Below are 913,558 nucleotides of genomic sequence, written 5' to 3'. Positions count from 1 at the left end.
GCGTGGTGTACAGCGTGGCCGGCACTCGCAGCCATCTGGCGCTGGACAGTTTGGCACCGGCGGCGAGCAGGCCGAGGGTGAGGCTCAACGCCAGCGCGAGGAGCGCCAGCTTGAGCGTCATCCAGGCACCCTGGGCCAGCATGGGGCCGTAGCCTTGCAGGTTGAGGAGGTCGTTCATGGGGAGAAATCTCTAAAGGCGCAGATATTCCCCTGCGGGCCCGGTTTATGTGGGAGGGGGAGGCAAGCCCCTCCCACATAAACCCTCTACCACAGGGGGGCTCGGCGTTGGCTTACTCGTTGTAGATGTCCTGGTCGCCGAAGTATTTCTGCTGAATCCTGGCGTAGGTGCCATCGGCCTGGACGGCGGCGATGCCCTTGTTGATCAGCGCACGCAACTCCTGATCGTTCTTGCGCAAGCCCAGGGCGATGTCCAGGGGCAGGGTCGGGTCCTTGAAGGCCGGGCCGGTCTTGAAGTCGGCGCCTTCAGGCTTGGACAGGAAGTTGAGTTGGGCTTCGAGTTTGTCGGTGAGGGTGGCGTCGAGGCGGCCGTTTTGCAGGTCGGCGTAGTTCTGTTCCTGGGATTGGTAGGCCTTGACCTGAGCCCCGAGCTTGGCCAGGTGCGCACGGGCATAGGCTTCCTGCAACGAGCCTTGCAACACGCCGACCTGCTTGCCTTTCAACGATTCGGGGGTGTCACCGAAGTCGGCGCTTTTGCGGGTGATCACCGAGGTGGGGCTGAGGAACAGCCGGTTGCTGAAGTCGATGACTTTCTCACGGGCCGGCGTCACGGCCATGGACGACATGATGGCGTCGAACTTGCGCGCGCGCAGGGCCGGGATCATGCCGTCGAATTCGTTGTGGACCCACGTGCATTTCACATCGAGCTTGGCGCAGATGGCATTGCCCAATTCGATATCGAAACCTTGCAGGCTGCCGTCGGCGGCCACGGATTCAAACGGGGGGTACTCGGGGAACACGCCGAAGCGGATTTCTTTCCATTCCTGAGCGTGGGCGGCGGTGGCGCACAGTGGCAACAGCAACGCAGCGAAGAGTGATCGCAATGGAGTCATGGTGTAGTCCCTATATTTTGTAATTGATGTCAGGGCAGTAGAAAAGAGGTGCAGCTGCATTCATTCAGTGACTCTTTGGTCGGGCTCAGAATGCTTCATGGTGGTGCGTTTTTTGTGTCGTTTACCCGGTGCGCAAGGCGCGAATTGCGCTGTTAAAAACAGCAATGCAGCGCAATCGGCTGTTGCACCCGCTGAATCGGCTTTCATCCCTGCAATTCTGGCCCGCCCTTGGCGCAAAGCGGCAGGCCAGAGCGGTCTCAGGCGCGCTTTTTATGCTGTGCGCGTGGCTGCTGGGCCAGGCGTGCAAACAAGTCCTTGGGGTCGGCCAAGTCGGGCACCAGTTCCAGTTCGCTACCCACATCCAGGGCTTTGGCCACGTCCAGCACATAGCGCAGGGCTGAGTAGTCTTCGATGGCAAAGCCCACCGAGTCGAACAGCGTGATCTGGCGTGCGTTCTCGCGACCAGGTTGCTGGCCGTTGATCACTTGCCACAGTTCGGTCACTGGCGAATCTTCCGGCATGTGCTGGATCTCACCTTCGATGCGGCTTTGCGGCTCGTACTCGACGATCACCCGCGCGCGCTCGACGATACGGCGGTCCAGTTCGGTCTTGCCTGGGCAGTCGCCGCCCACGGCATTGAGGTGCATGCCCGGCTCGATCATCTCGTCAGTGAGGATGGTCGCGTAGGCCTTGTCGGCGGTAACCGTGGTGACGATGTCTGCGCCTTTGACGGCTTCGGCCACGCTGCCGGCCAGGATCACCTTGATCGCCGGGAAGGCCTTGAGGTTGGCTGCCAGCTTGGCGGTGGCCTTTGCATCGATATCGAACAGGCGGATTTCGTTGATGCCGAGCATCGCGTGGAAGGCCAGGGCCTGGAATTCACTTTGCGAGCCGTTGCCGATCAGCGCCATGCTGCGGCTGTTGTCGCGGGCCAGGTAACGCGCTACCAGCGCCGAAGTAGCGGCGGTGCGAATGGCGGTGGTCAGGGTCATTTCTGCCAGCAATACCGGTTTGCCGGTGTCCACATCGCCCAGGGCGCCGAAGGCCATCACGGTGAGCATGCCGGCCTGGGTGTTCTTCGGGTGACCGTTGACGTATTTGAAGGCGTACAGCGAGGCGTCGGACACCGGCATCAGCTCGATCACGCCCTCCGGCGAGTGGTTGGCCAGGCGTGCGCATTTTTCGAAATCCTGCCAGCGCAGGTAGTCGGCGCGGATGTACTCGGCCATCTCGGTGATGCAGGTTTGCAGGCCTTTTTGCGAAACCAGATAGCTGAGGTCGTTGACGTCGATATAGCGGGTCATGGCAAGACTCCTTATTGAAATGAGGGGCGGGCAGGCAGGTGCACTTCCGCGAGCATGCAGCGGGCACTGCCGCCGCCGATGCGTTCGATGTTGTCGATGTTCACCACCACCGGTCGCGTGTGGCGCTCCACATGCTGGCGCTGGGCCGGTTGCAACGCGCCCCAGGCACTGGCGGACATCACCAGCAGCGGCTGGCCGTCGCGGTCATGCACTTCGAGCATGTTGCCGGCGAAGGCTTCCAACTGGTCGAAGTCGAGGGCGAGGATGTCTTTGCCGGTGTCGCGCAGGGAGCGTTCCAGGGCCTGGCGCTCGTTGTCGTCGGGTAGGGCTTGCAGGCACACCACCGAGAGGTCGCGGCCGACGCTCATCATCACGTTGCTGTGGTAGATCGGCGCGTGGTGGCGGTCGACCGCATGGAATACACAGAGTTGGTAATCGAGGCGTTCGGCGAATTCGCGCAGCGCATCGTAGTGGGTGCGACCGGAGTGGCAGGCATAGCTGATACGGTGCTGGCGGTCGAGCACCATGCTGCCGGTGCCTTCGAGGAAGATGTTCTGTTGTTCGAGGTGGCTGAGGTCGATGGTGCTGTTGATTGCAAAGCGTTGCTCCAACACTTGCAGCACACCCTTGTTGCGTTCCAGTCGGCGGTTCTGGCCTTCCATCGGGTACAGCACCAGGCTGCCGTCGGCATGGCTGCTCCACCAGTTGTTGGGGAAGATCGAATCGGGGGTATGGGGCGCCGGGGTGTCCTGCACCACCAGCACTTCCACGCCGTGCTGGCGCAGGGTGTCGACATAGCCGTCGAACTCTTCCAGCGCTTTGTGCTGTGCGCTGAGTGGGTCGAGGGGTTGGCGTTGGAAGCGGTTGTTGATGGCGGTGTCCGGGTTGAAGGCAAAGCGCGCCGGGCGAATCATCAAGACGGTGTTGGTGGTTTGCATGGGTGCACAGATCCATGAGTAAGGCGGTAAAGAAAGATGCAGTGGGGCTATTTTGTGGCTTGTGCGGTGTGAATCCCCGCTGAAACAACGGGGCGGCTCAGCCGGGAAAGCTGAAATGGGGGGTATCGCAGCCGAACCGGCTGTAGGGGTGAAATGCGCTTGAAGTGTTGGGGGGGCAAGTCGAATCGTCGCACCGCCCCTCCCACATTGGTATGGTGGTGTTTGTGCTAGTGCCGTCAGCCAGGAGGAACCATGTCCACCGCCGTTCGTCTCGCCCAACCCACCGATGCCGAGGGCATCAGCCAGGTCATCCTGGCGGCCTTGTACAGCAGCAATGCGCAGGATTACCCGGCGGATGTGATCGCCCGCGTGGCGGCTAACTTTACGCCCGAGGCCGTGCTGGCGTTGCTCACGCGTCGTGTTGTGCTGGTGGCCGTTCAGGGCGAGGTGATCGTTGCCACGGCGGCACTTGATGCGAATGTGGTGCGCTCGGTGTTCGTCAACCCGACCTTGCAAGGGCAGGGCATCGGAAGGCTGTTGATGGTGGAAATCGAACTGCGCGCCCGCGAAGCCGGAGTGACGCTATTGAGCGTGCCGTCTTCGCTGACTGCTGAACTGTTCTACACCAAGCTGGGGTTTCACACGGTACGCGATGTTTACCACGGCAACGAGCGCACGCTGGTGATGGAAAAGACGTTGTCATCGCGCTATCCCATCGGGCCGTATCGCGACCGTGCGCATCGTGCACAAGTGATCGAGCTATGGCAGGCGGCGTTTGGTTATGACACGGCGCATAACCTGCCGAGCCTGGCGATCGATAAAAAGCTGGCGGTCAATGACGGGTTGTTCTTTGTGGCGACCGATAAAAAAGCTGTGATCGGGACCATTCTCGCCGGTTACGACGGCCATCGCGGCTGGCTGTATTCGGTGGCGGTGCACGCGGACTATCGGCGTCATGGCCTGGGCGCGTCGCTGGTGCGGCATGCGGAGCAGGCGTTGACCGCGCTGGGCTGCATGAAGATCAACCTGCAGATCAGCAGTGGCAATGAGGCGGTGACGGGGTTTTATGAGGCGCTGGGGTATGGGGTGGAGCCGAGGATCAGCATGGGCAAGAAGATTCCCGAGAATATCCCGGCTCAATCCTGAGGACACGGCAGAGCAAAGGTGGGAGGGGGCTTGCGCCCTCCCACATTTGATGTGCGGTGCGGCGGGGTTAGACCTTCACGATCCAACCCGCTGGCGCTTCAACGTCGCCGGTCTGCACGCCGGTCAGCTCTTTGTAGAGCTTCTGGGTGATCGGGCCCACTTCGGTTTCGCTGTGGAACACATGCAGGTGGCCGTTGTATTGGATGCCGCCGATCGGCGAGATCACCGCAGCAGTACCGCAGGCGCCGGCTTCCTTGAAGTCGGCCAGTTTGTCGATGAACACTTCGCCTTCAACCACTTCCAGGCCCAGGCGGGTCTGGGCCAGTTCGATCAGCGACAGGCGGGTGATGCCTGGCAGCACCGAAGGCGACTTCGGCGTGATGAACTGGTTGTCATGGGTGATCCCGAAAAAGTTGGCCGAGCCGACTTCTTCGATTTTCGAGTGGGTCATCGGGTCCAGGTAGATCGCGTCGGCGAAGCCGGCTTTTTTCGCTTCCGAACCGGGCATCAGGCTGGCGGCGTAGTTGCCACCGACTTTCGCAGCACCGGTGCCCTGTGGCGCGGCGCGGTCGAAGGTGGAGATCTGGAAGTTGTGTGGCACCAGGCCGCCCTTGAAGTAGGCGCCGACCGGGATGCAGAACACCGAGAAGATGAACTCCGGCGCGGTACGTACGCCGATGTTGTCACCGGTGCCGATCACGAACGGGCGCAGGTACAGCGCGCCGCCGCTGCCGTACGGCGGGATGAACCGCTCGTTGGCCTTGACCACTTGTTTGCAGGCTTCGATGAACACGTCGGTCGGCACATGCGGCATCAGCAGGCGGGCGCAACTGCGCTGCATGCGTGCGGCGTTCTGGTCCGGGCGGAACAGGTTGATCGAGCCGTCCTTGCAGCGGTAGGCCTTGAGGCCTTCAAAGCACTGCTGGCCATAGTGCAGGGCGGTGGAGCCCTCGCTGATGTGCAGCACGTTGTCGTCGGTCAGGGTGCCTGCTTGCCACTCGCCGTCCTTGAAGGTCTGGAGGTAGCGTTTGTCGGTCTTGATGTAGTCAAAACCCAGCTTGTCCCAATTGATGCTTTCGTTACCCATGACACCCTCTATCTTTGGTCAAGTCGGTTTTTTTCTGGATGGGCGCAACAATACTTCATTCTTGGCGTGTGTGGGAGCCACAGGGTGGCTGTCTTCAGCCTCTGTATTGGCCGATCCACCGATATCGGGGGCAAGCCCCTCCCACATTTTGGAATGCATTCCCCTGTGGGATGGGCGGTGCGACGATTCGACTTGCCCCCGATGGCCTCGCCACGGTTTTACATATGCAGCGCGTGCCCCAAAGCCCGCAAGGCGGCTTCCTGCACAGCTTCGCCCAAGGTCGGATGCGCATGGATGGTGCCCGCCACATCCTCCAGGCGCGAACCCATTTCCAGGCTCAGGCCAAACGCGGTGGACAGTTCCGATACGCCCACGCCCACGGCTTGCCATCCGACAATCAGATGGTTGTCACGCCGCGCCACCACCCGCACGAAGCCGGTTTTCGACTCCAGCGTCATCGCCCGGCCATTGGCCGCGAATGGGAAGCTCGACACGATGCAGTCCAGGCCCGCGGCCTTGGCGTCGTCCGGCGTCTTGCCGACCACGACCAACTCTGGGTCGGTAAAGCACACCGCCGCAATCGCTGTCGGGTTGAATTCGCGGGATTGACCGCTGATCAGTTCGGCAACCATTTCGCCTTGGGCCATTGCGCGGTGGGCCAGCATTGGCTCGCCGCTCAGGTCGCCGATGGCGTACACATTGCGCATGCTGGTCTGGCAACGGCTGTCGATCTGGATCGCCGCGCCGTTCATCGCCAGGTTCAGCGCTTCAAGGTTCCAGCCTTGGGTGTTGGGTTTGCGACCCACGGCCACCAGGACCTGATCGGTCTCCAGCGTCAACGTGTCGCCGTTCGGGTCACGCACCTGCAGGCAGTTGTCGGCAAACCCGGTGACACTGTGCTTGAGGTACAGCTTCACCCCCAATTGCTTGAGGGACTCGTTCACCGGCTGCGTCAGCTCGGCGTCGTAAGCCGGCAGGATGCGATCCTGGGCCTCGACCACACTCACGTCGGCGCCCAGCTTGCGATAGGCAATCCCCAGCTCCAGGCCGATATAGCCGCCGCCGACCACGATCAGGCGCTTGGGCACGCGGGTCGGCGCCAGGGCTTCGGTAGACGAAATGATCGACCCGCCAATCGGTAGCATCGGCAGGTTGACGCTGGTCGAGCCGGTGGCCAGCAGCAGGTGTTCGCAGTGGATACGCTGGTCGCCGACGTCGACGGTCTTGCCATCCACCACCTTGGCCCAGCCGTGGATCACCTGCACCTTGTGCTTTTTCAGCAGTGCGGCGACGCCGGTCGTCAGGCGATCGACGATGCCGTCTTTCCATTCCACGCTTTTGCGGATGTTCAGGGTCGGTACGTCCACATCGATGCCCAGGGGCGAGCCCTGGCTGTGATGCACGGTTTGCTGGAATTGTTCGGCCACGTGGATCAAGGCCTTGGACGGAATGCAGCCGATATTCAGGCAGGTGCCGCCCAGCGCCTGTCCTTCCACCAGAATGGTCGGGATGCCCAGTTGGCCGGCGCGAATCGCCGCCACATACCCGCCAGGCCCGCCGCCGATGATCAGCAAAGTGGTGTTCAACGTCATGACTTACTCCAGGAACAGGCTGGCGGGTTGTTCGAGCAGGCCGCGAATGGCCTGGATGAATTGCGCCGCGTCCATGCCATCGACCACGCGGTGATCGAACGAGCTGGAGAGGTTCATCATCTTGCGCACCACGATCTGGCCCTTGATCACCATGGGCCGCTCGACGATGCGGTTGACGCCCACGATGGCCACTTCCGGCAGGTTCAGCACCGGGGTGCTGACGATACCGCCCAATGCGCCGAGGCTGGTCAAGGTAATCGTCGACCCCGACAGCTCATCACGGCTGGCCTTGCCATTGCGCGCGGCCGTGGCCAGGCGCGCGATTTCCTCGGCATTGCCCCACAGGCTGCGGGCTTCGGCGTGACGCACCACCGGCACCATCAAACCCACGTCGCTCTGGGTGGCGACGCCCACGTGCACCGCGCCGAGGCGGGTGATGACTTGGGCTTCATCGTCGTAGCGCGCATTGATCTGCGGGAAGTCGCGCAACGCCACGACCATGGCCCGCACGATAAACGGCAGCAGGGTCAGCTTGCCGCGTGTGGCGCCGTGCTTCTCATTGAGGTGCACGCGCAGTTCGTCCAGCGCGGTGACGTCGATCTCTTCTACGTAGCTGAAGTGCGCAGCGCGGCGGGTGGCGTCCTGCATGCGCTGGGCGATCTTGCGGCGCATGCCGATCACCGGGATCTGCTCTTCGTTGTTGCGTTCGGCGTAGGGGTTGGCGGTTGTCGAGGACGTTCTCGCACCTTGCTGGAGGTAAGCGTCGAGGTCTTCATGCAAGACCCGGCCAGCGGGGCCGGAACCTTGCACCAGGCGCAGTTGTATCCCGGCATCCAACGCATGTTTGCGCACGGCGGGCGAGGCCAGCGGGCGTTCGTCGGTTTCACGGGCCACGGGTGCTGCTGCGGGTTTGGCCACGGGTTTCGCTTGAACCACCGGCGCCGGCCTGGCTTCGACCACGGGCGCAGCCTTCACCGGCTCAGCCGCTACTGGCGCATCCTTGGCGTTACCGGCGCCTTCTACTTCAATGCTGATCAGAATACTGCCCACGGCCATGACTTCACCCGGCTCGCCGCCAAGGGAAATCACTTTGCCGTGCACCGGCGAGGGAATGTCCACCATCGCCTTGTCGGTCATCACATCCGCCAGCACCTGGTCTTCGACGACCATGTCGCCGACCTTCACGTGCCATACCGACAGTTCAACTTCCGCGATGCCTTCGCCAATGTCCGGCATCTTGATAACGTGCGTGCCCATTCAGACCTCCATGACCCGTTTCAACGCCGCGCCCACTCGGGACGGCCCTGGGAAATACGCCCACTCCTGCGCGTGCGGGTAGGGCGTGTCCCAGCCGGTGACGCGTTCGATCGGCGCTTCCAGGTGGTGGAAGCAATGCTCCTGCACCAGCGCTACCAGTTCGGCGCCAAAACCGCAGGTGCGCGTGGCTTCGTGCACCACCACACAACGGCCGGTCTTTTTCACTGACTTGACGATGGTGTCCAGGTCCAAGGGCCACAGGCTGCGCAGGTCGATGACTTCGGCGTCGATGCCGGTTTCTTCGGCGGCGACTTGCGACACATACACGGTGGTGCCATAGGTCAGCACGGTCACGGCCGAGCCCGGACGCACGATGGCGGCTACGTCCAGCGGCACGGTGTAGTAGCCGTCGGGCACTTGCGCTTGCGGGTGTTTCGACCACGGCGTGACAGGGCGGTCGTGATGGCCATCGAACGGGCCGTTGTACAGGCGCTTGGGCTCCAGGAAGATCACCGGGTCATCGTTTTCGATGGAGGCGATCAGCAGGCCTTTGGCGTCGTAAGGGTTGGACGGCATCACCGTGCGCAGCCCGCAGACCTGGGTGAACACTGCTTCGATGCTCTGGCTGTGGGTCTGGCCGCCGTAGATGCCACCCCCGCACGGCATGCGCATGGTCAGCGGCGCGGTGAACTGGCCCGCCGAGCGATAACGCAGGCGCGCCGCTTCGGAGATGATCTGGTCGGTGGCGGGGTACACATAGTCGGCGAACTGAATCTCGGCGACCGGGCGCAGGCCGTAGGCGCCCATGCCCACGGCTACGCCGATGATGCCGCTTTCCGAGATCGGCGCGTCGAACACCCGCGAGCTGCCGTACTTGGTCTGCAAGCCTTCGGTGCAACGGAACACGCCGCCGAAGTAGCCGACGTCCTGGCCGAACACCACCACGTTGTCGTCACGCTCAAGCATCACATCCATAGCCGAGCGCAGCGCCTGGATCATGGTCATGGTGGTGGTGGTCATGGCGGTTTCCACTTCAATGCTGTTGTTGTGATCGTTCATGTCAGATCCCCAACTCTTGACGCTGGCGCTTCAAGTGCTCCGGCATCTCTTTGTAGACGTCTTCGAACATGGTCGCGGCGCTTGGAATCTGGCCGCCGGCGAGGGTGCCGTACTGTTCGGCTTGTTTTTGCGCCGCGATGACTTCGGCTTCCAGCTCGGCACTGACCGCCGCGTGTTCCTCTTCGGACCACTGGCCAATCTTGATCAGGTGCTGCTTGAGGCGGGTGATCGGGTCACCCAGCGGGAAGTGACTCCAGTCGTCGGCAGGGCGGTATTTGGAGGGGTCATCGGAGGTGGAGTGCGGGCCGGCGCGGTAGGTGACCCATTCGATCAGGCTCGGGCCGAGGTTGCGGCGCGCCCGTTCGGCTGCCCAGGCGGAGGCGGCGTACACCGCAATGAAGTCGTTGCCGTCCACACGCAGGGAGGCGATGCCGCAGCCGACGCCGCGTCCGGCGAAGGTGGTGGCTTCACCGCCAGCGATGGCCTGGAACGTGGAGATGGCCCATTGGTTGTTGACCACGTTAAGGATGACCGGCGCGCGGTAGACGTGGGCGAAGGTGAGGGCGGTGTGGAAGTCGGATTCGGCGGTGGCGCCGTCGCCGATCCAGGCCGAGGCGATCTTGGTATCGCCCTTGATCGCCGAGGCCATGCCCCAGCCCACGCCCTGTACGAATTGGGTCGCGAGGTTGCCGGAAATGGTGAAGAAACCAGCGTCCTTGACCGAATACATGATCGGCAGCTGGCGGCCTTTGAGGGGGTCGCGCTCGTTGGACAGCAACTGGCAGATCAGGTCCACCAGCGGCACCTCGCGGGCCATCAGGATGCTTTGCTGGCGGTAGGTGGGGAAGCACATGTCGTCGATGTTCAAGGCCAGGGCCTGGGCGCTGCCGATGGCTTCTTCGCCAAGGCTCTGCATGTAGAACGACATTTTTTTCTGACGCTGGGCGACCACCATGCGGTTGTCGAAGATGCGCGTCTTGAGCATCGCGCGCATGCCGCGGCGCATGATTTCGGTGGAGACGCCTTCGGCCCACGGCCCCAGGGCCTGGCCCTGGTCGTCGAGCACGCGGATCAGGCCCTTGGCCAGGTCGGCGGTGTCGGCAGGTTCTACGTCGATGGCGGGTTTGCGCACCAGGCCGGCGTCGGTCAGGCGCAGGTAGGTGAAGTCGGTCTTGCAGCCTGGTCGGCCCGAGGGTTCAGGGACGTGCAGGCGCAGTGGTTCATACTGCTGGGTCATGGCTTCTACGCTCGATCTTGTGAATTTCTTGTAATGGGCGCGCTAGCTGACAGTCGGTCTTCGGGTAGAAGAATTCTTGTCCTACAACAATCATAGGCGGGGCGTAGAAGAATATTTATCTGTGTTTCGTTGCGCCCGCGATCATTTGCGGATAAAAAACCTGCATAAACATAATAAACAGGTGATTTTGTCTCATGCGCAAACTGGACCGTACCGACATCGGCATTCTCAACGCTCTGCAGGAGAATGCCCGCATCACCAACGCCGACCTGGCCCGCTCGGTCAACCTGTCGCCCACGCCGTGTTTCAACCGGGTCAAGGCGATGGAAGAGTTGGGGCTGATTCGTGAACAGGTCACGCTGCTCGACGCCGACCTGCTGGGGCTGCACGTCAACGTGTTTATCCATGTGAGCCTGGAAAAACAGAATGAACTGGCGTTGCAGCAGTTCGAAGGCGCGATCTCGGACCGGCCCGAGGTAATGGAGTGCTACCTGATGGCCGGCGACCCGGATTATCTGATCCGTGTGCTGGTGCCGACGATCCAGTCGCTGGAGCGCTTCATGATGGATTTTTTGACCAAGGTGCCGGGGGTGGCGAACATTCGCTCAAGCTTCGCTCTCAAGCAAGTGCGCTACAAGACCGCGTTGCCGCTGCCGGCCAATGGCATCAGCCTCGGTTGACAATGTGGGAGGGGGCAAGCGCCCTCCCACATTTTTCCCGCATTTCAGAGTTGGTTGAGCGGGATTTTCAGGTAAGTCACACCATTCTCCTCCGCAGGCGGCATATGACCGGCCCGCACATTCACCTGGATCGCCGGCAACAACAGCGTCGGCATGCCCAGCCCGGCATCACGTTGGGTGCGCATCGCCACAAACGCCGCCTCATCCACCCCGTCATGCACGTGGATATTCCCGGCGCGCTGCTCGGCCACCGTCGTCAGGCACTTGGCCTCGCGGCCGTCAGGCGGATAGTCGTGGCACACATACAGTCGGGTTTCGGGCGGGAAGGCCAGCAGCGTGCGCATCGATGCATACAGCTGCCGCGCATCGCCACCGGGGAAGTCGCAGCGGGCGGTACCGACATCGGGCATGAACAGCGTGTCGCCCACCAGGATCAATCGATCCTCGATCAGGTACGCCATGTCCGCCGGGGTGTGGCCGGGCACATGCAGCGCCTGGGCCTTGAGCGGGCCGATCTGAAAGACCTCACCCGGCGCGAACAGGTGATCGAACTGCGAACCGTCGACGCGAAATTCCGGCTCCAGGTTGAACAGGTGTTTGAACACGTCCTGCACGTTGCTGATCGACTGGCCAATCGCGATCTTGCCGCCCAGCGTGCGGCGCAGATAAGGCGCGGCCGACAGGTGGTCGGCATGGGCATGGGTTTCCAGCAGCCACTGCACCTGCAGGTTATGTTCCCTGACGAAGGCGATGACCTTGTCCGCCTGGCGCGTGTCGGTGCGTCCGGAGGCCGGGTCGTAGTTGAGCACCGAATCGACGATGGCACAGTGGCCGCCGTCCGCTGCATAGACGACGTAGGTGTAGGTCGACGACGCTTCGTCCAGAAAGGATTGAATCAACGCTGACATGACGGCTGCCCCTGATGCTGAAAAAAGTGATTACAATCACTTTACATTTACACATAATGTTTTGAGCTTAAGTGACGCAAAGGACCCGAGGCAAATGGAATCTACTCTGAGTGAAGGCGAGGTCGCCCAGTTGCGTGCGTCGGCGTCCAAGGCGTGTGCCCTGCTCAAGGCCCTGGCCAATGAGGATCGCCTGTTGATCCTGTGCCAGTTGACCCAGGGCGAGCGCAACGTTGGCGAGCTGGAAACCATGACCGGCGTACGCCAGCCCACCCTGTCACAACAGTTGGGCATCTTGCGCGACGAAGGGTTGGTCGCCACCCGTCGGGAAGGCAAGTACATCTTCTACGGGCTGGCCAGCCACGAAGTGATCCAAGTGATGAAAACCCTGTCCGGGCTGTACTGCGGCGCGGTCATAAAAAGCTGGGCGTGACGCCATACGGCAACGACCCTTGTGTGCATTGACTCTAAAAGGCAATAGACCATGACCGACCAACACTGGGGCGAAACCATCAGTGGCGATATCGTTGTCATCGGCGGCGGTTCGGCAGGTATTGGCCTGCTGGCCAGCCTGCTCAAGCGCGACCCCGAGCTGAACATCACCCTCATCGAACCCAGCGACTACCACAGCTACCAGCCGGCCTGGACCCTGGTCGGCGGCGGCGCCTATGACCTGGAAAAGACCCGCCGCCCGCTGGCCGACGTGCTGCCCAATGGTGTGACCTGGATACAGGCGGCGGTCAGCGAAGTCCTGCCGGACGAGCAAACCCTGGTACTCGACAGCGGCCAGCGCGTCACCTGGCACAACCTCATCGTGTGCCCCGGCCTGCGCCTGGCCTGGGAGGGCATCGAAGGCCTGCAAGACACCCTCGGCCAGCACGGCGTCACGTCCAACTACAGCTACGAACACGCCGCCTACACCTGGCAGTTGGTGCAGCAGTTGAAGGGCGGCAAGGCGATCTTCACCCAGCCGGCCATGCCGATCAAATGCGCCGGCGCGCCGCAGAAAGCCATGTACCTGTCCTGTGATCACTGGCTCAAACACGGCCATCTCAAGCACATCGACGTGGAATTCAACCTGGCCGGTGCTGCGCTATTCGGCGTGGCGACCTTTGTGCCGCCGTTGATGCACTACGTCGAGAAATACAACGCACGTCTGGCGTTCAATGCCAACCTGGTGAAAGTCGATGGCCCGGCGCGCAAGGCCTGGTTTGCAGTGAAAGACACCGAGGGCAATACGACGGTTGAAGAGAAGTCCTTCGACCTGTTGCACGTGGTCCCGCCGCAAGTCGCCCCCGATTTTATCCGCCAAAGCCCACTGGCCGATGCCGCCGGTTGGTGTGAAGTGCACCCCAACACCCTGCAACACCTGCATTACCCGTCTATCTTCGGCCTGGGCGATGTGTGCGGCACCCCGAATGCCAAGACCGCCGCCGCCGTGCGCAAGCAAATCGTGGTGGTCGCCGAGAACCTGCTGGCCCTGCGCAAGCAGGCGCCGCTGCCGCTCAAGTATGACGGCTACGGTTCCTGCCCGCTGACGGTGGAGAAGGGCAAGGTGGTGCTGGCCGAGTTCGGTTACGGCGGCAAGTTGCTGCCGACGTTCCCCCTCGACCCGACCCGCGCGCGCCGTTCGATGTGGTTCCTCAAGGCCACGCTGCTGCCGTGGTTCTACTGGAACGGCATGCTCAAGGGCCGCGAGTGGCTGACCCGACTGAGCAAGGTGGACTGAATGCTGCTGGCCACTGTGTTGGGGTTATTGATGGGCCTGGTCATGGGCCTGACCGGCGCGGGCGGCGGCATCCTCGGGGTGCCGGCGCTGGTGTTGGGGCTCGGTTTGAGCATGACCCAGGCCGCGCCGGTGTCGTTGCTCGCCGTGGGCGCGGCGGCGGCCGTCGGCGCGATTGACGGTTTACGCCACGGCCTGGTGCGTTACCGCGCTGCGTTGCTGATCGCCTTGCTGGGTGCGCTGTTTTCGCCGCTGGGTGTGTTTGTCGCTCACCAACTCTCTGAGCCGGTGCTGATGGCGCTGTTCAGTGGGTTGATGGTGCTGGTGGCCTGGCGCATGTTGCAGCGCGAAAAGGTCGAGGCCGGCCCCAGCGACCATGGCGCCGCTTCTTGGGGACAGAAGAACTGCATGCTCAATCAGCAGACCGGGCGCCTGGCCTGGACTGCCAAATGCAGCGCCACCCTCGCCGCGCTGGGTGCCGTGACCGGTGCGGTGTCCGGTTTGCTCGGCGTGGGCGGCGGCTTTCTGATCGTGCCGGCGTTCAAGCAACTCACCGACGTGCAGATGCGCGGCATCGTCGCCACGTCGCTGATGGTGATCAGCCTGATCTCGCTGATCGGCGTGGCCGGCGCGTTCCATGCCGGTGTGCATATCGAACCGCTTGGCTGGGTATTTATCGGCGCCAGCATCGTCGGCATGCTGGTCGGCCGGCGCCTGTGTGCCGTGATACCGGCGCGCACGTTGCAGGTGGGGTTTGCCAGCCTGTGTGTACTGGTAGCCCTCGGCATGTTGGTCAGGGCCGGTCTTACACCCTAAGTGGCGGGCCTGCGAGCGGGCCCGTCTTACGCCACAGTTGCCGGGCACCCAGCGCCCGCCCAAAGCACCCTGAAACCACGGCCAAGGCAGCGTAGGCCTTGGCTTGGCGCCTTTCGATAATCGCCTCCGACATCAAGTCCCCGTTGCGGAGCGCGCCATGCATAACAATAAGAATGTCCCCCTGCGTCTATTACCCGCCTTTGTCCTCGGCTTGGGCATCAGCCCGTTCGCCAACGCCGAAATCATGCTGTACGACAAGGACGAAACCACCTTTTCCACCGACGGCTACATCAACGCTTTCTACGTCAACAGCGACGTGGACCGCGCCGGTGACCAATACGACCGCCGCCAATCCCGCGTAAAGATGGGCTTTTTGCCCAACTACCTGGGCTTCAACATGAGCAAGCAGGTCGACGACCTCAAGCTCGGCGCCCGCGCTTCGTTCTGGGTGACCATCAACGACAGCGAAACCAACGGCACCGACACCGCCATCGACGTGCGCCAGTTCTACGGCACCGTGGCCAACCCCGAGTGGGGCGAAGTGCTGATCGGCAAGGATTTCGGCCTGTTTGCGCGCTCCAACATCCTGCTCGATGAACTGCTCGCCGGCTACGGTCAGGTCAGCGACAGCCTTGGCCTGGTGGACGGCGGTGGCGTGTCGTTCGGTAATATCGGCAGCGGCTACCCGTACCCGTTCCCCACCTCACAAATCACCTACCGCACCCCGGTGATGGACGGCCTGCGCGTCGCCGTCGGCATCATGGACCCGGTAGACACCAACGACAGCAGCGCCCTGGGCAAGGCTTACCAGAAAAACCCGCGGACCGAGAGCGAGGTCACCTACCAGTTCGACTTGGGCGGGGCGAAGATCTACAGCTGGCTCAACGGCAGCTACCAGACCTCGGACAACACCGACTCCACGGTGGCATCCGTCACCTCCAAAGGGCTGGGCTATGGCGTACAAGCGAAAATGGGCGGTTTGTCGCTGACCGGCTCGGGCTTCCAGGCCAAGGGCATCAACCCGTTTTTCACCAACAACGCCGGGGAAGCGACCCTGCGCAACGTCGACAGCAATGGCTACCTGCTGCAGGGTTCATACAAGCTGGGCAAGAACCGCCTGGCGCTGTCCTACGGTAAAACAAAGGATGACGGCAACGGCGTGGTGGGCAGCGGGGCGGATTATGAGACACGCGCGATTGCACTGTTTCATGACGTGAACGACAACCTTAAGCTGGTGGCGGAGTACAACCAGCTCCAGATCAAAGGGCATGACACGAGTGCCCAGAATGAAGACACCGATACCTTTGCCGTCGGTGCCGTCTTAACTTGGTAATGCGGTTTACTGTGGGAGGGGCGGTGCGACGATTCGACTTGCCCCCTCCCACATTTTGATCTCCATCAGTCTTGAAGGAGTCATCCCATCGCATCCCCCTACCCAGTACCCAAGTAGCATAGGTGTCTCCCCCCAGCCTTCGTACACTCATGCCTCAGAGGGGGAACCAACGATGCATAACAGTGAAGGCGTAGTCAGCGCCATGTCCCAGGCCACCGACGCGGGGCAGGCGGCTGAGGAGTTGGCCCGCCAACTGCTGCACCCCTACCTGGGGTTTGTGCTGTTTTTCTGTTCGGCTTCCTACGATTTGCAGGCATTGGGCCAGGCCTTGCAACATTGCTTCGCCAATGTGCGCGTGGTGGGCTGCACCAGCGCTGGCGAGATCACGCCCCAGGGCTACGGGCGCAATTGCGTCACGGCGATGGGCTTCAACCACGCGCATTTTTCCATTGCCACCGAGCTGATCGACCAGGTGGAGCACTTCAGCCTGATCGATGCCCAGCACATGGTCGAACGCTTGGTGGGTGGCTGTCGCAGCAATACGCTCGCGCCAATCAAGGGCAACACCTTTGCCCTGACCCTGCTCGATGGCCTGTCCAGTCGTGAAGAAATGGTGCTCGCGGCCCTGAGCGCCGCCCTCGGCGATATCCCGCATTTCGGCGGTTCGGCTGGCGACGACAACTTCCTCACCCACACCCATGTGTACTTCAACGGCGCGTTCCACAGCGGCGCGGCAGTGGTGGTGTTGGTCAACACCTGGCTGGATTTCGAGGTGTTCACCAACCACCACATCCTGCCGCGTGCGGAGAAACTGGTAGTGACCGGTGCCGACAGCCCCTCGCGCCGGGTCTATGAACTCAACGCCGAGCCCGCCGCCGAAGAGTACGCACGACACATCGGCGTGGCCGTGGCCGACCTCGACCACCGCACCTTCGCCGCCCATCCGCTGGCGGTGCGTATCCATGATCAATACTACGTGCGCGCTATCCAGCAAGTGCACGACGACCTGAGCCTGAGTTTCTACTGCGCCGTGGAAAACGGCATCGTGCTCACCGTGATGAAGCCCGGCCCGATCCTGCCCAATCTGGAAAACCTGTTTGACGGCCTGCACTCACGCCTCGGCGATCTGTTGTTGACCATCGGCTGCGACTGCTTCCTGCGGCGCCTGGAGCTGGAAGACGCCGCCAACCTGGAACAGATCGGCAACTTCCTGCAAGCCAAGCGGGTGCTGGGTTTCAACACCTACGGAGAACAGTTCAATGGCATGCACATCAACCAGACCTTCACCGGGGTCGCCATTGCCCGAGGCCGGCGCTGAACTGCTCGCCCAGGTTGCCCAACTGCAACAGGACAACCACAAGTTGGCACGGATCAACGCGGCGCTGATCGAGCGCATCGAGTCTGGCGTCACCCAGGGCAACAACCCCTACACCACCTTCCAGCATTCGGTGGTGTTGGCCGAGCAAGTGCGCGAACGCACCGACGCGCTGAACCAGGCGATGGCCGAACTCAAGGCCAGCAACCACTTGCTGATCAACGCCCGCCTGCGCGCCGAAACCTTGCGTGGTGAACAGGTGGCGGCGCAGAAAGCCCAGGAAAGCGAGCGCTGGATTCGCCTGATCACCGACCACGTGCCGGCCCTGATCGGCTACCTGAATGCTGATCTGGTCTACGAGTTCACCAACAAGGTCTACGAACAATGGTACTGCTGGCCGCGCGGCATGATGCTCGGCCAGAGCCTGCGCGAAGTGCACAGCGAACAGCACTGCCAGCGCCTGGACGCCTACGTCGCCCGCGCCCTGGCCGGCGAGAGCGTGACCTTTGAGTTCGCTGAAACCAACATCAATAACCAGGAGCGCTACATGCTGCGCTCCTACGTACCGAATGTGTTGGCCAGTGGTGAAGTGGTGGGCATCTTTGTGCTGATCCGCGACATCACCGAACGCCGCCGCACCGCCGAAGCCTTGCACCAGGCCTATCAGCACCTGGAGCAGCGCGTGGCGCAACGCACTTCTGAACTGACCTCGCTCAACGACCAGTTGCTCAAGGAAATCGACGAGCGCCGCCGCATGGAGACCCGCCTGCGCGAGGCCAAGCTGGAGGCCGAACAGGCCAACCTGTCGAAAACCAAATTCCTCGCCGCCGTCAGCCACGACCTGCTGCAACCGTTGAACGCGGCGCGTTTGTTCACCAGCGCACTGCTGGAACGCCCCAGCGAAAAACTGGTGCGCAACGTGAGCAACTCCCTGGAAGACGTGGAAAACCTGTTGGGCACCCTGGTGGATATTTCCAAGCTGGATGCCGGGGTGATCAAGGCCGATATCGCGCCGTTCGCCTTGAGCGAATTGCTCGACAACCTGGCCGAGGAGTACACCCAACTGGCCCGCAGCGAAGGGCTGGCGCTGCATTTTGTCGGCTGTTCGGCGCTGGTGCGCAGCGACATCCAACTGCTGGCGCGGATCCTGCGCAACCTGCTGAGCAATGCGATGCGCTACACCTATCAAGGCCGCATCGTGCTGGGCTGTCGGCGCCAGCACCAGCGCCTGTCGATCCAGGTGTGGGACAGCGGCATGGGCATTGCGCAGGAACGCCTGGAGGAGATTTTCCAGGAGTTCAAGCGTGGCGATGTGCAGCGCCCGGACCAGGATCGCGGGCTGGGTTTAGGGCTGGCGATCGTGGAAAAAATCGCCGGCATCCTCGGGCACCGCATCACGGTCAAATCCTGGCCGGGCAAGGGCTCGATGTTTGCGGTCGAGGTGCCGTTGAGCGCCACCGCGCCCAAGTCATTGCCCATGCCACCCATGAGCGAGCCGATGCTTGAACGCCTGCAAGGTGCAAAGGTCTGGGTGTTGGATAACGACGCGGCGATCTGCGCCGGTATGCGCACCTTGCTTGAAGGTTGGGGGTGCCGGGTGATTACGGCATTGTCGGAACAGGACCTGGCGCGGCAGGTGGACAACTACCACGCCGAGGCCGACCTATTGATTGCCGACTACCACCTGGACGACGACCAGAATGGCGTGGACGCTGTGGCGCGCATCAATGCACGGCGTGCCAGCGCGATCCCGGCGCTGATGATCACGGCCAACTACAGCAATGAGCTGAAGCTGCAGATCCGCGAGTTGGGGCATACGTTGATGCACAAGCCGGTGCGCCCAATGAAGCTCAAGACGGCGATGAGTCACTTAATAGGCAAGTGAACGACACAGCATCATCCAATGAAGATCCTCTGTGGGAGGGGGCAAGCCCCTCCCACAGAGGGAAATCAGCGGCGCAGGTACGAGCCGAAATCGATATCCCCGGCACTGAGGATCGCCTGCACCCGGTTGTGCACATTCAACTTGCGCAGGATCGCCGACACATGGGCCTTCACCGTGGTTTCGGCAATCTCCAGGGTGTACGCGATCTGCTTGTTCGACTCGCCCTTGGTCATGCGCTCCAGCACCAGCAGCTGTTTGCGCGTAAGCGCCTGCAGCAGCTCCGGGGCAAAGCCCGGGTTTTCGTTGAGGCGCCGATGGGTGCCGGTTTTCTGGGTGCGGATGATGTCGGGCGGCAGGTACACATTGCCGTTGAGGATCTGCTGGATCGCCTCGGTCATTTGCAGGCGTGGCGAGGACTTGGTGATAAAACCCACGGCGCCGTAGGTGATGGCTTGCAGGACGACCTGCTTGTCCTGCTCGGCCGAAACGATCACCACCGGGATGGTCGGCGACTCGTTGCGCAGGTTGATCAGGCCGTTAAGGCCGTGCATGCCGGGCATGTTCAGGTCCAGCAGGATCAGGTCGAGGTCGTCGTGTTCCTGGGTCAGGGCGAGGGCGCTGTCCAGGTCGGCGGTTTCCATCACCTCGCTGCCGGGGAAACCGTCGCTGATGACGTTGTGGATCGCCTCGCGAAACAGCGGGTGATCGTCGGCTATCAGGATTTTGTACATGGCCGTTCACCTTCTTGTTGTGGTTTTTTATTGAAAGGGCTCGGGTGTTGCAGCCGTCACTGGCAGTTTTGCCGCTTCCCAGGCGTCCAACCCATCGCGGTACCAATACACAGAGGTATAGCCCAGGTTGGCGGCACGTTTTACCGCGTTCCAACTCAGCCAGCAATCGGAGCGGCAGTAGAACACCAGCGGGCGTGCGAGCTGGCCGCCGGTGAATTTGTACAGGTGGCGCACGAAATAGCCCTGCCATTCCGGTGTGAGGTCGCCGTCGCCGGTATTGGCCAGCCAGTGGCTGCCGGGCAGGTTGGCGTGGGGCTGGTCCTCGATGAACTGGCCGTGCAGCCATTGGCGGCGGTACACGTCGATCAGCACCGGCGCTGGCGTCTGGTTCAGCAAGGCTTGCAGGGCAGGGGTGTCGACGATGGTCGCACCGGGGAGTTGTTCGGGCGTGGGGCTGCGATACAGGCTGGTGCGGTAGCCGTCGGCGGAAAACAACGGGGTGTCGGCCTGGGCGTGGCCTGTCAACAGGCACAGCAGTGCCAAGAGGGGCAGTCGGGCGGGCAGCATGGCGGGTCAATCCTTATCGTTATGCGCCCATTACACGTCAGTCGCGCTGCCTTGGGAATGCGACGATAGACAGCAAAACCAGTACCAAAGTAGTAGGTCGCGCACGGTCTTGGGGTTCTAGCATGGGCAAACTGCTGCCATTGGAGGCGCCATGAACATCCTGCTGGTCGATGATCACGCCGTGGTCCGCCTGGGTTATGCCGGTTTGCTGCGCAGCGGTTTGCCGGGCGTACAGGTGCGCGAGGCGGCCAGTGGCGAGGACGCGCTGGCACGGGTGCAGGAAGCGGTGCCGAGCCTGGTGATCATCGGCTTCGGCCTGCCGGGCATCAGCGGCCTGGAAACCACCCGGCGCCTGCGCCAACGCCTGCCGCAACTGCGTGTACTGTTTTTCAGCCAACATACTGAGCTGCCCCTGGTGCGACAAGCGCTGGAGGCCGGCGCGTCGGGCTACCTGACCAAGAGCGCACCGCCCGCGGTGATGCTGGAGGCGGTGCAGCGCATCCTCGACGGCCACACCTATATCGAGCATGACCTGGCCACTCAGTTGGCTTACCACCCCACCGACCGCCGCTTGCAGAGCATGACCCAGCGCGAGCTGGAGATTTTCCTGATGTTCGCCAAAGGCACGCCGGCGCGTTCGATTGCGGCCCAGCTGAGTATCAGCAGCAAGACCGTGTCCAATCACCTGACGTTGCTCAAGAGCAAGCTGCAGGTGAGTTCCCATGCCGAGTTGGTGCATCTGGGGATCGACATGGGGGTGGTGCGGGTCGCCGGCTGACAAGGGACCCTGCACAAATCCAATGTCGAAGGGGGCTTGCCCCCGATGGCGGTGGTTCAGCCAGCTTATGTCCAGGTATCTACACAACTCTTAGAGGCAGGCACAAAACCCTGTGGTGAGCGGGCTTGCCCCGCGCTGGGCCGCGAAGCGGCCCCAAAACCGGCCAATGGGTTATGACTGAAAAAACGCGGTGCCTGGATTGGGGCCGCTTCGCGGCCCAGCGCGGGCGGTGCGACGATTCGACAAGCCCGCTCACCACAAGAGCCTCGTTCGCTAAGGGTACGTTTTCACCAAAGATGTGTAGATACCTATGCTCATCGGGGGCAAGCCGCCTCCCACATTTGGTTTGTGTTTGCTTAACGATCCCAAGTGGTCGGGCAATCCTTGCAGCCTTCCATGTTGGCATCCTGGAAATTCGCATAGTGCTGGCGCGCACCGGTCAGTGTGGCCTTTTCCAGGTTGCTCTCGCCAAACTTGGCTTCCTGCAGGTTCGCATCACTCAAATCCGCGCCTTGCAGATCGGCCTTGCTCAACCAGGTCATTTCCAGGTCGGCCGCCCGTAGGTTGGCCTTGTGCAGCTTGGCCCCCGAGAGTCGCGCAAATTGCAGGTAGGCCGCGCTGAGGTTGGCATTCTCAAATTGCGCGCCTTGGGCGAACAGGCCCCAGCCTTGCACGGCCATTAGTGTGGCACCGGTGAAGTCGGCCAGGCGCAGGTTGCTTTGTTGCAGGCTGGCGCGGGTCAGGTTGGCGCCTTGCAGCTGGGCTTTTTCCAGGTTGGCCAGGTCGAGGTTGGCGTGGCGCAGGTCCGCCTCGCGCAGGTCGGCACCGGCCAGGTTCATTTTGCTCAGGTTCTGATTGCTGAGGTTGGCGCCCCTGAGATTGGCGCCGGGGCATTGGCTGTGTTCGGCGATGGTGCAGCCGTTGATGACCAGCGGGGCGTCGTCGCCGTCGACGGCGTGGGCCAGGGGCAGGCTCAACACAAGCAGCAAAGGCAAGAGTTTCATGACAAGGCCTCTAAACTTAGGTGACCCTCCCCCCCGTAGCCGCTGCCGGGCCTTGGCGAGGCAGCGTCTACGGGGGGGAGGGTGAAGGGTTCAATCTACTTCTGGGCGGTCTTGTTATCCCAGCTCGGGATCTTGAACACCCAGAACGACCCACCCTGTGCCACCGGCTTGGTCAGCTCCGCCATGTCGCCACCCCACAACGGTACCGCGCCGCCATAACCGACGGTCACGCCGACGTACTGCTCGCCATCCTGTTCCCAGGTGATCGGCGGCGAGACGATGCCGCTGCCGGTCTGGAATTTCCACAGTTCCTTGCCGGTTTTCGCGTCGAAGGCCTTGAAGAAGCCGTCGCCGGTGCCGGTGAACACCAGGTTGCCCTTGGTGGCCAGCACGCCGGCCCAGAGTGGCAAGTGTTCCTTGTGTTCCCACACCACTTTGCCGGTGGTCGGGTTCATTGCACGCAAGGTGCCGACGTGGTCGTCATACATGCGCTTGATGCGAAAACCCATGCCCAGGTAAGCCGAGCCCTTCTTGTAGTTGACCTCTTCGGTCCAGTATTCCTCTTTCCACTGGTTGCCCGGGATGTAGAACAGGCCGGTGTCCTGGCTGTACGCCATAGGGTTCCAGTTCTTGCCACCCAGGAACGGCGGCGAGACTTCCACCGGCTTGCCTTTGGTTTCACCCGGCAATGGCTTGGCAGGGCGCTGGCCTGGATTCTCCACCGGGCGACCGGTTTTGAGGTCGATGTGGCTGGCCCACGAGATGTTGTCGACGAACGGGAAGGCGTTCTGCAACTTGCCGTTGGTGCGGTCCACCACGTAGAAGAAACCGTTGCGGTCGGCGTGGCCGGTGGCCTTGACCACTTTGCCGTCCTTGCCCTTGTAGTCGAACAGCACCAGTTCGTTGTTGCCGGAGAAGTCCCAGGCATCGTTCGGCGTGTGTTGGTAGAACCACTTCACTTCGCCAGTGCTAGGGTCGACGCCGACCTGGCCCGAGGTGTAAAGGCTGTCGAAATCGTGGGGGTTGCCGTCCTTGGAGGTTCGCGCCCAGGTGTTCCATGGGCCAGGGTTGCCGGCGCCGACGATGATGGTATTGGTCTCGGCATCGAAGCTCGCGCTCTGCCAAGGTGCGCCGCCGCCGTGGCTCCAGGCCTCGACCTTGCCGGTTTCGGTGGTCGGATCATCCGGCCACGACGGCGCTTTGACGTCGCCAGTCGCAGTGCTGTCCTTGCCGTTCAGGCGGCCCATGTGGCCCTCTACAAACGGACGCATCCACACTTCTTCACCGGTGTCTGGGTCGCGTGCGTACAGCTGGCCGACCACGCCGAATTCATCGCCGGAGCTGCCGTGGATCAGCAGCACTTTGCCGCTGACCTTGTCTTTGATCAGCACCGGGGCGCCGGTCATGGTGTAGCCGGCGGCGTGGTCGCCGAATTTCTTGTTCCACACCACTTTGCCGGTGTTTTTGTCGAGGGCGATCAGGCGCGCGTCGAGGGTGCCGAAGTAGATTTTGTCGCCGAAGATGGCCGCGCCACGGTTGACCACATCACAGCACGGGCGAATGTTGTCGGGCAGGCGGTGGTTGTAGGTCCACAGGCGCTTGCCGGTCTTGGCGTCGAGGGCGAACACGCGCGAGTAGGAACCGGTGACGTAGACCACGCCGTCGCTGACGATGGCCTGGGATTCCTGGCCGCGCTGCTTTTCGTCGCCAAAGGAATACGACCAGGCGGGCGTGAGCTTGAACACGTTCTTGTCGTTGACCTGGGCCAATGGGCTCCAGCGCTGGGCGTTGGTGCCCATGCCGTATTGCAGCACGTCCTTGGTGGTCAGGTGGTCGTTGGCAATGTCTTCCCAGGTGACGTTGTGGGTCGGCTTGGCAGGTTCGGTGGCTGCGAAGGTTGCAGCACTGAGGGACAGGCTGCCCACCAGCACAAAGGCTTGCACGGCAAGGCTCAAAGGTGAACGGGCGGGTAGCGATCTTATTGTCATGGTTGCAGTTCCCAGTGGAGGTTTTGGCCTGCACAGGTTGCTGCCTGAAAGCGCTTGGGGCATACGGAAAAAGTCCCGGTGTTGCCGGGACAATTTCCCGAACCGCCTCTGATTTAGCAGTGCCCCACAAGGCCTGCTACCAAGGGAGTAGAGCGCGGCCACCAAAGCAGCATACGGCTGTTGTCGAGCGCTTCCTAAGATGGTTGCCATAGCCTCTTTCAAGAGGTTTGCGTGCAATCCTGAGGGAAAAATAATGACAACAAAACGCAACGCCTTGCTGACCGCCTGCCTGCTCACTGCTGCGCTCGGCGCAGGTTTCGTCCAGGCCCACGGCAACGTCACGCCGACCGCCGTGGAAACCAAGGGCCTCACCCCGATCAAGGACGCCGGTGTGGCGCTCGACGCCGATGGCTGGGCCGCCACCAACCCGTATCGCACTTCGCCTGAACACGACAAGGCCGTTGAAGTCGGCGCTTCGGCCTACAACCAGAACTGCGCGGCGTGCCACGGCCTGGAAGCCAAGTCCGGTGGCATCGCCCCTGACCTGCGCATGCTGGATGTGGGCGACGCCGGTGATGAGTGGTTCGTCGAGCGCGTGCGCCATGGCGCGGTGCGCGACGGCCGGGTGTACATGCCGAAGATGGCCGACTACTTGAGCCAGGAAGCCTTGTGGGCAGTGCGCACTTACCTCGACAGCGTGCACGTCGAGGAGTAACCCGTGCGGCTGATCGGGTTGTGGGCCTGCTGTCTGCCGCTGTTGGCCTTTGGCGCGCCGGTAGATCCGGTGCCGTCGGTGATGTGGGCCTACTACCACCAGCGGTTTCTCGACAATGCCGCGTTTGTGTTCGATGAGCGCGTGAAAGTGCTGGCGCCGCCGTTTGCCGAGGATGCGCGGCAGGTGCCGCTGGAGATCGACGCCCGTGCGTTCACGGGCGATGTGGTGAAAATCCTCGCCTTGGCCGAGCTGAACCCGCTGCCGAAAATCGTCGACTTCCAACCGGTGCAGGGCGTGCTGCCGTGGCTGTCACTGCGCATTCGCATCGAGCAGGCCACCCCGTTGCGTGCGGCGGTGCTGACCAAAGACGGCCTGTGGCATGTCGGTTCAGCCCTGATCGACGCCGCAGGCGGCGGCTGCACGGCGCCTAGCGTGTTGCGCAGCGAGCCCGGGTGGGAAGACCATCTTGGCGAAGTCCTCGGCGGACGCTATCCGCGTGCCGAATTCAGTCGAGTCAAACTGCAAGTCGCCCATCCGATGGACAACGGCATGGTCAGCGGCATTCCCGAGTTCTATATCAACCATGCTGAACTGCGTGGCAGCGACAACCAACGGTTGGCGACCCTGGAGCTGTTTCCCGCCGTCAGCGAAAACCCCAACCTGGCCTTTGACATCGAAGGGTCGGGGCCGACGCGCCTGATCCTGCGCGACACCAGCGGCAGCCAGTTCGAGGCGGACCTGCCATGAACCTGCGCTGGATTTTGCTGTGGCTGGTGCTGTTCAGCCTGCCGGTGCTGGCCGAGCTGGATTACGCGCTCAAGCCGCGCCTGATCGCCGACAACACCTGGCTGCTGGAAGGCAGCACCGACAACTTCGCCAGGGACAACGGCGGCAATATCGTCAACGTTGGTTTCATCGTTACCGAAGCCGGTGTGGTGGTGATCGACACCGGGCCGTCCAAACGCTATGGCGAAGCGCTGCGCCAAGCCATTGCCCAGGTCACGGACAAGCCGGTGATCCAGGTGCTGCTGACCCATCACCATCCCGACCATGCATTGGGCAACCAGGCGTTCAAGCAGGTGCCCATCGGCGCACTGGCCGGCACCACGCAATTGCTCCACGAGCAGGGCGATGGTATGGCCGAGAACCTGTACCGAATGGTCGGCGACTGGATGCGTGGCACAGAAGTGGTGATGCCCAATGAAACGCTGCAAGCGGGGGTGAAGTCCTTCGGCAGCCATGACTTGCAACTGGTGCACCTGCGCGGCCACAGCGGCGCCGACCTGGCGATCCTCGATCAGCAGACCGGCGTGCTGTTCGCCGGTGACCTGGTATTTTACCAGCGGGCCCTGACCACCCCGAACTCGCCGGGCCTGGCGATCTGGTTGGCGGACCTCGCCACCTTGCAGGCGCTGCCCTGGACGTTGGTCGTGCCCGGCCACGGCCCCATCGCCAGCGATGCCAAACCCTTTGAACAGATGCGCGATTACCTCGGCTGGCTCGACCAACTGTTGCGCGTCGCCGCCGCCGAGGGGCGCGATATGCCGGAGCTGATCCGCAGCCCGATCCCCGAACGCTTTGCCGCGATCAACCTCAGCCGCTACGAGCTGATCCGCAGCGTCAGCCACCTGTACCGCGACTACGAACGCACACAGATGCAGCCCATCAACACCCAACAATAAACAGAGGCCTCACCATGATCTACGCCCAACCCGGTACCCCCGGCGCCATCGTCAGCTTCAAGGCGCGCTACGGCAACTACATCGGCGGTGAGTTCGTCGCACCGCTGAGCGGCGAATACTTCACCAATACCTCGCCGGTCACCGGTGAAGTGATCGGCGAATTCCCGCGCTCCAACGCTGCGGACATCGACAAGGCACTCGACGCCGCCCACGCTGCCGCCGATGCCTGGGGCAAGACCTCGGCCCAGGACCGTTCGCGGGTGCTGCTGAAGATCGCCGACCGCATCGAGCAGCACCTTGAAGTGCTGGCCGTGGCCGAGACCTGGGACAACGGCAAGGCCGTGCGCGAAACCCTCAACGCCGATGTGCCACTGGCCGCTGACCACTTCCGCTACTTCGCCGGTTGCATCCGCGCCCAGGAAGGCGGCGCCGCCGAGATCAACGAACTGACCGCCGCCTACCACTTCCATGAGCCGCTGGGTGTGGTCGGGCAGATCATCCCGTGGAACTTCCCGTTGCTGATGGCCGCCTGGAAACTCGCCCCGGCCCTGGCCGCCGGCAACTGCATCGTGCTCAAGCCAGCCGAGCAGACACCGCTGTCGATCATGGTGTTTGCCGAGCTGATCAACGACCTGTTGCCGCCGGGCGTGCTCAACATCGTCCAGGGTTTTGGCCGCGAAGCAGGCGAGGCCCTGGCCACCAGCAAGCGTATCGCCAAGATCGCCTTCACCGGCTCCACCCCGGTGGGCGCGCACATCATGCATGCCGCTGCCGAGAACATCATTCCGTCCACCGTAGAGCTGGGCGGCAAGTCGCCGAACATCTTCTTCGAAGACATCATGAGTGCGGAGCCGCAATTCATCGAAAAAGCCGCCGAAGGCCTGGTGCTGGCGTTCTTCAACCAGGGCGAAGTGTGCACCTGCCCATCGCGGGCGTTGGTGCAGGAGTCGATCTACGACGCCTTCATGGCCGAAGTGATGAAGAAAATCGTCAAGATTAAGCGCGGCAACCCGCTGGACACCGAGACCATGGTCGGCGCCCAGGCGTCCGAGCAGCAATACGACAAGATCCTGTCCTACCTCAAAATCGCCCAGGAAGAGGGCGCTGTGCTGCTCACCGGCGGCGCGGCCGAGCGTTTGGAGGGCGACCTGTCCAGCGGTTACTACATCCAGCCGACCCTGCTCAAGGGCCACAACAAAATGCGCGTGTTCCAGGAAGAAATCTTCGGCCCGGTGGTGGGCATCACCACCTTCAAGGACGAAGCCGAAGCCCTGGCGATTGCCAACGACAGCGAGTTTGGCCTGGGCGCCGGCCTGTGGACCCGCGACATCAACCGCGCGTACCGCATGGGCCGGGCGATCAAGGCCGGGCGCGTGTGGACCAACTGCTACCACCTGTACCCGGCGCATGCGGCGTTTGGCGGGTACAAGAAGTCGGGCGTGGGGCGTGAGAACCACAAGATGATGCTGGACCATTACCAGCAGACCAAGAACCTGCTGGTGAGCTACGACATCAATCCGCTGGGCTTCTTCTAACCCTCTGATTGCAACGCGGTGCCCTGTGGGAGGGGGCTTGCCCCCTCCCACATTGTGTTCTATGTACATTCGCGACTAATGCAGTGCGGCATTTACTTCGAAAGTAGCATTCGCACCCCCGTCCCCCCATGCATTAATGTCTTTACCGGAACCCTCCGGCATAACAAGAGGACTACCCCCATGTGGACCAAACCCGCCTTCACCGACCTGCGTATCGGCTTTGAAGTGACCATGTACTTCGCCAGCCGCTGATCGCGTGCGCTGCACGGAAGATGCCTCTTTGGTCTGATTGCATTCGTAGCCGGATCGGTTAGTGTGGAGCGCATCTTCCAAAATAATAAAAACAGGCTTTCCAATGAGCCCAAACCTGAGCCTCCTGCGTAAATTCGTCTCGCCTGAAATCATCTTCGGTGCCGGCTGTCGGCACAACGTGGGCAATTACGCCAAGACCTTTGGCGCACGCAAGGTGCTGGTGGTCAGCGACCCTGGCGTGATCGCCGCCGGTTGGGTCGCCGATGTGGAAGCCAGCCTGCAAGCCATCGGCATCGACTATTGCCTGTACAGCGCCGTGTCACCCAACCCCCGTGTCGAAGAAGTGATGCTCGGCGCCGAGGTGTACCGGGAAAACCACTGCGACGTGATCGTGGCCATCGGCGGCGGCAGCCCGATGGATTGCGGCAAGGCCATCGGCATCGTCGTCGCCCACGGGCGCAGCATTCTTGAATTCGAGGGCGTGGACACCATTCGCGTGCCCAGCCCGCCACTGATCCTGATTCCCACTACCGCCGGCACCTCGGCGGACGTCTCGCAGTTCGTGATCATTTCCAACCAGCAGGAACGCATGAAGTTCTCCATCGTCAGTAAAGCGGTGGTGCCGGACGTGTCGCTGATCGACCCGGAAACCACGGCGAGCATGGACCCGTTCCTGTCGGCCTGTACCGGCATCGACGCGCTGGTGCATGCCATCGAGGCGTTCGTGTCCACCGGTCACGGCCCGTTGACCGACCCCCACGCCCTGGAAGCCATGCGCCTGATCAACGGCAACCTGGTGCAGATGATTGCCAACCCCACGGACATTGCCCTGCGCGAGAAGATCATGCTCGGCAGCATGCAGGCAGGCTTGGCGTTTTCCAACGCGATCCTTGGCGCCGTGCATGCCATGTCCCATAGCCTCGGCGGCTTTCTCGATCTGCCCCACGGCTTGTGCAACGCGGTGCTGGTGGAGCATGTGGTGGCGTTCAACTACAACTCGGCGCCGGAGCGCTTCCAGGTGATTGCCGAGACGTTTGGCATCGACTGCCGGGGGCTCAACCATCGGCAGATCTGCGGGCGGCTGGTGGACCACCTGATCGCGCTCAAGCATGCAATTGGCTTTCACGAAACCCTCGGCCTGCATGGGGTACGCGTGGCGGATATTCCGTTCCTGTCCGAGCATGCGATGGACGACCCGTGCATCCTCACCAACCCCCGCGAGTCGAGCCAGCGTGATGTCGAGGTCGTGTATGGCGAAGCGCTCTGACGAACAGCAACAGGCACTGGCCGGGCTGCTGGGGTTGGGCAACCACTCGGCGCGCAAGAGTCACTACCCGGAACTCACTGCACGCCTCGACGAGCTGGAGGCCGAGCGCAACCGCTATATCCGCCTCAATGATGAGCTGGAACAGCGGGTGGCCGCACGCACCGACGAACTGCTGGAAGCCAACCGCAACCTGCAACAGCAGATCGCCCAGCGCGAACAGGTCGAACAGGAGCTGCGCGATGCCCGCGACGCGGCCGAGGCTGCCAACCGCAGCAAGGACAAATACCTCGCGGCCGCGAGCCATGACCTGCTGCAACCGCTGAACGCAGCGCGGCTGCTGATCGCCACCCTGCGTGAACGACAACTGCCCAGTGTCGAGCAGGTGCTGGTGGAACGCACCCACCAGGCCCTGGAAGGCGCCGAAGATCTGCTCACTGACTTGCTGGACATCTCGCGGCTGGACCAGGCAGCGGTGAAGCCGGATGTGGCGCTGTATCGCCTGGATGACGTGTTTGCGCCGCTGGTCTCGGAGTTCCAGTCGGTGGCCTTGGCGGCCGGGCTGAACCTGCGGGCGCGTACGGGTCATTATGCGGTGCTCACCGACCTGCGCCTGCTCACACGGATTTTGCGTAACTTCCTCAGCAATGCCTGTCGCTACACCGACGAGGGCTGCATCTTGCTCGGCGCACGCCGTCGCGATGATTGCCTGCGCCTGGAAGTGTGGGACACCGGGCGCGGCATTGCGGCCGATCGGTTGGAGTCGATCTTCCTGGAGTTCAACCAACTGGATGTGGGCCGCGCAGCCGACCGCAAGGGCGTGGGCCTGGGCTTGGCGATTGTCGAGCGTATCGCCGAGGTGCTTGGCTACCCGATAGCGGTGCGCTCGTGGCCGGGACGTGGCTCGATGTTCAGCATCGAAGTGCCGCTGAGCGCTGATATGCCCGTGGCGATCAGCCAACTGCCGGTGCAACCGACCACCGGCAACCCGTTGCCGGGCCGGCGTTTGCTGGTGATCGACAATGAAACCAGCATCCTCGACAGCATGCGCGCGCTGCTCGGCCAGTGGGGCTGCGAGGTGGTCACCGCCACCGACCAGGCTGGCGCATTGCTGGCGTTGCAGGGCAGGGCGCCGGAGCTGATCCTGGCGGACTACCACCTGGATCATGGGGTGGTGGGCTGTCAGGTGGTGCGTCATTTGCGTGAGCATTTCGATCAGAAAATCCCCGCCGTGATCATCACCGCCGACCGCACCGACCACTGTCGTCGTGCGCTGCGGCGGCTGGACGCGCCGCTGTTGAACAAGCCGGTCAAGCCCGGGAAGTTACGGGCGGTGCTGAGCCAGCTGCTGGCATAGCACACCCCGTCGTTCTCGCGTATTTGAACCTCGATTCATCAAAAACGCTTTGGCTCGGCACAAAAAATACGCGCTGTTGTTCTCGATTAAAGCCGCCCAAGCTTCGTGCTCATTTCTGTTCGCGATGTGGAACGCTCTCGCAAGCGTTCGAAAAAATAGGAGCGGTATGTACAACCTTTATCATGCGCACGCCACGCGCCTTTCGCAGTGGGTACGTTCGGGGGCGGTGAGCGAAGAAACGGTGCTCGAGCATTTCCTTGGGTGTGTCGAGCGCCTGGATCCGACCATACAAGCCTTTGTATCCATTGACCCCGACGCCTTGCGTGCACGCGCGCGCCAACCCACCGGGGCACCTGCCAAGGGGCCTTTGGCGGGTATACCGGTGGGCGTCAAAGACAACTACGACACTGCGGATCACCCCACCCGTTTTTACTCCCCGATCCATGATGACAACCGCCCATCGCGTGATGCACATGTTGTCTCGCTTCTTCGCCAGGCCGGGGCGGTCATCATGGGCAAGACCCACACCACCGAATTCGCTTACATGCACACAGGCCCCACCTGCAATCCGCATGATCCCCGCAGAACGCCTGGAAGTTCGAGTGCCGGCTCTGCCGCAGGAATGGCCGCAGGGTTTTTTCCCATCGCCTTGGGAACACAGACGGCCGGCTCGTTGATCAAGCCAGCCTCATACTGTGGGGTGTACGCGTTCAAGCCATCCTATGGGTTGGTGTCCCTGGAAGGTGTGAAGCCTCTGGCGCCCAGCTTCGACACGGCAGGTTGGTATGGACGTTCCGTCAGCGACCTCAGCCTGGTCGCCGAAGTGCTGATTCCGGGCTTACCCGCGCGCCCCCCTGCCAGCCAACCGTGCTCCTTCGGTTTTTGTCGTACCGCCCGTTGGGATCAAGTTGACCACGACGTGGCTCACGCGTTGGAAGCCGCTGTAGAGGCGCTGCGTGCGGCGGGTCATCATGTGGCGGAGGTCGTCTTGCCCGAAGCGTTTGCCAGCGTCTTCGATGACCATCAGTTGATAAATGACTGTGAGGGTGCCAGGTCATTGGCCGCAGAGATGGCCATGTACCCAGACGCCATGAGCCGTGAAGTCCAGGCGATGTTCACGCGTGCACGCCAGATCCGTTGGGAGCAGGAGTCTGCAGCGAAGACGCGCTTGGTGGCTTTGGCACCTGTACTGCAAGCGTTGTTCAAACCCTTTGACGCAGTGCTGGGGGCCAGTTGTGGCATCGTTGCGCCGTTGGGCCTTGAGGCGACCGGACCGTCCGATTTCATAAAATGTTGGATGGCCTTCGGATTACCTCAAGTGAACATTCCGCTGGTGCGTAAAAACGCAGGGCTGCCGGTAGGGCTCCAATTGATTGGCGGATTTAGACACGACAGCATCCTGCTGCATGCAGCAGAGCAGGTCGATGCAGTGCTCAGGCACGCCAGCCAATAGGCACGAAGTATTGAGGCGTGTTGATACTCGTCAACACGCCTCGCGGCGTTTTGCCCCAGGGTGTCGGTCTGAATCCAAGGCTGATGGAGCGCCCCATGAACGCCCCCGCAACAACCGTTGAATCATTCAAGTTGCCCCTGGGCCTGGTGGTCGCCGTACTGGTGATGGCCGGGGTGCTGCTGTTGCCGCTGCCCGCCGACCTACCAGTGGCGGGGCACCGGATGCTGGCGATCCTGGCGTTTGCGGTGGTGGTGTGGATCACCGAAGCGGTGTCTTATGAAGCCAGCGCGATCATGATTACCTCGCTCATGGCGTTTTTGCTCGGCACCGCGCCGTCCCTGCAAGATCCCACGCACCTGATCGGCACCAGCCCGGCCATCAGCATGGCCCTCACCGGGTTTGCCAACCCGGCGCTGGCGTTGGTGGCGGGCGCGCTGTTTATCGCCGCCGCCATGACCCATACCGGCCTGGACCGGCGCATTGCGCTGGTCACCCTGAGCCGCGTCGGCACCAGCACCCGACGCATTTTGCTGGGGGCGATTGCAGTGACCCTTTTGCTCAGCCTGGTGGTGCCCAGCGCCACCGCGCGCAGCGCGTGTGTGGTGCCGATCATGATGGGCGTGATCGCCGCGTTCGGCGTCGACAAACGTTCCAACATCGCCGCCGGGATCATGATCGTGGTGGCCCAAGGCACCAGCATCTGGAACGTCGGCATCCAGACCGCTGCCGCGCAGAACCTGCTGACCGTGGGCTTTATGGACAAGATGCTCGGCCAGCGCGTGTCATGGATCGACTGGCTGATCGCCGGTGCACCGTGGGCGCTGATCATGTCGGCAGTGCTGCTGTTTCTGGTGCTCAAATTGTTGCCGCCGGAGACCGACAGCATCCCGGGGGGCAAGGAAGCGGTCGCGCAGTCGTTGGTGGATATTGGGCCGATGACCGGGCCGCAGAAACGCCTGCTGAGCGTGTCGGTGTTGTTGCTGCTCGCTTGGGCGACGGAAGGGCGCCTGCATAGCTTCGACACCACCTCGACCACCTACGCCGGGTTGGTGTTCTTGCTGTTGCCGGGGATCGGGGTGATGACCTGGAAAGACGTGCAGTCGCGTATTCCGTGGGGCACGGTGATTGTGTTCGGGGTTGGGATCAGTCTCGGTACGGCGCTGCTGACCACCCAGGCCGGGCAATGGTTGGGTTCGACTGTCGTGGCCCACACCGGGCTGGATCAGGTGGGCCCGTTGGGGGTGTTTGCGATTCTTGGCGTGTTTTTAATCGTGATTCACTTGGGGTTTGCCAGTGCCACGGCGTTGACCTCGGCATTGCTGCCGATATTGATCGCGGTGTTGCAGACCTTGCCGGGTGATTTCAGTCGGTTGGGCATGACCATGTTGCTGGGGTTTGTGATGAGCTATGGGTTTATCTTGCCGATCAATGCGCCGCAGAACATGGTGTGCCTGGGGACCGGGACCTTTACGGCGCGGCAGTTTGCCAAGGTAGGGATCCTGGTGACGCTGATCGGGTATGGGCTGATGCTGGTGTTCGCCGCCACTTACTGGAGTTGGCTCGGCTGGATCTAATGGGGGAGGGGGCTTGCCCCCGATGATGAGTACATATCCGTTCCTGCGGTAGCCAAGTGTGCGGGTTTGCTTGAGATCGAGGTGTATCGGTCGATGCGTTTGATGGCTGACTCACTGGGAGCCACCGCACGCCTTGGGATTTAAACCGGCAGGCGAAATTGCTTACGAAAGGCCTTGTCGAACACCCCGGCGGGCGCGAAGCGGCGCAGCAGGCTGATTTGTCGTGCCGCCTTGCCAGCGGTATAGCGACGCCGAGGCTGGCTGTCGATCGCGGCTTTCACCACGACTGCCGCGACGACTTCTGGCAGGTCGGCTTTGGGCACAACCTCGGCCAGCAGTGCCTTGAGCCCGGCTCGGGGTTGGTCGTAGGCCTTGAGCTGCGAGTCTGGCTCAATACCGTTTTGATCGAAGACGGTACGCACGAATGCGGGCTCGATGACCGAGACACGAATATTGAAGGCACGCACCTCGTGATCGAGGGATTCGGAATAACCTTCCAGCGCGTGTTTGACCGCCGAATAATGAGCGGAGTAGGGCGCGGGTATCACCCCTAGAATTGATCCGATATTGATGATGCGCCCCTGGCCGCGCGTGCGCATCGACGGCAGTACGGCGTTGGTCAGGCGGATGACGCCGAACAGATTGACGTCGAACAGTGCTTGTACCTGTGGGATCGAGAATTCTTCAGCGCCGCCCAGCATGCCGATACCGGCATTATTGACCAGCAGGTCGATCCGCCCGGTCTGCGCGAGTACGCTTGAGACAAGCGCACTGACCGAGACGTCGTCGGTCACGTCGCAGGTGAGCATGGACACCTGCGTTGGGCTGGCCGCTGCCTTTCGACTCGTGCCAAATACCCGATACCCTGCACGCACCAGTGCTTCAGCAGTCGCTCGCCCAATACCGGACGACGCACCGGTGACTATCGCGGTTTTTTCGGAAGGTGTTTTCATTTGATATTCCTGGGTGGCCTTGAGTTGGAGGTCGCTATAGCCCGGTGCTGGTTCGACGCTATTGTTCGAGCATCAACGTGCGCCAGACTACGTTTGGTGGCGTGGGTTTGGACGGCCCTTCAATTTTTCCTGGTGGTGAGGCCGGGCCGCTAGCGGACACTTCTGGCAAGTGACCTTCACGGCTAACTGAGACAGGCGTCTCGTCCCGCAGCAGGGTCGAGTTACCGATCAGTAAGTCATCGAGTGCGGGCTCAGTCATAGGATCTTGATGACCACTTTGCCCTTGGCTCTGCCCCGTTCGACGTAGCTCAATGCCTCAGCCGTCGACGCGAAGGGGAAGGTACGGTCGATCACCGGTGTGATGGCGCCGGACTCGACAAGCGCCGCGATTTTTGCCAGTTGAGCACCGCTCTCACGCATGAACACGAACGTATAGTGGATGCCCTGCTTGCGGGCCTTTCTGCGTATGCCGCTGCTCAACAGCCGCATGATCCACCCGAGTCCCCAGAACAGCTTTTGCTGGTGTGCGAACTCTGCGGTCGGTGGCCCTGAGATGGAAATGAGCTGGCCACCCGGCTTGAGAATGCGCAGGGATTTTTCCAGTTCGGCGGGGCCGAGGCTGTTCAAGACGACGTCGTAGTCGTGCAAGACGTCTTCGAAGTTTTGCTGCGTGTAGTCGATGACGACATCGGCCCCCAACGCCTTGACCCAGTCCACGTTACCGGTGCTGGTCGTGGTGGCAACGAAAGCGCCCAGGTGTTTTGCAAGCTGGATGGCGATGCTGCCGACGCCACCGGAGCCGGCTTGGATAAACACCTTTTGCCCCTTCTTCAAACGGGCGGTTTCAACCAGCACCTGCCAGGCGGTCAGAGCAACCAAGGGCAGGGCAGCGGCTTGTTCCAGAGTGGTATTTGCCGGTTTGAGTGCGAGGGCGCTTTGCTCGATCGCGATCAGCTCGGCAAAGCCACCGATGCGGCGGGCGTACACCTCGTCACCTGGCTTGAAGCGGCGCACCCCTGACCCCACGCGAACGACCACGCCGGCTATGTCGTTACCCATGATCAGCGGGAGTGTGTAAGGCAGGATCAGTTTGAATTCACCCTTACTGATCTTCGAGTCCAACAGGTTGACGCTGCTGGCATGCACCTTGACCAGGACGTCGTTGATACCCGGTTCTGGTTCCGGTACCTCGGCAATATGCCCAGGGTGCTTGCCGTAGCGATCGATCAGGAAGGCTTTCATGGTTCAGTTCTCAGGGTGCGCGTGACGATCACGCCTTGGCTTGATAACGCTCGGCGACTACCGATTGGCGGATGTCTGACAGCAAACCCTGGCGGGCAGCCTGCAAGGCATCCCAGCGGGCGCCGTCTTGTAACGGTGGAATGGTCACCGGCTCGCGACGATCAAAACCGACCAGCGCTGCGTCGACCAGATCCTCTACGCCCATCACTTCGCTCAAGGTGTTGATGTCGATGCCCGCACGTTCCCAGATTTCCGTGCGGGTGGCCGCCGGGAGAACGGCCTGTACGTAGACGCCTTTAGGCGTGAGCTCAAGGCTCAGCCCTTGGGACAGAAACAGCACAAACGCCTTGGTCGCGCCGTAGACGCTCATGCCGAACTCCGGCGCCAACCCCACCACCGAGCCGATGTTGATGATCGCGCCATTACCGGCCTGTGCCAGGCGTGGAGCGATGGCGCTGGCGAGTCGCACCAAGGCGGTGGTGTTGAGCGCGACCAGGTTGGCCACGCTGTCGGTGGACTGCTCGATGAAGCTGCCGGATTGCGCGGCGCCGGCATTGTTCACCAGGATGCCGATACGGGCGTCCTCACGCAGGCGAGCTTCGACGATTGCCAGATCGTTGGTTTGGGTCAGGTCTGCCTGGATCACGTCAATGGACACAGCGTGTTTTTCACGCAGTCGGGAGGACAGTGCGTCCAACCGGTTTTTATCGCGGGCCACCAGCACCAGGTTGTGCCCACGCTGGGCGAAACGCTCGGCGTAGATCGCGCCAATGCCTGTCGAGGCGCCGGTAATCAGTACGGTTTCTGGGGTGCTCATAAATAGATGCTCTTGAGGAGTGTGGGTGAGCTTTTGCGTTTGCGGGGTTGTTCAGCCCTGCGCGGAGCCGGACTCGGCAAGTGTCGGGTAGTCGATATAGCCCGCTGCACCGCCGCCATACAGCGTTGTGGGGTTGAATGCGGATAGGGCGGCATTGCGTTTGAGTCGCTCGACCAAATCGGGGTTGCCAATGAACGGACGTCCAAAGGCGATCAAATCAGCCTTGTCGTCGTCGAGTCGGGAAGCCGCCAGGTTCAGGTCATAGCCGTTGTTGGCAATGTAGGTATTTTTGAAGCGCTGGCGTAGGGCGCCAAAATCGAACGGGGCGACATCGCGTGGCCCGCCGGTGGCACCTTCAACCACATGCAGGTAAACCAGGCCCAAGGCATCCAACTGATCGACGACGTAATCGAACTGCTGCTGCGGATCACTGCTGGAAACGCCGTTGGCAGGTGACACGGGGGAAATGCGTATTCCCGTGCGCTCGGCCCCGATTGCGTCGACCACCGCAGCCGTGACTTCAAGCAGCAAGCGTGCACGGTTTTCAACCGAGCCACCGTAGGCATCAGTGCGCAGGTTGGCGCCGTCCTTGAGGAACTGATCGAGTAAATAGCCGTTTGCGCCGTGGATTTCTACGCCATCAAACCCCGCACTGATGGCGTTTTTCGCCGCTTGGCGAAAGTCCTCAACGATGCCGGGCAACTCATTTATATCCAGCGCGCGGGGCACTGAGACATCTTCGAAGCGGTTGTTGACGAATACCTTCGTCGCAGCTTGCAGGGCAGAAGGCGCCACTGGTGCAGCACCGTTTTCCTGAAGGTCGACGTGGGAAACGCGCCCGACATGCCACAGTTGCAGAAAAATACGTCCGCCTGTGGCGTGCACGGCATCGGTCACTGCACGCCAGCCCGCTATCTGCGCTGGTGTGTAGATCCCGGGCGTATCTTGGTAGCCCTGGCCTTGCTGAGAGATCTGGGTCGCCTCGGCAATCAGCAGGCCTGCCGTCGCTCTCTGGCTGTAATAGGTTGCGGCATGCTCACTCGGAACAAAGCCGGCCCCAGCGCGGTTCCGGGTCAGGGGCGCCATTACGACTTTATTGGAAAGTGTGAGTGAGCCCAGTGTGTAGGGTTCAAACAAGCTCTTATCGTTCATATCGATTCCATACACGTTGATCAGAGAAGGCGATCTGTGCCGCACAGCCGCAGAGAGATGCGTTAGTGGTTTATGATGTCGATCACAATCAAAACTGTCAACGGTTTTGATTGTGATCGACATCAGAGTATAGTCAGCCCATTGTTCAGCAGTCGCAGGGGCGCGAAATGAAGATCACCAAGACGCAATCACTCGCCAACCGAGCTCACATTGTGGAGACGGCGTCAGAGCTGTTTCGTGAGCGTGGCTATGACGGTGTAGGTGTGGCAGAACTCATGGCTACCGCGGGTTTTACCCAGGGAGGCTTCTATAAGCACTTTGGGTCCAAGGCCGATTTGATGAGCGAAGCGGCCGAAAATAGCCTGGCAAAATCCCTGTCGAGTACGTGCGATCTCGACGTACCGGGGTTTGTAAACCTGTACGTGTCCAGGGATCACAGAGACGGCAGGGGAGTGGGGTGCACTATGGCGGCGCTGTGTGGTGACGCCGCCCGCCAGCCAGATGATCTGAAGGCGACCTTTGCCAGTGGGGTTGAAAACACGCTTGCAGCGCTCGCGGACAAGTACACGGCGGATGTGGATGTAAGCCGGCAAGAGGCCCGCGCGAAAATGATCGACCTGCTGGCCCATGCCATCGGTGCGGTCATGCTGTCGCGGGCGTGCCCGGATGACTCGTCCCTTGCCGATGAAATACTGCAAACATGCCGCGCCGAGATAATCGCAACCCTGCCATCGAGTAAAGAAAGCCGTGCATGAGTGGCTGAATACGCGCTAACCGATACGCCCAACATGGCAAGATGAACCCTGCTCAGGTTTACTACTCTGAGTAATGGTTTTACCGACCTCACCCGTCGGCTCATCTAGGTCATCGAATGGACAAATACACCCCCCACACTTGGGAACCCCACGAGCGTCCGAGCCTGCCGGGTTCGCCGTCGACGCCGTGGCACCCCACGCACAAGCGTTGGCTGTATGCGCTGGTCGGTGTGCTGGTCGCCATCACCGGCGGCCTGGGTAACGCGCTGGTGATCGCCAACCTGCAATACCTGCAAGGCGCCCTGGGCGCGACCACCGCGGAAATGGCCTGGCTGCCCGCCGCCTATGTAATGACCAACGTGTGCATGAACCTGCTGCTGGTGAAGTTCCGCCAGCAGTTCGGCCTGCGTGCGTTTACCGAGGTGTTCCTGGTGCTGTACGCGCTGGTGACCTTCGGCCACCTGTTCGTCAATGACCTCAGCTCGGCCATAGCGGTGCGGGCGGCCCACGGGATGGTGGGTGCGGCGCTGAGTTCGTTGGGCCTGTACTACATGATCCAGGCGTTCCCGGCCAAGTGGCGGCTCAAAGCCCTGGTGCTGGGGTTGGGCACGGCGCAGTTGGCGTTGCCGCTGGCGCGTCTGTTCTCTGAAGACTTGCTGCAAATCGCCGAATGGCGCGGTTTGTACCTGTTTGAGCTGGGCATGGCGCTGATCTGCCTGGGCTGCGTGTTTTTGCTCAAACTGCCGCCCGGCGACCGTTTCAAAACCTTCGAAAAACTCGACTTCCTGACCTTTGGCATCCTCGCCAGCGGCGTGGCGTTGCTCTGCGCGGTGCTGTCCCTGGGGCGTATCGACTGGTGGCTGCAAGCACCGTGGATCGGTGTCGCGTCGGCCTGTTCCCTGGTGCTGATCATGGCCGGCCTGGCCATCGAGCATAACCGTGCCAACCCGATGTTGATGACCCGCTGGCTGGGCAGCGGCACCATGATTCGCCTGGCCTTGGCGGTGATCCTGATCCGCATGGTGCTGTCCGAGCAATCCACCGGGGCGGTGGGGTTCATGCAGATGCTCAACATGAGTTACCAGCAGATGCACACCCTGTACGTGGTGATGCTGGCCGGTGCGATCAGCGGGCTGGTGGTCAGTGCGTTGACCATCAACCCGGCGCACCTGCTGATGCCGCTGGTGATTTCCCTGGCGCTGATGGCCCTGGGCTCGGTGATGGACAGTTTCTCCAGCAACCTGACCCGGCCCCAGAACCTGTATATCAGCCAGTTCCTGCTAGGCTTTGGCGGCACGTTCTTTCTGGGACCGACGATGGTGCTGGGCACGAAAAACGTACTGACCAACCCGCGCAACCTGGTGAGTTTCTCGGTGATGTTCGGCATTTGCCAGAACCTTGGCGGCCTGATTGGCGCGGCGTTGTTGGGGACGTTCCAGATCGTGCGCGAGAAATACCACTCCAGCATGATCGTCGAGCACTTGACCTTGCTGGACCCGCGTGTAGCCGCACGGGTGCAGAGCGGCGGTTCGGCCTATGGCGGTATCGTCGCTGACCCGCAGTTGCGCAACCTCGTGGGTATCCGCAGCCTGGCGACGGCGGCGACGCGTGAGGCGAATGTCATGGCCTACAACGATGTCTTCATGCTGATCGCGATCATCGCGATCCTGACCATGATCTGGATCTTTATCCGCAGTCTGTGGCTGATGAGTACCACTAAGGCAGCCACTCCCGTTCAACCCAGCGGCGTTTCTTCATGACCGAACCTTCTACGACCACCACCACTGCCATCGCTTCCACCCCGGAGGGCAGCACGCCGCCCGGCGCCGTGCCCACCGAGTTACGGCCACTGCGGGTGCGCATCCTGTCGTCCCTGGGCTTTGCCGCGATTGCCATCGTCGGTGTGTTGATCGTGCTGTATGCCTGGCAATTGCCGCCGTTCAGCAGTGCGGTGGAAACCACCGAAAATGCCCTGGTGCGCGGCCAGGTCACGATCATTGGCCCGCAGCTCAGCGGCTATGTGTTTGAAGTGCCGGTGCAGGACTTCCAGTACGTCAAGGCCGGCGACTTGCTGGTGCGCCTGGACGACCGCATCTACAAGCAGCGCCTCGACCAGGCCCTGGCGCAACTGGCGGTGCAGAAGGCCGCGCTGGCCAATGTGGTGCAGCAACGCAACAGTGCCGAAGCCACCATCAAGCTGCGCCAGGCCGCACTGGTGGACAGCCAGGCCCAGGCGCGCAAAAGCACCGCCGACCTGCGCCGCAACGAAGAGCTGATCAGCGACGGTTCGGTGTCCCGGCGCGAACTGGACGTGACCCGCGCCGCCAATGCCCAGACCATCGCCGCCGTGGCCCAGGCCCAGGCCAGCCTGGAAATCGCGCGGCAGGATTTGCAGACGGTGATCGTCAATCGCGGCTCCCTGGAAGCGGCGGTGGCCAGTGCAGAGGCGGCGGTGGAGCTGGCGCGGATCGACCTGTCCAACACCCGCATTACCGCGCCGCGTGACGGCCAACTGGGGCAGATTGGCGTGCGCCTGGGGGCCTACGTCAACTCCGGCGCGCAGTTGATGGCGCTGGTGCCGAAGCAGCTGTGGGTGATCGCCAACATGAAGGAAACCCAGATGGACAATGTGCAGGTCGGCCAGCCGGTGACTTTCACCGTGGATGCGCTCAACCACCGCAGGTTTCACGGCACGGTGCAGCATATCTCCCCAGCCACGGGCTCGGAGTTCAGCCTGTTGCAGGCGGACAACGCGACGGGCAACTTTGTGAAGATTGCCCAACGCGTGCCGGTGCGGATCACCGTGGACCCGGATCAGGCCGAGAGCGAACGGTTGCGGCCGGGGTTGTCGGTTGTCGTGAGTATCGACACGGCTGGGCGGCTGAAAAACTCTCCACCCTGACATCACTGACACAACACAGATCAAAACTGTGGGAGGGGGCTGTCAGGCCGCCATCGGGGGCAAGCCCCCTCCCACATTTTGAATGTATTTCAGGTTGAAATTGAGTTGGACCGACTGATTGTGTTCCAGCAGTTTCAGGCCCGGACGCCCCGGCAGGTGATGAGCATTCACCGGATGACTCACCGGTTCAATGCAAAAGAACCCCAGCCCCGGCGGGCAGTACAGCAGGAAGTAATCGGCGCCGGTGGCTTGGCATTCCAGCGCGTAGCCCAGCTCCGGTTGTTCGATTCGACAATGCCCGTCCCACTGGCAAAAGCCGTTGTCCACGAGACCTTCGGGCAACTCGTTCAATACCTGGAAATCCCACTCGGGCGGCACTGCCGCCAAGCCTGTCGGCAACTTTGTGCCATCACTCAACCACACCTGCGCCGCCTTGGCCTGCAACCGCGTGTCTGGCCGACGCGGGAAGTAGGGGTGCAGCCCAATTCCATGCCACGCGGCTTTTTCGGCCAGATGGGTCACGCGCAATGCGATGCTCAGTTCGCCGTCGCTCAAGCGAATCCGCTGCTCGGCACGATAGGCGAACGGCGTTTCACACTGCAGCTCCAACACCACTTCCTGCGCCGATTGACTGACGACGTGCCACGGCTGTTGCCAAGCCGAGCCGTGAATCGGAAAGGGATCGTTGGGGCTGTTAGGCGTCAGGGCCAGCCAGCCGTCGGGGGTCTCGAAGCCCCCATCGGCAATACGGTTGGACCAGGGCACCAACGGATAGCACCCCAGCTTTCCAGGCAGCTCACTGTGCGGGTCGTTAGGCCGCAACAGCGGTTGCCCACTGGCGCGCACGGTCCAGTTGACGAGGCTGCCACCCACGGCCGGGTTTAGGCTGAGGTGGGTCAGGTGATCTTCAAGCTCAATCATCACAGCACCACGCTCGGCAGCCACAGCGACAACGCCGGGATGTAAGTGACGGCGATCAGCACCAGGAACAGCACCGCATAAAACGGCAGCAGCGCCTTCACGGTTTTTTCGATCGTGGTCTTGCCCACCGCCGCACCGACAAACAGCACCGCGCCCACTGGCGGAGTGATCAGGCCGATGCCGAGGTTCACCAGCATGATCATGCCGAAGTGCACCGGGTCGACGCCGATATTGAGCACCACCGGCAACAGAATCGGCGTGAGGATCAGGATCAGCGGCGCCATGTCCATCACCGTGCCGAGCAACAGCAGCATGGCGTTGATGCACATCAGGATCACGTAGCGGTTATCCGACAGGGTCAGGAACAACGTGGTGATCTTTGCCGGGATCTGCATCAGGGTCATGATGTAGCCGAAGCTGGCGGCGAAGGCGATCAGGATCATCACGATGGAAATGGTGCGCACCGTGCGGTGCATCAGCTTGGGCAGTTCGTTCCACTTGTAGTCGCGGTAGATGAACATGGTCACGAAGAACGCCCACAGCACCGCAATTGCGGCAGACTCGGTGGCGGTGAAGATGCCCGAGAGGATGCCGCCGAGGATGATCACCATAGCCATCAGGCCCCAGAGCGCATCGGCGGCGATCTTCAGCGCCTGCTTCAGGGGGATGACTTCGCCTTTGGGGTAATTGCGTTTCTTTGCGAAGATCAGGCACAGCACCATCAGGCACGCGCTCATCAGCAGGCCCGGCACCACGCCGGCCATGAACAGCGAGGCGATGGAGACGGTGCCGCCGGCCGCGAGGGAGTAGAGCACCGAGTTGTGGCTAGGCGGCGTAAGCAAGGCTTGCACCGAGCCGCTGACGGTCACGGCCGTGGCAAATTCCCGTGGATAGCCACGGCGTTCCATTTCCGGGATCAGCACCGAGCCGACCGAGGCGGTGTCCGCCACTGACGAGCCGGAAATCGCGCCAAAGAACGTCGAGGCCATGATGTTCACCAGCGACAGGCCGCCGCGCACAAAGCCCACCAGCACCCCGGCAAACGCCACCAGCCGCCGCGACATGCCGCCCTCGGCCATGATCGCCCCGGCCAGCACGAAGAACGGGATCGCCATCAGCGAAAACTTGTTCACCCCGCCGGCCACCTGAATCATCAGGGCCTGGAACGGGATGTCGATCCACCACGCGCCGATCAGCGCCGACAGCCCCAGGGCGTAGGCCACCGGCATGCCGATCAGGATCAAGGCGATAAAGCTGCCCAACAGAATCAATGCGTCCATATCAGGCAGCCCCTTCGCTTTCTTCCACCAGGTCGAAGCGCACCACGCGCCGGTTGCTCTGGTCACCGAGCAGGAGTTTTTCCAATACAAAAATCAGCGTCAGCACGCCGCCGACAGGGATTGGCATATAGGTGATGCCCACGCGCAGAGTGGGAATGGCGCTCATGAACTGGTTCCAAGTGGACAGGCACAGCTTGGTGCCCCAAACGGTCATGAACAGGCAGATCGTTGCCATCAGCAGTTGCGAGACAATGCCGACGATACGGCGTTGGGCCGGCGGCAGGCGGTCAGTGACCATCGCCACCGACATGTGCGCGCCGGCGCGATAACTGGCGGCCGCGCCGATAAAGGTGAACACCAGCATCAGCAGGATCGCGGTAGGCTCCGGCCAACTGGAGCCGGTGCCGAGGATATAGCGGGCGAAGATGCCCCACGGAATGATCAGCGCGACCCCGAGGACCGAGAGGCCGGCGACCCAGATGCAGGTCATGTAGATGCGGTCGTTGATGCGCAGCAATAGATTCTTCATGGCGTTCACCGTAACCGGGCGCGTCGATGTCGACCGCGCCAGGCCTTGTCAGGGAGGAGGGCGTTACTGAACGGCGTCGATACGCTTGATGATGTCGGCGTACGGCGCGCCATACTTGGCGCGAACCGCTGCGGTGGCGTCATAGAAGGGTTTTTTGTCGACGGTGATGAATTCAACGCCGGCCTTCTTGAGTTTTTCCTCGCTGCTGGCGGACTTGGCGTCCCACAGCACGCGCTCATCGGCCTGGGCGGCCTTGGCGGCTTTTTTCACCATGTCCTGCTGGGCGGGGGTGAGTTTGTTCCAGGTGATTTTCGACATCACGATGGGCTCAGGCAGGATCAGGTGCTCGGTGAGGGTGTAGTACTTGGCGTTCTGGAAGTGGTTGTGTTCCAGCAACGTCGGCGGGTTGTTTTCCGCGCCGTCGATCACGCCGGTCTGCAAGGCGCTGAAGATCTCGCCGGTGTCCATCGCAATGCCGTTGGCGCCCATCGCGTTGAAGGCTTCGATGAACAGCGGGTTGCCCTGTACACGGATCTTCATGCCCTTGAGGTCTTCGATCTTGCGCACGGGTTTCTTGGTGTAGAGGTTACGCGTGCCGCCGTCCATCCAGGCCAGGGCCACCAGGCCGAATTCGGAGTCAGTGATCTTGGCGAGGATCTCATCGCCGATCTCGCCGTCGATGACCTTGCGCATATGCGCCTGGTCGCGGAACACGAACGGCAGGTTGAACACGTTCACGTCCGGCACCACCGGCCCGACGATGCCCAGGCTGACGCGGGTCATCTGCACGGCGCCGACCTGGGCCTGCTCGACCACTTCTTTCTCGGAGCCCAGTACGCCGCCGGGGAAGTACTTGAACGTGAGTTCGCCGTTGCTTTCCTTGGTCAGGGCCTTGCCCATGTTTTCTTCGGCGACCACGGTGGGGTAGCCGGCGGGGTGGATGTCGGCGAATTTGATTTCCAGCGCGTGGGCCGCGCTACTGAGGGTGAATACTGCGGCGGCGAGCAAGGTGCGTTTGAAGTCCATGGGGGTCACTCCTGTCTTGTTATTGTTGTATTCAAGGCACAGCGATGCGGCTAGAGGGTGAAGGTAGGCTCCGGCAATCCGGTGATGCCGGGGTTGAGGGCGAACACGCCGCCGGCGACGGACTGGTCACTCTGGTCATCGCGGATCGAGGTGACGAACAGGGTGTCCAGGCGACTGCCGCCGAAGGCGCACATGGTGGGTTTTTTCACCGGCACGCTGAGGGAACGGTCCAAGCGGCCGTCGGGGGTGAAACGGTGAATCAGGCCGGCGTCGTTGGCGCAGATCCAGTAGCAGCCATCGGCGTCCACGGCGGCACCGTCGGGGCGGCCGAGGAAGTTGTGCATGTCGACGAATACGCGGCGGTTGGAGGGGGTGCCCGTCTCGATGTCGTAGTCGAAGGCCCAGATCTGCTGCACCAGCGGGTGCGAATCGGAGGCGTACATTGTGCGGCCATCGGGGCTGAAGGCCAGGCCATTAAGGGTGATGAAACCATCCAGTTGGGCATGGGGGGCTGAACCCGATGCGTAACGGTAGAGGATGCCCTCGGCCGCATTGGCGCCCATGTTCAACACCATGCTGCCGGCCCAGAAACGGCCCTGGCGATCACAGCGGCCATCGTTGAGGCGCATGTCCGGGCGCGGGTGCTCGACACTGGCCAGAGGCGTGGTGTCGAGGCTGCCGTCATTGTGTGTGGTGAGTTGGAAGAAGCCGGTTTCCATGCCCGCGACCCAATTGCCCGCATTGGTGCGGGCGATGCAGGCGAGCATCTGCGGGGCTTTCCAGGCGGCGACTTGGCCGGTGCTGGCGCTCCAGCGCTGCAGGCCGCCGTTGGGAATGTCCACCCAGTACAGCGCGTTTTCCTCTGGTACCCACACCGGGCATTCGCCCACGGCATTGCGGGCGTCGACGATCAGTTCAGCAGTCATGGCCACTCATTCCCTTGGGTTGGTGTGAACTCAGTCACCGAACGGCCCGGCTGCGCAGAACGCGCCACCCTGATAGACCTTGGCCGGGTCATCGGCAGCCACTGGCGGCTGGGCTTCGACCTGGGCACGGAACACTTCGGAGCTGTCCTTGGGGGCAAACCCCAAGTGCGCGGCGTAGCGGTCGTCCCACCAGGTACCCTGGTTATCCGACATGCCGTAGACCACGGTGTGGCCGACGTTCGGCGTGTACAGCGCGCGCTCGAGCAGTTGGGTGAGGTCATCGAAACTCAGCCAGGTGTGCATCATCCGGCGGTTCTGCGGCTGCGGGAACGAGGAGCCGATGCGGATGCTCACGGTCTCGATGCCGTAGCGGTCGAAGTAGAAACTGGCCATGTCTTCGCCATAGGACTTGGACAGGCCGTAGTAGCTATCCGGGCGACGCGGCGAGTGGGCGTCGATGGTTTCAGTCTGCTTGTAGAAGCCGATCACATGGTTGGAGCTGGCGAAGATCACGCGTTTGACGCCGTGGCGGCGGGCGGCTTCATAGATGTGGAAGGTGCCGCTGATGTTGGCGCCAAGGATTTCCTCAAACGGGCGCTCTACCGAGACACCGCCGAAATGCAGGATGGCGTCGACGCCTTCCACCAAATGATGCACGGCTTGTTTATCGGCGAGGTCACAGGGTTGGACTTCTTCCGAGGTATCGGCAGCCGGGGCCATGGCGGCGATGTCGGACAGACGCAGGACGTGAGCGTAGGGGCGCAGGCGCTCGCGCAGGACTTTGCCAAGGCCGCCGGCCGCACCGGTGAGGAGCAGGCGGTTGAAGGGAGCGGGTGTGGTCGTGGTCATGGGAATTCCAGATTCTTGTTGTAGGTTGTCGTATGACTATGCCGAAGTATTATTAGGGAGTGCCCAGGTTGTCAACGTTCTTGCGGACAGAGTGCGGAGCAAAATGTGGGAGAGGGCTTGCCCTCGATGAGGGCAGGCCAGTGAATGCATCTGTTAGTGACCCTCCGCCATCGGGAGTAAGTCGAATCTTCACACCGCCCCTCCACAGCGAATTTTCTGGGGATGGGAGGCTGAGTTCTACAACAGGGAGATTGGATAGCTGATAAAGATCCGGTTCTCGTCAAACTCATTGGTGCTGAAGTCCCGACGCATGGTCGAGTTGCGCCACTTCACGTTGAGGTTCTTCAGCGCGCCGCTCTGTACGGTGTAGGCCAGTTCCGACTCACGTCCCCATTCCTTGCCGTCGGTGATTGCGCCAGTGTGTACGTTGCTGCCGCTGATGTAGCGGTTCATCAGGGTCAGCCCAGGCACGCCGAGCGCCGCGAAGTTGAAGTCGTGCCGCACCTGCCAGGATTTTTCCTTGGCGTTGTCGTAGCTGGCGTTGTAGCTGTCGTTGGCCAGGGTGCCGCCGCTGGTGCCGTTGACGCGCATCCACACGCTGTCGCCGGTGAGTTTTTGCAGGCCCACATAGAAGGTGTTGCCGCCGTATTTGGCCGAGAGCAGGGCGAAGGTGGTCTTGTTGTCGAGGTCGCCGGCCAGGGCGCTGCCGTCTTCCTTGCCGCTGAAGAAGCCGAGGTTGGCGCCCAGGGTCCAGTCGCCTACCGGCTGGCTGTGCGTGAGGTTGACGTAGCGCTGCTGGTAGATATCGCTCAGTTCTGCGTACCACAGGCCAACCTGGGTGCGCTTGTCATTGAAGCTGTATTCGCCGCCACCGAAGTTGAAACGGTCGGAGGTGAACGCCGCTTTGCCGTTCATGAACATGTCTTCCATGCTCGCATCGTTGCGCGGGCTGTTGCCACGGAACTGGCCGCCGTAAAGGGTCAGGCCGGCGATCTCGTTGGACGTCACCTGGCCGCCACGAAAGGTCTGGGGCAGGGAGCGCCCGTCGTCGGAGCGCAGGATCGGCAGCACCGGCATCCATTCGCCCACCTTCAATTCGGTCTTCGACAGCCGGGTTTTCAACGCGACACCCAAGCGCCCGAAATTGTCGGCAGGGCGGCCGTCATCATGGATCGGCAACAACTGCGTACCGCCGGTGCCTTTGCCGCCGTCGAGTTTCTGCGAATACAGGCCCAGCACATCAAGACCGAAACCCACGGTGCCTTGGGTGAAGCCAGACTTGGCATCCAGAATGAAACTCTGGGTCCATTCTTCGGCCTTGCCCTGAGCATTCGCGGGGTTGGTGAAATTGCGGTTGAAGTAGGCGTTGCGCAGGTTGAGCGTGGCCTTGGCGTCGTCGACAAAACCTTCGGCCTGGGCGGTGAGGGGGAGGGTGAAGGCCAGGCTGCCGAGACCCATAAAACCGACACGTGCGCAGCAATTGCGGGCGAATTGACTCACAGTGATGCTCCCTTTTTGTTTGTTGTTTTTATTATTTGTTATACGTCGTCGTACAACATTGGCGTGGATGTTTGCGGGGATTTTGCGAGGTGTCAAGCGGAAGTTATACGATGACAGGGTAGATGCTGATCTAAAGTGGGCAGGGTCAACGTTGTTTTAGCCAGACAGCACCATCGGCGGCAAGGTGCCAAGCAGTGAAACGGCGGCCACTGCGCAAACCCCCAGCAGCCATTCCACCATCACGCTGGCCCTCAAGCTGCCCAGCCGTTGTTCGCCGCTATCCAGGCGTAACCGGTTCAGCAGCGCCAGCGCCAACATCCCCAATACCAGCATCACCTTGATCAATAGAATCAGGGCAAAACCACTGAACAACGGCGTGGGCCACAGCTGGCCGGTCAATACGCGCACATTGATCAAGCCGGTTACCAGCAAGCCCACCACCAGGCCATAACCCACACCACTGAAACGCCGCAGCACAGTCGCCAGTTCAAAACGCTGTGGCCGCCTGAGGATCAATACCAGCAGCATCAACCCACCCAACCACGCGCCCACGCACATCAGATGCACCACTTGGTTGAGGATCAGCAACTGCCCGCTCAGCCCATCGAGCATGGCGCCATGACCGACCGGCGCCAGGGTCATCAGCAACAACAGGATCAGCGGCAGGCGAGGGGGCCTCCACGCAGTCATCAGGGTGATGACCAGTAACCCGTTCAGGATCAGATGCCAGGTCCACACCTGGCCAAAAAAGGTCTTGCCCAGCACCCGTTGCACGGTCGATGGTTCCAGCGCCGCCGACCATGAGCCGGCCATGCTGACGGTAATCAACAATAACCAGATCGCTCCCGACGCGAGGGCCGTCCATGCCAGCCCACGGGTCATGCGCAACAATTGCCGATCCAGCACCGGCTGCGGCTCAGCGCCCAGGAGCCAGGGCCTGAACACACAGGCCCCGAACATCAGTAGCACGACGATGAAATGCACAAAGCGGCACAGCACCAGCAGCGTCGCCATGGATTATTGGCCGACCTTGAAGTTGTATTCACCGTTGCTCTTGTGGGTGTCGACCGACACGGCATTCCATACCACTTTGTAGTTGCCGGCCGCGAGTGGTGCGGCGGGGGTGACCACCAGGGTTTTCTTGTCGGCGCCTTCGGTGTCCAGGCCCTTGATGGCGATTTCGGTGCCGTCCTTGCTCAGCGACACCTTGGTGAAGGTGGCTTCGATGCCTTCGCTGAAGGTCAGGCGCAGATCGTTGGGGGCCGTGACAGTGCTGTCCGCCGCAGGCGTGGAGCTTTTGAGATGAGCATGGGCAAACGCCGCCGAGGCGCCCAACAGGGACGCGAGCAAGGCGACGGCAGTCAGGGCTTTCTTGATCAACATTGTTCAATACCAATCAATGGGTAGGAGCGGGCAGTGTACGAAGTTTGGGCTGCGCTTGTCGCCCCGATCTAGAGCGGGTGGTAGTCTTTGGCGTATGTCTTTGTCAGGGAGCCCTCATGGGCAATCACAAGATCGGAATTCGTCGGGCCAACGTCGAGAAAATCCTGCTGGCGGCGGAGAAAGTCTTCGCCGAAAAAGGCTATGGCAGCACCGCCATGGCCGACATCGCCGAACAGGCGCAATTGCCGCGCTCCAACTTGCATTACTACTTCACCACCAAGAGCGAGTTGTACAGCGCAGTGCTGTTCGACCTGCTGGACGTGTGGAAGCAGGACGCCCTGAGCTTCGAAACCTTCGATGACCCACGGGTGGTGCTCAGCAGTTACATCCGCGCCAAGATGCAGCGTTCACGTACGCGGCCCTATGGTTCCAAGGTCTGGGCCAACGAGATCATCCACGGCGCGCCGACACTCGGTGAGGCGCTGGACGAAAGCCTGTACGACTGGGCCAAGATGAAGGAAGCGAAAATTCGCCAATGGGTGGAAGACAAACGCATCCTCGCGGTGGAACCGTCGAGCCTGCTCTACATGATCTGGGCCTCGACCCAGCACTATGCCGACTTTGACCACCAGGTGAAGATTCTGAATGATCACCAGCCGTTGTCGGACATGCAGTTCGAGAAGGCGATTCAGACGGTGACCAGTGTGATTTTGCGGGGGATTGGGTTGGAGCCATGAGTTGTGTGCTGGGGCTTAGGGCCTCATCGGGGGCAAGCCCCCGATAGCGGCCTACAGGCCTACACAGCCTCCCTGTAGGGATTCCTCGGATCCTGCGTCCAATTCAAAAACGGCTTGCCCGTGTCCATCGGCACCATCTCAATGCAGTCCGCCACCGGGCAGGTGATCTGGCAGAGGTTGCAGCCCACGCACTCATCATCAATCACCTGGTATACATGCGTACCATCCGCCTGTTTCAAGCTGGCAATGGCCTGGTGCGACGTGTCCTCACACGCAATATGGCAGCGCCCGCAACCAATACACGCCGCCTGGTCGATTTTGGCGATCACCTGGTAGTTGATATCCAGGTACTTCCAGTCGGTGGTATTGCCCACCGCCCGCCCGGAAAAGTCTTGCAAGCTGGTGTAACCCTGGCTGTCCATCCACCGCGACAGCCCGTCCTTCATCTCTTCAACGATACGAAACCCATGCAGCATCGCCGCCGTGCACACTTGCACCGCGCCGCAGCCGAGGGCGACGAATTCAGCCGCATCGCGCCAGCTGCCGATGCCGCCGATGCCGCAGATCGGCAGGCCTTGTGTCTGCGGGTCGCGGGCGATCTCCGCGACCATGTTCAGGGCAATCGGCTTGACCGCCGAGCCGCAGTAGCCGCCGTGGGTACTTTGAGTGCCGACGATGGGCAGGGCGACCATGCGTTCCAGGTCGACGCTGGTGATGGAATTGATGGTGTTGATCAGCGACACCGCATCCGCGCCGCCGCGATACGCCGCCCGCGCCGCGACCCGAATGTCGGTGATGTTCGGCGTGAGCTTGACGATCACTGGCAGCGAGCAGTACGTCTTGCACCAACGCGTCACCTGTTCCACGTACTCCGGCACCTGGCCCACCGCCGCGCCCATGCCGCGCTCGGGCATGCCGTGGGGGCAGCCGAAATTCAATTCGATGCCGTCACAGCCGGTGGCTTCCACCAGCGGCAGGATGTTTTTCCAGGATTCTTCAACACAGGGCACCATCAGCGACACGATCAGCGCACGGTCAGGCCAGTCTTTTTTGACTTGGGTGATCTCGCGCAGGTTGATCTCCAGGGAGCGGTCGGTGATCAGCTCGATGTTGTTGATGCCCAGCACTTCACGGTTGGCGCCGTAGTGCGCCGAGTAGCGTGACGACACGTTGACCGCCGCCGGGTCTTCACCCAGGGTTTTCCACACTACGCCGCCCCAGCCGGCTTCGAAGGCACGGACCACATTGTAGGCCTTGTCGGTGGGCGGCGCGGAGGCCAGCCAGAACGGATTGGGGGCTTTGATACCGGCGAAGACAATCGAGAGATCGGCCATTACGCAGCCTCCACATTGAGCATGAGTTGGGCGTGCATGGCTTCGGCGGCCAGCTTGCCATGTTGCACCGCCTGCACGGTGAGATCCTGGCCGAGGCTGACGCAATCGCCTCCCGCATAGACGCCCGGAATGCTGGTGCGCAGCTGCTCGTCGACGAAAATGCGCTCGCCCACGCGATGCAGCTGCTGGGCCAATGGATCGTGCAGGGCTGCGCCGTCAAAGCCTTGCCCGATGGCTTTGAAAATCGCATCGGCGGCCAGTTCGAAGGTCTCGCCGGAGGCCGTCAAGCGGCCGTTTTCCAGGCGTGTACGGGCAAAGCGCATACCGCGTACGTGGCCTTTGTCGTCCAGCAGCACTTCTTCAGGTTGGGCCCAGGTCAGCAGGCGTACCTGATTGGCTTTGGCGATGTCCTGTTCATGGTGAGTGGCGCCCATGTCCGCCAGGCCGCGACGGTAGACGAGGTTGACATCGCGGGCGCCAAGGCGGGCCATTTGTACGGCCATGTCGATCGCGGTATTGCCGGCGCCGAGCACGATGCAGCGGTCGGCCAGGGGCAGTTGGGTCAGGTCATCGGCCTGGCGCAGCTCGCGGATGTAGTCGGTGGCGGCGAGCAGGCCGGGGGCGTCTTCGTGGGGCAGCCCCAGTTGTTTGCTGGCGGCGAGGCCCAGGCCAAGGAATACCGAGTCGAATTGCTGGTGCAGTTCGCTCAAGGTCAGGTTGTCGCCCAGGCGCTGGCCGTGACGAATTTCGATGCCGCCGATCTGCAGCAGGAAATCGAGCTCCTTCTGGGCAAAGTCATCCACCAGTTTGTATTTGGCGATCCCGTATTCGTTCAGGCCGCCGGCTTTTTCGCGGGCTTCGAAAATCACCACGTCATGGCCATGCAAGGCGGCGCGATGGGCACAGGCCAGGCCGGCCGGCCCGGCGCCCACCACGGCGATGCGCTTGCCGGTGGAGGCTGCACGTTGGAAGGGGTGCTCGCTGAAGTGCGCATTGTCGATGGCGTAGCGTTGCAGCAGGCCGATCAGCACCGGGGCGCATTCTTCGCTGTTGTTGCGCACGCAGGCTTGCTGGCAGAGGATTTCCGTCGGGCAGACCCGCGCGCAGCTGCCGCCGAGGATGTTGGCCGAGAGGATTTTTTGCGCGGCGCCTTGGACGTTTTCGGTGTGGATGTTGCGGATGAACGACGGAATGTCGATGTCGCTGGGGCACGCGTTCACGCAGGGTGCGTCGTAGCAGTACAGGCAGCGCGAGGCTTCCAGTTGGGCCTGGCGGGCGTTGAGGGGCGGTGCCAGGTCAGTGAAATGGCTGGCGAGGGTTGCGCCATCCTCATGGGGATGGGGGAGGTGGGTCAGGGTCTGGATCACGGTGGTGGCCTCACGGTTTTTTGGGGATTGCCTCTAAGTGGGCATTTTTTGTTGCCTGTAATGGCCTCGATAGCGTTCTTAGCGTTTCACAGCAACCGGCCTGGAATGCTCCGCCCGCTTGCTCAACTGCTCAAACACCGACGGATACGCCGGCCGTTCCACATACCGCCCGGCACCGCGCTCGGCACGCAGGTCGCCATCGGCCCAGACCAGCTTGCCCTGGCTGATGGTGTGGCTCGGCACACCGCGCACGGTCTTGCCTTCGAAGATGTTGAAGTCGACATTCTGGTGATGGGTCTTGGCCGAAATGGTCCGCGTCCCTTGCGGATCCCACAGCACCAGGTCGGCATCGGCACCCACCCGGACGGCGCCTTTGCGTGGGTAGAGGTTGAAGATCTTCGCGGTGTTGGTGGAGGTCAGCGCAACGAATTCCTGCATCGACAAGCGCCCGCTGTTGACGCCTTCGTGCCACAGCAGCGCCATGCGGTCTTCGATACCGGCGGTGCCGTTGGGGATCTTGCTGAAATCGTCACGCCCGGCGGCTTTTTGCTCGGCGCAGAAGCAGCAGTGGTCGGTGGCGGTGGTGTGCAGGTTGCCCGATTGCAGGCCATGCCACAGCGCTTGCTGATGCCCGCGCGGGCGGAACGGCGGGCTCATTACATAGCCGGCGGCGGTTTGCCAGTCGGGGTGTTGGTAGACGCTGTCATCGAGCAGCAAGTGGCCGGCGAGCACTTCGCCATACACTGCCTGGCCCTTGCCACGGGCGTAGGTGATTTCATCCAGCGCTTCCTGGGTGGAGACGTGCACCAGGTACAGCGGCGTACCGATCGTCTCGGCGATACGGATCGCGCGGCTGGCCGCTTCGCCTTCCACTTGGGACGGGCGCGACAGCGGATGCGCTTCCGGCCCGGTAATGCCCTGGGCCATCAACTTGCGTTGCAGGTGGTACACCAACTCGCCGTTTTCCGCATGCACGGTGGGCACTGCGCCCAGTTCCAGGCAGCGCTCGAAGCTGGCGACCAAGGTGTCGTCGGCTGCCATGATCGCGTTCTTGTAGGCCATGAAGTGCTTGAAGCTGTTGATGCCGTGATGGCTGACCAGCTCGGCCATTTCCTCACGCACCTGTTCGCTCCACCAGGTGATCGCCACGTGAAAACCGTAGTCGGCCGCCGATTTTTCCGCCCAGCCGCGCCACTGGTGAAACGCTTCCATCAAGGACTGCTGCGGGTTGGGAATCACAAAGTCGATGATGGACGTAGTGCCGCCGGCCAAACCCGCTGCCGTGCCACTGAAAAAGTCTTCACTGGCCACGGTGCCCATGAAGGGCAATTGCATGTGGGTATGGGGGTCGATGCCGCCGGGCATCAAGTATTGGCCGCTGCCATCGAGTATTTCAGTGCCGGCGGGAATATCCAGGTCCGCGCCAATGGCGCGAATCAGCCCGTCTGCGCAAAAAACATCGGCGCGGTAACTTTCATCATGGGTAATAACGGTGGCGCCACGGATCAACAGCGACATGTCGAGTTCCTCACAGGGCTGACCGGCTTGTGCCAGTTCTAAGTGTTGTAATGCGGCTGCCGATGGCCGGTTAATTCCTGTCATCGGTGACAGGAATAGAAACTAGCCCGAGTTTTTCGATTGAGCAAGGAGATTTTTTATAAGCTTATATATTTATTAAATATCTGATTTATGAGGATAAAAAATCAAAATCACCAAAATGTGGCGGCCTCTCACCATTTTGACGCACTTGACAGGTTCACAATATGAGCAACATTTCTTATTGCAAATCAGACGGTTGAGATATGCCTCTTGACGGGGTTGGTAAATAAAAATAATTGTGTCGCACCAGATTGAGTCCTGACAGTCCGGGCAACTTCCACGTTATTCAGCCTGAGTCGCGTGGCAAGTACCGTAGGTTAAATCGGAAAGCTGATTAACATCAGCGAGTTATATAAGCGGTACGGGTAGGTTGGCGGTGTTCGGCACGGTTATTGAGTGCAGAAGCGGCTGGCCGGGCCCGTGATGTCATGTTGTTTACGAGGTACTCCGGCCGCCTGCATTAACCACGCAGGTGAGCAAAAATAATTCGAAAAAACCGTGGAGCGGCCATGCAACAGAACAGATCGCAAGTCATTGAACGCAACGGCCTGTACGAACTCGACGCCGGCCCCGACGTCCTCGACAGCCCTCGCTACAACCACGACATGGCACCCACCAAGGTGCACGAACGTACCTGGAACAAATGGCACATCACCGCGCTGTGGGTTGGCATGTCGATCTGTGTGCCCACGTACACGTTGGGCGGGGTGCTGACCGCTTACTTTGGATTGTCGGTGGGCGAGGCGCTGGTGGCGATATTGCTGGCCAATATCGTGGTGCTGATCCCCCTGACCCTTAACGCCTTCCCCGGTACCAAGTACGGCATTCCGTTCCCGGTGTTGTTGCGTTCGTCCTTTGGCATCCTCGGCTCCAACGTGCCCTGTTTGATTCGAGCGCTGGTGGCGTGCGGCTGGTTTGGTATCCAGACGATGTTTGGCGGGCTGGCGATTCACCTGTTCCTGGGTTCGATTTTCGAGGGGTGGAAGTCTCTCGGTGGCACCGGTGAAGTGATTGGCTTCATGATTTTCTGGTGCCTGAATTTGTGGGTGGTGCTGCGTGGCGCCGAGTCGATCAAGCGCTTGGAGACCCTGTCGGCACCGCTGCTGGTGGCGGTGGGGATTGGCTTACTGGTATGGGCCATGCCGAACGTGTCATTGAGTGAACTGATGGCGATCCCGCCCAAGCGTCCGGAAGGGGCGAGCCTCACCGGTTACTTCATGGCAGGGCTCACTGCAATGGTGGGCTTCTGGGCCACCCTGTCACTGAACATTCCCGATTTCAGCCGCTACGCCAAAAGCCAGAAGGACCAGATCCTCGGGCAGATCTTCGGCCTGCCACTGACCATGTTCCTGTTCGCCGCCCTCGGCGTGATCATGACCGCCGCGTCGGTGAAACTGGTGGGCGTCAGCGTGTCCGACCCGGTGACGCTGATCGGGCATATCCAGAGCCCTGTGTGGGTGGCCGTGGCCATGGCGCTGATCATCGTCGCCACCTTGTCCACCAACACCGCCGCGAACATCGTCTCGCCCACCAACGACTTCCAGAACATCGCGCCCAAGCTGATCAACCGCACCACGGCGGTGATCCTCACTGGGTTCGTGGGCCTGCTGCTGATGGGCCATGAACTTCTGAAAAAGCTTGGGCTGATCGTCTCCGATGTGAGCTTGGAAACGGTCTATTCCAACTGGTTGCTGGGCTATTCGAGCCTGTTGGGCCCCATCGCCGGGATCATGGTGGTGGACTACTTCATCACCCGCAAACAGCAGCTTGACTTGGCGGGGCTGTACCGCGACGACGTGTACCCAGCGTGGAACTGGAGCGGCTTTATCGCCTTTGGCGTACCTGTGGTGTTGACGTTGCTGTCGTTGGGCAGCGATGCATTCAGCTGGTTCTACAGCTATGGCTGGTTTACCGGTTCGGCGTTGGGTGGGTTGCTGTATTACGGCCTCAATGCCAGGCGTGGCATCAGCCCGGTGCCGGCCAAATCCTCGCTGTAATGGAAATGGAATGCACTCCAAATGTGGGAGGGGGCTTGCTCCCGATTGCGGTGGGCCAGTTCCCTCCCACATACCTGCTCCAATCATAAGAAACTCAGCCTGAGGAGATCCCCATGAACGCTGCCCTCGACGTTCTGCAATCGACCCACCAGCACATCAACCGCGACCGTTTGTGGCAGTCCTTGATGGACCTGGCCAAACTCGGCGCCACCCCCAAGGGCGGCGTGTGTCGCTTGGCGCTCACCGACCTGGACCGCAAGGCCCGCGACCTGTTTGTGCAATGGTGCGAGGCGGCCGGTTGCACCGTGACCGTCGACGGCATCGGCAATATTTTCGCCCGCCGCCCTGGTCGCAACCCCAACCTGCCACCGGTGATGACCGGCAGCCATATCGACACTCAGCCCACGGGCGGCAAGTTTGATGGGTGCTTTGGTGTATTGGCCGGTGTGGAAGTGCTGCGAACCCTCAATGACTTGAACGTGGAAACCGAAGCACCGCTGGAAGTGGTGGTGTGGACCAACGAAGAAGGTTCGCGCTTTGCGCCCTGCATGATGGGCTCCGGCGTGTTTGCCGAGAAATTCACCCTGGCAGATACCTTGGCCAAAGTCGATGCGGATGGCGTCAGCGTGGGTGATGCGCTGAATGCGATTGGCTACGCGGGGACCCGTCCGGAAAGCGGGCACAAGGTCGGTGCGTATTTCGAGGCGCATATCGAACAAGGGCCGATTCTGGAGGATGAGAAAAAAACCATCGGCGTGGTCCTTGGCGCCCTCGGGCAGAAATGGTTTGACCTGAAACTGCGCGGCGTCGAGGCGCATGCCGGGCCGACGCCGATGCACCTGCGCAAGGACGCCCTGGTAGGCGCGGCAGCGGTGGTGGCGGCGGTGAATGCGGCGGCGCTGGGGCATCAGCCCCATGCGTGTGGCACCGTCGGGTGCCTGCAGGCGTACCCCGGCTCGCGCAATGTGATTCCCGGTGAAGTGCGTATGACACTGGACTTCCGTCACCTGGAACCGGCGCGCCTGGACTCGATGATTGCCGAAGTGCGCAAGGTGATTGATGACACCTGCGCCAAGCATGGCTTGAGTTTTGAATTGGAACCCACCGCAGATTTCCCACCGCTGTATTTCGACAAAGGCTGCGTGGATGCTGTGCGGGATGCGGCGAATGGTTTGGGCTTGTCAAACATGGGCATCGTCAGCGGGGCAGGGCACGACGCGATCTTCGTCGCCGAATTGGGCCCGGCGGGGATGATCTTTGTGCCGTGCGAAGGCGGCATCAGCCACAACGAAATCGAGAATGCGGCACCGGATGACTTGGCGGCGGGGTGTGCGGTGTTGTTGCGTGCGATGGTGGCCGCTTCTGCTGCAATCGCCAGCGGCAAGCTCGCGGCCTGAAATGCAGTAAAAAAGTGGGAGGGGCGGCGCGATGATTCGACTTGCCCCTCCCACATTTGACCGTGTTGTCATGTCGAACATCGATTAAGTGTGGGAGCGGGCTTGCTCGCGATAGCGGCGACTCTATCTCGAACCTATACCCAGATCGCATCCCACAACGGATAGTCCCCAATCCGCTCGACCAAACCTGCCCGTAATGGATTGGCTACCACATACCTGGCCATCTTCATCAAATCATCTTCCTTGCGCAGTGCTCGGTCGTGAAAGCTCCCTTGCCAAAGCCGACCCTTGCGTGCGCTTGCACCGTTGACGGCCCTGGTGCTTTTTGACTTCACTTGGCACATCAAGTCGGCCAGCGAGCCCTTTTTCAGTTCGAGCAGCCAATGACAGTGGTCCGGCATGATCACCCATGCCAGGGACCTCGCCAGCCCTTGGTACTGCGCGAGGCGGAACTGCCAGACCACCAGGCGACCGAGGTGGAAGTCGGTGAATATCGGGATGCGTTCGTGGGTGTTGGTGGTGATGAGGTAGATGCGGTTTGGTTCGCTGAATCGACCGATGCGCAGGCGGTTTGAAGCGGGTAGGTCAGGCATTCCTTGGCCTCTCTTTTGGGGTGTTTCAAGAGGCTAGGTTGGAGGGCAAGGGATTGATCGGCAGGCTTTTGGCAGGATGTGTCTGGAAGGCCGCCATCGGGGGCAAGCCCCCTCCCACATTGGGTTTGCGGTGTTCATACAATGTATGTCTGGCGCATGACAGTGTGGGAGGGGGCTTGCCCCCGATGGGACCGGAACCGCCACTGCGATTACTGCGCCCGAGCCCCACTGCATTGATCCACCAGCCTGTCGACCAGCAACTGCACACCTTCCACCATCCGACAAATCCCAAGCGCCACACTGCGCTGAGGTCCGTCGACTTCGAATGCTAGATGTGCCGCGATGGAATTAATGGATTCCAGATCCTGGGAGGCATTGACCAGCAAGGTTTCAGTGTCGAGGTTTGGGCGGAGGGTGAAGAGCAAGTTTGAATCTGAAGGCGGGTTGGGACTGTCTTTGATCATGATGTTTTCCCTAGGTTAATAGAGCTGTCAACCTGTCTTCTCACGGACCTGGGTGGCAGCCGTACGCGGGGTGAGAACCAAGCTCCTAGGTAGCCCAGCCACGCCTAAGCGTGCCCGCGCACAGCCGCCATTACATTAAGCCAAAAAAATGCGCTTGCACTGTATATGGTGGGCGCCTGCGCGCCTAGGTAAGTCATCGGATTCTCACGTCCGGTCGCTGAATTGGCAGCGACCCGCAAAGACTAATGATGACTGCTTCGAGCGGCAAGCCTAAAAGCTTGTCGGAAAATTCCCCTCTACCGTGGATTTGTTTCTACTTCTACGATTTTTTGAGAGCTGTTTAGGAGTAGAAGCTCAATTTTTGCGAGCTTCCAAAATCTCTTGAAACATTTGAGTAGGAAAAAGAAATTTTGAAAAATGGCTTTATCGATGCCGTGGCCTATAGTGGCTTATGGCCTTATAGCGGGAGGGCAGTGATGGACGATAAAAAAATAAAAATAACTCGAAACTTGAGGGTCGGTGCCTTAGATGCGGAGGCGGACACGGAGTTACTAAGTCGTTGCTTCGTTGATAATGGCTATTTGAGCCAGCTATTGGATGTTGACTCTCCAGAGTCGATAATACTCGGTAGAACGGGTTCGGGCAAAAGTGCGTTGCTTTATAAAGTCGCGGTAACTGCGCAAAAATCTGTCAAGCTTGATCCTAATGATATTTCTATCAGGTTTTTAGAGTATTCGGATATTATTCAGTTTTTCGATGCGTTAGGAATTAATCTAGATCTGTTTTATAGGTTGTTGTGGCGGCACGTGTTGACTGTGGAATTGTTGAAGCTTCGCTATGACATAAGATCTGAGTGTGATAGTCGAGGGTTTGTTGATAGTCTTCTTAACTCATTTAGTCGTGATCTTGCGAAGAAAAAAGCTATTGAGTATTTTAATGAGTGGGGTAATAAGTTTTGGTTGGATACTGAGGAGCATCTGAAAGAAATAACTAAAAAGCTTGAATCCGACACCAAGGCATCAATTGGGGCCGCTTATTCCGGACTAAGTTTGACCTATGCAGGGGTTGAGAGGCTTAGTGAGGGCGAAAAAGTAGAGATCAGGCAGAGAGCAAGTCAAGTAGTAAGTGGGCTTCAAATAAAGAAGCTAAATGAGGTCTTAGATTTGCTTTCGGAGTATTCATTCTCCGATCCGCAGAAGAAATTCTATTTGCTTATTGACCAATTGGATGAGGAGTGGGCGGCAACCGAAACTCGAGTTCGATTTATCAGGGCGCTAATAGAGGAGATAAAAACATTTCGTAAGATTAGGCAAATAAAAATAATAGCCGCGCTCCGTAAGGATTTGCTTGATCTGGTTTTTGATATGACGCGAGATTCAGGCTTTCAGGAAGAAAAGTACGAGTCTTATATTCTGAATCTGACTTGGTCGCCTGAAGAGTTAACTAGGTTGGTTGAGTTGAGAATAAATGAGGTGTTTAAAAGTCAGTACACTAAAGCGCCTGTGACCTTTGACGATATTTTTCCGAAACCTCGAAAGGGCGGTGGTCAGACGTCAATGGACTTTATTATTGAGCGTACGCTTCGCCGCCCTAGAGATGTTTTGCAATTTGTTAATGAAAGTTTTTTGATTGCGTCGGAGCGCGAACGGATCTCTTGGCGAGCATTGTTGGCAGCGGAAGCTCAATATTCTGGAAAGAGACTAAAGTCACTAAAAGAAGAGTGGGGTGAAATATATCCTAGTTTTGATGATACGGTTGAAATTATTCGAGGGGTTAAAGCTACCTTTACTAAGTCTATGATCAAGGATGCAAAATTAGAAGAGGTTATGATGTCCTTGAATGAGGGCAAGCTTGATGACGCTTGTGTGTCAATGGTCAAAAAATACTATGGTGCAAGTGGGGCTAAAGAGTCCGATGTTCTAATAGCCTTGCTGTCTTGCCTCTACCGAGTTGGAGCTGTCGGAATAAAAGCTAGCGCGGGAGAAACCTATATCTGGTCATATGTTGACCAAACCTCTGCATCTAGAGGGGAAATTAAAAGAGCAGAGCATCTTAAGGTTCATAAAATGCTTCATCGGGCACTAGATATCATTGCTGATCAGCATGAAATTTATGAGGCTGAAGCTCTAGACTGACCTATTATGTTTACGGGCTTCGCTGTTTCCAAGTAGGAAGCCCATAAACATTTAGTAGCCTTGAATCTTCAGATGTTCAACGATTTGATTGCCAACCGCCGCCGAGTGCGGCCATGAGGCCCACACTCGCCTGCAACTGCCGCGTCTGCACCGCCTGCAACGTCCTCTGCGCCTGCAACGCCGCCGTCTGCGCGGTCACCACATCCAGGTAACTCACCGCGCCGGCTTGATAGCTGTTCATCGCCAGCGCCTGGGTGTGCTGCGCCGCATCCGCTGCCGCTTGTTCATCCTGGGCCTCCTGCTGCAAGTCCCGCAGTTGCGCCAGGTTATCTTCGACCTCGCGGATGGCCTTCAGCACCTGGCTGCGGTATTGCGCGCAGGCTTCTTCAAACTCGGCTTTGGCCTGGCGTTCATTGGCACTTAAGCGGCCGCCGTCGAAGATCGGCACATTCACCAACGGCCCCAACGCCCAATAGCGATTGCCGGCGGACAGCAGATTGCCGACGCCCTGGGTCTGCCCGCCAATCAAGCCGGTCAAGCTGAAGTCCGGATACCACGCGGCCTTGGCTACGCCGATGTTGGCGTTGGCGGCAAATACCCGGCGCTCTGCCGCCGCTATATCCGGGCGCCGTTGCAATAACTGGCTCGGCAGTTGTGATGGAATCTGCGGTAGCGCGATCAATCGCTGGCTCGGCGGCAATGAAAAATCGCTCGCCGCCACGCCCACCAGTTCTGCGATCGCATGCTCGGTCAGGTTGCGTTGCCCCCGCACTTCATCCAGTTGTGCCTTGGCCTGCGCCAGTTGATTTTGCGCACGGGTCAGGTCCAGTTCCGAGGCGATCTGGCCTTCGTATCGACTGCGGGTCAGTTGCAGCGCCTGGCTGAAATCCTCCAGTGAGCTGTTGAGAATCCGCGCCTGTGCATCCAGCCCATTGAGCTGCACATACAGGGTCGCCAGTTGATGTTGCAGGCTCAGGCGCGCCACGGCCAGATCATCCCCGGACGCTTGCGCCTGGGCGTCCCCCGAGGCGACCTGATTGCGGATTTTGCCCCACAGGTCCAGGTCGTAGCTCAGGGAAAACCCAGCGCTGTTGCTGTTGTACACCGAAGGCTGCGTCGTGCCGCGCAGCGGTCGTGAGTCGGATTGGCGTTGGCGTAACGGTTGCGCGCTGGCGGTGATCTGCGGCAACAATCCGGCATGCAGTTGGCTGGCATAGGCCTGCGACGCATCGAAGTGCGCCAAGGCTGCCGCGAGGTCGGGGTTGGCCTTGAGCAGTCGCTGTTGCAGGTTATCCAGTTGCGCGTCGTGGTAGAGCGCCCACCATTGCCGCGTCAGTTGATCGGACGGTTGCGCGCTGTGCCACGGGCCATCGCTGGTCTGTTCGCGATAACCTGCAGGCAGGCCCACTGACGGCACCTGGTAGGCGGGCGCCATCGAGCAGCCTTGCAACGCCAGCAGCATCAGCGCCGCCAGAGGTTTAAGCCTTGGGCGCATGGGCACCTCCAGCGGCATCGGCCACTTGCACGGCATCGCCTTCGCGCAGGGCGTCGGGTGGGTTGTCGACTACGCGGTCGGCGGGTTTCAGGCCTTGGTCGATCACCAGGCGTTCGCCCAGGTCGAGGCCGATGTGGATGGTTTGCAGGTGCACATGATTGTGCGCATCCAGCACCGCCACTTGGGTGCCCTGGGCGCGGAAGATCAATGCGCTGGCCGGGATGCTCACGCCATGGGTGTCGGCCGGGATGGGCAGCGTTGCTTCGGCGTAGTCACCGGGCAGCAACTCACCATTGGGGTTGTCGACGACGAACTGCGCGAGCAAGGTGCCGGAGCGGCGGTCGATGGCGGTGGAGTCGCCGATCAGCCGCGCCTTGAAGTGCTCGCCAGGGTGCTCGGGCACGGTGAGCTGGGCTTCCAGGCCAGGATGAATCACCGCTGCGTAGTTCTGTGGCACCGGCACGTAGAGTCGCAACTGGTGCGTGTCGGCGATGTTGAACAACTCCGGATCGCTGTCGCTGTCGGCTTTGATCAACTGGCCGATATCGGTGTTACGTGCGGTGATGGTGCCGGCGAATGGCGCCCGAATCGTCTTGTAGCTTTCCAATGCGCACAGCCGTGCGTAATCGGCGGCAGCGGCCTGGGCATTGGCGTTGGCTGCAGCGGCGTTGGAGGTTTTTTCATCGGCTTCCTGGCGCGATACGGAGTGGCTGGCCAGCAGGTTTTGCCAGCGCGTCGCAGTGGTCGCCGCCAGGCGTGCGTTGGCCTGCTCCTGGATCAAGCGCGCATGGGTTTGTGCCAGTTGTTGGTCCAGGTCGGGGCTGTCAATTTCGCCGAGCACTTGTCCGGCTTGGACCGTTGTGCCGATATCGGCTTTCCAATCCTTGAGGTAACCGCTGACCCGCGCATGAATCGGCGCCTTGCTCCACGCCTCCAGGTGTGCAGGCAGGCGCAAGGTGTCACCGGCGACGTTGTGTTGCGGTTGGAACACCATCACTTGCGCGATGGCGGCAGTCTCGGTCCAAGCCATCACCGATTGTTCGTGCAACGTGCGGGCGTGCAGGCCGTTGGCGACCAACAGAGCAGCCAGGGTCAGGCCGCCGACACCCATGAGCATCAGGCGCTTGCGCGAGGGGTTGTGATCAGACGACATGTGGGGTTTCTCCAGCAGCAACACGGGTAGGGTGACGGCCGTGGACCAGGCTGAAAACCACGGGTACAAACAACAGGGTGGCGACGGTGGCGAAGATCAAGCCGCCGATCACCGCACGGCCCAGCGGCGCGTTTTGCTCCTCGGACAGGGCCAGCGGCAACATGCCGATGATCATCGCCAGGGCGGTCATGCACACTGGGCGAAAGCGCGTGTAGCCGGCTTCCAGCGCGGCCTTGAGCGCATCGCCATGCTCGGCCAGGCGCTCTCGGCAGAAGCTCACCACCAGGATCGAGTTGGCGGTGGCCACGCCCATGCACAGGATCGCGCCGGTCAGGGCGGGCACCGACAGCGAGGTGCCGCTGAGGAACAGTATCCACACGATCCCGGCCAGCGCCGCCGGCAACGCGGTGATGATCACGAAGGGGTCGGCCCAGGACTGGAAGTTGACCACGATCAGCAGGTAGATCAGCACCACCGCGCCGAGCAGGCCGAAACTCAAGCCGCTGAAGGCTTCATGCAGCGCATCGATCTGCCCGTGCAGGCTGATCGTCGCGCCCTTTGGACGCAGGGACGCGGTGTCGTCCAGCACTTTCTGCACATCGCGCGCGACGCCGCCGAGGTCACGGCCTTGCACGTTGGCGTACAGATCGAGGGTCGGCTCGATGTTGTAGTGGGTCACTACAGCGGGGCTTTGTACCCGCGAAATACTCGCCACGCCGCCGAGGATCTGTGATTGACCATCGGCGCCGGTCACCGGCAAGGCTTCCAGGGACGGCAGGCTGTCGAGGCGGTATTGCGGGGTGGCGGCGACGATGGAGTACGACACGCCGTTGGCCGGGTTGAGCCAGAAGGTCGGCGCGGTTTGCGAGCTGCCGGCCAGCGATGCCACCATGCTGTTGGTCACGTCACGCTCGGTAATGCCCAGGCCGTTGGCGCGCAGGCGGTCGACGTTGACTTGCAGCGACGGATAGCCGGTGGACTGTTGGATGCGCAGGTCGGCGATGCCGGGCACGTGTTGCAGGCGACGCTCAAGTTCCACGGCGTACGCACGGTTTTCGGCATCGTTGCGCCCGGAGATTTTCACGTCCAGCGGGGCGGGGGCGCCGAAGTTGAGGATCTGGCTGCTGATGTCCGCCGGCAGGAACGCGAAGTGGCTGCCGGGGAAGCTTTGCGGCAGCGCTTCACGCAATTTTTTCACGTAGTCGGCGGTGGGCGCGTGATGCTTTTTCAGGCTCACCTGGATGTCACCGTCCTGCGGGCCGATGGTGCCGCTGCTGCTGTAGGCCATGTCGATGCCGCTGAGCGGGATGCCGATATTGTCGACGATGGTGTCCAGCTCTTCGGCAGGAATGACCTCGCGAATCCGCGCTTCAATGCGGTCGAAGGCGGCGGCGCTTTCTTCAATGCGCGTGCCCAGTGGTAGGCGCACGTGGAGCGCGAGGGCGCCGGCATCAGTGGCCGGGAAAAAGTCCTGGCCCAGGCTGGGCAGCAGCAGGAACGACGCCAGCACGCAGGCCAGAAAGCCGATGATGAAGTGCTTGCGATGACCCAATGCGAGGGTCAGCAGGCCGTGGTAGGTGTCGCGAATAGTCGAGAAGCGGCGCTCGAAGCCCTGCTGGACATTCAGCACTGATTGCAGCACCGGGTTGCGCGGTTTCTCGTGCTGCTCGCCCTCATGGTGGTTGATGAACTCATCTTCCGGATGATGCCCGGCACCTGGCTGCGGCGTGTGTGGCTTGAGCAGGAACATCGCCAGGGTTGGCACCAGGGTGCGCGAAAGAATGAATGAGCTGGCCATGGCAAAGATCACCGCCAGGGCCATCGGCCGGAACAGATAGCCGGCGATGCCTTGCAGCATGAACATCGGCACAAACACGATGCAGATACACAGCAGCGAGACGAACGCCGGACCGACGATCTGCGCGGCGCCGTCGAGGATTGCGGTCTTTACCGCCTTGCCTTGCTCCAGGTGCCAGTTGATGTTTTCGATGGTCACCGTGGCGTCATCCACCAATATCCCCACTGCCAGCGCCAGCCCGCCAAGGGTCATGACGTTGAGGGTTTGCCCGCTGACGGCCAGCAACGCAATGGCCGAGAGCACTGCCAGGGGAATCGAGGCGGCGATGATCAGGGTGGAGCGCCAACTGCCGAGAAACAGCAGGATCATTGCACTGGTCAGCAGTGCGGCGATGATGCCTTCCTGGGCCACGCTGCCCACCGATTGTTTGACGAATACCGAAGCGTCGCCCAGCAAGGAGGTCTTGAGCGACGGCGGCAGGGTCTCGTTGATGCGCGGCAGCATTCCACGGATGCCGTCGATGATCGACAGGGTGGAGATGCTGCCGTTCTTCAGCGCCGGCATCAGCACGGCGCGGTGGCCGTCGACGCGCACGATGTTGGTCTGCGGTGGCGAGCCGTCACGCACGTGGGCGACCTGGCCGATGGTGATCAGCGCACCGTCGACGGTCTTGATCGGCAGGTCATTGAGCTCATCAATCGCCTTGGGGCTGTTGTTGAGCAGGACCGTGTATTCGTTGGGGCCGAGTTTGGCGGTGCCCACCGGGATGATCTGGTTCTGCAGCGCCAGCGCATTGCCTACGTCCTGGGCCGACAAGCCTTTGGCTGCCAGCGCCTGCGGGTCGAGGTCGAGGGTGATCTGCCGTTGCTTGCCGCCCATCGGCGTGGGCATCGCCAGGCCGGGCAGGGCGCTCAGCGGCAGGCGGATATTGTTCTGCACCAGGTCGCGGATTTTGGCTTCCGAGAGGCTGGGGCTGGAAAACGCCAGTTGCAGGATCGGCACTGTGGACGCGCTGTAGTTGAGGATCAACGGCGGTGTGATGCCGGGTGGCATCTGCTTGAGCACGGTTTGTGACACGGCGGTCACTTGGGCGTTGGCCGTGCGGATATCCACGCCGGGCTGGAAGAAGATCTTGACGATGCCCATGCCGGGCAGGGATTGCGATTCGATATGTTCGATGTCGTTGACGGTGGTGCTCAGGGAGCGTTCGTAGGTGTAGATCACCCGACCGGCCATAGCGTCCGGCGACAGGCCGTTGTACTGCCACACGACGGCGACGACAGGGATGCCGATATCGGGGAACACATCGGTGGGCGTACGCAGGGCCGCCATCGGCCCGATGATGCAGATGAAGATGGCCAACACGATAAACGTGTAGGGCTTGTGCAGTGCGGTCTTTACCAGCCCGAGCATGCGTGAACCTCCGAGGGAGCAGGATTGCAAACCCCGGCAGTCTTGCCCGACCCACCTAACACGCACCTTTCAGCCAGGTGAAGGAACATTTAGGTAAGGGCTGAAGATCGTTTCATCTGTATTCATTTGTTCTACACGGGGTGCCTCGCCAAGCTTGTGACCTATCGGACATATCGTCTTTCAGGAGCCCTGCCATGTCACTTAAACCGCTGTTGTTGATCCCTGCACTCGGTGCCGTATTGCTGCTGTCGGCGTGCGCCGGCCCCATCCCCAAGGCGGACCCGAGCGAAGCCTGGATAGGCTTGAAAGAAGAGGCGCCGAATGACCTGATGGCCGAGCGCGTGGATGGCAAGCGTGTGGATGACGGGCGCTTTTTCGAGGTGACACCGGGGGATCATCGTCTGGACGTGACGGTGTATGAGCAAGAGCCGGGCGACGACAACCAGCAGGACTGCCAGGGGCGGGTCGAATACAGAGACTTCAAGGCGGGTGAGCACTACACGTTGGTCGAGTCCAGCCTGGGCACCACAGTGCGCGCCACCTTGAAGGATGGTCACGGTAACGAGGTCGCGGCGACTCAGGACTTCAATTGCATGCCTGGCTAGGCGTGATGCACCGCCACCTTATGAGGCTTGGTTGTTTTGACGTGGGGGTGATGGTGCCGACGGGTGATGCGCAACACCCCCCACAACATGGCGCCGGCTACCGCCAGCCAACCGCAGATCAACATCGCAATCGTTGTAGCAAGGCTCATTTTGGCCTCCTTTCGCCCCGCACGGGGCACACACAGTCTTTTCTATGGACAGTCTAGCTACCTGGCGGTTGCCTGCTATTGACCAATGGTCGTGTTCGTCCAACTTGTTTGCACTATCCCAGGCGCTAAACCCTGGCTTTGGGCTATACCCGCGTGCCTGAGCGCCCTATGATCAGGGCCCTTACCGGCAGTTGATCAAGTGAGTAAAAAATTGCGGTTACGGTCCAACGTTAAATCATCCCTGTTGCTGGCCTGCGCCATAGGCCTTGCGGCCTGTTCCGGGCATCCGTCGAAACTGCCGGGCTTGCCGGAGCGCGTCGAACTCAATGGCGTGCCGACCTTTCGCAGCGAGGCTTATCAAAGCGGTCCTACGGCATTAGCCAGCATGCTGTCGCAACAAGGCATTGTCATGACACCCGGCTTGCTGGATAAGCCGCTGCGTTTACCAGGCGGCGAACCGGACCTGGAGCGCAACATGCAGGTGCTGGCCCGTGAGTACGGGCTGATGGTGTACCCATTGGATGCCAAGTTGACGGCTGTGCTGGCGCAGGTAGCGGCGGGGTACCCAGTGATGGCGCGGGTGGGCGGCGGGCTGTGGTCGGATGCGCACTATGTGGTCGTGGTGGGCTTCAATCAGCAGAAAAGCACGGTGCTGCTGCGTTCGGGCATGGACCGGCGCTTGTTGATGAGCTTCAGTGACTTTGAATCGAAGTGGGCAAGTGCCGGGCACTGGGCGATCCTCACCCAGCGTCCGAGCCAGTTGCCGGCGAATGTCGATGCGCAGCGCTGGCGCGAGGCGGCGAATGCGACGGCCCAGGCCGGGCAGGAGCGGGCGGCGGCGCAGGCGCTTAAAGTGTTGTCAGAAAGAAAGTAAAAAAAACGGCGCTCGATGCGCCGTTTTTATAGGTGGGTTATCGACGCACCTCTGCGGCATTCGGGCGGTTCTTCAGGTTCTTGTCGGCCTTGTAGCGCAATGCCACGTCCGGCACCGAGCCGCCCTTGCCGGTCTCGACCCAGCTACGAATACGGCTGGCATCGGCAAAGTGTGTGAACTTGCCGAACGCATCCAGGATCACCAGCGACACCGGGCGATTGCCCATGCTGGTCACCAGTACCAGGCAATGGCCGGCCTGGTTGGTGAAACCGGTCTTGGTCAGCTTGATATCCCAATTGGCGCGATTGATCAGGTGGTCAGTGTTGGAGAAACCCAAGGTGTAGTTGGGCTTGCGGAACGAGACGGTCTTTTCCTTGGTGGTGCTGAGCTGGCTGAGCAGCGGGTAATGGCGTGCAGCGGCCAGCAACTTGCTCAGGTCGCGTGCGGTGGACACGTTGTGGATCGACAGCCCGGTGGGCTCCACATAATGGGTGCTGGTCATGCCCAGCGCCTTGGCCTTGGCATTCATTGCTGCGATAAACGCCGGGTAGCCGCCTGGGTAGTGATGGGCCAGGCTGGCGGCGGCGCGGTTCTCCGATGACATCAGGGCGATCAGCAACATTTCCTTGCGCGGCATTTCGCTGCCGATCTTCACGCGGGAGAACACGCCTTTCATTTCTGGCGTGTCCTTGATGTTGATGTCGATGTACTCGTCCATGTTCTGCTTGGCCTCCAGCACGATCAGGCCGGTCATCAACTTGCTCACCGACGCAATCGGCACCACCACGTCGGGATTGCTGGCGTAGATGACCTTGTTGGTCTGCAGGTCAACCAGCATGGCGCTACCTGAAGCGATCTGCAGTTTGGACGGGTCACGCGGCGCCTGGGTGGATTCGGCGGCGTGCGCAAAGGTGCCTGTGAAAGCAAAAAATAGGCTGGCAATAGAAAGACGAATTTTCACGCGGATGAACTCGCTAAAAAGTAGGAAATACCGTTGGGTAACGGTTTTTTGATAAATGCCGTTACATTTTAGGAGTATGGACGATGGACTGTCGAATGTTCTTCTAAAACCAGACGAAAGTGCTTAAAAACTAAGAAAAAACAGGTTTTTTTCCGGTAATAAAAAGCCCTGCGATAAGGCAGGGCTTTTTCAGTACGGCTGGTTATTAACCGTGCAGGGTTTCTGCGGCGTACAGGGTGTTTTCCAGCAGGCAGGCACGGGTCATCGGGCCAACGCCGCCGGGTACCGGGGTAATCCAGCCGGCGCGGGGCAGGGCAGTGTCGTACACCACGTCGCCTACCAGCTTACCGTCGTCCTGACGGTTGATGCCCACGTCGATAACGATGGCGCCTTCCTTGATCCATTCCCCTTTGACAAGGCCCGGCTTGCCAGCGGCAACCACAACCAGGTCGGCGCGACCGACGTGGCCGGCCAGGTCTTTGGTAAAACGGTGGGTCACGGTCACGGTGCAGCCGGCCAGCAGCAACTCCATGGCCATTGGACGACCGACGATATTGGACGCTCCGACGACCACGGCATCGAGGCCGTACAGGTCGACACCGGTGCTCTCCAGCAGGGTCATGATGCCCTTCGGCGTGCACGGGCGCAGCAGCGGGATACGCTGGGCGAGGCGGCCGACGTTATAAGGGTGGAAACCGTCGACGTCTTTGTCCGGGCGGATACGCTCGAGCAACTTGGATGCATCCAGGTGCTCAGGCAATGGCAGTTGCAGAAGGATGCCGTCGATCGCCGGGTCATTGTTGAGGCCGTCGATCAGGTCGGTGAGCGCCTCTTGGGTGGTGGCGGCAGGCAGGTCGTAGGCCTTGGAAATAAAGCCGACCTCTTCACAGTCTTTACGCTTGTGCGAGACATAAACCTGAGAGGCAGGATCGCTGCCGACCAGGATCACCGCGAGGCCCGGCGTGCGCAGGCCTTGCTGGCTGCGCTCGGTGACTCGTTTGGCGATCTGCTGGCGCAGGCTGGCGGCGATTGATTTGCCGTCGATAAGTTGTGCAGTCATTACGCGTGATTAACCATCGAGAGGGGGAAGAAAAGTGCGCGCATTCTCGCACGCCAAGACGTGAGGGCAAAGGCGCTTGGTCTGCAAATTGGCCTAACCCCTTAAATAAAATGAATTTTTTTCAAAAAAGATTTGACGGGTTTCAAGGCGCTCTATACTATTCGTCGCACTTGTCGGGCACAGCCTAGCACTGGTTAAGAAGGTCGAGCAGAATTGTTGTACTGCGAGGCTGGAAGCACTTAGTTTGTAATCCTCCAAGAGTACAGATTAATAAGGCGCCCGTAGCTCAGCTGGATAGAGCATCCGCCTTCTAAGCGGATGGTCGCAGGTTCGAGTCCTGCCGGGTGCGCCATTAGGCAGCTTTGGCACAAGTAGCGTTATATGGTGGGCGTAGCTCAGTTGGTAGAGCACGGGATTGTGACTCCCGTTGTCGAGGGTTCGATCCCCTTCGTCCACCCCATATTTTGAAAAAGGCGCCAGATTAATCGTCTGGCGCCTTTGCTTTAAGAGCTTCAAGCGCGGATGTGGTGGAATTGGTAGACACACTGGATTTAGGTTCCAGCGCCGCGAGGCGTAAGAGTTCGAGTCTCTTCATCCGCACCAATTAAAGCGTTGCCAGGCCGTCAGGTGAGGCAAGGTTCAACAAAGAAGATGTACGGGTTCTTTGTTAATGCAATATGGTGGGCGTAGCTCAGTTGGTAGAGCACGGGATTGTGACTCCCGTTGTCGAGGGTTCGATCCCCTTCGTCCACCCCATATTCGAAAAAGCGCCAGATTAATCATCTGGCGCTTTTTTTTGCGTCTGAAAATGCCAAGTCTCGTTTCTGCGCGCGTTTGCGCGCGTTTGCGCGCGTTTGCGCGCGTTTGCGCGCGTCGAGTCGCGTGAGGTGCACGCGGATTATGAACGTCAAGAAAAAACAAGCATTCTCAATGCCTTGGCGTTAGAATCGTTGCCGGTTTTGAACGTGTAGAACTGATGCTCGGCTATATAGAGGTCAGTACCGCTATTAAATAGCGATAACGGCGCAGTACCTGAAAAAAGGGCTGTGCCGTTTTTGTTTAAGCGTTTCGAGTTTCCAGGGCAGGGCGCTTCGTCGTATTTGTGTTTCTCGATGCTGCGGCCCTGCCGTCGGTCTTGTTCGCAAGGTCGACAGCCGGGGTCTGCTCCCAGGCTCTTCTATATATAGAAGGGTTGGCGCAGAGCCCTGGCGTGATGAGCTGTATTTGCTAACGGGCTGAGGTGCACGCGTGCACTTGAACCTACAAATGGCCTGCTGTTTTTTTACCCGTTTCCAGTAGGGTGACTTCTTGAGTTTGACCCTCTAGAATGCATGCCCTTGATTCTGGGGTCGGAAACGGCCGGCTAACGTCTGTGCAACGAGGAATATTCATGCAAGTTTCTGTTGAAAATACTACTGCTCTTGAGCGCCGCCTGAGCATCACCGTGCCGGCAGAGCGTATCGAGACTGCGGTCAACAAGCGTCTGCAGCAGACTGCCCAAAAGGCCAAGATTGCAGGTTTCCGTCCAGGCAAAGTGCCGATGAGCGAAATCAAGCGCCGTTTTGGTGCTGATGCGCGTCAGGAAGCTGTAGGTGACGTGATCCAGGCTTCCTTCTACGAGGCCGTTGTTGAGCAAAAGCTGAACCCTGCTGGCTCGCCTTCGATCGAACCTAAGTCCCTGGAAGCTGGCAAGGACCTGGAATACGTTGCCGTATTCGAAGTGTTCCCAGAGTTCGAAGTAGCCGGTTTTGAAGGTATCGAAATCGAGCGTCTGAGCGCCGACGTCGCTGATTCCGACCTGGACAACATGCTGGAAATCCTGCGCAAGCAGAACACTCGTTTCGAAGTGGCCGACCGTGCCGCTCAGAACGAAGACCAGTTGAACATCGATTTCGTTGGCAAGGTTGACGGCGAAGTGTTCGCTGGCGGCTCTGCCAAGGGTACTCAGTTGGTGCTGGGTTCCAATCGCATGATCCCAGGTTTTGAAGACGGTCTGGTCGGCGCCAAAGCCGGCGAAGAACGCGTTCTGAACCTGACGTTCCCTGCTGACTACCAGAACCTGGACCTGGCCGGCAAAGCCGCTGAGTTCACCGTGACCGTCAACAGTGTGTCCGAGCCTAAGCTGCCAGAGCTGAACGAAGAGTTCTTTGCTCAGTTCGGTATCAAGGAAGCCACTCTCGAAGGTTTCCGCACCGAAGTTCGCAAGAACATGGAGCGTGAACTGCGTCAGGCCATCAAGTCCAAGGTCAAGAACCAGGTTATGGACGGTCTGCTGGCTGCCAACCCGATTGAGGTGCCTAAGGCTCTGCTGTCCAATGAAGTGGACCGTCTGCGCGTTCAGGCTGTTCAGCAGTTTGGTGGCAACATCAAGCCTGACCAATTGCCGGCTGAGCTGTTCGAAGAGCAAGCCAAGCGTCGCGTCGTGCTGGGTCTGGTCGTGGCCGAAGTGGTCAAGCAGTTCGACCTCAAGCCTGACGAAGACCGCGTTCGCGAAATGATCCAGGAAATGGCTTCGGCCTACCAGGAGCCTGAGCAGGTTGTGGCTTGGTACTACAAGAACGACCAGCAACTGAACGAAGTACGTTCGGTTGTGCTGGAAGAACAAGTTGTGGATACTGTTCTGCAGAAGGCTAAGGTGACCGATAAAGCGGTCTCTTACGAAGAAGCAGTCAAGCCGGCGGAAGCAGCACAAGCCGACTGATTGTCCAACTCGTTGGAAATTCAACCATAAGCCAGCCTCGCGCTGGCTTATGCGTTTTCAAGACATGACTATTTGGGAGTAACTGCAGAGCATGTTCCGTAATTCCTATATTCAGCAGAACTCTGATATCCAGGCCGCTGGCGGCTTGGTCCCGATGGTTGTCGAGCAGTCCGCTCGTGGGGAACGCGCCTACGACATCTACTCGCGCCTGCTCAAGGAGCGAGTGATCTTTCTGGTGGGCCCAGTAGAGGACTACATGGCCAACCTGATCTGTGCGCAACTGCTGTTCCTTGAAGCGGAAAACCCGGACAAGGACATCCATCTCTACATCAACTCGCCGGGCGGTTCGGTGACAGCAGGCATGTCGATCTACGACACTATGCAGTTCATCAAGCCGAACGTATCCACTACCTGCATTGGCCAGGCCTGCAGCATGGGTGCATTCCTGCTGACCGCCGGTGCTGAGGGCAAGCGTTACTGCCTGCCGAACTCGCGTGTGATGATTCACCAGCCACTGGGCGGTTTCCAGGGCCAGGCATCGGACATCGAGATCCACGCCAAGGAAATCCTCTTCATCCGCGAGCGTCTCAACACGCTGATGGCCAAGCACAGCGGGCACACCCTGGAAGAAATCGAGCGCGACACCAACCGCGACAACTTCATGAGCGCCGAAGCCGCACGTGAATACGGGTTGATCGACGCAGTGATCGAAAAGCGCCCCGCTTAATATAAGCCGCTCAAAATAGGGCTGGTCGGGTTTCCGATCACCTGCGGGCTTGAAAAAGCCCGCATAAGCCTTCATCTTGTGTTGCAAGCCTATCGGATTTGGATCGAACGAATGACTGACACCCGCAACGGCGAGGACAACGGCAAGCTGCTCTATTGCTCCTTCTGTGGCAAAAGCCAGCATGAAGTGCGCAAATTGATTGCCGGCCCCTCGGTCTTTATCTGCGACGAGTGCGTCGACCTGTGCAATGACATCATCCGTGAGGAGGTGCAGGAAGCCCAGGCCGAGAGCAGCGCGCATAAATTGCCTTCGCCTAAAGAAATCAGCGGCATCCTTGATCAGTATGTGATTGGTCAAGAGCGTGCAAAGAAGGTTCTGGCCGTAGCGGTGTACAACCACTACAAGCGTCTGAACCAGCGTGACAAAAAAGGCGACGAAGTCGAACTCGGCAAGAGCAACATCTTGCTGATCGGTCCTACAGGCTCGGGTAAAACCTTGCTTGCAGAAACCCTTGCTCGTCTGCTGAATGTTCCGTTCACCATCGCCGACGCTACCACCCTCACCGAGGCTGGCTATGTTGGTGAGGACGTTGAGAACATCATTCAGAAGCTGCTGCAGAAATGTGACTACGACGTAGAAAAAGCCCAGATGGGCATTGTCTATATCGACGAAATCGACAAGATCTCGCGCAAGTCCGACAACCCGTCGATCACCCGGGACGTTTCCGGTGAAGGCGTGCAGCAGGCCCTGTTGAAACTGATTGAAGGCACGGTTGCTTCCGTACCGCCACAAGGTGGCCGTAAGCACCCGCAGCAGGAATTCCTTCAGGTTGATACACGGAACATCCTGTTTATCTGTGGCGGTGCGTTCTCCGGGCTGGAGAAGGTTATCCAGCAGCGCTCCACCCGGGGCGGCATCGGTTTCAGTGCAGAAGTGCGCAGCAAGGAAGAAGGCAAGAAGGTGGGCGAGTCCCTGCGTGAAGTCGAGCCTGACGATCTGGTCAAGTTCGGTCTGATCCCGGAATTCGTCGGCCGTCTGCCGGTCTTGGCAACGCTGGACGAGTTGGATGAGGCGGCTTTGATCCAGATCCTCACCGAGCCGAAAAACGCCCTGACCAAGCAATACGCCAAGTTGTTCGAGATGGAAGGTGTAGACCTCGAGTTCCGTAGCGATGCGCTCAAATCGGTGGCCAAGCGGGCACTGGAGCGCAAGACCGGTGCGCGTGGCCTGCGTTCTATCCTCGAAGGCGTGTTGCTCGACACCATGTACGAAATCCCCTCGCAGTCCGAGGTGAGTAAAGTGGTGATCGACGAAAGCGTTATAGAAGGTAAGTCCAAGCCACTGTATATCTACGAAAACAGTGAGCCGGCTGCCAAGGCTGCGCCAGACGCGTAAGCGTTTCGCAGTTTCGGTACAAACAAGGGGCCTTTAGGGGCCCCTTTGTTTTTTGGATGAATTTTTACTGCGTTTAACGGCTGGCAATAAGCTTGTTTTTTTTGCATGCAGCCCCCATCTTGGTTTCAAGCTTATTTTTCAACTGTCATAGAGGCGAAATCATGAAGACAACCATTGAATTGCCTCTCCTGCCGTTGCGCGATGTCGTCGTCTATCCGCACATGGTTATCCCGCTGTTCGTGGGGCGCGAGAAGTCTATCGAAGCCCTTGAGGCCGCGATGACGGGCGACAAGCAGATCTTGCTGTTGGCCCAGAGAAATCCTGCTGATGATGATCCAGGCGAAGATGCCCTGTATCGCGTCGGTACCATTGCCACTGTGCTGCAACTGCTCAAACTGCCTGACGGCACTGTCAAAGTGCTGGTGGAAGGCGAGCAGCGCGGTGCGGTTGAGCGTTTCATGGAGGTGGAAGGTCACCTGCGCGCCGAAGTGGCGCTGATCGACGAAGTCGAAGCCCCTGAGCGCGAGTCCGAAGTTTTTGTGCGCAGCTTGCTCTCGCAGTTCGAGCAGTACGTGCAACTGGGCAAGAAAGTCCCGGCTGAAGTCCTGTCTTCCCTCAATAGCATTGATGAGCCAAGCCGCCTGGTCGACACCATGGCCGCGCACATGGCGCTGAAGATCGAACAGAAGCAAGACATCCTCGAAATCATCGACCTGTCAGCCCGTGTTGAACACGTTCTGGCGTTGCTGGATGCCGAAATCGACCTGTTGCAGGTTGAGAAACGCATCCGTGGTCGCGTGAAGAAGCAAATGGAGCGCAGCCAGCGCGAGTACTACCTGAATGAGCAGATGAAGGCCATTCAGAAGGAGCTCGGCGACAGCGAGGAAGGCCACAACGAAATCGAAGAGCTGAAAAAGCGCATCGATGCTGCTGGCCTGCCGAAAGACGCCCTGACCAAAGCCACTGCCGAGCTGAACAAGCTCAAGCAAATGTCGCCGATGTCGGCTGAAGCCACCGTGGTGCGCTCGTACATCGACTGGTTGGTGCAGGTGCCGTGGAAGGCCCAGACCAAGGTGCGCCTCGACCTGGCTCGCGCCGAAGAAATTCTCGATGCCGACCACTATGGTCTCGAAGAAGTCAAAGAGCGCATCCTCGAATACCTCGCCGTGCAAAAGCGCGTGAAGAAAATTCGCGGCCCTGTGTTGTGCCTGGTCGGTCCTCCAGGGGTGGGTAAAACCTCCCTCGCCGAGTCGATTGCCAGTGCAACCAACCGTAAGTTCGTGCGCATGGCCCTTGGCGGTGTGCGTGATGAAGCGGAAATCCGTGGTCATCGCCGTACTTACATCGGTTCGATGCCAGGAAGATTGATTCAAAAGATGACAAAAGTGGGTGTGCGCAACCCGCTGTTCCTGCTCGATGAAATCGACAAAATGGGCAGCGACATGCGTGGCGATCCGGCCTCGGCGTTGCTGGAAGTGCTCGACCCAGAGCAGAACCACAATTTCAACGACCATTACCTGGAAGTCGACTACGACTTGTCTGACGTAATGTTCCTGTGCACCTCCAACTCCATGAACATTCCGCCAGCCTTGCTGGACCGGATGGAGGTGATTCGTCTGCCGGGTTACACCGAAGACGAGAAGATCAACATCGCGGTCAAATACCTTGCGCCCAAGCAGATTTCGGCCAATGGCCTGAAGAAGGGCGAGATCGAATTCGAGGTTGAAGCGATCCGCGACATCGTGCGTTACTACACCCGCGAGGCCGGTGTACGGGGCCTTGAGCGCCAGATCGCGAAGATTTGCCGCAAGGCGGTCAAGGAGCACGCGCTGGAAAAACGCTTCTCGGTGAAGGTGGTCGCAGACTCCCTGGAACACTTCCTGGGCGTGAAGAAATTCCGCTACGGCCTGGCCGAACAGCAGGATCAGGTAGGCCAGGTGACTGGCCTGGCGTGGACCCAGGTGGGCGGCGAGTTGCTGACCATCGAGGCCGCTGTGATCCCGGGCAAAGGTCAACTGATCAAGACCGGTTCCCTGGGTGATGTGATGGTCGAATCCATCACCGCCGCGCAAACCGTGGTGCGCAGCCGCGCCAGGAGCCTGGGGATTCCCCTGGACTTCCATGAGAAGCATGACACCCACATCCATATGCCAGAAGGGGCGACCCCGAAGGACGGCCCTAGCGCTGGTGTAGGCATGTGCACGGCCCTGGTCTCGGCATTGACCGGCATTCCGGTGCGCGCCGACGTGGCCATGACTGGGGAAATCACCCTGCGTGGTCAGGTATTGGCCATCGGCGGCTTGAAAGAGAAATTGCTGGCCGCACACCGCGGTGGTATCAAGACCGTGATCATTCCTGAAGAGAATGTTCGCGACTTGAAGGAAATTCCTGAAAATATCAAGCAAGATCTTCAGATTAAACCGGTTAAATGGATTGACGAGGTCCTGCAAATTGCGCTGCAATACGCGCCGGAGCCCTTGCCGGATGTGGCTCCGGAGATAGTCGCGAAGGATGAAAAACGCGAGTCTGATTCCAAGGAAAGAATTAGCACGCATTAATGTGAATAAGCCTGGGGGCTTCCTTGACAGCTTTTTAGAGCCCTTGTTATAAAGCGGCTCTTAAGTGTCTGTAGGCCATTCAGCACTGGTTTTTGCTGTTTACCAAAAAACTTAGAATCATACTCAATAGATATATAAGGGGACTTAGAGTGAACAAGTCGGAACTGATTGATGCTATCGCTGCATCCGCTGATATCCCGAAAGCTGCTGCTGGCCGTGCGCTGGATGCAGTAATCGAATCCGTCACTGGCGCTCTGAAGGCCGGCGACTCCGTGGTACTGGTAGGCTTCGGTACTTTCTCTGTGACCGATCGCCCAGCTCGCACTGGCCGTAACCCACAGACTGGCAAAGCACTGCAAATCGCTGCTGCCAAGAAACCAGGTTTCAAAGCCGGTAAAGCCCTGAAAGAAGCCGTTAACTAAGCTTCGATCAAGCCTTTGCTTACCCGGGTCAGACGCAGGTCTGGCTTGGCAGCGGAGCGGTAGCTGACCCAAGTATCCATCGGGTCGCCACGCCGGGGATGTAAGTTCAAACCCCCGTCCGCTCCGCCAGTTACGAGAAGGCGCATCCTCGGATGCGCCTTTCTTCTTTCCGGACTCTACCCACGCTCCACGGTTGCCAATTTTTGAAGTTCAACCGTTTCTGGGGGACGCATGCTGCAAAATATCAGGGACAATTCACAAGGCTGGATTGCCAAGACCATTATCGGGATCATCGTCGCATTGATGGCGTTCACCGGTATCGAAGCCATTTTCCAGGCTTCGGGTACTAACAAGCAGGACGTGGCCAAGGTCAACGGTGAGGAAATCACCCAGACCGAACTGAGCCAGGCCGTCGACATGCAACGTCGCCAGCTGATGCAACAGTTGGGCAAGGATTTCGATGCTTCGCTGCTGGACGAAAAACTGCTGCGCGAAGCCGCCCTCAAGGGCCTGATCGACCGTAAGCTGCTGCTGCAAGGCGCCGCCGATTCCAAGTTCGGTTTCTCCGAAGCTGCGCTGGACCAGGTGATCCTGCAAACACCGGAATTCCAGGTGGACGGCAAGTTCAGCGCCGAACGCTTTGACCAGGTGATTCGCCAGTTGGGCTACAGCCGCCTGCAGTTCCGTCAGATGATGACCCAGGAAATGCTGATCGGCCAGGTTCGTGCAGGTATTGCAGGCAGCGGTTTTGTCACTGATGCCGAAGTGCTCGCATTCGCCCGCCTGGAAAAACAGACCCGCGATTTCGCCACCGTCAACATCAAGGCCAACCCTGCGGCGGTGAAACTCACCGACGACGAGGTCAAGGCCTACTACGACCAGCACGCCAAAGAGTTCATGACCCCGGACCAGGTGGTCATCGACTATCTGGAATTGAAGAAGTCTTCCTTCTTTGACCAGGTCAACGTCAAGGACGAAGAGCTGCAGGCTGCCTATCAGAAAGAAACCGCCAACCTCGCTGAACAGCGTCGCGCTGCGCACATTCTGATTGAAGTCAACGACAAGGTCACCGAGGCGCAAGCCAAGGCGAAGATTGAAGAAATCCAGGCACGCCTGGCCAAAGGCGAAAAATTCGAAGCCCTGGCCAAGGAGTTCTCCCAGGATCCAGGCTCTGCCAACAACGGCGGCGACTTGGGCTTTGCCGGCCCGGGCGTTTACGACCCGGACTTCGAAACCGCCCTGTACGCCTTGAACCAGGACCAGGTATCGGCACCGGTGCGCAGCACCTTCGGTTGGCACCTGATCAAGTTGTTGGGCGTTGAGGCACCGCAAGTGCCGACGTTCGCCAGCCTGAAAGACAAGCTGACCCGTGAGCTCAAGACCCAGCAGGTAGAGCAGCGTTTTGTCGAAGCGACCAAGCAATTGGAAGATGCGGCATTCGAAGCGTCCGACCTGGCTCAACCAGCGTCCGACTTGAAGCTGACCGTGCACACCTCCGCGCCGTTTGGCCGTGAAGGTGGTGAGGGTGTTGCGGCCAACCGTGCCGTGGTCACCGCTGCGTTCAGCCCGGAAGTGCTGGATGAAGGTGCCAACAGCACCGCCATTGAACTGGATCCGGAAACCATCATCGTGCTGCGTGCCAAAGAGCACCGCAAACCGGCGCAACTGCCTCTGGAAAGCGTTGCAGCAGCAATCCGCACCCAGATGGCCAAGGAGCGCGCTAGCGCGGCTGCCAAGACTCATGCCGATGAACTCATCGCCAGCCTGCGTGATGGCAAGACTCCGCTGAACCAGCCGGTTGATGGCCAGGCGTGGAAAGTCACTGAAGCGGCTACCCGTAGCCAGGAAGCGATCGACCCTGCCGTGCTGCAAGCCCTGTTCCGCATGCCTAAGCCTGTCGCCAAGGACAAGCCAACCTTCACCACTGTGACCCTGGCTGACGGTAGCCTGGCGATCGTGCGCTTGAATGGTGTGAATGAAGCTGGCGCGCCATCGGACGAAGAAAAGGCGCAATACCGCCGCTTCCTTGCTTCCCGTGTCGGCCAGCAGGACTTCGCGGCGTACCGCAAGCAGTTGGAAACCCAGGCCGACATCAAGAAGTTCTGATGACGGTTTGAATAAACAGCCCCCGGCCTGAACAGCCCGGGGGCTTTTTTATGTGCGCGTGCTTTATCGGTGTTTGGCCATTGCCAGTAGCATCAAGCCGGCCACCGCCCAAGGGAACGCGCTGACGCCCCAGTGTTGCAGCAGCAGACCGCCCACCAGGCCGCCTCCGGCAATTCCCAGGTTCCACACTGTGACCAGCATCGACTGAGCGGTATCCGCCAATGCCCCCGCCGATTTGGCCAGCGCCGTTTGCAGCAACGCCGGCAGGCCGCCGAACGCCAGGCCCCACAGTGCGACAGCGAGGTAGACAACCGCTGGCACATCGATCCAGAACGCCAGCGCCAAGGCGATCAGGCCAAACAACGCGCAGCTGATCAGCAGCAGTCTGCGCAGCCACCGGTCAATCAGCATCCCGGTCAGCCAGATGCTCAACAGCGCGGCGAGGCCAAACACCAGCAGCACCCGGTCGATATCGGCGTCAATCCCGGCAGGCACCAGCAGCGGGGCGATGTAGGTGTAGAGAATGTTGTGGGCAAGCACGTAGGTAAAGGTCACCCACAGCACCGGACGGATACCGGGTAAGGCCAGGACCTGGCGCATTCCCAGGCGCTTGCCCGTCGGTTGGCCAGCAAAGTCCGGCAGTTGCCAGCGCACCCATACCAGTAGTAATAGCGTCAGCCCGGTCATGATCGCAAAGCTCAGGCGCCAGCCAACCACTGTGCCGAGCCAGGTTCCTGCCGGTACGCCCAGGGACAAGGCCAAGGGGGCACCGAGCATCGCCACGGCGATTGCCCTGCCTTGTAGGTGTGGCGCCACCATCCGGCTGGCGTAACCTGCCAGCAGCGCCCAGAGCAATCCGGCAAACACCCCAGCAAAAAAGCGCGCCACCAGCGTCAGTCCATAGTGGCTGGAAAACGCCGTCACACTATTGACCAAGGCAAAGCCGCCGATTGCCATCAGCAGTAGCGGCCGTCGGCGCCAGCCGCGGGTCAGCAGCGTCAGCGGGATGGCTGCAAGCAACGATCCAATGGCGTACAGGGTAACTAATTGGCCGACCAGCGCAGGCGACACGTCGAGACCTTCGCCCATTTGCGGCAAGAGCCCGGCGGGCATGGCCTCTGTGAGGATGGTAATGAAACCGGCTGATGCCAGCGCCAACAGGCCAGCCATAGGCAGCGTCCGCTGCGGTGCGGTCGCGGCGTCAGCCAGCGAAGGGTGAGTGCTCATGCGCGCAATCCATACAAAAGGGTAAGGCGCCAGAGTAGGGGGCTGTGGCAGGCGGAAAAACAGGCTAAGGTTCCGAACTTAACGGACTTATACGTCCGCAATCAGCAAGGTAGGATCATGGACAGCTTGGGCAGTCTGTCGGTATTTGTGCAGGTGGCGGAAACTCGCAGTTTTACCGCTGCCGCGCGCGTGTTGGGCGTTTCGTCCTCGGCCGTAGGCAAAAGTATTGCGCGTATGGAAGAGCGCCTCGGCGTGCGTTTGTTTCATCGCAGCACGCGCAGCATCACCCTGACGGGCGAGGGCGCGCTGTTCCTGGAGCGTTCACGGCGGATTTTGGCCGAAGTCGAAGCGGCAGAGCGTGAATTGACCGAGGCCAGCGCCACCCCTCGGGGCAAGTTGCGCGTCAGCGTGCCTCAAGTACGGGGCTTGATGATGCCGGTGCTCAGTGACTTCATGCGCGCCTACCCGGACATCGAGCTGGATGTGGATTTTTCCGACCGCATGGTGGACGTGATCGAGGAAGGCTTCGATGCGGTAATTCGTACCGGCAAGCCGGAAGATTCGCGTTTGATGGCCCGTCATCTGGGGCATTACCAACTGGTGCTGGTGGGCACGCCGGCGTATTTCCAGCAGCACGGCACCCCGCAACAGCCTTGGCACTTGAATACCCATGCCTGCCTGCGCCATAAGTTCTGTGCCACCGGCAAGCTGGAACCCTGGCCCTTGCGTCAGGAGCCCGGTGCAGCGGAGCTGACGTTGCGCACCCCGCTGGTCAGTAGCACCATCGAATCGCTCAACCATGTGGTCAACGAGGGTCTGGGTATTGCTTGCCTGCCCGACTACATGGTCAATCAAGCGGTACAGGACGGACGCCTGCAACGCGTGCTGGATGATTACCTGGAACACCGGGGCAGTTTCTGGATGTTATGGCCATCAAGTCGCCACGCTTCGGCCAAATTGCGAGTGTTTATCGACCATATGTGCGCAGGGCTTTTTCCTGTAGGCACCGTGCGGTAGGCCTGTGACGTTTTACCGACAGGAATGTGCGCGCCAAGGCCTCGTTCTGTTGCACAATACCGCCCGGACTGTTTTCTTCAGGATTATCGATGTCGACATCATTTCACTTGCGTAGCCTCGGGCTGGCGCTGGTGTTGGCGGGCGCCGCGGGCTGCTCGTCACCCAAGACCGCTATTTATGAACATGAGAGTTTCGACGACTCCGGTACGTTTTCCCGGGACTACCCCGTCAGTGATGCGGCGGCGTGTGAAGCCGCCCGGCGTGCCTTGCTGAGCCAGGGCTACATCATCACCAGCAGCGATCCGAAAGTGGTCGTGGGCAACAAGAGCTTCCAGCAGACCGGCGAGACCCATCTGCAGATCAGCTTCAACGTGGTCTGCGCCGATGATGGCAAAGGCACCAACCACTCGACGATGTTTGCCAACGCCCTGCAGGACCGTTACGCCCTGAAGAAGGTCAACAACTCTGCGAGCCTCGGCGTGGGTGTGTTGGGGTCGGTATCGATGCCCATTGGTTCCACCGATGACTCGATGGTGAAAGTGGCCAGTGAGACCGTGTCCGCGCCGAAGTTCTATGAGCGTTACTTTGCCCTGGTGGACGTGTTCCTGCCCCAAGAGGTGAAAAAGGCCGAGCATATTCCCGAGCAGCCGAAGGCTGATCTGGGTGTGCCGGAGCCCAAGGCGGCACCTCTGGTCGAGAAGGTCGAGGCGCCGAAGGAGGAGCCCGCCGTGTCGGAGCCTGTTGCACCGCCGGCCGAGCCTGCGTCGATTGTGCCTGAGCAAGCGCCGGCACCAGCCCCGGCACCGACCAACCCGGACCTGCCGGCACCGACAGAAGCTATTCCACCCCTGCCGACGCCTGCGCAGTAGATCAGACCGCTACGGGGTCGGCCTTGTCGACGTTGATCCCGTAGCGTTTGATTGCCTCACTGACTCTATCTCGACCGATAACGCCGTCATCGGCCAGCGCCTTCAAAGCCGCCAGTGCGATGAAGTGCCGGTCTACCTCAAAGAATTCGCGCAAGGTTTCCCGGGTATCCGATTGCCCGAAGCCATCGGTGCCCAGTGCTACAAAGCGCCGGCCCGGCACGAAGGGGCGAATCTGGTCGGCGAACAGTTTCATATAGTCCGTCGCCACCACCACCGGTCCCGTTTGCCCAACCAGGCTCTGTTCCACATAACTCACGCGCGGTTCACTGTCCGGGTGCAACAGGTTCCAGCGCTCGACCGCCTGGCCGTCACGGCGTAGCTCGGTGAGGCTGGTCACGCTCCACACCGAGCTGGGTATGGAGAAATCCTTGGCGAGCAACGCTGCGGCGGCGATCACTTCGCGCAGGATCGAGCCACTGCCCATCAATTGCACTTGGGCCTGCTCGTTACCGTTAAGCCGGTACATGCCCTGCACGATTGCGTCTTCAACGCCTTCGGGCATGGCCGGTTGCGGGTAGTTTTCGTTGAGCAGCGTGATGTAGTAGTAAATGTCCTGCTGCTCGACATACATGCGCCGCATGCCTTCGCGAATAATCACCGCCAACTCGTAGGCAAAGGTAGGGTCATAGGACACACAGCAAGGAATCACCGACGCCAGGATATGACTGTGGCCATCGTCATGCTGCAAACCTTCGCCCATCAGCGTCGTGCGCCCGGCCGTCGCCCCCAGCAGAAACCCGCGTGCCCGCGCATCGCCCGCTGCCCAGGCCAGGTCGCCGACGCGCTGGAAGCCGAACATTGAGTAGAAGATATAGAACGGCACGGTCATCAGCCCGTGGTTGCTGTAGGACGTGCTCGCCGCGATCCACGAGGAAATGGCCCCGGACTCGTTCAGACCTTCCTGCATGATCTGTCCGTCTTTGCTCTCCTTGTAGTAGCTCAGTTGCCCTGCGTCCTGTGGCGTGTAGAGTTGGCCGACGGCAGAGTGGATGCCGATCTGACGGAACAGGCTTTCCATGCCAAAGGTGCGCGATTCGTCAGGAACGATGGGCACGATCAACTTGCCCAGGTGTGGATCCTTGAGCAGGGTGCCGAGGATGCGCACAAAGGCCATGGTGGTGGAGATCGCTCGCTCGCCGGTGTCCTTGAGTTGAGTGGCGAAGGCCGCCAGGTCGGGGATCTGCAAGGACTCGACGGCGCTGTGACGTGCCGGTACATAGCCGCCGAGGGCCTGGCGGCGGGCGGCAAAGTAGCGCGCTTCTTCGCTGTCGGCGGCGGGCTTGAGGTAGGGAATATCAGCGAGCTGCTCATCGGCCACGTTCAGGCCGAAGCGGTCGCGGAACGCTTTGACGGCGTCGGCGCCCATTTTCTTCAGTTGGTGGTTGATGTTCTGGCCTTCGCCCGCGTCGCCCATGCCAAAGCCCTTGACGGTTTTGGCCAGGATCACCGTGGGTTGGCCGCTGTGGCGCATGGCGGCGGCGTAGGCATTGTAGACCTTGTCCGGGTCATGTCCGCCCCGTGAGAGTTTCCAGATATCGTCGTCGGACATATCCGAAACCAGAGCCAGCAGTTGCGGATATTTGCCAAAGAAGTGTTCGCGCACATAGGCGCCGTTCTGCGATTTGTAGTTCTGATAGTCGCCGTCCACACACTCCATCATGCGCTGGCGCAGAAGGCCGCTCTGGTCTTTCTCCAGCAGCGCATCCCAACCGCCGCCCCAGATCACCTTGATCACATTCCAGCCGGCGGCGCGATACAGGCTTTCGAACTCCTGGATGACCTTGGCATTGCCGCGTACCGGGCCATCCAGACGTTGCAGGTTGCAGTTGACCACGAAGATCAGATTGTCGAGCTTTTCGCGCCCGGCCAAGGAGATAGCGGCCAGGGATTCCGGTTGGTCCATTTCGCCATCACCGAGAAACGCCCACACCTTACGGCCCTGGTGTTGTTTGAGGTCGCGCAACTCCAGGTAGCGCATAAAGCGCGCTTGGTACGCGGCGGTGATTGGCCCGAGGCCCATCGACACGGTAGGAAATTGCCAGAAGTGCGGCATCAGTCGCGGGTGTGGGTAGGACGAAATACCCTCGCCACCGGCTTCGCGACGGAAGTTGTCCAGTTGCGCTTCGCTGATACGGCCTTCGAGATAGGCGCGGCCGTAGATCCCAGGAGCGGAATGGCCTTGGATATACACCAGGTCGCCGTCGAAGGTGTCCGTTCTGCCACGGAAGAAATGGTCAAAACCTACGTCATACAGGACGGCGGCTGACGCATAGGTCGCGATATGCCCACCGACACCTGAGTGTTTGCCCGCACGCAGCACCATCGCCATGGCGTTCCAGCGGATAAACGCATTGGTGCGGCGCTCGATGTCCAGGTTGCCGGGGTAGGGCAGTTGGCGGTCCACTGGGATGGTGTTGACGTAGGGAGTGGTTACCCGCCCGTAGAAGTCGCCATGGCGCGCTACGTCGAAATCCAGCAATTGATCGATCAGGTAGTGGGCGCGCGGACGACCTTCGGCGCACAGCACCGATTCGATGGACTCCAACCACTCGCGGGTTTGCTGTGGGTCGTCGTCAAGGCACACGGCGTTATTCGGGGTCATAGGGGGCTCCAGGTCGGCGAAATTCGAGTAGGGATACTCCTTGTGGGAGTGTCCGCAATATGATTGCAATTGCAACTACATGGCCGAATCTAGCGCGGGATGAGCTACTATTGCAACCCTCTTGAAATTCCCCGGATGGTGTTGCATGTCGTCGAATGAGCCTGATGTCTGGTTCCGTTTTGTCAGGGCCCACAGAACCGTCATCCGTGAAATCGAGCGCCGCCTAGCGGCCGCTGACTTGCCGCCTTACGCCTGGTATGACGCGTTGTGGGGCCTGGAAAGCGGCCCCGACGGCACGCGCCGCATGCACGAATTGGCGGATGTACTGGCCATTGAGCGTTACAACCTCACTCGCCTTGTCGACCGCCTGGAAAAGGACGGCCTGGTGGTGCGTTCACGCTCCGACGGCGATGGGCGCGCGGCGTTTGCCTCGATTACCGACGCCGGGCGGGTGCTGCGCAAACAGATGTGGAAGATCTACGAAAGTACGGTGGATGAGCTGTTTCTGTCACAGATCGCGCCCCAGCAGCGCCAGGGCTTTGCCGATGCACTGGAGCGCACGGCCGGGTTGGCGATGGAGGCCGGTGTGCAGGCTCGCAGTGGGCGCAAATCCTGAGCGCGATAGGGCTCGCGCATGTTTGATCGTGGCCCCATTCATCTGAGTGGGTACCGTTTCATCGCTGTTTCCACCTGCCGTGCATCTATACGGCCTTCTTCTGCCAACGCCCTGAGTGCCAATACCGTAATCCAGTAGCGATTAGGCGCTGATGCCTGTACCGAGCCTGCACCCAACGCTACGAACCGCGCATCCACATGCGCCGCCAACTGATCGACAATGGGCTGCGGATAGCCGGTGACGGCAATTACCGGCGTTGCATCCCCCGCCAGGCATTCACGCAGATGGCAACTGCGCTTGGGAGCGGTAGGGTGCAGGCGATTCCAGCGTTCAGCGGCGCACGCCTCGCGAGCCAGTCGCGTGTAACTGGGGCAACTCCAGAGTTGTGCCGTGATATTCCAATCCTGTTGCAGTAACCGTGCGGCCTGCACGACCTCGGCAAAGGCCTGGCCCGCACCCAGCAAACGCACGTGTGCCGGCCTTTCAGCGTCGACCGGGTACATGCCCTTGAGTGCGTCCTCGAGCTGGCGGGCACTCAGCAACCGCCCGCCGTCGTGGTCGTGCAGGGCCAGGTAGTAAAATCCAGGCTTGCCGTCCACGTACAGCGTGCGAAGCGCTGCCAGCACAATCGCCTGGGCCTCATGACCCGAGGCCGGGTCGTAGGGCGTGCAATACGGATTATTCGCGAGCCACAGCGCCAGAGCAGGCTGTGTGCCCTTGGGCCAGGGCGAGGCTTGGTTTTCAATGTCATTGCACAGGATGCCGCGTTGCGCAGTCTCGTTTGCCAGCGCGCACAGCTGCGCCGAGGATACGGCGCTGTGCAGGTACAGCATCGGTTTCTCGTCTTTATTGCGCGCAAACCAGCTAGGCCAACTGCCCGCGCGCCTTGAGCGTGACTGGCCACGGATGACCCAGGCGTGGCGGCTGCGCTCCAGGGTGTTGGCCATGGTTATTACGGTGTACAGCGGGGAGGCGCTGCAAGGTGCGAGGCGGCTAAGTGCGTCGATGCAGCGTTGGGCGGAGTGCGCGGTCATGGAAGGGGGCGCCTGGCAAGGGAGGGAATACCCTAATGGATTTTTGATTGCAATTGCAATGATTGCAATCGCGCTTCAAATCCCAGGTGCTAAATCCGTATAACGCTGCTACGTTTATTCTTGGAGTGCAGGAACGTCATCGCGCAGACATTTTTTCGTCATGACGGCACTTTAGGCTGGTGATGCAGGTCATTTATCTGCAACCGCTTTAAACATCAAGAAGGAGTCCACGATGGACGATTATCAGGAAGAACTGCTGGAGTACCAGGCCTTTGAACTGGATCCGCTGGATCCGGCCGACGACGCCACCGAGCTGTAAGACCGACTTCAGGCGGAATGCCGCTGACTGCGGCGAAATTCCCCTGGGGTCTGGTTGTTCCATCGCCTGAACGCCCGTTGAAACGCCTGGGCCGATGCGAAACCGAGCAAGTAGGCGATCTCGCCGAACGCCAGTTCCGTATCGCGAATATAGGTCATGGCCAAGTCGCGGCGGGTATCGTTGAGAATCGCGCGAAACTGAGTGCCTTCTTCGGCCAGTTTGCGCCGCAGTGTCCAGGTCGGCAGCTTCAAGCGTGCCGCCACTTCTTCCAGGTCGGGTTCCCGGCCGCCATTGAGCATCGGCCCGAGCAAGCGGGTAATGCGCTCGCGCAAGCTGCGGGTGCGGGTCAACTGCTCCAATTCCCGTTCACACAATTGCAGCAACAGTTGCCAGGTACTTGGGCAATGCTGTGGGTTGCGCAGGGCCAGGGTGGGCTGGCTCAGGCGCAACTGGTTGGCCTCGGCGCCGAAATGGACCGGGCTGGCGCCCAATAGACTGTACTGCTCGTTGTAGTCCGGGGCGTCGAACTCGATGTCGATGCGTTGCGCCTGCAGCGGTTGTTGAGCCAGGCTGGCGAGTTGATGCAGCCAGCCGGAAATGATCGAGTCCACCACAAACCGGTTGTAGGCGTTATAGGGGCTGATCGAGTAGAAGCGCAGCCAAGCGCCTTCGGCATCCTCATGAAAACTCGACTGCCCGCGATAGTTGGCGCCATACAGCGGCTCAAAGCGCGTCAGCGTGCGTGCGGCTTCGCGCACGTTGGGCGCCTGGGCGGCGGTGACGCCGGCCAGCCCCGCCTGGCTCAAGCGGCTGAGCTGGCCCATGCGCAAGCCCAGGCCAGGGTCGCCGGTGAGCTGGATGGCTGCATGGCCCAGGCGCATATACCGGGGGATCGACAAGCGCGCGCCGGCTTCGGCGAGGCGGGCGGCGTCAAGGCCGTATTGCAGCAGCAGCGGTTGTGGGTCGAGGCCGTGGCTGGAGATCGCGTCGGCCAGGGTGTGCACGAAGCCCACCGACAGATCCCCCAGGCGCACCGGCTTCACAGCGTTACAGCCAGATATTCAGCAGGCGTGCACCACGGGCGTCACTGTCGGCGTTGATCTGCCCGTTGTGGCTCAGGAAGCTTTGCCCTGCCGTGCCCAAATCCCAGAACTGCCCGCGCAGAAAGACGCTCATGCCAGCGCTGGCCTGGCTGACAGGCTGTTGGCTGATCAGCGTAAGACGCCGCCACGCTTCGCCCTCGCTGAGCTCCTCGGGCTTGAGGCTGATTTCCTGCGGCGTGGAGACACTTTTGAAGCCGCGCCATGGGCGCTCCCATGTGTCGCGGCCGAGTACAAAGGCCGGCACTGCGACCAGTTGCGCACCTTGTTCGTTGAGCTTGCGGTAGTTGTCCGGGTACCAGCTGTCACTGCCCACCAGCACACCCAAGCGCCCGGCTGGGGTGTCGACCACGCTGACGACATTTTCGTCCCCGGGCTCGATAAAACCGCGCTCGTCGTAGATCGGGTAGAGCTGGCGTTGCAGGTTGCCGACGGGCAAGCCGTCTGCCGCAAACACCACGCTGGCGTTGTACAGCGCGCCATGGCCGACCTGGACTTGCCCCTGGCTCACACTCGGGTTGGGCAGGGCGATGGAGCCGGCCACCACCGTGACCCCGAACTCCTTGGCCAGACCGCCGAACAGCACCTGATAGTCACGCGCCATCGCCGGGGCCTTCATGCGCAGGTAGGCGTCGTTGGTGCGGTCATCGCCGGTGGCGCTGATCCAGGCACGGGCGAACTGCAATGGGTTGCTCAGCGACAGCCAATGCATCGCATCCTTCACATGCAACGCCTGGTACACCTCGTTTTTCTCGCCCGTGAGCATCAGCCAAGTGCCGATGTGTTCCGGCAGTACCACGATGGTCTTGTCGTTGATCAGGCCTTGGTCGCGTGCGTTTTTAAGGTAGGCCGCAAGCTTCAGGTGCAGGCGTTCCAGGCTCTGATAGTCGGCGGGGAACAGCTCCGGCTGGATGCCCAAAAGATTGCCGCGGTCGGCCGGCTCGCCTTCGTTGACGGCGAGCGTGATGCGCAGGTCCGACAGGTAATGCGCCACGGGGCGCTCCTGGGTCCAGACCAGATACGCGGCGACGGCGGCAACCAGGGCCAGGGTAACGATAAAAGCTAGAAGTTTACGCATGGGGAAACAGACAACAGACCGTGTGCAGGGTTCGCCGACTAGGGTAGGGCCCATGCGGCCACTTGCCAAGGGGCGCTGTACATTTGGATCAATAAGTTGTGAGTTTCGGTCATTGAGCCTTCATCCATCGCCTCTTAGTCTGTGGGACATAAACCGATGGCAGGCCATTCGAGCCTGCCACGTCCCGTGATGATCCGTTGTGGAGCTGTACCATGACCGCTGCTGCCTACCCGCACCTGCTGGCCCCGTTGGACCTGGGTTTTACCACCCTGCGCAACCGTACCCTGATGGGTTCGATGCACACCGGCCTGGAAGAAAAACCCGGTGGTTTCGAGCGCATGGCCGCCTATTTTGCCGAGCGCGCCCGTGGCGGTGTGGGCCTGATGGTCACCGGCGGGATTGGCCCGAATGACGAAGGCGGGGTGTACGCCGGTGCGGCCAAGCTGACCACCGACGAAGAGGCGCAGAAACACAAGATCGTTACCCAGGCTGTGCACGAGGCGGGCGGCAAGATCTGCATGCAGATCCTCCACGCCGGCCGTTATGCCTACAGCCCCAAGCAGGTCGCGCCCAGCGCGATCCAGGCGCCGATCAACCCGTTCAAACCCAAGGAACTGGACGAAGAGGGCATCGAAAAGCAGATCCAGGATTTCGTCACCTGCTCGCTGCTGGCCCAGGCCGCCGAGTACGACGGCGTGGAAATCATGGGTTCCGAAGGTTATTTCATTAACCAGTTCCTCGCTGCCCACACCAACCACCGCACCGACCGTTGGGGTGGCAGCTATGAAAACCGCATGCGCTTAGCCGTTGAGATTGTGCGACGCGTGCGTGAAGCCGTTGGCCCGAACTTCATTATCATTTTCCGCCTGTCGATGCTCGACCTCGTGGAAGGCGGCAGCACCTGGGAAGAAATCGTACAGTTGGCCAAGGCCATCGAGCAGGCAGGTGCGACCCTTATCAACACCGGCATCGGCTGGCACGAAGCGCGCATCCCGACCATCGCCACCAAGGTGCCGCGTGGCGCGTTCAGTAAAGTCACCGCCAAATTGCGCGGCGCGGTGCAGATCCCGTTGATCACCACCAACCGCATCAACACCCCGGAAATTGCCGAGCAGATCCTCGCCGAAGGCGATGCCGATATGGTCTCGATGGCGCGGCCGTTCCTTGCCGACCCGGAGTTCGTCAACAAGGCTGCCGCCGGCCGCGCCGATGAAATCAACACCTGCATCGGTTGCAACCAGGCCTGCCTGGACCACACCTTCGGCGGCAAGCTGACCACTTGCCTGGTCAACCCACGTGCCTGCTACGAGACCGAGCTCAATTACCTGCCGGTCAAGCAGATCAAGAAAATCGCCGTGGTCGGCGCCGGGCCTGCAGGCCTGGCGGCTGCCACAGTGGCCGCCGAGCGTGGCCACCAAGTGACCCTGTTTGATTCGGCCAGCGAAATCGGCGGCCAGTTCAACATCGCCAAGCGCGTGCCGGGCAAGGAAGAGTTCTTCGAAACCCTGCGCTACTTCAAGCGCAAGCTGCAGACCACCCATGTCGAGCTGTGCCTCAACACCCGCGTGGATGTCGCGCAACTGGCAGCCGGCGGTTATGACGAGATCATCCTGGCCACGGGCATCGCGCCACGTACTCCGGCAATTCCGGGCGTGGACAATGCCAAGGTGCTGAGCTACCTGGACGTGATCCTTGAACGCAAGCCGGTGGGCAAGCGCGTCGCGGTGATTGGCGCCGGCGGCATCGGTTTTGACGTGTCGGAATTCCTCGTGCACCAGGGCGTGTCCACCAGCCTGGACCGCGAAGCGTTCTGGAAGGAGTGGGGCATCGACACCCAACTGCAAGCCCGTGGCGGCGTGGCCGGGATCACGCCCGAGCGGCACGCACCGGCCCGTGACGTGTTCCTGCTGCAACGCAAGGCGTCCAAGGTCGGCGACGGCCTGGGCAAGACCACCGGTTGGATTCACCGTACCGGCCTGAAGAACAAGCAGGTACAGATGCTCAACAGCGTCGAGTACCTGAAGATCGACGATGACGGCCTGCATATCCGCATCGGCGCCGAGGGCGAGCCGCAACTGTTGGCGGTGGACAACATCGTCATCTGCGCCGGCCAGGACCCGTTGCGCGAATTGCACGACGGCCTCGTCGCAGCGGGCCAGAACGTGCACCTGATCGGTGGTGCTGACGTGGCGGCCGAGTTGGACGCCAAGCGCGCCATCAACCAGGGTTCGCGCCTGGCGGCCGAGCTGTAAAACCCCCAGCGGGGCGGTGTTAGACTACCGCCCCGTTTTTCATACAGTTCCCGTCCGATGGGCCCCTTCGATTGGCTTCCCTATGCACCCCTTGAACCGTTGGCGCTGGATTGGCTGAACGGCGTCGAGTTGGCGGTGCTGCGCCTGGACCGCATCGACCCGCTGATCAGCGGCAACAAGTGGTTCAAGCTCACCGAACATCTGGCCCAGGCGCAACAGGTCGGTGCCAGCGGCGTTATCAGCCTCGGCGGTGCCTACTCCAACCATCTGCACGCACTGGCGGCGGCGGGCACGCGTTTTGGCTTTGCTACCGTCGGCTTGCTGCGCGGCCATCCGCAAGACACGCCTACCGTCCAGGATTTGCAAGCGTTCGGCATGCAACTGCATTGGCTCGGTTACGGTGGTTATCGTGCGCGCAACGAACCGGGTTTTTGGGAGCCTTGGCGCGAGCGTTATCCGCACCTGTACCCCATCCCGGAAGGCGGCGGCGGTGTGGCCGGCGCAATCGGGTGTGGCGTGCTGGTGGAACACGCGCGGGCGCAACTGAGCAAGCTGGGGTGGGCCGACTACGATGCGTGGTGGCTGGCAGCCGGCACCGGCACCACGCTAGCGGGTCTGGTGCGGGCCGAGGCGGGCGCCCATCCGGTGTACGGCGCAATGGCCGTGCCGCAGGATCACGGTGTGGCGCAGAACGTGAGTGCCTTGGTCGACGGTGGTTATGAATTGCTGGACGCCAGCCGGGGCGGTTTCGCCAAGGTCGATCCGGTGTTGCTCGATTTTATCGAGGTCACACAACAGGCCTGCGGTGTGCCGCTGGAGCCGCTTTACACCGGCAAGGCTTTGTTGGCGTTGAAGGGCTCCATCGAGGCCGGCCACCTGGCGCCCGGCACTCGCCTGATCTTCGTGCACACCGGCGGCCTGCAAGGTCGCCGAGGGTTTACAGCCTAGCGCGCTTACCCGGCATCATCCGCAGCGCCGTGTTATCGCGCATCACATAATGATGAAAGATCCCCGCCAACGCATGCAGCCCGATCAGCCAGTAACCGACCTTGCCGAACCACACATGCCAGCCTTCAATCTCTTTGGCCAGTGCCTTGTTTTCAGCGATCAGCGGCGGCAACTCGATCCCGTAAAACATCACAGAGTGTCCCTCGGCACTGACAATCAGCCAGCCGGCAATCGGCATGCCGATCATCAAGGCGTACAGCGCAACGTGCATCAGCGTGGCAAGCAAGCTTTGCCACTGCGGCGGTGCCGGTACGATCTTGGGTGCAACCCCCAGGCTGCGCGCAAACAGACGCAGCCATACCAGCACAAACACCGTGAGACCGAACATAAAGTGCATCTCGACGATCAGCGTGCGGGCGCCGCTGCCTTTGGGGAACTGGCCGCGTAACTCAATGCAGGCGTAAACCACTGCCAGCAACACCACCATCAACCAGTGCAGCGCAATCGACATGGTGCTGTAGCGCGTATCGGAATTTTTCCACGGCATCGCTGGGTTCCTCATTCATCAGGGCAAGCCTCCATTCTTTGGCGACGGAGTCCTTTTACTCTATGCCTGTTTTGAACGATTTGCCCGGCGCGAATGCCGTTGTGTTGACCTCTATCAGTGGGTTTGCGGCATTTCACCGCGTGCCAGCCGCTGGTTGATATCGGCGATCACTGCCGGCAGGTCGGTGATGGTGTCGATCAGGTAATGCGGGCGCGAGCCTTCGAACATCGCTTCGATGCGCGTGCGTTCGCTGGCCAGGCTAGCGGCATCCAGGGCTTGGAACTGTTCATAGGTCAGGCCCAGGGCGTTGCCGGAGCAGGTCAGGGCCACGGTCCACATGCCGGCGCGACGCCCTTCAAGGATACCGGGCACGGTGTCGTCGACCTTCACGCACGCCGCTACATCGTCAATCCCCAGTGCAATCACGTTGGCCAAAGCCTGGGCTGGCCATGGGCGGCCATTGGGCACTTCGTCGGTGGCGACGACATGGTCGGCGACGTAGCCGTTGGTGGCAGCCAGGGCGACGACCTTGTCCATGACCTGCTTGGGATAGCCGGAGCAGGAGCCGATCTTGATGCCTTGCTTGCGCAGTTGCGCAATGGTGTCGAGGGCGCCAGGGATCAGCGCCGAGTGTTCGGCAATTTTTTCGATCTGCAACGGCATGAAACGCTCATAGATGGCGGTCACGTCGTCGTCGGTGGGCGTGCGGCCGAACGCCTTGCGGTAACGCTCGGCAACTTGCGGCTGGTTACAGAGCGTGCGGATGTGGTCCCACTTGCCCATGCCCATCGGGCCGCGGGCTTCTTCGATGGAGACGCGCACGTCGAACTCGGCAAAGGCCTCGACAAAAATCTGTGTCGGTGCGAAGGAGCCGAAGTCGACCACAGTGCCGGCCCAATCGAGGATCACGGCCTGGAGGGTGTTGGGGTTTTGATAGTTCATGCGGGCGCTCCAATGGATGAAAGGGTGATGCCCATAGCCTGCAAAGCCTGAGCGATTGCACTGACAGCGGCGCCCATGTCGGCGCCGTCTACGTGACCGATGCAGCCGACGCGGAAGGTCTCCACCTGGGTCAATTTGCCGGGGTACAAGATGAAGCCCTTGGCCTTGACCCGTTCGTAGAAGTCCTTGAACTGGTAGCGCGGGTCTTGCGGGGCGTGGAAGGTGACGATGATCGGCGCCTGGATGGCTGCCGGCAGGAAACTGCGCAGACCGAGCTCGGCCATGCCGTCCAGCAGCGCCTGGCAGTTGTTGGCGTAGCGTTGATAGCGTGCCGGCAACCCGCCTTCTTCCTGGTATTGCAGCAGCGCTTCGTGCAGTGCGGCGACCACGTGGGTCGGTGGGGTGAAGCGCCATTGGCCGGTCTTGACCATGTAGGTGTGCTGGTCGAACAGGTCCATCGCCAGGGAATGGCAGTTGCCTTGTGCGGCGGCCAGCGCCTGTTTCTCGGCGAAGACAAAGCCCATGCCGGGCACGCCTTCCAGGCATTTGCCCGAGGCGGCGATCAGGGCTTCGAACGGCACCTCGCGAGCATCAATGGGCAATGCGCCGAAGGAGCTCATGGCGTCGATGATCAGGCGTTTGCCGTGCTGTTGAACCACCTGGGCGATTTCGGACAGCGGATTGAGAATCCCGGTGCTGGTTTCGCAATGGATCAAGGCGACGTGGGTGATGTGTTGGTCGGCCCGCAACAGGCGGTCGACGTCAGCGGCAGTCGTGGGCTCGTCTTCAGCGGTTTCAAAGGTGCTGAAGTCGCGGCCCAGCACTTCACAGATCTTCGCCAGGCGCTTGCCGTAGGCGCCATTGATCAGCACCAGTACCTTGCCGTTGCGTGGAACCAGGGTGCCGATGGCCGCTTCGACGGCAAAGGTGCCGCTGCCTTGCAACGGCACACAAGCATGGCTGTCCGCGCCGTTGAGGATCGCCAGCAGCTGGGTGCAGGCGCTGGCGGTGAGTTGGTTGAAACGGTCATCCCATGAACCCCAGTCCACCATCATTGCCTGACGGGTGCGGCTGGATGTGGTCAGGGGGCCAGGGGTCAGCAGGATCGGCGCGGCAGTGGTCATCTCAAGTCCTCGCAAGGCATCGGGGTGTGAAGCTACGGGGCCTAAATTGCAGTTTGGCTTGTTATCAATCAAATTGTTTGTTGTTATGCGAGCTATCAGTGAGGCCGATAACTATGAACCTGTTTCAATTACGCGCATTCGACGCCGTCGCTCGCGAGGGCAGTTTTACCCGGGCAGCGGCGCGGTTGTTTATCAGCCAGCCGGCGGTGACGGGGCATATCAAGGCCCTGGAGGAGCACTACCAGATTCCCCTCTTGCGCCGTACGGCACGACGGGTGGAGTTGACCGAAGAAGGGGCGCGCCTGGCCGCCATCACCCGGGCGATCTTCGGCCTGGTGGATGAGGCGCAGACCCTGCTCGAAGCCAATCGCCAATTGCTCACCGGGCGTCTGGAAGTAGCGGCGGACGGCCCGCACCTGGTGATGCCGATGATCGCCAGCCTGCGCGCGCGCTACCCCGGCATCACGGTCAACCTGCGCCTGGGCAATGCCCAGGAAACCCTGGCGGCGCTGCTGTCCGAGCATGCGGATGTGGCAGTGCTCACTGAAGTCGAACCGCGCAATGGCCTGCACCTGCAACCGTTGAGCGAGTCACGGATCTGCGCGCTGGTGCCGGCCGGGCATCCGTGGGCGACGCAGGCCGAGGGCATTGTGCTCAAGCAATTGCACGAAGTGATCATGGTGCTGCGCGAGCCCAGTTCCACCACCCGGCGCACCTTTGACGATGCCTGCCTGAGCGCCGATGTGCAGCCTAAGGTGTTGCTGGAGCTGGACAGCCGTGAAGCGGTGACCGAAGCCGTCGCCGCCGAGTTGGGCGTGGGTGTGGTGTCGTCGATCGAGGTCAGCCAGGACCCACGGGTGCGGGCGGTGCCGATCCAGGGCGAAGGGCTGCTGAACCGGCACATGCTCGGCTGCATGGAGCGGCGTCGATCGTTGCGCTTGATTCAGGCGTTCTTCGAGTTGGCGCCGGGCTGAAGGCTGTCGCGCACAATGTCCAGGAACGTCGCGACGATCCGGCGTGAACTCTGTTCCTTCAGGCACACCAGGGTTTCCTTCATGCGCTGGGTGCAATCCCGGATCGGCATGGCATACACCCGTGAGTCGGCGCCGAATTCCGCCGCCGAGACCACGCCTACGCCAATCCCTACCACCACCGCTTCACGGGCAGCTTCGCGGCCCTCCACTTGGATCGCCGGGCGAATGCGCAGCCCGGCTTGGCTCATTTCCCGTTCAAGGGTCTGACGGGTGACCGAGCCGATCTCCCGCAATACCAGCGGCGTGTCATCCAGATCGGCCAGGCAGATCGACTCGCGCCCGGCCCACGGGTGGCTGCGCGACACAAACGCCAGTAGTTGGCCGTCGGGCAGCGGTAGCGACACCAACCGTTCATCGTCGACATCCCGTCCGAGCAGCGCCAGGTCGGCCTGGTAGTTGTACAGGCGAAGCAGCGACTCATCGGTGTTGCCAGTCTCGATCTTCACGGTGATGCCGGGGTACAGCTGACAGAAACGCGCAATCTGCGGCAGCAGGTGCACGGGGGCGTCCACCGCCAGGGTAAGGGTCCCGGTTTGCAAGGCGCGTGAGTCTTGCAGCAGCTCCTCGGCTTCGGCTTCGATCACGAACAGGCGCTGGGTGATGCCCAGCAAGCGCTCGCCCAAGTCAGTCAGGCGCACCGAGCGTTTGTTGCGATGAAACAACAGCACACCAAAGCGTTCTTCGAGCTTGCGCACTTGGTCGGAAATGGCCGGCTGCGTCAGGAACAGCCGTTCGGCGGCCTGGGTAAAGCTGCCGTGTACGGCCACGGCATGGAAGGCTTTGAGCTGGGCATGGGAAACCGACATGGCAGGTCCTCTTACAAGCTGAGCTTATATTTGAAATACGATAAATCGATTTTACCTATTAGTCAGCCATTGCTTTGATACGCCTCAGCCGCCGTAGGTTGAGTCCTACAACTTCGGCGGTCATGGACGCTGGCCAACAGCACCCATCTGACCAATACCGCGCCGTTTCAGGCCGCTATTGCAGTGCTCAACAATAAAAAAACAGGCGTTTTCCTTCGATTCTGCCAGCACACTCACCCCTGAGGTCAGAACCACCATGAATATCCCTATGGGTAGCATCAAGCGTTGGCGCGTGCAGATTTTCGCCATCACCTGGCTGGCGTACGCCGCGTTCTATTTCACTCGCAAAGCGTTTTCCGTGGCAAAGCTGGGGATCGTCGACGACCCGAGTTTCCCTCTCGACAAAATGATGATGGCCAACCTGGATGGCATTTACCTGGCGGCCTATGCCGTCGGGCAGTTCACCTGGGGCATGCTGGCTGACCGCTTCGGGCCACGGGTGGTGGTGCTGGGCGGCTTGCTGATTTCCGCCGCAGCGGCGCTGGTGATGGGCTCTTTCGCCACGTTGCCGATTTTTGTGACCTGCATGTTGATCCAGGGGCTGGCGCAGTCCACCGGTTGGTCGGGGCTGTGCAAGAACCTGGGCAGTTTCTTTGCGGCGCAGCAGCGCGGACGGGTGCTGGGGTTGTGGAGTTCGTGTTACGCGTTCGGTGGTTTGGTGGCGTCGCCCTTTGCCGGATGGTGGGCCTACACCCTGATCGGCAGTTGGCATGCGGCGTTTATTTCCAGCGCGGCGGTGGTCGCGGTGGTCGCGGTGCTGTTCTTTCTATTCCAGCGCAACACGCCGCAGGATGTGGGCTTGCCGCCGGTTGAACCCGAGCCGGTACTGAGCGCCGAAGAGGCCGCCGCCGAAAAGCGCATCAGTGTGCTGGAGCCACTGCGGGCGATTTTGCGTAATCGCACGGTGCTGACCCTGGGGCTGGCGTACTTCCTGCTGAAACCGGCGCGCTACGCAATCCTGCTGTGGGGCCCGGTGATCGTGTATGAGCAGATGCCGTCGGTGGGCAAAGTGGGGGCGGCCATCGTTCCCACCGCGTTCGAGTTGGCCGGTTTGCTGGGGCCGGTGCTGATCGGCCTGGCGTCCGACAAACTGTTCGGCGCCCGACGCATGCCGGCTTGCGTGCTCAGCCTGCTGGCGCTGACCGTGGCCCTGGCGTTGTTCATGGGGGCGCTGCACACCGGCAGTGTGGCGTTGGTGATGGCGCTGCTGTTTGTCATGGGCCTGACGTTGTACGGGCCGGACTCGATGATCAGCAGCACGGCGGCCATCGACTTCGGCACTGCCAAGGCTGGCGCCACTGCAGCAGGCTTCGTCAACGGCTGCGGTTCGGTGGGCGCGATCCTCGGCGGATTGCTGCCGGGCTACTTCGATACCGTGACGGTGTTTATCGTATTTGCCGGCGCCGCACTGTTTTCCGCACTGGTACTGATGCCCTACTGGAACGCCAGGCCTGCGGTGCTGGCCCAGGTCGGGGATTTTGTACCGGACCGCAACGTGGCGATCAAACCCTTGCGAACATGAAGGGCATGGCCGGTTTTTTGGTGGAACGATGCGTTCTCGCGCTATAAACTCTGCCCCCAAAGCGCCGGCCAGTAGACGTCTCGGCGCTATGGATATCAGAGAGTGAGTCATGGGCGCACAGTGGAAAGTCAAACATAAAGAAGCGGCATCCAATGCCAAGGGCAAGATCTTCGGCAAGCTGGTGAAAGAAATCACCATCGCCGCCCGCAACGGCGCCGACACCGCGACTAACGCGCACCTGCGCCTGGTGGTGGAACAGGCCAAAAAAGCCTCGATGCCCAAGGAAACCCTGGAGCGCGCGATCAAGAAGGGCGCCGGTCTGCTCGGTGAAACCGTGCAATACCACCGCGTGACCTACGAAGGCTTTGCCCCGCACCAAGTGCCGCTGATCGTCGAGTGCGTGACCGACAACATCAACCGCACCGTGGCGGAAATCCGCGTGGCGTTCCGCAAGGGCCAACTGGGCGCTTCGGGTTCGGTCGCTTGGGACTTTAACCATGTCGGCCTGATCGAGGCGTCGCCGGATACCCCGGACGCCGATCCGGAAATGGCCGCGATTGAAGCCGGTGCGCAGGACTTTGAAGATGGCGAAGAAGAGGGCGCCACCCTGTTCATCACCGAAACCACCGACCTGGACGCGGTACAGAAAGCGTTGCCGGAGCAGGGTTTCACGGTGCTGTCGGCCAAGCTGGGCTATATCTCGAAAAACCCGGTCAGCGGTTTGACCGATGAGCAGATGGCTGAAGTCGAGGCGTTCCTGGAAGGCCTGGACAACCATGATGACGTGCAGGATATGTTCGTGGGCCTGGCGGGCTGATTGGATTTATCGCTGGACCATTGTAGGAGGGGGCTTGCTCTCGATAGCCATCGGGAGCAAGCCCCCTCCCACAATGTTTAGTGGTGCTGGTTGGATGTCAGCAACGCTTCGATTTCTTCGAAGCTCGGTCGCGCCATTACATCCGGTTGGCAACACGTTTTCTGCAGTTCTAGCAGTTCATCGCGTACCTCACCCTCAACCCGCGCCAACAACTCCCCTAGCAACACCCCGAACGCCCGCACTTCAATACGCTGTAGCGCCCGTGTCTCCAAGGTATCGGCCTTGGCATGGAACGACGCCGCGCCAAAATCCCCGAGCAGGCAATCCCCGGCTTCATTGCACAGGATATTGTGGCCGTACAGGTCGCCGTGGGTGATGCCATGCCGGTGTAAATGCGCGGCCACCGAGGCGATGCTCCGGGCCATGCGCAAGGCCACATCGGGGCTGAAGCGGACAGTGGGCGCGTAGACGTCGCGGGTGCACGAGGCCAGGCTCGGCAGGGCGGCGAGGTTGCGGTAGCTGGGGTCGATCAGGTCCATCACCAGTGCGGCCTGGTCATTGGGGTGGCCGACCACGCGGCCCTCAACCTTGATCAGGTTGGGGTGCAGGCCGGCGGCGATGCAGGCCTGCATTTCGTGCAGCGGTGAGCCGTCGCTGGTGATGGTGCCTTTATAGAGTTTGACCGCAACGGGCTTGGCCTGCGGTTTCCACAGGGCTTTGCGGATCACCCCCGAGGCGCCTTCGCCCAGCACTTGGGCCACGTCCAGTTCCGCCCACGGGATATCCGGCGTTGCGTCGTCTGCCGCCACGTCCACGGCCATTTCCACCGGGTTGCCGGCATAGGCCAGCCAGGTGAGGCTCGGCAGGGCCAGCAGCCATTGTGGCAGGTGCGTGAAACGGTTGGACGCGATGCGAAGCAATTCGAGGTTATGACAGTTGGCCAGGCTTTCCGGCAGGGCCGCCAGTTGGTTCCCGGCCAGCATCAGCTTTTGCAACAACGGGCGCTCGCCCAACGCATCCGGCAACTGGCTGATACGGTTGTCGGTGAGGATCAGCCAGCGCAACAGTGGCGGCAGGGCGGCGGCGGGGACGTGGCTGATCTGGTTGGCCTTGAAGCCGATCATGCTCAACTGTGCGCACTGGCCCACGCAAGCCGGCAGTTCGGTAAAGGCGTTGTCCGAGCAGAACAGCACGCGCAGGTGCACCAGGCGGTGCAGGTCCTCGGGCAATTGGCTCAGTGCGTTAGTGCTGAGGTTGAGGATTTCCAGCGAGTCGGCCAGTTCGAAGATTTCCCGGGGAAACTCGGTAAGCCCGCAGGACAGGTCCAGGCGTGTGGTACCGGCCAATTGGCCGGCCTTGAGTTGGGCGAGGGTATTCATGAACGGCGCGGTCACTCGGCAAAGGCGGCGTAAAGGGGGCTCATGATACCGGGTCGGGCACGGGTTGCGGGCTGGCCTGTTGCAATTGGTTCAGGCGGCTGGCGGTGCGCGCCAGGTCGATGGCCTGGCCGCTCATGGCCTGCGCCAGCGGTTGGTCACCGATCAGGATCAGGTGCTTGTCCTTGTCATAAAGCACGTCCACCAGGTTGATAAAGCGCTGCTGCACAGCGATCGGGCACTCCGCCAGGTGGGGCAGGCCGTCGATGATCCAGTGGTCGAAATCCTCGCACAGCAGCAGGTAGTCCATCACGGCTGTCAGCTGTTCGCAGAGGTCGCTGAAGGCGAACGCGATGCTGCGAGCGTGGTGCTGGCGGCAGATCAATTGCCGGTTGCCCACCTTCAGGTGCTGCGCCGGGCTATCGGTGACCGGCAGGCCGAGCGCTGCCCGCTGGGCCGGTGTGCCCGGCCACACGTACTGCCCGGAGGTAAAGCGCTGCGCGGCATGGGCCTGGGGCAGGCGGCGAAAATCCTCGGGCGAGCTGACTTCCAGCACCTGCATGCGCGTGGCGATCAAGTCGATCACCGGTTTGAACCGCTCGTGGTACAGCGGGTTGGGCAGCAGCCCTTCGGGCGCATAATTGGACGTGACCAGTACCAGTACGCCGCGCTGGAACAAGGCCTTGAACAACCGGGTAATCAGCATGGCATCGCCGATATCGTGCACATGGAACTCGTCGAAACACAGCACGCGGCAGCCGGCGAGCAGCTCATCCAGGGTCACGGCCAAGGCATCGTCTGCCGCCTGGTGCGTGAACATGCCTCGGTGCAACCGGGCGAAAAATTCATGGAAGTGCACGCGCTGCTTCGCGGCAATGGGCAGCGCCTGGAAAAAACCGTCCAGCAGCCAGCTTTTGCCGCGACCCACTGGACCATGCAGGTACAGGCTGCGGGTGGGCTGGCCGGCAAGCAGGTGCTGGGTCGCGCGCGCCAAGGCGGCGATTGCCTGGGTCTGACCGGGGCTGAGGGTGTAGCCCTGTTGGCGGGCCTTGTGCTCAAAGAACGTCAGGATGGGCGAGTCGTCGTGGCCGTCGGTGTGTTTACCGAGCAAGCGACGGATCAAAGGAAGCACGGCCAATGGGAGTCACTCTGTCTGTCGAGGTCGCTTACTGTAGGGCGCTCGCCGCAATTTGACCAATACAGAAGGGCGCGGCCAGCGATCTCGAAAAGGCATTGAGCACAGGTAATCCTGTCCAGACTGGCAGATTCTCCCTCAGTGACTAACCTTCTACACAGCATTCACTCCTGTACAAGGATTTGGGGCAGTGAAGGGACGAGCAGTATTGACAGTCATGGGCGCGATGCTCTGCAGCACGGTTTACGCGGCGCAACTGCAAGTTGTGGTATGTATCGATGTGCAGCGGGGCTGCCAGTTGGTGGGCACCACCCGCAGCGCTGGCATCGAACAACTTGGCGTCTTGGATTTTGGCAGCGGCCCGCGTCTGGATGACCCGGCCGGGCCCTTGAGTGCGGCCTTGATCAGCCAGCGCCAGCCGCGCCTGGAATGCAACCCCGATACCCCGTACCAGATGCGCGTCGATGGCGGGCTGAACGGCGGTACTGGCGAGGTGCGTTACCTCAGCACTGGTACGCCCTCCAACAAACCCATTCCTTACCGTATTTATGCCGATGCTGCGCGGCGCATTCCGTTGCCGGTGAATGTGCCGCTCAGTGGCCGGGTGCCCGACTCAGGCTCCGTCGACCTGCCGCTGTATGGTCGTATCGAACCGCTCAAGGACATCCCCGCCGTCGGCCGTTACACCGACTTGCTCAAGGTCACGGTCACATGGTGAGCCGTGGCTGGACCCTGGTGGCTATGGGTGGCCTGTTGCTATTGGCCGAAGACGCCCGTGCCGCGGTGGCCAGCGGGTTCATCCAGGCCCGCATGGTGATCACTGCCAGTTGCGAAGTGAGCAAGGGCAACGACACCGCACCGGTCAGTCCGACGGGCGGCACAGCCATGCTGGACTTTGGCAGCCAGGGGCCTACGTGGAGCAATCCTTTGGGCGCAGGCATTTCGAGCGGCGATAACGCACCGCTCACGGTGTCATGCAACCCGACGGTCGCCAGTTTCACGGTGACCATCGACGGCGGCACCAACGCCGTCGGCACCACCCGGCGCCTGAGCAATGGCCGCCAGACGATCCCTTATCAATTGATGGCCGACCCGTTGGGGCGCGTCCCCTACACCATCGGCCAGCAACGCAGTTTTGTAGCCACTAATGGCACGCAAATGACCATCCCGGTGTGGGGCGCCGTGGTGGCCAATACCACAGCCCTCCCGGCAGGTACCTACACCGATACATTGACGGTGACACTGGATTGGTAAATCAAAAGGATGACGATCATGCATGCACTTGTATCTCGACTCGGCGTTTGTGCACTGGGCCTGGCGATGGCCTCCAGCCTGAACGCGGCCACCACGGTGACCGGCCAGATCACCTCCAGCCTGACACTGATTGCCAGTTGCCAGGTCAACGGCTCTGGAGCGGCCACCGGCCTGAACTTCGGTAGCCTGAACTTCGGCACCACCAACAGCCTGTTTACCAATGCCGACGCCCAATTGCAGGCCGGCACCGGCACCGGCGGCGCGCTGTCGATCCTATGTTCCAGCGGCACCACGCCAGCGGTGAAGGTGCGTGCCGGGGCACATGACGGTGCGTCTCCCGGTGGCACCCGGGCGCTGGCCGACGGTGCGGGTAACTTCGTGCCGTACGATTTCTACACCGACAGCGGCCACTCGGCGCTGCTGGCGATTGACGGGGTGATCACCCTCGCCACCAGCACCGGCGTGGCGCAAACCGTGAACCTCTATGGTCGGGCGGTGGGCAAGGCCGGGCTGCCGGCGGGCACGTACTCCGACACGGTGGCGGTTGAACTGACGTTCTAATGAACTGGCTCCGCGCGTTGCTGGCCTGTGGGCTGGCGGTGCCGCTGCCGTTGGCGGCAGTGACCAGCCAGAGCTTCCAGGTAAGCGCGACGATTACGCCGGGCTGCCTGATCGTTGGTGGCAGTGCCAACTACGGTGCACTGAACTACGGCAGTTATTCGGCGCTGGCCACCAGCACGGTGACGGCGGCATTGACCGGCGGTGTGACCCTGCAATGCACGCCGGGGGTGGCGCTGAGCATGAGTGTCGACGGCGGGCTGCATAACAGCAGCGGGCGCAATCTGCAGCTCAACAGCGGCAGTGCGCGAGTGGCTTACCAGCTGTTTCGCGATGCGGCGTTTAGCCAGAGCCTGGGGGTCAGCCAGAGCGTAAGCGTGACGTACAGCGATGCAAACAACATCCGCCTGCCGATCTATGGGCGGGTGGTATTACCGGGCAATCAGCCTGGGGGGACGTACAGCGACACGCTGCAGGTGCAGCTGACGTGGTAGGGCTTATCGGTATAAGGAGTGGTTTTATGCGTTCACCATCCCAGCGGCTGTGGGCCGCGGGTATTGCCTTGGGGGCGTTGTGCACGGCGGGGTGGGTGCACGCCGCCAGTTCGGTGCTGATCTGGCCGATCGACCCGGTGCTGGAGGCGGATCAACAGGCCAGCGCCCTGTGGCTGGAAAACCGCGGGACGGAAACCGCGAGCCTGCAGATTCGCGTATTTGCCTGGAGCCAGGGTGGCTTCGACGAGCAGTACCAGAACCAGCGCGATGTGATCGGCAGCCCACCGGTGGCCAGGATCGAGCCGGGGCAAAAGCAACTGGTGCGCCTGACCCGTACCCGTGAAGTGCCGCCGGGCCAGGAGTTGGCGTATCGCATCATCATTGATGAAATCCCCTCGCCGTTGCAGGTGCCCACGCCGCCGGAAGGCAAGAACACCGCAGCGGCCATTCGCTTCCAGATGCGCTACTCGGTGCCGCTGTTTGCCTACGGCGCCGGGCTGTGGAGCAAGGAGGACGCGACGCGTCAGCGTGACCCGCAAGGCGCGGGCAAGCCGGACCTGAGTTGGCACAAGGTCACGGTGGCCGGGCGCAACTACATCGAGGTGCGCAACCAAGGCGCGGTGCATGCGCGGCTGACCGACGCCTCGTTCAAGCAGGGCGGGCAGACCCGGCCGCTGGTGGAGGGTTTGCTGGGTTACGTGCTGCCCGGTGCGACCATGCGTTGGCCGGTGCCGGATGCTGTGTCGGCCGATCAGCCGTTGCAGGTGCGCGTCAACGGCGCTGCGCAGGTGGAGAGCCTGGCGCCGAAGCGTTGAAGGTAGTGTAGCGGGGCGGGGAAGCTCCGGGTTTTAAGCGGATGGAGATGTCCATTGAAGGACACAACGCCATGGTGAGTCGTGGTTGGGCTCGTCATCTATGGCTGTCGGTGGCGGTAAGCGGTTTGTGGGGTGCGGCGTTGGCCGGTGACCTGCCACCGCCGCCGAGCAGTATGGAGGCTGTCGCCGATGCACAGCTGTTTCTGGAGCTGGTGGTCAACCAGATGGGCACCGGCCGCGTCATCGCGGTCGATCAGCGTGCCGGGCAATTGTATGTGCCGGTTGGCGCGCTGCAGGACGTGGGCATGAAGCTGCCCGGCGAACTCAGCGGCAGCGTTGCGCTGGACAGAATCCCCGGCCTGCACAGCGATTACGACAGCAGCGGCCAGCGCCTGCTGATCGACGTGCCGCCGGCGTGGTTGCAGGAACAGTTCATCGGCAACCGCAACACCTATCCGCGCACCCAGGCCATGAGCAGCTTTGGCGCCTTGCTCAACTACGACCTGTATTTCAACGACACCGACGAGGGCGGCAGCTACCTCGCGGCCTGGAACGAAGTGCGGCTGTTCGACAACTGGGGCACCTTGTCCAACACCGGGCAGGTCCGCCAGACCCTGGCAGGCGGTATCAACGACAGTACCCTCAACAATGGTTACCGTCGCTACGACACCACTTGGCGCTTCTCTGATGATGAACGGATGCTCACCTACGAAGCAGGTGACGTGATCAGCGGTTCGCTGCCCTGGAGCAGTTCGGTGCGCTTGGGCGGGGTGCAGTTCTCACGCGACTTTGCGGTGCGCCCCGACCTGGTCACTTACCCCTTGCCGCAATTTGCCGGCGAGGCGGCGGTGCCGTCATCGGTGGATTTGTTCATCAACGGCTACAAATCCGAAAGCGCGTTGCTGCAGCCGGGCCCCTATACCCTGACCAATATCCCGTTTATCAATGGTGCGGGTGAAGCCGTGGTGGTGACCACCGATGCCCTTGGCCGCCAGGTGTCCACCACGGTGCCGTTCTACGTCACCAGCACGTTGCTGCAACAAGGCCTGACGGATTTTTCGGTGGCGGTCGGGACGTTGCGCCGCGACTACACCGTGCGCGATTTTTCCTACGGTCCAGGGGTGACCAGCGCGACGTTGCGTTACGGTTATTCCGACAACCTCACCTTAGAGAGCCACGCCGAAGCGTCCAGTGACCTGACCCTCGGCGGCCTGGGCGGCAACCTGCGACTGGGCAATTTTGGTGTGCTCAACACCGCACTCAGCCAGAGCCAGTTCGAAGGCCGCAACGGCCAGCAACTGAGCCTGGGTTATCAGTACAACAGCACGCATTACAGCCTGTCCTACCAACGGGTCGAGCGGCGTGACGACTACGCTGACCTGACGTTGGTCGACACGCCTTACGCCAGCCTCAGCAAGCGCAGTGAGCAAGTGACCCTGAGCCTTAACCTGGAGCGCTTCGGCAGTGTGGGCCTGGGCTATTTCGACGTGCAGGCGGCGGACGACTCGCGCACGCGTCTGCTCAACTTGAGCTGGAGCAAGCCGCTGTGGCGCAACACCAGTTTCTACCTGTCGGCCAACCGCGAGATCGGCGATAGCAACTGGGCCATGCAGGCGCAACTGGTGATCCCCTTCGACCTCAACGGCAGCCTCGCGCTGAGCACCGAGCGCGGCAAGGACGGCACTTCGCGTCAACGGGTCAATTACAGCAGCGCGGTGCCCAGCCAAGGTGGGTTCGGCTACAACCTGGGGTATGCCCAGGGCGATGCCCCCAGCTATCGGCAGGCTGACCTGACTTGGCGTCTGCAGTCGGTGCAACTGCAGGCCGGCGTGTACGGCAGCAGCGATGCCGAGACACGCTGGGCGGATGCCAGCGGCTCTCTGGTGTGGATGGGCGGCGACACCTTTGCCGCCAACCGCATCAATGATGCGTTTGTGGTGGTCAGCACCCAGGGCTTTGCCGGGATCCCGGTGCGTTACGAGAACCAACTGGTGGGTGAGACCGACCGCAACGGGCATTTGCTGGTGCCGTGGAGCAGCGCGTACTACCGGGGCAAGTATGAAATCGACCCACTGAACCTACCGCTCAATGTGCAGAGCCCCAACGTGGAACAACGGGTCTCGGTACGCCGGGGTGCGGGTTATTTGCTGGAGTTCCCGCTGCGCCGGGTGCTCGCGGCCAGCGTCACCTTGGTGGACAACGGGCATCAGGAACTGCCCCTGGGCAGCCTGGTGGTGCATGAGCAAAGCGGCCAGCAGGCCGTCGTGGGGTGGGATGGTTTGGTGTACCTGGAGAACCTCTCGGCCCATAACACCTTGCAGGTGACGGTAGGAGAAGGGCGTACCTGCCAGGCGACATTCGATATCGATGAGCAACAACAAGGCGTGCCGCTGATCGGGCCGTTGGTGTGCCAATGACGCGCCGGGGATGGCTGTTGTTGGCGCTGCTGTTTTCGGGGCAGGCTATGGCGGCGTGTTCGGTGGTCACGACCGCTCCGGCCAGCTTCGGCTCGATCAGTTCGATGACGGTGCGTACCGCCGCGCAGACCAGCTCCACCGCCAACGCCGGGTTGAGCTGCACGTCGGCGCTGATTTCACTGCTGGTGTCTTCTGATCACTTCTACGCCACGATCACCTCGGCCCAGAGCGGTATGGTCGGGCCAACCGGTGATGTCATCGGTTATACGATCTATGGCAACAACAGCAGCAGTTTCCCGATTACCCGAGGCACGCAATTCGATTTTGGTGGGGCCGGTGGCATCGCCCAGGCGATAGGACTGATCGGGGGGCCAGGCTCGAAAACCGTGCCGCTGTACCTGAGCAGTATCACCGGCAGCAATGTGGCCGCAGGCCTGTATACCGAGACGTTGAACATCGCCTGGAACTGGAACTATTGCTCGGGGATCGGCATTGGCGGCATCTGCCTGGGGCGTGACGTCGGCAATGCTGTCGCGACCTTGACGGTCAGCATGACCGTCACCAACGACTGCCAGATCACTGCGCCCAACATCAGCTTTGGCAGTGCCCCGGTGATCAGCGGGTTTGCCGCCGTGACCGGGCAAACCATCAACATTGCCTGCACCAAGGGCAGTGCCTACACCGTGGGCCTGAGCGATGGCCAGAATCCGGTGGGTGTGGGCGGGCGGCGGCGCATGCTCTCGGGTGGCAATTACCTGGCCTACGACATTTTCAAAAGCGCCGGTACCACGCGCTGGGGCAGTGTCGGTGCAGCACGGCGCGCCAGTTCCACGGCCGAGGTCAACCCCGGCAATGGCCTGGGCATCGGCAGTCAAGTGTTCAACTACAACGCAAAGATCTACACCGACCAGACCACGCCACCAGCGGGCACCTATCTGGACAACGTGGTACTGGATGTCGGTTTCTAGAAACTCAGCAGCGGCGGGGGCGCCTGATCCGTCGGGCTGACCACCGCATAGTTGTAGCCATCGCCGGACCAGTATTGCGCCTGCAGCCCATCCGCCGTGCGGTTGCCTCGGGGCAGGAAGCCATTGTCCGGGCCGGGTGGGCGGATGTAGAAGCTGATGCGCCGACCTTGCGGGTCTTCATACAGCACCATCGCGGCGGCGCCTTGCTCGGTGGTGAGCAGGCGCCCGCTCACCGGTTTGAAGCCCGATGGGCTCAAGTCCGGCAGGCGGTGGGCCTGGTTGAAGTAGCGGTCGAGCCACGCCTGCATCGTGCCGCGGTCCTGGGCGCTGTAGTCGGCGGGCATGATGCCCTCCTGGGCAAACAGGCGGAACGCTTGCATCGCGTCGGCCATCGGCAGCATGGGGGCCTGGGTGGCTTCACGGGCATGCCAGCCGCCGAGCCCTCCAAGGCTCACGGCGATCAGTAGCACCGCGGCCGTGGCGAGGTGGCGGCGTGATTGGTGCTTGATGCGCTGGCGTATCAGCGCTGGGTCCAGGGCTGGGTTGGCCGGCTGTTGCAGGGCGCCGCTCAATGACGCACGCAGTAACTGAGCGTCTTGTTGCCAGGCCTGCACCTGGGCCGCGACGTCGGGGTGGGCGGCGAGCCACGTGTCGAGGACACGGCGATCATTCTCCAGGAGTTGGTGATCGACGTAGGCATGCAGGTCGCGTTCGCTGGGGGGCAGGCTGATCATTTGAGTATCCGCAGGGAAGGGCTGGTTATTTCGCCATCGCTCAGTTGGCGCAAGGCTTGGCGCGCCCGGGACAAGCGTGACATCACGGTGCCTAGCGGCACATCGAGTATTTCTGCGACCTCCTTGTAGCTCAGGCCCTCGACCGACACCCATAACAGCAACGCACGCTGCTCGGTGTTGAGTTGATCGAAGGCTTGCAGGGTCGATTGGGCGATCACCGTGCGCTCCACCGACGGCTGCGCGTCATCGCGGCCGGTAAAAAACTCCAGCATGCGTGCATAGCGCCGGGTGCGGCGGTGGGCGTCGAGGAACTGGCGGTAGAGGATCGAGAACAGCCACGCACGCAGATCGCCCTCGACACGTTTGTCGGCCCAGCGGGAGATCGCCCGTTCCAGGGTCGCCTGTACCAGATCGTCAGCGCTGCTGGCGTTACGGGTCAGGGACACGGCAAAACGCCGCAACCTGGGGATGAGTTCACGTAACGGTTCGTCGAGTTCATGCATGGGTATCTGGCTGGTCACTACGCTGGGACTAGAGAGACGCCCGACGTTGGCGGTTATTCCAAGCCGCGAAAAATAAATCCGCGGCCAGGGAATAGGCTGGGTCGGCATTCGTCTCAATGCTCCGACCTTATGTTTACCCCCTAAGGCCTTTGGCCCAGGAGTTTGTTCATGGTAGATCACTCATCACCGCCACGTCCCCCATTGAGCACTGCGAGCCTGATCGCGCGTCTTGCCGGTATTGGGGCCGTGGTTGCGGTTGTTGCGGGGGCGTTTGCCTACGTCAATGGCACTCTCGACCCACAACGTCTGCGCCCGAAAACCCTGGTCAATGCCCTGGAAACCAACAACGGCGTGCATCCCGGCTTTCGGCGCAACCATGCCAAGGGCGTGTGCGTGGCCGGGTATTTCGAGAGCAGCCCAGACGCCCGTGCCTATTCCAGCGCCCAGGTGTTCAGCGAGGCCAAGACCCCAGTGATGGGTCGACTTGCCTTGCCCAGCGGCAACCCCTATGCGCCGGACAGCAGTGTGCCGATCCGCAGTTTTGCCGTGCAGTTCAACCAGGCCAACGGCCAGCAATGGCGCACGGGCATGAACAGCATGCCGGTGTTCCCAGTGGGCACGCCCGAGGCGTTCTACCAGATGCTCAAGGCCGGTGCGCCCGACCCGGCCACCGGCAAGCCGAACCCGGCGAATATGCCAGCTTTTTTTGCCGCCCATCCCGAGACAGCGCCGTTTCTGGCGTGGGTCAAGACCGCCAAGCCATCGGCCAGCTATGCCACCGAAACCTATAACGGCATCAACGCGTTTTACCTGGTGAGCGCCGATGGCAAGCGCCAGGCGGTGCGCTGGGGCGTGGTGCCGCAGAGCCAGGACGCGGCGGGCGATGCCGCAGCGCCTGGGGCGGATTTTCTGGAGAAAGACCTGGTGCAGCGCCTGGCAGCAGGACCCTTGCGTTGGCAGTTGAACATGACCCTGGCCAACCCCGGTGACCCGCTCGACGACGCCAGCAAGACCTGGACCGGCGAACACAAGGTGTTGAACGCCGGCACCTTGGTGCTGCAAAGCAGCCAGCCCCAGGCCGACGGAGATTGCCGCGATATCAACTTCGATCCGCTGATTCTGCCCAGCGGCATCGAAGCTTCCAATGACCCGTTGCTGGCCGCACGTTCGGCGGCGTATGCCAGCTCTTACTTGCGTCGCGCCGGTGAAGTCAGCCCGCTGCACAGTGCCCCTCAGGAGTTGAAGCCATGAACGTCCAACCTCGGTTTTTCGCGCCGTTTGCGCGCCTCCTGCATTGGCTGATGGCGCTGATGATCATCGCCATGCTGTTTATCGGTGCGGGGCTGGCGGCGTCGGTGTCAGAGCGGCATGAGTGGTTGATCCACCTGCACAAGCCGTTGGGGATCGCCATCCTGGCGCTGGTGATCGTGCGCTTGGCGGTACGGTTCTCCACGCGGCAACCGCCGTTGCCAGCTGACTTGCCGCAGTGGCAAGTGCTGGCGGCCAAGGCATCCCACGTGTTGCTGTACGCCTTGATGCTGGTGTTGCCACTGTTGGGCTGGGCGATGATTTCGGCGGCGGGCGATCCGGTGATGCTCAGCAGTTCGGTGCAGTTGCCGGCGTTGGTCGGGGCGAATGCGCCGTTGTTTGCGCTGTTACGCAAGGCCCACGGGTATTTGGCGTACCTGCTGTTCTTGACGGTGCTGTTGCACCTGGCGGCGGCGTTGTTCCATGGGTGGGTTCGCCGCGATGGTGTGTTGCAAAGCATGACCGGCACCAAGCACTGATCGAGCTTTTGTGAAGAGCGCGCTTGTTGTGGCCTGCAAGCTCGCTCACCACACTGTATCGATCTGCCTCAACCGGCAGTCAGCGCAGGACGCTGACGATATCGGCCACGGTGCTCAATACGTCCTTGCCCAGTTGCTTGGAGCGTTCACCCGACCAGCCGGTTCTCGGGTTGGGCGCGTCGTCGTTGTCCTTGAATGGCATTTCCAGGGTCAGGGACAAGCAGTCGTACTTCTCGCCGACGGCATTGCAGGCCAGGGTCATATTGGCTTCACCCGGCAGGTCGCGGGTGTAGCCATGGGCGGTCTGGAAGTCTCGGGTCAATGCGCTCAAATGTCGGCGGAAGTGATTTTCCAGCGCCTCAATGCGCGGCGTATAGCCGGGGTTGCCTTCGCACGCGGCGGTAAATACGTAGGGGATTTCTTCGTCGCCGTGGATGTCGAGGAACAGGTCGACACCGTACTGTTCCATCTGCTGCTGTACGAACAACACTTCCGGGCTGAACTCCTGGCTGGCGCTCTGCCAGGCGCGATTGAGGTCCTGGCCCATGGCGTTGGTACGCAGATGACCGTGGAAGGCGCCGTCGGGGTTCATGTTCGGCACCAGGTACAGGTCGGCAACAGCCAGGAGACTTCTCATTTCGGCATCGCCGTCCTTTTGCAGGCGCTCGATGATGCCTTCCATAAACCACTCGGCCATGTGCTCGCCGGGGTGCTGTTGGGCGATGATCCACACATTGCGTCGACCTTCTGCGCCTTTGCCACGGCGCAGCAACTGGATGTCGCGACCTTCGACACTTTTACCGGTAGCCAGCAGCTTTGTGGCGGCGTACCGCTGTGCCTGGTCAATCAACCAGTCATGACGTTCGCGGGGGTAGGGTTCGAAGTAGGCAAACCAGGCATGTTTTTCGCGGGTTTCGAGGCTGATGTGCAGGATTTCACCGTCGAACCGCGTGGGTACTCTGAACCAGTTGACGTGGTCATAAGACGCCACGGCGTTGTAGCCGCTCCAGGCATGCTTGTACGAAGAGCCTCCAGCGTTGCTCAAGCGAAAGCTGTGGGTATGACCCACATGCATGCCTTCGGCCTTGAAATGGAACCATTGGAAATGGTGGCTGCGGGTGTCGGGTTTGATTGCCAGCAATAACTGATAGGCATCGCTGGCGTCGAGCACCTGGATATTGCCGCTGTCGAAGTCGGTGCTGATCTTGATGGAGGTCAAGGCCACGGTCATAGTCTGGTTGCCTGAATATGAGTGTTGTGGCGGTTATATTACACAGGAGTCTGGTAAAGACTGGATGCAAAATTGTTGCGGGGAGGAGGGGGCGTCGTCCATGACGCCGCGGCAGCTTAGAATCTATGAGATTGATTCTCAAGCGCTATTTCGCAGAGATCGGCGCTAGAGCGTTCGACCGGCTTTCTTTTGACGATGGTCTTTTGCTACCATGCGCGCCATCAAGCAACACACAGTCTTCATTAGCCTGAAGCCATGCCAGGAAAACTGGCAAAAAAAAGACCCGGCCAAAGAGCCGGGTCAAAAACCGTGATTAGCCTGATGAGGAGATATTCCAAGAGTCCGACCTAAGGTCTCTTGGCCTATCGACTGATCTCGCGATCAGCTGGGTCCAATAATAATCATTATCATTTGCAAGTCAAATGTTTTTATCCGTTGGATAGAAATATTTTTCTTTCGCGCCCCTCAGGTGCTCGCCTGAGCCCCCGCCGTGTGTAACGAACGCTCGACCATCGCCTTCGCCATATCAATCAAGAACACCACAGAAAACGCCAGGTCCCGCTGATTGCCTTGTTGGCTATTCGCCGATTCATAGGCCGTGGCCGCTGCGCTGCGCAACAGGTCTGAGGCGTGCACCAGCGCTTCCTCCTGGCTGATGCCAGGTTTAATGGCGAAGAACGTTTCGTCGGGCGTGCGCGCCGACATATCCTCTTTCAAGTGCAGGTCCCACGCACGTCGTGCTGCGCAGCGGTTGGGCCGGCCGTGCAACTCATCGTTTTCAGGTGTTTCAGGCAGGTGATGCGGGCTCGTAGTCATAAGGGGCGGTACTCTGATTGGGTGTCGAAAACCTTATGCCTGATGATAGTACGCCGTGTATTTGTGTCGTTTTATGGATTACTACAAAGTGTTTATTGCCTGGAAAAATACCTGACGTATTGTCCTGCACCATGGATAACTGGATCGCGTTGGTCAAAGCCAACATGAAAGACCGTAAGGTCACACAAGGTGAGTTGGCCGAACGCTTGGGCATGTCCCAGGGCGGCGTCGGCCATTGGCTCAACAAGCGCCGCCTGCCGAGCCAGGCGGACATGAACCGGGTGCTGGTGGCGCTGGGGTTGGGCTACCTGGAAGTGGTCCAGCAGGTGCGCGAGAAGACCGACGAAGCACCGACCCTGGCGACCCAATACAACCCGTATTTCCGCTACCCGATAATCGATTGGCAAAGCCTGTGTGAAACCCGCGAAGAGCGCCCCGCCTACGGTGCGCTGCGTTATGAACTGACGGATTACCATGCGCGGGGCGACGCCTTCTGGCTACCGGTGACCGGTGACGCCATGACCGCGCCCAGTGGGCTGAGCATCGCGGCGGGCATGATGATTCTGGTCGACCCGGCCATCGCTGCCGAGCCCGGCAGGCTGGTGGTCGCTCAATGGGCTGACCGGCCCCACGCGACTTTCCGCCAACTACTGGAAGAGAGCGGCCAGCGTTACCTGGTGCCGCTCAACCCCACCTATCCGAAGCAGTTGTTCAGTGTCGATTGCCGCATCCTCGGTGTGGTCGTGCAGGCCACGGTGAAGTTCTAGTCCGCCGTTTCAAGCTCCACCAGCGCGCAACCTTCGGCAACCATTTCCCCTTCCTGGCAGAACAGCGCCTTGACCACTCCGGCCTGGGGCGCGCGGATGCTGTGCTCCATCTTCATTGCCTCCAAAACCACCAGTTGTGTGCCAGCTTCCACGGCCTGGCCCACATCCACCAGCACCCGCACGATGCTGCCGTTCATCGGCGCCGTGAGGCCGCCCTGGTGAGACTGGTTGGCCTCCACCGCTGCGATCGGGTCAAATAGGCTCACGCCATGCATCTCACCGTCCCAGCGCAAGAACACTGACCCTTCACGACGTACCGCCAGATGTGAACGACGCACACCCTGGCGGTCGATCAGCAACTGTTCGCCGTGCAACTGCGCGGTGTCGCCAGCCAGTCTCACCAGTCGATCCTGGCCATTGCAGCTCAGATGCAGCGAGACCTCAGTGGGCAAGCCTGCGCGAAACCCACCTGTGCTCGCCCACGGCCCTTCACCCAGCGGCAAACTCTGTACGAAGGCCGACCCCGCCGCTTGCCAGAACTCATCGCTCAACTCACCGGGCGTGGGCAGCAGTTCATCCTGGTAACGCGCAATAAATCCGGTATCCAGTTGTGCCGCCGCAAACGAAGGGTGCCCGATGATGTGCCGCAGGAAACCCAGGTTGGTCTTCAAACCACCAATGGCAAATTCATCGAGCATGCTCAGCAGTCGCAACCGCGCCTGTTCACGGTCCTCGCCCCAGGCAATCAGCTTGCCGAGCATTGGATCATAGAAGGGCGAGACGCTGTCCCCTTGCTCGATGCCGCTGTCCACCCGACGTCCCGGGCCAGCAGCGGATTCGCGGTACAGCGTCAGGTGGCCGGTGACAGGTAGGAAATCGTTGACCGGGTCTTCGGCATACAAGCGCACTTCGATTGCATGGCCGATTAGTGGCACCTGCTCTTGGGTCATCGGCAGTGCCTCGCCCTGGGCGACCCGGATTTGCCAAGCCACCAGGTCCAGGCCGGTAATGGCTTCGGTCACGGGGTGTTCCACTTGCAGGCGCGTGTTCATCTCCATAAAGAAAAACTCGCCACGGGCGTCCAACAGAAACTCCACCGTGCCTGCGCCCACGTAGCCAATGGCCTGGGCTGCACGTACAGCGGCTTCGCCCATGGCCTTGCGCTGCTCACCACTGAACCCGGGTGCCGGCGCTTCCTCAACGACCTTTTGGTGGCGACGTTGAATCGAGCAATCGCGTTCGTTGAGGTACAGGCAATGCCCATGCTGATCGGCAAATACCTGAATCTCTACGTGGCGTGGCTTGAGCAGGTATTTCTCCACCAGCATCTGCCCATTGCCAAAGGACGACAGCGCCTCACGCTGGGCCGACGCCAGCGCTTCGGCGAGTTGGTCAACATGCTCGACCACCTTCATGCCCTTGCCGCCGCCCCCGGCCGTAGCCTTGAGCAGCACCGGGTAGCCGATGCGCTCACAGGCCGCCCGGAACGTATCCAAGTCTTGTGCGTCGCCGTGATAACCCGGCACCAGTGGCACACCGGCGGTTTCCATCAGTGCCTTGGCCGCCGATTTACTGCCCATGGCGTCGATGGCCGAGGCGGGTGGGCCGAGGAAGATCAGGCCCGCGGCTTCAATCGCCCGGGCAAAGCCGGCGTTTTCCGACAGGAAGCCGTAGCCCGGATGAATGGCTTGGGCGCCACTGGCCAGGGCAGCAGCAATGATTTTGTCGATCTGCAGATAGCTTTCCGTGGCTTTGCTGCCGCCCAGGTCGACACAGATATCCGCCTCGCGACTGTGCCGCGCATCGCGGTCGATGGCGCTGTGCACGGCGACCGTAGTCAAACCCAGGGCCTTGGCGGTGCGCATCACCCGGCAGGCAATCTCACCGCGATTGGCCACCAACACAGTGGTCAGTGTGCTCATGAACGTGGCTCCTGTGGCTGCCAACTGGGTGCGCGTTTTTGCAGGAAGGCTCTTAACCCTTCCTGGCCCTCGGCGCTGACGCGAATCCGTGCGATGGCGTTTTCGCAATAGCGACGCAGGGCAGGCGTGAGCGCGCCGTTGCCCACTTCGCGCAGCAGGTCTTTACTGGCGCGCATCGCTGCCGGGCTGTTTTGCAATAGGTTGGCGCTCCAGCGTTCCACTTGCGTATCCAGTTCGACCGCCGGGTAGCTTTCCGCCAGCAGGCCGATGTCCCGCGCACGTTGGCCGCCAAAGCGTTCGGCGGTGAGGGCGTAGCGCCGCGCCGCGCGTTCGCCGATGGCCTGCACCACGAAGGGGCTGATCACTGCCGGTGCCAGGCCAATGCGCACTTCCGACAGGCAGAACTGCGCATCATCGGCGCCTATCGCCATGTCGCAGCAACTGATCAAGCCCAGCGCGCCGCCGTAGGCCGCACCTTGGACCACTGCCAGGGTCGGGATTTTGAGTTTGGCCAGGTTGTACATCAGCTCTGCCAGTTCGCGAGCGTCATCCAGGTTGGTGTGGTAATCCAGCTCTGCCGACTGCTGCATCCAGGCCAGGTCGGCACCGGCGCTGAAATGCTTGCCGCGCCCGCGCAGCACCAGAAAACGCAGGGATGGGTCGCCTTGTACGTGATCCAGGGCAATGATCAGTTCGCGGATCATTTGGGCATTGAACGCGTTGTTCTTGGCTTCGCGACTGAGCCACAGGGTGGCAAAGCCACGGCTGTCGGTGATCAGTTCGAGGGTGTTGAAATCGCTCATGGGGGACAGCTCCAATTACATGCGGAACACACCGAAGCGGCTCGGCTCGATGGGGGCGTTCAAGGAGGCGGACAGCGCCAGGGCCAGCACCTCGCGGGTCTGCTGCGGGTCGATGACACCGTCATCCCACAGGCGGGCGCTGGAATAGTAGGGATGGCCCTGGGTTTCATACTGGTCGAGGATCGGTTGCTTGATCGCGGCCTCTTCATCGGCACTGAACACGTTGCCGGCCCGTTCGGCCTGCTCGCGCTTGACCTGCACCAGTACGCCCGCTGCTTGTTCAGCGCCCATTACACCAATGCGTGCGTTCGGCCACATCCATAAAAAGCGTGGGTCGTAAGCACGGCCACACATACCGTAGTTACCCGCACCGAAACTGCCGCCGATGATCACCGTGAATTTGGGCACCTTGGCGCAGGCCACGGCCGTGACCAGCTTGGCGCCGTGCTTGGCGATGCCGCCTGCTTCGTACTTTTGCCCGACCATAAAGCCGGTGATGTTCTGTAAAAACAGCAGTGGAATCCCGCGCTGGCAGGCCAGTTCGATAAAGTGCGCGCCTTTCTGCGCCGCTTCGGCGAACAGAATCCCGTTGTTGCCCAGGATCGCAATCGGGTAGCCGTGCAAATGCGCGAAGCCGCACACCAGCGTGGTGCCGAAAAGCGCCTTGAACTCATCGAACACCGAACCGTCCACCAGCCGCGCAATCACTTCACGTACATCGAACGGCTGCTTGGCGTCGGCCGAGATCACGCCGTACAGCTCCTCAGCCGCATACAACGGCGCCACCGCTGCGCGTTGCACCAACTGGCCCTGCTTGCGCCAATTGAGGTTGGCCACGCTGCGCCGGGCCAGGGCCAAGGCGTGTTCGTCGCTGTCGGCATAATGGTCGGCCACCCCGGAGATCTTGCAGTGCACATCGGCACCGCCCAGGTCTTCGGCGCTGACCACTTCACCGGTGGCCGCCTTCACCAGCGGCGGGCCAGCGAGGAAGATGGTGGCCTGCTGGCGCACCATGATCGCCTCGTCGGCCATGGCCGGCACATAGGCGCCGCCGGCGGTGCACGAGCCCATCACCACGGCGATCTGCGGGATGCCCTGGGCGCTCATGTTGGCCTGGTTGAAGAAGATCCGCCCGAAGTGCTCGCGGTCGGGAAACACTTCGTCCTGGCGCGGCAGGTTGGCGCCGCCGGAGTCCACCAGGTAGATGCAGGGCAGGCGGTTCTGCTCGGCGATGGTCTGGGCGCGCAGGTGCTTTTTGACGGTCAGTGGGTAATAGGAACCGCCTTTCACCGTGGCGTCGTTGGCGACGATCATGCACTCGATGCCTTCCACCCTGCCAATTCCGGCAATCACGCCGGCGGCGGGCACGTCCTCGCCATACACCTGGTAGGCGGCCAGTTGGCTGAGTTCAAGGAACGGCGAGCCCGGGTCGAGCAGGCGATTGATGCGCTCGCGTGGCAGCAGTTTACCCCGCGAGGTATGCCGCTCCTGCGCCTTGGCGCCACCGCCTTGCTGCACGTGGGCGAGCAGGGTGTGCAGGGCGTCGACCTGTTGGCGCATCGCTGCGCTATTGGCGCAAAACTGCGCCGAACGTGGGTTGAGTTGGGTGTGCAAGGTGGCCATGACGTGCTCCTTCAGCGGGTTTCGTTGAAGAGTTCGCGACCGATCAGCATCCGGCGAATCTCACTGGTGCCGGCGCCAATTTCGTACAGCTTGGCGTCGCGCAGCAGGCGCCCGGCGGGGAATTCATTGATGTAGCCGTTGCCGCCCAGGATCTGGATCGCATCCAGGGCCATCTGCGTGGCGCGCTCGGCGCTGTAGAGGATCACCCCGGCGGCGTCCTTGCGGGTGGTCTCGCCGCGTTCGCAGGCCTGGGCCACTGCGTAGAGGTAGGCGCGGCTGGCGTTGAGTTGGGTGTACATGTCGGCGACCTTGCCCTGGATCAGCTGGAATTCGCCGATGCTCTGGCCGAACTGCTTGCGGTCGTGGATATACGGCACGATCAGGTCCATGCAGGCCTGCATGATCCCGGTGGGGCCGCCGGACAGCACCACGCGCTCGTAGTCGAGGCCGCTCATCAGCACTTTCACGCCACCGTTGAGCGCGCCGAGGATGTTTTCTTCAGGCACTTCAACGTCATCGAAAAACAACTCGCAGGTGTTGGAGCCGCGCATGCCCAGCTTGTCGAACTTGCTGCTGCGGCTGAAGCCTTTCCAGTCGCGCTCGACGATGAACGCAGTGATGCCGTGAGGGCCTTTTTCCAGGTCGGTCTTGGCGTAGATCACGTAGGTGTTGGCGTCGGGGCCGTTGGTGATCCAGGTCTTGCTGCCGTTGAGCACATAGTGGTCGCCGCGTTTGTCGGCGCGCAGTTTCATCGAGACCACATCGGAGCCGGCGTTGGGCTCGCTCATGGCGAGCGCGCCGACGTGTTCACCGCTGATCAGTTGGGGCAGGTACTTGAGTTTCTGTTCGTGGTTGCCGTTGCGGTTGATCTGGTTCACGCACAAGTTGGAATGGGCGCCATAGGACAGTGCCACCGAGGCCGACCCCCGGCTGATCTCTTCCATGGTCACCACGTGGGCCAGGTAGCCCAGGCCCGCGCCGCCGTATTCTTCGGCGACGGTGATGCCCAGCAGGCCCATGTCACCGAACTTGCGCCACAGGTCGGCGGGGAACAGGTTGTCACTGTCGATCTGGGCCGCGCGGGGCGCGACCTCCTTGGCCACGAAGGACTGCACCTGGTCGCGCAGCATGTCGATGGTTTCACCGAGGGCGAAGTTCAGGGACGGGTAACTCATGGACAGGCACCTTAATGTCAGCGTTGTTGTTGTGTGGATGGCGCGCCAGAGGAGGGCGCTCACCTTTACGTTAACGTAAGCTTGCGTTAAGGCGCTGTCAATCGTAGTTTACGTATACGTCAACCTACAAAAAAGACAACAGGGGGTCGTTATGGATCAACCACACCCGAGCTACAGCCGTGGCTCGCAGGATAAGCCCTTACTGGCCATGACCATTGGCCAGGCCTTCGATCCGAGGGTGAAGCCCTGGTGGTGTGCCATCAGCAACGCCGCTACACCTGGCGGCAACTGGCCGAGACGGTTGAGTTGCACACCCGTGCATTCCTGGCCTTGGGCATGCAGGCCGGCGACCGCCTGGGTATCTGGGCGCCCAATTGTGCCGAGTGGTGCATCAGCCAGATCGCCAGCGCCAAGCTCGGGGTGATCCTGGTCAATATCAACCCGGCGTATCGCAGCAGCGAGCAGGAATATGTGCTCAAGCAATCCGGCTGCCAGTGGCTGGTGCGCGCCGCGTGACCACCGTCGGCCGCACACCGGCGATCTGGCCAGCATGGATGAACACGGATACGTGTGCATTGCCGGGCGCAACAAGGACATGATCATTCGGGGCGGCGAGAACGTTTACCCCCGCGAGTTGGAGGAGTTTTTCTTCACTCACCCGGCGGTGGCTGACGTGCAGATCATTGGTATTGCGGATGAGCGCTACGGCGAGGAGATCGTCGCCTGGGTCAAGTTCCATCCCGGCCATGTGGCCAACGCGCTGGAACTGCAAACCGGGTGCAAGGGCCGCATCGCGCATTTCAAGACGCCCAGGTATTTAAAATTCGTGGAGGCGTTTGCGATGACGGTGACGGGCAAGATCCAGAAATTGCGCATGCGGGAGATCTCCATCCAAGAGCTGGGAACGCCGTCCAAGTAACGTCACATGACTTGTGGAAGGGGGCTTGCCCCCGATAGCGGTGGATCAGTTGCCGAGTGAGTTGACTGGCACTCCACAGATCAGTGAATCCCGGAAAGCACAAAGGGAACCCGAAGGTTCCCTTTAATTTGTCGTTGCGTGCTCTTTTTTTATTATTGAGGGGCGGTCTATTGTTGTTTTTGGCAACCGTTACCCTTTACCGCTGTTTTTGGCGACCCCCATCCGAGGTCAAGAGCAAACGTATTTTTTTGAGCGCTGATCTGCTTCTTCGCACGCGATCCAACCAGTGGGTAGCTACCTGAGGTAGTTTTATTTTTCTCTATCCGGTTGCGGGTTTCGGCACGCCGTACCCTGCGAAGCACATCTTCTCCAAAAAAATCTGTTAGCTGCGTCTCTGCCGTGTTGTTTTTGTTATGTCAGAGTCGTTTCGTCTTATTTTTATTAGGTTTGGCGCTTTTTATTCTTGTTATGCCATAGAGATAGCAGAAGCCGTGCCAACTTTTGAAAGTCCTTTAAAATCAATGAGTTGATTTTTATGTGGGAAATGTCGGGCAGCAAATGCGACAAAATATGTTCCCGTGTTACTCGATCTGTAGGTGTGCGGTAACACATTGTCACGGCTACGCTACTCAACCGGCTGTCCGCGCCTTGGCCACGCGTGAACCGGTGGGGCGACCCACCACATGGCTGATTTGCAGCCCTGCGCGAATCAAGGCCTCCAGATCGATCCCGGTGTCGATCCCCAATCCGTCGAGCAGGTACACCACATCCTCGGTGGCGACGTTACCGCTGGCGCCCTTGGCGTAGGGGCACCCACCGAGGCCCGCGATAGAGCTGTCGAACACGTTGATCCCCTCCAGCAGGCTGGCGTAGATATTCGCGAGTGCCTGGCCGTAGGTGTCGTGGAAGTGGCCCGCCAACTTGTCCCGAGGCACCTGGGCGCCGACCACCTCGAACAACCGCCGCGTGGCACCCGCCGTGCCGGTGCCGATGGTGTCGCCCAAGGACACCTCATAGCAGCCCATGGCGTACAACTCTTGCGCCACTGCGGCCACCTGTTCCGGGGCAACCGAGCCTTCATACGGGCAGCCCAGCACGCAGGACACATAGCCACGCACACTCACCCCATGCTGCTTGGCCGCCGTCATGATCGGTGCAAACCGCGCCAGGCTGTCGCTGATCGAACAGTTGATATTGCGCTGGGAAAACGCCTCGGACGCCGCCGCAAACACCGCGACTTCCTTCACCCCCGCCGCCAGCGCATCCTCAAAGCCGCGCAGGTTCGGCGCCAGCGCGCCATAGGTCACGCCGGGCTTGCGCTGGATTTGCGCAAACACCTCGGCAGAACCGGCCATCTGCGGCACCCACTTGGGCGAAACAAAGCTGCCGACTTCGATGTAGCTCAAGCCGGCAGCGCTGAGGGCATCCACCAGTTGCACCTTGTCGGCCACGCTGATGGGCTGGGCTTCGTTCTGCAAACCGTCGCGCGGGCCGACTTCCACCAGGCGCACGTGTGAGGGGAGGGGCATGGCAGTCACCTTCTGATCAATGGCCGGCCTGGCTCATGGTGTGCGCAAGGGCCTGGGTGCAGCGCTCTTCGGCGGTGTCCAGTTCCAGTTTCATCTGTTCGATATCCAGCAACTGTTGCTCGAGCTGCTCACGGCGCTCGGCGATTTTCGCCAGCATGCTGTTGAGCTGGATATGGTTGCCGCTGGTGGGGTCGTAGAGTTCGATCAACTCGCGGCATTCGGCCAGGGAAAAGCCGATGCGTTTGCCGCGCAGAATCAGCTTGAGGCTGACTTTGTCGCGCGCCGAGTAGATGCGTTCCTGGCCCCGGCGTTCCGGGGCCAGCAGGCCTTGTTCTTCATAGAAACGAATAGCGCGGGTGGTGATGTCGAGCTCGCGGGCGAGGTCGGAGATGCTGTAGGTGGTGCTCATGGCGGCGCTCAATAAAGTCTTGGCGCTAAGCTACTGGCAGGTTGACGTATACGTCAAGCAAATCACTGTGGCGAGGGCGCTTGCTCCCTCGCCACCAACCCTCAGGCTTGTTTGCCATCCAGCTTCTTCTCATGGGCCGTCACTTGCTGGCACAACTCGATCATCTGCTCACGCATCCAGCGGTTGGCCGGGTCCTGGTCGGTGCTTTCGTGCCAGTACAGGTGGGTTTCCACCGGTGGCACATCGTTGACCGGCAGGTTGATCCAATGCAGTTCATGGCGCCGTGCGAAGCGCTCGGGCACGGTCATCACCATGTCAGTCTGTTGCAGCACTTGCGAGGCCATCAGGTAATGCTGGGACCGCAGGGCGATCTTGCGTTGCAGGCCCATCTTGCCCAAGGCCAGGTCGACATGGCCCAAGCCATTGCGACGACTGGAAATATGCACATGGGTCAACCCCAGGTAATCATCCAGGGTCAGCTTGTCTTTGCCCGCCAGCGGGTGGCCCTTGCGCATGGCGCACACGTAGCGGTCTTCCATCAGCTTGACATGGCGCACTTGCGGGTCGGTGTTGAGCGGTGCGTCCACGGCAAAATCCAGGCGGCCGGCGGCCAGTTCCTTGGTGGTTTCGCGGCGTTTGGACAGGAAACTCTCGATGACCACCGTCGGCGCCAGGCGGCGCAGGCGCTGGAACAACAGCGGCAGAATCACCGCCTCGGTGAGGTCGGTCATGCTGATGCGGTAGGTCTTGGCCGCCTGCTGCGGGTTGAAAATCCGGCTTTCCTGCACTGACACCCGCAGCAACGACAACGCGTTGCGCACCGGGCCGATGATGTTCTGCGCCATCGGCGTGGGCACCATGCCTTGGGCGGTGCGTACGAACAGCGGGTCGTTGAAGGTCTCGCGCAGGCGTGCCAGGGCGTTGGATACCGCCGGCTGGGTGATGCCGACAATCTGCCCGGCGCGGGTCAGGTTGGCTTCGGTGTAGATCGCGTCGAAGACGATAAAGAGGTTGAGGTCGACCTTGCTCAGATTCATTTCGTTGCGCTCTTATTGTTAGGTGTTCATACGCCGATCATATATCGGTGATGAATGTTAATACACGCCGAGAATAGGCTAGGTAAATTATCAACGCTGTTCTAGCATCGATTGCATGACCTAAACAACCTCTCAAAGAAGGGAGCTGCTCATGGATTTCGCCTATTCGCCCAAGGTTCAGGAACTGCGTGAACGCGTCACCGCGTTTATGGATGCTTACGTTTACCCGGCCGAGCCGGTGTTCGAACGCCAAGTCAGCGAAGGTGACCGCTGGCAGCCCACCGCCATCATGGAAGGGTTGAAAGCCAAGGCTAAAGCCGAGGGCCTGTGGAACCTGTTCCTGCCCGAATCCGAACTGGGCGCCGGCCTGACCAACCTCGAATATGCGCCGTTGGCCGAAATCATGGGCCGCTCGCTGCTGGGCCCGGAGCCGTTCAACTGCTCGGCGCCGGACACCGGCAACATGGAAGTGCTGGTGCGCTACGCCAATGAAGAGCAGAAACAACGCTGGCTTGAGCCGCTGTTGCGCGGCGAGATCCGCTCGGCCTTCGCCATGACCGAACCGGACGTCGCCTCCTCGGACGCCACCAACATGGCCGCCCGCGCCGAGCGCCAGGGCGACGAGTGGGTGATCAATGGCAAAAAGTGGTGGACCTCCGGCGCCTGCGACCCGCGCTGCAAGATCCTGATCTTCATGGGCCTGAGCAACCCCGACGCGCCGCGCCACCAGCAGCACTCGATGATCCTCGTACCGGTGGACACGCCCGGCGTGAAAATCCTGCGCCCGCTGCCGGTATTCGGCTACGACGACGCACCCCACGGCCATGCCGAAGTGCTATTTGACAACGTGCGTGTGCCCTATGAAAACGTGCTACTCGGTGAAGGCCGCGGCTTTGAAATTGCCCAGGGCCGCCTTGGCCCAGGCCGAATCCACCACTGCATGCGCTCCATTGGCATGGCCGAGCGCGCGCTGGAACTGATGTGCAAACGCGCCGTCAGCCGCACCGCGTTCGGCAAACCGTTGGCCCGCTTGGGCGGCAATATCGACAAGATCGCCGACTCCCGCATGGAAATCGACATGGCGCGCCTGCTGACCTTGAAGGCGGCGTACATGATGGACACCGTGGGTAACAAAGTGGCGAAAAGCGAAATCGCCCAGATCAAGGTGGTGGCGCCGAACGTGGCCCTGAAGGTGATCGACCGTGCGATCCAGATTCACGGCGGCGCTGGGGTGTCCAATGACTTCCCGCTGGCCTACATGTACGCCATGCAACGCACCCTGCGCCTGGCCGATGGCCCGGACGAAGTGCACCGTGCGGCGATCGGCAAGTTTGAAATCGGCAAGTACGTGCCTCGCGAAATGATGCGTAGCGGGCAGTAATACTGCGTCGCCTGCAATCGGGGGGCAAACCCCCTCCCACATAGAAATGGGTTCCAAATGTGGGAGGGGGCTTGCCCCCGATGAGGCCGGATCAGGCACTGACGATCCAGCAGCCCTCAGTACACCCAAACCTCCACCCGCCGATTCTTGATCCGCCCCTCATCCGCCGTGTTCGCCGCCACCGGCATCTGCGCGCCAAACCCGCGAATATCGCGCAGCACCACGCCGTTCTTGACCAACTCCCGCCGCACCGCCATCGCCCGGAGCTTGGACAACAACGCCGCCCGCTGCGGGTCGTTCTTGGCGTCGCCAAACCCCACCAGCGTCACCTGTTTGTCGAGCTTGTCGTGGTCCTTGAGATACGCCACTACCCGCTGCACATCCTGGCGCGCCTTGTTATCCAGGCTGGCGCTGCCCTCTTCAAAACGAAAATTCACCGTCAAGCGCTGGGCGTCGTGGGCGATGGCTTGATAATCCTCAGGCATCGTCGGGCGCGGTTCCACGGCTATGGCCTGCACCTGCTGCGCGATAAACCCGCTGTGCGCCACAATGGCCTGGCCTTTGCTGCTCTGCGCAAAGTCCACCAGAGCCTTGGCCCAGGGGTTATGACCCGAGGGCGGCAGGTAAAAGAACAAGCGGCGCGACAACGGGTAATCCTCCGTGGCGATCAGGCTGTTGAGTGGCAACATCGGTTGTGAGTCACCGTCCACAATCGCCACTGCCTTGGCCTGGCGCACATAGGGCAGGCCGATAAAGCCGATGCCTTGGGGATCCTGGCTGACCGCATCGGACAACTGCTCGCTGGACTCGAAACGCTTGGCCGATGCAACGAGGGGCTTGCCGCGCAGGCGTAGGACCAACTCCTTGAAGGTGTCGTAGGTGCCGGATTGGTCATCGCGGGCGTAGAGATGAATCGTCCCGCCGATGCCGCCCAATGCCTCCCATGTGCTGATCTCGCCGTTGAAAATCTGCGCCAGTTGCTCGGTGTTCAACGTATTCAGCGGGTTTTGCGGGTTGAGGATGATGGCCAGGCCGTCGATGGCGACCACCTGCTCGGCGCCGGGGCTTTTCAGGTCGCCCAGGGGTTCAAGGTCGACCAGTTCGCTGTCCTTGATCGGACGGGACGAGGCGGCGAGGTCGGCGCTGGTTTTTTTCAGGGCGGCAAAGCCGGTGCTGGAACCGTGGGCTGCGACGTCGATCGTCACGGTTTTACCCTGGCGCGTCTTGCCGATCACACGTTGTTCATTGGCGCCCTCGGCGGGTTCGCTGTGCACGCCCTGCAACCCTTGATGTTCCATCAAGCCTTTGGCCAATGCCGGGGCCAGTGCTGCACCAATGGTGTTGGAACCCTGGATGCGCAACGCAGGCCCTTGGTCGGGAACGGGCAGGGGAGTTGCCACGGCGGGAAGGGAAAACACGCAACACAACAGGAACAGAACGCGCAGCGTCATGCCGGCACCTTCTCAAGCCAAAGGGAGTGCCGGGACATTAAGTCAGTTGGATTTCAATAATGTGAATGACACTCAAATGATCAAAAGTGTGGGAGGGGGATCAGCTCAGTTCCAGCCAGATCGGCGCATGGTCCGACGGTTTTTCCAAGCCACGCAAGTCGTAATCCACGCCCGCATCCTTGACCCGTGGCAGCAAGCCCTTGGAGGCCATGATCACGTCAATGCGCAGGCCACGCTTGGGCTCGTCTTCAAAGCCACGGCTGCGGTAGTCGAACCAGCTGAAACGGTCGGCTACGTCCGGGTTGAGGTGGCGGAAGCTGTCTACCAGGCCCCAGTTTTTCAGGCGGGCCATCCACTCGCGCTCTTCGGGCAGGAAGCTGCACTTGCCGGTTTTCAGCCAGCGCTTGGCGTTGTCGGCACCGATGCCGATGTCGCAGTCTTCCGGGGAAATATTCACATCGCCCATCACTACCAGTGCCTGGTCATTGCTGAACTCGCTTTCCAGCAGCTGTTGCAGGTCTTCGTAGAAGCGCTGCTTGGCGGGGAATTTGGTCGGGTGGTCGCGGCTTTCGCCCTGGGGGAAATAGCCATTCATGATGGTCACTGGGTTGCCGTTTTCATCGGCGAAGGTGCCCCAGATGAAACGGCGCTGGGCGTCTTCTTCGTCACTGGCAAAACCTTTGTGAAGGCTCAATGCCGGCTGACGTGAGAGCAGTGCCACGCCGTAGTGACCTTTCTGGCCGTGGTAGTAAACGTGGTAGCCAAGAGCCTGCACGTCGGCCAGGGGGAACTGGTCGTCGTGGACCTTGGTTTCCTGCAGGCCGATCACGTCGGGTTGGTGCTTTTCAATCAGCGCCGCCAGCTGATGGGGGCGGGCGCGCAGCCCGTTGATATTGAAGGAGACGATTTTCATGGTCGGCAGTCCAGTCTTGGCAAAAGGGCGATGCTAGCCGACAAGTCGGACGGGGGCCAGCGTGGCGGTAGGGCAGATGCGCTGCTAATGTCTGGGAACGACTGGTGCTGCGTAGGTTCGTACCCATAAGAACGCCATCTATTGAGTGGCGCCCAGGGAGATTGACTGTATGACTGACACTGCCATTGGCGAAGTTCGCCTGCTCAACAGCGGCTATTCGCGCGAAGCCCGCTCCCTGCTTTACCAGGCCTATCGGCATGAGCCGACCTTTGCCTACATCTTCGAAGCCGAACGCCCAGGCTATGAGCAGCGGGTACGCGCCACCGTGCGTGAGTTGGTCAAGCAGCATTTCTTCCAGAAACTGCCGGCCATTGGTCTGTTCGTGAACGATCGTCTTATCGGCATTGCCCTGATTGCGCCACCGCAACGGCGCCTGGGGATTACCGAGAGTTGGGCCTGGCAACTGCGCATGTGGCTGAGCACCGGTGTGCGCGGTACGCGGCGTTACCTTGATTACCATCACGCGGTGCTGGCGTGCTTGCCCAGCGAGTCGGTGCATGTGTTGCCGCTGTTGGGTATTCACCCGCAATTCCAGGGCAAACACTACGGTGAGCAGTTATTGGAAGCGGTGCACAACTGGTGCGCCGACGACCCGCACTCGACCGGCGTGGTGCTGGATACGGGCAACTCGCGCTACCTGGATTTCTATAAACGCCAGGGTTATGAGGAAATCGGCGAAGTCGCTGTAGGACCGGTCCTGGAACACGTGTTTTTCCACCCCAATCCCCAGGCGTTACATGCTGCAACGGCTTAGGGCAGAATTTTTCAGATTCATCCGGGTTCTAAGATGCTCCCCAGCTCGTGTAGCATCCGCGCCTATGAAGTTTCCAGGAAGATTTACCAGCGGCTTGATCCTGCTGTTCACAAGCTGCGGCGCTTTGGCGCAAAGCGAGTTGGACGTGCGGGTCAAACCCTCAAACGACGCGTTGAAAGCCAACATCGAAGGCTACATCGGCGGGGTTGGCGATCGTGATGAAGAAGCCTTGCTGCGGTTCAGCCGTGGCGCTGAGGAGCAGGCGCGTAAAGCCGCCCAGGCCCTGGGTTTTTATCAGCCCCAGATCGACAGTGAGGTGAAGGGTGGCAAGAACCCGCGCCTGATCCTCAGCATCGACCCCGGCGAACCGGTGCATTTGCGCAACGTGACCCTTCGGGTCGACGGCGAGGCTGCGAACCTCAAGTCCTTTCGCGTGCCTGCCAGCGACGACCTTAAATCCGGCGCGGTGCTCAACCACGGCCACTACGAAGACGCCAAGCGTCTGATCCAGAACCAGGCCTCGCGCTATGGCTTTTTCAGCGGGCGTTTTACCCGCCAGAAACTCGCGGTTGACCCGCAAGCCGGCGTTGCCGATATCGAACTCATCTATGACAGCGGCCCGCGCTACACCTTGGGCAAGGTCCATTTCGCCGGCGACACGCCGTTTGACGACGAACTGCTGCAACGTATGGTGCCCTTCAAGGCCGGTGACCCTTACGATTCCGAGTTGATCGCGGAGCTCAATCAGAACCTGCAAGCCAGCGGCTTTTTCGAAGGCGTGCGCGTGGACGCCGCGCCAGCTGCCTCGACCAATGATGTGATCCCGGTGGCCGTCAATCTGGAAACCCGCAAGCCACGCACCATGGGCCTGGGCCTTGGCTACTCGACTGACGTCGGGCCACGGGGCAAAGCCAACTGGACGCGCCACTGGGTCAACCCGCAAGGCCACAGTTACGGCTGGGAGGCCGAACTGTCGGCACCGCGCCAGAACGTCGGCCTGTGGTACGACATCCCACTGGACCCGCCGCTCACCGACAAACTGCGTTTTGCCGGTGGTTACCAGAATGAAGAACTGGCCAACACCGACACCCTGAGTAAATTGCTGACCCTGGGCCCCGAATGGCACAGCAAATTGCCCAGCGGTTGGACGCGGGTGGTTTCCCTCAAATACCAGCGTGAAGAATACCGCCTGGGCAATGACTCGGGCCTCAGCAACCTGGTCATGCCCGGCATCAGTTATTCCTACCTGCGCAGCGATAACCGCATCGACCCTCACCACGGCTACCGCCTGCAATTCGATACCAAGATGGCCAAAGAAGGCTTGGGCTCGGACACCAACTTGTTGTACGGCACGGCCATGGTCAAAGGCCTGACTACCCTGTGGGACAACCACCGCTTCCTGGCGCGGGCGCAGTTCGGCGGCAGTGCCACCAATGGCTATAAGTCAGTGCCGCCATCGCTGCGCTTCTTTGCCGGTGGCGACCAGAGCGTGCGCGGCTATGAGTACCAGACCCTGTCGCCGGAGAATGACCGTGGTGATCGTATCGGTGGCCGCTACATGGTGGCCTTGAGCGCCGAGTATCAATATTCCATTGCCGAGAAATGGCGGATCGCGACTTTCATCGACCAGGGCAACTCGTTCAACACCCTGGAATTGCCCAGCCTCAAAACCGGCGTGGGCGTCGGTATCCGCTGGGTGTCGCCAGTCGGTCCGATCCGTCTCGACCTGGCCCATGCCCTGGAAGACCCGGGCGGCGTTCGTTTGCACTTTTCCATGGGGCCTGAGCTGTGATACGTGGTTTGAAAATAGCGGGGCTGGCCGTGGTGGCGGTCCTTGCAGGGCTGTTGTTGGCGCTGTGGGCGGTACTCGGCACCCAGGCGGGCAGTCGCTGGGCCCTTGGCCAGGTGCCGGGGCTGAGCGTGGAGCATTTCCAGGGTCGTTTGGGCGGCCAGTGGAGCGCCGATCATCTGCTGTGGCAGCAAGACAGCAGCCGCGTGGAACTCAAGGCGCCGAAATTCGATTGGTCACCAGCCTGCCTGTTGCGCATGACGTTGTGCATTGACCAGTTGGATGTTGAGCAGGTCAGCCTGCAATTTCCTCCCAGTACCGAAGAAAGCAGCAGCCCTATTGCACTGCCTGATCTGAAATTGCCGGTTGCCCTCCAGTTAGGCGACGTTCGCGTCGGCAGTCTGCTGTTCAACGGCAGTGAAGAGCTGAAAGGCCTGCAACTGGCGGCGCATTGGACCGCTGCCGGCATGCAGATCGATTCGGTGCACCTGCAACGCGACGACCTGGTGCTGGACCTCGCTGGCCTGTTGCAACCCATTGGCAATTGGCCGCTGACTGCCAGCGGTAACCTGAGCCTGCCTTACGCGCCCGGTAGCGCCGCGTGGAAGGTTGCCCTCAAGGTCGAAGGCGACCTGCTCAAGACCCTCAAGCTCGACGCCGACAGCAGCGGCTACCTGACGGCCAAGCTCAAGGGCGAGTTGCAGCCCCTGGCCGACAACCTCCCGGCGCAGTTGCAGATCAGCGCTGACGGCTTCAAGCCCAGTGCCGATTTGCCGGACACATTGCAACTCAATCAACTGGACCTCACCGCCAAAGGTGACTTGAACAACGGCTATCAACTGCTGGGCAAGGCGGTGCTGCCGGCGGAAAAAGGCCCGGTGGGCCTGCTGCTGCAAGGCAAGGTCGACGCCAAGGGCGCGCAGATCGCAGGCCTGGACCTGAATGCCGGTGACCAACAAAGCCTCAAGCTCAGCGCCAACCTGGACTGGCAACAAGGCTTCAGCGCCGATGCCAAGATCGACTGGCTCGACTTTCCCTGGCATCGCCTCTATCCGGTGATCGACGAGCCCCAGGTAACGGTACGTACCTTCAACGGCGAGATTTCATACAAAGACGGCAACTACCTGGGCAACCTCAAGGCCGACCTCGATGGCCCGGCGGGCAAGTTCAATGTGGTCACGCCGTTCAGTGGCGACCTCAAGCAAGTCTTCCTGCCTGAGCTGAAATTGACCGCCGGCCAAGGCAAGGCCGAAGGCCACCTGAACCTGCAGTTTGCCGATGGCATCGCCTGGGATACCGCGCTGGACCTGTCGGCGTTGAACCCCGCGTACTGGGTCGCTGAGCTGCCGGGCACGCTGGCCGGCCCGCTGCGCAGCAAGGGCGAGTTCAAGAACGCGCAACTCAAGCTCAATGCCGACCTCGACCTCAAGGGCCGCCTGCGCGGCCAAACCGCCGTGCTGGCGGCCAAGGCCGAAGGCGTGGGCGAACAATGGACCCTGGCCAACCTGGATATCCGCCTCGGTGACAACCGCATCAACGGCAGCGGCAGCCTGCAACAACGCCTGGCCGGGCAGATCGACATCAAGCTGGCGCGCCTGGCCCAGCTCTGGCCGCAGTTGCGCGGGCAGGTCAATGGCCGTCTCGAGGTGGCCGGCAGCTTGCACGCGCCCCAAGGCAAACTTGATCTCAACGGCCAGCAACTGGCGTTTGCCGACAACCGCCTGCAACGCCTCAGCCTCGACGCCACCCTCGACAGCGCCCAGCGCGCCAAGATCGACCTCAAGGGCAGCGGCATTCAAAGCGGCGACACCCAGGTCGGCACCCTGACGGCCAGCGCCCAGGGCGATATCAAGAACCAGAAAGTCCAGCTGGACCTGGCCGGCCCGCTGCTCAAGCTGGCCCTGGCGCTGGACGGCAACCTGGACAACGGCAACTGGCGCGCACGCCTGGCCAGCGGTGACGTCCAGGCCGGTGGCCAGGACTGGAAACTGCAAGCCCCGGCGAAGATCGACTACCTGGCCGACGGCAAGCTGACCTTCGCTGCGCATTGTTGGGTCTCCGGCGCCGCCAGCCTGTGCGGTGAAGACCAGCGGCTGATGCCCGAACCCAAGCTGCGTTACCACCTCAAGCAATTCCCCCTCGACAGCCTTGCGGCCTTTTTGCCCAAGGATTTCGCTTGGCAGGGCAAGCTCAATGCCGACGTACAGCTCGACCTGCCCGACAGCGGCCCCAAAGGCGTGGTGTCGGTGGATGCCAGCGGCGGCACCCTGCGGGTCAAGGATAAAGACCAGTGGCTGGATTTCCCCTACGACACCCTCAAGCTGGAAACCACCCTCAACCCCAAGCGTATCGACACGCAGTTGAACTTCCGGGGCGGCAAGCTCGGTGAATTGCTGTTGCAGGCGCAGATCAACCCGCTGCCGAAAAACAAACCGATTACCGGTAATTTCAGCCTCACCGGGCTGGACGTCGCGGTGGCGCGGCCGTTTGTGCCGATGGTGGAAACCCTCAATGGCAAGCTTAACGGCAACGGCCGGATTTCCGGCGGCCTGCTGGCGCCGCAGATCAACGGCAATGTGAACCTGATCGGCGGCGAAGTCTCCGGTCCGGAGTTGCCCGTCAGTCTCGAAGGCCTGAATGTGCAGGCGCTGATTGCCGGTGAGAGCGTGCAGCTCAACGGTGGTTGGCGCAGCGGCAAGGCCGGGCAGGGCAGCCTCAAGGGCCAGATCGACTGGGGGCAGGCCATGACCGTGGACCTCAGCCTGCAAGGCTCGCAATTGCCGGTGACGGTGGAGCCCTACGCCACACTAGAAGTGGCACCGGACCTGAGGATCACCCTGAAGAATGACAAGCTCGCCATCGCCGGCAACGTGCAGATCCCGCGTGGCGACATCACCGTGCGCGAACTGCCGCCGTCGACCGTCAAGGTCTCGGACGACACCATCATCATCGGCAGCCAGACCGAGGAGGGTAAGCCGGCGATGGCCATGGCGATGGATATCGACGTGGCGGTGGGCGAAGACCAGCTCAACTTCTCGGGCTTCGGCCTCACCGCCAAGGTGCAGGGCCATGTGCATATCGGCGACAACCTGGACACCCGTGGCGAGCTTTGGCTCAACGATGGCCGCTACCGCGCCTACGGCCAGAGGCTCGATGTACGCCGGGCGCGGTTGCTGTTCGCCGGGCCGCTAGACCAGCCGTACCTGGATATCGAAGCGATCCGCAAGACCGACGATGTGGTGGCTGGTATCCGTCTGAGCGGCAGCGCCGAGCAACCCACCACGCAGATCTTCTCGGAACCGGCCATGAGCCAGGAACAGGCGCTGTCCTACTTGGTGTTGGGGCGCCCGCTGAGCACCACCGGCGAAGACAACAACATGCTGGCCCAGGCGGCGTTGGGCCTGGGCTTGATGGGCAGCGCCGGGGTGACGTCGGACATTGCCACCAAGCTCGGCATCCAGGACTTCGACCTCGACACCCAGGGCAGCGGCAACAATACCGCCGTGGTGGCCAGCGGCAAGATCACCGAGAAACTCAGCCTGCGCTACGGCGTAGGGGTGTTCGAACCCGCCAGCACCATTGCCTTGCGCTACCTGTTGAGCAAGAAGGTCTACCTGGAGGTGGCCAGTGGTGTGGCCAGCTCGTTGGATATTTTCTACAAGCGCGACTTCTAAGTGCGGCACACCAGCGACACCCGCTCATAGTTCAGCGCCTTATTGCGTTCCGGCAATGCGTAAGGCGCTTCGCAGTGCTGGTCTTGCCAGGTGATGATCAAGGTGCCGGTGTCGGCTTCGACCAACGCCAGTGCCTTGCCGCTGGGGTCGGCAATTGCGATCTGCTGGCCGGCACCGTCTTCGAGTGCTGCGCCAAACGGGATGGGTTTATGGTGCGCGTCAAACAACGCGAACTGCACCCGTCGCCCACGCTTGCTGGCATAGCGCGCCAGCACTACCGCACCGCGCCGTGGCACCACCTGCTGGGTCGCGTTATCGATCTCGATTTCGCCGCCCAGGTCACGGGTGTCCAGGCTGATCCAGTTGATGCGATAGGGTTGTGCGTTGGGCACCACGGCAAAACCATTGCGGCCGGTTTTTGCGCCGGAAAAACTACCGATTTTCACCCCGCTCGCGCCCTCGACCTGTGCCAGAGCAAACGTCTCACCGACGGTTTGCCCCAGGTTTATCCCGCCGGCATGGCCCACCACTGACCCTGCCAGGTTGAGGTTCTGTGAGTTGTACCCGCGCCCCTGACTGTAGCCAGCACTGATATCGAGCTGCGAAGTGCGGGTGCTGAGGTTGGCCGATCCCGTACTGCCGCCGATGCTGCTGTTACCGGTTTGCACCGAATAATAGGTGTCGCTGTTTTCCGTCACGTAGCCGTTGATGCCGACTTGAGCCGTGTCGCTGGCCTTTTGCGTGCTGGCGGAGACAAAGGCTCTCGGTGCACGCGGTTTTGCGCCCAGCGGGAAGGACAGTGACAAGTTGACCAGCGTGTCGTTGTTGGCTGGTCCGTAGTTGCCGACATCCTTGGAGTAGGTGGCCCCAAGGTTGTAACTCACCTCACCCCAATAGTTGCTGTAGCCCGCCGACAGGCTTTGCGAACCGCCACGCCGCCAGTAGCGCTGGTCGCTGGCGTTCATATAGAGGCTGCCATATTGCTGGTTGCGGCCGATGCTCTGGTTGACGGTCAGGTCTGTGCGGGTTTTAGAGCTGCCCACGCGCTTCTGGCCCTGGTTGCTCGATTCCTCGACGTGCTCGCTGAGGGTGCGATAGCCCTCGGTCGAATAGCGGTAGGCCGCCAGGGTGAAGTTGGTGTCGGTGCCGGTAAACGTCTTGGCATACAGCGCACGCACACTGGTGCCCTTTACTGCCTGGCCGTAGGTACGGCTGGACGAATGGGTCATGTCCAGCGAGACCGCGCCGATGGGCGTGTTTCGCCCTGCGCCCACGGACAGCGCCTGGAAGTTGTCCGTGGCCTGCACGCCAACGATCCCGGACAGGTTGCTGCTGACCCCATAGGCCAATGTGCTGCTGACAAACTGCGGAGACTGTTGGCCATTGCTGTTGCTGTTGTACTGGCCAGCCGAGACGCTGTACTTCAATTGGCCTTGGCGCACCATGATCGGCAGGCTGGAAAACGCCTGCACCGTGACCCGCCGTCGGCCGTCGGCTTCGATGATTGTCACTTCAAGGTCACCGTTGGAGCCGCTGGGGTAAATGTCGCTGATCTCGAACGGGCCTGGCGGCACGTTGGCGGTGTAGAGGATGTAGTCGTTCTGGCGGATTTCCACCGTGGCGCTGGACTGTGCGATCCCGCGGATGATTGGCGCATAACCACGCTCACTGTCAGCGCGCATGCCGTCGTCCGAGGCCAGTTTGAGGCCGCGATAACGCACGCTGTCGAACAGGTCGGCGTCCGAGAAAATATCCCCGGCACTGAACTGGCCCTTCCACGCGGTCACGTCATGTTGCAAGTAGCTGCGGTTGCTCTTGAAGGTACTGGGGAGCCCGGTGCTGCTGTTGAAGTTCGACTCGTTGCGCAGCCGCCAGGCGCCGAGGTTGATGCCGTTGCGCAGGCCGAGGTTGTTGGACAGGGTGTTCTCACCTTGGCTGCTGTTTCGGCTGCTGCTCAACTGGTAGTTGATGAACGCCGCGGGTACACCTTCGTCCCACAAGGCGGGGTCGACATACCCCCGTCGACCCCGTTCCATGGCACTTTGCGGCACGCTGACCAACAGGCGCAGGCGAGGCACGTCGTAGCGCACGCTGGCATGGTCGATCAGCGCGGGCAGGTCGATACAGGCATTCGGGGCGGCGGCGTCGAGCGGTAATTTGGCGACGTCGACGCCTAGTTGCTCGACGGTTTCCCGGGTCAGGCAGGCCTCGACCTTGCCGGTGTCGGGGTGACGGCGAAAGTCGATATCCCGGCGCCCCACCAGGGTGTCGTTGCCGTAGAGGTCAACACGGTAGCTGCCAGGCAGCACGCTGTTGGCGGCAAGCAGTGATTGCAGGTCAATGGACGAGGGGGCGCTTTTTAGAAACGAGGTATTGAATTGCTCATCACCTTCGGCCAAGCACGCCGAGCTGAAGACCAGGGCAACCGATACTGGCGCCCATCCGTTGCGCTTGAATAAAAACATGCAGGAACCCTATATCACCTCCGGTACGAACTAACGGAGCGAAGATAAATACAGTAAAAGTGTGGCCGCTGAAGAACAGCTTGCCAACTAAGGGGACTCTTTGACCAAACTCGCCTGAATGTTGGCTGAGTTGGAAAGTTGCGCGGTATAACGATCGCGTGCGCCATAGTCATTAATACTGCTGAATAACAAACGCGGCGCAGGGCTCTGCGTCAGTTTTTTCAGCGTGAACTCTTTTTGTTCGCCGGGCGCGATCATGGTGGAGTCAAACGGATGTTCACTGAGTTCGCCGGATTGCAACGTGATTTCGGCAATCGACACGTGGTACAGGCTGGGGTTATTCACCACTAACACGTTCCTTGCGCCGCGCTCGACCAGCCGCCACGACAACTCGGCGGGGGCCAGATAGGCGTTGTCTTTCATGCCCGCAGGGCGAAAGAGCACCTTGATGCGCTGGCGTACGGCCAGCTGCAAGGTATTCGGGGTTTTCGATGCCTGGGGAATTTCCTGCACATTGAGCCACACCACCGACTCGCGATCGGTTGGCATGCCCGTGCCTTCGTAGATCACCCGCAACAGTTGCTGTTCGTTGCCATTGACCCGCACCAGTGGTGGGGTGACGGCAAAGGGCACAGAAGTGGCGTCGTCGGCATTGGTGTCGATCCAGGACTGGATCAGCACGTCGTTACCGCTATTACGCACGGTGATTCCGGCTTCCTTGTGCGCGCCGTCGAAGACCAGGCGCGTGCCGCTCAGTGAAATGCCGGCCGTCGCCGGGTTGATCAGCAACAGTTCCAGCAGGCCTGCGCAAACGGACAAAGCGTGACGATAAAACATGAGGGTTACCGCGCAAATGAATGGGAGTGCGGGGCCGGTTGGCTCCGCACAGCGCCTGAGTGTGGGCTCGGCTTATTCGTATTGCAGGACGAACGGCAGTGTGGCGTCACCGCGCCCGGCAACCACCGTGGAGACGTCGGTGGCGGTGGTGACATACACCGCCGAGAATTTCAGCGAGGTGTTGCCGCCTTGCAGCGGGCTTTCGATGATTGCCGTGGTCGGTGAACTCAGGTCGATCAGCGCGCCATTCCCGTCGAGCAACGCAATGCCGACGTTTTTGGCCGCGCCCATGCCTTCGACGAGCTTGAGGACCTTGCCGCCAGTAGCGATGCCCGAACCTGCGCCTTTGGTCGGCTCAAAGGTCATCGACACTTTGGCGCCGGTGTTGCAGTTGATCTTCATGTCGAAGTTCTGTGCACTCAGGGTGCCGTTGCTTTTAGGCGCGGCCACGGTGCCCATGTCCTTGACCGATACGTTGCCCATGTCCACGGAGATGTTTTTATTAACCCCGCCTGCGCTGGCGGAGCAGGCATCGACGTTGATGGTGCCGGTGAAGTTGAGGGTACCGCCGCCCGCCAGGGTAGGCGCGGCCACGGCATGACCGGCAGCGACAACAATAGACAAGGCGAGCAGTGCCCGAGAAAAGGTTTTCATGTGAGTAATACCGTTGTTGGTTGTGAATCAACACGATATAGCGGGGTACCTGAGTGATAAATCAGACGATCCCTAGAAACTACGGTTAGTTGAACAAGTTGCGTTCGATGCAATAAGCCAATAAATCCTGGTCGCTACTCACCTCTAGTTTGCGCATGGCTGCTACTTTCTGCGTACTGATGGTCTTGGCACTTCTATTTAACCCGCGCGCAATTTCGTTGACACCTTGCCCCGAGACAAACAAACGCAAGATTTCATGTTCTTTGGGCGATAGCCGCGTAAACCGTTCATCCAGGTCCATGCCGGACTCCCTCACCGATGCCGGCACCGGGGCGCTGTTGCGAATCGGGTTGCCACGGGCGATGGCCTTGAGTGCGGCCTGGATCTCGGCATGCAACTGGTTCTTCTGAATGACTGCCAGCACACCCAGCTCCTGCAGGCGCGTAAGGATCAAGGGGTTGGAGATCATGGTGAGCACCAGCACACGCACGCTGGGGAAGTGCCGTGTCAGGTATTCCACCAGCTTGAGGCCGTCACCGTAGGGGGAGTCGCCGGGCATATTGAAGTCAGTGATCACCAGGTCCACGGGCCGGGACTCCAGCAGGCTGACCAGTTCGCTGGGGGACACGGCCTCGCCGACCACGCGAAAGCGTGCGTCCCGCTCAATCAGCTCTCGCACCCCCACCAGTACGATGGGGTGATCATCGGCAATGACAACGTTGAGGGTTTCCATGAGTGTGATTTTCCAGTCTGAAATTATTCAAGGGCATTGAGTAAGGCATTCAACCGCTCCAGGTGCTGCTGCACGTCAGCCGCCAATGCCGGCGTGACGGCCATGCCGGTCAAGCGACATTCCAGCTCGACAAAGGCCGTCGCCATCTCGCCGGCCTGCACTGCGCCTAAGGCACCGGCCATGCTGTGTAAGTGTTGCGCCACCCGATTGGCATCGGCGCACTCCAATGCCGCCAGGGTGGCAATCACATCCTGGCGCAGGGTCGTGACAAACAGCTTGCGCATTTTGGGCGACAGTTGCAGTGGGGCGGCGACTGCGGGGGGCAGCGCGATCTCGCAATGCTGCTCAAGCTGGGCACGCAATGTGGCCAGGCTCAGCGGCTTGACCAGCCACGCATTCATGCCGACAGCAGCGCAGCGTTCGCCTTCTTCGCGCAGTGCGTTGGCGGTGACGCCAATGATCGGCAAGGTTGTATCCTGCCGGCGCAGAGCCTCGGCCAACTGGTAGCCGTTCATGATCGGCATGTTCACGTCGGTCAGCACCAGGTCAAAGCGCCCCAGTGCCCACTGCATCAACGCCTGTTCGCCGTTGGCGGCGGTGATGACTGAACAGCCCAGGGCTTCCAGTTGCTCCTTGATGATCGCGGCGTTGATCACGTTGTCTTCTGCCACCAGCACCTTCAGGTTCAGGTCGCGGTTTTTTTCGCCGACTGAAGGACGATGGCCGGCGTGCTCGCCGTGGTGCGCCAGGTAAACCGCCCAGGCGATGGCGCGCACGTCATCGGCGTCGACGGCCCAGTTGGCACCGTCCCACAACGGCGGGTTGGGCCCGCCCGGTGTGGCGACGACGCGGGGCACGGATTGATGTGCGTCAGTGGTCCGCCAGCATAAATCCACCCGCAACGCCTGCGCGGGCGTCTCGGCCGTGAACGGGCGGCCGTCGAGGCCCAGCCGGTTGAGCCAATCGATCAGGTGCTGCGCTTGCTCGGCGACTGGCGCGCGGACGTAGACGGCTGGCGCCTGGGGTGCAAATGAAGGGCAGTTGGCCAAGCTGCCGGGCATCGATTCCAGGGGCAGCTCCAGGGTGAAACTGCTGCCCAGCCCAGGCTCGCTGACCACCTTGAGTTGGCCGTGCATCAATTCGCACAGCCATTTGCAGATCGCCAGGCCCAGGCCCGCACCGCCTTGGCTGGTCGCATCGTTGGCCTGGTAGAACGGGTCGAACAACTGCTGTTGCTGGGCCTGGGAAATGCCCACGCCCGAGTCGCTGACTTGCCACTGCACGCGTGCGTCTTCCAGCACGCGCACCCGCACTACCACGCGGCCATTGTCGGTGAACTTGATCGCGTTGCTCAGCAGGTTGTTGAGAACCTGGCGGATGCGCAGCGGATCGCCGCGTACCCGGTCGGGTAGCGAGGCCTCGATGCAGGCATACAGTTGCAAACCCTTGGCGCGTGCAAAGGCGCTGTAGGTGCGCACGCAGTCTTCGGTCAGTTCCAGCGGGCAAAACGCTTGCGGCTCGAGGGTCATTTGGCCCGCCTCGATTTTCGACACGTCCAGCACATCGCTGATCAATTGGAACAGAGTGGCGGAGGAACGTTGGATGGTGTGCAGGTAATCCTGCTGGCGCGGGGCGAGGGCGGTCAGGCCGAGCAGTTCCAAGGTGCCTAGCACCCCATACAGCGGTGTGCGGATTTCATGGCTCATGGTGGCGAGGAAACGGCTCTTGGCCTGGTTCGCCGAGTCGGCGGCCCGGCGCGCGTCGTCCAGGGCGGCGGCGTCTTCGATGTGCCGGGTCACGTCATGCAGCGCGCAGAGCCAGGCATCCTGGCCCTGGTAGCGGGTGGGCACGAAGGCGACGTGCAGGTGGCGCCCGTCGAGTTCGAGGTCGGCGTGCCCTGCTTCGGCATGGGCCTTGAGCAGGTCCTTCAATTGGCGCGTGTCGTGCCAGGCCTGAGCACGTTGGTTTTGCAGGAGCACGTGGTGGTCGCTGCGGCGAATCACGCACAGGCCGGTCGGCGCCGTATCAATCACTGCGCGGCCGAATGCTTCGCTTTCGGCAATGCCGGCGTGGGCCCGTTGGGCGGGCAGGATGACCCGTGCGGCGTACCAGCGATTGAGCGCACGACTGCACCCCAGCAGCGCCAGCACTAGGGTGATCAGGCACAGCAAGGGCCACAGTGCGTAGTTCAAAAAGCTGCGCAGACTGATGACGTAGATCGCCGTCCAGCGCTCTTCACCGGGGCTGGTCAGTTTGAACACCAGGCCGTCGCGGGTGAAATTCACCCCCTCATCCAACACCTCACCGGGCTTCAGGGCACCGGTCAATACCGCGCCGGCGGGCGTTACCAAGGTGAAGTCGTCGTAGATCGACCACTGCATCAGCCGCTCGATGTTATTGACCTGGGACAGGTTCAGCAGCGAGCCCACCACCACCCAGGTGTTCGCGCCCTCGATACTCAGTGCTGTCCCGGTCAGGTTGATATCGATGTAGGCCAGCAAGGTAGGGGCGGCCTGATCCGCCTGATACGGCGCCCAATGCACCTGATGGTTCGGTTGCGAGGTGTTCTGCATGCGCAGGTGCTCGTCCACCTGCGTCATCACTTCGACAAATGCCCCCACCGGTATTTGCCCCGCACCGCGCAAACGCCCGGTGGCGGGCACGGTCACGTCGAAAGTGTCCGGGCCATTGAGCAGGATCACTTGGGGCGACTGATAGTGCGACGCCGCCCAGAAGGCGCTGTAGTAGGCGGCGAGGTAGGTACCCAGCGCAAAGACTTTGGGGTGTTGGGGGGCGGCGATCTTGTGCGGGTTGATCCTCACGCTGTACGGCAGGGAAAACGGCAGGCCACGGCCCTCATAGATATTCGGGCCTTCTTCAGGCAGCGCTTTTTGCACCACCGGTGGTAACAGGGTCGCAGGGTCGAGCGTGTCCTTGAGGCTTTCACGCGAGATGTCACGCAAGAACACCTCCTGCTCGTGGATATTCTCCATCAGTCGGGCGAAGTGAAACTGCAGGGTGTCGCGCTGCTCGTCGAGCATGCGCTGTACGCCCCAGTAGCTGACGCCCAGCAGCAACAGCGCCAGGGCGCCAAGTACCAGCAAGCCTTTGTTCAGGCGCAGTGAGCTGCTGGCCAGTTTCTCCAGGAAGGCGTTGGGATGTTGCATTACAGTGCCTGGACGATGATGGAGCAGCCTTTGGACACATTGACCTCTGGAGCGAATGACGTTCGGCCACACCCTGCTGCGGGTCAATAGACGTTCGCCGGCCCGTCATGGGACAGCAATTGCTGGAACTGATCCGAAGACACAGCGTGGGAGATCAGGAAACCCTGGACCTGAGTGCAGTCGATCTTACGCAACAGCGCAAGTTCTTGCGCGGTTTCCACGCCTTCGGCCACCACCACCAAGCCCAGCTGGCGGCCCAGGCTGACAATGCTGGCCAGCGCCTGGGCCAACTCTTCGCTGGCGTTGCAGCCTTGCACCAGCGCGCGGTCGATCTTCACTTCGGTGAAGGGCGCCGACACCAGGTTCATGTACGAGCTGTAGCCCTTGCCAAAATCATCCTGGGACAGACTAAACCCCTTGATCCGCAGTCGGCAGGCGCCGGCGTAGAAATTGCTGATGTCATCGGGCACCGAGCACTCCATCAACTCAAAGCAGATCCGCGCAGGCAAACCTTGATGCGCCAGCACGAAGTCGAGGATACGGTCGGGCAGGTCGTGGCTGTTGAGCAGATGAGTGGGCAGGTTGATCGACACCGGGATGTCATACCCCCGTTGACGCCAGGCAGCTTGGGCTAGGATTGATTGTTGCAGCATGCGCCACAGCAGGCATTCTTCGAGGTCGTAGGCGATCAGTGCCGGCAGGAATACGCCGGGCAACAGCGTGCCGTGCTCGGGATGAATCCAGCGCACCAAGGCTTCGGCGGCGACGATGCGACCATTCTCCAAGGCTTTCTTGGGCTGAAACCAGGCATGCAGTTGGCCGTTGTCGAGGGCATGCAACAGGCTGTCGCGGTTGATGCCCGGCTGGGTTGGCGGCGGTTCGGTCTGGCGCAGGGCGTGCAACTGATCGATCAGGCAGCGCAGGGCGGCGGCGTTCACTGGCTTGGAAATCAGCCCGATCACCGTCACTTGCAGGTTGCTCGCCACCAGGCTGGCGCCCATCAACATGCGCCGTGACGCCGCGCTCATGATCGCCAGCGCGGGGCGTGAGGGTTGTGCAGCGAGGCTCTGGATAAATTGCACGCCGTCCATGCCGGGCATCAGCAGGTCGGTGAGCACTAGGTCGAAGTTGCGCCGTTTCAGGCAGGCCAATGCGGTTTCGCCGTCCCTGGCGTACTCCAGGTCGAAGTCGCCCAATGCATTGAACAGGTTCTGCAAGTACAGGTGCTGGAAGGGGTGGTCTTCGACAATCAAAATACTACAGCGCTTCATGGATGACTCTTTGGTAGGGAGCCAGGGCAGTGAACAAGGCTCGCAGCGTAAAAGGTTTGACCAGGCAGTGATTCATGCCAGCGGCGAGGCACAGGGCGTCTTCACCGCGCAGGGCATTGGCGGTGGCACCGATGATGGGGGTGGTGCAGCCCAGGCGACGCAGTGCTTCGGCCAGTTCGTAGCCATTGAGCGTTGGCATGTTGACGTCGGTCAGGACAACATCGAATGTGCCGTCGTGCCACTGCGCCAAGGCGTCTTCACCGTCGCTGGCCAGCGTTACCGTGCAGCCCAGCTCTTCGAGCTGGTCACGCAGAATCAGTTGGTTGATCACGTTGTCTTCGGCCACCAGGATATGCAGGTGCAAGGGGCGTAGATCGCGGTGCTCAGCGGGTGTCTGGGGCTCGGCCGGTTGGCCGCCCTGGGCTTGGCGAACCGCCTGTTGGATGGCCCGCAGGTCATTGAGGTTGACCTTCCAGCCGTGCTCGGTGAGTTGCGGTTCGTGTGGGCCATCGCCGCTGGCGAGTACCCGTGGCCCGTGCCACGGCGCGGTCGACCGGGGTTCGACGCCGCCCTGATGCAGTTCGAGTAACACGCCCGGCTCCCGTCCAGCCGGCGCACCGATCTGCGGGCGGGCGCCCCAGCGGTGCAGCCAGCCACTGAGGCTGTGCGCCAGCTCGTGGATGGGTGAGACCACATACACGGTGTCTGCCGCCAAGGTCGGCGGGCCGTCTGACGACGCGTTGCCACACGGCTGTTCCAACGGCACGCTCAGGGAAAAGCTGCTGCCCAGACCCGGCTCGCTGACCAGGCGCAGGGTGCCGTTCATCAAATGGGTCAGGCGCAGGCAAATCGGCAGGCCCAGGCCGGTGCCAGCCACCACATGTGTGTTGCCTTCGGTCTGGTAGAAGGGGTCGAAGATCAGGGCCTGGTCGTCGTGGGCAATGCCTTTGCCGGTGTCCGAGACTTGCCATTGCAGGCACACTCGTTCGCCTTCACGCCCCAGCAGCTTGACCCGCAGCACCACACGCCCGGAATCGGTGAATTTGACCGCGTTGCTCAGCAAGTTATTGAGGATCTGCCGCACGCGGCTGACATCGCCTTTCAAGCGCTCTGGCAATTGCGGATCAAGGCAGGCATACAGCTGCAACCCTTTGCTCTGCGCCGCCGCCGCGTAACCCTGCACCACCTCCTGCACCAGGCCCGGCACGGAAAATTCGCTCAGCTCCAGGGCCAACTGGCCGGCTTCGATTTTTGACACATCCAGCACATCGCAAATCAATTGCAGCAAGGTGGCGGATGAGCCTTCGATGGCGCGCAGGTAACTCTTCTGCTGGGTATCCAGGCGCGTGCGGGCGAGTAACTCCAAGGTGCCCAATACGCCGTACAGTGGGGTGCGGATTTCGTGGCTCATGGTGGCGAGGAACAACGTCTTGGCTTCGTTGGCCGCGTCGGCCGATTGGCGTGCCTGCTCCAATGCGGCTTCGATTTGCGTGCGCGCACTGATGTCGCTGAATGCACACAGCAACACGTCTTCACCTTTGTAGCGGGTTGGGGCGCAACTGAGGTACAGGTGGCGGCCGTCGGCGGTCTGGAAGTAATCGGTGAAGCGCGGTGGGCTGGCGTCGAAGGCATCGCGAATCCAACCGGCGCCCAATTGTTCGCCGCAGTGGCCCAGCCATTGGCGGGCGAGGGTGTTTTCCAGCACCACCTGGCCGTCCGTGCGCCGCAGTACACACAGCGCCACCGGGGCAGTCTGGATCACATCGCGGCTGAACAACTCGCTTTCCACCAGTGCCTGGATACGGTGGATCGCCGGGGTGATGAAGCGTTGTTCCAGGCGGCGGGTCAGCAGGCACACCAGGCTGATGCTCAACAGGCAGAACACCAGCGCGCCGAACATTTGTGGCCACAGCGCCCAGAGGACCGCGCGCAAGTCGATGGAGTAGGTGAGCTGCCAATCCGAGGACTTGAGCTGCTTGCGCAACACCAATTGCTCGGGCAACCAGCCGGCACCGACAAAACCGAAGAAGTCCTGTTGCCGCAACAACGGCAGGTGCTGCCCCGGCGGCGGCTTGCGGCTATTGCTGAACAGCGCCACACCCTGGGCGTTGAACATGGTGAATTCACCGGCACTGTGGTCGCTCAAGGCGCTGGAGACTTCACGGTCGTCCATTTCCAGGCCGAGCCAGCCGGAGTTCACGTCACGCTCGTCCAGGCGGATGAAGATATACAGCTGTGAGTGCCCGTCCAGGGCGTGGGTCAACCAGAGTTCCTGCAGCGTTTTTGTGAGCTTGAGCGCTTCCAGTTGATCGAGCATCGCCTGGGGAAACAGCGTGGTCGCTGCTGTGGCGTTGTACAGCCGCAACACGCCGCCTTCGGTGCCCACATACAACAGGTTGAGCTGCTTGGCCTTGAGGTAGTCGCGCATGCGCTGGGTCAGCCAGATGCTCCATTGCTTTCCGGGCGTTTGCCCCAGCAACAGGCGGATTTCTTCATCGGACAGCGGCTCGCTTAATTCGGTTTTACGCGTGGCGGACAGGCTCAGGCTTTCGAGCAACGCTTCACGGGTGGTGAAAAACGTATGTGCCTCGGCAATGGCACTGCTCATATAGCTGCGACGTTGGGAGACTTCATTGTTGAAGGTAAACAGCAGAAAGCTGTACACCCCGCCCACGATGCCCACCAGCAGCACCAGCGCAAAAATGCGCAACAGGCGCCGTGCGGTGTGCGGCGTGGAGAGTACCGGGCTGATCTGGTGGAGGTAGTTTTTTAATCGCATGCCGGCACTCTAGGGGTGGCCGGGTGTAGGAAAAATCAGACGATCCTTAGATTGTTAAAGGTAGTTCATGATGAAGGTGACTTCGGTGTTGGCGCTGCCGGCCTTGAGCTCGCCGGTGGGCAGGCGATAGTAGGCTGCCGACAAGGGAATCTTGAAATTCGTCCCGGTGGTGGTGAAACCGCCAAAGGTGTAGGGCGCGCCGAACACGATGGGTTGACCGGCCTCATCCATCACTTGCAGGCCGATGCCGGTGGCGGTGGAGCTGCCGTTCAGGGCGACGATGCCTTTGGCCGCGTCGATGACGGGGGTGGTGGGCTTGAGCGCATAGGTCACTTTCTTGATGCCGGCCTGGCATTGGTTCAGGCCGATGTCGAAGCGGACCGTGCGCGGGGTTGCGCCAGCGTCGCCAAATTCATGCAGTTGATAGTCGTCGCCCATGGCGACCTGGACGGAAGGCGTCTGGCAGGAGGACGCGTTCAAGATCAGCGGGTTGCTCAGGAGGAAGGCTTTCAGGGTCAGGTTATTGTGTATCAGGGTCGCAAGGCTGCCGGCTTCGATTTTGACCTGCGAGGCCAATTCGCCTGATTTGACGATTTCGAGTCGGTAACTGCCAGCGGGGATGCCATAGTTGCCTGGCTCCATTGGGCGCACGGAGGATTCGTAGCGGCTCAAAGCGTCTATCCAAATGCGAAACGAGAGCCCTGTGTTACCCAACGGAAAAGTCGAGACTTTGGCGGAAACAGACCCAAGCGAAGGATTCATGAGTACCCCGTAGGGCGCAGTCTCGTTACAGCTCCAACCGGTAGCGATCATCGACTGGGACTCCTCGTAGACCACCGTTCCGTTGGGCGTGTCTCGCGCGATCGTCAGGCTGCCGTTCGCCAGGCTTGCTCCGAAATTAACGTTTATGCTGTTGGAGCCGTTGAACGTGCAGTCCGTTGCCGCCACGGCGGCTGACGAGTAAGCCAGCGACATCACTGCAGCGAAAATCAATGGTTGTTTCAAGCGCTTCATAAGGGAGTTTTGTGTGTGGGCCAAAGAGCACACCACATTAGCCACGCAGCCCGCCGATACCCATCAGGCAATCCTTAGAAACCACTCCTCATCCGCGAATTACCAAGCAAGCTAATTATTCCATTTGACATTCGCTGCCTAAGCAGTAACATCTCGTCATACATTAACTGCCTAGGCAGTAATAAGGTGACTTTCGATGCCCCACTTCACCCCTGAAAACTTCCACAACTGCCATCTCGGCCTGTTGCTGGGCCGCGCAGCGATTCTCAAGGACCGCATCATCGACACCCACATGGAACCTCACGGCATCACTGCCGCGCAGTTCAAGGTGTTGATCATCATGGCCCAGTTCGGCGTCGACACCCCGGCGGAGCTGTGCCGCCACCTGTCCCTGGACAGCGGTTCGATGACCCGCATGCTCGACCGGCTGGAGCAAAAGAACTTGCTCAGTCGCCAGCGCTCCGAGCTGGACCGCCGCCAAGTGCAGTTGGTGCTCACGCAGGACGGCCAGCGCCTGGCGGACATGCTGCCGCACATCGGCGCCCAGGCGCTGAACCAACTGGCGGGCGCACTGGAGCCTGGCGAGTTGGAAACCCTGGAAAAGATCCTCAAGAAAATTCTGATAGCGGCGGGTGATCCCATCACTATCCTGCGGGTAGGTAAGAAATGAATACACGTGCCTTATGCCTGGTGCTCGTGGCCATGAGCATGGCCGGTTGCGCCAACTTCAGTGGCCTCGACACCCAAGGCCGGCGTCTCGATGCCAACACCTTGCAAACCGCTCAGTCCCTGAGCGGCGTGACCCTGTCGAACGCGGCCTGGCCCAGCGCCGATTGGTGGAAAAGCCTCGGTGACCCACAGCTTGATGGCCTGATCCATGAAGCCCTGCAAAACAGCCCCGACATGCAAGTGGCCAGCGCCCGTGCCCACCAGGCCGAAGCGGCCGCTTACGCCGCCGATGCGTCGCGCATGCCGACCCTGGATGCCAGCGCCGGTGTGACACGCTCGCGGCTGGCCAAGGACCAGGACCCTCTGGGGCAGGGCGATGCCTACTCCACCGTGCGAAAAATCGGCGCCAGCTTCAATTACACCTTTGACCTCTGGGGTGGCCAGCGCGCCGCCTGGGAAGCCGCGCTGGGCCAAGCACGCGCCGCGCAAGTCGACCAGCAGGCCGCACGCCTGACCTTGGCCGCCGATGTGGCCAAGGCCTACAGCGACCTGGGCCAGGCCCATATCGTGCGTGACCTGGCCACCGACGACCTCAAGCGCACCCGGCAGATGCTTGACTTGAGCAAACGCCGCCTGAGCGCGGGTATCGACAGCCAGTATCAGTACCAGCAGACCGAAAGCCTGGAAGCCAGCTCCCAGTCGCAGTTGATCGATGCGCAAAAACAACTGCAGAGCGCCAAGATCGCCCTCGCCGTGTTGCTTGGCAAAGGCCCGGATCGTGGTAATGAACTGGCGCGCCCCAGCGTGCTGACACCGGCTGCCGTCGCCGTACCGTCGGTGCTGCCTGCCGAACTGCTGGGCCGGCGCCCGGACCTGATCGCTGCGCGCTGGCGAGTCGAGGCCGCTAGCAAGGACATTGCGGCGAGCAAGACGCGCTTCTACCCCAACCTCAACCTGAGCGCGAGCGCCGGGGCTGAGTCGTTGCTGGGGGACGCGATGTTCGGCTCGCCGAGCCGCTTCTTCAATATCGCTCCCACGATCTCCCTGCCGATCTTCGATGGCGGCCGCCTGCGCGCCGACCTTGATGCCCGCGATGCCGACTACGACTTGGCCGTGGCGCAGTACAACAAAACCCTGGTGCAAGCCTTGGGTGATATCGGCAACACCCTGTCGCAACTGCGCGAAACCGGCCGGCAGATCCTGGCCCAGCAACATGCCACGGACATTGCCCAGCAGTCCTATGACACCGTGGTTCAGCGTTACGGCTCGGGGATCGGTAACTACCTGGACGTGCTCAGCATCGAGCAGCAATTGCTCCAGGCCCAGCGTCAGTTGGCGACCTTGAATGCCGGGCAAATCGCTTTGTCGATTCAATTGATGCAGGCCCTGGGCGGCGGCTACAGCGCCGACAACGTGGCGTCGACCACCCCAGCCACTCGCACGGAATAATTTGAGGTATTTGTCATGGCCACTGCCGACAGCAACACCGCAACAGACACAAACGACAGCAACCCGCGCAAACGCAAAGTCATGTTGGTTGGCCTTGCGCTGATCGTCATCCTCAGCGTTGTTGGCGTATGGGCCTGGCACGAGTTCTACGGGCGCTTCAACGAGAGCACCGACGACGCCTACGTGAACGGCAACGTGGTGGAAATCACCCCGCTGGTCACCGGCACGGTGGTCAGTATCGGCGCCGACGATGGCGACTTGGTCCACGAAGGCCAGGTGCTGATCAACTTTGACCCGAATGATGCCGCGGTCGGCCTGCAAAGTGCCCAGGCCAATCTGGCGCGCACTGTGCGCCAAGTACGCGGTTTGTACAGCAACGTCGACGGCATGAAGGCCCAGGTCAACGCGCAGAAGGCCGACGTGCAGACCGCCCAGGACAACTTCAATCGGCGTAAAACCCTGGCCCAGGGTGGAGCGATTTCCCAGGAAGAACTGTCCCACGCCCGTGACAGCCTGACCGCCGCGAAGAACGCCCTGACCAACCTTGAGCAGCAACTCAAGACCAGCAACGCGTTGGTGGACGACACGGTGATCTCGTCCCACCCGGACGTGCAAGCTGGCGCCGCGCAATTGCGCCAGGCCTACCTGACCAATGCGCGCAGCACGCTGATCGCTCCGGTCACCGGTTACGTGGCCAAGCGCACCGTGCAACTGGGCCAGCGTGTGCAGCCGGGCACTGCGTTGATGGCGGTGATCCCGCTGAACCAGCTGTGGATCGACGCCAACTTCAAGGAAACCCAACTGCGCGACATGCGCATCGGACAGCCGGTGGACATCGAGTCGGATATCTATGGCAGCGACGTCAAGTTCAGCGGCACCGTCGACAGCCTTGGCGCCGGCACCGGCAGCGCGTTTGCCCTGTTGCCGGCACAGAACGCCACGGGTAACTGGATCAAGATCGTGCAACGGGTGCCGGTGCGTATCCATATCAATGCCGAAGAGCTGGCCAAGCACCCACTGCGCGTGGGCTTGAGCACTGTGGTGAGCGTAGACCTGCACGACCAGAGCGGCCCGGTGCTGGCGCAACAAGCGCCACAAAAAGCCTCGTTCACCACCAACGTGTATGACCGCCAACTGGCTGAAGCCGATGCCATGATCACCCAGTTGATCCATGACAATAGCGTCACCGCTCCCAAGGCTGTGCAGCGCTGATGAGCAATAACGCCTCCTTCACGCCACCCAGCCTGTTGATGGCCACCATTGGCCTGTCGCTGGCGACCTTTATGCAGGTGCTCGACACCACCATCGCCAACGTGGCGTTGCCGACCATTTCCGGCAACTTGGGCGTGAGTTCGGAGCAGGGCACCTGGGTGATCACCTCGTTTGCGGTGAGCAATGCCATCGCCTTGCCGCTCACCGGTTGGTTGAGCCGCCGGTTTGGCGAAGTGAAGCTGTTTCTGTGGGCCACGATCCTGTTTGTACTGGCCTCGTTCCTGTGCGGGATTTCCACGTCCATGCCTGAGTTGATCGGCTTCCGGGTGCTGCAAGGCCTGGTCGCCGGGCCGTTGTACCCGATGACGCAGACCCTGTTGATCGCGGTCTACCCACCGGCGAGGCGCGGCATGGCCCTGGCGTTGTTGGCGATGGTCACGGTGGTCGCGCCGATTGCGGGGCCCATCCTCGGTGGCTGGATCACCGACAGCTACAGCTGGCCTTGGATCTTCTTTATCAATGTACCCATCGGCATCTTTGCGGTGATGGTGGTGCGTTCGCAACTGAAGAAGCGCCCGGTGGTCACCAGTTACCAGCCGATGGATTACGTCGGGTTGTTGAGCTTGATCGTGGGGGTCGGCGCCTTGCAGATCATCCTCGACAAGGGCAACGACCTGGATTGGTTCGAATCCAACTTCATCATCGTCGGCGCGGCGATTTCGGTGATTGCCCTGGCGGTGTTCATCATCTGGGAAATGACCGACAAGCATCCGGTGGTCAACCTGCGCCTGTTTGCCCACCGTAACTTTCGCATCGGCACCATCGTGTTGATCCTGGGCTACGCGGGCTTCTTCGGCATCAACCTGATCCTGCCGCAATGGCTGCAAACCCAGATGGGCTACACCGCCACCTGGGCTGGCCTGGCGGTGGCGCCGATCGGGATCCTGCCGGTGCTGATGTCACCGTTCGTGGGCAAGTACGCGCACAAATTCGACCTGCGCCTGCTGGCGGGGCTGGCGTTCCTGGCGATTGGCCTGAGCTGCTTTATGCGCGCCGGCTTCACCAATGAAGTGGACTTCACCCACATCGCCCTGGTGCAGTTGTTCATGGGCATTGGCGTGGCGCTGTTCTTTATGCCGACCCTGAGCATCCTGATGTCCGACCTGCCCCCGCACCAGATTGCCGACGGCGCGGGCCTGGCGACTTTCCTGCGCACGTTGGGCGGCAGCTTCGCGGCGTCGCTGACCACCTGGATCTGGATTCGCCGGGCCGACCAGCACCATGCGTACATGAGCGAGAACATGACTACCTACGACTCGGCCACCCGTGATGCCTTGCAGGCGCTCGGCGGGGCAGGGCACAAGGCCTATGCGCAACTGGACCAGATCCTCACCAGCCAGGCGTACATGATGTCCACCGTGGATTACTTCACGTTGCTGGGGTGGATGTTCATGGCGTTGATGTTGCTGGTGTGGCTGGCGAAGCCGCCGTTTACCGCAAAAGCGGGGCCGGCTGCTTCGGGGCACTGATCGGCAAGGGCTGGAATGCAATCAAATGTGGGAGTGGGCAAGCCCCCTCCCACATTTTGCTCTCTGTTCACATTGGATCAGGCGCCAGGCAGCGCCAACTGCGGGTTCACAAAATCAAACGCCGCCAACGCAAACCCTTGCTCATCCACCTGCAACGCCCAGCCTTGCTTGTCCCAATCCCCCAGCACAATGCGCTTGGCCGACTGCTCGCCAATCTGCAACTTATGAATGGCGGGGCGATGGGTGTGGCCGTGGACCAGGGTGCGCACGCCAAAGCGCTGCATCACCCGTGGGACTTCCTCGGGCGTCACATCGACGATGTCGTTGGCTTTCATGCGTGTTTGCGCACGGCTTTCACTGCGCAGCTTGCGCGCCAGCTTGTGGCGGGTACGCAAGGGCAGGTGGCGCAGGATAAACAGCACAATCGGGTTACGCAGGATGCGCCGCAGCTTCATATAGCCAAGGTCGCGGGTGCAGAGGCTGTCGCCGTGCATCAGCAGCACAGGTTCGCCATACAACTGCACGACACTCGGGTCCTTGAGCAAGGTGGCGCCTGCTGCTTTGCAGAATGCCTTGCCGATCAGGAAGTCGCGGTTGCCGTGCATGATGAAAATCGGGGTGCCGCTGTCGCTCAGCTCACGCAGAGCCTCGCAAATGGAGCGTTGGAAGGGGGTCATGCCGTCGTCGCCAATCCAGGCTTCAAAGAAGTCCCCCAGAATGTACAACGCCTGGGCGCCACGGGCGCGGCCGTGGAGCAGATCCAGAAACGCCCGGGTAATGTCCGGGCGCGTATCGATCAGATGCAAATCTGAAATCAGCAATATCACCCAACGATCTCGGCTTTCTCGATGATCACGTCTTCGGCTGGAACGTCTTGGTGACCGGCTTTGGACGTGGTGGACACGCCTTTGATCTTGTCGACAACGTCCTTGCCTTCGGTGACTTTACCGAACACGGCGTAGCCCCAACCCTGCACGTTCTTGCCGCTGTGGTTCAGGAAGGCGTTGTCGGCCACGTTGATGAAGAACTGCGCGGAGGCCGAATGCGGCTCCATGGTGCGGGCCATCGCGACGGTGTACTTGTCGTTGGAAAGGCCGTTGTCCGCTTCGTTCTGGATGCTTGGGCGCTTGTCTTTCTTCTCTTTCATGCCTGGCTCGAAACCGCCGCCCTGGACCATGAAGTTGCCGATGACACGGTGGAAAACAGTGTTTTCGTAGTGGCCGGCGTTCACGTATTCGATGAAGTTGGCGACGGTGATCGGCGCTTTTTCGGCGTTCAGTTCGATGACGATGTCACCGTGGTTGGTGGTCAGTTTGACTTGAGTCATGTTCACTACTCTTTCAGGAAATTCGTGGGTTTTGGCGCCGCAGCGCCTGACCTGTTTGGCTAAACGGTGGCCAAGGCGCGCAGTTTAGCGTGCTCGGCGGGAATTTCGAGGTGGTTTTTTACCGCCGGTGCATTAAATGCAGCAGTTTTTGGCCACGCTCTGTCAGCGGCTTGACAGCTTCGGCTATGATAAGCGCTTTGTTTTATCTGGCCTTTAACGGCCACGAACCTGTCTGTTCAAGGATCCTATGAGCAAGCCCACTGTCGACCCTACCTCGAATTCCAAGGCCGGACCTGCCGTTCCGGTCAATTTCCTGCGCCCGATCATCCAGGCGGACCTGGATTCGGGCAAGCACACGCAGATCGTCACCCGCTTCCCGCCAGAGCCCAACGGCTACCTGCACATCGGTCATGCCAAGTCGATCTGTGTGAACTTCGGCCTGGCCCAGGAGTTCGGTGGCGTCACGCACCTGCGTTTCGACGACACCAACCCGGCCAAGGAAGACCAGGAATACATCGACGCCATCGAAAGCGACATCAAGTGGCTGGGTTTCGAATGGTCCGGTGAAGTGCGCTACGCCTCCAAATATTTCGACCAGTTGTTCGACTGGGCCGTCGAGCTGATCAAGGCCGGCAAGGCCTACGTCGACGACCTGACCCCCGAGCAGGCCAAGGAATACCGTGGCACCCTGACCGAGCCGGGCAAGAACAGCCCGTTCCGCGACCGTTCGGTGGAAGAGAACCTGGACTGGTTCGCCCGCATGCGCGCCGGTGAGTTTGCCGACGGCGCCCGCGTACTGCGTGCCAAGATCGACATGGCTTCGCCGAACATGAACCTGCGCGACCCGATCATGTACCGCATCCGCCATGCCCATCACCACCAGACCGGTGACAAGTGGTGCATCTACCCCAACTACGACTTCACCCACGGTCAGTCGGACGCCATCGAAGGCATCACCCACTCTATCTGCACCCTGGAATTCGAAAGCCATCGTCCGCTGTACGAGTGGTTCCTCGACAGCCTGCCGGTTCCGGCACATCCGCGTCAGTACGAATTCAGCCGCCTGAACCTGAACTACACCATCACCAGCAAGCGCAAGCTCAAGCAACTGGTCGATGAGAAGCACGTGTTTGGTTGGGATGACCCGCGCATGTCGACCCTGTCGGGCTTCCGCCGTCGTGGCTACACCCCGGCGTCGATCCGCAACTTCTGTGACATGGTCGGCACCAACCGTTCCGACGGCGTGGTTGACTTCGGCATGCTCGAATTCAGCATCCGCCAGGATCTGGACGCCAACGCCCCGCGCGCCATGTGCGTGCTGCGCCCGTTGAAAGTCGTGATCACCAACTACCCGCAAGACCAGGTCGAGAACCTCGAACTGCCGCGTCATCCGCAAAAAGAAGAACTGGGCGTGCGCAAGCTGCCGTTCGCCCGTGAAATCTACATCGACCGTGATGACTTCATGGAAGAGCCGCCAAAAGGCTACAAGCGCCTGGAGCCGAATGGCGAAGTGCGCCTGCGCGGCAGCTACGTGATCCGTGCCGACGAAGCCATCAAGGACGCCGATGGCAACATCGTCGAACTGCGCTGCTCGTACGACCCAGACACCCTGGGCAAGAACCCTGAAGGCCGCAAGGTCAAGGGCGTGGTTCACTGGGTGCCGGCTGCGGCCAGTATCGAGTGCGAAGTGCGTCTGTACGATCGCCTGTTCCGTTCGCCGAACCCCGAGAAGGCTGAAGACAGCGCCAGTTTCCTCGACAACATCAACCCTGACTCCCTGCAAGTCCTCACTGGTTGTCGTGCCGAGCCATCGCTTGGCGACGCACAGCCGGAAGACCGTTTCCAGTTCGAGCGCGAAGGTTACTTCTGCGCGGATATCAAGGACTCGAAACCTGGTGCTCCGGTATTCAACCGTACCGTGACCTTGCGTGATTCGTGGGGCCAGTGATTTAGTCTTAAGGGATTCATCGTGCTAACGATCTACAACACGCTCAGCAAGACCAAAGAAGTCTTCAAGCCGCTGGATGGCAACAAGGTGCGCATGTACGTGTGCGGCATGACCGTGTACGACTACTGCCACATCGGCCACGGCCGCAGCATGGTTGCCTTCGACCTGGTGACCCGCTGGCTGCGTTTCAGCGGCTATGACTTGACCTATGTGCGCAACATCACCGACATCGACGACAAGATCATCAACCGCGCCAACGAAAACGGCGAGTCGTTCGACGCGTTGACCGAGCGCATGATCGCCGCCATGCACGAGGACGAGGCGCGCCTCAACATCCTCAAGCCGGACATGGAGCCGCGTGCCACGGACCATATCCCTGGCATGCACGCGATGATCCAGACCCTGATCGACAAGGGTTACGCCTATGCCCCAGGCAATGGCGACGTGTACTACCGCGTCGCCAAGTTCATGGGCTACGGCAAGCTGTCGCGCAAAAAGATCGAAGACCTGCGCATCGGTGCGCGCATCGAAGTCGACGAAGCCAAGCAAGACCCCCTCGACTTCGTGCTGTGGAAAGCCACCAAGCCCGGCGAGCCGAGCTGGGAATCGCCGTGGGGCGCCGGGCGTCCGGGTTGGCACATCGAATGCTCGGTGATGTCCACCTGCTGCCTGGGCGAGACCTTCGACATTCATGGCGGCGGCAGCGACCTTGAGTTCCCGCACCACGAAAACGAAATCGCCCAGAGCGAAGCCGCCACCGGCAAGACCTACGCCAACGCCTGGATGCACTGCGGCATGATCCGCATCAATGGCGAGAAGATGTCCAAGTCCCTGAACAACTTCTTCACCATTCGCGACGTGCTGGAAAAGTACCACCCGGAAGTGGTGCGTTACCTGCTGGTGTCCAGCCACTACCGCAGCGCCATCAACTACTCGGAAGACAACCTCAAGGACGCCAAGGGCGCCCTGGAGCGGTTCTACCACGCGTTGAAAGGTTTGCCCGTGGTTGCGCCCGCTGGCGGCGAAGCCTTCGTGGCACGCTTCACTGAAGTCATGAACGACGACTTCGGCACCCCCGAAGCCTGCGCCGTGTTGTTCGAGATGGTGCGCGAGATCAATCGCCTGCGCGAGAGTGATCTCGACGCGGCGGCGGGCCTGGCGGCGCGTCTGAAGGAACTGGCCAGCGTGCTGGGCGTGTTGCAGATGCAAGCCGATGACTTCCTGCAAGCCGGCGCCGAAGGGCGTGTGGATGCGGCGCAGGTGGATGCGCTGATCCAGGCGCGTCTGGCGGCTCGGGCTGGTAAAGACTGGGCGGAATCCGACCGTATCCGTGACCAACTCACCGCGATGGGTGTGGTGTTGGAAGACGGCAAGGGCGGGACGACATGGCGGTTGGCTGATCAGGCCTGATCGTTGATTGCTGAATGAAAAACGCCCCGACTGGTTCGGGGCGTTTTTTTGCACGTCGTTTTAGTGAGCGGCTCACCCGATAACAGTGTGTCAGCCGAACCCTCTGCCGACAGTGCCGCCGTCTTCGAAGCCTCGCTAAAGCTCGACATCTCCCACAGGGGATTGGCGTCTACAGTCTGGCTGTGTTCTACCTGCCCACATTTTTTACCGTGTTCGCCTAAGCGCTCAGCGGCGGCTGCTGACCTCGGCCGGCACATCATCCCCGGCCATACGCTTGCGAAACAGCGCTGTACGCGCGAGCAGCAAAGTAGTCACTGGCACGGTGATCGCCAACAAAATCGGAATCAACCAGCCGTGCAACACCGGCCCGGACTTGAGCACTGAAAAGTAGATGATCGACGCCAGTGCCACACACCAGGCGCCCAACGTCGAGGCCAGTGCCGGCGGGTGCATGCGCTGGAAGAAGTCTTTCATACGCAGCAACCCGATCGCGCCAATCAGCGCAAATACGCTGCTGAGCACCAGCAGTATCGCGACGATCACTTCAACCCACAGTGGCAACACGTCCATATTGATCATTCAATCACCTCGCCACGCAGCAGGAATTTGGCCAGGGCAAACGAGCCGACGAAGCCGAACAGCGCGATCAGCAGCGCCGCTTCAAAGTAGGTGTCACTGGCATAACGAATGCCCAGCACCAACATCATCAGCATCGCCAGTATGTACAGGTAGTCCAGCGCCAGTACCCGGTCCTGAGCCGACGGGCCTTTGAACAAGCGCACCAGGGTCAGCACCATGGCCAGGGAGAACAGGAACAGGCTGAACAAGATTGCGTTGGAGAGTAGGGCGCTCATTCGAAGATCTCCATCAATGGCCGCTCGTAGGCGCTTTTGAAATGTTCGATGAAGGCCGCTTCGTCATCCAGGTCGAAGACGTGCAGCAGCAGGATGCTGCGGTCCAGCGCCAGTTCCGACCAGATGGTGCCGGGCACCACGGTGGTGATCATCGACAGGGCGGCAAGGCCGTTGGCGTCACGCAAGTCCAGGGGGATCTTGATGAAGCGCGAACGCGGTGGGCGCGAGCCGCATGTCAGCACGCCCCACGCCACTTGCAGGTTGGAGGCAATCACGTCGCGCCCCACCAGGAAGAACAGGCGGATGATGACCCCAGGTTGGCGGATGCGGATCGGCAGCGGGCGCAACGGCGCCATCAGCAGCGGGGCGAGAATGCCCAGCGCAGCACCCAACAGCAGATGGCCAGGGCTGACGGACAGGTTCAGCACTAGCCACAGCACCCACAATGCCAGGGATAGCCACGGTGCAGGCAGCAGGCGTTTCATGGTTGCACCTCCAGGGCGGCCGTCTTGGCTTCAGGGCTGAGCACGGGACGCGTGGCCATGACGGCCATCACGTAGCTTTCCGGGTTGTTCAGGCTTTCGGCCGTGGCCTGGGTGTAGCGCATGAGCGGCTCGGCCTTGAAGGTCAAAAGGATGCTCAAGCCGAGCAGGAAGAAGATCGGCACGCACTCGTAACGGCGCAGCAACGGCGATGGACGCTCCTCCGGTGTCCAGAAGCGCTGGATGCCCAGGCGGGCGAAGGCGATCAACGAGGCCAGACCGGACAGGATCAGCAATGCCATCAGGCCCCACGCCGCCGGGCGGATTGGCCCTTCGAGGCCGCTGCCAAGGCCCAGTGGATTGACCAGCGCACTCAACAGGCTGAGCTTGCCGATAAACCCGGACAGCGGCGGCATGCCGATAATCAATAGCGCGCAGGCGACAAAGCTTAAGCCGAGGAACGCCATGGTCCACGGAATTACCTGGCCGACCACCGCCTTCTGCTCGTCATCCAGGTTCACGCCAGGGCGCGGATGCAGGGATTCCATGGCCCTGGGCAGTGCATCGATTTCCTCATCCAGCGGCAGGTCGTTGGCCGAACGTGAACGCTCGATCAGTTCTGCCAGCAGGAACAACGCACTTAATGCCAGCGTTGAGCTGACCAGATAGAACAGCGCCCCAGCGGTCAGGCTCGGCTGGGCAAAACCCACCGACGACAGCAGGATCCCCGCTGACACCAGGATGCTCAGGCTCGCCATGCGCTCCAGCCGCTGCGCCGCCACCATCGCCAACCCCGCGCAGACGATGGTCGCCATGCCGCCATACACCAGCCAGTCACCCCCAAACAGCGCCGAAGCGCCGGCCTGGCCGGAGAACAGCAGCGTCCACAGGCGCAGCACGGTGTACACGCCGACCTTGGTCATGATCGCAAACATCGCCGCCACCGGCGCGCTGGCCGAGGAGTAGGCGGGGGCCAGCCAGAAGTTCAGCGGCCACATGCCGGCTTTCGCCAAAAATGCCGTCGCCAGGATTGCTGCACCGGCGTGCAGCAGGCCGCGGTCGGCCTCCGGTACCAGCGGGATTTTCAGCGCCAGGTCAGCAAAATTCAGCGTGCCGGTGACGCCGTAGATCATCGCCGCACCAATCAAGAACAGCGACGACGCCAGCAGGTTGATCGCGATGTAATGCAGCCCCGCCGACACCCGCGCGCGGCCTGAGCCGTGCAGCATCAAGCCATAGGACGCTGCCAGCAGCACCTCGAAGAACACGAACAGGTTGAACAGGTCGGCAGTCAGGAACGCGCCGTACAACCCCATCATTTGCACCTGGAACAGCGCATGGAAACTGGTGCCCGCGCGGTCCCAGCGGGCCATCGCGAACAGCAGCGCGCTCACGCCGATGATCCCGGTGAGTACCAGCATCAGTGCCGACAGCTGATCCACCACCAGCACAATGCCGAACGGCACTTGCCAGTTGCCCGGCAGGTACACGCCGATCGAGCCAGGGCCGCCTTTTTGTGTCCAGTACAGCAGTAACACTGCGATACCCAGGCCGATCACGCTGGAGAACAGGTTGATCTTGGCTTTGAGCGGGCGGCGCTTTTCGCCAAGCATCAGCATCAGCCCGGCGGTGAGCAGCGGCAGCAGGATGGGCGCGACGATCAGTTGATTGACCCAATTCATTCCTTGGGCTCCCGGCCGTCCACATGGTCCGTGCCGGTCAGGCCACGGGAGGCCAGCAGCACCACCAGGAACAAGGCGGTCATGGCGAAGCTGATCACGATGGCCGTCAGCACCAGCGCCTGGGGCAGCGGGTCGGTGTAGTTGAGCAGGTCTTGCGGCACGCCGTCCTTGATGATCGGCTCCTTGCCGATAAACAGGCTGCCCATGCTGAAAATGAACAGGTTGACCCCGTACGACAATAGGCACAGGCCCATTACCACCTGGAACGTCCGTGGGCGCAGGATCAGCCAGACGCCGGAGGCCGCCAGGACCCCAATGGCAATTGCAATGACTTCTTCCATCAGGCGGCTCCTTCAGTTGCGGCGACTACTTTGGCCTGGTTGCTCGGTTTGTGCGCGCGCACCGACTGGTGGCCGAGGGCGGTGAGCATCAACAGGGTTGAACCGACGACCATCGCGTACACCCCGACGTCGAAGAACAGCGCGCTGGCGACATGGATATCGCCCAGCAGCGGCAGGCTGAAATGCCAAGTGTGGGTGGTGAGGAACGGGTAGCCGACAAACAACGCACCCAGCCCGGTGAGGGTCGCCGAGAGCAACCCGAAGCCCATCCAGCGCATCGGCCGCAGGCTCATCTGCGCCTCGACCCACTGTGTACCGGCCACCATATATTGCAAGATAAACGCCACCGACATCACCAGCCCCGCGACAAACCCGCCGCCCGGTTGGTTGTGGCCGCGCATGAACAGGTAGAACGACACCACCAGCGCAATTGGCAGCAGCAGGCGCACCAACACCGCCGGCACCATCATAAAGCCCAGGGCGGTGTCGCTGGCCTGGCGCGGGTTGACCAGGTCGGTGGCCACGTCCGGCGCCAGTTGGCGCTGTTGCGCAGGCAGTTGCATGCTCTCCTTGGATGGGCGGAAACGCCGCAGCAGGGCGTACACCGTCAGCGCCACGGCGCCGAGCACGGTGATTTCGCCGAGGGTGTCGAAGCCCCGGAAGTCCACCAGCATCACGTTCACCACATTGCTGCCGCCGCCTTCGGGCAGGGCGCGGCTGAGGTAGAACGAGGAAATATCGTTGGGCGTCTGGCGGGTCAACATCGCGTAGGACAGCAGCGCCATGCCGCCGCCCACCACGGTGGACAGCAGGAAGTCACGCAGGCGGCGAATGCGTGCTTTGCGCAGCGAGCTTGGCAGGGGCGAAACCTCTTCGATCCGCCGAGGCAGCCAGCGCAGGCCGAGCAGGATCAGCACGGTGGTGACCACTTCGACCACCAGTTGGGTCAACGCCAGGTCGGGGGCGGAGAACCACACGAAGGTGATGCAGGTCATCAGGCCGCACACGCTGACCATGGTCAGGGCCGCCAGCCGGTGGTACTTGGCTTGCCACGCGGCGCCCAGGGCGCAAGCGATTGCCAGCAGCCACAGGGTGACGAAGACGATAGACCCCGCAATCTTCGGGCGGTCGCCCCAACTGAGGCCACTGTTGAGCATCGGGATCAGGGCGCCGATCACCGCGACGATCACCAGCAGGAACAACTGGGTTTGCAGGCGCTTGGTGCTGATGCGTTTCTCGATCTTGCGCACGCCGCGCATCATCACCACCAGGCAACGCTCGAAGCCGCGCTTGCCGTTGAAGTAGCCCACCAGCGGCGGGTACTTGAAGCGCCCGCGCTTGAGCTGCTTGCGCAACATCAGGTAGAGCACCACGCCGCCGCTCATGGCCACCAGGCTCATGATCATCGGCGCGTTCCAGCCGTGCCAGATCGCCAGGCTGTACTGCGGCAGCACACCGCCCACCACCGGCAGTGCGGCGGCAGCGAGGATCGAGCCGACCACCTGGGCCGGGAAAATGCCTACCAGCAGGCAGGTGAACACCAGCAACTCGACCGGGGCGCGCATCCAGCGTGGCGGCTCGTGGGGCGTGTGGGGCAGGTCGGTCGCGGGCGGACCGAAGAACACATCAACGGTAAAACGCAGCGCATAGGCCACGCTGAAGGTGCCGGCGATAGTCGCGATCACCGGCAGGGCGATTTCCACCCACTGGGTTGCAGAGATAAACACCGTTTCGGCGAAGAACATCTCTTTGGACAGGAAGCCGTTGAGCAACGGCACGCCGGCCATGGATGCACTGGCCACCATCGCCAGGGTCGCGGTAAACGGTATCAGACGCACCAGACCGCTGAGCTTGCGGATATCCCGCGTGCCGCTTTCGTGGTCGATGATGCCCGCCGCCATGAACAGCGAGGCTTTGAAGGTGGCGTGGTTGAGAATATGGAACACTGCGGCGACGGCCGCGAGCGGGCTGTTAAGGCCCAGCAATAAGGTGATCAGCCCGAGGTGGCTGATGGTGGAGTAGGCCAACAAGCCCTTGAGGTCATTCTGGAACATGGCGCAGTAAGCGCCGAGGAGGAGGGTGAGGGCGCCGGCGCCGCCGACGATCCAGAACCATTCTTCGCTGCCCGACAGCGACGGCCACAGGCGGGCCAGCAGGAACACGCCGGCCTTCACCATCGTCGCCGAATGCAGGTAGGCAGACACTGGCGTCGGTGCGGCCATGGCGTGGGGCAGCCAGAAGTGGAACGGGAACTGCGCGCTTTTGCTCAAGGCACCGATCAGTACCAGGGCCAGCATCACCGGGTACAGCGCGTGCGCGCGGATCTGATCGCCCGCCGCCAGCACCACGTCCAGGTCATAGCTGCCGACGATATGCCCCAGCAACATCACACCCGCCAACAGGCACAGGCCGCCTGCGCCGGTGACCATCAGGGCCATGTAGGCGCCGCGTCGTGCATCGGCACGGTGATGCCAATAGCCGATCAACAGGAACGAGAACAGGCTGGTCAGTTCCCAGAAGAACACGATCTGGACCAGGTTGCCGGAGATCACCAGCCCGAGCATGGCGCCCATGAACGCCAGGAAAAACGCGAAGAACCGCGGCACCGGGTCGTCCGGCGACATGTAGTAGCGCGCATACAGCGCCACCAGCGTGCCGATGCCGAGCACCAGCATCGAGAACAGCCAGGCAAACCCGTCCATGCGCAACACGAAGTTCAGCCCAAGGCTGGGCAACCACATGAATTCTTCGCGGATCACGCCACCGTGGGCGATCTGGGGGTAGAGCAGGGCGACTTGAACGGTTCCGACCAGGGCCACGAGGCCAGCCAGCAGGGATTCGGTGTTACGTGCATTGTGCGGCAGCAAGGCCGCCAGACAGCTGCCAATGAACGGCAGAAGCAGTAGAACTATCAGGGACATAGGCTTCTAATCTGCGGGAGTTTGGGATGCATCATACGTGCCGCTTTGGCGATCACCAAATGGCAAGATGTGGCAGGATCCTACAAGGTAGGCTGAAACTTCCCGTTTGGCATTGTTTCAGACCTAAGCGCTCCCCGGGGTGAGGGAGCTTGCTCCCGCTGGGCTGCGCAGCAGCCCCAGTCCAATACAGTCACCTCAATTCTGACGCTCGTGCTCCAACGCGTCCTCCAGCGCCTGAGACTTTTGCCCACGCGTCTTCATCTCACTCACAATCACCGCCACCACAATCAACACCGCCCCCAGCATCGCAATCGGCGGGAAGCGCTCGCCGGCAATCCGCCCGACCACGCCTGCCCACACCGGCTCACCGGCATAGATCAACGTGGCCCGCGTCGGCGAAACGCTTTGCTGTGCCCAGTTCATCGCGACCTGGATCACCGCGCTGGTCAGGCCCAGGCCTACCGCGCTGAACAGCAGCAACCACGAAAACCCCGGCAATGCCTCGCCCATCGGCACCACCATCAGGAACGACAATAGCGACGCCGTGGCCAGTTGCACCACCGTCACCCGGCGTACGTCCACCTGCCCGGCAAATGCACTGATCAAAATGATCTCGGCCGCAATCGCTATCGCGCCGATCAAGGTCGCGATTTCCCCAGGGCTGAAATTCAACGAAGCCCCCGCAGGCCCGGTCAACAACATCAACCCGGCAAATGCCAGCATGATGCCAATGCTCGGCATCAACCCCGGGCGACGGCCCAGCACCAGCCATTGCAGCAGCGGCACGAATGGCACATACAGCGCGGTGATAAATGCCGACTGGCTGCTCAGGATCGTCTGCAGGCCGATGGTCTGCAAGCCGTAGCCGAACATGATCGCGACCCCGATAAACACACCCGCCTTGAGTTCGAACAACGTCAGGTCACGCAGGGTTCGCAAGGAAAAGAACCCGACCACAATCGCCGCCGCCGCAAAACGCAGGCCCACGAAAAACATCGGCCCGCTGACGGTCATGGCGTGTTGCACCAGCAAAAACGTGCCGCCCCAGATCATGGTGATAAACACCAGGATGCATTCGGCTTTGCTGAAACGGTTGAAACGCGAAGGGGTTTTGGCGGTGGTCATGGCGGCTCTGGTCTTGCAAGGGAAAGGCACGGACCGCACAATGCGCCGCACGCTGGGCAGTATACTGCGCACACCCACCCAATGAGCAATATAGTGCACAAAGAAAATCCACAACGCGCCTCGGTCTTGCAACACGTCAGCCAGAACGTTCGTCGCCTGCGCCATGCTGCCGACCTCAGCCAGACCGCACTCTCGGAAAAATCCGGGGTCAGCCGGCGCATGCTGGTGGCCATCGAAGCCGGCGAAAAGAACGTCAGCCTGTCCACCCTCGACCGCGTGGCCGAAGCGTTGGACGTGGCCTTCAGCGACCTGATCCAGGCCCCGGATGTGCGCGATCACAGCCGCATCAACGAACTGGCCTGGGCGGGGGAAATCGACGGCAGCAAAGCGGTGTTGCTGGCCAAGGCCACGGCGCGGCGCGAGGTCGAGTTATGGGAGTGGCGTCTTGAACCGGGCGATCGTTATTGCCCGGACCCCGACCTTGAGGGGTGGAGCGAGCAACTGTTCGTCTTCGAGGGCAGCCTGACGTTGGTGGTCGGTGAGCAGGAAAATACCATCGGCGCCGGCGAATTCTTCATGTTCGCCAGCCACCAGCCCCATGCCTATCGCAATGACGGCCAGGTCGCCGTGCGCTTTGTGCGCAATGTGGTGATCTAACTGTTCGCCAGGCAACAGTGGATGCACACTTTGCTGGTTTGAAACGCTGCGTATAACCAGATTTTCACAGCAAACCACTGATTTTATTGCCGATTAAATTCAGGCACGACTCCTGCAGTTACTCCGATATTCCCTCGGAGCCTGGAGTCGGCCCATGTCAGCCCATCCTCAACACCCTGCCCATATCATCCGCTCGGACGCGGAGGCCATCGAGGTCGCCACGCGCCTGGCCGAGCGTTTTGCCGTCGACGCCAGCGTGCGCGACCGCGACCGTCGCTTGCCGGTGGACGAACTCGACGAATTTTCCGCCAGCGGCTTGTGGGGCATCACCGTTCCCAAGGCTTACGGCGGTGCCGGGGTGTCCTATGTGACGGTGGCCGAGGTGATCAAGTTGATCTCCGCCGCCGACCCGTCTTTGGGGCAAATCCCGCAGAACCACCTCGGTGTGGTGGACATCCTGCTGCAAACCGCCACCGAGGAACAAAAGAACCACTATTTCGGCAAGGTGCTCGCGGGCTACCGGTTCGGCAATGCCTTCTCCGAGGCCAAGAGCAAAAACGCCGGCACCTTCGACACTCAGATCCGCTTTCACGGCGATACCGCGCAAATCAACGGCGAAAAGTTCTACTGCACCGGCGCGCTGTTCGCCCATATCGTGCCCACGGTGGGCAATAACGAGAACGGCCAGGCGTTCATCGGCCTCGTCGAGCGCGATGCGCCAGGCCTGACCGTGATCGACAACTGGGACGGCTTCGGCCAGCGCACCACTGCCAGTGGCGGTGTGACCCTCGACGGTGTGACCGTACCTTTGAGCGCGGTGATCCCCGCCCACCTGGCGTTTGACCAACCCACGGCCGACGGCCCGATTTCGCAAATCATCCAGGCGGCAGTCGACACCGGCATCGCCCTCGGCGCCCTTGAGCAAGCCAAGATTTATGCCCGTCAGGCGCGGCCGTGGATCGACAGCCAACAGGATCACGGCTGGCAAGACCCGTTCACCATCGCCGCCATCGGCGACCTGCAATGGCGCGTGCACGGCACCGAAGCGATCCTGGCCAAGGCCGGTATCGCCGTGGACCAAGCCCTCGCCGAACCGAATGAAGACACCGTCGCCCACGCCTCGTTGGTGGTGGCCCAGGCCAAAGTGCTGTCGGCCGAAACCGCCTTGCTCGCCAGCAGCAAACTGTTCGAACTGGCCGGTACCCGCTCGGTCACCGCCAAGCACAACCTCGACCGCTTCTGGCGCAATGCGCGTACCCACACCCTGCACGACCCGGCCCGCTGGAAATACCACCTGATCGGCAACTTCGTGCTCAACGGCGTGAAACCTGCGCGCCACGCCTGGAACTGAGGACCTGACCCATGACCGCACTGACGCTCGCACGCCAACTGCTGGACAGCACCCGCCGCCATGTCGAAAAAAGCGACGACCCCTATGTGATCAGCCGCTTCGGCGACTTGCAGATCCGCGTCGACGTGGCCGCTGCCTTGCTTGAACGTGCCGACACCCACCCCAGCCCGGTGGCTGCCACCGAAGCACAGATCGCCGCCGCCGAGGCCCTGATCGCGGCCAGCAACGCCGAATTCGAACTGACCGGCCAACGCACCGCATTGCCCTCGACCGTCGATGATCCGTTGCGCTGGAAATACCAGGTTGTCGGCAACTACCACCTCAACGGAGTGCTTTGATGACCCGTGAAATCCGCTTGAATGCCTTCGACATGAACTGCGTCGGCCACCAATCTCCCGGCCTGTGGGCGCACCCGCGTGACCGGTCGTGGCAGTACAAGGACCTGGAATACTGGACCGACCTGGCGAAAATCCTCGAGCGCGGCAAGTTCGACGGCCTGTTTATCGCCGATGTGCTGGGCATCTACGACGTGTACAACGGCAACGGCGACGCGGCGATTCGCCAAGCCACCCAAGTGCCGGTCAATGACCCGCTGTCGCTGATCGCACCGATGGCGCTGGTCACCGAACACCTGGGGTTTGGGCTCACCGCTTCGTTGTCCTTTGAACATCCGTATCCGTTCGCCCGCCGACTGTCGACCCTCGACCACCTGACCAAGGGCCGCATCGGTTGGAACATCGTGACCTCTTACCTGGAAAGTGGCGCCAAGAACCTCGGCCAGAAAGCCCAGACCGAACACGACGCACGCTACGACTACGCCGAGGAATACCTGCAGGTTTGCTACAAGCTCTGGGAAGGCAGTTGGGAAGAAGGCGCGGTCCTGCGTGACCGCGAACGGCGGATTTTCAGCGACCCGAGCAAAATCCACGAAATCCGCCACGTCGGCAAACACTTCCAGGTGCCCGGCATTCACCTGTGCGAGCCGTCACCGCAACGCACGCCGGTGCTGTACCAGGCCGGCGCGTCCAGCCGCGGCAAACAGTTCGCCGCCGAGCAGGCCGAGTGCGTGTTCGTCGCCGCGCCGTCCAAGGTGCTGCTGAAAAAGACCGTGGCCGACATCCGCCGCCGTGCGGCCGAAGCCGGGCGTGATCCGAAGAAAATCCTGATCTTCAACTTGCAGACGGTGATCGTCGACGAGACTGACGCCAAGGCTAAAGCCAAGTTTGACGAGTACAAATCCTACGTCAGCTACGAAGGTGCGATGGCGTTGATTTCCGGCTGGACCGGCATCGACTTCAGCCAGTTCAAACCCGATGAGCCGCTCAAGCATGTGCACACCAATGCCATTCAATCGGCGGTAGAAGCGTTCTCTACGGCGGACCCGAACAAGGTTTGGACGCCGAATGAACTGGCCGATTGGGTCGGCATCGGTGGTTTTGGCCCACTGTTCGTCGGCGGCCCGGAAACCGTGGCGGATCTGCTCCAGGAATGGGTGGAAGAGACCGACGTGGACGGCTTCAACCTGGCCTATGCGCTGACCCATGAAACCTTTGTCGACGCTGTGGAATGGCTGGTGCCGGAGTTGCAGAAACGTGGCGTGTACAAGACCGAATACGCCCAGGGCACGTTGCGCGAGAAGTTGTTTGGCGACGGCGCAAGGTTGGGAGCCAATCACCCAGGCGCCGGCTATCGCGATCTATCTGGTGCACAAAATTCCAATGTGGGAGGGGGCTTGCCCCCGATAGCGGTGGCTCAATCAAAGGTGTTCTAACTGACACACTGCCATCGGGGGCAAGCCCCCTCCCAAAGTTGCCCTGTGGTGATCCAAACCATCCAGCCAGCGGACCACCGCACGCCAACCCCCCAATAGGAGCAAACCCCTATGAGCGTGCTCGAACCAAAGGCCTCTCTGGAGCACCTGCGCCACTGGTCGCAACTCACGCCGTTGCACATCGCCTTGCGCCACAAGCGCCAGGGCCGGTGGTACGCCTGGCGTTGGATCGACGCCTTGCGCGACGTCGAACGCCTGGCCGATGGTTTGCGCCAGCAAGGTTTCGGCGAACAGTCACGCTTGGTGCTCAGCGGCGCCTTTGAGCCGAACCTGCTGTTGCTGGCGTTGGCGGCCCAGTCTGTCGGCGCACAGGTGCTGACGTTGGCCGATAACCTTGAGCCGCAGGCGCTGGAGCAACACCTGTGGCGTATCCATCCCAGCCACGCCTACGTTCAAGGTCGCCAGCGCGATTGGACGTTCACCCAGCGTTTGGATTTCGCCCAACTACTCGGCCCGGTCGAGCCCGCGCAGCATGTGCAGCGCTGGTGGCAACCCACCGGCGAAACCGCACTGTGGAGTGAAGAGGGCACCCACTGGCAAGGCGGCCTGGCGGTGCTGCTGGAGCAATGGCTGAGCAGCGGCCACGGCCTGGCGTTCCCGGAAAGCCTGGCCTCGGCGCAGCGTGATCGCAGTGAAGTGGCGCCCACTGGCCTGCTGCTGTCGCCCGAGCGGTTACAGCACTTGGCCGAGGAGATCGAAAGCCGCCTGGCACCCCAGGGTACCTGGCGTCGACGCCTGTGCGACTGGGCCATCGCCCATCCGCAAAGCGGCCTGCGGCAGTTGCTGAAGAACCGCGTGCGCAAACTGTTGGGTTTCCAGCGCCTGGCGTACATCTGGCAGCCCCTCAAATCCACTGCCGAGCCGGTGTGGCTGGCTGAATTCAAACGGGATATCGCATGAGCGACGCTATTCTCCAGGTGCGCGATATCTCGCTGTCGTTCAAAGGGGTCAAGGCCATCAACGCCTTGTCTTTTGATGTGCAGCGCGGCGAGATCTGCGCGTTGATCGGCCCCAACGGCGCCGGTAAAAGTTCGTTGCTCAACGTGCTCAATGGCGTGTATCGCTTTGACGCCGGCGAGATCGTCTTCGAACAGCAACATTTCCACCGTATCGATCCCTTGAGTGCAGCGCGTCGCGGCATTGGCCGTACCTTCCAGAACAACGCGCTGTTCAAGAAGATGAGCGTGCTCGACAACCTCCTCACGGGGCTGTCGCGACACATGCGCAGCAGCTTTATCGAGCAGGCCCTGGGCTTGCCCCGCGCGCGCCGAGAGGCAGAGGCGTTTCGCCTGCGCGGCCAAGCCATTCTTGAGTTTCTTGAGTTGCAGGCCCACCGCGATGTGCTGGTGGGCAACCTGTCCTACGGCCTGCAAAAGCGTGTGGAGCTCGGCCGCGCGCTGATCGCGGGTCCGACCTTGTTGCTGCTCGACGAACCCATGGCCGGTATGAACGCCGAAGAGAAACAGGACATGGCGCGTTTCGTGGCCGACGTGAACCGCGACCTCGGCACCACCGTGGTGTTGATCGAACATGACATGGGCGTGGTGATGGGCCTGTCCGACCATGTGGTGGTGCTCGATTACGGGCGCAAGGTTGGTGACGGCACGCCGGCACAGGTGCAGGCCAACCCCGAGGTGATCGCCGCTTACCTGGGAGCCGTCCACTGATGACTTTCTTCTTCGAAACCCTGCTCGGCGGTCTGCTCGCCGGCACCATGTACTCCCTGGTCGCGATCGGTTTTGTGCTGATCTACAAGGCCAGCGGCGTGTTCAATTTCGCCCAGGGCGCGATGCTGCTGTTTGCCGCGCTGACCTTCGTCAGCCTGCATGACCAGGGCGTGCCGTTTGCCCTGGCGTTGCTGCTGACGGTGATCGTGATGATCGTCGGCGCGTTGCTTATCGAGCGCTTGGTCTTGCGCCCGCTGGTGAACCGCTCGCAGATCACCCTGTTCATGGCCACCTTGGGGCTGTCGTTCATTATCGAAGGCCTGGCCCAGGGCGTGATGGGCTCGCAGGTGCGTGCGCTGGACTTGGGCATTGATGATGTGCCGCTGTTTATCGGCCCGCTGATGCTCAGCCAGTTCGACCTGATTGCCGCCGTCGCCGCCGTGGTGCTGGTGACGGTGCTCGCGCTGCTGTTCAACAAGACCCGCATCGGCGTGTCCCTGCGCGCAGTGGCGGATGACACCACGGCGGCGCTGTCCATTGGCATCAACCTCAACCGCATCTGGCAGATCGTGTGGGCGGTGGCTGGCATTGTCGGGCTGGTGGCGGGGTTGCTGTGGGGCGCACGCCAAGGGGTGCAGTTCTCGCTGTCGCTGGTGGTGCTCAAGGCGTTGCCGGTGTTGATCATCGGCGGCTTTACCTCGATTGGCGGCGCGATTGTCGGCGGGCTGATCGTCGGCGCGGCGGAGAACCTCGCCGAGGTGTACATCGGCCCGCTGATCGGCGGCGGCATCACGCCGTGGTTTGCCTACGTCCTGGCCCTGGCCTTCCTGTATATCCGTCCCGCCGGCCTGTTCGGCGAGCGTGCCATCGAGCGAGTCTGAAACCATGTCGATTCCTGTTGCTCAACACATCGCGCCACTGTTGCTGGTACCGCGACGCGTGCCGTGGGGCCTGCTCGGTCTGCTGGCGTTGGCGTTTGTCGTGGTGCCACTGTGGGGCAATGACTATTGGCTCAATGCGATCCTGATCCCGTTCCTGGTGCTGTCGCTGGCCGGGCTGGGCTTGAACCTGCTGACCGGTTACACCGGGCAAACGTCGGTGGGCGCGGCGGGTTTCATGGCGGTCGGCGCCTTCGCGACCTACGGCTTCCTGCTGCGCTTGCCGGAGCTGGGCTTGCCGGTGGCGCTGCTCGGCGGCGGGGTTATCAGTGCGTTGGTGGGCTTGCTGTTTGGGCTGCCCAGCTCGCGCATCAAGGGCTTCTACCTGATGGTCACCACATTGGCCGCGCAGTTTTTCCTGGAGTGGCTGTTCGTCAAATTCCCCTGGTTCTACAACTACGGCTCGTCCGGCACCATCTCGGCGCCCAAGCTGGCGCTGTTCGGCCACGACCTCAACACGCCGCTGGGCCGCTACTGGCTGACGCTGGTCACGGTGCTGTTGTTGACCTGGACCGCCGTGAACCTGGTGCGCAGCCAGGTAGGACGCAACTGGATGGCGATTCGCGACATGGACACCGCCGCCGCCGTGGTCGGCATCCCGGTGGTGCGCTACAAGCGCCTGGCGTTTGCGGTCAGCTCGTTTTACCTCGGTATTGCCGGTGCATTGTGGGCCTTTGCCTACCTGGGCACGGCCAGCGCCAGCAGCTTCGATATCAACCGCTCATTCCAGATCCTGTTCATCATCATTATCGGCGGCATGGGCAGCATCGCCGGCAACTTCGTCGGCGCAGCGTTTATCAGCTTGCTGCCGATTTTCCTCAGTCACGCCGGGCAAGCCGTGTTTGGCGGTTCGGTGGACGCAGGGCAGTTGCAGAACCTGCAGAAAATCATCTTTGGCGTATTAATCATCGTGTTCCTGATCAAGGAACCCGAGGGCTTGATTCGCCTGTTGCATAACCTTCGCGATCGGCTGCGGCAGTGGCCGCTGCGTTTCTGACCTATACAAGAGAATTTCCATGCGTGCATCTTTGAAACGTTCCCTGGTCAGTGCGGCCTTTGCGTTGGCGGCGTTGTCCGCTGCCGCCCCCCAGGCGATGGCCTCGGCCGACCAGCAATTCTTCCCCCTGGCGACTTACCGCGTCGGCGCCTACGCCTCCAGCGGCGTGCAGGTATGGGCCGGGATGATCGATTACCTGCGCTATATCAACGAGGTCGAAGGCGGCATCAATGGCGTAAAACTGGTGTGGCAGGAATGCGAGACCGAGTGGACGGCGGAGAAGGGCATCGAGTGCTATGAGCGCTTCAAGAACGGCCTGGATGGCGCGCCGGTCGCGGTGTACCAGCCCAACGGCGCACCGGCCGCCTATGCGCTGAGCGAAAGGGCCGAGGTGGACAAGATCCCGCTGATCACCCTCGGTTACGGTCGCACCGAAGCCACTGACGGCACGGTGTTCCCGTACAACTTCCCGGTGATGCTGACCTTCTACAGCGAGGCGTCGACCCTGGTGAACTACATCGCCCAGCGCGAGGGCGGCTTCGACAAACTCAAGGGCAAGAAGATCGCCACGGTCTACCACGACTCGGCCTATGGGCGCGAAACCCTCGGCCCGCTGAAATTGCTGGCCGAGCAATACGGTTTTGAAAATATCCAGATTCCGGTGGCCGATCCGGGCAACGAACAATCGGCGCAATGGCGTCAGGTGCGCCAGGCCAACCCGGACTGGGTGTTCCTGCGCACCTGGGGCGTGTCGACGCCGGTGGCGGTGAAAACCGCCGCACGCTTCGGCTTTGCGGCGGACCACATCATCGGCGATATATGGGCCAGTTCCAGCGAAGACGTACTGCCCGCTGGCGCCGCCGCCAAGGGCTACCTGGCGCTGACGCCTTACCCGGCGGGTGCCGATTTCGAGATCCACAAGCGCCTCAAGCAATACATCCTCGACAAGGGCCACAGCGACCTCAAGGACCTGAAAAACTTCGGCAGCGTCTACTACAACTCCGGCCTGGTGAATGCCGCCGTGGCGGTGGAAGCCATCCGCACGGCCCAGGCCAAGTTCGGCAAGCGTCCACTCAATGGCGAAGAAGGCCGCTGGGGCCTGGAACACCTGAATATCGACGACGCACGCCTCAAGGCCATGGGCTACCTGGGCCTGATGCAAAACCTCAAGCTGTCGTGCCGCGACCACGAAGGTGGCGGTTCGGCGCGGGTGCAGCAATGGGACGGCGCCAACTGGACGCTGGTCAGCGACTGGATCGCAGCCGACCGTGCGTTGCTGCGCCCGTTGATCGATGAAAAATCCGCCGCGTTCGCCAAGGAAAAAGGCCTGACGCCACGCACCTGCACCGGGGATGAGTAAACCATGAGCCAGCCTGCCAGCCAGTCCGCGAGCCCGTTGCTGTTGACGGTCGACGATATTGAAGTGATTTACGACGGCGCGATCCTGGCCGTCGCCGGGGTGTCGCTGAGCGTGCCCAAGGGCGCCGTCGTCGCCTTGCTCGGGGCCAACGGTGCCGGCAAGAGCACCACCCTCAAGGCGATCTCCGGGCTGGTGCGGGCCGAGCGTGCCGAGGTCAGTCGAGGGGTGATCGAGTACGCAGGCAAGGACCTGGCGGGTATCGATCCCAGCCAGCGCGTGCGCCAGGGCATGGTGCATGTGTTGGAGGGCCGCCACGTGTTCGGCCAGCTCACCGTGGAAGACAACCTGCGCAGCGGCGGCTTTGTGCGGCGCCTGAGCCGCAAGGACATGGAGCACGACCTGGAACGCATCTACGCCTGGTTCCCCCGGCTCAAGACCAAGCGCCACACCCGCGCCGGGCTGACCTCGGGCGGCGAGCAGCAGATGGTCGCCATCGGCCGGGCGTTGATGACCCGTCCTACTTTGGTACTGCTCGACGAGCCGTCCATGGGTTTGGCGCCTATGATCGTGCAGGAGATCTTCGAGATCATCGCGCAACTCAACCGCGAGCAGCAGGTGAGCTTCCTGATCGCCGAGCAGAACATCAACGTGGCGCTGCGCTATGCGTCCCACGGCTACGTGCTCGATACTGGGCGCGTGGCCTTGAGTGGCAGCGCCGCCGAACTGCTGGCGCGGGGCGACTTGCATGATATTTACCTGGGTAAACAGTAAGGGCGAACTTGCATGAGTGAAACCATCCGCAACGCTGATGTACTGATCATCGGCGGCGGCCTGAGCGGCACGATGCTGGCTGTGCAACTGCTGCGCTTGCCTGGCCAGCGCCGGATCCTGGTGATCGAACCACGCGCCGAGCTTGGCCGGGGCGAGGCCTACAGTGCAGTCGAGCTGGGCCACACCTTGAACGGCAACGCCGCGCGCATGAGCGTCGATCCGGACAACGCCGATGACTTGACCCAATGGCTCACCGACTACATCGGCGCCGGCGGTTGGCCGGAGTCGGACCAGCAGCACGTGCCCATCAGCGAGCTGTTCCCGCCACGGGGCATTTTTGGCCTGTATGCGCAGCAGCGGTTGGCCGAGGCCAAGGCGCTGTCGGCGTCCACGGTCGAGCATGTGCGCGCCGAAGTGCTGGACCTGCAAGTTGAGGCTGACGCCACGCTGTTGAGCCTGGATAACGGCCAGCACCTGCGCGGTGCCTTTGCGGTATTGGCCACTGGCATGTTCCCGGCGGCGCGTACCCCGCAAACCGAATCCAGCGGCTTGAATGCCGCCGCCGTGGACCCTTGGGACGTGCAGGCCATGACCCAGCTCGACCCGCACTCGTCGGTGTTGATCATCGGCTCCGGGTTGACCATGGTCGATGCGGTGGTGTCTCTGGAACAGGCCGGGCATCGCGGGCCTATCGAGGTATTTTCGCGCCATGGCCTGCTGCCCCATGTGCGCCGGCAACCGCCGGGTTGGGTCGACTTTCTCGGCGAAGATCACCCACTGCGCAGCCCCCGGCAGTTACTGCGTGAAGTGCGTCGCCAATGCCGGAACGCGATGGCGCAGGGCATTGATTGGCAAGCGCCGCTGGACACCGTGCGTGCCCATATCGGCCGGTTATGGAGCCAGGCCAGCGAGCGGGAGAAACGCCAGTTCGTGCGGCATGTGCGGCCGTGGTGGGAGAGCCATCACCATCGCTCGCCGCCTTTGAGTGCGCAACTGGTGGCGCGGCTGCACGAAGAAGGGCGGCTGCGGGTTCGTGCGGCGTCGTTCAAAGGCTTGGTGCCTGCGGCAGAGGGCGTGACGATTGGCTTGCGCTATCGTGGCGAACAGGCGCTGACCCAGGTTTCGGGCGCGGCGCTGATCAACTCCAGCGGTATCGAATACGATTGGCGCCGCGTGGCCCGGCCGTTGCCGCAGCAGTTGCTCAAGCGCGGATTGATCCAGCCAGGGCCGTTGGCGTTGGGGATTGCGGCGGACAAGTCCGGGGCAGTGCTCAATGCCCAGGGGCAGGTCAGCCAGCGCTTGTTTGCGATGGGCCCGCCGTTGCGCGGGATGTGGTGGGAGAGCACGGCGGTGACGGATGTGGCGCTTCAGGCTAAAGCCCTGGCATCGACGTTGGCGCAACTCTAAATGTGGGAGGGGCGGTGCGACGATTCGACAGAGACTGTCAGAAATTTTGTGTTCGGGCATAACATGTAGCTAGAGGTGCATCTATGCCGACCAAAAAGAAGCCCGCCCATGCAGCAGCGAGGGAGTTACCCTCGATTCCCCAAGAGCTGATCGAGCAGTTTGTTAAAGGCCCGATGAGCGCCGAAGCCATTCAAGACGCGTCCATGGCGTTCAAGAAGGCTCTGATCGAGCGCGCGCTAGGTGCCGAGCTGGGTCACCACCTTGGTTATCCTCAGGGCGCGGAGCGCCCTGAGGAGTCGACCAATCAGCGCAATGGCAAGAGTGGCAAAACGGTTCTTACCGACGATGGGCCGCTTCGCCTGGATATCCCCAGAGACCGCGATGGTAGCTTCGCCCCGATCCTGATTCCCAAGCACGAACGCCGTTTTACAGGCTTCGACGACAAGATAATTGCCATGTACGCCCGGGGTATGACGGTGCGTGAGATCCGCGCTTTTCTGTCTGAGCAGTATGGAACTGACGTGTCCCATGACTTCATCAGCTCAGTCACCGATGCCGTAATGGAAGAAGTCGGCTCTTGGCAGCAGCGCCCCCTGGAGCCTATGTACCCGGTCATCTTCTTTGATGCGCTACGGGTCAAAATCCGGGACGAGGGGTTAGTGCGCAACAAGGCCATTTATCTGGCGCTGGGCGTATTACCCGATGGCACACGTGACATTCTGGGGATCTGGATTGAGAGCACCGAGGGCGCCAAGTTTTGGATGAAGGTCTTCAACGACCTCAAAACGCGTGGGGTAGAAGATGTTCTAATCGCCGTCACGGATGGCCTTAAAGGGATACCGGAGGCTTTGGGAGCGGTTTTTCCTGCCACGACGCTGCAAACCTGCATCGTGCATCTGATCCGCAACAGCTTGGACTATGCCGCTTGGGATAAACGTCGGGCATTGGCCAAAGCCCTCAAGCCGATCTACCAGGCGATCAATGCGGACGTGGCCGAGCAAGAGCTCAACGCCTTTGAAGCGGGGCCTTGGGGTAAGCAGTATCCGACAGTAGTTGCTGCATGGCGTCGCGCCTGGGATCGGGTTATACCGTTTTTTGTATTCCCGGCGGGTATCCGAAAAGTGGTCTACACGACCAATGCCATCGAAAGCATCAACGCTCAGCTACGAAAGATTATTAAAACCCGTGGGCACTTCCCGACCGACGATGCGGCAACGAAGCTGATCTGGCTGGGACTACGAAATATCACGGCTAACTGGGGGCACCCGGCGCATGATTGGAAAGTGGCAATGAATCAGTTTGCGATTCTTTACGGAGACCGATTTACCAGACCGAGCTGGTAAAACAACGGCCTGCCTGACGGCAGGCCCTAACCAGCCCGAACACAAAAAAACTGATACTCCCATTCGACAAGCCCGCTCACTACAGCAGCCCAGTTGCCATAGATTCCGTCCACCTCCCACAGGGGATCTTCATTTATTTTGAGATTTGCACAAAGCCGGGCTTTAGGCCGAACACCTCAACCCCTTGCGCCGTCGATTGCCCAGTGGTGACCTTCACCCGCTCCACCGGTTTATCCATCGCCGCTCGATACTCCACCGTCATGTCCGCCTGGATCGCCTGGCTCGGAATCACAATTGCCTGTGCATTGTTGTAGGTGACGATGGTCAGCCGCGCGCTCATCCCCAACCGCACTCGCTGCAACTGCTGTGGCGCAAGCTTGGGAATCGACAAGGTCACCGGAAACTGCGCACTGCCCTGGCTGTCGCTGGCTATCGCCAACCCACTGACCACACTGACTGAACCGGTCAGCCGCTCACCGTCAAAACCATCCCCGAGCACCTCCACCGCCTGGCCCTGATGCAACTGGTTGATGTCCAACTCCGAAACCTTGGCGACGATCTTCAGCCGCTCGATGTTCGCCAGGCCAAACAGCACCTGGCCCTGGCTGACCTTGCTGCCGGCCTGGATGGGCGCGTTGGTGTTGCCGCCGCCTTGGGCGGTGTTGCCGCCCGGTGCAGGCACTACGATGCCGGAGAAGGGCGCCTTGACTTCCCGACCGTCGAGCAATGTGTGCAGGGCTTGGTATTTGACTGTGGCGTTGGTCAGCTCCATGTCGGCGATCTGGCGGTATTCGCCCGTGCCTTGGTCGAGGGCCTGTTGCAGTTCGCTGCGGGCGGAGGCGAGGTCCAGCTGTTGCTGCTGGGCCTGTTGCTTGAGGTCGTCCAGCTCGTTGCGCGCGATGATGCCGCGCTTGAACAGGTTGTCGCTTTCGGTGAGTTTGCGCTGGGTGTTGCCGGCGCTCATCTCGGCGGTGCGCAGGCTTCGGCGTGCGCGGCTGACGGCAGGGCTGCTGTCCCAGTCCTGCATCTCTTGCACGGTACGCCGGGCCTTGAGTTGGGCGGAAAGCGCATCGCGTAATTGCACTTCGAGGGTGGCCGGGTCCATGCGCAGCAGCACCTGGCCGGCCTCGACCCGTTGGCCAGGCTCCACCAGGTTGGCCTGCACATTGCCGTCGAATGGCGCGGTGAGGGTGAGCGTGGTGTCGGGCTCGATCTTGCCCACCAGGCCGATCTGGTGCACCAGCGGGTCGGGTTTTACCGCCAGCCATTGCTCGGCGGTGCTGGCAGGGGCGGATGCAGGACTGCGCAGGGCCAGCCCGGCAGCGGCCAGCAACAGGATCAGCACAGCGCCCAGCAGGCGTTTTCGATTAGTAGTCATTGAGGGCGATTTCCCAACTTTCCAGCGTCATGCCCAGGGTCAGGTCGAACTGGGTCTGGGCGTTCAAATAAGCGATCAGCGCATTGAGCTGCGCGTTTTCGGCATTGCGCAGGTCGGTCTCGAAACTCAGCACTTGGAAGTTGGTGGAGCGCCCGGCGCTGAGCTTTTCCCGTTCGATCTCGATCTTGCGCCGCGACAACTCCACCGCCCGCTGGGAAATTTCATATTGGCGCCAGCGTGTGCTGAGGTCGCGCACCACGTCGTTGACGCTGCGCTCCAGTTCCTGGCGGGCATCGGTGATACGGATTTGCTGATCCTCCACGTTCACCCGCGCACGCACTTCGGCCTGGCGCGTGCTGATGTCACCGATGGGGATTTGCACCTGCACCCCAGCGTAGCTGTCCCAGGTGCGGTTGTTGCTGCTGCCGGCGTCGTTGTTGTAGTTGTCGCGAATCTGGTTCGCGCCGGCCACCAAGTCCACCTGCCAGCGCCCGGAGTCCTTGGCGATCACCAGGTTGAGGTCGGCCTGCTGGCTGCCGAGCAGGGCGGCGAGGTATTCCGGTTGCTGGGTTTGCGCCAGGGTGAAGGCCTGGCGCTTGTCGATCTGCATGGGCTTGGCCTCCAGGGCTTCGGTGGCGCGAATCGGCGTGGACAGGTCCAGCGCCAGCAGGCGCAGCAGGGCCATGCGATTGGTGTCCAGTTGGTTTCGCGCTTCTTCCACGCCCAACTGCTGGGTGGCGATGTCGGCTTCGGTCTGCACAATTTCGAACTCGGCCATGCGCCCGGCACTGATCAACGCCTTGTTCACCTCCAGTAAGGTGTCGGAGCGTTTGAGGGCCTCCTGCACGATCAACAGTTGTTCCTGCGCGCGCAGCAGTTCGCGGTAGGTGGCGATGATCTGGCTGATGGTCTGGGCCACGGTGGCTTTTAGGTTGAGGCGGTTGGCCTGTTCTGACAGGCGCGACAGGCGCAGCGGTGCGGTGGTGGCGTCCCAGCCGGCGCCGCGCAGCAGCGGTTGGATGATCGCCAGGTCGAGGCCGTCGCTGCGGTAGCGGCCGGCGCGGTCGGCGTTGTTCAACTGTTGGGTCCAGGCCATGCTCAGGCGTGTGCCGTACTCACCGAGCAGGCTGGTGGCCGGCGCCACATTGGCGTTGCGCGCACTGTCCTGTGAGCCGCGTGTGCTGCGGTAGTAGCTGTTGAGGGTGAGCTTGGGGTTGAACACATCTTCGGCCACACGCAGGTCGAACTTCTGCGCGACGCGTTGCAGGTAGGCGCTGCGGATGGCCGGGTTGTTGCGCAGGCCCAGGTACACCGCGTCGCCCAGGGTCAGGGCGGTGACCTGGGCGTTCAACGATACGCTGCGCGCGCTGCTGGGCGCCGAGGGCCGGATGACCACGTCGGCCGCCACGCCGGGCAGGCTGATCAGCGCGAGCAGCCAGAGCCATCTACTCATCGCGCAAGGCCTCCACCGGCTGTAACCGCGCGGCCGAGACCGCCGGGTAGATGCCAAAGAACAAACCCACCAACAGCGTACTGCCCACGCCGAGGGGCAGGGCGGCCGCTGCCAGCGCGAATTCCCAGCCCGACAGCCAGGCGTAAAGCCAGGCGGCGGTCATGCCCAGCACCGCACCGCACAAGGCGCCGACGGCGGTCAGGGTCACGGCTTCAAGCAGGAACAGGTTGCGGATATCCCGCTGGCGAGCGCCCAGGGCCATGCGAATGCCAATCTCGCGGCGGCGCTCCGAGACATTCATCAGCATCACGTTCATCACCCCGACACCGCCACCCACCAGGGAAATCGCGCCGAGGGCCAGTAGCAGGTAGGCAAAGGTGCGGCTTTGCCGGGTCATGCCGTCGATCATTTGCTGGGGCACCTGGATGTCGACCGTGTGTTCGCTGAGCTGGGTTTGCAAGGCGTCGGCGGCTGCCTTGGCTATGCGTTCCATGTCCTGGCCGGGCGCGGCGCGGATGATCACATTGCCGATCTGCGGCATGGCGTAGATGCGGCGCATGCCTTCGGCGGGGATGAACAATGACTCGTTGGCCTGCACCGGCATCAGCATCGCCCGGGGTTGGTTGTGCAGAATGCCGACGATCAGGAACAGGTAGTCGTTGATGCGCACGCGGTCGCCCAGTTGCACGGGATCGCCCGGCGCTCCGAGGGCCTGGGCGAGCTGGTCGCCGATCACGCCGTAGGTTTCGTTGGCGTCGAAGCTCGACAGGAAACGCCCCTGCTGCAGTGCCAGGCGCATCGCCTGCGGGATCTGCGGTGTGCTGCCGACGAAGTTGGCGTTGGCGCTGCGGCCATGGAACACGATGGGCCCGCTGAACAGGCTCAGTGCGCCGATATGCGCGATACCCGGCACTGCCTCGCGCACTGCTTGCAGGTCAAGTTGGGTGCGCATCGGCACATTGCTGCTGCCTTTGGGCGGGAACTGCACCACCAGGGTATCGGTGCCCATGTCCTTGAAAATCATCGCGGCATCCACTGCCGCGTTATGGCCGATGTTGATCAATGCCACCACCGACGAACTGCCAATCACGATGCCCAGCAGGGCCAGGATCGAGCGCTTGCCCAAGGTGCGCAGGCTGATGAAGGCCTCATGCAGCAGTTGGCTGGCGCTCTGTTCGACCCGCAGGCTCATAGGCGCCCAGCCTCTTGCACCACGCCATTGCGCACCAGGATCTTGCGCTCCAGGCGTGCAGCGATCTGCGCGTCGTGGGTGACGATGATCAGCGTCACCTGTTGCTCGCGGTTCAGGGCCAGCAGCAGGTCCATGATGTCTTGGGCGGTGGTGCTGTCGAGGTTGCCGGTGGGCTCGTCCGCCAGGATTACCGAGGGATTGCCCACCAGCGCACGGGCGATGGCCACGCGTTGGCGCTGGCCGCCGGAGAGGTCGGCAGGACGGTGGTGAGCACGCTCGGCCAGGCCCACCTGTTCGAGCATGCACAAGGCGCGCTCCACTGATTCATGGCGCGACACACCGCGATAGCTCAGCGGCAGGGCGACGTTGTCCAGGGCACTGAGGCGCGGCAGCAGGTTGAAGCTCTGGAACACAAAACCGATCTGCTGGTTACGGATCGCCGCCAGTTCATCCGGGGTGGCGCTGAAAATATCGTGCCCGGCAAAGTGATACTGGCCGCCGTTAGGCAGGTCCAGCAGGCCGAGGATATTGAGCAGGGTGCTTTTGCCGGAGCCGGAGGCGCCGAGGATGCCGCAGCTGTCACCGCGGGCGATGGACAGGCACACATCATTGAGAATGGACAGCTCTTGCCCGGCCAACTGATAGCGTTTGCCGATGCCTTGCAGGGAGATCAAGCCTGGGTGCGCGGGGGTCTCTGTCATCATGACTACGCCTGCAGTCTCGCCGCTGCCGTCGCACCCCCGGTAAAACCTTGTAACAAGTTCGGGAGCTGCCTGGTACGCGTCACGGACTGGTTTTAGTTCTTGTTTTTAAAATATTGTTTGAATACTAACCGTGTTCCCAGTGCTTCGCCAGCCGTGGATGTAGAGCGGTTTTACCCTTTGAAACGATTTCTTGTGGGGGCGTGAGAGGCGGCCAAAATACCCCTCGCCACCCCGAAAATGCCCGTAGGCAAAGGCTTTGGATAGTATGGCGGTGTGTCACTACTTGCTTTCGACGAGCCGCCCCGGTATAAAAAATCAAATTATTTTTTAAAACAATATTTCCGCCGTGGAACCCTTTATGGTCGCGAAGAAACTCAGCGCTCCAAACATTACCAAGACTCGCTTGCTGGATGCGACAGAGGCTCTCTTCATCAAGTACGGTTATGACGCGGTGCTGTTACGGCAGATTACCGAGCGTGCGCAGGTGAACCTGGCTGCCGTGAACTACCACTTCGGGGACAAGGACTCCCTGATGAAAACCCTGTTGATGCAACGCCTGGAGCCGCTCAACGAGCAACGCCTGGAACTGCTGGCGCGGTGTGAAGCCGAGTCCGACGGCCCCCTCGATTGCGATACGCTGCTTGGCGTGCTGTTCGCCCCGGCGATGGGCCTGGAGCGCAGCGACCCGGCCAGCAGCAGTGGGGAAGGGCGTTCGTTCATCCGCTTCCTGGGCCGCGTGTACAGCGACACCTCGCCGTTTATCCAGGAATACCTCAAGGTGCATTACCAGCCGGTGTTCCAGCGCTTCTTTGAAGCCTTTGCCCTGGCCTTGCCGGATTTGCCACGCAATGAACTGGGAGTGCGTCTGCAATTTGCCCTCAAGGCAATTTCCGGGGTGATGGCCGGCACCGAACTGCGCCTGCTGATGAACTCCATGAGCCTGGGCCGTCCCGCCACTGACGCTGAAGTGATGGCCAAGTTGATCACCCTGGTGTCCGCGGCGATCCGTGTACCGCAACAAAGCCCTGAAGCAGAAACCGCGTTGGCCAGAGTGCTGGATACCCAGCGCGCCATTCGTGAGCAAGCTTCGTCACCCGTCAGCAAGGCCGCACGTTAGGCCAAATCCCAGGCAAAAAAAAGCCCGCTGGGGCGGCGGGCTTGATATGCAACATTTGTAACGGATGAGGCTTCACAGTACGGTTCGGGATGTGAATAAATCGTGAAAAAAATGTAAGTAAAAGTTAGAGGTTCAAAAAGATTCATTGTCGCGAGGCCAGTTACCTTTCGTCGGCACCTGTTAACTCTGACAGTAGGCGGGCTCTTTGTTTGGGTATTTGATGCTCCCGACGCCCAGCCAAATGTGGATTGCGGTGGCGACGAGAAGGAGCCTGAAAATGACCCCAACCCATCCCAAACGCCAACTGGAGCCTGTCGATATTCCGTTGATGTTTCCCCCGATTGAAGGCGATGTCGAAGCGGCCGATGGTGGGATCGGCAAGCTTCATGTGACGCGTCCTCTGGTCGTTTATGTGACCTATCCTTTTGCCGCGCCAGTGGGTACGACATTTCAGCTGATATGGGAGAGATCGTCCCCCGTGGGCTACTACTTGGTACGTGATGGCGACCCTCCACGCAGCCGTTTCCCTATTACTGTGCCCATAGACGTCATCCGTGAGGGTTTGACGCAGGGGGTGTATTGCAAAATTATCCCGGACAACGAAGCTCCCCAGCAGACCCCGCCGTTGCGTCTCAGGATCAATTTGGAGAGGCCTGGCGGCAAGGCACCCGAGCCCACGGATAACGGCCATGGCGGGCTGGTTTTTGAGCTTGAGGAGCAGGTAAGGCTGGAAGGCGTCGACGAAAAAAAGGCCAAGGTCGGAGTGGATGTTATCTGCCGAAAATGGGAGAACATGGGCCCATATGACGTCATTACCCTGGTGTGGGGCTCACAAAAACTTGAGCGTCGGGTACAGCCGAATGAGGTGGGCCGCGATATTCAGGTCACCGTGACTCCCGAGATGATCAGCGCCGCCGGCGACAGTGACATTCTCCCCGTGGCAATGACCGTGACGGGGAATACCGGTAATTTGCCGGACGAAAATGCACTGTGGTCAGTCGTCTCGTATGTAGAGGTGCATGCCAATAGCCAGCGCCTGGAGCAGCCTTGGGTCCACCACCCTCAGACCGAATCTGAAATCAACCTTGCGGCTATCGGCAATGATGCGGTGCGGATTGGTTTTTACCTGACCTCGGAAGATGCCCGGCGCTACACCCATGTTCATTTTTACTGGATAGGCACCCAAGAAGAGGGCGGTTCGGTTCCCCATTCTGAAATGCGGGAGCTCGCCGGTGCCATGGCCTATTATTTCGAGGTGCCCAATGGCTTGGTCGCGGCCATTGCCAGGGGGCGTGCAATTGCCTATTACGTGCTCGACAGCCAGGACGGTAGCAGCGTTCGTTCAAACTACCGGCATTTGAGCGTCGTTGGGGAAATCAGGCAATGGCTGCCACCTACCGTGGAAGGAGAGGCTGGCGGAGAGATTGATCCCGACCTGCCGGAAATCAGAATCCGCATCCCGGTACAACCGGGCTGGCAATCATTTGAATCTCTTGAGTTGATACTACTGGCCAGCGATGTGGGAGGCACCATTGAACACCGTGTTGGAGTTACCCTCGGTGAAACTCCTCCCGATGAGGATCATTTGACGGTGGCGATTGATGGTGATGACCTCCGGCGATTCAAAGGCCGCTTGACCGATGTGTTCTACAGCGCGTCCAAGAGTGGCGAAACGCCTCGTGATTCTTTGCGTCGAACATTGAGAATCGGTGAGCTGCAGCCGGATATGCCCGCGCCGATCGTTAAAGACGAGCAAGACGGTGTCCTCCACCTGGATGACGTATCACCATTCGGCACGCCTATAGAGGCGCCTTTCAGCGATGTGCAGTTCGGTGACTGGATAACGTTATGCATCAAGGGCGTGCACAGTGTGAATCTGCCAAAGCAGGTGATTATCCCCGGCGTTGCCGTATTGTTTGAAGTATTGCCACAAGACCTGGAGCCCAACCGTGGCGAAGATACCTCTCTCTACTACACCCTCAAACGGGGGAACTTGCCTGAGCGCTATTCCCTGACCACGCCCTTGCATATTGTCTGAGGCCGCTCGGTCAGATCTTCCAGTGGCTGGCGCTCTTCGCCAGCCGTTGGCGCATCGCGTCCATATTCGCCGCCAGTTGCACCGTCAACAATCGATACCCATCCAGCGCACTGTAAACCGGCGCATCCAGCGTGGGCTCGCCGCCGCCGATAGGGCTGGGGCGCTCCAGGCGTTCCGTGACGCCCGACTTCAATGCCCGTGCCATGCCCACCAACTGCACTCGAATCTGCCGGTGTTCGGCTTTTAACATCACTTGCATGCGCGCCATCGCTTGTTCATCACGCGGATCCGGCCGGGTGTTGCCGAGAATCTCCAGGGTGCTGATGCACATGCGCAGGTGGCGCTGGATCGCGTCGAGTTCGGTCATGGAAATCCGCACTTCCTTGGACACCGAGGGCATCAGCGAACGCAGTTGCACCATCGCCGCGTTCAGGCGGTTGAGCAGTTTGAGGTGTGCATCATCGGTGACCGATTGACCGTTGATAATCCGGCTGTAGATCGCGGCACAATCGCGCAAGGCACTGGCCAGGTTGTAGCGCCACGAGTACACCGCGTACAGCGGCAGCGCGAAGGAAAACGCCAGGGCCAGCACGATGCCGATCAAGATGTCGACGGTGCGCCACAAGCCGTCCGAGATCGGGTTGTCACCGTGGCCGGCGACGATAAACACGGTGATCGCCGACAGCAGTGCGATGTAGCCGCCCTTGCCGATAGCGTGATAGGAGAAGAACCCGCAGACCACCGACATCAGCAGATAGGTCAACAACGGCAGGCCGAAGTACGCCTGTTGCACCACCAGCAGCAAGCCGACGCTGGCGCCGATCAAGGTGCCGTAGGCGCGCTCGACGGCTTTTTTGCCGATATTGCCGTGATGCTGCAAACCGCCGATGACGATCAGCATGGTTACCGACGCCCACTCACCGTGGGGTAGGTTGATGCCGGTGGTCAGCAGGATGGTTGCCAGCAAACCGATGGACACGCGCACGGCGTGGATCAGCTTGGCATGGCGATAGCGGCGGTACGGGTCGAGCAACGGGCGCAGCAGGCGCCGGGCGAACATAGGCAGGTTCATCGGTAAAAAAGGGGCCTCATCCATCAGGGAAAACCGGTCCAATGTGGGAGGGGGCAAGCCCCCTCCCACATTTTTTGACCGAGGTGAACTCAGAAAATGTAGTCGGTGGTCAAAAAGCTCGAATCACGATTGCGCAGGATGTCGCTGACCAGCGCCTTGTTGCTCTCCTGGAACTTGGTGGCCACCAGGGTGCGGATCGAGAACACCCGCAGGGCGTCATGCACCGACAGCGTGCCCTCGGCCGAGTTCTTGCGCCCGTTGAACGGGAACGTGTCCGGCCCGCGCTGGCATTGGGCGTTGATATTGATACGGCCGACCTGGTTGGCGAAGGTGTCCACCAGGCGGCCGACCTCTACGGCGTTGGTGCCGAAAATACTCAGTTGCTGGCCGAAGTCCGAGTCGAGCACGTACTCGATCACCGTCTCCAGGTCGCGGTAGGGCACGATCGGTACCACCGGGCCGAACTGTTCTTCGTGGTACACGCGCATCTGCGGGTTCACCGGGTACAGCACCGCCGGGTAGAAGAACGAACCACGGCTGGTGCCACCGTTGGCATTCACCACCTGGGCACCGTGCTGTTGCGCATCGGCCACCAGTTCATTGAGGTAATCCACCTTGCCCACTTCCGGCAATGGCGTCAGCGACACGCCGTCTTCCCACGGCATTCCGGGCTTGAGCGTGGCCAGTTTGGCGTTGAATTTCTCGATAAAGCGCTCGACCACCTCTTCATGCACAAACAGGATCTTCAACGCAGTACAGCGCTGGCCATTGAAGGACAAAGAGCCGGTGACCGCTTCGCTGACGGCATTGTCCAGGTCCACCTCGGGCAGCACGATGCCGGGGTTTTTCGCATCCAGGCCCAGGGCGGCACGCAGGCGGTGCGGCTTGGGGTGCAGTTTTTTAAGGTCGCTGGCGGCCTTGTTGGTGCCGATGAACGCAAAGATATCGATCTTGCCGCTGGCCATCAGTGCACTGACGGTTTCGCGGCCGCTGCCGTAGATCACGTTGATCACCCCGGCCGGGAAGCTGTCGCGGAACGCCTCCAGCAACGGGCGGATCAGCAAAACGCCGAGCTTGGCCGGTTTGAACACTACGGTGTTACCCATGATCAGCGCCGGGATCAGCGTGGTGAAGGTCTCATTGAGCGGGTAGTTGTAAGGGCCCATGCACAGCGCTACACCCAAAGGCACGCGGCGGATTTGCCCGAGGGTGTCTTGTTCCAGTTCGAAGCGGCTGCTGCGACGGTCGAGTTCCTTGAGGGCGTTGATGGTGTCGGTGATGTAGTCGCAGGTGCGGTCGAATTCTTTCTGCGAGTCCTTGAGGTTCTTGCCGATTTCCCACATCAGCAGCGTGACCACGGCATCGCGCTGCTCTCGCATCCGGCGCAAAAAAGCTTCGACATGCTGGATACGGTCGGCCACGCGCATGGTTGGCCATTCGCCCTGGCCTCGGTCGTAGGCGCGCACGGCCGCATCGAGGGCGGTGAGGGCCGTATCGGCGTCCAGCAGCGGCGTGCTGCCAATCACCACGCGGCGGTCGCCTAACTGCACCGGGCTCTGCACCTGGGCCAGCGGGCCGTTCCACACCTGCAACTGGCCGTCGACCAGGTAATCACGCTGTTCAATGGGCGCTGCAAGCCGGAACTGCTCGGGAATATCGGCCACGGACGTTGGAAACAGCTGGGCGAGCAGGTTGCTGGTGGTCATGTCGCTACCCCTGGAATAGTTGCAAAACATGACTAGAGAGTCACCCAACAGAGGGCTCTGTGGCAAGGCTTGCGCGCTTTCTCCTACGCACGATGACGTACGGCGGGTAAACTGCGCGCCTTTCTTGAAGGAGTTCACATGAGTCACTACCAGCCGGGCATTCTTGCCGCACCGGTGCCCTTGCAGGCACGCCATCTGTTTTTTGCCGTGCAAACCCCTGAAGCCGTGCCGGCCGCGTTGGACGCACTGGTACAGCTCGTGGATTCGGCGGCAGTGGTCGGTTTCGGTGAACCGCTGGTCAATGCACTGGGCGCGTGCATCGATGGCCTGCGCCCATTCCCGGCGGTCAGCGGTCCGGGTGCGAATAACCCATCCACCCAGCAGGCGCTGTGGGTATGGCTGCACGGCGTGGATCGCGGTGAGTTGCTGCTGCGCAGTCGCACCTATGAAAAGGCCTTGGCCCCGGCATTTAGCCTGGTGCAGTCCACTGAAGGCTTTCGCTACAAGACCGGTTTTGACCTCACCGATTACGAAGACGGCACCGAGAACCCCCACGACGACGCCGCCGTTGAAGCCGCGCTGACCGACAGCGGCGCCAGCTTCGCCGCGATCCAGCAGTGGCAGCACGACCTCGACGGCTTCGCTGCCCTGCCTGCCCAGGAGCGCGACCACATCATTGGCCGTCGCCATGGCGACAACGAAGAGTTGGACGACGCCCCCGAATCTGCCCATACCAAACGCACGGCCCAGGAAAGCTTCACCCCGCAAGCCTTTGTGGTACGCCGCTCGATGCCGTGGGCCGAGAACGGCCAGGCGGGTTTGATGTTCCTGGCATTTGGCCACTCGTTCGATGCGTTCGAAGCCCAACTGCGCCGCATGAGCGGGTTGGAAGACGGGGTTGTCGACGGGCTGTACCGCATCAGCACGCCGTTGACCGGTGGTTACTACTGGTGCCCGCCGGTCACTGGGGGGCGACTGGACCTGAGTGCGCTGGCGAACATGAAATTGTCGACAGACAGTTGATCGGCGGCTGAAAAAAAACGGCGCTGCCCTTAATCTGGCGGCCTTATCACCCGCGTGGATCGTTCATGTCTTCTGCCGCCGATGGCCTGCCCTTCAATCAACGCCTGCCGGCCGTGATCGCGATTTCCCTGGGAATCGGCATGGCGACCCTGGACACGGCCATCGTCAACACGGCACTGCCGACGCTGGCCGAGGGGATCGGCACCGATTCGGCCTCGGTGATCTGGGTGGTCAACGCCTACCAGTTGGCGATTATCGCCACGGTGCTGCCGTTTGCGTCGCTAAGTGACGTGCTGGGGCATCGCCGTGTGTACCTGGGCGGGTTGCTGCTGTTTATCATCTCGTCGCTGTTTTGCGGGTTGGCCGGTTCGCTGGAAACCCTGACGGCGGCGCGGGTGGTGCAGGGGCTGGGGGCGGCGGCGATCATGAGCGTGAACACGGCGTTGCTGCGCCATATCTACCCTTCGAAAATGCTGGGGCGCGGCCTCGGCTACAACTCGTTGGTGGTGGGATTGGCCTTTACCTTGGGGCCGACCGCTGCGTCGGCGATTCTGTCAGTGGCGACCTGGCACTGGCTGTACTTGATCAATGTGCCGCTGGGGCTGCTGGCCTTGGCGCTTGGCGTGCGTTCATTGCCGACCCTGCCGATGACCGGGCATGCGTTTGACCGTCTGGCGGCGTTGTTATGTGCCGGCTTGTTCGCCTTGTTGGTGTTGGGCCTGGGCACGGCCGTGCACGGCGCTCAAGGCGCACTGACCCTGGGCCTGGTCGCCGTGGCGCTGCTGTGCGGCGTGTTGCTGCTGAGGCGCCAGGCCGGTCATCCGGCGCCGATGCTGGCCCTGGACCTGTTCAAGCGGCCGGTGTTTGCCTTGTCTTCAGTCACTGCGATCTGCGCCTTCAGTGCCCAGGGCCTGGCCTTTGTGTCGCTGCCCTTTTTATTGCAGGCGGTGCTCGGCCATAGCCAGGTGCAAACCGGTTTTCTGATGACGCCTTGGCCGGCCGTGGTGGCGGTCATGGCACTGGTCGCCGGGCGCCTGGCCGACCGCGTGTCCCTGGGCCTGCTGTGCGGCATCGGCCTGTTGATGTTGAGCCTGGGCATGGCCGCGTTGGCGACCTTGGGCAGCGGCGCGTCGGCTTTTGATATCGGTTGGCGCATGGCCTTGTGCGGCGCCGGTTTTGGCTTCTTCCAGTCGCCCAACCTGAAGGCGTTGATGACCAGTGCACCGCTGGCGCGCAGCGGCGGGGCCAGCGGCATCGTGGCGATCTCGCGTCTGCTGGGGCAGACGCTGGGCGCGTCGCTGGTGGCGTTGTGTTTCCACTTGTCCCAAGTCAGCGGACCGCACTTTGCATTGTGGCTGGGCTGTGTATTTGCGCTGGTAGGCAGCGTGGCCAGCGGTTTGCGCTTGCTGCCCTACGGGAAAAAGCCAGACAGGCCGTTGTAAAAACCCGGTCGGGGAGGCTACCTTGGCGACCTGAGTATTTCGGGATGTTTCAGATTTATGTCCAGCCAGGCCCAGCACACCGCCGACAGCACCTCCCGCCGCGCCGCGTTGACCCTGGCGTTATGCCTGCCCAGTGACGTGTTGCTCTACCTGCTGCTGCCCATGGAGTCCCAGGCTTTTGGAATCACCTTGGCCCAGGCCGGGGTGTTGCTCGCCGCCAACCGCCTGGTACGGATTTTCGGCTACCGGCATGTGCTCAATTTTTATGCGCGTAACGGCGATCGCCTGACCTGCATGATCGCCGCCGGTGCTGCGGCGTTGTGCGCCTTGGGCAACTCGGTATTGTCCGGCTTTGCCGCATTGTTGGGGCTGCGGCTGGTGTGGGGCCTGTGTTTTGCCGCGTTGAACCTGTCGACCCAAGTATTGGCCACCGCCGAACCTGCGGGCGCCGCGCGACGGGCCGGGCGTTCACGGGCGTTGATCGCCTGGGGGCCGATGCTGGCGCTGCCGTTGGGCGGTTGGCTGACGCTATGGGCCGGGCCGCGCCCGATCTTTCTGATTCTTGCAGGCGCATGTCTGCTGGGCTTGTGGGTGGCGCGCGGCTTGCCGACTGCCGGGCATGACTTGCACGGCAGTCCGGGGCGCCGCTTCAAGTTTCCCGACAGCGTGGCGATGTGGTCGTTTATCGAAGGTGTAGCGCTGGATGGCCTGTTCATTTTTGGCCTGTCGATCCAGGCGCAGAAGCTTTTGGGCGGCGATGCGGTACTGATCGCCGGTGGTTTGATGGCGCTGCGTTACGTGTCGGAAATGCTCTTGAGTCCCTTGGGCGGTCGTGCGGCCCAGCGTTTTGGCGCCACGTCCATGTTGTTGCTGTTTTCGTTCCTGAGCGCCCTGGCGCTGTCGGCGTTCGGCAGCTATTGGGTGATTGTCGGTGCGGCAGCGGTGTTGGTGCTGCGTGCGCTGCAATTGCCACTGGTGACCACGCTGGTGGCCGAACGCAACCCTGGCTCGATGCGGGTGTCAGCACTGGCGTCCAATGCAGTGTGGCGCGATATCGGCGCAGGGCTCGGGCCGCTGCTGGCGGGCCTGTTGTTGCCGGTGGCCTCGGCGCCCCTGGTGTTTGGCGTGGCGGGAGGGGCGATTGCGGTGAGTGCGCTGTTCTGCTGGCGGGCAAGCCCCTCAACGCAATGACTCAGGCACTTTTCAACCCTTCGAGCCAGGCGGGGTCAAAACGGGTCTGCTCGGTCTCGATCCCCAGCGCCTGTAGCTTGGCCTTGTGCGCGTCCACCTCACCGACAAGTTGCGCCTGTGCGCTGGAATTAGCATCCAACGCATGCATCTGCGTCAGCCCAAGGTGGTAGAAGCGCAGCACCTTCATCGCCGTCGGGTCATTGGCCCGCACCCCCTCTGTGACCTTGTGCATCACATTGGTCACGCGCATCAGGTTGCGTTTGAGCTGCCACCCATACACCGCCGCCGCCAGCCATCGCTGGTTCCAGAATGGGCCGCGCACCAAGGCGACGGTGAGCAGCACGCCGGCAAACACACCACCGACATTAAAGCGAAAGTTGTCAGCCCCGGGCGTGCCGAACACCATCACCGCCAGGCTCGACAGCAGCATGGCCAGGGCCAGGAACACCGTAGCCACGATCAGCGTGCTGCGGCGGGTCTGTTGGCGGTAGGTGGCGGGGTCGCAGGGTTTGAGCTCGAACATCCGGGTCAGGTCTCCAGGGGATGGCGGGTTGGCATCATCGCACGCTTGGGCAAGCAAGTTGAACGATGGCGACGGGGGCGTTCTCTAAAATCAGGCAAGCCGCCCATTCTCATGAGGTGAACCATCATGCCCGAATACAAGCAGCCACCGCCGGGTACACCCAACCCGGACCGTACCCCCGGTGAAGAAGAGCGCGACAACGATGCGTTGCGGCCCAATGACCCGGCCGAACGTGACGCAAATGATGAGGTTGAACAGGTCGAGCAGGACCTTGAAAACCTTCACGACAAAGCCCGCCCGCTTTGACAGAGGACATCACTATGACACCTACCCCGAAAGGCCCGCGTTCCGGCGAGCATACGAGCGGCGAGGACGAACTGGGCTTCGATCCGGATTCTCCGGATGTCGCCGATCCCCAGGTCGACCCCATCGGTCCGGCTATCGCGCCCTTGGACAAGGACAAGAAAAATCCAGCGGAAAAAAAGCCGCCCTACGATCCGTTGGGCGACTTGAAGGTATAACGCAGGCCCCGCCATTGAGCGGGGCTTCGTTTATTTGGGCGCCACCCAGGTGACGTCGGTGATGCCGAACTTTTCCGCCCAGGGCCGGGTGGTTTTTTTCACCTGCTCGTGGCCGACGCGGCCGATCCGGCTGACATGGGCGATATCGGCATCGACTGCCGCCCAGTGCCAGGCCTCAGCGTTGTTCATCACCTCGGCGCGCACGACAAAGGACTTCGGTTGCCCGTGGAGTTGGTAGTGGATAGTGTAAATTTTTGCGGTACTCATGTTGCCTCCCTGTCTTGTTATAGATGGATAGGGGAGCGTTCAAAAAGGTTCATTCAAAATGACAATCTGCCTACTGGCACGGCATAGTGTTGCAGCTTTTACGTGCCCAAGGATCGTGCCATGCCCCTCTTGAACCACCGCCGTCTGTACCTCAAGCGCCTGGGTTATGACTCGCCGCCACCGCCGACCCTGCAAACCTTGCAGGAGTTGCAACTGCGCCATGTGTGCACCTTCGCCTTTGAAAGCCTGTCGACACTGTTGCATCTGCCGGTGCCGATCGACTTGCCCAGCGTTGAGCAAAAGGTGCTGCTCGATGGTCGTGGTGGGTATTGCTACGAGTTGAACCAGATGTTCCTGGCCCTGTTACAGGAGCTGGGTTTCGAGGCCCGTGGTATTACCGGGCGGGTTGTAATGGGCGGGCCACCGGATGCACGTACCGCACGGACGCACCGCCTGAGCCTGGTGATTCTGGATGGCGTGCGCTACGTAACCGACGTCGGCTTTGGCGGCATGGTGCCCAGCGCGCCGTTGCAACTCGACACCCAAGCCGTGCAGGCCACTCCCCATGAACCCTATCGACTGACATTTCATGGGGAGGAGGGCAGTTACACCATGTGGGTCGAGGTGGCCGGTGAGTGGCGCGGCTTGTATGTGTTCGACCTGCAAGTGCAGGCCGACATCGACTACGAAATCGGCAACTGGTACGTCTCGACTCACCCGGCGTCGCCGTTCGTGGGCCAGTTGAAAGTCGCGAGGTTGGCTGTCGGTCAGCGCCATACCCTGAACAACACCCAGTACACGGTTCATTACCTGGGTCGACCCAGTGAAAAATGTGTGATCGAGAACCAGCAGGCATTGCTGGAATTGCTGCAGGGCACCTTCGGTATCCAAGTACCGACGCCGCTGTCACTGCACGACCTATTTGTCAGCGATGGGGCAGCCTAAAACGGTCCTTTGCCCGTATTCCAGTGCTGGAGGCGAGCGCCTTCGAAGCTTATTCCTACACTATGGCGTGATATTGCCTGCATTTTTGCGTAGTCCACTCGCTATATAACTCCTCTTGCTGCTTCAACTTCCAAAACAGTTTGCACGAGGAGGACATCATGGGGCTACTCATCAACACGCAACTGCCTGATTTCACCACGATGTCCTTGCCATTGGACGAGGCCGGCGGCTGCGGCGAGAACCTCGAATACACGGCCCAGTTTCTTGAACTGGAAGAGGAAGCCCAGGGCAAACCCGAGGTGCAGTACGGCGTCACCATCACTCAGGCTGTCGAACCCAACTGGACACGAGTGATGGCGCTTGCGTTGCCGCTGCTGGCACGCAGTCGCGATCTGCGGCTGGCCATCTGGGTCACCCGCGCTCAACTCAATTTGCACGGGATCGCCGGCCTTGTCGCTGGCCTGGGGTTGGTACAAGGGTTGTTGGCGCATTGCTGGGACGATCTGCACCCACGGCTTGACCCTGATGAGGCGAATGACCCGCTGCTACGCATCAATATCCTATCGTCGCTGTGCGCGCCCGCTGGCCTGTTGCGCGACGTATTGGATGTGCCGCTGATGAGCGCTGCGGGTATCGGTGCGGTCAGCGTGAGGCAGATCGAGCTGGCCATTGCTACGCAAGGAAACGAGGGCGCTCACCTGAGTCTGGGCATGATCGAAGGGGCCTTTGCCGATGCCGACGCCGTGTGGGCACGGTCCCTGGACGATGCGCTGACCCAGGCGGTGGCGCACACCGAGCAGATCGAGCAATGGCTGACCGGAAAAGTCGGCATCAGCCGCGCCCTTGACCTCAGTGGCTTGGCTGCACCGTTGCGCCGCGCCTGCGAGGTCATCCGTCGGTGCCAGTCTGATTCGACGCCGTCCGAGGACGCTGATGCCGCCGTCGTGCCCCCGATTGCTGCGTGGTCACCGCCAGCGAGCAGCGAGATTCGCAGTCGCGACGAGGCGCGCCGCGCCATCGACCGCTTGTGCGTGTATTTCCAGGCCCACGAACCTGCCAGCCCGGTGCCGTTCCTGTTGCAGAGGGCAAAGGCACTGATCGACAAAAACTTCATGGAGCTGTTGCAAGATCTTGCCCCCGATGGTCTCCCGCAACTGGCGCTGATCAGCGGTATTCATAACAACGATAAGTAGCTACTCATCCTTTCAACTCCACTCTTTTGGAGCGAGTCACATGGCTAAAGACAGCAGTCAGAAATTCATCGCCCGCAACCGGGCGCCGCGTGTCCAGATCGAATATGACGTGGAGATCTACGGCGCGGAAAAAACCGTACAACTGCCATTTGTCATGGGGGTGTTTTCCGACCTTTCCGGCAAGCCAGCCGAACCGTTGCCACCGGTGGTCGAGCGCAAGTTCCTGGAGGTCGATATCGACAACTTCGACGAGCGCCTCAAGTCCATGAAGCCCCGCGTGGTGTTGCAGGTGCCCAATACCCTGACGGGCGAAGGCAACCTGCCAGTGGAGATCACCTTTGAGAGCATGGACGACTTCTCCCCAGGCGCAATTGCTAGCAAGGTGCCTAGCCTCAACCAATTGCTGACCGCACGCAGCCAACTGTCGAACCTGCTGACCTACATGGACGGCAAGGTCGGTGCCGAAGCATTGCTGGCCAGAGTGATCAGCGATCCGGGCGTGATGCAAGCCTTGAGCGCTGCCCCCAAACAACCCGAGTAACTGATTGGTCGTTGACCCTGCCAGTGCGTCCCTTGCCCTGGTACGGGGCTCTGTTGCCTGAAATTCAAGGATACCGCCATGTCCACTACGCAATCGGAACAGCCAGGGGCAGATGCTCCGGCCATTGAATTTGACGCTGGAGACTTCGCAAGCCTTCTGCAAAAGGAATTCAAACCCAAGACCGACAAGGCCCGGGATGCTGTGGAAACGGCCGTGCGCACCCTGGCAGAACACGCCCTGCAAGACACGCAGGTGATGCCTCATGACGTGCTGGGCACGATTGAAGGCCTGATCGCGGCCCTCGATCTGAAGCTCACTGAACAGATCAACCATATCCTCCACCATGAAGAGTTCCAGGCCGTGGAGAGTGCCTGGCGTGGCTTGCATTACCTGGTCAACAACACCGAGACCGATGAGTCGCTGAAGATTCGGGTGATGAATATCTCTAAGCAAGACGTGCACAAGACCCTGCGCAAGTTCAAAGGCGTGGCCTGGGACCAGAGTCCGATTTTCAAGAAGCTGTATGAGGAGGAGTACGGCCAGTTCGGTGGTGAACCCTACGGTGCGTTTGTCGCTGACTACTACTTCAACAACAGTGCGCCGGATGTCGAGTTGCTGGCCCAGATGGCCCGCGTCAGTGCCGCCGCACATTGCCCGTTGATCACCGCTGCCGACCCCAGCGTGATGCTGATGGAGTCCTGGCAGGAGCTGGCCAACCCGCGTGACCTGACCAAGATTTTCCAGACCTCGGAACATGCTGCCTGGCGCAGCTTTCGCGCCAGTGAAGACTCGCGCTACGTGGGGCTGGCGATGCCACGCTTCCTGGCCCGTGCCCCTTATGGCGCCAAGACCAACCCGGTGGAAGGCTTCGACTTTGAAGAAACCACCGATGCTGCGGGTGCCAAGGATTTCATCTGGGCCAACGCGGCCTACGCCATGGCGGTGAACATCAACCGTTCATTCAAACACTATGGCTGGTGCTCACAGATTCGCGGCATAGAGTCCGGCGGGGTGGTGGAGGGGTTGCCGGTGCATACCTTTCCCACCGATGACGGCGGTGTGGACATGACGTGTCCGACCGAAATCGCCATCAGCGATCGGCGCGAAGCCGAGCTGGCCAAGAACGGTTTCATGCCTCTGGTGCACAGGAAAAACAGCGACCTGGCGGCCTTTATCGGCGCCCAGTCGCTGCACAAGCCGGCGGAGTACGACGACCCGGACGCCACCGCCAACGCCAACCTGGCGGCCCGTCTGCCGTACCTGTTTGCTACCTGCCGTTTTGCCCACTACCTCAAGTGCATCGTGCGCGACAAGATCGGTTCATTCAAAGAACGCCAGGACATGCAGACCTGGCTCAACAACTGGGTCGGTCGCTACGTGGAGCACAACCCGTCTACCGCGACCGACGCCGACAAAGCGCGCAAGCCGCTGGCCGGCGCCGAGGTGGTGGTGGAAGACGTTGAAGGTCAACCCGGCTATTACGGCGCCAAGTTTTTCCTGCGCCCGCACTACCAGCTTGAAGGCTTGACCGTGTCGTTGCGGTTGGTCTCCAAGCTGCCTTCCACCAAAGCGTCTTAACCAACCAGTCCAACCTACAGAGGTAATCATCATGATCCTGCTTAACTTCACAGGCACTCCCATCAAAGGCACGTCCACTGTCGACGCTCACAAAGACTGGATCACCATCAGCGGCACCAACCTGAGCGTTTGTCGGGCGATTAGCAGCAGCGGCGGAGGGGACCGTGACACCCGCAACCCGATGATCTCGGAAGTTTCCCTGGCCAAGGCCACTGATCTGGCCTCGCCCGACCTGTTTATGCAAGCCGTGTGCGGCAAAAGCCTGGGCGATGCCGAGATCCACTTCATTCACACGGGCGGCTCCGACAAAAAGCAACAGGTGTACCTCAAGGTCGTCCTGGGGGGGGCGATCGTCAGTTCCTATTCGCTCACCAGCAACGGTGATCGGCCTACCGACACGTTTTCCATCAGCTTCACCACCATCAGCTACACGTTCGACGCCTTCAGCGGTGACACGGTGACCAGCGGTACGCCGAAGAAGTGGGACTTGGAAAAGAACCAGAAAATCTGATTTGCATGCCTGGGTGTGGGTAGGTTCGCCTGCCCACTGCGCTATTTATGGAGGCCTCCCCAATGGTTGAACACAGCCGTCGCGAACGCCTGCAGCCGTCGTTGCTCGATCGTCTGAGCGATGACGACACCGAGCAGGTCGTTGAACCTCGAGACACGCGTGTCTTGTCCATGTACAGCCTGCGCAAGGCCGTACTGCGTGATCTGGGTTGGCTCCTCAACAGCACCAGCCTGGGTAGCTTTCGCGACCTGGGTGACTGTCCTTTGGCCGCGCAATCAGTGCTCAATTTCGGTTTGGCCGACCTTGCCGGCAAAACGGCGGCCGGGCTGGACCGCGAAGCCCTCGGCCGACGTATTTGCCAGGCGATCCGGGACTTCGAACCGCGAATTCTGCGTGGCAGCCTGCTGGTCGTGCCGGTTGTACCGTCGGATACGACCAGCAGCCCCAACCAGGTGGCCTTTGAGATTCATGGCGAACTATGGGGCCAACCGCTGCCCGAACGCCTGTACTTGAAGACCGAGCTCGACCTGGAAGCAGGTCAGGCGCGGATCTTTGATATCGGCACAAGGGGCGTGCGGTGAACGCCAAGCTGCTGCGCTACTACGAACGCGAGCTGGCTCACCTGCGGGAAGTCGGCGCCGAGTTCGCCCGTGACTACCCCAAAGTGGCCGGTCGCCTCGGGCTGGAAACCTATGCCTGCGCCGATCCCTATGTAGAGCGCTTGCTGGAGGGTTTCAGCTTCCTCGCCGCACGGGTGCAGTTGAAAATTGATGCCCAATTCCCACGTTTTACCCAACACCTGCTGGAGCTGGTCTACCCCCATTACCTGGCACCGACGCCGTCAATGGCCGTGGTGCAACTGCAGCCGGACATAGGCGAAGGCAGCCTCGCCGCCGGCTTCAAAGTGCCGCGTGACACGGCGCTGCACAGCCAACTGACCAAGGGTGACCAGACCGCCTGTGAGCTGCGCACCGCCCACGACGTGACCCTGTGGCCGGTGGAACTGCTCGAGGCCCGTTATTTCGCCTGTGGCGCCAGCGTTGCGGGCGTCAACCTGTCGCGTCTGGGTGCGGTCAAGGCCGCGTTGCGCCTGCGTCTGCAGGTGGGGGCGGGCCTGACGTTCAGTGACTTGGCCCTGGACAACCTGCCGCTGCATATCCGTGGTGGCGAAGGCATGCCCTCGCGCATTCTTGAACAACTGCTGGCCCAGGTGTGCGGTGTGTTGGTGATGCCGGTGCAAGCCACTGCGGGCTGGCACGAGGTGTTGCCCAAATGCGCGATTCGCAGCGTGGGCTACAGCGATGCAGAAGCCTTGCTGCCCGTGGGGCCACGCTCGTTCCAGGGCTATCGTTTGTTGCAGGAATACTTCGCGATGCCGCAGCGTTTTATGTTTGTCGACGTGACTGGGCTGGCGGCCAGTGTAAGCCGCTGCGCCTGTGAGCAGTTGGATGTAATCGTGCTGTTCAAGACCCTCGATCCGCTCCTGGAGCAAAGCCTCAGCGCGGCCAACTTCGGGCTGTATTGCACGCCGGCGATCAACCTGTTCCCGATGCGGGTCGAGCGTGTGCATCTATCGGATCAACAGTCGGAGTACCACGTAAGCCCCGATCGCACGCGGCCACTCGATTACGAGATTTACCAGATCGAAACGGTCACCGGCTACGGCAGTGGTGCCGAGGCCAGCCAGACGTTCGAGTCCTTCTACCGGGCCAACGACCTGCAGGGGCCCAAGTCGCCGCGTGCGTATTATCAGGTGCGTCGCGACACGCGGGTACTGTCGCCGCAGCACCGCCAGGGGGCGCGCTCCAGCTATGCGGGCAGCGAGTTGTTCCTATCGCTGGTCGACGCCGAGGACGCCCCGCACCGAAGTGAGTTGCGCCAGCTGGGCATCGACACCCTGTGCAGCAACCGCGACCTGGTGTTGCGCATGCCGGTGGGCAGTGGTCGCACCGACTTCAGTATCGAAACCGCTGCGCCAGTGCAGTCGGTGCGCTGTGTGGTGGGGCCTACTCTACCGGCACCCTCGTTTGCCGAGGGCGAAACGGCCTGGCGTCTGGTCAGCCATTTGTCGCTCAATTATCTATCGTTGCTCGATCAGGACAAGGTGCAGGGCGCTGCAGCCTTGCGGGACTTGCTGCGGCTGTACTGCCGGGTCGAAGACGAAGCCGCGCGTACCCAGATCGACGGCCTGCGCTCGGTGACGGCGGCGAGTATCGTGCGCCGCCTGCCGGTGGCGGGGCCTATCACGTACGGACGAGGCTTGCAGATCAGCGTGAGCCTGGATGAGGCGGCGTTCGAGGGCGCCAGTGTCTGTGCACTGGGTTCGGTGCTGGAGCAGTTTTTCGCCAAGTACGTGTCACTCAATTCATTCACTGAAACGCGGATCATCAGCACGACCCGGGGCGTGATCATGCAGTGGCCGGCGCGGGTAGGTAGATGCGAGATCCTCTGACGCTGTTAGATGCCCTTGAAACGCACCCGGGGCAGTTTGATTTCTATGGCGCATTGCGTCAGCTGGAATGCGCCTTCGCGCACCTACCGCGCATCGGCCAGGCTGCACGCCCGGTGGATGAGGCGGTGCGGTTCGGCCAGCAGCCGTCACTGGCGTTCGAACCGTCAATGATTGCGGGTCTAAAACCCGGCGCCACGCCCAAACTGTTGCTTAATTTCTTTGGCTTGTTGGGGGCCAATGGTCCGCTGCCGATTCACCTCACCGAATACATTCGCGACCGCCAGCGCAACCTCAACGACCCTACCTTGGCAGCATTTTGCGACGTGTTTCATCACCGCATGATCAGCCTGTTTTACCGCGCGTGGGCCAGTGCGCAGCCAACGGTGAGCCTGGATCGGCCGCAGACGGACGACTTTGCCCGTTACCTGGGCGCCTTGATCGGCATTGGCATGCCGTCGCTGCAGGCGCGCGACAGTGTGGCGGACGTTGCCAAGCTGCATGTCGCCGGGCGCCTGGGGCCGCAGGTGCGCAATGCCGAGGGCCTGGCCAGGGTGCTCGGTGACTACCTCGGCGTGCCCGTCGCGGTCGAGCAGTTTGTTGGCCACTGGATGGCCTTGCCCAGCGACGGCGGGTGCGTCCTGCGCAGCGGTCCCGACGCTGCGGTGCTTGGCCAGACCACGGTGATGGGCCGCAAAGTCTGGAATGCCCAGCATAAGTTTCGCCTGTTGATCGGCCCCCTGGACCTGGCGCAGACCCGTCGCCTGCTACCGGGTGGCGACAGCCTGCAACGTGTGCAGGACTGGGTGCATCAGTACGTCGGCGTGGCGATGGAGTGGGACATCAACCTGATCGTCAAGAAAGAGCACCTGCCTGGCTTGCGCCTGGGGTCTGCGCCGTTGGGCTGGACCAGTTGGCTGCGCAGCCGGGCCCCCCTGAAAAATGATCGGCAGTTGCTGATCAACCCTCGTCGGCGGCCTGAACACGGCGCTGTTTTTACTTCTCAAGGAGCTGCCCATGGCTGATATCAGTCGCGTCGCGCTTTTCGGCAAACTCAACAGCCTGTGCTATCGGGCGATTGAAAGCAGTACGGTGTTCTGCAAGTTGCGGGGCAACCCCTACGTGGAACTGGTGCATTGGTTGCAACAGCTCCTGCAATTGAACGATTCGGACCTGTTGCGGCTGACCCGTCATTACGGCATCGATCCGGCCACCTTGGCCCGCGACCTCACCGCGGCCCTCGACCGTTTGCCACGGGGCTCGACCTCGGTGACGGATTTGTCTTCGCAGGTCGAGGAAGCCGTGGAGCGCGCCTGGGTCTACGCCACCCTGATGCTGGGCGAGTCCCAGGTGCGCTCCGGGCACTTGCTGCTGGCATTGCTGAAAACCTCGACGCTGCGCAATGGCCTGTATGGCGTGTCCCGCGAGTTCAACAAGGTCCGCGTCGAAGAACTCAGCGAGCAGTTCGGCGTGTTGCTCAACGGGTCTCCCGAAGCTCGGATGACGGCCAATGATGGCTTCCAGCTGCCGGGCGAGGAGGCCGGTGCACTGGCGCCGGCTGGCCCAGGCAGGCAGGACGCGTTGCAGCGCTTCACCGTCGACCTGACTGAACAGGCGCGCACCAACCGCATGGACCCCGTCGTCGGCCGCGATGAAGAGATCCGCCAACTGATCGACATCCTGATGCGCCGCCGCCAGAACAATCCGCTGCTGGTGGGGGAGGCGGGTGTCGGCAAGACCGCCGTGGTCGAAGGTTTCGCCCAGCGCATTGCACGGGGCGACGTGCCGCCGAGCCTTCGGGATGTGCAACTGCTCGCCCTCGATGTGGGCTTGTTGCAGGCCGGTGCGAGCATGAAAGGCGAGTTCGAACAGCGCCTGCGGTCGGTGATCGATGAGGTACACACGCGCCTCAAACCGGTGGTGCTGTTTATCGACGAAACCCACACCCTGGTTGGCGCCGGCGGTACAGCCGGGACCGGGGATGCCGCCAACCTGCTGAAGCCGGCGCTGGCCCGTGGCGCGTTACGTACGATAGGCGCCACCACGTTTGCCGAGTACAAGAAACACATTGAAAAAGACCCGGCCTTGAGCCGGCGCTTTCAGACCGTGCAGGTCGAGGAACCGGATGAACCCCGTGCCTTGCTGATGCTGCGAGGTATTGCCCACACCCTGCAGGCGCATCATCAGGTGCAGATCCTCGATTCGGCGCTGGACGCGGCGGTGCGTTTGTCCAACCGCTATATCCCGGCACGGCAACTACCGGACAAGGCGGTCAGCCTTATCGACACTGCGTGTGCCCGCGTCGCCGTCAGCCTGCACGCCACGCCCGCTGAAGTGGACGATAGCCGCCGGCGTATCGAGGCGCTGGACACCGAGCTCACGATCATTGCGCGTGAAACCGCCATCGGCGTGCAAACCGCCAGTCGGCAGGCGTTGGCCGAGGCTGCGCGGGCGACTGAACATGAGCGTTTGAGGGGGCTTGAAGGCCGTTGGCACCGCGAGTTGGCGCTGGTGACGCAGATAATGGCTCTGCGCAATTCGGCCGCTGGGACCGCCGAGCGTGAAGCGCAGCGGGGGCAGTTGCACCTCTTGCAGGAGCAACTCGCACAGCTGCAAGGCGAAACCCCGCTGGTGCTGATCAACGTCGACGAACAGGCGGTGGCCTCGGTGGTGCAGGACTGGACAGGCATTCCCGTGGGCCGCATGGTCAAGAACGAAATCGAAAGCGTCTTGCGCCTGGCTGACCGCCTGGGCCAGCGCATTATCGGCCAGGACCATGCGCTGGAGATGATCGCCCGTCGTGTCCAGACCTCCCGCGCCGGCCTCGACAACCCCGGCAAACCGGTGGGTGTATTCATGCTCGCCGGTACCTCGGGGGTGGGAAAGACCGAGACGGCCCTGGCCCTGGCGGAGTTGATGTATGGCGGTGAACACAACGTCATCACGCTCAATATGAGCGAATACCAGGAAGCCCATAGCGTCTCCAGCCTCAAAGGTGCACCGCCAGGGTACGTCGGGTACGGCGAGGGTGGCGTGCTCACCGAGGCCGTAAGGCGCAAGCCCTACAGCGTGGTCCTGCTGGACGAAGTGGAGAAGGCTCATCCGGATGTGCACGAGTTGTTTTTCCAGGTGTTCGACAAAGGCTGGATGGAGGACGGTGAAGGCCGCGTCATCGACTTCAAGCACAGCCTGATCCTGTTGACCACCAATGTCGGTACTGGCGTGATCACTCACCAGTGCCGTGATGTGCAAGCCATGCCGGCACCAGACGCCATCGCCAAAGCCTTGCGCGAGCCGCTGCTGGCTGTGTTCCCGCCCGCATTGCTCGGCCGCCTGGTGGTGGTCCCGTATTACCCGCTGAACGACGCCATGCTCGATCGCATCATCCGCCTGCAGTTGCGGCGGATCGAACAGCGTATCGCCGACGGCCACAAGCTCCCGTTCAGCTACAGCGACGATGTGGTGCGGCTGATCGCCAGTCGCTGCACCGAGTTGGACAGCGGTGGACGGATGATCGAATCGATCCTCTCCCATTCGATGTTACCGGCGATCAGTCGTGAGTTTCTCAACCGCCTGTTGCTGGGTTCCCCAGCGACTCATGTCCGGGTCGACGTCGAGGGTGGCGAGTTTACTTATGTGTTTACGGAGCGGTAGTACAAATGCCTTACATCCCGTGGAAAACGCCCCTTGATGGGCGTCACTCAGTTCGTCTGGCGGTTGAGTCAGCGCGGGACTGGTCGCGCTTAGTTCGGGCGGTCTTGGACAACGTCCTTCCATTGCCTTGCAGGTAGAACAACCATGCCAACTACTCAACACCACCGCGAAATACAGGTCAGCAGTGTGCTCGGTACCGATGTCCTGCTGTTTCGACGCATGCAGGCCTTCGAGGGCTTGTCCCGGCTCAGCGAGTACGAAGTTGAGCTGTACAGCGAACGCACCGACCTGGCTATCGACGACCTACTGGCCACCCCGATGACGGTCGCAGTGGACCTGCCTGCGGGCGGCAGTCGCTACTTCAGTGGGCATGTCAGCCGTTTTTCATGCGAAGGTCGCCACGGGCGTTACGCTACCTACAAGGCGATAGTTCGGCCGTGGTTGTGGTTCCTGACCCTGGGCAGCGACTGCCGGATCTTCCAGGCATTGAGTGTGCCGGACATCCTCAAGCAGGTGTTTGCGCCCTACAGCATTGCCGATGTCGACACCTCGGGTCTGAGCGCGAGCTACAAGGCCCTGGCTTACTGCGTGCAGTACCGTGAGAGCGATTTTAATTTTGTCAGCCGCCTGATGGAGCGGGAGGGCATCTACTACTTCTTCAAGAGCGCCGCCGACCGTCACACCCTGGTCTTGGCTGATTCCTACGGCGCGCATGCGCCGGCGCCGGGCTATGCCCAGATGCGTTTCATGCCCGCCGCCGGCCCTGCCATGCGCGAGAGTGAGGTGATCTACGACTGGCGCATGAGCGGCGAGGTGGAGCCGGGTGGCTATACGCTGCAGGACTTCGATTTTGAAAGGCCCGGTGCCAACCTGCTGGCCAGGTCGGCCCTGGCGGGCAGTTACCCGCAGTCGCACCATGAGTGTTACGACTACCCCGGTAAATACACCGAGCGCAAACAGGGCGAAACCTATGCCCGCACGTTGATTGAGACGCGGCATGCAGGTACAGGTCGGGTGAGCGGGGCCACGCGAGCGCGTGGGTTGTTTCCCGGTGCACTGATGACCCTTACCGAGCACCCGCGCAGTGAGCAGAACGCGCAGTTCCTGCTGTTGCAGGCACGCTACGTGTTGTCGTCGGACACCTATGAACCGACCCCACCGGCCACGCCTGAACCCCTCCTGACCTGCGAGTTCCAGGCGCTGTCGCGCCAGCAGCAGTTCCGCACGCCTTGGGTTTCGCCCAAGCCGCTGATGCGGGGGCCGCAGACGGCCATCGTGGTGGGCAAGCAGGGTGAAGAGATCTGGACCGACAAGTACGGGCGGATCAAGGTGCAGTTTCACTGGGACCGCGAGGGCAAAGGCGACGAAAACAGTTCCTGCTGGATACGTGTGGCCCAGGGCTGGGCGGGCAAGCGCTGGGGCAGCCTGCATATCCCGCGCACCGGTCAGGAAGTGGTGGTCAGCTTTCTCGAAGGTGATCCTGACCAACCACTGGTCACGGGCAGCGTCTACAACGCCGATACCCTGCCACCTTATGCCCTGCCGGAGCATGCCACGCGTTCGACCCTCAAGAGTCATTCGTCCAAGGGAGGGGCTGGCTACAACGAGCTGCGTTTCGACGACAAGAAAGGTGCGGAACAAGTGTTCCTGCATGCGCAGAAAAACCTTGAGCAGCGCGTGCTCGCGGACGCCCTGGACTGGGTTGGCGGTGACCGCCACTCCTGGGTCGAGCAAGACCTGCGCGAGAAGGTCGGGGGGGATCGTCATTGCGCAGTGGGCGGCGACCGCAACGAGCAGGCCGCTGGGGCTGTGTCCCTGAGCGCGGGTACGGAGATGATCATTGATGGCGCCGCGAAGACCGGCATCACCGCCGGCAACGATGTGCATATCAAGGGTGGGATGAACGTGGTGATCGAAGCCGGAGCGGCCATCACCCTGAAAGTCGGCTCGGCCTTCCTCACCCTTACTCCCGCAGCGATTCTCGCCTCGACCCTTCCTCTTCCCTCGCCTGCGGCCGCCAGTGCCGCCTCTGCGGCGGCGGCGGCAGCAGCCACCGGACCTATCGGTGTGCCACTACTCCCCAAGGAGGCTGACGATGGCAAATAAGCGGTTATCGACCGTCCTCGTTTCTGCCACTGCAAATATTGGAAGCGCTCATGTCTTGGAATAACAAAGTGGTCTGGTCTGAGGGCATGTTGTTGCAGCCTCAACACTTGCAGCAGCACGACCGATTCCTACAGGCCCAGTTGGAGGCGCGGGTCAAGACGCTACGCGCGTATGCCTGGGGGTTTTCGGCGTTGGAGATCGATCCGCAGCAATTGGCGATGGGCAAGGTGGCGTTGCTGTCGTTCAGCGGCGTCTTGCCTGATGGTACGCCTGTGGGCCAGCCGTTCGACGACGAGATGCCGCTGCCCCTCGCGATCCCCGATGACGCCCGCGACGTGAAAGTGGTGCTGGCATTGCCCAGTGTGCGCCCGGGTATTTCGGAGGTGGATGACGACCCCAGTGTCGAGAACTTTGCCCGCCATCGCAGTGCTGAATACGAAGCCTGGGACAGTAACGGGCTGGACAGTAGCGCACTGATGAGTGTCGGCAAGTTGCGCCTGCGGCTGGCGTTCGAGGGCGATGTGGCCGACGCCTACACGCTGCTGGGGGTTGCCCATGTGATAGAAAAACGCATCGATAACAGCGTCGTGCTCGACCGCCAGTACAGCCCGCCCTGCCTGGATATTCGTGCATCCGAGCGCCTCAGGGCGATCATTGACGAACTGCTTGGGTTGTTGCAGCAACAGCACGAAGCGTTGGCCTCGCGATTGGCCGGCCCCGATGGCCGTGATACGACACAGTTCGACGACGTCCTGCTGTTGCAGTTGCTCAATCGCAGCTTGCCGTTGATGCGGCATTTATCGACGATGAGCGGCTTGCACCCGGAGCAGTTGTATCGCGACGTCTCGGGCCTTGCCGGCGAACTGGCAACGTTTTTCGCCCACGATAAACGCGCGGCCGTTTACCCGGTCTACCGTCATACGGCGCTGGCAGATACGTTTGCCCCGGTAATGCTCGACCTGCGCCGCGCACTGTCGTTGGTGGTGGATGCACGGGCCACGTTCCTGCCCTTGGAAGAGCGTCAACACGGCATCCGAGTGGCCGTGCTACTTGAACGGGATTTGCTGCGCTGCGCCACCTTCATCCTGGCGGTGCAGGCGCAGGTGCCGGCTGACGACCTGCGCGACCGCTTCCCATCCTGGGTCAAGATCGGTTCGGTGGAGAAGATTCGTGATCTGGTCAACCTGCAACTGCCGGGCATTGGCCTGCGGCCTTTGTCGGCATCTCCCCGCCAACTGCCGTTCAATGCCGGCTGCACCTATTTCGAACTTGATCGCAGCAGCGAATATTGGCAACTGCTGAGTCAGTCTGCCGGTTTTGCCCTGCACCTGGGCGCAGAGTTCCCTGGGCTGCATCTGCAGTTCTGGGCCATCCGCGATTTGAGTCAACCTGATTGAGCTGAGTGACCCTTCCCAGAAACGCAAAACGGCGCCCGAAGGCGCCGTTTTGTTGACTGCATCCCGCTAAGCGATCAAACGCCCAGCACCGCGTGCTGCACCAGGGTGAGCAACGGTTGTGGGTACACGCCCAGGAAGAACGCGAGCAGGGCGATGGCCAGCAGCATGACGCCGCCTGCCTTCTGTTCCCAATGCAACTCGGCATCCACACGGCGCAGGTTTGGCTCGATCAGGTACAGGGTGACCATCACACGCAGGTAATAGAACACGCCGATGGCACTGCCCAGCACCAGGGACGCCACCAGCCACCACTCGTGGGCTTGAACACCGGTTGCCACGATGTAGAACTTGCCGATAAAGCCGGCAGTCAGCGGGATACCGGCCAGGGACAGCATCATCACGGTCAGTACGGCGGTCAGGTACGGACGGCGCCAGAACAGGCCGCGGTATTCGTACAGGGCGTCAGCGTCGCGGCCTTTGTACGGCGAGGACATCAGCGTGATCACACCGAAGGCGCCGAGGCTGGTGATCACGTAGGTGACCAGGTACACGCCGATGGCTTCCACGGCCAGGCCTTTGCTCGCCACCAGGGCGATCAGCAGGTAGCCGAAGTGGGCGATGGACGAGTAACCCAGCAGACGCTTGAGGTTGTTCTGGGTCAGCGCCAGCAGGTTACCGAACAGGATCGACGCAATGGCGATCACGGTCAGCACGTTGCTCAGCACGCCGGTGTTGGCAGCCGGCGAAATCTGGAACAGACGCACCATCACCGCAAACACCGCCACCTTGGAAGCGGTCGCCAGGAACGCGGCCACCGGCGCCGGGGCGCCTTCGTACACGTCCGGGGTCCACAGGTGGAACGGCACCAGCGACAGTTTGAATGCCAGGCCGATCAGCATCATCGCCAGGCCCAGTTGGGCAATCGGCGCGGGGCTGTTGGTGGCGGCCAGGGCGTGGCCGATACCGGTGAAGCTCAGGCTGCCGGCTTCGGCGTAGAGCAGGGCCATACCGAACAACAGGAACGCGGAGCCTGCAGCCGACAGCACCATGTACTTGATGCCGGCTTCCAGGGAGCGCTTGTTGAAGAAGGCGTAGGCCACCAGGCCGTAGGTCGGGATCGACAGCAGTTCCAGGCCGATGAACAAGCCGGCCAGGTGCTGCGCGCTGACCAGCACGATACCGCCGGCCGCAGCCAGCAGGATCAGCAGGTACAGCTCTTCGCGGTTGCCCGGGTAGCCGGTGCCACCTTCGCCGAGGTAGGCGTGGGCGAGGGTGACGCAGGCCAAGGTCGCGACCAGGATCAGCGCGATATACAGCAGCGCGAAGTCATCGACCATCATCAGCGGCGTTACCGCCAGTGGCGCGACCTTGAGGGCCGGGATGATCGACAGCAGGGCCAGGTTAAGACCGGCGCAGGACAGCAGGAACGTTTGCGAGTGATTGCGGCGCCAGGCGATTGCCAGCATCACCGCCACAACGGTGAGGCTGGTGATCAGCAGCGGCGCAAGCGCGATAAAGTGTTGGATCGTGAATTCCATAGCGCTCTTACCGGGCCGAAGCGAGTTGAGAGAAGGCGGTGCCGAACCACTGCTGCACGCCATGCATCGTTGCGGCAGAAGTGTCCAGGAACGGTTGCGGGTACACGCCGATGTAGATCAGCAGTACGGCAAGGCCGAGCACCATGATCAGTTCGCGCGCATCCATCCCTTGCAGGACGGTGTCGGACTTGGCCGGGCCGAAGTAGGCGCGGTGGATCATGATCAGCGAGTAGACCGAACCGAATACCAGGCCGGAGGTAGCAATGGCACTGATCCACGGCGTCTGCACGAAGGCACCCATCAGGATCAGGAACTCGCCGATGAAGTTACCGGTACCCGGCAAGCCCAGCGACGCAGCCGCGAAGAACAGGCTGATCGCCGGCAGGTAGGCAATGCGCGACCACACGCCACCCATTTCACGCATGTCACGGGTGTGCAGGCGCTCGTACAGCTGGCCACTCAGGATAAAGAGTGCAGCGGCCGAAACACCGTGGGCCAACATCTGGATCACCGCGCCTTGCAGCGCCAGTTGGCTGCCGGAGTAGATACCGATCAGGACGAAACCCATGTGGGAAACGGACGAGAAGGCGATCAGACGCTTGATGTCGGTTTGCGCGAACGCCAGGAACGCACCGTAGAAAATCCCGATCAGACCCAGGGTCATGGCGATCGGCGCGAACTCGGCCGAAGCATTCGGGAACAGCGGCAGGGCGAAACGCAGCAGGCCATAGGCCGCCGTCTTCAGCAGGATGCCGGCCAGGTCCACGGAGCCGGCGGTCGGCGCCTGGGCGTGGGCATCCGGCAGCCAGGAGTGGAACGGCACCACCGGCAGCTTCACCGCGAAGGCGATGAAGAAGCCCAGCATGAGGATGTACTCGGTGGTCAGGGACATCTTGGTTTTCAACAGGTCGGCGTAGTTGAAGGTAATCACGCCCGTGCTGTTGAAGTTGACCAGTACCAGACCCAGGATCGCCACCAACATGATCAGGCCGGAAGCCTGGGTGAAGATGAAGAATTTGGTCGCCGCGTAGATCCGGGTTTTCTTGCCGTCCGAAGAACTGTGACCCCAGAGCGCGATGAGGAAGTACATCGGCACCAGCATCATTTCCCAGAAGAAGAAGAACATGAACAGGTCGAGGGCGAGGAACACACCGACAACGCCGCCCAGGATCCACATCAGGTTCAGGTGGAAGAAGCCCACGTGACGCTGGATCTCTTTCCAGGAGCAGAGTACCGAGAGGATACCCAGCAGGCCGGTCAGCAGGATCATCAACAGCGACAGGCCGTCGAGGGCCAGGTGCACGTTGATGCCGAAGCGCTGGATCCACACGTGCTTGAATTCAAGCGCGAAGGTTGGATCGACGCCCGGTGCCGGAGCGAATGAATAGTCACCGTGGGCCCACAGCCAGAGGCCGAGCGCGAGTTCCAGGGACATGGTCAGCAACGCAATCCAGCGGGGGAGGGTGGCGCCGAAGCGTTCACCCATCCAGCAGAGCAGGCCGCCGATAAAGGGGATCAGGATTAGCCAGGGCAGAATCATGACAGGCTCGTTTCCTTTCGCAGGTTTGCAAAGTTCGCAATGTACGCAATGTGCATGGACATAGTCAGACCGCCACGACAACGATGGCGCCGATCACCAGTACGGCACCGACGGCCATGGACGCGGCATACCAGCGCAGTTGGCCGGTCTCGCTGCGGCTCAGGGCGGTGTGACCGGCCTTGGCGGCGCGCGGGATCAAACCGATGGTCTGGTCGAGCGGGTCTTTGCGCAGTACATGGCTGATGGCCAGGTAAGGCTTGACGAACAGTTTGTCGTAGATCCAGTCGAAGCCCCAGGCCGCGAACCACCAGGCCGACAGGAAGCGGCCAATGCCGCTGTTGGCCACGGCGGTCACGAAGCGACGCTTGCCGAGGAACAGCAGGGCGGCCAGCAGGATACCCGCGATGGCAATGGCACCCGAGGCGATTTCCAGGCTGTGCTTGGCGGCGCCACCGGCATGGCCGGCGCTTTCCGGCAGCACACCGGCCAGTGGCGGCGTGATCAGGGCGCCGATGAAGGTCGACAGCACGATCAGTACCGACAGTGGCAACCAGTGGGAGATGCCGTGGCCTGCGTGTGCTTCGGTCTTGGCTTCACCGTGGAAGATGATGAAGATCAGGCGGAAGGTGTACAGCGAGGTCATGAACGCACCCACCAGGCCTGCGTACAGCAGGTTCTGGTTACCGCTGGCAAAGGCTTCCCAGAGGATTTCGTCTTTCGAGTAGAAACCAGCGGTTACCAGTGGCAGGGCTGCCAGGGCGGCGCCACCGACGATGAAGCTGGCGTAGGCCAACGGCAGTTTCTTCCACAGGCCGCCCATCTTGAAGATGTTCTGCTCGTGGTGGCAGGCAACGATCACCGCACCGGAGGCAAGGAACAGCAGGGCCTTGAAGAAGGCGTGGGTCATCAGGTGGAAGATCGCCGCGTCCCAGGCACCCACGCCCAGGGCCAGGAACATGTAGCCGATCTGGCTCATGGTCGAGTAGGCGAGGATGCGCTTGATGTCGGTCTGCACCAGCGCGGCGAAGCCCGCCAGCACCAGGGTCACGCCGCCCACCACGCCCACCAGGTGCAGGATGTCCGGCGCCAGGGTGAACAAACCGTGGGTACGGGCGATCAGGTAGACACCGGCCGTTACCATGGTTGCGGCGTGGATCAGTGCCGAAACTGGTGTAGGACCGGCCATCGCGTCCGCCAGCCAGGTTTGCAGCGGCAGTTGCGCCGATTTACCTACAGCGCCGCCCAGCAGCATCAGGGTCGCCAGGGTGATCCAGAAGTCGCCGACCTGGAATTTCTGCGGTGCCAGTACCAGCAGTTCCTGGATGTTCAGCGTGCCCACCTGTTGGAACAGGATGAACAGGCCGATGGCCATGAACACGTCGCCGATACGGGTAACGATGAATGCCTTGAGTGCCGCGTTGCCGTTGTTGCGGTTGCTGTAGTAGAAACCGATCAACAGGTACGAGCACAGGCCCACACCTTCCCAGCCGAAGTACAGGAACAACAGGTTATCGCCGAGCACCAGGAACAGCATGCTGGCGATAAACAGGTTGGTGTACGAGAAGAAGCGCGAGTAGCCCGCTTCGCCGCGCATGTACCAGGACGCGAACAGGTGGATCAAAAAGCCGACACCCACCACCACGCCGAGCATGGTGATCGACAGGCCGTCGACGTAGAGGGCGAAGTTGGGCTTGAAGCCCTCCACCGACATCCACTGCCACAGCACCAGGGTGTAGTGACCGCCTTCCGGCGGTGCCACGTTGAATTGCCAGATGACGTAAGCGGTCACGATGGCCGAGAGGCCAATGGAGCCCACACCGATCAAGGCCGAGAGGTTTTCCGACCAGCGTCCACGGGAGAACGACAGCAGCAGGAAACCGATCAGGGGAAATACGAAAGTCAGAAAGATCATGTTCATCCGCGCATCTCACTGGCAGCGTCGATATCAAGCGTGTGGAAGCGACGATACAGTTGCAGCAGGATCGCCAGGCCAATACTGGCTTCGGCGGCTGCCAGGCTGATCACCAGGATGAACATGACTTGTCCATCCGGCTGGCCCCAACGTGCGCCTGCCACGATGAACGCCAGTGCCGCGGCGTTCATCATGATTTCCAGGCTCATCAACACGAACAGAATGTTACGGCGAACCATCAGGCCGACCAGGCCAAGGCAGAACAGGATGCCGGCGACCGCCAGACCATGCTCCAAAGGGATAGCAGGCATCGTCATTGCTCCTTGGCTTCGTTGCGGCCCAAGTGGAAGGCGGTGATGGCTGCGGCGAGCAGCAGCATCGAAGCCAGTTCGACCACCAGCAGGTACGGGCCGAACAGGCTGATGCCCACGGCCTTGGCGTCTACGGTGGTGTGGCCGATGGCCTGGCCGCTCTGGTGAGCGAACAGCACATACAGCAGTTCACCCAGCAGCAGGGCTGCGAGGACAACCGGGCCGAGCCAGATGCCAGGCTTGAGCCAGACGCGTTCCTGGGCGACCGAAGCCGGCCCCAGGTTGAGCATCATCACCACAAACACGAACAGCACCATGATGGCGCCGGCGTAGGCGATCACTTCCAGCACGCCGGCGAACGGTGCGCCAAGGCTGAAGAAGGTCATGGCCACGGCGATCAGCGAAATGATCAGGTAGAGCAGGGCGTGCACGGGGTTGGTGTTGGTGATCACGCGAAGCGTGGACACCACTGCAATACCGGACGCGAAATAGAAAGCGAATTCCATCTTTCTTCCTTAAGGCAGCAAGCTCTTCACGTTGATCGGCTCGGCTTCGTTTTGTGCGGCGCCTTTCGGCTTACCGGCAACGGCCATACCTGCAACACGATAGAAGTTGTAATCAGGGTTTTTACCGGGACCAGAGATCAAAAGATCTTCTTTCTCGTACACCAGGTCCTGACGTTTGAACTCGGCCATCTCGAAATCCGGAGTGAGCTGGATCGCGGTGGTCGGGCAAGCTTCCTCGCAGAGGCCGCAGAAAATGCAGCGCGAGAAGTTGATACGGAAGAAGTCCGGGTACCAGCGACCGTCTTCGGTTTCAGCTTTCTGCAGGGAGATGCAACCCACCGGGCACGCCACGGCGCACAGGTTGCAGGCTACGCAACGCTCTTCGCCATCGGGGTCGCGGGTCAGCACGATGCGGCCGCGATAGCGCGGCGGCAGGTACACCGCTTCTTCCGGGTATTGCAGGGTGTCGCGTTTGCGAAAGCCATGGCCGAAAACCATCACCAGGCTTCGCAACTGGGTACCGGTACCCTTAACGATGTCGCCAATATATTTGAACATGGGTCAAATCCTCACTGAACCGCGGCCGCTGGCGTGTTCAACAACACAACGGCAGCAGTCACCAGCAAATTGATCAGGGTCAGTGGCAGGCAGAAGCGCCAGCTGAAATCCATCACCTGGTCGTACCGTGGACGCGGAATGGAAGCGCGCAGCAGGATAAACAACATGATGAAGAACGCGGTCTTAAGGAAGAACCAGAAGAACGCCAACTGCGGCAGGATGCCGAACGGACCGTGCCAGCCGCCGAAGAACAGCGTGACCAGCAGGGCCGAGATCAAGATGATGCCGATGTATTCACCGACGAAGAACATGCCCCATTTCATGCCGGCATATTCAATGTGGTAACCGTCGGCCAGTTCCTGTTCCGCTTCCGGCTGGTCGAACGGGTGACGGTGAGTCACGGCGACGCCAGCGATGAAGAACGTGCAGAAGCCAAAGAACTGCGGAATGATGAACCACAGGTTCTGCGCCTGGTACTCGACGATGTCGCGCATGTTGAACGAGCCGACCTGCACCACGATGCCCATCAGCGCGAGGCCCATGAACACTTCGTAGGACACGGTCTGGGCCGAAGCCCGCAAGCTGCCCAGCAGGGCGAACTTGTTGTTGCTCGACCAACCGGCGAACAGCACCGCGTAGACCGACAAGCCGGCCATGGCGAAGAAGAACAGCAAGCCGATGTTCAGGTCCGCCACGCCCCACGTCGGGGTGATCGGGATGATCGCGAAGGCGATCAGCAAGGCGCTCATGGCCACGACCGGTGCCAGGGTGAAGATCACCTTGTCGGCAAACGGCGGGGTCCAGTCTTCCTTGAAGAACATTTTCAGCATGTCGGCCGCGATCTGGAACATACCGAACGGGCCAACGCGGTTCGGACCGTAACGGTCCTGCCACCAGCCCAGCAGGCGACGTTCGACGAAGCTGAGCAGCGCGCCCGCAACGACCACGGCCAACAGGATCACGATGGCCTTGACCACCGAAATGATCACGTCAATTACTTCCGGCGTGAACCAAGTCATTGCGCTGCCTCCTGCAGACCGTCAACGGTTTTGCCGAAGATCGCAGGCGGAATGCCAGCGAGGCCTTTAGGCAGTGCAACCAGACCGGCACCCAACTCATCGTTGATGCGCAGCGGCAGACGCAGGGTCTGGCCGGCCACGGTCAAGCTGAGCAGGGCACCGTCGTTGACGCCGAGGCGGTCGGCTTCGGACTTGGCCACGGACACGTAGGCTTCTGGGATGCGGCCTTGCACCGGCGCAGCCTTGGAAGAGTTCTCTTCGCTGCCGAACAGGTGGAAGAACGGCACAACCTGCCAGGTGCCCTGGGCCGGGTTGAACGGACGCGGCACCGCAGCGAACCAGTTCAGCGAGTCACCGGTGCTTTCGATCAGGCGGGTGCCCGGGTCGCCAGCGCGGATGTGACCACCGACTTCGTCCTGGAACTTGTTCCAGGCTTGCGGCGAGTTCCAGCCCGGCGACCAGGCGAACGGCACCTGCTGACGTGGCTCGACCGACCCTGAGTAACCTTCCATGGAGAAGGCGAAGGCGGTGTCGTTGTCTTGTGGCGTACGCGGCTCGTGCACGCTGATGTCGGCGCGCATGGCGGTACGACCGGAGTAACGCAGCGGTTCGCGGGCCAGTTTCATGCCCTTGATGCGGAACGCGGCGGACGGTGCAGCGTCGACAATCCGGGCAAGCTGCGGTGCGCTGGAAGCGACGGCAGCGGTCACGTGGTCGAGCTGGGTCCAGTCGATCGGCTGGTTCAGCAGGGTGGCACGCAGGGCATGCAGCCAGCGCCAGCCTTCGTGAACCAGGATGCTGGCGTCCATGTACTTCGGATCGAACACTTGGAAGAAGCGCTGGGCGCGGCCTTCCTGGCTGACCAGGGTACCGTCGCCTTCGGCGAAGCTTGCGGCTGGCAGTACCAACTGGGCGCGGTCGCTGGTGGCGGTCTTCTGGTGGTCGGCCACGATCAGCACTTTGGCGGCGTTCAGCGCAGCGTCAACCTTGGCGGCGTCGGTGCGGGTGTACAGGTCGTTTTCCAGCACCACGATGGCGTCGGCATTGCCGTCGATCACGGCTTGCAGGCCGGCATCCAGGGACTCACCACCGAGCATGGCCAGGCCGAGGCTGTTGGCTTCCGGCACAACCAGGCTGATGGAGCCGTTCTTGTCGCGCAGCTTAAGGGCCTTGGCGATGTTGGCAGCGGCTTCGATCAGCGCCTTGGAACCCAACGAGGTACCGGCAATGATCAACGGGCGCTTGGCGGCGAGCAGGGCGTCGGCGATGCGCTGGGCCAGTTCAGCGGCTTCAGCGTCCAAGCCTTCGACGGCAGGCGCGCTGGCGTCGAGGGCGTGGGCCACTGCGAAACCGATGCGGGCCAGGTCGTCCGGTGCGGCGTGGACACATTCTTCGGCGATGTCGTCGAGCTTGGTTTCAGCGATGCTGGCGATAAACAGCGGGTTCAGCGCGTGCTGGCCGATGTTTTTCACGGCGGCGTCGAGCCAAGGCTGTACGCGCATGGCGTCGGCCATCTCTTCGGCCTTGCCCTTGACCGACTGGCGCAGGGACAGGGCCACGCGGGCAGCGGTCTGGGTCAGGTCTTCACCGAGCACGAAGATCGCGTCGTGGTCTTCGATGTCGCGCATGTTCGGAACGGGCAGCGGGCTGTCGTTCAGCACTTGCAGGACCAGCCGGATACGCTCCAGCTCACCGGCTTCGATGCCTGAGTAGAAGTGCTCGGCACCGACCAGCTCGCGCAACGCGTAGTTGCTTTCGAGGCTAGCGCGGGGCGAACCGATACCGACGATGTTGCGGCCGCGCAGCAGGTCGGCGGCTTTATCCAGCGCGTCGTCCAGGCTCAGCTTGGCGCCATCGGCCAGCAGCGGTTGGCGTGGGCGATCCTTGCGGTTGACGTAGCCATAGCCGAAACGGCCACGGTCGCACAGGAAGTACTGGTTGACCGAACCGTTGAAGCGGTTTTCGATACGACGCAGTTCACCGTAGCGCTCGCCTGGCGAGATGTTGCAACCGCTGGAGCAGCCGTGGCAGATACTCGGGGCGAACTGCATGTCCCACTTGCGGTTGTAGCGCTCGGAGTGGGTCTTGTCGGTGAACACACCGGTCGGGCAGACCTCGGTGAGGTTGCCGGAGAACTCGCTTTCGAGCACGCCATCTTCAACGCGACCGAAGTACACGTTGTCGTGGGCGCCGAATACGCCCAGGTCGGTGCCGCCAGCGTAGTCTTTATAGAAACGCACGCAACGGTAGCAGGCGATGCAGCGGTTCATTTCGTGGGAAATGAACGGGCCGAGGTCCTGGTTCTGGTGGGTACGCTTGGTGAAGCGATAACGGCGCTCGTTGTGGCCGGTCATCACCGTCATGTCTTGCAGGTGGCAGTGACCGCCTTCCTCACAGACCGGGCAGTCGTGGGGGTGGTTGGTCATCAGCCATTCGACAACGCTGGCGCGGAACGCCTTGGATTCTTCATCTTCGATGGAGATCCAGGTGTTGTCGGTGGCTGGGGTCATGCAGGACATGACGATACGACCACGCGTGTCGTTTTCGTCGGTGTATTGCTTGACCGCACACTGGCGACAGGCACCGACGCTACCGAGTGCGGGGTGCCAGCAGAAATACGGGATGTCGAGGCCTAGTGACAGACACGCCTGTAACAGGTTGTCCGCCCCATCGACTTCGAGCGCTTTGCCGTCTACGTGGATAGTGGCCATGGTTCAAAGTTCTTCGTTGGCCCGTTGTCAGCGGGCGTGGCTAATGGAATCTTGTTATTCATGTGCATCTACACAGCCTCAAAGGCGTCAGCACATGAGAAGGCGAAGGGCACGGACCCTTCGCCTTTTAAAGCGTTACGCGCCGACTACGATCGGCCTTGCCAGAGGCGGGACGGCGGCGCTGGTAGGCGCGATGCCGGCTTCGAACTCCGAGCGGAAGTATTTGATTGCGCTGCCCAATGGCTCAACGGCGCCCGGTGCGTGAGCACAGAAGGTCTTGCCTGGGCCGAGGAAACCGACCAGGCCCAGCAGGGTTTCGATGTCTCCCTCGCGGCCCTCGCCTTTTTCCAGGGCCATCAGCAGCTTGACGCTCCACGGCAGGCCGTCGCGGCAGGGGGTGCAGAAGCCGCAGGATTCACGGGCAAAGAACTGCTCCATGTTGCGCAGTAGCGAGACCATGTTGACAGTGTTGTCCACGGCCATCGCCAGGCCAGTACCCATCCGGGTGCCCACCTTGCCGATGCCACCGGCATACATCTGTGCGTCGAGGTGCTCGGGTAACAGGAAGCCGGTGCCGGCGCCGCCTGGCTGCCAGGCTTTCAAGGTGTAGCCGTCGCGCATGCCGCCGGCGTAGTCCTCGAACAGCTCGCGAGCGGTCACGCCGAATGGTAGCTCCCACAGCCCAGGGTTCTTGACCTTGCCGGAGAAGCCCATGAGCTTGGTGCCCATGTCTTCACTGCCTTCACGGGCCAACGATTTGTACCAGTCCACGCCGTCGGCGATGATCGCCGGCACATTGCACAGGGTCTCGACGTTGTTCACACAAGTCGGCTTGCCCCACACGCCCACGGCGGCCGGGAAGGGCGGCTTGGAGCGCGGGTTGGCGCGGCGGCCTTCGAGGGAGTTGATCAGTGCGGTTTCTTCACCGCAGATATAACGCCCGGCGCCGGTGTGCACGAACAGTTCGAAGTCAAAACCGGAACCGAGGATGTTCTTGCCCAAAAGGCCCGCTGCCTTGGCTTCCGCCACGGCACGGTTGAGGTGCTTGGCGGCAGTGGTGTATTCGCCACGCAGGAAGATATAGCCACGGTAGGTCTTGAGTGCGCGGGCGCTGATCAGCATGCCTTCGATCAGCAGATGGGGCAGTTGCTCCATCAGCATGCGGTCTTTCCAGGTGTTCGGCTCCATTTCATCCGCGTTGCACAGCAGGTAGCGGATGTTGATGGATTCGTCCTTGGGCATCAGGCCCCACTTCACACCCGTGGGGAAGCCTGCACCGCCGCGGCCTTTGAGGCCGGCGTCTTTCACGGTCTGGACGATGTCGTCCTGGGCCATGTCGGCAAAGGCTTTGCGTGCGGCCGCGTAACCGTTCTTGGCCTGGTACTCGTCGAGCCAGACCGGCTCGGCGTCGTCACGCAGGCGCCAGGTCAGCGGGTGAGTCTCGGGCGAACGCTTGATCAGGTTGGCCGGGCCGAAAGATGTAAGGGTCATGGGTAGCCCTCAAGCAATTGGGTCACGCCGGATGCTTGCACGTCACCGAATGTGTCGTCGTCGATCATCAACGCCGGCGCCTTGTCGCAGTTGCCCAGGCAGCACACCGGCAGCAGCGTGAAGCGGCCGTCGGCGGTGGTTTGGCCGAGGCCGATGCCCAGTTTGTTCTGGATCTCGCTGACCACGGACTCGTGGCCGCCGATGTAGCAGACCATGCTGTCGCACACGCGAATGATGTGGCGGCCCACCGGTTGGCGGAAGATCTGGCTGTAGAACGTGGCCACGCCTTCAACGTCGCTGGCGGGGATGCCGAGCAGTTCGCCGATGGCGTAGAGGGCGCCGTCCGGCACCCAGCCACGTTCCTTCTGGACGATCTTCAAGGCTTCGATCGACGCCGCGCGCGGGTCTTCGTAGTGATGCAGCTCGTGCTCGATGGCCGAGCGCTCGGTTTCACTCAAGGTGAAACGGTCTGTCTGGATAAGCGTGCTGTTCATGCTTAGCGGTCCACGTCGGCCATAACGAAATCGATACTACCCAGGTACGCAATCAAGTCCGCGACCATCTCGCCTTTGATCACCGAAGGGATCTGCTGCAAGTGCGGGAAGCTTGGAGTACGAATCCGGGTGCGGTAGCTCATGGTGCCGCCATCGCTCGTCAGGTAATAACTGTTGATACCCTTGGTCGCTTCGATCATCTGGAAGGATTCGTTGGCCGGCATGACCGGGCCCCACGAAACCTGCAGGAAGTGCGTGATCAGGGTTTCGATGTGCTGCAGCGTGCGCTCTTTGGGCGGCGGCGTGGTCAGCGGGTGATCCGCCTTGTACGGGCCGGCCGGCATGTTGCGCATGCACTGCTCGATGATCTTCAGGCTCTGGCGCATTTCTTCGACGCGCACGATGCAACGGTCGTAGGCGTCGCCGTTGGCCGCCAGCGGGACTTCGAATTCGAAGTTCTCGTAGCCGGAGTACGGGCGCGCTTTACGCAGGTCGAAGTCGCAGCCAGTCGAGCGCAGGCCTGCACCGGTGACGCCCCATTCCAGGGCCTCTTTGGTGTTGTAGGCGGCGACGCCGATGGTACGGCCCTTGAGGATGCTGTTGTCGAGCGCGGCTTTTTGGTACTCGTCCAGACGCTTGGGCATCCAGTCGATGAATTCCTTGACCAGACGCTCCCAACCGTTCGGCAGGTCGTGGGCCACACCGCCGATGCGGTACCAGGCCGGGTGCAGGCGGAAGCCAGTAACGGCTTCGATGACCTTGTAGGCGCGCTGACGGTCGGTGAAGGTGAAGAACACCGGGGTCATGGCGCCCACGTCCTGGATATAGGTACCCAGGAACAGCAGGTGGCTGGTGATCCGGAAGAACTCGGCCATCATGATGCGGATGGTGTCGACGCGGTCTGGCACTTCAATGCCGGCCAGCTTCTCGACCGAGAGCACGTACGGCAGGTTGTTCATCACGCCGCCGAGGTAGTCGATACGGTCGGTGTACGGGATGAAGCTGTGCCACGACTGGCGCTCGGCCATCTTCTCGGCACCACGGTGGTGGTAGCCGATGTCCGGCACGCAGTCGACGATTTCTTCGCCGTCCAGTTGCAGGATGATACGGAAGGCACCGTGAGCCGAAGGGTGGTTCGGGCCCAGGTTGAGGAACATGTAGTCCTCGTTGGTGCCGGAACGCTTCATGCCCCAGTCTTCCGGACGGAAGCGCGCGGCTTCTTCTTCCAGCTGTTGCTTGGCCAGGTTGAGGCTGAATGGATCGAACTCGGTGGCGCGGGCCGGGAAGTCCTTGCGCAGCGGGTGACCTTCCCAGGTGGGCGGCATCATGATGCGCGTCAGGTGCGGGTGACCCGGGAAGTCGATACCGAACATGTCCCAGACTTCACGCTCGTACCAGCTGGCGTTCGGCCAGATACCGGTGACGGTCGGGACGCTCAGGTCGCTCTCGGAGAGGGCAACCTTGATCATCACGTCGCTGTTACGTTCCAGCGACATCAGGTGATAGAACACGGTGAAGTCGGCGCCACTCGGCAGCCCCTGGCGCTTGGTGCGCAGACGCTCGTCCACGCCATGCAGGTCATAGAGCATGACATACGGCTTGGGCAGGTTACGCAGGAAGGTCAGGACCTCGACGAGCTTGGCACGCGCCACCCACAGTACCGGCATGCCGGTACGTGTGGCCTGGGCGGTGAAGGCGTCAGGGCCAAAACGGTTATTGAGTTCGACGACCACATCCTGGTCGTCTGCCTTGTAAGGCGGGATATACAGAGCACTGCCTGTAGTCATGGTTTTTTATCGCTTTCGGTCAACGTAAAGAATGAAGCCAGGTGTTCGTTCTATAAAAGAAGCGGGCTGGATCAGACTTCGTCGGGGCTGCGCAGGTTGGTGACTGCGATTCGCTGTTCGCGGCGCTGTTCCTTTTGGGACGGCATCTCGGCGCGGTATACGCCTTGATCGCCGACGACCCAGGAAAGCGGGCGACGCTCCTTGCCAATCGATTCCTGCAACAGCATCAAGCCTTGCAGAAAAGCTTCAGGGCGGGGCGGGCAGCCAGGCACGTAGACGTCCACGGGCAGGAACTTATCCACCCCTTGAACCACGGAGTAGATGTCGTACATGCCACCGGAGTTGGCGCACGAACCCATGGAGATAACCCACTTCGGTTCGAGCATTTGCTCGTAGAGACGCTGAATGATCGGCGCCATCTTGATAAAGCAGGTTCCGGCGATAACCATGAAATCCGCCTGGCGCGGCGATGCCCGGATAACTTCGGCGCCAAAGCGCGCGATGTCGTGGGGCGCCGTGAAGGCGGTGGTCATTTCCACGTAGCAGCACGACAGACCGAAGTTGTACGGCCACAGAGAGTTTTTACGCCCCCAGTTGACCGCGCCACTCAGCACGTCTTCGAGCTTGCCCATGTAGATGTTTTTGTGGACTTGATCTTCTAACGGATCGGAGACGGTTTCCCGTTCGCCGATGGGGTACTGATCGTTAGGAGCATCCGGGTCGATCCTGGTGAGATTGTATTGCATCGCCAAAGCCTCATTGTTTCAGCTTCGCTTGCCGCTTACGACGAGCTTCCGGAGCCCAATCAAGGGCGCCCACTCGGAATAGGTAGACAAGGCCTGCCAACAGAATTGCTATGAAAACGAGAGCTTCGACGAATCCGGTCCAGCCGCTTTCGCGGACGGACACAGACCAGGCAAAGAGAAAAAGGGCTTCGATATCGAAGATCACGAACAGCATCGCGACCAGATAGAATTTGGCTGAGAGCCGCAAGCGGGCGCCACCTGTAGGTAGCATGCCCGACTCGAACGGTTCGTTTTTGCTGCGGCCCCAGGCTTTTGACCCGAGGAGGCTGGAGACGCCGAGCATGAAGGCGCAGAGGCCGACAACACCGAGGAGGAAAATGGCAAAGCCCCAGTTGTGGGCCATGAGTCCTGTCGCTTCGGTCATGCTGGAAATCCTTAACAGAGAGCAAAGGTCTCTGAGCTCGAAAAAGTAGTGATGCAGTGACGATATGTCGCAGCGCAGTCAATCGCGGTGATTTTATGGCTAAACACCGGGCAAGTAAAATTCCTATAGCGAAATTATTCGATGGAATAAGGACATAGTGCACCTTTGTGGGGCTGTAGCCCTTGCAGGACGGGCATTAGCGGGCATTTGAACAATTAAGTTTTGTTTGCCTCGTAACGAAGTTTTCATCGGCCAAATGATAATGAATATTGTTTGCGCGAGGTTTAAGCGAATGTTTCTCGTGTGGCGGGGAAAGTTGTCGTTACTTGCTTGAGTGCTGCTTAGTTAAGGGTGCGCATCTTTTAACCGCTTTTGCGAGTGCGCATACCGCTCTAGATCAATGTTTTGCGCAATAAATCCACTGTCTCCACCTTTCCAGTGTGGGAGGGGGCTTGCCCCGATGGCAGTGGATCAGCTGGCACATATGTTGTCTGACTCACCGCTATCGGGGGCAAGCCCCCTCCCATATTTTGATCTTGATTTTGTCAGGGAGGTTTTCACGAGATAAAAAAACGCCCCGAACCAGTCGGGGCGTGATTGTTGTGCGGCACTGCGGTTAGGTCTTCCTTGGGGCCGCAGTGGCCGTGTACGCAGTGCTTAGTGGAACTGCTCTTCTTCAGTCGAACCGGTCAGCGCGGTCACGGACGACGTGCCGCCCTGGATCACGGTGGTCATGTCGTCGAAGTAGCCGGTGCCCACTTCCTGCTGGTGCGCCACAAAGGTGTAGCCCTTGGAGGCGTCGGCGAATTCCTGCTCCTGCAGCTTCACGTAGGCGGTCATGTCGTTGCGGGCGTAGTCGTGCGCCAGGTTGAACATGCTGTGCCACATGTTGTGGATGCCGGCCAGGGTGATGAACTGGTGCTTGTAGCCCATGGCGGACAGCTCGCGCTGGAACTTGGCGATGGTCGCGTCGTCCAGGTTCTTCTTCCAGTTGAAGGAAGGCGAGCAGTTGTAGGACAGCAGTTGGTCCGGGTATTCCTTCTTGATCGCTTCGGCGAAGCGACGGGCTTCGTCCAGGTCCGGCTTGGCGGTTTCGCACCAGATCAGGTCGGCATACGGTGCGTAGGCCAGGCCGCGGGCGATGGCCTGGTCCAGGCCGGCACGTACTTTGTAGAAGCCTTCCTGGGTGCGCTCACCGGTTACGAACGGCTGGTCGTACGGGTCGCAGTCCGAGGTCAGCAGGTCGGCAGCGTTGGCATCGGTACGCGCCAGGATGATGGTCGGTGTACCGGCAACGTCAGCCGCCAAGCGTGCCGCGGTCAGCTTTTGTACGGCTTCCTGGGTCGGAACCAGCACCTTGCCGCCCATGTGGCCGCATTTCTTCACGGAGGCCAGTTGGTCTTCAAAGTGAACGCCAGCGGCGCCTGCTTCGATCATGCTTTTCATCAGTTCGTAGGCGTTCAGTACGCCGCCGAAACCGGCTTCGGCGTCAGCCACGATTGGCGCGAAGTAGTCGATGTAGCCTTCATCGCCCGGGCCTTTACCGGCCTTCCACTGGATCTGGTCGGCGCGACGGAACGAGTTGTTGATGCGCTTGACCACGGTCGGTACGGAGTCAACCGGGTACAGCGATTGGTCGGGGTACATGGATTCAGCGGAGTTGTTGTCCGCTGCCACTTGCCAGCCGGACAGGTAGATCGCCTGGATACCGGCTTTTACCTGTTGGACTGCCTGGCCGCCAGTGAGGGCGCCCATGCAGTTGACGAAATCTTTGTCGGGGCGGAAGGAAGGCTTGGCACCTTGGGTGACCAGGTTCCACAGCTTCTCGGCGCCGAGTTTTGCAAAGGTGTGCTCAGGTTGAACCGAGCCACGCAGGCGGACGACGTCAGCAGCGGAATAAGCGCGGGTCACGCCTTTCCAGCGTGGGTTTTCAGCCCAGTCTTTTTCAAGGGCTGCAATTTGCTGTTCGCGTGTCAGTGCCATGGGGAAAAACCTCGTCGCATAGGTCTAGGTGGAAAGATCCATTTGCCAGCCGCGCAATCATTGCGTGGTATGGCTGCTCGCTGACCAGAAGCATAGGCGGTCAAGCCAGGTTCGACGGGGAAGGCGACGGGATGAACGATTATCGAGAGGGGGCAGGTAAAGGCTGGCCGAGAACAGTCTTCGGGCGTCGTGGGCCCTTGGTCATTCTGCAGCGTGTTGCCGGGTTACCTGGTTAGCTTCCGTCCCTCGGGACAACTTCGTTCCAGTCGCAACCTCGTCAAACACACCTTGTGGGCGGTACAGACACGAATCGGCTCAGGTGGGTAACTTGGAGCGACGATCCGAAGGCCCTTGCCAGGGCCCCTGATTAGCGGGAGCGAGGCCATCATGCCCATGCTTTTTTGGATCGTCAAATGTTTTGTAGTGCTTTTTTTCAAGCACTACATCTTTAGTCTTATACGACTCATCAGTCAGTTTTTGGTGCTTCAGTTCAGGGTGTCGACCTTGACCCGCAAAGTCAGGTCATCGCGGCCCTGCGTAGAGTAGCTGCGGGTTGTAGAGGATTTTTCGGCCTGGGTCTGGCGGTTGATGCCGGCCAGGGGGATCCACTCGCCGAGGCGGCCGCTGACGGTTGTGTCGGTACTTTGAACATTCACTACATCGGGACGCTCCTGGCTCATGCGGTCACGGTTTGTACTGATCGCCAGGTGCACGGTCTCGCCGGTGACGCTTGCGGTCACGTAGAAGCCTTGCGTCACGTTGCGATATTGGGTCTGGTTTTGCGGGCGACCGTAGGCGTCGGGTTGTGTCGTGGTCAGTGGCACGCTCTGGCCAACCTGAATCAGGGCGGGTACGCCTTCGCTGGCTTGGATCTGCTGGATGCCGCCGTCACGGCTAGCGGTGCCATAGCTGATGATGCGTGTCTGGTTGTTGCTGGTGTTTTGCTGGTTGTTTTCGTTAGTGTCGACGGTAATCAGCAGGCGTTTGGCTGGGGTGTCGAGTTGGCCGAGCAGGGCGCGCAGGTCTTGGATCTTGCCGGGGTCGGCGTTGACGATTAGCTGATTGCCATAGGCGCTGACGGTGCCGTCCTTGCCGATGAAATTCTGCGCCACGGGGAGCAGGTCGGCGCTGGTGCGATTGCTCAGGTTGACGACTTCGGTGTCGGCCATGGCCGAGCAGCTGGCGGTCAGGAGGAGGGCGGTGAGCAGGGTGCGTAGGGACATGTCCGTTATCTCTGCGAGTCAAAGGCTGGATAGTGCCAGTTTGTCGGCCTGGCGGTTCGCAAGTTGAATACTAGACAGCAAAATGCCCTGGCAGGCAGGGCATTTTTGGGGGGATGAAATGGCTATCGGGGGCAGCGACTCGATGCTGGATCAGTCCCCGCGCACCATATCAACATGGGGGATCCCGACTTCAAGGAATTCCTCGCTGACGATCTTGAAGCCCAGCCGCTCGTAGAACGGCGCCGCATACACCTGCGCACTGAGGAACTGCTTGGTCTGGCCGCGTTGTTCGGCCACGCCGATCACCGCTTCCATCAGCTTGTCGCCGACCTTCAGTCCGCGCCAGTCCTTGAGCACCGACACGCGACCGATCTCGCCGCTGGGCAGCAGGCGAGCGGTGCCTATTGGAAAGTCACCTTCGAACGCTAGGAAATGCACCGCATCAGCGTCGTCCGCGTCCCACTCGAGCTCAGGTGGAACCGATTGTTCAGCGATAAACACCGCTTCACGAATGCGCCGTATCTCGGCGATATCCTTTTGCCAGTCCGCGACACTTACGTGAATCTTATTCATCGGCAAATCCCAGGCTGCCTTGCTTGACCAGCTCGCACAGCAGATCGCGGCCGTCTTCGTCGGCGAGCCATTCACCAAGATTTTCACTGTGCAGTGCGTCGGCGGAGCACACCAGCTTCAACAGTTCGCGCAGCTTGCCCGGCAGGTAACGGCTTTGGCCGCTGGCGAACAACAGCACGTCATCGTCCACTTCCGACCACGCCATGCGCGCGCTCGGGTTGCGCACCAGGATCGCGCCGTCCTGCAGCGTGCTGATGAAGTCTTCTTCGCCCAGCTCTTCGCCCGCCACCAGTTCCGGATAGCGTGGCTCGGTCATGAACTGGCCGAACCAGGTCAGCAGCATGCGCTCGTCGCTCATGTGCTCGGCCAGCAGGCTCTTGAGGCGGTCGAGGGCGTCGCTCTGGATCTGGTGCGGGTCGCTGACCGGTTGGGCGTCAGCGTCGGTGTAGCGTTCTTCGTCGGTCAGGTACTGGCTGAGGAAGTCAGTGAAATGGGTCAATACTTCGGCAGCGCTTGGCGCGCGGAAGCCGACCGAGTAGGTCATGCAGTCGTCTTCGGCAATACCGAAGTGTGCCAGGCGCGGTGGCAGGTAGAGCATGTCGCCCGGTTCCAGCACCCATTCGGCACTTTCTTCGAATTCAGCGAGGATGCGCAGGTCGGCGTGTTGCAGCAGTGGGCTTTCGGAGCTGCACATCTGGCCGATCTTCCAATTGCGCTTGCCCTGGGCTTGCAGCAGGAATACATCGTAGTTGTCGAAGTGCGGACCGACGCTGCCGCCTGGTGCGGCGAAGCTGATCATCACATCATCGATGCGCCAGCTTGGCAGAAAGCGGAACTGTTCCAGCAGCTCGGCCACTTCCGGTACGAACTGGTCGACCGCCTGCACCAGCAGGGTCCACTCGCGTTCAGGCAGGCTGGCGAAGGCGTCTTCGGCGAACGGGCCGCGACGCAGTTCCCACGGACGCTCGCCGTGTTCGATTACCAGGCGCGATTCGACTTCTTCTTCCAGAGCCAGGCCGGCCAGTTCGTCGGCGTCGATCGGGCTTTCGAAATCAGGGATGGCCTGACGGATCAGCAGCGGTTTTTTCTGCCAGTAGTCGCGCAGGAATTCCCTTGCCGTGATGCCGCCCAAAAGTTGAAGAGGGATGTCAGGATTCATGTGTAACCTATTGAAAGAAAGCACTTTTCAGACTGGAATAAAAACGCCCGGCGCGGCCGGGCGTCTCAAGGGTCTTGCGATGATCAGATGCGCTTGGCTTGCTCTACAGCGTTGCCAATGTAGTTGGCCGGAGTGAGCAGTTTCAGCTCGGCCTTGGCAGCGGCTGGCATGTCCAGGCCGTCGATGAAAGTTTGCAGTGCTTCAGGGCTGATGCCCTTGCCGCGAGTCAACTCTTTCAGCTTCTCGTACGGGTTTTCGATGTTGTAGCGGCGCATCACGGTCTGGATCGGCTCGGCCAGGACTTCCCAGCAGGCGTCCAGGTCAGCGGAGATTTTCTGCGCGTTGAGCTCAAGCTTGCTGATGCCTTTAAGGCTGGCTTCGTACGCGATCACGCTGTGAGCGAAGCCCACGCCAAGGTTGCGCAGGACGGTGGAGTCGGTCAGGTCGCGCTGCCAGCGGGAGATTGGCAACTTGCTGGCCAAGTGCTGGAACAGGGCGTTGGCGATGCCCAGGTTGCCTTCGGAGTTTTCGAAGTCAATCGGGTTGACCTTGTGCGGCATGGTCGACGAACCGATTTCACCGGCAATGGTGCGCTGCTTGAAATAGCCCAGGGAGATGTAGCCCCAAATATCGCGATCGAAGTCGATCAGGATGGTGTTGAAGCGCGCAATGGCGTCGAACAGCTCGGCGATGTAGTCGTGCGGTTCGATCTGCGTGGTGTACGGGTTGAAGCCCAGGCCCAGCTCGTTTTCGATGAAGGCGCGGGCGTTGGCTTCCCAATCGATCTCCGGGTAGGCCGACAGGTGGGCGTTATAGTTGCCGACGGCGCCGTTGATCTTGCCCAGCAATGGGACTGCGGCAACTTGAGCGATCTGGCGCTCCAGGCGATAGACCACGTTGGCCAGTTCTTTACCCAGGGTGGTCGGCGATGCCGGTTGGCCGTGGGTGCGCGACAGCATCGGCACGTCGGCGAAACGGATCGCCAGTTCGCGGATGGCTTCGGCAGTCTGGCGCATCAGCGGCAGCATGACGTCATCGCGGCCTTCGCGCAGCATCAGGGCGTGGGACAGGTTGTTGATGTCCTCGCTGGTGCAGGCAAAGTGGATGAACTCGCTGACCTGGGCCAGTTCCGGCAGCTTGGCCGCCTGCTCTTTGAGCAGGTATTCAATGGCTTTGACGTCGTGGTTGGTGGTGCGCTCGATCTCTTTCACACGCTCGGCGTGCTCCAGAGAGAAGTTTTCCGCCAGGGTGTTGAGCACAGCGTTGGCTTCGGCGGAGAACGCCGGCACTTCGCTGATGGCGGGGTGAGCGGCCAGGCGCTGGAGCCAGCGCACTTCAACCAGTACACGAGCACGGATCAGGCCGTATTCGCTGAAAATAGGGCGCAGGGCCTGGGTTTTGCCGGCGTAGCGGCCGTCAACAGGGGAAACCGCAGTGAGCGAAGAGAGCTGCATGGGGTGTTCTCGGACAGTCGGGCAACGAAATGGGGCGCGTATCATACATGAAAAAATCCGCCGGTCCGTTGCCAACTGACCGGCGTATTACGCGTAACGGCTTGAAAAGGGCCTGTCGCTGCGACTTATTCGTTGCGCATCAACGGGTAAAGCTCTTTGAGCAATTTGCGACGGCTTATGACCAACTGCCAACGATGACCGCCCAGCTGGCGCCACAACCGTGCCGAGCGAATACCGGCCAACAGCAGGGCGCGGATCTTCGAGGCGTTGTTCGGTTGTTGCAGGTTGCGCATGTCACCGTGGACCTGGATCCGCTGGCGCAAGGTGCTCAACGTGTCCTGGTACAGCGCACCGCAGGCGGCGATCACGTTTTCGTGGGCTGGCCCGAAGTGCTCCACCTGGGATTGGATCTGTGGCAAGCGCTTGCCAATGGTTTCCAGCATGTCTTCACGCTTGGCCAATTGGCGTTCAAGACCGAGCATCGACAGGGCGTAGCGCAACGGCTCACGCTGTAGGGTGCTCGGGTCGCGCTCCAGGGCGCCGATCAGTGCGCGGTAACCTTCGCGCAGCGCCAGGTCGTCGCCCCCGTAGACTTGCAGTGTGTCCTTGGGGTCGCGGATCAGCAGGCTGCCGAGCATGCAGGTCAGGCCCGCTTCGGTGACCTGGCCGGTCTTGGCGATCTTGTCCACCAGCACGGCGCAGAGAAATACGCCGCCGAGTGCCGTCAATTGCTCCTGGGTCGGGCTCATGCCGGGTTGCTCCAGGCTTGCGCGACTTCAATCACGCCGCCGCCCAGGCAGATTTCGCCGTCATAGAACACCACGGACTGGCCAGGGGTGACCGCGCGTTGCGGGTCATCGAAGGTGGCGCGGTAGCCGGTGGCGGTTTTTTCCAGGGTGCAGGGCTGGTCGCTCTGGCGATAGCGCACCTTGGCGGTCAGGTGGCGCGGGGTGCTGAGGTCGATCGGGTTGACCCAATAGATGTCAGAGGCCAGCAGCGCGCCCGAGAACAGCAGCGGATGTTCATTGCCCTGGCCGACGATCAACACGTTGTTTTCCAGATCCTTGACCAGTACGTACCACGGCTCTTCACCGGCGTCTTTCAAGCCGCCGATGCCCAGGCCCTGGCGCTGGCCGATGGTGTGGTACATCAGGCCGTGATGGCGGCCGATGACTTCACCGTCGGTGGTCTTGATCTCGCCCGGCTGCGCCGGCAGGTATTGCTTGAGGAAGTCGCTGAAACGGCGTTCGCCGATAAAGCAAATCCCGGTGGAGTCTTTCTTCTTGGCGGTGGCCAGGCCGTGTATCTCGGCGATCCTGCGCACTTCGGGCTTTTCCAGCTCGCCGACCGGGAACAGAGTCTTGGCTATCTGTTCACCGCCGACGGCGTGCAGGAAGTAACTCTGGTCCTTGTTCGGGTCCAGGCCCTTGAGCAGTTCGGTGCGCCCATCGATATCGCGGCGGCGCACGTAGTGGCCAGTAGCAATCAGGTCGGCGCCGAGGATCATGGCGTAGTCGAGGAATGCCTTGAACTTGATTTCCCGGTTGCACAGGATGTCCGGGTTCGGCGTGCGGCCGGCCTTGTATTCGGCCAGGAAGTGCTCGAACACGTTGTCCCAGTACTCGGCGGCGAAGTTGGCGGTGTGCAGCTTGATACCGATCTTGTCGCACACGGCCTGGGCGTCAGCCAGGTCGTCCATGGCGGTGCAATATTCCGTTCCATCGTCTTCTTCCCAGTTCTTCATGAACAGGCCTTCCACCTCATAACCCTGCTCCATGAGCAGAACGGCGGAAACGGAAGAATCCACGCCGCCGGACATGCCGACGATGACGCGCTTCTTTTGTGTGTCAGAAGGGGCTGGATCACGCATAGGGTTTCAACGGGTGTCTTGAAAAAGGACGCGATTCTAGCAGGCCTGGGCCCGCAAGGCTAAAGAGAAGGGCGGATCAATTCGAGACTGTGACGCTGGCCGGCCAGATAATCATCGATACAGCGGATGATCAGCTCACTGCGCCAGTCCTCGCGTACGGCCATCAGCTCGTCACGGCTCAGCCAGCGGGCGCGCAGGATGCCGTCGTCGAGTTGATAGTCGGGGTGGTGTTTCAGGGCTTTGGCAATAAAGCAGACACGTTGATAGGTCACGCCGTTGCTTGGGGCGGTGTACAGGTAGATGCCGACGATGCCGGTGGCTTCGACGTCCCAGCCAGTTTCTTCGAGGGTTTCGCGCACGGCGGCGTCGGTAAGGGTTTCATGCGGGTCGAGGTGGCCGGCAGGCTGGTTGAGTACGGCGCGGCCGCCCTTGAGTTCTTCGACCATCAGGAACTTGCCGTTGTCTTCGACGATGGTGGCGACGGTGATGTGGGGTTGCCAGGTCATGGGATGCCTCTCGATTTTGAATGCTGTGAAGTCTTCGGACAGGGTTGCAGTCAATGTGGGTTTGGTCATGGATGTGCATAAGCAATCTGCATGATGCGCCTGACATTTTATGATTTTACCGATTTCAGCCAAGGGCGCAGCTTATCTCTCCAGAGCCATTAGTCCGGAGAGCGTCATGAACCCGATTGCCCACAAAAGCTACGAAGTGCGCCTTACATCGCCATTACCTATTGCCTTCATCCTGTTGTGGAGTTCCGGCTACATTGGCGGTGCTTTTGGTGTGCGTTATGGCGAGCCGTTCACCATGACGTTCTACCGGTTTGCCCTGGCTGCTCTGGTATTCCTGGGAGTAGCGCTCGCCATCAAGGCCGAGTGGCCCAGGCGGCTTACACCTTACCTTCACGCGGCAGCCGTGGGCTTGCTCTTGCAGGCGCTGCAATTTGGCGGCCTGTATACCGGGATAAGTCAGGGCGTCCCGGCTGGGCAAGCTGCGCTGATTGTCGGTTTGATGCCCGTATTTGTTGTGATCGGCGCCTACTTCTGTTTGGGCGAGCAATTGAGCTGGCGCGACTTGCCAGGCTCGATCCTGGGTGTGGGCGGCGTGGCCATTGTGGTCGGCAGCAGTTTTTTTGGTGCACAGGCGTCAATCGGCGGTTATGGCGCGGTGGGGCTGGCGCTGATAGGCATCACCCTTGGCACGCTTTATCAGAAATGTTTCCTCGGTGGTGTCAACCTGTGGGTGGGCTGTTTCATTCAGATGGTCACCGCATCGCTGGTCATGTTACTGCTGGCCTATACCACCGAGACCATGCAGGTGACGCAGTGGGTGCCCTTCGCTGCTTCGGTAGCGTGGATCACTGTAATGAACTCGGTCGGCGCGCTGACTCTGCTGTACCTGATGATTCGGCGGGGGGAGGCGAGTAAGGCGACGAACTTGTTTCATGTGATCCCGGCTGTCACGCAGATCATGGCGTCGATGGTGTTGGGAGAGATGCCGAGTGCGGTGGCGATTCTCGGGTTCGTTGTGTCAGGGGCTGGGGTTTATTGGATGAATCATGGGCGGGCCAGGTAGGCAGTCTTGACAGAGATGCTCCGTGCCTTGCACTAATGCCCTGCGCGTTTACTCACTCACTTGGGCGAAGCCATGAGAGTCAATTTTGATATTCAATCGCTGCGCAGCTTTCTCAAGGTGGCGGAGTTGGGCAGTTTTACTCGGGCCGCGCAGGCGTTGAGCCTGACCCAGCCGGCGATCAGTCAGCAGATCAGGCGAATGGAGGATCTGCTGGGTGTCGAACTCTTTGCTCGTGACAATCGTCAAGTGTTGCTCACTTTGGAAGGCGAGCGCCTGACCGGCTACGCCCAGCAAATCGTGAGTGTTAACGACAAAGTGGGCAGTCTGTTTGATGCAAGTCGCTCCCAGGAGTCGGTGACGCTGGGCATACCCGAATATTTCAGCGAAGAGATCGTGCAGCGCATTATTCCTGCTGTGGCTCTTGAGATGCCGTCCGTACGAATCGTGGTCAAGGTTGCGCGCTCGATGTTGCTTTCTCAGGCATTCAGCGAGGGTGACATTGATATTGGCCTGATGATCGACGAGTTGCAAAAAGTCGCCGGGGAGCCACTGCATGCGCTTTCGTTGCGGTGGCTGGGTGGCGAACATGCGGTGCCGCCGGTAGAGGGGCAAGAGGTTTTGCTTGCGTTGTTCAAGGCGCCTTGTGTGTTCAGGAGTCTGGCGGTTCGGCGTCTTGAGGAGAGTGGCATCCGGTGGCGCTGTGTGTATGAGTCCGAGGACCTGATGTCGTTGCGTTCCGCAGTTCAAGCAGGGGTCGGTGTAACGCTTTTACCCTGGTTTGCACAGGTACAGGGCCTGAAAAACCTTGAGGTGTTTGATCATCTGCCGGCGCTGCCGGGGTTTGGCGTCGAGCTCAAGCAAAGGGTGGGCTGGGAGCCATGGTACAAGCCGCAGTTGCTGGCGATCATCGAGGCGGCCTGGCGTGCGGAATACGGCGCTTTATAAAGGCAGAAAACACAAACCCCGGCACATGGCCGGGGTTTGTGATGTCACCTTACAACCTTACTTCAACTTGGCAATCGCCGCATTGAGGGTGTTGCTTGGGCGCATGGCCTTGCTGGTCAGCTCTGGGTTCGGCGCGTAGTAGCCACCGATGTCCACTGGCTTGCCCTGTACGGCGTTGAGTTCGGCAACGATGGTTGCTTCGTTCTCGGCCAGGGTTTTTGCCAGTTCGCTGAATTGCGCTTGCAGTGCAGTGTCTTCGGCCTGGGCGGCCAGGGCTTGAGCCCAGTACAGCGCCAGGTAGAAGTGGCTGCCGCGGTTGTCGATGTTGCCGACTTTGCGCGATGGCGACTTGTTGTTGTCGAGGAACTGGCCGGTGGCCTGGTCCAGGGTCTTGGACAGTACCAGGGCTTTCGGGTTGTTGTAGGTAACACCCAAATGCTCAAGGGATGCGGCCAGGGCCAGGAACTCGCCCAGGGAATCCCAGCGCAGGAAGTTCTCTTCAACCAGTTGCTGCACATGCTTCGGTGCCGAACCGCCGGCGCCGGTTTCGAACAGGCCACCGCCGTTCATCAGCGGCACGATCGACAGCATCTTGGCGCTGGTGCCCAGTTCCATGATCGGGAACAGGTCGGTCAGGTAGTCGCGCAGTACGTTACCGGTCACCGAGATGGTGTCCAGGCCCTTGCGGGTGCGCTCCAGGGTGAACTTCATCGCGTCGACCGGCGCCATGATGCGGATGTCCAGGCCTTCGGTGTTGTGGTCTTTCAGGTAGGCCTGAACTTTCTCGACCACGACACCGTCGTGCGCACGCTTAGGGTCCAGCCAGAAGATCGCTGGAGTGTCGCTGGCGCGGGCACGGTTGACGGCAAGCTTGACCCAATCCTGGATCGGCGCGTCTTTGGTCTGGCACATGCGGAAGATGTCGCCGGCTTCGACGGCCTGTTCCATCAGCAGGTTGCCCTTGCTGTCGGTGATGCGGACTACGCCATCAGCCTTGATCTGGAAGGTCTTGTCGTGGGAGCCGTACTCTTCGGCTTTTTTCGCCATCAGGCCAACGTTTGGCACGCTGCCCATGGTGGTTGGATCGAACGCGCCATTGGCCTTGCAGTCTTCGATGACGGCTTGGTAGATGGTGGCGTAGCAGCGATCCGGGATCACGGCCTTGGTGTCGTGCAGTTGGCCGTCGGTGCCCCACATCTTGCCGGAGTCACGGATCATGGCAGGCATCGAGGCGTCGACGATGACGTCGCTTGGCACGTGCAGGTTGGTGATGCCTTTATCGGAGTTGACCATCGCCAGGGAAGGGCGAGCGGCGTAGACCGCCTGGATGTCAGCTTCGATCTGCGCTTGCTGGTCGGCCGGCAGGGCCTTGATGCGTGCGTACAGGTCGCCGATGCCGTTGTTCAGGTTGAAGCCGATCTGCTCCAGCACGACAGCGTGCTTGGCCAGGGCATCTTTATAGAACTCGGCAACGATCTGGCCGAACATGATCGGGTCGGAGACCTTCATCATGGTGGCTTTGAGGTGAACCGACAGCAGCACGCCCTGTTTCTTGGCGTCTTCGATTTCTGCGGCGATGAACGTACGCAGCGCGTTCTTGCTCAGCACGGCGCTGTCGAGGATTTCGCCTGCTTGAGCGCTGGTCTTTTCTTTCAGGACGGTGGTGGTGCCATCCTTGCCGACCAGCTCAATTTTGACAGCATCAGCAGCTTCGATCTGTACGGCTTTTTCGCTGCCGTAGAAGTCGCCGTTGCTCATGTGAGCGATGTGAGATTTCGAATCGGCAGCCCAGGCGCCCATTTTGTGCGGGTGCTTGCGTGCATAGTTCTTGACCGACAGCGGTGCGCGGCGGTCGGAGTTGCCTTCGCGCAGTACCGGGTTCACGGCGCTGCCCTTGACCTTGTCGTAACGTGCACGGGTTTCTTTTTCCGCGTCGGTGGTTACGGTTTCCGGGTAGTCCGGCAGGGCGTAGCCCTGGGCCTGCAGTTCCTTGATCGCGGCTTGCAGCTGCGGGGTCGAGGCGCTGATGTTAGGCAGCTTGATGATGTTGGCTTCAGGGGTAACGGCCAGGTCGCCCAGTTCGGCGAGGTGGTCCGGTACGGCCTTGGTGCCCAGTTGCTCGGGGAAGCTTGCGAGGATGCGCGCGGCGAGGGAGATGTCGCGGGTTTCCACGGCAATATCAGCGGAAGCGGTGAAGGCCTCTACGATAGGCAGCAGTGAATAGGTGGCGAGGGCAGGGGCTTCGTCGGTGAAGGTGTAGATGATCTTCGAGCGGGTGGGCATATTCGGATTAACTCTCTTCTTTGCTGAAAGCGTGCGCAGAAACTCGAGATGCGCCGGGTGGAGCGCGTTCGTTCAAAGTCATCCATGAGCGAAATGTCGAGGTTTCTTCGCGGTGATGTTGGGTTGCATCAGTCGAGCGTCAAGCGGGTGGACTATTGTAATAGTCCGGCTTTGTAGCTGAAGGCACCTATTCCAGAGCGGTCAGCCGTCGTGACTCTTGGGTCAGCGGCGGCATTATACATAGGTCGCTATGCTTACGCCGAGCCTTCATACAAAAGGTGGGTCGTCCATTGGTCTAAAGGTCGCAGGTACCGGGGTGCGCCTAAAGTCGCACGATGTGCTCAAGATTGGCGCTTTTCCCTTTGCTTTCAGGCTTGTAGGCGACAATTTATGCTGTTTTCGATGCAAATGAGCATGGCGCGAGGTTTCAGTCGCCATTTATCTGGAGTAGGCTCGAACGCAGCCAGATGTTCAATCCATAGATGGAGTTCAGCATGGGATACAAGAAGATTCAGGTTCCGGCAGTCGGCGACAAAATCACCGTCAATGCAGACCATTCTCTCAATGTTCCTGACCAACCGATCATCCCTTACATCGAAGGTGACGGTATTGGCGTCGACATCAGCCCGGTGATGATCAAGGTGGTCGACGCAGCTGTTGAAAAGGCCTACGGCGGCAAGCGCAAAATCTCGTGGATGGAGGTGTACGCCGGCGAAAAGGCGACTCAAGTCTACGACCAGGACACCTGGCTGCCACAGGAAACCCTGGACGCGGTCAAGGATTATGTGGTGTCCATCAAGGGCCCACTGACCACACCCGTCGGTGGTGGTATTCGTTCGCTGAACGTCGCCCTGCGCCAGCAACTCGACCTTTATGTGTGCCTGCGCCCGGTGCGCTGGTTCGAAGGTGTGCCTAGCCCCGTCAAGAAGCCTGGCGACGTGGACATGACCATCTTTCGCGAAAACTCCGAAGATATTTACGCCGGGATCGAATGGAAGGCGGGCTCGCCGGAAGCGATCAAGGTGATCAAGTTCCTCAAGGAAGAAATGGGCGTCACCAAGATCCGTTTCGACCAAGATTGCGGGATCGGCGTGAAGCCGGTGTCCAAAGAGGGCACTAAGCGCCTTGCGCGCAAGGCCTTACAATATGTGGTGGATAACGATCGGGAATCGCTGACGATCGTGCACAAAGGCAACATCATGAAGTTCACCGAAGGTGCCTTCAAGGAGTGGGCCTATGAAGTGGCGGCTGAGGAATTCGGCGCGACGCTGCTTGATGGTGGCCCATGGATGCAGTTCAAGAACCCGAGGACCGGCAAGAATGTGGTGGTCAAGGACGCCATTGCCGATGCCATGCTCCAGCAGATCCTGCTGCGTCCGGCTGAATATGACGTCATCGCCACCCTTAACCTCAATGGTGATTACCTGTCCGACGCCCTGGCAGCTGAAGTGGGCGGCATAGGTATTGCGCCGGGCGCCAACCTGTCCGACACCGTGGCCATGTTCGAGGCGACTCACGGGACTGCGCCTAAGTATGCAGGCAAGGACCAGGTCAATCCTGGGTCGTTGATTCTGTCGGCAGAGATGATGCTGCGCCATATGGGCTGGACCGAAGCGGCCGACCTGATCATCAAGGGTACCAATGGCGCGATTTCGGCCAAGACGGTGACTTATGATTTCGAGCGTTTGATGGACGGTGCGAAGTTGGTGTCGTCATCGGGCTTTGGTGATGCGTTGATTTCGCATATGTAAATGGCGGCTATAAAAAACCGGTCAACCTGACTTCAGGTTGACCGGTTTTTTTATGCGAGACGTTGACTCGTTGGCCGATTATGCAAGTTGTTTCTTTTTTGATTGGCCGAGTTTATCTGTCTTGTGCTTCTCTTCGTGTGTCTCGTCATGGGGTTTGCCGGGCGCACCCGCGCAAATTGCACAAATTGCTACAGCGTGCAGGCCCTTGGGTCCTTGAATAATTTCAAACTCCACTGATTGGCCCGCTTTCAGCGTCTTGTATCCTTCCATCGCGATCGCTGAATAATGAGCAAAAAGGTCCTCGGTTTTCCCTGCCTCGTTAACAAAGCCATATCCTTTGGCATTGTTGAACCACTTGACCTTGCCACTGATCTTGACGCCAGACATACCCATTTCCCTCTGCACCAGACTCCATCACTGGAGTATCATCCAGTTTATCCGTCCTAACCCGAATAAATTAAGGTTGACTGCGCGGACCTTTTTTACCCACTGTGGGTTCTATTGGTTGTAACACCGATTTGCCGATAGTCAAGGCGACCAGTCGGTCAGAGTTGAAATTCTGACAGCTCGCCCCCACCACTGTATTTGAACCACTGACGAACCTTTCTTTCCATGCATGCAATCAGCCAGATTCGACTAACATTCAATCAGGATCGACCGGATCACGAACACGATGACGACGGTTCTGCAGGCATTGCTGTTCAGGAGGCCAAGCCTGCTTTACAGGCGCCGCCGATGTACAAGGTGGTTTTGTTCAATGATGACTACACACCGATGGATTTCGTGGTCGAAGTGCTCGAGGTGTTTTTTAACCTGAACCGCGAGTTGGCGACCAAGGTAATGCTGGCCGTTCACACAGAAGGACGGGCAGTATGTGGAGTGTTTACCCGTGACATCGCCGAGACAAAGGCCATGCAGGTCAACCAGTACGCCAGGGAAAGCCAGCATCCGCTACTCTGTGAAATCGAGAAGGACGGTTAACGCCGACCACTTGGGTATGAGGTGAAGCTATGTTAAACCGCGAGCTCGAAGTCACCCTCAATCTTGCCTTCAAGGAGGCTCGTTCGAAGCGTCATGAATTCATGACCGTCGAACACCTTTTGCTGGCACTTTTGGATAACGAAGCTGCCGCCACCGTTTTGCGTGCGTGCGGCGCCAACCTCGACAAACTCAAGCATGATCTGCAGGAGTTTATCGACTCCACCACGCCACTGATCCCCGTGCATGACGAGGACCGCGAAACCCAGCCAACCCTGGGCTTCCAGCGGGTATTGCAGCGTGCTGTTTTCCACGTACAGAGCTCCGGTAAGCGTGAAGTCACAGGCGCCAATGTGCTTGTGGCGATTTTCAGCGAACAGGAAAGCCAGGCCGTGTTCCTGCTCAAGCAGCAGAGCGTTGCCCGTATTGATGTCGTTAACTACATCGCCCACGGTATCTCCAAGGTGCCTGGGCACGGCGATCATTCCGAGGGTGAGCAGGATATGCAGGACGAGGAGGGTGGTGAGTCTTCTTCTTCAAGCAACCCGCTGGATGCTTATGCCAGCAACCTTAACGAGCTGGCGCGCCAAGGGCGGATCGATCCGCTGGTGGGGCGTGAGCTCGAGGTCGAGCGTGTGGCGCAGATTCTTGCGCGTCGTCGCAAGAACAATCCGTTGTTGGTGGGCGAAGCGGGCGTGGGTAAAACCGCGATTGCCGAAGGCCTGGCCAAGCGCATCGTCGACAACCAGGTGCCAGACCTGCTGGCCAACAGTGTCGTCTACTCCCTTGATCTGGGCGCGTTGCTCGCCGGGACCAAGTACCGTGGCGATTTCGAAAAGCGCTTCAAGGCGCTACTCGGCGAGCTGAAAAAACGCCCGCAGGCCATTTTGTTCATCGATGAAATCCATACCATCATTGGTGCCGGTGCGGCGTCTGGTGGGGTGATGGATGCTTCTAACCTGCTCAAGCCGCTGCTGTCGTCGGGTGATATTCGCTGCATTGGTTCGACCACGTTCCAGGAGTTCCGGGGCATCTTCGAGAAAGACCGTGCCTTGGCGCGTCGCTTCCAGAAAGTCGACGTATCCGAGCCATCGGTCGAAGACACCATAGGCATCCTGCGTGGTCTGAAGGGGCGTTTCGAAGCGCATCATGGCATCGAGTACACCGACGAGGCCTTGCGTGCCGCTGCAGAGTTGGCGTCGCGCTACATCAATGACCGGCACATGCCGGACAAGGCCATCGACGTAATCGACGAGGCGGGCGCCTACCAGCGCCTGCAGCCGGTCGAGAAACGTGTGAAGCGCATCGATGTTCCTCAGGTCGAGGACATCGTGGCGAAGATCGCACGCATTCCGCCAAAACACGTCAACAGTTCCGACAAGGAGCTGCTGCGTAACCTGGAGCGTGACCTCAAGCTCACCGTGTTTGGTCAGGATGCAGCCATTGATGCTTTGTCTACCGCGATCAAGCTGTCGCGTGCGGGGCTCAAATCGCCGGACAAGCCGGTCGGTTCGTTCCTGTTCGCCGGTCCTACCGGTGTCGGCAAGACCGAAGCAGCGCGGCAGTTGGCCAAAGCGATGGGTATCGAGTTGGTGCGGTTCGACATGTCCGAGTACATGGAGCGTCACACCGTGTCGCGTCTGATCGGTGCGCCTCCGGGCTATGTCGGTTTCGATCAGGGCGGTCTGTTGACCGAAGCGATCACCAAGCAGCCGCATTGCGTATTGTTGCTCGATGAAATCGAGAAGGCTCACCCGGAAGTCTTCAACTTGCTGTTGCAGGTTATGGATCATGGCACCTTGACCGACAACAACGGGCGCAAGGCGGATTTCCGCAATGTGATCGTGATCATGACCACCAACGCCGGTGCCGAAACGGCCGCGCGAGCGTCGATTGGTTTTACCCATCAGGATCACTCGTCTGATGCGATGGAAGTGATCAAGAAGAGCTTCACGCCGGAATTCCGTAACCGCCTGGACACCATTATCCAGTTTGGTCGCCTCAGCCATGAGGTTATCAAGAGCGTGGTGGACAAGTTCCTTACCGAGCTTCAGGCGCAGCTGGAAGACAAGCGCGTGCAGTTGGATGTCACGGAAGCGGCGCGCAGCTGGATCGCCGAGGGTGGCTACGATGCGGCAATGGGCGCTCGCCCAATGGCGCGTCTGATCCAGGACAAGATCAAGCGGCCATTGGCTGAAGAGATCCTGTTCGGCGAACTCTCCGATCATGGTGGTGTGGTGCATATCGACCTGAAGGATGGCGAGCTGACCTTCGAGTTCGAAACCACCGCCGAAATGGCCTGATCGTTCTGCAATAACGCAAAAGGCGCCGAAAGGCGCCTTTTTGCTGTCTTGAAATGCATTTTCCAAAACAATGCAGATCCAATGTGAGAGGGGGGCTTGCCCCCGATAACAGTGTGCCAGGCAACTAATTTATTGCTGGGCGACCGCTATCGGGGCAAGCCCCTCCCACAGGCCCCTCCGGTGTTTAATGAGTCCCGCGCACACAAAAACGCCCGGCATAACCGGGCGTTTTGTATTGACTTGCTTAGCGAGCGCGGTAAGTGATGCGCCCTTTGCTCAAGTCATAGGGCGTCAGCTCGACGCGCACTTTGTCACCGGTAAGAATACGAATGTAGTTCTTGCGCATCTTGCCGGAGATATGCGCGGTTACGACGTGCCCATTTTCCAACTCCACACGAAACATGGTGTTGGGCAGGGTGTCGACGACAGTGCCTTCCATTTCGAAGCTGTCTTCTTTCGACATGCAGTAAAGCCCTCGGTATCCAGTGAATGGCCCGGTGCAACTGCGCCAGGCAAAAGCGGCGTGCATTGTGCCCGAAAAAGGGTGTTTAAGCCAAGGGGTTCTAGTTAAGCGTGACCCATCTTTGATTAATTAGCAGCTCAATGGGGCGATATTGGGTCTTGTAGCTCATCTTTTTGCAGTTCTTGATCCAGTATCCGAGGTAGACCGCTTCCAGTTCCTGGCGCAGTGCTTCGCCGATTTGCCAGAGGATCGCAAAGCGCCCGAGGCTGCGGCGTTCCTCGGTCGGCTCGTAGAAGGTGTAGACCGCCGACAGGCCGTTAGGCAGCAAGTCGGTCACGGCGACAGCCAGCAGGCGGCCCTGCGCGCGAAATTCATAGAAGCGTGAGAAAGGCAGGTCGCGTACCAGGAACGTGGAGAACTGGTCACGGCTCGGCGGGAACATGTCGCCGTCGGCGTGCCGTTGCTCGATATAGCGTTGGTACAGGTCGAAATATTCCTCGGTAAACCGAGGCTTGCTCGATGTCACCGTCAGGTCGGCGTTGCGCTTGAGGATGCGCTTCTGGTTGCGGTCCGGCAGGAACTGCGCCACGGGCAGGCGTGCCGGCACGCAGGCATTACAGTTCTGGCAATGGGGCCGGTACAGATGGTCGCCGCTGCGCCGAAAGCCCATTTCCGAAAGGTCGGCATACACGTGCACGTCCATCGGCTGGCTGGGGTCGAGGAACAGTGTGGTGGCCTGCTCGTCCGGCAGATAGCTGCAAGAGTGGGCTTGAGTGGCATAAAACTTCAAACGCGCCAACTCGGTCATGATCAACCCTCGGGATAAGCTTTGAAATAAGTGTAAGCCAGGTGCGCGGATGTCGCCTAAGAAACCCAAGGCCCGGTGTTGGGTTGGTCGAGGTGGTTGTGTAGGAATTCGGCAAACTCACTGCGGGGAATGGCGCGAGCACCCAGGCTGTGCAGGTGGTCGTTGGGCATCTGACAGTCGATCAGCACAAAGCCCCAGGCCTGTAGTTGCCGGGTCAGTGTTGCGAAACCGAATTTCGAGGCGTTGTCGGCACGGCTGAACATGGATTCGCCAAAAAACAGCTGGCCCATCGCCAGGCCATACAGGCCGCCCACCAGCTTGCCGCCATCCCACACCTCTACCGAGTGGGCGTGGCCGCGCTGGTGCAGCTCTTGGTAGGCGCTTTGGATGCCCTCGGTGATCCAGGTGCCATCGGCATAGGCGCGCGGCGCGGCGCAGGCCTGGATAACGGCGGCGAAGTCCTGGTCGAAGGTCACGCTGTAGCGCTGCTGGCGCAACAGTTTGCCCAGGCTGCGAGAGATATGCAGTTCGCCAGGGAAGATGACTGTGCGTGGGTCTGGTGACCACCAGAGGATTGGCTGGCCCTGCGAGAACCAGGGAAAGCAGCCGTGGCGGTAGGCTTGCACCAGGCGCTCGGCCGACAGGTCGCCACCGGCGGCGAGCAGGCCATTGGGTTCGCGCATGGCTTTGGCCAGCGGGGGGAAGGTCAAGGAGTCGCGTTGTAACCAAGTCAGCATGGCATCCAGGCTTACGGAAGGGGAGGGGAGTGGCAGGATTGCGCCTGCCCCAAGCGTGTTGATTATTGTCGACGCGGCGCCATCGGGCCAGCTCGAATCGGCTGTTGGGGGTGATTAGCGTGAAAGGGTGTTTCTGCAACTCTATGCCTGGAACGTGGTCGTAATCGGGTCTGGCGCATGCAGGCCATTTGCCAAGCTGGCCCGGATTGGTAAAAACAGCTCATAAGCCTTTGTCAGCAAAGACAATGCATGCTCAAATTGAACATCTTGTGATGCTCCAATTGGCTATGCTGCTGGGTGAGATGCGGGGGCGTGGCATCAGGGGCGCAAACCCGTACAATGCGGCCACCGTGGCGCTTAAGTCATTCACCAAGTGCTCGCCCGATGTTACACAGTAGATTCAGCGACACTCGTTCATTTTTCAGCTGCTCGGATTGGGCAGTATTTGCAGTCATTCAACAGATGGACGCGCTAAAGGCGCAGGAAAAGACCCGTTTTGAAGAAATCCGCCGCAACACCTAAAGCAGCAGTCGTGCCGGCTTGGCGCCAGCACCTGCATTATCGACTCAAGGAAGGTGCGCTGATCGCTATCGGCGCACTGTGCCTGTTCCTGATAATGGCCTTGCTGACCTATGGCAAGGACGATCCGGGCTGGAGCCATAACAGCAAGATCGACGATGTGCAAAACTTCGGCGGCCCGGTCGGCTCCTACAGCGCTGATATCCTGTTCATGGTGCTGGGCTACTTCGCTTATATCTTCCCGTTGTTGCTGGCGATCAAGACCTGGCAGATTTTCCGCCAGCGTCACGAGCCGTGGCAGTGGAGCGGATGGCTGTTTTCCTGGCGTCTGATCGGCCTGGTGTTTCTAGTCCTCTCCGGTGCGGCCCTGGCCCATATCCACTTTCACGCCCCCACCGGCCTGCCAGCTGGCGCAGGCGGGGCGCTGGGTGAAAGCCTTGGCGATCTGGCGCGCAAGACTCTGAATATCCAGGGCAGCACGCTGATGTTCATTGCGCTGTTCCTGTTCGGCCTCACCGTGTTCACCGACCTCTCGTGGTTCAAGGTGATGGACGTGACCGGTAAGATCACCCTCGATTTGCTTGAGTTGTTCCAGGGCGCCGCCAACCGTTGGTGGTCCGCCCGCGTCGACCGCAAACGCATGGTGGCCCAGCTCCGCGAGGTGGACACCCGCGTCAACGAAGTCGTCGCTCCAAGCACACCTGACCGTCGTGAGCAGGCCAAGGTCAAGGAGCGCTTGATCGAGCGCGAACAGGCCCTGAGCAAGCACATGTCCGACCGCGAGAAGCAGGTACCGCCGGTGATCGCTCCCGCGCCGCCCAAGGCCCCCGAGCCAAGCCATCGCGTGCAGAAAGAGAAACAGGCGCCATTGTTTGTCGACAGCGCCGTCGAAGGTACCTTGCCGCCGATCTCGATTCTCGACCCGGCCGAAAAGAAACAACTCAACTATTCACCGGAATCCCTGGCGGCCGTCGGCCACCTGCTGGAAATCAAGCTCAAGGAATTCGGCGTCGAAGTGTCGGTGGACTCGATCCATCCTGGCCCGGTGATTACCCGTTATGAAATCCAGCCGGCCGCCGGTGTCAAAGTCAGCCGCATCTCCAACCTGGCCAAGGACTTGGCGCGCTCCCTGGCCGTAACCAGCGTGCGCGTGGTGGAAGTGATTCCCGGCAAGACCACCGTGGGTATCGAAATTCCCAACGAAGACCGCCAGATCGTGCGCTTCTCTGAAGTGCTGTCGACGCCGGAGTACGACAACTTCAAATCCCCGGTCACCCTGGCCCTGGGCCATGACATCGGCGGCAAGCCAGTCATTACTGACCTGGCAAAAATGCCTCACCTGCTGGTGGCCGGTACCACCGGTTCCGGTAAGTCGGTGGGTGTGAACGCGATGATCCTGTCGATCTTGTTCAAGTCTGGCCCGGAAGACGCCAAGCTGATCATGATCGACCCGAAGATGCTCGAGTTGTCGATCTACGAAGGCATCCCGCATCTGCTGTGCCCGGTGGTCACCGACATGAAGGACGCCGCCAACGCCTTGCGCTGGAGCGTTGCCGAGATGGAACGCCGCTACAAGCTGATGGCGAAGATGGGCGTGCGCAACCTGTCCGGCTTCAACGCCAAGGTCAAGGAAGCCCAGGACGCCGGTACGCCGTTGAGCGACCCGCTGTACAAGCGCGAAAGCATCCACGACGAAGCGCCACTGCTGAGCAAGTTGCCGACCATTGTGGTGGTGGTTGACGAATTCGCCGACATGATGATGATCGTCGGCAAGAAAGTTGAAGAACTGATCGCGCGTATCGCCCAAAAGGCCCGTGCGGCCGGTATCCACCTGATCCTCGCCACCCAGCGTCCGTCGGTGGATGTGATTACCGGCCTGATCAAGGCCAACATCCCGACGCGTATGGCGTTCCAGGTGTCGAGCAAGATCGATTCGCGGACCATCATTGACCAGGGCGGCGCGGAGCAACTGCTGGGCCACGGTGACATGCTCTACATGCCGCCGGGCACGAGCCTGCCGATCCGTGTACACGGCGCCTTTGTTTCCGATGATGAAGTACACCGTGTGGTGGAAGCCTGGAAACTGCGCGGCGCACCTGAGTACAACGATGACATCCTCGCCGGTGTTGAAGAGGCTGGCAGTGGTTTCGACGGTGGCAGCAGCGGTGGCGACGACGATGCCGAAACCGACGCGCTGTACGACGAAGCCGTGGCGTTTGTTCTGGAAAGCCGTCGCGCCTCGATTTCTGCGGTGCAACGCAAGCTCAAGATCGGCTACAACCGCGCCGCTCGCATGATCGAAGCCATGGAAAATGCCGGCGTCGTCACCGCAATGAACACCAACGGCTCGCGTGAAGTGATTGCCCCTGGGCAGATGCGCGACTGACTCCGTGCCGCGTGGCAGCACGCGGCGCGCCCTGACTACTCAATGAGGACTCCCATGCGCTTTATCCGCATGCTGTTGTTGCCGGCACTGGCCCTGACCGCTGTTTCGGCTCACGCTGACCCGGCCTCCGTCGCCAGCCTGAAGAACCTGCTGGACAAATCCCAGACCCTGACCGCACGTTTCTCCCAACTGACGCTGGATGCCGGCGGTACCCAGCTGCAGGAAACTGCTGGTGAAATGGCCGTGCAGCGCCCCGGATTGTTCTACTGGCACACTGAAGGGAAGGCCGAGCAGACCATCGTTTCCGATGGCCAGAAAGTTACCCTGTGGGACCCGGACCTGGAGCAGGCGACCATCAAGAAGCTGGACCCGCGCCTGAACCAGACCCCAGCGCTGTTGCTGTCGGGCGACGTGTCGAAAATCAACGACAGTTTCGACATCACCTCCAAGCAAACCAGCAACGTGATCGAATTCACCCTCAAGCCCAAATCCAAGGACACGCTGTTCGATACCCTGAGCCTGTCGTTCGGCAACGGTGTGATCAATAACATGCGCCTGGTCGACAGTGTTGGCCAGCGCACCGATATCCTGTTCTCCGGGGTCAAGGCCAACCAGCCGGTACCGGCGTCCAGGTTCAAGTTCGACATCCCCAAGGGTGCCGATGTGATCCAGGAATAATATAGAGGTTTCAAACGCTGCCCATGGACCTGTTTCGAAGTGATCCGATTGCCCAGCCCCTGGCCGCGCGCTTGCGTTCGACCAACCTGGATGAGTATGTCGGTCAGGAACACCTGCTCGCTCGTGGCAAGCCTTTGCGCGAAGCCTTGGAGCAGGGTGCGCTGCACTCGATGATTTTCTGGGGGCCGCCGGGCGTGGGCAAAACCACCCTGGCGCGGCTGCTGGCGAAAGTCTCGGATGCGCACTTTGAAACGGTCTCGGCGGTACTGGCCGGGGTCAAGGAGATCCGCCAGGCGGTGGACGTCGCCAAGCAGCAGGCCGGGCAATACGGCAAGCGCACCATCCTGTTTGTCGACGAAGTGCATCGCTTCAACAAGTCGCAGCAGGATGCGTTCCTGCCGTATGTCGAAGACGGCACGCTGATCTTTATTGGCGCCACCACCGAAAACCCCTCGTTCGAATTGAACAACGCGTTGCTCTCGCGGGCCCGCGTGTATGTGCTTAAGAGTCTCGACGAGGCGGCGATGCAAAAGCTGCTGCACCGTGCCTTGAGCGAAGACAAGGGCCTGGGCAAGCGCCAGCTGAGTGTCAGCGACGAAGGCTTCAAGATCCTGCTCACCGCTGCCGATGGTGACGGGCGACGTTTTCTCAACTTGCTGGAGAATGCCTCCGACCTGGCTGAAGACGGCAGCGAGATTGGCGTCGACCTGTTGCAAAGCCTGCTCGGCGACACGCGCCGGCGCTTCGACAAGGGCGGCGAAGCGTTTTACGACCAGATCTCGGCGCTGCACAAATCGGTGCGCGGCTCCAACCCGGACGGCGCGTTGTACTGGTTTGCGCGCATGATCGATGGCGGCTGCGACCCGCTGTACCTGGCGCGTCGCGTGGTGCGCATGGCCAGCGAGGACATCGGCAATGCCGACCCGCGTGCCTTGAGCCTGTGCCTGGCTGCTTGGGACGTGCAGGAGCGCCTCGGCAGCCCGGAAGGCGAGTTGGCGGTGGCCCAGGCCATCACCTACCTGGCCTGTGCGCCGAAAAGCAATGCGGTGTACATGGGCTTCAAGTCGGCGCTGCGTGCCGCTGCCGAGTACGGTTCCCTCGAAGTCCCGTTGCACCTGCGCAACGCCCCGACCAAGCTGATGAAGCAACTCGGCTACGGCGATGAATACCGCTATGCCCACGATGAGCCGGATGCCTACGCCGCTGGTGAGGACTATTTCCCTGATGAGCTTGAGCCGCTGGCGCTCTACCAGCCGGTGCCTCGTGGCCTGGAGCTGAAGATCGGTGAAAAGCTCAATCACTTGGCTGCACTCGATCGTTTAAGTCCCAGGCAGCGGAGAAAATCATGATTCCTTTGGTCGTGGCCGTCTCCGTGGGGGGGATCGCAGGTACACTGCTGCGCTTTGCGACAGGCAATTGGATCACCGCCAATTGGCCGAAACACTTCTATACCGCGACGCTGGCCGTTAATATCGTGGGCTGCCTGTTGATCGGCGTTTTGTACGGCCTGTTCCTGGTGCGCCCCGAAGTACCGATTGAGGTGCGCGCCGGGCTGATGGTCGGCTTTCTTGGCGGCCTGACGACCTTTTCATCTTTTTCACTGGATACCGTACGCCTGCTGGAAAGCGGGCAGGTGCCGCTGGCGATTGGCTATGCGGCCCTTAGCGTATTCGGCGGGCTGCTCGCCACCTGGGCCGGCCTGTCCTTGACCAAACTTTGATAAACGAGAGACCGACATGCTCGATTCCAAACTGTTACGTAGCAACCTTCAGGACGTAGCGGACCGCCTGGCATCCCGTGGCTTTGCCTTGGATGTTGCGCGCATCGAAGCGCTGGAAGAACAGCGCAAGACCGTCCAGACCCGCACCGAAGCGCTGCAGGCTGAGCGTAATGCGCGTTCCAAATCCATCGGTCAGGCCAAGCAGCGCGGCGAAGACATCGCGCCGCTGATGGCGGATGTCGAGCGCATGGGCTCCGAGCTGTCCGACGGCAAGGTCGAGCTGGACAAGATCCAGTCCGAGCTGGACCAGATCCTGCTGGGTATTCCGAACCTGCCGCACGAATCCGTGCCGGTTGGCGAAGACGAAGACGGCAACGTCGAAGTACGCCGCTGGGGTACGCCAAAAGCCTTTGATTTCGAAATCAAGGACCACGTCGCCCTGGGCGAATTGACCGGTGGCCTGGATTTCGAAACCGCCGCCAAAATGTCCGGCGCGCGCTTTGCGTTGCTGCGCGGCCCCATCGCGCGCATGCACCGTGCCCTGGCGCAGTTCATGATCAATCTGCACACCGGCGAGCACGGTTACGAAGAGGCCTACACGCCGTATCTGGTGCAGGCTCCTGCGCTGATGGGCACCAGCCAGTTGCCGAAGTTCGAAGAAGACCTGTTCAAGATCAGCCGCGATGGCGAAGCCGACCTGTACCTGATCCCGACTGCCGAAGTGTCGCTGACCAATATCGTCGCCGGCGAGATCCTTGACGCCAAGCAGCTGCCACTCAAGTTCGTGGCCCACAGCCCGTGCTTCCGCAGTGAAGCCGGCGCGTCGGGGCGTGACACCCGCGGCATGATCCGCCAGCACCAGTTCGACAAGGTCGAGATGGTGCAGGTGGTCGAGCCGTCGACCTCCATGGAGGCCCTGGAAGGCCTGACCGCCAACGCCGAACGCGTCCTGCAACTGCTGGAACTGCCGTACCGCGTACTGGCGCTGTGCACTGGCGATATGGGTTTCAGCGCCGTGAAGACCTACGATCTGGAAGTGTGGGTGCCGAGCCAGGACAAGTACCGCGAGATTTCGTCGTGCTCCAACTGCGGTGATTTCCAGGCTCGTCGCATGCAGGCACGTTTCCGTAACCCGGAAACTGGCAAGCCGGAGCTGGTGCACACCCTCAACGGTTCGGGCCTTGCCGTAGGCCGCACCCTGGTCGCGGTGTTGGAAAACTACCAGCAGGCCGACGGTTCGATCCGTGTACCGCAAGTGCTCAAGCCGTACATGGCCGGCGTTGAGGTCATCGGCTAAATGGAATTTCTGCCGCTGTTTCATAACCTGCGCGGCAGCCGTGTGTTGGTCGTCGGTGGTGGGGAGATTGCCTTGCGCAAATCCCGGCTGCTGGCTGACGCCGGCGCAGTGCTGCGGGTGGTTGCTCCCCAGATCGAAGACCAACTGCGTGAGCTGGTGCTGGGCAGTGGCGGGGAACTGATGTTACGCGGGTATCAGGAGGCCGACCTTGACGGTTGCACCCTGATCATCGCCGCCACTGACGACGAGCCACTGAATGCGCAGGTGTCCAGTGATGCCAAGCGTCGCTGTGTACCGGTCAATGTGGTGGACGCGCCGGCCTTGTGCAGCGTGATCTTCCCGGCGATTGTCGACCGTTCGCCGTTGGTGATTGCGGTGTCCAGCGGCGGCGATGCGCCGGTGTTGGCACGCTTGATCCGCGCCAAGCTGGAAACCTGGATTCCATCGACTTATGGCCAACTGGCCGGGTTGGCAGCGCGCTTTCGTGCCCAGGTCAAAGGCTTGTACCCGGACGTGCAGCAGCGCCGTGCGTTCTGGGAAGAAGTGTTCCAAGGCCCGATTGCCGACCGCCAGTTGGCCGGGCAGGGCGACGAAGCCGAGCGTCTGTTGGTCGAAAAGGTTAACGGTGCACCGCCGTACGCGCCGGGCGAGGTGTATCTGGTGGGTGCCGGTCCGGGTGATCCGGACTTGTTGACCTTCCGCGCGCTGCGTCTGATGCAGCAAGCCGATGTGGTGCTGTACGACCGCTTGGTGGCGCCCGCAATCCTTGAGCTGTGCCGCCGTGATGCCGAGCGTGTCTACGTCGGCAAGCGTCGCGCCGACCATGCCGTGCCGCAGGACAAGATCAACCAGCAGTTGGTGGACTTGGCCAAGCAGGGCAAACGCGTGCTGCGTCTGAAGGGTGGCGATCCGTTCATCTTTGGGCGTGGAGGCGAAGAAATCGAGGAGCTGGCGGCCCACGGCATCCCGTTCCAGGTAGTGCCAGGGATTACGGCGGCCAGTGGTTGCGCGGCATACGCCGGGATTCCGCTGACCCACCGCGACTATGCGCAATCGGTACGCTTTATCACCGGGCACTTGAAGGACGGGACGTCGGACCTGCCTTGGCATGACCTGGTAGGCCCGTCGCAAACCCTGGTGTTCTACATGGGCTTGGTTGGCTTGCCGATCATCTGCGAACAGTTGATCAAGCATGGTCGCGCCGCTGATACCCCGGCGGCGCTGATCCAGCAGGGCACCACCTCTAACCAGCGCGTGTTCACGGGCACCCTGGCCGACTTGCCGCGCATGGTGGCGGAGCATGAAGTGCATGCGCCGACACTGGTGATCGTGGGTGAGGTGGTGGTGTTGCGTGAGAAGTTGAAATGGTTTGAAGGCGCCCAGTCTCAGGTTTGAGCCGTAAAAGCATCGGGGGCTTGCCCCCGATGCGTCCCTCAAACACAACCCATCTCCTGGATCAGCTCAAAACCCCTGAACCATTCAACCGCCGACGATCATGCTCGGCGTCAAACCTCTGCAACGGCCCCTTCGGCACTATCCCCGTCGGGTTGATGGTCCGATGGCTCGCATAGTAATGCCCCTTGATGTGCTCGAAATCCACCGTCTCGGCCACCCCTGGCCACTGATACAACTCCCGCAGCCAATTCGACAGGTTCGGATAATCTGCAATCCGGCGCAGATTGCATTTGAAGTGGCTGTAATACACCGCATCAAATCGAATCAGCGTAGTGAACAGCCGCACGTCTGCCTCGGTCAGGTAGTCGCCAGCCAGGTAGCGATGGTCGCTCAGGTGCTGCTCCAGGTGGTCCAGTTCGGCAAACACATCGTCAAACGCGCTTTCATACGCCTGCTGCGACGTGGCAAAACCTGCGCGATATACGCCGTTGTTCACGGCCGGGTAGATGCGTTCGTTCAGCGTGTCGATGGTTGAACGCAATGCCTCCGGGTAGAAATCCAGGGTGTTGCCCGTCAGCCCGTTGAACGCGCTGTTGAACATGCGGATGATCTCTGCCGATTCATTGCTGACGATGCGCTTGAGCTCCTTGTCCCACAACACCGGCACGGTGACGCGGCCGGTGTAGTCGGCCGTGTCGGCGGTGTAGCGCTGGTGCATAAAGGCGAGATCATCGAGCGTGTCGCCACTGGAGCCGTGGGCCTTGTCGAAGGTCCAGCCGTTTTCCAACATCAGCCAACTGACCACGGACACGTCGATCAGGCTTTCGAGGCCCTTGAGCTTGCGCATTATCAGCGTGCGGTGGGCCCATGGGCAGGCGAGGGATACGTAGAGGTGGTAACGACCGGCTTCGGCCTTGAAGCCGCCTTCGCCACTTGGTCCCGGCTGGCCGTCGGCGGTCACCCAGTGGCGGCGTTGCGCCTGTTCTCGTTGGAAAGCGCCGTCTGCGCTACTTTCGTACCATTGGTCTTTCCAGTGTCCTTCGATCAACAAACCCATGACTGGCTCCTTGGCTAATAAGCGTTGGAGGCCAGTCTAAAGGGATGAGTTCGAACTAAAAGCGCAAAGACTGCGGGTGAATGATCGATTAAATCGATTTATCCCGCGCAGCCCAATACTGCTGGGCCATTTCGAACGCCCGCTCCCGCGGGTGACCAAGGCCGCGCAAAGCCAGGGCCATGGTGGCGATCAGCGCCAGTTGTGGGTAGCTGTCCTCCACATCACCGCGCCACAGCGCTTTCAAATGCTCAGGGTCCAGGACCGCCGGTTTGACATGGCGCTGGGCGGAGAGGGCGGGCCATTCTTCATCCCAACTTTCGCCGCCGGTGGTGCCGTACAGGTGGCTGATCGTGTCCGGGTTGATCTCGATCTCGCCGCCGTCGCCTTTCACCACAATCACGTTATCGCCGAGCAGGCCGCTGGCATCGCGGTGCACGCCCTGGTAGCCCGGATGGAAGATACTTTGCAGGCCGCAACGCGCATTCAACGGGTTGAGCAGCCGCGCCAGGGAGTGGATCGGCGAGCGCAGGCCCAGGGTGTTGCGCAAATCGATCATGCGCTGCAATTGCACAGCCCAATCGCCCAGCGGGATAAACGCCAGGTTACCGTGTTCAAACGCCACCCCAACCTGCTGCCAGTTGCGGCACAGTGGGATTTGCAGGGTTTGCAGCAGTTGCTCGGTGTACAGCCGGCCCGCCGTATGGGCGCCGCCGCCGTGCATCAGGATGCGCACGCCGCTCTGCGCCAGGCATTTGGCCGCGAGCAGGAACCATGGCAGGTGGCGTTTCTTGCCGGCGTAGGTGGGCCAGTCGACATCTACGTTCAGCGCAGGGGCGTCCAGGCGTTCGCGCACGGCTTCGGTGAAGCCTGCGAGCTCTTGCGCGCTTTCTTCCTTGTGGCGCAGCAGCATCAGGAAGGCGCCCAGTTGGGTGTCTTCGACTTTTTCGTCGAGGAGCATACCCATGGCTTCACGGGCTTCCTCGCGGGTGAGGTTGCGCGCGCCGCGCTTGCCTTTGCCCAGGATGCGCACGAATGGCGCAAATGGGTGCTCGGCAGGGGTTTGCAGGGTGAGTGGGGTAAAGTCGGTCATAAGCAATTCGTCGGCCTGGGCAGGCCCGCCAGTTTAGCGGCGAGTTTGGCGGGAGTGCCGTTGAACAGTTGGTTGAGGTGCAGGCTGTTGCCCTTGTCCGGGCCCAGCTTCAGGGCGGTGTACTTGATCAATGGGCGGGTGGCCGGGGACAGCTGGAACTCGGCATAAAAGCCGCGCAGCAGTTCAAGGATTTCCCAGTGTGCCGGGGTCAATTCCAGGTTGTCGGCGGCGGCCAGGGCGTTGGCTACCTCGTGAGACCAATCGTTCAGGTCGACAAGATAGCCGTCCTTGTCCAGTTCGAGGCGGCGTTCGCCCACGGTCAGGGTGTTCATAGCCAGGTGTTGACCTTGTCGTAGTCGATCGACAGTTGCACGAAACCGGGATAGTCCACGCTGTCGGCCCAGTCTGGTAACGGCAGGTTGCGCGCTTGCATGTCTTCGGCCAGGACAAACACCTTCACACCCTTGGTGTGCAAGGCGGGGGTGTGCAGCCCATAGGCGCCATCGCCGCACAGCAGGATCGCGTCCTCGTTGCCACAGATACGCAGGCAACTGTCGAGGCGGCTATCGGTAAATGGGGAGTGAGACACCACATGTAAAGTCGACATCAGAGGGTAATCACCTGGTCGTAACGGCCAATCAATTGGGTAATAGCGTCGTTGCTCAACGGTTGCGCCTCGGTTGGCGGCGTCAAGCCGCGCAGGGCCATGCTGTGACGGCAGACAAACACGTCGTCGATACCGAACAGCCCTAATGCCTGCAGGTTGGCGCTGAGGTCTTTTTGCTGCACGGCTTTGGCGTTCTGGTGCGTTGCGAGTTGGAATACGCCATCGTCCATAAACAGCAGGCCGATGGGCAGATCAAACGCGCCACCGGCCAGCACGATATCCAGTGCCTCCCGTGCGCTCGGTCCCGACCAGGGGGCCTGGCGGCTGATCACCAATAAGGATTTGGACATCTCACGGCCCTCCAAAACAGATCAGGCGGTCGGCATCCTGGATTGCGTCATGCAATTGGCCCAGGCCCGACAAGGCCCACGGTGCGTCCAGGTTTACCGCGCTGCGTTGATAGCGTGTGGCTTCTTCGCCGTTTAGCACGCCGCGGCGCAGGGCGGCGGCAATGCAAACCACACCGTCGAGTTGATGGGTGCTGACAAACTCACGCCATTGACGGGCGATGTCCTGCTCATCCTGGGGCGCAACGATGGTATTGGACGCGCTGTGCACGCCGTCCTGGTAAAAAAACAACCGCACAATTTCATGCCCGCCGGCCAACGCCGCCTGAGCGAACAGCAAGGCGCGGCGCGACGAGGGCGCGTGGGCGGCGGAATACAAGGCAATCGCAAACTTCATGGAACACTCGGCAAGCAAACGTGGGTCAATGATAAAGCCGGCGCCGCGAAAAAGCCCGCCGTGATCAAAACGGTCACTGTCGTTGATTGTTCTGACGATTGCCGGTAGGCGCAAGGCTGCCTAGTCTGTGGGGATTCAAACCGAAAATGGAACCCCCATGTCAGGTCCCTTGGCATCCCTCAAAGTGCTGGATTTTTCCACCTTGCTGCCCGGCCCGTTTGCCTCGTTGATGCTGGCGGACATGGGCGCCGAGGTGCTGCGTATCGAATCGCCCACGCGCATGGACTTGCTGCGTGTGCTGCCGCCCCATGACCAGGGCACCTCGGCGAGCCACGCCTATCTCAATCGCAATAAGCGCAGCCTGGCGCTGGACCTCAAGCAGGTCGAGGCCCTGGAGATCGTGCGGGCGCTGGTCAAGGACTACGACATTGTGCTGGAGCAGTTTCGCCCAGGGGTGATGGAACGCCTGGGCCTGGGCTACGAGGCGTTGAAAGCGATCAACCCCAGGCTGATCTATGTGGCGATCACCGGCTATGGTCAGACCGGCCCCTATAGAGACCGAGCCGGCCACGATATCAACTACTTGGCGCTGGCGGGCGTGGCCAGTCATACCGGGCGCCAGGACAGCGGCCCGCTGCCGTTGGGTGTGCAGTTGGCGGATGTCGCCGGTGGTTCGCTGCATGCGGTGGTGGGGTTGCTGGCGGCGATAATCGCACGGCAGCAGAGTGGGGTGGGGCAATACCTGGATGTGAGCATGACCGACTGCTCGTTCAGCCTGAACGCGATGGCCGGTGCGGGTTACTTGGCCTGCGGGGTCGAGCCGGAATGGGAGAACCATGTGCTTAATGGTGGCAGTTTCTACGACTACTACCGCTCTCGGGACGGGCGCTGGATGTCAGTGGGCAGCCTGGAACCGGCCTTCATGCAGCAATTGTGTGAAGCGTTGGGGCGCCCGGAACTGGCCGCGCAGGGTTTGAATCCAGACCAGCAGCCGGTGCTTAAGCAGGCCTTGCAGGTGGAGTTCGAGAAGCGCAGTTTCGAGCAATTGTGCGAGCTGTTTGCTGGGGTGGATGCCTGCGTGGAGCCTGTGCTGACGCTGAGCGAGGCCGTGGCCCATCCGCAGTTAAAGGCGCGGGCGCTGGTCAGTCAGGTGCCAAGGGGCGATGGCTCGAGCCAGGCGCAGATTGCCTGCCCGTTGAAGTTTTCGGAAGGGTTGCCAGCGCCCCGGCACATTGGCGTCGCCGTGGGCGCGCACAGTGATGAAGTGTTGGCGGAGCTGGGCTTGAGCCCGCAGCGCATCAGCGAGCTGCGCAGCTCCAAGGTGATTATGTAGTGGTTGGGCTCCCGATGAGGCGTTTATTCCACCCTGGTTTCGCCGGTAAACACCAAGGTCTGCCGACACCGCCGACACAAATACCTTCGCCCCTGAGCCACCATGCCGTGTCGCTGCGCCGAAAACGGGAAGTCGCTGTCTGCACAGGGGCAACGGTAGATATAGCGGGTGACCTGGCGACGCTGCACGGCATAGGTGTGGCACCGGTCCGGCGGCAGTTCGTAGACCCCGCGCATGATCAATTGCCATTCTTCGCCGTGGGGCTGGATACGTTCGCCAAACAATTGGTGGGCGATCAGGTGCGCCACTTCATGGGCCACGGTCTGCTTGAGGAAGTGTTGGCTGTTTTCTCGGTATAGCTGTGGGTTGAAGCGCAGCAGGTTCTCGTGCAAATGCGCGACACCGGCTTTCTGGCCCCGCAGCTTGAGGCTGACCTGGGGGCGTTTGAAGCTTCGTTTGAAAAAGGATTCGGCTTGCAGGAAACAATCTTCGACGCGGGTATTGAGTTGCTCGGGCATGCTGTACCTATCTCCAGAGAGGCCCAGTATGCCGCAAAGCCGCGTGTTTCCGAATCTCTCACGCGCCGAATGGTCATGCATAACGCACAAGGCCACCTTGCGGTGGCCTTGCCTGTGGGTTTATCAGGTCAGTTGGTGTAGATCGGGCCTACGCCCAGGCCCCAGACGATCACGGTAAACGCCATGATCGCCACCAGCACCACCAGGCCCACGGCCAGCACCGAGCTGGAAAACAGGAAGCCTTCGTCTGGGTCGATGTTCATGAAGGTCGGCAGCCCGACATACAGCAGGTACACGGTGTAGCAGATCGCCGCCGTGCCCACGACCATGCCCAGCCACATATGTGGATAAAGCGCCGCCAGCCCGCCAATGAACAGCGGTGTCGCGGTGTAGGTGGCAAAGGCCACGCAGCGCGCCATGCTGGGGTTGGCGTCGTAGGTACGGGCCATCCAGTGAATGAACGCACCCATCACCGCCACGCCGCCAAGCATGGCTGCGTAGGACATGAGCGTCATCCATAGCGCGCTTTCCTGGGTCAGCATCACCGGCGCACGGTTGCCGATGACCCAGCCGACCTGGGTGGTGCCGATAAACGCCGAAATCGCGGGGATTGCCGCGAGAATCAGCGTGTGGGTGAGGTACATGTGGCCGATGCTTTCTTCTTTATCGCCACGGATTTCCCGCCATTCCTGGTCGGGATGTGTAAATAGCCCCACGACGTGATGGATCATGCCAGTCACTCCTGTCGTTATTACCATCGCCCCCCATCGGAGCGCCCACGGGCCAATTGGCCTGAAAGGTCCGGATATAGCTGTGCGACCTCACGTCGCAGTATAGAAAGGGATGACCGGAATAACTGTAGGGCCTTTAGAGCAAATCGCGCTGTAAACATTGGCCCTAATCGCAGTGAGGTCTGTCAACGGCAATGCGATCACCTGTGGGAGGGTGTAGGGCCTCTACCCACATTGGAACTCAATCGTTCATAACGGTAAAATACCCGGCTTTTCGTCACACACCTTTAGCGGATCCAAGCGCCATGGGCACTCTTACGGTCAACCAGAACAAACTGCAAAAACGCCTGCGTCGCCTGGCCGGTGAAGCGGTCGCCGATTTCAACATGATCGAGGACGGCGACAAGGTCATGGTCTGCCTCTCCGGCGGCAAAGACAGCTACACCTTGCTCGACGTGCTGCTGCACCTGCAAAAGGTCGCGCCGATCAAGTTCGAGATCGTTGCCGTCAACATGGACCAGAAACAACCGGGCTTTCCCGAGCACGTACTGCCGGCATACCTGAAAGCGCTGGGCGTGGAGTACCACATCGTCGAGAAAGACACCTATTCGGTGGTCAAGGAGTTGATCCCGGAAGGCAAGACCACCTGCTCGCTGTGCTCGCGCCTGCGCCGTGGCACGCTCTATACGTTTGCCGATGAGATCGGCGCGACCAAAATGGCCCTGGGGCATCACCGCGACGATATCGTCGAGACCTTTTTCCTCAATATGTTTTTCAACGGTTCGCTCAAGGCCATGCCGCCCAAGCTGCGGGCCGATGACGGGCGCAACGTGGTGATCCGCCCGCTGGCGTATTGCAACGAGAAAGACATCCAGGCCTACTCCGACTTCAAGCAATTCCCAATCATCCCGTGCAACCTGTGTGGCTCCCAGGAAAACCTGCAGCGCCAGGTGGTCAAGGAGATGCTGGTGGACTGGGAGCGCAAGACTCCGGGGCGCACCGAAAGCATCTTTCGCAGCTTGCAGAATGTGCAGCCGTCACAGTTGGCCGACCGCAACCTGTTTGACTTCACCAGCCTGAAAATCGACGAGACGGCCGCTTCGCGCTTCGTCAATGTAGTGAACCTCTAAAGCTATTCAACGCTCTGAAAGACGGCGCTCACGGGCGCCGTTGTCATTTCAACCCCCAGGAGAGGGCATGCGCGATTATAAGTGGCTGCACGAATATTGTCTGAACCGCTTCGGTTCCGCAGCCGAACTGGAAGCCCATCTGCCGGCGCCCAAGACACCGGCGCAACTGCGCAAGATCAGTGATGATCGCTACCTGTCGACCCTGGCGCTGCGGGTATTTCGCGCCGGCTTGAAGCACAGCGTAGTGGATGCCAAATGGCCGGCGTTCGAGCAGGTGTTCTTCGGCTTCGACCCGGAAAAAGTCGTGCTGATGGGCGCCGAGCACCTAGAGCGCCTGATGCAGGACACGCGCATCATCCGTCACCTGGGCAAGCTCAAGAGTGTGCCGCGCAATGCGCAGATGATCCTGGACATAGCCCAGGAAAAAGGCAGCTTCGGCGCGTTTATCGCCGATTGGCCGGTCACCGATATCGTCGGGCTCTGGAAGTACCTGAGCAAGCACGGCCACCAGTTGGGCGGGCTGTCGGCGCCACGCTTCCTGCGGATGGTGGGCAAGGATACGTTTGTGCCGAGTGATGACGTGGTGGCCGCATTGAATGCACAGAAGATCGTCGACAAGGCGCCGACCAGCCTGCGGGATCTGGCGACGGTGCAGGGCGCGTTCAACCAATGGCATGCCGAGAGTGGGCGGCCGATGTGTCAGTTGTCGATGATGTTGGCCTACACCGTCAACCACTGACCGCTGCTTATCGTGGTGAGGGAGCAAGCTCCCTCACCACATTGGGCGTTGTTACATCAAGTGGGTAGAGCCCCAGCGGCCAACCGCCGGTTCAACTGATGCCGCCACCGCACATACAGCAACGCGGTACAAAACACTGCCAGGCTTGCCAGCATCTCCAGCACGCCAAACCACTGCCGGTTCGGGTCGTACGCCGCCAGCGCGCCCTTGATGAAATACAGGTTCACCGCGAAACACATCCACGAATGCCCCCGTGCACTGCCGCTGATCATGCCCGGCGCCAGCAACAGCAGCGGCACCAGTTCGATCAGCAGGATCACCCACGGGCGGGCGCCGTGCAGGTCGGCGATGAACAGGTAATACCCGCACAACAAGCCCACCAGCGCAAAAAATGCCAGCAGGCTCAATGCGCGTGCAACCTTTACGCGAGGCTCGAGCCACGCTTGAGGTGGCAGGACTTTAGGCTTTCTGGCCACGGCCGTTCTCCAGCAGCGTGGCGGTGGTAGCCAGGCGCAGGCCCAAGGCACGGCACAGGGTGATTTCATGCTGATCAAGCATGCGCTTGCCGTCTGGCCCGGAATGATGGCTGGCGCCATAGGGCGTACCGCCGCCCTGAGTGTCGAGCAGTGCCTGTTCGCTGTAGGGTAGGCCGGTGATAAGCATGCCGTGGTGCAGCAGCGGCAGCAGCATCGACATCAGCGTGGTTTCCTGGCCACCGTGCAGGCTGGCGGTGGAGGTAAACACGCCAGCCGGCTTGCCGACCAAGGCGCCGGTGAGCCACAGGTTGCTGGTGCCGTCGAGGAAGTACTTGAGCGGCGCGGCCATGTTGCCGAAGCGTGTCGGACTGCCCAGGGCCAGGCCTGAGCAGTTTTTCAAGTCATCCAGGCTGGCGTACAGCGCGCCTTCGTCCGGAATGCTCGGCGCCACGGCTTCGCATTCGGTGGAGATCGCCGGCACGGTGCGCAAACGCGCTTCCATGCCGCCTTGCTCGATGCCACGGGCAATCTGCCGGGCCATTTCACTGACCGAGCCGTTACGGCTGTAATACAACACCAGCACATACGGTGTGGTCACGGCAGAATCTCCAGTACGTTTTCCGGTGGGCGGCCAATGATGGCTTTGTCGGCGGTTTCCAGGATCGGGCGCTCCATCAGTTTGGGGTGTTCGGCGATGGCGGCGATCAGTTGGGTTTCGCTGAGGCTGGCGTCGGCCAGATTGAGGCTTTTGTATTCGTCTTCACCGGTGCGCAGCAACTGACGGGCGCTGAGGCCCAGTTTGGCCAGCAAGGCCTTGATTTGCGCAGCGTCCAGCGGAGTTTCCAGGTAACGCACCACGGTCGGGGTGAGGCCGCGGGCTTCAAGCAGTTCGAGCGCACCGCGGGATTTCGAGCAGCGCGGGTTGTGATAAAGCGTCAGATCGGTCATGTGCGGGTCGCATCTTGCGTAAGGTGGCGGGTATTCTACCCGCGCGGCGCCCCGTCCTTAAACCGTAAGAGGCGATAGGTCGCAGCCAACGTTCATTTTTGCGAAGGATTACCCCATGACACGTCGACTGATCGGTGCATTGGCGATCATTACAACCCTGCTGCTCAGCGGCTGCGGCAATGACTATGGCGTTGACCAGTACGGCCAGAAAGTCGCGGCCGAGCGGCTGGACAAGCAGTGGCTGGTGGTCAACTACTGGGCGGAATGGTGTGGCCCGTGCCGCACGGAAATCCCCGAACTCAACGCTTTGGCCGAACAGTTGAAGGCGCAGAACGTGGGAGTGTTCGGGGTCAACTTCGACAACGTGCAAGGCGAAGAGTTGAAAGCGGCCAGCGACAAGCTGGGCATCAAGTTCACCGTGCTGGCACAGAACCCGGACGGGATCTTTGAAATTCCGCGCAGCGAAGCGTTACCGGTGACTTACATCATCGATGACAAGGGCAAGGTGCGTGAGCAGTTGATGGGTGAGCAGACGGCGGAAGGGGTGCTGGCCAAACTCAAGGCCCTGCGCGGCTAACGCAACAACATAAAACCAATGTGGGAGAGGCAAGCCCCTCTCACATTTGGATCTCCATCAGGCCACAGAGTCAGGATCAGCCCTCTTCGAGCCACAGGCGAATCGGCTTGCCCTCGGCTGGCCAGAAGCGCGTCTGCTCGATGGGCGAGATGTCCCAGCGCTGCACCCCTTGCAGGGCTTGGAAGAAGCGATGCTCCTGTTCCATCAGGGCCTCGGCGCAGAGCTTGCGGGTGCTGCCAAGCTTGCCGAAGCTGAGTTTGTCGCCCTCAACCGTGTACGGTGCGAACCAGTGGTTGCAACCACCATTGCCGTAGGCGCGGCCATCGGCGCCGAGGGTGACGGTCAGGTGTGCGTAGTCCATCAACGGGCGCTCACCAATCCATTCCACTACGTAACTGTGATCCTGCTTGAGCTTGACCGCATCACTGGCACAGCCGCTCAAGGCCGCGCCGACAGCGGCGAGCAGAAGCAGGCCTTTCATTGCGCAGCCTTCTGGCATTTCGGGCAACGGTGCTTGTCGCCTTCGCCGGCCCAGCCCAACTCGGCAATGCGCGCGTTGGCAGCCGGTTGCAGCGGTTCCTTGGTCAGCTTGGTCTCCACCGCGAACTCAAACTCCAGTACGGCCTCGCAGCTGTCGCAGTTGACTTTCCAGGTGTGAATCTCCAACTCGCCGAATTTCGGCCCCTGGGCCATGGCGACCCACTGGCCCGCCGGGCGGATGGAGTAGCGCGCGTCACCTTCGACAGTCAGGCGCATCGACAGGGTTTTACTGCCGCGCAGGGTGACGACCAGAACGTCGCCATGCTTGATCGAACCACCGTTGCCGGTGACTTGGTAACGGCCCGGCACCAGGGCGCGGCATTCGATCAGGGTGTGTTGCGGGCTCAGCAAGCTGAAGCGGAAATCGTGTTCGGCCATGGATCCTCCAAATAGGCGCGGCATCCTATCACGGGTGCCTGCTCATCATGAGCTTGGTATATGACCGCTGATCATCCCTCAACCCGGTTTTGCACCTCGCCGTTGGCCCACGCGGCGATATTGGCCAGTGTGGTGCCGGCAATCGCCGCCAGGGCCTCGCGGGTGAGGAACGCCTGGTGGGCAGTGATGATCACGTTGGGGAAGGTCAGCAGGCGTGCGAGCACGTCGTCTTGCAGGGGCAGGTCGGAGCGGTCCTCGAAAAACAGCTGGGCTTCTTCCTCGTAGACATCCAGCCCCAGGTAGCCGAGTTGGCCGTCCTTGAGGGCTTCGATCAGCGCGGGTGTGTCCACCAGGCCGCCGCGACCGGTGTTGATCAGCATCGCACCCGGTTGCATGTGCGCCAGGGACCGGGCGTTGATCAGGTGCTTGCTGTCGCGGGTGAGTGGGCAATGCAGGCTGATGATCTGGGCCTCGGCCAGCAGTTCTGGCAGGCTCACGTAACGCGCGCCCAGGGCCTGTACCTGCGGGTTGGGGAAGGGGTCGTACGCCAGCAGCGTGCAGCCAAACCCGGCCATGATTTTGGCGAAAGTCGCGCCGATCTGCCCCGTGCCGACTACACCGACGGTCTTGCCCACCAGGTCAAAACCGGTCAGGCCGTGCAGGCTGAAGTCGCCATCGCGGGTGCGGTTGTAGGCGCGGTGCAAACGGCGGTTGAGAGCGAGGATCAGCGCCACCGCATGTTCGGCGACGGCGTGTGGCGAGTAGGCCGGCACGCGCACGATGGTCAGGCCCAGGCGTTTGGCGGCGGCCAGGTCGACATGGTTATAGCCTGCCGAGCGCAGGGCAATCAGCCGGGTGCCGCCCTTGGCCAGGTGTTCCAGCACCGGGGCGCCGAGGTCGTCGTTGATAAAAGCGCAGACCACTTCGTGGTGTTCGGCCAGGGCCACGGTATCGAGGTTGAGCCGGGCAGGTTGGAATTGCAGCTCCAGTCCCGGTGGCAGTGGTTCGCCGAGGAAGCTGTCGCGGTCATAGGTTTGGCTGCTGAAAAGAATCACGCGCATCAAAGGCTTCCTTTTTGATGAATTCAGGCATTGACCCGCGCTTCACTGGCCAGCCGGGCGATGGCCATGTCCAGTTCGTCCAGCGCGGTCATGGCCTTGGCGTCGTCCTGCTTGAGCAGGGTTTCGGCGCGCTGGCAGGCTGCGCGCAGTTGCGGCACGCCACAGTAGCGGGTAGCGCCGTGCAGGCGATGGACCCGCTCGATCAGGGCAATATTGTCATTGGTGTTGCGGGCGACGTTAATCGCTTGGCGGTCGGCATCCAGGGAGGCGAGCAGCATGGCGAGCATGTCGGCGGCCAGGTCGGTCTTGCCAGCGGCCAGGCGCAAGCCCTCCTCGTGGTCCAGTACGGGCATTTGCACGCCAGGGCCGAGGCTTTCGGTGGTGCGCTCCGGGGCCTGATTTCTCAGGGCCAGGCCAGTCCATTTCAACACCACTTGGGCCAATTGCCGCTCGCTGATGGGTTTGGTCAGGTAATCGTCCATGCCGCTTTGCAACAGGGCTCGTTTTTCGTTGGCCATTGCGTGGGCGGTCAGGGCTACCACCGGCAATGGGGTGCCGTGGCGTTCGCTTTCCCACTGGCGAATCGCTTCGGTGCTTTGTCGCCCATCCATGCCAGGCATCTGCACGTCCATCAGCACCAAGTCGTAGGTGTCCTGTTTGACCGCATCCACCGCTGCATAGCCGCTCTCTACCGCACGTACCTTTGCGCCCATGTCTTCGAGCAGCGTCTGCACCAGCAGCAGGTTCGCCGGGTTGTCATCTACGCACAGCACGCGCGGGGCGCGGCTGGACAGTGGCTCGCCCGGTTCGTTACGTGACGGGCGCGGGCTGATCAGGTCGGACAGCGCCCGGCGCAGCTTGCGGGTGCATGCCGGCTTGGCCTGCAACTGGCTATTGGGGTTGGGTACTGACTGGTTGAACAGCATCTGTTCAGTGGTGGGGCATAGCACCAGGACTTTGCAGCCCAGGTGTTCCAGGTCCCATAGATGTTGGTTGAGCCGCTCTGGCGGTATGTCGTTGGCGGTCACGCCGAGCACCGCCAGGTCGATGGCTTGTTCGGTCTGATGGGCACTGGTGATGCCGTTGGTCAAGCTTTCCAGGGTATTGAATGGTGTCACTTCCAGGCCGCAGTCTTCCAACTGATGTTGCAGGGCCTGGCGTGCCAGTTCATGGTTTTCCAGTACCGCCACGCGATGGCCCAGCAGCGGCGCGCAGGGCAGGTCTTCGACGTCGTCGCGGGTCTTGGGCAGGTTCAGGCTGATCCAGAACTCCGAGCCCTCGCCCGGCGTGCTGTCGACCCCGATTTCACCGCCCATCTGCTCGATCAGGCGCTTGGAAATCACTAAGCCCAACCCTGTGCCGCCGGGCTGGCGCGACAGAGAATTGTCGGCCTGGCTGAAGGCCTGGAACAACGCCCGCACATCCTGGCTGGACAGGCCGATGCCGGTGTCCTGCACGCTGATGCGCAGTTGCACGCTGTCTTCTTGTTCGTCCTCGATCATCGCCCGGGCCACGATGGTGCCTTCGCGGGTGAACTTGATCGCATTGCTGATCAGGTTGGTGAGGATCTGCTTAAGCCGCAACGGGTCGCCCACCAGCGCCAGCGGTGTGTCACGGTAGACCAGGCTCACCAGTTCCAACTGCTTGGCGTGGGCGGCTGGGGCGAGGATGGTGAGGGTGTCTTGCAGCAAATCCCGCAGGTTGAAAGGGATGCTGTCGAGCACCAGCTTGCCGGCCTCGATCTTCGAAAAATCGAGAATCTCGTTGATGATGCCCAGCAGGTTGTCGGCGGATTTTTCGATGGTGCCCAGGTAGTCCAGTTGGCGTGGCGTGAGTTCGCTTTTTTGCAGCAGATGGGTAAAGCCAAGTATGCCGTTGAGCGGTGTGCGGATTTCATGGCTCATATTGGCCAGGAATTCGGATTTGATCCGACTGGCCTCCAAGGCCTCCTTGCGTGCCAAGTCCAGTTCGATGTTCTGGATTTCGATGGTTTCCAGGTTCTGGCGCACGTCTTCGGTGGCCTGGTCGATGCTGTGCTGCAATTCTTCCTGGGCATTTTGCAGGGTTTCGGCCATGCGGTTGATGCCCGAGGCGAGTTGGTCAAGCTCCTGGCTGCCCAAGGGAGGCAAGCGGGTTTCCAGGTTGCCGTCCTTGAGTTGGGCGACGGCTTGCTTGATCAGGCCGATTGGCGCGTTGATTGTACGGCTGATGCGCAACGCCAGGGCCGCCGTACAGAGCAGCCCGATAGCAATCAGCAGCAGGCTGGCGAACAGGCTGCGATAGCCGCGCAGCAGCATGCCGTTGTGGGACAATTCCACCTCGACCCAGCCCAGCAGGCGGTCTGCTTCGTCGGGGATCAGCTCGCCTGCCAGGTTGCGATGGCGGCCAAACACCGGCAGCAGGTAGCGGGTGGCGTCATTGCCGGTGCGCTGCAACAGGTGAGAACTGTTACCGACCGGCGGCTGGTTGAGCATGCTCGGGCCGGCGTGGGCGAGGGGCACGCGATCTGGCGCGAGGAATGACACTGTGCGCACGTCTGGCTGCTCAAGGGACTGCGTGGCGATGCGCTCCAGCAGGTCGGTATTCTTGTTGCTCAGGGCGGGGGCCACCAAGGGGGCCAGTTGCTCGGCGATCATTTCTCCGCGTTGCAGCAATTGGGTTTGCAGCTCCGAGAGCTGCATCCAGGTGAAATACCCTCCCAATAGCAGCGCCATCAGGCTGGTCGGCAATAAGGTCAGCAATAGTACGCGGCCTTTTATCCCCATTCTTCTAAGCACGCCACTCTCCTGCTAACACATGGATATCAATCTTTTGCGCCGGCATCCGGCCCGCGCCACCTGCGCAGTGTAGCCATTTGCGCGGTCTGGAATCTTGCAAATTAATGACGCCGCACAATCTTCGAGCCATTGGCCGCCAAGTGGCGATTGCCTGTGTCGGGGTAATCTTGAATAATCAGTGATTGAGAATGACTTGCAGACGCTAATGAATCCCGCAGTAGTTGGCTTACCCAGCATCCTGACCATTGAAGATGACCCTGTGCTGGGCGCGTATGTGCACGAGCATTTGGGGCGCTGCGGTTTCCAGGTCACGTGGTGCCAGAACGGCCAACAAGGGTTGGACATCGCCCGTGAGAGGCCGTTTGATGTGGTCTTGATGGATATATTACTGCCTGGGATGGATGGTTTGTCGATCCTGACCCATTTGCGCCAGAGCCATTCGATCCCGGTGATCCTGATGTCAGCCTTGGGGGCCGAAGCTGATCGCATCAGCGGTTTTCGCCTGGGGGCGGACGATTATCTGCCCAAACCTTTCAGCATGGTCGAGTTGCGGGTGCGGATCGAAGCCATTTTGCGCCGAGTGGCCTTGGATCGACGCCCTTTGCCCACGCTTGCGCCAATGCGCGAGGATGCGCGCGCGCTGCGTTTTGACGACGAACTGTGCGATGTTTTTCATCGGCAGCAATGGGCCAGCTTGACCCGCAGCGAGTACCGTCTGTTGGAAACGCTGCACCGAAATAGTGACGAAGTCCTCAGCAAAGCCTTTCTCTATCAGCATGTGCTGCAGCGAGGTTATGCACCCCATGACCGCAGCCTTGATATGCACATCAGCCAGATCCGCCGAAAGCTCAAGGTCATTGGCTACAGCGAGCGCGAAGTGCGCACGGTGTGGGGCAAGGGCTATGTGTTGAGCGGTCACGACGATGGGCTTTGAGGCCGCGTTTAAACGGCTGCCGGGCAAGCACTCGTTATTCTGGAAACTGGCCTGCCTGTTAATTGCCTTCTGCTTGCTGATGATCTGGCTCAGTTGGTCCTGGGGCCGGTACATGGAGCAGAAAAATGCTTACCTGTCCGACGAGGCGAGAGTCACGCTGAGTGGTTATGCGGTCAGCGCCGAGCAGGCCTGGAACCGTGGCGGCCATGCGGGGGTTGATGCGTGGCTACAGGCGATGGGCACGCGTGAAAGCACTTGGGTCGGCGTAATCGGCAATGACTTGCAATCGTTGAGCAGCTACCCGCTGACTGATGTGCAAAGCCAGCGCCTGACGTTCCTGCGTGGGCTGGACTGGCCGGTCAGCCGTCACGTCAAGGGTTTGCCTTGGCTCAAGATCCCCTTTGCTGTCGACCCGGGTGCCGGGTCGCTGGTGATCGAATTGCCCCGGCGCTTTATGCCAGGGCGCTATCAAGTGTTCTGGCGGGTGGTGACCAACGGTGTGATTCCCGGTTTGTTTACGCTGCTGTTGTGTATTGGCCTCTATCGGCTTTTGATCATGCCCCTCAATCAACTGCGCGAGCAGGCCAACGCCTGGCGTGCTGATCAACTGAATACGCGGATGTCCCACGATGCCACGAGTCGTCAGGACGAGTTAGGCGAACTGGGTCGCGCTTTTGACCATATGTCCGAGCGTTTGCAGGGGACTGTGGTGCTGCAACAGCAGTTGCTGCGGGACATGTCTCATGAGTTGCGCACGCCATTGAGTCGCCTGCGCGTGGCCTGTGACAGCGAGCAGGACCTGGCGCAACTGCGCGAGCGGTTGGGCCGGGAGATCGATGCCATGCAACGCCTGGTGGAAGACAGCCTGCAACTGGCTTGGCTAGACACCGAACGGGCACCGCTGCCCAAGGAAGATATCCAGCTTCAGGCGCTGTGGGACATGCTGCGGGAAAACGCATGCTTTGAAAGCGACTGGCCTGCATCACGCTTGCCGTGTCTATTGACGGCTGATTGCTGGGTGCGGGGCAACCTGAATGCACTGGCCCAGGCCCTGGAAAATATCCTGCGCAATGCCATTCGCCATTCCCCGGAAAACGGCGTCGTATGCCTGGATGGCCTGCGTGATGGCGAGTACTGGCACCTATGGCTGGAGGACCAGGGCGCAGGGATTGATGAGCAAGACCTGGAGCGGATCTTCGCGCCGTTCACCCGCTTGGATGGCTCCCGCCCTGGCGATGGTGGGTTTGGCCTGGGCCTGAGTATTGCGCGCAACGCCGTCCAACGTGAGGACGGCAGCTTGTGGGCGGAAAATACGGGTCATGGCTTGCGCGTGCACATGCGTTTGCCCGCGCGCTAGGCTTCAACTGCGACGCTGCTTGCGTCTTTTCCACTGGTGCGCGACCCACCAGCGCCAGTAACCCATGGTTAGGCAATAGGCCAGCGCGCCGAGCACCAGCCCCAATACGACGGAACCGAGCAGGAAGGGCTGCCACAGCGTACTCAACTGACCGCTGATCCATTCCCAGGTCAGATCGTCAGGCAGGCTGCGCGGCGGAACATTCATCAGCCAGGCGCCGGTCATATAGGTGCAAATGAACACCACCGGCATGGTAATCGGGTTGGTCAGCCAGACCAGGCTGATGGCGATGGGCATATTGCCGCGGACTGTGATCGCCAGTACCGCCGCCAATAACATTTGCAGCGGGATTGGAATAAACGCCGCGAACAGGCCCACCGCCATGGCGCGCGCCACGGAGTGCCGATTCAGGTGCCAGAGGTTCGGGTCATGCAGCAATGTCCCAAGAAACTGTAATGACTTGTGTTCCCTGATACTCGTGGGGTCGGGCATGTACCGTTTGAATAAGCGCCGGGGCATAAGGGGTCCAAGTCAGTTCGAAGGGCAAGTATGCGCGCATTCTATAAACAGAAAATTCAGACTTTGTGACAAAACATCATAGGACGTGCTGCGTACCCGGCTAAGACTGAGTGGATCACTGCACAGGGACGATTCATGAAGACAGGGATGTTTGCGCTTGCGCTGGGGTTGCTTGCCCTGCGTTTTCTACCGGCGTTGCCTGCGACTGGGTGGCTGATAGCCACCCTGGTGCTGGCATTGATGCTATTACCTTTTCGTACGTATCCATTGGCATTTTTCCTATTGGGCTTGGGCTGGGCCTGCATCAGTGCCCAATGGGCGCTCAATGACCGGCTGTCACCCAAGCTCGATGGCCAGACACGTTGGCTGGAGGGTCGGGTGGTCGGGCTACCGCAGCAGACCGCCACGGGCGTGCGTTTTGAGCTGGCGGACAGCCGGGCACGCAACGGCCAGTTGCCCAAACGCATCCGAGTGTCCTGGCATGGCGGACCAGCGGTACGCAGTGGGGAGTACTGGCGCTTGGCCGTTACGTTGAAGCGGCCTTCCGGGTTGCTCAACTTTCACGGCTTTGACTATGAAGCCTGGCTGCTGGCCCAGCGTATCGGCGCGACCGGCTCGGTGAAGGACGGAGAGCGGCTGGCGCCGGCTCGCCATGCCTGGCGTGATGCTGTGCGCCAACGGCTCATGGCGGTCGATGCGAATGGCCGCGAGGCGGGCCTTGCCGCATTGGTGCTGGGCGACGGTTCCGGGCTGGCGGCCGATGATTGGCAGGTGCTGCAGGATACCGGCACGGTACATCTAATGGTGATTTCCGGCCAACACATCGGCTTGCTCGCAGGGCTGATTTACGGGCTGGTAGCTCTATTGGCGCGTTACGGCTACTGGCCCAGCATCTGGCCGTGGTTACCTTGCGCATGCGGCCTGGCGTTCGCTGCGGCACTGGGTTATGGCCTGCTTGCTGGGTTCGGCGTGCCCGTGCAGCGGGCCTGCATCATGGTGGGGTTGGTACTGTTGTGGCGGTTACGCTTTCGCCATTTGGGATTCTGGTGGCCGTTGCTGCTGGCGCTTAACGGGGTGCTGATCCTTGATCCATTGGCCAGCCTGCAGCCGGGGTTTTGGTTGTCTTTTGCGGCAGTCGCCGTGCTGGTCCTGGCTTTCGGTGGGCGTTTGGGCCCCTGGAGTACCTGGCAGGTCTGGACTCGCCCTCAGTGGGTGATTGCCATTGGTCTGTTCCCGCTGTTGCTGATGCTTGGCTTACCGATCAGCATCACCGCTCCATTGGCCAATCTGATTGCTGTGCCATGGATCAGCCTGGTGGTACTGCCATTGGCGTTGTTGGGCACCGCGTTATTGGCGGTGCCATTGCTGGGAGAAGGCGTGTTGTGGCTGGCCGGCGGGGCATTGGATGGGTTGTTCCGGGGCTTGGCATGGCTTGCTGGGCAAGTGCCCGCCTGGACACCGACCGAGGTGCCATTGGGTTACTGGTTGGGCAGCCTCCTGGGCGCCGGGCTGTTATTGCTGCCCAAAGGTGTGCCGTTCAGGCCGCTGGGTTGGCCGTTGTTGCTGTTGGCGGTGTTCCCTGCGCAGGAACCGGTGCCCCATGGGCAGGCGCAGGTGGTGCAGTTGGATGTAGGGCAGGGGCAGGCGTTGATCCTGCGCACACGCCATCACACCCTGCTCTACGATGCAGGCCTGCGCTCGGGCGCGGTTGATCTGGGCGAGCGCGTGGTACTGCCGGCGCTGAAGAAGCTCGGCGTCAGGGGGCTGGACATTATGTTGCTCAGCCATGCTGACGCGGATCATGCCGGCGGCGCGACGGCTGTTGCTCGCGGGCTGCCGGTGAAACGGGTCGTTGGAGGTGAGACCGAGGGGTTGCCTGCGCTTCTTGGCACTCAACCTTGTACCAGCGGTGAGCGGTGGGTGTGGGATGGCGTGTCATTCGAGTTGTGGCAGTGGGCCGATGCGATTGATGGCAACCCTAAATCCTGCGTGCTGCAGGTCCAGGCCAACGGCGAACGCCTGCTACTCACCGCAGATATCGATCGCGCCGCTGAGCGGGCATTTCTCGATTCATCATTAGCGGTGCGTACCGACTGGCTGCAGGCCCCACATCATGGCAGTCGCAGTTCGTCGTCGTGGCCGTTTCTCCAGCGCCTGGCGCCCACTTCGGTGCTGATTTCCCGAGGGCGTGGCAATGCGTTTGGCCATCCTCATCCCCAGGTGATGGGCCGCTACCAGGCACTGGGCAGCCAAATATATGACAGTGCTGAGCAGGGAGCGGTGCGCGTGCAATTAGGCGCTTTCCTGCCACCGACTGTTGCGCGTGGTCAACGCCGTTTTTGGCGCGAGGCGTTACCGTAATCCAGCGTTACCAAAGACTGCTGCCTACGACAGGCGGGTAGATGGCTGACGAGCCCCGCTGCCGAACCTATATGGTAAAGTGGCGCACTTTTTCGAGGGGACATTCACTGTGTGGGAATTGGTCAAATCCGGCGGCTGGATGATGTTGCCGATCATCTTGAGTTCTATCGCCGCACTCGGCATCGTCGCCGAACGCCTGTGGACCCTGCGCGCCAGCCGCGTCACCCCTGAGCATTTGCTGGGGCAGGTCTGGGGCTGGATCAAGAACAAACAGTTGGACAAGGAAAAACTCAAGGCATTGCGGGCCGACTCACCGCTGGGTGAAATCCTCGCCGCGGGGCTGGCCAACTCCAAGCACGGTCGCGAGATCATGAAGGAGTGCATCGAAGAGGCCGCTGCCCGCGTCATTCACGAATTGGAGCGCTACATCAACGCCCTCGGCACCATCGCCGCCATGGCGCCGCTGCTCGGCTTGCTGGGCACGGTGCTGGGCATGATCGATATTTTCAGCTCGTTCATGGGGGCGGGCATGACCACTAATGCTGCTGTGCTGGCCGGGGGTATCTCCAAGGCATTGATCACCACGGCGGCAGGCCTGATGGTCGGCATCCCTTCGGTGTTTTTCCACCGATTCCTGCAGCGGCGCATCGATGAACTGGTGGTGGGTATGGAGCAGGAAGCCATCAAACTGGTGGAAGTGGTGCAGGGCGACCGTGATGTAGACCTGGTTGGGGGCAAAGCGTGAAATTTCGCCGCAAGCAACGGGAAAATGTCGATATCAACCTCGCGTCGTTGATCGACGTGGTGTTTATCCTGCTGCTGTTTTTTGTCGTCACCACCACCTTCACCCGGCAGACCGAGCTGCGTGTCGACTTGCCGGAAGCGGTGAGCGGTTCGCCGGCCGAAGAACAGGAAACCAAGCAACTGGAGATCGCCATCAGCGCCGACGGGGTGTTTTCAGTGAACAACCAGTTACTGGAGAAAAACGACCTCGCGGGCTTGATGACTGCCCTGGAGAAAGAATCCGGCGGCGATACCAAGATGCCGTTGTCCATCAGTGCCGATGGCAAGGCCCAGCACCAGGCTGTGATCACCGCGATGGATGCTGCCGGCAAGCTGGGCTTCAGTCATCTGCGCATGAGCACTGTCGAGGCGGCGAGCCAACCCTGATGGCCATCACCGATCGTTTGCTCAAGGCCTGGTACGAGGGCCATCCGGCGCTCGTGTTGCTGCGGCCGCTGGAGTCGTTGTATCGCCATGTGGTCCAGCGTAAGCGCGCGCGCTTCGTGGCGGGCGAGGGCGAGATTTATCAGGCACCGGTGCCGGTGGTGGTGGTCGGTAATATCACCGTGGGGGGCACTGGCAAGACGCCGATGATCCTGTGGTTGATCGAGCACTGCCGGCGTACGGGCTTGCGCGTGGGTGTCGTCAGCCGTGGGTATGGCGCCAAGCCTCCACAGTTACCCTGGCGCGTCGAGGCCAGCCAAAGCGCGGAGGTGGCGGGTGACGAGCCTTTGCTGATCGTGCAGCGTTGCGGCGTCCCTTTGATGATCGATCCCGACCGCAGTCGCGCGGTCAAGGCGTTGTTGGCCAGCGAAACCCTCGACCTGATCCTCTGCGATGACGGCCTGCAGCACTACCGCCTGGCTCGCGACCTTGAACTGGTGCTGATCGACGCGGCCCGTGGCCTGGGCAACCGTCGTTGCCTGCCGGCCGGGCCATTGCGTGAACCGGTTGAGCGTTTGCACAGTGTTGATGCGTTGCTTTACAACGGCGCCGCCAGCGACCGCGAGGACGGCTTTGCCTTCCGCCTGATGCCCACGGCACTGGTTAACCTACAGACCGGTGAGCATCGGCCGGTGGACTATTTTCCCGACGGCCAACAGGTGCACGCGGTCGCCGGTATCGGCAACCCGCAACGTTTCTTCAATACCCTTGAAACGCTACACTGGCGACCGATACCCCATGCGTTTGCCGACCATGCGCCTTACAGCGCCGAGGTCTTGAATTTTATGCCGTCATTGCCGCTGGTCATGACCGAGAAAGACGCGGTGAAGTGCCGCGCCTTTGCCCAGCCCGACTGGTGGTACCTTGCGGTGGATGCGGTACCGTCGCCGGCGTTCGTCGCCTGGTTCGACACGCAGTTGATGCGCCTGCTGCCCGCCCGACTCTTGCCTTAAAACGCTTTTTTCCAGGAAACACTCATGGACACCAAACTGCTCGACATCCTCGCTTGCCCGATCTGCAAAGGTCCGCTCAAGCTCAGCGCCGACAAAACCGAGCTGATCAGCAAAGGCGCCGGCCTGGCGTACCCGATCCGTGATGGCATCCCGGTGATGCTGGAAAGCGAAGCCCGTACCCTGACCACTGACGAGCGCCTGGATAAATGACCACAGCCTTTACCGTTGTCATTCCATCGCGCTACGCATCAACCCGCTTGCCGGGCAAGCCACTGCAACTGATCGGCAACAAGCCGATGATCCAGTTGGTGTGGGAGCAGGCTTGCAAAAGCAGCGCCGAGCGAGTGGTGGTGGCTACCGATGATCCGCGCATCATCGAGGCCTGCAAAGGTTTCGGCGCAGAAGCGGTACTGACCCGCGAAGATCACAATTCAGGCACCGACCGCCTGGCCGAAGTGGCCACGCAGCTTGGTCTGGCAACCGACGCCATCGTGGTCAATGTACAAGGTGACGAGCCGCTGATTCCTCCGAGCGTGATCGACCAGGTAGCCGCCAACCTGGCCTCCCACGGCGAAGCGCGCATGGCGACCCTCGCAGAACCCATTGAAGATATTGAAACACTGTTCAACCCGAACGTGGTGAAGGTGGTCAGCGATATCAACGGCCTGGCATTGACCTTCAGCCGCTCGACCTTGCCCTGGGCACGTGATGCGTTCGCCAAGAACCCCGATGTGTTGCCGGAGGGCGTACCGTACCGTCGCCATATCGGTATCTATGCCTACCGCGCTGGTTTCCTTCATGACTTCGTCAGTTGGGGCCCATGCTGGCTGGAAAACACCGAATCCCTGGAGCAACTGCGAGCCCTTTGGCATGGCGTGCGTATCCACGTGGGCGATGCCTTGGAGGCGCCGCCTGCTGGTGTCGATACCCCAGAAGACCTTGAGCGCGTCCGTCGCCTGCTGGGGGCCTGATGGAGGTTCTGTTCGTCTGCCTGGGCAACATCTGCCGCTCGCCCACTGCTGAAGGCGTTCTGCGGCATAAATTGCGTGAAGCGGGGCTGGCGGGCCAGGTTGAAGTGGCGTCCGCCGGAACCGGCGAATGGCATATCGGCAACCCTCCCGACCAGCGCAGCCAACGTGCGGCGCTGTTGCGTGGCTACGACTTATCATCTCAGCGTGCCCAGCAGGTCTCCCGCGCTGACTTTGCGCGCTATGACCTGATCCTGGCCATGGACAACAGCAACCTGCGCAACCTCAAGGCGCTGCAACCAGGGCCGGGCAAGGCCGAGCTGGATTTGTTCCTGCGTCGCTATGACTCGCAAGTCGACGAAGTGCCAGACCCGTATTACGAAGGTGACCAAGGCTTCGAGCGGGTCCTGGACCTGATCGAGCGGGCCTGTGATTTATTGGTGATCGAATTGAAGGGGCGGTTATGACCTTGCAAGTGCTTACTCAGGTATCGCTCAAGGCATTCAACAGCTTTGGCCTCGACGTGCGCGCGCAGCTGTTTGCCGAGGCCCGCAGCGACGCGGATGTGCGTGAGGCCCTGGCCTACGCTTCGGCTCAAGCATTGCCGTTACTGGTCATCGGCGGTGGCAGTAACCTGCTGCTGACCCAGGACATTCCTGCATTGGTGTTGCGCATGGCCACGCAGGGCATTCGCGTGCTGCACGATGATGGCGTGCATGCCGTGGTCGAGGCCGAAGCGGGGGAGGCCTGGCACCCCTTTGTACTGTGGACCCTGGATCATGGGTTGTGTGGCCTGGAAAACCTCAGCCTGATTCCGGGCACCGTCGGCGCTGCCCCAATGCAGAACATCGGCGCCTACGGCGTGGAGATCAAGGATGTATTCGCCGGCCTTACCGCGCTGGATCGCCACACTGGCGAGCTCCGGGACTTCAGCCTGCAAGAATGCAACTTTGCCTACCGTGACAGCCTGTTCAAGCACGAGACTGGGCGCTGGCTAATCCTGCGCGTGCGCTTTGCCCTGAGCCGCGCCAGTCAGCTTAAACTCGACTATGGCCCGGTGCAGCAACATTTGGCCGCGCAGGGCATCACCGACGCGACGCCGAGCGATGTCAGTCGCGCGATCTGCAGCATTCGTAACGAAAAACTGCCGGATCCTGCAGTGCTTGGCAACGCTGGCAGCTTCTTCAAGAACCCACTGGTGACCAACGCCCTGGCTGAAGAGCTACAAGCGCTGTATCCGGACTTGGTGGCCTACCCTCAAGCGGACGGTCAAATGAAGCTCGCCGCCGGCTGGCTGATCGACAAGGCCGGCTGGAAGGGATTTCGCGAGGGTGATGCGGGCGTGCACAAGGCGCAGGCGCTGGTGCTGGTGAACTATGGAGGCGCGACGGGGCACGACATTGCCAACCTGGCCAAGCGTATCCAAAAGGACATTGTCGAGCGCTTCAAGGTTGAGTTGGAAATGGAGCCCAACCAGTACTGATGGCCTGCAAACAAAAATGCCCCGCATCTTTCGATACGGGGCATTTTTCATGTGGCTAACAATCAGTCGTCACGGCTCATGATGCCGAAGATCTGCAACAGGCTGATGAACAGGTTGTAGATCGACACATACAGGCTGATGGTCGCCATGATGTAGTTACGTTCACCACCGTGAATGATAGCGCTGGTCTGGAACAGGATGCACACCGAGGAGAACAGCACAAAACCTGCGCTGATCGCCAGTTGGAGGCCGCTGATCTGGAAGAACATGCCTGCAACCACCGCCGCCAGCAACACGAAGAAGCCTGCGGTGATGAAACCACCCAGGAAGCTCATGTCTTTGCGGGTGATCAGCACGTAGGCCGACAGCCCACCAAACACCAGGGCGGTCATGGCAAATGCCGAGCTGACCACTTCCGCACCGCCAGCCATGCCGAGGTAACGGTTGAGGATCGGGCCGAGGATAAAGCCCATGAAGCCGGTCAAGGCAAATGCGGACACCAGGCCCCAGGCCGAGTCACGCAGCTTGTTGGTCAGGAAGAACAGTCCATAAAAACCGATCAGTACGACAAAAATATTCGGATAGCCGACGCGCATCTGCTGCGCCACAAACGCCATCACGCCGCTGAATGCGAGGGTAAGGGCGAGCAGGCCATAGGTGTTGCGCAACACGCGGCTGACTTCAAGCTGCTCAGCCTGCGCGTTACCATTCACTGCGTAATTCTGTTCGCGCATGGCGACACTCCTTCGGTTTTGAAACGTTCAGTCGCAAAGATCATAACAGACGCTCTGTAACAAGCGATGGCGAGAGTTTGACAGTGTGTTTCATTCGGGTATTATGGCGCCCGCTGAGACAGGATGATCGACTATAATCCTGTGATGCATAAGGGAAATTGGCAGAGTGGTTGAATGCACCGGTCTTGAAAACCGGCGAACGTTAATAGCGTTCCCAGGGTTCGAATCCCTGGTTTCCCGCCAAGATTCAAACGAAGGCCCCGCGATTGCGGGGCTTTTGTGTTTCTGGCCTTCGGGTAGGGAGCAACGGTTTTTCATAGGCGTTCCGAAACTTTGCCTATTTGGAGGGCTTGGCGGTGGCTCCAATCCTCCTGTACACCCGTTTGGTGATCTCCTGCTTACTGTGCCCCAGCAGCAGACTCGCGTCGCCAGTGTCGATGATTTCTGATGCTGCCTTGGGCCGAATGTCTCGAAACTGAAACCCACCAATTTTAGCGGCTAGCATAGGGTCGCCCTGTTCCAACGCATTCTGCTGCGCTTTCTCTCGCGCCTTGTCCCAGCGCAAGCGCAACATGCCTTTCGTCATCCTTTTTCCGTATTTATTGATCAGTAGGTACTTGGAAGAGTGGTGTGCATTTCTTTCGATTATCTCTCTAACCAATTTCCCGAGACTGTTTTCTCCGGTTTCTGCCCGCATCAGATGCTATTTCCTCCGCTCGCTCAGGGGAAAGGTTTGGGTCAAGCCATTCCCTGGCATGTTCGGGTGTCAGCACCAACGGCTTGCGGTCGTGGATGTCCACCATGCCCTGATCGCTGGCGGCGGTAATGATCACAAAACCATCGCCCTCGTGAGGCTCAATGCCGGGATGAACTTGGGCCAGTGCTCCAAAGAACATAGGTTTCTGACTCTTCAATCGGATGAAGTATGGCTGCTTCTTTTTCGGATCTTCAGAGTCTTTAACCCACTCATACCACCCCTCACTCGGAACCAGAGCGCGGCCATTCGGCCAGAGTTGCTTAAAAAACTTGCCCGTGGTGACCGTCTCTACGCGTGCGTTGATCGGGTCGGGGCGTTTCCCCTTCGCCCAGAAAGGCGCCCATCCCCATTTGACTGCATCGATATGCAGTCCATCTTCTTCAGCGTGCAGCACCTGCACCCGCGTTGAAGGACATGAGCTGATCATTTATCTCCCAGGCACTAATCGGCGGAAAACTATCTTGCGCGGCCTTTTGATTCCGAAAATTCAGCCTAAATGTCGACGCTGAAGCCGAAATGACCCAGTGGCCGATGCCATACTGACCCAACACCAATTGGCGAAAATCCAACACTGGTAATGTTCCCCAAGTTAGAAGCTTAGGTCAGTGTGGCATCGGCCACTGGGTCAATGCTGCTCTGGCGATAACATGATGAGCCGTTCCGGTGTATTTTATGGGCGTTTTTCAACCTCGAGAAGCGTCTCGCGCAGGGCCGCCTTGAGTTTGACAAGTAACACCTCATCCTCCGAGCGGACCTGGCTGGTAAAAATTTCATACCTGATTTCAGTGACGGGATTTAACCAGCGATAAATAGTTCGCTTCACCCCCCCCACCACCTTGGTATTTTCTTTGATCAAAGGCATTCCAGGAGTGCCCGTGCGGGAATATTCATCATCATAAACCGTGACGCTCTGCTTCAATGCTCGGGTGTAATCAGCTTCATAGGTCACAACGTAGGCGTCAGCGCACAAATAAACTGACATGACGCCGTTAAAGTCACCGTTCTTATCCTCAACACCGGAAGGCGCATCCATGCGCAGCGTGCATCCGCTGCCGGTGATCCGCGCCCTGGAATATGACGCAAGCAACACACGATCTCTCAAGCGGACATCATTTTGCTTGGCCACTGAAACATACCGCTCAAATTGCGCCAGAGTGGGAAACGCTGTCTCTTTCTTAGCGGACGACGCCTTGGGCGCAGTGCTATTGAGCTGTTCCAGCCGCTTGGCCTTGTCACTGTTGCTCAGCGGCACAATATTCAGCTCAGCAAAAGCGCATGTGGGAAAAGCCATCAACCCAGCGATTAAAAGTCCAGCGTACATAATTATTACCACTCCGTGAGATTGCAGTCCGTTGCATATGTTTCTTTACAGAGGTTATGAGACTGGGCAGTCCCTCCCCAAAAACCGGAGTCACAGAAGTCTTGAAAAAAATCAGCCTGCCACATTTCTTCCGGGTTCTCCCCGACCATATGAAACCCCATCACTTCCCAGCCTGAACCGCAAAAGGCACAGCCTGCATAGGACCTGCGAGTCAGATCGTTGGAGGCTTCAAACTCTCTGTATTCACCTGTGTAGTGGTCAACTAATCCCGGACACGACGTTAAGTTTTTTCTCGGCCTGAGCTGGGGCCAGTCCGTTGTTGAATTGGTGCGGTCTAATCCAGTTGTACCGATGCATCAGGTAATGACTGATGTCGCGGTGCGCTTCTTGAGCTGTCATGTAGCCCACGGTCGGTATCCATTCAGTTTTCAAGCTGCGAAACACACGCTCCATCGGCGCATTATCCCAACAGTTTCCACGACGGCTCATGCTTTGGCGCATGCGGTAACGCCAGAGCCGTTGGCGAAACTGACGGCTGCCATATTGCGAGCCCTGATCCGAGTGAAACATTAGCCCTTGAGGCCTGCCACGCTGCTCGTAAGCCATGTCCAACGCCTTGATGACCAGATCCGCATCCGGCTTGTTTGACAGCGCCCAGCCCACAATCCGGCGTGCGTAGAGATCCAGAACGACTGCCAGGTAATGCCATTTCCCTTGAGCCCAGATGTAGGTGATGTCGCCACACCAGACCTGGTTGGGTGCCGGAACATCAAACTCTCGATTCAAGATATTCGGAATGTCAGGCCGCTCGACCGTCGCTTGTTTGTAGGCATGTGATCCAGGTTGTTTGCTGACTAGCGCCAGTTCCCGCATCAGGCCTCGCACCTTAAACCGCCCGATCTGCTCGCCGTCTTCCTGCATCATCGACACGATACTGCGGCTACCGGCAGCGCTTCGACTTTGCGTGAAAAGTTCGTTGACCCGACTGCGCAACCGAAGCCGCTCAACGTCGGGATTTCGGCGCCTGAGGCGGTGGGCGTAGTAACACGAACGAGTGACATCAAAGACTGCGCAAAGCCAATCGACCGGCTCTTGGGTACTTAACTGATCAATCAGCGTGTGCGCTCGTGCTCTTCCGACATCAAGAGCGCGGTAGCCTTTTTTAAAATGGATTTCTCCCGCTCAAGACGAGCAATACGCGCTTCCAGTTCTTGGATTTTCTGCTGCTCAGGCGTCAGCGCTTTGCTCTGCGGAGTAACGCCGCTGCGCTCCTGCTGGAGTTGGTTAACCCAGCGACGCAACGCGGACTCGACCACTCCAAGCGAACGGCTGGCTTCGGTATGGCTATAGCCTTGATCGAGCACGAGGCCTGCGGCCTCGCGTTTGAATTCAGCGGAAAAGGAACGACGTTGTTTGGTCATCAGACACCTCTATCTGGCGAGCATTCTCGCCTAAATGGGTGTCCGGTTTCATTAGACCACTACACATGTTTCAGCATTTTCCTGAGACGAAATTGTCGATAACGTCCAATTGGTGAAGGGATCCCAGCTGATACTCTCGTTAAAACCACCACAGCTGGCTCTTGAGAACATGGCGAGTTCTGCATCGGCCACGTTGGCGAACGGTAAACACACAGTGAACAAAAAAACCTTTTTCATCATAACGTCCCTGTTATACATCAGCGTTAATAGCGAACATTGAAGCCCGCGTCGACTAAGCAGACGACAGCCACCCTACATTCCCGGCGTAATCTTATCAATGTTCAAATCAAACCAAGGATCAAGCGAGCGGGCGATGCGGCTTATCTCGCAAACAACTGCCCAATATTCGGGCTCCCTATTCGAGTGTCTTAGGAAAACTGACTTTTTCAACACAATCGGCCGATTGCTGCCCGTCAGGAATTTTTACATTATCCACCATGAGGCTTGTCTGAGGCGATTCTGAGCTCAACTCGCTAAGTTGATGCCTAGCCGCGATTCGTACCCTTGAGTTTGGCCAAGCCCTGTTTGATGTGGCCGGCGTTCTCTCCAATAGCTTCCAGTGCTCCACGGATATTATCGCTGACCTCTGACGAACCCCTCTGTTCCACCCACAACGTCAGCTCCATTACCGCCGCCTCCAAGGCGAGCTGATTGTCAATCCTTTCCAGAACATCGGGTAGTGAGTAATCAGCTGACATGGGGTCGATTCCTTTCTAAAAGGATCAAGCATAGCAGCGGCAGCAGAGAAGATGTTTAGGGCAAAATTAGGGCAAACCCGGGGCCGCCAGAGACCGCATGGCGCCATGAGCAAAAGACGAAAACATCGTATTTTATGGCCTTAAGCGGTGTACAAAGGCGAAGAAGGGGTTCGAATCCTTTCCTCATGCTATTGATTTATCGCCGGAATTCATTCGTGACCCGCAGTAAAACTCTACTGCTGTAATGTACAGACGTTATGTGTATGGACTACATACAAAAAATAGTCACTGGAATCACTTAGCCGCCTAAGCATTAGGCAAGCAAGGAAAGCTTCGATCTCGCTAAATGAGATCTCTAGAGTTTTTCTCTCTCGGGATTAGACGCCTGCAGCAAAGCCACCCATACTCGCAAATGCCTTCGAAAAGCAGCTCTGCCAATACCGTCGCTCGGCGACATACTAATAATATCTAGTGCTGAGTGATCACAAAAAACAACATACTGAGCGTTAGGAGCAAAGGAATGAAAATATTCGTTATCTTGTTTATCTTTCTATTGGGCGGCTGCGTATCAAACGCTCCGTTCAGAAGCTCTGATGGTACATGCGTTGACCATTGGTGGGGGTGCGGAAAATCTTATGAGGTAAATCCCGGTTATGACTTGGGGTTTGTAGAGTTCACAGAGCGTGGAAATGATTTTTCACCAAGTCAAACGTCTGAACTTTTACACAAAATATCTGAAAAATCTAAAACCGAAGACTTGGCGGTAATCGTTTTCGTACATGGCTGGAAACACAATGCCTCGACTGAAGATGAGAACGTCATCAGCTTCAGAAATGCACTGGATTTTCTAGCCCGCTCTGGTGCCGCCGGCGACAAAAAGATCCTAGGTATTTACGTCGGTTGGCGGGGTATGACCTTTCAAGGTCTACAGCTAGAAAACTTAACATTCTGGGACCGTAAGGCTGTAGCAGAGGAAGTGGGGCGCGGCGGAGTCACCAATTTCCTAACTGACCTTGAGTATATTATTGGGCAAAAAAATAAAAATTTTATGCTGACAGTTGGTCACAGTTTTGGCGCTGCCATTGCGCTTTCAGCATTACATGACACATTGCTCGATAAGATGAAGACGGCAGAGCGTACAGGTATCCTTAAACCGTTTGGCGACGGCGTAGTTCTTTTGAATCCGGCCATTGAAGCCAATCAGGCTCTATTATTGAAGGAAGTAGTATGCGGATTGGTGCAAAGCACAAGCCCATACAATCAATAATGTATGTGGTCAGTTCTCGCGCGGACCTCCCAACCAACTTTGCTTTTCCTCTTGGGCAGATAGTAGGTGTGAATGCCCGTTGGAAGCAGGAAGTGATTCAGCGAGATTATTTTGGTATTTCCTATGCGCTCAAGGAGGTAGATTTGGATGATCAAACCGTTGGCAACTACTCCTTATTCACCACAGGGGTCATGAATGATATTATGATCGAGCCCACTGCCGAGCTTAAGCCTGCTCTGGCTATTGAGCAGCCTCCCTTGCAGAAGTCCTTGTTGCAAACTCGGGCGCTCACGCTGCGCAGCTCAAACATTGCAAATTGGGGTTTTACCTCTTACTGCTCACCGAGCAACAGTTTCTTCACTAGTGCCCACATGCCTTGCTTCGCAAATGACCCGATAGATTTTATTTCGGCTCCTGAATCTTTCATCAAGAACCATAATGACGTTTTTAACAAAAATGTCATTGCGTTACTGTCAACCATCGTTCATAAGTCACTGTCGGAAAAGCAGGGCGCCACATTGGGCTACTGTGCCAATAACAAGCAATTTGATTTTGGAAAATGCTTTGCTTATTACTTTGAAAAGAACAAAGACATCCCCTACGACAACTGATAGCTACGCGGGATGGCAGGTAGCTGCCATCCTACCTATATATTTTGTTAACCTTAGACGGACGAACACTCTCGCTCAGTAGTCAGGCAAGCAAGCAAACTGCACGAAAGTTATAGTTCTCCCGAGCCATCATCACCTACAGTTTACGCGGCAACGTGGTGCCGGAAACCTCCTAGCCTTTGGTTGCGCTCGATAGGGTCATACAGGTGGGTGCAAAGCGTTCCGAAACCAAAACCACATTCTTTATAGAATGCAGGCTCCAGCCCGAACAAATTTACTCGGTAAAGGAACTCCGATTTCCTTCAAAGCCGCGGCCCGGCTGTTTACGCATAACGGTCTTGAAAACCGGCGAACGTTAATAGCGTTCCCAGGGTTCGAATCCCTGGTTTCCCGCCAAGATTAACGTGAAAGCCCCGTTCTTACGGGGCTTTTGTGTTTCTGGCATTCGGGACGCGAGAGGCGGCTTTTCATAGGTGTTCTACAACTATTGTGGAAGCGTTCCAGAACTTTTCTATTTTGAAGGCTTCGCGGTAGCGCCGATCCTCCTGTAAACCCGCTTGGTAATTTCCTGTTTGCTGTGCCCCAGCAGCGGGCTTGCGTCGCCAATATCGACGATTTCCGAGGCCGCCGTTGGCCGGATTGTACGAACTAAAGGTACCGCTCAGATTTCTGCCTCAAGGCATGAGGCGCTTGAATGGGATCTGCGGGAGAAAACTCTGCGCGTGATGGGCTTTCGGTCGCTTGAGCGTCCATCCTGCACCATTCAGTTGGCTGATTAACTGATACCCACAGCAGTTCCCTACGTGGTTCAACATTTCATATGCGCGCCAATCAGTCATTGAGTGTCCGTCGATTTTCGATGGCTTACGTTCAATCAGCCAAGCGACGGCGTTGAGGAACTGACCATGGGAAAATACCGCGATGCTCCGGTGTTGGTTATCGGCAAGGCGATCCAGGAATGACCGCGCGCGAGCTATAAACGCTGCAAATGATTCAGCACCTTCACCGTCGATGTAGAGCGGATCAGCCCTGTCCCAGTATTCGATCACCCATTCTTTTCGCTGAGCGACTGTGGTGTTAACACACCGGGCTGGTTCCAAATAGGTGAATTCTTGAATGGGCCAGGTTTGCAGCTCACATGATGGAAATACTGTCATTGTCCAAGCTGCAGTTGCGTGAGCGCGTGAGAACGGCGAGGCAATGATCAGCCCAGGTGCTTCAGTGAAAGATAGAGCCACTTGGCGCGCTTGTTCCAGGCCTTTGGCGGTCAGTGGAATGCTTGCATGATCCTGTGTCGTGGCGCCTGCGTTCGCTGCGCTCTCACCGTGGCGGATCAGCCTGACGTGCTTGCTCAGCAGGGTTCTCATCTAAAGCTCCTTGAGCATACGTAGCAGCGTCTGGTGCTCCCACGTGCTGAGTAGGGCAATAGGGTCCGTCCCGTAACGATCGCCGCTGCCAAATGTCCAGCACCGATGATCAGGGCTGACACAGGTTTCACAGTAGTCCAGCGCATCGCCGCCATTGTAGATCGATACACGCCAACCCTCGACATCCACTATAAAATGGCCAGCAAAAATCTCATCCCAGGACGACTGGCCCAGCTTGGTCATAGTGCGTCGTTCGAAGGTGACTTCTCGCAGCACCTGGCACACTTCTCTCGCAGTGAGCGTAGGCGTGGGCTTGGTAGCATGCGACGCTGGTAGTGGGTATTGATTTTGCATTATTGATTTTTTTGTTCTTGGGGTGCCGTTTCGAGGAGTTTTGCAATGTATTTGTCTATTGTTGTTGGAAGTGTTTTTTCGTAAAGGGCATTAAAGCTATCAAAAGACCGGCTTTTTTGGATTTCTTTGAACTCTGCTATTAAATCGAAATTGCTCCTGTACTGGCTTGGTCTCATTTCCTTTAACTCTTGCCCTAATGCAAAGGCTTCATCTACATTGTTTTCGAGCAGTGCGATAAATATAAGGCCGCGTGATGGGTCTACGCTAGCCACATACTCTCTTTTAGATTTATAGGCCGCTACCGATTTTTTGAAGTATTTCTTCGCTTCACTCAAATCGCCATTTCGCATCAATGCCCAGGCAAGGTGATGTAATCGCCAAGGTGTTTCTTCACCACTTTCTATCATTTTGTCTTTGAGTTTTTTTATGGGGCCCCTGAATTCAGAGATATCATCCGAATTTGCAATTGCGAGTAACATGCCATCATAAGCAAGATTTTTCGAGGCGTCTGGCAGTGTATCGATTTTTTTGGAGGCTATAAGTTTTTGGAATACTCGCGCCGCCTCAGAAAATTCCTCGCCTTGGTTAAGGCTTAGTCCGGAGAATATTTGTTCATAGGGCGCTAGACGCTGTTCTGCGACTTCGTTTACTTTCCATTCGATGAATTTGTAACTTGCGCCAAGGCCTGCCAGTGCGCCTAAAGCTGATGTGCAGATTAAATTGAATACTGGGTACGTCTTTATAAGCTTCTGACAGTCGGAAAGCAGCCCTTTGTTATTTGAGTCTTGTGTCTTAGTCGTGGTGTTGTCAGGGCTATTCATTTTTGATTTTTGTGGTTTTAGTAGGGATTGAGAATGTGTTTGGTTAAGCATGATAGCTATATGATATTGCCCTGTCGACGTGATGCTCTGCCGCGTGTGTTGCTGTGAACGCACTACGACGCTTTCGAAAACCCGGCCATCGGGCAATGGCTCAAACCACCCCGTACGCAGCGAGGTTGCAATATTGTCCTTTGAAATACAGCAATGGCTGTGTGGCAGCCGCCTTTTGCAGGTTTAACGCTTTCACTTCTCCAATCACGATCAGATGATCTCCGGCGGTGTGTTCGGCGTGAATTTCGCAATCAAGCCAGTGCAGGCTGCCGACAATGATCGGATTACCCAGCGGCGATTCTTGCCATTCGACTCCGTGCCACTTGTCCGTGCCTCGCCGAGCGAACTGGTTGGAGATCTTGATCTGGTCGCCGGACAGGATGTTGACTGCGAATCGACCGGCCTGGCGAATTTTGGGATAGCTGGCCGAACTGGACATTACGCTGAATGACACCAACGGCGGGCTCATCGATACGCTGTAGAACGACTGGCAAGTAAAGCCGATCGGCTCGTCGTCAAGGTTCGATGTAATCACGGTGATGCCGGATGCGTAGTGCCCGAGCGCTTCACGAAAGCTCGATGGCTCGATAGCAGTACTAAGGAGTGACATGGGAGGTCCTGGACAGTGGGTGCAGTTCGAAAGTGCTGAAGACGGCCTGAAGTGGCCCGGTCATGTCGGCTGGGTTCAGCCTTTGCCAATGTTGAGCGCGCGCCATCGATAACGACCGGATCGCCCACTCAATGGTTCGGCGTTTTGCAGCGGGGTCACGGCGTCGTTTTCAGAGCGGCGCTAAGCGCATCCTCCTCGATCTACCGCTTCAATCCCCGCTCCAACTCGGCATTAGTTCGACAGTTCTCTTCGCACGATTTCTGCGCCTGCACTTAAAGCATTCAGCTTGCCTCGTGCGACGCGACGAGACAGCGGGGCCATGCCACAGTTGGTGCAGGGGTAGAGTTTGTCGGCATCTACAAACTGAAGTGCTTTTCTTAGGGTATTGGCCACTTCCTCCGGTGTCTCAATGGTGTTGGATGCCACATCAATGGCCCCTACCATTACTTTTTTACCTCTGATGAGTTCAATCAGGTCCATGGGGACATGGGAGTTGTGGCACTCCAGCGAAATGATATCGATGCTGGATTTTTGGAGCTTGGGAAACGCCTCTTCATATTGTCGCCACTCTGACCCCAGCGTCTTTTTCCAATCGGTATTGGCCTTGATGCCGTAGCCGTAGCAAATATGTACAGCAGTTTCACATTTGAGGCCTTCAATGGCCCTTTCTAAGGTGGCAACTCCCCAGTCGTTCACTTCGTCAAAAAAAACGTTAAATGCCGGCTCGTCGAATTGAATAATATCAACGCCAGCGGCCTCTAGTTCCCTGGCCTCTTGGTTGAGTATTTTGGCGAATTCCCAAGCCAATTTTTCACGGCTCTTATAATGGTTGTCGTACAGCGTGTCGATCATAGTCATTGGGCCAGGCAGCGCCCATTTTATAGGTTGCTTGGTTTGCTGGCGTAGAAATTTTGCATCTTCAACAAAAACCGGCTTTTGGCGCGTAACAGCGCCAACGACTGTTGGTACGCTCGCGTCATAACGGTCACGAATCCTAACAGTCTCACGCTTTTCAAAATCAACACCGCTGAGGTGTTCAATGAACGTAGTGACGAAGTGTTGGCGTGTTTGTTCACCATCGCTGACAATATCGATGCCGGCGTGTTGCTGTTCCTGCAACGACAAACACAACGCGTCTTGCTTACCCTCGATTAATTCCTCACCTTGCAATTTCCAAGGCGACCACAGTGTCTCTGGCTGCGCAAGCCAAGATGGCTTTGGTAAACTGCCGGCGGTTGAGGTGGGTAGTAATTTTTTCATAATGGATGGCCTTGTGATTTTTAATCAGTCAAAGAGAGTGATTGGCGGACCACTGCTCAAGCACAGCTTGATAGGGTTTTATGAAGTTCTCTTCAACAAACTTGCCTTGCTCAATAGCCAGCCGGTTACGTTCTTCTCGGTCATAAACAATTAGGGTTAATGAGTAGTCCTGATGCTTCAAGCTCGGCTGATAGGATTTTCCTGCAGCAGAGTTGGCGTTGTATATTTCAGGTCGGTAAATTTTCTGGAAGGTGTCCATCGTGCTGATGGTGCTGATAAGCTCAAGATTGGTGTAATCACTGAGCAAGTCGCCGGCATGATAAAAAGCCAAAGGCGCCACACTGTTTGAAGGCATGAAGTAGCGAACCTTCAATCCCATTTTTTGAAAATACTCATCAGTCAAGGAATACTCATCCTGCTGGTATTCAATGCCCAGTACGGGGTGCTGATTTTCAGTTCGGTGATAGGTCTTGGTGTTTGAAACACTAAGGCATATAACGGGCGGCTTATTGAAATTATCTCTGTATGTTTTCGAATTTATGAAGCACTTGAACAGCCTTCCGTGCAGCTCCCCAAAGTTATCAGGAGTGCTGAACTCGGGTTGGTTTTTGTTGTGGCCTAGCAGCAGTATACTGAAGTCGTAATCTCGCACGTAAGAAGAAAAGTTGTTGCCTACGATGCCCTCAATGCGTTCATTGGTTTTTCGATCAACAATATTTGTTTTCAATATTTCAATCAACGGAATAGCACGACCACTGCTCTGAGTATCAATGCTCATCTCGACGGAAATGATCTCAAGTTCGAGGGTATAACGATCACCTTTAGGGTTGTCCCAGTGTGCTAAGGCATTGAAGCGATTGTCAATCATCCTCAAAGTGTTGCGCAAATTCTCTTGACGACTCTTGCCTCTGGCCAAATTGGCAAAGTTGGTCGTGATGCGCGTGTTTTCGGCGGGGTGATAGTTTTCGTCGAAAAGAATGCTCTTGAGGGTGAATGTAAATTCTTTGTTCATTTTGATTTGATGCTCTGATTGTTTGGGGTACAGCTGAATCCATTTGTTTTTTCTAGTGTCGATGATTCAGCAGTATTTATAGTGTCTTTGATGAAGTGTATTTTATGTCGATGCATTGGCTGAGGGAAAATGAATTGATTTCACTAAACCTTTAGCCGTCTTCATGATGTGGTGAAAGGGCAGTTGCAGACGTCCCTGTTGTGTAGGATTTACTGATACGCTTTATCTTTCGTGGCCGCCGTTTGCTTTAAGAACGGCTAACAAAGTCCCGTGAGACCCAGCCGGTGGCAGCGATGTAATGGTCACGAGTTCGACAGCAGGAACTTAGTTCTGCCCTGCGCTAGCGCTACGGCCGCAGTAATTGCTGCGCGGGCTTGAGGGCTGTTCTTCCAGCATGTCGAACCTAATGCTGCTGATGCTTGAGACAGGATGTCGTCAATATTGGCTTGGCGTAGTTCGGCCAGCGATTCGATACCCATCTGCTCCAGGCGGGTAATGACGGTGGGGCCGACGCCCTTGATGCCGAGCAAAGCTGCTCGTTCTTCCAATGAAAATGGCATCTGTAAATTCCTTTTTAGATGAATGGCCGCCAGTGTGGCGGCGCCTGCGATAAGGCTCAATATTTCAGCTGAATTTAAAAAAGAAGCCCCGCCATGCGGGGCTTTCTGGTTTTAGGGGGCATTCGATGGGGCGCACCGCTTCGCGCCACATCCGCGGCCAATATTGAAGGCACTTTCTCATCTCAATCAGCAAAAAAGCTGAGCCACCGAAAGCAGGCAAATCACCTGGACAAACATTTGTGCTCGAATTGGATGTTTCATCGCCGTCACCTCGTTTACAGCTGCTGGTGGTAGTGCCGTAGGCGATGTGCATACACGCGCCAGGCCGCTCGAAAGGTTGAAATGCCACCCGGGCTCGCCAACAACACACGCAACTGCTCTTGAAAGTATAGGCCTTGAAACGAATTCGTCACGAAACGCTCTGGAATGAGCTCCTTACAACTATCTGCCCAGGCCTGCCGCACTTTTTTCGATTTCCTTGCTCTATCTTTGTCCCAGCCTCGCCGATCCCCCGCGAGCGCAGAAGAACCAGATCGGGTGCCGATGGATCGCAGGTTTACTTTTTTCAGAGTTCGCCCCATACGCTGGCTGTTGCTGCTGGTTGGCGTTTCAATGCTTTGCGCCGCTGGCTGCACCCAGCAACAGGGTCGCGATATTGCCAAGCAGTTCAGTAATGGCAAGCCCGATGAGTTCTTTCAAACCAGTGTCGACCGTATGGCGACCTTGGGGATGCGTGACAATCTGCAAAGCCTGTATTTACTGATGAGCAAGCTCTATCTGCGTAACCCCAGCCAATGGCGGCAATCGGGTTATCCGGATGCGCTGAGCGCCGAGCGGGAAATTCGCCAGGCGATTGAACAGCGTCGCCCACTGCCTGCCTTGGGTGATCGGCGTGATCTGGTGGCCTTGAGTTACTCCTTGAGCCCGGAGTTTCAGGGCGATAGGGTCGGGGCGTTCATCTATGCGATCGGTAGCATGATGGTGACAGCCCACGGTGGGCGTACTGAGTTCTACATAACCGATTCGATCAACCCGCAGTTCGTCAGCAATGCAGCGCGCAATATCGAGAAGGCCACGTGGCTGCTCAGTAAGCGCCAGGATGCCAATGGTGTGTTGCTGTTGTTTTCCAATGAGATATCGGAGGAGGGCAGTAACCTCAGCTTTGCCGTCGAGTTCGGCAAGATTGTTGCGCGTCTTGACCTGCTGACGCAGATGCTCGATGAGCGCTACCGGCGTATCGGTCTCAATTATGCGCAAAGCCTTTTGCTGATGAATTTCCTACCGGTGCAGTGATCGCTGGTGACGATCGGGTCGCTGCTGTGCTGGCAGGCGACGCGCCAGCACGATAAATCCTGATGATCAACGCCGGTACGGTGTTTCTCTTTCTGCTGTAGGAAGGGGCCTATCTTATATTCCGATGCTTGAATCGCCCCTGCGTCGGCAATAGCCTCGGCTCGGACTTTTCCGAAAAATGAGGCTCTACCTTGGGTAAGCGAAAAACGGTGTGGCCGACGGACTGCGAAATACGCTTGCGCTTTATCCTCTTCGCGGTGATTGATGCTGCCAGTGTTGAAGGCGTCGCTGCCGAGTTGTTATTGCCTGCGCACAAGCTGCTGCGTGAGTCGCCCACTGAGGCGCAGTTGGTCGATGCACTTCGGGAAATACTGCGTGCTGACGAAATGTACGGATTCAGGTTCCCCGTGGCGTCAGAGGCTGCCGAGTTAATGCAGACGCTCGACAATCCCGCGGTCTAGAACCGCTGCCTCAATACGACCAGGCCTGATTTCGCGATTTCTCTACAGCAGTTAGATCGTTTATTTCCATAACGAAGGTGGGTATTCCTATAGCGAATATCCATCGCATCAATTCAGGCGTGTTGATAGCGCTTTGCGATGTGATGACAGCCAAATCAATGCCATTGCATCAATCCCTGCTGTTCTGCTGGACCAAGCGCATGGCAGAGCATCCATTTCTGCTGCTTTGCCGCCGTCTTGCGCGACCCTCCAGCCTCTCTAGAATCGGCGCCAGAACTTAGCCATTTCCTGTCGATTACGGAGTTTCGAACATGATGAATGCAATGCAGATGCCGATGAACACCGCCATGCCAATGATGCCGATGATGGGCATGCCGATGATGATGGCGACCATGAAGTGCGAGATGGCCGGTGACGCCATGATGTGCACCCTGAAGCCTGCTGCTGGTATGGACATGGCTCAGTTCAAGACCAACGCCGAGATGATGGCGATGATGATGAACTGCGGCATGCCGATGATGATGCAGTGCGCCAATCTGTCGATGATGTGCGTGTCAGCCGACGCCATGGCGATGATGGCGGGGATGAACATGCCCATGATGATGCCAATGGGCATGTCGATGCCGATGATGAAGTGCGTGATGGAATGCACGATGCAGGCCGACGGCATGCTGTGCAAAATGATGCCGATGCCAGGTATGAGCATGGCGATGATGGACAATGGCTGCATGCTCATGAACAAGCTGATGAACGACTGCGCCATGCCGATGATGATGAGCTGCAACGGCATGCCAATGATGTGCTGCACTTGCTGACAGCTTCTGCACCTTAAAAAACGCCCCGACGTGTCGGGGCGTTTTGCATTCAGTCCAGCCGTTCAGGGTAGGTCATCACCAGGAACGCCACCGCTTCACTGTCTGCGGGGTTGCGATAGCGGTGGGGCTGGTCGGCGTAGAACAGGATCGAGTCACCGGTGGACAGCAGGTAGCGCTTGTCATTGACGCTGACTTCCAGCACGCCTTGGGCCACCACCAGGTTTTCCTGGACCCCCGGCCCGTGGCCTTCGGACGCCTCTTCGCCAAGGGCGCGCAGGCGGATCTCGTAGAACTCGGACTGGCGTGCCATATCGAAGGGAAACAACGCGCGACTGCTAAACGCCCCGTCGGCGCTCACCAGGCGTTTGCTCTGTTGTGCCGGCAGCACCTCGACCCCCTCGAACGCGCGATCTTCCAGGAACGCCGCCACCGATACCTTAAGACCCTTGGCGATCTTGCACAGCACCTTGATCGACGGCACGCTGCGCCCGGACTCGATCTGCGCGAGCATCGCCCGGCTCACGCCGCAGGCACGCGCCAACCCGTCCAATGACAAGTGGCGCTTGTTGCGCAGGCGTTGCAGGTTATTCGCGACGCACAGGCTGATCACATCGTCGTCGATGCTGGGTTTGGGCGCAGGGGCGGGTGGTTCGGGAATTACATGCAAAAAATTCATCGACCTACGCCCGGCGTGTATCGCTGGACGTCGTAGCCTGGGTGGTAAACACCGCCAACCCTGCGCGGGCCGCGTACATCGCCCACATCAACTCGGCCGCAGCTCGCGCCTGGCGGCGTTTGCGGTGGAGGGTAAAGTCGAGGATGGTGGCGGATGCTGGCATGAGGGCGATCTCGTAGGTGACTCAGTGGCTCTACAGTAATGGTTGCTGGTTATTTCTTTAAATACTGAGTTTGCATGTGTTAATTCGATTTTGAACTAAAAAATAAAGCGCGTCTGAAGCTGTTGTGGGAAGGGTCTGGTCCGTTAATAAGGCGTGACTTGATGAGCATCGTTGGCTTCCCATCACTGTTCGCGTGATGGCCCCAGCCGTTACGCCCCCGCATTTCAAGGACTTGCCCATGCTGCTGCGCCAACCGCCGTTCCTGTTTGCCGCCCTGACCTTAAGCTCGCTGGTGCACGCCGAAGACCTGCAACTGGCGCCGGTCGAAGTCACCACCGCTGAGGCCAGCGCCGGCGAAGTGGCCCAGTTGCAGCTCAAGAGCGTGCCCGGCGCCACCAATTACATCGACATGAGCAGCGTGCAGCAGGGGCGGGTGAGCACCAACGAGGACGTGTTCAAGTACCAGCCTGGGGTCTATGCCAAGGCGGCGAACAACGAAGGGGTGAAGCTGTCCATTCGCGGTTCGGGCCTGAACCGCAGCCCCGGCTCCCATGCTTCCGGGCTTTATGAAATGTTCGACGGCCTGCCGCTGACCGGCCCGGGCGGCACACCTTATGAGCTCAAGGATCCGTTGTGGCAAAGCCGGGTCGAGGTGTTGCGCGGCGCCAACGGTTTTGATCAGGGCGCCTTGGCCCTGGGCGGCGCGGTCAACTACGTCACGCGAACGGGCTACGATGCGCCCAAGTTGCAAGTGCGCTATGAGGCGGGCAGTCGCGGCTATGCCCAGCGCGAGATCAGTTCTGGCCAGGTATTGGGCGATGCCGACTACTACATCAGCCTCACCGACTCGGAGTCCGACGGCTACCAGCGCCAGAGCGCCGCGACGGGCAAGGGCGTGGCCGCCAACTTCGGCTACCGCTTCAACCCTAACCTGGAAACCCGCTTCTATTTCCGTTATCGCGAAACCACCAACGACACCCCCGGCAAACTCACCCGCGACCAAATCAGCCACGACCCGCGCGCCGCCAACAGCCTCAACGCCGCCCGGGATTCCAAGCGCCTGCAACCGGGTTCTACCTGGATCGCCAACAAGACCACCCTGCAACTGGACGACAACTCCCGTCTCGAAGTCGGCCTGGCGTATCACGATTACCCAATGGACCTGCGCGAAGGCAGTATCCGTCTGAAGGTTGCCTACACCGACGTCAGCAGCACCCTCAAGTACATCCGCCAAGACACGTTGTTCGGCCACGACAGCAAAACCACCATCGGCCTGCGCACCACCCAGGCGATGCCCAACAACGGCGGCGCCGAGTATGTGCGCGTGCCTTCCGCTGATCCCGCAAAATACTACGCCCCCGGCACCAAGACCCGCGACTACAGCTACCTGGGCTCCGACACCGTGCTGCACATCGGTAACGACCTGGAACTGGTGCCGGACCTGTGGTTGACCACCGGCCTGGCCGCGATCTATACCCGTCGTGAAACCCAGGTCACCTATCCAGAAGGCCAGGCACCGCTGAGCCAGCACGATTGGGACTACGCACCGCGCATCGGCCTGCGTTATGACTTCAACCCGCAGTTGCAGGTGTATGGCAACATCAGCCGCTCGGTCGAGCCGCCGCATGCATGGTCGATGATCTGGGGGTCCAACAAGTACTTCACGAGCGGCCCGGCCAAAGGTATGGCGCGGGAAGGCGTCAGCCTGAAAAACCAGACCGCCACCACCCTGGAAGTCGGCGGTCGCGGTGAAACATGGCTCGGCCAGTGGGACCTGGCGCTGTACCGCTCCGAAGTGCGCCACGAACTGCTGACCGTGGAAACCCAGGCCCAGACCTCAACCAGCGATGCCATCGTCGCCGAATCCAACGCCAGCCCCACCGTACATCAAGGCGTGGAACTGGGCCTGCTCAGCCCGATGTGGGAAGGCGGCCGTAGCGGCAAGCTCGACCTGCGTCAGGCCTACACCTTCAGCGATTTCCATTACCGTGACGACGACCGCTTTGGTGGCAACACCTTGCCGGGCATCCCCAAGCACTACTACCAGGCACAACTGCGCTACAGCCACCCGACCGGTTTCTACAGCAGCCTCAACACAGAGCATTCATCAAAAGTGGCGGTGGACTACGCCAACTCCTACTACGCCGCGGCCTATACGATTGTTGGCGCAACGTTCGGCTACGACGCACCCAAGCAGGATTGGCAAGCCTGGGTTGACCTGCGCAACCTCACCAACCGCCGCTATGCCAATACAGTCACACCGGGCTATGACGACAAAGGCTTGGATGTTGCTCGCTCTACACCGGCAGACGGTCGAGGCATCTACACCGGAGTTTCATGGAGCTGGCGCTAACCGGGCACACACGTGGGAAGGGGCTTTTAGAGAATGTGAGCCCCTTGCCCCAATATCGTTTTACTGGCATTGTTCGCGCAATTGGTAATATTTCCCATTTGAGAAGTTTTTGCGCATGCATGACATTCCGGCCGCGCTGGGCGACTCAGCGCGTCAGCAGACCCTTACGGCGATGTACCGCGAGCACCACGGCTGGTTGCATGGCTGGCTGCGCAGAAAACTCGGTTGCTCCCAGCATGCCGCCGATCTCGCCCACGATGCGTTTATCCGTGTGCTGATGCTGGCCGAGCCGCAAGCGATCAAGGAACCCCGGGCCTTTCTGGCCACCACGGCGGGGCGCCTGCTGATCGACGGTGCCCGTCGTCGCCGTATCGAAAAAGCCTACATGGAAGCACTGGTCATCCAGTGCGAGGACGCCGGCATGCCCGACCCGGCGGCGATCCACGTAGCCCTGCAGGCGCTGGAACGCATCGCCGAAATGCTCGCCGGTTTACCGACCAAGGCCCGCGAGGCGTTCCTGTTGAGCCGCCTCGACGGGCTGACCTATAGCGAAATCGCCGCTCGCCTGGAAGTGTCCCCCAGCAGCGTAAAAAACTACATCTCCAGCGCCTTGGTGCATTGCTATCACAGCCTGCACGCGGCTGACCCATTGTCATGAACGCCGAACAGATCATCCAGCAAGCAGCGAATTGGCTGACACGCCTGCACGACGAAGACGTCACAGACGCCGACCGTCAGGCCTTCAACACTTGGTGCGAGGCCGACCCACGCCATGCCGTGGCCATCGAACGCATGCGCGCGTTGTGGGGCAGCCTTGACAGCGTGCCCGCGCAACCGGCGCGGCGCGCCCTGAACCGCGCATTTGCCCCGCAACGGGCACGCAGCGCACAGGCGCTCGGTGTGCTTGGCGTCGTGCTGTGCGGTTGGCTGAGCCTGGAACACCTGCCGGTGTGGATGGCCGACCAGCGCACCGGCGTTGGCGAACGCCGCCAGATCGCTCTCGAAGATGGCAGCCAGTTGCAGCTCAACAGCAACTCGGCGGTGGACGTGAAATTCGACGGCCACCAGCGGGTGATCGAACTGCTGCAAGGCGAACTGTGGGTCGACGTGGCCAAAGATGCGCAGCGGCCGTTCGTGGTGCGCACCGACCAAGGCACGGCGACCGCCCTGGGTACGCGTTACCTGGTCAAGCGTGCGCCGGACGGCATGACAGTCGTGACCGTGATCGAGTCCACCGTAGCGGTTAAAGGTGAGGCAGAGGAGGGCGTCAAGGTCACCGCCGGCCAGCGTTCCGTCCTCGACCACGGGCGTGCCACGCCTGCGCAAGCCATCGGCAATGCCGACCCAGACGCCTGGACCCGTGGCCTGCTCAAAGTCAACGACCAGCCGCTGAGTGACGTGCTGCAAACCCTGGCCAGCTATCGCCACGGCATGGTGCGCTTCGACCCACAGGCGTTGCGCGACCTGCGCGTGTCCGGCGTATTCAAGCTGGACGACACGGCAGCGGCCTTGTCGACCTTGGCGGATAACCTGCCCATCCAGGTGGAGTACTTCACCGACTTGCTGGTGGTGGTCAAGCCGCGTTAATGCTGGCGCAGGCGTTTGTACAAGGTGTTGCGGCTCACCCCCAGCTCCCGCGCCAGGTGGGAAATATTCCCACCGACGGCCTTCAAACGCTGGTTCAGATCAATGCTGTCGTCCAGGTAATCACTGGTCGGCAGCGGCGCTGCCACGTTCAGGTCCACAAAAAAATCATCCGGCAGATGCTCCGGGCGTATCGGCTGCTCCTCGGCCATTGCCAACGCCACCTGCAATACGCTGCTCACCTGGCGCAAATTCCCCGGCCACGGGTGCTGTCCGAACAGCGCCAGCACCTCGGCGCTCAAGCCTGCCCATTGGGTCGGCTCGCGGTGCTGCTGCCACAGTTGTTGGAACAGCGCCTGTTTGTCGGTTCGCTCGCGCAAGGGCGGCAGCTCCAGGGTCAGGCCACCGATGCGGTAGTACAAATCTTCGCGAAAGCGCCCGGCCTGCACCAGTTCGCGCAGTGCGCGGTTGGTCGCCGAGATGATGCGCAAATCCACGGGGAACAACTCGCTGCTGCCCACCGGTTGCACGCAACGCTCCTGCAGCACGCGCAGTAAGCGCGCCTGGGTGGGCAGCGGCATATCGCCGATCTCATCAAGAAACAGCGTGCCCTTGTCGGCCTTGCGGATCAGGCCAATGCTGCCTTTTTGATTGGCGCCGGTGAACGCACCTTTTTCGTAGCCGAACAGTTCCGATTCCACCAGCTCAGCAGGAATCGCCGCACAGTTCACCGCGATAAACGCCTTCTGGCTGCGGGAGCTGGCCTGGTGCAGGGCTTTGACGAACACCTCTTTGCCCACACCGGTTTCGCCGTGGATCAACAGCGGGATGTCTTTTTCCAGCAGGCGTTCGGCCTGGCGTACGGCTTTTTCCACACGCATATCGCCGAAATGCAGGGTCTTGAGGCCGACCGCAGCGGGCTTTGGTACTGCGGGCTCACTGAACACGCGAGCCTGCACGGGCATCATATGTGGCCGTTTGAGCAAGCACTGGAACCGATTGCGGCCCGCCGCCTGCAACGAAAAAGGCAAGCCCTGCGGCTGGTTGAGCAGCTCCAGCAGCGACACCTTGAACAGGCTGTCGATCATCACCCGCGACAAACTGATGCCTAGCAGGTTGTCGGCGCGACGGTTGGCCGAGAGCACCTGGCCGCTTTCATCAAAGATCAGCAGGCCCGCCCACTGGCTGTCGAGGTTGCTCAAGCCGGTGTTGAAGGTCAGTTGGAAATGCTCGCCGCGAAACAGGTTGAGGATCAGCCGGTTTTCGACGGTCTGGCTCATCATCTTGACCATGCCCAAGGTGTGGGAGGGCGGCAGGTAGCTGTCGCTGGACACGTCCAGTACCGCAATGATCTCGCGCTGGGCATCGAAGATCGGCGCGGCCGAACCGGTCATGAAGCGGTTGGCCTTGAGGAAGTGTTCGTCATGTTCAATATGCACCGCCTGGGCACAGGCCAGCGCGGTGCCGATGGCGTTGGTGCCGCTGCAGCGTTCTTTCCAACTGGCGCCAGCGTTGAACCCCCGGGCCAGTTTGGGCTCGATAAAGCGTTGGGTACCCCACGAGGTCAGCACTTGGCCCTGGTTGTCGGCCAGCATGATCAGGCAGTTGGAATTGCTGAGGATGTTCTCGTAGTAGGGCAGCACTTCCTGGTGGGTGGTCTGCACCAATGAATGCTGGCTTTCCAGCAGTTGGCTGATGCCCTCGGCCGGCAACTGGTCGAAGCTGGGCGTGCTCTGATGGTCCAGGCCAAAGGCGCGGCAACGGCGCCAGGAGTCCTGGATGATGGTGTCGTGCGCCAAGGGTTCGGCCATCGGGCGACCTTCTGTTTTTATTGTTTTTATGGGGCCCCGCAGGCGCGGGGCCCCATTAGTGTTGTTCAGAACTGTTCATTGTCAACCCCCTGAGTGTTCAGTTGTTCAGCCCGATTGTTCATTCCCGAACATCCCATATGTCCCATTTCCTTGTGGATCAAGCACCTGCCACTTTTGGCACGAAACTCGCTCTGACGACTGGCCAGATTCATTCCAATAATAAAAAAGGTCGTGTCATGTCATTGACCCTGGAACATGTCTCCCGCGTCGTCGAAGGCCAGACCTGGATCGACGACGCCACCCTGCGTTTCGAGCCCGGCTCCTTCAACGTGTTGCTCGGTCGAACCCTCTCCGGAAAGACCAGCTTGATGCGCCTGATGGCCGGCCTGGACAAGCCCGACAGCGGCCGCATCCTGATGAACGGCGTCGACGTCACCCACAAGCCGGTGCGGCTGCGCAACGTGTCGATGGTGTATCAGCAGTTCATCAACTACCCGACCATGACCGTGTTCGAGAACATCGCCTCGCCGTTGCGCCAGGCCGGTGTGTCCAACGAGGTGATCCAGAGCAAAGTGCTGGAAACCGCGCGCATGCTGCGCATCGAAAAGTTTCTCCAACGCCACCCGCTGGAACTGTCCGGCGGCCAGCAGCAACGCACGGCCATGGCCCGCGCGCTGGTCAAGGACGCCGAACTGATCCTCTTCGACGAGCCGCTGGTAAACCTGGACTACAAACTGCGCGAAGAACTGCGTCAGGAAATGCGCGAGTTGTTCCAGGCGCGCCACACCATTGCCATCTACGCCACCACCGAGCCCAATGAAGCCCTGGCCCTCGGCGGCACCACCACCATCCTCCACGAAGGCCGGGTGATCCAGAGTGGCAAGGCCGCCGAGGTCTACCACCAACCGCAAACCGTGCTCGCTGCCGAACTGTTTTCCGAGCCGCCGATCAACCTGATGCCGGGGCGTATCAGCGGCAACGAAGTGAGCTTCGCCAACTTCGTACATTTCCCACTCAATGTTGACCTGCGTCCAATCGGTGAAGGCGAATTCCGCTTTGGCGTACGCCCCAGCCATATCAGCCTGGTGCCGAGCAACGATGACGACCTGGAGCTGGCAGTCACGGTGGAAGTCGCCGAGATCAGCGGCTCGGAAACCTTCCTGCATGTGCGCAGCGAACACTTCCTGTTGGTGCTGCATTTGCCAGGGGTGCACGAGTACGACGTCGACGCGCCGATCCGCGTTTACATCCCCACCCATAAACTGTTTGTGTTCGATGGCCAGGGCCGTTTGGTCCAGGCCCCCGGGCGCCGTGTCGCGAGGGTTGCCTGATGGCCGAGATCCATTTGCAGAACCTGGCGCACAGCTATAACCCTACACCGACCGGGCCGGAAGACTACGCGATTCGGGAAATGAACCACGTCTGGGAACAGGGTGGCGCCTACGCCTTGCTTGGCCCGTCGGGCTGCGGCAAGTCGACCTTGCTCAATATCATCTCCGGCTTGCTCAGCCCGTCCGAAGGCCAGGTATTGTTTGATACTAAAGTGGTCAACGACCTCACGCCGGAGAAGCGCAACATCGCCCAGGTGTTCCAGTTCCCGGTGGTGTACGACACCATGAGCGTGTTCGACAACTTGGCCTTCCCGCTGCGCAACCAAGGCATGGCCGAGGCGAAAATTCACAGCAAGGTGCAGGAAATCGCCGAAGTCCTCGACCTGCAGAACTTGCTAAGCAAGAAAGCCCGCAACCTCACCGCCGATGAAAAACAGAAAGTCTCCATGGGCCGGGGCCTGGTGCGTGACGACGTGTCGGCAATCCTCTTTGATGAACCGCTGACGGTGATCGACCCGCATCTCAAGTGGAAACTGCGGCGCAAGCTCAAGCAGATCCACGAGCAGTTCAACATCACCATGGTCTACGTCACCCACGACCAGTTGGAGGCGTCCACCTTCGCCGACAAGATCGCGGTGATGTACGGCGGGCAGATCGTGCAGTTCGGCACGCCACGGGAGCTGTTCGAGCGGCCGAGCCACACCTTTGTAGGCTATTTCATCGGCAGCCCTGGGATGAATCTGATCGAAGTGCAGGCCGAGTCGGGCGGGGTGCGCTTTGCCGGCACCCACTTGCCATTGCCCGAGGCGTTGCAGCAACGCATTGCGGCGACGGACTACAAGAAACTGCAAGTCGGCATCCGCCCGGAATTTATCCATGTGTGGGACGAGCACAATCCTGACGCGATGCAGGCCGATGTCACACATCTGGAAGACCTCGGCACCTACAAGATCATCACCCTCAACCTCGACGGCGCCACCTTGAAAGTGCGCCTGGCCGAAGACAAACCGGTGCCCGAAGGCACGGCGTCCATCAGCTTTCCCGCGCAATGGCTGATGCTCTACGCCGACGATTACCTGCTGGAGGTGCTGCCATGAACAAGGTGCAGAACAACAAGGCCTGGTGGCTGGTGCTACCGGTGTTCCTGCTGGTGGCGTTCAGCGCGGTGATCCCGATGATGACCGTGGTCAACTATTCGGTGCAGGACATTTTCGACCAATCCAGCCGCTACTTCGTCGGCGCCGACTGGTACAAGCAGGTGTTGCTCGACCCGCGCCTGCACGACTCACTGCTGCGCCAGTTCATCTACTCGGCGTGTGTGCTGTTGATCGAAATTCCCCTGGGCATCGCCATCGCCCTGACCATGCCCACCAAGGGGCGCTGGTCGTCGCTGGTGCTGATCGTACTGGCGATTCCACTGCTGATCCCGTGGAACGTGGTCGGCACCATCTGGCAGATCTTCGGCCGTGCTGACATCGGCCTGCTGGGTTACAGCCTCAATGCGATGGGCATCAGCTACAACTACGCGGCCAACACCGCGGATGCGTGGGTCACCGTGCTGGTGATGGACGTGTGGCACTGGACCTCGTTGGTGGCGCTGCTGTGCTATTCGGGGTTGCGGGCGATTCCGGACGTGTACTACCAGGCCGCGCGGATTGATCGTGCATCGGCCTGGGCGGTTTTCCGACATATCCAACTGCCCAAGATGAAGAGCGTGCTGCTGATCGCGGTGATGCTGCGGTTTATGGACAGCTTCATGATCTACACCGAGCCCTTCGTCCTGACGGGCGGCGGGCCGGGTAACGCCACCACGTTCCTTAGTCAGACCCTGACCCAGATGGCCGTAGGCCAATTCGACCTGGGCCCGGCTGCGGCGTTTTCCCTGGTGTACTTCCTGATCATCCTGTTGGTGTCCTGGCTGTTCTACACCGCCATGACCCACTCCGACGCCAACCGCTGAGGCCGCCGACATGAGTAAGCGTCTTACGTTTATGAAGAAAGTGATCCCGCTCCTCATCTACATCCTGTTCCTGCTGGTGCCGATCTACTGGCTGCTGAACATGTCCTTCAAGAGCAATACTGAAATCCTCGGCGGGCTGACGTTGTTTCCCCAGGATTTCACCCTGGCCAACTACAAGGTGATCTTCACCGACCCGAGTTGGTACACCGGCTACCTCAACTCGCTGTATTACGTGAGCCTGAACACGGTGATTTCCCTGAGCGTGGCGCTGCCGGCAGCCTATGCCTTCTCGCGCTATCGTTTCCTCGGCGACAAGCACCTGTTCTTCTGGTTGCTGACCAACCGCATGGCGCCGCCGGCGGTGTTTTTGCTGCCGTTTTTCCAGCTGTATTCGTCCATCGGTTTGTTCGACACGCATATCGCGGTGGCCCTGGCCCACTGCCTGTTCAACGTGCCGCTGGCGGTGTGGATCCTCGAAGGCTTCATGTCTGGTGTGCCCAAGGAGATCGACGAAACCGCCTACATCGACGGCTACTCGTTTCCGAAGTTTTTCGTGAAGATTTTTATCCCGTTGATTGGCTCCGGCATCGGTGTGACTGCGTTTTTCTGCTTTATGTTTTCCTGGGTCGAACTGCTGCTGGCGCGCACCCTGACCTCGGTCAACGCCAAGCCGATCGCAGCGGTGATGACGCGCACGGTGTCGGCGTCGGGCATCGATTGGGGCGTGCTGGCAGCGGCGGGGGTGTTGACCATCCTGCCGGGCATGCTGGTGATCTGGTTTGTTCGCAACCACGTGGCCAAGGGCTTTGCCCTGGGCCGGGTCTGAGGAGTCGATGATGGAATGGATGGCCTGGACCACCCCCACAGCACTGTTCTTTGGCGGCATCGCGCTGATCCTGGCGGGCATGACCACCTGGGAGCTGCGTTCGCCGAGTATCCCTCGGCGCGGTTTGTTACCGATCAGCACCACCCGTGGTGATCGTTTGTTTATCGGTCTTCTCGGCAGCGCTTACCTGCATTTGCTGGTAATCGGCGTTACCGACTGGAGCATCTGGGTGGCGTCCGCGCTCTCCCTGGTATGGCTGTTGAGTGTGATGCGTTGGGGCTAGTGCCCTTATGAATAAACAACCAGGAGGTCTCTATGTTGAATAAGAACAATAAGCTGCGACATAGCATTTCATTGGCCGCCGTACTGGCCCTGAGCGGTTTGAGCGCTTCGGCCTGGGCCGATGCGTATGAAGATGCCGCGAAGAAATGGATCGGCAGCGAGTTCAAACCGTCCACCCTCACCGAAGCCCAGCAGCTCGAAGAGTTGAAGTGGTTTATCAAGGCGTCGCAACCGTTCCGTGGGATGAAGATCAACGTGGTGTCGGAAACCCTAACCACCCACGAGTACGAATCCAAGGTCCTGGCCAAGGCGTTCAGTGAGATCACCGGGATCAAGCTGACCCACGACTTGCTGCAAGAAGGCGACGTGGTGGAGAAGCTGCAAACCCAGATGCAGTCCGACAAAAACATCTATGACGGCTGGGTCAACGACTCGGACTTGATCGGTACGCACTTTCGCTACGGCAAGACCGAATCCATCACCGACCTGATGGCCAACGAGGGCAAGGACTTCACCTCGCCGACTCTGGACCTCAAGGACTTTATCGGCCTGTCCTTCACCACCGCACCGGACGGCAAGATCTATCAGTTGCCCGACCAGCAATTTGCCAACCTCTACTGGTTCCGCGCCGACTGGTTCGAGCGTCCGGAGCTGAAAGCCAAGTTCAAGGAAAAATACGGCTACGACCTCGGCGTACCGGTGAACTGGTCGGCCTATGAAGACATCGCCAAATTCTTCAGCGAAGACGTCAAGGAAATCGACGGCAAGCGCGTCTATGGCCACATGGACTACGGCAAGAAAGACCCGTCCCTGGGCTGGCGCTTCACCGATGCCTGGTTCTCCATGGCCGGCGGTGGCGACAAAGGCTTGCCCAACGGTTTGCCGGTGGACGAGTGGGGGATTCGCGTAGAGGACTGCCACCCGGTGGGCTCCAGCGTGACCCGTGGCGGCGATACCAACGGCCCTGCCGCTGTGTTTGCCACGCAAAAATACGTCGACTGGATGAAAGCCTACGCGCCACCGGAAGCGGCGGGCATGACCTTCTCCGAGTCTGGCCCGGTGCCGTCCCAAGGCAACATCGCCCAGCAGATCTTCTGGTACACCGCCTTCACCGCCGATATGGTCAAGCCAGGCCTGCCGGTGGTGAACGCCGACGGCACGCCGAAATGGCGCATGGCGCCGTCGCCTGTCGGGCCTTACTGGGAAAAGGGCATGAAGAAGGGGTATCAGGACGTAGGCTCCTGGACCTTCCTCAAGTCGACGCCTGAGAAGCAAAAACTCGCGGCTTGGCTGTACGCGCAGTTCGTGACGTCTAAAACCGTTTCGCTGAAGAAAACCATCGTCGGGCTGACGCCAATTCGTGAGTCCGACATCAACTCACAAGCCATGACCGACATGGCCCCGAAACTGGGTGGCTTGGTGGAGTTCTACCGCAGCCCGGCACGGACCGAATGGTCGCCGACCGGTACCAACGTGCCGGACTACCCACGCCTGGCGCAACTGTGGTGGAGCAACATCGCCTCGGCCGCCAGCGGCGAGAAAACCCCGCAACAGGCGCTGGACAACCTGGCCAAGGAACAGGATGCGATCATGACGCGCCTGGAACGTTCCAAGGTGCAACCGGTGTGCGGCCCGAAAATGAACCCCGAGCGTGACGCGCAATACTGGTTCGACCAGTCAGGTGCACCGAAGCCGAAACTGGCGAACGAGAAGCCCAAAGGTGAGACCGTGGGCTACAGCGACCTGCTCAAGTCGTGGGAGGCGGCGCGTAAGTAGGCGGGAGGCTGAATTTCTGTAGTGAGCGGGCTTGCCCCGCGCTGGGCTGCGTAGCGGCCCCAAACCAGTCACCGCGCTCTTTCAGAAAGAACGCGGTGATTTTTATCAGGGCTGCTTCGCAGCCCAGCGCGGGGCAAGCCCGCTCACTACGGATCAGGCCGCCTGCGGCTGAACCTGCAACTCACCCTCAACATCCTTGACCAGCCCACTGGCCAAACACAGCGGCGCCAAGCGCTTGTGCAGTTGCGGCTCGACAAACTCCTTCACCGTATCCATCGCCAGCGCCCCGCTCAGCGGCAGTTCCGCCTTGGTGTACGACAGCCACGCCTTCTTCAACGCCATCAATACATCGCTGCCCGCTGTGGACGCGAAGCGGCGGTGGATGGGTTTGCCGTCAAAGTGGAAGGTGTGCTGGAACGCGTAACCCGTTTCATCACCACCGCTGGCAGTGCAGCGTATGCAGGTACAGGCACCCTCGCCGAACGCGCTGCGCAGGTAGGCGTTGAAGTCCACCACGGGCTTGAGTGACAGGCGCTTATCGACCTCGAACAGGTCCCCGGTCATTTTTTCGTCAGTGTTCAACGTGCATTTCCTCGCAGGTCGGTGGCATTTTTCAAAGCGCGGCACAATACCAGCCGGGTGACGTATGGAACAGCATTACCCCGCAATCAGGCTGCGCTTGATCCAGTCGTACAAGTCATTGCCTTCGCTCGACAATTCACTGTTGGCGCGCCGGCACAGGTAGTACTGGCGGCCATCATTGACCTGCAGATCGAACAACTTCACCAACTCACCACTGGCCACATGGGGGGCCACCAGCGGTTCGCGCAACAGTGCGCAGCCGAGGCCGGTGAGGGTGGCAGTGAGCGCCAGTTGGCCATCTTCCAGCAGCAAACCATTCAAGGCGGTGGCGTCGACCTCGGCGGCCTCGAACCATTGGCCCCAGGTGCCGCGTTCTTCGTCGTGCAGCAGTGGCAGTTGGCTCAGGGCCTCGGGGGTGTCGATGGGGCCGTGTTGTGCCAGGAATGCGCGGCTGCAATAAGGCGTTACTGCACCGCAGATCAGCGGTTCGCTGTGATAACCCGGCCAGTGCCCGGTGCCGAAGCGAATCGACAGGTCGGCCGCGTCGCTGGGGTAGCTGCGGTGGTTGGCGTAGGTCACGTTGATGTCCAGCGCCGGGTGATCTTTCAGAAACGTCGCCAGGCGCGGGATAAACAGATTGATGCCGAACAAGGGAATCAGGCTGATGGTGACCTGGCGCGTGGCGCTTTTCTCGCGCACGTGTTCGGTGGCGCTGCGCAGCACGGCGAAAGCCGAGCGGATAGCGCGGTAGTACTCGCGGCCTTCATCGGTCAGCACCAGGTTGCGGCCCTGGCGCAGGGTCAGCGGCTGCTGCAGGAAATCTTCCAGCAAGTGCAGTTGATGGCTGATGGCCGAGGCGGACACGTCCAACTCCCGCGCGGCGGCATTGACCCCGCCATGGCGCGCAAAGGCTTCGAAGGTGCGCACGGCGCGCAGGGGAGGGTCATTGGCTAATTGTTCTGATTTATTCATGTGTTGAATTAAATACCAAGTTGCATGGCAAATAAAGAGCCATAAATGCCGTGTTTGGGGCATAAATGCCGTGTTATTGGTTTGGTATAACCATATTACTTTCTGATATTTGATAAAAATAGAATAGATGCTTAGTGTGCCGCCCCTGTACGCACTGAGGTCGATGGTTTTCATGGATGGGTTTATCCAACAACTGCTCAACGGTTTGATGACGGGCAGTCTCTACGCGCTGGTCGCCCTGGGTTACACCATGGTCTACGGCATTTTGCGCATCATCAACTTTGCCCACGGCGATGTGCTGATGATCGGCGCGCTGGTGGGTTTGTCGGTGATTCGCCTGGTGCAGGCGACGTGGCCGGCCTTGCCGCCGGTGTTGGTGTTGCTGTGCGCCACGCTGGTGGCGATGGCGTTTTGTGCGGTGTTGGCGGTGGTGATCGAGCGCGTGGCCTATCGGCGCTTGCGCCACGCCCCGCGCCTGGCGCCGTTGATCAGCGGTATTGGTGTGTCCTTGCTGCTGCAAACCATCGCCATGCTGGTGTGGACCCGCAACCCGCAAATGTTCCCGCAGTTGCTGCCGCTTGAGCCCATTGAAGTGCTGGCCGGTGCCTCCGAGCACCCGGCAATCACCCACGTCACCGCACTCACCACGATTGCCATCGCGCTGTCGGTGATGGTCGCGTTGCTGGTGCTGGTGGAGCGCACCCGCTTTGGTCGTGCCATGCGCGCCGTGGCAGAAAACCCTCAGGTCGCCAGCCTGATGGGGATCAACCCCAACCGCATCATCGTCATCACCTTTGCCATCGGCGGCGCCCTGGCGGCGTTGGCCGGGATCATGATGGCCAGCAACTACGGCAGCGCGCATTTCTACATGGGCTTTTTGCCAGGCATCAAAGCCTTCACCGCAGCGGTGCTGGGCGGCATCGGCAACCTCAAGGGCGCCATGCTCGGCGGCCTGTTGCTGGGGCTGATCGAAGCCCTGGGCACCGGCTACCTGGGCGCGGCCACCCACGGCGTGTTCGGCAGCAACTACCAGGATGTATTCGCCTTTATCGTGCTGATTGCGGTGCTGGTGTTCCGTCCTTCCGGGCTGTTGGGCGAACGTCTGGCGACCCGCGCATGATCAAGTCACTGACGTCCAATGAACGCGCCAGCCTGGGGTTGTTGCTGTTTGCCGTGGCGCTGGTGCTGGCGCCGTGGATCGTCGGGCATGCCGGCGGCAACACCTGGGTGCGCACCCTCGATTTTGCCCTGTTGTACATCATGCTCGCCCTCGGGCTGAACATCGTGGTCGGGTATGCCGGGCTGCTGGACATGGGCTTTATCGCGTTCTACGCGGTGGGTGCCTACCTGGCGGCGTTGCTGTCATCGCCTCATCTGCTGCAACAGTTCCCGGCGCTGCTGGCGCTGTTGCCGGCGGGCATTCACACCTCGATCTGGCTGATCCTGCCGTTGGGCGCCTTGCTGGCGGCGGGGTGCGGCGTGGTATTGGGGGCCCCGACCTTGCGCCTGCGCGGTGATTACCTGGCCATCGTCACCCTGGGGTTTGGCGAGATCATTCGTATCCTGCTGCGCAACCTCGACCGGCCGGTGAACATCACCAACGGCCCCAAAGGCATTTCACAGGTCGACCCGGTCAGCCTGTTTGGCCTGAACCTGGGCCGCACCCAAGAGCTGTTCGGCCTGCGCCTGCCTTCGGTGTACCTCTATTACTACCTGTTCGCCGCGGTGGTGGTGCTGATCCTGTTGGCCTGCATCCGCCTGGAACGTTCGCGTATCGGCCGCGCCTGGGTGGCGATTCGTGAGGACGAACAAGCCGCCCAGGCCATGGGCGTGAATACCGTGCGCCTCAAGTTGCTGGCGTTTGCCATTGGTGCAGCGTTCGGCGGGGTGAGCGGGGCGTTGTTTGCCTCGTTCCAGGGGTTTGTGTCGCCGGAGTCTTTCACCCTCAACGAGTCCATCGCGGTGCTGGCGATGGTCGTGCTGGGCGGCATGGGCCATATCCCCGGCGTGATTCTCGGTTGCGTGCTGCTGGCGGCCTTGCCCGAAGCCTTGCGCGCGAGCATGGGGCCGTTGCAGCAGGCGCTGTTCGGCCAGGTGCTGGTGGACCCGGAAGTCATCCGCCAACTGTTCTACGGCTTGGCATTGATCCTGGCGATGCTGTACCGGCCCGCCGGGTTGTGGCCCAAAGGAGTGGCACGATGAACGCACCGCTGTTGCAGATCGACAACGTCAACAAGCGTTTCGGTGGCGTGGCTGCGCTGACCGACGTAAGCCTGAGCATTCAGCCCGGCGAGATCTACGGGCTGATCGGCCCGAATGGCGCAGGCAAGACCACCTTCTTCAATGTGATGACCGGCCTCTATACGCCAGACTCCGGGCGCTTTCAGCTCGGTGGCTGCGAGTACCAACCCACCAGCGTGCACCAGGTCGCCCAAGCCGGCATCGCCCGCACGTTCCAGAATATCCGCCTGTTCAACGCCATGAGTGCCCTGGAAAACGTCATGGTCGGGCGCCACGTGCGTACCCGCAATGGCCTGTGGGCGGCCTTGAGCCAACATCGCCGGGCCCGTGAGGAAGAAGCGCAAACCCGCGCCCACGCCCATCGCCTGCTGGCGTATGTGGGCCTGGCCGGCTTTGCCAGCTACCGGGCCGACAGCCTGAGTTACGGCCACCAACGCCGCCTGGAAATCGCCCGTGCCTTGGCCACCGAGCCGCGTCTGTTGGCCCTGGACGAGCCGGCGGCCGGCATGAACGCCAGTGAGAAAGTGCAACTGCGCAGCCTGCTGGAAAAAATCCGTGACGACGGCCACACGCTGTTGTTGATCGAGCATGACGTCAAACTGGTGATGGGCGTGTGCGACCGCATCAGCGTGCTTGATTACGGCCAGGTGATTGCCGTGGGGCCACCTTCGCAGGTGCGCGAGCATCCGGCCGTGATCCAGGCCTACCTGGGAGCCAGTGCCCATGTCTGAACCTCTGTTGCAGATCGACGGTTTGCAGGTGCGCTACGGCGCCATCGAGGCCGTCAAATCCCTGGACCTGCATATCGCTGAAGGCGAGCGCGTCACCCTGATCGGGGCCAACGGCGCCGGCAAGACATCGAGCCTCAAGGCCTTGACCGGCCTGCTCCCGGTGGCTGGCGGCGAGATCCGTTTTGCCGGGCGCTCGGTCCGCGGCCAGGCACCGGACCAATTGCTGCGCCAGGGCATTGTCATGGTGCCGGAAGGGCGCGGCATTTTTGCGCGCATGAGTGTGCTGGAAAACCTCCAGGCCGGCGCCTTTCTGCGCCGCGATAACGCGCAGGTGCAACGTGAAATGCGCCAGCTGTTCGAGCACTTCCCCCGCCTGCAAGAGCGCCTGCAACAGTCCGCCGGCCTGCTCTCGGGCGGCGAACAACAGATGCTCGCCCTGGCCCGCGCGCTGCTGTCGCGCCCGCGCTTGCTGATCCTTGATGAGCCGTCCATGGGCCTGGCGCCGATTATGGTCGAGAAGATTTTCCAAGTGATCGACGACGTGTGCCGCCAGGGCATGACCCTGTTGCTGGTGGAGCAAAACGCACGGCTGGCGTTGCAAGTGACTGACCGGGCCTACGTGATGGACACCGGGCGCATCAGCCTCACCGGCGCTTCCAAGGATTTGCTGGATGACCCCGAGGTGCGCAGTGCCTACCTCGGTGAATGAATTAACTAACCCCAAGACGCTACCGGACGCCCGGCGTGTTCCGACCCGCCCGAAAAGAAGCAGGAACCTCTCATGACGACTATCAAGAACACCGCATTGATCGCCCTGGCCCTGAGCAGCCTGGCCAGCGCCGTGGCCCAAGCCGACCAGACCGTGCTGATCGGCCTGGCAGGTCCGTTGACCGGCCCTTCGGCACGTATCGGCAAAGACCTGGAGAACGGTGCGCAACTGGCCATCGACCAGGCCAACGCCAAGCACCCGAAGATCAAGGGGGAAGCCGTGACCTTCAAACTGGTTTCCGAAGACGACCAGTCCGACCCGCGCACCGCCGTGACCGTCGCCCAGCGCCTGGTGGATGAGGGCGTGGTCGGCGTGGTCGGGCATTGGAACACCGGCACCAGCATCCCGGCGGCGCGGGTCTACCACGACGCCGGTATCGCCCAGGTCGCACCGGTGGCCACGGGGCACGCCTACACCCAGCAGGGGTTTGACACCAGTTTTCGCATCATGGGCCATGACGACGACGGTGGTCAGGTGGCCGGCGACTACGCGTTGAAGACCCTCAAAGCCCAGCGTATCGCCGTGATCGACGACCGCACCGCCTTCGGCCAGGGCCTGGCGGACCAGTTCGTCAAATCCATCGAAGCCGGCGGCGCCAAGGTGGTGGCCCGCGAATACGTGGACGACAAGACCATCGACTTCAGCGCCGTGCTCACCAATATCCGCAGCCAGAACCCGGACCTGATCTTCTTCGGCGGTGTGGATGCCCAAGCCGCACCGCTGGCGCGGCGCATCAAACAGCTGGGTATCAAGGCACCGTTGATGGGCGCCGGTGGTTTTGTCAGCCAGACCTTCCTGCAACTGGCACAGAACGAAGGCGAAGGCGTGATTGCCTTGGAACCGGGCCTGGCGATTACGCAAATGCCCGGTGGCAAAGCGTTCGAGCAGGCCTATAAAGAACGCTACAAAACCAACATCGAACTGCATGCCCCGTTTGCCTATGACGGCGTCGGTGTACTGGTGGCCGCCATTGAACAGGCGGGTTCAGTCGACCCGCAGAAGTACCTGCCCGTGCTGCGCGCCATCCGCTATGCGGGCGTGACCGGCACCATTGCGTTCGATGCCGAGGGCAACCTGAAGCAGCCGTCGTTCACCGTGTACCAGGTCAAGGCCAATCAATGGCAGCCGGTAAGCGTGGCGGGCGGCAACTAGTTGCTCACCACAAAGAGCGCGGTGACCACAGCGCTCGTTTTGAATACATTTTGTGGAGCTGATGGAGGCACACAATGAGCAAACTGGAAGGCGAACTGGGCATTCTCGCCCGGCGGCGTATCGAAGCCGAGATCATCAAACCGATCTACGAGATCCTCAAGCGCGAGCAAGGCAAGGACTTTGCCGCTGCCGTGATCGGCGAGGCCGTGGGCAACGCGGCGATCCAGGCCGGCAAGCATTTTGCCGCGCTGGCAGAGCAGGGCGCCGACCTCAAGAGCTTTGTCGAACTGCAAGTGCTGTGGGAGAAGGATGACGCGCTCAAGGTCGAGATCATCGCCAGCGATGCCGAGCACTATGACTACGACGTCAAACGTTGCCGCTACGCCGAGATGTACACCGAGATGGGCCTGGGTGAAATTGGCCATCTGCTCTCGTGCAACCGTGACGAGCTGTTCATCGTCGGCTACAACCCGGACATCGAATTGACCCGTACCCAGACCATCATGGGCGGGGCGCACCACTGCGACTTCCGTTATCGGGCGAAACCTCATGAGTAATTTGGCGCGGGTAAACGGCGAACGCCTGTGGGCTTCGTTGATGGAGATGGCGCAGATCGGCGCCACCGAGCAAGGCGGCGTCTCGCGCCTGGCGCTTACCGAGGAGGACCGTCGCGGTCGCGACCTGTTCGTGCAGTGGTGCACCGCGGCCGGTTGCAGTATCCGCGTGGATGCAATGGGCAATATCTTCGCGCGCCGCGCCGGGCGCCAGGACCATCTGGCTCCGGTACTGACCGGCTCCCATGGTGACTCCCAGCCGTTCGGCGGCAAGTACGACGGCATCTACGGCGTGCTCGCGGGCCTGGAAGTGCTGCGTACCCTCAATGACCTCGGCATCCAGACCGAGCGGCCAATCGAAGTGGTCAACTGGACCAACGAAGAAGGCTCGCGCTTCGCCCCGGCGATGATTTCATCGGGCGTCTACGCCGGTGTGTTTGACCTGGAGTACGGCCTGTCTCGCGAAGACAAGGCTGGCGTAACCATCGGGCAAGCATTGCAGCAGATCGGCTACGCCGGGCCCCATCCAGTCGGCGGCCAGGCGGTGCATGCGGCCTTTGAACTGCATATCGAACAGGGACCGATCCTGGAAGCCCAAGGCATCACCATCGGCGTGGTCACCGGTGCCCAGGGCCAGCGCTGGTACGAAGTGGAACTGACGGGGCGCAGCGCCCACGCAGGCACCACCCCGATGGACCATCGCCTGGATGCACTGCTCGGTTTTGCCCGTGTGGTCGAGGTCGTCAACGGGCTTGGCCTGGAGCAGGGCGCCGAAGGCCGGGCCACGGTAGGCATGGCGAATATATTCCCCAACTCGCGCAATGTGGTGCCGGGGCGAGTGTTTTTCAGTGTCGAGTTCCGCCACCCGGACGAGGCGGTGCTGGCCCGCCAGGACCAGCAATTGCGCGACGCCGTGGCACGCATCGCCGACGGCGTGGGCCTACAGCACAGCGTGAAGCAAATCTTCCAGTACGCGCCCATTGCCTTCGATGCGGGGTGTGTGGAGGTGGTGCGCGCTTCGGCTGAGGCGTTGGGCTACAGCCATCGGCCGATGATCTCCGGTGCAGGGCATGACGCGTGCTACCTGAACCGGGTGGCGCCGACGGCGATGATCTTCGTACCGTGCGTGGATGGGCTTAGCCACAACGAAGCGGAGGAAATTTCCCCCGCGTGGTCGACGGCGGGCGCGGATGTGTTGCTCCAGGCCATCCTGGCCAAGGCCGTGCACATTGCCAGTTAAGGGAAGAACTCACCCGGTGTGGCATCGAACTGCTGCCGGAAGGCGTTGATAAACGCCGACGTCGACTCATACCCACACCCCAGCGCCACATCCGTCACGCGCTCGCCTTGTTCCAGGGCGGGCAGGGCGCTCAGCAGGCGCAGACGCTGGCGCCAGGCGCGGAAGGTCAGGCCGGTGTCCTTCAAGAACAAGCGGCTGAGGGTCTTTTCGCTGACCCCCAGTTTTTCGCTCCAGTGCCCCAAGGTGGTCTGCTGGTCCGGGCGCAGGTTCAGGCTGCGGTAGATCTGGCGCAACCGTGGGTCATGGGGCAATGGCAGCATCAAGTCCACCTGAGGCGCGGCGGCAAGCTGGTCGAGTACCACCTGGGCCAGGCGCCCGTCTGGCCCATCCACGTTGTATTCCACCGGCAACTCGCTGAAATGGCGGATCAGTTCGCGCAGCAGGCTGCTCACTTCCAGTACCTGGCAACGCTCGGCCGCCCAGGCGGTGACGCTGCAGTCGAGGTACAGGCTGCGCATCTCGGTCAGCGGCGAGCTGTACACCTTGTGTGGCATGCCCGCGGGAATCCACACCGCCCGTTGCGGCGGCGCGACAAAACGGCCGGCGCTGGTCTGGATCTCCAGCACCCCGGAAATCGCGTAGGACAATTGCACCCACGGGTGACTGTGGCGCCGGGTCAACGCCCGATTGGGCAGTGATTCGGTACGCCCATACACCGACCGTGGCAGGCTGGACAGCCCAGGGATGCTACGGCGCACGGTTTTGTCATGTCCTTTAGGCGGCATTTACTGGCTCATTGGCGTTAGTCGGTAACAAGCCGTTACGTTAGAGTCGCGGTGACGCTCTTGGCAACCCCTGGAAGATCCGCTTATGACTCGCCCCCGTTTCCTGCCCGACAACTTCACCCTGACCCTGATCGCCACGGTGATCCTCGCGTCCTTGCTACCCGCCAGCGGCCAGACTGCCGTGGCGTTCGGCTGGGTCACCAACCTGGCCATCGCGCTGCTGTTTTTCCTGCACGGCGCCAAGCTGTCGCGCCAGGCTATCGTTGCCGGGGCGGGCCACTGGCGCCTGCACCTGCTGGTGTTCAGCCTGACGTTCGTGCTGTTCCCGCTGTTGGGCCTGGCGCTCAAGCCGGTGCTGTCGCCGCTGATCGGCAAAGACCTGTACATGGGCATGCTTTACCTCTGCGCCTTGCCGGCCACCGTGCAATCGGCGATTGCCTTCACTTCGCTGGCGCGGGGCAATATCCCGGCGGCGATTTGCAGCGCAGCGGCGTCGAGCCTGTTCGGTATCTTCCTCACGCCGTTGCTGGTGACGCTGTTGCTCAATGTTCACGGTGAAGGCAGCTCCACGGTCGATGCGATCCTGAAAATCAGCGTGCAGTTGCTGCTTCCATTTGTCGCAGGGCAAATCGCGCGCCGCTGGATCGGCGAGTGGGTCGGCCGCAACAAAGCCTGGCTGAAATTTGTCGACCAGGGCTCGATCCTGTTGGTGGTGTACGGCGCGTTCAGCGAGGCGGTCAATGAGGGTATCTGGCACCAGATCCCGCTGTGGGAGTTGGGTGGCCTGGTGGTCGCCTGTTGTGTGCTGCTGGCCTTGGTGCTGGTGGCTTCCAGCGTGCTGGGCAAGGCGTTCGGCTTCAGTCAGGAGGACCGCATCACCATTTTGTTCTGCGGTTCGAAGAAGAGCCTCGCGACGGGCGTACCTATGGCCCAGGTGCTGTTTGCCGGGGCAACCATGGGCGTGTTGATCCTGCCGTTGATGCTGTTTCACCAGATTCAGTTGATGGTCTGCGCGGCGTTGGCGCAGCGCTATTCCCAGCGACCGGAGGCGATTTCGACGTTGATGGGGCAGGTCGATCCTTGAAGCGCCGTGTTACTATTTTTCTGCGCTGCTCAAGGGCCGGCACTGGGCCGGCTTGATCAGCGCAGAAACTGAGTACGACGCCCGTCAATGAGCATTTCTGCCGCAACCCCCCAAGCCAATTGGCAACCGGTCATCGCCCTCGCGCTGGCCGCGTTTGTGTTCAATACCACGGAATTCGTGCCTGTCGGGCTGCTCAGCGCCATCGGCGCCAGCTTTGATATGCCCGTGTCCAGCGTCGGCCTGATGCTCACCATCTACGCCTGGATCGTGTCCCTGACCTCGCTGCCGGTGATGCTGCTGACGCGTAACGTTGAGCGGCGCAAGTTGCTGATCGTGCTGTTCTGCATGTTCATCGCCAGCCATATCCTGTCCAGCGTGGCCAACAGTTTTGGCTTGCTGATGGTCAGCCGGGTGGGCATTGCCTTGTCCCATGCCTTGTTCTGGTCGATCACCGCCTCCCTGGCGGTACGCCTGGCGCCGGAAGGCAAGCAGGTGCAGGCGCTGGGGTTGCTGGCGACCGGTACGTCATTGGCGATGGTGTTGGGTATTCCCCTGGGCCGCCTGCTCGGTGAAGCAATGGGCTGGCGCACCACCTTCCTGGTCATTGGCGCGTTCGCTGCGGCCCTGGTGTTCTGGCTGGCGCGTACCTTGCCGCCGTTGCCGAGCCAGAACTCCGGTTCCCTGCGCAGCCTGCCGCTGCTGTTCAAGCGCCCGGCGCTGGTGGCGCTGTACGTGCTCACCGCGCTTACGGTGACTGCGCAATTCACCGCCTACAGCTACATCGAACCTTTCGTCGAAGGCGTGGCCGGCATGGATGGCAGCGCCGTGACCCTGATCCTGCTGGTGTTTGGCGGCGCGGGCATCATCGGCTCGTTGCTGTTCAGCCTGGTGCACCGCTTCAACCCGCACCTGTTCGTGGTCGGCGCGGTGTTTATCCTGGCGGCGTGCCTGACGTTGATGCTGCCCTTGAGCGGCGCCGAATCCTACCTGGTGATCCTGAGCATCTTCTGGGGCATGGCGATCATGGGCTTCGGCCTGGCGATGCAGTCCAAGGTGTTGGTGCTGGCCCCGGACGCCACCGACGTGGCGATGGCGATGTTCTCCGGCATCTACAACATCGGCATCGGCGGCGGCGCCCTGATGGGCAGTTGGGTCGGCAGCCACTTCGGCTTCGCCTGGATCGGCGTGGCGGGCGGGTTGTTGGCGGCGCTGGCGTTGGTGGGGTATTGCCTGGCAATTCGCAAGTTTGGGACGGGTGTAGTGCAAAGCTGATGCAGGAGCGAGCAAGCTCGCTCCTGCAACGGGACGGCGTTACAGCCCTGCCAATACCGCCTCCAACTTCTCCTGATCCCGCGCAAACTGGCGAATGCCCTCCGCCAGTTTCTCGGTGGCCATCGCGTCTTCATTCGACGCCCAACGGAACTGCGCTTCGGTCAACGATTGGCGCGCTTCACCCGTCGCTCCCGGTTGCAGTTTGCGTTCCAGCGGGCCGTTGTCTTCGGCGAGTTTTTGCAGCAGGTCCGGGCTGATGGTCAGGCGGTCGCAGCCGGCCAGTTGTTCGATCTGGCTGAGGGTGCGGAAGCTGGCGCCCATCACCACGGTCGGGATGGCGTTGGCTTTGTAGTAGTTGTAGATGCGCGTCACCGACTGCACGCCCGGGTCTTCGGCCCCGGTGTAGTCCAGGCCGGTGCTCTTGCGGTACCAGTCGTAGATGCGGCCCACGAACGGCGAGATCAAAAACACCCCGGCGTCGGCGCAGGCCTGGGCCTGGGCGAAGGAGAACAGCAGGGTGAGGTTGGTCTGGATGCCGGCTTTTTCCAGGCGTTCGGCGGTGCGGATGCCTTCCCAAGTGGAGGCCAGTTTGATCAGCACGCGGTCGCGGCCGACGCCGGCCTGGTCGTACAGGGCGATCAACTGGTTGGCCTTGGCCCACAGCGCGTCTTCATCGAAGGACAGGCGTGCGTCGACTTCGGTGGAAATGCGCCCCGGAATCACCTTGAGGATGCCGCAACCTACCGACACCGCGAAGCGATCGCAGGCCAGGCCGACGTCGCCTTTGGACACGCTCACGGCAGTGCGCAGCAGCTCGGCGTATTGCGTAATGGCAGCGGCCTTGAGCAGCAGTGACGGGTTGGTGGTGGCGTCCACCGGCCGCAGGCGGCTGATGGCTTCCAGGTCGCCGGTGTCGCAGACCACGGTGGTGAATTGCTTGAGTTGTTCGAGCTTGGACGTCATGAGCGGCCGTCTCCAAATAAAAGGTTATTGGTTGAGGGCCTGTGCGGTATCCAGGTCGGTGATCAGGATGTCGAGGTAGCCGCCCTTGAGCGCGCCGCGAATCGCCTGGACCTTGTTCATGCCGCCAGCCAGGCCGAGCACGCGGTGGATGCTGCGCAACTTGGGCAGCGCTACCGAGACCACGAATTCTTCATCTTCTTCCAGCACCGGTTTGCCCTGGGCGTCGAAGTAGCGCAGGCAGATATCGCCCACTGCACCGCGCTCGGCCAGCAGGCGCAGCATGTCTTCGGTGTAGTAGTTGCCGCTGTTGCGCAGCAGTTGCGAGGGTTCCAGGTCGCCGATGCCGACAATCGCCAGGGTGATGCTGTCAAAGCGTTGCAGCACTTCCTTGACCTCTTCCATCTGCACGATGCGCTGCTTGCTCTGCACCGATTGCTCGATGCTTTGGGACGGCAGCAAATACGCCGGGCAGTTGAGCAGGGTGGCCAGGCGCTGGGTGAGCAGGGTGGCTTCGAACGCGCCCTTGTGGCCGACGCCGCCGAGCAGTTGCACGACTTCCTCGGCACCTTGCTTGCCCGGCTGCGCATGCAGGTGGCCGACCATTGCGCGAATGGTGCTGCTCCACGACGAAATGCCGATACGGTCCTGGGGCGATAGGCTGGTTTCCAGGTAGTGCGCGGCGGCCGAGCCGATGGCTTGCTTGATGCTTTCATCACTGCTGGGCTCGGTGGCTTCCACCACGATCACCCGGCGCACGCCGTAGCGGCGTTGCAATTGGCTTTCGAGCTCCAGGTGCAGGCCTTGCAGGCGCATCACGCTGATCTTCACCACACCCTCCGCCAGCGCCCGGCGCAGGGCGCGGCTGATAAAGGACTGGGACAGGTCCAGTTGCGTGGAGATTTCGGACTGCTTGAGCCCTTCTTCGTAATAGAGGCTCGCGATCTTGGTGATCAGGCGCTGTTCTTCGATCTGGCTCATGAAGGCCTCAGTGATGACATCAATGCGGGTGAGGATACCAAACCCTTACGACATGATCAGGCCGCCGTCGATATTGATCGCCTGGCCGGTCAGGTAGGCCGCGTCATCCGAAGCCAGGAAGGCCACCAAACCGGCTACATCCGAGGGTTTGCCAGCACGACGCAGGGGGATGTTCTTGACCCATTCGGCCATCAACTCGCCCTTGGCGTAGCGTTTTTCGTCGGTGCTGAGGATCTCGCCCCACACGCGGTCGTTGTAGTCCCACATCTCGCTTTCGATGATGCCGGGGCAAAACGCGTTGACCGTGATGTTGTGCCGCGCCAGCTCCAGGGACAGGCTCTGGGTGATACCGATCACGCCCATTTTGCTGGCGGCATAGTGGGGCGTGTAAATGAACCCCTGACGACCCTGGCCGGACGAGGTGTTGATCAAGCGGCCGCTGCCTTGCTTGACCATGTACTTGGCGGCTTCCCGGCAGCCCAGCCACACGCCAGTGGTGTTGACCTGCAGCACCTTGTCGAAATCGGCGCGGGGCATGGTGTCGTAGTGGTCGATGGTGATGATGCCGGCGTTCTGCACCGACACGTCAATGCTGCCGAAGCGGGCGTGGCCTTCGCGGTAGAGGCGTTCGATATCGCTTTCGTCGGTGACATCGATGCCGAGGGCGAGGGTGCTCACGCCGTATTCCCGGGCCAGTTGCTCGGCGGTGAAGGTCACGCGCTCCAGGTCGTTGGAGGCCAGTACCAGGTGGGCGCCTTCCTGGGCGAAGCGCTCGGCAATGCCGGCGCCGATGCCACGGCAGGCGCCGGTGATCACTACCGTTTTACCGCGAAATCGTTGGGACATGATCAACTCCTACCAGCAGACAAAGCCGCCATCGACCAACAGGTCGACGCCGGTGCAGAAAGACGAAGCCTGGCTGACCAAAAAGATCGCCGGGCCAACCATTTCTTCCACGCTGGCCATGCGGCCCATAGGCGTGGTCTGTTCAAAGATCTTCACCTGGTCGGCGACTTCCGGGCGCGAGTTCATCGGCGTGGCGGTGTAGCCGGGGCTGATGCAGTTCACCCGCAGGCCCTTGTCGGCCCATTCCATCGCCAGGCTTTTGCTCAGGTGAATCACCCCGGCCTTGGAGGTGTTGTAGTGCGCCTGCAACAGGCCGCGATTGACGATGCTGCCGGACATGGAGGCGATATTGACGATCGCGCCTTTGCCACGCGGGAGCATCACGGCGGCCTGGGCCTGGCAACTAAGGAAGATGCCGGTGAGGTTGATGTCCAGGGTGGCCTGCCAGCGTTGCAGCTCCAGGTCCTCGGCGGCCTGGGCGTTGGCGATGCCGGCGCAGTTGACCGCGACGCTGAGTTCGCCCAGTTCTTGTTCGGTGCGTGCTACCGCAGCATCCAGCGCGGCGCGCTCGGTGACGGTGCCGCTCAGGGCCAGGGCGCGACGGCCAATGGCCTGGATACGTTCCACGGTGCTGGCGATACCGGGGCTGCCGGGCAGGTCAAAACACGCCACATCGGCGCCGGCTTCGGCCAAACCTACCGCGATGGCTTGGCCGATGCCGCTGCCGGCGCCGGTGACAAAGGCCACTTGGCCCTGAAGACTAAAAAGCTGCATGAATTACTCCGTTATTTGAAATCGCCGCTATCCAATGTGGGAGGGGGTTACGCGGTGGCCATTTCCATCACCGACACCGGTGTGGCCTCGCCGCGCTCCAGGATTCCCATCTGCCGGCCTCGGCTCATCACCATCACTCGGTGTGAAAGCCCCAGCACTTCATCCAGGTCGGAGCTGACCACAATCACCGCCATGCCCTTGGCCGCCAGGTCCGCGATCACTTCATAAATCGCCGCCCGCGCACCCACGTCGATGCCTCGCGTCGGCTCGTCCAGAATGAACACCTTGGGATTGCGCGCCAGCCACTTGGCAATGATCACTTTCTGCTGGTTGCCGCCAGACAAGCTGGAAATCCGTGCCTGTGGCGCGCCTTTCACGCCGAGGCGCGCCACCGCCGTACGGGCGAATTCACGCAGCGCGGCAGGGAACACCCAGCCGCGTTTATCCAGCAGGTCGGTGTTGCCGTAGATCAGGTTGTCTTCGATGCGATGTTCCACCACCACGCCTTGCTGCTTGCGGTCTTCGGGCACCAGCACCACACCGGCCTGGATGGCCTCGAAGGGCGAGCGCAACTGACGCACTTCGCCGTCCAGCACCATGTGGCCTTGGATGTCCTGGGCCGCGCCGGCAATGGTACGCACCAGCTCCGTACGCCCAGCGCCGACCACCCCGGCAATGCCAAATACTTCGCCGGCGCGCACGCTGAAGTCGATGCCGTGCAGGGCAAACTCACGGCAACTCAAGTCTTTGACCTGCAACATCACTGGGTCCTGCGGCGCTTGCAAGGTGGGGAAAATCCGTTCCAGGCTGCGCCCGACCATCTGTTCCACCAGCTCACGCACCGGCACTTGTGCGCTGGCGTGCAGGGCGATCTGGCGCCCGTCGCGCAACACCAGTACACGGTCGGCGATGCGTGCGATTTCTTCCAGGCGGTGGCTGATATAGATAAACGACACACCATCGGCTTTCAGCCGTTCGACCTGCTTGAACAGCAGCTCGGTTTCTTCGGCGCCCAGCGCGGCGGTGGGTTCGTCGAGAATCAGCAGGCTGGCCTTCAGCGTCAGGGCTTTGGCGATTTCCACCAATTGCTGGGCCGCCACGCTCAGGCCTTCGACCTTGCGTGACGCCGGCACGTTGAGGCCCAGGCGCTCCAGTTGGATCTGCGCCTGGGCCTCGATGTAGTCGCGGTCGACCCGCCCATGACGCATGGGCAGGCGACCGACGAAGATGTTCTCGGCGATCGACAATTGCGGCAGCAGGCGGATTTCCTGGTGGATCAGGCCGATACCGGCGCTCAGCGCCGCGCCTGGCGAGGCGGGTGCATACGGCGCGCCGAGCCAGGTCATGCTGCCCCCGGCTTCGGGTTGCACGAGGCCCGCGATGATCGACGACAAGGTCGATTTACCGGCACCGTTCTCACCGAGCAGGGCCAGCACTTCACCAGGGCGAATATCCACGTTCACCTGCGACAGCACCTGCACCGGCCCGTAGGCCTTGCTGATGTTGCGCAGGCACAGCACCGGTTCGGCGTGGGCTGTGTCCAGAGCGGCTGCTTGCATGACGACCTCCAAGGCTTACGGGTGCTGTTGCAGGAACGGCGCGACGTTTTCTTTGGTGGTCAGCACGGTGGGCAGCAGTTGTTCCTTGGGTACGGCTTTGCCGGCCTTCAGGTCAATCGCCGAGGCCACGGCCAGGCGCCCCATTTTCTGGGTCTGCTGGGTCATGGTCGCATTGAGCACGCCGCTTTCGACGGCCTTGAGCCCGGCGACGTCGCCGTCAAACCCGACCACCACGACTTTGTGATCGAGGTTGCCGACTTTCACCGCTTGGGCAGCGCCCAGGGCCATAGCGTCGGCGCGGCCGAAGAATACGGTGATATTCGGGTCACGCTGAAGCAGGTCCTGGGCCACGGCAAAGCCTTTGTCCTGGGCCCATTCGGCGGGTTGCTGGGCCACGACCTTGAGGTCTGGGAAGGCTTTGAGGCCCTCTTCGAAACCCTTGGCGCGATCATTTTCCGGGGTGGTGCCGAGCTGGCCTTGCAGGATCGCGATGCGGCCCTTGCCTTCGGTGACCTTGCCCACGTATTCGGCCAGGGTCTTGGCGCCGGCCACGCTGTCGCTGGCGATAAAGGTATCGCCCGGAGCGTCGGGGGCGTTGCGGTCCACGGCGATCACCGGGATGCCGGCGGCCTTGGCGGCTTTGACCGGTACACCGGCGGCGGTGGCGCCGGCCGGAATGTAGATCAGCACGTCGATCTGGCGGGTGATCAGGTCTTCAATCTGGCTGACCTGGGTGGAGGAGTTGCCCTGGGCGTCCACGGTGATCACCTTGATCCCCTTGGCCTTGCCCTCGGCTTCCACCGATTGCTTGATCTGGTTGAAGAAGTCCGCCTGAAGGTTAGCCACGGCCAGGCCGATGGTCAGGTCCTTGGCCCAGGTGGTGCCGGTGGCGGTGAGGGTCGCGGCCGCCAGAGCAGTGGCGATAAGCAGTTTCTTGGGGCTGAACATGTCGGTGACTCCTGGTTTTATTGTTGGAGGGTGTCAACTGTCGAACAGGTTTAACGGGCAGTGCTGGAGCGGCGTCGCAGGGTGTCGATGGTCACGGCGAGGGCGATGACCACGCCGATCACCACTTGTTGAATGAACGGGGAAACGCCAAGCAGGTTAAGGCCATTGCGCAACACGCCAATGATCAGCACACCCACCAGCGTGCCGCCGATGCTACCGACGCCGCCGCTGAGGCTGGCGCCGCCGATCACCACGGCGGCGATGGCGTCCAGCTCCAGGCTCAGGCCGGCACTGGGTTGGGACGAGTCGAGGCGCGCTGCCAGGGTCACGGCGGCGATCCCGGCGAGGGCGCCGCTGATGGCGTACACCCACAAGGTAATCGCCCGCACCTTGATGCCGGACAGCCGCGCCACTTCCGGGCTGCCGCCCATGGCATAAAGGTTGCGGCCACCGGCGCGAAAGCGCAGGAACACCCAGGCCACCACCAGCATCACCAGAAACAACCCAACGGTGGCCGACAGAAAGCCGAAATGCCGCACCGTGGCCAGGCTGGTGAACCACTCCGGGTAGCCGACGATCTGCCGGCCTTCGGTGAGGATGTTCGCCAGGCCACGGGCCACCGACATCATGGTCAGGGTCGCAATGAACGGCGGCAGCTTGGCATAGGTGATCAACCCCCCGGACACCAGCCCGGCGAGCATGCCGGTGGCGATCGAGATCGCAATTGCAAAGCCCAGCGGCACGGCCTGGTCCTGATAAAGCCAGCCGAGCATCATCATCGAGAAGGCCAGTACCGAGCCTACCGACAGGTCGATGCCGCCGATGACGATCACCGCCGTCATGCCAATCGCCAGGATGCCCAGCACCGTGACCTGATCAAGGATGTTCAGGCCATTGCGCAACGAGAAGAAGAATTCGGAACTGAAAGAGAAGACCAGCACCAGCAGCACCAGGCCGATCAGCGGGCCGCCGATATTACTGGGGAGCAGTTTCACCAACCGTGGGCGAGGTGGCGGCTTGAGTTCGGCCGGGTGCTGGACAATAGCTTTGGCGTCCACAGTGTTCTCCTGATTTATTTTTTTTGGAGTGCTTTCAGGCGCTTTGAATATTTATGCGTGCCTGACTGTTAATTCAGATTCCAGTGACACCGTGTCAAAGTCAAGCGCTTAATTTTTCGGGTATGCCTCTAAACCGGCGCTTTTACCCCCGCCAAAGCCACGGGATAGACCCGCCCGTGTGGGATTCTGCCCGTTTGTCCGAGGGGTGTTTCTTCGATTTATTTCATTTTTCCGTGGATCGCTCACTTGACCGCGTCGACGATCAGCGTCTAAATAGAAATATATTGTCACTGTTGAATAAATATTCAAACACAGCTTTCGGCACTTTTATCTCACGTGGTCAGCCCCACAGGAGCCGCTGCATGAATGCCTTCCAGTACGACGCCCACCAGATCCAGGAACAGGCCCGCCTGATTCGCCGGCATGTGATCCGCCTCAACGCCGATTCACCGGCCGGCGGCCACACCGGGGCGGACCTGTCGGAAACCGACATCCTCGCCACCTTGTATTTCCGCATCCTCAATACCGGCCCGGAACGCACCGAAGACCCTGAGCGCGATATCTATATCCAGAGCAAGGGCCACGGGGTGGGTGGGTTGTACTGCTGCCTGGCGCAGGCGGGCTATATCCCTGTCGATTGGTTGTCCACCTATCAGCACTTCAACTCTCATTTGCCCGGCCATCCGGTGCGGCAGAAAACCCCTGGCATCGAGCTCAACACCGGCGCCCTCGGCCACGGCTTGCCGGTGGCGGTAGGGCTGGCGTTGGCGGCGAAGATGTCCGGCAGCAAAAAGCGCATTTATGTGCTGACCGGCGACGGCGAACTGGCCGAAGGCTCCAACTGGGAGGCGGCGATGGCGGCGGCCAAGTACGGCCTGGACAACCTGTTTGTGATCGTCGACAAGAACAAGCTGCAACTGGCCGGCCTCACCGCCGAGATCATGCCACTCGACCCGCTGGACGTGAAATGGGCCGCCTTCGGCTTCACCGTCAGCGAGTGCGACGGCAACGACGTGGGCCAGTTGATCGAGTCCCTGGAAACCATGCAGACCCAAACCGGCGCGCCCCAGGTGCTGATCGCCCACACCATCAAAGGCAAAGGTGTGTCGTTTATCGAAGCCCGCCCCGAATGGCACCACCGCGTGCCCAAGGGCGATGAAATCAATGCAGCACTGGAGGAGTTGAACCATGGCGAGTGAACATTTGGCGAGCGTCATGGTGCAGGCCTTTATTGATGCAGTGGATGCCGGGTTGGATGTGGTGCCCGTGGTCAGCGACTCCACGTCCACAGCCAAGATCGGCCCGTTTGTACAGCGCTTTGCAGAGCGCTTGATCAACGTTGGGATTGCCGAGCAGTCCCTGGTGAGTGTCGCAGCCGGCTTGGCCCTGGGCGGCAAGATTGCGGTCACCTGCAATGCGGCGCCGTTCCTCATCTCTCGCGCCAATGAGCAGATCAAGGTGGACGTCTGCTACAACCAGGCCAACGTGAAAATGTTCGGCCTCAACGCCGGCACCAGCTACGGCCCGTTGGCCAGCACCCATCACAGCCTTGACGATATTTCGGTGATGCGTGGCTTCGGTAACGTGCAGATCTTTGCCCCGGCGGATGCCGCCGAGTGCCGGCAGATCGTCGATTACGCGCTGCGTTACCACGGCCCGGTGTATATCCGCCTCGACGGCAAAGCCTTGCCGGATGTACACGGCGCCGACTACCACTTCCAACCCGGCCAGGTGGACATCCTGCGCCAGGGCGCGGACGTGAGCATCGTGGCCCTGGGCTCGGTGGTGCATGAAGCGGTGGACGCGGCCGCGTTGCTGGCGGAGCAGGGCATCCAGGCCCAGGTGATCAATCTGTCGTCGATCCGGCCGCTGCAGCGCGACGTACTGCTCAGCGCCTTGAGCGGCACCCGTGGGGTGATCAGCGTGGAAGAACACAACATCAACGGCGGCGTCGGCAGCCTGGTCGCCGAAGTGCTGGCCGAAGCCGGGCTGGGCATTGCCCTGATCCGCCTGGGTATCGGCGATGGCGAATACGCCGCTGCCGGCGCCCGCGAACCGACCCGCGCCTTGCATAACATCGACGCGGCTGGGATCGTGGCGGCTGCCACTCGGTTGCGGTGAACCCATGACGAACAACACTCCGCTGATCCTGGCGATAGACGAAGGCACCAGCAACGCCAAGGCGGTGCTGGTCAACGAACTCGGGCAGGTGATCGCGCGCGGTTCGCGACCGCTGAGCGTCAGCCACCCCCAGGCCGGATTCTCTGAACAAGACCCGCTGTTTATCTGGCACAGCACCCTGGCGGCGATTGAAGAATGCCTGGCCCAGGTGGACCGGCCCATTACGGCCGTGGCCATCAGCAACCAGCGTGAATCGGTGGTGGCCTGGGACCGGCAAACCGGCGAGCCGTTATCACCGTGCATCAGTTGGCAATGCCGGCGCTCCACCGCGTTGTGCGCCCAATTACATGCGCAGGGGCATGAGGCGCTCATCCTCGAAAAAACCGGCTTGGCCCTCGACCCGATGTTTTCGGCGGGCAAATTGCGCTGGATTCTCGACAACCTCGACAACGGCCACGCCCGCGCCGCTGCGGGTGAGATTTGCCTGGGCACCGTCGACAGTTGGCTGCTGTGGAAACTCAGCGGCGGCCAGGTGTTTGCCACCGATTATTCCAACGCCGCACGCACGCAACTGTTCAACCTGCACACCTGCGGCTGGGACCCACAATTGTTGGACCTGTTCGCGATCCCCTTGGCCGCGTTGGCGCCGATCCAGCCCAGCGCCGGTTTCTTCGCCGAAACCGTCGCGTTGGGCGGCTTGCCTGCGGGCATCCCGGTGATGTCGATGATCGGCGACTCCCACGCCGCGTTGTACGGGCAGGGCGGCTTTGCACCGGGGTTGGTCAAGGCCACGCTCGGCACCGGCTCATCTTTGATGACGCCCATGAGCGGCCCGATTGCGTCCACTCATGGGCTGTCGACCACCCTGGCGTGGCACGACGGCACCAAACCGACGTTTGGCATGGAAGGCAATATCGTCCACACCGGCGCCGCCGTGCAGTGGGCCTCGCGGCTGGTGGCCGGGGAATCTCTGGACGCGTTGACCGAACAGGCAGCGCAACTGCCGGACAACGGTGGCGTGTACTTTGTGCCGGCGCTGTCGGGGCTGGGCGCACCGCATTGGAAAGCCGATGCGCGTGGGTTGATCTGCGGGCTGACGGAAGCCACCTCGGGCGCGCATATCCTGCGGGCGTCGCTGGAGTCCATCGGTTATCAGATTCGTGATGTGTTTGAAGCGATGCAGCAGGATATCGCCAGCCCCTTGAAGGAACTGTGGGTGGACGGCGGCGCCACGCGCAACCGCTGGCTGATGCAGTTCCTGGCCAACCTGCTGCAACGCCCAGTGGTGCGCAGCCTATCGCCGGAAGTATCGGCGTTGGGCGCTGCGCATTTGGCGGGCAGGGCGTTGGGGATTTGGGCGAGTGATGAAGCGTTGGGGCAGTTGGAGCGCCAGCGCGAGCGCTTTGAACCGCAGGATGATCCGGCGATGGCCGGGCGTTACACCGAATGGAAAAAGGCCCTGGCCCGCACACTTATCTAACGCCATATACAAACCCAATGTGGGAGGGGACTCCCACATTTAGATCAAACCAGCCTTCAAGGCTTCCAGGTTTCTACATCCTTGGCATCCACTGCCCTGGGCAACAGCCCCGCCTTGAAGAACGCATCGGCAATCTTCTGTTGTTCCCCCAACTGCTCCACCGTCACCGGCTGTACCTGATAACTACGGTGCGCATTCGCCGCCTCAACCGTGGCCACGTCCAGATTGCCCCACAGCGGCCCCAGCACCTTCGCCGCGTCCTGCGGATGGGCTTTCACCCACTTGCCGGCCTTTTCCAATTCCCCATACACCACCTTCAAAACCTCGGGATGCGCTTTGGCGTACGGCGTGCCCGTTAGGTAATAGCGCTTGTAGCTGGCCAGCCCCGCGCCATCGGCCAGGGTGCGCGTCGGCAGTTGCCGCTGCACACCGGTGAGGAAGGGCTCCCACGTGACCCAGGCGTCGACTTTGTTGTTTTCGAACGCGGCACGACCGTCGGCGGGCGACAGGTAGGCAGGTTCAATATCCGAGAAGGCCAACCCTGCTTTATTCAGCGCAGCGATGAGCAAATAGTGGGTGCCAGCGGCTTTAGTGACCGCAATTTTCTTGCCCTTCAAATCTGCCAGCTGTTGAATCGGCGAGTCCTTGCGCACCACGATGGCCTGGGCCGATGGCGAGGGCGCCTCCTGGGCAAAGTACGTGAGCTTGGCCTGGGCCGCCTGGGCGAAGATCGGCACCGTGTCGGCCACGTCGGCGCTGATATCCACGTTGCCCACGTTCAGCGCCTCGAGCAGTGGCAGGCCGCTGGGGAACTCGTGCCAGCTCACATCAATGTTGTCAGCCTTGAGGGCTTTCTCCAGGGAGCCTTGGGTTTTCAGCAGGGTGATCAGGGTCGAGGATTTTTGATAGCCGATGCGCAGGGTGTCCTGGGCCGCGGCGCTCACGGCGACGGAGAAGGCCAGCAACCCTAAAGCAGCAGCGAGGGGACGACGTATGGACATGGTGCGCTCGATAGTCAGCGAATTTGTCCAAGCATAAAGTTCTAAAAAACATTCGATAAATAATCTTTCGATCTGAGCTTAGGGCGCTTTTCGCCCATCCCGATGGGCAGGAGATGCCCGCTGCACTGGGCGGTCGCGCTGAACACCGCGGCCCGATCTGCCAGGTAGCGAGCCGGCGGCTGGCCTACGGTCTTGCGGAACATGGTGATGAAGCCGCTGGCGTTTTCATAGCCCAGGTCCAGGGCCACTCGCTGCACACTGTCGCCCGTGGCCAGACGTTGCAACGACAGGATCACATGTAACTGCCGCCGCCAACGGCCAAAACTCAGGCCCAGCTCCTCCAGCAACAGGCGCGTCATGCTGCGTTCACTCATGCCGATACGCACGGCCCATTGGCCGAGGGTGGCTTTGTCCGCAGGGTTGGCCAGCAAGCTGTTGGCCAAGCGACGCAGGCGCGAGTCCTGGGGCATCGGCAGGTGCAGGGCTTCCAGTGGGGCTTGGGCCAGTTCATCCAATAGCGTGTTGATCAACCGTCCCTGGGCGCCGTCGACCTCGTACAACTGGGGGAAGCTGATCGCCTTGGTGATCAACTCATGCAACAGGCCCGACACGCCCAGCGTACAGCATTGCGCGGGCAGGGCGCCTGCGGCATCGGGGTCGATCAGCAGGCAATACACATGGGCTTCGCCATTGCCCCGCGCCGAATGCGACACGCCACCGGGAATCCATAGCGCGCATTGCGGCGGAACGATCCATATCCCGGCCTCGATTTCACAATGAATCACCCCGCGCAGGGTGTACATCAACTGGCCCTTGCGATGGGCGTGCGGGGTGTGCTCCCAGGTGTCCGACGCGCTGCTGGCACCCACGGCCACCACGGCGCGGGGCACCACATCGGCATCCTTGGCCGTGAGCGGGTCGAACAGATCAAGGCGGTGGTGCTTCATGGCGGGGATCGCAGGTTGGCCGGATTGCGAAACAGTCTGGCTATTCTGTGCAATGCCGTCCAGTGGTTTGAGCCTTATATTGAGATCCACTCTCATTAAGGAGCTTTGCCATGCGACTCGACAGTACAACGTTCCCTGTGGTCAAAATCGTCTTCGATGCCCCGAACCAAGGCGGGCCGGAGGACGCCTTCCGGGTCTTTGAAGACCTGTTGGCACGGCAGCAATCCTTCCTGCTGCTGCACGAAAAAGCCGTGGACGAAAACGACTACGAACATTCCCATGAACAGCGCAAGCAAGCCTCGATCTGGATGAAGAAGCACCGACAGGCGCTGCGCACGTTCGTCAAAGGCATGATCCAGGTCGAACCCAGCGCTGCCAAACGCCTGGCACTCAAACCGTTTGCGCTGATGTTCGGCAAGGCCTGGGGCTATCCGTTGCTGGTGGTGGAGTCCAAGGACCAGGCCTGGGCGCTGGCGCGGGATGTGCTGGATGAGCGGGTGTCGGATGTGGCGCATTTTTGAAGGCGCGCAACACCTATCTGTGGCGAGGAGGCAGGCCTTTCTCGCCGGTCGGCGAGCGTACTTTGACTGACGAGCGATCCCTACCCGGTAATGACCTATGCGCACGTTATGGATGCGGTATGTGGCCCTGCTGAGAAGTAGAGATTATGTGGGGCTTGCGCGCGCATTGAAGTATCCTTCGCGCCCCGCTAACAACTGATCCAAACCACGATGACCGGACAAGACATGCAGGCGCTGCTGGAGTCGATCCTCGACGAAGTGCGCCCACTGATCGGCCGCGGCAAAGTCGCCGACTACATTCCCGCGCTGGCCGATGTACCGGCCAACCAACTGGGCATCGCGGTATACGGCAACGACGGCTCGGCCTACCGCGCCGGTGACGCCGATACGCTGTTCTCGGTGCAAAGCATTTCCAAGGTGTTCAGCCTGGTGCAAGCCATCGACCACGGCGGTGAAACCATCTGGGAGCGCTTGGGGCACGAGCCTTCGGGGCAACCGTTCAACTCGCTGGTGCAGCTGGAATTTGAACGCGGCCGCCCGCGTAATCCGTTCATCAATGCCGGCGCACTGGTGATTTGCGACATCAACCAGTCGCGCTTCGCCGTGCCGATCTTGTCGATGCGCGACTTTGTACGGCGCCTGTCGGGCAACCCGCAGATCCTGGTCAATAGCGTCGTCGCCGACTCCGAAGCCCAGCACGGTGCGCGCAATGCGGCCATGGCCTATCTGATGAAGTCCTTCGGCAATTTCCATAACGACGTGGACGCGGTGCTGCACAGCTACTTCAACTACTGCGCCTTGCAGATGAGCTGCCTGGACCTGGCCAAAGCCTTCAGCTTCCTGGCCAACGAGGGCACCAGCGCCCACAGCGGCGAACAGATCCTCACCGCGCGCCAGACCAAGCAAGTCAACTCGATCATGGCCACCAGCGGGCTGTATGACGAGGCGGGCAATTTTGCCTATCGCGTGGGCTTGCCCGGCAAGAGCGGTGTGGGCGGCGGCATTGTCGCGGTGGTGCCGGGGCAATTTACCGTGTGCGTGTGGTCGCCTGAGTTGAACGCGGCGGGGAATTCGCTGGCGGGGATCAAGGCGTTGGAGTTGTTGAGTGAGCGGATTGGGTGGTCGGTGTTTTGAGCTCGTTCCCACGCGCGTGGGAACGATGATCTGGGTGTCATGCCGCTGGATGGGCGTCATCCAATGCTTTGTCTACCAACAGTTGCACACCTTCCAGCATTCGGCAGATACCCAACGCCACATTGCGTTGCGCACCGTCGATTTCAAAGGCCAGGTGAGTGGCGATGTCGGTGATGGAGGATAGATCCTGGGAGGCGTTGACCAGCAGGGTTTCGGTGCCCAGGCCGGGGCGCACGGTGAAGAGTTTATCTGGGGGATTTGGGCTGTCTTTAATCATGGTGGAACTCCTTTGTAAATGGGGCTGCCACGATTCGCGGTCAATCGAAGAGGGTGGCAGCTGTACGCGGGTTGACCGACCGGCCCAAAGAACAAAACCGGCATACCCGAAGGTATCCCGCGTACAGCTGCCGCGACACGATACATCAGACGTAAAAAAACGCCTAAGCTCGGTGTTGGCGCAGTTGCTCTTTGAAGTCAGACGGTCAAATCCGGTCGCTGAATTGGCAGCGACGGCGCAGAGGTTAGTCAGCCGCGTTCCGAGCGACAACCTGAAACAGTCGTGGGAAAACTCTGAGAGTCTGGGGCGAAGTGCTATCCCTGTGGGAGGGGCTTGCCCCTGATAGCAGTGTGTCAGCCAAGATGCATCAACTGACACGGCCTCATCGGGCATGAGTATCTACACAACTCTTAAAGGCTTATACATAACTTTGTGGTGAGCGGGCTTGCCCCGCGCTGGGTTGCGAAGCAGCCCCAATCCAGGCACCGCGTTTTTTCAGTCATAACCCATTGGCCGGTTTTGGGGCCGCTTCGCAGCCCAGCGCGGGGCAAGCCCGCTCACCACAAAAGCCCCCTCCCACATTTGGATCTTCATTGGTTTGTAATCGCTACCCACCCCAAACAAAAAATGCGCCCCTGAGGGCGCATTTTTTTGTTCGGTCAGCTATCGCCTATCAGGCAATCGCATCCCAGGCTCGATCACCGTGCTCGTCCTTGATCCGAGTCGGCAAGCCCATCACGTCCAGCGCTTTCAGGAACGGCTCAGCCGGCAGTTCCTCGACGTTGGCCATGTGTTTCACGTCCCACTCGCCACGGGCTACCAGCAGCGCGGCGGCTACCGGTGGAACGCCTGCGGTGTAGGAGATGCCCTGGCTGTCGGTCTCGGCAAAGGCTTCTTCGTGGCAGGCCACGTTGTAGATGAACAACTCGCGCGGCTGGCCGTCCTTGGTGCCTTTGACCAGGTCGCCGATGCAGGTCTTGCCGGTGTAGCCCGGGGCGAGCGAAGACGGGTCGGGCAGTACGGCCTTGACCACTTTCAACGGCACCACTTCCAGGCCTTCGGCAGTCTTGACCGGCTTCTCGGAGAGCAGGCCGAGGTTTTTCAGTACGGTGAACACGTTGATGTAGTGTTCGCCGAAGCTCATCCAGAACCGCACGTTGGGCACGTCGAGGTTTTTCGACAGCGAGTGCACTTCATCGTGACCGGTGAGGTAGAGGTTCTGCGAACCGACTACCGGCAGGTCGTCGGTGCGTTTGACTTCGAACATGGTGTTGCTGGTCCACTGGCTGTTCTGCCAGCTCCACACCTGCCCGGTGAATTCGCGGAAGTTGATTTCCGGATCGAAATTGGTGGCGAAGTATTTGCCATGTGAGCCGGCATTGACGTCGAGAATGTCGATCGAATCAATGCGGTCGAAATGCTGTTGCTGCGCCAGCGCGGCATACGCGTTGACGACACCTGGGTCAAAGCCCACGCCAAGAATGGCGGTGATGTTTTTCTCTTTGCACTCTTGCAGGTGGTTCCACTCGTAGTTGCCATACCACGGCGGGGTCTCGCAGACCTTGCCCGGCTCTTCGTGGATAGCGGTGTCGAGGTACGCAACGCCCGTGTCGATGCAGGCACGCAGGACCGACATGTTGAGGAACGCGGAACCCACGTTGATGACGATCTGCGATTCGGTCTCGCGGATCAGGGCCTTGGTCGCTTCCACGTCCAGGGCGTTCAGCGCGAAGGCTTGGATGTCGGCGGGTACTTTGAGGCTACCCTTGGCCTTGACGCTGTCGATGATGGCCTGGCATTTGGAGATGTTGCGCGACGCGATAGCAATACGACCGAGTTCGTCGTTGTGCTGCGCGCACTTGTGGGCCACCACCTTGGCGACACCTCCTGCACCAATGATAAGAACGTTCTTTTTCAATTGCTTTCTTTCTCCTATATCCGCCAGCTTACGAAAGGCTGGACAGGTAGTCGTCGTAACCAAATTCACGAACCACTTCGACTGTACCGTCGAGTTGTTTCACTACGATGGACGGCATTTTCAGGCCGTTGAACCAATTTTTCTTGACCATGGTGTAGCCTGCGGTGTCGATGAACGACAGCCGATCGCCGATGGCCAGCGGACGATCAAATTGATACTCGCCGAAGATATCCCCGGCCAGGCAGGATTTGCCGCACACCATGACGGTGTGTTCCCCGTCGCTCGGTGCCAGCTTGGCGTTGAGGCGGTAGATCAGCAGGTCCAGCAGGTGAGCTTCGATGGAGCTGTCCACGACGGCGAGGTTTTTGCCGTTGTAGAGGGTGTCGAGCACGGTCACTTCCAGGGAGGCGCTGTTGGTGATCGCTGCTTCGCCGGGTTCCAGGTAGACCTGCACGTCATACTTCTGCGAGAACGCCTTGAGGCGCTGGCAGAAGGCGTCGATGGCATAGCCTTCACCGGTGAAGTGGATGCCGCCGCCGAGGCTGACCCAGTTGACCTTGTGCAGCAGCGCGCCGAAGCGTTCTTCGATGGTGTTCAGCATCTGGTCGAACAGGTTGAAGTCGCCGTTCTCGCAGTTGTTGTGGAACATGAAGCCGGAGATTTGCTCGATCACGCCTTCGATCTTCACCGGGTCCCATTCGCCCAGGCGGCTGAACGGACGCGCCGGGTCGGCCAGCAGGTAGTCGGAGCTGCTTACCTGCGGGTTCACACGCAGGCCACGGGTCTTGCCTTCGCAGCGTTCGGCAAAGCGCTGCAGTTGGCTGATGGAGTTGAAGATGATCTTGTCGCAGTTATCCAGCATCTCTTCGATTTCATCGTCGGCCCAGGCCACGCTGTAGGCGTGCGCCTCACCTTCGAACTTCTGGCGACCGAGCTTCAACTCATACAGCGACGACGAGGTGGTGCCGTCCATGTATTCCTGCATCAGGTCGAACACCGACCAGGTAGCAAAGCACTTGAGCGCCAGCAGGGCCTTGGCGCCGGACTGCTCGCGCACGTAAGCAATCTTCTGCATGTTGACCAGAAGCTTCTGTTTATCGATGAGGTAGTACGGCGTTTTGATCATTTTTGAGAGCCTGCGGCGATGCCTGCCAAAAAAGGACACGCATTGTGCCCGCACTTGGTCAGGATCGAAAGGTTAGTGAGCGGATTTTGCTGCGCCGCTATTATTCTGGCCTGCCAAGATGACAAACCTGCCTTGTGATGAGCCGTTCAGCCTGCTCAGCGCAACGCTATCCCTGGGCCTCACGCCACACGGTTGCGCCCGCCGGCCTTGGCCTCATAGAGCTGCTGGTCCGCACGGTTCAACAGGGCGCGAGTGTCGCGGTCCGTCGGCTCGGCAATCCCCACGCCGATGCTCACGGTGATATGCCCGACTGACTCAAACTGCGCTTGGGCAATGGCCGCGCGGATCTTCTCGGCCACCACATCCGGGCTATCCGGGGCTTCGACTTCCGGTAGCAGCACGGCAAACTCTTCACCGCCGTAGCGTGCGACAAAGTCGGTGACGCGTGTGGTGCTTTGGATCAATTGCGCCAGTTGGCGCAGCACGTCATCGCCCACCGCGTGGCCGTGGGTGTCGTTGACCTGCTTGAAGTAATCGGCGTCGATCAACAGCAGGGCAAAGGTGCGGCCGCTGCGCTGGAACAGCAGGCTGTTTTCCGCGAGTTTTTCGTCGAAGCGGCGGCGGTTGTAGACGCCGGTCAGCGCGTCGTGGGTGGCGAGGTTGAGCAGTTCGGCATTGGCCTGGGTAAGGTCGGCGGTGCGTTGGGCGACAGTGGCTTCCAGGGAGGCGTTGGCGTCCTGCAACTGGCGTTCCTTGGCCAACAGCGATTGGGTCATGCCGGTGAGCGAGCGGCCCAGTTGGGCGATTTCCAGCACGGAGTGTTCCTGGGGGAACACCGCGCCGGGCTGATGCGCCTGGACCTGCTTGGCGGATTTGGCCAGCTGTTCGATAGGGCGGCTGAGGGAGGAGGCCAAGTAATACGCCGCGACCACGAACGCAACGGCGGCGAGCACGCCAAGTATCAACAGTTTGTAGAGCAGGGTGCGCGCCGGTTGCAGGGCTACCTCCAGGGGTTGGCGCACCATGATGTACCAGGTCATTTTTGCGTTGGAGGGGCTTGGCACCGCGACCGAAGCGGTTACAAACCCGTTGGCGGTGGACCAGCCGGAAGGTGTGAGCAGCCGGTCCTTGGGCATCTGCTCGCCGGCCAGCACTTCGGGATACAGCACCTTGCCGTCGAAGTCGACGATCAGCGCCTCGACATCGGGGATGGCGTCCTTTTGCATCACGGCGGAATCGACGATCTGCGTGACCCAGCGCCAGTGAGCGTGGGCCCCCAGCACGCCAATGGTCTCGCCCTTGGCGTTGCGGATCGGCTCAGCGAAATCGATAAAGCGCAACGGCTCGCCATTGGCGGTACCCGGCAGCAACTTGGCCAGCAGCACCGCCTCATGGGGGTCGCCGGTGTACTCGCCGCGCAGGCCGGCCTGGAACCAGGGGCGCTGGCTGACCGATTGGTTCACCAAGAGCCCATTCACCGCCTGGCGCACACGGCCGTCGGCATCGGCGATGCCCATCCACGCATACTCGGCGCGAGACTGGGTGCGCAGTTCCATCAGCGTGAGGATGTCCGGCTGGTCGAGGTCGCCTTTGCGAAACAACGGCGCTTTGCTGAGCAGCGACACTTCCAACTGGCGCTCGCGCAGTTGCACGGCCAGCAGTGCAGCGGTGGAGCGTGCAGTGCTCAACAGCACATTGCCACTGGCCTGCCTCATCTGCCCGGTGGCGATATGCCCCACATAAAAGCCCACGCTCAACAAGGTGAGCAGCGATAAACCGGCAAACCATAAGGTCAGGTGACTGCGCAGGCTGGCTTTGATCATGGGTGCTCATTTGAATGTGTTGTTTGCGAGCATAGTACGCGTAATGAATGGATGCTGTATCCGCCAAAGGGTGAGGACGCAGGGCTGGGCCGAGACCAAGCCCTTTCCCGGATATATAAGTGGCGTCAAATCAGAGGTATTTGAGCCAGGCCAGATCCCGCCGACGCGCTTTCAGCCCGGCAAACCAACGAACCGGCAGGTACAGCGCCAGGGGCAGCAACAGGGCCGCCAGCCATACGGCACCGATGCTGTCGAAGCCAAAGTAGTTGCCATGATTGAGGCCGAACAACGCAACACAGGCTACATACAGCACTTTCAACACGTACAGGTGCAGCAGGTAGAAGAACATCGGCGCTGCACCAAACACGGCCAATACCCCGATCCAACGTTTGTGCCCCGCGCGTTCAAACGCCAACAGCAGCAACACGCCAATGCCCAGGGTCAACGCGAGGAACAACAGCGAAGGCGGGTACTTGGTCACGTTGAAAAAACTCATCAACGTCTGCACGCTGCTGTCATAGGTCTGCCAAGGCTTCTCGCCATAGCCATTGATTGCACGCAACACCACAAACCCCACCAACGCACCTGCACCGGCCAGCAACAGATAGCGCTGGCGGACGGCAGGGACGGTGGCATTGGCAAACCACGGGCCGATGCCGTAGCCCAGGGCAATCACGCCGATCCACGGCAGCACCGGGTAGGTGGTGCGCAGGCGCAGGGTGTCGGACACTTCGATCCAACTGCGTTCATGCAGGATCGTCCATGGAATATGCAGTGCCGAGCCGGGGGCGAAGTGCAGCCCATCCAGCAGGTTGTGCCCGCCGATGATCACCAGCGCCAGCGCAATCAACAGTGGGCGCGGCAACCAGACCAGCGCGGCCAGGGCGATCATGCTCACACCAATCGCCCAGATCACTTGCATGTAGATCACGCTGGGCGGCAGTTGGAAGGTCCAGGCGAAGTTGACCAGGGTGAACTCCAGCACCACCAGGAACAGCCCGCGCTTGAACAGGAACGCCGATACATCGCGGCGGCCCTGATATTTCTGGCCGTACAAAAAGGCTGACAGCCCAGTGAGCAACACAAATACCGGCGCACATAAGTGGGCGAGGGTGCGGCTGATAAACAGCGCGGGCTCAGTGCTGTCGATGCTCATCGGGTCGCCGACCTGGCGGTGCAGCAGGAAGGTTTCGCGCACGTGATCGAGCAGCATGAACAGGATCACCAGGCCGCGCAGGGCGTCGATGGAGAGCAGGCGTTGGCGTAGCGGAACAGCGTCAGTCATGGGCAGGGATCGCAGGGCGGGACGGGAAGGGGGTGTTATCGTATAACATTATTCGTGGTGTTGCCGTCAATTGAGTTCTGCCAGGTCAAGATTCTGATACCGTCAGCGAATTCGCTGTCAGAGGCCTTCAGCATGAGCACGCCCCAATCCGTCATCGACTTCTGGAAAAACGCCGGCCCCCAGCGCTGGTTCGCCAAGGACGATGCCTTCGATACAACCTTTCGCGACACCTTCCACACCACCCACCTGCAAGCCGCCCGACTTGAGTTGGACAGCTGGCAGGCATCTGCCGAAGGTGCGTTGGCCCTGCTGATCCTGCTCGACCAATACCCGCGTAACGCCTTTCGCGGCACCGCGCACATGTTTGCCACCGACCCGTTGGCACGCTTGTACGCCCATCGCATGGTGGATGCCGGTTTGGATCAACGGATCGAACCCGCCTTGCGTGCGTTCTGTTATTTGCCGTTCGAGCATTCGGAAGAACCTGCCGACCAGCAGCGTTCCCTTGCACTTAACCAACACCTGGACCCGAACACCTACCACTGGGCCAAGGAGCACGCCGCGATTATCGAGCGGTTTGGGCGGTTTCCCCACCGTAATGCAGTGCTGGCCAGGACCACCACTGATCAAGAGCACGCCTTCCTGAAGGCCGGTGGTTTTGCTGGCTAGGCATCCGCTTCGGCCAGTGCCTCACGGGCGACTGGCGCACGGAAACGCCGCAAGCCCTTGAGGTCGATGGCCCAGCGCAAGGCTTCGGTCGCCGACGGGCGCGGGCCATTTCTGATCGCGTTGTCATCGCCGGCCAGCGACGCGAGGTAGCCTTGGGCGCCGTTGCGTTCGGTCCAATACTGGGTATGGCTGAACCAAGATCGCGCAAGCCAGCCTTTGTACTTGCCCACGCTCACCGGCAAGTCCAGCACGCCGGCGCCCATCACCGGCGCGACCGGGCCACCCACGATGTCGCCAAACACGCCAAAGGGCGCGGGGAAGTAGAGGTTGGTCCAGCGCGTCACCGCAAACGCCGCCGCGTGGTGCAGGTAGTACGGGGTGAACGGCCGCTCGCCGAGTATCACCGGTTGGCGTGCGTTGTAGCCGTAGCCTTTGTCATCTTCAGTGGGCGGGCAGGCGGGGGCTTCGCGGCGTTGCATGCGTTGCTTGAAATCACTGACGCTGCGGCCCAGCAACAGACTGGCGTGGGCCATCGGGCTGCCGACGGTCACCAGGTCAGTAATGCGCCACGGGTTGCCGAGGCCACGTTGCTCGATAAACGCCGCGGTTTGTTGCTCACGAAAACCGAAGGTGCTCCCCAAGCTGCCATCAAGGGCCGTGCCTGCCTTGAACAGAGCGTCCTTGATCACCGGTTGCAGCGGTTCATGCCGGGCATAACGCTTGACCAGTGCCTGGTTGCCGGGGATCACCTCGGTCAGTTGATCGTGATAGTCATGCCACAGGTAGCCGACGATATCGTAGGCAATCACGCTGCCCAGGCTATGCCCGACTACGATGATGCGGTCGTAGTCACCCTTGTTGTGCAGTGCGCGCAGCAAGTCCACGCCATCGGCGCGGATCTGTTCGCGCACCATCACGTTCTGTGGGTTGGGGCTCAGGTAGCGCGCGGCGTCGCCCAGGTAGGACAACGCCGAATAGCGCAGCCCCAGGCCAATGGCGCCGAGCAGCAAGGGGACGAACGCAAAGGGGTTGCCGTCGTGCCCGAATGGGCCCCAGGCCGTGGCCAGGGTGCCGGTGGCGATCAGCAGCAGGAGCACCAATGTGGTCCAGCGCGTGGTGCGCCAGAACGGCACGATGGCGTCGGGAATATCACGGCGCGGGCGCTTGAAGCTATCCCAGAGCCAGCCCAGCAAATGGCCGAATTTGGTGCCCTGCATCTTATGGGCCCAGTAGTATTCGTAGAAATCGGTGGTGGTGCGGCCCGATGACTTCAACACGCGCAGGTCGAAATTGCGCGACAGGCGATCCGGCTTGCTCCAGTAGAAGGGTTTGCCGTCGGGCGTGTCCGCCGGGATCATCGCGTCCACGAAGCTGTGCAGGGTGTCCATCGGGCGCTGTTCGCCGATGCCGTGGATAACCACAACCGCTTGTTTCATGGGCAGATCATTCCTTGAGTACACACATGGCAGGGCGATTTGGCAGCGTAGCTAATTGCCATAATATTGCCATTGCCGACGCTATTCCCGCCAGGAATGCCCCCATAAAAACCCGGCATTGTCTTTATTTGCGCGGATCTCGTAGCGTGAAGGCTCATCCACGGAGATTGCCCATGAGCCAGAGCCCGTTGCGCCTGTACGTCGATTCGCTGTTCACCAGCCCTTACGCCATGTCGGTGTTCGTCACCCTGCGGGAAAAAGGCCTGGCCTTCGATCTCATCACCCTGGACCTGGATGCCGCTCAAAACCAGGCGGCTGACTTCGTTCGGCTGTCTGTGACGCAACGCGTCCCGACCCTCGTGGCAGGCGACTTTGCGCTGTCGGAGTCCTCGGCGATCACCGAGTACCTGGAAGAGGTGTACCCCGAGACAGCGGTGTACCCGGCCGATTCAAGGCTGCGGGCGAGGGCGCGGCAGGTGCAGGCGTGGTTGCGCAGTGATTTATTGCCGATTCGCGAAGAGCGTTCCACCCGGGTGGTGTTCTATGGGCAGCAGATGCCGCCACTGTCGAGCATCGCTGAAGCCGCGGCAAGCAGGTTGATCAGTGCAGCACAGGCGCTGCTGGCGGGTAACCCGACAAACCTGTTCGGTGAGTGGTCGATTGCTGACCTGGACCTGGCCATCATGCTCAATCGCCTGATCCTCAACGGCGACCACGTGCCCGCCGAGTTGGTGGCCTATGCACAACACCAATGGCAGCGGCCGTCGGTGCAGGAATGGGTCAACCAGCCACGCCCTGCACTGTAGCGATTTCAGCCAGTTGCACCACGCGCCGGTCCAGGTCTTCCCAATCTGCCATTCCCAGCACCCGCGTGGTGTTCAAGCCGCGCAGGTACCCGCGCAATTGCTGGGCACTGGCCTGGGCCTGGGCGGCGGTTGCCGCGGTGTCCTGCAGCACCTTTTCATAGTCGACCAGGTAATCGGCGACCCGCTCGCGAAACTCCGGTAGTACGGCTTCGCGGATGCGGTCGAAGGTTTTCTGGTGGGGCTTCATGGCGGGGTCCTTATAGATTTTATGGGGGCACTATCGCTTCAGATAATAGTCACCATCACGCAACGCAAGTTCTGTTTTTGCGGGGAAAGCGCAAAATTGCTCCATCGAGACGCTGTTCAAGGAAATGCGTGATGAGGACGATGATTCAGCTTGGTTTAATGATTCTGATGCTCGGCAGTGTGCTGGTGGACAACGCGGCAGTGGCAGGCGATCTGCGTACAAGCCATTTGATACCTATCGCTGCTAGCGTAGACTCCCTCCAGCCCGCGCAGTCAGTGGGTGTGTTGTTGAGCGACACGACCCGCGACAACCTCAGCTACCTTGAACGCTACCACGACATGGCCTTGAATGGCGCCAAGGATGCCCTCGATGGGCGTATCCGCGAGGCGTTCGTCAATAGCTCCGATCCGGAACTGGCCATTGATTGGTTGATGAGTTCGCTGCAAGGCACCTTTTCGTCGGTCACCGTCTACGACAACCTGGATGCCCTGCTGCAGGCTCACCCCGATGTGGTGGTGATGCTCGACACGCATAACCAACTGCTGACCCCGCGTAACGATCAGGTCGAGGCGCGCTTCATTGCGCGGTTCTATGACGCTGACCTGCAATACATCGCCAAGGCCGAAGGCTCGGTGCACAAGCAGGTCCCGTCGGTGTGGGTACGTGAAAAGGCCGCGCCGCAAATTGCCGCGCAGATCGAGCAGCAGCGGGATGTGCAGCTCGATGCCTTGAAGCAGTTTGATGCGTCGCTCAAGGCGCTGGTACGCGCCAGTTAATGTGAACGTTTACTTTTACAGTCAGGATTTTTCATGCGCTCTTTTTTTGTACCGGTTACGGCTCTGTTGCTGGCCGGCTGTGTCTCTGCCCCAAACACGCCAACCTTGACCCTGCAAACCAGCAAAGGCCCTGAGGCCTATCTGCAATGCGTCTTGCCCAAGCTGGAAAAACACGGGATCACCTCGACGGTGACCCAGAACTCGCGCCACGCCCGTGTGGTGCTGACCAGCAAGATCGCCGCCGACGACGTGCTGGAGGCCTACAAAGCAGGAGAGGGCGGTAAGGTGTTCCTGTATGAGCGCAAACCGCTGGCGTCGGCTTTAACGCCGTCGCGGTTGGAACTGGCTGCCAAGGAATGCGAATAACTTCAGGCAACCTGTGGTGAGCAGGCTTGCCCTGCGCTGGGCTGCGAAGCAGCCCCCTCCCACATGTTGGTGTGCACTGCGCCTAAGGTCTGGCTTCGTTACTGAAGCTGTTGACGGTCTTGATCAACCCTAGAGCCGCCAACGCCACCAACTCACCGCCTTTCTCCACCGTCGCCAACGCCGGGTCCGAGCCCATCCGTCCATCGGGGAAGCGTGTGCGGAAGTCCACGGCTTCGCGGATCGGCCCGGTATTGGCGATCTGCGGCGAATAGTCCGCCGACTTGATCGAGTCCGGGTACGCCCACTGTGTCACTGCAATTTCCGACGGCGTGGCATGGCTGCCGTGGCCCACCGGGAATTGGCGGTGAGCCAGGTCGCTGACGCCTTCCAGGTCCCACCAGTTCACCAGCTTCAGGGCGAAGCCGGCGGGGCGGCGGGCGAAGCTGGCTTCGGCGTACAGCTCGGAAAATGCCGCTTCAATGGTCGCGATATTGCCGCCGTGGCCATTGAGGAACAGGATCTTGTCGAAGCCATGCCCGGCCAGCGAGCGCACCCAGTCACCAATCGCGGCGATAAAGGTGGAGGGGCGCAGGGAGATCGTACCGGGAAAACCCAGGTGATGTTGCGCCATGCCGATATTGAAGGTCGGGCCGATCAGGATGTCGGCGTTCTTTTGCGCTTCAACGGCGATGATTTCCGGGCACATCCAATCGGTGCCCAGCAGGCCGGTCGGGCCGTGCTGCTCGTTGGAGCCGATGGGGATCACCACCGTGCGACTGCGCTCCAGGAACTGCCCGATCTCGATCCAGGTCGATTGATGTAGAAGCATGCGAAGCTCTCTTTTATCTGTGGGGACAGGCTAACCGCCACGGATTGTACGACTACTCGCCACCTGTTGGGGCTTGCAATTGAGGTACGTCGAGGACTTCAACCAGCGCTGGTCGGGATACCACGAAAACATGAACTGCCCATCCTTGAGCTTATCCACCACCTGACGCGCCACCTGCGGGCGCACGGCCGGGCAACCCTGGCTGCGGCCGATACGGCCTTCGCGCTTGCTCCACAGCGGGCTCACATAGTCGGCGGCGTGAATCACAATGGCGCGGTCGCGGGCCAGGTCATTGAAACCCGGCTCCAGGCCGTCCATGCGCAGCGAGTAACCGTGGGTGCCCAGGTAACTTTCCTGGGTGCGGAACAGGCCCAGGCTGGATTGGTGGCTGCCTTCGGTGTTGGAGAACTGGGTGGCGAAGTTTTCCCCGGATTTGGCGCCGTGGGCCACCAGGTCGCGCAGCACCAGGGTTTTCTTGCGCAGGTCGAAGATCCACAACCGACGGGCGGTCGACGGTTGGGAGTAGTCAATGACGGCCAGGCGTTCTGAGCGTTCCTCGCCATTGCTGACCGCGCACTGCATCGCGCTCAGGGCGCTTTTGAGCACGGTGGGATTGAGTTCTGGAGCCGAGCGCGCCAGGCTGCTATACAAGGAAGGAGGGTTGCCGTTGGCGGCGAGCGCACAATTGCTCAACATAGCCAGGCTTGCGGTGATCAGGCCCAAGGCGGTCATGCCCAGGCGGTACATAAAAGTCAGCATCTACAGTACATCTCCCCCACTGTGGATTGGAGCCAAGCCATTGTTCAAAAAACACGCATGTTACTTGAGCATTTGCCTGCTCGTTGCACCATTGGTCGCCACAGCCGACACGCTGCCGGTGGAGCCGTTGCCGGTCACGACCCCCGCGCCGGTAGACCTGGCGCCGGTGCAACAGGCCCTGGCGCAGTTGCCCAGCGTCTGCCCCGGCCTCGTGCCGCAGATCGACGCGCCAGCCCTGGCGCGCCTGCAAGCGTTCTATCAGCAACAAGGCGATGCGCCGTTATGGTCGGACGAGACGCGTCGCCAGGCACTCCAAACGCAGTTGCTGATGCTTGCCGACGATGGCCTGGATCCCACCCACTATAGTCTGCCCGCGCCACACGCCACGCAAAACGTGCTGTGCAGCGATATCGACAGCAGCCGGCACTACCTGCAAGCCCTGCAGGATTTGCACTTCGGGCGCTTGCAGCAATCGCGTTTCGAACCGTTGTGGCATTCCCAGCCGCCCACCCGCGACCCCAACACTGAAGTGCTGGCCTTTGCCGCCGTCGGCCTGAGCGACATGGCGCAGGCGTTCGATCAGGCGCGCCCCAGTGCGGATTTGTACCGCAGCCTGCGCAACGCCTATTCCACCGTGCGCCAGCAGCCGTTGCCGCACTGGGACCCGGTCGGCAGCGGCCCGCTGTTGCGTCCCGGCATGGAAGACCCGCGTGTTCCAGAGTTGGCGCGGCGTCTCTATAGCGGCGGCTACCTTCCCAGTGAACCCAAGGGTGCCGGCCAGCAATACCGTCCCGAACTGGTCACGGCGGTAAAGGCCTTCCAGCTCAGCCACTCTTTGCAATCGGACGGTGTGATCGGCGCCGGCACCGTGGCCGAACTCAATATCAGCCCGGCGATGCGCCGCGAACAACTGCGCATCAACCTCGAACGTTTCCGCTGGCTGGCCCAGGACCTGGAGCCCGAAGGCGTACTGGTCAACGTCGCCGCTGCGCAACTGAGTGTGTACCAGAGCGGCATCCCGGTGTGGCAGACCCGCCTGCAAGTGGGCCGCGCCGAACGCCAGACGCCGCTGCTCAAGTCACGCATCACCCGGCTGACGCTCAACCCCACCTGGACTATCCCGCCGACCATCATGCGCGAGGACAAACTCCCGGCCATTCGCCTGAACCCCGAATACCTACGCCAGCAAAACCTGCAAGTGCTCGACGCCGAAGGCCACCCGCTGGCGCCCGAGCAGATCGACTGGGCGCGCCCCGGCAATATACTGCTGCGCCAGGAAGCCGGCCCGCGCAACCCGCTGGGCAAGATCGTGATGCGCTTCCCCAACCCGTACTCGGTGTACCTGCACGACACCCCGAGCCAGCCGCTGTTCACCAAAGGCCCACGTGCGTTCAGCTCGGGTTGCGTGCGGGTAGAGCAACCGTTGCTGCTGCGCGACCTGCTGGTGAACCCGGCCGAACGCGCGCGCACCGATGAACTGCTGGCCACCGGCGTGACCCATGAATTCCGCCTGGCGACGCCGGTGCCGGTGTTGCTCGGCTACTGGACGGTCGAAGTCGACCGCCAGGGTGGGTTGGTGTACGCGCCGGATATTTACGCGCGGGACCTGGTGTTGATGAAGGCAATGGGCAGCGTGCTCTAGTCCCAGGTCATTGGGTTATTTGTGGTGAGCGGGCTTGCCCCGCGCTGGGTTGCGCAGCAGATCCAAAACCTGCCACGACCCCAGATTTTTGTGCCGTTTCAGGGGACCAGATGCGATCGAACAGTGGCGCCAGCGCTACCTGATGACTGATGCCAATCACCGTGCAGGCCGGCAGCTGTTCGCGCAGCAGTACCAATAGGGCATGCGCACTTGCCTCGTCCAACTGGTTGGTGGCCTCGTCCAAGTACAACGTATCCGGTGCATACAGCAGCGCCCGCGCCACGGCGATGCGCTGCTGCTCGCCGCCGGACAGTTCCCGCGCCCATTCGCACTGTTCGTCCAGACGCTGCACCAGCCCCGGCAAACCCACCTGCAGCAGCACCGCCACCAACCGCACGCCACTCGGCACTTCAACTGCTGGGTAAGCCAGCAACTGACGCAGCGGCATGCTCGGCAGATAAGGCTTTTGCGGCAGTAGCAAACTGCGCCCCGGTGGCAATTGCCAGCCACCCCGGCAATACGGCCAGATGCCCTGCAAGGTGCGCAGCAATGTGGACTTGCCGATCCCGCTGCGTCCGGCAATCAACAGCCACTCGCCCTGGGTCACTTGCACCGACACATCGCCCAGCAACAGGCCCGCGTCCGGGCGCAGTACATCCAGGCCGCTGACACACAGGCAATCGCCAATCACCGGCGCTTTGGCCTGGCAGCGGCTCGCGGCGATGGCCTGTTCGAACTGGCCCAGCCGCTCCACCGCCGAACTCCAGCGCATCAACTTCGGGTAGAGCTTGATAAACCAACTAAGGGATTCTCGCACCGCGCCGAACGCACTGCGGATCTGCATCAGGCCGCCCAACGTAATGGTCTTGGCCAGAAACGCGGGCAGGGCGGCAAACACCGGAATGATCAGGCTCACCCGCTCATAGCTGACGGTAAAGAGGCTGAGGTTGCGCTCGCGGCCCATCAACTGGCGCCAGTTATGCGCAATCGCCTGGAACCGCTTGGCCAGGTGCGCGCGCTCCACGGCCTCGCCTCGGTACAGGGCGATCTGTTCGGCATGCTCGCGCTTGCGCAACAGGCTGGCGCGAAAGTCGGCCTCGTAATGCTGGCGGTCCACATTCAAGCGGTGCAACGGGCGGCCCACCCAATGGGTGATCAAACTGCCGGTCAGGGTGTACAGCAGCACAATCCACACCAGGTAGCCCGACAGCGTGATGCTGTACTCGCCGACGCTGAAGGTTTGCACCCCGGACAGTTGCCAGAGAATGCTCATGAACGCGCCAACCTGGGCCATGTTGATGATGAACGAGGCCACCAGTTCCACGCTCAGGTCGGCGACGATGTCCACGTCCTCGCTGATGCGCTGGTCCGGGTTGTCCGGCTCGCCGTTCAGGCCCAGGCGATAGAAAGCCTGGTCCGCCAGCCACGCGTGGGTGAACTGCTCGGTCATGGCCTGGCGCCAACGCAGCACCAGGGCTTTGCGTACCCAGTCCAGGGCGACGACGATCAGCACGTAGGCGCCCAGGTAAATCACATAGCGGCCCATCAGTGCGTACAGCGCAGGGGTGTCGAAGGCCCCGAGGGTGTCGTAGAAGCTCTTGCTCCAGGCGTTGATCAGCACGTTGATCTGCACGATCAACAGGCCCATGCCGATAATGCTCGCCAGCATCAGCCAGCCCAGCCACTGCGAGCCCTGGCGCCAGAACGGCGCGGCCAGGCGATAGAACGTGCGCAGGCTCTTCACGGAGCGTCCGCCTTGGGCAGGACGCGCAGCAACACTTGGTTGTTGAGCGGGAACACCTGGCTGGCCAAGGGTTTTAGTAACTCCAGGCGCAGGCCCTCCGGCAAGCGGGCCTGGCGGCTCAGGTAGCGCGGGTCTTGCCATTGGCGTTCGCTGAGCAGCAGGCGCCGCCATTGGGTCGTGGGATCAAGCAGGCGTTTTTGTTCCTGGCGGCGCAGTTCCATGCGTTCGCTGGCGACCCATTTGGCATCCACCGAACGCCCCAGTTGCGCCAGGGTTTGTTGGGCCAGCGCCCACAGCTCCTCGGCGCGTTGGGGGTCGCAGGTGAAGCTCAATTGGCTTTCGATACGCTGGGTGTCGGGGTTCAGTTCGCTGTCAAAGCGCAGGCGATACACGCCAGACGCCTCGCCGCGCAGGCGTTGCTTGAGCTGCTGGTTGGCCAGTTCACGCAAGGCCGCGACACGGGCCGCCGCTTCGGGCGTCCAGGGTTGTGCGCTGAAGCTGCTGGCTTCAAGCACCACCCGTGGCTCCAAGGCCACGGCGATGTCGCTGCGGCGTTGACCGGGTTTTTGCAGGGTAGGGCGGCTGGGCTGGGCAACGCCACGGGGGATATTGGCCAGGTGTTCGACCACGGTTGTTTCCAGTTGCACTGGGTCCATGTCCGCCATCAGGTAGTAGGTCACAGGGGCCTGGGTGAGCTGCTGCCAGTCGTCGCTCAGGGTGCTCGATTGCAGCACGTGCAGGGCTTGTTGGTCCGGGGCTTGCCAGGTGTCTGCGCCGTAGCGCAGTTCACGTCGGGCGGCAGCGATGGCGTCCGGGCGGGTGCTCACGCGGGTCAGCAAATCATCGCGGGCGGCGCTGAACAGTTCGTCATCAATCGCTGAGCCCACCTGGCTCTGGCGGTAGCTTTGCAGCAACGTGGTCAGGGCGCTTGTCGAGGCTGTTGAGGTGGCGCTCACTTGCAGGCGCGTGGCGCTTTGTTCAAGGCTCAAGGTTGCCTTGTGCTGTTTGCGCCACGCCTCCAGCCCTGCTGCGCCGCTCTGGTTGCCCAGTTGCGCAGCCATTTGCAGGCGCCAGGCGGGTACGTCGCGGCGCTCGTAACCAGCGGCCGATTCGGCTTGCAGGCGCCATTGGCCGTCTTCTGCGTTGCGGCGCAGCCAGACCAGGCGATCACCGTTGCTCAGTTGCCAGTGTTCGACCTGTTCAGCGGCAAAGCTGTGCTTGCCTATCACCGAGCCCGGCGCCCCCACCGATGGCGGTGTGAAGATGGCAGCGGGCGGTTCCACCGGCGCGGCTGACTGCGGCGCTACCAGCGATGAATGGGCGATGGACGCACGCCACTGCTGCACATCGTCTACCGTTGGCAGGCGCACCACACGGTTGCCCGGCGCGGTGAACTGCAGCACCTGATCAGGGCTGCTCAGCCAACGTTGCAGGCGAGCATCAAGGGCCGCGAGGTCGATGGTGCCCAGCGCTTGCAGTGTGCGCTGGGCGATCTGATGGGGCGCAACGACAGGACGGTTCTGCACGGCGGCATCGTTGAGCGAGCTCACCCATTGCTCGAAGGTGCGCGACTCGTCCTTGGCCAGCATGCCGGCGGCCAATTGGCGGATCTTGCTCTGTTCCCGGTCCAGGTCCTGCGCCGTAAACCCGTGTTGGCGCAAACGCTCCAGCTCGGTCAGCAGTTGCTTGAGGGCTTCATCATGCTGGGCACCGTCAACACCGGCCGCGACGCCCAGCACGCTGGAATACTCACCGATCAAGGTCTTCTGCGCCGTCAGGCTGCGCACGCCGGGCTGCAGCGGCTGGCGACGCAATTGGGTCAACAGCGCCGACAGCGCCATGCGGTCGATCAAGCGCTCGCGGGAGGCCTCGGCGGTGGCGCCACGGCTGTCCGGTTCATGCAGGCGAAACAGCAGTGACACCTGGTTGCTGCCGGTCTGCGGGTCTTGCAGGCGGAAGATTTTCAACTGGTTATCAAGGGGCAATTCGCGGTGCTCTCGCTCGGGCAATGCCTTAGCGACGGGAGCGCCAAAGGCCTGCTGGATCTGCTGCGCCAACAGCTGCGGTTCGAAGTCGCCGACCACCGACAGCACCATGTTGTTGGGCACGTACCAGCGCTGTTGAAAACGCTGCAAGGCACTGAGCGAGGCCTCACGGATCGCTGTTTCATTGCCGATGGTGCGGTGTTGCGGGTAACGCGACCCCACGCGCTGAGTGGCTGCGCGTTGATCATTCATGCGCTGCGCCACGCCCAGGCCGCCGCGCCATTCTTCGATAACGATGGGGCGCTCGCGCTCAAGGTCGGCGGCGCTGTAGTCGCCGGCGAATACCAGCTGCGCGAGTTTCGACAGGGCCACGGGGGTTTGCGTGGTACCGGCCATCGGGCTGAGCAGGTACTGGGTGCGGTCATAACTGGTCATGGCGTTGTAGTTGCGGCCCTGCACCCAGCCCAGCGCGGTCATCTGCGCCCGCAGGTCGCTGGTTTGGCCGGCACGGCTGCGGAAGGTCAGGTGTTCGAGCATATGGGCCACGCCCACCTGATCGTCGTCTTCATCCACCGAGCCTGCGCGCACGGTCAGGCGCAGGTCCAGGCGGCCGGTTTGAGTGCTGTCCTGCACCAAGCGGTATTCCAGGCCATTGGCCAATTGGCCGCGTACCACCTGCGGCGCCCACGGCAACGGTGCTTGGGTGGCGGGCGATGCGCAGGCGCACAGCAGCAGCGGGCCGAGCAGGCCTGCAAATAATTTGTTCATCAGAGGTTCCAGGCTAATCAGGTGGCAGCGTTAGAAGCGGTAGCCGACTTCGAGCCAATATTGGCGGCCGACTTCATAGGTGACGGTGGAGCTGCCACTGCCGACGATCTCGTTGACGTGGTCGGTGACGTTGGTGATGTCCACGGCGGCGAACAGCGCTTGTTCCTTGCCCGTGGGGATTTCCCAACTGACACGCATGTCCCAGGTGGGTGCCGCCTTGACCTTGGCGGCCTCGTACACGGCGAGGTCCTCGCCATTGACGGTAACGATTTCGCTGCTATCGATGATCTGTTCGTAGGCCCCGCGATAACGCAGGAAGTTACTCAGGGTGAGGTTCCATTGCGGGATCTCGGTGATGGTCGTCAGGCGGGCTGTCCAGGGGCGATTGAAGTCGCTGGCGGGCAACTCGCTGTAGGCGATGCGCTTACCGTCGTACAGCACGTCCTCATTGGCGTATTGATCGGCGGTGATGCCTGATTCATAGGTGCCGTAGGCGTCTTTGGTGCGCGACCAGTCAAACGCCGCCTGTACGCTGGTGCGTGACCCCAACCATTGGAATTCGTGCCGGGGGGTAATACTCAGCGTGACGTTGTCACTCTCGCTCGACGCGTCGTTGGTGTAGGTGTAATAAATGCTGTCGAAACCGGCAGCGGGGCCCAGCCCAAGCACGCGGGAGGAGGCCCGGCCGATCTTGTCCTTGCCGTCGCGGTGTACATATTTGAGGCGAAAGTCGGTGTCGAGCCAGACCTGGTCGAGCCCAAGGGTCCATTCATCGTCGTAGGGCACCTTGAGGTCGGAGAACTTGTTCAGGTTCTCCACCTGGGTGGCCGTCCATGCTCCGCCTTGAGTGGTGCGGGTGTAGCGGGTATTGAAGCCTTGGCGACCTTCGGCCAGGCGGTACTTGAACAGGTTGCGCCCGTAGTAGCGGTTGGCGCCGAACACCAGCACGGTGCTGCGGTCGCCGAAGAAGTCGTAGTCACCGGAAAAGCGCGGCGCCAGGTTCTGCTTCTGCATGTAGTCATCGCCCTCCAGACGCAAGCCTGGGCGCAGGCCGAGTTTGCCGATCTGCAGGTTGTCGTGGATGAAAAATGCATACTTGTTTTCGGTCAGGTCCAGCTTGCCGGCGCCATAGACGTTGCGGGCATTGGCCCATTGACGGGTGTTGCCATTGCGCAGCAAGCCGATGGAGCACAACGGGTCATCATTCAGGCAGGTGGCGATGTTGTCGCGTCGGGTGATGTTGACCGAGGTCGCTTCGGTTTCACGCTCCCAGGTCGCCTGGTTGCGGGTCAGCTCCATGCCGGTCACCACGGCATGTTCGGCGCCCGCCCAGCGGAACCCTTGCCAGTCGGCCTTGAGTTTGTAGTTGATGCCTCGCTGGGTTTGCGTGAGGTTGCCGTAGGAGCCTTCGCCGCTGCGTGAGGTCGCGGTGGTGGGCAGGCCCCAGTTCTTGGTGCTGGAGTAAAACCAGGCGATCGCATCGTTGGACTCCGACTCCCGGGAACTGTTGAGGTCGGTTAGCGCCAGTGTGTGCGACCAGCGTGCTGAATCGCCTTCCCACACCGCCTTGACGGCCCCTTGCCAGCCGCCGTTGATATTGGTGAAGCCGGAGTTTTTGTAGTTCTCGCGAAAGTAGGTGTTTTCCTGGGGCGCCTTGATGAACGAGCCGTCCAGGCTCAAGCGGTCGTTGACGTTCCAATACGCCTTGAACATGTAGTTGTCGAGCTGCCGCGTCTGGTCTTCGCGGTTGTCGCCATTCGGGCTGTTGTAGCCGTCTGCATACTTGTTGAGGGGGATCACCGAGCGCTTTTGCGAGAAGCTCACGATGGCGCCGAAGTCGTCGGTGAGGTGGCCTTCGAGCATGCCGCGCACGGTGGTTTTTTCGAACTCGGGCTGGTACTGCTCGTTGGACGCGTTGTCGAAATTGGCCTGGTCCTTTTCGGTGGTGTGGTAACTCGTCCACGCCGACCGGCTCATGGAATAGGACAGTTTGCCGTGCAGGTCCTGGCTGGGGCGACGGGTGATCGCATCGACCACGCCGCCGTTGAATCCACCGTATTCAGCAGGCACGTTGCTGTCGTAGACCTTCACTTCCTGCAACAGGTCGGCGTCCAGGGCAATGCCGTGGGAGCGACTGGGCGAGGCATCGAACTGGCGGGTTTCGCCATAGCCGTGGGCGCCGGGGTCGAGGTCGTTATTGATCGAGATGCCATCGATCATGAAATTGTTTTGGTAGAACTTGGCGCCGTTGATGCTGATGTCCGCGGGGTCGATTTCACCTGGCGCATTGGAATTTTGCTGGGCACCGCTGAACTGCACGCTGGGGTGCATTTGCAGCAAGGTGGTGATGTCGCCGTTGGCGCCAGGGAAGGCCTGGATCGCCTTTTGATCGATCACCGTGGCGCCCTGAAACGAGTTTTCTTCGGTGAAGCCCAGCACGACCGTACTGTCCAACATCGTCGCGCCGCCCGCGTCGGCGCTGGGCAAACGATGAAACACCAGTGCACCGTCCTGATAGCCCCAACCGATGCCGGTGCCTTGCAGCAGGTACGCCAGGGCCGCGTCGTTGCTCATGTCGCCGTTCACCCCGGGGGAACTCACACCCTTGAGCAGTTGCGGATCGACGCTGACTTGCTTGCCGCTCTGTTGGCCGAAGGCAATCAACGCGCCGGCCAGGGCTTGCGGGGGAATGTTGAAGCCGTGGGTCGAGGCGGGCGTATCGGGTTGCGCCAGGGCCAGAGGCAGCGGGCCAAACGCGCAGCACAGCCCGAGCAGGCTGGCGGCAGCCCCTTTTTTCAGGCGCAGCGGCCACGTGCCCGGCGTACCGAACGGGTGAAGGGTGTGTGTCATGCAAAGATCCCCGCGCCGGCAGAAAACCGGCCAGTCAATGAATACGAATAAATCTCAATTGCTGCGCGCGGGACAGAAGACGGGACAGCGCGGGGGATTTTCAGAAAAAAACTGAAATATTTTTAAAACGCAGGAAATTACTTGCTCAACACCAGTAGCCAAGGGCTGTAGGCGCGTACTTTTGCACCATAGGGTTGCACCACGGCTTGCAGCGCCGCCTGGGGTTTGCGCAGGTCGTAGACGCCAGTTACCCGCTGCGCACCCAGTTGTTTGTCGCGCAGCACGATGATGGCCGGGGTGTAGCGGCGCAGTTGTTCCAGCACCTCGCTGATCGGCAGGTCATCGGCAATCAACTGGCCCTGACGCCAAGAGGCCGCCTGGCTGGGGGCAAAACTGCCGAGTTCGGCACGCCCGGCGCGAAAGCTGAGGCGCTGCCCCGGCACCAGGCTGGCGAGAGTGCGACGGGCTTTTGCATCGTCGACATTGACCGCGCCTTGTTGCACCGCGACGCTTGGATCATCCGGCGAGGCATCGACGTTGAACGCAGTGCCGGTCACGGTCACGCGCAATGTCGTGGTCAGTACATGAAAGGGTTTGCGCGTGTCCGGCATCACCTTGAAAAACGCCTGGCCGGTCAGCAATCGCACATCGCGGTGATTGCCGGCGATGTCCACCGCAATGGCCGAATGGCTGTCGAGTTGCACCACGCTGCCGTCGCTGAGGGTGATGTCGCGGGTTTCATTGGCGCCGGTACGGTAATCGGCTTGCCAGCGCAACAGCAGGCTCGGCGCCAGCGCGACGACCAGGCAGGCCGCGACGGCGGCGCCAACCCAGCGTCGAGCCCGGCGCGTGCGGGCGGCGGGGCGCTGCGTAGGGGCTGCGGGTTGTGGAACGTGTTCAACGGGCGCTACTTGCCCCGTCAACTGCCACACACGTTCAGCCTTGCGATAGGCCTTGGCATTGGCCTCGCTGGCGGCGCACCAGTCGGCCACTTGCCCACGCAGGTCCGCGTCCAGCGGTGCCTGTTGCACGCGCATCAGCCAGTCCAGGGCCTGGTCGCGGCGGGTGTTGGCGCTATCCTCGGTGGGCATGAATGGAGCATCTCCGCAGGCAAAAAACGGCGGGCAGGATCCCATGGATTCGCCCTTCACCGCAAAAGACGCATCAGCCGCGGTTTTTTTCAGAAAAGTCTCGGCGCGATCAGTCATCGTCCGCCCCCAGGCAGTCCATGCAATGACGCAGCGCGTCGTGAACCAACTGATGCACCAATGCCGTCGACACCCCCAACTCTGCCGCGACCTGCTGCAAGGTCAAGCCGCCCAGGCGATGCATTTCAAACGCACGACGGGTGCGTTCCGGCAATTGGGCCAGGGCCCGGGAGACAGCCTGCAGTTCGTTCTGGCTGCTCACTTCGCGTTCGGGGGAGGCGCTGCTGGAGGGCAACTCGTTGAGCAGTTCGTCGCCACCGGGCTGCACCCGTTCGGTGGCGGTGCGGCGCGTCAGGTCCAGGGCGAGGTTACGCACGATGCGGTACAGGTAGCTGGCGGGGTGGCGAATATCGGTGTGTTCATCCTGGCCGCTGAAACGCAGCCAGGCTTCCTGCACCACGTCCTCGGCGCGGGCGCGGCAGCCCACGATGGGCGCGGCATAGTCCAGCAGCGCGGCCCGGTGGGTCAGGTAAAGCTGGAGTTTTTCATCCGCCAAGAGAGTCAGCTGCCTGCGCGCGACTGTGCCGCGTGGCACAGACTGGGAAGTGGGAGGGCGCGGAGTTTAGCTGTGGTTGATAATGGTTATCAACAACTGGATGGTTTTTGTGGCGCAGCCCTCAACGGCGCAGGTGTGTGAGGAGCGTTTCAACCGCCTGCGCCGCACTGATCCGGGCGGTGTCGAACGCCAATGGCGCGTCATCCCAAGGTTCGTATTCGTGAGTCGATACCGATTGCCAGCTCGCGGGCAATCGTGGTTTTGCCGGTGCCGGGCAAGCCGCTGAAGACGATAAGCATGGTTCGGTCCTTCGATAGGTCAGTGGGTCGGGTTCAGGGTATCCTCCAGTTCCCCCACAGGTCGACCCCAGGACACTCCATGCCCTTGCAGTTCGTAAAAATGCACGCCCATGGCGACGACTTCATCATCGTCGACCGCCGTGGCCTGGACGATCCGATCACCCCACAGCTCGCCCGGCGCCTGGGCAATCGCCACACCGGCATTGGCTTCAATCAACTGGCCGTGGTGCTTGATTGCGAAGACGCCGTGGCTCGTATCAAGTTCTGGAACCCCAACGGCACACCGCTGCAAACCTGCGGCAGCGCCACCCGCGGCGTGGCCGACCGTTTGATGCACGAAACCGGCAGCGATTCGGTGGTGCTGCGCACGGACCGTGGCCTGCTCACCTGCGTGCGCGAGTCGGGGCGACGGGTGGCGGTGAACATGGGTGAACCGTTGTTGGACTGGGCATCCGTCCCGTTGGCCGAGGCCACTGACACGCGCACCTTGCCGATCGACGGCAGCCCGGCGGCGTGCAGCATGGGCAATCCCCATTGCACGTTTTTTGTCGACGACATCAACGCCGTCGATGTGGCCGCCGTCGGCCCCGCGCTGGAAGCTCATCCGCTGTTCCCGGCCAAGACCAATGTGCATTTCGTGCAGGTGCTCGACCGTGGGCATATCCGCCTGCGCATCTGGGAGCGCGGCGGTGGTGTGCCGCTGGGTTCCGGTTCGTGCTGCTGCGGGGCGGTGGTCAACGGTATCCGTCGCGGTGTGCTGGATGCCACGGTGCAGGTGCAGTGCGACGGTGGCACGGTCACGGTGCACTGGGACGGGCAGGGTGGCGTGGTGTTGAGCGGCAGTGTCGAGCCGATCATGCAGGGCACTGCCTACGTGTTCTGAAACGTCACGGTAAACGTGGTGCCGCCCGTGGCGCAGGAACGCACCGCCACATCGCCGCCATGCACCTTGGCCAACTCGCGCACGATATACAGGCCCAGGCCCACGCTGCGCACGTCGCTGCCCTGGTCGGTGCCACGGGTCATGGGCTCGAACAGCACCGCCAGCAAGGCCTCGGGAATGACCGCGCCGTAATTATGCACGGCCACTTCGCATGCACCGTTATCCAACTGCGAGGTGATGGTGATCGGTCGTTGCAGGTCGCCATAGGCCACGCTGTTGGCCACCAGGTTGCCGATGATCTGCTGCACGCGGTCGGCGTCCAGGCAGGCGTCGCCAGTGCCTTGGGCGTGATGCTCCAGGGTCGCCTTGGGGAACGCGACACGCAGCTCATCCACCGCGCGATGAATCACCTCATGCAGGTCCAGCGGCGCCGCCTTGATGCTGATGCCCTGGCCGACGCGGGCCTGGGTGAAGTCCAGCAGGTCGGCAATCATGCGCTGGGCGCGTTCGGACGACTGGCCGATATGCCCCAGGAGCTGGAGTTCCTTGGCGGTACGCTCGCCACGGTGGAGAAAATCCGAGGCCATGCGGATCGCTGTGAGCGGGTTTTTCAGGTCATGGCTGACAATCGCCACCATCTGCTCGGCAAACAGTGCGCGGCGCTGGGCAATGGCGTAGGCCTCGTTCAAGTCGGCCTGGGCTTGTTGCAGCGCCAGTTCGGTGGCGGTTTTTTCCTGCAACAGCGCTTCGGCCAGGTTGCGCGCATTGAGCAACTCACGCTCGTACTTATCACGGTCGGTGGTGCCGAACAGCGCCAGGTCATACACCACGACACCGGCCTGTTCACGTTTGTTGCCGTTGAGCAGCACGGTGACCTTGTGACCGTCGTGGTGCAGCATGTCCAGCTTCACTTCGGTGACGCTGCCGTGCATGCGCAGCATTGGCGCCAGATGGGTTTGGTGGAAGATCCGCCCGCCCATGGTCAGTAGGTCCTGGAAGCGTCGGCCGCACAGCTCGGCGTTGCTGAACCCCAACCAGTCGCTGAAGCGTGCGTTGGCTTGCAGGATCGTGCCGTCTTGCGTGGTGACGGCCAGGGCGCAGGCGGCGCTGTCGAACAACTCAGTGGGCACGGGCGGCGGCCCAGGGTGCGAGAAACGTGTCCATCGCCGCCGCGCAGGCCTGCGGCGCGCTCATGTGCGGGCAGTGACCGACGTTGGCCACCAGGCAATAGGTGCTGTTGGGCAACACGCTGTGCAGGTATTCGCCCACGGCCACCGGGGCGATCAGGTCGTCACTCGATTGCAGGATCAACACCGGGGTAGTCAACCCGATCACGTCCTGGCGGTTGTCGGACATGAAGGTGACGCGCGCGAATTGCTTGGCGATGTCCGGCTCGGTGCGGCAGAAGCTGTCGGTCAGTTCGTCACTCAGCGCCGGTTGCCCCGGTGCCCCCATGATTACCGGGGCCATTGCGCTGGACCAACCGAGGTAGTTGCTGTCGAGGGTGTCGAGCAGGTCGTCGATATCGGCGCGCTTGAAGCCGCCGACGTAATCTTCGGTGTCGATATAGCGCGGCGAGGGGCCGATCATCACATGGGCCGCGACACGGCCGGGGGCCAAGCGGTCGGCGAGGGTGCCGATCATGGCGCTGACCGAATGGCCCACTAGAATCACCGGGCCTTGTGCGTAAGCGTCGATGATCTCATTGAGGTCGCGGGCGTAGCCTTCCAGCGCGTTGTACTTGGTCTTGTCGAAGGCCGTCAGGTCGGAGAGACCAGCGCCTACCAAGTCATACATCACCACGCGAAAGCGCTCTGCAAACTGCGGCGCCAAGTAGGCCCACATGGCCTGGTTGCAGCCAAACCCATGTGAAAACACGAGGGTCGAGGTCCCTTCACCCATCACGTTGACGTTGTTGCGCTGGCATAGGTCCATGAGGATCCCGAGATTATGGCGTATTGCTATGTGTGGGGCAGTTTAGATAGTCAGCGCCGTGGGGTCACGCGTTATAGCGCTGATAAGGTAAAGTCGGCGCCTTCAGGACGAAACTTCAGGTAACAAACATGATGCGGTGGTTGCGGCAATCTCTCACGGTTCTGTTGGTACTGGTGCTCACCAGCCCGTTAATCACCGCCCAGGCTGACACCTCACCGATTGGCGTGGCCCTCGATCAGCGGGTGATCGACCTCACCAACACCCTGGACGCCGAGACCACCACTCGTCTGAAAGAGCAGCTTGCCGGCCTCGAACAGCGCAAAGGCGCCCAAGTGGCGGTGTTGCTGGTGCCCTCCATTGGCGAGGCGAGCATCGAGGGCTACGCCAACCAACTGTTCCGCGCCTGGAAACTGGGACGCATGGACGTCAACGACGGCATCCTGCTGGTCGTGGCCAAGGACAACCGCAAGGTGCGCATCGAGGTGGGCTATGGCTTGGAGGGCACGGTGACCGACCTGCTGGCCCACCGCATCATTGAAGAACACATCATCCCGGCGTTTCGCCAGGGCGACTATGCCGGTGGTGTGGTCCAGGGTGTGAACGATCTGGTGGTGCTGGTGGACGGCGGTGACCTGCCGCAGGTGACAGGGCCTGGGGGTGCTCCCCAGGCCATCGCCGTGTTGCTGGCGTTTGTCTTTGGCGCCATCGGCGGCGTGCTGATCGCCGCGCGCAAGCTGGGCTGGCGTGGCGCACTGATCACGACGGTAGCCGTCATCGTGTTGCTGGTGGTGTTCGCCGGGGGCCGGGAATGGCCGATGTACCTGCTGGTGTTGCCGTTGACCCTCCTGATTGGTGGCGCCACCTTCGGCGCATTGTGGCTGGCGCGCACCGCGTTCTACTGCGTGATAGGTCTGTTGGCCTATATCGTTGGGGTGGTGATAGCCAATCGGTTTGTGGAGATCAGTTATATCCAATGGCTGGTGTGGCCGTTTGGCGGGGCGTTGGTGCTGGGCTTGTACCTCGGGTTGTTCTTCGTCATCAAAGCCTCCTGGAAAAAGAGCCCGCGCTTTTTCCTCCTGCGTGCGCTGGCAGTCATGGCCATTTATGTCGCAGCGGGGACGCTGCTTGGGCGCGGGTATCAGGGCTGGATCGTGGCGATTCCAGTGGCCTCCTTTGTGGCGTTTATCGTGTTTGTACAGAGCATCGCCAGTGGGGGCTCGGGTTCGGGCGGTGGCGCCGGCTCGAGCTCCAGCGGGTCGAGTTCCAGTAGCAGTTCCGACAGCAGCTCCAGCAGCTCCTCGGGGGGCGGTGGCTCCAGCGGCGGTGGCGGGGCGTCGGGGAGTTGGTAACCAGACGTTATTCTGCGTGATGCCATGCTGCAAACGGCTGTCTGGCAAAACCCAGAACGTTACAGCCGTTTGGACAGAAATATGCGACTGCTGCCTGCCGGTTCACATGGGACCTCCCCGAACCGCACCCACCCATGCTTTTCATAAAACCCCGGGGCCTGAAAACTGAGGGTATAGAGCACCGCGTTCGCGCAGCCGCGACGCCGGGCTTCGTGCTCAAAGGCGTGCAGCAACCGGCTGCCGAGGCCCGTGCCGCGCAGGGTTTCGGGCAGGTGGAACAGGTCGAGAAAGGCCATGCCCAGGGTGGTTTTGCCGGTGATGCCACCGAGAATTTGCCGGGTGTGCGGGTCTTTGATCAGCACCGTCAGCGCGAGGCGATCGTTGAAGCCGGTGATGCCCTCATTGAACGAAGCAAGGCCGCTGCCAAGGATGCGCTCGGCGTCAGGGTTGGCTTGATCGCTGATTTCAATGAGGGTTTCAGTCATTACGGCTTCCAGGTGGTTTTAGATGTATTTCAATCCTTTCATCATATTGGGCGTGATCTCGAAGTCTATCGCTTCGCGATACGGTTTACCGAGTTTGGCATATGGACTGTCGCCGTCAGGGGTTGCCCGGGTGGGCTGCCAGCTTTGGGTCATGTGATCGAATACTTCAGCATCGTCCCCGGCTGTTTTATCCAGGAGGTTGCGCATTGGTTTGTTGATTACTTCAGCATCGTGTCCGGCTGTTTTATCCAGGGGGTTGTGCTTTGGTTTGTCGCTATCGAACCCTTCTATTTGGATTGCCTGGTAGTTCGCTGCGTGGTGGCTGAAACCATTGATTGAAGACATCACTTAACCTCTCTTGTGCGTAGGGAAAAGACCAATCAGAACCCGGCTCGGCGGGTTGCATCGCAGGCTACAGAGGCAGGCATGGCTATTCAATGAGGCACTTTTCAGCGGGTGTAACGGCGTGAAACCGTTGTGCAAGAGGTTCAGCAAATGCCGGGCCTGGCTATCGGCAGTGTCTTGAAAAAGCCGTACATAGTGTGAGATCCGGCGTCAGATATTGGCGTTGTCCCCGGTTTTTTAAACCTTGTCATTCATTTATATCGTCAGTGGTTTTTTGTGCCGATAGAACGCGATACACAAGACGGGTTGTTAATCAGTCCCGTTAAAAAATCATAACCATCTCATGCCACGCCATGCCGCCATGATCAGAGGGCGACGGCTGGACATAGGTGTAGCCCATGCGCGCGTACAACGGCACATGCTGTTCCTTGCACATCAGGTGAATCGTGCACTTGTCCATCGCGCGCATGCGTTGCACAAACTCGGTCATCAGCATCCTGGAGTAGCCTTTGCCCTGATGCGCAGGGGCGACGACCACCGACATGATCACCACATTCGGCGCTTCGGGCGCATGCCCCACCAACTCCTTGAAAGCCTCGTCAGACATCACCACGTCATGGGCGCAGCCGCAGTTGATAAAGCCCACTACCTCGTCATCGACTTCCAGGATCAGGAAACCTTGCGGGTACTGCGCGATGCGCGTGGCAATTTTTTCCAGCGTCGCGGCTTCGTCGCCTTCATAGGCGGTGATTTCAATTTCAAAGCAGCGGGTGGCGTCGGCGGGAAGGGCGTTGCGCAAGGTGAAGGCAGGCATACGGGTTCCTGGAGGGGGGAGCGAAAGACTACATGATAGATACAAAACCATCCTGTGGCGCGGTCTGGCGGCTTGTCCTCGTTATCAAGTCCTTGTCTTGCTCAAATGAACAAAACCCGCCAGGGCGGGTTTGTTCACCGTTTAATCGACGGCCCGAATCAGTGGGGCATCCACTCCATCAGTCTACCGGGATTACTTTGACAATCCCGGCGCGACTCAGTGCTTCGTTGACCTGTTTGCCGAAATTGTTCACGTTTTCGAGGTGCACAGGGGTGAATGTGTCATCGGGACGGTCTGGAAAAAACTTGATGCTGACCGGCCACACCTTTTGTTCCGGGGTGTTGTAGTCAGCAACATAGGGTTTACCAGCGCCCACACTGGTCTTGGATATCCCGTTCTGTCTGGCGAGCTCGTGAAAGAGTTCCATCGTTCGATACAGATTTTCATCGGCGACAATGACTCGGATGACGTCTCGGTCCGGCATGCTCGGCGCAGGAGGCATGCGCATCGCTTCGGGTGCTTTTGGCAGTGTCGGCGAGGTGTTGGAGAAAGGAGCGGGAGCGGGTTGAATACCTTGCATGGTAATTACCTGTAAGTTTAAGGGGGTTGATCGACTCAGTGAGTAGCCGATTCAATGGGCAAGGTTCCTGGCAGCCAAGGCGTTAAGTACATGGAAGTGTTGCCGGTAGTGACCTCGGCTGGGTGTAGACCGCAAAACCAGAAAACCCGCCAAAGCGGGTTTCTTCACAGCTAAAATCGCATCAACATACTGTAAACACATCACCCGCACGGTCCGGTATTGGCAAGGCCAGCGCTGGCAATTACGCACCGATATCGACCGTTATTCATTCACCCGAGCGGGCAATGAACATGCATGAAGGAAGGACCCCATGCTTAAAATAAAACGCGCCACCCCCAACGACGCCAACGCCGCTTTTGACATCCGCCGCGAAGCCATCCGCAGTCAGTGCATCGGCGCCTACACGGCTGAACAAATGGCGCTCTGGACCCGTGGCAAGGCCGAGGACGGCTACAGCGCGCTGATGGAAAAACCGTTTTACCTGGGCTGGATAGACGACAAACCCGTTGCCACCGGCATGCTCGACCTCGATAACCGTGAGGTGGGCGCACTGTTTGTGCTGCCGCAATTCACCGGGCGCGGGTACGGCAAGGCGATGCTGGATCACCTTGAAGACGTTGCGCGGGCACGGGAAATCGGCGAGGTGGTGCTGGACGCCACGTTGAATGCGGCGAGTTTCTATCGGGCGTGCGGGTATGTGGGGGAACAGCAGGCGATCTACCACTCTCCGTCGGGGCTGGCGTTGGCGTGTATCCCGATGCGCAAGCGGATTGGGTGAACACTGTACCTGTGGCGAGGAAGCTTGCTCCCTCGCCACAGGTTACTTTTTCCTGTTCTACTTCTGGGTTTGCCTGCGGTAGCGGTGATTCAGGCAACAAAGCGCTCGATACTGTCTCAGTGCATCTTGCTGTGGTCCATATGGCTATGGTCCATGCCGTCCAAACCACGCGCTGCTGCGGTCACTTCAACCGTCTGCTTTTCACCTTGGGCGTTTTCCACGGTCAGGGTCAGCGGCACCTGGTCACCTTCCTTGATCTGCCCGGTCAGGCCCATCAGCATCACGTGGTAGCCATTCGGGTCGAGCTTGACTGCCTTGCCAGCGGGCAGGGCCACCGAGTCCACCGGACCCATGCGCATGACGTCGTCTTTCATGCTCATTTCATGGATCTGCACGTCCTTGGCCACCGGCGATGCCACGCGCAGCAGCTTGCTGTCGCTGTCGGCCGTGACGGTCATGAACGCGCCGCTGGATGGCTGGCCCGGTACCGAGGCGCGTACCCAGGCGTCGGTCACTTGCACCTGGGCGCTGGCGTGCGCTGCGAAGCCCAGCAGGGCGATGCCGAAGGTGAAGCATTTGAGGTGTTGAACGGCAGTCATTAGCAGACCTCCATGACGGTGAGCAGGTCTTCTGCGCACTCTTGAGCGGTAAGGGATGCTTGCAGGCCCAGGCGCAGGTTGCCGCGCGTGTCGAAGACAAAACTGGTGGCCGTGTGGGACAGGGTGTAAGTGTCGCCGGCGGGAATCTTTTCATAAAAGATCCCGAATTCCTTGGCGGCCACGGCGATTTCTTCCGGGGTGCCGTACAGCGCTTCGAAGCTTGGGTCGAAGGCCTTGACGTACTTGTCGAGAATCTGCGGCGTGTCGCGTTCCGGGTCCAGGGTGATGAAGATCACCTGCATGATCTCGCCGTCGCGGCCCATCAGCTTCTTGGCCTGGGCGGCGCGGGCGAGGGTGGTCGGGCACACAGCCGGGCATTGGGTGAAGCCGAAGAACACCACCGGCATCAGGCCACGGTAGGAACTGAGGGTGACCGTGTCACCCTCGGTGTTCTTGAGCTTGAAGGTGCGGCCCATGATCTTGTCGCTCAAGTCCTTGCCGTACTTGAAGTTCAACCTGGGGCTGTTGTCGCAACCGGTCAGCAGGCCAAGACCCAGCAGGCCCATGCCGCTGAGGACCTTGCGGCGGGTGAATAACGTACTCATCAACTGTGCATCCTGTGAAACGCCTGCATTGCTCTGGATCTACACATCAGGCTTTGAAAAGGAGTAAACGAGGAGGGCGCCAAGTCTACCAACCCTGGCGATGGCACGTAATCTGCGACGTTCTGCCACAGGGGGCCGCCGTATTTCATCCCTTTGTAGCTTCGGTGGTAGAGTCGCCGCCATGAAATCGAGCCACCCCGACCGTTCGCTGATCGTCTGGACCCTGTACTTCTGCGTGCTGATGAACCTGTTCGTGTGCGGTTTGGGCCATGGTCAGATGATGGGCCAACAGCTCAATGGCATCGGCGGCGCGTTCTGTTCGGTGGACGGCAAGCAGGCGCCACTTTCCGACAAAGGGTTGAGCAGCCCGTCCTCCGGCAACATCTCGAACTACTTTGCCTGCCCGGTCTGCGCGGCCCTGACGGTTGCCCTGGTGTTCCTGATCGGCCTTGCGTGGTTGCTGGGCCTTGGACAAACTCCGCGTCCAGCCCACGAACAACGTAACAAGGCGCCGCCGCGCCATGCCTGGCCCTCGGCCAACCCCCGCGCTTCCCCCGCAGTCTGACGTGTGCCTTGGGCCTCCTGTGATCAGGAGGCGTTCGATCGTCACGACTGTGAGTGCGTTTCATGAACCATCAATTGCCTGCAGGCGCCAGTCGCCTGGTCAGCAAAGCGTCTCGTCGCCTGCGCGCGGAACCGGCGCGGGCTGAATACCCGAGTAACTCCCGTTGTTTCGTGCACCTGGATGCACGCCTTTTGCCCTACTGGCATACCCTGTTCGATATCTGCCCGGCGCTGCTCAAACTCGACCCGCCCGAAGGCTTGAACCTGTTCCGCAGCTTTATGACATGGGCCTATCGCAATCAACCCGCGCAGGATTGGACCTATCACCTGAATGTGTGCCGCTGGCTGCTCGGCTCGCCGTATCGCGCGCAAATCGACGATGAACCTATCGAAGCGTTCATGGCTGCGGCGGCGGCGCGTTGGGTCATCACCGATGACAGCCAGGCGCAGGGTGTGGTCCTGGCCTGGCAAGGGCTCAGGGTATTCGACTGGAAACAGGCGGCGGGCGAGGGCCTCGAACAGCCGGCCTTGCCGCCTGCGCCAGGTGACTTCGTGTGGTGCTCGCTGACAGCCCAAGGCGGCTTCAGTGGTTGGTTGCCGGTGCCTTGACCGGCATCAGGCCAGGCGTGATGAGTCTTTTGACGTTCTATGCCCGGGCAGGGGGAACTGGCGGTATTGGGCAGACCACCTATCTGTAATCTATTTGTAATTTGCCAAGACATAACGCTGCCTGAGTTGAGCTTGGTCAAATGGATAGATTGGGGAACGCACGTGCCATAACATCAGGAGATTGAAATATGTCCAATACCTATACCGCGAGTTACTCTCATAGCCAGACTGTTTCGTGTGGGCCAGGCCACGGCCCCGCGTTGGGCCATAACCAATATGCGCGCCATTCGGATGCTGACCTGGCGTTAGCGTTTGACAGAAACTTTGATGCGTTCAGGGAGTGGGACAGCCCAAATGCCTCGATGAGGCGGATCCATGAGGTGGCCAACAGGCCGATGACTGGCAACCCGCACAGGGACAACGAAAAGATGTTGGCCAGCGAGATTCTCAGGCGCCCTCAGGTGGGAAATGCATTGGACTCGGTGGATGACTACGGTCGGCGCGACGGCATCATCGGCCGCCATACCCCGCGCATGGCGGCTGAACAACTCTCGTCCTGTAATGGCGGGCCAAAACCCTATCCTCAGCCCTGCCATGACCGGCCGCCGGTCTATCCGCAACCTTGCCATGGTCGGCCGCCAGCTTATCCGCAACCTTGCGAGAGTCGCCCACCGAGCTCCACTCAACCTTACCCTCAGCCGCAACCGGTCCACCCTTCGCCCCATAACGTTTACAAAAGTGTGCCGGACCAAACGCTGGCGTTGGCGTTTCACAACAACTTCAACGTGTTCAAGGACCCGATGACCGGGATGGCTACGACGTCCAGGATCCAGGATGTTGCAGGCCGCGCGATGGTGGGGGTCCAGTCTGTCGACAACATGACGTTGCTGGCCCGGGAAGTGCTCATTCGCCCTGGCCTGGTGGGTTACCTGGACTCGGTCGATTATGGCGGCCGACAAGACGGCATCATTGGTCCCAATAACGCACTAAAGGTGGCTTATCAACTCTCTTAGGGCCCACTTTGCGTGATCAGACACGCGCCTGGAACAGCAACCTTCGGAACGCCTGGCGCGCGCACCCCCCGTGACCCCACCGGCAAATTTTAATGAACCCTCACGGCGGATGCTTGACCTAATGCATACGACCTCAGGAGGTGAATCATGCAAATAGAATATGTCTGGATCGGTTTGGCGGTGATTCTGCTGCTCTTGGAACTGTGGGCAATCAATACGGTATTGCGCAGCACCAGTGGTTGGGAAAGCAAAGGCTTGTGGCTGGTGATCCTGATCTTTGTGCCATTGTTCGGTTTGATTGCCTGGGCGGCATTCGGGCCTAAACGCGAGATGCCAGCGCAGCGTCGACAGTGAGCAGGCGTTAACCCTCAACCCGCAGGACGTCCAGCCCCAGTTGCTCATACGCCTCGACACTAGGCACGTGCCACTCGGTGATAAGCGTGTGAATCCGGTTGCACGGCGCCACCACAAACGGCTCCACAGCGCCAAGTTTATCCGCCATAGTCACCGCAACCACGTGGGACGCACTGTCGAGCAACGCTTGCTTGACCGCCACTTCATCAAAATGCAGTGAGCTGATGCCCACCTCTGGATGCAATGCGCATACGCCGGTAAACAGCAGATCAGCTTTGATGCTCTGGATCAGGCGCACGGCTTCGTGGCCACCGGTGGACAGGGTGGCCGGGTTGAGCTGACCACCGGCCAGGATCATCTTAACGTTGGGATGATCGGCGAGGGCGATGGCGATCATCGGCGAGGTCGTGACTACGGTCAGGCTGATTGAGCGGGGCAGTGACTGAGCGATCTGCAGCGTGGTGGAGCCTGAGTCGAACAGCACAATCTGGCCGTCTTCCACGCGGTCCGCCGCCAGCTGCGCGAGTTGGCGCTTGGTGTCATTGGTTTCGCCGACCCGGGTGAAAAAATCTTTGCCAGTGTCCTTGGGCCGGGGCAGGGCGCCGCCGTGTACGCGTTGCAGCAGGCCGGCGGCGGCGAGTTCGCCGAGGTCGCGGCGGATGGTGTCCTGGGACACGGCAAAGTGCTCGACCAATTCTGATGCGGTGACTTTACCGTCGCGTTCCAGCAGCAACAGGATCTTTTGCTTGCGCAGGGAAGGCAGGTCGATAGCGTGATGAGTGCTGTGCATGTTTGTGCGCTTTTTTGCTGGTTTGTGCAAGATTATCCGTCCGCCGTTCTAAACGCAATCGCTGGTTGCGCAGCGGATGGGCGGTTACTCTCTGGGCTCAGTTCAGGGAGAGGTGACCTAGATGTCGTTGATCACAACCATCGAAGATTTACGCAGGCTCGCGCAAAAACGTGTCCCAAGGATGTTCTACGATTACGCCGATTCCGGCTCCTGGACTGAGAGCACCTACCGGGCGAATGAAAGCGATTTTGCCCGGATCAAATTCCGCCAGCGGGTGGCGCGCAACATCGATGAGCGCTCGATCCGCAGCACCATGATCGGCCAGCACATGGCCATGCCGGTGGCCCTTGCGCCTACCGGCCTGGCGGGCATGCAGCATGCCGATGGCGAGATTCTCACCGCCCGTGCGGCCGCCAGGTTTGGCCTGCGCTACACCTTGTCGACCATGAGTATCTGCTCCCTGGAAGACATCGCCGAGCAGGTAGGCCAGCCGTTCTGGTTCCAGCTGTACGTGATGCGCGACCGCGCCTTTGTCGAGCAACTGATCGAACGCGCCAAGGCTGCCGGTGTGGATGCATTGGTGCTGACCCTGGACTTGCAGATCCTCGGGCAACGGCACAAGGACTTGATCAACGGCCTGTCGGCGCCGCCGAAACTGACCTTGCCGAATCTGCTCAACATGGCGACCAAACCGCGTTGGGTGATGGGCATGCTCGGCACCCGGCGTCGCGGTTTCGGCAACATCGTCGGGCATGTGAAAGGCGTGGCGGACATGAGTTCACTGTCGTCCTGGACCGCCCAGCAGTTCGATCCGCGCCTGAGCTGGGACGATGTGGAATGGATCAAGAAGTGCTGGGGCGGCAAGCTGATCATCAAGGGTATCCTCGATGTGGAAGACGCACGCCTGGCGGCCGATTCCGGTGCGGATGCCCTGGTGGTGAGCAATCATGGCGGCCGTCAGTTGGATGGCGCACCGTCGAGCATCAGCCAGTTGCCAGCGATTGTCGACGCAGTGGGCGAGCGTATCGAGGTGTGGCTCGACGGTGGCATTCGTTCCGGCCAGGACGTGCTCAAGGCGATGGCACTCGGCGCCAAAGGCACCATGATCGGTCGCCCGCACTTGTACGGGTTGGGGGCGATGGGCGAGGCGGGCGTGACCAAGGCACTTGACATCATCGCCCGTGAATTGGACGTGTCGATGGCACTGTGTGGCTATAACGATATACGCGATGTGAACCGTGAGATTTTGCTGCCGGGGACCTTTCCCGAACGCATCGCCTGAGCAAAAAAATCGTAAAAATACGAAAAGAGTTGTCCACGAAAACCGTGGGTATCTCTGTGGATAACTTTGCAAGACCCCGGCGGGTATGGCGATTTAGCCCAAGGTCAATATTTGATCAACTTTCGGCGAGGCCCAATATGGGCAGGGTTGGCGCTTGACAGCCAAGCGCGAACCCAGTGCCGAAAAGGCGTTTTATGAGTCGCCGTTACGCCCTGTGGAGTGCGTCACAACCTGGGCCGGCATCCTGGCCTGCATCAGGTTGTCGAGTGCCTGGCGATAACTGCGCCCGGCCAGGCTCATGCTGTTGTTATGGCTGGCGCCGGGCACCAGTAACAGCCGTTTGGGTTCCTGGGCGGCCTCAAACAATTGCTGGCTGAAACGCGGCGGCACATAGCGGTCGTCCAGCCCGTGCACCACCAGCAATGGCATGTGGATATCGGCGATCTTGTCGATGGAATCAAACTTCTGCGACAGCAACCAGCGCACCGGCAACGAGGTGTTTGCCACCGCCGTGGCCACATCCGCCAGGGAGGTGAAGGTGGACTCAATCACCAACCCGCGTACCGGTAGCGGCTTTTGCTTGCCCAACTCGGCGGCCAGGTCGATGGCGACCGCGCCGCCCAGGGAATGCCCGTAGATCAGGCGCTTGCTCGGGTCGGGTTGCAGTACCTGGAAGCGCTCCCAGGCGATGCGCGCATCTTCGTATACGGTAGTTTCCGACGGCAGATCGCCACGGCTTTGGCCAAAGCCGCGGTAGTCGATGGCCAGTACCGAATAGCCCAATGCGTGCAATTGCTCGATGCGAAACAACTGCCCGGTGAGGTTCCAGCGCACGCCGTGCAGATACAGGATCGCCGGCGCGTCCTTCTTGTCCGCCGGGTACCACCAGCCATGAATGTTCTGCCCCGATTTGAAACTGGCGGGCTTGAGTTCGAACTCTTGCACCGCCTTGGGCAAGCCGCTGTACCAACTGGCGGTGCCGGGTTCGATGCGAAACACCAGTTCGCGTTCCTTGTGTTGCAGCACGCTGCAGCCCACCGGCAGGCCGACGATCAACAACGCCATGCACAGCAGGGGCAACCAGCGCAGGCTCAGGCGCGACATAAAACGAGAGGGCATGAAGGTTCCAGGGCAAAGGTGAAGCTGTGGTTTTACCAGATGGCCTACACGGGCTGGTATAAATTCGACGGCTGTCCAGGGTGATTGCTTGCAAAGTGTTACAGCATTGAACGACCCCTGCACAGGTTGTTAGGGTAGGCGGCCAAACAGGAGAGCAAGCACATGGATTTCACAGGTAAAACCGCCATCGTCACTGGCGGTGCGCGCGGGTTGGGACTCAGTTATGCACGGGCGCTGGCCCTGGGCGGTGCCCGGGTGGTGATCAGCGATATCGGCGCCGACAAGGTGGGCGCCGGCAACGATGCCTCGGTGGTCCAGGCGGCGGCGCAGGCCTTGCAGGCCGAAGGGCTCGCGGTGATCGGACATGGCGGTGACCTGTCCACCAGCGAGGGCTGCCAGCAACTGGTTGCGTACGCCATTGAGGCATTCGGTCAACTCGACATCCTGATTCACAACGCCGGTTGGGTGGGTTACCAGAACATCCAAGAGCTGGATGCCGCATTCCTGCAGCGGGCCATGGACATCAACCTCTACGCGCCACTCTGGCTGTGCAAGCACGCGTGGCCGCACCTGCTGCACTCAACCGCGCCGCGCATTATCCTCACTACATCCGACCGCGCCATGTACGCACAATACGAGCAGACCGGCCTGGTGGCCTACAGCGCTGGCAAGATGGCGCAACTGGGGATCATGAACGCCCTGAGCCATGAGGGCGCCGAGGCCGGCATCCGCGTCAATGCGATCTCGCCGGTGGCCAAGACGCGGATGTGGGGCGTGACCGAGGAACCCGACGAACTCAAGCCGGAATGGGTAACCCCAGGGGTATTGTTTCTCGCCTCCACGCTGTGCGAGGACACGGGCTACATCCTGCGCGCCAGCAACGGTCAATTCACCGCAACACGCTTCACTGAGAATCCTGGCGTGGCTTACCCGCGCAACCTGGCGCGGATCCACGCCGGCAGTGCTGAAGAAGTCGCGGCCGCGTGGCCTCGCATCAAACAAGCGTGAACCCCGATCACTCCTTGGAATAAAGAGCCAGACCATGGACAACAGCCCCGTTCGCATCACCGCCGAAGAAACCCTCTCGGACAACTGGTACCTGCTGAAAAAATACAGCTTCGACCTGCGCCGCCGCGACGGCAGCTGGCAAGCCCAGACCCGCGAGGTGTATGACCGCGGCAATGGCGCGACCATCCTGTTGTACAACCGTGCGCAACGCACCGTGTTGCTGATTCGCCAATTCCGCATGCCCACCTTCGTCAATGACTACCACGGCTATCTGATTGAAGCGGCGGCGGGCCTGCTCGACAACGCCAGCCCCGAAGAGCGCATTCGCCTGGAGGCCGAGGAGGAGACCGGTTATCGCGTGGGGCAGGTAGAGAAGATCTATGCGGCGTTCATGAGCCCTGGGTCGGTCACCGAACGTATTCATTTTTTTATCGGTGAGTATCAGCCGGGCGACCGCACCGGCAGCGGTGGCGGCCTGGAGGAGGAGGGCGAGGACATCGAGGTGCTGGAGCTGGGCTTCGAGCAGGCCCTGGCAATGGTGCACAGCGGCGAGATCGCCGACGGCAAGACCATCATGCTGTTGCAGCACCTGGAGCTGCGCATGTTGAAAGAAGGCTGGTGACCTAAACAGCACGTACATCCAATTTTCCCGCCCCCGTCCCCGGCAAACTCCCCTCATCGCTGAAACTTCAAGGCAGAGGGGCACCCCATGGACCCAGCAGCAAAAACAGGGCCCGACGAAGTCGTCACCCTGGTCGTCAAACACCTGATCAAGCAAGGCCAGGAAGCCGATTACGAAGCCTGGCTGCGCCGTATCGTGCGCATCGCCGGCGAGCGTCCGGGGCACTTGGGTGTCGACGTGGTACGCAGCAAACAGAACAGCCTGGCGCTGTTCACCTGCGTGCTGCGCTACCGCTCCACTGACGACCTGCAAACCTGGCTCGACTCCCCCGAACGCCAAGCCCTGATCGCCGAAGCCACGCCGATGCTGGCGGACGGTGACAAGACCGAAATCGGTGCGGTCAACGAATTCTGGTTCGCGCCCCTGGCCGACAGCGCCGCCAAGCCGCCGCGCTGGAAGCAGGCAGTGGTCACCCTGTTCGTCATTCTGCCGCTGACCCTGCTGGTGCCGATTGTGTGGGGCCCGATCCTGCGCCTGCACCCGTTCCTCTCCAACTATGTGGTCGCCACGTTCCTGGTCACCCTGACCATCGTGCTGCTGGTGGTGTACCTGCTGATGCCAGCGGCCACTCGCCTGTTCGCTCCCTGGCTTGAAGCCTCTGTAAAGGAAACCCTATGAACGCCGATCTGATTCTGTTCAATGGCCAGTTCCACACTGTGGATCGAGAAAACCCACGCGCAACCGCCGTCGCCATCCATCAAGGCCGCTTCGTCGCCGTCGGCACCGACGGCGAGGCTATGGCCCTGCGTGGCAGCGGTACTCAGGTCATCGACCTTAAGGGGCGTACGGTCATCCCCGGCCTCAACGACTCCCACCTGCACCTGATCCGTGGCGGGTTGAACTACAACCTCGAACTGCGCTGGGAAGGCGTGCCGTCCCTGGCCGATGCCCTGCGCATGCTCAAGGATCAGGCCGACCGCACGCCAACGCCGCAATGGGTGCGCGTAGTGGGTGGCTGGAACGAATTCCAGTTCGCCGAAAAACGCATGCCGACCCTGGAAGAACTCAACCAGGCCGCGCCGGACACCCCGGTATTCGTGCTGCACCTGTACGACCGCGCCTTGCTCAACCGCGCCGCCCTGCGTGTGGCCGGCTACACCAAGGACACGCCGAACCCGCCGGGCGGCGAGATCGTGCGCGACAGCAACGGCAACCCCACCGGCATGCTGGTGGCGCGACCCAACGCGATGATCCTCTACTCGACCTTGGCCAAAGGCCCGAAACTGCCGCTGGAATACCAGGTCAACTCCACGCGCCAGTTCATGCGTGAACTCAATCGCCTCGGCCTCACCAGCGCGATCGACGCTGGCGGTGGTTTCCAGAATTACCCCGATGACTACGCGGTGATCGAGCAACTGGCCAAGGACGAACAACTGACGGTGCGCATCGCCTACAACTTGTTCACCCAGAAGCCCAAGGAAGAACTCAGCGACTTCAAGAACTGGACCGGCAGCGTCACCCTGCACCAGGGCGACGACTACCTGCGCCACAACGGCGCCGGCGAGATGCTGGTGTTCTCGGCGGCGGACTTCGAAGACTTCCTGGAGCCGCGCCCGGACCTGCCGCTGACCATGGAGCAGGAACTGGAACCGGTGGTGCGTCATCTGGTGGAGCAGCGCTGGCCGTTCCGCCTGCATGCGACGTACAACGAATCCATCTCACGCATGCTCGACGTGTTCGAGAAGGTCAACCGCGACATCCCGTTCAATGGCCTGCCGTGGTTCTTCGACCACGCCGAAACCATCACCCCGCAAAACATCGAGCGCGTGCGAGCTTTGGGCGGCGGTATTGCGATCCAGGACCGCATGGCGTTCCAGGGTGAGTACTTCGTAGAACGCTATGGCGCCAAGGCCGCCGAAGCCACGCCGCCGATCAAGCGCATGCTCGCCGAAGGCGTGCCGGTAGGCGCGGGCACCGATGCCACGCGGGTGTCGAGCTACAACCCGTGGACCTCGCTGTATTGGATGGTCAGCGGCCGCACCGTCGGCGGCCTGGAACTGCACGCCGAAGGCCTGCCGCGCCTTACCGCGCTGGAGCTGTTCACCCACGGCAGTGCCTGGTTCTCGTCCGAACAGGGCAAGAAAGGCCAGATCAAGGTCGGCCAACTGGCAGACGTCGCCGCATTGTCGGCAGACTTTTTCAGCGTCGATGAAGAGGCCATCAAGTGGATCGAGTCGCTGCTCACCGTGGTCGGCGGCAAGGTGGTGTACGGCGCCGGCGACTTCGAAGACTTCGCCCCGCCGCGCGTGCCGGTGCTGCCGGACTGGTCGCCGGTGGTCAAGGTGCCGGGGCACTGGCGTGCGACTTCACCGCTCCAGGCCCAGGTTCACCAGTGCAGCGGCCCTTGCGGCGTGCATTCCCACAGCCATGAGAAAGCCCGTCTTTCCAGCGTGCCGGTCAGCGACTTCCAGGGTTTCTGGGGCGCGTTTGGCTGCTCGTGCTTTGCCTTTTAAAAAAACCAAAGGAGTTAACCCATGACGTACAAGCGCTTGAACAAAGACGATGCTGTTGTCCTGTTGGTCGATCACCAGACCGGCCTGATCTCCCTGGTCCAGGATTTTTCCCCCAACGAATTCAAGAACAACGTGCTGGCCCTGGCCGACGTGGCCAAGTTCTTCAACCTGCCGACCATCCTCACCACCAGTTTTGAAAGCGGCCCGAATGGTCCGCTGGTGCCCGAGTTGAAAGAACTGTTCCCGGACGCGCCGTACATCCCGCGTCCTGGCCAGATCAACGCCTGGGATAACGAAGATTTCGTCAAGGCCGTCAAGGCCACCGGCCGCAAGCAGATCATCATTGCCGGTGTGGTCACCGACGTGTGCGTAGCGTTCCCGACCCTGTGCGCCCTCGACGAAGGCTTTGAGGTGTTCGTGGTCACCGACGCATCGGGTACCTTCAACGAAACCGTACAACAGGCCGCCTGGGCCCGCATGACCGCCGCCGGCGCGCAACTGGTGAACTGGTTCTCCGTGGCCTGCGAGCTGCAAGTGGACTGGCGCAACGACATGGAAGGCCTGGCCAACCTGCTGTCGCCGCGCATCCCCAACTACCGCAACCTGATGAACAGCTACTCGGCGTTTACTGCCAAGTAAACGGTTTTCAAGCCTGTAGGTGATCAATGTGGGAGGGGGCTTGCTCCCGATAGTGGTGCTTCAGTCAACGCTATTGAGACTGACACACCGCAATCGGGGGCAAGCCCCCTCCCACATTTGATTTGTGGTGTTGCGACCATCCAGTTATAAATCAGCCCATCGTCCACCGAGAAGCGACAATGAACCCCTTCGAAGACATGCGCCTGTTCTGCCAGGTCATGGAGTCCGGCAGTTTTACCGCCGCCGCCGAACAACTAGGGCTGTCCAAGCAATTCGTCAGCCGCCGCCTGATCCAGCTCGAAGACCGCCTTGGCGTGCGCCTGCTCAACCGCTCCACGCGCCGCCTGGACGTCACGCCGCTGGGCCAGAGTTACTACGAATCGGCCTTGCGCCTGCTCGGTGAAGTCGAGCAAGTGGAGCAGGGCATCGCCGGCCAGAACAGCGAGCCACGCGGTACCATTCGCCTTAGCGCGCCGCTGTCGTTTGCGATGGCCCACCTGGGTTGTCTGTTGCCGTTGTTCTTGCAGCGTCATCCCCACGTGTCAGTGGAAGTCGACCTCAGCGACCGCCCCGTCGACCTGATCGGCGAAGGCTACGACCTGGTGCTGCGCATTGGCACCCTGGAAGATTCGACCCTGATCGCCCGCCGTATCGCCAGCATCCAGCGGGTGTATTGCGCCAGCCCCGACTACTTGGCCCTGCGCGGCACTCCCGTGCAACCCGACGACCTGGCCCAACACGACTGCTTGCCGTACGGCCATGGCCGTCAAGTGCAATGGCGCTTCAAGGGCAAGGTACAGGCGCTGAATGTCAGCGGTCGCATGCGGGTCAATAACGGCGAGCTGTTGCGTGACACCGCCATCGCTGGCCTGGGCGTCACTTACTTGCCGACCTTTATCGTCGGCGATGCGTTGAAGGACGGTCGCCTGATCACCCTCCTTGATGACTTCGCCCCCGAAGCCCTGACCCTGTCGGCGGTGTACCCCCAGCACCGGCAAAGCTCACGGCCGGTGCAGGCGCTGGTGGAGTTCCTGCGCGAGCGCCTGGCTAGCGGCTGCTGAACAACTGGCGGATCAGGTTCGGCGTGCTGCCGGTCCAGCGCTTGAATGAACGCCGAAAGTTCGCCGCATCGTTGAAGTTCAGGTACGCCGCCACTTCGTCGTTGCTGTAACCCTTGACCTGGTACAGGTGCAGCGCCACTTGTTTGCGCACCCGGTCTACTTGCTGCTGAAAGCCGGTGTCGTGTTTGTGCAGCTTGCGCTTGAGGGTCGCCGGGCTCATGGCGAAGGCCTGGGCCGCCTGTTCCAGGCTAGGCGGTTGGCGCACGTGCTCGCGCAGGTAGTCGTAGAGGCAATCGAGAAAACTGCCGGCAAAGCCCAATTGTTCGATCTGTTCGCGGGCCTGCCGGCGCGCGACCTGGCCGGCGGTGGCCGACGCCCCCGGCCAGGCGCGGGTGAGGTGTTCGCGGGGGATGCACAGCATGTCCAGCGGGCGCTCGAAGCGCGTGTCTTCGCCCAGGTGCACCCAATACTGTTCGACATAACGCGGCTCGGCATGGCTGAAACTGCACACCCACGGCAGCCGCTCGCCGCTGAGCCATTGGCTCATGGCAACCAGCGAGGTCATGCTCGCTTCCAGCAGAAACCGCCACTGCTCGCCAGCCCCGCAACTGTCCAGCCAATACAGGTAGGCGTGGTGCTCATCGAGTTCCAATTGCAGGCTGACCAACGGGCTGAGCAGCACCTGCTGTTGAATCAGGATCTCCAGCGCCTGATGCAGATTCTGTGCATGGCCCAAGGCATGGCTGGCCGCGCCGTAATAGCCGGGCAGCAAGCGCTGGCCGAACAGGAAGCTGCTGTCATCGGCATCCAGCAGCTTGCGACTGTTGCCGATCAGCGCCAGGAACTGCTGCGGGCTCAAGCGCGCCGTGCCGGCCAGGATGTCCTCGTGGAACAGCCCGGTGCCGCGCAGCAAACGATGGCTGTCGATGTCCCGGGACAAGGCCAGGTCAATCAGCGTAGCGGGCTGGTTGTGCCCTGGAATGAAGCGGCTGTCGGCCTCATACCAGTTGGTTTTCACGGCCATCTCAGGCGCTTTTCGCAAGGGGTTGCTTGGCCCGCGCCAACGCGAGGTTGAGGCGCTTGAGCAAGTCGTGGGGCGGCTCGTCCAGGGCCATCACCACAGCCGTGGTCGCTGCCAGTTGCAGGCGTTCGCCCTGTTGCCGGGTCTTGTGGGCCAGGCCATGCACCGCTTGCTGCAACTCCAGCGCGAGCTCCTTGGCCTGGCGTTCGCCGGTGTTGGGCAGCAGCACCACAAAGCGGTCGCCAGCCAGGCGGCACAGCAAGTCCTGGCGGCGCAGGTTGAGCAGCAGCAAATGGCTGAGGGCCTGGAGCACCGCGTCGCCCTCGGCATGTCCGTAGGCCTGGTTGATGGCCGCGAAGTGGTCCAGGTCCAGCGCCAGCAGCGACAGTGGTTGCTGCTGTTCGCGGCTGTCTCGCAAGCTGTCGGCCAGTTGGCGCTTGAGGTAGTCGGCACCGCCCAGGGGCGTGAGTTTGTCGAACAGCCGGTGCTCGCGAAACAGCCGCTCGCGCTTTTCCATCTGCGCGCTGATTGCCAGTTGTTCGCGGTGCCAATGGTAGATGCCGATGGTCAGCAGGATCATACCCACCGGCATCGGCCCGGATTCAAGCCAATGGTCCCACGTGATGCTGTCGGGCAGGCGGATGAACTCGTCGAGGCTGTCGATCCACCACGAGAAAAAGATGCACGACAGCCCCAGCGCCAGGTAATGGGTAACGCGCCCAGCGGGGCGGCTTTTCAGCACCAGGCCCAGCCACACCAAGGCCAGCAGCGCCGAGCCGCCTTCGCCGATGATGTCCAGCCACACCCATTCGCTGAAGCTTTTGAGCTCGCCGCAGGCCAGGTGCAGGATCAGCCCGGCATTGGCGGCAATGAGCAGCAGGGCGAGTTTCCAGCGGTGAGGTTTGAGCACGCAAAACATAGCCGCGGGTCCTTGGGCGAATGGGCGATGGGCGCCAGCACAGCAGATGGATATGACGGTTGCGTGACGGTGGGGGAGGGTCGAATCAGCTCACCTCACCGACAATGAAAATCATCAATGTGGGAGCTTGCTGTGGTGAGCGGGCTTGCCCCGCGCTGGTCTGCGAAGCAGACCCGCCGGATCCTCAGTGAACCCGTCGGGGGGCAAGCCCCCTCACCACAGCAAGCCCCTCCCACATTTGATTTTCACAGGTCATATCAGCTCATTCCAAGTCCAGAGGCAGGTGAAACCCAAGGTTTACAGGCTTCACAGCAGCTCCTGTCACAGAACCGTCATCCCCCACCCCTAGCTTGCCCTCCCAGTTGCCGGGCCACTTGCCTGGCGCCAACGGATTCTTGGGGAGGATTTCATGTACAAGCGCACCGGGCTCGTCAGCTTCACGCTTACCGCCTTGGCCCTGGCGATTGCCAGCGAGCGGCTGAATGCGGCCGAGGCCACCACCACCGAGCACGTCGAAGTGGTCGGCCAGGCAGCCGCCATCGATCAAGCGCTCAAAGAGCAGCGCAGCTCAGACAGCATCAAGAGCGTGGTGCATGCCGATGGCGTGGCCCAATTGCCCGATGAAAACGTCGCCGAGGCAGCCCAACGATTGCCTGGCATCAGCGTCGAGCGCGACCAGGGTGAAGGGCGTTTCGTCAGCGTGCGTGGCCTCGGCCCGGACCTCAACAGCGTGACCATCAACGGCACCCTGGTACCTGCCCCGGAAAGCGCACGCCGCGCCGTGGCCCTCGATGTGCTGCCGTCGGAGTTGGTGCAGTCGTTGTCGGTGATCAAGACCCTCACCCCGGACATGGACGCCAACTCCCTGGGCGGTACCGTCGACGTGCAAAGCCTGTCGGCCTTCGACCACAAAGGCCTGTTCTACACCGGCAGCACCGAAGCCAGCTACGACAAGAATACGAGCCAGACCAGCCCCAAATTCTCCGGCGCCGCCAGTAACCGTTTCAGCCTCGGCGACGGCATCGATAACTTCGGCGTGGCCGCAGCCCTGAGCTGGCAGAAGCGCGACTTCGGCTCCGACAACGTCGAAACCGGCGGCGCCTGGGACTTCACCAGCGGCGCCAAGCTCAACGAATTCGAACAGCGTGACTACGACATCAGTCGCGAACGTGCTGGCGGTGGCCTGAACTTCGACTACAAGCCCGATGACCTCAGCAGTTACTACCTGCGCACCCTCTACAGCCGCTACAAAGACACCGAGACCCGCAATTCCACCAGCATCGAATTCGCCGACCCCCAGGCCGCCGGTGAGCTGGGCGATGCCGAAGCCAAGCGCAAGCTGAAGAACCGTGAGGAAACCCAGCAAATCCAATCCTACGTGTTCGGCGGCGAGCGCATGCTCGGCCTGTGGACCCTCAGCGGCCAGGCCGGCTACAGCCAGTCCAGCGAAGACAGCCCGGCGCATATCGCCGGGGCCACCTTCGACGGCGGCGACTTTGCCAACAGCGGCTTCTACGACAACAGCAAGCCACGTCCGATCATCGGCGCCGGCTTCTACGACGCCAGCAGCTTCACCCTCGACAAGGTCGATTGGGAAAAACAGAACACCAAAGACACCGAGAAAAACCTGCGCCTGGACCTGGCCCGTGACTACGACCTCAGTGGCTATGCGTCCCAGTTCAAGTTCGGCGGCAAGGTCAGCCGCCGCAACAAGGACAACGACCTCGAAGCCTGGGTCTACCAAGACTTCGACACCCTTGGCTACACCGCCGACCAGCTCAACCTCAGCCAATTCCAGAAGGGCAGCGTCGACTACCGCCTCGGCAACTACGGCCCGGGCATCAGCGCCAGCGGCATCAAGCAGTTGATCGGCAGCCTCAATGCGGCGCACTTTTATGACGAGACCGAATCCCGGGTCAACGACTTCACCATTCGCGAAGACATCAACGCCGGCTACCTGATGAACACGATCGATATCGACGACTGGCGCTTTATCGCCGGCCTGCGCTACGAGGGCACCGAGTTCGAAGCCAAGGGTACCGGCGCCACCGATGGCGTGTTCACCGCCACCGAGACCAAGCGCCGCTATCACCACTGGTTGCCGGGCCTGCATGCGCGCTACCAGATCGACAAAAACACCCAAGTGCGTGCGGCGTGGACCAAGTCCGTGGTGCGCCCAACCTTCGGCCAACTGGCGCCGGGCTTTGTGATCGACGATGACGAAGCCACCTTTGGCAACCCGGACCTCAAGCCCCTGGAGTCGAGCAACCTGGACCTGGGCATCGAGCACTTCATGGGCCGGGCCGGCACCGTGTCGGCGTTCGTGTTCTACAAAGACATCAAGAACTTCGTCTACAACACCGACGTGGCCGGCACCGGCGCCTGGACCAACTTCTCCGAGGCCCACACCTACGCCAACGGCGACAGCGCCAAGCTCTACGGCCTGGAACTGGCCTATTCGCAGAAATTCGACTGGCTGCCCGCGCCGTGGAACGGTTTGCTGGTGGGCGCCAATAGTACGTTCAGTCGCTCCAGCGCCGATATCGAAGGCTTCGACAGTGCCAGCGGGACGAACCGCAAGCGCAACATCAGCTTGCCCAACCAATCGGACACGGTCGGCAACCTGATGGTCGGCTGGGAAGACGACAAGCTCAGCCTGCGCCTGTCGGCCAACTACAAGTCGGCCTACCTGTACGAGTTGGCGTCGATCAACGACAAGGCCCACGACCTGCATGTCGACGCGCAAACCTTCGTCGATTTCAGCGCGCGCTACTCGCTGACCAAGAACCTGCAAGTCAGCTTCGAAGCGCAGAACCTCACGGATGAGTCGTACTTCGTCTACACCGGCAACCGCAGCTACAACGGCCAGTACGAAGAGTACGGCCCGACCTACAAGCTCGGCCTGACCTTTACCCACTTTTGAATCCAACACATTGGATCTCCACTGTTTTCGAAGGATTTTGTTTGTTCATGAGAATTTCCAAGCTGTACTTGCTGATCGCCCTGGTCACCAGCGGCACTGCATTCGCCACCGATCTGGCCCTGCGCCCCTGGGCGCCGTCCTTGAACGCCGAAGCCGTGGCCTTCCTGCCCAACGCCACGGAACGCCTGGCCGCCAGCACTCTCGACGGCCTGCAACTGCTCGACGCCAAAGGCACCGAACTGACCCGCTTCAAAGGCAACTTCAGCAGCCTCGACACCCGCGCTGCCGGCGCCCAGGTCCTGGTCGCCAGCCTCGACAATGAGCGGCAGCAAGCGCTGTTGATCAACCTCGACAGGGCCAACAAAACCTGGGGCAAACCGCTGTACCTGCCGCCCCGCGATTACCCGGTGAACGGCCTGTGCCTGTACCGCGATTCAGCGGCCAACCTGTTTGTCTTTTTGGTGGGCGAAGAGGGCAAGGGCGAACAATGGCTGGTGGGCAACGGCGCGACACTGCTGGCCGAAGCCCAACGCGTGCGCGGCCTGCCGTTGCCGTCGTCGGCGCAGTTCTGCCAGGTGGATGACGCCACCCATCAGTTGGTGGTGAACGAAGAAAACGTCGGCTGGTGGGCCTACCCGGCGCATCCGGAAGCGGATGTAAAACGCACGCCGGTGGCGGTGTTCGACGATCCCAAGCGTGAAGCTGGCGCCATCGCCTTAGTACCGGGCGGCCTGGTTGCGCTGGACCCCAAGGCCGCACAACTGCATCTGTTCCAACAGACTGGCGAACGTTGGGTCGAGCAATCGAGCCTGCGCCTGGCGGGTTTGAAAGAGCCTGAGCAACTGAGCCTCAACGGCCAACAACTGCTGGTACGCGACGACGACAGCGGCACGCTCTACCAGGGCACACTCCACTGGCAACCCAAGCCGGTAGCGGCCGAACCGGTGCTGCCGGAAGTGGCCGCCGTGCGCCAAACCGACCCGGTCGGCCGCCAGGGCGATGCGGCGGATGACCCGGCGATCTGGATTCACCCCCAGACCCCGGCCAAAAGCCGCGTACTGGGTACCAACAAAAAGCAGGGCCTGCTGGCCTACGACCTCGATGGCAAGCTGCTGCAGGAACTGGCAGTCGGGCGCCTGAACAACGTCGATGTGCGCCCCAACTTCAAGCTGGGTGCGCAGACTGTGGACCTCGCCGTCGCCAGCAATCGTGATCACAACAGCCTCAGCCTGTTCAGCATCGACCGCCAGAGCGGCGAGTTGCGCGAAGCCGGTGAAGTGGCAACGCCGCTCAAGGAAATCTACGGCATCTGCCTGTACCAGCCCGCCAGCGGTGAGATCTACGCCATTGCCAACGGCAAGGACGGCACCTTCCTGCAATACCGCCTGAGTGCCCCGGATGGTCGCGTGCAGGGCGAGCTGGTGCGCCAGTTCAAGGTCGACAGCCAACCAGAAGGCTGCGTGGCCGACGACCAGCGCCAGCGCCTGTTCATTGGTGAAGAAGACGTGGGCGTATGGGCGGTGGATGCCCGCGCCGACCAACCGGCCACGCTCACCAGCGTGATCAAGGTCGGCCCGCAACTGCATGCGGACGTCGAGGGCCTGGCGCTGTACCAGAGCGACAAACGCGACTACCTGGTGATCTCCAGCCAAGGCAACGACAGCTACCTGGTGGTGGATGCCGAGCCGCCATTCGCGATTCACGGCGGGTTTCGCGTCGGTCTGAATGCCGCCGCCGGCATTGACGGCGCCTCTGAAACCGACGGCCTGGAAGTCACCGCCATCAACCTCGGCGGGCCGTGGAGCCAAGGCATGCTGGTGGTGCAGGACGGGCGCAAGCGCATGCCCGAGCAAACCCAGAACTTCAAGTTCGTGCCGTGGGCAGACGTGACCCGCGCCCTGGAATTGCCGTGAACCGTCATCACCCGGTCATCACTTTTTAATCGAATAGGACATCACCATGCACGCGACGATGGAACATATGACGATCTGGGGCCTTATCAGTGACGCCAGCCTGTTGGTCAAGGCGGTCATGATCACCTTGCTGCTGGCGTCGTTGCTCAGTTGGTACCTGATCATCCAGCGCGGCAGCGTACTGCGCCGCCTGGAGCGCCAGTTGAATGGCTTTGTGCAGCGCTTTCGCGCAACTGCGGACTTGCAACCGCTGTACCGCGAAACCGTGCAGGCGGGCGAGGGCGGTATTGCGCCGATCTTTATTGCCGGCATCCAGGAATATCAGCACCTGCACAGCCATGATCCGGCCGTGCTGGAAGGCGTCGAACGCGCCTTGCAGGTGGCGATTACCGAGCAGGAGATCGAGTTGGAAAAGGGCCTGCAGTTTCTCGCCACCGTCGGTTCGGTCAGCCCGTATATCGGTCTGTTTGGCACCGTGTGGGGCATCATGAATTCCTTTATCGGTTTGTCCCAGGTGCAACAGGCCACGCTGTCGACGGTCGCGCCGGGCATTGCCGAAGCGTTGATTGCCACGGCCATCGGCCTGTTTGCAGCCATCCCGGCGGTGATCGCCTACAACCGCTTCGCCGCACGCGGCCAAACCCTGCTGACCCGCTACTACGCCTTCGGCAACGAGTTGCAAGTGCGCCTGCATCGCACCCTGCGCGGTGCGCCGATCAACCTGGCCGTGGCCGCCTGAACAGGAGCACTGCGATGTTAGTCAGGCCGCAACGCAAGCACGGGCCCAAGGCCGAAATGAACGTGGTGCCGTATATCGACGTGATGCTGGTGCTGCTGGTGATCTTTATGGTCACCGCGCCGATGCTGACCCAGGGCGTGAAGATCGAACTGCCCAAGGTCGCCGCCGAGGCGCTGGCCACTGATACTCGCCAGCAAATCCTGACGCTGTCGGTCAAGGCCGACGGCGGCTACTACTGGAACCTCGGCGGCGAACTCGATACCCAGCGCCAGACCGACAGCGCCGTGAGCCTGGACGAAATGGGCGCCAAGGTCATGCAGGTGGTGGCCGCGCGCAGTGACACCCAGGTGTATATCCGCGCCGACGATAACGCGGGCTATGGAAGCGTGGTCGCTGCGATGGCGGTGTTGCAAAAAGGCGGTGTCAGCAACCTGGGGCTGGTGACCGAGGCCCCGCAATGACGGCGATGATCATGCACAGTCCAATGCTTGTGATGGAACCCAGGGATACGTCCGGCGTGTGGCGCAACAGCCTCGCGGCCAGCGCAGCGGTGGCGCTGCATGTGGGCGTGTTGGCCGCGCTGATGGTGGGTTGGTCGACGCAAAAGCCGCTGGTGGAGGCACCTCGAGTGATGCACACGCAGTTGGTCATGCTGCCACCGGCACCGTCGCCCGTGCCTGAACCGGTGGTGGCGGCTCCCGCACCGCCGGAGCCTGTGGTGATTCCGGCCCCGGTGAAGCCTGCGGTCGACCCACAGATCCAGGCGCAAAAACTTGAGAAAGCCGCCTTGGCGCGCAAACGCGTGGAGGACAAGAAAGTCGAGCAGCAACAGGAGCGCCTGGCCACCGAACAACGCAATCGCGAGCTGGAACAACAGCGGGCGGCCCAGGAGCGGCTGGCCACTGAAAAAGCCCGCGTCGCCACACCCGCACCGGCCCCGGCCTTTGACAGCCGCCAATACCAGCCCCTGAGCAAGGACGCCCCGGACTACCCCGAGCGCGCCCTGGACAAGAATATCGAAGGCGATTGCACCCTGGAGTACAGCGTCAACATCCAAGGTCGCGTGGAAAACCCCAAGGTGTTGGACGGCTGCCATCCGTTGTTCATGCGGCCTTCACTGGCAGCGGCGAACACTTTCCGCTATCAGCCGAGAATCGTTGATGGCAAGGCCGTTGCGGTACCGGCGGTGCGCAACACCTTCCATTACCGCATCAAATAACCCACCGGGGTGGCAATGCTGCTGTTGTGGTGAGCGGGGCAAGCCCCCTCCCACATTTTTGAACTGCGTCAGGCGTTAGCTAGATTTGCCAATTCGGTGCCTGAAATGTACCGCTCCAGATTCGCCAAAAACGTATCGGCAATTTCATTGCGGCTATTGGTCGAAATCGCCGACGTATGCGGCGACAAACGCACCCGTGGATGGCTGTACAACGGGTGCCCATCCGGCAACGGTTCCGGTTCGGTCACGTCCAGCGATGCCAGGCCGATCTGCCCGTTATCCAGCGCTTCCAGCAGCGCTTCCTGATCAAGCAAACCGCCCCGCGCAATGTTGATTAAATGCAGCCCCGGCTTGGCGCTGCCCAACACGTCGCGGTCGACGATGTTGCGCGTCGCCTCGGTCAGTGGGGCCGCCAGCACCAGATGGTCGGCGCGGGCGAACAGGTCGTGAATATCCTTGGCGGCATCCACGCCGGCGCCGAACGGTGCTTGGCTCTGACGCAGCGCGACTACGTTGATCCCAAGGCCCAGGGCCTTTTGCGCCAGGCTTTCACCAATCGCACCAAAGCCAAGGATACCCAGCGTAGTGCCCTTGATCGGGCGCAGGGCGGTGAAGTTCCATTGTGAGTCCTTCACCCAGATATCCGGCAGGTGCTTGGACGCGGCAAAGATCGCCGCCAGGGCGAACTCGGCGAGGTTGTCGGCGGCGCTGCCACGGGAGGTGGTCACCGGCGGGCCGTTGAACAGCCATTGCGGGTAGAAGTCGATGCCCGACGACACCAGATGCACCCATTGCGCGCCGTAGGGCCAACCTGGGGGCGGGGTGTCCGGGGCGGTGTAGCCGCGCACGTTGATAGGGCGCAGCAGCAGGATGTTCGCCTGGGGCGGCAGGTCGCTGGGCACGCCGACGGGCACACCGATCACTTGGGCGTCGGGATGGGCCGAGGCGAGGCGCTCGCGGATCACCTGGTTGAAGTCTTCGTCCAGTTGGCTGGCGATAATCACCTGAGTCATGTGCGTTCCTTTTGGCGTTGGGCGAACACGGCTTTGCCGACGCCTTGCAGCACCGCGTCGTTCTGCGGGGTATGCACGCGGCTGCACAGCACGTCGCGGTAGTGCCGTTGCAACGGGCTGTGGCGCGACAGGCCAGGGTTGCCCGAGGCTTCGATGGCCAGCTCCACCGCACGGATGGCGTTTGTGGTCACCAGGTACTTCAACTGCGCCGCATTGGTCGCCGGGGTGTGGCCGTCGGCGGCGGCGTCAAGCAGGCTGCGGTTGGCAAACAGCAGGGTGTCGATCTGCCCGACGGTCTCCTGGAAACGCGGTAAGGTCGACAGCGCTGCGCCGAGGTTGGACGGCTGGCGCTCTTCCAGCCAGTTCACCAGCCAGTCCCGTGCGGCCTGGGCCACGGCGTCGTACACCGACGAGAGCAGCACCGCCATCCACAGGAAACCATCGGCATCCAGCTCCGGCTGTGGCGCGCTCCAGGGGCTGACACTGACGGCGTGGTCCAGCGGCACCAGCACGTTGTCGAGTACTACTTCATGGCTGCAAGTGGCGCGCATGCCCAGGTGATCCCACGTGTCGATGATGCGGATGCCGGGGCTGTCCTTGGGCACCAGCCAGGCGCCTACCAGCGGGTCGGCGTCATCGCTGCGCGCCCATACGCTGAACCAGCTCAGACCGTGGCTGCCGGTGGAGTAAAGCTTGCGTCCGCTGATGCGCCAGCCTTCGGCAGTGCGCACGGCCGTGGTCGCCGGCAGGCCGCCACGGGCCGGGGTGCCGAGGTCAGGCTCGACGCGCAGGGCGTTGATCAGCGCGCCGTTGCTTACCGCGTCTTCGGCGACTTGCACACGCAGGTGCTGGGGCCAGGTCTTGCTGTCTTGCAGGCGGGTGTGTTGCAGGTATTGCATCACCAAAATCAACGCGGTGGACGGCTCGCCCTTGGCAATCGCGCTGATTGCCTTGCGCGCCTGGGGCAGGCTGGCACCGCCGCCGCCCAAGGCCTTGGGCACGGTGAGGGCGAGCAGGCCGTGTTCATGCAACAGGTTGAAATTGGCGTAGGGGAAGGCAGCGCTGTCGTCGTACTGCTGTGCGGTGCTGGCCAACTCGGTGGTGAGACGTTCGAGCAGGGCTTCGAAGTTGGCGACTTCCACGGAGCGTAGAGACGGTTGAGATGATGACGTCATGATGAGTGTACTCGGTCAAAAAGTGGGAGGGAGCTTGCTGTGGTGAGGGGGCTTGTCCCCCGACAGGTACACTGGAGATCCAATGGGGCTGCTTCGCAGCCCGACGCGGGCGGTGCGACGATTCGACAAGCCCGCTCACCACAAAAACCCGCTTCCATGTGGGGTTGGCATGAGTCAGATGGCGATGCGTACAGGCTGCGCGGCCAACAAGCGCTCAACCACCTGCAACACCGGCTCGGCTTCGGTACGCACCAACCAATCGGGGCTGACGTCCACGAACGCCACGCTGGCGTCCCGGGCGATCACCACCACCGTCGGTTGCGGCAACTCCCAGGTTCCCGTCCCGGTGGTTTCACCGATGCTGTTGCCCTTGGCCAACGCTGCCTGGCGCGACGCTTCATCGAAGCTGTACAGAATGCCCAGGCGCCGGCCGAGGTTGTTGTCCTGATCGCTCGCAACCAGCAGCTTCAGGTGATGGCGGGTCTTGATCTCCACCAGGCGCTCCGGCACTTGCGGGCTGACCGCCACCAGCGGCACGCCCAGTTCACGCAGGCGCGGGTAGAGCTGGCGCTCGTAATAGGGCAGGGCGATGTTGCACGCCGGGCAGCCGGCAAAGCGCAAGAACACCAGCACTGCCGGGCCGTCCGCCAACAGCAGCTCGCGGTTGAGTTCGCCGCCGTCCACGTTGAGCAGGGTAAACGGGTCCAGCTCATCGCCGACCTGCACGTAGTCGTCTGCCCGCGCTTGATCCACCAGGCGCTGGCGCTGGTCGATATTGACCTGCAACGCCGCCGGCGCCCAGGTTGCGACACGCTCGGCGTGCAGCGCCGCCAACTGGCTGTTCAGGGATTCGCTCATGCCAGTGCCTCCTGCGGCGCTTCTACCTCGATACTGTAACGGTTGGCCGGTACGTCCAGCCCCAGGTTATCGCGCAGGGTGTGGCCGGTGTATTCGGTGCGGAACAGGCCGCGTTGTTGCAGCACCGGCACCACCAGTTCGGTGAAGAACTGCAAGCCATCCGGCAACACCGAGTTGACGATGAAACCATCGCTGGCGCCGGCCTCGAACCAGGTCTGGATCGCATCCGCGACCTGTTCCGGGGTGCCGACAAAATCACGCTTGGGCCGCGAGAAACGCAAGGCCACTTCACGCAGGGTCAAGCCTTCGTCGCGGGCCAGTTGCTTGATACGGTCGGAGCCGCCTTTCTGGCTGTTGGAGCCCAGGTCGCCGAGCTCCGGGAACGGTGCGTCCAACGGGTACTGGCTGAAGTCATGGTCGTTGAACGGACGGCCAAGGGCGACGATGGCGTCCTCCACGGTGACCAGGTCCACGGCTTGCTGGTAGCGGCTTTCCACTTCGGCAGCGTCGCGGCCGACGATCGGGCGGATGCCCGGCAGGATCGACAGGCTGTTCACGTCACGGCCAAAGCCTTTGGCGCGGCGCTTGAGGTCCTGGGTGTAGGCCAGGCCTTCTTCGATGCTCTCCACATGCACGAAAATCGCATCGGAATGTTCGGCGGCAAAGTTACGCCCGTCTTCCGAGGTGCCAGCCTGGAAAATCGCCGGCTGGCCCTGGCGCGAACGTGCAATGTTCAACGGACCTTTGACCGAGAAAAACTCGCCTTTGTGGTTCAGGGCATGCAGCTTGTCCGGGTTGAAAAACTCGCCGCTGTGCTTGTTGTAGGCAAAGGCGTCGTCCTCCCAGGAATCCCACAGGCCCTTGACCACGTTCAGGTGTTCCTTGGCGATGCGGTAGCGCACCGCGTGAGGCGGGTGCTCGGCCTTGCCGAAGTTATCGGCGGTGCCGCTGAGCCACGAGGTGACTACGTTCCAGCCGGCGCGACCGCCGCTGATATGGTCCAGTGACGCAAACTGGCGCGCCACTTGGTAGGGCTCGGTGTAGCTGACGGTCACGGTGGCGACCAGGCCGATATTCGTGGTCAGGGCTGCGAGGGCAGAGAGGATCGTCAGCGGCTCGAAACGGTTGAGGTAATGGGGGCTGGATTTGGCATGGATATGCAGGCTGTCGGCGATGAACACGAAGTCGAATTTGGCGGCTTCGGCCAGTTCAGTCTGCTGCTTATAGAAACCGAAATGGGTACTGGCATTCGGTTGCGCTTGCGGGTGGCGCCATTCGCCCCAGCCGTGGCCGACACCGTGGACCATTGCTCCCAGTTTTAAATGACGTGGCTTGCTCATGTTCTGCTCCTTTAGCGCGAGGCTTGGTTGTTGGGGGCACGCTTGGCGTTAAAGCTCTTGTCGAAGCCCTGGGACACGTCGATGTGTTTGGTCAGCAGGCCTTCTTTTTGGTAAGTGTCGGCCGTGGCTTGCAGGCCGCTGATCACGCTGTCGTCGATCAGTACCGGGCTCAGGTGGGTTTGCTTGGCCACGGCCACATGCACGGCCAGTGGCAGCCCGGTGATTTTGGTCTGGGCGGCGGCATATTCGTCGGGGTGGGTATTGGCCCAGGCATAGGCGCGGTCGACGCGGGCGACGAAGTCGTCCAGTTGCGGGCGCTTGTCGGCGATGGCCTGGCTGGTGGCGGCGAGGTACAGGTGGTTGCTGAGCAGCGTGTTGCCGCTGGCGATGATCCGCGCCTGGCTTTGTGAAGTCACCACCGTGGTGTAGGGATCCCAGGTCGCCCAGGCATCGGCGGTGCCGTTATCCAGCACCAGGCGCGACTCGGCGGGCAGCAGGAAGATGAACTGCACATCCTGGCTGGTCAGGCCGGCCGTCGCCAACGCCTTGATCGCCAGGTAATGCCCGATGGAACCGCGCCCGGTGACGATTTTCTTGCCCTTGAGGTCGGCGGCGGTCTTGATCGGCGAGTCCTTGGGCACCAGCAGGGCAGTGGTGTTGCGCCCTTCGGCGTGGATGATGCTGACCACCTTGAGCGCCGCACCGGCACCCAGTGCGAACACATAAGGCGCATCACCCAAGGCCCCGATATCCACCGCGCCGGCATTCAAGGCTTCGCCCAGGGGCGAGGCGGACGGGAACTCCGACCACTGGATTGTGTACGGCACGTTCTTGGTTTCGCCGCAGGCTTCGAGCAGGGCCTTGATCGTCGATTTTTGATTGGCCACCCGCAGGGGCTGCAGGTCGGCGGCGTGGGCGGTGGTGGCCATGCCTAGGGCCAGGGCGGTGCCCAGGAACAGGCGTTTGAAAGAGGAGGTGAAGACCATGGGATAGAGGCTCCAGGTAGATCAAAAAAGGGTATGGATACCTCCGCCTGGAAAGGGGTCGGTGAAGCCTGCCCCCGTTCAGGGGCAGGGGTGTCGGACGATCAGATCACGTAGAACCCATGCGTACCGTCGCGGGCCAGTTGCGCGACCAGCCCGAACTCCCAATCCAGATACGCCTGCATGGCTTCCTTGGGGTTGTCGGTGCCTTCATACGGTCGGCGGTAGCGGTCGATGCGCGGTGAGGCCAGGTGGGTCTCGCCTTCTTCCAGGGGCAGTTGCGCGTTGATCCAACCCGCTGTGCCGTCTTGCAGCAGGAACACTTGTTTGCCGGTGATGGCTTCGACGTCGGCCACCGCCAGGCGCGCCAGTTGGCTGCTGCCGCAGGTGAGCACATAGCGCTCGGCGGTCGGTGCCTTGGCGAGGGCTTGGGGCAGTTGCGCACGCAGCGCCCACCATGCACCGGGGATATGGCGTTTGACGTAGTTGGCGCTGGCGGTGAAGTCCAGCACCACGGTGTCGCCGTGGGCCAGCCAGTCGGCGAGGGTGTGCGGGCTGATCAGTTCGGCTTGGGGCGGCGCGGGCACCGGGGCGATCCAGGCGCCTTGTTCGCTCAAGTGCGCCGCTTGCAGGTCGTCCAGTACATGCACGTCCCAGCCGAGTTGGGCGAGCCACGACGCGGACATGTTGGCGCGCACGCCGTCGTCATCTGCCAGCACCAGTCGTGCGCCGCGTACGCTGGCCACGTGATCGGTTTCCTGGACCAATTGGCCGCCGGGGGTGGAGCGGGCGCCGGGCAGGTGGCCGGTTTCGAATTCTTCCGGGGTGCGCACATCGAACAGGTAGGTGGTGCGGGTCGGTTCTTGCTGCCAGCGTTGCAGGTCGTCGAGGGTGGCGCGGCCGACGCGGGCCTTGTCGGCCACGCGGCGTGCGTCCTGGGCGGCGATGTGGCGGTGTTCTGGCGTGGTGGGCGCAAAGCGGCGCGACTGGCCATGGGCGAGTTTCTGCCCGGCCAGGGTCCAGCCGATGGTGCCGTTGCGCAGCGACGACACCGGGTTGGTCACGCCAGCGTTGATCAGCGATTGGGTGCCGATAATGCTGCGGGTGCGTCCGGCGCAGTTGACGATGATGCGCGTGGCCGGGTCTGGCGCCAGTTCACGGGCGCGCAGCACCAGTTCGGCACCGGGCACGCTGATGCTGGTGGGGATGCTCATGGTCTGGTATTCGTCGAAACGGCGGGCGTCGAGCACCACCACATCGGCCTGGCTGTCGAGCAGGGCTTGCACCTCTTCGGCGGCCAGGGACGGCGTGTGGCGCTCGCTCTCTACCAGTTCGCCAAAGGCTTTGCTCGGTACGTTGACATCGATAAACAGCTCGCCACCGGCGGTGCGCCAACCGTCAAGGCCGCCGTCGAGCAGGCTGACCTGGGTGTAGCCCAGCGCAACCAGGCGCTCGGCGGCGCGGGCGGCGAGCCCCTCACCGTTGTCGTAGACGGTGACCTGGGTATCGCGCCGTGGAATGCGTGCATACACCTCCAGTTCCAGTTTGGACAACGGGATATTCGCCGCGAACAACGGGTGGGATTCGGCAAACGGCGCTTCTTCGCGCACGTCGATCAGGGCGACTTCTGCGCGGTCCAACAGGGCCTGGCGAATCTGCGCGAAACTGCGGGTCAGTACGGTGCTCATAGGGCAGGGCTCTTTTCTTTGGACAAATCCCAGATGTTCGGGAGGAAGGCGTTGGAATAACCGGAGATAAACAGTTTCTCGCTGCCGTCGGGTTGGTACACCGCGCGGCGTACCGCGCCGATATTGGCGCCGTACACGTGGATGCTGATGGACACCCGGTCGCTGTGGGCATTGCTCACCTGATGGATGTCACCGACCTTGGGCGATACAGCCTCGACCTGGCCCGGCACCAACTCAATGGGCTTGCCTTCGGCGACCAGGCTGCCGTCGGGCGCGCGCTCAAAACCTTGGGAAAACTCCGCGCCGCGCAACATGCCGATCAGCCCCCATACCCGGTGGTCATGAATCGGCGTGGTCTGCCCCGGCCCCCACACAAAACTGACGACGCTGAAGCGCTGGCGCGAATCGGCGTGCAGCAGGAACTGCTGGTAGCGCTCGGGGTTGGGCTGGGCGAACTCATCGGGGAGCCAGTCATCGTGGCTGACCAGTTGGGCCAGTAGCTTGCCGCCACGGTGCAGCAGGTCGCCTTCGCGGGGATTGCCGTCAATCAGTTCCGCCAGGGCGCCAATAAAGGCTCTGAGTCTCTCGGGGTGTCGGGCCTGGGTCATGACAATTCCATCAGTCGATGTTGATGGGTTTATCTAAGCATAATGTTTATAGTTAATATGCTATTTTTTAATGATTAGCTTATAGCTGAAGGTAATTTAGAACCGGTCTGAATAGCGTTAGACGTTATCGATCACAGCGTGGGCTATCCAGATAACGTTCCTGCAACTATGCTTCGCACACATCTTAATGACTGTTCTCTATGTGCGGCCCAAATGAAAATTGACGATATCGATGCCTTTGTCGAAGTGATTCGTTGCCAGTCCATCAGCCATGCCGCCGAGTCGTTGCAACTGACCCAGCCGGCCATTACCCGCCGCGTGCAGAACTTCGAGCAGGCCTTGGGGGTGGAGCTGTTCGACCGCAATACCAAACCCTTGAAGCCCACGTTGATCGGCACCCGCGTATACGAGCAGTGCCGGCTGATCCTGCGCGAAATGGATGCCCTGCGCGAACTGGTGGCCACGGATGCACCGCCCACCGGCGTACTGCGCCTGGGCGTGCCGCAGACCATCGGCGATGTGGTGCTGCTGGATGCGCTGAAGCTGCTGCGCACCGAGTACCCCGAGTTACGCGCCCAGGTCGCCACTGGCTGGGGCAGCCAACTGGTCGGCAAGATCGAACGGGGGGAACTGGATGCAGCGGCGGCGCTGTTCCCGGCAGGCAAGATCTTCCCCGACAACATCGTTGGCGAGTCCATTGGCAAGATGGAGCTGGTGGTGGTGTGCGCCAAGGCGCAGTTGCCGAAAAAGCCGTGCAAGCTGGCGGATGTGTACCAGAACGGCTGGATCCTCAACCCGGATGGCTGTGGGTTCCGCGCAGGCCTGCAGCGCACCTTGTCTGACCAGGGCTTGGCGCTGCGGGTCAACCTGGAGACCTTCGGCACCGAGTTGCAATTGGGCTTGGTCGCCGATGGGTTGGGCCTTGGCCTGGTGCCGCGCCCGCTGCTGGAACGCAGTGCGCACCGTGAGCAACTGGCGGTGATGCCGCTCAAGGACTTCAAGCCGGTGATGGATTTGTGGCTGATCTACCCGCACTTCCTGGGCAACCTGCAAGGGCCGGTAGATGCGTTTGGCAAGTGGGTGGCGGCATCGTTGCACAAGATTCGGGATGCGGCTTGATATGAAAAAAAATAATAATTAGCTTAGATTAAAATGTGCTTTTTATTATTTTCGAGCATCCCCTAGGCTTGCCTGGAAGTCCTTAAGGCCATCCAGGAAGTTTTGCCATGAGCAGCGTCACCTCGATTTCCAGCGTCTCCAACAACGTTCGCCAGCGCGTCACGCCAGAAGAGTGGGAAGTACGCGTCAAACTGGCCGCCGCCTATCGCCTGGCGGCCCTGTACAAGTGGACGGACCATATCTATACCCACTTCTCCGCCCGTGTGCCGGGCCCGGAGGAGCATTTCCTGATCAATGCCTTTGGGCTGTTGTTCGATGAAATCAACGCTTCCAACCTGGTCAAGGTCGACCTTGACGGTACGATTGTCGACGACCCAACGGGCCTGGGGATCAACTACGCCGGCTACGTGATTCACAGCGCCATCCACGGCGCACGCCATGACCTGCAAGCGGTGTTGCATACCCACACCCGCGATGGCATCGCGGTGTCGGCGCAGAAGGACGGCTTGTTGCCGATTTCCCAGCATTCCATCGCCTTTTCCGGGCGGGTGGCGTACCACGGTTATGAAGGCATCGCCCTCGACCTGGATGAGCGTGAGCGGCTGGTGGCGGACCTGGGCGACAAGAGCGTGATGATCCTGCGCAATCACGGGCTGTTGACGGCCGGCATCAGCGTCGAACACGCATTCCAGCAACTGCAAGGGTTGGAGCGCGCGTGCAATATCCAGATCGCCGCGCAGGCGGCGGGGAATGCGCAGTTGGTCTTTCCACCGCGTGAGGTCGTGGCCAAAGTGGAAGAACAGGCCCAGGCGCATAGCAGCGGTGAAGGGCCGGGTGTGGCGCGGCATTGGAATGCGTTGATCCGGCAGTTGGAGCGTAGCGATACCGATTACAAAAACTGATCCGCAGCCAAATGAAGATCAACTGTGGGAGGGGGCTTGCCCCTCCCACATTGGTTTGTGGTGTGCTTGCTTATGCGACCTGCCTGGCTTGTTCGCGTTGTGCAATCAGTTGGCGGGTGAGGGGGATCAACTGCTTGCCGTACTCAATCGCGTCATTGAGTGGATCAAACCCACGGATCAGGAACGTCGTGATACCCAGGTCGTAATAATCTACCAACGCCTCTGCTACCTGCTCGGCGGTGCCCACCAACGAGGTGGAGTTGCCTTGCGCGCCCAGCAATCCGGCAATCCCGGTCCACAAGCGCTTGTCCAGCCGTGACCCTTGCGCCGCCGCTGCCAGCAACCGGCGCGAACCTTCATTCGGCGGTTCGCGGCGTACAAAACCGTTTTGTTCGGCCAGCGCCGTGGCGTGCTGCAGGATGCTGTCAGCCCGCGCCCACGCCAGTTCTTCGGTCTCGGCCAGGATCGGTCGCAGCGACAGGCTGAAGCGAATCGTGCGCCCATGCTTGGCTGCTTCGGCCCGAACCTGGGTCACGATTTCGCGTACTTGCTCGTAGGTTTCGCCCCACAGCGCGTACACGTCGGCATGCTTGCCCGCCACTTCAATCGCGGCCTTCGACGAGCCGCCAAAGTACAGCGGGATATGCGGCAGCTGCGGCGACTTCACCGTTGAATGCGCGCCTTCTACCTGGTAGTAAGTGCCGGCAAAATCGAAGGGCTGGTCGCTGGTCCATTCCTGGCGCACCACGCTCAGGTATTCGTCGGTGCGTGCGTAGCGTTCGTCCTTGCCGATATGGCTGCCGTCGGCGCGCAGCTCGCGGTCATCGCCGCCGGTGATGATGTGCACGGCAGTGCGGCCACCGTTGAACACATCCAACGTGGTGAACTGGCGTGCGGCGAGGGTAGGCTGCGCAAACCCAGGGCGATGGGCGATGAGGAACTGCAGTTTCTTCGTCACACTGGCGGCATGGGCGGCGATCAGCGTGCTGTCCGGGCTGTTGGAGTGGAAGGCCACCAGGGCGCGGTCGAAACCGGCTTCTTCGTGGGCGCGGGCCACGGTTTCCACGTAGTCCGGTTGCAGGGTCGGGCCGCTGCGCGGATGGATCTCGGAGGCATGGTGGCCGCCGATATAGCCGATGAATTCGATGCTCATGGTCTGTCCTTGTCGAGTAGGGAGTGTGTACCTCCGCCGGGCAGGGGGTCGGTCATGCTCGTTCAAGGTAGGGGGCGCAGGAGCGGGTGTAAAATGCCGTTTGGTTCTAACCTAATTATTAAAATAAAGAATCATATGTTGTGTATTTGATCAGTAAATTGCATTTTGTAGGCGAGGCTGACAGTAGTTAACGTTGTGTTTGGCCCGGGCCTGAGGTCTGATGGGCGCCGAAAATAGTGCCTCTAAGGTTGGGCAATGATGCGGGCAGAACTTGCGCAATATGGCGGTATTACCGTCATGATTCCCGCCGCAGTGGTGATTGCTGTCTGGTTGGTTTATTCCAACCCTCGGGCACTGCGGGCCTGGTTGATTACGATCGGTGTGACTTATTCGCTGGTGGCGGCCAGTAAGTTGTTGTTCAAAGGCTGGGGGTTTTCCTGGCAGCACCTGGATGTTGCGGTCATCAGCGGGCATGCCATGAACAGCTGTTTGATGATCACGGTGGCAACTAGCTTATTGGCTCGCCAGTATAACTTTGGCTGGCGTTGGCCTGCGGCGTTAGTGGCCTTGACGCTCAGTATTGGCTTCAGCGCTTATTGTGTGGCGCCGTATATACATCCGCTGAATGAAGCCCTGACCGGTGCGTTGCTGGGTTCAACAGCAGCCCTCGTTTTTCTTTGGCGTATCGAAGCGGTGAATATCAACGTTTCCCCCGCGCTCATGGGCGCGGGCCTGGTGTTTTTATTCGCCTGTGCGCTGCTGCCCAAGTACAACGCGGAGTTGCTGCTGAACCGCGTCGCAGTCACTCTTTCAGGCGCCGCTCAGGCTCATCAGGAACCTGCCTGGCGCTTGGAGGCGGCACACACCCAGGCCGAATAGCTCGCCAGGTCCAGCGCCAGGTTGCTGTCTACCATCAGTTCCAGCAACACAGTCTGCGCGTTGAAACGCTGTGCATCGCCCCGACGCTTCGCGCCCTGCATCTGCTTGAACAGCGCGTGAGTGATTTGCAGGGCAGAGCTGCCTTGCAACCGGTCCAGCCAGTGGCCAATCGCCCGGGTATTCTGCTGGTACTGCGCGCCGACCGCCGGCTCCACAAAACTTTCGAACATGCCCGTGAGTTTTCTCAGCGCGTAGCCGCGGCGCATATCCCCGAGCAGGCTCATGGCCGCTCCTCGGTGCCGGAGATGTTCGCCAGCAATTCGGCGGTCTTGACCTGCATGAACTGGCTGTCGCCACGGCTTTCCACGCACAGGCACACCGACAGCGCATTGCTGACCTGCAATTTGAAACGCCAATCGGCGAAGACCATCGACAACCCGGCGCTGGACTCATCACTGTCCAGGGAGTTATCGCCATACAACACGTGCATGCGCTCGACGACACGGGTCGAGTTATTGACCTCGACATGAATATTTCCCGAAGAAGGAAATAGGCCAATACGCTCTACCAATAACTTTGACGTGTTCATGGCCGTCCTCTTGCTGGTGCATTCAAAGGGCACTTTATTATGTGAAAGTGGAAAAAGTATTGGAATGTTATTTTTAGTCGGCTAACGCCGTGGTTGTTATTTTTTGTCCTGCGCGATAGATGGTCTGGTTTTGTAGAGTGTGGCAATAATTGTGCAGTCGTTAGTTGCTCGTTATTTAAATAAGGTCGTCCCTTTTGCCGATGAATAAGTGTGCGGTGCGTGGGAGGTTGCCTTGTTCAAAAATATATTGATTGTGTGCATCGGCAATATCTGCCGCAGCCCGACGGCAGAGCATTTGCTGGGCGCCGCGCTGGGTTCCCGTGGGATCCAGGTCAGTTCGGCCGGTCTGGCGGCGTTGCGTGACCATCCGCTGGAGCCTACTGCCGGGCAGGTGTTGCTGGAGCATGGGCATGTTCCCCTGGCGCACAAGGCGCGGCAACTCAAGGTAGAGGCCGTCAGCGATGCCGACCTGATCCTGGTGATGGAGCAGCGTCACATCGACGGCGTGCTCAAGCTTGCCCCCGAGGCGCGGGGCAAGGTGTTCCTACTGGGTAAGTGGCAGCACGACCGTGAGATCACCGACCCCTATCGCCAGGGCAAGCCTGCCTTTGTGCAGGCCTATGCGTTGATCGAACAGGCCGTGCAGGCCTGGGTCGAGCGCCTGGCGCGCTGACGCTCCCTCTTTAAAACGATTGCAAGGACGAAGACGCGATTTATGTATCCACCCCAGAACGCTTCCGCTGACAGCCCCCACCGTGACGAGATCGATCTGCTCGGCATGCTCGGCACCCTGCTTGATCACAAATGGCTGATCGCTGCAATCACCGGCACCTGCATGGTGATAGGCGCGGCCTACGCCATCCTGGCGGCGCCGGTGTACCAGGCGAATGCGTTGATCCAGGTGGAGCCGAAGAAAAACGACATGCTTGGCTTTTCCGACGTCAGTAGCCTGCTGGGCAAGGAATCGCCGGCCGTGACCGAGATCGAGCTGATCAAGTCGCGGACCATCATCGGCAAGACCGTCGACACCCTGGCGCTGGACATCACCGTCACGCCCCAGCGTTTCCCGCTGATCGGCGGGTTCCTGTCGCGGCGTTACGTGCCGGACCACAAGGGCGGTGTCGCGCCGCCGCTGTTCGGCTTCAGTCGCTGGTCGGCAGGCGGCGAATACCTGGCGCTGAGCACCTTCAACCTGCCGGCGGCGCTGCTGGGCACCTCGCTGGTGCTGGTGGCGGGTGAGGCCCAGACCTACAGCTTGTTTGATGAGGATGGTCGGGAGATTGCCACGGGGCGCGTCGGTGAGCCGTTCTGCGCCAACGGCGTCGACGTGTTGATCCAGGAACTGCGGGCCAACCCCGGCGCGCACTTCAAGATCGTGCGCAAGCCGCGCCTGGATGCGGTGGCGGATTATCAGGACTTGCTAACGGTGATCGAGCGCGGCAAGGAGTCGGGCATCATCAGCCTGTCCCTGGAGAGCACGCGCCCGGCCCTGGCGATTCGCACCCTCAATGAAATTTCCAACCTGTATGTGAAGCAGAACGTCGACCGCACCTCGGCTGAGGCGGCGCAGAGCCTGTCGTTCCTCAATGACCAGTTGCCGCAGGTACGCCGCGACCTGGAGAAAGCCGAAAACGCCTTGAACCGCTTTCAAACCCGCAGCAAATCCATCGACATCAGCCTGGAAGCCAAAGCGGTGCTCGACCAGGTGGTCGCCCTGGACACCGGCATCTCCGAACTCAAGCTGCAACAGGCCGAGATGGACCGTAAGTTCACCCCCCAGCACCCGGCTTACCGCGCATTGCTGGCCAAACTGGCTGAACTCAACGCCAAGCAGGCGCAGATGACCAGGCGGGTCGAAGGCTTGCCGAGCACCCAGCAGGAATTGCTCAGCCTGACCCGTGACGTGCAGGTGGGCACCGAGATTTACACCCAGTTGCTCAATCGCTCCCAGGAACTGGACGTGATGCGTGCCGGCACCGTGGGCAACGTGCGCCTGATCGACAGTGCCGATGCGAATATCAGCAAACCGGTGGAGCCGCGCAAAGTGATTGTGGTGCTGTTGGCGATGCTGCTCGGCGGCATGCTCTCGGTGGGCCTGGTACTGGTGCGCAGCCTGCTGAACCGTGGGCTGGAAAGCCCGGACGACATCGAGAAACTCGGCCTGCCGGTGTACGCGTCGATTCCCTTCAGCCTGCTGCAAAAGACCGAGGAGGCGAACGCCGTCAAAGGCCTTACAGGCGTGGCGTCGTTGCTGGCGCTCAACCACCCCCATGACCTGGTGATGGAGGCCATGCGCAGCCTGCGCACCAGCCTGCACTTCGCCATGCTTGAGGCCAGGGACAACCGCCTGATGATCAGCGGCCCCAGCCCCGAAGTGGGCAAGACCTTTGTCTCGGCCAATCTGGCAGCAATCGTTGCGCAGTCGGGCCAGCGGGTGCTGTTGATCGATGCCGACATGCGCAAGGGTTACCTGCACAAAGTGCTCGGCCAGGTGGTGGAGGCGGGATTGTCCGACCTGCTGGTCAAGCGTTGTGATCTGCAGGAAGCGATTCATCCGACGGCCATTGAACGCTTCGACTTTATTGGTCGCGGGCAGATTCCGCCCAACCCGTCCGAACTGCTGATGCACCCCAATTTTGCCGCGTTGCTGGCTGAGGTCAGTGAACGCTACGACCTGGTGATCATCGACACGCCGCCGTTGCTGGCGGTGACCGATGCGGCGATTGTCGGGCGCCAGGCCGGCACCAGCCTGCTGGTAACGCGGTTCGGCGTGAACTCGGCGAAGGAAATCGAGCTGACCTTGCGGCGCTTTCATCAGAACGGCATCGCGCTCAAGGGGGCGATTTTCAATGGCGTGGAGAAACGCCGTTCCGCCAGTTACGGCTATGGCGACTACGGCTACTACAGCTACGCCTATCAGTCCGACAAGGCCTGATGACCATGAGCAAAACACTTGAAATGCCGCGCTCATTGTCGCGACGCTTTCGCCTCAACGTGCTGAGCTACGGTTACACCCAACTGGTGACGGTGGCGGCGCAACTGGCGCTGGTGCCGTTTTTCCTGCATGCCTGGGGCACCGAGCGGTATGCCGACTGGCTGGTGCTCACGGGGATCCCGTCGATGCTCAGCCTGCTCGACTTTGGGGTGGCCCAGGCATCGGCCACCAGCGCGACCTTGCGCGCCAGCCAGGGCGATGTGGCGGGTGTGCGGCGCAGTGTGCAGACCGCGCTGGCGTTTACCCTGGCGGTGGTCGCGCTGGTCCTGCTGTTAGCCCTGAGCCTTGGCCAGTGGCTCGACTGGGTGACGCTGCTCAAGCTCAAGACCCTGGCGCCCGAACAGGCCGGCCTGGTGGTGTTGTTCATGTCCGGCTACCTGTGCACCCGGCTGCTGGGCGGGCCGATCGAGGCGTGGTTTCGCAGCATCGACCGAACTGTTGGCGGTGTGTTCATCATGGCCAACCGACGGACCCTGGACATCGTGCTGTCCATCGGCGTGCTGCTGCTCGGCGGTTCGCAATTGCAATTGGCCCAAGGCATGTTCTTCAGCCAGGCGCTGTTCCTGCTGTTGGTGACGCTGTTTGTGCGGCGCATATCACCCTGGCCGTTGCTGGGCCTGGCGTCGGCATCCTGGGCGGAGTTTCGCGGGATCTGGAAACCGGCGCTGGGCAGCGCGGCGATTCCCCTGGCCCAAGCGATCACCCTGCAAGGCGGCCTGCAAGTGCTCAACCAGATCGCCGGCCCGGCGGTGGTGGTGGGTTACACCATGGCACGCACCTTGATGCGCCTGATCATCCAACTGGGCATCACGTGCAGCAACGCGCTGACACCGGAAATCTCACGCCTGGCCGGGCGCGGGCAACTCGACGAAGCACGGCGTTTCACCCAGCGCGCCAGTTCACGGGTGCTGGGCCTGTGCGTGCTGGTGTACGGCGCAGGAATATGGGCCGGGCCGCAGATCATTGGCCTGTGGAGCAATGGCCTGGTGCAGATTGACCGCGTGTCCCTGGCGCTGATCGGCGCGCATACGCTGCTTAACGTGGCGTGGTTCATCCTCGCGGCGATGTTGATTTCCACCAATCGGCACACTCGCACTTCGGTGATCTACGCCTTGAGCAGCCTGGCCGCCTTGTTGCTGTGGCTGGCCTGCAAGGAGCGTATCGACCCGTTGCTCGGCGCGTCGCTGCTGCTGGCGTTACCGGAGTTGGTGGTGCTGGTTTACTTGCGGGCGATCCGCGTCGGGGAGGTGGGCCCATGATGCTGTCCCAGGCGCGCCTGACGCTGTACTTGCCGCTGAGCTTTTTTGCGTTGCCGCTGGCGTTGAGCAATAACCTGTCGCAGCCCTTGGCCCTGCTGCTGTTGTTGCCGTTCGTGGTGTATGGGTTGCGCGGGTTTGGGCGGGCGTTGCCGTTGCTCGCACTGGTGATTGCCGCCAGCGTGTTGCAGGTGCTGGTGAGCAGCGGCGCGAAGATTTCCCTGTATCAATTTTTGCGCTCCGGCATTCCGTTTTTCTATTTTGTGCTGCTGTTGGCGGGGTACGGCTACGTGCAGGCCAATGTGGAGGAAATCGCCCGTGCCCACAGCCCCCACTTTCGGCGGATCATCGAGCGCATCATCTACCTGTTTGCCCTCGGCCAACTGCTGCAGGTCAGCCTGTACGGGGTGGGCATCGACCTGACCAACGCCGCCTCCAAGTCCAGCGACGAAGTCGGGCGGATCATGCTGTTCCCCACCAGCTCGGCCGTGCTGCTGTTCTTCTACGCCTGTTGCCAGCGCAAGATCGGCTTGATGCTGATCATCGCCGTCACATTGCTGGCGGCCGGGTCGAAGACAATCCTCGCGGCCATGGCGGTGATGATCCTGTTGTCGGCGATTACCCAGCGCAAGCTCAAGTCCCTGGCGGTATTGGTGGTGGCCATCGCTGCGCTCGGCACGCTGACGTTCTATGCCAGCCCCTTGGCGGTGTCGCGCTTTGCCACGTACCTGTTTGAGGAGAAGGGCGAAGACGTGACCCGCGCCTTTGAGATTGCCCATGCCAAGGCGTCATTCCTCGACAACCCGACCACGGTGTTCCTCGGTAATGGCCTGGCCAAGCAACTGACCCCCGGCGTGCCGACCAATGATGAGCGCTGGTTCGAGAATTCCAAGTTCGATATCGAGAACGGCTACTGGGGTGTGACCGCCAAGCTGGGCGTGGTGGGCGTGGCGCTGTTCTGCCTGCTGTTCAGCGGTTTGCCGCGCACCCCGGTGTCGCTGGCGGTGGTAGCGATTTTGCTGATTTTCTCGTTCAAGACCAGCTACCAATTCTTCACCACCTTTGATGGCAGTTATTTGCTGGTGTGGTCGATGCTCATCGGCCTGCTCAACAAGACCGCGCCTGCACGCCAGGCCGTTCGCCAGCCTGCGCCCCCAACCCATTACTTACTAAGACAGGCTGGTTCATGAACGCATCTGCACGCCCCGTGAAGGCCGGGATACTGACCTACCACTTCAGCGAAAACTTCGGCGCCGTGCTGCAAGCCTATGCCTTGCAGCGCTGGCTGCAACAGCAAGGCCTGCAAGTGAGCCTGATCAATTACCACCCGGCCTACGTGGAGGACGGCAGCGAGCTGCGGCAACTGTTCAACCCGCGCCAGTTCAAAGCCAACCTCAAGGCACTTTACCTCAAGGCGTTGGCGCTCAAGAGCCAGGTGCTGGGACCGAATGCGCAGTCGCGGCAGTTTCAGGCATTCAAGACGCGTTTCCTGAATATCCAGGAGCCGCGCTACGCCCACGCCGAGCAGCTCAACCAGGCCGTCGCCGGCCAGCAATTGCTGGTGGCAGGCAGTGACCAGATCTGGAACCCCTCGGGCCAGACCGGCCTGGACCCGGCCTACTTCCTTGCGTTCGACTGCGACAAGGCAATTCGGCGTATCTCCTACGCCGCCAGCTTCGGCAAGGAATACCTGGAGCCCGAATACCACGCCGAAGCCGAGGGCCTGCTTAAGCAACTCTCGGCGATCAGCGTGCGCGAGGAGAGCGGGGTGGCCATCGTGCAACAGGTCGCCGGCTTGGCCGCTCAATGCGTGCCGGACCCGACGCTGTTGCACCGCGATTATTCAGCGCTGCTCGCCACCGCCAGCCAAACCCGTACTGGGCACGTGTTCTGCTATGCGCTGCGCACCGGCGTGGGCGTGCGCGAAGTGGCCCAGGCGTTGTCTGTGCATGTGGCCGGGCCGATTGTCTCGCCTTATAACGCGCACCGGCGTTGGCGCCAGATCGGCGAGACCGTGCAGGTGGGGCCCCAGGACTGGCTCAAGTTGCTCAAGGACAGCGCCTATGTGGTGACTAACTCGTTCCATGCCACGGTGTTCGCGATCATTTTCGAGAAGCCGTTTATCGCCGTGGGCCTGCCCGGCATCAAGGCCTCGCTGAATGCGCGGGTACGTAACTTGTTGGAGAAGCTGGGACTGTCCCAGCGCTTCCTGCCGGCGGACGATGCAGCCCAGGTGCAACGCTTGATCGCCGCGCCCATCGATTGGGTCGCAGTCAGCGCGCGGCGCCAGGCATTGCAGCAGGTGGGCGAACGCTACCTGCTGGAACAGTTGGCGGCGATCCAGCCATGAGCGATTTCGCCCAACTCAAGTACGTGGACACCTTGCCCCGCAGTGACAAAGCTCGGCGCCTGCTGTGGGGCGTTGTCTATCAACTGCTGTTTCGTCCTACGCCGCGCTGGATGCTGCACGGCTGGCGGCGCGCGCTGCTGCGTTGCTTTGGCGCCAGGATCGGCGAGGGCTGCCGGATCTCGCCCACCTGCAGCATCTGGGCGCCCTGGAACCTGGAGATCGGCGACTACACCGCCATCGCCGATGGCGTGGATGTGTACGCCATGGCGCGGATCACCCTGGGCTCGAAGGTCACCATCAGCCAGCGCAGCTTCCTGTGCACCGGCACCCATGACACCCGCAGCCTGCTGCGGCCATTGGTGACGCGGGAGATCGTGATCAAGGACCACGTGTGGGTTGCCGCCGAAGCGTTCATCCACCCCGGCTGTGTGCTGGAAGAGGGCTGTGTGGTGGGTGCGCGGTCGGTGGTTACCGCCGACCTGCCGGCCTGGATGATTTGCGTCGGTGCGCCGTGCCGCGCCCTCAAACCGAGAGACATCGCACTATGAAACAGGTGAAAACCATGATGGACAAAGCATGGAAGTTGATGTTTTTCGTCAGCGAGTTCTTTCGCGACATGCTCACGTTTATGCGCCACAACGGCTATTCGCCGCTGGAGAGTCGCAATAAGAAGCTGTTCTACAAGATCCTCATCGAAACCCACACCGTGGAAAAAGGCCTGTCCCTCAAGGAGCCCAAGCCGCTGTTCGGCAAGGACAAGATCAACGGCATCATCCACATGCTCAACGAATACGACCGCACCTATTCGGCGCTGCCGCTGGAGATGGCCCTCGGCGCTTTCCAGGGTTACCTGGACCTGCATCGCACGCTCGGCATCAGCGATGATTTTGTGTTTTACCTGGACGCCTATGTCGAGCACCTCAAGCGCGACGGCACTGCCGGCACCGGCGGTATCAAGCGCGCCGCGCCGTGGCTGGGCAATGGCGGGCTGGACGCCAAGGCGTTCCTGCAATCGCGCTCCAGTTGCCGGATGTTCAAGGCCGGCAGGATTGACAGTGGCTTGCTCACCTCGCTGGTGGAACTGGCGCAGTCGTCACCTTCGCAATGCAACCGTCAATCCTCGCGGGTGCATGTGTACCAGGACCGTGCAGTGATCGCGCAGTTGCTTGAATTGCAAGGTGGCTCGCGAGGGTTTGCGCAATCGGTGGACAACCTGTTTGTGGTCACCTCGGACGTTACCGCCTGGGGCGGCGCCGGCCAGCGTAATCAGCTGTATGTCGACGGTGCGCTGTTTTCCATGGGGCTGTTGCTGGCGTGCCATGCCAACGGGCTGGGGGCGTGCCCGCTGAACCTGGCGATCCTCAATTCGGTGGAAAAGAAGATCCGCGGCATCGGCGCCATTGCGGCCAGCGAGCGCCTGATTATGATGATTGCCGTGGGCTTGCCCCTGGAAAGCCACTTCCGCGCCGCGCGTTCACCGCGCCGGCTCACCACCGAAGTCCTGCAACTGCACGGTGGTTGAGATGAAGCGAGAAACCGTCAGCGTCATCATCCTCACCTACAACGAAAGCCTGCACATCGCCCGGGCCATCGAGTCAGCGCGCGCCTTCAGCGATGAAGTGCTGGTGGTGGACTCGTTCTCCAGCGACGACACCTGCGATATCGCCCGGCGCCACGGCGCGCTGGTGGTGCAGCACCCGTTCGTCAACCAGGCCAAGCAGTTCCAGTGGGCGTTGGACCATCTGCCGATCACCGGCAATTGGACGATGCGCCTGGACGCCGACGAAATCATCGAGGCCGACCTGGCTGCGGCAATCAATACCCGGCTGCCCGCACTGACTCATGACATCACCGGCATCAACTTCAAGCGCAAGCACATTTTCATGGGCCGCTGGGTGCGCCACGGCGGGCGTTATCCGTTGAAGATGCTGCGGCTGTGGCGCACCGGGCTGGGCCGTATCGAAGACCGTTGGATGGACGAGCACATCTCGGTGGCCGAGGGGCGCACCATCACGTTGGAAGGCGGGTTTGCCGACCACAACCTGCATGACCTGACCTTCTTCACCCACAAGCACAACCAGTACGCGACCCGCGAAGCGATTGAAGTGTTGAACGCGCGCCTGGGCTTGTTTGCCATTCGCGATGAATTGCACGCCGGACAGAGTTCGTTGCAGGCCAAGACCAAGCGGCTGGTCAAGAATCGCCTGTACAACCGCGTGCCGTTCACCCTCAGTTCCACCGCGTATTTCCTGTGGCGCTACGTCATCCAACTGGGGTTTCTCGATGGCCGCAGCGGCCTGGTCTATCACCTGCTCCAGGGCTATTGGTACCGCTTTCTGGTGGGCGCCAAAGTGCTGGAACTGGAAACCGCGATTGCCCATTTAAACGATAAGGAAGCCATTGTCCGGGAACTCTCGAAGTTGACCGGCCATAACTTGAACCTGCCCACACCGAAGTAACCGCGCGTTTTCAACAAACACCCAAGTCCGGGTGTCGGCCCGCGCTCGCCTATCAATTGGGAGACAGACATGAACAAAGTTGCGCTTATCACCGGGATTACCGGTCAGGATGGCTCGTACCTGGCGGAGCTGCTGCTGGAAAAAGGCTATACCGTACACGGCCTCAAGCGGCGTTCATCGTCGTTCAATACCCAGCGTATCGATCACATTTACCAGGACCCCCAGGCCCTGCATAAAAACCTGATCCTGCACTATGGCGACCTCGCGGACTCGTCGAACCTGACGCGCATCATCCAACAGATCCAGCCCGATGAAATCTACAACCTGGGCGCCCAATCCCATGTGGCCGTGAGCTTTGATTCACCGGAATACACCGCAGACGTGGATGCCCTCGGCACCTTGCGCATTCTTGAAGCCATCCGCCTGCTGGGGCTGGAAAAGAAGACCCGTTTCTACCAGGCGTCCACCTCCGAACTGTACGGACTGGTGCAGGAAACCCCGCAGAAAGAAACCACGCCGTTCTACCCACGTTCGCCCTACGCGGTGGCCAAGTTGTACGCCTACTGGATCACCGTGAACTTCCGCGAAGCCTATGGGCTGTATGCGTGCAACGGCATCCTGTTCAACCACGAATCGCCCCGTCGCGGTGAAACCTTCGTGACCCGCAAGATCACCCGCGCCCTCAGCAATATCGCCCTGGGCCTGGAGCAGTGCCTGTACATGGGCAACATGGACGCGCTGCGCGACTGGGGCCATGCCAGGGACTACGTGCGCATGCAGTGGATGATGCTGCAGCAGGAAAGCCCCGAAGACTTTGTGATCGCAACCGGCGTGCAGTATTCGGTGCGCGACTTTATACGCTGGTCGGCGGCGGAGCTGGGGCTGCACCTGCGTTTTGTCGGCGAAGGCCTGGAAGAAGTTGCGGTGGTCGAGCAGATTCATGGCGACCTGGCGCCGGGCATTCTGGTGGGGGATGTGATTGTGCGCGTGGACCCGCGCTACTTCCGTCCTGCGGAAGTCGAGACGCTGTTGGGCGACCCGTCCAAGGCCAAGCGTTTGCTCGGTTGGGTGCCAGAGATCAGTGCCCAGGAAATGTGCGCGGAGATGGTGCGCGAAGACCTGAAGATCGCCCAGCGTCACGCGTTGCTGCGCCTGCATGGCCACGACGCTCCGATTGCCGTGGAGAACTGAGCATGGCTCGTGATCTTGAGGCGCAGATCTTTGTTGCCGGCCATCGTGGCATGGTCGGTTCGGCCATTGTGCGGCGTTTGTGGGCCTTGGGTTATACGCGGATTCTTACGGCGGGCCGCGATCAGTTGGACCTGCTCGACTCAGCGGCGGTGCAGGCGTACTTCGCCAAGCACCGTATCGACCAGGTGTACCTGGCGGCGGCCAAGGTTGGCGGGATTCATGCCAACGCCACTTACCCGGCGGACTTCATCTACCAGAACCTGATGATCCAGGCCAACGTGATCCACGCCGCCCATAGTCATGACGTGCAGAAGCTGCTGTTTCTCGGCTCGTCGTGTATTTACCCGGTGCATGCACCGCAACCGATGATTGAAGCGGTGTTGCTCGATGGCGCCCTGGAACCCACCAACGAACCGTATGCGGTAGCCAAGATCGCCGGCATCAAGCTGTGTGAAAGCTACAACCGCCAGCACGCCCGCGACTACCGCAGTGTGATGCCCACCAACCTGTACGGCCCTGGTGATAACTACCACCCGCAGGACAGCCACGTGATCGCAGGCTTGTTGCGGCGCTTCCATGAGGCGACGCAGCGCGGGGATGACGAGGTGCTGATCTGGGGCAGTGGCAAACCCCGGCGTGAGTTTCTGCACGTGGATGACATGGCGGCGGCCAGCGTGCATGTGATGGAGCTGAGCCCGGCACGCTACCGCGAGCAGACCCAGCCGATGTGCTCGCACTTGAACGTCGGCACCGGCATCGATTGCACCATCGCCGAGCTGGCCCAGGCACTGGTGCGGGTCACCGGCTTCAGGGGGCGTTTGCGTTTTGACGCCAGCAAGCCCGACGGCGCGCCGCGCAAATTGCTGGATGTGAGCCGCATCAATGCCCTCGGCTGGGAAGCCTACGTGCCGCTGGAGGAGGGCCTGCGCGATGCCTATAACGCCTACCTCGCAGCCCTTGAACAGCCTCGGGGCCACTGATGAAGATCCTTCTGTATGGCATCAATTACAGCCCGGAATTGACTGGCATCGGCAAGTACAGCGGCGAGCAGGCGCGCTGGCTGGCCAGTCAGGGGCATGAAGTGCGGGTAGTGACGGCGCCGCCGTATTACCCGCACTGGCAGGTGGCCGAGGGTTATTCGCCGTGGCGTTTTTGTACCGAGCAGGATGACGCTGTGACGGTGATCCGCTGCCCGCTGTATGTGCCGCGACAGCCCACTGCGCTGACGCGCCTGCTGCACCTGATGAGCTTTTCCGCCAGCTCGTTTTTCGCGGTGCTGGGGCAACTGCGTTGGAAGCCGGACCTGGTGATCCTGGTGGTGCCCACGCTGTTTTGTGCGCCCCAGGCGCTGCTGCTGGCCAGGCTCAGTGGTGCGCGTTCGGTGCTGCACATCCAGGACTATGAGGTGGATGCGATGTTCGGTCTGGGCATCGGTGGCGGCTCGCTGCTGCGCCGCGTGGCATTTGCGCTTGAACGTTGGTTGTTGCGCCGCTTTGATCGGGTGTCGACGATCTCCAGCGGCATGCTCGACAAGGCCCGTGGCAAGGGCGTATGCAGCCAGCGTCTGCTGTTCTTCCCCAACTGGTCGGAGACCACGCGTTTTCGCCAGGTGCCCCGTAACCGCGTCTTGCTGGAGCAGCTCGGTGTGTCGCCGGGCACGCGGGTGTTGTTGTACTCGGGCAACATCGGCGAGAAGCAAGGCCTGGAATTGATCCTCGATGCTGCCCAGGCGCACGCCCATCGCAGGGAGCTGGTGTTTCTGATTGTCGGCCAGGGCACCGGCAAGGCGCGATTGCTGGAACGTGTGCAGCGCGATGGCTTGCGCAATGTGCTGTTTGCACCGTTGCAGGCCTATGAGGATTTACCGGCGCTGCTGGCCTCGGCTGACGTCCACCTGGTCATCCAGAAGCGCGGGGTGGCGGACTCGGTGCTGCCCTCCAAGTTGACCAACATTCTGGCGGTGGGCGGCCACGCCATCATCACTGCCGACCCCGGCACCACCCTCGGCCGTCTGTGCCAGGAGCATCCGGGCATTGCCGTGCTGATCGAACCGGAGTCCGTCGCGGCATTGAACGCAGGGATCGAGCGGGTGCTGGCATTGCCGGCACGCAATGAGGTGGCGTTGAACTACGCCAAGGAGTTCCTCGACAAGGAACGCATTCTGCAACGCTTTCTGGCACAGGTTTGATGGGTATGTGGCTTGATTTACCGACCTTCAATACGGTCGTGGCATCGACGCCGCTGGTGGCGATCGACCTGGTGGTACGAAACGGCCGTGGCGATGCGTTGCTGGGCTTGCGCGTCAACCGGCCGGCCTACGGTTACTGGTTCGTGCCGGGCGGGCGCATCCGGAAAAACGAGACCTTAGACGGCGCTTTCCGCCGCATCACCCGCGACGAACTGGGACGCACATTCGAACGTGCCCAGGCGCGTCTGCTGGGGGTGTTTGAGCACTTTTACGATGACAGCGTGTTTGCCAACGCCGGGCAGGGGCCGGACACCCACTATGTGGTGCTCAGTTATTGCCTGGAACTGGCTGACGGCCAAACTCTGCAACCGCCCACGGAGCAACACCAGCAGTACCGCTGGTGGTCCCAGGACGAACTGCGCATCAGCTCGCGGGTGCATGAACACACCCGTGCCTATTTCTGACCCTGTGTTTCCCGAGGACGCTCCAATGTTATTACCCGTGATCATGGCAGGCGGTTCGGGGTCGCGCCTGTGGCCGCTCTCGCGGCAACTGAACCCCAAGCAGTTCCTGCGCCTGACCGATGCGCACCTGTCGATGTTGCAACAGACCATCACCCGATTGACCGGTGCGAACGTGGCGTTGCCGCAGTTGATCTGCAATGAACAACACCGCTTCCTGGTGGCCGAGCAATTGCGTCATCTGGGCATGGAGCACGCCAGCATCCTGTTGGAACCGGTGGGGCGCAACACTGCGCCGGCCATTGCCCTGGCGGCCTGCAAGGCGCTTGCTGAACACCAGGACCCGATCTTGCTGGTGCTGGCGGCAGACCATCTGATCGACGACATCCCGGCCTTTCATGCCAGCCTGGAAGTGGCACTGCCGCTCGCCCAGGACGGCAAGTTGGTGACGTTCGGTATCAACCCCACCAGCGCTCACACCGGCTACGGCTACATCGAGCAGGGGGCGGCGATGGGCGAGGGCGGTTATCGGGTCAAGCGCTTTGTCGAGAAGCCGGACGCTGCCACCGCTGCGGCGTATGTGGCCAGCGCCGGGTATTACTGGAACAGCGGCATGTTCATGTTCAGCGCCAGCCGTTACCTGGAAGAACTGGAGCGTTTCCAGCCGGCCATCCTCCAAGCCTGCCGTGCCGCCCTGGAAGGCGGCAGTCAGGACCTGCCGTTCACCCGCGTGCATGCCGCCACCTTCGCCGCCTGCCCGGATGACTCCATCGACTACGCCGTGATGGAAAAAACCGACGACGCGGTGATGGTGCCGTTGCAGGCCGGCTGGAGCGATATCGGCTCGTGGTCGGCGCTGTGGGAAGCGAGTGGCAAAGATGCCAGCGGCAACGTGATACGCGGCGACGGGCTGACCCTGGACACCCGCGACACCTACGTGCACGCCGACAGCCGGCTGGTGGCAACGGTGGGCGTACGGGACCTTGTCATCGTAGAAACCAAGGACGCCGTGCTGGTAGCGCACAAGGATCAGGTGCAGCAGGTCAAGGGCATTGTCGACCTGCTCAAGCAGGCCGGGCGACAGGAGCATCTCAACCATCGCGAAGTGTACCGGCCGTGGGGCATGTACGATTCGGTGGACAATGGTCCGCGCTATCAGGTCAAGCGCATCACCGTGAAGCCGGGAGCCAAGTTGTCGGTGCAAATGCATCACCACCGGGCCGAACACTGGATTGTGGTCAGCGGTACGGCCAAGGTCACCAATGGCGAGCAGACCTATCTGGTGGCGGAAAACCAGTCGACCTATATCCCCATTGGCCAGGTGCACGCGTTGGAAAACCCAGGGGTCATCCCGCTGGAACTGATCGAGGTGCAGTCGGGTTCTTACTTGGGTGAAGACGATATCGTGCGCTTTGAAGACAAGTACGGCAGGGCGTGATGTTTTCCGACAATTAATAACATTTAAAATAACGTTCCGAGGCGCGATACGTTGAAGACTGGGGGCTTGGTCGACAAAACGTTATTTTAAACTAAGGGTGTTAAAAGTTATCCGTCTGGTGTGCTGTTTAGTTGGGTGGCACTATCGGTTTGCCTACTCAATGATGATAAGGAGTCTGAAATGAGAAAATCACTGGCCATTATGGCGCTCAGTATCTTGAGTGCTTCGGCGATGGCCGCCGAGACCCCGTTGGGGCTTGATACCGCAGTGGTCGGAACCGTGACGGTTGGCCAGACGCTGTTGGTCGGCGCTGCCCTGGTGGCGGGTGTTGCGGCTGCTTCAAACAGCGGCGGCAGCTCCAATGGCGGCACCACCACGGGTACCACCGGCACCACCGGCACCACGGGTACCAGCAACTAGTTGCTTACCTTGCGCTTTTAAGACCGCTTGGATTCCCCGCCCAAGTGGTCTTTTTTTCTTGTCGACTATCGCGAGTGTCTCAACACTATGATGCGTATTTTTTCTATGGCCGTCTTGGCCGCGGCCTTATTGCAAGGCTGTATGTTTGCACCGGGTCAATATATGGACACTGCGGCCTTGGCTGAAGAGGGTGGGGCTGGAAACAGTCGTGTGGATTTAATTGCGATTACGCCCAAGTTATTGGCGATGGATGCCGCCACCCAAGTGCCTTACTCCATCCCGGCGGAACTCTTGAGTTATAAACCCGGCCCGTATTTGATCGGCGCCAATGATGCGCTGTATATCACCGTGTGGGATCACCCGGAACTCACCGCGCCGTCAGGCCCGCAACAGCAGATCGATGCCAATGGCCGGCTGGTCAGCCCCGAGGGCAATCTGTTTTATCCCTATGTGGGTGAAGTGGTTGCCAAAGGCCGCAGCATTGAAGCGTTGCGCAGCGAGATCACCGACAAGCTGCGCCAGTACATCGACAGCCCCCAGGTGGACGTCAGCGTGTTGCGCTTTGCCAGCCAGAAAGTGGTGATCAGCGGCGCGGTGGTCAAGGCGGGCCCGGTGCCGATCACCACCATTGCGATGAACGTGAGTGAAGCCCTTGGTGTTGCCGGTATCGACCCGATCAACGCCGACCTGTCCAACCTCACGCTCACCCGCGGCGGCAAGCGCTACAGCCTGGACCTGGATACGCTCAACCTTGATGCGTCACGCTTGAACGAGGTTTACCTCAAGGACGGCGACCAGTTGTACCTGGCCTACAACGACCGCAAGCGCATCTATGTGATGGGCGAGGTCATGCAACCCCGTGCGCTGAGTTTCAAGACCCGCAGCATGAACCTCTCTGACGTGTTGGGCTCGGTGGGTGGGGTCAACCAGAACACCTCGAATGCCGACGCCATCTACGTGATCCGCGGCGCGCAGAATATCGATGTGGAGCCGGCCAAGGTGTTCCAGCTTGAAGCCGCATCGCCCTCGGCTATGGCCCTGGCCACGCGCTTTGATGTGCAGCCTCAGGATGTGGTGTTTGTGGGCCCCGCGAATATCACGCGCTGGAACCGCTTTATCAGCCAGTTGGTGCCGTCCGCTTCGATCATCGGCATTGGCGCCTCCACTCAGAACAACCTGAGCGAAGCCAGCAGCCGATAGGGTGGAACCTGCGTGAACAGTCTGAAAGTTGCGACCTGCATGGTCGTGTCATGGATGTTGGCTGGCTGCAATCCATTGATGAACGCCTCCCTCGATACCTTCAAGGCGGCCGTGACCGGGCCGGCGCCGCTGGTGTTGACGCAAGCTCAGGTGGACGCCGTGCCGTTCCCCCAGATAAAGGTCGGCACGGTATCGAGCGAAGGGGTGATGGCGCTGATTCGCCAGCGTGGCGACCTGCAATTCTGGGTCGCCGCCGGCAAGCAGGTGTTGCTGCTGCGCGACGGGTTGGTGGTACGCACGGTAGGCCTGGGGACGGACCTGAATGGCACGCGCTGGCAGGGCCAATCACCGTTCCAGCAGGGGCTGCATCGTGTGCCGGACGGCTATCGCAGCACACGGCAGATCGACGTGATGGAGGGCTATCGGCTGGGCGTGACGGTCCATAGTCGCATGACGCGCATGGGCATGGAGACGCTCGACATTCTCGACAAGTCCTATGCCTTGTTGCGGGTGGACGAAGAGATCGAAGCGGCTGGTTTCCATGGGCGCAACCGCTACTGGGTCGACCCTGAAGACGGTTTTATCGTGCACAGCGAACAGCACCTCACACCCAGCCTGACCTTGACCATCACCCAACTGCAACCCACCCGCAAGGATGCCCCATGACACTTCCAAGACTCGGCGCGCTGGTGCTGTTGTGCAGTTGCGCGAGTGTGTGTCCGGCTGCAATGACGGTCAGTGGCGAGGTGCGCAGTGCCGGCGCCATGCCTTTGCAACCCGAGGCCCGCCTGCTCGATGTGATCACCGCGTCGCAACCGGATGCACAGGGTTATTGGTTGGGCGCTGCCTGGTTGCGCCAACCGTTGCTGGCGCAACAGACACGGCTCAAGGCCGGTGTGTTGTTTGACCTGGAGAGCCTTCGCCGGGCCGCGCTGGCCGCCGGGCGAGAAGGGCGGGCACATGCGGCGGCTCAGCTCTATCAACAGGTACAGGCGCTGCCGGTGACGGGCCGCGAGGTGGCGATGCTCGATCCTGTGGCGGTGGAAGCGGGCTTTGCACCCAACCCGCTCGTGACCGACGGCGACCGCCTGATCTACCCTCCGAGGCCCGAGCGTGTGCAGGTGCTGGGGGCGGTCGCAGAGCCCTGCAGCCTGGCGTTCCAGCCGCTGCGCCTGGCACAGGACTACCTGCGTGCCTGCCCGTCCTCGGCGCAGGCCGATACCGACTACCTGTGGCTGATCCAACCCGACGGCCACGTCACGCGCCTGGGCACCGCCCCCTGGAACCACGAGGAGGGCAACCCGCCTGCGCCTGGCAGCACGCTGCTGGTGCCGATCCGCAACGATGATCTGGAGCCGCCCACCCCTGAACTCAATCAGCAACTGGCCGAGTTTCTTGCCACCCAACCCCTGGCTGAGGTCACGCCTTGAAATTATGTATTGCGGCCGTGCTGCTGGTGCCTTGTGGCGTCGCGCATGGCGATCCCCGTTACACCCAAAGCGATTTCGGCGGCGTCGGGCTGCTGCAAACCCCGACCGCCCGCATGGCGCCCGCCGGCGAGCTGAGCGTCAACGCCAACCGCACCGAACCTTACAGTCGCTACAGTTTTTCGGCGCAACCGCTGGACTGGCTGGAGGGCACTTTCCGCTACACGGCGATTACCAACCGCCCCTATGGCGCCGAGTCGTTCAGCGGGGGCCAGAGCTATAAAGACAAGGCCGTCGACGCCAAAGTCCGTGTGCATCAGGAGAGCCACTGGCTGCCAGAGGTGGCGCTGGGCTTCATGGACCTGGGCGGCACCGGTTTGTTTTCCAGCGAGTACCTGGTGGCCAACAAGCGCTATGGCGATGTGGATTTCAGTGCCGGCATCGCCTGGGGTTACCTGGGCAGTCGCGGCGACCTCGGCAACCCCTTGGGCGTGTTGGATGATCGTTTCAACGAACGGCCCACCGCCGAAGGCTCCGGCAGTTTTTCCAACGGCTACTTTCGCGGCCGGCCCGCGCTTTTCGGCGGTATCGCTTACCAGACGCCCTGGGCGCCGCTGAGCCTCAAGCTGGAGTACGAGGGCAACGACTACCAGAGCGAGCCCCGTGACAACCCGCTGCGCCAGGACTCGCCGGTCAACCTGGGCCTGGTTTACAAACTGGCCGATTCTGTCGATTTGAGCGCGGCCTGGGAGCGCGGCAACACCGCCATGTTCGGCATCACCCTGCACACCAATTTCGTCAGTCGCACAGCACCGCTCAAAACCTACGATCCACCGGCACCCAAGTTGCCAGCCAAGGCACCCACCACGCCGATGGGCGAGGTCAACTGGGCCGACGTATCCAAACGCCTGCATGACAATGCCGGCTACAACGTCCGACGTATTGCCCGGCGCGGGACGGAGTTGGTGGTGTACGGCGAACAGCAGCGCTACTTCTACAGCGCCAAGGCGGTGGGACGTGCCAGTCGGATCCTGGATAACAGCGTCAATGACCAGATCGATTGGTTCACCCTAGTCAGCGAGCGCTACGCCCTGCCGATAGAAGAAACCAGCGTGCCGCGCGAAACGTTTCGCGAGGTGGCCAACAATCGTGAGCAGGTGCAGACCCTGCACCGCCAGGTGGAGGTCAACCGTGCCAGCAACCGTACGCAGACGGTGCTCTATACCCAACCCCCGAAACCCTTCACCTACGGCGCAGGCCTTGGCTACAAGCAGAACGTCGGCGGGCCGGATGGCTTGCTCTACCAGGTTTCGGCCGACTTCGACGGCGAGTATCGCTTCACCCGCAACACATGGTGGAGCGGCCTGCTCAGCGTCAACCTGCTGAACAACTACGACGGGTTCACCTACGACGCGCCCAGCGGCCTTCCCCGTGTGCGTACCGACCTGCGCCAGTACATGACCGCCTCCGATGTGACCCTGCCGACCTTCCAGCTCAGCCATGCGGTGCAGTTGGACCAGGATGTGTACGGGATGGTCTACGGTGGGCTGCTCGAATCGATGTACGCCGGTGTCGGCAGCGAAGTGCTGTATCGGCCCCTGGGCCAGCGCTGGGCGTTGGGCGCCGACCTTAACTACGTGCGCCAACGGGGTTTCGCGCAGGATTTCAGCCTGCGCGATTACCGGACCGTCACCGGGCATGTCACCGGCTATACCGAGTTGCCGTTCAATCTGCAGGGCGCCTTGAGCGTCGGTCGCTACCTGGCCAGGGATTGGGGGGCGACCCTGGATCTGTCGCGGGAATTCAACAACGGCGTGCGGATTGGCGCGTGGGTCACTCGCACGACGGCATCGACCGAACAGTACGGTGAAGGCAGTTTCGACAAAGGCTTGTACTTGTCCATTCCGTTCGATGAGCTGATGAGCCTGTCGACCCTACGCCGCGCCAACCTGGTGTGGGCGCCGCTGACCCGTGATGGCGGAGCGCGCTTGAATCGCGCCTACTCCCTGCATTCGATGACCGATGGGCGCGACAGTGATCTGTTCTACAAGAACATCGACAAGATCACCGAATAGACCGTGGGTCAAAAAGTGTGGGAGGGAGCAAGCCCCCACCCACTGTCAGTAGATGTCTTTGGACAGCAGTGTAAAGGGCGTCTTCAGCAGAATCTTGATGTCCAGCCACAGCGACCAGGTGTTGATGTAGCGCAGGTCGATATCGACGCGCTGTTGCATCTTCTCCAGGGTTTCGGTCTCGCCTCGGCAGCCGTTGACCTGGGCCAGGCCGGTAATGCCTGGCTTGATCCGATGGCGCGCCATGTAAGCGCGGATTTTCCCCGAGTAGTAGTCGTTGTGTGCAATCGCGTGGGGCCGTGGGCCGACCAGCGCCATATGCCCTTGCAGTACGTTGAACAGCTGCGGCAGCTCATCGATGGAGGTGCGCCGGATAAACCGACCCACCCGTGTGATGCGCGAATCGTTGCGGCTGGCCTGGCGTACCTCGTGGTCGTCATGGACACGCATCGAGCGGAATTTCCAGACCTTGATCACCTCGCCATTCCAGCCGTGGCGGTCCTGCTTGAAGATCACCGGGCCGGGCGAGGTGAGTTTGATCAGCAGGGCGAACAGCAACAGCAACGGGCTCAGCACGATGATCGCCAGCAGGGCAAGGCTCTTGTCCAACAGCGACTTGCTCAGGGCGGCGGTGGGGCGGCTGGTCAAAGGGCTCTCGTTGAGGAAAATCGCCGGCAGTCCGTCCACTTCGGCCACGCAATGATTGAGCAGCAGCATGTTATTGAGGTCTGGCACCCAGATGACATCCACGCTGATGTCCAGCAGGTTGAGGTACAACGCCTCGATGTGAGTCGCTTCCTGCAGTGAGTGGGTGATGTAGAGCCGACGAATGCCGTGCTGGCGGATCAGTTGGGGCAATTGCGGCAGCTCGCCGAGTATCTGCGGTTGCGCATCCTCGCCAGCTTCCACGCGGCTGCCGACCAGCCCAACCAAGGGCGAGCGTTTTTGCCGAGAGAGGGTTCGGGCCAGGTCGACGGCCAGTTTGCCTGTACCTACAATCAATGACTTATGGCGTTGGTGAAGTTGGCGATGGTAATAGCGCGACAGGCTATGCAGCGGGATGTAACACAGCGCCAACAACGGATAACTGACAGCGGCCCACAGCAACAGTATTTCCAGGGGGAACACTGCACTGGCATTACACGCCACACCCACGACGAACAGGATGCCCACTGTCAACAGCCAGCCCATGAACAGCCGCCCTAGGCCCACCCCATAATCATCCTTTTTGCTGTAGACATCGCACAGGCTATAGGCAGGCAGGGAGGCCAGTATCGTAAAAGCAGCCAGCACCCGGTAGTTATACTCAAGTTGTCCAGTTTTGAAAAACACCAACATAAATAACAGCGTAACGACCAAACCTGACGCCAGTGTCCACTGGCCCCAGAACGTCAAACCCTTGGGGCTCAGGTTGCGATGCATTCTAGTGTTATTCAGCATAGTTCTGCTCCCGGTGGTAACAGGGTTTAATCAAGTTGCGCACTAACCGCATAAAACAACAGGCACGCGCGAGCGCGTGCCGATTGATAGTAATCAACGACAGAAGGCATTGGCTGACGAGTTATAACAAGGTCAATCTTGACTTATTAAAGTGGGTGTTATAAATGGGCGGGTAAAGAGTGGGGTAATAGGCAGGGTTGTTGATAAATGGTGACGTTTTGTTATTGTTTTTATCGACGCGAAGGGTGCTGATCAAGCGGTTTTTTTATTTTTTGTGTAAGGCAATAGCCACGGTTCCTGACCGCACGAAACAGACGCTCACCATCGTTGGCGCGCTTGAACTTTTCCTGCAGGCGACTGAGGCACATCTCCAGCCCTCGGTACTGTTCCGGCTCGCGCCCTATATTGCGGATCAGCTCTTCTTTGCTGACCACGCGCTCTTCATGGTGCAGCATCTTTTTAATCAAGGCGGACTCTATGGTGGTCAGTGCTATGCGCAGGTTGCCTTTGACCAGTGTCCGGTCATGCTGGGTGAGTAGCCAGAAATCCTGAGGATAAAACTGCGGCCGTTCGGCACTGCTCTGCTGATTCGGCGTGTTGTCGGGGGCTTTGGGCGGGAGGGTTCTTGATTCTGGCCGCGCCGCATTGAAGGGTAGGGATTGAAGGGTGTGCGTGGGGAGCGCGCTTGAATCGTAGCGGAACAACTCTGCATTGGGCGTGAAGTCGTGCAGGGCTATGGCAGGAAGCGTGGGGGTAAACGCGTATTTCTTTAGGGAGCTCATAGTGTCCACCGAGATCAGAGGAGTGCAGGATTTTATAAGCGGTCAACAGGGGAGTAATAACCGCCCTGAAAGTATTCGAACGGCAAGTTTTTAGCCAGCATTGCGCTGTCGGCAAACTCGACCTGGTCGGCAATGAAGCAGACCCTCGTGGCGTCGATCAGCTCTATCATTCGGTCGTAGAGCCGGTCGAACAGGTCTGAGCGCGTGTTCAAACTCAGCCGAAGGGCTGCGTCTGGAAACGGCATCTTTATATAGTCGTAGAGTTTCAGGTCTATCAGCAGGTCACCTTGCTTTGTATCGAACGTGTAGTTGTTGTAGGCCAGCTTGATACCGCTCTGGTCTTTGAGCTTATACAGTTGACGTACCATCGCGCGGCGTTCTACGGGGCCGGGCAGTGCGTCCAGTGGGTTATGAATGCTGAGCGTGAGGTGTTGCCGGTGGTTTTCCAGGGCCTGGGCGGCGTGAATCATCTGCGTGAGGATGCTCTCGTTCATCAAGGCCGACTGATCCATGCGCAGGAACATGTGGCTGGCGGCCTGGAGCGGCAGGCGCCGCGGGTTGATGCGCTGCAAAGCCTCGCGGTAGGCAAGTTCGGGCCACTCCTGATTGCCAGGGCACAGCACACTTATTTCACTGCCCCACAAAGCATGGTTGCGTGAAACAATGGCCTGCCTGGCCAACTGAACAGCCACCTTTTCCACGGGTGGTAGTTTCTGGCTATTCACGGTTCTACCTCTCCTTGGCGGGATGGCAATGGCTGGCGCATATAAGGCCGCGGCTGAGTTTGTAGCCGTAGCCGCGAATGTTTTGAATGATGTTTTCACCGCAGTGCGCTTTGATTTTACTGCGCAGGCGACTGATGGACTTTTCCAGGGCCCTGGAATCGTAATACTTGGTATTGAGCCCCATGACACCGGCGATCTCGTTGTGACTGAGAAGTCTGCTGTGAATAAGGGCTTCTAATACTTTCATCTCGACGAAGGATATTTCCAGCCTCTTGCCGTCACCATAAATACACATGCGGTCCTGATCGAGTACCAATCCGCACTGGGTTAGCCGAGCGCTCTCGCTGAGAAATTCATCAAACAGGCTCAACTTTTTTTCAGGCGAAGTTTCGAGCACCTTTATGCAGTAGTCCGCACCGGCTAGGTAGTATTTTGTTTTGCTGAGCGTGGAGGCGAATGTCACCACAACAAATATGGTGCCGCCTGGGTTCTCGGTTCTGGTTTTTCTTATGATGTCCAGGGTTTGATTGCTGGCAGAGGGTGTGTCAATTTCTATAATAATGGCACGGTAGTGTGCATGAATTTCCTGGGTGTCGGTTAGTTGCCCATAGCAACGTGTATCGACTTTTAAATTATTCGGTACAGTGCGAACTATCAGTTCCCGAAAGTCCTCCGACTTCGATGGAGTCCGTGCAATAGCGAGGACATTGGAAAAATGCATTACCCTACTCCCTTTTGCGGCATGCAAGGCCGTCAGTTCAATCGCTGCTAGCATCTAGATACTAATCGAATTGATTACGGCCAAGCGTGACAAATTTTAACATTCGTCACGTTATTTTCGAGGGCGGGCGGGGAAGTTAGCGACTTTTGCACAGGGCTTTGCGAGAACTTACACATAGGCTAGTGCAAATTTTTAATGCTCGGTAAGTATTTTAGCTTTAACAATTTTTTCGCTGGGCAGGGTTTAAGCGTCGTCCGTTTAAGCGGCGTAAGGGGACGCTGATGATCGGGTCAAAACGGTGACCCCGTTAAAGCGCAGACGAAAAAAAACCGGCTGATCAGGCCGGTTTGGAGTGTCCCTCGAACAGAGAGGGTTATGCGCGGTTTTCCATCAGGCGGTCCGACCCACTTTCAGCAACGCGGTTTTCCAGCAAGCGATCCGAACCACCTTCAGCAACGCGGTTTTCCAGCAGGCGATCCGAACCACCTTCAGCAACGCGGTTCTCCATCAGACGATCCGAACCGCTTTCAGCAACACGATTTTCGATCAGGCGATCTGCACCGCCTTCAGCGACAACAGGGTGGGCAAATGCGTTTGCAGCGAGTACCGAGAAAGCGAGGCTAAGCAAGATTTGGCGTTTCATGATGGTGTGCTCCGAGTGTTTTAGTTTGGGTGTTGCCGGGTATGGGTTTGATGTTACGCGTTGCATTTTTTAAGAGAACTTCATTGCGCTGATGGTGACTATCGATGCCGGCGATGGTCCGTTTCGAGGGGCCATCGCCAGGCGGGTCAAGGCATCTGCGGCCGTTCCAGGGGGCGCAGGTCGAATACGAGCACTTCGGCATCCTGGCCTTGGCTGACGTGAATATGCTGCTCGTCACGCACTCGGGCACCGTCACCTTCCTGCAGGCGATGGCCGTTGATTTCCACGCTGCCCCGGGCCACATGGATGTACACGTGGCGGTCCGGCGGCAGGTCGAGGGTTGCGGCTTCGTCACCGTTGAACAGACCGGCGTACACCCTGGCGTCCTGGCGGACGCTCAGGGAACCGTCGCTGCCGTCCGGCGAGATGATCAACTGCAGGCGCCCACGCTTTTGCGCCTCACTGAAGTGCTCCTGCTGATAACGCGGCTCGGCACCGGCGACGGCGGGCACGATCCAGATTTGCAGGAAGTGCACACCCAGGCGTTGGCTGTGGTTGAACTCGCTGTGGGCCACGCCGCTGCCAGCGCTCATCAGTTGCACATCGCCGGGGCGAATCACTGAACCGGTGCCCAGGGTGTCTTTGTGTTCCAACGCGCCTTCGAGCACATAAGAGAAGATCTCCATGTCGCGGTGTGGGTGCTGGCCGAAGCCTTTGCCGGCGGCGACGCGGTCATCGTTGATTACCAGCAGGTCGGAAAAACCCTGTTCGTCAGGGTTCCAGTAGTTGGCGAACGAGAAGGTGTGGAATGACTTCAACCAACCGTGATTGGCGGCGCCGCGTTCCCAAGCTTTGCGAAGGGTCAGCATGGTGGTGTCCTCAAGTGGGCAGCTGGCTGCGAGATGCAGGGCGCTTGCGTTGAGAAGAAGGTTACTGGTTACTGAAATATTCATTAAGAAGCTGAAATCTGAATAACTGTCTCTTTCAGATTGACAGTAAAAGGCATGCCATAATGTCTACCGTTTTCTTCCCCTTGATGGATTCTTCCCGTATGAAAACCGTGGCCATGGCGCTGTTCCCGGACTTCCTCCTGCTCGACATGGCCGGGCCGCTCGAAGTGTTTTCCATCGCCAACCGCTACGTGCCGGCGGCGGCGCATTATCAGATCCTTACCATCGGCACCGAGGCCGGCCCGCTGCGTGCATCCAATGGTGTGGTGGTGCAGACCGACCTGCTGCTGGAGCAGGCCGACGGCGCCTATGACCTGTTGCTGGTACCCGGCGGCCCGGGTGCCTATAACGAATGCCATCCTGCGCTGCTACCTTGGCTCAAGGCGGCGGCGCAGCGGGCACGGCGCTTCGGCTCGATCTGCACCGGCGCCTTTGTGCTGGGCCACGCCGGGCTGTTGGACGAGCACCGCGTGACCACCCATTGGCACTACACCGAGCGGCTGATCAAGGCGTTCCCCAAGGCTATCGTCGAAACCGACCGCATCTACCTGCAGGATGGGCGACTGATTACCTCGGGCGGGGTCACGGCCGGTATCGACCTGGCGCTGTCCATCGTCGCCCAGGACCACGGCAAGCAGGTGGCGGTGGATGTGGCCAAGGTGCTGCTGGTGGTGATGAAACGCCAGGGTGGCCAGGCCCAGTTCAGCCCGATGACGGCGGCTGTGGCGCCCCATGAAACCGCGATCACACGGGTGCAGCACCATGTGCTGGCGCACCTGGGACAGCCCTTTACCATCGAGTCCATGGCCGAATTGGCGGGCATGAGTGCGCGCCACTTTGCCCGGCTGTTTGCCAAGGATGTGCAGATGACGCCGATGGCTTTCCTGCAAGGCGCACGTATCGATCGTGCCCGCCAACTGCTGGAAACCACTGACCTGCCGCTCAAGACCGTGGCCTTTCATGCGGGTTTTGGCAGCGTGCGGCATATGCGCTTTCTATTCAGCGAAAAGCTCGGCCTCAACCCCACCCAATACCGACAGCAGTTCAGTTAACGACAAGATGTCCGTCTAGCGCACCTGATTGTCCGTGTCGCTCCCTGTGCCAGCATTGTCCTGTCATGGGTAGCTGGCAAGAATAGCGTCGAGCCCACGGAAAAGGATGCGCGGACGCCCAAGGCCGGGCGTTTCAGCGCGATTACAGACATGAACGACTCTCAGGCGATTGACGCGGATAGCACGCTGCGCTTCGGCGCGTATGCCTTTCACCGACACCAGCGACTGGTCAGCAAGGCTGGCTGGCCGGTGCCCCTGGGCGGTCGGGCGCTGGATATCCTCGCGGTGCTGCTCGAAGTGCCTGGGCAATTTGTCAGCAAGGCGGCCCTGATCGAGCGGGTCTGGCCAAACAGCGTCGTCGAAGAGAACAACCTGCGGGTCCACATCGCCGCACTGCGTCGCGCCCTTGACGGCCCGCGCCTGATCCTCAACGATCCCCAGCAAGGCTACTGCTTCGCCGCCCCGGTGCACGGCGCGGTGACGGCCGTGATACCGCAACACAACCTGGGGGCGCGGCTCAGCCCGCTGATGGGGCGCGATGAGCTGTTGGGCGTGCTGGTACGGCGCTTGTCCGGTCAGCGGCTGATGACCCTCACAGGCTGTGCGGGTGTGGGCAAGAGCAGCCTGGCCCTGGCCTTGGCCCAGCGGGTGTTGCCGCGCTACCGCGACGGTGTGTGGTGGGTCGACCTGGCCACCGTAGAGGCGCCGATGCTGATGGTGCGTCACCTGGCCACGACGCTGGATCTGCAGCCTTGCGCCACTGCCAGTGAGTTGTGCCGCCAATTGTCCAATCGTCAGTTATTGCTGGTACTTGACGGTGCCGACCTGCTGCTGGGTGCCTGTCGCCAGCTACTGCGCTTACTGCGCGAACAGGCGCCCCAGGTCAGCGTGCTGGTGAGCAGTCGTGAAGCCTTGCTGGTGCCGGGTGAGTGGCTTTTGCGTGTGCCCAGGCTGGCACTCCCTGCGCCGTCGGCGCTGCTCAGCGTGGAGCAGGCGATGGCGTGTCCGGCGGTGCAACTGTTCGTCGCCCGGGCGTGCGCCGGGCAGCAGAACTTCATGTTGCGCCTGCAAGACTTGGCGCCGCTGGGGGATATCTGCCGGCGCCTCGACGGCCTGCCACTGGCCTTGGAGTTGGCGGCTGCGCAGGTAGACGCCTTGGGCGTGCACGGTTTACAGGCGCAACTGCGCAGCGGTTTGCAGGTGCTGACCCGAGGCCGGCGCACGGCGGTGGAGCGTCATCGATCCCTGACCGCCACCCTGGATTGGTCATACGAGCGCCTGAGCCTGCCGGAACGCTGGTTGTTCCTGCAAATGGGGTTGTTCAGGATGGCGCTGACGTTGCCCGCGTTGAGCGAGTTGGTGGCCGGCACCGAGCTGGAACATGCCGACTTGCCTCACTTGCTGGCCCGGCTGGTGAACCTCTCGCTGTTGACGCTGGAGCCGGGCCCTGGCCTGGGGCGTTATCGCTTGCTCAATTGCATGCGCAGCTACGCCTTGGCGCAACTGCGCGATCCAGGCCAGGTAGCGCGTTTGCAGCAAGGCTACGGGCATTATTTGGGGCCGTTATCAGGCCGGCCATTTGTCCTGCAACTCATCGAGCAGGCCGCGCACGCAGAGTAAGTCCTGGGTGGCGAAACCTTCGGTAAAACGGCCATAGACGGAGTTCAGCAGGCTGCGCGCCGCCTCGACGCGACCTTGCTGCTGCCACCGCCGCGCCAGTGAAGTGGCGCAACGCAACTCCCAACCCAACGCGCCTTGCTGGTGCGCCAGGCCCAGGGCTTCGAGCAACAGCGCTTCGGCCGCAGGAAGGTCGGTCATGGCGTCGGCGCGCACGCGCAGGATCTCTGCAGTGCACCAGCCGGCAGCACCGTTCCTGGCCCGCTCGAACAGCGCATCATCCACCTCGACGGCATTGAACGTCACCAGGAGGTCTTTCACCAGGCCCAGGCCCAGGCCCTGCACGTCAGCGATCGGCAGCGTGCCGTCGTAGCATTGCGCCCAGGTGTGGAACAGCTGCACCGAATGTTTCTGCGCCTGTTGCAACAGCAGGTCCACCTGATCGCGGGCGGTGACGGTGTCGCCGTTGTAGTGGGCAATCACCACGCCGGCCAGGGCAAGGGTGTAGCAGATCGACGTGCCGTGGTTGATCTGCAGCGCCAGCGCCAGCGCCTGGCTTGCCGTACGCCACGCGCGCTCGGGGAAGCCGCGCAGCCACAGGATGCGCGCAAGAATGGTCAGCGAGGCCACGCTTTGGTCGTATTGCACGCCAAAACCGTGGGTAAACCGATTGAGGTGGCCACTCTGGGCCATGCGCTGGACCACCTGTTCGGCGTTATACAACGCCAGCGCCTGGTTGCCGGCGAAGTGCTGCGCCAGCACCCGCAGGCGTTGGGCACTGAGGTCCAGCAACGGATCTGCCTGGGGGCCCAGTTGGTCGAAATGCAGGCTTTGCACCAGCGCCTCGCGGTAGTTGCCGCCGCACAGGTTCACCGCCATCTGCCCCGACACCGCACGCAATTGCCCAGCAAGGTCCTTGCCGGCTTCCGCCAGGCGCCGTGCGCAGGCAAAGGCGTCAAGGGTTTGCGGTGTGTCGCCCTGGGTATGATAGGAAAAGCTGCCCAGGGCCAGTTGCAGGGCCATGTGCAAACGCTGGCTCGGCGCGGGTAGTTGCCCCAGTCGCGCCAGGGCCTTGCCAACGTACAGGCCGTGTTCGCGCAGCAGCGACAGCTCCTGCCACAACGGCATGGCGCTGACCGTGAGGCGGATGCCCAACAGGTGCGTACCGTGGTCGCCCAGGCCCCAGTCGAGGGCGGCGCGAATGTCTTCACGCAGCGGCGCGTAGCGTTCGATCCACAGCTCGGTGGCGATCTGCTCCCACTCGTCCTGAGCCTGGTTCATCAGGGTCAGGCAGCGGTTGGCGTGGCGCTCGCGGGTGGCGTTGAGTTCGTCGGCAACGCTGAGTTGTTCCAGGGCGTAGGTGCGGGTGATGTCCAGCAGGCGGTAGACCATCTCGTCATCCCCGGGCTCTGCGTTGAGCAGGGACTTGGCCACCAGTTGGCTGATCGAGCCCAGTACCTCGGACGGCACGATCTGTTCGCCCGCAATCACTGCCGCCGCACTGGCCAGGCTGAAGCCTCCACGGAACACCGCCAGGCGGCGCAGGCAGATCTGCTCGCAGGCCGTGAGCAAATCGAAGCTCCAGTCCAGCGTTGCGCGCAAGGTCTGATGACGGGGCAGGGCGCTGCGGCGGCCGCGGGTCAGCAAGCGAAAATTGTCTTCCATCTGCACCAGCAGCTTTGGCAGGCCGAAGCGCTCGATCTGCGCTGCTACCAACTCGATTGCCAGGGGAATGCCGTCCAAGCGCTGGCAGATATCAATCGCCAGGGGCAACTCGGCGTCGCTCAGTTCGAAACTGTCTTGTTGGGACATCGCCCGTTCGATCAGCAATTGCAGGGCCGGGTAGCCCAAGGCCTGGGCGCGGTTGCCGGTGGCGGGCGGGCAGGCCAGTGGGGCGAGGCGCTGTACCGATTCGCCCTCGGCGCGCAGTGCCTCACGGCTGGTGGCCAGGATGTGCAGCCTGGGCGCATGGCGCAACAGGGTTTCGCTGATCAGCGCGATGTCGTCCAGCAGGTGTTCGCAGTTGTCGATCACCAGCAGCAACTGGCGCTCTTGCAGGCGGCGCGCAAAGGTCGCCAACGGTTCGTGTTCGGTGTGGGTGAGGTCCAGCAAGGCGGCGAGGTTGGGCAGGATCATCGACGGCGCGCTCAGGGGCGTCAGGTCCAGCAGGCGAATGCCGTCGCGGTAGTGCCCGATCAGCAATTCCGCCACGCGCAACGCGACGGTGGTCTTGCCGATGCCGCCGGCGCCGGTCAGGGTGATAAAACGTTGTTCGGGCAACTGCTGCACCAGGCTGTCGATCAGCGCCTGGCGGCCGAGCATGCGGGTGCGGCGCAGCGGCAGGTTATGACAGGGGCGTTGGGGGGCACCATCGGTGGGTAACGTCATCGGTTCGATGCTCAGTGGGGCAACAAAACTGTAGCCGCGCTGGGCCACCGTGACGATATAGCGCTGCCCGGCCTGGCCATCGCCCAATGCCTTGCGTAACGCCGCCATATGCACCCGCAGGTTGCCGTCTTCCACCACGGTTGTCGGCCAGGCGCGGGCGATCAGTTCCTGTTTGCTCACCACATTGCCGGCCTGCTCCAGCAGGATCAGCAGGATGTCCACCGCCCGCCGCCCCAAGCGCAATGGGCGACCAGCCTCCAGCACCAGGCGTTGGCGCGGGTGGATGCGGTAAGGTCCGAAGTGTACGGCCTGGTCACTGAGGTCACTCATGGGTGGCCGTGCTCTGGAAACGGTAAGTGGCCAGCATAAGCCAGGTGCATGCAGACCACTAGGCAGCGATCTCTTGGGGCTTGTGCCGCTGTTGGTGATTTCGCCAGGTCATTGGGTTGACGCCCTCGCTTCGGGTGAACATATGGCAAAAATGCGCCTGGTCGCAGAAGCCACACTCCAGGCTGATTTGCGTCAGGCTCAAGGAGGATTGGGTGATCAGCTCCTTGGCCCGCCGGATCCGCTGCTGGCGGATCCATTCCTGGGGCGACAGCCCGGTGGTGCATTTGAACGCGCGCGAAAAATGGCTACGCGACAGTGCGCACGCCTGGGCCAGGTCGGCAATTGCCAGGCTTTCGCCGAGGTTGGCCAGGATCAGCTGTTTGGCAATGCGTTCACGCCGGGCGCATAGGCCTCCGGTCGCGGACAAGCGAGGAGCACAGAACTCAGGTCGGGCCATGACGGATATCCGCAGTCGATGGGAGCGTTCCCGGTGAATGGATGCAGTGTAGATGGCACTCATCTTGTTGGCGGACCGTCGGGCTGACGAGTTAATCGTTGTTAATTTCGCCAGGTTTGGCGGCAAAAAACCGTCGAAAAAGACAGCACAGGTATGCAATCTGCCTATCTGTTTGCATGCTTATCTGTAGGTCTGAAACCGTTTGGATATCGCCATGAACCGCAACGACCTGCGCCGCGTCGACATGAACCTGCTGGTGATTTTCGAAGCCTTGATGTTCGAGAAGAACCTGACCCGGGTCGCCGAAAAACTTTTTATGGGCCAACCCGCGGTAAGCGCGGCATTGGGGCGCCTGCGAGACCTGTTCGACGACCCATTGCTGCTGCGTAACGGGCGGGGCATGGAGCCCACGCCACGTGCACTGGCCATACTCAAGGAGCTGCAACCGGCTATGGACACCATTTCAGGCGCCGTCAGCCGCGCCAAGGATTTCGACCCTTGCACCAGTTGCGCGGTGTTTCGTATCGGGCTGTCCGACGATGCTGAGTTTGGCCTGTTCCCACCGTTGCTCAGCCAACTGCGAGAGCAAGCGCCGGGGATCATCGTGGTGGTGCGACGCGCCAACTACCTGCTGATGTCGGCGTTGCTGGCCAGCGGCGAGATCTCGGTAGGGGTCAGCTACACCACCGAACTGCCGGCCAATGCCAAACGCAAGAAGCTGCGGGATATTCCGTGCAAGGTCCTGCGCGGCGATGAGGGTTCGGCGCCGTTGACCCTGGATGAATACTGCGAGCGACCCCATGCGATGGTGTCGTTCTCGGGGGACCTGAGCGGCAATATCGACCTTGATTTGGCGCGCATCGGCCGTGCGCGGCGGGTGGTGCTGGCGGTGCCACAGTTCAGCGGTTTGCGGGCGCTGCTGGCGGGCACGCAGATCATCGCGACGGTGCCGGATTATGCGGCGTGTGCGTTGACCGAGGGCACCACGCTACGTGCTGAAGACCCACCGTTTGCGATTGATGCAGCCGAGTTGTCGATGGTCTGGAGTGGCGTGCATGACAATGACCCGGCGGAGCGGTGGTTGCGGGGGCGGATTTGCGAGCATATGGCGGGGCCGGTTTGAGGCTGTATGCCAACAGCCACAAAAAAGTACATCTGCTTTCGTGCGCCCAGGCAGCCCGGATTGGTCACCTGTTCTTCCACGCAATTGGATATTCCTGCGGCCCGGCCCGGTGACTACGCTAGCCACCAATCCCACCGTTCTGGAGTATCACCATGCACGCCCGTACCGACTTCTACACCGCCTCCCCAGACGCCATGAAAGCCATGCTCGCCCTGGAAGCCGCGGTCGGCAAACTGTCCATCGAATTGCCCTTGCTGGAACTGATTCGCCTGCGTGTCTCGCAGATCAACGGCTGCGCCTTCTGCCTGGACATGCACACCGCCGATGCCCGCAAGGGCGGCGAGACCGAGCGTCGCCTGTACACCCTGTCGGCCTGGCGCGAAACGCCGTTCTTCACCCCGCGTGAACGTGCGGCGCTGGCCTGGGCCGAGAGCCTGACCCTGATCAGCCAGACCCACGCTCCCGACGAGCACTTCAACGCACTGGCCGTCGAATTCAACGCTCAGGAGCAGGTCGACCTCAGCGTGGCGATCGCCACCATCAACAGCTGGAATCGCCTGGCCGTGGGGTTCCGCAAGATGCCTGAATAAGGCTTCAGCCTGATTTGAAATAGCCGCGCGGCGTGGTGCCGGTCATGCCCTTGAAGAAGGCGATCAACGCGCTGTCGCTGGCAAACCCCAGTTCAAAGGCGCAGTAGCCGATGCTGCGCCCGGTGGCGAGCAGCTCGATGACGCGCATCAAGCGCCACTGCTGGCGCCATTGCTGATACCCCAGGCCGGTTTCCCGCAGGAAGATCCGGCCGATGGTCTTGGTGCTGGCGCCGATCTGCTTTTCCAGGTCTTGCAGCGTGGGCGGCAATCGTTTCAGATTGGCCAGCAATGGCGCCAGGCGCTTGTCCCGTGGCAAGGGCAGGAGCATCGGTTGCTCGGCCGCACCCTGGATTTCTTCCAGGCACAGCGCCAGCAAATGGGCATATCGGCCTGTGTGCCAATCGGTTTCGAAAGGGGCCATGGCCATCGGTTCCAACACCGCCCGCAGTAAGACGCTCACTTCGATCACCCGTACCTGTGTCGGCAACTGGGTGGCCATGGCCGGGCTTACGTACACCGAACGGTAATCGACGGCCTTGCTCATCACCGCGCGGTGATGCACGCCGCAAGGTATCCACGCTGCACGGGTCGGCGGCAACAGGCACAGTTGATTGTCCAGGGTAATGCGGGTGCAGCCCTGTTGGGTAAACAGCAGTTGACCGCGACGGTGCAAGTGCAGGCCGGAGTCATGGTCACCGAGGAGGGCGGCGATGCCAATGACGGGCGCCGGGTAGCTGTCCGGGTCGAACGATGCGTCGGCGGCGAGCCAAGCCATGGGTTTGTCCGATTTCATGGGTTAATTGTCGAAGTCTGGATAATACCCCAGCCCACGCTGCTTAAAATCCTTCCGATTGTTTTCCTGTGAAGGTCCTGTCCATGACATCGAAAAACCTGTTGGTGCTGGCCGTGGCGTTGCTGATGTTTCCGCAATTGGCCCAAACTCTCTACAGCCCGGCCCTGGGCGATATCGGCCAAGCCTTCGCGGTCGGGCCTGAACGCGCCGGGCAGACCCTGTCGGTGTACTTTCTGGCGTTTGCGTGCGGGGTGGTGGTATGGGGCCGGTTGTGTGATCGCTGGGGCCGGCGCCCGGTGATGTTGGCCGGGCTGGGGCTGTATGTTGCCGCCACGCTGCTCGCCTTGAGTGTGAGTACGTTCAACGGCTTGCTGTTGGCCCAGGCTCTCGCGGCCTTTGGTGCTGCAGTCGGTTCGGTGGTCACGCAGACGGTATTGCGCGACCGCTTCCACGGCGCGCAGTTGGCCCAGGTGTTTTCCGTGATGGGCATTGCCCTGGCTGCCAGCCCGGCACTTGGCCTGTTCAGTGGTGCGAGCCTGGTGCAGTACTTCGGCTATCGCGGCATGCTCACGGGCTTGCTGTTGATGGCGGCGGTACTGTGGGTCGCCTGCGTATGGGCCTTGCCCGAGACGCGTGCGGCCTTCTTGCCGACCTCACCGCTGGGCCAAACCGTGGGCCTGATGCTCAGGGATACCGGGGTATGGCGTTCCGTCGGCCTGGTGGCAGCGTTCAATATTGCGCTGTTTAGCTACTACAGCGTGGGGCCGTTTATCTTTGCGCGGCTGGGTTTGTCCGCTGCCGAATTCGGCTACAGCGGTGTGTTGCTGGCGCTTGGATCGGGGCTTGGGGCGTGGCTGAACAAGGCCTTGCTCAAGCGTGGCATGAATGGCGAGCAGTTGGTGTTGGCCGCTGCCGGGGTGGCGTTGCTGGGCGGCCTGTCAGTACTGATGCTGCAAGACAGCTGGCTGTTCGTATGGCCGATGCTGCTGGTGGTGCTGGCGTTCGGCATGGCGATCCCCAACGTACTGGGGGCGGCGCTGGTGGCGTATCAAGATCGCCTGGGCACCGCCGCTGCGGTATTTGGCTTGCTCTATTATTTGGTGATTGGCGCCGGACTCACCCTGGTGGCCTGGGCGCAGGACCTTGGCTGGAGCCTGTTGACCTGCGGCCTGACGGCGCTGTGGCTGGCAGTGCCGCGGGTGTTCAGAAGTTGACCGAAGCACTCAGGCGCGCCGTCAGCGGCGCGCCCTGGAACAGATAGTCATCGCCCATGTACTCGCCCGCGTCGCGCCAGTAGCGCTTGTCGAACAGGTTGTCGACGCTCAGGCGCAGCACCGTCTCGTAGCCGTCGACCTTGGTGGTGTAGCGGCTGCCGACGTTGACCACCGCATAATCCCCCACCTCCACATTGCCGCTGCGGTTGGCGTACTTCTTGGCGCTGTATTGCACGCCGCCGAGCACCGCCAGGCCATTGACCCACGGCAACGCATAGTCGGCATAGACACTGGCGCGCAGCTTCGGCACGTTGATCGTCTGGTGATCTTCGTATTGCGGCGTGCCGCTGCCGCTCACCCGTGCGCGGATGGCTGCGACGCTGGTGGAGATTTGCAGGCGTTCAGTGGCCCAGCCATTGGCCGAAAGTTCCAGCCCGGTGTTTTTCTGCTCGCCCTGCCGCACATAGGTGAAGTCGCCGGCAGCGTCGGGCTTGGCGTACTGATAGGCCTGGCGGGTCTGGAACACGGCGGCGGCCAAGCTGATGCGACGCCAGTCGTATTTCACGCCGGCTTCGATCTGGCGGGAGGTGGTGGGGGCCAGGGTTTCATCGGCGTTGGTGGCGAACCACGGCGCCGTGCCGCCCAAGGACAGGCCCTTGCTGTAGCTGGTGTAGAGCGAGACGTTTTCAATCGGTTTGTAGATCAGTGACGCCTGGGGCAGGAACACGTATTGCTGGGTATGGCGGGTCTGGTTGCCAGTTTCGCCGTCAAAGGCCTTTTCATCCAGGCGCACCTCACGACCACCGAGGATGGTTTGCCATTGCTCGTTGATGCGGATGCGGTCGGTGACGAACACGCCGTATTGGCGGCTGTCGAGGTTACGGTGGCTGTCATTCAGCGGTTTGTCGGTGGGGGTGAACGTCGGCGTGTCTTCGTCGATGTTGCTGGTGCCGATGTACTCGTTGACCGACTTGCGCTTGTCGATCACCCGGCGGAACGCACTGGTGCCGAAGGTCAGCTCATGGCCGATACCTGCGGTGTCGAACAGCCCGGTCATGGCCGCCTGGACTTCATCGTCGCGGCGGGTGTCGTCGGGGCTGCGGTAGTCGTAGACGTCGTAATTGCCCTCGGGGCTGAAGGTGTTGGGCACCTTGGCCGTGCAACTGGTCGAGCCGTAGCAGCCCCAGGCAAACGAACTGTAGTCGTCGATCACCACCTTGCTGCGCGCCGCACTCACGCTGCCTTTCCACTGATCGCTGAACCGGTATTCAAACTTGCCGCTGAGGTTCAGCGAGTCGATGCCGACCTGCTTGGAACCACTCTGATGGCCGAGCAGTTTTTTCGGCGATGCGTCGTGGGGCACCTCGGTGCCGCCGAGCAATTGATAACCCGGCACCGAGCGCTGTTGCTTGTTCTGGTATTCGGCGTCGAGTTGCAGCACGGCGTCGGGGCTGATGTTCCAGTCGAAGGCCAGGGACACAAAGTCGCGCTGGCCATTGGCATGCTCCACATAGGAATTGAGGTCTTCGTGGGCCACGTTGGCGCGTAGCCCGAACTGCTGCTCGCTGCCAAACCAACCGCCGACATCGGTGGCGATATAACCGCTGCCGCGATCATCGGTGGACACGGTCACTGAACGCACATCTTCCGGGCGCTTGGTCACATAGTTGATCACGCCGCTGGGCTCGGAGATCCCGCTTTGCAGGCCCGCCAGGCCCTTGAGCACTTCGACGTGCTGCTTGTTTTCCAGGGCGACGTTCTGCTCGCCGGTGATGGTGCGCCCGTTGATCTTGTAGCTGCTGGCGGCATTCAGCGAGAAGCCGCGCACCACGAAGTTTTCGTAGTAGCCAATCGGTGCATAGCTGTCGCCCACCGAAGCGTCGTTGCGCAGCACTTCGCTGAGCAGGCGCGCTTGCTGGTCTTTGATCAGCGCGGCGTTGAGCACGGTGATCGAGGCCGGTGTGTCCAGTAGCGGCGCTTCATTGAAGCCGGCGACCGAGGCGGTGTCCGCGTGATAACCGGATTCATCCTGGCCCTGGACGTTCAGCGCCGGCAGTTCGATGTCTGCCGCGAAGCTATGGCCGATACCGCCGCTGAGCAGCAGACCGAGGGCGAAACGTGACGGGACGACGGGACGAAAACGCAAAACCATGGGGGCAGGGCCTTAAAGCGCAGGGCGGGGGGCGCATAAGCTAGGCATAACGGCGCACTTTTACAAGTTATCGAGAATGGTTCTTTCACGTCGCCAGCAACCGCACAGGCGGGTGAACCGCCTTTGTGGTGAGCGGGCTTGCCCCGCGCTGGGTGGCGAAGCCGCCCCAAACCATGCAACTGGGTTCTGGCGGATACTGCGCGGTGTGTTTATTGGGGCTGCTGCGCAGCCCAGCGCGGGGCAAGCCCGCTCACCACAGAAGCGGGCTCACCACAAAAAAACATGTCCTCAGGAGCGCTTGAGGGTCTCGCTTGGCAGCTCTTTGAACAGCGCACGGTAGCTGTGTGAGAACCGCCCCAAATGCCAGAACGACCAATTCATCGCCACTTCAGCCACGGTGCTGTCGACTGAGGCCAACAACTCGCGCCGCGCCCCATTCAACCGGCGCAACCTCAACCATTGCGCCGGGCTCATCCCGGTGTAGGTCTTGAAGCCTTGCTGTAATTGGCGCAACGGCACGCCGGCGATCTGCGCCAGTTGCAGCAGGTTGACGGTTTCATCCGGCGCGTCGGCCGCCCATTCGCCAATGCGCGCCATCAACTGGCGTTCTTCACTGCGTTTTTGCAACGAGCTGCGGTCCAGGCACACGCATGCGTGGTCGAGGATAAACAGGCAGTCGTCGAGCAGTTGCTGGGTGAGCGAGGCGGGGTCGGCGACCGTGGACAAGCGCGTCAACGTGCCGCTGAGCCAACGGCTGAACAACGCGTTCTGCTGGCCGGTCAGCGGCGCCATGAACAGGCCTTCCAGCTTCGCCACATCCAGCCCGTGGTGCTGCACGAAGTGCGGCCCGAACACCACCGCCACTTCGCGGTAGTTTTCCGGGGTGATCCAGGTGTTGCGGCTTTCGCCATTGAGCAAATACAGCGTGTGGTCACTGCCATCGAAACAGAACGCCAACGAGCCCGGTGGCGCATTGAAATGCTGCTCCACCCGCGTGTTCATGCTCTCTTCGTACACCTGCACGCCTTGCAGGTCGAGGTAGCGGACCTGCCCGGCAAAGTGCCCGGGAGACATCTGTTGGTACTGCTGCACCCAACCGGGTGTCGCACTGCATTGAGCGGCCACATCACCGGTGGTGAAGGCCTGTACGCGCAAAGCGGCTGCTGGTGTCATGGGCGATCCGTGCGCACTCTATTGGTGCGCTGTACGCGGGGCAAAGTGGATAGATGCCGTAGGACGGCGGGTTCAAGATAGACCTCAATGCACCGCGAGTACAAGCCGATGGCGCATCCAATCCATGCCGAGGTCCTTATGAACGCTCCCTTCGATCAGCTGTCCGCCTGGCGAAAGAACACAAGATTACCGAAGTCGAATGTGTGATCAGTGACCTGACTGGTATCGCACGCGGCAAGCGTGAGTTCCTGCTGTTGAGCGTCTAAAAAAACCAAGAAGGGGTGTCGATATGCGTCTTGTGAACAAGCTTCTCCCGCTGGCCCTGGTGGCCGCATTCAGCAGCGCCAGCCAGGCCGCACCGACGGTCAGTGTCTACAACTGGACGGACTACATCGGCGAGACCACCTTGGCCGATTTCCAGGCCAAGACCGGGATCAAGGTGATCTACGACGTGTTCGACTCCAACGAGACCCTTGAGGGCAAGTTGCTGGCGGGGCGTACGGGGTATGACGTGGTGGTGCCGTCCAACCATTTCCTGGCGCGCCAGGTAAAGGCCGGCGCGTTCCTCAAGCTTGACCGTGCGCAACTGCCGAACTTCAAGAACCTCGACCCCAAGCTGCTCGCGCTGCTGGAGAAAAACGACCCGGGCAATGCGCACTCGGTGCCTTACCTGTGGGGTACCAACGGCATCGGCTACAACGTCGACAAGGTCAAACAAGTGCTCGGCATCGACCATATCGATTCGTGGGCGGTGCTGTTCGAACCGCAAAACCTCAAGAAACTCAACCAGTGTGGCGTGGCCTTCCTCGATTCGGCGGATGAACTGTTCCCGGCGATCCTCAACTACATGGGCAAGGATCCGCGCAGCGAAAACCCCAAGGACTACCAGGAAGCTGAAGCCAAGCTGCTGACGCTGCGCTCGTACATCACCTATTTCCACTCGTCCAAGTACATCTCGGACCTGGCCAACGGGGATATCTGCGTGGCCTTCGGTTACTCCGGCGACGTGTTCCAGGCGGCCAACCGCGCCAAGGAAGCCAAGAACGGCGTGAACATCGCTTATTCGATTCCCAAGGAGGGCTCCAACCTGTGGTTCGACTTGCTGGCGATTCCCGCCGACGCGGGCAACCCGAAACAGGCCCACGCGTTTATCAATTACCTGCTCGACCCCGAAGTGATTGCCAAGGTCAGTGCTTCGGTGGGTTACGCCAACGCCAACCCGGCGGCCAAGGCCTTTATGGACCCGGAGCTGGTGAACAACCCTGAGGTGTATCCGTCGCAGGAAGTGCTCGACAAACTCTATATTTCCACCACGCCGTCCCCGGCGACCATGCGCCTGATGACCCGTGCGTGGAGCAAAGTGAAGACCAATAAATGATTCAATCCAATGACCACGCCCGGTCCTACTACCGGGCTTCGGCCAATGCCATGCCTGAACGCCCGTCCCTGGACACCGACCTGACGGTGGATGTGTGCGTGATCGGCGCGGGGTTCACCGGCATCAACACCGCCATCGAACTGGCCCAGCGCGGGCTCTCGGTGATTGTGCTGGAGGCCCGGCGTGTGGGCTGGGGCGCCAGCGGGCGCAATGGCGGGCAACTGATTCGCGGGATCGGCCACGATGTGTCGGGGTTTGCCAAGTATGTGGGGGAGGAGGGCGTGGCCTACTTGCAGCGCGCCGGCATCGACTCGGTCGCGCTGGTGGGCGAGCGTATTCGGGAACACGGGATCGACTGTGACCTGCGCTGGGGCTTTTGCGAACTGGCCAACACACCGGCGCAGTTCGCGGCGTTCAAGGCGGAGCAGGCGGGCCTTGGGCAACTGGGTTACACCCATCAAACCCGACTGGTCGGGCCGCAGGACATGCAGCAGGTGGTGGGCTCGACGGTGTATGCCGGTGGCCTGGTGGACATGGGCTCCGGGCATTTGCACCCGCTGAACCTGGTGCTGGGCGAGGCGCAGGTGGCCGAGTCTGTGGGCGTGCGAATTTTTGAGCATACCGAGGTTCTTGAATTGATCCACGGCGACACCGTCCAAGTACGCTGCGCCGCTGGCACGGTGCGCGCAGCCACCTTGGTACTGGCCTGCAATGCGCACCTGGAAGACCTGGAGCCGCGTTTGAGCGGCAAGGTGTTGCCGGCGGGCAGCTACATCATCGCCACCGAGCCGCTATCCGAAACGCTGGCCAACCAACTGATCCCGCAGAACCTGGCGCTGTGCGACCAGAAAGTCGGCCTGGATTACTACCGCTTGTCGGCCGACCGGCGCCTGCTGTTCGGCGGCGCCTGTCATTACTCCGGGCGCGATCCGGCAGACATCGCCGCGTACATGCAACCCAAGCTGCTCAAGGTGTTCCCGCAACTGGCCGACACCGCGATTGCGTTCCAGTGGGGCGGCAAGATCGGTATTACCGCCAACCGCTTCCCTCAGGTCGGCCGGTTGCAGCAGTACCCGAATGTGTTCTATGCCCAGGGCTATTCCGGCCACGGGCTGAACGTGACTCACTGGTGTGCACGGCTGCTGGCCGAGGCGATTCACGCTGGGCACAGCCACGGCCTGGATATTTTCAGTCAGGTGCCGCACATGACCTTCCCCGGTGGCAAAGCGCTGCGCTCGCCGCTGCTGGCGTTGGGGATGGTGTGGTATCGGTTGCGGGAGTTGATGCATTGAAAGGCGTGGCGTGGCAGGCTGGGCAACGTTTTCCTACCACTTCTGGAGATTTACCGTGCCAACAGCATCTGCAGTGATTGAAATCCCGGTATCGGCCGACACGGTCTGGCAATTGGTCGGCGGCTTCAACAGCCTGCCGGATTGGTTGCCGCTGATCGCCAAGAGCGAGCCAGGCGAGGGCGGCCGCTTGCGTCACCTGACCACCGCCGACGGTGGTGCGATTGTCGAGCGTTTGCAGACCTTTGATAACGTGGCGCGCACCTACAGCTATACCATCGAACAATCGCCGTTTCCGGTGAGTGCGTACCTGGCGACGGTTCAGGTTGAGGCGTTGGGCGAATCGTCGGCCAAGGTGACATGGTCTGGCGTATTTACGCCGGTGGCGGGCACCACCGATGCAGCGGTGGAAGCGCTGTTTGCCGGGGTCTACAAGGGTGGGGTTGAGGCGCTGCGGGCGAATTTCTGAGCTGATCAGATCTATTGGGCACCGCAGGGCCGATGTGGGAGGGGGCAAGCCCCCTCCCACATTTGGACCTCATTGGCCTATGGGTCAGGCTTCGGGCATCAGTTGCTGGCGGCACTCCAGCACTAGCCTTGCGCCGCCTTGCTCGCTGGTGCCGACGTCCAACTTGAATCCGTGCAAATTGATAATCGCCGCCACAATCGACAAGCCCAATCCAAACCCACCTTGCTGGTCGCTTTCATCCACGCGATAAAAACGTTGGAACACCGCTTTGCGTTCCGCCGCCGGTATGCCTGGCCCGGAGTCGTGGACTTCGATGCGGGTGCTGCCGCCATCGTTGACCCCGCGCAAGATCACCTCGCCACCCGCCGGGCTGAACTTGATCGAGTTGCTCAGCAGGTTGGCCAGGGCTTCGAACAGCAGCGCGCGGTCGCCGGTGATCCAGGGCAGGGAGTCGGGTACTTGCAGTAAAAGCTGCAGCTCGCCTTCTTCAGCCAGGGGCAGGTAGAAGTCGTGCAATTCGCGCAGCAGTGGCAGTGGGTCCATGACCAGGAAGCCGGAACGGCGCTGGTGGTCTTCCAGTTCCGAGATACGCAACAGCCCGCGAAAACGCGCCATCAGGGTGTCGGTCTCAGCGATGGCGTCGTCCATTTGCAGCGCATGGGGTGATTCGGCTTCGGCCTGCTGCTTGATGCGGTACAACTGCGCGCGCAAGCGCGTCAGCGGGGTGCGCAGGTCGTGGGCGATGTTGTCGCACACACCTTTGACCTCGTTCATCAGCTTCTCGATGCGGTCGAGCATGGCGTTGACGATGGCGGCGAGCATGTCCAGTTCGTCACGGCGGTTGGACAGTGGCAAACGGTGGGTGAGGTCGCCTGCGACGATGGCTTCGGCACTGGCCTGGATCCCGCGAATCCGCCGCAACGGGCGGCGGCGCAGCAAGTGCCAACCGGCCACGCCGGGGATAATCGTCAGCGACAGCGCCCACAGCAATGCATGCCAGATGATCCGGGTTACGCCGAACAACGAGCCGTTGGCACGTACCAGCACCAGCCACCGGCCGTCGTCGGTGTGGGTGGCCACGGCGTCGCAGCTGTCCTTGGGCAGTTTGGGGTCGTCGGAGTCGACGCAATTGCTCAGGGCGTGGATCTTGCCGTCCAGCGGCAGGTCGGGCGGTATTGCGCGGATCGGCCCGCTCAAGGGGCGGAACTGCTCGTCGAACAGGCCATAGGCGTCCACGCCCTTCATGTCGAAGGTCATGCTGGTGGTCAGCGCTTCGACCAGTTCTTCACCGTCAAAGCGCTGGAACAAATGCTGGCGCTGCATCAACGAGTGACGCGACAGGTCGCCCAGGTAACCGGACACCTCGTAATACAGCACCCCCATGAGGATGCAACTCCAGGCCACGAACAGCGAACTGTACAGCGCCAGCAAGCGGCTGCTGGAAGAGCGCCAGCCCTTAGAGGGGTTCAGCAATGACATAACCGGAACCTCGTACCGTGCGGATCAGCGGCGTGAGGCCCGGTGGATCGATTTTCTTGCGCAGGCGACCGATGTGCACATCGATGAGGTTGGTGCCGGGGTCGAAGTGATAGCCCCAGACTTCCTCGAAGATCATCATCCGCGACAGGATCTGCCCGGTGTTGCGCATCAGAAATTCCAGCAACTTGTATTCGGTGGGCAACAGGCTCAGGGGCTGCTCGGCGCGGCTGGCTTCGCGGCTGATCAGGTTGAGTTCCAGGTCGGCCACGCGCAGTGCGGTTTCGAATTCCTTGACCGTGCTTTTGCGGCGCAGCAGCACTTCGACGCGTGCGGCCATTTCATCGGAGGCGAACGGCTTGGTCAGGTAGTCATCGCCACCGGCGCGCAGGCCACGCACACGCTCGTCCACGTCGGAGAGGGCGCTGATCATCAGGATCGGCGTCGAAACGCCAATGGTGCGCAAGGTGGTGACGATGGCCAGGCCATCCAGCTCAGGCAGCATGCGGTCGAGGGTGATCAGGTCGTAATCACCACTCACGGCGCGGACCAGACCTTCGCGGCCGTTGTCCACCCAATCTACGTCCAGTCCATGGCTACTCAGCTCGGCGACGATCTCGCGGGCCGTTACGGCGTCATCCTCGATGGTCAAAATGCGGGTCATAGGAGTACCTGGTGAGCGATTCACACTTGAAGTGGACACATTTTGCCAAGGTTTGCCTGAACGCTTCCTAAATTAAACTTCATCTTGGCAAAACTGACACAGATTTCATGGCGGGCGCTGGCCGGTGTACGAGGGCTTGTGGATGATCGGCGAGAGATTGCATAAAGCCCGCCGGCAACAGCCTTATCTTGCAAGTTGCATGCTTCAAGTAAGTTCAATTTACTTAAGCTATTGAAATATAACGCTATTAAATTTTATCGCGGCTGGCATGGTGCCTGCACTGTCCCTTTTGAGACTTGTAACACCATTTTTCCTGCCGGGAGCACAACAACAATGATCACATCCTCATCCACGCTGCAAGCGTCGAGCACGCACTCCGGGGTTTCCTGGGGGGCGATCTTTGCCGGGGCCGCTGCGGCGGCTGCGCTGTCGCTGATCCTGGTACTGCTGGGTTTCGGCCTGGGTTTTTCGGCGGTGTCGCCGTGGGCCGATAGCGGTATCAGTGCCAAGGGGCTTGGCATTTCCACGATTGTCTGGCTGGCGTTTACGCAGATCGTCGCCTCCGGGTTGGGCGGTTACATCGCCGGCCGCTTGCGGGTGAAGTGGGCCGGCATGCATGGCGACGAGGTGTACTTTCGCGACACGGCCCATGGCTTCCTGGCGTGGGCAGTCGCCACATTGATCACCGCAGTGCTGGTGGTCGGTTCGGTCAGCAGCGTCGTGAGCGGGGGTGTGAAAGCCGGTGCGAGCGTCGCAGCCGGTGCTGCCAACGGAATCACCCAAGCGGCGGGCAGTGCGGCCAAAGGCGTCAACGGTGGCGACTTCGACTATTACGTCGACAGCCTGTTCCGCGATGACCGCCCGGTGGCCGTCAGCGACGACGCGGCCCACGGTGTGGTCGCCCGCATCCTCACCCGTACCCTGAGCAACGACGGGCAACTCGCGGCGCAAGACCGTGCCTATCTCGCCCAGTTGATCAGCCAGCGCACCAACCTCAGCCAGGCCGATGCCGAAGCGCGTATCGACAAGGTCTATGGCGACGCGCGTAAAGCGGTTGAAGACGCCAAGCTCAAGGCCAAGCAAGCCGCTGACACCGCCGCCAAAGTCGCTGCCTATACCTCGCTGTGGACGTTTGTCGCCCTGTTGATCGGCGCGTTCTTTGCCAGCTTCGCTGCGACCTTTGGCGGTCGTCGTCGTGATGCAGTGGTGTACGTCGAAACCGAAAACTACGTTCGTTAATTCAAGGAGAACACCATGCGCTCATTACTTCTGTGGTTCCTCGGCGTGCCGATCCCGGTGATTATCTTGATCGCAATTTTCATGCATTGATCCCGGTCAAGTGTGGGAGGGGGCTTGCCCCCTCTTGCATTTGCGTAGTCAGTCGTCGAACCCGACCTGCTCGTGAATCTCATCCACCTTCAATTCCAACCGGTACGCTACGGCAATAAACAACGCCTGGCACAGGCACAGGGTGGCGCTCAGCGAGCGGAAGGCGAATGACGAACCTTCATTTACCAACAGCACCGCGTTCGCCCGCTTGGCCAGGGGCGACAGGTTGCTGTCGGTGATGATCAGGGTCTTGGCCTGGTGGTGCTGGGCGATGCGCAGGCAGTGCTGGGTCTCTTTACCGTAGGGCGTGAAGCTGATGGCGATCACCAGGTCGTTGGCGCGCACGCTGCGCATCTGCTCGCGGTAGCTGCCGCCCAAACCTGAGATCAAATGGATGCGCTTGTTGGTGTGCTGCAGGTTGTAGACCAGGTAATCGGCCACCGCGAACGAACGACGCACACCCACCACATAGATATTGTCGGCGTTGACCACCAGGTCTACGGCCTTGTCGAACGCCACGTCATCGAGCTCCAGCCCCAGGCGCTCGATACCCGACAGCGTGGCGTTGACGCATTCACGCGCCAGGTCGCCGCCGCTGGCCTTCTGCGACTTGTTGGCGATCATGCTGCGGATGCGTTGCTGGTAGTTCTGCACCGGCGTGGTCTTGTGGGTGTAGGCCTCGCGAAACAGCGCCTGCATTTCACTGAACCCACTGAAGCCGAAACGCTGGGAAAACCGCACGATGGCCGAGGGGTGCACTTCGCATTCGCGGGCGATGTCGCTGATGCGGTCGACCATGATGCGGTCGCTCTGCTGGCTCATGTAGCTGGCGATGCGCTTGAGTTGGCGCGGCAGGCTTTCGTATTCGTCGGTGATCAGCTGCAACAGGCGTTCGGCATTCACCGCAGGGCTGGCGAGGGGGGCCTGCAGGGTGGTCTCGGGCTCGGTGCGGGACATGGGCAATCCTTCTGGCGTGTTCGTCTGGTGCGCTGATGGGTGGCGCAAGTCTACAGGGTAGGCGCAAAAAAATACCCCGGCATCACGGCCCCCGCGGCCTGCTGAAACGATGCACGGGAGCTGGCATGCCATTATGCCGCCTGATTGGAAAAAATATTCCACTAAAAATAATTCTGGAATAAATATTGATTGGCGTCGCTGAACGTTCTAGTCTGCTCTCACCAAGAGCGTGTGCCGTCACCACGGCGGTACCACGCAGGCTGATAAAAATAACAGGAGCCAGCATGGGCCAGACTCGTTTTGCCAGTGGGCGTCAATTGGATCTGATTTGCCTCGGGCGCCTGGGCGTCGACCTCTATGCACAGCAAGTAGGTGCGCGGCTTGAGGACGTGTCCAGCTTCGCCAAGTACCTCGGCGGTTCCTCCGCCAACATCGCCTTCGGCACTGCACGCCTGGGGCTAAAGTCCGCGATGCTCAGCCGCGTCGGTGACGACCATATGGGTCGCTTCCTGGTCGAGTCCCTGGCCCGCGAAGGCTGCGATGTCAGTGGCATCAAGGTCGATCCGGAGCGTCTCACCGCGCTGGTGCTGCTGGGCCTTAAAGATCGTGAAACCTTCCCGTTGGTGTTCTACCGCGAAAACTGCGCCGACATGGCCCTGCGCGCCGAAGACATCAGCGAAGCCTTTATTGCCTCCAGCAAAGCACTGTTGATCACCGGTACGCATTTCTCTACCGACAGCGTGTACAAGGCCAGCATCCAGGCGCTGGACTATGCGGCCAAGCACAACGTCAAGCGCGTGCTGGATATCGACTACCGCCCAGTGCTGTGGGGCTTGGCGGGCAAGGCCGATGGCGAGACGCGCTTTGTCGCCGACCAGAATGTCAGCCAGCATGTGCAGAAGATCCTGCCGCGTTTCGACTTGATCGTCGGCACCGAAGAAGAATTCCTGATCGCCGGTGGCAGTGAAGACCTGCTCACCGCGCTGCGCACCGTGCGCGAACTCACGCCCGCCACGCTGGTGGTCAAGCTTGGCCCGCAGGGCTGCACAGTGATTCACGGTGCAATCCCTGCGCGTTTGGAAGACGGCGCGATCTACCCCGGTGTGCGCGTGGAAGTGCTCAACGTGCTGGGCGCCGGCGATGCGTTCATGTCGGGCTTCCTCAGCGGCTGGATCAACGACGCCAGCGACGAGCGTTGCAGCCAACTGGCCAATGCCTGTGGCGGCCTGGTGGTCTCGCGCCACGCCTGCGCCCCGGCCATGCCGACGCCGGCCGAACTGGATTACCTGTTCAACAGCCCTGTGCCGATCACCCGACCGGACCAGGACGTGACCCTGCAACGCCTGCACCGCGTCACGGTGCCGCGCAAGCAATGGAAGCAGCTGTTTATTTTCGCCTTCGACCACCGCTGGCAATTGGTCGATCTGGCGCAACGCGGTGGCCAGGATCCGGCGCGTATCAGCGATATCAAGCAGCTGTTTATCCAGGCCATCGAACGGGTGGAAAAGAAACTCGCCGAGCAAGGTGTCGAAGCTGATGTGGGCCTGTTGGCTGACCAGCGCTTCGGCCAGGATGCGCTCAACACTGCCAGCGGTCGCGGCTGGTGGATCGCACGCCCGGTGGAAGTGCAGAACTCACGGCCCCTGGCCTTCGAACACGGCCGTTCGATTGGCAGCAACCTGATCGCCTGGCCCCAGGAGCAGATCATCAAGTGCCTGGTGCAATTCCACCCGGATGATGAACCGCTGCTGCGCCTGGAGCAGGAGGCCCAGATCAAGGCGGTGTACGACGCCTCCCTGGTCAGCGGCCATGAACTGCTGCTGGAAATCATCCCACCCAAGGATCACCCGTCCACCTACCCGGACGTGCTCTACCGCAGCCTCAAGCGCCTGTACAACCTGGGCATCTACCCGGCGTGGTGGAAGATCGAAGCGCAGTCGGCCGAAGAATGGAAAAAGCTTGATGCGCTGATCCACGAACGCGACCCGTACTGCCGTGGCGTGGTGCTGCTGGGCCTGAATGCCTCGGCCGAGTTTCTCGCCGACGGCTTCCAGCAGGCACGCCTGAGTACCACCTGCCGTGGATTCGCCGTGGGCCGTACGATCTTCCAGGAACCGAGCAAAGCGTGGATGGCGGGGGAGATTGATGATGAAACCCTGATTCAGCAGGTACAGGCCACATTTGAGCAGCTCATCAACGCCTGGCGCAGTGCTCGAACCTGAACCCAGTTCTAAATGTGCAATGCAATCCAATGTGGGAGGGGGCTTGCCCCCGATAGCTGAGTGTCAGACAACACTTGTGTAGCTGTGCAGCCGCCATCGGGGGCAAGCCGCCTCCCACATAAAGCAGATCTCAGTGATACCTGAAAATAATAAAGGTGCAGCCATGCCCGCAATCCGAATTGGCATCAACCCGATCTCCTGGAGCAACGACGACCTGCCAGCCCTGGGCGGTGAAACGCCCCTGAGCACCGCGTTGAGCGAAGGCAAGGAAATCGGCTACGAAGGTTTTGAACTCAACGGCAAATTCCCCAAGGACGCCAAGGGCGTGGGCGATGTATTGCGCCCTTATGACCTGGCGCTGGTCTCTGGCTGGTATTCCAGCCGCCTGGCGCGCCGCTCGGTGGCCGAAGAAATCGAAGCCATCGCCGGTCACGTCGAGTTACTGAAACACAATGGCGCAAAAGTGCTGGTCTACGGTGAGGTGGCCGATTCGATCCAGGGCTCGCGCATCCGCCTGATCGAGCGTCCGCGCTTGCACAGCGAGCAGGCCTGGCAGGACTACGCCGACAAGCTCACCGAGCTGGCGCGCTTCACCCTGTCCCAAGGCGTGCGCCTGGCGTATCACCACCATATGGGTGCCTACGTCGAGTCCCCCGAAGACATTGATCAGTTGATGAACAGAACCGGCCCGGAAGTCGGCCTGCTCTTCGACTCGGGCCACTGCTACATGGGCGGCGGCGAACCGCTGGAGGTGCTGCGCAAGCACATCGACCGCGTGTGCCACGTGCATTTCAAGGACGTGCGCAAACCGGTGGTGCAACTGGCGCGCAATCAGATGTGGAGCTTCCCGGACTGCATCGTCAACGGCACCTTCACCGTACCCGGCGATGGCGATATCGACTTTGCGCCGTTGCTTGATGAACTGCTGGCCGCGAAATACGAGGGCTGGCTGGTGGTCGAAGCCGAGCAGGACCCGGCGGTGGCGCCCAGCTATATCTACGCGAAAAAAGGTTATGACACCTTGCGTGCACTGCTCACCGAGAGGACCCAGTCATGAGCTTGCTGGTAAAGAGCAGTAAACGCGGGCAGACCATGGTTGCCCTGGAAGAGGGCCGCCTGGAATACGTAGGGTTTAAAGCCTACCGCTTGAGCCTCGGCGAAACGCTGCCCGTCAGCGCCGGCGACAAAGAGCTGTGCCTGGTGCTGCTCAGTGGCCGGGTGAACATCGAAGGCGAAGGTTTCAATTGGCAGAATCTGGGTGATCGCCAGTCGGTGTTCGAAGACAAATCACCATTCGCCGCGTACCTGCCGCCGGGCACCGAGGCTCAGGTCACCGCGTTGAGCGACGTACAAATTGCCGTTTGCGCGGCTCCCGGTGCCGGTGGTTACGAACAGCGCCTGATCCGCCCCGAAGACTGCAAGCGCAGTGTGCGTGGCAAGGGCGCCAACACCCGCTACGTGTGCGACATCCTGCCCGACACCTCGCCGGCCCACTCGCTGCTGGTGGTGGAAGTACGCACGCCGTCGGGACATTCGTCGAGCTACCCGCCGCACAAGCACGACACCGACGACCTGCCGCACCAGAGCTTCCTGGAAGAGACCTACTACCACCAGATCAACCCGCCCCAGGGGTTTGTGTTCCAGCGGGTGTACACCGACGACCGCAGCATCGACCAGGCGATGGCCGTGGAAAACAGCGACCTGGTGGTGGTGCCCAAGGGTTACCACCCGGTCAGCGTGCCGTACGGCTACGAGTCTTACTACCTCAACGTCATGGCTGGCCCCAAGCGCGCCTGGCATTTCCACAACGACCCGCAGCACAGTTGGCTGCTGGACCTTTAAGCGGTTTTGGACGGAGAACAACAATGAAGTCGCCTCTACGCTTTGCCCTGAACCGCATGGTTGCACCGAATCTGTCCCTGCCGGATTTCATCCAGTTGGCGGCCGCGCTCAAGTGCGATGCCATCGAAATCCGCAATGACCTCAAGAACCGTGAAATCGAATACGGCACCCCGGCCAGCCGCGTGCGTGAGTTGTGCGCGGTGCAGGGCATCACGGTGCTGTCGATCAACGCGCTGTACCCCTTTGATGTGTGGAATGACGAACGCCGCGCCCAGGCGATCAAGCTCGCCACCTACGCCCGTGAGTGCGGCGCCCAAGGGCTGGTGATGTGCCCGCTGAATGAGCCGGGCGACACCCGCAACGACGCCCAGCGCGCCGCCGGCTTGCGCACCGCGCTGAGCGAACTGGCGCCGATCCTGCGTGAGTACGGGATTCTCGGTTTCGTCGAGCCCCTGGGCTTCGAAGAGTCCGCCCTGCGCCGCAAGCGTGTGGCGGTGGACGCGATCAAATCCATCGGTGGCCTGGATGTGTTCCGTGTGGTGCATGACACCTTTCACCACCACTTGGCCAATGAGCACGAGTTCTTCCCGGAACTGACCGGCCTGGTGCATATCTCCGGCGTGGAAGATGCCGAGGCGCCGCTCAACTCGATCCGCGACGGCCACCGCGTGCTGGTGGGCGAGGGCGATATCCTCGGCAATGCCGCGCAGATCGACACCTTGCTCAGCACCGGTTACAGCGGCTACCTGTCGTTCGAGCCGTTTGCGAGCAGCGTGCATGAGTTGGCGGATATCCAACAGGCGTTGGGCGCAAGCATTGCCCACCTGCAAAATCGTTAAGGGGCGCGACATGAGCACAACAAGATTGACCATGGCCCAGGCCCTGGTGAAGTTTTTGGATAACCAGTACATCGAAGTCGACGGCGTGCAGAGCAAGTTTGTCGCCGGGATTTTCACCATTTTCGGCCACGGCAATGTGTTGGGCCTGGGCCAGGCGCTGGAGCAGGACAGCGGTGACCTGGTGGTGCATCAGGGCCGCAACGAGCAAGGCATGGCCCACGCCGCCATTGGGTTTGCCAAGCAGCATCTGCGCCGCAAGATCTATGCGTGCACGTCCTCCGTAGGTCCGGGCGCGGCAAATATGCTGACCGCTGCCGCGACCGCGACCGCCAATCGGATACCGTTGCTGTTGTTGCCCGGCGACGTCTACGCCAGCCGCCAACCGGACCCGGTGTTGCAACAGATCGAACAGTTCCACGACCTGAGTATCAGCACCAACGATGCGTTCCGTTCGGTGAGCAAATACTGGGACCGTATCAACCGTCCCGAGCAACTGATGACCGCGGCGATCCACGCCATGCGCGTGCTCACCGACCCTGCGGAGACCGGCGCGGTGACCCTCGCGTTACCTCAGGACGTGCAGGCCGAGGCCTGGGATTACCCTGATTACTTCCTGCAAAAACGTGTGCACCGGATCGACCGTCGGCCAGCCACCGCCGGGATGATCGCCGATGCGCTCGCGGCCTTTCGTGGAAAGCGCAAGCCTCTGATCATCTGCGGCGGCGGAGTCAAGTATTCCGGGGCGAATGCTGCGTTGCAGGCGTTTGCCGAACGTTTTGACATCCCCTTCGCTGAAACCCAGGCGGGCAAGAGTGCGGTGGTCTCCAGCCACCCGCTGAACCTGGGTGGGATCGGCGAGACCGGTTGCCTGGCAGCGAACCTGCTGGCGCCCGAAGCGGACCTGATCATCGGGATCGGCACACGCTATACCGATTTCACCACCTCCTCGAAGTCACTGTTCAAGCACCCTGAGGTGCAGTTTCTAAACCTCAATATCAGCCCCTGCGATGCGCTGAAACTTGACGGCGTGCAGTTGCTGGCGGATGCCAAGGTCGGTCTGCAAGCGTTGGCGCAGGCGCTGGGTGACTACCGCTCCGACTGGGCGGACCAGCCCCGGGACGCCAAGGCGCAGTTGGACGCCGAGGTGGACCGGATTTACCAGGCTGAGTACCAGACGGAAAATTTCGTTCCGGAAATCAACGACCATATGGACCCCGCCGTCCTGCGCGAATTTATCGAGCTGACCGGCTCCTGCCTGACCCAAAGCCGGGTGCTCGGCGTACTCAATGAAACCCTGGCCGACGACGCAATCATCGTCGCGGCGGCTGGCAGCTTGCCCGGTGATTTGCAGCGCAGTTGGCGCAGCAAGGGGGTCAATACCTACCACGTTGAGTATGGCTATTCATGCATGGGTTATGAGGTCAACGCCGCGTTGGGCGTGAAGCTGGCCGAGCCGCAGCGTGAGGTCTACGCCCTGGTGGGTGATGGCTCCTACATGATGCTGCACTCGGAGCTGGCCACCTCGATCCAGGAGCGCCGCAAGATCAACGTGGTGCTGCTCGACAATATGACCTTTGGCTGCATCAACAACCTGCAGATGGAACACGGCATGGACAGCTTCGGCACCGAGTTCCGCTTCCGCAATCCAGAAACCGGCAAGCTCGATGGCGGTTTTGTACCGGTGGATTTCGCCATGAGCGCGGCGGCTTATGGCTGCAAGACCTACAAGGTCAGCAGCATTGAGCAGTTGCAGGCGGCGCTGGCCGATGCTCGTACGCAAACGGTGTCGACCCTGATCGATATCAAGGTGCTGCCCAAGACGATGATCCACAAATACCTGTCGTGGTGGCGGGTCGGTGTGGCGCAGGTCTCTACCAGCGCGCGTACTGACGCGGTGGCCAAACAATTGAACGAACGTCTGGCCAAGGCCCGGCAGTACTAATAACAAGAGGAGTGTTTGTATGTCGTTGAAGCTTGGAGTGATCGGTGCCGGTGCCATCGGCCGTGACCATATTCGTCGTTGCAGCCAGACCTTGCTCAACAGCCAGGTGGTGGCAGTGACCGACATCAACCTTGAGCAAGCTGCCAAGGTGGTTGCCGAGTTGAAGCTGGACGCCGAGGTGTATCCGGACGGCCATGCGCTGATCAACTCGCCGCAGGTTGAAGCCGTGCTGGTGACCTCGTGGGGCCCGAGCCATGAAGAGTTCGTGCTGGCGGCCATTGCCGCCGGCAAGCCGGTGTTCTGTGAAAAGCCTTTGGCCGTGACCGCCGAAGGCTGCCGCAAGATCGTCGAGGCCGAAGTGGCCCACGGCAAGCGTTTGGTGCAAGTGGGCTTCATGCGCCCGTACGACGAAGGTTATCGCGCCCTCAAGGCGGTGATCGACAGCGGCCAGATCGGCGAGCCGTTGATGCTGCACTGCGCGCACCGCAACCCGACGGTGGGCGAGAACTACAAGACCGACATGGCGATCACCGACACGCTGATTCACGAGCTGGACGTGCTGCGCTGGTTGCTCAATGACGACTACGTTTCCGTGCAGGTGGTGTTCCCGCGCAAGACCAGCAAGGCCTTGGCGCACCTGCGCGACCCGCAGATCGTGCTGCTGGAAACCGCCAAGGGCACGCGCATCGACGTGGAAGTGTTTGTGAACTGCCAGTACGGCTACGACATCCAGTGCGAAGTGGTGGGGGAGACCGGTATCGCCAAATTGCCGGAGCCTTCACAGGTGCAATTGCGCAGCGGTGCCAAGCTGTCCAACGCGATTCTGATGGACTGGAAGGATCGGTTTATCGGTGCCTATGACGTGGAGTTGCAGGCCTTTATCGATAGCGTGCGGGCCGGGCAAGTCGGCGGGCCGTCGGCGTGGGATGGCTTTGCTGCAGCGGTAGCGGCGGATGCGTGTATCCAAGCGCAGAGCAGTGAGCAGATCGTCAAGGTGAGCTTGCCGGATCGTCCGCACTTCTACGGCTGACACTCGGTCAATGTGGGAGGGGCTTGCCCCCGATGACACTGTGTCAGTTATAGATGCATCCACTGAGACTCCCTCATCGGGGGCAAGCCCCCTCCCACGGTTGATTGGGTTTGCAATTCAATTCAGGAGTTGATCATGCGAATCGGACTAGTCGGCTACGGCCATGGAGGGCGCTTTTTTCATGCGCCGCTGATTGCAACATTGCCTGGCGCCACGTTTGTTGGCGTCGTTACACGCTCCCCCGAGCGCCGCCAACAGCTGGCATCCGACCACCCTGGCCTGGCGGCCTTCAACTCCATCGGCCAGATCGTCGAAGCCGGTGTCGACGCCCTGGTGATCTCCACCACCCTCAAGGGCCGCCCGGCCCTGGTGCTGGAAGCCATCGAACACGGCGTCGCGGTGGTCAGCGACAAACCCTTTGCCGCCAATGCCGAACAGGCCCAGGCGCTGATCACCGCCGCTGAACGCCATGAAGTGCTGCTCAGCGTCTACCAGAACCGGCGCTGGGACTCGGACTACCTGACCCTGCGCAAGCTGATCGACGCCGGTGCCCTGGGCACCGTCAGCCGTTTTGAATCCCGGGTCGAACGCTACAGCCCGCAAGCCGTGGGCAATGCCAGTGGTGGCGGTTGGTTGCGCGACCTTGGCAGCCACTTGGTGGACCAGGCGCTGCAACTGTTCGGCCCGGTGGATCGGGTGTTTGCACAATTGCACTACAGCGCAGAACACCCCAGCGTCGACCACGGTTTTTTCGTCTCCCTGACCCACGCCAGCGGCGTGATTTCCCATCTATGGGGCAATGCCCTGCAAAACAGCCAGGCGCCGCGCTTTCGTGTGAGTGGCAGCTTGGGTTGCTACACCGTCGACGGGCTCGACGGCCAGGAAGAAGCGCTGATGGCCGGCAAATCGCCAAAAACCGAAGGCGAGCACTGGGGCGCCGAGGAGCACCGACGCTGGGGCTGGTTCGAGCAAGGGGATGAGCGTGAACGGGTGCCGTCGGAAAAGGGCTGCTGGACGCAGTTCTACCGCCAGTTGCAAACCGCTGTGCAAGGGCAGGGACCTTTACCGGTAGACGCCTATGACGCGCTGGAAACCACCCGTATATTGGACGCCGCACGCCTGAGCGCCGAGCGCCAGCAGGTGGTTTCAACAAAAATAGAATAAAATTCTAAAACAGGTTGATATGGAAATTATTTTCCAATAAAGTCTTTTCCAGGTTGCATAAAGTACGTCTTGGGCTCGACCCCGACGACTCAACAAAAACAAGATCAAAAACAACCAGGTACCGTCAGATGAAAATCTTCAACGCTGTACTGCGAGTTTTACGCCCTGCTCACACGCCACGCGGTCTGCCCCGCGCCCGGCCGTTCTACTTCTCCTTCCTTAATGTGCTGTGCGTCGAAAACAAAGGCGCGCTGGTCTGCTGCATTCCTGGCGCACCGGTCGTACGACTGCCCGCCGAGCTCTGATAAACGCAACGTCCAAAAAACCAACAAGAAAGTGGAGACAGACCGTTCATGAAGACCCCGATCCGTTTTACCGCGCTGGCCCTGTCGATGCTGCTCGCCAGCGGTGTTGCCTCGGCTGCCGACCTGAAGATAGGCGTGAGCATGTCCGCCTTCGATGACACCTTCCTCACCTACTTGCGCGAAGACATGGACAAGCAAGCCAAGTCCTATCCGAAAGGCGACGGCGTGCAGCTGCAGTTCGAAGACGCCCGCGCCGACGTGGTGAAACAACTGAGCCAAGTAGAGAACTTTATCAGCCAGAAGGTCGATGCCATCATCGTCAACCCGGTGGATACCGCGTCGACCGCGAACATCATCAAGGCCGCCACGGCCGCGAAAATCCCGCTGGTGTTCGTCAACCGTCGTCCGGACAGCCCGACACTGGCCCCGGGCGTCGCGGCAGTGATTTCCGACGATGTCGAGGCGGGCAAGCTGCAAATGCAGTACATCGCCGAAAAACTCGACGGCAAGGGCAACATCGTGATCCTGCTGGGCGACCTGGCGAACAACTCCACCACCAACCGCACCAAGGGCGTCAAGGAAGTACTGGCCAAGTACCCCGGTATCAAGATCGAACAGGAACAGACCGGTATCTGGTCGCGTGACAAAGGCATGACCCTGGTCAACGATTGGCTGACCCAGGGCCGCGACTTCCAGGCGGTGTTGTCCAACAACGATGAGATGGCGATTGGTGCTGCCATGGCCCTCAAATCGGCGGGCAAGAAAGGCGTATTAATCGCCGGTGTGGACGGTACGCCGGACGGCCTGAACGCGATCAGCAAAGGCGACATGACCGTGTCGGCCTTCCAGGACGCCAAGGGCCAGGCGGACAAGTCGGTGGAGACGGCGCGCAAGATGGCCAAAAACGAGCCCATCGAGCAGAACGTGGTGATCCCGTTCCGGCTGATCACGCCGGACAACGTCAAAGAATTCAAGTAGCCCTGACATAACAACAATAAACCGGCAGGGCGGTCGTGCCCGCCCTGCTGATGGAGTACCTCCCTATGCTCGCTCAAGCCGCTGTCTCGCAGCCCCCCGGTATCCAGCCGCTGCCGCTGGAAGAACCCTACCTGCTGGAAATCGTCAACATCAGCAAAGGCTTTCCCGGCGTCGTGGCCCTGGCCGACGTGCAATTGCGTGTGCGCCCAGGCACCGTGCTGGCGCTGATGGGCGAGAACGGTGCGGGCAAGTCGACCTTGATGAAAATCATCGCCGGCATCTACCAGCCCGACGCCGGCGAAATCCGCCTGCGTGGCAAGCCGATCGTGTTTGAAACACCCCTGGCGGCGCAGAAGGCGGGGATCGCGATGATCCACCAGGAACTCAACCTGATGCCGCACATGAGCATCGCCGAGAACATTTGGATTGGCCGCGAACAGCTCAACAGCCTGCACATGGTCAACCACCGCGAAATGCACCGCTGCACCGCCGAGTTGCTGGCGCGCCTGCGGATCAACCTCGACCCTGAAGAACAGGTCGGCAACCTGAGCATCGCCGAGCGGCAGATGGTCGAGATCGCCAAGGCGGTGTCCTACGACTCCGACATCCTGATCATGGATGAGCCCACCTCGGCGATTACCGAGAAGGAAGTGGCCCACCTGTTTTCGATCATCGCCGACCTCAAGTCCCAGGGCAAAGGCATCGTCTACATCACCCATAAAATGAACGAAGTGTTTGCCATCGCCGATGAAGTGGCGGTGTTCCGCGACGGTCAGTACATCGGGCTGCAACGTGCCGACACCATGAACAGCGACAGCCTGATCTCGATGATGGTGGGCCGTGAGCTGAGCCAGTTGTTCCCGGTGCGCGAGACGCCTATTGGCGAGCTGCTGATGTCGGTGCGCGACCTGACCCTGGACGGCGTGTTCAAGGACGTCTCCTTCGACCTGCATGCTGGCGAGATCCTGGGTATTGCCGGGCTGATGGGTTCGGGCCGCACCAACGTGGCGGAAACCATCTTTGGCATCACCCCCAGCAGCAGCGGGCAGATCACCCTGGATGGCGCTGCCGTGCGCATTACCGACCCGCACATGGCCATCGAGAAAGGCTTTGCGCTGTTGACCGAGGACCGCAAGCTCAGTGGCCTGTTCCCGTGCCTGTCGGTGCTGGAAAACATGGAGATGGCGGTGTTGCCGCATTATTCGGGCAACGGCTTTATCCAGCAGAAAGCCCTGCGTGCCTTGTGTGAAGACATGTGCAAGAAGCTGCGGGTGAAAACCCCTTCGCTGGAGCAGTGCATCGACACCTTGTCCGGTGGCAACCAGCAAAAAGCCTTGCTCGCCCGTTGGCTGATGACCAATCCACGGCTACTGATCCTGGATGAGCCGACCCGGGGCATTGACGTCGGGGCCAAGGCCGAGATCTATCGCTTGATCTCCTTCCTCGCCAGCGAAGGCATGGCGGTAATCATGATTTCCTCGGAGCTGCCTGAAGTGCTGGGCATGAGCGATCGGGTGATGGTGATGCACGAAGGTGAACTGATGGGCACCCTGGACCGTGCGGATGCGACCCAGGAAAAAGTCATGCAGTTGGCCTCCGGTATGTCCGTGGTCCACTGAAGAATTGCACAGAATAAGAAGGTGATTGGCTATGAACGCAATAACAGACAACAAGCCTGCCACGGCCCCGGTCAAGCACCGGCGGCGACTGCCCACCGAGCTGAGCATCTTCCTGGTGCTGATCGGCATCGGCCTGGTGTTCGAGTTGTTCGGCTGGATCGTGCGTGACCAGAGCTTCTTGATGAACTCCCAGCGCCTGGTGCTGATGATCCTGCAAGTGTCGATCATCGGCCTGCTGGCGATTGGCGTGACCCAGGTAATCATTACCACGGGGATCGATTTGTCGTCCGGCTCCGTGCTGGCGCTGTCGGCGATGATCGCTGCCAGCTTGGCGCAGACTTCCGATTTTTCCCGGGCCGTGTTCCCAAGCTTGACCGATCTGCCGGTGTGGATCCCCGTGGCGATGGGCTTGGGTGTGGGGCTATTGGCGGGGGCGATCAACGGCAGCATCATCGCCGTCACCGGTATCCCGCCGTTTATCGCGACACTCGGCATGATGGTGTCGGCCCGTGGCCTGGCGCGTTACTACACCGAAGGCCAGCCGGTGAGCATGCTCTCGGATTCGTACACGGCCATCGGCCACGGCGCGATGCCGGTGATCATCTTCCTGGTGGTGGCGGTAATCTTCCACATTGCCCTGCGCTACACCAAGTACGGCAAGTACACCTACGCCATTGGCGGCAACATGCAGGCGGCGCGGACCTCGGGGATCAACGTCAAGCGTCACCTGATCATCGTCTACAGCATCGCCGGCCTCCTGGCAGGCCTGGCCGGTGTGGTGGCTTCGGCACGCGCTGCCACTGGGCAGGCGGGCATGGGCATGTCCTATGAGCTGGATGCGATTGCCGCAGCGGTAATCGGCGGCACCAGCCTGGCGGGCGGGGTAGGGCGCATCACTGGCACGGTGATCGGTGCGCTGATCCTTGGGGTGATGGCCAGTGGGTTTACCTTCGTGGGGGTGGATGCGTACATCCAGGACATCATCAAGGGCTTGATCATTGTGGTGGCAGTGGTGATCGACCAATACCGCAACAAGCGCAAGCTCAAACGCTGACGGGTAGCGGTTGGCGATAAGCCGCAAGCGGCAAGTCGATGAGCTTTACAGCTTGTCGCTTGCAGCTTGCGGCTTATAGCTGCTCTACGAACTTTCCTGCTATAAACGCACTCCGATGACCGTTCACCAAGCCCGCTCTGGTGCCTTTTGGGGTTGTATCGGAAAAAATGCCTGTCTTTTCAGTTGCTGCGCCCTCAAGTCGGCCTTAGACTGCCGCCCCTCGTAAATTGAGTGCCGGGTGGCGCTTGGAACGGATGGCGCCCTTCCGAGACCTGCACAGGTCGGCCGGAACGCTCCCTTATTCGCCTTAATGCACGTATTTTTTATAGAGAAATCAATGACAAAGGAAAAGTTGCTGGCCATGCCGGCGGATGACTACATGAATGCCGAACAGCACGCTTTTTTTGAGCAGTTGCTGCAAGACATGAAAGTGGAACACCACGAGCGCATTGAACAGAACCGTATCGCCATTGAAAGCCTGGACACCCCGGCTGACCCGGCCGACGCCGCTTCCGTGGAAGAAGAGCGTACCTGGCTGGTCAATGCCATCGACCGCGACCAGCGTATGTTGCCGCAGCTTGAACGCGCACTGGAGCGCATCAAGGAAGATTCCTTTGGCTGGTGCGACGACAGCGGCGAGCCTATCGGCCTCAAGCGCCTGCTGATCAGCCCGACCACCAAGTACTGCATCGAAGCGCAAGAGCGCCACGAGCAGATCGACAAGCACCAGCGCCAAGCCTGATGCGGTGAAGCTGGGGGGCCGCACCCGCGGTTCCCCGGAGAAAGACCCGTTACGCCCCGTCTATTGATCTACTGCACGTTACCCCACTAAAGGCCCATAGATAATGGCCTGATAGTGGCGTTTAATGCGCAGATAATAATGACAAACAGTGGGGTAACGAAGATGGCTGGAGACGGAACTCTGATGGGCGCAGCAGTGCCACCGCACACGGTGGTGCGCGTGTTGCCCGGCTGGCTGACGCCGCTTATGCAGAGCACCGCCCTGGTGCTGGTACTGCTGGGCCTGGCATTTGCCAGCTTGCCGCTCTACGTTTGCCTACCACTGGCCGTGCTGGTGATCTGGCTGCCTCGCCTGAAAAGCCCCAAGCCTGTGATTGCACCGTCTGCTGCCACCGATGCCATTGGCGAGCTGACCCGCGACCTGTCCTATACCACCAGCCACAACGCCCTGTCCGCCGCCGGCGTGGCCTATTCGGTCAAGCAACTGGCTGCACGCGTGCAGTCGCAATTGAGCGCGGCCAAGCAAATTGTCAGCAGCGCCGAAGTGATGATCGGCACCGAGAAAGTCACCTCCCAACTCAGCCGCGAGGCTTTGGGCGCGGCGAGCCAAGCCCATCAGCGCAGCACGCAAGGTCGTGAAGTGCTGGCCCAGTCGATTACCCGCATGCACCAGCTCAGCCAGCGCGCCAACGCGAGCCGCGAGCTGATCGAGGCCTTGAGCCAGCGCAGTGAAGAAATCCAGCGCGTCACCCTGGTGATCCAGTCCATCGCCAGCCAGACCAACCTGCTGGCGCTTAACGCGGCCATTGAAGCAGCGCGCGCTGGCGAGCATGGGCGTGGGTTCGCCGTGGTGGCGGACGAAGTGCGCGGGCTGGCCGGTCGTACGGCCACGGCCACCGATGAAGTCGGGGTGATGGTGGCGGATATCCAGCAGCGCACCGCCCAGGTGGTGGAGCAGATTCGCCAATTGTCGGCGGACCTGCACACTGGCGTGGAGCAGGTTGAGCAGGCAGGCGAGCAGTTGCACAGCATCGCCAGCCTGGCGGCGGATGTAGAAGGGCAGGTCAATGAAATCGCCCAAGGCACCGACACCAACCGCGCCCAGCTCGACAGCCTGTTCCATGCCGTGGAGCAGATGCGCAGCGATCTTGACGTGAGCGACCAGCAAACCCGCCAGTTGGCTGAGGCCGCAGTGCAAATGGAAGGCCAGGCCGAAACCATCAGCGAGCGTTTGGCGCAGGTCGGGCTGGATGACTACCACCAGCGCGTCTACGACCTGGCGCGTGAGGGCGCCAGCCGCATCAGCGCGCAATTTGAAGCGGATGTGCAGCAAAGCCGCATCAGCCTGGAAGACCTGTTCGATCGCAGTTACACGCCGATTCCCAACACCCGTCCAAGCAAATATCACACGCGGTTCGATGGCTATACCGATCAGGTCCTGCCAGCGATCCAGGAAGCGCTGCTGCCGCGTCATGAAGGCTTGGTGTTTGCCATCGCCTGCACCCCTCAGGGCTACGTCCCGACGCATAACAAGGCGTTTTCTCTGGCGCTGACCGGCGATGCCCAGGTCGATGCGGCGCAGAACCGCACCAAGCGCAAGTTTGAAGACCGTACCGGGATTCGCTGCGGCAGCCATCAGCAAGCAGTGTTGTTGCAGACCTACACCCGCGATACCGGCGAGCTGATGCACGACCTGTCGGTACCGATCATGGTCAAGGGGCGGCATTGGGGCGGCTTGCGCCTGGGGTATAAACCTGAGGGGGCAAAGGCTGCGCGCTAGGGATTATTGCTGTTTATGCAATGAAGCTATTCCGGGGATAGCTTTTTCCAGAGCAAGGAAAACCGTAGCATGGCGCATATTGTTAGCCAGCTAACTAATCCTGCGAGAAGCCCATGCAAAACAAAGTCGATATTGCCGTGATGATCGGCAGTGGCGTACCCCAGACCCTGCGCGCGCTGGGCCAGAAAGCCTGTTGGGTCGTGCTGCTCAATGGCGAGCAGCGCGGCACCGCCTTCGCCAGCCGCGATGAGGCCGAGGAATGCAGAGCTGCCTGGCAGGTGCTGTTACGCCTGGAGCAGTCCGACAGCCTGCATTGAGCCGGTTACTGCGATTGGTGCAGGCGCTGGTTCAGCTCATCCACCGGGATGGCCCAGTCGGCGTCTTCGCGCAGTTCTTCCTTGAGAAACTGCGCCTGTTGCGGCGTCCAGAAGGGCGCATCGACCAGCTTCACGTTGTCGCTCAGCGGGTGCGCAACAATGAACGCATCGATGGCTTCGGGCGTTGAGTCCAGGCCCAATTGTTCAAATAGCGTTTCGAGCGTAGGTAGCGGCGCGTCCATTTGGTTCTCCATGCGGTTTTTTAAAGCAGTACCCATCGGAGGCCCGGGGCGCGCTAGAGTTCGATCAGATTGTCAGGAGGTGAGTGCGCCTGAATCTACGGCAGTCTTGAGCGCCAGGGCGGATTCTTTTCCGGCGATGGCAGCGGTGTCGAGTGTCTTGAACCAACGGTCTTTTTCCACCTGGTGCGTCGTGACAGTAGTCAGCGGCGGCTTGGCGCGCATCACGATCACCGCTTGAAACTCTCCGTCTACTTCCCTTGCGTCGCCATGGATAAAAAATTCGCCAATATCAAATTCCGTCACGTATAGCCTTCCCTTCGAGGTAACTAACTGCACTGATGAAACCTGGCCCCCACAAGGGCAAATTTCAATGGACGGGCCAGTATGGCAGTTGTTGAGGGGCGGCGGCGCAGTAAAGTCATCCGGGTGACGAAACGATACCGCGGTGCAGGGAGGCCTCCAGTCGTTTGGCCAGTTCGCAGGCTTGGATGTGATCGCTGCGAAAGCCTCTGATTCTTCCGCTGGTCACTTCAAGGATATGAAAGAAATTCCGGCCGGCCGGTACAACTTGGTAAAGAACTGAATTGGAGTACCCGTTAGGACTGTTCAAGCAGTAGTATTGGCGTTCGTCCTGACATGATGAACGAGTGCGGGAAGACGTGGCTTCGTATTGACGTCGTTGCATGGTCAGCTCCTGTCGATCGGTCTTGTTGACGCACCAGCAGCGTTACGGGTGGTTTTGCACCGTGTTGCTGTTTTAGTATTGTCGTCGGTAACCAGAATCTGGTTCCATATCAGGGTATTTTTGTTTGTATGAGTTGTCGGAAACTACGTTTTTAATAGGGTTATTCTCTGAAGCGGGTCAACCGGTATTCTCTGGTTAATGAACCTGTGATTTCCTGCGGTGCCTGATGAGCTTGCACAAAGCCCATCCTGTACGTATGTACTAGTCTCATGGCTCAGCGGCGGAATTTTCTTCAGTTTTTTTCAAAAATTGTGTTGTGTGAACGTGCCGAATTGGCCGTTTCTTTGTGCTGCCCGCTCTGGCGGACGGTGCTTTTTTCGATGTGGGGGCGTTTCCTTGGCAGTCAGTAATCTGGATATGCATGCGTTGTTTGTGTTGGGTGATTTGCGCGCAAAGTTGGTCAAGCAGTTTCAATCCCGTTTCGTTTACATCACTGAGCAGACGCCGGAAGGCATCTACATCGCCGAAATCGATACCGAAACAGCGATGGTGGTAGATGACAAGCCGCGTTTGGAGCTCAAAGTGGGTGACCATTTTCGTGCAGCGGTATTGCCCAGTCGTGAAGGCGGCAAGTTCGAACTCAAGTTTCGCGATATCAAGTTGACGGTGTATGGGCTGGGCGACTATGCCTTTGTTTCTTCGGCCGAGGGCCAGGGCATCGTATTCAAGGAAGGCCACAGCGTGATGCTGGTATTTGCAGCCAATGAACAGCTGCAAGAAGGCTTGACCAAGACCCTCAAGGCAGTGACCGGCAAGGCCGCCAAATGGCGCAAGGGCGAGTTGGTCACCTTCAAGGCCAGCGAATAATCTGCCAATACGACGAACACCTTTTATCTCCCGGAACCTCTACTACAGTTGAGTTGACTTAACTATTCAGGGGCTTCGCGCATAGGCAGCAAAGCCGTCCGCTGTTTGCTGCGATATTGCGAGGTGCAAGGGCATGAAAGGATTGAGAGCGCTGTTGGCTGCGTCGTTGACGACCCTGAGTCTGTCAGTGGCTTCACTGCCTGTTTCGGCTGCGCCAGCGCCGGTTCACTTTGCCGACTTGAACTGGGAAAGCGGCAGCCTGATCACCGAAATATTGCGAGTGATTGTCGAGAAGGGCTACGAACTGCCTACCGACACCTTGCCCGGCACCACCATCACGCTGGAAACCGCCCTGGCCAAGAACGACATCCAGGTCATCGGGGAGGAGTGGGCAGGACGCAGTCCGGTGTGGGTCAAGGCCGAAGCCGACGGCAAGGTGGTGGGCTTGGGCGATACGGTCAAAGGTGCCACCGAGGGGTGGTGGGTACCGGAATACGTGGTCAAGGGCGATCCCGCCAAGGGCATCAAGCCTCTGGCGCCGGACCTTAAAAGCGTGAAAGACCTGGTTCGTTACAAGGACGTGTTCAAAGACCCGGAATCCCCAGGCAAAGGACGCTTTCTCAACAGCCCCATCGGCTGGACCTCGGAAGTGGTCAACAAGCAGAAGCTCAAGGCTTACGGCCTGGACGACAGCTATGTGAACTTTCGCAGTGGTTCGGGTGCGGCACTGGATGCCGAAATCGCCTCGTCGATCCGCCGGGGCAAGCCGGTGCTGTTCTACTACTGGTCGCCGACGCCCTTGATGGGCCGCTATAAATTGATCCAGTTGCAAGAGCCTCCGTTCGACGCCGAGGCCTGGAAGACGCTGACCGATGCGGATAATCCTGATCCAAAGCCCACTCGGTCACTGGCGTCCAAGTTGAGTATCGGTGTGTCCGCGCCGTTCCAGAAGGAACATCCGCAGATTGCGGCTTTTTTCGAGAAGGTTGAGTTCCCGATCGACCCCTTGAACAAAGCCTTGGCGACCATGAGCGAGAACCACACACCGCCACGGGAAGTGGCTCAGGCGTTTATGAAAGAACATCCTGAGGTGTGGAAGGCCTGGTTGACCGAAGATGTGGCGCACAAGGTTGAGACCAGCCTGAAATGATCAGCAATGGGGGGGCGTGCCTCGATGGCGCTGTATCAGTCAATACACAGGTGACTGATACAGCGCCCCCTCCCACAGGTTGAGCTATTTGCCTGTCAGAGCCTGGTTTGGACCGCCACCTCAAAGGTTCTCGGCGAGCCGAGGTAGTAAGCCGGCGACACATGGGCAAACTCGGCATACACCTCATTGGTCAAGTTACGCACCCGGCCAGTCACCGAGGTGCGCGCATCCACTTTATAGCGCAGGAACGCACCGAACAGCGTGTAGATCGGTACGGTCAGCGTGTTAGCGTTATCCGCGTACACCTCGGCGACATACCGTGCATCCACGCCGCCTTGCCAGTCTTCGGCGAAATCATACGTCAGCCACAGATTCCCCACGCGCTTGGGCACGTTGGTCGGTGTATTGCCCTTGCGCGAAACCACGGCGCCGCTGGCGATTTTCTCGTTGAACGCGTCGTACTCGGCATCCACCCAGGCGAAGTTGCCCTCTGCCAGCAGCTTTGGTGTGATGCGTAGCGAACTGGCCAACTCAATGCCTTTGGACGACTGCGCGCCAACCGGGATGCTGTTGGTCGGGTCCTGCGGGTCGGTCACGGCAAAGTCTTTGCGTTCGATCCTGTAGGCGGCGACGGTGGCCGATCCACGACCGCCCAAGTAGTCGAACTTGCTGCCCACTTCCCACTGTTTGCCGGTCGATACATCGAACACCTGCGTGGTGGTATTCGGTTGCTCGGCGGCGGTGCTGTATTGCACGTACACCTGGGCCGATGGAATGAACTGGTAGGTCATGCCTACGCGGCCAGTCACCGGCTCCCAGCTGCGCTTGACGTGCCGTGGGTTGGCGGCCGTGACCACCCGGTGGTTGCTCACATCCAGGTCGATGGCGTCATAACGCAGGCCGGTGAGCAGCGCGAGTTTATCGGTGAGGCCCAGCCTGTTTTCCACGAACAGCGCCTTGGTGGTGACGTCATTGGTCTTGTCCTTACCGAACGTCTCCTGGGTTCGCGGGATGTCGTAGAAGTGCCCTGGGTTGAAGTTGTTCGGATCCACCGTGCTGGTGCCGGGCACATTCCAAGGCGTGTTGGTGGTGCTGTTGACCTTGTACTCGAAACCGCCGGACCAGGTGGTCGAGAGGCCGAATACGCTGGTGTCATGGCGCAGTTCGAACTGGTTGCCGTTCTGTTCGCCCTGATGGCGCACCTGGTAGGCCGTCGAGCGGTTCACCGCGCTGTTATTGGCGTTGTACTGATAGGTCTCCAGGTTGCGGTAGTCGCGTTGGCTGTCGAGGTGGTAGAGGGTGTTTTTCAGCGTGGTGCTGTCGTTGATCCGGTAATCAATGATCGAGCGAGCCCACAGCGTGCGCTGTTCATAACGACCGTCTGCCACGTTGTAGTTGTTGAAACGGTTGTGCGTGTCGATCTTCAGTTCGCCTGCCTTGGGGTTGAGCACCGGCGTGCCCCAATACGGGCTGTCTTCATGTTCGTCCTGATATTCCAGGGCCAGGGTGTGGGACAGGTCTGGGGTGAGGTCGCTGAGCAGGGAAAACGCCAAGCTCCAGGCATCGCGTTGAGCGCGGTCAATGTAACTGTGCTGGGTGTTGCGGCTGACATCCAGGCGCGCATAGTGCTGCACCTCGGCGCCCGGTTCGGTCAGGGCATGGTTCACACCGAAGGCCATGCCGGCGGTGTCATAGCTGCCATAAGTCAGTTGGCCTTCGGCGGCATGTTCCTCGCGGTTCGCCAACTTGGTGACGTAGTTGAGCGAACCGCCCACGGAGCCGGCTCCGTTGATCAGGGAGGAGGGGCCGCCGACCAGTTCCACTCGGTCATAGATCCACGCATCCACCGGCCGCGCCAGACCGGTGGCGACGTTGATCCCATTGAACATCTGGGTGATCTGGCTGCTGGTAAACCCACGATAAGACACAAAACCGCCAAACCCCGGCGGCGCACTGGCGTTGACGCCGGGCAGGGTGTTGGCCGCGTCGCGGAAGGTCTTGGCGCCGTGGCGCTCGATAGCGTTGCGATTGGCAATGGCCACCGACGCCGGGGTTTCCCGCACGCTTAGTCCCAAGCGCGAAGCCACGCCGCTGGATTGGTCCAGGGCCAGGCCGGGTTCGGCAATTGATTGGCCATCAATGGTGGTCGGGGCCAGCTCGATGGCCCAGGTGCAGACAGGCAGGCAGCCGAACAGGCCCGCCAACAGGGGTAAATGTTTCATGGGTGCATCCTGAAAAACTTGGCTTGAAAACAACGCACGGCCGTCCGTATTTCCCTGGGGAAACGGTGGTCAGTGCGGATCGGAAAGCAAAGGAATCAGGCGCAGGCAGGTGGCGCGCGCGGGTTGGCCGTGGGCCAGGTGAAGCGGGCAGGGATGTCAGCGGCGGCGACGATTGCTGGCGGTGGTGCGTGAGGTTGTGGCAGCACCGCCACATTCAGGCTGGAGCTGAGCGCCGGTCCCATGCCGCCGGTGGAACACAGCGGGCAACCAAATGCCTTGGACAGCGTGGGCAGGTTCTCTTCGGTGGGGTTGGTCGGCTTGGGCGCCTGGGTACGCGGGTCCACGGTACAGAACTGACCGCCGATGCCATTGAGCTGCATGCCCACCATCTGCCCGTGGCCAATACTGCAGGCGAACACATTGAACAGGACGCAGCAATACAGCATCCAGGCAATGAGCGAGCGGTCGGCACGGGCGAGTTTCATGGGGCGGCACTTTAGCACCAGCCGCCGACGAAATGCCTGCAAAAAATCCCTGGGCGACTATCCTGTTTCGCACCTTTGAGGGAGAGCCAGCCATGAGCTTTGTCATCGCACGCTGGATTGTCGGCATTTTTACCTGCATCAGTATGGTCCACCTGTACTGGGCCGCCGGTGGCAAACTCGGCAGCCTTGCGGCTATCCCCCAACTGCCCGGTGAATTCGCCCGTGGGCCACGCCCGGCGTTTAAACCGTCGGCATTGGGCGCTTTTTTGGTGGCGATGGGGCTGGTGGCGATCGCACTGTTGGTGTGCCTGCGCGCCGGGTTGTATTTCTCGCCGGTGTCCCATGGGGCGCTGCAATGGGGGATCAGTGCGATAGCGCTGGTGATGTTTGCCAGGGCGATTGGGGACTCGGAGCTGGTAGGGTTTTTCAAGAAGGTCGGCGGGTCGCGGTTTGCGAGGATGGACACGTGGTTTTATTCGCCATTGTGCCTGGTGTTGGGGGTGGGGTTGTTGGTGGTGGCGTGGGGGTGAAGGCCTGATCACCTTTCGCAAGCCCCGAAAAAACACGCTCAAATAAAAACTGCTCTCATCCTTGCCCGATTTCTGAACTTGGCCGTCATGGTTAATAGAACCTCTATTACCAGGATTTCCCATGTCGCGCCTCGCCCGTCCCTTGCATCCACTGGCCTTGTCAGTGGCGATGGCTTTTGCCGCCGTGCCGTTGCTGAACGTCCAGTCTGTCTTCGCCGAAGAAAGCAGCAGCGCGCTGCGCAGCTTCTCGATTCCCGCCGGTGACTTGAGCCAGGCGCTCAATAGTCTGGCCGAGCAGGCGGGGCTGGTGCTGGCATTTGATGCAAGCTTGACCCGAGGCAAGCGCAGCAATGGCGTGAGCGGGCAATACGACACTGACGTGGCCCTGAACCAACTGCTGGCCGGCACGGGTTTGCAAGCCTTGAAGATCTCCGCCGCCCGCTACCGCCTGGAAGCCATCCCGGATAACGGCGGCGCCCTGGAGTTGCAAGCCACCACCATCAGCGGCGCCTACCAGGCCGAAACCCCCACCGGACCGGTGTCCGGATATGTGGCGACGCGCAGTTTGTCGGGCACCAAGACCGACACCGCGCTGATCGAAACCCCGCAGTCGATCTCCATCGTCACCAAAGACCAGATGCGTGCGCAGAACGCCGAGAGCCTCAATCAGATCCTGCGCTACAGCGCTGCCGTGGTTCCGGAAACCCGTGGCGCTACCGCCTCGCGCCTGGACCAACTGACCATCCGTGGCTTCGCGCCGGCCACCTACCTCGATGGTCTGCGCATGCCATCGAGCCGTGATGCCTTGCCGCAAAAAGACGCCTTCGACCTGGAGCGCGTCGAAGTGCTGCGTGGCCCTGCGTCGGTGCTATACGGGCAGGGCACGCCGAGCGGGGTGATCAACATGGTCACCAAGCGTGCGCTGGACACACCGTTTCATGAAGTGGGCGTGGAATATGGCACCTTCAACAAGAAGCGCACCACCTTCGACCTGAGCGGGCCGATTGACGATCAGGGTGTGTACTCCTACCGCGTCGCCGGGCTGTTCGACGATGCCGATGGCCAGGTCGAACACACCGAGACCCGCCGTCAGTCGCTGTCCACGGCGTTCACCTGGCGCCCGGACGACGCCACGTCGCTGACCCTGCTCGGGCATTTCCAGAAGGACCCCAAAGGGGCGTCCTACGGTTCGGTGCCGGCCTGGGGCTCGGTGTTGCACAGCCCGACCGGGCGCAGCATCGATGTGGATTTCTATGACGGTGAAAAGAACTTCGAGAAGAGTGACCGCGAGTATTACTCCATCGGCTATGCCTTCGAGCACCACTTCGACGATGTCTGGACCGTGCGCCAGAACGCCCGTTACCTGCGCAGCGAGGGCCAGTACCGAAGCCTCTACAGCAACTACCTGCTGACGGATTATCGGACCATCCGCCGTTCGACCATCGCCACCGACGTGGACATGGACGCCTATACCCTCGACAACCAGGTGCAGGCCAAATTCGACACCGGCCCGTTGCAGCACACCTTGTTGATGGGGCTCGATTATCAGAACACCAGCACCGACACCCTGTCCGGCTCAGGCACCTACACCGCCGGGCCGACCCTGGACATTTTCAACCCGGTCTATGGCGCGGCCGTTGCGGTACCTGCGTACACCTCCGACGCTACGTCGCGCAGCGAGCAGACCGGCGTTTACCTGCAAGAGCAGATGAAGTGGGACAAGTGGGTGTTGTTGCTGGGCGGTCGCTATGACTGGGCCAGCACCGACAGCACCACCAAGACCCTGCGCACGGGCGTCAAGAGCCAATCCTCGCTGGACAGCAAAGCCTTCACCGGCCGTATTGGCCTGGTCTATCTCTTTGATAATGGCTTGGCGCCGTATGCCAGCTACTCGGAATCCTTCAACCCGCAATCGGGCACCGGGTATGGCGGCTCGGTGTTCAAGCCGACTGAAGGCAAGCAGTATGAAATCGGCATCAAGTACCAGCCGCCGGGCAGCAACAGCTTTATCACCGCAGCGATCTTTGACCTGCGCCAGAGCAATGTACTGACCACCGACCCGGACCCCACGCACCTGTGCGGCACCGGTCGCTGCCAGAGCCAGGACGGTGAAGTGCAATCGCGTGGGTTTGAACTGGAAGGCAAGGCCAGCCTCAATGACAACCTGGACATCACCGCGGCCTATGCGTACCTGGATAACCGCATCAGCAAGTCCAACAACACCGTGCGCTATGCGCCCATCAGCGACATCGGCGTAGGCCCGGCCATCAATGCCGAAGGCACCACCACTTATGCGGTGCCGCGTCACACCGCGTCGGCGTGGGCGGACTACACCTTCCACGACGGCAACCTCAAGGGCTTTGGTGCCGGTGCCGGTGCGCGTTATGTCGGCTCATCTTGGGGCGACACGGCCAACACGCTGAAAGTACCGGGCTACACCTTGTTCGATGCGGCGGTGCACTACGACATCCAGAATATCGTCAACCTCAAGGACAACCTGCGCCTGGCGCTTAACGCTACCAACCTGGCGAACAAAGAGTACGTCGCGTCGTGCTACTCGTACTCATGGTGCTGGTATGGCTCGCAACGTACGGTGCAGGCGAGTGCCACCTACCAGTGGTAAGTACCTAGACCTCTGTAGTGAGCCCGCTCGCCACAGTCACCGATAAGGCAATTTAGTGGCCCATTTGTAACAAAATCCTCGCCAGAATCGCGTTTATTTTCAGGCGGTTAGGTGGGGATGCAAATGCGCAATGTTGGAATCATGCTGATCGCCTGCACCCTGGCAGGCGGCGCAGCAGCTGTGCAGGCACGGGAGCTGCGCGAGGGTGACAAGTACATGTGCAGTTGGGGCGCCGGCACCGCCGCCAGGGCCCAGGAGCTCAAGCTGTCGGGGGTGTCGCTGTACGCCGCGCGGCAGAAGATCCAGACGCTCAAGTTCAACAAGTCGTGGATGCGCATGATGGCCATGGGTATCACCGAGCAGACCTACGACAGCCGTTCACGCCTCAAGCCCGAGGCAATCCGCCAGAGCTTCTATCAGGACTGCGTACGCTACAAAGTGGCGCGCAAATGATCTGGCTTACCGAGACAGCGGCGAGCCGGCATCTTCCTGGAAAAAACCTTCGCCGTTTCAATAAACCGTCGATTGGCCTGGGACAGGTACTCAGTGGCGCGCCAACATAGGTTGAAGTGCATGAATTGCGCCGGCTCGAAAGACACACCGGCCACCCCCAGCTCATCTTCCAACCGGCTGACCGCCCAGGCGTTGGGCCTGGCGGTAACATTGGTGACGGCGATGCAGGTGATCCGCATGCGCTTGATCCAGGCCGCGTGCCTGCCGTTGTATCGTCTGTTGAACCAAGTGCCTGACGAGCAGCCTTTAAAGCGTGCTGCCTTGTGGTAATTAATAACCCTTTTTTATAAGTGGAGATGTGCGCGTTAGTTGCACCAAAAAGTGGCACTTATATCCCGGGCCACCTTAAAAAACATGTGGTTATTGAAGGACTTAGAACACTTTTAATCCGACGAAAGGATTAAAATAATCTTGTTGCGCGTTTTGACAATCGTTACTATAGCCGGGCGTTCACCTCCCACGGTTTATGCATTTTTAAATCCCAAGTTTCCATCAGCTACTTGGGATTTTTTTTGCCTGCGATTTGACTTTCGCGTCAAATTTCACTCGCGCTGAATTCCGCGCGCATCCGCCCGTTGCGTTTGGCCTGGTACAGCAACTTGTCGACATCCTCGACAAAGTCCAGCATCGCGCCGCCAGGGCTAACAATGCGCGTACCCACGCCCAGGCTAAGGGTCAGCAGGTTCGATACCGCAGAAAAACCATGCTCGATCTGCTGCTGGCAGACCAAGTGCAGGCAGCGTTGCGCCACTTGCCTGGCAGACGCTGCGTCGGTTTCCGGCAGCAACCAGACAAACTCTTCACCGCCGATACGTGCAATGAAGTCCCTGGGGCGGTTGGCCGCCAGCGACAGGGTGCCTGCCACTTGGCGCAGGCATTCGTCGCCCTTGATATGGCCGTAGTGATCGTTGTACTGCTTGAAAAAATCGATATCCAGGATGATCAGCGACAGGGGCAACTGACTGCGCAACGCGCTGCACCATTCGCGCTCAAGCACGGTGTCGAACATGCGCCGGTTGGCGATGCCGGTGAGGCCGTCCTGGTAGGAATATTCCTCGAGTTGCTTTTGCAGGCGGACCAGGTGTTCTTCGGTTTTCTTGCGCTCACTGATATCGAACATGAAGCCGATCAGTGCTTGCACTTCGCCGTCCTTGCGCACCACGTGCACCACATCACGAATCCATACATAGTCGCCGTTCACTGTCAGTGCTCGGTAATCCGCCTCGTGGTCCACGCCGGCGCGTGATTGCGATACGCAGAAATTCACCACGTATTCACGGTCATCCGGGTGCATGCGTTCTACCCAGTCGTCTACCGTAACCCAGCTTTGCGGGGTCCAGCCCAGCAATGCCTCGATCTGCGGCCCTATGTAGCTGAAGGTCATGGTCTGCCAATCAATGCGCCAGGGGATGGCCTTGGTCGACTCCAGCAGTGTTCGGTACACGTCACTGTCGGGCTGGCTCGGAGGGGCGATGCTCATGGGGAATGCTCGGGATGGTGGCGATTAGCCAAGAGCCTCTTTTGAACGGTGCCCCGAGTCAAGCGCCAGCCGGGGCAGCAGACGAGAGGTCGTGGTGCGTGCGTTACCACGGGCGAGGCCCGGAGCGGGGTACTGAGCGTGACTTCAATCATCGACCTCGATCGCATCATGGCCTCTGGCTTTCTGCCGCGTTCGTCAAATCCTTTGTCGAACGGCAGGCTGTAAATGGCTTGGTGAAACGAGGGTTGGCAGAGCGCTGAACTACAGGCGACGCAGGAAGGATTTGACGATGTGCTTGGTGGCGTCGGTGGCGTCCAGTTGGTCCAGGGCAGCATAGGCGTGCCACTGGCAGTCGACGATTTCGTTGCACGGCCGGGCTTCGTCGATATTGATCACGGAGGCCTCAAACACATGATGGAGCGTGTCCCGCGCCTTGAGCTCCTGCAAGTACAGCAAGCCGTCCACGTTCAACCCGGTTTCTTCTTCCAGCTCGCGTTCGGCGGCGCCCACCGGGCGTTCGTCGCGCTCGACCTTGCCCCCTGGCAAGGCCCATTTGGATCTGCTTTTGCGCACGAAGAGGATATGCCCCTCGTGTTCGCAAATGACTGTTGCCCTGATTTTCATCGTCTGTGCCCCCGCAGCGGGATGAATGTCATAAAAGTGTAATGCAATTGTCATGCTAAGTGGTTATGGCGTGTCGCGACGGGTATGTGGATACTGCCCGACTGAACAAAACGCACGAGGGAAACAGATGAGCACCGTACGCTGGGGGATGATCGGCTGTGGCAGTGTTACTGAACTGAAGAGTGGACCCGCTTTCTACAAAGCGCCAGGTTCGGCCCTGGTGGCCGTGATGGGGCGCCGTGAAGCGGCCGTGCGCGATTACGCGGCACGTCATGGCATTGCCCGCTACTTTACCGACGCCCAGGCGCTGATCAACGACCCCGAAGTGGACGCGGTGTATATCGCCACGCCACCCGACAGCCATTTGGAATACAGCTTGATGGTGGCGGCGGCCGGCAAGCATTGCTGCGTCGAAAAACCCATGTCGCTCAACGCCGAGCAAAGCGCGTTGATGCAACGCACGTTCGAGCGTGCTGGGCTGCACCTGTTCGTGTCCTACTACCGGCGCTCGCTGCCACGTTTCCAGCAAGTGCGCGACTGGCTGCGGGATGGGCGCATCGGCGAGCTGCGCCACCTCACCTGGACCCTGTGCAAACCGCCAGGTGCCGAAGACGCAAGCAGCGCAAACTGGCGCACCGACCCGCTGATTGCCGGCGGTGGCTACTTTGCCGATTTGGCCAGTCATGGGTTTGATCTGTTCCAGTACCTGGCCGGCGATATCGTCGAAGTCTCGGGCTTTACTGCCCGCCAGGCCGGGCGCTATGCGGCTGAAGATGCGGTGACAGCCTGCTGGACGTTCAGCTGCGGCGCGTTGGGCATGGGCTGCTGGAACTTTGTCGCCGACCGCCGCGAGGATCGGGTCGAGTTGATCGGCAGTCGCGGGCGCATCCAGTTCTCGGTCTTCGAAGACCAGCCGCTGCACCTTGAAGGCGAGACCCATGAAGTGCTGGACGTGCCGTGCCATGCGCATATCCAGTGGCACCACGTGTTGGCCATGAACGCCCATATTCGCGGTGAAGCCGAGCACCCTTCGCTGGCGATCGAGGCATTAAAGACCGACCGGATTCTGGACAAGGTGCTGCAACGCAACCCCCATCATCCAGGCTAGACGCGATAAACCTGTTTTTTTTCAAGGAATAGACGGATGAGATACTGGATGGCGTTGTGCCTTGTGTTTGCTATGGGCGCAGTGGCGGCCCCGCGGAGTCAGGGCACGCCTGGGGAGTTTGACTACTACGTGTTGTCGTTGTCCTGGTCGCCGACGTTTTGCCTGACGCACCCGGATAACGAGCAATGTTCGGGCAAGGGTTATGGTTTTGTGCTGCACGGTCTATGGCCGCAGTACGCGAAAGGCGGGTGGCCAGCGTCCTGTGAGCCCCAGTCGCGCTTGACCCGCGAAGAAATGGACAAGGGCGCCGCACTGTTTCCCACGCGCTCATTGCTCAAGCACGAGTGGGTCAAACATGGCACCTGCACGGGACTTGAGCCGTTGGCCTACCTGGACAAGACCGATGCCGCCTTGGGCGTGGTGGTCATTCCTGGGCAATTGCAGCCCTTCAATACGCCGCCGTCGTTACCGGCCCGTGAAATCGAGGCGTTGTTTCGCGAAAGCAACCCGCGCCTGGGCAATCATGGCCTGGCGGTGATCTGCAAAGGCAAGGTGCTGTCAGAAGTGCGCGTGTGCCTGACCAAGGACCTGGCATTCGCCGGCTGCCCGCGCAGCGTGAAAACCCAATGTCGCGAGGGGGATATCCGCATTCCTGCGCAGCGCTAAGGCAGCATTGCCAGCCGGGAGCGCTCGTCAAGATCTTCGGCCAATTGCGCCAATGTCACCTTGCCCAGGCGCTGGGGCCCGCGTGTGTTGCATTGCCCGTACTGCCACGGTTATGAGCTGGATCATGGTCGCATTGGGTAGCTGCAAGCAAAGGAGGCGCTAGACTGTAGAAGACCGCCTCCCAGTGGTGAGCGGGCTTCGGCCCCGTCCGGTGTATGGGGGTCTTCCAGGAGGAGACGCACCGTGACTACCGACTTCGAGAGCAAGACCACTTTTCAAGGCCTGACCTTCAAGCTGTACCGTGGGGAAGGCGCTGCATTGCTGGCGTTCGACCTTGCGCCCGACCTCGCCACCTTTGACTTCGTTGGCTTCAGCATTGAGGTGCGCTACCCCGGTGCCAGCCACTGGGGTGTGTTGCACAACCGCCTGCATTTCGACTACCCGCCGACGCCTGCGCGGCCGCGCAGCTTTCCTTCCACCGAGGCGCCGTTCCAGAAATTCCGCTGGATCCATGTGCCCAGCGAGATCCTTGCCGGGGTGTATCGCTACCGTGTCACGGCCTGCTACATGAGCGCCGACGGTACCCTGCGCAAGGGCGTCGGCGTGGAAGGCCAGGTCAGCCTCGAAGCCCAGACCCTGAACAACTTCGTGAATATCGGCTTTACCCGAGGCTTCGCGTCGTCCCAGGCGTATGGCGATCGTTTTGCCAATGAAACACGCATCCTGCCGCCGGCAGGCTCCGCACCCAAGGCCTATCTGGACCTGGACATGAGGCCCTTTGAAGCCAATTACCAATGGCTGGGTTTCGAGGCGCGGCAACTGATTCTACAAGTGCTCGACCAAGTGGCGAATGACCCTGAGTTGACCCTTGACGCGCTGATCTACGAAAGCAAGGAGCCGGACATTCTGCGTCGCCTGGAACAGCTCGGCCCACGCCTGCGGGTGATCATCGACGACCATGGCGAGCAGGGCGCCGCCGACAGTTGCGAAAGCCTCAGCGCTGCGCGCCTGGCGGCTGCCGGGGCGCAGGTCAAGCGCCTGCATTTCTCCAGCCAGCAACACAACAAAGTGTTGATCGTACGCCGCGCAGGCCAGGCGATCCGGGTGCTGGGCGGCTCCACTAACTTTGCCCTGCGTGGCCTGTATATCCAGGCCAATAACGTGCTGTTGTTCGACGACACGACGGTGGCCGGCAAGTTTGCGCAGGTGTTCGAGGCTTACTGGACCGCGCCCGCGACCTTTCGCAAGCATCCGCTGGCGCAACAATGGTGGGTAGTGCGCGACCAGCCCGGTTCCAAGGTTTCGCTGTGCTTTGCTCCCCATGCCGACAGTGCGTTGTCCCTTGACCCCATCGCTGCCAGCATCGAGCAGGCCACCAGTTCGGTGCTTTATTCCATCGTGTTCCTCAGCCAGATCAGCGGCAAAGTGCGCAGTGCGCTGGATGAGTTGATGCAGCGTGCGCTGTTTTCCTACGGCGTGGCGCAGCGCACCGGCAAGCTGGCAGTGCGCAAGCCGGATGGTTCGGTGGGGTTGTTACCGTTCGCCTACCTGGCGGGCAATGCGCCGGCGCCGTTCAAGGAGGAATGGTCGGGCAATGCCGGGAACATGGTGCACAACAAGTTTGTGGTCACCGATTTCAACGGTGCCAACCCCACGGTGTACACGGGCTCATCCAACCTGGCCGGGGGCGGGGAGAAGAACAACGGCGACCACCTGATTCGTATCGAAGACCGCAAGATCGCCGTGGTCTATGCCATCGAGGCATTGCGCCTGTTCGATCATTTGCACTTTCGCGTCAACGCGAAAAAGCCCGGTGCGCTGCAAACCCTGCGCCTGGCGAAGCCGCCGGCGGCGGGCGAGAAAACCTGGTTCGACGCCTACTATCGCCCAGGGCATGTGAAAGCCCGGGACCGTGAGTTGTTCGTGAAGTAGGCGAGCCGTCGGCCCAGGGTGATTTTGTTCAATACCGTTCTGGCCTGGCCTTATACCGTGGTGCCCTCTTTATGCTTAACCATGAAAAGGGAACTGCAATGAGCTTGATTATTTCCATGGCTGCCTTCGCCCTGGCCACCTCCATCACGCCCGGACCGGTCAATGTGGTGGCGCTGAGTTCAGGTGCGCGCTTCGGGTTTGTCGCCAGCCAGAAACACGTGTTCGGCGCCGCCGTCGGCTTCACCGTGTTGCTGGTGCTGATTGGCCTGGGCCTGCATGAAGTGCTGGTGCGCTGGCCGATCCTCACCCAGTTGATCCAATGGGGCGGGGTCGCCTTTTTGCTCTACATGGCCTGGAAACTGGCCGTCGATGATGGTCGCCTGGACGCCGAGGGCACGGCCACGGCCCCGTCGATGCTCTATGGCGCGATCATGCAATGGCTCAACCCCAAGGCCTGGCTGGCCTGCGTCGCGGGAATGGGGCTGTTTGTGGCGGATGGCGACGCGGGCCAGGTGTGGCTGTTTGCAAGCCTCTACCTGGTGATCTGCTACCTGTCGGTGGCGTGCTGGGCCTATGCGGGCACCTTCCTGCGCCGCTACTTGAGCAACCCCCAGGGCGTGCGCGTATTCAACCGCTCAATGGCCGCGTTGCTGGTGGCCAGTGTGGGTTATTTGCTGATGGCTTGAGCCGGTCGCGGTATTGGCCTGGCGTGGCGGCGAAATGCAGTTTGAAGGCGCGCTGGAAATGCGCCTGGTCGGCAAAGCCTGCGGCCAAGGCGACATTGGCGATCAGCTCACCGTTACGCAATTGGGTGCGGGCGAACTGGATGCGCTGGTTCACCAGGAAAGCATGGGGCGTGAACCCGTAATACTGCTTGAATGCACGGATCAGGTACGACGGCGACAGCTCGGCCGCGAGGCAAATATCTTCCAGTTTCAAGGCGTCGGTGCAGTGTTCGCGGATATAGTCAGCAGCCCGTTCCAGCTTGTGGTTCACCTCACGCAGGGGCGTGAGTGACGGGTTCAGGCGCTGCTGCACGTCGCTGAAAAAACTCACCAGTGCGCTCTGCTTTTGCAGCAACTCGGCCTGTTCATCCACCAGCGTCCGGTACAGCGCCAGCAAGCCGCGGTACAGCAGCGGGTCGCGGGTGTGGGGCGTGTTGAATGCCCGGTAACCCTGGTCGGTACTGAAACCCAATTGGTATTGCAGGTCGGTCAGCCACGGCGTATCGAGGTAGAGCATGTGGTAGGACCAATGCTCGTTGTCGATGGGATTACAGGCATGCACATCGCCGGGGTTCATCAACACCACCGTGCCGGCACTGATTTGAAAGGTCTCGGCGCCGTAGTGGTAATAGCTGCGCCCTTGGATGATCGCACCGATGGAAAAATGCTCATGGGCGTGACGGGTGTATGTGACCTTGCGCCCGTCGGCGATGGTCCGCGCTTCGACAAAGGCCAATGCCGGGTCACGCCAGAAAAGTGGTGCGGTAGCAGCGGTCATATGGGCAGGCGCTCCCTGGCGGCGATCAAATGAGCAGGGGAGCAGCCTTATACAAAACTGTGGATTGTTCAAGCTTCAAGCGGACTTCAACGCCATGCTGCGAAGGTAGTCAGACCAGGGGTCGATGTTATTTGTGGCTTGCGACAGTGTTATGGGCTGCTTGGCTTTTTCGCGCAATGTCCGGCTGTCTTCCAGTTGGTGCTCAATGATGGCGTTCGCCAGCGCGTGGGAGCGGGGTGAGTCTAGAGTGCGTGGGACGCGTCGCCCCAAGTGGTCCAGCGGCGGCATTTCAGCCGCTTCAGGTAGCGGATTGCCAAGCAGCGTGATCACCAGGTCGGTGAGCGAGGGGACCGATGAGTGCGCCGCTGGCCAATGCCCATGCTCATACGCCGCCCAGTCGAAACGCATCCAGGGCTGGTGGGTGCCGCTGTCTAAGGCGGCCATGACCTGTTGGTAATGAATGTCGTGTCGACGGCGTATCAACAACTGGCGAGGGAAACATTCATGGAGGTGACGCTCACTGCCGTACCTGACACCCACGAGCACGCCAAATCGGCCCACACGGGCGGGACCATCGTCGTGCGAGCTTGAACGGCTCAAGCTGAAAAGCTGTACATGGCCATATTCCAGAGCTTCACGATGAGGCAACGTGAGTTGAGACAGCCAATAGCAAATGAGTTCCCGGTAAGCGGCCTTCAGCTGTTTGAGTTTCTGCTCAAAGACGGTGAGAAATAAGCTGCTGATCGGTTCCAGTAGGTGAAAGCGTTTGGCCATCTCCCGATATTTGACGTCCGCCTGAGAGGAGTGCCAGTTCAATGTGGCGACTTTCAGTTCTCCGGCCATGTGCAGGTCGACAAACGAGTATTTAGGGCCGGTATGGACATCCTCGAAGTGTCCATCTTCGGAAAAGGGCGAGTCGTGCGGCAGCCACATCAGAATCGGTGTTTGCAGCCAGGTATTTTGGGGGTAGACCTTACGCAGATCATCTCTTGCGGTTTGGCGCAATGACACGATGGGCTCGGCGAATGCGTCAAGGGCGCTGGTCAACCGTGCGCGTTGGGCGTTGAGGGCTTCGATTGCTCTGTTCACCGCCGGGAGGCCGTAGCGCCCTTGTTGTACCAGTATGCCGTTGACCACGGCCCAATCCAGGATTGGCACTGTCGCTGGAGGGCTGTCCAGAAAGGTTTTCCAATGCCCATGGGGCGGCAGGTACGCCAGGAACATGATCTGGGAGTAGGTCATTTGGCGGGAGGACCCTGGCAGGACTTTTTCCATGTACATGACGTAGTGGTGGAACAGCAGCCACGTATGCGAGCCCAAGTAGGGTGTTGTGTCAGGGATGCTGCGTACCAGCAGGTGCGGGGCTTTTCTGCTCAGGACCAAGTGAGTTGCCAGCGCCGCGACCGGTTCGCTGGAGCCTCCCAACGTGGTTTCGATATGACTGCACACGAACGGTACTGACTCGCCCCAGTAGTAGTCGGCTTGCCAGTCGAGATAACGGATACGGGTGGGATAAACGTCGCAATGAGGGTCAAGATTGAGGAGCAACGCGGCCAATATCAGTGCGTTTCGGCTGCCACTTCCCGAGTAGTCGCTGGCGTGCGCGCCGTGCCAATGCAGGGTATTTGATAACTGTTCGCCCAGTTGCTGGGCCGGTGGGGACGCGAGCAGGCGCATCAGCAGGTTGTCGGCTTCAGCGCGTACGTCAGTCAAGGACTTACCCACCAGTATGGCTTGGCTCATGTAGCCGAACAGTGTGAGGGTATGGCCCTCCATGAACGTGTCGCAGATCGTCACGATTAGCTGGCGTTGGGCAAGGGACAACGACCACGCTGAAGACTGTGCACTGGCGGGCGTGAGGGCTCGCCAGTAACAGCCTTGGGCAGCAGGCAACGCAAGATTGGTTTGCAGGCGCTGCAGGAGGATGTGTGCCTCCGGCAGTGTCGTGGGCAACTGGAACTGGTACAGCCGTAACGCTTGGCTGAGGCTTACCGCATCGGTTGTGCGTAGCTGACCTCCCGTTTTGGCCGCCAGCTTCTTGAGGGGTGGCATGAGCAGCATCAGGTGGTCGTGCTCTGCGACTGCATCGGCCAGGGATTTCCAGGTGCCATCCAGACCTCGTGCGCCAATACTGCCCGAGGCGCTCAGTAATACATGACTGGCAGGGTCGATGCGTTCACGGGTGCGGATGGCCTGGAAGGCAGGGTCATCGGTTAGCTTATGTAGGTGGGAATAGGCCAGCTTCACCGCTGCCTGAATAGCGTCCGGGTCGGCAGGCATGATTCTGTCAAGCCCATTGGGTCCTTGCAGGTTGCCGCCTTCGATCACCTTTGACAGTGAGGTGCGCATCGCCTGACGATCATTGAGCAGGCCCACGTGGCGGCGAAAGCGAACGAGTTCGGTGAGTGAGCGCTCAGCGCGCAGCACCGCGGGCTCGGCAGGTACTGCCCATTGGCGAAGGTGTTGGATCAGCGTCTTGATGTCCGCTCGCCCCACCGGGCGTTCGATGGCGTAGGCCTGCAACGCATCGACAAGGCCGACACTATGAGCTGGGTAAATGGGTATGCCTAGCTGTTCGCTCAGCAGGTTCAATCGCTCCCAACGTGTGTCGGGCGAGGCTGGAGCAAAGGTCGTTTGCTCGCGCCCATCGTCCTGGGCGATGACACAAATCAGCTTGCGCGCATCATCGAAGTGAGCTCGTGTTGGCGCTTGCGGAGTGCCGCTGAGGTCGTTTTCATCCATGATCGCTTGCAGCAGGGCGGCCGCCTCTTTCAGCGTTCTCGCCAGCTTTGAATGGGACTCCAGATGCAGGCGCGTGCGGTATATGTCCAGTGTGAAAAAGTGGTTTTCATCTTTGATCAGGCGTTCCAGGGTATCCGCAAACTGGTGGTAGTCGCGCCGTTGCTGAGTCAGTTCAGACGGGATAATGGATTTGCTGCGGCCGTTATCGTCAAACGCAGGAAATCCTTGCAGCGCTTGCAACTCCTCGATGATAGCCAGCGCCGTGAGGCGGTTGGCAGGCATCGGGTAGCCATGAAACGCCAAGGTCAGGTCCAGTGGCAGTGTCGTTGCATCATTGCTTACCAAGTGGCGGGCATACGGCATGCCGAGCGTCATGGGGTCGACCAGTTGGCTGATGTAGATGATGGGGTTGGCCAATGCCCACCAGCCTGACGTATCGGCCAGTGTGAACACTTTCGGTACGCCGTGCGCGATGACGTGGAGTGCGCTGTTGTGGACTTTCAGCGTCTTTAAATCGACTCTTTGGGCTTCGGCCCAGGCGATGAAGGGCGTGCTGTTGATGGCTTTGCGAAAGACCTCGCTCCAAAGGCCCAGCATTGACTGCGCGGGAACCGCTACGGGCTCTGCCGCGCCGGGCATCCCTTCGTTCGGCAGTGTTGAAAGGCGGCTGATCAGTAGCGCGATCAAGGCGCTGTCACCCTCTGTGCGTAACGTCTGGATTTCGCTCGAATAGGTGTTGCCAGGGGCTGTGGTGATTGGCAGGGCGATGTCACTGGGCGGATCGTTCCATGCCAGCGCGAGGGTATTGAGGTCATCCATGAGGGCGGTTCCGGGTGGTTGAAAGCCCGGATGATCACCCTGGATGACGATAGGTCAGTAGCAGGAGGTTCCTGCAATGGCGTGGCTTGTGTCAGCCACGCCAGCGGGGGAAACGCCAGGGATCAGAAGTCCCACTTGGTCGCCAGTTGCAGGCTGCGCGGTTCGCCGTAGAAGCCGGTGCCGAAGTTGCCCAGGCCCGTGTAGTACTTTTTGTCGAACAGGTTCTTCACGTTGAGCGTGGTGCTCAGGTGCTCGTTGAAGCGATAGCGCGCCATCAGGTCCACCAGGTAGTAGCTGTCCTGGGTGATGCGCGAGTCGTGGCCGAAGTTGACCGTGTCGTTCGGGTCAGGCTGGAACACATTGCCGAAGAATTCGCTCTGCCAGTTCACCCCGCCGCCCACGGTGACATTCTCCAGGGCGCCGGGCAGGCGATAGGAACTGAACAGGCGCACCACTTGCTGCGGTGTGGTGGTTTGCAGCACGGAGCTGTACACGTAGCCGTCATCGGCATTGCGGGTGTGCTGGTAGGTGTAGCCAGCGGAGATGTTCCAGCCGTCCAGCACTTCGCCGGACAGTTCGGCTTCAAAGCCTTTGGTGGTGGCGCCGGCGATGGGGCGGTAGATCGAGTCGGTCTCGAAGCCCGAGACGTACTCGGCGACATTGTCCTGTTCGATGCGGAACGCGGCGAAACTGGCGTTCAGGCGACCGTCGTAGAACGCCGCCTTGAGCCCGGCTTCGTAGGTTTGGCCTTCCACCGGGTCAAGCAGCTTGCGGTCGGCGTCCTTGCTGGTTTGCGGTTGGTAGATCTGGGTGTAGCTGGTGTACGCCGACCAGGTGTCGTTGAGGTCGTAGACAATCCCCGCATAGGGCGTGACCACGCCGCTCTGATGGTAGGTGGTGCGATTGTCGGTCTGTGTGGGGTCGTAGAAATCGGTGGTGTCGGTGCCGCTGAAATTGCTCACGCGGGTGCCGAGGATCACCGACAGGTCATCGGTAGGTTTCAGGCGAGTGGCCAGGTAGGCGCCGGTCTGGCGTTGCACGATATCGTTCTGGCCGCTGCGCGGGATGTCTGGCTTGGCGTATTCGCCCTGCCAGTCGAAGATGCTGCCGCCCACGTCGGGGTAGATCGAGCCGTACACCGGCACGTCCTGTTTAGAGCGGGTGGCCATGAAGCCCATGATCAATTCGTGCTCGCGGCCAAACAGGCTGAACGGCCCGCTGAGGTTGACGTCCAGGGTGTTCTGCACCTGATCGCCCTTGTACTTGCCCATGAACATGTACATCCCCTCACCGGTGACCGGGTCCGGGTTGCCGCCACTGGCAGAGGCCAGCAGGGTGTCGTGCTGGCTGCGCTTGCGGTCGAGGCTGACTTTGAGCGACCAGTCGTTGGCCAGCTTCTGTTGCACCGAGGCAAACAGCGTCTGGTTCTGGAAGTCGCGGCGGCTCCAGTCGGCGGCCGGGTTGAACGAGCGTGAGAAATTGGTACGTGAGCCGTCGCTGAAGTACATCGGGAAACCAGTCCAACTGGCGCCGCGTGAGCGGGTGTTCTGCTGGTCGATGCCGACGGTCAGCAGGGTGTCGGGCGTCAGGTCCGCTTCGAGAATGCCGTAGGCGATGTCCTTGGTGTTCTGGTAATGGTCCAGGTAGGACTGGCGATCCTGGTACACACCGACAAAACGCCCGCGCACATTGCCGGACTCGGTCAGGGGGCCGGAGATATCGCCTTCGGTGCGGTAGTTGTCCCAAGAGCCGAAGGTCTGGGTGACCGAGGCCTTGAAGTCCTTGGTGGGCTTCTTGCGGATCAGGTTGACCGTGGCCGAGGGGTCGCCCGAACCGCTCAACAGGCCGGCCGAGCCCTTGATGATTTCCAAGTGGTCGTACACGGCCATGTCGGTGCTGGTGGTGCCGTAGTCGTACACGCCGTCGTAGGTGGAGTTGACGCCGTCGTACTGGAAGTTGGTGATTGGCAGGCCACGGCTGGAAAACTCCCAGCGTTCGCTGTCGTAGTTCTGCACACTCACACCGGGGGCGCGGCGCAGGGTGTCGGCGATGCTGTTGGAACCCTGGTCGTCCATTTGCTGGCGGGTGATTACCGTGACCGATTGCGGGGTTTCACGCATCGACAGCGGCAGGCCGGTGGCCGAAGCCATGGAGCCGGTGGTGTAGGAGTGGGTGTCTTCGGTGGTGGCGCCCAGGTCCTGGCCGGAAATGGTGGTGGCGCCCAGCTCAAGGGCACCGGTGTTGGCTGGGATCAGCTCCAGCACGTAGCCATTGTTGCCTTGGGGCTGGGCCTGCAACCCGCTGCCTTGCAGCACGCGTTGTAAGCCGCTGGCGGCGGTGTAGCTGCCATTGAGGCCGGGGCTGGTTTTGCCTGCAGCGAGGCTGTTGTGGCCCGCGATGAAAATGCCCGACTGCTCGGCAAAGCTGTTCAGCACACTGACCAATGAGCCTGCAGCGATGCGGTAGCTGCGCGTGGTCTCCTGGGTCGAAGGCGATTCGGCGGCATGCACCACCGACACACCGAGGCAGAACAGCGAAGTGGCCAGCGCCAATGGGCGCAGCGCGAAGCGAGCAGGTTGCGACATGAATGTTTCCCTTTGGATCAAATCGATCGGCGAATTGAAAGCGTCTGCAGGGTTAACCGAACGAGTGTTGAAAAAGGGAACTGGCGGAGTGAAAAAACTTACCGAGGGCCGACTGTGACCCACCACGGCATCAGCCGCTCGACCCGCACCGGCAGCGCGGCTTGCAGCAGATGCAGGGCGTGGTCGCTGTCCATCAACGGGAATGAACCCATCACCGGCAAGTGCGCCACCGCTGGGTCACAGCCCAGGTGGCCTGGGCGATAGCGGTTGAGCTCAGCCACCAACTGGCCCAGGGGCAAATTGTCGGCCAGCAGCACGCCACGGCTCCAGGCCTCGCGTGCCGGTGAAACGGGTGCGGTTGGGTTCAAGCCCTCGCGGTTGAACGCGACTTGCTGGCCGGCCTCGATGATGCGCACCTGTTGGCTGGCGGTGTGCACTTGCACGCGGCCCTCAAACACGTTGAGCAGGGTGTGGTCGTCGCTTTGCACCACACTGAAGCGCGTGCCCAGCGCCTGTAGGCGGCCGTGCTCGGTGTCCACCAGAAAGGGGCGGCTGGCGTCCTTGGCCGTATCGATCAGCACTTCGCCAAAACGCAGGTGCAACAGGCGTCGCAGGGGATCGAAGCGCACATCCAGGGCGCTCAAGGCGTTCAGCCACACATGACTGCCGTCCGCCAGCACGACGTCGCGGGTTTCGCCGCTGCCGGTGGCGTAGTCGGCGCTCCAACCGCCGACCAGCCGGGGCAGGGCGGTGTTGCGCCAAGTGCCCCACGCCAGGGTCGAGCCGGCACACACCACCAGCAATGTCTTGAGTGTCTGGCGCCGCGAACTGCGCAAGGCGCGGCTGGCGCCGGGTGCTTGGTCCATCAGCGGCGCGAAGCGCTGACTGACCCGCTCCACATACTGCCAGGCCGCCAAGTGCTCGGGGTTCTGCGCCACCCAGGCCTGCCAGCGTTGTTGCTCTTGGGCGCCACCTTGGTCCTGCAGGCGCACGTACCAGTGCGCGGCCTGCTCCAGGCTGGCGTGGCTGAGCTTGCCGGCGGCGTTCATTGCACCAGCATCCCATCGAGTTCGGCTTCGAGGATTGCGCAATGCAGCAGGGCCTGGGCCATGTATTTCTTGACCATGCGTTCGCCCACGCGCAGTTGCTCGCCAATCGCCTTGTAGGGCAGGCCGTGCAGTTGGGCCAGCAGGAACGCTTCGCGGACCTTGCTCGGCAGGCGGGCGAGCATGGCGTCCACTTCGTAGAGGGTTTCGACGATGAGTGCCCGTTGTTCCGGCGACGGCTGGGTGGCGTGCGGGATTAGCGCGAGGCTGTCGAGCCAGGCCTTTTCCAGTTGGCGGCGGCGCCAATGGTCGATGCATAAACCGCGGGCGATAGTGGCCAGGTAAGAGCGTTGGCGCGCGTGATCGGTCTCGGTCGGCGGGCGGTTGAGCAGGCGGATGAAGGTGTCGTGGGCCAGGTCGGCGGCATCCCAGCGGTCGTTCAGGCGGCGGCGCAACAGGCCGAGCAGCCAGCCGTGGTGGGTGCCGTAGAGGTGGGTGAAGGAGGTCGACACACTGTCCATCCAGCGCCAAAAAAGCGACGTAAATAAGAATTGGTCGCGATTAAAGCAAAGGATAGAAGTGTGCGCAAATGATATTGGTTTGCTATTGGCGCATGTGTAGGCCCCCAATCCACATTTGGTCTGCGTGCATTCAGGCCGGTACGAGGAACGCCGCTTCAAGTAACTGCCGGGTATACGCATGCTGCGGATCGGCAAATATCGCCCGCGCATCGCCTTGTTCCACTACCTGCCCATGCTTGACCACCATCAGTTGGTGACTCAACGCTTTCACCACCGCCAGGTCATGGCTGATAAACAGGTAGGTCAGGTTGTACTTGGCCTGCAAGCTGCGCAGCAATTCCACCACCTGGCGTTGCACTGTGCGGTCCAGGGCCGAAGTGGGTTCGTCGAGCAGAATCAAGCGCGGCTTGAGCACCAGCGCCCGGGCGATGGCGATGCGTTGGCGCTGGCCGCCGGAGAATTCGTGGGGGTAGCGATGCCGGGAGTCGGGGTCCAGGCCCACTTCCTTGAGCGCGGCGATAATCGCCGCTTCCTGCTCGGCCGCTGTGCCCATCTTGTGAATGCGCAAACCTTCGCCGACGATCTCACTCACGCACATGCGCGGGCTGAGGCTGCCGAACGGGTCCTGGAACACCACCTGCATTTCCCGGCGCAGCGGGCGCACCTGTTGCTGGGTCAGGCGGTCAAGCTGTTGGCCTTCGAAGCGGATGCCGCCCTTGCTGCCGATCAAGCGCAGAATCGCCAGGCCGAGGGTGGATTTGCCCGAGCCGCTTTCGCCGACGATGCCCAGGGTCTGCCCTTGGGGCAGGCTGAAGTTGATGCCGTCCACTGCCTTGACGTAATCGACGGTGTTGCGCAAAAAGCCTTTCTTGATCGGGAACCAGACTTTCAGGTCATCGACTTCCAGCAACGGCGGCCCGACCACGTTGTTGGCCGGCCCACCGCTGGGTTCGGCCGCCAGCAGTTCCTGGGTGTAGGGGTGTTGCGGCGACTGGAACAGCGTCTCGCACTCGGCCTGCTCGACGATGCAACCCTTCTGCATCACACACACACGATGGGCAATGCGCCGCACCAGGTTCAAGTCATGGCTGATCAGCAGCAGTGCCATACCCAGCCGTGCCTGCAGCTCCTTGAGCAATTCGAGGATCTTCAATTGCACGGTGACGTCGAGGGCCGTGGTCGGCTCGTCGGCGATCAACAGCTCTGGCTCGTTGGCCAATGCCATGGCGATCATTACTCGCTGGCGTTGGCCGCCGGACAGTTCGTGGGGCAGGGCCTTGAGGCGTTTATGCGGTTCCGGGATGCCGACCAGCTCGAGCAATTCCAGGGTGCGCTGGGTCGCGACCTTGCCGGTCAGCCCCTTGTGGAGGCCGAGCACTTCGTTGATCTGCTTCTCGATCGAGTGCAGCGGGTTCAGCGAGGTCATCGGCTCCTGGAAGATCATCGCGATCCGGTTGCCGCGAATATGCCGCAGGGTCTTTTCCTTGAGGGTCAGCAGGTCTTGCCCGGCATACGCGATGGTGCCGCTCGGGTGTCGCGCCAGCGGGTAGGGCAGCAGGCGCAGGATCGAGTGGGCGGTCACTGATTTACCGGAACCGCTTTCGCCGACCAGCGCAATGGTTTCGCCACGCTTGATGTCGAAGCTGACGTTGTTGACCACACGGTGGTGATGCTCGCCGGTCACGAACTCGACGCTGAGGTCGCGGATTTCGATCAGATTGTCCTGATTCATCTCATTTCCTCGGGTCGAAGGCATCGCGAGCGGACTCGCCGATGAACACCAGCAAACTCAACATGATTGCCAGCACGGCAAACGCGCTCATGCCCAGCCACGGCGCTTGCAGGTTGGATTTGCCCTGGGCTACCAGTTCGCCCAGGGACGGCGAGCCGGCCGGCAAGCCAAAGCCAAGGAAGTCCAGGGCGGTGAGGGTGCCGATGGCGCCGGTGAGGATGAACGGCATGAACGTCATGGTCGAGACCATCGCGTTGGGCAGGATATGGCGGAACATGATCGCGCCGTTCTGCATGCCCAGCGCCCTGGCGGCGCGCACGTATTCGAGGTTGCGCCCGCGCAGGAACTCGGCGCGCACCACGTCTACCAGGCTCATCCAGGAGAACAGCAACATGATCCCCAGCAGCCACCAGAAGTCGGGCTGCACGAAACTGGCGAGGATGATCAGCAGGTACAGCACCGGCAGCCCGGACCAGATCTCCAGGAAACGCTGCCCGGCCAGGTCGACCCAGCCGCCATAAAACCCCTGCAAGGCGCCGGCGATCACGCCGATGATCGAGCTGAGGATGGTCAGGGTCAGGGCAAACAGCACCGACACCCGGAAGCCGTAGATCACCCGCGCCAGTACATCGCGGCCCTGGTCATCGGTGCCCAGCAGGTTTGCTGACGACGGTGGCGCGGGGGCCGGTACTTTGAGGTCGTAGTTGATGCTCTGGTAGCTGAACGGGATCGGCGCCCATAAGGTCCAGGCGTCCTTGGCCTTGAGCAGTTCCTGGATGTACGGGCTCTTGTAGTTGGCCTCCAGCGGGAACTCGCCGCCGAAGGTAGTCTCCGGGTAGCGCTTGAGCGCCGGGAAGTACCAGTCGCCGTCGTAATGCACGGCCAGCGGTTTGTCGTTGGCGATCAGCTCCGCGCCCAGGCTCAGCCCGAACAGGATCAGGAACAGCCACAGCGACCACCAGCCGCGCTTGTTGGCTTTGAACCGTTCGAACCGGCGGCGATTGAGGGGGGATAGGTTCATCTCAATGCTCCCGGCTGGCGAAGTCGATACGCGGATCGACCAGGGTGTAGGTGAGGTCGCCGATCAGTTTCACGACCAGCCCCAGCAGGGTGAAGATAAACAGCGTGCCAAACACGACCGGGTAGTCACGGTTGATCGCCGCTTCAAAGCTCATCAGCCCCAGGCCGTCGAGGGAGAAGATCACTTCCACCAGCAGTGAGCCGGTGAAGAAGATGCCGATAAAGGCCGAGGGGAAACCGGCGATCACCAGCAGCATCGCGTTACGGAACACATGGCCGTAGAGCACGCGGTGGTTGGTCAGGCCCTTGGCCTTGGCGGTGACCACGTATTGCTTGTTGATCTCGTCGAGAAAGCTGTTTTTGGTCAGCAGCGTCATGGTCGCGAAATTGCCGATCACCAGCGCTGTGATAGGCAAGGCCAGGTGCCAGAAGTAGTCGAGGATCTTGCCGCCCCAGCTCAGTTCGTCGAAGTTGTTGGACGTGAGCCCGCGCAACGGGAACCAGTCAAAGTAACTGCCGCCGGCGAACACCACGATCAACAGGATGGCGAACAGGAAGGCCGGGATCGCGTAGCCGACGATGATCGCCGAACTGGTCCACACGTCGAAATGGCTACCGTGCCGCGTGGCCTTGGCGATCCCCAGGGGGATCGACACCAGGTACATGATCAGCGTGCTCCATAACCCGAGCGAGATGGACACCGGCATCTTTTCCTTGATCAGGTCGATGACCTTCGCATCGCGAAAGAAGCTGTCGCCAAAGTCCAACTGGGCGTAGTTCTTGACCATGATCCACAAGCGTTCCGGCGCCGACTTGTCGAAGCCGTACATCTTCTCGATTTCCTTGATCAGCGCCGGGTCCAGGCCTTGGGCGCCACGGTAGCTGGAACCCGCCACGGCTACTTCGGCGCCGCCACCGGCAATGCGGCTGGTGGCGCCGTCAAAGCCTTCGAGCTTGGCGATCATCTGTTCCACGGGGCCACCGGGGGCGGCCTGGATGATGACGAAGTTGATCAGCAGGATCCCGAACAGGGTGGGGATGATCAGCAACAGGCGACGAACGATATAGGCCAGCATTCAATCGCCTCCGCTCGCCGCATCGGCGCTCGCTTGGGGTTCTGGCGCCACGATGGGTGGCACGTTGGGTTTGCTCCACCAGGTGGATATGCCGACGTCGTACAGCGGTGACACCTTTGGATGGCCGAGGTTGTTCCAGTAGGCCACGCGGAAGGTTTTGATGTGCCAGTTGGGGATCACGTAGTAGCCAAATTGCAGCACGCGATCCAGGGATTTGGCGTGTGCGATCAGGCTGGCGCGGGTGTCGGAATCGATCAGTTGTTCCACCAATTCATCCACGGCTGGATCCTTCAGGCCCATGTAGTTGCGGCTACCGGGTTTGTCGGCGCTGGTGGATTTCCAGAATTCGCGCTGCTCGTTACCGGGCGAGGAGGATTGCGGGAAGCTGCCTACCAGCATGTCGAAGTCCCGCGAACGTAGGCGGGTGACGAACTGGGATACGTCCACCCGGCGAATCACCAGGTCAATGCCCAGGTCCGCCAGGTTGCGCTTGAAGGGCAGCAGAATGCGCTCGAATTCCGTCTGGGCGAGCAGGAATTCGATGGTCACGGGTTTGCCGGTGGCGTCGACCATTTTGTCATCGACGATCTTCCAGCCCGCTTCCTGCAACAGTTGGTACGCCTCGCGCTGTTGGGCGCGGATCATGCCGCTGCCGTCGGTTTTGGCCGGCGCGAACGCTTCGGTGAATACCTGAGGCGGGATCTTATCGCGCAGCGGCTCAAGAATTTTCAGCTCGTCGGGGCCGGGCAAACCGGTGGCTGCCATGTCCGAGTTTTCGAAGTAGCTGCGGGTGCGGGTGTAGGCGCCGTTGAACAGCTGCTTATTGCTCCATTCGAAGTCCAGTAGCAAGCTGATCGCCTTGCGCACGCGCACATCCTGGAACATCGGCTTGCGCGTATTGAACACAAAACCCTGCATGCCGGTGGGGTTGCCGTTGGGAATTTCTTCCTTGATCAAGCGGCCTTGCGTGACGGCGGGCACGTTATAGGCATTCGCCCAGTTCTTTGCGCTGAACTCTGCCCAATAGTCGAACTGCCCGGCCTTGAGGGCTTCAAGCGCAACGGTGGCGTCACGGTAGTAATCGGTGACGCGCCGGTCGAAGTTGTACAGCCCTTTGTTGATGGGCAGGTCCTTGCCCCAGTAGTCCTTCACCCGCTCATAGCTCACCGACCGCCCGGCCTTGACCTCGGCCACCCGGTAGGGGCCGCTGCCCAGGGGAATCTCCAGGTTGCCTTTATTGAAGTCGCGGGTTGCCCACCAGTGTTTAGGCAGTACCGGCAGCTGGCCGAGGATCAGTGGCAGCTCGCGATTGTTGGTGCGCTTGAACTTGAACAGCACCCGCAGCGGGTCTTCGGCGATGACCTCGTCGACATCGGCGTAGTAGGTGCGGTAGAGCGGGGTGCCGTCCTTGATCAGGGTCTGGAAACTGAACACCACGTCGTCGGCACGCATGGGGTGGCCGTCGTGGAAGCGCGCCTCGGGGCGCAGGTAAAAGCGTACCCAGCTGTTGTCCGGGGCTTTTTCGATCTTGCCGGCGACCAGGCCGTACTCGGTGAAGGGTTCGTCGAGGCTCTGGGTAGCCAGGGTGTCGTAGATCAAACCGATATTGTCGGCCGGGACGCCTTTGCTGATAAACGGGTTGAAACTGTCAAAGCCGGCCAGGCTCGACTCACGGAATGTCCCGCCCTTGGGCGCATCCGGGTTGACGTAGTCGGTGTGCTTGAAATTGGCCGGGTATTTTGGCGGCTCGTTGTACAGGGTCAGCGCGTGTTGCGGCGCCGCATGGGCCGCACAGCACAACAACAGGCCGGCAAACAGTGAAGTACGCAAATACATCATTGGGCTTTCTCCGACGCTTTCAGCCACCACGCGCTCAGGCCCAGGGTGTAGGGCGGCGTGGCGACAAAGGCGAACCGGTTACGGTACGCCAGGCGATGATAGTTGAGGTACCAGTTGGGAATGCTGTAGTGCTGCCACAGCAGCACCCGGTCCAGTGCGCGGCCGGCAGCCAGTTGTTCTTCGCGTGTGCGTGCCGCGAGCAATTGTTCCAGCAAGTGATCGACGATCGGGTTGGCGATACCTGCGTAGTTTTTGCTGCCCTTGATGGCCGCCTGGCTGGAGTGGAAGTACTGCCACTGTTCAAGGCCGGGGCTCAAGGTCTGGTTGAGGGTGATCAGGATCATGTCGAAGTCGAACTGATCCAGGCGTTGCTTGTACTGGGCGCGGTCGACGGTACGCAGGCGCGCGTCGATGCCGATGCTGATCAGGTTCTCGACATAGGGCTGCAGGATGCGCTCCAGGTTCGGGTTGACCAGTAATATCTCGAAGCGCAGCGGCTGGCCGTCCTTGTTGAGCAAGCGCTGGCCCGAGAGTTTCCAGCCAGCCTCGCCAAGCAGGGCCAGGGCGCGACGCATGTTCTCGCGGGGGATGCCGCGCCCGTCGGTCTGGGGCAGGCTGAAGGCTTGGGTAAACAGGTTGGCCGGTAGCTGCTCGCGGTACGGCGAGAGCATCAGCCATTCGTGGCCCAACGGTACGCCGCTGGCCGCGAACTCGCTGTTGGGGTAGTAGCTCAAGGTGCGTTTGTAGGCGTTGCTGAACAGGGTGCGGTTGGTCCACTCGAAGTCGAACATCAGCCCCAGGGCCTCGCGTACCTTGGTCTGGCTGAAGCCCGGCCGCCGCGTGTTCATGAACAAACCCTGGCTCTGGGTCGGGATCTGGTGGGCGATCTGCGCCTTGATCACCTCACCACGGTTCACCGCTGGGAAGTTGTAGCCATTGGCCCAGTTTTTGGCCTGGTGCTCTATATAGATGTCGAACTCGCCGGCCTTGAAGGCTTCGAAGGCTACGTCGCTGTCGCGGTAGAATTCCACTTCGACCTTGTCATAGTTATAGAAGCCCTGGTTGACCGGCAGGTCTTTGCCCCAGTAATCCTTGACCCGTTCGAACACCAACTGGCGCCCAGGCGTGACCTTGCTGATGCGGTACGGCCCGCTGCCCAGCGGCGGTTCGAAGGTGGTGGCCTTGAAGTCGCGGTTTTTCCAGTAGTGCTTGGGCAATACCGGCAACTCACCCAAGCGCAGGATCAGCAACGGGTTGCCGGCACGCTTGAACACAAAGCGGATGCGATGACGGTTGAGGATGTCCACCCGCGCCACTTCCTGCAGGTTGGTGCGGTACTGCGGGTGGCCTTCGGTCAGTAGGGTGCGGTAGGAAAATGCCACGTCATCGGCGGTGATCGGCTTGCCATCATGGAAGCGTGCTTCGGGGCGCAGGTTGAACACCACCCAGCTGCGGTCCTCGCTGTATTCCACCGATTGGGCAATCAACCCATAGCTTGAAGTGGGCTCATCGCCTGATGGCGCGTACTGGCCGGTGCCGACCATCAACGGCTCATTGAGCTCATTGACGCCGTATTGCAGGAAATTTGGCGTTGAAACCGGGCTGGAGCCCTTGAAGGTATAGGGGTTGAGCGTATCGAAGGTGCCAAATGCCATGACCCGCAAGGTACCGCCTTTCGGCGCTGCGGGGTTTACCCAATCGAAGTGGGTGAATTTGGCCGGGTACTTGAGCAAGCCGAACTGCGTATAACCGTGGCTCTCGGTAATCGTCGCGTTCGCAGCAAAGCTCAAGGCCAGACTTATTAATAGAAGGAGGGGACGCTTCAAGTCAGAGATCCGATCCAGGCGGCTTGGGCTTTATGGTCGGTACAGTAACAGCTTGTTCCGGTTGGAAAAAGCCAGTCCGAGACACTGGATATTCAATGTGGGAGGGGGCTTGCCCCCGATAGCAGGCTGTCAGCTAGCAGATTTACTGGCTGATACATCGCTATCGGGGGCAAGCCCCCTCCCACAATTAGATCTGCGGTGTTCCCGAGTTATCAGCGTGGCCCCGACACTACCAGCATCTGCCCAGGCTTGAGTGCCTGGCCAGTGCGTGGGTTCCAACGCTTGAGATGTTGCATCTCGACGTTGAATCGCTTGGCGACGATGTACAGCGAGTCGCCTTTCTTGACCTTGTACTGCACGGGTTTCTTGCTGCTGGCCACAGCGCGGCGGGTGTCCTGCATGACCAGGGTCTGGCCGACCTTGAGCGCCCGGCCATTGAGCTGGTTCCAGCGCTGCAGGTCATGCACATCGACCTTGTTGGCCTTGGCGATCAGCGTGAGGTTGTCACCGCTGCGCACTTTGTAGCTGCGAGTGCGGCCGGCCACCCGTGCGGTCTCGACTTCGTCGAACACCTGTTTCTTCGGGCGCATTGCCAGCAATTCTTCCGGCTTCATCGTCGAAAGAGTGCTGGTGAGCAATTGCGCCTTGGAACTCGGTACCAGCAGATGCTGGGGGCCGTCCAGGGTGGTGCGTTGTTTCAGGGCCGGGTTGAGCTGGAACAGTTCGTCTTCGTCGATTTCTGCCAGCGCAGCCACCCGTGACAGGTCCATGCTTTGCTTGACTTCAACCACTTCGAAGTAAGGCGTATTGGCAATCGGGTTCAGGTTGACGCCATAGGCCTCGGGGGCCAGCACCACCTGGGACAGCGCCAGGAACTTGGGCACGTAGTCCTTGGTTTCCTGGGGCAGGGGCAGGTTCCAGTAATCGGTGGGCAGGCCAAGCTTTTCGTTACGCTCGATGGCCCGGCTCACGGTGCCTTCACCGGCGTTGTAGGCAGCCAGCGCCAGCAGCCAGTCGCCGTTGAACATATCGTGCAGACGGGTCAGGTAGTCCAGTGCAGCGGTAGTGGAGGCGGTGATGTCGCGGCGGCCGTCGTAGGCGCGGGTCTGGCGCAGGTTGAAGTAGCGCCCGGTGGAGGGGATGAACTGCCACAGACCGACCGCATCGCTGCGTGAATAGGCCATTGGGTTATAGGCACTTTCGATCACTGGCAGCAGCGCCAGCTCCAAGGGCATGTTGCGCTCTTCAAGGCGTTCTACGATGTAATGAATGTAGAGACTGCCGCGTTCACCGGCGTTCTCCAGAAAGGACGGGTTGCTGGCGAACCACAGGCGCTGTTGCTCGATGCGCGGGTTGACGCCGACGTTGTCCTGCAATTGAAAGCCTCGACGCATACGCTCCCAGACATCCTGGGGTACTTCGGGGCTAGGTTTCTCGGACAGCCAAAGGGGCTTTTGCTTGATCTTGGCAGCAAGATTCGGTTTGGGTTGCACGGTGGATTGTGCAGCGAAATTTGTCGATTGGCAGCCCGCCAGAGTAGCGGACACAGCCACCGCCACAGCTTGAGCCAGGCGGGTCAATGCGTCTGAATGGTTGGATTTACGAATAGATGACGACATTGGCTGGAAGTAAGTTCCGGGCAAAAATGTCGGGCGATTCTAGAAAGCACTTTGGTTCCGGTCAACCATTCAGAAATTGCGTATCAGATTACGTCGACTTAGAACTTATCTTTCCACGCCCTCAAGCTAGCAAACACCTCGGCCCCAGAGCGGTTGTCGCGGCCATTCCGTTCGTCCGCTTTTTGTTTAACGGATGTTTCAGAGGTGCGCAGGAAAGGGTTAGTAAGTTTTTCCAGGGCCAGGTTGGAGGGCAGTGTCATCTCGCCATTGGCCCGCAGTTGGCGGACGTTTTCCACCCGTTCGGCGATATCGGCGTTGTCGGGTTCCACCGCTTGGGCAAACTTGAGGTTACTTTGTGTGTATTCGTGGGTGCAGTACACCAACGTCTCGGCGGGCAGGGCGGCCAGGCGCTCAAGGGAGGTGTGCATCTGCTCCGGCGTGCCTTCGAACAGGCGACCGCAACCGGCGGCGAACAGGGTGTCGCCACAGAACAACACGCCCTGGTGATAGAAGGCTATGTGGCCCAAGGTGTGGCCGGGCACGGTATAGACGTCGAAGTCCAAACCCAGCACGCTGATGCGGTCGTTATCCTGCAGGGCGACGTCCCGCGCCGGGATCTGCTCGGTGGCCGGGCCGTAGACCTTGGCGTCGGTCTCACGCTTGAGTTGTTCGACGCCGCCGACATGATCGTGGTGATGGTGGGTGATCAGGATGTCACTCAGGGTCCACGCCGGGTTTTGCGTGAGCCAGGCCAGCACCGGTGCGGCATCGCCGGGATCGACCACCGCGCAGTGTTGGGTGTGTGGATCTTGCAACAGCCAAATGTAGTTGTCGGTGAAGGCGGGCAGGGCACTGATCTGTATCATTCTTCGATTCGCCAAGCTGAACACATTGGTGCATCTTAGAACGTCTTGGCGAGTTGGAGAATGCAATGACTGATAAAGCGTTCGCCCAGGCCGATCCTGAGTGGCTGGCCCTGATCAGCGCGGCCCGTGAATGGCTGTCCGGGCCAATCGGGCAATTTCTACTGGATGAAGAACGGCGCATGCTCGAAGACGAGTTGGGTCGCTTCTTTGGTGGCTACCTGGTGCATTACGGTCCCTCAGCGCAGACGCCGCCGTCTGCGCCCCAGGTTCAACGCAATGTGCGCCTGGGAGCGCCGTTGCCGGGCGTCGAGATCGTCTGCGAGGAGCAGGCCTGGCCCTTGAGCGAGCACGCCGCCGATGTGGTGGTGTTGCAGCATGGCCTGGATTTTTGCCTGTCACCCCACGGTTTGTTGCGCGAAGCGGCGAGCAGCGTACGCCCCGGTGGCCATTTGCTGATTATCGGCATCAACCCTTGGAGCAGTTGGGGGCTGCGCCACGTGTTCGCCCATGACGGCCTGCGCCAGGCGCGCTGTATCGCGCCGTCGCGGGTGGCGGACTGGCTCAACCTGCTGGGCTTCGCGCTGGAGAAACGCCGCTTCGGGTGCTATCGTCCGCCGCTTGCCTCGACCAAGTGGCAGGCGCGTCTCAGCGGCTGGGAACGCCGGGCGGGAGCCTGGCAACTGTCGGGCGGTGGCTTCTATCTATTGGTCGCGCGCAAGATCGTGGTCGGGCTGCGGCCTGTGCGCCAGGTCGCACGGCAGCCAATGGGTAAGCTGGTGCCGATGCCGATGGCCAAGGTCAACCGTAAGCAAAGTGAAACGTAAAACCCTTTTTTGATTTAAGACCGAGTAACCGATGACTGACAGCGTAGAACTCTTCACCGACGGCGCCTGCAAGGGCAATCCGGGCCCCGGCGGCTGGGGCGCCTTACTGGTGTGCAAGGGCATCGAGAAGGAACTGTGGGGCGGCGAAGCCAACACCACCAACAACCGTATGGAGCTGATGGGCGCGATTCGCGGCCTTGAAGAGCTCAAGCGCCGCTGCAACGTGCTGCTGGTGACCGACTCGCAATACGTGATGAAGGGCATCAACGAGTGGATGGTCAACTGGAAGAAGCGCGGTTGGAAAACGGCAGCCAAGGAGCCGGTCAAGAATGCTGACTTGTGGCAGTTGCTCGATGAGCAATGCAATCGCCATGACATCACCTGGAAGTGGGTGCGCGGTCACATCGGCCACCCTGGCAACGAGCGCGCCGACCAGCTCGCCAACCGGGGTGTGGACGAGGTGCGAGGCTACAAGCAGAGCTGACGTGTTAACATCGCGCCCTTTGAAACACACCACCGCTGAGAGCTGAACCCTGATGGCCATCCGATCTGTTGTACTCGATACCGAAACCACCGGCATGCCGGTGACTGACGGCCACCGGATCATTGAAATCGGCTGTGTCGAACTCATGGGTCGGCGCCTCACCGGGCGTCACTTCCACGTCTACCTGCAACCGGACCGCGACAGTGACGAAGGCGCCATCGGCGTCCACGGTATCACTGACGAATTCCTCAAGGGCAAGCCGCGCTTCGCCGAAGTGGCCGATGAGTTCTTCGAATTCATCAACGGCGCCCAGCTGATCATCCATAACGCGGCGTTCGACGTCGGCTTCATCAATAACGAATTTGCCTTGATGGGGCAGACCGATCGCGCGGATATTTCCCAGCACTGCTCGATCCTCGATACCTTGATGATGGCCCGTGAGCGCCACCCGGGCCAGCGCAACAGCCTCGATGCGTTGTGCAAGCGGTACGGCGTCGACAACTCCGGCCGTGAACTCCACGGCGCCTTGCTCGACTCCGAGATTCTTGCCGACGTTTACCTGACCATGACCGGTGGGCAGACCAGCCTTTCGTTGGCGGGTAACGCGTCCGACGGCAGCGGCTCGGCGGAAGGCTCGGGTAATCGCCCTTCGGAAATCCGTCGCCTGCCAGCCGATCGCAAGCCTACTGCCATTATCCGCGCCAGCGAGCAGGACATGGTCGAGCATGCGGAGCGCTTGGAGGCAATTGCCAAGTCGGCCGGTGCACCCGCGTTATGGACCCAACTAACGCAACAATAGTCCTGCGTGGATACGATCCATTGTGTGAGAGGGCTTGCCCCCCTTCCATAATGGATCTCCATAGCCGTCGAAATCTTCATTCGCGTCATCGCTGCCTAGCTTCTACCCTGAGTGCATAGCCCTCAGGACTCTACGCCCTCATGTACAAAGACCTGAAGTTCCCCATCCTCATCGTGCACCGCGACATCAAGGCCGACACCGTTGCCGGCGACCGGGTTCGAGGGATCGCCCGGGAGTTGGAACAAGAGGGCTTCAGTATCTTTTCCGCCGTGGACTACGCCGAAGGTCGGCTGGTGGCATCCACCCATCATGGTTTGGCCTGCATGTTGATCGCCGCCGAAGGCGCCGGCGAAAATACCCACCTGCTGCAAAACATGGTCGAGCTGATCCGCCTGGCGCGGGTGCGGGCGCCGAACCTGCCGATCTTTGCCCTGGGCGAGCAAGTCACCCTGGAAAACGCCCCGGCCGACGCCATGAGCGAACTCAACCAACTGCGCGGCATCCTTTATCTATTCGAAGACACCGTGCCATTCCTGGCGCGACAAGTGGCGCGTGCCGCACGCACGTACTTGGATGGCCTGCTGCCGCCATTCTTCAAGGCGCTGGTGCAGCACACCGCTGATTCCAATTACTCCTGGCACACCCCCGGTCATGGCGGTGGTGTGGCGTACCGCAAAAGCCCGGTGGGGCAAGCGTTTCACCAGTTCTTTGGGGAAAACACCCTGCGTTCGGATTTGTCGGTGTCCGTGCCCGAACTGGGTTCGCTGCTGGACCACACGGGGCCGCTGGCCGAGGCCGAAGCCCGCGCCGCGCGCAACTTCGGCGCCGATCACACCTTTTTCGTGATCAATGGCACGTCCACCGCCAACAAAATCGTCTGGCACTCGATGGTTGGCCGCGATGACCTGGTGTTGGTGGACCGCAACTGCCATAAGTCGGTGTTGCACTCGATCATCATGACCGGCGCGATTCCCCTTTACCTCTGCCCGGAGCGCAACGAGCTGGGCATTATCGGCCCGATTCCGTTGAGCGAATTCAGCCCCGAATCGATTCGCGCCAAGATCGACGCCAGCCCCCTGACCCGTGGCCGGCCGGCGAAAGTGAAAATGGCCGTGGTCACCAATTCCACCTACGACGGCCTGTGCTACAACGCCGAGTTGATCAAGCAGCAGTTGGGCAATAGCGTCGAGGTGCTGCACTTCGACGAAGCCTGGTATGCCTACGCCGCGTTCCATGAGTTTTTTGCCGGGCGCTACGGCATGGGCACCTCGCGCACCCCGGACAGCCCACTGGTCTTTACCACCCACTCCACTCACAAACTGCTGGCCGCCTTCAGCCAGGCCTCGATGATCCATGTGCAGGACGGTGGCGCGCGGCAGCTGGACCGTGACCGTTTCAACGAAGCGTTCATGATGCACATCTCCACCTCGCCGCAATACAGCATCATCGCCTCGCTGGACGTGGCGTCGGCGATGATGGAAGGCCCGGCCGGGCGTTCGTTGCTGCAGGAAATGTTCGACGAGGCCCTGAGCTTTCGCCGCGCCCTGGCTAACCTGCGCCAACATATCGCCGCTGAGGATTGGTGGTTCTCGATCTGGCAACCGCCGTCTGTGGCCGGCATCGACCGCGTCGTCACGGCGGATTGGCTATTGCAGCCGCAGGATGATTGGCATGGCTTCGGTGATGTGGCCGAAGACTATGTGTTGCTGGACCCGATCAAAGTGACGCTGGTGATGCCCGGCCTCAACGCCGGCGGTACCTTGAGCGATTGCGGGATTCCAGCCGCCGTGGTCAGTAAGTTCCTCTGGGAGCGCGGGTTGGTGGTGGAAAAGACCGGGCTCTATTCCTTTCTCGTGTTGTTTTCCATGGGTATCACCAAAGGCAAATGGAGTACCTTGCTGACCGAGTTGCTTGAGTTCAAGCGCAGTTACGACGCGAACGCCAGCCTGGCCAGTTGTTTGCCCTCGGTGTTTGCCCAAGGCCCGGCGCGTTATCAGGGCTTGGGTTTGCGCGACCTGTGCGACCAATTGCACAGCTGTTACCGCAGCAACGCCACCGCCAAGCATCTCAAGCGCATGTATACCGTCTTACCGGACATCGCAATGAAACCGGCAGACGCCTACGACCAATTGGTAAGGGGCGAAGTGGAGGCGGTGTCGATTGATGCCTTGCCAGGACGCGTCGCAGCCGTGATGCTGGTGCCATATCCGCCGGGCATTCCGCTGATCATGCCAGGCGAACGCTTTACCGAGTCAACCCGTTCGATCATCGACTACCTGGCGTTTGCCCGGACGTTCGATAGCAGTTTCCCGGGTTTTGTTGCCGATGTTCACGGGTTGCAACACGAAGATGACGGCAGTGGTCGTTGTTACACCGTCGATTGCATCAAGGGTTAAGGATGTTTATGCAAGCTGTAATGAACCCGAAGTATCCAGGGCTCAGTGTGCGGGTCGCCGACGAAGGTTTTGATGCCTACGTGTGGGGCAATGACTTCAGTTTCGAGGTCAATGCCTACAGCGTTCCGGAGATGGGCATGCGCGTCGACCAATGGCCGCTGGAGCGTATCCTGCCGTACCGCAAATGTTATGGGATTGATCCTGAGGAGTTCGCCAGTTTTCGCAATGCGCCAGACAGTGCGATCTTCATGGCCTATTTGGACGATCGGCCCGTGGGGCATATCGTGGTCAGCACCAATTGGAACGGTTTTGCCCATGTGGATGAGTTGGCGGTGGTCTTGCCAGCGCGGCGGCACGGCGTCGCCAAGGCGTTGCTGGATGTAGCGCAGTTCTGGAGCCGCAAGAAAAGCCTGCCGGGCATGATGCTCGAAACCCAGAACAATAACCTCGGTGCCTGCCGTTTATATGAACGCTGCGGCTATGTGATGGGCGGGATCGACCACCTGCGCTATCGCGGCATCGACCCGCAGACCCGCGAAGTGGCGATTTTCTGGTATCGCTTGTTCAAGGCGGAAGTCGATAAGGCTTAACTCGCCAGCAGGCTTTCAGCCTTCTGTGTGACGATCTCCAGCAATGCATTCAAGGCGGGAGAGGTCTCGCCATCCTTGAGGGTCAGCGCGTACAGGTTGACCAGCATCGGCGGCGACAACGGGCACGCATCCAGCCCGGCCTCGCGCGCGCCGAAGGCGGTGAACGGGTCGACAATCGCCAAGCCTTCTCCCGCTTCGACCATGCTGCGCATCATCTGGTAGGTCTGCACCCGCGTCTGCACCACCGGCAGTGGTCGCAGGGCTTGCAGCTTGGCGTCCAGCAGGCGGCTGAGCGGGTCTTGCCCCTCCAGCCCGATCATCGACTGCCCGGCCAGGTCTTGCAGCGCGATGTACTTCTGCTTGGGTTTCAGCCAGCCATGGGGCGCGAGCAATTGCAGTTTGCCCTGGGCCAAGACGCTGCTGAGGATTTGCGGGTGTTCCGGGTCATGCAGGCTCAGGCCGATATCGGCCTCGTGCAGCAACAGGCTCCTGATGATCTCGCGTGTGGGCTGGCTCGACAGGTTGCAGGGCGTGTCCTGGAAGCGTCGACGCAGCACGGCAATGCTCTGTGGCAACAGTTGATTGGCCAGGGGCGCAGTACAGAGCGCGCGCAGCGGCGGGGCGTGATGGTGTTTCAAACGGCTGGCCAGGCGCTGCACCGGTTCCAGCGCTGCGTACACATGGGCAATTTCTGCCTGCAACGCCAGGGTTTCCCGTGTCGCCTGCAAGCGCCCGCGTACGCTGGCGAACAGCATAAAGCCCAGTTGCAACTCGGCCTCCTTGAGCGCCGCGTCCACTTCGCCCACGGGGAGGTGCAACCATTCGGCGGCCGTGCCGAGGTGTCCGGTCTGCAAGATGGCCTGAATCACTTCGATATGACGTAAACGCATGGCCGGAGTCTATGTGCAGTGGGGTGGGGATTCAATGGTGCAAGCGGTCGTGCGTAAAAAAGACTGCCGGGGTCGCTCGGGCCTATGGCGTTCAGCCATGACCTCATTAGAATGGCTCGTCTGATCATCAACGACCAAAGCCGGATACCGGCACTTACAACAAAAACAGGTCTGGTCTCAAATGCCTATTCCCACGATGTTCTTCGGGGTAACGGCCAAGCAACTCCTGGTCCTGGTGATCGCGGGGTGCGCGGCGGCTTATCTCTTCAGCAACCATGACGACAACACGCCGGAAAACCTCGCGCTCGAAGCGTTTATCCGTTCCCAGGAACCGGTAGGCGAGCAGGTGGGGGCAGTGTTGGGGATCACCTTGGTCAGGCAGGTGCAGGCGCATCCCGCGTACACTACGTCGGGTTACACGCGTTCGATCTATGCCGTCGAAGGCGAGCGGGGGCAGTTGATGGTGACCATCAAGCAGGACGAGCAGGGGATTGAGGTGACGGAGATCCGTCGTCCTTGATCACGCCAGCCCAGTCAACGCCGTCAATGGCCAGGACTGAGCAGGTCGTTGGGGCGAGATCTTATGAGGCGAGGGTGGTCTCGGATTCGCGGACAATGATGGTGCCCGACTGAATCAGTTTGAATTCATCGCCTTCCAGTTTTTCTACACGGTCGCCAATGGCCAGCTTGTAGGTGGTGGTGGGCGCCGAGCCAGCCAGGTCGCCTTGCGCCGGGTTGGATTCCTGGAACTCATGCACGGAATAAACGCGACCTTCCGCGTCTCTGGCATGGAACTGTCCGACAAGTACTGCTGCCATCTGTTTAGAACCTCTGGAGATAAACACTCGATTTGCGGTTCTGTAGACCGTCATAAAGAGAGGTAGTTTGCCTACGGAAAAAAAATACTATTCATTGAGTTATTAAGACGCGTCCTACGCATTAACGTGCAATGCAAACGCCTGGAAGGTTCTCAAAACCTTCTGGTGCACCCGACGTGAAGCCTCTATAACTACAAGCTCCTTTAGTCAGACATCGGGAAACCTCAATGAGCAAGGTCTATACGATTGCCGTCCTGGTTGGCAGCTTGAGAAAACAGTCGATCAACCGCAAGGTCGCCCTGGCATTGGCTGAACTGGCCCCGGCCAACCTGAAGTTGAACATTGTCGAAATTGGCGACCTGCCCCTCTACAACGAAGACATCGACGCGGATTCACCGCCGGCAGCCTACAGTACTTTCCGCAAACAGGTGAGTTCATCCGACGCGGTGCTGTTTGTGACCCCGGAATACAACCGTTCGGTGCCGGCCCCGTTGAAGAACGCGATTGATGTGGGTTCCCGCCCTTATGGGCAAAGCGCCTGGAGTGGCAAGCCTGGGGCGATCATCAGTGTTTCGCCGGGTGCAGTAGGCGGCTTTGGTGCCAACCACCACTTACGCCAGTCCCTGGTGTTCCTGGATGTGTGGTGCATGCAGCAGCCGGAAGCCTACCTGGGTGGGGCGGGCAGTGTGTTTGATGAGTCGGGCAAGGTGTCAGAAAAGACCAAGCCGTTTTTGCAGGCATTCATCGACGCCTATGGCCAGTGGGTAGAGAAACAGCATGCTTGAAGGCTTTCTGACCCTGTAGGCGCGAGCTCGCTCGCGAAAAACCCAAGGACAGCGCGCTTGGCCAGGATTAGCGCGTTATCGTTGGCGATCTTCGCGAGCAAGCCCGCTCCTACACTCGGTCGTATTTACCTTAGCCAGTTCGTGCGCGCCAACTCGATCACTTCATCGCCACGCCCGCTCATCACCGCCTTGAGCATATACAGGCTGAACCCCTTGGCCTGTTCCAGCTTGATGCTCGGCGGCATCACCAGTTCCTGGGTGGCTGTCACCACATCCACTAGCACCGGGCCATCATGGGCCAGGGCGCGGCGCAAGGCCGGCTCCAGGTCTTCGGATTGCTCCACGCGTATACCCAGGATGCCCATCGCGTTGGACATGGCCGCGAAGTCCGGGTTTTTCAGCTCGGTGCCGGCGTCCAGGTAGCCTGCGGCCTTCATCTCCATGGCGACAAAACCCAGTGAGGCGTTATCGAATACGATGACTTTAACGGGCAACTTCAACTGCGTCAGCGAGATGAAGTCCCCCATCAACATGGCGAAACCACCGTCACCAGACATGGAAATCACTTGCCGACCGGGGAACGCTGCCTGCGCGCCGATGGCCTGGGGCATGGCGTTGGCCATAGAGCCGTGGTTGAACGAGCCGATTAGACGGCGCTTGCCGTTCATCTTCAGGTAGCGCGCCGCCCAGACTGTGGGCGAGCCGACATCGGCGGTAAAGATCGCGTCCTCGTCGGCCAGCTCGCTGAGCAATCGCGCGACGTATTGCGGATGGATCGGCCGGTTGGCCTTGGACGGTTGCGCCAGGTCATCCAGCCCTTGGCGGGCTTTCACGTAATGCTTCAGTGAGGTCTCAAGAAAGCTGCGATCCGCCTTGCGGGTCAGGCGCGGCAGGAGGGCGTCGATGGTTTCACTGACATCCGCTGCAATGCCCAGGTCCAATGTGGTGCGGCGGCCCAGTGCCTGCGGGTTGCGGTCGATCTGGATGATCTTCGCGTCGGTGGGGTAGAACTGGCGATAAGGGAAATCGGTGCCGAGCATGATCAGCGTGTCGCAGTCGAGCATGGCGTGGTAGCCGGAGCTGAAGCCGATCAGGCCGGTCATGCCCACATCGAACGGGTTGTCCCATTCCACATGTTCCTTGCCGCGCAGCGCGTGTACCACGGGTGCGCCCAGCGCATCCGCCAGCGCCACGACTTGCGCATGGGCGCCGGCGCAGCCACTGCCACACAGCAGGGTAACTTTCTCGCTGTGTGTGAGGATCTCGCTCAATTGCAGCAGATCTGCCTGCGCAGGCAGCGTGCGTGGTGCGTGCAGGGCCGGCCACGGCTTGAGGGTGTCTTCGACTTCCAGTAGCGATACATCCCCCGGAATCACCACCACCGCGACGCCGCGATTGAGGATCGCTGAGCGCATCGCCCGGTGCAGCACCTGAGGCATTTGCGCGGGGTTAGTGACCAATTCGATAAAGTGGCTGCATTCCTTGAACAGTTCCTGGGGATGGGTTTCCTGGAAATAGTTGAGCCCTATCTCCGAGGACGGAATCTGCGCGGCAATCGCCAGCACCGGCACATGGTTGCGATGGCAGTCAAACAGACCATTGATCAAGTGCAGGTTGCCCGGCCCGCAGCTGCCGGCGCACACCGCCAGTTCACCGGTGGCGGCGGCTTCGGCACCGGCAGCGAAGGCGGCAACTTCTTCGTGGCGCACATGCATCCATTCGATGCTGTCCATGCTGCGCAGCGCGTCGGTGAGGCCGTTGAGGCTGTCGCCGGTCAGGCCCCAGATGCGCTTGATGCCCGCCTGTTCAAGGGTGGTCGCCAGTTGCTGGGCCAGGTTGATTTTCGCCATGAAGCACTCCAATCGTCAGTGAGGTTAAAAACTGCTGATCAATAGGGGACAGCTCGATCACGGCGAATGCTCCGTCTTTAATGTGAAGACTGCGTCATGGCCGCACGGTACTGCCGAGTGCGCCGAGCGATAAACCATTGGTCACACGCCAGGGCCAGCCAGGGGATAACCTTGGGGTTGGGCAGACGACCACGGCTGAGGCGGCGCATCTGGTCGCGCACCACCGCGAGCGTAGCGAGTGAGGCCAGGGGCTTGCGCTTCCAATCGATCGGTTTGAGTTGCGGGTTGAGGTCGCGTCCTTCGCGCCAATGCTTGATCAATTGTGGTTCCAGGGTCAGGGCGGTGGCGATACCGGCCATGGCGACGCCGCTGTCCAGTACCTGCTTCACGATAGGCAGTCGGCGAATGCCACCGGTGACCATGACGGGCATGGTGGCGACGCTGGCCATTTCTGCGGCAAATTCTAGGAAATACGCCTCACGGGCCAGGGTGCGTCCATCCCGCGCTTCGCCTTGCATGGCGGGTGCTTCGTAGCTGCCACCGGACAATTCCAGCAAGTCGATGGGCAACGGGTTGAGCATTTCGACCACCGCGCGCGCATCGGTTTCATCGAAGCCGCCACGCTGGAAATCCGCCGAGTTGAGTTTGACCGCCACGCAAAACGACGGGCTGACACTGGCGCGCACGGCGTGAATCACTTCCAGCAGCAGGCGTGCGCGATTTTCCAGCGAGCCGCCCCAACGGTCGCTGCGGTGGTTGCTCAAGGGTGAGAGAAATTGACTCAACAAATAGCCGTGGGCGCCGTGGATCTGCACCCCGGTAAAGCCAGCTTTCTCGGCCAGGCGTGCGCTGGTTGCGAAGCGCCGGATCACGTCCTGAATATCGTCTTCGCTCATCGCTTTTGGCGTGGCGAACATCTTGGAAAAGCTGCCCAGGTCCAGCGCAATGGCAGACGGTGCCAAGGCTTGTTGGCCGAGATTGGCCATGGTCTGGCGCCCTGGATGGCTGAGCTGCATCCAGAAGTGCACGCCCTTGTTACGGGCTACATCGGCCCATTCGCGAAAGCTGTCCAGGTGCTCCTCGTTTTCCAGGGCCACGCCGCCGGGGCCGGTCATGGCGTGGCGGTCGATCATCACGTTGCCGGTCAGCAGCAGGCCGGGTTCGCCTTCAGCCCAGGCCTTGTACAACTGCTTCAATTCGCGGGACGGCGCTTGGTTGATATCGGCCATGTTCTCTTCCATCGCAGCCTTGGCGATGCGATTGGCGATGATTTGGCCGTTGGGCAGTTGCAGGGCTTCAAAAGGTGACATGAGTTGACTCCTGAGCGGGGGAGGGCTCAGGCTAAGCTTAAAGTTAACTTTAATGTCAAGCAGGCGTTGTGATGAATATTGGTGAGCTGGCAAAACAGAGCGGTCTGGCCGCTTCACGCATTCGTTTTTACGAGAGCGAAGGGTTGATCAGTCAGGTCGGACGCCAGTCCAACGGATACCGGCGTTATGCGCCAGAGGCGTTGCAGACCCTGCAATTGATTCAGAGTGCGCAGCAGGCCGGGTTTACCTTGCAGGAACTCAAGGCACTGATGCCCGCGCCGGGAGAGCACAAGCGCGACGAGTTGATCGAGGCCCTGGAGCGCAAAGTGACACAGATCGAAGTGATGCAAGCGCAATTGGCCCACAGCAAAGCGCAGTTGCTGGAGGTGATCGAGGCCGTGCGGGCGCAGCCGGAAGGCGTGCCATGCTCCATGGGGCAGAAGCAGGTACTGGCGTCGATAAAACTTCAACCATAAAAAAGCCCTGGCATGCCAGGGCTTTTCATGTCCGCAGATTTAACGCCGGCGAAACAGCGGCAACGGCTCATCGGTTGCGGCCTGGTACGTCACCGAGAAGTCCTTGAGGCTTTCCAATGCTTCGTACGGGTCTTTGTCTGCGCGCAGCGCGAAGGCATCGAACCCGCAACGGCGCAGGTAGAACAACTGGTCGCGCAGCACATCGCCAATCGCCCGCAGCTCACCTTTGTAGCCGTAACGGTCACGCAGCAAGCGGGCGTTGGAGTAATTGCGACCGTCGGTGAAGGCCGGGAAGTTCAGGGCGATGACCTGGAAGTGCTCCACGTCGGCGCCGATTTCTTCGGCTTCTTCATCGGCGTCCAGCCACACACCCAGGCCGCCGTCGCGGGCCTTGAGGGCGTGGCCGTGTTCGCGCCACAGGGCCAGCGGCACGATCAGGTCGTCGCAGTTGGAGATGCCGTCGAAGCTCGCGTCCTTGGGCAGCAAGTGCCAGGTTTCGTCGAGGACTTCGTTGTTCTTAATGATTCGCTGCATAGACGCGCTCCTTGAACAGGTCAATGCCAATGCGCTGGTAGGTGTCGATGAAACGCTCATCTTCGGTGCGCTGTTCGATGTACACATCGATCAGTTTGCCGATCACCTCGGGCATGGCTTCCTGGGCGAAGGACGGGCCGAGGATCTTGCCCAGGCTCGCATCGCGGCTGGCGCTGCCACCCAGGGACACTTGGTAGAATTCTTCGCCTTTCTTGTCCACGCCCAGAATGCCGATGTGGCCGACGTGGTGGTGACCACAGGCGTTCATGCAACCGGAAATGTTCAGGTCCAGCTCGCCGATGTCGAACAGGTAGTCCAGGTCGTCGAAACGGCGCTGGATCGATTCGGCGATCGGGATCGACTTGGCGTTGGCCAGGGAGCAGAAATCGCCACCCGGGCAGCAGATGATGTCGGTCAGCAGGCCGATGTTCGGCGTGGCGAAACCGCCTTCGCGCAGTTCGCCCCACAGGGTGAACAGTTGGCTCTGCTCCACGTCCGCGAGGATGATGTTCTGCTCGTGGGAGGTGCGCAGTTGGCCGAAGCTGTAGCGGTCGGCCAGGTCGGCGACGGCGTCGAGCTGCTTGTCGGTGATATCGCCTGGGGCCACACCGGTGGGCTTGAGCGACAGGGTCACGGCCACATAGCCCGGCTTCTTGTGCGCCAGGGTATTGCGGCCACGCCAGCGGGCAAAGCCTGGGTGCTGCTGGTCGAGCTCGGCGATTTCGGCGTCCTGGTTGGCCAGGGCCTTGTACTCAGGGTCGACGAAATGCTTGGCAACACGGTGCACTTCGGCTTCGGTCAGGGTGGTCTGGCCGCCGCGCAGGTGTTCCATCTCGGCGTCGACTTTCTGGGCGAACACCTCAGGGGTCAGCGCCTTGACCAGGATCTTGATCCGGGCCTTGTACTTGTTGTCACGACGGCCATAACGGTTGTAGACCCGCAGGATGGCGTCGAGGTAGCTCAACAGGTCCTGCCACGGCAGGAACTCGTTGATAAACGCGCCGACCACCGGCGTACGGCCCAGGCCGCCACCCACCAGCACACGGAAGCCCAACTCGCCAGCGGCGTTGTACACCGGCTCCAGGCCAATGTCGTGGACTTCAATGGCCGCACGGTCCGAGGTCGAGCCGTTGATGGCGATCTTGAACTTGCGCGGCAGGTAGGCGAATTCCGGGTGGAACGTGGTCCACTGACGGACGATTTCGCACCAGGGGCGTGGGTCGATCAACTCATCGGCGGCAACGCCAGCAAATTGGTCGGTGGTCACGTTGCGCAGGCAGTTACCGCTGGTCTGAATGGCGTGCATCTGCACGGTGGCCAGTTCAGCCAGGATGTCCGGCACATCTTCCAGCGCCGGCCAGTTGAACTGCACGTTCTGGCGGGTACTGATGTGGGCGTAGCCTTTGTCGAAGTCGCGGGCAATCTTGCCCATCATGCGCATCTGGCGCGAAGTCAACTGGCCGTAAGGCACAGCCACCCGCAGCATCGGCGCAAAGCGCTGAACATAAAGGCCATTTTGCAGGCGCAGAGGGCGGAACTCTTCTTCGCTCAGTTCACCTGCTAGGTAGCGTCGGGTCTGATCACGGAACTGCTTGACGCGGTCCTCGATGATGCGCTGATCGTATTCGTCGTATACGTACATATAGGTCCTGTTCTCGGCAAATCTGCGCGCACGGCCGCGCACTCCCAACGGAGCCGGCGCACGATACCAGTTTGCGTTTATGCGCAAAAGTGATGTTTAGGTATATGGAAATAACCAAAACGCCTAATGAGAACGGTTATCGGGATACCCACATTTGTCATGCGGGCAATCATCAACTTTACTGTGCTCGTGTCTGAATGCAATCACCTATAAAACCGACAAGAGGCGATGCGATGAGCCATCCGACAAAAGCCCGTAAACCCGACAGTACCGTGGATGCCTGGGCCATTCTGTTCCTGATCATCCTGGTGGTGGGAACCGCCGTGTTCTGGGTCAGCCATCAGTAAAGAACGTTGATTGAGCCTCGATTGAAGGGGGCGCTGCCAGTATCATGGCGGCCTATATTCAAGGCTCGAACAACCATGTTGAAGGTTCTGACTGCGTGTGTGTGGCTGGGGGGGATGGCGTACGGGGCAATGGCCCAGGCGACATCCGTGGTGTTTCTCAACCCCGGCCTGTCGACAGAAACCTTCTGGGTCAGCTACACGCAATTCATGCAGGCTGCGGCCAAGGACCTCGGCCTGGATTTGCGCGTGCGTTATTCCGAGCGCGACAGCCAAAACACCCTGGCCCAGGCGCGCCAAGCGCTTCAAGGCAGCCAGCGACCCGATTACCTGGTGTTGGTCAACGAGCAATACGTGGCACCGCAGATCCTGCGTTTGGCCCAGGGCAGTGGGGTGAAGTTGCTGGTGTTGAGCAGCGCGCTGACCCCAGACCAGAGGCGCATGTTGGGAGCGCGCAGCGACATCAATATGATCGGTACGCTCATCGCCGATGACGAACAGGCCGGCTATTTGATGCTCATCGACATGTTGCGTCACCACGGGCCTGTTGCGCCTGGCCAATCCCTGGACCTGTTGGCGTTTTCCGGCGTCAAGACCACCCCGGTGGCGCAGTTGCGCGAGCGGGGCATGCGCCGTGCGCTGGCCGAGCATCCTGAGGTGCGCCTGCGTCAGTTGGTCTATGGAGAGTGGAGCCGTGAGCGTGCCTTTGAGCAAGCGACGCTGTTGTTCAGGCGCTACCCCAATACGGCGTTGGTCTGGTCGGCCAATGACCAGATGGCGCTGGGTGCCATGCAGGCACTGCGGGACGTGGGGCGATCACCGGGCAGGGATGTGTTGTTCAGTGCAGTCAACAGCTCACCCGAGATCTTGCAGGCACGTCTGGACGGGCGTTTGTCGAGCCTGGTTGCCGGGCATTTCACCGTGGGTGGGTGGGCTATGGTGCTGATTCATGATGATGCCAAGGGGCTGGATATCGGCGCCTTTGCTCAGCGTGACCGTCCGCAGGCGTTATTCCAGTTGATCGATGCCGCGCAGGCGCGTCGTTTGTTGGGGCCTGCGCGCGCGGTGAACTTTCGTGCACTGTCGGCGCAAGGCAAGTCTGCGTCCTACCGTTACCCGTTCAGCCTGGGTTTGCTGCTGAACTAGACGCCTGCCAGGTGCAGCACCAGCTTGACGATACCGAACAAGGTCAAGGCAAACACCGCCGTGAACAGAATGCCCAGGACTACAAAGTGGCTGGGCTTGCCGTGGGTAAAGTCGCGGGCGCGGTTTTTCCCGCTTTGCACGCCAAAGGCCGCCGCCACCACGCTGTGGAGCATTTGCCAGAAGGTGGGCGGCTTGTTGTTGGAATCGTTCATGTTGCCCTCATGCAGTGACATCAACGTGCTCTGGTCTGAGGGTAGTCAATTTTAGGCTGCGTGGGATATTTGCTTACCGCAGATACACCGGCTGACTCTAGTGTGATGAGCGCTCCATGACTCAGGAGCGACACCATGTCCGAAACCAGTTTCTCTTCCCCTGTTGCAGAGATGCCGCCGCGTGTCAGTGCGAGTATTCACCACGCATACCTCAAAAAGGTCATTCCGCAATGGTTGATCGGCGCAACACCAGCAAGACTGGGGGCGCTCAAATCGACCTCTATGGACGTGCCCGATTGGTACAAGCGCGCCACACCGGCCCAGCGCCAAGCGCTGGGTAAGGCGACCAGCGCCTGTGTCACTTCCCAGGCGGCGATGGATAAGGCGACGGTGGATTTCCTCGCAATCGATGCCTTTGCCAGGCCATTACTGGTCAGCGCACTCAAGGACCAATTCAGCATCACGCTGGATGTCGATAAAACGTTCATCCACCTGAAGAAGCCACTGAAATTCGGGATTCTGGAGGTTGAGGTTTCATCGTTTGAATGGCTGAAAATGCCCTTGCTACAGGCGGCGCTGCATAACTTTGAGGCAGCCGAGTGTGCCGCCAGCGCGTTCCATTCATCCTCGGGGTTCGTCGTTGAAACAGCCCAGCCGGGGGCGTTCGAAGCCATCAGCACCTCGCTGACCGTGGCGCAATTCACCGGCTTGTGCCGCTCACTGGATATCGGCGCGAAGTACCAGGCTTACCTCAAAGGGTATTTGTACCCAGCCGCCACCGTGTCTGAACAGGCGCTTCGCCGCACCTTCGTGGCGGCTCACAAAGACGCGCTGCGTGCGGCCGCTGAGTTGGCATTGTTGAAAAAAGACATTGAGCCTGCCGACTACAGCATGATCCTCTCCGTCATTGACGGTGAAGTTCATCCGTGGCTGGAGGGGCGCCCCGTGTGGTTTCGCGACCTGAGTTTGATGAAGCTGCGGATGACGGGATGTGTACTGTTCTCCATATGCGCGAAGTACCGCTACTCCGACGACTTGATTCTGTACGTGCCCAGCGATCCGGAGCATCCACTCAAGCGCTATACCGTTGCGCAACTGAAGGCTCAGTTCAAACGCCAATTCACTGCTCGCGAACCTTCGTCATCTGACGACGACGGCCCGAGCGCCTACCAGCGATTTTTCAGCCAGTTCGTGGCGTACGCCGATCGCCCCGTTTACTTCAGCCAATTTACCAAGGATGCGCCGGATGTACCGTTGCGCGAAAAGATTACCCCGCATCTTTCGATCGCCAATGATTTGTTGAGCGGGCTCAGCTCGGTGGGTGGGTTCAACGAGTTGCCGCCCATCGCTCGTCCCAAACAGGTACCCCACGATGACCCGTATCTGGATGTTGCGTATATGACTCGGGCAGGGCAGGGGATCTGGGCGCCGAACGTCGATTTGTGGGGTTACCTCTATGATCGCCATCGCGATCAGATCATTGCCAATGCCGCCAGCCATGCAGTGCCAACGGCGGAGGTCGATGCGCGGGTGCGCTCGAGAAAACTGTCCACGTTGCTGAACATCGGCATGTTGGTGTTGGGCGGCGTTTCGATGTTCGTGCCTGGGTTGGGCGAGGTCATGATGGGTGTGATGGCAGGGCAACTGTTGTACGAAGTGTTTGAAGGGGCGATTGAGTGGAGTGAGGGTGATCGCAAGGCGGCCGCGACCCACCTGATTGACGTGGCGCAAAACCTGGCGGTGATGGCGTTGATGGCCGGTGCCGGCAAAGGGCTTGGCAAGCTGCTGGCCGTCAAGGCCGAGCCGGTGGTCGAACGTCTGGAGTCGGTGACGCTGCCCAACGGCAAGGTGAGCCTGTGGAAACCTGACCTGCAATCCTATGCAAGTGACGTCGTGCTACCGGACGACCTCAAGCCTAATGAGCTCGGTGAGTATGAGCTTGATGGCAACAGCTATATCCTCCAGGGCCACCGGGTTTACCGCAAGCAGTTCGACCCGCAACTGAACAGGTGGCGGTTGTTACACCCTTACGACCCCGATGCTTATCAGCCGATTTTGCAGCACAACGGCAAGGGGGCCTGGCGGCACAGCCTGGAGCGTCCATTGGAATGGGATCGCCAAACGCTGCTTCGGCGAATGGGGCCAGACGTGGAGCCTTTCTCCAGCGCCCAGTTGGAGCAGATCGCCGATGTCAGTGGGGTCAGTGACGATGCGTTGCGTAAAATGCATGTTGACCATCAGGCCCCCCCGCCGATGCTGGCCGAGACCCTGAAGCAGTTCAGGGCGGACCGTGAGGTGGACGAGATGGTCGAGGATATCCGCAATGGCCGCTGTGTAAAGGGCGTGTGCGAATATGCGTTGCCACTGTTGGTCCAAATGCCCACCTGGCCCGAGGGTGAGGTACTGGAGGTGTTCCGGGCTGAGCCGTTGGGGGAGTCCCAGCGCTACGGGGGCGAATCGACAAAGCCCAGCATCAAGGTCTCGCACGAGCAACTCATGAACGGGCAGTTGCCGGCGCAGGTGATATCGGCCCTGGACGAGCAACAGCTCAAACACCTGCTCGGCGAGGAAGCTGTCAGTCACCCGAGGCGGCGTGAGCAGCTGTTTCGCGATCGTCTCGCCACCTTCGCAGCTGAACGCAAAAGGGCGCTGTTTGAGAGTGTCTACCGCAATCACGCGACACCCGACCCGGATGTCGAACGCCTGCAACGCCACTTCCCGAGCCTGCCGGAGCCGGCCGCACGATCGGTGCTGGAGCATGCCAGCGCGGCCGAGCTGAAAGCCTTGCGCAGCACCGGCCGAATTCCGTTGCGGCTGGCCCAGCAGATCCGTGTGCATGTCCAGCAGGCTGCGTTGAACCGCGCATTGGCCGGCTTGTATCTGGAGAGCATGGCGTCGGCGGCCAGTGACCGCCTGGCCTTGCATAGCCTGGAGCAACTGCCCGACTGGCCGGCGGACGTGCGGGTAGAAGTACGTGCCGATTCGATGGCAGGAGCGTTGCTCGACAGTATCGGTAGCGAACAGGCGCCTGCGCGCTATGTATTGGTCAAGGCGGGGGACAGTTTCCAGGCCTTCGATCAGCACGGGCGTGTGCTTAACCCCAAGCCTGGGGTGGGACGCAACCTGTTTGAGTCGCTGGCGGCCGTTCGGCCCCAGGCCGTAGCGACAGAGCCGGCGTTGCAGCAACAAGTGGCGAGCTACGCCAGTAGCCATCGTGAGCAAATGGCCAGGCTGCTCAAGCTGAGGCCGATCGATAGCGGGCGCGGACCGGGGTTGCGGTTGCCATCGGGCCGGTTGGGGTACCTGGCAAGCGGTCGCGGGGAAGGTTTTGCCGATGCCATGCTGATCAGCCGCGCCAGAATGATTTACCCCAACCTGTCGGACGAGCAGGCCAGCGCCTTTATCAACCAGCTCTTGCATGGCGGTAAAACCGATCAGCAGGTGATGCATCTGTTGAACAATCGCCGGCGTGAGTTCGACGCTCTTGCCGCTGACCTGAGTCGCTGGATAGCCGGCGACCAGGGTTCCCGCCCCTATGGCATGCCCAGCCGCCGGATTATTGCCGAACGGATCATGGCGGCCTGGCGCGAGGGCTTTGACCGTGACCTCGCGCCCGCCACGGAACTGGATCTGCGAGACGCGGATCGTCTTGCGCCATGGGAGGCCGATTTTTCCCATGTGCGTGCGTTAAGTGTTCACAGCGAGCAACTGCTGGGCGAGGAGGGCAATGACCTGCTGGCACGCTTCCCAGGTGTAAAACGCTTGAATATCACCGTTCAAGAGGTGCATCTGCCAGCGCTCAGGCAGCAGTTGGCCAGCTTGTCGACGATCACCGAACTGTCCCTTGATGCGGCCGATGTGGCGGATGGCTCGACCCTATTCGATGCATTGCACACGATGCCTCAACTTCAGGCGTTATACCTGCTCGATTGGCATCAGCCGCTCGACCTCAGTTCGCTGGCTCAACTGCGGGTGTTAAAGGTGCGAGGGAGGATGTCGAGTTGGCCAGCAGGTGTGTTTGATCTACCTCAACTCGAAGCCCTCGACCTGCGCGGCACCGCGGTGAACACCTTGCCTGAACCCTTGTTTGAGGCGAGTGAGCAACTGTTGCGAGGGTTGAACCTCGATTGGTCGCAACTGGAGCCTCCCGCTTTTATACGGATCTATGAGCACCTGAACAGCCGTTTGCCTCACCAGATCGCCACAGCGAAGTGGAGTGAGGCGTACTGTCACGCGCGCCTGCAACGCCTGATGCCCACGGATTTCACCTTTGCGGACGCAGCACTCGAACAGTTTAAAACCCAGGGTTTTTCGGGGCGCGCCTTGCTGGACCGGGTTGCCGACTTGCTTCAGGAACATGCGGTGTTCAACCAGCACATGGAGGAATGGCAAAACAGAGTCGTGCAGGTTGATCGTCGCCAAGTCGATCTTTACGTGCGTAAACGTGCTGCCGAAAAAATCCGCCAGTGTTGGTACAGGGCCCAGCGCGCTCGCTATGCGCCTGTGGAACCGGTGCCGGGGCCATCCTGGCGCACTCCGGTGTTGGATGACGTGCTCGACCTCGCAGACGGCCCTCTCGGCGATTTGCCGTCATTGTCAGGTATTTCCTTCGATCATGTGCGCTACCTGGATTTGACCGGCGCCAGGCTTGCAACGGACAGCGTGGATGCGTTTCTCGGCAGGTTTCCCAACCTCATGCGGCTGAACCTCAATGGCAACCGCCTCACACAGTTGCCCTCGGCCCTTGACGGGCTGGTCCGGCTTGAGCACCTGCAGTTGTCACGCAATGAGCTCAGTGTGACGCCGTCGGTGCAACGGCGCCTGAACCGTCTCAGCGCCTTAACCCGGCTCGACCTTTCATACAACCGGGTGGAGGCGTTGGACGTCCAACAGCTGCCTGCGTTGCAAGACCTCAACCTGAGCCATACGGCTATTCGCACCTGGCCATCCGGCAGCTTGGCGTTACCGAGCCTGCTGCGCCTGAATTTAAGCCATAGCGCGATCACAGAGATCCCAGAGGCGTTGTTCAACGGTCATGAGCAGCTGCTGGCGAGCCTGCAGTTGCAAGGATGCCGGCTGACCCCCGCGGCAATACAGGCCCTGGAGCGAACGCCATTTGAACTGCCTGGCGGGATTGCCCGGGCGCGGCTTAGAGAGGGGCGCACCGGTGATGCGCCCGAATTCTTCCCCTCGGAGGTGGCCGATGATCCGGATCTGCTCCTACCGTTGCCGCTGGAGGCGCCCGACGGCGATTCACCCACATCGCCTGCGCTGCGCTTGCAACGGCTGGACCCTGAACTGACGACCGGGGAGGCCATTCGCCGCATCGACGAACTGCGCGAGCAGGGCCTGGGTGCATTGGAGATGGAAGCGCGTCTGGATGAGTGGCACAACACCCATCGCCAACTGGTGGCAAGCCTGAACGACTGGATCGACGTGCGCGCGTATCGGGAGGGCGATGACTGGATTACGGCGGTGCAGCGCCGGCGCGCCGCTGACCGAATCCTGGCTTGCTGGCGACAAGGGCTGCATGCGCCGGTTGCGGCGGGGCCGTTCGAGCTGGACATCAGCCAGTTGGATATCGGGGACTTGCCGCAACTCCCCGTTGCGTTGGACCGCGTCGGTACCTTGAACGTCAGCAGCACACGGATGACCGCGCAGAATTCCAACGGGTTTTTCCGCTCGTTCACCCGTCTGGAGCACCTGATGATCAATGGCAACGCCTTGGTGGCCCTGCCCGAATCGCTTTCGCAGTGCGAGTCGATCACCCGCCTGGACGCCCATTACAACGACTTCAGGGACAGTGGCTCATTGCACGCCCAGTTAACGCGGTTCAGGCATTTGGAGCAGCTCGACTTGGGTAATAACACCCTGGCAACCTTCTCGGTCACGGGCCTGGACCGCCTGCACACCTTGGACCTGAGGGGCAACCTGCTCGATGAGTGGCCCGAGGGCGTGCTGGAGGCGCCAGCGCTGACGCGCCTGAACCTGAGCAATAACCAGATTGATACGATTCCTGGCGATGCGTTGCTTCCCGCTTATGATCGTCTGATCGCCGGTACCGATGTGTCCGACAACCTGTTGCTGGAAGAAGACTTTCGGCGCCTGCGTGATCATCTGGAAGAGACTGGCCGGGGCCTGGGGTTTTCCCTGGAAGAGATTGATCGCTCGCTGGAGGGCTACGTCTTGACTGATGATGAGTCTGAAGGCAGCTCCGACGATGAGGCGCACCCCGGCGACGAGACGCTTGAGGAACAAAAGCCCCGGTGGTTTGACGGGGTGGCCGCCGACTCGGAAAAACACCAGGTCTGGGAGCGCCTGACGGCCGAGGAGGGCGGCGCGGATTTCTTCAACGTGCTTTCCCAGCTCAGGCACACCGAAGACTTTGTCCGGGATCGCGGTGATCTGGTGCGGCGGGTCTGGCAGGTGCTGCAGGCGGCCAATGACAGTGAGCCCTTGCGCGACGAGCTGTTCAGCCTGGCCAGGACGTTGCGCGTGCGCGAAACCTGCGGTGATGGGCGCATCTTGTTGTTCAACGACCTGGAGATCAAAGCCTATGAGTTCGAGGCCTTGAAAAGCGTCGAGCCTGAACACAAGGGGCGTGAATTGTTGAAACTGTCCAGAGGTTTGTTCCGCCTGGGCAAAGTGGAAGACATCGCGCGCGCCGCGATTCAGCGCAGGCCACGTATCGACCCCGCCGAGATCCGCCTGGCCTATCGCATTGGCCTGGCTGAGCGGCTGGGGTTGCCCCGACAGCCAAAGAGCATGATCTACGCAAACCTCGCGCAGGTGACTGCACGAGATCTGGATGAGGCCTACGTGGCGATTCTACAGGCGCAGGGCCAGCCCGAGTTCGTCGAGCAATTGCTCGGGCGCTCGTATTGGATGGACTACCTGGAGGAGCAATACGCGGACGAGTTCACTCAATTGCAGCAGCGTTTTGAGGCGGGGAGCGAGGCGTTGGAAGAGCAGTATCCCGACTTCGACGCGGCCTATTTCAAAGCCTTGGAGACGTTGGACACCACGCGCAAAACCGAGCGCCGCCAACTGGCGCTTCGGCTAAGCCGGCAGGAGCTGGGCCAGCCTCCTGCCTGAGGCGGGCTTCTTAGTTGTCGTAACCCAGGTTCGGCGCCAGCCAACGCTCGGTCACGGCCAGGTCCTGGTCTTTGCGCGCGGTGTAGCTGGCGACCTGGTCCTTGTCGATCTTGCCCACCGCAAAGTATTGCGCTTGCGGGTGGGCAAAGTACCAGCCGCTGACCGCTGCTGCCGGGAACATCGCGTAGTGCTCGGTAAGGAACACCCCGCTGCGCCCGGCGTGCAGTTCGCGAGCCTCGGGGTCGAGCAGTTGGAACAACTGGGCTTTTTCGGTGTGGTCCGGGCACGCCGGGTAGCCGGGGGCAGGGCGGATGCCGCTGTACTGCTCCTTGATCAATGCTTCGTTGTCCAGTTGCTCGTCCTTGGCATAACCCCAGTGTTCTTTACGTACTTGCTGGTGCAGCCACTCCGCACAGGCTTCGGCCAGGCGGTCGGCCAGGGCCTTGACCATGATCGAGTTGTAGTCGTCGCCCGCATCTTGATAGGCCTTGGCCACTTCTTCGGCACCGATACCGGCGGTGGTGATGAAGCCACCGATGTAGTCGGTCACGCCGCTGTCTTTTGGCGCGACGAAATCGGCCAGGGAGAAGTTCGGCTTGCCGTCGGTCTTGATGATCTGCTGGCGCAGGTGGTGCAGCTTGGCAATCGGCTGGCCATCGTCGCCGTAGACTTCCAGGTCATCGTCCTGCACCTGGTTGGTCGGCCAGAAACCGAACACCGCTCGGGCGCTGATGAGTTTTTCGTCGATCAGCTTCTTGAGCATTTCCTGGGCGTCGGCGTACAGCGCGGTGGCGGCTTCGCCTACGACTTCATCGGTCAGGATGCGCGGGAACTTGCCCGCCAGGTCCCAGGAAATAAAGAACGGCGTCCAGTCGATGTACTCGGCCAGCACCTTGAGGTCGATATTGTCCAGCACCTTGGCGCCGGTAAAGCTCGGCACCACCGGGGTGTAAGTGCTCCAGTCGAACTGCGGTTTCTTGGCAATGGCGGCGGGGTAGCTCAGGCGCTCGGTGCGGGCGCTGCGGTTGGCGGTGCGCTCACGCACGTCCACGTACTCCAGGCGGGTCTTCTCGACGAAGCCGGCCTTCAGTTCCTTGGACAGCAATTGCGTGGCCACACCCACTGCGCGGGAGGCGTCGGTGACGTAGATCACCGCATCGTTGCTGTACTTGGGCTCGATCTTCACCGCCGTGTGCGCCTTGGAGGTGGTCGCGCCGCCGATCATCAACGGCAGGTGGAAATCCTGGCGCTGCATCTCGCGGGCCACGTGCACCATCTCGTCCAGGGACGGTGTGATCAGGCCGGAGAGCCCGATGATGTCGCACTTCTGCTCCTTGGCCACCTGTAGGATCTTCTCGGCCGGCACCATCACGCCAAGGTCGACGATGTCATAGCCGTTGCAACCCAGCACCACACCGACAATGTTCTTGCCGATGTCGTGCACATCGCCCTTGACCGTGGCCATCAAAATCTTGCCCTTGGCTTGCGGTTTGTCGCCTTTTTCCAGCTCGATGAACGGGATCAGGTGGGCCACGGCCTGTTTCATCACGCGGGCGGATTTCACCACCTGGGGCAGGAACATTTTGCCGGCGCCAAACAGGTCGCCAACGATGTTCATGCCGGACATCAGCGGGCCCTCGATCACTTCGATCGGGCGCGCGAACGACTGCCGGGATTCTTCGGTGTCTTCGACGATGTGCGTGGTGATGCCTTTGACCAGCGCGTGTTCCAGGCGCTTGTTCACCGGCCAGCCGCGCCACTCCTCGGTCTCGGCTTCCTTGACGCTGCCGTCGCCCTTGTACTTGTCGGCGATGGCGAGCAGGGCGTCGGTGCCGTCTGGCGTGCGGTTGAGCACCACATCTTCCACCGCGTCGCGCAGCTCGGCCGGGATCTGGTCATAGATCTCCAACTGGCCGGCGTTGACGATGCCCATGGTCAGGCCCGCGCGGATCGCATACAGCAGGAACACTGAGTGGATCGCTTCGCGCACCGGGTTGTTGCCGCGGAACGAAAACGACACGTTGGACACGCCGCCGGAGGTCAGCGCATACGGCAGCTCGTCGCGGATATAGGCGCAGGCGTTGATAAAGTCGACGGCGTAGTTGTTGTGTTCTTCGATACCGGTGGCGACCGCGAAGATGTTCGGGTCGAAGATGATGTCTTCCGGCGGGAAGCCCACTTCATTGACCAGGATGTCGTAGGAGCGTTTGCAGATTTCTTTCTTGCGCGCTTCGGTATCGGCCTGGCCGGCTTCGTCAAAGGCCATCACCACCACCGCGGCGCCGTAGCGCTTGCACAGCTTGGCGTGGTGGATGAACTGCTCGACGCCTTCCTTCATGCTGATGGAGTTGACGATGCCCTTGCCCTGGATGCACTTGAGGCCGGCTTCGATGACTTCCCACTTGGAGGAGTCAATCATGATGGGCACGCGGGAGATGTCCGGCTCGCCGGCAATCAGGTTGAGGAAGGTCACCATCGCCTTCTTCGAGTCCAGCATGCCCTCGTCCATGTTGATGTCGATCACTTGGGCGCCGGCTTCGACCTGCTGCAGGGCGACTTCCAGGGCTTCGGTGTAGTTGTCTTCACGGATCAGGCGGGCGAACTTGGCCGAACCGGTGATGTTGGTGCGTTCGCCGACGTTGACGAACAACGAGCTGCGATCAATGGTGAACGGCTCCAGGCCCGACAATCGGCAGGCCTTGGGGATGTCCGGGATCGGGCGCGGGGCGTAGCCGGCCACGGCCTTGGCGATGGCTTCGATATGGCCAGGGGTGGTGCCGCAGCAGCCGCCGACGATATTGAGGAAGCCACTCTGGGCAAACTCCTCGATGACCTTGGCGGTTTGTGACGGCAGTTCGTCGTACTCGCCGAATTCGTTGGGCAGGCCGGCGTTGGGGTGCGCGGACACGTGGGTGTTGGCCTTGTTGGACAACTCTTCCAGGTACGGGCGCAGTTCGCTGGCGCCCAGGGCGCAGTTCAGGCCTACCGAAATCGGCTTGGCGTGGGCCACCGAGTTCCAGAACGCTTCGGTGGTCTGGCCCGACAGGGTACGGCCGGAGGCGTCGGTGATGGTGCCGGAGATCATGATCGGCAGTTCGATATCCAACGCTTCGAAGACGCCTTGCACGGCGAAGATCGCGGCCTTGGCGTTGAGGGTGTCGAAGATGGTTTCGATCAGGATCAGGTCGGCGCCGCCTTCGATCAGGCCTTGGGTGGCCTCGGTGTAGTTCTCCACCAGTTCATCGAAGGTCACGTTGCGGTAGCCGGGGTTGTTCACATCCGGCGACAGCGAGCAGGTGCGGCTGGTCGGGCCCAGGACGCCGGCGACGAAGCGCGGCTTGGCCGGGTTCTCGGCGGTCTTGGCGTCGGCGATCTTGCGCGCCAGGCGTGCGCCTTCGACGTTCAGTTCATAGGCCAGCTCTTCCATGCCGTAGTCGGCCATGGAGATGCGCGTGGCGTTGAAAGTGTTGGTTTCGAGGATGTCGGCGCCGGCATCCAGGTAGGCTTTTTCGATGCCGCCGATGACGTCCGGGCGGGTGAGGACCAACAGGTCGTTGTTGCCCTTGACGTCGCTCGGCCAGTCGGCAAAGCGTTTGCCACGGTAGTCCTGCTCCTCCAGTTTATAGCTCTGGATCATCGTGCCCATGCCGCCGTCGAGGATCAGGATACGTTCCTTGAGGGCGTGGTGAAGGGCTTGCAGACGAGCGCTACGATCGGGCATGGGACTACTCTGGTCAGGCATTACGGAGGGCGTGGATCATAGCAAACCTGTGCGGATTTGCGGCATGCCTGGCTTTTGCATGAATATCGCTCATGTTGTTCAGGGGGGTGGCCCGGTAGAATCACCGGCAATTTTTCAGCGCACGCATTGAATCGGGACCGGATACATGTCACTTCGCCTCATCACTACTGCCGTCCTGGCACTGGTCGCCTGCGTTGCACAGGCCAATGGACTCGCCCCGGCGATTTCCTATACCCGCGACATTCAACCGATCTTTACCGAGAAGTGTGTGGCCTGCCATGCCTGCTACGACTCCGCCTGCCAGCTCAACCTGGGCAGTGCCGAGGGCGCGGCACGCGGCGCGAGCAAAATGCCGGTGTATGACGGCGAACGCAGCCAGGCCACGCCGACCACCCGTTTGTTTTACGACGCGTTTGGCAAGCAGGCCTGGCAGCAGAAGGGTTTCTATTCGGTGCTGGACGCCCAGGGCAGCCAGGCCGCGCTGATGGCGCGCATGCTGGAGTTGGGACATAACGCACCGCTGCAGCCGAATGCCAAGCTGCCAGACGAGATTGTGTTGGGCCTGAACCGCGAAAACATGTGCGCCACCCCCGGTGAGTTCAACGCCTACGCAGGCAGCCATCCCAAGGAAGGCATGCCGCTGGCGGTGACGGGCCTGACCGACCAGCAATACCAGACGCTGCAACGCTGGCTGGCGTCCGGCGCGCCGATTGATGAGCAGGGCCTGGCACCGAGTGCCAAGGAAGCCCTGCAGGTGCAGCAATGGGAAAACCTGCTCAACCAGCCTGGCGCCCGTGAAAGCCTGGTGGCGCGCTGGTTGTTCGAGCATTTGTTCCTGGCGCATATCTACTTTGAGAGCGGCGAACCGGGGCACTTCTTCCAATGGGTGCGCTCGCGTACGCCGAGCGGGCAGCCCATCGACCTGATCAGCACCCGTCGCCCCAACGACGACCCAGGCACGCGGGTGTACTACCGCCTGTGGCCGGTGCAGGGCGTGATCGTGCACAAGACCCACATCACCTATCCGTTTAGCGCGGCGAAAATGGCGCGAATCAAGGCGCTGTTCTATAGCGGCAACTGGCAGGTCAGCGCCTTGCCGGGTTATGGGCCCGGCCGGCGCGCCAATCCGTTCGACACCTTCGAGGCGATCCCGGCCAAGGCGCGCTACCAGTTCATGCTCGATAACGCCGAATACTTCGTGCGCACCTTCATTCGCGGGCCAGTGTGTCGTGGGCAGATCGCCACGGACGTGATCCGCGACAACTTCTGGACGCTGTTCCAGGACCCGGACCACGACCTGTACATCACCGATGCGCGTTATCGCGGGCAGGCCACGCCGTTGCTGGCCATGCCGGGGCAGAACGACGATGTGGGCAGTGTGCTGAGCCTATGGCTGGCCTATCGCGACAAGCGTAACCAGTACGAAGCGCTGCGCCGTGACAGTTATGCTGATCTGCCGCCACCGAGTTGGTCGAGCCTGTGGGCCGGTAACGACAATGCGCTGCTGAGCATTTTTCGCCATTTTGACAGCGCCTCCGTCAACAAAGGCCTGATCGGCGAAGTGCCACAGACGATGTGGCTGTTCGACTACCCGTTGTTGGAACGCACCTATTACCAGTTGGCGGTCAACTTCGACGTGTTTGGCAACGTCTCCCACCAAGCCCAGACCCGCCTGTACTTTGACCTGATCCGCAACGGTGCCGAGCAGAATTTCCTGCGTCTGATGCCGGCCGACTCCCGTGAAGACTTCCTGGACGATTGGTACCAGAACAGCGGCAAGATCAAGCTGTGGCTGGATTACGAAGCCATTGATGACGACAAACCCACGGGTCTGCACCTGAATGAACAGGACCCCAAACGCGACTTCGCCAACCAGTTGCTTGCCCGCTACGGCGACCTGAATGCCAGCCCGGACCCGATCAACCGTTGTTCTGGCGCCTATTGCTCGCGAGGCGGTATCGAGCCGGACTTGCAGGACGCCGAGCAGGCCCTCAGCCGGTTGACATCACGCCCGGCGGCCGGCCTCAAGGTCATCGAGCAATTGCCGGAGGCGACCCTGCTGCGCGTCGAGAGCCGCACCGGTAAGCGCGTGGTCTACAGCCTGTTGCGCAACCGTGCGCACAGTAACGTGGCGTTCCTGCTGGGTGAGGCCTATCGCTATCAACCGGGCCTGGACACCCTGACCATTTACCCTGGCGTGCTCAGCAGCTACCCGAACTTCATGTTCAACATTGCGGCCCAGGACGTGCCCGCGTTCGTGGCGCAAATGGAGCAGGCCAAGGATGCCAAGCAGTTCGAGAAGATCGTTGATCGCTGGGGCGTGCGCCGCAGTCATCCGTTGTTCTGGCAGTATTTCCACGATTTGTCGCAATACATCCGCGAGACCACGCCGGTGGAAGAGGGTGTGCTGGATATGAATCGCTATGAAAACCTCTGACTGGCGGGGTGCACCTTTTCCGACAAAAACACTCGGACTTTGTACCTCGGTAATAATTTGGCGTAAACTGCCAGCAAGCCTGTGAGGAGTTTCCATGACTGCCATAACCATTACCGACGCCGCCCACGATTACCTGGCTGACCTGCTGTCCAAGCAGAACACCCCAGGTATCGGCATCCGCGTCTTTATCACCCAGCCCGGTACCCAGTACGCCGAGACGTGCATTGCCTACTGCAAGCCCGGTGAAGAAAAACCTGAAGACACCGCCCTGGGGCTGAAAAGCTTCACCGCGTACATCGACCACTTCAGCGAAGCTTTTCTGGACGACGCCGTAGTTGACTACGCCACCGACCGCATGGGCGGCCAGTTGACCATCAAGGCGCCCAACGCCAAGGTTCCGAGCGTCAACGCCGACAGCCCGGTCAACGAGCGCATCAACTACTACCTGCAAACCGAGATCAACCCAGGGTTGGCCAGCCACGGCGGCCAGGTCAGCTTGATCGACGTGGTAGATGACGGTATTGCGGTGCTCAAGTTCGGCGGCGGTTGCCAAGGCTGCGGCCAGGCGGACGTGACGTTGCGCGAAGGCATCGAGCGCACCCTGCTGGAGCGCGTCCCGGAGCTCAAGGGCGTGCGCGACGTGACTGACCACACGCAGAAAGAAAACGCCTACTACTGAGTAAGGCGTTCACTGCGAAGAAAAAAACGGCGCCCCGTGAGCGCCGTTTTTTTTGCTTAAAATTCATGATCTTATGCAAGATATCTAACAGATACGATTAAGTGTGGGAGGGGGCTTGCCCCCGATAGTGTCATGTCAGCCGCCACATAAGACAGCTGATGCACCGCCATCGGGGGGGCAAACCATCTCCCACATTTTTTTATATTTATTAAGTTAAATCATAAGGTTGTAGGTTTTTTGTGAGGTAAAATGTCATGGTCGATAAAGGTGCGCATGCCCCGCCCGATACAGCGACGACTCACTGAAACTGTCATTCGCGAGTACCCGTCCCACGACGATCAACGCTGTGCGCCGAAACCCCTTGGTCGCCACCTTCTCTGCGATATCACTGAGGGTGCCCACCGCCCAATCCTGATCCGGCCAGGTCGCGCGATGCACCACGGCAATCGGGCAATCTGCGCCATAGTGCGGCAGCAGTTCGGCGACGATCTTTTCCAGATGATTGACCCCCAGATGAATCGCCATGGTCGTACCGTGGCGGGCCAAGCTGTCGAAATCTTCGCCGGTCGGCATGCTGGTCTTATCGGCATAGCGGGTCAGGATCACGCTCTGGGCGATGTCCGGCAGGGTCAGTTCGGTCTCAAGCAGCGCTGCACAGGCCGCTACGGCAGTGACGCCGGGGATGATCTGGAATGCAATGCCCAGCTCACGCAAATAGCGGATCTGCTCGCCAATCGCGCCATAAAGGCTTGGATCACCGGAGTGCACACGCGCCACGTCCTGGCCTTTGGCGTGGGCGGCCTTGATCAGGTCGATGATCTGCTCTAGATGCAGTTCGGCACTGTTGACCACCTGTTCTGCCTGATGACCCTCCAATACCGCCGCGGGCACCAGTGAGCCGGCATAGATGATCACCGGGCAGTTGCGGATCAACCGCTGGCCTTTGACGGTGATCAATTCCGGGTCGCCGGGGCCGGCGCCGATGAAGTAGACGGTCATGGAGAATTCCTGTGAAAAAAACGGACGAGCATGAATATTGCTCATGATCGAAGAGGTCGATTATCGGGGTTTTAACCGGCGCAGGCCAACGCAAAGGTGGCCTGGGCGGTTTTTTTGCGAGTGACCAGCAAGCGGGCAGAGCCGCTATAGAGGTGTTCGGCGAGCGCCAGGGCGGCGCTCTCGGCAATGCCGTAACAGCCAGTATGGGCAAACGCGACAGCGGATTTGTGGCTCAGCCGGTCGGCATACACGGCCAATTGTTCGGCGCTGAAGCACTGCAAAGGCAGCTCCAGCAACCGAGCCAGGGCGAGTAACCCTGGTTCATCCTGTTTGCGGTCGATACTGGCCAGCGCGGTGACGCGCTGGCGTTCAATGCCCGCCTCGGCGAGCGCGGTATCAAACAGCGCCAGCAGGGTGTCTACACCACAACCCCGCTGGCAACCCAGGCCGACCACGTAGGTCATGCCGAGTATTGGTCATCACGGTTGCGACGGAACAGCCAGGCACTGATCAGGCCAAGGGCCAGCCAGAACGCCACGTTGGTCAACTGCGAGGCGATCTTGAACTGCGCTTCGAGGGCTTGCGGCGCCAGCATCGAATGGGTTTCCGGCTGCGGTGCACCGATCACATGCGGCACCACCAGGATCGCCACGCCCAGGACTTTCAGTAGCCAGTTGCGACCAAACACGATCAGGGCAATACCCACAGCCGTCGAGGCAGCGGTGCCGATCCACCAGGTTTGGCGCAGCGCCAGGTCCGCGGCTGCCGTGCCCGGCAACTCGGGTGGCAGGCCCAGGGTTGGCGCCAGTACGAAGGTCGCATAACCGGCCAGGCCCCACAGCAGGCCTTGAGCCGTGCGGGTTGGGGCGCGCAACGTGTACAGGCCGGCCAGCATCAGTGCAAAACCGACCGCGACCACCAGGTTGCCACCGGTGGTGGACAGTACGCGCTGCCAGCCATCCTCCGGCTCCCAGGCTTCGGCGTCGTGGGTGTGTGCAGCGGCGCCAGCGGCGTGTTCATGCACCACTTCGGTTGCTGCAGGGGCCTTTTCAAAGGTCTCCGCCTGCAGAATCAGCGGCGCGACCCAGAAACTTTGCAGCAGGGTCAGCAGCAGTGCGGACAGCAGGCCGGTGAAACCTGCGGTTTGGGCAATACGCTTGATCATGTCGGCAGGTCTCAGTGGCACGGGAACGCAGCGCTATGGCGAGTATCGTGGGCAGCGTTGTGCACCGCCTCGATATGCGAAAAACCGGCGAAATACACCAGGCACGCGCCGAGGATCGACGCACCGATGGCGGCGGTCAGGCGTTGGCTCAGGGTAGAAGTGCTGCTGGCGGAGTGCGAAGTGCTGCTGATGATCGACATGGCGCGTCCCTTTCAGGTGTCTTGCGTGAAACGAGCGCATGAAAACCCCGCGAGCCAGGCACGCAGGGTTTCGAACAGCGCCCGCCCACCGCGGGTTTGTTATCTGATTTTTTCGGGCCGGTCTCCGGGCTTGCGAGGGACACAGGGTCTATTAAGCATCGCCTTCCCATGCCGTAATGGCACAGTGGATCTGACGCTTCACTCGCTTACCGTTGCGGGGGCAGCACCGGACTGGTCATGCGCGCATGATTTACCGGTTTCCCGTTTCACCCTGTGAAGGGCACCCGAAACAAGATGTGTAGGAGAGCATGGGCAGTGGGCGGGCGTCAAATAGAAGACTGACGCCCCGCGGTTTACGGCAGGCGTTCCAGTGGATGTTGATCAGGCAGGGCGATGGGGCGAGTAAGAGGTCGCCATGCGTGCGTACGTAATATCGGACAAATTAAACCTGTCGTCTGGTTTGGTTGTATGCAAGAACGCATCGGGCGTTATATCCAAGTGACGAAGCAGGTAAGGTCGATTAAGAAGTTCTTTGGCAACGGCTGTTGCATTATAGGAGAAATCTCTAGTGCTCCGTATTTCGCGTGCAGCCTCTCGCAGTTCGTTAAAGTTTACATATTCATCGTTAGCACCCTCGGCGAACTCGCGAAAATAAACTCTAACTTGCCCCAGCAAAGACCCATCGCTAAGACTTTTGAAGTCTCCAGCGATAATAGCGACATTGTTCCAGGTTGCCTCGATGTAGGGCTTTACACGGATGTGTGTAAAGAGTGACGTCATTAGGTCTGGGCGGCTGATGACCTCCTTCGCAAGCTCTATTTGCTCTTGTTTGGCATCTCGTCCGTCGTGTAGTTTGCCTGCCGCCATCTTTTTTAGGTCGGTCAAGTGAAAGCTGTTGCGTGCCTTGCCGTCCGGGCCTTCCAGGTCGCGGAAATGGTCCAACAGTTCTTTGGCCAGCAACGGGTTGCTGTAGTTCTCGAAAAAAGTAATGTCTGATGGTTTTTTTTGTGCCGCTGCGAGGGGCAGAGAATCAGTCTTGGGGTGTACGTTGCCAGTCACTTCGATCGATGCCGAAGGGAGGGGGCAGTAGTTTGAGTGCGTATTGAAAATTCCATAGTGTTTTTGTCCGAGTTGGGTATGCTGGGTTGAACTTCGTCTATTGGCAACGCTGCTCCGAGGATGGGTGGTGTTTTTCGATATTTCTGTTCCCTGTACTCATTTGGGAACTGATTGCGTTAAGTTACAGCGCTTCGTCAATTCGTATGGACTAAATAATTAGTCTGACTTCAAGGCGAGCTTTTACATAAGTTGCTCACTATTGCCGTCTGCACTGATATCAAAGGTTCTGAACCAAACGCCTAATGATGGGCGTCCGTTTTCAACCCCTGGATAGTGTTCAAGCGGGCGGTCTGGCCGTTTCGACATTGACCCGCTCTCACTCACTGCGTAGCCTTGCACCCTCGAGGTTCTTCAGCTCAGGCCGAAGCTAAGAAGGGAACGCGGTTCAAGCCGCGGCTGCCCCCGCAACTGTGAAGGGTTTATCCGACTGCCACGCCACTGCCATAAACGGCGGGAAGGCGCAGCCGGCGCCGGTCTCACGACCCGCAAGCCCCAAGCCAGGAGACCTGCCTCGCAACTGATTTTCCAATTCAACCGGGCGGGGTGATCCGGTGACGAAATCCGCTTCTGCGCAATGCCGCAGGGCCTATCGTCCCGTATGCCCGCCCCAAAGGGCATCCGATGAAAACACTGGCCAAACTCCCCGTCACTATCGTCACCGGCTTCCTTGGCTCGGGCAAAACCACCTTGCTGCGCCATATGCTCGATAACGCCCAGGGCCGCCGCATTGCCGTGATCGTCAACGAATTCGGCGAGTTGGGCATTGACGGTGAAATCCTCAAGCAGTGCTCCATCGGCTGCACCGAAGAAGAAGCCAACGGCCGCGTGTACGAGTTGGCCAACGGCTGCCTGTGCTGCACCGTGCAGGAAGAGTTCTTCCCGGTGATGCGCGAACTGGTCGCCCGTCGCGGGGACCTTGACCATATCCTTATCGAAACCTCGGGCCTGGCCCTGCCAAAACCGCTGGTGCAAGCCTTCCAGTGGCCGGAAATCCGCAGCGCCTGCACGGTTGACGCGGTGATCACCGTGGTCGACAGCCCGGCCGTGGCCGCCGGCACCTTTGCCGCGTTCCCCGATCAAGTGGATGCTCAGCGCAAACTCGACCCGAACCTGGACCACGAATCGCCGCTGCACGAGCTGTTCGCCGACCAACTGGCCAGCGCCGACCTGGTCATTCTCAATAAATCCGACCTGATCAGCGCCGAAGACCTGGCCCGTGTACGCCTTGAAGTCGCCGAAGAACTGCCGCCTGCTGTGAAAATCATCGAGGCCAGCAGCGGTCGTGTGCCTCTGGACGTGTTGATTGGCCTGGGCGCAGGCTCCGAAGAACACATCGACGGTCGCCACAGTCACCACGACCATCACCACGAAGGTGAAGACGATCATGATCATGACGCGTTCGATTCGATCTCCATCGACCTGCCTCAGGCCGACGAAGCGCTGCTGCTCGACGCCTTGACCCAACTGGTGGTGCAACACGGCATCCTGCGCGTCAAAGGCTTCGCCGCGATCCCGAACAAGCCGATGCGCCTGTTGATCCAGGGCGTGGGCACGCGTTTCGACAAGCACTTCGACCGCGCCTGGACGGCCGATGAAGCACGTATCACGCGCCTGGTTTTGATCGGCCAAGACCTGGACGCGGCGGGCCTTGAAGCGCAATTGCGCGCTGCGCTCAGCGTTTAACCCATGCACCTGCTCAGGACCCAGCCCGGTGGTTTCGTCGCGGACGACAATATTGCCGACCTTGGCCAAACGCCCGCCGAACTGGTGATCCTGTGCAGCGGTGATTCCAGCCTGGCGCTGCTGGCCGAAGCGGCCCAGCAGTTGCCCGACGATTACCCCAGCCTGCGCCTGGCCAACCCGATGCAGGTGCAGAACCACGCCTCGGTCGACCTGTATGTCGATGAGGTACTGCGCCATGCCAAGGTCATCCTGATTTCCCTGCACGGTGGCATCGGTTACTGGCGCTACGGCATCGAGCGCTTGGTGGAATTGGCCGAGCGCGGCGTGCAACTGATCCTGGTGCCGGGGGATGATCGCCCGGACCCGGAACTCAGCAGCCTGAGCACGGTTAACGCCCAACAGCGCGACCGCCTGTGGCAGTTCCTGCGCCAGGGCGGCCTGGGCAACGCGCTGGATTTTTATCGCTGCCTGGCCAGCGCTTACCTGGACCGCGACTATGCGTGGGCCGAGCCGCAAACCTTGGCGCGCACTGCTATTTATCACCCGCACAAAGCCAATGCCCGTCTCAATGACTGGCAAGCGGATTGGCACGCCGATCATCCTGTGGCAGCGGTGCTGTTCTACCGCTCCCACTTGCAGGCGGCCAATACCGGTTTTATTGACGTGTTCTGCCAGCGCTTGCAGGCGGCGGGCCTCAACCCGTTGCCGATGGCGGTGGCCAGCTTGAAAGAACCCGGCTGCCTTACGGTAGTCGAGGATTTGCTGGATGAAGTGCGCGCGTCGGTGATTCTGAATACCACCGGCTTCGCCCAATCGAGCCCCGAAGCCCCGCATTTGCGCCCGTTTCGCCGCAATATTCCAGTGATCCAGGCGATTTGCGCCCAAGACAACCAGCCCGGCTGGGAGGCCAGCGAGCAAGGCCTGGGCCCGCGTGACCTGGCGATGCACATTGCCTTGCCGGAGTTGGACGGGCGCATCATCAGCCGCCCGATCAGTTTCAAGGACCTGGCCTGGCGCAGCGAGCGCAGCCAGTCGGACGTGGTGTGCTACCGCGCCGCGCCCGAACGCATGGATTTTGTCGCCGAACTGGCACGCCGCTGGGTCGAGCTGGCGCGGGTGCCGAATGCAGATAAACGCATCGCACTGATCCTCGCCAACTACCCGACCCGCGACGGCCGTATCGGTAACGGTGTCGGCCTGGACACCCCGGCGGCGGCGCTGAATATCCTGCGGGCGTTGCAGGCTGAAGGTTACCCGGTGCCCGCAGTATTGCCGGAAAACGGCACCGCCTTGATCCATGATTTGCTGGGCGGCGTCACCAACGATCTGGACAGCCTGGACCTGCGCCCGTGCCACCAAAGCCTGGGCCTGGATGACTATGAGGTGATGTTCAAGCGCCTGCCTGAAGCCAACCAACAGGCCGTGCTGGAACGCTGGGGCACACCCCATAACGATCCGATGTTCCGCGACGGCCGCCTGATGATCGCTGGCCTGCGCCTTGGCCTCACGTTCGTCGGCATTCAGCCTGCACGGGGCTACCAGGTAGACGCCAGCGCGGTGTACCACGACCCGGACCTCGTGCCGCCCCATGGCTACCTGGCGTTCTATTTTTGGCTGCGCCACACCTACGGTGCCCATGGCGTGATCCATGTGGGCAAGCATGGCAACCTGGAATGGCTGCCGGGCAAGGGCGTGGGCCTGTCGGAAAATTGCTGGCCTGACGCGTTGCTGGGGCCGCTACCGAACATCTACCCGTTTATCGTCAACGACCCAGGCGAGGGGGCCCAGGCCAAGCGTCGCACTCAGGCCGTGATCATCGACCACCTGATGCCGCCGCTGACCCGCGCCGAAACCTACGGCCCACTGCGTAACCTTGAGCTGTTGGCAGATGAATACTACGAAGCCCAATTGCTTGACCCACGCCGCGCCCGTGAGCTGCAAAAAGACATCCTCAAGCTGGTGCGCGAAACCCGCATCGACCAGGAGCTTGAACTGGATGGCGACGCCGATGCTGCGATCTGGCTGCCGCGCCTGGACACCTACCTGTGTGACTTGAAGGAGTCGCAGATCCGCGATGGCCTGCATATCTTCGGTGAGTCGCCTGAAGGCCGCTTGCGCATTGATACCTTGCTGGCCTTGCTGCGCATCCCCCGTGGCGATGGCCGTGGCCCGCAATCGAGCCTGTTGCGTGTGTTGGCCAAGGCCTTTGAGTTGGGTTTCGATCCGCTCGACTGCGCCTTGGCCGAGCCATGGACCGGTCGCCGCCCGGCGGTGTTGCAGGCGATCGACGCACAGCAATGGCGCACGGCCGGGGATACCCGCGAGCGCCTGGAACTGTACGCGGCGCGCTTGATCGAGCAGGCGTTGGAAGGCCCGCTTGAACAGCTGGAAGAGCTCGGCTGGGAAGACGTGAAGGCGGTCATCGAAAGCCTGCGCATCGTCGTGGCACCGCGCCTGGACGCCTGCGGCCCGGCGGAAATGCGCGGTTTGCTGGATGCCCTCAGTGGCCGCTTCGTCCCGGCCGGCCCGAGTGGCGCGCCGAGTCGGGGCCGTCTGGATGTGCTGCCCACTGGGCGCAACTTCTTTACCGTCGATGTGCGCAACCTGCCCACCACCACGGCCTGGCGCATCGGCTTCCAGTCAGCCAACCTGATTCTTGAGCGGCATTTGCAGGACCACGGCGATCATTTGCGCCAGTTGGGCCTGTCAGTGTGGGGCACCGCGACCATGCGCACCGGCGGTGATGATATCGCCCAGGCCATGGCGCTGATGGGCGTGCGCCCGGTGTGGGCCACGGGCAGCCAGCGGGTCGACGATTTTGAGATCCTGCCGGTCAGTTTGCTGGACCGCCCGCGTGTGGATGTGACGCTGCGCGTGTCCGGGTTCTTTCGCGATGCGTTCGCCAACCTGATCCGCCTGTTCGATGCGGCGGTGCAGGCGGTGGCGGCCCTTGATGAGCCGGACGACATGAACCCGCTGGCGGCCAAGGTGCGCAGCGAACGTGAAGCGTTGCTCAAGTCCGGCCTGGACGAAGAAACCGCCGCGAAACAAGCCGGTTGGCGCATCTTCGGCGCCAAGCCCGGTGCCTATGGTGCGGGTGTGCAGGGCGCGATTGACGGTCGCTTGTGGCAAAGCCGCGAGGACCTCGCCGAGGTTTACCTGAACTGGGGCGGCTACGCCTATGGCGCTGCCGACGAAGGCACCGCCGCCCGCGAGCAATTCGCCCAACGCCTGAGCCAAGTGCAGGCCGTGCTGCAAAACCAGGACAACCGCGAACACGACCTGCTCGACTCCAACGATTACTACCAGTTCCAGGGCGGCATGCTCGCCGCCGTGGAAACCCTGAGTGGTGACAAGGCCGCCAGTTATCACGGCGATCACAGCCAGCCGGACTTGCCCAGGATTCGCACCTTGAAGGAAGAGCTGAACCGGGTGATCCGCTCCCGCGCCGCCAACCCCAAGTGGATCGACGGCGTGAAGCGTCATGGCTATAAAGGCGCGTTTGAAATGGCGGCGACCGTGGACAATCTGTTCGCTTTCGACGCTACCACTGCGCTGATCGACGATCATCAATACGCCTTGCTCGCCGACGCCTACCTGCTCGACCCCGACACCCGAGCCTTTGTGCAACAGCACAACCCCGCTGCATTACGCGACATGACCGAGCGCATGCTGGAAGCGCAGCAGCGTGGCCTGTGGCAGGAGCCAGGGGCGTACCGTGAGGCGCTGGAAAACCTGTTGCTGGATATAGAAGAAGACAGCTAGGGCTTGGACTTTCGCTGTTTGTGTCAATCCTGTTTGTTGAGGCGAACAGGCTTTTTTGGGGTGAGCGGGCTTGCCCCGCGCTGGGGCGCGAAGCGGCCCCAAGACAATGCAACTCGGTTTGTCTGGAAAAACGGGGGTGGCTTTGATGGGGCGGCTGCGCCACCCAGCGCGGGGCAAGCCCGCTCACCACAACAAGCGCACCCACCCGACAGGGCAGTTCACTAAGACAAGCCTGTTTATCCAGGATGATTGCCTGTACTGCAGAATTTAAAGAGAGCTCGGATGACTGATATTCCCCATTTCCCGCTGTCCGCCGTGGTCGGTGCCGACGCTTTGAAACTGGCGCTGTGCCTGACCGCCATCGACCCGAAGATCGGCGGCGTACTGATCGAAGGCCCGCGTGGCATGGCCAAGTCCACACTGGCTCGTGGCCTGGCGGACCTGCTTGCCAGCGGCCAGTTTGTCACCCTGCCGTTGGGGGCGACCGAGGAGCGCCTGGTCGGCACTCTGGACCTGGATGTTGCTCTGGGCGAAGGCCGTGCGCAGTTCTCGCCAGGCGTACTGGCCAAGGCCGATGGCGGCGTGCTGTATGTCGATGAAGTCAACTTGCTGCCCGACCACTTGGTTGACTTGCTGCTGGACGTGGCCGCCAGTGGCACCAACCTGATCGAGCGCGACGGTATTTCCCACCGGCATTCGGCGCGTTTTGTGCTGATCGGCACCATGAACCCGGAGGAGGGCGAGTTGCGTCCGCAACTGCTCGACCGTTTCGGTTTCAACGTGGCCTTGAGCGGGCAGACCGTGCCGGCGCAGCGTGGGCAGATCATTCGTCGGCGCCTGGATTTCGACAGTGACGCGGTTGCATTTTGCGCGCAATGGGCCGAACCACAGGCGGCCTTGCGCGAGCGGTGTACCCGGGCGCGGGCGCGGCTCGCCAGCATCGCCTTGGACGATCAGGCGTTGGCGCAGATCACCGAGCGTTGTTTTGCCGCCGGTGTGGATGGTTTGCGCGCGGACCTGGTCTGGCTGCGTGGCGCCAGGGCGCATGCGGCGTGGCGCGGTGCGGATGAGATTGCCGAGGAGGATATCGACGCAGTGGCCGAGTTTGCCTTGCGCCATCGGCGCCAGGAACAGTCGCCTCCGGCCAGTCCGCCGCCTGAAGGCCAATCACCCAAACCCTGCGACACCTCTCCTGGTCAAGGCCAATGGGGTGATATGCCTGCACCGCCACTGCCTACCGGCGCTCGCCGCGAAGTCCCCACCTGGCCAAAAAAGCCCTAGGCATCCGCCCCCGACCTGACGCGGGGGCGGATGCGCGGCCCAAGGCAGGGCGACTGGACAGAGGCAGGCAGGGCAAGGCGCGCAGCGCGCAACAGGGCTCGATCAACTGGCCGGGCACTTTGCTCGGTGGTCGGCCGCAGTCCCGTGAGGATCTGCTGTTTCACCTGCGCAGCCGGCCCGCGCAGGAGCTGTGGCTGGTGATTGTCGACGCATCGGCCTCCACTCGGCGTCATCATGCGTTGAGCGATGCCAAGGGCTTGCTCGCCCAGCTGTTTGATGATGCTTATCGACAGCGCGCGCGCATGGCGTTGTTGACGGCCAGCGGGCAATCGCCCAAATGGCAGGTGCAGGGTTTGAAGGCAGCGAAGAGCATGGCCGGTTGGCTGGAGCAGCTTGGTGCGGGCGGTGGCACGCCGTTGCTGGCGGCACTGACCGAGGCCGGGCATTGGCTGGCGGCGCGGCGCAGGCGTTATCCAGCTGAGCAGCAGAAGTTGCTGGTGATTACCGATGGCCGGCTCAAGGACATTGCCGGGCTGCCTTTGTTGGAATGTTCAGGGTTGCTGGTGGATATCGAGCGTGGGCCGATCCGACTGGGGCGTGCGCGGGAGCTGGCGGCTGGGTTGCAGTTGGATTATCGGCATATCGATAGGGTGTAGTGCCGGTGGCGCGGCCATCGGGGGCAAGCCCCTCCCACATTTTGGAGTGCGTTTCAAATGTGGGAGGGGGCTTGCCCCGATGAGGTCATCACCTACACCTCAGATCTATCAGCCAGCCCCCGGCACATTCGGCCAAAGATCCGCCACCAGAAACAATCGCTGCGCTTCCTCCCACTCATCACCGTTCTGCACCAGCCGCACCAACAACTGCGCCGGCGCCAGCCACGCATGGCGCGGCAGGGGTTGCCAGCGGCCCGGTGCGTTGGCGCTGACAAAGGCTGGCCAATCCCGTTGATGCAACCAACGCCCACGCAAATGCTGCGGGTGAGCACCGTCGGGTGGGCCGGCAAGACCGGGCCAGGGATAGAGCAAATACCCACCCAGCCACAAATGCGCATCGAACTGCTGGATATCCAGCGCCGCCAATACTTCGCGGCTTTCCGCTCGCGCCGAAATCGGCAGTTGATGCTGGGCCAGGTGCGCCAGCTTGCGGTCCAGCCGGTCATGGCAACCGGGCCCCAGCCACTGCGCCGTGTCTTGGCCATTGCCGTCCTGCGGCCCCAGATAGAGCTTGATCGCCAGTTCCAGGTGGTGCACGCCATCGCGGTCGCGCAGCAGCATGTCCAGCTCACCCAGCGTATGCCCTGCGCGGCGGATCGGCAGGTTGGCGGCGAGCAATTCCACACCCGGCGCGTGCTGCACGGCGAATTGCCACAGCCGTTCGTAATACAGACCCAGGCGCCGTGTGCGGGCCAGGCTCAGCCAATGCTGCAAGGCGCTGCTGTCGTGGTCCAATTGCCGTAACCAGTGTTCCAGAAGATGGGGCGCCTGCACCCAGTCACTGCCTGCCAGCGGGTGGCGCTGCGGCCAAGGCGTTTGCGCGAGCATCGGCGGGGCAAGCACCACCCACGCCAGGTCGCGCACCTCGGGGTGACGCAATTGACGGGGTAAGGCGTGCAAGTCGGGGAATACGGTCATGGTCCGAGCATAGCCTTTTAAGCTGAATGCAGTTGCCTGGGAAGCGCTGAGAACCATTGTCATCAAGGCTTCACGGCGACAAAGGATTTTGCCTCACGCGGCCTTTCGCCCATAATCGTTTCTTTTTTGCCATACCCCACGTCCCGCAGGAGCCCCATGGAGCACTTTCGCAATATCGGCATTATCGGTCGCCTGGGCAGTACCCAGGTGTTGGACACCGTCCGCCGGCTGAAAAAATTCCTGCTCGAACGCCACCTGCATGTGATCCTCGAAGACACCATCGCCGAAATTCTCCCCGGCCACGGCCTGCAAACCTCGTCGCGCAAGATGCTTGGCGAAGTGTGCGACATGGTCATCGTGGTCGGCGGCGACGGCAGCCTGCTCGGCGCGGCACGGGCTCTGGCGCGGCATAACGTGCCGGTGCTGGGGATCAACCGGGGCAGCCTGGGGTTCCTCACCGATATCCGCCCGGATGAGCTGGAAGTCGAAGTGGCCAAGGTGCTCGACGGCCATTACCTGGTGGAGAACCGGTTCCTGCTGCAAGCCGAAGTGCGCCGCCACGGCGAGGCCATCGGCCAGGGCGACGCGCTCAACGATGTGGTGCTGCACCCCGGCAAGTCCACGCGCATGATCGAGTTCGAGCTCTACATCGACGGCCAGTTCGTGTGCAGCCAGAAGGCCGACGGCCTGATCGTCGCCACACCGACCGGCTCCACCGCCTATGCGCTCTCTGCCGGTGGCCCGATCATGCATCCCAAGCTGGATGCCATTGTGATCGTGCCGATGTACCCCCATATGTTGTCCAGCCGGCCGATCGTGGTCGATGGCAACAGTGAGCTGAAAATCGTGGTGTCCAAAGACATGCAGATCTACCCGCAGGTTTCCTGTGATGGGCAGAACCATTTCACCTGCGCCCCCGGCGACACCATCACCGTGAGCAAAAAGGCGCAGAAGCTGCGGTTGATCCACCCGCTGGACCACAACTATTACGAAGTGTGCCGTACCAAGCTGGGCTGGGGCAGCCGCTTGGGGGGTGGAGGCGACTGATGCTCGATCCCGCGCGTAGCTACGACCTGATTGGTGACGTGCACGGCTGCGCTCATACCCTTGAGCACTTGCTCGACCAAATGGGTTACCACAAGCAGGGCGGCACCTGGCGCCATCCGTCGCGCATGGCGGTGTTCCTTGGCGATATCATCGACCGCGGCCCGCGCATTCGCGAGGCGCTGCATATCGTCCATGACATGGCCGTGGCTGGCCAGGCACTGTGCATCATGGGCAACCACGAGTTCAACGCCCTGGGCTGGGCCACGCCGGCACCGCCGGGCAGTGGCCGGCAGTTCGTGCGTGAGCACACGCCGCGGCATGAACGGCTGATCCACGAGACCCTGACCCAGTTCGCGCATCACCCGGCTGACTGGCATGACCTCCTCGGCTGGTTCTACGACATGCCGCTGTTTGTCGACGCCGGGCGTTTTCGCGTGGTGCATGCGTGCTGGGACGAGGGTTTCATCCAGCCGCTGCGTGCGACGTTCCCGGATGGCTGCATCGACCAGCACTTCCTGCAGGCCGCCGCCGTACCGGGCAGCTTTGCCTGCAATGCGTTTGACCGCCTGCTGCGCGGCACCGACATGCGCCTGCCCGATGGCCTGACGCTGACCGGTGGCGACGGCCTGACGCGCTCGTTCTTTCGCACCAAGTTCTGGGAAGATGACCCGAAGACCTACGGCGACATCGTGTTCCAACCCGATGCACTGCCTGAGCCTGTGGCGCGCACGCCACTGACCTCGACCGAAAAAAATTCACTGCTGCGCTACGGCGTCGACGAGCCCTTGCTGTTCGTCGGCCACTACTGGCGCAGCGGCAAACCGGCGCCGATCCGTCCCAACCTGGCCTGCCTGGACTACAGCGCGGTGTTGTACGGCAAGCTGGTGGCGTATCGACTGGACCAGGAAACGTGCCTGGATCCGAACAAATTCGTATGGGTCGACGTTGAACGCCCAGAGGTCATCAAATGAGTACCGTGGCTGTATTGCGCTTGCCCCTGAATGTTGACCTGGGCGGCTTCGTCAAATTGCTGCAACGCATGCAAGTGCCCCATCGCGTCAGCGAGGAAGCGGGCGAGCAGGTGCTGTGGGTGCCCGAGAGCATCAGCGACGATGTGCGCGTGCTGTATCAGCGCTTTCCCGCCGGCGACCCGGACAAGCAACTGGATATTCCCGAACAGCCGCTCGCTGCCCGCCCAGGCTTTATCCAGCAAGTACGCTACAGCCCGGTGACGGCGTTGGTGCTGCTGGCGAGCATCATTGTCGGCGCCGTGACCCTGTTGGGCGAAAACCTGCAAACCATGGCCTGGCTGACGTTCCTGCCGTTCCAGATCACGGGCGAGTACATCCAGTTCACGACCCTGGCCGACAGTTTTGCGTCGGGGCAGTGGTGGCGGTTGGTGACGCCGATGCTGATCCATTTCGGCATCCTGCACCTGGCCATGAACGGTATGTGGTACTGGGAACTGGGGCGGCGCATCGAAGCGCGCCAGGGCAGTATCAACCTGCTGGGGCTGACCCTGTTGTTCAGCCTGGTCTCCAACTACGCTCAATATGCCTACGGCGGCCCCGGCTTGTTTGGTGGGTTGTCCGGCGTGTTGTACGGCCTGCTCGGGCATTGCTGGATCTTTCAACTATTGTCGCCCAACCCAGCCTATCGCTTGCCCCGTGGGGTGCTGGTGATGATGCTGGTATGGCTGGTGCTCTGCCTGTCGGGGCTGGTCTCGATGATCGGCTTCGGCGAAATCGCCAACGCGGCCCATGTGGGCGGCTTGGTTATCGGTTGCCTGACGGGTTTGCTGGGCGGGCTATACAACCGCCGCAAATCTTCTATTTGATAAGGAAGAGCCTTATGTCCTCTTTTGCTGAAATGATCGAAAACATCACGCCGGATATCTACGAGAGCCTCAAGCTCGCCGTGGAAATCGGCAAGTGGTCCGATGGCCGCAAGCTCACCGCCGAACAGCGTGAACTGTCCCTGCAAGCGGTGATCGCCTGGGAAATCCAGAACCTGCCGGAAGACCAGCGCACCGGCTACATGGGCCCGCAGGAATGCGCGTCCAAGTCCGAGCCGGTGGCGAACATCCTGTTCAAGTCGGATGCGATCCATTGATTGAAATTGGTCGCGGTGCAGTCAGCAAAATGTCGGCGCAACTCGGTGAGCCGACCGTTCAATATGCGTTTCGCCTGGGCGATACCGAGGTGCCGGTCAACCCGTTGATCGGCACTCATGTGCGCCTGGAGTACCTCGGTGCCATCCATTGCAGCCATTGTGGTCGCAAGACCAAGACCAGCTTCAGCCAGGGTTATTGCTACCCGTGCATGACCAAGCTGGCCCAGTGTGACCTGTGCATCATGAGCCCGGAGCGTTGCCACTACGACGCCGGAACCTGCCGTGATCCAGGCTGGGGTGAGCAGTTTTGCATGACCGATCATGTGGTGTACCTGGCCAACTCGTCGGGGATCAAGGTTGGCATCACCCGCGCCACCCAACTGCCGACGCGCTGGCTGGACCAGGGCGCGAGCCAGGCGCTGCCGATCATGCGCGTCGCCACGCGCCAGCAGTCTGGTTTCGTCGAAGATGTGTTGCGCAGCCAAGTGGCTGACAAGACCAACTGGCGCGCATTGCTCAAGGGTGATGCGCCACCTGTGGACCTCAAGCAGGTGCGTGATGAACTGTTGGCCACCTGTGCCGAAGGCCTGGAAAACTTGCAGGAACGCTTTGGCCTGCAAGCCATCCAACCGGTAACCGACATCGAGCCGATTGAGATTCGCTACCCGGTGGAGCAGTATCCGGCCAAGATCGTCAGCTTCAACCTGGACAAGAACCCGATTGCCGAAGGCACGCTGCTGGGGATCAAGGGCCAATACCTGATCTTTGACACCGGCGTTATCAATATTCGCAAGTACACGGCCTACCAGCTCGCCGTGCATCAGTAAAAGGATGCCACCCATGCGCACCGAACAACCGAAGATGATTTACCTGAAGGACTATCAGGCGCCGGACTACCTGATCGACGAGACGCACCTGACCTTCGAGTTGTTCGAGGACCATAGCCTGGTCCACGCGCAGCTGGTGATGCGCCGTAACCCGGAGCGCGGCGCTGGTTTGCCGCCGCTCGTGTTGGATGGCCAGCAGCTTGAGCTGTTGAGCGTGAACCTGGCCGACCAGGAGCTGACGGACGCCGACTATCAACTGACCGACAGCCACCTGACCGTGCATCCCAAGAGCGACACCTTCACCCTCGACACCACGGTCAAGATCCACCCGGAAACCAACACCGCCCTGGAAGGCCTGTACAAATCCAGCGGTATGTTCTGTACCCAGTGCGAGGCTGAAGGTTTCCGCAAGATCACCTATTACCTCGACCGCCCGGACGTGATGAGCACCTTCACCACCACGGTGATCGCCGAGCAGCACAGTTACCCAGTGCTGCTGTCCAATGGCAACCCGATTGCCAGCGGGCCTGGCGAAGACGGCCGCCATTGGGCCACCTGGGAAGACCCGTTCAAGAAACCCGCTTATCTGTTTGCCCTGGTGGCCGGGGATTTGTGGTGCGTCGAAGACAGCTTCACCACCATGACCCAGCGTGAGGTGGCGCTGCGCATCTACGTCGAGCCGGAAAACATCGACAAGTGCCAGCACGCCATGACCAGCCTGAAAAAATCCATGCGCTGGGACGAAGAAACCTACGGCCGCGAGTACGACCTCGACATCTTCATGATCGTCGCGGTCAACGACTTCAACATGGGCGCGATGGAGAACAAGGGCCTCAATATCTTCAACTCCAGCGCCGTGCTGGCCCGCGCCGAAACCGCCACCGACGCCGCGCACCAGCGCGTCGAGGCGATTGTTGCCCACGAATATTTCCACAACTGGTCGGGCAACCGCGTGACCTGCCGCGACTGGTTCCAGTTGTCGCTCAAGGAAGGCTTTACCGTATTCCGCGACTCGGGCTTCTCGGCTGACATGAACTCGGCCACGGTCAAGCGCATCCAGGACGTGGCGTACCTGCGTACCCACCAGTTCGCCGAAGACGCTGGCCCGATGGCCCATGCGGTGCGTCCGGACAGCTTTATCGAAATCTCCAACTTCTACACCCTGACCGTGTACGAAAAAGGCTCGGAAGTGGTCGGTATGATCCACACCTTGCTCGGCGCTGAAGGCTTCCGCAAAGGCAGCGACCTGTACTTCGAGCGCCACGATGGCCAGGCCGTGACCTGCGACGATTTCATCAAGGCCATGGAAGACGCCAACGGCGCCGACCTCAGCCAGTTCAAGCGTTGGTACAGCCAGGCCGGCACGCCGCGTCTGGCGGTGAGCGAGTCCTACGACGCCGCAGCCAAGACTTACAGCCTGACCTTCCGCCAGAGCTGCCCTGCCACCCCGGACAAGGTCGAGAAACTGCCGTTCGTGATTCCGGTCGAGCTGGGTTTGCTGGACGGGAAGGGCGCCGGTATTGCGTTGCGTCTCGCCGGTGAAGCGGCGGCTGGCGGCACGTCCCGCGTGATTTCGGTGACTGACGCCGAGCAGACCTTCACCTTTGTCGATATCGCCGAACAGCCGTTGCCTTCGCTGCTGCGCGGCTTCTCGGCGCCGGTGAAACTGAGCTTTCCATACAGCCGCGATCAGTTGATGTTCCTGATGCAGCACGACAGCGATGGCTTCAACCGTTGGGATGCCGGCCAGCAACTGTCGGTGCAGGTGTTGCAGGAACTGATCGGCCAGCATCAGGCGGGCCAGGCGTTGAAGATGGATCAGCGCTTGATCGACGCACTGCGTACGGTATTGAGCGATGAAACCCTCGACCAGGCCATGGTTGCAGAAATGCTGTCGTTGCCGGGTGAAGCCTACCTGACGGAAATCAGCGAAGTGGCGGATGTCGATGCCATCCACGCCGCCCGTGAGTTTGCACGCCAGCAATTGGCCGACAATCTGTTCGAAGGCCTGTGGCTGCGTTATCAGGCCAATCGTGAACTGTCCAAGCAAACGCCGTATGTCGCGGCGGCCGAGCACTTTGCCCGTCGTGCGTTGCAGAACATCGCACTGTCATACCTGATGCTCAGCGCCAAGCCCGAAGTGCTGGCGGCGACGCTGGATCAGTTCGACACCAGCGATAACATGACCGAGCGGTTGACCGCGTTGGCGGTGCTGGTGAACTCGCCGTTCGACGCTGAAAAAGCCCAGGCCTTGGCGGTGTTTGCCGAGAACTTCAAGGACAACCCGCTGGTCATGGATCAGTGGTTCAGTGTGCAAGCTGGCAGCACCTTGCCAGGCGGCTTGGCGCGAGTGCAAGCGTTGATGGAGCACCCTGCGTTTACCATCAAGAACCCGAACAAGGTGCGTGCACTGGTCGGCGCCTTTGCCGGGCAGAACCTGATCAACTTCCATGCCGCGGATGGTTCGGGCTACCGCTTCCTGGCGGACCTGGTGATTCAGCTCAATGGCTTCAACCCGCAGATCGCCTCGCGTCAATTGGCGCCGCTGACCCGCTGGCGTAAATACGACAGTGCGCGGCAAGCGCTGATGAAAGCTGAGCTGGAGCGTATTCGTGGCTCGGGCGAGCTGTCGAGCGATGTGTTCGAGGTGGTCAGCAAAAGCCTGGCTTAATAGCGCTGCACAAGGGGCGCAGCTGGGGTGGGGCTGCGAACCCTCTTACTGGGTGGGTTGACAAGCCTCGCCCAAAATCCAGACTTTGTTGATAGGCTTTCGGTTTGCAAAGTAATCATCCTTCTCGGCGATCCCACCCACCGAGAAATATGTGTTATGTCGATAAGCAATGTGCCTCTGACCCCCTTGGCCAGCGCTGACTTTCAGCGAATGCAGGACTTTCGTCAGCGCGATGAGCGCGGCGGACACCGACCGGATAAACAAAAGCCTTCCTATACCGGTGATCAGGCTTCCGATCATATTGCTGCCAGTGGTCCACCCCCTTGGTTGACACGAACGGCAATGGGAAGACGGAGCTGAGCTACACATTTTTGAATCACCCGCCGTTGGACTTTCACGACTCGGGGCTTGCAGGCTTTTCGGCATTTAACCGTCAGCAAAAAGATGATGCGCTTCGGGCCATGCAAAACTATGGTGACGTGTCGCACCTCACGTTTACTAAAGAACCCGCCAAGGGGCCTGCCAAAGAGGGAGAGGGGCATCTCGGGTTTGGCAATTTTGCGGGTACGACCGATCCCACAGCCGGCTTTCGTGGCGTCACTTTACCGAGCGCAGAGCGCGATGGGCTGGACAGCTTTTACCGCAATAAACCGCTACCCAGCACTGCCACTTCTCCCGCTCCCGCCGTTCCCGGCAGTTTCTTGAAGCTGCATGAAGTTGGACATCAGTTAGGTCAGGGGCACCCGGGCTTCTACAATGACAACCACAAACTAGGATTTGAGAAGGCTCAAACCTATCAACAGGATACGAATGCTTTCACGGTCATGAGTTATTGGCCCGAAACCCACAGTGGTCATGACTTCACGAAAGACGGGGTTCGACATTATCCCAAGGGCTTGATGATGGACGACATCATCTCAATCCAAAAGCGTTACGGCGCCAACCACGAGACACGCTCCGGTGATACGGTCTATGGTTTCAACTCCAATACCGGTCGGGATCACTACAGTGTCAAATCCAACCATGATCCCTTTGTCGCGTCGATATGGGATGGCGCAGGGCATGACACGCTGAACCTGTCCGGTTACAACGATGACCAGAAAATCAACCTCAATGCAGGTACGTTTTCCGATGTGGGTGGGATGAAAGGGAACCTCTCCATTGCCCCGAACGTAGTCATTGAGGATGCCACCGGCGGGGCAGGCAACGACCTGATACTGGGCAACCAGGCTTCCAACAAACTAGTTGGGGGCGGCGGCAATGATGTGATCGACGGTGGCGCGGGGCAGGACCGGCTATGGGGCGGGTCGGGAAAAGACACCTTTGTGTTTTCCGACGCCAGCCATTCAACGGCCAAGGCGCCGGATACGGTCATGGATTTTCGCCGCAAGGAAGACTTCATTGATGTATCCAGCATTCGTGCAGCGACTGGAAAACCCACGTTGAGCTATGTCCATGAGTTCACTGGGCAGGCAGGAGAGGCCCGGCTCACCTACTACCCTAAAAAAAGGCTGAGCACCCTGGAGATCGACCTTCATGGCAAAGGTATGGCGGACTTCAGGGTTGATGCTCTGGGCAAAGTCTTGAAGCGCAATATCGTCACCTGACAGGGCAGAGCAGTGCCGTGCCTTGGCGTCCTCTCTGCGTTTACTGCTGACATTTTCTGGCAGTAGGCTCTGCTAAGCTGCGGCACTTTTTGCTTGTTCGGCGGGATCAACGTGTCGCGTACCACTCGTCTACTGACCTTGTTGCAGGCCCTGCGGGGCAAGAAACGTCCGGTGACCGCTGCTGTGCTGGCGGCGCAGCTGGAAGTGTCCGAGCGCACGCTGTACCGCGATATCGCCGAATTGACCGCCCTGGGCGCGCCGATTTTCGGTGAGGCCGGGGTCGGGTACGTGCTGCGCAGCGGGCTGTTCCTGCCGCCATTGATGCTCAACGCCGAAGAAACCGAGGCTGTGGTGCTGGGCTTGCGTTATGTGGATCAGCGCGGTGATGAGGTATTGAGCCGGGCGGCCGCCAACGCGCTGGCCAAGATCGCCGATGTACTCGACCCCGCCGCCCAGGAAGCCCTGCGCAACCCGACGCTGTTGCCCGGCCCACCGGGGTTTGGCTACCCGGAAAACCGCGTGGCGCTCAATGTGTTTCGCGAAGCCATTCGCAACCAGGCCAAGTTGCATATCGACTATGCCGATGCCAGTCAGGCCCAGAGCCAGCGCCTGGTTTGGCCGTTGGCCCTGGGTTTCCTCAATGAGGTGCGGGTGATTGTGGCTTGGTGTGAATTGCGCGGCGCCTATCGCACTTTTCGCACCGACCGTGTGGCAAGTGCGCAGGCCCAGGATGGCCGGTATCCGGGACGGCGTAGCGACCTGTTACGGGCCTGGCGCACCTTGATGGAACAGAATGAATCCGCGCCGTTCACTCCTGACAAAAACTGACACAGCCCTGGCTTAGCATGGCGCCATAAATCACCAAAAAGGAGCTGTGCCATGTCCCCGTCTGAATTGGCCCCGGCCATCGCGGCCTATATTGCGGCGGCCAATGCCCGCGACACCTCGGCTGTTTCCCAGTGGTTTGCCGATGATGCGAACGTGTTTGATGAAGGCGAGCACCAGGTCGGCACTGCCGCCATTGCGCGCTGGATGGAAGACACCGCACGGCGTTATCAACCTCGGGTCGAAGTACTCAATGTGCAACACCGCACTGGCAAAGTGTTGGTCAGCAACGTGGTCTCCGGCAATTTCCCAGGTAGCCCGCTGGAGTTGCGCTACACCTTTCGCCTTAACGAGCAGGGCAAGATTTCACGGCTGGATATCTCGCTGTAGGTCATAATCGCGGGCATGACTTTTGACTCGCCCCTCGCTGCTTATCAACACGCTATCGCCCAGTTGGGCTTCGTCGCCGACGATGCCCAGCGCCGCGCGGTAGATGCCCTTCAAGCCTGTCATGACGCCCTGCACCAAGGCCGCTCGCCGATCACAGGCGTGTACCTGTGGGGCGCGGTCGGGCGCGGTAAAACCTGGTTGATGGACCAGTTCTATCAAAGCCTGCGGGTGCCCGCGCGGCGTCAGCACTTTCATCACTTCATGGGGTGGGTGCATCAGCGTTCGTTTCAACTCACCGGCACTCCCGACCCGTTGCACGCCCTGGCGCGGGAACTGAGCCAGGACGTACGCGTGTTGTGCTTTGACGAGTTGTTCGTCAATGACATCGGTGACGCGATCATCCTGGGGCGTCTGTTCCAGGTGATGTTCGAGGAAGGCGTGGTGATGGTCTGCACTTCAAACCAGCCGCCTGAGCAGCTGTATGCCGATGGCTTCAACCGCGAACGCTTCCTGCCGGGCATCGCTGCGATCGAGCAGCATATGCAGGTGGTAGCGGTGGATGGGGGGCAGGATCACCGTTTGCATCCGGGCGCAGGCCTGCAGCGCTATTGGGTGAATCAGCCGGATGCGCTGGCCAAGGTGTTCGGGCAACTGGCCGCAGGTCAGGCGCTGCATAGCGGGCCGATTGTGGTCGGCCATCGTACCATCCTGACGGTGCAGTCCAGTGACAGCGTGCTCTGGTGTCGCTACGCCGACCTGTGCGAGGAGCCTTTGGCGGCGATGGATTTCATGCTGCTGTGTGATCGTTTCAGTGCCATTTTGCTCGGTGAAGTCCCCAATCTGAGTGCGCAACAGCGGCCAGGCCGGATTGCCCGTGGCACCGAAGATGGCGCCCAGCGCGTGGTGGCCGGCGACCGCGAATTGCCGCAATTATCGGTGCACGATGACAGCGTACGTCGGTTCATCGCCTTGGTGGATGAGTGCTACGACCGCAAGGTGCCGTTGTTCCTTGAGGCCCACGTACCGCTGGAGAGCCTCTATACCGAGGGCTACCTGGGGTTTGCCTTCCGTCGGACCCTAAGCCGTTTGCAAGAAATGCAGCTGCAGCGTTTCGGCTTAAGCTTGTAAGAAAAATCGCGTAATTGCCCGTCCTCGGTGTTTTTATCGACATAACCTTCGCGGTTTCTGGTGGATATTTGTAGTTAATCTCCTTCATCTACTGCCGGGTCCATGCTTACAATCGTGCCTCTCAAAGGGAGCCGATTCCCTTGTTGTCACGATTGAGGAAGGCAATGGAAACCCCAGATATTCTGGTGCTGCAAGCCAGCTACACCAACCCTGTACACGCCGAAGCCATTGGCCGCGTGCTTAACCATTACGCCGAAGACCCGATGGGAGGAGGCCACAGCCTGCCCGTTGATCTGTTGGAGCAACTGCCGGCTGAACTGGCCAAGCGCCCGCATGCGTTCAGTGTGCTGGCGTTTGTCGGCGGTGTGCCGGCGGGGTTGGTGAATTGTTTCGAGGGGTTTTCCACGTTTGCCTGTCGTCCACTGGTCAACATTCACGACGTGGTAGTGATGAGTGAGTTTCGTGGCCTGGGCTTGAGTCAGAAAATGCTGCAAAAGGTCGAGGAAATTGCTCGGCAGCGTGGCTGCTGCAAAATCACCCTGGAGGTGCTTGAGGGCAATGCGGTCGCCCAGTCGGCGTATCGCAAGTTCGGTTTTGATGATGCTAAGTTTGACCCGGCCCATGGCCGCATGCTGTTCTGGAATAAACCGCTTTAATAAATAATAGGCAAAAAAAGGCGCCTTTAAATGGCGCCTTATAAACCTTTGCAAACGGAGCGGAATGGCTGAGGGTGTTGCAGATTAACTAAACATTAATTAACTCTTCGGCTGTTCCTGATCGGTGGTGCTGGTCTTGGAAGACTCGCCGTCAGCGGACGCTGTTTGTTCGTTAGTGCCGTGAACCTTCTGCTGCATGAAGGTGAAGTTGTTGTAGTACTCCTTTGCGCGCTCCGAGCCATCTTCCGCAAATGCGGCGGCGGAGGCGAGGGTCATCAGGCTGGCGAGCATCAAAGTCGAGAGTTTCATCGAGGTATTCTCATTAAGGGTGAGCGGTTATCCGTTCTGTCCTTGAGCAGATTCATGGGGTGATTCTGCCGCGACCTTATTAAGTGGGAATTAACCCGAGAAACACCCGAAGTTAATAGTTTCGTTAACTTCGGGTCAGTGGCTTTAAAGTTTCCAGTCCAAGGCCAGGGTGATCGCGCGCGGGTCCCCCCAGTACACGCCGTTATAGAAGCCGACACGTTCTTAGTATTTTTTTCGAACAGATTAGAGTGGGCGACCTCGTCTTTGCGGCCGCCCCGGAAAGGGGAGGCCTTGGCTCAAAGACGCAAGGAGTAGGGGACTTCAGGGGTAGTCGAGAATTGTTGTTATCGCTGTGTTACAAACCCGGTTGTTCCTGAAGCACCACATCGGTCGGGTTGACCTTCTTGGGCTTGATCAGGCTGAAGTCGATCAGGGCTTTCTGCTGGCGCATGTACGGGTTGCCAATGAGCAGCGGGCGAGGCGTGAAATGCTCACTTACCAGGCTCTTGCTACGGTCCAGCTCATCGAAGCTCAGCCCTGCCAGGTCAGCCCAGGTGTGAATCAACTGTGAGCTGCTGTAGGGGCGTTGCAGGTCGCTGGCAAAACTCCAGTCGTGGCTTTCGCGCCACTTCGGCGACGCGTAGGCAATGAATGGAATGGTGTACATCGGCGCCGTCGGCTTGCCTTCGTTGCGGCCCAGGGTTGCATGGCCGGCCGAGTCGAAGACGTCTTCGCCGTGGTCCGACAGGTACAGCAAGAACCCGTTGGGATCGGTCTTGGCGTAGTCCTTGATCAGGCTCGAGACCACGAAGTCGTTGTACCGCACTGCATTGTCGTAGCTGTTATAGGTGGGCAGTTGATCGTCACTCACGCCTGCCGGGACGCCTTGGCGATCGGTGAACGTGTCGAAGGTCGGCGGGTAGCGGTACTGGTAGCTCATGTGGGTGCCGAGCAGGTGCACCACGATGAACTTGCGCTCGGCTGGATCGGCCAGGGCCTTGGAGAAGGGCGCAAGGACGTCGCCGTCATATTGGCGGGCGTTCTGGTTGCGGTTGTTGTTCAGGTACACCTGTTCGTCGGCCTGTTCGGAAAAGGTCGTGAGCATGGTGTTGCGCTTGGTCATGGTCTGCTGGTTGGTGATCCAGTAGGTCTTGTACCCGGCCTGTTTCATCACGCTGACGATCGACGGCGTCTTGAGGTACAGGTCCGGGTTCTCCTCGTCGGCGAACGTCAGTACCTGTTGCAGGGCTTCGATGGTGTAGGGGCGTGGGGTGATGACATTGTCGAACACCGCCAGTTGGTCGCGCAGCTTGTCCAGTTCCGGCGTGGTGTTGCGCGGGTAGCCGTAGAGGCTCATGCGCTGGCGGTTGGTCGACTCGCCGATCACCAGCACCAGGGTCGAGGGCTGGCCGGCCATCGTGTCCTTGAGGTTGGTCAAAGGGGGGATCTGGCTGGCGCTGTCGAGCATGCCCTGCATGTTGTCCAGTTGCTCGGTGTAGCGGCGGTAGGCGACGATCATCTGCCAAGGCACGGCGGGCTCGATGCGCGATTCGAAGCGGTCAATGGCGTCGTCCATCGTGTCACTGCGGGCAATCTGCTTGACCAGTGGGTAGCCGACAATCGCCACCAGAATCGCCGTTGCTGCCACCAGGGCTTGGCCACGTGGCAGGTAGACCGGGCGCACGCGAGTCCAAAGGAAAATGGCCACGGCGGTGTGGGCAATAAACGCCAGCACGATCCACCAGGCGAAGTATTGAGTGGCGTATTCGCCGGCTTCAGAGATGTTCGACTCGAACATGATGAAGATGACGCTTTGGGAGAATTCCTGCTGGTAAATGAAGAAATAACCCAGGCTGGCCATTGAGCAGGCCCACAGCACTACGCCAATCACGGCGGCCAGCAAGCGTGTGCGGCGCGGGAATACCAGCAACGGTGCGAGCCACACGGCACTCATGAAGAACGCTTGGCGAAAACCGCTGAAGCCGGAGGTGCCGCTGAGTTGGATCAGCAGTTGGGTAATGCCCGAGAAGTACCAGAAAAACACGAATAGCCAGCCGAGACCGGCCCAATCAAAGCCTTTCGCAGACTTAGTGCTGCGTTCGAACATCGCCATCCAGCGCTCCAACCCGGTAATTGTCAGTCGACGCGCACGGCTGCACGCAACAGAGGCCACCCTTGCATGGGGTGGCCCTTGGGGGCGGGAGTATCAAGAAAGGCGTGTGAAAACTTTGTGAGATTTTTGTAGCCGTTATCTTACAAAGTCATGACAGGGCTTAGCAGAGCGCAGGTTGCGCGCCTGAGGGCTGGTCCAGCTGGGCTTGAATGATGTGAGCACGCAGGCGCATGACCTCGTGCTGCAACTGTTCGCGCTCGTCTTTCAACTGGCGCAATTCGTCGCGGCGGAGGGTGACGTACAGGGTCTGGGCAGGACGGGTCATCTGTGCAGTGCTCATTGCTTACCTCGCAAATAGCCGGTGTGTCGCGGTGTGCCAGAACGCTTGAGTCGAGGTTCTCGGCAACAGTCGGAAGCAATTCTGAATTCTTTTTCACGGCAATGGAACTTTTTTATTTTTGGTGGTCGTGTGACTTTTACTGCGGTGATGGTGAAACGATGGCCACTTTTTTGTCATGAAACTACAACGATCTGCCCTGGACTAACCCTCATTAGCCTCATTGCGCTATAAACTATGTCACACATTTTTTAGTAGTTAGGAGCATCAGCACATGCAACTGGGGATTATCGGACTAGGCCGCATGGGCGGGAATATTGCACGGCGCCTGATGCTCAATGGGCATACCACCGTTGTTTTCGACCGTAACGAAGCATTTGTCAAAGGTTTGAGCGAGGAGGGCGCCACTGGCGTCGCCGATCTCAAGGCTCTGGTCGCCGGGCTACAAAAGCCTCGCGCCGTCTGGGTGATGTTGCCGGCAGGCGACCCCACCGAAAGCACCATCAATGAACTCAGTGAGCTGCTCGAAGACGGCGACGTGATCATCGACGGCGGCAACACCAACTACAAGGACGACGTACGTCGTGGCAAAGCGCTGGCGCAAAAGGGCCTGCACTATGTCGACGTCGGCACCTCCGGTGGCGTCTGGGGCCTGGAGCGTGGTTATTGCATGATGATCGGTGGCGACACCGAGACCGTGCAACGCCTTGACCCGATCTTCGCCAGCCTGGCGCCGGGCCTGGGTAACATCCCGCGCACCAAGGACCGTTCGGCAAGCGCTGACAAGCGCGCCGAGCAGGGCTATATCCACGCAGGTCCGGCGGGTTCCGGGCATTTCGTCAAGATGATCCACAACGGCATCGAGTACGGGATGATGCAGGCCTTCGCCGAAGGTTTTGACATCCTCAAGACCAAGAACTCGGACAACCTGCCGGAAGATCAGCGTTTTGACCTCAACGTTGCCGATATCGCCGAAGTCTGGCGCCGTGGCAGCGTGGTTTCGTCCTGGTTGCTGGACCTGACCGCCGACGCACTGGCCACTGACCCGAAACTCGACGGCTACTCCGGTTCCGTTGCCGACAGTGGCGAAGGCCGCTGGACCATCGAAGCCGCGATGGAGCAGGCTGTGCCAGTACCGGTACTGTCCACCTCGTTGTTCGCACGTTTCCGCTCGCGCCAGCAGAGCACTTACGGTGACAAGATGCTGTCTGCCATGCGCTTTGGCTTTGGTGGTCACGTGGAGACTTCCAAAAAATGACCGCCAACGGCAAGAAACCCAAGGCCGAACCCGCTCCACCTACCACCTTGTTTCTGTTTGGCGCCCACGGCGACCTGGTCAAGCGCCTGCTCATGCCGGCGCTGTACAACCTCAGTCGTGATGGTTTGCTGGGCGATGGCCTGCGCATTGTGGGCGTTGATCACAACGCCATCAGTGATGCCGACTTCGCCAAGAAACTGGAGGACTTCATCCGCACCGAAGCCGCTAGCAAGGTCAAGGGCAGTGCGGACAATGCCCTCGACCCGCAGTTGTGGGCGCAGTTGGCCAAAGGTATCAGCTACGTCGAGGGCGACTTCCTCGACGACAGCACCTACGCCGACATCGGCAAGAAAATCGCCGACAGCGGCACCGGCAATGCGGTGTTCTACCTGGCCACCGCACCGCGCTTCTTCAGTGAAGTGGTGCAGCGCCTGGGCAGTGCCGGCCTGCTGACGGAAACCGATGACGGTTTCCGTCGCGTGGTGATCGAGAAGCCGTTTGGGTCTGACCTGGCCACCGCCGAAGCGCTGAACGCCAGCCTGCTCAAGGTGATGAGCGAGAAGCAGATCTATCGCATCGACCATTACCTGGGCAAGGAAACGGTGCAAAACATCCTGATCAGCCGGTTTTCCAACGTGCTGTTCGAAGCGTTCTGGAACAACCATTACATCGATCACGTGCAAATCACCGCGGCTGAAACCGTGGGCGTAGAAACCCGAGGCAATTTTTTCGAGAAAACCGGCACGTTGCGCGACATGGTGCCCAACCACTTGTTCCAGTTGCTGGCGATGGTCGCCATGGAGCCGCCTGCGGCCTTTGGCGCCGACGCCGTGCGCGGTGAGAAGGCCAAGGTAATCGGCGCGGTACGGCCGTGGTCCCTGGAAGATGCACGGGCCAACTCGGTGCGCGGGCAGTACACCGCCGGCGAAATCGGCGGCAAGCAGCTGCCGGGTTACCGGGAAGAAGCCAACGTCGCACCCGACAGCAGTACCGAGACGTTCGTGGCCCTCAAGGTGATGATCGACAACTGGCGCTGGGTCGGTGTGCCGTTCTACCTGCGTACTGGCAAGCGCATGAGCGTGCGCGACACCGAAATCGTGATCTGCTTCAAGCCGGCGCCCTATGCGCAGTTTCGCGATACCGAGGTGGATGAGCTCAAGCCCACCTACCTGAAAATCCAGATCCAGCCCAATGAAGGCATGTGGTTTGACCTGCTGGCGAAAAAGCCTGGGCCGACCCTGGACATGGCCAACATCCAACTGGGTTTCGCCTACAAGGACTTCTTCCAGATGCAGCCGTCGACCGGGTACGAAACCCTGATCTACGACTGCATGACCGGCGATCAGACCTTGTTCCAGCGTGCCGACAACATCGAGAACGGCTGGCGTGCGGTACAGCCATTCCTCGATGCGTGGAAGGAAGATGATGGCATCCAGGCCTACAAGGCAGGTGAAGATGGTCCGGCAGCGGCCGATGCGTTGCTGGCCCGTGATGGTCGCACCTGGCATACGCTCGGATGAGTGATGCCGCGATTCATCCCGTGCGTTTTATCCTCAGCGACGTGGACGGCACGTTGCTGCATCCGGACCACCGTCTTAGCCAACGCACCGTCGATGCGGTGAGTGCGCTGCGTGAGGCTGGGGTGTTTTTCAGCCTGGCCAGTGGCCGGCCGCCCAAGGCCATGCTGCACCTGATCGAGACCTTTGGTATCGATGTGCCTGTGGCGGGTTTCAACGGTGGCACCTTGATCAACCCGGATGGCAGCATCCTGCTTGCCCACCACCTGCCGGCCGAGGCGGCGCTGGTGACCCTGGCGCTGTTCTCAGCCGAGCCGGAGGTGGAAGCTTGGGTGTTTGCCGACGGTGACTGGCTCAGGCGTGGCCCGCCGGGGCCAATGGAACCGCGCGAAGCCCACGGCCTGGGATATGGGCCGGTGGTGGTGGAGAGTTTCGAGCCGTACCTGGACCGGATCGACAAGATCGTCGCCGCGAGCAATAACACCCAGCTCTTGGTGGCGCTGGAAGCGCGGTTGCAGCCCAAGGTGCAAGGCCTGGCGCAGGTTTCACGTTCGCAACCGGTTTATCTGGATGTGACGGCCATGCTGGCCAATAAGGGCGAGGCCTTGAAGACCCTGGCGGCGCACCTGGGGGTGCCGCTGGAACAGACGGCGGCCATCGGTGATGGTGGGAATGACCCGGCGATGTTTGAGGTGGCTGGCTTATCGATTGCGATGGGGCAGGCAGAAGAATCGGTCAAACGTCGGGCCAGTGTAGTGACTGGCAGTAATGTCGAGGACGGTGCTGCAGAAGCAATCGAGCGATTTATTCTCGCAACCAGATAAACGTCTTAAGTTCTAGTTTGCCCAACTTCCGATCACTGTTGTGGGGTGATCGGAAGTTGGCGCGGCGACTTACTTCGGCATGGCCCAGGACTGCAACTGGTAGCCATCTTTGTCGAGCTCGGCGCGGGCCTGCAACAGCAGGTCTTCCAATTGCGCCGGGTCGCTGTAAGTGTTCGACGACAGTTGTTTGCTGCCAATACGGGTATTGGTGCGGTCGATGACGCTCAGGCTCAGGGCGCCGTTGCCATCGTGCCAGGCCACGCACTGAAAGGGTTGGAAAGCACGGTCTGCGATCAAAAGAGCTTCGTTGATGCGGAGCGGGGCGTTCATGTGGGTCTCTCTCTAAATGCCCATTCAAGTGAGTACCGGCGGTTGGGCTGACCGTGCGGTGGGTTACTTGTACTGATGCGCGATGGTGGGGTGCGGGTCACATGTTAGAACAACAAATTTCAACTTTTCCTGATTAACGTCATGTAAGCAGCTGTTTTGAAAGCTGAATGAACGTTTGGGCGAGGCGCGACTGTTTTGCTTGAAACAGCGCTTGCTGGCTTTCTGCCCGCACTTATAGCGAAACGGTACAAGGGCAGCGTCAAGACCTTGCTAGTGTTAGCGCTGGGCCTCACAACGCATTGTTTCTAAATAACTTTAACAATTTTGACGCCAAGGAATAGTCATGGTTGTTACCCCCGTGCAACGCCGCTTGCTTGTGGTCGACCCCTGTGACGACTGCCATGGATTGTTGCCTGGCCTGCGCACCGCGGGCTGGGAGGTCGACAGCTGCGCCCTGGAAACGGTGGGCGACCGCTCCTGCGATGTAGGTTTGCTGCGCTTGCAGCCGTATCACCTGGAGCGTCCGGAAGCGGTCAAGGAGTTGATTGGCCGTAGCGGCACCGAATGGATTGCCGTGCTCAGCCAGGATGTCCTGCGGTTGCAGAATGTCGGCGATTTCGTGTGCGAGTGGTTCTTTGACTTCCATACCCTGCCGTTCGATGTGTCCAGGGTCCAGGTGACGCTGGGCCGCGCCTTCGGCATGGCGCGCCTGCGTGGCAAGGGGCATACCCCGGTCGATGAGCCAGAGCATGAACTGCTCGGTGACAGTCGCCCGATTCGCGAGCTGCGCAAGCTGTTATCCAAGCTGGCACCTACCGAGTCGCCGGTCCTGATTCGTGGCGACAGCGGTACCGGTAAGGAGCTGGTCGCCAAGACCTTGCACCGCCAATCCCAGCGCCACGCCAAGCCTTTTGTCGCGATCAACTGCGGCGCGATCCCGGAGCACTTGATTCAATCGGAACTGTTCGGCCACGAGAAAGGCGCGTTTACCGGCGCCCATCAACGCAAGGTCGGGCGCATTGAAGCGGCCCACGGCGGCACACTGTTCCTCGATGAAATAGGCGATTTACCGATGGAACTGCAAGCCAACTTGCTGCGGTTCTTGCAGGAAAAGCAGGTCGAGCGTGTCGGCGGTAGCCAGCCCATCCCGGTGGATGTGCGAGTGCTGGCCGCGACCCACGTCGATCTGGAAGCTGCGGTCGCCAAGGGCCGCTTTCGTGAAGACTTGTACTACCGGCTCAATGTGCTGCAAGTCGTCACGGCACCGCTGCGCGAGCGTCATGGTGATGTGGCGATGCTGGCCAACCACTTTTCACGCTTCTACAGCCAGGAAACCGGCCGCCGCCCGCGCAGTTTCAGTGAGGATGCCTTGGTTGCGATGGGGCAGCACCCGTGGCCGGGCAATGTGCGCGAGTTGGCGAACCGGGTACGCCGTGGCCTCGTGCTCGCCGAAGGGCGCCAGATCGAAGCCGTTGATCTGGGATTAGTGGGTGAACAGGTAATTTCGCCACCTATGGCTACACTGGAAGACTACAAGCACCGCGCCGAACGTCAGGCGCTGTGCGATGTGCTCAACCGGCACAGCGACAACCTGAGTGTCGCCGCCCGTGTGCTGGGGATTTCCCGGCCGACGTTCTACCGGTTGCTGCACAAACACCAGATCCGCTAGGGCGGGTAAACCGAAAAGCCCCGCAACGACCCTTATCGTTGCGGGGCTTTTCTCTGTGCACTTGAATCTGTAGGAGTCGGGTTAGAAGTAGTAAGGGAATTTCAGGCTGAACGTAAAGTCCGGCGCATCATCCGTCATCCCAATCGCCAGGTTCGGCACGATCGTCAGGTTATCCGATGCCGCAATGGTCATCCCCACGTTGAAGTACCCGGCATTCGCGTCGCTGGAGACCACCGACTGCCAGTCGCCACCATCCGGCTTGAGTCGGCTCTTGCGTTGCACCAGGTCCGACACCGAGAACGACATACTCATCTTCTCGTTGAGGGCGAAGGCTACACCGACGCCGAACTGGAAGCTGTCGCCAAGGCTGACCTTGCCGCCGACCTTCTGGTTGACGTCACTGCTGATGTCGTCAAACGAGTCCTCGAAGTTGTGGGTGTAGGACAGCGAGCCAAACAGCACCGCCGGGTCGAAGGTCTTGACCAGGGAAATCCCTGGTGTGATCGACCAGACGCCGTTGCCGGTGGGCAGGCTTTCCGGCACAAACAGGTTGTCGTTGCCGGGGGTATTGACCAGCTTGATACCAAACGGCTCTTTGCCCGTCGGCGCCTTGACCCGCACCGACACCACGGCGTCCGGAAGGTTAGGGGTTTCGTCGAGGAATTTGTACGCCACGCCGAAGTTGACGTCGCCGATGGTCGGGTCGCGGGTGACCGAGGCTTCCGACGTTGCGGTGCCGTTGTTGCCAGCACCGGCTGACTGGTAGGTGGAGTCGCGGTACACCACGGGCACGTTCACGTCGAACTGCCAACGGTTGTCGACGTTGTAGCGCCCGGTCAGGTCCAGGGTCCAGTTATCGGACTTGATCCGGTCCAGGTTGATATTGCCGAGGAAAATCGAGTCCAGCGCCAGGAACCCGTTGAGGGTCAACTGGCGGGCGTCGTAACGGGCATAGGTAATGCCGGTTTCAAAGCTGAACTTGCCGTTGCCGAAAAAGCCGCTGGCTTCGTTATAGAGGTTGCTCACACTTTGCGCAGGGGCCGAGTCGTCCTTGAGGGACTGGCCGTAGGAACTGCCGCCACCGCCTGCACCGCCAGAAGCGGCTGCGGCTCCCGTGCCCGCGACGGTGGTGCCGTTGGCTTTTTGAAAGTCTGCGGGGGACTTGGCCAGGCGTTTGGGCGCCGGTGCCGCCGGCTGGTCTTCGACCTGGCGTACGCGCTGCTCCAGCACCGCAAGGGCTTTTTGTTGCACATCGTACCGCTGCTTGAGTTCCAGGAGTTCCTGTTTGAGGGTTTCGATATCGGCGTCTGGCGCGGCATACAGAACGGATGCAGGCAAGAGCGTACTTAAACAGACCACCGCACGGAGCGATAACGATCGATGCATGAAATAAGCCGTCCTTTTCTAATGCGTAAGTGTCGAGGGTCAGCGTAGTTCAATAACCGAGAGTGCGTAGGCCTTTGAGTTGGTCCAAATTGCAGTTCAGCGCGCCGTTGTTCAAACCGTTGTTGTTCATCACGACATTGAGTTGGGTCATGTTGTTGACGAAGTTGGTGTTGCCGGTCAAAACCGTGCCTTGCAGCACCGTACCGCTGCCGATCTGCTGCAAACTGTTGCCCTGGTTGTGGTTGGCCTGGATCGCCATTTGCAGGCCGCCGTTGTTGGCCGACACGCTGACGCGGCCAGCGGCGCTGTCACCTGTGACGGTGCCACCGGCGACCAATACTTGCCCCGATTGCACAATGTTGGAAGGTGCAAAGCCATTCTCGACGGTGATACCTACGTTGTTATAGGCGGTGTTGCCATCGCCAGCGGTTCGCACGCTCTGCGTCACGCCCTGGCCACTGCCCAGGCCGGCGCCGCCGGTGACTGTGCCGGTACCGGTATTGGGGTTGCTCCCGTTGCCGGTCGAACCGGTGGTTTGTACGTAGAATTGTGGCGTGATGGTTGACGAGTCGACCTGCATGCTGGCCTTGCCGGTGATGGTGTCACCCACCGCGTTGGTCCAGGTACTGCTCATGACAATCCCGAAGCTGATGATTCGCCCCGGCATCACGTAACGGCCGCGCAGGTCGGCCATTTCCGAATCCTTGAGTTCGATGGGTTTGAACCCCGATGAAGCATAAGCGGGCATTGAGGCTGCCAGACACATGACCGTCAGCCAACGGGAAGTGTTCATCTTCTGCTCCTGGAGCGTCCTGCCCCTTATTGCGCTTCTAGAAGAAGTCGCTCTGGATAAAACCGAAATCCATCAGCTCGGCATCGCCCACGGGCCTGAACTCGTTCAACTGGTTCTTGGCGGTCAGCGGTGTAGGCGGGTCGAGCAAGACGTTGGCCTTGTCGTAACCTTCGCCCAGCACGGCAAACACGATGCCATTCCAGCCCTTGACGAAATCATCGTGCGAATAGCGTTTATGGCCCAGTACCGGGTCGCCTATGTAGACCCAGTCCTTGTCGGCGCGCTGCATCACCACGAAGTGCTTGTAGCCGCGAATTTCCAGCAGTACCACCACAGGGATTTTTACCGTGACCAAGGTGTCGGCCCCGATCTTGTAGCCCCGGGCGCGCATGCCAATGCTTTCGAGGTAGCGCTTCATGTCCAGCATGGAAAAGCCCTGGGTACGCACCAGGTCCTGGTCGGCAGTGACCAGCATGCCTTTGATGATGTGATCTTCGTCGACGTCCAGCCAATAGGCCTGGCGCAGGATGGTGGCGAGTGCCGCGGCACCGCAGCTGAAATCGGTTTTCTGTTCCACCAGGTTGGCGAAGCGGCGTTCACGGATACTCTCGACCTTCTTGAAGATCACTGCACCGCCAGGCATGGCTGAAATCGCCATAGTGCCTGCCCACGAAGGGCCGGTGAGTAACATCAGGAGGGTGAGGGTCGCGAGGCGCATGATCGACTGACCTGTTGGACACTGGAATAAAAAAGGGGCCTTGTTGCCAAGGCCCCGCTGGATCAGAAGCGCACGCCGCTGGCGCAGACGGTGCAACCTTGACCGATCGACAGGCTGTTGCTGCCTTGGTTGCCGGCACCGGATTGCAGGTTCACACCCACGTTGCCGGAGTTGCGGTTAACCGAGTTGTCGAGGCTGGAGTTGTTGGACACGTATTGAGCCTTGCCGCCGTGGCCATAGCCGTGGCTGGTTGCAGCCGTGTTGAGGTAGCTGTTGGCGAGCGAGTTTTGTTCGGTGTTGGCGGCTGCAGCGATGTTTTTGCCGTCAGCAGTGGTGATTGCCAGGTTGTTTTTACCCTGGTTGCCTTGACCGGCCTGGCCGTTGTAACCCAGGTTGCCGGAGTTACCGTTGACCGAGTTGTCCAGGGAGGCGTTGTTTTGGGTGCCTTTGTTGACGAAGTTGTTCAGGCCGCTGTTTTGGTTCACATCGACAACAGCGAATACTGAGGCGAAGTCACCTTTGGCGCTGGAGATGGCCGCAGAGTTATCTGCCTGGTTGCCACTGCCTGCTTGAACGTTGACACCGGTGTTGCCGCTGTTGCCGTTTACCGAGCCATCGGCAGAGGCGTTGTTTTCGGTTTTGGTGTCGTCAAACCGGTTGCCACCGCTGTTTTGCACATCGGTCACGACAGAGGCAACCACGCCGGTAGGTTGAGGCGCAGGGTGCCAGCCACCACCTGCTTGAGCAGCAGCAGCCATGAGTGCGGCGAGAGCGAAAACCATTGGTTTCAGAGCCATTTGAGGTTTCATGGTGTTTCTCCTTGCTTCTAATTAGTTGGTTAAGTGTTGGTACGGTCTAACGAGTGCTACCAAGCGTTTACTTGATAGTGATGCCTAGGGTGTTAGCCACTCGGTTCCCCACCCCGGCACTCTGGTTCACCTGAATCACTCCTCGGCTGCCTGTGAAGGCCTGGTCGCTCGTCGCGACTTGGCGGCTGCCAGTGGTGGGGGTGAGCCCTGAGTCGGTCAACTGCGTCGTGTTCTGTTGCAACAAGACGCTGTCATCGATGCTTTGCGGGCCAGGGTTGATGCTGATCCGCACGGCATTGATTGATTGGTTATTGGCCCCGGCCGACTGGTTGATGCCCAGTACGCCGTTGCCGTTGGTGAAAGAGGTGCCCTGGATCGCCGCTTTGGCATTCAGGGACGGGTCGACGCTGCCGTCCATGCGCTGGATGTTGACGTTGGTGGCCTGGCCACCGAGCGCGATGGCGCGGCTGTTGGACATTTGTTGCTGGTTGCCGGCGGCCTGGTTGATCGACACCACACCTTCGTACTGTTGGCCGCTGTTGCGGATCACGGCGGTGTCGTCGGCGAAGGCCGGGGCGCTGGCCAGCAAGGCGAGAACGAGCAGGGAGCGTTTCATTACTTGCCCCCCATCATGCTGCCGATGTTGTTCAGCGGTGCCATGCCGCGCTGGATCGAATCGCTGATCTGCCCACCCATGCTGCTGCCCGCACCGTGGCCGGCGGCAGAGCCGGCCCCCAAGGTGGACATGCTGTTTTGCGTGGCGTGCAGGCCGGTCAAGCTGCTGTTCGTCGGAATCGCGCCGACGATGCTGGAGCCGCTGCGGATGCCGCCGATATCCATATCACTGAGCTCGCCGGTGGCACCGATGATCTCGCGGCTGGGATTGGCGTTCGCAGTGGTGGGGTAGGGGTCTTTACCGAAGGCGGCGCGACCGTACATGTGAGGCTGTACGTTGCGCCCTGTCACGATCACACCGTCACCTGCAAAGCTTGGAACACTGATGCCGACGCTGAGTACACAGCTGATCAGCAGTACGTTCATCGAACCTTGAGTGAGTGTGATCACGGCGGCATTCCTTATTCTTCGCGCTGACCCTAAACAGCGCTGTAAGGGATAGAGCAGAAGCCGTGCCGCTTTTTATTTGTCGTTAGTATTCAATTAGTTGTGATTATTTCGAGGCGAAGTGATGTCACTGTTGTTTCATGGCTGATACAGCGTTTGCCCGGCACGCACTGAACGAGTCACACCAAAAACGATTCACCTACCTGTATCAGCGCTGTAACACCTTTGATGACAAAACGATGAATCCGCCCAGCACGGGCGATTCAGCGCAGTCGGGTGTATCAAAAATGGACACTGCAGACGCAAAAAAGCCCTGGCGAGGGTGCGAGGGCCTAGCTTTTCGGGGATTTACGCGGGATGGAATTGAGTACAGGGTTGCCGTCCTGGTTCTGGGTCAGATAGACCGGTAACACCTTGGGCAACGAGGGGACGAGGTTGTTGACCTCGTTGATGTTGTAGATCCCGCCGATACGAATCGTCCCGGTATTGGCGTCCGCGAGCATGACCGGCTTGTTCAAGTAGCGATTGATCAGCGGCAGCGCGTCGGCCAGCGCCAGGTTGTCGAGGATCAGCTTGCCTTGGCGCCAGGCCAGGGCGCTGTCGTCAAGGGCAATCGCTTTCACCCGTGGCGTAGCGTCGCCCGGTTGATAGCTGGCTTGCATGCCTGGGGTCAGCGGCACGCTGCCGTGCACCTTGTCACTGAAGATCTGCACCGAGCCTTCGAGCAGGATCACGCGCACCTGATCGCCATACTTCCACACGTTGAACTGCGTGCCTGTAACGCGCACCTTGCCTTCGCCGGCATGCACGATGAACGGGTGCTCGCGGTCATGGCTGACCTTGAAAAATGCCTCGCCTTTTCTCAGCGTGACCCGGCGCTCGTCCTTGTAGTTGCTGTAGACCAACTCGGTGCCCAGGTTCAGCTCTACCTGGCTGCCATCGCCCAAGGTCACTTGGCGCAAGCCTTGGGTGGCTTCGAAGCGTTCATAGGAACTGGGCAGCAAGCCCGCTTCCCATCCGGTGAAGGCCGCCAGAGGCAGCGCGGTCAGGCAGATTGCGGCTGCCACCGCATAGGTGCGCAGCCGGCTGCGGGGTTTGAACGGCACCACGGTCGCGTCGGGTTCACTGCGCGGCAGGTGGTCAGCAACGTCCCAGATTTCCAGCATCGCCGCGTATTCAAACGCGTGCAGCGGGTGGCAATCGTGCCATTGCGAAAAGGCCTGACGCTCCGCCGGCGTGCAATCACCCGCGTGCAGGCGCATGCACCAATGCGCGGCAGCTTCGGTGATGGCGTCATATTCGGCTTCTGAAAGGGACTTTTCGCTCATTAATTCATCCTGATTTCGCACATTCTAACCTCCACAAGTAGACGGCGAGAACAGGCATCATGGCGATTGCACATCAATTGGAACTTATTCTCGTTTGGGAATACCTAAAAATCAGGACATTCCCACAATGGAGTACGAAAATGCTGAAGAAAACCTTAGTCGCCCTGTGTGCAACCACTGCTCTGCTTAGTGCGGGCGCTGCCCTGGCCGATAAGCCAGGCGCAGGCTGGATCACCATCGAAAAAGCCATCGACGTTGCCAAGACCAAGGCGGGTTATGTCGAGGTCTATGCGGCAGAAGCCGATGACAATGGCTACTGGGAAGTCAAGGGACGCAAGTCCGACGGTACCGTGTACGAAGCCCGTATCGATGGGGCCTCCGGCAACATCCTGCGCGACCAGAAAGACTGACGCACCCTCCGGGAGCCTGCTCAGGCTCCCGCATCCAGCTCTCGCCCGAGTTGGCTGATCAGGTAGGTGACCGAATCGGCATTGGCCAGAATCGTGTCGATTCGTTTGTCTGCATTGCTCATGAACATGTCCCGTGCCTCATTCAGGGTTCGGCAGCCGGTGATGCCGAGGACTTTATCTTTTTGCGGCGTGGTCGCCCGACTGCTGCCGAAATCCTCCCATTCTTCGCTGAACTCATCCCAGGTTTTGAACAACAGCGTGGCGGGCGTCAGCGTGGACAGCGCGGTATCACGCAAGTCGGCCAGGTCGGTCTGCATCAGCCTGGCACCGTGGATCTTCACATTAATCAGGTCGTGAAACGGGCGCATGCTGTCCAGGTAAGCCAGGTCCTCAGTCAAGGATTTGATGTGCGATATCTCGTGAATCAGCACCGTTGCCCGTGCGTGGGCCGAGATGTTGAACGGCGTGGTCAGGCGGTTTTGATAGTTATCCAGTGGAGGGTCGAAAAAGCGGTCGAGCAAATAGATTTTCTGCTCTTGGTCATCGGGCAGCACAAAGGCAAAGGTGTTGCGCGGGCTGTAGCGATGGGTGCCGCTGACAAACCGCATCGAATCGGGGCTGATGAGGGTATGGTTCGTCAACTCATCGAGTATCTCGTCGACCCGTCGCTCGACTCGCTGCACCTGCTCGGGCGTCAGCGTGACGATGCCGAACAGTTCGCTGAAAAACCGCCCGAGCCGGCTATTGGGGGCCAAATGTGTGGCGAAGTGCAACAGGTTGCGTTTGCAGTTGACCGAATAGTACGTCGCGACATTGAGCGCTTCATCAATGCACTGGGCCTTCCAGTTGGATAGCGCGGCTATCTCTCGCATGCCCACCGCTTCGATATTGATGGCATCGCGCTCGGCTGCACGGGTGGTGAGTTTGCCGGCGTAGCGGCTTAACGTTTTGCCGTAGCGCGGGTAATGCCGGTCGAGGTCCAGTGTCCACACCCCCTGGGTGTTGCACTGCACATAAGGGCCCGGTAGCTCGCCCTGGATCAACCGCCAGTGTTTGCCGGCTTGTTTTATCGGATAAACCTTGCCCGACAAGGAGATGAACTGCCGCGTGCCGGCCTGATCCCTGTAAAGGCCGGTAGGCTTGCCTGGGGTGAGGTCCGCCAGCGCAATATCGTGGTCTTCGAATACTTGCAGGTGTGTCCGTGCGGGTGCGGTCAGGTCCAGGTCTGCCAGGGTATCCGCAGCAGGCGCGGGGGCTTGCAACCACTGCTCAACGGGGGGCGGCTCCGTGACTGGCGCGTCCTGGGGCAAGAGCTTGTCCAGCGCCTTGCGCAACGCGGCCAATTCGGCCACTCCGCCGGCAAAGGCCTTGAGCGCGCGTTGCCAGCGGTGCTGTTGCAGGTCTTCTGCGGAGGCCAGGAACAGTTTGTAGCTGCGCCACACCACTAGCGGGTAAGCAAGTTTACCGGCCATGAACTGCAAACCCTTGGGAATCTCCCGGGTCAACAGGCTGGTGATCCCGTCCCATTTGACCTTGCCCGACTCAGAGAACTGGCAGGCGAGCATCTGCAGCAGCAACTCAAGATTGTCCTTGAACAGGCGCTTGAGCAGGTTGCCGACAATCGGGTTGGCACCCACGCGCATTTCCGAAAGCCCATGACGCCAGTTCTGGCTGAGCAAATTGCGGTAAGTGGCTTGTTGCGATTCTTCCAACTGGCTGACCACCCACTCTTGCAGCGCCCCGGGGGTGGTGAATTCGCTGATGAACGCCGCTTCATTTGCGTATTCCTTCAACAGGTGGCTGGGGCTATAGGGCGCATACAGGATCAACGGGCCCGTCGCGCCGCCCTTCGGGCCAATCAGGTAGCAGCCCAGAGCCTTGACCAGCGCCGCCCCCGGCGTGGCGATCAGTTCGAGCGGGCGAACCATCGCCGTGACGCCGCTTACGCTGTTGCGCGCCAGGGCATCGGGCATATCAAAGACTTGCTGGATAAAGCTCCAGGCTGATGCCGACAGGCGCTCCTGAAGTGTTTGTTCATGGGCGTATTGCAGCAATTGCCACGGCAGTTGCCGACAAAACAATCGACGACGGCGACGGGTGTCTTCGGTCTGGCCCTTGAGCAGGGTGGTCAGCTGTGTCTGGTAGAGACTTTTCAAGTCCAGTTGGCGCACCAGTTGCACCACGGTGCTGCCATCGAGTGCTGCTGGCAAGGGCGTGTCTGTACGCGATCGCGGCCGGATATCGTCAGCGTTCAGTTCAGGCAAGTGCCGCAGGGCGAAGTCGGTCAGGGTCTGGGTGTGGTTTTGCAGGTCGATACGGCCAGGTATCAATATGGCGTCGGGGTTGACCACTTGCCCGGGAAACCGCGCATTGAGCAAGGTAGATAAGCTACTCAGCACCTGTTCGCGCATGGGTGTGAGGCCGTGCAGGTAATCCTGCTCATCCGTTACGCTGGCGCGGTATTGCTCAAGCAGTTCGGCATGCAGGATTTGTTCATGTGGCCGCGCCATCCCCAGCCAGACCGGCAGTGCCTGTTGATGGATCATGGCACGTGCAATGGCCATCGCCCTGGGCAGGTTGGTCGGTGTGGCCTGGCGGATAAAACTGTCCATGAAGTCCTGAAAGCGTTGAGCGTTCAATTTCATCGACAGTACATGGTCGATCTTGTCGCGCATGAAGTCGCTGTAAGTCTGTTGGCGATTGTGCAGCAGATGCTCGTCGATACGTTGCAGGGGGCCGAGCCGATAGGACTGGTGGGGTATGCGCTTGGAGGGTCTCAGGTTCTCGATCAGCGGTAACCGTGCGGTGGGGCTCAGCAAGCGTTGTTCCAGCACTTCGCGCAAGACGTTGAACGACGCAAAGGCCTCATAGCCGGCACGCGGCGTCCACAGCATTGCCAGCCCTGAATGGTCGGGGTCGGTGCCACCACGCTCGGTCAGTACAAAACAGTTGGTCAGCGCCTCGGGTACGGCGTCAGCCCCGAGGTTGAGGGTCAAGCCAAACGCGTCAGGGATAAACCCGTTGAGGCCACGCCGGGTGAGTCGGGTCATGTTTTCGGCGTGAAGGGCGCTGTCCAGCAGGTCGAGGCAGGCGACCGGCAGGCTCTTTTGTAATCGCCTCAGTTGTGCTTCACCGCTGAGCCCCAGCAACATGCCATGGCCCAGGTGCGCGCGGTTATGTTCCAGGAGTAGATGCGGCAGCGTCCGCAGGTCATGTTCTGCAAAGGTGGTCAGGACCTGCTCGATCACCGCATTGAAGCTGTTCGTGGTCAGGTTGTGCAGTTGGTTGGCGACGCCTGAGCGGCGCTTGCCGTAAAACCAGGTCAGGGGCGAGTCGGTCAAGGCCTCGGCTTGCTTGGCCAGGCGCGCAATAAAGTGCTCCACCATGCTTGTCGACGCCAGGGGCAATCGCTCTTCGCGCTCGCTGGCTGGCGTGGCGTAGCGGTTGATGTAGACGTTTTCGGCTTTGAGGCTCAACTGTCTTTTGCCCAGCTCGACGTTCAATGCTCGGCCCACCAACTCGCGCAGGGTCGGGTGTTTGCTGCGCTCCATCGCCATCGCCGCCTCGACCGTTTCCAGCGTCTTCAGCTGTGCCTTGGCCTTTTCGGCATGGACGGTAGAGGGGCGGCCGTTGCCGCTGGTGATGGGGTGGACGGACCAGCGCCCGCCGGCGTCCAGCGCCTGCAAACGGCTGTCGAGCATGGTGCGCACGTCCAGCGCATTGTCGAGCAGCGCGGCCAGGTCGATCTCACCTGCGCTACGCCGATAGAGCCCCAGCGCATATTCCAGGTTGTCGAACTGTTTGGCGAGAATGTCTTCGACCATCACCTGGAACGCATCGCCCGCCACCGGCTTGCCGGTCACTTCTATCTGATCACTGCCAATGAACACGCTACGCTCGTCCAAGGAGAGGAAATTGAGCAACTCATCTTCATGCCCTGCGGTTTTGAGCATGGTCAACAGGATGTCCTTCAGATCATCGATGTCCTTGAGCACCTGCAAGCCGCGTGATTGCGTGTAGAGGTACGCGTGGGCATTGCTGATCATCAAGGTGCCCCCAAGATGGACATAGTGCTGAAAGGGCGCATGGATGCGCACCCTCTCGACGTTCAGGTGGTGGGTATGGGCCGCGCGCGCGGTCTTGTCTGCCAGGAACAGCGCGCGCAGTTGCTCGCTTTCTTCGCTGCTCAGGATCATGTCCTGATGCTTGAACAGCAGGTCTGCGCGACATTTGTCACTCATGACGCGGGCGCAAAACCGTTGGCGCGACTGGTCCGCGTTGACCTCTTGGTTCCAGTACGACTTGAGCAGGCTGTTCAATAGCTTGGAAAGAATGCCGCTGGTTTGCTCGACCACGCTGTTCCATCGCTGCTGGTCCTCGGCCAGTTGCTGCTGGCTGAAGGCTGTGGTGTTTCGGCCGATGTTGAAGAACGAATGAGTCTGGTCGGTTGGCCAGGCATGCCTGACATAAAACCGCAGCAACGCATCACGCAAGGGAAGCGAGTCGACCCAGCGGGCCTCTTCGCCCGTGGCCGGGCGGCTGAAGAAGTTCACGCGAGTGTCGGCCGGGTTCAACCCAGGGAAATAGGAGCGGGCCATGATGCCGAGCAAGGTGTCGAGCATGTCGTTCAGACCGGGGAGCTTGCGCAGTTCATCGAGCATCGCCCGTACATTTTTTTGCTGGTTAGCCAGGATGATCCTCCGTTGGTCGGCCATCACGGCGTCCGCAATCGTGGCGGTGGTCAGCGTCAGGCGCACGTTTATCGGCAACGCGTCCCGTTCGGCAATGGACAGAAACTGGAGCAACTCGCTGCGCCTGCTCGGTTGCGTCAAGCGTTCCTGCACCTCGCCAAGCAGGCCGGCACGGCTGTCGAACAGTTCCAGGCCACCGTAGGGGGTATAGAGCACGGCTTTGTTGTCGTCCGGCGTCGGGCTCATCATGAACGCGCCCGCCAGTGGGATGGCGGGTTGACCGCCGGGGTTGATCAACAACCGTTCTACGTGCATGGGGTTGCCTTGCACCGCGGGGTCCTGGCGGGCTGCGTCGGTGGCGTAGTACAGCGTGTGCAACCATTCAAGGTCCTTGACCGTGAACCCCAGGGCACGCTCCCGTGGTGTCGGCTCCTTGCGTTTTACGGGAAGCAGGAACTCGTCGAAGAAGTACGGCGGGATGACCGTCGACATAGGGCACTCTCCATCAGATAGACGTTTACGAGCGCCCACGTTAAGGATTGCGCCGGAGTGCAGGGGGGTAGATAACTCGCGATCAAACCGCCGCAGACGTCAAGCGCCCGTTGACAGCAGGCACCTGAGGCGTTGTTTAATCGGGGGTCTGGATTCTTGTTGTCTCTTCCAATTATAAAATCGGAGCTACAGATGTCTGCCCAGTCCCCGATAGTTGACAACGCTACAGCGCTCATCGGTTTCAACGACCTCGTGGGCTTGTTGCACGCGGTATTCGTGAAGCACGGCACTTCGCCGGACGTCGCCGCGATCCTGGCGCACAACTGCGCCGGCGCCGAACGCGATGGTGCCCATAGCCACGGGATCTTCCGTATTCCCGGTTACCTCAGCACCCTGGCCAGCGGCTGGGTCGACGGCAAGGCCGTGCCGGTCGTCACGGATGTGGCGTCCGGCTTTGTGCGGGTCGACGCCGGCAACGGGTTTGCCCAGCCAGCGTTGCAGGCCGCCCGTTCGCTGCTGGTGGCCAAGGCGCGCAGTGCCGGCATTGCGCTGTTGGCGATCCACAACTCCCATCACTTCGCCGCCCTGTGGCCCGATGTCGAACCGTTCGCCGAAGAAGGCCTGGTGGCGCTGAGCGTGGTCAACAGCATGACTTGCGTGGTGCCCCATGGGGCCGACCGGCCGTTGTTCGGTACCAACCCCATCGCGTTCGCCGCACCGCGTGCCGACGGCGCGCCTATCGTCTTCGACCTGGCCACCAGCGCGATTGCCCATGGCGATGTGCAGATCGCCGCGCGCAAAGGCGAACGCTTGCCTGCGGGTATGGGCGTCGACAGCCTTGGCCAACCGACCACCGACCCCAAAGCCGTGCTGGAAGGCGGGGCGCTGCTGCCGTTTGGCGGGCACAAGGGCTCCGCGTTGTCGATGATGGTCGAGTTGCTGGCAGCGGCCTTGACCGGCGGTAACTTCTCCTTTGAGTTCAACTGGGCCGACCATCCGGGAGCGCGCACACCCTGGACCGGGCAATTGCTGATCCTGATCGACCCAAGCAAAACCGCCGGGCAGAACTTTGCCGAGCGCAGCCAGGAATTGGTGCGGCAGATGCATGCGGCGGGGCTGCGGCGGTTGCCGGGGGATCGACGTCATCGCACGCGGGCGAAGTCGTTGGAGGCGGGGATTGAACTGCAGGCTCAGGAGCTGCCGCGATTACAGGCACTGTTGGCCGATTGAAAAAGGCTGCGCCAGTGGCGCAGCCCGTTTTGTCAGTTGCGGCGACCCAGCAACAAACCGACTACAAGGCCAAAGCCCGCTGAGATGGCCACGGTCTGCCAAGGATGGCCACCGATATAGGTTTCGGTGGCGTCTACCACCGGCTTGCTGCGTTCACGTACGTTGGACACCGAGTCCAGGGCTTGCTTGAGCTTGATTGCCACTTGCTCGCGTAGGGTTTCGCCTTCTTCGCCCACCAGAGAAGCGCTGCTTTTGAGCAGTTTGTCCGATTCTTCGATCAGCGCCGTCAGTTCGCTGAAGGCTTGATCCTTGATTTGATCTTCGACGGCTTGGGCAGCAGTTTTGCGGGCCATTGGGTGACTCCTTGCAAGTGAATGTGACAGTGAACAATGGAGTGTCGCGTGATGGCAAAAGTTGCAGTTTTTTTGCCCGGTAGCGCTTTCGGAGAAAATCCGAATCAGGAAATTTCGACCTACAGTGTAAGATGTGGCCTATTTGTGCAGCAGGTAATTCAACATGAGCTTCAATCTCGCCAACAAGACCCTCGCCGAACGCGCCGAGCTGGAAGATGAAAAGTCCCGCCTCTACGACCTGTGGCAAACCAACCTGGGCAAGGCCAAGGGCGAAGCCGCGCGGTTGTTCGGTGAACGTGCCAAGCGCAAGGGCAAGTGGGCCGAGTGGGTCCGCGCAGAGCTCGACGGCATGTCGCCGCCGGAGTTTTCCAACATGGTGCGCAGCGAAGTCAACAAGCTGATGGCGGCGGCGAAGTAAAACTGGCGACAATCGCTTCGCGTACCTTCAGCAACATCGGATCGAGCTGCATCTGGGTGCGCCAGCCCAGCTCCACCGGGTAGCGCGGCAGTGCCAGCGGGCAGGGCAGTACGCGCAAGCCGGTCATCCCGGCAATGGCCTGTGCCGCATGCCCCGGAATGGTTGCTACGGCGTGGCTGCCCTTGAGCAAAAACGGCAGCGCAGCAAAATGGCTGGTGGAGGCACACACCTGTCGGCTCAGCCCTTGTGCGGCCAACCCCTCGTCGGTGATGCCGATAAACCCGCCGGACGACACCAGCACATGCTCGCGGGCGACGAACTCGTCCAGGCTGATGCTGGCCTGTCCCGCAGAGAGGCTGGCGGGGTCCACCAAGCAGCGGTAATCACCTTCTGCCAACACCTGTCGACTCAAGCGGTTCTGCGCAAAACCACCGGCGGTAATTGCCAGATCGAGCGTACGGTCGAGCAGGGCACCGGCGACGATCTGGCTGTGGGTCTGTCGAAAGATCACACGCAGTTTCGGCAAACGCTGCGCGATCTCCTGCATCACGCGGCGGCCATAGGCGATTTCAAAATCGTCGGACAGCCCCAGCACCACAGAGCGCCCCTGATAATGCGGGGTATCCGGATTGACCATCGCCAGGCTCTGGCGGCAACGGTCCAGCGCCTCACTGATCACCGGCTTCAACTGATTGGCCCGCAAGGTCGGCGCCAGGCCACGGCCGGTGCGCACAAACAACGGGTCGCCGTACACCTCGCGCAAGCGTCGCAACCCCGCGCTGATGGCCGACTGCGTGACGCCCAGGCGCAAGGCGGCGCGGCTGGCGCTGGACTCGTCGTGCAGGGCTTCGAAGGTTTTCAGCAGGTTCAGGTCGATCTTGGCGATATTCATTTGGCTCATATCATTCAGTGCTGAAGTGGGCTTTATTCATGATCGCGGCTGGCCGGAGAATGGGCAACCCCCCTTATTCGGAGTGAGCGTGATGCCTGTTTCTACCGTGGCGGCTTTGCAAATTGGCGCCTTGCCGGGCGGCAAGGCTGAAACCCTCGTACAAATCCTGGGCTACGAGGACGAGATCAAGCGCAGCGGCGCGCAATTGGTGGTCATGCCTGAGGCGCTGCTCGGCGGCTATCCCAAAGGCGAAGGCTTCGGCACGCAACTGGGCTACCGCCTGCCCGAGGGGCGCGAAGCCTTTGCGCGTTACTTTGCCAATGCCATCGATGTGCCGGGTGCCGAAACCGAGGCGCTGGCCGGGTTGTCGGCGCGCACCGGCGCCAGCCTGGTCCTTGGCGTGATCGAGCGCAGTGGCAGCACCTTGTACTGCACGGTGTTGTATTTCGAACCGACGGGCGGCCTGGTGGCCAAGCACCGCAAGTTGATGCCCACCGGTACCGAGCGGCTGATCTGGGGCAAGGGCGACGGTTCCACGTTGCCGGTGATCGACACGGCAGTCGGGCGTATCGGCGGCGCGGTGTGCTGGGAAAACATGATGCCGCTGCTGCGCACCGCCATGTACGCCAAGGGCGTGCAGGTATGGTGCGCGCCGACGGTGGACGAACGCGAGATGTGGCAGGTGAGCATGCGCCATGTGGCCCACGAAGGTCGCTGCTTTGTGGTGAGCGCGTGCCAGGTGCAGGCCTCGCCCGAAGCGCTGGGGCTGGAGATTGCCAATTGGCCGTCAGACCGCCCGTTGATTGCGGGCGGCAGTGTGATTGTCGGCCCGATGGGCGACATCCTGGCGGGCCCGTTGCTGGGCGGCGCGGGGCTGTTGACGGCGCAGATCAATACCGATGACCTGGTGAAGGCGCGGTATGACTATGACGTGGTGGGGCACTATGCTCGCCCGGATGTGTTTGAGCTGACGGTAGATGAACGCGCCAAGCCAGGCGTGCGCTTTATCACCGATTGAAACCGGGTCGACATGTGGGAGGGGGCTAACCCCCTCCCACATTGAAATAACGCACCACGTCGCGGTTTACCAAGTGGCAGTGTTGGGCAGGTCCAGGGTACCGCGATCCACAAATCGCATCGTGCCAAACAATCCGCCTGCGAGCTTGCCGCGCAGTACATAAGGCAAATTGTTCAAGCTCTGGGTTTGACTCAAACCCAGGGTCTGGCGCAGCACGGAGAACGCCGAAACGCTGACCGGCACCCTCAGGACGGTCTCGGAAAAACGCGGGATGCTGCCGGCCTGGTCACTGACACCCGATGCCAACGGCCGGCCATTGACCGCCAGGTCCAGGGCCACGCCGTTGTAGTCGATGGCCGTTTCATTGGGGTTCTGCACCCGCAGTTTCACCACGAAGCGCACTTCCAGTTCCTGGCTTTGCAGGGGCTCGATGCCCACCACGTTGATGTTGACCGGGTCGCGGTTGGGGAACAGCGCGCAGGCGCTCAAGGTCAGTAGCAACAGTGATAGAACCATGAGCTTGCGCATCCGAAAGTGCTCCTATTTCGTGACGTCCGGGTCCTGCATCACTTTGAGGGTAGAGGACTCCGGATCAAATTCATCTTCCTGCAGCTCTATGAACTCTTCCGGCAGGAAAATGTTCAGCAGGATGGCACAGAACGCGCCCACGGTGATCGGCGACTCGAAGATGTTATGCAGGGCTTTTGGCAAGTCGCGCAACACTTGCGGCACGGCGGCCACACCCAGGCCCATCCCCAGGGAGATGGCCACGATCAGCACATTGCGCCGATGCAGCCCGGCTTCGGCGAGGATCTTGATGCCGGCCACCGCCACGGTGCCGAACATGATCAGGGTCGCGCCGCCCAGCACCGGCTTGGGCATCAGTTGCAGCACCGCGCCGATCATCGGGAACAGCCCCAGCAGCACCAGCAAACCCGCGATGAAGTACGCCACGTAGCGGCTGGCCACGCCGGTCAGTTGGATCACGCCGTTGTTCTGGGCGAACGTCACCATCGGCAGGCTGTTGAAGGTGGCGGCCATTGCCGAGTTGAGGCCGTCAGCCAGCAGGCCGGACTTGATGCGCTTGATATACAGCGGGCCCTTGACCGGCTGCTGGGAAATCATCGAGTTGGCGGTCAGGTCACCGGCCGCTTCCAACGGCGAAATCAGGAAGATCACCGCCACCGGGATAAACGCCACCCAGTCGAACGAGAAACCGTACTTGAAGGGCACCGGCACGCTGATCAGTGGCACGTGGGGCAGGGCGGCCAGGTCGACACGGCCCATCCACCACGCCACCACAAAGCCCAAGGTCAGGCCGATCACGATGGAGCCCAGGCGCAGGAACGGGTTGTTGAAGCGGTTGAGCACCACGATGGTCACCAGTACCAGTGCTGCCAGGCCCATATTGCTCGCGGCGCCCAGGTCGCTGGCGCCAAAACCGCCAGCCATGTCGGTGACGGCCACCTTGATCAGCGACAGCCCCATCAAGGTGATGATGGTGCCGGTGACCACCGGGGTGATCAGCTTGCGCAGCTTGCCAATGAACTGGCTGAGCACCACTTCGATAAACGCTGCGAAAAAGCAGATGCCAAAGATCGTCGAGAGGATCTCATCGGTGCCGCCACCCCGGGCCTTGACCATGAAACCCGCGCTGAGGATCACGCTGATAAACGAAAAGCTGGTGCCCTGCAGGCACAGCAGCCCCGAACCGATCGGGCCGAACGTGCGCGCCTGCACAAAGGTGCCGAGCCCCGACACAAACAGCGCCATGCTCACCAGGTACGGCACTTCGCTTTCCAGGCCGAGCACGCCACCGACGATCAGCGTCGGGGTGATGATGCCGACAAAACTGGCCAGCACATGCTGCAGCGCGGCAAAAATCGCAGCGGTGAAGTGCGGGCGGTCTTCCAGGCCGTAGATCAGGTCGGATGTATAGCGCGGGCGGGGGGCTTGAGCGTCAGACAAAATGCGGGCTCGGGTCAGAAAATGGAGGCGCAGGATGCCAGAAACCGCCAGTCGTCAGAAGTGTAAAAAAATATTTATGAACCCCCTGCACAAAAGCATGTACCCAGCCGATAGCGTTTATAGGCCCACCTATCAATAACAACAGTGGGACCAAGGTCTGAGCGGCGCGTTGACGCCGACCGATCGTTTCGCGGCAGGGATGCTCGCAAACACCACTCCTGAGAGTCTCCCCTATGTCCCTCCGTCATCTGAATATCGCCCCTCGTGCTTCTCTCGGTTTCGCGTTCATTGCGTTGTTAGTGGTTGTACTGGGGGTGTTTGCGGTCAACCGCATGACGCTGATTCGCGAGGCGTCGGTGGCCATGAGCGCCAACCAACTGCCCAGCGTGACGTACCTGGGCACGATCACGGAAAACGTGCTGCGCCTGCGCATCCTGTCGTTTCGCGTACTGGTCAACCGTGAACCCGCTGCCCTGCAGGAAGCCGAAACCCGCATCGGTGTGCTCGCCGACAAGGTCAAGACCGCCCAGGCCGGTTACGCCACGCTGCCCGCCGGGCCGGAAGAGGCGGCGTTGTACAAGACGTTTGGTGCGACCCTGGACAACTACCTCAAAGCCCAGGCCGACATGCTGGCACTGTCCAAGCAAGGCAAGGTCGATGAGATGCGTGCGCTGATCAACAGCCGCATCAAGGACGGCACCGACCAGATGGGCGAACAGCTGAACAAGCTGATTGCCATCAATGCCGCCGATGCCAAGTCTGCGGATGCAGAAGCCGGCCATGGTTACGAGAGCGCCATCACCGGGGTGATCATCGTCTCGGTGGTCGCCGCATTGCTCACGGTGCTGCTGGCCTGGCTGCTGACCCGCAGCATCGTGACGCCGTTGCGCAAAGCCGTGGAAGTGGCCCAAACCATTGCCGCGGGCAACTTGAGTAAAACCATTGAAGACGACGGCAAAGACGAACCCGCACGTTTGATCGGTGCCCTGGCGACCATGCAAGCCAACCTGCGCCAGACCATCCAGCACATCGCCGGTTCAGCCACGCAACTGGCCTCCGCCGCCGAAGAACTGAGCGCGGTCACTGAAGAGGCCTCCAAAGGCCTGCAACAACAGAACAATGAAATCGACCAGGCCGCCACGGCGGTCAACGAGATGACGGCTGCGGTGGAAGAGGTGGCGCGCAACGCCGTGTCCACGTCCGAAGCCTCCAGCCAGTCCAACCAGGCTGCACGCGAAGGCCGTGACCGGGTGGTGGAAACCGTCGGCGCGATCCAGACCATGACCCAGGACGTGCAGAACACCGCCGCCATGATCGAAGGCCTGGCCACTCAAGGGCGGGATATCGGCAAGGTTCTCGACGTGATCCGTGCGATTGCCGAGCAGACCAACCTGCTGGCGCTCAACGCCGCCATCGAAGCGGCGCGTGCCGGTGAAGCCGGGCGCGGTTTTGCGGTGGTGGCAGACGAAGTGCGGGCGCTGGCTCACCGCACCGCGCAGTCGACCCAGGAGATCGAGAAAATGGTCGCGGGCATCCAGAACGGCACCGGTGAAGCCGTGCAGTCCATGCAGCAGAGCAACCAGCGCACCCAGAACACCCTGGAAATGGCCCGCGCCGCAGGGGTGGCGCTGGAGCAGATCACCCAGTCCATCAGCCTGATCAACGAACGCAACCTGGTGATCGCCAGCGCCTCGGAAGAACAGGCCCAAGTGTCCCGCGAAGTGGACCGCAACCTGGTGAATATCCGCGACCTGGCGACCCAGTCGGCGGCGGGGGCCAACCAGACCAGCGCGGCCAGCCATGAACTGTCGCGTTTGGCGGTGGATTTGAATGGGATGGTGGCCAGGTTCGTCATCTGACCCACTTTGCAATGCGGTCAAAATGTGGGAGGCAAGCCCCCTCCCACAGGTGTTCTGTGTTGTGCCAGCGGTTATTGTTTCCAGGTCGCTGGATTCACCAGATTCCTGGGCTTTTCACCTGCCAGCGCCGCCAGCAGATTATCCACTGCACACTTTGCCATCGCCTCCCTTGTCTCATGGGTGGCCGAGCCGATATGCGGTGTGGCTACCACATTGTTCAGGCGCAGCAGCGGCGAGTTGTGATTCAGCGGTTCCTTCTCAAACACATCCAACCCGGCCGCGCGAATCGAGCGTTGCTGCAACGCCTCGACCAGCGCCGCTTCGTCCACCACTTTGCCTCGCGAGATATTGATAAAAATCGTCTCGGGGCCCATTCGCGCAAACTCTTGGGCGCCGATCAATTTTTCGGTTTCAGCCGTAAGCGGCAAGGTGAGGCAGACAAAGTCGGCTTGCTCCAGCAAGTCGTTCAAGCTGCGGTATTGCGCGCCAAAGCGCTGTTCCACCGCCGGCTTGGGCGAGTGGCTGTGGTAGATCACCGGCATGCCAAACCCAAAGTGCCCGCGCTGGGCGAGGGCTTCGCCGATGCGGCCCATGCCGATGATGCCCAGGGTCTTGCCGTGCACATCGCTGCCAAAGTGCGACGGGCCGATGTTTTTGTTCCACTGGCCGGCGCGCACCATGTCGGCCAACTCCACCACGCGCCGAGCGGTGGCGAGGATCAGCGCAAAGCCGGTGTCGGCGGTGGTTTCGGTGAGCACGTCCGGGGTGTTGCTGAGCAGGATGCCGCGCTGGGTCAGGTAGTCGATGTCGTAGTTATCGACCCCTACGGACACACTGGCCACGGCTTCCAGTTGCGGCGCGAGGTCCAGCAACCTGGCATCCAGGCGCAGGCTGGCACCGAGCAGGCCATGAGCGGTGGGCAGGGCGTCGCGCAGCTTGGCCAGGCCGATCTCATCCAGGGCTTCGATCAGCGTAACCTCAGCGTGTTCATGCAGGCGCGCCATCAGCGGCGCGGAGAGTTTCTTGTACAACACGACAGACTTTTTCATGAGGTCTTTACCTTCAACTCCAGGGTTGGCACCGGCGAGCGGTCACTGGCACCGGGCTTGAGGAAAATCGTCAGCACCACCGACAGCATCAACGCACCGCTCATCAGCAGGTACGAGGCGCCGGGCGAACCGGTGCTGCTATTGAGATAACCCACCAGGTACGAGCCGCCGAACGAGCCGAGGGCGCCCATGCTGTTGATCAGCGCCATTGCGCCACCGGCGACGTTGGCGGGCAGGATTTCCGGGACGATGGCGAAAAACGGCCCATACGGCGCATACATGCACGCCCCGGCAATCACCAGCAGGGTGTAGGACCACCAGAAGTGTTCGGCCCCCAGCACGTAGGATGCATAGAACGCGATGGAGGCAATCAGCAGCGGCGGCCACACAAAGCGTTTACGCTTTTGCAGCTTGTCCGAGCCCCAACTCACCACCAGCATGCCGATCACTGCCGCCAGGTACGGCAGGGCCGACAGCCAGCCGGCCTCGACCATGTCCATCTGCAAGCCGGCCTTGAGGATCGATGGCAGCCACAGCACAAAACCGTAGACACCGATGCTCCAGCAGAAGAACTGCAGCGCCAGGATGATCACCTTGGGCGAGCGGAATGCCTCGGCGTAATTTTTCACCGCCTTGATGCCCACTTGTTCGGCGGCGAGGGCGGTTTCCAGGCTGTGCTTTTCGCTGTCGCTCAGCCACTTGGCATCCTTGGGCCGCTCATCCGCCAGCTTCCACCAGATAAACGCCCACAATACCGCTGGCAGGCCTTCGATGATAAACATCCAGCGCCAGCTGAAATGCTGCACCAGGTAGCCCGACACCACCGACATCCACAGCATGGTGACCGGGTTGCCGAGGATCAGGAAGGTGTTGGCCCGCGAGCGTTCGGCACGGGTGAACCAATGGCACAGGTACACCAGCATCGCCGGCATCACCGCCGCTTCGACTACGCCGAGCATGAAGCGAATGACGATCAGCATGTAGGCGTTGGACACCACCCCAGTCAGGGTGGCCAGGCCGCCCCAGAGGATCAGGCTGACGAAAATCAGCTTTTTAACGCTGCGCTTTTGCGCATAGATCGCCCCCGGCACCTGAAAGAAAAAGTAGCCGAGGAAAAACAGCGCGCCCAGCAACGACGACATGCCGGGGGTGATCATCAGGTCTTCGGCCATCCCGGAAGCGGCGGCGAAGCCGTAGTTGGCGCGGTCCAGGTAGGCCAGGCTGTAGGTGATGAAAACGATGGGCATGATGTACCACCAACGGCGGGTGGCAAGTTTCACGGTGTCCATAAGGTTGCTCCTGAGCTTGTTGTAGTTGTGGCAACAGGGTGTGGGTCACGCAACGGATCGGCTGGATAATTCAGAACGGGTGGGCAGGCCTTCCATATCGCCACGGCTTTGCACGGCGCGGCTGCCAATCCAGTTGCCGCGTTGTACTGCCTCGGGGAAGCTGAGGTTTTCCAGCAGGGCGCTGATCATGCCCACGGCAAAGCCATCACCGGCGCCGACGGTGTCCACGACCTTGTCCACGCGCACGGCGGCGACAAAGCCTTGGTCCAGGTGGGTGCGGTAGTAGGCGCCGTCCGGGCCGAGCTTGATGGCCACGGCTTCGGCGCCCTGGTCGAGGTAAAACGCGGCGATATCGGCCGGGTCATCAAAACCGGTGAGCAGGCGGCCTTCGCTCAAGCCCGGCAATACCCAATCGGCCATGCCGGCGAGGGCGTTGATCTGGCGGATCATCTGCGCTTGGCTGGCCCACAGCGACGGGCGCAGGTTCGGGTCGAACGACACACTGCGCCCGGCCTTGCGCATCTGGGTCATCAACTCAATGGACAGCTCGCAGGTGGCCTCGGACAACGCCGGGGCAATCCCGGTGGCGTGCACATGGCGGGCCTGCAGCAGCGCGGGGCTGATGGCTGCGATGGACAAATGGCTGGCGGCCGAGCCCTTGCGGAAGTACTCGACCTGGGGATCGGCGCCAGCCTCTTCGCGGGACTTGAACTGAAAGCCAGTGGGGTGCAGCGGGTCGACGGCCACATGCCGGCAATCCAGGCCTTCGTTTTTCAGGGTGTCGACCACGAACCGGCCGAGGGAATCATTGCCCACCCGGCTCAGCCAGGCCACGTTGAAACCCAGGCGCGACAGGCCAATGGCGACGTTGCTGTCGGCCCCGGCAATGCGTTTGTGAAACTGGCTGACCTGCGCCAGGTCGCCGGTCTGCTCGGCGACAAACATCGCCATGGTTTCACCGAACGACAGGATATCGATCTCAGACATGGGCATTCTCCTCACGCGGCTGACCAAGCAGGGCAAGCGTGGCGACTTGCTGCGCAGTGACGTCGACCAGGTCATCGCCCTGCAACGGGAATTCCACTGCCCGTGTAATCCCTTGAGTCATGTGCTTGAGCAGTTGTTCCCACAGATGCAGGTCGGTAGCGCCGGGCGGCAGCGCCACCAGTTTGCCGTCGGGGCGGCGGGCCACGGCCTTGCAGTGCAGGTAATCCACATGTCGGCCCAGCAAGCGTGCGGCGGTGAGCGCGGATTGGTCCTGCCACTGCCAGTTGCCGATGTCGAAGGTCATTTTTACCGGCAGGCCCAGGCGCTCGACTTCAGTGAAGAAACGTTGCATCGGCTCGATACGCCCGCCGTGCAAGGTCTGGTCGTTTTCTACCAACAGTTGGACCGGGTGACGGTTGAGCAGGGCGTGCAGGCTTTCCAGGTCGTTGGTGTCGGTAAAGTAGCCGAGGGAGACTTTCAGCCAGCGTGCGCCAAAGGCTTGGGCACGGTCCAGGGTGGCGTTCAGTTCGGCGTTGGGCTGGGCGCGTCGGGCAACCCAGAGTTCCAGAGGCGATGAGAACACAGCTTCCAACCCCTTTTCGGCGGCGGCCTGGGCCAGCTCGTCAGGCTGTTCGGCGGTCAATAATTCCTCACGCCACTCGATGCGCTTGGCGCCGGCGGCTGCCAGCAGGTCGACAAAACTCAGCTGGCCTTGCTGGCGGACCAAGTCGGCGCCATAGCTGGAAAGGCTGATGGAGACGGGGTATTTATGCATTGTTGTTTACCTCTGAAACCGGTTTCATTTTTCGACGTGATGAAGATTCAATCCACAATGGCGCGTTGATCCAAGCGCAGGGTTGAGCCTCGTATGATCAGGTGTGGCAGAAAATCCAGGGTGCGCGTTGGCGCATCGTCACCGCGCAAACGCTTGAGCAGGCAGTCGAACGCGCTGGCGCCAATCGCCTCAGTCGGTTGGGCGAGGGCAGTGATCCCATTCCCCACCAATGGATACCAGTCCAGGTCATCCAGAGCGATCAGGCCGACGTCATCGAACAGGTTGCAGCCCAACGTCTTGAGCGCACGGGTACAGGCCAGTGCGGCAACGCCGTTGGCACAGAACATCGCCTTGGGACCCGGTTTGGCGAGAAACGCCTGTAGGCCGCTTTCGAGGTTGCCATCCAGTTCCAGTACCGCGCCGGTCAGCGCCGGGCGCCGGCCAATCTCGGCCGTGAAACTGCCCAGGCGTTCGACCCGTGAACTGGTGCCGTCGGCGGCCTCGCTCACCAGCAATACGTCGCGATAACCCTGTTGTTCCAGGTGTTCCACCGCCATGCGCACCGCCGCCGGGTTATCCAGCCCCACCAGGTCGCTGTGCAGCGGCTCGACCTTGCGGTCCACCAGCACCAGGGGCATTTCCCGTTGCAGTTCCAGCAATTGGTCGAGGTGATGACCGAGGGTGTTCACGATCAACCCTTCGATGTTGTACGAACGCAGTGCCGCCAGGTGCTGGCGTTCTTGCTCGTCATCGCGGTCGGTGTTGCACACCACCAGGCTGTAGCCGTGTTGGCGGCAGGCGGTTTCGACGCCGTGCATCACGGCAATGGAGTAGGGGTTGCGGATATCGGCCACCAGCATGCCGATCAGGCGCGTGCGGCCACGTTTCAAACCACGAGCCATCTGGTTGGGGCGGTAGCCGAGATCGTCGATAGCCTGCTCGATGCGCAAAGCGATAGCGTCGGAGAGCAGGGCGCGGTCGTCGCCGATAAAACGCGAGACGCTGGCCTTGGAAACCCCGGCGCGCTGGGCGACGTCGAGCATGGTGACGCGGGAACGCTGGGCAGTGGAGAAGGAGGTCAAGAGGTCGGCCTTTCTTATTGGAGTCGTATCGACTGGGCTGAAACCGGTTTCAGGAAACACCATGAACAAGGCGTGGGTCAAGCGCTACGTAAGGTGCCCCCGACGGAGAAAGCGACAGACGGCACGGCCTACCTGTTAGTTCTGACAGTATTCAGGCCGACGGTTGAGGCGTTTAATTTGCCTCAGAACGCTTTCAAAACGGGCTACGTGTCCTCCTCGCCTTTTTGTGTCGGATGCGGTTGGGTAATGCCTATTTGCGGGGAGTGTGCGAACACGAGGTTTCAAGCCGCGACTGTCAGGCCAGGAGAAACTGAAATGCCCAGCAAGCAAGTGATTACAATGGGGTTTGACAGCCCGAACTTATTGGCGCCGCAATATCCAGACGCGCTCAATGGGCGTGATGGCAAGATCAATCGCCTGTTATACGATGCAAGTAACGGGTTGCGCTTTTTAATGCAAACATGGGCCGCACCGGACGACGGCGACTATGTAACCATTGAATGGAGCCCCGTGGGGGTCAATGTCTGGACGGTGTTGGATACGCTGCACTTTCCTTCACAAATTACAACACCGACCGTCGAACGTGTGATTCCTTCGACCATCCTCAACCACGGGCGATATGAGTTCAGGTATAAAGTTAAAAATGGTATCGGAGGCCCGTATACCGACTTCTCGCACGCCAGCCTGGCCGATATTGATTTGTTCGCGCCGTTTAAACGCTTGGGTAGTTCCGTTAAACCGCCGCTTGTTAAGTTTCCAGACTTTCTCGCCACACCTGGCCATATCATCACTCAGGCGGTGATTGATGCGAACCCGTTCTTTGTATTTGAGGTCAATCCCTACGCCGACTGGGAGGATGGCGACCGCGTCTCTTACTGGTTTACGCAGGATATTCCCGCCGACAATGGCCCCCCCCTCGATACGTTACCCATTCCGGTAGGGGGTCTTAAGATCGCGCTGGCGAATACGTTTTTTAACAACCCATTGGTGCAGGATGGCACTTGGTTTTTTGTCTATTTGTTGACGGATGCCGCAGGCAATGCTAGCGAGTTGTCGAGGACTCAGGGGCGCATTCTCCAGCGTGATTCCGGCCTGGTCCTTAATCCGTTGATCATTCGCGAAATTATTCCGAATGGGTTGATCGATATTCCAGAATGGCGTGCCGGTGTCAGGGTGGCGATTTCTAACTATGCCTACAAGTCCGGTGATCAGGCCATCATCCGGTGGGGAAGCCAAACCCATGGTCCTATTCCTCTGACTGGCGTATTCGATTTTGAGATTCCCTTGCCCGCTCAACTGATCGCCGATGAGTTCGGCGCGAGCACCCTGCCTGTCGAAACCTCGGCCACCTATACGGTACTGCGCAGCGGCAGCTCTACTTCGCCATTAATGGCCACCAAAATTCGTGTAAATTTGTGGGCTCCAGGGCCACCCCCACCCATCCCGGGTGACGAGAACCCAGACCTCCCCAGCGTGCATGCAGTCGGTCCGGCATCCCGCCCCACGCGCGATTTCCTGAGCAAAGCCGACTTTGACAGTGCCGAAGCGATCGTCGCGCTTATCACCCTGTGGGTAACGCCCTCACCTCGATTGAATGATTTGATCCATGTGTATTGGGGCAGCAAATCGCTTCTGGTCGGTACCCATACGCTCGGCATGGAAGGGCCCGGCGCGTCAATCGAGATCGACTTGGACAAGACCGCTTTGGCCACTTTGGGCGTTGGTTTCAAAAACCTCTTCTATACGGTGAGTGAGCGAGGGTCTTTGAACGAGAACCTGTCCGAGTCCACACCTGTCGAGGTGGATCTGACAGGGCCGGTGTCCTTCCCCCGGCCTGATGCGCCAGACGCGGTCGACGGGTGGTTCAATTGCCAAAGTATTCCAAAGATCTGGGAGGGTGTACGTATCAGGGTCAATAAGCACTCTGCGATCAGGCCCGGTGATGAAATACGGTTGAGTTGGGTTGGAACAACGGGATTTGCCGGGGGTGGAGAAGTCATACCTGAAACGGTGGGCGATTTCCGGGAGTATTGGAGTAACGATGATGAAGTAGCGGGCGGGCATATATTTTTCATTCCTTATCATCCCAATACGCAGCCCCTGAAAAATAACGCAGGCGGTGCCGCGCAATTTAGTATCTGGAGAGGCACGGTGCTCATCGGCAGCTCTATTCAACCGCGTTATTTGAAGTTTGATCGTGTTTATGCAAGTAACCCGATCATTTACTGTCGTCCAGATGGTAACGGCCCGGAGTAAATATAAAACACTTGTATTGTATACCGTGAGTAAGTGCGGCACGTGATTTACGTTGGCTTGTGTAATGCCTGGCGCCTGTTAAGCCAAGTAGTGGGTGTTGCTGGAACGTCGATCTTCACGCCGCTTCAATCAGGCAGGAGAAAATGAAATGCCCACTAAAAAACGCAAAAACGTGGTGTTGACTGGTTTCGATGATCCTAATTTGAGCGCCCCTGAATACCCGGATGCACTCGACGGTGTAAGCGGAAAAATCCTTCGTGCGGGTTTAGATGCCAATAATGGGCTGAGATTTCTAATGAGAACATGGGCGGCGCCTGACGACGACGACTATGTAACCATCGAATGGAGCCCGGTCGGAATAGACAAATGGACGGAACTGTGGACTATTCACTTTCCGGTGATGATTTCGACGCCTACCGTTGAGCGTGTCATTCCAATGCCTGTCCTTAATCATGGTCAATATGAGTTCAGGCATAAGGTCAAAAATGGCCTGGGGGGGATCTACACCGACTTTTCAGAGGCGAGCACCGCAGATATAGACTTGTACGGACCGGGGAAAAGCCTGGGCAGCTCAGTTAAACCTCAGATTGTTGAATTCCCCGATTTTCTCCCAACAACGGCAGATATCATTACCCAGGCGGTCATTGATGCGAATCCTGATTTCACGTTTACGATTCCCGCCCATCCGGACTGGGAGGCTGGCGATACTGTGCGTTACTGGTTCACGCATGATACCCCCGCCGATAATGGGCCTCCCCTGAATACAGTGCCATTTCCGCAAACAGGCGCAGTGATTGATTTGCCCAATACGTTTTTCAATAACCCTCTTTTGCTAGACGGTATTTTGTTTTTTGTCTATCAACTGATTGATGCCGCAGGTAACCCAAGTGAGTTATCCCGGACCCAGGGGAGAATACTCAAACGCAGTTCCGGGCTGGTCCTGGCGCCTTTGATCATTCGTGAGCAGACACCTGATAGTCTGATCGACATTCCTGAGTGGCAAGCCAATGTCACGGCGTCGATTCCCTCTTACCCCTACCAGCCTGGTGATCAGTTCACCATCAAGTGGGGTAGCCAGACTCATGGACCCCTTCCGCTCACGGGGGTGTTCGATTTTGATGTGACGTTGCCGCCTCAACTGATCCTTGATGAGTTCGGCACGAGTACGGTGACGGTCACCACCCAGGCTACCTACGAGATACATCGCAATGGCGGCACGGATACCCCGGCTACGGTCACTGAAATTGATGTAAACCTATGGGCACCGGGTCCCATTCCGGCAATTCCGGGTGATCCAAACCCTGATCTCGTCCCTTTGGATGTACGTGGCCCCGCGTCGGCGCCTACGCTTAATTATCTGGATAAAGACGACTTCGACGATCCCGGTGCGATACAGGCGCTTATCACGTTGTGGACAACGCCATCTCCGCGTGGCAACGACATTATCGAAGTGTGGTGGGACAGTCCGTCGGTACTGGTTGGCACGCATGTTCTGTCGGGTGAAGCGCCGGGTGATTCCATCGTAATCGACCTGGATAAGGTTGAAATTGCCACCATGGGCAACAACATTAAAGACGTATTCTATACCGTCAGGGAACAGGACTCCAAGAACCTTAACGTGTCGCTACCCAGGGAGGTAGAGGTGGACGATGCGATCGAGCACGTGATGGATGAGGCGGAATTTCGCAATGTCACATCTTGGAGTGGAGATCCCCGTGGGCGTTTAACCTGCCCAGCCTTAAAAGGGGGGCCCGCTTTGCCGTGGGCTGACAGGTATCTTGAGGTGTGGATTCCTCCAAGTCCTGCTTATTTCTCCGACGGTGTGCAAGTCGTTATTGAGTTCCATGGTTCGATAGGCCTGGACGGCGCATTACCGGCAATTGCTGGCACGACGGGATCGCAGACGATCACGCTCACTGCAGAGACTGCGCGGGATGGCTTCATGTTCCACTACGGCCCCTACGTTCCCTTCCTTAAGCCTATCGAGGGGTTCGCGGCACCGTTCGCGTCCGCGTGGTTACGCTATTCCGTTGATTTAGGTGGGACCTGGGCGCGATCGGTGCCGGCAGTCATCCCTGTGAGGATGTACTCATCCAATAACACGTGTGATCTTTCAGGCTTGCCATAGTGGGTTCGGTAATGTGTGGGAATTAAGGTAAATTCCTTGTAAGGGCGTCGGAAAGGTTCCTCCGACGCCCTTTTTTCTTTCATCGTATCGACAGTCTTTCTCTTCCAATCTTCAGACTTATCCTACTTACGCTTACTCCTGCCAACTATAACCTCGCGGCCTCTACAGGTCTGGCTCCACTCCTTGGGAACGAGCCATGCCATTGATTCAGGCAAATTCATCAACGCGAGTGTTACTGCATGTCCATCAAAGATTTTTTTAAACTTTCACCGTTAAGTGCGGCTATCAAAGTTCCTTCTCTGGGCCTGCTGCTGGTTGTAGCGGTACAGGCGCATGCGACGCCAGAAGTTGTAGGGCCCGGCGAGTCGAAAACCATCGAGTCGGGTGAAGCCGTCAAGGACTGGGCTCTTCTGAAAGATTCTTCGTTGACCGTCAATGGCGCAACGACTGGTGCTATTCGTGGCTTGGGCGCGCAATTGAACGTTACCGGTGGCAGCACTATCGAACGCATCGTCGCCCAGGAAGGGTCCACGGTGACGATAGACGGCGCCATCGTTAAGAGCGATGGGCAGCATGCCCCGGCCATGGAACTGACCGACGGTGTCGCAACCATTTCCGGCAGTTATCTGGAAGGTACTCAGTCGATCGGCCTGATACTCAATACTTATGGCGCGGGTGCAAGCGGTTCTCGTGCCGACGTTTTCAATAGCACGATCAAGGGCGCCCAAATAGGTGCTTCGGTCACCCAGTTTGGCGTGCTGAATCTGCTTGATACCTTGGTTGAGGGCACGGCTGCCGGCAGCACGGGTGTATCACTGATCGGCGGTTCGGCCGTTGCCCAGCGCAGCAGGTTGGTCGGTGAGCAGAATGGCGTACGGATTGCCCGCGCAGCAGGCGTGACCGGTGATGGCACGCTGGTGCTGGATCAGTCCATAGTGGAAGGCAGGACGGGCGCCGCCATTGCGGTTGTCGGTAGCCCGGGACGTGTACCGACTGCAACTATCGAGGTCAACAACGGTTCGCAACTGATTGGAGGCAACGGCAATCTGCTCGAAGTAACGGGTGGCGCCACCGGCAACATGAACGTCAACAACAGCCATCTACAAGGCAATGTTTTCGTCGAGGCTGGTAGCCATGCCAACCTGAGCTTGCAGAACAACGCCTCGATCACGGGCACGTTGTTGAACGTCGACAGCCTCAGCGTTGGCGACCAATCGTTCTGGAACCTGACCGGCGATAGTCAGGTCGGTGCGCTGAGCCTTGCCGATGGTACGGTAAGGTTTGGGGGGGACAACGCGTTTTATCAGTTGGACCTGGACACGTTGAGCGGTAACGGCACTTTTGTGATGGGCGTTGACTTTGCCGGTGGCCAGAATGATTTCCTGAACATCGAAGGCGATGCCACGGGTAAACACAGCCTCCTGGTGGCCAGCAGTGGCCTGGAACCGGTATCCCCAAGCGATGTACACATTGTGCACGCCGGCGGTGGTGACGCAGAGTTTTCCCTTGTGGGTGGCGCGGTCGATGTCGGCGCCTGGTCCTACGGGCTCAGGCAGGATGGCAATGACTGGTTCCTTGATCCGGGCGCGCGGACGATCAGCCCAGGCACGCGGTCCGTGCTGGCCTTGTTCAACACGGCTCCTACCGTATGGTATGGCGAGATGAGCTCCTTGCGTACCCGCATGGGGGAGTTGCGGCATAACGGTGCTCAGGCGGGTGGCTGGATCCGTAGTTATGGCAACAAATACTCGGTGTCTGATGCCAACGGTGTGGGCTTCAAACAGACCCAGCGCGGTTTTTCCTTGGGCGCCGATACGCCACTGAGTGAAGACAGCCAATGGTTGGTCGGTGTGATGGCAGGTCATAGTGATTCGGATCTGGACTTGGGCCGCGGCACTTCCGGTACGGTCAAGAGTTACTACGCCGGTCTTTATGCAACCTGGATTGACGAAGCAAGCGGTTATTATTTTGACGGTGTAGTCAAAGCCAACCGTTTTGAAAACAGCTCCGAAGTCGCACTGAGTGACGGCGCGCAAGCCAAAGGTAAATATGGCACCAACGGCATTGGCGCGTCGGTTGAAGTCGGGCGCAATATCAAGCTGGATAATAAGTTCTTTATCGAACCGTTTGCCCAAGCGTCCACGGTTGTGGTCAAGGGTAAGCACTACGGCTTGGACAACGGCCTGCAAGCCAAGGGGCAGGACACCCACTCGGTGCTCGGCAAGTTGGGTGTGACGGTGGGGCGTGATTTCCTCATGGACAGCGGCAGCATCGTTCAGCCGTACCTGCGAACCGCAGTGGCTCACGAGTTTGCCGACGCCAACAAAGCATCGGTCAATGGTCATGTGTTCAATAACGACTTGTCGGGTTCGCGCGTCGAGCTGGGAGCGGGGGTGGCGGTATCGTTGTCGCAGAACCTACAACTGCATGCCGACTTTGAACACAGCAAGGGCAAGCATGTGGATCAGCCTTGGGGCGCCAACGTGGGCTTGCGTTACTCCTGGTAAGACAGTGTGAGGTAAACAAAAAAGGAAGCCTGTCAGGCTTCCTTTTTTGTATGAGGCGATACGTGTCGTCAAGACACAGGCCTTATCCGAAACTGAAGAGAAAATCGACGGTGAATACCTTTCCATCACCGTCGTCAGCGGTTTTGCCACCAGCCAGTGCACCTTGCACATGGCCATTGGCAGCATCCACTTCAGTCAAGTCGAGCAGGCCTTCTCTGACGTATTTATCCAGAGGGTCGTGCAAGTCAGTGGTGGTGTAGGAAATTTTGATATCGTGGTGATCTTCCAGTTTGTATACGCCCTTGAGGTATTGCTTTGGAATATCGAGCTGGATTTTATAGGTCACTTTATCCGTATCCGTATCGGTATGGCTTCCCGACATTCTCCAAAGAGTAGTAAGTGAAAGGATTGAGAAGACTTTCGCCGTGAAGTCTTTTGGGTAGACCTCACCTCGGTTGACCTCACCCTTGAGGTACTGAACGGCAACGGCGGACTTGGTTTTTGTACGCTCTTTCAACTCGCTTAACATGAGAGTGTCTCCTTGGATTAGGTGTTGCGGATCCCGTGCAAGGCATTGACGCTTGGCCTGGACAGCCACGTAGAGGGGGTGAACACGTTGGTGTCAGGTTTTGAGTTTCATGGATACATCATCAAAAAATATCCCGCCGTCCTGTCCTATAAGGACAACGCCGCACCCGGTGGTGCCAGCCGGCATGACCAAGTCTCGCGTGTGAAGGGTCCAGTCAGAATTGGTAAAAGTGATCGGCGTTAGTGTGCCGCTGGGCAGGGGGTGAAACACCACGAATCCGGTTCCGCCAAAGGCGCAGCGCGTACGTACAGAAAATTCGTAGGTCTGGTTGGCGACGAGGCTGACATCCTGGCGGGCTTGCCCCATAAGCGTGGCTTCAAACGTGCTTCCGTCAAAATGATGGCGAGAGCCGATGGGAGAGGCTGAGGCATCCCAATCGTTACGGAATGCAGAAAAATCACCGTTTCTGATCAGTTCTGGCTGCTCGGGGGTCGATCGTTCAGAGGACAGATGCATTTCATCGGCGTACACCTCACCGGCAGTACCGCTAAGGGCAATGGTGATAAAAACGGTGCCCGCAGGCGGGGTGTAGCGGATTTCCCGGGGCGTCCAGACATGGAAACTGTCCAGCAATGTACGTTCATCCGTTGCCGGTGGGTTAGGCCGGATAAGCAACTCGCCTTGGCCCTTGAACAGAACCTGTGTCCAGAGGCTTAAAGTATAAGTTTCCAGCGGGGTGACATCGACGCGCTGAGAGGCCTGCCCTGAGAGGATGCGACACGACTGTCGGGAGTAATCCACAGTGCCCGTGGTGTCCCAGTATTTCCCGTCATCACTGAAACTGCCGTTCAGTAACAAATTCCTTATCAGCGCAGGTTGTGCAGGCATGGTGTATCTCCGACATTGCAACTTGGGGACGACGCCATTGCGCGCCAGAAATCGATCCGTGACAACTGTCAGAACTAACAGGTGCGCTCTGCCATTCGTCGGTTTCTCTACACTGAATGAAACGCTCCCATCCAGGTAGAGATCAGCAGCAGGGCTCCCGTCATCTGGTTGAAGCGCTGCATGGCGTTGTCCGATCCCAACAACCGGGTGGATCCCGCGCCCAGCAACGCCCACAGCCCCAGGCATGGCAGTGAGACCACAAAAAACACCAGGGACAACGCCAGCACCTGCGCCTGACGCTCAGCCCCTTGGTCGGCGAACACACTGACCACGGCCAACGCCATCATCCACGTCTTCGGGTTCACCAGTTGCAGCCCTGCCGCTCCGAGCAGGCCCAAGCGTTTATGGGGCGCATCGCGCTCAATGGCGTGGACTGGTGAGCTGAAAATTTTCCAGGCCAGGTAGCTCAGCCACGTCACGCCGACCCACTGCATGGCGAGTCGGACGTTAGGTAGGTGCGCCAGTGACTCACCAAGCCCCAGACCGACGACCAGCACAATCGCCGCCGCACCGGTGCATGCGCCCAGGATGATCGGTACAACCGCCCGCAGGCCATAACGCGCGCTGTTGCTCAACACCAAGAGATTGGTGGGGCCAGGGGTGATAGAGGCGACGAAGGCAAATAACAGGAAGGGAAACAGCGGGGACGGCATACAAGGGGCTCCAATGAACAGCTCAGTGGCGCCCATCCTCACAAGCCTGTGGCTTACCTGTCTGGAAGGTTTGAGCAGCGCTTGCGGTAGGCCGCCGGTTTGAGTCCATAGGCGCGTACGAACCAGCGCCCCAAGTGACTTTGATCGGCAAAGCCCAGGGCCATCGCCACGTCGGCCGGTTGTTCGCCCTTGGCCAATGCGTGACGGGCGCGGGCCAGGCGCAACTGCACCAGGTACGCATGGGGCGGTAAACCGAAGGCGCTCTTGAACGCGCGGGTCAGGCGGAAGCGGTCGACGCCGCAGGCCAGGGCCAGTTCGTCCATGCCGACATCGTGATGCAGGTGGGCGTGCAGGTAGTCCCGGGCCTTGTGCGCCACCTGCGGCAGGCGTGGGTCTTCACGGTAACGGCTGCGCCAATACAGTTGGCCGGTGAGACGTTCGAGCAATTGGTCCATGGCGCGCTGGCGCACGATGCGCAATTCACCGCTGTGCAGGGTCTGGAAGGCCTGGCTGGTGGCGATGGCCAGGCGTGGATCGCTGGCCAAGGTCGTGGCGAAACCCAACTGGCTGTTGAGCGGCGCCTCTTCGAACACTGCACTCACTTCCCGCGCCAACCACTGCGGGTCGAGGTACAGCATATGGTAGGTAAAGCCGTCCGGCGTGGGCGCGTCGCCGTCATGCAATTCACCGGGCTCCACCAAAAACACCTGGCCCGGCACGCTGTTGTGGCGGGTGCGACGACAGTTGAACTGCTGCACGCCTTGTTCGGTGACGCCGATCAGGTAGCTGTCATGCCAGTGCGGGTCGTAGGCGTGGCCCTCGAAATGCGCGCGCAGGGTCTCGATGCCGGTGTCGGCGTCCTGGGCCAGGTCGATCCAATTGTGTGCAGCCATAAAACACCGGGACGCAATGTGTAAGGGTATTAGCGCCCACCGACACCTGAGCGTCTAGAAGGTTTGTGCAGCCTAGCTGAACAGCCCGGCGGCGATGTTGATCGAGAACCCCAGGATCGCCGTATTGAACAAAAAGCCGATCAGCGACTGCCCCAGCACCACCTTGCGCATGCCGCGCGTGGCAACGCCGACGTCCGAGGTTTGCACCGCCACGCCAATGGTGAACGAGAAGTACAGGAAGTCCCAATAATTGGGCGTCAGCAAGCCTTCGGCAAAGCGCAGTGCCGGCTCCTTGCCGTCCCAGGTGTAATACAGGCGCGCGTAGTGCACGCTGAAAATCACCCCGATCAGCAACCATGAACCGATCACCGTCAGCCCGGTAAACCCGTAGTGCAGCAGGCGCTCGGAGGTGACAAGGTCCTTGCTGCCGACCAGTTCGAAAGTGATCGTCGCCAGGCTGGCGATGGCGGCGATGCACACGGTGAACAGCACCAGCCCGGCGTTCTCATCCTCGATTTCGGCGATGCGCTTGACGTCTGGCGCCTTGGCGCGGATGGTCAGCCAGAGCATCAGCGCCAGGTAGGTCCAGACCCCGGCGTTCCAGCCGATCAGCACTTTACTGGCGAGGCTGTCAGCCGGCACCAGGATGCCCACGGCAAGGCCGAGCACGGCGGCGGCGGAGAGGCGAGGGTGGGTGCGGGCGAGGAAGGGCATGGCGCTCACGAATCGGGGGAGTAGTGAGCAACATAGGTTGAGCAGCTTCAAGCTGCAAGCTTCAAGCGGCAAGTAGAAGCAAGCGTGCTCTTACTTGCCGCTTGAAGCTGACAGCTAGCGGCTGCGCTTGCGCACCATCTTCATGACCACCACAAAGAATACCGGCACAAACACCACTGCCAGGGTCGCGGTGATCATCCCGCCAATCTCCCCGGTACCGATCGCCTGCTGGCTCGCCGAACTGGCCCCGGTGGCAATCGCCAACGGCACCACGCCGAGGATGAACGCCAGCGAAGTCATGATGATCGGCCGCAAGCGCAGCCGCGCCGCTTTCAGGGTGGCGTCGATCAGGTCTTCGCCTTGGTCATACAGGTCCTTGGCGAACTCGATGATCAGAATCGCGTTCTTCGCCGACAGGCCGATGATGGTAATCAGGCCGACCTTGAAGAACACATCATTGGGCATGCCACGCAAGGTCACGGCCAAGACTGCGCCGAGCACGCCGAGCGGCACCACCAGCAACACCGAGGTCGGGATCGACCAGCTTTCATACAGCGCGGCCAGGCACAGGAACACGATCAGCAGCGACAGGCCCAGCAGAATGGGGGCCTGGGCGCCGGACAAACGCTCTTGCAGCGACAACCCGGTCCATTCCTGGCCCAGGCCCGCTGGCAATTGGCTGACCAGGCGCTGGATTTCTTCCATCGCCTCGCCAGTGCTGTAGCCGGGCGCGGCCTCACCGGAAATAGCGATGGCCGGGTAGCCGTTATAGCGCGTCAACTGCGCCGGGCCCTGGGTCCATTTGGCTTCGACAAACGCCGACAGCGGCACCATTTTCCCGGCGTTGTTACGCACGTTGATTTTCATCAAGTCCGCCACCTGGCTGCGCTGGTCGCCTTCAGCCTGCACCACCACGCGCTGCATGCGGCCCTGGTTGGGGAAGTCGTTGACGTAGGCCGAGCCAATCGCCGACGACAGTACGTTGCCCACGTCGGCAAACGACACACCCAGGGCGTTGGCTTGCTGACGGTCCACTTCCAGCTGCACCTGCGGCGCTTCGGCCAGGGCGCTTTCGCGCACGTTGGCCAGGATTGGGCTTTTCTCGGCGGCCGCCAGCAACTCGGTACGCGCCGCCATCAACGCCGCGTGGCCGACGCCACCACGGTCCTGCAACCGGAACTCAAAACCGCTGGAGGTGCCCAGGCCGTCCACCGGCGGTGGCAGCACCGCGTAGGCAATTGCATCTTTTAGCTCGCTGAACGCCATGTTGGCGCGCTCAGCAATGGAGGCGGCTGAATCTTCGCTGCTGCGCTCGGACCAATCCTTCAACGTGGTAAACGCCAGCGCTGCGTTCTGCCCGGACCCCGAGAAGCTGAAGCCCATGATCATGGTGGTATCGCCCACGCCCGGCTCGCCGGCGTTGTGTGCTTCGATCTGCTCGGCCACCTGCACGGTGCGGTTTTTGCTCGCACCGGGCGGCAGCTGGATATCGGTGATGGTGTAACCCTGGTCTTCCACCGGCAGGAACGAGGCGGGCAGGCGCATGAACATCAGGCCCAGGCCCACCAGCAGCACCAGGTAGATCAGCAGGTAACGGCCGCTGCGCTTGAGGGCATAGCTCACCCAGCCTTCATAACGGTCGGTGAGCTGCTCGAAGCGTCTGTTGAACCAGCCGAAAAAGCCGCCCTTGGCATGGTGCTCGCCCTTGGCAATCGGCTTGAGCAGGGTGGCGCACAGGGCCGGCGTCAGGGTCAGGGCGAGGAACGCCGAGAACAGGATCGAGGTGGCCATCGACAATGAGAATTGCTGGTAGATCACGCCCACCGAGCCCGCCATGAACGCCATCGGCAGGAACACCGCCACCAGCACCAGGGTGATGCCGACGATGGCGCCGGTGATCTGGCCCATGGCTTTCTTCGTCGCCTCCTTGGGCGAGAGGCCTTCGGTGACCATGATCCGTTCGACGTTCTCCACCACCACAATCGCATCGTCCACCAGGATGCCGATGGCCAGCACCATGCCGAACATGGTCAGCACGTTGATCGAGAAACCCAGCAACAGCATGGTGGCAAAGGTGCCCATCAGCGCAATCGGCACCACCAGGGTAGGGATCAGCGTGTAGCGCACGTTCTGCAGGAACAGGAACATCACCGCAAACACCAGCGCCATCGCCTCCAGCAAGGTGTACACCACCTTGGTGATCGAGACTTTGACGAAGGGCGAGGTGTCGTACGGAATCTTGTAGTGCACATTGGCCGGGAAGTAGCGCGACAACTCATCCATCTTCGCCCGCACCAGCGTTGCGGTGTTCAGCGCATTGGCACCGGGCGCCAGTTGCACGCTGACGGCGGTGGACGGCTTGCCGTTCAGGCGTGTGGAGAACTGGTATTCCTGGCTGCCGATTTCGACCCGCGCCACGTCGCCGACACGCACGGTGGAACCGTCCGGGTTGGCCTTGAGCACGATGTCGGCAAATTCCGCCGGGGTCGAAAGTTGGCCCTTGACCAGAATCGCCGCGGTGATTTCCTGGGTCTTGGTGCCCGGCAAATCACCAATACTGCCGGCGGAAACCTGGGCGTTCTGCGCGCTGATCGCGGCGTTCACATCGGCCGGTGTCAGGTTGAAACCGATCAGCTTCTGCGGGTCGATCCAGATGCGCATGGCCCGTTCGGCGCCATACAACTGCGCCTTGCCCACGCCGTCCAGGCGCTTGAGCTCGTTCATCACGTTGCGCGCCAGGTAATCACTGAGCGCTACGTCATCGAGCTTGCCGTCATCGGAGGTGAGGGTCACCAGCAGCAGGAAACCGGCGGAGACTTTCTCCACCTGCAAGCCTTGTTGTGTCACCGCTTGCGGCAAACGCGGCTCCACCGCCTTGAGGCGGTTCTGCACGTCCACCTGGGCCATTTCCGGGTTGGTACCCGGTTGGAACGTGGCGGTAATCGTCGCCGAGCCGAGGCTGCTCTGGGACTCGAAATACAGTAAGTGATCGGCGCCGTTGAGCTCCTGCTCGATCAGGCTGACCACGCTTTCATCCAGGGTCTGGGCCGAAGCGCCGGGGTACACCGCGTAGATCTCGACTTTCGGCGGCGCCACGTCGGGGTACTGGGCCACCGGCAACTGCGGGATGGCCAGCAAACCGGCCAGCAGGATAAACAGGGCGACCACCCAGGCGAAGATCGGGCGGTCAATGAAGAACTGCGGCATGGTCGAATAATCCTTATTGGCCAAAAGCCTGGGCGAGTGGCGTCGGGCTGTCGTCTACCTGGACTTTTTCACCGGGGCGCGCGTGTTGCACGCCTTCGACGACGATGCGGTCACCGGGCTTGAGCCCACTGCTGACGATCCAGCGATCAGCGATCACCGCGCCCAATTGCACCGGTTGCAAGCTCACGGTCTGCTCGGCATCCAGCAGCAACACCATCGGGATGCCGGCGCTGTCACGGGTGATGGCGCGTTGCGGCACGCTGATGCCTTGCTTGTCGACAGCTTGCTCCAGGCGCACCCGCACAAAACTGCCGGGCAACAGGTCCAGGTCCGGGTTGGGGAACTCGCTGCGCAAGATGATCTGGCCGGTGCCGGGGTCGACGCTGATGTCGGTGAACAGCAGTTTGCCCGGCAGCGGATACAGGCTGCCGTCGTCCTGGATCAGCGTAGCCTTGGCCTGGTCCTGGCCCACCTGCTTCAAGCTACCGGCACGGAAGGCGCGGCGCAGGTCGTTCAACTCGCGGGTGGACTGGGTGAGGTCGGCGTGGATCGGGTCCAGTTGCTGGATGAGCGCCAGTGGTGTGGCCTCGTTCTGGCCCACCAGTGCGCCTTCGGTCACCAGCGCACGGCCAATGCGCCCGGAGATCGGCGCCGTGACGGTGGCATAGCCCAGGTTCAATTTGGCGCGCTCGACGGCGGCCTTGTTGGCGGCGACTTCGGCGTTGGTCTGGCGCACGGCGGCGCGGGCGTTGTCGTAGTCTTGGCCGCTGATGGCGTTGCCTTCCACCAACTGGCTGTAGCGCTGCGCTTGCAGGCGCGCCTGGAACGCGTTGGCTTGGGCCTTGCTCAGGTTGGCCTGGGCGCTGTCGAGGTCGGCCTTGAACGGCGCCGGGTCGATGCGAAACAGCACGTCGCCCTGTTTCACGTCGTGGCCTTCCTTGAATACCCGCTGCATCACCACGCCGGCCACCCGCGCGCGCACTTCGGCAATACGCGGCGCGGCAATGCGCCCGCTCAGTTCGCTGGTGATGGACAGGGGCTTGGCCTGCAAGGTTTCGATGCGCACCTTGGCCGGCGCCGTTTGCGGCGCCTCGGCGGCGGAGTTGCCACATGCGCTCAACGCCAGGGTGAGGGCCAACAGGCAAAACGGCGTCAACAGATTCTTCGACATGCTCTTATCCCAATAGTGACTGGCGCATCCTAAGGTCACCTGCGCCGTGGTGCTGTGAAGCTGTGTAGGTCGTGTGTGAAGAAATGTAAGGTGCCGCGCGCGGGGCGCCGAGGGCGTATATCCTTGCACAATCCTGCAAACACTGAAGATCAAATGTGGGAGGGGGCTTGCCCCCGATAGCGGTGAATCAGTCAACAACTCTGCATCTGAAGCACCGCCATCGGAGGCAAGCCTCCTCCCACATTGGATTTGTGTACGACACATCACTGTATTTTCTGGAAACACCTTCATGCCCAACATCCTCCTGGTGGAAGACGACGCCGCCCTGTCCGAGCTGATTGCCAGCTACCTGGAGCGCAATGGCTACCACGTCAGCGTGCTCAGCCGTGGTGACCACGTTCGTGAGCGCGCACGTCTTGACCCGCCGGATTTGGTGATCCTCGACCTGATGCTGCCTGGTCTCGACGGCCTGCAAGTGTGCCGCCTGCTACGCGCCGATTCGGCGGGCCTGCCGATCCTGATGCTGACCGCCCGCGACGACAGCCACGACCAGGTGCTGGGCCTGGAGATGGGCGCCGACGACTACGTGACCAAACCCTGCGAGCCGCGTGTGTTGCTGGCCCGTGTGCGTACCTTGTTGCGCCGCAGCAGCCTGTCCGAGCCCCAGGTGGCCAACGACCGGATCCTGATGGGCAACCTGTGCATCGACCTGTCGGAACGCACCGTGGTGTGGCGCGAGCAGCCGGTGGAGTTGTCCAGCGGTGAATACAACCTGCTGGTGGTGCTGGCCCGGCATGCCGGTGAAGTGCTCAGCCGCGACCAGATCCTGCAACGCCTGCGCGGCATCGAGTTCAACGGCACCGACCGCTCGGTGGACGTGGCCATCTCCAAGCTGCGCCGCAAGTTCGACGACCATGCCGGCGAGGCGCGCAAGATCAAGACGGTGTGGGGCAAGGGCTACCTGTTCAGCCGTTCCGAGTGGGAATGCTGAACCATGTTCCGTGTGCTGCTACGCCTCTACCTGATCACGATCGTCACCTACAGTGCGGCGATCTATCTGATCCCCAAGCTGGTCATCCAGCTGTTTGAACACCGTTACCTGGACTACAACGTCGAGCAATCCCGAGGCCAGCAAACCCTCATCGTCAGGCAATACCAGCGGGCGCCGGTGGAGCGTTGGTCCCAGGTCACCGAGCAACTGGGCCGCGACTTCGCGCCGCTCAAAGTGCAACTGCTGCTGCGCCAGGACGCCAGCTATACCCCGCAGGAAGCCACGCTGTTGGGGCAGGGCAAACCAGTGATTCGCCTGGGGGAGTGGGGCTGGATGGAAGAAATCAGCTCGCCGCTCAACCAGCAATTCGTGGTCAAGCTAACCATCCCCCCAGACCCGCTGGACATGAACCTGCTGTACTGGTCGATGAATGTGCTGGTCGGCGCGGCGTTGCTGGCCTGCCTGCTGTTCTGGTTGCGTCCGCACTGGCGTGATCTGGAACGCCTCAAAAGCACCGCCGCGCAACTGGGCAAGGGCAACCTGGCCGAGCGCACGCGCATCCCGCCGAGTTCCAATATCGGCAGCCTGGCGGCCGTATTCGACACTATGGCCGATGACATCGAACACCTGCTCAACCAGCAGCGCGACTTGCTCAACGCGGTGTCCCATGAACTGCGTACACCGTTGACGCGCCTGGACTTCGGCCTGGCCCTGGCGCTGTCCGAAGACCTGCCCGAGGCCAGCCGCGAACGCCTGCATGGCCTGGTGGCGCATATTCGCGAGTTGGATGAGCTGGTGCTGGAGTTGCTCTCTTACAGCCGCCTGCAAAACCCGGCGCAACTGCCGGAGCGGGTCGAGGTGGTGCTTGATGAGTTTATCGACAGCGTACTCGGCAGCGTCGACGACGAGCTGGAGAACCCCGAGATCGTGATCGATGTGGTGCTCGATTGCGTGGTGGAGCGCTTCAGCCTCGACCCGCGCCTGACCGCCCGTGCGTTGCAGAACCTGCTGCGCAATGCCACGCGTTACTGCGACGCGCGCATCCAGGTGGGCGTCAAGGTGTGCCCCAAGGGCTGTGAGATCTGGGTCGACGACGATGGTATCGGCATTCCGCTGGACCAGCGCGAACGCATCTTCGAACCGTTCTATCGCCTCGACCGCAGCCGCGACCGCAGCACCGGCGGCTTTGGCCTGGGCCTGGCGATCAGCCGCCGCGCCCTGGAAGCCCAGGGTGGCACGTTGACGGCCCTGGCGTCGCCGTTGGGCGGCGCCCGGTTTCGCGTGTGGCTGCCCAACGTCGGCTGATCAGAGCACCTTGACGGCGCGGCCGATGGCCTGGATCGGCCCGGTGGGTTTGCCGGTTGGCGAGCCGCTTGGGTCTTCCAGGGTGAGTTCGAACAATTGGTTAGGCGACAGCGGCGGCAACGCGTCCAACGGCACCGACAGGCGTTGACCCGGCTTGACCAAGCCCAGGGACACCGGGCCTTGCCAGCCATCGCCCTTGGTCCAGAACTGCAGGGCCTTGTCCGCCGGCACTTCCATCACACCCAACGGAATCAACTGAATCTGCTGATTGTTGCTGGCCTGGATCACCCAACCCGGCGCCTGGCTCTGCGGCGCCACCAACACCACCACAAAGCTTGGCTCAGCGATGGGCGGGCGGGTCAGCAATAACGCCGCCAGCACCACGCTCGCTGCCAACCCCGCACCCGCCAGGCCGCGCCACAACGCCAGCAGGTTCCACCACGGTATGTGGGCGTCCGGGCTCGCGGTGTGACGTTCGATGCGCCGCCACAACTGTGCCGAGGGCAGCACCGGTTCGGCCAGCGCAGTCAGGGGCAGCAGGCGCTGTTCCCAGGCATCCACCGCCGCACGTAACTCGGCATCGTGGGGCAGGCGGTGTTCCACGTCGGCCCGTTGTTCGGCGGGCAGGGTGCCCAGCACGTATTCGCTGGCCAGTTCGTCCAAGGGGTTGTTCATGCCATGCACTCCCGCAGCGCGGCGAGGCTACGTTTGATCCAGGCTTTGACGGTCCCCAAAGGGGTGTCCAACCTCGAAGCGATTTCGCTATGGGAATAGCCGTCGACATACGCATGCAAAATGCAGGTGCGACGGGCCGGGTCGAGCTGCTCCAGGCAGGTGTGGATCTGCCCGGAACGCGCGGAAAATTCAAATGTCTCGGAGGGCGCGGCGACGTGCTCGTGCTCGTCGCCCAATGGCACTTCACGGTAGTGATTGCGCACCACGTTGAGGGCCAGGTGACGGGTCACGCTGAACACCCAGCCCCGCGCCGAGCCACGGCTGGGGTCGAAACTGCCGGCGCCGCGCCAGACCTTGATAAATGCGTCATGCACGACATCTTCGGCCAGCGCCCGGTCACGCACGATACGCAGGGCTACGCCGAGCAAATGGCTGCTGTCCTGCTCATACAGTCGGCGCAAGGCGCGTTGGTCGCCACGGGCACAGGCCAGCAGACAGGCTTCGTAATCAAACACGCACATCCCTCAAATGGCTGAACCCCTGTGGCGAGCGCGCTCGCCACAGGCAGCGTAGCGCAGTTTGCTCAGTTGGCCGCCCAGAAGATGTAGTCGGCCTGGTACTTCACCACTTCCTGCTTGCCCTTGTTGGCGGCTGTGCATTCAGTGCTCGGCGCCACGCCACCTTTAAGGGCGACCCGCTGGATGTAACTCACGCCACTCATCGCGCCCTTGCCTTCGGCCGGGTTGGCCTTGACCAGTTGATACGGCAGGTTGCCCGGGCTTGACGGCGCTACGGCCAGTTGGGTGCCGGTGATTTTCGAACCGTCCTTGGCTTGCCAAGTGGCGGGTGGGCCGAAGTAGGTGCCCACTTGCTTGCCGCTGCGATCATTCAATACAGCCTTGGGGCCGACGAAGGTCCATTCGGTCTGGCCTGGGGCGTTGGCTTTGTCGCGGCACTCGTAGGTGATCTCGCCGACGCCGGTGGTTTGCATCGCTACTTTGTGGCCGTCCGGCACCTTGATGCTGTCGGGCAACTCAGCCTGGGCAAAGGCGCCAGGGCTGGCCACGAGCAAACCGGTGAGGCAGAGCAGGGCTTTAGCGTTCATGGGTGTTTCTCCTTTAGATGAAACAGCAGGGTTGCTGCAAGGACTACCCACGGGCACGCGAACTGGATGCAGTGATCGGCAAAAAAATCTGCATCAAGCAAAAAAGATCTAAAGTCAGATCATATTGGTATAAGTCGTTATAAGAAAAATCGCTATCCTGCCGCCAGAAATTTATAAGGCCGCAGGTAGCTGTAATGGAAGTGGGTAACGTTGGTTTCGTAATTGCCGGCCTGATCGTGGGTTTTATCGTGGGTATGACCGGTGTCGGCGGGGGCTCGTTGATGACCCCGATCCTCTTGTGGTTCGGTATCAACCCGGCCACCGCGGTGGGCACTGACCTGTTGTACGCGGCCATCACCAAGTCCGGTGGCGTGCTGGTGCACAGCAAGAACAAGAACATCGACTGGACCATCACCGGCTGGCTGACCCTGGGCAGTGTGCCTGCGGTGTTGTTGACCCTGTGGTTCCTTGCCAGCCTGCACACCGACCCCAGCGCGATGAACGCGGTGATCAAGCAAGCCCTCGGCGTGGTGTTGCTGCTGACGGCCTTGGCGATCCTGTTCAAGCAGCGCCTGCTGGCGTTCGCCCAGCGTCACGCGGGCGACAGCTACCATATGAACCCGCGCAACCTGAATGGGTTGACCGTAGTCACCGGCGCCATCCTCGGCACCATGGTCGCCCTGACCTCCATCGGTGCTGGCGCCCTGGGCACCGTGGCGCTGTTTATCCTGTACCCGTTCCTGGCCACGCGCCGCCTGGTGGGCACCGAGATCGCCCATGCCGTACCCCTGACCCTGGTGGCAGGCCTGGGCCACGCCGGCATGGGCAATATGGACTGGCACCTGCTGGGCTTTCTGTTGATGGGCTCGCTGCCGGGCATTTATGTGGGCAGCCACATGACCGGCAAGATCCCGGACGGCGTGTTGCGCCCGTGCCTGGCGATCATGTTGATGGCGGTCGGGTACAAACTGGCCTTCTAGGCTATATGCAACCCAAGTGCGGGAGGGGGCTTGCCCTCTCCCACATTTTGATTGTGCTAGGCCTCAGTGCTTTGCCGGGCCGTTGCCGATCTGCCATACGAACGGCGGCTCGGTTCCATTGATCACCCAGTCGCCCACGATGCGCGCCTTGTAGATCACCGGGTTGTGCGACGACACCGTCCGCGCGTTACGCCAATGCCGATCAAGGGCCTTGCCCTGGCGTACATCCGACGCGCCCAGTGCATTGAACAACTGGCTCGTAGCCCGCTGGATCAAGTCCGACACCACCACCTGCGCCGTTGCCGATTCAATCTCGGCCGCCACGTTGGCTTCGCGCTCCACCGCATCATCCCCGCCAAACCGCGCCACGTAGGCACGTTGTGCCGGTAACGCGGCCCTCAAGGCGCTCGCCTCGGCGGCGTACACCAATGCCGCCACTTCGCCCACCACCTGTTGAACCTGTGCATCCTGGCTCACATGGGGCGCATTGCCATGACTGTAGATGCGCTGGCGGCTGCGCACCTGATGGGCCACATCGCGCAGCGCTGCGCGGCCGATGCCGGCGAGGCTGGCCAGCAGCACCAACTGGTAGAACGCGGTCTGGTATTTGAAGCGGGTGGCAAAGTCGATGACGTTATCCGCCTCCACCACCGCGTCGGTGAAGCGCGAGGTGCCGCTGCCGGTGGTGCGCTGGCCAAAACCGTCCCAGTCGTCGCTGTGCACCACGCCTGGCTGGCGGGCGCGGGTGGCGGCGATGACGTCGCCGCCAGTGTCACTGCGTTGGGCGTACACGTCGATCCAGTCGGCGAAGATGCTGCCGGTGCTGTAGAACTTTTCACCGTTGAGTTTCCAGTGATCACCGTCGGGGCTGACCTGGGTGACCACATCCCCGATGGCGACGTTGCCGATTTCGGTCCAGGCGCAGCCGACGATATCGCCGTCGACAAAGCGCTTGAACCACAGGTCGCGGCCCGCGCTTGGCGGTGCGTTGAGGCGGTCCTCGACAAAGGCGAAGTGCCCGCGCAGGGCCTGGGGCACGTTGGAGTCGGCCTCGGCCAGTTCGATCAGCAACTCAAACAATTGCGGCAGGGACGCGCCGCCGCCGCCGTATTCCACCGGTACGCGTACCGCGCCGAAACCGGCTTCCTTCAGCCATTGGATCGGCTCATGGGGCAGGGTGCGGCTGAGTTCGCGCTGCACCGCGCCGTCGGCGATGCGTTGGAAGATCGGTCGCAGACGCGCGGCCAACGTTGGGTAGTCGACGCCGGTGGACAGCGGGTTGATGACGTGGTGTTCGGTCATGGGCAAGGCTCCGGGGCAGTGGTCTATGCAAGGGGTGATTGCACAGTTCGTGCCGGGTGCGCGGCCCAATGTTTACGGGGAAGCAGCCGGGTTGACTGTTGCGCCAGCAACAGCATTCCGACAAACCGGCGCAATCCCTGACATTTGCCTGCACGCCCATCGGGCCGGCTTTTCGAGCGCAACGCTTACCGCGTGGGCGTTTGCCCTGTGCTGGCACGCTTGCTGCTCAAGGCACAGGTACATCCCTTTTGCATGAGGTACCGTTTGATGAGTCAGCAAGCCGTGAAATTTGCCTATTGGGTGCCCAACGTCAGCGGTGGGCTGGTGGTCAGCAAGATCGAGCAACGCACTGACTGGGGCATCGACTACAACCGCAAACTGGCACAACTGGCCGAAGCCGCCGGCTTTGAATATGGCCTGACCCAGATCCGCTTTACCGCCGGCTACGGTGCCGAGAACCAGCACGAGTCCGTGGCGTTCAGCCATGCGCTGCTGGCGGCAACAACGACGCTCAAGGTCATCGCCGCAATCCTTCCCGGCCCGTGGCAGCCGGCGCTGGCGGCCAAGCAACTGGCGACCATCGACCAACTCACCAACGGGCGCATCGCGGTGAACATCGTCAGTGGCTGGTTCAAGGGCGAATTCCAGGCGATCGGCGAACATTGGCTGGAGCACGACGAGCGTTATCGTCGCTCCGAAGAGTTCATCCGCGCCCTCAAAGGCATCTGGACCCAGGACGATTTCACCTTCAAGGGCGATTTCTACCGCTTCAACAACTACACCCTCAAGCCCAAGCCACTGGGCCAGCCGGAAGTGTTCCAGGGCGGCAGCTCGCGGGCAGCGCGGGACATGGCGGCGCGGGTTTCCGACTGGTACTTCACCAACGGCAACACCCCCGAAGGTATCAAGGCCCAGGTCGACGACATTCGTGCCAAGGCGGCGGCGAACAACCATTCGGTCAAAGTCGGCGTCAACGCGTTTGTAATCGCCCGCGACACCGAAGAAGAAGCCCGCGCCGTGCTGGCCGAGATCATCGACAAGGCCGACCCGGAAGCGGTCAACGCGTTTGGCGATGCGGCCAAGCAGGCCGGCAAGGCTTCACCGGAAGGCGAGGGCAACTGGGCCAAGTCGAGTTTTGAAGACCTGGTGCAGTACAACGATGGCTTCAAGACCAACCTGATCGGCACCCCGCAGCAGATCGCCGAGCGCATCGTTGCACTCAAGGCGGTGGGTGTGGATCTGGTGCTGGCCGGTTTCCTGCACTTCCAGGAAGAGGTGGAGTATTTCGGCAAGCGCGTGTTGCCGTTGGTGCGTGAGTTGGAAGCCAAGGCTCAGGTCAAGCAGGTGGCTTGACTCCGGGGGGGCAGGTGTTGGTCTGCAAGGTCAACACCTCAAACCCGTCCGCCGTCACCGCCACGGTGTGTTCCCACTGCGCCGAGAGGCTGTTGTCCTTGGTCACCACGGTCCAGCCATCCTTGAGGCTGCGCACCTTGGCGCCGCCCTGGTTGAGCATCGGCTCGATGGTAAACACCATGCCTTCGCGCAACTCCAGGCCGGTGCCAGGGCGGCCGAAGTGCAGGATCTGCGGTTCTTCGTGCATCTGCTTGCCGATGCCGTGGCCGCAGTATTCACGCACCACGCTGTAGCCGTTGGCCTGGGCGTGGCTTTGGATTGCGTGGCCAATATCACCCAGGCGCGCGCCAGGCTTGACCTGGCGAATGCCGGCCCACATCGCTTCGAAGGTCATCTCCACCAGGCGCCGGGCCTTGGGCGCGACGGTGCCGATCATGTACATCTTGCTGGCGTCGGCGATGTAGCCGCCTTTTTCCAGGGTGATGTCGATGTTGACGATGTCGCCATCCTTGAGAATGTCTTTGGCGCTGGGCATGCCGTGGCACACCACCTCGTTGATCGAAGTGTTGATCGAGAACGGGTAGTCGTATTGTCCAAGGCTGGCCGGGCGGGCTTTGAGGTCGTTGCGGATGAAGGCCTCGACGGCGGCGTCCAGTTCCAGGGTGGAGCGGCCGGCGGCGACAAAGCCGTCGAGCAGGCTGAATACCTGGGCCAGCAGGCGTCCGGATTCGCGCATCACAGCCAGTTGGGCGGCGGTCTTGATCATCAGGTGCGCCCCCGGATCAGGTCGGGTTTATCCAGCAACAGTTTGTTGATCAGATCGTTGTAGGGCAGGTTCGGATTGAGTTCGGCGAGCAGGCCGATCTTGATCCAGAACTCGGCCTGGGCGTTGATGGAACGGTCCATCGCGGCGCTGGCCAGGCGCAGTTGTTCGTGCAGTTGGTCGGTGATCTTGACGATGCCCATGGGGTTCACTGTGTCAGGTTGATATACAAATCGTATATGTTTCGTATATCGCACGTAAACCCCCTGTGGCTAAATGGCGCTTGGCCATTGACTTGCCCGGTAGGCGCCGGTTAATTTCGTGACATGAGATTTCAAACCTTTCGTCGCCAGCCAAGCATTATTACCGCCATTCCTCATTTGGCGGGATAGCGCTCGGCTGCACCCAAACCCGCCCTAGAGGCGGGTTTTGTTTTTCCGTCTCCAGGGCCATCAACAAAAAAGCCAGGAGACACCGATGAGCAGCTGCACCGCCCGCCACCCCCGCGACACGGAACTGCTTGCGCGGTACGTGAAAAAGATCCTCGCCGCGCCGGTCTATGACCTGGCGGTGTGCACGCCGTTGCAAGCGGCGCCGGCGCTGTCGACCTTGCTCGGCAACTGCGTGCTGCTCAAGCGCGAAGACTTGCAACCGACCTTTTCCTTCAAAATTCGTGGTGCCTACAACAAGTTGGTGCAGCTCACCGATGCGCAGAAAGCACGTGGCGTGGTGACAGCCTCGGCGGGTAATCACGCCCAAGGCGTGGCGCTGGCGGCGCGGGAGTTGGGCATCAAGGCGCGTATTGTCATGCCGTGCAGTACGCCGCAGTTGAAGGTGCTGGGCGTGCGTTCCCGAGGCGCCGAAGCGGTGTTGCACGGCGAGAGTTTCCCGTTTGCTCTGGCCCACGCGTTGCTACTGGCCGAGACGTCCGGCTGCACCTTCGTTTCACCCTTCGATGATCCGGACGTGATCGCCGGGCAGGGCACCGTGGCCATGGAAATCCTGCGCCAGCAACAGGGCCCACTGGACGCGATCTTCGTGCCGGTGGGCGGCGGCGGCCTGATCGCCGGCATTGCGGCCTATGTCAAATACCTGCGGCCCGAGGTGCGCATCATCGGTGTGGAGCCTGCAGGTTCCAGTTGCCTGCTGGCTGCACTGCGCGCCGGTGAGCGGGTGGTGTTGCCCAGCGTCGACGGCTTTGCCGATGGCACGGCGGTCGCGCAGGTCGGCGCCCATGGTTTTGACATCTGCCGCGACTGGGTAGATGAGGTCATCACCGTGAGCAACGATGAACTGTGCAGCGCCATCAAGCTGATCTACGACGATACCCGCTCCATCACGGAACCGTCCGGCGCGTTGGCGGTGGCGGGCATTCGCAAGTACGTGGCCGAGCGTGGTGTGCAGGGGCAGACGTTGGTGGCGGTTAATTCAGGGGCGAATATCAACTTCGATAGTTTGCGACATGTTGCGGAACGAGTAACTGCATACGCACATGAAGTGCAGGGTTAAACGTTTAATCGAGGCTGTTCGGCGATGATATAAACGCGCACGCCGCTGAGCTGTTTAAGTTATATAAAGTTGTACGGTTTTTATGAAGAAAGGTTACAACACAAGCGGATTTTGCCGAGTACGCTTGATGTTTGAAGGCGTCTTCCACGGCTGGAAATCGCCTGCATGACCCATAAAAAATCTGTTGGCAGTCTCAAAAAAGGAGAGGTTGACCATGCTTTCGGAACTAGAGCTACGCAGCATTATTGAAGGAAGTTTCCTGCCCCAACGGTGCGAATGCACCAAAGCCGAAGATGCCTCGCTGACGATCAAGGTCTATGACGAACATGATCGTGACCGGGTGGACCTGGAAGTCAAAGGCATCAACGCGGTGAAACTCGACAGCAGTCGAGCGATTTGCAACCTGATCACGGGGTTGCGTGAAGACCTTAAACACAGCCATGCCCCCGCCCAGCAACGCGCGGGAGGACGAGCCTTTTACTAGGCAGACGGCTGAGGCTGAGTCACCGAAGACCTATGGGCCTGGATAAACGCCAGGCTCAGTACGGTCTCCGTGGCCACGGCCAAGAGGATCCCTGGCCCGGTATTGCCACTGGCCCACTCACCGAGCCCCAGCAGGGCCATCAACGCGCAGCCGATGGCAAAGCCACTGGTGATGGCGCTACGTGTCGGCGACGGCGGGGCATGGCGGGCCCGGTAGAACATGATGCTGATGGCCAGGAAGAGCGCGGCGTTGCGGCGGGCGACCAGGCCTGCAGCATCGGTATAGACGACCCCCCACATATCCAGCAGCAGTTCGGGGCGTAATCCCCAGATCAGTGCGAGGGCCAGGCACAGCAGCGCGGTGAAGGTGGCGAGGGTGCGGAAACTCAACGGCATGGCGATTCCTTTCGACCTTAAGGCAAGCCCGCGACAATACGCTTATTTACGCGGGCTTGCTGCATAGCGTCGCAAGGCTCAATTCTGCAAGCTGCATGCATCCGACAGCTTGCGATAGCCCACATCTTCGACCTTGCCGGCCTTGTCCACGAACTTGATATCGGCGTCGATGACCTTGCAGTCATCGGTCGGCGCTTCGTTCATGGCGATCACATGCTTGATGTTCAACGGCATGCCGTACTGGTACGGCACCGGTTTCTGGCCGTCGGCGTGGGCCAGGCCCGAGGCGGCTGCCAGGGCCAGCGCGCCGCCAAACACTAACGTACGAATGTTCATGAGGGTACTCCGCAAGTGGGTTCGACTTGACTGTCGGCTTGCGCGATTAACCGTCGATTAATCAGCCCCTGGCTGACAAAACCTTCATGAAACCGGGCGTTCAGCCCAGTTGCTGGCGATAGGGCAGGTCGGGGCCGGTCTTGGTGCAGGTCAAGGCCGCAGCGCGAATCGCGAAGCCGAGCATGGCGTCGATCTGCGCACGGCTAAGGCGTTGCAGGCCGTCGACCGAATCCAGTTGGTGCTCGGTCAACCAGGCAATCAACGCGGCCTGGAAGGTATCGCCGGCGCCTACTGTGTCAGCCATCACGATGTTGATCGCCGGTTGCGACCAGGTGCCATGCTGGCGGCTGAAGACACTGGCGCCGTCGCCGCCACGGGTCAGGAACACCAGTTGGCAACGGTGCTGCAGCCAGCCTTGCAGCACGCTTTCGGGGGCTTGGTCGGGGTAGAGCAGGTGCAGGTCTTCATCGCTGACCTTGATCAGGTCGGCATGTTTGACCAGTTCGGCGATACGGTCGCGCCACACCTGGATATCCGGCTGCGGGTTCAGGCGTACATTGGGGTCGAGGCTGATCAGGCGCCGGCCGCTTTCGCGCTGGACCAGGGCCAGCAGCGTGTCGCCAATCGGCTGCACCACCAGCGAGAACGAGCCGATATGCAGCCCACGCACGTCATCGCCCAGCACCGGCAGGTGCGCGACTTGCAGTTGCCGGTCGGCGCAGCCTTCGCCACGAAAGCTGTATTGCGGCGAGCCGTTGGCACCCACGGCAACCATCGCCAGGGTGGTCGGCGCGGCGAATTCCAGCAAAAACTGCTGGCTCACGCCTTCATCCTGAAGCACTTGCACCAAGCGACGGCCGAGGAAGTCGGTGGACACCCCGCCGAACAGCCCGGCCTCGATACCCAAGCGGCGCAAGCCCACCGCGACGTTGAACGGCGAACCGCCGGCAATCGACTGGTAGTTGACCTTGGACGCCAGCCCGCTGGCATCTTCCTCGCTGAAAAAATCGAACAGCGCTTCACCACACACCAGATACATAGTCGTTCGCTCTTAAAGGGTTGCCGCTAGCTGTTGATAACGTTCGTACGCCTGTTGATAGGCGCTGACACTGGCCGCCACCGGCAGGGTACGGCTGGCCGGGTCGACGCTGACGCATTTGTCGCACAGGCTGGCCAGGGACTCGCCGGACTGGCTCCACGCCGCCTGGATCGCCGCGCCCAGGGCAGCGGCTTCGCTTTGTTCGGTGCAGATCACTTCGGTGTTCATGATGTCGGCGACCATCTGCCGCCACACCGGGCTTTTCGAGCCGCCACCGATCAGCCGGATACTCTGGCTCTGCAGGCCGGTCTGGCGCAGCAGGTCCAGGCCGTAACGCAGGCCGAAGGTGGTGCCTTCGACCACGGCGCGGCATAGGTTGGCGCGGGTCAGGTTGGTCATGGTCAAGCCGTGCACGCTGCCGGTGGCGTGGGGCAGGGCAGGCACGCGTTCGCCGTTCAGGAACGGCAGCATGCTCACCCCGTCGGCGCCAATCGGGGCCTGCTCGACAAGGGCGTTGAAGGCGTTCAGGTCCAGCTCGAACAACTCGCGGACCACCCCGGTGGCGTTGGTCAGGTTCATGGTGCAGATCAACGGCAGCCAGCCGCCGCTGGAGGAACAGAACGTCGCCACCGAGGCTTGCGGGCTGACGTTGGGCTGGTCCGAAAACGCGTAGACGGTACCCGATGAGCCCAGGCTCATGGTGATCACGCCAGGGGCGATATTTCCGGTGCCGATGGCGCCCATCATGTTGTCGCCGCCGCCGCTGGCGACGATGGCATTGGGGTTGATGCCCAGGCGTTCGGCGATGGCCGGCAGGATGGTGCCCACCGCTTGGTCGGCTTCGATCAGTTGCGGCAAAGCTTTTTCCAGGCGACCGCTGGGGTCGATGTGCTGGAGCAACGCCACGTCCCATTCACGGCGGCGCACGTTGAAATAGCCGGTGCCGGAGGCGTCGCCGTATTCGGCGACGGCGCGGCCGGTCAGCCAGTAGTTGAGGTAGTCGTGGGGCAGCAGCACATGGGCGATTTGCTTGAAGATGTCCGGGTGCTGTTCGCGGGTCCAGAGCAGCTTGGACACGGTGTAGCCCGGCGCGATGGCCACGCCCAGGCGCTCCAGCGAGCCGCTTTCGCCGCCCAGGTGCTGCGACAGCCGGTCGTTTTCCGGGGCAGTTTCGGTGTCGCACCAGAGCTTGGCCGGGCGCAATACCTGGCCTCTGTCATCGAGCAAGACCAGGCCGTGCTGCTGGCCGGAAACGCCGATGCCGAGGATGTCCTGGCCGTCCACGCCGGCCTGTTGCAGGGCGCGGTGGGTGGCTTCGGTAAAGGCGTCCAGCCATTCCTGGGTGTGCTGCTCGCGGCGACCGTTGGCACCGCTGAGCAACGTGTGAGCGGCGGCGCCCAGGCCCAGCACCTTGCCACTGGACGCGTCGAGGACGATGGCCTTGGTGCCTTGGGTGCCGCAGTCGATGCCGAGGAACAGGTTTTGCTGGGTCATGATGATTTGCTCAGCATTATTGTTGGGGGTAAATGTGGGAGGGGGCTTGCCCCCTCCCACATTTTTAGGCCGGTTTCTTCAGTAACAGCTTCAGCGTTTCAGTGACGCCGTTGTCACGCAAGCTCACATAACACCGCTCGAACGCTGCCACAAACTCAGGCGAGTTGGGAATAGCCGTGCCGAAAATCTCTTCAACGCCCAGCAAGCGCTTGCTGATCAAGCGGTCATCGCTGACCAGCTCTTGGCAGAACTGCGCGCGCGGGTCAGGAATGGCGTAGCTCACGCCATTCTCATCGACTCCCTTGAGATACAACGCCCACGCGGCGACCACCAGTGCAGCCCGTTCAGTCTCGCGGCCGTGCGCAATCAGGCGATTGATCGTTGGCACCGTGAACTTGGGAAACTTCGACGAGCCATCCGAACACACGCGCTCCAACTGGTCGGCAATTGCCTGGTTGGAAAAACGGTCGACCAAGGTCTGTTTGTACTCGGTCAGGTCAATTCCCGGCACCGGTGCCAGGTTCGGCGTGACGTCCAGGTCCATGTAGGCACGCATATAGGCCACAAACACCGGGTCGTTCATGGTCTCGTGCACAAACCGATAACCCTTGAGAAAACCCAGGTACGTCAGGGCCAGGTGGCTGCCGTTGAGCAGGCCGATCTTCATCTCTTCATACGGCGTCACGTCATTGGTGAACTGCACGCCGACCTTTTCCCAGGCCGGGCGGCCGTTGACGAATTTGTCTTCCAGCACCCACTGCACAAAGGGTTCGCACACCACCGGCCAAGCGTCGTCGATGCCGTGTTCATCGTGCAGTTGCAGGCGGTGGGCGGTGCTGGTCATCGGCGTGATGCGGTCGACCATAGCGTTCGGGAAACTCACGTTGGCCTCGATCCAGTCGCGCAGCTCGGCGTTGTGCAGGGCGGCGAAGGCCAGCAGGGCTTTACGCGTGACGGCGCCGTTGTGCGGCAGGTTATCGCAAGACATCACGGTAAAGGCCGGGATGCCAGCGGCGCGACGTTGGGTGAGGGCAGCGCAGATAAAGCCGAACACGGTTTTCGGTGCGCTCGGGTGCGCCAGGTCATGCTGGATCTGCGGCAGGTGGGCCATGAACTCGCCGTTGCTGTCATCGATGCAGTAGCCGCCTTCGGTGATGGTCAGCGAGACGATGCGGATCGCCGGGCTGGCCAGTTTGTCGACCAGCGCCTGGGCGCCGTCTTGGGCCAGCAGCATGTCGCTGATGGCGCCGATGACGCGCACTTCGGTGTCGTCGGTGTCGCCCAGCTCGTACAGGGTGAACAGGTAATCCTGGCCGGCCAGGTCGTCGCGGGCCTTGCGATCCTCGGCCCGCAGGCCGACGCCGCAGATGCTCCAGTCCAGGCCTTCGCCCGTGTTCATCAACGCATCGGTGTAGTAAGCCTGGTGCGCACGATGGAAACCGCCGACGCCGATATGGGCGATGCCCTGGCGGGTGTCGGCGATGGCGTAGGCGGGGATTTTCACCGGCTCAGCCAGTTGCGTGAGGTTCTGTTTATTCAATTTCATCAGGTAATACTCGCGAAATCAGGCGGCAGCGCGCAGTGGTCGGGCCACGGCCACGCCGTCGGTGTCGAACAGATGGCAGTGCGCCGGGTCCAGGTGCAGGTGCAGCGTTTCGCCGTACTGGCTGGCCATATCGCCACGGATGCGCAGGGTCAGCGGTTCGCCGTTGGCGGTGTTGACGTGGCAGAACGTATCGCTGCCCAGGCGCTCGCCGACGTCGGCGGTGACGGTCAGGGTCGTTTGCCCAGGCGTGGCGATTTCCAGGTGCTCGGGGCGAATGCCCAGGGTCACGGCGCTGCCCACGCTCAAGGTCGGACCGCTGAGCGGCAGGCTGATCAGGGTGCCAGCGTCCAGTTGCACGTCGCAGCTTTGCGACTCCACCCGTGTGACCTTGCCCTTGAGGAAGCCCATCTTCGGCGTGCCCAAAAAGCCCGCCACGAACAGGTTGGCCGGCTGGTGATACAGCTCCAGCGGTGAACCGACCTGCTCGATGCGGCCGCTGTTGAGCACCACGACTTTATCGGCCAGGGTCATGGCTTCGACCTGGTCGTGGGTCACGTAGATCATGGTTGCCTGCAGTTCTTTGTGCAGGCGCGCCAGCTCCAGGCGCATCTGCACGCGCAGGGCGGCGTCGAGGTTGGACAGCGGTTCGTCGAACAGGAAGATCTTCGGGTTGCGCACAATCGCCCGGCCAATCGCCACGCGCTGGCGCTGGCCGCCGGAGAGCTGCTTGGGCTTGCGCTCGAGCAACGGGCCCAACTCCAGAATGCGCGCCGCCTCGTTGACCTTGCTTTCCACCAGTTTCTTGTCGACGCCGGCCAGGTCCAGGGCAAACGACATGTTCTTGCGCACGCTCATGTGCGGGTACAGCGCGTAGGTCTGGAACACCATCGCCAGGTCGCGCTTGGCCGGGGTCACTTCGGTGATGTCGCGGCCATCGAGTTCGATGGTGCCTTCGCTCACCTCTTCGAGGCCGGCGATCAGACGCAGCAGGGTGGATTTACCGCAGCCCGAGGGGCCGACGAAAACCACGAATTCCTTGTCGTTCACTTCCAGGTCGATGCCTTTGATGATCGAGAAACCTTCGAAGCCTTTTTGCAGATTCTTGATTTTCAGGTTGGCCATGATGGGCCCTCCACTAGAAATTATTATTTAACAGCGCCGAAGGACAAGCCGCGCACCAGCTGTTTCTGGCTAATCCAGCCAAAGATCAGGATCGGCGCACACGCGAGGGTCGAGACGGCCGACAATTTGGCCCAGAACAAGCCTTCGGGGCTGGAGTAGGAGGCGATCAACGCGGTCAGCGGTGCGGCATTCGACGAGGTCAGGTTCAGCGACCAGAACGCCTCGTTCCAGCACAGGATCAGCGACAGCAGCACGGTGGAGGCCAGGCCGCCCTTGGCGATCGGCAGCAGCACCCGGACCATTTCCTGCCACAGGGTGGCGCCGTCCAGGCGGGCGGCTTCGAGGATGTCCTTGGGGATGTCTTTGAAGTAGGTGTAGACCATCCATACCACGATCGGCAGGTTGATCAGGGTGTAGATGATGATCAGCGCAATACGCGTATCCAACAGGCCAAAGCTCTTGGCCAGCAGGTAGATTGGCATCAGCACGCCCACCGGCGGCAGCATCTTGGTCGAGAGCATCCACAGCAGCGTGCCCTTGGTGCGCTGGGTTTCGTAGAACGCCATCGAGTAGGCGGCCGGCACCGAGATCAGCAGGCACAGGGCGGTGGCGCTGAAGGAAATCAGCACCGAGTTCCACGCGTAGCTGAAGTAATTGCTGCGCTCGTTGATGTGCAGGTAGTTCTCCAGCGTCGGCGTGAAGATAAACTGCGGCGGTGTGGCGAACGCATCGATTTCGGTCTTGAAGCTGGTCAGCACCATCCAGAAGATCGGGAAGAAGATCAGGATCGCGATGGCCCAGGCCAACGTGCCGAGCAACAGGCTTTGCAGGCGGCGAGATTGTTGAAGCGTCATGGCGCGGCCCTCAAGGCTTGTCAGTCAGGTTTTTGCCGATCATCCGCACCAGGATGATCGCCGCGATATTGGCGATGACCACGGCAATCAAGCCGCCGGCCGAGGCCATGCCCACGTCGAACTGCACCAGCGCCTGGTTGTAGATCAGGTAGGCGAGGTTGGTCGAGGCGTAGCCGGGGCCGCCGTTGGTGGTGGTGAAGATTTCGGCGAACACCGAGAGCAAAAAGATCGTTTCGATCATCACCACCACGGCAATCGGACGCGCCAGGTGGGGCAGGGTCAGGTGCCAGAAGATCGCGATGGCGCCGGCACCGTCCAGGCGCGCGGCTTCCTTTTGTTCCTGGTCGAGGGACTGCATGGCGGTCATCAGCAGCAAAATCGCGAACGGCAGCCATTGCCACGACACAATGATGATGATCGACAGCAACGGGTAGTGCGCCAGCCAGTCCACCGGCTCGGCGCCGAACAGCTTCCACACGGCGGCCAGCACGCCGGATACCGGGTGGAAAATCAGGTTCTTCCAGATCAGCGCACCGACGGTGGGCATGATGAAGAACGGCGAAATCAACAGCACCCGGACGATGCCGCGCCCTAGGAACTCACTGGCCTCCAGCAGGGCACTGATCAACACACCGAACACCACGCTGATCAGCAGCACGCTGCCCACCAGTAACAACGTATTGGTGGCACCGGGCAGGAACCCTGAGTCGGTGATGAAGTAGGTGAAGTTCTCCAACCCCACGAATTGATTCTCGCCGGGGTAGAGCAGGTTGTAGCGGATCAGTGAAAAGTACAGGGTCATGCCCAACGGCACGATCATCCACAGCAGCAGCATGGCGACCGAGGGCGTGACGAGGAACCAGCCGGGGTTGGCCAGGCGGTTTTTGCGTGGTGTATTCATGGGGATCTAGACCAGTCAGATACGAATCGGAGCGCGGTCAATGGGGGAGGGTGCTTGTTCCCGATAGCAGTGGGCCAGTCACAGATGCATCAACTGACACTCCCTCATCGGGAGCAAGCCCCCTCCCACATTTGACTGTGGTGGGCCCGGATTATTTCGGGTAACCCGCCCGCTTCATTTCACGCTCGGTGGTGGTCTGCGCCGCAGTCAACGCCGCATCAACCGTTTGCTGGCCGGTCAACGCACCGGAGAAGAACTTGCCGACCTGGGTCCCAATCGCCTGGAATTCAGGAATGGTCACCAGTTGGATACCGATGTACGGCACCGGCTTGAGCGTCGGTTTGGTTGGGTCGGCGACTTTCAGGGATTCCAGGGTCACCTTGGCGAATGGCGCGGCTTTCATGTATTCGTCGCTGTAGGTCGACTTGCGCGTGCCTGGCGGTACGTTGGCCACGCCGTCGGTCTTGGCGACCAGCGCGCCATATTCCTTGGACGTTGCCCAACTGGTGAACACCTTGGCGGCGTCCTTGGCCTTGGAGCTGGTCGGGATCGCCAGGGACCAGGAGTACAGCCACGAAGTGCCCTTGTCGGTTTTTTCGTGGGGGGCAAAGGTGAAGCCGACATGGTCAGCGACTTTGCTCTGGGTCTTGTCGGTCACGAACGAGCCAGCGACGCTGGCGTCGACCCAGATTGCGCACTTGCCGCTGTTGAACAGCGCCAGGTTTTCGTTGAAACCGTTGCTGGACGCACCCGGCGGGCCGGATTTCTTCATGTTGTCGACATAGAAGTTCAGTGCGTCCTTCCACTCGGGGCCGTTGAATTGCGGTTGCCACTTTTCATCGAACCACCGCGCACCGTAGCCGTTGGCCAGGGTGGTGATCAGCGCCATGTTCTCACCCCAACCGGCTTTGCCGCGCAGGCACAGGCCGTATTGTTCTTTGGTCTTGTCGGTGAGTTTGGCCGCGTATTCGCCGATCTGGGTCCAGGTCGGGTGCTCGGGCATGGTCAGCCCGGCGTCCTTGAACAGGTCGGTGCGGTAATAAGTGATCGAACTTTCGGCGTAGAACGGCAGGGCGTACAGCGAACCCTTGACCGACAAACCGTCACGCACCGAAGGGAATACGTCGTCGAGGTCGTAGGACGCCGGCAAGTCCGTCATAGGTTCCAGCCAGCCCTTGGCGCCCCAGAGTGCGGCTTCGTACATGCCGATGGTCAACACATCGAACTGCCCGCCCTGGGTGGCGATGTCAGTGGTCAGGCGCTGGCGCAGTACGTTTTCTTCGAGCACCACCCAGTTCAGCTTGATCTGCGGGTGCTCGGCCTCGAAGGTTTTCGAGAGCTTTTGCATGCGGATCATGTCGCTGTTGTTGACGGTGGCAATGGTCAGGGTCTGCGCGCCAAAGCTGACGGCGCTGAGGGTCATGCAGGTAGTCATGCAGGTAGAGACAAGCAGAGTTTTTGCTGTGAACTTCATCGCGCACTCCATTTCCGCGCCCAGGGGGCTACAGAAGGACAGTTATTGTTGTTGTGTCTTCCTACGGGGAGTCAGGAAGAGTGTGCGTTGATTACAGCCTTCAAATGGGGTTGTGACAAATCCTTGGGAGCACTCGGACTGATACTTTTTTGCACTGCGTTGCCTGCAGCCGCCGCTTGTGTAGGCTGCTGCAGACAAGGTGAGTGCGCGGGTTATTCTGCGTTGCGTAGTACGTTGTCAATCATGGGCTGAGTAAAGACGCCCTTGCCAGTGCCCTCTATCAACTTGAAAGTGCCATCGGGATTGACACTCACGCCCACTGAACTGGCGATTGTGGTTTCCACGCCGGGTTTGTTCAGAAGGTCCAATAGTGGCTTCTTACCTTGGGACTCTTGACCCAACACAAACCCCATGCCTACCGGCGATTGGGATTCGGTGCCGCCTACAAATATGACCTTGCCTCCCTTCGCCAATGACTTATCCAGCTCATCAAGTACCTCATAGGCATCTTCATTCAGTAAGCCGGCATCAAGATTGCTTCCGGTCAGGTGCATCAATGTGCGTTTTTGATAAACGCCATCCTTCAGGTCGGTAAGCACCGCAAGCGCAGAGCAGTCGGTCAGGCTGCGAGTCGACAACACCGAGTGTGCATCTTCAACGCTATGGGAGTATCCCATCAGCACGTCAATGGGGTCTGGCACGGCTTTGGTCTTCGGTGCTCCAAAGGTGCGGGGTTGGTAATCGACAATGGTCCTATACATCACGGGCTCTTCATCGCTGCCTATATTGATTTCAACCTCGGTACCCGTGTCTTTGTCGACGTTGAATTTTATGTTGCGTCCGGCCAGCGTGTCGTTCAGTTCCTCTTCGGCCAAAATATGGATATCACTGTCGCTGAGGCTTGGATATTGCTCGCGGTAACGTGTCAACGCATCGCCATAGATCGTGGATGGATCTTTATCGTCAAAGCCTGCATAGCTTGCGATGATCTCCTGCTCAAATCCCTTAACGCGCACCCCAGTGAGCTTGCTGAGCGTGGACGCCAGGGACTGCTGGCCTCCGTTGCTGGAGTAGCAACTCAAGAGCCGCACATCGGTGTAGCTTCGAATGTCTATGCCGCGTGCCAACAGTTCCTGGTCAATGTCTGCAGCAGTGTAGTGCTTGTCACCCTCTCCAAGGATGTGGCCTGCATGCTCCTGCGTGGGCTTTTCCCCGTGGCCCATGATGTTGAGACGTTTGCTGCCGTTGTACTCGTCCACAAATACTTGAATATCGCCGGCGAGCGGTTTTACATCCGCCCGACCTCCCAAGACAATCCGGTTTTTCGGCGGTGCGGGGGGGCGTACTGCATCGTCAATCAACAGGGCGCCGCCACGGGCTGCGCTTACTGACGTTTTTGCTGCATTGGGTGATGTGCTGGTGGGCGGCTCATTGGAGAGGTGTGGCTTGAAATTGACCAATAACGTCGACAAGTTAAGAAACATATCTGCCAGGGCCGCCTCTTTAGCCCGCATGTTATCGCCGCTCAGTACCTCTAGGTCCTTAAGGATGCCTGTGGCGGTCAGCACTTGGTTGAGCAGGGCGCCGGGGCCGCGTAGTACAGGTAACAACGTATTGAGCAGTAGAAACCCACCTTCCTTGAAGGTCGCCCAACGGCTTTCTGCATCAGACGTCGATTGTTGATGGGCCAGGGTTATCAGGTTCTGTGCATTGGCCTCGTACAGATGTTCCATCAATTTCCCTTCTTGCAGTGTTTGCTGCAGGCGAGTGTCCACTGCCAGTGGGATGGTTTTGTTGAGGGCAACAGACCCTAAATTGAAGCCGAATATCACCAGGTTGGGGTGCTTGAAGCCGTTGCCGCTATACAGTTTTCGCGTGGTATCGTCAGGCAGCCAGGCAAGGGTGTCGTTTTGCAGCTTGCCTTTGCTCTGTATGGCTTCCAGCAAGGCCTGGCGAGTAGGAAACTGCATCAGCGGGGCATCGGCCATCAACGGACGATACAGAATGTGTGGGCCTGTGGTGCTGTCCTTCGGTTCGATCAGGTAGGCGCCTTCGACCACGTCGACTTTCCCATTGGCCTTGTTATCGAAGGCCAGTGGTCGGATGACGATTTCTTTGGCGTCGACGATCTTCGGGCCAGGCACTGGCTCAAGTACTTTCTGGACGTATCGGAACCCGGTGGCGTTGAAACCGGATTCTTTCTTGATGCACAGTTCCAGGGCTTTCATCTGTATTTCTAAGGGGACTTGCTGCGTGAAAAGCACACGGCGTTGCGCGGATTTATCCGGGTCGTCGAGCAGTTTGTTCTTGAGTAAGGCGGGGTAGGTTTGGCCGATATCAAGGTCTTGGACCAGCTTCTTGAGTACGCCCCGTTCCTCCAGTGCGGGCACCCTGACTTTAAATTCATTTCCGTTATTCTTGAGTCCCGTTTTGAAAAAGACCTCTATCTCGCCATTAGGCATTCCCGACAGGTTCTTGAGGAACATGTCGGTCAGGCTCATGGTCTGGCGATCGATAAAGCCTGAACTCAGTGTGCCGTAGGGCACCTTGAAGACCACCTCCAGGTCTTTGGCGGAGTAAGGCGTGCGCTTTTGGGCGATAGGTAGCTGGTCGAATTGCGCTTGGGTATACGAGCGTATGTCGGGGATATCGTCGTTGTACGTATTGCCCTTGTTAAGTCGTATGAAGGTAGCCAGCAATAGGCTGAGTTCATGCAGCACAAACCGTTGCGCTTGGTCGGCGTTACTCATCCAGTCGGGTAGCTTGGTATTGGCTTGTTCCGGGCTGTTAGTGTCCATCCGTGGTGCGACGTTGAACAAGCTGCTGCCTTGATGCTGTTCGATAAGCATGCCGGCCTGGGTGTCGAACACATTGCCGGTCAATCGATTCAAGCCACGTTTTTCTTTCGGGATGTCATCCCAAGAGTTGTAGGGGGTGATGTTCCCATTGGGCTGCATCAGCAAGAGTATGTGGCGCTTCTGTGACGGCAGGTAGCGATGAACCAGCATGTCTGCCTTGGAGTTGGAGATGGTATAGATGCTGATGTCAAAAGTTGGTGGGCTAAGGTTGGTGGATAGTGTCGAGTTGTTCGGATACATTACGATCGTGTTCAAGACTTCACGCTGTTCATCATCTAACCCGGGTTGTTTCAGGCTTGATTCCTGCAGGTTACTGCGCAAAATACTGCTGACCAACGCACGATGATTACCTGGGAAGACACTACCTTCCTCTGCGGGACTGCTGAATGCCGGTTTGTTCCAGTAGAGGCGCGAGTCAGCGTCGATGGCCGCGTTCAGTTGGCTTGGCAGTGCACGGATGGCTGCACTGAGTGTGGGCAAATTGAGCTCCAGCGCTACACCGGGGCTGTTACCGGTGTGTGCCAATAAATCAGGGCGGGTATCGAACGCTTTATCGTCGCTGCTGAAATCCGGGGCTTTGCCGCCAGCCAGGTAATCTATGGCCAATTCTATCAATTGGGTTTGTTTAAGCTGCCCGGGCTTGCCCGGGATAGGTGATGCAATGGCGATCTGGTTGACGTCAATGTCCAATGCCGGGGAGATCGCCTTGATTTTATCGCTGAGCAGGCGGGCAACTACCGTGTACAGGCTGGGTTCAGCGGCAAACTGGCTACGCGCCAGAGTGGCCAACGGGTTGATGTCCGGTAAGGCGGGGGCAGTGGGTGATGCAGGTGCGCCAGGCTTCGTGTCTGGAGTATCGAGCCGTTTAATTACGCTGAATTGCTGTTTGCGCACCGCTTGGGAACGTTTGTCGGTGGGTGGGTTGTCTTTGCTCAATGCGTGAAAGCCTTTTTGATTGAGCGTGGAGGTTTGTTTGAGTAAGCCTGCCAACGTGCCGTCACTGTTCGGTTCGCCGTAAAACTTACCGATCCACGAGAGGCTCAGTTGCGGGTTTTTACCGGGTGGTGTCGCCGACCTGCGCAGGGTTTGTCCGAGGGTCGAGTGTTCAGGTATCTCAGACACTGAAAAGGTTGTGCGTGGGTGGCTGCCGAAACGCGACATTTCCGGCCTCAGGCTGAGCAAGGCTGAGCTGTACAGCCTGGCCATTTGCAGGTCGGCTTCTTCGACCGATGGCTTCGGGTTACGTTGAGAAGGGGAGATAACGCCGGTTTTTGTGGCAATTTGTGTAGCTAAATCTTCAATGGTTTCCTGTTGTTGCTCGCGAATCACTCTAGCGGGTCGGCCGAACGTATGCGGTGGTGAGTAGGGGTCGCGCAACGCGTAGAACGATTGGTGTTGGTTCTGCTCAGCGATCAAATGGAGCATTTCGTTTTCTGCTCCATGGGCTCGTACGGCGTAGAAGTCGCCAACGAGGTCCGCCGGCGCGCTGTTTTGGCCGGTATAGTTAATATCCAGCTTGAGTGTCGGGCTCAGTGCTTGAGCTGCCGCAGTGACCGCAGCAGTTGCCTCCCAGAAGCCCTCATCGTATTTCGAGAAGGTGGCAGGTTTACCGTCGGCAATGCATTCAAATGCCCATCCGTCTCGCGTATTCAAACGCAAGGTGGCGGGGTCGATCTTGTGCTGCTGGGCAAAGCTTGCAAATGGCTCGCTCATGATGGCCTTGGTAAGCCGTGCCCAGGCCATGCCGAACGTCGAGAAGTGTGGGATGTCAGTGATGGTCTTGTCTGCCAGGCTGCCTCCTTGACTGGCGCGAATGTCGATGATGCGCTCCATCATTGCGGCGCTGTGCTTGTATGACATCGCCGCGTCGCCTGCTTTGATCAGTCGGGTTGCGGTCTTCATAGCTTCCAGGCTCACCACCGATACGTCACGCTTACTCCGTAGTTCAGAAATAGAGGAGTCTTCGAGTTGCACTCGCAGGCGCGTAGTAGTAGAGGAAGGTACACCATTGTGTAAAGACTCGTTTCTCATGAAGGGGTCCGTTAGTAAGTTGTCGTTATTGTGTTGCTATGAAAGTATTTGGAAATGCCGACAATGCTTGATATTGAAAAATTACCGGCAGTGTTTCGAAGTGTTTTATGTTTGTTAGGGGGCGCAAACTAATGCGCGATAAGTTTAGTGTGTGAAGTAAAGTAAATGGTCGCGGCAGGGCGAAAGTTCCTGCTGCTGATGTTGCGATTTGTTAAGTTGGGCGGTGCGAGGTGGTTGGCAGGGTGTGTGGTCGTATTGCTGAGGAGGGCGCGCGGTTTTGGCGTAGATCAGCGTGAGGCACACGCGCAGGCCCGAACACACGGGGCTGCGCGTGGGTGCTGAGAGTCAAGGCTCCAGTGCGCTGAGTAGTGTCATCCCTAGCGACTCGGGGGTGTCTCCAAGATTCACTGGCGCCATGACTTCCATCTGGTGAATGCGCAGGGCCTGACCATTGTCGGTTTCGAGGTGTATCCAGAATTTGCCTTGCGCATCTGCTTTAGCATTTCTAACCCAATAAGAGGTCATTTGGGAGTTGAGCATATCGTTGGGTGACGTATAGGTGCCTCCGGAGTGGGTGCACTTTAGCTTGCTTCCCGATAGCCTGACGCGACCAAATAAAATCACGGTCACTTCGCTGTGTGGCGGGAGCGTTTGCGGGTATTCTTTACTTGCCTTCAGCACAAGCCAGCATCTTCGGCCGCTAACGTCGTCATCAATGATGGAGCCGCCTCCTGTCCATCCAAACTTCTCTCCTTCATCCGCAAAGACGACGCGCTCATTGATGATTAGATTAGTGTTTTTAGTCATGTTTCTATCCTTGATACAATTAATGGGGCAGTGGAAGTATCGTGTGCACGTTCATTTAATAAAGCCGGACCCTGTTGCGATACTGTTAGAAATGGCAGTTCTGACAGGCGGTCATGCTCAGCCAGTTCTGCTGATTTGCCTCTGGCGGACCGCGCTTATGGCACAGGCCCCTTGGTCATGATTGATTCGATCACCATGTGTTGACGTGTCTCGAAATGCACGCTAACCGACAGCTCTCCGTCGTCCGTAGACATTAGTTCGAATCGATAGGAGCCAAATTGTGAGTTGCTGATCCCAGGAATCCGCCAGGTGTTCCCATGGTGTACCGCCACCAGCGTTTCATTGGGGAGCCTCCCACGCAGGCGTACGGTTAGATAGACCTTGGCCGAACCATTGAGCACCTTGCCAAAGTCCCGCGCCACGGAGTTTGAGAGCCAACGATAATTGCCGTCGAAGTCGTCAATCTGGATCTCGCCTTCGCCGGTCCAGGACCAGGTCTGGCCGGGCGTGTCGAATTTCGAAAACTCGTCGATGAAAAGGGGCGTGTTGCCTGATTTGTTCATGGTGGAGGCTCTGCTGATAAGGGCGCGAACATCAGCATGAGCAATGCACTACAAGCGCGATACTGTCAGAACTACCAGTTCAGATGAGTGGCAGCCCTGCTTTCAAGCCAGGTTTTGCTCAGTCAGGCGTTGTACTGCCAGGCGCCGGTAATGGGAAGGCGTCATGCCCTTGAGCTGCTGAAAACGTCGGTTGAAGTTGGAGATGTTGTTAAAGCCTGACTCAAAACACACGTCCGTCACGGCCTTGTTACCGTCCGCGAGCAATTCGCAGGATTTACTGATGCGCAGCCGGTTGACGAATTCGATAAACGTGCGCCCGGTGGCCTGCTTGAACACCCGGGAAAAATACGTCGGCTTCATGCCCAGGTGTTCCGCCACTTCCTCCAGGGGCAACTCCCGCGCGTAATGCGCAAAGATATAGTCCACCGCGCGGTTGGTGCGGTCGATGCTGTGCTCATCGGCCAGTTGCGGCGTGGTCACGCCGGACAGCAGTTGGTAGTCCTCACAGGTACTCAACACTTCCAGCAAGATAAAGAAGTGCCCCAGGCGCGCCATGCCCTGGGCATCTTCGATACGTTGCATCAGGCTCATGGCTTGGGCGATGGTTTTTTTGCAGCGGAACTCAATACCGTATTGAGCGCGCTCCAGCAACGGTGCCAGCATTTTCAGCTCGGTAAAAATGTGGCTGCCCTGCTCGAACAGCTCATCGGTGAAATTCACCAGCATGTCGCGCTTGGGCACCACCTCGTCTTCCTCCACCTGGCTGATCCAGTTATGGGGCAGGTTGGGGCCGGTGAGGAACAGGCTTTCGGGGTAGAAGTTGCCGATGTAGTCGCCGATAAACACTTTGCCGGAGCTGGCGACGATCAGGTGCAGCTCGTATTCCTTGTGGAAATGCCAGCGCACCAGCGGGCAGGGGAAGCCGTGTTGGCGATAGATGATGGACAGACCGTTGTGATCGTCCATCAGCTCGTAGGAAGGGTCGGTGATGCGCGTTGCTCGGGTCATGCTGCCGTCGCTTTATTGTTGGTTGCGACCCGAATAATGCCCCCTTGCGCGCGACCCTGCCAGCGTCGGTGTTTACAGCACGCGGTTTTTCGCCTCGATCCACTGGGACATGTACTGGGTACTTTTGTGGGCGTGATGGCGCAGCATGCTGCCGGTGAAGTTGTTGCGGCGATGGGCGGCGAGGTCGCTGCGGCAGTGCTCCAGGCATTCCACCAGCGCGGGGCCGTGGACGTTCTGGTTGTAGCGACGGGCAATCAACTGGCGGCCGTCTTCCTGGGCCTGGGTCCAGCGTTCGCGGTCCTGGTACAAGGCCACGGCAGCGGCGGCCAGGGCCGGAGCGCTGTGTTCGATCATGCCCGGCCAAGCCTGTTCATCGCCCATGCCCTCGGCACCGATCGGCGTGGTGATGTTCGGTGTGCCGCATAACATGGCGTCCGCCAGCTTGCCCTTGATGCCCGCGCCGAAGCGCAGCGGTGCCAGGCAGATGCGTGCTGCGCTCATCACCTGCAACGCGTCCTCGGCCCAGTTCATCACATGAAAGCCCTGCGCCGGGTTGTGCAACGCGGTCGCCTTGGGCGGGGTGTAGGCACCGTAGAGGTGCAATTGCGCCCCCGGCAACTGTTGGCGAATCAATGGCCACAGGCTGTTCTTCATCCACAGCACCGCATCCCAATTGGGGGCGTGGCGGAAGTTGCCGATGCTCAGGAAATGCGCACGGTCTTCGAACGGCGCGAAAGGCGCGCGCGGCAGCTCCAGCATCAGCGGGCACCAGTGGAGCAGGGCGGCTGGCACGTTGAATTGCTCGGTCAGCAAGCGCATCTCCACGTCGGAGATCATCAGGCTGATGTCACAGCGGTAGATGGCAGCCATCTCTCGCTTGGCGATGTCCGTGTCGGCCATCAGTTGGAATTCTTGCGCCAGCGCTGGCGCAAACAATGCGCTGAAGTCGTCGCTGTGCGGGTGTGCCTTGAGATGATCCTTGAGCCGTTGCTGGCGGGCGTCGCGCAGGCTTTGCAGGTCGCAGGTTTCCAGCACGCGCAGGGCGTAGGGGCAACACTTCTCTACGCGCCAGCCGAACTGCTCTTCCATCATGAAGCGGTCGAACAGCACGATATCCGGGGCGAGTTCGCGGATAAAGTCATCGAAACTGCTGTTATTGAGCTCGATGGCGCATTCGGCGATACCCAGTGCGCAGAGGTCGGCCTTGTGCTCGCCGAGTGCGGCGGGGCTGCTGAAGGTAATATCCCAATCTTGTGTAAGAAAAGTTTCCAGGATCTGCATCATATGCCCACCTGCGGCCGATGAACGCGGCTCCGGCCAGACATAACCAATGACCAGGACTTTGGTGGCAGGCGGTTTCATCAACAACAGCTTCCTTAAAGGGCGGGCGAAAAGCGCGCAATTAAACCACAACCTGTGGGCATGACAATTTGTGTCTGGCGGTAGGTCGCCACGGTACTTTGTGGTTAACTTCCGCCTCTTGAATTCGTTTAACCAAAACCCGCATAAGGATTCCGTTCATGGCTCAAGTCACCCTCAAAGGCAACCCGGTCCAGGTTGAAGGCCAATTGCCGCAAGTCGGCACCCAGGCTCCAGATTTCATCCTGACCGCCGGCGACCTGTCGGATGCAACCCTGGCGACCTTCGCCGGCAAGCGCAAAGTGCTGAACATCTTCCCAAGCGTTGATACCCCGACCTGCGCGACGTCGGTGCGTAAGTTCAACGCCCAGGCCAACGAACTGAACAACACTGTTGTTCTGTGCATCTCCACCGACCTGCCATTCGCCCAGGCACGCTTCTGCGGCTCCGAAGGCCTGGAAAACGTGAAGAACCTGTCGGATTTCCGTGATCCTGCCTTCGCTCAGGACTTTGGCGTGGCAATCGCTGATGGCCCGCTGCGCGCCTTGACCGCCCGCGCCGTCGTGGTGCTGGACGAAAACAACAACGTGCTGCACAGCGAGTTGGTCAAGGAAATCGCTGAAGAGCCGAACTACGAAGCCGTTCTGGCTGTCTTGAAGTAACTGCCTTCTGCGTATTGCTGTCGTGATGCGGTAACACGCTAGATACATGATTGCGGCCTGGCCTAGTCCAGGCCGTTTTCATTTGTGCTTCAGACGTTTAGGGAAATAGCCGACGGACTAAGTGCAGACGTTAAAAGTTGTAAGCCCAAGGTAAATAGCCGGTAAAGGCGCTTTTCTTAATGCGCCCCAGTGCTTATCTTTCAGCCTCCCAAAGAAGAAGCTCTCGCGCCCAATGGTTGATCACTCCATGCAATCCTCCCCCCGCAACTCCCGTCGTTGGCTGTTCGGCCTGCTTGTGCTGCTGGTTATCGCCGGTCTGTGCTGGAAATTCTGGCCCGGCGGCGCGGCCCAAAAAGACGCACCGGCCGGCCACACCGGCAAAACCGGCATGGCGCGCCCGGGCTTCGGCGGTTCCACCGGCCCGGTACCGGTGCGTGTGGCGCCGGCGGTATTGGGGGAGTTCCCGGTTTACTACAAGGCCTTGGGCACCGTCACTGCGCTTAACACCATCAATGTGCGCAGCCGAGTGGGCGGGGAGTTGGTGAAGATCGCCTTTGAAGAAGGGCAGATGGTCAAGGCCGGCGACCTGCTGGCGGAAATCGACCCGCGCAGCTACCAGAACGCCTTGCTCCAGGCCCAGGGCACCTTGATGCAGAACCAGGCCCAACTGAAAAACGCCCAGGTCGACGTCGAGCGTTATCGCGGCCTGTATGCCCAGGACAGTATCGCCAAGCAGACCCTCGACACCGCCGAAGCGCTGGTGCTGCAATACCAGGGCACGGTCAAGACCAACCAGGGCGCGGTCGACGACGCCAAGCTCAACCTTGAATTCACCAAGATCCGCGCACCGATTGCCGGGCGTGTGGGCTTGCGCCAGCTTGACGTCGGCAACCTGGTGGCCGCCAACGACACCACCGCCCTGGCCGTGATCACGCAGACTCAGCCGATCAGCGTGGCCTTCACCCTGCCGGAAAACACCCTGGAAACCGTGCTCGCCCGTTACCACGCCGGCAACAAACTGCCCGTGGAAGCCTGGGACCGTGGCGACGTTAAGCAGCAGGCCGTCGGTGTGTTGCAGAGCCTGGACAACCAGATCGACGTCACCACCGGCACCCTGAAATTCAAGGCGCGCTTCGATAACAAGGACAAGGCGCTGTTCCCCAACCAGTTTGTCAACGTGCACCTGCTGGCCGACACCCTGCACAACGTGGTGCTGGCGCCTTCCGCCGCGATCCAGTTCGGCAACACCGGCACCTTTGTCTACAAGCTCGATGGCGACAAGAAGGTCAAGGTCCAGCCCCTGGTGGTCGGTGACACCGACGGCGAAAACACCGTGATCAAGGAAGGCCTGGTCGCCGGCGACCGTGTGGTGCTGGAAGGCACCGACCGCCTCAAGGAAGGCAGCGAAATCGAAGTGGTCAACGACAGCAGTGCCGTGCCGACCACGCCGACTGAACACCTGCAGGGCAAACCTGCGGCGAAAGGGGAGACCGGCGCTGACGCCGGCAAGGCGCAAAAGGTCGGCGCATGAACCTGTCGCGGCTGTTTATTCTTCGCCCGGTCGCCACCACGCTGAGCATGCTGGCCATCGTCCTGGCCGGCATCATCGCGTACCGCTTGCTGCCGGTCTCGGCCTTGCCCCAGGTGGATTACCCGACGATCCGGGTGATGACGCTGTACCCCGGCGCCAGCCCCGATGTGATGACCAGCGCGGTCACTGCGCCTCTTGAGCGCCAGTTCGGGCAGATGCCGGGCCTGACCCAGATGGCGTCCACCAGTTCCGGTGGCGCCTCGGTGCTGACCCTGCGTTTCAACCTCGACATCAATATGGATGTCGCCGAGCAACAGGTGCAGGCCGCGATCAACGCCGCCACCAACCTGCTGCCCAAGGATCTGCCGGCGCCGCCGGTGTACAACAAGGTCAACCCGGCCGATACCCCGGTGCTGACCCTGGCCATCAGCTCAAAGACCATGCTGCTGCCCAAGCTCAATGACTTGGTCGACACGCGCATGGCGCAGAAAATCGCGCAGATCAGCGGCGTCGGCATGGTCAGCATCGCCGGCGGCCAGCGCCAGGCCGTGCGCATCAAGGTCAACCCCGAGGCCCTGGCGGCCAATGGCTTGAACCTGTCGGATGTGCGCACCCTGATCGCCGCGTCCAACGTCAACCAGCCCAAGGGCAACTTCGACGGCCCGACGCGGGTGTCGATGCTCGATGCCAACGACCAGTTGGTCTCGCCCCAGCAATACGCCGAACTGATCCTGGCCTATAACAACGGCGCGCCGTTGCGCCTTAAAGATGTCGCGCAAATCGTCGATGGTGCCGAAAACGAACGCCTTGCGGCCTGGGCCAATGAAAACCAGGCGGTGCTATTGAACATCCAGCGCCAGCCGGGCGCCAACGTGATCGAGGTGGTGGACCGCATCAAGGCGTTGCTGCCGAGCATCACCGACAACCTGCCGGCCGGCCTGGATGTCACCGTGCTCACTGACCGCACCCAGACCATCCGCGCCTCGGTCAAGGACGTGCAACACGAGTTGCTGATCGCCATCGCCCTGGTGGTGATGGTGACCTTCCTGTTCCTGCGCCGTGTCAGCGCCACGATCATTCCGTCGATTGCGGTGCCGCTGTCGCTGGTGGGCACCTTTGGCGTGATGTACCTGGCCGGGTTCTCCATCAACAACCTGACGCTGATGGCCTTGACCATCGCCACCGGGTTCGTGGTGGACGATGCCATCGTGATGCTGGAGAACATCTCTCGCTATATCGAAGAAGGCGAGACCCCGCTTGCCGCTGCGCTCAAGGGCGCCAAGCAGATTGGCTTCACCCTGATTTCCCTGACCCTGTCGCTGATCGCAGTGCTGATCCCGCTGCTGTTCATGGCCGATGTCGTCGGGCGCCTGTTCCGCGAATTTGCCATCACCCTGGCGGTGGCGATCCTGATTTCCCTGGTCGTGTCGTTGACCCTTACGCCGATGATGTGCGCGCGGCTGCTCAAGCGTGAACCCAAGGAAGAAGAGCAAAGCCGTTTCTACAAGGCCAGTGGTGCCTGGATCGACTGGATGATCGAAGCCTACGGGCGCAAGTTGCAATGGGTGCTCAAGCACCAGCCGCTGACCCTGTTGGTGGCCATCGCCACCCTGGGCCTAACTGTGGTGCTGTACCTGGTGGTGCCCAAGGGCTTTTTCCCGGTGCAGGACACGGGGGTGATCCAGGGTATTTCCGAGGCGCCGCAGTCGATTTCCTTCGCCGCCATGAGCCAGCGTCAACAAGCGCTGGCCAAGATCATCCTGGCCGACCCGGCCGTGGAAAGCCTGTCGTCCTATATCGGTGTGGACGGTGACAACGCCACCCTCAACAGTGGCCGCTTGCTGATCAACCTCAAGGCCCACGGCGAGCGCGACTTGAGCGCAGCCCAGGTGATCACCCGCTTGCAGCCGCAGATCGACAAACTGGTGGGTATCCGCCTGTTTATGCAGCCGGTGCAGGACCTCACCATCGAAGATCGCGTGAGCCGCACCCAATACCAGTTCAGCATGTCCTCCCCGGACTCCGAGCTGCTGGCGCTGTGGAGCGACAAGCTGGTGCACACCCTCAGCCAGTTGCCGGAGCTCACCGACGTTGCCAGCGACCTGCAAGACAAAGGCCTGCAGGTGTACCTGGTGATTGACCGCGATGCGGCCTCGCGCCTGGGTGTCAGCGTGTCGACCATCACCGACGCGCTGTACGACGCTTTTGGCCAGCGCCAGATTTCGACCATCTACACCCAAGCCAGCCAATACCGCGTGGTGTTGCAGGCCCAGTCCGGCGAAACCCTCGGCCCGGATGCGCTGAACCAGATCCATGTGAAAACCACCGATGGCGGCCAGGTGCGCTTGTCGAGCCTGGCCCGTGTCGAGCAGCGCCAGGCGCAGTTGGCCATTGCGCATATCGGCCAGTTCCCGGCGGTGATGATGTCGTTCAACCTGGCGCCCGGTGTGGCACTGGGCAAAGGCGTGGAGCTGATCAATCAGGCGCAGAAAGACATCGGCATGCCGGTGGGCGTGCAGACCCAGTTCCAGGGCGCGGCGCAGGCATTCGAAGCTTCGCTGTCGAGCACCTTGCTGCTGATCCTGGCAGCGGTGGTCACCATGTACATCGTGCTGGGCGTGCTCTACGAGAGCTATATCCACCCGATCACCATCCTGTCGACCTTGCCGTCGGCGGCAGTGGGGGCCTTGCTGGCCTTGCTGCTCAGCGGCAATGACCTGGGCATGATCGCGATCATCGGCATCATTTTGCTGATCGGGATCGTGAAGAAGAACGCGATCATGATGATCGACTTCGCCCTCGACGCTGAACGCAACCAGGGCCTCGACCCGCAGACCGCGATCTACCAGGCCGCACTGTTGCGCTTCCGGCCGATCCTGATGACCACCCTGGCGGCCTTGTTCGGTGCGGTGCCGTTGATGTTGGCCAGCGGTTCCGGCGCAGAATTGCGCCAGCCCCTGGGCCTGGTGATGGTCGGTGGGTTGCTGGTGAGCCAGGTGTTGACCCTGTTCACCACGCCGGTGATCTACCTGTACTTCGATCGCCTGGGCCGTCGCTGGCGCAAAGAGCCGCAAAGCCTGGAGCCGGTTGAGTCATGAACCTGTCCGGACCTTTCATCCGCCGGCCGGTAGCGACCATGCTGCTAAGCCTGGCGATCATGTTACTGGGCGGCGTCAGCTTCAACCTGCTGCCTGTGTCGCCGTTGCCGCAGATCGATTTCCCGGTGATCGTGGTCTCCGCCAGCCTGCCGGGGGCGAGCCCCGAGGTGATGGCCTCCACGGTGGCGACGCCGCTGGAGCGCTCCTTCGGCGCGATTGCCGGCATCACCACCATGAGCAGTTCGTCGAGCCAGGGCTCGACCCGGGTGATCCTGGCGTTTGATTCCGACCGCGATATCAACGGCGCGGCGCGGGAAGTGCAGGCCGCCATCAACGCCTCGCGCAACCTGCTGCCCAGCGGCATGCGCAGCATGCCCACCTACAAGAAGATCAACCCGTCCCAGGCGCCGATCATGGTGCTGTCGCTGACCTCGGACGTGCTGCAGAAGGGCCAACTCTACGACCTGGCCTCGACCATCCTCTCGCAAAGCCTGTCCCAGGTGCCGGGCGTGGGCGAAGTGCAGATCGGCGGCAGCTCACTGCCAGCAGTGCGCATCGAGCTGGAACCCAAGGCCCTTGACCAGTACGGCGTGGCCCTGGACGATGTGCGCAACACCATCGCCAACGCCAACCAGCGCCGGCCCAAGGGTTCTCTGGAAGACAGTGAGCGCAACTGGCAGATCCAGGCCAATGACCAGCTGGAAAAAGCCAAGGACTACGAACCACTGCTGATTCGCTACCAGAATGGCGCGGCCTTGCGCCTGTCGGACGTGGCGAAGATCAGCGATGGCGTCGAGGACCGCTACAACAGCGGCTTCTTCAACAATGAGCCGGCGGTGCTGCTGGTGATCAACCGCCAGTCCGGCGCCAACATCATCGAGACTGTCCGGCAGATCAAGGCGCAGTTGCCGGCGTTGCAGGCGGTGTTGCCGTCCAGCGTCAAACTGAGCCTGGCCATGGACCGCTCGCCGGTGATCACCGCCACCCTGCACGAAGCCGAGATGACCCTGCTGATAGCCGTCGGGCTGGTGATTTTGGTGGTGTACCTGTTCCTCGGTAACTTCCGCGCTTCGCTGATCCCGACCCTGGCGGTGCCGGTGTCGCTGGTGGGCACCTTTGCGGTGATGTACCTGTATGGGTTCTCGCTGAACAACTTCTCGCTGATGGCGTTGATTCTGGCCACCGGCCTGGTGGTCGACGACGCCATCGTGGTGCTGGAGAACATTTCCCGGCATATCGACGAGGGTGTGCCGCCAATGAAGGCGGCTTACCTGGGCGCCCAGGAAGTTGGCTTTACCTTGCTGTCGATGAACGTGTCGCTGGTGGCGGTGTTCCTCTCCATCCTGTTTATGGGCGGGATCGTTACCAACCTGTTCCGCGAGTTTTCCATCACCTTGTCGGCGGCGATCATTGTCTCGTTGATCGTGTCGCTGACGCTGACCCCCATGCTCTGCGCCCGCTGGCTCAAGCCGCACGTCAAGGGCCAGATGACCGGCTTGCAGCGCTGGAGCCAGAAAATCAACGACCGTATGGTCGCCGGCTACGCCACCAGCCTGGATTGGGTGCTGCGTCACCGACGCCTGACCCTGCTCAGTCTGTTGGTCACCGTGGGCGTGAACATTGCGCTGTACGTGGTGGTGCCAAAGACCTTCATGCCCCAGCAGGACACGGGCCAGTTGATCGGCTTTGTGCGCGGCGACGATGGCCTGTCGTTCAGCGTGATGCAGCCGAAGATGGAAATCTTCCGCCAGGCTGTGCTCAAGGACCCGGCTGTGCTCAGCGTGGCCGGCTTTATCGGCGGCAACAACGGCACCAACAATGCGGTGATGCTGGTGCGCCTCAAACCCATCAGCGAGCGCAAGATCTCGGCCCAGGCGGTGATCGAGCGCCTGCGCAAGGACGTGCCGCTGGTGCCGGGCGGGCGCCTGTTCCTGATGGCCGACCAGGACCTGCAATTTGGCGGCAGCCGCGACCAGACCAGTGCGCAGTATTCCTACATCCTGCAAAGCGGCGACTTGGCCGCCCTGCGCCTGTGGTACCCGAAAGTGGTCGCCGCATTACGTGAGCTGCCGGAACTCACCGCCATCGACGCCCGCGAAGGCCGGGGCGCGGCCCAGGTGACGCTGATTGTCGACCGCGACCAGGCCAAGCGCCTGGGCATCGACATGGACATGGTCACCGGGGTGTTGAACAACGCCTACAGCCAGCGCCAGATTTCGACGATCTACGACAGCCTCAACCAGTATCAGGTGGTGATGGAGGTCAATCCCAAATACGCCCAGGACCCGATTACCCTCAACCAGATGCAGGTGATTACCGCCGACGGCGCACGGGTGCCGCTGTCGACCATTGCCCATTACGAGAACAGCCTGGCCGATGACCGTGTCAGCCACGAAGGCCAGTTCGCCTCGGAAAACATCGCCTTCGACATGGCCGAGGGCGTGACGGTGGAGCAGGGCACGGCCGCTATCGAACGGGCGATTGCCAAGGTCGGTTTGCCGGAAGACGTGATCGCCAAGATGGCCGGCACCGCCGATGCCTTCGCGGCCACGCAGAAAGGCCAGCCGTTCATGATCCTCGGCGCGCTGGTGGCGGTGTACCTGGTGCTGGGCATTTTGTATGAAAGCTACATTCACCCGCTGACGATCCTCTCGACGCTGCCGTCGGCCGGTGTCGGCGCGTTGCTGTCGATCTACCTGCTGGGCGGCCAGTTCAGCCTGATCTCCCTGTTGGGCCTGTTCCTGTTGATCGGGGTGGTGAAGAAAAACGCGATCCTGATGATCGACCTGGCGCTGCAACTGGAGCGCAATGACGGCATGAGCCCGTTGGAATCGATTCGCAGCGCCTGCCTGCTGCGCTTGCGGCCGATCCTGATGACCACGCTGGCGGCGATTCTTGGCGCCTTGCCGTTATTGCTCGGCACTGCCGAAGGCGCCGAAATGCGCCAGCCTCTGGGCCTGACCATCATTGGCGGCCTGGTCTTCAGCCAGATCCTGACCCTTTACACCACCCCGGTGGTTTACCTTTATCTCGACCGCGCACGCCATCGCTTCAACAAATGGCGCGGCGTGCGTACCGATGCTGCCCTGGACACTGCGCTATGACCGAGTCAACCAACGCCCATGCACCACGCGCACGCCGATTGTGGCGAGGGCGCTTGCTCCCGCTGGGGCGCGAAGCGGCCCCTGGCTCTTTTGGAGCCGCTGCGCAGCCCAGCGGGAGCAAGCTCCCTCGCCACCGCTCGGGCGTCGGCAAGGGTGTGAAGGTGCTGGCGATGATGATGTGCGGTCTGTTCCTCAGCGCCTGCGCCGTCGGCCCGGACTACAAACGGCCGGACGTCATCGAACCGGTGCAATTTAAGGAAGCCCAGGGCTGGCGCCAGGCGACGCCGAGTGATGCCCTGGCCCGTGGCGCCTGGTGGGAGTTGTACGGTGATCGCCAGCTCAATGATCTGGTGTTGCGCCTGAACAACGCCAACCAGACCGTCGCCCAGGCCGAAGCGCGTTTTCGCCAAGCCCAGGCGTTGGTGCGCAGCTCGCGTGGAGCGTTTTACCCAACGGTCGACCTGAGCGCCGGTAAAACCCGCGCCAGCCAGGGCACCGGCAGCAGCAGCGCGAGCCTCAGCAGTTCCAGCAGTGGTATCCGCGACACCCTTAATGCGCAGCTCGGGGTGAGCTGGGAAGCCGACATCTGGGGCAAACTGCGCCGGGGCCTGGAGGCCAACGAGGCCAGCGCCGAAGCCAGCTCGGCGGACTTGGCGGCGATGCGCCTGAGCCAGCAGTCGGAGCTGGTGCAAAGCTACCTGCAACTGCGGGTCATGGACGAGCAGACCCGTCTGTTGCAAGCCACGCTGGACACTTACCAACGCTCCCTGCAAATGACCGAAAACCAGTACCGCGCCGGCGTCTCTGGCAAGGACGCGGTGGCCCAGGCGCAAACCCAGCTCAAGAGCACCCAGGCCAGCCTGATCGACCTGATCTGGCAACGTGCCCAACTGGAAAACGCCATCGCCGTGTTGATCGGCGAAGCGCCGGCCAACTTCAACCTGGCCGTGAGCAAGGACATCCCGGCACTGCCGCAGATTCCCGTGAGCCTACCCTCGCAACTGCTGGAACGCCGCCCGGATATCGCCTCGGCCGAACGCTCGGTGATCGCCGCCAACGCCAATATCGGCGTGGCCAAGGCGGCCTACTACCCGGACCTGAGCCTGAGCCTGGCCGGTGGTTACTCCAGTAGTACCTACGCCGACTGGATCAGCCTGCCGAACCGCTTCTGGTCGGTGGGGCCGAAACTCGCCATGACCCTGTTCGACGGCGGCCAGCGCTCGGCGGAAGTCGACCGCACCGTGGCCAGCTACGACGAAACCGTGGCCAAGTACCGCCAGACCGTGTTGGATGGTTTCCGTGAAGTGGAAAACTACATGGTCCAGCTCAAAGTGCTGGAAGACGAGGCGGTGGTCAGCAATGAAGCGCTGGACGCGGCGCGCGAGTCGCTGCGCTTGACGCAGAACCAGTACAAGGCAGGGCTGATTGCCTATCTGGATGTGGTCACCGTACAAGCGACTGCCCTGAGTAACGAGCGCACCGTGTTGACCTTGCTGCAAACGCGGCTGGTGGCCAGTGTGCAATTGATCGCTGCGCTGGGCGGTGGCTGGGATGGCCAGACCGCGATTGATGCCAAGGACTAGATTCTTAATGTCGAACCCGGTTCAAATGTGGGAGGGGGGTGTTTTTAGCTGTTTCAGAGCCAGTAGTTTGACGTCAAATTGCAGGTGATGGCCCTCTGATAATTAATCACCTGTACAAGAATTATTCTCGCTACAATCGCCCGCTTTGCCACCCTGGCACGGGCTTTTCAAGCTCGTCGGTTTTGAGAAGCCCCATGCTCATCGGTAGTTATTCAACCCCCCTTGTCGTGATCTCCCTGTTCGTCGCGATCCTGGCGTCCTATACCGCGCTGGACCTCGCTGGCCGTATCGCGACCGCCAAGGGGCGTGGGGTTTACCTGTGGATCGTTGGCGGTGCATTGGCGATGGGGGTGGGCGTGTGGTCCATGCATTTTATCGGCATGCTGGCATTGCGCCTGCCGTTTGCGCTGGGCTTTGACATCGGTATTACGGCGCTGTCGCTGTTGATCGCCATGCTGTCCTGCGGCTTTGCATTGTGGCTGGTCAGCCAGCCGCGCTTGCCTGCCTGGCAACTGGCGTTTGGCGCACTGGTCATGGGCAGTGGCATCGCCAGCATGCACTACACCGGCATGGCCGCCATGCGCATGACCCCCGGTATCGACTACGACCCAACCCTGTTTAGCGCGTCGTTGTTGATCGCCGTAGTGGCTTCGGGCGCCGCCTTGTTGATCGCCTTCAACCTGCGCCGCAACGCCCCGTATGTGCGCCTGGCACGCGGCGGGGCGGCGGTGGTGATGGGCTTTGCCATTGTTGGCATGCATTACACCGGCATGGCGGCGGCACGCTTTGCCGATGAAAGCTACTGCGCCGCCGCGCTGGACGGTTTGACCGGCAAGGGTCTGGATAACCTGGTGCTGGTCACCACCCTGGCGGTGCTCGCCATTGCCTTGCTGACGTCGCTGCTCGATGCGCGCCTGCAAGCCCGCACCGCAGTGCTCGCCGATTCCCTCAGTCAGGCCAACCAGGAACTGACCCACTTGGCCCTGCATGACATGCTCACCGGCCTGCCCAATCGCACCTTGCTGGCCGACCGGATTCAGCAGGCCATGCAGGCGGTCAAAGAGCAGGGTGGTTGCTTCGCTTTGATGTTTATCGACCTGGATGGCTTCAAACCGGTCAACGATGCCTTTGGCCATCACATGGGCGACCAACTGCTGCGCGAAGTCGGCCTGCGCCTGCGCGAAGACTTGCGCAGCCACGACACCCTGGCGCGCATCGGGGGGGATGAGTTTGTGCTGCTGGTGCAACTGAGCCAGCCAGATGATGCGCTGCGTTTGGCTGAGCGCCAGGTCGGCCTGATCAACCGCTCATTCCAGGTGGCCGAGCATGAGCTGAAAATCTCCGCCAGTGTCGGCATCGCCATGTTCCCCGGCAACGGCGGCAACCCCCAGGAACTGCTGATGAACGCCGACGCCGCGATGTACCACGCCAAGGGCATGGGCAAGAACGGCTACAGCTTCTTTGATGTGTCGATGAACACCAATGCGCGCAAGCAACTGCAGTTGTTGCAGGACCTGCGCAATGCCCTTGAGCAAGAGCAGTTTCGCCTCTACTACCAGCCCAAGTTCGATGCGGTCAGTGGCATCCCGGTGGGCGCCGAAGCGCTGGTGCGTTGGGAGCATCCGCAGCAGGGCCTGTTGTTGCCGGCCACCTTTATCGAGCTGGCGGAAAAGACCGGCTTGATCATTCCCATCGGCGAGTGGGTGCTCAATGAAGCCTGTCGCCAGATGAGCGTGTGGTACGTCGAAGGCTACGAAGACTGGCGCATCGCCGTGAACCTGTCGGCGTTGCAGTTTTGCCATGCGGGGCTGGTCAAGAGTGTGGCCACCGCCTTGGAGCGCCATCAGTTGCCGGCCAATAGCCTGACGCTGGAGATCACCGAGACCACCGCCATGAGCGATGCCGATGCGAGCATGACGGTGTTGCAGCAGCTCTCGGACATGGGCGTCGACCTGTCCATCGATGACTTCGGCACCGGCTATTCCAGCCTGATGTACCTCAAGCGCCTGCCCGCCAACGAGCTGAAGATCGACCGTGGTTTCGTGCGCGACCTGGAGCACGACAGCGACGACGCGGCCATCGTCTCGGCCATCGTCGCCCTTGGCCAGGCCCTGGGTCTGCGGATTGTCGCCGAAGGTGTGGAAACGGATGTGCAGCAGAGCTTTCTCACGCGGCTGGGCTGCAACTCCCTGCAAGGTTACTTGCTGGGGCATCCACTGCCGGCCGAGGGATTCATGGCAGATATCCAGCGGGCCGAAGACGCACTGGCGCCTGACAAAAACCGTGCGTGACGGTTAGTATTGGATCCAACCCTAATACCCGGTTGGAACAGGAGACCGCACGCATGGACAAAGTCGTCATTATCACGGGAGGCAGTCGCGGCATAGGCGCTGAAACGGCATTGCTGGCGGCGCGTGAAGGCTATCGCATTTGCATCAACTACCGCAGCGACGAACACGCGGCCCTTAGCGTTCTGGAACAGGTCCGTGGCCTGGGTGCCCAGGCGATTGCCGTGCGGGCAGATGTCAGCATCGAAGATGAGGTGATTGCACTGTTCAATCGCGTCGACGCTGAATTGGGCCGCGTGACCGCGCTGGTCAACAACGCCGGCACCGTGGAGCACAAGTCGCGGGTCGACGAGATGTCTGAATTGCGCATCTTGAACATCCTCAAAACCAACGTGCTGGGACCGATCCTGTGCGCCAAGCACGCGGTGCTGCGCATGTCGCCCAAGCATGGCGGGCAGGGCGGCAGCATCGTCAACGTATCGTCGGTAGCCGCGCGCCTGGGCTCGCCGGGTGAATACGTGGACTATGCGGCCTCCAAGGGCGCGCTCGACACATTCACCCTCGGCTTATCAAAAGAAGTGGCGGGTGAGGGTATCCGCGTGAACGCCGTGCGCCCCGGTTATATCTTCACCGACTTCCATGCCCTGAGCGGCGACCCGGACCGGGTCAGCAAGCTGGAGTCCGGCATTCCCATGGCCCGTGGCGGCCGCCCGGATGAAGTGGCGGAAGCGATTGTCTGGCTCTTGTCGGATAAGGCGTCGTATGCCACCGGCACATTTGTCGATTTGGGTGGCGGCCGTTGATGAGATAGCGCCTGCTAAAGCTGTGCGGCAGGCATAAAAAAACGCCGCGTACCTTGCGATACGCGGCGTTTTTTCACATCAACACCTTAGGCTTGAATCACCGGGATGTTGGCGCTTGCTGCGATCTTGCGGAACTCAGCGATCTGGTCGAAGTTCAGGTAGCGGTAAACGTCGCTGGCCATGGTGTCCAGCTTGGCCGCGTAGCCCATGTACTCTTCGACGGTCGGCAGGCGACCCAGCGTAGAGGCGACTGCCGCCAGCTCAGCCGAGGCCAGGTAGACGTTGGCGCCATCACCCAGACGGTTCGGGAAGTTACGGGTCGAGGTCGACACAACGGTCGAATTCGGCTCTACACGTGCCTGGTTACCCATGCACAGCGAGCAGCCCGGCATTTCCATGCGCGCACCGGCCTTGCCGTAGATGCCGTAGTAGCCTTCTTCGGTCAGTTGGTGAGCGTCCATCTTGGTCGGCGGCGACAGCCACAGACGGGTTGGCAGCTGACCCTTGACCTGTTCCAGCAACTTGCCGGCAGCGCGGAAGTGACCGATGTTGGTCATGCACGAACCGATGAACACTTCGTCGATCTTCTCGCCGGCAACGCTGGACAGCAGACGGGCGTCGTCCGGGTCGTTTGGTGCGCAGAGGATCGGCTCGTTGATTTCCGACAGGTCGATCTCGATGATTTCGGCGTATTCCGCGTCGGCATCGGCTTCCATCAGCTCAGGGTTGGCAACCCAGGCTTCCATCGCTTGGGCGCGACGTTCCAGAGTACGTGGGTCACCGTAGCCTTCACCGATCATCCAGCGCAGCAGGGTGATGTTGGAGTTCAGGTACTCGGTGACGGACTCTTTCGACAGCTTGATGGTGCAACCGGCAGCCGAACGTTCGGCCGAGGCGTCGGACAGCTCGAAAGCCTGTTCCAGCGTCAGGTCGTTCAGGCCTTCGATTTCCAGGATGCGGCCGGAGAAGGCGTTTTTCTTGCCTTTCTTCTCGACGGTCAGCAAGCCGGACTGGATCGCGTAGTAAGGAATGGCATGAACCAGGTCACGCAGGGTGATGCCAGGTTTCATTTTGCCCTTGAAGCGCACCAGGATCGATTCCGGCATGTCCAGTGGCATTACGCCAGTGGCTGCGGCGAACGCGACCAGGCCGGAACCGGCCGGGAACGAGATGCCCATCGGGAAACGGGTGTGGGAGTCGCCGCCGGTGCCGACGGTGTCCGGCAGCAGCATGCGGTTCAACCAGCTGTGGATGATGCCGTCGCCTGGACGCAGCGATACACCGCCACGGGTCATGATGAAGTCAGGCAGGGTGTGGTGGGTGGTCACGTCGATCGGCTTTGGATAAGCCGCGGTGTGGCAGAAGGACTGCATCACCAGATCGGTCGAGAAGCCCAGGCACGCCAGGTCTTTCAGTTCGTCACGGGTCATAGGACCGGTGGTGTCCTGGGAACCCACGGTGGTCATCTTCGGTTCGCAGTACGTACCTGGACGAACACCTTTGCCTTCCGGCAGGCCGCAGGCCTTGCCAACCATTTTCTGTGCCAGGGTGAAACCTTTGCCGGTGTCGACAGGGGCTTCAGGCAGCTTGAACAGGTCGGTAGGGCCCAGGCCCAGTTCGGCACGTGCCTTGTCGGTCAGGCCACGGCCGATGATCAGCGGGATACGGCCGCCGGCACGGACTTCGTCCAACAGGACCGGGGTCTTCATTTCGAAGGTGGTCAGGACTTCATCGGTGCCGTGTTTGCAGACTTTGCCAGCATGCGGGTACAGGTCGATCACGTCGCCCATGTTCATGTTGGTAACGTCGAATTCGATTGGCAGGGCGCCCGCATCTTCCATGGTGTTGTAGAAGATTGGAGCGATCTTGCTGCCGAAGCAGAAACCGCCAGCGCGCTTGTTCGGCACGTAGGGAACGTCGTCGCCGAAGAACCACAATACCGAGTTGGTCGCCGACTTACGGGACGAACCGGTACCGACCACGTCACCGACGTAGGCGATCGGGAAGCCTTGGCCGCGCATCTCTTCGATCTGCTTCATCGGGCCGGTCTTGCCTTGCTCGTCCGGCACGATGCCTTCGCGAGCCATTTTCAGCATGGCCAGGGCGTGCAGCGGGATATCAGGGCGGGACCAGGCGTCCGGGGCAGGGGACAGGTCGTCGGTGTTGGTTTCGCCGGTAACCTTGAACACGCGCAGGCTGATCTTGTCGGCCAGGGTCGGACGGTTGCGGAACCATTCGCCGTCAGCCCAGGACTGGATCACGCCTTTAGCGTGCTCGTTGCCGTTCTTGGCTTTTTCGGCTACGTCGTGGAACGCATCGAACATCAGCAGGGTGTGCTTGAGTTGGGCGGCGGCGACAGGTGCCAGTTCGGCATCGTCCAGCAGCTCGACCAACGTCACGATGTTGTAGCCGCCTTGCATGGTGCCAAGCAGTTCAACAGCGCGTTTCTTGTCGATCAAGGGGGAAGTGGCTTCGCCCTTGGCCAGGGCAGACAGGAAACCGGCCTTGACGTAGGCAGCCTCGTCAACACCTGGTGGAATGCGATTGGTGATCAGGTCAACGAGGAATTCTTCTTCGCCAGCCGGAGGATTTTTCAGCAGCTCGACCAGGCCTGCGGTTTGTTCGGCGTTAAGCGGCTGGGGAACAATACCCAGGGCTGCACGCTCTTCGATATGTTTGCGGTAGGCTTCAAGCACAGTTATTACCCTCATCAGTGGTCCCACGGGACGCTCATCCAGAAATGAACGGCACGCATGCGCTCGGGGGCTTTTTGGGCCGCAAAGCCAGCGCTGCCGGCATTCCTCACAGAAGCTGCTTTCAAAGTTTTACGCCTGCAGAACGGGGCTGATGAGGGTTGGCGCTGGCTATTGACCTACCGGGTAATAACCATCGCCAACACCGTTCTGAAGGAACGACTGTGCTCGTGACGCTTTGAAAACAGCTTCCAGCGGATTATTGGCGCCTTACAAGGCCGGATGATTCTACGGCAAAAAAAATCTAAAGGTAAGTTGCGATGGCAAGTTTGCTGGGTGATCAACCTTAGACAAAGGGCTAACATGGCGCACTATTTCGCTGATTTGCGTGTTGTTGCCCATGTCCAACTCAACCATCAAGACCCCCTGCGTCGGCCTGTGCTCCACGGTTTACGGCGATCTGGTGTGCCGTGGCTGCAAGCGTTTCCACCACGAAGTGATCCTGTGGAATGGCTACAACGAAGAAGAAAAACGTGCGGTATGGCTGCGCCTGGAGCAACTGCTGGTGCAGGTGATGGCCGGCAAGCTGGAGGTTTTCGACCCCAAGGCCCTGCGTGGCCAGTTGGAGCAGCGCAAGATCCGCTTCGTGCCGCACCAGTCCGAGTACTGCTGGGCGTACCAGTTGATCGCTCGCGGGGCGCGGGTGATCAATAACCTGGAGGCTTACGGCATGGTGCTGTTGCCGGAGTTTCGTGAATGGGCCTTGCCGGAACTGCGCGATGCCATCGACCGTGAGTTCTTTATCCTGTCTGAGGCCCATTACCAGCGCTATATCGCGCCGGGTTTCCTGAGAGACGCGCTCGCTGACTGACAACACAAGCCCCGTCCCACATTGGATCTTTGTTGTCTGGGTGCTCAGCGTCAGGCCTTGGTGGCCAGTTCTTCCAGTTGATCCATCAATGTCTGTGGCTTGAGCACCAACACGTCGCTTTCTATAGCATCGAGCACCACCTCCGCCGTGTTGCCGATCAGCGCGCCGGAAATTCCAGTGCGCGCTACGGTGCCGATGATGGTCACTGCGGCCTGCCACTTGTGCGCCGTGAAGGGGATCAACACATCCGCCGGGCCTTCCTCGATATGCAGGTGCGCGTCGTCCACGTCGAACTCGGTCTGGAATGCCTTGCATTGCTCGCGGTAGCGCGCCTCGATGGTTTCCTTGAGCTGAAACGTAGGGTCCGCTGCCGACAGCATCGGCGACGGATGGGCGCTGATCACATGCAGCTGCGCCTTGGCCAGGCTGGCGATGTCGAAACCATGGTCAATGATCCAATTGTGCAGCGAACGATGCTCGCCGTCGGTATTGCCCACATCAATCGCTGCCAGGATCACCCCGCCAGCCCAGGGCGTGGCGGTCTTGACCAGCAAAACCGGGGTAGGGCAGTAGCGCAGCAGTTTCCAGTCTGCCGGCGTCAGCAGCGCTTTTTTCAGCGGGCTGTCGGGGAAATGCTGCTTGATCACCAAGCCGCAACCTTCGGCTTGCTGCACGTCGATGATGGTTTCATGCAGGCTGTCATTCCACGCCTGCTCGGTAGTGACGCTGTAGCCATCCTCCTGCAACCCCGCCTTGAGTACACTCAGCAGTGCCGAGTGCTCATGTTTCTTGTCACAGACCAGCAGGTGCAGGTGCGCGTCGGTAACCCCGGCGATCAGCTTGGCGCGCTTCAGAGCAAGGCTTTCCGAGTGCTCGGGCTCGATGACCACCAGGATGCTGCGAATGGCTTGCATGGTCGGGATCTCCAGGAAAGTGGGCGTGAAGTAACTATAGTTGCTGCCCGGCAGCCGTCATGTTGATGCACATCAAGGCCTGTGGCTGGTGGTCTGCGACGTGGTCGGTATAATCGCCGGCCTTTTGTGATCCTTTTGCCCGTGAGCCCGATGAACCTGCCAGAAATCCACGAATTCCTCGGTTGCCGCACGCCTGACGCCTGGGTCCAGGCCGCGCTGGCCGATCAGGAAACCCTGCTGATCGACCACAAGAACTGCGAATTCAAAGCCGCAAGCACTGCCCTGAGCCTGATCGCCAAGTACCACGGCCATGTCGACCTGATCAACATGATGTCGCGCCTGGCTCGCGAAGAGCTGGTGCACCACGAACAGGTCATGCGCCTGATGAAAAAGCGCAAGATCGAGCTGCGTCAGTTGCACGCCAGCCGTTATGCCTCGGGTTTGCGCAAAGTGGTGCGCAGCCACGAGCCGGTCAAACTGGTGGACACCCTGGTGGTTGGCGCCTTTATCGAAGCGCGCAGTTGCGAGCGTTTCGAAGCGCTGGTACCGCATTTGGACGAAGAACTCAGCAAGTTCTACTTCGGCCTTTTGAAAAGCGAGGCGCGGCACTTCCAGGGTTATTTGAAGCTGGCCTACCAGTACGGCGACGCCAAGGACATTGCCCAGGTCATTGAGCGGGTGAGGGCGGCCGAGCAGGAACTGATCGAGTCACCCGATATCGAGTTCCGCTTTCACAGTGGCGTGCCAGCCTAAGGCGACGGCCACGCCGATCACGCTGGTGATCGCCATCAGCAGCAGGATTACTGTTTGTGTGCCCAATGGCGCTGCCAGTACGGCAATCATCAACCCTGCCAACGGTTGGGGCAGGTTGTTGAGCAGGGTGATCACACCCACCGTCTTGCCGAAATCCTGCGCCGGAATCACCCGCTGACGGGTGCTGCGCAGGTACACGTTGAACATCTTGTCGAAGCCGGTGACCAGCAGAAAACCCAAGGTGTAGCCCCACAGGTTGGGGCTGATCGCCATGATCAACGCCCCTGCGGCAATCATTGAATACGACAGCCCGCCCATCACTTTCAGCCTCAATGACGAGCGCGCCAGGTAAAACAGAATCCCGATCGTGGCCACCGCACCGGCCGCTTGTAGCAGGGCGTAGGTATCCTTGCTGGCCGCGTATTGGCCTGTGACCATCGCCGCCGATGTGGCCAGCGTCACGCCGATCAGCAGGTTCACGCCGATGGCCAGGGTAATCACCCGCTTCAGTTCCGTCAGGGTGCGGATATGCCCGAAGGCGATGCGCAGCGGCTGCACCCAGAGGTCGCGGTGCTGCGCGTGGCTGTGCAGGCTCACCGTCGTATGGCGTTGCCAGATCAGCATGGCCAGGTCTGCCAGCACAAACAGTCCGCCGACGCCCAGCACCACCCAATGCCACGCCCATACGTCGAGCATCAGCGCTGCCACCAACGGGCCCAGCACCAGGCCGCTCTGGTCGGCGATTTGTGAATAGGACAGGGTCTTGGTGTAGGTGTAGTGCTTGAAGGCATGCGGCATCAGCACCTCGCGGGCCATGATGCCTTGGGTGGTCAGCACGCCGCACAACGCGGACAGCAGCACCAGCCAGTAGATACCGTCGAATACCCCATAAAGCGCCACCGCCACCCCGCACGCCAGCGCCCGGTAGGCCTGGCTGATGTGCAGGATGCGCACCGGTGAATATTTGTCGCACACGGCCCCGCACACCGGGAAGGCCAGGAAGCGCGGCAGCGTCTCGACAAAAAAAGCCAGCCCGGCCCATGCCACGCTGTTCGTGGTCTGGAACACAATCAATGGCACGATAAACAGCAGGACCTGGTCCGCCAGCCGCGACAGGAACAGCGAACCAAAGAACGCCAGATAATCCTTGCGCATACAACTCCCTGTGGATGGCGTTAAAAATTGCAGGCTATTTGTTAAAAACTCTTAAAAGAATGAAGCTTCGTCCGGCGTTGCTGGACAGTGGGTTCAGTTGCCCAGCTTGCCACCTATAATGGCGCCTCTTCAATCCGCGTCTGCACATTGAGAACATATGGAAAACCTGGGGCTGGGCAAGGTATTGCTCGTTGAGGACGATGAGAAGCTGGCAGGGCTGATCGCGCATTTTCTGGCGCAGCATGGTTTCGAGGTGCGGGTTGTGCACCGTGGCGATGAAGCGTTGGCAGCCTTCCTGGACTTCAAGCCCAAGATCGTCGTGCTCGACCTGATGCTGCCGGGCCAGAGCGGCCTGCATGTATGCCGAGGGATTCGTGCGGTGTCCGACACGCCCATCGTGATCCTCACCGCCAAGGAAGACGACCTGGACCACATCCTCGGCCTTGAGTCCGGTGCCGACGACTACGTGATCAAACCCATCAAGCCGCCGGTGCTTCTGGCGCGCCTGCGTGCGCTGCAACGTCGCCAGGCACCGGAACCCACGGTGCGCGGGGCGCTGGCGTTCGGTCGGTTGGCGATAGACCGCAGTTGCCGGGTGGTCAGCCTGGGCGATGACAGGATCGACCTCACTACTATGGAGTTCGAACTGCTGTGGCTGCTGGCCAGTAACGCGGGCACCATCCTCTCCCGCGATGACATCCTCAACCGCATGCGCGGCATCGCGTTCGACGGCCTTAACCGCAGCGTCGACGTGTACATCAGCAAGCTGCGCGGCAAGCTCAACGACAACCCCCGTGAGCCGGTGTGCATCAAGACCATCTGGGGCAAGGGCTACCTGTTCAATCCGTTTGCGTGGGAGGTCTAGATGCTGCGCCTGTTTCTGCGTCTGTACGTGATCCTTGCCTTGGGGTTGGCGGGGGCGATCTGGCTGGTCAACTACACCTTCGACGAGTTGCTGCCCGAGGCCAACGAAACCTACAACCGCGAGGCCATGCGGGGTCCGGCGTATGGCCTGGTCGAGCAACTGCGGCCGTTGCTCGGTGAAGCGCGCCAGGCCCGCTTGGCGCAGCTGCAAAGCCATTACGGGCTGCGCCTTAAGTTGGTGCCAAAAGACGGCCTGGCTCTGACTGAGCGCGAACAAACCTTGCTCAATGACGGCTTGCTGGTGGTGCGCGGCGACTTCATGGAGTTTCTCGCGGGCATCGACGGTGGCTCGCAACTGTTGGAAATCAGGTTGCCGGAGGAGCCAAAGTGGCTGTACCTGTGGGCCTACGGTTTTCTCGGGGTGTGCCTGGCCATCGTGCTGTACTTTTGGGTGCGCCCGCACTGGCGCGACCTGGAACATATTCGCCTGGCCGCACAACGCTTCGGCGACAACGACCTGGGCTCACGCATCCTGCTGCCGCGCCGCTCCACCGTGCGCGAGCTGGCCGGGCACTTCAACCAGATGGCCGAGCGTATCGAAAGCCTGATCGCCAACCAGCGTGAACTGACCAACGCGGTGTCCCATGAGCTGCGCACGCCGATTGCGCGCCTGTCGTTCGAGCTCGACCAGCTCAAGCAGCAGGCCGATCCCGGCCAACGCAGCGAATTGATCGCCGACATGTACGCCGACCTCGGCGAACTGGAAGAAATGGTCTCCGAACTGCTGACCTACGCCAGCCTGGAGCGTGGCGCCACCCAAGTCACCCGCGAGTGCATTGAAGCTCACAGCTGGCTCGACAGCGTGATCGGCAGCGTGGCCCTGGAGGCAGAGGCCGCGGGCATTCAACTGTCGCTGCGCACCTGCGAAGTCGACGTGATCCAGATCGAGCCGCGGTTCATGGCGCGGGCAGTGATCAACCTGTTGCGCAACGCCATCCGTTACGCCGAGCGCCGCGTGGACGTATCGCTGGTCAAGTTCGGCAGTGGTTATGAAGTGCGGGTGTGTGACGACGGCCCCGGCGTGCCCGAGGAGGGTCGGGCGAAGATCTTCCAGCCGTTCATGCGCCTGGACGCCAGCCGCGACCGCCGCACCGGCGGCTTCGGTCTGGGCCTGGCGCTGGTGCAGCGAGTGTCGCAGTGGCATGGCGGGCAGGTGCAGGTGCAGGATTCGGAGTGGGGCGGGGCGTCGTTTCGCATGACGTGGGCGTTTGCTGAATAACGTTGTTGCCCGCTCGCACAGGTTGTTAATGGTCCAGTGCAGTCAAAATCCCATGGGCCAGTTTGACCCGCTCTGCATTCGGGTAGTTCTTGTTCGCCAGGATCACCACCCCCAATCCTTTGCTGGGCACGTAGGCAGCATAGGCGCCAAACCCATTGGTTGAGCCTGTCTTGTTCACCAGGGTATTGGCGCGCGGCGCCTGCGGCGGGGTCAGCCAGTTCACCTTGTGCGGTTCGATGGCCATTGGCGTGGAATTGCCGTCAATCAACGCATCGAGCGTGATGGGATAGGGGTACATTTCCCAGCCCAGGCCTTGGGTCATGCCGTCGACGGTGTAGTAGCCGGTATGGGTGATGGCGATTGCCTGTTGCACGGCGCTTTCCAGCTTCGCCGGGTGCATGTTGGCTTGCACATAACGCAGCAGGTCCGAGGCGCTGGTCTTGATGCCGTACGCCTCGCTGTCCATCGCGCCGGGGCCGACGCGCACCGGTTTGCCGTCCTTGCCGTAGCCTTGGGCGTACAGGCTCATTTGGCTCGGCGGCACCTTGACATACGTGTGCTTGAGCCCGAGTTTGGGCAGCAGGGTTTTTTCCATCGCCTGATCGAACGGCTGCTTGAGGCTCTGCGCTGCCAGGTAGCCGAACAGGCCCAGGCTCGGGTTGGAATACAAGCGCTGGGTGCCAGGCGCGAAGTCGGGTTTCCACTGCTGGAAGTAGCTGATCATGTGCTGATTGTTGTCGGCCTCCCGTGGGAACTGCAGGGGCAGGCCACCGGCGGTGTAGGTGCCGAGGTTCAGGACGCTGATGTGGTCGAACTTACCGCCGCCCAAGGCCGGCAGGTAGTCGCTGGCCGGGGCCGACAGCTTGAGTTTGCCGGTGGCCGCCGCATAACCGGCGAGGGTGGCGGTGAAGGTTTTGCTCACCGAGCCGATTTCGAACAGGGTGTCTTGGGTAACGGGTCTGCGCGTGTCGATGGCGGCAACGCCGTAATTGAAGTAGTGGGTCTTGCCGCCCTGCACGACACCCACGACGAGGCCGGGAATCGACTGCTGCTGCATCAACGGCTTGACGCTCGCGTCCACCAGCGTCTGCAGGTTGTTGGCGGCCAAGCAATTGCCGGCAGTGAGGAGCAATAACACGGTGGGGGTTAGCAGGCGCACTGTCGAGGTGGACTGTGGTGGCATGACGTCCTTCCAATGAAGTTATGGGGCTATAAAAAACAAATTAAACCAGATGCTTACGGAACCAACCTAATGTTCTTTCCCAGGCAAGATTCGCCGCCGCCTCGTCATAACGTGGCGTCGAGTCATTATGGAACCCGTGATTGGCGCCTTTATAGATATAGGCCTCGTAGGTCGTGCCCGCTGCCTTCAGTGCGTGCTCATACGCCGGCCAGCCTTCGTTGATTCGCGTATCCAGCTCACCGAAATGCAGCATGATCGGCGCCTTGATACGCGGCACGTCCTTGGCCTCTGGCTGGCGCCCGTAGAACGACACTGCTGCACCCAACTCGGGGTAGGCCACTGCCGCCGCGTTGGTCACGCCGCCGCCGTAGCAGAAGCCGGTGATGCCGACTTTGCCGGTGCTGCTGTCGTGGTGCATCAGCCATTCGATGGCGGCGAAGAAGTCGTTCATCAGCTTGGTCGGGTCGACGGTTTGTTGCAGTGCCACGCCTTTTTCATCGTTGCCGGGGTAGCCGCCGACGGAGGTCAGGCCATCCGGTGCCAGGGCGATGAACCCGGCTTTGGCCAGGCGTCGGGCGACGTCTTCGATATACGGGTTGAGGCCGCGGTTTTCATGGACCACCACCACTGCTGGCAGTTTGCCTGGAGCCTTGGCCGGTCGCACCAAGTAGCCGCGCACCGTACCGTTGCCTTTGGGGGACGGGTAGGTGATGTAGTCGGCGACGATGTCCGGGTCGGTAAATTTCACTTGCTCGGCCAAGGCGTAGTTGGGGCTCAGGGCTGCGAGCAGGGCCGAAGCACTCAGGCCGGCAAAGGTGAACAACGCGGCGCGGTCGAGAAATTCTCGGCGGTTGATCTTGCCGTGGGCGTAACCGTCGTAGAGCTCCAGCAGTTCGGGGGCAAAGTCCTTCGCAGTAAGACGAGTCATCGGTGTAATCCTCGATTAGCGGTGGCAGTCAATGTAGACCAGTATCAGCGTTACGCTCATGGGAGTGGGCTTGATGAATTTGATGCCCTGGTTGCCGGTCACGCAGTCGAAGTGCGGCAGGCTACTCTGTTTATCAGGGCAAGCGCCTGATGGGAATACAGCCAAACTTTTGTGGAGCGGTGCATGACACGTCGAATCTTGCCGGTTGCCCTTGTCCTGGGTTTCATCGCCAGCGCCCAGGCGGTGGAGTACAAGGACGTCAACCACACCGCCAGCCAGATCAGCTTCACCTACGAGCAGTTGGGGCAGCGGATGTATGGGACATTCAAGGACTTCGAGGGCACCTTGACGTTTGACACACAGGCACCGGAGGCGGGACATGCGTTGCTCAAGATCCAGCTCGCCAGCATCAATGCCGGCAGTGACGATGCCAATGACACCTTGCAAAGGGCGTCCTGGTTCGACGTCGAGAGCTATCCGGTGGGCGTGTATGAGTCCTCGGGGGTGAAAGCGCTGGGGGATAACCGCTTCACGATCAGCGGCAACCTGACACTCAAGGGCACCACGCGCCCGGTGGCGATGAACGTGGTGCTCAAGGAGCTGGATGGCATTGGCGTGTTCGACGGCGAATTTATCCTCAACCGCAGCGACTTCAAGATCGGCGAGGGTGAATGGGCAGGCAACAGCGTGGTCTCCAACGACATCCACATTAAATTCAAGATGGTCGCGCCCCAGCGCTAGCGGGCGAAGTGCTTCGCGCCGGCCACGCAGCCGATCACCGCCACTGTCACCAGCACCATGCCCAGGCTCACCTGCTCATGCAGCAGGCCCGCCGCCAACGCCAGGCCGAAGAACGGTTGCAGTAACTGCAACTGGCCGACGGCCGCGATTCCACCCTGGGCCAGCCCGCGATACCAGAACACAAACCCGATCAACATGCTGAACAGCGACACATACCCCAGGCTCAGCCAGGCCGGCAAGCTGATGCCGGTAACGCTCGACGGCGCAAAGAGCAGGCTCAAGGGCAGCACCACCGGCAACGACACCACCAGCGCCCAGCAGATCACCTGCCAACCGCCCAGGCAGCGCGACAGCTTGGCGCCTTCGGCATAGCCCAAGCCGCACACCAGCACCGCCAGCAGCATCAACAAGTCGCCAGCCGGTGCGGCGCTCAAGCCCTGGGCGAAGGCATAACCCATCACCAGCACACTGCCCAGGATCGAAAACAGCCAAAACACCGGGCGTGGCCGTTCGCCGCCGCGCAGTACGCCAAAGACGGCAGTGGCCAGGGGCAGCAGGCCGATAAACACAATGGAGTGTGCGCAGGTGACGTATTGCAAGGCCAGGGCGGTGAGCAGTGGAAAGCCAATTACCACGCCTAGGGATACGATTGCCAGGGACGCCCATTGATGGCTTGCCGGGCGTTTCTCCTTGAACAGCCAGAGCACAATCAGCCCGAGTACGGCAGCAATGGCGGCGCGAATCATGGTGAGGAACACCGGGTCGAACTCCATGACCGCCAGGCGCGTGGCGGGCAATGAGCCGCTGAAAATCACCACGCCGATGAAACCGTTGATCCAACCCTGGGTGCTGCTGTCCAGGTTGCTGAGGGGCGACGTACGTTCCATGAGGGGCTGTCCGGAAAAAGAAAAGTTGCGTGGAGCCCATCCTAGGATCGAAGATTAAGACAATCAAAAAATTGTCATGGATACATCGCCAATGCCCCGCGCCCGCTACAAGTCGCTGGTCGATACGTTTGCCCAAGACATCCGCTCGGGGCGCCTGCCGCCCGGCACGCGCCTGCCCACCCACCGCCAATTGGCCGCCGCGCATGGGCTGGCGCTGGCCACCGCGAGCCGCGTGTACACCGAGCTTGAGGCGATGGGCCTGGTCAGCGGGGAAACCGGGCGAGGCACCTTTGTTCGCGAGATCTCGCTGCCGCCAGGGCAGGGCAGTGGGCAGATGAGCGTTGCGCCGGGCATGCTCGATCTGAACTTCAACTACCCGTCGCTACCAGGCCAGGCCGACCTGCTTCGCACCGCGTTGCGTCAATTGGCGCTGTCCGGCGACCTGCAAGCACTGCTGCGCTATCAACCCCACGCGGGGCGCCTGCACGAGCGCGCGGCGGTGGCGCGTCATCTGTTGCATCGGGGCCTGACAGTGGATGCCGAGCAGGTGCTGGTGGTCAGCGGTGCCCAGCATGGTTTGGCGGTCACCCTGATGGCGCTGCTCAAGCCGGGGGATGTGATCGCCGTCGACGCGCTGACGTACTCGGGGTTCAAGGTCTTGGCCGAAACCCTGCATCTGGAAATGGTCGCGATCCCGTTCACCGCCGTTGGTCCGGACCTGGATTATCTGCAAACCCTGTGTCGCAAGCGTTCGGTGCGTGCCGTCTACAGCATGCCCACTTTGCACAATCCCCTGGGCTGGGTGATGGACATGGCCCTGCGCGAGCAGTTGGTCGCCATCGCCCGCCAGCACAATCTGATGATCATCGAAGATGCGGCCTACGCGTTTCTGGCCGAAGCTGCGCCCCCACCCGTGGCGAGCCTGGCACCGGAGCGCACGGTGTATGTGGGCGGGTTGTCGAAGAGTGTCGCCACCGGGCTGCGCGTGGGGTTTATTGCGGCGCCGGTTGCCTGGATGAAGGGGTTGGAGCGCACCATCATGGCCACCACCTGGAATGTGCCCGGTGTGATGAGTGCCATTGCGGTGGGCTGGCTCGAAGATGGCACTGTCGCCCGACTGGAAGCCCAAAAGCGTCAGGATGCCCAGGCTCGACAAGCCTTGGCTGCGCAGGTGTTGAAGGGGCTGGCGTATACCAGCCACCCGTCATCGTACTTTTTGTGGCTGCCCCTGACGGAAGAGGCTCGCGCCGACCAGGTCGCCATGACCTTGCAGCGCGAGGGCGTCTGCGTGTCCACCGCCGAGCCGTTTGCTGTCTCGGCCCACGTGCCCCATGCGCTGCGCCTGGCCTTGGGCTCGGTGGACATGCCGGCACTGCGCGAAGCGTTGCTCAAGGTGCGCAAGGTGGTGGCCTGGTGAGCCACCCCTGGCCATCAGAATTTAAAGGCTTGGCGACCGATCAACAGCCAGTGGCCTTTCTGCTTCTGCCAGACCTGGAAGTTTTCGATGTCGGTGGGCACTTCGACGCCGCTGTTCACTGCCTGGGCGTGAAAGTGGTTGCGCACCAGTGCGGTGTCGCCTTGCAAGGTGATGCTCTGCTTTTGCATTTCCAGGGTCTTGAAGCCGCTGCGACCGGTCTCGATGTCGGCGATGAACTCCTGTTTGTTCTGGATCTTGCCGCTGGAATGGCCGTAGGTGAGCTGCTCGGCGGTGAGGGCCTGAAGCTGCTTGATGTCTTTATGCAGCATGGCCTGGGTCAGGTGATCGACCGCTTGGGCCACGTCTTTGTCGGCGGGGGCTGCGGCGACGTAGCCGCTGAACAGGCACAGAAAACCGATCAGTGCTTTGACGTTTTGCATGGGTGTTTCCTTATTGTTGTTGGGGTGTGCACGACAGTTATAGTCATCGTACAACCATGCAATATTTATTGTGAAGATGGAAAGTGAAATTTTTAAATATCCTGAAAAGGTTGGGGTTGTAAGGGATGGTCTCCTTATGTGATGTCCCAACACATTGGAATTTTCCGTTCGGCTATTCTTGTCGCTTCCGAGGAGGCTGGCGCATCGCTATGCTAACGCCGACCCTACTCCTGCCCGAGAGAAAAAATGGATTTTGACTGGCACAGCGCGCCCCTCACCCGCGCCACTCCCGTGACCGCGCACTACAAAAACACCCAGAACGTGCGCCGCTTCATGCTTGAGCACTGCGGGCCTACCTTCAAGTTTGACCGACCCTTTATGGCGTGGATTCGCAACGATACCCCCAAGGTACTGGGCGACGTGGTGGATGAATGGCAGCGCCGGAACGCTGGCTCGCACCCATGAACACGGCAATGTGCTGCCGACATTTGTTGAGGGTGGGTGCGGCGGCGCCCTGAAGACAAAGCCAAGCAAATGACACGCTGAAGCTCAAAATGTGGGAGGGGGCTTGCCCCCGATGGCAGTGGTTCAGCTGGAACAGCTTTGCCTGGCACTCCGCTATCGGGAGCAAGCCCCCTCACACAGGGTGAATCGTTAGTTTGCTGCCAGTGGCGGAGTACGCGGCGGGATCAAGCGCTTGCTCCCGGTCGCCTCATACGCGGCCGCCAGCCGCAGCAGCGCCGAGTCATCGTAAGCGCGACCGGCAAACGTCAGCCCTACCGGCATGCCGATATCCACCATCACGCCCATCGGCACGGTGACGGTAGGCACGCCCAGGTGGCGGATGGCGAGGTTGCCGTTGGCCACCCAGATGCCATTGCTCCAGGCGATGTCGGCACTGGCTTCGTTCACATCGGCGTCCGCTGGGCCTACATCGGCCACGGTGGGGAACAGCACCGCGTCGAGGCCGAGCGTGTCCATCCAGTCTTCCAGGTCGATGCGCCGCGTCTGCTCAAGGCCGCGCAGGCCGTCGGGTACGGTGCTGATTTCATTCCAGGGCGTGATGCCGCGCTCGGCCATGCGCACGTATTCGTCCATGCCGGCGGCGAGGTCGTCCTCACGGTTGGGCAGGGTGCCGGGGTCGTGGGGGAAGATCTTCGGGCCGTCCACATTCGCCAGGCGGTTGAGGGTTGGGTCGTTGTTGGCGCGCAGGAAGTCATCGAAAGCCCAGGCAGACAGTTCCCACAATTCGTCGTGCAGGAATTCCTTGGACACCAGCCCACGGGTGAACACCGTCGGCGCGCCGGGGCGATCGCCTTCGCAATTGGACACCAGCGGGAAATCCACCTCGATAACTTCAGCGCCGGCCGCTTCGAGCGCCTGGCGGGCGTCTTTCCACAGGTTGATCACGCTGTCACGGGTGTTGATCCGTTGCCCGGTCGGGCCGCCGATGCCGGGCTTTTCGCTGGTGCCGGCGTCGGGGTCGGCATTGATGTACATGCGCGGCACGCCCAGGCGTTTGCCCACGAGGTAGTCGGCTGTTGCGGCCAGCTCCATGTAAGACGCCGGGCGCACGTCGGCGACGCTGGGGATCGGCACCCAGGGCTGCAGGCGCCACAGGTCGCCACGGGTGTCGGGGTCTTCGGCGACCACCACATTGAGCACTTCCAGCAGGTCGGCCATAGTGCGGGCGTAGGGCACCACCACGTCCATCGTCGGCGTCAGCGGCCAGTTGCCGCGCACCGAAATCACTCCACGGGATGGGGTATAGGCGCACAGCCCGTTGTTGGACGCCGGGCCACGTCCGCTGGACCAGGTTTCTTCCGCCAGGCCGAACGCGGCGAAGCTGGCGGCGGTGGCAGTACCGGCACCGTTGGACGAGCCGGAGGCGAACGGCGCCGTGAGGTAGCTGGCGTTATACGGGCTTTCGGCACGGCCATACACGCCACGCTGCATGCCGCCATTGGCCATCGGTGGCATGTTGGTCTTGCCCAGGCAGATGGCGCCACCGGCGCGCAGGCGTTCGATGGTGAACGCGTCGCGATGGGCGGTGAGTTTGGCAAATGCCGGGCTGCCGGAGGCCGCCGTCAGGCCCTTGACCAGGTAGCTGTCCTTCGCGGTGTAGGGAATGCCATCCAGTGGCCCCAAGGTTTCGCCCTTCGCCCGGCGCGCATCGGACGCCTCGGCTTCTTCAAGCGCTTGGGGGTTGCGCACCACCACGGCATTCAACGCTGTTGCAGTCTGTGGGCCGTCGTAGGCCTCGATCCGTGCAAGGTAAGCCTGGACCAGCTCAACGGCAGTGGTCTGGCCGGATTCAAGCGCAGCGCGCAATTGGGCAATGGAGACTTCGGTAACTTGCATGACGTTTTCTTCGCCGCCTTAAGTTGAGGTATGGCCGCAGTCTACGTACAGATATTTCACAAAACCAGCGCGGAATAGTCCGCGAAGGCGGCGCGCATCACCTGCCAGGTGAGCTCGTCGGCGGGAATCAGATGCTCGATACGCAGCGAGGTGAGGGTGATGTCCTGGGGCATGCCGAAGGTGGTGAAGGTCGACAGAAAGTTCAGCTCGCCTTGGCTTGAGCGGATGCGCGTGAGCACCAGCGGCGGCATTTCGCTGGGCAACTTAGTGTGAGTGGGCACTGGCAAACTCGCCAGCAAAGCAGCCAATGCCGGGCTGCCCAACGCCTCGCGAGTTGCCCGTTGCCAGGCGAGGGTGCGGATCTCTTCGGCGTTGATCAAGTGATCGCCCAGGCCACCGGTTTGCAGCAGGGTGGTCAGCAGGTTCAGGCCATCGGCTGCATCCGCTTTGATCCCGACCAGCTTGAACAGCACGCCGGTGCTGGCATTGGCCGCCAGCACCTGCCACTCGCTGCCCAGCAGAATCGCCGGCGCGGGGTTGTTGGCGTGCAGCACATGGCTGACCGCATCGCGAATCGCGGCCATGGCCGGTGAGGCGAGCGGGGTGGCGGTGTAGCGCGGCGCGTAACCGGCGGCGAGGAAGACGCGATTGCAATGCGCCAGCGGTGTCTCCAGTGCTGTCAGCAGCGTATGCAGCGTTGCTGGACTCGGTTTGGCGCGGCCGGTTTCAATGCAACTGAGGTGGCGCTGGGACATTCCGGTGATCAGCGCCAGGTCCAATTGGCTCAACTTGGCCTGGCGACGCAACTGGCGCAGGTGTTCGCCGGCGTTAGCAGGGTTTTCCATGGTGTGTCCATGACCTCCGAGGTCATTGCGAGGGGCCAAACCTTATCACTAAGGTGGGGCTCGATCACTTCAAGGAAGACATCATGCCAAGACCCTCGATTGCCCTGGCCGCTTTGCTCGGGTTTTCCCTCTACACCCTGTTCACTCTGTTGACTGCCGAGCAGTCGTTATTGGCGTTTGGGCAGGAATTGCTCTCGCGGCCGGACACCGCGCAAGTGGTGATCGACCTATACCTGATGGCGGTATTGGCGTGCGTATGGATGTATCGGGATGCTCGTGGGCGAGGGCGCTCGGTGTTGTCGGTGCTGCCGTATTTTTTGCTGACGGCGGTGTTCGTGTCGGTGGGCCCGCTGCTTTACATCGTGGTGCGGGGGCGAGGGAGCAATGACCGCCGAACAATTTCCAGGCTGGCATGAAAACTCTGCGGCTTTCCTCTGACTTCTGTGGTGAGCGAGCTTGCCTCGCGCGGGGCAAGCCCGCTCACCACAAAGGAGTCCGCTCACCAGAAGGGAGTTAGTGGAGTCGGGAAATTTCGTTTTCCATAGGTGGTTTTGCAGCCATCCGAGAAAAATACACCGCCGTATAGCCTTCGTGGGGAGCGGTTTTTTGTGGTGAGCGGGCTTGCCCCGCGCTGGGCTGCGCAGCGGCCCCATTAGAACCACCCCCCGTTTTTGCAGACAAACCGAGTTGTATGGTTTTGGGGCTGCTTCGCAGCCCAGCGCGGGGCAAGCCCGCTCACCACAAAAGCCCGCTCACCACAAAGGAGTCCGCTCACCAGAAGGGAGTTAGTGGAGTCGGGAAATTTCGTTTTCCATAGGTGGTTTTGCAGCCATCCGAGAAAAATACACCGCCGTATAGCCTTTGTGGGAAGCGGTGTTTTTGTGGTGAGCGGGCTTGCCCCGCGCTGGGCTGCGCAGCGGCCCCATTAGAACCACCCCCGTTTTTGCAGACAAACCGAGTTGTATGGTTTTGGGGCTGCTTCGCAGCCCAGCGCGGGGCAAGCCCGCTCACCACAAAGGAGTCCGCTCACCAGAAGGGAGTTAGTAGAGTCGGGAAATTTCGTTTTCCATAAGTGGTTTTGCAGCCATCCGAGAAAAATACACCGCCGTATAGCCTTTGTGGGAAGCGGTGTTTTGTGGTGAGCGGGCTTGCCCCGCGCTGGGCTGCGCAGCGGCCCCATTAGAACCACCCCCGTTTTTTGCAGACAAACCGAGTTGTATGGTTTTGGGGCTGCTTCGCAGCCCAGCGCGGGGCAAGCCCGCTCACCACAAAGGAGTCCGCTCACCAGAAGGGAGTTAGTGGAGTCGGGAAATTTCGTTTTCCATAGGTGGTTTTGCAGCCATCCGAGAAAAATACACTGCCGTATAGCCTTTGTGGGGAGCGGTGTTTTTGTGGTGAGCGGGCTTGCCCCGCGCTGGGCTGCGCAGCGGCCCCATTAGAACCACCCCCCGTTTTTTGCAGACAAACCGAGTTGTATGGTTTTGGGGCTGCTTCGCAGCCCAGCGCGGGGCAAGCCCGCTCACCACAAAAGCGCCTCACTTACTCAAATCAATCAAGGGTTGAGGAACGCCTGGTAGTTGTCCTTGGTGATCTGCTGGTAAGGGATGGTCAGCTCAGCCTCGTAGGGCTGTTTTTTCACCATCTTTACCGCCAGATCAATCGAACCGACCGCCTGCCCCTTGTTGTCCTGATACGCCGTTACCAGCAACAGGCCTTTTTTCACCGCATCCAGCCCGGCCGCGCCGCCATCGCTGCCGGCGACCAATATGTCCTTGCCCGGTTGCATCCCCGCCTGGCTGATCGCCATGGCCGCGCCAATCGCCATTTCATCGGCATTGGCGGCCACTGCATCGATTTTGCGGCCCGACACAATCCAGTTGTTCATCAGGTCAATCGCTTTGCTGCGCTGCCATTCGGCGCTTTGTTCCTCGACGATCTTGATGCCGGGGTAGTCCTTGAGCACGTTCTTCACGCCCAGCGTACGGTTGTGCGTGGCGTTGTTGGACAGCAACCCGAGCATGATCGCCAGGTTGCCCTTGCCGCCCATTTTTTCTGCCAGGTAGCGCATCTGGATCTCTCCGGCCTTGATCTCGTCCGAGCCTACATAGCCAATTCCCGGTGGCACATCCTTGAACTCCGGGCGACGGTTGACGTACACCAGCGGAATTTTCGCCTGCTGGGCATTCACCGTCATTTTCTGCGTGGCTGCCGTGTCCACCGCATTGACGATGATCGCGTCCATGCCTTGTGCGCTGAAGTTCTGCACCTGATTAAGCTGGCGCACCACATCGCCCTGGGCGTCCTCGAATTGCAGGGTCACGCCGGGCAGCTCCTTGGCGTGGGCGGCCATGTAGTCGCGCATTTGTGCGAGGAATACGTCATCGACCTGGGCGATGCTCACGCCGATGCGTATATCGGCCAGTGCCCAAGGGCTGACCATCAGGGTAAACAGTGCCGCAAGGAGTTGCTTTTTCATGATGTTGCTCCGCTGTTTTTGTTGTTGTTAAAGCGATTCATGCCTGGCGCTTGGCACGCATCTGCGCCACCGCAGCGGCGAAGTCCGAATAAGGCCAGCGTTGGTCGAGAGCTTGCTGCATCAACTGCTGCCCGGTCTGCGGGGCCAGGCCCTGCAACGGTGGGTCGGTGTCGAGGTTGGTGGGGAAGGAATAACCATCGGCGGTGCAGGCAATCACGGCTTGGGCGTCCAACGCTGGGTTGGCCAGCAACGCCGGATAGACCGCGAGCATCATGCGGTCACGGTCGAGGGCTTCCATCGGTTTGCCGAATGCCGAGGAGATTTGCAGCAGGTTGGCCATGCGATGGCAATCGACGGTGCGGTTGGTGCCGGCGGCATGGAACAGCGCCGGGTTGAAGAACAGCAGGTCGCCCTTGTTCAGTGCCAATTGCACAGCGTGCTGCTGGAAGTAGTCGATAAAATCTGCGCGGCGCCACGCCAGGTAGCCCAAGGCGTATTGCTGGGAAAACGGCAGCAACTGGGTGGGCCCGCTCTCCAGCGGCATGTCCGTGTGGGCTACCGCGCCTTGCAGCGTCAGGTATTGGGACAGCACGTGCAGCGGCAGGGGAAAACGCTCCACCACATCGTTGGTCTGGAAACCCAGGTGGTAATCCCGGTGCGGCTGTTGCGCTTGCCCGCCGGGGTGCACCACATTCACCTGGGCGGTGACTTGATAGCTCGGCCCCAGCCAGGCTTCGGCAATCAGCCCCAGCAGCGGGTTGGCGTAATACTCGACAAAGGATTGCGGTGACTGCAACGCGGCTTTTTGCAGCGAGTTCCAGATACGACCATTGCTACCGGCCTTGGCAAAATGATCGGCGGCCACCCCTTGAGCGGCTTCATGGGCAAAGATCGCCTCGAACACCTGGCTATGGCGATCCACCACCTCAAGGTCTTCATAGGCCTGGCGCACCACCATCACGCCCGGTCCGTCACGGAACAGGCGGTGCAACTCGTCCATTACGGTGTGGCGGTCGCTGTTACGCAGGGTGCGGGCCTGATAGATCGGCACATTGCCGGCCACCTCAGCGCACAGTGGATAATCCTTGGCATGGGCCTGTTGCGAGCACAGCCGCTGGAAGTCTTCCAGGTGCACCGCATCGGCGCTGACGAATGCCGACATCACACACCTCCCGGCAGGCTCAGGGCCTGATGCGGTTGCGGGCTGCCGGCGTCGCTGCAGCCGATTACGCCTTGCTCCAGGTCAATCACCGAACCGGTCATCATCCCCGACTCACGGGACAGTAAAAACGCCACGCTCTGCGCCACTTCCTGCGGCTTGAGCAGGCGCCCGAACGGCTGCGCGCTTTCGGCCTTGGCCAGCCAACCGTCCTCGGCACCGTGGTACTGGCGCTGGATATCATCCTCGTGGGGCGTGTCCATCCAGCCGATATTCAAGCCATTGACCCGAATGCGGTTGCGCAGGGCGCTGAACGCGACGTTCTTGGTGAGGATCGCCAGGGCACCCTTGGACGCTGCATACGCACTCAAGAACGACTGCCCGCCATGACCAGTGACGCTCTGGATATTCACCACCGCGCCTTCCACACCGTTGCTGATCATCAGTTTGAGCGCTTCCTGCATCAGGAAAAACGGCGCTCGTACGTTCACCGCAAACAGCCGCTCGAACAGCTCCGGCGAGGTGTCGAGGATGGTGCCGCGGTCCGACATCCCGGCGCAGTTCACCAACCCATGCAAGGTGCCGAAGTGGGTACGCGCCGCGTCGATGATCGCGCGGCAATCCTCGACTTTCTCAAGGTCCGCTTCGACAAAAAATGCCTGGCAATCCAGTTGCGCCAGTTGCCTCACTTGCTCTTCACCCTGGGCGCGGCGACGGCCACAGATGATCAGCCCGGCGGCGCCGCGTTGCGCCAGGGTGTGGGCCACCGCCGCGCCCAGGCCTTGGGTGCTGCCGGTGACGACAAAATATTGGCCGCTGAACGAGGTGGCGAGATCGGTGTGGGGCATGAAGTTCTCCTGGATTTTTTGTTGTTTTCGTCGCCCGACTCGACGACGGGCAAAACGGAGACTAGCATTGCAAAGCCTCAGCAACGCCCAAAAAAGACATCAAAAACACCTCAGGCGAAACCCATGCTCGAACGCGCAAAACACTTCTCCATCAAGCAACTGGCGACCCAGGCCGGTGTGAGTAAAGCCACCGTCGACCGCGTACTGCACCAGCGCGGCAGCGTGCATGCGCAGACCTCGCGACGTATCCAGCAAGCGCTGGATGAGTTGGAGTCCCAGGAAAAAAACGGCCTGGCGGTGGGCCGCACCTTCCATGTCGACGTGATCATGCACACGCCTCAACGCTTCAGCGCGGCGGTGCAGGCGGCGATCGTCGCGCAACTGGGCAGCCTGGCGCCGTTTCGCATCGCGCCAAGGTTCCACCTGTTCGAAGAGATCGAGCCCCAGGCCATGCACGACCAACTGCTGCGCTGCCTCGACACCGGCAGCCAGGGCGTGGTGCTCAAGGCTGCGGACGAGCCGGCGGTGAACCAGGCGGTCAAGCAGTTGATCGCTGCCGGTATTCCGGTGGTGACGTTGGTGACGGACTTGCCGCAAAGCGAGCGCATCGGCTACGTGGGCATGGACAACCGCACCGCCGGGCAGACCGCTGCCTACCTGATGTCACGCTGGCTGCCGGCGCAACCCCAGGACGTGGCGGTGGTGATCGGCAGCGAGCTGTTCCGTGGTGAAGAAGAGCGCGAGATGGGCTTTCGCGCCTGGCTGCGTGGGCGTGCGGCGCATTTGCGGGTGCTGGACATCAGCGGCGGCTATGGCGTGTACGACCGCACCTTCGAACGCGTGACCCAGGCGCTGAAACAGCACCCCGACCTCAAGGCGGTGTACAGCGTCGGCGGCGGCAACCGTGCGATTGTCGACGCGTTCGCCGCCCTGGAGCGCCCACTGGAGGTGTTTATCGGTCACGACCTCGACGAAGAAAACCGCCAGTTGCTGCGCGAAGAAAAAGTCGCCGCGATCATCGATCACAACCTGCAGATCGATGCGCGCCATGTGTTCCTGCACATCCTGCAACACCATCGGCTCTGGAAGGCCGGCCCGATTGCGCCGTCACAGGTGCAGATCGTCACACCGTTCAACCTGCCGGACTGAGTGCTCCCTTCAAAAACAACATCAGGAGTTCAACCATGCTACGTATTGCCGTTCTAGGTGCCGGGCGCATCGCCAAGATCCACGCCGCCAACGTCGCCGCCCACCCCAGCGCCACGCTGGTGCTGGTGGCCGACCCCTGGCGCGAAGGCGTCGATGCACTCAGCACGCAACTGGGCTGCGAAGCGGCCTACGACTGCGCCGCCGTGCTCACCCGCCAAGACATCGATGCCGTGGTGATCGGCACCCCCACCGACACCCATATCGACCTGCTGCTGGCAGCGGTGGCCGCAGGTAAAGCGGTGCTCTGCGAAAAACCCATCGACCTCGATATCGCCAAGGCCCGCAGCGCCGCCCAAGCCGTGGAACGCCAAGGCGGCCACGTCATGCTCGGTTTCAACCGCCGCTTCGACCCCGATATGCTGCGCCTGCGCCAGGCCCTCGATGCCGGCCAGATCGGCGCCGTGCGCCAAGTCATCATCACCAGCCGCGACCCCGGCCTGGCCCCACGTGACTACCTGGAGCATTCCGGCGGCATCCTGCGCGACATGACCATCCATGACTTCGACACCGCCCGCCACCTGCTCGGCGAAGAACCGGTGGAAGTCAGCGCCATCGCCAGCCGTCTGGTAGACCCCACCCTGGAGCAGATCGACGACTACGACAGTGTCATGGTCCTGCTGCGCACCGCCTCCGGCAAGCAATGCCACATCAACTGCTGCCGCCAGGCGGTGTACGGCTACGACCAACGCGTCGAAGTCTCCGGCGCCACGGGCGTCCTGCTCACCGACAACCACCGGCCCAGCACCTTGCGCCATTGGGGGGCCGAGCACACCGAAGCGCTCGAACCGTTGCAGCACTTTTTCCTGGAGCGGTATGCGGATGCGTATCGCAATGAGCTGACCCAGTTCATTGATGCGCTGAACGACGGTCGCGAGCTGCCCACCAGCGTGCGGGATGGGTTGTATGCGCTGCACTTGGCAGATTGTGCGTTGGAATCGGTGAGGACGGGGCGCAGTGTGGCAGTGAGTTACGACCTCTAGCGGTAGGCGCTGACGCCGGTCCGATCCACCAACCGAATACTGTCGCGCCCACCCCGCTTGGACTCATACAACGTCGAATCCCCCTGTTCAATCAACGCCGCCAGGCTCTCCGGCGGCTGATCGAACAGGTTGGCGCCAATGCTCAGGGTCACCGGCTGCGGCGTGCTGAAGCGCTGCGCGGCCAGTTGCTGGAACTGGTCGCGCAGGCTGCTGCCCAGTTCGACGATCTGCTCGGCCGTCGCCGGGCTCAGCAGGATTACAAATTCATCCCCGCCCATCCGCGCCGCCAATGCGCCTTGGGGCACGACGGCGCGGATCATTTCGCTCAATGCGATCAGCAGGCGGTCACCGGCAGTGTGGCCGTGGAGGTCGTTGACGCCTTTGAAGTTGTCGATGTCGATCAACAGCAGGGCACCGGGGTGTTGCGCGGATACCTGGGCCAGCAAGCGCGGCGCGCGAAGGTCGAGGGCGCGGCGGTTGTACAGGGCGGTGAGTGGGTCGCGGGCAGCGAGCCGGGCGATCTGTTGTTCGCGGCGGTAGCGTTCGGAGCCGGTCATGGATAGCGCAATCAGCATGATTGCCATGGCGCCTTCCACCAGGGATATCTGGATGATTTCGCCCTTGAAGGCGGCGAGGTCGATCAGGGTGCCGGGGATCACCACTGACAGCGCCTTGGCCACGTAAAAGATCCCGTGCAGCAGCAACACGAAACGCAGCTGCACTGCGCCCACGCTCAGGGACCGGCCGTGGGGCCGCAGCAGGAAGCTGGCGCGCAGGGTGGGCAGGGCGACCAGCAGTGATTGCACCGCCAGCATGGCTTTGGACCATGACGGGTCCGCCGGCAACGCGAGCATGGCGAACCAGATTGCAGGCATCAGCACCCAGGCGCGCGACACACGCACTTGGGTAAACCGTGCGACGCCGAGCAAAAACAGAAAGTGTGCGGTCACCAGCAAGCCGTTGGCGAACCAGATGCCGATGACGAGAAAGCCATTGATGCGCAGCAGGGCCAGGGTGGAACCGATGGTAATGGTGGCGAAACCGCTGCTCCACAACAGCAGCGAGGGTTCGCGCACGCTGCGCCATTCAACCAGCAGGTAAAGGGCGGCCGCGGCTGCCAGGGCAACGGTGAGTGCCAAAATCGTAGGAGGGTCGAGCGTCATGTCTTGCCGGGTCTGCCTGGTGTGCGTTTAGACCGGGATTGTAAGCGCACACGCAGGTTTTTCAGAGCATTCTGTGTAATGGCACACAGCCATCCGATGATCGGCGGGTCAGACGCCTTTGGTCGAGGGCAGCAGGACCGTCAGGATGCCCACCAACGGCAGGAACGAGCACAGCTTGTAGACATACTCGATGCCGTGGCTATCGGCGAGCAAACCCAGCAACGCCGCGCCAATCCCGCTGAAGCCGAACATCAGGCCGAAGAACACCCCGGCGATCATTCCCACATTGCCCGGCACCAGTTCCTGGGCAAACACCACGATGGCCGAGAACGCCGAGGCCAGGATAAAGCCGATCACCACGCTGAGCACGGCGGTCCAGAACAGGTCGACGTAGGGCAGGGCCAGGGTGAAGGGCGCCGCGCCGAGGATGGAGAACCAGATGACTTTCTTGCGGCCGATCTTGTCGCCGATCGGGCCACCCAGGAAGGTGCCGGCGGCGACTGCTCCGAGGAACAGGAACAGGAACAACTGGGAGTTGGCTACCGACAGGTCGAACTTCTCGATCAGGTAGAAGGTGAAGTAGCTGGTGAGGCTGGACATGTAGAAGTATTTGGAAAACACCAACACGGCCAATACCACCAGGGCAAACGTCACGCGTCCTTTGGACAAGCCGTGGGTGGCTTTGCCGCCTTGCTTGAGCTTGAACAGGGCGAGGTGGTTACGGTACCAGCGGCTCAAGCCATACAGCACCAGGATCGCGAACACGGCAAACAGTCCGAACCAGGCGATGTTGCCCTGGCCATAGGGAATGATGATTGCCGCCGCGAGCAACGGCCCCAACGCGCTGCCGGTGTTGCCGCCGACCTGGAAGGTCGATTGCGCCAGGCCGTAGCGCCCGCCGGAGGCCAGGCGTGCCACGCGGGAGGTTTCCGGGTGGAAGGTCGATGAGCCCACGCCCACCAGTCCCGCCGCCAACAGGATGGCCGGGAAGCTGCCGACAAACGCCAGCATCAGGATGCCGATCAAGGTGCACACCATGCCGGCCGGCAGCAGCCAGGGTTTGGGATGGCGGTCGGTGTGGTAGCCGATCCACGGTTGTAGCAGCGATGCCGTCAGTTGGAAGGTCAGGGTGATCAGCCCCACCTGGGCAAACGTCAGCCCGTAGTTGGCCTTGAGCATCGGGTAGATCGATGGCAGCACGGCCTGGATCAGGTCATTGATCAGATGCGCCAGTGCGCAGGCACCGAGGATGCGCATGACCAAGGGGCTTACGTGGGGCGTACTGGTTGCAGCAGCGGGTGACGCGGTGAGTGTCGACATGCAGGCATTCCATACAAGGCAGCGAACAAGGCAGCGAGTACTTGGGCTCGCTGCGCATTTCAAATTGTTTCGGGAGGATATGCTAGATTTACGGCAAATGCCTGTCTCACGAAATCAGGGCAGTAACTGTCGCAAAAAGGGCGAAATGATCAAGTCACTGGGTAAATTCCTGCAGGAGATCGACGAAGGCGAGTGGGCGGTCATCAGTTCTGCCACCGACTACCCGGAAAACTGGGTGATCCCCGACCACAGCCACGAGAAGCATCAACTGCTGTACGCCACCGAAGGTGTGATGGTGGTGCATTCGGCCCAGAACCAGTGGACGGTGCCACCCAATCGTGGCTTCTGGATGCCCAGCGGGCACGTGCATTCCCTGCGCTGCGTGGGCCGGCTGAAAATGCGCAGCGTATTTGTGCGCCCCGACAGCTTTCCCAACCTGCCCACCGAAACCAAGGCGGTAAGCATCTCACCGCTGCTGAGCGAACTGATCAAAGCCTCGGTCAGCTTGAAGCCGCCCTACGCCGAGGACTCGCGGGATGCGCGAATCATGCACCTGATCCTCGATGAACTGGCCATCCTGCCGGCCTTGCCGTTATCCCTGCCGCAACCGGCCGACCCCCGTATCCTGCGTATCTGCCTGGCGCTGCAACAGGACCCGGGCGACGCCTCGACAATGGCACACTGGAGTGAGCGCCTGGGCCTGGATCAGAAAACCATCCAGCGTCTGTTCCGCCGGGAAACGGGCATGACCTTCGGCCAATGGCGCCAGCAGGCGCGGTTGCTGTTGGCGCTGGAACGCATCGCGGTGGGTGAGAAGATTATCGATGTGGCCTTGGAACTCGGCTATGAAAGCCCGAGCGCCTTTACCAGCATGTTCAAGAAGCAGTTCGGCAAGACGCCGAGTCTGTTCTTCAAGTAGGGCCCAGCAGCCGGTTGAACGCGTCGATATCCAGGGGGCGGCTGAGGAAGTAACCCTGGCCTTCATCACAGGCCACGGCCTTGAGCATCGCCAGGTGTTCGGCGGTTTCAATGCCTTCGGCGGTCACCGTGAGAGCCAGGGCGCGCCCTAGGCCGACGATGGCGTGGATGATGGCCTGGTCGTCTTCGCTGTCTTCCAGCCGGGTCAGGAAGCTGCGGTCTATCTTCAAGCCATCGAACGGGAATGCGCGCAGGTAACTCAAGGAGGAATACCCGGTGCCGAAATCGTCCATGGCAATGCGGATGCCCAGTTGCTTGAGGGCGCGCATCACGTCGAGCGCGCCGACGCCGTCTTCGAGCATGACGCTTTCGGTGATTTCCAGCTCCATCCGTGCCGGGTCGATACCTGAGGTCTGCAACGCGTGGTGCACGCGTTCCATCAGGTTGCCGCGCTTGAACTCGGTGGGCGACAGGTTCACCGACACAAACAACGTGTCCGGCCACTGGGCGGCACAGGCGCAGGCGGTTTGCAGTACCCAATCGCTCAGCGCCAGGATCAGGCCTGACTCTTCGGCAATCGGGATGAACGTGTCCGGCGCGATCAGGCCGCGCTCCGGGTGCTGCCAGCGCACCAGCGCTTCGGCACCGACCATCTGGCCGTCGGCAATGCGATAGCGCGGCTGGAAGTGCAGGCGCAACTCCCCATGCTTGATCCCATAACGCAGGTCACTTTCCAGGCGGCGACGCTCGATGATCCGTGCATTCATCTCACCGGAGTAGAACCGCCAGGTATTGCGCCCGGCGGACTTGGCCTCGTACAGCGCGATATCGGCGTAACGCAGCAGTTCGGTGATGTCGCTGGTGTCATTGGGCGCCAGCGCGATGCCGATGCTGGCGCTGATGAACACTTCCTGCTCATCGATGCGGATGGCCCGCTCGATGGAGGCGATCAACCGTCGGCACAGGTGCTCGACTTCGTCCTGACGGCCGGCATCGCTGATGATCAGCACAAATTCATCACCACCAACCCGCGCCACCAGGTCGCCGTGGCGCACGCAATCAGTCAGGCGGCTCGACACTTCATTGAGCACACGGTCGCCGGCGGCATGCCCGAGCAGGTCATTGACCGGTTTGAACCGGTCCAGGTCCAGGCTGAGCATCACCACCGGTTGCTCAAGGGTGGGCAGCGCCTTGAGCTTGCCGTCGAGGAAGGCTTGCAGGCGCGTACGATTGGGCAGCCCCGTCAAGGCGTCATGCTGGGACAGGAACTCGATGCGTCTGCGCGCCTCGACTTCTTCGGTGACGTCGGTGGCCGTGCCGCGAAACCCGCCACAGGGCATTTTGCGCGCCGACAGCCGCGTGGTGCGCTCCAGGCCTTGGGCATCCACATACAGGCATTGCACGCTGAGGTCCGGGCGCCGGTCGGGGGTGCACAGCCACTGTGACAACAGCCCGGTTTCGGTGCCCAACAGGTCATTCATGGCCGCGCCTATCCACGCGTCGCGGGTCAACCCGGTAACGCTTTGGAAACGCTCCGACAGGTAGGTAAAGCGCCAATCGGCGTCGATTTCCCAGACCCAGTCGGAGCTTGCCTCCACCACATCGCGAAAGCGCGCCTCGCTGGTGGCCAAGGCGTTCTGGCTGGTTTGCAGTGAGCTGTGGCTGGCATCCAGGGCCAGGGCGGCGGCGGTGCTGCGGCGTAAAATCACCCAGGTCATCAGGCACACCAACAACGCGGCCAGCCCCAGCAAGGGCAGGCCGACGCCGATCAGGCGCAGGCCGGGCTGCTCCGGCTGCCAGTACAGGCTACCGGCGCTGCCGTTGTCGCCAAGGGGAAAAAACACGCCCTTGGCAATGTCCATTGGGCTGGCGACGTGCAGGTTGCTCACGCCAAAGTCATCGCCGATCCGGCCCAGTTTGGCGCTGTCGAGGATGTCGACGAAGACCAGCACCGACGCTTGCCGGCCATCAGCCGTTACGGTGGGGTCGGTGCCCGGCGTGATAGCGGCGGCCGCCACCAGCGCAGGGCTGCCGCGTACGTTGATGAACGTGCTCACGGGCGTTTCGTCATCGGCGCCGGCACGGGCCTTGTCGAGAAGCTGGGTGAGGGGCTGGTCGAGCCATTCGCTGAGTTCGAACGCTTGCAACTGGCCGTCAATCACCGCGTACACCGTGCGGTTGGCATCATTGACCACAAACAGGCCCTGAAAGCCGAAATCCTGGAACAGTGTCGAGCCGATATTGCCGCGTACGTAGGCCCACTCTTTATCCACCTGCATGTGCAGATGCTTGTAGGCATCGCTCCAGAATGCGTAATCCTTGACCGTTACCCGCATGGCTTTTTCCATGGACTGCATGGCTTTACGGGTATGAAACGCGCTTTCGGCCTGTTCGGTGCGGTCCAGGTCGCGGGCGATGTAGATCAACGAGTACGCCGCTGCCGCAAAGACCACAGCCAGCAGGGCCATGAAATTGAACAGTGACGTACGCGCCAGCGACAGGCTGGTACGGGTAGACAGCGAGCGGACGATTGGAACGAGTGAGTTGGGCATTGTTTCGCGCAGGGCCTCGCTGCAAGTCAGGGGCAATGACAGGCTATCGGCGGCCCTGGGAAAAGGTTGAACGCGTCAGGCGGTGCTGCAATGCCGTGCGCGGTGACTGACGTGGCTTGCCGACCATGCGAGCAACGCCGCCATGCACAGCAGCGCTGCACTCAACTCAAACGTCGTCTGGTAGCCACTGAAGTCAAACATCACACCCCCGACGGTGGCGCCTGAAGCAATTGCCAACTGGATGATCGCGACCATCAACCCACCCCCAGCCTCGGCGTCGTCGGGTAGGCCCCAGAATCCCAGCAACAGGGTGGTCATGAAGGTCCAACTGCCGCAGGCGACCAAGGCCAGGGCGATCAACGCCATCAGCAGCGGGGCGGCAATCACCAGGCTGTGAGCAAGGCAAACAGCCCCGACACCGAAATACCCTGGCCGGCCTGGCCTTGAGAGATGTTGAGTTCGGTCGCCAGCGGCGTCAGCAGGCTGACCGGCATGAACTCCGAGGCGACCAATGTAAAGGCCGCCAGTGACATGGCGAGCACCGCGCCCCAGCGCGGTGTATTTGGGTTACGGGGCATCATTTAAGGTTGTTTTTGAAGAAGGCGGTGAGCTGGGCAAACGGAATCAGATTGACCCGGTCGTACAGGTCCACATGCCCCGCGTTGGGGATGATCAGCAATTCCTTCGGTTCGGCTGCGCGTTGGTAGGCGTCCTCGCTAAACTCGCGGGAGTGGGCGTTGGCGCCCGTGATCAGCAGCAGTGGGCGCGGAGAAATCGTCTCGATGTCGTTGAACGGGTAGAAGTTCATGAACTTCACGTTACTGGTCAGCGTCGGCATGGTGGTGGTGTGTGGCGACGCACCGGCAGGTGTGACCTGGCCGCGTGGCGTGCGGTAGAAGTCGAAGAACTCGTCAGCTACCGGGTTGCCCGTCAGCTTGAGCGGCGAGCCGCTGGTGTAGAGGGTTTCGCCGCCCTGGAATTCGACGTAGCGCTGGTTGGCGGCTTGCAGCAGGATCTGCCGGCGCTGCTCCAGGGTGACGCCGTACTTGAGGCCGTTACGGTTGGCCGCGCCCATGTCGTACATGCTGACGGTGGCGATGGCCTTCAGACGTGGATCGATCTTCGCCGCGGCAATGGCAAAGCTGCCGCTGCCGCAGATGCCAATCACGCCGATGCGTTCGCGGTCGACCATCGGCCGGGTGCCAAGAAAGTCCACAGCGGCGCTGAAGTCTTCGACGTAGAACTCGGGCAGCACGGCGTTGCGCGGTGTGCCCGCGCTTTCGCCCCAGAACGACAGGTCCAGGGACAGCGTGACGAAGCCCTGTTCGGCCATTTTGGTGGCGTACAGGTTGGCGCTCTGTTCTTTGACGGCGCCCATGGGGTGACCGACGATGATCGCGGGGCTTTTTGCGCCCGAGGCGAGGTGTTTCGGCACGAACAGATTACCGGCAACCTGCAGGCCGTATTGCGTGTTGAAGGTGACCTTTTCGACCGTCACCTTGTCGCTTGTGTAGAAGTTGTCAGCACCGTTGGACATATCGGCTCCCAGAGCAGTTAACGACGTCACCAGCAAACCAAGGGCAAGCAAGAGGCGTTTCATGGGCGGATCCTTGAAGGGGTTTGGTCTGCACATTTTCCCCAGGAGGGCCGGGGGTTCTGTAGTGCGTTTCGCTGGATTACTTGCCTGATGCTCTGAGTCTGGTGGTTTGCCGGGGACGCCACAGGCTATGCGGGGTACAGTTCGCTGACCAACAAAAAGGGCGGGTTATGAAGAACAATCTGGACCCGCTGGTTGAATCCATCGGTTCGCGAATCTCAGCACCGGGTGACTGCCCTATGCCTATCCCCGGCCTGGGGTTTTATCGGCGTGAACAGCCGTGTACACCGGTGGTGTGCATGGTCGAACCGAGCATCGTGCTGGTGGCTCAGGGGCGCAAGCAATTGTGGGTGGGCGGCGAGGGGTATCCGTATGACACGTCGCGTTTTTTGGTGACGTCGTTGGATATACCGGCCAACTCCGAAGTGCTGGAGGCGAGCCCAGCGCGGCCGTGCCTGGGCCTGACCTTCAAGCTGGACCTGCGCATGCTGGCCGAGTTGATCGCCCAGAGTGAACTGCCGCCAAAGCGCGAGCGCTCGGTGCTGAAGGGCGTCGGCATCGGCGTTGTCACTGAGGGCATGCTGGTGTCGTTTGCGCGGCTGGTGGCGTTACTTGATGAGCCTGAGGCGATCCCGGTGCTCGCACCACTGATCCAGCGCGAGATCCACTACCGTCTCTTGCAAAGCGACCAGGCTGGCCGACTGCGGCAGATCTGTTCAGTGGACGGGCAGGGCTACCGGATCGCCAAGGCGATTGACTGGCTCAAACTCAATTACGACGCGGTGCTGCGGGTGGAGGAGTTGGCGGCGCGGGTGCAGATGAGCGCGGCCACGTTTCATCATCACTTTCGCCAACTCACGGCGATGAGCCCATTGCAGTACCAGAAGTGGCTGCGCTTGAACGAGGCGCGCCGGTTGATGCTCAACGAGCATCAGGACGTGTCCAGCGCGGCGTTCAAAGTGGGCTACGAAAGCCCTTCGCAGTTCAGCCGCGAATACAGCCGGCTGTTCGGTGTGCCGCCCAAGCGTGACATTGCCGGGTTACGCGGCAAGCCGATGCCTAGCGATCATTCGTCGTCAAGTTAGCGAAAAAAATGCAGCCGATCAGCCGGGCGAAGAGGCTCAGGGTTTCCGGCAGGTTGGGGTCGTCAAACAGCATCGCCCGTGAATCCAAGGCACACAGCGCGCCGAACAAGCGGCCGTCGGGCAGGAAGATCGGCGCACCGGCGTAGCTTTCGATGGCGAACTGCTTGACCACCGGGCGTGTGGCGAAGCGGCCATTGGCGCTGATCTGCGGGATGAACAAGGTCTGGGGATTGATGCAGAACTCGCTGCACAGGGTGGTTTCCAGGTCGAGCACGTCGTCCACGGTGATCCCCATTGCCATTGGGTCATGGACCGAGCAAACCACCCATTCCAGGTCGGTGAACTTGGCGATGCCGGCAAAGCGCATCCCGGTAAGGCGGGTAACCAATTGCAGGATGCTGGTGGTGGCTTCGATTTCGGCGATGGCGGCGCGTTCGTCTGCGCTGAGTAGCGATTGGGCTGCGGTGACGCTGGGAAGCATGCTGAACACTCCAAAGGCGTGGCGGTTCAGGCCGCCACGCACGGTCAAGTCTTAATTGATTCGCGGATGCTGCTGGACCAGATTCTGGCGTTTGGCTTCCAATTCGGCAATTTCGGCGTCGATGTCTTCGATCTTCTGCTCGATATTGTCGTGGTGCTCTTGCAGCAATTCCTTGGCCTCTTCCATATCCGACGCGGCCGGTGCCGCGCCGCGCAGGGGTTTGTTGGCGGTTTCCTTCATGGTCAGGCCAGTGATCAGGCCGACCACGGCAAACACCATCAGGTAATAGGCGGGCATGAATAGGTCATTGGTGCTTTCCACCAGCCACGCCACGGCGGTTGGGGTGACGCCAGCGATCAGTACCGAGACGTTGAATGCACTGGCCAGCGCGCTGTAGCGCAGGTGAGTAGGGAACATCGCCGGCAGCGTCGATGCCATCACACCGATAAAGAAGTTGAGGATCACCGCCAAGATCAACAGGCCGGCGAAGATCAGGCCGATCTTGCCGCTGGTGATCAGCATGAATGCCGGGATCGACAGAAACAGCAGGCCAACGCTGCCGGCGATGATGAACGGCTTGCGACCGATCTTGTCGCTGACAAAACCAATGAACGGTTGCACGAACAGCATGCCGACCATGATCGCGATGATGATCAGCACGCCGCTGTTTTCTTTGTAGTGCAGGTTGTGGGACAGGTAGCTTGGCATGTAGGTGAGCAGCATGTAGTACGTCACGTTGGTGGCCGCGACGATGCCGATGCAGGTCAACAGGCTGCGCCAGTGCTTGGTTGCGACTTCCTTGAACGAGACTTTGGGGCCGTGGGTCAGGCCTTCGCGGTCGCCTTGTTCGAGTTTGTCCATGTGCTGCTGGAACGCCGGGGTTTCCTCCAGCGCGTGGCGCAGGTACAGGCCGATGATGCCCAGGGGCAGGGCAAGGAAGAACGGCAGGCGCCAGCCCCAGGCTTCAAATTCGGCCTCGCCGAGCACGCTGGAGATCAACACCACCACACCGGCACCGAGCACAAAACCGGCAATCGAGCCGAAGTCCAGCCAGCTGCCGAGGAAACCGCGCTTACGGTCCGGCGCGTATTCGGCGACGAAGATCGAGGCGCCGGTGTATTCACCGCCCACCGAGAAACCCTGGGCCATTTTGCACAGCAGCAACAGGATCGGTGCCCAGATGCCGATGGAGGCGTAGCCCGGAATCAGGCCGATGGCGAAGGTGCTGAGCGACATGATCACGATGGTCGCGGCGAGGACTTTCTGTCGCCCGTATTTATCGCCCAGCGCGCCGAAGAACAGGCCACCCAGCGGACGAATCAGGAAAGGCACGGAGAACGTACCCAGTGCGGCGATCATTTGTACGCTGGGTGAGGCGTCCGGGAAGAACACCTTACCGAGCACATAAGCGACAAAACCGTAGACGCCAAAGTCGAACCACTCCATGGCGTTACCCAGGGCGGCGGCGGTGATCGCCTTGCGCACCTTGGCATCGTCGACGATGGTGATGTCCTTTAAACCGATGGGCTTGACGCTCTTTTTACGTAATTTCATGCGAACCACTCTAAAACTGAACAGGGGAGGTGCTAGCACTACGACAGCACCGCTCTGTCAGTTCAGATACAAGCGGACACGAAATAATTCACCCGCAGCTGTATTTTTTCTCCACTGATTGCAAAACCACCTACGGCAAGTCGAATTTCATCCCCCTGTGGTGAGCGGGCTTGCCCCGCGCTGGGCTGCGCAGCAGACCCAAAACCAGGCAACTTGGTGTGTCTGGACAAACGGGGTGGCATTGATGGGGCCGCTGCGCAGCCCAGCGCGGGGCAAGCCCGCTCACCACAAAAGAATGTGCTGGCCAGTGACAGGGGGGTTAACTTGATGTTCAAGGCACGTCCGGTTAACCGGGTTCCCACCTGTAGCAAAGTCGAATTTCATCCCCCTGTGGTAAGCGGGCTTGCCCCGCGCTGGGCTGCGCAGCAGACCCAAAACCAGGCTACTTGGTGTGTCTGGACAAATGGGGTGGCATTGATGGGGCCGCTGCGCAGCCCAGCGCGGGGTAAGCCCGCTCACCACAAAAGAATGTGCTGGCCAGTGACAGGGGGGGTTAACTTGATGCTCAAGGCACGTCTGCTTTACCGGGTTCCCACCTGTAGCAAAGTCGAATTTCATCCCCCTGTGGTGAGCGGGCTTGCCCCGCGCTGGGCTGCGCAGCAGACCCAAAACCAGGCAAATTGGTGTGTCTGGATAAACGGGGTGGCGTTGATGGGGCCGCTTCGCAGCCCAGCGCGGGGCAAGCCCGCTCACCACAAAAGAATGTGCTGGCCAGTGACAGGGGGGTTAACTTGATGCTCAAGGCACGTTCGGTTTACCAGGTTCCCACCTGTAGCCAAGTCGAATTTCATCCCCCTGTGGTGAGCGGGCTTGCCCCGCGCTGGGCTGCGCAGCAGCCCCAAAACCAGGCAACTTGGTGTGTCTGGACAAACGGGGTGGCATTGATGGGGCCGCTGCGCAGCCCAGCGCGGGGCAAGCCCGCTCACCACAAAAGAATGTGCTGGCCAGTGACAGGGGGGTTAACTGGATGCTCAAGGCACGTCCGGTTTACCAGGTTCCCACCTGTAGCCAAGTCGAATTTCATCCCCCTGTGGTGAGCGGGCTTGCCCCGCGCTGGGCTGCGCAGCAGACCCAAAACCAGGCTACTTGGTGTGTCTGGACAAACGGGGTGGCGTTGATGGGGCCGCTGCGCAGCCCAGCGCGGGGCAAGCCCGCTCACTACAAAAGAATGTGCTGGCCAGTGACAGTGGGGTTAACTTGATGCTCAAGGCACGTTCGGTTAACCGCGTTCCCACCTGTAGCAAAGTCGAATTTCATCCCCCTGTGGTGAGCGGGCTTGCCCCGCGCGAGGCCGGCCCGCTCACCGCAAAAGAATGTGCTCGCCACTGACAGGAGTTAACCCAATGCCTAATGCACGTTTGATTTACCGTCGACCCTCACCCAGCGATCTGCAGAGATTATTCGCAATCTTCGGCGATCCCCAGACCAACCTGTTCAACCCCGGCGGCCCCCTGGCCAGCCTGGCCGATGCACAACGTCTGCTCGATCACTGGCTCGCACAATGGGCCCGCGACGGTTATGGCTGGTGGGCGATTGCCCTGCGTGAAAACCCTGAGCGCCTCATCGGTTTCGGTGGTATCGCACCCCTCAACTACCTCACCGAGCGACGCATCAACCTCGGTTACCGTTTGGCCGTGGAGGCGTGGGGGCAGGGTTATGCTACCGAGCTTGCCCGTGATGCCCTGGTGCTGGCGTTTGAAACCCTGAGCTTGCCCGAAGTGTTCGGGTTGGTTCGGCCCGATCACGCGGCCTCGATCCATGTGTTGGAAAAGGCGGGCCTGCAGCACATCGGTGTGCTCGACGATGTGCCCGGCCAGGCGCCAAGCCTGGTGTTTCGTATTTGTCGTCCTACAACTGCAGTCCTCTGAAACTTCTCGTAACCACATAGTACCTAGACAAGCGGCAATGTTTGAGATTGACACCGCTCAGGCGTCTCGATATAAAAGTCGCAGTTGTACGACGACATATGACGTTACATATGTCCTACCTAACAAAAATAAAAAGTGATGCCATGAATCTGAACGAGCCCATCAGTGCCCATCGTGTTGGCCAGGCGGTCGGCAATTACCGTTGGACCATCTGCGCGATGCTGTTCTTCGCCACCACTGTCAACTACCTCGACCGCCAGGTGCTCAGCCTGCTGGCGCCGCAGCTGTCCACGCAATTTGGCTGGAGCAATACCGATTACGCCAACATCGCGGCGGTGTTCCAGTTCGTGTATGCGATCTCCATGCTGTTCGCCGGGCGGTTTGTCGACAAGATCGGCACTAAGGCCGCTTACGTGGTCGCGATTGCGATCTGGTCCACCGGCGCCATCATGCATGCGTTCTCGGTGCAGATGGGCGAGGGTATCGCCGCTGTCAGCAGTGCAATTGGGCTGGCGGTGATTCCGGTGTCGATTGCCGGTTTCATGCTCTCCCGTGCCGTCCTGGCGATTGGCGAAGCGGGTAACTTCCCGATTGCGATCAAGGCCACGGCCGAGTATTTCCCCAAGAAAGAGCGCTCCTTCGCTACCGGTATTTTCAATTCCGGCGCCAACGTCGGCGCAATCCTGGCGCCGATCTGCGTGCCGCTGATTGCTGGTATGTGGGGCTGGGAAGCCGCGTTCATGGTGATCGGCATGCTCGGCTTCCTGTGGGTGGCGGTGTGGGCTGCGGTATATGAAAAACCCGAGCAGCAAAAGCGTCTGTCCGCTGAAGAACTGGCGTATATCCGCAGTGACCAGAGTGTGCAATTGCTCGCCAAAGCCCCGGCTGGCGCGCCTGAGAAGAAAGTCTCGTGGTTCAAGTTGCTGACCTATCGCCAGACCTGGGCCTTTGCCTTCGGCAAGTTCATGACCGACGGGGTGTGGTGGTTCTTCCTGTTTTGGCTGCCCACTTATCTGTCGGCGCAATACGGCATGAAAGGCGCCGATATCGTGATGCCGCTGGCGGTGCTGTACAGCATGACCATGGTCGGCAGTATCGGCGGCGGCTGGTTCCCCAGCTACTTCATGGCGCGTGGTGATGCGCCGTACGATGGCCGCATGAAAGCCATGCTGGTGATCGCGTTGTTCCCGCTGGTGGTGTTGTTGGCACAGCCTCTGGGCTATATCAGCTTCTGGGTCCCGGTGTTGCTGATCGGCGTGGGCGCCTCTGCGCACCAGGCGTGGTCGTGCAACATCTTTACCACCGTGTCGGACATGTTCCCGCAGAAAACCGTGGCCTCGGTGGTCGGCATTGGCGGCATGGCCGGTGGGATCGGCGGCGTGGTGATGACCAAGATCGGCGGCTGGGTGTTCGACTACTACAAGTCGATCAACGACATCCACACCGGCTACATGATCATGTTTGCCATCTGTGCCCTGGCCTACTTGGTGGCGTGGAGCGTGATGAAGACCCTGGTGCCGCGCCACAAGGAAATCACCGATCTGTAATGCGCTGGCGCCTCAGGTGCTGGCGGGTTCTGCCCGGGTCAGGATGATCCGCACCGCCAACACCACACCGGTCAGCACAGCGGCCAGGCCTGCGGTTTCCAAGGGTGTTGGCCAGCGCCCGTGAAACCCCAGGCCGAGCAGGGTGGCGAAGAGTGACTCAAGGGCTATCAATTGGCCGCTCAGTACCATGGGCAGGCGCTGTGTCGCGGCGTTCCAGGCCCAGGCGCCGACCACGGTCGACATCAGCGCGATGATCAGGCTCCAGGCATATAGCGGCCCGGCGCGGGAGAGGCCAAAGCCCAATGTCGCAAGCTTGAGCAGGCCAAAGCCCTGTATCAGCGGCAGCAAGCCCAGTGTGGCGGTGCCGGCACCGAGCAGCATCAACGCGCTCCACAGGCCGATGGTCGACGCGGGAAGGTGCATCAATTGCTTTTGATTGATCACGCTGAAGCCCATCCACAAGCCAACCGCGCTCAACGAAAACAGCAGCCCGAAACCCCAGGAAGCAAGGCTCAATGAAGGTTGATGCAGGCTGCTCAGATTGGCCAGCAACAGCCCCACAGTCAGACACGTCAACGGCGCCGCCAGCCGGCGCCACTGCACGGTTTTGTCCCTGGCGTTGCCGAGCAGGGCCAGCAACACAGGCACCATCCCCACCAACGCCGGCGTCAGCACCGGGCCGCCGAACATCACCCCCGCAGCGATGCACGCGCCATAACCCAGGCAGCCCAAGGCGCCGAGGGCTGCGGCGAGGCAGAGCTGGCCAGGCCTAAGCAAACGCAGTTGCGCCCGGCACACAATCACGCCCAATACACCCAGTGCGCCCGCGATCAAAAACCGCACCACCATCAAGTCGTAGAGGGTGTATTCGCCACTGACGTAAGGCGTGATGAAGTTCAGCGCCCATCCCAGGGTCGCGACGACCGCCAGGGTTACGCCAACACATATCGAGCTTCGCGGTAGGGTCATCAGGGTTATCCATCAGGCGAGGGATTCATGGTGCCCAGCCGCGAGGCTGTGCTACAAACGAGTTCTCGGCCCTGAATGCATAAGCTCAGATTATGAATACACTTGGTAAAAACCTGCCGCCCCTTGCCAGCTTGTTGCCTTTTGAGGCAGCGGCGCGCCTGTGCAGTTTCTCCAGGGCGGCGGATGAATTGCACATCACCCAGGCGGCTGTCAGCCGGCAGATTCGCGGGCTGGAAGACAACCTTGGGGTGAAGCTGTTTTATCGGCGCAACCGCGCGGTGTCCCTTACGCAAGAAGGGCGCGACCTGGCGCGGGTGGTCAGCGACGCATTGCACAGCATCGGTGACAGCGCCGCCCTCCTGCGCGCCGCGCCACACAGCGACCGGGTGGTGCTGCTCTGCCAGCTGTGCGAGGCGTTTTATTGGTTGATGCCGCGCCTGTCGAGCTTCCACCAGCAATACCCGCATTTCGACATTCAGGTCGTGACCTCGACCCGGCCGCTGACGGAGTTCAACACGCACTTCGACGTCGCCCTGCAAAGTTCGCGGCGCCCCAGTGGCGCACATCCCTTGATGTTCACCGCCGCTGACGAAGTGTTCCCGGTGTGCAGCCCAGCCTACTTCACTGCGCGACAACCGCTGCCGCTCACCGAATTACAGTCGGCCACTTTTTTGCACCACAGCTCCCAGCCTCCGCACTTGATGGAGTGGGACAGTTGGTTGCAGGTGTTCGGGCAGGCAGTGGCCGCCGATGCGCGCAGTGCCACGTTCGATAGCTATCCGTTGATGTTGCAGGCAGCAGTGCAAGGGCATGGAGTTGCCATGGGCTGGCAACGGACGGCGAGCAGGCTGATTGAGAGTGGGGCGCTGGTCAGGCCCTGTGTGGAGAGCGTGCATTTGCCCGAGGCGATTTCGATTTATCGTCATCAAGGCGCGGGCGACCGCCCAGAGATCGCGGCGTTGTTGGGCTGGCTGCAAGAGCAATTAAAGGGCGACAGCTGACTGGTGGTCAGCTGTCGCACACTCAATGTGCCGCTATTGGTTACGCGTCACTCGCCACACGGTATTGGCCAAATCATCGGCAATGATCAGCGCACCTTTGGGGTCCACCGTCACACCCACCGGGCGGCCGCGGGTCTTGCCGTCGTCGCCACGGAAACCGGTGGCAAAGTCAATTGGCTCGCCTGCCGGTTTACCGTTGCTGAACGGCACGAAGATCACCTTGTAGCCCACCGGGTTGTCACGGTTCCAACTGCCGTGCTCGCCGACGAACACGCCGTCGGCAAATTTTTCACCCATTGCGGGGATGGAAAAGTCCACACCGAGTGCCGCCACATGGGAGCCCAGGCTGTAATCGGGCTTGATCGCGGCAGCGACTTTGGCGGGGTTCTGCGGCTGTGCACGTGGGTCGACGTTCTGGCCCCAATAGCTGTAGGGCCAGCCATAGAAGGCGCCTTCACGCACCGAGGTCAGGTAATCCGGCACCAGGTCGGGGCCGAGTTCGTCGCGTTCGTTGACCACCGTCCACAGTTGGCCGGATTCGGGTTGGATGGTCAGCGCGGTCGGGTTGCGCAGCCCGGTGGCGTAAGGCTTGTGTGCGCCGGTGGCGGCGTCGATCTGCCAGACCATGGCGCGGTCGACTTCCACTTCCATGCCGCGCTCGGTGACGTTGCTGTTGGAGCCGATGCCCACATAGAGCTGACGCCCGTCGGCACTCACCGCCAGGGACTTGGTCCAGTGGTGGTTGATCTGCGCCGGCAGGTCGGTGACTTTGGTCGGCGCGCCTGTGGCCTTGGTCTGGCCGTCGGTGTAGTCGAAACGCACCAGCGCATCCTGGTTGGCCACGTAGAGTTTGCCGTCGGCAAACGCCAGGCCGTAGGGCGCGTTGAGGTTGTCGGCGAACACGGTTTTCAGCTCGTAGGTGCCGTCACCGTCGGCATCGCGCAGCAGGGTCAGGCGGTTGCCACCCTTGACCTTGGTGTTGCCCTCGGCCTTGATCAGGCTGGCGATCACATCCTTGGGCTTGAGCTTGGCCGCACTGCCGCCACGGCCTTCGGCGACAAGGATGTCACCGTTGGGCAGCACCAGGGTCTGGCGCGGGATGGCCAGGTCGGTGGCGATGGCCGTGACGCTGTAGCCCTCGGGCACTTTGGGTTTCTGCTCGCCCCACGGTGCAGGCTCGGCGATTTTCATGCTCGGCAGCAGGCTGCTTTGTTGCTCAGGCAATTTGGGATCGGGGCCACGGGCTTGGGTTTTATCGCCTTCGCCACCGCAGGCGCTTAACAGCAGGGCGGCACTCAACAGGGTCAATGTGCTGGATGTTTTCATTTCACACCTCCCGAACGCAGGCCGGTCCAGGTGGCTGCCAGTGTCAGCAGCAGCACGATCGCCGACAACACCAGGCCGGTCGGCATGGCGGCGTAAGCATCCTTGGCGTGTTGGAACGCGTTGACCAAGCCCAGGACCCAGGCGGCCAACAGCAGCAGGACATAGCGCGCGGGCTGCCCGGCCTTTCGCTCGGCCCGTAGCAGGTTGACCAGCGCAAACAAAAACGCAAAACCTGCGAATACCAGCGCACCGGCAATCAACCAGGAGGCGAAGTTGGCCCACTGGATCTGGTAGGTCTGGGTGTAGGCGATGTCACTGAGCAAGGCGCCGAGAAACAGCGGCACGGTGCCGGCGAGCAAGGTCGCATGCAGCGGACCTGGCGTGGGGCGATAGGTGGAGAGGGTAGACATGGTGATGGCGGCTCCTTGTTTTGTTCAACGTAGCGATCCAACGCCCCAGGTCGGGGCAGCGCATAGGAAGTGAGCGCGGCGCTTGTCAGAAAGTTCAGGGTGATTGGTGTCTAAATATTATGAACCCGCTGCCTGAGCCCACGGCTAACGCCGTATCATCCAGTCCTTTCCTTTCGCCAGGCGCCTCCATGACACACCCTCGCATTGGCTTCGCATGCCAATACAAGCATCCCGAACGCCTCTTGTCGGCCAGTGCCCTCAAGCTGATCGAAGGCCCGTTCAACCCACGCACTACCACGTTGCGCTGGATGGACGGGGTCACGCCGCAAGCCGCCCGCGACAAGCTGGTCGAAGTGGTCACCCATAACCTGGCGGCCCAATTGCATCTGCTGGCGTATGTGGCCGAACTGCCGCCAACCTTGCGCATGCTGCGCCTGAGCAGCGACCTGTTGCCGTTCTACAGCCATCCGAAGGTGGCTAGCGTCTACAAAGACCCCGCCATTGAGCGCCAGTTGATTGAAGGTTTCGCCGCCATTGGCGAGTTGGCGAGGGCGTCGGATATTCGGCTGTCGTTCCACCCTGGCCAATACTGTGTGCTCGGCTCGGAAAACCCCGGGGTGGTAGAAAACAGCCTCGCCGAATTCGAATACCACGCCGACATGATCCGCATGATGGGCTACGGCCAGCGCTTCCAGGACCTCAAGTGCAACGTGCACATCGCCGGGCGCCTGGGCGTAGAAGGCACCCGTGCGGTGTGGTCGCGCCTGTCCGAGGTGGCGCGCAACTGCATCACCTTCGAGAACGACGAAAAGACCTACGGCCTCGACCACTGCCTGCAAGTCGCCGACCTGGCACCGGTGGTGCTCGACATTCACCACTGCTGGATCAACGAAAACGAGTACATCGACCCCGGCAGCGAACGCGTCTCCCGCGTGATCGACAGTTGGCGCGGCGTGCGCCCGACCATGCACTACTCCCAGCCCCAAGAGAGCCTGCAGGAACTGGGTTTTGACGCCGAGCACAAGCTGGAAATGGACGCACTGCTGCAGGTGGTCTCCAAGCGTGACCTGTATGCCCACAGCGCGCAGATGTGGAACCGCTGGACCAACGACTACGCGCTGCAGTTTCTGGAGCGCTTTGACATCATGCTCGAAGCCAAGGACAAGAACGTGGCGGCGTTGGCGTTTTATGAACACTGGAAGAAAAAGTCATGAGCGTACCCAATAGCTCGGGGATGGACCCGGACGGTTATATCCTCAGCATCTCCCAAGACCCCATTCAGCCTGAGTTTCAGCCGTTGCTTGAGGATGTCCGTGCTTCGCTGTCCCAGGAGGATTTGGGGCTGGACGGGGTTTATCTGTACGGCAGTGTCGCAAGGGCAGACGCCACGCCCGGTATCAGCGACCTTGACCTCACGCTGGTCCTGCGCGAACCGCCCACTGCGCCGCGATTGGCGCGCCTGGAAGAGATCCGCCGGGCGCTGGAGCAGCGGCACTCGGAGGTCATCAAGGTCGACTTCGATATTGGCAGTCGTGGGAACGTCTTAGCGCCTGAAAACCTGCACCGCTGGGGCTTCTGGCTCAAGCACCATTGCCGCTGCCTGTGGGGTAATGACCTGTCGCTGCATTTCGAGCGGTTTCGTCCTTCTCGCGATATCGCCGTTGCGCTGAATGCTGACGTTGAACAGGTGTTGGCGGGCTACCTCACCCGCATCGCACAAACCGATGCCGAGCAAGACCGGTTGCGCTTGCAGCGTGAAGCGTCGCGCAAAATAGTGCGGGCCACGCATGTGTTGCGCTCGGAAGACGCAACGACGTGGCCGCAGACACTGGAGGAGCATGTTGCGCTGTTCGTGCGGCGTTATCCGACGATGATCACGCAGGTGGCATTCTTTCTGTTTGAAGCGCGAAATCCGCAGGCGCAAGTCGACAACTTCACCACCCGGTTGCAGGGGTTCATGGAGTGGATGGCCGCGCAAGCTCCTAAAGGTTGACACATAACGTTGTAGTGAGCGGGCTTGTCCCGCGCTGGGCTGCGAAGCGGCCCCAAAACCTGCCGACGCGGTTTTACTGGAGAATCGCGGCGGGCCTTATTGGGGCTGCTTCGCAGCCCAGCGCGGGACGAGCCCGCTCACCACAAGGGCCTCGTTTTCTCAGGTTATGTGTTCACCAAAGATGTGTAGATACCCAAGGCCATCGCAGGCAAGCCAGCGCCGACAGTAGATCTGTGTTGTTGCCGGAGTCTGCATCCACCTACACAACGCCTGAAAGCTGACACATAACGTTGTAGTGAGCGGGCTTGCCCCGCGCTGGGCTGCGAAGCGGCCCCAAAACCTGCCAACGCGGTTTACTGGAGAATCGCGGGGGGCCTTATTGGGGCTGCTTCGCAGCCCAGCGCGGGGCAAGCCCGCTCACCACAAGGGCCTCGGTTTCTCAGGTTATGTGTTCACCAAAGATGTGTAGATACCCATAGCCATCGCAGGCAAGCCTGCGCCGACAGTAGATCTGTGTTGTTGCCGGAGTCTGCATCCACCTACACAACGCCTAAAAGCTGACACATAACGTTGTAGTGAGCGGGCTTGCCCCGCGCTGGGCTGCGAAGCGGCCCCAAAACCTGCCAACGCGGTTTTACTGGAGAATCGCGGCGGGCCTTATTGGGGCTGCTTCGCAGCCCAGCGCGGGACAAGCCCGCTCACCACAAGGGCCTCGTTTTCTCAGGTTATGTGTTCACCAAAGATGTGTAGATACCCATAGCCATCGCAGGCAAGCCAGCGCCTACCGTTGCGCTTGCCGAAAGTCAGGACTTGAAGCGCCCCACCAACCCATTCAGCTCATTCGACAAATCCGACAAACGCCCCGAGTCGTCCTGCGCCGAGTTGGCCAGGCTTTCCACCAGGCGCGCTTCGTCGTAGATCTGTTGGATATGCCGGTTGATCTCTTCGGCCACGCTGTGTTGTTCCTCGGCGGCGGCGGAGATTTGCAGGTTTTGGTCGCGGATTTCATTCACCGACAACTGGATGCCTTCAAAGCTGTCCCGCGCACTTTCGATGGACGACACACTGGCTCGTGACAGGTCCAGGCAACTGCCCATTTTTTGCGTGACTTCTTCGGTTTTGCTGCCGAGGGTGCCGAGCAATTGCTCGATCTCGCCGGTGGAGTCGGAGGTGCGCTTGGCCAGGGCGCGCACCTCATCGGCGACCACGGCAAAGCCACGGCCTTGATCACCGGCGCGGGCGGCTTCGATGGCGGCGTTGAGCGCGAGCAGGTTGGTCTGTTCGGCAATCGCGCGGATGGTGCCGATGATCTGGTTGATGCTTCGGCTGCCGGCCTCCAACTCCACCATCGCCTCGGACGACTCAGTGAGGCGCCGTCCCAGGCGGTTGACGTTATCGGTGGTCACTTCAATCTGCTGCTTGCCCTCGGCGACGCGACGATGGCCGTTCTCGGCGGACTCCGCCGCACCGCTGCATGAACGCGCAACTTCGTTGGCGGTCGCGACCATCTCGTTGAATGCGGTCGACACCAGTTCCACCGCCTCACGCTGACGCCCGGCAGCCTCGTTCATGTTGTGCGCCACCTCGCTGTTGACCTTGGAGGCGTTCTGCAGATTGGTCGAGGCGGCGCCGATATGCTGGATCAGTTGGCGAATGGCTGCGAGAAACTTGTTGAACCAGCCGGCCAGTTCGGCGGTTTCATCCTTGCCTTGTACCTGCAATGCGTGGCGCAGGTCGCCTTCGCCTTCGGCGATCGATTGCAAGCCGCTGCTGACCTGGCCGATGGGCTTGACGATCACTTTGGAAAACGCCGCCGCGAGCAACCCGAACACCAACACCAGCACGCCGACGATGGCGGCGGTCAGGTAGGTCATGCGTGTGGCTTCGGCCATCACCTCGTTGTGTTCGATCAGCCCGATATAGCGCCAGCCCAGGCCGGGGGAGGTCCATACGTTGGCCATGTAGCGCACGCCGTTGAGTTCCACTTCGGTGGAGCCTTGAGGCGTTTGCGCAAGGTGCGCATAGGCGGCGCCGAGGTCTTTGAGCGGCTTGAAGCTGTGGCCAGCGTCACGCGGGTCCACCAGCACCACGCCATCTTCGATCAGCATCACGTAGCCGCTTTCGCCGAGCTTGATGCTCTTGACCAGCTCGGTGAGGTTCTTCAGCGACACACTGACCACGAACACGCCGTTGGCTTTGCCGGCGTTGTCCAGCAACGCCCGTGCGGTGCCGACCAGGGCCACGTCATCTTTGTCGTAGTAGTACGCCGGGGTGCGAACGGTTTTGCCGGGGCTGGCCATCGCCGCTTTGTACCAGGGGCGCGTGCGGGGGTCGTACTTGGCCAACTGCGGGTCATCGGGCCATTTGACGTAGGTGCCGTCTTCCAGGCCGATCGACAGGATCGCCGCTGCCGGGTGGGTGGCGCCAAACCGTGCGAAGCGGTCGATGACCTCTTGCGCCGCCGCTGGCAGCGGTTGGCTGGCAGCGTCGGCGGGCTGGTAATTTTTCAGGGTGTGGATGGACGTGTATACAGGATCGGTCGCCATTTGATCGACGTTTTGCAGCGTTCCGTCGAAGAACTGGCGGATATTGCCATCGATCTGGCGGATTTCCCGGGTGCTGCCATCAATGAACTGGTCGACCGCCTGGGTCCGCGTGTTCATGACAGAGATCACGGCCACCAAGCTGACCGGAATAAACGCGACGGAGACAAATGCCAGTACCAGCTTATTTTTTATTTTCATCGAGACGACCATCAGCGCAGAGGGTGGTCAAACCGCTGCGTCCTGCAACAGCAGTGCGGCGATTTGCTATCACTGCTGTTTCGGCTGGATGCTGGCAAATCTTTAGGGTTTTTTGTACACAATACAATCGATGATTGTTCTGTATCCAATCAATACACATCACGCAGATAACGTTTCTGTTCGCTCAACTGGCGCCAGTACTCCACGGCGCCCTCAACGGCCAGCCCGCCGTGGGTTTGCGCGACTTGGCGCAGTGCCTGGTCGACATCCTTGGCCATATGGCTGGCGTCCCCGCAGATGTACAGCTTCGCGCCGTCCTGCAACCAGCGCCACAGCTCGGCACCCTGTTCGTGGATGCGGTCCTGCACGTAGATCTTCTGTGCCTGATCGCGGGAAAACGCCAGGCTCAGGTGGGTGAGCAGGCCATCGCGCTGCATGCCTTGCAATTCGTCCTGATAATAGAAGTCACTGGCGGCGTACTGCTCGCCGAAGAACAGCCAATTACGCCCGGTATGCCCCAGGGCTCGACGTTCCTGCAAGAACGCGCGGAACGGCGCCACCCCGGTGCCGGGGCCAATCATGATCATCGGCACCTCGCCGTCGCTGGGCGTGCGAAAGTGTTTGGACGGCTGCACAAACACCGGCACTTCGCCGTCACCCACGCGGTCGGCGAGGAACGTCGACGACACGCCTTTGCGCTTGCCGTAGCGCACGGCAGCCACGGTGAGGTGGACTTCATGGGGATGGGCCTTGGCGCTGGAAGCAATCGAATACAGCCGTGGTTGCAGGCGCTTGAGGGTGCCGAGCAGTTCGTCCGCCGAGCAGTCGATAGGGTATTGCTGCAACACATCGGTGAGCTGCCGGCCCCATAACCAGTCTTTGAGTTCGGCCTTGTGTTCGGGCCGCAGCAACTGCTCAAGGCCCGGATTGGCGCTGCGCTCGGCAATAAAGGCCAGGGTTTCGCTGCCGGGGCGGGCGATTTCGAAATGCTGGGTCAGGGCCTGTTGCAGCGAAACGTCACCGAAGGTGTCGATGTTTACCGACGCGCCGGCGCTCAGGTGGGTCAGGTCAAGCAGCTCATTTACCAGCTCCGGGCAGTTGCGCGGGCGTACGCCGAGGGCATCGCCGGCCTCATAGGTCAGGCCGGAACCCGCCAGGTCCAGGGCGAACTGGCGGGTTTCCTTGTGGGTGCTGTGGGGGTTCAGGTGCCGGTTGAGCAGCAGGCGTGATTGATGCAGTTTGGTTTTGCCGGCGGGTGTGGCCACAGGTGCCGCAGGCTTTGCCGGGTTGAGGGTGTGCTGGAACGTGGTCAGCCAGGCATCGGCGCGCTCTTCGAATTCGGTATCGCAGTCCACGCGTTCCAACAGGCGGGTGGCGCCCAGTTCCAGCAGGCGCTGGTCGAGGCGTTTGCCGTGCTTGCAGAACTGGTCGTAATTCGGGTCGCCCAAGGCCAGTACGGCAAACCGCAGCGACTCCAGGCGCGTTTCGACAGTGCTGAGGCTGTGCCAGAAACCTTCGCCATTGTCCGGTGGGTCGCCGTCGCCAAAGGTGCTGCTGATCAGCGCCAGGTTCTGGGTGTTGGCCAGCTTGCTCGCCGGGAAGTCCGCCATAGCGCTCAGCTCCACGCTCATGCCCGCTTCGCGCAGGCGTTTGGCGAAGCGCTCGGCCAGGGCTTCGGCGTTGCCGGTCTGCGAGGCCCACAGCAGCGTGACATCCGGCGAGGAGGGCGGTGCAGTGTCGGTGCGGCTGAACAGGCCGCCGAGCAACCCGTCCAGCCACAAGCGGGCGTCCTTGGCCAACGGCGCGCTTGCCGGCATCACCGGTACGCCCGCGTCCTGGCGCGCCGCGCTGGATTGCAGGCCACTGAGGAACCCGGCGAGGTAGGTTCGCTCACTGTCGCTAAGCGACGGCGCCGCAATGTTACGAAGACCGGCGAGATCGGCGAAGGCGTCGAGGCGCGACATGGTCAAGTCCTCTGGAAGGTCATGGGAAGTGGGCGTCGGTTGGTCGAGGAACTGATGGTCGATCAGCTCGACTCGAGCCAGTGCGACGGCGCAGCACTTGAACTCCGGCTGCAGGGAAATCGGGTCGACAGCATCGTTGGTCACCGCGTTGATCGCCAAGTGTTCGCCAAACACATCGTTCCAGTGGAAGGGCGCAAAGCAGTTGCCGGGACGCACGCGGTCAGTGATCACCGCCGGCAGCACGGCACGCCCACGCAGGGAGCGCACCTCCACTGGGTCCTTGGCCTTGAGGCCCAGGCGCGTGGCATCGTCGGGGTGGATTTCCACGAAGGGACCGGGGTTGAGTTTGTTCAGGGTGGCGACCTTGCCGGTCTTGGTCAGGGTGTGCCACTGGTGCTGCACGCGGCCAGTGTTGAGCACGAAAGGGAAGCTGTCGTCGGGCATTTCTGCAGGCGGCATATGGGGGCGTGGGAAGAACTGGCCTTTGCCACTGTCGGTGGCAAACGTGAGCGTGCCGGTATTGAAGTAGCGGATCGGGTTGCGGTTAGCCGCATCCGCCGACGCGCAGGGCCATTGCAGCGGTTGCTCACGCAGACGCCCATAGCTGGCGCCGCGAATGTCGTAGCCGGTCTTGGGGTTCCAGGCTTGCTTGATTTCTTCGAACACCTCGCTGGCGCTGGCGTAGGTGAAGGCCTCGGCAAAGCCCATTTCACAGGCGACCCTGGCGATGATTTGCCAATCGGGCAAGGTCTCGCCAGGCGCGTCGACGGCTTTTTGCATCAGCGTCAGGTTGCGCTCGGAGTTGATCATCACCCCCTCGGCCTCGGCCCACAGCGCGCCGGGCAGCAGGATGTCGGCGTAGCGGTTGGTCTCGGTGTCGAGGTAGGCATCCTGGGTGATCACCAGTTCGGCGGCGCGCAAGCCGTCGATCACGGTCTTGCGATTCGGCACGCTGGCCACCGGGTTGGTGCAGATGATCCAGCAGGCCTTGATCTGCCCGGCCACCATCTGTTCGAACATCGCCACGGTGCCGCTGCCGGCCTGGCGCGGCAGGCGGTCGCTGGGGATCTGCCACAAGTGTTCGATGAATGCACGGTCAGCCTCTACCAGCACCGAGCGCTGCCCTGGCAGGCCCGGGCCCATGTAGCCCATCTCGCGACCCCCCATTGCATTGGGTTGGCCGGTGAGGGAAAACGGCCCGCTGCCGGGGCGGCAAATGGCGCCGGTGGCCAGGTGCAGGTTGCACAGGGCGTTGGTGTTCCAGGTACCGTGGGTGCTCTGGTTGAGGCCCATGGTCCAGCAACTCATCCACTCGGCGGCCTGGCCGATCCAATCGGCGGCTTGGCGGATATCCGCTTCGGCCAGCCCGGTGATGGCGGCGACGGTGTGCGGCGGGTAGTCGTCGAGGAAGTCGGGCATGGCCTCCCAACCCTCGGTAAAGGCCGCTATAAAGGCCGGGTCGGTATGGCCGTTTTTTATCAGCAGGTGTAGCAGGCCGTTGAGCAACGCCAGGTCGGTGCCCGGTTTGATCGGCAGGTACAAACCGGCTTTGTCCGCGGTGGCGCTGCGACGGGGGTCGACCACGATCAGCTTCGCCCCGGCCTTCACCCGGTCCATCATGCGCAGGAACAAAATCGGGTGACAGTCGGCCATATTGGCGCCGATCACGAAGAACAGGTCGGCGCGGTCGAAATCTTCATAGGAACCGGGCGGCCCGTCGGAGCCCAGCGAGAGCTTGTAGCCGCTGCCTGCGCTGGCCATGCACAGGCGTGAGTTGGATTCGATGTTGTGGGTGCCGACAAACCCCTTGGCTAACTTGTTGACTAGGTATTGGGCTTCCAGCGACATCTGCCCGGACACGTAGAACGCCAGCGCATCAGGGCCATCGCGGTCGAGGATATGGCGCAAGCGGCCAGCGGTTTCGCCGATGGCGGTGTCCATCGCGATGCGCACCGGGTCGTGATCGCGCTGCTCGCGCAGGTAGGCGTTCTCCATGCGCCCGGACTCGGCGATGGCCTGGCCGCAGGTGGTGCCCTTGGTGCAGAGGCGGCCGAAGTTGGTGGGATGGGCTTTGTCGCCGATCACCTTGAGCACTTTATTGTTTTGCACGTGCATCACGATGCCGCAGCCGACGCCACAATAAGGACACACGCTGCGTACGCTTTGGTTTGCCATCCGTAACCCTCGAAACTTTTTTACCCGCCAACAAAAAAGCGCCTTGCAACCCACCGTTTGGAAACGGGGGTTGCACGGCGCCTTTGTCGTGAATGGGCAATCAGCGTTGACTGCTTTATGAAGGTGTACCTAGCAAGTCACGCGCCAGCTTTTATAGGCAATGGCATAAGAGGTGTTTTGTGGTGCGCCGGGCTGTTGTGGTGAGCGGGCTTGCCCCGCGCTGGGCTGCGCAGCAGCCCCCAGTCCAGGCAGCTCGGTTCCGGTTGGCAATGATAGGGCGGCTTCGCCACCCAGCGCGGGGCAAGCCCGCTCACCATGCAGGTCGTTGTCAGACTGGGAATTGATGATGCAGGTGCGCCTTTTTGATGCAAGGCGCACCAGTTGGAGGCGAGGTTAGAGGCGTTATGCGTAGTCAATGGTCTGCCGCCGCCATGAATACGAGGTCGCGGCCAATTGGCACGCCGCCTGCAAGCTCCCCCGCAACCCCACTCGGTCAACGACGATCGACAAGCCATTCAAGGCTCTGGGCATAAAGCGATGGATCCGGCGAAGTCGTCCGAACCGATCCCGCATAAGAACAGGCAAAGACGCCTGGAACCGTAAGGTTTCAGGCGTTTTTTTTTGCTTTTTAAACCGTGATGAATGTTGTCAGGTGCTGATATGAACAAACCGATGAAAACCCTGATCGTCGTTGGCAATGGCATGGTCGGTCACCATTGTGTGGAGCAACTGATCGAGCGCGGCGCGCTGGAGCACTTTCACCTGCATGTGTTCAGCGAGGAGCCGATGCGCGCCTATGACCGTGTGCACTTGTCTGAGTATTTCACCGGTCGCGATGCCGAGTCGTTGGCGCTGTCCGAGGCGTCGTTGTACCAGACGCCGGGCGTGACCTTGCACCTGGGCGTGCCGGTGCTGGAAATCGACCGCGCCCGTCGTGAGGTGATCACCGCTCACGGCTGCGTGGCGTACGACACCTTGGTCCTGGCCACCGGCTCTTATCCTTTTGTGCCGCCGATTGAAGGCGCCGAAGGCGATTCGCGGTTGGTGTATCGCACCTTGCAAGACCTCGATGCCATTCGTGCAGCGGCAGCCAATGCGCGGCGCGGCGTGGTGGTCGGCGGTGGCCTGCTGGGCCTGGAAGCGGCGAACGCCCTGAAAAGCCTCGGCCTGGAAGCCCATGTGGTGGAATTCGCGCCACGCTTGATGCCGGTGCAACTGGATGATTTCGGCGGCCTGGCGCTCAAGGCCCAGATCGAACGGCTGGGCGTCGGTGTGCACCTGTCCCGCGCCACCCAGTCGATCAGTGGGGGCGAGCAGTACCGCTATCGGATGAATTTTGCCAACGACGAATTCCTTGAAACCGACCTGATCGTGTTCTCCGCCGGCATCCGCGCCCAGGACGCCCTGGCGCGCCAGGCAGGCCTGGAGATCGGCCCGCGCGGCGGCGTGGTGATCAACGATGAATGCTTGAGCTGCGACCCGCACATCTACGCGATTGGCGAGTGTGCATCGTGGAATGGCAGCCTGTTCGGCCTGGTCGCGCCGGGCTACCAGATGGCCCGTGGGGTGGCCGCGTTGTTGTGCGCGCAGACCGCCGAGCCCTTCGTCGGCGCGGACATGTCCACCAAGCTCAAATTGCTCGGTGTGGACGTGGGCTCCATTGGCGACGCCCACGCCCACACGCCAGGTGCGCGCAGCTATCAGTTTATTGACGAGGCCAGCGCCAGCTACCGACGCCTGGTGGTGGATGCGAGCGGCAAGCACGTGATCGGTGCGGTGCTGGTGGGTGACAACAGCTACTACGACACCTTGCTGCAATACATGCAGAACGCGATTGCGCTGCCGGCCGAACCGGCCAGCCTGATCCTGCCGTCGTCTGCCGGCGCGCCGACCCTCGGCCCAGGCGCATTGCCGGAGTCGGCCACCGTGTGCTCGTGCCACAACGTGACCAAAGGCGCGATCTGTTCGGCCATCGACGGCGGTTGCAGCGACCTGGGCTTGCTCAAAGCCCAGACCAAGGCCTGCACCGGTTGCGGCGGTTGCGCGGGGTTGCTCAAGCAAGTGTTCGAGCACGAGCTGATTGCCCGTGGTGTCAGCGTCGACAAGAGCCTGTGCGAACACTTCGCCTACACCCGTCAGGAACTGTATGCCCTGGTGCGGGTGGAAGGGGTGATCACCTTCGAAGAACTGCTGGCCAAGCACGGCCGTGGCCACACCGGATGCGACGTGTGCAAACCGGCGGTGGGCTCGATCCTGGCTTCGTGCTGGAACCAACCGATCATGGACGCCTCGCTGGTGCCATTGCAGGACACCAACGACACGTTCATGGCCAATATGCAGAAGAACGGCACCTACTCGGTGGTGCCACGGATTCCGGGTGGCGAGATCACCGCCGACAAGCTGATCGTGATCGGCGAGGTGGCGAAGAAATACGACCTCTACACCAAGATCACCGGTGGCCAGCGCATCGATCTGTTTGGCGCGCAGTTGCACGAGTTGCCGGATATCTGGGCCGAGCTGATTGCGGCCGGCTTCGAAACCGGGCATGCCTACGGCAAATCCACGCGGACGGTGAAGTCTTGCGTGGGCAGCACCTGGTGCCGCTACGGCGTGCAGGACAGCGTGAAAATGGCGCTGTTGATCGAGGACCGCTACAAGGGCCTGCGTTCGCCGCACAAGCTCAAGTTCGCGGTGTCCGGCTGCACCCGTGAATGCGCCGAAGCCCAGAGCAAAGACGTGGGCGTGATTGCCACCGAGAAGGGCTGGAACCTCTACATCGCGGGCAACGGCGGCATGCGTCCGCGTCATGCCGAACTGTTCGCCACCGACCTCGACGACGCCACGCTGATCCAGTACATCGACCGTTTCCTGATGTTCTACATCCGTACCGCCGACAAACTGCAACGCACCTCGGTGTGGCGCGAAAGCCTGGAAGGCGGCCTGGATTTCCTCAAGGACGTGATCCTGCACGACAGCCTGGGCCTGGGTGCCGAGTTGGAAGCGCAGATGCAGCTGGTGGTGGACCGCTACGAATGTGAATGGGCCAACGCCCTCAAGGACCCGGAAAAACTCAAGCGCTTTCGCACCTTCGTCAACGACAAGCGCCCCGACCCGGACATCCACTTTGTCCAGGAACGCGGCCAGCGCCGGCCGATCATGGCGACTGAACTCAACCTGATACCTGTCATCGAGGAGATTGCCTGATGAGCCAGCCCAACACCCAGCGACACCTGGCCACCTGGAAAGGCGTGTGCAGTGAGCAAGACCTGGTGAGCAACTCCGGCGTAGTGGTGTGGCTGGACGGCGCGCAAGTGGCGCTGTTCTACCTGCCGGGTGCGCAGGAGCAGACACTGTTCGCCATCGACAACCATGACCCGGAGTCGGGAGCGAATGTGATCGGCCGCGGGTTGGTCGCCAGTATCAAGGGCGATTTGGTGGTGGCTGCGCCGATCTACAAGCAGCATTATCGTTTGCAGGATGGCCAGTGCCTGGAGGCGCCACACCAGCGGTTGCGGGTGTGGCCGGTGCGGTTGAATGCTGGAGTGGTGGAAATAGGTCTGGGCTGACACACCTCGGTCTAAATGTGGGAGGGGGCTTGCCCCCAATGACGGAGTGCCAGTGGATGCATCTGTGGCTGACCCAGCACCATCGGGGGCAAGCCCCTCCCACAGTTGAGCCGTTTTACTGCTCTTTGCTGCAATCGCGCGGTGTGATGCCTTTTTCCTTGGCGTATTGGGCGGCTGAAGCTTCGATGATCGGCCGCAACAGTGCGCGGTCGGCCTGCACCCAATCGCTGATCAGGTTCCAGCGCTGGCCATCCCATTGCTGGAAGCGCACCGCGCCGCCGCCTTCGTGGTCGGCGCAGGACAGTTTCAGCGGTTGCACCAGGCCTTTGGCGCCTAGGGCTTGCAGACGCGCATCGTCCAGGTTCAGGTGTTCGAAGCCCCAGCGCACTTGTTCGCCGGTCAATGGTTTTTCACCGTATTTTTCCTGCGCGAGGCGCACGGCTTCGACGTTGAGAATACCGTTCACTACACCCAGGTTGTAATACACGGTGCCAAAGCGCTTGGGGTCTGCCAGGTTGCCTTTACCGGCATCCACCACGCTTTGCTTGATGCCTTGCAGCACCGGGAAGTCGGTGCCCGACGGGTGGGTGGTGATCGAGATAAAACCCTTGGCGGCGTTGCCGGCGGGCACCACGTCTTCTTCCGAGTTGCTCCAGATATTGCCGATGATGTGATCCGCCGGGTAACCGACTTTTTGCGCGGATTTGAGCGCCACCGGGTTCATCACGCCCCAGCCGCGCAGGATTACCCAGTCCGGTTTGAGGCGGCGGATGTTCAGCCATTGGGATTGCTGCTCGTTGCCGGGGTGCGGCACTTCAAGCAAGGTCAGCTCGAAGCCGGCGTTTTTTGCCAGGGTCTCCAGTACGCCGTTGGTTTCCTTGCCGTAGGGCGAGCCGTGGTAGAGCACGGCGATTTTCTTGCCCTTGAGTTTGTCGGCGCCGCCTTCGCGCTGGCCAATGTAGTTGATGATCGCCGAGACTTCCGAATAGGGGTTCAGCTGCAACGGGAACACGTAGGGGAACACGCTGCCATCGGTGGAGTCGGTGCGGCCGTGGTTGATGGTGATCAGCGGCAGTTTGTCGGCGGTCGAGCGGTCCAGCGTGGCGTAGGCGATGCCCACCGACAGCGGGTTGGTGGCGGCGGCAGGGGCGCCGTTGAGCCCGCCCTTGAGGCGCTCGTAGCACTCGACGCCTTTTTCCACCACGTACTCGGTCTCGCATTCGCTCCAGGTCAACTTGACCCCATTCACCCCGCCCTTGGCGTTGATGTATTGCAGGTAGTCGATAAACCCGCCGAAGAACCCGGTACCGCCGGCGGCATAAGGCCCTACCCGATAGCTCTGCAACGGGAAGTATTGTTCGTTGGCGGCCTGGGCGGTGCCGGTGAGCGTGGCGGTGATCAAGGCCAGGCCCAGGGCCAGGCGGCGCAGCGGTAAGCGGTGAGTCATGAAGGCAATTCCTTGAGGTTGGTAAGTTCAGTACCGCAGCGGCCAGACCCTGGCCCGTTGACGAAAGCGCTGCCACAGCCGGGCCAGCCCTTCCGGTTCCTTGATCAGGAAGGTGATGATCAGCGCGCCGAACAGCATCTTCTGGAGGTTTTCCAATTGGCCGGCGTCCATCAACCCGGCGGGCAACAAGCCGAAGAGATTGCCCAGCAGGATCGGGAACAACACGATGAACGCCGCACCCAGCACGTTGCCGAGCACACTGCCCAGGCCGCCGATAATGATGATGAACAGCACCTGGAACGAGCGGCTCAGGTCAAAGCCGTGGGGCTCCACCGTGCCCAGGTAGGCGAAGGCCCACAGCGAACCGGCGACGCCCAGGTAGAAGCCGCTGATGGCAAAGGCCAACAGCTTGGCCTTGAGCAGGCGAATGCCGATCACGGCGGCGGCGGTGTCCATGTCGCGCACGGCCATCCAGTTGCGGCCCAGTTCGCTGCGCACCAGGTTGTTGCCGAGCCAGAACAGTGTCACCACCACGCTCAGGGTCAGTAGATAGCGACCACAGGGTGAGCTCAAATCAACCCCAGCGATCAGCAACGGCGGCGACGTGATCACCCCGGACGCGTTGTCGTTGGTAAACCAGCTGAAGCGGGTGAGCACCCACTCCACCACGAACTGCGCAGCCAAAGTTGCCACGAGCAGATAGAAGCCTTTGATCCGCAGGCTCGGCAAACCGAAGAACACCGCCACCAGTGCCGCGATCACGCCGCCCAGGCCAAAACTCACCAGCAGCGGCAGGCCGGGTACGCGCAATTGCAGGTTGTAGGCGGCAAACGCGCCCACCGCCATGAACGCCGCCGAACCCAGGGAGAGTTGCCCGGCGTAGCCGGTCAGCAGGTTCAGGCCGAGGCCGGCCAGGGACAGCACCAGCAGCGGCACCAGAATCGCGCTGAACCAGTAATCGTTGCCCAGCCAGGGCACCGCCACAAAGGCGAAGCCCAGCAGCAGCCACAGCGCGATGCGGTCTTGACGCAGGCGAAAGGTGCGGCGCTCGGCCGCGTAGGCGGTGCTGATCTGACCGACTTCTTGATACAACATGCAGGTATTTCCTCAAAAAACGCTCAAACCCGTTCGATGGCGCGCTCGCCGAACAACCCGGCGGGCCGCACCAGCAGGAACAACAACGCGAGGACGTAGGGCACCCAGTTTTCAATGCCGCTGCCGATGATCGGGCCGAGGTAGATCTCGGCGATTTTCTCGCTCGCGCCGATGATCAGACCGCCGACAATCGCACCGCCGATGGACGAAAACCCGCCGATGATCAGCACCGGCAACGCCTTGAGCACCACCAGCGACAGCGAGAACTGCACCCCCAGTCGCGCGCCCCAGAGCAACCCGGCCACCAGCCCCACAAACCCCGCTACCGCCCACACCAAGGCCCAGATGCGTGGCAGGCGAATGCCTATCGCCATTGACGCCAGCGGGTCATCGGCGACTGCACGCAGCGACAGGCCGATCCGGGTTTTGTTGAACAGCAGCGACAGCGCGAGCACCAGCGCGGCGGCGGTGCCCGCGGCAAACAGGTCGAACTGCGAAAGCAGCATGCCGCGGATTTCCAGCGGCTCGTCGGCAATGCCCAGCTCCAGCCCGTGCACCTGCGCGCCCCAGAGAAACTGCGCAAAGCCTTCGATCATGTAGGACAGCCCGAGGGTGGCCATGAACAGGATGATCGGCGGGCGATTGACCAGGGGCCGCAGCACCACTTTCTCGATCAGCAACGCCAGCACCACCATGCTCGCCAAGGTCAGCAAAAACGCCAGGGCAAACGGAACGCCGCGCTCGAGCAGGCTCACAAAGGTCAACGCGGCAAACAGCACCATGGCGCCCTGGGCAAAGTTGAAGACCCCCGAGGCCTTGTAGATCAGCACAAACCCAATCGCCACCAAGGCGTACATGACGCCTGCCAACAGGCCGCCGATCAGCACTTCGAAGAAAAATTCCATGCTCAAGTCCCCAGGTAGGCGGCGATGACGTGTGGGTTGGCGCGCACCTGTTCGGGCGTGCCGTCGCCGATCTTGCGGCCGTAGTCGAGCACCACCACGTGGTCGCACAGGCCCATGACCACGCCGATGTCGTGTTCGATCAACACCACGGTGGTACCGAACTCGCGGTTGATGTCACGGATGAACTGGCTCATCTGGGCTTTCTCCTGGGCGTTCATGCCGGCCATGGGCTCATCCAGCAGCAACAGGGTTGGCTCGGATGCCAGGGCGCGGGCCAGTTCGACACGCTTTTGCAGGCCGTAGGGCAGGGTGCCCACCAGCATGTGGCGCCAGGGATGGATCTGTAGAAACGCGATGACTTTTTCGGCGTGCAGGCGATGCGCGTCGTCTTCACGCGGGGCGCGGCCCAGGCGCAGCATCTGTTCGATCCAGCTGCTGCGGCGCATGAGGTTGCGCCCGGTGAGTACGTTGTCGAGCACGCTCATGCCCTTGAACAGCGCGATGTTCTGGAAGGTCCGCGCAATCCCGCCCTCGGCGGCCTGGTGCGCGCGCATGCGCCGTCGGGTCTGGCCGGCGTAGTGGATGCTGCCGCTCTGGGGGTGGTACACGCCGTTGATCACATTGAGCAGCGAACTCTTGCCGGCGCCGTTGGGGCCGATCAGGCCGCAGATATCCCCGGCCTTGACGTCGAAGCTGATGGACGTGATGGCCTTGATGCCCTTGAACGACAGGGAAATGTCATCGAGGCGCAGTAATACCGATTCGGTGGGTGCGTGCATGGTTGGGCTCGTCAGATGGCGTGCGGCAGTGGTTGGTCGGCAGGTTCGCGTCGGGTTGAAGGCTCTTGCCAGTGGCCGGGACGGATGCCCAGCACGCCAAAGAACGCTGCACTCTGCGGACTCAACGGCGGCCCTACCAACAAGGGCGCACGCAGGCGGCTCATGCCCAGCACATCGAGCAACGGGCGCCGTACCAGCCAGTAGCCCAGCCAGCGGCGAACGGGCGAAGGGTCTGGCTGCATGGCCCAGCCATATAAACGATGGTTGAGCGTCCCCGGCAACGGCAGGCGTTCACGCACCCACTGTTCCAGGCGCCCATAGGATTCGCGGGTGCCCAGCACCAGCGTCGGGCCCAGTTCGCGGCGGTCGGTGTCACGGGTAGCCAAGGCTTCGGGAAAATTCAGGCGAAAGCCCGCGTGCAGCCAGGGCGCCAGCAGGTAACGCGCCTGTCCGCTGGCCGCGAATACCCGCGCAGCGAGGGCCTCGTCCTGCGTGTCGAGGCGTTCGCGGGCCGCCAGTGTGCGTGCGCCTGCGAGCAGTTGCGCATGGGTCAACTGCACAGGGGTGTCGCCGGGAAACACGAAGGCGAGCGCATTTGATTGGGTGGCGCAGGCAGGTGCAGGACCGTCAGCGCTGAGGTCGGTGTAGGCGATCAAATGCCGATGTGCGTGGTGATTCAAGCCGCGCCCATCCAGGTACACCACCACATCGCGTTCACCGGCTTGTTGAACCGCGTCCAGGTCTTGCGCGAGTACAAATCTGGGTTGCAGCACATTCAGCAACGCACGATTGTCCTGCTCGGGGTCCAGCAAAGTGACGCTGGCCCCCAACCACTGTGCGGCCAGGGCGAGCAGCAAGGCCTCGTGCCGAGCCTGGCTGATGATCAACAGATCGTCATCGCGACCCAAGCCACGCTGGTGCAGGGCTGCGGCGAGACGGCTGATGTCGTCTGCCAGTTCGCCCCAGCTAAGCTCATGCCAGATGCCCAGGCGCTTGTAGCGCAAGGCAATTGCCGAGCGGCGGGTGTGGGCTTGATGCAACAGCGCCTGGGGCAGTGTCTGGGGCATGGGGGCATCCTTCGGAGGTATACGAAGGCAATTGCACGGCTCGTGCCAGGGGTAAAAGTCCTATTGAATCAATAGGTTGCTGGCTGTTTGTGAAGAGGGTTCCTGTGTGGATTCAGCACAAGCTGTGCAAGTGCTGTTGGTGCGGCAACAGTCCTCTTGGGCGCTGGACAGCGGTAAGATGCCGGCTGCCCCTCACGCCAATCAAGGATTCCACATGCCACTGATCACGGAACGCGTAGCACTGGCCCGCACCGGCGCCAACGACAAGGTTATCTGCCGCATGGCCTCCGGCTGGGCGGTGATGGGGGATGTGCAGTTTCTGCCGGGCTACTGCCTGCTGTTGCCCGATCCAGTGGTGGCGAGCTTGAACGACCTGGATACCGAAGCCCGCGCTACCTATCTGTTGGACATGGCGCGCCTCGGCGATGCGGTGTTGCAGGCCACCGACGCCCTGCGCATGAACTACGAGATCCTCGGCAATTCCGAGCCCGAGTTGCATTGCCATATCTTCCCGCGCTACGCCTCGGAGCCCGACGACAAGCGCAAGATGCCCGCGTGGTTTTATGACTGGAAAAACGCGGTGCCTTATGCCGAAGACGTGCATGGGAATTTGCGCAGGGCCATCGCGCAACTACTTCAAAAAGCGAGTACGCCAGATGCGTGAACGAAAGGCATCGCGACTGTTGGTGATCAACCCTTCCCGAAAAGTCCTGCTGTTCAGGTTCGTGCATAACGACGGCGCGCTGGCTGGGAAAAACTATTGGGCTACCCCGGGCGGTGGGGTTGAGGAGGGCGAAACCTTTGAGGCTGCGGCCATCCGCGAATTGCGCGAGGAGACGGGGATTCAGATCCAGACAATGGGCGATTCCGTGGGCGAACTGCGTTTCCCGATGATGGTCCCCAGCGGTGAAACGGTGCTCGCCGTTGAGCAGTACTTTGTGGTTCACGCCCAAAGCGAGGTGCTGTCAAAGGCCGAATGGACTGCGGAAGAAACTCAGGTCATGGCTGACCATCACTGGTGGTCGGCACACCAATTGCGATCGACGCAAGACATCGTATTCCCCGATTCGCTGTTGGACATGCTGGTGCAAGCGGCGGTATTTGACCCGTCTGCCTGAGCACACCCAAACCACGATTTGTGCGCAGACAACCGCTACAGTGGCACGGCGACCAACCCAAAGCAGTGCCGCCCGACACGCGAGCAGCATTGCCGTCCACGCGGGTCAGTCGGTGGCTTCAACCCATTCGCAGTTTATGAGCGGCGTTCCATCCCCCACACGCATGTAATAGGCGTCTGGAACCGCGATCCGTTCATGGGAGGTGCCCACCGGCCCGTCGTGGTAATCGGTGAACAGCTGCCCACCCGTAATCTCCCAGCGTACTGAGTACGCCTGCGTTGACCGATAAAGCCACAGGCGCGGCGCCGCGCGGCAGGACAGGTAGTTGCCGTCCTGAAGCTGAAGCTGCATGCGGTTGCCGTCGCTGGAGACGTTTTTGAACTTGGCTTTGTCGCCGTTGGACGGCGTTGCACTGATGTAGTCCCAAAAGCTCCAACTGGCCTGGTTGCCTACAAAATAGGCAAAACTATCCTGCGTCTTGCCGTTGTCATCGACATATTGAAGCTTGAGGTAGTACCACTTGTTTTTTGGTAAAGCCTGGCTGCCGCTGCGAGGGGCCAACGGAGCGCCCTTGGGTTCGAAGGGTTTGTCGTCCTTGGACGGGCTGATTGAGTCGCTCATGGGTTCATCCTTTAGAAGAGAGAGTCGAAATGCAAACTCGCCCGAGCCAAAGCCATAACGCGGATAGGTAATGCAGGGGAGGAACGCGGGAATACATCAGGTTGCGCCTTGCGCACAACTGCTTGGCACTGTGCTACGACATTGGGACGATCACCCGTTTGCGTTACGGCTTGTCCTTCTCTCATCCATGATTTCAGCAACCGACGGCTCAAGCCATCGAGGCGCTTTGCAAGGTTAGGTCATGACTGTGGATTCGTCGAAAAAAAACTGCGGCGTGGCGCCCGCCAGGCTCAATGACGGGCGCCCTGAAGCGGCTGATCAGCGATTGAAGCGTTCTACCAACGCATATTGTGTGGCCGCCGTATTGGTCAGCTCCTTGCTCAGGTCTGTGGATTGATGGGCTTGCATCGACGTCTGGTCAGCCAGTTCGGCGATGGTGGTGATGTTGCGGCTGATCTCCTCGGCGACCGCGCTTTGTTCCTCGGTGGCGGCGGCGATCTGGGTAGTCATGTCGGTGATATGGGACACCGCTTCGCTGATGCCGACCAATGCCTGGTCCGCTTCGAGCACCCAGGCCACGCCTTCCTGGGCCTGGCGTTGGCCGTTTTCCATGCTTTGCACGGCGTTGTTGGACGAGGCCTGCAGCTGGGTGATCAGGGCATGGATCTGGGTGGTGGACTGTGAGGTGCGTTGCGCCAGTGAACGCACTTCATCGGCCACCACGGCAAAGCCACGGCCTTGTTCGCCAGCACGGGCGGCTTCAATCGCAGCATTGAGCGCCAGCAGGTTGGTCTGGTCGGCGATGCCTTTGATCACGTCCACCACGCTGCCGATTTCGTCACTGTCCTTGGCCAACTGCGCGACGGTGGCGCCGGTCTCGCTGACCACCGTCGACAAGCGCTCGATGGCTTGGCGGGTGTCGCGCGCCACTTCACGGCCACGCCCGGTCAGGACGTTGGCTTGCTGGGTGGCGTCGGCCGTGCGCTGCACATGGCTGGCGACTTCCTGGGTGGTCGCCGCCATCTGGTTGACGGCGGCCGAGACCTGCTCGGTTTCGACGCGCTGGCGGTCCAGGCCTTTGGAACTGGCGGTGGCCAGCTGATCGGATTGCCCGGCCAGCGCGCTGAGTTGTTCGGCGCTGTCCTGCAGGCGGGTAAGGCAGGTCTTCAGGCGGGCATTCTGGCTGAGGAACGCAGTTTCCAAACGGGCCTGGGGGCCACTGGCGTCGCTGTACATCTGGGCGATCAAGGCATCCGAGGTGGAGGGCTCGACACCCGCCAGCAGGCGCAAGGTGCTGCCTTGGCGTACGCGTGAGCAGAGCACGCCCACCGGTACGGCGACGGCGACGGCTACCGCAATGGCGATCGGTGCGCTGAGGAACAGCCCGGCAAGGCTGCCGGCGATACCGGTGGCCATGTACGGTACGGCACTTAGCAAAGCCGGCAGCCAGGTGTCCTGTAGCGGCGCGCCGGACTTGCCTTGGCTGAGACGGCGATACAGGGCCTGGGCGCGGCGGATTTCATCGGCGCTGGGCTTGACCCGCACCGACTCAAAGCCCACGACTTCGCGGCCGTCGAAGATCGGCGTGACGTAGGCGTTGACCCAATAATGGTCGCCGTTTTTCGAGCGGTTCTTGACGATGCCCATCCACGGCAGGCCCTGCTTGAGCGCACGCCACATGTGGGCAAACACGGCCGGCGGCACATCGGGGTGACGCACGATGTTCTGCGGCGCGCCGATCAGATCGGCGCGTTCAAAACCGCTGATCTCGACAAAGGCGTCGTTGCAATAAGTGATGCCACCGTGAATATCCGTGGCGGAGATTAGTTTTTGCGTAGGCGCGAGTGAAATCTCGCGTTGTGTTACGGGCTGGTTGTTGCGCATTCCGACTACTCCCTGGTTGCATACAGTCCATCGGCGCCAACGTGCAGAAGATTAATCCACATTGGCTATTTCGCCAGCCATTGGTCAAAAGCCTGAAATTAATCGACGAAAAACCCCATAATGGCGGCCATTTTTGTTTAGCCCGTTATTCTGGTGTGCCCTCATGGAAATCAAGGTCAACTTTCTCGACAACCTGCGGCTTGAAGCCAAGTTCGATGACTTCACGGTGATTGCCGACCAACCGATTCGCTATAAGGGCGACGGTTCGGCACCGGGGCCATTCGATTATTTCCTGGCATCGTCGGCGTTGTGCGCTGCGTACTTTGTGAAGCTGTACTGCCAGACCCGCAATATCCCCACCGACAATATCCGCCTGTCCCAGAACAACATCGTCGACCCGGAAAACCGCTACAACCAGATCTTCAAGATCCAGGTCGAATTGCCGGCGGATATCTGCGACAAGGACCGCCAGGGCATCCTGCGTTCCATCGACCGTTGCACCGTGAAAAAAGTGGTGCAGGCCGGGCCGGAGTTTGTCATCGAGGAAGTCGAAAATCTCGACGCCGACGCCCAGGCGTTGTTGATGCCCGGTAGTACCTCGCAAGGCGGCACCTACATCGCCGGCAAGGACCTGCCGTTGGAACAGACCATCGCCAATATGTCGGCGATCCTCGCCGGGCTGGGGATGAAGATCGAGATCGCGTCGTGGCGCAATATCGTGCCCAACGTGTGGTCGTTGCATATCCGCGATGCGCATTCGCCCATGTGCTTCACCAACGGCAAGGGCGCGACCAAAGAGGGCGCCCTGGCGTCGGCATTGGGCGAGTTCATCGAGCGGCTCAACTGCAACTTTTTCTACAACGACCAGTTCTGGGGTGAGGAGTTGGCCAACGCGCCGTTCGTGCACTACCCGGACGAGCGCTGGTTCCAGCCTGGCCCCAACGACGAACTGCCGACCGAGATCCTCGACGCCTACTGCCGCAAGGTCTATGACCGCGAAGGCGAGCTGCGTGGTTCGCACCTGTTCGACACCAACTCTGGCAATGAAGAGCGCGGCATTGTTTCGCTGCCGTTCGTGCGCCAGTCCGATGGCGAGGTGGTGTACTTCCCGTCCAACCTGATCGAAAACCTCTACCTGAGCAACGGCATGAGTGCGGGCAACACCCTGGCCGAAGCCCAGGTGCAGTGCCTGTCGGAGATTTTCGAGCGGGCGGTCAAGCGCGAAATCATCGAAGGTGAATTCGCCTTGCCGGACGTACCGGCCGAGGTGCTGGCCAAGTACCCAAGCATTGTGGCGGGCATTGAAGGCCTGGAAGCCCAGGGCTTCCCGGTGCTGGTCAAGGATGCCTCCCTGGGCGGTGAGTTCCCGGTGATGTGCGTGACCCTGATGAACCCGCGCACCGGCGGTGTGTTCGCCTCGTTCGGCGCGCACCCAAGCCTGGAAGTGGCGCTGGAGCGCAGCCTTACCGAACTGCTGCAAGGCCGCAGCTTCGAAGGCTTGAACGACTTGCCGCAACCGACCTTCGAAGGCCAGGCGGTGACGGAGCCGAACAACTTCGTCGAGCACTTCATCGACTCGAGCGGTGTGGTGTCGTGGCGCTTCTTCAGTGCGCAGTCGGACTATGAATTTGTCGAGTGGGACTTCTGCGGCGAGGGCGAAGACTCCAACGCTCAAGAAGCGGCGACCTTGTTCGGCATCTTGGAAGGCATGGGCAAAGAGTCCTACATGGCGGTGTACGAGCACCTCGGCGCCACCGCATGCCGCATCTTGGTTCCGGACTACTCGGAAATCTATCCGGTGGACGACCTGATCTGGGACAACACCAACAAGGCGCTGTTTTTCCGTGAGGACATCCTCAACCTGCACCGCCTGGACGATGACGCGTTGCAGGCGTTGGTCGAGCGCCTGATCGAAAGCGAGCTGGACGACTACACCGATATCACCACCCTGATCGGCATTGAGTTCGACGACAACACGGTGTGGGGCCAACTGACCATCCTGGAGTTGAAGCTGCTGATCTTCCTGGCCTTGCAGCAATACGAAGAGGCCAAGGAGTGCGTGGAGATGTTCCTGCAGTACAACGACAACACCGCCGACCGTGGCCTGTTCTACCAGGCGCTGAACGCGGTGTTGGAGATGGAACTGGACGACGACCTGGTATTGGCGGACTACGAGGCCAACTTGCGCCGCATGTTCGGCAATGAGCGGATGGACGCGGTGATCGGCTCGGTCGATGGCAGCGTGCGTTTCCATGGGTTGACGCCGACCAGCATCAAACTGGAAGGGCTGGACCGGCATCTGCGCTTGATCGAGAGCTACAAGAAGCTGCACAGCGCACGGGCGAACATTAAGTCGAACTGATCGCTTGTAGCGGGGCGCTGGCGTGTTGTGGTGAGCCGGCCTTCTGTGGTGAACGGGCTTGCCCCGCGCTGGGCTGCGAAGCCGCCCCAATAGCAAGCACCGCGTAGCATCAGCAAGAACCCGATCGCCTGGTTTAGGGCGGCTTCGCCACCCAGCGCGGGGCAAGCCCGCTCACCACAGAAGCCTGTTCACCATAAGTCCCCCTGCTCACCACACAAGCCTGTTCACCATAAGTCCCCCTGCTCACCACACAAGCCTGTTCACCATAAGTCCCCCTGCTCACCACACAAGCCTGTTCACCATAAGTCCCCCTGCTCACCACACAAGCCTGTTCACCATAAGTCCCCCCGCTAACCACACAAGCCCGCTCCCCCCCACAAACCCGGTAGCGCAGTTAGAGGTGGGCCAGGGCTTGTGCCAGGTCTGCCCGCAGATCCTCTACATCCTCAACCCCCACCGACAACCGCACCAGCCCGTCGCCAATCCCCAACTGCGCCCGCGTAGCCGCCGGGATGCTGGCATGGGTCATGATCGCCGGGTGTTCGATCAGGCTTTCCACGCCGCCCAGGCTTTCGGCCAGGGCGAAGATCTTCACGTTTTCCAGAAAGCGTGTGGCGCCGGCCAGGTCGCTGTTCAGGTCCACTGAAATCATCCCGCCAAACCCGCGCATCTGTTGGCGGGCCAAGGCGTGCTGTGGGTGGGAGGCGAGGCCGGGGTAGTGCACCCGTGAGACCTGCGGCTGCTGTTCCAGCCAGGTGGCGAGGTCCAGGGCGTTGCTGCAATGACGCTCCATGCGCAGGGCCAACGTCTTCACGCCGCGCAGGGTCAGGAAGGCGTCGAAGGGGCCGGCGATGGCGCCCACGGAGTTTTGTAGAAAGCCCAGGCGTTCAGCCAGTTCGGGGTTGTCGCCGACAACGGCAATGCCGCCGATCACATCGGAGTGGCCATTGAGGTATTTGGTGCTGGAGTGCACCACCACGTCAATGCCCAACTCCAGCGGGCGCTGGATCCATGGGCTGGCGAAGGTGTTGTCGGCCACGCAGATGATCCCGCGATCCCGGCAGATGCGTGCGATGGCGGCCAGGTCAGTCAGGCCCAGCAGCGGGTTGCTTGGGGTTTCGACCCAGACCATGCGCGTGTCGTCTTGCAGCGACGCTTCAAACGCCGGTACATCACTCAAGTCGACAAAGCTGAAGCGGTGCCCGGCGCTGCGTTGGCGCACCTTGTCGAACAACCGGAAGGTGCCGCCATACAGGTCATTGCCGGAGACGATGTGCGCGCCCGCGTCCAACAATTCCAGCACCGTGGAAATCGCCGCCAGCCCGGATGCAAAGGCAAACGCCTGGCTGCCGCCCTCAAGGTCCGCCACGCAACGCTCCAGGGCGAACCGCGTGGGGTTGTGGGAGCGGCCGTAGTCGAAGCCTTTGTGCACGCCGGGGCTGTCTTGCAGGTAGGTGGAGTTGGCGTAGATCGGCGGCATCAGCGCGCCGGTGGTGGGGTCGGGGAATTGCCCGGCGTGGATCACACGGGTGGCAAACGCGCTTTTATCGGGCTGGCTCATGCAAGGGATCTCCGCAGATGGTTGAGCAGGTCGACGCGGGTGATCAGGCCGTAAAAACCGTCTGCGTCGGCAATGATGGCGACCAGACCGCGATCCAGTTCGGCTTGCAGTTCGATCAGGCTGGCGCTGGGGGCCAGGGTTTGCAGGCTGTCGGTCATGGCGCTGGCGACGATCATCGTGAAGTGCGCGGCATCGTGGTGCAGCCCCAGCAGGATGTCGGACTCATCGATCACCCCCACCAGTTCGCGGCCGTTGACCAGCACCGGCAATTGCGACACATCGGCCAGGCGCATGCGCTGGAACGCGGTGAGCAAGGTGTCGTCGGGGCTCACGCTGATCACGCGGCCGTCTTCGAAGCGGCGGGCGATCAGGTCGCGCAGGTCGCCGTAGTGTGTGTAGTGCAGCAGGCCCGCGTCGGTCATCCACTGGTCGTTGTAGACCTTCGACAGGTACCGTGTGCCGGTGTCGCACACAAAGCTGACCACGCGCTTGGGCGTGGTTTGTTCGCGGCAATAGCGCAAGGCTGCGGCGAGCAGCGTGCCGGTGGAAGACCCGCCGAGAATGCCCTCGGCCTTGAGCAGTTGGCGGGCGTGATCAAAGCTGTCTTCGTCGCTGATGGAATAGGCCTGGCGCACGCTCGACAGGTCGGCAATCGACGGGATGAAGTCCTCGCCGATGCCTTCCACGGCCCATGAGCCAGGGGTGATCAACTGGCCGCTGCGGCTGTATTCGGCCATCACCGAGCCCACCGGATCGGCCAGGACCATTTCCAGCTGCGGTTGCACGCGCTTGAAGAAACGGGTCAGGCCGGTGAGCGTGCCTGCCGAGCCGACGCCGACCACAATGGCATCCACGTCATGCTGGGTTTGCGCCCAGACCTCCGGCGCAGTGCTGGTTTCGTGAGCCTGGGGATTGGCCGGGTTGTTGAACTGGTCGGCGAAGAATGAACCGGGAATGTCCTGGGCCAGGCGCGCTGCCATGTCCTGGTAATACTCGGGATGGCCCTTGCCTACATCGGAGCGGGTGATATGCACCTCGGCGCCCATAGCCTTGAGGTGCAGCACCTTTTCGGTGGACATCTTGTCCGGCACCACCAGTACCACGCGGTAACCCTTGGCCCGGCCCACCAGTGCCAGGCCCAGGCCGGTGTTGCCGGCAGTGGCCTCAATGATGGTGCCGCCGGGGCCCAGGCGACCGTCGCGTTCGGCGGCGTCGATCATGGCCAGGCCGACGCGGTCCTTGATGGAACCCCCGGGGTTCTGGGACTCCAACTTGAGCAATAGCGTGCAGGGGCCGGTATCGAAGCGGCTGACGCGAACCAGCGGCGTGTTGCCGATCAGTTCCAGTACCGCGGGTCGTGAAGGCGTAGGCATGTCATCACCTGGGGACGCAGAGGAGACATGAAACACTAGGTCGGTATTGGGTGCGTCGCAACCGAGCGGTCGGCTGCCTGTCTGTTTTTGGCGCATGGGCGACGCTGTGCCTGTGGCGAGGGTGCGCGCCCTGGCCACAGGTGTACGGCTTAGCGCAGTAGCCTGTCGAGTTGGGTCACGGTGGCCTCACTGGCGCGCTGCATGGGGGCGCGCAACTCGCTGCCAATCAAGCCCTGCAACGCGAGCGCGGCTTTCACTGGCGCCGGGTTGGGCTCGATGAACATCGTGTTGATCAACCCCAGTAACTGGAAAAACGTAGTGCGGGCCTCGGCCAACTGGTTGTCGCGTACCTGCTGCCAGAGCGCCACAAACTGCTCGGTGTGTACATGGGCCGAGGCAGCAATTGCGCCTGACGCCCCCAGGCACAAGGCATTGAAGATCTGGATATCCTCGCCACACAACACATCCACCTTGCCGCTGGCCAGCAACGCCAGGGTATTGCCCAGGTTGCCGCCACAGTCCTTGATCGCCACGATGCGCTCATGCTCGACGATGTTGAGTAAGGTGGCCTGCTCGAAGGTCGCGCCGGTGCGGTACGGAATGTCGTACAGAATGATTGGCACGCTGGACGCATCGGCCACTGTGCGGAAGAACGCTTCAAGGCCCGCCTGGGATGGGCGGATGTAACTCGGTGCCGGCACCAGCAAACCCGCCACCGGGCGCTGGAGAACTTCGGCCTGCAATTGCAACAGTTCGCGCTGGTTATTGCCCGCCAGGCCCATCACCACGCGATGGGCGGGCACCCATTGCAATACCGCATCCAGCACGTCCAACTGTTCCTGGCGGCTGAGCGACGCGGCTTCGCCAGTGGTGGTGCAAACCATGATCCCGGCCACCTGCTTTGCCAGCAGGTGGCTGACCAGCCGGTGCAGGCCGATAACGTCGATGGCACCGTCCTGAAACGGTGTCACCACGGGAACCCAGATACCTTGAAACGATGACATGCACTTACTCCTGAAGGTTGACCGATCAAGTCACCGTCAGAGGGGCATGGGCAATTGTGCAGGGGGAGGAGGGAGTCCGCGCTCAATGTCCTGTCAGCTCATCTGACGGGACAGCGCGCCCCGATCACATGAGCGACTGTTTCTTCGATTTGAGGGCGTGCGCAACGCAACCTTGCGCCTTGGCAATCAAGCCAATGACGGAACGGTTAACGAAAGAGGTTGCGGACATTAGCTGACACACCCTGAAGAAGGGCTCCATCTTCAGGGAATATTACGAGGTGTGTCAACTTGCCTGTGGGCTTTTTATTCGAGGGTGTGGAGGCGCGTGCCTGAGTAGAGAATCGCGCCCTTGCCGGTACTCGACTCGTAGAACCTGGCGTAGTCAGTCAGGACGTAAAGGTGGTACACCCACGTGTACTCATCTTTGTCGACGCTGTAGGACACATTGATGGCCACCCGAAAGGGAAACGCCTCGCTTAGTTATAGTCTTTAAGAACGTTGTCTATGAGGGCTGAGTCGTTTTTCTGGACGGCCAGGATATCGTAGTAATAAATGGTACGAGTGGAGCGCCCGATGTTTTGTTGCCATATGTAGGTCATCAATTGGGACACGATACTCAAATCGCTGGTGCGAATAACGACTTCGCCGAAGTTGTCAAATACTGTCCAGTCGCAATAGCCGGCTGCTTCAAGTGTGTTGAGCGTGTGTGCGTAGCCGGTTCTTTGGTACTCGTAATCGTATTGGCATTCGAAAAAAAGCATGGGGTTATGTTTTTTAATCACCGCCATGGACGAGTCCAGGACATCGTAGTCGAATCCATCGACATCGCTTTTCAAAATGCGCACGCTGGATGCTTCGGGGATCAGTTCATCCAGGGGAGACGAGAGGATGCCGCCATCATTGTGTACGACGGCATGTTTGGTGCCATCTTTTCCATCGAGTGATACGTTGGAAATGTTTTTCCCGACCAGCGCTTTTATGGTCTGAACGTTAAGCTGGGGAATGAAGGCTTTTATTCTTGAGACATTCTCTTCCAAGTGCCGATAAAAAGAATCATCGGCTTCAATGCAAATATAATGTGCCGTCGCATTTTTCTCGGCCATGCCTGCCAATGAATCGCCGATATTGGCGCCGATATCTACAATCGTTTCCGAGTCATCGATGTAGCGTGTCAGGTGCGGAAGAAATCGATCATATTTAGCGTGCGTTTTTTGATATTCGGGCAATAAATGGTGCGAAGGGAGTTTGATTGAAAAGTTTCGGTATTTGTAGTTGATAGGAATCTTTGAATGCTTTCGAAGTTTTCTGATTATTCTGTGGGAGATCTTTGAAAGCAGGCTTGAGCTGTTATGAGTGGTTTTTGTTGTGCTAGCGTGCGCTTCACTTTCCATCGATAAGCTCTCCGTCTTGTATCTTCTTTGTATTCTAATGTAGGACGGATCTTACGCGCAGGGCCCTCACGTGGGAAGCGCAGTTAGGCAAGCCTCTCAATGTCGATCTGGAGAGCTCAATGCCATCCCGAGCCAGGTGCGGCACAGGCGCGGTCCAGCGTGTGCACCCCTGCCGAGCCCTTGGGAGCATTGCACTGGTAACTTCACGGTGACGGCAAAATACGCGTTCTGAGGCGACTGCGGGCCACAGAAACAGCGTGGCCCGCAATCGTCGTGCAGCGACCGCTCACTGACGATCCGACCACACCGCGAGCTCATACCCGTCCGGATCTACGAAGTGGAACCTGCGCCCGCCTGGGAATGAAAAGGTCTCGCGGCTTATCAGCGCGCCTGCGGCCTTGAGCCGCTGCTGCACACCTTCCAGATCATCGGCATACAGAATCACCAGCGGGCCACCCGGTCGAACGGGCTCTCCCGTGGTCAACCCACCCGTCAGCCGTCCGTCGCTGAATTCGGTGTAGGCGGGCCCGTAGTCCACGAATGTCCAGCCGAACACTGCGCCGTAGAAGGCCTTGCTGCGGGCGATGTCGCCTACGTTGAATTCGATGTTGTCGATCTGTCGGTCTTGCCCACGAACGCTCATGGTTGCCTCCTTGGCTGATGATTGAAGCGCGAGTGTAACGGTTCTCGCGCCGGACTGAGTTACCATGCCGCCGCGAAATTCCCGCCGACCCCTCTGGCCACCTATGTCCACCAACGCGCTGTACACCGACCTGTCCATCTATTACGACCTGATGTGTGCCGACATCGACTACCGCGCGCAGAGCCACAGCGTTCGTCGCTTGCACCAATTGTTCGGCAATGACGGGCGCCGGCACCTGGACCTGGCCTGTGGCACCGGGCCCCACGTGCGTCACTTCCTCGATTTCGGCTACCGCAGTTGTGGGCTGGACATCAGCCAGTCGATGCTGGACCTCGCGCAACTGCGCTGCCCAGAGGCACGGTTCAGCCGCCAGGACATGGCGGGTTTCCAGGTCGACGAACCCCAGGACCTGATCACCTGCTTTCTCTACTCCACTCATTACAACGCCGGGCTCGCACAACTGAGTGCATGCCTGACGAGCGTGCACGGCGCACTCGCGGAAAATGGCGTGTTCTGTTTCAACGCGGTGGACAAGCTGCACATCGACAACCGTCTGCTGGTGCGTCATAGCGTTGAGTGGGAAGGCAGCCACTTCACTTTCGGATCCGGCTGGCACTACAGCGGGGAGGGCGAGCAGCAGGCGTTGCGCCTGAGTATCGAGAAGACCACGGCGGGCGTGACGCAGGCTTGGCAGGACGAGCACGCGATGGTCGCGCTAAGTTTCGTCGAGCTGCAGCAACTGTTGCAGGCGCATTTTGAAGTGCAGGTTTTTGAACATGACTATGAGCGGATTACGCCTTGGGGTGGTACGACCGGGAACGCGTTGTTTGTGTGTGTGAAGCGCTGAGGACGCGGCTGTGCTCGGTTGTTATGGCTTACCCGCCGCCGTCGCGGGCAAGCCTATACCGTTTTTTAAGCCTGACGCGAAAGCACCGCCGCTGCGCTTTTTTCTTCTGAACCCACATCATGCAGCGAGATCCTCGACGTCTCCGGCAACGCCAGCCCGCCTGCCAGTGCCAACAAGGCCACGGCAATCAGGTAAAACGCCGGTGACAGGTTGCTGCCAGTGGTGCTGATCAACCAGGTCGCCATCAGCGGCGCGGTGCCGCCGAAGATCGTATAGGCCATGTTGTAGGTGATCGCCGAGGCGGTGTACCGCGTGCGCGTCGGGAAGGTCTCCGATAGCAACGCTGCCGTGACCACCCCGCACAACACCGCCCCCACCGCGAGCAACATCACCCCCACGATCGACGCCGCGAACGAGCCGGAACTGGCCATCAGGAACGACGGATACACCACCACCATCAGCAGCACACACGCCGTCATCACCGTGACCCGACGCCCCACCCGGTCCGAATACAGCCCCGCCAGCGGGCAGATCGCCGCAGCGAAAATCAACGCAATCAGCGACACCAGCAACGCCACCGCCCGACTCAGCCCGCCCGCCACTTGCAGGTACGTCGCAAAGTAGGTGGTGAACATATAAAACGACAGCGCGGTCAGCGACACAAAGGCGCCCAGGCAGCAGATCGCCGCACCATGGTTGCGCAGGGTTTCCTTGAGCGGAGAGTGGGCGACCGCGTGTTCCTGCTTCACGGCCTGGAAGGCCGGCGTCTCATCCAGCTTCCAACGCAGGTAAAGCCCGACCAGCCCCAGCGGCGCGGCGATCAGGAACGGCAGGCGCCAGCCCCAGTTGCCCATTGCCTCGGCGGACAGCGACGCTTCGAGGGCGTACGCCACCACCGCAGCAGCGGCGAATGCGGAGAACGTCGACACTGGTACGAAACTGCCGTACCAGGCGCGTTTGTCACTGGGGGCGTGTTCCATCAAGTAGGCGCAGGCCCCGGCGTATTCACCGCCGGCGGAGAAGCCCTGGGCGCAGCGGATCAGCGACAACAGAATCGGCGCCGCGACGCCGATGGCCGCGTACGTGGGCAGCAGGCCGATCAAGGTGGTGGCGCCGGCCATCAGCAAAATCGTCATCGCCAGCGTGCGTTTGCGCCCGATGCGGTCGCCGAGCATGCCAAAGAAAATCCCGCCCAACGGCCGGAAAGCGAAGGCCACGGCAAACACGGCGAAGGTCTTGAGCAGCGCCGCGCTGGCGTCGCCGCTGGGGAAAAATTGCTGGGCGATGGTGGTGGCGAGGAAGCCGTAGACAGCGAAGTCAAACCACTCGACGAAGTTACCGATGCCGGCGGCGATGATGACCTTTCTCAGGGTTTGGGGGCTGACCTGTTCGGTGGATGAGTTCGTCATGGGGGAAGGCCTCGGGATGCGCAGGGGGATGCCTGATTATCCGAGGCGGTGGGCGGGCGGCGGGGTTCAAAAGAGTCCTCCGCGTAGTCAGCAGCGACTTCAGCGCGCTTGCCCGGCCTTGACTGGCGGCGCAGCGGCCTTGCGGTACGTCAGCAGCACAATACCTGCGACGACGATCACGCCGCCCGCTACCTGGCCGACGCTGAGCATTTGATCGAGCACGAGCCAGCCCATCAGCAACGTCGCCAGCGGCTCAATGTTCATGACCGGCGCATTGCGCGGCATATCCAGGCGCGGCACCGACATGAACAGCACGATAAAACCGGTGCCATAGAGCACCACCAGCGTCGCCAGTGCCAGCCAACCCGTCAGGCTGGCTGGCGGGTTCAGGCCGTCGGCAAGGGCGCCACTCCAGCCCGCAAGGTTGACGCTGCTGAACACGATGAAGATCGTCAACAGGCTGCGCACCGAACCGCGTACCTGGGACAACTTGTGATCGGTGATCCACAGCGCGCAGGCGAACACCAAGGCGGCGCACAGGGCGAGGGTCACGCCGAGCAGCCATTGCGGGCCGATGTCGGCGTCGGCTGAGAGCCGGCCAGGGACGTCCAGCACAAACACCAGGCCCACCAGAATCAAGCCCATCAACAGCGCGGTGCGAACCGTCGGGCGCGGGCCGCCGAATGCCCAGGTCAGCAGTGCCAGCAAAATCGGGAACACGTTGGCCACCAGCAACGCCAGCGCGACCGGTACGCGGGCCACGGCGGAGTAAAGGCACAGGCTTTGGGCGGTGATGAGCAGCCCCAACAGCAACTGCCAGCGCCATGCCCCCGACGGCAGGCGCAGGCTTTGGCGTTGCCAGAGCACCAGCGCGCCCAGCACCAACAAGGTGCCGCCGGAGCGCAGCAAAATGGCCAGGAGCACACCCGCGCCATCGTCGAAGGCTACGCGCGCGGCGATGTGGTTGCCGGCGAAGGCACAACCCATGCAGAGCAGGATCATTACGGCGATGTGGCGCGGGAAAAGGGTGGGAGCAGGGGCTGTCATGGTAAGGGCTCGTGCAGTGGCGGCCATCGTCGGGGATGGTCATTTATTTTTAGGTTGTCGTACAACTTCATGACGGGTTTGTAGCGTGTTTAACGGGAATGGGCAAGGGCGGTTTTCTGCGGGATGGCGGCGGGCTTTGTTTTTATGGAATTAATAAGGTGTTTTAGGTGGTTTCATTGAAGAAGAGATAGACAGGGTCAAGCAGTAGAGATCGTATGACTTCAAGGGCCGATTGAGTCATTCGCCATGCGCGACCTTGGGGCCTGTTTAACCTTCTAGGGTTCTGGCAAGCGGTCGCGCAGTGCATAGGTGCAATGTCTAACTAGAGCGTCGGTATTCGGTCCAACGCACAATTGCGCTCCATTTTCGGCTCTCGGGCCATGGGGACGCGCGCGCCTGAATCCACATTGAATATGTCAATGTGACAACCGCTCAGCGCGCCTGGGCTGTCGACAATTCCACCCTTGATCACGTAGCGGGCGCCCGGCGCAAATTCGCTGACAAAACCTACGCTGCACGAGCGATTGGCATTGGCCAAGCCGCGCATCACCAAGTGCAGCGGCCTGCCGGCTTCAATCGGAAAGAAACCCTCCGGCGTCGATACATTCTTAGAAACGGAAACCAACTGCCCTCCCGGCGCAGTCACTACGGTTCTGCCGTATTTGCATCCCACTTGAGGCGCTTCGACCAGGGACACGCTGTTTCGATAATTCTCCAACGACACCAATTCGCTCCGGATAAGCGCCTGAGGCGCCCCCGCAGGCACAAGGTATTTTGGCGCTGGGGCGCAGCCTGTAAGCAGCAGAAGTGAACACAGGTAAAGAGGCTTCATAATTTCCTTATTGATGTCGGTAAACCGCAGTGGTTTCTATCTACCAAGTTTTTCGCAGGGGCACCACGCAAGCAGCGTCAAACCTGCGCAGCGATACTGGCTTTGCTTTGGAACATGGCGGTGTCGGCTTTGAAAATCAGATCGTCCAGAACTTCGCCATCTTCCGGATACCAGGCAACCCCTAGGCTGGCGCTGACCTTGATCTGGCTGTTTTTCCATGGAATGGGCAGGTCGACGGCCTTGCAGATGTCATGGGTGATGCGCTGGATGTCACCTCTGTGATGCGCGCCGTCGAGCAGCACTACGAATTCGTCACCGCCCATGCGCGCGGCTATTTCGAACTCGCGAATATTGGATTTGATGGCCGTGGCTACATGGATCAGGATGGCATCGCCTGCCTGGTGGCCAAAACGATCATTGATCTGCTTGAAGTGATTCAGGTCGATATAGCACAGGGCCAGATGTTCTCCACGGCTCTTTGCGGCCAGCAGCTTCTGACTAGCAAAGGGAATAAAACTATTGCGATTGGGTAAGCCAGTCAGGCTGTCATAGAAAGCCAGCTTGTGTACTTCCTCTTCGGCGAGTTTGCGCAACTTGATCTCGTTGCGCAGATGGCGCTGGGCATTCAACAGAACCAGCGCGAACATCAGGACAAGCACACAGCCGATACTGATCAGCACAATGGTCTTGCGCAGCCGCTCGACGAGCTGTGGCGGGTTGGGATCGTAAATGAAGTTTTCCAGACCGGCGATATTGTCGACCATACCCAGTTCGAGGAAGGTTTCCGCCATACGTTGCCAGCGCCCTGGGTTCATATGACCGATCTCGATCAGGTCAGATACCACCAGCGGACGCATGGCCTGAGCTTCGAATTGCAAGTGCGCGCGACTTTTCTCCACCGAATACTGATTGAGTAGCAGGTCTATGATTTGCTCGGGGTTATCCATCGCGTAGCGCCAGCCGCGCAGGGTAGCGCGGCGGAAGGCCTCGACCCGCTGTGGATGTTCGTCAATCTCGGCCTGGCTGGTGAACAGGATGTCGCTGTAGAAGTCGATCCCGTAGGTGGCGGGTGAGATGATGTTGTATTCCACGCCCCGCTCTTGCAGGTAGAAGGGCTCGTTGGTCAGGTACGAGTTGAACGCCGTCACTTTACCGCTGGCTAGATCGCCAATTTGATAACTGCTGGGCAGCAGTTGTAGTTTTTCGAGGGGTATACCCTCGCTACGGAACATCGCCAGAAAATCGGCATCGGTCTGTGCATCCATCAGCATCAACGGCTTGTTGATCAGGTCGTGCACAGTGCGAACACCTTGGTCTGTGCGAGCCACGAGCACGGAAGGGGAATGCTGAAAAATCACCGCCAGTGCTACCAAGGGCTTTCCGTGCAGGCGTGCGTAGAGCAACTCACTATTGGCTTCGCCGTATTGGGCACGCCCAGAGAGCACTTCTTCGACCGGTGTGACATTGGGGCCACCTTCGTGCAAGCGCACGTCCAGTCCTTCTTCGCGGTAATAGCCCTTTGCGATGGCGGCATAGTAGCCCGCGAACTGGAACTGATGTTTCCAGCGTAGCTGGACATCAATCACCTCTTCGGCGCCATTCTGTTGAGGGCCAGGGCCAGGGCCAGCCCACGCAGCCTGATCCCAGAGCAGCACAAAACACAGCAGTTGAAGCAGCCGAACCAGGAGAAGTCTCTTCGGCGGGCCTGGCGTGTTAGAACAGCAACAGAGGCTGGGCATGGTGATAGTCCGTGAATCGCGCTTATCGTTGAGCATGCAACGCGTGGTGCGTGATTGTGACATCACTCATGCGGGCCCAGCAATCGCGCGCCACGATAACCAAAGCGGCCGTGATCCTCGCTTGCGGCGTGGTTGGCGTTTGCTTCCCTACGGCCTTCAACACAATATCGAGCCCGGCGATTAAGCGGGGCTCGATCCCCTCCGATCACGGATGAAACCGCCTCCCCAGCGCATCCAGCCTCACCGCAATCGGCGGCAGTTGCTCGCTGCTTCTGGCCAGCAGTTCCACATCGTCGACCGTGCTTTGGGCGATGCCCTGCACCGACTGCAACCGCCCGACAATCTCCAGGTTCGCCGCTGTCTGTTCCCGCGTGGTGGTGACAATGCGCCCATTGAGTGCATCGATTTGCGTAATGTCATTGCCCACCGCCCTGAGCATTTCCACTGCGACCTGGCTGTCTTCGACACAGCGTTCCACGCCTTGGCGGCTGTCGTGCATGGCGGCTACCGCCTCGCGGCTTCCTTGTTGCAAGCCTTCAATGATGGTTCTGATTTCCTGGGTGGATACCGCGGTGCGTTGCGCCAGGCTGCGTACTTCATCGGCGACCACCGCAAACCCACGACCTTGTTCGCCGGCGCGGGCGGCCTCGATGGCGGCGTTGAGGGCGAGGAGGTTGGTCTGGTTGGCAATGCTGCTGATCACTTCGAGCACCGAGCCGATTTGTTCGGCCTGCACCGCCAGGCCTTGCACGGTCTGGTTGGTGCCTTCCAGGCGGGTGGCCAACTGGGTGATTTCGTGTTGGGCACGGCCGACGCTTTCCTGGCCGCGCAGGATTTGCTGGCTGGCAACACCGGCGTGTTCCACCGCGTGTTCGACGTGCACCGCAATGTTGCCCATGGCGTGTTCCATGCGTTGCATGGAGCCGGTCATTTCGCTGATTTCTGCCAACTGGTGCCGCGCACCTTTTTCCAGGGTGCCGCTGGCATGGGCCAGTTCCTGGCCGAGTTGGCCGAGGCCGTGGGAGTCGCGGGCCACTCCGTCGATCAGGTGCGTAATCTGTTGCAGGAAGTGGTCGAAGCGCTTGGCGAGAGAGACCCGAGCCTTGCCTTCGCCCTTGACCGTTTCCACGGTGAACTGGGAGGTCACGGCGAGCATCTTCTCAAGCATGTCCTGGCTTTCGACCGCTTCGGCCTGGCTGTGTACGGCGAGGTAGAGCAGCGCTACGGTTTCCATCACCACGTAGAAGGCATGCACGAACACCATGCTCCAGCCGCCGTGGTGTTCCATCACGAACACCGGGAAGCCTTGATGCTGCAAGGCATGGAAGACCAGGTGGTGCACGGCGATGGTGAGAGCGGCCACCAGGATCGGCAGCCAGTCGCGGTAGAACGTCAGTACCGCGAGCAGGGCGAAAATCCCGAAGTGGGATTCGATCACGCCCTGGGCCTGGTTGATATGCAACGCGGCCATCACCATCAGGCCGGCGCCGAGCGCGCAACGCATCACGCGGGTGCCGCCGAGGGCGCGGTAGAGCGCGGTGAGCACCAGACTGGTGCCGCCACCGATCACAACGGCTTGGATCAGCGTGTCATGCCAGAAGGCCAGGCCCAGTGAGAACAGGGTCATCAACCAGATCAAGGCCAGCATGATGCGGTCGGCCTTGCGGTAGTGCTCCAGGAAACGCGCGCGTACAGGCATTCACTCTTACTCCATGTGGTCTAGCCAGGAACAAAGCATGCGGCGTGCCATGACGGCGCGCGGGTACAGAGCTAAGCAGGTATCAGGATTTTTCAGGATCAGGATGCCAAAAGGCTTATCGGCATTTGTGGTGGGGACTTTAAACGCCATTGCATTCAGCCAGGCGAGCGAGCTTGCCACAATGCGAGCAAAGGCTGCCCGAGCGGGCAGCCTTGATGACGATCAGAAGCTGTACTTGGCCGTCAGCATCATGTTGCGTGGGGCGCCGTACGAGTCGCCGCCGTAGCTCACGGAGTTGGCAATCGACGAGTAGTAGCTGCGATCAAAGATGTTGTTGGCGTTGAGCTGCAGGTCCAGGTACTCGTTGACCTTGTAGCCGGCCATCAGGTCGGTGACGGCATACGCGCCTTGCTGAAGACGGTAGGTGCTGCCATCTGCCAGGGCGATGTCGTTGTACATGCGGCTCTGCCAGGAGATGTTGCCGCCCACGCGGAATTTTTCCAGCGAACCTTGGAGGTTGTAGCGAGTGGTCAGCTTGAACAGGTGCTCCGGGGTGTCGGTGTCGTACTGCTTGTTGACCTTCTGCGGGCTGGCTTCGTCCTTGATGGTATGGGTGCGCGCGTAGGTGTAACCACCGCCGACCTGCCAGTTTTCAGTAAGGGCGCCTTGCAGTTCGAAGTCGATACCCTGGCTGCGAATCTCGCCGGAGGCTTCATAGCACTCGGTCTGCGGGCAGTTTTGCACGGTCACTTGCGTGGCGCGGTTTTCTTGGTCGACGCGGAACAACGCCACGCTCGCGTTCAGCGCGCCATCCAGGTATTCGCCTTTGACGCCGACCTCGTAGTTCTTGCCGACGATGGGCTTGACCGGGGTGCCGGACGTGTCCTTGGCGCTCTGCGGCGTGAAGATGTCGCTGTAGCTGACATACACCGAGTGATGGTCGTCCAGCTCGTAGATCAACCCCGCGTAGCGCGTGAGGTTGCGGGTGACCTTGTAGTCGCCGCTATTGCTGCCGTGGGCATCGTAGTCATACCAGTCCAGGCGCCCGCCGAGGATCAACTTCAGCGGGTCGGCCAGGCTCAGGCGCGTGGTCACGTAGACGCCGTCCTGGGTGGTGATTTCGCGGGTGTCGGTGGTGTGCACGAAGTCCGGTTTTCCGGCGTTGATCGGCCATTTGGTGTCGTATGGGCTGTAGTCGTGGCTGGTCATGTCGTAGATGCGGCGGCTGGCGCCGACCACCAGTTCATGGGTGCGCCCGAATGCCTGGAACGGGCCACTGACGAAGGCGTCGACACCGGCCTGGTTTTCGTCGTAGGCGGCCTGGTAGACCGTGCGCCCCAGCGACTTGTCCGCCGCCCAGCGCGATTGATAGGAGCCCGAGAACAAGGCTTTCTGCTCGGCGTAGTTGGCGTTGACCTGCAGTTTCCAGTCGTTGGCCAGGTTCTGGCGCAGTTCGGCGAAGACGGTGTTGATCTCCTGGTCCTTGTTTTCCCAATCGGTGCCGGGGTTGTAGGAGCGCGGCAGGTCCAAGTGATGGCCGTCCTGGCCGATCATCGACGAGCCCCAGAAGTAGTTGGTCTTGTCCTTTTGGTTCGAGTAACCGAGGGTGAGGGTGGTGTCTTCGCTCAGGTCGGCTTCGGTGACGGCGTAGAACAGGCCGTGATATTCCTCGGCATTGTCGATGAAGCTGTTGGCGTCGCGGTAGGAGGTCACCACCCGACCGCGCCAGGTGCCGCTGTCATTGAGCGGGCTGGACGCATCCAGCTCGCCACGGTAGTCGTCCCAGCTGCCGGCGGCGCCGGTGAGGGTGACTTTCTGCTCATCCAATGGCCGCTTGCGGATCAGGTTGATGGCGGCCGACGGGTTGCCCGCGCCCGTCACCAGGCCAGTGGCACCGCGCACCACTTCAACACGGTCGAACATCGCCAGGTTCGGCTGGGCACCGACGGAAACGCCGTTGTAGCCGCTCGGGATGCCGTCATACATCAGGTTATCGATGTCGAAACCACGCGAGGTGTAGGACTGCCGGCCAGGGCCATTGGAGTAGTTCAGGAACAGCCCGGGCGTGGCGTTGACCACGTCGTTGATGCTGGTCATTGCCTGGTCATCCATGCGCTGGCGCGTGATCACGGTGACAGCTTGTGGGGTTTCTCGCAGGGTCAGGGGCAGCTTGGTCGCGGTTTTCATCGCGCCAGTGGTGTAGGACTGCGTGCCTTCAGTGGTCTCGCCCAACTGCTGCTCGCCGGAGACTTGGGTGGCGCCCAGTTCCAGCGTGGTGGCCGGCGCTTGGGCATCGGCGGCGAAGGCCACCTGTGAGGTGGCCAGACAGACCGCCAGCGCGATCAAACTGGGTGTAAAACCTTTACCGCCGGGTTGTTGCACTGACATGAAACGGACTCTCCCCTAAGTACCGTCCTTGGCGAATAATAAAGATGTTGATAATTATTCGCATCAGTGTGCCAGATTGTTTCTGTAGGAAAAAGCCTTTGGGGATAATTAGTTAACGAATTTTTCACATCCTGGGGCAGGGCATTTAGCCATCATCTGCCGTGACTGAACGCCGTTTGACTTTCCTCAATTGCGCTTTGGAATCGCCACCCGACTGGTCGCTTTCACCTCGCGCAACGCCAGGCTCGACTGGATCGACGCGATCCCCAACTGCCGCCTCAGCACGCTTTCCACAAACTCGCTGTAGCTGTCCAGATCCTCCGCTAGCACCTGCAACAGATAATCCGCATCGCCGGTGATCTTGTGACACGACAACACCTCGGGCAGGTCTTTGACCACGGCTTCAAAGGCATCCGGCGCATGGTCGGTGTGGATCGCAAAGCGCACATGCACAAACGCCATGATGTCCAGCCCCAGCAACTTGCGATCCAGATTGGCCTGGTAGTCCTTGATCACGCCTTCTTCCTCCAGGCGCTTGCGGCGGCGCCAGCAGGGCGTGAGGCTCAGGGACAGGCGCTCGCTGAGTTGGGCGTTGGAAATACTCGCGTCTTCCTGCAGCAAGGCGAGGATGGCGAGATCGGTGTCATCGAGAACGACCTGTCTGGTTTTATTTTTCATATTCGCCTCTTTCAGGGGTAAAAACTCCCTATAAAGCTACCAGTGCCAGAAGTAAAAGCAAAGAAAGCCCCGCGCCGCCAGAACAAAATAGACCTGTCTTTTACTGGCGGATATCCCCCTATGCTGACTGTTTTTAGTGATGCTCACCGTTTGCACCACGGCACCGAATTGAAGGATGGCGTGCTCAAGCCGTCGTTCGAACAACCCAGCCGAGCCGACACCGTACGTGACCGGGTCCAGTTCGTGGGACTGGGCGATATCATCGTGCCGCGCAGCTTTGACCGTGCGTGTTACGTCAACGCACACAGCGAGCGCTACGTGGCGTTTCTGGAAAGTGCCTGGGCCGAATGGACGGCCATCGGTCGCAGCCATGATGCGTTGCCACTGGTGTGGCCCGTACGCGACCTGGCCAACACGCAGGTGCCGGATTTTATCGACGGCAAGCTGGGCTTCTTTGCCATGGACGCCGGTTCGCCGATCACCGCCACCACTTGGAACGCGGTCAAGACCAGCGCGGACATCGCGCTCACCGGCCTGGCGCTGATCGACGAAGGCCACTACAGCGCCTTCGCCCTGTGCCGTCCACCCGGCCACCACGCTGCCCGTGAGTACATGGGCGGGTATTGCTACCTCAACAACGCCGCGATTGCCGCGCAACAGGCCATCACCCAGGGCGCCAAGCGCGTCGCGGTACTGGATGTGGATTTCCATCACGGCAACGGCACGCAGAATATTTTCTACGACCGCGCGGATGTGCTGTTCATCTCGCTGCATGGCGAGCCCGCAGTGTCCTACCCGTACTTTTCCGGCGCTGGCAGCGAGCGTGGCGTCGGTGCCGGGGAGGGCTTCAACCTGAATTATCCGTTGCCGAAAAACACCGCCTGGGATCGCTACAAAACCGCGCTGATCGACGCGTGCCAGCGGCTGAAACACTTCGCCCCTGACGTGCTGGTGATTTCCCTTGGCGTCGACACCTTCAAGGACGACCCCATTAGCCACTTTCTGCTCGACAGCGACGACTTCCTCGGCATGGGCGAGATCATCGCCAGCGTGGGCGTGCCGACGCTGTTCGTGATGGAGGGTGGCTACATGGTCGATGAGATCGGCATCAATGCCGTCAACGTGTTGCACGGTTTCGAAAGCAAAACCGCCTGATAACGCCGACCGCTGTACTTTTTTTCTGCCAAAACTCAAAAACATAACAAGAGGTTTTGTGATGAAAACAACCACGTCCAGGCTTTATGAAAAGCCTGCGTTGCAACGCACCCTGAGCAACCGCCATATCCAGTTGATGGCCATGGGCGGCGCAATCGGCACCGGTCTGTTCATGGGCTCCGGCAAGATCATCGCGCTGTCGGGCACCTCGATCATCCTGATCTACATGATCATCGGGCTGTTTGTGTATTTCGTGATGCGCGCCATGGGTGAGCTGCTGCTGTCCAATCTCAACTTCAAGAGCTTTGCCGACTTTGCCGGCGCGTACCTGGGGCCGCGTGCGGCGTTTTTTCTTGGTTGGTCGTATTGGCTGAGCTGGAGCGTGGCGGTGGTGGGGGATGCCGTGGTGGTCGGCGGGTTTTTCCAGTATTGGTTTGCCGATGTACCCGCCTGGATGCCGGCCGTGGGCATGTTGTTGACGCTGTTTGCGTTGAATGTGCTGACGGTCAGGCTGTTTGGCGAAGTGGAGTTCTGGTTCGCGATCATCAAGATCATCGCCGTGGTCACGCTGATTGGCGTGAGTGTGGTGCTGATCGCCAGCTCGTTTGTTTCGCCCACCGGGGTCACGGCGTCATTGAGCCACTTGTTGGACAAACAAGCAGCGTTTCCCAACGGCCTGTTCGGTTTTTTTGCCGGGTTCCAGATGGCGATCTTTTCCTTTGCCGGCACCGAGCTGATCGGCACGGCAGCCGCCGAAACCCGCGCGCCGGAGAAGACTTTGCCCAAGGCGATCAACTCGATCCCGCTGCGGATTATCCTGTTCTACGTGCTGGCATTGACGTGCATTATCGCGGTGACCTCATGGCAGCAGGTGTCGCCGAGCAAAAGCCCGTTCGTTGAATTGTTCCTGGTGGCGGGGTTTCCGGCAGCGGCGGGGATCGTCAATTTCGTGGTGCTCACCTCGGCGGCATCCTCGGCCAACAGTGGGGTGTTTTCCGCCAGCCGCATGTTGTTCGGCTTGGCTGATCTGGGCGACGCGCCGGGTATCTTCCGGCGGCTGTCGAGCAGCAGCGTGCCGTTTATCAGCCTGGCGTTTACCACGCTGCTGATGCTGTTGGGCCTGGTGTTGCTGTTTGTGGTGCCGGAGGTGATGACCGCTTTCACCATCGTGTCGACGGTGTCGGCGATCCTGGTGATTTTCACCTGGTCGACCATCCTCGCGTCCTACATCGCCTACCGTAAGAAACGCCCGGACCTGCACGCGACCTCCCTCTACAAAATGCCTGGCGGGGTGCCGATGGCGTGGTTTTCCCTGGCGTTCCTCGTCTTTGTGCTCTGCCTGTTGGCGTTACGGCCGGACACACGCCTGGCGCTGTGCGTGATGCCGGCCTGGTTTGTCTGGCTGGCGATTGCCTACCAGATCAGAACTCAATTCTCAGGCCAGCCGTCACTTGGCGACCGTTGAAGGTGTTGCTGTCCAGGTTGCGGTTGTAGCCCGCTTCACCGTACAGGCTGATGCCCGTGGCCACCTGCAGCGTGGCCCCGACGTTCATGTCCAGGGTGGTGGACTTCTGCTCGGTGTCGATGTGAGTGACGTCGGCAAACGTGACGGTGTTCTGCCCGGCGCTGTTGTGCCAGACATTGGCCCGCACATAGGGTTGCAGCGGCATGCCACGCACCTGATAGTTGCCGCGCAGGCGGATTCCCAGGCGCGTGGTGAGGCTGGTATCGGCGTCATAGGACACATCTGAAACACCGTCGTTCTGGCTGTCCAGCCGGGTCTTGCTGACGATCACTTGTGCCTGGGGCTCTGCGACCCAATGGCTGCTCACCGGAATTGGCCAGCCGACTTCGGCGGACGCGGTAACGTTATGCCCGTGGGTGTCCATCTTCACGCCACGGTCCGATTCGTTGTTGCCGTTGAAGCGCGTGCCCATCAACACCAGGTCAAGGTAGGCCTGGTTGGCGCCGATCAGCGTCCAGTAAACCCCCAGGCTGTCTCCACGCAAGGTGGTCTTGCCAGCATCCTTGCCTTGCCTGCCGCCGTTGAAGCCCTTGACCGTGCCTTTGAGGCGGCTATGGCCGACAAAGAACCCCATGCGCTGCTGACCATCGCCCATTGCGCTGGCGTACACATCGCTACCGACCTGGAAGCCCGTCACCGAGCTGTCCAGCGTTGGGTTGACCGTTCCCGCGAAACTCTGACGACTGCTGCTGCCATAGACCCGGCCCCAACCCGCCGGCAACGTGCCGGTTTGCTGTTGCTGGCGCTGGTCGCCCATGCGTTGGTGAAAGGTGCCGAGCATACCCAGCACCATCTGCTGCGCGGCTGGGAACAGCGCGGCATAAAGCGGCACTTCCGGGCGATAGATAGGAATCGGGGTGGTTCCGGGGTTGGTCGGCAGCGGTGGTTCACCAGGGACGGGGGTTGGCAGCGGCACGATAATCACCGGGTCCGGCGGCACCACAGGAATGGTCGAGCGCAGGTAGTAGTTTTCTGCGGTACCGGCCGTTACACCGCCCTTGAACAGGTAATAGTCGAACGCCCCGGCAGACACCGGTGCGCCGAGCGAAAACGCGGTGCCACTGCTGGTGGCGCCGTTGAGTGCCTGCACCACTTGGATGCCATCTTGCAGGGTGGCCGCCCCGGCACCGCCGAGGTTGGTCACGCGGATGCTGGTACTGCCTTGCATCGTCCCTTGGCTGACCACCAGTTTGTCGCTGGGCGAACCGTCGCCACCCAATACACTTTGCAGCGCGAGCTGGCCACCAGTGCCGGTGTAGTTACCATTGACCGTGAGGGTGTCAGTGGTGCTGGCGCTGGCGGTGGTCATGTCGATCAGTCCGCTGTTGCTCAAGGTCGCCAGTTGGCCAGTGGTGAACGGGTTGATCACGCCCGTGCTGACCAGCAATGCACTGGCGCCATGCACGTTCAGGGTGCCCGTGCCGGTGCCGGTATCACCGAGGGTGAAGGTACCGCCGAGGGTCAGTTGCGAGTTGTTATCCAGGTTCACGGTTTCCCAGTTGGCATAGCGCTCGGGCGTGCTGACCTTGGTGTTGTCAAAGGTCAAGATGTCGGTCCCCAGGCCGCCGTCCACCAGGGGGGTGGGGGCTACGAGGGCTTCTGTCAGGTTCTTCAGCAGCGCCGTATCGTTATCGCCGCCCATCAATACAAACGAGTGGATCTCGCCGCCTCCATCCCACTCCAATTGGTCCTCGCCAAAGCTGGCGAGAATTTGCCCGTTCACCGTACCGCCGGTGATTTTAATAATGTCGGTACCCCCACTGACGCTGATGTTGCCGCCAATGTAACTGGTGCCTGACACCAGGATCGTATCGTTGCCGAAACCGGCGACGAGGTTGCCGATGATGGTTCCGCCGCGCATATCAAAGACGTTGTTGTCGAGTTTCATGTCGACGCGGCCGATGCTACCGCCGGTCATCAGCGCTTGGTCACCATCCTCAAAGGCCCCCGTGATGGTACCGGCGCTCATCGTAAACACATCGATGCCATCCCCTTGTGCCAGCGACAGGATCGTACCCCCACTGATGGCGGCGCTGTCGGCGCCGGCGCCCTGGTTGATGGCTCGGGCTTGTCCGCCGCTGACTTGCACGATATCGGCACCAGCGCCCTGGATTACCAGTGATTGGACCTGCCCTTGGAACAGCCGGAAAATATTCGCGCCATCCCCCATGCTGACGCCGCCGACACCAATCACGGCATCCGGTGTATTGAGCTCGATCAGGTCGTTTCCGGCGCCATAGGTCACTCCGGTCACGCTGCCGTTGCCGGAGGAGAAAGTCAGGCTGTTGTTGCCCTGCGTGTCCACAAGCGCGCCGGCTGCGCCACTGTTGCAGTTAATCACGTCGTCACCTGGTGTGACGGTCAACGTGCAGGCCTGTGTACTGCCAGGCCAGGCAGCCAACCAGGACGTTGCAGCGATGGCCACGCCCAGGCAAGCCAAGGGGGGAAGTCGTTTGCTCATGATCCATCCTCGCGCAGTGCAACCTATCTCCACGGTGCCGGGTGACAGGCACGGTTAAAGACCATGGCAACAACAAACGCGATACGGACCAGGGACGACGGGCTACCTGAATCTGAAAACACCGGCCAATGCAAAGGGTTGGCATGGCTTTCTCGACTGCACCTGAACCGGTGCAGCACTTTTTGCACCTTAGCCGCACACCCTCGCGGCCGCTACTGTGAGAAATAACAGGTACAGACGTGTGTGCTGTCAGGCGAACACGATTTCGTAAGGGTCGCGTATCCGCTCCAGCAACACCTGGGCCAGTATCGGTGGCAGGCCGATCGCGGGGTCCCCCACCAACTGGCTGGCAAACGCATGGACCGCATGGAGTTTGCGCGCCACGCTCCAGGTGTTCAGGCGCACCTTGCGTGCGCGTTGCCAGGGGATCAGCGCACCTTCGCGTGCGGGCCAGTGCCAGGCCCAGATCGGCAGCTCATACAACTGCGCACCCACCAGGTTGCACGCCTTGGCGCTGGCGCGGCCGACGGCGTCGTGGTCTGGGTTGCCGTCGTTGCGCCAGGTGGTAAACACCACATCGCCTGGTTGCAGGTAACGCGCGATAAAGGGGCTCAGTTGCGGTTCACGGGCCGCCAGGGCGTTGTCGCAAAAACCGCCGCGAATCCACTTCAGGCTGTGCATGGGCAAGCCCAGGCGGCGCAGCGCCTCGGCGCTTTCCTGGGGCCGCACCACACTCAAACGGCTGGCTGGCCACAGATGGGAGCCGGGGTGGCTGGCGCTGCCGTCGGTAATGGAGATGAGTTGCAGGGGGTATTCCAGGGTACTGAGCAGTTGCAGCATACCGCCGCAGGCCAGCACTTCGTCGCCGGGATGGGGCGCGATGACCACCACGCGCGCCCCCGCAGGGACCAGCGAAGTGGCAGAGATAGGTGGGACTTGCACCAGTTGCGGGGCGCTGTTCCAGATTTGCGCGGGGCCGCGACGGCCTTCACTGAGGGAGGCAGGCTTCATTGGCATTACATCCTTGTCGATTGATGCTGGGTCGTGCCTCGTTGACGGGACGACTCTATTTATTCACCACAGACTCCGCAGTGGTGAGTGCGCGGTCATTCAACCCTGAATGACCAGCAAGGCGTCATCAGCATAGACAAGGATTGTCTGCTTTTACATTTTGCAATCTGGATTTTTTCACGACGCGTGCATCAGGCTTTTCAAGTAGTCGCCGAACCCTCCCTGGGCGCGGGACTCCAAGCGGGCACTGGTTATCACTTGCGGGGCGTGGCTCCACGCAATGGACGCGCCGCAGCGTTCCAGGCTGCGCACCAATTGCACGTCCTCATGGCAGGCCAAGGGCTCGAAGCCACCGGCGCGGATGTACGCGCCGGCACTCACGCCCAGGTTGGCGCCGTGGATATGCCGGTGCCCGTCCTGCGCGCGGTAGTCCTGGTGATAGCGGATCTGTGCGGCGGGGTCGAATCCTTCGCTCCAGGCATCTACCGTGACCGTCCCGCACACGGCATCGGCATTCAGCGCCAACTGAGCCACTAACCAGTCGGGCGCGACGCGGCTGTCGGCGTCGGTGCAGGAGATCCAGCGCGCGCCTTGGTTGAGCAGGTACCGCGCGCCCACGCCGCGTACGTGGCCAACATTACGAGCCTGGACTTCCAAGTGTCGCACCGGGTACGCCTGGGCGATGGCCGCACTGCCATCGCTGCAACTGTCGAGCACCACCAGGATCTGGACCGCTTCGCCCAGCAAACCAGGGTGGCCGGCGGCGATGATCGCGGCGTCCAGGCACTCGGCCAACAGCGCTTGTTCGTTGTGTACCGGGATCAGAATGCCGATCATCGCAGGCCCTCGAGGCTGGCGACCGAAGTGCCGTCGCGGCTCCACAGGTCGAGGAGGAAATCGTGTTCGTGGTGGCTGGCGAGCAGGGGCATACCCAGCCGTTGCCCAAGCAAGGCATGCACCTGCTCGGCGGTTTGCGGGCAGCCTTCGATAAGCGGGCGCCAATGGCAGGCCAGCAACTGGCCGTCGGCGGTCAAGGAGGCGAGGGCGCGCTCGATCAAGTGGCCCAGGTCCTCGGCGTCCAGGTAGTAGCACAACTCGCTGAGTACGATCAGCTCGAACTGGCCCGATGGCCATTGCTCAGGCAAGCGACGTTGGTGCACCTGTGCGTGGGGAAAACCCAGCAAGCGGGTGCGTGCCAGCGACACGGCTGCCGAGGCGGTGTCGCAGCACAGCAGGCGGTCGCAGCGCGGCGCCAGTTCAAAGCTCAGTTCGCCGTTGGCGCAACCCGGCTCGAAAATCGAGGCATAGCGTGGCCGGGTTAGCAGCGCCAGCGTCATTGCGCGTTTGCGTCGTTCATACCAACGTTGGCGAAATGCCCACGGGTCATCGTTTTCGGCGAACAGTTGGTCGAAATACGGTGTGGCCACACTCATACGAACACCACTTCAAAGGGTTGCAGCAAGCGCTCCACCACATAGGGCGCCAGCACTGGCGCCAGGCCGATCTGCGGGTCGCCCTCCAGTTGGCTGGCGAAGGCATGGATGGCGTGACGTTTGCGGGCCACGGCTTCGCAGCTCAGGGGGATTTTGCGTGCACGGTGCCAGGGCACCAGGCTGTCTTCGGGGGTTGCCCAGTGCCACGTCCAGACCGGCAGCTCATACAACGTCGCACCCACCGATTGCGCGGCCTTGGCGCTGGCGCGGCCGACGGCTTCGTGGTCGCAATGGCCGTCCTCACGCCACGTCGTGAACACCACGTCCGTGGGCTTGAGGTGGCGTTGGATAAACGCGGTCAATTCGTCCTCCCGGGCCGCCACCTGACTGTCGGTAAACCCTGCGCGCAGCCATTTCAAACTGTGCAATGGCAAACCCAGTCGATGTAGGGCCTGTGCCGATTCCTGGGGCCGCACCACACTCAGGCGCTCCACCGGCCAGCGCCGTGAGCCGGGATGGCTGGCGCTGCCATCGGTGACTGAAATCAGCTGCATGGGCCGGCCCAGTACAGCCAGGCCTTGCAACAGCCCGCCACAGCCGAGCACTTCATCATCCGGATGGGGCGCGACGATCACCGCACGATGCCCTTCAGGCACCAACTGTTCGACGCTGATCAGCGCTAACTCAGCGATCCGTGGCGACGCTTGCCAGTGATGCAGCGGCGTGCCCTGGCCAACAATTGGGTTGGCTTTCATAGTTGCCACCTCCCTGTGGGTTCACTTGCGACCAGCTCGCCGAGGCCGGCGAGGTCGCGTTCGGCGTGACTCTGGCGCACGTACACCGGTAAATCCGCCATCAACTGTGCAAAGTGCGGGTCCTTGCAATAAGGGCCGGCGCCGACTGCACGGCCAACGTGGTGCAGCACTTGCTCAACGCTGTTTTCGATGCACGCCCGCGTCTGTTGGGCCAGCAGTCGGGCATCCGCCTTGGGTTCACGGTCGATGTGTTCGGCGCTGGCACGCAGTACGCAGGCCGCGCCGTTCAACGCACTGTCCACGGCACCCAAGTGGGCGAGTGCGTGGGGTTCCGGGCGCTTGGCGCAGTGTTCATGCAGCACCTGCGCCAGGTGTTGTGCGGCGCCATACCAACACGCTGCAATGCCGATCCCGCCGTGCCAGAAGCCTGGGCGGGCGAGGTAGTCGCCGGGGCCGCCGACCGCAAGGCCGCGGGCACCCTCGAAGAGCACTTCAACGCTGCCCGTGGCTGCCATGCCGACTGCGTGCCAGCCTTGCTCCGTCACCGTAACGGCGGGCTGCAACATCTCGACCGCGACCAATTGCTGGCGGCCCTGTTCGTCCCACGCGGTCAGTAGCCCATGACTGACCGCTGCCGCGCCAGAACACCAGGCTTTGCGACCGTCCACTATCAATAGATGACCGTCGCGCCGCACGCGAACGTTAGCGTTTGGCGGTTCGGCGGCCCACATGCCCCACGTACTGCCCACGGGGGGCAACGGGCAGTCGAGTTCAGCAATGATCGCCAAGGCGTCGGTGTGGCCTTCGAACAGTTTGCACAGGCGCAAGTCATGCCCGGCCACCTGGGCCAGGCGGCTCAAGCGTGCCAGCGTCTGGCCGCTGCCGGGCAAGGGCAGTTGGTCCAGGCCTTCGTCCTGCAGCGCCTTCAGGGCCTCGCCTAGCGCCTGGGTGTCTGCATACCCCCGGTAACCTTGAAGGAAGCTATGCAACGCCATCTCACACCTCGTCGTCGCGCTGTAATTCAAACAGCAGCAGTGAGCGCCCGGTGACGGCGTACTCATGGTCAAACTCAAAGCGTTCCTGACCCCGCACCGCCGGGTCGTTGGTGTCGAGCATGCAGGTCCAGAATTCACCCTCCGGCACCGGCGGCAGGCGGAAATTGACCAAGTCGTGGTGCGCATTCACCACCAACAACAAAGTCGCATCGGCGCCGGCGCGGCGAATCCCGGTTTCCTGGGCGCGGCCGTCCATCAGCATGCCCAGGCAGCGGCCGTGGCTGTCTTCCCACTGTTCGGTGGTCATTTCGTTGCCATCAGGCGCGAGCCAGGTCACGTCCTTGACGCCGATGTCTTCGTTGTAGTCGCCCACCAGGAATCGCCCACGCCGCAGGATCGGGTAGGCCAGGCGCAGCTTGATCAAGCGTTTGACGAACTTGAGCAGTGATTTGCCGTCATCGTCCAAATCCCAGTTGACCCAGCCAATCTCGCTGTCCTGGCAATACGCGTTGTTATTGCCGTGCTGCGTGCGGGCAAACTCATCACCGGCGACGATCATCGGCGTGCCTTGGGCCAGCAGCAGGGTGGCGAAGAAGTTGCGCATCTGGCGCAGGCGCAGCGCATTGATTTGCGGGTCGTCAGTGGGGCCTTCGACACCGTGGTTCCAGGACAGGTTGTTGTTGCTGCCGTCCTGGTTGTTCTCGTCGTTGTCTTCGTTGTGCTTGTCGTTGTACGACACGAGGTCGTGCAGGGTGAAACCGTCGTGGGCGGTGATGAAGTTCACCGAACTGTAGGGGCGGCGGCCGCGATGGTTGAACATCTCGCCCGAGGCCGTCATACGCCCGGCAAAGTCGGCGAGTTGGCCGTCGTCGCCTTTCCAGAATGCACGCACGGTGTCGCGAAAGCGATCGTTCCATTCCACCCAGCCCGGCGGGAAGTTACCCACTTGATAGCCGCCGGGGCCGCAGTCCCAAGGTTCGGCGATGAGTTTGAGCTGGCGCAGCACCGGGTCCTGGCGGCAGGCCACGAGAAAACTGTGGCGCTCGTCGAAACCGTCGCGGTAGCGGCCAAGAATCGTCGCCAGGTCGAAGCGGAAACCGTCCACATGCATCTCGTTGGCCCAGTAGCGCAGCGAGTCGGTGACCATTTGCAGCACGCACGGGTGGCTCAGGTCCAGGGTGTTGCCGGTGCCGGAATCGTTGATGTAGAAGCGCTTGTCCTCGGGCATCAGCCGGTAGTACGACGCGTTGTCGATGCCGCGCATGGACAGGGTCGGGCCGCGCTCGTTGCCTTCGGCGGTGTGGTTGTAGACCACATCCAGGATCACTTCGAGCTTTTGCTCGTGCAGGTGCGCGACCATCTCCTTGAACTCGGCGATCTTGCCGCTGGCCAGGTAGCGCGGGTCGGGGGCGAAGAACGCGATGCTGTTGTAGCCCCAATAGTTGGTCATGCCCTTTTCCAGCAGGTGCTGGTCATTGACGAAGGCATGCACCGGCAACAGCTCCACCGACGAAATACCCAACTGACGGATGTGCTTGAGCACGTCGTCTTCCATCAGCCCCGCGCAGGTGCCGCGCACCGATTCACCCACCGAGGGGTGGCGCATGCTGATGCCGCGCAGGTGGGTCTCGTAGATGATCGTACGGTCCCACGGCACCCGCACCGGCTGGTCGTTGCCCCAGGTGTGCGCCGGGTCGATGACCTTGCACTTGGGCACGAAGGGCGCGCTGTCGCGTTCGTCGAAGCTGAGGTCATCGTCGGGGTGGCCGATGGTGTAGCCGAACAGTGCTTCGGACCACTTGAGCTCGCCCACCAACTGTTTGGCATAGGGGTCGATGAGCAATTTATTGTGGTTGAAACGGTGGCCGTTGGCCGGGTCGTACGCACCGTAGACCCGGTAGCCGTAAATCAGCCCTGGGTGGGCGTCGGGCAAGTAGCCGTGGAACGTTTCGTCGGTGTATTCGGGCAGCTCGATACGCTCCAGCTCCACTTCGCCGGAATCGTCGAACAGGCACAGCTCGACCTTGGTGGCATTGGCCGAGAACAGCGCAAAGTTCACGCCCAGGCCGTCCCAGGTGGCGCCGAGTGGGAAGGGCAAACCTTCACGAATCCGCGACGGCTCAGGGTCCTGCGTCGCTTGGTTTTTGTCGGGTTTGCTCATTCGAGTTGCTCCTGCAAGGGTCTTTTTTCGGGCCGAACGCGACCGTGCTGACGAACGTTCAGCTGACAATCAGTGTGATGAAATAACCTCCCACCGAACGCGTCGGTGGGAGGTTGATGGGATTAAGGCTTGGGTTTTTTCGGCGCCGGGGGTTTCTTCGCCGCTGGGGGCGTCGGCTTGCTGGCGGCAGGCGCCGGCGGCTTGGCTTTGGCGGCCGGCTTGGGGGCGGCCTTGGGTTTGGCAGTAGCCTTGGGCTTGCTCGGCGTCAGCGCTTCAGATTCAGCCAGCTTGCGCGCCATCTCCCAGTGTCGCGCGTCTTCACCGTGGGGTTTACCTTCAGACTCCCAGATCTGATGCGCCAGTTCGCGTATGCGTTTGTCTTCAGTGCTCATCACAATGCTCCTCACAGAAAATTTTCAGCTTTCTTGATCATCAGGATTGATAAAGACATTGACCGGGAAATCCCCCAGGGCAGTGCTGATCAACAGCTCCTTGTCTGGTGTGACTGCACCTGTATGAAAAAGTCCCTTCCAGTTTTGAGTTGGTGCGGCGAACGGTAATTTCAGCCGGGTATCGCCCCAAACCTGCGCATTGACCTGGGGATACACACCGTTTTCCAGCAGGTGATGGGGCCAGCGTGGCACCACCACCAGCAGGCGTTTGCCCTGGTGTTCGCGGCAGAAGGCGACCACCCGCTCGGCGTGTAGGCCAACCACTTCCAGTGGCGTGTAGGTACCCCTTTGGAACAGCTCCGGCTGGGCCTTGCGCAAGGCCAGCACCTGGGCGATCAAGGCTTGTTTGATGCGCCCGTCACGCCAGTTGAACAGCAGCTCGCCGGTGTCCGGCGGGGTATCCAATGCCTGTTGCCTTGCACTGAAATCCACCGGGCGACGGTTGTCCGGGTCCACCAGGCTGAAGTCCCAGAACTCAGCGCCCTGGTACAGGTCCGGTACACCCGGCACGGTCATACGAAGCAAGGATTGCGCCAGCCCATTCAGCGCGCCAGCCGGGGCAATCGCTTGGGCGGCCGCTGCAATCGCCGCGCGCAACGGACCACCTTCGTCACTGAGCAGCAGGCGTGACAGAAACGCTTCGACGCCTTGTTCGTAGGCGTCGTTGGGCGCGCTCCAACTGCTGTTCAACTTGGCTTCGCGCAGAGCCTTTTGTTGCCACTGCCACAGGCGTTGTTGGTAGCCGCCGAAGTCAGCGCCCTGGTCCAGTGGCCAACTGCCCAGCAGCACTTGGTAGAGGATCAATTCATCACCGGCCGACGGTGTGGCGGCATCGCTGCGCAACGGTGCTGCCAGGGTGCGCCATTGCTCGACCTGCTCCACGTACCCACTGGCGCACTCGCTGAGCACTGCCAGCCGTGCGCGAGTGTCTTCGCCGCGTTTGTGATCGTGGGTTGCGGTGGCCAGCAGGTTATCCGGGAAGGCCTGCAAACGCTGTTGGTTGATCCGGTGAAACTCGGCCAAGGGCGCGCTGAACTGCTCGGTACTGAAGCCTACGTCATTGCGCGACAGCAGCACCGCCGAGCGATAGAACGCGGTGTCTTCCACGGCCTTGGCGGCGGCGGGTGAGGTCAGTTGCTGGAAACGTACGCAGGCATGCTTGAGGATCTTGCGCTCACGACCCACCGGGCGTTGGCGCCAGGGCTGGCCGCCGAGGGATTTCTCCAAGTGATCGAGTACCGGCCAGTCGCCCTCGCTCAAGGTGGTACGGGCACCGTCCATGGCCTGCTGGAACACGGCGTCATCGGCGGCGCTGCGGCCCAAGGCGCTGATGTAGGTGCGGTACACCGGGAAGTGCACGATCAACTCTTGCAAGGCGCGGCGAATCGCACCCAGGGTCAGGTCGCGGGTCATGACATCGTCGCGGGCCACTTGCAGCAGTGCCTGGGCCACGCTTTCAAAATCGCCGCCCAGCGAGCCGTTGAGGATCTGCTGGCGGGCCAGGCGGGCTTCTTCGATAAACGCCGAGGGCCGCTCGGTATGGCGGGTCCACAGCTCGGCCAGCGGTGCAAAACCGTCTGGCTGGTGTTGCAGCAGCGACAGTTGGTCCATGAACTCATAGCCGGTGGTGCCGTCCACCTGCCAGTCTTCGCGCAGGGTTTCACCTTCGCCGAGGATCTTCTCCACGAAGATCGGCAAGTGCTGCCCTGGCGCCAGGGCATCTACCCGACGACGCAGCTTGCGGCAATAACCTCGCGGGTCGGCCAGGCCGTCGATATGGTCGATGCGCAAGCCGTCGACCAACCCTTCGCTGATCAGCTCAAAGATCTTGCCGTGGGTGGCTTCGAACACGGCCGTGCGTTCTACGCGCAGGCCGCCCAGCTCATTCACATCGAAGAAGCGCCGCCAGTTGATATCGTCCGCCGCCGTGCGCCAGCTCGCCAGCCGGTAAGCCTGTTGCTCCAGCAACTGATGCAGGCGATTGAAACCCTCGGGTTGGCGCCCGTCGAATTGGGCCACGCGGTGCTCGATGGCCGGCAGGACTTCAGTGGCCCGTTCGGCCAACGCCTGCTTGAGCCAGGCCGCTTCGGTGTAGGCGTCGTCCTGATAGGCAAGGGCGGCGAAACGGTCGGCCAGGGGTTTGAGAGGTTCATCGCTGCCCAGGATCCGCGCGTAATCCCGTGGGCAGATCGGGAAACGATGCGCGTAATGCTCGACGTAGAACGCACCGTGTTCCGTATCGAACTGCAAGGTCAAGGTACCTGTCTGCAACGCTTCGCCGTAGTCGCTGCCTAGAAACGGCATCAACAGTTGGCCCTTGAGCAATGGGTCGGGCGAGTGCCACTGGATATCGAAGAACTCGCTGTACGGGCTCAGGCGGCCCCATTCCAGTAGGTCCAGCCACCACGGGTTATCCGCACCGCCCACGGCCATATGGTTGGAGACGATATCGAGGATCAGCCCCATGTGGTGTTCACGCAGCGCTGCGACCAAGCGGCGCAACGCGGGCTCGCCGCCCAGTTCAGGGTTGACGCGGGTCGGGTCGACCACGTCGTAGCCGTGCATGGAGCCGGCGCGGGCGCTGAGCAGGGGCGAGGCGTACAGATGGCTGATGCCCAGATGGGCGAAGTACGGCACCAGCGGTACCGCGTCGTCCAGCGTAAAGCCTTTATGAAATTGCAGGCGCTGGGTGGCGCGCAGGGGCAGGGTGTTCATCGGTCACGCTCATGGGCCTGGTTGCGCGCGACGGCCAGCAGTTCGAGACGGCGCGCGGCACCGGCGTTGTCCAGCAGGCTGGAGGCTTCACCCGCCAGGCGCCGGCGCCAATTGGGATGGGGGTCGGTGGTGCCGGGCAGGTTGGCTTGTTCTTCGACGCCCAGTGCGTCCTCCAGCGGCAACAGCACCAGCGGCGCACGGGTGTGGCCCAGGTAACGCACGCTGGCGTCGATCATATGGTCGGTTTCGTTGCGAATCTCTTCGACGAAGTTCTGCGGGTCCTGGCTCAAGGCCTGGCGCAGCGCCTGGCGTTCGCGCAGGCGGTGTTCGCTCCACTGCTCCACGGTAGGCGCGTCGATCAGGCCGAGCTGGATGTTCCAGTCGATATCGCGGCTGTGCCACCAGCCGTTGAGGGTGGGTAAATCGTGGGTGCTGGTGGTGGCCAGGGCGTTGTCCGGCCAGTCGAGGATCGGCTTGAACTGGCCGTCGTGACCTTGCTCGAAGAGCAGCACGCGCATGCCGAGGATCGAACGGGCGATGAGTTTTTCGCGCAGGCCGTCCGGCACGGTGCCGAGGTCTTCACCCAGCACGATGGCCTGGTGACGATGGGATTCCAGGGCGAGTAGCCGTAGTAGGTCGTCCACCGGGTAATACAGGTACGCGCCTTCGCGGGGCGACGCATCCATCGGGATCACCCACAGGCGTTGCAGGCCCATCACATGGTCGATGCGCAGGCCGCCCGCATGGGCGAAGTTGGCGCGCAGCATCTCGATAAACGCACGAAAGCCGTTGCGCTTGAGGCCTTCGGGTGAAAACGCGGAGATGCCCCAACCTTGGCCGGCGCGGTTGAGAATGTCCGGTGGTGCGCCTACGGTCAGGTCGGCGAGCAGTTCATCCTGGCGGCTCCAGGCCTGGCTGCCGCCGCCATCGGCGCCCACCGCCAGGTCGGCGATCAAACCGACGCCCATGCCACTGCCTTTGGCCGCTTGTTGCGCGCGTTCAAGGCTGCGGGCGATCAGCCATTGGGTAAAGGCGAAGTAGGCGATTTGTTCACGGTTGTCTTCGGCGAACTGCGCCAGCGCGGGACTCTGCGGCGTGCGCCATTGCTGCGGCCAGTGGCGCCAGTCGAGGTCTTCGCCGGCAGCCGCACGCACGGCTTGCACGGCTTCAAAGCGACAGTGGTTTTCCAGGTCTTCGCCGCCGGCCTGGCGAAAACTCAGAAAGTCGGCATGTTGCGGATGCTGGCCGTGGCGGAAGTCTTCATACAGCGCACGAAGCAGGCGTTGCTTGGCCTTGGCGGCGGCGGGCCAGTCGATCAGGCTGTGTTGTTCCAACGCACGCAGCTCATCCTCCAGACCGAGGGCGTCGATGGCGTTGCGCACCTCCCGTTCACCAAGGATGCAGCCGGGTGAGGCATACAGGCTGTTGAGGAACAATCGGCTCGACGGTGAATACGGGCTGTAGCGTTCGGTGTCGGCGCTGAACATCGCGTGCATCGGGCTGATCGCCAGGGCATCGGCCCCGCGTTCGGCGGCTGCGCGCACCAAGTGCTCCAGGGCCAGGGTATCGCCGAAGCCGCCATCGCCCAGGCGGCGCAGTGAGTACAACTGCGCACTCAGGCCCCAAGCGCGGGCGGGTTGGTTGTCGACCGCTTCGGCGACGCTGTAGCAGTGCGTGGGGGCGACGGCCAGGGTAAAGCGCTGGTCGTTGATATGCACCTGGTGGTAACCCAGGGCCATTACGCCGGGCAGCACCGCGTTGCCGTCGAGGCGCAATTGCAGGGTGTCGCCGTCTTCCAGGCTCACCCGACACAGGGTGTCCGGTTCGAAATAACGCGCCAGGTCCAGGCCGTCGCCGCTGTCGATGGTCATCAGCGGCGGCAGGTGTTTGTCTTGCTGCGCCTGTTCCAGTTCCAACAGGCTGGCGTCTACCTCTGCGTCGCTGTCGGCTGGGTGGCCCAGGCCTTTGAGGACGGCACGCAGGGCGTCGGGTGTCACACGTTGCGCACGGCCGTTGGCATCGATCCAATCGACGGCCAGGCCCGCGCGGCTGGCGAGGATTTCCAGGTTCGCTTCGCTCAAGGGTGTTCTCCAGCAGGGGATAGGCTGACGCGTGCGCTGAACGGCGGCAGTTGTGCGCCTTGGTTCGCAGGCGTTGCAAAAATAGTGTGTGGCGCCACGGTGTGGTCCACCGCCGTGGCGCTGAGGTTCAGGTCGACCTGCAACAGGCTGCCATCGCCCAGGCGCCAGCGCGCAGTCACGGCGCCGTGGGCCAGGACCTGCGCGCCCAACGCCATGCTGCCGGGCAAGTGCGGCACGATGAGGCGGTGGCGCAGGTTAAGTAGCTGGCGGTAGAGCTGCGCGTGTTCGTTGTCGGCAATCACCGGCGTCGATTGCTCGAAGGTGCCCAGGGCGTTGGGGTCCGGGATGCGCTCGCGGCGCTCGGGGTCATGGAACGCGGCGAAGTCGGCAAACTCGCTGCGCCGGCCCTCACGCACCGCTTCGGCCAGTTCGCCGTGGTGGTCGGTGAAAAACAGAAATGGTTGCTGGGCGTTGACTTCATCGCCCATGAACATCAGCGGGATCATCGGCGACATCAGCAACAACGTGGTCGCAGCCTTGAGCGCCTGGGGCGAGCAGAGTTGGTGCAGACGCTCGCCCAGGGCGCGGTTGCCGATCTGGTCGTGGTTCTGCAAAAACAGTACAAAGGCGCTCGGTGGCAGGTGCGCGCTGGGTTCGCCACGGGTGTGGCCGTGGCGGGTGGTGTGGCCTTGGTAGATGAACCCTTCGCCCAGGCAGCGCGCCAGTTTGGCGGTGGTGTCTTGGGCAAAGTCGCTGTAATAGGCGTCGGTTTCGCCGGTGAGCAATACGTGCAGGGCGTTGTGGCCGTCGTCGTTCCACTGCGCATCGAAGTCATGCTCCAGCAGGCTGGCCTGGTTGAATTCGTTTTCCAGCACCAGCCATACGTGGCGGCCGGTGTCGACCTGTTGGCGCACCCGTTGTGCCAGTTGTTGCAGGAAACCGGGATTGTCGATGGCGTGCACGGCGTCCAAGCGCAGGCCGTCGAAGCGGTATTCCATTAACCACATCAGTGCGTTGTCGAGGAAGAAATCGCGCACCTCGCGGCGGTCGAAATCGATCCCCGCGCCCCACGGCGTGTGCACATCTTCGCGAAAGAAGCCTTGGGCGTACTGGCCCAGGTAGTTGCCGTCGGGGCCGAAGTGGTTGTAGACCACGTCGAGGATCACGGCCAGGCCATGTTCATGGGCGCTGTCGATCAAGTGCTTGAGCTGTTCCGGCGTGCCGTAAGAGGCGTGGGGCGCGTAGGGCAGCACCCCGTCGTAGCCCCAATTGCGTTTGCCGGGAAACTGCGCCAGTGGCATCAGTTCGATCGCGGTCACGCCCAGCTCAGCCAGGCGTGGCAGATGTTTCTCGACCTCGGCGTAGCCCCCCAGTGCGCCGACGTGCAGTTCGTAGATCACGGCTTCATGCCACGGGCGACCTGACCACTGGCTGTGGCGCCATTCGTAAGCCAGTGGGTCGACCACCAGGCTCCAGCCATGCACGTCGCCAGCCTGGGCCCGGGACGCCGGATCGGGAACGTCCTTTTCCCCGTCGATGTTGTAGCGGTAGCGCGTGCCTGCCGGGCAGTTTATTTCTACTTCGAACCAGCCGTCTGCCTGCGGCAGCATGGCAATGGACTTACCGTTTTCCAATTCAACGCTGACATAAAACGCGTCTGGCGCCCACAAGGCAAAACGCGTGTGTTGCGCGTCCAGCATGATTGCGCCGTGGGGCCAGGTTTCCAGAGTCCGTAACGGCATCTATAGAGACCTCCCTTGGTTATTTAGCGGATTTCCCCAGGGCCTTGGCCACAAGTTGTTCGTACAGTTCGGCGTAGGGTTCGACCGCCTGGCACCAGTTGAAGGGTTGCGTCATGGCGCGGCAGCGCATGGCGTTGAGCAGGCCAGGGAAGGCGAAAACCTTGAACGCGCGGCTCAGGGCTTCTTCATAACTTGCCACGGTGGATTCATTGAACAGGAACCCGGTGACGCCGTTCTCGATGGTGTCCGCCAGCCCGCCGGTATTGCGTGCCACCGGCAGTGAGCCAAAGCGCTGGGCATACATCTGGCTCAGGCCGCAGGGCTCGTAGCGCGAGGGCATCAGCAGGAAGTCGCTGCCGGCAAACATGCGGCGCGCATCGGTTTCGTTGAAGCCAATGCGTACGCCGACTTGACCGGGAAAGCGTAGGGCGAGTTCACGCATGGCTTGTTCTTCTTCCGGCTCGCCACGGCCGATAATCGCGATCTGGCCGCCGTTCTCGACGATAAAGCTGGCGACCGCCTCGGTCAGGTCCAGGCCTTTTTGATAAACCAGGCGCGAGACCACGGCAAACAGCGGGCCGCTGGAGTCGTGCAGGCCGAACAGTTCGCGCACGTGGGCGGCGTTGATGGCCTTGCCGTCCCAGTCGCCGATGTTGAAGTTGTGGGTCAGGTGCTCGTCGGTCGAGGTTTCCCAGCTTTCATCGATCCCGTTGGGGATGCCACTGAGTAGGCCTTGCTGGGTCTTGGCGGCGAGAAAACCGTCGAGGCCGCAGCCAAATTCCGGGGTGGTGATTTCCTGGGCGTAGGTGGCGCTCACCGTGGTGATATGGCTGGAGTACGCCATGCCGGCCTTGAGGAACGACATCTTGCCGTAGAACTCCATGCCCTCTTGTTGCAGGGCGTGGGGCGGGATACCCAGCTCGGGCGTCGAGGCCAGGCTGACCACACCCTGATAGGCGAGGTTATGAATGGTGAACAGGGTCGGCGTGCGTGACCCACGCCAGTGCATGTACGCCGGGGCCAGGCCAGCAGGCCAGTCGTGGGCGTGCACCAGGTCCGGGCACCAGTGGATCTGCGCGAGGTTGGCGGCCATGTCGGCGGCGGCCAGGCCCAGGCGGGCAAAGCGAATATGGTTGTCCGGCCAGTCGCGGCCGTTGTTGGCGCCGTATGGCGTGCCTTCACGCTCGTAGAGTTCGGGGCAGATCAACACATAGATGACCAGGCCGTCCTTGAGGTCCATGCGCCCGATCTTGCACGGTGGCAGCGCCGCGTGGCCGCCCAGTTCACCGATGATGTGGATCGGGTTGTCGCTTTCCATGACCTGCGGGTAACCGGGAATCAGCACACGCACATCATGCAGATGGGCCATGGCGCGGGGCAGGGCAGCGGAGACGTCGCCCAGGCCGCCGGTCTTCACCAGGTCGGCGAACTCGGAGGTGACAAACAAGACTTTTTTTCGATTCGGGTTTTGACTCACGACCGGCCGCACAGCATTGGGCAGGTCGGCCAACGACGTCGGCCCCCCTGCAGGCTGACTGAAACGCTCTCCCTGAGTATCTACTGCGGCACTGATCATAATGCACTCCCATTTTGTTGGTCGGCTAATGGCCCGCTGCCACTAGCTCCGATTGACCGCATCCTGCGGCCAGGCGCACAAGCACTGTACAAACTGGCAAGGCGTATGCCAGTTGCACGAGTTGCGAAAAAAGATTGGATGGACGGGCATGTGCTGTGAAGCGCGTGTGCTCGCCTTACCTTAAAACTGGACCAATGGCAGAGTCGGAAAGTTTCGATTTTTTGCGGGGTTTTTGTTTTGGAACGGACCCATCGGTCATGAGTCTAGGACAGATCCCAGAGCCTGTAGGCTTTCTAGGAAGATTTTGTAGGACAAAAAACTTGTAACCAGACATTCAACGGTTATTAGCCGATTGGGTGGCCGTTTGTGGTGAGCAGGCCTGCCCTGCGCTGGGCGGCGAAGCAGCGCCATTGAGGGCGCCGTAATGTAGCGGGTGCAGCCCATTTGGGAGCGCTTTGCGCCCCAGCGCAGGGCAAGCCTGCTCACTGCATGGGCTGTGTGCGCCTCGGTGGTGTGAGGCGCCCTTTAATGGTGCGTCAGCCGAGCACGCGAATGGGCGTCGCATTGGCCCAGGCGTGAATAGCGTCGATCATCTGTTGGTAGAACTGCCGGTAATTTTGCTCGCTCACGTAGCCGACATGGGGCGTGGCCAGCACGTTGGGCAAGCGCCGGAATGGATGATCCAGCGGCAACGGCTCCTCGGTGTACACATCGAGGGCCGCGCCGGCCAGCCGGCCACTGCTCAAGGCTTGCACCAGCGCTTGCTCATCCACAATCGGCCCCCGCGCAGTATTCACCAGCCGCGCCGTGGGTTTCATCCAGCCCAACGCCTGGGCGTCCACCAAGCCACGGCTGCGGTCGCTGAGTACCAAGTGGATGCTCAGGATATCGGCCTGCTCGAACAATTCTTGCTTGCTGACCCAGGTCACGCCGGCTGCGGCCGCACGCTGCGGCGTGAGGTTTTCACTCCAGGCAATCACGCGCATGCCGAACACTTGGCCAAACTGCGCGACCTTCTGGCCAATGCTGCCCAGCCCAAGAATGCCCAAGGTCTTGCCATACAGGTCGCCGCCCAGCCCCACTTGCCAATGGCCCGCTCTTAAGGCGTTGGCTTCGGCCAACAGGTTGCGGGTGCAGGCCATGATCAGCGCCCAGGTCAACTCGGGGGCGGCGTGTTTGTAGCTGTCGGTGCCGCAGACCTGAATGCCCAGGGCCGTGGCGGCCGCAATGTCGATGGCGGCGTTGCGCATACCCCCGGTCACCAGCAACTTGAGCTTGGGCAGGCCCTGCAACAGCGCTTTGTCGAAGGTGGTGCGTTCGCGCATCACGCAAATCACCTCAAAGGCCTGCAAGCGCTCGATCATCACGGCGGTCTCTGCTGGGTATTCGTGCAGCACGTGCACTTGGCCCACCGACTCCAGCACCGACCAATCCACCACGCCACTGGCCACATTCTGCCAATCATCAATCACTGCGATCTGTACCGACATTCACGAGTGCCTCGAAAAAGGTTGGATTAAAGCGCGTTCAAGCCCTGCAACAGCGCTTGGTGAAACTTCGCCGGTTCTTCCATCTGCGGTGCGTGGCCCAGGCCGGGGAACTCCACCAGGGTGGCGTGGGGAATCAGCTTGGCCACTTGCTTGCCCAAGACGGCATAGTTGCCGAGCCGGGCCTTGACCTGCGGCGGCGCGACATCCTTGCCGATGGCGGTATTGTCAGACGTGCCGATCAGCAGCAGCGTGGGCATTGGCAGGTTTTTGAACTCGTAGTAGACCGGCTGGGTGAAGATCATGTCGTAAATCAACGCCGAGTTCCATGCGACCCGCGTATGGCCCGGGCCGTTGCTCAGGCCCGCGTACATGTCCACCCAGCGCTCGTATTCGGGCTTCCAGCGCCCGACGTAATAGGTGTTGAGCTGGTACTTGCGAATACCTTCGGCGCTGACCTTGAGTTCACGGGCATACCACTGGTCGACGCTCAGCGCTGGCACGCCCAGGGCTTTCCAGTCTTCCAGGCCGATGGGGTTAACGAGTGCCAACTGCTCGGTCTGCTCGGGGTACATCAGCGCGTAACGAGTCGCCAGCATGCCGCCGGTGGAGTGGCCGAGGATCGTGGCCTTGCGAATGCCGAGGTTTTCCAGCAGTTGATGGGTGTTGAGCGCCAATTGCTGGAAGCTGTATTGGTAGTGCTCGGGTTTGCTGGCGCTGCAAAAACCGATCTGGTCCGGGGCAATCACACGGTAACCCGCGTCGCTCAGGGCTTTGATCGAGCCTTCCCAGGTTGCACCGCAGAAGTTTTTGCCATGCATTAGCACCACGGCGCGACCGTTGGCGGTGCCCTTGGGCGGCACGTCCATGTAGCCCATCTGCAAGGATTCGCCTTGGGACTGGAAGTGGAAATGCTCGAGCGGGTAGGGGTATTGGAAGCCTTGCAGTTCGGGGCCATAGGTGGCGGCGACGGCGGGCGCGGCGCTGGTCACAAGCAGGCCGGCGATGCAAAACGCACGGGATAGAGGCATGGGCGGTGCTCCGGGAAGGGTGCCCGGATGCTCTTTGCGGGGGATTAAGTAGGGATTAACACCCATTGCAAGGTAACGGCGGCCAGTACCGCATAGCGCAGGCCTTTGGCCAGGGTCACCAGCAGCAGGAACCGCCACAACGGCTCGCGCATCACCCCGGCGACCAAGGTCAGCGGGTCGCCAATGATCGGCACCCAACTGAGCAGCAGCGTCCAATGTCCCCAGCGTTGGTAATGGGTGCGGGCTTTATCCAGTTGCCGGTCGCTGACCGGAAACCAGCGCCGCCCCCTGAAGTGTTCCACCCAGCGCCCCAGCCACCAGTTGACCAGCGAGCCAAGCACATTGCCCAGGGTGGCGATGCCCAGCAGCCACCCCAGGTTGTAGTGACCGCTGACCAGCAGGCCCACCAGCACCGCTTCCGATTGCAACGGCAGCAGGGTCGCCGCACCAAACGCGGCGACGAACAGGCCCAGGTAACCCATCAGCACCGATCAGTGCGCCGGGTATTGGGCCACCACCACATCGTTGCCCTCGCGGGTCAGGCCTATGATTTGATAGGCCTCGCTGCGCCCATCCATTTCCATGCCCGGCGAGCCCATTGGCATGCCCGGTGCGGCGATGCCCAACAGGTCGTCGCGCTTGCGCAAGGCCAGCACCTGTTCGGCGGGTACATGGCCTTCGACGAACTTGCCGTCGATCACGGCGGTGTGGCACGAGCCTAGGCGCGGGGCGACGCCCAGGCGTTGCTTGACCGCGCTCATGTCGGCTTCGACATGGTCGTTGACCTTGAAGCCGTTGCTTTGCAGGTGGCTGATCCACTTTTTGCAGCAGCCGCAATTGGCGTCACGGTGCACGTCGATGGGAATAAGGTCGGCGGCCTGGGCCAGGGTGGTGGTGAACAGCGCGCACAGCAGGGCCAATCGCAATGGGTTTTTCATCAGTTTTTTCGTCCAATACCAGGCAGTAAGCCGGGCATTCTCCGCGCTTTTATCACGCGCACGCCGTGGTAATGTTTCAAAGTTATACAAAATTCGAGTTTTCCATCCGGTGCTTGAGCTGGTCCAGGGCAATGGCCGACAGCTCGATCATGCGCTCGTGCAGGCTGACCAGTTGCAGTTCGGTTTCATAGGTGAGCACACGCTTGAACAGGGTGCCGTCGCGAAAGGGCTGCAAAAAATAGTGGATGGAACCGTCGACGGCCAGGGACGTGAACACAGTCTTGAACTCGCTGGGACGGCTTGCGATCTGCACGCGGTAGCTCATGGGCACGCGTACCCCCAGCAGGTCGATCATTTCGGTAAACCGCGCACCGGCAGGGAGGGAGCCGCGGGTGCCAGTCTCGGCACTGAGGGATGTGGGGTGCCATTCATGCCAGCGATCCGGCTGGGTCACGTAGTCGTAAACGGCATCAATAGGGGCCTGGATGAAACGTTCCTGACTGATCCGCTCCAAGCGGACCGACTGCTCGGCAGCGCGCATGGCACACCTCCTGTGTGGCTAGGAACTGTCAGAATAGTCCGACTCCCGTGCTTTGCACGGGAGCACTCGCCGTTTTGATCAGCGGACTTTGAATCGACTCATCAAGGCGATGACCCGACCATTTGCATCCAGCAGGCTCTGGGTATTGGTTTCGGTGGCATGGCCGCTGTGCACCAGCTCTTCAACCATTTGTCGGATCTGCACCATGCTGCGATTGATCTCCTCGGTCACCGCGCTCTGCTGTTCGGCGGCGGTAGCGATCTGGGTGCTGAGGTTGTTGATATGGCTGACGGAGCCGGCCATCTCATCGAGACCGGTGTTCACCCGCGCCGTGGCATCCGCCGCCGATTGGCAGCTGGCCTGGGTGTTTTCCATGGCCGCCACCGACGAGCTCACGCCGCTGGTCAAGCGTGCCAGCATCTCATTGATCTGCGACGTGCTGGCTTGAGTGCGTGCGGCCAGTGCGCGGACTTCGTCGGCCACCACCGCAAAGCCACGGCCTTGCTCGCCGGCCCGCGCGGCTTCGATGGCTGCGTTGAGCGCCAACAGGTTGGTCTGGCCGGCAATCGCACCGATCACACCCAGGGTTTCGGTGATACGCGCCGCATCCTGGCGCATGTTTTCTACGGTGTGGGTGGCGCTGGCGACTTCGCCGATCAGGGCGCTGACGCTGCTGGACGCTTCGCCAACGACCACGCGGGAGCGGTCGGCATGCTCATTGGCCCGCTGGGTGAACGAGGCGGTTTCGGCAGCGTTTTGTGCCACGTTGTCGGCAGTGGAGCTCATCTCGGTAATGGCCGTGACGGTTTGATCGGTTTCCGAGGCATGGCGCACCAGGATCTGGTTGGTGTGGGCCGAGGTTTTCTGCAATTGCTCAAGCCCCGCGGACATGGCGCCCGTGGCCTGGGTCACTTCGCCGATCATGTTTTGCAGGTAGACGATAAAACGGTTGACCGAATGGCCGATGGCGCCCAGTTCGTCTTCGGCGCGAATGGTGATGCGTCGAGTGAGGTCGGCATCGCCGGCGGACAGCGCGTCGATGTTGGTTTTCAGGGTTTTCATGCGCTGCACCAGTTGGCGGATCGCGTACACCGCCAACAGCACCAGCAGCAATACCATCGGGATCTGCAACAGCGCCAGGCTGCCCAGTACATCGTCACGCTGGGCGGTGATCAGTGAGGTGGGCAGGGCAGTGGCAAGGAACCACGGCGTGCCTTCGATGGGGCGCATATAGAAGGTGCTGGCCACGCCACCGTTGTCGAATTCGCTGCGTTGCAAGCCTTGGTCGCGATGGGCCAGGGCCTTGCTGACTTGGGCGGCAAACGCCGACGTAGCGCTGAGTTCGCTGATGTTCTTCAACACCACCGGGCTGCTCAGGCGCGTGCTGTTGCTGATGATCTTGCCGTCGCTTTCGACGATCAGCATTTGCCCGCCGATGTCTTTTTCCTTGCTGGCCACCAGCTCATTGAAAAAGCCCAGGGTCACGTCAATGGTCGCCACGCCGTACGCGGCGCCATCGCGCTGGATCGCCATGGCGCAGTTGGTGCGCGGCTCCTGGCTGGCGTCGTCCTTGTAGGCTGCGGCCCAGGCGCATTGCCCGCGCGGCGAGGCAAGGCCACCTTTGTACCAGCTCTGGTCGTAATAGTTGGGCGCGGGGTCACTGTTCCAGAAGGTGTTCACCGCCAGTTTGCCGGACGCATCGCGGTGCCAGAACGTACTGTGCTTGTTACGGCCCGGCGTGCGCTGGTTGGGTAAGGGCCAGATGCCGCCGCCGAATACTTTCAGCTCGCCATACTGGTCCACGAGGCCAGGCAGGACTTTATCGATGGCATCGCTGTCGAGCAGGGGAATGGTTTGGGTGATGGTGCGTTGCTGGGCCTGCACCTTGTTCAGTTCGCCCTTGATCTGTTCGGCCACCTCGGCCACACGGTTGAGCACCACCTGTTCTTCGGTGTGGCGCAGCGTGGGTGCGACCAGTTGGCCGATCCCGACCACCGTCAACACGAATAACACCAGGACGAACAGCACCAGAAAAAGGGTATAGCGGGCTTGGATAGAGCGCAGTGGGGGCATGGGGCAGTCCTTACGAAGCGTTTATTATCGAGGCGGCTTTGTTAGAGCTTCGTAGGGCTATCGGCTTGGCGCACAGGAGCTTTAGGTACGTTCGTGCAAGAACGTGCAGGCGCCGCAGGGCGGCGCCTTTTCGTCAGATATTCAGCATCCGCATGACGTCTTCTGGGTAACGCTGGCCGGCCGTGGCCTCGGCGGGGAAGATCGCGTCCAACGCCGCCAGCTCACCCGGGCTGAGGCTGATCGACACGGCCGCCACATTCTCTTCGAGGTACCTGCGTTGCTTGGTGCCGGGGATCGGGATGAGGTAGTCGCCTTGCGCCAGCACCCACGCCAGCGCCAGTTGCCCGGCTGTTATGCCTTTATCTGCCGCCAGCGTCTGCACCTGCTCCACCAGCAGCAGGTTTTTCACGAAATTCTCGCCCTGGAAACGCGGATTGGTCCGGCGATAGTCATCGGCGCCAAAATCCTCCGGACTTTTCAGCGCGCCGGTCAGAAAGCCGCGCCCCAGTGGGCTATAGGGCACAAACGCGACCCCCAAGCGCTGGCACGCAGCAAGGCAGCCGTTTTGTTGCTGATCGCGGCTCCACAGCGAGTATTCGCTTTGCAGGGCCCTGATCGGGTGCACCTTATGCGCCCTTTCCAGGGTGGCGGCGCTGGCTTCGCTCAGGCCCAGGTAACGCACCTTGCCCTGTTTTACCAATTCGGCCATAGCACCGACGGTTTCTTCGATGGCTACCTGCGGGTCAATGCGGTGTTGGTAGTAAAGGTCGAGGGTTTCCACGCCCAGGCGCTGCAAGGTGCCGTTGATTGACTCGCGGATGTACTCGGGGCGGCCATTCACGCCGCGCACTGTCGGGTTGGCTGGGTCGCGCACGATGCCGAACTTGCTGGCCAGGAACACCTGGTCGCGCTTGCCGGCAATGGCGTTGCCGATCAGTTGCTCATTACTGTGGGGGCCGTACATGTCGGCAGTGTCGAGAAAATTGACACCCAACTCCAGGGCGCGGTGCAGGGTGGCAGTGGCTTCGCGGGTGTCGCTGCCTGGCGTGTAGAAATCCGTCATGCCCATGCAGCCGAGGCCGATGGCTGAAATACGTGGACCGTTTTTGCCGAGTTGACGAGTGTGCATGGGGGCTGCTCCTGTAGGTGAAGGCGTTCATTGTCACTCTCGACAAAATCGGGATAAACAGGCTAAAAGCACTATCACTATTCGTAATATCTAAATAATTCGCTTGGGAGCCAGCCTTGGATCGTTTTAACGCGATGCGCGTGTTTACCCGGATCGTTGAGCTGGGCGGTTTTGCCAAGGCCGCCGACAACCTGCAATTACCGCGTGCTTCGGTGACTGTGCTGATCAAGCAACTGGAAGCTCATCTCGGCGTACAGCTGTTGCAGCGCACCACGCGTCAGGTCAGCCCGACCCTGGACGGTGCCGCGTATTACCAACGCTGTGTGCAGTTACTGACGGACCTGGAAGAAACCGAAGCGGTGTTCTGCGCCCAGCGCCAGAACCCACGCGGCACTTTGAACATTGATATGCCGGCGGGTATTGGGCGTTACCTGGTGATTCCAGCATTACCGGCATTCACCGCTCGTTACCCGCAGATCGAGCTGGAAATCGGCCTGAACGACCGCCCCGTGGACCTGATTCGCGAAGGCGTGGATTGCGTGTTGCGTGGTGGGTTGGCGCTGGATGAGTCGCTGGTGGCAAGGCCGCTGGCAATGATGGATCAAATCACCCTGGCCAGCCCCATATACCTCGCACGCATGGGGGTGCCCGACACCTTCGACGACTTGGCTCGCCACCAGATGGTCGAATACGTTTCCAGCGCCAGTGGCAAACGGTTTGGCCTGGAGTTTGAACGGGGTAACGAGGTGTGCGCGGTCAACTTGCCGAAGAGGGTCGCGGTCAACAGTGCAGATGGCTATTTCTGCGCCTGCGAGGCCGGGTATGGGTTGATCCAGGCGCCGTACTATCACGCCGTGCAGCGCTTGGCCGAGGGCACTCTGGTCGAAGTGATGCCACAGTTGGCCGTGCCGAAAATGGCCCTGACCGCGCTGTACCCCCCGCACCGCCAGTTGTCGCAGCGGGTCAGGGTGTTTGTGGATTGGTTGGTCGAGCTATGCGCGCAGCCCGGCAACGGGTTGCATCGCTAGGCCTGCGCCGGGGTTGGACACAATGGATGGCGATGAGACTGACAGTCCGAAGCAAGACGCCCTACGAGCCAAAGCCATTGATCGCCTGTAATATGGGCCGCTGCCGATTCTGGTTGGTTACATTCTTAAGGTTCAGGAACCCGTCATGACCCAAAAGCAACGCTTGAAATACTCCATTCTGATTTCCCTGGTCGTACTGGGGTCGATGTTTGGCCTGTCCTACCTGCAGAACACCGGGGTCATCAGCGAAAAAACCTTCCAGTACATCGCCATTGCGATTGCTGTAACGGTGGTGGTGATCAACGGCATCATGCGTCGCAAGGTCAAGCCCAACCTCTGATTCAGGCGCGACCTTCGAGCACTTTGGCAGCCTCTTCGTGGAGGCTGTAGCTCTTATCGGCATTGAGGGTTATCACGCCCTCACTGCACAGGCGCTTGAGCACTTCGCGCACACTCAGGAACGACAGCGGGATGTCCAGCTCAAGTAAATGGCTGTGCACTCCGCGTACCCCCAGGGTGCGCTGGTTGTCGGCCGCAGTGAGCAGGGCGTCGATGACCTTCAGCCGAATCAGGCTGGTGCGCAGACCGAAACTCTTGAGCAGATGGCGAATACGCTGGTTGCCTTGCTGTTCGGGCGCTTTGCCGAACGCTTGCGTGCCGCTGCCGAAATTGGCATCGGCGGCCGTTGAATGTCCTTCCATGGGCACTGGCGGGTTGTACATGCAAAAAACTCCTTATCAGAGCCTGATCAGGAAAATGATGGCGCTCTTAAGTAATAAGACGAACGAGCGAGCAAAATCATGAAGTGTTGGATGTAGAAATTTCGTCAGTGTCGGTTTTGTCACATTCCGGCCGTCTTACATTAATGGCTGTGCACGCTAAATTGTTCCCGGCGTTTTGCGTTCTTACGGAGGGGGAGTCACCCCTGGTGAGGGTGTTCAATTTGACGGTGGAGTCTGCGTGATAATTTCCAATGGGTTGTCCAGGGTATGCGTGGCGGGGGTATTGCTGGGGTTGAGCCTGGCCGCCTCGGCGCGGGAACAAGTGGCGCAGGCGTCGGCAGATATCCGGCGTACCAGCTTTGGCGTGCCGCACATCCGCGCCAGCGATGAGCGCGGCCTGGGGTTCGGCATCGGTTACGCCTACGCCCAGGACAACCTGTGCCTGCTGGCCAACGAAGTGGTGACGGTGAACGGTGAGCGAGCCAAGTATTTTGGTCCCGATCAGTCGACCCTGGAGGAGCGCAACAACCTGGCCAGTGATGTGTTTTTCACCTGGCTGAATACGCCGGATGCGGTTGCCGCGTTCTGGAAAGCGCAGAGCCCGCAGATCCAGCAGCGTATAGAAGGCTACGTCGCCGGTTACAACCATTATCTGAAAGAGCAGGGCGCACCTGAGCAGTGCCGCACGGCGTGGGTACGGCCGTTGGTTGCCGAGGATCTGGTCAAGTTGACCCGTAGGCTGCTGGTGGAAGGCGGTGTCGGCCAATTTGCCGAAGCCCTGGTCGGTGCCAAACCGCCTCAAGCCACAGCCGGTCTGCAAACGAGCGACAAGGCCTTTGAACTCGCTGCCGCCAACCAGCAACGTTTCAGCCTGGACCGTGGCAGTAACGCTGTCGCCGTTGGGCGTGATCGCTCCTTCAACGGTCGCGGTATGTTGCTGGCCAACCCGCACTTTCCTTGGGTGGGAGGCATGCGCTTTTATGAGATGCACCTGACCATCCCCGGCCAGTTGGATGTGATGGGGGCCGCATTGCCGGGCTTGCCGGTGGTGAATATCGGCTTTAACCAGCACGTGGCCTGGACCCATACCGTCGACACTTCCAAGCATTTCACCCTGTACCGACTGACGCTGGACCCCAAGGACGCCACGCGCTACTTGCTGGATGGTAAATCCATTGCCCTGGATAAAACCTCGGTGAAGGTGCAGGTCAAACAAGCTGACGGCAGCCTGAAAGCGCTCAGCCATACGGTCTATAGCTCGCAATTCGGCCCGGTGGTGCAATGGCCGGGCAAGCTGGACTGGGACAGCCGCTACGCCTTCAGCCTGCGCGACGCCAACCTTGGCAATGATCGCGTGTTGCAACAGTGGTACGCCATGAACCGCGCGGGCAGCCTCAAGGAACTGCAAACCTCGGTACACACCCTGCAAGGCATTCCCTGGGTCAACACCCTGGCCGCCGACGACCAGGGCCAGAGCCTGTACATGAACCTGTCCGTGGTGCCCAACGTCAGCGCAGCGAAACTGGCGCAATGCAGCGACCCGCGTGCCGGCCTGCAAATGATCATGCTCGATGGCGCCCACAGCGCCTGTGCCTGGGATATTGACCCGCGTGCGGCCCAGGCCGGTATCTTCCCGGCCGACCAGTTGCCGCAACTGGCGCGCACTGACTACGTTCAACACTCCAACGACTCGGCCTGGATGGCCAACCCCAAGGCTCCGCTGGCAGGCTTCTCACCGGTGATCAGCCAGGACAACATCGGCCTCGGCCCACGCGCCCGCTTCGCCCTGCAACGCCTGCAATCACTGGACAAGCAGCCGATCACGGTAGCCGACCTGCAAAACATGGTGATGGACAACGAGGTGTACCTGGCGGGTCAAGTCATGCCGGACCTGCTCGCGTTCTGCGCCAAGCACCTGGGCGCCGATGCAGCCGCGCTGGCGCCGCTGTGCACAAGCCTCAAAGACTGGGACCGGCACGCCAACCTCGACAGCGGCGTGGGCCTGGTGCACTTCATCAACCTGGTGGAGCACCTGCAGCAAATCCCTGACGCCTGGCGCGTTGCCTTCGACCCGGCCCAGCCGCTGACCACGCCACGGGGTCTGGCCATCGACCGCGAACCTGTCGCGGCTGCCCTGCGCGAAGCCATGCTGGCCTCCACCGCCGAGGTCGCCAAGCTGGGCCTCAACGCCAACAGCCACTGGGGTGATGTCCAAGTCAGCGGCCAAACCCCGATCCACGGCGGACCACAGGAACTGGGCATCTACAACGCCATACAAACCGTGCCCCGCGCCGACGGCAAGCGCGAAGTGGTCAGCGGCAGCAGCTACCTGCAAATCGTCACCTTTGATGACAACGGCCCACAGGCTCAGGGCGTGCTCGCGTTCTCCCTGTCCAGCAACCCGATGTCGAAATACGCGAAGGACCAGACCCAAGCCTTCTCCGAGAAAAAACTGCGCCCGCTACCGTTTACCGAAGCCCAGATCAAGGCCGACCCGCAGTACCAGACCCAGCGCATCAAGGAGTAGGGCGCGCGCGCAACCCCTTGATGCCAATGCGAAATATTTTTGAAATCAAGGGGTTGCAGGCATTGGCAAATGAGTACATAATGGCGCCCATCGAACGCAACGAAGCATTAAAAACTTCAATGTATTCAATAAGTTAGAGTAGAGGCATGGCTTTATAGCCCACTCAAGTTTTTATGCGGTAATTGCCAGCGACAAGGGCATTGATCGTTTGAGGCCGAGTAGCAAAATGGTTATGCAGTGGATTGCAAATCCACCTACGCCGGTTCGATTCCGACCTCGGCCTCCACTCTTGAAAACCCCGTAGATTAACGTCTACGGGGTTTTTTATTCCCGGGTGGAAAGTCAGCCGCTCAGATGAACACGGGCGGCACGTGGATAGAATCACCGTCTCCAGGCGTTTTTGCCGGGCCCGGTACGCTGATTCACACCCTGTTGATGCGCAGCCCCTTAACTTCACCTGCATACGCCGCAATTTTTTCCTGTTGATGCCCCAGCAGCGTACATATCCTCATCAATGCTGCCGCCTCATTCGGCGCTCTGCCATTTGCCGCCAGGGCGGTCAATTCCATGACTGACCATCCAATAACCGCCGCCGCATCTTCAAGATCATAGAACAATTCCTGCTGGGCGGTTCGGGGTCCGTCGAGACCCTGTATCAACTCTTTCATCTATTTACTTCCTTGCTCAAGCCCAGTGCATTCGCAGTGTATCCACCCCAACACAAACCCTACCAAGACGTTACACGAAACCCGTGACGGACGTCATTTGCAGCGGTCTTATCTTACGTACACCCCATCTTGTAAAGCAGAGAGCGTTGTCATGAAGTTGAATTACCTAACCAAGGCGGCTGTTGTTGTCGCGCTGTTGTCGACCTTGTCGGGCTGCTGGATGTTCATGCCTGCGGGTGGTGGCGGTGGGGGTGGCCATGGTGGTGGCGGTCACGGTCAGGGCGGCGGCCCTGGCGGCGGTGGTGGCCAGCGTTAACCGTTAATCAATGAGAGGCCGGTCATGAGCAATGACCGGCCTCTTTTTTTGCCTGGGATAAATTGCGGACAAAGAAAAGCCCGCGATGGGGAGCACGGGCTAAAAGGGATGTTCATTAGGAGCTGGGCCCACCCTAGCCAGTCGTCTGTGAAAGGTTTGTGAAAGCCGCCGTAAAAAGTGTATGCCTCAATCCGCGCCTCGCTGTACGGGGCAGGGAAGGCCATAACCCACTACTGTCGCCGGCATACCCCCTCTGCTTGGATGCCGCCTCATGTTCATGTCCACCAGCCTGCTCTCGGCCTTTGTGCTGTTTGCCTTCGTGTCTTCGATCACCCCGGGCCCCAACAACACCATGTTGCTGGCCTCGGGGGTGAACTTCGGGTTTCGCCGCTCGATGCCCCATGCGCTGGGCATCAGTATCGGTTTCATGCTGTTGGTGATTTCGGTTGGCCTGGGGCTGGGCGAAGTGTTCAAGGTGTTCCCTTGGGCCTACACCGTGCTGCGCTATGTGGGCGCGGCGTACTTGTTGTACCTGGCGTGGAAGATCGCCACGGCGGGGGGCATGTCCGACAGCAATGACGCACGCGGCAAGCCCATGACCTTTTTGGGCGCGGCGGCGTTTCAGTGGGTCAACCCCAAAGCGTGGATCATGGCGCTGGGGGCCATTACGACTTACACGCCGGCAGAGGGTTATGTCACCAACGTGCTGGTGATTGCGCTGGTCTTCGCAGTGGTGAACCTGCCCAGCGTGTGCGTGTGGGTGGTGTGTGGCAGCGGCCTGCGCAATGTGTTGCGTGAGCCGCGTTGGCTGAGGCTGTTCAACCTGTCCATGGCCGGCTTGCTGGTGTTGTCGCTGTACCCGATGCTGTTTGCCAGCTAAGTGCTAGACCGGCGAGATGGTCGCCAACAGGCCGATGCCGATGGTCAGCACTAAAAAACCGAACAGGAAAATCGCCATCTTGGTCATGAGGCCTCCGAAGGGAAGGGAAAAAGGATTGGGGTTATTGTCCGCCTTGAGGGCGTTTCAATACAGGCGCAGATAACAAAGAAAAAACCGTATCAGATGCGCTCTGCACTGTTCTGCCACGGCCTGCTGTGCCCTGGTTTTTTTTCAGGATCAGCGCCTGAGACAGCCAGCGTATTTCCCCCTAAGATGGCGCCCACTGCATCAACAATAAGAGTGGGCCAACCCTCGATGGAAAGACGTCAATTCAGCGGCGGCATGAAAGGCAAGAACCTGCGCTACCTCAATGAAACCTCGCAGCCGGCGTCGGTCACCCGCGTCGGCTTCCTGTTGCTTGAACATTTTTCCCTGCCAGCCTTCACCCAGACCCTCGACACCTTCGTCACCGCCAATCTGCTGCGTCCTGATCTGTTTGCGTCGCGTACGTTTGGCTGGGGTGACGGTGAAGTGATCAGCGACCTGGGACTGATCATCCGCCCCGATGCGCGGCTGGATGCCCATGCGCTGCAGGATCTGCAACTGCTGGTGATCTGTGGCGGTTTTCGTACCGAACTCAAGGCCAGCGAGGATTTCAACCAGCTGCTGCGCAGCGCTGCCGAGCACGGCGTGCACCTGGCGGGATTGTGGAACGGCGCCTGGTTTCTCGGGCGCGCCGGGCTATTGCAGGGCTACCGCTGCGCCATCCACCCGGAACACCGCCCGGCGCTGGCCGAAGTGTCCAAGGCTACCCACGTCACCAGCGAGCCCTACGTGATCGACCGCGACCGCCTGACCGCTTCCAGCCCGTCTGGCGCGTTTCATATGGCGCTGGATTGGATCAAGAGCCTGCACGACAAAGCCTTGGTCGAAGGTATCGAGGACATTCTGGCGTTTGAAGAGTCCCGCTATCGGCGGATCAAGCCCACTGAAAACGTCAGCGTCAGCGCGCCACTGCGTGAAGTGGTGAAGCTGATGGACGCCAACCTGGAGGAGCCGCTGGAGCTCGACCAACTGGCGGTGTACGCCGGCCGTTCCCGCCGCCAACTTGAGCGTCTGTTCAAGGAGCAACTGGGCACCACGCCGCAGCGCTACTACATGGAGCTGCGCGTGACCGAGGCGCGCCGGTTGTTGCAGCACACCGAGTTGTCGCAAGTGGAAGTGCTGGTGGCATGCGGGTTTGTATCGCCCAGCCATTTCAGCAAGTGCTACAGCTCGTATTTCGGCTATCGCCCCTCCAAAGAGAAGCGATTGGTCAAGTAACGCAAGCTTTGCTTCGGGCAGCCCTGTCTGGCCAGGGCAGGGCGAACCAACCGCGCACCGTCAGAAGCGATCCAGTCGATACGGCCCAGGTTCCGGTAAACCGGTACCGGCCGATACCAACTTCGCCACCCTCTCTGCCGTCACTGCCGCCTGCGTCAGCCCCAGATGCTGATGCCCAAACGCGAGCAGCACTTTCCCATCGCACACCCGGTCAATAATCGGCAGCGAATCCGGCAGCGACGGCCGAAACCCCATCCACGGCGTCGCATCCTGCGCATTCAAGTGCTCACGAAACAAACCCTTGCTCAATCGGTGCAACTGCCAGGCGCGGGCCATGTTCGCTGGGCGTTCCAAACCGGCGAACTCTACCGTGCCGGCCAGGCGCAAACCGTCGGCCATAGGGGTCATGATGAACTTGCGCTCCAGGGAGGTGACGGCAAACGGCAAGCGCTGCTGTTCGTGAGGCAGCATCAGGTGATAGCCGCGCTCCGTATCAAGCGGGATTTTTTTGCCGGTCAGCGCGGCGGTGAGTGGTGCCGAGTGGGCGCCGCAGGCGATCAGGACCTGGCGAGTGGAGAGGGCGCCTTGGTCGGTTACCAGCGCGACGCCATCGGTTTCGATCCGTGCATCCAACACCTGGCGTTTGCAAAACTGCACGCCACAGGCCTTAGCCGCTGCCACCAACTCGCAGACCGTCTGGTAAGGGTCGAGAAAGTGCCCGGTCCCCGGAAAAAACAACCCCCCCAAGACCTGTTCGCTCAATTGCGGTGCGACCTTACGGATCGCATCTCCCGACCAGAACGCCACCGGCACGTTTTGCTGCTGCATGCGCTGTTGCAAACCATCGAGCGCTTTGCGCGATTGCGCACGTTCATACACCAGCAGCGAGCCGTCTTCGCGCAACAGTTGGGAGCGATCGATGCTCGCCAGCAAACGCTGCCAGGCACCGAGGCTTTGCTCATTCAACGCACGAATACCCGCCACCGTGCGCTGGTAATGGGCCGGGCGTAGGTTCAGCAGCAACCGCGCAAACCACGGCAGGGCGCGGGGCAGGTACCTCCAGTCAACGCGCAGCGGGCCCATTGGGTCCATCAACATGGCGGGCAAGCGCTTGAGGATCGAGACATCCGCGATGGGAAACACCTGCTCGGTAGCCAGGTGCCCGGCGTTGCCATAAGAGGCGCCCATGCCAGGTTCCTGGGCATCCAGCACCAGCACACGCCGTCCCTGACGAGCCAGCTGCAAGGCACAGGCGACGCCGATAATACCGGCCCCGACCACGACGATATCTTCGGTCATGCCCTATGCCTCTCTCTGGCCGTCGAGCAAGCGCCGCAGCGACAAAGGATTGCCCTGCTGGAGTGCATCGGGCAGCAACGCATCCGGGAAGTCCTGGTAGCACACCGGGCGCAGGAAACGCTGGATTGCTGCGGTGCCCACCGAGGTGCTGCGCGCGTCTGACGTGGCGGGGAAAGGACCACCGTGGACCATCGCATCACATACCTCCACACCGGTCGGCCAGCCGTTGACCAGCAGGCGGCCGGCCTTGCGCTCCAGCACCGGCAACAACGCACGGGCGCTAGGCAGATCAGCTTCATCCAGGTGCAATGTCGCCGTCAGCTGACCTTCCAGGTGCTCGCATACAGCGCGTACCTGCTGATCATCGGCGCATTCCACCACCAGCGCGGCGGCGCCGAATATCTCGGCTTGCAGTTGTTCGTTGGCCAGAAAGGCGTCTGCCTGGGTCACGAACAGGTGCGCCTGGCCTTGGTTTGGCCCTTGTGCAGCCAAGCCCCTGGCGACCACGCGTGCGTGCTGGGTCAACGCCCTCACGCCGGTTTCATAGGCGCTGAAGATGCCGGGCGTGAGCATGGTTTGGGCCGGGCAGCGCGACAGCAGGTCGCTGGCCACACCAATAAAGCCGTCAAGGGCTGCGCCTTTCAGCGCGATTACCAGGCCTGGGTTGGTACAGAACTGCCCCGCGCCTTGGGTCAACGACGCGACAAAACCCTGGGCTAGCGCCTCACACCGTGCCTCCAGCGCCGCAGGAAACAGGTAAACCGGGTTGATCGAGCTCATTTCCGCATACACCGCAATCGGCTCCGGCCTGGCCTGGGCCGCTTGGGTGAGTGCAAGACCGCCACTGCGCGAGCCAGTAAAACCGACCGCCTTGATCCGTGCATCGGTGACCAACGCAATGCCCACTTCACGGCCCGAACCGTACAGCAGTGAAAACACACCGTCAGGCAAGCCACACGCTCGGACCGCCCGCGTCAGCGCCTGACCGACCAGTTCACTGGTGCCTGGATGGGCACTGTGGGCCTTGACGATCACCGGGCAGCCTGCGGCCAGCGCTGAGGCGGTATCGCCACCGGCCACCGAAAACGCCAAGGGAAAGTTACTGGCACCAAACACCGCCACCGGCCCCAGCGCGATGTGGCGTTGACGCAGGTCCGGGCGCGGCAGCGGTGCACGCTGCGGCTGCGCGGTGTCGACCCGTACATCCAGCCATTCACCGGCGCGAACAGTGCGGGCAAAGCTGCGTAATTGCCCACAGGTACGGCCGCGCTCGCCCTGGATACGCGGGCGTGGCAGGCCGGTTTCGGCGACAGCGCGGTCGATCAACGCATCGCCTAGGGCTTCGATCTGCGCGGCGATGGTCTCAAGGAAAGTAGCGCGCTGCTCCAGCGAGGTTTCTCGATAGCCGTCGAATGCAGCCCAGGCCAATGCGCACGCCTGGGCGACGTGTTCGGCGTTGCCACCGGCGTAGGCGGGTTCCAGGGGCATGTCGGTGGCCGGATTGATAGCCCGGATCGCGTCGCGATTGCCGCAAAAGGAGTGCTGACCGATCAGCATCGTGCCCGTCAGAGTCATGGGGTCGTCCTGGAATAAAGAGGGTTGGCCGCTGTGAGCAACACAGCGGCGGGTAAACAGTCAGTCAAGGTTCTGCTCAGCCGACCAGTTGGCGTACCACTGGCGAAACAGCGCGTACTGGGTTTGGACGTAACGACGCTGGGCATCGCTGAGCACGTCGGTTTCATTGAAGTGCAGGTCGTAGCCCTTGTCGCCGTTGAGCACCATCAGGTGCTTGTAATACAGCACCAGGTCGCAGCCTTCATCGAAGGACGACAACACCGCCAGCGCGGCCTCCAATTCACGGGCCTGGCGTCGGGCCTTGGCATCGCCCTTGGCCGCTTGTTTGCTCAGGGCCACCAAGTGCAGCACTTCCCGTGGCAAGGCATTGCCGATACCGGTGATGGCGCCGGTGGCGTTGCAGTTGACGAACCCGTGCACCACCTGGGTATCGACGCCCACCATCAGGGTCACGCTGTCGTCCTGGGAAGTGATGTGTTCAGCGGCGTAGCGCAGGTCGGCACCGCCGCCGAACTCCTTGAAGCCGATCAGGTTCGGGTGTTCACGGCGCAGGTCGAAGAACAACTCGGCGCGGGTGGCGAAGCCGTAGTACGGGCTGTTGTAGATCACCGCCGGCAATTCTGGCGCGGCCTTGAGGATCGCCGAGAAATGGGCCTTTTGCGCGGTGGCGGACGCACCACGGGACAGCACGCGGGGAATCACCATCAAGCCGTGGGCGCCGACCTTGGCCGCATGGGCGGCGTGGGCCACCGCTTCACGGCTGTTCACCGCACCGGTGCCGACAATGGTCGGCACACCGGCCGCCACCAAGCGCGCCACGCCTTCCTGGCGCTCGGCTTCGGTGAGCAGCGGCCAGTCGCCCATGGAGCCGCAGTACACCACGGCACTCATGCCGGCCTCGATCAATTCGCGGCCTTTGGCGACCAGCGCGTCGAAGTCCGGGGTGCGGGTGGCGGTGCAAGGGGTCATCAGCGCGGGGATGCAACCGGTGAAGATGTTGTCGCTCATTGTGTTCACTCCGTTCAGTCAAATAGAGAGGGCTCAGATGCCCCAGGCGAAAGGGTCCTGCTCGTCGATCAGCAGCGTGCTGTCGGCGGTCATGTAGGCGCGGCCGGTGATAAACGGGGTGACGCAGTGGCCGTCCCATTCATAGCGGCCTTCGAATTGGCTGCCAGTGATGCTGGCCTGCACCCAGGTTGCCCCGGCGGCGAGCTTGCCGTCGGCGGCCAGGCACGCCAGCTTGGCGCTGGTGCCGGTGCCGCAGGGCGAGCGGTCGTAGGCCTTGCCGGGGCACATCACGAAGTTGCGGCTGTCGGCGTGGGCGTCGTCGGCGAACAGTTCGATATGGTCGATCAACGCGCCGTCCGCACCGTGAATGCCCTGGTCCTCCAACGCCTTGAGCATCGCCCAGGTGTAATCGGTGAGGGCCTCTACATGGCTCATCTGCAGCGCCATGCCATGCTCGGACACCAGGAAGAACCAGTTGCCGCCCCAGGCAATATCGCCGTGGACAACCCCGTAGCCGGGCACCAATACGGCTATTTGTTGGCGATAGCGATAGGCGGGCACGTTGCGCAGGGTCACGGCGCCATCCTCGTGCAACGTTGCCGCCACCGGCCCCACCGGCGTGTCGATGAGGTGCACGCCCGGCTGGATACGCCCCAGATGATGCAAGGACGCCACCAGCCCGATGGTGCCGTGGCCGCACATGCCCAGGTAGCCGGCGTTGTTGAAGAAGATCACCCCGCAAGTAGCCCCCGGCGTGACCGGTTCGCAGTACAGCGCGCCGACCAGCACATTGTTGCCACGCGGCTCCAACAGGCAGGCGCGGCGCCATTGATCGTGGTCGCTGCGCAGGTTGTGCAACTGGTCGGCAATGCTCGCGCCGTTGAGCGCGGGGAAGCCGGTCATCACCAGGCGTGTAGGTTCGCCGCCGGTGTGGGAGTCGATCACATGCAGTCGCTTCATAACACGCTCCATCAGTGGGTAGCCGGGGTCAGGGCGGCGCTGGCGTGGGGGTCGTCGACAGCCTCGCTTTCATCGGCATCGTGCTCCAACTGCACCAGGTGCGCCGGTACACCGGTGGCGGCGCCCCAGTAGTAAATGCCCAGGGCACAGACCGCGACCACCAGCGTGTCAAACGGGTGGCTGATCACGCCGAGGCCGCCAAAACTGCCGAGCTTGGACAAGAGGATAGTCACCGCGTAGAAGCCGATCAGCCAGGCGGACGACCGCACCTGTTGCTTGAGCGTGATCTGCGCCGTCGGCACCCAGCGCGCGCACAGCAGGTACACGCCAAACATCAGGATTTGCAGGCCGAGCAGCCAGGACACCGTGCTCCAGCCGGACCAGTACACAATCAGCGCCGCGATAATGAACGACAGCGGCCCCAGCAGCGCCATGCCCTTGACCCGGAACGGCCGCGCCATTTGCGGGGCATTGCGGCGCAATGCGGCGACGGTCACCGGGGCGACGGCGTAACTGAGGATCAGCGCAGCGGACACCACATTGATCAGCGCTTCCCATGAAGGAAACGGCAGGGTCCAGAACACCGACAAGCCAAACGTCAGCCACAGCGCCGGACGCGGGATGCCGGACTTTTCATCAATACGCGTGAAAATCTTGAAGAACGTGCCGGTCTGCGCCCAGCCGTACACCACACGCGGCGTGGCGTTCATGTAGATGTTGCCGCAGCCGCTCGGGGAGATCACCGCGTCGGCCACCACCAGGTAGGCCAGCCAACCCACGCCCAGCGCCAGGGCGATATCGCGGTAGGGCAGGGCCAGTTCCTTGCTGATCCCGGCCCACCCGTTGGCGAGCATGTCGGTCGGTACGCCACCGAGGAACGCGGTTTGCAGCAGCACATAGATGGCGGTCGACAGCAGTACCGACAGAATCAATGCAATTGGAATCGTGCGTTGCGGGTTCTTCACCTCGCTGGCCACCGAGATGATCGGTGTGAGCCCCAGGTACGCAAAAATCACCCCGCCGGCCGACACGGCCATTTCGATGCCCGACAGGCCGAACGGCGCAAACCCGTGCATCTGGAAATTCGCTGGCTTGAAGAAGGTGAACAGCACGCCAATCACCAGCAGCGGCACAATGAACTTGAACACGCTCACCAGGTTGTTGGCGATGGCGAAGGTCTTCACGCTGCGGTAATTGAGGATGAAGAACAGGCACAGCAGGCCAAATTGCACCAGCCAGCCCAGGGTGGTCGGGTCGCTGGAGCCGGCCTTTGTCAATTCGGGAAACCACGCCGCTGCGTATTGGCGCGAGGCGACCACTTCAATCGCCACCAGGCTGGAAAATGCAATCAGCGTGATAAAGCCCATCAGGTAACCCAGCAGCGGGCCGTGGGAGTACACCGGGTAACGCACCACGCCACCGGCGCGGGGGAGTGCGGCGCCCAGTTCGCAATACACAATGCCGAGCAGCAGCACGGCGAACCCGCCAATCAACCATGAAATAATCCCCGCAGGGCCGGCGATTGCAGACACATGGCTGGCCGCAAAAAGCCAGCCGGAACCGAAGATGGCACCCAGCCCGATAAAGGTCAGGTCCATCAGGGAAAGCTGTTTCTTGAACTTGCCTTGAGCAGACATAGCGTCGCCTTCTTGTGAGTTATTGGATAGGCATGCAGTGGCCCTATCGTGAACGCGCAAGCGGGGTGGCGATTGATGTTTTTTGCCGACATCGATGACGAATTCAGCACAGTGGGCGTCGCTCGACAGCGCTCGGTGCATCGGGCAATCTGCTACGCGTCGAGGCGATCAACAGGGGATCAACAGTGATGATGCACAGCGTGTTTGCGACCCTTTGCCAAGGGAACGAAGCGAGTCGCCCCCACAGTATCGAGCAGCTATTGTCCGGCGTGATGCAGCTGTTGCCGATGCTGGACGTGATCCCCAATGCAGCGATTTTCATCAAGGACATGGACGCCCGTTACGTCCTCGCCAACCGCACCTTGGTGCAACGCTGCGGCCTCAAGCAATTGCAGCCGCTGCTGGGCAAGACCAGCGCCGAAGTGTTCCCTGCGCAACTGGGGCCGGGGTATACCGAGCAGGATCGACGCGTGCTGCAGCAGGGGTTTGTGCTCGAAGACCAACTGGAACTGCACCTTTACGGCACCCGCGAGCCCGGCTGGTGCCTGACCCACAAATGGCCGCTGCACGACCACGAAGGCCGCATCATCGGCCTGGCCGGGATCTCGGTGGACCTGCAATCGGCCAGCCAGACCCACCCGGCCTATCAGCGCCTGGCCGCCGTAGACGAACACATCCGCACCCACTTCAACCGCCGCGTCACCCTGGGCGAACTGACGCGCATCGCGGGTATCTCGGTGGCGCAACTGGAGCGTTATTGCAAGCGTGTGTTCCACATCACGCCCCGGCAGATGATCCAGAAGGTGCGGCTGGAACACGCCCATCAGCTGTTGCACAGCGACATGCCGATCACTGAGGTAGCGTTGCAGTGCGGCTACACCGACCACAGTGCGTTTAGCCGACAGTTCAAGGCATCCACGGGTTTTACGCCGCGCCAGTACCGTCAAGCGACGCAGGGAATGGCGTAACAACGGTCATTGCAATGCAACGAATGGCCGCTGCAGTCCTCATATGTTGACGAGCAACGCTTCACGACGACAGGGACCGAGCTTATGACCGCGGCTGAAAACAACCATGTGAACTGGCTGGTGGAACAATCGATGCTGTACGCAGCCCGCCAGCGCGCCAGGCTCTATTCGGGGCAGGGCCGGTTGTGGCAACAGCCCTTTGCACAGACACGGCCGCGTGATGCGACGGCGCTGTCGTCGGTGTGGTTTACCGCGTATCCGGCGTCGATTGTGACCCGCGAGGGCGGCACGGTGTTGGAGGCGCTGGGGGATGAGACGTTGTGGCATACGTTGTCGAAGATCGGCATCCAGGGCATTCATAACGGTCCGCTGAAAAAATCCGGCGGCCTGAGCGGTACACGGCATACGCCGACCATCGACGGCAACTTCGACCGCATCAGCTTCGAGATCGACCCGCAGTTGGGCACCGAAGCGCAGTTGCAGGCGTTGACGCGCATGGCCGCAGCGCACAACGCGGTGATCATTGATGATGTGATCCCGTCCCACACCGGCAAGGGCGCAGACTTTCGCCTGGCCGAGATGGCCTACCAAGACTACCCCGGCCTTTACCACATGGTGGAAATCCGCGAGGAGGATTGGCCGCTGTTGCCTGACGTAGCCGACGGCCGCGATGCGCAGAACCTCAGCCCCTTGCAGGTGGATGTGCTGCGCGACAAGCACTACATCGTCGGCCAGTTACAACGGGTGATTTTCTTCGAGCCCGGCGTCAAGGAAACCGACTGGAGTACTACGCCCGTGGTCATCGGCGTGGATGGCAAGCCGCGCCGCTGGGTGTACCTGCATTACTTCAAGGAAGGCCAGCCGTCGCTCAATTGGCTGGACCCCACCTTCGCTGCGCAGCAGATGATCATCGGCGACGCCCTGCATGCCATCGACGTGATGGGCGCGAAGATCCTGCGCCTGGATGCCAATGGTTTTCTTGGCGTGGAGCGCAAGCTCGATGGCACGGCCTGGTCGGAAAGCCATCCGTTGTCGATCACCGGCAACCAACTGCTCGGCGGGGCGATTCGCAAGGCGGGCGGGTTCAGCTTTCAGGAACTGAACCTCACGGTGGATGACATTGCCTCGATGTCCCATGGCGGTGCCGACCTGTCCTATGACTTCATCACCCGGCCGGCTTACCAGCACGCGCTGCTGATGGGCGATGCCGAGTTCCTGCGCCTGATGCTGCGCGAAATGCACCGCCAGGGCATCGACCCCGGCTCGCTGATCCATGCCTTGCAGAACCACGACGAGTTGACGCTTGAGCTGGTGCACTTCTGGACCCTGCACGCCCACGACAGCTTCCTCTACCAGGGCCAGACCTTCCCCGGCAATATCCTGCGCGAGCACATTCGCGAACAGATGTACGAACGCCTCACCGGCGAGCACGCGCCGTACAACCTCAAGTTCGTCACCAATGGCGTGTCCTGCACCACCGCCAGCATCATCACCGCGGCGCTGGGCATGCGTGACCTGGAGGCGATCACGCCAGCGGATATCCAACAGATCCGCCAGATCCATTTGCTGTTGGTGATGTACAACGCCATGCAGCCTGGGGTGTTTGCCTTGTCCGGCTGGGATTTGGTGGGCGCACTGCCGTTGGCGGCCGAGGACGTTGCGCACTTGATGCACGATGGCGACACCCGCTGGATTCATCGCGGGGCTTACGATCTGGTGGACCTGAACCCCGATGCCGAACTGTCCGCCGGCCAGATGCCACGCTCGAAAAGCCTGTATGGCAGCCTGAACAGCCAGTTGCTGGACCCCGAATCATTTGCCTCGCAGCTGCAAAAAATCCTGGCCGTGCGCCGCGCCTACGACATCGCCGCCAGCCGCCAGATCCTGGTCCCGGACGTGGAAAACCCCGCGCTGCTGATCATGGTTCACGACTTGCCGGCCGGGAAGGGCACGCAAATCACTGCGCTGAACTTCGGCCCTGCGCCGATCACGGAAACCCTGCACCTGCCGGATATTGCAGCGGGGATGGTGGTGGACATCATCAATGAACGGGTTGAGGGCGACCTGACGGCGGAGGGTGAATTCACCATTACCCTGGATGCCTATGAAGGGCTGGCGCTGCGGGTCGTGAGCAGCTCACCGATCTAACGGACACAGTTGTTCAGTCGGCGGTAGTTACGTCTGGGGTGACTTATCGGCCAATTGGAACCGATACCCCACCCCATACAATGACTCAATCGGCGTCTCCCCCGGACAGGCCTGTTCCAGCTTGCGCCGCAGGTTGCGGATATGGCTGTCCACCGTCCTGTCAGTGACCACGCGGTGGTCGGAGTAAAGCCTGTCCAGCAGTTGATCACGGGAGAACACGCGGCCGGGTGAGCAGGCGAAGGTGTTGAGCAGGCGCAGTTCCAGGGGGGTGAGGTCGAGGGCAATACCGTCCAGGGCGGCCAGGTAGTGCGTCTCGTCGATCACCAGGCGCGGCGCGGCGGTGCTGAGCAATTGCGGGCTGCGGCGCAGGATCGCCTTGACCCTGGCCACCACCTCCCGTGGACTGAACGGCTTGCAGATGTAGTCGTCGGCCCCCAACTCCAGGCCCAGCAAGCGGTCAACCTCCTCGACGCGGGCGGTGATCATGATGATCGGCACCGCGCTGAACCCCCGCAGGTCCTTGCACAGTTGCATGCCGTCGCGACCGGGCAGCATCAGGTCGAGCAAAATCAACTTGGGATCATGGGCGCGCACCGCCGGCACCACCTGCAAGCCGTTGTCCAGGCACAGGGTGCCGTGTCCGGCGGCTGCGAGGTAGTCGCGCATCAGGGCGGCGAGCTTGGGTTCGTCTTCGACGATCAGGATCGGGCGTTCATCGACCATGGTTCACAGGCTCCGAGGCAAACGCAGGGTCAGCCACAGGCCGCCCGGCGGCGAGTGCTCGGCGCTGAGGCTGCCGCCGTGGGCGAGGGCGATGCTGTGACAGATCGCCAGGCCCAGCCCTGCGCCGCCACTGCTGCGGTTACGCGAGGCGTCGCCCCGATAGAAACGCTCGAACAGACGCGGCAGTTGATTCGCGGAAACGCCGGGGCCGGAATCCATGAAATCGATGCGCAACTCATCACTCTCCACGACGGCGCTGATGCGAATCAGCCCTTGCGGGTCGGTATAGCGCACAGCGTTTTCCAGCAGGTTGGAGAACAGTTGCTGCAAGCGATTGGCGTCTGCCACCAACGTCAGGGGTTGGGCTGGCAGTTCCAGTTCCACACGCAACTGGCGGGCACTCAAGCGTTCCTGGAACATACCCACGCTGCTTTCCAGCAGTTGGTTGAGCACGCAGGTGGCTTTGCGGTAGGTCAGGGCGCCGACATCGGCCAGCGACAGCTCATACAAATCGTCCACCAGTTTGCTGAGCATGCTGACTTCACCTTGCAGCGACTTCATCGAGTGCTGGTCCAGGGTCCGCACACCGTCCTCAATCGCCTCCAGCTCGCCGCGCAGCACTGACAGTGGCGTGCGCAGTTCATGGGACACATCGGCCATGAATTCGCGGCGCATGGTTTCATTGCGCTCCAGGGTGTAGGCCAGTTGGTTGAAGTCCCGCGCCAATTGGCCGACTTCATCGTTGGAGGCCACGACCACGCGGCCGCTGTAATCACCGCTGGCCAGGCGGTGGGTGGCGGCGGCCACGCGCTTGACCGGCTCCAGCAGCGCACGGGCGATCCACCAGGCAATCAGCATCGCCAGCAGCAGCGAAAAGACGCCCATCACCAGGCTGGTGCGCAACTGGTACTGCTGGAAGCGTTCGCCCCCAGCTTCGGTCACGCTCTGGAAAGGAGTAACGGCCAGCCAGCCGACCGTTTCACCGGCCACGACAATCGGCAGGGCCAAGGCGTCATCGGCAATCCGGGTGTAGCCGGTCACGCGCTTTTTATCTTTGTCGAGCAGGGCGATACGGAACAGTGCGCCAGTGAGGTCGGAGATCTGCGGCGTCTTCAAGTCGCGAGTCTGCGGCTGTTCACCCGGCTCCGGGCGCATCACTTCAAACCAGCGGTCCGGCTGGTTACGGAAATATTCCCAGGTCCCTTCGCGTTCATACGCACCCGCCAGGCGCGGCACCACCGTGGCCATGCGCTCCAGCGCCTGCTCGTTGATATAGCCAAGGAAGCCCCGGCCAAAACTCCAGCTGGTAGCCAGGCCCATGCTCAGGATGACCAGAAGCACGCCGGCCAGCACCGCGACAAACAGCTTGGTGGAGATACTCAACTTCATGAATAGAGGCCGTAAAAAATGGACCCGCCCATTTAGGCCCCCACGGCAGAAAGATTCAACCCAAGCGGGCAATCTTCAATTTTCCTGCACATTTGCCTTGCAGCATTGGGGACAAGGCTCAGGCCATCCCGTCTTGCAGAGGCAGCTATGTCGACCAAAATTTTTGCCAAATACCTGGTAACCGCCGCGGTTTTCCTTTCGCTGATCATTCTGGTGCTGCTCGGCGGGTGCTCGGCCGGCGATCCGGCCCCTGAAGTCGCCACGCCGAAGGTCTCGGTGATCACCGTACAGCCTCAAAACCAGGTACTGACCACCGAACTCGCCGGGCGCACCCAGGCCTTTATGGTCGCCGAGATTCGTCCCCAGGTCGGCGGCATCGTGCAGCAGCGCCTGTTTACCGAAGGCGCCGAGGTCAAGGCCGGCCAGGCGCTGTACCAACTCGACGCGGCGCCCTACAAGGCCTTGCTGGCCCAGGCCCAGGCCAGCCTGACCAAGGCCCGCGCCACGCTCAAGTCGGCACAGACCACCGCCACGCGTAACGCGCAGTTGGTGAAGATCGACGCGATCAGCCAGCAAACCAATGAAGACGCCCAGGCCACGTTGCTGACCGCTGCCGCCGACGTGCAAGTCGCCCAGGCCGACGTCGACACCGCCCGCATCAACCTGGCCTACACCCGTATCAGCTCGCCGGTGGCCGGGCGCATCGAAACCTCCACCGTCACCCCCGGTGCGCTGGTGGTGGCCAGCCAGGACACGGCGTTGACCACCGTGCAGCAGCTCGATCCGATCTACGTCGACGTCACCCAGTCCACCACTGAACTCCTCGCCCTCAAGCGCGACCTGGCCAGCGGCGTGTTGCAGGCCAATGGCGATGGCGAAGCGCGCATCAGCCTCAAGCTCGATGATGGCAGTACCTACAACCACGAAGGCCGCCTGAAATTCAGCGGAGTCAGCGTCAACCAGGGCACTGGCACCGTGACGTTGCGCGCCGTGTTCGATAACCCGGAACACCTGTTGCTGCCGGGCATGTACGTGCGCGGCGTGCTGGAACAGGCCCGGGATGAACAGGCGATCCTGGTCCCGCAAAAAGCCGTGAGCCGCAGCGCCAGCGGCGTGACCTCGGTGTTGCTGGTGGTCGACGGCAAGGTCGAGCAACGGGTACTCACCGTTGACCGCGCGGTGGGCAACCAGTGGTGGGTCACTGCCGGCTTGAAAACCGGTGACCAGGTCATCGTCGAGGGCGGGCAAAAAGTCCGCGTCGGTGCGGTGGTCAAAAGCCAGGCCGCTGACCTCGGCACCCTGGCGCAGGAGGGTTGAACATGGCGCGTTTCTTTATTGATCGACCGATTTTTGCCTGGGTCATCGCCATCGTGATCATGCTCGGCGGTGCACTCTCCATCAGCCAATTGCCGCTGGAGCAGTACCCGGACATCGCGCCGCCCACCGTGCGCATTTCCGCCACCTACACCGGTGCCTCGGCCAAGACCGTGGAAGACTCGGTGACCCAAGTCATCGAGCAGCAGATGAAGGGCCTGGACAACCTGACCTACATGTCGGCCTCCAGCAGTTCGGCGGGCAGCGCCAGTATCAGCCTGACGTTCGCCGCCGGCACCGACCCGGATGTGGCGCAGATGCAGGTACAGAACAAACTCCAACAGGCCGAATCGCGCTTGCCGCAGTCGGTGCAGAGCGAAGGCCTGACGGTGACCAAGGGCGGCTCGGACTTCCTGATGATTGCCGCTCTGGCGTCGGACAACCTCAGCGTCACCGGCACCCAGATTGGCGATTACATCTCCAGCACTCTGCTCGATTCCATCAGCCGCATTGACGGTGTGGGCGATGTGCAAACCCTGGGTTCGGGCTATGCCATGCGCATCTGGCTGGACCCGGCGCTGCTGGAAAAATACGCGCTGATGCCGTCAGACGTCAGCACCGCCCTGGAAGCGCAAAACACCGAAGTCTCGGCCGGCCAACTCGGCGCATTGCCGGCGGTGAAGGGCCAGCAACTCAACGCCACCATCAGTGCCCGGAGCAAGCTACAGACCGCCGAAGAGTTTCGTAACGTGGTGGTCAAGTCCACCAGTGACGGCGCGGTGGTGCTGTTGGGCGATGTGGCCACCGTGGAACTGGGCAGCGAGAGCTACGACATCACCTCGGCCCTCAACGGCAAGCCGGCCGCGGCCATGGGTGTGCAACTGGCGGCGGGGGCCAATGCGCTGGACGTGGGCGAGGCGGTCAAGGCCAAGCTGGCGGAGTTGGAACCGTTCTACCCGAACGAGATGCAGCTCAAAAACGTGATCGCCTACGACACCACGCCATTTGTGAGCCTGTCCATCGAAGAGGTGGTCAAGTCCCTCGGCGAGGCCATCGTGCTGGTGGTGTTGATCATGTTCCTGTTCCTGCAAAACCTGCGGGCTACCTTGATCCCGGCAATCACTGTGCCGGTGGTGCTGTTGGGTACGTTCGGGGTGTTGGCATTGTTCGGTTATTCAATCAACACCCTGACCATGTTTGCCATGGTCCTGGCCATCGGCCTGTTGGTGGACGATGCGATTGTGGTGGTGGAAAACGTCGAACGGGTCATGAGCGAGCAGGGCTTGACGGCCCTCGCGGCCACGCGCCAATCGATGGATGAAATCACCAGCGCGCTGATCGGCATCGCCCTGGTGCTCAGCGCGGTGTTCATTCCCATGGCGTTTTTCGGTGGTTCCACCGGGATTATCTATCGGCAGTTTTCGGTGACCATCGTCTCGGCCATGGTGCTCTCGGTGGTGGTCGCAATGACCCTGACACCGGCCTTGTGCGCTGCGCTGCTCAAACCGGGGCATGGCGCCAAACGCGGCTTTTTTGGTGGGTTCAACCGTGCATTCGAGCGCTGCTCCCAGCGCTACGAAGCGTTGGTCGGTGGCGTACTGCAACGTACCCGCCGCAGCCTGGTGGTGTACGCGCTGATCGCCGCCGCCATGGCCGCCGGTTACGCCAGCCTGAGCACGTCGTTTCTGCCGGACGAGGACCAGGGCATCCTTATGGCGCAGATCCAGTTGCCGGTGGGCGCCACCGACAGCCGCACGCAGGCGGTGCTGCACCAGTTCGAGCAGTACATGCTCAAGCAGCCGGAAGTCGAGGCCATGATCAGCATCAGCGGGCTGGGCATGGGCGGCAACAGCCAGAACACCGCACGGGCGTTTATCCGGTTGAAGGACTGGAGCGAGCGCGCGGACGATGCGGCGACGATTGCCCAGCGCGCCACGTTGGCGCTGGCGAGCATCGGCGATGCCGATGTGTTCGTGATGCAACCACCGGCCGTGCGCGGCCTGGGGCAGAGTTCGGGCTTTGATTTGCAGCTCAAGGACCTGGGTGGCCTGGGGCATGACGCGTTGGTCGCTGCCCGTGAGCAGTTCATCGAACAGGCGAAAAAAGACCCGCGCCTGCTCGGTGTGCGCAGCAACGGCCTGGACGATGCGCCGCAGCTCAAAGTCAGCATCGATGACCGCAAGGCCGGAGCCCTGAGCCTGAGCACCAGCGATATCAACACCACGCTGTCCACCGCGCTGGGCGGCACCTATGTGAATGACTTCCTCAACCAGGGCCGGGTGAAGAAAGTCTATGTGCAGGGCGAGGCGTCGACCCGCATGCAGGCTGCCGACCTGGAGCATTGGTTCGTGCGCAACAGCAACGATGAAATGGTGCCGTTCTCGTCGTTCGCCATCAGCGCCTGGAGCTATGGTTCGCCGTTGCTGGAGCGCTACAACGGCTCGTCTTCCCTGGAAGTGGTCGGCGACCCGGCTCCGGGCGTCAGCTCCGGCGCGGCGATGGATGCGGTGGAGGCCATTGCCAAGCAACTGCCCGATGGCATTGGTTATGAGTGGACCGGCCAGTCCTACCAACTGCGGTTGTCCGGCTCCCAGGCGCCGTTGCTGTACGCGGTCTCCATCCTGTTCGTGTTCCTGTGCCTGGCGGCGTTGTACGAGAGTTGGTCGGTGCCGTTCTCGGTGATCCTGGTGGTGCCGCTGGGTATTGTCGGCGCGGTGTGGGCCACACGGTTTACCGGCTTGAGCAACGACGTGTACTTCCAGGTCGGCCTGTTGACCACGGTGGGGCTGGCGGCGAAAAACGCGATCCTGATCGTCGAGTTCGCCAAGCACTTGCAGGAGCGGGGCAGTAGCCTGCTGGACGCGACGCTGACCGCCGTGCGCCAACGCCTGCGCCCGATTCTGATGACCTCCCTGGCGTTTATGTTCGGCGTATTGCCCCTGGCCCTGAGCAGCGGCGCCGGTTCCGCCGGCCGTCGGGCCATTGGCACCGGCGTGTTGGGCGGCATGCTCAGCGCCACGGTGCTGGGGATCTTCTTTGTGCCGCTGTTTTTTGTGTTGATCCGCCGCCGTTTTGGCCGCGTCAGCACGTCTCCAATCGTCGAAAAAGGTGACGCATGATCAGGTTTCTCTGCCCGTTGGTGGCCGCATTGGTCCTCAGTGGCTGCATCAATCTGGCGCCGGATTATCAGCAGCCAGCCGCACCGGTGCCGACGCAATGGCAGGCCGGCGTCCAGGGCGACGTGCCCGCCGATATCCAGTGGCAGCAGTTCTTTACCGATAGCCGCCTGGCGCAGTTGCAGAGCCTGGCCCTGGCCAACAACCGCGACCTGCGCCTGGCCAGCCTGAATATCGAAAAAGCCCAGGCCCAATACCGCATCCAGCGTGCGGCCGCGTTCCCGACGATTGATGCAGGCATCAGCGGCACCCACAGCCGCACGCCGGGCGCGCTGTCGAGCAGCGGCGCGGCGGCCACCAGCCACGATTACAGCGCGCAGCTGGGGCTGAGCAGCTATGAAGTCGACGTGTTCGGCCGCGTGCAGAACCTGCAGGATGAAGCGCTGGAAGCCTACCTGGCGCTGACCGAAACCCGGCGCAGCACCCAGATCAGCCTGGTGGCCGAAGTGGCCACCGCCTGGCTGACCCTGGCCGCCGACAACGCACACCTGCAATTGGCCGAGGACACCTTGGCCAGCCAGCAATCCACCTATGAACTGACCCAGCGCAGCCACGCGCTGGGCGGTTCGGCGGCGCTGGCGGTGGCCCAGGCGCAAACCACGGTCGAGTCGGCGCGGGTGGATGTGGCGGAGTATCAGAGCCAGATCCTTCAGGACCGCAATGCCTTGCGCCTGCTGGTGGGCAGTGACATTCCCGACAGTTTGCTGCCGGACGCCCACCTGCAATCGGCGGCTGCGCTGGTGCAAGTGCCGGCCGAATTGCCGTCGAGCCTGTTGCAGCGGCGGCCGGATGTGCTGGCGGCGGAGCACAGTCTCAAGTCGGCGAATATCGACATTGGCGCGGCGCGCGCGGCGTTTTTCCCGAGCATCAGCCTGACGGCCAATGCCGCGTCTGCCAGTTCGTCACTGTCCAGCCTGTTCAAGGCGGGCAGCGGGGCGTGGACCTTTGCGCCGAGTATCAGTGTGCCGATTTTCGATGCGGGGAGTAACCGGGCGACGTTGGATGCGGCGAAGGTTGAGAAGGAAATTCAGGTGCAGACCTATCAGCAGTCGTTGCAGACGGCGTTCAAGGAAGTGGCTGATGCCCTGGCCGTGCGTAGCACGCTGGATCAACGCCTCACCGCCCAGCAAGCGCTGGCCGACGCCAGCCAGAAGAGCTACGACCTGTCGGATGCGCTGTACCGCGCAGGGTCGCAAAGCTATCTCGAAGCCCTGGATTCGCAGCGTTCGTTGTACAGCGCACAACAGGACCTGATTACCCTGCGCTTGGCGGAGCAGGGCAATCGGGTGACGTTGTACAAAGTGATGGGGGGAGGGTGGCAGTAGGGACTTGGGCCCGATAGCAGTGTGTCAGTAAGAGATGCTTCAACTGACACGCCTTCATCGGGGCATAGGTATCTACACATCTTTGGTGAAAACATAACCTTAGCGAACGAGGCTGTTGTGGTGAGCAGGCTGTTGTGGTGAGCGGGCTTGCCCCGCGCTGGGCTGCGAAGCGGCCCCAAAACCGTACAACTCGGTTTGTCTGGAAAAACGGGGGTGGCTTTGATGGGGCCGCTGCGCAGCCCAGCGCGGGGCAAGCCCGCTCACCACAATATCCCGCTCATCACAGTGTTATGTGTAAGCCTTTGAGAGTTGTGTAGATACCCATGCTCATCGGGGCCCCCTCCCACATGTTGATCTTCCTCGGCCAAGCACCTCAAAGCTGCCGTTTATCCTGCGCCGCCTGCAACACCCGCAGCAAATTCCCGCTCCAGATATTCGCAATCTGCGCCTCGCTATACCCGGCATCCAACAACCGCTGGGTAATCACCGGCAGCTGGCTCACATCTTCCAACCCGGTCACACCACCGCCACCGTCCCAGTCGGCGCCGATGCCGACGTGGTCCGGGCCGGCGACTTGCAGCAGGTGCAACAGGTGTTTCATGAACACATCGAGGCTGGCCTTGGGTTGGGCGAAGCGTTGGTTGAGGGTGTCGCGTTCCTGGTAGAGCGTCTTGATCTGCTCCGGGCTGAGAGCGGCAAGGTTGTGGAAGCGGGCGCCGAGCGCGGCCATAGCTTTGTTGCGGTCCGGATTAGGGGTGAGGGGGATCAGGTAGTCGCTGTAGGCGTTGACCTGGATCACGCCGCCCTTGGCTGCCAGTTGGCGCACGCGGTGGTCATCGAGGTTGCGCGGGTGTGGGTTGATTGCGCGGCTGCTGGAGTGGGAGGCGATCAGCGGGGCGCTGGACAGGGCGAGCATTTGGTCGAAGACCGCGTCGCTGGCGTGGGACACGTCGAGCAGGATGCCCAGGCGGTTGGCCCGCTGTACCAGATCGCGGCCTTTGGGGCTCAGGCCTTTCCATTCCGGCAGGGCGGTGGCGGAGTCGGCGAGGTCGTTGTTCATGAAATGCACCAGGCCGAGCATGCGCAAGCCTTGGCGGTAGTAGGTGTTGAGCAGTTCGGGGTCGGAGCTTAACGGGTCGGCGTTCTCCATGCTGATAAACACCACACGCTTGCCCTGGGCGGCGATGCGTCGAGCGTCGTCGGCGGTGAGGGCGAGGGCGAAGCTGTCGGGGTTGCGATCGATCACATCGCGGATGCGCGTGAGGGTGGCCAGGCCATAGGCGCTGGCGTAGGCGCGACCTTCCTCGGTGCGTGGGCCTTGCGGGGTATAGACCGCAAAGAAGCCGCCATCCAGGCCACCTTCGCGCATGCGCGGCAGGTCGACCTGGCTGCCGTCCTGGCGATAGTCGTGGCGCTCCAGGATGTTCCAGCCGGGGCGGGTCAGGGTCAGTGGGGTATCGAGGTGGCTGTCCAGCACCAGCAGGCGCTGGTGCAGGGCCAGGGTGCTGGGGCTCACGTCAGCGTGGGCCAGCAATGGCAACAAGGCGAGGATCAGCAGGCGCTTGGTCATGTTCAGAACTCCATGCTCAAGGTGCTTTGGAAGGTGCGCGGCGAGCCCGGTCGGAATACGGCGGGGCCGCTGGTGCTGGTGAGGATGTAGCCCAAGTAGTCCTTGTCGAACAGGTTGTCGACGTTGAAGCGCAGCTTGACGTTTTTCAGCGGGCCGTAATGCACGCGCTCGCCGCCCAGGTCCAGGTAGGCGTTGTACAGGGTGTAGCCGGGCACCGATTCGCTGTTGGTGAAATTGCTGTAGCGCTCGCCGATGTAGCGTGCGGAAAAGTTCAGCAAGGCCCACGGCGCCAACTCGTAAGTGACCCCGGCCTGGGCCAGCCAGCGCGGGCTGTCGGGTACATCGTTGTCGCGGATCGACAGGCCGGCGGCATCGTTCTGGAAGGTGGATTTGTTGTAGGTCAGGTTGCCGTTGAGCACCACCTTATCGGCCAGGATCGGCGGCTTCCATTGGCCGCTCAACTCCGTGCCGTAAGCCTGCACCTTGCCGACGTTCTGGTAATAGGTTTCCACTTGGCTGCTGCCAGGCACCGCCGAGGCGAAGGCTTGCAGGCGGTTATCGAAGTCGGTGCGGTACAGCGCCCAGGCGGCGTTGAAGGTCGGACGGTTGATGCGATAACCCACCTCGTAGTTCTTCGCCCGTTCGGCATCCGGTGGCGGTGCACTGGGGCTGGCAGCGCGGAAGATATCGTCGGCGCCACGGGGCAGGGCCATGTTTTCCGAGTAGGAGGCGAACACCTGGGTATCGTCGGTGAGGTTGTAGACCAACCCGGCCTGGGGTAGGAACGCGTCGTTCCATTGGGTGCTCAGACGCGGCTGGCGGTTGTTGATGTAGTCGCCGGCGTTGCGATAGCCCTCGATGCGGTACTTGAGGTTCAGGCTCTTGAAGCCGAACTGCAGGCGCAGGCGATCATCGAGCAGGGTCCAGGTGTCCTTGAGGTGGTACTGCAACGAATTGCGCGTGGAGCTGAAATCCCCTTGCAGGTGCACCGGCTCATTGAACAGCGGCTCGCCGGCCGGGCTACCATCGGTGAGGTTGTAGCGGCCCTGCTGGCGGTTGAACACATCGGTCTCTGCCCACAGCCCGGTATCGATCTGGTGTTGACCCACCTCCCATTGCAGCCCGGTACGCCCGCCAAAACGGTGGCCGCTCAAGGACGACAGCCCGTATTGCACGCCCTTGGGCGCGAACAATCCGTCTACGTTGCTCTGGGCATTGTGCAGCGCCAGGGACGTGGCGTAGGCCTCGGGCGACACGCCAAAGCCCTTCTTGGCTTCGTAGTACAGGGTGGTGTAGTTGAGCAGGTCCGGGCGAATCTCGAACTGGCCACCCAGGCTGTACAGGGTGTCGCGGCGCTGGTTCACCGCTTGCTTGTAGAACTGGTTGTAGCCGGTGTTGCTGTAGCGCACGCCGGGGACTGTCTCAGGCAGATCGGGCAGGCTGTCGAGGTAGGCGAAATAACGGCCCGAACGCCCGAAGAGATCATTGGCGCTGCCGTCGTACTGGGCGATGCTCACGTAGGGCGAGTCATAGTCGTAGAACGAATTGTGCACCGCGCGCAGCCATACCTCATCGCGATCGCCAAAGCGATAACGCACCTTGGCTTCCAGGTGTTCGCGGTCGATGGTACCGGGCCCGCGCCACAGGTCGCCGTCGATTTTCGAGCGGCTGAAATACGCCGACAGACCTTGGTATTCGCCGCTTTGCAGCTTGACGAAGCTGCGCCGCAGGCTGTCGCTGCCCAGGGTGTAAGACAGGCTCACACCCGGCTCTACGGTAGGGTTGCTGGTTTGGTAATCCACGTACGGGCCCAATGATGCGTAGCCCGATTGCGAGACATCGCCGGCGCCGGTAGAGGCCGTCACGCGTTCGGTGTTTTCGTTGTCGACGTAGCGGTAGATCGGGCTGCCGCCAAACTGGTCGGTACGGCCCAACGGCACGCCGTCGATGGAGAAGCCGATCTGCTGCAAGTTGAACGCCCGCACGAACACCGAGTTGCCGAACTCGTACAAGCCCAACGCATCGTTGACCTGCACGTTGAAGCCCGGCAGCGCTTCGAGCATTTTCAGGCCCGAGGTGCCCGCCGGCGCCGACAGCAGTGCCTGGTGCGAGATGCTCAGGGTATTGCTGATCTTGTCTTCGCCGATGGCAGCGCTGGCTTCGGTGACGCGTGCACCGACCACCTCGACTTTGCTCAGTTGCGGTTCGGTGGAACTGGCGGTTTGCGCGGCCCACGTGGAGTCGGCCAGCAGCAGGCTGGCGAGCAGGGTTTTACGGTACTGAGCAATCATGGTTCATCCTTGGTTGAGGCGTCAGAGCCCGGCGTGGGCCTGGGCGAGGAAGTCGGGCTGGGCCCACTCATGCACGCTGAAGTCGTTCTGCAAGAAACCGCGTTGCACCAGGAAATCCTTTTTCAGCTCCAGGGCCGCGAGGTTCTGCGGGCCCAGTTGCGGCACGAAATCCAGCTCGGCGATGGCCTGGCGGATAAACCCGGCATCCGGCAGGAACGTCACGCGGGTGAACAACTGCGCGGCCGCATCGCGGTGCTGGTTGATCCAGCGCCCGGCGCGGATTGCTGCGCGCAGGAACGCCACGATCACCTGCGGATGTTCTTCGGCAAAGGCGCGGTTGACGGTGGTGGCGTAAGGGCCGTTGTGGTTTTTCAGGGTCCAGTCGGGGTAGCGTTCCAGGTCTTCGATCACCGTGAATTCACCGCTGGCGAGCAGCGCCGGCACGTGCCCGGCGGCGATGTGCACCGCGTCGACGCGGCCTTCAGCCAATGCGCGGACTTCCTGGCCCGGCTTGCCGTGCAGGCCATGCAATTGCGCCCAGAACGCCGAAGGGCGCACGGCGGCCTGCAAGGTGTGGGGGTCGCCTTCGTCCTCCAACTCGATCAAGCGCACCTGCGACGGCTCGAGCCCCGCCAGTTGCAAGGCATTGAACAAGCCGTGTTCGGCCAGTGCCTTGAGCACATCCACCCGCGCCTTGTTGCGGCTGACCGGCACGCCGATACGTTTGCCGAACAGGTCGGCGACCTGGCGGATACGCCCGTCGGCGCGCACCACAATCTGCCCGGCGCGCTGGGTCGCAGTGGTGGCCACCAGCAACGTGTCGGCCTGGTCGGCGCGGGCCCACAGTGCGGGCACGGCGCCGCCATCGCGAATCAGCCGGGACTCGGCATGGGTGAAGTGCGGCAGCCAGCCCTGGTTGTCGGGCAGCGAGCGCAGGTAGATCGCTTCGGCACCGACGCGCTGGTATTCCTCATCCAGCCAGCCGAGTTCCACGGCGATATTCGACGCGACCAGCAGCGGGCAAATGCTGTAGTGGGTGGGCAGTGTGTGGCTCATGGCAGACTCCTTGGGGTGACGTTCAGGTGTTCCAGGCCTTGTTGCAGGTCGGCGATCAGGTCCTCGACCGCTTCAAGGCCCACATGCAGGCGCAGCAATACGCCGGGTTCAATCTGTGCCGAAGGATGGCGTTGTTGCTGGCGGATCAGGCTTTCGAAACCGCCCCAACTGGCGCCCATGGCGAACAGCTGCAGGCTGTCGAGAAAGGCCTTGGTTTGCGCTGCCGAGATCGGGTGGAGCACCACGCCGAACAGGCCGGTGGAACCGAGGAAGTCGCGCTTGAACACCGCGTGTCCCGTCGCGCCCGGTAAGGCCGGGTGCAGCACTTGGGCGACTTCCGGGCGTTGTAGCAACCACTGCGCAACCGTGAGCGCCGAGCGCTCGTGCTGGCGCAGGCGCACGCCGAGGGTGCGCAGGCCACGCAGGCCCAGGTAGGCGTCGTCGGCACTGGCGATGTAACCCAACTGGCGCACGGTTTCGCGCACGCCGGCGTAAAGCGCCTGCGTGGTGACAATCACCCCGAGCATGGCGTCGCTGTGGCCCACCAGGTATTTGGTGGCAGCGTGAATCGAGATGTCCACGCCGTGTTCAAACGCCTTGAAGAACAGCGGCGTGGCCCAGGTGTTATCGAGCATCAGCAGCGCGCCCTGGGCGTGGGCCGCACGGGCGAGGGCGGGAATATCCTGCACTTCGAAGGTGCTGGAGCCGGGCGCCTCGGCATACACCAGGCGCGTATTCGGGCGCAGCAGCCCGGCGATATCCGCGCCGAGCATTGGCGTGAAATAGCTGGCCTGGATGCCGTAGCGCGGCAGGATCTGGTCGAATACCTGGCGTGCGTGCCAGTAGCAGTTGTCGGTGACCAGGATATGGTCGCCGGCCCGCGCCACCGCCAGTACTGCGCCGACAATCGCCGCCAGGCCGCTGGGCATGATCAGCCCGCGAAAGCCGCCTTCCAGCTCAGCCACGGCGTCTTCGAACGCGGCGGTGGTGGGGTTGCCGTTGCGCCCGTAGACGTGGCCTCGGTAGTGCGGGTCATCGGCCTGTTGCAGGTGGTTCGCCAGGGTGCTGGTGTCGGGCCAGATAAACGTAGAGCTGCGATACACCGGGGTGTTGACGGTGCCGGCATGGTTGGCCGGATCACGGCCGAGGTGGGTCAGCAAGGTGTCGTCGCGCATGGTGGTGGTTCTCGTCGAAAGGCTCATCGGCGTTCCAGCCGCTTGGCCCAGCGTGAAAGGGGGTAGATGTAGAGAAAGAACGCGACAAACACCAAGCCGTAGGCGGGCAGCAGCAGGTCGTTGCGCAATTGGCTGGAGAGGTGCGACTGCAGGGTGGTCATCAACTCTTCCACCCCGAGCAGGTTGGCCAGTGAGGTGGACATGGTCACCGCGCAATACAGGTTCATCCACGGCGCCACCAGGCTCGGCAGGGTCTGCGGGACGATCACGTAGCGCAGCGCCTGGGCGTGGCGCAACCCCAAGGCCTGGGCCGCTTCCCATTGGCCCGACGGCACCGCGTAGACGCCGCCGCGCACAATCTCCGAGACGTAGCCGATGGCAGGCAGCGCCAGGCCCAGCGCGACCTTCAGCCAGTCCGGCAACTGCCACCAGCGCCCGGCCCACTGCACTTCGTAGGGCAGCAGGTAGGCCACGTAGAACATCACCACCAGCCACGGCAGGTTGCGCAGCAAACGGCTGATGTGCCCGGCACCCCGGCGCAGGTGCGCATGGGGGCTCACCTGCAGGCTGCCGAGCAGGACGCCGAGGACGGTCGCCACCAGCATCGCCGTGACGCCCATCAGGATGTTCAGGCCAAAGCCTTGCAGCAGCGCCGGCGCCCACTGCCACAGCAGCATCAGTGGTGAAGGTTCAGGCAGCATTCGGCAGCTCCTGACCGGGCAGGCGCAGGTGGTTTTCCAGGCGGCGCAACAGCCAACTGCTCAGACCGATCAGCAACAGCCAAACCAGCAACAGCACTTGCATCATCTCGGCCACGTTGAAGTTGTCGGACCAGATCCGGTTGCTCGCATAGAGCAACTCCGGCACCGCAATCGCGTAGGCAACCGAGGTCGATTTGATGGTCTGCACCACCGTATTGCCCATCGCCGGCAGGCTGTTGCGCAGTGCCAGCGGCAGCACGATATGGCGCAGCACCGTAGGTTCTTGCATACCCAGGGCAGCGGCTGCCTGGCGGGTGGCGCGTGGTACCGCATCGATCCCGGCGCGCAGGTTGACCGCCTGGAACGCGCCGCTGTGCAGGGCAATCACGATGATTGCCCACTGCGTGCCGTTGAGCAGGCGCACACCGTCCACCAGCGGCAACAGCGCCCCGACGCCGAAGTAGAAAAAGAACAGCTGGACCAACAGCGGCGTGTTGCGAAACAGCGCCACGTACGCACCGCTGATGCCGCGCCACAACCCTTGGCGCGAACCCAGGCCGGCGGCGCCGACGACGCCGATCAACAACGACAGCGCGATACTCGCCAGGGACAACAGCAACGTCAGCCCCAGGCCCAGCAAAAAGCGCTGACGGTCCATCGGGTCCCAGACGATACTCAGCGACAGGCCGTGTTGCTCCAGCCACAGGCGCAGGCTGACCTCATTCATGCTGGGCCTGCGCATGCTGCTGCGCGACCCAGGCATTCGGCGCCAGGCCGTAACGCTGCTCCAATTCGATGATCAGCCCATTGGCATGCCAGCCCTCGACAATGCTCGACACCGCCGCCAACAACGCGGGCTGGCCCTTGCGCAAGGCAATCCCCCACGGCGCTGGTTCCTGGCCCGGTAGCTTGACCTCGTAGTCGGCCCATTCCGGCTGGCGGGCGAGGGCGCTGTACAACGCGTCGTCGCCCATCGCGCCCAGGCAGCGGCTGTCCGTCACCGCCTTGCGCACCTCGGCGGTACCGTTGAACGATGCGAACTGCACGCCATAGCGGCTTTCAAACGGCCGTACCCACACACTCGTGGCGGGCGCGCAGAGCGTCTTGCCGCGCAGGCTTTCCCAATCGGGCACCCGCGTACTTTTCGGTGCAAACACCGTGGCCGCCGAGCTATAAAACCCTGGGCTGGCAAAGTCCACTTCACGACGCCGGGCCGGCGTGTCCAACAGCGACGTCACCAACACCTCGCAACGCCCCTGGTCGAGAAACAACAAGCGATTCAGTGGATTGACCTGCACCAACGAAAGCTTCAGCGGCTGCCCGACGCGAGCCGACAACTGCTGCTTCAGATCAACAATCAAATCCATGATCAGCCCGCTGGGACGGCCTTGGGCATCAAGGGTCTTGAACGGTGGGAACTCATCACTGGTGCACACATTGAGCGTGCCTCGGGATTGGGCGCGTTCGAGTAAAGCTTCGGCGTGCGCGGGAAGCGCACAGACTGCGAGAAACGCGGCCAGCACCCAACGGGTGTGCCGTAAGGCCGCCGTTACCGCAGCAATGGATATGTACACCGATAGACCGCTATCGGGAGCAAGTCGAATCGTCGCATCGTCCCTCCCACATTTGAACCGCAGTGTGTCAGTGAGCAAATCACTCATGTCGCACTCCACCCCAGCCGCGAGCGCTGAGCCGCACCGCTGGGAAACGGCTGCGGGCTGCCCAGTTGCTGCGCCAGGAACGTCAGGTAGGCGGCCTCTTCAAGGTTCACCAGCAACCGGGTGGCCGCGAGCACATCGCGTTCCGACCAGGCAAATGGACCGTGGTTGGCTAAAAGAGCCGCCGGCGCCCGGGGATGCTCACGCAACGCCGCCACTACCGGCTCCGGCGCGTAACGCGGGCCCCAGGCGGTCAGCGGAATTTCCTGATCCTCATCCAGAACCCCCAGCAACTGCGTGGCATGGGCGCGCAACGGCCGCCCCGCAATCGCAAACGCCGTCAGATACGGTGAGTGCGTATGAATCACCGCATTCACTTGGGGCCGCTCGCGGTAGATCGCCACGTGCAGCGCTGCTACTTCCTTGAGGTTGTCCGTCAGGCTGCCCTGGCTGTGCTGCAAATCGAAATCCACAATCGCGGCCACGCCGCTGTCGAGCCCGCTCAGCGAGGCAATCACCAGCCGCTCCTGGCCGGGCAGACGCAGGCTGATATTCCCCGCCTCATTGGCCGACAGCACCTGATGCTTGATCAGCAACTGCTTGGCCAGGGCAAAGTCATGCTCGAAGGCTTGGGTAAAACGCACAGGATCAAAGCTCATGGGAACTCCTTGTTGGGGGTCAGAAGCGGTAGTCGGCTTTCACGTAGTAGAAGGCGCCTTCGGCACCGGCCGGTGAGATGCTCTGGTAGGCCACGCGCCCGCCGACAAAACGGTTGGCCACGTCGATCTTGTCCGGGTAGCTGTCGAAAATATTGTTGCCGCCCAAGGTCAGGGTGAGGGCCTGGCTGATGTCGTAGGACACGCTGGCGTTGCTCACCCACTGCGCGCAAAAGGTTTGGTCGCGGGCTTCGCCGAGGTTGGAATCGAGGGTGTAGGTGCCGTAGCGGATCGTGTTGAAACTCGCCTGCCATGCGCCTTTACGCCAGTCGGCCCCAAGGATCAGCTTGCTGTTGGGCGACGCGCTTTCCACGTAGCTGAGGGCTTCGCGATTGATCAGCGTGATGCCGGTGCCGGCCAGGGGGCCGGGGTTGTCCTTGATGTCGGTGACCTGGGTCTTGCTGTAGTTGAAGGCGCCGTTGAGGGTCAACTGGCTGGCATCGGCCAGGTCCAGGCGGTAGTGAGCGGCCACATCGACGCCGCTGGTCTTGGTGTCCAGGGCGTTGGTGAAAAAGCTCACGCCGGAATAATTGCCGTACCCTTGGTTTGCGAGGATCTGGCTTACCTGGGTACCGCTGAGGGTTTCCGACAGGGCAATACGATCCTGAATCCGGATGTGGTACGCATCGACGCTGACGCTGGCACGTTCCAGCGGTTGCCACACCACGCCAAGGGACAGGCTGGTGGATTTTTCCGGCTTCAGGTCACTGGCGCCCAATGCCCGTGCCACTGGCGTGTTCACGCTGACCGTGCCGACCTGATAGGCCGTGGGGTCGCCGGCCTTGAATTCGGTCTGGGTCGCCGATGTGCCGATCTGGCCCAATGTCGGCGCGCGGTAGCCGCTGCTGAGCGTCGAACGCAGGCCCCATTGCGGGGTGAAGTCGTAGCGCACGGAAAACTTGCCGGTCGTGGTGGTGCCAAAGTCATCGTAGTGCTCGCTGCGCCCGGCCAGGCCCAGTTGCAGTTTGTCGGTGACCTGTTGCTCCAGTCCCAGGTAACCGCCGAAGACGTGCCGTGCATAGCGGCCTTCGTCACTGTCCTGGGTGCCGGGGAAACCCTGGGCACCGCCGGCACGGGCGGGCAGGGCAGTGCCGTGGGTCCAGGAAGCGAGGTCGCCTGCGATCACCTCGTACGCCTCGTTGCGCCACGCCAGGCCGCTGGAAAACACCAGTGGGCCGGCGCCCCAGCCCACCTTGAATTCCTTTACATGGTCCAGGCCGACGTTGGTTTGCTCATTGACCAGCGCACCGGCATTGAAGCGGGTGGGGCTGGCAGGGCCGAGGCTGGCATTCAGCGAGTCGCTGAGGTGATAGTCGATGCGGTTGCGCCCGTAGTTGGCGCTGAGGTCGAAAGTGCCCAGGCTGTCGTCGCGAATCTTCACGCCGCCAGTGACCGAGGCATCCCGCGAGCGCACGTCGAGCAACGGCAGGAACCCGTTGGGGTACACGGCCACCAGGTTATTGGCGTCGATGGGACGGCGAAAAGTGGCCTGGGACTCGCCGGTACGGTCTTGATAAGTGGCGAAGCCATACAGGTCCACCGTGTCGTTGAGCGACAGGCCGGTATTGAGCGCCAGGTTCCAGTCTTCAAGCCCTGGCGAGCCGTAGCGCCAGTGGCGGTCGGCATCTGCTTCGCGCGCGTCGCCGGTGGGGTAGAACTGCCGGCCATCGGTACCGCCGGTGGACGTGCGTTCGCTGCGCAGGCCTTCACCGCTGAGGGTCAGGAAACCGTCCCCGGGCAAGGTAAAACCGCTCCAGCCACCGACCGAGCGGCGAAAACCGTCGCCCTTGGTGTACTGGCCAAAGGTGCTTTGCACCGCGCCGCCGTGGTCCTGCTCCTTGAGCACGATATTGATCACCCCGGCAATTGCGTCAGAACCGTATTGCGCCGAGGCGCCATCGCGCAGCACTTCAATATGGTCGACGGCGCTGACGGGAATCGTCGACAAGTCCACCGCCTGCGAGCCCCGGCCCAGGGTGGCCTTGGTGTTGACGAAGGCCGAGGCATGCCGACGCTTGCCATTGACCAGCACCAGCACTTGGTCCGAGGCCAACCCGCGCAGCGACACCGGCCGCTGCGATGACACGCCATCGGTGCCGTTGACTTGCGGGTAGTTCACCGACGGCACCAGGGTTTCCAGGGCCTTGGCCAGGTTGTCGGTGCCGGCGCGTTCCAATTGTTCGTTGCTGATCACATCGACGGGCGCAGCACTTTGCAGGGCGGTGACATCGCTGCGACGTGTGCCTATCACCTCGACCGATTTGAGCCGTGGCGCGGCGGGCTCGCTGGTACTGGCCAAACGATGGATCAACACGGCGCCGCTGGCGGTCTGGCTGAAGCCCAACTGTGAACCGCTCAAGGCGATCCCCAGCGCCTGCTCCTGGCTCAAGCGGCCCTGGATCGAACGACTTGCACGGCCTTCTACCAACGGCGGGTCGAAGGCGATGGGGTGGCCGCTTTGCTGGGAGATGCTCAGCAGCACCTCATCCAGCGGGCCGGCGGGAATATTGAACTCAATGACCTTTTGGACGGCGGCCGCATCGTTTTGCGCCAGCACCAGGTTCGGCAGCGCCAGGCCGCCCAAGGCCAATGCGCACGCCAGGGGTGCCAGGGTGAATCCTGTTTTCAACATGCCAATCTGCTCCGGGTCGTGATGTTCTTTACGACCTTGAGCAACTTCGTGGGCATATTTTCACTACTAAGTTAGAACACTTAGTTCGGTATCTAGACGATTTAGTTGCGCGTATAAGCTTCGATCAAACTGATCTAAGTGTGCAGTGAAAATATAAGGGAGTATCTGCACAAGGGTACTGACAGCCAGATCGGGTTGTCCGCGCAAAGCTCACAAGTCACGCACTTGTACAGCGGTCTGCACGCTTACGGAAAAGCTCATCAGGAGACAGATGCCCATGTCTGAATTGTCCGTTCTAAATCCAGCCAGCCCAGTGCCGGCCGTTCATTGCGAAAACACTGTGCCGCGCAGCATGGTGCACCGTGCTGCCGTCAGCGAGGTCTTCCTGACGGGCGCGGAGTTGGTAGAGGAGGGGCACTTTCGTTGCAGCGCGCAACTACCGCGCACCCACAGTTACTTCAGTGAACATACGCACCGCGCCGCACACTACGACATGTTGTTATTGCTGGAAGTGTTCCGCCAGGCGTCGATCTATATCTCCCACGCGTTCCTGGATGTGAGCGCCCAGGACAAGTTTATTTACCTGGACAGTGTCACGCGCGTCACCGAGCGCAGTTTGCTGGTGGTGGGGGATCGCCCGGCGTCGGCGCAGATCGATGTGTTTGTGGTGGACGAGTACCTGCGCCACGGTGAGCGCAGCGGGGTGACCCTGAACATGTCCCTGAGCATCAATGGCGAAGTCGCCGCACGGCACGAGCGCATGAGCATTCGGTGGATGAGCGGCGCGGCCTGGAACAAGATGCGTGTGCGTGGCCTGGCGGCGATTCCGGCCGACGCCGACCCGCTGGCGCAATTGCCGCCGCCCTTGAGCCCGTCGGCGGTAGGGCGCCATTGGCTGAACAACGTGGTGCTGGGCAAGGATCTGGAGCAGGGCGCCGACAGCTTGGTGGCGCCATTGATTGTGGACCTGAACAACCCCGCGATCTTCGATCACCCTCTGGACCATATCCCCGGCATGTTGCTGCTTGAAGGCTTCCGGCAGGTGGCGTTGGTGGTCGCGGATCGGCAGTTGCAGGCCGGCCCCGATCAGTTGCTGTTGTCCCGTTGCCATGTGGTATTCACCCGCTTTGGCGAGTTTGGTTTGCCGACCCGGGTACGTGCCGACCTCACTACCCTGGCCACTGACGAACACGGCCGCATCACCCTGGCCCTGGACGTAGAACAGGGCGGCGCGGTGATTGCCACGGCTGAGCTGGAGTTGTTGCCGGTGGTGGCCAGCCAGCCGCTGGCCCTGGTGGCCGGGGGTGTGCGATGAGCGACCTGAAGTTTATCTGGTTCGATTTCGGGGGCGTGCTGTCGCCGCCGATTCCCGCGTTGTTCGAGCAGTACGAGGTCAAGACCGGCCTCGCTCCACGGGTGCTGCAACAGGCCATGAGCGATGTGGCCGACGAGTTGGGCGTGCCGATGCTGGCGCCGGTGGAGAGTGCGTTGCTCACTGAAAAGGACTGGGGCCAACGCCTGGAACTGGCATTGCGTCGCCGCGATCCGCAGATCGATTTGTCCCGTGCGCGCCTGCAAACCTTCGGCGAGCATTGGTTCGCCGGCGTGCCGGCCAATGCACCGTTGGTGGCCGCTGTACGCGCGCTAAAACGTGCAGGATTGCGCGTGGGCATCCTCACCAACAACGTGGTGGAGTGGGAGCAGCACTGGCGGGCGATGGTGGGGTTGGACGAGGTGGTCGATCTGATCGTCGATTCCAGTCAGGAAGGTACGCGCAAACCAGAAGCGAGGTTTTTCCAGGTTGCCACGGCACGCTCGGGCGTTGCCCCGGCCAACAGCCTGCTGATCGACGATGTGGCCGAGAACATTCAAGCCGCCGCTGCATTGGGCTGGCACGTGCTGCACTTTATCGACAACCACCAGGCCCTCGCCCAGTTGCAGCGCCTGACCGGTGTGGACCTGTTGCAACCTGCCGGGGAGCCTGCCTGATGAATATCGCCGTGGTTACCACCGCGCAAGTCACTGTGGCGCGCATTCCCAACCTGGATGCGCCTGCCGCCTATCAACCTGCCGACCCTGCCAATGGCTTGCCCAGGATCCTGCTGCCCAGCGGCCACCTGGCCTATCACCTGACCCGTTACGAGCACGTACAGGCGTTGCTGCTGGATAACCGCGCCATTCGTGCGCCGTGCAACGAAGAGGACGGTGCGAGTTTCCTGCCCACCATCACGCCGCCGGAGCTGCTGCTCAACAACGACATTCCCGATCACGGCCGCTTGCGCAAAGTGGTTGCGCGGGATTTCAGCCCCAGCGGTGTGGCGCTACTGGCAGAAAAAGTGCAGCAGGCAACCCATGAGCGACTCGATGTGTTGCAGCGCCAGGCGCCTGGGGCCGACTTGTTCGCCCTGGTGCTCGATCACATCCCGGCAACGGTGGACTGCCAATTGCTCGGCATTCCCCTGAGTGACCGCGACTACTACAGGCCGCTGAGCCATACAGTGCAGGTCGCGTCGGACGCGGATGTGCCGCAGCTGTTGAACCAGTTCTGGGGTGTCTACAACTACCTCACCGACCTGGTGACCGGTGCGCGGCCGACCTATCCCGACGGGTTGATCCAGCGCTTCGTCGCCACTCGCAACGACAGCGAGCCGCCACTCAACGACAAAGAGTTGGTGGGCATCCTGCTCGGCGTGCTGATCGGTGGCGACCAGAACATTCTCACCGTGCTCACCAAGGCGGTGTACACCCTGTTGGCCGCGCCCCAGCTGTGGCAGCAACTGGTGGACGACCCGGCGCTGATCCCGAATGCCGTCGAAGAACTGCTGCGGGTGATTCCCCTGGGCACGATCTCGACGTTCCCGCGCCTGGCCAGTGTCGACCTGGAAGGCCCTTGGGGGCTGATCCCTGAAGGCAGCATCATCTATGCCGATGCGTTTGCCGCCAACCGCGACCCTGCGGTGTTCCCCGAGCCGTTGGCGATTCGCCTGGACCGCAACGATGCGCGGCATTTGCAGTTCGGCTATGGCATGCACAACTGCATGGGCGCGGCCCTGGCGCGTCTGGAAATCACCACGGTGTTGCAGGTTCTGGTGCAGCGCTTTCCCAACTTGCGCCTGGCGGTGCCGGCGGACCAGGTGCCCTGGGTCGACGGCATCATCCTGCGTCGTCCGGTGCGTTTGCCGGTACACGGTTTCACTTCAACCTGACCCTGGAAGGACCCATGAAAAACTCGTTTGCCGACACGGCTCTACTCACGATCATCCTGCTGGCGATATTCGTCGTGCCCAGCTCCATCTCCGGCACGGCCCTTGCGCTGCCGGCCATCGGCGCCGATATCCAGGCGCCGTTGACCAGCCTGCAATGGGTGGTCAACGCGTTCAACCTGGCATTTGCCTGCTTCACCCTGGCCTGGGGCGCGCTGGCTGATCGGCTCGGGCGCAAGCGCTGTTTTGTGGCCGGTGCGTCGCTGTATGTGGTGGCCTCGGTGCTGTCGGCGGTGGCTGACAGCGCGTGGTTGTTGGACGCGGCGCGGGGCCTGGCGGGGATTGGTGCGGCGGCGATTTTCTCGTGCGGCATTGCCATCCTCTCCACTCACTTCAGCGGCCCGGCGCGGCTGCGTGCGTTTGCCTTGTTCGGCACCGTTGCGGGGCTGGGTGTGAGCCTGGGCCCGACCTTGTCCGGCTTGCTGCTGGACAGTGTCGGCTGGCGCGCGATTTTCTGGGCACATGCGGTCACGTTGGTGATTGTGCTGTTGGGCAGCCCGTTGATCACGCGAGACGGCGAACTGGCGGAACGCACCGCACGCTTCGATGTGCCGGGCGCGACGTTGTTTGTGCTGGCCTTGCTGGCGCTGATGGTTGCCATCGTGCAGGGGTCGCAGTGGGGCTGGAGCAGCCCGGGCGTGCTCGGCCTGGTGGCGGTCGCGGCGGTGTTGCTGGCGGTATTTACCTGGCAGGAACGCCGCCATCGCCAGCCGATGCTGGACCTGTCGCTGCTGGCAAGCGGGCCGTTTGTGGGCCTGGCGTTGGTTACTGTGGCGGCATCGTTCGGCTTTGTGACCCTGCTGACGTACTTGCCGAGCTACCTGTTCGGCGTGCTGCAATTGAGCGCGACTCACGCAGGCTTGGCGATGTTGCTGCTGACGGTGCCGATGCTGTTCTGCCCGATTCTGGCCGGCAAGTGGGCGGCACGCGGGGTGTCGGCGATCGGCATTCTCAAGGTCAGCCTGATTGCGTTGCTGGTAGGCGTGGTGTCGTTGGCATGGGTCAGCCAGGTCGGCGTCGCATTGTGGCAACTGGCAGTGCCGTTGTTGCTGGTGGGCATTGGCATGGGCCTGTCGGCCGGGCTAGTGGATGGCCTGGCGCTAAAGACTGTGCCCGAGCAGAAAGCCGGCATGGCCGCCGGTTTGCTCAACACCTTTCGCCTCGGCAGCGAGGCAATTGCGGTGGCGTTGTATGGTTCGTTGCTGGCCACCTTGCTCGATACTCAATTGCGCGCCACCTTGAGCCGCCTGGCGCCCGATCCCTCGACGCTGCAACGTTGGATCGACGACGTGGCCGCCGGCAATCTCACGGGTGCGTTGCAAGCCCTGAGTGCTGAGCAGGCCGGCACCGTGCACAGCCTGTTTATCGGCGGCTATGACAGCGCTTTCCACGGCGTGCTCTGGGCATTGGCCGCGATCCTGCTGGTGCTGACCGTCGTGGTCGCCTGGCTGGTGCGACCGCTGCGTGAACAAGAGCGTACACAGGCGCAATTGGCGGCTAACTGAGCCAACCCGCACATCGCCTGCGACGTTCGCGGGCGGTGTTTTTGCGTGCCTGCAGGGTTGCCCAGGGTTATGCAAAAAGTGCAGTTTATTGGATGTTTTTATTCTTTTATCTAGTGATGCCCACTGGGGCAAACTGGATTCACCTGCCCGGATGCAGGTCTACCTCAAACCGACAGGCCCACCACCACTTGTCCGCTGGCGTGTGCAGTCCATGAAGACTATGGACCTATGGACCCGAATGCCTTGCTCAAGAGCCGCCTGATCGGCCAGATTTTCCAGCAGCACTACAGTTGGCTGTGTGCGCGCTTGTCCTACCGCACCGGTTGCAGCCACAGCGCTGAGGACATCGCCGCCGAGACCTTCCTCAAGGTGTGGATGCTGCCCGATCCCAGCGCCATCCGCGAACCGCGCGCACTGCTGACCACCATCGCCCAGCGCCTGATGTACGAGGGCTGGCGGCGTCGCGACCTGGAAAAGGCTTACTTGCAGATCCTGGCGCAAGTGCCGGAGCACGTGCATCCATCGCCGCAGGAGCAACTGATCCTGATCGAAAGCCTGCTAGCCATCGACCGGCTGCTGGATGGTCTGTCGGGCCAAGCCAAGGCGGTGTTTGTACACAGTCAGTTGGACGGCATGACTTACGCGCAGATCAGTGAACGGTTGGGCCTGTCGCTGGGGCGCATCCATCAATTGATGACTCAGGCCCTGCGTGCCTGTTACCTGGGGCTGACCGAGTGAGCAAGCAACCCTTGAACGACCCGGTGGCCGAGGAGGCCATTGGGTGGCTGGTGCAGATCCAGTCCGGCGAATTCAGCGCGGCGCAGCAAGACGCGCTGGAGCAGTGGCGCAGTACCTCGGCGCGCCATCGCGACGTCTACGCGCAACTGATTGCGGGACTGGACCAGCTCAAGGCCTCGCCCTGGCGCGGTCGCTCCAGCGCGCAACTGCTGCGTAGCCTGGAGCAGCCCAGCAGCCGTCGTGCATTCCTGCGCACCAGCCTGTGTGCAGTCGGGCTGGCAGCGGGGGTGGGTTGGGTATCGCGTTTCGACGAGGCGGGGCAGTCCTACGCCACCGGCACGGCAGAGCGCCGCACGTGGCAATTGGCGGACGGCAGCACGCTCAGGCTCAATGCCCGCAGCCAGGTGATCTCGGTGCAAGGTAGCGAGCAGCACGGCCTTGAACTGCGCGCCGGTGAAATGCTGGTCACGGTGTTGCGCCCGTTGCAGGTCACTACGCGTGCCGGCAGGGTAAGCGCCTCCACCGGTCGCCTTATGTTAAGCGAGCAGGGCGACGCCATGCGCCTGGTTACCCTCGACGCCGACGCGGTGCTGCATTTTGCCAGTGGTAGCCAGCAGCGCGTCGGCATGCATCAGAGCACCTTGTTCGACCACCAGCGCATCCTCACCCAAGTGCCTATGGCCGCCACGGAAACGGCCTGGCTGGATGGCTGGCTGGTGGTGCGCAACCAGACCCTGGCCACCGTGGTGGAGGCCATTCGGCCTTATCGCAACGGGATCGTGCGGTTGGACGCCGCAGTGGCCGGGTTGCGCGTGACCGGGCGGTTCCCCCTGGATGATGCCCGGCAGACGCTTGAAGCACTGGAGCAGAGTTTGCCGATCAGGGTCAGGCAGTGGGGTGGGGTGGTCGTGTTGATTGGAGCTAGGGCATAGGCAATGGTTGAGCCGGGCCTTTTAACTCGATTTGATTGTCATCGGGGTCGTTGAAGTAAATCGACAGCCCTGTACCTTCGGCGCCATAGCGCATTTGCGCCTTTTGCGCCGAGACACCGGCATCGGCCAGGTGGCTGAGAATGGCCTGCTCATCAAACGGCTCAACGCGCAGGCAGACATGATCGACGTTGTGCCGCTGCTTACCTGCTGCCTTGCCACCCTGACGACCGATCGGTCCGCTTACATCGACCAGGTCAATCATTGCGGTTCCGGCGCTCAGGTGAATCATGCCAAGGTCGTCACGGCGTTTTTTGACCTCACATCCCAGCACCGCGGTGTAGAAGGCCAGGCTTAGCTCGATGTCCTTCACCCGTAGAACCACATGGTCTATACGTTGCACTGAAAAACTGCGCATAAGGTTCACTCCTGTTGGCTCACCAATATGAGTCCCGTCAGCTGTGGGCCTAATTCAACGGGCCCACGACCTGCCGATAATGTTCTGCCCCCTGTAGCGTCTGGCGGGTCAGCTTGATCTCCAGGCCCAGGGGTTCGTCCTGGCGATTGCCGCTCAACTGACGCCAACCCTGGCCCGGCTCCCAGACGCGCACCTGCAGGTCGCTGACTTTGTCCAATACTGCCACGCCTTCGCCCGGAGAGGGCAGAGGGAAGTGGCTGCGCGCTGGCGCTGTGGCGCGATACAGGGTTTGGCCCTGCAACCACCAGCGTACCCGCTGCAAACCGTCTGCCGACGTGGCGCCAGTGCGTATCACGTCAAGGCGAAACCGTTGGTTGTCCGCGCTGCGCACGCTGATCGCTGCGGGCGTTTGTGCCGGTTCGGTCTCGCGCCCGGTCAGGTTCGGCGCGCGCAATTCGGTGCTGGCGCGCAGGGCCAGGTCGCGCTCCAGTTGGTTCAGGGCGCGCAGTATGGCTTCGGTGTGTTCGGTGCTGGCCTGCAAATGCTGGTCGGTACGGGTCACACTGTCGAGGCCGCGCCAGGCGATCAGGCTGACGATCGCCATCAGCATGATCGCCACCATCACTTCAATCAGCGTAAAGCCACGCTGTCGTGTCTTCATGGCGTGGCCTCCACGCGAAATTGTCCCGCCGCGCTGCGCAGCACCGAAAGGCTGCCCTGGCCGTTCGAAAGCTGCACGTGCAGCGGCGCATCGAACCATTCGGCGTTGAGTACCACGCGTTGTTTGGGGATGACGCGCACCTGAACCGTTGGCGTGTCCCACACACGGGGATGCAGTTGCGGGTCGCTGTTGAACTGATCGAAGCCGGTACCTTGTTCATTGCGTCGGCTGAAGCGAAACCCTTTGGCGTCAGCCAGCCAGGTGATCGGGCGCCCGTCGGCGCGCGCTTCGGCCTGGGCGATCTGCAGCAGTTGGACCAGTCGATTGGCGTCCTGGCGCAGCAGGTGCAGGGGGTCTGGCTTGATACTCAGGCCGACCGCCGCACTGGCGATGCCGATAATAATGAGCACCACCATCAGCTCGATCAGGGTAAAGCCTTGTTGCCGGGCTTGGGTCATCACGCAACGCTCCGTCGTCGTGGAGAAAAAACCGAGTGTTGTGCTGTAGACTGCGCGACAGGACAACAAGGAGGTTTCGTCTTGGCATACACTTTTCGTTTGTCGCCCGCGCAACTGTTGCAGTCGGCGGCGTTGCTCGCGGCGCTGGCGGGCGTACTGGTCTGGTCATCACTGCTGCTGACCCCTGCCCAATCGAGCCCATCGCCGACCGAGCGCGAAGGCGCCCCAGCAGCGGTCGACAGCCCCGCATTGCAGTGGTTTTCCAACAGGCCGGTAGTGATGGATCTCAAGGTCTCGGGGGTGATGACCAGTGCACACGGCGCGGTGGCGATCCTCAGTCTCAACGGCGCACCGGCGCGCGGGTTCCTGGCGGGTGAGCGGCTGAGCCAGGGAGTGCGCGTAGTGGCGATTGAACGAGATGCCGTGGTCATTGAGCGCGGCGACGAGAGGGCTCGATTCAAGATCAGCACGCTGCCCGACGCCCCGTTGATGCCGCCATTGACGCGGCCCTGAGCCCGCTCATTCGCGCTTCTCCAGCGGCTGGCCAAGCAGCGTCTCGAGCCGCGCCAATGGCGGCGCCTCGCGCTCGCGGTCCGAGACCAGCAGCGTGAGGCGCATCAGCCGTGGGTCGGCGCTCGCTGTGATCGCCTGCTCGCAGCGCAGTTGCAGGCGCCCCTGATCACAGTCGAACGTTTTGCGCCCCGGTGCCAGCCGGCCTTCCAGACGCAGCTCGGCCAGCCGGCCCTGCGCCGCCAGCAATGCCAATGACCGGTCCCGCAGCAGGCCATTGCTTTGGGTCATCAGGCTTGCAACGCGCACGGCTGCCGACATGGCCACGGCAATAATCGCCAACGCCACCAGCACCTCGATCAACGTAAAACCTTGCTCCTTGCGCGACAGCTCCATGGGTGACTCTTCAGCGGAAACCAGCCGGCAGGATAACACCCGAAAACGCGCAAAAGACCCAGCGTGTTGCTGAGTTTTTGCAATACACCATTTGGTTCATTTGTTACACTGCGCGCCGAATTGCAAACACGCCAAGGATGGTTGATATGGATGTCGCTCGCGTCAAATTTCAGTCTGCAGGTGGTCGTGGTCAGCAGGGGTTTACCCTGATCGAGATCATGGTGGTGGTGGTCATTCTCGGGATTCTCGCGGCCATGGTCGTGCCCAAGGTGCTCGACCGCCCGGACCAGGCCAGGGCCACGGCGGCCAGGCAGGATGTCGCCGGGCTGATGCAGGCACTCAAGCTCTATCGCCTCGACCACGGCACCTACCCGAACATGAACCAGGGGCTCAAGGTGTTGGTGGAGCGTCCGGCAGACGCCAAGAGCAGCAACTGGCGGTCCTACTTGGAGCGCTTGCCCAATGACCCGTGGGGTCGCCCTTATCATTACCTGAACCCCGGCGCGAACGGCGAAGTCGACATCTTCTCCCTTGGTGCTGACGGGCAACCTGACGGCGACGGCGTGAACGCCGATATCGGCTCCTGGCAGCTCTAAGCGCCGCCATGAAATACGCTTCGCTCAACGTGGCGAAACAGCGCGGCATGGCAATCATCAGTGCTTTGCTGATTGCTGCCCTCGTGGCAGTCATCGCCGCCGGCATGCTCACCCGCCAGAGTGTGTTTACCCGTTCCCTGGAGGCTGAACAATCACGCCTGCAAGGCAGCGCGGTATTGCTCGGTGGCCTGGAACTGAGTCGGCAAATACTGTGGGATGCGCGTCGCAAGGAAGCGCCGACGCGGCTTGACCAGCCGTGGGCGCAACCGATCAAGGACGGCTCGCCGAGTGCCAGCTTTGAAGGGCGCCTGGAAGACCTGCAAGGTAAGTTCAACCTGCGCAACTTGATCGCCGGCGAGCGTGTCAATGCCAGGCAATTACGCAGTTTTGAGCAGCTGTGCGCCATGCTTGGCATCGATGCCGGCGTCGCGCAACGCATCAGTCAGCGCGTCATTGCCGCTTATCCGCAACAAGAACCCGCGCAAAACCCAGGGCAAAACCGGTTTAACAGCGGCCGGGTGACGTCGCCAGACGCCAACGCCAACCCCGTTCCTGCAACCCGGCCGATGCTGCGCAGCCTCGACGACCTGCGCGGTATCCAGGGTGTGAATGAGCGCGTGCTGGCGCGCCTGGCACCCTACGTCAGCGTTATCCCGGTCAGTACCTGGGTCAACAGCAATACCGCCAGCGCCGAGGTATTGGCCGCGGTGGTGCCAGGGTTATCGCTGACCCAGGCGCAGGTGTTGGTCGCAGAGCGTGATCGGGGCCAGTGGTTTATCAACCGTGGCGACTTTCTCAATCGCCTGCGTGCGCCACAATTGAGCGTCGACGATCTTGACGTTGGCATCACCAGCGAGTGGTTTCTGCTCCACGGCCAGGCCCGCCGCGACAAGCGCCGGGTCAGCTTGGACGCCTTGCTGTATCGCTCGGAGAGCGACATGCCCCGGGTAATCTGGTCGAGGTTGGGGGTATGAGTCTGCGCATTGCCTTGCCGCCGCTGGACAGCCTCACGCCGGACACCGAACTTGCGTTCGCACACCTGGACCGTACCGGTCGCGTCAGCCACACCGGCGTCAGCACGCTGGCGATTCTGGGGCAGGCGGCTCAACCGCAGGCCGTGGAGTGCTTTCTTCATCCCGCGGACAGCGTCCTCACGCATTTGCAATTGCCGCCGCTGTCGGCTGCGAAAATCCAGGCGGCGGTGAGGTGTGCCGCGCAGGCGCTGATCCTCGGCCGCAGCGAACAGATGCATGTCACTCACAGCCCCCGCGATGCCGATGGACGGGTGTTTCTCAGTTGGTTGCCGACGGTAGTGCTGCAGCGTTTGGGTGAGATGTTGAGCCAGCACCGGTTAAAGTTGCGGGGTCTCTACCCCGCGCCTTATGGCCTGCCGGTGCCGGCTGCCGGGCACATCAATGCCTGTGTGCTGGAGGGGTATTTGCTGCTGCGCCACGGCCCAGATCAAGGCGCGGTCGAACCGCAGGTTCAGGCGAACCTGGACGCGCTGGCAGCCAGCGGCAGCCGCTTGGCCTGGTTCGGTGACGACGCCCCCGCCGCAGTGCATGAGCTACACCCTGCGCAGCAGCGCTGGTCTGCTTCTTTGCCTGCGTGGGGATTGCACGGCGGTGTCGGCAAGGCGTCGGGGCCGCCTGCCGGTTGGGGCGGGGCGCTGGCCTGTTGTGCATTGGCGATTGGCGTGTGGCTGCTGGGCCTGAACCTTTACGCTGCGCGCCAGGCCAGTGAAGGCCAGCAACTCAAGCTGCAGATGAGCCAGCGAGTCAAGCAGGCCTTTCCCGAGTTGCCGGTGATCCTCAATCCACTGCAGCAAGCGCGTCAGCAAGTAAGCGCCCGGCAGCACCCGGTCAGCACCGATGCGTCCCAGCGTTTTGCCAGCCTGGTACTGCACGCTGCCAATGCGATGCCGTCTATGGTGGGCAGCGTGCAGGGCCTGATATTTGAGAACGGTGAGTTGCAATTGAGCTTGCCCGCCGATGTACCTCGAAACAGCGCCGATAATGCCTGGCAAGCCGCGCTGGCCCAGACCGGCCTCGCCGCAGACGCCACCCCGACCGGCTGGCGCCTGCGTCTGGCCGAGACCGAATCCCGCGAACCTGGTTCCAGTGTTGTAGTCGATGATGAATAAGCAGTCCCTGATTCTCTGGCGTGGCCAATGGCAGTATTTCAACGCGCGTGCACGGGTGTTCTGGCGCGGCCTGTCATTGCGTGAGAAACGCCTGGTCGCGGGCACCGCACTGCTGCTCGGCGGGCTGTTGAGCTGGCTGGTGCTGATCCAGCCGCCGCTGAAAAAAATCGACTACTGGCAGGCTGAAACCCCAAAGCTTCGCGCGCAAACCCAGGCACTTGAACGCTTGCTGCGCGAGGTGCCGATACCGCACGCCGGCCAGCCGCTTGAACCGGCCTTGCGCCAGAGCCTGGATACGCACGGGCTGGCCGCACGTTACCAACTGAAGCCACTGGATAACGGCTGGCAGCTGACGTTCGACGCCGCGCCGGCCGATGCAGTCATCGGCTGGTTGGTGAGCAACCCAAGGCAGTTTTCTCTGGAAGTGGTCGAGGCTCGTTTGCAGCGTGCAAACGACGCCAAGGCCGATGATACGGCAGGCACTCTGTCGGGAACCGTCCGCATGGATCAGGCGCTTGGCGCTAAGGAAGCTTCATGAAGTGGTCAGGTTCCAACTATGCACGCAATGCCGTGCCGTTCCTGTTATTGGCACTCGGCGCGTGCAGCACACAAACGACGCCCAACCCGCCACCGCTGTTGGTCGACAGTGAACTCGGCCAACCCCTGGCCAGTCCCCCGCGCAGCGGCGATGTATTGCTGGAGCGCCAACGCACCCAGACGCAGATCGCGCGGCAAGCGCGGCCACAGCACACCCTCGTCAACCCAGTACGCAGGGGCGGCGCAAGTGCTGCCAGTGCAGGGCTGAGCACACCGTTGGGCAGCCAACCGGTGAGCCTGAATTTCGTCGATGCCGACATTCAAGCCGTGGTGCGCGGGTTGTCCCGCGCCACTCGCCGACAGTTTCTGGTCGACCCACGCGTGACTGGCAACCTGACCCTGGTGTCCGAAGGCGAAGTACCGGCGCACCAGGCCTACGACATGTTACTGGCAGCGCTGCGCATGCAGGGGTTCAGCGTGGTCGACGTGGGTGGCGTGGCGCATGTGGTGCCGGAGGCCGATGCCAAGTTGCTCGGCGGGCCGATCTACAGTGCCGACCGGCCGGCTGCGAATGGCATGCTCACGCGCACGTTTCGCCTGCACTATGAAAACGCGGTGAACCTGATCCCGGTACTGCGCCCGATTGTCTCGCCGAACAACCCGATCAACGCTTACCCCGGCAACAACACCCTGGTCATTACCGACTACGCCGACAACCTGGCGCGTGTGGCGCAACTGATCGACAGTATCGACACGCCGAGTGCCATCGACACCGACGTGGTGCAGGTCCAGAACGGCATTGCGGTGGATATCGCGGGAATGGTCTCGCAGTTGCTGGAACAGCCGGGCAGCGACGCAACCCAGAAGATTTCGGTGGTAGGCGACCCGCGCTCCAACGCGATCATCATCCGTACCGGCAGCCCCGAGCGCACTGAACTTGCGCGCAACCTGGTGTACAAACTCGACAACGCCCAGAGCAATCCGAGCAACCTGCACGTGGTGTACCTGCGCAACGCCCAGGCGGCCAAGCTGGCTCAGGCGCTGCGCGGTTTGCTCACCGGTGAAAGCGACAGCGGCACGGGTGATACCGGGCGTTCGGTGTTGAGCGCGATGGGCGGCAACACCAGTGGCGGGCAGAGCGGTCAAAGCAGTACCAGCCAGCCGTCAAGCACCGGCGCCAGCACGGACTACGGGCAGGGCAGCGGCAATTCGAGCAGCCAGGCCGATGCGCAGACGGCGGACAAAAGTGTCGCTTTCAGCGCCGGGGGCGTAACGATCCAGGCGGACGCCACCACGAATACCTTGCTGATTTCTGCACCCGAGCCGCTGTACCGCAACCTGCGGGAAGTCATCGATATGCTCGATCAGCGCCGTGCACAGGTGGTGATCGAGAGCCTGATCGTTGAGGTCGGCGAGGACGATGCCAACGAGTTTGGCGTGCAATGGCAAAGCGGTGACCTGGCGGGCAAGGGCGTGATCGGCGGCGCCAATCTGGGCGGCAGCGGGTTGAAGACCGGCGGCCTGAGCAGTATCGACGCGCTCCCAGGCGGGCTGAGCGTGGGCTACCTCAGCGGCACGGTGAACATCCCCGGTATCGGCAATGTCATGGACCTCAAGGTGCTGGCCCGTGCGCTCAAGAGCAAGGGCGGCAGCAACGTGCTGTCAACGCCGAACCTGCTGACCCTGGACAACGAAGCCGCGAGCATTTTTGTCGGCCAGACCATTCCGTTTGTCAGCGGCAGCTACGTGACCGGTGGCGGTGGCACCAGCAACAACCCGTTCCAGACGGTGACGCGTGAAGAGGTGGGGCTCAAACTCAATGTTCGGCCGCAGATCTCCGAAGGCGGTACGGTCAAGCTCGACATCTACCAGGAAGTCAGCAGCATCGATGAGCGCGCCTCCAGCAGCGCGACGTCGGCGGGCGTAGTCACCAACAAGCGTGCGATCGACACCAGCATCCTGCTCGATGACGGGCAGATCATGGTGCTCGGCGGCCTGCTGCAGGACGGTTACAGCCAGAGCAACGAGGCGGTGCCGTGGCTCTCAAGTATTCCTGGGCTGGGTGCGCTGTTTCGCAACGAGCGCCGCACCACCACCAAGACCAACCTGATGGTGTTCCTGCGGCCCTATATCATCCGGGACAGCGCTGCTGGGCGGGAGATTACCCTCAACCGCTACGACTTCATACGCCGCGCCCAGGGCGCGCTGCAACCGGAGCGCAGTTGGGCGATGCCGGACATGCAGGCGCCACAAGTCCCGGCAGCGGCCGTGGGGGTGCCAGCGTTGCCGGCCAGCGGGCAACCCCGTGCGACGATTCGCGCAGTGCCGCTTCAATGAGTACGTTGCCTTACGCCTGGGCCAAGGCGCAGCGTATCCTGCTGCGCAGCAGCGAGGAGGGCGCAGTGCTGACAGTGTGCCCGTCGACGCCCGGCTGGGCGATCAGCGAAGCGCGCCGCCAGTTTGGCCCGGCGCGGCTTGAGCAGGTACGCGACGAGGAACTTGACGGCTTGCTCGCCGCCGCTTATGCCGATACCGGCAGCGCGGCGGCTGTGGTGGGCGCGGCGGAAAACGAAGTCGACCTTGACCGCTTGATGCAGGACATCCCGGAAATCACCGACCTGCTCGATACTCAGGACGGCGCGCCGGTGATCCGCATGATCAACGCGCTGCTCACCCAGGCGGCGCGTGACGAGGCCAGCGATATTCATATCGAACCGTATGAAAGCCATTCTGTGGTGCGCTACCGGGTCGATGGCACCCTGCGTGACGTGGTCTCGCCGCGCAAGGCCCTGCACGCGGCGCTGGTGTCGCGGATCAAGATCATGGCGCAACTGGACATCGCGGAAAAACGCCTGCCCCAGGACGGCCGCATTGCGTTGCGCGTGGCGGGGCGGCCGATCGACATCCGCGTCTCCACGGTGCCCACCGGCCACGGCGAACGGGTGGTGATGCGCTTGCTCGACAAACAGGCCGGGCGCCTGCAACTCGAAACCCTGGGGATGGATGCGTTGGTGCTGGCCAAGCTGGACGAACTGATCCGCCAGCCCCACGGCATTGTGCTGGTCACCGGCCCAACCGGCAGCGGCAAGACCACCAGCCTCTATGCCGCCCTCGCACGGCTGGACGCCAGCACCAGCAATATCCTCACCGTTGAAGACCCGGTGGAATACGACCTGCCGGGCATCAGCCAGATCCAGGTCAACGCCAAGATCGACATGACCTTCGCCCTGGCCCTGCGGGCGATCCTGCGCCAAGACCCGGACATCATCATGATCGGCGAAATACGCGATCTTGAAACCGCGCAGATCGCGGTGCAGGCTTCGCTCACCGGGCACCTGGTACTGGCTACCCTGCACACCAATGACGCGGTATCGGCGGTCAACCGCTTGATCGACATGGGCGTGGAGCCATTCCTGTTGGCGTCTTCGATGCTCGGCGTACTGGCGCAACGGCTGGTACGGCGCCTGTGCAGCCACTGCAAGCAGGAAGACCCGGCCAGCCCTGGCACGTGGCGTCCGCTTGGCTGCGCAGCCTGTAACCACACCGGCTACAGCGGCCGCACCGGAATCCATGAATTGTTCTGTATCGACGATGAGATTCGCGCGTTGATCCACCAGGGTGCAGGTGAGCAGGCCCTGCGCGCAGCGGCTCGCGAAGCGGGCATGTTCAGCCTGCGCGAGGACGGTGAGCGTTGGGTGCGCGCAGGGGCCACGGCGCCGGAAGAAATCTTGCGTGTGACACGGGACGCCTGATGAATCGCTACCGTTTCGAAGCGGCTGATGCCACCGGCAAACTTGAGTCCGGGCATATTGAAGCCGACAGCCAGCGCGCCGCGTTCAGCGTGTTGCGCAGCCGTGGGCTCACCGCGCTCTCGGTGCAGCTCGAAAACCCTGTGCCTGCCGGCGGTGGTGCATTGTTCAGTGCCAGGTTCTCCGACAACGACCTCGCTTGGGCGACACGGCAACTGGCGAGCCTGCTGGGTGCCAGCCTGCCGCTGGAAGCAGCGTTGAGCGCCACGGTAGAGCAGGCGGAAAAAAAGCACATCGCCCAGACCTTGAGCGCGATACGCGCCGATGTCCGCGGTGGTATGCGCCTGGCCCAGGCCCTGGCGACACGGCCACGGGATTTCCCGGCGATCTACCGCGCCTTGATTGCCGCCGGTGAAGAGTCCGGCGACCTTGCCCACGTCATGGAACGTTTGGCCGACTACATCGAAGAACGCAACAACCTGCGCAGCAAGATCCTCACTGCGTTTATCTACCCAGGCGTGGTCGGGTTGGTGTCGATTGCGATCGTGATCTTCCTGCTCAGTTATGTGGTGCCGCAGGTGGTCAGTGCGTTTTCCCAGGCGCGCCAGGACCTGCCGGGGCTGACCCTGGCGATGCTCAACGCCAGCGACTTTATCCGCGCCTGGGGTTGGCTGTGTTTTGTCGGCATTGTCGGCGGCTTCTGGGGCTGGCGCCTCTACCTGCGCAACCCTGTCGCTCGGTTGAGCTGGCACAGCCGTGTGCTGCGCCTGCCGCTGATCGGGCGTTTTGTGCTGGGCCTGAACACGGCGCGGTTTGCCTCGACCCTGGCAATTCTGGGCGGCGCCGGGGTGCCGCTGTTGCGTGCCCTGGAAGCGGCGCGGCAAACCCTGTCCAATGATCGCTTGAGCCTGAGCGTGAGTGACGCCACGGCAAAGGTGCGCGAAGGCGTCAACCTCGCCGCTGCGTTGCGCGTGGAAAACGTGTTCCCGCCGGTGCTGATCCACCTGATCGCCAGCGGTGAAAAAACCGGCTCGCTGCCGCCGATGCTGGAGCGGGCGGCGCAGACGTTATCACGCGATATCGAGCGCCGCGCCATGGGCATGACGGCGCTGCTGGAGCCTCTGATGATTGTGGTGATGGGCGCGGTAGTGCTGGTGATTGTGATGGCGGTGCTGTTGCCGATCATCGAGATCAACCAGTTGGTGCAGTAGCCACAGGCACACAAAAAAGCCCTCGTCACCGAGGGCTTTTCATTACGCGGTGCACCCGCTCAGTCAGAGCTTGCCGGCACCGGCCTTGGCCTTGACGTCCGCAGCGACTTTGTCTGCCGCCAGCGGCGTGTAGCTGTAAGGCGGAGTCCAGCCGATGCTCGAGGTCCAGGAGGAGCAGGTCAGCGCGCTGCCATTGAGGGTCGAGCCGGTGTCGCGGTACACGCTGCCACCGTAGTCGCCGGCAATTTTGTCGCAGCCGCTGATGCCACTGATCTCGAATGCGTTTTTCTCGGAGAAGATCTTCGAGCTCTTGCCGACGCCATGGGCGTACGAGAACGGGTAGACCTTATCGCTGGTGCTGCCCACGTGGTAGTTGTTGTACAGGTGCACTTGGCCGAAGCGCACTCGCGGGGCGCGGGCCGAGATGTTCTCGAACAGGGAGTTATGGATCGTCACCTTGAGCTTGCCATCATCGGTGGTGCGGCTGTCGCTCGAACCGATCAGGTTGTTCTTCTCGTGGGATTTGAACGCGGTGTACGAGATGGTCACGTAGTTGGCGCCGTTTTTCACGTCCAGCGCGCCGTCGTGATGCTGTTTCGGGCGGCCGTTGGCGGTGCCGTTCTGCGCATCGGTGCGGCGACCGTCGGTGAAGGTGACATGGTCGACCCACACGTTGTTGGCGCCTTCGATGGTGAGGCCATCGTATTCAGAGTTCCAGTTACCTTCCTTGCCGTCGTCGGCATCCCAGATCGGCTCTGGGTCCCAAGGGTTCTCGATGGTCAGGTTGCGAATGATCACGTCGTTTTCTTTGGCGTAGAAAAAACCTTCGCGGATTTCGGCGGTGCTGCTGGTGCCGACGATGGTGGTCTTGCCGGGGATATCCAGGCGACCACGCTTCTTCATATCAGCAGTCGTCGTATAAGTCTTGCCTTCGCTGACGTCGATCACGCCGGTGATCTTGATGATGCGTCCGTTGGTTCCCACAGAAGCGCTGAGTGCGGTTTTCAACTCGGCAGCGTTTTTTACCGTGTAGATGTTAGCCGCCGCTGCCTTGGAACCGCCCTTGGTGCCACCGTTCTGAGTCGCCCAGCCGGTCGTCGCCGAATCCAGCCAAATGTCCGCAGCGTGTGCCGGCAGGCTGCCAAGCACGAGGGAGCCGAAGATGGCCGTGGCCAGTTTGCACGCGGTGAAGGTTGATCGCTTTGTCATGAATAATCAGATCCTTGATTAACTTGAGTGTTTAAACGCGCGCACCTGTGGCGCGTTTCTCGAGCGGACGTCCGTGTCATCGATGCAGCGAATCGAACGTCCGCTGCATGAGAAATACTATCATGTGTTGTTTCGTTGTCGTACAACTGAATGCGCCGTGATGTGGGTTTGTTCGCAAATCGAGCGTTTAACCCGGTGCGCGCGGCATTAGTCTGACATCTCTGTCAGAGGGGCAAGTGTCGAGGCTTCCCCTTCCAGCCAACGCATGACATTGGTGATTTGTTGCTCCAGCGGCGTCAAAACGATCCCGGCTGCGCAGTTCGCCCAGGCCCAGTGCGCCGCTGACCAAGTAGTAGCCGGCCTGGCATGTGAGCGCAGTTACGATTCGATGCGTCAATGAGGGATTGTGTTCGGTCGGCAGGACGCCGGGGAGATGTAAATTGCGGTGCAGGGTCTAAAATTGCGGAGCGCAAAAGATAAGAGCCTGCATGAAGTTCATCATGCAAGCCCTTGATATCTATGGTGCCCGAACCCGGAATCGAACCGGGACGCCCTTACGAGCGGGGGATTTTAAGTCCCATGCGTCTACCAGTTTCGCCATTCGGGCGGTAGCGCGGTGAAGCAGGGTTGGGAATATATAGATCCAAGCGTCTGGGCGCAAGGCCGCGAGGCGGCTTTATTGTGACTGAGGCTGGATTAAAAAGCTTGGTAGATCAGTGATCTACAAGGGGATTGATAGGAGCTTCGAGGGTCTTTCCAGGCCTTGGGTAGTATTTTTGAACGACTCTGATGCATGGATGCGTTTGCAGCGTAGGGCGTAAATGCTTCACGCCAGGTTGCGTGTGAAGCAGCCCCGGTTCGGCCGGGGCTTTTGCGTAGTGGGTCTATACGAAAGGCTGCCCGCTGAAGCCGCGTGGCAAACGTTGCAAACCGGGCAGTTCGGTGAGGCGTTGGGTCCACGCGCTGCGCCAGTCGCTGGCGGTGTGGGATCGGGCTTTGCGTGAGGCTCGGCGAGCAGCATTACGCTGGTTGCGGCGCGCTTCTTTATAGGCATCGGTATTGCGGCAGGTGCGGCATTTGACGCGATTCAGTTCGGCGCTGGAGGGGAGGTTAGTACCGTGGTGGCCGCAAGCCAAATGCCCGGCAACCTTGAAGTGAATGACCATGAAAGCGTCTCCTTCTTATGGGGTGCGTGCATCGGTAGACCCACGGTGCGCGCGCAGAGGGCGGGCAGTGCAAATCCCCGCACCTAGTTTTACGACCGCAGGGACATTGCAGCGTTCGGTTTTGTTTGTGGGCCTGTTCAACCCCAGTCCCAGGCGCTGCGTTGCCCGGCTCCTGCGCTGAGCTCAGTCGATCAGTGCCAGAAGGTCAGTGTCACCGACGTCAACGCCCGCCTGGGTCAATAAGGTGGTGACTTGGCCTCGGTGGTGGCTCTGGTGGTTGAAGAAGTGCAGCAGCAGGCTGAAAAACGGCTTGTCGGCGGCTACGCCACGCATGTTGTGGTAGTGCAGGCGCTGGTCGAGGTCGGGCTCGCGCAGGGTGTTGGCCCACTCGATGATCAACTGGTCCAGCCAGACGCGGCGTGACGTCAGTTCGTCCAGGTCGCGAAAGGCCAATTGCTTGAGGTCGCATGGCATGGCGATGCTGTCGAGGGGGGCCAGCGCCCCAGTATTGGCCGGGAGCAGGGAAAAGCGCTTGAGCCACACCGTGTCGCCTAGTGCCAGATGGTTCAGCGTGCCGAAGATAGAGCCGAAGAACCCACGGCGATCCGCATGCAGGTCGGCGTCGGACAGCGTGGCGGCGGCATCGTAGACCTTGCGGTTCATCCACTGGTTATAGGTCGCCATCAGCGTGATCTGTGCGGTCCGGTTCACGTGTTAAAAGCCTCGCTAGCTGCACCCCCGCTGGGCGGTCATGGTGTTCCGGCAGCGGGGGGCTATGGTTGTTTAACGTCAATACTACGCTGCGGAGGGTGACACCATGAACACCAGTGATTTACTGGAACAACTGCTGCGCGCCGGACAACCCGGCGGTGCCTCTTCGGGCGGCGGCCTGGGTGGCCTGCTCGGCGGGTTGCTCAAAGGCACCAGCACCGGCAATGCCTCGGCCGGTGGCGGGCTGGGTGGGTTGTTGGGCGGGCTGGGTGGCATGCTCGGTGGCGGGGCAGCCACACGGCCTGCCCAAGGACGTACGGGTGGGATGAATTACGCGGCGCTGGCATCGTTGGGGATGATGGCGTTCCAGGCTTACCAGGCGTGGCAACGGCAGCAGGCAACCACGCCACAGCAAGCGTTTCAGACGGCGGACCAGCTGGAAGGCTGCGCAGTCGAAGCCCATAGCCATGCAGTGTTGCGCGCGTTGATTGCAGCCGCCAAGGCTGATGGGCGAATCGATGAAAAGGAACAGCAAATGATCGCTGCCGAACTGGGCAAGCATACCGATGACCCGCAACTGCAACAGTGGCTCGACGCCGAAGTGGCCAAGCCCTTGGATGCGACGGACTTTGCCGAATTCGCAACTGACCCGGCGCTGGCCGCCGAGGTGTACCTGGCCAGCGTGATGGTGGTGGACGATCAGCAGGACGCCGAACGTAATTACCTGGATGACTTGGCAGGGCAACTGCAAATCGACCCGCAATTGCAGTTGCACCTGGAACAACAGGCCAAGGCCTAGAACCTCACCGTAGCCCCGGTGGTCAGCCACTGGGCGCGTTCGCCGATCAGGCTGCGCCCGACCACCAGGTCTACGTCGACCCACTCGCCAACGTGAACGCGAGGCCCGGCCTGCCAAGCCTGGTCGCCACCTGACTGGCCATAGCGCTCGGCGACCAGCGTCAGCGAGTGCGCCACCTGGTACTCGAACCCAGCGCCCCAGGTCAGGTGGTACGTATCGTCACCGTCGTTGTAGGCGTGGGTCCAGCCGGCGTTCAGGCTCAGTCGCAGGGGGGCCAGCGGTTGCCACGTCAACGGCATGTTCAAATCCGCGCCGTCATAGGCGTGTCTTCGGTCTTGGGCAACGTGCGCGCCCGCCGAAATTGCCATCTCCAGGCCCAGGTCCCCGCGTGACAACAACTGCGCCTTGAGCTGTGGGCTGAGTTGGGTTTCACCGCCGGCACGTGACAGCGCCGCGCCCCATTGCACGCTGGGCAGCGCGCTGAATGTGCACGCCGGTGACACGGTTTCGCGGTGGCTGCCGCCATCGTGGCGATTGGCGCTGTACCAAGCGTCGACATTGCATGCGCCCGGCGCATTGATCGCACCGTCATCGACCACATAACTGCCGCCGGCCGCATTGGCCTTGGATATCAGGGCGATGAGCAACACCGCGCCCAGGGTCACGCCGATGAAGATCAGGTTGCGCCGCAACGCACGGCGTTTGGCCGGCGGCAACAGCAACAGGCTGTGGTGCGCACTGCGGTAGTGACGCGCACGGTATTTGGCAAACCCGTCCGGGCGCTTCGGGGTGTGATTGTTGTGCATGATGCACCTCGCATGAGTTCAGCTTTCTACGGTCAGCACCGAAATGCCGCTGGCGCTGGCCTGGCACACCAGCTCTGAAGTGTCCTCGCCACCTGGTAGGGCGATGACCACATCGGGGCGGCTGTCGGTCAGCATGAAATGGTTGCGCTGGCGCTCGGCCTGCTTGCCATGGCGTTGCCAGTTGGGTGGGTAGCGCACCACATCGATGCCCAACTCCCGCGCCCATTCTTCAATGACGCTGCCCAGGAACTGGTTGCCGCCGTGGATCAAAACCTGCACCGGGCGCAGGCGGTGGTAAGCGTCCAGCACTTGGCGGGACTTTTGGGTGTCGGCGTAATGACGACCTGCACAGATCAGGATGCGCATAGTCAGAGTCCTCGTGATGCACGGTGACGGTCGGGCGACAGCCACCGTTTAAACGGCGGGAGTGATCAGTACCACTGCTTGAAGCGGCGGATGTAGATCGTTTTCATCAGTTGCGCCACGCAGCAGTAGCTGAGCAAGGTGCCCACCAGCCACGGGAAGTACGCCAGCGGCAACGGTTGCAGGCCCACCAGGGTGCCCAGTGGCGAGAACGGCACGTAGATCCCCAACACGATCACCACGCAGGTCATCATCAGCACCGGCCACGCGGCCGTGCTCTGGAAAAACGGGATCTTGCGGGTGCGCAGCATATGCACCACCAGGGTTTGCGAGAGCAGGCCCTCGATAAACCAGCCGGATTGGAACAGGGTCTGCATTTCCACACTGTTGGCGGCAAACACGTACCACATCAGCGCAAAGGTGGTGATGTCGAAGATCGACGAGGTCGGCCCGATCCACAGCATGAAGCGGCCGATGTTCTTCGCGTCCCACTTGCGTGGTTTGGCCAGGTATTCCTTGTCCATTTTGTCCCACGGCAAGGCCAGTTGGGAGATGTCGTACATCAGGTTTTGCAGCAGCAAGTGGATCGCGAGCATTGGCATGAACGGGATGAACGCACTGGCCACCAGCACCGAAAACACGTTGCCGAAGTTGGAACTGGCGGTCATGTTCAGGTACTTCATGATATTGCCGAAGGTTTCACGACCCTTGAGCACGCCTTCTTCCAGCACCATCAGGCTCTTTTCCAGCAAGATGATGTCAGCCGATTCCTTGGCGATGTCGGTGCCACTGTCTACCGAAATACCTACGTCGGCATCGCGCAGTGCCGGTGCATCGTTGATGCCGTCACCGAGGAAACCCACCGTGTGGCCATTGGCTTGCAGGGCTTTGAGCACACGTGACTTCTGCAGCGGCGTCAGCTTGGCAAACACCGTGCGTTCTTCCACGCGGCGCGCCAATGTGGCGTCGTCCATCAATTCGATTTCCACGCCAAGCAACGGCTGGCCCGGTTCCAGGCCGACCTGGCGGCAGATCGTGCTGGTGACCACGGCGTTGTCGCCGGTGAGCACTTTGATCGCTACGCCGATTTCTTGTAGTGCGGCAATCGCCGGGCCGGCCGTTTCCTTCGGTGGGTCCAGGAACGTCAGGAACCCGTGGATGACCAGGTTGCGCTCATCGGCAGTGGTGTACTGCTGGCGCGCCAACGCCTTGGGAATGTTGCGGGTCGCTACCGCGAGTACGCGAAAACCGTCCTCGTTGTAGTCGTTGGCAATCGCCAGCAAAGCTTCGCGGCGAGGTTTATCCAGCGGCACGGCGGCGCCGGCTTCCAACACATGGGTGCAGATGCTCAACATCTCTTCCACGGCGCCTTTGCACACCAGCAAATGCTCGTCGGCGGCGTCCTTGACCACGATCGACAGGCGGCGGCGCACAAAGTCGAAGGGCAATTCATCGACCTTGCTGTAGGCAAATGGCACGTTGAACTTCGGGTTCTGCTCGGAGAACTGCACCACGGCCTGATCCATCAGGTTTTTCATGCCGCTCTGGTGGAAGCTGTTCAGCCAGGCCAGGGACAGCACGGCCTCATCACGCTGGCCGAAGGCGTTGACGTGATGTTCGAGGATAATTTTGTCCTGGGTCAGGGTGCCGGTCTTGTCGGTGCACAGCACGTCCATGGAGCCGAAGTTCTGGATCGCATTGAGGCGCTTGACCACCACTTTGCGCTTGGCCATAGCGGTGGCGCCCTTGGCCAGGTTGGCGCTGACGATCATCGGCAGCATTTCTGGAGTGAGGCCCACAGCTACCGCCAAGGCAAACAGGAATGCGTCGCCCCAGTCGCCCTTGGAGAAGCCGTTGATGAAGAACACGATCGGTACCATCACCAGCATGAAGCGGATCAGCAACCAGCTGACACTGTTCACTCCGCGGTCGAATGCGGTTTGCACCCGCGACCCGACAATCGCCTTGGCCAGGGAGCCAAAGTAGGTGCGCGGCCCGGTAGCGACCACCACCGCCGTGGCCCGGCCGCTGACAACGTTGGTGCCCATGAAGCAGATGTTGGGCAAGTCCAGCAGATTGCCTGGGTCAACGGCCACCGGGTTGGCGGATTTTTGCGTGACGTCGCCGAGGGTGTCGTACTTTTCCACCGGCAAGGCTTCGCCGGTGAGCACGGCCTGGCTGATGAAGAGGTCGCGGGACTCGATCAGGCGGATATCGGCCGGGATCATGTCGCCGGCCGACAGCTGCACGATATCGCCGGCCACCAGGTCGCGCATCGGCACTTCGCGCAAGTTCGGCTGGCTGCCGACCTGCTCGCGGCGCAGCACGGTCGCCGTGGTGCGCACCATGGCTTTGAGGGCTTCGGCGGACTTGGCCGAACGGTGCTCCTGCCAGAACCGCAGCAGGCTGCTGAGCAACACCATGGTCATGATGATGATGACTTTGGTCGGATCTGCGTCTTCGCCTTCCTGCATTGGCAACCAGCAATCGGTGAAGAAGCTGATGGCGCCCAGGGTCAGCAGCACGTAGATGAAGGGGTTGTGCAATGCCTGCAGGAACTGCACGAGGGCGTGGGGCGGCTTGTCATGGGCCACTTCGTTGTAGCCTTCCCGTTGCAGGCGAGCAGAGGCGTCCAGTTCTGTAAGGCCCTCGCGGGTGGCACGGACGTTGGCCAAGGTGGCCGACAGACCATTTTGGGCTTCGCGGGCAGCACGCATCGACAGCTTGGTATCGGTGCCGGTGTCGGTGCCCTTTTTCTTGCTCAGTGGGGTGTTTTTTACGGCGCTCATTGTCTGTACTCCTGTCGCCAATTCTCGACAAAACATACCCGGTACTTACCTGACTACAGGCGAGCGAAAGCATGCCGAGCCGCGGACTACGCGATCGGTTTAAATAGGGGTTCACATAACTTTTACAGGGCCCGCTAACAGCGCTTTAATTAACGTGCGCGCAGCGGGCTACAACTGGATAAGTTCATAACGAACTCCAGGGTATTAATCGGGAAGTTGCTGTTTACAGCGGGCTCAGGCGGCGCGAGTGCTCAGGTAAAACCCGAGCATCAGGCCGGCGTGTGCCAGGCTGGAAACCATCGGTCTCTGCGGGTCTTGAGGGTCAGCGTGGTCCCAGTGCTGCACCAACTGGCCCGTGGCCGGGCAGATGCGCCAATGGGCCAGCGGGCGCACTTGAGGGGAGGGTGCAACGTAGGTCGGGCGGGCAACTGAAAAGCCCGCGGGGGCGCGGCACAGCTTGGCGCGCAGGGCTGCGGCCAGCATCTGTACATCTCGAAAAACAAAGGTTGGGAAGGTCATAACACACCTCGGGACCGGACAGGCATCCGGTGAGGCAGTTACGGTGGAGCATCAAGCTCTAGCGCAGCTTACCGGACCGGGGAAGCGAGTCCTGTCATATTCTGGGTTTGGCGCCCGACGCACGTAAACACGGTGCTCGGACAGCGACTAGATACTGTGTCCATTGGCTTCTTTTGTGAGGTTTAAAAAAGGCCCCAGTTGCGGGCAGGGGCAATCTACTGAGCTGATTGAAAAATGTCAATGCGCAGTTGGTTAAATTGCCCAATATTCAGACGTTGTTCAGGCAAGTTGCGACGTATATAACTTCATATACCTTGAGCGGCGAGGATTGCGAGATAAATCAATACGACCCCGCAGGCACCGTAACTAACGCGTTGCCACAACGGCGATGCATTCTTGCGCAACAGGTTGACCAGGGCGGCAATCAGAAAGCACGACAGCACCGACGCCAACATAAACCCGGCAAAAAACATCAGCGTCTGCCCATGGCTGGGCGTGGCGCCCACGATGCCGGACAAGGCACTCCCCAGCGCGCCCCAGTAAACGATGTTCTTCGGGTTGGCCAGGGAGATCGCAGCGCCCACCGCCAATGCACTTTGCCCAGAGCTGGCCGGTGCGTCGCAAGCCTGGGGCAGGTGCCAGGCGTCAATCAAGCTGCGCACGCCAAGCCAGGCCAGGTAAAGCGCACAGACCACCGTGAGGGGCACGCGAACGGCGTCATGCTGGATCAGCAGGGCGATGCCGGTCAGGCCGATCACTGCCCAGACTGCATCACCCACCAGCGAGCCGACCTGCACCAACAGGGCCGGCGTGAAACCGTGAAGCAAGCCACGACGCAGGGTCTCGGCCAGGACCGCGCCGGGGGAAAGGCAAAACACAAATCCGAATACCAGCGCGTAGAAAAAGATCGTCAACATGCCCTGCTTCCTTCAAATGATGGCGGGCAGTGTGAGGCGCGATAGGGCGGTTGTCTTGGACCAGATTGCGCAGGTCAGCGTTTCAGGACACGTTGGTAGCTGCCAGGCGTCATGCCGTAGGCCGCGCGAAAATGTCGGTTGAGATGGCTCTGGTCGGCGAAGCCCAAGTCATGGGCGACCTCAGAGGCTGCCACACCGGTGCGCAACAAGCCTTTGGCGCGGCGGGTGCGCAGTTGCATGGCCCATTGCCGAGGGCTGAGCCCGGTTTCCTTCTGGAAGGCGCGTAGCAAGTGGAACTTGGACAACCCCAACTCAGTGCCAAGCTGATCCAGGGGCAGGGATTGATGCAGGTGTGCGGCCAACAACTCCTGGGCCTGCCTGACCAGGCCTCGGCCTATTGCTGTGCTGCCGGGCAGGCGCACCCCGCTCACGGCAACCACTTCGCCGAGCAACGCCACCAAGGCGTCCTCATTCAATCCACGGACCAGCGCATCTGCGCTCAACACGCCTGCCACCGCCGCCGCCAGTTGTTGCGCGAGCACCGGTTGAACGCACAGTGAGCGATCAAACTCCACGTGTGCCAAGCCCAAGTCCGCTGCCAATTGGTCCGCGGTGACATAGAGGCTGACGAACTGCCAGGGCGCGCCATGCGCAGCACCGCCGCCTTGAATCTGCCCGGGGTTGTACAGGGTAATGCTGCCCGGCCCAGCTTCGAACTCGCGGCGGTCCAGCCAGACCTTCTCCTCGCCGATCACATTCACGCCGATCACGCATTCGTCATGGCTGTGGCGGGCAAAGCTCAGGCCGGTGCAGGTGGTGCTGCTGACTTCGTAACTGCCCAGCCAGGCGTGTTGCATGGTGCTCATCGTGCAAGCTCGTTAAGGGATTGGCAGGAGCATACGCCGGCAGTGAGGGGCAGATCGACCGTTGATTGACCCAGATGGGGCATTGGCTCTGCGTCAGACACTCAGGCGCAAGGCCAGGGCGGCAAGGGTGATCAGCAGGACCGGCAACGTCAGTACGATGCCGACCTTGAAATAGTAACCCCAGGTGATGGTGATGCCTTTGCGCGCCAGGATATGCAGCCAAAGCAAGGTGGCCAGGCTGCCGATGGGGGTGATTTTCGGGCCCAGGTCACTGCCGATCACATTGGCGTAGATCATCGCGTCCTTGATCACGCCTACGGCATGACTGGACTCGATCGACAGCGCGCCGATCAATACGGTCGGCAGGTTGTTCATGGCCGACGACAGCAACGCCGTCAGCACACCGGTGCCTATTGCAGCGCCCCACACGCCGTAGGTAGCGAAGGTATCGAGCCAGGTTGCCAGGTAGGTGGTAAGGCCAGCGTTACGCAAGCCGTAGACAACCAGGTACATGCCCAGGGAAAAGATCACGATCTGCCACGGCGCGTCTTTGAGCACCTTGCGCGTGGAGATCTTGTGGCCTTTGGCGGCGATCACCAGCAACAGCAGGGCACACGCGGCAGAAATCGCACTGATGGGAATGCCCAGCGGTTCCAGAGCAAAGCAGCCGAGCAGCAGGATGCCCAGCACCCACCAGCCGGCACGGAAGGTGGCGCGGTCGTGGATCGCACTGGCGGGGTCGGCCAGGTCGGCCGGGTCGTAGGCCTGCGGGATATCCCGGAGGAAGAACCACAGCAGCATCGCCAGGGTTGCCGCGACGCTCACAACGTTGACCGGCACCATCACTGCGGCGTATTCGTTAAAGCCGATGTTGAAGTAGTCCGCCGAGACGATATTCACCAGGTTCGACACCACCAGCGGCAGGCTGGCCGTGTCAGCGATAAAACCCGCCCCCATGACGAACGCCAAGGTGGCCGTCGGGGAAAAGCGCAGCGCCAGCAGCATCGACATGACGATCGGCGTCAGGATCAGGGCCGCGCCGTCGTTGGCGAACAGCGCCGAAACCAACGCACCCAGCAGCACCATGTAGGCAAACAGCCGGCGGCCCCGCCCGCGCCCCCAGCGCGCAACATGCAGGGCGGTCCAGGCGAAGAACCCGGCCTCATCCAGCAGCAGGCTGATGATGATCAACGCGACAAATGTACCCGTGGCGTTCCAGATGATCTGCCATACCACCGGGATATCGGCCAGGCTGACGGCGCCACAGGCCAGTGCCAGGATTGCGCCCAAGGTAGCGCTCCAGCCCACACCGAGGCCCCTGGGCTGCCAGATGACCAGGACAATGGTGACGATAAAAATAGCAATCGCGACAAGCATGAGTGAAAGCTCCGAGGGTTCAGCAGCAGGTGCTGGCCCGTTGTGGTCGGTCGCCCATTGCACGCAGGCGCAAAGCGTCCTGTTGCAACCATGGCTGATTGGCTTGCAGGGTGATGTCCAGAACGTGCGTAACCCAGTCGGGCAGTGCTGGATTGATGCGGTAGTAAATCCATTGCCCTTGGCGACGATCCAGCAGCAACCCGCCACTGCGCAATTGCGCCAAGTGGCGGGAGATTTTTGGCTGGCTGTCGTCCAGAGCATGGATCAATTCGCACACGCAAAGTTCGCCTTCACGCAGGATCAACAGCGTCAGGCGTGCACGGGTGGGATCGGCCAGGCATTTGAACACGGCGGGCGGGGAGAGGGGGTCCAACATGGCCAAGGCCTTTTTATATAGGGTTATACGAATATACGTATTTCCATATATTCAGGTCAGACGCTGTTTCGATTGATATGGATCAATCCCCCGTGGTTTGACCACAAGTGATTGAAATTAAACTGAAACACGGATGTCCTAAAGTGCCTGCCCATTGCTGATGAAGGAAGAAACCGCGTGACCCGTGCCACTCGCAACCTGCGCAAGACCCTGGATTCCGTCGCGGAAAATAATGAAACCGCCGCGTTCGATCTGATGCGCGCCGTGGAAAAGCTTGGTGATGAAGTGCTGCGCCAGCGTCTGCTCAATACTATTCACCGCCTTAACCAAGACGCCTACGAGTTGCGCGAGGCGCGCGATTCGGTGGAGCAGGTGTCAGTGAAGCTCGCCTGAGCAAGATCGTTCAAGACAAGCTGTGTACTGCACTGGCATGCTTGTCGACTGTCTGTCGATGAGCCGTTTCCATGCCCACTGCCTTACCTCATTACGCCTTCGCTCGCGGCGCCATTGCCGTTATTCCCTTGTCCCTGGCCTGCGCGCCGTGGGGGCTGCTCGCCGGCTCCATGGCCATCGATGCGCAATTCACCCCGCTGCAAGCCCAGGGGTTGTCCGCCATTGTGTTTGCTGGCGCGGCGCAACTGGTCGCCATCGGCATGGTCAAGAGCGGTGCCAGCCTGATCTCCATCATCCTCACAACCTTGCTACTGACGTCGCAGCACTTGCTGTACGGCATGCACCTGCGCCCGATTCTTTCACCGCTCAAGACGCGTTGGCGCATGAGCCTGGGCTTTCTGTTGACGGACGAGTTCTTCGCCTTGGTCAGCCACTACGACCGCCAGACCTTTAACCGCTGGTACGCCTTGGGTGTGGGCCTGACGTTTTACATTGCCTGGAACCTCTTCACCCTCGCCGGCATTGTGCTGGGCAAAAGCATTCCCGGTCTCGATCAACTGGGCCTGGAATTTTCCATTGCCGCGACCTTTATTGCGTTGATCACCCCAGTGGTGCGCGACGTACCCACGGTGGTCTGCGTGGCGGTGTCGCTGTTGTTTTCGGTGTGGTTGAGCTTCCTGCACTGGGAGTCGGCCGTGGTGGCGTCCGGCGTGCTGGGCATGAGCGCAGGGTTTGCCTGCAAACGGCTGGGAGTCGGGCAGCGATGATTTACGTGATGATTGTGGCCATGGGCCTGGTGGTGTTTCTCAACCGTTACCTGTTTATCGAGCCGCGCCTGCCGGTGCGCCTCAACCGTGGGGCGCGGGAGTTTCTCGGTTTTGCGGTGCCTGGCATGCTAACGGCGATTTGCGGGCCGATTATTTTCCTTGCCGATCACCGGCTCAACCTGAGCCCGGCCAACCCGTATTTGCTCGCCGGCATTGGTGCGGTCGCGTTGATGTTCTGGACGCGCAACGTACTGATCACTGTGCTGCTGAGCATGGCGATGTTCTATCTGTTTCGCTGGTGGCTCTGAAGTCCAGGCGAAAAAAAGCCCGCGGGAGGGCGGGCAGAAGGGAGACTTCAAACAATGAGCCTGGCCACTATAGGCGGCACGTTCTCCCTTCACCGTGAAACTAAATTCATCTGACTGACAGCAAAACGACCCCAGTGGGGTCGCTGTTCCATATCAGCCCTTGGCGTTGAGCTTGCGCAGTTCTTCATAGGTGGCCGACTGGACAAACCAGAAGCCGGAAACGATGCACCACGTCAGTGTGCCGCCGATCAGGACCGCCAGGCCCGACAGAAAACTTGCGCTGAACATCGACACCAGACCGATGAGCCAGACGAAGCCCAGTGCAATGTAGAGAACGTAGTTATTGACGCTGATGACGAAATCTTTCATGACGCTTCCTTGTAGAGAATATCCCGTGGCCTCCTCAGTGAGGCCAACGGCGGCATCATAATGCCATGACTGTTGCGAGCGCTACCCGCTCTTTGGCCACGTATTACGTTCTGCGCGACGCCGGCGAGTGGTAGAGTCGCGTTTTTTTCCAAGGAAGCGATGATATGCGCAAAGTGGTAATTGGCGCACTGGCACTGGCAGCACTGGCCGGATGCGCAGGATCGAAGATGAAGGACGCGCGCGCAGGCAACCCCTACAAGACCTTGGCGTCCGACAAAGCCACGCTGGTGGTTGCCGAATGCATCCAGTTTGGCTGGCAGGATGAAAGCGTGTTTGGCGTGGATGCCGGCGGTTTCAAGGAACCGAACGGCGCGGGCGGTTTCACCGTCTACACCACGGGTGGCGATTACTTCGTCGACGTACAGAGCGCCGGTGCCGGCGCTACCGTCAAATACTATGCTGCCCAGGACACCATGCCCGCCAAACGCCGTTTGGCAGCACTCGCGACGTGTCTGTAATCCATTGCCTTAGTATTTTTAGGAAATGCCCGGCGGGACAGTCGCCGGACATTCGCTTATGATTCACACCGCTCGCTCGACGTGATGGCTCTTTACCAGTACACGGACGTCGAGGCCTGAATGTCGGGCGAGCTTCTTTTTGCGCTCAGCGTGGCATAAATCCCAAGTGCCAGCGCCGGGGAATCTTCAGCGACACCAGCCCCAGCAAACCCGCTACCACGCCACTGACCAGCAACGCTTTCAGGCCCATATGGTGCTCCAGCAGCGCGCCGATCACCGCGCCGACGAACATGCCTGCCCACGGGATCAACTGCACCCGCCAGCCATTGCGCCGCTCGCCCAGCATCCAGCGCCCCAGGCCGCGACCAAAACGTGACAGCGCCCCGGTGACGTACGTAAGCCCCACCGGCAAACCGTTGACCTCTTCCACTGCCGCATTGAGCATGCCCATCGCGATGATCGCCGCCAACAGAGCGGGCAAACTATCCTCGAACGGCCACAGTGCGCCGCCGCACAACAAGGTGGCGATGCACAGCAGCAGCGGCAGCGCATGGCGTCGGCCAAAGCGACTCACCATCACACCCAGCGCATTGCCGACAACAAAGGTGGCGACCAGCAACGACAATCGCGCCATCAGGGTAAAGTCCCCCGCGCTGATCGCCACCGCCAGGCGGGTGGTGTTGCCGCTCATGAACGACACAAAGTCGCCGCTGGCCATAAAGCCAATGGCATCGGTCATGCCCGCCAGCACCGAAAGGCTGGCCACCAGCATCAGCCCGACTCGGCCACGCCAGCGCTGTTGGTGGGCGAGTGCTGCGTTGGCGTGGGGCCTGCGGGGCGAAGGCAGCATAGAGCCGGGCTCCTCGATGAGATTATCCGGCCACTACGGTAGGGCGCTTTGATCCAGCGTGCAATGACCTAAGGCACACCTCAGGTGCCAGCCTTCGTATTGCCAGCGGAGCACGCGCGTCGGCCGGGTTTTGCACTAGCATCGCGCCGGCAACGTCTTGCAACGCCCGTGCAAAGGCGATTACCGATGCGCTCGTTTAGCGTGCCTTGGCCAGTTGTTCAAGGAACATCGCGAGCGCCACTTCCTCAGCCTTGAGCCCCTTGCGCAGCCTGGGCTTGGGCAGTCTGGACAGTTCGCCCAGGCTGAAATGCTCAAGCACCGCCGGGTGGATATAGCACTTGCGGCACACCGCTGGCGTGTTGCCCAGTTGCCTGGCGACGTCTTTGACCATCGCCACCACGTGCCGCTTGGCATCGGACTCAGGCTGCCATTCCAGCTCGCGCAGCACCGCCAATGCCATCGCGGTGCCAGCCCAGGTGCGGTAATCCTTGGCGGTGAAGTCGGCCCCGGTAAGGCTATGCAAGTAGGCATTCACATCCTGGGAGCTGACGGTGTGGCGCTCGCCGTCTTCGTCCAGGTACTGGAACAGGTTCTGCCCCGGCAATTCCATGCAGCGCTTGACCACCCCGGCCAGGCGCCGGTCTTTGACGCTGACCTGATGTTCAACGCCGCTCTTGCCCCGGAACTGGAACTTAATCTCGCTGCCCTGGATGCCCACATGGCGGTTGCGCAATGTCGTCAGGCCGTAGGATTTGTTATCACGGGCATATTGGACATTGCCGACGCGGATCAAGGTGGCATCCAGCAACATCACCACGGTGGCCAGGACTTTTTCGCGGGTGAAACCGGGCTCGGCCAGTTGCGCTTCAAGCTGCTTGCGCAGGGCGGGCAGGGTTTTGCCGAATGCTTGCAGGCGTGAGTATTTGTCACTGTCGCGCACTTCGCGCCATCGTGCGTGATAGCGGTACTGCTTGCGCCCGCGGGCGTCTCGGCCAGTGGCTTGCAGATGGCCACGAGGGTCGGCGCAGATCCACACATCGGTGTAGGCGGGTGGAACGGCCAGCGCATTGAGACGCTTGATTTCATCGCCGTCCGTGATGCGCTCACCCTTGGCATTGAAATACTGAAACCGGCCGCGCAGGCGTTTGCGGCGGATGCCAGGCTGGGTGTCGTCAACGTAATGCAGGTCGCGGGGCAGGTCGGCGGGCAGCGCGGAGTCGGGCATGGGGCGGTTTCCTTGGCAGCAAATCAGGCCGTTATGTCTGATTGACCACAGCCAGGTGCGCTCGTGCCAAATGGTTATGCCAGTACCGCAACCGCCTTGATTTGCGCCCACACGGTCTGGCCAGGGTGCAGTTGCAGTTGGTCGCGGGAGAAGCGGGTGATACGTGCCAGCAATGGCGTGCCATCAGCCTCAAGGCGCACCAGCACGTGGGCGCTGTTGTCCGCTGCAACTTCCTCGACCACCGTCACCGGCAGGCGGTTGAGGATGCTGCTGTGCTCCGACCCTTGCAGGCTGAGGCTCACGTCCCGTGCCTGCACCTTGATCCGCAACGCTTTGCCCACCGCCAGCGGCACATGGGCCACGCGCATTTGCAGGCTGCTGGCAGGCAGTTGCAGCGTGAGCAACTGATAGTGCTCGTTGTAGGCGCTGACCGTGCCGTTGATCACCACGCCCGCGTCGTCACCCCGCGCCAGCGGCAGATCGAGGCGTGCCAGGGTTTCGCCGATGGGGCCACTGGCCAGGGCTTTGCCTTCGCTGAGCAACACAATGTGATCGGCCAAGCGGGCCACTTCATCCTGGGCATGGCTGACGTACAACACCGGAATGTCCAGTTCATCGTGCAGGCGCTCCAGGTACGGCAGGATCTCGTGTTTGCGCGCGCTGTCGAGGGCGGCCAGCGGCTCATCCATTAACAGCAGTTTGGGGCTGGTGAGAAGGGCGCGGGCGATCCCGATGCGCTGGCGTTCCCCGCCGGAAAGGTGCTGGGGATTACGCTCCAGCAGGTGGCCGATGCCCAGCAATTGTGTGGCCTGGGCCATGTCCACCCGACGTTGCTCACGGGGTATCCGCTTTAGGCCGAACGCCAGGTTGGCGCGCACCGACAAATGCGGGAACAAACTCGCCTCCTGGAACACATAGCCCAGCGCGCGCTTATGCGGGGGCACGAACAGCCCGTTGCGGCTGTCTTGCCAGACGTCACCGTTGATCTGGATAAACCCGGTGTTGGCCCGCTCCAGCCCGGCGATGCAACGCAGGCATGTGGTCTTGCCGGAGCCGGAATGCCCGTACAGCGCAGTCACACCACGCCCTGGCAGTTGCAGGTCTACATCCAGCGCAAAGCCCGGATACGTGAGTTGCAGGCGCACCTCAATCATTGACATCAGCTCCAGCCCATCTTGGTTTTACGGCTGGAATAGAGTGCCAGCAACACGAAGAACGCGAACACCACCATAGAGCCTGCCAGCCAGTGAGCCTGGGCATATTCCATCGCTTCGACATGGTCGTAGATCTGCACCGAGACCACCCGGGTCTTGTCCGGAATATTGCCGCCGATCATCAGCACGACGCCGAACTCACCGACGGTATGGGCGAAGCCGAGAATGGACGCGGTGATAAACCCCGGGCGCGCCAGAGGCAGGATTACGGTGAAGAAGGTGTCCCAGGGGTTGGCGCGCAGTGTCGCGGCCACCTCCAGTGGGCGGGTGCCGATGGCGGAGAAGGCGTTTTGCAGCGGTTGCACCACAAACGGCATGGAGTAGATCACCGAGCCGATCACCAGCCCGGCAAAGCTGAAGGTGAGGGTGCCCAGGCCAAGCCATTGGGTGAACTGGCCGAAGTAACCGTTGGGGCCCATGGTCAGCAGCAGGTAAAAACCGATCACTGTGGGCGGCAGCACCAGCGGCAGGGCGACGATGGCGCCAATGGGGCCGCGCCACCAGGAACGGGTGCGCGACAGCCACAGGGCAATCGGAGTGCCGATGACCAGCAGGATCACGGTGGTCAGTGATGCCAGTTTGATGGTCAACCAGATCGCGGAAAAATCGGCACTCGACAGCGGCATTTAAAGCTCGTAACCGTAGGACTTGATGACGGCCGCGGCTTTTGGTCCTTTCAGGTAGTCGACCAGCGCTTTGGCAGCGGCGCTGTCTTTGCCTTTATTGAGGATCACCGCGTCCTGCTTGATCGGGTCGTGCAGGGTCGAAGGAACGATCCACGCTGAACCGCTGGTGACTTTGCCGTCTTTATAGATCTGCGACAAGGCCACAAAACCCAACTCGGCGTTGCCAGTGGAGACGAACTGATACGCTTGAGTGATGTTCTGGCCTTCAACGAGCTTGTCTTTGACCTGCTCGCTCAGGCCTTCCCTTGCCAGGACTTGGGTCGCGGCCAGGCCGTAGGGCGCGGCTTTCGGGTTGGCGATGGACAGGTGCTTGAACTGGTTTTTCTTCAGCACTTCGCCCTTGGCGTCCACATAACCTTCTTTGGCCGACCATAGCGCCAGGGTGCCCACGGCGTAGGTGAAGCGTGAGCCCTTGACGGTATCGCCTTCGCTTTCCAGCTTTTGCGGGGTGGTGTCGTCGGCGCTCAGGAACACTTCGAACGGCGCGCCGTTCTTGATCTGGGTGTAGAACTGACCGGTGGCGCCGTAGGCCGCGACCAGCTTATGGCCGGTGTCCTTTTCGAAATCGGCGGCAATCGCCTGGATCGGCGCGGTGAAGTTGGCGGCCACGGCTACCTGGACTTCATCGGCGTGGGCCGAACCAAACGCGAACGCAGCGACCAGCACGGCCAGGCGTGAGGCGTGAATCTTCATGAAGCAGCTCCTTGGGATGTACGGCTTTTTATGGGTAGAACGCTTAATCGCTATGTATTGGAATATATAGCGGTTGGCCATTGCCGGTACAGCGCAAAGTTGCCATGCATGGCGGGGTTAGTGGAGCTTGGCCAGTGCCTGTTCGGCCAATGTGCGTGTCAGCTCGTAGGTAGTGGTGTCCTTACCCAGGCGCAATGCCTGGCCCGACCAGAGGTTGCTGAACCCGGCCTCATCCTTGGCCTTGAGCGGTATCAACGCTCCGCCGGCGCGTGGAAACGCGGGGGCGGCCAGGTTGATCGAACCCAATTCACGCATCACACGGTTGACGATGCCTCGTGCAGGGCGCCCGGTGAACAGGTTAGTCAGGGCGGTTTCGCTGGCTTGGGCGTGACGCAGCGCATGGTGATGGGCGACCGTGACATTGGCTTCGGGGGTAAACAGGTACGCCGTGCCAATCTGCACCGCCGAGGCCCCGAGGGCGAACGCCGCTACGATCCCGCGTGCATCGCCAATGCCGCCTGCAGCAATTACCGGCACGTCCACCGCGTCGACGATCTGCGGTAATAGGGCGAACAACCCGATCTGGGTGTTGAGGTCATCGCTGAGAAACAAACCCCGATGTCCACCGGCCTCAATGCCCATCGCGATAATTGCGTCGCAGCCATGTTGTTCCAGCCAGACCGCCTCTTCTACTGTGGTGGCGGAGGAGAGCACTTTGGCGCCGGTGGCTTTCACACGATCGAGCAGGGATTTTTCCGGCAGGCCGAAGTGAAAACTGACCACTTCGGGTCGGAACTCTTCCACTACCTTACAGGCCGCATCATTGAATGGCGCGCGGTCAGTGAGCGGCGTGGGCGCATCAAAATCAGCACCCAATTCACGGTAGTAAGGTTCCAGCAGCGCCTTCCAGTGGCGGTCCCGCGCTTCGTCAGCCACGGGCGGCTGATGGCAGAAGAAGTTGACGTTGATGGGGCGGGGGCTGGCCTGGCGAATAGTGCCAAGCGCCTCGCGCAGTTGCTCGATACTCAGCGCGGCAGCAGGCATTGACCCCAGTGCGCCGGCATTATTGGCGGCGATGACCATATCGGTGGTGGTGCCCACAGCCATGGGCGCCTGGATAATGGGCAGCTCAATGCCCAGCAGTTCGAGGATGCGCGTGTCTGGCCAGGTGCTCATGGGATACGTCTCCAGCGTTAGTCGGACTTTTCGCTGTTTTAGCAGGGCATCTGGCCCCCGGCCAGTCTGTTTTATTCACTGGACGAGGTGGCCTTTTCGTGCAGCGTTAGTGCTTGCGTTCGCGCTCCAGCAGTTGGCGTTTGCGCTCCACGCCCCAGCGGTAGCCGGACACTTCACCATTACTGCGCACCACGCGGTGACAGGGGATTGCCACTGCCAGGCTGTTGGCACCGCAGGCCTGGGCCACCGCGCGAAACGATTGGGGCACGCCGATCCGCTCGGCAATCTGCGCGTAGCTGGCGGTGTCGCCCACTGGAATATCGCGCAAGGCTTGCCATACACGCTCCTGGAACGCAGTGCCGCGTAGGTCCAGCGGTAAGTCCAGGCCCAGCGCGGGGGCTTCGATAAACCCCACCACTTGAGCGATCAACTGTTCGAAGCGGTGATCGGCACCCACCAAGTCTGCCTTGGGGAACTGGTCCTGCAGGTCGCGTACCAGAGTGTCAGGGTCATCCCCCAGCAGGATTGCGCATACCCCTCGGGTGCTTTGGGCTACCAGGATCGCACCCAATGAACATTGTCCGACGGCAAACAGGATCGTGTTATTGGTACCCCCGGCCTTGTAGTCGCTGGGCTTCATGCCGAGCACTTGGCCGGCCGACTCATAAAAGCGGCTGTTGGAGTTGAAGCCTGCGTCATACAGTGCATCGGTGACCGAATTCTGGCCTTTGAGGCGCTCGCGCACTTTGCGCGAGCGATGGGCGCTGGCGTAGGCCTTGGGCGTCAGGCCGGTGACGGCTTTGAATATGCGATGAAAGTGAAACGGGCTCAGGCCTGCATGTGCGGCGAGGGCGTTCAGGCTGGGTGGGGTATCGGCTTGTTCAATGTAATGGCATGCGTCGGCCACACGTTGGGCATCCAGTGCGGTGCGCTGGGTCTGGTCGCCGGTGGCGCGCTTGCTGGGGCGGTAGCCAGCCGCTTCGGCTTGCGCCGGTGTCTCGAAGAACTCGACGTTTTCGGGGCGCGGCAAACGCGACGCGCTGCTGGGGCGGCAGTACACACCCGTGGTTTTCACGCCGTAGACGAACAGCGTATCGGCTTTGGGGTCGCGGGCGAGGATCGCAGCCCAGCGCGGGTCTTGTTCGTTGGTCATGCTCGACACTCTTGACGGGTATTCGGCAGATTAGCCGTGCCGTGGCCACCTGGCACTCTGAAGCTTGCGCTCGAATTATCAGCCAGCGGTGCGAAAGGTGAGATTGATGCGTTGTGGCCCCATGACCGGATGCTGGCCGTCCTTGATCGGCATCACGCCGTGGAAACGCAGGCGATCAACCCCGCCCCAGACCACCACGTCGCCGTGAAACAGCGAGATCTTTTGGGGTTTGTCACTGCGTTCGTGGCCGCCAAACAGAAAAATTGCTGGCAACCCGAGGGACACCGACACGACTGGCGCGCTGAAATCCCGTTCATTTTTGTCTTGATGCAGGGACATTTTTGCACCCGCTACGTAGCGGTTGATCAGGCAGGCGTCAGGGATGAAGTCGCGAAAGCCGGCATCAGCTGCCGCCAGTGCGGCCAATTCGCGCAAAACATCGGGCAGGGCGGGCCAGGGTTGCTGGCTGCGTGGATCCAGTGGGCTGTAGCGGTAGCCGGTGGTGTCGGTGGTCCAGCCCAACTCACCGCAACTGCTCAATGCCGCCGACATGGTAAAGCCACCTGGAGTGACCATTTGCCGAAACGGTGATTGTGCCAGCACGCCACGCAACGCTGGCAGAAGCCGTTCAATCCACGGCAGCGCGTAGCCCTTGAGTACGTAGGACTGCTCGCCAATTTTTTCGCGCCCCGCAGGTTGCTGCAAGGCGTCATCGGCGAAGAGGTCGGCAGTCGGGCCGGGCATTGGCTTACAAAGCCTTACTCACATTGATGTCGGTGATGACATCACTGGCATCGTGAATTTTCGCCAAGGCTTGCAGGGCTTCCTCCACGCTGTTGGTCGTCAGTTGGGCGAACTCAAAGCGGCGCTCGCCGTTGAGCTTGTACTTGATCACGTATTTGGTGGTGGCAGTCACGGTTATTTCCTGTGGCGTGTTCGAATCAGCTCAGCTTGGTGCTGGTGCGACGTACGATACGAATCTTGTGGGACAACGCGGGCTTGCGGGTAACGCTGATCGCGCGCCGAGTGACCACGTCCAGGGTGATGTTCCAGAACCCGGTGCTCGGTGCGGTGATCTTGGCGGGGAACTTGTCGAATGCTCCGCCGTGGTAAGTATGGCGACCGCCATTCTTGAAGCTGCGAAAATTCGCGTCGCTCATCAGACGGATATTACAAGTCTGCGAGCATTCGATGACAACGATATCTCCCTCGTTGAGGTGCTCGCGCTGGTGGATGAATTTCATGAGGGTGTCTCCAGAAGGGCTTTTTCTGAAAAATCAGAACGATACGTAGGTTAAGATGGAGTTTATCAGCCCCAGCGCGTTTATTATCGGCCCGTCTTCAACGACGTCGACAATTTAAAACAGTTATTTACCGAGTTATCAGGGATAAATCCTACGTGGGCGGGAGAAAATTACCATCCCCGCTGTCGTAGGGTCTTTATTGGAGATTTTAGATATGAAGTGGAGTGTGTTGGTTCTGGCCTTGGCGATAGGTGGGTGTGCTTCGGTTGCAGATATCAAGCAGACCCCGCCGACGCTGGCCGTCATTTCCGGGAAAAAACCCCAGGAATACGCTGCCTGTGTGGTACAGAAACTGTCGGCGACGCGCCGCCCGCCGCAGATTGAGCCTCACAAGGAAGGCGTGCGCGTAATTGTGCCGCAGAAATTTTCCGCCGACCCGTCGGCCATTTTCGAGATTGAAGAGCGTTCCAGTGGCAGCAGCATCAAACTTTACGAAAGCATGTCCAACGTGCCGATCCGCCCGGGTGATGTCAAAAAGGCTGGCGAAGAATGCATTTCCGGCTGATGCCGTTGCGGAAAATCAGATATGAAGCGTGAACATGTCAAGGCCCGCTACGCCGAGGGGCAAATCTCGGCCACCCATGTCATCCAGAACCCCGCCGACTTGGATGAGTGGATCGTTTTTTTCAAGAAAAGTGGCGGGCGTAGTTATTTCCTGGTGGACGATCAGGACGAAGTCGAATCGTTTGCCAGCCTTGATGAACTGACCGGGATCCTTCGGGAGCTGGGCATCAAGTTTGCCGAGATCCACCTGTAACCCCTGTGTTTATTTGCAGACCACCACCACGCTACGGCTTTTGAAATTGCCCACGTCCTGGCCCAGGGTTTTGTCGCTTTCTTTAAGCGACGGGGTGCCCTCGGTGCCGACGATGCGGTAGCCGGTGCCCGCGCAGGAGGCGTCGGCTTTTTCGTAGCAACTGGCCCAGGAGTTGGCTTCGCCCGAGCAATCGATGGTCAGGCCTTGTTCGCCGCTTTTCAGGTAGACGTCGGACGTGGTGGTGCAGCCAGCCAGCGCCAGTACCGCAGTCAGTGCCAGGAATTTGTTCATAGGTAGTCGTCGTCGAGGGTGTGGGAGGGGCGCTGACACTGTCGTGGGGCGTTGGCGGCAGATTATAGCGAACTGCCACCTAGGTACAGGCAAACGCAAAAAAGCCCCGTTAATCGGGGCTTTTTACGCAAAATTGCCAGGCTTACTTGCTTTTCGGCCTTTTGCTGGATGCGTGGCCCGCTTCATCCACAAACACTTCGGCAACCGCGATAGCCATGCTTTCGGTCGCGAAAACACCGGCGACGCTGTCCCCGTGGAAATTGATCAAGTGCCAGCCGTCCGCTCGCTTGGTGATCAGGTAGCCGTTCACGCCTTTTGGTTCTGACATCTATTAAGAATCTCGTGGTCTGGTTCAAGGGCGTAATGATAGCGCCAAATGTCGTGGGGCCGCGCAAGTTATTCCAAGTCAGTGTTTGGAGCTCAAAAGCATGCTAAAACGGTCGCAGCCCTTTGAAACATTGAGGTGCAGGCACTTACCGCCGTGTTGGTGGCGACGCTCTTCGCAAGATCAGCGGAACTTACGCCGACATTTTTTCTCTATGATGACATCGCAACGCCAGCAACCCCCATTGTAAGGTGGCTGCGGCCTGATTAGACTGCGCCGAATTCCGTACGCACAGCCCTTTGTAAGGACTTATATGATCAAGAAATGCTTGTTCCCAGCAGCCGGTTACGGCACTCGCTTCTTGCCAGCGACCAAGGCCATGCCTAAAGAGATGCTGCCGGTGGTAAACAAGCCACTGATTCAGTACGGCGTCGAAGAGGCATTGGATGCCGGTCTGAACGAAATCTCCATCGTCACCGGCCGCGGTAAGCGCGCGCTGGAAGACCACTTCGACATCAGCTACGAGCTGGAAAACCAGATCAAAGGCACCGACAAGGAAAAATACCTGGTCGGCATCCGCAAACTGCTCGATGAGTGCTCGTTCTCGTACACCCGCCAGACCCAGATGAAAGGCCTCGGCCACGCCATCCTCACCGGTCGTCCGCTGATCGGTGACGAGCCGTTCGCCGTGGTACTGGCCGATGACCTGTGTGTGAACCTGGAAGGTGATGGCGTACTGACCCAGATGGTCAAGCTGTACCAGAAATACCGTTGCACCATCGTGGCGGTGCAAGAGGTCGACCCTCAAGAAACCAACAAGTACGGCGTGATTGCCGGTGACGACATCGGTGATGGCCTGATCCGCGTACGCGACATGGTTGAAAAACCAGCACCTGAAGATGCACCGTCGAACCTGGCGATCATTGGTCGTTACATCTTGACGCCGGACATCTTCAAGCTGATCGAAGAAACCGAGCCGGGCAAGGGTGGCGAGATCCAGATCACTGACGCCCTGCTCAAGCAGGCCAAAGACGGTTGTGTGATCGCGTACAAGTTCAAGGGTCGTCGCTTTGACTGCGGCGGTGCTGAAGGCTACATCGAAGCCACCAACTTCTGCTACGAGCACTTCTACAAGACCGGCAAGGCTTACTGATCTACGCCTGCCCGTTTCTAAAAAGCCACCTTCGGGTGGCTTTTTCGTTTTTCAGCCCCATGTAAGTCGGTATGCTGATTGCCTGCCGAGGAGAGTGAAATGGCCTACGATTTTGATCTGTATGTAATTGGCGCCGGGTCCGGCGGTGTTCGCGCGGCGCGCTTTGCCGCTGGCTTTGGCGCCAAGGTGGCCGTAGCGGAAAGCCGCTACCTGGGCGGCACCTGCGTAAACGTGGGCTGTGTGCCGAAAAAGCTGCTGGTATACGGCGCGCATTTTGCCGAGGACTTCGAGCAGGCCAGCGGTTTTGGCTGGTCGTTGGGCGAAGCGAACTTTGACTGGGCGACGCTGATCGCCAACAAGGACCGTGAGATCAATCGTCTCAATGGCATCTATCGCAACCTGTTGGTCAACAGCGGTGTCACCCTGCATGAAGGCCATGCTCGCTTGGTGGATCCGCACCAGGTTGAAATCAATGGCGAGCGCTTTACCGCCAAGCACATCCTGATCGCTACGGGCGGCTGGCCGCAGATTCCGGAGATTCCAGGGCGCGAACATGCTATTGGCTCCAATGAAGCGTTCTTCCTTAAAGAACTGCCCAAGCGCGTGTTGGTCGTCGGTGGCGGTTATATCGCTGTCGAGTTCGCCGGTATCTTCCACGGCCTGGGCGCGCAGACATCACTGCTGTATCGCGGCGACCTGTTCTTGCGTGGTTTTGATGGCGCCGTGCGCAAACACTTGCAAGAAGAACTGACCAAGCGCGGCCTGGACCTGCAATTCAACGCCGATATCGAGCGCATCGACAAGCAGGCCGATGGCAGCCTCAAGGCCACCCTGAAGGACGGTCGCGAGCTGCAAACCGATTGCGTGTTCTACGCCACGGGCCGGCGTCCGATGCTGGACAACCTTGGGCTGGAAAACACCGGCGTCAAGTTGGATGAGCGTGGCTTTGTGCAGGTCAATGACCTTTACGAAACCACCGAAGCGTCGATTCTGGCCATTGGTGATGTGATCGGTCGTGTGCAGTTGACGCCGGTGGCGTTGGCCGAAGGCATGGCCGTAGCGCGTCGCCTGTTCAAGCCTGAGCAATACCGCCCGGTGGATTACGCGATGATCCCGACAGCGGTGTTCAGCCTGCCGAATATCGGCACCGTCGGTTTGACGGAAGAAGAGGCGAAGAAGAACGGCCATGATGTGCAGGTCTTCGAAAGCCGTTTCCGGCCCATGAAGCTGACCCTCACCGATTGCCAGGAGAAAACCCTGATGAAGCTGGTGGTGGATGCCGACACCGACAAGGTGCTGGGTTGCCATATGGTTGGCCCGGACGCCGGCGAGATCGTCCAGGGCCTGGCGATCGCGCTCAAGGCGGGCGCCACCAAGCGTCATTTCGATGAAACCATCGGCGTGCACCCTACGGCGGCCGAAGAGTTCGTCACCATGCGCACGCCTGTGGCGCACTGATCAGTCGTCGGGCGTTGTCTCTGGCGCCGCTGCAACGGCGGCCGCCAGACGCAATGCCTCGATACTGGCCTGGGCCTTGATAAGGTGCAGTTCCAGGTTTTTGTTGGTGTGTTGGTGCTCGGCCAGCGCTTCCTGGCGTGACTGGCTCTCCAGCACGGCCACCCGCAGGCGCTCCTGAAGCAGCGTGCGCTCGCTGTCGATCTGGCTCATCTGTTCGCTCTGCTTGAGTTGCTGAGCCTGATCCTTGCGGGCTTGCTCCTGCAGCGCCGTCAATTGCTTCGCCGTCACCCGATGCTCGATCAATAAGCGCTCGTTATCGCGATGCAGTTGAGTGATCTCATCCTGGCGCACCATTGCGCTTTGCTGGGCCTGGCGCAGTTCTGCCTGTACCTGCTGCAGTTGGCCTTCATGGCGACGCTGCTCCTGCTCGCGCTGTTCCTTGATCGCATTGCGGTAATGCTCGAGCGCGTCGCGGGCGTGCAGGTGCTTTTCTTCCAGTGAACGAATCTGTTCGTCCTTGTCGTTGATCCTCAGCTCGTAATCACTGCACGCCTGGCTCAGCCCGGCGTTACGGGTTTGCTCGGTTTGCAGGCTGGTGCTGGCGGTTTGCAGCGCGGCGCTTTCATCTGATAGCGCGGCGGCCTGGATATCGAATTGCTGCTTGAGTTGGCCGTGGGCTGCCTCAAGGGCTTCAACCTGGGCGAGCAGGGCAGCTTTCTGCTGTTCGAACTGCGCTTGGGCCAGGTCAATCGGTTCTTGGGCCTTGTCTTTCAAGCGCTGAGCCAGTCGCGAAACCAGCTCGCCCAGTTCGTCGTCAATCGGCGCTTGGGTGATGGCCTGGCGGGTTTCGCTGTCGTCCAGTTCCTTCAAATAGCGATGGATCGTGGTTTTCGAGCCGGTATTGCCCATTTCGATGCGCACCGCGTCGATGCTGGGGTTTTCGCCTCGGGCAAGGATCGCCAAGCGTGCCGTTTGAACTACTGCTTTGTTGATGCCGCCGCGTGCCATGAGGTCTCCGTCGATTTGATACTGTGGTACGTGGTATGTATATACATACTATAACACAAATATAAAAACCTTAAAAATCATGATTTAACAGATGGGATATTGGCGTATTATCCCGTGTCATGCGTGTCTGACGCGCAAAAACACCTGCCCGCAGTACGAATAGGCCTCCCATGAGCGATCTGGATCGTTATCTCAACGCCGCCACCCGCGACAACACGCGCCGCAGCTACCGGGCGGCAATCGAACACTTTGAAGTGAGCTGGGGCGGGTTCTTGCCGGCCACCAGCGACAGCGTGGCGCGTTACTTGGTGGCCCATGCCGGCGTGCTGGCGGTCAACACGCTGAAGCTGCGGCTTTCGGCATTGGCGCAATGGCACACCAGTCAGGGCTTCCCTGACCCGACCAAGGCACCCGTGGTGCGCAGGGTGCTCAAAGGGATTCGCGCCGTACACCCCGCGCGCGAGAAGCAGGCCGAGCCGCTGCAACTCAAGCAACTGGAGCAGGTGGTGGCCTCACTTGAGGATGAGGCGAAGGAGGCGGCCCAGGCGCAGGACCAGCCTCGATTGCTGCGCGCTAAACGCGACACGGCATTGATCCTGCTGGGTTTCTGGCGCGGTTTTCGTAGCGATGAGCTCTGCCGTGTGCAGATTGAGCACGTGCAGGCCACCGCCGGTGCGGGCATCAGCCTGTACCTGCCGCGCAGCAAAAGTGACCGCGACAACCTCGGCAAGAGCTATCACACCCCGGCGCTGCTGCGCCTGTGTCCGGTACAGGCCTACAGCGAATGGCTCAGCGCATCCGCTCTGGTGCGTGGCCCGGTGTTTCGCGGTATCGATCGCTGGGGCAACCTGGGCGAGGAGGGCTTGCACCCCAACAGTGTCATCCCGTTATTGCGCCAGGCCCTTGCGCGTGCGGGCATCCCCGCCGAGCAATACACCAGCCACTCGCTGCGCCGAGGGTTCGCTACCTGGGCCCATCGCAGCGGCTGGGATTTGAAGTCGTTGATGAGTTACGTCGGCTGGAACGACATGAAATCTGCCATGCGCTATGTTGAAGCGACGCCCTTTCTCGGCATGACCCTGGCGACTCAACCGCTGCTTTGAGATTTCTTCTATTAATACAGTCACCTGATAGAGAAAACCAATCGTCAGCATCAGGTTTGCCAATGAGCCATCGTCGTAAAGAGTGGGTACGATTCATTCCATCAACTTCTTAACCCCTGACGGAGAGTCAACGATGCCTATCATCAACAGCCAAGTAAAACCGTTCAAAGCGACCGCGTTCAAAAACGGCAACTTCGTAGACGTGTCGGATGCTGACCTGAAAGGTAAGTGGTCGGTTTTCTTCTTCTACCCAGCCGACTTCACCTTCGTTTGCCCAACCGAACTGGAAGACCTGGCTGACAATCACGCCGAATTCCAGAAACTGGGCGTTGAAATCTACAGTGTTTCCACCGACACCCATTTCGCCCACGCTGCCTGGCACAACACCTCGCCAGCCATCGGCAAGATCCAATACACCATGATCGGCGACCCGACCCTGACCATCTCCCGCAACTTCGACGTACTGATCGAAGAAGCTGGCCTGGCAGACCGTGGCACGTTCGTGATCAACCCAGAAGGTCAGATCAAGATCGTTGAACTGAACGACGGCGGTGTTGGCCGTGACGCTTCCGAGCTGCTGCGCAAAATCAAGGCAGCCCAGTACGTTGCTGCCCACCCAGGCGAAGTGTGCCCAGCCAAGTGGAAAGAAGGCGAGGCCACCCTGGCTCCGTCCCTGGACCTGGTCGGCAAGATCTAAGTCTGTGAAGCATCAAGGGCGGGTTTCCGCACCTACTCAGTAAGCTGCAACCGCCCCCAAAAACGCCCGGGCGAGATTCGCTCGGGCGTTTTTTTATACCCAGAATTAAAGGAAATCGCCCGTATGTTGGACGCCAATCTTAAAGCTCAGTTGAAGTCATACCTGGAACGGGTCACCCAGCCGATCGAGATCGTCGCCTCCCTCGACGACGGCGCGAAATCCCAGGAAATGCTTGCTCTTTTGCAGGACGTAACCAGCCTCACCACGCTGATTACCCTCAAAACCGATGGCAATGATGCGCGCAAGCCGTCGTTCTCCATCAACCGCCCGGGTGCCGATATCAGCCTGCGTTTCGCCGGCATCCCTATGGGCCATGAATTCACTTCGCTGGTGCTCGCGCTGCTGCAAGTCGGCGGCCACCCGTCGAAGGCCAGTGTCGAAGTGATTGAACAGATTCGCGCCCTCAAAGGCGAGTTCAGCTTCGAGACGTACTTCTCGCTGTCATGCCAGAACTGCCCGGACGTGGTCCAGGCGCTGAACCTGATGGCCGTGCTCAACCCGAACGTCCGTCACGTCGCCATCGACGGCGCACTGTTCCAGGCTGAAGTCGATGAGCGCCAGATCATGGCGGTGCCGAGCGTCTATTTGAATGGCGTGAACTTCGGCCAGGGCCGCATGGGCCTGGAAGAAATCCTCGCCAAGCTGGACACCAGCGGCATCGAAAAAGCTGCCGAGAAAATCAGCGCCAAACAGGCCTTTGATGTACTCGTCGTCGGCGGTGGCCCTGCCGGTTCCGCGGCCGCCATCTACGCAGCGCGCAAAGGCATTCGTACGGGTGTTGCCGCAGAGCGCTTTGGTGGCCAGGTGCTGGACACCATGTCCATCGAGAACTTTATCTCGGTGCAGGAAACCGAAGGGCCGAAGCTGGCCAGCGCGCTTGAGGCCCATGTGCGTCAGTACGACGTGGACATCATGAATCTGCAGCGCGCAAGCAGCCTGATCCCCGCAAAAAATGCCGGCGACTTGCACGAGATCCGTTTTGAAAGCGGCGCAACGCTCAAGTCCAAGACTGTGATTCTGGCCACCGGTGCGCGCTGGCGCGAAATGGGTGTGCCGGGCGAGCAGGAATACAAGGCCAAGGGCGTGTGTTTTTGCCCGCACTGCGACGGCCCGCTGTTCAAAGGCAAGCGTGTGGCGGTGATCGGCGGCGGTAACTCCGGTGTTGAAGCGGCCATCGACCTGGCGGGTATCGTCAGCCACGTCACCTTGCTGGAGTTCGACAGCAAGCTGCGCGCCGATGCGGTGCTGCAACGCAAGCTGTACAGCCTGCCGAACGTTGACGTAATCACCAGCGCGCTGACCAGTGAAGTCAAAGGTGATGGCCAGAAAGTCACCGGTCTGGCGTACAAGGATCGCGACAGTGGCGAGTTCAAGACCGTCGATCTGGAAGGTATCTTTGTGCAGATCGGCTTGCTGCCTAATACCGATTGGCTCAAGGGCACGGTAGAGTTGACACCGCGTGGCGAAATCATTGTCGATGCCCGTGGCGAGACTTCACTGCCTGGCGTGTTTGCCGCCGGTGACGTGACGACCGTGCCGTACAAGCAGATCGTGATTGCGGTAGGCGAGGGCGCCAAAGCTTCCCTGAGCGCGTTTGATCACTTGATCCGGACCTCTGCTCCAGCGTAAACAAGCGGCCGAAAATGAAAAACCCCATGAGCGATCATGGGGTTTTTTCGTTACAGCGGGGTTGGCTGGATAATTTCAACCCAGTACGCATCCGGGTCCTTGATGAAGGCCAGGCTTTTCATGCGGCCGTCGGTCAGGCGCTTTTGGAAATCACAGCCCAGCGCTTCAAAGCGTTCGCACGCGGCGACGATATCCGGCACCGCGATGCAGATATGGCCAAAGCCACGCGGGTCGGTATTGCCGTTGTGGTACGCGAAGTCGGCGTCGTTTTCGGTGCCGTGGTTGTGAGTCAGTTCCAGGATGCCGGGGATCGACTTCATCCACTGGGTGCGTGCAGCGGCGTCGGCCGGGATCTGGGACTTGTCCACCAGGGCCAGGAAGTAAAGGCTGAATTCGGCTTCCGGGAAGTCGCGCTTTTCAACCAGGGAGAAACCCAGGACGCGGGTGTAAAAATCCAGCGACTTGGTGATGTCCTTGACCCGCAGCATGGTGTGGTTGAACACGAAGTTCGTGGTGGCGGTATCAGGTTGGGCAGTGACGCCCGGGAAGGTGTTCAGTTCGTGCAGGCTCATGGGCCCTCCAGGAAAAAATGGGGCAAACGCGGCTCCAGGTGAGAGGAGCGTTCCCTTGGCTTGCGGCTGGCATCCGTGCAGCGCAGCCATGATACGCAAGGCCCGCCTGTGGCGCCAAATGAAAAAGGTCACGCGGGCCTTGCGAGCAGTGGGTGCCGGGGCTCAGACTTTGCGACTTGATCCTTGGGTGTTTTTCGCATGATCGACGTTCGTAACCGGCTATTAAGTGCTGCGTGTTTGTTGTTGGCCAGCCCCTTCGTGCTGGCGGCCGACCCTGAAATTCATTGGCCCAGCGGCTGGCAAGTCGAGGAAGTGGTGCCCGACGGTGAGGCACCGGCCAAACCGCAGACGGTGTCTCGGCAACGTGCGATCAAGAATGATGAAAATGGCAACACGTTGATGGTCATCGAGTTGACCGGTACGCCGATCGAAGCCGGGCATAAAGTTAATCTGGAGGGCGTTTTGCTGGAAATGCGCAAGTCCATCCAGAAGGACTTTGCCCAAGGCGGTTATCAAAGTGTGTGTACGAAAATGCACGCAGCGACATTGAGCCGTCTTCAAGCGCTGGAAACTACTTGCGTGATTACCGAGAACGGCCGACACGTGCTGTCGCAAACATTGGTGGGGGCTGTTGATACCGATAAGGCGTATGTTTTTTCATACGCAGGTCAGGCCCAAGCGTACGACGCAAGCAAGGATGAAGTCAGTTCGGTGCGTGACAGCCTGAAACTTTAAGTGCGCGTCACCCCGCGATTTTGAACAAAATGAAATGTTATTTAAGTTCAGTTTCGAATCCCTGAATAAAAAAAGCCCCGCATGTGCGGGGCTCTTTGTTAGTGCGATGTGATCAACCGCGAAGCCAGGAGTCTACAGTGGCGGCGCCGTACTGTTCTTTCCAGGCCTTCAGGCCGCGGTGGTTGCCGCCTTTGGTTTCGATCAGCTCGCCCGTGTGCGGGTTGTGATAGACCTTGACCACGCGTGCGCGGCGCTGTTTTGGTGCGCTAGCGGCTCCTGCGCCGGCCTTGCCCGGGTTTGGATCAAGGATCAGGATGATGTCACGCAGGCCTTTGCCGTAGGTTTTCATCAGCCCCTGGAGCTTTTCTTCGAATTCGATTTCTTTCTTCAGGCCAGCATCGTTCTTCAAGGATTCCAGCTGCGCTAGCTGCTCTTGAAGGGCTTTTTCTGCTGCGCGAAATTCGGCGAGTCTGGACAAAATCTGTACTCCAATAGTGTATTTGGCTGATATCAACTGCAGACAAAGCTATAAGCCAAGAGCTTTAAGGCGACTCAAAAAAGAAGTCGTCCTGCGAGTTCTGCACCGGCAGGAAAAATTGTAGTAGTTAATCCGCCGTGAGTAAATCACGTCTTTTGTATTACTAACATTATTTCAAGCTATCTAGTGCATGGCTAATCAATGGCTGGCCAGGGATTTAATGAATTCATCGCAGGGTAAAGGCCGTCCAAACAGGTAGCCCTGCAGGAAATCCACACCGTGCGCCGCCAGGTACTCGCACTGCTGGGCTGTTTCCACGCCCTCGGCAACGATGCCCAGGTCCAGTTTGCCGGACAATTGGATGATGCTATCGAGAATATGCCTTGAGAGTGCGTCGGCACCGATCATCGCGACGAAACTCTGGTCGATTTTCAAGTAGTCCACATTGAAGTTGCGTAAGTAACCCAAGCTGGAATGGCCGGTACCAAAGTCGTCAATGGCGATCATCACGCCCAGTTGATGCAAGGCATCGAACAATTGGCGGGTGATGTCGGTGGGCTCGATCAGTTCGCGCTCGGTCAGCTCCAGCACCAGCGTCACTTGGCCCGGCACAAAGGCTGCGAGAAATTCACGGCAGTCCTCTACCAGTGCCATGTCCTGACAGTGACGTGCGGTGATATTCACACCGATGTGGAAGCCCGGGCTGAAACGCGCCGCGTGGGGCGCCAGTTGCGCTGCGGTCTGGCGCAGCAGGGCGCGGGTCATCGGTACGATCAGGCCGCAATGTTCGGCCAGTGGGATAAACAGGTCTGGCCGCACCAAGCCTTCTTTGGGATGACGCCAGCGCATCAGCACCTCGCAACCCGCCCATTCGCGGGTGTCGCCACGTACGACCGGCTGAAAGTACGGGATGAACTCATTGGCCCCCAGCGCGCGTTGCAATTCGTGGGTGGGTGCCGAAGAGCGCTTTTGCAGCCAGTACGCGAGCAGGCCAGCCAGCACGCCAAAGAACACCACGAGGCTGAACAACGCCGGGTAGCGAGCCTTCATGTATCGCCACACTTCACCGGCGGGCATGCCTGCATCCACGCTGTAGTGATAGCGCGCGGATGCCAGGTGATGATGGGCCACCGCAAACGCCGGCACTGCGGTGTTATGTACCTTGCCATCAGCGGCCAGCCAATTGGGCCCGACCTGCAAGATCAGTTGCGCGTAACGACTGATCAGGCGCAGAGCGTTGGTCAGGTGGTAACCATCAATCGAGGCAAAAGCGGCTTTGTCCCCCTCAACCAGCCGGTAAACCAACAATGCGGTATCTGGCGTCACCGGGTTGCCATTCATCAGCCATAGCTTGCCATCGACATAGTCCTGCGGGTTGACCGGCGATGCGTAGCTGTCGCCGAACAGCGAGCTGCAATAAATGTTCTTCTGCCAGGACAGGGTGGTGGCACGCACAAACGGCCGGCGCGTGACCTGCTCACGCAGGGCCAGTTGTGCCCCGCTGTCGCACGGATTCCCGGCCAGGGGCAGCAAGGCCTGAGCGGCAAGGGCGGTATTATCGAGCATCAAGTCGAATTGACGAATCGCTTCCTGGGCGGTCTGAGCGGTGCTTTGTTCAAGGGTGCGTTCGGCTTGCCAATGCAGGATAACCACGCCGAGCAGAATCGGCAGCAGGCCACACAGCACGCTGATGGAGTAGCGGGCGAGGCGCTTTCGAGGACCTTTGACGGTGAGTGGCATGAGTTCTGCGGCCTAGTGCGAAAAGGGTTATGCCGGGAGGCCGGCCAAGGATGCTATCGATGATAGATGGCCCTGTTCAATTATGCTCACGTTGCCCAGGCTCTGCGCCACGTCGATAAATGCCAGGGTGGCCGGCGAAGACTGGCGGCGGTCCAACACGGCCAAGCCGATCTGGCGCGCCATGCGAGGAGATAGCGGCCGCTGCACATAGCGCGGGTCGCTCCGTTGCGGCAACGAAGCCTCGGCCACGATGCTCAGCCCATCCCCGCGGCTGACCGCTTCCAAGGTGCTCAGCAGCTGAGTGCAGCGATAACGCACCTTCGGCCGTAATTGAGCGGCGGCAAACAAACGAGACACCAGTTCCGAAGAGCCGGCTTCGGTGAGAATGAAGGGGTCGTCACACAGCTCATGCAAGGTCAGGCTGTCGCGGGCGGCCAAGGGGTGGTCGGCGGGCAGCAGCGCGACCATCTGGTCCTCGAACAAGCTGAAGGTGTCGAAACGCTCCTGCTCCAGCACCACAAAACCCACGTCGACACGCCGCTCATCCAGCCATTGCAATACTTGCCGGTCTGGACCTTCGTCGATGTGAACCTCGATCCCCGGATGCGCGGCGCGAAACCGGGTAAGGATGGGAGGTAGCAGGCGAATCGACGCAGTCGGTCCGAAGGAGCCAATACGCAACGTGCCACGCTTCATGCCACGGGCATCCGCGGCTTCCTGTTGCAAAGTCGCGGCCAGGCCCTGCATGGCGCGCGCGCGGCTGAGTAACTGCAGGCCGATATCACTGGGCTCTACCAGGCTTTGATGACGCCGGAACAGCTCCACGCCCAGTTCCAGTTCCAAGGCCTTGATGGCATGGGACACCGCCGACTGGCTGATGCCCAGCCGGTTAGCCGCACTGGTGAAGCCTTGCAGTTCAGCCACCAGGGAGAATATTTCCAGCTGGGTAAGCGTCATGAGTGAATGCTCATTTTACGATGATTGATCATTAGCAGAAGAATACGCCAATTCTCCTGTCCCTTGAGCCAATGCCATGAGTCCCACCTCCGATCGCCTGACTTACTGCAAACTCGCCGCCGTCACCATGATCTGGGGCGGCACCTTCGTGGCTGGGCGCTACCTGGCGGACCAGCTCCATCCGCTGCTGGCCGCCAGCCTGCGCTTTATCCTGGCGAGCCTGGCGCTGTTGCTGTTCATGGGGATGTCGCGGACCGCGCTGGCACGCCCAAGCCTCGCGCAGTTGGCGCAACTGGCGGTACTGGGGTTCTTTGGGATTTTTTTCTACAACCTGTGCTTTTTTTATGGGTTGCACTCGATCAACGCGTCGCGGGCGTCTTTGATCGTGGCATTGAATCCGGCCGTGATTGGCCTGGCTTCCTGGCTGGTGTTCAAGGAACGCCTGGGCCGCACCCAGGTCTTGGGGATTGCGTTGTGCCTGGGTGGCGCGGCCACGGTGATTGTCAGCCGCAACCCCCAACTGATGCAGGCCACACCCTCCAGCGGGTTGGGTGACCTGTTGATTGCCGGCTGTGTGCTGGCGTGGGCCATTTATTCGTTGTTTTCCCGGGGGCTGAACGCAAGCCTGGGCCCGTTGCAGACGGTCACGTGGTCGGTGTTGCTGGGAACCGTGATGCTCTGCGTGACCACTGCGTTGTCAGGCCACTTCACGATTGGTGGCATTGCCGGCCTGAGTCAACCTCAGCTGCTGAGCCTGCTGTATCTGGGCGTGTTCGGCTCGGCGCTGGCCTATATCGGTTACTACGACGGCATCCGGCGCATAGGTCCTACGCGTTCGGGCGTGTTTATCGCGCTCAACCCGCTGACGGCGGTGGTTTGCGGGGCCTTGCTGTTGGATGAACAACTGACCACGCCCATGCTGGTGGGCGGGGCTGTGATTCTGCTGGGCATCTACCTGTGCAACAAAACCCTTGCGCGGCCCAAGGCAATGGGGATTTGATAAGAGTACGGACAAACCCTGTTACGCTGTGTAGAATCGATTTACGCATACAAGAATATGGACTTGCGCTCACGCAAGCCTCGGCCGTCAGAGACTGATGTAACCATGAAGCGACACGGCTCCCCCCTGATCTTCGGTGACTTCCTCGCCCGCAGCGTGCGAGGCCTTTCCTGTGCGCCGCCTTGCTGCCTCATCCTTGCTGCTAATTGACCTTCGTTAATCACAAGAATGAGGCGCCGAACATGGCCGACCAATACGAAAACCCAATGGGCCTGATGGGCTTTGAATTCATCGAATTCGCATCGCCAACCCCAGGCACCCTGGAGCCGATCTTCGAGATCATGGGCTTCATCAAAGTCGCGACGCACCGCTCCAAGAACGTGCACCTGTACCGCCAGGGCGAGATCAACCTGATCCTCAACAACGAGCCCAACAGCATCGCCTCGTATTTCGCGGCGGAGCACGGCCCGTCGGTGTGCGGCATGGCGTTCCGCGTCAAGGACTCGCAACAAGCCTACACCCGTGCACTGGAGCTGGGCGCGCAGCCGATCCATATCGAAACCGGCCCGATGGAGCTCAACCTGCCGGCGATCAAAGGCATCGGCGGCGCGCCGCTGTACCTGATCGACCGCTTCGGCGAAGGCAGTTCGATCTATGACATCGACTTCGTCTACCTCGACGGCGTGGAGCGCAACCCACAGGGCGCCGGCCTCAAGGTCATCGACCACCTGACCCACAACGTTTATCGCGGGCGCATGGCCTACTGGGCGAATTTCTACGAGAAGCTGTTCAACTTCCGCGAAGCCCGCTATTTCGATATCAAGGGCGAGTACACCGGCCTGACCTCCAAGGCCATGAGCGCCCCGGACGGCATGATCCGCATCCCGTTGAACGAAGAGTCGTCCAAGGGCGCCGGGCAGATCGAAGAGTTCTTGATGCAGTTCAACGGGGAGGGCATCCAGCACGTGGCGTTCCTTACCGACGACCTGGTCAAGACATGGGACGCCCTGAAGAAAATCGGCATGCGCTTCATGACCGCGCCGCCGGACACCTATTACGAAATGCTCGAAGGCCGCCTGCCGAACCACGGCGAGCCCGTCGACCAACTGCAAGCACGCGGGATCCTGTTGGATGGCTCATCCATCGAAGGCGACAAGCGCCTGCTGCTGCAGATCTTCTCGGAAACCCTGATGGGCCCGGTGTTCTTCGAATTCATCCAGCGCAAAGGTGACGATGGGTTTGGCGAGGGCAACTTCAAGGCGCTGTTCGAGTCCATCGAGCGTGACCAAGTGCGTCGCGGCGTGCTGACCACCGACTAAGCGCAAAAAAGCCCGGCCGAGGGTTTCCCCCGGCCGGGCTTTTTATTGCCTGGGCATCAGGCGCGACGCTGACGCACCAAATGCTTGAAGCCTTCGAACACCAGCACCATGACCGCGATCCAGATAGGAATGTAGGTCAGCCACTCTCCCGGCTTGATCCCTTCCCCCAACAGCAACGCCACCACCAGTAACAGCACCGGCTCGACGTAACTGAGCAGCCCGAACAGGCTGAACGCCAGCAAGCGGCTGGCGATAATGTAGCTCACCAGCGCCGAGGCACTGATCAGGCCCAGCATGGGGATCAAGGCGTACAGCTTGGGGTGCACATCCATCACGGCAAAGCCCTGTTCGCCGCTCTGCACAAACCACCAGGCCACCGGCAGCATCAGCGCCATGTCCAGCCATAGCCCGCCCAGATTGTCGGTCTTGAGGTGTTTGCGCACGATAAAGTACAGCGGGTAGCCGATGATCACCACCAGCGTCGCCCAGGAAAAACCACCGGCCTGGAACAACTCGTTGAGCACCCCGAGGCCGGCAAAAAACACTGCGATCTTTTGCAGGTAGGACAGTTGCTCGCCCCACACCAACCGCCCGGTCAGCACCATGGTCAGTGGCAGCAGGAAGTAGCCGACCGACACATCCAGGCTCCGCCCATTCAACGGCGCCCACATGAACAACCACAACTGCACACCCAGTAACGCCGAGGACAGCACTACGCCGCCCACCAATCGAGGCTTGGCCGCCAGCACCCGCAGCAATTCCCACACACGTCGCCATTCACCGCTGATGACCATGAACACGGTCATGCAAGGCACGGTCAGCAACATGCGCCAGCCGAAAATCTCCAGGCCGCTCAACGGCGTGAGCAACGATGTAAAGTAATACATCACGGCAAACAACACCGAGGCCGAGACCGATAACACAACACCTTTAGACACGCTGTCCTCGCGAAAACCGATTTGTACAAGAGAGGCGGGCATTATGGTGCTTGCGGCGTGAAACGGCTGCTCTGTTTTGGGGCAAATGGTGGGAAATTTTCTCAGCCCATGCGTTGGGGGACGATGCGGCCAGAGACAAAGTGACTCACATCGTTGAAACCCGGTGTGGACGAATGGCCCGGCGTCACCAACGAATCGATAAAGGCTTCATCCTCAGCCTTGATCGCAACGTCCAGCGCGCCGGTATAGGCATCCCACTGCGCCTCGGTACGCGGCCCGACAATCGCCGAACTGACCGCTGAGTTGTTCAGCACCCAAGCGATGGCAAATTCCACGGTCCCCACGCCACGGCCCTGGGTGTATTGCTGGATCTGCTGGGCAATGCGCAGCGATTCCACGCGCCATTCGGTTTCCAGGATGCGTTTATCCTGGCGCGCAGCGCGGCTGCCCGGTTCTGGCGTGACATCCGGCGCGTACTTACCACTGAGCACGCCGCGGGCCAGCGGGCTGTATGGCACCACGCCCAGCCCATACGCAGCCGCCGCGGTGATCTGCTCCACTTCGGCCTGGCGGTTAACGATGTTGTACAGCGGCTGGCTGATGACCGGCTTGTCGACGCCCAAGTGCTCGGCCACGCGGATCACCTCGGCAATGCGCCAGCCGCGGTAGTTGGACAGGCCCCAGTAACGGATCTTGCCCTGGCGAATCAGGTCGCCGATCGCCGAAACGGTCACTTCCAGCGGCGTGTCGTGGTCTTCACGGTGCAGGTAGTAGATGTCGAGGTAGTCGGTGTCGAGCCGGGTCAGGCTGGCGTCGAGGGCATTAAAAATCCGCTTGCGGCTCAAGCCACTGCGATTGGGCACGCCGTCCGGAGGGCCGAAACCGACTTTGGACGCCACCACCCAGTCCTGGCGATGCCGTGCAATGGCTTCGCCGACCAGTTCTTCGGAGCGCCCACCGGTGTAAACGTCGGCGGTGTCGATAAAGTTGATGCCCTGGTCCCAGGCCTTGTCGATGATGCGCAGCGAGTCCTCGGTATTGGTCTGTTCGCCAAACATCATGGTGCCCAGGGTCAAGGCGCTGACCTTCAACCCAGACTGGCCCAGTGTGCGGTAAATCATGGTGCATTCCTCAATTGCGCAGACGAGTTGCTATGCAATACCAGAGAGCACGGCTCTAGAACAAGCTCGACGTGGCTGTCTCGGTGCGCTTGGGCCGGCGCGGCCATCACCTGGGAGCACAGGAAATGGCCGAGCTTTGCGATGGAATGCTTTTATTCAAGGTGGTCAAACGATATAGAAGGGCTGGCGTACGTCGAATTGACCTTCGAATTGAAACTCGCTGCTTCCTGATACCAAGAAGCTGCATTTCAATGTGCCCCTCGCGTGTCCAGTAGCGGGCAGTGAATCGAAATGCAGTCGGCCACGTACGGCGCTATACGAGCCGTATGCGGGGCGGGCACTGCAATTGACGAATACCTCCGTACTTTTCGGGCTGATTTCATAATCATGCTCCGTCAGGTTTTTTGTCATCTGGATACTGACGATCTGGGTTGAACTCGGAAAGGTGTCGATAGGCCGCGAACCAAAGACTTCCCACGTATCTGGAAACACCGGAGATTCGTGGCTGATAATGCCAGCAGTCGCGGCCACAAAATCCTCGTACGGGTTGAATGGGCTGCCATCAAATGTTCCTTTGAAGCTGCCTGCATTGGCTTTTGGGTACGATATTCCCTGCAAGTGGAGCGCACCGCTGGCAACGTCTATGTGCTCTTTGTTAAAGATGGAAGATAAATGGAAAGTTGCTTTCATCTCATCATTTTGCACTGCGACGGTTATCTTTCCACCCACAATCTGATAAACCGAAATCCCTGTGCCAGTAGGAGAGGGCGAAAGGACAAAGCCGGTGGCCTGGTCAGGGAATGTGTAGAGGTGCTCTTTGCCGTTTTCTTCGAGGCTGGCTGGAAGTACCACGCTGAGCCCATAGAAATTCTGGTGTGGGTCGCTACTTTGCAGTTGAACTCCACTGAAACGCCACTGCCCTGCGGCTTTGAAGATGTGCTGTCTGTCCAGATCGGACACAAATGCGTGAGTGTGACTGCCGCTGGACGCTGCGGTGAGATGGCCACTGCTTGTGGTTGCTTGAGGTTTAGTTGTCATCACGATGGTCCTCAGTCATTGAAGGCGCTTCGGGATAGACAGACTAAGAGACGAAGTGAACACAAGATACTGTCATAAATGACAGGTTTAGTGGGTGCCGGGGCAATTCATCAAGGTCGGCAGTGTGATCGATATCGACGGCGGCGGTCTGCTGTAAACAGTGGGAGGGGGCTTGCCCCTCCCACATTGACTGCGTTTATACCTTGAGGGTACGTGTCATGCGCAGGGCCAGAACGCTACCCGCCACAATCACCGCCGCCAGCAGGTACAACGCGATATCCGTCGACCCGGTGGCATCCTTCACAAAGCCGACGATATAAGGGCTGAGAAAACCCGCCATCTGCCCCATGGAGTTGATCAACGCCAAACCACCCGCCGCCGCGCCTGCGCTGAGCATGGCCGTCGGCACCGGCCAGAACATCGGCAGGCCGGTGAGGGCGCCCATGGTGGCGATGGTCAGGCCAAGAATCGCAATCGCTGGGGTCGTGGCGAAATTAACCGCAATCACCAGGCCAATCGCGCCCATCAACATCGGCACCACCAAGTGCCAGCGGCGCTCCTTGCGCAAGTCGGCGGAACGACCCACCAGCAACATGAACACTGCCGCCAGCAAGTACGGGATCGCGCTGAGCCAGCCGATTACCAGGTTATCGCTGAACCCCAGGTTCTTGATGATCGACGGCAGCCAGAAGTTGATCGCGTACACGCCGCTCTGGATGCAGAAGTAGATCAGGCCGAATGCCCAGATCGCCGGGTTCTTGAACACCTCGGCGAGGGAATCGGTGGTGGTCTTGGGCTTGTTGGCCAGGTCGGTCGCCTGGTCGGCTTCCAGCACTGCTCGCTCGTGGGGCTTGAGCCACTTGGCGTTGGCAAAGCTGTCGCTGAGCAGGAAGTAGGCGAGGGCGCCGAGAATCACCGTCGGGATGCCTTGCAGCAGGAACATCCACTGCCAGCCCGCCAAACCGCCTTGGCCGGCGGCGAAGTGGTTGAGGATCCAGCCGGAGAACGGGCTGCCGAGCAAGCCCGACACCGGGATCGCCGACATGAACAACGCCATGATCCGCCCACGGCGAAAGGTCGGGAACCACTGCGACAGGTACAGCACCACGCCGGGAAAGAAACCGGCTTCGGCGGCACCGGTAAACAGGCGCAGGGTGTAGAAGTGTGTCGGCGTGGTGACAAACAGTAGGCACGTGGACAACGTGCCCCACACGATCATCATCAGCGCAATCCAGCGCCTTGGGCCGAACTTGGTCAACGCCAGGTTGCTCGGCACGCCGCACAGCACGTAGCCGATGAAGAAAATCCCGGCACCCAGGCCGTAGACGGTTTCGCTGAATTTCAGCGCATCGAGCATCTGCAACTTGGCAAAGCCAACGTTGACCCGGTCGAGGTAGTTGAACAGATAGCAGATGAAAATGAAGGGGATCAGGCGCAGGGTAATGCGCTTGTAGATGGCGTTTTTATCGTCATCGGTGGCCAGTGTGGCAGCGGCGCTCTGTGACATGGTGTTCTCTCTTTATTATGATTTTTCGCGATGCGAGGGTAACGTTGATCGCCCCACGAGTCTCGGCCACCTGGCGGGGTGCTGTCTTTGTGCTCGCGCACAGTGAAGCCTGCTTTGCGCTGTGCCGATGAACAACCATGCTTTTTTAGGAATTTAGACTCATGTTCGAGCTGGATCATGACTTGGCGCAGGATATTGTCGATCGGACCATGGCGATTTTGCCTTACAACGTCAATGTCATGGACAGCCAGGGCCTGATTCTGGGCAGTGGTGAATCCGAGCGCATCAACACCCGCCACGAAGGCGCGCAATTGGTGCTGGCCAATGGGCGCGTGGTTGAAATCGACGGCCAGACAGCCAAGCACCTCAAGGGCGTGCAACCCGGCATCAACTTGCCGCTGATGCACGATCAGCGCCTGATCGGGGTACTTGGCATCACCGGCGAACCCGAGTTGCTGCGTACCTATGCCGAACTGGTGCGCATGACCGCTGAAATGCTGGTCAGCCATCGCCACCAGCAAGCCGAGCAGCAATGGCGACGCCAGCGTTGCGATGACCTGCTGGCGTTACTTCTCGCCGACACCGGCGACTCCCCGCGCCTGGTCGACGAAGCTCAACAGCTGGGGCTCAAGCCGCAGCTGGCACGCACGCCATACCTGTTCGAACTGGGGGCCGGCCAGTCGGCTGAAGCGTTGAGCACCTGGTTGGCCTCGCGCTATCCGGACAGCTGGTGCGTCAGCTTGGCGCAGTTTTCGTTGTTGTGGTGCCGGCCGGCTGCCGTGCAGGTGGACAACCCCCGGTTGCTGGAAAAACTCGCAGGCCAGGGCTGGACTATCCTGCGCGTCGCCGTCGGTGGGCAGGCGGATGGGCTGGCCGGGTTGCGCCGCTGCTACCGGCGCGTCGGCGACTTGCTGGCCTACGGTCGTGATGTATTGCCGCACTCGCGGCTATTGACTCTCAACCGTTACCGTCTGCCGGTGATGCTCTGGCGCCATCGCAACGACGACGCCCTCGACGAGTTGCTCAACCCGCTGCGCAAAGTGCTCGCCAAGGACAACAACGGCCAACTGCTGGCCACGCTGCGTAGTTGGTGCGATCACGACGGCCAAAACCAGGCCTGCGCCGATGCACTGGGCATCCACCGCAACAGTCTGCGCTACCGCATGGAGCGCATCGCTGAACTCAGTGGTGTCGACCCGCTGACCCTGGACGGCATGCTCGCCCTGTATCTGGGCGTACAGCTGCTGCCACAGGCTTTGTCGGAATGAACAACAAAGCTGACCCGCACTTGTGCATTAGACCGGCGTCATTCCCGGTGTCAACTGGCAGCATGGGCGTCATAAAAACCGGAGAAAGCCCATGAAAATCATCATCGCCCCCGACTCCTTCAAGGACAGCCTGAGTGCTGAAGGCGTCGCCCAGGCCATTGCCCAAGGGTTGGCACAGGTCTGGCCGCAGGCACAGTTGATCCAGTGCCCGATGGCGGACGGCGGTGAAGGGACGGTGGACTCGGTGCTTGCAGCCTGCAATGGCGAACTGCGCCGCCAATCGGTACGCGGACCGCTGGGCACGACGGTTCAAGCGCGTTGGGGTTGGTTGGCCGACAGCCACACAGCCATCATCGAAATGGCCGAAGCCAGCGGCCTGCAACTCGTCCCGCCAGGACAGCGCGATGCGTGCATCAGCAGCACCTTTGGCACCGGCGAGTTGATCCGCGCCGCCCTGGATGCCGGCGCACAGCGCATCATCCTGGCGATAGGCGGCAGTGCCACCAACGATGGCGGGGCCGGGGCGATGCAGGCATTGGGCGTGCAGTTGTTCGACGTCGAAGGCCAGGCGCTGGCACCCGGTGGACTGGCCTTGTCGCGCCTGGCGCGGATCAGTCTTGAGGCGTTGGACCCACGGTTGGCGCGGGTGCGCTTTGAAATCGCTGCCGATGTGAACAACCCGCTGTGCGGCCCCCACGGCGCCTCGGCGATTTTCGGCCCGCAAAAAGGAGCCAACCCGCAACAGGTGCAGCAACTGGATGCCGCCCTCGGCCACTTCGCCGACCACTGCGCCCACGTACTGCCCAAAGACGTACGCGACGAACCCGGCAGCGGCGCTGCCGGTGGCCTGGGCTTTGCGGCCAAGGCCTTCCTCGGTGCGCAGTTCCGTGCGGGGGTGGACGTCGTCGCGGACCTGGTGGGCCTTGATCAAGCCGTGCGCGGCGCCGATCTCGTCATCACCGGCGAAGGCCGCTTCGACGCCCAGACCCTGCGCGGCAAAACCCCGTTTGGCGTCGCTCGCATCGCCCAGGCGCACGGCGTCCCCGTGATCGTCATCGCAGGCACCCTAGGCGACGGTTATGAGCAGATGTACGCCCATGGCGTCGACGCTGCGTTCGCTTTGCCTAGCGGCCCGATGAGCCTGGAACAGGCGTGCAGTGAGGCGCCGCGTTTGTTGCGTGAGCGGGCGGCGGATATTGCGCGGGTGTGGCGGGTGGCGCTCAAGCGCTGACGCCTAACCTGGAACATGGGACAATCCGCGCCGTTTTCGACACGGAGAGTCCCCATGCTGCGCCCCGCACCGTGCCTGCGCGTTTGCCGACACCCCGATGCACCTTGAGCCCTTGCCACTGGGGATCAAACCGCTGCAAGGCTCGGTGGGATTTGACCCGGCCAGCGGCACCTTGAGCTATTTCTACAAGCTGCGGGGCATCGGCGATTGTGGCGCCGGCGCCGTCTGGGTGTTTGATGGCAAGCAGTTGCAGCTCAGTGAATTGCATGCGATGCCGCGTTGCACCGGCGTGGGTTACGGCGATTAGCCCGCATTATGGTCGACCATACCCGCACCGTAGCGGCCCTGGAGCAATACCTGCGCGTGCGCCAGGCCCATGTGGGTTCATTCGGCATGGGCGTGGCCACGGCCTGGCAGGGCAAGGGCGTCGGCTCGCGCCTGTTGACGGCTGCTCTGGACGTGGCCGATAACTGGATGAACCTGCACCGAGTGGAATTGACGGTGTACGCCGACAACGAAGCCGCGCAACACCTGTACCGTAAGTTCGGCTTCGAGGTCGAAGGCGTGTTGCGCGACTACGCCCTGCGTGACGGTGTGTTTGTCGACACCGTGAGCATGGCGCGCCTGCGCCGCTCGGCTTAATCCTGCAAGGCAAACGCCACCGCAGCCTGCGCATGCAGCTCGGTGGTGTCCAGCAGCGGCAGGTCGCTGTGCTCGGGCTTGATCAGCAAGCCGATTTCCGTACAACCGAGGATGATCGCCTGCGCCCCGCGCGCGGCCAGGGACTCGATCACCCGCTGGTAGACCTGGCGAGAGGCGTCGCTGATCACGCCCACACACAGCTCTTGGTAGATGATGCGGTGCACATCCTTGCGCTCATCCGTGTCCGGCACCAACACCGTCAGGCCGTGGTTGGCCAGGCGGGACTTGAGAAAGTCCTGCTCCATAGTGAAGGCGGTGCCCAACAACCCGACGGTTAGCGTACCGGCTTGCACAGCGGCCAAACCGGCGGCATCGGCGATATGCAGGAATGGAATCGACACCGCCGCTTCGATACGCGGCGCCAGCTTATGCATGGTGTTGGTACACAGCACCACACAGTCAGCACCACCCGCCTGCAAGCGGCGGGCAGCATCTTCCAGGATCAGCGCCGTATCATCCCAGCGCCCCGCATGCTGGGCCTGTTCCACTGGGCCGAAGTCCACGCTGTACATCAACACCTGTGCCGAGCGCAGCGGACCGAGCTGGTCGCGCACTCGCTGGTTGATGATGCGGTAGTACTCGGCGCTGGACTCCCAGCTCATGCCGCCGATAAGGCCGATGGTGCGCATGTGATATTCCTGACAAGAGATAGGGTTTCACCTTACCCATCGCAGGCTCATGAGTCATAGGCAGTTGCCAGGAAATTCACCGGAACAGTTCAAGTCACGTTGATTACCGATCCCTGCTCAAGTGTTCAGGTGAGCTCGTCTATACCTGTAAAAAGTAACAGTACATTTTGACTCGCTACCGGTATCTAATCAGCGCTGGCCTACCAATCGGTGCGCGCTAGCAGTCCATTGGTTCCGATATGCTCTGGGCTGACACGTTGCCTGACCGATGACGTCATCGGGGACTCTCCAACGTAGCGCATCGCACCTTTTTCGCTGACAGGGTTGGAGCAGCGTGTGCAATTGCACCAAAGGGGCTACAGGATGACCAATGATGTGGTGTTAGTTGATGCACAAGATGTGCAGATCGGCGTGTGTGACAAGCGCGATGCACACCTGGGCGCGGGGCAGCTTCATCGCGCATTTTCGGTTCATTTGATCGACAGTACCGCGCGGCATCTGCTTCAGCGTCGTGCAGCCGGTAAGATGCTTTGGCCAGGCTTCTGGTCGAATGCTTGCTGCAGTCACCCAGCGCCCGGCGAGACGATTCAGGATGCCGCGTCTCGCCGCCTGCGCGAGGAGTTAGGCGTCTCGGCCGCCTGTCGCTTTCTCTACAGCTTTGAGTACCACGCTCAGTTTGGTTCAGTCGGCGCGGAGCACGAGCTGTGTCATGTATTGGTGGCTCAATCTGACTCGGTGCTCTCACCCGTTGCTGAAGAAGTCAGCGAGACCCGGTGGCTGACACGCGCTGAAGTATCAGCCTGGCTTTCAGCGTCGCCGGCGCAATTCACGCCCTGGTTTCGCATGCAGTGGCGTTGCCTTCTATCAGAGCATCCCACGTTCGATGCACCTGCATCGCAGGTCGGCCCGGAGGAGAAAACACTACCGGCAAAGTAGCCATAAGCCTGATAGTCATACGCCGAGCGGCTGCATCTGCCATGATCGTTCTTCGCAACATGGCTCACCCAAGGAAATCCGCAATGGACGATGTACAGCAACTGGGCGAGATGCTTCGTCATTACGCCGACAGCGAAGCGCACAAGAAGCAGCAATTCGACCTGCAGTCGGCCCGTTGGGCGCAGAAGCTTGGCGAGTTGTTCGGGCAGATCGAGCTGTGGCTGGAGCCGGTGAAGAGCGTCGGGTTGCTGGAAGTCCATCGTCACGCCTATGTGGCCAGCGGCCCAAGCGTGCCGGTGGAGACGTCCTCCTTCAAGACCGAGAAGCTCGATGTGCACATTACCGGCAAAACCGTGGAGTTCGTGCCGGACGTGATGGGCGCGGGCGGTTCGATTTCGGTAGCGGTGATGGGCCTGACAGCTGCGCGCCACGGCAGCGTTTCGCTGGTGCTGCCCGCCGAGAAAAACGACTGGCTGTGGAAGAAAACCAATGGTCTGAAAGACCCGGACACCTTCGGTTTCGACGCCAACTTCCTCGCCGCGCAGTTGCAGAGCCTGATTCCACGAGAGCGCTCCTGAACCCGCCTTCTCAATGCGGGGCCACCAGGGTCCAGCGTCGCTCGGCGCATTCACTGGCGAAATAAGGTGTATTCGCCAGGATTGGCTATACCTAGAGCTCATTCTTACGATGATGATCGCCAGGGAGTTCAATCATGAAACTAAGGCTAATGATCAGCACGCTGTGCATCGCCTCAATCGGTTTGGCGGGGTGTGCCAGCAAGGTCACGCAACCGGATGAGTATTCAGGGTTTCTCTCCAGTTACAGCCAATTGAAGCAAGCCCAGTCGCCTTCCGGTGCCGAGGTGATGCGCTGGGTTGATCCCAAGCTGGACCTCAGCCGCTACAGCGCGGTGTACATCGAACCGACCCAGTTCTACCCCAAGCCAAAAGCCACCGAGAAAATCCCGGACAGCACGCTCAACGGCATCAACGCTTACTACAACCAGGCGCTCAAGCGCGAATTGGCCAAGTCACTGCCGTTGGCGAATGGCCCAGGCCCAGGCGTGATCGTTGTACGCGCGGCAATCACCGCCGTCAGCAGCAAGACCGAAGGCCTCAAGCCCTATGAATTCATCCCGGTGGCCCTGGTGGCGGCGGCGGTGAGTACCGGCACGGGCATTCGCGACCAGGAAACCACCCTGGGGACCGAGGCGCAGTTTCTGGACGGTGCCAGCGGCAAGGTGCTCGCCCAGGTCGTGCGCAAAGGCACCGGCAAGCCGCTGGAAAACGACTCGCAGGTGATGAAGGCCGATGACGTGAAAAGCGTTATCGATGGTTGGGCGGCCGACCTGCACCAGTCCTATGTGAAACTGAAAAAACACTAGAAAGCATTACGGGCCAGCCGGTTGTAGTAGCTGAGCAGGGCGTCGTAGCGGCGGGTGACGAGGTAATAATCGTCACTCAGTTGCTGCGGCGCGGCGTGGTCCTGCCAGTCCTGGCGCAGGGTGTTCAAGGCCTTGAGGTACTCATCGGCAGGCGCCTTGATGTTGTACCAAAGGTAAATGGCTTCATCGTCTGGCCGTCTGCTGGACAGGGTATTCATAAAGACTCGGCTGTCCTCGGCGGCCTTGTGTACTGCGTCGGCCAAGTCAGCCACGCGCTGCGGGGTCAGGTTGGTGGCGCGCACGCCTTGCTCGATCTGGTTGACCGCCTGGCGCGCCGTGATCATGTAGTTGAGCAGGTGCCACTGCATGTCCCGGCCAAAACGCGCTTGCAGTAACGCCAGTTGCGCCGGACGCACGCGCAGGTCTTCGTCCGCCAACTGCTGGCGCAGAGACGTGGATGCCGCCAGGTATTTTTCGACGACGTGAGCGTGGGCCACCTGCAACTGCTTGTTTGCGGCCTCTGGCGCGAGTTCCTGAGGCGCCGGCGGCTGCAAGCGAGTGACTCCATCGGCGAGTGCCGTAACGTTGTACAACGCTTGTGCGTAGGCATCGGCGGCAGCGAGCAAGTCGCTGGCGGGCGCCTGGCGCGCCAGCTTCACCGTGTACTGCTGCGAACACACCGAGCGCCGGATAAGGTAAGGCTCGGGCTCGTTGCGGTCGCCATAATTATCGAGGGTGGGTTTGTCGGACTCGCCTTCTGGGATGGGGTAATACGTCAGGCGCGTATCCCGGTCGACGCGGTTCACACAATCGATGATCGGTGCCAGGGCACTGGCTGCAGCGGTGTGGGGGCTGTCGCGCTGGTCGAGCCACAGTTGCATTTTTTGCAGGGGCCTGGCGGCACCCGCGACGCCGAGCAGGCCCAAGCCCAATGCCATGCTGATGGGTAATAACCATTTTGGATTCATGGCTTGGCCTCCTGGCCGTACCACTGCGCCTGGGTGGCGGGTGCCTGGCACTCGACCACGCTGCGAGGCATGCGGCTGCACAGGCGTTCGGTCCACTGTTGCAGGCCTTGATTGCGGGTGAGCAGATGCTGGTTGTCGAGCATCTTCAAGCCGGCGTAGAGCGCGACTGCGCCGACCAGGAAAAGTGCGCCGCTGAGTACGGCCCAGCGCGGATGGCGGGCGGTCCACGGTGTGTGCTGGTTCATGAACGGGCGCTTGATCAACCCTACCAGCGCCAGCACGACCACCAGGGTCAGGCTGGCGAATGGGCTCAACACGTAACCCAACGCTGCCGCCAGAACCAGGCCGGGCACCAGGTCGCGTATCGGCAGCAACGGCAAGTGGGTTGGGCTGAGCGAGCGCGGCAAACGTTGGCTCAGCTGTTCATCGAACACCCGGTATTGGTGGGCCAGCGGTCGCCAGGCCTGCCAGGCGATGCCCGCACAGACCACGGCGCCGATGGACCACAAGATCCCCTGGCCCAACGTCGGTATCACCTTGCCGGCCAAGTCTTCAGCCTTTACCAGCGCACCGACCAGGCAGCTCAATACCAGTGCAACGATCCACGGCCAGGTGTCCATGGCCGACTCCCAGCCCTGCCAGAAATACACCGTGCCACCGGGCATGCCTTCGGCGACGCTGGTGTGGTCGGCATAAATGTCGGCACTGAGTTGCTGGCAGGCCTTCCAGTCGTATTCGTCGAAACGCTGGGCGAAGGCGCGGCGCTGGCCCAGGCTCATCGGTGCCAGCAGTAAACGGGCGGCACGCTGGTGTGGGCTGTACGGTGGTTCTGCGGCCAATGCACGTTGGCGCGCCATAAAGGCAGGCCCTTGCTGGCGTTTTAATATCTGCGCCCAATCGCCGGCCGGGCAGCCATGGTCTACGCCACCGTGCCAGTTTTGCCCGGCGCACACCGCTTCGAATACCGTGCTCGACCAGTAGTGATGATTGGCCAGCAGCCTGGCCAACCATTCGTTGAACCAATCGGCGTGGGGATGATTGTTCACCCAGGCATACTCGCCCCGTGTAGCAGCGTAGGCGGCCAGGAACGCGGCGTCGTCTTTGTGCCCAAGGGCCTCGTGCAGAGGTTGCTGCAACTGGGTTCGCTGCTGGAACTCCAGGGTGCCGATCAATTCGGCGGGTAATTCCAACCGCTGCCAAGCGGTCAGCCAGCTGAAGGTCTCGAAGGCCCACCGCGTGTCATCGGCATTCAGATCGCCGTCGATACAGCGCTGCAACAGGTGGACTTCCAGCAACAGCGCGGTGCCATCGGTCATGGCCGCCTGGTAATGCTGGGCGAGGGTTTGGTCGCAGGTCTCGATAAGCACGTCGCCAGCGACCTGCTCATCCGGGTTCCATGCAAGTGCAGCCTCGTAAGCTTCGCGCAGGCGCTGAAACCCCTCCGGGTCATCGTCCGGGCGGGTCTGTTTCAGCAAGGCGGCGTATTGGCGCTTGATCGTGCGGCTATCGGCATCCGGTGTCAGGCCGAGGACATTCCAGCAAGTCATGTGCGGTGCAACTCCCTAAGCAATCGCGCGAACCTTACCTGTTTTATTGGGTGACAAACCAGCGGTAGTTCAGGGAAGTGCTGTGCAGTTGCAATGCCCTGTATCCGCCTGATTCTGGGATTCACGGCCCGGTCTGACGTGGACACGACCGAGCACGTGGTGTTACTTCAGCGGTGTCAGTGGCGGTAGTTTCCACTGACCGGAACCCACCTCAGGCTTGGGCAGGTAAATCCGCAGGATTGCGTAAAACGGGCCGGGTGGGGCCGGCAACCAATTGCTCTGTTCCGCCTTGGGCGGCTCGTGATGCTGCAACGCCAAGGTCAGGCCGCCATCGGCGTCCCGCTTGAGGTCGGGCAGCATGTGCGAATTGATCAGGTAGCGTTTCTTGTGGTTGGGCACCAGCAGCTTGGTCTTGGCGTCGTACAGGGTCAGCGACCAGAACGCATCGGCCGGTGGCAACTGGTCCTTGGCAAAGTGCAGGGTGTAGCTGTGGCGTGCACCGTTGGCGGGCTTGCCTTCGCTGTCGACGAAGTAGCTCATGTGCGCCGCTTCATCGCTGGAGTTACCGAAGATGCCCATGTCCGCACCGGCGTAACGGTACAGATAGTTGTTGTTCAGGTGGTCGCGGTTGCCGAACAGGTCTGCGCTGGTGATCTGGTGCGTGTCGACTTTGTCTTTTTTGAACGCGGCAAACTCGGCGCGAGCGTCGCTGATGCCATCTTCCAAGGCCTTGCGCTGTTCGCCAGTCAGTTGGTTGAGCTTGAACGGCGCGCCGGGGGCGATGCCGATTTTGGCAAAGCGCGCCAGCAGGTCTTTTTCACTGTCCTGGGGCGCGGCGAACGCCAGCATGAAATTCAGGTAGCGAAACAGCTGGGGGCCTTCGGTCATGGTCGCCAGGGGCTTGGGCCATTCGACTTTCGGCGCTTTGGCCGGGGCGGCCTGCTTCACGTAGCTGCTCAGGGGCTGCACTTTATAGCCGTTTTGGATCTGCTTGACCTTGCTCAGGTCCTTCTCGTCAAACAACTGCGTGCGATACAGGGCATAGGCGATGTTGCTTTCGCTGTACACCACGCGGTCCACGTCCACCGGCTGCTGACCTTTCCAGTCGGGGCCGGCGATCATGTAATGGCCACCGTTGTTGCCGGTGCTGCGGGTGCCCAAGTAGGCGAAGTTCTGGGTGTAGAGGTCGATCAGTTGAACCGAGTAGTAACGGTTGTCTTCGATCTTGGGCAGGGTCAGTACCAACGGCTCGCTGCGCAAGTCCATCCAGACGAAGGAGTAGGGCGTGTCGGAGTTCGGTGTAGCGAACGCCGTGTCCTTGGGGGTGAACACCTGGGCGGTATTGCCGATACGGTTGAACGGTGCCTTGAAGTTCGCGCCGCCTTTGTCGATGGCCTGGGTGTAGAGCGTCTTGTACATCTGCACCACCGGGTAGCCGTACAGGTAGGCTTCCTTGGCGATGGCGCGCGCTTCGCTCGGGGTCGCGGTGAAATCGGCCCAGGCGGCGGTACTCATGAGTATCGAGAGGCTCGCCAACAGCAGGCGCGTCGGTTTTCCAATCATGTTGTTGCGTCCTTCCAGAGGGCTTTGGGTGACGGGGAATGAAGGCTGCGAGTTTCCGGTTTTATTTCCCGAACGTCACGTTAATCCCTGCAAACAAGGTGAACTGCGGCACGTTATGACGCTGGCGACAGAATCAGGCGCTGGGCAGCATCGATTTGACTTTGTCGCGCAGTTGATCGATCGAGAATGGCTTGGCGATCACTTGCAGGCCGGCGGGAACATCGATGTTTTCGGCGTAGCCGCTGGCGAACAGGATCGGCAGGGAAGGGCGCAGTTCACGGACTTTGATGGCCAATTGCTTGCCGTCCATATCGGGCAAGCCAACGTCGGTCATCATCAGGTCGATCACAGTGTCGGTGTCTTGAACCGTTTTGAGCGCCGCTTCGGCATCGGCGGCTTCAAGCACCTTGAACTCCAACTCCTCTAGCACATCGACGATCAGCATGCGCACGATAGCGTCGTCTTCGACGACAAGGATGGTGGAGGGGGTAGCGGACATAATCAAAATTCCCGAGAAATGGAAGGCAGGTCTTTAGCGGTTGAAAGACCATTCTCTAATGAGTCGCGTCAATCTCGGCAAGTTCCGTTGGCGCAGGCATTGTGACGCGAATGTAGGAAAATGTCCCGTTGCGCATCCGCGGAGAAAGCATGTCAAACGCCCCGTCAGCACGCCCTTCATTTGCGTTACCTGTTTGATTCTTGGATCGCAGAGTCTTGGTCAAGCCGCGGTTTAAACCGTTGCGGATCGGCGTAGATGATCAGAAACGTAGCCCTTTACCGCGACTTTGGGGCAAACTTCCCGTTTTTCCGCACTTGGCCAAGGCATGCCCATGACTCCCGCGTCGTCAGTCGATGAAAAAAGCTTTCGTAACCTCCTGAGCCGAAATGTGGCCCTGCCTCTCGGGGTGGGTGTTCTCAGCGCAGTGTTTTTCGTCTGCCTGATTACCTATTTGCTGACGGTGATCAAGTGGGTGGAGCACACCGACCGGGTCATCAACAACCTCAACGAGTCGTCCAAGCTGACGGTGGACCTGGAAACCGGCATGCGCGGCTTTCTGATCACCGGTGACGAGCATTTCCTCGACCCGTACGAGGTGGCCAAGCCGCGGATCATTGCCGATCTGCGTAATTTGCAGGAGCTGGTGGCGGACAACCCGCAACAGGTCGACCGGCTGAAGAGGTTGGAGGCCATGCAGGCCGAGTGGAACACATACGCTCAGTCGATGATTGATATGCAGCGCCAGAGTGGTGATTACCGCAGTGCGGTCAAGGCCGGCCGTGGCAAACGCCTGACCGATGAGATTCGTAAGGAGTACGACGAAGCCGTGGCGATGGAGCAGCAGTTCCGTCTTACCCGCAACGAGGAAGTCACGCGTACTACGGTGATCAGTGTCACCCTTTACCTGGCGTTCGTACTCGGCTTGAGTGGCTTTCTGGCGTATATCGGCAGGAAGAATCTAATTGCGCTATCAGGCAATTACGCCAAGACCCTCGCCTCACAACAGAAGATCGCACTTCGCCTGGAACAGCAGGCTTGGCTGCGCAACGGGCAAACCGAACTGGCGGAGCAAGTGCTGGGCCAACTGACCTTGAACATGCTGGGGCGCAATATCCTGCAGTTTTTCGCCCAATACATGGGGTCGGCGGTGGCGGCGCTGTATGTTCGTGAGGAACACGGAGGCCTCAAGCGGGTGGCCACGTATGGTTTCTCCCGCGATCAGGAGCAGTTGGAACAGTCGATCTACGCCGATGAAGGCATCGTCGGCCAGGCGGCACAGCTTGATCGCCTGATTCGCCTGGACGATGTGCCGGTGGACTACTTCAAAGTCAGCTCTGGCCTCGGCGAAGGCACCACCCGCAGCGTGCTGGTGATGCCGACCAGCGATGACGACCGCGTCAATGGAGTGATCGAGCTGGGCTTCTTGCGCACACTGGATGAGCGCGATGTCGAATTGCTGGAACTGATCGCCGGTAACATTGGCACCTCCATTGAGGCCGCGCGTTATCGCCAGCGTCTGCAGGAAGTGCTGGCCGAAACCCAGCAGCTCAACGAAGAGCTGCAAGTGCAGCAAGAAGAACTCAAGACGGCCAACGAGGAGCTGGAAGAGCAGTCACGCATCCTCAAGGAGTCCCAGGCCCACCTGGAAACCCAACAGGCCGAGCTGGAACAGACCAACGAGCAACTGGCCGAGCAAACCCAGACGCTGGCCGAGCAGCGCGACGCCATGGACCACAAGAACATCGAGCTCAACCAGGCCCAGCGTGAGCTGGAAGAGCGCGCCGACGAATTGCAGCGCTCCAGCAAGTACAAATCCGAATTCCTCGCCAACATGTCCCATGAACTGCGCACACCGCTCAACAGTTCGCTGATCCTGGCCAAGTTGCTGGCCGAGAATCCCCAGGAAAACCTCAGCGCCGAACAGGTCAAGTTCGCCGAATCGATCTACTCGGCCGGCAATGATCTGCTCAACCTGATCAACGATATTCTGGACATTTCCAAGGTGGAAGCCGGCAAGCTGGAAGTTCGCCCGGAAAACTCCAGTGTGGCGCGGCTGGTGGACGGGCTGCGTGGCATGTTCGAGCCGCTGGCGGCTGATCGCAAGCTGGGGTTCCAGGTGGAAGTGCAGCCCGGCGCTCCGCTCATGCTGTTCACCGATCGCCAGCGCCTGGAGCAGATCCTGAAAAACCTGCTGTCCAACGCGGTCAAGTTCACTGAGCAGGGCGACGTCAGCTTGTCCGTATCCCGCGCGCCGGGGGAGGGCATTGCCTTCACCGTGCGCGATTCTGGTATCGGCATCGCCCCGGACCAGCAGGAAAGCATCTTCGAAGCCTTCCGCCAGGCCGACGGCACCACCAACCGCCGTTATGGCGGTACGGGGCTGGGCCTGTCGATTTCCCGCGACCTGGCCACCTTGCTCGGTGGCTATATCAGCGTGACCAGTGAACCGGGCAAGGGCAGTGTGTTTACCCTGGTGTTGCCGCAGCAGTACATAGAACGCGAGGCAGACGCGCCGCCCATCGAACAACCACGCCACGCCGTGGCGGCGCCAGCACCGACGCCAGTCAAGGTCTCGCCGTTGCCGATGGCTGATGCGAACCTGATCCCACGCTTTGCCGATGACCGTGACAAGGCGCCATTCACCACCCGTTGCATCCTGGTGGTGGAAGACGAGCCCAACTTTGCGCGCATCCTGTTCGACCTGGCCCACGAACTGGGTTACCACTGCCTGGTGGCCCATGGTGCCGATGAAGGCTACAACCTGGCCGAGGAATACATTCCCGACGCGATCCTGCTGGACATGCGCTTGCCGGACCATTCCGGCTTGACCGTGCTGCAGCGCCTCAAGGAGCACGCCAACACGCGCCATATCCCCGTGCATGTGATTTCCGTGGAAGACCGTGTCGAAGCCGCCATGCACATGGGCGCCATCGGGTATGCGGTCAAACCCACCACCCGCGAAGAGCTCAAGGACGTGTTTGCGCGCCTGGAAGCCAAGCTGACCCAGAAGGTCAAGCGCGTACTGCTGGTCGAAGACGACGACCTGCAACGCGATAGCATCGCCCGCCTGATCGGCGACGACGATATCGAGATCACCGCCGTCGGCTTTGCCCAGGAAGCGCTCGACCTGCTGCGTAGCAACGTCTACGACTGCATGATCATCGACCTCAAGCTCCCGGACATGCTCGGCAACGAGCTGCTCAAGCGCATGGCCACCGAAGACATCTGCTCGTTCCCGCCCGTGATCGTCTACACCGGGCGCAACCTGACACGCGATGAAGAGGCCGAACTGCGCAAATATTCGCGCTCTATCATCATCAAGGGCGCGCGTTCACCGGAACGCCTGCTGGATGAGGTCACACTCTTTCTGCACAAAATCGAATCCCAGCTGTCCCATGAACGCCAGAAGATGCTCAAGACCGCCCGCAGCCGCGACAAGGTCTTCGAGGGGCGCAAAATCCTGCTGGTGGATGATGATGTGCGTAACATCTTCGCCCTGACCAGCGCCCTGGAGCACAAAGGCGCCGTGGTGGTCATCGGGCGTAATGGCCGCGAAGCCATCGACAAACTCAATGAAGTCGAAGACATCGACCTGGTGCTGATGGACGTGATGATGCCGGAGATGGACGGCTACGAAGCAACTGCCTTGATCCGCCAGGACCCGCGTTGGAAGAAACTGCCGATTATCGCGGTAACGGCCAAGGCGATGAAGGACGATCAGGAGCGTTGCCTTGCGGCGGGCTCCAACGATTACCTGGCCAAGCCGATTGACCTGGACCGTCTGTTCTCGCTGATTCGCGTGTGGCTACCGAAGATGGAACGCATTTAAGTGGAGCACTGTTTTTTGGAAAAAAGCAGCGATATTGAGCTGCGCCTGTTGATCGAGGCGATTTACCTCAAATACAGCTATGACTTTCGCGACTATTCCGGCGCGTCGGTCAAGCGCCGTGTGGCCCATGCCTTGCGCCAGTTTGACTGCGCGACGATTTCGGCATTGCAGGAGCGGGTGCTGCACGACCCGGCGGCGTTTATGCAGTTGCTGCAATTCTTGACGATCCCGGTGAGCGAGATGTTTCGCGACCCTTCGCACTTCCTGGCGATCCGCCAAGAGGTGGTGCCGCTGCTCAAAACCTATCCCTCGATCAAGATCTGGATCGCTGGCTGCAGCACAGGGGAAGAGGTGTACTCCATGGCGATTCTGCTGCGCGAAGAGGGGTTGCTGGAGCGCACGATCATCTACGCTACCGATATCAACCCGGCCTCGCTGGATAAAGCCAAGCAGGGCATCTTCTCCCTGGCGAATGTGCGTGCCTACACCGCCAACTATCAGCAGGCGGGTGGACAACGTTCATTTGCCGACTACTACACTGCGGCTTACGATTACGCGATCTTCGACAAGACGCTGCGTGAGAATGTCACCTTTGCTGACCACAGTTTGGCGACCGACAGTGTATTCTCAGAAACTCAATTAATTTCGTGTCGTAACGTATTGATTTACTTCAATAAAAAGCTTCAGGATAGAGCGTTTGGGTTGTTTCATGAGTCGCTGTGTCATCGCGGCTTTCTGGTGTTGGGCAGCAAAGAGACCTTGGATTTTTCTGCCTACAGCAAGCAATTCGAACCCTTGGTCAAGCAGGAACGGATCTACCGCAAATCATGAACGACGTTGCAACCAGCCCGGTTCGCGGGATCGAAGCCATCGTCGTCGGCGCGTCCGCCGGCGGTGTCGAGGCGTTGCTGACTATTTTTGCCGACCTGCCTGAGGGCTTCGGGCTGCCAATCATTGCGGTGCTGCACTTGCCGGATGAGCGCCGCAGCCAGTTGGCCGAAGTGTTTGCCCGGCGTCTGCGGGTCCCGGTACATGAAGCGCGGGACAAAGAAGTGATCGAGGCGGGCACCTTGTATTTTGCCGGGCCTGGCTATCACTTGTCGGTGGAGCATGACCGCAGCCTGTCCCTGAGCCAGGAAGACCGTGTGCACCATTCGCGGCCGGCGATTGATTACCTGTTTGCATCGGCTGCCGATACCTATGGCAAAGGCCTGTTGGCGATTCTGCTGACGGGCGCCAACCAGGACGGTGCGCGCGGACTGGTCCACGCTCACCAGTGCGGCGGCACCACGGTGGTACAGGACCCCAAGGAAGCGCGGATTGCCGTAATGCCCCTGGCGGCCCTGGCGTTACACACACCTGACCACATTATGACTCTGAGCCAGATTGGCTCGTTGCTGGCTTTGCTGGAATCCTCCCCATGTTAAGTACTGTCCAGGCCAAACTGCTGATCGTCGACGATCTGCCGGAAAACCTGCTCGCCCTCGAAGCGCTGATCAAGCGTGAGGACCGTCAGGTCTTCAAGGCCTTGAGCGCCGATGAGGCCTTGTCGCTGTTGCTGGAGCACGAGTTCGCCATGGCGATTCTCGACGTGCAAATGCCCGGCATGAACGGCTTCGAGTTGGCTGAACTGATGCGCGGCACCGAAAAGACCAAGAACATTCCGATTGTGTTCGTGAGTGCAGCCGGGCGTGAGCTGAACTATGCGTTCAAGGGCTATGAAAGCGGCGCCGTCGACTTTTTGCACAAACCGCTGGATATCCATGCGGTCAAGAGCAAGGTCAATATCTTTGTCGACCTGTACCGCCAGAGCAAGGCGATGAAACAACAGGTTGAAGCCCTGGAGCGCAGCCGTCGCGAGCAGGAACTGCTGTTGGCACGCTTGCAGGCCACTCAGGCAGAGCTGGAACAGGCGGTGCGCATGCGTGACGACTTTATGTCGATCGTCGCCCACGAGGTGCGTACGCCGCTCAACGGGCTGATCCTGGAGACGCAGCTGCGCAAGATGCACCTCGCCCGGGACAACGCAGCGGCGTTCACCCTGGACAAGATGCACGCAATGGTTGACCGCGATGAGCGCCAGATCCAGAGCTTGATCCGTTTGATCGAAGACATGCTCGACGTGTCGCGCATCCGCACCGGCAAGCTGTCGATCCGCCCCGCGCGCTTTGACCTGACGCAGTTGGTCAGCAGCCTGGTGCACAACTTTGCACCGCAAGTGGCCGCAGCCGACTCCTCAATGCAACTGGTTGCCGAAGGGTCTGTAGAGGGCAACTGGGACGAGTTCCGCATCGAACAAGTGGTGACCAATCTGCTGACCAATGCCCTGCGCTATGGGGCCAAGAGCCCAGTGGACGTACGGGTGTATGCCGAGCATGGTGAAGCCCGGATTGAAGTGCGTGACCGTGGCATTGGCATCAGCGAAGAGAACCAGAAGCGTATTTTCCAGCAGTTCGAGCGTGTATCCGCCAGCCAAGTGGCGGCGGGGCTGGGCCTTGGGCTGTTTATTTCCGAGCAGATCGTGGCGGCCCATGGCGGTACCATCGAAGTCGAAAGCCAGATCGGCGAAGGCGCCTTGTTCCGTGTCTGCCTGCCTCTGAGTCCGTCCACATGAAATCAATCGTCACCCCGACGCAACCTCTGCGTGACCGTATGGTCGTACTTGCAGCAATTGACCGGACAAAGGCTTCCCATGAGTGAAGATGCACAAGATGTCGTACTGATCGTCGAGGACGACGAATCCATTATGTTCGTGCTGGGTGAATACCTGGCAGGCCTGGGCTATAGGGTTCTGAAGGCGATAAACGGCAAGGAAGCCTTCGAGATTCTGGCGACCAAGCCGCACCTGGACCTGATGGTCACCGACTACCGCCTGCCCGGCGGGATTTCCGGGGTGCAGATCGCTGAGCCGGCGATCCAGTTGCGGCCGGAGTTGAAGGTGATCTTTATCAGCGGTTACCCGCAGGAAATCCTCGATTGCAACAGCCCGATTACGCGCAATGCGCCAATCTTGGCCAAGCCGTTCGACCTCGACACGCTGCACGAGCATATCCAGCAGCTGCTGGCCTGACAGCCCGCGCGCATCAGGGCTGCGCAGCAGCCCATCGCGTAAACCTTAGGGTTGCGCGCCTCTCACTCCCTGATCATTTCGCGTACTTTTGCCGTTAACAGATCAAATGTGAACGGCTTGGTGATCAGTTGCATGCCGGGGTCGAGGAAACCGCCCCGCACCGCCGCATGTTCGGCATACCCCGTGATGAACAACACCTTGAGCTGCGGCCGCAATTGCCGGCCGATTTCCGCCATTTGCCGGCCGTTCATGCCCGGCAGGCCGACGTCGCTGATCATCAGGTCAATACGCTGGTCCGACTCGATGATCGGCAATGCCGTGTTGGCGTCTCCCGCTTCGACAAAGCCATAGCCCAATTCCTTGAGCACCGCACACACCAACACGCGTACGGCGGGGTCGTCCTCGACGATCAGCACGGTCTCGCCGGCATTGGCAACCGGCAACAGCGTTAGGTCCAACGGCTCGGCCACCTTCATTTCCCCCATAAACCGCGGCAGGAACAAACTGACGGTGGTGCCTTCACCCACTTCACTGTGAATGGTGACGTGGCCGTGGGATTGGCGCGCGAAGCCATAGATCATCGACAACCCAAGGCCCGTGCCCTGGCCAATGGGTTTGGTCGTGAAGAACGGGTCAAACACCCGGCCGATAACGCTTTCGGGGATACCGCAACCGTTGTCGCGGATGCTCAGCTCTACGTAGTCACCGGGGATGAGGGTGCCGTACGCGGCGGTGAATACACTGTCCAAATGGCGGTTGGTGGTTTCCACTACCAGGTTGCCGCCATTGGGCATCGCATCGCGGGCATTGAGCACCAGGTTGAGCAGGGCGCTTTCCAGTTGATTGGGGTCCGCCTCGGCGGTCCACGGCTGCTCGGTCAGGCGCATATCCAGGGTGATGCTTTCGTTGATGCTGCGCTGCAGCAGTTCGCCCATGGAGCTGACCAGCTCATTGATGTTCACCGGTTTGGAGTCCAGGGACTGGCGACGGGAAAAGGCCAGCAGGCGGTGCGTCAGGCCGGCGGCACGGTTGGCTGAGGTGACACCCAGGTCGATCAGGCTGTCGAGGTCGTCCAATTTGCCACGGGACACACGCCTTCGCAGGAGCTCGAGGCTACCGATAATCCCGGTGAGCATGTTGTTGAAGTCATGCGCGATGCCGCCAGTCAATTGGCCGACGGCTTCCATTTTTTGCGACTGGCGCAAGGCTTCTTCATTGTTGCGCAGTTGCGCGGTGCGCTCCTCGACTTGCTGTTCGAGGGTTTCCAGGGTGCGTTGCAGGCGCAGCTCACTTTCGCTCAGGTCGATCAAGCGGTCGCGGGCGTCGTACTGCCGGCGCCGACCGCGCAACGCGGTGCTGACCAGACTGATCAGCGTCACGGGATGGAACGGTCGCTCCAGGAAGGTCACATTGCCCAGCAAACCGCTCAGATGAGACGAGCCGTTCTGTTCAATGCCGCCGTGATGGGTCATCAGCACAATGGGCATATCCGACCAGGCCGGTTGCTGATGCAAATGCTCCAGCAGCGGCCCCAGATCGATGCCACGCAGCGCTTCGGCGGCGATGATGAGCAGGCCCGCGCCTTGTTCCAGAGCGTCGCACAACATCGGCAGGTGGGTGGCGACGATGCCGCAATAGCCGGCTTCGTTGAGCATCATCAGCGCCAACGAACTGTCGCGCCCCAACGGGGCCAGGATGATCGCACGCTCGGAGACGCCAGGTAGAGTGGGCACTATCCCTCATCCTTGAGCAAAGGGGAGCCGGCGCCCATGTACGTTGGGATGCCGCGCAACACGCCCTGGAAGTTATCCAAGGGTTCGCCGACGGTCAGGCCACGGCTGCCGATGCGATATTCGCGAATCGTCGACTCATGGGAGCCAGTGCGTTTCTTGATGATTGAAATAGCACGGCGAACCTTGCCCAACGCCTCGAAGTAACGCAGCAGAATCACCGTGTCGGCCAGGTAGGTGATGTCGACCGGTGCTTGCATATCACCGACCAATCCATGTTGGGCGACGGTCATGAAGGTGGCCGCACCGCGACGGTTGAGGTACAGCAGCAACTCGTGCATGTGCAGGATCAGCGCGTTTTCTTCCGGCATCGCCGCCTGGTAACCGTTGATGCTGTCGATCACCACGGTTTTGATGCCGGCCTCGTCGACGGCTCGGCGTACCCGGTGGGAAAACTCCCCAGGAGACAATTCGGCGGCGTCCACTTGCTCGATCATCAGGTTGCCGGTGGCCTGTAGAGCTTCGAGGTCGATGCCCATGTTTTTCATGCGCTCGAACAACAGACCCAACTCTTCGTCGAAGATAAACAGCGCAGCCTTTTCACCGCGTGACACGGCGGCGGCGGCGAAGATCATCGAGATCAGCGATTTACCGGTACCGGCCGGGCCGAGGATCAGGCTGCTGGAGCCGGTCTCGATGCCGCCACCCAGCAGTGAGTCCATCTCGCTGATGCCGCTGGTGAGCGTCTGGCGGTTGTAGCCACCGCGGTGTTCGGCCGCCACCAGGCGCGGGAATACGTGCACCCCGTCCTGCATGATGGTGAAGTCGTGGAACCCGCCGCGATACTTCTGGCCACGGTATTTCACTACCCGTACGCGGCGGCGTTCAGCGCCGTAGTTCGGCGTCAACTCTTCCAGGCGGATCACGCCGTGGGCGACGCTGTGCACGGTTTTGTCCAGGGATTCGGTGGTCAGGTCGTCCAGCAGCAGCACGGTGGCGTCGTAACGTACGAAGTAGTGTTTGATCGCGAGGATCTGCCGGCGATAACGCAACGAGCTCTGCGCCAGCAGGCGGATCTCGGAGAGGCTGTCGATGACCACCCGGGTCGGCTTGACCCGTTCCACCACCTCGAAGATCTGCCGCGTGGCTTCACCCAGTTCAAGGTCCGAGGAGTAGAGCAGGCTCTGCTGATGCTCGGCATTGAGCAGGCTTTCCGGCGGGGTGAGTTCAAAAATATGGATGTGGTCATCCAGGTCCCAACCGTGGGACTTGGCGCCCTGGCGCAGCTCGCGCTCAGTCTCCGACAAGGTGATATACAAGGACCGTTCGCCGTTTTTTGCCCCGGCCTGGAGGAAATGCAGGGCCACGGTGGTTTTACCGGTGCCGGGTTCGCCTTCCAGCAGGAACAGGTGGCTGCGCGATAGCCCTCCGGACAGAATGTCATCAAGACCTTCGATGCCGGTTGCCGCCTTTTCACTGAACAACTCTTTGGATGTAGACAAGAAGTGCCCTCGGGTCACGTACAGGTTGAGGGGCATGCCAGTCACGACACGCCATGTTCACTTGACCGTAGGGCTGTGTAGCCGTTCAACGAATGGATCAATTTTTAGTGGCTACAGGCCTTGTTGCAGTGCGGGGTCGTCCGGATTCTGTTGTTCCAGTTGCGCGAGCAACACTTGGACATTCTGCAATTGGCCGCTTTCTTTCCAATAGTTGACCAGCAGCACCCTGGCCTTGCGGTTGGCGGGGTGGCGTTGAACGATCTCTTCCAATTGGCGTTGCGCGGCTTCCAGTTCCTGCTGGGCATGCAGGGTAGTGGCCAGATCGTAGCGATAGTCCTGGTTCTCCGGCTCCAGTTCCACCGCCTTGGACAGGCCGAGCAACGCATAAGGCCGCTCGCCATGGTGCAGCAGCCACAGGCCGAGGGCGTTCTGCAGATAGGCGGATTCGGGGTGCGCCGCCAGTTGGCGGGCCAGCAACTGGCGGGACTCGTCGGTCTTGCCTTGTTTATCCAACAATTCGATTTGCGCAACCACGGCCTGCAGGTTGTCGGGCTGCAAGCGCATGGCTTGTTCCAGGGCATTCTGCGCATCCGGCAGCAGGGCGCTATGGATATACAGACGAGCCAATTGAATCCAGCCTTCGGCGGTTTCTGGCTGGGCCTTGAGTGTCTTTACGAACTCATCGAGCACCTGCTGCAAAGGTCCGAAGTACAGCCCCAGGGTATCCGGTGACAGACCGAGCAAGGCATTGGCGGCGGCAAAACGCACGCTTTGTTCGGGGTCATCCAACAACGGGCCCAGCAGCAGGGTGCGCTGGCCGCTGGGCACCAGGCCCATGATGCTGTGGATCGCGGCTTCGCGTACCCGCGGTGAGTCGCTGGTCAGGTCTTTATCCGCCAGCTTGAGGGCCTGCGGGCTCGGGTAGTTGGGCAGTTCGGCGTGTAACGCCGCCCGGCGCTCATCGGACAGGTCCGGGCGGCCCAATTGCTGGTACAGCACACGGGCGGCGCCAGGCTCGCCGTTACGCGCCTGCTTAAGGGCCTTGGAATAACCATGGGCAATGGCGGGCGCCACCGCCACCGGGGTGGAACGTGAGAAATACCAGGTGATCAGCACAATGAAGAACAGGGCGCACAGGCCGACGATGGCGTAACGGCGTGACTTTGACATGCAGGCGTCCAAAAGCTTGAGCAGCTATCACAAAGGCCGTCAGCTTCGGTCAGACCAGGGCAGGTGTCAAACCCACCTCAGGTGAGCACGTACTCCACCGGTTCCGTATAGGGAAGGGCAGTGACGTGCTTATGATCCTTTCGCACGAGGCCTGCCCCTGGCTCAAGCTGACCCGGCGGGTTTCCAGCTGGGTATAGATCAACGGCGGCGTTGGCCAAAACAGTCAGCCAAGTTGAAGGCTTTGACCATTGCCGCAGCACTGCGCTAGCGCGAGTATTTGGCCAATACGCTCCGTACTTGGTCCACAGCTCAAGGAAACAACGATGCAGATTCAGAACAAGGTTTTTTTGGTCAGCGGCGGCGCCTCAGGCCTCGGCGCGGCCACTGCTGACATGCTGGTAGCTGCCGGTGCAAAGGTGATGCTGGTGGATTTGAATGCCGACGCAGTGGCAGCCAAAGCCGCGCAATTGGGTGACAACGCGCGCAGCACAGTGGCTGATATCAGCCAGGAAGCCGCTGCTGAGGCCGCAGTGCAGGCCACGGTTACCGCCTTTGGCGGTTTGCACGGGCTGGTTAACTGCGCAGGCGTGGTACGTGGCGAGAAAATCCTCGGAAAGAACGGGCCCCACGCGCTGGCGAGCTTTGCCCAGGTGATCAATGTCAATTTGATCGGCAGCTTCAACTTGTTGCGCCTGGCCGCTGCGGCCATCGCTGAAACTCAAGCGAATGCCGACGGTGAGCGCGGCGTGATCATCAATACCGCCTCCGTGGCGGCGTTCGACGGGCAGATTGGGCAAGCGGCGTATGCCGCGTCCAAAGGCGCGATTGCCAGCCTGACACTGCCTGCTGCGCGTGAGCTGGCGCGCTTCGGTATTCGGGTCATGACAATCGCCCCAGGTATTTTCGAAACCCCGATGATGGCCGGCATGACCCCCGAGGTGCGCGACTCCCTCGCCGCTGGCGTGCCATTCCCCCCACGCTTGGGCAAGCCCGCCGAATACGCTGCACTGGTACGCCATATCATCGAAAACAGCATGCTCAACGGCGAGGTGATCCGTCTCGACGGCGCCTTGCGTATGGCGGCCAAGTAAGGAGGAATATTCATGAGTGATCCCATTGTAATTGTCAGCGCCGTGCGCACGCCCATGGGCGGCTTCCAGGGCGACCTCAAGGGCCTGACCGCGCCACAGCTCGGCGCTGCCGCAATTCGTGCAGCGGTCGAGCGTGCCGGTATCGCCACTGACGCCGTGGATGAGGTGCTGTTTGGCTGTGTACTGCCAGCAGGTCTGGGCCAGGCGCCGGCACGGCAAGCCGCCTTGGGCGCTGGATTGGACAAGTCCACCCGTTGCACCACCCTCAACAAGATGTGTGGCTCAGGCATGGAGGCTGCGATCCTGGCCCATGATTCACTGTTGGCCGGCAGCGTCGACGTGGTGATTGCTGGGGGCATGGAAAGCATGTCCAACGCACCGTACCTGTTGGACCGCGCCCGCAGCGGCTACCGCATGGGCCATGGCCGTGTGCTGGACCACATGTTTCTCGATGGGCTTGAGGACGCCTACGACAAAGGCCGCCTGATGGGCACCTTCGCCGAAGATTGCGCTTTGCATAACGGTTTTAGCCGCGAGGCCCAGGATGCGTTTGCCATTGCTTCCCTGACCCGTGCCCAGGACGCGATCACCCACGGCAACTTCGCCGCCGAAATCGTCCCGGTGCAGGTCACAGTCGGTAAAGAGCAAAAAACCATCCTGCATGATGAACAACCCCCAAAGGCCAAGCTGGACAAGATCGCCAGCCTCAAGCCGGCGTTCCGCGAAGGCGGCACGGTGACGGCGGCCAACTCCAGCTCGATTTCCGACGGTGCGGCGGCGTTGCTGTTGATGCGCGAGTCCGAGGCGCACAAACGTGGGCTCAAGCCACTTGCCGTGATCCATGGGCATGCCGCGTTCGCCGATGAGCCAGGCCTGTTTCCCGTGGCGCCGGTGGGCGCGATTCGCAAGCTGATGAGCAAAACCGGCTGGACGCTGGATGAAGTGGATCTGTTCGAGATCAACGAAGCCTTCGCGGTGGTCAGCCTGGTGACCATGAGCAAGCTGGAAATCCCCCACGCCAAGGTCAACGTGCACGGCGGAGCCTGCGCCCTCGGCCATCCGATTGGCGCCTCGGGAGCACGCATCCTGGTGACGTTGCTCTCGGCCCTGCGCCAGAAGGGCCTCAAACGTGGCGTTGCCGCCATCTGCATCGGCGGTGGTGAAGCCACGGCCATGGCCGTTGAATGCCTGTATTAAGGAGCCACGATGCTGCCCAATGACGAACAACTGCAAATCAGCGACGCGGCCCGGCAATTCGCCCAAGAACGTCTCAAACCCTTCGCCGCCGAATGGGACCGCGAGCACCGCTTTCCCAAGGAAGCCATCGGCGAAATGGCCGAACTGGGTTTTTTCGGCATGCTGGTGCCGGAGCAGTGGGGTGGTTGCGACACCGGCTATCTGGCTTATGCCATGGCCCTGGAAGAAATCGCCGCCGGTGATGGCGCCTGCTCGACCATCATGAGCGTGCACAACTCGGTTGGTTGCGTGCCGATCCTCAAGTTCGGCAACGCGCAACAGAAAGAACAGTTCCTCACGCCCCTGGCCAGTGGCGCCATGCTCGGTGCTTTTGCCCTGACCGAACCGCAGGCCGGCTCCGACGCCAGCAGCCTGAAAACCCGCGCGCGGCTCGAAGGCGACCACTACGTGCTCAACGGCTGCAAGCAGTTCATCACCTCCGGGCAAAACGCTGGGGTGGTGATTGTGTTTGCCGTGACCGACCCCGCAGCCGGAAAGCGCGGGATCAGCGCGTTTATCGTGCCCACCGACGCACCGGGCTATAGCGTGGCGCGGGTCGAGGACAAGCTGGGCCAGCATGCGTCCGATACCTGCCAGATCCTGTTTGAAGACCTGAAGGTGCCGGTGGCCAACCGGTTGGGCGAAGAGGGCGAGGGTTACAAGATCGCTCTGGCCAACCTCGAGGGCGGTCGCGTGGGCATCGCTTCGCAATCGGTGGGCATGGCCCGCGCCGCGTTTGAGGCGGCCCGTGACTACGCCCGTGAGCGCGAAAGCTTCGGTAAACCCCTGATCGAACATCAGGCTGTGGCATTCCGCTTGGCGGACATGGCCACGCAAATCGCCGTGGCGCGTCAGATGGTGCATTACGCCGCGGCCCTGCGGGACAGCGGCAAGCCTGCGTTGGTCGAAGCCTCAATGGCCAAGCTGTTCGCCTCGGAAATGGCCGAGAAAGTCTGTTCGGCCGCCTTGCAAACCCTGGGCGGTTACGGTTACCTGAGCGACTTCCCCCTGGAGCGGATCTACCGCGATGTGCGGGTCTGCCAGATTTACGAAGGCACCAGCGATATTCAACGCATGGTCATCTCACGCAATCTCTAAGGAGCCGATACATGAGTTACGAAACCATTTTGCTCGAGGTCCAAGGCCGTGTCGGGCTGATTACCCTGAATCGCCCCCAAGCCCTGAATGCCCTGAACGCGCAACTGGTCAGCGAATTGAACCAGGCGCTGGACGGCCTGGAGGCCGACCCGAACATCGGTTGCATCGTGTTGACCGGCTCGAAGAAGGCCTTCGCCGCTGGAGCCGACATCAAGGAAATGGCCGAGCTGACTTACCCGCAGATCTACCTCGACGACCTGTTCAGCGACAGCGACCGCGTGGCCAACCGCCGCAAGCCGATCATTGCCGCCGTTAACGGCTTTGCCCTGGGCGGTGGGTGCGAATTGGCGCTGATGTGCGACTTCATCCTGGCGGGCGACGGCGCTAAGTTCGGCCAACCGGAAATCAACCTCGGCGTACTGCCGGGCATGGGCGGCACCCAGCGCCTGACCCGCGCCGTGGGCAAGGCCAAGGCCATGGAAATGTGCCTGACCGGGCGCTTTATCGACGCGGTGGAAGCCGAGCGTTGCGGGATCGTAGCGCGGATCGTGCCGGCCGATGAGTTGCTGGAAGAAGCGCTGAAAGTCGCCACTCTGATTGCCGGCAAGTCGGTGCCGATCAGCATGATGGTCAAGGAAAGCGTGAACCGTGCGTTTGAAGTAAGCCTGTCCGAAGGCGTGCGCTTTGAACGTCGGGTGTTCCATGCGGCGTTTGCGACGCTGGATCAGAAGGAAGGCATGGCCGCGTTTGTGGCCAAGCGTGCGCCGGAATTCAAAGACAAGTAAGCCTGCGTGAGCCTGTGGCGAGGCCGCTTGCTCCCTCGCCACAGGGCCCTTGACTGAGCCCACATTGGGTTTGCGGTGTGTCAGTCAGAGCTGGTAGTTCTTCAGCTCCCTGGCAATCACCATCCGCTGAATCTCGCTGGTCCCTTCGTAGATCTGGGTGATCCGCGCATCCCGGTAGTATCGCTCGACCGGGTAATCCTCCAAGTATCCATAACCGCCATGTATCTGCATCGCTGAAGAACAGACCTTCTCCGCCATTTCCGAGGCAAACAGCTTGGCCTGGGACGCTTCCGACAGGCAGGGCTTGCCGGCGCTGCGCAGGCGCGCGGCGTGCAGGATCAGCAAGCGGGCCGCGTTCAGTCGGGTTTGCATGTCGGCCAGCAGGTTGGCCACGCTCTGGTGTTCGATAATTGCCTTGTCGAACTGCACGCGGTCACGGGCATAGGCCAGCGCCGCTTCAAACGCCGCGCGAGCGATGCCCAGTGCCTGAGCCGCAATGCCGATGCGCCCGCCTTCGAGGTTGGACAGCGCAATTGCCAGGCCTTTGCCACGCTCGCCCAGCAGGTTGGCCGCAGGCACCGTGCATTGGTTGAGGGTGACGGCGCAGGTGTCCGAAGCACGAATACCCATCTTGTGTTCGGTACGGTCGACAACAAAGCCTGGTGTGTCGGTGGGCACCAGGAAGGCGGAAATGCCCTTCTTGCCTAAGTCCGGGTCAGTTACAGCAAACACGATGGCAAGTTTGGCGCGCTTGCCGTTGCTCACAAATTGCTTGGCGCCGTTGATTACCCACTGGCCGTCACGCAGTTCGGCGCGGGTGCGCAGGTTGTGGGCTTCGGAGCCGGCCTGGGGTTCGGTGAGGCAGAAGCAACCAATTGCCTGGCCGCTGGCAAGCTCGGCCAGCCAGGTTTCTTTCTGTTCTGTTGTGCCGTAGTTGAGGATTGGCCCGCAACCCACTGAATTGTGGATACTCATCAGTGCGCCGGTGGCGCCATCCCCTGCGGAAATTTCTTCCACCGCCAGGGCGTAAGCCACGTAATCGACGTAGGTGCCCCCCCATTCTTCCGGCACCACCATGCCCAACAGGCCCAGTTCGCCCATCTTGGCCACCAGGTTGTCGTCGATCCAGCCGGCTTTTTCCCAGGCTTGCGCGTACGGGGCGATTTCGCCCCGGGCGAAGTCACGCGCCATGTCGCGAATCATGACTTGTTCTTCTGTGTATTCAATGTCTTGCATGGCTTATCTCGCAATCTGCTCGAACTGTTGGAAGAAGCTCTCGACATGGGCAGCCGCCAACCCATGCAGGGTGGGCGGGTTCCAGCGTGGGGTCTTGTCTTTGTCGATGATCAGGGCACGTACGCCTTCGATCAGGTCGCCGCGCTTGAACCACTGGCGGTCCAGGTGCAGTTCCAGGGCAAAACACTGCTCCAGTGAAAGACGGCGGCCCTTGCGCAGCATTTGCAGGGTGACAGCCATAGCCAGGGGGGAGCGGGTCTGCATCAGTTGGGCCGTGTTGAGTGCCCATTCATGGCTATCAGCGACCGTGACGGCCTGCAATTGCTCGACGATGCTAGGGGCATCCGGCAATGCAAAGAAGTGGTCGATCGCCGGGCGCAAGATCGCCAGCGGCGCATCGGGCAGTTGCTGCACCGCCAGCTTCGCCAGCATGCCTTGCAAGTCCTTGAGGGGGGAGTCGTGCCAGTGCAGGTGGTCGAGCTTCTGGTCCAGCTCGGCCAGCCTGGCGCTGTCGAGGTACCAGTCTGCCAACCCACAATACAGTGCATCGGCTGCGCGGATCTGCACCCCGGTGACGCCGAGGTAAATCCCCAGTTCGCCGGGAATGCGTGACAGGAAGTAGCTGCCGCCCACGTCTGGGAAGTAACCGATAGCTACTTCCGGCATACCCAGGCGGCTGCGCTCAGTGACAACGCGTAGATCCGCACCTTGTACGAGGCCCATGCCGCCGCCCAGGACAAACCCATCCATCAGCGCCAGTACGGGTTTACGGTAGTGGTGGATGGCGAGGTCTAGGGCGTACTCCTCGACGAAGAAGTCTTCGTGGAGGGTGTCGCCGTTCTTGAAGCTGTCGTAGAGAGAGCGGATATCGCCGCCAGCACAAAAGGCCTTGTCGCCAGCACCGCGCAGGACCACGGCGTAGACCGATGGGTCGTCTGACCAGGCCTGCAGTTGCCGGGTCAGGCGGCGCACCATGTCCAGGGTAATGGCGTTCAGACCGGCGGGGCGGTTGAGGGTGAGGTGGCCGATATGGTTGCGGACGTCGGCCAGCACCTCTTCCTGAGGTGTATCGGCACGGCTTGCTTCGGATGAAACCTGAGCAGTCATCTCTAACTCCCTGCTTTTATTGTTCTTTATCAAGAGGTTCGTGGGCGAACGCTCTCGTGATCGTACCAGTGCAAATTTGCACAGTACAACCGTCAATCATGCAGGTCGTTTTTGCATTTATGCAGAGGTGCGAGTTCTCCTGAAATGGCCCGCCAACGCTTCGACGCAAAGCAGGATGGCGCGTCTGGCCTGCAGATCCGCAGAGGGGTAGTTGATAAAACCGTGGCGCATGCCTGGATATTCCTTGTGACGCACCGGCACACCGGCTTTTTTCAGGCGGCGAGCATAAGCACGCCCTTCATCGCGCAGCAGGTCACAGCCGGCGGTAACGATCAGAGCGGCGGGCAACCCGTTAAAGCATGCAGTTCGCGCGGGCGACAACCAAGGGTGATCCAACGCAATACCTCGGGGCACGTAGTGGTTCAGATACTCATCCAACTTTTTGCTGGTCAAGCCAAATCCCTCGGCGAATTGCCCTCGGGACCGATTGCGCGCCAGGCAGTCAAGTACCGGATACAGCAGCAACTGAAAAGCTATGTCGGGTCCTTCCAGATCCCTGGCAATCTGGCAAATTACGGCAGCCAAGCCTCCCCCCGAACCGCCGCCTGCGACTGCCATGCGCGAGGGCGTCAATCCCAGGTCGGGACCTTGGTGTGCTATCCATTCGGTAGCGGCGTAACAGTCTTCCACCGCCCTGGGAAAACGATGCTCCGGCGGCCGGGCGTAGTGCACTGCCACCACTGCGCAGCCGGCCCACTCACACATGACTCGGCAGAAACTGTCATGGGTGTCCAGGTCGCCTGCGACCCAGCCGCCCCCGTGGAAAAACATCAGGACCTGCGCGGGACCCGGGTGCGCCGGCCGATACAGCCTGACCGGCACTGGCCCGCCCTTGGTGGTGAGCGTGATGTCGCTTACATGCATGACCACTGCATCGCGTACCGCCTGACGTTCACTGGCCACGTTCATGGGTTGCCAGCCATGGCCTGGGCTTCGATTTCAATCAGATATACAGGTGCGATCAGCGCCTTTACACACAGCAACATCGTCGTCGGTTCACAACCGTTAAAAAACGCCTTATGGGCCTTGAGGATTTCCTGCCACAGCGCCATGTCGGTGGTGTACATGCGCGTGGCGATCACGCGTGTACGATCGGTGCCCAGTTGCTTGAGCGCGGTCTCGATAATCTCCAGGCATCGCCAAGTCTGACCATAGACATCGTCGTGGGCAAAAGGCTCGCCTCGCTCATCGAACGCGACGGTGCCACTGGTCATGATGAGGTTGCCGGCGCGCAATGCGCGACAGTAGCCGCCTTTCTTTTCCCAAGGCGCCGCGGAAAAACAACGGGTAATAACATCATCGGTCAGAGCCAAATCCACCGGGATCCGACTTAGACCGCGAAACTGCAGGCTGTTGTCGCGCCAGCGCGGCGGCTGCCCTTTAATGAGGCGCATGTGCGGAAAACGCTGCAGCAGGGCAGTAAACAAAATATGGGCCTCCAATTTGAAAAGCAGCCGGCCCATGCAGAAATGCGGACCGCGCCCAAAAGCCAAGTGGTCTTGCTTCTGGCGCTTCAAATTGAACTGATCGGGGCGGGAAAAGTGCACCGGATCGCGATTGGCGGCCGCCCGCATCAGAAACACCAACTCGCCTTTGTGCAGCGTTTTACCGCGCAAAACTACATCCTCAGTCAGTACCCTGTGACTGAGTTGACCCGCCGGGCAAATGCGCAGTATTTCTTCTATAACGTCGTTTAGCGTACCGGGGTCGTTCCTGACTTGCGCCCATCGCTTGGGCTTGTCCAGCAGGTAGAACAAGATGATTCCCAATTGATCGGCACTGGTGGTGGTGGCGGCAACCAGGATGAATGCCAGTTGAGCCAGGCCGTCTTCCTCACTCATACCCGCTTTGTCGCCAGCAGCGATCACTTGACTGACCAGGTCGTGTTCGGGCGCACGTCGGCGTTGACCAATGAGCCGCGAAAAATAGGCGTACATCTCTTCGATAGCCTGTAGCGCCTCATTGGGGCCATAAGCGGGGTCGGTGCTGCCCACCATGCACACGATAATTGCGTCGGTCCAGTTCCTGATTTTCAACGCGTCTTCGGTTGGTATACCGAACAAATGCGCGAGAATCAGCGCCGGAATCTTGTTGAACAGCTCAGCCATCATTTCCGGACGAGGGCTCAACTGCTTCAGTTGGTCGTCGACAATCTGTTGAATCGCACCTTCAAGCGCGTCGATAGAGGCCGGGCTGAATGTTTTACCCAACACTCTGCGTCCAGCCTCATGCTCCTTGCCATCCTGCGCGTACATCCAGCGCTTTGCCTTCTCGACAAAGGGTTCCAACACGGCACGTTTTTGCAGGGGTAATTGCGCGTCCACCAGTTGGCGCATTCGATTGGATGAGTAACGCCCTGCATCTGCCTGCGCGGCGTTAACGTCCTCAAAAAGGGTGAGCATCCAAGCCTTGTGGTGTTTGCACCAATGCACTGGGTCGTGCGTGCGCAGCCAAGCGAAGGCCGGGTAGGGATCGCTGATGACTTTCGGATCTGAGAAATCAGGTTTTCTCTGAAGGGCCATTTCATTGCTCCTCATACAATGGACGCGTGAATTGACTGATGTAATCAGGCTTATCGATCGGCGCGCTGACCAGGGCCTGCGGAGGCCTGAGCAGGCCGGCCAGGCTCACAATCCGCTCCGGGGTGGCGTGCTGGCTGAGGGTGTCGGCACTGGCGTCCAGCCAGGTATGCAACAGTGGGCGGAACACTTGAATCAGGTCGACACATATTTCCCGATCCGGCAGTTGATGGCTTTCGACTTCCTGAACGATCAGGTCAAGTGCCCTGGCGTAGGCCATGCCCAAGGCCTGTTGATGGGTATACCCACCGGCCTCGGTACATTGCGCGACGATCTTTGCTTCCACACACTGGCCGATATTGGTGGGCGGGTTGTCGACAAATCGTGGGCGCTCCAACGCCTTCTTGATGATTTGGTACGCCATCACCGAGCTGTCACCGGCGAACGTATTGGCGACTTCGCAGTCCATACGCTGCGTGACGATCTGGTTGTAATGGTGAAAGCCCTGGGAACCGCACAGCTCGCGGGACAGGGCTATCACGTCGAGCCCCAGCCAGGCACCGACTGACTTGTCCAGTGCGGCCAATACGTGCAACTCCTTGCGTCGGGCGAGTTGCGCCCAATTCGCCTCGAAGCGCTTGCGTATTGCTTGCTCCAAGTATTTGAGCGCCAAGGCCTTGAGCTGTATGGCGTAGAGGCGCTGACGAAACAGCGGTTGACTGAGGAGCGGCATACGGCCATCTGGCCCTTGGATCAGGCGGTGCTGGGCAAACCGATACCCCAGGTGCGCAGCGAGGCCCGCGTTGTGGCGAATGCCGGCCATGAACAACAGCCGCTCTTGAAGGAAGGTCTTCAACGAATCAATGAAGCGTTCATCCAACGGCAGGTCGCTGACAAAGCTTCCTTCCGGGGTAAAGTGCGCGTGTCGTTGCATCAGCGCATCGACCGGAAGTTCCATATGCTCGAAGCGGATTGCCGCGACTTGATTGGCATGAATACCGCCCTTGGGATCGCAAGCCATTACTCGAACACCGTCTTTGAGGCGGCCGTTTTCTCGTTGGCGAATCTTCACGCGAAACCAGTGAAGCCCCTCGTCCTTGCCGCCAACGATCAGGCGCGCAATCACCATCACCACCTGGGCCGCGTGCAAGGCGTTGCCTATCCAGCATTTGCAGGCTTGAGGGGAGGGGGAGTGGAGGATTAGTCGCTGTCGTTGATGATCGTATGTCACTTGGGTTTGCAAATGGCGCACGTCGGTACCCATGGCCGCTTCCGTGCAGCCGAAGGCGTAGACCTTGCGCAGGCGCAGGGCTTCATCACGATAACGCGTCAGTTGGCGAGGGCTGGCGTGGTTGAACAGGGCATCGACGGCGATCATATGGTCGACGATAGAGGAGTGCAGGGCGTAATCGAATGCGCCCAGCCAGCCCATTATTTCGCAGAGATTGGCGAACTCCCGTTGACGTGGTTGCCCCAACCACAAGTCATTATTGATGGCACCGCTATCAAAAATCGCATGCATGCGCTTGATAGTTAGGTCCATGTAAGCCCGAAGGCTGAGACGATGTCGTTGTCGTGGCTCAAACAGGGTGGAACTGAACAGCGCTTTAAAAGTAGCGTCCATGGCCGGGCCCTCTCGCTTCCAACATTTACTGTCGAAACACTCGAGTAGGAGCGCAGGCAGCGTGAGGGGGTGACGGCAATGACCGATACACGACGACGCTTGATGGATATGGATCCATAGCCAGACATTCCTTTGTCTTCGCTACTGGAAAAACGTGTATCCAGACGTCACGGTGAACAGCAGACAACTTCAAGTGGTGTATTTACTCTAGTCCGCGCAGGCCCCATTGCAAGCTGCGAGATGGGCCTTCCGTCGCGTGTGTCACCCCACCCGACGGGCCAGCACTTCGCCGATGCTGCGCCGCCGGGCGTGGGTTTCTGCAGCGTGGATTAACTGCTCAAGCGCCGTGGGCTCGACGTCGTAGAACTGTTCCATTTCGGCCAGTGCCAGCTTCAAATCAGCGGCGATGATGGCGGGAGTACTGTGGGCGTTGGGGGCGACCAGGATTGCCGCCGGTGATTCAACAGCGCCCTTGGGATAGCGCGTGCGCGTGACATTGTTATACGCCAGCGCGCAGGCGAGCAGGGCACTCGCACCCAACAGCACTGCGCCCAATTCATACCAGCCAAGGGCTGCGGAGGCAGGATCAGCCAATACCAGCGTCATGGCCAAGCCACCTGCCGGCGGGTGCAGGCAACGCAGCCAGCACATCAATACCACCGCCATGCCCGCCGCGAGGCAGGCGCCGCCCAAGGTGCGTCCGAGCACCCGAGCAACCAGTAACGCAACCACACCGGCGCACAAGTAGCTGCCGATGATCGACCAGGGTTGCGCCAGCGCACCGGAGGACACGGCGAACAACAGCACGGCAGAGGCCCCCAGCGGGCCAAGCAGGTGCAGCGCCACCTCCATGCCGAAGACCTGGGCACACAGCCAGACACTGAACATAGTCCCCAGGGCCATGCCAATGGCGGCGCGGCTCCATTCAGAAGGACGGGTGTTGATAGCAGCAGGGAACCAGCGAGCGAGCATTGAAAGAAAGTCCATAAACGGCGGGCAAAAAAAAGGCTTGTCTGGTTGCCCGGAAAAGCCCTTTGAAAGTTCCTGCATTTGGGGGAGGAACACTGCGCAGTGTGCCGTGCCTGGAAGTGCTGCGCCAATGCATATTAATGCGGTTTAAATGCAAAAATAATGCACTTAAAGGTTTTCGATCCAAACAAGTCGAATCGATCAACCGGGATTGGACGGGGTAGGCTCGCCCATCACACGGTCATCGGCTTCTTTGCTGAACAAGCACTTTCGCAGGTTTTCCTGTAGATCCAATTCGCTGACCAGCGGACCTTTCATCGCCACCAGGGCATTGCGCAGTGCCATCAGTCGATCCAGTGGCGGCGCGGGTAAATAGCCGATGTGTATTTCATGGCGTGCCGATAAGGCAGGTATTTCAGCAGAAACATCATTTGGCACGGCATTGTCCTCTTGCGAAGTAACCCGCGGCAGCAGCGTGGGCTTATAACGTCGTTGCTGTGATCCGTATTCAGTGGCGGTCCATATTCATCGACTCATGCCGTTGAGTGTAACGTCGGGTCTCTGGCGCCGGAAAGGAAAATGGCAGAGGTTTTTACGCATAGCTGTGTAGGAGTCTTCCGCGCCTATGCTCAGGGCTGCGACGGTTTGGCCAAGTGCAGCAGCACATAGGGGTTCCTGTCGAACTCTGCGGTGAGGGTCGGCTTGATGGCGCTAAACCGTGGGTCTTTCAAACCGGCGAAATCCGTCGCACTCATCACCAGCCACGCGGGCCCCTGCAGTGGCGTGAGCTCAGAGCCCTGCTGCGTAAACAGTGGCACCCTGTCACAGTCGAGGTTGACCATGTATTTGATAGCCTTAGCGTCTTTGCCCAGGCCGTGCAGTACCACGGGAGCCGGCTGTTGCAGCACCTGCTGTTGAACCTGCAAGGTGAATGTGCGGGTGTCGTAGACACTGCGCTGCAGCGGTTCCACCACGAGTATGTAAGTGGCCCACACCGCCAGTACGGCGGCGAAAGCGGGCCCCGCTGGGCGCAGGCGAGATGTGCACAGCGTCAGCAGTGCCAGCGCCTGCAACGCGCCCAGCACTGCGAACGCTGGCTCCAGATGACTCAACTGCTCCGGATAACGTGGGCGCACGACCACCAGCCCGATGATCAGCAGTGCCGGCAATAGTGTCCATAGACTCAGCATCAGCCTACGCAACCAGGCAAACAGACGCCCGTGCGCGACCTGGAAGGGGTACGCGGCAATCATCGCCGCCATCGGCAGCATCGGCAGTACATAGCGCGCCTTTTTCGCCTGGGGAATCGATAAGCCAACCAGCACCAGCAAGCCGGCGGCAGCGCAATACCACACCAACTGCAACGCCGGGCCCGGTACGCGCCTGCCGCTGACCAGCATGGCCAGCAACACCAGCAGCGCCAGTGGGTAGGCCATCGCGTAATTGCCCAAGGAACTGGTGAAGTAATACAGCACGCCACTGGAGCCTTCGCTGCCGTCCATGCGCCCCAGAAACTGCATGCGAATCACGTCCTGCATGAAGTGTTCGCCGCCACTGAGCTTGGCCATCAGCAACAGCAGGCCGACACAGGCCATCAACAGTGCCAGCGCCAGTAACCCTAAGCTGAAAAGTTGTCGCCATTGTCGGTTGATCAGGTAGTAGCTGCACAACACGCCCGTAGGCACCACCAGCCCGATCGGCCCACGAATCGCAAAGCCCAGGATCAAGAGGACGTACACCCAGTGCAAGCGTTTGCCTGCACCGAAGTGATCGTGGGCATAACCCAGGTAAAATACCGCGAGGGTGATGGCGGTGAGCATCTGGTCCAGGGACACCGCCCGGGTTTCGCTGATAAAGGTGCTGCTGAGTAACAACACGGCAATGCTCATCAGCCCCCAACGCTGGCCGTAGGGTGCGGTCAGGCGGTACACAAGGGTGACGATCAGTGCCGAGGCAATCGCCGTTGGCAGCCAGGCCGTGAGGCTGGTGACTTCGCCCAGGGGCAACGACAACAGCCAGGTCAGCAGCGTCGAAGTGGCCAGGTAATCGGCATAAGGTTGGCCATAGGTGGTGGGAAAAAAGCCCGGCCCGTGGCGCAGCATTTCCTGGGCAAACACCACGAAGCGTGAGTCGAAACCAATAATCGCCTGATGCCAGCTACCGGCGATAAACAGCAACAACGCCAACAATCCCAACCCGAGGGATTGACGGCGGATCGGAGCGCTCAGCAGGGACGGTCGGGCTTTGTTCACGTATCAGGCTTCCACGACCTGCGGCACCCACTGCTGTTGGGGAATCGGCAACTGGCAGGAGTCGCCACGCCCAATCGGGAAATACTGGAAACCTTTGCGCGACAGGCGTTCGCCGTCGTACAGGTTGCGCCCATCGAAGATCACCGGGGTTTTGAGGCGTTGGTGGATCAGGTCGAAGTCCGGCGCCTTGAACTGTTGCCATTCGGTGCAGACGATCAACGCGTCAGCCCCGGCCAACGTGGACTCTGGCGTGCCCATCAGCATCAAGCGTGCTTCGTCGCCGTAGAGGCGTTGGGTTTCCTGCATGGCTTCCGGGTCGAACGCACGCACATTGGCGCCTGCCGCCCAAAGGGCTTCCATCAGCACACGGCTGGGGGCGTCGCGCATGTCGTCAGTATTGGGTTTGAAGGCCAGGCCCCACAGGGCGAAGGTTTTGCCACGCAGGTTGCCTTTGAAAAACGCATTGATGCGCTCAAACAACTTGCTCTTCTGCCGTTGGTTAATCGCTTCCACGGCTTCCAACAGGTCGCTGGAACAGTTGGCCTGCTTGGCACTATGGATCAACGCCCGCATGTCCTTGGGGAAGCATGAGCCACCGTAGCCGCAACCAGGATAGATAAAGTGATAGCCGATGCGCGAGTCGGCTCCGATGCCCAGGCGCACCGATTCGATGTCGGCGCCCAAGTGTTCGGCCAGTTCGGCAATCTGATTGATAAAGCTGATCTTGGTGGCCAGCATGCAGTTGGCCGCGTATTTGGTCAGCTCGGCGCTGCGCAAGTCCATGAAAATGATGCGGTCATGGTTGCGGTTGAACGGCGCGTACAGGTCGCGCATGACCTCCCGCACTTCCTCACGCTCGCAGCCGATGATGATGCGGTCCGGGCGGCGGCAGTCGGCAACGGCCGAGCCTTCCTTGAGGAATTCCGGGTTCGAGACGATATCGAACTCAAGATGCCGCCCAGCCACGCGCAGGGCCTTTTCGATATGGGCTCGTAGGGTATCGCCAGTGCCCACGGGCACGGTGGACTTTTCCACCAGGATCACCGGGGCGACTCGATGACGGGCCACGGCATCGCCCACCGACAGCACGTATTTCAAATCCGCCGAGCCGTCTTCATCCGAAGGCGTGCCTACGGCGATAAACAACACTTCACCGTGCTCCACGGCGAGCTTTTCATCAAAGGTGAAATGCAGGCGCCCACTCTCAAGGTTCTCCTTGACCATTGCCGCCAGCCCCGGCTCGAAGATGCTCACGTGGCCTTGCTGCAACAGCCTGACCTTGTTCTGATCGACGTCCATGCAGATCACATCATGACCGACTTCGGCTAATACGGTGGCCTGTACCAGGCCGACGTAACCACTACCAAATACACTGATTTTCATGGGGCATTCCTGGGACGAGTAGCACTGGCACGACGAGAGTTGATGATCAGCACACCGAGGATGACAAGCGCCACCCCCAGGGTTTTTGAAACGGAAAAATGTTCGTTGAACACCGGCAGGCTGGCTGCCAGCAGGTACACCAGCGCATAGCTGATGCTCAGCAATGAATAGGCGCGACCCAGGGGCAGGTGCTTGAGCGCACCGAGCCAGCAGAGCATCGACAGCGCATAAGCGAAGATCGCCAGGATCACCACGCCCAGGGCGCCGAGATCGATCTGAGCCGTGAGCCATTCGTGGGGCAGCGGCAAACGCGTCATGCTCCAGCGCATGCCCAACTGGGCGGCACTCACCAGACCGACACTGCCCAGGGCCAGGGCAAAGCCTTGAACCCGGCTCATACCTGGCGCCCCAACAGCACGACACCGGCGATCACCAGCAACACGCCCACCCAGTGGCGGCGGTCAATCGCCTCATGGAAGACAAAGCGCGCCACCAGCGTGACCAATACGAAGTTCAAGCTAAGCATCGGGTAAGCGATGCCCACCTCCAGGCGTTGTAACACCAGCAGCCAGACCAGCAGGCCCAGCCCGAGGCAGATCAACGCGACCCACAACCACGGTGAGCGCAGTTTCAGCGCCCAGCCGTCGGGCTGGTCGCGCCAGCTTTCCACAGCAAACTTCTGCGAGACCTGGCCCATGCAGGTCAACAGGCAGGCGGCCAATAACAGCAGCAGGGTGATCACGGTGCCACCTGCGGGAAAATAAGAATCACGATATTGCCTTGCTCATAGCGCCGACCGTCATTGGGCAGCAGAGAAACTTCGGCAATTTCGTCGTCACCTTTAACGCGCATCACCACACCGACGGCACCTTTTTTGCGGGCGTCGCTCATCCACTGCTGGACTTGGGTGGTATCCACCTTGTGATGACGGGCATCCGGGTAGGCGAGGCCGTATTTCACTTCACCCACGGTGTTGTAAAGCGTCACATCCGGGCGTTGCAGGCGCCACGACAAGGCCGACGCTGCGCCGAGGTCATTGCTGAGCAAGGCAGTGGCCGGTTGCAGTTCCGGCAGGTGGTCGACGATGAATGAGTCCGGGGTCTTGTTGTACACCACCGAGTGGGGCAGTGCGGCTGGCAGCAGGGCGACCATCAGCCAACTGCCAAGCGCTGGCGCGGCCCACAGTTGCATCGGCCGTGCGGCTTGCAGCAGGTTGACGATGATCCAACCGAACAGGAAGGTGAACACCACGACCAGGCTGAGGGTTTCCTGCCCATGCTCATACACCGGTTTCTTTAATTGAAACCAAGTCAGCGCCAGCAAGGCGGCAACGCCGACCAGCAGGTTCAGCCATCCATTGATGCGCAGCGCATGGCCACGGCCGGCGGCCAGTTTGTCGGCCAGGGTCGAGCCCATCAACAGGGCCAGGGGCAGCAGGCACGGCATGATGTAGGAGGGCAACTTGCCTTTGGCCAGGCTGAAAAACGCCAGGGGCATCAGCAGCCACAGCAACACAAAGCCGATTTTTGCGCTGCGCTTGTCCTGCCAGGCTTGCTTGAGTGTCGACGGCAGCAACGCCACCCACGGCAGTGAGAACGCCACTAGCAGCGGCAGGTAATACCAGAACGGCTCGGCATGCTGGGCATCCTCACCGGCAAAGCGCTGGATGTGCTCATGCCAGAAGAAGAAGTGCCAGTAGTCCGGCTCTTGCAGGTGCACGGCCAGCGCCCAAGGCAGGCTGACGACAATCGCCACGACCACGGCAACCACGCCAAACTTGAGCAGCTCGCCAAAGCGTTTCTGCCAGATCGCATAGGGCAGAGCGATCAACACCGGCAACAGCCACGCCAGAAAACCCTTGGTCATAAAGCCCATCCCACAGGCAAAGCCAAGCAGCGCCCAGGCCCCCAGGCGACCGTTACGAGTAGTGCTGTCAAAGCAAAACCACAACGCCACGCCGGTCAGGTTCACCCAAAAGGTGAACTGCGGATCGAGGTTGGCATACCCGCCCAGCGCCGCAACACTGACAAAACTCATGTACAGCACGGTGCTGACCAGGCTCTTATGCGGGTCATTCCACAACCGGCGCGACATCAGGTACACCAGCAGGATGCTCAACCCGGTACTCAGGGCCGAAGCGAAACGCACGCCAAACAGGTTCTGCCCGAAGAGCGCCTGCCCCAGCGCGATCATCCAGTAACCGGCCGCGGGTTTCTCGAAGTAGCGGATGCCCATGAAGTGCGGCGATGCCCACTTGCCGGTCAGCAGCATTTCCTGGCTGATCTGCGCATAGCGGGTTTCATCGGGAATCCACAGACCGTGGGTGGCCAGCGGCAGCAGGTAAAACGCACCGAACGCCAACAGCAGCAGGGGCAGCGCCCAACGACGGATCATGCTTGCTGCACCCCGAGCCAGCCTTCCCGGCCACTCAATGCGCCGCGTACCAAGTGTTGCTGTGGCAAGGTGGTGAGGTCGACGGGCAGCAGGTCGCCCAATGGGGTGAAGTCGATGCCACGCTGCCCAGCCTGGGCGAGCAATTGGCGGAAGTCATTGGCCATCAGAATCCCTTCTACTTCTGCGTGGATCGTATAGACGTTGAGCTTCGTCTCGGCAAAGCGCTCAAGAATGAAGCGGTTGAAGTCTTTGGCAGCCACCGCCGGCCCGACGACTTCGTCGAAGGTCGGCAGGTCCACCGGAATTTGTGGCGTACCGGCGCTGCCATCGGCCAATGTCGGCCGAAACAGGCTGGTACCCCGGCAATCGCTGTTGTAGCGCAAGTTGAAACCTTGCTTGGCTTGCACCACACGTTCATCGGCACGCCAACCGGCAGCGGCTGAGCAGTCGACACGTTCACCCAGGATGTCGCTCAAGGTGTCGACACCCAGTCTGATCTGCTCGACCAACTGTGCATCGCTCCAGCGCCCGGTGTTGGCCTGCCAGCCGTGGTGATCCCACGCGTGCAGGCCAACCTCATGCCCGGCGGCCTTGGCCTGGCGCATCAAGTGCCCCAGGTCACGGCCAATCGGCTTGCCCGGCCAGGCGGTGCCGGCCAGCAGAATGTCCCAGCCGTACAGGCCGGCAGCATTGGAGCGCAGCATCTTCCACAGGAACTGCGGGCGGATCAGGCGCCACAAGTGGCGCCCCATGTTGTCCGGGCCGACACTGAAGAAGAACGTCGCCTTGACCCCCGCTTCATCCAGGGCTTCGAGCAACCGTGGCACACCTTCACGGGTGCCACGGTAGGTGTCGACGTCGATGCGCAAGCCTGCCTTCATTACTTTTTATCCGCGATTTCGAGCATGGCTTCACGCAGGAAGAAATCCAGGGTGTTGCCGATGGTTTCGCTCATTTCCACGGTCGGCGCCCAGTTCAGCAGGCGCTTGGCGTTTTCGATGCTTGGCTTGCGGTGGGCCACGTCCTGGTAACCGGTACCGTAGAACGCCTTGCTCTCGACGTCGCGAAAACCCGCGAACGGCGGAAAGTTGCTGCGCAGCGGGTGGGCTTCGAACTGGCGCAGCAGCTCCTCGCCCAACTGGCGGATGCTGGCTTCGTTTTCCGGGTTGCCGATGTTGATGATCTGGCCGTTGCACACGTCGTTGTCGTTATCAATGATGCGTGCCAGGGCTTCGATGCCGTCGGCGATGTCGGTGAAGCAGCGTTTCTGCTCGCCGCCGTCGAACAGGCGGATCGGCGTGCCTTCGACCAGGTTGAGGATCAGTTGGGTGATGGCACGGGAGCTGCCGATACGCGCAGAATCCAGGCGATCAAGACGCGGCCCCATCCAGTTGAACGGGCGGAACAGGGTGAAGTTCAGGCCCTTGGCGCCGTAGGCCCAGATCACGCGGTCCAGCAGTTGCTTGGAGACCGAGTAGATCCAGCGCTGTTTGTTGACCGGGCCAACCACCAGGTTGGAGGTGTCTTCGTCGAAGTACTGGTCCTGGCACATGCCATAGACTTCGGAGGTCGACGGGAAGATCACGCGCTTGTTGTACTTGACGCAGTAGCGCACCAGCTTGAGGTTCTCTTCGAAGTCCAACTCGAACACACGCAGCGGGTTGCGGGTGTACTCGATCGGCGTGGCGATGGCCACCAGCGGCAGGACCACGTCGCACTTCTTGATGTGGTACTCGATCCACTCGGTATGGATGCTGATATCGCCTTCCACATAATGGAAATTGGGGTGGCTGCGCAGGCGCTCGATGGCGTCGGAGCCGATGTCCAGGCCGTAGACTTCGTAACGATCATCACGCAGCAGACGCTCGGACAGGTGGTTACCGATAAAGCCGTTCACACCCAGGATCAGCACGCGGGTGCGGCGCAGCTTGCGCCCGGACTCGGCGCCGCGCAGCACAGAACCGTCCACCAGGCCGAGCTCGTCCGCCAGGGACGGACCGGCCAGGTACAGGCCGTTGTCGTTGCGCTGGCCGAACTGGACCACCAGGGAGTCTTCGCCGCACGCGATGCGCAGCGGGTTGACGCTGATCACACGGCCCGGCTCCAGGCCTTCATTGCCCTTGACCACCTCGGCTTGCCAGACGATCAGCTTGTGCTCGCCGACGGCGCAGAAGGCGCCTGGATACGGCTGGGTCACGGCGCGAACCAGGTTGAACAGCGTTTCAGCCGGTTGTTTCCAGTCCAGCTTGCCGTCCGCCGCCGTGCGGCGACCGAAATAAGTAGCCTGGCTTTCGTCCTGGGCGGTTTCAGTCAGCTTGCCCTGGGCCAGTTGCGGCAAGGCATCGCGCAACAGGTTACTGGCGGCATCGCGCAGCTTGGCGTGCAGGCTAACACCCGTGTCGCTGCGGTCGATGGTGACTGTTTGCTGGGCGAGGATCGCGCCGGCGTCGGCACGTTTGACCATGCGGTGCAGGGTCACGCCGGTTTCGGTTTCGCCGTTGACCAGCACCCAATTGGCTGGGGCGCGGCCACGGTATTTGGGCAGCAGCGAGCCGTGCAGGTTGAACGCGCCTTTGCTGGCGATTGCCAGCAGCGGTTCGCTCAACAGGTTGCGGTAATAGAACGAGAAAATGTAGTCCGGCTTCAGCTTGGCGATGCGCTCGACCCACAGCGGGTGATTGGCGTCTTCCGGCGCATGCACCGGGATGCCCTTGCGGGCGCAGAGTTGGGCGACGGAGCCATAGAAGTTGTTCTCCTTGGGATCGTCGGCATGGGTAAACACAGCCGCAATGTCGTAACCGGTATTGAGCAGCGCTTCAATGCCTGCACAACCAATATCGTGGTACGCGAATACAACAGCTTTTGAACTCATGACTGGACCTGATCGGCAGAAGTGGAAGTATGGGAAGACACGAGGCCGTCAACGACGACCACGGGAGCCGGTGCTGCCGGTTGGTTGCGCAGCACTTTTTCGATAAAGAAACGTGGGCGGGCGCGCACATCGCTGTACATGCGGCCCAGGTATTCACCTAGCAGGCCCATGCCAATGAACTGGCCGCCGGTAAACACGAACAGCACCGCGAACAGCACGAACAGGCCGTCGCCCGCCCAATCGGCACCAAAGGCCAGGCGCAGGATAATCAGCGCAAAGGCGAACAGCATGCCCAGTGCCGCCAGGCTGAAACCGACAATGGACAGCAGGCGCAGAGGCGTGGTGGTCATGCAGGTGAGCAGGTCGAACATCAGGCTGATCAGGCGCATGGCGCTGTATTTGGACTCGCCGTGTTCACGCTCGGCGTGGTGCACCAGGATTTCCGTGGTGTGGCGGGCAAACCCGTTGGCGAGGATCGGGATAAAGGTGCTGCGCTCACGGCAGGCGAGCATGGCGTCGACGATGGTGCGGCGGTAGGCGCGCAGCATGCAGCCGTAGTCGCTCATGGCCACGCCGGTGGAGCGTTGCACCGCCAGGTTGATCAGCCGTGACGGCCAGCGGCGAAAGGCCGAGTCCTGACGATTGTTGCGCACCGTGGCGACCACGTCGTAGCCCAGTGCGGCTTGCTCTACCAGGCGCGGGATTTCTTCCGGCGGGTTCTGCAGGTCAGCGTCGAGGGTAATCACCACGTCGCCCCGGCACTGTTCGAAACCGGCCATGATCGCCGCGTGCTGGCCGTAGTTGCGGTTGAGGATCACCGCGACTACGTTGCTGGCGTCTTGCGCGGCGGCGTCTTCCAGCAATTGGGCGGAGTTGTCGCGGCTACCGTCATCCACCAGGATGATTTCGTATTCGTAGGCCAGTTGCTTGCAGGCGGCCGTCGTGCGACGCAGCAATTCAGGCAGGCTTTCTTGTTCGTTGTAGACCGGAATAACGATCGACACACAATGAATAGGGTAGGGTTTCAAAGATTTGTGACCTCGGGGTTAGAGCAAGCCAGCACGTGAAACAGCAGCGATCAATGGGAGGGTACGCAGTGAAAATGCTCGAAAAAATACAAAAAAATTGAAATTAAACAGTAGGTTGGTTAGCAAGGCACGGATCACCTTGAACTTCTGTATTAAAGACTAAGCTCAAAAATGTAGGAAAGGTATGAAGGAAAAGTCCAAAATTCGTTTATTTAACAGACAGACAGCCAGGGTTCAGCTAAACCTTGAGGCGCTACGGAGGGTTAGTTCGCGGTTAAATGGGAACGGTATGCAACGCGTTTAGTTCAACGTGGGTGAGCACCATCAGAACTGGGGCCACGATTTAAGAATCTTCTCTGCAATGCCCCTCAAGTGCCGGTAAAGTACGCCGTCTCTTGCCAGGGTAATCGGATGAATAGCGTGCAGCGTTTACGCGGCCAGTTGCGGCCAGTATTGATAGGGTTGTTTATGGGCGCGGCATGCGTCACCACCGCGTGGGCCGATGCCGGCGTGGCGCTCACCAGCATCGATCAAGTACCGGACGGTGTGGAAGTGCGTGGCAAGCAGATCGCCGCCTATACCTGGGATGATCGTCAGGGCAAGAACCTGCTGGTGCTCGCCGAGCAAGTCAGCGAGCGGGAAGACGACGGCACGCAGTCAGCGTTTGTGTATGCGGCGCAGTACCTGGTTGACGGCAACCGTCCCAAGCGCGTGTGGATGCTCTACGACGATGTGCAACATTGCGAATTCGACGCAGCGTTACACTTCGATAGAGCCGCGACCAAGGTCACTGACCTCACCGGCGACGGCGTCACTCAAGCCACCGTGGGTTATTCGCGAACCTGCACCAGTGATGTCAGCCCCAATGAATTCAAGCTGATCATGCATGTAGGCAAGTCGCAGAAGTACCGTTTACGCGGCGTAGACCGGTATGGTGCGGCGTGGTGGGACGAAGAGGCCGGCGCACTGCGCGGCATGCCGTTGCCCAAGGATTGCAGCGTCACCGGGCAACAGGCAGTGGTCAGCCAGTACAAGGAGCAGGGCACCGAGTTGCCATTGCCGGGCTGCTACGGCGGTGAGAAGGACTTTGCCAACGCCCCCGAAGCGTACCTGACCTTCATGCGCCAGCACTGGTTCGCGCTGATGCAGAAGCAAGACGCCGAATGGAGCCAGGCACAAACCCAGCCGCAGGACGCCACCGAAGAAGAAGAGGTCGCCCCATGATTTGGTGCGAGGGCCAGTCCTGCGTTAGACTCGCCCTTCGCCAATTCAATAAATACCTCGATTAATCAAAGGCTTGTTCGAGGAATTTAATCCAAGGGCTGATCTACCTTGACTGAGTCTATCCGCAACCCGCTGACCCTCTATCTAACCCGTCTGGCTCCCTCCAGCCAACTGACCATGCGCTACGTGCTGCAGGACGCCGCCGACCGCCTGGGCTTCGAGGACATCAACCTCGAAGAGATCGACTGGCACCTCTTGCAACCCGATCACGTCATCGCCCTGGTAGCGGCCCTGCGCGAGGACGGCTATGCGCCGAACACCTCTTCGCTGTATGTGAACGCCGTGCGCGGTGTGATGAATGAAGCCTGGCGCATGAGCCTGATCAGCCAGGAGCACCTGTTGAAGATGCGTACGGTCAAGGCCGCATCCGGTACCCGGTTGGGCCAGGGACGCAACCTGCGGCGTACGCTGATTCGCGAAATGATGGAAGTCTGCGCCGCCGACCCTCGGCCCCAGGGCCTGCGCGATGCCGCAGTGATCGGTATCCTTTATGGCTCCGGCATGCGCAAGTCAGAATCGGTCAACCTTGACTTGGCGCAAGTCAACTTCGAAGAACGCAGCCTGCGGGTGATTGGCAAGGGCAATAAAGAACTGGTCAAGTACGCGCCCGACTGGGCGTTTGCCAAGTTGCAAGCCTGGCTGGCGTTTCGTCGCGAGCAGCTCAAGGAAGGCGAGCAGGACGACAGCTTCCTGTTCAACCGCATCCGCCGGGGCAGCCATATCACCCGCGAACGCATCACCAAACACGCGATTTACTACATCGCTCGCCAACGTGGAGAGCAGGTGGGGGTGAAGATTATGCCCCATGACTTTCGTCGCTCGTTTATCACGCGGGTGATTGAGGAACATGATCTGTCGATTGCGCAAAAGTTGGCGCATCACACCAATATCCAGACCACCGCCAGCTACGACGTGCGCGACGACAACGAACGCCGTCGAGCAGTAGACCGGTTTGATCTGTAGTGAGCGGGCGCTCACCACGAGATCAGGTTCAGCGCTTCTAGCGCCACCCAGCCTAGGGGATAGGGTTACCCCCAGTCACCGCATTCAGGAGGAGGGCGGGGCACTCGCCAAGCGGGCTGGCAAACGGCGCAATGTCCAAATCACCGTGAGCATTGCCGCAACCGCGCACAGCGCAATGCCGATGATCATTGGCGCCGGGGTGTGGTCGGCAAAGACACCGACGAGCGTCATCGATACCGCGCCCGTGATCATCTGGATAGCACCCAGCAAGGCAGATGCAGAACCCGCTACCGCGCCATGATCCTCCAGGGCCAACACGCCGGCCGCCGGCAACAGCAAGCCCAGGAATCCGAAACCTATAAACAGCAGTGTCATCATCAGAGCCAGGCTGTCGGTCCACAGCGTGGTAATCGCCAGCAACACGGTGATTACCGCCACCGCCGTGACAGACCAGCGAATCAACGGTTCCAGGCCGAAGCGTGCACTCAGGCGCGCGGTCAATTGGCTCAAGGCAAAAAACGACGCGGCGTTAAGTGCAAAGCACAGGCTGAATTCAGTGGGCGTCAGGCCGAAATATTCGATGTATACAAACGGAGCACTGCCGATAAACACAAAAAACGTCCCCAGGCCAAACCCGCAGACCGCCGATAACCCCATGAACACCGGATCGCGCAGCAGCGCCCCATAACTGCTGAATGCGTTGCCCAGGGTCTTGCCCAAACGCCGCTCTGGCGGGTGGGTTTCAGGCAGTTGCACGATGGTCATGACCAGGCACGCCACGGCGACCACCGCTAATACGACAAACACTTCGCGCCAGCTCCAGAGCGCGATCACCACGCTGCCGGCCAGCGGTGCGAGGATCGGCGAGACACTCATTACCAGCATCAGCAGGGCCATCAACCGCGCGGCCTCATGGCCGGTGTACAGGTCACGCACGATCGCCCGGGGCACTACCATCCCGGCGCATGCGCCAAACGCCTGCACGGCGCGAAAGCCAATCAGCACTTCAACGCTAGGGGCCAGGGCGCAGCCGATGCTACCTATGGTAAAGATCACCAATCCGGCATAAATCGGCGGCTTGCGCCCGAACACATCGCTGATGGGTCCGTAGAACAACTGGCATACGCCGACGATGATGAAGAACACCGTCAGGCTCATCTGTACCGCCGCCGGTGACGCATGCAGGCTGGCACCTAGGGTAGGCAGGGCAGGCAGGTAGCCGTCGATAGCGAAGGGGCCGACAGCAGTGATCAACCCCAGGAGCAGGGCAAGGTGGGCAATACTTCGTGACATGGGCAGTTCCGGACAAAACAGACGTCGGTCAGCTTAAGGGATCTGCGCAGATCCGCAAACTTAGGCTTCACTAACCAGCAACTGTTGCCGATAACAGTACTAGCGACGTTCGAGCGGTTGGGTTCCCAACCGGCGGTCCAGGTACGGGGATACCAGCATGACGATCAAATTACGCTTGATGCTGTTGATTGCGACCGGGCTGCTTACAGCCTTGGTCATGAGCCTGGCCAGTTACCTGGGGAACTCACGGATGGGCGATGCCGTGCAGGAAAACGAGGTGAGCATGACCGTGCTGCGCAACCACATGGAGGCCGACATGATGCACGACGCCCTGCGTGCCGATGTGTTGTCAGCCATGCTGGTGGGGTTGGGCAAGAGCACCAGCACCCAGGCCGACGTCAAGAGCTCACTCAAGGAACATGCCGAGCATTTCCGCCAGGTACTGGGCGATAACCTCAAGCTGCCGCTGGACGATACGCTCAAGACCAGCCTGGAAAAAATCAAACCCAGCCTGGATACCTATGTCAGTGCCGGCGAACGCATTGTCGCCCTGGCGCTGGACAATCCTGAAGCGGCGCGCGCAGAGCTGGACAGTTTCCATACCGCGTTCAGCCAGTTGGAAGACCAGATGGCAGCCCTGAGCGAACTGATCGAAACCAAGACCCAACAAACCAGCGCCGGCACGCGGCAGACCATCGCCACGGCCAACCTGACCTTGGGCGCAGTGTTGATTGCCAGCCTTTTACTGTTATTGGCCCAGGGCCGCTGGGTCACTTTGAGCATCATGGGCCCGTTGCAGGCTGCCAGCCGCATTGCGGCAAGTATCGCCAGGGGCAATTTGAGCGAGCCGATTGTGGAGCCGCGACGCAAGGACGAAGCAGGTGTGTTGATTCGCAGCCTCGCGACCATGCAGCGGGACCTGCGCGGCATGATCGAAGTGGTGCGCAGCAATGCCCACGGCGTCAACGGCATGAGCGAACAATTGAGCCAAGGCTGCCACCAGGTCGCCGACAGCAGCCAGCAACAAAGTACCGCTGCCAGCACGATGGCCGCGGCGGCAAGTGAAATGACCGCCAGCATTGAAGAAATCACCCGGCATGCCGGTCGCGCCCTGGACATGGCAAACCAAGCCGAAACCCTGGCCAAGGATGGCGGCCGGGTGATTCACCAAGTCGTCAGCGACATGGATGGCATTGCGCGTTCAGCGCAACAGTCGGCCCAGGTGATCCGCACGCTGGACAAAGAGTCCGAGGCGATCTACAGCATCATCCAGGTCATCAAGGGGATCGCCGACCAGACCAATCTACTGGCCCTGAATGCTGCGATTGAAGCGGCCCGTGCGGGTGAGCAAGGCCGGGGCTTTGCGGTAGTTGCCGATGAAGTACGCAGCCTGGCGGGACGCACCAGCGCGTCAACCCAGGAAATTGCCAGCATGGTCGGCCGCATCCAGCAAAACACCCGCGAGGCCGTGACGAGCATGGAGGAGGGCGTTGCTCAAGTGGACAAAGGCATGGCCGTGACAGCCGAGGTGGAACGGGCCATCCGCGAAATCTTGCAGGCCACGTTGAATACCACGGAGTTGGTCAACGATATCTCGCGCACCATCGGTGAGCAGAGCCTGGCCAGCAATGAAATCTCCCATCAAGTGGAAATGATCGCCAGCATGTCGCAAAACAACAGCCGGGTAATCGGGCAGACCGCGTCAACGACGGACGAATTGTCCAACTTGGCGGGCAAACTGTCGCAATCTGTGGACCGCTTTCAGCTCTAGCAACGAGTTGGCGAGCGGCGCTCATATATAACTCAACTAAATAGTCATTTAGTTGAGTTATATTATTATTGAATAATGCGGGTTTGGCCGGGCTAGGGGGCCTTCTTATCCTGGTCAGCGAAATCCACGCGCTTATGGACGAAATACCCCGCGATTCCCCAGTGCTTGTCATCATCGCGCAGGATGACTTTTTCCTGGACGGTGGTCATGGCAAACGTCGAGGCGAACTCGATCACCGCGTAATTCCCGGCAGGCGCGTCAGGTAATTGATCGATAAAACCAAGCGCCACGGGCTCTCGTTTCTGAAATGAGCCCAGCCCAAGCCGCAAACCTTTGAGGCTGGTGACCCACACCTGTTGAGATGTCTTGGCCTGCAGCACCGGGCTGACTGCAGGCCAAGTCATTTGCGCTGTACCGGCATCCAGCAAAGCCAGAAATGCCCGAGCGGTATCGAACACTTGCTGTTGCTGTTGCGGCGTACCGGGATCGGTTGCGGTGACCTTGGGCGTGTTCTGGTTGAAGCTGATGTCGCATCCGCTGAGCAACGCGAGTGAGCACCACAAGACTGCGAATCGCTTCATGCAAAACCTCCAAGGCACCGATGTCCGTGGGGACGAGTAAAGATGACGATTGAGGGGGTTGCCATCGGCCGGTCAAATAATGCTGTGGTGGTGCGTGAATTCTCCAAGCCTAGGACTGGCTGGCCGGCACATGGTATTACGCATAATTCGACGTACGTTATGTTAGCGAAGCCGTCCTGCAGGACGAATCAGGCGCCGGGAAAATCGCGCAGCCCCGGCGGCTGATTTACACATAGCGTGCATTATGCGTGGCAGTCCCTGGTGAAAAACGACGTTCTGAATGCATGGTAAAATGCCCCTTCTATATTGGCCGGCCCGGCCTTCAGAAGGAGTTGATATGAGTAGTTTTGACGATTTTGCTTATCCTGATGTCTTCGTTGTTACTAAGCCTGACGGTTCGGTTTTACAGCTTCGCGGAAGCGTGAATGGCGCAGAAATGTACCTCGTTACTAGCGAGGATCTGACACCTAAAGACGCAGTGGTGCGAAATCTTTCTACAGGCAAATCTGAGAGCTATCAGATTTTGGATGTGCAGTTTTTGGAAGCGGCTGCCGGGTCACCAGCTCAGCAACGAGTTGGTGTTAAGCGCGTTTTTGATTGAGTTTCAGCGTTGACATCAAGGCTCTTTCTAAGGCATTCGCCGTTCGTTTTTTGATAGCAAATTCTCATCTGGTGTCCGCATAGAAAGCCCCTTCCAACCACTAACACTTGAGGGGCAACTACTAACACTTGGGGGGCATTTACCTGTTTTCCCAAGTGCCCGCCAAAGAAAAACCCCCAGTGATTCATAGATCCTTGGGGGGGTTTTCTGTTTTAAGCATTCTGAGCTTTTAGCGTGCTTTCGGAGCCATCGGAGTGGGGGTGCTGTTACACCCCCACTTTACCGCGGTTTCCCGCGATCCTTAGTCCCCCAACACACCTAATCTCTTGCTGCCTTCGTTGCGTTCACCCTTCATGTACTCTTCCATTTCCAGGCCTTGGAGAATCGAGCCGATCACATTGAGGGCTATAGGTTTGTGGGTTTCGTTCAGGCTTCCGAATCGTCGGAGTAGGCCCAACATCTGTATCTCCAACCCTCGTTCCTCATCGCTCAGCAAGATCTCATCGGTGGTGCATTTGAAGTACTTTGCAATCGCTATCACTTTGTCAGGCGGCGGCAGGTTTTTACCCTTTTCCCAGCTGGCGACTGTGTTTTCTGCTACTCCAACCGCCTCAGCCACAATTTTTTGCGACACCTTTTTGAGTGCTCGCTTGTTTCTGATGTTCTCTCCGATGTTCATCGCCGCTTCATCTGAATGCTCATGAGTCATTGACTATACCTCCTGTGTTTTTGTACAGCTAACACACATCGATGGTTAAGCTGCTACGTATCTCTTGCAAATAGCCTAACACATGACGTAGTCTTGCCTGCGTCGTGTATTGGCTTGACAAGGATTTCGGATGTTCATCGATTGGCTCACAATTTCGCAGGAGCATCAGCATGATCTACCGATCGTATGCGGAATCTTTACGCTGACTGTCGATTCCAACACCAACGAAGTCTTGAGCACCAAACAACCTCGTTTCAAACACGAAGCCAGTTATTCGACCTCCGTCACTATTCATGTCCAAGGCCGAAAGATTCGAGTTGAGGGCAATCCAAGCAGAGTAGGGCGGCTGGACAATCTTTTTGGTTTTACAACCATTGAGCAGTGCGTTTCTGTCTACAACCAGCTTCTTCGCGAATATGGCTTGCCTGGTTTTACTCGTTGTACTCGCCTCGATATTCGCCAAGGTGCTTCGGGTGCCAGCTCTGGCGATCGGATTGCTGACGGCGCAAAAATCGAACGTATCGACCTAACAACCAATTTTGCGTTGGGCGAAGGCAATGTTTTGGCTTACTTGCGCGGCGTATCAAGTCAACGCATTGGCCACTCTATCGGCTTCTTGTATCCCAATGGTCGTACTGTTGCATGGACTCCGAAAGGTAACGGTCAAGGTGGTCGTTTGCAGTATCGAAAGGCTTATGACAAGACTTTTGAAATGGATCAAAACTCCTTGCCAAAAATCAAACGTATTTTTGGTGAGGACTCAGCCGAATACAAATATGTTCAGCGCATTCGAGATTACTGCACTACTGAAGGTGTAGTGCGTCTAGAGCAAGAGCTTAAAAGTGAATTTTTGCAGCGCGAAGCCCTTTGTTATTGGGGCCTATTTGATGAAGGGCGTTTAGCCAAGCTCCACTGTGAGTTTCTTAAAATTGATGAAAAGCTGAAGGTGACTGCTATGGATATCGTTAGCATTAGCGAGCAACTCTTGGTAGAAAACATTGTTGACACTACTCGCGCTGCAAATACAACGGCTCTTTATGCCATTCAGTGGATGCATGGTCAGCGTTTTGATTTTAAGAAGCGACAAGTTCAGGATCACGCAGCCAAGCTAAATCGCATCGGTATCAACATTCGTAACGCCTGCGACACCAGCCGGTTTGCTCCAATATTTGTGCGACAGTGCCGTGAGGTCACTAAGTCCACCTTGGCTATTCCGTCCTGGTATCAACGAGCAAATCATCTCCAGCAGGTCGCTGCATGAAAACAGTTAAGTTTGATGCCACCGTACTTACTGCTGGCCAGCGTCGTCGTCTAGCTGAACAGCAGCATGTGCGCAGCTCTTTTATCAATCCTATTCTTGCTCAGCAGGTTGAAGAAGCGATCAAGGCTGTAGAAGCTCTAAAAGAGCGGTGGTTTTTTGATTACGAAGAAAAAGGAACACTCTGCATTGCCGACTGGGTGAATTTCTGATGGATAGGGTTGCTTATCAAAATCTACGCTTTGCAGTAGAAATGGAGTTTCTTAATGCTCTCAACAACCCTCAATGTGATGAACGTGCTGGGATTAATAGTCTTATGCGCTTGTTTCTATCTGCATTGGCTCAGCAAGAAGTAGAACGTCAGCGCTCTTCACGAAAATTCAAAACCTTCAGGCGTAACCCTGAGGCTATTGCGCCCAGTTGGGCATACCGTAAGCCCGGCACTGTTCCAGGCTTTCCAACACTGAGATAAGGGCATTACATGTCTAATGTTATCGTAGTTGAAGTAACCGGCAATCACCGCAGTGGTACTGCTGCCAAGTCGGGAAAACCATATTGCATGTTTGAAGCATATGCTCACTTGCCAAATATTCCATACCCGCAGAAATGCACTTTTTACGCTGAGACTCCCCAGCAGGTTCCTCAGCCTGGAAAGTATGAATGTGATGTGAACGCGCAAGTTCGCGATGATCGTCTGATTTTTGAAGTCGATCCTCGTCAAGGTCGTCGTATTAGTTCCGGTGCTCCTGGTTCTTCGACACCGCAGAAGTCTACGTAATGTCCGGTTTATTGCATTGCCCCGGTGATTTAATCATTCAGGGCGGTGTTCCTTCGTGCTCGATCGATTGGGTTTCTGTTCCTTACACTGTCCCTTTTGATCCTTCACAACTTGATCCAGTTATTTTGGCTCAAGCTTTTGGCGCCGGATTCACATTAGTAGCCAGCTTTATGGTTATGTCGATGGGAATACGCGCGTTTTTAAATTTCATCAAACAATCCTGAGTATTTCCCATGTTCAAAAAATCTAGTGCTGTAGCTGTTTCCGCTGTTGTTCTCGCTGTTTCGGCTTCTTCAGTTTTCGCTGCTGATCCTGTTGCCTGGGATTACAGCGGTCTGACTTCATCCATCGACTTCAGCACCATTTCAGTTGGTGTTCTGGCTGTTGCTGGCATTCTTGCTGGTGTTTACGCCGGTATCAAAGGCGCTCGTATCGTTCTGGGCTTCCTGCGCGGTTAAGGCTTTATCCCTGTTCGACCTGGACGTCTTCGGGCGTCCTTTTTTTTGCTTAATATAATGGGTTGAATCATGCGCCGTTTCTATAAGCACACTGCGTTACATAGATTTCCAAATCGTTTTTCTAGAGGTGTTATTTCTTTACTTTTGATTAAGAGAATTATTGCCATAACATTTGTTTTTTCGTTTTTATCCGGCGCCCTTATGACGGGGCTTTTTTACGCAGGTCTTGGTTGGGCGTTGAGGTTATATTCCTAATGGATCAGCTCTATTATTTTGCCATGTTCTGCATTGGATCTGGTTGCTCGTTTGCCGTCTTTTCCGGGTGGTGATATGAAGTATCTTTATCTCATTTATTTCTTACTTCTCGCTGCGTTCTCATCGACCGCTTCTGCTGGCTGGAAGTGCACTTCTTCATATGCGGCCTCTTATTCCAGTGAATGTTCTGCCGCCAGTGTCCAGGACACGCCTGAGTCGTTTATAACCGCATTCGTAAATGCGGTTAAGTCGGCTAATACAAACCCAAATAAAATTGGGTACACTGCTGGCTCTTGCACCATGAACGGTACTTCAAATGCAAGCTGTGCTTATTCCTGGACTTTTTATGGGTCTCCTTTTAATGATAGTGTCGATATTGTTAAGGAGGCTGCCGTTTGCCCTGAAACAGTCGAGACTCGTGGCCCCGATGCTGCTGCAATAAAATCAGGAGATAAATATTATGTCGCGTGGTCAGTTGGTTCTGTTACTGCTGATGTTTGTCACAACTCTTGTTCTTACCTGGCTAGTTCCGCCTCCGGTAGCACCTGCTATCTGTCTCCAGGCTCTACAGTCACTGGTTTTTGTAACTACTTCGTGGGTCTTAATACCGCGAGTCCTTCGTGCGGTGCTGAGTCCGGGTATAAGTCGCCGTCCGTTGGAGATCCTCTCACTCCCAGTACTGATCCTGGCGACGGCGGCGATGGTGGCACCAATCCTGGTGGTGGGAATGACGGCGGCGATGGCGATGGTGGTAACGGTGGGGATGGTGATTCCGGTTTTGACGGTGAGCTTTCTTTCAATAATCCAGGATCACTAAAGGGGGACTCAATTCTTGATAGTGAGGTTAACGCTGTTCACTACGATGCCTTTGTCCGTGGCATGGAAGCCGATTTAAATGAGTCAGGATTCGGTAAGGCTCTTACTGAATTTAATCAGAAAATGGCTGCTGGTGGCTCTCTGGCAGCCTGTCCCACCGCCACTGTTCAGCTCCTTGGAACCATGATTACTTTCGATGCGCATTGCGCATTGTTTGATTCGGTTTCCTCAATTCTTGCAGCTGTATTTCTGGCGGCCTGGTCAATCCTTGCCTTGCGTATTTTCCTGTCCGCGTAATTTTAGCCGCTAAAAATTTGAGGTGTTTATGTCTGCTTTCGGTGATTGGCTGCTATCGATTCTCCGCGAGATTTTGCAATTTTTTGTTGATCTGATAATTCAAGTTGCTGATTGGCTTTGGCAATCACTTTTAGAGTTGATTAGCTCCAGTTTCATCATGGGATTACTTACAAGTTCGGGAGAGTTGTTTACTAACATTTCTCCATCTGTTTGGTATTTCATGAATTTGATGCAGTTACCTTTTGGGATTACTGTTGTTAGCAGCGCCTATTTGTTGCGCTTCCTTGTTCGTCGCATTCCGTTTATTGGGTGATTTATGGCAATCCATGCTTATGTTGGTAAACCAGGTCACGGCAAAAGCTACGGCGTCGTTGAGCACGTTGTAATTCCGTCTCTTAAGCAAGACAGGCATGTGGTTACTAATATTCCGTTGTCCATTGATGATTTGTTGTCTGTTTATGGAGGAAATATTACTCAACTGCCTGATAATTGGTTTGAGCTTGATGACCTTTCCGAGATTATTCCACCTGGATCTGTTGCGATTATCGACGAATGTTGGAGGAGGTGGCCCGCAGGTAAAAATGTGAACCAAGCCAACCTTACTGATAAGTCCTTGCTTGCTGAACATAGGCACCGTGTTGATGCAAAGAACAATTCGATGCGTGTGGTTCTTGTGACTCAAGACCTTGCTCAAATTTCGTCATGGGTACGTCTTTTGATTGAGACCACCTATCGAATTCGAAAAATCACAAAGAAGACTTTCAAGGTAGATATTTACAATGGTGCTGTTACTGGTGATGCACCTTCAAAAACAAAGTTAATCAGAACCACTGCCGGAACCTTTAAGCAGTCTGTTTATTCATTCTATAAGTCTGCTACTCAATCAAACTCTGGTGCCGTGGGTGATGAATCTTCGGCAGATGGTCGTTCAAGTATTTTGCGTTCTTTTGGTTTGTGGTCGGCACTGGGTTGTTTTGTTGTTTGCATTGTCCTGGGTGTTTATTTTGTCAAAAAGTTCTTTACTACTGATCAACCTGGTGTGAAGCACTCAGTGTCTGTTTCTACACCAAAACAACCTAGTTCACCTGCTGAGCTTCCGATTTCAACCACTTGGCGGCTTGTTGGCTTTGTTCATCCGTCAAAGCCTGATCCATCTTCAAAGGCTGTATCTGAAGCTCTTGCCCTGGTAGCTGATAACAATGGAAATACTCGTTACATTTCTTTTTCTCATTGTCGATATTTCCCAGACTTTACTGAGGCTTATTGCTTGGTTGATGGTTTCAAGATCACTAATTGGTCATTAAAAAAACCTAATCCAATTACAGGTGGATTAATTGGGGGTGGTCTTTAGCGTAGCGCTAAGACCGCGCCCAATTAATTGACCAATCAGCCGGAAATCACCCCATGAATACCTGTAAGTTTCTTCGCGGCCTCTATGTCTCTGTCTTTCTGTTTTTCTTTGTTTCCTTTTCCCAAGCGGAAACAGTCCCTCAGCAACTGACTTTTGATTTTCAAACTATTCAGGTCTCGTCCGCTTTACAGCTTCTTGCCGATTACAGGGGCTTGAATCTTGTGCTGGACGAAAATGTCCGTGGTTCACTTTCTATGCGTATGAAGGATGTGACCTGGGATGAAGCCATTGAGTATGTGACTTCGGCAAAGGGGCTTTTATATACCATTGAAGGTAAGTTTCTTCGTGTTAGTGGTTATCCACGCCCAGGTGATTCATATTCAACAAATTCATATGTTGCTGCCCAAGACCAGCAAATTCAAAGTAGTCCTTCCTTTGGCGTCAACTCTTTTGATGTTTCGATCTTCAAGGTGCATAACATTTTGGCGTCCGACGCAATAAAAGCATTTCCTCTCGATCCTGGAGAGACTCTAAATTTTGAAGACGGTTCTTCTGTCATCGTTGCCAGGATGAGCAAGGCGCGTTTAGAGCAGCTCAAAACCTTGATTGCTGCTGTTGATTACTCCAGGAAGCAAGTGATGATCCAGGCTCGTATTGTCGAGGTGGATCGCTCGTATTCCAAGAATCTGGGTGTTCAATGGGGTGGCACTGTAGGCAGCGGTGCTGGCACTGTTTCAGGCTCTGTGCCGCTTGGCTTTGCCTCTGGTGCCATCGGGGCTGTTGGCATTGTCTCAAGCGCTCTGACGCTCGATGCCAGGCTTTCAGCCATGGAGCAGGAAGGTAAGGGCAGGGTGATTTCCAGTCCTCGCGTTTATACCTCTGACCGTCATCAAGCCAAAATTGTTAAAGGCTCTCAGGTTCCTTATCAGCAATCGGCCGGCGATGGTGCAACGTCGACATCCTTCAAGCAGGCTGCTTTGTCGCTCGACGTGACTCCGATCGTTAACGATAAGGGCGTGCTGCTGGATGTAATCCTTTCAAAGGATGAGCCTGACTATTCCAATGCCATGAATGGCGTGCCGCCGATCAACACAACCTCGCTGACGTCCCGGGTTTTTTCGCCGTTCGGCCAGACCATTGCCGTGGGTGGTGTTTATTCGGATCTGGATACAACCGTCGTTAGAAGCGTGCCGTTCTTGGGCAAAATTCCTGGCTTCAAATGGTTGTTCACCAGCAACTCGACGGTATCCACCAGCACTGAGCTTGTCCTGTTTTTGACACCTGTGTTGGTCAATCAATATAACTAAACTAAATGACTATTTAGTTTAGTTATATTTAATTGTTATTAAAAATGGAGGAGGGTAGCTCACCCAATGACCTAGGGTAAGCTCATCCTTAGCCGTCGATATATTCACTATAAAGGGTAATGGATTATGGACTATGAGCGTTTGCCGAGTACCTGGGTTATCGAGGAAGCGCGTTCTTTTTTGAGGGCCGCACAGATTCTCGAACAATGTGCCTCAAACGGTGATTCCAATCTCTACTGGCCAGCCGCGATGAATTCCGCGCTCGCGTCTGAGCTGCTTCTTAAGTCATTTCTTGTTGAGGCTGACCCTAGATTTCCAAGGTCTGAATATGATCCCGAAGGATATTTGCGTTTGGTCACCGGCTTGCCTGGAAACAGGCATGGCCTGATCGATCTGTACAACGCCATTCCTATTGAGATGGCCAACCAGGTGCGTGAAACGTCAGAGAGATTGGCTCCAGGCTTTCAACTGGAAAAATGGATCACAACTTGCTCCAAGCTTTTCGTTGGCACTCGATATCCATATGAAGCCAACTCGGTTCAAGGCATTGACCTGGATGTGTTGAAGCTCGCGCCGCACCTGGATCAGGTGTTGGAGGAAATGACCCGTCAACCAGCTAGTGCCAGGCTTCAAATCTGACCGACAGAGCCCCCCAGCTCCGTATAGGACGGTTCGCATAATTCGACGTACGTTATGTTAGCGAAGCCGTCCTGCAGGACGAATCAGGCGCCGGGAAAATCGCGCAGCCCCGGCGGCTGATTTACACATAGCGTGCATTATGCGTGGCAGTCCCTGGTGAAAAACGACGTTCTGAATGCATGGTAAAATGCCCCTTCTATATTGGCCGGCCCGGCCTTCAGAAGGAGTTGATATGAGTAGTTTTGACGATTTTGCTTATCCTGATGTCTTCGTTGTTACTAAGCCTGACGGTTCGGTTTTACAGCTTCGCGGAAGCGTGAATGGCGCAGAAATGTACCTCGTTACTAGCGAGGATCTGACACCTAAAGACGCAGTGGTGCGAAATCTTTCTACAGGCAAATCTGAGAGCTATCAGATTTTGGATGTGCAGTTTTTGGAAGCGGCTGCCGGGTCACCAGCTCAGCAACGAGTTGGTGTTAAGCGCGTTTTTGATTGAGTTTCAGCGTTGACATCAAGGCTCTTTCTAAGGCATTCGCCGTTCGTTTTTTGATAGCAAATTCTCATCTGGTGTCCGCATAGAAAGCCCCTTCCAACCACTAACACTTGAGGGGCAACTACTAACACTTGGGGGGCATTTACCTGTTTTCCCAAGTGCCCGCCAAAGAAAAACCCCCAGTGATTCATAGATCCTTGGGGGGGTTTTCTGTTTTAAGCATTCTGAGCTTTTAGCGTGCTTTCGGAGCCATCGGAGTGGGGGTGCTGTTACACCCCCACTTTACCGCGGTTTCCCGCGATCCTTAGTCCCCCAACACACCTAATCTCTTGCTGCCTTCGTTGCGTTCACCCTTCATGTACTCTTCCATTTCCAGGCCTTGGAGAATCGAGCCGATCACATTGAGGGCTATAGGTTTGTGGGTTTCGTTCAGGCTTCCGAATCGTCGGAGTAGGCCCAACATCTGTATCTCCAACCCTCGTTCCTCATCGCTCAGCAAGATCTCATCGGTGGTGCATTTGAAGTACTTTGCAATCGCTATCACTTTGTCAGGCGGCGGCAGGTTTTTACCCTTTTCCCAGCTGGCGACTGTGTTTTCTGCTACTCCAACCGCCTCAGCCACAATTTTTTGCGACACCTTTTTGAGTGCTCGCTTGTTTCTGATGTTCTCTCCGATGTTCATCGCCGCTTCATCTGAATGCTCATGAGTCATTGACTATACCTCCTGTGTTTTTGTACAGCTAACACACATCGATGGTTAAGCTGCTACGTATCTCTTGCAAATAGCCTAACACATGACGTAGTCTTGCCTGCGTCGTGTATTGGCTTGACAAGGATTTCGGATGTTCATCGATTGGCTCACAATTTCGCAGGAGCATCAGCATGATCTACCGATCGTATGCGGAATCTTTACGCTGACTGTCGATTCCAACACCAACGAAGTCTTGAGCACCAAACAACCTCGTTTCAAACACGAAGCCAGTTATTCGACCTCCGTCACTATTCATGTCCAAGGCCGAAAGATTCGAGTTGAGGGCAATCCAAGCAGAGTAGGGCGGCTGGACAATCTTTTTGGTTTTACAACCATTGAGCAGTGCGTTTCTGTCTACAACCAGCTTCTTCGCGAATATGGCTTGCCTGGTTTTACTCGTTGTACTCGCCTCGATATTCGCCAAGGTGCTTCGGGTGCCAGCTCTGGCGATCGGATTGCTGACGGCGCAAAAATCGAACGTATCGACCTAACAACCAATTTTGCGTTGGGCGAAGGCAATGTTTTGGCTTACTTGCGCGGCGTATCAAGTCAACGCATTGGCCACTCTATCGGCTTCTTGTATCCCAATGGTCGTACTGTTGCATGGACTCCGAAAGGTAACGGTCAAGGTGGTCGTTTGCAGTATCGAAAGGCTTATGACAAGACTTTTGAAATGGATCAAAACTCCTTGCCAAAAATCAAACGTATTTTTGGTGAGGACTCAGCCGAATACAAATATGTTCAGCGCATTCGAGATTACTGCACTACTGAAGGTGTAGTGCGTCTAGAGCAAGAGCTTAAAAGTGAATTTTTGCAGCGCGAAGCCCTTTGTTATTGGGGCCTATTTGATGAAGGGCGTTTAGCCAAGCTCCACTGTGAGTTTCTTAAAATTGATGAAAAGCTGAAGGTGACTGCTATGGATATCGTTAGCATTAGCGAGCAACTCTTGGTAGAAAACATTGTTGACACTACTCGCGCTGCAAATACAACGGCTCTTTATGCCATTCAGTGGATGCATGGTCAGCGTTTTGATTTTAAGAAGCGACAAGTTCAGGATCACGCAGCCAAGCTAAATCGCATCGGTATCAACATTCGTAACGCCTGCGACACCAGCCGGTTTGCTCCAATATTTGTGCGACAGTGCCGTGAGGTCACTAAGTCCACCTTGGCTATTCCGTCCTGGTATCAACGAGCAAATCATCTCCAGCAGGTCGCTGCATGAAAACAGTTAAGTTTGATGCCACCGTACTTACTGCTGGCCAGCGTCGTCGTCTAGCTGAACAGCAGCATGTGCGCAGCTCTTTTATCAATCCTATTCTTGCTCAGCAGGTTGAAGAAGCGATCAAGGCTGTAGAAGCTCTAAAAGAGCGGTGGTTTTTTGATTACGAAGAAAAAGGAACACTCTGCATTGCCGACTGGGTGAATTTCTGATGGATAGGGTTGCTTATCAAAATCTACGCTTTGCAGTAGAAATGGAGTTTCTTAATGCTCTCAACAACCCTCAATGTGATGAACGTGCTGGGATTAATAGTCTTATGCGCTTGTTTCTATCTGCATTGGCTCAGCAAGAAGTAGAACGTCAGCGCTCTTCACGAAAATTCAAAACCTTCAGGCGTAACCCTGAGGCTATTGCGCCCAGTTGGGCATACCGTAAGCCCGGCACTGTTCCAGGCTTTCCAACACTGAGATAAGGGCATTACATGTCTAATGTTATCGTAGTTGAAGTAACCGGCAATCACCGCAGTGGTACTGCTGCCAAGTCGGGAAAACCATATTGCATGTTTGAAGCATATGCTCACTTGCCAAATATTCCATACCCGCAGAAATGCACTTTTTACGCTGAGACTCCCCAGCAGGTTCCTCAGCCTGGAAAGTATGAATGTGATGTGAACGCGCAAGTTCGCGATGATCGTCTGATTTTTGAAGTCGATCCTCGTCAAGGTCGTCGTATTAGTTCCGGTGCTCCTGGTTCTTCGACACCGCAGAAGTCTACGTAATGTCCGGTTTATTGCATTGCCCCGGTGATTTAATCATTCAGGGCGGTGTTCCTTCGTGCTCGATCGATTGGGTTTCTGTTCCTTACACTGTCCCTTTTGATCCTTCACAACTTGATCCAGTTATTTTGGCTCAAGCTTTTGGCGCCGGATTCACATTAGTAGCCAGCTTTATGGTTATGTCGATGGGAATACGCGCGTTTTTAAATTTCATCAAACAATCCTGAGTATTTCCCATGTTCAAAAAATCTAGTGCTGTAGCTGTTTCCGCTGTTGTTCTCGCTGTTTCGGCTTCTTCAGTTTTCGCTGCTGATCCTGTTGCCTGGGATTACAGCGGTCTGACTTCATCCATCGACTTCAGCACCATTTCAGTTGGTGTTCTGGCTGTTGCTGGCATTCTTGCTGGTGTTTACGCCGGTATCAAAGGCGCTCGTATCGTTCTGGGCTTCCTGCGCGGTTAAGGCTTTATCCCTGTTCGACCTGGACGTCTTCGGGCGTCCTTTTTTTTGCTTAATATAATGGGTTGAATCATGCGCCGTTTCTATAAGCACACTGCGTTACATAGATTTCCAAATCGTTTTTCTAGAGGTGTTATTTCTTTACTTTTGATTAAGAGAATTATTGCCATAACATTTGTTTTTTCGTTTTTATCCGGCGCCCTTATGACGGGGCTTTTTTACGCAGGTCTTGGTTGGGCGTTGAGGTTATATTCCTAATGGATCAGCTCTATTATTTTGCCATGTTCTGCATTGGATCTGGTTGCTCGTTTGCCGTCTTTTCCGGGTGGTGATATGAAGTATCTTTATCTCATTTATTTCTTACTTCTCGCTGCGTTCTCATCGACCGCTTCTGCTGGCTGGAAGTGCACTTCTTCATATGCGGCCTCTTATTCCAGTGAATGTTCTGCCGCCAGTGTCCAGGACACGCCTGAGTCGTTTATAACCGCATTCGTAAATGCGGTTAAGTCGGCTAATACAAACCCAAATAAAATTGGGTACACTGCTGGCTCTTGCACCATGAACGGTACTTCAAATGCAAGCTGTGCTTATTCCTGGACTTTTTATGGGTCTCCTTTTAATGATAGTGTCGATATTGTTAAGGAGGCTGCCGTTTGCCCTGAAACAGTCGAGACTCGTGGCCCCGATGCTGCTGCAATAAAATCAGGAGATAAATATTATGTCGCGTGGTCAGTTGGTTCTGTTACTGCTGATGTTTGTCACAACTCTTGTTCTTACCTGGCTAGTTCCGCCTCCGGTAGCACCTGCTATCTGTCTCCAGGCTCTACAGTCACTGGTTTTTGTAACTACTTCGTGGGTCTTAATACCGCGAGTCCTTCGTGCGGTGCTGAGTCCGGGTATAAGTCGCCGTCCGTTGGAGATCCTCTCACTCCCAGTACTGATCCTGGCGACGGCGGCGATGGTGGCACCAATCCTGGTGGTGGGAATGACGGCGGCGATGGCGATGGTGGTAACGGTGGGGATGGTGATTCCGGTTTTGACGGTGAGCTTTCTTTCAATAATCCAGGATCACTAAAGGGGGACTCAATTCTTGATAGTGAGGTTAACGCTGTTCACTACGATGCCTTTGTCCGTGGCATGGAAGCCGATTTAAATGAGTCAGGATTCGGTAAGGCTCTTACTGAATTTAATCAGAAAATGGCTGCTGGTGGCTCTCTGGCAGCCTGTCCCACCGCCACTGTTCAGCTCCTTGGAACCATGATTACTTTCGATGCGCATTGCGCATTGTTTGATTCGGTTTCCTCAATTCTTGCAGCTGTATTTCTGGCGGCCTGGTCAATCCTTGCCTTGCGTATTTTCCTGTCCGCGTAATTTTAGCCGCTAAAAATTTGAGGTGTTTATGTCTGCTTTCGGTGATTGGCTGCTATCGATTCTCCGCGAGATTTTGCAATTTTTTGTTGATCTGATAATTCAAGTTGCTGATTGGCTTTGGCAATCACTTTTAGAGTTGATTAGCTCCAGTTTCATCATGGGATTACTTACAAGTTCGGGAGAGTTGTTTACTAACATTTCTCCATCTGTTTGGTATTTCATGAATTTGATGCAGTTACCTTTTGGGATTACTGTTGTTAGCAGCGCCTATTTGTTGCGCTTCCTTGTTCGTCGCATTCCGTTTATTGGGTGATTTATGGCAATCCATGCTTATGTTGGTAAACCAGGTCACGGCAAAAGCTACGGCGTCGTTGAGCACGTTGTAATTCCGTCTCTTAAGCAAGACAGGCATGTGGTTACTAATATTCCGTTGTCCATTGATGATTTGTTGTCTGTTTATGGAGGAAATATTACTCAACTGCCTGATAATTGGTTTGAGCTTGATGACCTTTCCGAGATTATTCCACCTGGATCTGTTGCGATTATCGACGAATGTTGGAGGAGGTGGCCCGCAGGTAAAAATGTGAACCAAGCCAACCTTACTGATAAGTCCTTGCTTGCTGAACATAGGCACCGTGTTGATGCAAAGAACAATTCGATGCGTGTGGTTCTTGTGACTCAAGACCTTGCTCAAATTTCGTCATGGGTACGTCTTTTGATTGAGACCACCTATCGAATTCGAAAAATCACAAAGAAGACTTTCAAGGTAGATATTTACAATGGTGCTGTTACTGGTGATGCACCTTCAAAAACAAAGTTAATCAGAACCACTGCCGGAACCTTTAAGCAGTCTGTTTATTCATTCTATAAGTCTGCTACTCAATCAAACTCTGGTGCCGTGGGTGATGAATCTTCGGCAGATGGTCGTTCAAGTATTTTGCGTTCTTTTGGTTTGTGGTCGGCACTGGGTTGTTTTGTTGTTTGCATTGTCCTGGGTGTTTATTTTGTCAAAAAGTTCTTTACTACTGATCAACCTGGTGTGAAGCACTCAGTGTCTGTTTCTACACCAAAACAACCTAGTTCACCTGCTGAGCTTCCGATTTCAACCACTTGGCGGCTTGTTGGCTTTGTTCATCCGTCAAAGCCTGATCCATCTTCAAAGGCTGTATCTGAAGCTCTTGCCCTGGTAGCTGATAACAATGGAAATACTCGTTACATTTCTTTTTCTCATTGTCGATATTTCCCAGACTTTACTGAGGCTTATTGCTTGGTTGATGGTTTCAAGATCACTAATTGGTCATTAAAAAAACCTAATCCAATTACAGGTGGATTAATTGGGGGTGGTCTTTAGCGTAGCGCTAAGACCGCGCCCAATTAATTGACCAATCAGCCGGAAATCACCCCATGAATACCTGTAAGTTTCTTCGCGGCCTCTATGTCTCTGTCTTTCTGTTTTTCTTTGTTTCCTTTTCCCAAGCGGAAACAGTCCCTCAGCAACTGACTTTTGATTTTCAAACTATTCAGGTCTCGTCCGCTTTACAGCTTCTTGCCGATTACAGGGGCTTGAATCTTGTGCTGGACGAAAATGTCCGTGGTTCACTTTCTATGCGTATGAAGGATGTGACCTGGGATGAAGCCATTGAGTATGTGACTTCGGCAAAGGGGCTTTTATATACCATTGAAGGTAAGTTTCTTCGTGTTAGTGGTTATCCACGCCCAGGTGATTCATATTCAACAAATTCATATGTTGCTGCCCAAGACCAGCAAATTCAAAGTAGTCCTTCCTTTGGCGTCAACTCTTTTGATGTTTCGATCTTCAAGGTGCATAACATTTTGGCGTCCGACGCAATAAAAGCATTTCCTCTCGATCCTGGAGAGACTCTAAATTTTGAAGACGGTTCTTCTGTCATCGTTGCCAGGATGAGCAAGGCGCGTTTAGAGCAGCTCAAAACCTTGATTGCTGCTGTTGATTACTCCAGGAAGCAAGTGATGATCCAGGCTCGTATTGTCGAGGTGGATCGCTCGTATTCCAAGAATCTGGGTGTTCAATGGGGTGGCACTGTAGGCAGCGGTGCTGGCACTGTTTCAGGCTCTGTGCCGCTTGGCTTTGCCTCTGGTGCCATCGGGGCTGTTGGCATTGTCTCAAGCGCTCTGACGCTCGATGCCAGGCTTTCAGCCATGGAGCAGGAAGGTAAGGGCAGGGTGATTTCCAGTCCTCGCGTTTATACCTCTGACCGTCATCAAGCCAAAATTGTTAAAGGCTCTCAGGTTCCTTATCAGCAATCGGCCGGCGATGGTGCAACGTCGACATCCTTCAAGCAGGCTGCTTTGTCGCTCGACGTGACTCCGATCGTTAACGATAAGGGCGTGCTGCTGGATGTAATCCTTTCAAAGGATGAGCCTGACTATTCCAATGCCATGAATGGCGTGCCGCCGATCAACACAACCTCGCTGACGTCCCGGGTTTTTTCGCCGTTCGGCCAGACCATTGCCGTGGGTGGTGTTTATTCGGATCTGGATACAACCGTCGTTAGAAGCGTGCCGTTCTTGGGCAAAATTCCTGGCTTCAAATGGTTGTTCACCAGCAACTCGACGGTATCCACCAGCACTGAGCTTGTCCTGTTTTTGACACCTGTGTTGGTCAATCAATATAACTAAACTAAATGACTATTTAGTTTAGTTATATTTAATTGTTATTAAAAATGGAGGAGGGTAGCTCACCCAATGACCTAGGGTAAGCTCATCCTTAGCCGTCGATATATTCACTATAAAGGGTAATGGATTATGGACTATGAGCGTTTGCCGAGTACCTGGGTTATCGAGGAAGCGCGTTCTTTTTTGAGGGCCGCACAGATTCTCGAACAATGTGCCTCAAACGGTGATTCCAATCTCTACTGGCCAGCCGCGATGAATTCCGCGCTCGCGTCTGAGCTGCTTCTTAAGTCATTTCTTGTTGAGGCTGACCCTAGATTTCCAAGGTCTGAATATGATCCCGAAGGATATTTGCGTTTGGTCACCGGCTTGCCTGGAAACAGGCATGGCCTGATCGATCTGTACAACGCCATTCCTATTGAGATGGCCAACCAGGTGCGTGAAACGTCAGAGAGATTGGCTCCAGGCTTTCAACTGGAAAAATGGATCACAACTTGCTCCAAGCTTTTCGTTGGCACTCGATATCCATATGAAGCCAACTCGGTTCAAGGCATTGACCTGGATGTGTTGAAGCTCGCGCCGCACCTGGATCAGGTGTTGGAGGAAATGACCCGTCAACCAGCTAGTGCCAGGCTTCAAATCTGACCGACAGAGCCCCCCAGCTCCGTATAGGACGGTTCGCATAATTCGACGTACGTTATGTTAGCGAAGCCGTCCTGCAGGACGAATCAGGCGCCGGGAAAATCGCGCAGCCCCGGCGGCTGATTTACACATAGCGTGCATTATGCGTGGCAGTCCCTGGTGAAAAACGACGTTCTGAATGCATGGTAAAATGCCCCTTCTATATTGGCCGGCCCGGCCTTCAGAAGGAGTTGATATGAGTAGTTTTGACGATTTTGCTTATCCTGATGTCTTCGTTGTTACTAAGCCTGACGGTTCGGTTTTACAGCTTCGCGGAAGCGTGAATGGCGCAGAAATGTACCTCGTTACTAGCGAGGATCTGACACCTAAAGACGCAGTGGTGCGAAATCTTTCTACAGGCAAATCTGAGAGCTATCAGATTTTGGATGTGCAGTTTTTGGAAGCGGCTGCCGGGTCACCAGCTCAGCAACGAGTTGGTGTTAAGCGCGTTTTTGATTGAGTTTCAGCGTTGACATCAAGGCTCTTTCTAAGGCATTCGCCGTTCGTTTTTTGATAGCAAATTCTCATCTGGTGTCCGCATAGAAAGCCCCTTCCAACCACTAACACTTGAGGGGCAACTACTAACACTTGGGGGGCATTTACCTGTTTTCCCAAGTGCCCGCCAAAGAAAAACCCCCAGTGATTCATAGATCCTTGGGGGGGTTTTCTGTTTTAAGCATTCTGAGCTTTTAGCGTGCTTTCGGAGCCATCGGAGTGGGGGTGCTGTTACACCCCCACTTTACCGCGGTTTCCCGCGATCCTTAGTCCCCCAACACACCTAATCTCTTGCTGCCTTCGTTGCGTTCACCCTTCATGTACTCTTCCATTTCCAGGCCTTGGAGAATCGAGCCGATCACATTGAGGGCTATAGGTTTGTGGGTTTCGTTCAGGCTTCCGAATCGTCGGAGTAGGCCCAACATCTGTATCTCCAACCCTCGTTCCTCATCGCTCAGCAAGATCTCATCGGTGGTGCATTTGAAGTACTTTGCAATCGCTATCACTTTGTCAGGCGGCGGCAGGTTTTTACCCTTTTCCCAGCTGGCGACTGTGTTTTCTGCTACTCCAACCGCCTCAGCCACAATTTTTTGCGACACCTTTTTGAGTGCTCGCTTGTTTCTGATGTTCTCTCCGATGTTCATCGCCGCTTCATCTGAATGCTCATGAGTCATTGACTATACCTCCTGTGTTTTTGTACAGCTAACACACATCGATGGTTAAGCTGCTACGTATCTCTTGCAAATAGCCTAACACATGACGTAGTCTTGCCTGCGTCGTGTATTGGCTTGACAAGGATTTCGGATGTTCATCGATTGGCTCACAATTTCGCAGGAGCATCAGCATGATCTACCGATCGTATGCGGAATCTTTACGCTGACTGTCGATTCCAACACCAACGAAGTCTTGAGCACCAAACAACCTCGTTTCAAACACGAAGCCAGTTATTCGACCTCCGTCACTATTCATGTCCAAGGCCGAAAGATTCGAGTTGAGGGCAATCCAAGCAGAGTAGGGCGGCTGGACAATCTTTTTGGTTTTACAACCATTGAGCAGTGCGTTTCTGTCTACAACCAGCTTCTTCGCGAATATGGCTTGCCTGGTTTTACTCGTTGTACTCGCCTCGATATTCGCCAAGGTGCTTCGGGTGCCAGCTCTGGCGATCGGATTGCTGACGGCGCAAAAATCGAACGTATCGACCTAACAACCAATTTTGCGTTGGGCGAAGGCAATGTTTTGGCTTACTTGCGCGGCGTATCAAGTCAACGCATTGGCCACTCTATCGGCTTCTTGTATCCCAATGGTCGTACTGTTGCATGGACTCCGAAAGGTAACGGTCAAGGTGGTCGTTTGCAGTATCGAAAGGCTTATGACAAGACTTTTGAAATGGATCAAAACTCCTTGCCAAAAATCAAACGTATTTTTGGTGAGGACTCAGCCGAATACAAATATGTTCAGCGCATTCGAGATTACTGCACTACTGAAGGTGTAGTGCGTCTAGAGCAAGAGCTTAAAAGTGAATTTTTGCAGCGCGAAGCCCTTTGTTATTGGGGCCTATTTGATGAAGGGCGTTTAGCCAAGCTCCACTGTGAGTTTCTTAAAATTGATGAAAAGCTGAAGGTGACTGCTATGGATATCGTTAGCATTAGCGAGCAACTCTTGGTAGAAAACATTGTTGACACTACTCGCGCTGCAAATACAACGGCTCTTTATGCCATTCAGTGGATGCATGGTCAGCGTTTTGATTTTAAGAAGCGACAAGTTCAGGATCACGCAGCCAAGCTAAATCGCATCGGTATCAACATTCGTAACGCCTGCGACACCAGCCGGTTTGCTCCAATATTTGTGCGACAGTGCCGTGAGGTCACTAAGTCCACCTTGGCTATTCCGTCCTGGTATCAACGAGCAAATCATCTCCAGCAGGTCGCTGCATGAAAACAGTTAAGTTTGATGCCACCGTACTTACTGCTGGCCAGCGTCGTCGTCTAGCTGAACAGCAGCATGTGCGCAGCTCTTTTATCAATCCTATTCTTGCTCAGCAGGTTGAAGAAGCGATCAAGGCTGTAGAAGCTCTAAAAGAGCGGTGGTTTTTTGATTACGAAGAAAAAGGAACACTCTGCATTGCCGACTGGGTGAATTTCTGATGGATAGGGTTGCTTATCAAAATCTACGCTTTGCAGTAGAAATGGAGTTTCTTAATGCTCTCAACAACCCTCAATGTGATGAACGTGCTGGGATTAATAGTCTTATGCGCTTGTTTCTATCTGCATTGGCTCAGCAAGAAGTAGAACGTCAGCGCTCTTCACGAAAATTCAAAACCTTCAGGCGTAACCCTGAGGCTATTGCGCCCAGTTGGGCATACCGTAAGCCCGGCACTGTTCCAGGCTTTCCAACACTGAGATAAGGGCATTACATGTCTAATGTTATCGTAGTTGAAGTAACCGGCAATCACCGCAGTGGTACTGCTGCCAAGTCGGGAAAACCATATTGCATGTTTGAAGCATATGCTCACTTGCCAAATATTCCATACCCGCAGAAATGCACTTTTTACGCTGAGACTCCCCAGCAGGTTCCTCAGCCTGGAAAGTATGAATGTGATGTGAACGCGCAAGTTCGCGATGATCGTCTGATTTTTGAAGTCGATCCTCGTCAAGGTCGTCGTATTAGTTCCGGTGCTCCTGGTTCTTCGACACCGCAGAAGTCTACGTAATGTCCGGTTTATTGCATTGCCCCGGTGATTTAATCATTCAGGGCGGTGTTCCTTCGTGCTCGATCGATTGGGTTTCTGTTCCTTACACTGTCCCTTTTGATCCTTCACAACTTGATCCAGTTATTTTGGCTCAAGCTTTTGGCGCCGGATTCACATTAGTAGCCAGCTTTATGGTTATGTCGATGGGAATACGCGCGTTTTTAAATTTCATCAAACAATCCTGAGTATTTCCCATGTTCAAAAAATCTAGTGCTGTAGCTGTTTCCGCTGTTGTTCTCGCTGTTTCGGCTTCTTCAGTTTTCGCTGCTGATCCTGTTGCCTGGGATTACAGCGGTCTGACTTCATCCATCGACTTCAGCACCATTTCAGTTGGTGTTCTGGCTGTTGCTGGCATTCTTGCTGGTGTTTACGCCGGTATCAAAGGCGCTCGTATCGTTCTGGGCTTCCTGCGCGGTTAAGGCTTTATCCCTGTTCGACCTGGACGTCTTCGGGCGTCCTTTTTTTTGCTTAATATAATGGGTTGAATCATGCGCCGTTTCTATAAGCACACTGCGTTACATAGATTTCCAAATCGTTTTTCTAGAGGTGTTATTTCTTTACTTTTGATTAAGAGAATTATTGCCATAACATTTGTTTTTTCGTTTTTATCCGGCGCCCTTATGACGGGGCTTTTTTACGCAGGTCTTGGTTGGGCGTTGAGGTTATATTCCTAATGGATCAGCTCTATTATTTTGCCATGTTCTGCATTGGATCTGGTTGCTCGTTTGCCGTCTTTTCCGGGTGGTGATATGAAGTATCTTTATCTCATTTATTTCTTACTTCTCGCTGCGTTCTCATCGACCGCTTCTGCTGGCTGGAAGTGCACTTCTTCATATGCGGCCTCTTATTCCAGTGAATGTTCTGCCGCCAGTGTCCAGGACACGCCTGAGTCGTTTATAACCGCATTCGTAAATGCGGTTAAGTCGGCTAATACAAACCCAAATAAAATTGGGTACACTGCTGGCTCTTGCACCATGAACGGTACTTCAAATGCAAGCTGTGCTTATTCCTGGACTTTTTATGGGTCTCCTTTTAATGATAGTGTCGATATTGTTAAGGAGGCTGCCGTTTGCCCTGAAACAGTCGAGACTCGTGGCCCCGATGCTGCTGCAATAAAATCAGGAGATAAATATTATGTCGCGTGGTCAGTTGGTTCTGTTACTGCTGATGTTTGTCACAACTCTTGTTCTTACCTGGCTAGTTCCGCCTCCGGTAGCACCTGCTATCTGTCTCCAGGCTCTACAGTCACTGGTTTTTGTAACTACTTCGTGGGTCTTAATACCGCGAGTCCTTCGTGCGGTGCTGAGTCCGGGTATAAGTCGCCGTCCGTTGGAGATCCTCTCACTCCCAGTACTGATCCTGGCGACGGCGGCGATGGTGGCACCAATCCTGGTGGTGGGAATGACGGCGGCGATGGCGATGGTGGTAACGGTGGGGATGGTGATTCCGGTTTTGACGGTGAGCTTTCTTTCAATAATCCAGGATCACTAAAGGGGGACTCAATTCTTGATAGTGAGGTTAACGCTGTTCACTACGATGCCTTTGTCCGTGGCATGGAAGCCGATTTAAATGAGTCAGGATTCGGTAAGGCTCTTACTGAATTTAATCAGAAAATGGCTGCTGGTGGCTCTCTGGCAGCCTGTCCCACCGCCACTGTTCAGCTCCTTGGAACCATGATTACTTTCGATGCGCATTGCGCATTGTTTGATTCGGTTTCCTCAATTCTTGCAGCTGTATTTCTGGCGGCCTGGTCAATCCTTGCCTTGCGTATTTTCCTGTCCGCGTAATTTTAGCCGCTAAAAATTTGAGGTGTTTATGTCTGCTTTCGGTGATTGGCTGCTATCGATTCTCCGCGAGATTTTGCAATTTTTTGTTGATCTGATAATTCAAGTTGCTGATTGGCTTTGGCAATCACTTTTAGAGTTGATTAGCTCCAGTTTCATCATGGGATTACTTACAAGTTCGGGAGAGTTGTTTACTAACATTTCTCCATCTGTTTGGTATTTCATGAATTTGATGCAGTTACCTTTTGGGATTACTGTTGTTAGCAGCGCCTATTTGTTGCGCTTCCTTGTTCGTCGCATTCCGTTTATTGGGTGATTTATGGCAATCCATGCTTATGTTGGTAAACCAGGTCACGGCAAAAGCTACGGCGTCGTTGAGCACGTTGTAATTCCGTCTCTTAAGCAAGACAGGCATGTGGTTACTAATATTCCGTTGTCCATTGATGATTTGTTGTCTGTTTATGGAGGAAATATTACTCAACTGCCTGATAATTGGTTTGAGCTTGATGACCTTTCCGAGATTATTCCACCTGGATCTGTTGCGATTATCGACGAATGTTGGAGGAGGTGGCCCGCAGGTAAAAATGTGAACCAAGCCAACCTTACTGATAAGTCCTTGCTTGCTGAACATAGGCACCGTGTTGATGCAAAGAACAATTCGATGCGTGTGGTTCTTGTGACTCAAGACCTTGCTCAAATTTCGTCATGGGTACGTCTTTTGATTGAGACCACCTATCGAATTCGAAAAATCACAAAGAAGACTTTCAAGGTAGATATTTACAATGGTGCTGTTACTGGTGATGCACCTTCAAAAACAAAGTTAATCAGAACCACTGCCGGAACCTTTAAGCAGTCTGTTTATTCATTCTATAAGTCTGCTACTCAATCAAACTCTGGTGCCGTGGGTGATGAATCTTCGGCAGATGGTCGTTCAAGTATTTTGCGTTCTTTTGGTTTGTGGTCGGCACTGGGTTGTTTTGTTGTTTGCATTGTCCTGGGTGTTTATTTTGTCAAAAAGTTCTTTACTACTGATCAACCTGGTGTGAAGCACTCAGTGTCTGTTTCTACACCAAAACAACCTAGTTCACCTGCTGAGCTTCCGATTTCAACCACTTGGCGGCTTGTTGGCTTTGTTCATCCGTCAAAGCCTGATCCATCTTCAAAGGCTGTATCTGAAGCTCTTGCCCTGGTAGCTGATAACAATGGAAATACTCGTTACATTTCTTTTTCTCATTGTCGATATTTCCCAGACTTTACTGAGGCTTATTGCTTGGTTGATGGTTTCAAGATCACTAATTGGTCATTAAAAAAACCTAATCCAATTACAGGTGGATTAATTGGGGGTGGTCTTTAGCGTAGCGCTAAGACCGCGCCCAATTAATTGACCAATCAGCCGGAAATCACCCCATGAATACCTGTAAGTTTCTTCGCGGCCTCTATGTCTCTGTCTTTCTGTTTTTCTTTGTTTCCTTTTCCCAAGCGGAAACAGTCCCTCAGCAACTGACTTTTGATTTTCAAACTATTCAGGTCTCGTCCGCTTTACAGCTTCTTGCCGATTACAGGGGCTTGAATCTTGTGCTGGACGAAAATGTCCGTGGTTCACTTTCTATGCGTATGAAGGATGTGACCTGGGATGAAGCCATTGAGTATGTGACTTCGGCAAAGGGGCTTTTATATACCATTGAAGGTAAGTTTCTTCGTGTTAGTGGTTATCCACGCCCAGGTGATTCATATTCAACAAATTCATATGTTGCTGCCCAAGACCAGCAAATTCAAAGTAGTCCTTCCTTTGGCGTCAACTCTTTTGATGTTTCGATCTTCAAGGTGCATAACATTTTGGCGTCCGACGCAATAAAAGCATTTCCTCTCGATCCTGGAGAGACTCTAAATTTTGAAGACGGTTCTTCTGTCATCGTTGCCAGGATGAGCAAGGCGCGTTTAGAGCAGCTCAAAACCTTGATTGCTGCTGTTGATTACTCCAGGAAGCAAGTGATGATCCAGGCTCGTATTGTCGAGGTGGATCGCTCGTATTCCAAGAATCTGGGTGTTCAATGGGGTGGCACTGTAGGCAGCGGTGCTGGCACTGTTTCAGGCTCTGTGCCGCTTGGCTTTGCCTCTGGTGCCATCGGGGCTGTTGGCATTGTCTCAAGCGCTCTGACGCTCGATGCCAGGCTTTCAGCCATGGAGCAGGAAGGTAAGGGCAGGGTGATTTCCAGTCCTCGCGTTTATACCTCTGACCGTCATCAAGCCAAAATTGTTAAAGGCTCTCAGGTTCCTTATCAGCAATCGGCCGGCGATGGTGCAACGTCGACATCCTTCAAGCAGGCTGCTTTGTCGCTCGACGTGACTCCGATCGTTAACGATAAGGGCGTGCTGCTGGATGTAATCCTTTCAAAGGATGAGCCTGACTATTCCAATGCCATGAATGGCGTGCCGCCGATCAACACAACCTCGCTGACGTCCCGGGTTTTTTCGCCGTTCGGCCAGACCATTGCCGTGGGTGGTGTTTATTCGGATCTGGATACAACCGTCGTTAGAAGCGTGCCGTTCTTGGGCAAAATTCCTGGCTTCAAATGGTTGTTCACCAGCAACTCGACGGTATCCACCAGCACTGAGCTTGTCCTGTTTTTGACACCTGTGTTGGTCAATCAATATAACTAAACTAAATGACTATTTAGTTTAGTTATATTTAATTGTTATTAAAAATGGAGGAGGGTAGCTCACCCAATGACCTAGGGTAAGCTCATCCTTAGCCGTCGATATATTCACTATAAAGGGTAATGGATTATGGACTATGAGCGTTTGCCGAGTACCTGGGTTATCGAGGAAGCGCGTTCTTTTTTGAGGGCCGCACAGATTCTCGAACAATGTGCCTCAAACGGTGATTCCAATCTCTACTGGCCAGCCGCGATGAATTCCGCGCTCGCGTCTGAGCTGCTTCTTAAGTCATTTCTTGTTGAGGCTGACCCTAGATTTCCAAGGTCTGAATATGATCCCGAAGGATATTTGCGTTTGGTCACCGGCTTGCCTGGAAACAGGCATGGCCTGATCGATCTGTACAACGCCATTCCTATTGAGATGGCCAACCAGGTGCGTGAAACGTCAGAGAGATTGGCTCCAGGCTTTCAACTGGAAAAATGGATCACAACTTGCTCCAAGCTTTTCGTTGGCACTCGATATCCATATGAAGCCAACTCGGTTCAAGGCATTGACCTGGATGTGTTGAAGCTCGCGCCGCACCTGGATCAGGTGTTGGAGGAAATGACCCGTCAACCAGCTAGTGCCAGGCTTCAAATCTGACCGACAGAGCCCCCCAGCTCCGTATAGGACGGTTCGCATAATGTATATTATGTTAAATTGCGTATTTGAATAGTCCGCCGTCATCAGGCTTTTTCCAGAACACCATAGATTTCGCAAACCACCTGCATGGTCGCCTCTTCGATCGTTCCTTCATTGCGGCATAACGTCCAGCCGTGATCGGTAATCGCGTGCTCGAATGCCTGGGTACACGCGACATGCTCGTCCAGTTCATGGATCACGGTACTGCTCAAGCCGCGTCGCCTGGCCGCGGCCCTTGCCCATGAAATATGCGGCGCGGTGACAACCCCGACATGCAGGTCTGGCACTTGCACGTTGCGATCGATGTTCAGCTGTAGAATTTCTGCGAACGGGACGCTCCTGCGAAACGCGGCGTCCGATGGGTACCAGCGGTCCATCAGGACAATGCTGTCCTGTGGTTGTTTGGGCAGCACGTGTTGGGAGATCCAATGACGGCTGTCAGCAAAGCGCTCACACACGGCCAACTCCAATTCCCTGTCGGGATGCCTGGCGAGTTTATTAACAAGGATCATTGTTTCTGCCCTGTAGGGATCGCTTTTTCTCTCACAAAGCCGAATGACCTTTCTGTTGCCGGCCCTCAGCACTGTGGTAACGGCTTCCAACAGTGTGGTTTTGCCGACGCCCTTGGGGCCATCCAGAGAAACAAACAGCGCACGATTCATTCTTTACGTTTCAATGGAAAATGGACCAATACTCTAACCTGCTTTGTGGCAAGCAGGCCTCAAAACCCTGGCGCAGTATCAAGTTTGCAGCAAGTCGCCGTGCATTAATGTCGATGTAATGACCGGCGACGCGCTGTACCTGGCCCGCTAAGGGTGGCGCGCAAAACGCGGAGCGTCCAACCCTAGGCTTTCACGCAAGGTCGTGCCCTCATATGCGGTGCGGTAAACGCCGCGCGCTTGCAGTAACGGTATGACTTGCTGGGTGAAGCGGCTGAATTGCTCCGGGTGCCCGATATAGATGTTGAACCCGTCTACGGCCCGCGCTTGGAACCATTCAGTCATTTTCTGCGCGACGGTCTCGGCAGACCCGACGAAGGCACCCGGACGTAGCTGCCGACCGAACTCTACCGCTTGGCGCAGGGTGAAGCCCTTCTCGCTGGCCTGGTCGGCGATGCGCTTGGCGGCCGTAAAAAAACTGCTGCGCGCAAATTCCAGGCTTTCCTGGGGGAACGGTGCGTCGAGGTCGTACTGGCTGAAATCATGCCAGCCAAAATTACGCCCGAATTCCTTCAATGCCAGCTCAAAGCTATGGTCGGCCTGATGGTAGTGCTGTTCGATTTCACGCGCGTGGCCATCGCTGTCACCGACGTATATTTCAGCGCCCGGCATGACCAGCAGTTGTTCCGGGTCACGCCCCAGTTGCACCGCCCTACCCTTTATATCCTGGTAGAACGCCTGGCCCTGCTCAAGGCTGGCGGCATGGGTGAAGATCACGTCGGCCGTTGCGGCCCCCAGGTCGCGGCCTTGCTGTGAGTCGCCGGCCTGGAATATCACGGGCTGGCCTTGAGGCGAGCGCTGGATATTCAGCGGGCCGACCACCGAAAAGTGCTCGCCGTTGTGGTTCAGCCTATGCAGTTTGGCCGGATCGAGGAACTGCCCGGTGGCGCGATCACGCACGAATGCACCTTCCTCGTAGGAGTTCCACAACCCCTGCACAACCTCAACGTGTTCGGCCGCCCGAGCGTAGCGCGTGTCGTAATCGTAATGCTCGTCACGGCTGTAATTGCCCGCCGTGCCGGCATCACCGCTGGTCACCACGTTCCATCCCGCACGGCCTTTGCTGATCAAGTCCAGTGAGGCCAGGCGCCGCGCCACGTTGTAGGGCGAGTTGTATGACGTGGTCAGCGTACCGACCAAGCCTAAGTGCCGCGTACTCACTGCGAGCGCGGATAACAGTGTCAGCGGTTCCAGGCGGTTGAGGTAGTGGGAAGGTGACCCAGGGGTGATGAACTGGCTGTCGACGATGAATATCAGGTCGAACAGTGCCGCTTCGGCCTGGCGTGCAATGTCGATATACCAGTCGATGTTGACGCTGGCGTCGGCGGGCAATTGAGGGTCGAGCCACAGGTTGTGGCGGCCTGGCCCACCGCAGCCCATCGTCAGGGCACCCAGTTTTAGCTGTCTTTTAGTCATGTCTGACGTATTCCTTGAGCGCTCAGGGCTGGGTTTGGGCGACGGTGGGTTGCAACGACCCGGCGAATGAATCGTCAAACAGGCTGGCCGCCGAGTAAGACTTGACCAGGCCTTGTCCGGCAAAGAAATCCACGGTTTTTTGCGCCTCTACCGGTGACTGCGCCGTCAGCG

General features: G+C 60.6%; 827 protein-coding genes, 7 tRNA genes, 10 pseudogenes and 2 riboswitches (2 of these 846 only partly in view). Of the genes and pseudogenes, 400 read left to right on the top strand and 444 right to left on the bottom strand.

All coding sequences use genetic code 11. The annotated features are described in order from the left end of the window. The 4 genes from PspS35_RS18560 to PspS35_RS18545 all read right to left on the bottom strand — a co-directional run. Positions 1–178, bottom strand: the 5' portion of a protein-coding gene (locus tag PspS35_RS18560; RefSeq protein WP_159936246.1) for an ABC transporter permease. 524 nt of this gene lie to the left of the window's left edge; only the first 178 of its 702 coding nucleotides appear in the window; it begins with the start codon at positions 176–178; its stop codon lies off the left edge, out of view. 112 nt (positions 179–290) lie between these two features. Beyond that, positions 291–1,070, bottom strand: a complete 780-nt coding sequence (locus tag PspS35_RS18555; RefSeq protein WP_159936245.1) for an ABC transporter substrate-binding protein — start codon at positions 1,068–1,070, stop codon at positions 291–293. A 257-nt stretch (positions 1,071–1,327) separates the two neighbouring features. Next, positions 1,328–2,374 (bottom strand): ornithine cyclodeaminase, encoded by a 1,047-nt coding sequence (locus tag PspS35_RS18550; RefSeq protein ID WP_159936244.1) that lies wholly within the window; start codon positions 2,372–2,374, stop codon positions 1,328–1,330. Between the two features lie 11 nt (positions 2,375–2,385). Beyond that, positions 2,386–3,312, bottom strand: a complete 927-nt coding sequence (locus PspS35_RS18545) for an arginine deiminase-related protein (RefSeq protein ID WP_159936243.1) — start codon at positions 3,310–3,312, stop codon at positions 2,386–2,388. A gap of 252 nt (positions 3,313–3,564) precedes the next feature. On the opposite strand from PspS35_RS18545, the gene PspS35_RS18540 reads away from it, so the two are divergent. Beyond that, positions 3,565–4,458, top strand: coding sequence for a GNAT family acetyltransferase (locus tag PspS35_RS18540; protein ID WP_159936242.1), 894 nt, complete (start codon positions 3,565–3,567; stop codon positions 4,456–4,458). A gap of 67 nt (positions 4,459–4,525) precedes the next feature. Here PspS35_RS18540 and PspS35_RS18535 read toward each other — a convergent pair whose 3' ends face one another. The 5 genes from PspS35_RS18535 to PspS35_RS18515 form a co-directional block, all read right to left on the bottom strand. Beyond that, complete coding sequence (locus tag PspS35_RS18535; protein WP_159936241.1) at positions 4,526–5,545, bottom strand: branched-chain amino acid aminotransferase; 1,020 nt, start codon at positions 5,543–5,545, stop codon at positions 4,526–4,528. Positions 5,546–5,763: 218 nt separating this feature from the next. Continuing rightward, entirely contained in the window at positions 5,764–7,137 is a 1,374-nt protein-coding gene (gene lpdA, locus PspS35_RS18530; protein WP_159936240.1) for a dihydrolipoyl dehydrogenase, read from the bottom strand. Between the two features lie 3 nt (positions 7,138–7,140). Continuing rightward, positions 7,141–8,394 carry a dihydrolipoamide acetyltransferase family protein gene (locus PspS35_RS18525; protein WP_159936239.1) on the bottom strand — a complete coding sequence of 418 codons (1,254 nt, stop codon included), beginning with the start codon at positions 8,392–8,394 and terminating at the stop codon, positions 7,141–7,143. Then, on the bottom strand, positions 8,395–9,453 hold the full coding sequence (locus tag PspS35_RS18520; protein ID WP_053138622.1) for an alpha-ketoacid dehydrogenase subunit beta: 1,059 nt from the start codon (positions 9,451–9,453) through the stop codon (positions 8,395–8,397). It lies immediately after the preceding gene. A 1-nt stretch (position 9,454) separates the two neighbouring features. Further along, the gene (locus PspS35_RS18515) at positions 9,455–10,690 is read right to left on the bottom strand and encodes a 3-methyl-2-oxobutanoate dehydrogenase (2-methylpropanoyl-transferring) subunit alpha (protein WP_159936238.1); all 1,236 of its coding nucleotides are present in this window, start codon (positions 10,688–10,690) and stop codon (positions 9,455–9,457) included. A 194-nt stretch (positions 10,691–10,884) separates the two neighbouring features. Between PspS35_RS18515 and bkdR the strand changes: the two genes are divergently transcribed. Further along, a complete protein-coding gene (bkdR, locus tag PspS35_RS18510; protein WP_159936237.1) occupies positions 10,885–11,370 on the top strand; it encodes a Bkd operon transcriptional regulator BkdR in 486 nt (161 codons plus the stop codon). Positions 11,371–11,414: 44 nt separating this feature from the next. Here bkdR and PspS35_RS18505 read toward each other — a convergent pair whose 3' ends face one another. Further along, a complete protein-coding gene (locus PspS35_RS18505) occupies positions 11,415–12,278 on the bottom strand; it encodes an MBL fold metallo-hydrolase (protein WP_159936236.1) in 864 nt (287 codons plus the stop codon). A 94-nt stretch (positions 12,279–12,372) separates the two neighbouring features. Between PspS35_RS18505 and PspS35_RS18500 the strand changes: the two genes are divergently transcribed. The 6 genes and pseudogenes from PspS35_RS18500 to PspS35_RS18475 all read left to right on the top strand — a co-directional run. Beyond that, complete coding sequence (locus PspS35_RS18500; protein ID WP_017527038.1) at positions 12,373–12,708, top strand: metalloregulator ArsR/SmtB family transcription factor; 336 nt, start codon at positions 12,373–12,375, stop codon at positions 12,706–12,708. A 51-nt stretch (positions 12,709–12,759) separates the two neighbouring features. Further along, positions 12,760–14,004: an FAD/NAD(P)-binding oxidoreductase gene (locus PspS35_RS18495; protein ID WP_159936235.1), complete on the top strand. Its 1,245-nt coding sequence runs from the start codon at positions 12,760–12,762 to the stop codon at positions 14,002–14,004. Next, a complete protein-coding gene (locus PspS35_RS18490) occupies positions 14,005–14,817 on the top strand; it encodes a sulfite exporter TauE/SafE family protein (RefSeq protein ID WP_159936234.1) in 813 nt (270 codons plus the stop codon). A gap of 157 nt (positions 14,818–14,974) precedes the next feature. Then, on the top strand, positions 14,975–16,150 hold the full coding sequence (locus PspS35_RS18485; protein ID WP_159936233.1) for a porin: 1,176 nt from the start codon (positions 14,975–14,977) through the stop codon (positions 16,148–16,150). Between the two features lie 172 nt (positions 16,151–16,322). Further along, positions 16,323–17,468: a nitric oxide-sensing protein NosP gene (gene nosP / locus PspS35_RS18480; protein WP_159936232.1), complete on the top strand. Its 1,146-nt coding sequence runs from the start codon at positions 16,323–16,325 to the stop codon at positions 17,466–17,468. Positions 17,469–17,748: 280 nt separating this feature from the next. Then, positions 17,749–19,350, top strand: a pseudogene (locus PspS35_RS18475) (PAS domain-containing hybrid sensor histidine kinase/response regulator); the annotation flags it as partial. A gap of 65 nt (positions 19,351–19,415) precedes the next feature. Here the strand turns inward: PspS35_RS18475 and PspS35_RS18470 are convergent. Continuing rightward, positions 19,416–20,081, bottom strand: a complete 666-nt coding sequence (locus tag PspS35_RS18470; protein ID WP_159936230.1) for a response regulator transcription factor — start codon at positions 20,079–20,081, stop codon at positions 19,416–19,418. 27 nt (positions 20,082–20,108) lie between these two features. Continuing rightward, entirely contained in the window at positions 20,109–20,648 is a 540-nt protein-coding gene (locus PspS35_RS18465; protein WP_159936229.1) for a PQQ-dependent catabolism-associated CXXCW motif protein, read from the bottom strand. A 151-nt stretch (positions 20,649–20,799) separates the two neighbouring features. Between PspS35_RS18465 and PspS35_RS18460 the strand changes: the two genes are divergently transcribed. Further along, positions 20,800–21,426, top strand: a complete 627-nt coding sequence (locus PspS35_RS18460; RefSeq protein ID WP_159936228.1) for a response regulator transcription factor — start codon at positions 20,800–20,802, stop codon at positions 21,424–21,426. A 356-nt stretch (positions 21,427–21,782) separates the two neighbouring features. On the opposite strand, the gene PspS35_RS18455 is transcribed toward PspS35_RS18460, so the two are convergent. Further along, positions 21,783–22,430: a pentapeptide repeat-containing protein gene (locus tag PspS35_RS18455; RefSeq protein WP_159936227.1), complete on the bottom strand. Its 648-nt coding sequence runs from the start codon at positions 22,428–22,430 to the stop codon at positions 21,783–21,785. Positions 22,431–22,525: 95 nt separating this feature from the next. Then, positions 22,526–24,418 carry a quinoprotein ethanol dehydrogenase gene (gene exaA, locus PspS35_RS18450; protein WP_159936226.1) on the bottom strand — a complete coding sequence of 631 codons (1,893 nt, stop codon included), beginning with the start codon at positions 24,416–24,418 and terminating at the stop codon, positions 22,526–22,528. A 253-nt stretch (positions 24,419–24,671) separates the two neighbouring features. Here exaA and pedF point away from each other — a divergent pair, with 253 nt between their 5' ends. From pedF to PspS35_RS18405, 9 genes are all read left to right on the top strand, one after another. After that, positions 24,672–25,133 carry a cytochrome c-550 PedF gene (gene pedF, locus PspS35_RS18445; RefSeq protein ID WP_159936225.1) on the top strand — a complete coding sequence of 154 codons (462 nt, stop codon included), beginning with the start codon at positions 24,672–24,674 and terminating at the stop codon, positions 25,131–25,133. Between the two features lie 3 nt (positions 25,134–25,136). After that, on the top strand, positions 25,137–25,880 hold the full coding sequence (locus tag PspS35_RS18440) for a quinoprotein dehydrogenase-associated SoxYZ-like carrier (protein WP_238785884.1): 744 nt from the start codon (positions 25,137–25,139) through the stop codon (positions 25,878–25,880). A gap of 2 nt (positions 25,881–25,882) precedes the next feature. Further along, a complete protein-coding gene (locus PspS35_RS18435) occupies positions 25,883–26,815 on the top strand; it encodes a quinoprotein relay system zinc metallohydrolase 1 (protein WP_159938071.1) in 933 nt (310 codons plus the stop codon). A 14-nt stretch (positions 26,816–26,829) separates the two neighbouring features. Continuing rightward, positions 26,830–28,350, top strand: a complete 1,521-nt coding sequence (locus PspS35_RS18430; protein WP_159936224.1) for an aldehyde dehydrogenase family protein — start codon at positions 26,830–26,832, stop codon at positions 28,348–28,350. Positions 28,351–28,530: 180 nt separating this feature from the next. After that, the gene (pqqA, locus tag PspS35_RS18425; RefSeq protein WP_010209364.1) at positions 28,531–28,602 is read left to right on the top strand and encodes a pyrroloquinoline quinone precursor peptide PqqA; all 72 of its coding nucleotides are present in this window, start codon (positions 28,531–28,533) and stop codon (positions 28,600–28,602) included. 103 nt (positions 28,603–28,705) lie between these two features. Continuing rightward, positions 28,706–29,869, top strand: coding sequence for an alcohol dehydrogenase-like regulatory protein ErcA (gene ercA, locus PspS35_RS18420; protein ID WP_159936223.1), 1,164 nt, complete (start codon positions 28,706–28,708; stop codon positions 29,867–29,869). Then, on the top strand, positions 29,853–31,223 hold the full coding sequence (locus tag PspS35_RS18415; protein WP_159936222.1) for a hybrid sensor histidine kinase/response regulator: 1,371 nt from the start codon (positions 29,853–29,855) through the stop codon (positions 31,221–31,223). The genes ercA and PspS35_RS18415 overlap by 17 nt, the downstream gene beginning before the upstream one ends. Before the next feature lie 166 nt (positions 31,224–31,389). Further along, complete coding sequence (locus tag PspS35_RS18410) at positions 31,390–32,676, top strand: amidase (RefSeq protein ID WP_159936221.1); 1,287 nt, start codon at positions 31,390–31,392, stop codon at positions 32,674–32,676. Between the two features lie 95 nt (positions 32,677–32,771). Next, a complete protein-coding gene (locus tag PspS35_RS18405; RefSeq protein WP_159936220.1) occupies positions 32,772–34,250 on the top strand; it encodes a DASS family sodium-coupled anion symporter in 1,479 nt (492 codons plus the stop codon). 140 nt (positions 34,251–34,390) lie between these two features. Here the strand turns inward: PspS35_RS18405 and PspS35_RS18400 are convergent, their stop codons facing one another. The 4 genes from PspS35_RS18400 to PspS35_RS18385 form a co-directional block, all read right to left on the bottom strand. Continuing rightward, the gene (locus PspS35_RS18400) at positions 34,391–35,203 is read right to left on the bottom strand and encodes an oxidoreductase (RefSeq protein ID WP_159936219.1); all 813 of its coding nucleotides are present in this window, start codon (positions 35,201–35,203) and stop codon (positions 34,391–34,393) included. 255 nt (positions 35,204–35,458) lie between these two features. Further along, on the bottom strand, positions 35,459–36,445 hold the full coding sequence (locus PspS35_RS18395) for an NADP-dependent oxidoreductase (RefSeq protein ID WP_159936218.1): 987 nt from the start codon (positions 36,443–36,445) through the stop codon (positions 35,459–35,461). A gap of 28 nt (positions 36,446–36,473) precedes the next feature. Then, on the bottom strand, positions 36,474–37,262 hold the full coding sequence (locus PspS35_RS18390; RefSeq protein WP_159936217.1) for an SDR family oxidoreductase: 789 nt from the start codon (positions 37,260–37,262) through the stop codon (positions 36,474–36,476). Positions 37,263–37,313: 51 nt separating this feature from the next. After that, the gene (locus PspS35_RS18385) at positions 37,314–38,414 is read right to left on the bottom strand and encodes an alkene reductase (protein ID WP_159938070.1); all 1,101 of its coding nucleotides are present in this window, start codon (positions 38,412–38,414) and stop codon (positions 37,314–37,316) included. A 167-nt stretch (positions 38,415–38,581) separates the two neighbouring features. Here PspS35_RS18385 and PspS35_RS18380 point away from each other — a divergent pair, with 167 nt between their 5' ends. From PspS35_RS18380 to PspS35_RS18370, 3 genes are all read left to right on the top strand, one after another. After that, positions 38,582–39,169: a TetR/AcrR family transcriptional regulator gene (locus PspS35_RS18380; RefSeq protein WP_159936216.1), complete on the top strand. Its 588-nt coding sequence runs from the start codon at positions 38,582–38,584 to the stop codon at positions 39,167–39,169. A 116-nt stretch (positions 39,170–39,285) separates the two neighbouring features. After that, positions 39,286–40,929: an MFS transporter gene (locus PspS35_RS18375; RefSeq protein ID WP_159936215.1), complete on the top strand. Its 1,644-nt coding sequence runs from the start codon at positions 39,286–39,288 to the stop codon at positions 40,927–40,929. Beyond that, the gene (locus tag PspS35_RS18370; protein WP_159936214.1) at positions 40,926–42,071 is read left to right on the top strand and encodes an HlyD family secretion protein; all 1,146 of its coding nucleotides are present in this window, start codon (positions 40,926–40,928) and stop codon (positions 42,069–42,071) included. The genes PspS35_RS18375 and PspS35_RS18370 overlap by 4 nt, the downstream gene beginning before the upstream one ends. A gap of 42 nt (positions 42,072–42,113) precedes the next feature. Here the strand turns inward: PspS35_RS18370 and PspS35_RS18365 are convergent, their stop codons facing one another. The 9 genes from PspS35_RS18365 to copC form a co-directional block, all read right to left on the bottom strand. Beyond that, positions 42,114–42,992: an aldose 1-epimerase gene (locus tag PspS35_RS18365; RefSeq protein WP_159936213.1), complete on the bottom strand. Its 879-nt coding sequence runs from the start codon at positions 42,990–42,992 to the stop codon at positions 42,114–42,116. Continuing rightward, complete coding sequence (locus tag PspS35_RS18360; RefSeq protein WP_159936212.1) at positions 42,992–44,272, bottom strand: TRAP transporter large permease; 1,281 nt, start codon at positions 44,270–44,272, stop codon at positions 42,992–42,994. The genes PspS35_RS18365 and PspS35_RS18360 overlap by 1 nt, the downstream gene beginning before the upstream one ends. Before the next feature lies 1 nt (position 44,273). Further along, entirely contained in the window at positions 44,274–44,801 is a 528-nt protein-coding gene (locus PspS35_RS18355) for a TRAP transporter small permease (protein WP_159936211.1), read from the bottom strand. A gap of 63 nt (positions 44,802–44,864) precedes the next feature. Continuing rightward, complete coding sequence (locus PspS35_RS18350; protein ID WP_159936210.1) at positions 44,865–45,827, bottom strand: TRAP transporter substrate-binding protein; 963 nt, start codon at positions 45,825–45,827, stop codon at positions 44,865–44,867. 50 nt (positions 45,828–45,877) lie between these two features. Then, a complete protein-coding gene (locus PspS35_RS18345) occupies positions 45,878–46,753 on the bottom strand; it encodes an SMP-30/gluconolactonase/LRE family protein (RefSeq protein WP_159936209.1) in 876 nt (291 codons plus the stop codon). A 30-nt stretch (positions 46,754–46,783) separates the two neighbouring features. Then, a complete protein-coding gene (locus PspS35_RS18340) occupies positions 46,784–47,602 on the bottom strand; it encodes an NAD(P)-dependent oxidoreductase (protein ID WP_159936208.1) in 819 nt (272 codons plus the stop codon). A gap of 237 nt (positions 47,603–47,839) precedes the next feature. Continuing rightward, complete coding sequence (locus PspS35_RS18335) at positions 47,840–49,102, bottom strand: OprD family porin (protein ID WP_159936207.1); 1,263 nt, start codon at positions 49,100–49,102, stop codon at positions 47,840–47,842. A gap of 156 nt (positions 49,103–49,258) precedes the next feature. After that, positions 49,259–50,116 carry a copper homeostasis membrane protein CopD gene (copD, locus tag PspS35_RS18330; RefSeq protein WP_159936206.1) on the bottom strand — a complete coding sequence of 286 codons (858 nt, stop codon included), beginning with the start codon at positions 50,114–50,116 and terminating at the stop codon, positions 49,259–49,261. A gap of 3 nt (positions 50,117–50,119) precedes the next feature. After that, complete coding sequence (copC, locus tag PspS35_RS18325; protein WP_159936205.1) at positions 50,120–50,485, bottom strand: copper homeostasis periplasmic binding protein CopC; 366 nt, start codon at positions 50,483–50,485, stop codon at positions 50,120–50,122. 116 nt (positions 50,486–50,601) lie between these two features. Here copC and PspS35_RS18320 point away from each other — a divergent pair, with 116 nt between their 5' ends. Continuing rightward, positions 50,602–51,222, top strand: a complete 621-nt coding sequence (locus PspS35_RS18320) for a TetR/AcrR family transcriptional regulator (protein WP_159936204.1) — start codon at positions 50,602–50,604, stop codon at positions 51,220–51,222. Positions 51,223–51,281: 59 nt separating this feature from the next. Here the strand turns inward: PspS35_RS18320 and preA are convergent, their stop codons facing one another. The 3 genes from preA to hydA all read right to left on the bottom strand — a co-directional run bounded on the left by preA (position 51,282) and on the right by hydA (position 55,441). Next, complete coding sequence (gene preA, locus PspS35_RS18315) at positions 51,282–52,556, bottom strand: NAD-dependent dihydropyrimidine dehydrogenase subunit PreA (protein ID WP_159936203.1); 1,275 nt, start codon at positions 52,554–52,556, stop codon at positions 51,282–51,284. Further along, positions 52,556–53,923, bottom strand: coding sequence for an NAD(P)-dependent oxidoreductase (locus PspS35_RS18310; RefSeq protein WP_159936202.1), 1,368 nt, complete (start codon positions 53,921–53,923; stop codon positions 52,556–52,558). Before PspS35_RS18310 ends, preA begins: the two co-directional genes overlap by 1 nt. Before the next feature lie 78 nt (positions 53,924–54,001). Beyond that, positions 54,002–55,441, bottom strand: a complete 1,440-nt coding sequence (gene hydA / locus PspS35_RS18305; RefSeq protein WP_159936201.1) for a dihydropyrimidinase — start codon at positions 55,439–55,441, stop codon at positions 54,002–54,004. A 590-nt stretch (positions 55,442–56,031) separates the two neighbouring features. Between hydA and PspS35_RS18300 the strand changes: the two genes are divergently transcribed. Both PspS35_RS18300 and PspS35_RS18295 read left to right on the top strand, forming a co-directional pair. Further along, complete coding sequence (locus PspS35_RS18300) at positions 56,032–57,519, top strand: NCS1 family nucleobase:cation symporter-1 (protein WP_159936200.1); 1,488 nt, start codon at positions 56,032–56,034, stop codon at positions 57,517–57,519. A gap of 113 nt (positions 57,520–57,632) precedes the next feature. Continuing rightward, complete coding sequence (locus tag PspS35_RS18295) at positions 57,633–58,916, top strand: Zn-dependent hydrolase (protein ID WP_159936199.1); 1,284 nt, start codon at positions 57,633–57,635, stop codon at positions 58,914–58,916. A 134-nt stretch (positions 58,917–59,050) separates the two neighbouring features. Here the strand turns inward: PspS35_RS18295 and PspS35_RS18290 are convergent, their stop codons facing one another. Together PspS35_RS18290 and PspS35_RS18285 are read right to left on the bottom strand one after the other, a co-directional pair. After that, a complete protein-coding gene (locus PspS35_RS18290; RefSeq protein WP_159936198.1) occupies positions 59,051–59,509 on the bottom strand; it encodes a transposase in 459 nt (152 codons plus the stop codon). 209 nt (positions 59,510–59,718) lie between these two features. Continuing rightward, positions 59,719–59,973, bottom strand: coding sequence for a DUF6124 family protein (locus PspS35_RS18285; RefSeq protein ID WP_159936197.1), 255 nt, complete (start codon positions 59,971–59,973; stop codon positions 59,719–59,721). 476 nt (positions 59,974–60,449) lie between these two features. Between PspS35_RS18285 and PspS35_RS18280 the strand changes: the two genes are divergently transcribed. Beyond that, on the top strand, positions 60,450–62,108 hold the full coding sequence (locus tag PspS35_RS18280) for a DNA repair protein (RefSeq protein WP_159936196.1): 1,659 nt from the start codon (positions 60,450–60,452) through the stop codon (positions 62,106–62,108). Between the two features lie 76 nt (positions 62,109–62,184). Here the strand turns inward: PspS35_RS18280 and PspS35_RS18275 are convergent, their stop codons facing one another. From PspS35_RS18275 to PspS35_RS18265, 3 genes are read right to left on the bottom strand one after another with little or no spacing between them, the layout of a single operon-like run. After that, a complete protein-coding gene (locus PspS35_RS18275) occupies positions 62,185–63,603 on the bottom strand; it encodes an efflux transporter outer membrane subunit (protein WP_159936195.1) in 1,419 nt (472 codons plus the stop codon). Beyond that, positions 63,587–64,756: an efflux RND transporter periplasmic adaptor subunit gene (locus PspS35_RS18270; RefSeq protein ID WP_159936194.1), complete on the bottom strand. Its 1,170-nt coding sequence runs from the start codon at positions 64,754–64,756 to the stop codon at positions 63,587–63,589. The genes PspS35_RS18275 and PspS35_RS18270 overlap by 17 nt, the downstream gene beginning before the upstream one ends. Then, entirely contained in the window at positions 64,746–67,967 is a 3,222-nt protein-coding gene (locus PspS35_RS18265; protein ID WP_159936193.1) for an efflux RND transporter permease subunit, read from the bottom strand. Before PspS35_RS18265 ends, PspS35_RS18270 begins: the two co-directional genes overlap by 11 nt. Positions 67,968–68,161: 194 nt before the next feature. Here PspS35_RS18265 and PspS35_RS18260 point away from each other — a divergent pair, with 194 nt between their 5' ends. After that, positions 68,162–68,572: a hypothetical protein gene (locus tag PspS35_RS18260; protein WP_159936192.1), complete on the top strand. Its 411-nt coding sequence runs from the start codon at positions 68,162–68,164 to the stop codon at positions 68,570–68,572. Here PspS35_RS18260 and PspS35_RS30100 read toward each other — a convergent pair. After that, positions 68,569–68,721, bottom strand: a complete 153-nt coding sequence (locus PspS35_RS30100) for a hypothetical protein (RefSeq protein ID WP_174244825.1) — start codon at positions 68,719–68,721, stop codon at positions 68,569–68,571. The genes PspS35_RS18260 and PspS35_RS30100 overlap by 4 nt on opposite strands. A 211-nt stretch (positions 68,722–68,932) precedes the next feature. On the opposite strand from PspS35_RS30100, the gene PspS35_RS18255 reads away from it, so the two are divergent. After that, a complete protein-coding gene (locus tag PspS35_RS18255) occupies positions 68,933–69,595 on the top strand; it encodes a C39 family peptidase (RefSeq protein WP_159938069.1) in 663 nt (220 codons plus the stop codon). Between the two features lie 37 nt (positions 69,596–69,632). Here the strand turns inward: PspS35_RS18255 and pbpG are convergent, their stop codons facing one another. Together pbpG and folD are read right to left on the bottom strand one after the other, a co-directional pair. Beyond that, positions 69,633–70,556 carry a D-alanyl-D-alanine endopeptidase gene (gene pbpG / locus PspS35_RS18250; protein WP_159936191.1) on the bottom strand — a complete coding sequence of 308 codons (924 nt, stop codon included), beginning with the start codon at positions 70,554–70,556 and terminating at the stop codon, positions 69,633–69,635. 205 nt (positions 70,557–70,761) lie between these two features. Beyond that, positions 70,762–71,616 (bottom strand): bifunctional methylenetetrahydrofolate dehydrogenase/methenyltetrahydrofolate cyclohydrolase FolD, encoded by an 855-nt coding sequence (folD, locus tag PspS35_RS18245; RefSeq protein ID WP_159936190.1) that lies wholly within the window; start codon positions 71,614–71,616, stop codon positions 70,762–70,764. A gap of 275 nt (positions 71,617–71,891) precedes the next feature. Here folD and PspS35_RS18240 point away from each other — a divergent pair. From PspS35_RS18240 to PspS35_RS18195, 10 genes are all read left to right on the top strand, one after another. Beyond that, positions 71,892–71,968 (top strand) — tRNA-Arg (locus PspS35_RS18240). A gap of 32 nt (positions 71,969–72,000) precedes the next feature. Next, a tRNA-His gene (locus PspS35_RS18235) sits at positions 72,001–72,076 on the top strand. 58 nt (positions 72,077–72,134) lie between these two features. Continuing rightward, positions 72,135–72,219, top strand: a tRNA-Leu gene (locus tag PspS35_RS18230). A gap of 77 nt (positions 72,220–72,296) precedes the next feature. Further along, positions 72,297–72,372: transfer RNA gene (locus tag PspS35_RS18225), tRNA-His, on the top strand. Positions 72,373–73,006: 634 nt separating this feature from the next. Further along, positions 73,007–74,317 (top strand): trigger factor, encoded by a 1,311-nt coding sequence (gene tig, locus PspS35_RS18220; protein WP_159936189.1) that lies wholly within the window; start codon positions 73,007–73,009, stop codon positions 74,315–74,317. Between the two features lie 91 nt (positions 74,318–74,408). Continuing rightward, a complete protein-coding gene (gene clpP, locus PspS35_RS18215; protein ID WP_003174822.1) occupies positions 74,409–75,044 on the top strand; it encodes an ATP-dependent Clp endopeptidase proteolytic subunit ClpP in 636 nt (211 codons plus the stop codon). Positions 75,045–75,155: 111 nt separating this feature from the next. After that, complete coding sequence (gene clpX, locus PspS35_RS18210; RefSeq protein WP_159936188.1) at positions 75,156–76,439, top strand: ATP-dependent Clp protease ATP-binding subunit ClpX; 1,284 nt, start codon at positions 75,156–75,158, stop codon at positions 76,437–76,439. Between the two features lie 161 nt (positions 76,440–76,600). Further along, the gene (gene lon / locus PspS35_RS18205) at positions 76,601–78,997 is read left to right on the top strand and encodes an endopeptidase La (RefSeq protein ID WP_159936187.1); all 2,397 of its coding nucleotides are present in this window, start codon (positions 76,601–76,603) and stop codon (positions 78,995–78,997) included. A gap of 149 nt (positions 78,998–79,146) precedes the next feature. Next, complete coding sequence (locus PspS35_RS18200; protein ID WP_003174819.1) at positions 79,147–79,419, top strand: HU family DNA-binding protein; 273 nt, start codon at positions 79,147–79,149, stop codon at positions 79,417–79,419. Positions 79,420–79,650: 231 nt separating this feature from the next. Then, complete coding sequence (locus PspS35_RS18195; protein WP_159936186.1) at positions 79,651–81,525, top strand: SurA N-terminal domain-containing protein; 1,875 nt, start codon at positions 79,651–79,653, stop codon at positions 81,523–81,525. Positions 81,526–81,588: 63 nt separating this feature from the next. On the opposite strand, the gene PspS35_RS18190 is transcribed toward PspS35_RS18195, so the two are convergent. Further along, positions 81,589–82,752, bottom strand: coding sequence for an MFS transporter (locus PspS35_RS18190; protein WP_159936185.1), 1,164 nt, complete (start codon positions 82,750–82,752; stop codon positions 81,589–81,591). 117 nt (positions 82,753–82,869) lie between these two features. Here PspS35_RS18190 and PspS35_RS18185 point away from each other — a divergent pair, with 117 nt between their 5' ends. Together PspS35_RS18185 and PspS35_RS18180 are read left to right on the top strand one after the other, a co-directional pair. Further along, on the top strand, positions 82,870–83,769 hold the full coding sequence (locus PspS35_RS18185; RefSeq protein ID WP_159936184.1) for a LysR family transcriptional regulator: 900 nt from the start codon (positions 82,870–82,872) through the stop codon (positions 83,767–83,769). Positions 83,770–83,858: 89 nt separating this feature from the next. Then, a complete protein-coding gene (locus tag PspS35_RS18180; protein ID WP_159936183.1) occupies positions 83,859–84,638 on the top strand; it encodes a DUF2242 domain-containing protein in 780 nt (259 codons plus the stop codon). Between the two features lies 1 nt (position 84,639). On the opposite strand, the gene aceE is transcribed toward PspS35_RS18180, so the two are convergent. Continuing rightward, positions 84,640–87,300, bottom strand: coding sequence for a pyruvate dehydrogenase (acetyl-transferring), homodimeric type (aceE, locus tag PspS35_RS18175; protein WP_159936182.1), 2,661 nt, complete (start codon positions 87,298–87,300; stop codon positions 84,640–84,642). A gap of 145 nt (positions 87,301–87,445) precedes the next feature. Here aceE and PspS35_RS18170 point away from each other — a divergent pair, with 145 nt between their 5' ends. Next, positions 87,446–87,916, top strand: a complete 471-nt coding sequence (locus PspS35_RS18170; RefSeq protein ID WP_159936181.1) for a MarR family transcriptional regulator — start codon at positions 87,446–87,448, stop codon at positions 87,914–87,916. Positions 87,917–87,954: 38 nt separating this feature from the next. Here the strand turns inward: PspS35_RS18170 and PspS35_RS18165 are convergent, their stop codons facing one another. From PspS35_RS18165 to PspS35_RS18155, 3 genes are all read right to left on the bottom strand, one after another. Continuing rightward, positions 87,955–88,950, bottom strand: coding sequence for a pyruvate dehydrogenase (locus PspS35_RS18165; protein ID WP_159936180.1), 996 nt, complete (start codon positions 88,948–88,950; stop codon positions 87,955–87,957). Positions 88,951–89,277: 327 nt separating this feature from the next. After that, complete coding sequence (locus PspS35_RS18160; protein WP_159936179.1) at positions 89,278–90,312, bottom strand: AraC family transcriptional regulator; 1,035 nt, start codon at positions 90,310–90,312, stop codon at positions 89,278–89,280. 4 nt (positions 90,313–90,316) lie between these two features. Then, complete coding sequence (locus PspS35_RS18155; protein WP_159936178.1) at positions 90,317–91,447, bottom strand: carbon-nitrogen hydrolase family protein; 1,131 nt, start codon at positions 91,445–91,447, stop codon at positions 90,317–90,319. A gap of 212 nt (positions 91,448–91,659) precedes the next feature. Here PspS35_RS18155 and PspS35_RS18150 point away from each other — a divergent pair, with 212 nt between their 5' ends. Next, positions 91,660–93,699, top strand: a complete 2,040-nt coding sequence (locus PspS35_RS18150; protein ID WP_159936177.1) for an NADPH-dependent 2,4-dienoyl-CoA reductase — start codon at positions 91,660–91,662, stop codon at positions 93,697–93,699. Between the two features lie 57 nt (positions 93,700–93,756). Continuing rightward, the gene (locus PspS35_RS18145) at positions 93,757–94,647 is read left to right on the top strand and encodes a pyridoxal-phosphate dependent enzyme (protein WP_159936176.1); all 891 of its coding nucleotides are present in this window, start codon (positions 93,757–93,759) and stop codon (positions 94,645–94,647) included. Here PspS35_RS18145 and PspS35_RS18140 read toward each other — a convergent pair. The 3 genes from PspS35_RS18140 to PspS35_RS18130 form a co-directional block, all read right to left on the bottom strand. Beyond that, positions 94,637–95,194 carry a cytochrome b gene (locus PspS35_RS18140; RefSeq protein WP_159936175.1) on the bottom strand — a complete coding sequence of 186 codons (558 nt, stop codon included), beginning with the start codon at positions 95,192–95,194 and terminating at the stop codon, positions 94,637–94,639. The two genes, PspS35_RS18145 and PspS35_RS18140, sit on opposite strands and share 11 nt — an antisense overlap. 114 nt (positions 95,195–95,308) lie before the next feature. Next, on the bottom strand, positions 95,309–96,136 hold the full coding sequence (gene phnX, locus PspS35_RS18135) for a phosphonoacetaldehyde hydrolase (RefSeq protein ID WP_159936174.1): 828 nt from the start codon (positions 96,134–96,136) through the stop codon (positions 95,309–95,311). After that, positions 96,133–97,260 carry a 2-aminoethylphosphonate--pyruvate transaminase gene (locus PspS35_RS18130; RefSeq protein WP_159936173.1) on the bottom strand — a complete coding sequence of 376 codons (1,128 nt, stop codon included), beginning with the start codon at positions 97,258–97,260 and terminating at the stop codon, positions 96,133–96,135. Before PspS35_RS18130 ends, phnX begins: the two co-directional genes overlap by 4 nt. A gap of 113 nt (positions 97,261–97,373) precedes the next feature. Here PspS35_RS18130 and PspS35_RS18125 point away from each other — a divergent pair, with 113 nt between their 5' ends. Beyond that, positions 97,374–98,234 (top strand): LysR substrate-binding domain-containing protein, encoded by an 861-nt coding sequence (locus PspS35_RS18125; RefSeq protein WP_159936172.1) that lies wholly within the window; start codon positions 97,374–97,376, stop codon positions 98,232–98,234. On the opposite strand, the gene PspS35_RS18120 is transcribed toward PspS35_RS18125, so the two are convergent. Further along, complete coding sequence (locus tag PspS35_RS18120; protein WP_159936171.1) at positions 98,204–99,100, bottom strand: LysR substrate-binding domain-containing protein; 897 nt, start codon at positions 99,098–99,100, stop codon at positions 98,204–98,206. The genes PspS35_RS18125 and PspS35_RS18120 overlap by 31 nt on opposite strands. A 120-nt stretch (positions 99,101–99,220) precedes the next feature. Next, positions 99,221–99,358, bottom strand: a complete 138-nt coding sequence (locus PspS35_RS18115; RefSeq protein WP_159936170.1) for a hypothetical protein — start codon at positions 99,356–99,358, stop codon at positions 99,221–99,223. Between PspS35_RS18115 and PspS35_RS18110 the strand changes: the two genes are divergently transcribed. Together PspS35_RS18110 and PspS35_RS18105 are read left to right on the top strand one after the other, a co-directional pair. Beyond that, positions 99,357–100,682 (top strand): MFS transporter, encoded by a 1,326-nt coding sequence (locus PspS35_RS18110; RefSeq protein WP_159936169.1) that lies wholly within the window; start codon positions 99,357–99,359, stop codon positions 100,680–100,682. The genes PspS35_RS18115 and PspS35_RS18110 overlap by 2 nt on opposite strands. Before the next feature lie 109 nt (positions 100,683–100,791). Further along, a complete protein-coding gene (locus PspS35_RS18105; RefSeq protein WP_032889871.1) occupies positions 100,792–101,499 on the top strand; it encodes a YebC/PmpR family DNA-binding transcriptional regulator in 708 nt (235 codons plus the stop codon). 77 nt (positions 101,500–101,576) lie between these two features. Here PspS35_RS18105 and PspS35_RS18100 read toward each other — a convergent pair whose 3' ends face one another. Together PspS35_RS18100 and zapE (PspS35_RS18095) are read right to left on the bottom strand one after the other, a co-directional pair. Continuing rightward, positions 101,577–102,878, bottom strand: a complete 1,302-nt coding sequence (locus PspS35_RS18100) for a protein kinase (protein ID WP_159936168.1) — start codon at positions 102,876–102,878, stop codon at positions 101,577–101,579. 40 nt (positions 102,879–102,918) lie between these two features. After that, entirely contained in the window at positions 102,919–104,013 is a 1,095-nt protein-coding gene (gene zapE, locus PspS35_RS18095; protein ID WP_159936167.1) for a cell division protein ZapE, read from the bottom strand. 223 nt (positions 104,014–104,236) lie between these two features. On the opposite strand from zapE (PspS35_RS18095), the gene PspS35_RS18090 reads away from it, so the two are divergent. From PspS35_RS18090 to PspS35_RS18060, 7 genes are all read left to right on the top strand, one after another. Then, a complete protein-coding gene (locus tag PspS35_RS18090; protein ID WP_174244876.1) occupies positions 104,237–104,728 on the top strand; it encodes a spore coat U domain-containing protein in 492 nt (163 codons plus the stop codon). Continuing rightward, entirely contained in the window at positions 104,722–105,264 is a 543-nt protein-coding gene (locus PspS35_RS18085; protein WP_159936165.1) for a spore coat U domain-containing protein, read from the top strand. Before PspS35_RS18090 ends, PspS35_RS18085 begins: the two co-directional genes overlap by 7 nt. Before the next feature lie 18 nt (positions 105,265–105,282). After that, complete coding sequence (locus PspS35_RS18080; RefSeq protein ID WP_159936164.1) at positions 105,283–105,825, top strand: spore coat protein U domain-containing protein; 543 nt, start codon at positions 105,283–105,285, stop codon at positions 105,823–105,825. Further along, complete coding sequence (locus PspS35_RS18075; RefSeq protein ID WP_159936163.1) at positions 105,825–106,316, top strand: spore coat U domain-containing protein; 492 nt, start codon at positions 105,825–105,827, stop codon at positions 106,314–106,316. Before PspS35_RS18080 ends, PspS35_RS18075 begins: the two co-directional genes overlap by 1 nt. A gap of 26 nt (positions 106,317–106,342) precedes the next feature. Further along, positions 106,343–107,131 (top strand): molecular chaperone, encoded by a 789-nt coding sequence (locus PspS35_RS18070; RefSeq protein WP_159936162.1) that lies wholly within the window; start codon positions 106,343–106,345, stop codon positions 107,129–107,131. Between the two features lie 71 nt (positions 107,132–107,202). After that, positions 107,203–109,548: a fimbria/pilus outer membrane usher protein gene (locus PspS35_RS18065; RefSeq protein ID WP_159938068.1), complete on the top strand. Its 2,346-nt coding sequence runs from the start codon at positions 107,203–107,205 to the stop codon at positions 109,546–109,548. Continuing rightward, positions 109,545–110,516, top strand: coding sequence for a spore coat U domain-containing protein (locus PspS35_RS18060; protein ID WP_159936161.1), 972 nt, complete (start codon positions 109,545–109,547; stop codon positions 110,514–110,516). The genes PspS35_RS18065 and PspS35_RS18060 overlap by 4 nt, the downstream gene beginning before the upstream one ends. Here PspS35_RS18060 and PspS35_RS18055 read toward each other — a convergent pair. Further along, positions 110,513–111,250 (bottom strand): anti-sigma factor, encoded by a 738-nt coding sequence (locus PspS35_RS18055; protein WP_159936160.1) that lies wholly within the window; start codon positions 111,248–111,250, stop codon positions 110,513–110,515. The genes PspS35_RS18060 and PspS35_RS18055 overlap by 4 nt on opposite strands. After that, positions 111,247–111,753 (bottom strand): sigma-70 family RNA polymerase sigma factor, encoded by a 507-nt coding sequence (locus tag PspS35_RS18050; RefSeq protein WP_159936159.1) that lies wholly within the window; start codon positions 111,751–111,753, stop codon positions 111,247–111,249. Before PspS35_RS18050 ends, PspS35_RS18055 begins: the two co-directional genes overlap by 4 nt. A gap of 168 nt (positions 111,754–111,921) precedes the next feature. Here PspS35_RS18050 and PspS35_RS18045 point away from each other — a divergent pair, with 168 nt between their 5' ends. After that, the gene (locus PspS35_RS18045) at positions 111,922–113,004 is read left to right on the top strand and encodes a catalase family peroxidase (protein WP_159936158.1); all 1,083 of its coding nucleotides are present in this window, start codon (positions 111,922–111,924) and stop codon (positions 113,002–113,004) included. Continuing rightward, a complete protein-coding gene (locus PspS35_RS18040) occupies positions 113,001–113,540 on the top strand; it encodes a cytochrome b (RefSeq protein WP_159936157.1) in 540 nt (179 codons plus the stop codon). The genes PspS35_RS18045 and PspS35_RS18040 overlap by 4 nt, the downstream gene beginning before the upstream one ends. A 79-nt stretch (positions 113,541–113,619) precedes the next feature. Here PspS35_RS18040 and PspS35_RS18035 read toward each other — a convergent pair whose 3' ends face one another. Further along, on the bottom strand, positions 113,620–114,771 hold the full coding sequence (locus PspS35_RS18035; RefSeq protein WP_159936156.1) for a M14-type cytosolic carboxypeptidase: 1,152 nt from the start codon (positions 114,769–114,771) through the stop codon (positions 113,620–113,622). Between the two features lie 465 nt (positions 114,772–115,236). Further along, complete coding sequence (locus PspS35_RS18030; RefSeq protein ID WP_159936155.1) at positions 115,237–115,587, bottom strand: DUF3077 domain-containing protein; 351 nt, start codon at positions 115,585–115,587, stop codon at positions 115,237–115,239. Between the two features lie 131 nt (positions 115,588–115,718). Between PspS35_RS18030 and PspS35_RS18025 the strand changes: the two genes are divergently transcribed. Beyond that, positions 115,719–116,354, top strand: a complete 636-nt coding sequence (locus PspS35_RS18025; protein WP_159936154.1) for a LexA family transcriptional regulator — start codon at positions 115,719–115,721, stop codon at positions 116,352–116,354. Here PspS35_RS18025 and PspS35_RS18020 read toward each other — a convergent pair. Genes PspS35_RS18020 through PspS35_RS18005 form a run of 4 tightly spaced genes read right to left on the bottom strand, consistent with a single transcriptional unit; the run spans position 116,351 to position 121,877 of the window. Continuing rightward, on the bottom strand, positions 116,351–118,276 hold the full coding sequence (locus tag PspS35_RS18020; RefSeq protein ID WP_159936153.1) for an acetyl/propionyl/methylcrotonyl-CoA carboxylase subunit alpha: 1,926 nt from the start codon (positions 118,274–118,276) through the stop codon (positions 116,351–116,353). The genes PspS35_RS18025 and PspS35_RS18020 overlap by 4 nt on opposite strands. Then, positions 118,273–119,079, bottom strand: coding sequence for a gamma-carboxygeranoyl-CoA hydratase (locus PspS35_RS18015; protein WP_159936152.1), 807 nt, complete (start codon positions 119,077–119,079; stop codon positions 118,273–118,275). Before PspS35_RS18015 ends, PspS35_RS18020 begins: the two co-directional genes overlap by 4 nt. A 15-nt stretch (positions 119,080–119,094) precedes the next feature. Further along, the gene (locus PspS35_RS18010) at positions 119,095–120,702 is read right to left on the bottom strand and encodes a carboxyl transferase domain-containing protein (RefSeq protein WP_159936151.1); all 1,608 of its coding nucleotides are present in this window, start codon (positions 120,700–120,702) and stop codon (positions 119,095–119,097) included. 11 nt (positions 120,703–120,713) lie between these two features. After that, positions 120,714–121,877 carry an isovaleryl-CoA dehydrogenase gene (locus PspS35_RS18005; RefSeq protein WP_159936150.1) on the bottom strand — a complete coding sequence of 388 codons (1,164 nt, stop codon included), beginning with the start codon at positions 121,875–121,877 and terminating at the stop codon, positions 120,714–120,716. A gap of 249 nt (positions 121,878–122,126) precedes the next feature. On the opposite strand from PspS35_RS18005, the gene PspS35_RS30375 reads away from it, so the two are divergent. Then, entirely contained in the window at positions 122,127–122,393 is a 267-nt protein-coding gene (locus PspS35_RS30375; RefSeq protein ID WP_238785883.1) for an AMP-binding protein, read from the top strand. Positions 122,394–122,406: 13 nt separating this feature from the next. After that, positions 122,407–122,796 (top strand): annotated as a pseudogene (locus PspS35_RS30370) (AMP-binding protein); the annotation flags it as partial. 629 nt (positions 122,797–123,425) lie between these two features. Here PspS35_RS30370 and PspS35_RS17995 read toward each other — a convergent pair. The 3 genes from PspS35_RS17995 to PspS35_RS17985 all read right to left on the bottom strand — a co-directional run bounded on the left by PspS35_RS17995 (position 123,426) and on the right by PspS35_RS17985 (position 125,771). Beyond that, positions 123,426–124,325 (bottom strand): hydroxymethylglutaryl-CoA lyase, encoded by a 900-nt coding sequence (locus PspS35_RS17995; protein ID WP_159936149.1) that lies wholly within the window; start codon positions 124,323–124,325, stop codon positions 123,426–123,428. A 16-nt stretch (positions 124,326–124,341) separates the two neighbouring features. Continuing rightward, a complete protein-coding gene (locus PspS35_RS17990; protein ID WP_003174785.1) occupies positions 124,342–124,734 on the bottom strand; it encodes a MerR family DNA-binding transcriptional regulator in 393 nt (130 codons plus the stop codon). A gap of 101 nt (positions 124,735–124,835) precedes the next feature. Continuing rightward, complete coding sequence (locus PspS35_RS17985) at positions 124,836–125,771, bottom strand: LysR family transcriptional regulator (protein WP_159936148.1); 936 nt, start codon at positions 125,769–125,771, stop codon at positions 124,836–124,838. A gap of 151 nt (positions 125,772–125,922) precedes the next feature. Here PspS35_RS17985 and PspS35_RS17980 point away from each other — a divergent pair, with 151 nt between their 5' ends. Further along, a complete protein-coding gene (locus PspS35_RS17980) occupies positions 125,923–127,152 on the top strand; it encodes an acyl-CoA dehydrogenase (protein WP_159936147.1) in 1,230 nt (409 codons plus the stop codon). A 116-nt stretch (positions 127,153–127,268) separates the two neighbouring features. On the opposite strand, the gene PspS35_RS17975 is transcribed toward PspS35_RS17980, so the two are convergent. Both PspS35_RS17975 and xthA read right to left on the bottom strand, forming a co-directional pair. Continuing rightward, the gene (locus tag PspS35_RS17975; protein ID WP_159936146.1) at positions 127,269–128,603 is read right to left on the bottom strand and encodes a phosphate ABC transporter substrate-binding/OmpA family protein; all 1,335 of its coding nucleotides are present in this window, start codon (positions 128,601–128,603) and stop codon (positions 127,269–127,271) included. A 100-nt stretch (positions 128,604–128,703) separates the two neighbouring features. Continuing rightward, the gene (xthA, locus tag PspS35_RS17970; protein WP_159936145.1) at positions 128,704–129,516 is read right to left on the bottom strand and encodes an exodeoxyribonuclease III; all 813 of its coding nucleotides are present in this window, start codon (positions 129,514–129,516) and stop codon (positions 128,704–128,706) included. Positions 129,517–129,685: 169 nt separating this feature from the next. Here xthA and PspS35_RS17965 point away from each other — a divergent pair, with 169 nt between their 5' ends. The 3 genes from PspS35_RS17965 (at position 129,686) to PspS35_RS17955 (ending at position 135,793) form a co-directional block, all read left to right on the top strand. Next, complete coding sequence (locus PspS35_RS17965) at positions 129,686–130,330, top strand: GNAT family N-acetyltransferase (protein WP_159936144.1); 645 nt, start codon at positions 129,686–129,688, stop codon at positions 130,328–130,330. Between the two features lie 64 nt (positions 130,331–130,394). Next, positions 130,395–132,122 (top strand): autotransporter assembly complex family protein, encoded by a 1,728-nt coding sequence (locus tag PspS35_RS17960; protein ID WP_159936143.1) that lies wholly within the window; start codon positions 130,395–130,397, stop codon positions 132,120–132,122. Further along, the gene (locus PspS35_RS17955) at positions 132,119–135,793 is read left to right on the top strand and encodes a translocation/assembly module TamB domain-containing protein (RefSeq protein ID WP_159936142.1); all 3,675 of its coding nucleotides are present in this window, start codon (positions 132,119–132,121) and stop codon (positions 135,791–135,793) included. The genes PspS35_RS17960 and PspS35_RS17955 overlap by 4 nt, the downstream gene beginning before the upstream one ends. Here the strand turns inward: PspS35_RS17955 and PspS35_RS17950 are convergent. The 8 genes from PspS35_RS17950 to PspS35_RS17915 form a co-directional block, all read right to left on the bottom strand. Next, the gene (locus PspS35_RS17950) at positions 135,790–138,258 is read right to left on the bottom strand and encodes a fimbria/pilus outer membrane usher protein (protein ID WP_159936141.1); all 2,469 of its coding nucleotides are present in this window, start codon (positions 138,256–138,258) and stop codon (positions 135,790–135,792) included. The genes PspS35_RS17955 and PspS35_RS17950 overlap by 4 nt on opposite strands. Positions 138,259–138,345: 87 nt before the next feature. After that, the gene (locus tag PspS35_RS17945; protein ID WP_159936140.1) at positions 138,346–139,095 is read right to left on the bottom strand and encodes a molecular chaperone; all 750 of its coding nucleotides are present in this window, start codon (positions 139,093–139,095) and stop codon (positions 138,346–138,348) included. Between the two features lie 72 nt (positions 139,096–139,167). Then, a complete protein-coding gene (locus PspS35_RS17940) occupies positions 139,168–139,749 on the bottom strand; it encodes a fimbrial protein (RefSeq protein WP_159936139.1) in 582 nt (193 codons plus the stop codon). Positions 139,750–139,834: 85 nt separating this feature from the next. After that, entirely contained in the window at positions 139,835–140,482 is a 648-nt protein-coding gene (locus PspS35_RS17935) for a response regulator (RefSeq protein WP_159936138.1), read from the bottom strand. A gap of 23 nt (positions 140,483–140,505) precedes the next feature. Continuing rightward, positions 140,506–143,649, bottom strand: a complete 3,144-nt coding sequence (locus tag PspS35_RS17930) for a hybrid sensor histidine kinase/response regulator (protein ID WP_159936137.1) — start codon at positions 143,647–143,649, stop codon at positions 140,506–140,508. An 83-nt stretch (positions 143,650–143,732) separates the two neighbouring features. Continuing rightward, positions 143,733–144,920 carry an EAL domain-containing response regulator gene (locus PspS35_RS17925; RefSeq protein ID WP_159936136.1) on the bottom strand — a complete coding sequence of 396 codons (1,188 nt, stop codon included), beginning with the start codon at positions 144,918–144,920 and terminating at the stop codon, positions 143,733–143,735. After that, positions 144,907–147,699: an ATP-binding protein gene (locus PspS35_RS17920; RefSeq protein ID WP_159936135.1), complete on the bottom strand. Its 2,793-nt coding sequence runs from the start codon at positions 147,697–147,699 to the stop codon at positions 144,907–144,909. The genes PspS35_RS17925 and PspS35_RS17920 overlap by 14 nt, the downstream gene beginning before the upstream one ends. 54 nt (positions 147,700–147,753) lie before the next feature. Continuing rightward, positions 147,754–148,713 carry a fimbrial protein gene (locus tag PspS35_RS17915; protein ID WP_159936134.1) on the bottom strand — a complete coding sequence of 320 codons (960 nt, stop codon included), beginning with the start codon at positions 148,711–148,713 and terminating at the stop codon, positions 147,754–147,756. Between the two features lie 196 nt (positions 148,714–148,909). On the opposite strand from PspS35_RS17915, the gene PspS35_RS17910 reads away from it, so the two are divergent. Genes PspS35_RS17910 through PspS35_RS17895 form a run of 4 tightly spaced genes read left to right on the top strand, consistent with a single transcriptional unit; the run spans position 148,910 to position 153,572 of the window. After that, positions 148,910–149,383, top strand: coding sequence for a MarR family transcriptional regulator (locus PspS35_RS17910; protein ID WP_159936133.1), 474 nt, complete (start codon positions 148,910–148,912; stop codon positions 149,381–149,383). After that, on the top strand, positions 149,380–150,831 hold the full coding sequence (locus PspS35_RS17905; RefSeq protein ID WP_159936132.1) for an efflux transporter outer membrane subunit: 1,452 nt from the start codon (positions 149,380–149,382) through the stop codon (positions 150,829–150,831). Before PspS35_RS17910 ends, PspS35_RS17905 begins: the two co-directional genes overlap by 4 nt. Positions 150,832–150,846: 15 nt before the next feature. Continuing rightward, positions 150,847–152,043 carry an efflux RND transporter periplasmic adaptor subunit gene (locus tag PspS35_RS17900; protein ID WP_159936131.1) on the top strand — a complete coding sequence of 399 codons (1,197 nt, stop codon included), beginning with the start codon at positions 150,847–150,849 and terminating at the stop codon, positions 152,041–152,043. Continuing rightward, on the top strand, positions 152,043–153,572 hold the full coding sequence (locus tag PspS35_RS17895) for a DHA2 family efflux MFS transporter permease subunit (RefSeq protein WP_159936130.1): 1,530 nt from the start codon (positions 152,043–152,045) through the stop codon (positions 153,570–153,572). The genes PspS35_RS17900 and PspS35_RS17895 overlap by 1 nt, the downstream gene beginning before the upstream one ends. A gap of 77 nt (positions 153,573–153,649) precedes the next feature. Here the strand turns inward: PspS35_RS17895 and lpxH are convergent, their stop codons facing one another. Both lpxH and PspS35_RS17885 read right to left on the bottom strand, forming a co-directional pair. Continuing rightward, complete coding sequence (gene lpxH / locus PspS35_RS17890) at positions 153,650–154,399, bottom strand: UDP-2,3-diacylglucosamine diphosphatase (RefSeq protein WP_159936129.1); 750 nt, start codon at positions 154,397–154,399, stop codon at positions 153,650–153,652. Continuing rightward, positions 154,396–154,899, bottom strand: a complete 504-nt coding sequence (locus PspS35_RS17885; protein WP_159936128.1) for a peptidylprolyl isomerase — start codon at positions 154,897–154,899, stop codon at positions 154,396–154,398. The genes lpxH and PspS35_RS17885 overlap by 4 nt, the downstream gene beginning before the upstream one ends. A gap of 247 nt (positions 154,900–155,146) precedes the next feature. Between PspS35_RS17885 and PspS35_RS17880 the strand changes: the two genes are divergently transcribed. Both PspS35_RS17880 and cysS read left to right on the top strand, forming a co-directional pair. Next, the gene (locus PspS35_RS17880) at positions 155,147–156,847 is read left to right on the top strand and encodes a glutamine--tRNA ligase/YqeY domain fusion protein (protein ID WP_159936127.1); all 1,701 of its coding nucleotides are present in this window, start codon (positions 155,147–155,149) and stop codon (positions 156,845–156,847) included. 21 nt (positions 156,848–156,868) lie between these two features. Next, on the top strand, positions 156,869–158,257 hold the full coding sequence (cysS, locus tag PspS35_RS17875; RefSeq protein ID WP_159936126.1) for a cysteine--tRNA ligase: 1,389 nt from the start codon (positions 156,869–156,871) through the stop codon (positions 158,255–158,257). 225 nt (positions 158,258–158,482) lie between these two features. Here the strand turns inward: cysS and PspS35_RS17870 are convergent, their stop codons facing one another. The 7 genes from PspS35_RS17870 to PspS35_RS17840 form a co-directional block, all read right to left on the bottom strand. After that, complete coding sequence (locus PspS35_RS17870; protein WP_159936125.1) at positions 158,483–158,836, bottom strand: Na+/H+ antiporter subunit G; 354 nt, start codon at positions 158,834–158,836, stop codon at positions 158,483–158,485. Beyond that, complete coding sequence (locus tag PspS35_RS17865; RefSeq protein WP_003211751.1) at positions 158,833–159,111, bottom strand: K+/H+ antiporter subunit F; 279 nt, start codon at positions 159,109–159,111, stop codon at positions 158,833–158,835. Before PspS35_RS17865 ends, PspS35_RS17870 begins: the two co-directional genes overlap by 4 nt. Beyond that, positions 159,108–159,596 (bottom strand): Na+/H+ antiporter subunit E, encoded by a 489-nt coding sequence (locus tag PspS35_RS17860; protein WP_159936124.1) that lies wholly within the window; start codon positions 159,594–159,596, stop codon positions 159,108–159,110. Before PspS35_RS17860 ends, PspS35_RS17865 begins: the two co-directional genes overlap by 4 nt. Next, positions 159,593–161,275, bottom strand: a complete 1,683-nt coding sequence (locus PspS35_RS17855) for a monovalent cation/H+ antiporter subunit D (RefSeq protein ID WP_159936123.1) — start codon at positions 161,273–161,275, stop codon at positions 159,593–159,595. Before PspS35_RS17855 ends, PspS35_RS17860 begins: the two co-directional genes overlap by 4 nt. Then, positions 161,272–161,616, bottom strand: coding sequence for a Na+/H+ antiporter subunit C (locus PspS35_RS17850; protein ID WP_003192163.1), 345 nt, complete (start codon positions 161,614–161,616; stop codon positions 161,272–161,274). Before PspS35_RS17850 ends, PspS35_RS17855 begins: the two co-directional genes overlap by 4 nt. Continuing rightward, the gene (locus PspS35_RS17845; protein WP_159936122.1) at positions 161,616–164,537 is read right to left on the bottom strand and encodes a monovalent cation/H+ antiporter subunit A; all 2,922 of its coding nucleotides are present in this window, start codon (positions 164,535–164,537) and stop codon (positions 161,616–161,618) included. Before PspS35_RS17845 ends, PspS35_RS17850 begins: the two co-directional genes overlap by 1 nt. 195 nt (positions 164,538–164,732) lie before the next feature. Then, on the bottom strand, positions 164,733–165,662 hold the full coding sequence (locus PspS35_RS17840) for a DMT family transporter (protein ID WP_159936121.1): 930 nt from the start codon (positions 165,660–165,662) through the stop codon (positions 164,733–164,735). A 93-nt stretch (positions 165,663–165,755) separates the two neighbouring features. Here PspS35_RS17840 and PspS35_RS17835 point away from each other — a divergent pair, with 93 nt between their 5' ends. From PspS35_RS17835 to PspS35_RS17780, 12 genes are all read left to right on the top strand, one after another. After that, entirely contained in the window at positions 165,756–166,319 is a 564-nt protein-coding gene (locus PspS35_RS17835) for an XRE family transcriptional regulator (RefSeq protein WP_027606295.1), read from the top strand. Between the two features lie 154 nt (positions 166,320–166,473). Further along, positions 166,474–167,670, top strand: coding sequence for an SfnB family sulfur acquisition oxidoreductase (locus PspS35_RS17830; protein WP_159936120.1), 1,197 nt, complete (start codon positions 166,474–166,476; stop codon positions 167,668–167,670). A gap of 11 nt (positions 167,671–167,681) precedes the next feature. Continuing rightward, complete coding sequence (locus tag PspS35_RS17825) at positions 167,682–168,008, top strand: acyl-CoA dehydrogenase (RefSeq protein ID WP_159936119.1); 327 nt, start codon at positions 167,682–167,684, stop codon at positions 168,006–168,008. Next, positions 168,008–169,441, top strand: a complete 1,434-nt coding sequence (locus tag PspS35_RS17820) for an LLM class flavin-dependent oxidoreductase (RefSeq protein ID WP_159936118.1) — start codon at positions 168,008–168,010, stop codon at positions 169,439–169,441. Before PspS35_RS17825 ends, PspS35_RS17820 begins: the two co-directional genes overlap by 1 nt. A 111-nt stretch (positions 169,442–169,552) precedes the next feature. After that, complete coding sequence (locus PspS35_RS17815) at positions 169,553–170,401, top strand: acyl-CoA synthetase (RefSeq protein WP_159936117.1); 849 nt, start codon at positions 169,553–169,555, stop codon at positions 170,399–170,401. After that, positions 170,398–171,168, top strand: coding sequence for an ABC transporter ATP-binding protein (locus PspS35_RS17810; RefSeq protein WP_159936116.1), 771 nt, complete (start codon positions 170,398–170,400; stop codon positions 171,166–171,168). The genes PspS35_RS17815 and PspS35_RS17810 overlap by 4 nt, the downstream gene beginning before the upstream one ends. After that, positions 171,168–172,049 (top strand): branched-chain amino acid ABC transporter permease, encoded by an 882-nt coding sequence (locus tag PspS35_RS17805; protein WP_159936115.1) that lies wholly within the window; start codon positions 171,168–171,170, stop codon positions 172,047–172,049. The genes PspS35_RS17810 and PspS35_RS17805 overlap by 1 nt, the downstream gene beginning before the upstream one ends. A 4-nt stretch (positions 172,050–172,053) precedes the next feature. After that, positions 172,054–173,103 carry a branched-chain amino acid ABC transporter permease gene (locus PspS35_RS17800; protein ID WP_159936114.1) on the top strand — a complete coding sequence of 350 codons (1,050 nt, stop codon included), beginning with the start codon at positions 172,054–172,056 and terminating at the stop codon, positions 173,101–173,103. 19 nt (positions 173,104–173,122) lie between these two features. Next, complete coding sequence (locus PspS35_RS17795) at positions 173,123–174,463, top strand: ABC transporter substrate-binding protein (RefSeq protein ID WP_159936113.1); 1,341 nt, start codon at positions 173,123–173,125, stop codon at positions 174,461–174,463. 3 nt (positions 174,464–174,466) lie between these two features. After that, complete coding sequence (locus tag PspS35_RS17790) at positions 174,467–175,234, top strand: ABC transporter ATP-binding protein (RefSeq protein ID WP_159936112.1); 768 nt, start codon at positions 174,467–174,469, stop codon at positions 175,232–175,234. A gap of 12 nt (positions 175,235–175,246) precedes the next feature. Continuing rightward, positions 175,247–176,641 carry an FAD/NAD(P)-binding protein gene (locus tag PspS35_RS17785; RefSeq protein ID WP_159936111.1) on the top strand — a complete coding sequence of 465 codons (1,395 nt, stop codon included), beginning with the start codon at positions 175,247–175,249 and terminating at the stop codon, positions 176,639–176,641. An 83-nt stretch (positions 176,642–176,724) separates the two neighbouring features. Then, positions 176,725–177,984 (top strand): IS256-like element ISPsy17 family transposase, encoded by a 1,260-nt coding sequence (locus tag PspS35_RS17780; RefSeq protein ID WP_159934745.1) that lies wholly within the window; start codon positions 176,725–176,727, stop codon positions 177,982–177,984. 133 nt (positions 177,985–178,117) lie between these two features. On the opposite strand, the gene PspS35_RS17775 is transcribed toward PspS35_RS17780, so the two are convergent. From PspS35_RS17775 to PspS35_RS17760, 4 genes are read right to left on the bottom strand one after another with little or no spacing between them, the layout of a single operon-like run. Continuing rightward, a complete protein-coding gene (locus PspS35_RS17775) occupies positions 178,118–179,362 on the bottom strand; it encodes an HlyD family efflux transporter periplasmic adaptor subunit (protein ID WP_159936110.1) in 1,245 nt (414 codons plus the stop codon). After that, positions 179,352–180,815, bottom strand: a complete 1,464-nt coding sequence (locus tag PspS35_RS17770; protein ID WP_159936109.1) for a TolC family protein — start codon at positions 180,813–180,815, stop codon at positions 179,352–179,354. Before PspS35_RS17770 ends, PspS35_RS17775 begins: the two co-directional genes overlap by 11 nt. Next, positions 180,808–182,007, bottom strand: a complete 1,200-nt coding sequence (locus tag PspS35_RS17765; protein ID WP_159936108.1) for an ABC transporter permease — start codon at positions 182,005–182,007, stop codon at positions 180,808–180,810. The genes PspS35_RS17770 and PspS35_RS17765 overlap by 8 nt, the downstream gene beginning before the upstream one ends. Continuing rightward, the gene (locus PspS35_RS17760) at positions 182,004–182,711 is read right to left on the bottom strand and encodes an ABC transporter ATP-binding protein (protein WP_159936107.1); all 708 of its coding nucleotides are present in this window, start codon (positions 182,709–182,711) and stop codon (positions 182,004–182,006) included. Before PspS35_RS17760 ends, PspS35_RS17765 begins: the two co-directional genes overlap by 4 nt. Before the next feature lie 358 nt (positions 182,712–183,069). Between PspS35_RS17760 and PspS35_RS17755 the strand changes: the two genes are divergently transcribed. After that, complete coding sequence (locus PspS35_RS17755; RefSeq protein WP_159936106.1) at positions 183,070–183,828, top strand: TetR/AcrR family transcriptional regulator; 759 nt, start codon at positions 183,070–183,072, stop codon at positions 183,826–183,828. A 277-nt stretch (positions 183,829–184,105) separates the two neighbouring features. Then, a complete protein-coding gene (locus PspS35_RS17750) occupies positions 184,106–185,866 on the top strand; it encodes a hypothetical protein (protein WP_159936105.1) in 1,761 nt (586 codons plus the stop codon). Positions 185,867–185,876: 10 nt separating this feature from the next. On the opposite strand, the gene PspS35_RS17745 is transcribed toward PspS35_RS17750, so the two are convergent. Together PspS35_RS17745 and PspS35_RS17740 are read right to left on the bottom strand one after the other, a co-directional pair. After that, positions 185,877–186,938: an FUSC family protein gene (locus PspS35_RS17745; protein ID WP_159938067.1), complete on the bottom strand. Its 1,062-nt coding sequence runs from the start codon at positions 186,936–186,938 to the stop codon at positions 185,877–185,879. Positions 186,939–187,027: 89 nt separating this feature from the next. Further along, positions 187,028–188,644 (bottom strand): NADP-dependent glyceraldehyde-3-phosphate dehydrogenase, encoded by a 1,617-nt coding sequence (locus PspS35_RS17740; RefSeq protein WP_159936104.1) that lies wholly within the window; start codon positions 188,642–188,644, stop codon positions 187,028–187,030. Between the two features lie 138 nt (positions 188,645–188,782). On the opposite strand from PspS35_RS17740, the gene PspS35_RS17735 reads away from it, so the two are divergent. The 3 genes from PspS35_RS17735 (at position 188,783) to PspS35_RS17725 (ending at position 192,300) form a co-directional block, all read left to right on the top strand. Further along, on the top strand, positions 188,783–189,667 hold the full coding sequence (locus tag PspS35_RS17735) for a Dyp-type peroxidase (protein WP_159936103.1): 885 nt from the start codon (positions 188,783–188,785) through the stop codon (positions 189,665–189,667). Between the two features lie 65 nt (positions 189,668–189,732). Next, positions 189,733–191,109, top strand: coding sequence for an MFS transporter (locus PspS35_RS17730; RefSeq protein WP_159936102.1), 1,377 nt, complete (start codon positions 189,733–189,735; stop codon positions 191,107–191,109). Positions 191,110–191,166: 57 nt separating this feature from the next. Beyond that, positions 191,167–192,300 carry an MFS transporter gene (locus tag PspS35_RS17725; protein WP_159936101.1) on the top strand — a complete coding sequence of 378 codons (1,134 nt, stop codon included), beginning with the start codon at positions 191,167–191,169 and terminating at the stop codon, positions 192,298–192,300. A 1-nt stretch (position 192,301) separates the two neighbouring features. On the opposite strand, the gene PspS35_RS17720 is transcribed toward PspS35_RS17725, so the two are convergent. After that, entirely contained in the window at positions 192,302–192,823 is a 522-nt protein-coding gene (locus tag PspS35_RS17720; protein ID WP_159936100.1) for a DUF3087 family protein, read from the bottom strand. Between the two features lie 126 nt (positions 192,824–192,949). Here PspS35_RS17720 and PspS35_RS17715 point away from each other — a divergent pair, with 126 nt between their 5' ends. Together PspS35_RS17715 and PspS35_RS17710 are read left to right on the top strand one after the other, a co-directional pair. Then, positions 192,950–193,129, top strand: a complete 180-nt coding sequence (locus PspS35_RS17715; protein ID WP_159936099.1) for a hypothetical protein — start codon at positions 192,950–192,952, stop codon at positions 193,127–193,129. 14 nt (positions 193,130–193,143) lie between these two features. Continuing rightward, entirely contained in the window at positions 193,144–193,344 is a 201-nt protein-coding gene (locus tag PspS35_RS17710; RefSeq protein WP_159936098.1) for a DUF6021 family protein, read from the top strand. Between the two features lie 30 nt (positions 193,345–193,374). Here the strand turns inward: PspS35_RS17710 and PspS35_RS17705 are convergent, their stop codons facing one another. After that, positions 193,375–193,611: a DUF6555 family protein gene (locus PspS35_RS17705; RefSeq protein ID WP_159936097.1), complete on the bottom strand. Its 237-nt coding sequence runs from the start codon at positions 193,609–193,611 to the stop codon at positions 193,375–193,377. 120 nt (positions 193,612–193,731) lie between these two features. Here PspS35_RS17705 and PspS35_RS17700 point away from each other — a divergent pair, with 120 nt between their 5' ends. From PspS35_RS17700 to tssK, 11 genes are all read left to right on the top strand, one after another. Next, positions 193,732–194,556 (top strand): arylamine N-acetyltransferase, encoded by an 825-nt coding sequence (locus tag PspS35_RS17700; RefSeq protein ID WP_159936096.1) that lies wholly within the window; start codon positions 193,732–193,734, stop codon positions 194,554–194,556. A gap of 158 nt (positions 194,557–194,714) precedes the next feature. Beyond that, a complete protein-coding gene (tssA, locus tag PspS35_RS17695) occupies positions 194,715–195,749 on the top strand; it encodes a type VI secretion system protein TssA (RefSeq protein WP_159936095.1) in 1,035 nt (344 codons plus the stop codon). 40 nt (positions 195,750–195,789) lie between these two features. Then, positions 195,790–196,290, top strand: a complete 501-nt coding sequence (gene tssB, locus PspS35_RS17690) for a type VI secretion system contractile sheath small subunit (protein WP_159936094.1) — start codon at positions 195,790–195,792, stop codon at positions 196,288–196,290. Between the two features lie 78 nt (positions 196,291–196,368). Then, the gene (gene tssC / locus PspS35_RS17685) at positions 196,369–197,868 is read left to right on the top strand and encodes a type VI secretion system contractile sheath large subunit (protein WP_238785882.1); all 1,500 of its coding nucleotides are present in this window, start codon (positions 196,369–196,371) and stop codon (positions 197,866–197,868) included. Positions 197,869–197,899: 31 nt separating this feature from the next. Continuing rightward, complete coding sequence (locus PspS35_RS17680; protein WP_159936093.1) at positions 197,900–198,379, top strand: type VI secretion system tube protein Hcp; 480 nt, start codon at positions 197,900–197,902, stop codon at positions 198,377–198,379. Positions 198,380–198,441: 62 nt separating this feature from the next. Continuing rightward, a complete protein-coding gene (gene tssE / locus PspS35_RS17675) occupies positions 198,442–198,960 on the top strand; it encodes a type VI secretion system baseplate subunit TssE (protein ID WP_159936092.1) in 519 nt (172 codons plus the stop codon). Beyond that, a complete protein-coding gene (gene tssF / locus PspS35_RS17670) occupies positions 198,957–200,831 on the top strand; it encodes a type VI secretion system baseplate subunit TssF (RefSeq protein ID WP_159936091.1) in 1,875 nt (624 codons plus the stop codon). Before tssE ends, tssF begins: the two co-directional genes overlap by 4 nt. Further along, the gene (gene tssG / locus PspS35_RS17665) at positions 200,816–201,853 is read left to right on the top strand and encodes a type VI secretion system baseplate subunit TssG (protein WP_159936090.1); all 1,038 of its coding nucleotides are present in this window, start codon (positions 200,816–200,818) and stop codon (positions 201,851–201,853) included. The genes tssF and tssG overlap by 16 nt, the downstream gene beginning before the upstream one ends. Further along, positions 201,846–204,482 (top strand): type VI secretion system ATPase TssH, encoded by a 2,637-nt coding sequence (gene tssH, locus PspS35_RS17660; RefSeq protein WP_159936089.1) that lies wholly within the window; start codon positions 201,846–201,848, stop codon positions 204,480–204,482. Before tssG ends, tssH begins: the two co-directional genes overlap by 8 nt. Positions 204,483–204,626: 144 nt before the next feature. Beyond that, entirely contained in the window at positions 204,627–206,588 is a 1,962-nt protein-coding gene (locus PspS35_RS17655; protein ID WP_159936088.1) for a type VI secretion system tip protein VgrG, read from the top strand. Between the two features lie 50 nt (positions 206,589–206,638). Further along, a complete protein-coding gene (gene tssK / locus PspS35_RS17650; protein WP_159936087.1) occupies positions 206,639–207,985 on the top strand; it encodes a type VI secretion system baseplate subunit TssK in 1,347 nt (448 codons plus the stop codon). Positions 207,986–208,059: 74 nt separating this feature from the next. Here tssK and nuoN read toward each other — a convergent pair whose 3' ends face one another. The 21 genes from nuoN to PspS35_RS17545 all read right to left on the bottom strand — a co-directional run bounded on the left by nuoN (position 208,060) and on the right by PspS35_RS17545 (position 231,790). Next, entirely contained in the window at positions 208,060–209,523 is a 1,464-nt protein-coding gene (nuoN, locus tag PspS35_RS17645; protein ID WP_159936086.1) for an NADH-quinone oxidoreductase subunit NuoN, read from the bottom strand. 7 nt (positions 209,524–209,530) lie between these two features. Continuing rightward, positions 209,531–211,063 carry an NADH-quinone oxidoreductase subunit M gene (nuoM, locus tag PspS35_RS17640; RefSeq protein ID WP_003232072.1) on the bottom strand — a complete coding sequence of 511 codons (1,533 nt, stop codon included), beginning with the start codon at positions 211,061–211,063 and terminating at the stop codon, positions 209,531–209,533. Positions 211,064–211,127: 64 nt separating this feature from the next. Beyond that, positions 211,128–212,981 (bottom strand): NADH-quinone oxidoreductase subunit L, encoded by a 1,854-nt coding sequence (gene nuoL, locus PspS35_RS17635; protein ID WP_159936085.1) that lies wholly within the window; start codon positions 212,979–212,981, stop codon positions 211,128–211,130. After that, positions 212,978–213,286 (bottom strand): NADH-quinone oxidoreductase subunit NuoK, encoded by a 309-nt coding sequence (gene nuoK / locus PspS35_RS17630; RefSeq protein ID WP_003174727.1) that lies wholly within the window; start codon positions 213,284–213,286, stop codon positions 212,978–212,980. The genes nuoL and nuoK overlap by 4 nt, the downstream gene beginning before the upstream one ends. A 2-nt stretch (positions 213,287–213,288) precedes the next feature. Continuing rightward, positions 213,289–213,792: an NADH-quinone oxidoreductase subunit J gene (gene nuoJ, locus PspS35_RS17625; protein WP_003174726.1), complete on the bottom strand. Its 504-nt coding sequence runs from the start codon at positions 213,790–213,792 to the stop codon at positions 213,289–213,291. Between the two features lie 9 nt (positions 213,793–213,801). Beyond that, the gene (nuoI, locus tag PspS35_RS17620) at positions 213,802–214,350 is read right to left on the bottom strand and encodes an NADH-quinone oxidoreductase subunit NuoI (protein WP_003174725.1); all 549 of its coding nucleotides are present in this window, start codon (positions 214,348–214,350) and stop codon (positions 213,802–213,804) included. Positions 214,351–214,361: 11 nt separating this feature from the next. Beyond that, on the bottom strand, positions 214,362–215,369 hold the full coding sequence (gene nuoH / locus PspS35_RS17615; RefSeq protein ID WP_003174724.1) for an NADH-quinone oxidoreductase subunit NuoH: 1,008 nt from the start codon (positions 215,367–215,369) through the stop codon (positions 214,362–214,364). Beyond that, the gene (gene nuoG, locus PspS35_RS17610) at positions 215,366–218,080 is read right to left on the bottom strand and encodes an NADH-quinone oxidoreductase subunit NuoG (protein WP_159936084.1); all 2,715 of its coding nucleotides are present in this window, start codon (positions 218,078–218,080) and stop codon (positions 215,366–215,368) included. The genes nuoH and nuoG overlap by 4 nt, the downstream gene beginning before the upstream one ends. A gap of 135 nt (positions 218,081–218,215) precedes the next feature. After that, the gene (nuoF, locus tag PspS35_RS17605) at positions 218,216–219,571 is read right to left on the bottom strand and encodes an NADH-quinone oxidoreductase subunit NuoF (RefSeq protein WP_159936083.1); all 1,356 of its coding nucleotides are present in this window, start codon (positions 219,569–219,571) and stop codon (positions 218,216–218,218) included. Beyond that, positions 219,568–220,065, bottom strand: coding sequence for an NADH-quinone oxidoreductase subunit NuoE (gene nuoE / locus PspS35_RS17600; RefSeq protein WP_159936082.1), 498 nt, complete (start codon positions 220,063–220,065; stop codon positions 219,568–219,570). The genes nuoF and nuoE overlap by 4 nt, the downstream gene beginning before the upstream one ends. Positions 220,066–220,067: 2 nt before the next feature. Further along, positions 220,068–221,852 carry an NADH-quinone oxidoreductase subunit C/D gene (nuoC, locus tag PspS35_RS17595; RefSeq protein WP_159936081.1) on the bottom strand — a complete coding sequence of 595 codons (1,785 nt, stop codon included), beginning with the start codon at positions 221,850–221,852 and terminating at the stop codon, positions 220,068–220,070. Positions 221,853–221,923: 71 nt separating this feature from the next. Continuing rightward, complete coding sequence (locus PspS35_RS17590; RefSeq protein WP_012724951.1) at positions 221,924–222,598, bottom strand: NADH-quinone oxidoreductase subunit B; 675 nt, start codon at positions 222,596–222,598, stop codon at positions 221,924–221,926. 10 nt (positions 222,599–222,608) lie between these two features. Next, the gene (locus PspS35_RS17585) at positions 222,609–223,022 is read right to left on the bottom strand and encodes an NADH-quinone oxidoreductase subunit A (protein ID WP_003219575.1); all 414 of its coding nucleotides are present in this window, start codon (positions 223,020–223,022) and stop codon (positions 222,609–222,611) included. 657 nt (positions 223,023–223,679) lie between these two features. Beyond that, the gene (gene aceA / locus PspS35_RS17580) at positions 223,680–225,005 is read right to left on the bottom strand and encodes an isocitrate lyase (protein WP_010458877.1); all 1,326 of its coding nucleotides are present in this window, start codon (positions 225,003–225,005) and stop codon (positions 223,680–223,682) included. Between the two features lie 485 nt (positions 225,006–225,490). Further along, on the bottom strand, positions 225,491–226,228 hold the full coding sequence (locus PspS35_RS17575) for a secretin N-terminal domain-containing protein (RefSeq protein ID WP_159936080.1): 738 nt from the start codon (positions 226,226–226,228) through the stop codon (positions 225,491–225,493). A gap of 150 nt (positions 226,229–226,378) precedes the next feature. Then, positions 226,379–226,801, bottom strand: coding sequence for a GNAT family N-acetyltransferase (locus PspS35_RS17570; protein ID WP_159936079.1), 423 nt, complete (start codon positions 226,799–226,801; stop codon positions 226,379–226,381). Then, entirely contained in the window at positions 226,794–227,960 is a 1,167-nt protein-coding gene (locus PspS35_RS17565; RefSeq protein WP_159936078.1) for a cupin domain-containing protein, read from the bottom strand. Before PspS35_RS17565 ends, PspS35_RS17570 begins: the two co-directional genes overlap by 8 nt. Positions 227,961–228,043: 83 nt before the next feature. After that, on the bottom strand, positions 228,044–229,414 hold the full coding sequence (gene purB, locus PspS35_RS17560; protein ID WP_159936077.1) for an adenylosuccinate lyase: 1,371 nt from the start codon (positions 229,412–229,414) through the stop codon (positions 228,044–228,046). 125 nt (positions 229,415–229,539) lie between these two features. Continuing rightward, the gene (hflD, locus tag PspS35_RS17555) at positions 229,540–230,163 is read right to left on the bottom strand and encodes a high frequency lysogenization protein HflD (RefSeq protein ID WP_159936076.1); all 624 of its coding nucleotides are present in this window, start codon (positions 230,161–230,163) and stop codon (positions 229,540–229,542) included. Then, a complete protein-coding gene (gene mnmA, locus PspS35_RS17550; RefSeq protein WP_159936075.1) occupies positions 230,160–231,284 on the bottom strand; it encodes a tRNA 2-thiouridine(34) synthase MnmA in 1,125 nt (374 codons plus the stop codon). Before mnmA ends, hflD begins: the two co-directional genes overlap by 4 nt. A gap of 59 nt (positions 231,285–231,343) precedes the next feature. Next, positions 231,344–231,790: an NUDIX hydrolase gene (locus PspS35_RS17545; protein ID WP_159936074.1), complete on the bottom strand. Its 447-nt coding sequence runs from the start codon at positions 231,788–231,790 to the stop codon at positions 231,344–231,346. A 175-nt stretch (positions 231,791–231,965) separates the two neighbouring features. On the opposite strand from PspS35_RS17545, the gene PspS35_RS17540 reads away from it, so the two are divergent. Together PspS35_RS17540 and PspS35_RS17535 are read left to right on the top strand one after the other, a co-directional pair. Continuing rightward, positions 231,966–232,862 carry a DMT family transporter gene (locus PspS35_RS17540; RefSeq protein WP_159936073.1) on the top strand — a complete coding sequence of 299 codons (897 nt, stop codon included), beginning with the start codon at positions 231,966–231,968 and terminating at the stop codon, positions 232,860–232,862. Positions 232,863–232,934: 72 nt separating this feature from the next. Continuing rightward, the gene (locus tag PspS35_RS17535) at positions 232,935–233,807 is read left to right on the top strand and encodes a LysR family transcriptional regulator (RefSeq protein ID WP_159936072.1); all 873 of its coding nucleotides are present in this window, start codon (positions 232,935–232,937) and stop codon (positions 233,805–233,807) included. 57 nt (positions 233,808–233,864) lie between these two features. Here the strand turns inward: PspS35_RS17535 and PspS35_RS17530 are convergent, their stop codons facing one another. Beyond that, a complete protein-coding gene (locus PspS35_RS17530; protein ID WP_159936071.1) occupies positions 233,865–236,090 on the bottom strand; it encodes an NADP-dependent isocitrate dehydrogenase in 2,226 nt (741 codons plus the stop codon). Between the two features lie 494 nt (positions 236,091–236,584). Between PspS35_RS17530 and icd the strand changes: the two genes are divergently transcribed. Next, positions 236,585–237,841, top strand: a complete 1,257-nt coding sequence (gene icd, locus PspS35_RS17525) for an NADP-dependent isocitrate dehydrogenase (RefSeq protein WP_159936070.1) — start codon at positions 236,585–236,587, stop codon at positions 237,839–237,841. Positions 237,842–237,919: 78 nt separating this feature from the next. Here icd and cspD read toward each other — a convergent pair whose 3' ends face one another. Then, the gene (gene cspD, locus PspS35_RS30545; RefSeq protein WP_159936069.1) at positions 237,920–238,228 is read right to left on the bottom strand and encodes a cold shock domain-containing protein CspD; all 309 of its coding nucleotides are present in this window, start codon (positions 238,226–238,228) and stop codon (positions 237,920–237,922) included. Between the two features lie 225 nt (positions 238,229–238,453). On the opposite strand from cspD, the gene clpS reads away from it, so the two are divergent. Further along, positions 238,454–238,822, top strand: a complete 369-nt coding sequence (gene clpS, locus PspS35_RS17515) for an ATP-dependent Clp protease adapter ClpS (RefSeq protein WP_010567912.1) — start codon at positions 238,454–238,456, stop codon at positions 238,820–238,822. Positions 238,823–238,851: 29 nt separating this feature from the next. After that, positions 238,852–241,122, top strand: coding sequence for an ATP-dependent Clp protease ATP-binding subunit ClpA (clpA, locus tag PspS35_RS17510; protein WP_159936068.1), 2,271 nt, complete (start codon positions 238,852–238,854; stop codon positions 241,120–241,122). 244 nt (positions 241,123–241,366) lie between these two features. Here clpA and infA read toward each other — a convergent pair whose 3' ends face one another. The 3 genes from infA to aat all read right to left on the bottom strand — a co-directional run bounded on the left by infA (position 241,367) and on the right by aat (position 243,130). Then, positions 241,367–241,585 (bottom strand): translation initiation factor IF-1, encoded by a 219-nt coding sequence (gene infA, locus PspS35_RS17505; protein WP_002553999.1) that lies wholly within the window; start codon positions 241,583–241,585, stop codon positions 241,367–241,369. A gap of 100 nt (positions 241,586–241,685) precedes the next feature. Further along, positions 241,686–242,393, bottom strand: coding sequence for an arginyltransferase (locus tag PspS35_RS17500; protein ID WP_159936067.1), 708 nt, complete (start codon positions 242,391–242,393; stop codon positions 241,686–241,688). A 56-nt stretch (positions 242,394–242,449) separates the two neighbouring features. Then, a complete protein-coding gene (gene aat, locus PspS35_RS17495) occupies positions 242,450–243,130 on the bottom strand; it encodes a leucyl/phenylalanyl-tRNA--protein transferase (RefSeq protein WP_159936066.1) in 681 nt (226 codons plus the stop codon). 496 nt (positions 243,131–243,626) lie between these two features. On the opposite strand from aat, the gene PspS35_RS17490 reads away from it, so the two are divergent. Genes PspS35_RS17490 through cysG form a run of 6 tightly spaced genes read left to right on the top strand, consistent with a single transcriptional unit; the run spans position 243,627 to position 251,125 of the window. Further along, a complete protein-coding gene (locus PspS35_RS17490) occupies positions 243,627–246,035 on the top strand; it encodes a DNA translocase FtsK (protein WP_159936064.1) in 2,409 nt (802 codons plus the stop codon). A 54-nt stretch (positions 246,036–246,089) separates the two neighbouring features. Next, the gene (gene lolA / locus PspS35_RS17485; RefSeq protein WP_159936062.1) at positions 246,090–246,713 is read left to right on the top strand and encodes an outer membrane lipoprotein chaperone LolA; all 624 of its coding nucleotides are present in this window, start codon (positions 246,090–246,092) and stop codon (positions 246,711–246,713) included. 23 nt (positions 246,714–246,736) lie between these two features. Next, complete coding sequence (locus PspS35_RS17480) at positions 246,737–248,062, top strand: replication-associated recombination protein A (RefSeq protein WP_159936061.1); 1,326 nt, start codon at positions 246,737–246,739, stop codon at positions 248,060–248,062. Then, complete coding sequence (gene crcB, locus PspS35_RS17475) at positions 248,059–248,433, top strand: fluoride efflux transporter CrcB (protein ID WP_159936060.1); 375 nt, start codon at positions 248,059–248,061, stop codon at positions 248,431–248,433. Before PspS35_RS17480 ends, crcB begins: the two co-directional genes overlap by 4 nt. 16 nt (positions 248,434–248,449) lie before the next feature. Continuing rightward, on the top strand, positions 248,450–249,730 hold the full coding sequence (serS, locus tag PspS35_RS17470) for a serine--tRNA ligase (protein WP_159936058.1): 1,281 nt from the start codon (positions 248,450–248,452) through the stop codon (positions 249,728–249,730). Beyond that, on the top strand, positions 249,731–251,125 hold the full coding sequence (gene cysG / locus PspS35_RS17465; RefSeq protein WP_159936056.1) for a siroheme synthase CysG: 1,395 nt from the start codon (positions 249,731–249,733) through the stop codon (positions 251,123–251,125). It begins immediately after the preceding gene. A 61-nt stretch (positions 251,126–251,186) separates the two neighbouring features. Here the strand turns inward: cysG and PspS35_RS17460 are convergent, their stop codons facing one another. The 6 genes from PspS35_RS17460 to tusD form a co-directional block, all read right to left on the bottom strand. Then, positions 251,187–252,182, bottom strand: coding sequence for a glutathione S-transferase family protein (locus PspS35_RS17460; protein WP_159936055.1), 996 nt, complete (start codon positions 252,180–252,182; stop codon positions 251,187–251,189). 88 nt (positions 252,183–252,270) lie between these two features. Then, positions 252,271–253,272: a glycosyl transferase family protein gene (locus PspS35_RS17455; RefSeq protein WP_159936053.1), complete on the bottom strand. Its 1,002-nt coding sequence runs from the start codon at positions 253,270–253,272 to the stop codon at positions 252,271–252,273. Beyond that, positions 253,269–253,604: a TusE/DsrC/DsvC family sulfur relay protein gene (locus PspS35_RS17450; RefSeq protein ID WP_159936051.1), complete on the bottom strand. Its 336-nt coding sequence runs from the start codon at positions 253,602–253,604 to the stop codon at positions 253,269–253,271. Before PspS35_RS17450 ends, PspS35_RS17455 begins: the two co-directional genes overlap by 4 nt. After that, on the bottom strand, positions 253,601–253,879 hold the full coding sequence (tusB, locus tag PspS35_RS17445; protein WP_159936049.1) for a sulfurtransferase complex subunit TusB: 279 nt from the start codon (positions 253,877–253,879) through the stop codon (positions 253,601–253,603). The genes PspS35_RS17450 and tusB overlap by 4 nt, the downstream gene beginning before the upstream one ends. Beyond that, on the bottom strand, positions 253,879–254,229 hold the full coding sequence (tusC, locus tag PspS35_RS17440; RefSeq protein ID WP_159936048.1) for a sulfurtransferase complex subunit TusC: 351 nt from the start codon (positions 254,227–254,229) through the stop codon (positions 253,879–253,881). Before tusC ends, tusB begins: the two co-directional genes overlap by 1 nt. Position 254,230: 1 nt before the next feature. Next, on the bottom strand, positions 254,231–254,623 hold the full coding sequence (gene tusD, locus PspS35_RS17435; protein WP_159936046.1) for a sulfurtransferase complex subunit TusD: 393 nt from the start codon (positions 254,621–254,623) through the stop codon (positions 254,231–254,233). A 157-nt stretch (positions 254,624–254,780) separates the two neighbouring features. On the opposite strand from tusD, the gene PspS35_RS17430 reads away from it, so the two are divergent. After that, positions 254,781–255,956 (top strand): CaiB/BaiF CoA-transferase family protein, encoded by a 1,176-nt coding sequence (locus PspS35_RS17430; protein ID WP_159936044.1) that lies wholly within the window; start codon positions 254,781–254,783, stop codon positions 255,954–255,956. Between the two features lie 23 nt (positions 255,957–255,979). Here PspS35_RS17430 and PspS35_RS17425 read toward each other — a convergent pair whose 3' ends face one another. Continuing rightward, on the bottom strand, positions 255,980–256,474 hold the full coding sequence (locus PspS35_RS17425; protein WP_159936043.1) for a SprT family zinc-dependent metalloprotease: 495 nt from the start codon (positions 256,472–256,474) through the stop codon (positions 255,980–255,982). A gap of 128 nt (positions 256,475–256,602) precedes the next feature. Further along, positions 256,603–257,205: a Yip1 family protein gene (locus PspS35_RS17420; RefSeq protein ID WP_159936041.1), complete on the bottom strand. Its 603-nt coding sequence runs from the start codon at positions 257,203–257,205 to the stop codon at positions 256,603–256,605. A gap of 305 nt (positions 257,206–257,510) precedes the next feature. On the opposite strand from PspS35_RS17420, the gene ttcA reads away from it, so the two are divergent. Next, on the top strand, positions 257,511–258,335 hold the full coding sequence (ttcA, locus tag PspS35_RS17415; RefSeq protein ID WP_159936039.1) for a tRNA 2-thiocytidine(32) synthetase TtcA: 825 nt from the start codon (positions 257,511–257,513) through the stop codon (positions 258,333–258,335). A 67-nt stretch (positions 258,336–258,402) separates the two neighbouring features. Beyond that, positions 258,403–259,074 (top strand): DNA-3-methyladenine glycosylase I, encoded by a 672-nt coding sequence (locus tag PspS35_RS17410; RefSeq protein ID WP_159936037.1) that lies wholly within the window; start codon positions 258,403–258,405, stop codon positions 259,072–259,074. A 56-nt stretch (positions 259,075–259,130) separates the two neighbouring features. Here PspS35_RS17410 and PspS35_RS17405 read toward each other — a convergent pair whose 3' ends face one another. Genes PspS35_RS17405 through arsC form a run of 3 tightly spaced genes read right to left on the bottom strand, consistent with a single transcriptional unit; the run spans position 259,131 to position 260,498 of the window. Beyond that, positions 259,131–259,550, bottom strand: a complete 420-nt coding sequence (locus PspS35_RS17405; protein WP_159936035.1) for a DUF2069 domain-containing protein — start codon at positions 259,548–259,550, stop codon at positions 259,131–259,133. Beyond that, a complete protein-coding gene (wrbA, locus tag PspS35_RS17400; RefSeq protein WP_159936033.1) occupies positions 259,534–260,148 on the bottom strand; it encodes an NAD(P)H:quinone oxidoreductase in 615 nt (204 codons plus the stop codon). The genes PspS35_RS17405 and wrbA overlap by 17 nt, the downstream gene beginning before the upstream one ends. Beyond that, a complete protein-coding gene (arsC, locus tag PspS35_RS17395) occupies positions 260,145–260,498 on the bottom strand; it encodes an arsenate reductase (glutaredoxin) (protein ID WP_159936031.1) in 354 nt (117 codons plus the stop codon). The genes wrbA and arsC overlap by 4 nt, the downstream gene beginning before the upstream one ends. 115 nt (positions 260,499–260,613) lie before the next feature. On the opposite strand from arsC, the gene PspS35_RS17390 reads away from it, so the two are divergent. Next, the gene (locus PspS35_RS17390; protein ID WP_159936029.1) at positions 260,614–261,075 is read left to right on the top strand and encodes a TlpA disulfide reductase family protein; all 462 of its coding nucleotides are present in this window, start codon (positions 260,614–260,616) and stop codon (positions 261,073–261,075) included. Positions 261,076–261,151: 76 nt separating this feature from the next. On the opposite strand, the gene PspS35_RS17385 is transcribed toward PspS35_RS17390, so the two are convergent. The 4 genes from PspS35_RS17385 to PspS35_RS17370 all read right to left on the bottom strand — a co-directional run bounded on the left by PspS35_RS17385 (position 261,152) and on the right by PspS35_RS17370 (position 265,831). Then, complete coding sequence (locus tag PspS35_RS17385; protein WP_159936027.1) at positions 261,152–261,556, bottom strand: META domain-containing protein; 405 nt, start codon at positions 261,554–261,556, stop codon at positions 261,152–261,154. Next, the gene (locus tag PspS35_RS17380; protein WP_159936025.1) at positions 261,553–261,993 is read right to left on the bottom strand and encodes a hypothetical protein; all 441 of its coding nucleotides are present in this window, start codon (positions 261,991–261,993) and stop codon (positions 261,553–261,555) included. Before PspS35_RS17380 ends, PspS35_RS17385 begins: the two co-directional genes overlap by 4 nt. Positions 261,994–262,064: 71 nt before the next feature. Next, positions 262,065–263,054 (bottom strand): 2-hydroxyacid dehydrogenase, encoded by a 990-nt coding sequence (locus PspS35_RS17375; protein WP_159936024.1) that lies wholly within the window; start codon positions 263,052–263,054, stop codon positions 262,065–262,067. 23 nt (positions 263,055–263,077) lie between these two features. Continuing rightward, the gene (locus tag PspS35_RS17370) at positions 263,078–265,831 is read right to left on the bottom strand and encodes a response regulator (protein ID WP_159936022.1); all 2,754 of its coding nucleotides are present in this window, start codon (positions 265,829–265,831) and stop codon (positions 263,078–263,080) included. Between the two features lie 205 nt (positions 265,832–266,036). Here PspS35_RS17370 and PspS35_RS17365 point away from each other — a divergent pair, with 205 nt between their 5' ends. Further along, entirely contained in the window at positions 266,037–266,765 is a 729-nt protein-coding gene (locus tag PspS35_RS17365; protein ID WP_159936021.1) for a response regulator transcription factor, read from the top strand. Then, complete coding sequence (locus PspS35_RS17360; protein ID WP_159936019.1) at positions 266,755–268,122, top strand: sensor histidine kinase; 1,368 nt, start codon at positions 266,755–266,757, stop codon at positions 268,120–268,122. The genes PspS35_RS17365 and PspS35_RS17360 overlap by 11 nt, the downstream gene beginning before the upstream one ends. A 3-nt stretch (positions 268,123–268,125) precedes the next feature. Here PspS35_RS17360 and PspS35_RS17355 read toward each other — a convergent pair whose 3' ends face one another. Next, complete coding sequence (locus PspS35_RS17355; RefSeq protein ID WP_159936017.1) at positions 268,126–268,641, bottom strand: DUF2062 domain-containing protein; 516 nt, start codon at positions 268,639–268,641, stop codon at positions 268,126–268,128. A gap of 135 nt (positions 268,642–268,776) precedes the next feature. On the opposite strand from PspS35_RS17355, the gene PspS35_RS17350 reads away from it, so the two are divergent. The 8 genes from PspS35_RS17350 to murB all read left to right on the top strand — a co-directional run bounded on the left by PspS35_RS17350 (position 268,777) and on the right by murB (position 275,633). Next, positions 268,777–271,002: a ComEC/Rec2 family competence protein gene (locus PspS35_RS17350; RefSeq protein WP_238785881.1), complete on the top strand. Its 2,226-nt coding sequence runs from the start codon at positions 268,777–268,779 to the stop codon at positions 271,000–271,002. A gap of 109 nt (positions 271,003–271,111) precedes the next feature. After that, positions 271,112–271,747, top strand: a complete 636-nt coding sequence (locus PspS35_RS17345; protein WP_159936015.1) for a MotA/TolQ/ExbB proton channel family protein — start codon at positions 271,112–271,114, stop codon at positions 271,745–271,747. Next, complete coding sequence (locus PspS35_RS17340; protein WP_159936013.1) at positions 271,744–272,172, top strand: biopolymer transporter ExbD; 429 nt, start codon at positions 271,744–271,746, stop codon at positions 272,170–272,172. Before PspS35_RS17345 ends, PspS35_RS17340 begins: the two co-directional genes overlap by 4 nt. Next, a complete protein-coding gene (lpxK, locus tag PspS35_RS17335) occupies positions 272,172–273,182 on the top strand; it encodes a tetraacyldisaccharide 4'-kinase (protein ID WP_159936012.1) in 1,011 nt (336 codons plus the stop codon). Before PspS35_RS17340 ends, lpxK begins: the two co-directional genes overlap by 1 nt. A gap of 24 nt (positions 273,183–273,206) precedes the next feature. Beyond that, complete coding sequence (locus PspS35_RS17330; RefSeq protein ID WP_003174668.1) at positions 273,207–273,392, top strand: Trm112 family protein; 186 nt, start codon at positions 273,207–273,209, stop codon at positions 273,390–273,392. Then, positions 273,389–274,153, top strand: coding sequence for a 3-deoxy-manno-octulosonate cytidylyltransferase (kdsB, locus tag PspS35_RS17325; protein WP_159936010.1), 765 nt, complete (start codon positions 273,389–273,391; stop codon positions 274,151–274,153). Before PspS35_RS17330 ends, kdsB begins: the two co-directional genes overlap by 4 nt. Then, positions 274,153–274,617 (top strand): low molecular weight protein-tyrosine-phosphatase, encoded by a 465-nt coding sequence (locus PspS35_RS17320; RefSeq protein ID WP_159936008.1) that lies wholly within the window; start codon positions 274,153–274,155, stop codon positions 274,615–274,617. The genes kdsB and PspS35_RS17320 overlap by 1 nt, the downstream gene beginning before the upstream one ends. Then, the gene (gene murB, locus PspS35_RS17315) at positions 274,614–275,633 is read left to right on the top strand and encodes a UDP-N-acetylmuramate dehydrogenase (protein ID WP_159936007.1); all 1,020 of its coding nucleotides are present in this window, start codon (positions 274,614–274,616) and stop codon (positions 275,631–275,633) included. Before PspS35_RS17320 ends, murB begins: the two co-directional genes overlap by 4 nt. A 62-nt stretch (positions 275,634–275,695) precedes the next feature. Here murB and PspS35_RS17310 read toward each other — a convergent pair whose 3' ends face one another. After that, complete coding sequence (locus PspS35_RS17310) at positions 275,696–276,367, bottom strand: Bax inhibitor-1/YccA family protein (protein WP_010209655.1); 672 nt, start codon at positions 276,365–276,367, stop codon at positions 275,696–275,698. 152 nt (positions 276,368–276,519) lie between these two features. On the opposite strand from PspS35_RS17310, the gene PspS35_RS17305 reads away from it, so the two are divergent. Continuing rightward, positions 276,520–276,610, top strand: a tRNA-Ser gene (locus PspS35_RS17305). Positions 276,611–276,704: 94 nt separating this feature from the next. Here PspS35_RS17305 and PspS35_RS17300 read toward each other — a convergent pair. From PspS35_RS17300 to PspS35_RS17280, 5 genes and pseudogenes are all read right to left on the bottom strand, one after another. Further along, entirely contained in the window at positions 276,705–276,953 is a 249-nt protein-coding gene (locus PspS35_RS17300) for a hypothetical protein (RefSeq protein ID WP_178123091.1), read from the bottom strand. Between the two features lie 115 nt (positions 276,954–277,068). After that, positions 277,069–277,536: pseudogene (locus tag PspS35_RS17295) on the bottom strand (SOS response-associated peptidase family protein); the annotation flags it as partial. 258 nt (positions 277,537–277,794) lie between these two features. Beyond that, positions 277,795–278,445 carry a hypothetical protein gene (locus tag PspS35_RS17290; protein ID WP_159936006.1) on the bottom strand — a complete coding sequence of 217 codons (651 nt, stop codon included), beginning with the start codon at positions 278,443–278,445 and terminating at the stop codon, positions 277,795–277,797. A gap of 258 nt (positions 278,446–278,703) precedes the next feature. After that, a protein-coding gene (locus PspS35_RS17285; RefSeq protein ID WP_122427526.1) for an IS3 family transposase occupies positions 278,704–279,866 on the bottom strand; the annotation gives its coding sequence in 2 pieces (ribosomal slippage) (positions 278,704–279,611 and positions 279,611–279,866; 1,164 coding nt in all). Positions 279,867–280,411: 545 nt separating this feature from the next. After that, the gene (locus PspS35_RS17280; RefSeq protein WP_159936004.1) at positions 280,412–280,624 is read right to left on the bottom strand and encodes a hypothetical protein; all 213 of its coding nucleotides are present in this window, start codon (positions 280,622–280,624) and stop codon (positions 280,412–280,414) included. A 520-nt stretch (positions 280,625–281,144) separates the two neighbouring features. Between PspS35_RS17280 and PspS35_RS17275 the strand changes: the two genes are divergently transcribed. Further along, positions 281,145–281,891, top strand: a complete 747-nt coding sequence (locus PspS35_RS17275) for a hypothetical protein (protein WP_159936002.1) — start codon at positions 281,145–281,147, stop codon at positions 281,889–281,891. After that, entirely contained in the window at positions 281,852–282,502 is a 651-nt protein-coding gene (locus PspS35_RS17270) for a hypothetical protein (RefSeq protein WP_159936000.1), read from the top strand. Before PspS35_RS17275 ends, PspS35_RS17270 begins: the two co-directional genes overlap by 40 nt. A 511-nt stretch (positions 282,503–283,013) precedes the next feature. Here the strand turns inward: PspS35_RS17270 and PspS35_RS30360 are convergent. From PspS35_RS30360 to PspS35_RS17230, 9 genes and pseudogenes are all read right to left on the bottom strand, one after another. Then, positions 283,014–283,148, bottom strand: a pseudogene (locus PspS35_RS30360) (integrase); the annotation flags it as partial. 28 nt (positions 283,149–283,176) lie between these two features. Beyond that, on the bottom strand, positions 283,177–283,869 hold the full coding sequence (locus PspS35_RS17265; protein ID WP_159935999.1) for a histidine phosphatase family protein: 693 nt from the start codon (positions 283,867–283,869) through the stop codon (positions 283,177–283,179). After that, complete coding sequence (locus PspS35_RS17260) at positions 283,870–284,112, bottom strand: hypothetical protein (RefSeq protein WP_238785880.1); 243 nt, start codon at positions 284,110–284,112, stop codon at positions 283,870–283,872. Positions 284,113–284,222: 110 nt separating this feature from the next. Then, a complete protein-coding gene (locus PspS35_RS17255) occupies positions 284,223–285,044 on the bottom strand; it encodes a hypothetical protein (protein ID WP_159935996.1) in 822 nt (273 codons plus the stop codon). 151 nt (positions 285,045–285,195) lie between these two features. Next, positions 285,196–285,705 (bottom strand): flavin reductase family protein, encoded by a 510-nt coding sequence (locus PspS35_RS17250; protein ID WP_159935994.1) that lies wholly within the window; start codon positions 285,703–285,705, stop codon positions 285,196–285,198. A gap of 231 nt (positions 285,706–285,936) precedes the next feature. Continuing rightward, positions 285,937–286,965, bottom strand: a complete 1,029-nt coding sequence (locus PspS35_RS17245) for a methionine synthase (protein WP_159935993.1) — start codon at positions 286,963–286,965, stop codon at positions 285,937–285,939. A gap of 28 nt (positions 286,966–286,993) precedes the next feature. Continuing rightward, complete coding sequence (locus PspS35_RS17240) at positions 286,994–287,977, bottom strand: DUF1852 domain-containing protein (protein WP_159935991.1); 984 nt, start codon at positions 287,975–287,977, stop codon at positions 286,994–286,996. Positions 287,978–288,279: 302 nt separating this feature from the next. After that, entirely contained in the window at positions 288,280–288,537 is a 258-nt protein-coding gene (locus PspS35_RS17235; RefSeq protein WP_159935989.1) for a helix-hairpin-helix domain-containing protein, read from the bottom strand. A 64-nt stretch (positions 288,538–288,601) separates the two neighbouring features. Further along, the gene (locus PspS35_RS17230; RefSeq protein ID WP_159935988.1) at positions 288,602–288,850 is read right to left on the bottom strand and encodes a hypothetical protein; all 249 of its coding nucleotides are present in this window, start codon (positions 288,848–288,850) and stop codon (positions 288,602–288,604) included. 299 nt (positions 288,851–289,149) lie between these two features. Between PspS35_RS17230 and PspS35_RS17225 the strand changes: the two genes are divergently transcribed. The 3 genes from PspS35_RS17225 (at position 289,150) to PspS35_RS30355 (ending at position 291,106) form a co-directional block, all read left to right on the top strand. After that, positions 289,150–289,830, top strand: coding sequence for a hypothetical protein (locus PspS35_RS17225; protein WP_238785879.1), 681 nt, complete (start codon positions 289,150–289,152; stop codon positions 289,828–289,830). 191 nt (positions 289,831–290,021) lie between these two features. Beyond that, the gene (locus PspS35_RS17220; RefSeq protein WP_159935986.1) at positions 290,022–290,291 is read left to right on the top strand and encodes a hypothetical protein; all 270 of its coding nucleotides are present in this window, start codon (positions 290,022–290,024) and stop codon (positions 290,289–290,291) included. Between the two features lie 311 nt (positions 290,292–290,602). Further along, on the top strand, positions 290,603–291,106 hold the full coding sequence (locus PspS35_RS30355) for a hypothetical protein (protein WP_238785878.1): 504 nt from the start codon (positions 290,603–290,605) through the stop codon (positions 291,104–291,106). Positions 291,107–291,155: 49 nt separating this feature from the next. Here PspS35_RS30355 and PspS35_RS17210 read toward each other — a convergent pair whose 3' ends face one another. Further along, positions 291,156–291,782, bottom strand: a complete 627-nt coding sequence (locus tag PspS35_RS17210; protein ID WP_159935984.1) for an XRE family transcriptional regulator — start codon at positions 291,780–291,782, stop codon at positions 291,156–291,158. A gap of 4 nt (positions 291,783–291,786) precedes the next feature. Beyond that, entirely contained in the window at positions 291,787–291,945 is a 159-nt protein-coding gene (locus tag PspS35_RS30090) for a hypothetical protein (protein ID WP_174244824.1), read from the bottom strand. Positions 291,946–292,183: 238 nt separating this feature from the next. On the opposite strand from PspS35_RS30090, the gene PspS35_RS17205 reads away from it, so the two are divergent. The 3 genes from PspS35_RS17205 to PspS35_RS17195 all read left to right on the top strand — a co-directional run bounded on the left by PspS35_RS17205 (position 292,184) and on the right by PspS35_RS17195 (position 295,885). Continuing rightward, positions 292,184–294,298: a TonB-dependent receptor gene (locus PspS35_RS17205; RefSeq protein WP_159935983.1), complete on the top strand. Its 2,115-nt coding sequence runs from the start codon at positions 292,184–292,186 to the stop codon at positions 294,296–294,298. A gap of 115 nt (positions 294,299–294,413) precedes the next feature. Next, on the top strand, positions 294,414–294,956 hold the full coding sequence (locus tag PspS35_RS17200) for a sigma-70 family RNA polymerase sigma factor (RefSeq protein WP_159935981.1): 543 nt from the start codon (positions 294,414–294,416) through the stop codon (positions 294,954–294,956). Further along, a complete protein-coding gene (locus PspS35_RS17195; RefSeq protein WP_159935980.1) occupies positions 294,953–295,885 on the top strand; it encodes a FecR family protein in 933 nt (310 codons plus the stop codon). The genes PspS35_RS17200 and PspS35_RS17195 overlap by 4 nt, the downstream gene beginning before the upstream one ends. On the opposite strand, the gene PspS35_RS17190 is transcribed toward PspS35_RS17195, so the two are convergent. After that, positions 295,882–297,693: a sigma-54-dependent Fis family transcriptional regulator gene (locus tag PspS35_RS17190; protein ID WP_159935978.1), complete on the bottom strand. Its 1,812-nt coding sequence runs from the start codon at positions 297,691–297,693 to the stop codon at positions 295,882–295,884. The genes PspS35_RS17195 and PspS35_RS17190 overlap by 4 nt on opposite strands. Positions 297,694–297,929: 236 nt before the next feature. Between PspS35_RS17190 and PspS35_RS17185 the strand changes: the two genes are divergently transcribed. From PspS35_RS17185 to PspS35_RS17160, 6 genes are read left to right on the top strand one after another with little or no spacing between them, the layout of a single operon-like run. Beyond that, positions 297,930–299,024, top strand: coding sequence for an ABC transporter ATP-binding protein (locus PspS35_RS17185; RefSeq protein ID WP_159935977.1), 1,095 nt, complete (start codon positions 297,930–297,932; stop codon positions 299,022–299,024). Beyond that, on the top strand, positions 299,024–300,121 hold the full coding sequence (locus PspS35_RS17180) for an ABC transporter ATP-binding protein (RefSeq protein WP_159935975.1): 1,098 nt from the start codon (positions 299,024–299,026) through the stop codon (positions 300,119–300,121). The genes PspS35_RS17185 and PspS35_RS17180 overlap by 1 nt, the downstream gene beginning before the upstream one ends. Continuing rightward, positions 300,118–300,984: a sugar ABC transporter permease gene (locus tag PspS35_RS17175; RefSeq protein WP_032889576.1), complete on the top strand. Its 867-nt coding sequence runs from the start codon at positions 300,118–300,120 to the stop codon at positions 300,982–300,984. Before PspS35_RS17180 ends, PspS35_RS17175 begins: the two co-directional genes overlap by 4 nt. Positions 300,985–300,994: 10 nt before the next feature. Then, a complete protein-coding gene (locus PspS35_RS17170; RefSeq protein ID WP_124527973.1) occupies positions 300,995–301,810 on the top strand; it encodes a carbohydrate ABC transporter permease in 816 nt (271 codons plus the stop codon). Positions 301,811–301,820: 10 nt separating this feature from the next. Then, complete coding sequence (locus tag PspS35_RS17165; RefSeq protein WP_014718862.1) at positions 301,821–302,093, top strand: DUF2160 domain-containing protein; 273 nt, start codon at positions 301,821–301,823, stop codon at positions 302,091–302,093. Between the two features lie 32 nt (positions 302,094–302,125). Continuing rightward, the gene (locus PspS35_RS17160) at positions 302,126–303,868 is read left to right on the top strand and encodes an ABC transporter substrate-binding protein (protein WP_159935973.1); all 1,743 of its coding nucleotides are present in this window, start codon (positions 302,126–302,128) and stop codon (positions 303,866–303,868) included. Positions 303,869–304,021: 153 nt separating this feature from the next. Here the strand turns inward: PspS35_RS17160 and PspS35_RS17155 are convergent, their stop codons facing one another. Further along, a complete protein-coding gene (locus PspS35_RS17155) occupies positions 304,022–304,450 on the bottom strand; it encodes a hypothetical protein (protein ID WP_159935971.1) in 429 nt (142 codons plus the stop codon). Between the two features lie 75 nt (positions 304,451–304,525). Further along, on the bottom strand, positions 304,526–305,422 hold the full coding sequence (locus PspS35_RS17150; protein WP_159935969.1) for a LysR substrate-binding domain-containing protein: 897 nt from the start codon (positions 305,420–305,422) through the stop codon (positions 304,526–304,528). 172 nt (positions 305,423–305,594) lie between these two features. On the opposite strand from PspS35_RS17150, the gene PspS35_RS17145 reads away from it, so the two are divergent. From PspS35_RS17145 to PspS35_RS17115, 7 genes are all read left to right on the top strand, one after another. Then, positions 305,595–306,542, top strand: a complete 948-nt coding sequence (locus PspS35_RS17145) for a branched-chain amino acid ABC transporter permease (protein ID WP_159935967.1) — start codon at positions 305,595–305,597, stop codon at positions 306,540–306,542. Next, the gene (locus PspS35_RS17140) at positions 306,539–307,624 is read left to right on the top strand and encodes an ABC transporter ATP-binding protein (RefSeq protein WP_159935965.1); all 1,086 of its coding nucleotides are present in this window, start codon (positions 306,539–306,541) and stop codon (positions 307,622–307,624) included. The genes PspS35_RS17145 and PspS35_RS17140 overlap by 4 nt, the downstream gene beginning before the upstream one ends. Next, positions 307,621–308,394: an ABC transporter ATP-binding protein gene (locus PspS35_RS17135; RefSeq protein WP_159935963.1), complete on the top strand. Its 774-nt coding sequence runs from the start codon at positions 307,621–307,623 to the stop codon at positions 308,392–308,394. Before PspS35_RS17140 ends, PspS35_RS17135 begins: the two co-directional genes overlap by 4 nt. Then, positions 308,387–309,103 (top strand): ABC transporter ATP-binding protein, encoded by a 717-nt coding sequence (locus tag PspS35_RS17130; protein WP_159935961.1) that lies wholly within the window; start codon positions 308,387–308,389, stop codon positions 309,101–309,103. The genes PspS35_RS17135 and PspS35_RS17130 overlap by 8 nt, the downstream gene beginning before the upstream one ends. Positions 309,104–309,175: 72 nt before the next feature. Beyond that, a complete protein-coding gene (locus tag PspS35_RS17125; protein ID WP_159935959.1) occupies positions 309,176–310,315 on the top strand; it encodes a branched-chain amino acid ABC transporter substrate-binding protein in 1,140 nt (379 codons plus the stop codon). Positions 310,316–310,389: 74 nt separating this feature from the next. After that, entirely contained in the window at positions 310,390–310,872 is a 483-nt protein-coding gene (locus PspS35_RS17120; RefSeq protein ID WP_159935957.1) for an L-2-amino-thiazoline-4-carboxylic acid hydrolase, read from the top strand. Further along, complete coding sequence (locus tag PspS35_RS17115; protein ID WP_159935956.1) at positions 310,865–312,109, top strand: Zn-dependent hydrolase; 1,245 nt, start codon at positions 310,865–310,867, stop codon at positions 312,107–312,109. Before PspS35_RS17120 ends, PspS35_RS17115 begins: the two co-directional genes overlap by 8 nt. On the opposite strand, the gene PspS35_RS17110 is transcribed toward PspS35_RS17115, so the two are convergent. Next, positions 312,106–312,894: a helix-turn-helix transcriptional regulator gene (locus PspS35_RS17110; protein ID WP_159935954.1), complete on the bottom strand. Its 789-nt coding sequence runs from the start codon at positions 312,892–312,894 to the stop codon at positions 312,106–312,108. The two genes, PspS35_RS17115 and PspS35_RS17110, sit on opposite strands and share 4 nt — an antisense overlap. An 85-nt stretch (positions 312,895–312,979) precedes the next feature. On the opposite strand from PspS35_RS17110, the gene PspS35_RS17105 reads away from it, so the two are divergent. Both PspS35_RS17105 and PspS35_RS17100 read left to right on the top strand, forming a co-directional pair. Then, the gene (locus PspS35_RS17105; RefSeq protein ID WP_159935953.1) at positions 312,980–313,978 is read left to right on the top strand and encodes a bile acid:sodium symporter family protein; all 999 of its coding nucleotides are present in this window, start codon (positions 312,980–312,982) and stop codon (positions 313,976–313,978) included. A gap of 87 nt (positions 313,979–314,065) precedes the next feature. Then, positions 314,066–315,250, top strand: a complete 1,185-nt coding sequence (locus PspS35_RS17100) for a sugar transporter (protein WP_159935951.1) — start codon at positions 314,066–314,068, stop codon at positions 315,248–315,250. A 39-nt stretch (positions 315,251–315,289) separates the two neighbouring features. Here PspS35_RS17100 and tal read toward each other — a convergent pair whose 3' ends face one another. Genes tal through PspS35_RS17065 form a run of 7 tightly spaced genes read right to left on the bottom strand, consistent with a single transcriptional unit; the run spans position 315,290 to position 322,376 of the window. After that, positions 315,290–316,213 (bottom strand): transaldolase, encoded by a 924-nt coding sequence (tal, locus tag PspS35_RS17095; RefSeq protein WP_159935950.1) that lies wholly within the window; start codon positions 316,211–316,213, stop codon positions 315,290–315,292. Positions 316,214–316,237: 24 nt separating this feature from the next. Continuing rightward, a complete protein-coding gene (locus tag PspS35_RS17090) occupies positions 316,238–317,191 on the bottom strand; it encodes a sugar-binding transcriptional regulator (protein ID WP_159935949.1) in 954 nt (317 codons plus the stop codon). A 45-nt stretch (positions 317,192–317,236) separates the two neighbouring features. Next, the gene (locus PspS35_RS17085; protein WP_159935947.1) at positions 317,237–318,037 is read right to left on the bottom strand and encodes an SDR family oxidoreductase; all 801 of its coding nucleotides are present in this window, start codon (positions 318,035–318,037) and stop codon (positions 317,237–317,239) included. A 9-nt stretch (positions 318,038–318,046) separates the two neighbouring features. Further along, positions 318,047–318,811 carry an SDR family oxidoreductase gene (locus tag PspS35_RS17080; RefSeq protein WP_159935945.1) on the bottom strand — a complete coding sequence of 255 codons (765 nt, stop codon included), beginning with the start codon at positions 318,809–318,811 and terminating at the stop codon, positions 318,047–318,049. A 47-nt stretch (positions 318,812–318,858) separates the two neighbouring features. Further along, complete coding sequence (locus PspS35_RS17075) at positions 318,859–320,370, bottom strand: sugar ABC transporter ATP-binding protein (protein ID WP_159935943.1); 1,512 nt, start codon at positions 320,368–320,370, stop codon at positions 318,859–318,861. Positions 320,371–320,385: 15 nt separating this feature from the next. Continuing rightward, positions 320,386–321,318: a sugar ABC transporter substrate-binding protein gene (locus PspS35_RS17070; protein WP_159935941.1), complete on the bottom strand. Its 933-nt coding sequence runs from the start codon at positions 321,316–321,318 to the stop codon at positions 320,386–320,388. Between the two features lie 50 nt (positions 321,319–321,368). After that, on the bottom strand, positions 321,369–322,376 hold the full coding sequence (locus PspS35_RS17065) for an ABC transporter permease (protein ID WP_159935939.1): 1,008 nt from the start codon (positions 322,374–322,376) through the stop codon (positions 321,369–321,371). A 362-nt stretch (positions 322,377–322,738) separates the two neighbouring features. Between PspS35_RS17065 and PspS35_RS17060 the strand changes: the two genes are divergently transcribed. From PspS35_RS17060 to PspS35_RS17050, 3 genes are read left to right on the top strand one after another with little or no spacing between them, the layout of a single operon-like run. Further along, positions 322,739–323,575: a transketolase gene (locus PspS35_RS17060; protein ID WP_159935938.1), complete on the top strand. Its 837-nt coding sequence runs from the start codon at positions 322,739–322,741 to the stop codon at positions 323,573–323,575. Then, on the top strand, positions 323,565–324,497 hold the full coding sequence (locus PspS35_RS17055; RefSeq protein WP_159935936.1) for a transketolase C-terminal domain-containing protein: 933 nt from the start codon (positions 323,565–323,567) through the stop codon (positions 324,495–324,497). Before PspS35_RS17060 ends, PspS35_RS17055 begins: the two co-directional genes overlap by 11 nt. Positions 324,498–324,501: 4 nt before the next feature. Next, a complete protein-coding gene (locus PspS35_RS17050) occupies positions 324,502–325,977 on the top strand; it encodes an FGGY-family carbohydrate kinase (RefSeq protein ID WP_159935934.1) in 1,476 nt (491 codons plus the stop codon). A gap of 56 nt (positions 325,978–326,033) precedes the next feature. Here PspS35_RS17050 and PspS35_RS17045 read toward each other — a convergent pair whose 3' ends face one another. Together PspS35_RS17045 and PspS35_RS17040 are read right to left on the bottom strand one after the other, a co-directional pair. After that, on the bottom strand, positions 326,034–326,978 hold the full coding sequence (locus PspS35_RS17045; protein WP_159935933.1) for an aliphatic sulfonate ABC transporter substrate-binding protein: 945 nt from the start codon (positions 326,976–326,978) through the stop codon (positions 326,034–326,036). 41 nt (positions 326,979–327,019) lie between these two features. Beyond that, the gene (locus tag PspS35_RS17040) at positions 327,020–327,925 is read right to left on the bottom strand and encodes a helix-turn-helix transcriptional regulator (RefSeq protein ID WP_159935931.1); all 906 of its coding nucleotides are present in this window, start codon (positions 327,923–327,925) and stop codon (positions 327,020–327,022) included. Positions 327,926–328,035: 110 nt separating this feature from the next. On the opposite strand from PspS35_RS17040, the gene PspS35_RS17035 reads away from it, so the two are divergent. Next, on the top strand, positions 328,036–328,446 hold the full coding sequence (locus PspS35_RS17035; RefSeq protein WP_159935929.1) for a hypothetical protein: 411 nt from the start codon (positions 328,036–328,038) through the stop codon (positions 328,444–328,446). A gap of 225 nt (positions 328,447–328,671) precedes the next feature. Continuing rightward, positions 328,672–329,580, top strand: a complete 909-nt coding sequence (glsB, locus tag PspS35_RS17030) for a glutaminase B (protein WP_137212203.1) — start codon at positions 328,672–328,674, stop codon at positions 329,578–329,580. A gap of 37 nt (positions 329,581–329,617) precedes the next feature. On the opposite strand, the gene PspS35_RS17025 is transcribed toward glsB, so the two are convergent. The 5 genes from PspS35_RS17025 to PspS35_RS17005 all read right to left on the bottom strand — a co-directional run bounded on the left by PspS35_RS17025 (position 329,618) and on the right by PspS35_RS17005 (position 336,009). Beyond that, on the bottom strand, positions 329,618–329,857 hold the full coding sequence (locus tag PspS35_RS17025; RefSeq protein ID WP_159935928.1) for a DUF6124 family protein: 240 nt from the start codon (positions 329,855–329,857) through the stop codon (positions 329,618–329,620). A 673-nt stretch (positions 329,858–330,530) separates the two neighbouring features. Continuing rightward, positions 330,531–331,775 (bottom strand): saccharopine dehydrogenase family protein, encoded by a 1,245-nt coding sequence (locus PspS35_RS17020; RefSeq protein WP_159935926.1) that lies wholly within the window; start codon positions 331,773–331,775, stop codon positions 330,531–330,533. Positions 331,776–331,803: 28 nt separating this feature from the next. Next, the gene (locus tag PspS35_RS17015) at positions 331,804–332,901 is read right to left on the bottom strand and encodes a carboxynorspermidine decarboxylase (RefSeq protein WP_159935924.1); all 1,098 of its coding nucleotides are present in this window, start codon (positions 332,899–332,901) and stop codon (positions 331,804–331,806) included. A 179-nt stretch (positions 332,902–333,080) separates the two neighbouring features. Then, positions 333,081–334,724 carry a sensor domain-containing diguanylate cyclase gene (locus PspS35_RS17010; RefSeq protein WP_159935922.1) on the bottom strand — a complete coding sequence of 548 codons (1,644 nt, stop codon included), beginning with the start codon at positions 334,722–334,724 and terminating at the stop codon, positions 333,081–333,083. A gap of 130 nt (positions 334,725–334,854) precedes the next feature. Beyond that, positions 334,855–336,009 carry a DUF1624 domain-containing protein gene (locus tag PspS35_RS17005; protein WP_159935920.1) on the bottom strand — a complete coding sequence of 385 codons (1,155 nt, stop codon included), beginning with the start codon at positions 336,007–336,009 and terminating at the stop codon, positions 334,855–334,857. Positions 336,010–336,141: 132 nt separating this feature from the next. Between PspS35_RS17005 and PspS35_RS17000 the strand changes: the two genes are divergently transcribed. Further along, positions 336,142–336,678: a DUF924 family protein gene (locus tag PspS35_RS17000; protein WP_159935918.1), complete on the top strand. Its 537-nt coding sequence runs from the start codon at positions 336,142–336,144 to the stop codon at positions 336,676–336,678. Here the strand turns inward: PspS35_RS17000 and PspS35_RS16995 are convergent. Next, positions 336,675–338,114: a hypothetical protein gene (locus PspS35_RS16995; RefSeq protein ID WP_159935916.1), complete on the bottom strand. Its 1,440-nt coding sequence runs from the start codon at positions 338,112–338,114 to the stop codon at positions 336,675–336,677. The two genes, PspS35_RS17000 and PspS35_RS16995, sit on opposite strands and share 4 nt — an antisense overlap. Positions 338,115–338,287: 173 nt before the next feature. On the opposite strand from PspS35_RS16995, the gene yfcF reads away from it, so the two are divergent. Further along, complete coding sequence (yfcF, locus tag PspS35_RS16990) at positions 338,288–338,920, top strand: glutathione transferase (RefSeq protein WP_159935914.1); 633 nt, start codon at positions 338,288–338,290, stop codon at positions 338,918–338,920. On the opposite strand, the gene PspS35_RS16985 is transcribed toward yfcF, so the two are convergent. Continuing rightward, positions 338,895–339,167: a hypothetical protein gene (locus tag PspS35_RS16985; RefSeq protein ID WP_159935912.1), complete on the bottom strand. Its 273-nt coding sequence runs from the start codon at positions 339,165–339,167 to the stop codon at positions 338,895–338,897. The two genes, yfcF and PspS35_RS16985, sit on opposite strands and share 26 nt — an antisense overlap. A gap of 131 nt (positions 339,168–339,298) precedes the next feature. Between PspS35_RS16985 and PspS35_RS16980 the strand changes: the two genes are divergently transcribed. Together PspS35_RS16980 and PspS35_RS16975 are read left to right on the top strand one after the other, a co-directional pair. Then, positions 339,299–339,943: an ATPase gene (locus PspS35_RS16980; RefSeq protein WP_159935910.1), complete on the top strand. Its 645-nt coding sequence runs from the start codon at positions 339,299–339,301 to the stop codon at positions 339,941–339,943. A 33-nt stretch (positions 339,944–339,976) separates the two neighbouring features. Further along, positions 339,977–340,309: a hypothetical protein gene (locus tag PspS35_RS16975; protein WP_159935909.1), complete on the top strand. Its 333-nt coding sequence runs from the start codon at positions 339,977–339,979 to the stop codon at positions 340,307–340,309. 82 nt (positions 340,310–340,391) lie between these two features. Here the strand turns inward: PspS35_RS16975 and PspS35_RS16970 are convergent, their stop codons facing one another. Together PspS35_RS16970 and PspS35_RS16965 are read right to left on the bottom strand one after the other, a co-directional pair. Continuing rightward, positions 340,392–341,138, bottom strand: coding sequence for a creatininase family protein (locus PspS35_RS16970; RefSeq protein ID WP_159935907.1), 747 nt, complete (start codon positions 341,136–341,138; stop codon positions 340,392–340,394). A gap of 30 nt (positions 341,139–341,168) precedes the next feature. Continuing rightward, complete coding sequence (locus PspS35_RS16965; RefSeq protein WP_159935906.1) at positions 341,169–341,897, bottom strand: murein L,D-transpeptidase catalytic domain family protein; 729 nt, start codon at positions 341,895–341,897, stop codon at positions 341,169–341,171. Between the two features lie 40 nt (positions 341,898–341,937). Here PspS35_RS16965 and PspS35_RS16960 point away from each other — a divergent pair, with 40 nt between their 5' ends. Further along, positions 341,938–343,539: a L,D-transpeptidase family protein gene (locus tag PspS35_RS16960; RefSeq protein ID WP_159935904.1), complete on the top strand. Its 1,602-nt coding sequence runs from the start codon at positions 341,938–341,940 to the stop codon at positions 343,537–343,539. 7 nt (positions 343,540–343,546) lie between these two features. Here the strand turns inward: PspS35_RS16960 and PspS35_RS16955 are convergent, their stop codons facing one another. From PspS35_RS16955 to PspS35_RS30610, 6 genes are all read right to left on the bottom strand, one after another. Further along, positions 343,547–345,283, bottom strand: coding sequence for an ABC transporter ATP-binding protein/permease (locus PspS35_RS16955; RefSeq protein WP_159935902.1), 1,737 nt, complete (start codon positions 345,281–345,283; stop codon positions 343,547–343,549). Further along, positions 345,280–348,036 carry a pitrilysin family protein gene (locus tag PspS35_RS16950; protein ID WP_159935900.1) on the bottom strand — a complete coding sequence of 919 codons (2,757 nt, stop codon included), beginning with the start codon at positions 348,034–348,036 and terminating at the stop codon, positions 345,280–345,282. The genes PspS35_RS16955 and PspS35_RS16950 overlap by 4 nt, the downstream gene beginning before the upstream one ends. A gap of 30 nt (positions 348,037–348,066) precedes the next feature. Then, positions 348,067–350,886 carry a TonB-dependent receptor gene (locus tag PspS35_RS16945; RefSeq protein ID WP_159935899.1) on the bottom strand — a complete coding sequence of 940 codons (2,820 nt, stop codon included), beginning with the start codon at positions 350,884–350,886 and terminating at the stop codon, positions 348,067–348,069. Between the two features lie 137 nt (positions 350,887–351,023). Then, the gene (locus tag PspS35_RS16940) at positions 351,024–351,977 is read right to left on the bottom strand and encodes a FecR domain-containing protein (protein WP_174244823.1); all 954 of its coding nucleotides are present in this window, start codon (positions 351,975–351,977) and stop codon (positions 351,024–351,026) included. Positions 351,978–352,086: 109 nt separating this feature from the next. Continuing rightward, positions 352,087–352,590: a sigma-70 family RNA polymerase sigma factor gene (locus PspS35_RS16935; RefSeq protein WP_159935897.1), complete on the bottom strand. Its 504-nt coding sequence runs from the start codon at positions 352,588–352,590 to the stop codon at positions 352,087–352,089. Between the two features lie 200 nt (positions 352,591–352,790). Next, on the bottom strand, positions 352,791–352,889 hold the full coding sequence (locus PspS35_RS30610) for an AAA family ATPase (RefSeq protein WP_342795410.1): 99 nt from the start codon (positions 352,887–352,889) through the stop codon (positions 352,791–352,793). A gap of 79 nt (positions 352,890–352,968) precedes the next feature. Here PspS35_RS30610 and dapF point away from each other — a divergent pair, with 79 nt between their 5' ends. Continuing rightward, on the top strand, positions 352,969–353,772 hold the full coding sequence (gene dapF / locus PspS35_RS16925) for a diaminopimelate epimerase (RefSeq protein WP_159935896.1): 804 nt from the start codon (positions 352,969–352,971) through the stop codon (positions 353,770–353,772). Here the strand turns inward: dapF and PspS35_RS16920 are convergent. Further along, positions 353,760–354,902 carry a PAS domain-containing sensor histidine kinase gene (locus PspS35_RS16920; RefSeq protein WP_159935894.1) on the bottom strand — a complete coding sequence of 381 codons (1,143 nt, stop codon included), beginning with the start codon at positions 354,900–354,902 and terminating at the stop codon, positions 353,760–353,762. The genes dapF and PspS35_RS16920 overlap by 13 nt on opposite strands. Beyond that, entirely contained in the window at positions 354,892–355,707 is an 816-nt protein-coding gene (locus PspS35_RS16915; protein WP_159935892.1) for an alpha/beta hydrolase, read from the bottom strand. The genes PspS35_RS16920 and PspS35_RS16915 overlap by 11 nt, the downstream gene beginning before the upstream one ends. Positions 355,708–355,835: 128 nt before the next feature. On the opposite strand from PspS35_RS16915, the gene PspS35_RS16910 reads away from it, so the two are divergent. Next, positions 355,836–357,056: a TPM domain-containing protein gene (locus PspS35_RS16910; protein ID WP_159935891.1), complete on the top strand. Its 1,221-nt coding sequence runs from the start codon at positions 355,836–355,838 to the stop codon at positions 357,054–357,056. Between the two features lie 59 nt (positions 357,057–357,115). Here the strand turns inward: PspS35_RS16910 and PspS35_RS16905 are convergent, their stop codons facing one another. From PspS35_RS16905 to PspS35_RS16890, 4 genes are all read right to left on the bottom strand, one after another. After that, positions 357,116–357,541: a GNAT family N-acetyltransferase gene (locus PspS35_RS16905; protein WP_159935889.1), complete on the bottom strand. Its 426-nt coding sequence runs from the start codon at positions 357,539–357,541 to the stop codon at positions 357,116–357,118. Positions 357,542–357,559: 18 nt separating this feature from the next. Next, entirely contained in the window at positions 357,560–357,886 is a 327-nt protein-coding gene (locus tag PspS35_RS16900) for a hypothetical protein (RefSeq protein ID WP_159935887.1), read from the bottom strand. Positions 357,887–358,208: 322 nt separating this feature from the next. Further along, positions 358,209–358,700, bottom strand: coding sequence for a GNAT family N-acetyltransferase (locus PspS35_RS16895; protein WP_159935886.1), 492 nt, complete (start codon positions 358,698–358,700; stop codon positions 358,209–358,211). A 178-nt stretch (positions 358,701–358,878) separates the two neighbouring features. Beyond that, positions 358,879–359,280 (bottom strand): hypothetical protein, encoded by a 402-nt coding sequence (locus PspS35_RS16890; protein ID WP_159935884.1) that lies wholly within the window; start codon positions 359,278–359,280, stop codon positions 358,879–358,881. Between the two features lie 214 nt (positions 359,281–359,494). Between PspS35_RS16890 and PspS35_RS30345 the strand changes: the two are divergent. Together PspS35_RS30345 and PspS35_RS16885 are read left to right on the top strand one after the other, a co-directional pair. Continuing rightward, positions 359,495–359,578 (top strand): annotated as a pseudogene (locus tag PspS35_RS30345) (GNAT family N-acetyltransferase); the annotation flags it as partial. A 12-nt stretch (positions 359,579–359,590) separates the two neighbouring features. Next, positions 359,591–360,058: a GNAT family N-acetyltransferase gene (locus PspS35_RS16885; RefSeq protein ID WP_159935883.1), complete on the top strand. Its 468-nt coding sequence runs from the start codon at positions 359,591–359,593 to the stop codon at positions 360,056–360,058. 116 nt (positions 360,059–360,174) lie between these two features. On the opposite strand, the gene PspS35_RS16880 is transcribed toward PspS35_RS16885, so the two are convergent. Together PspS35_RS16880 and PspS35_RS16875 are read right to left on the bottom strand one after the other, a co-directional pair. Continuing rightward, positions 360,175–360,657, bottom strand: a complete 483-nt coding sequence (locus PspS35_RS16880; protein WP_159935882.1) for a copper chaperone PCu(A)C — start codon at positions 360,655–360,657, stop codon at positions 360,175–360,177. Next, positions 360,657–361,262, bottom strand: a complete 606-nt coding sequence (locus tag PspS35_RS16875) for an SCO family protein (RefSeq protein WP_159935880.1) — start codon at positions 361,260–361,262, stop codon at positions 360,657–360,659. The genes PspS35_RS16880 and PspS35_RS16875 overlap by 1 nt, the downstream gene beginning before the upstream one ends. A gap of 181 nt (positions 361,263–361,443) precedes the next feature. Here PspS35_RS16875 and PspS35_RS16870 point away from each other — a divergent pair, with 181 nt between their 5' ends. From PspS35_RS16870 to PspS35_RS16855, 4 genes are all read left to right on the top strand, one after another. Beyond that, entirely contained in the window at positions 361,444–361,827 is a 384-nt protein-coding gene (locus tag PspS35_RS16870; protein ID WP_159935879.1) for a DUF2946 domain-containing protein, read from the top strand. Between the two features lie 62 nt (positions 361,828–361,889). Next, positions 361,890–362,435 carry a putative natural product biosynthesis protein gene (locus tag PspS35_RS16865; protein ID WP_159935877.1) on the top strand — a complete coding sequence of 182 codons (546 nt, stop codon included), beginning with the start codon at positions 361,890–361,892 and terminating at the stop codon, positions 362,433–362,435. 188 nt (positions 362,436–362,623) lie between these two features. Beyond that, the gene (locus PspS35_RS16860; RefSeq protein ID WP_159935876.1) at positions 362,624–363,448 is read left to right on the top strand and encodes a hypothetical protein; all 825 of its coding nucleotides are present in this window, start codon (positions 362,624–362,626) and stop codon (positions 363,446–363,448) included. A gap of 147 nt (positions 363,449–363,595) precedes the next feature. Continuing rightward, entirely contained in the window at positions 363,596–363,802 is a 207-nt protein-coding gene (locus tag PspS35_RS16855) for a PLD nuclease N-terminal domain-containing protein (protein ID WP_159935875.1), read from the top strand. Positions 363,803–363,809: 7 nt separating this feature from the next. Here the strand turns inward: PspS35_RS16855 and PspS35_RS16850 are convergent, their stop codons facing one another. Beyond that, positions 363,810–364,592, bottom strand: coding sequence for a DeoR/GlpR family DNA-binding transcription regulator (locus PspS35_RS16850; RefSeq protein WP_159935874.1), 783 nt, complete (start codon positions 364,590–364,592; stop codon positions 363,810–363,812). A 121-nt stretch (positions 364,593–364,713) separates the two neighbouring features. On the opposite strand from PspS35_RS16850, the gene PspS35_RS16845 reads away from it, so the two are divergent. Next, positions 364,714–365,874, top strand: coding sequence for an alpha-hydroxy acid oxidase (locus PspS35_RS16845; protein WP_159935872.1), 1,161 nt, complete (start codon positions 364,714–364,716; stop codon positions 365,872–365,874). Between the two features lie 192 nt (positions 365,875–366,066). On the opposite strand, the gene PspS35_RS16840 is transcribed toward PspS35_RS16845, so the two are convergent. Further along, positions 366,067–366,993 carry an alpha/beta hydrolase gene (locus PspS35_RS16840; protein ID WP_159935866.1) on the bottom strand — a complete coding sequence of 309 codons (927 nt, stop codon included), beginning with the start codon at positions 366,991–366,993 and terminating at the stop codon, positions 366,067–366,069. Between the two features lie 162 nt (positions 366,994–367,155). Here PspS35_RS16840 and PspS35_RS16835 point away from each other — a divergent pair, with 162 nt between their 5' ends. From PspS35_RS16835 to PspS35_RS16810, 6 genes are all read left to right on the top strand, one after another. Continuing rightward, positions 367,156–368,001: an SDR family oxidoreductase gene (locus PspS35_RS16835; protein ID WP_159935865.1), complete on the top strand. Its 846-nt coding sequence runs from the start codon at positions 367,156–367,158 to the stop codon at positions 367,999–368,001. Between the two features lie 34 nt (positions 368,002–368,035). After that, positions 368,036–368,623: an NUDIX domain-containing protein gene (locus PspS35_RS16830; protein ID WP_159935864.1), complete on the top strand. Its 588-nt coding sequence runs from the start codon at positions 368,036–368,038 to the stop codon at positions 368,621–368,623. Between the two features lie 87 nt (positions 368,624–368,710). Next, positions 368,711–369,301, top strand: coding sequence for an antibiotic biosynthesis monooxygenase (locus tag PspS35_RS16825; RefSeq protein ID WP_159935863.1), 591 nt, complete (start codon positions 368,711–368,713; stop codon positions 369,299–369,301). After that, a complete protein-coding gene (locus PspS35_RS16820; protein ID WP_159935862.1) occupies positions 369,298–371,136 on the top strand; it encodes an amidohydrolase in 1,839 nt (612 codons plus the stop codon). Before PspS35_RS16825 ends, PspS35_RS16820 begins: the two co-directional genes overlap by 4 nt. A gap of 21 nt (positions 371,137–371,157) precedes the next feature. Next, entirely contained in the window at positions 371,158–371,775 is a 618-nt protein-coding gene (ycaC, locus tag PspS35_RS16815) for an isochorismate family cysteine hydrolase YcaC (protein WP_159935861.1), read from the top strand. A 179-nt stretch (positions 371,776–371,954) separates the two neighbouring features. Next, on the top strand, positions 371,955–372,836 hold the full coding sequence (locus PspS35_RS16810) for a LysR family transcriptional regulator (protein WP_159935860.1): 882 nt from the start codon (positions 371,955–371,957) through the stop codon (positions 372,834–372,836). Here PspS35_RS16810 and PspS35_RS16805 read toward each other — a convergent pair. Both PspS35_RS16805 and PspS35_RS16800 read right to left on the bottom strand, forming a co-directional pair. After that, a complete protein-coding gene (locus tag PspS35_RS16805; RefSeq protein WP_159935859.1) occupies positions 372,823–373,860 on the bottom strand; it encodes an AraC family transcriptional regulator in 1,038 nt (345 codons plus the stop codon). The two genes, PspS35_RS16810 and PspS35_RS16805, sit on opposite strands and share 14 nt — an antisense overlap. 1 nt (position 373,861) lies before the next feature. Continuing rightward, a complete protein-coding gene (locus tag PspS35_RS16800) occupies positions 373,862–374,776 on the bottom strand; it encodes a GGDEF domain-containing protein (protein ID WP_159935858.1) in 915 nt (304 codons plus the stop codon). Between the two features lie 409 nt (positions 374,777–375,185). Here PspS35_RS16800 and PspS35_RS16795 point away from each other — a divergent pair, with 409 nt between their 5' ends. The 5 genes from PspS35_RS16795 to PspS35_RS16775 are packed head-to-tail and all read left to right on the top strand — an operon-like array spanning position 375,186 to position 381,570. Beyond that, positions 375,186–377,699 carry a TonB-dependent receptor gene (locus PspS35_RS16795; protein ID WP_159935857.1) on the top strand — a complete coding sequence of 838 codons (2,514 nt, stop codon included), beginning with the start codon at positions 375,186–375,188 and terminating at the stop codon, positions 377,697–377,699. 47 nt (positions 377,700–377,746) lie between these two features. After that, entirely contained in the window at positions 377,747–379,612 is a 1,866-nt protein-coding gene (locus PspS35_RS16790) for a phytase (protein WP_159935856.1), read from the top strand. A 46-nt stretch (positions 379,613–379,658) separates the two neighbouring features. Further along, complete coding sequence (gene tolQ, locus PspS35_RS16785) at positions 379,659–380,351, top strand: protein TolQ (RefSeq protein WP_159935855.1); 693 nt, start codon at positions 379,659–379,661, stop codon at positions 380,349–380,351. Positions 380,352–380,365: 14 nt separating this feature from the next. Continuing rightward, positions 380,366–380,812: a protein TolR gene (gene tolR / locus PspS35_RS16780; protein ID WP_159935854.1), complete on the top strand. Its 447-nt coding sequence runs from the start codon at positions 380,366–380,368 to the stop codon at positions 380,810–380,812. Further along, positions 380,809–381,570 carry an energy transducer TonB gene (locus PspS35_RS16775; RefSeq protein ID WP_159935853.1) on the top strand — a complete coding sequence of 254 codons (762 nt, stop codon included), beginning with the start codon at positions 380,809–380,811 and terminating at the stop codon, positions 381,568–381,570. Before tolR ends, PspS35_RS16775 begins: the two co-directional genes overlap by 4 nt. A 68-nt stretch (positions 381,571–381,638) precedes the next feature. Here PspS35_RS16775 and PspS35_RS16770 read toward each other — a convergent pair whose 3' ends face one another. From PspS35_RS16770 to PspS35_RS16740, 7 genes are all read right to left on the bottom strand, one after another. Then, positions 381,639–382,583, bottom strand: coding sequence for a D-isomer specific 2-hydroxyacid dehydrogenase family protein (locus tag PspS35_RS16770; protein WP_159935852.1), 945 nt, complete (start codon positions 382,581–382,583; stop codon positions 381,639–381,641). Continuing rightward, positions 382,580–383,758: an acyl-CoA dehydrogenase family protein gene (locus PspS35_RS16765; RefSeq protein ID WP_159935851.1), complete on the bottom strand. Its 1,179-nt coding sequence runs from the start codon at positions 383,756–383,758 to the stop codon at positions 382,580–382,582. The genes PspS35_RS16770 and PspS35_RS16765 overlap by 4 nt, the downstream gene beginning before the upstream one ends. Positions 383,759–383,932: 174 nt before the next feature. Continuing rightward, positions 383,933–384,616 (bottom strand): peroxiredoxin-like family protein, encoded by a 684-nt coding sequence (locus PspS35_RS16760; RefSeq protein ID WP_159935850.1) that lies wholly within the window; start codon positions 384,614–384,616, stop codon positions 383,933–383,935. Next, positions 384,613–385,956, bottom strand: a complete 1,344-nt coding sequence (locus tag PspS35_RS16755) for an LLM class flavin-dependent oxidoreductase (protein WP_159935849.1) — start codon at positions 385,954–385,956, stop codon at positions 384,613–384,615. Before PspS35_RS16755 ends, PspS35_RS16760 begins: the two co-directional genes overlap by 4 nt. Positions 385,957–385,967: 11 nt before the next feature. Further along, on the bottom strand, positions 385,968–386,942 hold the full coding sequence (locus tag PspS35_RS16750; protein ID WP_159935848.1) for an ABC transporter substrate-binding protein: 975 nt from the start codon (positions 386,940–386,942) through the stop codon (positions 385,968–385,970). A 101-nt stretch (positions 386,943–387,043) separates the two neighbouring features. Then, positions 387,044–388,627, bottom strand: coding sequence for a rhodanese-related sulfurtransferase (locus tag PspS35_RS16745; protein WP_159935847.1), 1,584 nt, complete (start codon positions 388,625–388,627; stop codon positions 387,044–387,046). Further along, a complete protein-coding gene (locus PspS35_RS16740; protein ID WP_159935846.1) occupies positions 388,624–389,235 on the bottom strand; it encodes a cysteine dioxygenase in 612 nt (203 codons plus the stop codon). Before PspS35_RS16740 ends, PspS35_RS16745 begins: the two co-directional genes overlap by 4 nt. Before the next feature lie 213 nt (positions 389,236–389,448). Here PspS35_RS16740 and PspS35_RS16735 point away from each other — a divergent pair, with 213 nt between their 5' ends. Both PspS35_RS16735 and PspS35_RS16730 read left to right on the top strand, forming a co-directional pair. After that, positions 389,449–390,354: a LysR family transcriptional regulator gene (locus PspS35_RS16735; protein WP_159935845.1), complete on the top strand. Its 906-nt coding sequence runs from the start codon at positions 389,449–389,451 to the stop codon at positions 390,352–390,354. 107 nt (positions 390,355–390,461) lie between these two features. Beyond that, on the top strand, positions 390,462–391,256 hold the full coding sequence (locus PspS35_RS16730; RefSeq protein WP_159935844.1) for a class II aldolase/adducin family protein: 795 nt from the start codon (positions 390,462–390,464) through the stop codon (positions 391,254–391,256). Between the two features lie 70 nt (positions 391,257–391,326). Here PspS35_RS16730 and PspS35_RS16725 read toward each other — a convergent pair whose 3' ends face one another. After that, positions 391,327–392,409 carry an LLM class flavin-dependent oxidoreductase gene (locus PspS35_RS16725; protein WP_159935843.1) on the bottom strand — a complete coding sequence of 361 codons (1,083 nt, stop codon included), beginning with the start codon at positions 392,407–392,409 and terminating at the stop codon, positions 391,327–391,329. Positions 392,410–392,664: 255 nt separating this feature from the next. Between PspS35_RS16725 and PspS35_RS16720 the strand changes: the two genes are divergently transcribed. After that, a complete protein-coding gene (locus tag PspS35_RS16720; protein ID WP_159935842.1) occupies positions 392,665–393,288 on the top strand; it encodes a hypothetical protein in 624 nt (207 codons plus the stop codon). Here PspS35_RS16720 and PspS35_RS16715 read toward each other — a convergent pair. Further along, positions 393,240–393,572, bottom strand: a complete 333-nt coding sequence (locus tag PspS35_RS16715) for a hypothetical protein (protein ID WP_159935841.1) — start codon at positions 393,570–393,572, stop codon at positions 393,240–393,242. The two genes, PspS35_RS16720 and PspS35_RS16715, sit on opposite strands and share 49 nt — an antisense overlap. Beyond that, positions 393,569–393,877, bottom strand: a complete 309-nt coding sequence (locus PspS35_RS16710) for a phosphomannomutase (protein WP_238785877.1) — start codon at positions 393,875–393,877, stop codon at positions 393,569–393,571. Before PspS35_RS16710 ends, PspS35_RS16715 begins: the two co-directional genes overlap by 4 nt. 232 nt (positions 393,878–394,109) lie before the next feature. Here PspS35_RS16710 and PspS35_RS16705 point away from each other — a divergent pair, with 232 nt between their 5' ends. The 18 genes from PspS35_RS16705 to PspS35_RS16620 all read left to right on the top strand — a co-directional run bounded on the left by PspS35_RS16705 (position 394,110) and on the right by PspS35_RS16620 (position 413,337). After that, a complete protein-coding gene (locus tag PspS35_RS16705; protein ID WP_159935840.1) occupies positions 394,110–394,550 on the top strand; it encodes a low molecular weight protein-tyrosine-phosphatase in 441 nt (146 codons plus the stop codon). Between the two features lie 42 nt (positions 394,551–394,592). Continuing rightward, on the top strand, positions 394,593–396,812 hold the full coding sequence (locus PspS35_RS16700; RefSeq protein WP_159935839.1) for a polysaccharide biosynthesis tyrosine autokinase: 2,220 nt from the start codon (positions 394,593–394,595) through the stop codon (positions 396,810–396,812). 5 nt (positions 396,813–396,817) lie between these two features. Beyond that, complete coding sequence (locus PspS35_RS16695) at positions 396,818–398,131, top strand: hypothetical protein (protein ID WP_159935838.1); 1,314 nt, start codon at positions 396,818–396,820, stop codon at positions 398,129–398,131. Then, entirely contained in the window at positions 398,128–399,318 is a 1,191-nt protein-coding gene (locus tag PspS35_RS16690) for an O-antigen ligase family protein (protein WP_159935837.1), read from the top strand. Before PspS35_RS16695 ends, PspS35_RS16690 begins: the two co-directional genes overlap by 4 nt. Next, positions 399,315–400,478, top strand: coding sequence for a polysaccharide pyruvyl transferase family protein (locus tag PspS35_RS16685; protein WP_159935836.1), 1,164 nt, complete (start codon positions 399,315–399,317; stop codon positions 400,476–400,478). The genes PspS35_RS16690 and PspS35_RS16685 overlap by 4 nt, the downstream gene beginning before the upstream one ends. After that, entirely contained in the window at positions 400,475–401,026 is a 552-nt protein-coding gene (locus PspS35_RS16680) for a putative colanic acid biosynthesis acetyltransferase (RefSeq protein ID WP_159935835.1), read from the top strand. The genes PspS35_RS16685 and PspS35_RS16680 overlap by 4 nt, the downstream gene beginning before the upstream one ends. A 14-nt stretch (positions 401,027–401,040) precedes the next feature. Then, entirely contained in the window at positions 401,041–402,000 is a 960-nt protein-coding gene (locus PspS35_RS16675; protein WP_159935834.1) for a nitroreductase family protein, read from the top strand. Position 402,001: 1 nt separating this feature from the next. Next, positions 402,002–402,937 carry a glycosyltransferase family 2 protein gene (locus PspS35_RS16670; RefSeq protein WP_159935833.1) on the top strand — a complete coding sequence of 312 codons (936 nt, stop codon included), beginning with the start codon at positions 402,002–402,004 and terminating at the stop codon, positions 402,935–402,937. Between the two features lie 69 nt (positions 402,938–403,006). Then, on the top strand, positions 403,007–404,128 hold the full coding sequence (gmd, locus tag PspS35_RS16665; protein WP_159935832.1) for a GDP-mannose 4,6-dehydratase: 1,122 nt from the start codon (positions 403,007–403,009) through the stop codon (positions 404,126–404,128). Between the two features lie 2 nt (positions 404,129–404,130). Next, complete coding sequence (locus PspS35_RS16660) at positions 404,131–405,108, top strand: GDP-L-fucose synthase (protein ID WP_159935831.1); 978 nt, start codon at positions 404,131–404,133, stop codon at positions 405,106–405,108. Beyond that, positions 405,108–406,316 carry a glycosyltransferase WbuB gene (locus tag PspS35_RS16655; RefSeq protein WP_159935830.1) on the top strand — a complete coding sequence of 403 codons (1,209 nt, stop codon included), beginning with the start codon at positions 405,108–405,110 and terminating at the stop codon, positions 406,314–406,316. Before PspS35_RS16660 ends, PspS35_RS16655 begins: the two co-directional genes overlap by 1 nt. Before the next feature lie 5 nt (positions 406,317–406,321). Then, entirely contained in the window at positions 406,322–406,780 is a 459-nt protein-coding gene (locus PspS35_RS16650; RefSeq protein WP_159935829.1) for a GDP-mannose mannosyl hydrolase, read from the top strand. 25 nt (positions 406,781–406,805) lie between these two features. Further along, on the top strand, positions 406,806–408,215 hold the full coding sequence (locus PspS35_RS16645) for a mannose-1-phosphate guanylyltransferase/mannose-6-phosphate isomerase (protein WP_159935828.1): 1,410 nt from the start codon (positions 406,806–406,808) through the stop codon (positions 408,213–408,215). A gap of 180 nt (positions 408,216–408,395) precedes the next feature. Then, positions 408,396–408,635, top strand: a complete 240-nt coding sequence (locus tag PspS35_RS16640) for a hypothetical protein (protein ID WP_174244822.1) — start codon at positions 408,396–408,398, stop codon at positions 408,633–408,635. Between the two features lie 87 nt (positions 408,636–408,722). After that, the gene (locus PspS35_RS16635; RefSeq protein ID WP_159935827.1) at positions 408,723–409,835 is read left to right on the top strand and encodes a polysaccharide biosynthesis/export family protein; all 1,113 of its coding nucleotides are present in this window, start codon (positions 408,723–408,725) and stop codon (positions 409,833–409,835) included. A gap of 12 nt (positions 409,836–409,847) precedes the next feature. After that, positions 409,848–410,501 carry a YjbF family lipoprotein gene (locus PspS35_RS16630; RefSeq protein ID WP_275113818.1) on the top strand — a complete coding sequence of 218 codons (654 nt, stop codon included), beginning with the start codon at positions 409,848–409,850 and terminating at the stop codon, positions 410,499–410,501. Further along, positions 410,498–411,265 carry a capsule biosynthesis GfcC family protein gene (locus PspS35_RS16625; RefSeq protein WP_159935826.1) on the top strand — a complete coding sequence of 256 codons (768 nt, stop codon included), beginning with the start codon at positions 410,498–410,500 and terminating at the stop codon, positions 411,263–411,265. Before PspS35_RS16630 ends, PspS35_RS16625 begins: the two co-directional genes overlap by 4 nt. Beyond that, positions 411,262–413,337 carry a YjbH domain-containing protein gene (locus tag PspS35_RS16620; RefSeq protein WP_159935825.1) on the top strand — a complete coding sequence of 692 codons (2,076 nt, stop codon included), beginning with the start codon at positions 411,262–411,264 and terminating at the stop codon, positions 413,335–413,337. The genes PspS35_RS16625 and PspS35_RS16620 overlap by 4 nt, the downstream gene beginning before the upstream one ends. 45 nt (positions 413,338–413,382) lie before the next feature. On the opposite strand, the gene PspS35_RS16615 is transcribed toward PspS35_RS16620, so the two are convergent. From PspS35_RS16615 to PspS35_RS16590, 6 genes and pseudogenes are all read right to left on the bottom strand, one after another. Then, positions 413,383–414,774 (bottom strand): undecaprenyl-phosphate glucose phosphotransferase, encoded by a 1,392-nt coding sequence (locus tag PspS35_RS16615; RefSeq protein ID WP_159935824.1) that lies wholly within the window; start codon positions 414,772–414,774, stop codon positions 413,383–413,385. Positions 414,775–415,004: 230 nt separating this feature from the next. Next, the gene (locus PspS35_RS16610) at positions 415,005–415,556 is read right to left on the bottom strand and encodes a helix-turn-helix domain-containing protein (RefSeq protein ID WP_159935823.1); all 552 of its coding nucleotides are present in this window, start codon (positions 415,554–415,556) and stop codon (positions 415,005–415,007) included. A 32-nt stretch (positions 415,557–415,588) separates the two neighbouring features. Continuing rightward, positions 415,589–416,281 carry a hypothetical protein gene (locus tag PspS35_RS16605; RefSeq protein WP_159935822.1) on the bottom strand — a complete coding sequence of 231 codons (693 nt, stop codon included), beginning with the start codon at positions 416,279–416,281 and terminating at the stop codon, positions 415,589–415,591. A gap of 4 nt (positions 416,282–416,285) precedes the next feature. Further along, positions 416,286–417,002 (bottom strand): winged helix-turn-helix domain-containing protein, encoded by a 717-nt coding sequence (locus PspS35_RS16600; RefSeq protein ID WP_159935821.1) that lies wholly within the window; start codon positions 417,000–417,002, stop codon positions 416,286–416,288. A 379-nt stretch (positions 417,003–417,381) separates the two neighbouring features. After that, positions 417,382–417,645, bottom strand: a pseudogene (locus PspS35_RS16595) (phage infection protein); the annotation flags it as partial. Positions 417,646–417,791: 146 nt separating this feature from the next. Then, complete coding sequence (locus PspS35_RS16590) at positions 417,792–418,514, bottom strand: pirin family protein (protein ID WP_159935819.1); 723 nt, start codon at positions 418,512–418,514, stop codon at positions 417,792–417,794. A 182-nt stretch (positions 418,515–418,696) separates the two neighbouring features. Here PspS35_RS16590 and PspS35_RS16585 point away from each other — a divergent pair, with 182 nt between their 5' ends. Together PspS35_RS16585 and PspS35_RS16580 are read left to right on the top strand one after the other, a co-directional pair. Continuing rightward, positions 418,697–419,647: a GlxA family transcriptional regulator gene (locus PspS35_RS16585; RefSeq protein ID WP_159938058.1), complete on the top strand. Its 951-nt coding sequence runs from the start codon at positions 418,697–418,699 to the stop codon at positions 419,645–419,647. 150 nt (positions 419,648–419,797) lie between these two features. Beyond that, on the top strand, positions 419,798–421,267 hold the full coding sequence (locus PspS35_RS16580; RefSeq protein ID WP_159935818.1) for a winged helix-turn-helix domain-containing protein: 1,470 nt from the start codon (positions 419,798–419,800) through the stop codon (positions 421,265–421,267). On the opposite strand, the gene PspS35_RS16575 is transcribed toward PspS35_RS16580, so the two are convergent. Both PspS35_RS16575 and PspS35_RS16570 read right to left on the bottom strand, forming a co-directional pair. After that, the gene (locus tag PspS35_RS16575; RefSeq protein ID WP_159935817.1) at positions 421,214–423,982 is read right to left on the bottom strand and encodes a winged helix-turn-helix domain-containing protein; all 2,769 of its coding nucleotides are present in this window, start codon (positions 423,980–423,982) and stop codon (positions 421,214–421,216) included. The genes PspS35_RS16580 and PspS35_RS16575 overlap by 54 nt on opposite strands. A 58-nt stretch (positions 423,983–424,040) precedes the next feature. Then, a complete protein-coding gene (locus PspS35_RS16570; RefSeq protein ID WP_159935816.1) occupies positions 424,041–424,439 on the bottom strand; it encodes an AraC family transcriptional regulator in 399 nt (132 codons plus the stop codon). A 214-nt stretch (positions 424,440–424,653) separates the two neighbouring features. Between PspS35_RS16570 and PspS35_RS16565 the strand changes: the two genes are divergently transcribed. Beyond that, complete coding sequence (locus tag PspS35_RS16565) at positions 424,654–425,562, top strand: LysR family transcriptional regulator (protein WP_159935815.1); 909 nt, start codon at positions 424,654–424,656, stop codon at positions 425,560–425,562. Between the two features lie 152 nt (positions 425,563–425,714). After that, positions 425,715–426,152, top strand: coding sequence for a carboxymuconolactone decarboxylase family protein (locus tag PspS35_RS16560; RefSeq protein WP_159935814.1), 438 nt, complete (start codon positions 425,715–425,717; stop codon positions 426,150–426,152). A 4-nt stretch (positions 426,153–426,156) separates the two neighbouring features. Here the strand turns inward: PspS35_RS16560 and PspS35_RS16555 are convergent, their stop codons facing one another. Then, a complete protein-coding gene (locus PspS35_RS16555) occupies positions 426,157–426,927 on the bottom strand; it encodes a helix-turn-helix transcriptional regulator (protein ID WP_159935813.1) in 771 nt (256 codons plus the stop codon). A 101-nt stretch (positions 426,928–427,028) separates the two neighbouring features. Here PspS35_RS16555 and PspS35_RS16550 point away from each other — a divergent pair, with 101 nt between their 5' ends. Next, entirely contained in the window at positions 427,029–428,159 is a 1,131-nt protein-coding gene (locus PspS35_RS16550; RefSeq protein ID WP_159935812.1) for an MFS transporter, read from the top strand. Here the strand turns inward: PspS35_RS16550 and PspS35_RS16545 are convergent. After that, positions 428,149–430,311, bottom strand: a complete 2,163-nt coding sequence (locus PspS35_RS16545) for a TonB-dependent siderophore receptor (RefSeq protein ID WP_159935811.1) — start codon at positions 430,309–430,311, stop codon at positions 428,149–428,151. The two genes, PspS35_RS16550 and PspS35_RS16545, sit on opposite strands and share 11 nt — an antisense overlap. Before the next feature lie 288 nt (positions 430,312–430,599). After that, entirely contained in the window at positions 430,600–431,484 is an 885-nt protein-coding gene (locus PspS35_RS16540) for a helix-turn-helix domain-containing protein (RefSeq protein WP_159935810.1), read from the bottom strand. A 289-nt stretch (positions 431,485–431,773) separates the two neighbouring features. Between PspS35_RS16540 and PspS35_RS16535 the strand changes: the two genes are divergently transcribed. The 3 genes from PspS35_RS16535 to PspS35_RS16525 are packed head-to-tail and all read left to right on the top strand — an operon-like array spanning position 431,774 to position 434,620. Beyond that, a complete protein-coding gene (locus PspS35_RS16535) occupies positions 431,774–432,862 on the top strand; it encodes a polyamine ABC transporter substrate-binding protein (protein WP_159935809.1) in 1,089 nt (362 codons plus the stop codon). Continuing rightward, complete coding sequence (locus PspS35_RS16530) at positions 432,859–434,154, top strand: FAD-binding oxidoreductase (protein WP_159935808.1); 1,296 nt, start codon at positions 432,859–432,861, stop codon at positions 434,152–434,154. Before PspS35_RS16535 ends, PspS35_RS16530 begins: the two co-directional genes overlap by 4 nt. Positions 434,155–434,209: 55 nt before the next feature. Further along, positions 434,210–434,620 (top strand): SRPBCC family protein, encoded by a 411-nt coding sequence (locus PspS35_RS16525; protein WP_159935807.1) that lies wholly within the window; start codon positions 434,210–434,212, stop codon positions 434,618–434,620. A gap of 84 nt (positions 434,621–434,704) precedes the next feature. Here PspS35_RS16525 and PspS35_RS16520 read toward each other — a convergent pair whose 3' ends face one another. Next, positions 434,705–436,099 (bottom strand): HAMP domain-containing sensor histidine kinase, encoded by a 1,395-nt coding sequence (locus PspS35_RS16520; protein ID WP_159935806.1) that lies wholly within the window; start codon positions 436,097–436,099, stop codon positions 434,705–434,707. After that, positions 436,077–436,760, bottom strand: coding sequence for a response regulator transcription factor (locus tag PspS35_RS16515; RefSeq protein ID WP_003219726.1), 684 nt, complete (start codon positions 436,758–436,760; stop codon positions 436,077–436,079). The genes PspS35_RS16520 and PspS35_RS16515 overlap by 23 nt, the downstream gene beginning before the upstream one ends. A 333-nt stretch (positions 436,761–437,093) precedes the next feature. Here PspS35_RS16515 and PspS35_RS16510 point away from each other — a divergent pair, with 333 nt between their 5' ends. After that, positions 437,094–437,999 carry a hypothetical protein gene (locus PspS35_RS16510; protein WP_159935805.1) on the top strand — a complete coding sequence of 302 codons (906 nt, stop codon included), beginning with the start codon at positions 437,094–437,096 and terminating at the stop codon, positions 437,997–437,999. A gap of 138 nt (positions 438,000–438,137) precedes the next feature. Here the strand turns inward: PspS35_RS16510 and PspS35_RS16505 are convergent, their stop codons facing one another. Further along, on the bottom strand, positions 438,138–439,046 hold the full coding sequence (locus PspS35_RS16505) for a MurR/RpiR family transcriptional regulator (RefSeq protein WP_159935804.1): 909 nt from the start codon (positions 439,044–439,046) through the stop codon (positions 438,138–438,140). Positions 439,047–439,330: 284 nt separating this feature from the next. On the opposite strand from PspS35_RS16505, the gene iolC reads away from it, so the two are divergent. The 14 genes from iolC to PspS35_RS16440 all read left to right on the top strand — a co-directional run bounded on the left by iolC (position 439,331) and on the right by PspS35_RS16440 (position 454,879). Continuing rightward, the gene (iolC, locus tag PspS35_RS16500; RefSeq protein ID WP_159935803.1) at positions 439,331–441,268 is read left to right on the top strand and encodes a 5-dehydro-2-deoxygluconokinase; all 1,938 of its coding nucleotides are present in this window, start codon (positions 439,331–439,333) and stop codon (positions 441,266–441,268) included. 163 nt (positions 441,269–441,431) lie between these two features. Further along, on the top strand, positions 441,432–442,325 hold the full coding sequence (gene iolE, locus PspS35_RS16495) for a myo-inosose-2 dehydratase (RefSeq protein WP_159935802.1): 894 nt from the start codon (positions 441,432–441,434) through the stop codon (positions 442,323–442,325). Continuing rightward, positions 442,322–443,110: a 5-deoxy-glucuronate isomerase gene (iolB, locus tag PspS35_RS16490; RefSeq protein ID WP_159935801.1), complete on the top strand. Its 789-nt coding sequence runs from the start codon at positions 442,322–442,324 to the stop codon at positions 443,108–443,110. The genes iolE and iolB overlap by 4 nt, the downstream gene beginning before the upstream one ends. A 23-nt stretch (positions 443,111–443,133) precedes the next feature. Beyond that, on the top strand, positions 443,134–443,949 hold the full coding sequence (locus PspS35_RS16485; protein WP_159935800.1) for a TIM barrel protein: 816 nt from the start codon (positions 443,134–443,136) through the stop codon (positions 443,947–443,949). Positions 443,950–443,959: 10 nt separating this feature from the next. Continuing rightward, on the top strand, positions 443,960–445,891 hold the full coding sequence (gene iolD, locus PspS35_RS16480) for a 3D-(3,5/4)-trihydroxycyclohexane-1,2-dione acylhydrolase (decyclizing) (protein ID WP_159935799.1): 1,932 nt from the start codon (positions 443,960–443,962) through the stop codon (positions 445,889–445,891). Positions 445,892–445,910: 19 nt separating this feature from the next. Beyond that, positions 445,911–446,921: a Gfo/Idh/MocA family oxidoreductase gene (locus PspS35_RS16475; protein WP_159935798.1), complete on the top strand. Its 1,011-nt coding sequence runs from the start codon at positions 445,911–445,913 to the stop codon at positions 446,919–446,921. A gap of 135 nt (positions 446,922–447,056) precedes the next feature. Then, positions 447,057–448,085: a Gfo/Idh/MocA family oxidoreductase gene (locus PspS35_RS16470; protein WP_159935797.1), complete on the top strand. Its 1,029-nt coding sequence runs from the start codon at positions 447,057–447,059 to the stop codon at positions 448,083–448,085. A gap of 128 nt (positions 448,086–448,213) precedes the next feature. Beyond that, complete coding sequence (locus tag PspS35_RS30085) at positions 448,214–448,390, top strand: hypothetical protein (protein WP_012723783.1); 177 nt, start codon at positions 448,214–448,216, stop codon at positions 448,388–448,390. Positions 448,391–448,438: 48 nt separating this feature from the next. After that, on the top strand, positions 448,439–449,368 hold the full coding sequence (locus tag PspS35_RS16465) for a sugar ABC transporter substrate-binding protein (RefSeq protein WP_159935796.1): 930 nt from the start codon (positions 448,439–448,441) through the stop codon (positions 449,366–449,368). Between the two features lie 65 nt (positions 449,369–449,433). Then, positions 449,434–450,987, top strand: a complete 1,554-nt coding sequence (locus PspS35_RS16460; protein ID WP_159935795.1) for a sugar ABC transporter ATP-binding protein — start codon at positions 449,434–449,436, stop codon at positions 450,985–450,987. A 31-nt stretch (positions 450,988–451,018) separates the two neighbouring features. Continuing rightward, positions 451,019–452,041, top strand: a complete 1,023-nt coding sequence (locus PspS35_RS16455; RefSeq protein ID WP_024076018.1) for an ABC transporter permease — start codon at positions 451,019–451,021, stop codon at positions 452,039–452,041. Between the two features lie 337 nt (positions 452,042–452,378). Next, complete coding sequence (locus PspS35_RS16450) at positions 452,379–452,783, top strand: TraR/DksA C4-type zinc finger protein (RefSeq protein ID WP_010564800.1); 405 nt, start codon at positions 452,379–452,381, stop codon at positions 452,781–452,783. Between the two features lie 183 nt (positions 452,784–452,966). After that, positions 452,967–454,562 (top strand): methyl-accepting chemotaxis protein, encoded by a 1,596-nt coding sequence (locus PspS35_RS16445; protein WP_159935794.1) that lies wholly within the window; start codon positions 452,967–452,969, stop codon positions 454,560–454,562. Between the two features lie 113 nt (positions 454,563–454,675). Further along, the gene (locus PspS35_RS16440; protein ID WP_159935793.1) at positions 454,676–454,879 is read left to right on the top strand and encodes a hypothetical protein; all 204 of its coding nucleotides are present in this window, start codon (positions 454,676–454,678) and stop codon (positions 454,877–454,879) included. 5 nt (positions 454,880–454,884) lie between these two features. Here PspS35_RS16440 and PspS35_RS16435 read toward each other — a convergent pair whose 3' ends face one another. Continuing rightward, positions 454,885–455,121 carry a DUF2789 domain-containing protein gene (locus PspS35_RS16435; RefSeq protein WP_159935792.1) on the bottom strand — a complete coding sequence of 79 codons (237 nt, stop codon included), beginning with the start codon at positions 455,119–455,121 and terminating at the stop codon, positions 454,885–454,887. A 72-nt stretch (positions 455,122–455,193) separates the two neighbouring features. Then, positions 455,194–455,424: a hypothetical protein gene (locus tag PspS35_RS16430; RefSeq protein WP_099585108.1), complete on the bottom strand. Its 231-nt coding sequence runs from the start codon at positions 455,422–455,424 to the stop codon at positions 455,194–455,196. Positions 455,425–456,223: 799 nt separating this feature from the next. Here PspS35_RS16430 and PspS35_RS16425 point away from each other — a divergent pair. Further along, a complete protein-coding gene (locus PspS35_RS16425) occupies positions 456,224–456,673 on the top strand; it encodes a hypothetical protein (RefSeq protein ID WP_174244875.1) in 450 nt (149 codons plus the stop codon). Positions 456,674–456,806: 133 nt separating this feature from the next. Further along, on the top strand, positions 456,807–457,823 hold the full coding sequence (locus PspS35_RS16420; RefSeq protein WP_159935790.1) for an ABC transporter substrate-binding protein: 1,017 nt from the start codon (positions 456,807–456,809) through the stop codon (positions 457,821–457,823). 95 nt (positions 457,824–457,918) lie between these two features. On the opposite strand, the gene PspS35_RS16415 is transcribed toward PspS35_RS16420, so the two are convergent. Then, positions 457,919–460,045 carry a TonB-dependent receptor gene (locus PspS35_RS16415; RefSeq protein WP_159935789.1) on the bottom strand — a complete coding sequence of 709 codons (2,127 nt, stop codon included), beginning with the start codon at positions 460,043–460,045 and terminating at the stop codon, positions 457,919–457,921. Positions 460,046–460,140: 95 nt separating this feature from the next. Beyond that, positions 460,141–460,530 carry a DUF2946 domain-containing protein gene (locus PspS35_RS16410; protein WP_159935788.1) on the bottom strand — a complete coding sequence of 130 codons (390 nt, stop codon included), beginning with the start codon at positions 460,528–460,530 and terminating at the stop codon, positions 460,141–460,143. Between the two features lie 92 nt (positions 460,531–460,622). Here PspS35_RS16410 and PspS35_RS16405 point away from each other — a divergent pair, with 92 nt between their 5' ends. The 3 genes from PspS35_RS16405 to PspS35_RS16395 all read left to right on the top strand — a co-directional run bounded on the left by PspS35_RS16405 (position 460,623) and on the right by PspS35_RS16395 (position 464,136). Further along, positions 460,623–461,060, top strand: a complete 438-nt coding sequence (locus PspS35_RS16405; protein WP_159935787.1) for a DUF3995 domain-containing protein — start codon at positions 460,623–460,625, stop codon at positions 461,058–461,060. Positions 461,061–461,181: 121 nt separating this feature from the next. Beyond that, positions 461,182–463,683, top strand: a complete 2,502-nt coding sequence (locus PspS35_RS16400) for a TonB-dependent siderophore receptor (protein ID WP_159935786.1) — start codon at positions 461,182–461,184, stop codon at positions 463,681–463,683. A 123-nt stretch (positions 463,684–463,806) separates the two neighbouring features. Then, a complete protein-coding gene (locus PspS35_RS16395; RefSeq protein ID WP_159935785.1) occupies positions 463,807–464,136 on the top strand; it encodes a hypothetical protein in 330 nt (109 codons plus the stop codon). Positions 464,137–464,142: 6 nt separating this feature from the next. Here the strand turns inward: PspS35_RS16395 and PspS35_RS30605 are convergent. Beyond that, a pseudogene (locus PspS35_RS30605) lies at positions 464,143–464,294 on the bottom strand (LysR family transcriptional regulator); the annotation flags it as partial. Between PspS35_RS30605 and PspS35_RS16390 the strand changes: the two are divergent. Next, on the top strand, positions 464,257–464,466 hold the full coding sequence (locus PspS35_RS16390) for an AbrB family transcriptional regulator (RefSeq protein ID WP_238785875.1): 210 nt from the start codon (positions 464,257–464,259) through the stop codon (positions 464,464–464,466). The pseudogene PspS35_RS30605 and the gene PspS35_RS16390 overlap by 38 nt on opposite strands. 265 nt (positions 464,467–464,731) lie before the next feature. Here the strand turns inward: PspS35_RS16390 and PspS35_RS16385 are convergent, their stop codons facing one another. After that, positions 464,732–465,676, bottom strand: coding sequence for a sensor domain-containing diguanylate cyclase (locus PspS35_RS16385; RefSeq protein WP_159935784.1), 945 nt, complete (start codon positions 465,674–465,676; stop codon positions 464,732–464,734). Between the two features lie 261 nt (positions 465,677–465,937). Beyond that, positions 465,938–466,300, bottom strand: coding sequence for an NUDIX domain-containing protein (locus PspS35_RS16380; protein ID WP_159935783.1), 363 nt, complete (start codon positions 466,298–466,300; stop codon positions 465,938–465,940). A 127-nt stretch (positions 466,301–466,427) separates the two neighbouring features. On the opposite strand from PspS35_RS16380, the gene PspS35_RS16375 reads away from it, so the two are divergent. From PspS35_RS16375 to PspS35_RS16360, 4 genes are all read left to right on the top strand, one after another. Next, positions 466,428–467,408 carry a Gfo/Idh/MocA family oxidoreductase gene (locus PspS35_RS16375; RefSeq protein ID WP_159935782.1) on the top strand — a complete coding sequence of 327 codons (981 nt, stop codon included), beginning with the start codon at positions 466,428–466,430 and terminating at the stop codon, positions 467,406–467,408. A 36-nt stretch (positions 467,409–467,444) separates the two neighbouring features. After that, a complete protein-coding gene (locus PspS35_RS16370; RefSeq protein ID WP_159935781.1) occupies positions 467,445–468,074 on the top strand; it encodes a ribonuclease T2 in 630 nt (209 codons plus the stop codon). Between the two features lie 243 nt (positions 468,075–468,317). Beyond that, on the top strand, positions 468,318–470,006 hold the full coding sequence (locus PspS35_RS16365; RefSeq protein ID WP_159935780.1) for a phospholipase D-like domain-containing protein: 1,689 nt from the start codon (positions 468,318–468,320) through the stop codon (positions 470,004–470,006). A gap of 98 nt (positions 470,007–470,104) precedes the next feature. Next, positions 470,105–470,692, top strand: coding sequence for a LysE family translocator (locus PspS35_RS16360; protein WP_159935779.1), 588 nt, complete (start codon positions 470,105–470,107; stop codon positions 470,690–470,692). Here the strand turns inward: PspS35_RS16360 and PspS35_RS16355 are convergent. The 12 genes from PspS35_RS16355 to gloB form a co-directional block, all read right to left on the bottom strand. Continuing rightward, a complete protein-coding gene (locus tag PspS35_RS16355; RefSeq protein ID WP_159935778.1) occupies positions 470,634–471,509 on the bottom strand; it encodes an AraC family transcriptional regulator in 876 nt (291 codons plus the stop codon). The two genes, PspS35_RS16360 and PspS35_RS16355, sit on opposite strands and share 59 nt — an antisense overlap. A 75-nt stretch (positions 471,510–471,584) precedes the next feature. Continuing rightward, the gene (locus PspS35_RS16350; RefSeq protein ID WP_159935777.1) at positions 471,585–475,070 is read right to left on the bottom strand and encodes a hypothetical protein; all 3,486 of its coding nucleotides are present in this window, start codon (positions 475,068–475,070) and stop codon (positions 471,585–471,587) included. 122 nt (positions 475,071–475,192) lie between these two features. Continuing rightward, the gene (locus tag PspS35_RS16345; protein ID WP_159935776.1) at positions 475,193–477,655 is read right to left on the bottom strand and encodes a TonB-dependent receptor; all 2,463 of its coding nucleotides are present in this window, start codon (positions 477,653–477,655) and stop codon (positions 475,193–475,195) included. A 98-nt stretch (positions 477,656–477,753) separates the two neighbouring features. Beyond that, positions 477,754–478,704 carry a FecR domain-containing protein gene (locus PspS35_RS16340; RefSeq protein WP_159935775.1) on the bottom strand — a complete coding sequence of 317 codons (951 nt, stop codon included), beginning with the start codon at positions 478,702–478,704 and terminating at the stop codon, positions 477,754–477,756. After that, the gene (locus tag PspS35_RS16335) at positions 478,701–479,222 is read right to left on the bottom strand and encodes a sigma-70 family RNA polymerase sigma factor (protein WP_159935774.1); all 522 of its coding nucleotides are present in this window, start codon (positions 479,220–479,222) and stop codon (positions 478,701–478,703) included. Before PspS35_RS16335 ends, PspS35_RS16340 begins: the two co-directional genes overlap by 4 nt. A 130-nt stretch (positions 479,223–479,352) precedes the next feature. After that, positions 479,353–480,954 (bottom strand): ABC transporter ATP-binding protein, encoded by a 1,602-nt coding sequence (locus PspS35_RS16330; protein WP_159935773.1) that lies wholly within the window; start codon positions 480,952–480,954, stop codon positions 479,353–479,355. Position 480,955: 1 nt separating this feature from the next. Continuing rightward, complete coding sequence (locus PspS35_RS16325) at positions 480,956–481,975, bottom strand: ABC transporter permease (protein WP_159935772.1); 1,020 nt, start codon at positions 481,973–481,975, stop codon at positions 480,956–480,958. A gap of 1 nt (position 481,976) precedes the next feature. Continuing rightward, positions 481,977–483,050 (bottom strand): microcin C ABC transporter permease YejB, encoded by a 1,074-nt coding sequence (locus PspS35_RS16320; protein WP_159935771.1) that lies wholly within the window; start codon positions 483,048–483,050, stop codon positions 481,977–481,979. Continuing rightward, positions 483,051–484,889, bottom strand: coding sequence for an extracellular solute-binding protein (locus PspS35_RS16315; RefSeq protein ID WP_159935770.1), 1,839 nt, complete (start codon positions 484,887–484,889; stop codon positions 483,051–483,053). Then, positions 484,886–486,715, bottom strand: a complete 1,830-nt coding sequence (locus tag PspS35_RS16310) for an extracellular solute-binding protein (protein ID WP_159935769.1) — start codon at positions 486,713–486,715, stop codon at positions 484,886–484,888. Before PspS35_RS16310 ends, PspS35_RS16315 begins: the two co-directional genes overlap by 4 nt. A 212-nt stretch (positions 486,716–486,927) precedes the next feature. After that, entirely contained in the window at positions 486,928–488,334 is a 1,407-nt protein-coding gene (locus tag PspS35_RS16305; protein WP_159935768.1) for a lytic transglycosylase domain-containing protein, read from the bottom strand. Positions 488,335–488,432: 98 nt separating this feature from the next. Next, positions 488,433–489,200: a hydroxyacylglutathione hydrolase gene (gene gloB / locus PspS35_RS16300; RefSeq protein WP_159935767.1), complete on the bottom strand. Its 768-nt coding sequence runs from the start codon at positions 489,198–489,200 to the stop codon at positions 488,433–488,435. Between the two features lie 65 nt (positions 489,201–489,265). Here gloB and PspS35_RS16295 point away from each other — a divergent pair, with 65 nt between their 5' ends. The 5 genes from PspS35_RS16295 (at position 489,266) to PspS35_RS16275 (ending at position 494,293) form a co-directional block, all read left to right on the top strand. Beyond that, positions 489,266–490,024 carry a methyltransferase domain-containing protein gene (locus tag PspS35_RS16295; RefSeq protein ID WP_159935766.1) on the top strand — a complete coding sequence of 253 codons (759 nt, stop codon included), beginning with the start codon at positions 489,266–489,268 and terminating at the stop codon, positions 490,022–490,024. A gap of 31 nt (positions 490,025–490,055) precedes the next feature. After that, complete coding sequence (gene rnhA / locus PspS35_RS16290) at positions 490,056–490,508, top strand: ribonuclease HI (protein WP_159935765.1); 453 nt, start codon at positions 490,056–490,058, stop codon at positions 490,506–490,508. 58 nt (positions 490,509–490,566) lie between these two features. Next, positions 490,567–491,307: a DNA polymerase III subunit epsilon gene (dnaQ, locus tag PspS35_RS16285; RefSeq protein ID WP_174244874.1), complete on the top strand. Its 741-nt coding sequence runs from the start codon at positions 490,567–490,569 to the stop codon at positions 491,305–491,307. Between the two features lie 140 nt (positions 491,308–491,447). Continuing rightward, the gene (locus tag PspS35_RS16280) at positions 491,448–493,703 is read left to right on the top strand and encodes an Orn/Lys/Arg decarboxylase N-terminal domain-containing protein (RefSeq protein WP_159935763.1); all 2,256 of its coding nucleotides are present in this window, start codon (positions 491,448–491,450) and stop codon (positions 493,701–493,703) included. A gap of 8 nt (positions 493,704–493,711) precedes the next feature. Continuing rightward, entirely contained in the window at positions 493,712–494,293 is a 582-nt protein-coding gene (locus PspS35_RS16275) for a GNAT family N-acetyltransferase (RefSeq protein WP_159935762.1), read from the top strand. On the opposite strand, the gene PspS35_RS16270 is transcribed toward PspS35_RS16275, so the two are convergent. Beyond that, positions 494,290–495,183, bottom strand: coding sequence for a LysR substrate-binding domain-containing protein (locus PspS35_RS16270; RefSeq protein ID WP_159935761.1), 894 nt, complete (start codon positions 495,181–495,183; stop codon positions 494,290–494,292). The genes PspS35_RS16275 and PspS35_RS16270 overlap by 4 nt on opposite strands. A gap of 181 nt (positions 495,184–495,364) precedes the next feature. Between PspS35_RS16270 and PspS35_RS16265 the strand changes: the two genes are divergently transcribed. Continuing rightward, positions 495,365–495,703, top strand: a complete 339-nt coding sequence (locus tag PspS35_RS16265) for a hypothetical protein (RefSeq protein WP_159935760.1) — start codon at positions 495,365–495,367, stop codon at positions 495,701–495,703. A 61-nt stretch (positions 495,704–495,764) separates the two neighbouring features. Here PspS35_RS16265 and PspS35_RS16260 read toward each other — a convergent pair whose 3' ends face one another. Beyond that, complete coding sequence (locus PspS35_RS16260; RefSeq protein WP_159935759.1) at positions 495,765–496,001, bottom strand: hypothetical protein; 237 nt, start codon at positions 495,999–496,001, stop codon at positions 495,765–495,767. Positions 496,002–496,228: 227 nt separating this feature from the next. Between PspS35_RS16260 and PspS35_RS16255 the strand changes: the two genes are divergently transcribed. Next, entirely contained in the window at positions 496,229–496,786 is a 558-nt protein-coding gene (locus PspS35_RS16255) for an NADPH-dependent FMN reductase (protein ID WP_159935758.1), read from the top strand. A 125-nt stretch (positions 496,787–496,911) separates the two neighbouring features. Here the strand turns inward: PspS35_RS16255 and poxB are convergent, their stop codons facing one another. Beyond that, on the bottom strand, positions 496,912–498,636 hold the full coding sequence (gene poxB / locus PspS35_RS16250; RefSeq protein WP_159935757.1) for a ubiquinone-dependent pyruvate dehydrogenase: 1,725 nt from the start codon (positions 498,634–498,636) through the stop codon (positions 496,912–496,914). Between the two features lie 77 nt (positions 498,637–498,713). Beyond that, entirely contained in the window at positions 498,714–499,946 is a 1,233-nt protein-coding gene (locus PspS35_RS16245) for an NADH:flavin oxidoreductase/NADH oxidase family protein (RefSeq protein WP_159935756.1), read from the bottom strand. Between the two features lie 71 nt (positions 499,947–500,017). Between PspS35_RS16245 and PspS35_RS16240 the strand changes: the two genes are divergently transcribed. Next, on the top strand, positions 500,018–500,422 hold the full coding sequence (locus PspS35_RS16240) for a MerR family transcriptional regulator (RefSeq protein WP_159935755.1): 405 nt from the start codon (positions 500,018–500,020) through the stop codon (positions 500,420–500,422). A gap of 39 nt (positions 500,423–500,461) precedes the next feature. On the opposite strand, the gene PspS35_RS16235 is transcribed toward PspS35_RS16240, so the two are convergent. Both PspS35_RS16235 and PspS35_RS16230 read right to left on the bottom strand, forming a co-directional pair. Beyond that, positions 500,462–500,956: a DUF934 domain-containing protein gene (locus PspS35_RS16235; RefSeq protein ID WP_003235539.1), complete on the bottom strand. Its 495-nt coding sequence runs from the start codon at positions 500,954–500,956 to the stop codon at positions 500,462–500,464. After that, complete coding sequence (locus PspS35_RS16230; RefSeq protein WP_159935754.1) at positions 500,940–502,598, bottom strand: nitrite/sulfite reductase; 1,659 nt, start codon at positions 502,596–502,598, stop codon at positions 500,940–500,942. The genes PspS35_RS16235 and PspS35_RS16230 overlap by 17 nt, the downstream gene beginning before the upstream one ends. Positions 502,599–503,020: 422 nt before the next feature. Here PspS35_RS16230 and PspS35_RS16225 point away from each other — a divergent pair, with 422 nt between their 5' ends. Continuing rightward, positions 503,021–504,088, top strand: a complete 1,068-nt coding sequence (locus tag PspS35_RS16225) for an ABC transporter substrate-binding protein (protein ID WP_159935753.1) — start codon at positions 503,021–503,023, stop codon at positions 504,086–504,088. Here the strand turns inward: PspS35_RS16225 and PspS35_RS16220 are convergent. Further along, positions 504,085–504,300, bottom strand: a complete 216-nt coding sequence (locus tag PspS35_RS16220) for a DUF2970 domain-containing protein (protein WP_159935752.1) — start codon at positions 504,298–504,300, stop codon at positions 504,085–504,087. The genes PspS35_RS16225 and PspS35_RS16220 overlap by 4 nt on opposite strands. Before the next feature lie 135 nt (positions 504,301–504,435). On the opposite strand from PspS35_RS16220, the gene PspS35_RS16215 reads away from it, so the two are divergent. Beyond that, the gene (locus tag PspS35_RS16215; RefSeq protein ID WP_159935751.1) at positions 504,436–511,395 is read left to right on the top strand and encodes an NEL-type E3 ubiquitin ligase domain-containing protein; all 6,960 of its coding nucleotides are present in this window, start codon (positions 504,436–504,438) and stop codon (positions 511,393–511,395) included. 10 nt (positions 511,396–511,405) lie between these two features. Here PspS35_RS16215 and metH read toward each other — a convergent pair whose 3' ends face one another. Then, positions 511,406–515,116: a methionine synthase gene (metH, locus tag PspS35_RS16210; RefSeq protein WP_159935750.1), complete on the bottom strand. Its 3,711-nt coding sequence runs from the start codon at positions 515,114–515,116 to the stop codon at positions 511,406–511,408. Positions 515,117–515,282: 166 nt separating this feature from the next. Here metH and PspS35_RS16205 point away from each other — a divergent pair, with 166 nt between their 5' ends. Both PspS35_RS16205 and nfuA read left to right on the top strand, forming a co-directional pair. After that, positions 515,283–517,574, top strand: coding sequence for a fatty acid cis/trans isomerase (locus PspS35_RS16205; protein ID WP_159935749.1), 2,292 nt, complete (start codon positions 515,283–515,285; stop codon positions 517,572–517,574). 94 nt (positions 517,575–517,668) lie between these two features. Next, complete coding sequence (gene nfuA, locus PspS35_RS16200) at positions 517,669–518,253, top strand: Fe-S biogenesis protein NfuA (protein WP_032887092.1); 585 nt, start codon at positions 517,669–517,671, stop codon at positions 518,251–518,253. A gap of 252 nt (positions 518,254–518,505) precedes the next feature. Here nfuA and cobM read toward each other — a convergent pair whose 3' ends face one another. The 5 genes from cobM to PspS35_RS16175 form a co-directional block, all read right to left on the bottom strand. Continuing rightward, positions 518,506–519,252, bottom strand: a complete 747-nt coding sequence (gene cobM, locus PspS35_RS16195) for a precorrin-4 C(11)-methyltransferase (RefSeq protein WP_159935748.1) — start codon at positions 519,250–519,252, stop codon at positions 518,506–518,508. 71 nt (positions 519,253–519,323) lie between these two features. After that, positions 519,324–519,716 carry a cobalamin biosynthesis protein gene (locus tag PspS35_RS16190; RefSeq protein ID WP_159935747.1) on the bottom strand — a complete coding sequence of 131 codons (393 nt, stop codon included), beginning with the start codon at positions 519,714–519,716 and terminating at the stop codon, positions 519,324–519,326. After that, entirely contained in the window at positions 519,713–520,417 is a 705-nt protein-coding gene (locus PspS35_RS16185; protein ID WP_159935746.1) for a CbtA family protein, read from the bottom strand. Before PspS35_RS16185 ends, PspS35_RS16190 begins: the two co-directional genes overlap by 4 nt. An 11-nt stretch (positions 520,418–520,428) precedes the next feature. Next, positions 520,429–520,617 carry a CbtB-domain containing protein gene (locus PspS35_RS16180; RefSeq protein WP_012723860.1) on the bottom strand — a complete coding sequence of 63 codons (189 nt, stop codon included), beginning with the start codon at positions 520,615–520,617 and terminating at the stop codon, positions 520,429–520,431. A gap of 97 nt (positions 520,618–520,714) precedes the next feature. Continuing rightward, positions 520,715–520,920: riboswitch (cobalamin riboswitch) on the bottom strand. 78 nt (positions 520,921–520,998) lie between these two features. Further along, positions 520,999–521,676, bottom strand: coding sequence for a hypothetical protein (locus tag PspS35_RS16175; protein WP_159935745.1), 678 nt, complete (start codon positions 521,674–521,676; stop codon positions 520,999–521,001). A gap of 387 nt (positions 521,677–522,063) precedes the next feature. After that, a riboswitch (cobalamin riboswitch) is annotated at positions 522,064–522,265 on the top strand. Positions 522,266–522,357: 92 nt separating this feature from the next. Between PspS35_RS16175 and cobW the strand changes: the two genes are divergently transcribed. From cobW to PspS35_RS16155, 4 genes are all read left to right on the top strand, one after another. Continuing rightward, positions 522,358–523,419, top strand: a complete 1,062-nt coding sequence (cobW, locus tag PspS35_RS16170; RefSeq protein WP_159935744.1) for a cobalamin biosynthesis protein CobW — start codon at positions 522,358–522,360, stop codon at positions 523,417–523,419. A 3-nt stretch (positions 523,420–523,422) separates the two neighbouring features. Next, positions 523,423–527,184, top strand: coding sequence for a cobaltochelatase subunit CobN (cobN, locus tag PspS35_RS16165; RefSeq protein ID WP_159935743.1), 3,762 nt, complete (start codon positions 523,423–523,425; stop codon positions 527,182–527,184). 282 nt (positions 527,185–527,466) lie between these two features. After that, on the top strand, positions 527,467–528,465 hold the full coding sequence (locus tag PspS35_RS16160; RefSeq protein ID WP_159935742.1) for an AAA family ATPase: 999 nt from the start codon (positions 527,467–527,469) through the stop codon (positions 528,463–528,465). A 53-nt stretch (positions 528,466–528,518) separates the two neighbouring features. Then, positions 528,519–529,121, top strand: a complete 603-nt coding sequence (locus tag PspS35_RS16155) for a VWA domain-containing protein (protein ID WP_159938057.1) — start codon at positions 528,519–528,521, stop codon at positions 529,119–529,121. Between the two features lie 108 nt (positions 529,122–529,229). On the opposite strand, the gene PspS35_RS16150 is transcribed toward PspS35_RS16155, so the two are convergent. After that, entirely contained in the window at positions 529,230–530,099 is an 870-nt protein-coding gene (locus PspS35_RS16150) for a DUF1853 family protein (protein ID WP_159935741.1), read from the bottom strand. 156 nt (positions 530,100–530,255) lie between these two features. On the opposite strand from PspS35_RS16150, the gene PspS35_RS16145 reads away from it, so the two are divergent. Genes PspS35_RS16145 through pepN form a run of 6 tightly spaced genes read left to right on the top strand, consistent with a single transcriptional unit; the run spans position 530,256 to position 536,756 of the window. Beyond that, positions 530,256–531,146 carry an NAD(+) kinase gene (locus PspS35_RS16145; protein ID WP_003190745.1) on the top strand — a complete coding sequence of 297 codons (891 nt, stop codon included), beginning with the start codon at positions 530,256–530,258 and terminating at the stop codon, positions 531,144–531,146. Then, complete coding sequence (locus PspS35_RS16140; protein ID WP_159935740.1) at positions 531,146–532,117, top strand: metallophosphoesterase; 972 nt, start codon at positions 531,146–531,148, stop codon at positions 532,115–532,117. Before PspS35_RS16145 ends, PspS35_RS16140 begins: the two co-directional genes overlap by 1 nt. Beyond that, a complete protein-coding gene (locus PspS35_RS16135) occupies positions 532,114–532,983 on the top strand; it encodes a rhomboid family intramembrane serine protease (RefSeq protein WP_159935739.1) in 870 nt (289 codons plus the stop codon). The genes PspS35_RS16140 and PspS35_RS16135 overlap by 4 nt, the downstream gene beginning before the upstream one ends. Positions 532,984–532,997: 14 nt before the next feature. Further along, positions 532,998–533,258 carry a DUF1315 family protein gene (locus tag PspS35_RS16130; protein ID WP_122541572.1) on the top strand — a complete coding sequence of 87 codons (261 nt, stop codon included), beginning with the start codon at positions 532,998–533,000 and terminating at the stop codon, positions 533,256–533,258. After that, complete coding sequence (locus PspS35_RS16125; protein ID WP_159935738.1) at positions 533,255–534,085, top strand: DUF2797 domain-containing protein; 831 nt, start codon at positions 533,255–533,257, stop codon at positions 534,083–534,085. Before PspS35_RS16130 ends, PspS35_RS16125 begins: the two co-directional genes overlap by 4 nt. Before the next feature lie 13 nt (positions 534,086–534,098). Next, a complete protein-coding gene (pepN, locus tag PspS35_RS16120; protein WP_159935737.1) occupies positions 534,099–536,756 on the top strand; it encodes an aminopeptidase N in 2,658 nt (885 codons plus the stop codon). A 45-nt stretch (positions 536,757–536,801) separates the two neighbouring features. Here the strand turns inward: pepN and PspS35_RS16115 are convergent, their stop codons facing one another. Then, positions 536,802–537,056, bottom strand: a complete 255-nt coding sequence (locus tag PspS35_RS16115) for a hypothetical protein (RefSeq protein ID WP_159935736.1) — start codon at positions 537,054–537,056, stop codon at positions 536,802–536,804. 23 nt (positions 537,057–537,079) lie between these two features. On the opposite strand from PspS35_RS16115, the gene PspS35_RS16110 reads away from it, so the two are divergent. From PspS35_RS16110 to PspS35_RS16090, 5 genes are all read left to right on the top strand, one after another. Then, entirely contained in the window at positions 537,080–538,363 is a 1,284-nt protein-coding gene (locus PspS35_RS16110) for a M10 family metallopeptidase C-terminal domain-containing protein (RefSeq protein ID WP_159935735.1), read from the top strand. Positions 538,364–538,474: 111 nt separating this feature from the next. Beyond that, on the top strand, positions 538,475–539,191 hold the full coding sequence (locus tag PspS35_RS16105; protein ID WP_159935734.1) for a YafY family protein: 717 nt from the start codon (positions 538,475–538,477) through the stop codon (positions 539,189–539,191). 51 nt (positions 539,192–539,242) lie between these two features. Further along, on the top strand, positions 539,243–539,578 hold the full coding sequence (locus tag PspS35_RS16100; protein ID WP_159935733.1) for a nuclear transport factor 2 family protein: 336 nt from the start codon (positions 539,243–539,245) through the stop codon (positions 539,576–539,578). A gap of 15 nt (positions 539,579–539,593) precedes the next feature. Next, entirely contained in the window at positions 539,594–540,706 is a 1,113-nt protein-coding gene (zapE, locus tag PspS35_RS16095; protein ID WP_159935732.1) for a cell division protein ZapE, read from the top strand. A gap of 164 nt (positions 540,707–540,870) precedes the next feature. Next, a complete protein-coding gene (locus PspS35_RS16090; protein WP_159935731.1) occupies positions 540,871–541,362 on the top strand; it encodes a GNAT family N-acetyltransferase in 492 nt (163 codons plus the stop codon). Positions 541,363–541,461: 99 nt separating this feature from the next. On the opposite strand, the gene PspS35_RS16085 is transcribed toward PspS35_RS16090, so the two are convergent. The 3 genes from PspS35_RS16085 to PspS35_RS30080 form a co-directional block, all read right to left on the bottom strand. Further along, positions 541,462–541,671 carry a hypothetical protein gene (locus tag PspS35_RS16085; protein WP_159935730.1) on the bottom strand — a complete coding sequence of 70 codons (210 nt, stop codon included), beginning with the start codon at positions 541,669–541,671 and terminating at the stop codon, positions 541,462–541,464. A 355-nt stretch (positions 541,672–542,026) separates the two neighbouring features. After that, positions 542,027–543,784, bottom strand: a complete 1,758-nt coding sequence (locus tag PspS35_RS16080; RefSeq protein ID WP_159935729.1) for a phosphoethanolamine transferase CptA — start codon at positions 543,782–543,784, stop codon at positions 542,027–542,029. A 160-nt stretch (positions 543,785–543,944) separates the two neighbouring features. Further along, positions 543,945–544,124 (bottom strand): DUF6026 family protein, encoded by a 180-nt coding sequence (locus PspS35_RS30080; RefSeq protein WP_275113817.1) that lies wholly within the window; start codon positions 544,122–544,124, stop codon positions 543,945–543,947. Between the two features lie 271 nt (positions 544,125–544,395). On the opposite strand from PspS35_RS30080, the gene gnd reads away from it, so the two are divergent. From gnd to PspS35_RS16065, 3 genes are read left to right on the top strand one after another with little or no spacing between them, the layout of a single operon-like run. After that, a complete protein-coding gene (gnd, locus tag PspS35_RS16075; RefSeq protein ID WP_159935728.1) occupies positions 544,396–545,379 on the top strand; it encodes a phosphogluconate dehydrogenase (NAD(+)-dependent, decarboxylating) in 984 nt (327 codons plus the stop codon). Then, complete coding sequence (zwf, locus tag PspS35_RS16070) at positions 545,376–546,899, top strand: glucose-6-phosphate dehydrogenase (protein WP_159935727.1); 1,524 nt, start codon at positions 545,376–545,378, stop codon at positions 546,897–546,899. The genes gnd and zwf overlap by 4 nt, the downstream gene beginning before the upstream one ends. Beyond that, positions 546,896–547,720 carry an HAD family hydrolase gene (locus tag PspS35_RS16065; RefSeq protein ID WP_159935726.1) on the top strand — a complete coding sequence of 275 codons (825 nt, stop codon included), beginning with the start codon at positions 546,896–546,898 and terminating at the stop codon, positions 547,718–547,720. The genes zwf and PspS35_RS16065 overlap by 4 nt, the downstream gene beginning before the upstream one ends. Before the next feature lie 69 nt (positions 547,721–547,789). On the opposite strand, the gene PspS35_RS16060 is transcribed toward PspS35_RS16065, so the two are convergent. Further along, the gene (locus PspS35_RS16060; RefSeq protein ID WP_032887053.1) at positions 547,790–548,050 is read right to left on the bottom strand and encodes a hypothetical protein; all 261 of its coding nucleotides are present in this window, start codon (positions 548,048–548,050) and stop codon (positions 547,790–547,792) included. Between the two features lie 343 nt (positions 548,051–548,393). Here PspS35_RS16060 and PspS35_RS16055 point away from each other — a divergent pair, with 343 nt between their 5' ends. After that, on the top strand, positions 548,394–549,719 hold the full coding sequence (locus tag PspS35_RS16055) for a sigma-54 dependent transcriptional regulator (protein ID WP_159935725.1): 1,326 nt from the start codon (positions 548,394–548,396) through the stop codon (positions 549,717–549,719). Between the two features lie 81 nt (positions 549,720–549,800). Here the strand turns inward: PspS35_RS16055 and PspS35_RS16050 are convergent, their stop codons facing one another. The 7 genes from PspS35_RS16050 to PspS35_RS16020 all read right to left on the bottom strand — a co-directional run bounded on the left by PspS35_RS16050 (position 549,801) and on the right by PspS35_RS16020 (position 555,815). Continuing rightward, on the bottom strand, positions 549,801–551,105 hold the full coding sequence (locus PspS35_RS16050; RefSeq protein WP_159935724.1) for a hypothetical protein: 1,305 nt from the start codon (positions 551,103–551,105) through the stop codon (positions 549,801–549,803). 49 nt (positions 551,106–551,154) lie between these two features. After that, positions 551,155–551,898 (bottom strand): hypothetical protein, encoded by a 744-nt coding sequence (locus PspS35_RS16045; protein ID WP_159935723.1) that lies wholly within the window; start codon positions 551,896–551,898, stop codon positions 551,155–551,157. Positions 551,899–551,935: 37 nt separating this feature from the next. Then, entirely contained in the window at positions 551,936–552,616 is a 681-nt protein-coding gene (locus PspS35_RS16040) for a C39 family peptidase (RefSeq protein WP_159935722.1), read from the bottom strand. A gap of 62 nt (positions 552,617–552,678) precedes the next feature. Beyond that, complete coding sequence (locus tag PspS35_RS16035) at positions 552,679–553,425, bottom strand: hypothetical protein (protein ID WP_159935721.1); 747 nt, start codon at positions 553,423–553,425, stop codon at positions 552,679–552,681. 67 nt (positions 553,426–553,492) lie between these two features. After that, complete coding sequence (locus PspS35_RS16030) at positions 553,493–554,041, bottom strand: adhesin (protein ID WP_159935720.1); 549 nt, start codon at positions 554,039–554,041, stop codon at positions 553,493–553,495. Then, positions 554,041–554,490 (bottom strand): hypothetical protein, encoded by a 450-nt coding sequence (locus PspS35_RS16025; protein WP_159935719.1) that lies wholly within the window; start codon positions 554,488–554,490, stop codon positions 554,041–554,043. The genes PspS35_RS16030 and PspS35_RS16025 overlap by 1 nt, the downstream gene beginning before the upstream one ends. 329 nt (positions 554,491–554,819) lie before the next feature. Beyond that, complete coding sequence (locus PspS35_RS16020) at positions 554,820–555,815, bottom strand: FecR family protein (RefSeq protein ID WP_159935718.1); 996 nt, start codon at positions 555,813–555,815, stop codon at positions 554,820–554,822. 140 nt (positions 555,816–555,955) lie between these two features. On the opposite strand from PspS35_RS16020, the gene PspS35_RS16015 reads away from it, so the two are divergent. Then, positions 555,956–556,225 (top strand): PepSY domain-containing protein, encoded by a 270-nt coding sequence (locus PspS35_RS16015; RefSeq protein WP_065927883.1) that lies wholly within the window; start codon positions 555,956–555,958, stop codon positions 556,223–556,225. A 20-nt stretch (positions 556,226–556,245) separates the two neighbouring features. Here PspS35_RS16015 and PspS35_RS16010 read toward each other — a convergent pair whose 3' ends face one another. Continuing rightward, positions 556,246–561,408, bottom strand: a complete 5,163-nt coding sequence (locus PspS35_RS16010) for a DUF6543 domain-containing protein (RefSeq protein ID WP_159935717.1) — start codon at positions 561,406–561,408, stop codon at positions 556,246–556,248. Positions 561,409–561,600: 192 nt separating this feature from the next. On the opposite strand from PspS35_RS16010, the gene PspS35_RS16005 reads away from it, so the two are divergent. Next, complete coding sequence (locus PspS35_RS16005; protein WP_159935716.1) at positions 561,601–562,638, top strand: Ldh family oxidoreductase; 1,038 nt, start codon at positions 561,601–561,603, stop codon at positions 562,636–562,638. 32 nt (positions 562,639–562,670) lie between these two features. Here the strand turns inward: PspS35_RS16005 and PspS35_RS16000 are convergent, their stop codons facing one another. Continuing rightward, on the bottom strand, positions 562,671–562,991 hold the full coding sequence (locus PspS35_RS16000; protein WP_016979401.1) for a DUF883 family protein: 321 nt from the start codon (positions 562,989–562,991) through the stop codon (positions 562,671–562,673). 163 nt (positions 562,992–563,154) lie between these two features. Here PspS35_RS16000 and PspS35_RS15995 point away from each other — a divergent pair, with 163 nt between their 5' ends. Beyond that, the gene (locus PspS35_RS15995; protein ID WP_003190904.1) at positions 563,155–563,409 is read left to right on the top strand and encodes a hypothetical protein; all 255 of its coding nucleotides are present in this window, start codon (positions 563,155–563,157) and stop codon (positions 563,407–563,409) included. Here the strand turns inward: PspS35_RS15995 and PspS35_RS15990 are convergent. After that, positions 563,381–564,301: a LysR family transcriptional regulator gene (locus tag PspS35_RS15990; protein WP_159935715.1), complete on the bottom strand. Its 921-nt coding sequence runs from the start codon at positions 564,299–564,301 to the stop codon at positions 563,381–563,383. The two genes, PspS35_RS15995 and PspS35_RS15990, sit on opposite strands and share 29 nt — an antisense overlap. Before the next feature lie 91 nt (positions 564,302–564,392). On the opposite strand from PspS35_RS15990, the gene PspS35_RS15985 reads away from it, so the two are divergent. Beyond that, the gene (locus PspS35_RS15985) at positions 564,393–565,319 is read left to right on the top strand and encodes a carbon-nitrogen hydrolase family protein (protein ID WP_159935714.1); all 927 of its coding nucleotides are present in this window, start codon (positions 564,393–564,395) and stop codon (positions 565,317–565,319) included. Positions 565,320–565,385: 66 nt separating this feature from the next. On the opposite strand, the gene PspS35_RS15980 is transcribed toward PspS35_RS15985, so the two are convergent. Continuing rightward, the gene (locus PspS35_RS15980; RefSeq protein WP_159935713.1) at positions 565,386–565,847 is read right to left on the bottom strand and encodes an LEA type 2 family protein; all 462 of its coding nucleotides are present in this window, start codon (positions 565,845–565,847) and stop codon (positions 565,386–565,388) included. 12 nt (positions 565,848–565,859) lie between these two features. After that, entirely contained in the window at positions 565,860–567,287 is a 1,428-nt protein-coding gene (locus PspS35_RS15975) for a nucleobase:cation symporter-2 family protein (RefSeq protein ID WP_159935712.1), read from the bottom strand. Positions 567,288–567,520: 233 nt separating this feature from the next. Here PspS35_RS15975 and PspS35_RS15970 point away from each other — a divergent pair, with 233 nt between their 5' ends. Then, the gene (locus PspS35_RS15970; protein WP_159935711.1) at positions 567,521–569,146 is read left to right on the top strand and encodes a methyl-accepting chemotaxis protein; all 1,626 of its coding nucleotides are present in this window, start codon (positions 567,521–567,523) and stop codon (positions 569,144–569,146) included. A 71-nt stretch (positions 569,147–569,217) separates the two neighbouring features. On the opposite strand, the gene PspS35_RS15965 is transcribed toward PspS35_RS15970, so the two are convergent. From PspS35_RS15965 to PspS35_RS15945, 5 genes are read right to left on the bottom strand one after another with little or no spacing between them, the layout of a single operon-like run. Beyond that, on the bottom strand, positions 569,218–570,195 hold the full coding sequence (locus PspS35_RS15965) for an NAD(P)-dependent oxidoreductase (protein ID WP_159935710.1): 978 nt from the start codon (positions 570,193–570,195) through the stop codon (positions 569,218–569,220). Continuing rightward, positions 570,192–571,484, bottom strand: a complete 1,293-nt coding sequence (locus PspS35_RS15960; RefSeq protein WP_159935709.1) for an MFS transporter — start codon at positions 571,482–571,484, stop codon at positions 570,192–570,194. The genes PspS35_RS15965 and PspS35_RS15960 overlap by 4 nt, the downstream gene beginning before the upstream one ends. 45 nt (positions 571,485–571,529) lie before the next feature. Then, positions 571,530–572,471 (bottom strand): sugar kinase, encoded by a 942-nt coding sequence (locus tag PspS35_RS15955; RefSeq protein ID WP_159935708.1) that lies wholly within the window; start codon positions 572,469–572,471, stop codon positions 571,530–571,532. Beyond that, the gene (locus PspS35_RS15950) at positions 572,464–573,246 is read right to left on the bottom strand and encodes a TIM barrel protein (protein ID WP_159935707.1); all 783 of its coding nucleotides are present in this window, start codon (positions 573,244–573,246) and stop codon (positions 572,464–572,466) included. The genes PspS35_RS15955 and PspS35_RS15950 overlap by 8 nt, the downstream gene beginning before the upstream one ends. A gap of 47 nt (positions 573,247–573,293) precedes the next feature. After that, on the bottom strand, positions 573,294–574,328 hold the full coding sequence (locus PspS35_RS15945; protein WP_159935706.1) for a LacI family DNA-binding transcriptional regulator: 1,035 nt from the start codon (positions 574,326–574,328) through the stop codon (positions 573,294–573,296). Positions 574,329–574,643: 315 nt separating this feature from the next. Between PspS35_RS15945 and PspS35_RS15940 the strand changes: the two genes are divergently transcribed. The 3 genes from PspS35_RS15940 to PspS35_RS15930 all read left to right on the top strand — a co-directional run bounded on the left by PspS35_RS15940 (position 574,644) and on the right by PspS35_RS15930 (position 581,219). After that, positions 574,644–576,584, top strand: coding sequence for a hypothetical protein (locus PspS35_RS15940; protein ID WP_159935705.1), 1,941 nt, complete (start codon positions 574,644–574,646; stop codon positions 576,582–576,584). 148 nt (positions 576,585–576,732) lie between these two features. Further along, positions 576,733–578,712: a hypothetical protein gene (locus tag PspS35_RS15935; RefSeq protein ID WP_159935704.1), complete on the top strand. Its 1,980-nt coding sequence runs from the start codon at positions 576,733–576,735 to the stop codon at positions 578,710–578,712. Between the two features lie 239 nt (positions 578,713–578,951). Next, positions 578,952–581,219: an autotransporter outer membrane beta-barrel domain-containing protein gene (locus tag PspS35_RS15930; RefSeq protein WP_159935703.1), complete on the top strand. Its 2,268-nt coding sequence runs from the start codon at positions 578,952–578,954 to the stop codon at positions 581,217–581,219. Between the two features lie 82 nt (positions 581,220–581,301). Here the strand turns inward: PspS35_RS15930 and PspS35_RS15925 are convergent, their stop codons facing one another. The 7 genes from PspS35_RS15925 to PspS35_RS15895 all read right to left on the bottom strand — a co-directional run bounded on the left by PspS35_RS15925 (position 581,302) and on the right by PspS35_RS15895 (position 589,334). After that, on the bottom strand, positions 581,302–581,748 hold the full coding sequence (locus tag PspS35_RS15925; RefSeq protein WP_159935702.1) for a hypothetical protein: 447 nt from the start codon (positions 581,746–581,748) through the stop codon (positions 581,302–581,304). A 93-nt stretch (positions 581,749–581,841) separates the two neighbouring features. Then, a complete protein-coding gene (locus PspS35_RS15920) occupies positions 581,842–582,636 on the bottom strand; it encodes a hypothetical protein (protein WP_159935701.1) in 795 nt (264 codons plus the stop codon). A 107-nt stretch (positions 582,637–582,743) separates the two neighbouring features. Continuing rightward, on the bottom strand, positions 582,744–583,349 hold the full coding sequence (locus PspS35_RS15915) for a LysE family translocator (RefSeq protein WP_174244820.1): 606 nt from the start codon (positions 583,347–583,349) through the stop codon (positions 582,744–582,746). 53 nt (positions 583,350–583,402) lie between these two features. Beyond that, complete coding sequence (locus PspS35_RS15910; protein WP_159935700.1) at positions 583,403–584,242, bottom strand: AraC family transcriptional regulator; 840 nt, start codon at positions 584,240–584,242, stop codon at positions 583,403–583,405. Positions 584,243–584,314: 72 nt separating this feature from the next. Then, positions 584,315–584,956, bottom strand: coding sequence for a DUF1345 domain-containing protein (locus tag PspS35_RS15905; protein WP_159935699.1), 642 nt, complete (start codon positions 584,954–584,956; stop codon positions 584,315–584,317). A gap of 114 nt (positions 584,957–585,070) precedes the next feature. Further along, positions 585,071–588,163, bottom strand: coding sequence for an efflux RND transporter permease subunit (locus tag PspS35_RS15900; RefSeq protein WP_159935698.1), 3,093 nt, complete (start codon positions 588,161–588,163; stop codon positions 585,071–585,073). 13 nt (positions 588,164–588,176) lie between these two features. Continuing rightward, positions 588,177–589,334 (bottom strand): efflux RND transporter periplasmic adaptor subunit, encoded by a 1,158-nt coding sequence (locus PspS35_RS15895; protein WP_159935697.1) that lies wholly within the window; start codon positions 589,332–589,334, stop codon positions 588,177–588,179. A 289-nt stretch (positions 589,335–589,623) separates the two neighbouring features. Here PspS35_RS15895 and PspS35_RS15890 point away from each other — a divergent pair, with 289 nt between their 5' ends. Both PspS35_RS15890 and PspS35_RS15885 read left to right on the top strand, forming a co-directional pair. After that, entirely contained in the window at positions 589,624–590,325 is a 702-nt protein-coding gene (locus tag PspS35_RS15890) for a response regulator transcription factor (protein ID WP_159935696.1), read from the top strand. Between the two features lie 3 nt (positions 590,326–590,328). After that, entirely contained in the window at positions 590,329–591,630 is a 1,302-nt protein-coding gene (locus tag PspS35_RS15885; RefSeq protein WP_159935695.1) for an ATP-binding protein, read from the top strand. On the opposite strand, the gene PspS35_RS15880 is transcribed toward PspS35_RS15885, so the two are convergent. The 3 genes from PspS35_RS15880 to PspS35_RS15870 all read right to left on the bottom strand — a co-directional run bounded on the left by PspS35_RS15880 (position 591,631) and on the right by PspS35_RS15870 (position 593,410). Further along, positions 591,631–592,305: an anti-sigma factor gene (locus PspS35_RS15880; protein ID WP_159935694.1), complete on the bottom strand. Its 675-nt coding sequence runs from the start codon at positions 592,303–592,305 to the stop codon at positions 591,631–591,633. It abuts the gene before it with no gap. Further along, positions 592,302–592,826, bottom strand: a complete 525-nt coding sequence (locus tag PspS35_RS15875; RefSeq protein WP_159935693.1) for a sigma-70 family RNA polymerase sigma factor — start codon at positions 592,824–592,826, stop codon at positions 592,302–592,304. Before PspS35_RS15875 ends, PspS35_RS15880 begins: the two co-directional genes overlap by 4 nt. A 62-nt stretch (positions 592,827–592,888) precedes the next feature. Continuing rightward, positions 592,889–593,410, bottom strand: coding sequence for a DUF3455 domain-containing protein (locus PspS35_RS15870; protein ID WP_159935692.1), 522 nt, complete (start codon positions 593,408–593,410; stop codon positions 592,889–592,891). A 194-nt stretch (positions 593,411–593,604) separates the two neighbouring features. On the opposite strand from PspS35_RS15870, the gene PspS35_RS15865 reads away from it, so the two are divergent. Further along, on the top strand, positions 593,605–594,390 hold the full coding sequence (locus PspS35_RS15865) for a sulfite exporter TauE/SafE family protein (protein ID WP_159935691.1): 786 nt from the start codon (positions 593,605–593,607) through the stop codon (positions 594,388–594,390). A gap of 63 nt (positions 594,391–594,453) precedes the next feature. On the opposite strand, the gene PspS35_RS15860 is transcribed toward PspS35_RS15865, so the two are convergent. Beyond that, positions 594,454–595,692, bottom strand: a complete 1,239-nt coding sequence (locus PspS35_RS15860; RefSeq protein WP_159935690.1) for an acyl-CoA dehydrogenase family protein — start codon at positions 595,690–595,692, stop codon at positions 594,454–594,456. Between the two features lie 267 nt (positions 595,693–595,959). Here PspS35_RS15860 and sfnG point away from each other — a divergent pair, with 267 nt between their 5' ends. Next, a complete protein-coding gene (gene sfnG / locus PspS35_RS15855) occupies positions 595,960–597,045 on the top strand; it encodes a dimethylsulfone monooxygenase SfnG (protein WP_159935689.1) in 1,086 nt (361 codons plus the stop codon). On the opposite strand, the gene map is transcribed toward sfnG, so the two are convergent. Both map and PspS35_RS15845 read right to left on the bottom strand, forming a co-directional pair. Continuing rightward, entirely contained in the window at positions 597,029–597,811 is a 783-nt protein-coding gene (map, locus tag PspS35_RS15850; protein WP_159935688.1) for a type I methionyl aminopeptidase, read from the bottom strand. The two genes, sfnG and map, sit on opposite strands and share 17 nt — an antisense overlap. Then, positions 597,811–598,011 (bottom strand): ParD-like family protein, encoded by a 201-nt coding sequence (locus PspS35_RS15845; protein ID WP_159935687.1) that lies wholly within the window; start codon positions 598,009–598,011, stop codon positions 597,811–597,813. Before PspS35_RS15845 ends, map begins: the two co-directional genes overlap by 1 nt. Before the next feature lie 274 nt (positions 598,012–598,285). Between PspS35_RS15845 and ilvA the strand changes: the two genes are divergently transcribed. Together ilvA and PspS35_RS15835 are read left to right on the top strand one after the other, a co-directional pair. Continuing rightward, positions 598,286–599,317 (top strand): threonine ammonia-lyase, biosynthetic, encoded by a 1,032-nt coding sequence (gene ilvA / locus PspS35_RS15840; RefSeq protein ID WP_159935686.1) that lies wholly within the window; start codon positions 598,286–598,288, stop codon positions 599,315–599,317. A 214-nt stretch (positions 599,318–599,531) separates the two neighbouring features. Beyond that, positions 599,532–599,801: a DUF1652 domain-containing protein gene (locus tag PspS35_RS15835; protein ID WP_159935685.1), complete on the top strand. Its 270-nt coding sequence runs from the start codon at positions 599,532–599,534 to the stop codon at positions 599,799–599,801. On the opposite strand, the gene PspS35_RS15830 is transcribed toward PspS35_RS15835, so the two are convergent. The 14 genes from PspS35_RS15830 to PspS35_RS15765 all read right to left on the bottom strand — a co-directional run bounded on the left by PspS35_RS15830 (position 599,798) and on the right by PspS35_RS15765 (position 617,591). After that, complete coding sequence (locus tag PspS35_RS15830) at positions 599,798–600,196, bottom strand: hypothetical protein (RefSeq protein ID WP_159935684.1); 399 nt, start codon at positions 600,194–600,196, stop codon at positions 599,798–599,800. The two genes, PspS35_RS15835 and PspS35_RS15830, sit on opposite strands and share 4 nt — an antisense overlap. A 78-nt stretch (positions 600,197–600,274) precedes the next feature. Further along, positions 600,275–600,532, bottom strand: a complete 258-nt coding sequence (locus tag PspS35_RS15825) for a DUF2790 domain-containing protein (protein ID WP_159935683.1) — start codon at positions 600,530–600,532, stop codon at positions 600,275–600,277. A gap of 100 nt (positions 600,533–600,632) precedes the next feature. Next, positions 600,633–601,571, bottom strand: a complete 939-nt coding sequence (locus PspS35_RS15820; RefSeq protein ID WP_159935682.1) for a carbohydrate kinase — start codon at positions 601,569–601,571, stop codon at positions 600,633–600,635. Between the two features lie 12 nt (positions 601,572–601,583). Beyond that, complete coding sequence (gene xylB, locus PspS35_RS15815; protein ID WP_159935681.1) at positions 601,584–603,065, bottom strand: xylulokinase; 1,482 nt, start codon at positions 603,063–603,065, stop codon at positions 601,584–601,586. Positions 603,066–603,129: 64 nt separating this feature from the next. Continuing rightward, positions 603,130–604,611, bottom strand: a complete 1,482-nt coding sequence (locus tag PspS35_RS15810; RefSeq protein ID WP_159935680.1) for a mannitol dehydrogenase family protein — start codon at positions 604,609–604,611, stop codon at positions 603,130–603,132. Between the two features lie 18 nt (positions 604,612–604,629). Further along, positions 604,630–605,733 (bottom strand): sn-glycerol-3-phosphate ABC transporter ATP-binding protein UgpC, encoded by a 1,104-nt coding sequence (gene ugpC, locus PspS35_RS15805; RefSeq protein ID WP_159935679.1) that lies wholly within the window; start codon positions 605,731–605,733, stop codon positions 604,630–604,632. A gap of 23 nt (positions 605,734–605,756) precedes the next feature. Beyond that, on the bottom strand, positions 605,757–606,587 hold the full coding sequence (locus PspS35_RS15800) for a carbohydrate ABC transporter permease (RefSeq protein ID WP_017848429.1): 831 nt from the start codon (positions 606,585–606,587) through the stop codon (positions 605,757–605,759). Between the two features lie 10 nt (positions 606,588–606,597). Then, complete coding sequence (locus PspS35_RS15795) at positions 606,598–607,488, bottom strand: sugar ABC transporter permease (protein ID WP_159935678.1); 891 nt, start codon at positions 607,486–607,488, stop codon at positions 606,598–606,600. A gap of 151 nt (positions 607,489–607,639) precedes the next feature. Beyond that, positions 607,640–608,962, bottom strand: a complete 1,323-nt coding sequence (locus PspS35_RS15790; protein ID WP_159935677.1) for a sugar ABC transporter substrate-binding protein — start codon at positions 608,960–608,962, stop codon at positions 607,640–607,642. 212 nt (positions 608,963–609,174) lie between these two features. Next, positions 609,175–613,722, bottom strand: coding sequence for a DUF6543 domain-containing protein (locus PspS35_RS15785; protein ID WP_159935676.1), 4,548 nt, complete (start codon positions 613,720–613,722; stop codon positions 609,175–609,177). A gap of 474 nt (positions 613,723–614,196) precedes the next feature. Next, entirely contained in the window at positions 614,197–614,658 is a 462-nt protein-coding gene (locus PspS35_RS15780; RefSeq protein ID WP_159935675.1) for a hypothetical protein, read from the bottom strand. 155 nt (positions 614,659–614,813) lie between these two features. Further along, on the bottom strand, positions 614,814–615,221 hold the full coding sequence (locus PspS35_RS15775; RefSeq protein ID WP_159935674.1) for a hypothetical protein: 408 nt from the start codon (positions 615,219–615,221) through the stop codon (positions 614,814–614,816). Positions 615,222–615,323: 102 nt separating this feature from the next. Continuing rightward, positions 615,324–616,229, bottom strand: a complete 906-nt coding sequence (locus PspS35_RS15770; protein WP_159935673.1) for an AraC family transcriptional regulator — start codon at positions 616,227–616,229, stop codon at positions 615,324–615,326. Between the two features lie 72 nt (positions 616,230–616,301). Continuing rightward, the gene (locus tag PspS35_RS15765) at positions 616,302–617,591 is read right to left on the bottom strand and encodes a glycosyltransferase (protein WP_159935672.1); all 1,290 of its coding nucleotides are present in this window, start codon (positions 617,589–617,591) and stop codon (positions 616,302–616,304) included. 158 nt (positions 617,592–617,749) lie between these two features. On the opposite strand from PspS35_RS15765, the gene tpx reads away from it, so the two are divergent. From tpx to PspS35_RS15730, 7 genes are all read left to right on the top strand, one after another. Further along, entirely contained in the window at positions 617,750–618,250 is a 501-nt protein-coding gene (gene tpx / locus PspS35_RS15760; RefSeq protein WP_159935671.1) for a thiol peroxidase, read from the top strand. 232 nt (positions 618,251–618,482) lie between these two features. After that, a complete protein-coding gene (locus PspS35_RS15755) occupies positions 618,483–619,781 on the top strand; it encodes an MdtA/MuxA family multidrug efflux RND transporter periplasmic adaptor subunit (protein ID WP_159935670.1) in 1,299 nt (432 codons plus the stop codon). Further along, complete coding sequence (locus PspS35_RS15750; RefSeq protein WP_159935669.1) at positions 619,778–622,879, top strand: MdtB/MuxB family multidrug efflux RND transporter permease subunit; 3,102 nt, start codon at positions 619,778–619,780, stop codon at positions 622,877–622,879. The genes PspS35_RS15755 and PspS35_RS15750 overlap by 4 nt, the downstream gene beginning before the upstream one ends. Continuing rightward, positions 622,876–625,983, top strand: a complete 3,108-nt coding sequence (locus tag PspS35_RS15745) for an efflux RND transporter permease subunit (RefSeq protein ID WP_159935668.1) — start codon at positions 622,876–622,878, stop codon at positions 625,981–625,983. The genes PspS35_RS15750 and PspS35_RS15745 overlap by 4 nt, the downstream gene beginning before the upstream one ends. Positions 625,984–626,153: 170 nt before the next feature. Beyond that, positions 626,154–627,566: an efflux transporter outer membrane subunit gene (locus PspS35_RS15740; RefSeq protein WP_159938055.1), complete on the top strand. Its 1,413-nt coding sequence runs from the start codon at positions 626,154–626,156 to the stop codon at positions 627,564–627,566. Positions 627,567–627,760: 194 nt separating this feature from the next. Beyond that, a complete protein-coding gene (locus tag PspS35_RS15735; protein ID WP_159935667.1) occupies positions 627,761–629,857 on the top strand; it encodes an EAL domain-containing protein in 2,097 nt (698 codons plus the stop codon). A 53-nt stretch (positions 629,858–629,910) separates the two neighbouring features. Then, a complete protein-coding gene (locus PspS35_RS15730; RefSeq protein WP_159935666.1) occupies positions 629,911–630,657 on the top strand; it encodes an SDR family oxidoreductase in 747 nt (248 codons plus the stop codon). Between the two features lie 86 nt (positions 630,658–630,743). Here the strand turns inward: PspS35_RS15730 and acnB are convergent, their stop codons facing one another. After that, positions 630,744–633,353, bottom strand: a complete 2,610-nt coding sequence (gene acnB / locus PspS35_RS15725) for a bifunctional aconitate hydratase 2/2-methylisocitrate dehydratase (protein WP_159938054.1) — start codon at positions 633,351–633,353, stop codon at positions 630,744–630,746. A gap of 397 nt (positions 633,354–633,750) precedes the next feature. Here acnB and PspS35_RS15720 point away from each other — a divergent pair, with 397 nt between their 5' ends. Then, complete coding sequence (locus PspS35_RS15720) at positions 633,751–634,221, top strand: DUF1289 domain-containing protein (protein WP_159935665.1); 471 nt, start codon at positions 633,751–633,753, stop codon at positions 634,219–634,221. Between the two features lie 50 nt (positions 634,222–634,271). On the opposite strand, the gene PspS35_RS15715 is transcribed toward PspS35_RS15720, so the two are convergent. Continuing rightward, positions 634,272–635,135 carry a universal stress protein gene (locus PspS35_RS15715; protein ID WP_159935664.1) on the bottom strand — a complete coding sequence of 288 codons (864 nt, stop codon included), beginning with the start codon at positions 635,133–635,135 and terminating at the stop codon, positions 634,272–634,274. A gap of 150 nt (positions 635,136–635,285) precedes the next feature. Between PspS35_RS15715 and miaE the strand changes: the two genes are divergently transcribed. Continuing rightward, positions 635,286–635,888, top strand: a complete 603-nt coding sequence (gene miaE / locus PspS35_RS15710; RefSeq protein WP_159935663.1) for a tRNA isopentenyl-2-thiomethyl-A-37 hydroxylase MiaE — start codon at positions 635,286–635,288, stop codon at positions 635,886–635,888. Here miaE and PspS35_RS15705 read toward each other — a convergent pair. Further along, entirely contained in the window at positions 635,844–637,043 is a 1,200-nt protein-coding gene (locus PspS35_RS15705; protein ID WP_159935662.1) for an MFS transporter, read from the bottom strand. The genes miaE and PspS35_RS15705 overlap by 45 nt on opposite strands. A gap of 157 nt (positions 637,044–637,200) precedes the next feature. On the opposite strand from PspS35_RS15705, the gene PspS35_RS15700 reads away from it, so the two are divergent. Together PspS35_RS15700 and PspS35_RS15695 are read left to right on the top strand one after the other, a co-directional pair. Next, positions 637,201–637,908 carry a winged helix-turn-helix domain-containing protein gene (locus tag PspS35_RS15700; RefSeq protein ID WP_159935661.1) on the top strand — a complete coding sequence of 236 codons (708 nt, stop codon included), beginning with the start codon at positions 637,201–637,203 and terminating at the stop codon, positions 637,906–637,908. Continuing rightward, a complete protein-coding gene (locus PspS35_RS15695; RefSeq protein ID WP_159935660.1) occupies positions 637,909–639,186 on the top strand; it encodes an ATP-binding protein in 1,278 nt (425 codons plus the stop codon). 25 nt (positions 639,187–639,211) lie between these two features. On the opposite strand, the gene ampC is transcribed toward PspS35_RS15695, so the two are convergent. The 3 genes and pseudogenes from ampC to PspS35_RS30340 all read right to left on the bottom strand — a co-directional run. After that, positions 639,212–640,369: a class C beta-lactamase gene (gene ampC / locus PspS35_RS15690; RefSeq protein ID WP_159935659.1), complete on the bottom strand. Its 1,158-nt coding sequence runs from the start codon at positions 640,367–640,369 to the stop codon at positions 639,212–639,214. Positions 640,370–640,409: 40 nt separating this feature from the next. Next, positions 640,410–641,297: a YghX family hydrolase gene (yghX, locus tag PspS35_RS15685; protein WP_159935658.1), complete on the bottom strand. Its 888-nt coding sequence runs from the start codon at positions 641,295–641,297 to the stop codon at positions 640,410–640,412. 39 nt (positions 641,298–641,336) lie between these two features. Beyond that, positions 641,337–641,420 (bottom strand): annotated as a pseudogene (locus PspS35_RS30340) (PaaI family thioesterase); the annotation flags it as partial. Between the two features lie 60 nt (positions 641,421–641,480). On the opposite strand from PspS35_RS30340, the gene PspS35_RS15675 reads away from it, so the two are divergent. Next, a complete protein-coding gene (locus PspS35_RS15675; protein ID WP_159935657.1) occupies positions 641,481–642,038 on the top strand; it encodes a YceI family protein in 558 nt (185 codons plus the stop codon). Here PspS35_RS15675 and PspS35_RS15670 read toward each other — a convergent pair. Further along, positions 642,035–642,925, bottom strand: a complete 891-nt coding sequence (locus PspS35_RS15670) for a DMT family transporter (protein ID WP_159935656.1) — start codon at positions 642,923–642,925, stop codon at positions 642,035–642,037. The two genes, PspS35_RS15675 and PspS35_RS15670, sit on opposite strands and share 4 nt — an antisense overlap. Before the next feature lie 91 nt (positions 642,926–643,016). Here PspS35_RS15670 and PspS35_RS15665 point away from each other — a divergent pair, with 91 nt between their 5' ends. Beyond that, positions 643,017–644,342, top strand: coding sequence for a PLP-dependent aminotransferase family protein (locus PspS35_RS15665; protein WP_159935655.1), 1,326 nt, complete (start codon positions 643,017–643,019; stop codon positions 644,340–644,342). A gap of 14 nt (positions 644,343–644,356) precedes the next feature. Here the strand turns inward: PspS35_RS15665 and PspS35_RS15660 are convergent, their stop codons facing one another. Next, complete coding sequence (locus PspS35_RS15660; protein ID WP_159935654.1) at positions 644,357–644,782, bottom strand: nuclear transport factor 2 family protein; 426 nt, start codon at positions 644,780–644,782, stop codon at positions 644,357–644,359. 246 nt (positions 644,783–645,028) lie between these two features. Here PspS35_RS15660 and PspS35_RS15655 point away from each other — a divergent pair, with 246 nt between their 5' ends. Continuing rightward, positions 645,029–645,247, top strand: coding sequence for a DUF6434 domain-containing protein (locus PspS35_RS15655; protein ID WP_159935653.1), 219 nt, complete (start codon positions 645,029–645,031; stop codon positions 645,245–645,247). A 189-nt stretch (positions 645,248–645,436) separates the two neighbouring features. Here the strand turns inward: PspS35_RS15655 and PspS35_RS15650 are convergent, their stop codons facing one another. Both PspS35_RS15650 and PspS35_RS15645 read right to left on the bottom strand, forming a co-directional pair. After that, positions 645,437–647,143: an amidase gene (locus PspS35_RS15650; RefSeq protein WP_159935652.1), complete on the bottom strand. Its 1,707-nt coding sequence runs from the start codon at positions 647,141–647,143 to the stop codon at positions 645,437–645,439. A gap of 56 nt (positions 647,144–647,199) precedes the next feature. Further along, the gene (locus tag PspS35_RS15645) at positions 647,200–647,988 is read right to left on the bottom strand and encodes a helix-turn-helix transcriptional regulator (protein WP_159935651.1); all 789 of its coding nucleotides are present in this window, start codon (positions 647,986–647,988) and stop codon (positions 647,200–647,202) included. Between the two features lie 83 nt (positions 647,989–648,071). Between PspS35_RS15645 and PspS35_RS15640 the strand changes: the two genes are divergently transcribed. After that, on the top strand, positions 648,072–648,404 hold the full coding sequence (locus PspS35_RS15640; RefSeq protein ID WP_159935650.1) for a DUF2834 domain-containing protein: 333 nt from the start codon (positions 648,072–648,074) through the stop codon (positions 648,402–648,404). A 1,136-nt stretch (positions 648,405–649,540) separates the two neighbouring features. Here the strand turns inward: PspS35_RS15640 and PspS35_RS15635 are convergent. Genes PspS35_RS15635 through PspS35_RS15625 form a run of 3 tightly spaced genes read right to left on the bottom strand, consistent with a single transcriptional unit; the run spans position 649,541 to position 652,471 of the window. Then, positions 649,541–650,464 (bottom strand): sugar ABC transporter substrate-binding protein, encoded by a 924-nt coding sequence (locus PspS35_RS15635; protein ID WP_159935649.1) that lies wholly within the window; start codon positions 650,462–650,464, stop codon positions 649,541–649,543. Between the two features lie 37 nt (positions 650,465–650,501). Further along, entirely contained in the window at positions 650,502–651,626 is a 1,125-nt protein-coding gene (locus tag PspS35_RS15630) for a phytanoyl-CoA dioxygenase family protein (RefSeq protein WP_159935648.1), read from the bottom strand. Then, positions 651,626–652,471 (bottom strand): SDR family oxidoreductase, encoded by an 846-nt coding sequence (locus PspS35_RS15625; RefSeq protein ID WP_159935647.1) that lies wholly within the window; start codon positions 652,469–652,471, stop codon positions 651,626–651,628. Before PspS35_RS15625 ends, PspS35_RS15630 begins: the two co-directional genes overlap by 1 nt. Positions 652,472–652,594: 123 nt before the next feature. On the opposite strand from PspS35_RS15625, the gene PspS35_RS15620 reads away from it, so the two are divergent. Then, complete coding sequence (locus tag PspS35_RS15620) at positions 652,595–653,620, top strand: LacI family DNA-binding transcriptional regulator (protein ID WP_159935646.1); 1,026 nt, start codon at positions 652,595–652,597, stop codon at positions 653,618–653,620. Between the two features lie 35 nt (positions 653,621–653,655). Further along, positions 653,656–654,660 (top strand): inositol 2-dehydrogenase, encoded by a 1,005-nt coding sequence (iolG, locus tag PspS35_RS15615; RefSeq protein ID WP_159935645.1) that lies wholly within the window; start codon positions 653,656–653,658, stop codon positions 654,658–654,660. Here iolG and PspS35_RS15610 read toward each other — a convergent pair. Next, complete coding sequence (locus PspS35_RS15610) at positions 654,657–655,823, bottom strand: GGDEF domain-containing protein (RefSeq protein WP_159935644.1); 1,167 nt, start codon at positions 655,821–655,823, stop codon at positions 654,657–654,659. The genes iolG and PspS35_RS15610 overlap by 4 nt on opposite strands. A gap of 108 nt (positions 655,824–655,931) precedes the next feature. Then, entirely contained in the window at positions 655,932–657,143 is a 1,212-nt protein-coding gene (locus tag PspS35_RS15605) for an MFS transporter (protein ID WP_159935643.1), read from the bottom strand. 97 nt (positions 657,144–657,240) lie between these two features. Between PspS35_RS15605 and PspS35_RS15600 the strand changes: the two genes are divergently transcribed. After that, the gene (locus PspS35_RS15600; protein ID WP_159935642.1) at positions 657,241–658,062 is read left to right on the top strand and encodes a helix-turn-helix transcriptional regulator; all 822 of its coding nucleotides are present in this window, start codon (positions 657,241–657,243) and stop codon (positions 658,060–658,062) included. On the opposite strand, the gene PspS35_RS15595 is transcribed toward PspS35_RS15600, so the two are convergent. From PspS35_RS15595 to PspS35_RS15585, 3 genes and pseudogenes are all read right to left on the bottom strand, one after another. After that, positions 658,055–660,613, bottom strand: a complete 2,559-nt coding sequence (locus PspS35_RS15595; protein WP_159935641.1) for an EAL domain-containing protein — start codon at positions 660,611–660,613, stop codon at positions 658,055–658,057. The two genes, PspS35_RS15600 and PspS35_RS15595, sit on opposite strands and share 8 nt — an antisense overlap. 75 nt (positions 660,614–660,688) lie before the next feature. After that, positions 660,689–661,191, bottom strand: a pseudogene (locus tag PspS35_RS15590) (hypothetical protein). Next, entirely contained in the window at positions 661,191–662,213 is a 1,023-nt protein-coding gene (locus PspS35_RS15585; protein ID WP_159935640.1) for an alpha/beta hydrolase, read from the bottom strand. The pseudogene PspS35_RS15590 and the gene PspS35_RS15585 overlap by 1 nt, the downstream one beginning before the upstream one ends. A gap of 167 nt (positions 662,214–662,380) precedes the next feature. Between PspS35_RS15585 and PspS35_RS15580 the strand changes: the two genes are divergently transcribed. Next, positions 662,381–663,295 (top strand): AraC family transcriptional regulator, encoded by a 915-nt coding sequence (locus PspS35_RS15580; RefSeq protein WP_159935639.1) that lies wholly within the window; start codon positions 662,381–662,383, stop codon positions 663,293–663,295. Here PspS35_RS15580 and PspS35_RS15575 read toward each other — a convergent pair. Continuing rightward, positions 663,270–663,776, bottom strand: a complete 507-nt coding sequence (locus PspS35_RS15575) for a GAF domain-containing protein (RefSeq protein ID WP_159935638.1) — start codon at positions 663,774–663,776, stop codon at positions 663,270–663,272. The genes PspS35_RS15580 and PspS35_RS15575 overlap by 26 nt on opposite strands. Positions 663,777–663,827: 51 nt before the next feature. Beyond that, positions 663,828–665,330 (bottom strand): glycine betaine/L-proline transporter ProP, encoded by a 1,503-nt coding sequence (gene proP, locus PspS35_RS15570; protein WP_159935637.1) that lies wholly within the window; start codon positions 665,328–665,330, stop codon positions 663,828–663,830. A 1,403-nt stretch (positions 665,331–666,733) separates the two neighbouring features. On the opposite strand from proP, the gene PspS35_RS15565 reads away from it, so the two are divergent. Further along, the gene (locus tag PspS35_RS15565) at positions 666,734–667,258 is read left to right on the top strand and encodes a GNAT family N-acetyltransferase (protein WP_159935636.1); all 525 of its coding nucleotides are present in this window, start codon (positions 666,734–666,736) and stop codon (positions 667,256–667,258) included. A gap of 143 nt (positions 667,259–667,401) precedes the next feature. Next, entirely contained in the window at positions 667,402–668,805 is a 1,404-nt protein-coding gene (locus tag PspS35_RS15560; protein ID WP_159935635.1) for an MFS transporter, read from the top strand. Between the two features lie 12 nt (positions 668,806–668,817). Here the strand turns inward: PspS35_RS15560 and PspS35_RS15555 are convergent, their stop codons facing one another. Beyond that, positions 668,818–669,774 carry a DMT family transporter gene (locus tag PspS35_RS15555; RefSeq protein WP_159935634.1) on the bottom strand — a complete coding sequence of 319 codons (957 nt, stop codon included), beginning with the start codon at positions 669,772–669,774 and terminating at the stop codon, positions 668,818–668,820. A 92-nt stretch (positions 669,775–669,866) separates the two neighbouring features. Here PspS35_RS15555 and PspS35_RS15550 point away from each other — a divergent pair, with 92 nt between their 5' ends. Next, on the top strand, positions 669,867–670,775 hold the full coding sequence (locus tag PspS35_RS15550) for a LysR substrate-binding domain-containing protein (RefSeq protein ID WP_159935633.1): 909 nt from the start codon (positions 669,867–669,869) through the stop codon (positions 670,773–670,775). Between the two features lie 33 nt (positions 670,776–670,808). Here the strand turns inward: PspS35_RS15550 and PspS35_RS15545 are convergent, their stop codons facing one another. Continuing rightward, positions 670,809–672,101, bottom strand: a complete 1,293-nt coding sequence (locus tag PspS35_RS15545; protein ID WP_159935632.1) for a sorbosone dehydrogenase family protein — start codon at positions 672,099–672,101, stop codon at positions 670,809–670,811. Then, positions 672,098–672,511, bottom strand: coding sequence for a DUF2231 domain-containing protein (locus tag PspS35_RS15540; RefSeq protein WP_159935631.1), 414 nt, complete (start codon positions 672,509–672,511; stop codon positions 672,098–672,100). Before PspS35_RS15540 ends, PspS35_RS15545 begins: the two co-directional genes overlap by 4 nt. A gap of 188 nt (positions 672,512–672,699) precedes the next feature. Between PspS35_RS15540 and PspS35_RS15535 the strand changes: the two genes are divergently transcribed. Beyond that, positions 672,700–673,725 (top strand): UV damage endonuclease UvsE, encoded by a 1,026-nt coding sequence (locus PspS35_RS15535; protein ID WP_159935630.1) that lies wholly within the window; start codon positions 672,700–672,702, stop codon positions 673,723–673,725. Further along, on the top strand, positions 673,722–674,504 hold the full coding sequence (locus PspS35_RS15530; protein WP_238785874.1) for a nucleotidyltransferase domain-containing protein: 783 nt from the start codon (positions 673,722–673,724) through the stop codon (positions 674,502–674,504). Before PspS35_RS15535 ends, PspS35_RS15530 begins: the two co-directional genes overlap by 4 nt. A gap of 803 nt (positions 674,505–675,307) precedes the next feature. Here the strand turns inward: PspS35_RS15530 and PspS35_RS15525 are convergent. After that, positions 675,308–677,248 carry a methyl-accepting chemotaxis protein gene (locus PspS35_RS15525; RefSeq protein WP_159935629.1) on the bottom strand — a complete coding sequence of 647 codons (1,941 nt, stop codon included), beginning with the start codon at positions 677,246–677,248 and terminating at the stop codon, positions 675,308–675,310. Between the two features lie 149 nt (positions 677,249–677,397). After that, positions 677,398–681,387, bottom strand: coding sequence for a bifunctional nitrate reductase/sulfite reductase flavoprotein subunit alpha (locus tag PspS35_RS15520; RefSeq protein ID WP_159935628.1), 3,990 nt, complete (start codon positions 681,385–681,387; stop codon positions 677,398–677,400). A 660-nt stretch (positions 681,388–682,047) separates the two neighbouring features. Here PspS35_RS15520 and nirB point away from each other — a divergent pair. Together nirB and nirD are read left to right on the top strand one after the other, a co-directional pair. Further along, positions 682,048–684,591 carry a nitrite reductase large subunit NirB gene (gene nirB, locus PspS35_RS15515; protein ID WP_159935627.1) on the top strand — a complete coding sequence of 848 codons (2,544 nt, stop codon included), beginning with the start codon at positions 682,048–682,050 and terminating at the stop codon, positions 684,589–684,591. Beyond that, positions 684,591–684,953, top strand: coding sequence for a nitrite reductase small subunit NirD (nirD, locus tag PspS35_RS15510; protein WP_159935626.1), 363 nt, complete (start codon positions 684,591–684,593; stop codon positions 684,951–684,953). Before nirB ends, nirD begins: the two co-directional genes overlap by 1 nt. A gap of 115 nt (positions 684,954–685,068) precedes the next feature. Here nirD and PspS35_RS15505 read toward each other — a convergent pair whose 3' ends face one another. The 5 genes from PspS35_RS15505 to PspS35_RS15485 are packed head-to-tail and all read right to left on the bottom strand — an operon-like array spanning position 685,069 to position 690,246. Next, a complete protein-coding gene (locus tag PspS35_RS15505) occupies positions 685,069–686,400 on the bottom strand; it encodes an ABC transporter substrate-binding protein (RefSeq protein ID WP_159935625.1) in 1,332 nt (443 codons plus the stop codon). A gap of 27 nt (positions 686,401–686,427) precedes the next feature. Next, a complete protein-coding gene (locus PspS35_RS15500; protein ID WP_159935624.1) occupies positions 686,428–687,495 on the bottom strand; it encodes a branched-chain amino acid ABC transporter permease in 1,068 nt (355 codons plus the stop codon). Positions 687,496–687,518: 23 nt separating this feature from the next. Then, positions 687,519–688,400: a branched-chain amino acid ABC transporter permease gene (locus tag PspS35_RS15495; RefSeq protein ID WP_159935623.1), complete on the bottom strand. Its 882-nt coding sequence runs from the start codon at positions 688,398–688,400 to the stop codon at positions 687,519–687,521. Positions 688,401–688,402: 2 nt separating this feature from the next. Then, positions 688,403–689,179, bottom strand: coding sequence for an ABC transporter ATP-binding protein (locus PspS35_RS15490; protein WP_159935622.1), 777 nt, complete (start codon positions 689,177–689,179; stop codon positions 688,403–688,405). An 11-nt stretch (positions 689,180–689,190) separates the two neighbouring features. Further along, positions 689,191–690,246, bottom strand: coding sequence for an AMP-binding protein (locus PspS35_RS15485; RefSeq protein WP_159935621.1), 1,056 nt, complete (start codon positions 690,244–690,246; stop codon positions 689,191–689,193). Between the two features lie 214 nt (positions 690,247–690,460). Here PspS35_RS15485 and PspS35_RS15480 point away from each other — a divergent pair, with 214 nt between their 5' ends. Then, the gene (locus PspS35_RS15480; RefSeq protein ID WP_159935620.1) at positions 690,461–690,910 is read left to right on the top strand and encodes an HIT domain-containing protein; all 450 of its coding nucleotides are present in this window, start codon (positions 690,461–690,463) and stop codon (positions 690,908–690,910) included. Next, the gene (locus PspS35_RS15475) at positions 690,903–691,364 is read left to right on the top strand and encodes an NUDIX domain-containing protein (RefSeq protein WP_159935619.1); all 462 of its coding nucleotides are present in this window, start codon (positions 690,903–690,905) and stop codon (positions 691,362–691,364) included. The genes PspS35_RS15480 and PspS35_RS15475 overlap by 8 nt, the downstream gene beginning before the upstream one ends. A 105-nt stretch (positions 691,365–691,469) precedes the next feature. Here PspS35_RS15475 and PspS35_RS15470 read toward each other — a convergent pair whose 3' ends face one another. Beyond that, complete coding sequence (locus PspS35_RS15470) at positions 691,470–691,985, bottom strand: hypothetical protein (protein WP_159935618.1); 516 nt, start codon at positions 691,983–691,985, stop codon at positions 691,470–691,472. Between the two features lie 318 nt (positions 691,986–692,303). Beyond that, positions 692,304–693,869 (bottom strand): PAS domain-containing methyl-accepting chemotaxis protein, encoded by a 1,566-nt coding sequence (locus tag PspS35_RS15465; protein ID WP_159935617.1) that lies wholly within the window; start codon positions 693,867–693,869, stop codon positions 692,304–692,306. Between the two features lie 163 nt (positions 693,870–694,032). Here PspS35_RS15465 and PspS35_RS15460 point away from each other — a divergent pair, with 163 nt between their 5' ends. Then, positions 694,033–696,231, top strand: a complete 2,199-nt coding sequence (locus PspS35_RS15460) for an OsmC domain/YcaO domain-containing protein (protein WP_159935616.1) — start codon at positions 694,033–694,035, stop codon at positions 696,229–696,231. Positions 696,232–696,625: 394 nt separating this feature from the next. Here PspS35_RS15460 and PspS35_RS15455 read toward each other — a convergent pair whose 3' ends face one another. The 6 genes from PspS35_RS15455 to PspS35_RS15430 all read right to left on the bottom strand — a co-directional run bounded on the left by PspS35_RS15455 (position 696,626) and on the right by PspS35_RS15430 (position 702,203). Continuing rightward, positions 696,626–697,792 carry a cystathionine gamma-synthase gene (locus PspS35_RS15455; protein ID WP_159935615.1) on the bottom strand — a complete coding sequence of 389 codons (1,167 nt, stop codon included), beginning with the start codon at positions 697,790–697,792 and terminating at the stop codon, positions 696,626–696,628. Then, positions 697,789–699,165 (bottom strand): cystathionine beta-synthase, encoded by a 1,377-nt coding sequence (locus PspS35_RS15450; protein WP_159935614.1) that lies wholly within the window; start codon positions 699,163–699,165, stop codon positions 697,789–697,791. Before PspS35_RS15450 ends, PspS35_RS15455 begins: the two co-directional genes overlap by 4 nt. A gap of 149 nt (positions 699,166–699,314) precedes the next feature. Then, on the bottom strand, positions 699,315–700,169 hold the full coding sequence (dapA, locus tag PspS35_RS15445; protein ID WP_159935613.1) for a 4-hydroxy-tetrahydrodipicolinate synthase: 855 nt from the start codon (positions 700,167–700,169) through the stop codon (positions 699,315–699,317). Between the two features lie 303 nt (positions 700,170–700,472). Further along, on the bottom strand, positions 700,473–700,613 hold the full coding sequence (locus PspS35_RS15440; protein ID WP_159935612.1) for a hypothetical protein: 141 nt from the start codon (positions 700,611–700,613) through the stop codon (positions 700,473–700,475). A gap of 32 nt (positions 700,614–700,645) precedes the next feature. Then, entirely contained in the window at positions 700,646–701,560 is a 915-nt protein-coding gene (locus PspS35_RS15435; RefSeq protein ID WP_159935611.1) for an FkbM family methyltransferase, read from the bottom strand. A 286-nt stretch (positions 701,561–701,846) separates the two neighbouring features. Beyond that, positions 701,847–702,203 carry a VOC family protein gene (locus PspS35_RS15430; RefSeq protein WP_159935610.1) on the bottom strand — a complete coding sequence of 119 codons (357 nt, stop codon included), beginning with the start codon at positions 702,201–702,203 and terminating at the stop codon, positions 701,847–701,849. 103 nt (positions 702,204–702,306) lie between these two features. On the opposite strand from PspS35_RS15430, the gene PspS35_RS15425 reads away from it, so the two are divergent. Next, on the top strand, positions 702,307–703,050 hold the full coding sequence (locus PspS35_RS15425) for a class I SAM-dependent methyltransferase (RefSeq protein ID WP_174244819.1): 744 nt from the start codon (positions 702,307–702,309) through the stop codon (positions 703,048–703,050). 65 nt (positions 703,051–703,115) lie between these two features. Here the strand turns inward: PspS35_RS15425 and PspS35_RS15420 are convergent, their stop codons facing one another. The 7 genes from PspS35_RS15420 to PspS35_RS15390 all read right to left on the bottom strand — a co-directional run bounded on the left by PspS35_RS15420 (position 703,116) and on the right by PspS35_RS15390 (position 712,842). Continuing rightward, on the bottom strand, positions 703,116–704,459 hold the full coding sequence (locus tag PspS35_RS15420) for an MFS transporter (RefSeq protein WP_159935608.1): 1,344 nt from the start codon (positions 704,457–704,459) through the stop codon (positions 703,116–703,118). Between the two features lie 99 nt (positions 704,460–704,558). Beyond that, positions 704,559–705,506 (bottom strand): DMT family transporter, encoded by a 948-nt coding sequence (locus tag PspS35_RS15415; protein WP_174244818.1) that lies wholly within the window; start codon positions 705,504–705,506, stop codon positions 704,559–704,561. Positions 705,507–705,828: 322 nt separating this feature from the next. Next, positions 705,829–706,203, bottom strand: a complete 375-nt coding sequence (locus PspS35_RS15410; RefSeq protein ID WP_238785873.1) for a hypothetical protein — start codon at positions 706,201–706,203, stop codon at positions 705,829–705,831. 212 nt (positions 706,204–706,415) lie between these two features. Then, positions 706,416–707,924 (bottom strand): GGDEF domain-containing protein, encoded by a 1,509-nt coding sequence (locus PspS35_RS15405; protein WP_238785872.1) that lies wholly within the window; start codon positions 707,922–707,924, stop codon positions 706,416–706,418. 358 nt (positions 707,925–708,282) lie between these two features. Beyond that, positions 708,283–709,776, bottom strand: a complete 1,494-nt coding sequence (locus PspS35_RS15400; protein WP_159935605.1) for a methyl-accepting chemotaxis protein — start codon at positions 709,774–709,776, stop codon at positions 708,283–708,285. Positions 709,777–709,998: 222 nt separating this feature from the next. Next, a complete protein-coding gene (locus PspS35_RS15395; RefSeq protein ID WP_159935604.1) occupies positions 709,999–712,164 on the bottom strand; it encodes a TonB-dependent siderophore receptor in 2,166 nt (721 codons plus the stop codon). 186 nt (positions 712,165–712,350) lie between these two features. After that, entirely contained in the window at positions 712,351–712,842 is a 492-nt protein-coding gene (locus tag PspS35_RS15390; RefSeq protein WP_159935603.1) for an Lrp/AsnC family transcriptional regulator, read from the bottom strand. Positions 712,843–712,962: 120 nt separating this feature from the next. On the opposite strand from PspS35_RS15390, the gene PspS35_RS15385 reads away from it, so the two are divergent. Then, positions 712,963–713,997 carry a histone deacetylase family protein gene (locus tag PspS35_RS15385; RefSeq protein ID WP_159935602.1) on the top strand — a complete coding sequence of 345 codons (1,035 nt, stop codon included), beginning with the start codon at positions 712,963–712,965 and terminating at the stop codon, positions 713,995–713,997. A gap of 61 nt (positions 713,998–714,058) precedes the next feature. After that, the gene (locus PspS35_RS15380) at positions 714,059–715,462 is read left to right on the top strand and encodes an amino acid permease (RefSeq protein WP_159935601.1); all 1,404 of its coding nucleotides are present in this window, start codon (positions 714,059–714,061) and stop codon (positions 715,460–715,462) included. On the opposite strand, the gene PspS35_RS15375 is transcribed toward PspS35_RS15380, so the two are convergent. The 19 genes from PspS35_RS15375 to PspS35_RS15285 form a co-directional block, all read right to left on the bottom strand. After that, positions 715,419–717,983 carry an autotransporter outer membrane beta-barrel domain-containing protein gene (locus tag PspS35_RS15375; RefSeq protein ID WP_159935600.1) on the bottom strand — a complete coding sequence of 855 codons (2,565 nt, stop codon included), beginning with the start codon at positions 717,981–717,983 and terminating at the stop codon, positions 715,419–715,421. The two genes, PspS35_RS15380 and PspS35_RS15375, sit on opposite strands and share 44 nt — an antisense overlap. Before the next feature lie 249 nt (positions 717,984–718,232). Further along, positions 718,233–718,994: a PIG-L family deacetylase gene (locus PspS35_RS15370; protein ID WP_159935599.1), complete on the bottom strand. Its 762-nt coding sequence runs from the start codon at positions 718,992–718,994 to the stop codon at positions 718,233–718,235. 177 nt (positions 718,995–719,171) lie between these two features. Beyond that, positions 719,172–719,831 (bottom strand): glycosyltransferase, encoded by a 660-nt coding sequence (locus PspS35_RS15365; RefSeq protein ID WP_159935598.1) that lies wholly within the window; start codon positions 719,829–719,831, stop codon positions 719,172–719,174. Further along, a complete protein-coding gene (locus tag PspS35_RS15360) occupies positions 719,828–720,427 on the bottom strand; it encodes an SAM-dependent methyltransferase (RefSeq protein ID WP_159935597.1) in 600 nt (199 codons plus the stop codon). Before PspS35_RS15360 ends, PspS35_RS15365 begins: the two co-directional genes overlap by 4 nt. After that, positions 720,424–721,182, bottom strand: coding sequence for a PIG-L family deacetylase (locus PspS35_RS15355; RefSeq protein ID WP_159935596.1), 759 nt, complete (start codon positions 721,180–721,182; stop codon positions 720,424–720,426). The genes PspS35_RS15360 and PspS35_RS15355 overlap by 4 nt, the downstream gene beginning before the upstream one ends. Beyond that, entirely contained in the window at positions 721,179–722,177 is a 999-nt protein-coding gene (locus tag PspS35_RS15350) for an acyl-CoA dehydrogenase family protein (RefSeq protein ID WP_159935595.1), read from the bottom strand. The genes PspS35_RS15355 and PspS35_RS15350 overlap by 4 nt, the downstream gene beginning before the upstream one ends. Position 722,178: 1 nt before the next feature. Then, entirely contained in the window at positions 722,179–724,338 is a 2,160-nt protein-coding gene (gene glgX, locus PspS35_RS15345) for a glycogen debranching protein GlgX (protein WP_159935594.1), read from the bottom strand. A gap of 122 nt (positions 724,339–724,460) precedes the next feature. Continuing rightward, complete coding sequence (locus PspS35_RS15340) at positions 724,461–724,730, bottom strand: DUF2934 domain-containing protein (RefSeq protein ID WP_159935593.1); 270 nt, start codon at positions 724,728–724,730, stop codon at positions 724,461–724,463. A 24-nt stretch (positions 724,731–724,754) separates the two neighbouring features. Beyond that, on the bottom strand, positions 724,755–727,505 hold the full coding sequence (locus tag PspS35_RS15335) for a malto-oligosyltrehalose synthase (RefSeq protein ID WP_159935592.1): 2,751 nt from the start codon (positions 727,503–727,505) through the stop codon (positions 724,755–724,757). Continuing rightward, the gene (malQ, locus tag PspS35_RS15330; protein ID WP_159935591.1) at positions 727,502–729,586 is read right to left on the bottom strand and encodes a 4-alpha-glucanotransferase; all 2,085 of its coding nucleotides are present in this window, start codon (positions 729,584–729,586) and stop codon (positions 727,502–727,504) included. Before malQ ends, PspS35_RS15335 begins: the two co-directional genes overlap by 4 nt. Further along, entirely contained in the window at positions 729,583–731,328 is a 1,746-nt protein-coding gene (gene treZ, locus PspS35_RS15325; protein ID WP_159935590.1) for a malto-oligosyltrehalose trehalohydrolase, read from the bottom strand. Before treZ ends, malQ begins: the two co-directional genes overlap by 4 nt. Positions 731,329–731,347: 19 nt before the next feature. Then, positions 731,348–732,904: a glycogen synthase GlgA gene (gene glgA / locus PspS35_RS15320; RefSeq protein WP_159935589.1), complete on the bottom strand. Its 1,557-nt coding sequence runs from the start codon at positions 732,902–732,904 to the stop codon at positions 731,348–731,350. 536 nt (positions 732,905–733,440) lie between these two features. Then, positions 733,441–734,394, bottom strand: a complete 954-nt coding sequence (locus PspS35_RS15315) for a D-2-hydroxyacid dehydrogenase family protein (protein ID WP_159935588.1) — start codon at positions 734,392–734,394, stop codon at positions 733,441–733,443. Positions 734,395–734,420: 26 nt separating this feature from the next. After that, positions 734,421–735,422: an alpha/beta hydrolase gene (locus tag PspS35_RS15310; protein WP_159935587.1), complete on the bottom strand. Its 1,002-nt coding sequence runs from the start codon at positions 735,420–735,422 to the stop codon at positions 734,421–734,423. Positions 735,423–735,466: 44 nt separating this feature from the next. Further along, positions 735,467–735,910 carry a YqaA family protein gene (locus PspS35_RS15305; protein ID WP_174244816.1) on the bottom strand — a complete coding sequence of 148 codons (444 nt, stop codon included), beginning with the start codon at positions 735,908–735,910 and terminating at the stop codon, positions 735,467–735,469. Between the two features lie 3 nt (positions 735,911–735,913). Continuing rightward, positions 735,914–736,360: a DUF411 domain-containing protein gene (locus tag PspS35_RS15300; protein WP_159935585.1), complete on the bottom strand. Its 447-nt coding sequence runs from the start codon at positions 736,358–736,360 to the stop codon at positions 735,914–735,916. Between the two features lie 82 nt (positions 736,361–736,442). Further along, positions 736,443–736,901 carry an SRPBCC family protein gene (locus PspS35_RS15295; RefSeq protein ID WP_159935584.1) on the bottom strand — a complete coding sequence of 153 codons (459 nt, stop codon included), beginning with the start codon at positions 736,899–736,901 and terminating at the stop codon, positions 736,443–736,445. A gap of 78 nt (positions 736,902–736,979) precedes the next feature. Beyond that, positions 736,980–738,974 (bottom strand): methyl-accepting chemotaxis protein, encoded by a 1,995-nt coding sequence (locus PspS35_RS15290; protein WP_159935583.1) that lies wholly within the window; start codon positions 738,972–738,974, stop codon positions 736,980–736,982. 133 nt (positions 738,975–739,107) lie between these two features. Beyond that, on the bottom strand, positions 739,108–740,103 hold the full coding sequence (locus PspS35_RS15285) for an aldo/keto reductase (protein ID WP_159935582.1): 996 nt from the start codon (positions 740,101–740,103) through the stop codon (positions 739,108–739,110). 116 nt (positions 740,104–740,219) lie between these two features. On the opposite strand from PspS35_RS15285, the gene PspS35_RS15280 reads away from it, so the two are divergent. Together PspS35_RS15280 and PspS35_RS15275 are read left to right on the top strand one after the other, a co-directional pair. Further along, complete coding sequence (locus PspS35_RS15280; RefSeq protein ID WP_159935581.1) at positions 740,220–741,131, top strand: LysR family transcriptional regulator; 912 nt, start codon at positions 740,220–740,222, stop codon at positions 741,129–741,131. Between the two features lie 145 nt (positions 741,132–741,276). Further along, entirely contained in the window at positions 741,277–741,471 is a 195-nt protein-coding gene (locus PspS35_RS15275; RefSeq protein WP_159935580.1) for a hypothetical protein, read from the top strand. A gap of 1 nt (position 741,472) precedes the next feature. Here the strand turns inward: PspS35_RS15275 and PspS35_RS15270 are convergent, their stop codons facing one another. Next, positions 741,473–741,853, bottom strand: coding sequence for a fe2+ zn2+ uptake regulation protein (locus tag PspS35_RS15270; protein WP_159935579.1), 381 nt, complete (start codon positions 741,851–741,853; stop codon positions 741,473–741,475). Positions 741,854–742,091: 238 nt separating this feature from the next. Here PspS35_RS15270 and PspS35_RS15265 point away from each other — a divergent pair, with 238 nt between their 5' ends. Together PspS35_RS15265 and PspS35_RS15260 are read left to right on the top strand one after the other, a co-directional pair. Further along, complete coding sequence (locus PspS35_RS15265) at positions 742,092–744,380, top strand: acylase (protein WP_159935578.1); 2,289 nt, start codon at positions 742,092–742,094, stop codon at positions 744,378–744,380. Between the two features lie 212 nt (positions 744,381–744,592). Next, positions 744,593–744,666, top strand: a tRNA-Cys gene (locus PspS35_RS15260). Positions 744,667–744,802: 136 nt separating this feature from the next. On the opposite strand, the gene PspS35_RS15255 is transcribed toward PspS35_RS15260, so the two are convergent. Then, complete coding sequence (locus PspS35_RS15255) at positions 744,803–745,048, bottom strand: hypothetical protein (RefSeq protein ID WP_159935577.1); 246 nt, start codon at positions 745,046–745,048, stop codon at positions 744,803–744,805. Positions 745,049–745,199: 151 nt separating this feature from the next. Here PspS35_RS15255 and PspS35_RS30075 point away from each other — a divergent pair, with 151 nt between their 5' ends. The 3 genes from PspS35_RS30075 (at position 745,200) to PspS35_RS15245 (ending at position 747,567) form a co-directional block, all read left to right on the top strand. Then, positions 745,200–745,364 (top strand): hypothetical protein, encoded by a 165-nt coding sequence (locus PspS35_RS30075; RefSeq protein ID WP_174244815.1) that lies wholly within the window; start codon positions 745,200–745,202, stop codon positions 745,362–745,364. A gap of 271 nt (positions 745,365–745,635) precedes the next feature. Then, positions 745,636–746,244 carry a LysE family translocator gene (locus tag PspS35_RS15250; protein ID WP_159935576.1) on the top strand — a complete coding sequence of 203 codons (609 nt, stop codon included), beginning with the start codon at positions 745,636–745,638 and terminating at the stop codon, positions 746,242–746,244. 342 nt (positions 746,245–746,586) lie between these two features. Continuing rightward, entirely contained in the window at positions 746,587–747,567 is a 981-nt protein-coding gene (locus tag PspS35_RS15245) for a GlxA family transcriptional regulator (RefSeq protein ID WP_159938051.1), read from the top strand. 60 nt (positions 747,568–747,627) lie between these two features. On the opposite strand, the gene PspS35_RS15240 is transcribed toward PspS35_RS15245, so the two are convergent. Genes PspS35_RS15240 through PspS35_RS15220 form a run of 5 tightly spaced genes read right to left on the bottom strand, consistent with a single transcriptional unit; the run spans position 747,628 to position 754,046 of the window. Then, positions 747,628–748,866, bottom strand: a complete 1,239-nt coding sequence (locus PspS35_RS15240; RefSeq protein WP_159935575.1) for an FAD-dependent oxidoreductase — start codon at positions 748,864–748,866, stop codon at positions 747,628–747,630. A gap of 3 nt (positions 748,867–748,869) precedes the next feature. Beyond that, positions 748,870–750,441 carry an aldehyde dehydrogenase (NADP(+)) gene (locus PspS35_RS15235; protein WP_159935574.1) on the bottom strand — a complete coding sequence of 524 codons (1,572 nt, stop codon included), beginning with the start codon at positions 750,439–750,441 and terminating at the stop codon, positions 748,870–748,872. Between the two features lie 60 nt (positions 750,442–750,501). Beyond that, positions 750,502–751,449: a dihydrodipicolinate synthase family protein gene (locus tag PspS35_RS15230; protein WP_159935573.1), complete on the bottom strand. Its 948-nt coding sequence runs from the start codon at positions 751,447–751,449 to the stop codon at positions 750,502–750,504. A gap of 33 nt (positions 751,450–751,482) precedes the next feature. Then, a complete protein-coding gene (locus PspS35_RS15225) occupies positions 751,483–752,409 on the bottom strand; it encodes a 4-hydroxyproline epimerase (protein ID WP_159935572.1) in 927 nt (308 codons plus the stop codon). Between the two features lie 11 nt (positions 752,410–752,420). Continuing rightward, positions 752,421–754,046: an APC family permease gene (locus tag PspS35_RS15220; protein WP_159935571.1), complete on the bottom strand. Its 1,626-nt coding sequence runs from the start codon at positions 754,044–754,046 to the stop codon at positions 752,421–752,423. A 188-nt stretch (positions 754,047–754,234) separates the two neighbouring features. On the opposite strand from PspS35_RS15220, the gene PspS35_RS15215 reads away from it, so the two are divergent. Together PspS35_RS15215 and treS are read left to right on the top strand one after the other, a co-directional pair. Beyond that, positions 754,235–755,014 (top strand): AraC family transcriptional regulator, encoded by a 780-nt coding sequence (locus PspS35_RS15215; RefSeq protein WP_159935570.1) that lies wholly within the window; start codon positions 754,235–754,237, stop codon positions 755,012–755,014. Positions 755,015–755,098: 84 nt separating this feature from the next. Then, positions 755,099–757,162, top strand: coding sequence for a maltose alpha-D-glucosyltransferase (gene treS / locus PspS35_RS15210; RefSeq protein WP_159935569.1), 2,064 nt, complete (start codon positions 755,099–755,101; stop codon positions 757,160–757,162). Between the two features lie 27 nt (positions 757,163–757,189). Here treS and PspS35_RS15205 read toward each other — a convergent pair whose 3' ends face one another. Both PspS35_RS15205 and baeS read right to left on the bottom strand, forming a co-directional pair. Further along, on the bottom strand, positions 757,190–757,885 hold the full coding sequence (locus tag PspS35_RS15205; RefSeq protein ID WP_159935568.1) for a response regulator: 696 nt from the start codon (positions 757,883–757,885) through the stop codon (positions 757,190–757,192). A 3-nt stretch (positions 757,886–757,888) separates the two neighbouring features. Continuing rightward, positions 757,889–759,274, bottom strand: a complete 1,386-nt coding sequence (gene baeS / locus PspS35_RS15200) for a sensor histidine kinase efflux regulator BaeS (protein WP_159935567.1) — start codon at positions 759,272–759,274, stop codon at positions 757,889–757,891. A gap of 147 nt (positions 759,275–759,421) precedes the next feature. Between baeS and PspS35_RS15195 the strand changes: the two genes are divergently transcribed. Genes PspS35_RS15195 through PspS35_RS15185 form a run of 3 tightly spaced genes read left to right on the top strand, consistent with a single transcriptional unit; the run spans position 759,422 to position 765,089 of the window. Continuing rightward, complete coding sequence (locus PspS35_RS15195; protein ID WP_159935566.1) at positions 759,422–760,591, top strand: efflux RND transporter periplasmic adaptor subunit; 1,170 nt, start codon at positions 759,422–759,424, stop codon at positions 760,589–760,591. Between the two features lie 2 nt (positions 760,592–760,593). After that, entirely contained in the window at positions 760,594–763,707 is a 3,114-nt protein-coding gene (locus PspS35_RS15190; RefSeq protein WP_159935565.1) for an efflux RND transporter permease subunit, read from the top strand. After that, positions 763,704–765,089: an efflux transporter outer membrane subunit gene (locus tag PspS35_RS15185; protein ID WP_159935564.1), complete on the top strand. Its 1,386-nt coding sequence runs from the start codon at positions 763,704–763,706 to the stop codon at positions 765,087–765,089. The genes PspS35_RS15190 and PspS35_RS15185 overlap by 4 nt, the downstream gene beginning before the upstream one ends. Before the next feature lie 373 nt (positions 765,090–765,462). Here PspS35_RS15185 and PspS35_RS15180 read toward each other — a convergent pair whose 3' ends face one another. From PspS35_RS15180 to PspS35_RS15140, 9 genes are read right to left on the bottom strand one after another with little or no spacing between them, the layout of a single operon-like run. Continuing rightward, the gene (locus PspS35_RS15180) at positions 765,463–766,659 is read right to left on the bottom strand and encodes a dipeptidase (protein ID WP_159935563.1); all 1,197 of its coding nucleotides are present in this window, start codon (positions 766,657–766,659) and stop codon (positions 765,463–765,465) included. Positions 766,660–766,661: 2 nt separating this feature from the next. Then, positions 766,662–768,950 carry a TonB-dependent receptor gene (locus tag PspS35_RS15175; RefSeq protein WP_159935562.1) on the bottom strand — a complete coding sequence of 763 codons (2,289 nt, stop codon included), beginning with the start codon at positions 768,948–768,950 and terminating at the stop codon, positions 766,662–766,664. A 21-nt stretch (positions 768,951–768,971) separates the two neighbouring features. Beyond that, on the bottom strand, positions 768,972–770,006 hold the full coding sequence (locus PspS35_RS15170; RefSeq protein WP_159935561.1) for an ABC transporter substrate-binding protein: 1,035 nt from the start codon (positions 770,004–770,006) through the stop codon (positions 768,972–768,974). Further along, positions 770,003–771,208 carry a cystathionine beta-lyase gene (gene metC, locus PspS35_RS15165; RefSeq protein WP_238785871.1) on the bottom strand — a complete coding sequence of 402 codons (1,206 nt, stop codon included), beginning with the start codon at positions 771,206–771,208 and terminating at the stop codon, positions 770,003–770,005. Before metC ends, PspS35_RS15170 begins: the two co-directional genes overlap by 4 nt. After that, entirely contained in the window at positions 771,205–771,882 is a 678-nt protein-coding gene (locus tag PspS35_RS15160; protein WP_159935560.1) for an amino acid ABC transporter permease, read from the bottom strand. Before PspS35_RS15160 ends, metC begins: the two co-directional genes overlap by 4 nt. Continuing rightward, positions 771,872–772,609, bottom strand: a complete 738-nt coding sequence (locus PspS35_RS15155; RefSeq protein WP_159935559.1) for an amino acid ABC transporter permease — start codon at positions 772,607–772,609, stop codon at positions 771,872–771,874. Before PspS35_RS15155 ends, PspS35_RS15160 begins: the two co-directional genes overlap by 11 nt. Continuing rightward, positions 772,602–773,543: a transporter substrate-binding domain-containing protein gene (locus PspS35_RS15150; protein WP_159935558.1), complete on the bottom strand. Its 942-nt coding sequence runs from the start codon at positions 773,541–773,543 to the stop codon at positions 772,602–772,604. Before PspS35_RS15150 ends, PspS35_RS15155 begins: the two co-directional genes overlap by 8 nt. After that, a complete protein-coding gene (locus PspS35_RS15145; protein ID WP_159935557.1) occupies positions 773,540–774,199 on the bottom strand; it encodes a class II aldolase/adducin family protein in 660 nt (219 codons plus the stop codon). The genes PspS35_RS15150 and PspS35_RS15145 overlap by 4 nt, the downstream gene beginning before the upstream one ends. Before the next feature lie 19 nt (positions 774,200–774,218). Further along, positions 774,219–776,888, bottom strand: a complete 2,670-nt coding sequence (locus tag PspS35_RS15140) for a TonB-dependent receptor (RefSeq protein ID WP_159935556.1) — start codon at positions 776,886–776,888, stop codon at positions 774,219–774,221. A 277-nt stretch (positions 776,889–777,165) separates the two neighbouring features. On the opposite strand from PspS35_RS15140, the gene PspS35_RS15135 reads away from it, so the two are divergent. The 6 genes from PspS35_RS15135 to PspS35_RS15110 all read left to right on the top strand — a co-directional run bounded on the left by PspS35_RS15135 (position 777,166) and on the right by PspS35_RS15110 (position 783,326). After that, complete coding sequence (locus PspS35_RS15135) at positions 777,166–778,203, top strand: ScbA/BarX family gamma-butyrolactone biosynthesis protein (protein WP_159935555.1); 1,038 nt, start codon at positions 777,166–777,168, stop codon at positions 778,201–778,203. Then, entirely contained in the window at positions 778,200–778,877 is a 678-nt protein-coding gene (locus tag PspS35_RS15130; RefSeq protein WP_159935554.1) for an HAD family phosphatase, read from the top strand. Before PspS35_RS15135 ends, PspS35_RS15130 begins: the two co-directional genes overlap by 4 nt. Then, positions 778,877–780,094, top strand: a complete 1,218-nt coding sequence (locus PspS35_RS15125; protein WP_159935553.1) for a cytochrome P450 — start codon at positions 778,877–778,879, stop codon at positions 780,092–780,094. Before PspS35_RS15130 ends, PspS35_RS15125 begins: the two co-directional genes overlap by 1 nt. A gap of 14 nt (positions 780,095–780,108) precedes the next feature. Continuing rightward, on the top strand, positions 780,109–781,656 hold the full coding sequence (locus tag PspS35_RS15120) for an MFS transporter (protein WP_159935552.1): 1,548 nt from the start codon (positions 780,109–780,111) through the stop codon (positions 781,654–781,656). A gap of 228 nt (positions 781,657–781,884) precedes the next feature. Further along, positions 781,885–782,394 (top strand): sigma-70 family RNA polymerase sigma factor, encoded by a 510-nt coding sequence (locus tag PspS35_RS15115; RefSeq protein WP_159935551.1) that lies wholly within the window; start codon positions 781,885–781,887, stop codon positions 782,392–782,394. After that, positions 782,391–783,326, top strand: a complete 936-nt coding sequence (locus PspS35_RS15110; protein WP_159935550.1) for a FecR domain-containing protein — start codon at positions 782,391–782,393, stop codon at positions 783,324–783,326. Before PspS35_RS15115 ends, PspS35_RS15110 begins: the two co-directional genes overlap by 4 nt. Here the strand turns inward: PspS35_RS15110 and PspS35_RS15105 are convergent. Genes PspS35_RS15105 through gspH form a run of 3 tightly spaced genes read right to left on the bottom strand, consistent with a single transcriptional unit; the run spans position 783,316 to position 784,860 of the window. After that, on the bottom strand, positions 783,316–783,741 hold the full coding sequence (locus tag PspS35_RS15105) for a VOC family protein (protein WP_159935549.1): 426 nt from the start codon (positions 783,739–783,741) through the stop codon (positions 783,316–783,318). The two genes, PspS35_RS15110 and PspS35_RS15105, sit on opposite strands and share 11 nt — an antisense overlap. Before the next feature lie 49 nt (positions 783,742–783,790). Beyond that, entirely contained in the window at positions 783,791–784,402 is a 612-nt protein-coding gene (locus PspS35_RS15100; protein WP_159935548.1) for a prepilin-type N-terminal cleavage/methylation domain-containing protein, read from the bottom strand. Beyond that, on the bottom strand, positions 784,399–784,860 hold the full coding sequence (gene gspH, locus PspS35_RS15095; RefSeq protein WP_159935547.1) for a type II secretion system minor pseudopilin GspH: 462 nt from the start codon (positions 784,858–784,860) through the stop codon (positions 784,399–784,401). The genes PspS35_RS15100 and gspH overlap by 4 nt, the downstream gene beginning before the upstream one ends. A gap of 81 nt (positions 784,861–784,941) precedes the next feature. On the opposite strand from gspH, the gene PspS35_RS15090 reads away from it, so the two are divergent. After that, positions 784,942–785,373 (top strand): general secretion pathway protein GspC, encoded by a 432-nt coding sequence (locus PspS35_RS15090; RefSeq protein WP_159935546.1) that lies wholly within the window; start codon positions 784,942–784,944, stop codon positions 785,371–785,373. Positions 785,374–785,379: 6 nt separating this feature from the next. Here the strand turns inward: PspS35_RS15090 and gspI are convergent, their stop codons facing one another. Continuing rightward, on the bottom strand, positions 785,380–785,766 hold the full coding sequence (gene gspI, locus PspS35_RS15085) for a type II secretion system minor pseudopilin GspI (protein ID WP_159935545.1): 387 nt from the start codon (positions 785,764–785,766) through the stop codon (positions 785,380–785,382). 146 nt (positions 785,767–785,912) lie between these two features. On the opposite strand from gspI, the gene gspG reads away from it, so the two are divergent. Genes gspG through gspF form a run of 7 tightly spaced genes read left to right on the top strand, consistent with a single transcriptional unit; the run spans position 785,913 to position 794,002 of the window. Then, on the top strand, positions 785,913–786,362 hold the full coding sequence (gene gspG / locus PspS35_RS15080; RefSeq protein ID WP_159935544.1) for a type II secretion system major pseudopilin GspG: 450 nt from the start codon (positions 785,913–785,915) through the stop codon (positions 786,360–786,362). A gap of 8 nt (positions 786,363–786,370) precedes the next feature. Continuing rightward, positions 786,371–787,336: a type II secretion system minor pseudopilin GspK gene (gene gspK / locus PspS35_RS15075; protein WP_159935543.1), complete on the top strand. Its 966-nt coding sequence runs from the start codon at positions 786,371–786,373 to the stop codon at positions 787,334–787,336. Further along, entirely contained in the window at positions 787,333–788,505 is a 1,173-nt protein-coding gene (gene gspL / locus PspS35_RS15070; protein WP_159935542.1) for a type II secretion system protein GspL, read from the top strand. The genes gspK and gspL overlap by 4 nt, the downstream gene beginning before the upstream one ends. Further along, positions 788,498–789,043, top strand: coding sequence for a type II secretion system protein GspM (gspM, locus tag PspS35_RS15065; RefSeq protein WP_159935541.1), 546 nt, complete (start codon positions 788,498–788,500; stop codon positions 789,041–789,043). Before gspL ends, gspM begins: the two co-directional genes overlap by 8 nt. Continuing rightward, positions 789,040–791,379 carry a type II secretion system secretin GspD gene (gene gspD, locus PspS35_RS15060; RefSeq protein WP_159935540.1) on the top strand — a complete coding sequence of 780 codons (2,340 nt, stop codon included), beginning with the start codon at positions 789,040–789,042 and terminating at the stop codon, positions 791,377–791,379. The genes gspM and gspD overlap by 4 nt, the downstream gene beginning before the upstream one ends. Beyond that, the gene (gene gspE, locus PspS35_RS15055) at positions 791,376–792,794 is read left to right on the top strand and encodes a type II secretion system ATPase GspE (RefSeq protein WP_159935539.1); all 1,419 of its coding nucleotides are present in this window, start codon (positions 791,376–791,378) and stop codon (positions 792,792–792,794) included. Before gspD ends, gspE begins: the two co-directional genes overlap by 4 nt. After that, positions 792,794–794,002: a type II secretion system inner membrane protein GspF gene (gene gspF, locus PspS35_RS15050; RefSeq protein ID WP_159935538.1), complete on the top strand. Its 1,209-nt coding sequence runs from the start codon at positions 792,794–792,796 to the stop codon at positions 794,000–794,002. The genes gspE and gspF overlap by 1 nt, the downstream gene beginning before the upstream one ends. 63 nt (positions 794,003–794,065) lie before the next feature. On the opposite strand, the gene PspS35_RS15045 is transcribed toward gspF, so the two are convergent. The 4 genes from PspS35_RS15045 to PspS35_RS15030 all read right to left on the bottom strand — a co-directional run bounded on the left by PspS35_RS15045 (position 794,066) and on the right by PspS35_RS15030 (position 797,088). Beyond that, a complete protein-coding gene (locus PspS35_RS15045) occupies positions 794,066–795,211 on the bottom strand; it encodes a pectate lyase (protein ID WP_159935537.1) in 1,146 nt (381 codons plus the stop codon). Positions 795,212–795,731: 520 nt separating this feature from the next. Further along, positions 795,732–795,818 (bottom strand) — tRNA-Leu (locus PspS35_RS15040). Between the two features lie 277 nt (positions 795,819–796,095). After that, on the bottom strand, positions 796,096–796,377 hold the full coding sequence (locus tag PspS35_RS15035) for a hypothetical protein (RefSeq protein WP_159935536.1): 282 nt from the start codon (positions 796,375–796,377) through the stop codon (positions 796,096–796,098). A gap of 183 nt (positions 796,378–796,560) precedes the next feature. Beyond that, positions 796,561–797,088 (bottom strand): DinB family protein, encoded by a 528-nt coding sequence (locus PspS35_RS15030; RefSeq protein WP_159935535.1) that lies wholly within the window; start codon positions 797,086–797,088, stop codon positions 796,561–796,563. A 106-nt stretch (positions 797,089–797,194) separates the two neighbouring features. On the opposite strand from PspS35_RS15030, the gene PspS35_RS15025 reads away from it, so the two are divergent. Beyond that, on the top strand, positions 797,195–797,887 hold the full coding sequence (locus PspS35_RS15025; protein WP_159935534.1) for a tellurite resistance TerB family protein: 693 nt from the start codon (positions 797,195–797,197) through the stop codon (positions 797,885–797,887). Here the strand turns inward: PspS35_RS15025 and PspS35_RS15020 are convergent. The 8 genes from PspS35_RS15020 to PspS35_RS14985 all read right to left on the bottom strand — a co-directional run bounded on the left by PspS35_RS15020 (position 797,884) and on the right by PspS35_RS14985 (position 805,900). After that, complete coding sequence (locus tag PspS35_RS15020; RefSeq protein ID WP_159935533.1) at positions 797,884–798,693, bottom strand: hypothetical protein; 810 nt, start codon at positions 798,691–798,693, stop codon at positions 797,884–797,886. The genes PspS35_RS15025 and PspS35_RS15020 overlap by 4 nt on opposite strands. A gap of 18 nt (positions 798,694–798,711) precedes the next feature. Next, positions 798,712–799,059: a DUF2493 domain-containing protein gene (locus tag PspS35_RS15015; RefSeq protein WP_159935532.1), complete on the bottom strand. Its 348-nt coding sequence runs from the start codon at positions 799,057–799,059 to the stop codon at positions 798,712–798,714. A gap of 65 nt (positions 799,060–799,124) precedes the next feature. After that, the gene (mgtA, locus tag PspS35_RS15010; RefSeq protein ID WP_159935531.1) at positions 799,125–801,845 is read right to left on the bottom strand and encodes a magnesium-translocating P-type ATPase; all 2,721 of its coding nucleotides are present in this window, start codon (positions 801,843–801,845) and stop codon (positions 799,125–799,127) included. 234 nt (positions 801,846–802,079) lie between these two features. After that, the gene (locus tag PspS35_RS15005; protein ID WP_159935530.1) at positions 802,080–802,364 is read right to left on the bottom strand and encodes a hypothetical protein; all 285 of its coding nucleotides are present in this window, start codon (positions 802,362–802,364) and stop codon (positions 802,080–802,082) included. A 305-nt stretch (positions 802,365–802,669) separates the two neighbouring features. Further along, positions 802,670–803,281 (bottom strand): LysE family transporter, encoded by a 612-nt coding sequence (locus PspS35_RS15000; RefSeq protein WP_159935529.1) that lies wholly within the window; start codon positions 803,279–803,281, stop codon positions 802,670–802,672. A 74-nt stretch (positions 803,282–803,355) separates the two neighbouring features. Next, the gene (locus PspS35_RS14995; protein ID WP_174244814.1) at positions 803,356–804,147 is read right to left on the bottom strand and encodes an AraC family transcriptional regulator; all 792 of its coding nucleotides are present in this window, start codon (positions 804,145–804,147) and stop codon (positions 803,356–803,358) included. Between the two features lie 93 nt (positions 804,148–804,240). Continuing rightward, positions 804,241–805,524, bottom strand: a complete 1,284-nt coding sequence (locus PspS35_RS14990) for an arsenic transporter (protein ID WP_159935528.1) — start codon at positions 805,522–805,524, stop codon at positions 804,241–804,243. 19 nt (positions 805,525–805,543) lie between these two features. Beyond that, complete coding sequence (locus PspS35_RS14985) at positions 805,544–805,900, bottom strand: metalloregulator ArsR/SmtB family transcription factor (protein ID WP_159935527.1); 357 nt, start codon at positions 805,898–805,900, stop codon at positions 805,544–805,546. A 177-nt stretch (positions 805,901–806,077) separates the two neighbouring features. On the opposite strand from PspS35_RS14985, the gene PspS35_RS14980 reads away from it, so the two are divergent. From PspS35_RS14980 to PspS35_RS14970, 3 genes are all read left to right on the top strand, one after another. Further along, a complete protein-coding gene (locus PspS35_RS14980; RefSeq protein ID WP_003191339.1) occupies positions 806,078–806,293 on the top strand; it encodes a hypothetical protein in 216 nt (71 codons plus the stop codon). A 71-nt stretch (positions 806,294–806,364) separates the two neighbouring features. Further along, positions 806,365–807,060 (top strand): AzlC family ABC transporter permease, encoded by a 696-nt coding sequence (locus PspS35_RS14975; RefSeq protein ID WP_159935526.1) that lies wholly within the window; start codon positions 806,365–806,367, stop codon positions 807,058–807,060. Beyond that, complete coding sequence (locus tag PspS35_RS14970; RefSeq protein ID WP_159935525.1) at positions 807,057–807,368, top strand: AzlD domain-containing protein; 312 nt, start codon at positions 807,057–807,059, stop codon at positions 807,366–807,368. Before PspS35_RS14975 ends, PspS35_RS14970 begins: the two co-directional genes overlap by 4 nt. Positions 807,369–807,521: 153 nt before the next feature. On the opposite strand, the gene PspS35_RS14965 is transcribed toward PspS35_RS14970, so the two are convergent. Then, positions 807,522–807,737, bottom strand: coding sequence for a hypothetical protein (locus PspS35_RS14965; protein ID WP_159935524.1), 216 nt, complete (start codon positions 807,735–807,737; stop codon positions 807,522–807,524). Between the two features lie 164 nt (positions 807,738–807,901). On the opposite strand from PspS35_RS14965, the gene PspS35_RS14960 reads away from it, so the two are divergent. Continuing rightward, on the top strand, positions 807,902–808,255 hold the full coding sequence (locus PspS35_RS14960; RefSeq protein ID WP_159935523.1) for a lipoprotein: 354 nt from the start codon (positions 807,902–807,904) through the stop codon (positions 808,253–808,255). A gap of 145 nt (positions 808,256–808,400) precedes the next feature. Here the strand turns inward: PspS35_RS14960 and PspS35_RS14955 are convergent, their stop codons facing one another. The 10 genes from PspS35_RS14955 to PspS35_RS14915 all read right to left on the bottom strand — a co-directional run bounded on the left by PspS35_RS14955 (position 808,401) and on the right by PspS35_RS14915 (position 816,496). Further along, a complete protein-coding gene (locus PspS35_RS14955) occupies positions 808,401–809,105 on the bottom strand; it encodes a YoaK family protein (RefSeq protein ID WP_159935522.1) in 705 nt (234 codons plus the stop codon). Between the two features lie 196 nt (positions 809,106–809,301). Then, positions 809,302–810,330 carry a DNA topoisomerase IB gene (locus tag PspS35_RS14950; RefSeq protein ID WP_159935521.1) on the bottom strand — a complete coding sequence of 343 codons (1,029 nt, stop codon included), beginning with the start codon at positions 810,328–810,330 and terminating at the stop codon, positions 809,302–809,304. Positions 810,331–810,404: 74 nt separating this feature from the next. Continuing rightward, positions 810,405–811,484: a molybdenum ABC transporter ATP-binding protein gene (gene modC, locus PspS35_RS14945; RefSeq protein ID WP_159935520.1), complete on the bottom strand. Its 1,080-nt coding sequence runs from the start codon at positions 811,482–811,484 to the stop codon at positions 810,405–810,407. 5 nt (positions 811,485–811,489) lie between these two features. After that, positions 811,490–812,170: a molybdate ABC transporter permease subunit gene (modB, locus tag PspS35_RS14940; protein ID WP_159935519.1), complete on the bottom strand. Its 681-nt coding sequence runs from the start codon at positions 812,168–812,170 to the stop codon at positions 811,490–811,492. Continuing rightward, entirely contained in the window at positions 812,171–812,923 is a 753-nt protein-coding gene (modA, locus tag PspS35_RS14935) for a molybdate ABC transporter substrate-binding protein (protein WP_159935518.1), read from the bottom strand. It lies immediately after the preceding gene. A gap of 117 nt (positions 812,924–813,040) precedes the next feature. Next, complete coding sequence (locus PspS35_RS14930) at positions 813,041–814,099, bottom strand: nitronate monooxygenase (protein WP_159935517.1); 1,059 nt, start codon at positions 814,097–814,099, stop codon at positions 813,041–813,043. Positions 814,100–814,205: 106 nt separating this feature from the next. Next, positions 814,206–815,252 (bottom strand): bifunctional DNA-binding transcriptional regulator/O6-methylguanine-DNA methyltransferase Ada, encoded by a 1,047-nt coding sequence (gene ada, locus PspS35_RS14925; protein ID WP_159935516.1) that lies wholly within the window; start codon positions 815,250–815,252, stop codon positions 814,206–814,208. Positions 815,253–815,330: 78 nt separating this feature from the next. Beyond that, positions 815,331–815,996, bottom strand: coding sequence for a DNA oxidative demethylase AlkB (alkB, locus tag PspS35_RS14920; RefSeq protein ID WP_159935515.1), 666 nt, complete (start codon positions 815,994–815,996; stop codon positions 815,331–815,333). Positions 815,997–816,000: 4 nt separating this feature from the next. Next, the gene (locus tag PspS35_RS30070; protein ID WP_174244813.1) at positions 816,001–816,168 is read right to left on the bottom strand and encodes a hypothetical protein; all 168 of its coding nucleotides are present in this window, start codon (positions 816,166–816,168) and stop codon (positions 816,001–816,003) included. Between the two features lie 25 nt (positions 816,169–816,193). Then, on the bottom strand, positions 816,194–816,496 hold the full coding sequence (locus PspS35_RS14915) for a DUF1883 domain-containing protein (RefSeq protein WP_003173824.1): 303 nt from the start codon (positions 816,494–816,496) through the stop codon (positions 816,194–816,196). Between the two features lie 214 nt (positions 816,497–816,710). Between PspS35_RS14915 and PspS35_RS14910 the strand changes: the two genes are divergently transcribed. Continuing rightward, positions 816,711–817,061, top strand: a complete 351-nt coding sequence (locus tag PspS35_RS14910; RefSeq protein ID WP_159935514.1) for a hypothetical protein — start codon at positions 816,711–816,713, stop codon at positions 817,059–817,061. Between the two features lie 21 nt (positions 817,062–817,082). Beyond that, a complete protein-coding gene (locus PspS35_RS14905) occupies positions 817,083–817,313 on the top strand; it encodes a hypothetical protein (RefSeq protein ID WP_159935513.1) in 231 nt (76 codons plus the stop codon). Between the two features lie 9 nt (positions 817,314–817,322). Here the strand turns inward: PspS35_RS14905 and PspS35_RS14900 are convergent, their stop codons facing one another. Both PspS35_RS14900 and PspS35_RS14895 read right to left on the bottom strand, forming a co-directional pair. Further along, entirely contained in the window at positions 817,323–817,604 is a 282-nt protein-coding gene (locus tag PspS35_RS14900; protein WP_159935512.1) for a hypothetical protein, read from the bottom strand. A gap of 142 nt (positions 817,605–817,746) precedes the next feature. Further along, positions 817,747–817,932 carry a hypothetical protein gene (locus tag PspS35_RS14895; RefSeq protein ID WP_159935511.1) on the bottom strand — a complete coding sequence of 62 codons (186 nt, stop codon included), beginning with the start codon at positions 817,930–817,932 and terminating at the stop codon, positions 817,747–817,749. Between the two features lie 310 nt (positions 817,933–818,242). Between PspS35_RS14895 and galU the strand changes: the two genes are divergently transcribed. Next, positions 818,243–819,082, top strand: a complete 840-nt coding sequence (gene galU / locus PspS35_RS14890; RefSeq protein WP_003212579.1) for a UTP--glucose-1-phosphate uridylyltransferase GalU — start codon at positions 818,243–818,245, stop codon at positions 819,080–819,082. 99 nt (positions 819,083–819,181) lie between these two features. Next, the gene (gene gorA, locus PspS35_RS14885) at positions 819,182–820,540 is read left to right on the top strand and encodes a glutathione-disulfide reductase (RefSeq protein WP_159935510.1); all 1,359 of its coding nucleotides are present in this window, start codon (positions 819,182–819,184) and stop codon (positions 820,538–820,540) included. On the opposite strand, the gene PspS35_RS14880 is transcribed toward gorA, so the two are convergent. After that, positions 820,541–821,548: a DNA-binding protein gene (locus tag PspS35_RS14880; RefSeq protein ID WP_159935509.1), complete on the bottom strand. Its 1,008-nt coding sequence runs from the start codon at positions 821,546–821,548 to the stop codon at positions 820,541–820,543. Between the two features lie 170 nt (positions 821,549–821,718). Between PspS35_RS14880 and PspS35_RS14875 the strand changes: the two genes are divergently transcribed. From PspS35_RS14875 to ahpF, 3 genes are all read left to right on the top strand, one after another. Continuing rightward, on the top strand, positions 821,719–822,651 hold the full coding sequence (locus tag PspS35_RS14875; protein WP_159935508.1) for a site-specific integrase: 933 nt from the start codon (positions 821,719–821,721) through the stop codon (positions 822,649–822,651). 133 nt (positions 822,652–822,784) lie between these two features. Beyond that, entirely contained in the window at positions 822,785–823,348 is a 564-nt protein-coding gene (gene ahpC, locus PspS35_RS14870; protein WP_032885701.1) for an alkyl hydroperoxide reductase subunit C, read from the top strand. Between the two features lie 123 nt (positions 823,349–823,471). After that, positions 823,472–825,037 carry an alkyl hydroperoxide reductase subunit F gene (ahpF, locus tag PspS35_RS14865; protein WP_159935507.1) on the top strand — a complete coding sequence of 522 codons (1,566 nt, stop codon included), beginning with the start codon at positions 823,472–823,474 and terminating at the stop codon, positions 825,035–825,037. Positions 825,038–825,087: 50 nt separating this feature from the next. On the opposite strand, the gene gloA is transcribed toward ahpF, so the two are convergent. Continuing rightward, entirely contained in the window at positions 825,088–825,609 is a 522-nt protein-coding gene (gene gloA, locus PspS35_RS14860; protein ID WP_032885699.1) for a lactoylglutathione lyase, read from the bottom strand. Between the two features lie 198 nt (positions 825,610–825,807). On the opposite strand from gloA, the gene PspS35_RS14855 reads away from it, so the two are divergent. After that, complete coding sequence (locus tag PspS35_RS14855) at positions 825,808–826,344, top strand: DUF4946 domain-containing protein (protein WP_159935506.1); 537 nt, start codon at positions 825,808–825,810, stop codon at positions 826,342–826,344. A gap of 112 nt (positions 826,345–826,456) precedes the next feature. Here PspS35_RS14855 and PspS35_RS14850 read toward each other — a convergent pair whose 3' ends face one another. The 3 genes from PspS35_RS14850 to PspS35_RS14840 all read right to left on the bottom strand — a co-directional run bounded on the left by PspS35_RS14850 (position 826,457) and on the right by PspS35_RS14840 (position 829,519). Beyond that, the gene (locus tag PspS35_RS14850; RefSeq protein WP_159935505.1) at positions 826,457–826,822 is read right to left on the bottom strand and encodes a histone-like nucleoid-structuring protein, MvaT/MvaU family; all 366 of its coding nucleotides are present in this window, start codon (positions 826,820–826,822) and stop codon (positions 826,457–826,459) included. Positions 826,823–827,020: 198 nt separating this feature from the next. Continuing rightward, entirely contained in the window at positions 827,021–828,562 is a 1,542-nt protein-coding gene (locus tag PspS35_RS14845; RefSeq protein ID WP_159935504.1) for an EAL domain-containing protein, read from the bottom strand. A 27-nt stretch (positions 828,563–828,589) separates the two neighbouring features. Further along, a complete protein-coding gene (locus PspS35_RS14840) occupies positions 828,590–829,519 on the bottom strand; it encodes a LysR family transcriptional regulator (RefSeq protein ID WP_159935503.1) in 930 nt (309 codons plus the stop codon). 76 nt (positions 829,520–829,595) lie between these two features. On the opposite strand from PspS35_RS14840, the gene PspS35_RS14835 reads away from it, so the two are divergent. Together PspS35_RS14835 and hppD are read left to right on the top strand one after the other, a co-directional pair. Further along, positions 829,596–830,519 carry an EamA family transporter gene (locus PspS35_RS14835; RefSeq protein ID WP_159935502.1) on the top strand — a complete coding sequence of 308 codons (924 nt, stop codon included), beginning with the start codon at positions 829,596–829,598 and terminating at the stop codon, positions 830,517–830,519. Positions 830,520–830,761: 242 nt separating this feature from the next. Continuing rightward, the gene (hppD, locus tag PspS35_RS14830; protein ID WP_159935501.1) at positions 830,762–831,838 is read left to right on the top strand and encodes a 4-hydroxyphenylpyruvate dioxygenase; all 1,077 of its coding nucleotides are present in this window, start codon (positions 830,762–830,764) and stop codon (positions 831,836–831,838) included. Positions 831,839–831,894: 56 nt separating this feature from the next. Here hppD and rarD read toward each other — a convergent pair whose 3' ends face one another. The 4 genes from rarD to PspS35_RS14810 all read right to left on the bottom strand — a co-directional run bounded on the left by rarD (position 831,895) and on the right by PspS35_RS14810 (position 836,442). Beyond that, complete coding sequence (rarD, locus tag PspS35_RS14825) at positions 831,895–832,776, bottom strand: EamA family transporter RarD (protein WP_159935500.1); 882 nt, start codon at positions 832,774–832,776, stop codon at positions 831,895–831,897. A gap of 101 nt (positions 832,777–832,877) precedes the next feature. Continuing rightward, positions 832,878–833,897: an aldo/keto reductase gene (locus PspS35_RS14820; RefSeq protein WP_159935499.1), complete on the bottom strand. Its 1,020-nt coding sequence runs from the start codon at positions 833,895–833,897 to the stop codon at positions 832,878–832,880. A 165-nt stretch (positions 833,898–834,062) separates the two neighbouring features. Next, positions 834,063–834,935, bottom strand: a complete 873-nt coding sequence (locus PspS35_RS14815; protein WP_159935498.1) for a hypothetical protein — start codon at positions 834,933–834,935, stop codon at positions 834,063–834,065. A gap of 196 nt (positions 834,936–835,131) precedes the next feature. Continuing rightward, positions 835,132–836,442, bottom strand: coding sequence for an MFS transporter (locus PspS35_RS14810; protein ID WP_159935497.1), 1,311 nt, complete (start codon positions 836,440–836,442; stop codon positions 835,132–835,134). A 161-nt stretch (positions 836,443–836,603) separates the two neighbouring features. Here PspS35_RS14810 and PspS35_RS14805 point away from each other — a divergent pair, with 161 nt between their 5' ends. The 4 genes and pseudogenes from PspS35_RS14805 to PspS35_RS14790 all read left to right on the top strand — a co-directional run. Beyond that, entirely contained in the window at positions 836,604–837,710 is a 1,107-nt protein-coding gene (locus PspS35_RS14805; RefSeq protein ID WP_159935496.1) for a sugar diacid recognition domain-containing protein, read from the top strand. 91 nt (positions 837,711–837,801) lie between these two features. Beyond that, positions 837,802–838,941 carry a glycerate kinase gene (locus tag PspS35_RS14800; protein ID WP_159935495.1) on the top strand — a complete coding sequence of 380 codons (1,140 nt, stop codon included), beginning with the start codon at positions 837,802–837,804 and terminating at the stop codon, positions 838,939–838,941. Positions 838,942–839,038: 97 nt separating this feature from the next. Continuing rightward, positions 839,039–839,248 carry a DUF1176 domain-containing protein gene (locus tag PspS35_RS14795; protein WP_159935494.1) on the top strand — a complete coding sequence of 70 codons (210 nt, stop codon included), beginning with the start codon at positions 839,039–839,041 and terminating at the stop codon, positions 839,246–839,248. A 38-nt stretch (positions 839,249–839,286) separates the two neighbouring features. After that, positions 839,287–839,583, top strand: a pseudogene (locus PspS35_RS14790) (GNAT family N-acetyltransferase); the annotation flags it as partial. Here PspS35_RS14790 and PspS35_RS14785 read toward each other — a convergent pair. Next, positions 839,580–840,272 (bottom strand): aspartate/glutamate racemase family protein, encoded by a 693-nt coding sequence (locus PspS35_RS14785; protein ID WP_159935493.1) that lies wholly within the window; start codon positions 840,270–840,272, stop codon positions 839,580–839,582. The pseudogene PspS35_RS14790 and the gene PspS35_RS14785 overlap by 4 nt on opposite strands. A gap of 363 nt (positions 840,273–840,635) precedes the next feature. Between PspS35_RS14785 and idi the strand changes: the two genes are divergently transcribed. From idi to PspS35_RS14770, 3 genes are all read left to right on the top strand, one after another. Then, the gene (gene idi / locus PspS35_RS14780; protein WP_159935492.1) at positions 840,636–841,208 is read left to right on the top strand and encodes an isopentenyl-diphosphate Delta-isomerase; all 573 of its coding nucleotides are present in this window, start codon (positions 840,636–840,638) and stop codon (positions 841,206–841,208) included. 83 nt (positions 841,209–841,291) lie between these two features. Beyond that, entirely contained in the window at positions 841,292–841,786 is a 495-nt protein-coding gene (locus PspS35_RS14775; RefSeq protein ID WP_159935491.1) for a hypothetical protein, read from the top strand. A gap of 134 nt (positions 841,787–841,920) precedes the next feature. Beyond that, a complete protein-coding gene (locus PspS35_RS14770) occupies positions 841,921–842,592 on the top strand; it encodes a DUF3313 domain-containing protein (RefSeq protein ID WP_159935490.1) in 672 nt (223 codons plus the stop codon). Here the strand turns inward: PspS35_RS14770 and PspS35_RS14765 are convergent. The 4 genes from PspS35_RS14765 to PspS35_RS14750 all read right to left on the bottom strand — a co-directional run bounded on the left by PspS35_RS14765 (position 842,589) and on the right by PspS35_RS14750 (position 847,169). Beyond that, on the bottom strand, positions 842,589–843,560 hold the full coding sequence (locus tag PspS35_RS14765; protein WP_159935489.1) for a DUF3829 domain-containing protein: 972 nt from the start codon (positions 843,558–843,560) through the stop codon (positions 842,589–842,591). The two genes, PspS35_RS14770 and PspS35_RS14765, sit on opposite strands and share 4 nt — an antisense overlap. After that, positions 843,557–845,107 (bottom strand): J domain-containing protein, encoded by a 1,551-nt coding sequence (locus tag PspS35_RS14760; protein ID WP_159935488.1) that lies wholly within the window; start codon positions 845,105–845,107, stop codon positions 843,557–843,559. Before PspS35_RS14760 ends, PspS35_RS14765 begins: the two co-directional genes overlap by 4 nt. A 162-nt stretch (positions 845,108–845,269) precedes the next feature. Further along, positions 845,270–846,670: a DUF1254 domain-containing protein gene (locus tag PspS35_RS14755; protein ID WP_159935487.1), complete on the bottom strand. Its 1,401-nt coding sequence runs from the start codon at positions 846,668–846,670 to the stop codon at positions 845,270–845,272. Positions 846,671–846,803: 133 nt separating this feature from the next. Then, positions 846,804–847,169, bottom strand: coding sequence for a response regulator (locus PspS35_RS14750; protein ID WP_159935486.1), 366 nt, complete (start codon positions 847,167–847,169; stop codon positions 846,804–846,806). Positions 847,170–847,500: 331 nt separating this feature from the next. Between PspS35_RS14750 and PspS35_RS14745 the strand changes: the two genes are divergently transcribed. The 5 genes from PspS35_RS14745 to PspS35_RS14725 all read left to right on the top strand — a co-directional run bounded on the left by PspS35_RS14745 (position 847,501) and on the right by PspS35_RS14725 (position 854,068). Further along, on the top strand, positions 847,501–850,998 hold the full coding sequence (locus tag PspS35_RS14745; RefSeq protein WP_159935485.1) for a response regulator: 3,498 nt from the start codon (positions 847,501–847,503) through the stop codon (positions 850,996–850,998). 15 nt (positions 850,999–851,013) lie between these two features. Next, positions 851,014–851,829: a protein-glutamate O-methyltransferase CheR gene (locus tag PspS35_RS14740; protein WP_159935484.1), complete on the top strand. Its 816-nt coding sequence runs from the start codon at positions 851,014–851,016 to the stop codon at positions 851,827–851,829. Further along, complete coding sequence (locus tag PspS35_RS14735; RefSeq protein ID WP_159935483.1) at positions 851,826–852,425, top strand: chemotaxis protein CheB; 600 nt, start codon at positions 851,826–851,828, stop codon at positions 852,423–852,425. The genes PspS35_RS14740 and PspS35_RS14735 overlap by 4 nt, the downstream gene beginning before the upstream one ends. Beyond that, positions 852,419–853,612: a hybrid sensor histidine kinase/response regulator gene (locus PspS35_RS14730; protein WP_159935482.1), complete on the top strand. Its 1,194-nt coding sequence runs from the start codon at positions 852,419–852,421 to the stop codon at positions 853,610–853,612. Before PspS35_RS14735 ends, PspS35_RS14730 begins: the two co-directional genes overlap by 7 nt. A gap of 78 nt (positions 853,613–853,690) precedes the next feature. Beyond that, positions 853,691–854,068 carry a response regulator gene (locus PspS35_RS14725; protein ID WP_159935481.1) on the top strand — a complete coding sequence of 126 codons (378 nt, stop codon included), beginning with the start codon at positions 853,691–853,693 and terminating at the stop codon, positions 854,066–854,068. A 62-nt stretch (positions 854,069–854,130) separates the two neighbouring features. Here PspS35_RS14725 and PspS35_RS14720 read toward each other — a convergent pair whose 3' ends face one another. From PspS35_RS14720 to PspS35_RS14710, 3 genes are all read right to left on the bottom strand, one after another. Beyond that, entirely contained in the window at positions 854,131–855,801 is a 1,671-nt protein-coding gene (locus tag PspS35_RS14720) for an ATP-binding protein (RefSeq protein ID WP_159935480.1), read from the bottom strand. Beyond that, a complete protein-coding gene (locus PspS35_RS14715; protein ID WP_159935479.1) occupies positions 855,801–857,300 on the bottom strand; it encodes an ATPase domain-containing protein in 1,500 nt (499 codons plus the stop codon). Before PspS35_RS14715 ends, PspS35_RS14720 begins: the two co-directional genes overlap by 1 nt. A gap of 111 nt (positions 857,301–857,411) precedes the next feature. Then, positions 857,412–858,470: a tetratricopeptide repeat protein gene (locus PspS35_RS14710; RefSeq protein ID WP_159935478.1), complete on the bottom strand. Its 1,059-nt coding sequence runs from the start codon at positions 858,468–858,470 to the stop codon at positions 857,412–857,414. Between the two features lie 323 nt (positions 858,471–858,793). On the opposite strand from PspS35_RS14710, the gene PspS35_RS14700 reads away from it, so the two are divergent. The 4 genes from PspS35_RS14700 to PspS35_RS14685 are packed head-to-tail and all read left to right on the top strand — an operon-like array spanning position 858,794 to position 862,680. Next, on the top strand, positions 858,794–859,561 hold the full coding sequence (locus PspS35_RS14700; protein ID WP_159935476.1) for an SDR family NAD(P)-dependent oxidoreductase: 768 nt from the start codon (positions 858,794–858,796) through the stop codon (positions 859,559–859,561). 12 nt (positions 859,562–859,573) lie between these two features. Next, the gene (locus PspS35_RS14695; RefSeq protein ID WP_159935475.1) at positions 859,574–860,758 is read left to right on the top strand and encodes an acetyl-CoA C-acyltransferase; all 1,185 of its coding nucleotides are present in this window, start codon (positions 859,574–859,576) and stop codon (positions 860,756–860,758) included. Between the two features lie 9 nt (positions 860,759–860,767). After that, positions 860,768–861,895: an acyl-CoA dehydrogenase gene (locus tag PspS35_RS14690; protein WP_159935474.1), complete on the top strand. Its 1,128-nt coding sequence runs from the start codon at positions 860,768–860,770 to the stop codon at positions 861,893–861,895. Between the two features lie 11 nt (positions 861,896–861,906). Continuing rightward, positions 861,907–862,680 carry an enoyl-CoA hydratase gene (locus tag PspS35_RS14685; RefSeq protein WP_159935473.1) on the top strand — a complete coding sequence of 258 codons (774 nt, stop codon included), beginning with the start codon at positions 861,907–861,909 and terminating at the stop codon, positions 862,678–862,680. 84 nt (positions 862,681–862,764) lie between these two features. On the opposite strand, the gene PspS35_RS14680 is transcribed toward PspS35_RS14685, so the two are convergent. From PspS35_RS14680 to arnC, 15 genes are all read right to left on the bottom strand, one after another. After that, complete coding sequence (locus PspS35_RS14680) at positions 862,765–863,916, bottom strand: acyl-CoA dehydrogenase family protein (protein ID WP_159935472.1); 1,152 nt, start codon at positions 863,914–863,916, stop codon at positions 862,765–862,767. Positions 863,917–863,919: 3 nt separating this feature from the next. Then, positions 863,920–865,023, bottom strand: coding sequence for an enoyl-CoA hydratase/isomerase family protein (locus PspS35_RS14675; RefSeq protein ID WP_159935471.1), 1,104 nt, complete (start codon positions 865,021–865,023; stop codon positions 863,920–863,922). A 117-nt stretch (positions 865,024–865,140) separates the two neighbouring features. After that, on the bottom strand, positions 865,141–865,992 hold the full coding sequence (locus tag PspS35_RS14670; protein WP_159935470.1) for an alpha/beta hydrolase: 852 nt from the start codon (positions 865,990–865,992) through the stop codon (positions 865,141–865,143). Then, positions 865,989–867,605: a cytochrome P450 gene (locus PspS35_RS14665; protein WP_159935469.1), complete on the bottom strand. Its 1,617-nt coding sequence runs from the start codon at positions 867,603–867,605 to the stop codon at positions 865,989–865,991. Before PspS35_RS14665 ends, PspS35_RS14670 begins: the two co-directional genes overlap by 4 nt. A gap of 1 nt (position 867,606) precedes the next feature. Then, complete coding sequence (locus PspS35_RS14660) at positions 867,607–869,145, bottom strand: acyl-CoA dehydrogenase family protein (RefSeq protein ID WP_159935468.1); 1,539 nt, start codon at positions 869,143–869,145, stop codon at positions 867,607–867,609. A 342-nt stretch (positions 869,146–869,487) separates the two neighbouring features. Further along, entirely contained in the window at positions 869,488–870,198 is a 711-nt protein-coding gene (locus PspS35_RS14655; RefSeq protein ID WP_159935467.1) for an HPP family protein, read from the bottom strand. A gap of 198 nt (positions 870,199–870,396) precedes the next feature. Continuing rightward, entirely contained in the window at positions 870,397–870,633 is a 237-nt protein-coding gene (locus PspS35_RS14650; RefSeq protein WP_159935466.1) for a type VI secretion system contractile sheath small subunit, read from the bottom strand. Positions 870,634–870,824: 191 nt separating this feature from the next. Beyond that, positions 870,825–872,447 carry a glycosyltransferase family 39 protein gene (locus tag PspS35_RS14645; protein ID WP_159935465.1) on the bottom strand — a complete coding sequence of 541 codons (1,623 nt, stop codon included), beginning with the start codon at positions 872,445–872,447 and terminating at the stop codon, positions 870,825–870,827. 3 nt (positions 872,448–872,450) lie between these two features. After that, positions 872,451–873,830 (bottom strand): UDP-glucose/GDP-mannose dehydrogenase family protein, encoded by a 1,380-nt coding sequence (locus tag PspS35_RS14640; RefSeq protein ID WP_159935464.1) that lies wholly within the window; start codon positions 873,828–873,830, stop codon positions 872,451–872,453. Further along, positions 873,827–874,228, bottom strand: coding sequence for a 4-amino-4-deoxy-L-arabinose-phosphoundecaprenol flippase subunit ArnF (gene arnF, locus PspS35_RS14635; RefSeq protein ID WP_159935463.1), 402 nt, complete (start codon positions 874,226–874,228; stop codon positions 873,827–873,829). Before arnF ends, PspS35_RS14640 begins: the two co-directional genes overlap by 4 nt. Further along, on the bottom strand, positions 874,225–874,572 hold the full coding sequence (arnE, locus tag PspS35_RS14630) for a 4-amino-4-deoxy-L-arabinose-phosphoundecaprenol flippase subunit ArnE (protein WP_159935462.1): 348 nt from the start codon (positions 874,570–874,572) through the stop codon (positions 874,225–874,227). The genes arnF and arnE overlap by 4 nt, the downstream gene beginning before the upstream one ends. Beyond that, a complete protein-coding gene (arnT, locus tag PspS35_RS14625) occupies positions 874,569–876,224 on the bottom strand; it encodes a lipid IV(A) 4-amino-4-deoxy-L-arabinosyltransferase (protein ID WP_159935461.1) in 1,656 nt (551 codons plus the stop codon). Before arnT ends, arnE begins: the two co-directional genes overlap by 4 nt. Next, positions 876,221–877,105, bottom strand: a complete 885-nt coding sequence (arnD, locus tag PspS35_RS14620; RefSeq protein ID WP_159935460.1) for a 4-deoxy-4-formamido-L-arabinose-phosphoundecaprenol deformylase — start codon at positions 877,103–877,105, stop codon at positions 876,221–876,223. Before arnD ends, arnT begins: the two co-directional genes overlap by 4 nt. Then, positions 877,105–879,096 (bottom strand): bifunctional UDP-4-amino-4-deoxy-L-arabinose formyltransferase/UDP-glucuronic acid oxidase ArnA, encoded by a 1,992-nt coding sequence (gene arnA / locus PspS35_RS14615; protein ID WP_159935459.1) that lies wholly within the window; start codon positions 879,094–879,096, stop codon positions 877,105–877,107. The genes arnD and arnA overlap by 1 nt, the downstream gene beginning before the upstream one ends. Next, complete coding sequence (gene arnC, locus PspS35_RS14610; RefSeq protein ID WP_159935458.1) at positions 879,093–880,124, bottom strand: undecaprenyl-phosphate 4-deoxy-4-formamido-L-arabinose transferase; 1,032 nt, start codon at positions 880,122–880,124, stop codon at positions 879,093–879,095. Before arnC ends, arnA begins: the two co-directional genes overlap by 4 nt. 411 nt (positions 880,125–880,535) lie before the next feature. Here arnC and PspS35_RS14605 point away from each other — a divergent pair, with 411 nt between their 5' ends. Further along, positions 880,536–881,348, top strand: coding sequence for a hypothetical protein (locus PspS35_RS14605; protein WP_159935457.1), 813 nt, complete (start codon positions 880,536–880,538; stop codon positions 881,346–881,348). A gap of 108 nt (positions 881,349–881,456) precedes the next feature. Further along, positions 881,457–882,371 carry a tyrosine-type recombinase/integrase gene (locus PspS35_RS14600; protein WP_159935456.1) on the top strand — a complete coding sequence of 305 codons (915 nt, stop codon included), beginning with the start codon at positions 881,457–881,459 and terminating at the stop codon, positions 882,369–882,371. 84 nt (positions 882,372–882,455) lie between these two features. On the opposite strand, the gene PspS35_RS14595 is transcribed toward PspS35_RS14600, so the two are convergent. Further along, on the bottom strand, positions 882,456–883,664 hold the full coding sequence (locus PspS35_RS14595; protein ID WP_159935455.1) for a multidrug effflux MFS transporter: 1,209 nt from the start codon (positions 883,662–883,664) through the stop codon (positions 882,456–882,458). A gap of 157 nt (positions 883,665–883,821) precedes the next feature. On the opposite strand from PspS35_RS14595, the gene PspS35_RS14590 reads away from it, so the two are divergent. Further along, positions 883,822–885,435 (top strand): methyl-accepting chemotaxis protein, encoded by a 1,614-nt coding sequence (locus tag PspS35_RS14590; RefSeq protein WP_159935454.1) that lies wholly within the window; start codon positions 883,822–883,824, stop codon positions 885,433–885,435. Positions 885,436–885,527: 92 nt separating this feature from the next. On the opposite strand, the gene PspS35_RS14585 is transcribed toward PspS35_RS14590, so the two are convergent. Continuing rightward, positions 885,528–886,016 (bottom strand): DUF4019 domain-containing protein, encoded by a 489-nt coding sequence (locus PspS35_RS14585; RefSeq protein ID WP_159935453.1) that lies wholly within the window; start codon positions 886,014–886,016, stop codon positions 885,528–885,530. Between the two features lie 337 nt (positions 886,017–886,353). Here PspS35_RS14585 and PspS35_RS14580 point away from each other — a divergent pair, with 337 nt between their 5' ends. Further along, complete coding sequence (locus PspS35_RS14580; protein WP_159935452.1) at positions 886,354–886,617, top strand: hypothetical protein; 264 nt, start codon at positions 886,354–886,356, stop codon at positions 886,615–886,617. A 301-nt stretch (positions 886,618–886,918) separates the two neighbouring features. On the opposite strand, the gene PspS35_RS14575 is transcribed toward PspS35_RS14580, so the two are convergent. After that, entirely contained in the window at positions 886,919–887,326 is a 408-nt protein-coding gene (locus PspS35_RS14575) for a helix-turn-helix transcriptional regulator (RefSeq protein WP_159935451.1), read from the bottom strand. A 130-nt stretch (positions 887,327–887,456) separates the two neighbouring features. Between PspS35_RS14575 and PspS35_RS14570 the strand changes: the two genes are divergently transcribed. The 11 genes from PspS35_RS14570 (at position 887,457) to PspS35_RS14515 (ending at position 894,981) form a co-directional block, all read left to right on the top strand. Next, positions 887,457–888,587 (top strand): phage/plasmid replication protein, encoded by a 1,131-nt coding sequence (locus PspS35_RS14570; RefSeq protein WP_159935450.1) that lies wholly within the window; start codon positions 887,457–887,459, stop codon positions 888,585–888,587. Continuing rightward, positions 888,584–888,796, top strand: a complete 213-nt coding sequence (locus tag PspS35_RS14565) for a hypothetical protein (protein ID WP_159935449.1) — start codon at positions 888,584–888,586, stop codon at positions 888,794–888,796. Before PspS35_RS14570 ends, PspS35_RS14565 begins: the two co-directional genes overlap by 4 nt. 269 nt (positions 888,797–889,065) lie before the next feature. Next, positions 889,066–889,362 (top strand): propanediol utilization protein, encoded by a 297-nt coding sequence (locus tag PspS35_RS14560; protein WP_159935448.1) that lies wholly within the window; start codon positions 889,066–889,068, stop codon positions 889,360–889,362. After that, a complete protein-coding gene (locus PspS35_RS14555) occupies positions 889,362–889,586 on the top strand; it encodes a hypothetical protein (RefSeq protein WP_159935447.1) in 225 nt (74 codons plus the stop codon). The genes PspS35_RS14560 and PspS35_RS14555 overlap by 1 nt, the downstream gene beginning before the upstream one ends. A gap of 9 nt (positions 889,587–889,595) precedes the next feature. Further along, positions 889,596–889,820, top strand: coding sequence for a hypothetical protein (locus tag PspS35_RS14550; RefSeq protein ID WP_159935446.1), 225 nt, complete (start codon positions 889,596–889,598; stop codon positions 889,818–889,820). Positions 889,821–890,150: 330 nt separating this feature from the next. Then, complete coding sequence (locus PspS35_RS30065; protein ID WP_174244812.1) at positions 890,151–891,188, top strand: hypothetical protein; 1,038 nt, start codon at positions 890,151–890,153, stop codon at positions 891,186–891,188. A 28-nt stretch (positions 891,189–891,216) separates the two neighbouring features. Beyond that, entirely contained in the window at positions 891,217–891,501 is a 285-nt protein-coding gene (locus tag PspS35_RS14535) for a DUF2523 domain-containing protein (protein WP_159935443.1), read from the top strand. 3 nt (positions 891,502–891,504) lie between these two features. Next, positions 891,505–892,539 carry a zonular occludens toxin domain-containing protein gene (locus PspS35_RS14530; protein WP_159935442.1) on the top strand — a complete coding sequence of 345 codons (1,035 nt, stop codon included), beginning with the start codon at positions 891,505–891,507 and terminating at the stop codon, positions 892,537–892,539. Between the two features lie 53 nt (positions 892,540–892,592). After that, the gene (locus tag PspS35_RS14525; RefSeq protein ID WP_159935441.1) at positions 892,593–893,846 is read left to right on the top strand and encodes a hypothetical protein; all 1,254 of its coding nucleotides are present in this window, start codon (positions 892,593–892,595) and stop codon (positions 893,844–893,846) included. Between the two features lie 126 nt (positions 893,847–893,972). Next, positions 893,973–894,485: a hypothetical protein gene (locus tag PspS35_RS14520; RefSeq protein WP_159935440.1), complete on the top strand. Its 513-nt coding sequence runs from the start codon at positions 893,973–893,975 to the stop codon at positions 894,483–894,485. Positions 894,486–894,717: 232 nt separating this feature from the next. Continuing rightward, a complete protein-coding gene (locus PspS35_RS14515) occupies positions 894,718–894,981 on the top strand; it encodes a hypothetical protein (protein ID WP_159935452.1) in 264 nt (87 codons plus the stop codon). Between the two features lie 301 nt (positions 894,982–895,282). Here PspS35_RS14515 and PspS35_RS14510 read toward each other — a convergent pair whose 3' ends face one another. Beyond that, the gene (locus PspS35_RS14510; protein ID WP_159935451.1) at positions 895,283–895,690 is read right to left on the bottom strand and encodes a helix-turn-helix transcriptional regulator; all 408 of its coding nucleotides are present in this window, start codon (positions 895,688–895,690) and stop codon (positions 895,283–895,285) included. 130 nt (positions 895,691–895,820) lie between these two features. On the opposite strand from PspS35_RS14510, the gene PspS35_RS14505 reads away from it, so the two are divergent. From PspS35_RS14505 to PspS35_RS14450, 11 genes are all read left to right on the top strand, one after another. Further along, on the top strand, positions 895,821–896,951 hold the full coding sequence (locus PspS35_RS14505) for a phage/plasmid replication protein (RefSeq protein WP_159935450.1): 1,131 nt from the start codon (positions 895,821–895,823) through the stop codon (positions 896,949–896,951). Then, positions 896,948–897,160 (top strand): hypothetical protein, encoded by a 213-nt coding sequence (locus PspS35_RS14500; RefSeq protein ID WP_159935449.1) that lies wholly within the window; start codon positions 896,948–896,950, stop codon positions 897,158–897,160. The genes PspS35_RS14505 and PspS35_RS14500 overlap by 4 nt, the downstream gene beginning before the upstream one ends. A 269-nt stretch (positions 897,161–897,429) precedes the next feature. Beyond that, positions 897,430–897,726, top strand: coding sequence for a propanediol utilization protein (locus PspS35_RS14495; protein WP_159935448.1), 297 nt, complete (start codon positions 897,430–897,432; stop codon positions 897,724–897,726). Beyond that, entirely contained in the window at positions 897,726–897,950 is a 225-nt protein-coding gene (locus PspS35_RS14490; protein ID WP_159935447.1) for a hypothetical protein, read from the top strand. Before PspS35_RS14495 ends, PspS35_RS14490 begins: the two co-directional genes overlap by 1 nt. A gap of 9 nt (positions 897,951–897,959) precedes the next feature. After that, positions 897,960–898,184 carry a hypothetical protein gene (locus tag PspS35_RS14485; protein WP_159935446.1) on the top strand — a complete coding sequence of 75 codons (225 nt, stop codon included), beginning with the start codon at positions 897,960–897,962 and terminating at the stop codon, positions 898,182–898,184. 330 nt (positions 898,185–898,514) lie between these two features. Beyond that, positions 898,515–899,552: a hypothetical protein gene (locus PspS35_RS30060; RefSeq protein WP_174244812.1), complete on the top strand. Its 1,038-nt coding sequence runs from the start codon at positions 898,515–898,517 to the stop codon at positions 899,550–899,552. A gap of 28 nt (positions 899,553–899,580) precedes the next feature. After that, on the top strand, positions 899,581–899,865 hold the full coding sequence (locus tag PspS35_RS14470) for a DUF2523 domain-containing protein (RefSeq protein WP_159935443.1): 285 nt from the start codon (positions 899,581–899,583) through the stop codon (positions 899,863–899,865). A gap of 3 nt (positions 899,866–899,868) precedes the next feature. After that, positions 899,869–900,903, top strand: coding sequence for a zonular occludens toxin domain-containing protein (locus tag PspS35_RS14465; RefSeq protein ID WP_159935442.1), 1,035 nt, complete (start codon positions 899,869–899,871; stop codon positions 900,901–900,903). A 53-nt stretch (positions 900,904–900,956) separates the two neighbouring features. Then, positions 900,957–902,210: a hypothetical protein gene (locus PspS35_RS14460; protein WP_159935441.1), complete on the top strand. Its 1,254-nt coding sequence runs from the start codon at positions 900,957–900,959 to the stop codon at positions 902,208–902,210. Positions 902,211–902,336: 126 nt separating this feature from the next. After that, entirely contained in the window at positions 902,337–902,849 is a 513-nt protein-coding gene (locus tag PspS35_RS14455) for a hypothetical protein (protein WP_159935440.1), read from the top strand. A gap of 232 nt (positions 902,850–903,081) precedes the next feature. Continuing rightward, positions 903,082–903,345, top strand: coding sequence for a hypothetical protein (locus PspS35_RS14450; protein ID WP_159935452.1), 264 nt, complete (start codon positions 903,082–903,084; stop codon positions 903,343–903,345). A gap of 301 nt (positions 903,346–903,646) precedes the next feature. Here the strand turns inward: PspS35_RS14450 and PspS35_RS14445 are convergent, their stop codons facing one another. Next, positions 903,647–904,054, bottom strand: a complete 408-nt coding sequence (locus PspS35_RS14445; RefSeq protein ID WP_159935451.1) for a helix-turn-helix transcriptional regulator — start codon at positions 904,052–904,054, stop codon at positions 903,647–903,649. Positions 904,055–904,184: 130 nt separating this feature from the next. Between PspS35_RS14445 and PspS35_RS14440 the strand changes: the two genes are divergently transcribed. The 10 genes from PspS35_RS14440 to PspS35_RS14390 all read left to right on the top strand — a co-directional run bounded on the left by PspS35_RS14440 (position 904,185) and on the right by PspS35_RS14390 (position 911,213). Beyond that, a complete protein-coding gene (locus tag PspS35_RS14440) occupies positions 904,185–905,315 on the top strand; it encodes a phage/plasmid replication protein (RefSeq protein ID WP_159935450.1) in 1,131 nt (376 codons plus the stop codon). Next, on the top strand, positions 905,312–905,524 hold the full coding sequence (locus PspS35_RS14435; RefSeq protein WP_159935449.1) for a hypothetical protein: 213 nt from the start codon (positions 905,312–905,314) through the stop codon (positions 905,522–905,524). The genes PspS35_RS14440 and PspS35_RS14435 overlap by 4 nt, the downstream gene beginning before the upstream one ends. Positions 905,525–905,793: 269 nt before the next feature. Beyond that, positions 905,794–906,090 carry a propanediol utilization protein gene (locus PspS35_RS14430; RefSeq protein ID WP_159935448.1) on the top strand — a complete coding sequence of 99 codons (297 nt, stop codon included), beginning with the start codon at positions 905,794–905,796 and terminating at the stop codon, positions 906,088–906,090. Continuing rightward, positions 906,090–906,314, top strand: a complete 225-nt coding sequence (locus PspS35_RS14425) for a hypothetical protein (protein WP_159935447.1) — start codon at positions 906,090–906,092, stop codon at positions 906,312–906,314. Before PspS35_RS14430 ends, PspS35_RS14425 begins: the two co-directional genes overlap by 1 nt. A 9-nt stretch (positions 906,315–906,323) precedes the next feature. Then, entirely contained in the window at positions 906,324–906,548 is a 225-nt protein-coding gene (locus tag PspS35_RS14420; RefSeq protein WP_159935446.1) for a hypothetical protein, read from the top strand. A 330-nt stretch (positions 906,549–906,878) separates the two neighbouring features. Further along, a complete protein-coding gene (locus PspS35_RS30055) occupies positions 906,879–907,916 on the top strand; it encodes a hypothetical protein (protein ID WP_174244812.1) in 1,038 nt (345 codons plus the stop codon). A gap of 28 nt (positions 907,917–907,944) precedes the next feature. Further along, a complete protein-coding gene (locus tag PspS35_RS14405; RefSeq protein WP_159935443.1) occupies positions 907,945–908,229 on the top strand; it encodes a DUF2523 domain-containing protein in 285 nt (94 codons plus the stop codon). 3 nt (positions 908,230–908,232) lie between these two features. After that, positions 908,233–909,267 carry a zonular occludens toxin domain-containing protein gene (locus PspS35_RS14400; RefSeq protein WP_159935442.1) on the top strand — a complete coding sequence of 345 codons (1,035 nt, stop codon included), beginning with the start codon at positions 908,233–908,235 and terminating at the stop codon, positions 909,265–909,267. Between the two features lie 53 nt (positions 909,268–909,320). Then, positions 909,321–910,574 carry a hypothetical protein gene (locus tag PspS35_RS14395; RefSeq protein ID WP_159935441.1) on the top strand — a complete coding sequence of 418 codons (1,254 nt, stop codon included), beginning with the start codon at positions 909,321–909,323 and terminating at the stop codon, positions 910,572–910,574. A 126-nt stretch (positions 910,575–910,700) separates the two neighbouring features. Then, positions 910,701–911,213 (top strand): hypothetical protein, encoded by a 513-nt coding sequence (locus PspS35_RS14390; protein WP_159935440.1) that lies wholly within the window; start codon positions 910,701–910,703, stop codon positions 911,211–911,213. 83 nt (positions 911,214–911,296) lie between these two features. Here PspS35_RS14390 and PspS35_RS14385 read toward each other — a convergent pair whose 3' ends face one another. From PspS35_RS14385 to PspS35_RS14375, 3 genes are all read right to left on the bottom strand, one after another. Further along, positions 911,297–911,914, bottom strand: a complete 618-nt coding sequence (locus PspS35_RS14385; protein WP_159935439.1) for a dTMP kinase — start codon at positions 911,912–911,914, stop codon at positions 911,297–911,299. A gap of 147 nt (positions 911,915–912,061) precedes the next feature. Next, complete coding sequence (locus tag PspS35_RS14380; RefSeq protein ID WP_159935438.1) at positions 912,062–913,387, bottom strand: LLM class flavin-dependent oxidoreductase; 1,326 nt, start codon at positions 913,385–913,387, stop codon at positions 912,062–912,064. A gap of 22 nt (positions 913,388–913,409) precedes the next feature. Further along, positions 913,410–913,558, bottom strand: partial view of an ABC transporter substrate-binding protein gene (locus PspS35_RS14375; protein WP_159935437.1) — the final stretch only. 808 nt of this gene lie beyond the right edge of the window; 149 of the gene's 957 nt are visible here — the last part of the coding sequence; its start codon lies beyond the right edge, outside the window — the gene reads right to left on this strand; its stop codon occupies positions 913,410–913,412.

The organism is Pseudomonas sp. S35 (genome assembly GCF_009866765.1).
Lineage (GTDB): Bacteria > Pseudomonadota > Gammaproteobacteria > Pseudomonadales > Pseudomonadaceae > Aquipseudomonas.
Note: the sequence above shows the minus strand (reverse complement) of the source record. Positions and strands in the feature narration are given on the sequence as shown.

Coding starts and splice junctions, on each gene's coding strand:
- PspS35_RS18555 (WP_159936245.1), bottom strand. CDS start 1,070: ATGACTCCATTGCGATCACTCTTCGCTGCGTTGCTGTTGCCACTGTGC.
- PspS35_RS18550 (WP_159936244.1), bottom strand. CDS start 2,374: ATGACCCGCTATATCGACGTCAACGACCTCAGCTATCTGGTTTCGCAA.
- PspS35_RS18545 (WP_159936243.1), bottom strand. CDS start 3,312: ATGCAAACCACCAACACCGTCTTGATGATTCGCCCGGCGCGCTTTGCC.
- PspS35_RS18540 (WP_159936242.1), top strand. CDS start 3,565: ATGTCCACCGCCGTTCGTCTCGCCCAACCCACCGATGCCGAGGGCATC.
- PspS35_RS18535 (WP_159936241.1), bottom strand. CDS start 5,545: ATGGGTAACGAAAGCATCAATTGGGACAAGCTGGGTTTTGACTACATC.
- lpdA (WP_159936240.1), bottom strand. CDS start 7,137: ATGACGTTGAACACCACTTTGCTGATCATCGGCGGCGGGCCTGGCGGG.
- PspS35_RS18525 (WP_159936239.1), bottom strand. CDS start 8,394: ATGGGCACGCACGTTATCAAGATGCCGGACATTGGCGAAGGCATCGCG.
- PspS35_RS18520 (WP_053138622.1), bottom strand. CDS start 9,453: ATGAACGATCACAACAACAGCATTGAAGTGGAAACCGCCATGACCACC.
- PspS35_RS18515 (WP_159936238.1), bottom strand. CDS start 10,690: ATGACCCAGCAGTATGAACCACTGCGCCTGCACGTCCCTGAACCCTCG.
- bkdR (WP_159936237.1), top strand. CDS start 10,885: ATGCGCAAACTGGACCGTACCGACATCGGCATTCTCAACGCTCTGCAG.
- PspS35_RS18505 (WP_159936236.1), bottom strand. CDS start 12,278: ATGTCAGCGTTGATTCAATCCTTTCTGGACGAAGCGTCGTCGACCTAC.
- PspS35_RS18500 (WP_017527038.1), top strand. CDS start 12,373: ATGGAATCTACTCTGAGTGAAGGCGAGGTCGCCCAGTTGCGTGCGTCG.
- PspS35_RS18495 (WP_159936235.1), top strand. CDS start 12,760: ATGACCGACCAACACTGGGGCGAAACCATCAGTGGCGATATCGTTGTC.
- PspS35_RS18490 (WP_159936234.1), top strand. CDS start 14,005: ATGCTGCTGGCCACTGTGTTGGGGTTATTGATGGGCCTGGTCATGGGC.
- PspS35_RS18485 (WP_159936233.1), top strand. CDS start 14,975: ATGCATAACAATAAGAATGTCCCCCTGCGTCTATTACCCGCCTTTGTC.
- nosP (WP_159936232.1), top strand. CDS start 16,323: ATGCATAACAGTGAAGGCGTAGTCAGCGCCATGTCCCAGGCCACCGAC.
- PspS35_RS18470 (WP_159936230.1), bottom strand. CDS start 20,081: ATGTACAAAATCCTGATAGCCGACGATCACCCGCTGTTTCGCGAGGCG.
- PspS35_RS18465 (WP_159936229.1), bottom strand. CDS start 20,648: ATGCTGCCCGCCCGACTGCCCCTCTTGGCACTGCTGTGCCTGTTGACA.
- PspS35_RS18460 (WP_159936228.1), top strand. CDS start 20,800: ATGAACATCCTGCTGGTCGATGATCACGCCGTGGTCCGCCTGGGTTAT.
- PspS35_RS18455 (WP_159936227.1), bottom strand. CDS start 22,430: ATGAAACTCTTGCCTTTGCTGCTTGTGTTGAGCCTGCCCCTGGCCCAC.
- exaA (WP_159936226.1), bottom strand. CDS start 24,418: ATGACAATAAGATCGCTACCCGCCCGTTCACCTTTGAGCCTTGCCGTG.
- pedF (WP_159936225.1), top strand. CDS start 24,672: ATGACAACAAAACGCAACGCCTTGCTGACCGCCTGCCTGCTCACTGCT.
- PspS35_RS18430 (WP_159936224.1), top strand. CDS start 26,830: ATGATCTACGCCCAACCCGGTACCCCCGGCGCCATCGTCAGCTTCAAG.
- ercA (WP_159936223.1), top strand. CDS start 28,706: ATGAGCCCAAACCTGAGCCTCCTGCGTAAATTCGTCTCGCCTGAAATC.
- PspS35_RS18415 (WP_159936222.1), top strand. CDS start 29,853: ATGGCGAAGCGCTCTGACGAACAGCAACAGGCACTGGCCGGGCTGCTG.
- PspS35_RS18410 (WP_159936221.1), top strand. CDS start 31,390: ATGTACAACCTTTATCATGCGCACGCCACGCGCCTTTCGCAGTGGGTA.
- PspS35_RS18405 (WP_159936220.1), top strand. CDS start 32,772: ATGAACGCCCCCGCAACAACCGTTGAATCATTCAAGTTGCCCCTGGGC.
- PspS35_RS18400 (WP_159936219.1), bottom strand. CDS start 35,203: ATGAAAACACCTTCCGAAAAAACCGCGATAGTCACCGGTGCGTCGTCC.
- PspS35_RS18395 (WP_159936218.1), bottom strand. CDS start 36,445: ATGAAAGCCTTCCTGATCGATCGCTACGGCAAGCACCCTGGGCATATT.
- PspS35_RS18390 (WP_159936217.1), bottom strand. CDS start 37,262: ATGAGCACCCCAGAAACCGTACTGATTACCGGCGCCTCGACAGGCATT.
- PspS35_RS18385 (WP_159938070.1), bottom strand. CDS start 38,414: ATGAACGATAAGAGCTTGTTTGAACCCTACACACTGGGCTCACTCACA.
- PspS35_RS18380 (WP_159936216.1), top strand. CDS start 38,582: ATGAAGATCACCAAGACGCAATCACTCGCCAACCGAGCTCACATTGTG.
- PspS35_RS18375 (WP_159936215.1), top strand. CDS start 39,286: ATGGACAAATACACCCCCCACACTTGGGAACCCCACGAGCGTCCGAGC.
- PspS35_RS18370 (WP_159936214.1), top strand. CDS start 40,926: ATGACCGAACCTTCTACGACCACCACCACTGCCATCGCTTCCACCCCG.
- PspS35_RS18365 (WP_159936213.1), bottom strand. CDS start 42,992: ATGATTGAGCTTGAAGATCACCTGACCCACCTCAGCCTAAACCCGGCC.
- PspS35_RS18360 (WP_159936212.1), bottom strand. CDS start 44,272: ATGGACGCATTGATTCTGTTGGGCAGCTTTATCGCCTTGATCCTGATC.
- PspS35_RS18355 (WP_159936211.1), bottom strand. CDS start 44,801: ATGAAGAATCTATTGCTGCGCATCAACGACCGCATCTACATGACCTGC.
- PspS35_RS18350 (WP_159936210.1), bottom strand. CDS start 45,827: ATGGACTTCAAACGCACCTTGCTCGCCGCCGCAGTATTCACCCTCAGT.
- PspS35_RS18345 (WP_159936209.1), bottom strand. CDS start 46,753: ATGACTGCTGAACTGATCGTCGACGCCCGCAATGCCGTGGGCGAATGC.
- PspS35_RS18340 (WP_159936208.1), bottom strand. CDS start 47,602: ATGACCACGACCACACCCGCTCCCTTCAACCGCCTGCTCCTCACCGGT.
- copD (WP_159936206.1), bottom strand. CDS start 50,116: ATGGCGACGCTGCTGGTGCTGTGCCGCTTTGTGCATTTCATCGTCGTG.
- copC (WP_159936205.1), bottom strand. CDS start 50,485: ATGTTGATCAAGAAAGCCCTGACTGCCGTCGCCTTGCTCGCGTCCCTG.
- PspS35_RS18320 (WP_159936204.1), top strand. CDS start 50,602: ATGGGCAATCACAAGATCGGAATTCGTCGGGCCAACGTCGAGAAAATC.
- preA (WP_159936203.1), bottom strand. CDS start 52,556: ATGGCCGATCTCTCGATTGTCTTCGCCGGTATCAAAGCCCCCAATCCG.
- hydA (WP_159936201.1), bottom strand. CDS start 55,441: ATGTCGCTGTTGATCCGTGGCGCCACCGTTATTACCCATGATGAAAGT.
- PspS35_RS18300 (WP_159936200.1), top strand. CDS start 56,032: ATGCAACAGAACAGATCGCAAGTCATTGAACGCAACGGCCTGTACGAA.
- PspS35_RS18295 (WP_159936199.1), top strand. CDS start 57,633: ATGAACGCTGCCCTCGACGTTCTGCAATCGACCCACCAGCACATCAAC.
- PspS35_RS18290 (WP_159936198.1), bottom strand. CDS start 59,509: ATGCCTGACCTACCCGCTTCAAACCGCCTGCGCATCGGTCGATTCAGC.
- PspS35_RS18285 (WP_159936197.1), bottom strand. CDS start 59,973: ATGATCAAAGACAGTCCCAACCCGCCTTCAGATTCAAACTTGCTCTTC.
- PspS35_RS18280 (WP_159936196.1), top strand. CDS start 60,450: ATGGACGATAAAAAAATAAAAATAACTCGAAACTTGAGGGTCGGTGCC.
- PspS35_RS18275 (WP_159936195.1), bottom strand. CDS start 63,603: ATGCGCCCAAGGCTTAAACCTCTGGCGGCGCTGATGCTGCTGGCGTTG.
- PspS35_RS18270 (WP_159936194.1), bottom strand. CDS start 64,756: ATGTCGTCTGATCACAACCCCTCGCGCAAGCGCCTGATGCTCATGGGT.
- PspS35_RS18265 (WP_159936193.1), bottom strand. CDS start 67,967: ATGCTCGGGCTGGTAAAGACCGCACTGCACAAGCCCTACACGTTTATC.
- PspS35_RS18260 (WP_159936192.1), top strand. CDS start 68,162: ATGTCACTTAAACCGCTGTTGTTGATCCCTGCACTCGGTGCCGTATTG.
- PspS35_RS30100 (WP_174244825.1), bottom strand. CDS start 68,721: ATGAGCCTTGCTACAACGATTGCGATGTTGATCTGCGGTTGGCTGGCG.
- folD (WP_159936190.1), bottom strand. CDS start 71,616: ATGACTGCACAACTTATCGACGGCAAATCAATCGCCGCCAGCCTGCGC.
- tig (WP_159936189.1), top strand. CDS start 73,007: ATGCAAGTTTCTGTTGAAAATACTACTGCTCTTGAGCGCCGCCTGAGC.
- clpP (WP_003174822.1), top strand. CDS start 74,409: ATGTTCCGTAATTCCTATATTCAGCAGAACTCTGATATCCAGGCCGCT.
- clpX (WP_159936188.1), top strand. CDS start 75,156: ATGACTGACACCCGCAACGGCGAGGACAACGGCAAGCTGCTCTATTGC.
- lon (WP_159936187.1), top strand. CDS start 76,601: ATGAAGACAACCATTGAATTGCCTCTCCTGCCGTTGCGCGATGTCGTC.
- PspS35_RS18195 (WP_159936186.1), top strand. CDS start 79,651: ATGCTGCAAAATATCAGGGACAATTCACAAGGCTGGATTGCCAAGACC.
- PspS35_RS18190 (WP_159936185.1), bottom strand. CDS start 82,752: ATGAGCACTCACCCTTCGCTGGCTGACGCCGCGACCGCACCGCAGCGG.
- PspS35_RS18185 (WP_159936184.1), top strand. CDS start 82,870: ATGGACAGCTTGGGCAGTCTGTCGGTATTTGTGCAGGTGGCGGAAACT.
- PspS35_RS18180 (WP_159936183.1), top strand. CDS start 83,859: ATGTCGACATCATTTCACTTGCGTAGCCTCGGGCTGGCGCTGGTGTTG.
- aceE (WP_159936182.1), bottom strand. CDS start 87,300: ATGACCCCGAATAACGCCGTGTGCCTTGACGACGACCCACAGCAAACC.
- PspS35_RS18170 (WP_159936181.1), top strand. CDS start 87,446: ATGTCGTCGAATGAGCCTGATGTCTGGTTCCGTTTTGTCAGGGCCCAC.
- PspS35_RS18165 (WP_159936180.1), bottom strand. CDS start 88,950: ATGACCGCGCACTCCGCCCAACGCTGCATCGACGCACTTAGCCGCCTC.
- PspS35_RS18155 (WP_159936178.1), bottom strand. CDS start 91,447: ATGCGTAAACTTCTAGCTTTTATCGTTACCCTGGCCCTGGTTGCCGCC.
- PspS35_RS18150 (WP_159936177.1), top strand. CDS start 91,660: ATGACCGCTGCTGCCTACCCGCACCTGCTGGCCCCGTTGGACCTGGGT.
- PspS35_RS18145 (WP_159936176.1), top strand. CDS start 93,757: ATGGGCCCCTTCGATTGGCTTCCCTATGCACCCCTTGAACCGTTGGCG.
- PspS35_RS18140 (WP_159936175.1), bottom strand. CDS start 95,194: ATGCCGTGGAAAAATTCCGATACGCGCTACAGCACCATGTCGATTGCG.
- phnX (WP_159936174.1), bottom strand. CDS start 96,136: ATGAACTATCAAAACCCCAACACCCTCCAGGCCGTGATCCTCGATTGG.
- PspS35_RS18130 (WP_159936173.1), bottom strand. CDS start 97,260: ATGACCACTGCCGCGCCGATCCTGCTGACCCCTGGCCCCCTGACCACA.
- PspS35_RS18125 (WP_159936172.1), top strand. CDS start 97,374: ATGAACCTGTTTCAATTACGCGCATTCGACGCCGTCGCTCGCGAGGGC.
- PspS35_RS18120 (WP_159936171.1), bottom strand. CDS start 99,100: ATGTCGGTTTCCCATGCCCAGCTCAAAGCCTTCCATGCCGTGGCCGTA.
- PspS35_RS18110 (WP_159936169.1), top strand. CDS start 99,357: ATGAATATCCCTATGGGTAGCATCAAGCGTTGGCGCGTGCAGATTTTC.
- PspS35_RS18115 (WP_159936170.1), bottom strand. CDS start 99,358: ATGGTGGTTCTGACCTCAGGGGTGAGTGTGCTGGCAGAATCGAAGGAA.
- PspS35_RS18105 (WP_032889871.1), top strand. CDS start 100,792: ATGGGCGCACAGTGGAAAGTCAAACATAAAGAAGCGGCATCCAATGCC.
- PspS35_RS18100 (WP_159936168.1), bottom strand. CDS start 102,878: ATGAATACCCTCGCCCAACTCAAGGCCGGCCAATTGGCCGGTACCACA.
- PspS35_RS18090 (WP_174244876.1), top strand. CDS start 104,237: ATGCTCTGCAGCACGGTTTACGCGGCGCAACTGCAAGTTGTGGTATGT.
- PspS35_RS18085 (WP_159936165.1), top strand. CDS start 104,722: ATGGTGAGCCGTGGCTGGACCCTGGTGGCTATGGGTGGCCTGTTGCTA.
- PspS35_RS18080 (WP_159936164.1), top strand. CDS start 105,283: ATGCATGCACTTGTATCTCGACTCGGCGTTTGTGCACTGGGCCTGGCG.
- PspS35_RS18075 (WP_159936163.1), top strand. CDS start 105,825: ATGAACTGGCTCCGCGCGTTGCTGGCCTGTGGGCTGGCGGTGCCGCTG.
- PspS35_RS18070 (WP_159936162.1), top strand. CDS start 106,343: ATGCGTTCACCATCCCAGCGGCTGTGGGCCGCGGGTATTGCCTTGGGG.
- PspS35_RS18065 (WP_159938068.1), top strand. CDS start 107,203: ATGGTGAGTCGTGGTTGGGCTCGTCATCTATGGCTGTCGGTGGCGGTA.
- PspS35_RS18060 (WP_159936161.1), top strand. CDS start 109,545: ATGACGCGCCGGGGATGGCTGTTGTTGGCGCTGCTGTTTTCGGGGCAG.
- PspS35_RS18055 (WP_159936160.1), bottom strand. CDS start 111,250: ATGATCAGCCTGCCCCCCAGCGAACGCGACCTGCATGCCTACGTCGAT.
- PspS35_RS18050 (WP_159936159.1), bottom strand. CDS start 111,753: ATGCATGAACTCGACGAACCGTTACGTGAACTCATCCCCAGGTTGCGG.
- PspS35_RS18045 (WP_159936158.1), top strand. CDS start 111,922: ATGGTAGATCACTCATCACCGCCACGTCCCCCATTGAGCACTGCGAGC.
- PspS35_RS18040 (WP_159936157.1), top strand. CDS start 113,001: ATGAACGTCCAACCTCGGTTTTTCGCGCCGTTTGCGCGCCTCCTGCAT.
- PspS35_RS18035 (WP_159936156.1), bottom strand. CDS start 114,771: ATGACCGTGGCCTTGACCTCCATCAAGATCAGCACCGACTTCGACAGC.
- PspS35_RS18030 (WP_159936155.1), bottom strand. CDS start 115,587: ATGACTACGAGCCCGCATCACCTGCCTGAAACACCTGAAAACGATGAG.
- PspS35_RS18025 (WP_159936154.1), top strand. CDS start 115,719: ATGGATAACTGGATCGCGTTGGTCAAAGCCAACATGAAAGACCGTAAG.
- PspS35_RS18020 (WP_159936153.1), bottom strand. CDS start 118,276: ATGAGCACACTGACCACTGTGTTGGTGGCCAATCGCGGTGAGATTGCC.
- PspS35_RS18015 (WP_159936152.1), bottom strand. CDS start 119,079: ATGAGCGATTTCAACACCCTCGAACTGATCACCGACAGCCGTGGCTTT.
- PspS35_RS18010 (WP_159936151.1), bottom strand. CDS start 120,702: ATGGCCACCTTGCACACCCAACTCAACCCACGTTCGGCGCAGTTTTGC.
- PspS35_RS18005 (WP_159936150.1), bottom strand. CDS start 121,877: ATGAGTTACCCGTCCCTGAACTTCGCCCTCGGTGAAACCATCGACATG.
- PspS35_RS17995 (WP_159936149.1), bottom strand. CDS start 124,325: ATGCCCCTCCCCTCACACGTGCGCCTGGTGGAAGTCGGCCCGCGCGAC.
- PspS35_RS17990 (WP_003174785.1), bottom strand. CDS start 124,734: ATGAGCACCACCTACAGCATCTCCGACCTCGCCCGCGAGCTCGACATC.
- PspS35_RS17985 (WP_159936148.1), bottom strand. CDS start 125,771: ATGAATCTGAGCAAGGTCGACCTCAACCTCTTTATCGTCTTCGACGCG.
- PspS35_RS17980 (WP_159936147.1), top strand. CDS start 125,923: ATGGATTTCGCCTATTCGCCCAAGGTTCAGGAACTGCGTGAACGCGTC.
- PspS35_RS17975 (WP_159936146.1), bottom strand. CDS start 128,603: ATGACGCTGCGCGTTCTGTTCCTGTTGTGTTGCGTGTTTTCCCTTCCC.
- xthA (WP_159936145.1), bottom strand. CDS start 129,516: ATGAAAATCGTCTCCTTCAATATCAACGGGCTGCGCGCCCGCCCCCAT.
- PspS35_RS17965 (WP_159936144.1), top strand. CDS start 129,686: ATGACTGACACTGCCATTGGCGAAGTTCGCCTGCTCAACAGCGGCTAT.
- PspS35_RS17960 (WP_159936143.1), top strand. CDS start 130,395: ATGAAGTTTCCAGGAAGATTTACCAGCGGCTTGATCCTGCTGTTCACA.
- PspS35_RS17950 (WP_159936141.1), bottom strand. CDS start 138,258: ATGTTTTTATTCAAGCGCAACGGATGGGCGCCAGTATCGGTTGCCCTG.
- PspS35_RS17945 (WP_159936140.1), bottom strand. CDS start 139,095: ATGTTTTATCGTCACGCTTTGTCCGTTTGCGCAGGCCTGCTGGAACTG.
- PspS35_RS17940 (WP_159936139.1), bottom strand. CDS start 139,749: ATGAAAACCTTTTCTCGGGCACTGCTCGCCTTGTCTATTGTTGTCGCT.
- PspS35_RS17935 (WP_159936138.1), bottom strand. CDS start 140,482: ATGGAAACCCTCAACGTTGTCATTGCCGATGATCACCCCATCGTACTG.
- PspS35_RS17930 (WP_159936137.1), bottom strand. CDS start 143,649: ATGCAACATCCCAACGCCTTCCTGGAGAAACTGGCCAGCAGCTCACTG.
- PspS35_RS17925 (WP_159936136.1), bottom strand. CDS start 144,920: ATGAAGCGCTGTAGTATTTTGATTGTCGAAGACCACCCCTTCCAGCAC.
- PspS35_RS17920 (WP_159936135.1), bottom strand. CDS start 147,699: ATGCGATTAAAAAACTACCTCCACCAGATCAGCCCGGTACTCTCCACG.
- PspS35_RS17915 (WP_159936134.1), bottom strand. CDS start 148,713: ATGAAGCGCTTGAAACAACCATTGATTTTCGCTGCAGTGATGTCGCTG.
- PspS35_RS17910 (WP_159936133.1), top strand. CDS start 148,910: ATGCCCCACTTCACCCCTGAAAACTTCCACAACTGCCATCTCGGCCTG.
- PspS35_RS17905 (WP_159936132.1), top strand. CDS start 149,380: ATGAATACACGTGCCTTATGCCTGGTGCTCGTGGCCATGAGCATGGCC.
- PspS35_RS17900 (WP_159936131.1), top strand. CDS start 150,847: ATGGCCACTGCCGACAGCAACACCGCAACAGACACAAACGACAGCAAC.
- PspS35_RS17895 (WP_159936130.1), top strand. CDS start 152,043: ATGAGCAATAACGCCTCCTTCACGCCACCCAGCCTGTTGATGGCCACC.
- PspS35_RS17885 (WP_159936128.1), bottom strand. CDS start 154,899: ATGACTCAAGTCAAACTGACCACCAACCACGGTGACATCGTCATCGAA.
- PspS35_RS17880 (WP_159936127.1), top strand. CDS start 155,147: ATGAGCAAGCCCACTGTCGACCCTACCTCGAATTCCAAGGCCGGACCT.
- PspS35_RS17870 (WP_159936125.1), bottom strand. CDS start 158,836: ATGATCAATATGGACGTGTTGCCACTGTGGGTTGAAGTGATCGTCGCG.
- PspS35_RS17865 (WP_003211751.1), bottom strand. CDS start 159,111: ATGAGCGCCCTACTCTCCAACGCAATCTTGTTCAGCCTGTTCCTGTTC.
- PspS35_RS17860 (WP_159936124.1), bottom strand. CDS start 159,596: ATGAAACGCCTGCTGCCTGCACCGTGGCTATCCCTGGCATTGTGGGTG.
- PspS35_RS17855 (WP_159936123.1), bottom strand. CDS start 161,275: ATGAATTGGGTCAATCAACTGATCGTCGCGCCCATCCTGCTGCCGCTG.
- PspS35_RS17850 (WP_003192163.1), bottom strand. CDS start 161,616: ATGGAAGAAGTCATTGCAATTGCCATTGGGGTCCTGGCGGCCTCCGGC.
- PspS35_RS17845 (WP_159936122.1), bottom strand. CDS start 164,537: ATGTCCCTGATAGTTCTACTGCTTCTGCCGTTCATTGGCAGCTGTCTG.
- PspS35_RS17840 (WP_159936121.1), bottom strand. CDS start 165,662: ATGACCACCGCCAAAACCCCTTCGCGTTTCAACCGTTTCAGCAAAGCC.
- PspS35_RS17830 (WP_159936120.1), top strand. CDS start 166,474: ATGTCAGCCCATCCTCAACACCCTGCCCATATCATCCGCTCGGACGCG.
- PspS35_RS17825 (WP_159936119.1), top strand. CDS start 167,682: ATGACCGCACTGACGCTCGCACGCCAACTGCTGGACAGCACCCGCCGC.
- PspS35_RS17820 (WP_159936118.1), top strand. CDS start 168,008: ATGACCCGTGAAATCCGCTTGAATGCCTTCGACATGAACTGCGTCGGC.
- PspS35_RS17815 (WP_159936117.1), top strand. CDS start 169,553: ATGAGCGTGCTCGAACCAAAGGCCTCTCTGGAGCACCTGCGCCACTGG.
- PspS35_RS17810 (WP_159936116.1), top strand. CDS start 170,398: ATGAGCGACGCTATTCTCCAGGTGCGCGATATCTCGCTGTCGTTCAAA.
- PspS35_RS17805 (WP_159936115.1), top strand. CDS start 171,168: ATGACTTTCTTCTTCGAAACCCTGCTCGGCGGTCTGCTCGCCGGCACC.
- PspS35_RS17800 (WP_159936114.1), top strand. CDS start 172,054: ATGTCGATTCCTGTTGCTCAACACATCGCGCCACTGTTGCTGGTACCG.
- PspS35_RS17795 (WP_159936113.1), top strand. CDS start 173,123: ATGCGTGCATCTTTGAAACGTTCCCTGGTCAGTGCGGCCTTTGCGTTG.
- PspS35_RS17790 (WP_159936112.1), top strand. CDS start 174,467: ATGAGCCAGCCTGCCAGCCAGTCCGCGAGCCCGTTGCTGTTGACGGTC.
- PspS35_RS17785 (WP_159936111.1), top strand. CDS start 175,247: ATGAGTGAAACCATCCGCAACGCTGATGTACTGATCATCGGCGGCGGC.
- PspS35_RS17780 (WP_159934745.1), top strand. CDS start 176,725: ATGCCGACCAAAAAGAAGCCCGCCCATGCAGCAGCGAGGGAGTTACCC.
- PspS35_RS17775 (WP_159936110.1), bottom strand. CDS start 179,362: ATGACTACTAATCGAAAACGCCTGCTGGGCGCTGTGCTGATCCTGTTG.
- PspS35_RS17770 (WP_159936109.1), bottom strand. CDS start 180,815: ATGAGTAGATGGCTCTGGCTGCTCGCGCTGATCAGCCTGCCCGGCGTG.
- PspS35_RS17765 (WP_159936108.1), bottom strand. CDS start 182,007: ATGAGCCTGCGGGTCGAACAGAGCGCCAGCCAACTGCTGCATGAGGCC.
- PspS35_RS17760 (WP_159936107.1), bottom strand. CDS start 182,711: ATGATGACAGAGACCCCCGCGCACCCAGGCTTGATCTCCCTGCAAGGC.
- PspS35_RS17755 (WP_159936106.1), top strand. CDS start 183,070: ATGGTCGCGAAGAAACTCAGCGCTCCAAACATTACCAAGACTCGCTTG.
- PspS35_RS17750 (WP_159936105.1), top strand. CDS start 184,106: ATGACCCCAACCCATCCCAAACGCCAACTGGAGCCTGTCGATATTCCG.
- PspS35_RS17745 (WP_159938067.1), bottom strand. CDS start 186,938: ATGAACCTGCCTATGTTCGCCCGGCGCCTGCTGCGCCCGTTGCTCGAC.
- PspS35_RS17740 (WP_159936104.1), bottom strand. CDS start 188,644: ATGACCACCAGCAACCTGCTCGCCCAGCTGTTTCCAACGTCCGTGGCC.
- PspS35_RS17735 (WP_159936103.1), top strand. CDS start 188,783: ATGAGTCACTACCAGCCGGGCATTCTTGCCGCACCGGTGCCCTTGCAG.
- PspS35_RS17730 (WP_159936102.1), top strand. CDS start 189,733: ATGTCTTCTGCCGCCGATGGCCTGCCCTTCAATCAACGCCTGCCGGCC.
- PspS35_RS17725 (WP_159936101.1), top strand. CDS start 191,167: ATGTCCAGCCAGGCCCAGCACACCGCCGACAGCACCTCCCGCCGCGCC.
- PspS35_RS17720 (WP_159936100.1), bottom strand. CDS start 192,823: ATGTTCGAGCTCAAACCCTGCGACCCCGCCACCTACCGCCAACAGACC.
- PspS35_RS17715 (WP_159936099.1), top strand. CDS start 192,950: ATGCCCGAATACAAGCAGCCACCGCCGGGTACACCCAACCCGGACCGT.
- PspS35_RS17710 (WP_159936098.1), top strand. CDS start 193,144: ATGACACCTACCCCGAAAGGCCCGCGTTCCGGCGAGCATACGAGCGGC.
- PspS35_RS17705 (WP_159936097.1), bottom strand. CDS start 193,611: ATGAGTACCGCAAAAATTTACACTATCCACTACCAACTCCACGGGCAA.
- PspS35_RS17700 (WP_159936096.1), top strand. CDS start 193,732: ATGCCCCTCTTGAACCACCGCCGTCTGTACCTCAAGCGCCTGGGTTAT.
- tssA (WP_159936095.1), top strand. CDS start 194,715: ATGGGGCTACTCATCAACACGCAACTGCCTGATTTCACCACGATGTCC.
- tssB (WP_159936094.1), top strand. CDS start 195,790: ATGGCTAAAGACAGCAGTCAGAAATTCATCGCCCGCAACCGGGCGCCG.
- tssC (WP_238785882.1), top strand. CDS start 196,369: ATGTCCACTACGCAATCGGAACAGCCAGGGGCAGATGCTCCGGCCATT.
- PspS35_RS17680 (WP_159936093.1), top strand. CDS start 197,900: ATGATCCTGCTTAACTTCACAGGCACTCCCATCAAAGGCACGTCCACT.
- tssE (WP_159936092.1), top strand. CDS start 198,442: ATGGTTGAACACAGCCGTCGCGAACGCCTGCAGCCGTCGTTGCTCGAT.
- tssG (WP_159936090.1), top strand. CDS start 200,816: ATGCGAGATCCTCTGACGCTGTTAGATGCCCTTGAAACGCACCCGGGG.
- tssH (WP_159936089.1), top strand. CDS start 201,846: ATGGCTGATATCAGTCGCGTCGCGCTTTTCGGCAAACTCAACAGCCTG.
- PspS35_RS17655 (WP_159936088.1), top strand. CDS start 204,627: ATGCCAACTACTCAACACCACCGCGAAATACAGGTCAGCAGTGTGCTC.
- tssK (WP_159936087.1), top strand. CDS start 206,639: ATGTCTTGGAATAACAAAGTGGTCTGGTCTGAGGGCATGTTGTTGCAG.
- nuoN (WP_159936086.1), bottom strand. CDS start 209,523: ATGGAATTCACGATCCAACACTTTATCGCGCTTGCGCCGCTGCTGATC.
- nuoM (WP_003232072.1), bottom strand. CDS start 211,063: ATGATTCTGCCCTGGCTAATCCTGATCCCCTTTATCGGCGGCCTGCTC.
- nuoL (WP_159936085.1), bottom strand. CDS start 212,981: ATGAACATGATCTTTCTGACTTTCGTATTTCCCCTGATCGGTTTCCTG.
- nuoK (WP_003174727.1), bottom strand. CDS start 213,286: ATGCCTGCTATCCCTTTGGAGCATGGTCTGGCGGTCGCCGGCATCCTG.
- nuoJ (WP_003174726.1), bottom strand. CDS start 213,792: ATGGAATTCGCTTTCTATTTCGCGTCCGGTATTGCAGTGGTGTCCACG.
- nuoI (WP_003174725.1), bottom strand. CDS start 214,350: ATGTTCAAATATATTGGCGACATCGTTAAGGGTACCGGTACCCAGTTG.
- nuoH (WP_003174724.1), bottom strand. CDS start 215,369: ATGACTTGGTTCACGCCGGAAGTAATTGACGTGATCATTTCGGTGGTC.
- nuoG (WP_159936084.1), bottom strand. CDS start 218,080: ATGGCCACTATCCACGTAGACGGCAAAGCGCTCGAAGTCGATGGGGCG.
- nuoF (WP_159936083.1), bottom strand. CDS start 219,571: ATGACCCTTACATCTTTCGGCCCGGCCAACCTGATCAAGCGTTCGCCC.
- nuoE (WP_159936082.1), bottom strand. CDS start 220,065: ATGAACAGCACGCTTATCCAGACAGACCGTTTCACCTTGAGTGAAACC.
- nuoC (WP_159936081.1), bottom strand. CDS start 221,852: ATGACTACAGGCAGTGCTCTGTATATCCCGCCTTACAAGGCAGACGAC.
- PspS35_RS17590 (WP_012724951.1), bottom strand. CDS start 222,598: ATGCAATACAATCTCACCAGGATCGACCCGGATGCTCCTAACGATCAG.
- PspS35_RS17585 (WP_003219575.1), bottom strand. CDS start 223,022: ATGACCGAAGCGACAGGACTCATGGCCCACAACTGGGGCTTTGCCATT.
- aceA (WP_010458877.1), bottom strand. CDS start 225,005: ATGGCACTGACACGCGAACAGCAAATTGCAGCCCTTGAAAAAGACTGG.
- PspS35_RS17575 (WP_159936080.1), bottom strand. CDS start 226,228: ATGTCCCTACGCACCCTGCTCACCGCCCTCCTCCTGACCGCCAGCTGC.
- PspS35_RS17570 (WP_159936079.1), bottom strand. CDS start 226,801: ATGAATAAGATTCACGTAAGTGTCGCGGACTGGCAAAAGGATATCGCC.
- PspS35_RS17565 (WP_159936078.1), bottom strand. CDS start 227,960: ATGAATCCTGACATCCCTCTTCAACTTTTGGGCGGCATCACGGCAAGG.
- purB (WP_159936077.1), bottom strand. CDS start 229,414: ATGCAGCTCTCTTCGCTCACTGCGGTTTCCCCTGTTGACGGCCGCTAC.
- hflD (WP_159936076.1), bottom strand. CDS start 230,163: ATGAGCCCGACCCAGGAGCAATTGACGGCACTCGGCGGCGTATTTCTC.
- mnmA (WP_159936075.1), bottom strand. CDS start 231,284: ATGCGTGATCCAGCCCCTTCTGACACACAAAAGAAGCGCGTCATCGTC.
- PspS35_RS17545 (WP_159936074.1), bottom strand. CDS start 231,790: ATGACCTGGCAACCCCACATCACCGTCGCCACCATCGTCGAAGACAAC.
- PspS35_RS17540 (WP_159936073.1), top strand. CDS start 231,966: ATGAACCCGATTGCCCACAAAAGCTACGAAGTGCGCCTTACATCGCCA.
- PspS35_RS17535 (WP_159936072.1), top strand. CDS start 232,935: ATGAGAGTCAATTTTGATATTCAATCGCTGCGCAGCTTTCTCAAGGTG.
- PspS35_RS17530 (WP_159936071.1), bottom strand. CDS start 236,090: ATGCCCACCCGCTCGAAGATCATCTACACCTTCACCGACGAAGCCCCT.
- icd (WP_159936070.1), top strand. CDS start 236,585: ATGGGATACAAGAAGATTCAGGTTCCGGCAGTCGGCGACAAAATCACC.
- cspD (WP_159936069.1), bottom strand. CDS start 238,228: ATGTCTGGCGTCAAGATCAGTGGCAAGGTCAAGTGGTTCAACAATGCC.
- clpS (WP_010567912.1), top strand. CDS start 238,454: ATGCATGCAATCAGCCAGATTCGACTAACATTCAATCAGGATCGACCG.
- clpA (WP_159936068.1), top strand. CDS start 238,852: ATGTTAAACCGCGAGCTCGAAGTCACCCTCAATCTTGCCTTCAAGGAG.
- infA (WP_002553999.1), bottom strand. CDS start 241,585: ATGTCGAAAGAAGACAGCTTCGAAATGGAAGGCACTGTCGTCGACACC.
- PspS35_RS17500 (WP_159936067.1), bottom strand. CDS start 242,393: ATGACCGAGTTGGCGCGTTTGAAGTTTTATGCCACTCAAGCCCACTCT.
- aat (WP_159936066.1), bottom strand. CDS start 243,130: ATGCTGACTTGGTTACAACGCGACTCCTTGACCTTCCCCCCGCTGGCC.
- lolA (WP_159936062.1), top strand. CDS start 246,090: ATGCGCTTTATCCGCATGCTGTTGTTGCCGGCACTGGCCCTGACCGCT.
- PspS35_RS17480 (WP_159936061.1), top strand. CDS start 246,737: ATGGACCTGTTTCGAAGTGATCCGATTGCCCAGCCCCTGGCCGCGCGC.
- crcB (WP_159936060.1), top strand. CDS start 248,059: ATGATTCCTTTGGTCGTGGCCGTCTCCGTGGGGGGGATCGCAGGTACA.
- serS (WP_159936058.1), top strand. CDS start 248,450: ATGCTCGATTCCAAACTGTTACGTAGCAACCTTCAGGACGTAGCGGAC.
- cysG (WP_159936056.1), top strand. CDS start 249,731: ATGGAATTTCTGCCGCTGTTTCATAACCTGCGCGGCAGCCGTGTGTTG.
- PspS35_RS17460 (WP_159936055.1), bottom strand. CDS start 252,182: ATGGGTTTGTTGATCGAAGGACACTGGAAAGACCAATGGTACGAAAGT.
- PspS35_RS17455 (WP_159936053.1), bottom strand. CDS start 253,272: ATGACCGACTTTACCCCACTCACCCTGCAAACCCCTGCCGAGCACCCA.
- PspS35_RS17450 (WP_159936051.1), bottom strand. CDS start 253,604: ATGAACACCCTGACCGTGGGCGAACGCCGCCTCGAACTGGACAAGGAC.
- tusB (WP_159936049.1), bottom strand. CDS start 253,879: ATGTCGACTTTACATGTGGTGTCTCACTCCCCATTTACCGATAGCCGC.
- tusC (WP_159936048.1), bottom strand. CDS start 254,229: ATGTCCAAATCCTTATTGGTGATCAGCCGCCAGGCCCCCTGGTCGGGA.
- tusD (WP_159936046.1), bottom strand. CDS start 254,623: ATGAAGTTTGCGATTGCCTTGTATTCCGCCGCCCACGCGCCCTCGTCG.
- PspS35_RS17430 (WP_159936044.1), top strand. CDS start 254,781: ATGTCAGGTCCCTTGGCATCCCTCAAAGTGCTGGATTTTTCCACCTTG.
- PspS35_RS17425 (WP_159936043.1), bottom strand. CDS start 256,474: ATGCCCGAGCAACTCAATACCCGCGTCGAAGATTGTTTCCTGCAAGCC.
- PspS35_RS17420 (WP_159936041.1), bottom strand. CDS start 257,205: ATGATCCATCACGTCGTGGGGCTATTTACACATCCCGACCAGGAATGG.
- ttcA (WP_159936039.1), top strand. CDS start 257,511: ATGGGCACTCTTACGGTCAACCAGAACAAACTGCAAAAACGCCTGCGT.
- PspS35_RS17410 (WP_159936037.1), top strand. CDS start 258,403: ATGCGCGATTATAAGTGGCTGCACGAATATTGTCTGAACCGCTTCGGT.
- arsC (WP_159936031.1), bottom strand. CDS start 260,498: ATGACCGATCTGACGCTTTATCACAACCCGCGCTGCTCGAAATCCCGC.
- PspS35_RS17390 (WP_159936029.1), top strand. CDS start 260,614: ATGACACGTCGACTGATCGGTGCATTGGCGATCATTACAACCCTGCTG.
- PspS35_RS17385 (WP_159936027.1), bottom strand. CDS start 261,556: ATGAAAGGCCTGCTTCTGCTCGCCGCTGTCGGCGCGGCCTTGAGCGGC.
- PspS35_RS17380 (WP_159936025.1), bottom strand. CDS start 261,993: ATGGCCGAACACGATTTCCGCTTCAGCTTGCTGAGCCCGCAACACACC.
- PspS35_RS17375 (WP_159936024.1), bottom strand. CDS start 263,054: ATGCGCGTGATTCTTTTCAGCAGCCAAACCTATGACCGCGACAGCTTC.
- PspS35_RS17365 (WP_159936021.1), top strand. CDS start 266,037: ATGAATCCCGCAGTAGTTGGCTTACCCAGCATCCTGACCATTGAAGAT.
- PspS35_RS17360 (WP_159936019.1), top strand. CDS start 266,755: ATGGGCTTTGAGGCCGCGTTTAAACGGCTGCCGGGCAAGCACTCGTTA.
- PspS35_RS17355 (WP_159936017.1), bottom strand. CDS start 268,641: ATGCCCCGGCGCTTATTCAAACGGTACATGCCCGACCCCACGAGTATC.
- PspS35_RS17350 (WP_238785881.1), top strand. CDS start 268,777: ATGAAGACAGGGATGTTTGCGCTTGCGCTGGGGTTGCTTGCCCTGCGT.
- lpxK (WP_159936012.1), top strand. CDS start 272,172: ATGGCCATCACCGATCGTTTGCTCAAGGCCTGGTACGAGGGCCATCCG.
- PspS35_RS17330 (WP_003174668.1), top strand. CDS start 273,207: ATGGACACCAAACTGCTCGACATCCTCGCTTGCCCGATCTGCAAAGGT.
- kdsB (WP_159936010.1), top strand. CDS start 273,389: ATGACCACAGCCTTTACCGTTGTCATTCCATCGCGCTACGCATCAACC.
- PspS35_RS17320 (WP_159936008.1), top strand. CDS start 274,153: ATGGAGGTTCTGTTCGTCTGCCTGGGCAACATCTGCCGCTCGCCCACT.
- murB (WP_159936007.1), top strand. CDS start 274,614: ATGACCTTGCAAGTGCTTACTCAGGTATCGCTCAAGGCATTCAACAGC.
- PspS35_RS17310 (WP_010209655.1), bottom strand. CDS start 276,367: ATGCGCGAACAGAATTACGCAGTGAATGGTAACGCGCAGGCTGAGCAG.
- PspS35_RS17300 (WP_178123091.1), bottom strand. CDS start 276,953: ATGACGAAAGGCATGTTGCGCTTGCGCTGGGACAAGGCGCGAGAGAAA.
- PspS35_RS17290 (WP_159936006.1), bottom strand. CDS start 278,445: ATGTACGCTGGACTTTTAATCGCTGGGTTGATGGCTTTTCCCACATGC.
- PspS35_RS17280 (WP_159936004.1), bottom strand. CDS start 280,624: ATGTCAGCTGATTACTCACTACCCGATGTTCTGGAAAGGATTGACAAT.
- PspS35_RS17275 (WP_159936002.1), top strand. CDS start 281,145: ATGAAAATATTCGTTATCTTGTTTATCTTTCTATTGGGCGGCTGCGTA.
- PspS35_RS17270 (WP_159936000.1), top strand. CDS start 281,852: ATGCGGATTGGTGCAAAGCACAAGCCCATACAATCAATAATGTATGTG.
- PspS35_RS17265 (WP_159935999.1), bottom strand. CDS start 283,869: ATGAGAACCCTGCTGAGCAAGCACGTCAGGCTGATCCGCCACGGTGAG.
- PspS35_RS17260 (WP_238785880.1), bottom strand. CDS start 284,112: ATGACCAAGCTGGGCCAGTCGTCCTGGGATGAGATTTTTGCTGGCCAT.
- PspS35_RS17255 (WP_159935996.1), bottom strand. CDS start 285,044: ATGAATAGCCCTGACAACACCACGACTAAGACACAAGACTCAAATAAC.
- PspS35_RS17250 (WP_159935994.1), bottom strand. CDS start 285,705: ATGTCACTCCTTAGTACTGCTATCGAGCCATCGAGCTTTCGTGAAGCG.
- PspS35_RS17245 (WP_159935993.1), bottom strand. CDS start 286,965: ATGAAAAAATTACTACCCACCTCAACCGCCGGCAGTTTACCAAAGCCA.
- PspS35_RS17240 (WP_159935991.1), bottom strand. CDS start 287,977: ATGAACAAAGAATTTACATTCACCCTCAAGAGCATTCTTTTCGACGAA.
- PspS35_RS17235 (WP_159935989.1), bottom strand. CDS start 288,537: ATGCCATTTTCATTGGAAGAACGAGCAGCTTTGCTCGGCATCAAGGGC.
- PspS35_RS17230 (WP_159935988.1), bottom strand. CDS start 288,850: ATGCACATCGCCTACGGCACTACCACCAGCAGCTGTAAACGAGGTGAC.
- PspS35_RS17225 (WP_238785879.1), top strand. CDS start 289,150: ATGCTTTGCGCCGCTGGCTGCACCCAGCAACAGGGTCGCGATATTGCC.
- PspS35_RS30355 (WP_238785878.1), top strand. CDS start 290,603: ATGATGAATGCAATGCAGATGCCGATGAACACCGCCATGCCAATGATG.
- PspS35_RS17210 (WP_159935984.1), bottom strand. CDS start 291,782: ATGAATTTTTTGCATGTAATTCCCGAACCACCCGCCCCTGCGCCCAAA.
- PspS35_RS30090 (WP_174244824.1), bottom strand. CDS start 291,945: ATGCCAGCATCCGCCACCATCCTCGACTTTACCCTCCACCGCAAACGC.
- PspS35_RS17205 (WP_159935983.1), top strand. CDS start 292,184: ATGCTGCTGCGCCAACCGCCGTTCCTGTTTGCCGCCCTGACCTTAAGC.
- PspS35_RS17200 (WP_159935981.1), top strand. CDS start 294,414: ATGCATGACATTCCGGCCGCGCTGGGCGACTCAGCGCGTCAGCAGACC.
- PspS35_RS17195 (WP_159935980.1), top strand. CDS start 294,953: ATGAACGCCGAACAGATCATCCAGCAAGCAGCGAATTGGCTGACACGC.
- PspS35_RS17190 (WP_159935978.1), bottom strand. CDS start 297,693: ATGGCCGAACCCTTGGCGCACGACACCATCATCCAGGACTCCTGGCGC.
- PspS35_RS17185 (WP_159935977.1), top strand. CDS start 297,930: ATGTCATTGACCCTGGAACATGTCTCCCGCGTCGTCGAAGGCCAGACC.
- PspS35_RS17180 (WP_159935975.1), top strand. CDS start 299,024: ATGGCCGAGATCCATTTGCAGAACCTGGCGCACAGCTATAACCCTACA.
- PspS35_RS17175 (WP_032889576.1), top strand. CDS start 300,118: ATGAACAAGGTGCAGAACAACAAGGCCTGGTGGCTGGTGCTACCGGTG.
- PspS35_RS17170 (WP_124527973.1), top strand. CDS start 300,995: ATGAGTAAGCGTCTTACGTTTATGAAGAAAGTGATCCCGCTCCTCATC.
- PspS35_RS17165 (WP_014718862.1), top strand. CDS start 301,821: ATGGAATGGATGGCCTGGACCACCCCCACAGCACTGTTCTTTGGCGGC.
- PspS35_RS17160 (WP_159935973.1), top strand. CDS start 302,126: ATGTTGAATAAGAACAATAAGCTGCGACATAGCATTTCATTGGCCGCC.
- PspS35_RS17150 (WP_159935969.1), bottom strand. CDS start 305,422: ATGAATAAATCAGAACAATTAGCCAATGACCCTCCCCTGCGCGCCGTG.
- PspS35_RS17145 (WP_159935967.1), top strand. CDS start 305,595: ATGGATGGGTTTATCCAACAACTGCTCAACGGTTTGATGACGGGCAGT.
- PspS35_RS17140 (WP_159935965.1), top strand. CDS start 306,539: ATGATCAAGTCACTGACGTCCAATGAACGCGCCAGCCTGGGGTTGTTG.
- PspS35_RS17135 (WP_159935963.1), top strand. CDS start 307,621: ATGAACGCACCGCTGTTGCAGATCGACAACGTCAACAAGCGTTTCGGT.
- PspS35_RS17130 (WP_159935961.1), top strand. CDS start 308,387: ATGTCTGAACCTCTGTTGCAGATCGACGGTTTGCAGGTGCGCTACGGC.
- PspS35_RS17125 (WP_159935959.1), top strand. CDS start 309,176: ATGACGACTATCAAGAACACCGCATTGATCGCCCTGGCCCTGAGCAGC.
- PspS35_RS17120 (WP_159935957.1), top strand. CDS start 310,390: ATGAGCAAACTGGAAGGCGAACTGGGCATTCTCGCCCGGCGGCGTATC.
- PspS35_RS17115 (WP_159935956.1), top strand. CDS start 310,865: ATGAGTAATTTGGCGCGGGTAAACGGCGAACGCCTGTGGGCTTCGTTG.
- PspS35_RS17110 (WP_159935954.1), bottom strand. CDS start 312,894: ATGCCGCCTAAAGGACATGACAAAACCGTGCGCCGTAGCATCCCTGGG.
- PspS35_RS17105 (WP_159935953.1), top strand. CDS start 312,980: ATGACTCGCCCCCGTTTCCTGCCCGACAACTTCACCCTGACCCTGATC.
- PspS35_RS17100 (WP_159935951.1), top strand. CDS start 314,066: ATGAGCATTTCTGCCGCAACCCCCCAAGCCAATTGGCAACCGGTCATC.
- tal (WP_159935950.1), bottom strand. CDS start 316,213: ATGACGTCCAAGCTCGAACAACTCAAGCAATTCACCACCGTGGTCTGC.
- PspS35_RS17090 (WP_159935949.1), bottom strand. CDS start 317,191: ATGAGCCAGATCGAAGAACAGCGCCTGATCACCAAGATCGCGAGCCTC.
- PspS35_RS17085 (WP_159935947.1), bottom strand. CDS start 318,037: ATGTCCCAACGATTTCGCGGTAAAACGGTAGTGATCACCGGCGCCTGC.
- PspS35_RS17080 (WP_159935945.1), bottom strand. CDS start 318,811: ATGCAGCTTTTTAGTCTTCAGGGCCAAGTGGCCTTTGTCACCGGCGCC.
- PspS35_RS17075 (WP_159935943.1), bottom strand. CDS start 320,370: ATGCAAGCAGCCGCTCTGGACACAGCCCACGCCGAACCGGTGCTGTGC.
- PspS35_RS17070 (WP_159935941.1), bottom strand. CDS start 321,318: ATGTTCAGCCCCAAGAAACTGCTTATCGCCACTGCTCTGGCGGCCGCG.
- PspS35_RS17060 (WP_159935938.1), top strand. CDS start 322,739: ATGAATGCCTTCCAGTACGACGCCCACCAGATCCAGGAACAGGCCCGC.
- PspS35_RS17055 (WP_159935936.1), top strand. CDS start 323,565: ATGGCGAGTGAACATTTGGCGAGCGTCATGGTGCAGGCCTTTATTGAT.
- PspS35_RS17050 (WP_159935934.1), top strand. CDS start 324,502: ATGACGAACAACACTCCGCTGATCCTGGCGATAGACGAAGGCACCAGC.
- PspS35_RS17045 (WP_159935933.1), bottom strand. CDS start 326,978: ATGTCCATACGTCGTCCCCTCGCTGCTGCTTTAGGGTTGCTGGCCTTC.
- PspS35_RS17040 (WP_159935931.1), bottom strand. CDS start 327,925: ATGAAGCACCACCGCCTTGATCTGTTCGACCCGCTCACGGCCAAGGAT.
- PspS35_RS17035 (WP_159935929.1), top strand. CDS start 328,036: ATGCGACTCGACAGTACAACGTTCCCTGTGGTCAAAATCGTCTTCGAT.
- glsB (WP_137212203.1), top strand. CDS start 328,672: ATGCAGGCGCTGCTGGAGTCGATCCTCGACGAAGTGCGCCCACTGATC.
- PspS35_RS17025 (WP_159935928.1), bottom strand. CDS start 329,857: ATGATTAAAGACAGCCCAAATCCCCCAGATAAACTCTTCACCGTGCGC.
- PspS35_RS17015 (WP_159935924.1), bottom strand. CDS start 332,901: ATGATCAAAACGCCGTACTACCTCATCGATAAACAGAAGCTTCTGGTC.
- PspS35_RS17010 (WP_159935922.1), bottom strand. CDS start 334,724: ATGATCAAAGCCAGCCTGCGCAGTCACCTGACCTTATGGTTTGCCGGT.
- PspS35_RS17005 (WP_159935920.1), bottom strand. CDS start 336,009: ATGACTGACGCTGTTCCGCTACGCCAACGCCTGCTCTCCATCGACGCC.
- PspS35_RS17000 (WP_159935918.1), top strand. CDS start 336,142: ATGAGCACGCCCCAATCCGTCATCGACTTCTGGAAAAACGCCGGCCCC.
- PspS35_RS16995 (WP_159935916.1), bottom strand. CDS start 338,114: ATGAAACAAGCGGTTGTGGTTATCCACGGCATCGGCGAACAGCGCCCG.
- yfcF (WP_159935914.1), top strand. CDS start 338,288: ATGAGCCAGAGCCCGTTGCGCCTGTACGTCGATTCGCTGTTCACCAGC.
- PspS35_RS16985 (WP_159935912.1), bottom strand. CDS start 339,167: ATGAAGCCCCACCAGAAAACCTTCGACCGCATCCGCGAAGCCGTACTA.
- PspS35_RS16980 (WP_159935910.1), top strand. CDS start 339,299: ATGAGGACGATGATTCAGCTTGGTTTAATGATTCTGATGCTCGGCAGT.
- PspS35_RS16975 (WP_159935909.1), top strand. CDS start 339,977: ATGCGCTCTTTTTTTGTACCGGTTACGGCTCTGTTGCTGGCCGGCTGT.
- PspS35_RS16970 (WP_159935907.1), bottom strand. CDS start 341,138: ATGCTTCTACATCAATCGACCTGGATCGAGATCGGGCAGTTCCTGGAG.
- PspS35_RS16965 (WP_159935906.1), bottom strand. CDS start 341,897: ATGCTGACTTTTATGTACCGCCTGGGCATGACCGCCTTGGGCCTGATC.
- PspS35_RS16950 (WP_159935900.1), bottom strand. CDS start 348,036: ATGAACAAATTATTTGCAGGCCTGCTCGGCCCGCTGCTGCTGTGCGCC.
- PspS35_RS16945 (WP_159935899.1), bottom strand. CDS start 350,886: ATGACACACACCCTTCACCCGTTCGGTACGCCGGGCACGTGGCCGCTG.
- PspS35_RS16940 (WP_174244823.1), bottom strand. CDS start 351,977: ATGCCCACCGAGGATAGCGCCAACACCCGCCGCGACCAGGCCCTGGAC.
- PspS35_RS30610 (WP_342795410.1), bottom strand. CDS start 352,889: ATGCTTATCGTCTTCAGCGGCTTGCCCGGCACCGGCAAAACCACGATT.
- dapF (WP_159935896.1), top strand. CDS start 352,969: ATGCCCTTGCAGTTCGTAAAAATGCACGCCCATGGCGACGACTTCATC.
- PspS35_RS16915 (WP_159935892.1), bottom strand. CDS start 355,707: ATGGACCTATGCCAGCGCAACAACGTCAACGTGATGGGTGAAGGGACC.
- PspS35_RS16910 (WP_159935891.1), top strand. CDS start 355,836: ATGATGCGGTGGTTGCGGCAATCTCTCACGGTTCTGTTGGTACTGGTG.
- PspS35_RS16905 (WP_159935889.1), bottom strand. CDS start 357,541: ATGACTGAAACCCTCATTGAAATCAGCGATCAAGCCAACCCTGACGCC.
- PspS35_RS16900 (WP_159935887.1), bottom strand. CDS start 357,886: ATGTCTTCAATCAATGGTTTCAGCCACCACGCAGCGAACTACCAGGCA.
- PspS35_RS16895 (WP_159935886.1), bottom strand. CDS start 358,700: ATGCCTGCCTTCACCTTGCGCAACGCCCTTCCCGCCGACGCCACCCGC.
- PspS35_RS16890 (WP_159935884.1), bottom strand. CDS start 359,280: ATGCAAGGTATTCAACCCGCTCCCGCTCCTTTCTCCAACACCTCGCCG.
- PspS35_RS16885 (WP_159935883.1), top strand. CDS start 359,591: ATGCTTAAAATAAAACGCGCCACCCCCAACGACGCCAACGCCGCTTTT.
- PspS35_RS16880 (WP_159935882.1), bottom strand. CDS start 360,657: ATGACTGCCGTTCAACACCTCAAATGCTTCACCTTCGGCATCGCCCTG.
- PspS35_RS16875 (WP_159935880.1), bottom strand. CDS start 361,262: ATGAGTACGTTATTCACCCGCCGCAAGGTCCTCAGCGGCATGGGCCTG.
- PspS35_RS16870 (WP_159935879.1), top strand. CDS start 361,444: ATGAAATCGAGCCACCCCGACCGTTCGCTGATCGTCTGGACCCTGTAC.
- PspS35_RS16865 (WP_159935877.1), top strand. CDS start 361,890: ATGAACCATCAATTGCCTGCAGGCGCCAGTCGCCTGGTCAGCAAAGCG.
- PspS35_RS16860 (WP_159935876.1), top strand. CDS start 362,624: ATGTCCAATACCTATACCGCGAGTTACTCTCATAGCCAGACTGTTTCG.
- PspS35_RS16855 (WP_159935875.1), top strand. CDS start 363,596: ATGCAAATAGAATATGTCTGGATCGGTTTGGCGGTGATTCTGCTGCTC.
- PspS35_RS16850 (WP_159935874.1), bottom strand. CDS start 364,592: ATGCACAGCACTCATCACGCTATCGACCTGCCTTCCCTGCGCAAGCAA.
- PspS35_RS16845 (WP_159935872.1), top strand. CDS start 364,714: ATGTCGTTGATCACAACCATCGAAGATTTACGCAGGCTCGCGCAAAAA.
- PspS35_RS16840 (WP_159935866.1), bottom strand. CDS start 366,993: ATGCCCTCTCGTTTTATGTCGCGCCTGAGCCTGCGCTGGTTGCCCCTG.
- PspS35_RS16835 (WP_159935865.1), top strand. CDS start 367,156: ATGGATTTCACAGGTAAAACCGCCATCGTCACTGGCGGTGCGCGCGGG.
- PspS35_RS16830 (WP_159935864.1), top strand. CDS start 368,036: ATGGACAACAGCCCCGTTCGCATCACCGCCGAAGAAACCCTCTCGGAC.
- PspS35_RS16825 (WP_159935863.1), top strand. CDS start 368,711: ATGGACCCAGCAGCAAAAACAGGGCCCGACGAAGTCGTCACCCTGGTC.
- PspS35_RS16820 (WP_159935862.1), top strand. CDS start 369,298: ATGAACGCCGATCTGATTCTGTTCAATGGCCAGTTCCACACTGTGGAT.
- ycaC (WP_159935861.1), top strand. CDS start 371,158: ATGACGTACAAGCGCTTGAACAAAGACGATGCTGTTGTCCTGTTGGTC.
- PspS35_RS16810 (WP_159935860.1), top strand. CDS start 371,955: ATGAACCCCTTCGAAGACATGCGCCTGTTCTGCCAGGTCATGGAGTCC.
- PspS35_RS16805 (WP_159935859.1), bottom strand. CDS start 373,860: ATGGCCGTGAAAACCAACTGGTATGAGGCCGACAGCCGCTTCATTCCA.
- PspS35_RS16800 (WP_159935858.1), bottom strand. CDS start 374,776: ATGTTTTGCGTGCTCAAACCTCACCGCTGGAAACTCGCCCTGCTGCTC.
- PspS35_RS16795 (WP_159935857.1), top strand. CDS start 375,186: ATGTACAAGCGCACCGGGCTCGTCAGCTTCACGCTTACCGCCTTGGCC.
- PspS35_RS16790 (WP_159935856.1), top strand. CDS start 377,747: ATGAGAATTTCCAAGCTGTACTTGCTGATCGCCCTGGTCACCAGCGGC.
- tolQ (WP_159935855.1), top strand. CDS start 379,659: ATGCACGCGACGATGGAACATATGACGATCTGGGGCCTTATCAGTGAC.
- tolR (WP_159935854.1), top strand. CDS start 380,366: ATGTTAGTCAGGCCGCAACGCAAGCACGGGCCCAAGGCCGAAATGAAC.
- PspS35_RS16775 (WP_159935853.1), top strand. CDS start 380,809: ATGACGGCGATGATCATGCACAGTCCAATGCTTGTGATGGAACCCAGG.
- PspS35_RS16770 (WP_159935852.1), bottom strand. CDS start 382,583: ATGACTCAGGTGATTATCGCCAGCCAACTGGACGAAGACTTCAACCAG.
- PspS35_RS16765 (WP_159935851.1), bottom strand. CDS start 383,758: ATGACGTCATCATCTCAACCGTCTCTACGCTCCGTGGAAGTCGCCAAC.
- PspS35_RS16760 (WP_159935850.1), bottom strand. CDS start 384,616: ATGAGCGAATCCCTGAACAGCCAGTTGGCGGCGCTGCACGCCGAGCGT.
- PspS35_RS16755 (WP_159935849.1), bottom strand. CDS start 385,956: ATGAGCAAGCCACGTCATTTAAAACTGGGAGCAATGGTCCACGGTGTC.
- PspS35_RS16750 (WP_159935848.1), bottom strand. CDS start 386,942: ATGGTCTTCACCTCCTCTTTCAAACGCCTGTTCCTGGGCACCGCCCTG.
- PspS35_RS16745 (WP_159935847.1), bottom strand. CDS start 388,627: ATGAGCACCGTACTGACCCGCAGTTTCGCGCAGATTCGCCAGGCCCTG.
- PspS35_RS16740 (WP_159935846.1), bottom strand. CDS start 389,235: ATGACCCAGGCCCGACACCCCGAGAGACTCAGAGCCTTTATTGGCGCC.
- PspS35_RS16735 (WP_159935845.1), top strand. CDS start 389,449: ATGAAAATTGACGATATCGATGCCTTTGTCGAAGTGATTCGTTGCCAG.
- PspS35_RS16730 (WP_159935844.1), top strand. CDS start 390,462: ATGAGCAGCGTCACCTCGATTTCCAGCGTCTCCAACAACGTTCGCCAG.
- PspS35_RS16725 (WP_159935843.1), bottom strand. CDS start 392,409: ATGAGCATCGAATTCATCGGCTATATCGGCGGCCACCATGCCTCCGAG.
- PspS35_RS16720 (WP_159935842.1), top strand. CDS start 392,665: ATGATGCGGGCAGAACTTGCGCAATATGGCGGTATTACCGTCATGATT.
- PspS35_RS16715 (WP_159935841.1), bottom strand. CDS start 393,572: ATGAGCCTGCTCGGGGATATGCGCCGCGGCTACGCGCTGAGAAAACTC.
- PspS35_RS16710 (WP_238785877.1), bottom strand. CDS start 393,877: ATGAACACGTCAAAGTTATTGGTAGAGCGTATTGGCCTATTTCCTTCT.
- PspS35_RS16700 (WP_159935839.1), top strand. CDS start 394,593: ATGTATCCACCCCAGAACGCTTCCGCTGACAGCCCCCACCGTGACGAG.
- PspS35_RS16695 (WP_159935838.1), top strand. CDS start 396,818: ATGAGCAAAACACTTGAAATGCCGCGCTCATTGTCGCGACGCTTTCGC.
- PspS35_RS16690 (WP_159935837.1), top strand. CDS start 398,128: ATGATGCTGTCCCAGGCGCGCCTGACGCTGTACTTGCCGCTGAGCTTT.
- PspS35_RS16685 (WP_159935836.1), top strand. CDS start 399,315: ATGAACGCATCTGCACGCCCCGTGAAGGCCGGGATACTGACCTACCAC.
- PspS35_RS16680 (WP_159935835.1), top strand. CDS start 400,475: ATGAGCGATTTCGCCCAACTCAAGTACGTGGACACCTTGCCCCGCAGT.
- PspS35_RS16675 (WP_159935834.1), top strand. CDS start 401,041: ATGATGGACAAAGCATGGAAGTTGATGTTTTTCGTCAGCGAGTTCTTT.
- PspS35_RS16670 (WP_159935833.1), top strand. CDS start 402,002: ATGAAGCGAGAAACCGTCAGCGTCATCATCCTCACCTACAACGAAAGC.
- gmd (WP_159935832.1), top strand. CDS start 403,007: ATGAACAAAGTTGCGCTTATCACCGGGATTACCGGTCAGGATGGCTCG.
- PspS35_RS16660 (WP_159935831.1), top strand. CDS start 404,131: ATGGCTCGTGATCTTGAGGCGCAGATCTTTGTTGCCGGCCATCGTGGC.
- PspS35_RS16655 (WP_159935830.1), top strand. CDS start 405,108: ATGAAGATCCTTCTGTATGGCATCAATTACAGCCCGGAATTGACTGGC.
- PspS35_RS16650 (WP_159935829.1), top strand. CDS start 406,322: ATGTGGCTTGATTTACCGACCTTCAATACGGTCGTGGCATCGACGCCG.
- PspS35_RS16645 (WP_159935828.1), top strand. CDS start 406,806: ATGTTATTACCCGTGATCATGGCAGGCGGTTCGGGGTCGCGCCTGTGG.
- PspS35_RS16640 (WP_174244822.1), top strand. CDS start 408,396: ATGAGAAAATCACTGGCCATTATGGCGCTCAGTATCTTGAGTGCTTCG.
- PspS35_RS16635 (WP_159935827.1), top strand. CDS start 408,723: ATGATGCGTATTTTTTCTATGGCCGTCTTGGCCGCGGCCTTATTGCAA.
- PspS35_RS16625 (WP_159935826.1), top strand. CDS start 410,498: ATGACACTTCCAAGACTCGGCGCGCTGGTGCTGTTGTGCAGTTGCGCG.
- PspS35_RS16615 (WP_159935824.1), bottom strand. CDS start 414,774: ATGCTGAATAACACTAGAATGCATCGCAACCTGAGCCCCAAGGGTTTG.
- PspS35_RS16610 (WP_159935823.1), bottom strand. CDS start 415,556: ATGAGCTCCCTAAAGAAATACGCGTTTACCCCCACGCTTCCTGCCATA.
- PspS35_RS16600 (WP_159935821.1), bottom strand. CDS start 417,002: ATGCATTTTTCCAATGTCCTCGCTATTGCACGGACTCCATCGAAGTCG.
- PspS35_RS16590 (WP_159935819.1), bottom strand. CDS start 418,514: ATGCTGACCCTTCGCAAAGCTTGGGAACGCGGCGCCGCCAATCACGGT.
- PspS35_RS16585 (WP_159938058.1), top strand. CDS start 418,697: ATGAAAACCGTGGCCATGGCGCTGTTCCCGGACTTCCTCCTGCTCGAC.
- PspS35_RS16580 (WP_159935818.1), top strand. CDS start 419,798: ATGAACGACTCTCAGGCGATTGACGCGGATAGCACGCTGCGCTTCGGC.
- PspS35_RS16575 (WP_159935817.1), bottom strand. CDS start 423,982: ATGAGTGACCTCAGTGACCAGGCCGTACACTTCGGACCTTACCGCATC.
- PspS35_RS16570 (WP_159935816.1), bottom strand. CDS start 424,439: ATGGCCCGACCTGAGTTCTGTGCTCCTCGCTTGTCCGCGACCGGAGGC.
- PspS35_RS16565 (WP_159935815.1), top strand. CDS start 424,654: ATGAACCGCAACGACCTGCGCCGCGTCGACATGAACCTGCTGGTGATT.
- PspS35_RS16560 (WP_159935814.1), top strand. CDS start 425,715: ATGCACGCCCGTACCGACTTCTACACCGCCTCCCCAGACGCCATGAAA.
- PspS35_RS16555 (WP_159935813.1), bottom strand. CDS start 426,927: ATGGCTTGGCTCGCCGCCGACGCATCGTTCGACCCGGACAGCTACCCG.
- PspS35_RS16550 (WP_159935812.1), top strand. CDS start 427,029: ATGACATCGAAAAACCTGTTGGTGCTGGCCGTGGCGTTGCTGATGTTT.
- PspS35_RS16545 (WP_159935811.1), bottom strand. CDS start 430,311: ATGGTTTTGCGTTTTCGTCCCGTCGTCCCGTCACGTTTCGCCCTCGGT.
- PspS35_RS16540 (WP_159935810.1), bottom strand. CDS start 431,484: ATGACACCAGCAGCCGCTTTGCGCGTACAGGCCTTCACCACCGGTGAT.
- PspS35_RS16535 (WP_159935809.1), top strand. CDS start 431,774: ATGCGTCTTGTGAACAAGCTTCTCCCGCTGGCCCTGGTGGCCGCATTC.
- PspS35_RS16530 (WP_159935808.1), top strand. CDS start 432,859: ATGATTCAATCCAATGACCACGCCCGGTCCTACTACCGGGCTTCGGCC.
- PspS35_RS16520 (WP_159935806.1), bottom strand. CDS start 436,099: ATGTCATTGCTGAACCCCTCTAAGGGCTGGCGCTCTTCCAGCAGCCGC.
- PspS35_RS16515 (WP_003219726.1), bottom strand. CDS start 436,760: ATGACCCGCATTTTGACCATCGAGGATGACGCCGTAACGGCCCGCGAG.
- PspS35_RS16510 (WP_159935805.1), top strand. CDS start 437,094: ATGATCACATCCTCATCCACGCTGCAAGCGTCGAGCACGCACTCCGGG.
- PspS35_RS16505 (WP_159935804.1), bottom strand. CDS start 439,046: ATGTCCCGCACCGAGCCCGAGACCACCCTGCAGGCCCCCCTCGCCAGC.
- iolC (WP_159935803.1), top strand. CDS start 439,331: ATGGGCCAGACTCGTTTTGCCAGTGGGCGTCAATTGGATCTGATTTGC.
- iolE (WP_159935802.1), top strand. CDS start 441,432: ATGCCCGCAATCCGAATTGGCATCAACCCGATCTCCTGGAGCAACGAC.
- iolB (WP_159935801.1), top strand. CDS start 442,322: ATGAGCTTGCTGGTAAAGAGCAGTAAACGCGGGCAGACCATGGTTGCC.
- PspS35_RS16485 (WP_159935800.1), top strand. CDS start 443,134: ATGAAGTCGCCTCTACGCTTTGCCCTGAACCGCATGGTTGCACCGAAT.
- iolD (WP_159935799.1), top strand. CDS start 443,960: ATGAGCACAACAAGATTGACCATGGCCCAGGCCCTGGTGAAGTTTTTG.
- PspS35_RS16475 (WP_159935798.1), top strand. CDS start 445,911: ATGTCGTTGAAGCTTGGAGTGATCGGTGCCGGTGCCATCGGCCGTGAC.
- PspS35_RS16470 (WP_159935797.1), top strand. CDS start 447,057: ATGCGAATCGGACTAGTCGGCTACGGCCATGGAGGGCGCTTTTTTCAT.
- PspS35_RS30085 (WP_012723783.1), top strand. CDS start 448,214: ATGAAAATCTTCAACGCTGTACTGCGAGTTTTACGCCCTGCTCACACG.
- PspS35_RS16465 (WP_159935796.1), top strand. CDS start 448,439: ATGAAGACCCCGATCCGTTTTACCGCGCTGGCCCTGTCGATGCTGCTC.
- PspS35_RS16460 (WP_159935795.1), top strand. CDS start 449,434: ATGCTCGCTCAAGCCGCTGTCTCGCAGCCCCCCGGTATCCAGCCGCTG.
- PspS35_RS16455 (WP_024076018.1), top strand. CDS start 451,019: ATGAACGCAATAACAGACAACAAGCCTGCCACGGCCCCGGTCAAGCAC.
- PspS35_RS16450 (WP_010564800.1), top strand. CDS start 452,379: ATGACAAAGGAAAAGTTGCTGGCCATGCCGGCGGATGACTACATGAAT.
- PspS35_RS16445 (WP_159935794.1), top strand. CDS start 452,967: ATGGGCGCAGCAGTGCCACCGCACACGGTGGTGCGCGTGTTGCCCGGC.
- PspS35_RS16440 (WP_159935793.1), top strand. CDS start 454,676: ATGCAAAACAAAGTCGATATTGCCGTGATGATCGGCAGTGGCGTACCC.
- PspS35_RS16435 (WP_159935792.1), bottom strand. CDS start 455,121: ATGGACGCGCCGCTACCTACGCTCGAAACGCTATTTGAACAATTGGGC.
- PspS35_RS16425 (WP_174244875.1), top strand. CDS start 456,224: ATGCATGCGTTGTTTGTGTTGGGTGATTTGCGCGCAAAGTTGGTCAAG.
- PspS35_RS16420 (WP_159935790.1), top strand. CDS start 456,807: ATGAAAGGATTGAGAGCGCTGTTGGCTGCGTCGTTGACGACCCTGAGT.
- PspS35_RS16415 (WP_159935789.1), bottom strand. CDS start 460,045: ATGAAACATTTACCCCTGTTGGCGGGCCTGTTCGGCTGCCTGCCTGTC.
- PspS35_RS16410 (WP_159935788.1), bottom strand. CDS start 460,530: ATGAAACTCGCCCGTGCCGACCGCTCGCTCATTGCCTGGATGCTGTAT.
- PspS35_RS16405 (WP_159935787.1), top strand. CDS start 460,623: ATGAGCTTTGTCATCGCACGCTGGATTGTCGGCATTTTTACCTGCATC.
- PspS35_RS16400 (WP_159935786.1), top strand. CDS start 461,182: ATGTCGCGCCTCGCCCGTCCCTTGCATCCACTGGCCTTGTCAGTGGCG.
- PspS35_RS16395 (WP_159935785.1), top strand. CDS start 463,807: ATGCGCAATGTTGGAATCATGCTGATCGCCTGCACCCTGGCAGGCGGC.
- PspS35_RS16390 (WP_238785875.1), top strand. CDS start 464,257: ATGAATTGCGCCGGCTCGAAAGACACACCGGCCACCCCCAGCTCATCT.
- PspS35_RS16385 (WP_159935784.1), bottom strand. CDS start 465,676: ATGAGCATCGCCCCTCCGAGCCAGCCCGACAGTGACGTGTACCGAACA.
- PspS35_RS16380 (WP_159935783.1), bottom strand. CDS start 466,300: ATGAAAATCAGGGCAACAGTCATTTGCGAACACGAGGGGCATATCCTC.
- PspS35_RS16375 (WP_159935782.1), top strand. CDS start 466,428: ATGAGCACCGTACGCTGGGGGATGATCGGCTGTGGCAGTGTTACTGAA.
- PspS35_RS16370 (WP_159935781.1), top strand. CDS start 467,445: ATGAGATACTGGATGGCGTTGTGCCTTGTGTTTGCTATGGGCGCAGTG.
- PspS35_RS16360 (WP_159935779.1), top strand. CDS start 470,105: ATGAGCTTGATTATTTCCATGGCTGCCTTCGCCCTGGCCACCTCCATC.
- PspS35_RS16355 (WP_159935778.1), bottom strand. CDS start 471,509: ATGACCGCTGCTACCGCACCACTTTTCTGGCGTGACCCGGCATTGGCC.
- PspS35_RS16350 (WP_159935777.1), bottom strand. CDS start 475,070: ATGGATGACCTCAATACCCTCGCGCTGGCATGGAACGATCCGCCCAGT.
- PspS35_RS16345 (WP_159935776.1), bottom strand. CDS start 477,655: ATGTCGCAACCTGCTCGCTTCGCGCTGCGCCCATTGGCGCTGGCCACT.
- PspS35_RS16340 (WP_159935775.1), bottom strand. CDS start 478,704: ATGAACGCCGCCGGCAAGCTCAGCCACGCCAGCCTGGAGCAGGCCGCG.
- PspS35_RS16335 (WP_159935774.1), bottom strand. CDS start 479,222: ATGGACAGTGTGTCGACCTCCTTCACCCACCTCTACGGCACCCACCAC.
- PspS35_RS16330 (WP_159935773.1), bottom strand. CDS start 480,954: ATGAATCAGGACAATCTGATCGAAATCCGCGACCTCAGCGTCGAGTTC.
- PspS35_RS16325 (WP_159935772.1), bottom strand. CDS start 481,975: ATGAACCTATCCCCCCTCAATCGCCGCCGGTTCGAACGGTTCAAAGCC.
- PspS35_RS16320 (WP_159935771.1), bottom strand. CDS start 483,050: ATGCTGGCCTATATCGTTCGTCGCCTGTTGCTGATCATCCCCACCCTG.
- PspS35_RS16315 (WP_159935770.1), bottom strand. CDS start 484,889: ATGATGTATTTGCGTACTTCACTGTTTGCCGGCCTGTTGTTGTGCTGT.
- PspS35_RS16305 (WP_159935768.1), bottom strand. CDS start 488,334: ATGTCGTCATCTATTCGTAAATCCAACCATTCAGACGCATTGACCCGC.
- gloB (WP_159935767.1), bottom strand. CDS start 489,200: ATGATACAGATCAGTGCCCTGCCCGCCTTCACCGACAACTACATTTGG.
- PspS35_RS16295 (WP_159935766.1), top strand. CDS start 489,266: ATGACTGATAAAGCGTTCGCCCAGGCCGATCCTGAGTGGCTGGCCCTG.
- rnhA (WP_159935765.1), top strand. CDS start 490,056: ATGACTGACAGCGTAGAACTCTTCACCGACGGCGCCTGCAAGGGCAAT.
- PspS35_RS16280 (WP_159935763.1), top strand. CDS start 491,448: ATGTACAAAGACCTGAAGTTCCCCATCCTCATCGTGCACCGCGACATC.
- PspS35_RS16275 (WP_159935762.1), top strand. CDS start 493,712: ATGCAAGCTGTAATGAACCCGAAGTATCCAGGGCTCAGTGTGCGGGTC.
- PspS35_RS16270 (WP_159935761.1), bottom strand. CDS start 495,183: ATGCGTTTACGTCATATCGAAGTGATTCAGGCCATCTTGCAGACCGGA.
- PspS35_RS16265 (WP_159935760.1), top strand. CDS start 495,365: ATGCCTATTCCCACGATGTTCTTCGGGGTAACGGCCAAGCAACTCCTG.
- PspS35_RS16260 (WP_159935759.1), bottom strand. CDS start 496,001: ATGGCAGCAGTACTTGTCGGACAGTTCCATGCCAGAGACGCGGAAGGT.
- PspS35_RS16255 (WP_159935758.1), top strand. CDS start 496,229: ATGAGCAAGGTCTATACGATTGCCGTCCTGGTTGGCAGCTTGAGAAAA.
- poxB (WP_159935757.1), bottom strand. CDS start 498,636: ATGGCGAAAATCAACCTGGCCCAGCAACTGGCGACCACCCTTGAACAG.
- PspS35_RS16245 (WP_159935756.1), bottom strand. CDS start 499,946: ATGTCACCTTTTGAAGCCCTGCAACTGCCCAACGGCCAAATCATCGCC.
- PspS35_RS16240 (WP_159935755.1), top strand. CDS start 500,018: ATGAATATTGGTGAGCTGGCAAAACAGAGCGGTCTGGCCGCTTCACGC.
- PspS35_RS16235 (WP_003235539.1), bottom strand. CDS start 500,956: ATGCAGCGAATCATTAAGAACAACGAAGTCCTCGACGAAACCTGGCAC.
- PspS35_RS16230 (WP_159935754.1), bottom strand. CDS start 502,598: ATGTACGTATACGACGAATACGATCAGCGCATCATCGAGGACCGCGTC.
- PspS35_RS16225 (WP_159935753.1), top strand. CDS start 503,021: ATGTTGAAGGTTCTGACTGCGTGTGTGTGGCTGGGGGGGATGGCGTAC.
- PspS35_RS16220 (WP_159935752.1), bottom strand. CDS start 504,300: ATGAACGATTCCAACAACAAGCCGCCCACCTTCTGGCAAATGCTCCAC.
- PspS35_RS16215 (WP_159935751.1), top strand. CDS start 504,436: ATGTCCGAAACCAGTTTCTCTTCCCCTGTTGCAGAGATGCCGCCGCGT.
- metH (WP_159935750.1), bottom strand. CDS start 515,116: ATGCCCGATCGTAGCGCTCGTCTGCAAGCCCTTCACCACGCCCTCAAG.
- PspS35_RS16205 (WP_159935749.1), top strand. CDS start 515,283: ATGTCACTTCGCCTCATCACTACTGCCGTCCTGGCACTGGTCGCCTGC.
- nfuA (WP_032887092.1), top strand. CDS start 517,669: ATGACTGCCATAACCATTACCGACGCCGCCCACGATTACCTGGCTGAC.
- cobM (WP_159935748.1), bottom strand. CDS start 519,252: ATGACCGTCTACTTCATCGGCGCCGGCCCCGGCGACCCGGAATTGATC.
- PspS35_RS16190 (WP_159935747.1), bottom strand. CDS start 519,716: ATGACCTACGTGGTCGGCCTGGGTTGCCAGCGGGGTTGTGGTGTAGAC.
- PspS35_RS16185 (WP_159935746.1), bottom strand. CDS start 520,417: ATGATCAAGCGTATTGCCCAAACCGCAGGTTTCACCGGCCTGCTGTCC.
- PspS35_RS16180 (WP_012723860.1), bottom strand. CDS start 520,617: ATGTCGATCATCAGCAGCACTTCGCACTCCGCCAGCAGCACTTCTACC.
- cobW (WP_159935744.1), top strand. CDS start 522,358: ATGAAAACACTGGCCAAACTCCCCGTCACTATCGTCACCGGCTTCCTT.
- cobN (WP_159935743.1), top strand. CDS start 523,423: ATGCACCTGCTCAGGACCCAGCCCGGTGGTTTCGTCGCGGACGACAAT.
- PspS35_RS16160 (WP_159935742.1), top strand. CDS start 527,467: ATGACTGATATTCCCCATTTCCCGCTGTCCGCCGTGGTCGGTGCCGAC.
- PspS35_RS16150 (WP_159935741.1), bottom strand. CDS start 530,099: ATGACCGTATTCCCCGACTTGCACGCCTTACCCCGTCAATTGCGTCAC.
- PspS35_RS16145 (WP_003190745.1), top strand. CDS start 530,256: ATGGAGCACTTTCGCAATATCGGCATTATCGGTCGCCTGGGCAGTACC.
- PspS35_RS16140 (WP_159935740.1), top strand. CDS start 531,146: ATGCTCGATCCCGCGCGTAGCTACGACCTGATTGGTGACGTGCACGGC.
- PspS35_RS16135 (WP_159935739.1), top strand. CDS start 532,114: ATGAGTACCGTGGCTGTATTGCGCTTGCCCCTGAATGTTGACCTGGGC.
- PspS35_RS16130 (WP_122541572.1), top strand. CDS start 532,998: ATGTCCTCTTTTGCTGAAATGATCGAAAACATCACGCCGGATATCTAC.
- pepN (WP_159935737.1), top strand. CDS start 534,099: ATGCGCACCGAACAACCGAAGATGATTTACCTGAAGGACTATCAGGCG.
- PspS35_RS16115 (WP_159935736.1), bottom strand. CDS start 537,056: ATGATCGGAAGCCTGATCACCGGTATAGGAAGGCTTTTGTTTATCCGG.
- PspS35_RS16100 (WP_159935733.1), top strand. CDS start 539,243: ATGTCCCCGTCTGAATTGGCCCCGGCCATCGCGGCCTATATTGCGGCG.
- zapE (WP_159935732.1), top strand. CDS start 539,594: ATGACTTTTGACTCGCCCCTCGCTGCTTATCAACACGCTATCGCCCAG.
- PspS35_RS16090 (WP_159935731.1), top strand. CDS start 540,871: ATGGAAACCCCAGATATTCTGGTGCTGCAAGCCAGCTACACCAACCCT.
- PspS35_RS16085 (WP_159935730.1), bottom strand. CDS start 541,671: ATGAAACTCTCGACTTTGATGCTCGCCAGCCTGATGACCCTCGCCTCC.
- PspS35_RS16080 (WP_159935729.1), bottom strand. CDS start 543,784: ATGGCGATGTTCGAACGCAGCACTAAGTCTGCGAAAGGCTTTGATTGG.
- PspS35_RS30080 (WP_275113817.1), bottom strand. CDS start 544,124: ATGAGCACTGCACAGATGACCCGTCCTGCCCAGACCCTGTACGTCACC.
- gnd (WP_159935728.1), top strand. CDS start 544,396: ATGCAACTGGGGATTATCGGACTAGGCCGCATGGGCGGGAATATTGCA.
- zwf (WP_159935727.1), top strand. CDS start 545,376: ATGACCGCCAACGGCAAGAAACCCAAGGCCGAACCCGCTCCACCTACC.
- PspS35_RS16065 (WP_159935726.1), top strand. CDS start 546,896: ATGAGTGATGCCGCGATTCATCCCGTGCGTTTTATCCTCAGCGACGTG.
- PspS35_RS16060 (WP_032887053.1), bottom strand. CDS start 548,050: ATGAACGCCCCGCTCCGCATCAACGAAGCTCTTTTGATCGCAGACCGT.
- PspS35_RS16055 (WP_159935725.1), top strand. CDS start 548,394: ATGGTTGTTACCCCCGTGCAACGCCGCTTGCTTGTGGTCGACCCCTGT.
- PspS35_RS16050 (WP_159935724.1), bottom strand. CDS start 551,105: ATGCATCGATCGTTATCGCTCCGTGCGGTGGTCTGTTTAAGTACGCTC.
- PspS35_RS16045 (WP_159935723.1), bottom strand. CDS start 551,898: ATGAACACTTCCCGTTGGCTGACGGTCATGTGTCTGGCAGCCTCAATG.
- PspS35_RS16040 (WP_159935722.1), bottom strand. CDS start 552,616: ATGCGCCTCGCGACCCTCACCCTCCTGATGTTACTCACCGGCCCTTCG.
- PspS35_RS16035 (WP_159935721.1), bottom strand. CDS start 553,425: ATGAAACCTCAAATGGCTCTGAAACCAATGGTTTTCGCTCTCGCCGCA.
- PspS35_RS16030 (WP_159935720.1), bottom strand. CDS start 554,041: ATGAAACGCTCCCTGCTCGTTCTCGCCTTGCTGGCCAGCGCCCCGGCC.
- PspS35_RS16020 (WP_159935718.1), bottom strand. CDS start 555,815: ATGAGCGAAAAGTCCCTTTCAGAAGCCGAATATGACGCCATCACCGAA.
- PspS35_RS16015 (WP_065927883.1), top strand. CDS start 555,956: ATGCTGAAGAAAACCTTAGTCGCCCTGTGTGCAACCACTGCTCTGCTT.
- PspS35_RS16010 (WP_159935717.1), bottom strand. CDS start 561,408: ATGTCGACGGTCATCCCGCCGTACTTCTTCGACGAGTTCCTGCTTCCC.
- PspS35_RS16005 (WP_159935716.1), top strand. CDS start 561,601: ATGTCTGCCCAGTCCCCGATAGTTGACAACGCTACAGCGCTCATCGGT.
- PspS35_RS16000 (WP_016979401.1), bottom strand. CDS start 562,991: ATGGCCCGCAAAACTGCTGCCCAAGCCGTCGAAGATCAAATCAAGGAT.
- PspS35_RS15995 (WP_003190904.1), top strand. CDS start 563,155: ATGAGCTTCAATCTCGCCAACAAGACCCTCGCCGAACGCGCCGAGCTG.
- PspS35_RS15990 (WP_159935715.1), bottom strand. CDS start 564,301: ATGAATATCGCCAAGATCGACCTGAACCTGCTGAAAACCTTCGAAGCC.
- PspS35_RS15985 (WP_159935714.1), top strand. CDS start 564,393: ATGCCTGTTTCTACCGTGGCGGCTTTGCAAATTGGCGCCTTGCCGGGC.
- PspS35_RS15980 (WP_159935713.1), bottom strand. CDS start 565,847: ATGCGCAAGCTCATGGTTCTATCACTGTTGCTACTGACCTTGAGCGCC.
- PspS35_RS15970 (WP_159935711.1), top strand. CDS start 567,521: ATGTCCCTCCGTCATCTGAATATCGCCCCTCGTGCTTCTCTCGGTTTC.
- PspS35_RS15965 (WP_159935710.1), bottom strand. CDS start 570,195: ATGAAAAAGTCTGTCGTGTTGTACAAGAAACTCTCCGCGCCGCTGATG.
- PspS35_RS15960 (WP_159935709.1), bottom strand. CDS start 571,484: ATGGACACCGTGAAACTTGCCACCCGCCGTTGGTGGTACATCATGCCC.
- PspS35_RS15955 (WP_159935708.1), bottom strand. CDS start 572,471: ATGTCTGAGATCGATATCCTGTCGTTCGGTGAAACCATGGCGATGTTT.
- PspS35_RS15950 (WP_159935707.1), bottom strand. CDS start 573,246: ATGCATAAATACCCCGTCTCCATCAGCCTTTCCAGCTATGGCGCCGAC.
- PspS35_RS15940 (WP_159935705.1), top strand. CDS start 574,644: ATGCCCAGCAAGCAAGTGATTACAATGGGGTTTGACAGCCCGAACTTA.
- PspS35_RS15935 (WP_159935704.1), top strand. CDS start 576,733: ATGCCCACTAAAAAACGCAAAAACGTGGTGTTGACTGGTTTCGATGAT.
- PspS35_RS15930 (WP_159935703.1), top strand. CDS start 578,952: ATGTCCATCAAAGATTTTTTTAAACTTTCACCGTTAAGTGCGGCTATC.
- PspS35_RS15925 (WP_159935702.1), bottom strand. CDS start 581,748: ATGTTAAGCGAGTTGAAAGAGCGTACAAAAACCAAGTCCGCCGTTGCC.
- PspS35_RS15920 (WP_159935701.1), bottom strand. CDS start 582,636: ATGCCTGCACAACCTGCGCTGATAAGGAATTTGTTACTGAACGGCAGT.
- PspS35_RS15915 (WP_174244820.1), bottom strand. CDS start 583,349: ATGCCGTCCCCGCTGTTTCCCTTCCTGTTATTTGCCTTCGTCGCCTCT.
- PspS35_RS15910 (WP_159935700.1), bottom strand. CDS start 584,242: ATGGCTGCACACAATTGGATCGACCTGGCCCAGGACGCCGACACCGGC.
- PspS35_RS15905 (WP_159935699.1), bottom strand. CDS start 584,956: ATGCCCTTCCTCGCCCGCACCCACCCTCGCCTCTCCGCCGCCGCCGTG.
- PspS35_RS15900 (WP_159935698.1), bottom strand. CDS start 588,163: ATGCCGCAGTTCTTCATTGACCGCCCGATCTTCGCCTGGGTGGTCGCC.
- PspS35_RS15895 (WP_159935697.1), bottom strand. CDS start 589,334: ATGTCGAAGAATCTGTTGACGCCGTTTTGCCTGTTGGCCCTCACCCTG.
- PspS35_RS15890 (WP_159935696.1), top strand. CDS start 589,624: ATGCCCAACATCCTCCTGGTGGAAGACGACGCCGCCCTGTCCGAGCTG.
- PspS35_RS15885 (WP_159935695.1), top strand. CDS start 590,329: ATGTTCCGTGTGCTGCTACGCCTCTACCTGATCACGATCGTCACCTAC.
- PspS35_RS15880 (WP_159935694.1), bottom strand. CDS start 592,305: ATGAACAACCCCTTGGACGAACTGGCCAGCGAATACGTGCTGGGCACC.
- PspS35_RS15875 (WP_159935693.1), bottom strand. CDS start 592,826: ATGTGCGTGTTTGATTACGAAGCCTGTCTGCTGGCCTGTGCCCGTGGC.
- PspS35_RS15870 (WP_159935692.1), bottom strand. CDS start 593,410: ATGAACGCTAAAGCCCTGCTCTGCCTCACCGGTTTGCTCGTGGCCAGC.
- PspS35_RS15865 (WP_159935691.1), top strand. CDS start 593,605: ATGGAAGTGGGTAACGTTGGTTTCGTAATTGCCGGCCTGATCGTGGGT.
- PspS35_RS15860 (WP_159935690.1), bottom strand. CDS start 595,692: ATGACCGAACACCACGTCATCAACCCGCTGTCCACCGGCGTCGACTAC.
- sfnG (WP_159935689.1), top strand. CDS start 595,960: ATGAGTCAGCAAGCCGTGAAATTTGCCTATTGGGTGCCCAACGTCAGC.
- map (WP_159935688.1), bottom strand. CDS start 597,811: ATGATCAAGACCGCCGCCCAACTGGCTGTGATGCGCGAATCCGGACGC.
- PspS35_RS15845 (WP_159935687.1), bottom strand. CDS start 598,011: ATGGGCATCGTCAAGATCACCGACCAACTGCACGAACAACTGCGCCTG.
- ilvA (WP_159935686.1), top strand. CDS start 598,286: ATGAGCAGCTGCACCGCCCGCCACCCCCGCGACACGGAACTGCTTGCG.
- PspS35_RS15835 (WP_159935685.1), top strand. CDS start 599,532: ATGCTTTCGGAACTAGAGCTACGCAGCATTATTGAAGGAAGTTTCCTG.
- PspS35_RS15830 (WP_159935684.1), bottom strand. CDS start 600,196: ATGCCGTTGAGTTTCCGCACCCTCGCCACCTTCACCGCGCTGCTGTGC.
- PspS35_RS15825 (WP_159935683.1), bottom strand. CDS start 600,532: ATGAACATTCGTACGTTAGTGTTTGGCGGCGCGCTGGCCCTGGCAGCC.
- PspS35_RS15820 (WP_159935682.1), bottom strand. CDS start 601,571: ATGTATCTGGTGTGTGGTGAAGCGCTGTTCGATTTTTTCAGCGAGGAA.
- xylB (WP_159935681.1), bottom strand. CDS start 603,065: ATGACCCAGCAAAACCTGTTCCTCGGCATCGACTGCGGCACCCAAGGC.
- PspS35_RS15810 (WP_159935680.1), bottom strand. CDS start 604,611: ATGAAATTGAATAAACAGAACCTCACGCAACTGGCTGAGCCGGTGAAA.
- ugpC (WP_159935679.1), bottom strand. CDS start 605,733: ATGGCCAACCTGAAAATCAAGAATCTGCAAAAAGGCTTCGAAGGTTTC.
- PspS35_RS15800 (WP_017848429.1), bottom strand. CDS start 606,587: ATGACGCTTCAACAATCTCGCCGCCTGCAAAGCCTGTTGCTCGGCACG.
- PspS35_RS15795 (WP_159935678.1), bottom strand. CDS start 607,488: ATGAATACACCACGCAAAAACCGCCTGGCCAACCCCGGCTGGTTCCTC.
- PspS35_RS15790 (WP_159935677.1), bottom strand. CDS start 608,962: ATGAAGTTCACAGCAAAAACTCTGCTTGTCTCTACCTGCATGACTACC.
- PspS35_RS15785 (WP_159935676.1), bottom strand. CDS start 613,722: ATGAAGACCGCAACCCGACTGATCAAAGCAGGCGACGCGGCGATGTCA.
- PspS35_RS15780 (WP_159935675.1), bottom strand. CDS start 614,658: ATGACTAAAAACACTAATCTAATCATCAATGAGCGCGTCGTCTTTGCG.
- PspS35_RS15775 (WP_159935674.1), bottom strand. CDS start 615,221: ATGAACAAATCAGGCAACACGCCCCTTTTCATCGACGAGTTTTCGAAA.
- PspS35_RS15770 (WP_159935673.1), bottom strand. CDS start 616,229: ATGACCCGAGCAACGCGCATCACCGACCCTTCCTACGAGCTGATGGAC.
- PspS35_RS15765 (WP_159935672.1), bottom strand. CDS start 617,591: ATGAAACCGCCTGCCACCAAAGTCCTGGTCATTGGTTATGTCTGGCCG.
- tpx (WP_159935671.1), top strand. CDS start 617,750: ATGGCTCAAGTCACCCTCAAAGGCAACCCGGTCCAGGTTGAAGGCCAA.
- PspS35_RS15755 (WP_159935670.1), top strand. CDS start 618,483: ATGGTTGATCACTCCATGCAATCCTCCCCCCGCAACTCCCGTCGTTGG.
- PspS35_RS15750 (WP_159935669.1), top strand. CDS start 619,778: ATGAACCTGTCGCGGCTGTTTATTCTTCGCCCGGTCGCCACCACGCTG.
- PspS35_RS15745 (WP_159935668.1), top strand. CDS start 622,876: ATGAACCTGTCCGGACCTTTCATCCGCCGGCCGGTAGCGACCATGCTG.
- PspS35_RS15740 (WP_159938055.1), top strand. CDS start 626,154: ATGATGATGTGCGGTCTGTTCCTCAGCGCCTGCGCCGTCGGCCCGGAC.
- PspS35_RS15735 (WP_159935667.1), top strand. CDS start 627,761: ATGCTCATCGGTAGTTATTCAACCCCCCTTGTCGTGATCTCCCTGTTC.
- PspS35_RS15730 (WP_159935666.1), top strand. CDS start 629,911: ATGGACAAAGTCGTCATTATCACGGGAGGCAGTCGCGGCATAGGCGCT.
- PspS35_RS15720 (WP_159935665.1), top strand. CDS start 633,751: ATGTCCAACTCAACCATCAAGACCCCCTGCGTCGGCCTGTGCTCCACG.
- PspS35_RS15715 (WP_159935664.1), bottom strand. CDS start 635,135: ATGCAAGCCATTCGCAGCATCCTGGTGGTCATCGAGCCCGAGCACTCG.
- miaE (WP_159935663.1), top strand. CDS start 635,286: ATGAACCTGCCAGAAATCCACGAATTCCTCGGTTGCCGCACGCCTGAC.
- PspS35_RS15705 (WP_159935662.1), bottom strand. CDS start 637,043: ATGCGCAAGGATTATCTGGCGTTCTTTGGTTCGCTGTTCCTGTCGCGG.
- PspS35_RS15700 (WP_159935661.1), top strand. CDS start 637,201: ATGGAAAACCTGGGGCTGGGCAAGGTATTGCTCGTTGAGGACGATGAG.
- PspS35_RS15695 (WP_159935660.1), top strand. CDS start 637,909: ATGCTGCGCCTGTTTCTGCGTCTGTACGTGATCCTTGCCTTGGGGTTG.
- ampC (WP_159935659.1), bottom strand. CDS start 640,369: ATGCCACCACAGTCCACCTCGACAGTGCGCCTGCTAACCCCCACCGTG.
- yghX (WP_159935658.1), bottom strand. CDS start 641,297: ATGACTCGTCTTACTGCGAAGGACTTTGCCCCCGAACTGCTGGAGCTC.
- PspS35_RS15675 (WP_159935657.1), top strand. CDS start 641,481: ATGACACGTCGAATCTTGCCGGTTGCCCTTGTCCTGGGTTTCATCGCC.
- PspS35_RS15670 (WP_159935656.1), bottom strand. CDS start 642,925: ATGGAACGTACGTCGCCCCTCAGCAACCTGGACAGCAGCACCCAGGGT.
- PspS35_RS15665 (WP_159935655.1), top strand. CDS start 643,017: ATGCCCCGCGCCCGCTACAAGTCGCTGGTCGATACGTTTGCCCAAGAC.
- PspS35_RS15660 (WP_159935654.1), bottom strand. CDS start 644,782: ATGCAAAACGTCAAAGCACTGATCGGTTTTCTGTGCCTGTTCAGCGGC.
- PspS35_RS15655 (WP_159935653.1), top strand. CDS start 645,029: ATGGATTTTGACTGGCACAGCGCGCCCCTCACCCGCGCCACTCCCGTG.
- PspS35_RS15650 (WP_159935652.1), bottom strand. CDS start 647,143: ATGCAAGTTACCGAAGTCTCCATTGCCCAATTGCGCGCTGCGCTTGAA.
- PspS35_RS15645 (WP_159935651.1), bottom strand. CDS start 647,988: ATGGAAAACCCTGCTAACGCCGGCGAACACCTGCGCCAGTTGCGTCGC.
- PspS35_RS15640 (WP_159935650.1), top strand. CDS start 648,072: ATGCCAAGACCCTCGATTGCCCTGGCCGCTTTGCTCGGGTTTTCCCTC.
- PspS35_RS15635 (WP_159935649.1), bottom strand. CDS start 650,464: ATGAAAAAGCAACTCCTTGCGGCACTGTTTACCCTGATGGTCAGCCCT.
- PspS35_RS15630 (WP_159935648.1), bottom strand. CDS start 651,626: ATGTCGGCATTCGTCAGCGCCGATGCGGTGCACCTGGAAGACTTCCAG.
- PspS35_RS15625 (WP_159935647.1), bottom strand. CDS start 652,471: ATGCCCCACACCGATCTCGCCACCTCGTTCAGCGGCCAATATTTTGTC.
- PspS35_RS15620 (WP_159935646.1), top strand. CDS start 652,595: ATGCTCGAACGCGCAAAACACTTCTCCATCAAGCAACTGGCGACCCAG.
- iolG (WP_159935645.1), top strand. CDS start 653,656: ATGCTACGTATTGCCGTTCTAGGTGCCGGGCGCATCGCCAAGATCCAC.
- PspS35_RS15610 (WP_159935644.1), bottom strand. CDS start 655,823: ATGACGCTCGACCCTCCTACGATTTTGGCACTCACCGTTGCCCTGGCA.
- PspS35_RS15605 (WP_159935643.1), bottom strand. CDS start 657,143: ATGTCGACACTCACCGCGTCACCCGCTGCTGCAACCAGTACGCCCCAC.
- PspS35_RS15600 (WP_159935642.1), top strand. CDS start 657,241: ATGCCTGTCTCACGAAATCAGGGCAGTAACTGTCGCAAAAAGGGCGAA.
- PspS35_RS15595 (WP_159935641.1), bottom strand. CDS start 660,613: ATGCCCAACTCACTCGTTCCAATCGTCCGCTCGCTGTCTACCCGTACC.
- PspS35_RS15585 (WP_159935640.1), bottom strand. CDS start 662,213: ATGAAACGCCTCTTGCTTGCCCTTGGTTTGCTGGTGACGTCGTTAACT.
- PspS35_RS15580 (WP_159935639.1), top strand. CDS start 662,381: ATGAAGAACAATCTGGACCCGCTGGTTGAATCCATCGGTTCGCGAATC.
- PspS35_RS15575 (WP_159935638.1), bottom strand. CDS start 663,776: ATGCTTCCCAGCGTCACCGCAGCCCAATCGCTACTCAGCGCAGACGAA.
- proP (WP_159935637.1), bottom strand. CDS start 665,330: ATGAAATTACGTAAAAAGAGCGTCAAGCCCATCGGTTTAAAGGACATC.
- PspS35_RS15565 (WP_159935636.1), top strand. CDS start 666,734: ATGCCTAATGCACGTTTGATTTACCGTCGACCCTCACCCAGCGATCTG.
- PspS35_RS15560 (WP_159935635.1), top strand. CDS start 667,402: ATGAATCTGAACGAGCCCATCAGTGCCCATCGTGTTGGCCAGGCGGTC.
- PspS35_RS15555 (WP_159935634.1), bottom strand. CDS start 669,774: ATGACCCTACCGCGAAGCTCGATATGTGTTGGCGTAACCCTGGCGGTC.
- PspS35_RS15550 (WP_159935633.1), top strand. CDS start 669,867: ATGAATACACTTGGTAAAAACCTGCCGCCCCTTGCCAGCTTGTTGCCT.
- PspS35_RS15545 (WP_159935632.1), bottom strand. CDS start 672,101: ATGAAAACATCCAGCACATTGACCCTGTTGAGTGCCGCCCTGCTGTTA.
- PspS35_RS15540 (WP_159935631.1), bottom strand. CDS start 672,511: ATGTCTACCCTCTCCACCTATCGCCCCACGCCAGGTCCGCTGCATGCG.
- PspS35_RS15535 (WP_159935630.1), top strand. CDS start 672,700: ATGACACACCCTCGCATTGGCTTCGCATGCCAATACAAGCATCCCGAA.
- PspS35_RS15530 (WP_238785874.1), top strand. CDS start 673,722: ATGAGCGTACCCAATAGCTCGGGGATGGACCCGGACGGTTATATCCTC.
- PspS35_RS15525 (WP_159935629.1), bottom strand. CDS start 677,248: ATGAAAATAAAAAATAAGCTGGTACTGGCATTTGTCTCCGTCGCGTTT.
- PspS35_RS15520 (WP_159935628.1), bottom strand. CDS start 681,387: ATGGCAAACCAAAGCGTACGCAGCGTGTGTCCTTATTGTGGCGTCGGC.
- nirB (WP_159935627.1), top strand. CDS start 682,048: ATGAACAAACCGATGAAAACCCTGATCGTCGTTGGCAATGGCATGGTC.
- nirD (WP_159935626.1), top strand. CDS start 684,591: ATGAGCCAGCCCAACACCCAGCGACACCTGGCCACCTGGAAAGGCGTG.
- PspS35_RS15505 (WP_159935625.1), bottom strand. CDS start 686,400: ATGACTCACCGCTTACCGCTGCGCCGCCTGGCCCTGGGCCTGGCCTTG.
- PspS35_RS15500 (WP_159935624.1), bottom strand. CDS start 687,495: ATGTTGTATCAAGAAGTCGGTCAGATCAGCACCGCCTACGCGGCCGAG.
- PspS35_RS15495 (WP_159935623.1), bottom strand. CDS start 688,400: ATGGAATTTTTCTTCGAAGTGCTGATCGGCGGCCTGTTGGCAGGCGTC.
- PspS35_RS15490 (WP_159935622.1), bottom strand. CDS start 689,179: ATGCACGCACCCACCGAATCGGTATTACTGCGCCTCGATGACATTTCC.
- PspS35_RS15485 (WP_159935621.1), bottom strand. CDS start 690,246: ATGCCCCAGACACTGCCCCAGGCGCTGTTGCATCAAGCCCACACCCGC.
- PspS35_RS15480 (WP_159935620.1), top strand. CDS start 690,461: ATGCCACTGATCACGGAACGCGTAGCACTGGCCCGCACCGGCGCCAAC.
- PspS35_RS15475 (WP_159935619.1), top strand. CDS start 690,903: ATGCGTGAACGAAAGGCATCGCGACTGTTGGTGATCAACCCTTCCCGA.
- PspS35_RS15470 (WP_159935618.1), bottom strand. CDS start 691,985: ATGAGCGACTCAATCAGCCCGTCCAAGGACGACAAACCCTTCGAACCC.
- PspS35_RS15465 (WP_159935617.1), bottom strand. CDS start 693,869: ATGCGCAACAACCAGCCCGTAACACAACGCGAGATTTCACTCGCGCCT.
- PspS35_RS15460 (WP_159935616.1), top strand. CDS start 694,033: ATGGAAATCAAGGTCAACTTTCTCGACAACCTGCGGCTTGAAGCCAAG.
- PspS35_RS15455 (WP_159935615.1), bottom strand. CDS start 697,792: ATGAGCCAGCCCGATAAAAGCGCGTTTGCCACCCGTGTGATCCACGCC.
- PspS35_RS15450 (WP_159935614.1), bottom strand. CDS start 699,165: ATGCCTACGCCTTCACGACCCGCGGTACTGGAACTGATCGGCAACACG.
- dapA (WP_159935613.1), bottom strand. CDS start 700,169: ATGTCATCGTTTCAAGGTATCTGGGTTCCCGTGGTGACACCGTTTCAG.
- PspS35_RS15435 (WP_159935611.1), bottom strand. CDS start 701,560: ATGGAAAGTGAAGCGCACGCTAGCACAACAAAAACCACTCATAACAGC.
- PspS35_RS15430 (WP_159935610.1), bottom strand. CDS start 702,203: ATGAGCGTTCGTGGGCAAGACCGACAGATCGACAACATCGAATTCAAC.
- PspS35_RS15425 (WP_174244819.1), top strand. CDS start 702,307: ATGTCCACCAACGCGCTGTACACCGACCTGTCCATCTATTACGACCTG.
- PspS35_RS15420 (WP_159935608.1), bottom strand. CDS start 704,459: ATGACGAACTCATCCACCGAACAGGTCAGCCCCCAAACCCTGAGAAAG.
- PspS35_RS15415 (WP_174244818.1), bottom strand. CDS start 705,506: ATGACAGCCCCTGCTCCCACCCTTTTCCCGCGCCACATCGCCGTAATG.
- PspS35_RS15400 (WP_159935605.1), bottom strand. CDS start 709,776: ATGCCTGTACGCGCGCGTTTCCTGGAGCACTACCGCAAGGCCGACCGC.
- PspS35_RS15395 (WP_159935604.1), bottom strand. CDS start 712,164: ATGTCAGTGCAACAACCCGGCGGTAAAGGTTTTACACCCAGTTTGATC.
- PspS35_RS15390 (WP_159935603.1), bottom strand. CDS start 712,842: ATGAAAAATAAAACCAGACAGGTCGTTCTCGATGACACCGATCTCGCC.
- PspS35_RS15385 (WP_159935602.1), top strand. CDS start 712,963: ATGCTGACTGTTTTTAGTGATGCTCACCGTTTGCACCACGGCACCGAA.
- PspS35_RS15380 (WP_159935601.1), top strand. CDS start 714,059: ATGAAAACAACCACGTCCAGGCTTTATGAAAAGCCTGCGTTGCAACGC.
- PspS35_RS15375 (WP_159935600.1), bottom strand. CDS start 717,983: ATGAGCAAACGACTTCCCCCCTTGGCTTGCCTGGGCGTGGCCATCGCT.
- PspS35_RS15370 (WP_159935599.1), bottom strand. CDS start 718,994: ATGAAGCCTGCCTCCCTCAGTGAAGGCCGTCGCGGCCCCGCGCAAATC.
- PspS35_RS15365 (WP_159935598.1), bottom strand. CDS start 719,831: ATGATCGGCATTCTGATCCCGGTACACAACGAACAAGCGCTGTTGGCC.
- PspS35_RS15360 (WP_159935597.1), bottom strand. CDS start 720,427: ATGAGTGTGGCCACACCGTATTTCGACCAACTGTTCGCCGAAAACGAT.
- PspS35_RS15355 (WP_159935596.1), bottom strand. CDS start 721,182: ATGAAAGCCAACCCAATTGTTGGCCAGGGCACGCCGCTGCATCACTGG.
- PspS35_RS15350 (WP_159935595.1), bottom strand. CDS start 722,177: ATGGCGTTGCATAGCTTCCTTCAAGGTTACCGGGGGTATGCAGACACC.
- glgX (WP_159935594.1), bottom strand. CDS start 724,338: ATGAGCAAACCCGACAAAAACCAAGCGACGCAGGACCCTGAGCCGTCG.
- PspS35_RS15340 (WP_159935593.1), bottom strand. CDS start 724,730: ATGAGCACTGAAGACAAACGCATACGCGAACTGGCGCATCAGATCTGG.
- PspS35_RS15335 (WP_159935592.1), bottom strand. CDS start 727,505: ATGAACACCCTGCCCCTGCGCGCCACCCAGCGCCTGCAATTTCATAAA.
- treZ (WP_159935590.1), bottom strand. CDS start 731,328: ATGCCGTTACGGACTCTGGAAACCTGGCCCCACGGCGCAATCATGCTG.
- glgA (WP_159935589.1), bottom strand. CDS start 732,904: ATGATCAGTGCCGCAGTAGATACTCAGGGAGAGCGTTTCAGTCAGCCT.
- PspS35_RS15315 (WP_159935588.1), bottom strand. CDS start 734,394: ATGTCGGTACAGATCGCAGTGATTGATGATTGGCAGAATGTGGCCAGT.
- PspS35_RS15310 (WP_159935587.1), bottom strand. CDS start 735,422: ATGCCTCTATCCCGTGCGTTTTGCATCGCCGGCCTGCTTGTGACCAGC.
- PspS35_RS15300 (WP_159935585.1), bottom strand. CDS start 736,360: ATGAAAAACCCATTGCGATTGGCCCTGCTGTGCGCGCTGTTCACCACC.
- PspS35_RS15295 (WP_159935584.1), bottom strand. CDS start 736,901: ATGCGCGCTGCCGAGCAGTCGGTCCGCTTGGAGCGGATCAGTCAGGAA.
- PspS35_RS15290 (WP_159935583.1), bottom strand. CDS start 738,974: ATGCCCCCACTGCGCTCTATCCAAGCCCGCTATACCCTTTTTCTGGTG.
- PspS35_RS15285 (WP_159935582.1), bottom strand. CDS start 740,103: ATGCACACTCGTCAACTCGGCAAAAACGGTCCACGTATTTCAGCCATC.
- PspS35_RS15275 (WP_159935580.1), top strand. CDS start 741,277: ATGACCCAAAAGCAACGCTTGAAATACTCCATTCTGATTTCCCTGGTC.
- PspS35_RS15270 (WP_159935579.1), bottom strand. CDS start 741,853: ATGTACAACCCGCCAGTGCCCATGGAAGGACATTCAACGGCCGCCGAT.
- PspS35_RS15255 (WP_159935577.1), bottom strand. CDS start 745,048: ATGAAAGAGTTGATACAGGGTCTCGACGGACCCCGAACCGCCCAGCAG.
- PspS35_RS30075 (WP_174244815.1), top strand. CDS start 745,200: ATGAAGTTGAATTACCTAACCAAGGCGGCTGTTGTTGTCGCGCTGTTG.
- PspS35_RS15250 (WP_159935576.1), top strand. CDS start 745,636: ATGTTCATGTCCACCAGCCTGCTCTCGGCCTTTGTGCTGTTTGCCTTC.
- PspS35_RS15245 (WP_159938051.1), top strand. CDS start 746,587: ATGAAAGGCAAGAACCTGCGCTACCTCAATGAAACCTCGCAGCCGGCG.
- PspS35_RS15240 (WP_159935575.1), bottom strand. CDS start 748,866: ATGACCGAAGATATCGTCGTGGTCGGGGCCGGTATTATCGGCGTCGCC.
- PspS35_RS15235 (WP_159935574.1), bottom strand. CDS start 750,441: ATGACTCTGACGGGCACGATGCTGATCGGTCAGCACTCCTTTTGCGGC.
- PspS35_RS15230 (WP_159935573.1), bottom strand. CDS start 751,449: ATGAGCGACAACATCTTCACCGGTTGCATCCCCGCGCTGATGACCCCT.
- PspS35_RS15225 (WP_159935572.1), bottom strand. CDS start 752,409: ATGAAGCGACTGCATGTGATCGACTCCCACACCGGCGGCGAACCTACA.
- PspS35_RS15220 (WP_159935571.1), bottom strand. CDS start 754,046: ATGTCTGCTCAAGGCAAGTTCAAGAAACAGCTTTCCCTGATGGACCTG.
- PspS35_RS15215 (WP_159935570.1), top strand. CDS start 754,235: ATGATGCACAGCGTGTTTGCGACCCTTTGCCAAGGGAACGAAGCGAGT.
- treS (WP_159935569.1), top strand. CDS start 755,099: ATGACCGCGGCTGAAAACAACCATGTGAACTGGCTGGTGGAACAATCG.
- PspS35_RS15205 (WP_159935568.1), bottom strand. CDS start 757,885: ATGGTCGATGAACGCCCGATCCTGATCGTCGAAGACGAACCCAAGCTC.
- baeS (WP_159935567.1), bottom strand. CDS start 759,274: ATGAAGTTGAGTATCTCCACCAAGCTGTTTGTCGCGGTGCTGGCCGGC.
- PspS35_RS15195 (WP_159935566.1), top strand. CDS start 759,422: ATGTCGACCAAAATTTTTGCCAAATACCTGGTAACCGCCGCGGTTTTC.
- PspS35_RS15190 (WP_159935565.1), top strand. CDS start 760,594: ATGGCGCGTTTCTTTATTGATCGACCGATTTTTGCCTGGGTCATCGCC.
- PspS35_RS15185 (WP_159935564.1), top strand. CDS start 763,704: ATGATCAGGTTTCTCTGCCCGTTGGTGGCCGCATTGGTCCTCAGTGGC.
- PspS35_RS15180 (WP_159935563.1), bottom strand. CDS start 766,659: ATGACCAAGCGCCTGCTGATCCTCGCCTTGTTGCCATTGCTGGCCCAC.
- PspS35_RS15175 (WP_159935562.1), bottom strand. CDS start 768,950: ATGATTGCTCAGTACCGTAAAACCCTGCTCGCCAGCCTGCTGCTGGCC.
- PspS35_RS15170 (WP_159935561.1), bottom strand. CDS start 770,006: ATGAGCCACACACTGCCCACCCACTACAGCATTTGCCCGCTGCTGGTC.
- metC (WP_238785871.1), bottom strand. CDS start 771,208: ATGAGCCTTTCGACGAGAACCACCACCATGCGCGACGACACCTTGCTG.
- PspS35_RS15160 (WP_159935560.1), bottom strand. CDS start 771,882: ATGCTGCCTGAACCTTCACCACTGATGCTGCTGTGGCAGTGGGCGCCG.
- PspS35_RS15155 (WP_159935559.1), bottom strand. CDS start 772,609: ATGAATGAGGTCAGCCTGCGCCTGTGGCTGGAGCAACACGGCCTGTCG.
- PspS35_RS15150 (WP_159935558.1), bottom strand. CDS start 773,543: ATGAGTGATTTGCTCACTGACACACTGCGGTTCAAATGTGGGAGGGAC.
- PspS35_RS15145 (WP_159935557.1), bottom strand. CDS start 774,199: ATGAGCTTTGATCCTGTGCGTTTTACCCAAGCCTTCGAGCATGACTTT.
- PspS35_RS15140 (WP_159935556.1), bottom strand. CDS start 776,888: ATGTTGAAAACAGGATTCACCCTGGCACCCCTGGCGTGCGCATTGGCC.
- PspS35_RS15135 (WP_159935555.1), top strand. CDS start 777,166: ATGTCTGAATTGTCCGTTCTAAATCCAGCCAGCCCAGTGCCGGCCGTT.
- PspS35_RS15130 (WP_159935554.1), top strand. CDS start 778,200: ATGAGCGACCTGAAGTTTATCTGGTTCGATTTCGGGGGCGTGCTGTCG.
- PspS35_RS15125 (WP_159935553.1), top strand. CDS start 778,877: ATGAATATCGCCGTGGTTACCACCGCGCAAGTCACTGTGGCGCGCATT.
- PspS35_RS15120 (WP_159935552.1), top strand. CDS start 780,109: ATGAAAAACTCGTTTGCCGACACGGCTCTACTCACGATCATCCTGCTG.
- PspS35_RS15115 (WP_159935551.1), top strand. CDS start 781,885: ATGGACCCGAATGCCTTGCTCAAGAGCCGCCTGATCGGCCAGATTTTC.
- PspS35_RS15105 (WP_159935549.1), bottom strand. CDS start 783,741: ATGCGCAGTTTTTCAGTGCAACGTATAGACCATGTGGTTCTACGGGTG.
- PspS35_RS15100 (WP_159935548.1), bottom strand. CDS start 784,402: ATGAAGACACGACAGCGTGGCTTTACGCTGATTGAAGTGATGGTGGCG.
- gspH (WP_159935547.1), bottom strand. CDS start 784,860: ATGACCCAAGCCCGGCAACAAGGCTTTACCCTGATCGAGCTGATGGTG.
- gspI (WP_159935545.1), bottom strand. CDS start 785,766: ATGGAGCTGTCGCGCAAGGAGCAAGGTTTTACGTTGATCGAGGTGCTG.
- gspG (WP_159935544.1), top strand. CDS start 785,913: ATGGATGTCGCTCGCGTCAAATTTCAGTCTGCAGGTGGTCGTGGTCAG.
- gspK (WP_159935543.1), top strand. CDS start 786,371: ATGAAATACGCTTCGCTCAACGTGGCGAAACAGCGCGGCATGGCAATC.
- gspL (WP_159935542.1), top strand. CDS start 787,333: ATGAGTCTGCGCATTGCCTTGCCGCCGCTGGACAGCCTCACGCCGGAC.
- gspM (WP_159935541.1), top strand. CDS start 788,498: ATGAATAAGCAGTCCCTGATTCTCTGGCGTGGCCAATGGCAGTATTTC.
- gspD (WP_159935540.1), top strand. CDS start 789,040: ATGAAGTGGTCAGGTTCCAACTATGCACGCAATGCCGTGCCGTTCCTG.
- gspE (WP_159935539.1), top strand. CDS start 791,376: ATGAGTACGTTGCCTTACGCCTGGGCCAAGGCGCAGCGTATCCTGCTG.
- gspF (WP_159935538.1), top strand. CDS start 792,794: ATGAATCGCTACCGTTTCGAAGCGGCTGATGCCACCGGCAAACTTGAG.
- PspS35_RS15045 (WP_159935537.1), bottom strand. CDS start 795,211: ATGACAAAGCGATCAACCTTCACCGCGTGCAAACTGGCCACGGCCATC.
- PspS35_RS15035 (WP_159935536.1), bottom strand. CDS start 796,377: ATGGTCATTCACTTCAAGGTTGCCGGGCATTTGGCTTGCGGCCACCAC.
- PspS35_RS15025 (WP_159935534.1), top strand. CDS start 797,195: ATGAACACCAGTGATTTACTGGAACAACTGCTGCGCGCCGGACAACCC.
- PspS35_RS15020 (WP_159935533.1), bottom strand. CDS start 798,693: ATGCACAACAATCACACCCCGAAGCGCCCGGACGGGTTTGCCAAATAC.
- PspS35_RS15015 (WP_159935532.1), bottom strand. CDS start 799,059: ATGCGCATCCTGATCTGTGCAGGTCGTCATTACGCCGACACCCAAAAG.
- mgtA (WP_159935531.1), bottom strand. CDS start 801,845: ATGAGCGCCGTAAAAAACACCCCACTGAGCAAGAAAAAGGGCACCGAC.
- PspS35_RS15005 (WP_159935530.1), bottom strand. CDS start 802,364: ATGACCTTCCCAACCTTTGTTTTTCGAGATGTACAGATGCTGGCCGCA.
- PspS35_RS15000 (WP_159935529.1), bottom strand. CDS start 803,281: ATGTTGACGATCTTTTTCTACGCGCTGGTATTCGGATTTGTGTTTTGC.
- PspS35_RS14995 (WP_174244814.1), bottom strand. CDS start 804,147: ATGAGCACCATGCAACACGCCTGGCTGGGCAGTTACGAAGTCAGCAGC.
- PspS35_RS14990 (WP_159935528.1), bottom strand. CDS start 805,524: ATGCTTGTCGCGATTGCTATTTTTATCGTCACCATTGTCCTGGTCATC.
- PspS35_RS14985 (WP_159935527.1), bottom strand. CDS start 805,900: ATGTTGGACCCCCTCTCCCCGCCCGCCGTGTTCAAATGCCTGGCCGAT.
- PspS35_RS14975 (WP_159935526.1), top strand. CDS start 806,365: ATGCCCACTGCCTTACCTCATTACGCCTTCGCTCGCGGCGCCATTGCC.
- PspS35_RS14970 (WP_159935525.1), top strand. CDS start 807,057: ATGATTTACGTGATGATTGTGGCCATGGGCCTGGTGGTGTTTCTCAAC.
- PspS35_RS14965 (WP_159935524.1), bottom strand. CDS start 807,737: ATGAAAGATTTCGTCATCAGCGTCAATAACTACGTTCTCTACATTGCA.
- PspS35_RS14960 (WP_159935523.1), top strand. CDS start 807,902: ATGCGCAAAGTGGTAATTGGCGCACTGGCACTGGCAGCACTGGCCGGA.
- PspS35_RS14955 (WP_159935522.1), bottom strand. CDS start 809,105: ATGCTGCCTTCGCCCCGCAGGCCCCACGCCAACGCAGCACTCGCCCAC.
- PspS35_RS14950 (WP_159935521.1), bottom strand. CDS start 810,330: ATGCCCGACTCCGCGCTGCCCGCCGACCTGCCCCGCGACCTGCATTAC.
- modC (WP_159935520.1), bottom strand. CDS start 811,484: ATGATTGAGGTGCGCCTGCAACTCACGTATCCGGGCTTTGCGCTGGAT.
- modB (WP_159935519.1), bottom strand. CDS start 812,170: ATGCCGCTGTCGAGTGCCGATTTTTCCGCGATCTGGTTGACCATCAAA.
- modA (WP_159935518.1), bottom strand. CDS start 812,923: ATGAAGATTCACGCCTCACGCCTGGCCGTGCTGGTCGCTGCGTTCGCG.
- PspS35_RS14930 (WP_159935517.1), bottom strand. CDS start 814,099: ATGAGCACCTGGCCAGACACGCGCATCCTCGAACTGCTGGGCATTGAG.
- ada (WP_159935516.1), bottom strand. CDS start 815,252: ATGACCAACGAACAAGACCCGCGCTGGGCTGCGATCCTCGCCCGCGAC.
- alkB (WP_159935515.1), bottom strand. CDS start 815,996: ATGCCCGGCCCGACTGCCGACCTCTTCGCCGATGACGCCTTGCAGCAA.
- PspS35_RS14915 (WP_003173824.1), bottom strand. CDS start 816,496: ATGAAATTCATCCACCAGCGCGAGCACCTCAACGAGGGAGATATCGTT.
- PspS35_RS14910 (WP_159935514.1), top strand. CDS start 816,711: ATGAAGTGGAGTGTGTTGGTTCTGGCCTTGGCGATAGGTGGGTGTGCT.
- PspS35_RS14905 (WP_159935513.1), top strand. CDS start 817,083: ATGAAGCGTGAACATGTCAAGGCCCGCTACGCCGAGGGGCAAATCTCG.
- PspS35_RS14900 (WP_159935512.1), bottom strand. CDS start 817,604: ATGAACAAATTCCTGGCACTGACTGCGGTACTGGCGCTGGCTGGCTGC.
- PspS35_RS14895 (WP_159935511.1), bottom strand. CDS start 817,932: ATGTCAGAACCAAAAGGCGTGAACGGCTACCTGATCACCAAGCGAGCG.
- galU (WP_003212579.1), top strand. CDS start 818,243: ATGATCAAGAAATGCTTGTTCCCAGCAGCCGGTTACGGCACTCGCTTC.
- gorA (WP_159935510.1), top strand. CDS start 819,182: ATGGCCTACGATTTTGATCTGTATGTAATTGGCGCCGGGTCCGGCGGT.
- PspS35_RS14880 (WP_159935509.1), bottom strand. CDS start 821,548: ATGGCACGCGGCGGCATCAACAAAGCAGTAGTTCAAACGGCACGCTTG.
- PspS35_RS14875 (WP_159935508.1), top strand. CDS start 821,719: ATGAGCGATCTGGATCGTTATCTCAACGCCGCCACCCGCGACAACACG.
- ahpC (WP_032885701.1), top strand. CDS start 822,785: ATGCCTATCATCAACAGCCAAGTAAAACCGTTCAAAGCGACCGCGTTC.
- ahpF (WP_159935507.1), top strand. CDS start 823,472: ATGTTGGACGCCAATCTTAAAGCTCAGTTGAAGTCATACCTGGAACGG.
- gloA (WP_032885699.1), bottom strand. CDS start 825,609: ATGAGCCTGCACGAACTGAACACCTTCCCGGGCGTCACTGCCCAACCT.
- PspS35_RS14855 (WP_159935506.1), top strand. CDS start 825,808: ATGATCGACGTTCGTAACCGGCTATTAAGTGCTGCGTGTTTGTTGTTG.
- PspS35_RS14845 (WP_159935504.1), bottom strand. CDS start 828,562: ATGCCACTCACCGTCAAAGGTCCTCGAAAGCGCCTCGCCCGCTACTCC.
- PspS35_RS14840 (WP_159935503.1), bottom strand. CDS start 829,519: ATGACGCTTACCCAGCTGGAAATATTCTCCCTGGTGGCTGAACTGCAA.
- PspS35_RS14835 (WP_159935502.1), top strand. CDS start 829,596: ATGAGTCCCACCTCCGATCGCCTGACTTACTGCAAACTCGCCGCCGTC.
- hppD (WP_159935501.1), top strand. CDS start 830,762: ATGGCCGACCAATACGAAAACCCAATGGGCCTGATGGGCTTTGAATTC.
- PspS35_RS14820 (WP_159935499.1), bottom strand. CDS start 833,897: ATGATTTACCGCACACTGGGCCAGTCTGGGTTGAAGGTCAGCGCCTTG.
- PspS35_RS14815 (WP_159935498.1), bottom strand. CDS start 834,935: ATGACAACTAAACCTCAAGCAACCACAAGCAGTGGCCATCTCACCGCA.
- PspS35_RS14810 (WP_159935497.1), bottom strand. CDS start 836,442: ATGTCACAGAGCGCCGCTGCCACACTGGCCACCGATGACGATAAAAAC.
- PspS35_RS14805 (WP_159935496.1), top strand. CDS start 836,604: ATGTTCGAGCTGGATCATGACTTGGCGCAGGATATTGTCGATCGGACC.
- PspS35_RS14800 (WP_159935495.1), top strand. CDS start 837,802: ATGAAAATCATCATCGCCCCCGACTCCTTCAAGGACAGCCTGAGTGCT.
- PspS35_RS14795 (WP_159935494.1), top strand. CDS start 839,039: ATGCACCTTGAGCCCTTGCCACTGGGGATCAAACCGCTGCAAGGCTCG.
- PspS35_RS14785 (WP_159935493.1), bottom strand. CDS start 840,272: ATGCGCACCATCGGCCTTATCGGCGGCATGAGCTGGGAGTCCAGCGCC.
- idi (WP_159935492.1), top strand. CDS start 840,636: ATGACCAATGATGTGGTGTTAGTTGATGCACAAGATGTGCAGATCGGC.
- PspS35_RS14775 (WP_159935491.1), top strand. CDS start 841,292: ATGGACGATGTACAGCAACTGGGCGAGATGCTTCGTCATTACGCCGAC.
- PspS35_RS14770 (WP_159935490.1), top strand. CDS start 841,921: ATGAAACTAAGGCTAATGATCAGCACGCTGTGCATCGCCTCAATCGGT.
- PspS35_RS14765 (WP_159935489.1), bottom strand. CDS start 843,560: ATGAATCCAAAATGGTTATTACCCATCAGCATGGCATTGGGCTTGGGC.
- PspS35_RS14760 (WP_159935488.1), bottom strand. CDS start 845,107: ATGACTTGCTGGAATGTCCTCGGCCTGACACCGGATGCCGATAGCCGC.
- PspS35_RS14755 (WP_159935487.1), bottom strand. CDS start 846,670: ATGATTGGAAAACCGACGCGCCTGCTGTTGGCGAGCCTCTCGATACTC.
- PspS35_RS14750 (WP_159935486.1), bottom strand. CDS start 847,169: ATGTCCGCTACCCCCTCCACCATCCTTGTCGTCGAAGACGACGCTATC.
- PspS35_RS14745 (WP_159935485.1), top strand. CDS start 847,501: ATGACTCCCGCGTCGTCAGTCGATGAAAAAAGCTTTCGTAACCTCCTG.
- PspS35_RS14735 (WP_159935483.1), top strand. CDS start 851,826: ATGAACGACGTTGCAACCAGCCCGGTTCGCGGGATCGAAGCCATCGTC.
- PspS35_RS14730 (WP_159935482.1), top strand. CDS start 852,419: ATGTTAAGTACTGTCCAGGCCAAACTGCTGATCGTCGACGATCTGCCG.
- PspS35_RS14725 (WP_159935481.1), top strand. CDS start 853,691: ATGAGTGAAGATGCACAAGATGTCGTACTGATCGTCGAGGACGACGAA.
- PspS35_RS14710 (WP_159935478.1), bottom strand. CDS start 858,470: ATGTCAAAGTCACGCCGTTACGCCATCGTCGGCCTGTGCGCCCTGTTC.
- PspS35_RS14700 (WP_159935476.1), top strand. CDS start 858,794: ATGCAGATTCAGAACAAGGTTTTTTTGGTCAGCGGCGGCGCCTCAGGC.
- PspS35_RS14695 (WP_159935475.1), top strand. CDS start 859,574: ATGAGTGATCCCATTGTAATTGTCAGCGCCGTGCGCACGCCCATGGGC.
- PspS35_RS14690 (WP_159935474.1), top strand. CDS start 860,768: ATGCTGCCCAATGACGAACAACTGCAAATCAGCGACGCGGCCCGGCAA.
- PspS35_RS14685 (WP_159935473.1), top strand. CDS start 861,907: ATGAGTTACGAAACCATTTTGCTCGAGGTCCAAGGCCGTGTCGGGCTG.
- PspS35_RS14680 (WP_159935472.1), bottom strand. CDS start 863,916: ATGCAAGACATTGAATACACAGAAGAACAAGTCATGATTCGCGACATG.
- PspS35_RS14675 (WP_159935471.1), bottom strand. CDS start 865,023: ATGACTGCTCAGGTTTCATCCGAAGCAAGCCGTGCCGATACACCTCAG.
- PspS35_RS14670 (WP_159935470.1), bottom strand. CDS start 865,992: ATGAACGTGGCCAGTGAACGTCAGGCGGTACGCGATGCAGTGGTCATG.
- PspS35_RS14665 (WP_159935469.1), bottom strand. CDS start 867,605: ATGGCCCTTCAGAGAAAACCTGATTTCTCAGATCCGAAAGTCATCAGC.
- PspS35_RS14660 (WP_159935468.1), bottom strand. CDS start 869,145: ATGGACCTAACTATCAAGCGCATGCATGCGATTTTTGATAGCGGTGCC.
- PspS35_RS14655 (WP_159935467.1), bottom strand. CDS start 870,198: ATGCTCGCTCGCTGGTTCCCTGCTGCTATCAACACCCGTCCTTCTGAA.
- PspS35_RS14640 (WP_159935464.1), bottom strand. CDS start 873,830: ATGAAAATCAGTGTATTTGGTAGTGGTTACGTCGGCCTGGTACAGGCC.
- arnF (WP_159935463.1), bottom strand. CDS start 874,228: ATGAGCCGGGTTCAAGGCTTTGCCCTGGCCCTGGGCAGTGTCGGTCTG.
- arnT (WP_159935461.1), bottom strand. CDS start 876,224: ATGATCCGTCGTTGGGCGCTGCCCCTGCTGCTGTTGGCGTTCGGTGCG.
- arnD (WP_159935460.1), bottom strand. CDS start 877,105: ATGAAGGCAGGCTTGCGCATCGACGTCGACACCTACCGTGGCACCCGT.
- arnA (WP_159935459.1), bottom strand. CDS start 879,096: ATGAGTTCAAAAGCTGTTGTATTCGCGTACCACGATATTGGTTGTGCA.
- PspS35_RS14605 (WP_159935457.1), top strand. CDS start 880,536: ATGAATAGCGTGCAGCGTTTACGCGGCCAGTTGCGGCCAGTATTGATA.
- PspS35_RS14595 (WP_159935455.1), bottom strand. CDS start 883,664: ATGTCACGAAGTATTGCCCACCTTGCCCTGCTCCTGGGGTTGATCACT.
- PspS35_RS14590 (WP_159935454.1), top strand. CDS start 883,822: ATGACGATCAAATTACGCTTGATGCTGTTGATTGCGACCGGGCTGCTT.
- PspS35_RS14585 (WP_159935453.1), bottom strand. CDS start 886,016: ATGAAGCGATTCGCAGTCTTGTGGTGCTCACTCGCGTTGCTCAGCGGA.
- PspS35_RS14580 (WP_159935452.1), top strand. CDS start 886,354: ATGAGTAGTTTTGACGATTTTGCTTATCCTGATGTCTTCGTTGTTACT.
- PspS35_RS14575 (WP_159935451.1), bottom strand. CDS start 887,326: ATGACTCATGAGCATTCAGATGAAGCGGCGATGAACATCGGAGAGAAC.
- PspS35_RS14570 (WP_159935450.1), top strand. CDS start 887,457: ATGTTCATCGATTGGCTCACAATTTCGCAGGAGCATCAGCATGATCTA.
- PspS35_RS14565 (WP_159935449.1), top strand. CDS start 888,584: ATGAAAACAGTTAAGTTTGATGCCACCGTACTTACTGCTGGCCAGCGT.
- PspS35_RS14560 (WP_159935448.1), top strand. CDS start 889,066: ATGTCTAATGTTATCGTAGTTGAAGTAACCGGCAATCACCGCAGTGGT.
- PspS35_RS14555 (WP_159935447.1), top strand. CDS start 889,362: ATGTCCGGTTTATTGCATTGCCCCGGTGATTTAATCATTCAGGGCGGT.
- PspS35_RS14550 (WP_159935446.1), top strand. CDS start 889,596: ATGTTCAAAAAATCTAGTGCTGTAGCTGTTTCCGCTGTTGTTCTCGCT.
- PspS35_RS30065 (WP_174244812.1), top strand. CDS start 890,151: ATGAAGTATCTTTATCTCATTTATTTCTTACTTCTCGCTGCGTTCTCA.
- PspS35_RS14535 (WP_159935443.1), top strand. CDS start 891,217: ATGTCTGCTTTCGGTGATTGGCTGCTATCGATTCTCCGCGAGATTTTG.
- PspS35_RS14530 (WP_159935442.1), top strand. CDS start 891,505: ATGGCAATCCATGCTTATGTTGGTAAACCAGGTCACGGCAAAAGCTAC.
- PspS35_RS14525 (WP_159935441.1), top strand. CDS start 892,593: ATGAATACCTGTAAGTTTCTTCGCGGCCTCTATGTCTCTGTCTTTCTG.
- PspS35_RS14520 (WP_159935440.1), top strand. CDS start 893,973: ATGGACTATGAGCGTTTGCCGAGTACCTGGGTTATCGAGGAAGCGCGT.
- PspS35_RS14515 (WP_159935452.1), top strand. CDS start 894,718: ATGAGTAGTTTTGACGATTTTGCTTATCCTGATGTCTTCGTTGTTACT.
- PspS35_RS14510 (WP_159935451.1), bottom strand. CDS start 895,690: ATGACTCATGAGCATTCAGATGAAGCGGCGATGAACATCGGAGAGAAC.
- PspS35_RS14505 (WP_159935450.1), top strand. CDS start 895,821: ATGTTCATCGATTGGCTCACAATTTCGCAGGAGCATCAGCATGATCTA.
- PspS35_RS14500 (WP_159935449.1), top strand. CDS start 896,948: ATGAAAACAGTTAAGTTTGATGCCACCGTACTTACTGCTGGCCAGCGT.
- PspS35_RS14495 (WP_159935448.1), top strand. CDS start 897,430: ATGTCTAATGTTATCGTAGTTGAAGTAACCGGCAATCACCGCAGTGGT.
- PspS35_RS14490 (WP_159935447.1), top strand. CDS start 897,726: ATGTCCGGTTTATTGCATTGCCCCGGTGATTTAATCATTCAGGGCGGT.
- PspS35_RS14485 (WP_159935446.1), top strand. CDS start 897,960: ATGTTCAAAAAATCTAGTGCTGTAGCTGTTTCCGCTGTTGTTCTCGCT.
- PspS35_RS30060 (WP_174244812.1), top strand. CDS start 898,515: ATGAAGTATCTTTATCTCATTTATTTCTTACTTCTCGCTGCGTTCTCA.
- PspS35_RS14470 (WP_159935443.1), top strand. CDS start 899,581: ATGTCTGCTTTCGGTGATTGGCTGCTATCGATTCTCCGCGAGATTTTG.
- PspS35_RS14465 (WP_159935442.1), top strand. CDS start 899,869: ATGGCAATCCATGCTTATGTTGGTAAACCAGGTCACGGCAAAAGCTAC.
- PspS35_RS14460 (WP_159935441.1), top strand. CDS start 900,957: ATGAATACCTGTAAGTTTCTTCGCGGCCTCTATGTCTCTGTCTTTCTG.
- PspS35_RS14455 (WP_159935440.1), top strand. CDS start 902,337: ATGGACTATGAGCGTTTGCCGAGTACCTGGGTTATCGAGGAAGCGCGT.
- PspS35_RS14450 (WP_159935452.1), top strand. CDS start 903,082: ATGAGTAGTTTTGACGATTTTGCTTATCCTGATGTCTTCGTTGTTACT.
- PspS35_RS14445 (WP_159935451.1), bottom strand. CDS start 904,054: ATGACTCATGAGCATTCAGATGAAGCGGCGATGAACATCGGAGAGAAC.
- PspS35_RS14440 (WP_159935450.1), top strand. CDS start 904,185: ATGTTCATCGATTGGCTCACAATTTCGCAGGAGCATCAGCATGATCTA.
- PspS35_RS14435 (WP_159935449.1), top strand. CDS start 905,312: ATGAAAACAGTTAAGTTTGATGCCACCGTACTTACTGCTGGCCAGCGT.
- PspS35_RS14430 (WP_159935448.1), top strand. CDS start 905,794: ATGTCTAATGTTATCGTAGTTGAAGTAACCGGCAATCACCGCAGTGGT.
- PspS35_RS14425 (WP_159935447.1), top strand. CDS start 906,090: ATGTCCGGTTTATTGCATTGCCCCGGTGATTTAATCATTCAGGGCGGT.
- PspS35_RS14420 (WP_159935446.1), top strand. CDS start 906,324: ATGTTCAAAAAATCTAGTGCTGTAGCTGTTTCCGCTGTTGTTCTCGCT.
- PspS35_RS30055 (WP_174244812.1), top strand. CDS start 906,879: ATGAAGTATCTTTATCTCATTTATTTCTTACTTCTCGCTGCGTTCTCA.
- PspS35_RS14405 (WP_159935443.1), top strand. CDS start 907,945: ATGTCTGCTTTCGGTGATTGGCTGCTATCGATTCTCCGCGAGATTTTG.
- PspS35_RS14400 (WP_159935442.1), top strand. CDS start 908,233: ATGGCAATCCATGCTTATGTTGGTAAACCAGGTCACGGCAAAAGCTAC.
- PspS35_RS14395 (WP_159935441.1), top strand. CDS start 909,321: ATGAATACCTGTAAGTTTCTTCGCGGCCTCTATGTCTCTGTCTTTCTG.
- PspS35_RS14390 (WP_159935440.1), top strand. CDS start 910,701: ATGGACTATGAGCGTTTGCCGAGTACCTGGGTTATCGAGGAAGCGCGT.
- PspS35_RS14385 (WP_159935439.1), bottom strand. CDS start 911,914: ATGAATCGTGCGCTGTTTGTTTCTCTGGATGGCCCCAAGGGCGTCGGC.
- PspS35_RS14380 (WP_159935438.1), bottom strand. CDS start 913,387: ATGACTAAAAGACAGCTAAAACTGGGTGCCCTGACGATGGGCTGCGGT.